Source organism: Anabaena sp. PCC 7938 (genome assembly GCF_049315035.1).
Lineage (GTDB): Bacteria > Cyanobacteriota > Cyanobacteriia > Cyanobacteriales > Nostocaceae > Anabaena > Anabaena cylindrica.
In genome coordinates this window covers 4,557,501-5,480,246 of the sequence record NZ_CP186034.1, presented here as the reverse complement: position 1 = coordinate 5,480,246, position 922,746 = coordinate 4,557,501, and the positions used below count along the sequence as shown (strand labels likewise).

Below are 922,746 nucleotides of genomic sequence, written 5' to 3'. Positions count from 1 at the left end.
CCCGCAGAAATAGAGACTCACTTAAGTTTAGGTGCAACTCCCCAGCAAGCTATTAGCCCTTATCGTAAAGACGCAATTAGAGCCGCATTGCTCCCCACTTTAAATCAAATGATGCTCATTGGCATGGTGACAATCCCAGCTTTCACCAGTGGACAGTTACTAGCTGGAGTAAAACCTTTAGAAGCTGTATCCTATGAAATATTGATTATGTTTATGGTTGTTGTCGCCAATTTGTTGACGACAATTTTAGTCACCAAAGGTTTATGTCGTCAGTTTTTTAATAATGCTATGCAGTTAGTGCGGTAAAATGATGTTAGATTGATTACCTATAATTCTCAGGGCATATCATCCTAACCTTCACTTAAATTTTGTAAAATTGTTGTAACTTGTGACTTTAAATCAGCTAAATTTTGCTCGATAATTTGCCAAACTAAATTCAGATTGACCTTTAGATATATTCAAAACGGCTAGAAATTTGACTTTTTGATAATACAAAGAACAAGTTCAAAGCCTCTCCCCGTGAACAGAGGTTTGGAGAGGGGTTCCATATTTAGTTAAACTATGAATCGTTATAGCAATTCCCAAGCTCATGAAATACACCCCACCCGCGCTGTCGCGCACCCTCCCCTTACCAAGGGGAGGGTTGGGGAGGGGTAATTTTGTATCTAACTAGAGTGGGAAAGGCTATATAAACGCTCATTTTTCATAATGGGACAGCTTCACTTAATACTTTATCTTTAATTAAATCATGTAAATTCTGAGGTTCAGCAACATCAACTTTGCGTCCTAGCAATGCTGCCAAATCTTGAGTTAAAGCTATATAGTCAAATAAACTGCATTGAGGTTGCAGTTCCACTAAAAAATCTACATCACTATCTGGTGTTGCTTCACCTCTGGCAACTGAGCCAAAAATCCGCATATTATAAGCGTCATATTTAGCGGCAATTTTTAATATTTCTTCACGAAATGGTAGTAATAATTCTTCAATTCCCATAACCTAACTTATAGCAATTCTCTTGCTTGAGTATAACCTAGATTGCAAATTCGACATCTGTAGCATTAATGATGCCATGCAATTGGTGAAATCAAATTTTTCGCTTTATTTTCATAAAAAACCCAGTTTAGCAATAAAACTGGGCTAATAGAGATATGGGATTAATCTTAGTTCTTAGTCTAGAAATCCCATCAGAATTTCAGAATCGTCAACAATATTAGGTGCAATTGGACGATTACCAAACACAGAATAGTTTTCAGAAACTACTATTGAACTAGAACCAATTGGACGAATACCAGAGAGATTGATACTACTAACCATTTGGAACGTGTTTGCACCTATGGGACGAATTCCCATAGCGTTATAGGTTTCAACCACTTCCAAACTACTTGTGCCAATAGGACGCAATCCAGCGATTGATATTGTTTCTGCGACTTGTAAGCCACTGCTGCCAATGGGACGCTCTCCAGCAACGATGAGTGTCCCTTGAGAACCTTCTTCTGTATTCACATTATTACCCTGGGTATTTTCTTCCATTTTTATGTCTCCTTTGCAGCTGTGGCGCTTTGTAAACTAACACCTTTTACTTATTACGTGAATTTTACAATAATTAAGGAAAGATGTATTTTCTCCTATATATGTGAGTGTAACTCTAAAAAACCTCATATAAATATAAGTTTATTTAATCGTTGCAATACCTTGACCTTAAAGTTTCGTAGGTAGGGGATGTAAATGGGATGCGCTCCTCCACCAAGCCAATCAACTCGCGGAACGAGAAAATGTAGTCATCTTTGACATCCCCACCTTGCTTCTGTTGTTTTACCACTCAGACCCCACAGACAGAGGCTGTGTCGCTACTATGGAAGTGGGTATCTTCAACAAAACTGTATGACGGAATTTAGTCTTCAAGCTCCCTTTAGTCCCACAGGGGATCAACCGCGAGCGATCGCACAACTTGTCTCCAGTCTCCAAGCCGGTAATCGTTACCAAACTTTACTGGGTGCAACGGGAACCGGTAAGACTTTTTCTATCGCCGCAGTGATTGAGAAGGTGGGTAAACCTACCTTAGTCTTAGCGCACAACAAAACCCTGGCTGCTCAGTTGTGTAATGAGTTGCGGGAGTTCTTCCCTAACAACGCTGTTGAGTATTTTGTCAGCTATTACGATTATTATCAACCAGAAGCGTATATTCCGGTTACAGACACTTATATAGAAAAAACAGCAGCGATTAATGATGAGATAGATATGTTGCGACATTCAGCCACGCGATCGCTCTTTGAACGCAAAGATGTCATCGTTGTTGCTTCTATTAGCTGCATTTACGGCTTAGGAATGCCAGCTGAATACCTCAAAGCTGCCATTCCCCTCCACATTGGGATGGAAGTTAACCAAAGGCAAATTTTGCGCGATTTGACATCTGTGCAGTATAGCCGCAACGATTTAGAAATGGGTCGGGGAAAATTCCGCGTTCGTGGTGATGTCTTAGAAATTGGCCCTGCTTATGAAGACCGGATCATCCGCGTTGAATTTTTTGGCGATGAAATTGACGCAATTCGCTACATTGACCCTGTAACTGGGGAAATTTTGAGCAGTCTCCAAGCCGTTAACATTTACCCTGCTCGTCACTTTGTCACCCCAGAAGAACGTTTAGAAGTCGCTTGTGAAGATATTTCCGCAGAATTAAAACAGCAAAAATTAACATTAGAAGAATTAGGTAAATTAGTAGAAGCGCAACGCATCGACCAACGCACCCGCTACGATTTGGAAATGTTGCGAGAAGTGGGTTATTGCAACGGTGTAGAAAACTATTCTCGTCATTTAGCAGGTAGACAAGCTGGAGAACCACCAGAATGTTTAATTGATTATTTTCCTAAAGATTGGCTGTTAGTAATTGATGAATCTCACGTTACAGTTCCTCAAATTCGCGGGATGTATAACGGCGACCAAGCACGGAAAAAAGTTTTAATAGATCATGGTTTTCGGCTTCCCAGTGCTGCCGATAACCGTCCTTTAAAGGTTGATGAATTTTGGCAAAAAGCCAATCAATGTATTTTTGTTTCTGCAACCCCAGGACTTTGGGAATTAGAAATTTCTGAAGATAATATAGTTGAGCAAGTAATTCGCCCAACTGGAGTAGTAGATCCAGAAATATTTGTTCGTCCCACAGAAGGACAAATTGATGATTTGTTAGGAGAAATCAAAGATAGAGTTGACCGTAAGGAAAGAACTTTGATTACCACTTTAACAAAGCGGATGGCGGAAGATTTAACTGAATATTTGGAAGATAAAGGCATTAAAGTTAGATATTTACATTCGGAAATTAATTCAATCCAACGCATTGAGATTTTACAAGATTTACGTGAGGGAATTTTTGATGTGTTGGTGGGTGTAAATTTACTGCGGGAAGGTTTGGATTTACCCGAAGTTTCCTTAGTTGCAATTATGGATGCAGACAAAGAAGGTTTCTTACGTGCTGAACGTTCCTTGATTCAAACCATTGGCCGGGCTGCGCGTCATATTCACGGAAAAGCCATCATGTATGCTGATAACTTAACCAAGAGTATGATTAAAGCCATTGATGAAACCGATAGAAGACGGGGAATTCAAACGGCACATAATAAACTACACGGAATTACACCACAACCAATTATCAAAAAATCTGGTAATGCGATTTTGTCTTTTTTAGATGTATCAAGACGTTTAAATGCAACTGATTTAAAAGTCGTAGATGAACATATTAACGATCTACCATTAGAGCAGATTCCAGAATTGATTACCCTATTAGAAGCACAAATGAAAGAAGCATCGAAGAACATGGAATTTGAAGAAGCTGCAAAATTCCGCGATCGCATCAAGCATCTTCGAGATAAAATGTTAGGACGGTAAATCATTATCCGTCAGCTAAAAGCGTAAATACTCACATATTTTCAATAATGTTTAGCGTAACCTGAACAGATATAGGGAAAATCCGATAATTACAATCTTCTTCCTTCTTCTTTCTTACCTTCGCGTCCTTTGCGTCTTCGCGGTTCATTTAATTCTTCATTCTTCCAGAGCGAAGGAAGTAAGTAATCATCCAAACTTAATTTCTAACAAAGTTTATGAAAAACGACACACCAGAAAATTTAAATTCAGACCAAGAAATTTCGCGTTTGATTGATGAGGTAATGTCATCATCTTTGAATGATGATCAGTATCGCCAAAAAATGCAGCGACGGAAAGAAGTACAAGATAAACGCATAGCCAAAGCCATACCCGAAAAAGGGTTAATTATTGTCAATACTGGGAACGGGAAGGGGAAAACCACAGCGGCTTTAGGAATGGTCATGCGATCGCTCGGTCATGGTCATAAAGTAGCAATCGTTCAATTCATCAAAGGAGCCTGGGAACCTTCAGAGAAGCGGGTTTTCAGCCATTGGTCAGACCAATTAGAATTTCACGCTATGGGTGAAGGCTTCACCTGGGAAACTCAAGATCGCGATCGGGATTTAGATAAAGCCAGCGCGGCTTGGGATAAATCATTAGAATTTATCCGCAACCCCGACTTCAAACTCGTACTATTAGATGAAATTAATATTGCTCTCAAACTCGGTTACTTAGAAGTTGAACAAGTACTAGCCGGTCTATCCCAAAAACCACCTGATAAACACGTAATTCTCACAGGTAGAGGCGCACCACCTGCTTTAATTGAAAAAGCAGATTTAGTCACCGAAATGACTTTAGTTAAGCATCCTTTCCGCGATCAAGGCGTTAAAGCTCAAGCAGGAATTGAATATTGATTAATCCTAATTTACCAGGTTTCAAATCCGTAGATACAGCAATTTCCAATTATATCAATTATATGAGGTACATCGTAGCCCCCTCATCGCTTGCGGGGAGGGGGTTGGGGGTGGGGTTCTTCTACCTCAGAATAGCGGGAAGTGCTGTGTCTCCGAAAAAGAATGTAGAGACGTTCCATGGAATGTCTCTACAAAGGTTATAGGATACACGTATTTAAAGTCGGTCGATGTCTACTGATTCCCACCATTGACATCTTGACTACACCCTTGCAAAATTTCTCTATCATTAGCACTCACAGCGTCTAGCTGATGATAATCCTGCAATGCTACAGAGTAAGCGTAAGTGATAGCATCTTCATCGCTGAATCTAGGTATTCTGCTGGTAGTTGACACTTGCATTACACCAAGTTCTCCTGGTGAACTAGTTACTGTCATTGCCAGTTCCCCTGACTTAGCAATTGTCCCCTGAAAACAACTATACTCAGAACTCGGCATATACAATGCACCAATCACCTTACCTTGTTGTTTCTGAAACACAATATAACCTTGTCCTAACTGGTTTGGTGTTGAAGACTGACCATAGAGATAAATACCATCTCTTTCAGGGAAATTTACTCGTGATTTTCCCTCTATCTGTCTTGTCTTTGTGGGGATTGTCTGAATATTTTTGGACAAAATTTCCGATTCTAAGTCGTTACTATCTGTATTGTTAGCGCTGAGTTGACTTCTTTGATCTCTAATTTCTCTCAATCGCGCCAAAATAGGAGTTTTATCACCACTCTGAATTTGATTTTGAGAACTTGGTAAATTAGCCGCTATCACAGTAGAAGATTTCAGGTTAATTTTTGTTTGTTCACCGACTACACCCAAGCCTAAAATACCAACGGTGATCAGCACACTAACAACAGGAAATTTTAACTGACGTGAGGTAATGAATTTAGAAATATTGTTAAGCACCTGATTTCTCCTGTAATAAAGCTAACTACTTCTCTGTAATTTCATTAAATCTTAACTAAACACTGATACTGCGCGATTCCCTCAAAGGTTTTATATATATTATTTAGTTCAAAAAAGTCAAAAATAAAGTTTTTATAGATTTTTTTTTAATAATGCGGACAATATAATCATTTGATAAATTTACGCTTCAGCCAATGAGTTCACCCATTTGAGGGATGACAACTAGATTTTCAAAACTACCAATCAAATTTATATTGATATATAGCAAATTGCGATCATCGGGATTGCTCTCACAGTCCAATTTGCTTGGCTACTTTTATCTACAACAGCAAACCTTGAGATTTCGGACGAGAGATGAAAAATATTAGGTAAGAAAAATATTCATCTCAAAAATGTAGTTAATTTCCACATTACTCAGTAATAACCCCAGATCAGTTATGCAACTCACTAACAACGAAATCCAAGCTATGCGGGAATTAATGCCCGATTACACCCCCGGACTAGAAGCACTAGATCAGTTAGAAAAGCACAACGGCAGCATGGAGAAGGCTTTTCAAGATTTATGGCAAGACAAAAATGGTCAAATCATCATGGGGGAAGGTAAATCACTTTGGGACATCACCCTCAAAAACTTGCGAAATGAACTTTGCGGCGATGACGGGTTTCGTGGTCAAATTAAGGAATATACGAAAAATCCCGGTAGTTCACCTCTACTCACCGGTTTGATAGTCTCCTTAGTGAGTTTAGCCTCAGCCAACGGTTTACCCCTTGATCCTGCGATCGCAACCGTTATAGTTTTGTATATCCTCAAAATAGGCGTAAATATCTTTTGCGATTACACCGAACCACCGACTACTAGTAGCGGAACTTTACCCTCAGCCAAATAATTTATGATGTAGGGGCGGGGTTTTCCCGTCCTGATAGATTTACCCCCTCCCTCACAGAACTTAATACTTATGAATCCAATTATTTTAGAGGACTTAGATCCAAATATTATCCAGTGGCTAAACTCTCGCGCTCAAAAGCATGGTAATTCTTTACAAGCAGAGGTCAAATCAATTTTACAACAGTTAACAGTAGCAAAAACAGAAGAAGTTAAATTATTTGCAGATGATATAATTCAGTGTAAAGCAGATTTAATGTTGCAGCAAATTAAAATTCATTCTCAGTCTAATATGAATGAATTAATGGAAACTTCGACAAGAAATAATCAACAGGAATTATTAGAAATCAAAGCGAAACTCAAGGAATTAAAACCGGGAATTTCATTAGGTAATTTATCAATCAGGGAAGCTAGAGAATTAGGAAGATAATTTGAATGCTATTTGTTTTAGATTGTTCTGTGGCTATTAATTGGTGTCTGGAGGATGAAAACAATATCTATGCTGAGGCAATTTATGAAATCATAATTCGACAAAATCAGGCACTAGTCCCTGCATTTTTCTGGCTAGAAATTAGTAATGTTTTGTGGGTAGCAGAAAGGAGAAATCGTAATACTAGAGAAAAAACTGATCAGGTGATTAAACTGCTGCAAAGTTTACCTATTTTAATTGATGCTAAACCGATTACGGAAAGTATTAATGATACATTAAATTTAGCTAGACAGTACAATCTTGCTGCTTACGATGCGGCTTATTTAGAATTAGCAATCAGAGAAGGACTATTATTAGCAACCACTGATGATAAACTAGCTAATGCGGCAAAACAGCTTGATATTTTTATAGAAGATCCAAGTTGAAAAAAAGGAAATTAGATCAAAATGTTTACAGAGATTATAAAATAGAGCTATTCCCACCGTTATAGTTTTGTATATCCTCAAAATAGGGGTAAATATCTTTTGCGATTACACCGAACCACCGACTACTAGTAGCGGAACTTTATCCCCAACACCATAATTGATTATATACGGGCGGTTTTTCCCGTCCTCTGCTGATTGTGTAAATTAATTCTTGGAGGTATAGCAAATGGTAATGCAGCGGCCACAAACTAACCCAACTCCTCAAATTCTACCATTAGAAAATGGCGATCGCTTATCACGCCATGAATTTGAACGTCGTTATGCTGAAAGTCTCGATATTAAAAAAGCTGAATTAATCGAAGGAGTAGTTTACGTGGCCTCACCCTTACGCTTTCAACGTCATGCAGAACCCCATAGCAATTTAATCGGTTGGTTGTGGAATTATCGTATTTATACCCCTGGAATTAAATTAGGAATAGAACCCACCATCAGATTAGATCAAGATAACGAACCCCAACCAGATGGAGTTTTATTAATTGATGAAAGTTTGGGTGGAAAATCTCGAATTACCGATGATGATTATATTGAAGGCGCACCGGAATTAGTCGCGGAAATTGCCGCCAGCAGTGCAGCTTATGATTTATATGATAAGAAGAAAGCCTATAAACGTAACGGCATTCAAGAATATATTGTTTGGCAGAGTTTAGAAAATAAATTAGATTGGTTTGGGTTACATGACAGTGAATATATATTACTGCAACCTGATGTAGAGGGAATTATTAAAAGTCAAGTTATGCCCGGATTATGGTTATCTGTAACTGCATTATTAGCAGGTGATATGGTTAAAGTTTTAGAAGTATTGCAAACCGGATTAAATTCACCAGAACACAGGGAATTTTTACAGCGTTTATAGCGTCATAAGCCCCCTCCTCGATTGCGGGGAGGGGGTTGGGGGTGGGGTTTTTGTATTTCACTCAACCAAGAACTGCTATATTAGGTTCATGATATAATTCAAGTGGCATTTTGATTTTCAGCTTACAATGTAATCAAAGAGCTAGATTTGAGCTAAAAATATGGAAAAATCAAACATTAAAACCGAAGCCCAAAAATTAATTGACAGATTACCTGATAATTTTACTTGGGATGATTTGATGTATGAGATTTATGTTAGGCAAGTAGTTGAGGCTGGACTTGCTGACAGTCAAGCTAGTAGATTAATTTCTGTACAGGAAGTTAGAGCTAAATTTGGATTACCAGAGTGAAAGTTTATTGGACACAAACAGCTGTAGAAAATCTTTCGGCAATTTATACTTATATTTCCCCAAACTCTCCACAATATGCAGCTAGAGTAATTGACAGATTAACTAGGCGTTCTGAACAAATAGCTAATTTTCCGTTTTCAGGTCGGATTGTACCAGAGTTTGCAACTCAGGAAATCCGTGAAGTAATTGAAGGTGCATATCGAATAATTTACTACATCAAATCTGAGGAAATAGAAGTGCTGGCTGTTATTCACGGTTCACAGCAAATCACGCCAAATTTAGAAGCAGAGTAGATATAGAGATAGTTTTAGGCAAAATCTTATTAGACAAAACAAATGCTAACCTTTTCTGATGAAGCAATCAGTCGAGAAAGTATTTATGAACCTTTAAGCCAGGGAATAAATTCCCTGTCTGATAGCTAAAGTCGGTTAAAACTGACTATTCAGAATTGATTGATTATAAAAGTAGTGCGTTTTAACGTACTTGTGCTATTAGCCCGGAACTTTAGTTCAGGGCGGTTGTGAAAGCAAACAAAACAACCGTATTTATTTTATCACTCTGGTAATCTCTCTAAAATCTCCCTCGTAATATTCGCCCTATATTCATCTTTATATTCAACATATATACCTAAAGCTTTTTGTAAATTTACCCTCGCTTCTGTATAATTTTCCTGCGATGCAGCAAGCAAACCTAATTGTCCATAAGTTCCAGCTTGTTCATAGTAATAATTATATTCAATTTTTATTGCCAAAGCTTTTTGATAATGTTTTCTTGCTTCGGAAAATTCTCCTAATTTAGCTGAAAATATTCCCAATTCGTGGGAAGTTTTAGCTTCCTCATAGTAAGATTTAAATTCGCTCCATATTTCTAAAGCTAGTTGATAATTGTGTCGTGCAGTTTCAAATTCTTCTAATTCTAGAGCTACCAATCCTAACTGGTGATAAGTTTTGGCTTGCTCATACCGCAATCTATATTTAAGACGTATATTTAAAGCTAGTTGATAATTTTGCTGTGCATTTTCAAATTCCTTCAGTTCTTGGGCAACCATTCCCATCTGGTGGTATGTGTTAGCTAGATTCTGGTGATAAGTGTTTGTAGGGTCATAATCATAGCCAAATTTGAGATAGATTTCTAAGGATTGCTGATAATAGCACCGTGCATCTGGAAAATCCCTTAATTCTTGGGCAATATATCCCAACTGGTGGTATGTGTTAGCAAGTGCTAATTGATATTGCTTTTCTGATATGCCACTGAGTTGTTGTGTTAACTCCACAATTCTCTGATAAGAAACTTTTGCTTTCTGATAATTTTTTATCTGGAAATAGCAGTTAGCTAATCTATCAAGTACCATCATTATTTCCCAACCTATTTCTCCAGTGCAAATTTCGGATGGATAAGATTCTTGGGCTTGGCATACAAATTCTGATAATTTCAGTCCACTTTGAAAGTCATGATTTAAAGAGAAATAATCAAATAAACATAAAAATATACTAATAGTTTCTTGCTTTTCTAAACAAATTTGCAAACCATTATATAGATTTTCATATTCTAGCTTACAGAAAAATATCCCCAATTGTCGCTCTTGGGCATCTTTAGATGCCATTAACTGACGAAAAGAACCTGCCAAAACTAAATAATGGTTTTTAAATCCTGTTTGCAATGCTTCACAAGTTGCATGGTCAACAGTTACTAATTTAGTCTTCAAAAAGTAGGGAAATACAGGCTGAATTGTTAACAAGGGTGAATCCTTATCCATTGGGGATAATAAACCCCAGTTAATTGCCTCTTGAATAGCATCATCAAGTTTATCAAGTTGATAATTTTGAAAAGGTTCTAATTTCTGTAACTCATTGATATAATTAGGAATAACAGCACGATAAATAAACCCACTAAAAGGGGCTAAACAAATCAGTAATTTTTGCGCTTCTGGTGATAAATTACTGTGAGAATATTCCACACATTTTAAAATACTCCTAGTTTTATCCTCACTAGCAACATCTAAATTTACATCTGCTGCTTGCAAACCCTGTAAAATTTCCTGTGGTGTTTGCTTTTGCAAATTCGCTAACACAACTTCCATCGCTAAGGGATAACCAGCCAACAACTTCATTAACTTCTGAAAATCCCCATCTTGGCGAATTTTCTCAATTTTGTGTGTAGGTAAATTTATTTCTAAAATCTTCTCAGCTAACTCCGTTCGTGCTTCCTGATCTAATCCTTGCAATTCATAAAGATTGAATTTAAAAGTTTGCTGCTGTAACCATTCTTCCCGACTGCGTGAACCCAAAACTACCAAAGTTTGACCACCAACCAACCGCCCAATAAAATCGCGGATTTGATTCCGTTCTGTTTCTGGTAAAGTATTTTGTATCGCTAATTGTTGTCCTGTAACTGATTCCAAATTATCTAAAATCACAGCATATTTTTCAGCCCGCAATTTGGCGACTAATTTCTCTATTTGCGCCCTTTGACTCATTGCTTGAAAACTAGCAAATTCAAACTTTTTATATATCTGTTGTCCAATGAAAAATAAAATTTGGTCGAGTGTCCAGGCTTTTTCATCGTAGCCAAAATAAAAGGTATTTTTAACAAAGTTAGTTTTCTGCCACCATTCCCGCAGATAATTTAACAGAGTGGTTTTTCCTGTTCCTCCCATTCCTTGTAACAATAAAACATTGTGTTTTAACAACGCCTTCTCAATTTTGAGAATTTCCAAATCTCGCCCCACAAAGCCATATGTCGGTAAAGGAAAGCGATATTCACTACCAACAGTTTCAAAATATTTCTCTTCTTCTTCTGGAGTAAACTGACGTAAATTAAAATTCACCGACTGGTTATAATAAACCACAGGTAATAACCAATCTTCTAATTTAATCAATTTATTAAAATAGGCTTTCCGTTCCTTATCATTAAACAATTCTCGCCGACTTAATCTAATAGCTTCCGTGATAGGTTTATCAGCAAACAAATGTTTATATAAATGTTCCATCATCAACTTAGCCGCAGTCACGGTGACAGAATAACCCATTGCTACCACCATCTGCATTCCCGCACTCATCAACCGACTACCTAAACTGGTTTCTCTGACCTCTCTCTCTCTTGTTGCTTCTGCATTGCCTTCTCTTGTGGGTTGGGCATCTTGCCCGACCTCCTGATTTAATGACAGACTAGAAGCCTGTCCCACAAGAGTTTTAACTTGTTTACCCGACTGACAAGCATTGAGAATACACACAGGAATACCCTTACCCGTCAGCAAAGCGGCTAATTCCGACGCTTCCACCAAATCAACTTTCCCCTGATTCTCCCCCTCAAACGCCAAAAACGCTTTCACACCCTCAAAAAGCTGCAAGTCATCCCTTCCATAACGTCCTTTGAATAAATAACGATTAACTGCACTGGGTTTTTGCACCTGTTCATGAGTCAATAACGCCCCGTGCATATCCAAATGAATGATGTGATAAAAATTCGCGCCCTTGGCTTCCAAATGCTGGGATAATGCCTGATATGTTCCCGGACGCAGCAACTCTATATTTACCCGTAATTGACCATTTTCGATCAACTCCAACAGAGGTCGAGAAATAGTCCGATAACCCACATCCTTTTCTTCATCAGGACGCGCTACAACTACCAGTAAATTAATCACTGGAGAAGTTGGCAAATTTACAGAACCGACAGCAGAGTTAACGCTTTTCCGCAGCATTACACAATCTACCGCTAAAGGTCGAGGAAAATCGGGGTCTTGCAATGCTTCCCAATGCAGGGCTTGAAATTCCGGCGTTTTACTAACTATTTCTATTTGTACTTGACTGAGATTATTTTTAAGTTGTTCATATTTGCTGTAAGCTTTCTTATCCTGAAAAACTTGATCAAACAGCTTTTCACCGTATGTTTTAACGCTATTTTTTGCTCTTTCGGCTTTGACTGTATCCACAATGGGATAAACCAGCCACTCTTCAAAATACCATTCTAATTCCCGTTCTTCCTGGGGAGTGAAGGGGTCAGTAATCGTAATGTTATATTCACCATCACCAAAACTGAGACTTGCTGCAAACCCTGTTGCCGTTTGCTGTTGTTCCCGAATGGTAATCACTGGCACAGAATCATACTCCCCAATTAAAAAGCAAGTATATACTGTTATAAGCTGTTGTGCATTTAATTTGTATAAGGCTGGCGGGCAAGATGCCCACCCCACAAGATTTAACAATTTTAAGATTATCAAACTTAGGTGCTTAACAGCTTATTCTACACAATGATCTTAGTAACTGGTAAGTTGTTATTCTGCACATCAAGGGCGGGCAAGATGCCCACCCCACAAGAGTTACATTAAATGAATGATGGATTATATGCAAATGAGAGGATGTTCAGCTTATTACACGCAAAAAAATAGCCCCCTGAATTCAGGAGGCGTACAGCCAAAAGTCATTTTTATTAACAAGCGGATGCTTGTCTCGACTTTTAGCTGGCAACGTATTCTTTAACATTGGCTCGACGGCGACGTAAATGTGCAAGAGCTTGATGCTCTAATTGACGGACACGTTCGCGGCTGAGGTTCAACCGTTCACCAACTTTTGCTAAAGATAATTCATTACCGTCTTCTAAACCAAAGCGCAGCGCCACAACTTCTCGCTGTTGGGGTGTTAGTTCTGCTAAGAGGTTATTTAGGTCTTGGCGCAAGAATTCCTGAGTGGTGTAATATTCTGGTGATGGCCCATCATCTTCCAGCATTTCTTGCAGTTCGGTATCTTGGTTATCACCAACTCGTACATCTAAAGAAACTGGTTGACGTGCCATGTTCAGATACTCACGAATTTGAGCAGGTTCTAATTCCAGTTCTTTGGCTATTTCTGTAGGTGTTGGGGATCTTCCCAACTTTTGTGCCAATTCCCGTTGCACTTTTTTAATTTTGTTCAACTTTTCGGTAATATGGATAGGTAAGCGGATTGTTCGACCTTGTTGGGCGATCGCTCTCGTAATTGCTTGGCGAATCCACCAGTAAGCATAAGTCGAGAATTTATAACCCCTCATAGGATCAAATTTCTCTACTCCTCTCTCTAGTCCCAAAGTCCCTTCCTGGATTAAATCCAGAAATTCCATATTTCGCTTCTGATACTTTTTCGCAATAGCTACAACCAAACGCAAATTGGCTTCAATCATTTTTTGCTTGGCTCGCTTGCCTTGCGTTACCGTCTGCGTAACTTCGTTTTCAGATTGGTTAACATGAGTAGCCCACTCTGTTAAACTAGGTTCATGGCCTAGTTTTTTGGATAAAGCTTCTTTAGCGTCCAGCAAAGTCATCATTTGCTGCACTTGCTTCCCGTATACAATCTCTTGTTCACGGGTTAGCAGTGGCACACGACCAATCTCCCGCAGATAGGTTCTCACCATATCAGCCGTGAATTTGGTGCTAAGGTTTTCATTTTGGGTTTTAACAGTAGGCATTGGTGCGTTGTCCTCTACTCCCTAAACAAAATAGGTATTTTCTCAATTAGGGTGGATTGAGAAATATGGTACACACATCACTGAACATTTGTGCGCTACCATAAACGATTAACTTATATAGTCTTTTTTAGGACGGTGCCGTCTGGGAATGAGTTCCTCTGCCCTCCCTTAATTATGGAAACTCTTTCGCACCATACTGAGTTGTTTTCAAGAATTCCTCTTTCCTTTTAGTCACTGTCCGTAACCTAAAACACGAAGTCAGTATGAGTTCTACTTTTATGTTAAGGCAAATCTGGTGGATAGTAAATAGCAGCAGATTAAAGCTCTCGATTATTAAAGTAAAATAGCCTAGCTGCTAAAGTTTCTTAGGAAGTCCCTGAAAAACGCTGACTATATCTATAGTGACGTTAAAAACCCCTCTTCTGTTGCTTGCAAGTAGCCGGATAACCGAACTTATGAAGCTGCTCTAATGGAGGGATGTCACGAAATAGTAATGAGTTTTGAGTCCTGAGTAATTGGTAGATTTGTTGCAAATGGTTAAAAACCTAAGTCAGCTTTAGCTAGTTCTGCGGCTGCAAAAACCTCTGCGTCTGACTTCTCTTCCCAAATTTGGTCGCCAATTTCGGCGTAGAAAGCGGAATCATAAGGACGTGTACGCACAACCACCGGCATAGGCACGGCATGACCCAAAATGAGGGCTTGTTGCTTAGAATCTAACTTTGCTAATACTGATCGCAAAGCTCCAGCACCAGATACACCTGTAAAAATGGCATCAATATCTTTTTCGTCATTAAGCAAAGCAGTGATGCGAGTACCGATTTGGGACATGACTTCATTATCTATCCCCGACGGGCGTTGATCAACTACCAAAAGTGTTACGAAATATTTCCGCAGTTCTCTAGCTATAGTTCCAAAAATTGTACTTTGTACTACTCCTGGGTCAAGAAAGCGGTGCGCTTCCTCAATTGTAATCATTAATGGCATTGGCCGATCTAAGGGATTTTTACTTTGCAGAAACTTATCTGCTCTTTTGACATAATGTTCATGAATGCGTCTGGTGATCATATTTGTCACCAACATATAGGAAAGCATATTTGACTGGGAACCAAATTCTACCACAACATTTTTCCCAGCTTCGAGAGATTGTAAAATTTTACTGATATAATTTTGGGGACAAACAGCCCGCATATATTTTAAACTATCTAAGCGTAATAATTTACGCTGTAATGAAGTGATAGAGCCTGGGTGGCCTGGCTTGTCATCACAAAAAATCTTAATATCTTCACCAGTCATATTGAATAATTGGGGAATCCAAGATTTACCCAACTCGTTAAATAAGATATTGGCATTATCTAAAGCTGCATCTGAGAGTCCTAAATCTCTGCCACATAATTTAATATCTTCTACTTCAATTTGTTCATAGCTAAGAAACAGTTCTTGCGCGTCTCGTACACCCCTGCGCTTGGTTGATTCGGGGTCAAGGGTATAAACTTCAACTTTACCGGGAAATAATTGTTTTAAACCTTTGACTGTGTTAACTTCTTTGCCTTCAGCTACTGCTTCCCAGCCATATTCTGAGTGCATATCAAAGATTAAGTTAACAGCAGCATTTTTGCGAATGACACCTGCTAAAAGTAACCGTGTCAGGAAGGATTTACCGGTTCCAGATTTACCAAAAACGCCGTTACTCCGTTCCACAAACCGATTTAAGTCAATACAAATCGGCACATCCATATCTAAAGGTTTACCGATAGAAAAGTTCTTTCTGTGGGGATCATCTTCCCAACCAAACACCTTCCGAAAATCTTCTTCACTGGCTTCGTAAACTTGGCTAAAGTGACTAGGAATAGTTTTAACTGGTAACAATTCCATCGTCGTGCTGGTTTGGGGTTGAAATGATGCTAACCCATTGGTAGAGGGAATAAAGGGGTTGATAGATTTACCATTGGTGGAGAAGGAAGTTTCCTGAGATTCGGGGGTAAACATCAACATGGGTGCGAGGTTGATCATGCCATAAGTACCACTACCGGCTAAAACTTCTCGCAAAAACGTATCATCCCAACTTGGGGGACTAGCTATAATCCTGGCATTTGCAGCGCTTAATGCTACATCAGTCAGCATACAGAAAAAGCGCGATCGCACCCCTTGTACTACTAAAAATTTCCCCACCCGCATATCTTCGACAGAAATATCTGGGTGTAATCTAACTTCTAATCCACCTGTAAGCGAACCTTGGATAACTGAACCTAGTGGTTGTCCTGAATTCATTTTATTAGTTATTGGTCAATGGTAATGGGTAATAGGTGATTGGTAATGGGTAATTAATTGGTAATTGGTAAACTTCCTTCTGTCACCTGTCACCTGTTACCTCTTACCTCTTACCTATCACCTATTACCTGTTATCTAATCAATTTGAATTGAAGTTGGTGCGCTTCCAGCCGCGGGAGGTTTACCGGATAAAGGTTTTCTAAATTGAGTGTAGATGCGATCGCGCCAAGTGAAAAATGCTTCATAATCAGGATTATCCGCTAAGATGGGCAATCCTTTACCTCTCAGGGATTCTGGTAAATCCAAATAAGGCCCTTCTGGGAACTTCAATAATATAGACAAACCAGCGACTGTTAAATCAGCAATGGTTGGTTCATCTCCCAACAGATAGGGACTATCTGCTAATAATTCTGTCAAAATTTCCAAATCTTGTTTTAGACTAGCGATCGCCGAACTAATTACATCTGGACTGAAACCAACCCCAAAACCCAACACACTGAGAAAATCAGCGGGGACACCTTCAACCATGCTTTTAAAAATATCTGGTGTGGAGACGGGTAATAAAGACTTACGAAAACTCTGATCTTGACTAATAGCAGCAAATAGCGCTTTTCTACCCTTAACACCTATAGACTCATCAGCCCAATCTTCTAGCAATAACGCGGTGGCGCGTTTTTTGGGATTAGTCGGTATCAGCGGACGATCTGGATATTCAGAATCTAAATATTTAGCGATCGCTGTAGAATCTACAATATATTTGTGACCATCCTTCAACACAGGAACTTGTTTCTGGCCAGTTAAACGAAACAGTTCGACTTGTCCAATCCCTGGTGTAACCTCAATTTTGCGATACTCCAACCCTTTATAATCAAGGATTAGACGCACTTTTTCCGAATATTGAGATAGTTCCCACTGATATAATTCCAGCATATTCTATTCCTTGTAACTAACTTAATTATTTATTGATTTTACAATTCTATCTTTAGTATAAGTATTTTTTCCATCATGTTGAATCATTTTCTCTTTTTTACAATTCACACTGGAGTTAAAATTTCGATTTTTTTTCGGCGCAATCAATTACCACTGCCAAATAGATATATCTGAAATCATCAAATTTTCATGATCATTATTGATATCAATCTATTAGACTAACTCTTAAATCTAATGCGTGAGCTTACATTCCCGCTACCAAATATTTGATTTTATAATGAATCTCTAAATTATTTATACAAAATTCTGTGGTTACATTATTTCCCCAGTAAAAATTGTAGACATTAATTATAAAACCATAAATATTGAATATACACAAATTTATTGTTTGTCAATAGCAGATATTTCTGCACATTTTGTAGTCAAATTGACTAAACTGCCACATTTTTCATACTATTGACATATAATATGGGGCTAAATCTGGGTGTGTCATACTCAATATAAGATTTTAGGGTGTATCAGATCAAATAGTATCAATACTCACATCTTGCACCTGGAAACATGAATGTCAAAACCACAACCACGTGCAAGGGGAGCAAGTCGCTGGATATCAAGTAAAAGAAGAGACACGGCAATTTGAGGAAACAAAGATTCAAGGGCTTGTTTTGGGTAATCAGATCACTTGTGTGTACACGGTAGCCTTGGTAAGGGGAGGGTGCGCGACAGCGAGTGTGGGGTGTATTTCATGAGCTTGGAAATTGCTATATTCCTGTTCCAGAAGTTACCTTTATGACTATATACTCCTGGATACTTAGCTTTTGTACACTGTGATTTTTTTTGTAATTTGCATCTGCTATTTCTGGGTTTATTCGGTAGGTGCAAGATGTGAGTTAAGAGGAAGGAAGTTGATTTTTCAATTCCTTCCCAGATGGGTAGAGTTAAGCTATTTCTTGTGTGAATGAGATTTCTTGTTGTACAATTTTCAGCATATCTAGGGTTTTTTGGTGGGCAATTTCCTGTCCTTGCTTTCCAAAGTATGCTGATGCTTGTTGTAAATCAGCGATCGCTCTTTGGTAGTATCCTAAGTTATAGTTCGCTATTCCTCGGTTAAGGTAAGCCAGCGCATGACTAGGTTTCAGCCTGATAACTTGCGAAAAATCTTCCATTGCGCCCAAGTTATCACCAATGCGTCCACTAATACAACCCCGGTTAAAGTAAGCTCTATCATCGTTAGCGTTGAGATCAATTGCTAAATTAAAGTCGTTCATAGCTGCTGCTAAATTTTGCGACTCAAAATAAGCTAAACCTCTGTCGTTGTATATATCTGCAAGCAGTAGGGTAGTATTAGGATCGATTTGAGTTAATGCTCGGTTGTAAGCAATTATGGCTTCAGAGTGATTACCTTCTCCAGCAAAAGCTATACCTTGGTTGTAGTGAGCGCGGAAATTATCAGGTTCAAGCGCAATAGCTTGATCATAATCAGCCATAGCATGGAGATAATTACCCTGTCGGTATTGTGCTAGTCCCCGGTTGAGATAAGCCTCTGAGTCATCAGGTGCTAAGTTTAGTGCTTGGGTGCAATCTGCGATCGCTTGATGGTAATCTTGTAGCTGTAGATATGCCAAACAGCGATTTTTGTAGGCTGCTATAAACTCTTCTTGGGTTTCAATTGCCAAATTCAAATACTTAATTGCAGCTTGGTAATTATCTTGCTGCATTTGATTCACACCTAATTTAAACAATTCACTAGCTGTAATTTCCCTATTAGCAACAGATAATGAATTGGCACCAGGAGTAAAAAACATCAAAGAAAAAGCTATAATCATTACACTGAAAATTAATCTCCAGAAATTCATCAATCACTATCTCCTTTGATAATTTCAGCCATCAACAATTAGCGGGACAAAAAGCCCCGCAAATTATGAGTTGATCAACTTTAGGACTTACGCACAAAGTAATCAAAAACCCTATTCTTTCGTAGGGGTAATTCATGAATTACCCTACTTTCGTGATGTTTTGCGTAAGTCCTGAACTTATGAAAAATTAGCTTACTTCCAATCTTTATCAGCTTGTTCCAGTACATAGGCAGCTACGTTTTCAATCTGGGCTGGTTTTAAACGACCTTTAAAAGCAGGCATGGCACCTTTACCCTTAGTAACTTGAGCAATGATAGCTTCGGCTGAGTACATATCGTACTTTACCAAATCTGCTTTCTTCAAGCTTTTCGCAGCATTAACTAAATTTTTACCACCCGCATGACAAGAAGCGCAATTAGCTGTAAACACTGCTTTTCCAGCAGCAGCATCAGCCGCTAAAGCGGGACTACTGAAGGCAAAGGTTAATATAGCGATGCCTAACAGTAATACGGAAATAATCTTTTTCATTTTGTGTTCTCCCTACAACAATCACTTATTAAGCGACATATCTTCTATAATTCTCTTTTGATGAAGTTGCATTAGTCAAATGACAGGCTGTCAAACTTGGTTTTCAAATTTGAGGATTATAGATTGATTGATGGTTAGCTTCGGGTTTGAGAGTAAATGTAAATTTCTATAAACTAAAATTTAGGACAACCAATCATAAAACCGATATTCCATCATCCTCTCAGTCATACCATTTTACGAAAACTCTGAGATACCACACGACAAAGTTTTCTTTACACCCTCTGAACGGTTACGGTGCTTGTGCTGAGATTAAAACAATTAGCGGGACAAAAAGCCCCGCAAATTATTAATTGAGCAACTCAAATGTCAACTAATTTCTACCAGCCAGCTTCTGCCTGTTCAAGTACATAAGCAGCTACATTTTCAATTTGATCTGCCTTTAAACGATCTTTGAAGGCAGGCATAGCATTTTTACCATTGGTAACTTGAGCAACAATACCTGCTGCTGAATAAATACCATACTTTTCCAAATCTTCCTTTTTCAAGGATTTGTCAGCTTGAACTAGATTCTTACCACCCGCGTGACAAGAAGCGCAATTAGCTGTAAATACTACTTTTCCAGCAGCAGCATCAGCCGCTAAAGCGGGATTACTGAAGGCAAAGGTGAAGATGGTGATGCCTAACAGTAATATAGAAATAATCTTTTTCATTTCGTGTTCTCTCTACGACAATCGCTGATTAGTTGCAATATCCTCATATAATTCTCATCCGAGCCATCATCTGAGTCAAAAGACAAGCTGTCAAACATCACTCTCAAAATTAGTAAATTTGAATCTATTAATTCACGATCTTAATATTAATTAAAGTTTCTGACTAAAGATTAAATGTTGTTTAAATAACTTGCTTGACAGCATTTACATACTGCTTTTGTTGTAGTAGAGGAATTTCAATTACAAACTCCGCTCCTTCTCCAAGCTCAGAAATGCACTCAATCTTACCATGATGTTTATCCACAATAATTTGATAACTTATGGATAATCCTAAACCAGTACCTTCTCCCACTGGTTTCGTAGTAAAAAATGGGTCAAATATTTTTTGTTTAACAGTTGCACTCATCCCTTTACCATTATCTTTAATAGATATAGTTACCCAATTAGGCGTTACTATTTTAGTGGAGATTATAATAGTTTTCTGATGATTATTACTGGCTACTCTCTGTTCCTGATTTAAATTATTTAAAGCATCAATAGCATTAGCTAGAATATTCATAAATACCTGATTTAATTGCCCTGCATAACATTCAACTTTAGGCAAATCAGCATAGTTTTTAATAATTTCAATAGCAGAACTCTTTCCATTAGCTTGGAAACGATTTTTCAAAATTACCAAAGTACTATCAATTCCCTCATGAATATTTACAAGCTTCAGATCAGATTCATCAAGTCGGGAAAAGTTACGTAATGTCAGCACAATTTCACTAATACGCTGCGTACCGTTTCTCATAGAAGACAGAGTTTTAGGTATGTCTTCTATGAGAAAATCAAGTTGAATTTTTTCCATATATTCATTAATTTTTGGCACAGCATGAGGATATACTTCCTCATAAAGTTTAATTAAAGTCAGTAGATCATGTACATACTCATCAATGTGAGTTAAATTGCCAGCAATAAAGCTAATTGGGTTATTGATTTCATGGGCAACACCTGCAACCATTTGCCCTAAACTAGACATCTTTTCAGTTTGAACCAGTTGGGTTTGGGTAAATTTAAGCTCACTTAGCGTTTCTTCTAATTTGCGATTATTTTTATTCAATTCCTGAGTTCTTTCAACCACTTTTTCCTCTAAATTGGCATAGAGTCGCGCATTTTCCAAAGAAATAGCTGCTTGAGAAGATAGTATTTTTAATACTTGTAATCTGTTAGGTGTGAACGCTCCGACAATCAAAGTATTTTCCAGGTAAAGAATACCAATAAGTTTACCTTGATGAACAATAGGCATACATAGAATAGATTTAACTTGATTTTTAATAATATAAGGATCAGTTGTAAATATTCCATCAGAAGTAGCATTACTAATCACTATATATTCTCTAGTTCTTTCCACATATTTAATTAAAGATACAGGTAAATACTGGTCATTAGTGCCAACGATTTGATGAGATTTAAACTCATTTCTGTTAACACCTTTTTTAGCTTCTATAAATAAGTTTCCTTCTTTTTCTAAAATCAAATACCCGGTTTCAGCGCCAGCATTTTCAATCACAATTTGCATTAAACTTTCGATTAACTCATCCAAAAGAATTTCTTCAGATAATGCTTGTGACGCTTTAATAACAGTGATCAAATCCAGATTATTTGTTTTAGAACTAGTTGCAGATACAGTAATTGTTGCCTCTGTTGTATGTGTTTTATTTGTTGTGGATGATGGGGAAATTAACTCTCGATATCTTGACTCTAAATCTTTAACTTTTGCGATCGCACCCCAGCGCGTATAACCATAGTGAGCCTTCTTTATGTATAATGTAGCAAACTCATTTCTTCCCAAAGCGAGATAAAATTCTGCTGCGCGTTCATAAGCTAGAGCCTCTTCTTGAATATATCCATTATTATTTGCACCCCGAATAGCCTGATCATAATATTCCATTGCGACTAGGGTTTGTCCCAAAACTCTAGCCTTTTCGGCCTCTACAAGGTCATACTTGTGCTGAAAATTTACTGGAGCATAAAATGCCCATTCCTGTAATTGCTCTTGATTTACTACTACTTTCTCTAAAGTTGCTTCTAATTCATTCTCCTGTTCAAAACCTGAATCAGAACTGCGTTCCATATAGAGAGCAAGAAGTGCTAGAGAATAGTAAAAATTATATTGAGCTATGTAAATTTTTCCATTAATTCCAACTTCATATTGTTTGGCTAAATGAGCATGATTAACAGCTTGAGTATAATTTTTAAAGAAATAATAAAGAATAATTTTACCAAAATATAAATAAAAAGTAGCTGTGTTATTTCCTATCAACTTCGGCATCATCGAATTATTAAAAATTTCGCCCTCTAGATAGGCTTCATTTTCTACTCCTTGGATAAAATCACTAACCGTTTGCCTAAATATTTTCAGGGAAAATGTAAAATAATCTTGCTTGAATTTTTGTGTAAAGCTTATATATGGAGTCTGATTTTGCTCAAGTAATTCTAAGTTTTCTCCAGCAAAGAACTGATGCATACAAAATAGTAAACCACTATAGCTTGCATATTCAAAATCTCCTGCTTCTATACCAAGTTTAAATCCCTCTTGTAGTGGTTCTATTGATGTTTTAAGATGCTCTTTCCAGTGTTTAACAAACATATTAAATACTGCATAAGATTTAGGCTTTATTTCTCTAGTATCAAATTGTTCTAAAATATGTAAAGATAACTTACCAAACTGATATCCTAATTCAATATCCCGCAGAGGTTTAGGTATAATTATTAATATTAATCCATAGGACACATAAGCGTGTGCTGCTAAAGATGAATTTCCATACTTGAGACAAAGCTCAATCATTGTAAAAACAATCAATGGATGAAGTGTAGGTTCTGTAAAATATGCAGGAGGTATTGCTGTGATCAGCATTCTCATAGCAGCGAGTTTTCTAGGGTCAGTCATTTCTGGCAGATTAGCAAACTCCTCAATGCTCAATCTTGTTGGTGGTTTTTGAGATAAAGTAACTCCGAGCATTTCTAGAACTTGTAAATTTATATCTAATGCTTCTCGCATCCTACTTTGAGAAACGTAAGATTGAATTTTTTTCTCATATACTTTAACTGTATCAAGAATATTCTTACTATGTTGTATAACAACATCAAACAGGGTTTCTGCCTGCTCAAAATTTGTATTTAAATACTCCATCTCTATTGTTTCTACATAAAGATTTAGTGTCAATTCATAATGAGTCTGCCAACTATCAGTTGCCAGCATTTCTAAACCTCGGTTAAAAAATTTAACAGCAGACTCATAAGCAGTAGAATCTTTAGCTTTGCTTCCAGCTATGAGATTTAATTGAGCTAAATTATATCTTTCTACTTGGGAATTAATTAATTCAGCACCAATATTTAGGTGATTAACAATATCAAATATTTTTTCTTCTTTTAAGCTTTGGTCTAAATTGTTTAAAAGTAATTGACCAATTTTTAAGTGAGATTCCTTTTTTCTTCCATCTGGAATCAATCCATAAGCTACTTGTTGTACTCTATCATGGAGAAATTTATAATCAATTACAAAATCATCAATCTGCTCTAAAAATTGAGGTAGTTTATAAGTATGATCTAGTGGCAAAATTAGACCATATTCAAGAGCTTCCCACAATTCTAGGGCTGTATTCTGATGAGATTTTTCGTTAATAACAGAAAGTACATCTAAATTAAATCGGTTGCCAATACAAGCAGCTAATTTGAGAATATTTTGTGTACATTCCCGTAATTTTTGAATTTTACTGAGCATTAACTCGATAACATTATCAGTAATATCTATTTCTTGGATTTGCTCAATTTTCCATTGCCAATTACTTGTACTAAAATTAAACAAAAGTAGATTTTCTTGATAAATAAACTTAAGTACCTGAGTTAAGAAAAATGGATTTCCATCAGTTTTATTAAAAATTAATTCTGCTAATGGCTTTGCTCTTTCTAATTCACATTTAAAAGTATCAATAATTAATTGGTATATGTCAGTTATTTTTAAAGGTTGACAGTTAATAGTCCTGACAATTACATCAGTTTTTTCAATTTCCTGTAAAGTCAAAGTTAATGGATGAGTACTATCTACTTCATTATCTCGGTAGGCTCCAATTATTAACAAATTTTGAATTTCTGTATCTGTAGATAATAGTTGAATTAATTTGAGAGAAGCTAAATCTGCCCATTGTAAATCATCTAAAAATAGAACCAATGGATGTTCTTTTTTGGCTAAGATACTTATAAACTTTTGAAAAAATAAGTTGAAACGATTTTGAGTTTCATTTGGAGCTAGTTGCGGTACTGCTGGTTGTTTCCCTATAATTAGTTCTACTTCCGGAATTACATCAATAATAATCTGAGCATTAGGAGCCAATGCTTTTAATAACTTGTCTTTCCAAGATGCTAACTGTACATCACTTTCTGTCAGTAATTGTCTAATCAATTCTTGCAAAGCTTGAATGAGAGAAGCATAAGGAATATTACGTTTAAATTGCTCAAATTTACCTGTAATAAAATAGCCTTTCTTTTGGATAATAGGCTTATGAATTTCATTGACTAAAGCCGACTTACCAATTCCTGAATAACCAGCAACTAAAATCAACTCCTTTTGTCCTTGATTGACTTGTTCAAAGGCTGTTAATAAAGTTGCTATTTCTACTTCTCTACCATAAAGTTTTTCTGGAATTTGTAATTGGCTAGATTGATCATGTTGTCCAATTGTAAAGCTAGATATCTGAGCAATATTTTCTAGCTGATTCAAACAATTTTCTAGGTCAAATTGGAGTCCAAAAGCACTTTGATATCTTTCTTCAGCCGTCTTACTAAGTAACTTCATGACAATTGCAGAAATTACCTGGGGAATTTCTGGCTTTAACTGATCTACTGGTACTGCCTGTCTGGCAATATGACAGTGTATTAATTCCATTGGATCAGTTACCTCAAAGGGTAATTTCCCTGTGAGCATCTCATAAAAAGTCACTCCCAAAGAATATAAATCGGTACGATAATCAAGCGAACGATTCATCCTTCCTGTTTGCTCTGGGGATATATAAGTAAGGGTTCCCTCTAGGGAATCAGGATTACTAAATTTAGGTTTTTCTTTAGGGAGAAGAGATGAAATAGAAAAATCAATAATTTTAATTTGATGTGTTTGCCTGTGAACAAGAATATTTGCTGGTTTAATATCTTTATGAATAATATGATGTTGATGAACTTCGCCTATCGCTTGGGTAATTTCGATTGCTATTTTTAGAAAATCAAGTAATTCAATTTGCTGCTCTTTAATTAGACTATCAATAGATATGCTATCAAAATTTTCCAAAATTAACGCAAAACTATTATTATATTTTTCCAGACTGTAAGCTTTTATGACTCCTCCTATATCTAAATTTTTTAGGAGGTCATATTCATATTTTAATTTAGCAATATCTTTGAGGCTAGGATAATCTATATTTAAGATTTTAATGACTACTAATTTACCATCCTCGTTGCTTTTGGCTTGATAAACAGTAGTTTTATCTCCATTATAAATTAACTTTAAAATTTCGTAATTAGATAAATTAATCATGGCTTATCATCACACTCTGGAAATTGTTCAATACTTCCGAACGACTTATACCAATTTTATGTAAGGCTGCACAGAATAGTCAGAGCAGGTATCATTTTGTTATTCTGATGGCGCAGTATGGCGTTAACCAGCCATAGTAGAGAGAAGAATCTAAGGTTTTAGACATATTATAGAGATATTTCACTCCGCTGTGCTGCGTTCAACATGAATATAGAAAAACTCTTTTCAAACAACCTCTAAAACTACGTAATCTACTCGATTTTAATCAACATCAAGTTAGGTAGTGTACTAAGTACAATCGTCATTGATGCGAGTAGCAAATTAAAATTATGGAAATTCAGTATAACAATTTATCCTTCAGAGTAACTCTGAACCTCTTTTTTATTAATGTGTACTAAGTAAGGTAACATCATATCAGCTTCTTGGTTTAATCTCGGCTCGGATAATGAGTCAGTTATTTCATCAAATTTATTCTTGATTACCGAATGGAGAGTAATAATGCTAACGTTTTATCTTTTACAAGAGCAGAAAAAGTATATAGAAGAATACATGAATAAGGTTTCTCGCTCTTTTGCTTTAGTAACTCCCTGCCTAGAAGAACCTTTAGATGCTTTCATGTCCATTGCTTATTTGATTTTTCGTGTTGCTGATAACATTGAAGACTGCCAAAAACCATTTGAATGGCAGCGATGTCGTTTTAACGAGTTTAAGCGACTCTTGAAAGAACCAAATGTAGCTCCAGATATTTTGTCAAATTGGTCGTTTGATGATTGGTGGGGACTCAATACCGATCAAAAAGAATTAATGACTTTAGAACATGGACTAATGTTATGGAAAATTTATGCACTCGTACCAGATAGCGTTAGAGAGATAATAGCCCGCTGGGCTGAGGCTATGGTTGAGGGTATAGAAAAAATATTAGATGACCAACAAAAACCTCTGATGGTTACACGTAATGGTGTGCGGATCTTAGCTGAAGAAAATGATTACAGTTCCTACTGTTACTTTGCCGCTGGTACTGTTGGACTCATGGGTACAGAGTTAGCTATAGACCATTACCAATTCAATACAGATACTGCCAAAGGTCTATTATCACATAGTCAAACCTGCGGTCAAGCCCTGCAAAAAACCAACATAGTTAAAGATTTTCCTGAAGATTTGGCGAATGGCATATGCTATTTGCCAGACGTATGGATACAAGAAGCCGATAACTTGCCATTATTGCTAAAAGGCGCACCAAAAAAGTGGACGCAAAAGATTTTAGGCAATGTCATGACCGAGATCAATAATTCTGTCTCCTACGTAATAGATATACCATATGAAGCTGTAGGTTATCGACTAGCCAGCTTAATGTGCTTACTTCCTGCCTATCAAACACTACTCTCAGCAGCAGAACAGCACGACAAACTATTTACACCAGAACATAGTGTAAAAATCTCCCGTAGTTGTTTCTCCAAGTGCATGGAAGATGCCAAATTTATGGTGCGTGATAACAATGCACTACTAGACTACAGCCAAAAATTACAAACTCTTGTAGAAGTAGCTTTTACATAAAAAAAGCTACTTGGCTTTATAGCATTGCAGATATGTTTGCGGAGAAATACAAAATTGATTCTTTCCTTAGTTTTAGGTGCAGGAAAAATAATGTCAAAAATTCCAAATCAAAAAAAAATCGCTATTTTGGGAGGTGGTATGGCTTCCCTAACTACAGCAATTGAGTTAACAAATCAACCAGACTGGCAAGAAAAATATGATATTACCCTTTATCAAATGGGATGGCGGCTGGGTGGAAAAGGGGCAAGTGGACGCAATATAAATGCCCAAAATCGAATTGAAGAACATGGCTTACACATCTTCATGGGATCTTACGAAAATACATTTAAAGTTATGCGTCAATGCTATGAAGAATTAGGGCGAAGTCCTAAAATGCCACTGGCCACATGGCAAGATGCTTTTAAACCACACAACTTCATAGTTGTCCCAGAATATATTAATAAACAGTGGATTCCCTGGCCATTTGATTTTCCAGTCAATGATTCATTGCCTGGGGAAGGAAACGAAGTACCTTCTATTTGGGGACATATGTGTTTGCTCATAGAGTTTATGGTCAATCAATTCCAAAGTTCATCTTATTCACTCAATACTTTGGTGAATGATGAAGAACCATGTCCTCAAATAAACGAAATTCCAACCTGGTTAACATCTTTATTAAAAGAGATGGAAATTGAGTGGGATACTCGCATTTTACCTAGTGAAATTTCCTTCCTGTATATTGCCCAGAAGCTAGTTCAGAAAATACCTCAAGAGCCTTCTCAGCACCAAGCAGTACAACACCAAGCTCTACTTTGGTTGCTAGAAAAGTTTAAAAATTGGCTTTTTGAGAGTTTTGAAGAAATAATAGAGACACACCACAAATTTCGTCGGCTTTGGATAATTGTAGATTTGGCTTACACAATAGTGCGTGGTGTAATTATTGATGGTCTTTTATTTAATGGTTTAGATGTAATTGATAACTATGATATTCAAGAGTGGTTAGCCAAACATGGTGCTACTAAACACAGTATCAATTCGCCATTAGTTCGGGGTCTTTATGATCTGGTTTTTGGTTACGAGAATGGTAACGTAGAACGCCCAAATTTAGCCGCAGGAATCGGATTGCGGTTCTCTCTTCGTATGCAACTTTCCTACAAAGGTGCATTTTTTTGGAAAATGCAAGCGGGAATGGGGGATACAATTTTTGCCCCACTTTACGAAGTTCTCAAACAGCGCGGGGTGAAATTTAAATTTTTCCATCGCGTCAAAAATTTAGAGCTTGACGAGAATCAGAATGCGATCGCTAAAATTCAGATTAGTCGCCAAGTCACACTGCAAAATGATGTATACAACCCTCTTATTAGCGTTAAAGATTTACCCTGCTGGCCTAGCACTCCTCTTTACGACCAAATAGTAGAAGGGGAAGAACTCAAAGCCAAGAACATTAATCTAGAATCTGCCTGGACACATTGGACGGACGTTGAGGAAATCACCCTCAGTGCGGGAGAAGATTTTGATTTAGTAGTACTAGGTATTTCCCTAGGAGCATTAAAACATATCTGCCCAGAACTAATCCAAGCTCGTCAAGAATGGCAGGAGATGGTAGAAAAAGTTAAGACTGTACAAACTCAAGCACTTCAAATTTGGTTAAAGCCAGATTTAAAGAATTTAGGTTGGATAATGCCTAGTCCTGTAGTCGATGCTTATGCACATCCTTTTAATACTTGGGCTGATATGAGTCACCTCAATATCCAAGAAAGCTGGCATTCAGAGCATTTTCCGGGTAGTATCGCTTATTTTTGTGGGCCATTAGCAGATACTGAAAAAATTACCCACTTTGCAGACCATGAGTTTCCAGATAAAGAAATGAATCGAGTTAAAGAGGAAGCAATTAACTGGTTTAAGGAAAATATTCCTATCTTGTGGCCAAAAATTACTTCAGTTCAAAATTCCCAAGAAATTGACTGGAATCTACTTTTAGATCCCAAGGAAGGTAATGGCCTAGAACGATTTGATTCTCAATTTTGGCGGGCAAATATTGAGCCGTCAGAACGTTATGTTTTATCGCTCAAAGGAACTACTCAATATCGTTTAAAACCAGATCAATCAGGTTTTGAAAATCTTTATTTAGCTGGTGATTGGACTCGTAATGGTATTAATATTGGGAGTATTGAAGCAACAGTCACCTCTGGAATGCTGGCATCTAGAGCAATTTCGGGTTATCCACAAAAAATAGCGGGCGAATCAGATATTTAGGAGTTATCAATGAATATAAATAACTATCAGCAATTGTTGCAAACTGGTTTTCATATCGCTATGGGAGCAGCCAATTCAGTATTTGAAGTACTTGGCAATCCCCAAAAATGGGAAGAAAACTTAAATAGACCTCCGCAATCTGTAGAACAAATAATTCAAGAATTAGCTCTTAAGGGTGAAAAAACTGAAGATGAAATTAACAACTTTGTCAAACAATTTTTTCCTGTTGCTAATAATTCCACAACTTATCCTAAATATATTCCCCGTCCGAATGAGCAATGTTTGAGCCAACCTTTTAACTTCATAAATACTAGTATTTATGGGTTTTTATTGGAAGGTTCTTTAGCAAAATTACAGCAACTGTGCGACAAGAACTTTAACGAACCTGCTGGAGGGGAAATCCAATATCGTCCAGCGACACATTATGTTTTACTGACATTTGCGACTATGGATTCAGTAGCTTCCAGGGAAAAACCTGATAGTGAAAAAGGTTACTGTTTAGAAGAAGAAGTAATCTTTTGGGTCATAGCTGTGGCTGGAAAACAAGTAGGGAAAGACTTTACTGGAGAGCGCCTTGTTTGTTATATGCCTTATATTATTGTCAATGATTCACCTATCTTAGTTGCAGGTCGTGAAATTTATGGAATTTGTAAGGAAATTGGCAATTTTCAAATTCCTCATCCTGAACAGGAGCCAGAATTATTTACTGTAGATACATTAGTATGGAAAGATTTCAGTCCACAAACAAGAGCAGAAAAAAGACGACTATTGGAAGTATTACAAGTAGATAAAGGAGAAAAAAATGGGGCTAGTCAAACACTAAGTAATCTCAATGAGCTAATGCCAGAATTGAGAAAATTAATTTTCCAAAACCAAGGAAATCTAGAAATACCAGGTTGGAGTTGGTCTTTGCCATTGAGTATTATTGAATCACTGACTTATCAATCAATTACCAGTGTCTGTCTGAAACAGTTCCGTGATGTAGAAGATTCTAGTCGTGCTTGTTATCAAGCAATCATTGAAGTTTTAATGAAAATGTCTAAATATCATGGCGGAAAAATTCTTAGTTCAGGTGATGTGGGAAATAAGTTCGAGGTGAAAATTTATAATGCAGATAGCCATCCTATTGTTGAGGAACTTGGATTACAAGGGATTCATTCTCAAACAGGAATAGTCAGTGTGCCAGTAAAGATGGCTTACTGGCTGAACTTCGATTTCACCATTGAGAATGGGACTGTAATTTGGAAATCTCAATAAACTGAGTTTAATCCGAATTATCTAAGTCAGGCTGTGCTTTATTTATGCAGGGGCAATTTTATGAATTACTCCTACATTCATTTTTTGCCTTCTGCCTTCTTAAACTAAATCCAGTTATCCCACTCACCAATAATTTTCTTTGTATATTTGATTTGAAAGCATTGCTGTAAAATGGCTCGCGTTGCTTGCATTCCTGACATGACGGTAGCTTCTACACACCCCGCATTGTAACCGTTATTGATCCAATCACCTGCTAGGTAAAGATTATCGAATCCAGATTCATCTGTTTTGAGGCGATACTTAGTACTTTGAGGAACAGAAAGCACATAACGCTCTGTAGGATTGATGTTAATTCGCCAATATTGAGCTTTAAACCGTTCTACACCTTGACGGTTTTGGTAATCTATCAGCAAATCCCAGTTTAATCCTTGAGGATTGTTAGGGAGGGTTGCATTAGGCCAAAGATGTCCAATGTGATTGGTGAGGAAATTTACGGCTTTTTCGTCGCCTTTGATCTGTTCTTGGGCAGGGAAACTATACTCACTGCTAGGGGGAATTCCTGGATCTGCAATCACGCCAGTAAAATAGGCAGTGTTATAGGGATAATGTTCCGAAGGCCAGTTTTCTCGTGGTAATAAATCACTCATATCCGCATAGACATCAATAGGCTCAACATAAGCACCAAGAACGGGGCTAGACATTTTCCACCCTAGTTGTGGCAAGGTTGACTTGAGCCATAGCTGTCCACCTTGAGTGGTGACTGTTTTGACTCTATTCAACATATTGTGCCATTTTTGATGAGCAGGATTTTTCTCAGCCTGGAGTATTTCTTGACAGATAGAAGGTAAAGCCGCTATGGCAATACCAAGGAGTACGATATCAAAGTCTTTACCTTTGGTGAGTTTAAATGTTTCTACATCTTGCCAAGGTGTCCAATATGACTCTAGGTTAATTTCTTTGTCTTGGAGCTTTTTGGCTTCTTCGTCTACAATCTGATCGTAAAGAGGCTCACTAGGCCAACAAAGTAGGTCTTTGACGGGGATGAGAGGTTGATATTCCTGCTGTGGATGTTTTAAATTAACCTGACGTGCGATCGCAATTTCTGCTATAGATTCCTGATCTTCATCAAGGTGCAACTCTTTGACGACATGGAAGAATTTAAATTTCACACCCCGACGTTTGAGGACTTCATAGAGGGGAGTGATCACCGTATCACCCATGCCGGCTTGCATCTTCCACATGATTGCCCCGTTGTACTGAAACAAGATGGTCATGAGGATACGAATAGCTGTTCCTGCGGCTAATTGAGGGTTGTTAGTGTTCCCTTCTGGAAAGCCATAAACGAGATCATACAAAACTCGGACAAATGCTGAATTAACACTTGATTCCCGCGCTCCATGTTTCCTCAACCAGTCTTTATAGTTATATTCATCTAGGTGGTCTAAACAACGATAATTAAGAACTCCATCAACAAATAAACCCTGAATGTTAGCTAGTGCTAAATCAATCAGAGTTAACCGCCACTGAATTTCAAAATTTTCTTCATCAGTATCCAAATAATTACTAAAATGCTCCGTAAAGCGATTGATCAATTTTAGAATAAATTGATGCTGTTCTCGTTTGTGAGTTTTGGTATTCTGAGGTAAAAATTGAGCAAAATTATAAGCAAGATTCAGAAACATTCCTTCTGAATTAAAATCAAGATCTTTGACAGCTTTCCCCAAATTATTGTTGATATTTTCTAACCATTCTCCCCAATGGCTAGGTTCTTGTAGCAAGAGTTGTATTAACTGGCTAGGAACTTGAATGAGACTCTCTTCTAATAGGAATTCAATAATTTCTTTGCCAAGGGATATTTGTTGATTCAGCGTTTCTAAACAGTTTTTAGATTGCGATTGTCTATCATTGATTTCTGTATAAGTCTGAAGAACAAATTTAATAGTTGTGCAAATGTGTTGCCAAATCGAAGATTTACCACCACCTTCCCAGGGAAGTAGGGAATTTGTAGGAAAGTCAAAGGGTAAGTCTATCCATTGCTGATTGATGTATTCTTCTAACACAATCAGGCTGTGAGGTTTGAAGGCATCTTCTATAGTACTGAAAGGGCCGTTTCCCCCTAATTCTTCATAACATTGATTGAGCAGACTAAAGGCATTTTCATAGAATCCAAAAAAGATGTGTAATCCATGCTCTTCAATACGGTAATCAGGTTCATGATCAGGTTTATGGGGCTTGAGATTACGACCACTGGCACACTTTCCACCTAAACGCCAACCTGTTTGATAAATAGTAATCTCATAGAGGTTATTCCATCCTGGTTGGCTGGTTAATTCATAGGCTGTGGTTAAGGATGCTATTCCTCCGCCTAAGATGGTAATCTTTTTCGGTTTATATGTTTCTGACATGATGATTTTTCCTGATTTGAATAGATATGCGTATGCCAATTAATTCCATTCATGGAGAGTGCCGAAGAACCCCACCCCTAGCCCCTCCCCGCTCTTTCGTGGAGGGGGACTGGATTTATTGAGGGTTTTTACTACGAATTACGAATTACGAATTACGAATTATTTTTGTTGTGCTTGCCACACGGTAGTGCCGTTTTGAAAAGTAAAATCGAAATTAAGTAAAAAAGCTAGTTTTATAGGGATTTGTATGGATTCACTGCCTGGGGAATATCCTGTATATAAGCCCAACTCTTGAACTATGGGTTGGCTGGCGAATTTATTGATTGTCAACTCAAATTTATCACCGAAATCATCGAATCCAAGAAGTTCTCCGCCATGAAAAGTTTGTAATTGCATGGGGGATTCAATGAGGGCTTGATAACAAGCTTTTCGACTATCTTCGGCATCGCGGAATTGTTTGAGGTTAACCAGTGGGACAACTTTTTCAATCAGGTAGTTAAGGAGATTGAATGGTAATCCTAAGCCGGGAATAAGTATTTCATTGTTTTTGTCAAATAGTAAATTAGAGATCGCACTAATTCCTTCTTCAAAATTCCCCCAAGTCTTGACTGAGGGGTGTTTCTCTCCTTGCCAGACGCGTCGGACTTCCAACAAACGAGCCTCTATCGCCTTGGTTTCTGGGGTAAACTCCTTAAATACCAAGGTGTCTAAAGTAAATAAATCTGGTGGTTGATCAATTTTGGGCATCTGCACCGTCCCAAATTGTTTGAAGAAGCCGTACACTTCCCTTCCTGATACTAGAGGAGTGGCATTATTGACATAGATGTAGGGTATGAACCAAGCCAGACGTTCAGCGACAAATACAGGCCCGACTTTTTTTCCAACCACTGTTAACATCCAAAAAACAACTTCCTGTTCTTGGACTGTTCCTTTGTCATAATCGGGAGGATTAACGGATCTTAAAGTGTCTAAATTGTTGATAGTCAGAATGACGTGAGACATAACTGGACGATATTCAATCTCCCCATTGCTGGGATGATTGAGATATTTGTCACACACATCCTGAAGCTTTGACATTGAAGCTTCAATCGCAAAGCCATACATTGTCGTCCCTTTAATTTCATAGGGTTGATTGAAAGCCTGGCCATCTGCTTGTTCAACATACTGGGGATAGGAAAATTTTGGCTTGCATCCACAACAATGAGATTTGACGAAACTTGCCATGTCTTCCTCCATATTTTTGCCTTTAGCAGCTAAATCTTGGAGTAGTTGATCTGGCGTTTGTTGGATTTGGTTTAGGTAATTAGTTAAATTTTGTGGTTCTTGAAAAAGTTCTGTAAATGCGCTCATAGCACCGAGTGCTGTATGAAAACTAGTCTGCATTGCTTGGGAGGGGCAATTTGTATTCATATACCTTTGGGTAAGCAGTTAGTTATTTCTACGGTGATGTGCCGTTATTTCTTACTATGACTATAAACGAAACAACTAGGTTTATACTCAGCAGCTAATATCAAGGTAATCCAAAAAAGCTATGCCATTATTTAAGAACTGATTAACCTTGTGCTGCTAACTGTGACAGTCCCTCTGCCGTCACACGACAAATTCGCCAATCATCTAAAATATCTGCCCCCATGCGGCGATAAAACGCCTGTGCTGACACATTCCAATCTAAAACACTCCACTCCAAGCGTCCACAATCCCGTTCTACAGCTATCTTCGCTATTTTAGTGAGCAATGCTTTACCAATACCTTGTCGTCGAAATTCCGGTAAAACAAACAAATCTTCCAGATAAATTCCTGGCTTAGTCAAAAAAGTAGAATAATTATGAAAAAATAGGGCAAACCCTACAGCTTGCCCTGCTGATTCTGCTAATATTGCCTCTATATATTTTGGTGAACCAAATAAATGCTCCTTTAGTGCTAGAGCATCACCCGTTACAGCATGAGATAACTTCTCAAATTCTGCCAGACACTGAATTAACGCAAATAGAGTATGACAATCATTTGGTTCAGCAAAACGTACAATCAAATCACTACACGAAGTCATTAGCCTTTAATCTATAGTCCACAGTCCATAGTTTATACCGAAGCCCATAAATTTTCTTAACTAATTAAGTAGTCGGACAAAATTAAATTTACTCGTTGAGAGAGGGAACAGGGAACAGGGAATAGGGAACAGAGAAATAAGTTGAAATAAGTTGTGTAACTAAATTCTGTCTCATTACTAATCTCCTTCTTCCTCCGAACTCCGAACTCCGAACTCCGAATTCCGAACTCCTGCTATATCAACCACCCCTTTAAACGTTTAGCAATATGAGGACGACGTAACTTCCGCATAGCTTTACTTTGAATTTGACGCACTCGCTCACGGGAAAGGTTGAACATATTCCCAACTTCTTCCAAAGTGCAGGGTTCACTCGTCGTTAGTCCATAGCGCAGAGAAATTACATCCTTCTCCCGTGGAGTGAGGACATCACCTAAAACTTCCCAAATCTCCTGACGCATCATGTTTTCATTCATTTTTGCTTCTGGAGACTGGTTATCCTCATCTTCCAGCAAATCCATCAATTCTGTGTCTTCTTCCTTACCGACACGGTGATTGAGAGATAACGCCTGACGACGGAGTTGTTGAAGTTGTCGCAGTTGCTGAACGCTAATTTCCAAAGATTCAGCCATTTCAGCTTCCGAGGGATTACGAGCTAATTTTTGCTTGAGTTCCCTTTGGGCTTTTTTGAGCTTGTTAAGTTTTTCAACAATATGGATTGGTAAACGGATAGTTCGCGCATCATTAGCGATCGCTCTGGTAATAGCCTGTCTAATCCACCAGTAAGCATAGGTGGAAAACTTATATCCTTTATCAGGGTCAAACTTTTCTGTAGCGCGATTTAAGCCCATTGCACCTTCTTGGATTAAGTCCAGAAAAGGAACTCCCCGGTTTAGATAGCGTTTAGCAATAGATACCACCAACCGCAGGTTAGAACGAATCATTTTCCGCTTCGCCACCCGTCCTTGATACAAGCGGCTTTCCAATTGTTTTTCTGTCATCTCAAACTTGGAAGCCACTTCGTTTTTACTCGGTTGCTGTCCCAGTTCCAATTCCAAAGCTGCTTGTAAGTCTTTTACCTCTTCGAGAAACCTAACTCGCCTTGCTAACTCCACTTCTTCATCGGCTTTTAGCAGCGGATAACGCGCCATTTCTTTAAAAAACGCGCCTACAGCATCGTCATGTTCGGTTTTATTGTATCCCGAAGGGCGAGCGGCTGCCATGTCATCCCCATTCCGTTCCTCTGACTCCAAATTTTCTACAATTGCAGAGTCATCAAATACTACTGCTTCCAAACTATCAAGTGATGGTTCTTCATGATCAGTAGCGTTCTCCAGTATTTCCATTGTTCCCAATTCAGCAATATTCATAAGTTTTTTTTCGGGATTGTTGCTTTGTTTGGTACATAATTTAGTGACAGCCGCTCATTTGAGGCTTGGTAGTTTTCCTTTAAGGACGAATACACCCATTGACGAAAGCAAAATACAATTTTCTTGAAAATTCCTTAGTCGGAATAAAAATCTGTATCCATTCGTCATGCTTTTGGTTACTTTTAGATACGATTTATATTGTCTTTGCACCCAAAATACCATCTTTTTCCACTACCAGCAGACATATTCCTCATTTTTTTATTGATCACCAAATATGTCAAACACCCTCAAACATTCTCAACCTTAACAAATATAAAAATTCCATCTCAGGAATGCTACGTCTTAAATTTTCATGTATTTTCCTAGATTTTTGTTGGTTTTAGAGGATAGAAGTGGAAGCTTCCTAAATGATACAAATTACAAAAATGGTAGCTTAAAATCCGGACAATCTTAATTGTATAAAAGCATCTCACATAGAAAAAGTATTTAATATCTATCATTAGGTGGAAAAAGCATACTCCATATTTAGTAGATAAAAAAACGTTTTATTTACATATCTGATACGTTCATTTGTATAGTCAATATCAAACATTTATTGCACGTACCGTAGAAATTAATTTGTCTAGTAGATTACACAAATTAAAATTTATCAAGTATGATTGGTAATAAAAGTGTTGCGAAATACAGTTTGCCTGTAGTAATATAAGCAGCTAAAGTTAAGTGAGTTTGGTCTATTTTTCTCCTAGTATATGGCAATAATATCTATCTAAAAACTTAGGAATGATGTATACTAATACCGGAAAATTGTCTTCTGTAGTCGTAGCTGAACCTGGAGAGTCATACCAGTCAAAAACAACTGTTTATAGATGGATTGAAGTACTCGTAGATTGTCCAGGAAGCTCGGAGCTATTTACATACGAAATACCACCTCAGTTAGAAATCAAACCAGGGGATATTTTGACTGTTCCCTTTGGGGCGCAACAAGTGGGTGCGATCGCTATTCGCTTCTTGTCTCAACCGCCAGCAGATTTAGCACCAGAGAAAATTCGGGAAGTAGAAGATGTAGTCAGCAGAAAATTTTTCCATAGCACCTATTGGGAATTGCTCAACCGCATCGCCACTTATTACTATACACCGCTGATTCAGGTAATTCGGGTGGCTTTACCACCAGGATTATTAGGGCGATCGCAACGTCGTCTGCGTTTGACATCCTTGGGAAGAGATCAAGATGTCTCTAACAATACTTCTATTTTCATGTCACCCACAGCGCAACAAGTTTTATCATTGCTGCAAAAAACTCCTACAGGTGACTACAGTTATTACTATATTCAACAAAAAGTTAAATCTTCCTATCGAGGAATTCGTGAACTAACCCGTTTGGGATTAGCAGAAAACTATTTAGAACCACCCCGACAAAATCAACCTAAACTCCAAAAAGCAGTAACACTAATAGATAATAATGACCGAGATTTAACCACTCGTCAAAGAGAAATTATTGAAGTATTGCGACGGCAAGGCGGAGAATTATGGCAAAGTGAATTATTACAAATTTGTAGTGCCAGTAATTCTATCCTCAAAACTTTGGTAGAAAAGGGATATGTAGTAATTGAAGAACGGGAAATATTACGCAGAGAACAAAGTCCACTCATGGCTGGGGATCAGGCAAAATCTTTAACAAATGCTCAAACTAACGCCCTAGAATTAATACAATCTTTAAATGGATTTGCTCAAGTTTTATTACATGGGGTAACAGGTTCAGGAAAAACAGAAGTATATTTACAAGCGATCGCACCTCTCCTCAACCAAGGTAAATCTGCTTTAGTTTTAGTTCCCGAAATTGGACTCACACCCCAGTTAACAGATCGTTTTCGCGCTCGATTTGGAAACCGAGTCCAGGTTTATCACAGCGCCCTCTCTGATGGTGAACGCTACGACACATGGCGACAAATGTTCACCGGAGAACCTCAAGTAGTGATTGGGACTCGCAGCGCTATTTTTGCCCCTTTACCCAACTTGGGTTTAATCATCTTAGACGAAGAACACGACAGCAGCTTTAAACAAGATTCTCCCATTCCCACCTACCACGCCCGTACAGTCGCCCAATGGCGGGCAGAATTAGAACATTGTCCGTTAATTTTGGGTTCCGCTACCCCTTCTTTGGAGAGTTGGGTGAGTCTGGGAGAACATGAAAAAGAAGGAGGTAGAGAAAAAGAGCTTTCCCCCTTGCTCCCTGCTCCCTGCTCCCCTTCCTCTTATTATCTTTCACTTCCTGAACGGATTAACTCGCGTCCATTACCACCTGTGGAAATAGTGGATATGCGTCGGGAGTTACAGGAGGGAAATCGGTCTATATTTAGTAGGTCTTTACAAGAAGCTTTAGAACAGCTACAGGAAAAGAAACAGCAGGGAATTTTATTTATTCATCGTCGGGGACATAGCACTTTCGTTTCTTGTCGCAGTTGTGGTTATGTGCTGGAATGTCCACATTGTGATGTTTCTTTGGCTTATCACCATGTAGAAGAAGGTGCGCCGCAATTATTAAGATGTCATTATTGTAATTATGGGCGATCGCATCCCCCCCATTGTCCAGAATGCAGTTCTCCCTATTTAAAGTTCTTTGGGAGTGGAACTCAACGCGTAGCACAGGAATTAAACCGCCAATTTCCCAACCTCAAATTAATTCGCTTTGATAGCGATACCACCCGCAACAAAGGCGCACACCGCAACTTACTCACCCAATTTGCAAACGGTGAAGCAGATTTATTAGTGGGAACACAAATGCTTACCAAAGGTTTAGACTTACCCCAAGTCACCCTTGTTGGTGTTGTCGCTGCTGATGGTTTGTTACATTTATCAGACTATCGCGCCAATGAAAGAACATTTCAAACCCTCACCCAAGTAGCAGGACGTGCAGGAAGAGGGGAAGATCCAGGCAGGGTAATTGTGCAAACTTATACCCCAGAACATCCAGTCATTGCAGCAGTACAAAAACATGATTATCACTCTTTCTCTAATGCAGAATTAGAACAAAGAGAAGCTCTTAATTACCCCCCTTATGGTAGGTTAATTTTATTGCGGTTGAGTAGTCTTGACCCCATTCAAGTCCAAAATACAGCCCAAATCATCGCTACAACTTTCAGTGATCAAGAAGGCTTTGAAATATTGGGGCCAGCACCAGCTAGTATTTTACGCGTAGCTAATCGTTATCGCTGGCAAATATTGCTCAAATTTGACCATGAGGCATTACCCAATTTACCAGATTGGCAAGAAATTAGAGCGCTTTGTCCCCCCTCAATCAGCTTAACAATAGATGTAGATCCCGTTAATATTATGTAATTTTCAGAGGCTATGGCTAAAAAAGTTGTAATTATCGGTGCAGGCCCTAGTGGCATTCTTCTGGCTCACTACTTGTTGCGTCGGGATGAAAAATATCAAATTGAAATTTATGAACGTCGCAGCGATCCCCGGACTGTAAATTTCTCCAAAATACGCACCTTTCCCATTTCCCTCTCTGAACGAGGGACAAATGCTTTACTTCAGATTCCCGGACTAGAGGAAGCAGTTAAAGCAGTTAGTGTGGAAATGACGGGAACAATTTTACACGGAAAAAAAGGCAAAACTCAGGTAACTAGTAGAAAAAAACCGCTAGTAACTCTAGACCGTACTAACTTGGCAAATGTACTGTTAGAAAAATTACTAGAAAACCATGATAGTACTCGGCTCAATATTCACTTTAACTGTCAATGTATACAAGTAGATTTTGCAGCTAAAAAAGTAAACTTGCAAAAACTAAAACCAGAAACTTCTGCTGAAGAAATAGAATCTGAATTTACTATTGATTATGATTTATTAATTGGTGCTGATGGGGCGCATTCTGTTGTTAGAGAGCATTTAATCAATACAGAAGTATTTGAATGTCAACAAAATTATGTTCCCAATGCTTACAAATCAATTTTTTTACCTAATCCAGATCAAATTCCAGGAATTGATTTGCAAAAAGATAAAATTCACACTTGGCGATTAAGTAATGGTGTAGCTATGTTAATGCTACATCAGCCAGATGCGACAATGAGCGGTGTTATTCATTTTCCCTATGCTAAAAATCCGATAGCAGAACTTACAGATACTGAAGAAGTAACTAAATTTTTTAAGGAAAATTCCCCGGAAATTGGTCAAATAATACCAGAATATGAAGCTGAAGCATTTTCACAAAGACCAATTTCACGAGTTTTAACAGTTAGCTGCAATCGCTATCATTACGGTGATAGTGTCCTATTAATTGGTGATGCTGCTCATGCGGTTTCGCCTTCTATTGGTCAAGGGTGCAATTCAGCATTAGAAGATGTGGTAGTTTTGAATAAATTGTTAGATGAATATGCTGATAATTTAGCACTAACCCTAGAAAATTATAGTATTATTCGTCAACCAGATGCGTTTGCATTACGAGAATTAAGTGACTATTGTTTTCCTAGTTCTAAAAAGTTATTTACTGAATTTATTATTCGCAATAGTTTAGGAAAAATTCTCCATCAAATCTTTCCCAAAACTTTCTTTCCACCTCTATTTGATGCAGTATTTGCAGCCGATATTTCCTATAGAGAAATTTTGCATAAAAACCAAAATTGGATATCCAAAGTCAAAAAATCGAATGATCAGTTTTTCGCTAATCAATAGTTAATACATCCTTCCCAATGTCAAATTAGTCATCTTCTTTCTTCTTTTCGAGACGCTTTCAGCGTTCGCGTAGCGTATCCGTTGGTGAAGACTCTCGAAGAGAAAGCTTGACGCGTCCTTTCTGTCTTTCTCTACGGGACGCTTCGCGTTAGTGATACGCGGTTCATTTATACCGTATTCTTTGAGTAAAAAGGGAGTAGCAATAATTTAATCAAAAATATTGTAACTATAAATACTTTTGCTATAGAAATTCAGAATAGAAATTTAGCTCGAATTTATACAAGTAAATTGGATATGCTGGACTAATCAGGATTTTTACCAAAATTGATTAATTATAGAATATAATCATCTGCTAACCTCACTCTGGTTAATATATGGCAGAGTAAATGGTATTAACTTATACGATTAAGCTGTGAATGATGTAATAAAAGTATCATATATTTTAATTTTATTGAAAGTATATTTTGGTGAATGTATTGTATAAACAGATAATAATAACTAGCCAAATAGATGAGTAATAGTAGAATTGAAATATTCTTAACAACAACTTCCACAAGTATCGAGAATATAGTAAATCAAGATTGATACATTGAGGTGATATGTAGATACAGTGGATTGCAGATCAATGAGTTACAGAATCTAAATTCAAAGCCAGACACCAAGCCGGTTTTACTCCTGACTTCTGACTCCTGAATTCTGCTGTATTATCCAATCACTAGCAATCAAGTTTACCCGTAATTTAAGTATTATTTTTCAGCATCGACAGGCTATAACTTCAGTTTAATTGAGTAAAAACTATATGGGACAAGGCTTTTTACAAATTGCGTTAACGCTCTCTATTGTCATATTCATTACTCCTAAATTAGGAAGATACATAGCTAAGGTTTTCTTAGGAGAAAGCACAATTCTGGATGTGATCATGAACCCGATAGAGAAAATTCTCTATATATTAGTGGGTGTTCGCAAAAATGATGAGATGACAGGTTGGCAATATATCCGTGCAGTATTATGCAGCAACCTGGTTATGGGTATTTTTGTATATGCAGTACTCCATTATCAAAGACTTTTACCCTGGAATCCCAATGGTTTTGGGGTGATGAGATGGGATACATTGCTACACACGACAATTTCTTTTTTGACTAATACAGATCAACAACACTACATTGGAGAAACGACTTTAAGCTACTTTAGCCAAATAGCAGCTTTAGGATTTTTAATGTTCACGTCAGCTGCAACTGGGTTAGCGGTAGGAATTGCTTTTATTCGGGGGTTAACGGGGAGGAAGTTAGGAAATTTTTATGTTGATCTCACCCGTGCCATCACCAGGATATTATTACCTCTGTCTATTATCGGTGCGATCGCTCTCATTGCCTTAGGTGTACCACAAACATTAGATCAAACATTGGTGATCCAAACCTTAGAAGGAGGAACCCAATATATTGCTAGAGGGCCAGTTGCTTCCTTTGAAAGCATCAAAATGTTAGGGGAAAACGGTGGTGGTTTTTTTGCTGCTAACTCTGCCCATCCCTTTGAAAATCCCAATGGCGCTTCTAATTTATTAGAAATCATCGCCATGCTTTCTATTCCCACATCCTTAATTTACACCTACGGCGTATTTGCCAACAACCTCAAACAAACTTGGTTACTGTTTTGGATGGTATTTGTCATTTTTGTGATTCTGATCTGGATGACAGCCGTTGGTGAAATGCAAGGGAATCCTTTAATTAACAAAATTGTTAGCGCCGAAATACCAAACTTAGAAGGTAAAGAACTGCGCTTTGGCTGGGCAGAAACTGCATTATGGGCAGTCACCACTACCGCCACCATGTGCGGTGCAGTCAACGGAATGCATGATTCACTGATGCCTCAAGGAGTATTTTCTACCTTATTCAATTTATTTTTGCAAATCATTTGGGGAGGACAAGGAACAGGAACAGCTTATCTATTCATTTACCTGATCCTGACCGTGTTTTTGACCGGCTTAATGGTAGGACGCACCCCAGAATTTTTTGGCCGCAAAATTGAAAAAAGGGAAATCGTGCTGGCCAGCGTCGTGCTGCTGATTCATCCGATTTTGGTTCTGATTCCGAGTGCGATCGCTCTAGCATATCCCATATCTCTATCAGGAATCAGTAACCCCAGCTTTCACGGTATCTCTCAAGTAGTTTATGAATACGCCTCAGCCGCAGCAAATAATGGTTCTGGCTTAGAAGGGTTGAAAGATAACACTCTATGGTGGAACTTAAGTTCCAGCTTCAGCATTTTAGCAGGGCGCTACATTCCCATTATCGCCATCCTCCTTTTAGCTGATAGTATGTCTGGCAAACCAAAAGTAACAGAAACTCGTGCTACTCTCAAAACCGATTCTCTCATGTTTACCAGCATCACCGCTGGCGTAACCATCATCTTAGGAATACTAACTTTCTTCCCAGTTTTAGCTTTAGGCCCCATAGCCGAAGCTTTTAAACTAGCTTCTGGAAATTAAGGGACTGGGGACTAGGGACTGGGGACTGGGGACTGGGGACTGGGTAAAAGTTTTCCCCATTACCAATCACCAATCACCCATTACCAATCACCAATTACCCATTACCAATTACCAATGACCTAGATATATGAATTTCGCCGCAACTACCCCAAGACCCAAATCTTCCCGGAGTCGTCCTAGCGATCGCCGTCCAAAACGCAAAAAAGCCCTAGTCAGTACCAAAGGACTCTACACTAGAGCTATTAGGGATACCTTTCTCAAACTCAACCCCAAATATGCCATCAAAAATCCCGTCATGTTTGTGGTCTGGTTAGGAACAATCATCACCCTAGCCCTCACAATTTATCCCCCACTATTTGGACCAGTCACCCAAAAAAACCCCCAACTTTTCAACGGCTTGTTAACGGGAATTTTGTTTTCCACCGTTCTGTTTGCTAATTTCGCCGAAGCATTGGCAGAAGGACGCGGAAAAGCCCAAGCTGATGCATTGCGGTCTACCCGGTCAGAAACCACAGCCAAAAGAATCGTCGTTGATGGCACAATCACAGAAGTCTCTTCCACCAGCCTCAAACAAGGTGACACTGTTTACGTCGTTGCCGGTGATATCATCCCCGCTGACGGTGAAGTAATTCTGGGTGTCGCTTCCGTAGATGAATCAGCAATTACCGGCGAATCTGCACCAGTCCTTAAAGAACCAAGTTCAGATGTTGCTAGTTCCGTTACTGGTGGTACGCGCATCATCTCCGATGAATTAATTATCCGCATCACCGCTGACCCCGGCAAAGGATTTATTGACCGGATGATCAACTTAGTAGAAGGGGCAGAACGCAGTAAAACACCTAATGAAATCGCCTTAACAGCACTACTCACAGTTTTTACCCTTGTATTTTTCTTTGTAGTCGTAACTCTGCCAGCCTTTGCTTATTATGTAAACAGTCCAATCAGCGTACCCATACTCATTGCCCTCTTAGTAGCACTCATCCCCACCACCATCGGCGGACTACTTAGTGCAGTAGGCATTGCAGGTATGGATAGAGTAGCTCAATTTAACGTCATAGCCACCTCAGGCAGGGCAGTTGAAGCCTGTGGAGATATAAATACCCTCGTTCTCGATAAAACAGGAACAATCACTCTCGGCAACCGTTTAGCAGAACAGTTTATACCCATCAACGGCCACTCAATGGCAGAAATTGCTAATGTTGCCCTAGCCGCTAGTATCTTTGACGATACTCCAGAGGGAAAATCTATTATCCGACTAGCAGAAAAATTTGGGGCAAAATTTGATATAGACCGTAAAAAATCCCAAGGAGTAGAATTTTCTGCCAAAACCCGCATGAGTGGAACTAATTTACCTAGTGGACATGAAGCCCGCAAAGGTTCAGTAGCTGCGATTAAAGGATTTGTGCGTTCACGAAGTGGTTCCGCGGGAACTTCGCGGAATGGACACGAAAATCTAGAACTAGATACTGCTTACGAAGAAGTTTCTCACCAAGGAGGTACACCCCTGGCGGTTTCTCTAGATGACGAAATCTACGGTGTTATCTATCTCAAAGACATTATTAAACCCGGTATCCGCGAACGTTTTGACCAGTTGCGGCGCATGGGAGTTCGTACTATTATGCTAACCGGAGACAACCGCATCACAGCATCTGTCATTGCCAAAGAAGCCGGAGTAGATGAATTCATTGCCGAAGCCACTCCTGAAGATAAAATCATCGTTATTCAACGGGAACAAGCAGAAGGTAAACTGGTAGCAATGACAGGAGATGGGACTAATGATGCCCCCGCTTTAGCCCAAGCAAATGTCGGTGTGGCAATGAATACAGGCACTCAAGCAGCAAAAGAAGCGGCTAATATGGTGGATTTGGATTCTGACCCCACAAAACTAATTGATATCGTCAGTATTGGTAAACAATTGCTGATTACGCGTGGGGCATTGACAACATTTTCAATCGCCAATGATATTGCTAAATATTTTGCTATTATCCCGATAATTTTTACCGCCGCTAATTTAGAAAGCTTGAATATTATGAAGTTAACCAGTGCTAATTCGGCGGTACTGTCGGCACTGATTTACAATGCTTTGATTATTCCAATTTTGATTCCTTTGTCCTTAAAAGGTGTCCAGTTTCGACCTTTGACAGCTAATCAACTTCTACAACGCAATATTTTAATTTATGGCTTAGGTGGGGTGATTGCTCCATTTATTGCCATTAAATTTATAGATATGATTATCACTGTTATAGGTTTAGCTTAACAATAAGGAATAGGGAATAGGGAATAGGACATAAAGGAAGAGTTTTACCAATTACCAATTACCAATTACCAATTACCAATTACCAATTACCAATTACCAATTACCAATTACCAATTACCAATTACCAATTACCAATTACCAATTACCAATTACCAATTACCAATTACCAATTACCAATTACCAATTACCAATTATGGTGTTTATTCAAGAAACTATCCGCGCAATTCGGATAACTATTTTACTTTGGTTATTGACCGCAATTATCTATCCTCTGGCTATTCTACAATTTGGTCAGTTTGCTTTCCCTTCTTCAGCCAATGGCAGCATTGTTTTAAATATAGATGCTAAACCCATTGGTTCAGCTTTAATTGGTCAAGTTTTTACATCAGATAAATATTTTCATGGTCGTCCCAGTGTTGTAAGATATAGCCAAGGTAGAAGAGCTTATCTCACAGGTATCTCTGGTGCTAGTAATCTTGCTCCTAGTAATCCAGAGCTAACTAACAGAATTCTAGAACTAACTAATCAACTTCAAGATGAAAATATACAACCCTTGCCTGATTTAATTTACACCTCTGCTTCTGGTTTAGATCCTCATATTTCTTTGAAAGCAATACAACAGCAGTTAACAAGGGTCGCACGGGCAAGAAATATTAAAGAAGATGAAATAATACCCTTAATCAATAAGTATACTGACCCAAGATTTTTAGGGATATTTGGGGAACCAAATATCAATGTTTTACGTTTAAATTATGCTCTTGATTTGCAAGAACTGAACCGTCAACAAAATTAATTATTAATTTAATAATTGTCTATAGGAGCATATTGTAATACTATTTTTCAATACTGTCCCCTATTACCTATAGCAATTCCCAAGCGCATGAAGTACACTCCACCCGCGCTGACGCGCACCCTTCCCTTGGTAAGCTACCGTGTACACACAAGTGGTTGCCTCATAGGTTTCAGGTTTTTTAGCCCCTGAAATGCCTGATATTTTGCGAAACTCAAACCTCCATCTCTATAAAATTGGGATTTGGAGTGGCAAAACCAAGCGTTAGGTATGATTTCAAGACTTGTGTGTACACCGTAGCCTTGGTAAGGGGAGGGTTGGGGAGGGGTAATTTTGTATCTAACTAGAGTGGGAAAGGCTATATAGCGATCCTAAATAAGATGTGAACACCTCTTTTTTATCTGCCTCTGCGTTCTCTGCGTCTCTGCGGTTAGTTTTCAAAATTCTGTTTATAAATCCAATAGAACTGCTGTATATCCCAACTAGATAATTTATTTTCTAAAATTACGAATTACGAATTACGAATTACGAATTACGAATTATGCTAACTGATGCAAATTCTTCTCTATATTTAAAGCGACGAGGAAAACACAAAATATTTATTGGTATGGCTCCCGGTGTAGGTAAAACCTACAAAATGTTAGAAGAAGGACAGTTACTTAAACAGGAAGGAATTGATGTAGTTATCGGGTTATTGGAAACTCATGGACGAAAGGAGACGATCCAAAAATCTGAGGGACTGGAAATTATACCTCCACAGTTAATGCTTCTGAGTGACTTGATGTTTCCTGAAATGGATACGGACGCAATTATCAATCGTTTTCCTCAACTGGTTTTAATCGACGAACTCGCCCATACTAATATTCCTGGTTCTCTGAGAGAAAAACGCTATGAAGATGTGGAAATCATTTTGGCAGCGGGTATTGATGTCTACTCGACTATGAATGTTCAACATTTGGAAAGTCTCAATGATTTAGTTGCCAGAATTACAGGTATAGTTGTACGTGAGCGACTCCCTGACCGCATTCTAGAGGCAGCTGATGAAGTCGTATTAGTTGATATCACACCAGAAACCTTGCAAGAAAGGTTGCTAGAAGGAAAAATTTATGCACCTCAAAAAATCCAACAATCTCTAGATAATTTCTTCCAACGACGTAACTTGATTGCTTTGCGAGAATTGGCTTTACGCGAAGTTGCAGATAATGTGGAGGGAGAAGCATTAGCTTCTATACCCACAGGACAATTTTGTAATATTCACGAACGGGTTTTAGTTTGTGTATCTACTTACCCTAATTCGGTGCAATTATTACGTCGGGGTGCTAGATTAGCTGGCTATATGAATGCTCCTATGTATGTTTTATTTGTGGCTGATCCTCAGCGCTTTCTCTCGAAAGCAGAAAGTCTACACGTTGATACTTGTGAGAAGTTATGTAAAGAATTCACAGGAACTTTTATCAGAGTTAACAGTAATAATATTGCTGATGCGATCGCAGAAGTTGCGGAAAAATACCACATTACCCAGATAGTCATTGGGGAAAGTCAGCGATCGCGCTGGGAAATCCTCTTTAAAGGTTCTTTAACCCAAAAATTGGTGCGTTTGTTGAAAAATGTTGATTTACATATTATTGCTACTGAAAAAACATCATCGTCTAAAAATTAATAATGGCAACTTCTGGCCTTGATCTGGGTAATATTTGAGTTAAACTACCTGTTGAACTCACACCAGAAGCTCTGTAAATGCATCCGACTCGCGTTATAGGTTTAATAAGCGGCACTTCTGTAGATGGTATAGATGCTGCCTTAGTAGAGATTGTCGGTACAGATTTTGATCTAAAAGTTGAATTACTAGCCGGGGAAACATATGCTTACCCTGCTGAACTCCGAGACCGAATTTTGGCTATTTGTGGCGGTGCGCCAATTTCAATGGCAGAACTAGCAGAAATTGATGATGCGATCGCTCTAGTTTTTGCCCAAGCTGCCCAAAATATCCAAATAGGTCATCCACCAGCCGCTTTAATTGGCTCCCACGGTCAAACTGTTTTTCATAGACCACCACAGGGAAGCAGAGAAAAGAAGAACCAATCACTCGGTTATAGTTTACAACTCGGTCGGGGGGCTATCATTGCTCGCATTACAGGTATTAATACTATCAGCAATTTTCGTGTGGGTGATATTGCAGCTGGTGGTCATGGTGCGCCTCTTGTCCCCAGAATTGATGCTTTTTTACTTAGTCATCCCCAAGAAAGGCGTTGTATTCAAAATATTGGTGGTATTGGTAATGTAGCTTATCTACCTCCTCGCCAAAATGACTGGCTGGACAAAATTTGTGCCTGGGATACAGGCCCAGGAAATAGTCTTTTGGATTTGGCTGTACATCATTTTAGTAATGGTGCTAAAACCTACGATGAAAATGGCAATTGGGCAGCTAGTGGTAATCCTTGTCATCCATTAGTAGAACGATGGCTAAGTCAAGATTATTTTCATTTACCACCACCTAAATCTACAGGTCGGGAATTATTTGGTGTGAGTTATTTACACGATTGTTTAAAAGACTCCCAAACCTATGAACTTAGCCCCGCAGATGTGTTGGCAACAATTACAGAACTTACTGCAACTTCTATAGTTCACAGTTACCGGACTTTTTTACCGCAAATGCCAGACAGAGTATTTTTATGTGGCGGTGGTAGTCGGAATCATTATTTGAAACATCGGTTAGAATTATTGTTGGAATCAGTACCAGTCTTAACTACAGATGAAGTAGGCTTAAGTGCAAATTTTAAGGAAGCGATCGCATTCGCGGTCTTAGCCTACTGGAGACAGCTAGGCATTCCCGGTAACTTACCCGCTGCAACTGGAGCAAATCAAGAAGTGCTTTTAGGAGAAATGCACCAGATTAGTTCTGAGTGCCTTTGATAACGCCAATTTATCGAACAGAATTCAGGAGTCAGAATTCAGAATTCTGTTGGGTATTCTGTGCAAGTGGCAGATGAATAATCGGGTTTAAAACCCCCACCAAATCTACGATTTGGTGGTCGTAACGCCAAGGGCGAACAATCGTGGGTCTGTAGCTTGCTTACCGCAGGGTATCCCCGACTGATAGCACAGCGTTAGAGAGGAACGAGCGTCTAGCACAGCGTTAGGAGGAACGAGCGTCTAGCGCAGCGTTAGGGAGGAACGAGTGTCTTGATTCTGACTCCTGACTCCTGACTCCTTCTTCAAAATTTGAAGGAATCGCTCTCATTGCAAGGTGTTGGATTAAAACAAGGAATGTAAAAGGTGACTCACAGTTTTTTATTAGAACCAGGACGCTGGATCATGCAAGGAAGTTGGCTGGAACGAAATAGTATGCCAATCTGTTTTAAGGGCATGACTGTAGTCGTTTGGGATCGTGATGACTGGTTTTCGATGGCCACAAAGTTGGTATTTCCTGGAAGCGATCGCGCAGAAATATCTTGCCAATATAAAGGCAGACTGCATGATAGCGATCGCCAATATACTTTTTTACTGCAACACAATCTTTTAGGCCAAGTAGAAGGTGAAGGCTGGATTTGCCCCGACACCATCGTCCAGCGTTTCTGGGTACTAGGCGATCGCGAACGTCGCAGCGGTTTTGAAACCCTACATCAGGTTTCTGATGATCATTACTACCTCACTAGCGGTATTCTTGCCGGTCATTTTTTAACCAGTACAATGGAAGCAAGTTTGGAGCGTCAACCAAATTAGTACCAGAACAAGAGGCAATCTTAATCACCTTTTTAAACTTTTTGCACCAGCTAGTTATTTTCACGGTTATGCACTAGGTAATCTAATTATAAAAAAGTGAATCTTATCAATCTTTAGTCACCAAAATTACTTAAAAAGGATTGATAATTTCCGGTTTCCTCTTCTCTATTCAGTAAATGTAACAACCGATTTGTATCCCAGTTTTAAAAAAACTTACATTGCACGCAAGTATCCTCTAGATAAACAAAAAATTATTAGCAAAATTCCCATTTTTTTCCGTAAATATACACAAAAAAACTGATAACTTGATTAATACCCTACTGTTTGTTCGCTCAGTCTTCAAAACTGAAAAAATTACAACTCTACAAATGGCAGGTTTCATTGACGATTTTGGAACATGGGAGCCGAATTTTCTATGCCAGCAGACCCCAATACTGGTCGCTTACTCAACAAACGCTACCAGCTCCAAGAGTTAATTGGTATTGGAGCAATGGGGCGAGTTTATCGTGCTAAGGATAATTTGTTGGGAGGTGTCCCCGTAGCCATCAAGTTCCTGGCTATATCTATTCAAAACGAAAAAATGCGTTTGCAAGAACGCTTTGAGCGAGAAGCAAAAACCTGTGCCTTACTAGGTCAAAAAAGTCTGCACATTGTCCGTGTAATGGATTATGGAGTAGATGAAAATAATACTCCATACTACGTAATGGAATATTTGCAAGGAAAAAGCCTCAGCGATGTCATCCGTGACCAAAATCTTTCTTTATCTAGATTTTTGAGTATGTCCAGGCAGATTTGTCTGGGTTTACAGTGCGCTCATAATGGCATCCCCGTAGACGGATCTATCTACTCAATTATTCATCGTGACATTAAGCCTAGCAATATGCTGGTAGTTCAAGATGATAGTTTTGGCGAACTAGTCAAGGTCTTAGACTTCGGAATTGCCAAGTTAATGATGTCAGATGGTGATCAGACTAAATTTTATTTGGGTACTCTAGCCTATTCTTCTCCAGAACAAATAGAGGGCAAAGAACTAGACAATCGCTCTGATATTTATAGCTTGGGTGTGATGATGTTTGAAATGCTCACAGCTAAGTTGCCGTTAGTCCCGTCTAATCATTCTTTTGGAGCATGGTATCAAATCCATAAATCTCAAAAGCCAAAGACGTTTGCCGAAGTTAATCCTACATTAAGGATACCAAAGCAGGTCGAAGATTTGGTAATGAGTTGTTTAGAAAAAAAACCAAGCGATCGCCCTCAAAGCATTAACGAAATTCTCAGTGTTTTAGTATCCGCAGAACAGCAGGACAAAATACGTAAAAAAGCTAGTGAAAATACTCCTGCACTCAATCCTAACTTCATAGCTAAACAGCAAATTGAGCCTGAAAAGAAGCCAACAACTAGTCCATTGGCATCCCCAGTAGTCGAAAAAATTATCAAAACTGAACTACGGGTATCCCCAATCAGCGATGATATGTCTCGCACGACTTCTTGGCCATTAAATAAACCAATTGCTGATATTGTTTTTCCCCAACCCATTTATAACAATGGTGAAGTTTTACCAGCTTTATGGGTCATGCTACCTGAACAGGAAATTCAAAAGCGTTTAGTTTGTACTCGCTATAATCAATTTCTTTTCATTTCTGTTCCCCATCCCATGCTGTTGTGGATTACTGTTATCTACAATCGCCAACACGGAGCTAAATGGTTACCTTATTATGTTGATCTCAAAACCAATTTCGGTCAGGAGATTGTGCGCTTACTTCAACACACAGGTCATTATCGCTTGTTGTTCTTTGCGCGAGAAACACCCACTCACTGTACCCATATCCTCCCTTCCAGTATTGCTCCTGTCCAATGTCAGCGACTAAAAGATTGGTTGGAAGCAAGCAAAATATCTACATCATCTGCTGATGCTCAAGTTAGTAAAACTTTTCTTAAACAAGAGTATGAAAAAATTAAACCGCAGATTTTAGCTAGACTGCAAACAATGGATACAGATTCACCGTTTGACCTATCTGGCTAAATTTCAGATGAACATATTACTAGTATTATAAATAACAAGAAAGTATTTAATCAGATAAAGTAAACTTTTGTAAACAAAAGCTTTTTATCTTGGCAAACTATAGTTAGATAAATAAAGTGTCAGCCTTAGTGGTACTATATATTTGGACTGGTATAATTATCAGTGCGAATCAGACCCTAGATATAATATCTCTACAGATGTAAAGTAGTTTAAGGTAGACAAGGTTATAAATTTTGTCTTGTTTTGGGATGCCAGTATCATTTTAGGTAAGTTTTGAGTTAAGTGATATTAACTTTAAACCTAAGAGTTGACCGTGAATTTATTTCCTGAGTCAAGTTTATGCATTCTAGAAGGTGGGTTTAAAAGATCGAAGTTGACGCCCCGGCATCCCCAGCTCTTTTCCTCTGGTGGAAACCAGCAAGAGAAGGAGGTCGTCCACTGCGACAAAAGAAGATTTACTCTATGCCATAGTGGAGCCTGAATCTAATCCCCACTGATGCTTGAGAAGCTCCTTGTAGGTTTCCTCCTTGACAACCATTTGTTCATAGAGCTTAACTAAAAAGTCTTGTGCTTGTTCATGGCTCATATGCTTAACTTGTGTTGCAAATGAGCGGATGTTAAACTGTTGTTCCAAGGAAAGCTGAATTGGTTGATTCATAATTAAAACCAAAAAAACAACTCGTAAAAGTGATATTGGTTACAGAAAGGCCGAAATGATCATATTTGGGCTGATATATATCCTAACGTTTATTCTTCTTTAATTAAGAAAGATAACAATTGTTGGACAAATTGCCCAGTCATTTAGGTCTAAGTTTTCTGCTTTGGTCTTCTGCACTTAGTGAATCTCCTTGTAGTTGGGACTAGCAAGGGTAAGAGGTGCAAAATGTCAATTACTCAGATTATATAAATTTAACCTCGATTCGGATGAATTTGAAGGTTATAGATATTTTTATCAATTTGTAAATAGAAAAAATGCTCAAATTGAACAAAATGCTGAGTATATTTACTCGATTTATCAATTGTCAATGGTAATTGGTCAATAATTTATGATTTAATTTATTACCAAAAACTTATAGCAGTGGTTGTAGGGACATATTCAAATACGCCCCTACAGCAGTAAAACCTTCTAGCTGAATGATTTTGTTAATAAATTTACCCCGTTCCTAGTATCTCGTTCCCTGTCTCCGACTGAGAATGCTATCACAGAGGCTCTGCCTAAAGCTATTACCTGCAACTGACAATATAAATTAAGAATTTTCCTCAATAGCAACAAGGACGATGGTGATATTGTCGTGTCCACCTTCCTCTTTTGCTGCTTCGACTAGAGCAAAGGCGGCTTTATCTAGCCAAGGAGTATCTTGAAGATGGCTAAAAATCTTTTGATCAACTAGTTCTTCGGTGAGTCCATCACTACACAACAGCAAGCGATCGCCAACTTTGATATCTAATGCTTGTATATCAACATGATTAAAGTCTTCACGTCCCAAGCAACGTGACAAAACATGGCGATAGGGATGCAATCTAGCTTCTTCAACTGAGATATCACCAATTTTGATGGCTCTGGCGATCCAAGTATGATCTTCTGTGATTTGCTCTAGTTTAGATTCTCGTAAGCGGTATAGTCTTGAATCTCCGATATGAGCGCACAACGGCTGTTCTTGTGGAGGAAAAACCACTACTACAGCTGTTGTCCCCATGTCGGAACGTTCAGGATGATTTTGTTGATCTTGCAAAATGGCTTTATTAGCTGTTAATAAAGCTTGTTCTAATAATTTTTGTGCAGATTCTGAAGATTGCCAATTTGCGCCCAAATAAGCCTGGATTTGTTGGGTAGCAATGCGGCTTGCTTCTTCACCTCCGGCATGACCACCCATACCATCAGCAACTATAAAAAATCGCCCTTCCGGGTCTATATAGTAAGCATCTTGATTATTAGCACGAATAAGTCCCGGATCGGTACAACCCGTGAAGTTCAGTTTCATAGATTTTCGAGCAACAATTAATACTTTTGATCATAACGGTCAAGGCGCAAAAGCAGACGAATCAGCAAGAATGATATTGCTGCTGCAATTAAACCAATGAATACTGCTAACCACAGAAACTTGCTAACCAAGAGAATTGTGGCTGCAATTGTGAAACCACTGATTATAAGAGCATAGCTCATTCCGAGTTGAATGTTACTCTGTCTGCGTATGAGTCTTTCTGTTTCTACGGAACGAACTCGCAGACGAATATCCCCACGTTCGATTTTGTCGAGTGTGTCTTCTAGTCTACGTGGTAATCCGAATGCAGTGTTGCTGACTTGCACTGCTTGACGACTTAACTCATTCAAGAAACTATTCCCCTCTAAACCATTGTTATCAGTCATAAGTTGCATTGCATAAGGTTGGGCAACTTCCATAAAATTAAAGTCTGGATCTAAGCCCTTGCCTACCCCTTCTAGGGTGGAAAAGGCACGCATGACAAAGGTAAAAGTTGCTGGAAATCTAAACGGTTGATTGTAAGCTATTTCGTAAAGGTCTTCACTGATGGCGGCGACTGATTGGTTTTCAAAGGGCTTATCCATGAAATTGTCCAGCATATACTGAACTGAACGCCGCACAGGCCCCATGTCATCTACGGGGGCGATCGCACCCAAATCAACCAGAGACTGAACTACGCGATCGCCATCTTTTTGAGCAACACCAAACAGGGTTTGCATTAAACCCTCTCGCACATTGGATTTAATCGTCCCCATCATGCCAAAATCGTAAAAAATCAAAGCTCCATTTGGGCTAACTGCGAGATTACCAGGGTGGGGATCAGCGTGGAAGAAACCATTATTTAGTAGCTGATGTAGGTAAGCTTGAGCGCCATAACGAGCGATCGCTTTCCGATCCACACCCGCAGCTTCCAAAGCCTCATACTGGCTAATTTTAATCCCAGGTAAATACTCCAAAGTAATTACTCTAGAAGTAGCGTAACGCCAATAAACTCGCGGCACATTTACCCAGTCGTAATCACGAAAATTTCGGCGAAAAGTATCAGCATTACGACCTTCATTGAGATAATCAATTTCTTCCCATAGAATGCGACAACATTCTTCATAAATGCCAATCCAATCTCTTCCCCTTCCCCATTTGGGATGATTTTGAAAATAGCGGGCAATACCCTTAAGAATTTGTAAATCAATTTCAAATAGCTTCTTGAGTCCAGGACGTTGCACCTTCACCACAACGGATTCCCCAGAATAGAGTATAGCCTTGTGAACTTGTCCCAAACTGGCAGCAGCTAAAGGAACAGGTTCAAAACTCTGAAATAGTTCAGGAATCTTTTTACCTAATTCCTGCTCAATAATTGCTTCTACTTGCTCATAGCTAAATGCTGGAACTCTATCTTGTAACTTAGAAAGTTCTTCAACATATTCACTAGGAAAAATATCAGCGCGGGTAGAGAACAATTGCCCAACCTTAATAAAAGTTGGCCCCAATTCTAAAAATGTATTACGAATCCAGATAGCTTGGGCTTTACGTCTAGCGCTTTGCTTGTCCTCTGTTATCCCTCCAGGGTAACTCCAAGCTTTGTTATAGCGCCAAAGCTTAAACATTAATGTTAATACGAAAGACCAAATATCTACAAAGCGCCGTTTGCTAGAATAATTTTCCCGATTCCAACGGTATGCCTGATCTGAATAACCTTTGTCCATATTTTTTGTGTACCGTCGGGTATTCACCGAATTACCAGTAAAGAAAGACACTTTGATTCCTAAAATTTTTTTGATATAGAAAAACCGATTTAGGGTAATTGGTAATTGCTAAAGCTTCCAGAGGGGATACAATATTCTCTGATTCAGGAATGATCAAAAAATAATCTTGTTTATCCTGAAATCCTGATTAGTAATTAGAAACAGCCGATTACCAATTACCCATTATCAGCCCTAACAAGATAGCAACTTGGTTAGTTACCCCCTGTATTGCTCTTTATTTTGAACTAGTGCGATATTTTTGCAATTCAGTTCTTAATAGGGCAATTTCGGCTCGTAATTCATCAATTTCTGCTTGTAAGTCAACTGAACCAGCATTAGTTTGAGTAGTACCTGGAGTTTTACCAGATCCAGCCGTTTCCGCCGCTCGATTAGCTCGTGTTATAACTTCATCTGTAAATTGGCGTAGTTGTTCTCTAGCTTCTGCATCAAATTTGCCTAGTTCACTTAAAGCATCAGTCAAGGCGACTTCTACACGCTCATTAATGACTTCAGCTACTGCTCTGCCTACAAAAAAGGCTTGCACAAGGGGATTACTCATAAATTTTTGTAACGTTGCTCCGCAAGAGAATTATAGCTTGCCTGGATGCTGGAATGCTTCTATCTGAAACATTGGCATCGCAACCACAGAAATCAAATAAAAACATATATATCATTTTTGTCAAGAAATGTTACTCCGTAATATCACTCTGGTGTAGCCGCAATCTTCACATATTTCGATCAAATCGCCCATAACGTGCGGATGTAAAGTTATCAGGATTTGATTGATTGCACAACCAAGCCCACATTTGATCACCAAAAGAAAAATGCCACCACTCTCTGGGATTACGTTGAAACCCTGCTTTTAACATCACATCATGTAGCAATTGACGATGAGCATGATACTGTTGGTTACTACTAGCATAATAATCAGGGTGCGATCGCACCGACATCTCATCAATCGGTGAACCCATATCCACAACCACCCCATCATCATCCACCAAAGTCACATCTACCGCAGCCCCCGTACTATGTGGAGGTGGGGTATTCATATCTAAACTAGGTACAGCCCAAATTTCATAAACCGCTTTCCAAACCTCTTCCCGTTGCTGGGGTGATAAATCTGCTTCAATCAATCCCCTTTGCTGCAACGCTTCCGCAAAACTGTAATCTACCATAAACTGCTGCACAGCCACCGGACGATAAGCATCAAATATCTGGATATACCAATGAGGACGCAGCAATTGTAAATAATTTTGTGCCTTGAGCAAACTTTCAATTACACCATGACGCAGAAAATAAGGTGAATATTCCCCATAGGTAGCACCTAATTTTTCATAAGGATGGGGAGATTCCAGCGCAAACAGTTCTACGGGAATCTTGATCAACGGTTCACCACATTCAATAATTGGGATTTGGTGATAAGGTCGCATAGAAATTTTGGTAATTAAACAGATCTGATATTACTTCTCATGTTGACAGCAAGACTTTTCCCTTACTTCTGGAACAGGATCATAACCACCTGGATGAAACGGATGACAGCGCAAAATCCGCCAAATACCCATCCAACCACCACGTAGCACACCATAGCGTTCAATTGCTTCCATAGCATACATCGAGCAAGTTGGTTGAAAACGACAAGTGGGGGGAAACAGGGGTGAAATGAATAAGCGATAGCCTTTAATTAACCAAATCAATAATATTTTCATATCTCAAATTTAATAAAGTAGTATCAAAGATGAAAGTTTATTTGTTGTATCATTCTTGAGTACATTACTTAGTTTAGAATCCATTTACCCATTATGGCTGCAAATTTTATCTCCTGCGGCTTGGGTTTTACTAGTCATTCTCACCGCTTGGGGAGTCAGTCGCTCTCCTCAAAGTGAACCCGAACTTATCCGCAAAATAGCTCATATTGGCATTGGTAACGTCATTTTGATTGCTTGGTGGCTAAATATCCCCCCCATTATCGGGATTACATCTGCAATTGTAGGCTGTATCATCACTTTATTGTCCTATATATTCCCTATTTTGCCGGGAATTAATAGCGTTGGTCGTCAAAGTTTAGGAACATTTTTTTATGCTCTTAGTATTGGTATTTTAATTGCTTGTTTTTGGTATTTAGAGCAACCCCAGTATGCTGCATTAGGAATTATGATCATGACTTGGGGAGACGGTTTAGCAGCTTTAATTGGACAGAGATTTGGTAAACACAAATATATACTCTTTGGCTCACAAAAAAGTTGGGAAGGTTCCTTAACAATGACTGTGATTAGCTGCTTAATTACTATCCTTATTTTACTAGGAACACAAGGAAATATTTGGCAAACTTGGGTAATTTCCTTAGCAGTAGCCTTCATAGCTACAGGGTTAGAAGCTTTTTCATTTTTAGGTGTTGATAATTTAACAGTTCCTTTAGGTAGTGCAGCAGCAGCTTATATGTTAATTAAGTTATTAGTATTGAATTGAATTAAGTAGATTGGTGTTAAAAATTGTCGTTATCACAAAGCAGGAGGCAGAGATTTAGATGTTCTAAAATTTAGTATGAGTGTTAGTCAGCAAAAAGAGTCAATTTATATCTTAAGTTGGCAAATTTCTTTAATAACATCCAATATCTTTAATACTCACTCTAAGGATATTCAGATATCTGTAAAATTTAAAAGATTTTATATCTACTTTGAGAAGTAAAACTATAACCTTGACTTTCTAACCTTAGGTTTATGAATTATTAGGAAATAATGCTTATAGTTGGGTTGTTAGGTGGTCAAACACCCAATTCCATAAGTGAAGCTAAGAATTATGTCTACTCAAATCAATGCATATGATTTGCTGGTTGCGTTATAGCAATTCCCAAGCTCATGAAATACACCCCACCCGCGCTGTCGCGCACCCTCCCCTTACCAAGAGGGTTGGGGAGGGGTAATTTTGTATCTTACTAGAGTGGGAAAGGCTATATCTTTTGTACTAGTCGGTTGAAGTTTATTTTGATTGGCAGCGAAAAATAAACATAGATTGGAATAACTTTCTCTACCCCTTCACTTAATTATAAACGATTCATTTAATTAGTTTTTACAATAGGAATAATCTGAATATAGATATTCACTGTTTTTTTTTCACCTGATTTATTACCTGGGATAGTTACTTTTTTGTTGCATAATATTTGCAATTTAAATCTGAGAACCGAATATGTTAGTCCTAATATAAGGTGCAATGTCGTGAACTCGTTACAGCGCGAAGAAAACAATTCTTGGTATCGGTTAAATGAACCGACTCCAGAGGATCTGCCTTTACTAGAAGCTAATGAGTTTCTTCCCCATATTGGTAAATGGATCAATATTGGTGGGGGAGTGATGATTGCTATCTTTGTAATAGCTGTGAGTCTCACTCATATCTTAAATTACAATGTCACAGTCAAAGTTCCAGCCACGATCAGACCGTTGGGAGAATTACGGTTAGTGGAGTCGGCTATGACTGGAACTGTAGAAAAAATTCAAGCTCAAGAAAATCAGTTTGTAAATCAGGGAGATGCGATCGCTTACATTAATAATTCTCAACTTCAATCTCAAAAAAGTCAACTCCAAAATAGTATTCAGCAAAATCAATTACAACTGATACAAATTGATACTCAAGTCAGCCAAATTAATACTCAAATCGCTGCTCAAACAAATTTAATTAACCGCAGTATTATAGCCGCACAAGCTGAGTTAACTGGGACTGAACGCAACTATTTGGATCAGCAAATTAAAGCTAATGCGGAAATGGCACAGGCAGAATTTGGTTTACAGTTGGCTCAAGAGCAATTAGCAAGATTAAGAAGAGATAAATTATTAACAGCAACTGTCCAAGAAGCAGAAGCTGCCTTAAAGCTGGCTCAATTGCAGCGAGATCGCTTGCAGAGTATAGCTACATCAGGTGCAGTCTCTCGCAATCTAGTGGAAGAAAAACAACAAGCTGTTAAATCTGCTCAAGCTAAATTAGCAGAATCTCAAGCTAATGCCAAAAATCTCCTAGAGGAAAAGGAACAAGCTGTTAAATTAGCCCGAATTAACTTAGAAAAAGCTAAAATCTCCCTCAACCCCAGTGATGCAACTGTAATCGTAGCATCGGAACGAATTAAGCAAGAACAGGCCAGGGGTAAAGGCGCTTTAGCAGCTTTGCAAAAAGAACGAGAAACATTATTCCAACAGCGTCTAGAACTGCAAAAGCAACTGATTCGTAGTCGTCAAGAACTACTACAACTAGAAAATGAGTTGAAGAAAAGTGTGATTCGCTCACCAATTACCGGCACACTGATGCAACTCAAACTCCGCAACCCTGGACAGGGGGTACAAATGAGTGAAGCTCTGGCTCAAATTGCTCCCCTTGATGCTCCTTTAATCATCAAAGCTCAGATTTCTGCTAAAGATATCGACAAAGTGGAAGTAGGTCAAGCTGTGCAGATGCAGGTTTCAGCTTGTCCCTATCCAGACTATGGAACTCTCAAAGGGACAGTGAAAACAGTAGCAGCAGATGCGATCGCAACTACACCAAATAATCCTATTGCTGGTACATCCCAGGTAGCTACTTACGAAGTCAATATCGAACCAGAAACCCTATATCTTGGTCGGAGCGATAGCGAAGCTGACCATTCACGTAGTGTTCCGCAGGAAAGGTATCGCTTGTGTCATCTTAAATCTGGTATGGAAGGCCGCGCTAATATTATTTCCCGTCAAGAAAGCGTCATGCAATTTATCCTCAGAAAAAGCAAACTCATCACCAATTTATAATTCCACACATTCTTTGAAAATTGGTTAAAAGCATAGGTTGGGTTAAGCAACAGTCCAACCCGATATTTCTACCAATCTTATTAAATTTGAATTACAGCAGATCGCAGATTAATGAGGCTCCGTGAGCGTCAGCCGATAGCTTGCGTGGCGCAGCCATACGGTACAGAATCAAAATTGAAACCTAGACACCAAGCCAGTTTTACTCCTGACTCCTGACTCCTGCTGTAATAATATTGAGTTTCTTAATCTCAATTCCACCTCCTGAACTTTTTCTTTCACAGGTCTGGCATCCATGTTAGATATCCTCAAACCTCATAAAAAATACCAGTGTACTTTACAGCTAAGTGAAGAAGACTGCGGAGCCGCTTGTCTCGTTTCAATTTCCAAGCATTATGGACGCTTTCTCAGCATGATTAAAAGTCGGGAAGCAGTCGGTACTGGACAATTAGGCACAACCTTACTCGGTTTAAAACGTGGTTCAGAAAATCTCGGTTTAAATGCTAGAGCAGTTAAAGCTTCCCCAGAAATTATAGACAGAATCACAGAAATTACATTACCTGCAATTATTCATTGGCAAGGCTACCATTGGGTAGTTTTATATGGCAAACGGGGCAAAAAATACGTCATTGCTGATCCAGCCGTAGGACTCCGCTATGTTAGCCGACAAGAATTAGCAAATGCTTGGAATGGGGTCATGCTCTTACTAGAGCCAGATCCAGATCGCTTTTTTGATCTGCCCCAAGAACAATCAAAAGGTGGTCTCAGTCGCTTTTTTCGCCGGCTCTTACCCTATCGTGGTTTGCTAACTCAGGTCTTAATGATCAATATCGTCCTGGGTGTACTAGCACTGGGAACTCCTGTTTTGATTCAACTGCTCACAGATGATGTTTTAGTTCGTGGAGATGTGCAGCTACTTACGGTTGTGGTTTCCGCAGTTGTCGTCATGAGTTTATTTAGTGGAGGTTTACAAGTATTTGAATCCTTAATGATTTCTCATTTTGGTCAAAAATTACAATTAGGTTTAGTCCTAGAATTTGGGCGTAAACTTCTCCAATTACCCTTAAGTTATTATGAATCTCGTCGGAGTGGTGAAATCACCAGCCGACTACGAGATATTAATGAAATTAACCAGTTAATATCACAGATTGTGATTGTTTTACCTAGCCAGTTTTTCATTGCTGTAATTTCTTTTTGCTTGATGTTATTTTACAGCTGGCAATTGACAGCAGCAGTCATATTTGTTGCTGCTTTAATGACCTTAGCTACCCTACCTTTTTTACCAATTCTTCAACAAAAAACTCGTAGTCTCTTGGTTTTAGGAGCAGAAAATCAAGGTGTTTTAGTAGAAACATTTAAAGGCGCACAGGTAATCAAAACAACAAATGCTGCTCCTCAATTTTGGGATGAATTTCAAAGTCGTTTTGGTCGTCTGGCTAATCTTGCTTTCAGCACAGTTCAATTAGGAATTATCAATGGTACTATTGCGAGGCTCCTATCTACAATTGGTACTGTCCTGTTGCTAGGGTTAGGAAGTCTTTTAGTAATTCAAGGCAATTTAAGTATCGGTCAAATGTTAGCCTTTAACGCTTTACAAGTCAATGTTTTAGCATTAATTAACTCATTAGTTGGCTTTGTCGATGAATATTTTCGTTCCCAAACCGCAGTTTCTCGTTTGCTAGAAGTTATTGATGCTACACCAGAAGTAGTAGGAGGAAGTCAAAAGCCAGTTGCAAAAATTGCCGATGATGCAGATATTCGTTGTTCCCATCTCAAATTTCATCACCCCGGAAGAGTTGACTTATTAGATGATTTTTCAATTAAGCTGCCGGGAGGAAAAGTCATTGCTTTAATTGGTAAATCAGGCTGTGGTAAAAGCACTTTAGCTAAATTATTGGGGGGCTTATATCAACTAGATTCTGGTAATATCCGCATCGGTTTGTTTAATATCCAAGATATTTCTCTAGATTGTTTGCGACAACAAGTAGTTTATGTACCCCAAGAACCTCATTTTTGGAGTCGTTCAATTTTGGAAAACTTCCGTTTAGGAACACCTTCTATTTCCTTTGAGCAAATTGTTCAAGCCTGTGATATCGCTGATGCAGATGAGTTTATCAGCCAATTACCGAATAAGTATCAAACTGTGTTAGGGGAGTTTGGAGCTAATCTTTCTGGAGGACAAAGACAACGATTAGCGATCGCACGCGGAATTATCACAAACCCACCTATACTAATTTTAGATGAAGCCACCGCAGGACTAGACCCAATCAGTGAGGCTCATGTCTTAGATCGTCTCTTGGAATATAGAAGAGACAAAACCACAATTTTAATTACCCATCGTCCCAGTGTCATCAATCGCGCCGATTGGATTGTACTCATAGATAAAGGTCAAATCAAACTCGAAGGTAGCTTAGAAAGTTTTCTTTCTCAACCAGGAGAACACTTGCAGTTTTTAACCATATAAGTAGTCGGAGAAAATTAAATTCACTCGTTGAGGGAAGAAACGTAAAAATCAGAAAGTACTAAATATAAATTATTCCAAGCCACTAGAGGAAATTCTTCAACTTTTGGATTATTCAAAATTAATCCCAAGAGTGAGAAAGAAAGTAATTTATTACTAAATTTTCCAAATAATTTCTTTTAAGAAAATAACCGAGTTTGAATTTAAACATCTTTTTGTAGAGATATATTTATTGTTCTCTCTATATTTTCTTGTTTGCCTAATCAAGAGATACAATATTTTTCAATATAAATAATATAGCGTTTCCCACTAAGCATGATATACAAAATTACCCCTTCCTCTTACCAAGGGGAGGGTGCGCGATAGCGCGGGTGGGGTGTATTTCATGAGCTTGGGAATTGCTATAAACAAAATAAACATGAGTTAAAAGAAAGAAATTTATCTGAATATAATTATAACTTAAGAAGAATTTAAGTTTTAGTAAATTTATAACTAGGGAGTCATTAATTTATAATGATAAATCTTTATAAAAGAAGCATAGGTGTTATTCACCTATTCATAAATTGAGGCTAACAATCATGTCAAATAAAAACATTACATCTGATTTACTTGTAGAGTTATCAGCTGACCAACAACAGCTTCTGTCCGGAGGACAGGCTAGAAAAAGGCCTATAATCTGCTACGACTACGATCTCTCTGAAGGTGGTAGAGGTGGTAGAGGTGGTAGAGGTGGTAGAGGTGGTAGAAGCGATTTCAATGTTGATGTTGATGTTGATGTCGAAAGAAAAAGACAGCGGAGAGTTTAAGTGTAAAAAATCCACAAATTGTGTAGCCATTTAATTCCAATTTAGTTTCAATCTGGCATTGACGAGAGGAAAGAGGAAGCTGATATAACTGCCTCAAAACTAATTAGTTTTGAAATAGATAGTTTGGCAGAAGTGTTGAATGTTCACCTTCGGGTATTACATTCAGTTTCCGAATACCAATAAGGGAGATACCAGAGATAACCCATACCTTTCTCCTTCCTCCTCAATTAAATCAACTGTGTAGAGAACAGAAAAGTAACTGCTAGAAATAGCGTTTTCTTTTCTCACTAATCTTACTTTTGATACAACCAAGTAATTTCACGCTGTTCAAGTGATTTTAAATCAGGGAATCCCATCTACTAATTGGACAATTTATAGAGATGTATGTGAGGTCAATAATTATGTCATATCAACCCAATGAATCTAACTTGCTTGTAGAACTATCCGCAGAAGAACAACAGCTTTTATCTGGTGGAAAATGTTACTATTCTTCCCCCAAGCGTAAAGCTAAAAAACTTTGTGGAGATTACGAAAAGTATGATCAATATAGATCCGATGATGGTTATGACAGTTATCCTGATAGTGACAATAAATGCGGTGAGTAATACTTTTTCTTAGAGGATGTTTAAAAACTAGAGAAGGGGTATAATTTATCAAGTCTATAAGCTAGGCTATTCTTAATAGTCTTAGTTTATAGACTTTTCTATCGACTTTGCAGTGAGCAGTATTGCCTGTAATATTGCGCTATTCCCTTTTTGAAACGTGCAATTTATTTTGCACGGATACTTATACATCCACTCTTGAAAATAAAACATAAGACTGCTAGAATTGGTGTCTAACTTTCCATTTATTTGGTATTTAATATGGAACTTTTAAGTAGAGAATTAGGCATTACTATTTTAGTTTGTCTTTAGTAAGAAAAAATAAATAAATTCATAAATTTATTTAAGTCAAAAGATAGACCATATAACTATTAGTTTATAACCATAGATTCATTAAATTTATCGAAATAAAACTTATAAAAAGATTATGGATGAATAAAATATATCAGCCAATGGAGGCTAACCATTATGTCGGATCAAATTAACTCAACTGAGTTGTTAACAGAATTATCCAACGACGAACAGGAAGTTTTAGCAGGGGGCTATGGCTATGGACGCGGCTATAAACGCGGTTTTGGACGTGGCTATGGACGCGGCTATGGCTATGGACGTGTCTACGGACACGGTTTTGGCGGCTACGGACGCGGTTTTGGTGGCTACGGACACGGTTTTGGCGGCTGGTAAGCAAAGTTCAGTAAATTGTTTTGCTCTCTGTGAAGTGTGAGTGTGGAGTAGGGAATGAAATCTTTCCCTACTCCCTACACCTTTTTTGAGACTGCAACTCAAATAGCTAATAGCTCACGTATCCAATTCTGTAAAATTGGATTAACTATCTCAGGTGCTTCGTCTTGAGGGCAATGTCCCACTCCCTCTAATGGAATAAATTTTTGTACTTGAGGGAAATTGGCTAACTCTCTACCCAAATTAATAGGTTCCCAAGGGTCAGCTGTTCCCCATAAAATAATCGCTGGACAAGGTAATACTGCTAAGAGGTCTTCTGGTAATGGGCCGCTGGAATAAGCAGTAAAAGCCAAGAATACAGCAGCAGCGCCAGAATCTTTTGCCGGTGTCATCAGAATTTCTACCAATTCATCTGTCACTGTTTCGCCATTAGCATAGGCTTGTAAGAGAATCTTTTTTACTGTTTTCGGTTTGGCTAGTTGGCTAAAAAAGAAGTTGCCGACTGCTTGAATAGATAGAAAGCGTTGCAAAATCGGCGTACCAATGCGTTTTATCCAAGGCAAATTTAGCCGTTTACGATCATGTAGTAACCGCAAAGAACAGTTAATTAACGCTGTTCCTAAAACCATATCTGGTCTAATGACAGCTGCTTGCATTGCTACAATACAGCCAATTGAATTACCGACTAAAAAAGCTGGCTCACCTACCACTTGGCTACAAAAGTCTGCTAATTGCTGCCCCCAGTTTTCTAGTGTGTATGTGATTTTTTCTCCGGGTTGAGGTTTAGCAGAAGCACCAAAGCCGATCAAATCAATGGCATAAACTCGACAATTTTCGGCTAAAACTGGTATATTTTTACGCCAGTGTTGCCATGAAGCACCAAAGCCATGTACTAGAATCACCGCAGGGCCGCTAGTTCCTTGGGTTTGGTAACAAATGGGGAAACCTTGCCAAAGCCAGGTCTGTGTGGATGTAAATGCGTTTGTAGAAGTTGTCATGAGTTTATTTTTAGATAGGAATTACTAAGAATTTAAATTTGTCTAACTATTTAAGAATTATTTTTATAGCGGTTCTCGGTTGAGTGAGATACAATATGATACACAGTTCAGTTTTTACCTGTTTGCAGCACAAATTTAGTATGGCAAATTCGAGATAAACGAATATATGGTGCTTTACAGTATTTTTAAGAAAATTTGCAGAAATTTTATAGTTGGGGATAATTAAAGTAGCACCAGTATAAAGATCAAGTAGTTTTACAATTTACGCTAACTCAATTAGTATATAAAATTAATTGGATATAAAACAAATGCTAAGGCGTAGTTTTACACCTGGAAACTAACGCTAATTTAAAAAAAGTTTTTGTTCCTAGTTCCTTCGGGCGAAAGAAGATGAATATACTAGAAACAATTGATACTCCTATCGGAAGTTACGCTCCAGATTTTGAGTTGCCAGGAATTGATGATTGTGTACACCATCTCAGCCGTTACTTAGAAAATTTAAGCTCAGTCTGTGTCATTTCCATTTGTAACCACTGTGATTATGTGGATTTGTATATAAGCAGACTAAAAACTATTCAATCGGAATTTTCCCCCAGGGGCTTCACACTGATTGGATTAAATTGTGGTGATGGCAACAATGATGTTCGTAGTGGGGAAGAACTTGACACTGTATCCAATTTTGAGAGGATGAAAGCATTTGCCCGTCATCATGAGTTAAATTTTCCTTATCTATGGGACTCAACTCAAGATGTAACTCGGAGCTTTGGGGCAATTAGTACACCAACAGCTTTTTTAATAGATAGTGATGGGATTTTGCGCTACAAAGGTCAAATTGACGATCACCCGCAAGAGCCACTAGCTTCAGGAGTGGATTATTTGAGAAATGCGATCGCTTGCTTATTTGCAGGTCAAGCAATCCAGCCAGCAGAAACACAACAGATGGGGACACCATTAGTATGGCGTAAATAGACCTGATAAACACAGATAGCCCATTGTACTGCTATCTTAAATTGGAGGCAATTGCAACTTATTTGATAAAGTGTAACTTCATGGGAACGAATTACCGACGGGTTTTACTTAAACTGAGCGGTGAAGCCTTGATGGGCAACATGGGCTATGGCATTGATCCAGAAGTAGTCAAGGAAATAGCCGAACAGTTAGGAGAAGTGGTAGCCACTGGCGTTCAAGTCGCTATTGTCGTTGGCGGCGGCAATATTTTTCGAGGGGTGAAAGCGGCATCGGCGGGGATGGACAGGGCAACCGGCGACTACATTGGGATGATTGCCACGGTAATGAATGCCATGACGCTGCAAGATTCACTAGAACGAATAGGGGTACAAACGCGGGTACAAACTGCGATCGCTATGCAAGAAGTAGCAGAACCTTATATTCGTCGTCGCGCTATCCGTCATCTTGAAAAAGGACGGGTGGTAATTTTTGGTGCAGGTTCAGGAAATCCCTTCTTTACTACAGATACGACTGCCGCTTTAAGAGCAGCAGAAATTGACGCAGAAGTGATTTTTAAAGCCACCAAAGTAGACGGAATCTACGACGCTGATCCCGAAGTCTATCCTGATGCCAAGCGTTACACAACCCTTACTTACACCCACGTTTTGGCTAACGATTTACGAGTCATGGATAGCACCGCAATTGCCTTGTGTAAAGAAAATAATATTCCCATTCTGGTATTTGACTTGACAGTGCGAGGCAACATCCACCGAGCAGTAATGGGAGAATCTATTGGTACCCTTGTGGGAGGTTCTTGTGAAATTAGATGAAGCTGAAAGTAAAATGCAACATACCGTTGAGGCGACTCAACGAGCTTTTAATACCATTCGGACAGGTCGTGCTAATGCGAGTTTATTAGATAAGGTACAGGTGGAATATTACGGTACACCTACGGGACTAAAATCTTTAGCAAACATTAGTACACCTGATGCCTCAACAATTCTGATTCAACCTTATGATAAGGGCAGCCTAAACATAGTTGAAAAGGCAATTTCTTTGTCTGATATAGGAATAACACCCAGTAATGACGGTTCTGTTATTCGGCTGAATATTCCACCTTTGACAAGCGATCGCCGGAAAGAATTTGTCAAAATGGCCGCTAAGTATGCAGAAGAAGGTCGAGTTGGCATTCGTAATATTCGCCGTGATGCGCTGGACTCCATTCGCAAACAAGAAAAAGCTGCGGAAGTTTCCGAAGACGAATCACGAGATCAGCAAGACAAACTGCAAAAACTGACCAACAAGTACACAGCAAGAATAGATGACTTGCTGACAGAAAAAGAAAAAGACATCACAACTGTCTAAGCAGTTCTGAGTACCAAGTAACGAGTAACCCACAATTATCAGCTAAATTTATGGTGGGTTACGGACTACTGTCCTCTAAGCGTAGCCATGCCCGCAAGGGCTTTACTCACCCCCATGATTGTTGGGTAAAAAATCATCCTCTGTTACTTCTGCTAAATGATATGGACATATCACAGGAAAAGACTCAACTGGTAAACCTGTTTCAGCTTTTGCTTGCTTAACTGCTTGTGTATAACATTCTGTAAAAATGCTCTCCAGATAGGGTTTGAGACTAGGAGAATCCTGGAGAGATTCTTGAACACGTCTACGATGTTCAATGATACTTCCTTCCCAACTACCGCTTCTCTTGTCAGGCTGAAACTGCCATTTGAGTAAATGCAGTAAAATGACAATCAGATTACTTTATCAGACTTTTGCGCTCACTCCTTCCCATGTCGCCAATTTCTTCAATGAGATTAGCCCAGTCTACATTTGCGTAGTCCTGACCTTGCAATTTGGCTACAGTTGTTTCTATCCATTGCAAGTAGTCGGTTTCATATAGGGTTGGGGAGTGGGTCTTTAACAAAGACATGGCTGTTTCCATAGCTTTATACTTAAATTATAGTTTTTCTAAATGCAAATGCCTCTAGAAGAGTATGCGATCGCAGCACTTGCCGAACGCAAAGAAGACCGTAATAAATTTGTCAGTATTCAGAATAGAAAATACAGGAGACGCTACGCAGACCTACGGTTCAGGAGAATAAAGGCTTTTCGAGTCAACTTTGATGATGTTGAGAAAATTTCACTTCTCTCTCTTCCTGATTTCATCAGCATTCTGAATTCTGGCTCCTGACTTCTGAATTCTGTTTATAAATTATTATTCACTAAAAATTTACCAAAAATCCAAAACCCTTATATATACTGGAAAGTCAACTAATTAAAATAAAAAGCAAAAATTCAGAAATTATGTACGACTGTATCATCGTCGGTGCTGGTCCAGCAGGTGGAACAGCAGCATATCATTTAGCCAAGCGGGGACGCTCAGTATTAGTTTTAGAGAAAGAATCCCTACCTAGATATAAGCCTTGTGGTGGTGGTGTGTCACCAGCGATCGCTCAATGGTTCGACTTTGACTTTAGTCCCGCAATTTCCGTCAAAGTAGATTCCCTGCGTTTTACCTGGAAACTCGAAGATCCCGTAGAAGCAAAAATCGGCATCAAAGAACCAGTCTGGATGGTGCGACGAGATATTTTTGACCATTTTTTAGTCCAACAAGCCCAAAATCAAGGGGCTGAAATCCGAGACAATACAGAAGTCAAAGGTATTGAGTTTAAAAATGATCATTGGCAAGTCAACACTGCTAATGGACCCATCACAGGTCGTTACTTAATTGCTGCTGATGGTGCAAAAGGTTCAATGGCAAAATGGCTAGGTTTTAAAGACCGTAAACGTCGTTTAGCGGGTGCATTAGAAGCTGAAGTTGCTGCTGAGGTAGTCAACAAAAACATGGCACACTTCGAGTTTGGCTTGCTGAAAAACGGCTATATTTGGAACTTCCCCAAGGCTGATGGTTATTCTATCGGTGTCGGCACATTTATTGGTGGCGAACCCCAGGATTTTAAGAAAATTTTAGATGAGTATGCTAAGTCTTTTAATGTAGATGTCAAAACTAGCAAGCAGTATGGTCATCCCATCTGTTTGTGGGATGGTAATCAAAAGCTGCACACCCAAAATGCTGTTTTAGCTGGTGAAGCAGCTTGTGTAGTTGATCCTTTTACCGCAGAAGGTATTCGTCCCTCAATTTTTAGTGGTGTTCTAGCAGCACAATTCATTAATGAAGCTCTTGCTGGTGATATCAACGCCTTAGCAAATTACACTGAGGCTATTAATGAACAGTGGGGAACAGATATGGCTTGGGCGCAAAAACTTAGCAGGAGCGTTCTATCGCTTCCCCGGTATTGGCTACAAAGTCGGTGTTAAACGTCCCTCCGGCGCTCAAATCATGGGTAAAATCCTTGCTGGTGAACTGAAATATGGCGATGTAGCTGGCCGCGCCTTAAAGCGTTTAATTCCCGGTTTCGGCGGTTAGGTAATCATTCGTAATTCGTAATTCGTAATTTAGGATGATGATTACGAATTACCACTAATTTCAAACGGGCTGAAAAAATAACCACAGAATTACTCCTGTTCCCAGAACGCAAAGAACCCCAGTCAAGCCGGCTAGGGGTTTTTTGTTTTTACCTGTAAACACTTCTGAGACTTTTCCTGTGTAGGTAATTAGTTCTGCTGTATCTATGGTAGCGATCGCCCATACCCATCCGGCATGAAGTCCCCAAGCTATCCCTAAATGATTACTATTAGCAACCCTAGCTACTACCAAAACCATCCCCATCAGCCACAATCCGGGGAGTTGGGGTGCGGTTTCCCGTTGTTCCCAAACTAAATGTAGTAACGCAAAAATCAAGCTAGAGATAATCGCCGCTACCCAAATTGCATAATCCTTTTCTAACTGAGTCAACAAAAAACCCCGAAAAATTAACTCTTCTATTCCACCAACAAATAAAGCCACCAAGGAAATTGGTAACAAAATAGATGGTATTAACTTGAGATGAGATTTTTCTAAATAGCACCAACCCAGCCAAAATTGGCAGGTGAACACCATCACAAGACCCAATACACCCAGCCCAAAACCTAGCAGTAAGGAACCAAAAATAGAAAAGTTCCCAATCAAGCCATAATCAGCAAAAGAGCCAAGTCCTAGCCAATTAAATCCCCAGAGAATTAAGGGAGCTAATAAGTAGAGAGATACTAATAAAGGTATTTTTTGCTCTGGTTGTAAAGGTTTATTAATTTGCAATTTGAGCATGATGGCTGCGATCGCTGCTAATGGCAACCAAGACCCTACCCAAACAATGAAAAAGGCCATCACGACAACTACTACTGGTGCATTTTTAAATAACGCCAGTGATGTATTGACTGATGGCTCTAAAAGTGATAAAAGGACAGGCAAAAAAATCACGATAGGCTTCTAGTAGAAATAAAGTTCTTGCTTATTATTCAAGACTCTACTAGAATTTGTGACTCATGCAAAAGGTCAAATTGTATTTTGTTGTGTGAATATATACTTAAACTACAAATATTATATATTTGTAGCAGTAGGGACAAGTTATCAAGTATTTACCTAAAACTTACCCCTACTATCAGAAAAGTTTATTCCTCTTCATCTTCTAACTCTGCTTCATCAGAGTCTACATCCTGTGGGGTTAATTTTTTATCACTTTCGCCCAACTGAATCAAGTGAATATGCTTGTAACCCAACCTAATTTCAAACTCATCACCAGGCTTTAAGCCCATTGCTTTGGTGTAAGTAGCACCAATCACAATTTGACGATTTTGGTGAACACTAACACGGTATGTCGGTTCGCGCCCACGTCCATCTTTAGGTGCTTCTGGGCTGAGAGGAATACCTCTAGCTGACAACAAAGCATCATAAAAATCGGTGAGATTGACACGAACTTGATTATTTTTCGTAACGGTGTAATAGCCACACTGCTTTGCTCTTTCTCGGCGGGGTAAATTAGAAAGCTCTTTTACTTTAGCCAGCAGTGCTTTTCCAGTTAATGGTGCGGTTGCAGTTTCAGTCATTATGGTCAAAATTTCCTTAATCTCTAGCTAATCATCAATTTAGTCTGAACACAGTAGTTAGCTTTTTAGCCTCTACACAGAGTTACTCAAGAGTTGTGGGTGAGGGTGAATTTCTGCTGATATGAGCAGCCCAATCATCTCTATAAATGGTTTAGAACCTTAAATTAGAGGTTAGGGTTGTCACAGAAATTTATTTAGGTGATTTTACGGCACTTTTAACCATCATTCGCCATTGGAAATAAAAGTATTTTATTTTTTGGCGCTACTGTAGGGGTGTAATTTTAAGTCACCTTTACAAATCAGGTTAGTTCTACTCCAAAAAAGTCGTAGATACAATAAATTGCAGGTTTTTCACTTTCAGTGCTTGCCTTTCTTGCCATTGAGTTGTAAGGTCATCCCTACTCATCATCTCCAGCTGAGGACAGCATTGTATTCGCTTACGGTCTTGCGGACATACACCCTATTGTCCTGCTAGTAGAGATATGAATTTTCTTATCTCTACACTATGAATAAACAAAGCGGTAGTAGTCGCACTTATACGGCGATTGGTACTGGTTTTGTTAATTCATAATTTTATATTAAATACTAGCATGGACTAATAATAGCAAAATATTTATTTAATTTAAAATTCAATTTGCAATTCGAGTTTTTTTTTAATCCCTGGACTTGAGGAGAGAAAAAGCAGTGTAGATTTTTCTCTGGCTTGATACTGTCATGAGTTTTGGGTCAAGGCTTTTATAAAAATTCATATAATTGAGACGAGCCGTTTTGAGTGAGTGAGTTAAATCCACAGTTTTCTTGATAGAGATGAGACAAAAAGCGATATGGATTTTTCGCCATGTTTATTAGTATCAGGCCAAATCTCTCAAGTTATTCTGCACTTCTGTCTAGCGGAAGAATAAATTTACCACATCTATCCGCTGCTTGATAGCCATGACCCAATAATTGTTATCCGCTTTAACACTTCTACATATTTAAAAAATTTCTGCTTCGCTGCTGCTTAAGAACTTTTGATAAATAGGACTTGACTAAAGAAGGATGAAGTGTAGAGGATAAAGTAGTTGGGGTAGATATCTCGCCTTTTGTGAGGAAAGAGGAAAAAAAATTTTCTAAAATTAGACCTATTATGCCTGTGAAGATGTGAAATTACGGTTCTTCAGTCTTTGGTTGACTGCGGTTGACATCAAGATGTATAAGCTGCATTTAATCAAGTAAGCACCTCTATACGTGAAACATCTTCACTCTTTACTCCCCAACAGGTAAATTAAATGCAAAGGGATGATTCCTTTTTACTGTTGGATTGCCTGGAGAAGATAAATTTCGCTGATTGCACTTCTACGACTAAACTTTTAATGGTTATCGTTAAACTGGAATCATGAGAGCCTTAAGCGTCAGCTTATTAAGCACTGACGTTATGTACAATAGCTCATTTTTCACAACAACCGACTTGAACTCATGATTTTTGAGGCAGGTAAGGCAATTTAAAAATTTGGTTGGTAATAATGGAAGTTATTTTTAAAATTATTCGGCAGCAACAAAACTCTACTCCTGTTGTGCAAAGCTATCCTTTGCAGGTAGAAGCAAGTAGTACAATCCTAGATTGCCTCAATCAGATTAAGTGGGAACAAGACGGAACTTTAGCATTTCGCAAAAATTGCCGCAATACGATTTGTGGTAGCTGTGCGGTACGAATCAATGGACGTTCGGCTTTAGCCTGTAAGGAAAATGTTGGCAGCGAACTGGCTAGATTAAAACAAATTCCATCGCCGCTAAACCAGGATAATACCACTGGTGAAATTACGATCGCTCCTTTGGGTAATATGCCAGTGATTAAGGATTTGGTCGTAGATATGAGCAGTTTCTGGAATAATTTAGAAGCGGTTGCTCCTTATGTCAGTACAGCAGCACGACAGGTACCAGAAAAGGAGTTTTTGCAAACACCACAAGAGCGATCGCTCCTCGATCAAACTGGTAACTGTATTATGTGCGGTGCTTGCTATTCTGAATGCAACGCCCGCGAAGTCAATTCAGACTTTGTTGGCCCCCACGCCCTCGCCAAAGCATATCGCATGGTAGCAGATTCCCGCGATAGTGAAACTGAAAATCGTTTAGAAAATTATAACGAAGGTACTAAAGGTGTTTGGGGTTGTACTCGTTGTTTTTACTGTGACTCAGTTTGTCCAATGGAAGTTGCACCATTAGAGCAAATCACCAAAGTTAAACAGCAAATTCTCGACCGCAAACAAGCCAGTGATAGCCGTTCAATTCGTCACCGGAAAGTATTGATAGAGTTAGTAAAAACAGGTGGTTGGATTGATGAACGCCAATTTGGTATCCAAGTAGTTGGTAACTATTTCCGCGATTTAAAAGGATTACTCAGCCTTGCACCTTTAGGACTGCGAATGCTCGTCCGGGGTAAATTCCCCCTCTCCTTTGAACCATCAGAAGGGACTAAACAAGTGCGATCGCTCATCGAATCTATCCAAAAAATCGAATCCTGATTGGGGACTGGGGACTGGGGACTGGGGACTGGGTAGTAATTACGAATTACGAATTACGAATTACGAATTACAAATTACAAATTACTTTGGTTCTTGCGGGATATTCAATTGTCTTCCAGCACGGTCATACAGCAAAATATCCCATTGTCCATTATTACTAAACTCAAAAGCAATCCTACTACCATCAGCACTAATTGTAGGATTGCGAATTTCTGCTTGCAAACTAGGAGTTAAATTCCGTGATTGTCGCGTCTCCCGGTCATAAAGAAAAATGCTCGAACGACCCTGACGACTCGCAATAAAAACAATATAACGACCATCTTGGGTGACAGAAGGGTGAGAAGCGATCGTATCAAAAGAATTTAAACCCGGTAAATCTACCAAATTCCGAGTCACAGTATCAAACATATAAACATCTTCACTACCCCTGCGGTCAGTAGTAAATACAATATATCTCCCAGAAATTTGCGGATCTAACTCTGAAGCCAGACTATTAAGACCCCGTCCACCAGAATCAAAAGGATAACTCAACAAACGCGGATAACCAAAACACCCAGTTAATAAACTAGAGCTTAAAAATAAAATAATAGGTAATTTGTAATTGGTCATTGGTCATTGGTCATTGGTCATTGGTCATTGGTCATTGGGCATTGGGAAGCAGAGGAGAATCAATAATTTCTGTTCCCAATTACGAATTACGAATTACGAATTATTTTACAGTTGCACCATTAGGAATATCTAACTCCACCGTCGGACCACGATCTAGCACTTCCACATCCCATTGCCCACGACTGGCAGATTCAAAGACTATATAACGTCCATCAGGGCTAATATGAGGACTTCTCACCCAACCCCGATAGGTCGGTGTGAGAATTTGTGATTTTTGCAGAGCGCGATCGTAAAGTGCTACAACTGCTCTACCTTGATCACTAGTTAAATAACAAATATAACGCCCTGTATAGCTGAGACTGGGACTTTCTGCGATCGTTTCCCGTCGGTTCAAGCCTGGTGTCGAAATAAAACTTTGGGTTTCCAAGTCGTATATCAACAATTGCTGATTACCATTTCGATTAGAAACAAAAGCCAAAAAGCGACCATTTCCACTCAAAGATGGTTGTTCCTCAGTATAACGACTGTTCAGAGAAGATACCCCTAAAGGAATATCACCAGAACCACAGGAAACAATTAAACTAGTCAAACTAAAAACTAGGCTCCAATAAATTGGTTTTTGGAGCCACAACATAGACGTAAATGTTCTCACATCAACCGCATTCCGTCGCCTTTGAAACTACCATCCCCCCAACTGTTCTAAATATCATCATCAAAATCAGTCGAATTATCTCCCCTATCATTTGGCTTTTCAATTGGGTTATACGGTACATAATCAGTAGGAATAGCCTCATCATCTTCCCTAACTCTGCGAGGAGATGAATCAGCAGGTGGACGACGCTTTCTTGGTCTAGGAGCAACATCATCCTCACGAACTTCTGGGCGTTGAGGTCTGTTATTAGTAGTGCGACGGGGCTGTTTTTTTACATCCTCCTGGGGACTTTCCCAATCATCAACTTGCCTAGACACAGAACCCCAATTTTCTTGTTCATAACTTTCAGTAGGGCGACTTGCAGAGCGACCAGAGGTAGGACGACGTTTCCTTTCTCCAGTTTCCGGCTTTTCTGTGCTATTGCGGCGTTCTGAACGACGGGGGGGTTGATCCTCGTAATAATCATCACGGGTTGAACGCTCATCTCGGCTACCGCGAATCCTAGCACGTGGAGGTTGTTCTTCCTCCTCATAAGGAAGGGGTTCCAAATCTGCATCCATCTCCGCTTGATAATTGCGTCGCTCAGAGTAAGAATATTTTCTGCTTACTTCCCGCTCATCATCGACAATCGGAGTGTTTCGTTTGGCTTGTTGGGTGGCTATACTCCGCAGACGAATACTTTCAACTGCAAAAAATACAGTAGTACCAACTAAAAGCAACTGACCAAATTGCAGAATGGGATCTAATCGCCATCCTTGAAAAATGAGAATAAAACCGCACAATAAGCCAACTGCTGCAAAAAAGATATCCTGATCTCGTGACAATTCTGGCCGCACTGTGCGGAGAAAATACAGCGCTGCCCCAGCCACAGCCAGGAAAATTCCTAGTACACTGGCTGAGTTAGCCCCAAAATTTACCTGAGCCAAAAAACTGGCTGAGTTCAGCCCAAAATTTATCATTGCTGTTTTCCCAATATCAAATCTATGTTAGCGGGTCACAATTAAAATCACTACTCTAACTATTGACAATAATATGAAAGCTTCAAAGCATCTGGCAAAGAAGCTCTGAAGCTGTTTACCGGGATTGGGGATTGGGGAAAATAATCTGTCATCTGTTTCCTGTCCCCTTTCCCCTGTTCCTTATGAACGTTGGATTTTATCTTTTTGGCTAATGAAGATTAGCCCTACTGTTGTTGGAATAACTACAATTGCAGTACCCCAAACCAGACTCCAAAGAAAATTTGCTAAAGAGGGTGTCATAATTCTCAACCTTTTTTTACACACTTCATTTTAATTTTAATCTTAATCCTGTATCACTTTCTTGAGAAGAGACCACAGCATTTAGTTAAAATGAGAGAGAAGGCTTTACAAAGCTTCAACTTTTCTGGCTTACGCCCAGATTTTATATTTACTCACAGATATTGACTAAAAGTAATGACCGGTGCTAACTTGACCTCTTTGATTCTCGGCCTCATTTTGGGACTGATGATATTTTTGTTTATTTTCCGCATCATTCTCACTTGGTATCCACAAGTGAACCTCAACCGTTTGCCATTTAATCTGATAGCTTGGCCAACAGAACCCTTCTTAGTGCCATTGCGAAAGCTAGTACAACCTATTGGTGGGGTGGATATCACCCCCATAATTTGGGTTGGTATTTTCAGCCTGGTACGAGAAATTTTACTAGGTCAGCAAGGTTTACTGACCATGATGTTGCGCGTAAATTAGGTGACAGGTCATAAGAGGCAGGGGTGCAGGGTGCAGGGGGAAAACTGAAACTGAGCTTGTACCCATTACCAATTACCCATTACCCATTACTGAATTTTCATTTCCTGCACAAAATTAGTGTAAACATTACCTGCCAAAAACTGTGGATTTTCCATGATTTTTTGATGAAACCCAATGGTGGTAGGGAGTCCGGTAATTGCACACTCTCGCAATGCTCGTTTCATGCGGTTTATAGCAGTAGCCCGGTCTGGCCCCCAGACAATTAGCTTGCCAATTAGAGAGTCGTAATAAGGCGGAATTTGGTAATCTGTGTACACATGAGAATCAATCCGCACGCCGGGTCCTCCAGGGGGTAAATAACCACTAATTTTGCCTGGGGAGGGACGAAAATCATGATCTGGGTCTTCGGCATTGATACGGCATTCAATGGAATGACCCCTGAGAATAACTTTGTCTTGAGTTAAATTGAGTTTTTCACCTTGGGCAATGCGGATTTGTTCTACAAGTAAGTCGATACCAGTCACCATCTCTGTGACTGGATGCTCAACTTGTATGCGGGTATTCATTTCCATGAAATAGTATTTACCGAATTTATCTAGGAGAAACTCGATAGTACCTGCCCCGGTGTAGTTGATGAATTGGGCTGCTTTGACAGCAGCTTGTCCCATTTTTTCTCGGAGATCTGAGTCAAGTGCTGGACTGGGAGCTTCTTCCAGTAACTTTTGATTGCGGCGCTGAATTGAGCAATCTCTTTCACCTAAATGGATGACATTACCGTAGCTATCAGCCAAAATTTGAAATTCTATGTGGCGCGGACGTTCGATAAATTTTTCTATATAAACGCCGGCGTTGCCAAAGGCTGCTCCTGCTTCTCCTTGGGCTGCAAGGAAAAGTTTAGCGAATTCATCTTCGGAACGGACAAACCTCATACCCCGACCACCACCACCTGCTGTGGCTTTAATCATTACAGGGTAGCCGATATCTTTAGCGATCGCTATTCCTTCCTGCTCAGTCTCTACCAAACCATCACTACCCGGTACTGTCGGTACTCCGGCTTTTTGCATGGTTTCCTTGGCTGTGGCCTTATCTCCCATTAACCGAATAGCTTCGGGACTAGGGCCAATAAAGGCAATATGGTGGTCAGCACAAATTTCCGCAAATCGAGCATTTTCTGCTAAAAAGCCATAACCAGGATGAATTGCAGTAGCATTGCGCGTCAAGGCAGCGGCAATAATATTGGGAATATTCAAATAACTTTTACTGCTGGCTGGTTCACCAATGCAAACTGCCTCATCAGCAAGTTGGACGTGGAGAGCATTCCGGTCAACGGTGGAGTGAACAGCAACTGTCGCAATTCCCATTTCTTCACAAGCTCGGAGAATGCGAAGCGCTATTTCTCCCCGATTAGCAATTAAAATTTTGTCAAATTTCATTTTCTAGCTTCGATATTAGTACCACGTAGATTGACATTCTCTCCCATCCCGTTGAAATAAAGCTGTCGCATTACTGCAAATTTTAACAGGAGATTCCCCACCCTCATTTTTAGTAGAGTTCAGGATTGGATTGCTTGCCTCCCCGAATCTTAGCTAAACTAACAACATTGCGGCTGTCAGTCGTTGCCAGTTTCCCTCACTTGGCTTTTTAAAGATATCCATAACTTTTAATATCACTTGTGCAGCAACTATATTTCTGTCAGCTTCATACCCGCATTCAAAGAATTTGCGAAAAAATTCGCCTTATTGGTTTTTTTTATGCTATATTGAATTTCAGTCAAATTTTGCGGATGTGGCGGAATTGGTATACGCGCACGCTTGAGGTGCGTGTGGCTTTGCCTTGCGAGTTCGAGTCTCGCCATCCGCATTTCTAGGGCGTATTGCAATACGCCCTTTTATTCTGTCTAATTCACCCAGGTTTCTAATTGGAATCTGGGTTTTTTATGCTTTTATAGAAATAGGTGAAGTTTTGTAAATAACATTGACTACTATTGTTACGCCCACAAATAATTCAACATTGCCAACCGCTTGGCATCGCCTAAATCCTATTTGGGAAGGTGGAGAGAAGGATATTCAAAAAGGTTTACCTCATACTCAGTTAGCACCAGCATGGCAATTGCTACTTTTGGGTGATGGTTCTCCAACTCGGCATTTACAATTACTGACTTGTGAACCGATAGAAGTGGATGTAATTGATATGGCTTTGATTGGCATGAATGCTGATGCTGCTCCCGATTTAATTCAAGCTGTGCCAGGGCCACGACTGCGCCGACAAGTATGGCTGCGTACTTCCTCTGGTCAGCGGTTGGGTTATGCCACTTCCTGGTGGGAAGCTAGTCATGTAGATGAGTTTTTGCAAAACCGTTCTCTTCCGATTTGGGCAAGTTTAGCTCGTATTCGGACAGAATTATATAGAGATATTAGAGGCATTTACTGTGGTTCTTCAGCTGCCCTAGAGTCAGGCTTTGATCAAGTTGGGCCTTTTTGGGGTCGTCATTATTTATTTTGGCATCATGGACAGCCTCTAACTTTGATTTATGAGGTTTTTTCGCCTTATTTAACTAAATATTTGGGACAACAACAAGGTTATTAGAAAAAAGGCTGAAAACCTTTGAGGTTTGGGTTTGGAGGAAAGACTTAGCTGTGCTGTTCTAGCGGTCAAGTGGACTAATCACCCTTTTACCTGTAAGCATATGCAGAACAGCAGGCTACGCCAAAAGCCATATTTAATGTTGATGGATGAAATAGTGACATGAAGTGATCGCTGAGGGGAAAAAGGTGAATCAAGATGTATAAGCAACTTCACACGTTGGAGAAACACCCAGAGTCTTTAATATGCTTCACTATTAGCCCTGATGGAGACACTCTTGTTAGTAGCTGTTATGACATAATCAAAGTTTGGGATTTAGAGGAAGGAACTTTAATCTGTTCCCATAAACTGCACAAAACTCCTCTGCATTTTTCCTTAGTTATCGATCCACATTGGACAACATTTATTACTAACTATGATTATCACATTCAGAGGTATGACCTATTAACAGGTTCACTAGTTTCACAATTCTCTACTGAGGCGAGTGGCTCTATTGCTATTCATCCAGATGGAAATACACTAATTGTGGGCGGTTATGGTCATAGAGTCGGTGAGAAGCCGTTCATTCCGATAAAACTATTTGATTTGCAAACACAGAAAGTTGTTCATATGCTACAGGGACATGAACATATAGTTTCATCGGTTATCATTAGTCCTGATGGAAAGAGATTAGTTAGTCAAAGTCATCACTCCTCTATTAAGGTATGGGATTTACTAACGGGGCAAGAGTTATGCAGTTTTGCCCAGCCTCCATATCGATGGATCGATGCAGTTGCACTTGTAAATCTAACAGATTTGGTTATTAGCGGTTGTAGACTTAGTATCAATGAATTCAAGGGTCACGATTGGAATAATTTACATACTAATGTATGGAATGTTATGACTGATGAAGTCATTTATTCTTTGCCGAAAAGTCCTCGTAGATATTCTCCCTATCTACTGGGAGAACCCCGTAGCGTTATGACACCTGATGGCAAAATACTTGTTAGTGGAGATGATGTAAATTTTGTGGTGTGGGACTGGCAATCCGATAAAATGCTTTGCACTCTTCAAGGACATAAAAGTAAAGTTGAAAACTTGGCTATTGCGCCCAATGGGCAGATAATTGCCAGTTACGCAGAGGATGGCATACGTATCTGGAAACGATAAATGACATACTGAAGCTGCTGCAAGCAGATCGCAAAATTGAGTGACTTTGTTAGCGATCGCTCATCTTGAGGCAGAGAAGTGCCAAAGAGACTAAAGTATTATGGCTGGTGACAGATGAGATAATTACGAATTACCAGACTAAACTAGATAACTAGCAAGTTGGGTTAGGTAGTAAGTTGCAATGGCACCACCTATAGTGTCTAATTTGATGATGAAAAAAAAGAAACCGTCTTTGGTGCTAACGCTATCAGCTGCCGGGTTATTGATTGGTATAGGAAGTGCAGCATATTGGTTTTTTGCCCAAGGACAACTATTTTCCAGAAATTTGCCAGTGGGTGCAAATATTATTCCTGAAGATGCCTTAGCTACAGTTTCCTTGACGACGGATACTAAGCAATGGCAAAAATTGCAGGAGTTTGGAACATCAGAAACTCAAAAAGAACTGAATAAAAATTTAGTACAACTCCAACAACGGTTTCTCACCAATAATGGTTATAACTTTGAGAAAGATATTCAACCGTGGGTAGGTGACGAAGTCACGATCGCTATTTTGGCTTCTTCTGCCGTAAAACCTTTATCTAAACCAGTAGCCACTAATGTTGAAGTTACTTCTGAGCAATCAGTAGTCATGGTGCTACCAATTAAAAATCCAGAAATCGCCAAAAGTATTTTGGCACAACCGAAACCCCTCAAACAAGGTAAATGGATTGACCGCACTTATCAAGGAATCGCTATTAAACAAACTGAAGGACAAGCTGGAGGAAAGCTTTCAGCAGCATTGATAGATGAGCGTTTTCTCGTAATTACAGATAATGCTAAGGCCACAGAAAGGACGATTGATGCTTATAAAAGCAAAGCATCTTTAGCAAGCATAGGGGGCTTTGTTCAAAATTTCTCAAAAATGTCCAGTTATCAACCTTTTGCTCAATTTTATGTCAATGTGCCGATCGCAGCAAGAATAGCAGCAAAAGCTCCCAACCGTCCTTTACCAGCCCAGGTTTTAGCGCAACTTCAAAATAACCAAGGTTTAGCGGGAACTGTCACTTTAGAACCGAAAGGAATCCGTTTAAAGGGTGTTTCTTGGTTAAATCCTCATAGTCAGCGAGTGCTGGCAGTAGAAAATCAAGCTGGAACTATGCAAAATCGCCTACCCAGCGAAACTTTAATGATGCTTTCTGGTAGTAACTTAAAGCGGTTATGGGCAGACTACATTTCTACATCTAGGGGAAATCCTTTATCACCAATGATGCCTGAACAAGTGCGACGGGGTGTAAAGTCGTTAACAAATTTGGATTTAGATCGGGATTTACTAAGTTGGATGAAAGGTGAATTTTCAGTTTCAGTGATTCCTAGTACCCCAAAAGATGGTTCACCGGATAATTTTCGGGCAGGGTTGGTATTTATGACAAAGGTAGGAAGCAAAGGTGAGGGAGGCCAAAGGAGTACGGCAGAAACTTCCTTAAAACAGCTAGATGAGGCGATGCAAAATCAATACCAGTTTAAGATTCAATCGGCAACTGTTGGGGGTAAACCTGTTGTCAACTGGATTTCACCTTTTGGGACTTTAACTGCTACTCATGGCTGGTTGGATGAAGATGTACTTTTTTTCGTTCTGGGCGCTCCTATCAGCGATAAAATTGTTTCCAAACCCAAAATTACACTCGGTAGTACTCTCGCTTTTCAAGAAACCGTCCCCAGAGAATTGAATCCAGCCAAGGGTCTATTTTTCTTGGATATGGAACGGGCTGTTAAAAGCTTTACTCTGAATACAACATCTCCCAGTCAACAAGCTTGGCTTGCAGCAATACGCACAATTGGGCTAACAACTGCGGTTAATGATAGTCGCAGTCAGCGATATGACATCTTTCTAGAACTTAAAAAAACTGGGAAGTAGGAGTTCGGAGTTCGGAGTTCGGAGTTCGGAGTTCGGAGTTCGGAGTTCGGAGTTCGGAGTTCGGAGTTCGGAGTTCGGAGTTCGGAGGCAGGAGGGTAGGAGAAAGATAATCCTCTTCCTGTTCCCTGTTCCCTGTTCCCTGTTCCCTGTTCCCTGTTACCTGTTCCCTGTTACCTGTTACCTGTTTCCAATTACCAAAACTAGATAGGATCAGAATAGTCGGAATTAAATTCAGTGAAAAGTGATTAAGATTTGAGTTAGGTTTATTTTCTAACTCCGTCTAATTACTTAACTGATATTGATTCAAGCATTTACTGGGGAGAAGAGTTTATGAATCTGGTTGTACTCCAGAACTGGCTAGATAATGCCTCTTTTGCTGTCTTGTTCTGCACTATGCTGGTGTATTGGGTGGGGGCGGCTTTTCCAAATTTATCGGCAACTGCGGCTTTGGGGACGGCTGGAATGGCGATCGCTAATTTGTGTATTGCTACTCTACTAGGGGCTAGATGGATTGAAGCTGGCTATTTCCCCTTAAGCAATCTCTATGAGTCCCTATTTTTCCTGACTTGGGGTATTACTGCCATCCATCTAATTGCAGAGAATAGCAGCCGTAGCCGCTTGGTGGGGGTTGTAACTGCTCCTGTAGCGATGGGAATAGCTGCTTTTGCTACCTTGACATTACCATCAACTATGCAAGTGTCAGAGCCATTAGTACCTGCTTTAAAGTCAAATTGGCTGATGATGCACGTTAGCGTGATGATGTTAAGCTATTCGGCTTTAATGGTAGGTGCGTTGTTAGCGATCGCTTTTTTAATTGTCACTTACGGAAAAAACATTCAACTACAAGGTAGTTCCGTTGGTACAGGTGGCTATCGCAGCAATGGTTACAAGTTACTTAAAGCCGGTGAGGTGATTTCTCAACCCCCAACACCCGCAGTGGAAAATAATGGCTTTTCTCGTTTGGAAAGCAGTAATAACGGCAACGGAACCGCTGTTTTAGATTTGGTAACTGTATCGGAAACTCAAACTGTAGAATCTACTGAAACTCTTTCCCCTCAACGCCTCAGTCTAGCTGAAACTCTGGATAATATCAGTTATCGCATTATCGGTTTGGGATTTCCCCTACTGACAATTGGTATTATTGCCGGTGGTGTTTGGGCTAATGAAGCTTGGGGATCTTACTGGAGTTGGGACCCCAAAGAAACTTGGGCGTTAATTACTTGGTTAGTTTTCGCCGCCTATCTTCACTCTAGAATAACTCGCGGTTGGCAAGGAAGAAAACCGGCAATTTTAGCCGCTGGTGGTTTTGTTGTGGTTTGGATTTGCTATCTTGGTGTAAATCTTTTGGGTAAAGGTTTACATTCTTACGGTTGGTTTTTCTAGACAATTTACTCGATAATCCCCTTAACTCTTGGGTTGAGGGGTTTTATCCAACGATTAAATCAGGTCACTTTTAGTAAAAAATAGTGCTTCGCAATTCTCAATACTACTTTTTACCCATCTGCCCACTTACCCATTTGCCCATTTTTTAATTTATTGCTATACTAAAACCATTAGATAATCTAGGCAATTAACTTCAGATACTAATGTTTGTTGTCCAACTTCTTCATATTATTCTTCCCTAACAAAAACGCTTTTCTAAAACTTCTTTTTATCTAAAAGTTAATTAGGGATAAGTATTTTATCGTGGGCAGTATATTTTGCGTAAATTTAAATAATTGGCATCAAGGTTATTGAAAGGTGAATAAAAGTGGACACAAAAGCCATAATTTCAGATCAAAACTTCCAACAGATTAAAGAATCTGCATCCATTGATAAGAGAGGACGCTTAACATTGGGCGCTGAAGCGACATCAAAACAATATCGAGTCATGAAGAACAAATCAGGGCAAATATTACTCGATCCAGTAGTCAATATTCCCGAACGTGAACTGTGGCTATGGAAAAACCCAGAAGCTACTGATTCTCTGAAAAAGGGTATGCAAGAAGCTGCTGCTGGAGAACTACATGATTTAGGTTCTTTTGCAGAGTATGCAGATTTAGAAATTGATGACTAAGTAACATTCGTAATTTGTTACAATTAAGTTAGAAAATAAAGCCCCTAAACTTCTTTTATTCAAAAATTTTTGGGGGTTTACAGTTTTATAATGGATCAAATCAAGTATCAAAACTCATTTTGGTAAGTAAAAGAATAATTTTTAGAAATTAGTAGTAAATTCACAGTGCAGTACAAATTAAAATTCACAACTGAAGCTAAAGAAGTTCTAAAAACATTAAAAATACATGATCCTAAGAAACATAAAAAAGTATTAAAAACTTTGGGGTTGATGGAAGTAAATTTACGTCACCCCAGTTTAAAAACTCATGAATATGATTCTCTACAAGGGCCTAATAAAGAAAAAGCTTTTGAAGCTTATGTTGAAAATAAAACTCCCGCAGCTTATAGAATATTTTGGTATTCTGGGCCAGAACAAGATGAGATAACAATATTAACCATCACACCACACCCTTAGAAATAGTGCAAATAAACATACCAAATGACATGGACTCTATTACACGCCCAAATACATCGGACTATTCGCACACGTCGTCTATTTGAGCGTAACCAACGGTTATTAGTGGCGGTTTCTGGTGGACAAGATTCTTTATGCTTAATTAAATTATTATTAGATTTACAACCTAAATGGGGATGGAATTTAGGTATTGCTCATTGTGATCATCGTTGGCGTGAAGATTCCCAAGCTAATGCTGATCATGTGCAGAATTTAGCACAAAGTTGGAATATACCTTTTTATTTAGAAACGGCGATAAATCCTGTTAATAGTGAAGCTACAGCCAGAAGTTGGCGATATCAGGCTTTAACTAAAATTGCCCAAAATTATAATTATCAATATATCGTTACTGGACACACGGCGAGCGATCGCGCGGAAACTCTGCTTTATAATCTAATACGTGGTACTGGCGCAGATGGTTTACAAGCTTTAACTTGGCAACGTCCACTAGCTGATAACATTCTGTTAATGCGTCCATTGTTAGAAATTACTCGTTCCCAAACAGAGGAATTTTGTCAAAATTTTAACTTGCCAATTTGGGAAGATTCCACAAATCAAAATTTAAAATATGCGCGAAACCGCATTCGCCAAGAACTTTTACCATATTTAAAAGAAAATTTCAATCCCCAAGTAGAATCAAATTTAGCCCAAACTGCCGAACTGTTGCAAGCAGAGGTGGAATATTTAGAACAGGCAGCCCTTAATTTGCGGGAAGAAGCAATGGAAGGAGGGAAAAATGGGGAAATGGGAGGAAATCATCTCAACCATCCTCTGAGGTTAAATCGGCGCGTATTGCAGAAAGCACATCTAGCCCTGCAACGTCGTGTCATGCGTCAGGTGCTGCTAGAAATATTACCCAATGCTCCCAACTTTGAACATATCGAGAAATTAACGGCTTTAATTACAGCCCCAAATCGTTCCCAAACCGATCCTTTTCCTGGTGGTGCGATCGCAATGGTACAAGATAGCTGGATTTTTATAAAAAAAGATAAAGAATAAAGGGTGATATTGTAATTCATCCTTCATTCTTGACTTTTGCTATGAAGCAATCAACTGTAAATTGGGTATCAAACTCTGGAGAGTTTGGCGCATTTCAGTAATAGTCTGAACTTGAGAATCACCAGTTTCTTGAACATGAGCCAAAGAATTAGATATCGCTTGCAGCTTATCCCGTAAACCATCCAAGCAATCTTGAATAGGTTGTAATGCTTCTTGATAGAGATTGACTCTACCCCAGCATTGATAATTGGTTGTTTGCAAGGTGAGTAATTTTGCTTCTATGGTTTTGAGTTCTTGGCGTTTTTCATCTAGTACAAAGTTTTGATGATCAATGCCCTCCTGGTTCATCTCCAGTTCGGCAATCAGTTGCGAAATCTCACTTTCGAGCTTTTGTAGTTCTTGGGAGTATTGTTGTCGTTGGTAATCAATTTGGGCGAGAATTGACTCTAAATTAATATTGTTCTCATCTGGAGAATGGACAACAGTTTGTCCTTGTCGTTGCAAAAGGATATTTTGGTTACGCGTTAGAGTTTTTTGTCGATCTATTAAATTACGGCGTTGTCCTTCCAAACTATCATTGAGCATCTGGTACAGGAGTTCTTCATCTGCTAGTTCTGCTTCTAAATTTTTTAAATCTTCCCCTGATGCTTGCTGTATCTTTGTTTGTAGTTCTTCTATACTTTCTTGTTTGTAATTGAGTTCTTGTTCTTGTTCTTGAACAAAAATAGAGTCTTGGTGCAATTTTTCCTGGTCTTCTGCTACCATCTTTTGCAGTTCTTCCAGGGGAATTGTCTGCAAAGCTTCCACATCGACTTGCTGTTCGACAGCTAAATTACCAGCCGTTGCTACCAAAGCCTGGGTTTGTTGGTATAAATCTTCTTGATTTTGCAACTGCTGTTTGAGTATGGCAGAAAACTCCTCTTTATTTTTCAGCGTGGCGGTAGTCAGTTGGAACTGAACTAGTTGTTGCTCTAAAGAAAGTATTTCAGTTTGGCGATCGCGCACAGTTTGGGAAATTTGTTCAACTTCCTCTTGCTGTTGATGAGCTAAAGTCAGTTGCGACTCTAGTTGTTGCCAATGTGGGTTAAGAGTAGCTTGTTGCTGTTCGATCAGTTCAAAAGCACGATCAAGGTCTTCCCGTAATGTTCCAGTGGAACTAATGTCATTCGTAGACAAGCGCTTGAGTAAATCAGCAATGAGCCGACTTTGCTCCTCACCCAAAACTGAACCCTGGGGGGCATTTGCTTTGATCTCATCTAGACGACGCTGTTCTCCCCGTAAATGCTCCCAAGCACCTTCTAATTCCTGACGATTGCGTTCAACTTCCGCTTGCAACTTTTCAATTTGCTCACGGGATGTTTCTACTTCGTGTTTTTGTGTTTCCAGGCGTTGAACATCATTTTCCAGTTGTTGCAGTTGTTCTAATCTTGATTCCATGTCCATTTCGCGGCGATTTAGCTCTTGGACTTGAAACATGAGCGACTGCTTCCACTGGTCAATTTCGTCTTCTTTGAGCTTAAATTTTTCCATCTGGCGGGAAAAATTCTGCAAAATGTTGACTAGGGGACGGCCAGCCTCTTGAATCCGCTGCACTTGGCGATTGGGACTCAGTTCCACTAGTACTAGTGCGCCATCGTTCAATTTACCTGCTTCTTCCGCAGTGATAGTTTCTTCTGATACAGTGTTCCAATTCTGGTCGCTTCGTTGACAAGCTAGTAGTTTTAGTTCTGTTTTAGAACCACCACTGAGTAAGCCGCCTTTCTGCTTTTGTACTTCTGCTAAATACAGCACACCGCTAGTCCTTTTGATGCACTTTACGTCCGTGTTTTGGGATATATCTTAAATTATTCTGTTAACTTGTCTTGTTTAACCTCAGTTTAACAGCACAAGATAAACAAAACTATTTTATGGAAGTGATATCTCACATCTTGATATATCTTGATATTTGGTAGACGCGGCAATGTCGCATCTTTTATATCCTGTACCCATGATAGTAATTATGACTACCGTGTGAACACTAAGTTTGTCAGTCATTGATCATAAAAGGATCATGTTTGGCTTTTGAGACTACTTGTCTAGGTCATCTTAACCTGAGTTGCAACATGAAAAAACTGAAAGTAACAATTGAGATAGTAATCTCTCTAGAATGCCACGGAGGGTTTTTTAGCTAAATGCAGGGAAATTTAAACGAAATTGACATTTACAGTATCCTACAACTGATTTCCTTAGGACAAAGAACTGGACAGTTGTGGGTACAAGCGCATTATTCTTACCCAACTCACAAACTGAGTGGAGAAGACACTCTCAAGTATCGTTCGTCGGGAGAGAGTAAACCACTGTCGTGGTTTGTATTTTTCCTGAATGGTCAAATAGTCTATTGTCAAGCGGGTGAAAGTAGTTTATCTCGGATTGACGATTACTTGCGTCATTATCGAGTTGAGCGGCGACTTAATAAAACGCAACTTGCTACCTTAGAATCTACGAATTCTCCAGAGTATGCGTACATTTGGGCGCTTCTAGAGCAGAATATTATTACCCCAAAAATAGCTCGCAATATCATTCATGGCCTAGTACATGAGACACTCTTTGATCTGTTGAGTTTACATCAAGGTAGTTTCATTTTTGATTTAGGTACAGCACTTGTTCCACAATTAACTAGCTTGGAAATAAATACTTTAGTAACAAAAATCACTAAACAAGTACAAGAATGGAAACAATTATATCCCCATATTCAATCGCCAGAACAGTTGCCAGTACTGGCTGATATAGAAAGATTTCGCCACTCATTACCAGCATCAACAGTTAATAAGTTACAACATTGGGCAGATGGTAAAACATCCCTACGGCAATTAGCTCGTTATCTCAACCGTGACATTTTAACCGTTGCCAAAGTCATATATCCTTACGTACAACAGGGGTGGCTACAATTAGTATATTCTGTGACTGATAGCCCTAGCAATCAAATACCAAATGGGAAGCAACTAGATCAGAACAAAGGACGGATAGTATGTATTGAAGATGCGATCGCCATCTGCCAAACTGTAGAGTCAATCTTAAACCCACAGGGCTATGAAGCAATCTGCATCACCAAACCCTTAGAAGCCCTCAGCCTAGTTTTTCAACTCAAGCCAGATTTAATTTTATGCGACATCGCTATGCCGGAATTAGACGGTTACGAAATTTGTGCCATGCTGCGACATTCCACAGCATTTCGGCTGATCCCAATTATTATGCTGACAGGGAAAGAAGGATTTATTGATCGTGTCAGAGCTAGGATGGTTGGAGCTACAGATTATTTAACAAAGCCATTTTCAGATACAGAATTACTGATGCTGGTCGAAAAATATATCAACATAGATTCTGGTGTGGGAATATAAACGGAATACAAGACTTGTGGATTTGCTCAAACATAGGGTAAAAAATGTTATCACAGAATCAGCTAACTCCAGTAAGATGTCTAGAATCAGTAAATTATTACAATACTAGAATTAATTTATACAGTTAATATTTGTTAGAAAACCAATGAATATTCATTCTAGAAACACAAAGTCTAAATCAGGAGGTAGATAGGTATTTATGAGTACAGTTCTGATTGTTGAAGACAGTATTGCTCAAAGGGAGATGATTACAGACCTCCTGAAAGCAAGTGGTTTAACGGTTGCTCATGCTTGTGACGGAGTAGAAGCTTTAGAAGCAATTCAAAGCAAACCTCCCGATTTAGTAGTTTTGGATATTGTCATGCCCCGCATGAATGGTTACGAACTGTGTCGGCGGTTAAAATCTGATCCTAAAACCCAAAATGTGCCTGTAGTCATGTGTTCTTCCAAAGGGGAAGAATTTGATCGCTACTGGGGAATGAAACAGGGAGCCGACGCTTACATAGCCAAACCATTTCAACCAACTGAATTGGTAGGAACAGTCAAACAACTGCTGCGAGGATAAAAGTCAATAAAAATAACAACAGATGAAAAAATATGGTTAGCAAACCAGACTTTTTAAGTGGTAGTGGTCAAGATCAATTTCGCCCGGAATTACAACTAGAAAGTCCCGAAGGTGAGTTACATTTAAGATTTTACCTTCCCTCGTACCAGGAGTTTGCATTGCAAGCCACTGGGATTCGGGAAGTTATCGAACTCAGTCCAGATCGAATCACTCCGATTCCTAATGCTTCTCCCTTGCTTTTGGGTACTCTAAATTTGCGAGGAAGACTAATTTGGGTGGCAGATTTAGGACAATTTTTGGGGGAGGGAACTGCATTAAACACGGATAGATCTGAGATACCAGTAATTGCTATTGAAGATCAAGACATAATAGTAGGTTTAGGAGTAGAGCAAATCTGTGGAATGGGCTGGCTTGATGTACAGTATCTGATGCCATCAAATAACGTACCAGATACTATGGCTCCATTTTTGCGTGGAGAATGGTTAGATACTAAAAATAACAAGTATCTAAGACTAATAGATCAAACAGCTATTTTGCGAAGTGCGCGGTGGGCAGGATGAAGTCGGGAGGGAGGAAATGGTAGTAAATATAGATGATCACAATTCAAAATATCAGCAAGCCGTAAAAGCTTATACAGAAGGAGACTATGAAGTTGCAGCTACTTTAGTAGACCAAGTGGTGCAAAATTTACCAGATGACCCAAACTCTCATCTGTTAAGAGGACACATCTACTATGTTTTGCAGCAGTTTGAGATAGCAAAAACCGAATACGAGCAGGTATCTCATTTAACAGATGATGAAGAAATTATTGGTTCTGCCACTAGTTACCTTGAGAATATCAATCAATACTTACAGTCATTTGGGGGAGGAGAATTATTAATAGACAATGATGAGCCAATCAATTCTAGAGAAATGTCTAATGGTCTGGTAGCAAATGATGCAGAATTATTAGATTTAGGAGTTGCTGGAGATTTTGATGACAGCAACTTTGATCTGCAATCCTTTGGTGAATATCAACCATCTGATAATGCCCTCAAAGATATATCCCAGGATAATCTCTTTGATAGCCATTTAGGCGATCTAGAATTTGATCAAATACCAAATAACGTCATGGCTTTTGGTGATGATCCTTTCGCCTTAGATCAGCCATTAAAAGGTGCAGATGCAAATGGCATCAGTGATAATGGAGAATTAGGAGCTTTCGACCTACCCCTGACTTTAGAGCCGATACCAAGTATTGATAGTGGTGAGGCATCAGGAGCTTTGGAATTACCTCCATTTTGGCAAGAAGATATTTCAACAGGGAATATCGGAAATTCAGGAGAGAATAATCCTTTTGCTGAGATTGAAGTCAATTCTGCTCAGGAATTTTCAGGAATAAAAGACGAGCAGACAAATTCACATTTTGGAGAAATCAATAATTGGGAACGTACACCTGAATTATTGATGGAACAAGATTCATCAGACTTTGAAGATATAAGTGTGGGCAATTTTGACTTTGCCAACCATAATTCGGAGGAGATCAACACCGTCAAGAATTGGGAACATACGCCTGAATTATTGATGGAACAAGATTCATCAGACTTTGAAAATACAAGTATGGGGAATTTTGACTTTGACAACCATAGTTCGGAGGAAATAAACGTTGGTATTTATGATGAACAAGAAATACCTAATAATTTAATCAAAAATGATTTCAGAGACAGCACTGAACATACATATTTGAGCGGTTTAGATAATTCATTATCTCAAATCCCTGAGGAAATAGAGACTGCACAAGAATCAAATTTAAATACGGAAATATCCTCGTCTTGGAACAGTAATTTTGAGCGTCGTAACGAGTCGATTAACTTAAATACCAAGCAGAAACAAGATAACTTTGATGATGATAATTTCGATTTAGAGGCCTTTGAGTCTGCCTTTGGCTCAGAAGGTTTTCCTGATGATGAAGATATCCATAGTATTTCGAGTATCTCACGGGGAGAGAATTCTAAAAATAATATCCAGTTTTTAGATGATTTTGACGATTTTGATGATTTAGGTAATATTCCTAGCTTTGATCTGACTGGAAGTTCTAGCTACAGCGATGTGGATTCATTATCTCAATCACAGGGAATCAGAAGTACAAATAGCCATAATTTTGGTGGTACAAATAGCCATAGTTTTGGTGGTACAAATAGCCATAGTTTTAATGAAGAGACCGATAACAGTATTGACCGTGATGAGGAACTGTTCTCGATTACTGGGGCGCAAGAAGCAGTACCTGTATTTACTGAATCAGATGCTTCTAAGCTAGAACCTAGCGTCAGTGTTGAGCAAGGCTTGTTTGCATTTTTTGAGAATGCTTCTCTAGAAACAAAGCAATTGTGGATCGCTGGAACAGTGGGTTTCACCTCAGCAATGGTAGCTGCTGTAATTAACTTTGGAGCTATGCAAATTTCTCCAGCTGAACACCGGGTTTCAGTGCGGAATACAGGCTGGGCAATGGCTGTAGCAGCGGGAATTGCTGGGGGAGCAACAGCAGGCTTCATGGGGAATCTCACACTCAAGCAAATTCGGCGCACTACCAAAGACCTGCAAACACAGTTTGATGCTGTCCGGGAGGGGAATCTGAATGTTCAAGCCACAGTTTATTCCGAAGATGAATTAGGATACTTAGCCACTAGCTTCAACGATATGTCGCGGGTAATTTTCACGACTACCAATGAAGCTCAAAGGAAAGCGGTTGAGCAAGAAGAAGCGAAAGAAAACCTGCAACGCCAGGTAATTCGCCTTTTGGACGATGTAGAAGGAGCTGCGAGAGGAGATCTTACAGTCCAAGCTGAGGTGACAGCCGATGTGCTAGGAGCCGTAGCTGATGCTTTTAACCTGACCATTCAAAACCTGCGGGATATTGTGCAACAGGTGAAAGTGGCTGCCAGAGAAGTAACCAAAGGCTCAACTAACTCGGAAACCTTCGCTAGAGCCTTATCTGGGGATGCTTTGCGCCAAGCAGAAGAGTTGGCTGTCACCCTGAATTCCGTGCAAGTGATGACTGAATCTATCCAACAGGTAGCAGTAGCGGCAAAAGAAGCAGAAACTGTTGCTCGTGATGCTAGTACGATCGCACTTAAAGGAGGGGAAGCAGTAGAAAATACCGTGGCGGGGATTTTGGAAATTCGGGAAACAGTAGCGGAAACCACCCGCAAAGTTAAACGATTAGCAGAATCATCCCAAGAAATTAACTCTATTGTGGCCTTGGTTTCCCAGATTGCTTCTCGTACCAACTTATTGGCACTAAACGCCAGTATTGAGGCAGCAAGAGCCGGAGACGCTGGACGAGGGTTTGCAATTGTCGCCGATGAAGTGCGTCAGTTAGCAGACAAATCTGCCAAATCTTTAAAAGAGATTGAACAAATCGTGATGCAAATCCAGAGCGAAACCAGTTCTGTAATGACAGCGATGGAAGAAGGTACACAACAAGTAATTCAAGGGACAAGATTAGCAGAAGAAGCCAAGCGATCGCTAGAAAATATCATTCAAGTAGCCGATCATATTGATCGGTTGGTGCGCTCAATTACCAGTGACACCGTAGAACAAACGGAAACATCTCGTGCTGTAGCTCAGGTAATGCAATCAGTGGAACTCACAGCCCAAGAAACCTCTCAAGAAGCACAGCGAGTTTCAGGAGCCTTACAACACCTAGTAGGGGTATCTCGTGACTTGATTGCTTCTGTGGAACGCTTCCGAGTGGAAACCATTGAATCCAGGTAAAAGATGCAAAATGAAGCATGAACTATGATTCATGCTTCATCACCGATTCTACCTTGAGGATTCTCATGTTGAGTACGGGAAGCTGTCATCGGGGGATCTACAGCCTTAATCATTAATCCTTTATTCTTCATCGTTTATGCAGCCGGAACAACAACAGCGGATTTTGGGTTACTTTATCGAAGAAGCCAGAGAACACCTGAATACTATCGAACAGGGGTTACTGAAGCTACAAGATACCCTCAACGACCCAGAAATGATCAACGAAGTCTTCCGGGCCGCTCACTCCATCAAAGGAGGTGCGGCTATGCTGGGCTTTAATAGTATCCAGCAAACATCTCACCGTCTGGAAGATTGTTTCAAAGTTCTCAAAGAGCATCCAGTCGCAGTTGACCAAAAGTTAGAGTCTCTGTTTCTGGGTGTCTCTGATACTTTAAAAGCGTTGTTAGATCATCTGGGTAGTCCGTTTGGCCTTTCAGAGGAAACGGCGCATACTTTGATGTTAGAAAGTGAACCTATATTTGCAGGACTTAATCAGCATTTAGAACTACTTTTACAATCAGCTGATGGTGCCAGCTTATTAGCTGAATCTGCACCGACAACGCAGCCAAAACAGGATTATAGACCTCAGCCGCAACCACAAAAACCACCAGTAAGCAGCAAAACTGATGATGAGTTAGAGTTCCAAACTCAAGTGCTACAAGCCCTGCGGGATATGTTGCAATTGTTTAAGCAAAGCAGCGTATCCTCATCCAGAAACGATCTACAGAAATGGTGTGACAAATTAGTTAAGCTTGGTGAGAGATTAAATTTGCTCAACTGGTGCAGTTTGTGTCAAGCAGCAGGTAATGCGATCGCAAATCCTGAAAATTCCTATCTCACTTTAGCTAAAATCATTATTACCGAAATCAAACAAGCTCAGGAACTAGTTATTCAAGGTAGAGAAGCAGAAATAACTATTAGTCCACAGCTAGAAGCACTTGAACTACTTCCAGAACTGGAGCTATTAGAACTAACACTTGATTGGGCAGATGAGCAATCAGTAGCAGTAACAGAATTTTCGGAAACGCTGGAACTACATACAGATAATTTGTGGCTAGAAGAGAATAGCACGATTATATTTGAAACAACAGAAGAACTAAATTTAGCAGCAGATACCAGCGATAACTCCTTTAATAACTTGCCAGATATAGCAGAAATAAACACGGATGCAACTACTGTTTCTGCCGATTCTTTATTCAGTTATCAAGACTCAATACTCAACCTCAATCATATTATTGACCTCACTGGGCCAGAGGTAGGTATTTCTGAGTTAAACACCCTAGCTGACTTGTTTGCAGGTGAAACTCCCGAACTGGAGGAAACCTGGCAAAAAGGAGAAATGCTAGATACCACAATTCATCAGCTAGGAATTAGTGATAATGAAATTGAGGATGAGAATGATGATCTTGATTTAGATTATTTCCTCTCCTTGGATACAGATAAAATTGATGTTCAGCAACCAAGCTCCACCAATACTCCAGAAGACCTGACCCCATTATTTGGCGACAACTTCTTAGAAGTAGAAAATTTAGAACAACAACACCAAACAACAACAGCCCAGACTAGAGAATCTAGTGACAATTTCCTTGATGATCTCAATTTGGAATTGTCTACGACCGATTCTATCAATGTAGAATTGACTGTTAATTCTGTAGAAATTGAGTCAGCAGATATTAATACTCATGAAGCAGTAGAAAATTTGTCGGCAGTAACAGATGAAAATGAATTGTTGTCTACAGAGCCAGAATCTCTAGTAGAACTTGAAATTAATCCTAACTTAGAATTATCCAACATCACTGCCAACAGTGTTGATAACTTATTACCAACTGCAAATGCTGATTCCCTAGAAGAACTGACCTTTGATATCCCTGCATTAGAACAGAATCAACCAACACCAGAAAGCTTGTCTTTGGACAATCTGTTCAACGAACTTGCAGAAGATACACAAGAACCAATAGATGATTTAGGAATTGGAGATATATTTGATTTACCAGAGGAAACAACGGCAGTAGAAGTTGCCACAGATGAAGACGACTTCAACAGCTTCTGGAACGAGACAGATGTAGTTCCAACCCCAGAAATCGCCGCTGTTGTAGAGCAAGATGTAGCTAGAGAATTAGAGGAAAGTTTATTTGCAGCATTATCTGGGGATGGGGAAGCTGTAAGTGATCATCAGGAATCGGAAACAGACCTCAGTTTTTACTTGCAAGACTTTGATTTTACTGTTCAAGAAAAAGAAGTTGATAATCTAAACTTGACCTCGGATACGGTCGATAACTTATTTGCTGATTTGGCAGATTCTCAATTCAATTTCTCCATAGTTGATAATGGTGGAATATCTTCATTGCCGGAAGTACATAGCTTCTCTCAAGAGCCAGAAGCATTAAATTTCACCCCGGAATTTACTAACCAATCTTCCCAAAAATCTTCTGAATTGGAGGATACCCTGGTTAGTTTTGATGATGACAGTAACCAGGATTCATCACTGGAGTTGACAGGAATAGATGTGCCTGTAACTGCTTTACCAGCATTGACAGACCAAGAAGAGTTAATTATCAATTCTGAAAATATTGATTGGGTAGATAGTTTATCAGCAGAAGCAAGCGACACAGTTGTAGATGCTGATTCCTTAGAATTGGGTTTAGAAGCAGATGAATCTGCTATGGAATTGGCAGTTTTGGCTGCAACCGATGAAAATATTCACACAATAGAAGAAAAAGCTGAACAATTAGAGGTAGAAAATACAGTAATAGATACTGCTGAAAATGAAGCCTCCTTCCTTGATGAATTGGCCGAATTAGACGCATTACTAGAAGATGAAGAATTAGATGTGAGTGCTAGTGCTGCCATCCCAGATGCAGATTTTGCAGCTTTAGAAGAATTGCTAGGAAGCAATAATTTTGCGATCGCGCAAACAGCCCCAGCGCCACCAAAAGTTTATCAACCTGCGGTGGCAAAAGCTCAAAATCCGGTTGTATCTTCAGAACTGCCTGATGAATTTAGGGATTTGGAGAAATTACTTGCTGAAGCGGATCAAACAATGAGTTCCCAAGGCAGAGTAATTAAATCTAGTACCAGCAAAACACCACGTCCCACAACTCGACGAGTCAGAGAAGAAAGCATGAAGATTCCAGTTAAACAACTGGATGAAATGAGCAACTTAGTTGGGGAGTTGGTAGTTAATCGTAATACCTTAGAGCAGGATCATGAACGGCTGCGACAATCATTAGATAACTTGCTAATTCAGGTGCAGCATCTTTCGGATGTAGGAGCGAGGATGCAGGAATTGTATGAGCGATCGCTATTAGAAGCATCTCTCCTCAGTAGCCGGAATCGCTCATCAAGAGATAACAGTAGCTCATCTGGCAATTCCCAAGACAGAGGATTTAGTGAACTAGAAATGGATCACTTTACTATGTTTCATACATTGTCCCAGGAGACAATTGAGTTTATTGTACGAGTGCGAGAATCAGCCAGTGACATTGATTTCGTCACCGAAGAAACCGAACGAGTAGCACGGCAGTTCCGTCAAGTCACCACCCAGCTACAAGAGGGACTGACAAGAACCCGAATGATACCTTTTGCCCAGGCTATCGATCGCTTGCGGAGGGGAGTGCGCGAGAACGGCATTAAATGTGGCAAACAAGTGGATTTAGTCACAGAAGGAGCAGATACATTAATTGACAAAATGATTTTGGATCATCTCACCGATCCATTGACTCATATGCTCAATAATGCGATCGCTCACGGTATCGAAACTCCAGAGGTTCGCAAAGCTACTGGCAAGCCAGCAATGGGCATCATTACCATCTGCGCTTTCCACCAGGGCAACCAAACAGTAATTTCTGTAACTGATGATGGCGCTGGTATCGATCATGAAAAAGTCAAATTCAAAGCGATTCAAAAAGGTGTAATCACACCAGAAGACGCACAAAATATGTCTCGTCTAGATATCTACGATCTTTTATTCCTACCCAGTTTTAGTACTGCTGATGAGATTGATGATCTCAAAGGACGCGGTGTAGGCATGGACGTAGTTCGTACTGATATTAGCGAAATTCGCGGCACAGTTGGTACTGATTCAATCATAGGTAAAGGAACCACCTTCACCATACGCTTACCACTCACCCTCAGTATCTGTAAAGCCCTCTGCTGTATCTCTGATAAATCAAGAATTGCCTTCCCAATGGACGGAGTAGAAGACACACTAGACATATCCGCAACAGATATTCAGCAAGATTCTGATGGACAATCATTTATTTTCTGGCGGGATACAGTCCTCCCATTCCGACCTTTACACGAAATTCTCGCTTTCAATCGCCAGATTAGTCGCGGTAACATCTACGGCAATACAAGAGATGATGACCTGCTTTCTGTCGTCGTATTACGCTCAGGCAATACAATGGTCGCTCTCCAAATTGACCAAGTATTAAGCGAACAAGAAATTGTAATTAAGCAATTTGAAGGCCCCGCACCCAAACCCAGCGGTGTGGCTGGTGCCACAGTTCTCGGTGATGGTCGCATCATGCCCATTGCCGACGTTTTAGAAATTATTGACATCTTCCAAGGTAAGATGTCCAAACAAATTGGTGGCGGTTCTTGGCAACGCAAAACAGCTTCTCCCGTCCCTGAAACTCCAGATGTGAAGATTGAGCCAACAGTGTTGATTGTCGATGACTCAATCACAGTCCGAGAATTGCTCTCACTCACCTTCAACAAAGCAGGTTATCGTGTTGAGCAAGCCCGTGATGGTCAGGAGGCTTGGGATAAACTGCGTTCCGGTTTACCTTGCGATATCGTCTTCTGTGACATCGAAATGCCCCGTTGTGATGGACTGGAATTGCTCTCACGCATTCAAAAAGATAATACTCTTAACCACCTGCCCATAGCCATGCTCACCTCACGAGGTGCAGACAAACACAGACAAATGGCTGTTCAGCTTGGTGCTAGTGGTTACTTTACCAAGCCCTATCTCGAAGAAGCATTACTAGAGGCAGCTTCACGGATGTTGAAAGGAGAAAAACTCGTTACAGCTTAGGTGGGGACTGGGGATTGGGAAATCCTATACTCTTCCCTGTTCTCTTTTGAAAAACTCCAGTTCTCAACTTGGACGAGGTTTAATTTCCAGGACTCACGCACTGAAACGGAAAACTGTCATTCTGAGCGCAGCGAAGAATCTCTCCAGAACTTGAAACGCCTATTCTACCGTTCTCAACTTGGCTGAGTGCGTAAGTCCTAATTTCTATTCTTTCAGGAGTAGCCTAAAACTGGGGATATCGAGAGAATAGAGAATACACAGTCATAATTTCTATCACTATGTCTAATTCTCCAAAACCACTCACCTATCCCAAAACTAGCAAAAGCGATCAAGTTGATAACTATCACAGTACATTGGTTGCCGATCCTTATCGTGCCTTAGAAGATCCAGATTCAGAGGAGACGAGAGTTTGGGTTGAGGCACAAAATCAAGTTACCTTTGGTTACTTGAACGAAATTTCTACTAGGGAACAAATTAAACAACGCCTCACCAAACTTTGGGATTATGAAAAATATGGCATTCCCTTTAAAGAAGGTGAAACTTATTTTTATTTCAAAAATGATGGACTGCAAAACCAAAGTGTGCTTTACACTCTGCCTAACCTGGATGCAGAACCTAGAGTTTTACTAGACCCTAACAAACTTTCAGAAGATGGAACAATTGCTCTTTCTGGAATTGAAATTAGCGAAAATGGTAAACTTTTAGCCTATGGTTTATCAGCATCTGGTTCAGATTGGCAAGAATGGAAAATCCGTAATATAGAAACAGGTGAGGATTTACAAGACCATTTACAATGGATTAAATTTTCTGGTGCATCTTGGACACATGATCATCAAGGTTTTTTCTACAGTCGTTATGATGAACCAAATAAAAAAACAAAATTAGAAACAGAAAATGCGGTCTTGGTTTCTTCTCAAGAAGAGCAATTTTCCAACACAGATGTTAATTACTACCATAAACTTTATTACCATAAACTTGGTACACCTCAATCAGAAGATATCTTAATTTATCATCGTCCTGATGAGAAAGAATGGGGTTTTAGTGGTGAAGTTACAGAAGATGGCAAATATCTAATTATTTCCATTTGGCTAGGAACTGATTCTAGAAATTTAGTTTTTTATAAAGATTTGACTAACCCTAATTCTGAAGTTATCGAACTAATTAACCAATTTGAGGCTGATTACAGTTTTATTGAGAACGATGAGCAGGTGTTTTATTTTCGTACAGATTTAAATGCACCACGAGGTAAAGTTATTGCCATTGATATTAAAAATACCTCATCAGAAAATTGGATAGAAGTTATTCCTCAAACAGCAGAAACGTTAGAAAGTGTAGGCATTCTTAATAATCAATTTGTTGCTGATTATCTCCAAGATGCTCATAGTCAAATTAAAATATTTGACCTTTCAGGTAAATTTGTTAGGGAAGTAGAATTACCTGGACTCGGTTCAGCAGGAGGATTTGGTGGTAAGCGTTATGATACAGAAACTTTTTATAGTTTTACCAGCTTTACCACACCAGGAACTATCTACCGCTACGACATGAAAACTGGTAAAAGTGAAATTTTCCGCCAGCCAAAAGTAGATTTTAATGCTGATGAATATGAGACAAAACAAGTCTTTTATCAAAGTAAAGACGGTACAAAATTACCAATGTTTATTACTCATAAAAAAGGCATTAAATTAGATGGTAATAATCCCACTTATCTCTATGGATATGGCGGTTTTAATGTTTCCTTAACACCAAGCTTTTCCGTTGGGTTTTTGGTATGGCTAGAAATGGGGGGAGTGTATGCTGTGCCTAATTTGCGTGGTGGTGGTGAATATGGGGAAGAATGGCATCAAGCGGGAATGAAGGAGAAAAAGCAAAATGTCTTTGATGATTTTATTGCTGCGGCTGAATGGTTAATTGCTAATAATTACACCCAACCTCAAAAATTAGCTATTGGTGGTGGTAGTAATGGCGGTTTGTTGGTGGGTGCTTGTATGACACAACGTCCTGAATTATTTTGTGCTGCTTTACCCGCAGTGGGTGTAATGGATATGTTGCGCTTTCATAAATTTACCATCGGCTGGGCTTGGGTGGCTGAATATGGTTCTTCGGAAAACTTGGAAGAATTTAAAACTCTCTATGCTTATTCACCTTTGCATAATTTACAGCCGGGAACTGCTTATCCTGCGACTTTAATTACTACCGCAGATCATGACGATAGGGTTGTACCTGCTCATAGTTTTAAGTTTGCTGCGGCTCTGCAAGAAGCTCATGGTGGTGATGCACCTGTTTTAATTAGAATTGAGACAAAAGCGGGACATGGTGCGGGTAAACCAACAGCGAAAATTATGGAGGAAGTGGCTGATAAGTGGGCATTTTTGGTGAGGGTTTTGTCTAACTATTAGATGATACTTCCCGTTGCTACAGCGGATTACAGACCAATGAGGCTTCCCTGCGGGACGCTACGCGTAGCTCGCTTCCCCGGAGGGGTACGCCGAACTCCGATAGCTTGCGTGGCGTAGCCATACGGTACAGAATCTCAGATGAACTACCTCTAGTTAGCTTCGCTTGAACTAGAGGTTTCTACATCCTCTAGTTTGTTATTAGCAAAGTCCCCTTGAGATTTTTGACGCTTCTTTTCCCCTAGTTGCCTCATGCTTCCCGCTTTTTGCGGGTGCGTGAAGTAGAGCCAGAAAGATCAGCGTCTACGAGGCTAGTTCCTAACCCCGGTAGAGTGCCTTTTGCCCAATAAAGCATGACCTCAGCAGCAGCAATATCCCTGTCCTGAACATACCCACAAACACCGCACTGATGCTCTCGTTTATCGAGTGTTTTCTTGTGCTGATTTCCGCATTTTGGACAGGTTTGACTAGGTTTTACTTGACGGGTTGGGACTTCCACGAAGACACCACCAATTTGTTCTACTTTGTATTTAATAGATGCTCTAAGCATCCCAAAACCCACGTCAAGAATTGATTTATTTAACCCAGCTTTTTGCTTTTTGCGCTTACCTTTCTTCGCTTTACTAGTCATATTCTTAACTTCTAGTTTTTCCGTTGCAATGAAGCTATTACTGCCGATTATTTCTACTGCAACTTGATGTACCCAGTCTTGACGTTGATTAGCAACTCGTGCGACTAGTTTACTAACTTTCACTTGGGCTTTTTTATATCTTCTAGAAGCCTTGATTTTTTTGTTTCTATTTGGTGCGCGTTTACGTCTCTTCTCCTTAGAAGCTTTTTTGATTTTCTGTTCAGCAATTCTATAAAACTTAGGGGCATCAATTTGTTGATGATTTTCCCCGTCGGTAATTGATAATGCTGATTTACACCCTAAATCAATTCCTACCGCACCAATGGGTAAAGTTTTTGGTTTTAGGGCTTGCTCTAAAACATTAACTGTTATAGAGGCGTACCATTTGCCATTGCGAAAAACAATAGTGCAAGTAGTAGGTTTCCCCCAATATTTGGCTTGTCCACGCATTTGAATCTTGCCAATTTTGGATAGATTCAGATACCCATTCTCGCCATTAGATTCTACTTTAAACCCAGCAGAATCTGGATATGTCCACCCCGAATAATGCCTGATTGATTTGAATCTAGGACGTTTACCCAACCCTTTAAACCAGCGTTCAAAAGCAAAATCAACCCGCTTTAAAGTCGCCTGTAAAGCATGGCTAGGAAGCTCTTTGTATTCTACCCAGACTTCTTTAAACGCTGGCAAACAATTTTGTTGCTCAAAATAATCAACCTTGTGGTTAAACTTTTGATATTGGGTAAATCTGTTATTGACTGCGGCGTTAAATAAGTCTTTGTGTAACTTTCGGTGATACCGCAATTTTGATTCAGTTGTCTGATTTGGATATAACCGGAAAGTCATACGTCTGATCGCCACAGTAAATATTTACCCTCTGTTTAAAATCTGTTATTTTATTAATATAAATTAGACACGGGGGTTTGTCAAGTGGTTGCTCGTAAAGGCTCACACGCTGTATTCTCTATTCACCTACACTTTATATTTGTGACTAAATACCGAAAGAAAATAATTAATGCTCCAATACTGGAAAGAATGCACGAGATTTTTGCAAATATCTGCATTAAGACTAACTGCATATTAGTAGAGTTTTCTGGTGAACAAGATCACGTTCATTTACTGGTGGACTATCACCCTGACAATAATATTTCTGATTTTACATCTAGTTTAAAATCTGCTAGTAGCCGGATTATTCGTAAAGAATTTAAAGAACATATTGATAAATTTTATTGGAAACCTGTCTTTTGGTCTAGCTCGTATTATGTGGCATCAAGTGGTGGTGCGCCAATTGAAAAACTAAAACAATATATTAAGGAACAAGACGCACCAACGAAGTAAATAGAATAGAAAGATTGGTTATTTTCGCTTCACTGCAATAACCCGCTCTAACCCCTACCCTATGGGTACATTGAGGGTAGGGACTGCCGCGAGTAGTTCAAAGCCAGAAACCAAGCCAGTTTCACTACTGACTACTGACTACTGACTACTGACTACTGACTCCTGGCTACTGACTCCTGACTCCTGACTACTGACTACTGACTCCTGACTTCTGACTCCTGCTGTATTTCTGGATGTAAAATAATTGCTGATATAATTTACAGCTTGGTATCACTTTATCTTTTAACTGTTTGATCAGCCCCATACTGCTTAATTTATAAGTTATGAGTGAATCTAATGTTATTGGTTGTTGAGAATTGATCACCATATCTAACGCTTTTGCTAATTCAGGTTGTTCTTGCAATATTGCTTGATGACGCTGCAAATGAGAGGAATAAATTCCAGTCGATGTAGCTGCTGTATCTAGGAATTGAGCAAAGCTAATATCTCCTCGACTCAGATGATAAATAGCTGTATGTGTTAAGGCTGGATGTCCTTCTACCATTGCCATCAGTTCTCTAGCTTCTTGGTAGTCAGTCCAGTTGAGTCCATAAAGTTGAGCTAATTGCTGTACTTGCTCTAGATTGAAACTATTTAACTCTATTGGTAATCCTACATTAAATGGTGATTGTTTTAACTGAAGAGGGACATAAATTTCAGTTGAATGAACGATGATTAAGCGTAGTTTTTGCCAAATTGGTTGTCTCTTAGCTTCTTCATACCATGAACGAAAGAGAGGTAAAACATCTTTTGCTACTTGAGGATGTTCAAAAATATAGTTGACTTCATCTACCGCTAAAACCAGAGGGGAATCAATTTGCTTTAAAAGATGATTACGAAAATAAAGAGAACAACTAATTTTGCTACCGATATCTTCATCCCAATAGTCTTCTAGCTTTGGTTCTAATTGCAGTTGACGAGTAACATTGGCACATAACCAGCGCAAAAAACGATTCAAATCGTTCAAAATTACATCATCAATTTGTTCTAGATTTAAGCTAACAGTGCGGTAGCCTTGCTGAGTGGCATAATCCAAGGTTCTCAGTAGTAAAGATGTTTTTCCCATTTCTCTAGGTGCTTTAATTCTGACTAAAGCCCCAGGTTTTCTAATTTCTTCATAAACTTGCGTTTCCACCGCAGTTCGTTCTATATAAAAAGGAGAATTGAGGGGAACTGCACCATTTGGATAACAGGGAGAATTGAGGGAGTTATCTATATTGTCTATAGAAACAGGATTATAGGGGCTAATATGAGATCCAAAAACGTTTGTGGAGATGTCTTTGTGTCTGTTCAACTCTGAATTAGATATTTGTGTTGTCAGATTTTGATTTACCCAATCCAAATTAAAGACTTTTGCATAGATTGGGTTCTTTACTGTTAAAATTCCTTGATGTTGGGCGACAAGTCCCGACAACCGCAATTCTAGGTACTCAGGGGAGTTGTGAGCAAGGATTTTTCCTTCTTGTATAATCTGCTGATATAGCTGTAATAACTGTTGGCTTCTGGGAGTGTTGCGAAGTATGCGATCGCGAATTGTCCTTAAATGCTCTGGTTCGTCCTGACTTTCCCAATTTTTAATAATTTGATTTTCTACAATTTGCTCCACCCACTGCGATTCTTCACCTTCTTGGGAAGAAGAAAAAGCTGTATTGTTATTGCAGTAATTTACAATTAACCAACAAAGTTTCTGAGTCAAAAAAGGTTGTCCATTAGTCCAAAATAAAACCTCTTTTAAGACTGCTTGTGGATTGCTAATTTTTCCTATTAATCCCTTTGATAATGGTTTGCTATCCTGGATTTGGAACCCTTGTAATTCAATGGCTCTACCGATGTTAAATGGCGTAGAATAGTGTTTATCTTGAATCAAATCTGAAGGCGTAGCTACCCCTAATAAAGCAAATGACAGTCGCCTGTAAGCTGGCTTGATGGCTCGACTTTCATAACAATGGCGAATCAGAGCAAAAAATTCGTCGGTAGAAAACTTCAAACCCAGCACGTTATCAATTTCATCTATAAAGATGACAATATTTTCCTGAATTTGCGTCAGTAATACCGTTTCTATAAATTGATTTAAGCACTGAATAGGAGAAAGATCATCATGTTCTTTTAACCAACTACGCCGATTTATTTGGAGCTTAAAACCACTTGCTAATTCCTGAATAATTCCCCCATACCATTGGGGTGCAGTAATTTGCTGGCTACCAATACCACTCAATTCAATTTCTGCACAATTAATACCCGTAGACCTTAACTTGTCCATTGTCCGTACTCTTAAGCTAGACTTCCCCATCTGCCTAGCATTGAGAACGTAGCAATAATCACCAGCTAATAACCCTTCGTAAAGTTCAGAGTCAGCCTGTCGCACTACGTAAGTAGGGGCATCAGGTGGCAGACTACCACCTGGTTGATAGGTAGCGTTGAGTTTGGTAAACATTGGATTTATTAAGACGGTTATAGGTTGTTTAATGCCTGAATTTAACTAAAATTAGCTGATTTTTTAAAGTCCTAAATTTAACTGAATTAGTGAATTAACAAGCTAGATATCATTTAAACACTTAATTACACAAGTAGATAGACAAAAATACTTACAGTCTTTTCCAGAGGAGCAAAGCGATTTCAACCCTTGTAATTGCTCATGTGATTGCTCAAGCCTCCTTTCAGCTCAAGGTTCGCACAGTGTAGCATTAGCCATTTTTTCCCACAGGGATACACTGACTTCACAATAGCATTGTGCAATTAATTCTGTCTAATTTACGTAACTTCAGGAACACAAAACATTCCGAATACTTTATGAAAAAGTTAACTTCTTTTTTAGCTACCATCCTTAGTTTTGTTATTTGTCTAGGCGGAGTTAGTCCTGCTTTAGCTCAATCACTTCCTCAACCCGCATCTCGTGGGATAACCACTTTTTACATTACTCCAGAACAACAGGCACAAGGAGTGCAGATATATCAGCAGTTAAAATATGATGTAGCTATACCCAATCCTGACCTCAGTGCTGCTCTGCCTGAAAATTTACAAGATTTTCCCGCAGTTTATAAAAAAGTCCTCGAAGAAGGTCGCCGGAAAAACGGAACTAATGGTTCTTTTACTGAAGGTTGGTTTGATTTCCAAGCCGCAACTCCTGTCGTTCCTGGAACTAACACACTGTTCACCGTTAATGCTCCTCGTGACGGCAGAATCTACAGTGTGGTAGCTGGATCACCTGCGGCTGAATGCCCTCTGAAAATTAACAACACTGAAGTTGATTTCTTTGATAATGTCAAAGATGCAGAAACAAGGGCTGGTGAATTAGATGCTAAAGGATTCTTGGTCTACGTTTCTCCTAGCGATGATTTGACCATCAAGGCATTTTCAAAACTTTTCTATGACCAAGCTGGTAAGAAAAAAACTAACTCAGCTTGTTTCTTAGTTTCAGGTGCTACTGAAAAAACTACAACCGATTTCCGACAAATCTTCGCTTTACTTCCACCTGCATTACAACAGCCAGCACGTCAAGCACCGTTTGAATACTTCCCCAGAGTTGGAAATTTCATCTATCTGGTTAATGCTAGAAAGACTCTCACGGCTCAAGCAGGTAACTCTGCCATAGATAGACAATTTGCGGATACGGCAAGAGATATCTACTCAGTCGATACTAATAATTCAGTCAATGTCAATGGAAATTTAACAAGTTGGCAGATTTGGGCAAAAAACACCTTACCTGTACAACTAGTTATGTACAGACGTAATGGAACATCTTGGTCTGTAGTTGGTAAAAGTGATTTAAAAACCCCTGCTGTGGGAGCAAATTCATTTAACCTTCCAACTCCCATTCAAGTCAAAGCAGGAGATTTTGTTGGCTTGTACTATCCGAAACAAGGTTCTGTTGCTTACACTCTGAATGGTCCAGATAATCTCGGAACAGGCAACTTCAGCGGAACAATACTTCAAACAAGAGATGGATCTGGAGTTGATTCTGCTACTAACTTTGCTTTTTCCAGCGATCGCGTTTACTCAGTATCTGTTAAAGGTCCTGCTCAGTAATTGTTATCATCTAGCAGATTTTTACTAAAAAGGGGTTCAAGCCCCTTTTTCTAACCATCTTGGCGACTGATATGGCTGAAAAACTGCATATTTTAAGAGTTAGGATGCGATCGCTTTTTTATAGGATATTAACGGTATGAGTTTAACCATGAAATTTCAACCTGTTTCTCATAGCTGGGTGGCTCTACATCCAAAACCTCAAGGAGTAATTCAATTTATTGGTGGGGCTTTCTTTGGCACATTTTGGCCAATGCTTTTCTATCGCTCTCTGCTTCAGCGTTTATTTAACGATGGTTATACGATTGTTATTTTACCATTCAACTTTACTTTTGATCATTACGCCGAGTCTGGCTTTTTAATCAGAGAACAGTATGAAATAATGCCAGAGCTTATCAGAAGGGCAATATTTGCGGGCTATGAATATCAACCCTATCTCAGTGACAAAAACTTTTCTTGGATAGGTCATAGTATTGGTTGTAAATATATTGCTCTCTTGGAAGCATTGAGTGCCTTACCTCTCATTGGCAAACCTAGCGATCCTAACTACTCTCATAATATTGAAAAACTACGGAACTTTATTGAGTCTATAGTTATATCAACAGCAAAAAAAACAGATTCTCAAGTAAAAATTGATAAGAAGATTAAGAGTATCTTGACAGATCTATTGATTCTGATTAATGAGCTAGAAATAAAGCGTCAAAAAACTAAACGATTAATCAAATATTACATCAAACGAGAAGTTAATTTCCAAGATTTGCAAGACGATATTGAAATTAGTAGCATCTTTATTAAGAATCAAGCATCTTTACTATTAGCTCCCGTCAATACAGGTCTTGATAGTGCTATTCCGAAACCTTTGGCAAGTATCTTTATTGGCTTAGGTTTCAATGTCAAGCCAAACCCAGAGGAAACCTATGCCTTAATAAAGTACGGTAATCTATTTAATCTCATGGGGTTAAATTCATTCAAAAATGATAAACTTGCGTTATCAACTGCTCAGTGGTTTGAGCATGATTTTAAAAAACCACCTCGAAGTTTTAAAGAAGATTTAAAAGGTGGACATTTAAGACCATTGGGTATTCAATTTGGCAATTTTGCTATCAATTTTCCAGACCTAAAAGATAATATGCCCATGATTGAGTCTATACAAAAACGATATACAGAGTTTGAATCTCCTGTAAGTCAATTATTCCAACGTTTAGAAGATAAGTAGACGGCTGAAAGCGACTAGGAAGGTGCGATCGCTTTTTTATGGGTAGAGATGCGATCGCGCTAAAGCCTGAAAAGTTTCTGTTCTGTATTCAGGACTCGGATCTCAATTCTGTGTAAAGTTGCGCCCAATAAATACCGTAGAAAGGTTTCATGTCAATGTATACCTGAATTTAACTAAATTAGCTTATTCTATAGCGGTTCTCAGTTAAGTGAAATACAAGAACCCCACCCCCAACCCCCTTATCGCTTGCGATGAGGGGGCTATGGTATACCTCATGTGATTAGATTTGTAGGTTGGGTTGGGGGACGTTCACGTAGTGTGCCGGAGGCATAACCCAACAAATGCTTCGGGTTGCGCTGTCGTTTAAGCCAACCTACAAAAAATGGACAAAGTATTGTTATTAATACTGAATTTAACTGAAATACTGATTTTAAAGACAAAGTATAATACTAATTATGTGAACTTGATCTCCAGAAAAGTAAGTCATTAACTAATATTCAATTAGTTGATAATTAATTTTCATACTGTTTGAGAGAGGGTAGCTTTTATTAGATTCATCAATTTTTAAATATTTTATCAAGATAAAAGTTATGTTTAATTATCCAGTAGATACTAGATCATTTTTTGGTGATCCCACTGAAAATATAAGTGCATTTTTTTGGCATTTATGGCGACAGAATCAAGATTATCTATATCGTTGTTGTCTCAGGTGGATGAACGGCAACCCTAGTGATGCTGAGGAAGCTTTAAGCCGGGCAATGTTCAGAGCCTGGGAAAAGGTACAAAAATATGCAGGGGAAATTACTAATTATAAGGCTTGGTTGACGCGACTAACTCATAATCTATGTGTAGATATTCATCGAGAGCGAAATCGCGCCGCGAATAGAGTTGAGAATATAGAAATTTACGCTGCACTAGAAGAAAAAAATCAGGTTTTTCATTTCAATATATCAGAAAGTGCTTTGGAGACAGAAGAGAAAATGGTTGTAATTCGTGAAGCTATTTATAATTTACCAATCAGATTACGGGAGACTTTTATTCTGCATTTTTATCAGGAATTATCCTATCAAGAGATTGCCCTACAACAAAATATATCCTATCAAAATGTCTGCAAGCGCATTTCGCAAGCAAGGGCGATTTTACGAGACGAATTGAAGGAATATTTTATCGAAGAAAGTTTGAACTAAACAGAAGAGATTATCGGTGTGTTGAAGCGCAGATTATGAAAGGCAATCTGCACCGATTTATTTGGAATCGACTTATAATTTATCATTTACCTGATTCCTAATCACATCACCAAAATAACGCCGATATAATTGGCAACGCGGCTCTACTTCATTACCTGCAAGCTTCACTAACCCCATACTCTGTAACTGATAAGCTGATATTGTTTCTAATCTCGCTGGCTCAGTGGAAGAAAGCACCGTTTGAAATGCTGCCATTAATTTTGTTTCCTGTTGCAAGCTCAACCAATATTCTCTTAAATGATGACGATAGATACCTGCATCTGTAATGGCTTCTGCTAACAATTGCTCAAGCGTAACATTGGGATAACTTTTGATATGAGAAAACGCCTGTTCCAACAGATAAGGATGACCACCTACCAATTGCATTAAAGGGTCTATTAAACATTCGTCTCCAGCTAATCCATATTGTCGAGCAAATTCCTGTACCTGCTCTCTAGTTAATTCTGGCAATTCAATGGGCAATCCCACATTAAAAGGAGATTGATTAATATTCAGGCGGATATAAACATCAGTGGAATGTGCGATCGCTAATCGCAACTTTTTCCAATTGACACGGCTTCTGGCTTTCTCATACCAAGAGCGCAACAACCCAAAAAAGTCTTCGTAAACTTCAGGATATGGGAAAAGTGCATCCACATCATCTAAGTAGAGAACGAGAGGATTGTCATTAGCAGCCAAGAGGTACTCTTCTAAATAAGTTGTGCAACTTACCTTCGCACCCATACCTTCTTCATCCCAACATTCATCTAACTGATTAGGTAGCTTGAGTTCTCTGCTAAGATTGAGGCAGAACCAGCGTAAAAATTTATTCAGATTGGTGAGATGAGTTTTTCGATCTGCCATCTTTAAACTTAAACTAACTGTACGATAGCCCTGCCTTGCCACTTTAGCCAATACCCGTTCCATGAGGGAGGTTTTACCCATGAGCTTAGGTGCTTTGAGCCGAATCAGGGAACCTGGTTGTAACAGAGTTTCATGGCAAAGAAATTCAATTGAAAATCGCTCCACATAAATTTCGGAAGACGGAGTATCTTGTTTAAATTGATAGGTCGGAGATGGTAATTCTTTTAGTTTATTAGTGTGATGTTTACCGTTAGTAGCTATTAATTCTGGTGGGGATGAAAGAGCTTCAGATGTAAATTGTTTATCCCAACATTGCTTTTCCCAATGTCGTTTTAAGGCTTCTTTAAAATTACTTTTTCTGACTTTCTCTCCTAAAGCATCTGTGAGCAGTTTCCAAAGTTTGGGAGCGATATCTTGACTAATATAACTTGTTGCATACTGGTTTTTAGCTGCAATTTGATCATATTCGTCCCGTTCCCAAGATCCTTTAATTACAATTATTTCAACGTCAGTTAAGTTTCTATAAAAATTTTTTAAAACAGCTTGATTAGCGATTTTTATGGCATCATCTAAATTAAAGTTCATAACATTTATACATACTTATTTGATTAACTTATACCTTGCTCAGACTTGCAGGGAGATTTCTTTAAATAAGGGTAGATTTGTATTACTCATTTGCAAAGTTTGATTATTCATTACCGCGCCCTTGCTCTTAGAGAATATCATGTATGATGCAAAATATGGCTAATATTTTAGTTGAAAAATTAAACAAACTCAATTTTGTCAATACTGCTTAAGATAGAAATAAATCTTATTAATAAGATTTTTGTGAATAGCTTGAATTTTTGGACAGTGCAAATTTCCACCCTACTACTCATGGAAGGAAAGGGATGAGTAACGCTTCAACAGACTGCTAATATAGCCTTTCCCACTCTAGTTAGATACAAAATTACCCCTCCCCTTGGTAAGGGCAGGGTGCGCGACAGCGCGGGTGGGGTGTATTTCATGAGCTTGGGAATTGCTATATATTTACAAACTAAGTTAAATCTATCTAATCTATTTCAAAAGCAGCCTGTTTAAATCACAAAGCTCTATCATATATTTTGTAAAATCCAACTATTATCAAAAACAACTTCATAAATCCGGTTATGGATTTTTAAACAACTCTCTTCTTTAACTAATAACCCTGATAATATCAATTCTCGCTCAATTGGACTATCCGCTGCTTTCACATTGCCATTTTCTAAAACTTGTCGATAGAATTCTAGCATTGAAGTAGCTGGTTGTTCACCTTTGAGGATGCGATCGCGAATTGTCCTTAAATGCTCTGGTTCGTCTTGAGTTTCCCAGTCGTCTATAATACTGGTACGGATTAAATTCTCAATCCAGGCTTTTTCAGTTTTTTCAGATATGGAAGATGAGGAATTGCGAACCATCTGACAAATCTTTTGAGTTAAAAAAGGCTGGCCGTTAGTCCAGAACAATACTTCTCTAAGTACTGCTTGCGGGTTGCTAACCTTGTCTGAGAACCCATGTAATAGAGGTTGAGCTTCATGTAATTGGAAGCCTTGCAGTTGAATAGCCTGACCAATATTAAAAGGCGTTCGGCGATAATCTGTAATTAAATCGCTAGGAGTAGCAACTCCCAATAAAACAAAGCACAATCGCTTATACTCTGGATTAATACCTCGCTGATTATAGCAAGAGCGAACTAAAGCAAAGAAGTCATTAACTGAAAAATCTAAACTTAAAATACAATCAATTTCATCTAAAAAGATAACTATTTTCGGTGCAGGAGTACCATCTGATAATCTAACTTCACTTAACAAAACTTCTTCAAAAAATCTACTCAATCTCTGCACAGGAGAAAGTTCAATATTTTCTTGCCACCAAGCTTTTAAATTTACCTTTCCGAACAGGTCAAAACCCTGCCATAACTCTACAGCTAATCCTTTGTACCATTGATCTGGGGTAATGTTTTCACTACCAATTCGAGTCATATCAATGGCAGCACAGCAAAAACCTTCTTGTTGTAAATAGTGCATCATCCGCACCATCAAACTTGATTTACCCATTTGTCGGGTATTGAGAATATAACAAAATTCTCCATTTCTTAATGCTTTATAGAGATAACGATCAGCAGAACGCACTACATAAGTAGGAGCATCAATTGGCAAACTACCGCCAACTTGATAATTATAACTTGAAGCTTCTTCGTCACTTTTTAATAGGGCATTTTCAAATTCTAATTTAGCTTGAGTAGCTTTCAGAATATCTAGAGTTTGTGATAGTTCTTGAGTACGTTCTTCTACTTTTTGCTCTAAGGTTGTGTAGAGGCGAGAATTTTCAATTGAGATAGCAGCTTGACTAGAAAGAATATTTAAAACTTCAACTCGCTCTGGTGTAAATGCTCCCGTTGTGAGATTATTTTCTAAATATAAAATACCGCTCAATTTCCTTTGATTGAGTAAGGGAGTGCAGAGAATTGATTTCGGTAGAGTAGCGATAATATAAGAATCACGGGTAAATTGTCCCTCATTAGCGGCATCATTGAGAACTACATTTTCCTGGGTGCGAGCAACATAGTTGATGATAGCCGTTGAGAGAAGCGGAGTCTGGGAAGAAGCATCTAGTGATTTTACTGGGATGGATTCTAGTATGGTAACGTCATCAGAATCTATTGATCCCACAGCTTCAATCACCCAGTGATCATCAGAATATAGAAGCAGAAAGCCTTTTTGAGCGCCAGCATTCTCAATCACAATTTTCATTAACTTTGCCAGCAACTTACCCAGAACAATTTCCCCTGCTAGGACTTGAGAGGCTTTAATAACAGTTTTTAAATCGAGAAATGTTCCATCATTACCACTAGTAGAAATAGTGGGACTTAGGTTTTTAGCCTTCTCTTTGTTTATAGTTCCTATAAAATATTGTGGATATTCATCTTCTAATTGTTTGACTTTGGCTTTAGCTCCCCAATGTGTATAACAATGGTGTGCATTTTTCAGATATAACTGCCCAATTTCTTCTCTACCTAGTTGCAGATAAAATTCTGCTGCTCGTTCATAAGCTAAAGCTTCTTCATGGATAAATTCATATTTCTTAGCGCCTTAATCTAGGAAGATTAAATTTTTCTAGTAACTTGAGAGCCAGTTTACCAAACTTGTCTCCATTATTAATATCCCCTTGAATGGATAAAAACATTCCATAAACTGTATAGGTGCAAGCGGCTTCAGGAGGATGTCCATATTTCAGGTAGAGATTTACCTGAGTTAATATTACTTCTACTGATAATGGAAAGTTAGTTGTGCTTGCAGTAACAATAATCTGTTGTAGTATGACTGTAGCTGCAATTTGCAACTGGTCGCTCATTACAGGTAAGTTAGTTAAATCCTCAATATTCTCAATTCCTTTGTCGTGCAAAAATAACTTTATCAATTCTTGTTGTTGGGAAATTTTATCTTCTATCTTGCTTGGTTCTGGCAAGATATTTATCCCAAATTCCCCTAATGTTTGCAGAGCAGTATCTATTGCTTTATCAGGTTTAAATGTTGTGTTATAGTATAGTATTTTTAACTGATTGACCTTAGATTTATCTAAAATTGATTTTGCTTGTTTGATCACCTGTTCAGCAAGTTCTTCAAATTGGGCAAATTTAATGTTTAAGCAAAGTAGTTCTAATATTTCCACATAAAATTCAAAAGTCAAGTTATACTGCTCATCCCAGCTATTAGATGCCAAGAGTTTTAATCCCGATTCTACATATTTAAGAGCCGGTGCATAAGCGGTAGATACCTTAGATTTTTTACCTGCTTGAAGATTTAATTTAGCTAACTCATCTTTTTCTAATTGTTTAGTAATTAATTCTGCTCCTTCATTAAGTTGATTGACAATATTAAAAATATTTTCGTCTAATTCATTTGCTTGAGCATTTTTCCACAACAGATGGCCTATTTGCAAATGAACAGACTTTTTCTCGGCTTCTAAAATGAGACTATAAGCCGCTTGTTGAACTCGGTCATGTAAAAATTTATAGGGAATTGATGCAGTAGACTGGGGGAGGAGAGCTAAGGAACTTTCTGAAGTATTACTTGATATTTCTTCCTGATTCCATAACAGAGGTAGTTTATAGTTATTATTTAAGGGAATGATTAAGCCTTCTTGAAGTGCTGGTTGTAGTTCTTGAGCGGTGACAATCGGGGATTTTTTATTAACAATTGACAAAATTTCTAAGTTAAATTCATTTCCTATACAAGCAGCTAATTTTAAAATATTTTGTGTATTTTCATCTAGTTTTTCAATCTTTCTGACCATTAAATCAACTACATTATCAGTTATTCCTACTCGTTGTATTTGCTCAATATCCCAATGCCAAAAACCTCTATTATTTTCTCTTTGATTAAGGGAAAATTGAGTGATAGTAAATACTAATAATTTTTCTTGGTATAATATTTGTAATAATTGAGTAATAAAGAAAGAATTACCAGCAGTTTTCTTAGTTACTAACTCTGCTAAAGATTGTACCTCTTCTCTGGAACAATTTAGGGTATCAGCCATTAATTGTTTAACATCACTAATTCCCAAAGGTTGAAGAATGATTTGATTAACTGTCACTTCAACTTTTCTAATTTGCTCTAATGTTTGTATTAAAGGATGGGTAGGACTGACTTCATTATCTCGATATGCCCCGATAATCAATAAATATGGGCTATCAGCATTGGTAATTAATTTCTCAATTAAATTCAAAGATGGTAAATCTGCCCATTGTAAGTCATCAAGAAAGATAGCTAAAGGATGTTCTTTTTGACTGAAAATATGAATAAATCTGGCAAAGAATAAGTTAAACCGATTTTGTGATTCAGTTGCTCCTATTTGCTCAACAGGTGACTGTTTACCGATAATTTTTTCCAAGTCTGGAATTACATCAATAATTATTTGACCATTATTTCCTAAAGCTTTTAATATTTTCTCTTTCCAAATTTGTAGAGTTATTTCCGGTTCACTCAATAGTTGACGGATTAACCCTTGGAAAGCTTGGGTTATCGCTGCGTAAGGAATATCTCTCTGTAACTGGTCAAATTTGCCATTGATAAAGTATCCCCTTTGCTGTGTAATGGGTTTATGGATTTCATTGACTAAGGCAGATTTACCAATGCCTGAATAACCAGAAACGAGAATTATTTCAGTATTACCTTGGCTAACTCGCTCAAAAGTAGCTAATAGTTGCGTAATTTCTTGCTCTCGACCATAGAGTTTTTGAGGAATATGAAACTTATCAGCAATATCTTGACTACCTAAAGAAAATTGAGCAATTTTTCCTGTAGTCTTTAATTGCTGAAGACAGGTTTCTAAATCTGCTTTAATTCCCCAAGCACTTTGATATCTTTCCTCTGGGGTTTTGGCTAACAATTTGATGATGAGATTAGTTAATGTTAAAGGAATTGAAGCAATTAGTTCATCTGGTCTTTTTGGGTGTTGTGCGATATGACAATGGACTAATTCTATTGGGTCATTCGTTTCAAAGGGGAGTTGATGTGTTAACAGTTCATATAAAGTAACCCCTAGAGAATAAAAATCACTACGGTAATCTATACCTCGGTTCATTCTACCGCTTTGTTCTGGAGAAATATAAGCTAATGTTCCTTCTAATTGATTAATGTTGCTAACCGTTTGATTTTCTTGAGATAACCGGGTAGAAATACCGAAGTCAATAATTTTTAGTTGTCCAGTTTTTTCGTTATAAACAATATTAGCTGGGTTAATGTCTTTATGGATAATATTAGCAGTATGAATAGCTGATAAACTCTCAGTAATTTGAATAGCAATAGTGAGAAATTGTTCTAAGCTAAACTGAACTTGAGACTTGAACAGGTTTAAAGATTGACCACCAAAGTCCTCTAAGAGCATAATTAAACTATTCTTGTATCGCTTTAATCCATAAGCTTTGATAATTCCATTTGAATTTAAGGAACGAGTAATTGTATATTCTTGTTTATATCTAGTTAATTCTGAAGGAGTGGGATAGTTTTCCTTAAGAATTTTCAGAATAATTGCTTGGTTATCTGGCTTGAGAACACCTCGATAAACAAACGAATTAGTGCTTTCATATATTTTTTCTGTAATTTGGTAATTTATAATATCGTCCATATTTAAAACTTACTTATTTTTATATTTTTAAACTAAATCAATTTAAAGCATAATATTCAGATTGTTATTGCAAGAAATAAAGTGATATTAGTCCTGCAATAACATCTTAATATTGACTTTTATTTGTTCCCAATTATTCTAACTAGAAGTTAGGGGTAGATAGGGATATGGCGGCGTAACATAGTTTACATATATTGAATATGTCCCATCTTCTGTTTTGGAATAAAATGGAAAGTCTTCTCCTTCATCGTCAGCTTCAGCCCATTTTTGAATGTGTTCGGGAGGTAGGTTGATTTCGGAAGGGATGGGAGGATAAGGAACAACTACTTGAAAAGCAGTAGAAGAACCTCCTGGATTCATACTCAATTCTTTGATTTTGCCTTCATAGCCATGCCATTCTACTTCCATTCCGTACCTATTAACTATTTCACCAGTACTTAAAATGGGTTGAGAAATTTGGTGATAGGATACGTTTTCACCCTCTCCAATCTGACGATATGCTTGTCCTGCCATCAAAAGACTTAAAGCAATTCCCTGCCACGCATTACTATTGGGCAAAATCATGAATCTTGGGTTTTGACAAGCTTCAGATGAACTCCGTAGTGGATAATAGATATCAAGATTATTGGGGTCTAGCTCTGATGAAGAATTGCTTTGATTAACAAAGAAAATCTCTCTGGCTATGAGTGCATCCAACATTTTAACATCAATTTTATCCCATTCACCCTTTACAAAATTATCCCAATCGGTTTGTGTTTTTTTTGCCTCTAAATAAAAGTGCCATGTTGTAGAAATTAGCTGGGATATTTTACGACTTTGAAGTAAATTTCTGATTGAGTCGTAAAAATTATTGGCTTCACTAATGATTTGATTTCGTGAAACACTGTTTGAGAATAACTCATCTACAAAACCGTCTGATAAAACTACTCCAGGTGACGGTAAATAAGAGCCTATAGAATCACCAGAAATATTTCGATCTTCGTAATAAGGTTGTAGCTTTTCTTTACTTGCTTGATCAAGCAAATATTTCTCAAACTCTTCCTTAGTTTTAGCTACTATTGTTGTGTCTATATATTTTGCGGGTGTTTTTTCTTTAGGGGGAGTAACTAAGAGAATTTGATAATATGTGTCAGGATCATGCGACTGTCCTGGACGCATGGTATCCATTCCGTATCCTACTAAAGGCATAGAAGGATGAGAGGCTAATTCTTGTTCATTCATGATAATAGTGCATCCTTTTTAATGTTCAAGCCAAACTGTAAAAACGGCTGGGATTATCCCAAACAATCTTTTGTATTGTTTCTGGAGATAACTGTGTCTCAAGCTCTATAACTGTGTTCACAATGTTCGGTTTATGATCCATGTGAGGGTAATCAGAGCCGAAGATTAAGTTATCAGAACCGATATATTCAATAATTTGAGGTAAATAAGGTTCAGATGGTTCAATACCTACAAAGCACTGACGACGGAAGTACTCTGATGGCTTCATTTTGACATGATCTTTGACCTCCCAATGTAAATTATCATACTCTTCGTCCATGCGCCAGAGCCAATAAGGAAGCCAACCACAACCAGATTCTAGAAAGCCTACCCTTAGCTGAGGGTGACGTTCTAATACTCCTCCTTCAATTAAGGCCAACAAGGCCATCATCTGTTCCATGGGGTGGGAACAAGCGTGGAGGGCAAAACGAGTATTAAACCGATCTGTGCCTGTGGTTGGTAAGCGGCTATGGGTTCCTTCATGTATTGCTACTGCAATGTCTAACTCTTCGCAGGCTGTCCAAAATGGCTCATAAGTGCGATCGCTCAAAATTCGACCTTTGACCGGATTAGGACGTAAAACTACAGCCTTCCAGCCAAAATCGGTTATGCGATATAACTCTGATACCATTTGCTCTGGATCATGAAGATTTATAGCTCCTACCCCTTTTAATCTATCTGGAGCATAGCTGCAAAATTCTTCATATAACCACGTATTGTAAGCATGGGTAAATGCTCCCACAACTTCAGCGGGCATAGTATCAATGCCAAAGAGCCACAGTCCATAAGTTGGATAAATGAATGCTATATCAACCCCCATTTGCACCATCGCTTGGAGGTGAGATTCTGCATCGTAGCGATGAAAATAAGCATGGGGATGAGCCTCTATCATCTGCTGATTACCCATTTCTCGCATTTGCGGGGATATCTTTTCCACAATATCTTCCCCTAGAATTTTCATATCTGCTGAGGGTGCAAAACGCTTAAATTCCGGGGCTAGATACTTAGACCATATCTGCGAAGGCTCAATCACATGGGAATCAGCATCAATAATTTTATATCCGTACAGCATAAAACCTGGGAAATTACAGATAGCTATCAGTATAAATTATTCTGGTTGAAATTTGGAGCAAACATTATTTATCTTGCTAACTTTCCAACCTCTCTACGGAATAACACGTAAATATGATCGTCAAAATTTAATATAGATAAAAGTAAGTGGACAAAATTAATTACATAGGAGCTAAATCTACAATCTTTGAGTGATAAAGAATTTGCAAAAAAATCAGTATGTAATTAATTCTGTCCTAGTACTAGTACAGCAATCCTAAATGAAATATGAACAAACTTCAGGACTAATACCCACCAGTTAGCTCAGAAGTCAAATCCGGACTTGATACAGTATCTTTGGTTTCTCACCTCAAGAGTTGAGTTAAAATCAGGACTTTTGTACTTCAGTTAAATTCAGTTCAATTCAGGTATGGCAAATCCCAAAAGCTTGCAATTTCTAGCTTTCTGGTTTTTTCTGATCTACTAAAAACGGGTTAAAAGTGTCATTCTGATAGCGCAGCGTGGTGTTAGCTATACAAAGTGTATCCCTTACGGGAGCCATAGGTTCTAGAATCTCCGAGATACTTCTCTACGAGACGCTCCGCGTTCACAAAGTGTCCCGAAGGGATACGCTGCACTACGTTACGTATGGCTACGCTCCCGTTAGGGATACAGTATAACATAAGTCCAGTTTTTAACCGTTTGCAGTATATCAAACTCCAGCTACAGCAGATTGCAGATTAAGAGACATCTCCGAAAAAGAATGTAGAGACGTTCCATGGAACGTCTCTACAATGGTTCTAGGGTACGCATATTTAAATTCGGTCGAGGTCTAATGAGATACAGAATCAAAATTGAAACCTAGACACCAAGCAAGTTGTACCCCTGCCTCCTGACTCCGAACTCCTGACTACATCCACATCGGATAGGGGTTCAATTGGTCTTCTGTCAAAGACTCTTTCAACCAACCCATTTTAATTGGAATTTCATATAACCGTCCTGTACCTAAGCGTTTCCACATATGTCGCATTCCTGGCACAATTACCTTAGCTACTCTCAGCCCAATATCGGCACGAGTCTGATCTAGAACTAGCATTTCCAGACCATTTCTTTCAACGATTTGTTGACAAAGCCTAATATCTTCGAGAAGATCATCACTGGCTACTTGGGGATAATCTGCAAACATTTTCGGGATACTCTGATCATCTGGAAGCAGATAAGGTTGATTTGCTACAGTCGCAGATTTCCACCATTCTATTGCCAGAGGATCAGCAGATGGAGGATATTGGGTAGTGCCATCCGCTTGAGCAGATAAAACGTTAGGTAGTATTTGGTTAACTTCAGTTAAAGCTCGACTAATGGCAATCTGAGGGTCAAAATGGGTTCCATACCCTAAAATAATATCTTCTATTTCTTGATCTGTGCGGCGACTAATAGCAGCAAAAGCGGGAATATTAAGGTCACTAGTAATATCTAAAACCCACAATTCTCTGTTAATGGCTTGATAATATGTCTTCAGTTCTTGGAAATAAGGCTGATTGAAACTATCTAAATCTACTTGAGGTTTTTGTAGATAATTATACCACCACAACGCTACACAATCACGCTCAACTAATTCCATAAATCCTTGGAGAATAGCCTCTTCGAGTGTATTACCTGCCGCACATCCATTAGAGTCTGCCCAACAGTCAGGTTTATGAGATTGAGAATAGCCATAATAGCAATAAGCTGTTGGCAGATATTTAAACTCTTGATGGGTTAAAGACCAAACTGGTGTCCAGTCGATTTCTTTTTCTATATCAAAGGGTTCAGGGACTTTTTGAAACCAACCTTTACTTTTGGTATTCAATTGTTCCCGATTTTGATATTGCTGTTGGCTGAAATTCATACAGGTATTAGGATGAATAGCTTTTTCTCCCATTTGTTGGTAACTGCCTTTGTGTCTGATCTCATCTCCCTGAAATACCCCAGAATACCTTTCAATAGCTTCGCAGAAACCGCTCACCCTGGCTTGAATATCAGTTCTACCTTTTCCTGCACTTCTACCGCCAATATTTTGCCGTAAGCTGTCTACATCATCAAAGACGCTAAGAAAATGATGCTTTGCTATGTATGTATGGTTTAACCCATGACCTGGTATCTTTTGCAGTTCTCGAACAACCCCTGTAATAGGACTAATATGATGTTGATATTTTCTGAAAGTTTCTTGTGGTGAACAATAACGATGTCCTCCATCTTGAGTAAAGTTTTTCTGCCGGTGTCCTAAAACAATGGGTAGGGGTTGGTTGTTTTGTTCATTGGCTATTTCTCCACAATCAGAACATTGAGGACGCTTAACGAAGATATGCTTTTGGGTTTGGAGAGTTAGGGTATCATAGGTTAATAAAGTCCCTTCTAATTGTTGATTTCCACCTTGGATAATCCATTTAAAAACTTCTGTTGCTGCCATTCCTAAGGCTGTTTGCATTGTAGAAGCTAGGAATCCTAGCGGAGGAGATAGGGAAATCTGTTTATGTTTTTGGATAAAGTTGGCAACTGGTCTATTATCCCTTAATCTTTGGGCTAGACATTCCCAACACCCAGTAGTGTGGTGATTAAATATTGGCCCTATCCAGAGGGTTGTTCCTAAAGGATTGACTAGCATCCAAGGTGATTGAGAATTTAAGGCTTGTTGATTAAATGCTTTTAGCTGAGGGTGTAAGTAGTCGTCAGTCAATACGACTGTGAAATCTCCAGCATCAGCTACTTGAATATGCAGAGATTTCAGAATGTTTATGAAGTCTTCGCTAGGAAAAGAACCAAAGGTTTTAACTGCCACTTTTGCTGATTGTAGTCTTTGTGCAGCAACTATGGGAGTAATATTGAGATGATGACAGAAGATAGCTAAGTGAGAGGGAAGTGAGTCATCTTGTTCCACTAAATAGCCTTTTTGTTCCATTTGGAATAGGGCATATTGGGTTTTGATACTGAGATTGAGAATACTTTGAAAAAAGTCACTAGTTTCTTGAGTATTTTTTTGTTCTGGTAGTAGTTCTAGTTGGATGATATCAAGGATTTCATCAACGCTATAATCGCGTTCTTGTAGTAATGAAGCTATGCGATAAGAAAGGCGATCGCTCAAACAGACTGTCTCTCTTTCAGATAAGAGAAATAGCTGGTCTGGTTCTATAGTTTCAACAGCATAACAAGGCTTAAGATGGGGTTTATTAATCATCTTCTGGATTTGTATTAATTTAGTTAAGTTATTTAATCAAGTTGAATTTATCAGACTGATGAACAGAGGGTTTTAATGTCCTTTACCTGCACCTAAATACAATTCTCCTACTTTGGGATCATGTAACAATTCCAATCCTGGCCCAGTGATAGCATCCCGTCCCGATTCTAATACACAACCACGATCTGCCATTTCTAAAGCTTTACGAGCATTTTGTTCTACTAGGACGATGGCTGTACCTGATTGGTTAATTTGTTTAATCTGCTCAAATACTTGTGTTACTAAGATGGGGGATAAAGCCGCAGAAGGTTCATCTAACAGCAGTAAACTGGGTTCTAACATTAAAGCTTTCCCCATTGCTAACATCTGCCTTTCCCCTCCTGAGAGAGTCCCAGCCCGTTGACGACGGCGATCGCTTAATCTTGGGAACATCGCAAATATTTTATCCTTCAGCGGTTTCAGGGGAATATTCCGTACAAACGCCCCCATTTCTAGATTTTCTTCAATCGTCAAGGAAGGAAAAACGTTAGCTATTTGGGGAACGTAGCACATCCCCCTTTCAACGATTTGATTTGATTTCAAACCTGTAATATTTTCCCCTTTAAAGGTAATTGTGCCTGTGTGGGGTGTCAAAAGTCCAAAAATTGTTTTTGCTAAAGTGGATTTACCTGCACCGTTGGGACCAATTACTGTAACTAATTCTCCTGCTTCAACACGGAAATTTATACCTTGTAGGATATCTACATCTTTAATATATCCAGCATGGACATTTTCAACTTCTAATAAATAATTAATTGTCATAGGTAATTCGTAATTCGTAATTCGTAATTCGTAATTCGTAATTGGCAATAGGGAACGGGGAACAGGTAAATTTTTTCCTATCACCTATTACCTATCACCTATTACCTATTACCTAATCTACTATTTTTTGCAATTCTGGTCTTTCTTCTGCCAAAATTGCTCCTTCTACTGGGCAAACTTGTAAACAGATGCCACAGTCGATGCAGGTTGCAAAGTCAATCCAGTACCAATCGGTGCCTTTGACATTTTTACCTGGGCCGTCATGAATGCAAGCTACAGGACAAGCTGCTACACAGTCAGCAACGCCTTCACAAACGTCAGTCACTATTGTATGTGGCATTTTCTCGATTCCCTCTCTTTAATCAATCAGCAGTTTCTAGGGTAACAATTTGTCAATCTGTGTAAGGATTCAGGATACATAATGTTTGATATAGCAGGAAACAGAAGAGAAAAATATTCTTCATCCTTCCTTCCTTCTTTCTCCTGACTCCTGACTCCTGACTCCTTACAAATCTGTTAACTTACTGCTTCAATTTTGGGTGATCCATCGGCTTGAATCCAAGCAATTTGTGCGATCGCTCTTTCTTTGGCATATTCACGAATAGCCTCTGCATCCCTGCCCCCCAAATCCATTTCTACTCGCACTAAGTCACTAGATTCTCGTAATTTTTGGGCATAGGCAAAGGCAGCAGCATCAGCACTTTTGCTTTCTGGAACTACTAACCAGTTACTAGCTGGGGTACTTTGTGGTAATTGCTGAGTAGATGATAGAACTTGGTATAAAACATCAATATTTAGTTCAAACCCAATTCCAGGTATATTATCGCCTTGGGGATGATATAGCCCTAACAACTGATCATAACGACCACCACGCCCTAAAACTTGAGCTTGCCCATCGGTATCACTGACTACTTCAAACACAATTCCTGTGTAATAGTCAATAGTTTGAATTAGGCTCAAGTCGAGAATTAAGGGGAATTTACCCTCTGATTCTAGTAATTCTACCAAGGATTTGAGGTTATTTACTGCCTCTTGTTGGTCTGCATCTAGATGTAAACTACTGACTTTTTGCAAGACATCTGCACTATTACCGCGCAAATCGAGCATGATTTTAGCGCGTTCATGCAGTTCGTCTCCAAGGGTGCAAAGTATCGAGAGTTACACGGTCAAGATGAGCGATCGCACTCCGCACTTTGTTTCTCAGATGAGTCGGAAAAGCATCAAGCAGCGATTTGGTAATTCCCGCTTCACCTAAGATTAAATGCCATCCCCGCAAATCCAAAGCTTCTAAACAATTGCCTATCAACAGCAGCACTTCTGCATTTGCCAGCAACCCACCTGATCCTAGCAACTCTACCCCAGCTTGATAATACTCTTGCTGGCGATTATGTCGCTTTTCCCAGTTACGCCGAAATACATTAGCATTGTAATACAGCCGTTGGGGATAGGTAGCATCTGCCATGCGAGTGACAACTGTCCGCGCAATCGAAGCTGTGAGTTCTGGACGTAAACCCAATTCTTCATCTTGTCCATTTTGCAATTGAATCACCATTTGGCGCTGAATTGCTTCACCAGCCATCAGGGTATCCATTCGTTCCAAAGTTGAGGTGATAATCCTGTGATATCCCCAACGGTGAAAAACCTGTTGTAACCTATCTTCAATCCAGCGTTTTTGAGCCACATCTAAGGGCAATAAATCCCTAGCTCCCGCTGCTGGTTGATACACCATTATTTTTTCTTCCCACCAAACAAACCACCAAACAAACCGCCATTTCCAGAATTATCTGGTTGATTATCTCCTGTATTTGGAGATGAATCCACTTGAACAGTACCAGATTTTATCCCCATAGCCTGCTCTACCTTAGGTTTCCACTCCAAAGCAATTTTGTCTTGGGGATTTAATCTCAATGCGTTTTCAAAGTGAATTTTTGCCATTTTTAGCTGATTTTGCTGTAAATAGATGATTGCCATCAAGCTATGACAACGACTATTTCTTGGCTCTAACTTCAAGGCATCCTGTAATTCTACTTTGGCTTGGGTAAATTGATTTTTTTCAATTAGAATTTGAGCGCGACGGAGGTATTGTGCTACCGGTGAGTCGTCTTTTGGTGGTGGTGGTGGTGGTGATGCTGGTGTGTTGGTATTACTTGTGGTATTAGTTGGCAGAGATTGAGGGGTTTTCATTAACCGCCCTGCGCGCCGCATTAGATAAACTAAGTTCAATTCACTAATTTGGCTAATAAATTGGGATACTTGTTGCAACTCATCAAATTGAGTTTCAGCCAGTTTAGCAACTTCACTTTTGTACAATAAATCTATATTCGGTGCGATCGCTAATTGTTTAGCTATATCTGTACTGAGTTCTATTGATGTTGACTCTTGTGCTAAACGCTTGCCTATTTGCGACAAAATTAAACTATATTCGGCGCGATTGCGTTCTACAGAAAGTTTTTCGTAAGCCGGATTAACCAGCTTAGATAATAATTGATTTGCTATATCTTTATCAGCACTTTTGGTAACAACAGAACTATCCGGGTGCAAGCGACGGGCAATTTTAAGATAACGTTTGCGAACTTCTTTAGCATCTGCATCAACCGGAACACACAAAATTGCGTGATGATCTATGAAATCATATTTAAATAGTCCACCATCTATTTTTAACGACATAATATTTAAGCGTTGCACCCAAGCAGCAATTTTCTATAGTTTACCCTGCTTGTAATATTTAATGGTCAGTTGTCAGCAGTTTTTCTATCTCACCTATCAGGGAGAGGAGTGACTTGCATGAGTTCCTGACTGAGACTGTTGTGAATGTAACCATTGGTAGCAAGAATTCTCCCCGACTCGATTTTAAAAGTGGTTCCATCATAAGCTGTGACTTTGCCACCAGCTTCTTGTAATAAAATTACTCCAGCGGCAACATCCCAAGGTGCAATACCTCTTTCCCAGTAAGCATCAACACGACCACAAGCAACATAAGCCAAATCTAAAGCAGCCGAACCGCCGCGCCTCACTCCCTGGGTAAGATGGGTGAGATGACAAAATTCTGCATAGTTGTTATCAGCAGTTTCCCGGCGATCATAAGCGAACCCTGTTGTTAACAAACTTTTATTCAATTCAGCAGTTTGAGAAACTTTGATAGGACGACGGTTGCGTGTTGCACCCAAACCCGCAGCAGCCCGAAATAGTTCATCACGAAAAGGGTCATAAATGACACCAATTTGCGGTACACCATTAATAAATAAGCCAATGGAAACTGCAAAACAGGGATATTGATGGGCGTAGTTGGTTGTACCATCTAAAGGATCAATCGCCCAAAGATATTCATTATCTTGATTTCCCAGTTTTCCTGATTCTTCCGCAAGGATGGAATGTTGAGGAAAGTGACGACGCAAAATTTCTAAAATGACTTTTTCTGAAGCTTTATCAGCTGCGGTGACTAAATCACCAGGTCGTCCTTTTTCTGTAATTGCGTCTTCTACTTTACCTAAAAAATCTTGCAAAATTACACCAGCGGCTAAAGCTGCTTCGGTAGCAATATCTAGAAAAATTTGTAAGTTGGTCATTGGTGATTGGTCATTGGTCATTGGTCATTGGTCATTGGTCATTGGTCATTGGTCATTGGAAAGAGGTTATGGATAATTCTCCACCTGTTCCCTGTTCCCTGTTCCCTGTTACCCGTTTCAACGATATAAACGGCGAAATTCACCGGGAGTTAAACGCATGGGTTTTTCTGGGTTCCAAATGCCTTGTCCCATCAGTCTAGCCCATTGTTGGGCGCGTTCTAGGCGTTGGTCGTATTTGTGATTGGGCGATCGCGCTACAAATAGAGCATACCCTTGTTTGAGTACTTGTTCATTTAACAAAACCTGATCTTTCCACGCATAAACCAAAGTTCTGTCAAATTTATCTTTGGCTTCTAAGTCAAACTCTAACTTGATAGATTTTTCTGCATCACCAAGCAAGCTGTTTAAAAGTTCTTTAGCATCATCCCCCCAAGGACGCTGGCCTAAATCTGGTGCGTCTAAACCAATTAAGCGCACTTGGGAGATTAAATTGGGTTGTTCGGCCATACCTAGCACTTCTAAGGTTTGTCCACTAACAACCCGCGCTACTTTTACCTCTGAGGGAATGTTGGTTGGCTGATTTTTAGCTTGACAACCTACTAAAAGTAGCAAACAGAGGATAAAACCTATTTTTCGACTCAAGACCCTCAGCAGCCTCTCTAAAGCCCCTATTTCCACATTTAAATATCTGCACCCTGTTTTCTGCCTTGTACTAGTCTTCATCTAAAGGTAAACCTGCTTTAACTTTACCTTTACCAAAAAAGCGCCCAAACTGGAGTTCATAGACTTCATCTTCGTCTTGTGTTTCTACTTCCAAGTCGGAACGGGCATAACTCACACACAGCAAAGCGTAACCCTTACGGCGTAAATCGGGAGATAGTCCAATGGCTTCTGGTTGGTAAATGTCTCCTGAGATAACTCTGACAGCGCAAGTTGTGCAAGCACCATTGCGGCAAGAAAATGGTAGTTCTACTCCTTGGTGTTCGGCTGTGTGCAGAATATAGCGGTCTTCTGGAACTTGCAAGCTGTATGATGTGCCGGTAGCGCGATCGTGAACTCTAATTGTATGCGTCTGAACCATTTTGTTTTGCCGAAAAATGTGGACTCTGAGATTTATTTTAAGAAAGTCTTCTATTAATATTGCATTTTTTGCATTTTTGTTTTAAGATGATGATTCGTGACCCCTGGAGAGGTGGCCGAGTGGTTGAAGGCGCAGACCTGGAAAGTCTGTTATGCAGTAATGTATACGAGGGTTCGAATCCCTCCCTCTCCGTTCAGAATATTACAACATCCCTAATCCAGATGCATTAAGTTTTACAGTTGGGATTGGGTTTTGTTGACTATGGTTATTGAAACTGAAGCAGTGCAGTTTTTGCTAGAGCGATCGCTAATCCTGATGTCTTAAGCTCTACAATCATGATTTGGACGCTGTAGAGTAATAACAATGCGCCGGGACTCGATATTTTACAAGTTATTTAAGCAATTTCCGGGTTTGCTGTTTGAATTGGTGGACGAACCACCCCCAGAAGCAAAGCAATACCAGTTTGAATCAGTGGAGGTGAAGGAAACAGCATTTCGGATTGATGGTGTATTTCTACCTCCTCGTGATGCAGTTTCTAAAACTGTATTTTTTGCTGAGGTGCAGTTTCAAAAAGATGATGATTTGTATCATCGCTTCTTTTCTGAGTTGTTTTTGTTTCTGTATCGGCATTCTATCCGTTATGATGATTGGTCTGGGGTGATAATTTTTGGTTCTCGGAGTTTGGAACCCTCTAACTCAATGATTCACCGTGCTTTGTTGGAAAGTGGCCAAGTGCGACGGGTATATCTGGATGAGTTCGGGAAGGTACAACAGCAACCGCTGGGATTGGGTTTGATGTTGCTGACTACGGTTCCTGAAACGGAAGCAGTGGAAGCCGCGCAGTTTTTGCTTGAGCAAGCACAGCAACAATCGGAACAAGCGATAATAGAATTGGTGACAACGATAATTGTCTACAAGTTTTCTAACCTAAGTCGAGAGGAGATTGAAGCGATGTTGGGACTGAATTTGGAAGAACCGAGGGCTTTGCGAGACGCGAGAGAAGAAGGAGAAAGAAAGATTATTCTTCGACAATTAAATCGCCGATTGGGTAATATTCCCGATTTGCTTCTGTCCAAAATTCAGGCTTTATCGCTGGAAAGGTTGGAAGCGTTAGGTGATGCTTTGTTGGATTTCTCTACTTTGGTTGATTTGGAAGGGTGGTTACAAGGTGAAGTAAGGGGGTAAGTCTCACACTTCAGATGCAGAGGAGGAGAGAAAAGGCTATGCTTCTCCTTTAATTGATATTTTTGCATTAGTCTAGTCCACCTCTGCAACTAGCAAGTTCCTTTTCTATTTCCTCTTCATTTAATAAAGGCTTTCCAAACGCAACTATTCTAGACTGAATCTTTCGCAAACGTTCTGCCAGAGGAGGTTTATTTGCAGAGTTTTTGAAATAAAGAAATTCCAGAAACTCTAAAACTTCCTCCTGTTTATCTTGTGGTAGGGAACGCCACTTTGTTAATAACTCTTTTTCTCGAATCATTAGTATTTACCTAGTTACTACTCAGGCTTCTATTCTATAGGATGTGACGGGGTTGAAAGTCTTCTTGTGTGGTTGGGTTTTGTTCCACCCTTTTGGGGAAGCAGACTACAACCCAACCAATGTAGAAGTTGAATTTTAGGCAGAACTTAACTGTATTGGTTTATAAAGTACTTTGTTTTATACTATTTACACTGTTTATAAATTTTAGTATGATAGCTATTTTAACTAAATCACAGTATGGACGCTAAACTATTACTCTCTGAAATGATTAATTTTAAAAAGTCTATTGATTCTTTTTATGAATCTTATTACCAATATTTATACCCTAAGAAATTAATTAATAAAAATCCTTTGGTAAATCAATTTGAGTTATTGATAAAAATTGAATCTAAACAAATGTCAGCAAAGTATTTAATTTTAAAACCTTACATTATTTATTTTGCCAATAAGCTTTTTGGAGAAAATACTATTTTTTTAACGACAATAGAAAGGTATTTTGGTTCTTCTCATGACATAAAATCTTTAAATTTACTATATCATCAAATTTGTAGTAAATTAGAAAAAATTATATCTGTTTTAGAATCAGAATATCCAAATAATGATTTAATTTCAAATTTGAATTATGAAATTCAAGCAAATACTGTTGATGACTTAATAAACTCTTATCTCAATTACTTACATCTTGAGATTCAAAACGCATCGAGTAAATTATATCTTGATGGCTACTATCATCAATCAATTGAAGCTGCTATTAAAGCTATTAATCAATATATTAGAGATAAAACAGGTTTAACATTAGATGGGGCTACTTTGATTGATAAAACTTTTGGAGTCACTAATCCAATTCTTTCATTTAGTGACTTATCTACTGAAACCCTAAAAAATGAACAAATTGGATTTATGGATATGTTAAAAGGATTTATTAAAGGAGTTCGGAATCCTTTAGCACATAATCCTGCAAAATCTGAAGATCCTCAAAAAGCTTTTGAATATTTAGTTATGGCTTCTTTATTTTGTAAACGTATAGATGATGCTAAGAAATTCACTCCCTAGCTGAATATTAGAAGAAGGGTAAACTTTTTATGATTTATATTTGTTCAGTTTGGTTGTTTGTTGACTTTTCCCAATCATCTAATAATAAAATCAAACAAATAATGCGCCATTTCTAACTTAGAACAAGCCGCAATTTCTACCTCTCTCCCTGACATATCTAACAACACCGCTTGATTATTATCACTCCCAAAACCACTATCAACTTTATCAATAGGATTCGCTACAATTGCATCTAATTTCTTTCTTTGCAATTTTTCCCGCGCAGGTGTAATAATATCCCCTGTTTGTGCTGCAAAACCAATTAATAATTGATGGGGTTGTTTGCGATTTCCGATTTCAGCAACAATATCCGGTACTGGTGCTAGTGGTAGATTTTCGGGGAGCGATCGCTTGGGCAATTTTTCGGTACTATATTCTTTAGGCTTTACGTCTGCAACTGCGGCAGACATAACAATGATATCTGCATTGGCTAAACGTTCTAACATCACCTGCTGCATTTGATCTGCACTAACTACCTCAATAGCTTCCACTCCCAAAGGTACATCCCAACTTGCTGGGCAATGGACTAATATTACTTTTGCGCCTCTGTGCAGTGCTGCTTGTGCCAATGCTAAACCCATTTTACCCGTTGAGGGATTGCCAATAAATCGCACAGGATCTAAATATTCTCGCGTTCCCCCAGTGCTGATTAAAACCTGCTTTCCGGCTAAATCTCTGGTTCCTTGGGTGTGTAGTAAAGATTGAATATAAACAAATATTTCTGCGGGTTCTGCCATTCTACCAGCACCGATGCGATCGCACGCCAACAAACCAGATCCCGTTCCAATACCATAAAATCTAACATCTGTCAATAACTGTAGCCAATTCCTTTGCACTGCCACCTGTTCCCACATATCCGTATTCATCGCTGGTGCTAACAAAACGGGACAAGTAGAAGCCAAAACAGTATTTGTTAGCAAATTATCCGCCATACCATAAGCTAACTTCGCCAAAGTATTAGCAGTTAAAGGCGCAATCACAATTAAATCAGCCCACTCGCCCAACTCGATATGTAGTGGACGAGAATAAATTGGTTGCCAGAAATCATCATTAGTATAAGCGCGATGACGAGATAAAGTAGCTAAAGTCAAAGGCGTGATAAATTCTTGAGCAGATTTAGTAAGAATGACTCGCACTTCTACCCCAGATTTAAACAGAGTAGAAACCAATTCACAAACTTTATAGGCGGCTATACCGCCGCCTACAGCAATCAGAACCCGTCTGGATTTGGGATTTAAAAAAAATGGCATTATCTCTTTATTTTAATTAGTATTTCAGCAGGAACTTGATTTTCAGGGATTGGAAAGCCATGATAAGTTGGATAACCTTGTTCATCAAAACTATTATCTGAATGAAACACATAAAATTGATGTTTTTCCTTATGAAATCCATAACGTTTTTCACTATTTTCATTACTATTCCCTATAGAACTGTTTAAAACTTTTTGAGCTTCTTCATTTCTTAAATCCATAGGAGTAGCATTTTCCCAATAACCTAAAAGATCATGTTTAGAATGAAGTTTATAACGAGGACATATTCTTATAGCGTGTTTAATTTTAGTTAAGTTTTTGATAATTATATTTTCACAAGGATTTGTACATTTCTGAAATTCAACTTCAATATTTTCGTTACTAAAATCAGAATTATTTTGCAAACTAATTAATACCCCTTTAAGCACAGCAGCACCAGCTAATGAAGTTGATGAAACACATTTTTTTTGATGAAAACACTTACAATCATCTATTAAACCTTGTACATCTATAAAAGGACCTTTACTTAAAAGTATTAGTAAAATCCTAGCAATTTTTTGTTGATCAGAATTTTTTGAATTTTTCTGTTTAAAAATCCATTGACTTACAGTTAATTCAGGGGTTATATTTTGAGAAGCGAAACTACTATGAGTTTGAATTGGATCATCATTTTGGAGAACACTTATTTCTGCAATTATTTTAAAAATGGTTTTCATTAATTCATCAGCTTCATAATCATTGGCAGCTTGTCCAACAAAAGAAAGTTCATTAATTAAAAAGTGCATTGATAGTAGAACCCTATTTATAGTAAATCCATTAAATCTTTTTCAGCTTGATCAAAAAAACCGTCTGGCCACTTATCAATTCCTCCATCGGGATAAATGCGAGGAGTAATAATTTCTGTGATGGGTTGTCCTTTTTTTAAATATCTTTCAAAGTAGTTAATTTGCACTTTTTGAGCATCAACTTTCTGATGACGTACTGCTTTACGAATACCATTGAGAACATGATCGCTATGAGTTTCTAATATTATTTGAATACCACAATTTGCTGCTAATGCAATTAGTTCTCCCATCTTAGATTGTCCTCTAGGATGAAGATGAGCTTCTGGGTTCTCTAACAAAATTAATGTATCTGAAGTAGCAGATAATAAAGCAACAAGAATTGGTAAAATATAAGTAATACCAAACCCTACATTACTTGAACGATAAGAATTATTGTCTTCATAAGAATACTGTAAATTTGCTAAATCCATTGTAGAATGGAGTTCGAGATCAACTCTTGTTCCCGGACTAATTTCTCCTAACCAAGCCTCAACTTGATTTTTTAAATTATCAGACTGTGCTGATGGATGTAATAGTTGATGATGAGGAATTATTTTAAATTCATTGATAGATAAAAAGTGAATAGTAAATTCGCCTTGACTTCCAAGTTGTTGATGTTGTTTGACTTGAAAGTCAGACATTGGAAAATAATTTCTAGGTGCTATTCTTTCTGCTTTTAAGTAATGGAAATTATCTGTAAAAAGACTTGAATTATAAATTTCTGCATCAGCATTTGACAACGAAGATACTTGCATTATATCTGCTTGACGATCATAATTGAAAACCCAAGTACCTTTAATATTATTATTTATTCCAATTTCCAAAGTCATTGAATCTTCTTTTGCTCTCTTAAATAGAGCATCTTGGGCTGTACCTATAGAAACTAAATCACCATTTAGTGCTAAACCTACCCTATCTAATAGATCATTCTGTTGAGAGGATTGACGAAGTAGTAATAGAGATTGAATTAAAGAAGATTTACCGGTGCTATTTAATCCAGCAAGTAGTGTTAATGGTTTTAAAGAAAAAGACTGATTTTCAAATGGTTTAAAATTTTTCAAATTTAAAGAACTTAGCATAATAAGACCTCTTGAACTATTTGATTAATTTGTTCAAATCGATATTTAACTTTACTAGCAGCTTGAGATATAGATTTATTGAAATCATTATCCTTTTGCATTTTTTCGATGAACTTTTCTTTTAAAATTTCTTTGTGATTAATCAATATATCAATTTCTTGCGAATTTAATTTACTGAAACTAACTGACCATGCTTCAAAAAGAGATTTATTGACAGGTGATCTCTGGGATTTACGAAAAGCGGAATCTCCAAAAATATTATAAGCTGTCTTCATTGTTATAGTAAAATTATTTACTATTTTATCTGTCAAATTAGAATCTATCTTATTTAATTGTTTCATGGCTTCATGTAAAAAATATTTGCGACCTTTGCGTACTGGATATTCTTCATAATTATTTAAAGTAAAAGCTATAAAACCAAGTATAAATTCATGGTCATCCATACGTTGTTTTTTCTTTTTACTTAAAGTTGTTACTCTTTCAAATTCTGGTAAATTAGCTAGTTTTTTTAGAATCTTTATAGCTTGTCCAGGGTTCATTGCTTGACGAAGTTCTTGAGGATTAAGAGGTAATCCTCCGGTGTTAACTCTTTCAAAAATATTATATTTTACTTCTGAAGGAGTTCCAGGTTCAATTAAATAAACTGTTAATTCTGTTTCATCTATTCGTCTTTGATAATGACGAGGTAAATCATCATACTTATTTTTTTCTAAATCTGTTAGAAATTGTAATCCAGTTAATTTAAGAGCTTTATCTAGAATAAAACTTTTGAATGTACTAATTCTTTGTAAACCATCTATAATTATCCATTTATCATCATTAGTAGCATCTATATAAAAAGCTGGAAGTGGAATCCGAATTAAAAGAGATTCAATTAAGCGACTTTTCGCTTTAAGTGTCCAAATATCAGATTGTCGCTGAAAATCAGGAGCTAGGTCAATTTCATCATATTCAATTCTTTTAAGTAACAGATCCATTGTCATGGGTTTAGTTTTAACCCTAATTTTTGTTGGATCAAATGGTTCTAAATTTTCATCCTCATCTTCTTGTTCAAAATTAAAATCATCATTTACATCATCTTCTTGATCTAGTAATTCCATCTGTTGATTATTGAGTTTATTTGTTACCATTATGACAAACACTCCTAAAAACTTAGACAAAATTGGATATCATGAATAATGATACCAAAGAAATTATTTAGGCGTTGGTTGAATAGAATTATCAACGATATGTTAGTAACAGTTTGATTAGACTTGCTGCTCAAGGTAAGAGCATATAAGTTGTCTAATACGTGCAAAATCAGGGTTTAGCGATAGCAAACCCTGATTAACCCCTAAATTTTTACTTCAAATCTCTAGGCTTCGTCGTAGGCTTCTAAATCTAAAAGATGGATAAAGGGTTCAACTAATTCTGGACGCTGAAACGCGATTGCTCGCAGTAGATGCCAATCATTTAAACCCTCAAAAGCATTGCTGTAATTATCCAATTCCAGACGCGTAGCCAAATCTTGTACTTCTGTTGCTGTCATAGCAGCAATATCTTTTCTGGAAATGCTTAGAGTTGTCATAATGCTTGCCCCTCCCTTTTGCAGCGTTCGCATTCAGCTTGAGGTGGATTTGCACTAAACGCTTCCACCCAATCTATCTTACTCATTAGTGGGCAACAAAATTGTTAAAATTTGGCTGATTTCTCACCCAATTTGTAAAATATTTGTAACTTTAGCTAACCAATTGTCTTGATCACAAAAGTTCGTAGTACTTCTAACATTTGTAAATTAATTTCATGCCCCATGTCAAATTCATGATATTCTACATCGACTCCTAGAGATTGGGCTACTTCTCTAGCCTTGATAGCAGCTTGTAAAGGTACAACTTGGTCTTGTCTGCCATGCATGATTAATGTGGGTGGAAAGCTGGTTTTATTCAGAGTTTCTATCCCAGGATGTAAATACCCACTCATTACCACTAAACCAGCTAAGGGTAAGGTTAATCCGACATCTAAAGTCATCGCCCCACCTTGAGAAAACCCACTCAAAATAGTCCGCGATAACGGCACACCTGTAGTACTCTCTAAAGATTGTAACCAATCTATTAATAATTGCCGACTTTCTATCAATCCTGCATACATATTTTCATCTCGCAAGTCATACCACGCTCTACCGGTGGGAGAATGAGGATATGGATAAGGGGCATTGGGAAGTAAAAATTCATAATCAGGTAGGTTGATATAAGGGACTAAATCTTCAACATCCTGAGCATTTGCACCCCAACCATGTAAGGTGACAATTAAAGCGTTTGGTGCTGAGTCTGTTTTGGGGGAAAATTTGATGAAATCTAATGCTTGAGTCATGATTTATAAGGCAATATGATTGATTGAGAAGGTCGGAGGAAACCCCTACCGTCTATTCATTTTATCGAGATGAAACTGTTAGCTGGTAAGGGAATTGTGATTGTTAATTTCCCTGCAATGGTGCATTTAAAGTTTTTTCGATGCGATCGCGTGTTTCTAGTAAATGAGCTTTAGTATATTCATCATCAGACTTCACTCGCCGGAGTTGCTGATCTAATTGTTTGAGTTTATACCAAGCTAATGTGCGACCATCTTCTGGTACGTCTACTTTCCGTAATACCATCGCTGTTAAGAAGTTCACATATTGTCGTTGTAAACCCCTTCGCAAACTAGAAATTTCTAATTTACCTTTCGGTTTTAAAACTTCTGTCCAAATCCCAGTTTGTAAGGTATCAAATAACTCAGGTAAAGCCAGTGCTTCTCCTTTTGCGCTTTTGAGTTCAATATCCTTAAGACGTGATAAGCGATCGCTTGAAAGTAAATCACTCAACACTATACTTTGCACAAATAAAACTAAATCATGTACTGGATAATCTAAACGTCCCATCTTCGGATTACTACCCCAATGGTACCAACGAGAAGGTGCTAATTTATTGAGTAGTTCTGGTGAAAATTTCAATGCATCTTCAGCAAATACATACTCTTGCAGCGTTGCTAATGCCTGCCTTTGTTGCTCTACAGGTACTGATACAAATGGTAAACGTTTTTTGCTGTCTCCAGGATGAACACGGTAAAAAGACTGCCCCCCAATGTATTTACTTGTATAGTATAATTGCTGTAAATAATTACCAAATATAGTGCTAAATTTTTCGCTTAAATCGCTGTAACTATCTCCCTCAATTGAATGACCTTTATTTAATTTTTCCCACATCAAACGAGAATTATTCAACTGCCATTTTGAATAAATTAGCACATTATTACTATTATCCCAAGGGGCCGATGTAGGGTCAATACTAGATACATCTTCATCTGGAGAATAACTCAAATCTGGGTTTTCTGATTGTTTAGCAATTTGTTCTAAAAATGGTTTTTCTGCAATGGGAGTTTTAGCTTGAGTAGGAGTATAACCATACTGAATTGCCCATTGATCATAGCTTCCCACCATATCAGGAAAATAATCTCCTTGTTGAGTCCCATAAGGAGCTATATTTGGTGGAACATAATCCATCACCGAAGCTGTTAAGCCTTTACTGCGGGTGATTTCACGATTATTCATTTCCTCTGGTGGTAAGAGAGTACTACCACGAAAATTATGACGCAAACCTAAAGTATGACCAACTTCATGGGCAATAATTAAACGTAAATATTGATGGATATAATCCTGCACCTGTTGTTTAGTAGGAGTAATATTTGGTAACAGAGACATTGCTAAAGAACCAAAAGCAAATTGATTAGCAGCTTCTATTCCGTAGCATAAATCATACTCTCCTGCTAGTTTGGATAAATTACCCCTTAATCCTTTGGTAGTTTTATCACTTTTTCCACAAAGTAGTCCATTTTCCATCAATGCTGATAAGGAAGTACGAATTTTTGTTTTGTTGGGTAAAACAATTTGACGATATTCGTTTTTTAATGCCCGCAAAAAACTCGCATCAACAATAATATCTGCATCTAAAATTTCTCCAGTTAATGGATTAACACGAGATGGTCCCATAGCAAAATATCCATCTATTGTATTAATCCAGCGAATTGTATTGTAACGAATATCCGCAGCATCCCATGTAGGATTATCGGGCATTTGTCGGACTTCAATTGCATTTTTAAATCCCGCTTTCAAAAAGGCTTGATTCCACATTAATACGCCTTCTTTAATAGCATCACGATATTCAAAAGGTACGGCGTTATCAATCCAGAAAACAATCGGCTTTTTAGGTGGAGAAATTGCGGCTGTAGGATCTTGTTTTTCTAAATTCCAGCGATTAATATAACGCACAAAAGGATCATTACGATCATCTATAGATAAATCTTGATGTGCAGTGAGAAAATATCCCACCCGATCATCTGCTAATCTGGGTATATAATAATTATTAGGTAGTTGGGAAAGGCTATAGTGAACCCGCAGAGTAAAGCCTCGATTATCAGGTAAAACTTCAAAATTCTCGCTTTCATTTTTGCCACCACTATTATTAGAGAAGTTAAAAATTGATTCAATTTCTAGATTGTGGGGAAAAGCTTTAGCATTACCAAAATAAGTTTGCTCTGAGTTAGAAGTTAATTCTAAATTTACAGATAATCCTGCCAAGTCTGTCAGCAACAAATCGCCTAAATCAATAAGGATAGTTTTGCGTTCAGAATTAATACTTTTAATGGGAATAGTGTAGAGAACAGAGTCACTAAAAGAACGAGCAAGTGATCGCGCTTGGGGATCTCCTTGACGAGTACGAAAATTAACATTACGAACTACAAAGTGTAAGTTATTGTCTACTCGTTGGAAATAAAACAAAAAATCTTGCAATGGCATACCACTATAAATACCTCCTTCGCCAATACCAGATTCCAAGGTGGCTGTAGCTAGGAAGTTTTTTTGTAGTTGCTCTGGCTTAATTTCTAAATATATTTTATTTTTCTCTTTTTGGCGATAGAGAGTAAATAGCCCTTCTAGCTTTTGACTATCTTTCACCACTTCATCAAACGATTCTAACCCATCTTCTGGAGATGGCTTGGTGGAACTGCCTGGTTTTTTGGGAGTTTTAGCAGCTTGCAGAAATGGTTGCTGTCTGGCTTGATGTGGATCTTTAACTACCCACATAAAAGGTTGTTTTTGTACTTGTTGATCCTGATTAATTACCCATACTTGTGATGCTGGTAATGTGCTTTCAGTCGCCTTTCCTGGCTTGAATCCTGTTTCTATTACCGCTTTAAGTCGATTGATTGGTAGTGACTGAGCGTTAGTACTCCCCATTCCTAAAAACAAACTTTGTAACAAAACGATATAAAAAGTTATTTTGTTCATCCTATATCCCCAATAACTATTTTTCGCAGAATCAGGCAGCAATGCTGAATAAAATCTACTTTTTGTGGATACTTTCTAGTTATTTCTGCCCGTTGTACTAGTTAATCATCAAATCAGGGAAGAGGGAATAGGAAACGGGGAAAGGGAAAACAATCTATGTAATTAATTCTGTTGGAGTTATACCTGTTGCTTTCAGGATTCTCTTAAGACGTATCCTACACCTCTAACTGTTTGAATGAGGCGTTTTTGACCATCTTCTTCGATTTTTAGGCGCAAGTAGCGAATATATACTTCAATTACATTTGACTCACCCATAAAGTCATAACCCCAAACATTTTCTAAAATTTGTTCGCGGGTTAATACCTCACGGGGATGTTCCATAAAAAACTTTAATAATTCAAATTCCTTCATGGTGAGGTCAATCGCTCTACCATTATGGATAGCGCGACGGATACCAATATCTAAAACTAGATCACCGAAGCGCAATTGTTCGTTAGTATCAACATCAGGTTTGAGATATAAACGAATCAGTTTCAAAAAATCTTCCGAGCGATAAGGTTTGAGGATGTAATCATCTGCACCGGCTTCGAGACAAGCCACACGGTCATCAACTGTATCTCTTGCCATTAAAATCAAGATCGGGGCGCGATTACCAATAGTACGAAGATTTCTGCACAAAGAAAGTCCTGATTCTCCTGTCAGCATCCGGTCTACAACAATTAAAGCAGGACTGACTTCGCGGCAGTTTTGCAATCCACTAGCTGCATCATTAGCCACAACTGCCTCATAGCCAGCTTCTTGCAAATCAAAAGCCAGTTGGTTGGCTAGACTATCATCGGGTTCAATCACCAAAACACAGGGATTGTGAGCAACTATCATATTAATTTTTGGGATATTGGATTTGGAATTGGGGATTGTATAGCGCTGGAAATGTAATTTTAAGAGTTTTTGATATGGGTAAAAGTCTGATTGAGAATTTTGCGATTCCAGGTTGGGATTTTAGATAATTAGTGATTGGGGAAAAATTATTACCTATGAACCTGTGGCAAAATATTCAGCCATACTACTTGTATCAATCTAGTATCAACGATGTTTTAACACGTTTAGATATCAATCATCGACATTTCCAAGGTGCAATTTTAATTACTCATTCCAAATACAATTCCCTAACCAGCAATTCTGGAAGGAAACAGCTTACCCCCTACAACCCTTTGATCATTAAGGCAGTTCTACAGAATTGGGTTTAGCAATATGTGGTAGACCCCAACCTAATTTTTCCCGTAAAATGCGGAAAAACTCTGGTGATTGTAAGCGAATGAATTTGGCACTGTATGGCGATCGCTCTAAATATACCCGATCTTCTGGTAGAACATAACATCCACCATTGCCATCTACCACCATCACCAACCTAGGGATGTTGACTGGATAGATATTAACTGGTTCACTATCGGGAAACACCAAAGCCCTAGAAGCTAGGGAATGGGGACAAATTGGTACTAGCTGCAACACTGGTACACCAGGAGTAATCACAGGCCCACCGGCGCTTAATGCATAAGCAGTTGAACCTGTTGGGGTAGAAACTATCACACCATCGGCGGCAATATCCACTGCGGCATGATGACCAATTTCGATTTCAAAATGGCACATTGATGTCAATGGTTCCCGATGTAGCACCATTTCATTTAAGCAAAGAGCTTCCCATAATACCGAATCTCCCCGGAGAACTTTGACAGTGAGCATGACTCGTTCTTCGATTTCATACTTACCTGCCATGACCTGTTCCATTGCTTGGGGCAACTGGTTAAGATAAGCTTCTGTCAAAAATCCCATGTGACCAGTATTCACTGTCAATAGGGGGATACCGCAGGGGGCAACTTGACGCGATGCTGCTAAAACAGTGCCGTCTCCCCCCAGAACCACTGCAAACTCCATGTCTGAGTCAAAACCAGGGGGATTTAGACCTTCTATTGGGGTGTGGCATACAGGACTATCTGGATTACAGTAGCCTAGGATACCACCAATACTCGTTGTTACACACACATCCCAACCAGCTGCGGTTAGCTGATCTTTCAGTTCGATGGCGACTCGACTCGCTATCGGTTTAATGTCGTTGTAGATAATGCCTGCTTTCGGCACACTCAAATATCCAAGTTTAGGCGACGCTTGATCTCTAGTAATAGTTACACATTTTTGGCTAATGTAGTCATTAGTCTGGAATTTTATTGACTATTGACTTTTGAAGACTGTTTAAAAGGGGTTTTTTTATCTTTTTGCTTTTTGTTTTTTGTTTTCTCGTAGTCTAACTCCTTCAGCTTTTTCATAATTCGGCTGAAGTACTCTTGCAAGTAGGTTTCTACAGTAGCTGTTTGTTGTTTGTCTAAACCAAATACTGTATAAACTTCATCCATGGGCGCATTTAATGGTCTGCCACTAGCTAAGACTTCTGTAAAGGCTAGTCTGTCAGCAACATTCCATCCCCACTGAAAGAACCGCAGCAAACCTTGTACACTGCGGAGTAAGCTAATTGGCATCCTTGTGACTCTGGCATCTTTTCCAGATAAGCGTTCGCATATGTTAATTATTTCTTCTGCACTCCAGGCACGAGTACCAACTACAGGGAATGCTTGATTTTGGGTTTCTGGTACACTTAAAGCGCGGATAGCAAATTTAGCAATATCTTGAGTATCCATATAAGCAACTGGTGACGATGCACCTGTTACCCACACTGGTTGATTTTCTAAAATGGGGATGCCATATTGACCAATTAACCCTTGCATAAAACCAGCTAACCTTAAAACAGTGTAGTTCAAGCCGGATTCAGCTAAAAATAATTCTGTACACCGCTTAATTTCCATGAGCGGTACTTTGGGATATTTTTCGGCATCGAGAATGGAAAAGAAGATAAAACGCTCTACATTGGCAGCTTTGGCAGCTTGAATTAATGCTACTTTGCCATCCCAATCTACCTGTTCAATAGTTAGTGAGTCTGTGGGACGAGATGTAGAAGCGTCAATGACTGCGGTGACACCTGCTAATGCTGCCTCTAAAGTTTGGGGATAACACAAGTCTCCTCTGACTAGTTCTGCACCCCATTCTTTCAGGAAAGCAGCTTTTTTGTTACTGCGGACTAAACAGCGTACCTTATACCCCTCATCGATAGCACGACGAGCCACTTGTCTTCCTAAGGTGCCAGTGGCACCGACGATTAATAATGTCATGAGGGTCATTATAAATTTTAATGTTTTATGAAAAGAATCTTAACAGAATTCTTTATAATAAATAAAACTTTACATATTTTTAATGAAGTTGGGCATTGGGCATTGGGCATTGGGCATTGGGTATTAATAATTCTTCCCCTGCTCCCTCTGCTCCCTGCTCCCCTGCCCCTGCTTATTCTTCTGCGCCTTGAATTTTTAGCAATAATGCGCCTAAAGCCCAACCTACGAAGATTAAGCCGAAAGACAATAAAGCTGCATTTAAGATTTCGCCGCCCATTTGCTGTGATTCTCCTTAGTGAAGTGAATGGTTTGTTAATGTTTCCTGTTTGTAAGACTGCTTAATTTAACTTGATGGTGCAAATCTCATTTTTGCTAGTCTGACCACTTGGGATAACTGGGTCTAATCCAAGCACTGCGATCGCTACTTTTGGATTAGACCTTTGAGAATAATTCTAGACCAGTTTAGCAGCTATGGTGGTGTAGCCTAACTATACTCAGGTGTATAGACCTGGGGGAAAATAAATGTTGATGGGTAATAATAATTTAAGCAAGGCTAATGTCACGGATTATTTATAGCAAACTTAAGAATAATGTGATATGGAAATTTTATGTATCAAATCAATAAACGTCCACGGTTAGCATTGACGCTGGGAGATCCAGCCGGAATCGGGACAGAGGTGATTTTGAAAGCTTTGGCAGATCGGGAAGTTAGTCAAAGCTGTGATGTGGTGGTGGTAGGTAGCCGGGATTTACTATTCCAGAATTATGAGAAATTAATTAAAAATTTGACACCTTTGGCAAATCCATCTGAGTTGTCTGTGATTGATGTGCCTACTAGTGGTGAAATTGTTACAGGTGTGGGTGATGCGGCCAGTGGTGCGGCAAGTTTTGCTTATATGGAATCTGCCATAGCTCAAACTTTGGCTGGTGAGTTTGATGGTATTGTTACCGCACCTATCGCTAAATCGGCTTGGAAGGCAGCGGGATATAATTATCCAGGACAAACGGAGCTTTTAGCCGAAAAGGCTGGTGTTGACCGTTTTGGAATGTTATTTGTCGGGCGATCGCCTTTTACTGGTTGGACACTCCGGGCTTTGCTTGCTACTACACATATCCCTTTACGTCAAGTAGCTGATACTTTAACACCGACATTATTAACTCAGAAACTTGATTTGTTGGTGGAATGTTTAGAAAGAGATTTTGGGATTAAAAATGGGAGAATAGCGATCGCAGGTTTAAATCCCCACAGCGGTGAAAAGGGACAACTGGGAACTGAAGAAATAGATTGGCTAATTCCCTGGATAGAGTCAGAAAGGTGCAAGCGTCCAAATATTCAGCTAGAAGGGCCAATACCACCAGATACAATGTGGGTAAAACCGGGTATTGCTTGGTACGGTAATTCTGAGATCAAAAATCCCGCTGATGCTTACTTGGCACTTTATCACGACCAAGGCTTAATTCCGGTGAAGTTGATGGCTTTTGATCGGGCTGTAAATACCACTATTGGTTTACCATTTGTTAGAACTTCCCCAGATCATGGAACTGCTTTTGATATTGCGGACAAAGGAATTGCTGACGCGACAAGTATGAAAGCAGCGTTACAGTTAGCAGCAGAGTTAGTAAGAAATTAAAAAGAATTTAGTTTTTCTGAATCCCATTGCAATAAAAGTACAAAAAGTCTAAAAGATCTAAAAATATACACCACAGATATCAATTCTCTGGAAATAAAGGCATAATTACTGCGATCGCTTATCATAAAGATGATAACTTTTGTGAGACACCCCAAAAATGACGGCAAAAATGCCTTGCGGGGTACTTTCCACCGCCTCTAGATGGCTGTTGTGGGTATTCCCAATTCCAATAAATCAAACCACTCCCCCCTGAGTGCTTCAGTGTAAGCAATAGAGGTCTACACCCTGAGTGTTATAAATGGTTTTCATAATTAATCATCTTCAAGTGAAGACTCATCTCTTTTGTCTAGATAAAGTCTGGATTTTGGCAATGAGAGCGATCTTGGATGCTCGTTCGCGTAGCGTCTCCTCAAGGAAAAGGGCTTTTGTCAATTCGCTTCCCTTGATAAAGTGTGGAAAAAATCTCTCCATGTATGCGATGAGGCAACACATATCCTGAATTAATTGCAAATAAAATCACAGATTGTGATCAAACAATCCCTTTAAACCCAAATTCTAAAATGACTAAAACACCTTTGTTCTTAAGAAATATTTGGTACTATGCGTTACCAAGTAAGCAGCTAAAACCTCGACAAACACTTTCAAAAACTCTCCTAAACGAGCTAATTGTTTTTAGTCGGGATAGCTTAGGCAAAGTCTTTGCCAAACTCAATGAAACAAAAAGTTATCCAATCCAAGAAGCACAAGGAAATATTTGGATTTATATGTCCAATGATGAAACTTCTTTAATACTAGAAGACATCCCTAGAATCCCTGATTTTGGCGACAAATCCCACCAAGCTTTTGAGTCTATCCGCCTTCCCTGTGATGTTGATCACGCCGTAGTAGGATTAATCGATCCTGCTCATATTGCTTTCGTTCACCAGGCATGGTGGTGGCGTTCCCCGGAAACATTAAACGAAGTAGTTAAAACCTTTGACCCATCTCTATATGGCTTTACCATGCGAAAGCATCCACTAGAACAACAAACCTTTTTCTATCGCTTGATTGGACGTAATCCACAGATCGAAATCTCATTCCGTTTACCAGGAATTCGGATTGAGGGGGTATCTACTGATAAAAATACGGTTTATAATTTAACTGCAATTACCCCTATTTCCGAAACTGAAACAGAGGAAACAACTTTGTTTTACACAACTTTACCGTGGTTCCCCATTTTCCAACCCTTGTTGCTATGGTTTACCCGTAGTTTTCTCAATCAAGATCGAAAAATTTTGCTTAAACAACAAATCGGATTGCAACATAATCCACCCTTAACTTTAGTTGGAGATGCCGATGCTCAAGCACGTTGGTATTATAGATTGAAAGCAGAATTTGCTCGATCTCAAATACAAGGGCGTTCTTTTGTTAACCCAATCCGAGAAAAGATACTTCGATGGCGTAGCTAGACAGATTTAGCTAAAGAAATGGGGATAAAAATTCAATGAAAATTTATCTTTTCATCAGACCAAATGGGTAGTAGTTTAACCTGCTTCATCATTAATTCCCCATAGGCTTTGCTAAATTACTACATCTTTTATTTTCCGCTTTTTTAAGAAACTGGACATGAATGCAAAGGTGAAATGCTCCCTAGTTTATCCTCTGATTAACAGCAGAATTTCTGTTTAATTAAAATGTGTTGTGAGCAAGAAATTTATGTAGATTTTAACTTAACAAGTTCTTTTCCATTACGACTTTTAATTACTCGTGCAGGTATACCCACAGCTACCGAAAATGGGGGAATATCTTTAGTCACAACAGCACCAGCACCAATAACACTGCCTTTACCAATGGTCACACCGTCTAACACTTTCACCCCATGTCCTAGCCAACAATCATCTTCAATCACAATTCCTTTTCGAGTAATACCTTGGTGTTTGATTGGCTTCATTGGATCTGTATAATTGTGATTATTGGCATATATTCCAGTGTGGGCTGCAATTAAACATTGTTTACCAATTTTGATATTTCCAGGGCCAGCAATACAAACGCTGGGGCCAATAAAAGTATCTTCACCGATTTCGATATAAGTTTCGTTTAATGCTCCTATCAGAACATTACGCTCTAGGATAACTCCATTTTCTAGATGAATTATATTGTTTTCATGTCCTTCTCCATCTATACGAACACCTTTAAAAATATACACCCTATCGCCAATTTCAATAGCATCAGTACTAATAAATTCAACACCATCTTGAATATAAACTGAGCTACCTATCTGAGCAAAAATAGTGCGATATAACAAATTACGCAACTTTACACCTCCAAAAATTGTTGGAATATCGCCTATAAGAGTAGTTAATAAAAGTTGCTGAAATCGCTTCCATTTGGAAAATTTGTTTAATTCATTCATGACTCTATTATTCCCGGACGAATTTTGAAATCGCAGATTACTAAAAAATAAGATGGCTAATATAGTAATTCCCATTCAAGTGAGGTACAAACAGTAATAATTAAACGCAGATAAACGCAGATGATTTTGTACTTCATTAAACTAGGAAATGCTATATAAGGTTTTTCAAATATTTGAAAAACCCAAAGCGATTTGGTCAAGCCAAAAACTATTCAATGCAGGTGTTATTTAGTTGTTAGACATAGCTATGCAAAAAATGCTGTATATGTTTACAAGCAAATTTTGTGATTACAGCAGTTTGCAACTGTTCGAGTTTTGCTGTAATATTTAATACTTGTATTAGTTAGAAATTAGAGAAAATATTTTTTGATATTCCAAACTGATTAATACTAAAGCTTAATGCTTAAACACAACATTAAACATCTGACTCTTGATGTGTAATATTTAGCAATTTGCCAAGTTAGTATCATTCAGATATTCTGTTATCAAATATCAAAATAGTGATTCCAATTCAATTACATCTTTTTATGCTCTTCCAAGATGAGAATATAATTTTCTCACTGCTATCAAGATGTAATTGTTGAATTCCTCATAAATTTTCTAAGCAAGTACAAGTACGTTAAATTAAGGGGGAGTATCTCCAACTTCAGCCATTACATTGAAGTTAACCATCGGCGCAAACAAATAAACGCTTCCCCGATTACTATAACGGCTTCCTTGCAGCCAGTTTGTTGAGTCTGCTGCTGTTGTCATTATTATGTACACAGAGAATTTACTGATTCACTAAAGTGCCTTTATCGTGACACGAGTAGTGTGCTTCCACTATCTTATAAAGAAACTTACAAAGTTTTCATCAAGAAGTAGTAAAGTTTAAATGAGAAATATAAAGATTTAAAAATAAGCATGATTTTATAATAGGTATTTTCATTAATTTAAAGATATTAATTATACTCTATGGAATGGCTATATAGCAATTCCCAAGCTCATGAAATACACCCCACCCGCGCTGTCGCGCACCCTCCCCTTACCAAAGGGAGGGTTGGGGAGGGGTAATTTTGTATCTAACTAGAGTGGGAAAGGCTATATATAACCATTAAAATTAGAGAAAATACAGATTATAAAAGGCAATCATAATTTTTCGGGACTTACGCAACTGGTACATTGGTAATAATTGGTAATTGGAAAAAACTTTCACCAATTACCAATTACTAGATCCTAACTTCTCAGACTAACACCAAATTTTTCTACTAAAGCGGTGCGGACTTTATTATGAACTGGTTCAACTTCATTTTCGGTGAGAGTGCGATCGCTTGAACGGTAGACTAGACGAAATGCTAAACTCCGCTGTCCTTCTGGAACGTGTTCACCACGATACTCATCAAACAATTCCACAGAATCGAGCAAACCTTTACCCGCTTTGGTGATCACCTTTTCAATTTCTGAAACTGTGACTTTGACAGGTGCAAAAAAGGCAATATCTCTGTCACTAGCCGGATAGGTAGAATAGGAGTTGAATTTGGGAACTAACAACTCATCATCATCCAGCGCATTCAACAGCACATCCAAATTTAATTGGAACACATAAACTGCCTCTGGTAAACCTTTTTCGCGTCGCAATTGGGGGTGAACTTGTCCAAAAGTACCCAATCTATTCCCCCGTACCCACAAAGAAGCAGTGCGTCCTGGATGTAAACGGGAATCTCGATTTTCAGGTTGAAATTCTACTAATAAGCTAAATTGCTTAAATACACTTTCTAAAATGCCTTTAGCTTCAAACCAAGTAATCGGTTGTTCACGACCACCTCGTGACCATTTACCCAAAGTTGAATCACCACCGATGATCCCCGCTAACATTTCAGCTTCTTCTAAACCTTCTTCTTCTCGCCAGAAAATTCGCCCAATTTCAAAACCATTCAGTACCCCATTTCCCTGTTCAATATTATATTGACAGGCATCAATTAACCCAGCAATTAAATCAGTTCGCAATGCCGAATATTCTGCAAACAAAGGATTTGTTAAGACTACCTGTTGGCTTTCTCCTGGTTTAACTAGAGAATAATGGATTAATTCTGTTAAACCTTCAGCCCGTAAGTAAGCGCGTAATTTGCGGATTAATTCTTGATCTAAAGGTAAATAGCCAGCTTCTGACTTTTCTGGTAAGGTGTCGCAGAATTTGTCATAACCATAAAGACGGGCAATTTCTTCAATTAAATCAATTTCTCGTTCTAAGTCGCGGTAACGATAGGGGGGGACGGTAACTGTCCATGTGCGTTCTCCACTACCAATTAATTTGCACCCTAATGCAGTTAAGATTTTTTCTACATCTTCTGCTTCTAGTACTCCCGTTTCTTCTCCCAATTCAATTGGCCCTAGGACTTCATTAACTCTATCTAAACGCAGTGTTATGGAATGTGACCAGGTAGAAGAGTCAGGACGGTGATCAGAAATTTCTTGCTGGACAATTACACCCGCTGCTAATTCGCTAATTAGTGATAAAGCTCTATTGCAAGCCGTTTCTAATTCAGCGCGATTAACTCCTCTTTCATATCTACCCGAAGCTTCACTTCTTAACCCTACACTGCGAGAAGAACGCCGAATAGCGACAGAATCAAATAAAGCCGCTTCTAAAACCAGGCTTTGTGTACCTTCATAAACTTCAGTTTCTTCACCACCCATTACTCCTGCTAAAGCTACAGCTTTGTTGTTAGCAGTAATTAATAAATTCTGAGTGGAGAGGGTGCGAGTTTGGCCATCTAAGGTTTTGAGGGTTTCACCAGCATTAGCAAAGCGGACACCAACGGTTAAATTTTCACCCCCAGCTACAGATTTTAAGCGATCGCCATCAAAAGCGTGTAGAGGTTGTCCCCGTTCCAACAATACAAAGTTGGTGATGTCCACCACATTATTAATTGGTCTTACCCCAGCAGCCAGCAAACGCTGTTTTAACCATTCCGGTGAGGGCGCAATTTTGATCTGTTCAATTACCGTGCCAATATAAGCAGGACAAGCTTGGGGTTCAGAAATTTTTAAACCTAAGTTCCCTGTATCTTTGATAATTGTGACTTCACCAGGTGCGGGAATAGATAATTTTCCACCAGTCAAAGCTGCCACTTCCCTAGCGATACCCACCATACTTAAAGCATCAGCACGGTTAGCGGTAGTAGCAACATCTAAAATTACATCCTCCAAACCCAACAAGGGACGCACATCACTACCCAAGGCTAGATTTTCTTGGGTGAAAATATGAATTCCATCTATATCTGTAGGTAAACCCAGTTCTTTTAAAGAACAGATCATCCCATTAGATGGGACACCGCGTAATTTTGCAGGTTTAATTTTTAAGTCGATATTTGGTAAATAAGTACCTGTAGTGGCAACTGGGACATAAATATCCGCACGGACATTAGCCGCACCACAAACAATATTTAAAGTCTCATCTGCCCCAATATCTACTGTACATACACTCAGTTTATCAGCGTTGGGGTGAGGTTGACGCTCAAGGACTTTCCCCACAACTACGCCATTTGCCCAAGTGCGGCGATCTTCAATATCTTCTACTTCAAACCCAGCTATTGTCAGGGTTTCCGCCAATTCTTCTGGGCTAAGTTTTATTTCTACTAGTTCCCGTAACCAATTTAGAGAAATACGCATGGAGTGTGCTTGTGTTCGGAATCGTCTTTTGCTGCTCTCATTTTAGGGTTTCTAGTCAGAAATTGAAAATTCAACATTAATCATGAGAATATACTCCTTTTGATTGCCGGAAACAAGGAACATATTTGAAAGTCTTGTTGTGTATGGGTTTGAGGATGAATATCTGTTCTCATTTAAGCCTTCCATCTCCTTTTTTTTGCCTCACATTTCCTAAATTGTCAGGGGATCAATACGGGGATCACCCAGTATTCATAAAAACTTATCAAAGAAAATAATTTTATATATATTCTTCGTAAACAAATGTTAAGCGATTCTTATTAAAAAAGATTGCAATCTCTTGATTTAGTTGCTAACGTGTGTAGTGGCAACATACTAGTGAATGCTCGGATTAAAGAGAGGTAAAACCGATGCGCTGTATCCACGCCAATAGACTTCAGTTTTGACTATCATACCAACGAGAAATTTCGGCTTCGTATAGGCAATGGAGGGGTATTGCTGATTAGCCAAAAATTTTCGTTTGACAAGAATTACCAATCATCAATCGTCTGACCTTTGGATTGCAAAGAAGCAAGAGGTAAGGCGAAAAATTTGGAGGTGAAAACCGATGAAGATTCAAAATAAAGTTGCTCTCATTACAGGTGCTTCCCGTGGAATTGGCAAAGCGATCGCACTAGAGTTAGCCCAGCAAGGGGTAAAGCGGTTGATATTGGTAGCACGCGATCGCCATAAATTAGCCGCAGTAGCGCAAGAAATCGAAGCATTCGGCACCGAAACCATAATCATGGACTTAGATTTAACAGAGTCAGTCAAAGTTAATATAGCGATCGCTCAACTATGGCGCACAGATGGCCCCATACACCTTTTAGTTAACTGTGCAGGAGTCGCATATCAGAACTCATTTCTGCAATCAAAACTCCCCCAAGTCCAAGAAGAAATCTCCATCAACTTGTTAGGAATGTACAACCTCACGAGTCTGATAGCCCGTCGTATGGCCAGTCAAAAAGAGGGAACAATCGTCAATGTTTCCAGTCTCATGGGGAAAGTTGCCGCACCCACAATGGCCACCTATTCAGCCACCAAGTTTGCAATTCTCGGCTTTACCCAAGCCCTCCGTCGGGAACTAGCAGAACACAACATCCGCGTTGTCGCCTTACTTCCCACCCTCACCGACACAGACATGGTGCGCGACTTAAAACTATTTCGTGGAGTCACCCCCATGACACCCCAACAAGTAGCCCAAGCACTTACCAGAGGACTGGAAAAAGACTCATCAGAAATCTTAGTCGGATGGCAATCTCATTTAGCCGTTTTGTGTCAAAATTTTGCCCCTTGGTTGTTAGAAATAGTTTTAAGACTAGCAGCACCAAGAAAACAACCCCAAACCAACTTAATCAAGAGTTGGGTAACAAAAATCCAGCATTTTAGCAATTCGTTGTTCTCTAGAAATAGGCTGGCTTTTGGTTCAGTCCGTAAGTAGGAAATGAGAATGTAGAGACTTTGTTTAACGTAAGTTCAACAACATATACTGCAAAGGGTTCATAGTTTAACCAAATATGGAACCCCTCTCCAAACCTCTCCCCGCAACGGGGAGAGGCTTAAAACCAGGTTTTTGTATTATAAAAAAGTTCAGTTTCTAGCCGTTTTGAATATAGTCGAACCTCTCTCTTTACTGCACACACATCCTTACCCAAAGGGAGTTTTCAGCTAAGAGAAACAACTTAATTGCCAAATCCAGTTCCCCTCCTCGCTTGCGGGGAGGGGCTAGGGGTGGGGTATTATGGCTGTGGGACAACGATTTGATCTCAAATCAAGCCTAATGAGCAAATCAAAGAGAGTAAAACCTAGATTTGTAAACGACTTCCGACTGATGTATACACGGTAGAAGAGGTAGTTATTATGGCACTTACTAAAGACTTTAAAGAAACTGTTAATGCACGAATCCAAAGAGATCCTGATTTTGCGATCGTTCTACTTGATGAAGCTATTTCTCTCTTCCTTAATGGTGAACTAGAAACAGCAAGACTGATTTTAAGAAATATGCTAAATCTAAGTCACTTCTAAGTTTAGCAACTTGTGTCATTTCAGCTAAATTCATAGCTTGTTGATGTAACTCTTGAATCTGACTCATTTTTTGATTTTGAGTAATTCATTGAATTTTCTAGAGATCCAGAGTAAGTTGCCGGTTTGAAAGTTCATCTATTTCTATCACACCTGCTATCAGTTTCCAGCAATAATTTTCCTCTTCCCAGCCCATATATTGACCAGGCATACCTAAGCTAACCGTTATTAAATAGTTACCTTTAATTTGATATCCCGCATCCAATTTAGAAATAAAAGCAGGATCGGTGATTCTTACTTCTGTTAACTTCTGACCAGAAGTATTTTCTAGTGTACCTTTCCACTTTGTTAATCCAGTCTCATTTTCTTGAGACTTTACATCCAAGTTTTCAGCATAAATAAGTTGTAATGTACGCCGATTCTCGAAAGGCAGAGATTTTAGATATGACTCTTTGACATATTTAATCGGATTATGAAGAATATAACGATCTTTCCAAGAATATTGCAATACATCTTCTGGTTTAGCTTTACCTACTAGTTGCCATTCTCCAGGTAGGATAGTGAGGTTTTCACTTTCAAACCCAAAGTTTTCACCTGTGTCTGCTAGTGGAATCTCTAGAATGTCTAATAATTCTGGTTCTCTTCCCGCCACAAGTCGAATATTTCTTGGGACTCGACCATCATCATATTGGTCACATACAGGACGAATCCAATTACCAGTATCTAAATCAATTCCAGCAATACACCGTTCTTTGTTTTTCCAAGAATTGGCAAGACAGATAATTTTTTTCACAGATGACATATTTTGACATTTCCCCACTTGGTACTTAAATATTCTGCCACTAATCGGCGATGACAGTAATGGGGTTTGGCCTCGCTACACAAAAGACATCCACCATCTAATATTTCTGGTTTAACCTTCTTCTCAATTTCTCTTTCAGCCATCAGATGGAGAAATTTCTGCTCATAAACTGACCACTCACCTTTATTTTTTTTATATTCATCTAAAATATCTTTTGTTGGTGCTAGTTCAAGAATGTGAACATATTCAATATTACCAAGCTTTTTTAGAAAATATTCTAAGTCTGTTTTCTTTGCAAATCCTGCTAATTGAGAGACATTATTTAGCCGCGTATCAATAACACGCTTCACTCCAGATTTAACAAGAGTATCAAAGAATTTCTGGGCAGTTTTTTGGGTAAAGCCGATTGTGAATAAGTCAACGGAATTACTCATATTCATTTCCTTTTTTTTCTACATAAGCAACTTCATCACTTTGCAATCTATAAGCCTCTTTTATAGACTCTTCTCTTGAAGGTAAATTAGAAGGCTGAAGATTTTGTGAACTATCAGAAAAGAGAGATAACTGAAGTGGCGCTGCTACAAGAGCCAATTGTTTTAAACCATGTCTAGCTAATAATCTGTCTTCAAGTTTATCATGTGATTCTAAGTCGCCATTATTTTTAATATGATTAATTTGTAAATTACGTTCATTTCGTAAATGTTGACAAACTAAAATAGCGCGATGGCAAACAATGGGATCTTTTTCCGCACACATCAAAGAAATTCTATAATCTTTCAACCCATTAATTACACGTTTAATTCCTTCTCTAAATAATTCGGTAGCAGCAATTTTTTCATATACAGCTTTACCATCAACATAACATTCTGGGTTTTTTGGTCTAGCGCCTAGTTCTTGTCCTAAAAATACATATTTTATATTTACTCTTTTAAGCGAATCTTTCAGTTTTATGCTGTTAAAGTGGGGTAAGTAACGGCTGTAAGGATGAGATCGCACATCTGCCAATGCTGAAACATTATGCTCTAGCAAAAGCTCAATAAACGCTTCTATACTGTGATTTGAATGACCAATAGTAAACAGTTCCATAAACCAACACTATGAGGTAAGAAAGCTGATACCAATTATATATGAGGTTACACCAAATAAATCTCGTAGAGACTTTGCATAATCGCTAAAGTCATTAATAAAGCGTATATTCATAAATAAATTATACAATACTGATTTATTCACTTAAATACTCCTGTCTGCGTTCCTGGATGAGTTCATCTACCAAGTTTCTATCAGGTGATTTGTCTTTTAATAAACCTCTTAATTTTTTTACTTGTTGTTTAAGACTGACTAATTGGAGTTTGCCATTATCTTCAAGTGTTAAAATTAATCTATCACCAGATTCTAAATTGAGTATTTGTTGAATCTCTTTAGGTAAAGTTAAACGTCCTTCCGGTTCAATATCAAGTGTATAGTGTTGAGGAATTGATGAATTAGTAAGTGTCATAGCTTGATATTCCCTTCTTTTATCTATTTCACTATTTATTATAGTACGTTGATATAATAATACATATTGAATTTGCAATCAATTAGTTTTCCTTCTCACATAAAATCGAAAATACGCAAACCAAGAAAATACATTAACTGCAACTAACAAACCTGTACCCAAATAAGCTTGAATACTAGAAAATAAATAAATTGTTGCTCCTAAAACCAGTAGAATTTCTACCAAAGCCGCAATGCGTCCATAATGATTCACATCCCAATAAGAAACCGGACTAATAAAACGATAATTACTGAAAGGAAAAAAGTGACGATGAGCATCATTGTTATGAACTGGTAAATCTAACAAAGAATGCAACACCATACTTATAAAACCTACCTCAAATACTTGCCAATTCCCGATATGGGCAATTAATATACCCAACAACGCTAAAGGGATCGAATGAAAAGTACTGACAATAAATTGCCAAAAAGGTTGATAATAAACCTCAGACCAAATTTGGCGTTCTGGTAAACGGTAAACAAACTTCATCAAGAAGTAGAACACAAAGATGGGAATATCTGGAAGGACTGCACCGACGATAATCGCTGGACTAGCCTGAGTTCGTAGTTGTTGATTAAAAATCACCAGATTGAGAATTGCGTGACTGGGGGTATTCATAGCCAGATATCGGTGCAAGATTTACAGTTATACATTGTTTCGGAGCAACCAGAAATGTTTCAATTACCTAATAATCTGCCCAAATTGCCCGAAATCATTGATGATTTACCAAATATATCTGGTTGGGAAACAGAAGTTCTTTCTGTAGTCAACCATAATCAGCCTGTATTTTTACCAACAACTAATATTAAATTAGCAGATGTAAATGCAGTATTTGCGATCGCACTCCATATGCACCAGCCCACTATACCAGCTGGACAGAATGGTTCACTCATCAGCAATCTGCAATATATGTTTGAACATCAGCAGGAAGGAGACAACCACAACGCAGCCCCCTTTGCTTATTGTTACAGCCGTATAGGTGACTTCATTCCTGAACTAGTCAATCAAGGTTGCAACCCCCGTGTCATGTTGGATTACTCCGGTAATCTGCTGTGGGGACTCCGACAAATGGGAAGAAGCGACATCCTCGACAACCTTAAACGGATTACGTGCGATCGCACCTATCAGCCTTATGTAGAATGGTTAGGGACAATGTGGAGTCACGCCGTCATTCCTTCCACACCCATACCAGATATTAAACTGCATATCATGGCTTGGCAACATCATTTTGCGGCAATTTTTGGTTGGGAAGCACTAGCGCGAGTCAAGGGATTTTCACCCCCAGAAATGCACCTACCCAATCACCCCGATACCCTCTTTGCATTTATTAAAGCCCTCAAAGAATGTGGATATCTTTGGTTACTAGTACAAGAACACACTATAGAAACAATTAACGGTGAATCCATCACACGAAAACATTTACCACATCGTTTAATTGCTCGCAATTCCCAAGGAGAAACCATTAGTATTACCGCCTTAATTAAAACCCAAGGTTCAGATACAAAATTAGTGGCTCAAATGCAGCCATATTATGAAGCCAAAACATTATCTAAACAACAATTAGGTAATGTTTTAGTACCACCTATTGTTAGTCAAATTGGTGATGGTGAAAATGGTGGTGTGATGATGAATGAATTTCCTAGCGGTTTTAAACAAGCTTGGGGGGATATGGTGCAGAATGGAGGAGGAAAAACCGGAGTAGTCGGTGTCTGTGGTACAGAATATTTAGAATTACTAGCAGATGCTGGATGTCTACCTGAAGATTTTCCCCAATGTCAACCTGTAGGACAGCATCAAATTTGGCAACAAATTGCCCTAAATAATTCTCAACCAGATGCCGTAGAAAATGCCATTCAAGAAATCAAAAAAAATAACCCCAATTTTCATATTGATGGGGCATCATGGACTAATCATATTAGTTGGGTTCAAGGATACGAAAACGTTTTATCTCCCATGTATGAATTAAGCAGTTCATTTCATCAAAAATTTGACCAACTATTGTCTAGTGATGCAGATGAACCTGTAACTAGACAACATCACTATCGCCAAGTTTTATTACACAACCTGTTACTGCAAACAAGTTGTTTTCGATATTGGGGACAAGGTGCTTGGACTGATTATGCACGGGAAATATACCAACGTGGCGAAAATTTACTTTAACACCAACCGATTAAATAGAACTCTGTTTCAACTGGCGACGGCGTAATAAAGCGAGTCCAGCAACTGCACCTAACCCAAGTATGGTTGTTGGCTCAGGTACAGATTTTCTAGCTATTACCTTAAAATCAGGGCCACTATAGCTTTTTCCTTGAGATGTTAATCTCAAACCACTTAATTCAGTCACTCCCAAATCTTGGAGACTCATACCCCAAGAACCTACATTTTGACTTTCCCCAATTTCTTTGGTGTCAATTTGGAAGCCAGCATAGTTAGTGGATTTTTTTGTTTCTGTAAGTTGTTTGAAACTACCGATTAAATTTCCAGACTTATCCAATGCTTGAATACCTAATGTACTATTCTGACCACGTTCCCAAAAGAACAGATTATCCAACCCTAATTTATCTTTGAAAATTTTGCTATCAAAGAAAACATCAATAGTGAAATAACCATCATCTTCTGTGTCAATGATGTTATTTAAGTTGTTATTACCCAAAAAAGCTGCAATGGCATTACCTGTAGGGTCTTCGGCTGTTGCTAATGGTGAGGTTGCATTATCACCTTTATCAGTACTAGCTGCACCACTGTTAGAGTTTGTAGTGTTTTTGGGTGTATTGTACTTAATAATAGCCTTGTTGACGTAAGAGAAGTTATCAAATGTTTTTCCATTTTGAGTAATGGAGTTTAGAATGACATTACTTTTAGCATTAGTCTGCGTGACATTGCTGGTAAAATTTGCAGCTTCAGCAGAGTTAGCACCAGATAACACAGCACCGAAAAGCAAGCCTATAGAGATAAATGCACTTTTAATTTTCATCAAATTTTCCCAGATTTATATAAGTTGGCGTTTTTTGCTTTTTATTTGGCAATTAACTTCAACTATCTCGGAAAACTGAGAATTTGTAACCCGAAAATATGCTGGTATATTTTTTTTAAGTCAATTATTACCGCAAAACATGAATTATTTCGTTTATTAATGTGGGTTTCAAGGTAAATAACAGTATTATCCAGTAAATATTAAAATGCGGAAAATACTGTTTACTTAGGTATTGGAGTATGAAGAACCTGTGAAAATATGCAAAATGCTAATGAATTAGATATTTCAGGAGTTATTATGGGAGAATAAAATGCTTATACTTACCGTGTTATTATCATATTACTCGTAGTAGCAGCCAGTGTTTTTATCAAAATTTATCTATAATAGTTAGGACTTACGCACTATACAAATTAGACATGATATGAATTAACGAGGATTGGTGATTGCAGGCTTTTGAGACAGCATATTAGTAAGGTGTGTCAGATGTAGAAAATCTGTTAATTGTGCTAAATTATTGATTCTGACGCACCCTACAAGAGACTGAAACTATACTCCATATTTACTCTGTTCTGTCAATGCGTAAGTCCTAATAGTCTTGCTTTTTAGTATTTTTGTTGTGAAAAAATAACTAAATATCAAGATCAATCTCTTGTATATACTATCACGAATTGCTTAAATAACCCCAATATGCCTGAATGACTGAGTATAATGATTGTTTACTTTTCTAGTTCTGCCTTTGATCCCCATTTGATCCCCATTTCGATAAAATGACTAGGCATAACCCTAAAACTCAAAACCGCTTTTGACTGCGACGCATGATGAATCAACTGAACAACGGTTTTACGCTATTTCTAAGTCTGCTAGTCGAGGCGATGCCTTTTTTGCTGCTGGGAGTGTTATTCTCCAGTTTTCTGCTGTTTTTTATTGATGAGCGCAAATTAGTAGAGAAAATGCCGACAAATCCTCTGTTGGGGGCTTTAGTAGGCAGCATGATTGGCTTTTTATTTCCGGTGTGTGAGTGTGGTAATGTGCCGGTTGCACGGCGGTTATTAATGCAGGGAGTACCCACACCCGTAGCAATTGGCTTTTTACTAGCAGCGCCGACAATTAACCCAATTGTGATTTGGGCAACTTGGACAGCATTTCGAGATCAACCAGAAATAGTAGTGTTAAGAGTTGTATTGTCTTTAGCGATCGCTACTATGATCGGTTTTATTTTCAGTTTTCAGCAAGACTTAAGTCCTTTTGTTCAACCGACTATCGCTCGCTATCTGAAATATAATCCACCTGCTAACAAAGACGTTAAACGCAAGGGAAGGCGTTACCAAGCACCAGCAGAAGCAACTACTAATAGCCTTTTGCAATCAGGAACTTATATTCTGGGCGGTAAAGCAGGTATATCCACTAGGATCAGTGATAATTTAATCCAGACAACTCTTTCAACTTCTAGCGTCAATAAACCTCTTGCAGATAAACTTCGTCTAGTATTGGATAACATAGTCCAAGAATTACGAGAATTAGGGGGCGTGATGGTAGTAGGAAGCGCTATTGCTGCTTCTATTCAAGTTCTAGCACCTCGTGAACTCATCCTCAGTTTAGGTGCTGGGCCAATCACCTCAATCCTGGCCATGTTGGTTTTAGCAGCAGTAGTATCAATCTGTTCTACAGTCGATGCTTTTTTTGCACTATCTTTTGCTTCAAGTTTTACCAGTGGTTCTTTATTAGCATTTTTGGTATTTGGCCCCATGATTGACATCAAAGGTGTTGGTTTGATGTTATCAATTTTCAAACCTAGAGCTTTATTTTATCTATTCGCTTTAGCCGGACTATTGACATTTTTCTTGACTTTACTTTTGAATCTGCACGTTATGTAAGGTTTTTCATTAGTGATACCAGCAGTCAGCGATCAGAAAGAGCGTATTGCAATACACCCATCCAGTAGTAAAATTCTCTTGGTACAAAGTGAAATTCGCTTCTAAAATCTGCAATCTGCTGTATTTGCTCTTTGTATTTCGTTAAAAAAATAACTAATAAATAATGGCTTCAATCCAAAATCAAAAACCCAAAATCCCAAATCAGTTGATCCCCTGGCTAGATGTACTAGCAATTACAGCTTGGGGAATATTAATGCTGAAATATTGGCTCACAAGTAAACTAAATTTATTGATTCACCCTGATTACTTTTGGTTAGTAATTATGGGTGCTGTCGGTTTACTAATTGTGGGGTTTTTCAAGGGAAAACAACTTTGGAAACGCCGTCGTCGTTATGAAGCACCTGCTAATAACGATCAGCATATAAATTTATTTCCCCCTGGTTGGGGTAGTGGTTTGCTGCTAACCACAGCTATTTTAGGATTTATAATTACTCCTCGTGTTTTTACTAGTCAAACAGCACTTGATCGGGGTGTAACAGAGATACTTGGGGCCACACGCTCCCAACCCCAATCCTTTCGCGCTACTGTGCAGCCAGAAGAGCGATCGCTCATAGATTGGGTACGCATTCTCAATGTCTATCCAGAACCAGACGCATACACAGGACAAAAAGTTAAAGTCCAGGGATTTGTGATCCATCCCCCAGAATTAGATAAAGACTTGTTGTTATTAGCAAAATTTGTGATCACTTGTTGTGCCGCAGATGTCTATCCCGCAGGCTTACCTGTTAAACTTCCAGATAATCGTGATCAGTATCCCCCAGATGTGTGGCTAGAAGTAGAGGGACAAATGATCACAGAAAATGTAGCCAATAAACGCCAACTTACTATCAAGGCTACCTCCCTCAAAAAAATTCCCCAACCTGAAAATCCTTATAGTTATTAGGGAATAGGTGACAGGTGACAGAGAATAATTATTCACCAATGACTAATGACTAAATCATATAAATTTATTCAACCACTAGATCGAATAGCGATCGCTCTCATGCTCCTCTTAAGTTTGCTGATTGGGTTCGTCATCTTACAAGGTGACGCAGTTAAGCCCACGGTTAGGAATTTTAACTGGCAAAATCAACAAATTGGTGCAGAAGATATCTCATTTAACCTGACTTTTAGCCGTCCAATGGACACCAAAAGCGTAGAGGATAATTTAAAAATTGATCCACCTCTAGCAGGTAAAATCAGTTGGGCAGGAAGACGGATGGTTTACACACTCATAACACCAGCACCCTACGGCACAAATTATAAAATTTCATTGCAAGGAGCCAGAGATAAATTCTCAGAAGCAGAAGGAAAAAAGAGAGAAATTCAGCCTTTTACAGGAAATTTTAGTACTCGCAATCGTGCCTTACTTTACATAGGCGCGAATCAACAAGAACAAGGAAAGTTAGTACTCTACAACCTAACTCAAGAGCAAAAGAAAGTACTTACCCCCCCAGACATAATTGTCATGGATTTCGAGCCATTTCCCAATGGAGAAAAAATATTATTCTCTGCACGTCCTTCCAAGAATCCAGACTTACTCTCAGCCCAACTATATACAGTTACAACAGGCATTACCAGCAAAATTGATGCACAACCAGAACCAGCAGGTAAACTTGACCTAATTTTAGATAATAAAGACTATCAAAACCTGAAATTTGATTTATCCTCTGATGGACAAACAATAATTGTTCAACGAGGCAAAAGAGATAATCCAGGAGATTTTGGCCTGTGGTATCTTCCAGCAACCACCGATAATTATGGAAACCGACCTACTCCAAAACGCTTGGAAAGCCAACCTGGTGGAGACTTTATCATCACACCAGATAGTAAAGCTGTAGCAGTTGCCCAAGGACAAGGAACAGCAATTTTATCTCTCGAAGGAGATGCCACTAAACCACTAGATTTTTTACCACAATTTGGATTAGTGCAAGCTTTCTCCAAGGATGGTTCACAAGCTGTAATGGTCAAATTTAATACTGACTATACACGAGATTTATTCCTAGTCACCAATCAAGGTGTACAGAAACAATTATTAAAAACAACAGGCTCAATTCTCGGTTGTGATTTTGATCCTGCCTCACCCACTCTCTACTGCTTGCTCACACAGCTAGTATCACAAGAACAATACATAGAACAGCCTTATTTAGTAGCAATTAATCTGAAAACTGAGCAGCAGAAACCACTATTAATGCTGCCACCAGCCCAACGAAATGTGCAAATGAGTTTAGCACCTGACGGTTTGGGTATATTGTTCGACCAAGTAGTACCAATGCAAAATAGTACGCCACAAACTTCTTTATCTGCCAACACTTTAAAAACTGATGATGGAGAACCGATTGCTACTAGTAGTCTGTGGTTAATGCCTCTGCTACCAATAACTGATGTAGAGAACATCGAAATCAAGCCAGAACAACTACCGTTAGTAGGTTTTCATCCCCACTGGCTACCTTGATCAAGACATGGGGTGCAGGAGAGGAAAATTAATTTTTTCTCCAGACCGAAGAGGCGGAGGGGCAGGGGGCAGGGAGCAGGGGGAGCAATCCCTGTCCCGAAGCCGTGAAGCGGAGCGGAACATGGGTATCAAGCCCCGCCCTTCTAGGGCGTTCTCGATTGGTCGGAGTACAAGCTCCTTCCAATTCTCCCCCCTGATCCCTGCTCCCCGCTCCCCTGCCTCTTTTGACTCCTGACTCCTATTTTTTAATGTAAAATTTAATACTATAAATCTAGAAAATCTCTGCCTCTCTCTACCTAATTGTAGTATCTGAGTGGATAGGGCTGGGGGCATAATAATTTTTAGCAAATTAATATAACTTTTAACGAACGTCAAGTAGGTTCACACCCTCTACCACTTGGGGAGAAAAAGACTACATCATACAGAAAGTTGACGCACAAGAAACTGACAATGTTATAACGGCGTTATCAGCATCAATTTTAAATGCACAATTTAGGATACTCTCTCATGACTAGTACATACAGTCAGGTAAAAATAACTAGACAGTTAAAAATAGACAAAAAAATTCAATTCTATGAGCATTAAAGCTTTCTGGCTTTTGCCCATAGCCTAGCTACCTGATAGTACTAGCCACTTATGCTGAAAGAGAGTTAAACTTGGCTTCTAGAGGAAATCCTGAATTTAACGCAGTTGATCAGCACTGTTGTCATAAACACTACTGAATACTTTTAAGCAGGTGGGTCAAGAGTGATGAATATAGCTGACACCTCAAACAACGGCACTGTGATTGAACCCCTAAATTCTGCAAATTCGCCATCATCAGATCTGGCGGGTTGTCCTTTTTACTCAGTTGTCCATGATGAAAATATGGCCGTGACTAATTTACCACTCCTGAACCCATCCGCAGAACAGCAGTGTGAACCCGTAGTCAATACTCAAAAAGACTGGGTTGCAGAACCTGATAGTGAGAAACAAGCAGTTGTAGACTCTGAATTTCATAAGTTACTGACCCTGAATCAAGAGTTAAGCACAGCTAATGATGACTTGTACTCTCAAGTAGAACAGTTAAAACATGAATTAACTGAAGCAGAAAAGATTTTGCAATGGCAAAAAAAGCGCTCCAGTGTCACAGATTCGATGCTAAATCAACAAACTCAGGAACTCTCAGCTGCACAAGAGCAAATTGAGTCCCTATTTCAACAGTTAGAAACGGCTGTACAAACTGTTCAAAGTCAAGAAATTTTCATCGAAACTCATAAAGCACATTTACAAATTAGCCAGCAACGCCTAGCTCAATTAGAACGCCAGTGTTCATTGTTGCAAACTAACTATAGTGAACAGTCTCAGCAGCTATTACACTCAGAAAATACTTGTCGGGAGTTGCGGACTAGACTGATGCGCCAACAACGTCAAACGCTACAATTTAAGGCGGCTCTAGAAAAATGTCTAGAGACATCTGTTCCTAACCATGACACCCTAGAGGATAAAGCCCATCATCCCCATGACGTAACCGGTGGACATACAAGATTCTCTAGAAAAGCGCGATCGCTATTCCCCAATGCACAGCCCATTAAACCTTGGTCAGCAGAATCAGATTTTGTGAGTGATACCTGTGGTAGTTTACATCAACACGTAGAACACCAACACGCTGATAGTTCTTGGGTGGAACCTTTAACGCCATGCTCACACGAAAAAAATTACTCTGCGCCAATACCTGTATCTTCTGAAAACTGGTCGGATGATGAATGTACCTTCACATCTACAGAAATAGCTGCCTCTTTAGAAGATAATGAATCTGTAATTACATCAGAAGCTGCTTCTAATTCTAATTCCTCCAACATAGACCAGCAGTTGGAGAGTCTGATTCAAATGTTTTTCACCTCTGCACCTACATCGGCAATTCCACTAACAACGGCAGAGAATGAGCAAAGTGATCAAGCTGATACACCTATCTCGGAAACCTTAGCATTTATAATAGAGAATGCTGAAAAACTAAAAATTACAACAGAACAAGATTTGAAGACGGATATTATTAGTCCGCCTGCTACCTACAGTGCAGGGGTGGATAATTCTCTTATTTCTGCTTCTAATGATCCATCAATAATTCCCACTTCTCCACACGAAGAAACGAATGCTGTAGAAATTGAGGACTATTGGTCAGATGTCTCACCATCTACAACATCGAAATTACCAAGACACCATTTTTCCCCAGAACCGTTGGGTGAATATCCTCAAGATCATAAATCACCCTCACCGTTGATTTATCCCCAGCGTCCACCCAAGGGGCGCAAGTCATTAGCATCGGTAGAATTACCAAATTTTCGCACCAAGGGTAATGAATCAAAGGTCAACGATGAAGAGTAAGAGTTATCAGAACTCAGAACTCGGTACTCAATTGACTAATGACTAGTTTGAGTTAATGCTTTTGGGTTAACTTTGACTACCTGATTGTGCCATAGTGGTTTGCCGGTAGAAATTGCATAATTAATTGTTAACAACTTTAACCACAGTCCGGGATAACGAGGTTCTAGCCAAGATTGATTGGACTTGAGGAAACTAGCGAACCATTTGCTTAAAAAAGTACTGACTAGGGCGTGACGACAGAAATTGACATAATTACCCAACCATCTCAGCAAATCTTTAAGCCCAGCCATTTGCCAAATCCATAGTAGCAATGCTGGATTTTTTCTTGCTGCTTTCAGGGCTAGACGGTTAAAGGTTAACCAATCACAGCGATCTTTAATGAAGTTATCTGCCACTTGTGGAGGTTCGTTTGCTAATAAGCCAAAGAAGGTATTGAGCATAGAATTCACCCTTTGGGGGGGGATAAATTTCCCTGTTGGAACCATCATGCCTTTAGAAAATAACCAGGTGACAGCAACGTTACTTTGATAAGCACGAATTTGATTTAAATGTTGGAAACTCAATAAGTCATGTTTGATGGCTGTATTTAATAGGGTGGTTAAACGCTCCAAATTGCGAACTAGGGAACCAAACCCAGTGAAGATTAGAGGTGATTGGAGTGAGGCAGCATCACCAATTGCGATTAATCTATCAAAAGCAATTGTGCGATCGCTACTACTAACACTAAAATGCCCCGGTATATAGCCAAATGTCGGCTTTTTCCACACCAGTTTATCCATATCACAGCGACGATACTCTGGCAAAATCGTGAAGAAGTCCTCATACATCTCCAGCAAAGAACCAGGATTTTTCCCATTCACCTCATGATAATGAAACAGATAAATCGTTAGTTCTTCCCCAACCCCAGGAAATAACTCCCAAATCAACTGTCTACCTCTAGAAATATCTCCATGACTATAAAGAACATCTCCATAATCAGAATCCCAGACTCCCGGCTCAAATCCCTTGTCAATTACTGCTCCCACAGTCGGACAAACACTATCAAAAGCCCTACCACCATTTAATTGCCAAGCAATAGGTGAAGCCGTTCCCATCGCATCTATCAGCAATCTTCCACTCACTTGCTTTTCATTACCACTAGGCAAATGCTTGACACTCAACATAACTTGTGTATTACTGACATCTGCTCGGATAAACTCTGTTTCATCCCAGATATCACCACCCGCAGCTTGTAGTTTTTGTCCACATATTTGCAGTAATTTTTCAGAATCTAGAGCTATATTCAGCACGGTAGGGGTGTGCAAAATTGGCGCTTTCAGGTGAGAGGGATTATTCCCATCAAAAAATTTATTAAATCCGTCTTTGTATTCCCTGGCAATAATTGTTTCCAACTCAGCATTTGTCAGCAAACCCAAATTAACCAAACATTGGATTTCATCACGGGAAATATTCCATTCCCGATTCATTCTGCCAAAAGGTAAACGTTCCACCAACAAGACTTTATAGCCTAACTTAGCCATCAAAGCCGCATGAATTGAACCTAAAGCCCCACCAATGTAAATGAGGTCATACTGGAGATTGGGCTTTTCCTCTTCCCTGTTTTCCGCAGAAAATACCACCTGACGAGGCTTTTGCGGATTTCTTACCCCTTCTCGCCAACGTTGCTCCCACCAGTAAGCACGCTTGAGGTCATTTTCTCCATTAGGCATTTTCTGAAAGTACTTGACAGTTAGGGGATAATAAGGTTCTAGCTCTGCGAAAATCGACTTTTGGAAATCAATTTCTGGTAGTTCTGGATAACTATGGGGGAAGTAGCTGCGGATTTCTGTGGTTAAACGTTGGAGAATTTGCGCCTCATTAGTAAAGGGTTTCTTAGCCCAACGGAACACCTTGAGATAAGTAGTATGCTGTACCGACCAGACAAACACAGAAAGTTCATCCGGCAAACCTTCCTCAACAGAGACAACAGGGCTTCTCAGCCGAAAACCATCTGCTGTCAGCAACTTTTCCCCATTCCCCGGTGCAAAATCTACCTGTAGCCAGTTGCGTACAGCCGCAGTGTCAGTTGTCGGAACTTCTAAGTAAAGAATCTCTTTCATATTTCTGCTGATATCTCCCATCGATCTACTCACTACGAAAGATTTGAAAAAGACGGGAAGTGCGTTAGACTCCGCCCTATCAGTTGCATCACCATTGAATTAAGAAATTTTAATAAGTTGTTAACTTTATTAATCATTTTAGAACTTCTGTAAACTCATACCATGAATTATCCTATCCCAGACAGTCCCCAAGAAATTTTTGCACTTCGACAACAGCCAGTTGATGAAGAACTGGTAGCAGCCGTAATTGCCGGAGTTGTTCAACTTGTCCGCGCTCAAGGTCAATCTTTAGAAGAATTAACTGCCCAGGTATTAGCGGATGACACTGTGTTAGATAGGCAACAACGACGTTGGCTCAGTACGTTGGTTGCTCAAGCGTGGGAAAGTTTCCCTTAATCTTCCTTTGGCATTCTACCTTGTATAGACTAGTACCATGGGGCAAAATTAAAAATTAAAAGGAAGTCTGATCACTTTTGAAAATATTTCAGAAAGCTGTACAGCGATTTGAGGAATAACTATCTTTATAGGCATCCTCAGCAGTTCTAGAATTAAAATTAACTTTGTTCTCTAATTTTTACCCAATACGTGACTACTACACCCCTTTCTCCAAATTTTTCACAAACCGCTTCAGTACCTGATACCCTGGGACGCTTTGGCCGTTTCGGTGGTAAGTACGTTCCTGAAACTTTAATGCCTGCTTTAGCTGAACTAGAAACAGCTTATCAGCAATATCGTAATGAACCTGGTTTTCAGGCAGAATTACAGGGGTTGCTGCGTGATTATGTAGGACGTGCTACACCGTTATATTTTGCTGAACGCCTCACAGCTAATTATGCCCGTCCTGATGGCACAGGGGCGCAAATTTATTTAAAACGTGAAGATTTAAATCACACTGGCGCACATAAAATTAATAATGCTCTTGGTCAAGTGTTATTAGCCAAGCGCATGGGTAAACAGCGAATTATTGCGGAAACAGGTGCAGGACAACATGGAGTAGCGACGGCAACTGTTTGCGCTCGTTTTGGTTTAGAGTGCGTGATTTATATGGGTGTTCATGATATGGAACGCCAATCTTTAAATGTGTTTAGAATGCGGCTGATGGGGGCTGAAGTTCGCCCTGTGTCTGCGGGTACGGGAACTCTCAAAGATGCCACTTCTGAAGCCATCCGCGACTGGGTGACGAATGTGGAAACTACCCATTACATCCTTGGTTCTGTGGCTGGGCCTCATCCATATCCAATGATGGTACGGGATTTTCATGCTGTGATTGGTGAAGAAACTCGCGCTCAGGCGATGGAAAAATGGGGCGGTTTACCTGATATTCTGATGGCTTGTGTGGGTGGTGGTTCTAATGCAATGGGACTATTTCACGAATTTGTGAAGGAGTCATCTGTGCGGTTAATTGGTGTGGAAGCTGCGGGAGAAGGTGTGAACACTGGTAAACACGCAGCTACTTTGACAAAAGGACAAGTTGGTGTGTTGCATGGTTCGATGAGTTATCTTTTGCAAGATGATGATGGCCAAGTTATTGAACCCCATTCTATTAGTGCTGGGTTAGATTATCCTGGTGTTGGTCCAGAACACAGCTATATGAAAGATATTGGACGGGCGGAATATTACAGTGTGACTGATGCTGAAGCTTTGGATGCCTTTCAGCGATTGTCGAAGCTAGAGGGAATTATACCCGCTTTGGAAACTTCTCATGCGATCGCTTATCTGGAAACTTTGTGTCCCCAACTCTCTGGTAGTCCCCGCATTATTATCAACTGTTCTGGACGGGGTGATAAAGATGTGCAAACAGCCGCTAAGTTCTTAATTCAATGAGTACAATCGGGGTGTGTTCCTAACACACCCTCAAAAGTTTGTAGATAATTTCATTAACTTGGTGATTTAATCTACATCCCTAACTCATGTTTTTTGAACAGTGATAAATTATGTTTAAAAACACTATTTCATCTGCTGGTGTAGGGTTTCTGGTTTTAGTTAGTGGTGGGATAGCTAATTCAGCACCTCATTCTCCGACCGTATTAACTCCTAGCTACCAGGTTGCACAAGGTACTATTAATACTGCGGCAATAGAGGCATCTGTTTTCCAGAAAATCAATCAGTACCGAGCTTCCCAAAATTTACCTGCACTAACTCGTAATTCTCAGATTGACAGTCAAGCCAGAATTCACAGTCAAAACATGGCTAGTGGTAGAGTTGGCTTTGGACATAGCGGATTTCAATCACGAATTCAAGCGATCGCAATTCCTTACAGTGCAGCTGCGGAGAATGTTGCCTATAACCAAGGTTCTACTGATCCAGCTACTACAGCAGTTCAAGGCTGGCTGAAAAGTACAGGACATTTAACCAACATTAAAGGTAATTATAACCTCACGGGAATTGGTGTAGCGAATAATAGCCGAGGACAAATTTATTTCACACAAATTTTCCTGCGATCAAGATAAGTTTTTTGAGCAATAGCTGTTGAATAATTTTAGTATTCATGACATCTGCCAGTGGATACTATTTTTTTTATATTTTTTTGATTAATAATGTAGTGTCAAGAACATTTAATGAGGTAAAGCATCTACTACTGACATATACTTGATACCAGGGTTTTAAAAAGGTCATAAAATTGGCAGATTTTCAGGGAAATAAAATGCCATCTTGATAAAACTGAACTCAGAAATTTGCAAAATCAGGTAATTCCTCAGTTGATAAATACTTGATAGTATCCTGGTATTTATTCTGAAATCAGAAGATAGAGTATATGTCTCATAAATTCATACACTACCTAATTCTCTATGTTCCGACAAACTGCTTTTGGCATGGCTTTAAGTACGCTTGTCCTTGCTAGTGGGTTCATGACGGCTCCTATTACCGGTAATAGTTTTACCAGAAAAATTGCTCAAACTCAGCAGTCATTGAATCTTTCTAGTCAGGCAGTTATCGCATCGAACCTTAATTCTCAAAATTCTAATTTAGAAAAATTAGTATTTGAGCAAATTAATCAATATCGGGCTGCTCAAGGAATGCCAAAGTTAACTTTAAATGCAAATATCTCTCAGCAAGCAAGAATTCACAGTCAAAATATGGCTAATGGTATAGTTAAGTTTAGTCATCATGGATTTGAACAGCGAGTTAAAGCTATCCCTCTTAGTTACAACAGTGCAGCCGAGAATGTCGCTTTTAACATCGGATATAGTAATCCTGCAAATCAAGCTGTGATTGGTTGGTTAAATAGTCCTGGACATTTAAAGAATATTCATGGAGAATATAAACTTACAGGGGTTGGTGTAGCCACTAATGCTAAAGGTGAAGTCTACCTCACGCAAATATTTCTGAATACTAGATAGTTTGATGAGTGATTTTTTGGGAAAAATTACAGTAGGAGTGTATTGCAATATGCCCCTACTAATGTTGTAATAATTTGGTGTCTAACAGGGTAATTTAAAATAATTCGTAATTAACCGAAAGACACTATGATTTATTATTTCTGACCAATTTATGACATTACACAATTTTCAAGTTTGCGATCGCGATTTGGATACTGCCACTCTTTCCCAATATTTAAAATCTGATGCTCTGGCTGTGGATACCGAAACGATGGGACTATTACCGCAGCGCGATCGCTTGTGCCTCATCCAATTGTGCAACCCAGAAGGACAGGTAACAGCCATTCGCATCGCTCAAGGACAAACAGAAGCCCCTCACTTAAAGCAACTTCTGGAAGCACCCCATGTCCTCAAAGTATTTCACTTTGCCCGTTTTGATGTCGCCACTTTACGTCATAACTTAGGAATCCAGGTTCAACCTGTTTTTTGTACCAAAATTGCTAGTAAGTTAGCTCGTACTTACACCAATCGTCACGGTCTTAAAGATGTGGTGCAAGAATTGGAACAAGTAGAATTAGATAAAAGCTCTCAAAGTTCTGATTGGGGAAACGCTACTAATTTATCAGAAGCTCAACTCAGTTACGCTGCCAACGATGTGCGTTACTTACTGAACATACAGCAAAAGCTCACCCAAATGCTACAAAGAGAAGGACGTTGGCAACTAGCACAAGAATGCTTTCAAGTTCTGCCCACAATAGTTTCCTTGGATTTGTTGCAGTTCAAAGATTTATTTGAACACTGAGGAATAATTACTAATTCGTAATTCGTAATTCGTAATTCGTAATTCGTAATTCGTAATTCGTAATTCGTAATTCGTAATTCGTAATTCGTAATTAGGAAAAACTCTTATCTGTCACCTGTCACCTGTCACCTGTTCCCTAATTTCTCTGTTGATTTTCTAAATGATTTTGCATCCGAGAGACAACATTGTAATCATCTGCACCTGCGGGAGTTCTGGATTCAATAATGCCTTCTGTGGGGCCACCAATTGCTTTCCATGCACCCAAACCGCCTTTGAGTTGAGATACGTGTTCAAATCCAGCAGAACGCAATAATTGGGCAGCTTGAGCAGTTTGACCCTGGTTCGTACCGTAAATATAAATATCACGGCTTTTATCTAAAGAGTCTATTGCACGGTCGGTGAGGTCATCTATGGGCATAGGCATTGCTCCCATGATATGACCTTCGTTGTATGTCGAGCGATCGCGCACATCTAAAATTGTAAATGCTGGTTCACCCCATTCCAACCGGGACTTAACTACATGAACATCAGACTCGGCTTCTATTGGTGGTTGTTGAGGAATAATGCCACTCATAGGATTGTTATTCATAGGTTTTCTTGGTGCGAGGACTAGCAGTAAGCTAACAAAAAATTCATACTGGTTTTATCTTTCTTGAGGATGAATACAAAAATCTCTCTTTCGATGTACTCAAATTGATAAAAACTTATTATCTTTTTTATTCAATTCAATTTCAGCTAAAAAAATTTACTTGAAAAATTTATTCTTAATTTTACATTTTCATAATCTCTTCTTAAATCAAAATAGAGGCATTTGACTGTAAGTCAATACATATAGCAATTCCCAAGCTCATGAAATACACCCCACCCGCGCTGTCGCGCACCCTCCCCTTACCAAGGGGAGGGTTGGGGAGGGGTAATTTTGTATCTAACTAGAGTGGGAAAGGCTATATCAGTTTCACACAATCAAACACTGCCAGAAAATTGGGAATAGTGTACATTTTTTCTGTATTAAAAGTTATGCTCATAAAAGTGAAATACTTTGAGAATCCCATTTAGTTATTTATAGCTATATCCCTTTGAGTGAAGTACATTATAGTCCTCTCCTTTGGAGGTGGGGTTCTTCTATCTCAATCAACCGAGAACTGCTATAGTCAACTGAAACTGTGCAGATATGTCAAAATCTAAAAAAAATACACACTCCGATTTTTTCAAATTTTTTCTAACTCTAGATCCTTTATCTAAGCTCATTTTTGTAAATCTTGGACTTGCCAGCATTGGCATATTTGCAATCATTGCTTGGAACGTAATCAATCGTTTATCAACTCCCCATCTAACTATTGCTGCTGGAGATAAACAGGGAGAAAGCTATATTATTAGCAAAGCTATACAAAAAGTAGTTGAGCGTAGATCAAATATCAAGATTATAGTCAAAGAAACAAGTGGTACAACAAAAAATTTACAGATGTTATTAGAAGGAAATGCCCAGTTAGTAACTGCACAGGCAGATGTAACTTCTCAAAAAATTGGTACTTTATCTAGCGATAAACCTATATTTTTAAACTACCACAAAAAACCCACAGCTAAAACTGTATCTGTATTATATAAAGATCTGTTTCAGTTAGTTGTTAAAGATCCTCAGATTAACCAATTCGTTCAACTAAAAGGTAAAAGAATTGCTGTAGCTGCCAGCGGTGGGCAATATGAATCTTTTCTAAAAATAGCAGAACATTATGGTATGAGCCAAAAAGACTTTAAAATTACAGGCTTAGATATTACTGGTAACCCTATTAATGGTTACAACGATAATACCGCAGATCAAGACTTTAATAAAAACAAAGCAGATGCAGTATTTCGAGTTCGAGCCGCAGGTAATAGATCTATCTCTAATTTTGTCAACAATTATCAGGGAAAATTATTACCAATAACACAGGCAGAAGCAATGAAAATTAAACAGCCTGCCTTTGAAACTGCCATTATTCCCCAAGGAGCATACAGAGGTAATCCTCCTATGCCGACTACTAACCTGCCTACAGTAGCTATATCAAGGCTGTTATTAGCAAGCGATCAAGTAGATGCCAGCATAATTAGAGAATTAACGCAAATTATATATGAATATCGCCAAGAAATAGCTAACGAAATTTCTCAAGAACACGCTGAAGTTAAACCCTTAATTGCTGATATTAATCGTCCCAGTGACACTAGTGGTATTGATATTTCTTTACATCCTGGTGCTTTGGATTTTTATGAAAGAGACAAGCCAACATTTGTCCAAGAAAATGCCGACTATATAGCTCTATTATTGACAGCTTTTTTAATTTTAGTTGAATGGATTAAACAACTGAAATTATGGATTGAAAGAGGTAAAAAAGATGAGGCTGATGAGTACCTAAAGTTGGCTATTAGCTTGATGAAAGAAGACCACTATAAGCTTGAAGATAGGCAGAAAATGCTTGATAAAACATTCAATGAAGCAGCTAAAGCTTTGGTGGATGAAAAAATTTCACAAGAATCATTCCGAACTTTTAACGAAGCCTACAAAAATACTAGAGAAGCTATAGAAAGAGATAGACAAGTTTCTCGATTAGTTATTGAACAGAAGCAGAGAGAAAATTCTGCGAAATATATTAAGATAGTAGTTAAATTGTTGCAACACCGCCAGCAAAATAAGGATTTATTGCAACAAAAGCTAGATCAAATTCTTGAGCAGGTAGTAGGCGATTTGGTTTCAGAAAATATATCCCAAGAATCATTCCGAACTTTTGTCGAAGCTTATAAAGCTACAAGAGATGCAATTGATCGCAAAAGTTAAAGACACCTTTGTAGGACTTAGGTAAAACAAAACCAAAGTAGCGGTAATTCATGAATTACTACTACACAGGGATAAGGTTTTCAGTCACATCTTGCGTAATTCCTACCTTGAAATCTTTTAATAATATAGGAATCCGGTTTGATTATTGAAAATATACGTATGATGTGTATATTCCTACGGGTATGGCTACTATAAAGAGACAGCGTAACGCACCAAACCCTTGAGAATAATGCGTTACGGATTTCATGCTAACGCACCCTACAATACTTAATCCTTTCAAAAATCAAATAGTAATCCTATATATTTGTCTCAAGGTAATAAGTATTCTTACAGATACGGGTATTGAGATGCTATTTAAATTTAAGTATGTATCTGTAAAATGATACCAAAAGTTTTTTAAAAAATACCAAAATCATACATTACCTGTAGATTCTGTAAGCATTATTATAAAGTTTGTATAAACTTCAGGAAAAATTCAGTGTATATCTGTACTAGCGTATTATTCAACCTGAGCTAAGGTAGGAGCAATTACATTCTCAACAATATCTAGACTCATCTATCGCCACAGTAAATTGCCTAATCAAGTCATAGACTGTATTGCATTATGGATATGCTTCCCACGACTATTCCCAAGATTCTAGTTGTAGACGACGATTTCAGTGTCCGAAATCTCGTTTACCGTTTTCTCAGTCGAAAATATCAAATAGAGTCAGCAGCAGATGGTAAAACTGCGCTGGCGTTGTTTGACCAATTTAACCCTGCATTGGTAATTCTGGATTGGAATTTGCCAGATGCTAATGGCTACAAACTCTGTCAAGAAATGCAGAGTCGCACAAACGTTTTAGTTTTGATACTCACTAGCCGGAATGACGAAGCGGATAAAATTAGAGTTCTGGCAGCAGGTGCAGATGACTTCATGACTAAACCATTTAGCTTGGCAGAAGTAGAAGTCAGAGTGGAAGCACTTTTAAGACGCATACGTTATATCCATCCTAGTCAATCACAACGTCTCATTTTTAAACAGTTAGCAATTAACCCAGAAGGTAGAGAGGTAACGCTGAACGATAAACCCTTGGCTTTAACAGCTTTAGAGTTTAATATTTTACATTTTTTAGCCAGCCATCCTGGTCAAGCTTGGAGTCGTCCCCAACTAATTCAAAAAATTTGGGGTTGTGACTATGTAGGAGACGGAAGAGTTGTGGATGTACATATTGGTCAGCTACGTAAAAAAATGGAAGCTGACTCAAGTATGCCGGAATTTATTAAAACCGTGCGTGGTTATGGTTACAAGTTTGAACCACCTGAAGGTAGCAAAGTTTAAATTTCCAATTTCCCAAGCAACTCATTAAAAATATTAATGTTGTTTTTGCTGACAAAATTGGTTGAAAATCTGAATTTACTAAGGATTTTTTTGAGGCTTGGTTAGATTGTTCGTCCTAATTAGGATATTGAAGCTAAATCTGGTCAGGGAATTTGTGTCTACTCAAGCCTCATAGCAATTTTGGATTTTTGTTTAAGTCTGGCTGATTAAGTTATTCCAGAACTATAAAATATAGGCTTACTGCATATATTTCTTTCTCAATATTGATTAAATTAATGAAAATCACGGTAATGAGTTTTAACCTCCGCTACGATAAACCAGATCCGGGGGTGCGTCAGTGGAAAAAGCGTGTAGGTGCGATCGCATCTTTAATCCAACACTACCAACCGGATTTACTGGGGACACAGGAAGGTAAATCTCATCAACTGCTTGATTTACAAGCACTTTTACCAGAATATAAATTTATAGGGAGCGATCGCACGGGGACAGGACAAGGTGAGCATTGTGCAGTTTTCTACAATCCCCAACGTCTCAAGCTTCAACAAACCCAAGATTTTTACCTCAGCGATACCCCAGAAATACCCGGTAGTATCACCTGGGGAACACGTTTACCACGCATGGCCACTTGGGCTAATTTTGAAGTGAGTAATCCTGAAGTTTCTGTAACTATCGTCAACACCCATCTAGATCACGAAAGTGCCAAAGCCAGAGAGTTAGGTGCAGCCTTAATTAGTCAACGTTTAGCCGAATTTCCGTTAGAACACTACCTACTGCTAACAGGCGATTTTAACGCCAATCCCAGCACCCTAGCGCGTCAAATTTTCCTCTCACCCCTAGCTAATGGTAAAAAATTACAAGATGCTTTAGCAACCCTGCCCTTAGAACAACAGAAAACCTTTCATGAGTTTACAGGTGAAGCGTGGGATGCCATAGATACGATATATGGCGATCGCCGTTTTCAAATAGAACAGGTACTTATTAACTCTCAACAGTGGGAAGGAGTTTGGCCTTCTGATCATTTTCCCGTGATTGTGAAATTAAATATGCTTTAACCCCTGTTTATTTCACTAAGAGACTTCCAAATAAAAAAATATCCCAAAATTTCTTGTGGTGCAGGCCGAAAAGCCTGCTAATAATACAAGGACTGGCAGGATGCCCATCCCACAAGATTGGATCATCTTTTTTATGGAGTTCTCTAACTCAGAGCATCTGCTGTATGTTTAATCAACCCAAATGGCGAGTTATAAAATTTTAGATGCTTCCTAACCTACTCACATATAGTAGAAGATGCGATCGCACAACAGTCTCAATGTGGGCAGGTTTTGTTTAACTTCCAAGCAAGCTGTTAACCCATAAAAAACTACCGTTTTTTCAATCTACTTGGTTTAGTAGTCTTAATTGGCTTAGGGCGAGAAAACTTAGAAACTGGCTGGAACTTCTCTACTGGCACATCTTGAAGTGCCTTCTCCATAAAATCGCGCCAAATTGGAGCAACCATACCACCACCTGTAGCACGGCGAGCTAACTGCTTATTATCATCTCTTCCTACCCAAATAGCAGTTGTTAACTGGGGTACTGTACCAATAAACCAAATATCCTTTTCTGAAGAAGTTGTACCAGTTTTTCCCGCAGATGGACGGTTGATAATCGCACCTCTACCAGTTCCTTCTGTAACTGCCGATTGCATCACATCTAAAATTGCAGCTGAGGCCCAAGGATTAAGAACTTGCTGCGGCTTTGGGGTGTTATCAAGCAAGATATTACCACTACTATCACTAACACGGGCAATGAGCGTTGGTGGCGATTTCCAGCCATAATTGGCAAAAGTAGCATAAGCACTAGCTATTTCCAGTGGCGTAACACCAATTGCACCTAATGGCAAAGAAGTTACAGGTTCCATCGGGCTGATAATTCCTAAAGTACGGCAAGTTTCAATAACTTTTTTGATTCCTATTTCTTGACCAAGCTTAACCGCAGGAACATTACGAGATAGCGCCAAAGCATTACGAATTGGTATTGCACCCTTAAAACTATGATCGTAATTGCGTGGAGAATAGACACTTCCTTGCACATCAGGGTAGCTAACTGGGGTATCGAGTATGGTTGTCTCTGGCGTAAACTTACCATTAGCAAAAGCAGTATAGTAAACAAATGGTTTAAAAGCAGAACCGGGCTGACGTAGTGCTTGAGTTACCCGGTTAAATTCGCTAGATTTTGAATCTACACCACCTACCAATGCTTTGATAAATTGAGTGCGTGGATCAATTGCAACTAAAGCCATTTGATTTTTATTTAACCCTTGATTTTCAAGAGTTTTATGCCATTTATTGATAGTTTCTTCTGCCATTATTTGCAAGTCTGATGCTACCGTAGTTTGCACACGCAATCCACCTTTAAATACTGCATCATACCCAAATTTTTTAATCAATTCCTGTTTTACAGCATTGGTAACATCAGGAAAAATACTACCTTGAAATGACTTGATTTGACCAAGTTTAATTTTTTGTTGGATAGCATCATCATATTCTTGCTGGCTAATCCATTTTAATGCCCGCATTCTTCCTAATACTTGCCTTTGTTTCTGTTTAGCCAAATTCATGTTGACAAAAGGGCTAATTTTTTCTGGGGCTTGAATCAAACCTGCCATCATTGCTGATTCACTCAAAGTCAAATTCTCCACCGATTTATCAAAGTAGGTCTGTGCTGCTGTTTCTACACCATAGTTATTATGACCCCAATAAACTTGATTAAGGTACATTTGTAAAATCTGGTCTTTACTGAGAATTTGCTCTAAGCGAATGGCTAATATCGCTTCCGCTATTTTGCGACTTAAAGCACGCTCCCTAGATAGAAAAAGATTTTTCACCAGCTGCATGGTGATTGTAGAACCTCCTTCTTTGACACTACCAGCTACCCAATTGACTACAGCTGCACGTCCAATTCCTCCAGGATCAATACCGTGGTGTTTATAGAAATAGTTATCTTCACTGGCTAATACTGCGCGTTTTAAATGTGAGGGAATTTTATCTAATGATACAACTTTTCGATTGGCTTCTCCATGTATACCTACTAATAACTTGCCGTTAATGTCATAAATATAAGTTGTTTCTGCTGGCAAAAAGTTGACTATATTTTTAATATTTGGTAAATTGCGGCAACTAAGAGCCAGGCCAATTAATCCTCCCACAATAACAGAACTTGCCAGCATCCCAATTGAGAAGAGAGTACCACCAGTAATCAGACCTACTTCTCTCCAAAACTCAAAACTAGGTGAAGTCTGAAATTCTGACTGTTCCTGTTGAAAAGTTTCTGATGAAGACATGGTAAGTTTGTTTCTTTATTTCTAAAGAAAACGATAATTTGACTATTTCTGATTATTTTCTCAATACAAGAAAATCAGGACTTACGTAACTGCTATATTAGTTTTCTATTAGTTGCGTAAGTTATAGAAAATATAACTACTTACTTTATTGTGATTATTTTCAAAACTTTTACCTCTGACAAAAGTTATAAAAACAGAATCAAAAGTTAGGTATGCAAACTGCTAGGAAATTTTTTCAGTTTTCACAAATTAAAGTATACGAAGATTGCGGTATATTATTATTAATCAGTAGAAGTAACTAGCAATCATGCCTAAATATATAATGTGGGGAACTTACTGCGAAGACGTGTTAGAAAAACGCGATCCCTATCGTCAAGCTCATTTAGAAGGATTAGCAAAACAAAAAGAATCTGGTGTTTTGATTACCCTTGGCCCTACTAAAGATGTCACTAAAGTATTTGGCATTTACGAAGCCGAAGATGAAGCTACTGTCCGTCAATTAGTAGAAGCTGATCCCTATTGGCAAAACGGCATCTGGACAGAATATTTTATTAAAGAGTGGATTCAAGCTTTTTAATAAATTCATAATTCATGATTCATAATTCATGATTAATTACGAATTACGAATTACGAATTATGAATTACTAATTATCCTTTGAGTGCCTTTCTAAAATTACGTCGATAGGATGGATTAGCAATAAACAAAACTGGCCATAACAATGAAAAACCAATACGATTCGGCAGAGTTTGGTTAAAATTAGTTTTTCTAAAACCAGTCCAAAATTTCCAAGCACCACCGAAATAAACTACTATCAAGCCAAGAATAATTAATTTGCCCATTGTTATCAATTTCCTTAGTAACAGAGGAATTTTAGTTAAAAGTTACCACGCAATAGAGAGACTTCACGCCAATTATAGATAAAACATAAATCCGGCTATCAATGTATGGCTAATGCCAAGCGGCGCTATCGGCTTTGAAGTCACTTAATTTATAGTTTAAGTTAGTATTACCAATTGCTCTTATTTATGATAACAGGATTGCTACAGCAGATGGCAACTTAGTGAGCTACAAATTATCATAGGAGCAAACGGTCATTAGTCCGTACCTGGTTTACATGAAAAATGCTGTAAATAGCAGGTAACAGGGTTGAAAGACTATAAAATTACCTAATAATTACCATAAATTGCTAGTTAGGGAAACGGTGAATTTTGATAGGCTTTACCGTGAGCATCGGCGATTAGTAGCAGATGTCTCTCGTGGAAGTTCCTCAAAGATCAATATATAGAGGAGACTAAATAAAGGAGAATCAAGTTTTATAACGGATTTTGATGCAGCGACGGCTGCGAATAGGAGGATTTATGCGTGCAGTACTAATGGCGGGGGGTTCGGGGACAAGGTTACGTCCCTTAACTTGCGATCTACCGAAACCGATGGTTCCTATATTAAATCGACCAATTGCTGAACATATCATTAATCTTCTCAAACGACATCACATCACGGAAGTAATTGCTACATTACATTATTTACCGGATGTTCTCCGAGATTATTTCCAGGATGGTAGTGATTTTGGCGTGCAGATGACCTACGCTATTGAAGAGGATCAACCTCTAGGAACAGCAGGCTGTGTCAAGAATATTGCTGAACTTCTGGATGAGACTTTTTTAGTAATTAGCGGAGATAGTATCACAGATTTTGACTTGAGTGCTGCGATCGCATTTCATAAACACAAACAGTCAAAAGCAACTTTAATTTTAACCCGTGTTCCCAACCCTATTGAATTTGGGGTCGTCATTACTGACGAAGAGGGACGAATACAGCGATTTTTAGAAAAACCTTCCACTAGCGAAATTTTTTCCGATACTGTCAACACTGGCACGTATATTTTAGAACCCGAAGTTTTAGACTATTTACCAGAAAACACCGAATCTGATTTTTCTAAAGACTTATTCCCCCTACTCCTAGCCAAAAATGAGCCAATTTACGGTTATGTAGCCCAAGGTTACTGGTGTGATGTGGGTCATTTAGATGCATACCGTGAAGCACAATATGATGCTTTAGCTAGGAAGGTAAAACTAGATTTTCCCTATACAGAAACTTCTACTGGTATCTGGGTAGGTCAAAATACTTATATTGATCAGACAGCCAGAATTGAAACTCCGGCTGTAATTGGCGATAATTGCCGCATTGGGGCGAGAGTACAAATTGAAGATGGGACTGTAATCGGTGATAATGTCACTATTGGCGCTGATGCTAATTTGAAGCGTCCCATAGTTTGGAATGGGGCAATTATTGGAGATGAAGCGCAATTATCGGCCTGTGTAATTTCCCGTGGTACTCGTGTAGATAGACGCGCTCATGTATTAGAAGCTGCTGTAGTTGGTTCCCTTTCTACGGTGGGAGAAGAAGCACAAATTAGTCCTGGGGTGCGGGTTTGGCCAAGTAAAAAAATTGAATCTGGTGCAGTTTTAAATATTAACTTGATTTGGGGAAATACTGCCCAACGAAATTTATTTGGTCAACGGGGTGTTCAAGGTTTAGCTAATATCGACATTTCCCCAGAATTTGCGGTTAAATTAGGCGCTGCTTATGGTTCGACTTTAAAACCAGGTTGTAAAGTCACAGTTTCCCGTGACCAGCGTAATGTCTCGCGCATGGTGACTCGTTCTTTAATTGCTGGTTTGATGTCGGTAGGTGTGGATATTCAAAACCTTGATTCTACAGCTATTCCCATTACCAGAACTGTTATCCCCACAATGGGAGTTGCTGGGGGTATTCATGTGCGAATACATCCAGATCGTCCTGATTATATCCTGATTGAATTCATGGATAGTAAGGGAATTAATATCACTAAAGCACAGGAAAAGAAGATTGAGGGGGCTTATTTTAAGGAAGATATGCGAAGAGCGCAAAGTCATGAAATTGGTGATGTCGCCTATCCTAGCCAAGTGATTGACCGTTATTGTACTGCTTTTGAAAAGCTATTGAATGTTTCTACCCTCAGCAATAGTCGAGCTAAGGTGGTAATTGACTATGTTTATGCTGTGTCTGGGGCAGTTTTACCCCAAATGTTAGATAAATTTGGTGCTGACGCGGTGGTGCTGAATGCAAGTTTGAATAAAGCTTCAATGACTACCACTAACCGCGAAGGACTACTGACTCAATTGGGTCATGTGGTGGAAGCATTAAAAGCTAATTTTGGGGTGCAGGTATCAGCTAATGGGGAACAACTAATTTTAGTTGATGAGTCTGGTTATCCGATTCGGGGGGAGATTTTGACGGCGTTAATGGTCGATATGATGTTAACATCTAATCCGAGATGTTCGGTAGTTGTACCGGTTCATGCTTCTAGTGCTGTGGAACAAGTTGCGCGTCGTCATGATGGTAAGGTAATTCGCACGAAAGCAAATCCGACGGCTTTGATGGAGGCTTCTCAGAAAAATCCGAATGTGGTTTTGGGTGGAAGTGGTGAAACTGGTTTTATTTTCCCCCATCTTCATCCGGGGTTTGATTCGATGTTCTGTATTGCCAAGTTAATTGAGATGTTAACTATTCAAGAGCGATCGCTTGCATCTGTTCGCGCCGAACTGCCACGAGTCATTCACAAGAACTATACCATCCGTTGTCCTTGGACTGCAAAGGGGGCATTAATGCGTTATTTGGTAGAAACTCACCCAGCCCAAAATCTGGAATTAATTGATGGGGTAAAAATTTGTCAACCCTATGATGATAGTTGGGTGTTAGTTTTGCCTGATGCTAGTGAACCAATGGTACATTTATTTGCCAATAGTAGCGATCGCGATTGGGTAGATGAAAATCTGAGAAACTACCGCAATCGTGTCCAAACTTTTGTGGAAAGACAACAGGAACAGTACGCAACTGAAATGTAAATATAGCAGAAGTCAGAAGAGTTGTGAGTATCGAGTACCGAGTACCGAGTGGTTGACTCTTCTTCCTACTCGTTCGTTACTCATCGCTCTGTACTGGCTTGTGTCTAGTAGTCTGTCAAATACATTTTGACGGATAAAGAAGAAACGAACCGCGAAGGACGCAAAGAGCGCGAAGGAAGAAGAAGGAAGAAGGAAGAATTATTTACCCGTCAATTATTTCTTGACAGACTACTAGCTAAGTATATGATTAATTAACAGCTAGTCTTTAGACACCTACTCCTAACCCTCTGCACAAGCAAGGCTACCTGATTTGTACAGTAGGTTAGGCGTACAAAGTCATAAAGTAAAATTGTCTATAAATCTGATTGAGGCTTGTTTTTTATATGACTAATATTATTATTTCTAACCTTGATGATGAAATCAAATCTCGTCTGCAAAAACGAGCAGAAAAACACGGACATTCTCTAGAAGAAGCCAGAGAAATTCTTTACATGACTCTGATAGAAAATAACGAAAATTCCTTAAACCTAGCAACTCTGATTGAAAAGAGGTTTGCGAATTTCGGAGATTTTGAATTACCAGAAATAGCTAGAGAACCTATCCGTACTGTATCAACATTTGAAGAATGATTATTCTTGATACCAATGTATTGTCAGAACTGATGAAGTCTAAAAAGTCTAAAGCAGTTTTTAATTGGACAAACCAACAACCCTTAATGAGTCTGTTTACCACAACAATTACTCAAGCAGAAATTCTCTATGGAATTACTATACTCTCTGAGGGAAAACGACGAGATGAACTCACTCAAGCAGCACAACTCATGTTTTCTAAAGATTTCGCTGGACGTATTTTTCCCTTTGATCAAAATGCTGCTGTAGCATTTGCTAATATTGCATCCCAAAGACGAAAAAATGGAACTCCAATTTCTCAAGCTGATGCTCAAATTGCAGCTATTTGTTACACTCAGGAAGCAACTATAGCAAGCAACACGTCATGTTTCTGACTTTGAAGGGTGTGGTATTAAGATTATTAATCCTTGGGAATATGAATCAATGTAGTTAAGCAGGTTAGTTTGAAGAACACACCCACTTATTTTTTGATTTTAGATATAGAAAACCCTTGGATTATTCATATAGTCATAGTATCATAAAAGCTAAAAAGGTCAAGACCCTAGTAAACTCGTTGAATTATTGCGAATATTCTCAACCTTATTGAGAAAAAGATAGGCTAATTCTCAATAAATATAGTAGATTACATTTCTCGGAAAAATCCGATTGAAATAACTTATGTAGCTTTTCTGTTTTATTAAGTTTTACCTATAAATAACACTACTCTTTTTCGTCAAACCCTAAAGTATAGGAAATAATTAGGGTTTGCTGAAAAAGTGCTTCGTCAGGAATCAGGAGTCAGAATGAAGAGTTTCATTTAAATTGGGTGTGCAAATTCCAGATTTTTCAGCTTAATTATTCATGCACCGACAAAACGCGAAAAGCATGAATAATAAATGCTAAATGAAGCCTCAGAGAAACTAACCTACTTCTACAAATTTATACGTCGTAGATAAGGCACTCCAAAGCATCTGGATACATCTCACAATAGCTTTCTAGAGAAGTTTTGTGATGTTGTGCCTGTTTTTGATGTGCTTTTTCGGCTTGCAATTCTTCGACAATATCCCAAGCTACTGCACAATTAGGGGAATTACTTCCATTTTCCTCACAGGTTGCACGAGCTTCAACAATTGCTTCGAGAATCGCTTCTTCAATTGTTTGAGTGCTATTTTTACCGGAGTTAATAGCAGCTTGAACTCCATCTAAAGATGTCATGATACTTTCACCTGTTGAGATAAATATTGACTGATAGCTGCCTTTAGTATCAGGAAGCTCACACTTTCCGTTTAGATCAGCTCTACAAAATAAGATGGTTTCAGCATCTTAGTAATTTTTAGACTTTGTTGAACTCTGATCAAAGGTAACAATTCAAAAAATACTTTTTAGTTAATCTCTATACTGTTTGTGTAACGAAAATATAGAGACAACTATTTTATTGGTGGAAGATTTTATTAAGTTTTTACTTGTTTTAAATTGCAATTTAATTAATACCAATTTTATGTGAGGCTGCACAGAATAATGATATCAATTGAATTATCTATTTTTATCTGCGTTTATCTGCGGTCAATTATTCTTGATATTTTAATTCTATGCAACTTCATATCAATTTTTCAAAATTCGCCGAATTTCCCCCCTAATTCTGCTCGCAACCGGTACAAAATTGTATTTTTATCAACTTGAGATAAAATCTCTTGAATAACGGTACTAGCACCTAACTGTCCCCAGGTACAGCCTTTTTCTAAATATACCTGTGCAGCTTTACCAATAGTATAAGAACCATAGCCGGCAATACCAGCTTGAGCAATACCTCCGGTGAGCTTCGCTAACGCACCGCCAGCAAAAGTAGTAATATTCAGAGGACTATCACCACTGGCTAGAATAGCAGTACTATTGCCTAAACCTAACATTAAACTACTGCCTATTTCTCCCAACAATAAACCGCCAGAACTGAATAAAATGGTTTTTAAGAGGTTAGTAGCTTCATAGCTAGTCATTGGTAAACCGTAGAATCTAGCTAAAGAACGAATTAAAGCTAAATCGGTAATTGCCCCACCAATAACATCTAAAACAGGAATAGGATTTAAAGCGATCGCAAGAGCTTTATATTTGCTAAATTTCCAAATGATATCTTCTGCCTCTTTTTGGCGTAAATCAATGGTTTTTTGAGCTATGGATACTTCTGAGTCCCGTGCTTGCAGGAGTGCATTTAAAGCTAAGAGCGATCGCCCTTCCCGATTTAGTATATTAAGTATAGTTTGCTTAAGTTCCTCAACCTGTGGTAGTGGCGTTTCCCATTCATAACTCACATTCCCATCTGCATATTCCACCCTCACCTCCATTGGTGCAGGTTCAGCCGCTACCATTACAATTTCATCAGGTAATAAAGGTTTAGCTTGGGGATTTCCTGCCCCCAATTGCTGTAAATTTTTGTAAATAGCTTTTCTATCTACTTCTGGGTATAAATCAATTTTATTAAACACCAAAATCAGGGGTTTTTGAGCTTGGCGTAATTCCAGTAACCCTTGATACTCAATTCTAGTAATATCACCGGAGACAACAAACAAAATCAAATCAGCCTGACGTGCTACATCTCGCGCCATTTGCGCCCTTGATTCCCCCTCAATTTCATCCAATCCAGGAGTATCAATTAATTCAACTAAAACCTTTCCCCCTGGTTTCCAACGAATAGAACGAGGCCACTGAGTTACACCATTGAGGGGGCCAGTTTGAAGGATTTTTTCCCCCAGCAAAGAATTTAAAACCGCAGACTTCCCACGACTCACCAAACCAAAAGCCGCAATTCTAATCACACATTAGAGTCTAGCTTGTTGAGTGTGGCAGTTAAAGCTTCTATTTCTGGTTTTACCAAACTTGCCAATTCTGGTTTAGATGATAGCTGTCCAGACTTGCGGAGATATCCATACCAAGATAGTGCTTGTCTAAGACTAGCACGGGCGCGGTTTAAATGAGTTTCTTGCAGATTACGCACTGCGTTAGGTTGGGACAAAGTGAAACAAACAAAGGTTTATATATTCATTTATATCGAAATTTCTACTTTTTTCACCGCTTGGATCACCTTGAGAAATTTCTATTCAGAACGTAGGACTATCTTCATTATCCCAACTTTTACCAGAATCTTGACATTTACTGAAATCGTCTACACCCAGGAATCGAAGTTGGATAGTTTAAAAAAGCAGTATCGAACCTAAAAAGATTAGTAATTCCTAAGTTTTACGCCTGTTTACTCCTCAAAACTAGGAAAATCTCAAAAAGCTATTCTCCTCTCTTGCCAAAATAGTACTAATGTACTATAATAGCCTTATAGCATCCACTTTCTCAGGACTTACGCAAATGTCTCTTGTAGGATAGGCCAGACCTATAAATTGGTTAGTATCAACAGATTTTCGACATCTAACGCACCCTACTAATATTCCTGTTGCGTAACTCCTACCTCTAAAAGCCTTCTAGAAGATGGATTTAACGGTTAATCTTATGATGAAACACTACATTCTCAATCTTAATCCAACTGCAAAGCATGAATGGGATAGATATATTTTACGTGATCCGTTAACCGCAAAACGTCCAGATATTGCCAAGTTAATTGCTGAAGCAGTGGGTGCGGATACAGGTAATTATTTAGTCAGTGTCAACATTCAAGTTACAGTGTTAGAAGAAGCAACAGTTTCACCAGCAGAACAGCTTTCCCTTCCTTTTCCGGAAGTGAATATTTCTTCACAAAGACGGGAAGCAGCATAAATTAGTTCTACCACCTAATATAGCCCGTAATATGCGGGCTTCATTATTTTCGTCTAGAATCGCTCATTGTATTTTAGGTTTAATTACTATACTCAAAACGGCTAGAAATTTGACTTTTTGATAATACAAAGAACAACTTCAAAGCCTCTTTCCGTTCACGGGGAGAGGTTTGGAGAGTTAGTTAAACTATGAACCGTTTGCAGTATAAATTCAATAATTGGGCAATTTGTTGATTAATAGTTGTCACATCAAAACGCTCACTAGCATTAATTCTAGCATTATTAGCAATAGTCGCAGTTCTTGTGGTTTCATTAATACAAGTATTAATCACCTGTGCTAATTCCTGGGGGTTATTGGGTGTAACTAAAAAACCATTAATTCCATCTTCTACTAACTCCATTACTCCTCCTGCTTTAGCAGCAACGACAGGTTTACCGCACAGCATAGCTTCAACGATAACCCTTCCAAAAGGTTCAGGTGCAGTCGAAGTATGAGCTACTAAATCGCACATAGTCATTAATTGGGGGATATCCGAGCGAAATCCTAAAAATTTAACCTGATTTTCCAGTCCCAATGCAGTAACTTTTTGGTGTAATTCTTGCACATATTCCTGCTCACCAAACAAAGCATCACCTACTAACATAACTATCACATCTTGCGGACATTCAGCTAGGGCGCTAATTAAAATATGCTGTCCTTTCCAAGGAGAAAGCCGACTAAAGTGTCCAACAATAAATTTTTCTTCTAATCCTAATTTTTTCCTGAGGTTTATAACATCAGTTTCAGGAACTTGGTAATTAGTTGCTGCAAATCCATTATAAACAACTTCAATAATATCTGGGTTTCCTCCTGCTTCTAAAAATGCTATTTTACTAGCTTGGGAATTAGCAATTACTAATGAAGCAAACTGATTTACTAAAGTAACTGCAACCCGCAGATTAGTTTGGCTAAAGTGTTCTAGGGAAAGAATATCATGTAAATGATAAACCAAGGGACGACGAGCTAAAAAACTCGCTACTGCACCAACAACTAAGGCTTTTTGAGTATTAGCATAAATTAAATCATATTCTCTAGCACGTTGAACTACTTTATTAATTAATGGTGCAAGCTTTCCTAAACTACCTATCGCTTGTAATAAACTACTTTGTTTATGAACTGGAAGCGATTGAGTTGTTAAAACTTCTACGGGGATTTGATGTTGTTGTAATAATTTTCTAAAATCACCATCTGCAAATAAACCAACAAGTGAGCTTTCAGAATAGGGTTTAGCAATATCTAATAAACATAATTCTGCACCACCTGGTTTACCACTTTGGTCTAAGAAAAAAATTTTCATGTAAACTCCTAAAAAGACTAAAACCCGATTTTAATTTCTTTATATAAAGACAGTAGCCAAATTGAAATATGTCTAAAAATGTACACACATTTTTTAACAGATACCTATGAAAATTGTAGTCATATTCCAAATTTAATTTAATAAAATTTGTCGTACCTTTTGAGAAATATGATTCCAATCATAATTTGTAGTTGTATAATGACGACATTGTTCTCTAGAAGGTAAATAAATTTTTTCTAACAATACCTGTTCTAATTTTTCTCCAATACTTTTAGTACTAATATCATCAGTAATTAATTCCGGTGAAAATTGTTGTAAAATTTCTGGCATTCCTCCCACAGGAGTACAGACAACAGGAGTACCACAAGCTAAAGATTCAAGAATTGCTAATCCAAAACCTTCAAAAGATTGACTAGGCATAACAGTTAAGTCAGCCGCTTGGTAGGCAATTGGTAACTGTTCATCTGGTAAAAAACCTAAAAATTTAACATTATTTTCTAAACCTAATTCTTGAGCCTGTTTTTGTAATAAAGTTTGAATATGTCCACGTCCAGCTATTGCTAACCAAATATCAGGAATTTTTGGTTTAATTGCCGCTACTGCTTGCAATAATTTGTCAATTCCCATACGATGAACAAGGCGACGAGATGTGAATAAGATGGGATTGTTATTTGGCCAACTGAGTTGTTTTCTAGCCTGTTGTCGCGATAAATTATTTTGAAAATGATGAATATCTACTCCACCAGGAATAATATGAATTTTGTCCCAAGAAACTTGATATTTTTGATGTAAGATATGACCAAATGCTTTGCTAAGAACAATAAAGCGATCGCATCGGTCATAAGTCTTTTTTTCTATTAACTGCTGCTTTAGCCAAATACTAAGTTTCTGATTTGCTACTTCTTCTTGACTTTCCGAAGCCCAAGGACCATGAAAATTAAAAGTGATTGGTACTTCTTTAGGTAAAAGATCTAAAATGGGAAAGCTATATAATGCAAAATGCAGATTAATAGCATCAGGTTTATCTAATCTTGTTTTTTGAAAATTAGAACGAATTGACCATAACCTCTGCCAAATTAGACTATCAGGAGATGCTAAATTAGTTAATTTAACTGGTGTATCTGCTTCAGCATTTGGTAGACCAACTCCACATAATTCTATCCGGTCTTGATTTGCAGCTAATTTATGAGTTAGTTCATAAATATACCTTTCTAATCCTCCTGGATTTTTAGGAAACCAACCTGTTCCTAAGGTTAAAATAGATGCAGATGATGAATCAATCTTTTTTTCGTTACTTCCCACCTAATTTTCTCCTCTCATGAATTGAGCTTACTTCTGTTCGCTTTCATACCCAATTCAACCTCTTTACGTTTTAAAAAATTACAAATCAGGTTATTTTTGAATAAATTAATAATTTTTTAGATATAGCAATTCCCATTCAAGTGAGGTACAAGCAGTAATACTTAAACGCAGATAGACGCAGATATTTTTGTACTTCATTAGACTAGAAAATACTATACGTAAATTTTCTGTTTAGAGTTTTTTATGAAAAGTAGTTACACATTTTCACGAATACTACAATAAGTATATCAATTTGGTAGATATAGCAATTTTATAAATATCTTTAAAAAGATAGAAAATTCTTTTATAAACCATTTTAATTTGACTGTCAACCAGAAAATCAAAAGTATTTTTATTGCCCTCAATTTGTTGTGATGGCAGTGTAAAATATTTTTGATTAATAAAACCTCTATCTAAAGAATTTATTTAATATTTGATTTGTATTAAATATTACCTTCCCAGAAAAAATAATATTTGCCACTTAGATATAACTATTCTGTGAAAAAAATATATAGTCTTGATAAAGTTTCGATGAAAATATATAATCAATGCTATTTATTTGTTAGGTTATTCATGTGTTCTGCCAATACCTAAGCATAAATAAGATAAATTTTATCTTATTTAGGCAGAATGTATGAAGTAAATAAGTGCAACAAAGACATTTGTAAGCCAAGTTTAAGACTAATTATGATGATTTCCCTAACTATTAGTTTTAATTTCTTGAGCTAAATTTCATTTTTGATAATATTTAGTCAATTCAAACTAAATATAGCAATTTCATCTACATTCATCACTTCATCTCAAAGTAATGATAGCTGCCGATATGCAATCATAGTAATTCCATGATCAAAATATTAATTTCACACCTTAAAAAAAACCGCCAAACACTTAATCAATTTATAAAAAAGTCAATTCAGAGTAGATATTGGCAGAGAAAAATAGCTTTTAATATTTTACTCTGTTTAACTTGTGTTTTAATGGCGATATTCGTAGGCATGGCAATGGATCAGGCTACGACAAAAAGCATTACAGTATCTAACTTTACTAATCAAATTTCTAAAGCAGAAACAACTAAAACATCTAACGTTAATAATCAGATCTCTACTACGGAAATCACTCCAACATCTGAATTTACTAATCAAATTTCTCAGAAGGAAACAACTAAAACCCCTACATTTACATATACAACTTCTTGGCTTGGTAACACCATTGGCAAAGGAAAGTTGCGAGTACAAAATAATGTGGAAACAATGTATGTAACAGCAAATGGTGAAATTTACACTAATAGTTACTGGGATGAAGCAGGAGGAGAAGCGGGAATATATAAAGATGGTAAAGTTATTGGTTTTCTAGAAGATCTTCACGGCTGGAATCGTCTTGGTGGTAAAGCGGTGACAGTCAATAGCAAGTATATTTATCTTGCTATGTCTCAGAGTGGGATGAATAATGGAAAAGAAGGTTATCCTCCAGAAGGTAAAACTTGGTACTGTGTACGACGCTATAATTTAGCAGGAAAACCCGTACCTTTTTCTGGCGGTAATGGCTGGGATAAAAGTATGTTAATTACTAGTGATAAAAGTGAAGTCACTGGTTTAGCAATTGTAGGTAATAAGCTATTTGTGAGTAATGCCATTGATAACATTGTGGGTATTTATAATACTGAAACAATGCAAAAAATGGGCAGCTTTGCAGTTACTAATCCGGGAGGAATAGCTATTGATCCACAAGGAGACTTATGGATTATTCAAAATAAAAAAGGTAGCACTGCTGGGAAGGTTGTGCATTATTCCCAAACGGGTAAAAAATTGCCTGAACAAATTGTAGATGTTGTTGACCCTACAGCGATCGCACTTTACAAACAAGATAGACTATTAGTGGCAGACAATAGCTTCCGGCAGCAAGTACTAATTTATACAATTAAAGGCAACCCTAAACAAGTAGGAACTTTCGGCGATAAAAATGGTATCTATGGCGGTGTCCCTGGTGAAGTGCAAAGCTTGAAACTCTATGGAATTACCGGAGTCGGTACAGATAGCGCAGGTAATATCTATATCAACAACAATGGCTTTAACAAATCAGGCACAGATTTAAGAAAATTTTCAGCCGCTGGAAAACAACAATGGCAATTACTAGGCTTGATATTTGTAGATAATGCAGATACTGACCCCAAAAGTAATGGTATAAATGTATTCACCAAGCATGAAGAATACTTGATGGATTATAGTAAACCAGTGGGTAAACAGTGGACTTATAAAGCCTACACAGTTAATCCTTTCAAATATCCTCAAGATCCTCGTTTACACACATCCCCAGATGGTACCTTTGTTCGTCGTATTCAAGGAAAGCCTTTTTTATTCCTCACAGATATGTTTGGCAGCTTACTGCAAATTTATCGTTTTCAACCCGCTACAGACGGTAAAATTGCTATTCCAGCCGGGTTATTTGTAGGCACTAATGACCAAGGTAAATCTATCAACGGGAACTGGCCTCCCCACCAACCAACCCAAGGGGAATGGATTTGGCGAGATAGTAATGGAAACGGTGCATTTGATCAAAAAGAGTACGACAGCAGCAAAGATTATCCCTACATAGGTGGTTGGTGGGTTGACAACAAAGGTGATGTTTGGAAAACCTTGCGAACAGAAGATGGTATTCGCCATTATCCTTTACAGGGATTAGATAGCAAAGGCAACCCCATTTATACCTATAATTCCATGCAAAAACATAAGACTCCCAGCGTCTTTAAAGATTTGCGGCGAATTGAGTATTTTCCCGAAACAGATACTATGTATTTATCAGGTTTCACCGTAGAACATCCAGCTTCTGGGGATGATACTGGAGTTGTCGGATCAGAAATTGCCCGCTTTGATAATTGGAATAAAGGAAATCGCACCCCCAAATGGCGAACTGTAGTTCCCTATGACTCTACTGGGAAGCGAGAAATTTCTACCGCAGCTATGAGTGTAGCTGGCGATTATGTATTTGCAGTGACTGTGAAAACCGCAGAAGTTTATGTCTATAAAGCTGCAACAGGAAAACTCTTACACAAATTCGGTCCTGGCCCTGAAGTTGGTGGAGAAAGTGGCTGGGTTGATATTCCCCACGGTATCCGGGCTTTTCGTCGGTCTAATGGTGAATACTTAGTCTTTGTAGAAGAAAATATGAATGGAAAAGTAATTATCTATCGTTTTTAAACTTGAGGAAAAAAGCTGAAAATTCACTCAAAAAATTGACTATTGTCTGGGTAAAACACATTGCTCACTAGTTTCAACATAAGCTCAGTTTATCTCGTTCCTAGTCTCTGACTAGGAATGCCATCACAGAGGCTCTGCCTCTACAAATATTGATAATACAGCGTGGCATTAGCCATAGGCAGAGCTTTCTAAAATTTATTCCCATACAGGTAAGACTTACGCGTAAAACAAAGAAAGCAGCGGTAATTCATGAATTACCGCTACTGAAGAATCAGGTTTTCGATCACATTTTGCATAAGTCCTGACAGAGGATAGGAACGGGAAATTTTATATCCATTTTCGCTAAATAAATTATTTATAGACACTGTAATAAAGTTGATATAGCGCTTTTTGGTGAGATGCAATACAATCGAGAATGTCAAGCCATCTGCCATATTTAAGTAGAAAATAAATTTTAAGTTACTTCTAACTTTCCTTCATATTTATGGCGCAAATTCACAAAAAAAATAAATACTGGAGAGCATATTTAATTATGATATATAACATATACTTATTAGTTGCTGATTTTTCAAATACTCTCAAGGGAAAATTATAATTTTAATCAATATTTAATAAGTATTAATACACATTCTAATAAATAAGAAAAAAATGGATAAAATTAGCCTGATTAAATTAGAAAAACTAATTCCTAATGATTTTCTCAATCAAATACAATATATTCATTCCCAATTACTTACACAATGGATTTTGAATTGGGGAAGTCAGCCACTAAAATTTAGTCAAAAACCAGCAATGGTGTTTTCTCCCCATCAAGATGATGAAACTTTTGGTTGTGGTGGGATGATTGCACGAAAAAGAGAACAAGAAATACCAGTAGTTGTCACCTTCTTGACAGACGGCAGAGGTTCTCATGGTTCAGATCCACATATTCAAAATAAAATTATTCATATTCGCAAACAAGAATCCTTAAATGCACTAGAAATTTTGGGAGTAAAGCCTTCAGAAATTCATTTTTTGGATAAGCTAGATGGAAGTTTACCAGATTTAAATCCAGAGGAAAAACAACAGATAATTAACCAGATTTCTGAACTACTAAAACTTTATCAGCCAGGAGAAATTTATGTTCCACATCGTAAAGATTGTCATAAAGATCATGAAGCTACATATCATTTAGTTCAGGAGGCAATCACCCAATCAGGAATTATAGTAGAACTATTACAGTATCCTATTTGGGTGTTTTGGAGAGCGCCTTTATTTATCCTCTTGAAATTAAAGGATATCAGAGCAGCTTATCGGCTTTCAATTACCTCAGTGCAAGAAAAGAAAAAAAGAGCGATCGCAGCCTATCCCTCTCAAATACAAAGCCTACCTCGTGGTTTTATAAAACGATTCTTACACTCAGAAGAAATCTTCTTTAAATCTTAATCTTATTAACTGATTAATTATCTAATGTAGATTTAATTGAAAATTATATTTACATTAAGGAACATCATGATATTTGCCAAAAATAATTGCTGTGGAGAAAAATTAAATGAGAATCTTGCATATTACAAATCATCTGCAACAAATAGGTAATGGAATTGTCAATGTAGCAGTAGACTTAGCCTGTTTACAAGCAAAAAACGGACTTCATGTTGCTGTAGCATCATCAGGTGGACAATATGAGGAATTATTAGCAAATCATGGTATTAAGCACTTTAAACTAGATCAATCACGGTCGCCACTCAACATGATCAAAGCTGCTTGGCGTTATCGAGAAATTATCAAAAAATTTCAACCAGATATTGTTCATACTCATATGATGACAGGAGTTGTGCTGGCGGGAATTTTTAGAAATAGTGGTAACTATAGTTTAGTTTCTACTGTCCATAATGAATTTCAACGTAGTGCAGTTCTCATGGGATTAGCAGATAGAGTAATTGCAGTTAGTCATGCAGTCGCCGATTCAATGATTCGGCGCGGTATCCCAGCCAAAAAGTTGTGTGTGGTTGCCAACGGCACCTTAGGTAGTCCTCGACATAGAAACATTCAAGATTACCAACCCCTAGCACTCCATCATCCAGCCATCACTACCGTAGCCGGAATGTATAGCCGCAAAGGTATTGGTGATTTAATTGAAGCATTTAGCCTCATTGCTCAAGATTTTCCTCACGCTCATTTATATTTAGTAGGAGACGGCCCAGATCGGCCTATTTTTGAGAAAATAGTCCAAAGTAAAACATTTAGAGATAAAGGACTACACCGACGCATTCATTTTGAAGGTTTTCAAGCAGAACCACAACGCTATATGTTATCAACAGATATCTTTGTCCTCGCTTCACACTGCGAATCCTTTGGTTTGGTATTAACAGAAGCACGAGAAGCCGGTTGTGCAATTATTGCTAGTGATGTAGATGGCATTCCAGAGACTTTAGATCATCGGCAAGCAGGTATTCTAGTTCCACCTCAAGATAGCCAAACTTTAGCTAATGCCCTAGGGCAATTACTCAGCGATTCCCAGCAGTTACAAAAGTGGAAATTCCGCGCCCAACAAAACTTAGAAAGATTCAGCGCTGCACGAGTAAATCAGGAAACATTGACTGTATACAGTGAATTAATGAGAAAATACAATGTTCCTAAAGTCATGGAAACAAGAGAACTAGTAGCAGGTAAAAAGGTATTAATATCAAGTTCAGATAATTACTGATTTACATACCTTGGGAGAGTTTGGTTCTAAATTGTATTAGTTGTTAACACAGAGTGCGATTGAGTATATGCTTATATCCCTCTTCTGTCACTCTCCGGATTAAAGAAGTAAGAAATAAGCCAAATTAACCAGAAAAATAAAAGGGTTGGAATTTATTGCATCAATTAAATGAAAGAAAAATTAACAGAATTATTTTTGGTCTGAGACGGAGCTTGATGACATACAGCGGATTTCGCGGTTGGAAGGTATATATCTAGCGGGCAAGATGCCCGCACCACAAGAGTTTCATTGTTCAAGTTTGTATCTCATTTAAATGAAATCCGCTGTATCTGAATTAAATTTAGTCAGTGAGTTATGCCAATGGCTAATGTAATGCAATATATAATCAGCACGACAAATTTACTTAATACATAATATTATGAATCACAAGTATACAGCCGATGTCCTAGTTGTTGGCGGTGGAACCGGCGGAACCGCTGCGGCTATCCAAGCAGCACGTAGAGGCGCTAAAACCATTCTTGTGAGTGAATTTGTCTGGTTAGGCGGAATGCTCACCTCAGCGGGCGTATCTGCACCTGATGGTAACGAATTAGAAGCTTTTCAAACTGGGCTATGGGGTGCTTTTTTACAAGAGTTACGTCAACGACAGCCGGGAGGATTAGATAATAGTTGGGTGAGTTTTTTTAGCTATGATCCGCGTGTAGGTGCAGAAATTTTTGCTGACTGGGCGAAGGAATTACCGAATTTACAATGGATTTCGGGAAAAACACCTTTGGAGGTTTTGCGTCAGGGAGATTGTATTACAGGTGTACGCTTTGCAGATTTCACAGTCACGGCCAAAATTATTCTTGATGGTACGGAATTAGGAGATTTATTGGCTTTAGGGGAAGTGCCTTGCCGTTGGGGTTGGGAATTGCAGTCAGAGTGGGGAGAGCCGAGCGCCCCTATTGTCCCTAATGCTCTCACCGCAAGGTATCCTGTACAATCACCAACTTGGGTCGTGGTGATGCAAGATTTTGGTGAAAGTATCGCCCCAGAAATTCTACCTGCTCCTCATTATGACCCTTCTTTGTTTACAGGCGCTTGGTCAGATTACGGTGCTGAGAAGTTTTTGAATTATGGACGATCGCCTGATGGTCGATTTATGATTAATTGGCCTATTTGTGGCAATGACTACGGTAAAAAGGCTGATCGTTTGATAGAGTCGGAGATAGCAAGACGCGAGTTTGAGCAAGAATGTTTCTGGCATAGTCAAAATTTTGCCCATTTTATTCAAACTCAGCTTGGTAGGCGCTACGGTTTAGCAACAGGAGTTTTTCCTAGTGTTTCTCCAGCTTTTGCGCTGCATCCCTACTACCGCGAAAGTCGCCGTTTAGAGGGATTGATTACTGTCTGTGAGCAGGATATTCTGCCATTAGCAGGTGGTAATGTAGCAGCTAAATTTGATGATGCAGTTGCTGTTGGTAACTACGCCAATGATCACCATTACCCTGGTGTTAAGTTCTCACTGCAACCTAAATCTATTCGCTGGGGGGGACGTTGGACAGGAACACCCTTTACCATTCCCTATCGTTGTCTAATTCCTAAGTCTACAGATGGTTTGCTGGTCTGTGAAAAGAATATTTCTGTGTCTCACATAGCAAATGGGGCAACCAGACTACAGCCTGTAGTGATGGGTATTGGTCAAGCGGCGGGTATGGCAGCTGCTCTATGTTGTGAGCTAGAATGTCAGCCCAGGGATTTGCCGGTGAGGAAGTTGCAAACAGCTTTATTAACTGATGAGCGATCGCCTGCTGTAATTGTTCCTTTATTTAACGTAACAACCAATCATCCAGAGTGGTTAAACTGGCAAATTCATTATTTGGAAAACCCAGAAGCATATCCAACTAGTGGTAATTGCCCGGCTTTATTGGTTAATCAGTATGATTACTCGAATCTTGATTGTTTCATAGGCATTTTTAATCGCCTAGACCAACAAGATTATAGATTTAGTATTATTAATCCCACTGAATTTTCACATATAACTTGGCAAATTGTGACATTGCGATCGCATATTGACAAGCAACTGCAAGTCCTTCCTCAGCAACAAAAGCTTACCGTCTGGGGAAATCTAAATTCATCTGGTCACTGGCTACTTGTCGAATATATCGACGAAGTATCAAATTGATTTTTTTGCAGTCACATACAATACTTTTTGATAAATTGTCCGGATCATCATATAAATGTTAAGTATCAGTGAAGTAGAGAGTTCTAAAATAGACATCTACTATGCGTGCTGCCATTTCACTTTTAGTATCGAGTCTGGTATTCGGCTCCTTAGCTTTTAACGGCGAAGCGATGCTTACTCGTCTTTCCTACCTCCTGCTTGCTGGTTCTGGTTCACAACAGCTACTGGCTGATAATCCCAAACCAGGGCCTAACCAACCAGAACAGCCAGCCCCTCATCGTGGTAGTGGACGTAGAGAATCAATGGAATATTTCAGAAATATCCATTCAGTTGTTTAGCAATTGTAGCTTCAGACCGCTTGTACGAGAATTCGTTGCCAGCAAAGGAATCAAATTACCTGCGAACTGGGTGTTTAAGATCCTTGACACAACTTGTCGAACCGAAACATAGACAGTTAAAGCATTTCATAGCTTATCCATCGTTCCAAATTTTATTTTCTCCGACCAAAGACATAGACAGTTAAAGCACTACATAACTTATTCATCGTTCCAGATTTCATCTCCTCTGACTAAAGACATAGACAGTTAAAGCACTACACAACTGCACAACTGAGCGATTATTTAGTATTCCCTCGAAACATCCAGTAATTGTGGAAAACTTAGCTTGTATTAGTGATACCAATAAAGAACAAAGATTGTGATCAATGGATATTCTAAAAAGTTGATCCATTAACTCTTTGAGAATCCAAAATCTAAAATGGTATGACTTAGTAACTCATATACATACTCGACTAGTTTTCCTCAACTGCTGCTGTTTTGTATTAGCCGTCTATATATTAGGGAAGCCGGAAAGCAGGAAGAGAATAGAATTGTACTTCTTGTGGTTAACCCGTCAAAGTCGGTGCGATATCCAGTAGGAATATTGAATATTTTGGGAGATCCATAAAACAGTTAATCCAGAACCCAAAATCTACAGTGGTGTCAAGGACTCTCAATAGTCATTAGCCTGAACCAGATGAGTACTTCTGCGTTACCTTAAACTGGTTTATGTGCAATAAAATACTTACTGAGAAAGTGGACTTGTGTGTCGATGTTCTCAAAGTCCGCTTTCTTTAAACGCTCTACCAAGTCATCAGTAGTGTAATCTCTGTAGTAAGGTTCATGGAACATTTTCGGAAAGTTATCTATCACCTGAGTCAATTCAGGTGAATCACTCTTCTGAATGGAGTCACATATAATCAAGATTCCACCTGGTTTTAACACCCGAAAGCATTGTTCTATAATTGATTGACGCACAGTATTAGGTAACTCATGAAAAAGAAACACAGAAGTTACCACATGAAAATAGTTATCTAAATAAGGTAATTCTTCAGCATTTGCCTGTAAAAGTTGTGGTAATTCCAACGGATTTTGAGACAATAGCTCATTAGATTTACGTAAATAAGCTGGCGACAAATCCGTACCATATAAAGAAACTTGAGGACAAGCTGCGCGTATCATCTTCAGAGTCCGCCCAGTGCCACAAGCTACATCTAGAATTCGGATTTGTTTTGGTGACAAAAACTGAAATTTTGCTAAACCTCTTTTCAGCGGGGCGATAATACGTCGCCGCATGGCATCAGCTGAACCCCCAAACAAAAGTTCTACCTGTAAGTCATATAAATTGGCTGATAGGTCGCTCAAATAACCATCAGTTTGGTGATGAAAATTCTGCAAATAGTAACTAGGATAACTGTCTTTATCTATTTCTGGTGAAAAAACTTGTTGGCTATTTTTTAGGGATCTTTCCCAACTTGCGGGTAAATCTAGCCAAATTAGTGGATAATAGCGGGAAAAAATCTTCCCAAGGATTATCAAATAATACACTAGTGGGATATATTCCTTTTTCTGCATCCTGCCAGTCAGTTTCTAGTAGCTGATTTAATCTGTTTTGCAGTTTGGGTATTGCCTCTTGAGGTATAAATTGGCTCGTTTGTGCTAGTGTGGGATGCACTAAATTTCTTAACCGTGAAGTTAAAATTTTATGAGCAAAACTGAAGTAATTCTTTCCTTGTTGAAAAGTCTGATAGGTCAACTTGCTTAAGGTGTCAGACATAAACAATAGATTAAATTTTATTACCGTCAATTATTGTATTGGAATCACCATCAAGAATAAAGCTTTTTGGAAATATAGCAATTCCCAATCTCATGAAATACACACCACCCGCGCTGTCGCGCACCCTCCCATTACCAAGGGGAGGGTTGGGGAGGGGTAATTTTGTATCTTACTAGAGTGGGAAAGGCTATAAATACTCGTCTTGGACTACGTATAATTTTTGGATTGATCCATGATATTCCGTACACCAAGTAGAAGTATAGCGATCGCTTGATTATGAATTTTTGTAAATTATTTTCAATTCCGTAACATACGCTACAGAAATCCTGTTACTATAAATGGGTAAGGAAAAAATTCTATTAGTAAGAAATAGTGAGGACTGTAGTTATGTCTATTCAAGAAAAATCCCGTGCGTTAATGGTACGTCAACATCAGCAAGTTAAGAACCGTCAACAATCAATGCTGATGCGTGCTGCACAAGAACTCGGTCTTCCTGAAGAACTATCCCATTACTGGAACCCCATTCAAGGCAAGATAGATCCCACTACACAAACAATTTATAGCAGCAGTCACGCCTCTATGAGTTAAGGTTTTTGTTTGATTGCTTCAACTAGACAGTTTTGAAAAAAAGCCACCCTTGAGGGTGGCTTTTACCTTGTCCATTTTTTTGTAGGTTGGGTTAAGCGACAGCGCAACCCGACGCATTTGTTAGGTTATGCCTCCGGCACACTACGTGAACGTCCCTCAACCCAACCTACACATCAAGACTTTTTTCGATTTGGGCAAGGTATTGTTACTACTCGTTGCAATTAGCAATCGTAATATAAGAAGAATTCGTAAGGATGAGGACGTAACTGCATTTGCTTAACTTCGTTAGCCAGTTTGTAGTCAATCCAGTTTTGGATGAAATCTTCTGAGAATACACCAGTATCTGTTAAGAAAGCGTGATCGTTTTCGAGTGCTTCTAATGCCAATTCTAAAGAACCTGGTGTAGAAGGAATTTTCGCCAATTCTTCTGGAGAAAGTTCATAGATATTCTTATCTAAGGGTTCACCAGGATGGATTTTGTTCTTAATGCCATCAATACCAGCGCAAAGCATGGCAGCAAAGGCTAAATAGGGGTTAGAGGTGGCATCTGGACAACGGAACTCTAACCGCTTGGCTTTGGGGTTATTACCAGACAAGGGAATCCGTACAGAAGCAGAACGGTTGCCTTGGGAGTAAGCCAAGTTTACTGGTGCTTCATAACCAGGTACTAGACGTTTGTAAGAGTTTGTAGTGGGGTTGGTGATTGCCAACAATGCTGGAGCGTGTTTGAGAATACCACCAATGTAGTATAATCCCATTTCGCTCATGCCAGCATACTTGTCACCGGCAAATAAAGGTTGTCCACCTTTCCAAATAGATTGGTGACAGTGCATACCGGAACCATTATCACCAAAAATTGGTTTTGGCATAAAGGTGACGGTTTTACCGTACTTTCTGGCAACGTTCTTGATGACATATTTGTAAGTCATCAACCAGTCCGCAGCTTCGATTAACTTACCAAAGCGGAAACCTAATTCACACTGACCACCTGTAGCAACTTCGTGGTGTTGTTTTTCAATAGGTACACCACAGTCTTTCATCGTTAGCAGCATTTCTGTCCGCATATCTTGAAAGCTATCTGTTGGTGGTACTGGGAAGTAGCCTTCTTTAAAGCGGGTTTTGTAACCCAAGTTAGGGCTTTCTTCTCTACCAGTGTTCCAACGACCCTCTACGGAATCTACGTAGTAGTAACCAGAATTAGCGGTTTGGTCGTAGCGGACATCATCAAAGATGAAGAATTCAGCTTCAGGTCCGAAGAACGCTGTGTCACCAAGTCCTGTGGAAGCAAGATAGTCTATTGCTTTTTGGGCAATAACGCGAGGGCAACGGTTATACCATTCGCCTGTGCGTGGTTCCTTAATACTACAAATTATACTTAGGGTTGGCTCTTTCATGAATGGATCGATCCAAGCGGTGTTTGGATCTAGCACCATTGTCATGTCTGATTCTTCGATGCCTTTCCAACCCCGAATGCTGGAACCGTCGAAAGGAACACCATCAGTGAATGAATTTTCATCAATTTGATCCTGGTACATGGTCAAATGTTGCCAAGTCCCTGGTGTGTCGATGAATTTCAGATCAATCATCTGAATGTTTTTGTCCCGAATCATCTTCAAGACTTCTTGTGGGGTTGTCATTGTTACTCCTTCTGTACCCAATTTCCTAAAGTAAAACCAAAATCTGCCAAAGCATCTTAACCCTGCCGAACTAACCCAAGTTGTGACACACCACCTGGAATATCGTAAATACTCGACTTAAGGTGATTTTGTAGTGTTTTTTACAGATTATCTGGATTACAGGTTATATTAACCTTTCTTCATCATCTGCACAAAACTGGAAATATCATCTCATAGGGGTCAACTTTGGCATAGAATCCTTAAATAGCGGATGGATAGTTTTTGTGCCGCATTTATTGTTTATGGCACAAAAGTTTACAGGTGCATAATTGCAGCCAAATAAATATCAAACCATAGATAGCTAATGATTGGGAGAAAAAAGAATGCGCGATGCAATTACAACTTTAATTAAGAATTATGACGTAACCGGACGTTATTTTGACCGGAATGCGATCGATAGCCTCAAGTCTTACTTTGAAACTGGTACGGCAAGAGTGCAAGCGGCGGCGGCAATTAATTCTAATGCAGCGGCTATTGTTAAACAGGCTGGTGCTAAGTTATTTGAAGAATTGCCAGAATTGATTCGTCCTGGTGGTAATGCCTATACAACTCGTCGGTTTGCGGCTTGTTTGCGGGATATGGACTATTACCTCCGCTATGCTACTTATGCGCTGGTAGCTGGTAACATGAATGTACTTGATGAGCGTGTGTTGCAAGGACTCCGGGAAACTTACAATTCTTTGGGTGTACCCATTGGTTCTACAGTTCAGGGTATCCAAATTATGAAGGGTCTTGTCAAGGAGCAAGTAGCGGCTGCTGGTATTGCTAATACTGCTTTTGTGGATGAGCCTTTTGACTATATCACTCGTGAGTTGAGTGAGATTGATATTTAATATCTGAATTTTGGCGATTGGAAATCGCAGCTACACAATCAAATCCGTAAAGACGGACTTGATTTTTAATATCGCACTTTGACTTTATTAGCAAGGTGCGTTTACTTTTTTTAATGTAAAAAATAGTTTGTTGACAGATAAAGGTACTTAGAGTGTAAAATTAAAAACACACAATACTTTTATACAAAATTTTATATGTTTATCATTGATGATGTCATTGGAGCATTAATTGGAAAAGCAACAGATAAAGTTTTAGATCAACTAGATCATAGTGAAACTAGATTGCGAATTTTAAATAAATTTGGCTTGAAATCAGATGAACCACCTAATGATTTTGATGGGGTTTATGTTTATACTTTGATTGAGTATGGAGTTGGGAAACCAAAATTTATTTTAGAGTTATTTAAAGAAAAAGAAATTAAAGAAGAATTTCAGCAAGCATTTAGTCAAAATAAAAGTTTTAATAGTCAAACATTAGATAGCTTTATTCAAAGTTCTAATATTGGCGATAGAATTAAAGATGAAAATATTGATTATCGTCGAGAATTGGCAGAATTTGCTCGATTGTTTGTGGAAATTGTCAAACGAGCTAGAACAGCGACAGAAATTTTACAAGAACACAAATTAGAGAGTTTACAAAATAGTTTAAATCAAGTTCGTGAACAAATTAACAAACTTAGTTTACCAGAAATTCAAAAACAAATTACCCAATTATTACAAAATCAACAGCAATTATTACCACCTGCGGAAATTGTCAGAGAAACAGAATTATGTAAACAACTAAAAAAATGGTTTCAAACCCTGGGTTATAAATTTGAAACTTACGAAATCTTAAAACCAGAATATTTTGAATGGATTATTAATATTCCCAAACGGCGAGGATATGACCGGATTTTGATTCACGGAGTCGAAGCAGAAGCGGGAATTAATGATATTAATACAGTAAAACAAGCTGTAGAAACTCAAAAAGTTGATGAAGGTTGGATTGTTGCACCACGTCGAGTTAGTAAATTAGCGAGAACCGAAGTTGAAAAAGCTGAAAATAGCCATATTTTTTGTTATTCATTTGATGAATTAATTGAAGCTGATGCTGATTTTACTGGTTATTTTGATTGGTTAGAAACAGAAGTTAAAATCAGAGGAATTGATAAATATTATGTTCCCTTAGCTTGTACCAAAGAAGAAATTAATCCTATAACTAAACAGCGAATTGGCGTTAGTCATTATGGTAAAGAAGATGGTTGGATTGAGCGTTATATTAATGAATGGTTGGCTGACCCAGTAAAAGAACATTTATCTGTTTTAGGAGAATTTGGCACAGGTAAAACTTGGTTTGCTTTTCATTATGCTTGGTTGGCTTTACAAAAATATCGTCAAGCGAAAGCAGAAGGTTTACCGATTCCGCGAATTCCTTTAGTGATTCCTTTAAGAGATTATGCCAAAGCGGTGAGTATTGAATCTCTATTTTCTGAGTTCTTTTTTCGTAAACATAACATTGGTTTATCGGGATATTCTGCCTTTGAACAACTTAACCGCATGGGGAAATTATTATTAATTTTTGATGGCTTTGACGAAATGGCTGCACGGGTAGACCTTCAAGCGATGATTAATAATTTCTGGGAGTTAGCACAAGTTGTAGGAACACCAGGAACAAAGGCAATTTTAACTTGTCGGACAGAACATTTTCCAGAAGCATTAGAAGGACGCACACTTTTAAATGCCGAATTACAAGCTTCTACTAAAAATTTAACTGGAGAAACGCCCCAATTTGAAGTTTTAGAATTAGAAAAACTTAATGATGAACAAATTAAGCAGGTACTTGATTTTAAAGCTAAACCAGAAACAGTTGATAAAGTAATTAATAATGAACAATTATTAGATTTAGCACGTCGTCCGGTAATGATTGATTTAATTATGGAAGCATTACCGGATATTGAAGCTGGTAAACCTGTGGATATTTCCCGTGTTTATCTCTATGCAGTGCGGCACAAAATGGAACGGGATATTAAAGCTGACCGCACTTTTACCTCAATGGCAGATAAATTATATTTCCTGTGTGAATTATCCTGGGAAATGCTGTCAACTGACAAAATGAGTTTAAATTATAAAGAATTTCCTGATCGAATTCGCCGTTGTTTTGGAAAAGCAGTAGAAGAACAAAAAGATTTAGACCATTGGCATTTTGATATGATGGGGCAAACCATGTTAATTAGAAATGCTGATGGTGATTATTATCCTGCCCATCGGTCATTATTGGAATTTTTTGTTGCTTATAAATTAGGTAGAGAATTAGGAATTTTAGCAGCAGATTTCCAGGAAGTTGTGGAATTTCTGCCTTATGATCAAGCAACAAATGATTTAACACAAACTTTTGGGAAAACTCTATTAGCCAAAGCCGTTTTAGATTTGATGTTTCTCATGTTATCAAAAACAGCAAATCAACGGTTATTAGCAGAGGTGAAAGCCACGAAAGGTAAAACTGAAATAGTAGCAGGTTACTGTGGAAGTAATGCAGTGCAGTTGCTACTCAAAAGGAGTCGGTTGGCTTTAGAAAAACAAGATTTAAGTCAGACAGTTATACCTGGTGTAAATTTTGGTTTGGCTAGTTTGTATAATGTCAACCTGAAGGGAGCGAATTTAACAGATGCTCTTTTTGCTAAGGCATTAGGAGCAATTTATTCTCTGGCTTTTAGTCCAAATGGAAAATACTTGGTTACAGGAGATAGTGATGGTAGAGTTCAAATTTGGAATGCTGTAACAGGACGGGAAATATTGACATTTGTAGATCATAGTAGAGTGGTTTGGTCAGTAGCCTGGAGTGGAGATGGTCTGACCTTGGCTAGTGGTAGTAGTGATGAAACTGTGAAACTATGGGATGTGCAGACAGGGGACTGTGTGCAAACCCTAGAGGGTCATAGCAATGGGGTTAGGTCAGTAGCCTGGAGTGGAGATGGTCTGACCTTGGCTAGTGGTAGTTTTGATAATACCGTGAAACTGTGGGATGTGCAGACAGGGTACTGTGTGAGAACCCTAGAGGGTCATAGTAGAGTGGTTTGGTCAGTAGCCTGGAGTGGAGATGGTCTGACCTTGGCTAGTGGTAGTAGTGATGAAACTGTGAAACTATGGGATGTGCAGACAGGGGACTGTGTGAGAACCCTAGAGGGTCATCGTAGTGTGGTTAGGTCAGTAGCCTGGAGTGGAGATGGTCTGACCTTGGCTAGTGGTAGTAGTGATGAAACTGTGAAACTATGGGATGTGCAGACAGGGGACTGTGTGCAAACCCTAGAAGGTCATAGTGATTGGGTTAACTCAGTAGCCTGGAGTGGAGATGGTCTGACCTTGGCTAGTGGTAGTGGTGATAATACCGTGAAACTGTGGGATGTGCAGACAGGGGACTGTGTGCAAACCCTAGAGGGTCATGGCAGTGGGGTTTACTCAGTAGCCTGGAGTGGAGATGGTCTGACTTTGGCTAGTGGTAGTGATGATAAAACGGTGAAACTATGGGATGTGCAGACAGGGGACTGCGTGCAAACCCTAGAGGGTCATAGCAATTGGGTTAACTCAGTAGCCTGGAGTGGAGATGGTCTGACTTTGGCTAGTGGTAGTGATGATAAGACGGTAAAACTGTGGGATGTGCAGACAGGGGACTGCGTGCAAACCCTAGAGGGTCATAGCAATTGGGTTAACTCAGTAGTCTGGAGTGGAGATGGTCTGACCTTGGCTAGTGGTAGTCTTGATAATACCGTGAAACTGTGGGATGTGCAGACAGGGGACTGCGTGCAAACCCTAGAGAGTCATAGCAATTCGGTTTTTTCAGTGGACTGGAGTATAGATAGTCTGACCTTGGCTAGTGGTAGTGGTGATAAAACGGTGAAAGTGTGGGATGTGCAGACTGGGGATTGTGTGCAAACTCTAGAGGGTCATCGCAGTGTGGTTAGGTCAGTAGCCTGGAGTGGAGATGGTCTGACCTTGGCTAGTGGTAGTGGTGATAAAACGGTGAAAGTGTGGGATGTGCAAACTGGGGATTGTGTGCAAACTCTAGAGGGTCATCGCAGTGTGGTTAGGTCAGTAGCCTGGAGTGGAGATGGTCTGACCTTGGCTAGTGGTAGTGGTGATGAAACTGTGAAAGTGTGGGATGTGCAGACTGGGGATTGTGTGCAAACTCTAGAGGGTCATCGCAGTGTGGTTAGGTCAGTAGCCTGGAGTGGAGATGGTCTGACCTTGGCTAGTGTTAGTTTTGATAAAACGGTGAAACTGTGGGATGTGCAGACAGGAGACTGTGTGCAAACTCTAGAGGGTCATAGCGATGGGGTTAGATCAGTAGCCTGGAGTGGAGATGGTCTGACCTTGGCTAGTGGTAGTTTTGATAATACCGTGAAACTGTGGGATGTGCAGACAGGGGACTGTATCGCTACCTTTAACCATCAGTTATATGCAGGGTTGAAGATTCAGGGGGTGAAAGGGTTAAGCCGTGCGGAAATATTAACTTTGAAGGCGTTGGGGGCTGTGGAGTAGGATGACAGTACACTAAAACTATGAGTCACTGATCAGTTGCTAGACATTAAATTATGGAAGAATTATTAACCCTGAAAGACTTGCTTCTGCAAGGGAATATCCAAGAAGCATTGGTTATAGTTGAAGAATTAGAAGACATGAGCCGAAATGACATTATCAAGACAATTCGGAGTTATGCAGTAGTTTTATTGTTGCACTTGATTAAACAAAAAGCTGAAAATCGGACAACTCGTTCCTGGGAAGTCTCAATTCGGAATTCGGTTCGGGAAATTCAACGAGAAAATAAGCGTCATTATCTCACGAGAGAAGAATTATGGGAAACTTTAGAAGAAGCTTATTTAAATGCTATTGATAAAGCTTCGCTGGAAGTAGCCGAAGGTTCTTATGAATCAGAAGAATTAGAAAAGCTGGTTAATAGAGAAGAAATTATTCATTATGCTTTAGGTTTAATAAGCTAATCGGCATTTAATTTGCATAATATGGGCTGGCAAGATGCCCACCCCACAAGAGTTTAATGGAATTTAAATATCCAAACCAGATATTTTTCAGCTTATTACCAGGAGAATCAAATTAATTGGTCAAACAAAGACTCGATACGCTATTAGTAGATTTGGGTTTATCTCCTTCCCGTCAGCAAGCACAACGGCTAATTCAAGCTGGGGAAGTGACGGTAAATCAACAAATGATTGATAAAGCCGGGACTGAAGTTGATATTAAAGCCCAAATTCAAGTTAAAGAACGCCCTCCTTTTGTTTCTCGTGGTGGTGAAAAACTCGCTAAAGCTTTAGAATTTTTTGGAATTCCTGTAGCTGGACGTATTTGTTTAGATGGGGGAATTTCTACGGGTGGTTTTACTGATTGTTTATTACAATCTGGTGCAAAACAAGTTTATGGAATTGATGTTGGTTATGGACAAGTTGATTGGAAAATCAGAACTGATGAACGGGTAATTTTAAAAGAACGTACCAATTTAAGGCAGTTAAAACCAGAAGATTTATATGCTGAAAATGCAATTTTTCCTGATTTAGCGGTGGTTGATGTTTCGTTTATTTCCTTAACTAAAATTTTGCCTGCTTTGTGGGAATTAACTCAAGCACCCAGGGAGGCTGTATTGCTGGTGAAACCTCAATTTGAGGTTGGGAAGTCTCGCGTGGGTAAAAAGGGCGTTGTCCGCGATTCTAGCGACCAAGCTGATGCTATTTTTCAGGTGTTGCAAGGGGCTTTGGAGTTGGGTTGGAAGTATAAAGGTTTAACTTGGTCGCCCATAACAGGCCCAGCAGGTAATATTGAATTTCTTCTCTGGTTGGGAATGGAAAGCGAAATTTCACCACTGAATTTAGCAGCAATTCAGGAAATGACTAAATCAGCGGTTGCAGATTTTCGGCATTTGACAAACCCTACAATTTTGCATTGAGTGTGAAACGGATATAGCAGTTTTCGGTCGGATGGAATAACCCTCTCCTAAGAAACCGCATTCCAACAAATGCTTGTAAATGTTGGGTTTCGTTCCTCAACCCAACCTACGTGATTTCATTTTTTTGAGTTTAATCGACAAGTATTTCACCTCTACAGCATTTGTAATTTAAAAACCGCCATAACATTAAGGGATTTCCAAATAAAAAAATATCCAATTTTTGGGTAATTTATTTTTTGGTGTTTCCTAAATCTATGACAAACAGTGAAGATTGATTTTAAGGATTCAGGATACATAATGTTTGATATAGCAGGGAACAGAAGAGAAAAATATTCTTCATCCTGACTCCTGACTCCTGACTCCTGACTCCTGACTCCTGACTCCTGACTCCTGACTCCTGACTCCGAACTCCGAACTCCGAACTCCGAACTCCTGACGATTGATTATTTTGGAAATATGGCTAATTCGGTTTCTGGGTCAAAAAAGTGTAGTTTATCAGGTACTAAAGATAACCAAAGTTGCTCACCGATATTTATGATTCTATCCGGTGGAACTCTTACTTGTAATGCTTGACCATTTTTATTTGTTAAATCAGGATCAGCAATTCTTACGGATAGAAAAGTGTCATTTCCTAAGTTTTCTACTAAGTCTACTTTTACGGGTAAATTTTTAGTCGCAGGTACACCTAAAATTAGATGTTCTGGACGAATTCCTAAAATTAAGGTTTGTCCATCGTATTTTTGCAATGCACTTGCCCACACATCTGGAAGGGTGAAGCGAAAGTCGGAATGGGTAATTAATAATGGTGCGTGAAACTCTACCGGAATAAAATTCATAGGTGGTGAACCGATGAATTCTGCTACAAAGCGGTTAGCTGGATAATTATATAATTCTAATGGTGCGGCAACTTGCTGTATTTTGCCTTCTGACATGATGGCGATGCGATCGCCCATTGTCATGGCTTCAGTTTGATCATGGGTGACGTAAATCGTTGTCGTTCCTAGCTGACGCTGTAATTTGACAATTTGAGCGCGAGTCTCTGCCCGTAATTTAGCATCCAAGTTAGATAATGGTTCATCCATTAAAAATACTTGGGGATTGCGTGCGATCGCTCTTCCTAATGCTACCCGTTGTCTTTGCCCCCCAGAAAGTTGTTTTGGTAAACGATTTAACAAAGTTTCAATTTGTAACAACTGAGCTACACTCCGCACTCTTTCATCTACTGCCCGTTCTTTTTCAGAAACATAACGGAGTCCCTTGGGTAACTTCCTCGTCATCCCCACAAAAATATCTTCACGCCATGTAGTAATTTTGTCTCCCCCTGCGTCCCCAAATCGACGACGTAACCCGAAAGCGATGTTGTCATAAACCGTCATGTGAGGATAGAGAGCATAATTTTGAAACACCATAGCTATGTCTCGTTCTTTCGGAGGTAAATCATTAATCAAGCGATCGCCCACCGAAATATTGCCACCAGTCATCACCTCCAAGCCAGCGATTAACCGCAACAAAGTGCTTTTACCACAACCAGAAGGCCCCACCAATACCATAAACTCACCATCAGCAATGGTCAAATTAATCCGTCGCAAGACATTAATACTATCCGCACCTTCCCGTCCTGGCGGTAACTGCTGCTGAGTCGTCACATTTTCCCCCTTCCGGGGAGGAAAACTTTTATAAACATTTTCTAATAGAACTTGTGCCACGAGTAATTACTTTAATAGTTAGTTTTCAGTTGTCATTGGGAGAAGGTGACAGGAAAAGATAAATAAGTATTCTTCCCCATCTACCCAGTCGCCTTCATGCTAAATGCACAAAAATCATTTTTAGTAGTTCAGCACGTGTAAAAGGCTTAGTTAAATAACCAGATGCGCCTACTAATCTTGCTTTTACTTTGTCTACAATTCCCTTATTTCCTGTCACAAAAATGATGGGAATCTCTTTAAAAAATGAATTATTGCGAATGATTCGACATAACTCATAACCATCAATACCAGCCATATTTAGATCTAATAAAATTAAATCGGGCTTATGTCTAATAATAGACATAACTGCTTTGACTGGATCATTAATAGTTACAACAATAACATTTTCATCTTCTAAACAACGGCTTATTTCTTTGAGAATCGTCGGACTATCATCAACAGAAATAATTTTGTAGGTTTTTTTAGCAGTTATAGTAGCAGCGTTTACGTTTTGCTCATCAGGTTCTATGTTATTTGGTATAGTTACCAGTTGCAGATTTTCTTGTGGTAGAACTGAAATTTCAGGTACAGAGTGTTCTACAGTAGTACTCGGATCTGGTAATAATCCTGTATTAGATAATTTCTGGTTAATTTCTGTTGTTCCATATTGAGAAGATAATGAAAAATCTGCAAATGTCTTAGGCAGCGTATCAAATGGAGGATCTGGTGCATGCAAGATAATCGAACCTTGAAGAATGTGTGGATATAAAGTTCGAGCCAGTTCCACTTCATCTTGATTCATAATTACTGCCAAATGACGCAGACTAAAACCCTTCATCCAATTAGTTAGATTTTGCTGTAATTCTGGTAGTTGTTTGTCATAAAATTTACTGTTAATCAACAGATATGGACGCTGATAAGGAGAAGATATTTGGGGAATAAAAGACTGCCAACTCTGTAACCGCTTTTGGCAGCGCTCCATAATATTTTCTACATCCAGTTTACAAATTTTGGGAATGCTATCAACTGGTTCAGTTAATTTATACGTTCCTTCTGGAATTAATAAAAATGATTCAATCACCTCTTTAACTAACTCTTGAATCAGTAATGCTGCTTGGGTAGAAAGGAGATGTTTTTGATCAACAAGCCAGTAGATAGCCTGATATTCTGGAGGTTGGTTGATAAAATTGTCGTTAGATTCACTTAACTGGGTTGGCCAGTCAGGTTCAAAACTCATCCGTAGCTGTACACGAACTTCATTAGTCAGTAGAGGAATTTGCTGACTTAGACGACGCATCTGCCGTTCTAATCTGTCAAAGGGTTCTACTGAATGAGTAGCATAGATGATTTTGCCCTGATCTAAGAATATTGACCATGACACCGAATTGCTCAAGACTTGTAAACAAGTAGTGTCAGAAGAATTAGTTAACTGTCTTAATAAACGTTCAGGAGATAGTTTGCTAAAAGTGCCAGTATTATTCATATTATTACAGTTTTTCCCGAAGAATTGACTTAGTATTGAGGAAGGAGAGATTTCCGGATCAGGTATTTTCTCCCCTTGCCGATCTCTTTATAAACTAATCATGCTATTGGTAAATATTATGTATCTATCACCAGCTATATCAATTACTCCTTAGTTGTTTGTTTACATAATACTACTAGGCTGGAAATTCTCATCGCATTTTCAACATGATACAAATTTTCAGTTTTCATTTTTACATGGTGGAAATAATTATCAAATGACTGAATTAATTAGGAGTCTATAATTAGCCAAATTTCCACATAGAATCTTTAAAAATTTGTTGGAATAAATGTATATATTGATTATTGTATTCTTAATTTTTTCACGATAATTTATGTATGGTAGCTCCACTACAAAAAGTAATGTTTACCCCTGATAAATCGACCTGCTTCTGAACTATATAATGATGCAAATTTCCTGAAATTGAGAATTTGACAAGAATAATTTGGTTAATCAAGTTGACGCTATCTACCGATAGATACCATACTTGTAGTCGTACTAGTATTGGAAATTATATACTTTGAGAAAAGGAAATTAAAGCTTTGGACTATAACATAACACAAAAGGTTATGCTGGATACACTAAAACTAGATGAAGTCGTAGAGTTTGCAGAAAACCCAGAACCGCGTTGTCCGTGCGTGCTATTGCTAGATACATCTGGCTCAATGCAGGGAGAACGGATTGAAGCCTTAAATCAAGGCTTACTGAGTTTTAAAGATGAACTGGTAAAAAATTCCTTGGCAGCAAGACGGGTAGAAGTAGCGATTGTTACTTTTGATAGTCATGTCAATGTAGTACAAGATTTTGTTACGGCAGACCAATTCAACCCGCCTATTTTAACAGCCCAAGGACTAACTACGATGGGTGGGGGAATTCATAAATCATTAGAAATAATTCAAGAACGAAAATCGCAGTATCGTGCCAATGGTATTGCTTACTATCGTCCTTGGGTATTTATGATTACAGATGGTGAACCACAAGGTGAGCTAGATGAGGTGATTGAGCAAGCAGTGCAGCGTCTACAAGGGGATGAAGCCAATAAGCGTGTCGCCTTTTTTACAGTAGGAGTAGAGAATGCTAATATGACACGTTTAAATCAAATAGCAGTGCGTACTCCTCTGAAATTGCAAGGATTAAACTTTATTGAAATGTTTGTTTGGCTTTCAGCGAGTATGTCCGCTGTATCTCATTCTAAGGTAGATGAACAAGTAGCACTACCACCAATTGGTTGGGGGTCTGTTTAATAGATATAAGTTAATAGTTATCAGTTGTGGCTGTAGTCAGATAGGCTAAGACGGTGATAATTGTTCAAAGCCTTGAAGCAAATGGGTTTATACTCAGCACGGGCTAAACGCCCCGCAAGTCCCTTACAGCACTTTCCATATCATCCATCTTGGGACTGATAACTCTTCACTTTAGCTGTTAGAAGCAATTTATGAATACATCAAAACAGATTTCTCAATGGCGAATAGTAGCCGCTTCCGTATGTGGTACTAGCCACATCAAAAACAAGCAACTGTGTCAAGATGCTCATCATTGGCAGGTGTTGCCAAATAATGTGTTGGCGATCGCAGCCGCAGATGGTGCGGGTTCTGCCAGCTTGGGAAAAGTGGGAGCAATGATTGCGGTAGAAACGGCAATAGATCATATTTCTAACTGTCCAGAAATTACACCCAACATCCTTGCTGATGATAACCTCTTGCGTGCTTTGCTAACAGATACCATATTAGCCAGCAAAAAAGCGATAGAAGAAGAGGCGAAAGTAAGCGAGCATTTGCCCCATGACTTAGCAACCACCTTAATTATTGCGATCGCTACACCAGAAATTGTCGCAGTAGCCCAAATTGGTGATGGTTTAGCTGTAGCCAAGGATAGCACAGGTAATTTACTGGCACTTACCATCCCTAACAACGGTGAATATATCAACGAAACAACCTTTTTAACTTCACCAGATGCTTTAGATACAGCACAAATCAGAATAGTGCGTCAAAACATAGTTAATATCGGCGTTCTCACCGATGGACTACAAATGCTGGCTTTGAATATGATTGTGGGTGAACCGCACAAACCTTTCTTTTTTCCTTTATTTGAATTTGTAGCCAATTCTGACGATAAAATCGTAGCTAAAGAGCAATTAGTGAAGTTCTTATGCTCTGAGCGGATTACCCAGCGTACAGACGATGATTTGACCCTAGTTATAGCAGCATTAGGCAGCTGATGAACAAGATCGATTCTTTGGCATATTCCTGTTGAGACGCTACCCATTAGCTAAACTATCCCCTTTGTGGATCGTCTCTCAAGGATCTAGAGAATAAGAGGGATGGTCAGTCGCATTCTTCTTGAAGATACAGGCCAGTTACTGCAAATCGGGTCTTGTCCAATCAATGCATTGAGTCCCAAGGGAAAAAACTGCGCTGACTCACCAGCACCCAATTCCCAGTTCTCTAAAAATAACCTCTCACAACCGTAATTTTACCATGCAGGTAGTACGTTATCTTTCCCAGCAGGAAATCCTTAATCTCACTGTAAGTTTAGGGCGTGGCGGTGAAGCTTGTGTATATGCAGTGCCATCAGATGAAAATTTAGTGGCCAAAATTTATCACAAGCCTATTGTTACATATGGTCACAAACTCCAGGCAATGCTGGACAACCCCCCGGAAAATCCAACAGCTAACTTAGGACATATTTCCATAGCTTGGCCACAGGAGTTATTGCAAGCGGCAGATAGTAGTGGTAACATCATTGGCTTTTTAATGCCACGCATTCGGGGGATGCGGCCTATCATGGATTTTTATAATCCGGGAACCCGTCGCCAAAACTGCCCATTATTTAATTATCAGTATTTACTGCGTACTGCTCGGAATTTGGCAGCAGCTTTTGCAGCTCTACACGCAAGTCAATACTGCATTGGTGACGTAAATGAGTCAAACATCCTCGTTAGTGACACCTCATTAGTTACCTTAGTAGACACAGACTCATTTCAAGTGCGTGATCCACAGCAGAATATTGTCTATCGTTGTTCAGTAGGTAAACCAGAGTATACCCCACCAGAACTACAGAATAAAACTTTTGCTGAATATGATCGTGAAATTTCCCATGACTTATTTGGGTTAGCAGTGCTGATATTTCAATTATTAATGGAAGGCACTCACCCATTTTCCGGGATTTTTCAAGGTCTGTTTGACCCTCCTGCCTATGAAGCCAGAATAGTGGCCGGTCATTTCACTTACAGTCAAAAGCAAAAAGTTCCCTATTTACCTACCCCCATAGCACCTCCTTGGGAAATGCTTCATCCTGGTTTACAGGATTTGTTTGTGCGTTGTTTCGAGGATGGTCATAACAACCCCCAAGTACGTCCTAATGCTCAAACTTGGTTATCAGCAATAGCCGCAGCTGAAGAGAATCTTGTCACTTGTGCTGTAAATCCCCAGCATCTATATGATCATCATCTCAAGCAATGTCCTTGGTGTGAACGTACCTCGCAATTAGGTGGACGTGATCCTTTTCCATCATTGGAAGCGATCGCATCTAAAGAACATCTCAAACCCCGCCGAAAATCTAAAAAGCGCAATATACAAACTCCTCGTGTCCGCAAACCAGCAGTGTTAACATCTCCACTACATCACTGGCGACCAGTATTTTCCCAAAATTTTCCTGTTTATAAACCCGTAAACAATCCCAGCAAATCAAAGTTTTATACGATCATGTTTTTCTTATTGGGTTTTGGTTTATTAGGATATTTGGACGTAATGATTAAATTTACTCGTCCATTCGTATCACAAAATCCTTACACTCAACAAACATTAATGTCTAGGCAAGAAAAGAAAAATCTGGAAGAGGAAAACCTGAATTTTACAGATTATTATGAGCGAGGTAATACAGCCTATCAACAACAAGACTATGCACAAGCAATTGAAAATTTTACCCAAGGCATTAAAAAAAATCCCGGTTTCTCCAAATTGTACATGAATAGGGGTAACGCTCGTTACAATATAAATGATTATGAAGGAGCATTAGCCGACTATAACCAGGCTCTAAAAATTAATCCACAGGAAGTCAAAGCCATGGTAAATCGGGGCAATGCCTATTATATGCTGGCAGAATATAGTAGTGATCCTGACCAGGAATATAAAAAAGCTATTAACAACTTTAATACTGCTCTCAGCATCAATGAAAATGATTCTGAAGCTTATATCAGACGTGGTATAGTTCATTCTCAAATTGCTAAATATAGCCAGAACTACTACCAGCAATATACAAAATCAATTGCAGATTTCACTGAAGCCATTCAACTCAATTCATCCAAAGCAGAAGCTTACTTTCAGCGTGGACTTGCCCGTTATCAATTTGCTCAATATAGCAGTAGTTATACCCAAGCATACAAGCAAGCAATAGCAGATTTTAACCAAGCAATAAATATTAATCCTCACATGGCTAAAGTTTATCTCAAACGAGGTATGGTTCATTATGAACTAGCACAATATGGAGAAAATAAAATTCAGCATAATCAGGAACAAGCCATTGCAGATTTAGAAAAATCTGCTCAAATTTATCTTGAACAACAAGATATGGATAATTATCAGCAAGCCATCAGTAATATTTGCGTTATTGTCTCCAAAAAATGTGACATTTTATTCCAAAGTTCAACTATTTTTGAAAAAATTAATCAGTAAAACTTGAACTCATCAATAAACATTATGGTACGTAATTGATAGTACCGTATAGGTAGATTATGTGTGGATATGAACTAATTTGTAATAGCTGTAGATTATATAGGAATCCGGTTTGATTATTGAAAATATACGTAGGGTGTGTATAGCCCTGCGGGCATAGCTACGCTAGAGCGACAGCCTAACGCAGCAAACCCTTGAAAATACCAAACTTCTTCATCAGGACTTACGCAAAACAAAACGAAAATAGAGGTAATTCATGAATTACATCTGCGTAATAATAAGATTTTTAGCCACATCTTGCGTAAGTCCTATTCATTTGGAATATTAATTAATTTGCCCTGTACTTTTAAGAGGATGTTTAAAAAGTATCGAAATTAATTGATATCTCCCTTTTGAAGGGGGATTTAGAGGGATCTATCAAGTGTTAGATACCACACGACAAAGTTTTCAAACAACCTCTAATGACAAATTACAAATAATATATAGCCTTTCCCACTCTAGTTAGATACAAAATTACCCCTCCCCTTGGTAAGGCGAGGGTGCGCGACAGCGCGGGTGGGGTGTATTTCATGAGCTTGGGAATTGCTATAATACTGATGCAAAAATTAAGTTTTTCTAGTATCCATAGACTTGACCTATAGACTGCTAAAGATTCTCCTGGGTAGTTATTTTAACATTGTATATTATGAATAGCTTTTTTGCTTTTACTCAGTAAAGTTCATACCTGAAGAGGTAGAAAAAATTTGGTGCTAGTTATTTTAAATGTATTATTTTTCGTTGTATAAATCCGAGCTAAAATCAATTATACTCATCATTTTTTTACATATAAAATATCTTAAATTTACTTTCCCTTCATAATTTTTCAGCAATTTGCAGTTAGATTATTTCTAGATCCTTGATAGAGAAAATCTTACAAAAATTGATATTCTCTCTATCTATTGTGCATCCTCTTCATCCCCAAAAAATTGAACAATAACCTATCGGCACATATTTGAGGTAATTGCATGAAAGCAGTGATTTTGGCTGGAGGACTTGGTACGCGCCTCAGTGAAGAAACAAGTATCAGACCTAAGCCGATGGTGGAAATTGGTGGTAAGCCAATACTCTGGCATATAATGAAAATTTATTCATCCCATGGAATTAACGATTTCATTATTTGTTGTGGTTATAAAGGTTACATCATCAAAGAGTATTTTGCGAACTACTTCTTACATATGTCAGATGTAACTTTTGATATGCGATTTAACCAAATGAGCATACATTCTGGATATGCTGAACCCTGGCGCATCACCTTAGTAAATACAGGTGATAACACAATGACAGGTGGACGCTTAAAGCAAGTCAGAGAACATCTTGGTAATGATACATTTTGCTTTACTTATGGCGATGGTGTAAGTGATGTAAATATCACAGAACTAATTCAATTTCATCAAGAACAAAAAACTTTAGCAACACTCAGTGCCGTTCAACCAGCAGGAAGATTTGGAGCAATTTCTTTAGGACAAGAACAAACTAAAATTACTAGTTTTAAAGAAAAACCTGAAGGTGATGGCGCTTGGATTAATGGTGGTTATTTTGTTCTAGAACCAGAAGTGATCAACTTGATTACTGATGATTCCACTGTTTGGGAAAAAGAGCCATTGGAAAAGTTAGCTGATATGTCACAACTATCAGCTTTTAGACATAATGGTTTTTGGCAACCAATGGATACTTTAAGAGATAAAAACTACTTAGAGGAGCTATGGAAAAGTGGTCAAGCTCCTTGGAAGAAATGGTAATAATTCACAACTCAAAATTCACAAATAAACATGAATCCAGTGTATGATTTTGCGATTATTGGTGGGGGAATAGTTGGACTTTCAACAGCGATGGCTTTAGGTAATCGCTATCCTGATGCACGAATTTTAGTTGTAGAAAAAGAAAGTCAATGGGCATTTCACCAAACAGGCAATAATAGTGGTGTAATCCATTCGGGGATTTACTACAAACCAGGTAGCTTTAAAGCACAGTTTTGTCGTGATGGTAGTCGCTCCATGGTAGAATTCTGCCAAAAATATGACATTGAGCATGATATTTGTGGTAAAGTAATTGTTGCCACAGAAGAACAAGAATTACCACGACTAGAAACCCTCTACAAACGAGGTTTAGAAAACGGAATAGCGGTGCAAAAAATCACGGCTGAAGAAGTTAAAGAAATTGAACCTCATGTCAGTTGTGTCGGTGGAATTCGGGTATTTTCTACAGGAATAGTTAATTACAAGCAAGTTTGTTTAAAATACGCTGAACTCATTCAAAAGCGAGGAGGAGATTTACGTCTCAATACCAAAGTTTTGCAAATATCCCCAAGTGGTAAAAATCAAGTTATTGAAACCAACAAAGGTAATTTTGAAACTCGCTTTATCATCAATTGTGCCGGGTTGCACAGCGATCGCATAGCAAAACTAGGTAAAGCCAACCCCCAAGCCAAAATCGTCCCCTTTCGCGGTGAATATTACGAACTTACACCCGAAAAACGCTATCTGGTCAAAACACTCATTTACCCAGTTCCCAACCCAGATTTTCCCTTCCTGGGTGTCCACTTCACCCGGATGATTGATAATAGCGTCCATGCAGGGCCAAATGCAGTTCTCAGCCTCAAACGGGAAGGTTACAAAAAAACCGACTTTGACCTCAGAGACTTTGCAGAAGTTATTACCTATCCTGGTTTCTGGAAACTAGCAGCTAAACACGCTGATGAAGGTATTCAAGAAATCATTCGTTCCTTTAGTAAAGCAGCATTTGTCAGAAGTTTGCAAAAACTCATTCCCGAAGTCCAAGCAGCAGATTTAGTTCCTACCCATGCAGGAGTTCGCGCTCAAGCATTAATGAGTAATGGTTCTTTAGTAGATGATTTTTTAATCGTCCAAGGTAACAACTCAATTCATGTTTGCAATGCACCATCTCCCGCAGCAACATCTTCTCTAGAAATTGGCAAAGCAATTGTCAACCAAATACCTCAACAATCACATTTACAAAGCTTAGTAGCCTAGTTTCAAAGGTGAAAATAAAAAAATAGATATCTATATAGTTGGATATTAGCTGACTTTATAAGATGTCTATACTTGGGCTGTGCTGCATTAACTTCAATGATTCAGTATTGGATTTATATCATTTAGAATGCCGATTATTAACTAATAATTGAATCAAATTGTGAATTACACTGATACTTGCAAAAAATAGTTGTAACAGTTTCATGGAGTAGAGAAATCTTCACGATAAATACCACTCCCAACTGACTACAACAAAATTAATCAATCACAAGGATTTGACAAAAATGAAAATATTAGTAACAGGAACAGAAGGATATCTTGGTTCCTTACTACCTTCTTTGTTAATAGCTAGAGGTCATGAAGTTATTGGCGTAGATACTGGTTTTTATAAAGTTGGCTGGCTATATAACGGAACTAATGTAACAGCAAAAACCCTCAATAAAGATATTCGCAATATTATTCCTGAAGATTTAGAGGGTGTGGAAGCAATAGTTCATATGGCGGAACTTTCCAATGATCCTACAGGACAATTAGCACCTAACATTACCTATGAAATTAATCATTTAGGTTCAGTCCGTTTGGCTAACTTAGCCAAAGCAGTCGGTGTGCGTCGTTTTGTTTATATGTCTTCTTGCAGTGTTTATGGTGTTGCGAGTGAAGATGATGTTACCGAAGAATCACCTGTGAATCCTCAAACAGCTTACGCAGAATGTAAAACATTAGTAGAAAGAGATGTCCAGCCATTAGCAGATGATGATTTCTCTCCTACATTTATGCGGAATGCTACCGCTTTTGGTGCTTCTCCGAGAATGCGATTTGATATTGTTTTAAACAATTTATCAGGATTAGCATGGACTACCAAAGAAATTAAAATGACAAGTGATGGTACACCTTGGCGGCCATTAGTCCACGCATTGGATATTTGTAAAGCTATTGTTTGTGCTTTAGAAGCGCCTAGAGATATTGTCCACAATCAAATATTTAATGTGGGAGATACAGCTAATAATTATCGAGTTAGAGAAATCGCAGAAATTATTGCTGACACTTTCCCCGGCTGTAGATTATCTTTTGGGAATAACGGTTCAGATAATCGCAGTTATCGAGTATCTTTTGAAAAAATTAATACGATTTTGCCAGGATTCAAGTGCGATTGGAATGCCCAACTCGGCGCTCAACAATTGTTTGATTTATTCAGTCAAATTCATATGACTGAAGATACTTTCTTATTCCGAGGATTTACACGCTTAAAACAATTAGAGTATCTGATTCGTACTCAACAAATTGATCAAGATTTTTTCTGGAATAAAAATTAGTTCTTGCATTATGGAATCAATAGGTTAATTACAAATTCCGAATCAATTGTATTTGATTCGGAAGTATCTATAAGTTCCGAATCATTTTTCAATTATTTTACTCATACCAGGAATTTAGGATGAATATACCACCATGAATAAACTACTTACCATTGCTATTCCTACTTATAATCGTGCTGCATTGCTAGATAAACAGTTAGCATGGCTGGCTAAATCTATTAAAGGTTTTGAATCTGAATGTGAAATTATTGTTTCTGATAATTGTTCAGAAGATAATACACAAGAAATCATTAACAAATGGCAAATTCAACTTAATAATACTGTATTCCTCAATAATAGGAATAGTAAAAATATAGGTTTAATGCCTAATATTGCTTTTTGTATACAGTCTGCTAGTGGTCAGTATGTTTGGACTGTTGGTGATGATGATCCAATTCAAGAAAGAAGCCTAGCTTATTTATTAACTACACTCAAGCAGCATCCAAGTTTAACATTAATGTTTTTAAATTGTTCTGGTCGTGATAAACGAACAAATAAAATAGTTGTCGAACATTGGTTTAAAAGTAATACTAATGAGCCAGTTACTAATGGCAGAAATATATTTCAACGTTATTTACAGGAAAGCTTTGGTGGTGTGCTTTTCATGACAGCGGTAGTTTATAAAACAGAACTAGTACAACGTGCTTTAAAAACTTGGCCAACTTCTGCTAAAAACTTGGCATCTCAAGCATATTGGACAGGATTTTGTGCGCTGCATGGAAGTGTCATAGTGACTAAAGATAATTATTTAGAATGCACAATGCACGCTAGTCATTTAGATCAAGATCCAAGATTAGCATTAATGATGCAGTATATCTACATACCTGAGGTTTATTTAAAGCTTTTAACCATAGGTTATTCTTATAAATTTTGTCAAAGAAAAATTTTAAGAAACCTAGTCAAATTAAATTACTGGAGAATCTTTTTAGGTGGTTTTAGAAGATGGCCTTTCTTAGCGATGAGGGTCATGCTTTATTACTGGTCTTTGATCTGCCAATCTGCTTATAGACTTATCTTTGTTTCCAGAAAAAATAATGATGTAGAAGCACAATTGATTACGTCTTTAAGTAAAGAAGGTTAATAGTGAGATCTACATCTAGTCAATTTAATAAAATGAAAATACTGATTTAACATGAAGAAAATACTGACAATTGCAATCCCTACATACAATCGAGCCGAGTTACTGGATAAACAATTAACTTGGTTGTCTCAAGCTATCAAAGGATTTGAATCAGAATGTGAAATTTTAGTTTCTGATAATTGTTCTACTGATCACACACCATCAATCGTTAAAAAATGGCAAAATATATTCAGCCATATCACGTTTAAAACCAATAGAAATTCTCAAAATTTAGGCGTAATGAAAAATATTTTTTACTGCCTAAATGCTGCTACTAGTAAATATGTTTGGACAATTGGTGATGATGATCCAATTCAAGAAAAAGCAGTTGCTTATGTGATTAATAAAATTAAGCACAATGAAGATTTATCATTGTTATTTTTGAATTTCTCTGGTAGAAATCAAATTACTGGTGAACCTGTTCACCCTCCTACAATAGTCGGTAATCGCTGGTTTGACATTGAGAGAGAAGATGGTGAAAGTGATGGTAAAGCCACCTTTGAACATTGTTATGCTAAAAGTGTCGGTGCAGTAATTTTTCTCACTGCTACAATCTACCGAACTGACTTAGTAAAAAGCGCCCTAACAATGTGGCCTGACGCAATTAATAACTGGATATCTTTAGCATATCTGGCTGGTTATTGTGCTGCTCAAGGCAAAGTTATTGTCACTAAAGATATTTATCTAGAATGTATTGTTGGTGTAAGTCATTGGCAAAAAGAGCCAAGATCTGCACTATTAATGCAATATAAACACATCCCTGAAGTGATTTTAAAATTTGAAGAAATTGGATATTCTTCTCAATTTTGTCGTCGGATGATGTTACAGAATTTCCGAGAAGTGAATTTAAAGGTTTTTTTAGGTGCTTTAAGAAGATGGCCTTTTCCAGCCATCAAAACAGTAGTTCCTTTTTTGGCTTTAGTTAGTTTATCTGCCTTTGAAATAATACCAATTAGAGAATTTAAAACTGTAGAGATGCTTGATACATCTATTCAACAAATCAAAAAAGTGTGAGTAGTAATTTGCTAAACATGGGTGCGTCACAAATGCATTTGTTAAGGAAATTGTGCTATGATTAATAGTCTTAAAGACAAAATGTTAGTATTAAGAGATGAGTTAGTTTATAGATCTAAACTTTGGCAGTATCAGAGTAAATTACCTGTATTAGAAGGACGCGATCAACTAATTGCAGAATCTCTCAAGCGTGAAGGTATTTGCATTACAACTCTTGAAGATTTAGGATTTCCTGCCACTCCACAATTGCTGAATGCTGCTCACAGTATCCTACCAAACATAGGAATATCTAATTACACATCTTCATGCCAAAATCCCCCAGAAATTTACACAGTTACACACTTACCTAGTTTTTTAAACTGGGGAAATGAACAAAGACTCATAAATATTCTGGAAAGTTATATTGGTCTTCCTGTTGCTTATCATGGCGTACAAATCCGCAAAGACTTTATTAATCAAAGTCAATTCAGTACAATGCTATGGCATCGAGATTCGGAAGACCGTAAAATCATCAAAATTATTATTTACCTAAATGATGTAGAAGAAAAACAAGGACCTTTTGAATATGTGCCATCATCTTTTACTTCTGGACTAAATTTTTATCGACTTTACTACAAGATTCATAACTCAGGAATTAGTGATGAAATGCTAAATAAAATCGTACCAAAATCGGCTTGGAAGTCTTGTCCAGGTGCAGCAGGTACAGTAATTTTGGCTGATACACAAAGACTTTTACATCATGGAACTGTGCGAACAAAAGAGCGTTCAACGCTATTTTTTGCCTACACAGCAAACCCACCTAAACGACCAGGACTTTGCACTCAATACTGGGATAATACTTATCCTAAACCAGAATTATGCAGAGAACTGAATTAAAAATGGAATGAGCGAATAAAGGCTGAGGAATTAATCTGATTAATTTAGTTTTTCAATTAGTGAAAGGATTTCTATGATGCTGAACAATATTAAAAACAAAATATCTCTGCTAAATTCTGAGTTGGGTTATAAACTAGCATTAGTGAAGTACAGGAAAAATTTATCTACACTAGCTGCAACTGATTACTTAATTGCTGAAACTCTAAAACGTCAAGGTGTTTATATCACTTCTTTGGAAGATTTAGGATTACCATCAACTACACAAATGTTAGTGTCTGCTAATAGTTATGCAACAAGTATGGCAACTCCAAGGGATATCCATGCAGGTTATAAGTTGCCGCAAATTTATACGGTTACAGATTTACCAGAATTTTTTAGCTGGGGAATTGAAGAACGGCTACAAAAAATCATTGAAAATTATATAGGACTACCTATAGCTTTTCATGGTGTTCATGTACGTAAAGATTTCCCCAATGAGCAGCAAGTACAAACACTATTATGGCATAAAGATTCCGAAGATAGACGCATGATTAAAATCATCATCTATTTAGATGATGTAACTGAAAAACATGGGCCTTTTGAATATGTGCCAAAACCTGCTAGTTTTTTAGAAAAATTAAATTATTACCGAGTCGATTATATGCTTTGGAGGTCTAATTATTTAGGAATAGATGATAAAAAATTGATGGAAATTATACCTAAATCAGCTTGGAAATCTTGTCCTGGAAAAGCTGGAACTGTAATTTTTGTAGATCCAAGAAATGTTTTACATCATGGAACTGTGAGAACAAAAGAGCGATCAACACTCTTCTTTGTGTATACAGCTAACCCACCAAAGCGTCCAGAACTTTGTAGAGAATATCATGATGATACTTTTGCTAGACCACAGTTAAGCCAACAAATAACTAGGCACTAATACAGTTTTGCTGAAACTTAATACTTAATAATGAGTATTCATAACCTCATGCTTTCTTTGTTTAACCTGATTTCCTGTGAATACCGTGAATAAATTACTTAGCATTGCTATTCCTACATATAATCGTGCTGCATTGCTAGATAAACAATTAGCATGGCTGGCTAAATCTATTAAAGGTTTTGAATCTGAATGTGAAATTATTGTTTCTGATAACTGTTCAGAAGATAATACACAAGAAATAATTAACAAATGGCAGTTATCTTTACCAAATATAGTATTTCATAACAATAAGAATTGCGAAAATTTGGGTGTTATGAAAAATATTGCTTATTGCATACAAGCGGCAGCAAGCAAATATGTTTGGACTATTAGTGATGATGATATTATTGCTGATCAAACGATATCTTATGTCGTCAATACCTTGAAGCAAGAGCCAGATTTAACTTTACTGGTCTTGAATTTTTCCTGTCGTCATGAAGTAACGGGTGAATTATTATATGAACGCTGTTATGAAATTGATAATGAACAAGTTGAGCATGATGGCAAGGCAGCATTTGAGCGTTGTATACAAGAAAATCGCTCTGGTGTACAACTGATGTCTGCTCAAATATACAGAACAGAATTAGCTCAAAATGCTCTAAAAAAATGGTCTGAAGGTTTAAATAACTTAGATTATCAGGTCTACTTAACTGGTTTTTGTGCTTGTCATGGCAGCGTTAAAATAACTAAAGATGCTTATTTGGAAAATGCTTTTGGTGCTAGTCATTGGATGCTAAAACCCAAGGTATTACTAAAAATGCAATATACGTATTCGCCAGAGATTAATATCAAGCTAAATGAGGTAGGATATCCTAAACATTTTTGTAATCAATTAGTTATTCACCATTTTAAAAATAATAATTGGCGAGTTCTATTTGGTGCTTTGAAAAGATGGCCAATTATGGCAGTTACCACCATAATTCCTTATCTTGGCTTAGTAAGTGTATCAGTTCTGGAAAGCACTATAGCCTCTCATAAAACAGAAGATACAACCTCACAGATAAGTGACATCAGGCATCAATAGAAACTTATGTATACTATTGATAATGAAATATTTATCAATTTCCGACATCTCATAAATCATTAATGAAGCAAGGATTCATGTCATGCTCAACACAATTAAAGCCAAAACATCAGCAATAGGTTATGAGTTGAAGTACAGAATGGCATTAGTTAAACATCGTAAAAATTTACCCACATTAGCAGAATGCGATCGCCCAATTCTTGATTCGCTCAAACGTGATTATATTTGCATTACAAACCTTACAGATTTAGGATTAACTTCTACTTCACAACTGCTTAATTCTGCTTATCATTTATTACCAAGTCTGGTTAAGAATAACTCCAATTCTTCAGACCAGAATCCACCAGCAATTTATACGGTTACAGATTTACCACAGTTTTCTACCTGGGGAAAAGAACCAAGATTAATCAGCATTATCGAAAACTACATTGGTCTTCCCATTGCCTTTCATGGTGTACATTTACGTAAAGACTTTCCTAATAAAGACCAGTTTGCCACATTACTATGGCATAGAGATATAGAAGACCGTCGAGTTATCAAAGTCATCGTTTATTTAAATGATGTAGAAGAAAAACACGGGCCATTTGAATATGTACCATTGTCTTATACTTCTCCATACCATCCTAATTGTTATCGAATTAAATCTAAGATCAATACATCAGGAGGAATAAACGATGAAACACTAAGTCCAATTATCCCCAAATCAGCGTGGAAGTCTTGTCCTGGTCCAGCAGGTACAGTAATTATTGTTGATACCAGAAGACTTTTACATCATGGCACTCTCCGCACTCAAGAACGGCCAACATTATTTTTTGCCTATACTGCTAACCCTCCAAAACAGCCACAACTGTGTAATCATTTTTGGGATGATTCTTTTCCTAAACCAAATTTATCTGGGCAATATGATCAGGAGTTAGATAATCCGTTATCCTTTGTGCCAAAAAGTTTAAAATCTCTCACTTCTATAGATAGCTAATACTGCTATATAGAAGTAATACTTTTCAGGTAGTAGCTTTATTTCTACTATCATGTATTAGTTTCAATTAGGATTTATCACTCTAAACGAAACTCATTCAATAAATGCTGTTCGCAACCAACATTATTATCATAGCAACCCATGATTTTTACATCCACTAAGCTCTCTGGTGCTTTTATTATTGACTTAGAAGAAAAGTCAGATTCCCGTGGTTTTTTTGCTCGGACTTTCTGCGCTCAAGAATTTGCAGACCATGGCTTAAAGTCAACAGTTGCCCAATGTAACCTATCTTTTAATCATCAAAAAGGCACATTGCGGGGAATGCATTATCAAATTCTTCCCGCAGCAGAAACTAAATTAATTCGTTGTACTCAAGGGGCTATTTATGACGTAATTATTGATATGCGTCCTGAATCTCCAACTTATCTATTGCATATTGGTGTAGAACTAACTGCGGAAAATCGTCGTGCTTTATATGTACCAGAAATGTTTGCTCATGGCTATCAAGCTTTAACAGATGGTGTAGAAGTTGTCTATCAAGTGGGTGAATTTTACACTCCTGGATATGAGCGTGGTTTGCGTTATGATGATCCTCTTTTAGAGATTTCTTGGCCTTTGAGCGTTACAGAAATGTCTGATAAAGATCGGAATTGGCCTTTACTAGAATCTATTTTAATAGGAGTTTAATGATGATTATTGTAGATAAAGCTCTCGAAGCCCGTGCGGCATTAGGTAAGCCAGTGAAAGTGGCGATGATTGGTGCAGGTTTTATGGGTCGAGGAATTGCCAATCAAATTATTAATTCTGTCCCAGGAATGGAATTAGTAGCTATTTTCAACCGCCATATTGATACAGCTAAACGAGCTTATTTAGAAGCAGGAATTGAGGATATTCAGGTTGTTTCTAATTTAGCTGATTTAGAAGACTCTATCGCACAAGGGCAGTATGCAGTTACCGAAGATGCCATGTTACTGTGTGAAGCTGAAGGCATAGATGCAATTATCGAAGTCACCGGCACAATCGAATTTGCAGCTCATTTAGTCATGAGAGCGATCGCTCATCAAAAGCATATCATCTTAATGAATGCCGAACTCGACGGCACAATTGGCCCCATCCTCAAAGTCCATGCAGACCGCGCTGGAGTCATCCTCAGCGCCTGCGACGGCGACCAACCAGGGGTAGAAATGAACCTCTACCGCTTCGTCAAAAGCATCGGCTTAACCCCCCTATTATGTGGCAACATCAAAGGTCTACAAGACCCCTACCGTAACCCCACCACCCAAGAAGGCTTTGCTAAACGCTGGGGTCAAAATCCCGCCATGGTGACAAGTTTTGCAGACGGCACAAAAATTTCTTTTGAGCAAGCAATAGTTGCCAATGCTACAAACATGAAAGTAGCAAAACGCGGAATGTTGGGATATGACTACACAGGTCATGTTGATGAAATGACCAAAATGTATGATGTTGACCAACTCAAAGAATTAGGTGGCATCGTTGATTATGTCGTCGGCACAAAACCAGGCCCAGGAGTATTTGTCTTTGCCACCCACGACGACCCCAAACAACGCCATTACCTCAACCTCTATAAACTTGGTGAAGGCCCCCTCTACAGCTTCTACACCCCCTATCACCTCTGCCATTTTGAAGTTCCCCTATCAGTAGCCCGTGCAGTCCTCTTCCATGATGCCGTTCTTGCACCCATAGCCGGCCCCGTTGTCGAAGTCGTCGCTACTGCCAAAATCGACCTCAAAGCCGGAGAAACTCTTGATGGCATTGGTTATTACATGACCTATGGACAATGTGAAAACGCAGAAATTGTCAAACAAGAAAATTTACTCCCAATGGGAATAGCAGAAGGATGTCGCTTAAAGCATGATCTTGCCAAAGATCATGTCCTCACTTATGAAGATGTGGAATTACCTGAAGGTAGACTTTGCGACAAACTACGATCTGAACAAACAACTTATTTTGCTCCTGCAAAAACCTTGATACTTGCAAAATAGTTTTTAATTGATTGATAGCTTGGGGGTGGTTATCACCCTTAAGCTATATATAATTTAGTTCAATATGAGCCAATAGTAAAAAAAAATCCTGATATTCTTATTCAACCCCTGATTCTTATTTATAGGAGTTCACAATTTAAATTAATAGTATTTACTTATTTTTTGGCAAAATTAAGTAACTTATTTCGGCAGTAATTTACTTGACTCTCTTCATATCAAAAATAAGTAAATCTTCCAGGCTTTTTATATCTCAACAAGGGCATTATCCAAAATAAAAAATCGCCACAACCTCCTATAGATGGGTTTAGTAAAGACAGCAGACTGTTATAAACATATCTGTAAATACTTGCTAACCAATCCAGAATTTAATCAACATTGCAATATAAGGCATCATCCATGAAAATTGCTCTCGTCCATGATTATTTAACCCAGCGCGGTGGGGCAGAGCGTGTGTTTGAATTGCTTTGTAAACGCTACCCTGAAGCGGACATCTTCACATCGTTGTACGATCCGCAAAAAACTATTGATCTTAGTGAGCGCATAGTTAAGACAACTTTTTTGCAAAAGATTCCTGGTGCAGCAAAGCATTTCCGTTTAATGGCTCCCCTTTACTTTCCTGCATTTCGGTCTTTGAATCTACAAGACTACGATTTAATTATCAGTAGTAGCACTAGTTTTGCCAAAGCAGTTAGAAAAAAATCCGAAGCACGCCACATTTGCTTTTGTCATAATGTTACCCGGTTTTTATGGGATACAGAAACTTATTTACGGGAGTATGGAGATTATCGTTTTTTTGCTCCATTAATTGAAAAAATATTTCAACTCATGAGAAATGTAGATCTGAAATATTCTCAAGAACCAGACCTCTACATTGCTAATTCCAGCGTTGTCGCCCGTCGTATTCAAAAAATTTATGGTAAACAAGCACTTGTAATTAACTATCCAATTGATACCAGCAACTTTGTTTTTTCAGATACAAAAGCAGAATACTACTTGGCATCTGCCCGGATGATAAGTTATAAACGTCTTGATATAATAATCGAGGCTTTCAACTGGTTAGGGTGGCATTTATTAATATCAGGTGACGGACCCGAACTAGAACGGTTAAAATCCAAGGCATTAGGAAATGTCGAATTCTTAGGTCACGTTAGTGATAGCAAACGTAAGGACTTATTTTCTCAAGCCAAGTCCATTATTGTTGCTGCTTTAGAAGACTACGGTTTAGTTCCAGTAGAGGCAAATGCTAGTGGAACACCAGTCATAGCCTATGGAGCCGGTGGGGTATTAGATACTCAGATACCTGGTAAAACTGGGGTTTTCTTTAATAGACAAACACCTGATTCTCTACAATCGGCATTACTAGAAGCTAGAGGAATATCTTGGAATTACGAAAATATTCGTAATCATGCCGTAAATAACTTTTCAGAACAGGCATTCTTTAGTAAGGTTGAGCAAATTATTACTCAAGCTTCTGGTGTGCATCGCTCATTTATTTAATTGGTTAGCTGTTCCTCTCAGAAGAAACAAGCTACACATAGCGTCTCACCCAACAAGGATAATAAACGTGGTTCAAACTAGTCTTAATCCCCACATCACTTCAGTAGCAGATACAGAACCAAGTTATGGACAAATGTTTGCCGTATTTCTCCGGCGATTTCCCTGGTTTTTATTAGCATTTTTAAGCTCTACTGCACTGGCTGGCATCATTACTTTAAAGACAAATCCCACCTTCAAAAGTACAATGCAATTGTTAGTAGAACCTAACTATCAAGGCAAAAAAGAAGGAGGAGATACAGTAGAAAATCAGTTTACAGACTCTAACGTTGTTATAGATACAGCAACCCAGCTTAATCTGATGCAGAGTTCTGGATTGATCCAAAAAGCAGTTGATAAACTTAAAGCTGAATATCCCAGTATCACTGTAGAGGAGATTAAAAAATCTTTAGTCTTAACTCAACTCAGGACTAAAGAAGATAATGTCGCTACTAAAATTTTCCAAATTGACTATACAGATACCAATCCTGAAAAAACACAAAAAGTCCTAGATGCCATTCGGCAAGTTTATTTAGAATATAACAAACAACAACAGGATTTGCGTTTACAGAAAGGTCTGCAAGTCATTAGAGATCAATTGAGAAAAGCCAGTGATGAGGTGAATGCTTCTGAAAACAATCTCCAACGATTTCGGAGAAACCAAAATTTAATTGATCCCGAATTACAAGCCAAAGCAATTGAAGAAACTTTAAATACTATTCAGCGAGAACGACAAACAACTCGTTCTCAATATGAAGAAGCTATAGCTAAACAAAAATCTTTACAAGTACAACTCAATCGTTCTCCACAAAATGCTTTAGTTTCTTCTCGTTTGAGTCAGTCCACACGCTATCAAGGCTTACTCAACGAAATCCAAAAAACCGAATTAGCTTTAGCACAAGAACGCTTACGTTTTACTGATGACACTCCTGGTGTGCAGAAGCTGAACGAACAACTCCAAAGTCAAAAAGAACTCTTGCAAAAAGAAGTTAGTAGAACTTTAGGTGGACGGTCTACTAGTGCATTTGGTATTGGAGAAACTTTGCTAGAACAGGGACAGCTGGGAGAAATTGACATTAATCTCACCAGTGAGTTGGTAGAAACCCAGACAAATATAGTTTCTCTGAGTGCGCGTGATCAAACTCTAGCCGAAAAAGAGAAAGAATTGCGATCGCAACTGAAACGCTTCCCTTCCCTCTTGGCCTATTACAACCGCATACTTCCCCAATTACAATTTAGCCGGGAAAGAATGGAGCAATTATTGCGGGCAGAACAGCAATTACGGCAGGAACTATCCAAAGGTGGCTTTAATTGGGAAGTGGTCGAAGATCCTCAAGAAGGCACACAATTAGGACCTAACCTCAAACAAAATCTCTTATTAGGTGCCGTAGTCGGATTAATGTTGGGTGGCATTGCTGCCTTTATTCGAGAAGCATCTGATGATTCAGTACATACTACCGCTGAATTAGAGAAACAAGTTGCCCTCCCATTATTAGGCACAACACCCAAATTACCACCAGCTAAACCCAAAGAATCAATCATCAAATTACCATTTGGTAAACCCGAAGTTCTTGCTCCCTGGACAATTCAAGTATTGCAATCACCACCACGTTGGGAATCATTAGATCTGATTTATAAAAATATAGAGCTTCTCAATAGCGTGTCTGATTTAAAATCATTGATGGTAACATCAGCACTGCCAGATGAGGGTAAATCAGCTTTGGCTTTAGGTCTGGCCATGAGTGCAGCCCGGTTACACAAAAAGGTACTACTAATTGATGCCAACTTACGAGATCCAAGCTTGCACAAACAGCTTAATCTTCCTAATGAACAAGGGCTTTCCACACTCCTAGGTAGTGATGTTGACCTTCCTCAACAGATTGGGGTTCAATACTCAGGTTCATCCTATATAGACATCTTGACTGCTGGCCCCATACCTATAGATCCTGCTCATCTTTTAAGTTCCCCACGTATGATGCAGTTGATGGCAGCATTTGAAGAAAACTATGATTTGGTACTTATAGACTCTTCATCAGTTCTCGGTTTAGTGGATGCTATGCTCACAGCATCATCTTGTCGTAGTGTAGTCATGGTAGCCAGTATTGGTAGGGTGACACGCAACAATTTAGCCCAAGCTACCGCTATGTTAAGTAAGTTAAATCTAATTGGAATTGTAGCTAATGGAGTATCTAATTCTGATAGCACTTATGTCCCCTATGTCAAGCAACAACAATTGGTGCTACAACAGATTGTGGAAAAATAGTTAAATGATTTCCACGGCATCATTCTGGTTATCAAAAAATCATTCAGGAGTCAGAAGTCAGACTAATTTTAGATGACTGACTCCTGTAGTGGGCTTTTTTAGCAGGTATAAATTTAATCAATCAGTTAATCTGAGAATTGAAGAATTTTGAAAAAATAAATTATTCAATTCTTTGAGATGTTTATGAAAGGGACAACCAAATAAGCATCATAAGGGTTTATAAAATCAAAAAAGAGTTAAATATTGACAGAAATAGTAATAAAAATAACCTCTAAATTTGATTAGCTAAATCTTGTTAAACTCCAACAAAAATAAGCTATTTCCAGTAAATTATGTAACATTAATTAGTTGCCAATCATACAAAAAATAAGTTTAGTTAATAGCTACAAATAATTGTAACTTTTTTATGTTTAACTAGATCAATTCATCATAGCTTAATATTATTGGTGAAAATTACAGCTTTATTTAAAGAGTAAATAAAGAATTGATTTAATCATTAGTTATTTCTGTTGGTTCTTATATTCTAGAAATTGAGGACAAAACTAAAAACCAAAAGCTGTCACAGTAAGATTAGAGCAGTTTTGTGATAGATGTCTAGAAATTGAATAGACACGAATACATCAGCATAGCAACAATTTGACGGGATAATTGACCTCTACACATCCCTAAAGAAAATACCAAGTTTCCTAACTCGCCATTTATCTTAATTGCTGTTCGCCTAACTCTTATTTTTGCTTTCTGTACATCTTTACACCTACAGAATTACACCAAATACGTTCTGTAAAGACCAGTACAATCATTCCTTAGGAGGATGCGAAAAAACGTTTCTTATAAATCTACATCGTGCTTCTTATCTATATGGTATTTACTTAAGTCTAAAAGACTTTTTCCAGCAACTTTTACTTAAGTTTAACACCCATAAACACTGCCAAACTTCTATTATCAAGCCAGTAATTTGCTACTGTATAAATTCACAGAAATATGACAACTTCACTCATTGCCAGCTTACAGGATAATTACACTATAGCCCAGCCAACACAAAATTATCATTCCCAATACTGCTCACTTCAATGGCGTAGAGGTCAGTTATTGGTGAAATCTCCTGAAAAATTGCAACAACCATATTTACCTGCACTAGATAACGAACAATTATTGGTAGAGTGTTTAAAAAATTCTCCAGTGATGTTGGTAACTATAGATCCAAAACTAGGTAATAATGCACTACAATTTTGGGCAGATGCTTGTAAAAAAGCTCAAAAACCAATATTTCTTCATCTACCATCTAAGCATAAATTATCAACACCAAACAACCAAATATTAAGAATTATACAACGACTAACTGACTGGCTTTTAGCTTTAATTTTACTGATATTAATTAGTCCTTTAATGCTGGGATTATTTATCCTCATGGGAATTCAATTTTCAGAATTGCCATTTTCCTATGAGTGGCATATTGGAGAGAGAGGTAAACTTTTTCAAACCATAAAATTTTGCACAAATACAAAACAAAGTTTTATACCATTGGGTTTATGGATAACTAAATATAGCCTGGAGAATTTACCCATGTTGTTCAATGTAATCAGGGGAGAAATGAGTTTATTAGGATATAGTTGTTGGTCTTTAGATGATGCAGTCAAGCTAAGTCCAGAAGTAAAAAAACAACAATTGTATAGACTACCAGGATTAATAAAGTTATGGCAAATAGAGACTAAATTGAAACCAGCTAGGTTGTCATAAATTAAAATATCTACATCCTAGGAACAGCATACATTACATACTAGGATGTTTTTATCTAATTGATGATTATTTCCTGTTTTAGTATTTTAAGCCAAGAATTATGTACTTACTTTGAAAATAAAAACTATCATGCAAACTGCAATTTGTACGGTTTTTGAAAAAGACTATCATTATGGTGTAGGCGCTTTAGTAAATTCCTTATATCACCACGGTTTTCGAGGAATATTTTGGGCTGGTTATCGTGGTAATTTACCACCCTGGGCTAAGTCTGTTCAAACAGGAAATGGTTATCAAGAGTTTTCTCTAGCGGAAGGTTGCGCGATTCGGTTTGTAAAGCTAACAACCCGCAAACATTTAGGTTTTTACAAACCTGATTTTATGTCTCAATTGTGGGAAAACTTCTGCCCAGATATTGAGGCATTATTTTATTTTGATCCTGATATTGTCAATAAATGTAGTTGGAATTTTTATGAAAATTGGGTTGGTCGTGGAATCGCCCTTTGTGGTGATTCTTGGTATCTTGTTCCTGCTAATCATCCCAGACGTTTAGGATGGAAAGAATTTGCTCAAGATAACGGTTTATTTTGTGAGCGTGAGTTAGATTATCACTACAATAGTGGCTTTATTGGTATTCATAAAAACTATAAATCCATACTAACACTTTGGCAGAAATTAGAAGAACTAGCTGAAATGGCAGGATATGCTAATTTAGAAGATCTTTATGCTGATCATACTTTTCATACTTATCCCTATCTGTATGGAGATCAGACTTATTTAAATTTAGCATTGATGTTGACTAGTTATCCTTTGAGTACAGTTGGGCCTGATGGAATGGATTTTGTTCCTGGTGGTACTATCATGTCTCATGCAACTGTACCAAATGTTAAACCTTGGCGCAAAAAACTGATTTTTAGTGCTTTAGAAGGTAACTCACCAACTATTACTGATAAATTATATTGGCGACATAGCCAAACACCTATTCAGTTGTATTCAACAGCCAAATTAATATGGCAACAATTTGAAATTCTTTTTGGCTCTGCTGTTGGGCGTTTTATCCGTCGCTCTCCCATGTAAAGATATTGATTATTATCTTTTCTTTCCATTGAGCTTTATGTGCTTAATTCTCAAAAATAATGTTCAAAATTTTTATGAATCTTAAAATTCCTTCATCAACTTTGAAAATCTTGCAAGCCACAAATTTTTGGCAAAATTATCATTTAATCTTACGAGAGTTTAAACATTTTCGACTTGTAGCAAGTTTAGCTATTGTTTTTTCAGCTTTAGCAGCCAGTTTTGAGGGGTTTGGTCTAGGTTTTTTATTGATATTTTTGCAAAGCTTAACTACTCCCGGTTCTGAACCTGTAAAAACAGGTATTAGCTGGTTTGATATTTTCATTTTAGGAATTAATGCTTCAGCCACCGAGCGATTATATCGCGTATCGGCTTTAATTATTATCACGACCTGTATGCGTGCTTCGTTCAACTACATGGGACAAATTTGCATTCAGTTTAGTGAAATAAATCTAGTAGATAATCTCCGTAAAAGAATTTTTGAACAATTAGCGGCTCAAAGCCTCAGTTATTTTGGGAAAAAAAGTTCTGGAGAATTGATTAATACTCTCACAAATGAAATGGAGAGAATTAGACAAATTTTTGGAGGAATGGCTTTTTTAGTAGCTAGGGGGTTAACATTAATAGTTTATTCTATTTCATTATTCGTGCTTTCATGGCAACTCTCAATAGTTTCTGTTTTATTGTTTAGTCTTTTAGCAGTAGGATTATCAACACTAAACAAACAAATTAGAGAGCGTAGTTTTGCAATTACTAAAGCTAATGATAATTTTACTTCCAGATCACTAGAGTTTATCGAAGGTATCCGCACAGTTCATGCATTTTCTACTCAAGAATTTGAGCAGCAAAGATATTATCAAGCCAGTAAAAAAATAGTTAATACTTGGAAGAGTGTTTATTGGATTTCTCTGCTCGTTAAACCTCTAGCTGAGAGTCTATCTACTATGATTCTTATCTCGATGATTATAGTAGCACTAGTCACAGGATTAATGGAGGTTTCCTCTTTATTGACATTCTTTTTTGTGCTGTTCCGCTTAGTTCCTATGACTCAGGATTTAAATGGAGTGATAGCTTTTTTAAGTACCCAAGCCGGAGCAGTAGAAAATATTAAGGATTTGTTGAAAACCGAAGATAAGAATTACTTCCAAAATGGTCACATCCAGTTTCATAAATTACAGCGAGCCATAGAAATAATAGCTGTAAATTTTGGTTATGAACCTAATAAACGCGTACTCAAAGATATTACGCTGACTATTGAAAAAGGTCAAATGATAGCATTGGTGGGGGCATCTGGTGGTGGTAAAAGCACACTTGCTGACTTAATAGCCAGGTTCTACGACCCCATAGAAGGCAAAATTTTCATAGATGGTATAAATTTACGAGAATTTGAAATTGACTCACTGCGCCGCAAAATGGCTATAGTTAGTCAAAAAACATTTATTTTCAATGCTTCCATCCGCAATAATATTGCTTATGGTGCCTTAGCAGTAACTGAGACAGAAATTATAGAAGCAGCACGCCTGGCAAATGCATTAGAATTTATCGAAAAATTGCCTCAAGGTCTGGATACAGTTATTGGTGCTGATGGTATTCAATTATCTGGAGGACAACAACAACGAATTGCTATTGCTCGCGCTTTGATCAGAAATCCAGAAATTTTGATTTTAGATGAACCAACGAGTGCTTTAGATTCGATCACAGAGCAGGTGATTCAGGAGTTGTTAGAAAAATTTACCGTGGGTCGGACAGTGATTGTAATTGCTCATCGTCTTTCCACAATTGCTAAAGCAGATAAGGTTGTAGTGATTGAACAAGGACAGATTGTGGAGCAAGGTGCATATCAAGAGCTACGTCAACAACGTGGTAAGTTTTGGCAATATTATCAAATTCAAAATGAAGTGAGATGAACAATAATTAAACATTTATTGGTGCGAGATTTTATGTCAATCTTCGTTTATAGGTTGACATAATAAAAAGATATAGTGATCCGATTTGATTCATGAATTTTTCGTTGAGGCAGGGAACAGGGAACAGGAGTCCTATAGATATTTGATTTATCTAGAATAATAAAATTGCAAAAAATATGAGATATAAACAATTAGCTAACTTGAATGGCAAAATCTATTTTTTCTGTTTACCAAGAGAGGAAGATGAGGGAAAGGATCAGTTCCAGCATTTATTTATTTGTTTGGCGGAAGGTTTTCGGGAATTGGGGATATCCTTTTTCTCAAATATCAACTACTGGCAAGAATTACCTGACAAAGAAGAATATCTCTTTCGCCATGATCCAGATATAACGCCGGATGATTGTTCTATTGTTGTATTTAACAATAATTGGTTTAATAATAATTATCCTCTGCCAGATAATTTATTTTATGCCAACCGTAAATACTTAACTGTTTATTTGGATGGTAACGACAATGATAAAGATTATAATAAGCGCCCCGAATATAGGCAATTTGATTTTATTCTCAAGACTCATTATAATCGACACTTGAATTATTTGAATAACTTTTATCCTTGGTCGTTTGGTTTAAGTCAGCGGATATTACAAGAATTGCAATCAGTACCAAATTTTCAAGATAGAAAAAGTCAGATACTGGTAAATTTTCGGCATTGGCGAACTGGTCATCCAGTGAGAAATATTAGTTCTAATTTATTAATACCAAAAATTAGCGCTATTTGGCAAATCAATAATAGTGTTGATAATCAAGCTAATTGTTCAACTGAAGCATATCATCATTTACATTGGCTACAAACTGGTAAACGTCACTACCCGACTTACTATAATCGCTTGAAAGATTCAATGGCTTGTGCTTGTTTTGGTGGTTTTTTTGTCCCTTCTTGGCCTAAAAATTCAGGCGGTTTAATGAGTCGTAATATTCGGCGCTTTATCACTAAATTGAGGTTAAAGTCAAACACTATTGTGCAGTGGGATAGTTGGCGATTTTGGGAGTCATTAGCAGCAGGATGTGTTACTTTTCATGTGGATTTTGAGAAATATGGCATTTTCCTTCCTGTCATGCCTCAGAATTGGCAGCATTATATTGGCATAGACTTAGACAACGTACAAGCAGCTATAGACAGAATTGCAGATGAACCAGAAATTTTAGAAAGAATTGCTCTACAAGGAAGGATGTGGGCGCTTCAATATTATAGTCCAGTCCCGACTGCGTTACGCTTTTTAGAAACGGTTTACCAACAGCCAATAATTAATGAAATTGAGGTAGAAACTTTGATGTAAATTTAAATATTTTTGGTATTTGTGGATTTATAAATATTAATTTTTATCAGGCGATGAGTAGAAGCTAAATTTGACAACGTAACAACTAAAAATGATGTCTATTAATTTTAAATTACCAGAGCCATTAGTGAGCGTGATTATCCCTACTTACAATAGGATGGGGTACTTAAAAGAAGCAATTTCTAGTGCAGTGAAACAGACTTATCAAAATATTGAAATCATTGTTTCTGATAATTGTAGTCCAGAAAATCCTCAATTTTTAGTTGAATCTTTTGCTGATTCTCGCATTAAGTTTTATCGGCATCAAGAAAATTTAGGAATGTTAACTAATCAGATGAATGCCTTCAGTATGGCACGAGGCAAATATGTTGCTAGTCTTCATGATGATGATATTTGGCATGAAGATTTTTTAGCTAAACTTATACCAATACTAGAGACTAATTCTAATTTGATTATTGCTTTTTGTGACCAATATATTATCAATAGTCAAGGTAAAATTGAACCCATTATTACTCAAGAAAATACACGCTATTATAAGCGTGATCAAATTGTTTCAGGAATCCATGAAAACTTTAATGAAATTGGGTTGATTTATAAAAGTATCCCGACAGCAGCGGCTTGTGTGATTCGCAATGGTTTGATTGATTGGAATCTGATTCCAGCGGAGGTTGGCGGTATGTGGGATTTATATTTAACTTATTTATGTTGTGTATCGGGTTATGCTGCTTATTATTTTCCAGAAAAATTGACCTATTATCGTGAACATGAGCAAACTGACACGATGCTGAGTGGTAGAAGCAATGTACAAGCAAAAATTCGTAAAGCTAAAAGTGAAATGTTTTGTTATGAGGTGTTTATGGAGGATGTGAAGCTTAAGGAATTTCATGCACATTTTAAAAATCTATGGCTAAAAGCTAATACGACTTTAGGTATTGGATTGCTAGGTGATAAACAAACAACAGTAGCACGTTCTTATTTTTGGAAAACTTTGGTTGAACAAAAATTTAATTTACGAACTTTAACTGCTCTGACGCTCAGTTTTGTGCCACCAAGATTAGTTAATAAAATATTGGGCGTTTCTTAATTATTCAATAAATGTGCAAGAGGTAGTGAGTGAGACTTTGTATTGTTACCCACAAAATTAGGAAAGGTGATGGTCAGGGACGAGTAAACTATGAAGTTGCTATGGAAGCGCTTCGTCGTGGTCATAATTTGACATTATTGGCAAGTGAAATAGCACCAGAGTTAGAGCAAAATAGGGCGGTTGATTGCGTGGAGATTCCTGTCAAAGGTTATCCTACGGAATTTATCCGCAATTTTTTATTTGCTAAAAAAAGTGGTGATTGGTTGCGCCAAAATCGCGCGGAAATTGATTTAATTAAAGCCAATGGTGCGATTACTATGGGTGTTACGGATGTCAATGCTGTGCATTTTGTCCATAGTTCATGGTGGCGATACCTGCGATCGCACCAATCATTCTCTCGAAATGCTTACGGGTTATATCAATGGCTATATACTGCGATGAATGCCTATTGGGAAAAACTGGCTTTTCGTCAAACTCAAGTGGTCGTTGCTGTATCTGCAAATGTAGCTGAGGAATTAGTCAACATCGGCGTACCCCGTGCTAAGATTCGCGTCATTGTCAATGGAGTTGATTTACAAGAGTTTTCTCCTGGTGTGACTTGTCGGCAAGAATTGGGTTTACCAGAAAATGTTACCTTGGCGCTATTTGCCGGAGATATTCGCATTTCTCGCAAGAATTTGGATACTGTACTTCACGCCTTAGTTCACGTTCCTGATTTACATTTGGCGGTTGTCGGTGAAACCAAAGATAGCCCTTATCCACAAATGGCTACCGCGTTGCAATTGAGTGAACGGGTACATTTTTTAGGTTATCGCCATGATATGCCCCTTCTGCAACGGGCATCAGATTTTTTCGTTTTTCCATCCCGTTATGAACCTTTTGGATTGGTAGTCATTGAAGCCATGGCTTCAGGCTTACCAGTGATTACGGCAAAAACAACCGGTGCTGCTGATTTGGTAACGCCGTCTTGTGGAATAGTTGTCTCCGATTGTGACGATGTTGATGCTTTAGCAGATGCGCTGACGTTACTAAATAGCGATCGCACAATCCGCCAGCAAATGGGTAAAGCAGCCCGCACCATTGCAGAACAACATAGCTGGACGACTATGGCCCAAACCTATGTAGATATATTTGAAGAGCTAATTAAAAATGAGGAACACAGTACTCATCCCCACCTATCGCCGTCCGCAAGACCTATTGCGCTGCCTTACCGCACTGCAAGCCCAAACTAAACCAGTTGATCAAGCGATCGTTATAGTCCGCAACACAGACACCGCAACTCGGCAATTCCTCAGCGAATTTCACCCCCACAACCTACCATTACAGATTGTCACAGTCACACAACCGGGAGTAGTCGCAGCTCTTAACGCTGGACTAGCAGCAATAGAAGGTGATATCGTTTCCATCACCGATGATGATGCTGCCCCCCACCCCGATTGGTTAGAAAAAATCACGGCTCACTTTGCCGCCGATAGTTGCATAGGTGGTGTTGGAGGGCGTGATTGGATTTACCGGGGCGACAAAATAGAATCCGGTTCTTGCTCAGTTGTAGGACGTTTACAGTGGTTTGGAAGAGTAATTGGCAACCATCACCTGGGAGTAGGAGAACCCCGCAAAGTAGAAATCCTCAAAGGTGTAAACATGAGTTTTCGCACCCAAGCGATCGGGAAATTACGATTTGACGAACGAATGCGTGGCACAGGCGCACAAGTCAACTTTGAAATGGCATTCACCCTAACTCTGCAACGGGCAGGTTGGAAAATGATTTATGACCCCAGCGTTGCCGTAGACCACTTTCCAGCCCAACGCTTTGATGAAGACCAGCGCGAAAACTTTAATGAAATTGCCTTAATTAACCTAGTTCATAACGAAACCGTAGTTTTATTAGAACATCTGCCCCCTCTACGTCAGATTGTCTTTTTATTCTGGGCAGTTCTAGTAGGCACAAAAGACAGTTTCGGCTTAATTCAATGGCTGAGATTTTTCCCCAGTCAAGGCCAACTTGTGAGTAAAAAATTGCAAGCATCTTTGCGTGGACGCTGGCAAGGATGGCAAACAAATCAATTAAAAATTCCAAATCCCGGATAATTTACACTTTTCATATCCCATTACCAATCACCAATTACCAATTGTGATTTCCAAACAAATACTTTTTAATAGTTTTTCACAAACCAACTTTTCTCCTCAAGATCGGGCAGCACAGAGTTGGGTAGTTATATTAGGCTTCCTCTTACTCACAGCAACTTGCTACTTTAGTGGTGCAGCTGGCTTGTTACGCGTAGTTTTTCCCGCAACCTCCTTAGGAGTAGGGATATTCTTATACTTGCGTCATCCCATTCTCTACATTGGCTTCACCTGGTGGATCTGGTTTCTCACACCCTTACTAACTCGTCTAGTTGACTATCGGATTGGTTGGGACCCCACCCGTCAGATGCTGATTGCGCCCTATTTAGTGGTGTTTGTAACCATAGCAACCTTTGTTAAACACCTACCTAGCGCCATTCGTCAAGGAGGTTTACCCTTTATTTTGGCGTTTGCTGGGGTCTTATATGGTTTTTTGATAGGCATGATTTACAATCAACCACTTCCAGTCATACGCGGGTTTTTAGATTGGTTGAGTCCCATTATCTTCGCTTTTCATTTATTGATGAATTGGCGAGATTATCCAAGTTATCGTCAGCACTTTCAGCGTGTATTTACTTGGTGTGTTTTCATCTTAGGAGCTTACGGCATCTATCAATTTGTACTTGCTCCTGAGTGGGATAAATACTGGTTGATAGAATCGAAAATGTTTACCAGTGCAGGAGATCCCATACCTTTTGGAATGCGTGTATGGAGTACACTACACTCACCAGGCCCCTTTGGTACCGTGATGGGAACAGGACTATTATTATTATTTACCAGTTCTGGCCCTTTGATTTTTCCTGCCTCAGCAGTAGGTTACTTATCATTTTTACTTTCACAAGTTCGTACCAGTTGGGGAGGCTGGTTATTAGGAATAATAATGATTTTTGGTTCGGTCAAAACCAGAATTCAAATGCGCTTAATTACCATCATTTTAGTCATGGCTATGTGTGTTGTGCCATTGGTGACTATCGAGCCGATTTCTAAAGTTGTTACTACACGGTTTGAAAGTTTTTCTAATCTTGAAGAAGATGGTAGCTTTAAAGATAGATCAGCCACTTATGACAAAAACCTCAGTCTCGCTCTTTCTAATATTGTTGGTAATGGCTTAGGAAATATCTGGAAAGTCAATGAAAAAACTGGGCAAATAGAAGTAATAGTCATTGACAGTGGCATTTTAGATATGTTTTTCACGTTAGGTTGGTTCGGTGCTATACCTTATATTGGTGGGTTGATCTTGATACTGATCAGTGTGTGCAAGTATACTGAAGGTAACTTTGATAGTTTTGTCAGTGCTGCTCGTGCTATTAGTATCAGTTCTTGCGCTCAATTAATTATTTATAGCGGGATGTTGAGTGTAGCAGGCATGATTATGTGGGGATTTTTAGCTATGGCTATGGCAGCACATAAATTTTATCAACATCAAGGTATGAAGATGTAGTTAATCTGTAGTCAGAAAATTTTGGACTTCGTCATGAGCTTTGCCGAAGTCTAAAATCTAAAATTTTTCAGTCATTTCTTGATTAACGCTATTATTAATAATATGCAATATAGGTATTTATAGCACGATACTATTGTGCCATAAGTGCCTATTTTAAATAGAATTTATTTTTTCATAATTTCCTATAATTACCCTTATTAATCTGCTCTTTTAGAGCCTATACTGTTATGTATTTTCAAAGGATTAGGACTTACACAAGATGTGGCTGAAAACCTTATTATTACGTAGTGGTAATTCATGTAGCTTGCTTCCCGAAGGGTATTACCGCTACCTTCGTTCTATTTTGCTTCAGTCTTGAGGAAAACAGAATATCTTTGCTTTGATGGTAAACTCTTTTATACATGGGGTAATTATGAATCAAATTAAGCGGGTAGCAATTGTCGGAGGAAGTCACGGTAATGAATTAACAGGAGCTTATCTAGTCAAAAAGTTTCAAAAATATCCAAATTTAATTAACAGAACAAGTTTTGAAACCTTGGCAATACTAGGCAATCCTAAAGCTATTGTTGCCGGTAGAAGATATATAGACACCGATTTAAATCGGTGCTTCACTGGAGATAATTTACAAACAGCCGCCATAACATCTAATTATGAAGAACTAAGAGCAAAAGAAATTCTGCAAATACTGCAACCAAAAAACCAAGAATTTGTAGATGCAATTATTGATTTACACACCACTACAGCCAACATGGGATTATGTATTATTTTAAGTGATATGCACCCCATATTACTTAATTTAGCAGCTAACCTAACGGCAATTAATCCTTTAGTAAAAGTTTATATTCATCAACAACCTAAAAATAGTGGGTTTCTTCGTTCTTTAAGTAAATTGGGTTTTGCAATAGAAGTAGGTGCTGTAGCTCAAGGTATTTTAGATGCACAATTATTTCAACAAACAGAACAGCTTATTTATCATGTTTTGAATTATTTTGAAGAATGTAATCAAGATAAACTCACCCTCGTCAACAACACGCTAACGTTTTATAAATCTATTGGTATGGTTGATTATCCTAGAAATGAAGACGGCGAAATTCAAGCAATGATTCACCCCCAACTTCAATTTAGAGATTATCAACCTTTGCATCCCGGTGATCCAATTTTTCTAACTTTTGAAGACAAAGACATTCTTTATGAAGGAGAGTCTACAGTTTATCCCATTTTCATTAATGAAGCGGCTTATTATGAAAAAGGAATTGCTATGTATCTCAGTCAAAAGGATATTATTCATATAGGAATCCGGTTTGATTATTGAAAATATACGTAGGGTGTGTATAGCCCTACGGGCATGGCTATGCTAGAGCGACAGCGTAACGCACCAAAACCTTGAACAACTCCTGATGGTAAGTCTATGTTAGCGAGGAACGAGCATCTTGCTTCTGACTCCTTCTTCAATCTAAATTTTGACATTTTATTTATTTACGAGAATACGTCGTTTTAGGCTTCCGGGGTTTTATCTGACGACGGCTAAGAACACCTAAATTTAGTTGCTGAAATCTAGAATGAAATAACCCTGTCTACAGATGACTAAATATTCCCCTAAATTCTTGGTCTACTCCAGCAGACTTTAGGTATTAGCCCTGAAATTCGCATGGAGAAGTATGTCTGTTTTTTATCCTAATTGCTACGATTTCAGGAAATTCCTTTTGAGGACTTGTTTAATATATTAAGGGAGTAGATTCAAGTTTTTAGCCAGGGTAGACAGATGTGTAGACAATTCATACCTATGGATCTTTAATTTCACCATTAATGAGGATGCAGAGTATTAAATATATTCCTGTATACTCTCTTAATATCCGTATTTCAAGAAACGATTATATTTACATCAAGGTTCTGGTGACGGACTGGGAGTGTGAACCTAAAATTAAAGATGAGATAAAGTTACTATGGGTGCAAGATTCCAAATTGCTGAAATAGCCTAATCAAGAGGATTTATAATCTAAAGTCCTAAGTCCAAAATTGGTATTGAGATAGGCAGAATTACAAACAGCAGTATTCTGGCAAATTCAGGCATCTATTGATTTTAAGAAACCTCCACGCATCCCCATCGTCTTTAACCAGGCTGCTCCTCTTACAAACACTATTTCAGCCCTCTGTTAAGCAGGTTTTATATATGAATGACCAACAAAGAACTAACCGTAATATTTCTTCAGGTGTAATAGCAGCGGTCTCAGCTGCGGTTGTGGCAGTAAGTGGTGGTGTAGCTTGGATTACTTCTCAAACTCCTAATACTCCTACGCCAGTAAACCCCTCTCAAAGCATCAGACAGCCACAACAGCCATTGACTACGCAGCCAGGTAATGAACAGACTGCTAGTATATATTGGCTCAGATCTAAAGAAACAGGTGTGGAGTTGGTTCCGCAACCTCTCAAAATTGCGGCTGCACAACCAAACCAAGCTTTAGAAAAGGCTTTCCAAGCTTTATTAGTGGGGCCAACGGAAGGTACAGATTCTACAACTATTCCTCAAGGAACTCAATTGTTGGGAATGAAAGTGGAAAATAATGAAGTCCATGTGAATTTATCAGAAGATTTTACCAGTGGTGGTGGTAGTACTTCAATGATGGGTCGTGTCGGTCAGGTTGTCTATACTGCGACAACTTTAAATCCTGATGCCAAGGTGTTTATTGAGGTAAATGGCAAGCCTTTGGAAGTTTTAGGTGGTGAAGGTGTGGAAATAGAACAGCCACTAACTCGTAAAAGCTTTAACCAAAATTATCCGCTTTAGCAAATAATCAATGGTCAGTGGTCGATTTAGCAAAAAATAAACTAATGACCAATGACCAATGACTAACTTTTATTTAGTACCCTGAAACTGCGGGCTTGCTGTTTTAGCCTGGTGTCCGAGCGATGCCTGCGGCGTGGACTTCGGCGTGAACTCAATCGAACGCTTGCTTCCCCAGATGGGTACGCCGCAGGCATGGCAAACCCGGTTACACAAATCAAAAATCATTTCGTCTTCTACCCGGTAGTAAGCGCAAGTTCCTTCACTGCGGCGGCTAAGGATTCCCGCTTGCCACATTACTTTCAGGTGCTTTGATACGTTTGCCTGAGACGTTTGTGTTGCCCCATTATAGATTAATACTTAATCAGGGTTAATTCGCATCAAAGGTTGACCATATTCAACTGCTTCACCATTCTGTACCAAAATTTCCATCACCTGTCCAGAGACTTCGGCTTCAATTTCGTTCATCAGCTTCATGGCTTCGATGATACAGACTGATTGACCGCTACGGACGCGATCGCCTACTTCCACAAATGCCGCTTCACCAGGGGCAGGTGCGCGGTAAAATGTTCCCACCATTGGGGACTGCACTTCTACCAATCTGGCGGAGGGCGTATTCACTGACAATGGTGATTGCACCCCAGCCACAGAATTATCACGACTTGTCGCGGCTTCTGGTAAGGTTGTGGGTGCTGTTTGGTTAACTGATGTCAATCCTGAACCTACCACACCGCCTAAGGTCGCTTGACCTACGGATAGGATATGATTGCTGACACCTTTCCGTACTGTTAGCTCAAAGTCATCGCTTTTGAGCGTTACTTCGGCAATATCCGTTTGTGCAATAGTTGCCAGTAGTTGGCGGATTTCATTAAAGTCTAATGGCACAGTTTTTTTTACCTCGACCTAACCATAAACGAAAATCTTAAGTGTGGCAGGGATTTAATCCCTATATAAACAAGGGATTGAAATCGGTATGACCAATTTTGGATTTTGGATTTTGGATTTTGGATTTTGGATTGTAATTGCAAAATTATTACCCATAACCCAATCATTATCCCAACTTGGTTTCAGGAGAGATAAAAATTATTCCCTGCCCAAGTATTTATCTTCCCTGGTATCAATTTTAATCCGTTCTCCTTGAGTAATAAACAAGGGAACCATTACAGTTGCACCAGTTTCGACAATTGCAGGCTTAGTGCCACCTGTGGCAGTATCACCTTTAACACCAGGATCTGTTTGGACAATTTCCAGAACTACAGAATTAGGCAGTTCTACTTCTAGCACTTGTTCGCCCCAACGAATAACGTTGACTTCCATACCTTCTTTGAGGTATTTTACGCGATCGCCAATTTCTGCTACGGTCAATCTGCCTTCTTCGTAGGTTTCCATATCCATAAAGACCAACTCTTCGCCTTCTTTATAGGTATGCTGCATCGTAATTTTTTCCAGAGTAGCTTGTGGCAAAGATTCCCCAGCCCGGAAAGTTTTTTCGAGTACTTTCCCACTCTGGACATTTCTTAGTGTTGTTCGCACAAAGGCAGAACCTTTGCCCGGTTTCACGTGAAGGAAATCTATTACTCGCCATACGGAACCGTCTAGGACAATTGAGACACCGGGTCGAAAGTCGTTACTAGAGATCATGAAACTTTCAATTTTTGGAAGACAATCGGCATTTATTGTACCCTTCAAGGGTCGTAATTTGTCAGTTGTTATTCGTCTTTAGCTTCAGGACTCAGCACTCAAAAATCAGTACTCAGTACTCAGGACTGTTACTGTGGGAAGATAATTGATGTGTTACTTCCAGTCAAAAATTTGATGCTGCATTTGAGAAATTCCATGTTTAAATTCATAAAGTCCTGGCTGAAACACAGCCTAAAGGCAATACTGCTGGTAACAATACTTTTAGGTCTAAGCACAGCCGGGTGGACTCCCTCTAGTTACGCTGCCCTACCAGCGGGGAATGCGATTACCGACGGCAAAGCTTTGTTAAGGTATGCACTCCCAATTGATAACAAACCAGTACGCAAACTGCAAGCTAGTTTAGAGGATATTTCTAACCAACTGCGAGCAAATAAGCGGTGGGGTGCGATCGCTAACGACCTCAAGCAAGCATCACGGATTCTCGACAAACCTTCCCAAATCTTAGCAAGCGTTCCCGAAGAACGCCAACCCCAAGCAGAAGCTTGGATTACTGAGTTAAAATCTGGTGTGACAGAACTGCAAGCAGTAGTCAAAACCAAACAGAAAGACCCTGTTCTGGAAGGAAGAGCCAAATTACTCAACCTAGTTAGCTTGCTGGAAGAGTCAATGGTGAAGGAATTCCCCTTTGAAGTCCCTGCTGAGTACAGTAATTTACCTCAACTCAAAGGTCGTGCTACCATCGCCTTCAAAACTAACAAAGGCAACCTTACCGTGGTTGTAGATGGTTATAGCGCCCCTGTTACTGCTGGTAATTTTGTCGATTTGGTACAACGGGGTTTTTATAACGGTTTAGAATTCACTCGTTCAGAAGAATCTTATGTACTACAAACTGGAGATCCAGTCGGCAAAGAAGTCGGTTTTATTGACCCAAAAACTGGCAAATATCGAGCTATTCCTTTAGAAATTTTAGTTGAAGGCGAAAAAGAACCAACCTACGGCATTACTCTCGAAGATGCTGGACGTTATCTTGATATGCCAGTATTACCATTTTCTTCCTTTGGTGCATTAGCAATGGCACGTCCTGAAGGTGACGTAAATGGTGCTTCTTCTCAAATTTTCTTCTTCCTTTTTGAACCAGAACTTACCCCCGCAGGACGCAATCTTTTAGATGGTCGCTATACTGTGTTTGGCTATCTGATAGAAGGTAAAGAAATTTTAGATAAACTGAACGCAGATGACAAAATTGAATCTGTAACCGTTGTTCAGGGCATAGAAAATTTAGTTCAGCCAGAAGCAGCATAATTAATTATTGTTCATAGTTGGTGCTTTAGCGCTAAAGTGCCAACTACAAACCAAACCTAAATTCCCAAACATTAATTTACCTAAAAATTGTTTTAAAATGCAGATAAATTAAACAACCACAGCTTGTCCTAATCTCTTAAGAATTTGCAAAACTTCTGCTAATTCATGTCGTCGGGGAAATAGGGAAAATGTGCGTGATACGTCGTATTTGGGTGTATCTGTGAGAGTTAACTTGAGAAATATAAATTCGTCACCATTAGTAGCCATACCAAATACAGGTTTATCAGGTTGGTAAGTAGTTAACATATAAGCTAATAACTGAGGTATTGCTGCAGCAACTGGAATGCTATTTCGTTTAGATTCAACTACAAAAATCCAAAGTTTTTCTTGTACAACTAAGATATCAATAAAACCGCGAATTGTTTCTTCTGGTTCTTCAATTTCTAAATTGATGCCATAAGGTGAGCGAATTCGGTAAGGTGAATCTAGAAAACCTGCCAGTTCCAAAAGTGGCGAAACCACTAAAAGATTAATTGTCCCTTCTAATAATAGACTATCAATGCGATGATAATCATAACGTTGTTTGATGCGAATAACACCCGCTTGTTCTTGTGGGTTAAGTTCGGGTAAATCTGTGAACCATTCATTAAAAAAATTTTCATCTTCTGCTTGATGTAAGTTACAACGAGTTTGTAAATCATTCAAGCTTTTAATGGTGTCTGTAATTCCAACGCTAGAAACCATGTGCTGTTACCTTAGTTCTGGTTGCTGGAGAAAGTGCAAGAAGTGGGTTGAAAAAATAGTTAATCCATTGATTCTATGCTTATTATAAAGGCAATTTTATGTTAATTTCAAATTTGACAAATTAATCGCACGAATGTTAAGATATGAAGTATATTGAATAGGGTAAAATGTTTAAAAAATGGAAAAATTTTGTTTAAAAATAAATCCAACTGGGAAGGAATTGCGAGACTTTAAAATACGAATGTCTCTAGACAATCAGTTCTTTAATTATTCTTTCAAAGATATAATAACTTTATGGATTAAGTTTATAAATAATGACAATATTGATATTTTCTCTCAATTCACATTTGAGGAAATTCGAGATGAGTTGATTAAATCAGACAACTCTAATAATAAAGTCGATTTGCGAAATATGACTACAGAAGAACAAAATTTTTATGCTTATTTTTGTGAATATCAGCTCCGTTTAGAAAAAATAGAGCCATGTAATTACTTTGCTTATGTTAGGGAAATAGCACAGATTGATTTACAGGAGATTGCCAATAATATTAACAATTGTCAATTAAAACTAGAACAAATTGATACAAAAAAAGATGATTATGAAAAACAAATGGTTGAACACTTTAAAAGTATCAACACTAAAGCAAAAGAAGAAATTAATACTGTTAGTAGTGAACCTGAAAAATATATTAAGCCTTGGGTGATTTTATCTAGACTAAAGCCTTACAACTACAGGTGTTGTCCCGGAAGATATAATGTAGATAATTTTTCAGAAATCAAAATTAAATTCTTATTCTTAATTAATGGTCTTCATAAACATAAAATTGATCAAGAAATTAATAACTTAGAAAACTTATATAAAAATAACGTCCCTGATTTTTTTAGTTCCGTACAAAAATACATAATTGATTGTAATATTATAGACGATTTAAGACAAATGATTACAGAAAACACTTGTCTAAAAATGCGTGAAATTATTCTTATACCAGCGTTAAATTTTTATCAATTAAACGAAATAAAGTATTATGCTTTATTTGTTAATTTAGTAGCACTGCAAATAGAGGGTATATTCCATGATTATTGTTTGGAATTACTGATACAGAAATGAGAAAATTTAGTATTGGTGAAAAGCTAGATAAGATTTATCAGGAAAATCCAGACTTTTTTGATGCTGAATTTAAATCATTTAACACTTATTCTTGGGACTTAGAATATTTTAAATTTAAATTTCCTGTTCTGAGAAATAAAGTTGCACATGGTAAAATAATTGAAACTCAGCAATATCAGCATATTGCTAGTCTTCTGCTATTAGATTTATACTATGTTTGTAATTGTTTTTTTTTAGCTTATCCCTACGTTAATACAACTGATAAAAAAATCTTGGCAACTCTCGAAAAAGTTAAATCCGGTACATATACAACAAGTGATATTTTAAAAATAAAATATGCTATTTTCTATAAAAATAAGAAAAATAACGAAAATTCTTTTAAAGAAAGAGAAAATAAAACAATTTTAGAAGAAAAAGTCTTAAATTTTTATGATCTTCATGACATAGTTAAATATATTGACATAAATTGTCTCGAAGATACCTTTTTTGATTATTTATCTGAAGTTATAAATCAAGATAATGCAGTTGTAATCAAGGGAATTTATCAAATGATAGCTTCATATAAACAAGAGAAAATTAGAGAAGATAAATGCACTAAGTTAATAATAAAAATTCAAAACTTGCATCTACCCAACATTAAGAATATTAATATTATTACTTTTTTTGATGCTTTTTAATAGTTATTTAAAACCTAATCGTCATACTAGTGTCATATTAGTATATATGCAGCAGCTATAAAATATTAGTTTGTAGTGTACGTTAGTCGCATCATAAATATCAAAATTTCCTCTACCACAACCTAACCTACCATTTATACCAAATTACCTGCATTGAAAACCTGCTCAACGGTAATATTCAATTCTGGAAAAGTCTGCGATATAATTTTTTGATTCGCAGTAAAAATTGTTTCTTCATAAAGTCCATCTTCCAAAAGCAAAACAGAAATCTTAGATTCTAAAGGATCTACAATCCAATATTCAGGAACTTCCAAAGCCGCATATTCAGAACGCTTCTGACGATAATCTCTTTTTACTGACTCTGGGCTTACTACTTCTACAGTTAATAATGGTGGTGACTGAAATACTGCGGATGAGTTGATCAATTCTTTTGCTTGTTCCAACGTCACCACAGATAAATCAGTTAAACGAGATTTCTTGTTACCTGTTCTGACTCCAGTTTCTCGAAAACATAACCAAGGTAAAATCAAACGCTGAATTTCTTGATCTAGCATTTTTTAGAGAAATTTGACAATCAAAAAATGTTCAATTTTTGGTGGGTTCATCAATTCCAACTTACCATTTACCAATTCATACTTAAAATCAGTACCATCGTCATAATTTAAGTATTCCTCAAAGGTAAGGTCTTTGACTAATGTTGTTACCATCTCAACATCCTCCTAGATGATACTTTTATTCTAGTCTGTAAAGTAATGCGTAAATTTAATTATGAATAGTGATTTATCTTCTCTGCGAGTTCGAGATATTGGCGAACAAGGCCTTTTAGAAAGATTACAACGCTTTTGTCCACCAGATATAATTGGTGATGATGCAGCTGTTTTGGAAACTTTGCCAAATCAATCTTTGGTAGTGACAACAGATATACTCGTTGATGGTGTGCATTTTAGTAATGTTACCACTTCCCCCGAAGATGCAGGTTGGCGGGCTGCGACGGCTAATTTATCAGATTTAGCAGCAATGGGCGCTTTCCCCTTGGGTATCACCGTCGGACTGGGTTTACCTGGAGATGTCAGCGTTGATTGGGTGGAAAGACTATATCAGGGCATGACCGAATGCTTGCAAAAGTATAATGTGCCTATAGTTGGTGGTGACATTGTGCGATCGCCCATCACCACTTTAGCAATTACAGCCTTTGGTCAAGTTAACCCCGGTGTTATCATCCGTCGTTCTTCTGCACAGGTAGGAGATGCGATCGTCGTTACAGGTATTCATGGAGCTTCCCGTGCAGGCTTAGAAATACTTTTACACCCCGAAATATCACAAAGTTTCAAAACAGAAGAAAAGGCAGCTTTAATCAAAGCACATCAGCGTCCTAACCCCCGTTTAGATGTCCTTCCTATTCTCCAGGAAATCCTAAAATCTTCCTGCCCTATTCCTGTTGCCGGTATGGATAGCAGTGACGGTCTAGCAGATGCTGTATTACAAATCTGCCGCGCCAGTAAAGTAGGTGCAATCATAGAACACAAACGAATTCCCATGCTGTCAACTTTAAACCAGTGGGTAACAGCAGAGCGAATTTTACAATATGCCTTGTATGGTGGCGAAGATTTTGAATTAGTCCTCTGCTTACCACCAGAACCAGCATTCACATTAGTCCAACAGCTAGACGCAGGTGCAGCAATTATAGGTTCAATTACACCAGGCTTAACAGTCATTTTGCAGTATGAAAACGAAAAAATCCCCGACCAAGTTCTGAGTCTCAGTCAGGGATTTCAACATTTTTAGTCATTATAGCGGTATGCACTTGAATGAAATACATCATAGCCCCCTCATCGCTTGCGGGGAGGGGTTTGGGGGTGGGGTTCTTGTATCTCATTCAACCGAGAACCGCTATAGTTATTAGTCGTTAGTATTTAGACAACTGACAACTTAAATTAAACCCACTTCGCAGCTACTAATTCAGCCAAGTCTAGAACTCGTTGGCTGTAACCCCATTCATTGTCATACCATGCCATGACTTTCACCATGTCATTGCCCATAACGATAGTTAAGTTGGCATCAACAATAGAAGACTCATTAGCACCTTGGTAATCAGATGATACTAAAAGTAATTCACTGTAGCCTAAAATGCCTTTGAGTGAACCTTCAGAAGCATCTTTAAAAGCTTGGTTAACTTCTTCAGCAATAGTGCGCTTCTCAACCTGAACCACAAAATCCACCATCGAAACGTTGGGGGTAGGTACACGCAAAGCTGAACCATTTAACTTACCCTTGAGGTCAGGAAGTACCAAAGCCACTGCTTTAGCCGCACCAGTAGAAGTAGGGACAATGTTGATGGCTGCCGCTCTAGCTCGACGCAAATCACGGTGAGAAGCATCTAGTAACCGCTGGTCACCAGTGTAACTGTGCGTAGTGGTCATCGTGCCTTTGATGATACCAAATTTTTCATTTAGTACCTTGGCAATAGGAGCCAAACAGTTAGTGGTACAGCTGGCATTACTGATGATGTTGTGTTTGTTGTGGTCATAATCAAGATGATTTACACCCATAACAAAAGTGCCATCCTCATTTTTACCAGGCGCGGTAATGAGAACCTTTTTAGCACCTGCATTGACGTGCCTCATGGCCCCTTCTTTGCTGGTAAAAACGCCTGTTGATTCGATAATCAGATCAATTCCCCATTCTTTCCAGGGCAAGTTATCTGGGTTGCGATCAGATACACACTTAATCGTATGACCGTTAACGGTGATGGAATTATCATCGGCCGTAATGTCCGCATTTTGTAACTTCCCTAGCATCGAGTCATATCTGAGCAGGTGAGCATTGGTTCTAGGGTCAGAGGTGTCATTGATAGCGACAAGTTCAATTTGGCTATTTTCTCTACCTACCCAGCAGCGTGCGAAGTTCCGTCCAATGCGCCCGAAACCGTTGATTGCAACTCTAATCACAGTGTCTTGCCCTCTGTATTTATGCCTATAAGTTGATATCGTTGACCCCAATCATATCGCAAAGGGGGGGAGTGTTTATAACCATAAAGTGTCGAATCTAAAAAAAAACACAGAATTTATTCAGAATTGTTGGAGTAAAGGTTGTGGTTAGTGATGTAATAGCTGACAGACTCCGGGACTAAACCATGAATTGAATGGCTGACGCGACAAAATTCTCGGATTATACTTGACGAAACTCTTACTAAAGGTGTATGCAGTAATTGCCAGTGAATGATATGCGCTTGGGGCGATCGCTCTGCTCGTCCGAGGTGCCGTGTCAGCACTGACTTTTCAGCTTGTTCTTTCAGTTCTTGTTCCACTTGCTTGCAGATTGACTCACTTTGAGCTATAGTCTCACCACCTAGCAGTCGGGGTGCGATTAACCAATCACACATTTGTGCTAGTTCGTGTCCAAGATACCAACGGGGTAAAGTTTGGAAAGCATCCAAACCAATAATCCAGTACCAATTAGTATTTGGATAGCAAGTAGATAAATCAATCAGGGTGTTGATAGCATAAGAAGTCCCAGAGCGTTCTCTCTCAATTAATGAGACGGTAAACGCTGGGTTATTTGCCGTAGCTAGTTGCAGCATTGCTACTCGATGCTCAAACAAAGCCGCTTGTTTATGAGGAGGATTTTTTGATGGCACCCAAATCACCTGTTCTAGGTGTAATTGAGCCAGGGCTATTTCAGCTACAAGCAGGTGTCCCCGATGAATTGGGTCAAATGTGCCACCAAAAATTGCTAGTCGCTGCATCAAGTTTAGGGATTTGGGGATGGTGTTAGGGGCATATAACAATGATCAACCGACCTTTCTACCCGGACTAATACTTTGAGTCCAGGGAATTCTTGCTGCAATCAATATGAATTCAGTTGAATAATCTTTTCACTGCCTAATGTACTATTGTAGTCAATTCCCCCTGAGCCTTGAGGTAATTTCAAATCAGGAGCTAATTCCAGTACGATACTCAATAATATGTATTTAACATTACCAGATTTTTTTCCCGATGTAGTCTTAATTTTCAGAATAATCATAAGAAGATATCAGAAATATAAAAATCTCTCATGAGGGTAATATCTTTTTGAACAAGTAAAACAAAGTAAAAAATCAATCCCTCATACGGCTATGAAAATCTTACAGAAGCCGTATCTGTAAAAATCAAAATCCTGTTATGATACGCGTGTCATTTGTGATGATTGTGTGGTGTGGTGTCAGAGGAACAAAAGATGAGTAATTCTATAGATTTTAACGGTAGACCATTTCATTTCATTGGAATTGGCGGCATAGGAATGTCTGCCCTAGCCTATGTTTTAGCAAAGCGTCAAATACCAGTTTCTGGTTCTGACCTGCGTCCTAACCAAATTACTCGCAAGTTAGAATCTCTTGGCGCTCACATTTTTAGTAGACAAGAAGCGAGCAATCTTGAATTCTTTCGTCCCCAAGAATCAACTAATGGAGTATTATTAAATTCACAAAAACAATTACTTGTTGATCATACAATTTTGCCCCAAGTAATTTGTTCAACAGCTATCAACACCAGTAATTTGGAATACAAAGCAGCCCTAGAATTGGGTTGTCCAATTTTACATCGTTCAGATGTCCTAGCGGCTTTGATTGCTGATTACCACAGTATTGCTGTGGCAGGAACTCACGGCAAAACAACCACTAGTAGCATGATTGGTTATATGCTACTGCAAGCTGGTCTTGACCCAACAATTTTGGTAGGTGGTGAAGTCAACGCTTGGGAAGGAAATGCTCGATTAGGCGCAAGTCAGTATTTGGTAGCTGAAGCAGATGAATCAGATGGTTCTTTGGTGAAACACGCACCAGAAATTGGGATTATCACGAATATTGAACTCGATCATCCCGACCACTACGAAACATTAGAAGAAGTAATTGATACTTTCCAACAATTTGCTCAAGGTTGCAAAACCCTCATAGGTAGCATTGATTGTGAAACAGTGCGCGATACCTTCGGTCGCCTAGCACAAAGCTTGAAACCTACAATTAGTTATAGTCTACATCCAGATACCAATGCTGACTATACCGTTACCAACATTGACTACCGCGCTGATGGTACTACTGCACTAGTTTGGGAAAAAGGTAAAGCCATAGGTGTCTTGAATTTGCGACTTTTGAGTCGGCATAATCTTAGCAATGCTCTAGCCGCAGTAGCGGTGGGACGCTTACTAGGTTTAGAATTTGGTGAAATTGCCAAAGGCATTGCCACTTTTGAAGGTGCAAGACGGCGCTTTGAATTCCGGGGGGAAGCAGCCGGTATTACCTTTATTGATGACTACGCCCATCACCCCAGCGAGATTCGTGCTACTCTTGCCGCAGCACGTCTCCAGGCTAGACCAGGGCAAAGAGTAGTTGCCATATTCCAACCACATCGTTATAGTCGTACACTTACTTTTTTAGAAGAATTTGCCGAATCCTTTACCCATGCTGATGTAGTAGTCCTGACTGATATTTACAGTGCAGGTGAACCTGATTTAGGACAGATTAGTGGTGAACAACTGGCCGCAGAAATTGCCAAACATCACCAGCAGGTAATTTATCAACCAACCTTATCCTCAGTGTGCGAATCCTTGTTGTTAACTCTGCGACCGGGTGACTTGGCATTATTTTTGGGTGCAGGTAATTTAAATCAAGCAATTCCTGAAATCATTGCCACTCTCCGTGAACCAGCTACAGTTACGGCTACATCATAAGTAGAGCAGACTTGCTAGGTTTTGTTTTGTAAGTCAATTCTCAATCTAGCAATAGGTTCATTAGTTAAATGTTATTACCGGATTCAATCGGTAAAAAAAGTAATAGAAATTACCAATAAAAGCAACGATGACAACCTCCCAGGCAGTTGGAAACGTCTGTACGATTTCTGCTTTGACTACCAATAAACAAGAAACGATTAATTCTGTCGATGGTAATGTAATTTACTTACCCGGCACTGATTGTGTGATCAAGTCCCAGGCTTCTTTATCAGCATTTACTTCTTATAGAGTTGGAGGAGGGGCTGAATTGTACGTTGCTCCTCGCAACTTAGAAGCACTACAAGCTAGTATCAAGTATGCAAAAGAACTAGCTTTACCAGTAACAATATTAGGCGCAGGTTCTAATTTGTTGGTTAGTGATCAAGGTATACCCGGTTTAGTTATTGCCACTAGACATTTCCGTTCTAAGCATTTCGACCAACAAACAGGTCAATTAACCGTCGCTGCGGGGGAATCTATTCCTAGTTTGGCATGGGAAGCAGCAGATTTAGGATGGCAAGGCTTAGAATGGGCTGTTGGTATTCCTGGAACTGTTGGCGGTGCTGTTGTTATGAACGCAGGAGCGCATAATAGCTGTATTGAAGATATGTTAGTTAGTGCCGAAGTTCTCTCACCCGACGGGACTTTAGAAACTCTCACCCCGGCTGAATTAGGCTATAAATACCGGACTTCATTATTGCAAGGTGGCAAACGTATAGTTACCCAAGCTACCTTTCAACTTCAACCAGGTGCAGATCCAGCACTAGTTATAGCTACTACCAAGCAACACAAAAAGCATCGGCTTAGTACCCAACCTTACAATTTTCCCAGTTGTGGTAGTGTGTTCCGCAATCCTAACCCTTACTCTGCTGGGTGGTTGATTGAACAAGCTGGTTTAAAAGGCTATCAAATTGGTGGAGCGCAAGTAGCATTACTTCATGCCAATTTTATCGTTAATCGTGGTGGAGCTAAAGCCAGCGATATATTCTGTCTGATTAGCCATATTCAACGTGAGGTACAAGAACGTTGGTCAATTTGGTTGGAACCAGAGGTAAAAATGATCGGTGAGTTTCAACCTGTTTGTTTATAGGGATTAGGGATTGGGGACTGGGACAAGAAAATTACCAATCCCCAATTACCAATTACCAATTACCAATTACCAGCCACATCTATAATTGAATTTGATTTGTTATTCAAAGCATAAGTGAAAAATTAATTATGACATCAGGAAAAGGACAGGGCTTTGGTTTTGGTTTAGGAAAAATGAAAGAACTGGCTGACGCTTTCAAAAAAGCCCAGCAAGTTCAGGAAGGTGCCAAACTTCTCCAGGAACAATTGGAGAAAATGGAGATCCAAGGAGAATCGGGCGGTGGTTTGGTTAAGGTGATTGTCAGTGGCAACCAAGAACCTAAGCGGGTGGAAATTGCCCCAGAGGCATTGGCAGAAGGAGTCGAAGTACTTTCTGATCTGGTAACAGCGGCAATGAAAGATGCCTACAACAAGTCCACTGCTACTATGCGGGAAAGCATGGAAGAATTGACCAGTGGACTAGAATTACCTGGATTTTAGTCATTAGTCATTAGTCATTAGCTATGACTAATGACAAAGGAATTTTATGCCTTACAAGTTGCTTTTTGTCTGCCTTGGTAATATTTGCCGATCGCCCTCAGCTGAAAATATTATGAATCTTTTAGTTGATCAGGCTGATTTGGGAAATAGTATTTATTGCGATTCTGCTGGTACTTCTAGTTATCACATTGGATCAGCACCTGACCGACGCATGAGTGCTGCTGCGGTGACAAAGTTGGGAATTAAACTCCGTGGTCAAGCCCGTCAGTTTACAAAATCAGACTTTCAGGAGTTTGATTTAATTCTGGCAATGGATAAAGACAATTATGAAAATATCCTGGCTGTTGACCTTTCTGGGCAATATCATCATCAAGTCCGCTTGATGTGTGATTTTTGTTCTAGACACACCCTTAAAGAAGTTCCAGACCCCTATTATGGTGGTACTGAGGGATTTAATCAGGTGATTGATCTGCTCATTGATGCTTGTGAAGGTCTACTAGACTATGTTAAAAGTCAACAAGTTTAGGAAATAGGAGTCAGGAGTCAGGAGTCAGGAGTCAGGAGTCAGGAGTCAGGAGAAAGATAAATATTCCTCCCCTATCTCCCTCATCTTCCCCTGTTCTCCTGCAATCTATTCCACTAGACCATGCTTCATTGCAAAACGTACCAGTTCGGCTCGATTGCTGGTTGATGTTTTTCTTAATAAACTGCTGACATATTTTTCTACTGTTCGCGGACTCAGGTGCAGTTGATGTCCCATATCGGCATTAGAGAATCCATGGGTCAATAGTTCTAAAACTTCCTGTTCTCTGGCAGTTAGTGATGAAAGTACTGGGGATATATGAATTTGAGTGGACAGAGAATTATGGCTGTCTAATGTTTTTGTCGAGTGGGAAGCATCTAAGTTTTCTTGATGAGAAAAGCGGTACTCTGATTGAATAATTTGCGATCGCTCTAATAAATTACGAATAGCCGCAGCTAACTCTTCTAGTTCAAAAGGCTTAGGCAAATATAAATCACAGCCTGATTGATAGCCGAGAATCCTTTCTTGGGTTTTGGTACGAGCTGTTAACAAAATTACAGGTAATAATCTAAATTCTGATTGTTTACGCACCCGACGCACTAGTTCATAACCGTTCATCCTTGGCATGACAATATCTGTGACAATTAAATCAGGCTGGTTCTCTTCTACCATAGCCAAAGCCTCTTGACCGTCATCAGCCATAATCACCGCATAGCCAGACAGTTCAAGATAGTCGCTAATAGACAGACGAGTGCCCAGGTCGTCATCCACTACAAGGATCTTCAAGGGCATGGACAATACACCCCTAGCATTTTTGTTACTCAGCAATTTGCTTCTATAAACACCATCAATAGACACTGGCAATAATAGTGTTCTTATGTTTCATACTATGACAGGATTACCTACTAATGTCTGCCTGAGGGGATGATTTATAAAGAAAATCTTAAATCCCTAGGAAGTGTTAATAACATTTAACACACCTTCGACTTTTCTTACTGATTAGCCCCAGAGAGTTTATAACTCTTAACAAATCGCTGATGCAGATACCGTAATTGCTCACTTATTTATTATTTATTAGACCTCTCCGGTAATTAAATGTGCGTGGTTTGAAACCCTTGTAGAGACGTTCCATGGAACGTCTCTACATTCATTTTCGGAGAGGTCTATTGTAGAGTTCGTTAGATTCGATTATTTGGTAATAATCCACGGATTTTTAACATCTGACGCGCCTTACTAATATGCCAGTTGCGTAAGTCTTAAAATTAATATCGTTTTGATATCAAGGGAAGGACTTAATAATGCTATAATGATAGGTTAGATTATATGTAAAGTTAGTTGCATTTAAACCCATATTCAAGATTAAAAAAGCATCTTTACCTAAATTACGTCCAGTCTAAAGAAAATTTTAGGCATATTTAACACAAACAAAATTCTCAATGAGTGACAAAAAAGAAGGTTTCAAGGTTATCAGCGACAATCGTCAAGCCCGTTATTTGTATGAAATCATAGAAACCTATGAAGCTGGAATTCAGCTAACCGGAACTGAAGTCAAGTCGATTCGTGCGGGTAAGGTTAATCTCCAAGATGGCTATGCATTACTTCGTAATGGCGAGGCATGGTTAATAAATATACATATTTCTCCCTATACTTCCAGTGGACAATATTTTAATCATGAACCGCGCCGCACACGTAAGTTGCTGCTGCATCGCCAGGAACTTCGCAAGCTAATTGGTAAGGTAGAACAGCAAGGTTTAACCCTAGTCCCGTTAAAAATGTATCTCCAACGCGGTTGGGTAAAAGTAAGTATTGCCTTAGGTAAAGGTAAAAAACTCCACGATAAGCGCGAATCCCTGAAACGCCGTCAAGATCAGCGCGATATTCAACGGGCAATGAAAAGTTATTAATTCAGGAGGCAAGAGATAGGAGGCAGAAGGAACCGACGTTTAAAAAGGTAAGATTTAAGTGAAGACGCTTTGTATCTCTTGCTACGCCCTTTGTACCAATACCTTTTTTTAAACTGGGCTTTAGACCCAGAAAAGACAGTTTTTTCCTCCTGCCTTTTTTGTAATTGCCTACACGAATCATGAGGTAGTCTAGAATTTCAGTCTCCCCATGCTTTGAGCCGCAATAACCATGAACCAGGTAGACTATCTACGTATTAGTTTAATTGACCGCTGTAACTTTCGGTGTCAATACTGTATGCCAGAAGGGGCAGAACTGAATTATATCCTCAAGCAACAGTTGTTAAGTGATGAGGAAATACTCACCCTGATTCAAGAGGTATTTATTCCCCTTGGCTTTACCCGCTTTCGTTTGACTGGTGGAGAACCTCTACTGCGTCCTAGTGTGGTAGATTTGGTCAGCAAAATCGCAAATCTTCCCCAAACCCAAGATTTGGCTATGACTACCAATGGGTTTTTACTAGCCCCAATAGCACAAAATCTTTATGATGCAGGATTAAGAAGAATTAATATTAGTTTAGATTCTCTCGAACCCGACACTTTTGAGCAAATCATTGGTAATCATGGGCGTGGACGTTGGCAACAAGTTTGGGAAGGGATTCAAGCTGCTTATTGTGTAGGATTTGACCCGCTGAAGTTAAATGTTGTGGTAATTCCCGGTGTTAATGACCATGAAATTCTCAATTTAGCTGCCTTAACGATTGATAAACAATGGCATATCAGGTTTATTGAATTTATGCCTATTGGCAATGAATATTTATTTAGCGATCGCGGTTGGATATCTTCAGCTGATTTACGGTACAGTATTCGTGAACATTGGGGTTTAACAGAATCTCAGATTTATGGGAACGGTCCTGCTGATGTCTTTCAAATTCCGGGAGCTAAAGGCACGCTAGGATTTATCAGCCAGATGTCGGAATGTTTTTGCGATCGCTGTAACCGAGTACGTCTGAGTGCTGATGGCTGGCTACGTCCCTGCTTATTAAACGAAACTGGTCAAATAGACTTAAAGACTTCTTTACGTGCTGGTATTAGCACTGCCCAATTAAGACAACAAGTCAAACAATTACTAAACATCAAAGCTGAAATTAACTTTAAGCAACGCGATTCAGGTAGTTCTGGTACTTACACCCGTACCATGTCGCAGATTGGGGGGTAAGACAGTCCTGAGTCCTAGGTTGTGAGTCCTGAGTCCTGAGTAATCTAAACTCAGCACTCGGTACTCAGCATTTTCTTAGGCTTGACGTGAGTAGTATTCCACGACCAATAGTTCATTAACTTGGAGTGCTACCCATTCTCGCTCAATCACGCTGTTAACTTTACCAGTCAATTTGTTTTTATCAAATTCTAGGTGATTGGGGAGGTTAGCTAAACCAGGATATTGCAAATTAGCTTCTACCAATTTCTTGGATGCTTCTTTATTTCTGACAGCAATTTCCTCACCAGGACGGCACTGATAGCTGGCAATATTCACTACACGACCGTTAACAGTGACATGACCGTGATTTACCAATTGACGCGCCGCTGGAATGGTAGGAGCCATACCCATGCGAAAAACTGTATTATCTAAACGCATTTCTAGAAATTGCAGTAAGACTTGTCCGGTAGAACCAGTAACACGTCTAGCTTTTCGTACATAGCGCAGCATTTGCTTTTCAGTCAAACCGTAGTTTAAGCGGAGTTTTTGCTTTTCCTCTAGACGGATAGCATACTCAGAGCGCTTTTTACGGTTTTGGCCATGTTGACCTGGTGGATAAGCACGTCTAGGGCTTTTCCGGGTTAATCCTGGTAAGTCGCCCAAGCGGCGGACAATTCTGAGGCGGGGCCCTCTATATCGGGACATGAGTTTCCTTAATTTAATCCTGTTTAAACTTTACGCAAATATTCTATTATGACATTCCTCAAAGCAGTTGGCTAGAGTATTCTTGGTTTAATGATCTGTCTTCTGAAAAACTACCCCTAAATACTCGCTCTCTCGAACCAAGTAACTAGTTTCAATAGTTTTTGGAAGACTTCATTTCCACGGTACTAGCTTTAAGTAGGGTATTGCCCACCCAAAACAGTACTTACCAAGCTTTCAGGATTTTAACCCTGCGTTTCCATGTGTCCCACGGTACGTTTAACTCAGGTGTTGCTAAAAGACTGAGTTTTTAGGTTTAGTGACTGCTGACGCAATGTTGACTATGATTTGAGTCGTTTTCGCCACAAACTATCTACTATAGTCTAACCTGAGACAAAATTCATTCTCTGCTGTTGGGAATAGTTCAAAATCGTAGTATTAGGCTTTGGGACTATTTTAGACAATCGCGTCAAAATTTCTTGATTGCAGAGGAGTTTAAGCAGATTCTAAGTTAGCATAACCTTGGTGTTTGGAGAATAGCTTATGTTAGAGAGCAAAAAAGAAATTAGCAATTTTCAGAACCAAAACAGAAATTATGTTTTGAGAATTTTGACAGTACCAGTTGTAGCGATCGCAGGATTTTTGATAAATGTGATACCGAGTATAGCTGTTACAGATTCTTATAGAAATGATTACCGTGTCTGTGCGGCTCAATTATTGAGTGTCGGAGTGACAGCGCAAGCCGCATCTCAAGGTTGTTCTACAGCCCTGCGACCAAAAGATTTGTCTAGCTGTGTAGCTCAAATCAAAAAGCAGACGGAAATTGCCTCTACCGAAGCGCTTTATTCCTGTAGTAAAGCCCGTCGTCCTCAAGAATTAGCGGCCTGTGTAGTTGGCATCAGCAAGAGTACTCAGAAGGCAATTGACCCAACCACCTTAACTTACTGTGGACGCAGTTTATTACCCGTGACTTTTGCTCAGTGCGTCGTTGGCTTGCGTAAAGAAATTGATTTAACCCCAATTCAGTCGTTGAACACTTGTATTAATGCTAGTGACAGAATTATTAGTATTGGGGAAGGATCTACAACAGCGCCTGGATCAAATCCTAGTCTTGAAACTGCTCCTATGCCATCAACTCCCAGTGGTAGCGGTATCTAAGAGTTGAATTTGACTGTAATTTTTACAATCGTAGGGTTGGCAAATCGTCCACCCTACTAGTCCATCAAGCCAACAATGGCTGGTGTAGGCAAGTTTAGGGGATATTAGGACTTTTTTCCTGTTTTTAACCCCTCAAATTTACTTTTCCTGACTACTACGACTGTGTGAGAACTTTGCTTTCCACACATATTAGCCGCGCTCATGGCGTGAAGAAGAGCCATGAAAGATATTTTACTGTCGTCTCCAAATTAGATTAATCAAAGTTGTCTAACCAAAAATTAGCAGATTATGTCTAAACTTTGGTCGGCTTAATCGTCTTGATTACCAAAAACCATTTGTAGAATCATCGGCATACCTCCATCTTGGTGATATTTATCTGCCCAAGCTCGAATAATTTCATCCAATTCTTCCATGGCTTGTTCCATCTGTTCGAGGGGTATATCCAGTTCTTCTACAGCACGCATGGCATTCGCTTTCCGTTCTGCCCAATCTTTCATCATGCGGAAGTATCGAGCGGTATCTTCCACCATTGTGTAAGTACGCTCTTGATCGTCTGCGGGGGCATAGAAAGGACGAGTGAGGGCGTAGAAAGGCATTCCCCAAGGAGAATCAATGCGTGTCACTGTACCTGAATAGAGCAAACGGCGCTTGATATGTTCTGCCAAGGCTTCACTCAGGGGCATTTGGTGGTGTGGTGGTAACTCCTCTTGCGATCGCTTGTGGAGAAACTCTATTAACTCCAAAAACTCGAAGGATGTAACTAACTGAGCATCAGGCAGGTTCTTGGGCAGTTTACGCTCAATTTGCCTTTTTTCCTCACTAGTCAGGCTTGTACCAGGAACACGAGATCTTCCTGGCTGCCAAGGATATTTTTCCATCCACACATAAGGCAATTGAATCAGATAGCGAGGTTCTTGGGAACCCAGCATTTTTAGCAATTTACCTTCAGTTAGAGCTTGTCTCACTTCTTCGACAATTATTTTGACTCGCTTTGGCTCAAGGTGGTGCAAATGCCCAGTCATTCGCAGGTTTTGTCCCTGCTCCAGATAGGTCATATAAATCGCACACTTAGCTGCTGTTGCGGCTGCATCTAAAAATGCTCCATGCCTGTGTCCACTTGTCCGCATGGCACTAAAAGCTAGATAAAGCATGATCTGATCCATCGCACTCGGACCAAGACGTTTGATCAGATCTATGTCGTTACTCATATTGACAGACAGATGAATAGCACGTTTACAAGAGTGGTAGTCAAATTAAACTATCTATTTTACACCCAAATGCAATTTTTGTCTTCACACTAGATGAAGATTTTTATGCTTTTACCCTAAAATTGCTTGGTTTTAAATGACTCAGGGTGTAAATCGTTAACTTTATACAGCGGAGGTAGTTCTGCGCACCACTAAAAATTATGGACTTTTGCTGCATCAGGTTAATAATTGGATGATGCAGCTAATAAAGTATAAACTGTGGTGCATTTAAATTGCTTTTTTGTCAACTGAAATCTCTGCTGCTAGGCGGCTTAATTATCAAACCAACCTATAATCTAACACCAAATTTATCCAAATTGAGAAATATAACAATTACTGGAAATCAAAAGTAAATTATTACCCCCGATATTTAGTTTCATTGTTCTTCATCCTTTGATTATTGGTATTAGAAGATTGTAAATGATTACGCATTTTTTCAAAGCTGATAGCAACTGCACCACCAGTGACTAACAACACTCCCATGATTTGCACAATATCCAATTTTTCCTGAATCATCAATCCAGCAAAAATCACGGTTACAACTGGGACAAGCGCGCCGATAATAGCCGATGGTGGCCCACCTAATTTGCGAATTCCAAAATTATTAAACAAATATCCGCAAAGAGTCAGGACACCCAACATAAAAGCACTTAATATCACTTCCAGTAAATTGGCTGATCTAATTGCTAAACTCCAATCACTTGGTAGCGGTACCATTAAGCAGATGAAGCTTAATAGCAACATGGTGGCGAAGTTAATTAAAGCAAAAGAAACTGGATGCAGTTTCGGAGCGCACAACCTAGTAAGAATTACGTAAACAGCAAAAGCCATTCCGGACATAATTCCAGAAATAATTCCTAAAGAGGTATTATTCATACCATTTGAATAACTACCTAAGATTAATAATTCACCACAAAAAATGCCGAAAATAGCACCAGCGCTGAATAAATTGGGGCGTTCACGAAAGAGGAACCATGCTAAGAGTCCATTAACCAGGGGATAGATAAAGAAGAGTGCGACCGCAATACCAGTTAAAACTTTACCAATTGCAATATAAATGAGTACTTGGGACAAAAACAACAAACAGCCACCCACGACTGACAAGATTAATACTTGTTTTGTTTTTGCCTGATTGGAAGTAGCATTTCTCCCTACTGAATCAAATAAATTTTGTAGATCTTGCCAAACAGAGGGGTGTAAAATGGGAGCCAAAAGTAACATTAATGGCACAACAACTAATAATCTCAGCATCAAAATTAAGAAAATATTCCCCAAAGTTGGTGCAATCAATTGCTGCGTCTCGAAATTTCCTAGAAAATCAGAACCTTTGTAAAAAAGCGCCTTTACCGCTACGTTGTAAAGTGATGACATCACTGTTGACAACACAACCAACAGGAAACCCACCTGAACCGGTGACCAATTTGGAGAACTACGGGATCTTTCTCTTCTGGTTGTTGTTTCCCGTCTGGGTGTGAGTGGGGGTGAGTATTTTGATTGCTTTGGTGAGGAGTCAGGAATGAGAACAGAAATTGGCTCAGGTGTGGTTTTTTGAGTTGATGATTCTGATGTTGATTGCTCTGTGAAGGAATCAGGAGTCTTAAAAGACATTGGCTCAGGTGTATTTTCCTGAGTCGATAATTCTGATGTTGATTGTTTTGTGGAAGAATCAGGAGTCTTAAAAGACATTGGCTCAGGTGTATTTTCCTGAGTTGATGATTCTGATGTTGACTGCTTTGTGGAAGAATCAGGAGTCTTAAAAGACATTGGCTCAGGTGTGTTTTCCTGAGTTGATGATTCTGATGTTGACTGCTTTGTGGAAGAATCAGGAGTAAGGACAGAAATTGGCTCAGGTGTATTTTCCTGAGTCGATAATTCTGATGTTGATTGCTTTGTGAAGGAATCAGGAGTCTTAAAAGACATTGGCTCAGGTGTGTTTTCCTGAGTTGGTGGTGATGTAACTACAGCCTCTGTTGATGATGAATTTTCGCTCTTTGGTGACTCTTGAGGAAACAGAGAAATTGGTTCAGAAATGATTCTCTCTGGAGATTTCTCCAAGAAACCGTTTTTGTATGGCTCATTTAGTTGTAATACAGTTGGCGCACCTCCTGTTAACACCTTGAGAGAAGTTGTTTCTCTGGTTTTGTCCAGTTCCCCTTTGAGACGATTAATAAATTCTGCTAATATGTCTTCTCCTTCTTGCTGTTGGTCGTACATTCGTGACAACTGCTGGGAAAGATGACTTTGATAATTTTTTAGTTCTTGTTGCAGCGAGCTAAAGGCAATTGTGACACTATCATCCAAATTGTCCAACATTTGACCAACATTTTCATTGATCTGACTAGCTGCGAGGGGATTAACTTCCGCAGATCTCAATGTGACTCGTTCGGAAGATTCACCTTCAATTGATTGGGCGGCTAAAGTCTTTAGTGAAGATTGTAGTTGTGAAGATATATGCTTTGCCAAAACTTCAGCCAGCTGACGGATTAAAACTTGCTGTTCAGTAATTTGTCGAGCTTGCTGTAACTTTTCTTTTTCTTCGGTCAATCGTTGAATATCATTAGCTAAACGAGTTTTTTCGGACTCCAGCCGCTTTACGTCGTCTTGCAACGATTTCAGAACATTCTTTTGAAGATTTTCTAAATCCTCGACCACATCCCAGAGGGCGTTTTCTGCTGCTCTGGATAAGTCGCCTCGGATTCTTGGGTTGTCTGGTCGCTTCTCAAATCGCCCCATTAGTTTATAACCTCTAACACCTTGACGATAAATCAGTTATCAGTTGTCAGTTATCAATTTTTAGGCTGATAACTATTCACTGTCTACTGATAACTATTCACTGTTTACTGTTCACTGTCTACTTGTTCACTGATAACTGTTTCAAAGCCTTGCAGATGGGTAGGTTATGAAAAACCAAAATTTGTGCGAAATGTAAAGTGGGTGACAGTTTCCGTTGCTTTAGGGAATTAAAGTATTGTTCTATAAAAAAGAAAATATACTACCATTCCCTGCATAATATTCTAATAAATGAGTCGAAATTCTGCAAAAATAGGCTGTATTTTTAGCACCAATTGCAGAATATGGTGGTTTTAAATCCGTGGGATTCAATAGGGCTTACGCAACTGGCATATTAATTAGGATGTGTCAGACTCGATAATTTTGGCAACAATCAAGAAATTTTCAACATCTGCCGCATCTTATTAAGAAACATTAAGTATGACGCTTGCGTAAGTCTTATTCAAGTTGAATGTGTGAGTACAGCACTGAAGGTTTTGTAGTGAAACAGGAAGCCCTACTTAACTGTAACCCTAGAATGTATTGCATTTCATAGAGAACCAGTATGTGAGAATCTCCATAAATTTCATTTTCAATTTAAGATCATCCGGATAATGCTGAAGATGGTGGCGCTGATAATGGCACTAATGGGGACTGTAATTACCCAGGCTGAGGCTATTCCTTGGAGGGTTTGGAATTTAATTGATTTTAGGTTCTGTACTAGTCCAATACCGACTACACCGCCAACTAGGGCATGGGAGGTGGATACTGGTAAGCCAAATCGAGAAGCTAGTAAGATGGTGGCAGCGGTGGCTAGTTCGGCACAGAATCCGCTACTAGGTTGCAAAGAAATGATGTTTTCGCCAATAGTAGCGATGACTTTTTGACCCCAAATGGCTAAACCGGCGACGATGCCAAGACCACCAAGGATCATAATCCAGATGGGGATGGTGAGGCCGTTAATGGGGACGCTTCCGGTTTGATTGATGTAGGATATGACTGCGAGGGGTGCGATCGCATTGCCGACATCATTAGAACCATGTGCAAAGGCAACAAAGCAAGCACTCAATAGTTGAAAACGAGCAAATAAGCTTTCAACGGGATTGGGAATTGGTGATTGGGAAAAAGATTTTTGATTGTCTTGTAGTTTTTTCCAGCTATAGAGTGTCAGTCCAATAGCTGCTGCTGCACCTGTAAATATGGGGATGTCGTGAGTAGGTATGTTTAAACCAACTTTTTTGATTAAATAATTTGTTAGTGGTTGGGTGAGGGTTGGAAGCACAATTACACCGAAGATAGTTATTAAAATCGTGCTTAACCAGGGAATCCATTCTTGTAATTGCGCTACTGGGTGAGGTTGAGCTAAAATCCAACGCTGAATGAGACTGTAAAAAAAAGCGGCAACAATACCACTAATTACAGGTGTTAAAATCCAACCGATGGTAATTAGACCAATAGATGACCAATCTATGGCTTCTATGCCTAATGCTACCCAAGTAAAGCCTGCGATCGCACCGACAACTGCATGAGATGAGGATACAGGTAAACCACGTGAGGTGGCAATTTGCAGCCATATTCCAGCGGCTATCAGTACCGTTACCATCCCTAAAAGTAAGGTTTGCGGTGTGGTGGTAAATAATTCGGGGTTAGCAATTTTCGTCCCTAATGTTTCTGTCACTCCATGTCCAAATAAGACAGCACCTGTAAATTCTAAAATTCCGGCAATAATGATTGCTTGTTTGAGGGTGATGGCTTTAGAACCGACAGAGGTTCCCATTGCATTAGCAACGTCATTTGCACCCAGGTTAAAAGCGACGTAGAAAGCTAAAAAAGCGATTATGATCATTATTGTCTGAATCAGGATTTACAGGATTTTAGGATGTACAGGATTAATCTTGATTATTTTTCATGTATTTGTTTAATCTTATTAATCCTTGCTTGGTCTACGGCTTGTGATAAATCTTGAATCAGGATTTACAGGATTTTAGGATGTACAGGATTAATTTTGATTATTTTTATGTATTTGTTTAATCTTGTTAATCCTTTAATCCTGGGTATCCTGATTGAGACAATTAATCCAAAATGGGTTTACGGATAAATCAAAATTTTATAGGTTTCTGGTGTGGGTGCGTAGGCGCAGCTCGTCGTAGACATCGCTTGGTCTACGGCTTGTGATAAATCTTGAATCAGGATTTACAGGATTTTAGGATGTACAGGATTAATTTTGATTATTTTTATGTATTTGTTTAATCTTGTTAATCCTTTAATCCTGGGTATCCTGATTGAGACAATTAATCCAAAATGGGTTTACGGATAAATCAAGATTTTATACGTTTCTGGTGTGGGTGCGATCGCTTGGTCTACGGCTTGTGATAAATCTTGTAAGGGATAGCGATCGCTAATTAAAGCTTTAACATCAATACGGCGATTAAATACTATATCCGCAGATAGGCTTTGCAGACGGTAGGATGAGCTATAACTACCCATTAAATCAATTTCCCGACGATAGAGAATATTCGGGTTGAGAGGAATTTCGAGTTCATCAGGAAATTCAGCGAAAAAGAGAATTTTTCCACCTTTGCGGGTACAGTCTAAGGCTTGAAAGAAAGCTTTATCACTGGGTACAGCTAACAAGGTGACATCAACACCCATTCCCCCAGTTAAAGCTTGAATTTTTGCAGGTAAATCGGGATCTCGCGCATCGAACGCGGCTTCTGCACCTACATTTAGAGCTTTTTCAATTCTAGAGGGAAGTAAGTCAGTTGCGATCGCTCTAGCACCAAAATACTTCACCAACATCATAAACATTAACCCAATTGGCCCCGCCCCTGTCACTAATACAGTTTGTCCCGGTGCAATTTGAGCCTTTTTGACTGCTTTTAAACAGCAATTAGTCGGTTCCACAAAACTCGCTTCTTCAAAACTGATATCATTCGGTATGGGAATCAACCCCCCATTCTGGACAATGTGTCCTGGGACTTTCACATACTCAGCAAAACCGCCACCACTGGCGTTAAAACCTGCGGTAGTGGAGATATTTTTATAAACATCGCACATGGAAAAATTATCATTTAAGCAATAGGAACAACGCATACATGGGATATGGTGCATCACTGCCACCCGTTGTCCTACCGTCCACCCCTTCACATTAGCACCTACAGATGCGATCGTTCCAGCAGTTTCATGTCCAAATATGCGTGGTGGTTCATAGAGGGGATAACGAATTTTTTTAATATCTGACTGACACAACCCCACAACCCGCACCTGCACCAGCACTTCATCTGCTTCTAGGGTAGGAACTGGAATTTCTTCGTAGGATAATTGATTTACGCCTCTAAAAACTTGTGCTTTCACGTTGGTTTCTTATAGTTTAACGTTACTAGATTTAGCATTTTGTGGTGAACTTTAGGTTATGAAATTTGAGATTTAATATTACTCGTAAATATTGGTACTTCTTTACTGAGTAAATCGAGAAGTTCAACAAAACTCAACAGTGGGTTTTTCAAACTTTGAGATTGTCGCTATAATACCGCAATAACTTGTTGTGGATAAAAATTATATAGTTCAGTTAAAAATACATCTGGAGATTGTGCTTTAATTTGCCAAGGAGCTAAATCCTTCTCTTGAAAATGTTTCAGGTTTGAGGTAACAATTATATTAGCTTTAACCACTACAGCCGCAGCCATAACATGACGGTCTCCAAGGTGATTTGTCATAACTTGAACTAACCCAGACGGTACTTCAACCATAGCCTCTGGAAAATGTATTTTTATTTGTGTCTCAAGATTCTTTGCTTTATCTGATTGCATTTTATCTGTGAGTACAAGATCCCGAGTTGCACCATCAAGGATTTCTTGTGACCAAAAGGGTATATATAAACCGCCCCAAGCACAACGAAGTAGAGTGTCGCGCAAGTACATTGGAAACAAAACACAAGAGTCTAATATAACCAAGTGTCTAGCCATTTTAAGTTTTTAATGACTCCTATTCATAAAATCCTGCTTCTTGACTCATTTGAGTTAGCTCAGTCAGAAATTTATCACGTTTTATATCTCGATTTTCCTTGTATTTCATTAAATCACCAAATCTCACACGTCTATGAGTTCCTACCATAATATAAGGAAGTTCACCTTGTTCTAATAACTTAATCAGATAGGGACGTGAAACATTTAACAAATCAGCCGCTTGTTGAGTTGTGAGTTCTGGATTGTATGTAACTATAGATACATAATTGCCTAATGCCATTTCCCGGACAATTTCACGTAATACATCAAAAACAGAATCAGAAACAGCGACTTCTTGACCATTAGCTACTAATCTTAGTTGACTATTTTCCTGTTTGAGTAATTCCGCAAGTTGTTTTATAGCTTCAGTTTCGTTTTCTGTAACGATGTTGGAAACAGTATGTTTATTTTGGTTAGATAGGAAGGTAGTCATAAAGATATTTTTGGATTTTTTTCATTATATTACATAAACGCAATAAACGAAACAGATAACTCATCACTTAGTAATACTAATTTTATATGAGGCGGCACATAATCATCAAATTGATCAAATCATCTGTATTCCATCTGTGGTTATCTGTGTTTATCTGCGATTAATTATGATTAGCTATTTTATACAACTTCATTTTAAATTGGTATAATCTGTAGGAATAGGAATAAAATTATAGACAAACTGAATAGCAAACCTCAAGAGTTTTTAGTTGCTACCCAACCACCAACCCAAAGCCCTGTATAAAATCTCAAAATATTGCAAAAACCAGCTTGCTGCAATAATTCCACTACTCTTATTTCTGGAATAGGAAAAACACCTTTTTTGATTGTTTCTAATCCTTCTGTTATTTTTGTTGGTGTGATTCCCATTTGTTCCCAATAAACTTTGATGATAGCAATCATTCTTTCAAATTCCTGAGTACCTTTTTCACCAAAAATATCCACTAAAATAAAAGTACCTGATGATTTTAGCCGTTGGGAAATATTTTGCAATAAAGCTAATTTACTGCCATCATCTGGAAGAAAATGCATTACTAAAATACAAGTTGCTGCGTCATAAAAAGAATTTGGATCTAAATCATGGGTATATCCAGCAAATAATTTTATTTGTGCAGATAAACCATACTCCTCTATTTTATTTTGAGCAATAGAAAGCATATTACTAGATGGATCTACACCTAGCATCTGCCACTGTGAATTACTTTTACCAAACTTAACTAATTCCATACCACTACCAGCACCCACTATCAACAAATTAGCCTTCTCTGGTAAACTTGCTCTTAAAACAGATAATGTCATATTGTGCATTACCTCATAACCAGGTAAAGCCATTTGAATCATCGTGTCGTATTCATTGGTAGCAACTGGTGGATTAGAATCAAAATTTATAGTTTGTTCTGCCATTTTTTTTAATAACTCAATTTATTTAGGGGGCTAACCGAGAAAAACCTCAGCGTACCTCCGCGTTTACCTCAGCGCCCCTCTGCGTTTAATCTTACCTCTCTATCGCCTCTTTAACCCACTGTTGCAAAGTATTGACAACTTCCTCAATAGGGATTTCTTGAGATTCACGGTTTGCGCGTTTTACTACTTCAACTTTACCGTTAGTAATAGCTCTACCTGTGACAATTCTAAAGGGAATACCGATTAAATCAGCATCTTTGAATTTAACACCTGCTCGTTCATCACGATCATCTAGTAAGGTTTCTACACCAGCTTTATTGAGTTCTGTGTAAAGCTGTTCTGCAACTGCGATTTGTTGGGCATCTTTAATGTTAGGAATAGTGACAATGGCGTGATAAGGTGCGATCGCAACTGGCCAAATTATGCCATCCTTATCATAGGATTGTTCAACGGCTGATTGTGCCAAACGAGACACACCTACACCGTAACAACCCATAACCAAAGGCTTCTCTTCCCCTTGTTCATTAGTATAAGTTGCACCCATTGCTTGGGAATACTTTGTACCAAGTTGGAAAATATGACCAGCTTCAATGCCTCTAGCCGTTTGTAGGGTTTGGTTTGAGTCATGCAGAGAGCGATCGCCTAATTTTGCTTTACGAATATCTACGGTTAATGCAGGTAACTTAAATTGCTCACCCCAATTAGCACCAACTACATGAAAACCAACTTCATTTGCACCAGTGACAAAGTTCTTTAACTCAACTGCGGTTTGATCAACCAAGCGCACAAATTGGGAATTTACCTGTTTGCTACCTGTAATATAATCATCAGCAACATCTGGCGCAATGTATCCTAAAGGTAAAGTTTTTGCTGCCCAAGTTGCAATTGTTTCATTAGTAGGTACACTAAAAGCAATAATAGCTTTTCCGCCAAATTGAGGAGCTAATTTAGTCAATTCATTTTGTAATTTGACTTCGTTAACTTCCTGATCTCCGCGAATATTTACCAACACCAACACAGTCAAACCATTATCATAAACAATTTGGTATAAAACATTTTTGACAATTTGATTAGGAGAACATTTCAAAAAATTGCAAAGTTTTTCTATTGTATCTGTTCCGGGAGTTTCCCTTTTTTCATAAGTTGTAAAAGGTGAAGTTTCAGCATCAGCAGGAAGAGAAACCGCCTTTTCTACATTCGCTGCATATTTACCATCTTCAGTGTAGAGAACTTCATCTTCTCCCGCGTCTGCTAACACCATAAATTCTGTTGAACCAGAACCACCAATAGCACCAGAATCAGCTTCCACAGCCCGAAAAGCTAAACCAGAACGTCGCAACATATTACTGTATGCTTTGTACATATCCTGGTAAGTTTTTTTCAAACTTTCTTCATCAGCATGGAAAGAATAACCATCTTTCATGATAAATTCTCTGCCGCGCATTAAACCAAAACGGGGACGAATTTCATCACGAAATTTAGTTTGCAGTTGATATAAATGTAGAGGTAATTGACGATATGAACGAATCATATCACGGGCAACAGTTGTAATTACTTCTTCATGAGTGGGGCCAAGTCCTAATTGTTGTTCCCTTCTATCAACCAGGGAAAACATGATCCCCTCAGCTTTAGTATATGTATCCCAGCGTCCCGACTCCTTCCATAAATCAGCCGGTTGTAATTGGGGTAATAAACATTCTTGTGCGCCGGTAGCGTTCATTTCTTCCCGCACAATTTGGGAAACCTTTTGCAAAACTCGCCACATTAAAGGCAAATAAGCATAAATACCGCTACCAATGCGACGGATATAACCTGCGCGCAGTAACAATTTATGACTAGGAATTTCCGCGTCAGCAGGATCATCCCGGAGTGTAACGAATAACATTTGTGATAATCGCATTGTTTTTCCCTTTACAAAAGCACTAATTTATCTTACTAGGCAGTTTTTGTTTATGCAGCCCTTAATTATATCAAATTTGGCTGATTATTCAACTTCACCTGTAGCAAGATACCACAAAGTAACGAGATTATAAATGATTAATTAAATTGCTGTCAGGAATAGAAATGTCAGGAGTCAGGATTCAGAATGTTTGATAAATCGCTGAAAGCATAAGCGTTAAAAGCTTGAATAATTACATAGAAATTATAAATTCTGTACTGTGTTTAAAGGATGTTTGAAAAGTATCAGAATTGATTGAGATCCCCCCAACCCCCCTTTTTAAGGAGGGCTAAATTTCTCAAAGTCCCCCTTTTTAAGGGGGATTTAGGGGGATCTACAAGTGTGAGATACCACAGGACAAAGTTTCCAAACATCCTCTTAGGAGAAAAAATACACTGCAATTTTTTCAGGCGTTTTTTAGTAATTATCTGATAACTAAATAAATAAATCTTTATCTAACGATGTAGTAGCGAAAAAAAAGGTTCAAATAATGAAAGTAAAAGATGTAAGCTAAAATTATAGAATATATCTCTGAAGCAATTATTTTATGCAGCAGTCTACTTCTGGCAATAACCAAGATTTTATACGGCAGCTTGCTACTTTAGCTGCTATTGTTGGTGCTTTTGTGATTAACGTATTATCCAATATTTTTCCGCTGAATGGAATTAATATAGGAGAAATTTCTAATACCGTCTTTAAAGAAGTCTTAATTATTCCCGCTAACTATGCTTTCGCTATTTGGGGACTGATTTATTTAGGATTGTTTGCTTTAGGAGTTTATCAATTTCTTCCTAATCAAAAAAATGATCCTGATTTACGTAAGACTGGATATTTATTGGTAATTGCTTCCGTTGCTCAAAGTATCTGGGTGTATTTATTTCTCTCCAAACTTTTTGCCCTTTCTATAATTGCGATGTTAGGGATTTTGATTCCCCTGATTATTATTTATCAGCGGTTAGAAATTGGCAGAAACCGTGTAAGTAAAAGTAAAAAACTGTGTCTCCATGCACCTATTAGTATCTATCTGAGTTGGATTAGTGTGGCGACTATTGTTAATGTAGCTTCTGCGCTGTATTTTTATGGTTGGAATGGTTGGGGCTTTACTAACGAGGTATGGACTGTAATTATGTTGTTGGCAGCAGCGGCGATTACTACTGTTATGGTTATACAGTACCGGGATATTGCTTATGCTGGGGTAACGGTTTGGGCAGTTATTGCGATCGCTCTCAAACACTGGGATAATTCTTTAATTAGGTATGCAGCCTTGGTTTTGGCAATTGTCCTCATTGTGATTACTATCATTAAAAATCCACGGCTAATCATGGGTAATGGGTAAAATATTAGCCTACTACTATCAAAACAGATGACACAAGGCAAAATATTACTCAACCCAGGCACATTGTGGGCAAAAGTCAAACAAACCACAGCACAAGCTTTACAATGCGGGGCGCTAAAATCCATCCCGACGGAATTTGAATTTATCGAACAAGATGGGGTTAAATTCTTGGTGCGGATATTATCGAACTTAAACCGCAAACAAGCAGCTAAGAAAAAGCAAGATCAACAAACTGCTAACACTGGTAAAGAGTTTAATCCTTTTTTACCTTACGAAGAAGATTTGTTTGTAGCAGATATTTCTGATACTCACGTTTGTATTTTAAATAAATTCAATGTTGTTGATTATCACCTGCTGATTATCACCCGCGCCTTTGAAGAACAGGAAAGCTTACTTACCTTAGAAGATTTTGCAGCAATGTGGGCTTGTCTAGCTGATTTTGATGGTTTAGTATTCTACAATGGAGGTAAGATTGCGGGGGCTAGTCAGCGACATAAACATTTACAAATTTTACCTTTTTCTCAACCAGAAATTCCCATTACACCACTTTTAACAGCAGCAAAGTTTCAAGATTCTATTGCGACTATACCCGGACTTCCTTTTTTACACGCTTTTACTACTCTCGATTTCGGAGAAGGAGCAGAAGTAACTTTATTAAAATATCAAACTTTACTGGCAGCGGTGGGTATTGAAGCAGTTGGGAATAATAGACAATCTGGGGCGTATAATTTTTTAGCTACGCGAGAATGGATGTTAATAGTACCGCGTTTTCAGGAAGAATTTGAGTCAATTTCTGTCAATTCTTTGGGTTTTGCTGGTGCTTTGTTGGTGCGAAATGCTGAACAAATACAGTTACTCAAAGATATAGGGATAATGAATGTTTTGAAAAAAGTCGCTTGGCCGATGAAATAGGGTGGAGTTTAAACGCAGAGGGGCGCTGAGTTAAGCGCAGAGGGACGCGGAGTGAGGTTATTGTTGGGATGAAAATATTGTCTCTGTAGTTGGTGAAAAAATAAGGAAATTTATTTATGGAATCTCTTGATTTAAAATGGATTCGCGCTCAGTTTCCCGCATTAACGCAAACGACTGACGGACACCCGGCGATTTTTTTTGATGGGCCCGGTGGTACTCAGATACCTGGTTCAGTGCTTGATGCGATGAGTGATTATTTGGTCAGGTCTAATGCTAATGCTCATGGCTATTTTACTACTAGTGTGCGAACTGATGCGTTGATTATTTCTGCTCGTGCTGCGATCGCTGATTTGTTAGGATGTGATCATGATGAGGTGGTGTTTGGTGCGAATATGACCACTCTCACTTTTGCTGTTAGTCGTGCTATTGGCCGAGAACTGCAACCAGGTGATGAAATCATTGTGACTTGTCTTGACCATGCAGCCAATATTTCTCCCTGGAAGGCTTTGGAAGAAAGGGGTGTAACTATTCGCACGGTTGATATTAATATTGCAGATTGCACCCTAGATATAAACGATTTGGAAAGCAAGATTAATTCCCGCACAAAATTAGTAGCGGTGAGTTATGCTTCCAATGCAGTAGGAACAATTAACGATATTGCTAAGATAGTAAAATTAGCTCATGCTGTTGGTGCTTTGGTTTTTGTTGATGCCGTCCATTATGCACCCCATGCTTCTATTAATGTTCATCAATTAGATTGTGATTTTCTCGCTTGTTCTACTTATAAATTCTTCGCGCCCCATGTGGGTGTTCTCTACGGAAAACGAGAACATTTAGCGCGGTTTACTCCTTATAAGGTCAAACCAGCTTCAGAAGAAGTACCTTCACGTTGGGAAACAGGAACTCTCAATCATGAAGGTTTAGCAGGAGTAGTAGCAGCAATTAATTATCTAGCAAAGTTAGGTTGTCATGTTTCACCAACTTTAGATAATGAATTACTTTCGTCTTTAATGGCAGCGGATAAAGAAGGTTTAACTACCTTTCACTGTCCTAGTTTTCTCACTTTATCTGCACAACCTAATCATGAGTTAGCATCTGCTTATCATAGTCGCCGCGCAGCTTTAATAGCTGCAATGTCAGCCATTCAACAATATGAAAGAGAATTAAGTAAAAAGCTAATTTCTGGATTGTTAGAAATTCCCGGTTTAAGAGTTTATGGTATTACTGAACCTAGCCAATTTATCTGGAGAACTCCCACAGTTTCTATCACAATTGAAGGACAAACACCGGCAAATATAGCGAAATTTTTAGGAGAAAAGGGAATATGTGCTTGGCATGGTCATTTCTATGCTATTGACCTCACCGAAAGGTTAGGTGTGGAAGCAAGTGGTGGTTTGCTGAGAATCGGATTAGTACACTACAACACAGTGGAAGAAATTCATCAGCTTTTACAAGTTTTGCAAGAAATTTGTAAAAATAACTTTTTCCAAAAGCCCTAATTACTTAATGTTGCAGCTATCATCTACACAATAGGCAGATTGATAGGTGTCTCCACGCTTGCCGAACAGGGTGTAGCGATGATCCCGGATTTGTTCATAAAACCTATCTCCTGCCCATTTCATCCCCGGTAAGGCGCGATAAGCTTCTACAAATAAATTGCCTAGTGGCAATAATCGCCCAATTTCTTCTGCTGCGTTGCTGCCTTGCCAACGTTTTAAGGGATCATTATTATCAATTAAAATCATTCCTTGTTCACAATCTTGAGCAGTTATTCCCCATTGAGATAGCATTTGTTCATCTTGCATGGGGATGTATCTAAATAGCTTTCCTTGATCTAGAGTTTCGAGTAACTGCACTAAAGTAACGCAGAGATTGCATTGACCGTCATAAATTACAGTGTATTTCATATAAATCCTCTATTTTTCTGAAGAGACTGCAATTCTGTTTTGATGTTGAAACGGGCTAATTCTTCAGAAGATTCTAACATTAATGGTGTGAGGTAGATAGATTGACGCTGTAAAAAATTTTCTAATACTTTTCCTCTACCTGTGATATATTCAGCCTCTGAAACCCAGGCATATTCTTGGCGAATGGCTTGGGCATATTCTTGATACTGAAGCGGAGTAGCTGCTAAGATTGCTAAATCAGCATCAAGTAAAATTTGACTATCGAGATCATCTGCTTGATGATTTTTAGTACACAAAATTAGACGGTGAATTTGAATAATATTAGTAGCTGGAATTGCTAAAGTTTTTAGCATATTAGCCGCATAATCAGCACTTTTTTCTTCATTATCTAGGGCATGAGTGTCATATACTACATCATGAAACCAGGCTGCTAGTTGTAAAGAAGGTAAATCTTGAATACAGGTTGTAAAAGTCTCAATTGTGTTGAGGACATAGTGAATGTGTTGTAGGGTGTGATAGTGGCGACTGGGGCTAGAATAAACTGAAATAAGTTGAAAAAATGCTTCATTTGCCGTTGTTGGATCAACATTAAATGATTGGAGTGTCTGTTGCCAATGAGAAAATAATAAATCTGTGATATTTTCAGCTAACATTCTGATAACTGCTGCGACTGATGATGTTTTGTTAACATTTTAGTCTTGGTTGCGAACTTAACTTTGTTCTTGACGACGGTGGTTAGCAGCTTGTAATAATAAAGATCCGGCAAATGCGATCGCTTCATTTGCAGATTTTCCCCCAGCTAACTGTGCTAGTTCTTCCCGCCGAGTGCTTAAATTATCCAAGCTAGTCACTCTCACAACTGTACGTTGTTCAGTGTTACCATTTTTATGAGTAACTTGTTTATCCACCCGAAAATGGCTATCTGCCATTGCTGCTACTAAGGGCTGGTGAGTAACACATAATACTTGATAACTTTGGCTGAGTTGGTGTAATTTTTCAGCTATGGCTTGAGCAACTCTTCCCGATACACCGACATCAATTTCATCAAATACCATTGTTTCTGCACCATCATTTTGATTAAAACAAGCTTTCAAAGCTAGTAAAAATCTGCTCATTTCTCCACCGGAAGCGATTTCTGTAAGCGGTTGTATGGGTTCACCGGGGTTAGGGCTAAACATAAAAGTGATTTTATCAGCACCTGTGGCAGTCGGGGAAGTAGGTGCAATCTCAACTTGAAACTTGACCTTTTCCATTGCTAAAGGCTTGAGTTCAGCCAACAAGTGAGATTCTAAACTAGCCGCAGTTTGGCGACGTAGTTGGGTTAATTGCTGACTAACTTGGTTGAGGTGCTGTAAACAAACCTGTTCTTGCTGTTCTAAGGTTTCTATAGATTGTTCGCTGTTGTTGAGTTCGGCTAATTCTATTTGAATACGTTCATAATATGCGATCGCTTCCGTGAGAGTCGGGCCATATTTACGACAAATTTGTTTTAATTCCCGCATCCGTTCCTCAACTTCTTCTAATCGTTGCGGATCTGCTTCCAAACCTTCCCCATAAGCACTAATTTGTCTTCCCACTTCCATCACTGTTGTGACTGCATCCCGCACCAATTCCAATAGGGGTTGTAGTTGGGAGTCAAACTCCACCATATTAGTTAATGTTGCGTCGCTGTCTCCCAATAAATCAGAAGCAGTTGGGGTTTCATCTTCATTTTGATACAAAGCCTGATAAACCTTGTAGCTCATTTGTTGCAAATCAACAACATGATTTAGGCGTTCCCTTTCTTGTGTCAATAGTTCCATTTCCTGAACATCACTGAGATTTGCTGCTCCCAATTCTTGCACTTGATAAGTCAGTAAATCCAGTTGTTGCAAGCGTTCCCGTTCCGAAGTGCGGCGTTTTTCTAAAGTTTGGTGTGCAGCATGGTATGTACTAAAAGCGACAGCAGTTTTTTGGCGTTGTTGCATCAAAGACTCACCACCATATAAATCTAACCAATCTCTGACTTGAGCCGATTGTCCCACCTGTAGAGTTTGTCCTTGCGCGGTAATTTCCACCAAGCGATCGCGCAGACTTCCCATAATTTGCCGATTTACCAGCACCCCATTAATCCGCGATCTAGTGCGGATATTACTGCTAGTGGCAGAAATATCTCGACTAATTATAACCGAATTATCATCAATTAAATCAATTTCCTGCTCACTCAACCAAGCACTCAGGAAAGGATTGATACTAAAAGTACCTTCCACCAAAGCGCGGCTAGTACCCGTGCGAATCACACGACTAGACACTTTCCCACCTAAAACCGCATCAATCGCATCTAAAATAATCGACTTCCCAGCGCCGGTTTCCCCTGTCAACACATTCAAACCAGCACCAAACTCCAATTCCAGGTGATCGATGAGGGCAAAATTCTCAATTCTGAGGCACAGCAACATCAGGCTAAAATCTCCGTGAGAGTGAATTAACAGCAGGCGAAAAGCTAACACCACGTATCCTTGATCTTAACAGAGAGACTATTCTTCATAGAAGTTGATAAATATCCACAAACATCAGCAAAAAGAAGAATTAGCAAGTAGATATATCAAAAATTTAGTGGCATAATTAGAAAAGTCAACTAAATCACTTTTAAAAATATGAAATTCACAAATTTAAACATTACCGTTAGTTTCATTTTAGCCAGTTGCTTTTTTTCCCAGGCTGGTTATACTCAAGAAACTACAAAGACAACATTTAAACTAACTCAAGAAGCTACAAAATTACGTCAACAAGGTGCAACAGGATTAGAAAATTTTCTCAGATCTCATATCAGTGATTTAACATCCGAACCCTCATCAGAAGTCAAAATAGCTTTAGATCAATTGTGTCAACAACGAGATTGTTACGCTTCTAAATTATATTGGTACACCGATTTAGAAAAAGCTAAAATCGCTGCTAAAAATAGCGGTAAACCAATCCTTTCTTTACGACTATTAGGTAGATTAGATACAGATCTCAGTTGTGCCAATAGCCGATTTTTTAGAGTTGCACTATATCCAAATTCAGAAATTTCTCAACTCTTAAAAGACAAATTTATATTACATTGGCAAACAGTCAGACCAGTTCCCAAAGTAACAATTGATTTTGGAGACGGACGCAAATTAGAAAGAACAATTACAGGTAATAGTATTCATTATATTTTAGATAGTTCTGGTCGTCCCATTGATGCCATTCCCGGACTGTATGGACCAAAAGCCTTTTTTAACCAACTCAAACAAACAACAGCAATAGCAACAAAATTAAATAAAAGTAGCGGCTCAGAATATGAAAATTTATTGCAACAATATCATCTTCGCCAACTTGATAAAATTCAAAATCAATGGAGAGCAGATTTATCCAAATTGGGTATTCAATCTCCACCCCAATTAGTAGAACGCAGAAATAATTTGACTTCACCTCCAAGTGCTGTATTAGCAGGTTCTTTAGCAGTTTCTAAATCAGTAGTAGAAAGACCAATTATTAATTCAATTCAACCTGAAACATCAGATCAGACACCTAATTCCTTAGAAATTATTGACCAAGCAACTTGGAATAAATTAGCTCAATTGTATCAAGCTGATGCCAAACTAGATGCCAATAGCATAGCTTTAATTCAAGCCAAGAAATTACCAAATACAACAGACAAAAATAATTTATCTAAAGTAATTCGTAATTTTGAAACAGTTATGGCTTTAGATACAGTCAGAAATGAATATATCCTACACAGACAAATTCACCAATGGTTTTTAGAAAAAAATGAAACATCTGATGTAAATCAACTCAATGAAAAAGTTTATGCTGAACTGTTTTTAACACCTAGTTCCGATCCTTGGTTGGGTTTAGCAAATAATGATACTTATAATGCCATTGATAATGGCGGTATCATTGAAAATCCTGTATCCAGAAGCCGCTAAAATTTCAGGCAATTGCTCAAGCTGATCAGGTGTTTTTGTACAATTTATTTTCAATAATTTAACTGATGACTACTAATAACTATTTATGCTTAGATAATTATCAAAGCGTAAAATAGTCAAAGGAGTGTCATGGTTAAGTCTTTAGAAACTCCCCCAGTTGAGTTATTGAAACCAGGTGTCAAAGCACCCGTTCAAGAAACATTATTAACACCCCGTTTTTATACCACAGACTTCGATGCTGTGGCTAAAATGGATATTTCTGCCTATGAGAACGAATTAAGATCTGTAGTTGATGAACTCAAAGCTGATTATAACCGCCATCACTTTGTTCGTGATGATGAATTTAAACAGTGTTGGGATCATATTGAAGGAGAGAAAAGGCTGGCTTTTCTTGACTTTTTAGAACGTTCTTGTACTTCAGAGTTTTCTGGGTTTTTACTGTTTAAAGAATTATCTCGTCGTATCAAAGACAGTAACCCTCTACTATCAGAAGCATTTGGTTATTTAGCACGAGATGAAGCACGCCATGCGGGTTTTCTAAATAAATCAATGGCAGATTTTAATCTTTCCCTTGATTTAAGTTATTTAACTAAAAATCGCACCTATACCTTTTTTCCTCCAGAATGGGTGATTTACACTGTTTACCTATCGGAGAAAATTGGTTACTGGCGTTATATTTTAGTCTATCGCCACATGGAGAAAAATCCAGAATTTCAATTTTATCCCCTATTTCGCAAATTTGAAAGCTGGTGTCAGGACGAAAATAGACATGGGGATTTTTTCAAGGCTTTGTTACGTTCTCAACCACAGTTGTGGAATAATTGGAAGGCACGATTATGGGTGCGTTTCTTTTTATTAACTGTATTTGCTACTCACACAATGACAGTCTTTGAACGGGCGAGTTTCTATGAAATATTAGGTATTCATCCCCGTAAATACAACAATCAGGTAATTGAAGAAACCAACAAAACTGCTGCTAGGGCATTTCCAATTATCTTAAACACAAATCACCCCTACTTTTTCTGGTTTTTAGAACAATGTGCAATCAATAACCAGAAATTAATTGAACTCAATAACACCAAAGGTTGGGGAGTTATCAAGTTCTTCAAAAAAATTCCATTGCTGAGAAACATCGTTTGGTATATGTTGCGGCTTTACCTGATTAAACCAATCAAAGTAGAAGCTATTCGTGAAACGGTGTGTTAATTTTTTTTTGCTATCTTTAGCAGGTTTTATAATTATTAATTGCTTCTCTTGCGTAATTCCTAATATTTTTAAACTCAATACCATTTTCTTATAGCTTTTCCTCATTATAGCAATTCCCAAGCTCATGAAATACATCCCACCCGCGCTGTCGCGCACCCTCCCCTTACCAAGGGGAGGGTTGGGGAGGGGTAATTTTGTATCTTACTAGAGTGGGAAAGGATATATATGAGGTGCTAAAACCCCTATAGAGACGTTTCATGGAACGTCTCTATAATCTTTACCGGAGATGTCTATTACTCTCTTCCCAGTGTAAGATTAGGCTATCGTCTTGCTTCTTCCTTTGCTACGCAACGCCACCGCGAACGCGTCTTTGCGGTTTATTTAATCCGTATTCTTTTAGTGGGAAGGGAGTAAACTGCGTCTACAACATTGAGCGTCAAGCTTACGTAAATCCTCAAACGTTACAATTAATAATACTTAAGTCTCGTAGATATTACTTACGAACTAATACTTAGGCTGGTCTTACTATTAATTAAACATTCATCATTTATCACGAAGCGCAAAAAATTAGTAATTAGTCATAATAGAGTATTAAGATTGACTAATTCCGCAGTCTGAATTGTTACTTTTAGTTTGACCCAATCTATATGAATACGATTCTAATCATTGAAGATGAGCCTCAAATACGAAACAACATTCAGGAAATTCTGGAGATGGAGGGATTTGCTACAATTGCCGCAGAAGATGGATTGCAAGGGTTAGAGATGGCTGTAGAACATCAGCCAGATATTATTATTTGTGATCTGATGATGCCTCGTTTAGATGGATATGGACTGATTAAAGAATTGCGTCAAAAGCCAGCTACTGCGGAAATTCCGTTCATTTTTCTTACTGCTAAAGCAGAACATCGTGATTTCCGTCAAGGAATGATGCTAGGTGCAGACGATTATTTAACTAAGCCGTTTGAAGTCTCTGAACTTCTCCAAGTAATTTCGACTCGACTAGAAAAACGCAACATCGTTGTCCAACGTTACAAAGGTCAGATTGAGCAAATGGAAGCTCAAATCAATTATCTGGCTCGTCATGATAGCTTAACCAGTTTACCCAATCAATTCTTTTTGGAAGAATATTTCAATAACATTCGTTTTCAAGCTTACAATCAGGGTCAATTTTTGCCCTTGTTGCTGATTGATATAAATATTCTCTACCACACTAAATTCTTATTTGAACCCAATTTGAGACCCTTTTTATTAAAAAAAATAGCAGAAAGATTAAATCAAATAGACCCCACCAATCAGATTATTGACTTAATAGCTTACTTAAAAACAGACCACCTAGCGTTGTTGTTAAAGCCTGTTCTGGATAGCACAGTTACTGCGGGTATTGCCGAAAATATTTTAGATAGTTTATCACTACCCATTATTTTTAATAATCAGGAAATTTCTGTACAAACTCAAATTGGTATTGCTTGTTATCCAGAAGATGCTTTACAAATAAGTGAACTATTAACTCATGCAGAAGTTACCCTAGAGCATTATAAATTAGATAATACGTCTGCTTATCATTTTTATAATCAAGAGATTTTCAACATTGTTTTTAGAAAAATTCTTTTAGAATCCGATTTTGTTCAAGCACTAGAGAATAATGAATTTCAGCTTTACTATCAACCTCAAATAAATGTTAAGAATGGGAAAGAAATTGTTGGTCTAGAAGCATTAATTCGCTGGAAACACCCAGAATATGGAATGATTTCTCCAGCAGAATTTATTCCTATTGCTGAAAATTCGGGCTTTATTATTCCATTGGGAGAATGGATTTTAAAAACAGCTTGTTTACAATTAAAAGATTTACAAACAGAAGAATTACGTGATTTCAAAATAGCTGTAAATATATCGGCTCGTCAATTTAGCCAAGATAATTTCATTGAACGTATTAAGGATATAATTACCAACATAAATTTTAATCCGAAATTATTAGAGTTGGAATTGACTGAAACTATACTTATTCAAGATATTGAACTAGTAAAAAGCAAAATGAACAAATTAATGGAAGATGGGATTAAATTCTCAATTGATGATTTTGGTACAGGCTACTCATCATTTAAGTATCTTCAGGAATTTTCTTTTAGTCACTTAAAAATAGAGCGGTATTTTATCAGTAATATTGATAAAATTGAAAACAAGCAATCAATTGTTAAAAGTATACTTCAGTTAGCAAATACGTTGAATGTCAATATCATTGCAGAAGGTGTAGAAACCAAAGAAGAGCTAAATTGGCTCCAAGAAAATAATTGTTTTGTGATCCAAGGATATTTTTTCAGCCCTCCTCTAGCAATAGAAGACTTGAAGGTATTTTTGCAAGCCAATAACTAAATAATTTTCAAATAAAATACTCATTCATTAACTCAGATAAATCAAAAAGATGAAAAAAATTCTAATCATTGAAGATGAGCCTCAAATCAGAAATAATATTAAAGAAATATTGGAATTATCAGATTTTGAGACACTAGTTGCAGAAAATGGGCTACAGGGTTTGCAGTTGGCTCAAGAGAAACATCCTGATTTGATTCTTTGTGATTTGATGATGCCTGAATTAGATGGCTATGGTGTATTAACACAACTTCGTCAGAATATGACTACTGCCATAATTCCTTTAATTTTCTTAACTGCTAAGTCAGATCGGTCTGATGTCCGTCGAGGAATGGAAATGGGTGCAGATGATTACCTAACTAAGCCTTTTCAACCGGATGAATTACTCCAAGCAATTGCAACTAGATTCGATAAACAATCTTTATTTGATCAACAAACTCAGGAAAAATTAAATATTTTAAGCAGTTGTATAACCCACTCATTACCTCATGAAATTAATACTCCTCTTAATCATATTATAGGATTATCAAAGTTATTAATTGAAGAGCATGGCATACTTTCTGATGAAGAGAATTTAGAAATGCTAGAATCAATTCATCGATCTGGTCTCAGGCTGTATAGATTAACCCTTAATTTTCTTGTGTATGCAGACTTAGAGTTATTAGCCTCTAATCCTGAAAAAATTGCGAATTTCCGTAATCATGAAGTTAAAAATTTTGTAAAATCAGCTATTGAAAATGTAGCTATAAAGTCCGCCAACAATGCCAATAGGTTGGCAGATTTAAAGATGGAAATAGCAGATGCAATGATCAATGTTTCGTCGGTGAAAATTGGTAAAATTGTTGAAGAAATAATTGATAATGCTTTTAAATTTTCCCAGCCAAATACACTAGTAAAAATAATAGGATATAGCAGTAATCATGCTTATCATTTGTATATAATTGACCACGGACGTGGTATGACTAAGGAGCAAATTTCTGGAGTTAGAGCTTATGTCCAATTTGAAAGAAAAATGTATGAACAACAAGGTTCTGGTTTAGGATTATCAATTGCTAAGAGGTTGATAGAACTTCATGGAGGAGAGTTTTCAATTGAAAGCATACCTGGCAAACAAACTATTGTGAGGATGCTTTTTCCCCAGTAAATTGGCTCAATTGTGAAAGGATGTTTGAACAAAGATCTTCAAAAATAGAAGATGGGTAAACTCTACCTCTAGTATGAACAGCTAATTTGATGCTGTGGATTCTGTTATTTGAATCTTTTCACCGCGCTGGAAATGTAAGCAATATTCCTGGTACAGGCTTAGGATTATCAATTGCATCTAAAGGTGCTGAATTACACAAGGGGCTAATTGCTGTTAATACCGAAGTAGGAATAGGGACGACTTTTATTGTGACAATTCCCTTACAAACAGTGATTTTATGAACGGAATAGGTTGACAATACTGATGGATAAATTTATATGAGGACGCTTTTCAATTATGAGCTTAATTTTAGTTATTGAAGATGAAACTCAAATTTTATTAAATCTTCAGGAAATTTTAGAACTAGGAGATTTTTCCGTTATTACTGCTTCTAATGGTATAATTGGCTTGCAGTTAGCTAAAAGTAAAAATCCTGATTTGATTATCTGTGATATTATGATGCCAGGATTAAATGGTTATGAAGTATTACAAGAACTGCGTCGAGATCCTCGATCTGCTGATATTCCCCTTATTTTTCTCACTGCTAAAATAGAACGAGATGATGTGCGTCAAGGTATGGGTTTAGGGGCAGATGATTACATTACTAAACCTTTTGAGCCGTTTGAAATTTTGCAGGCAATAACAGCACGTTTAGAAAGACATTCAATTTATAATCAAGCATATCTGCAAGAATCTCAGAAAACGGAAATAATGCAACAGGAAATAAAAAAAAATCGTATTGAATTGCAAAATTCTCAGGAATTATCAGAAATTAGAAGAACTCTGTTAGAGAGAATATCCCAGGACTTATGCGATCCACTATCTAGTATTAATATGGCAATCCATATGCTTAAACACGCTAAAGAAGAAAAGGATAGAGATAGATATCTGTCTATTTTAAAAGAAGCATACACGCAGGAAATCACGATATTGAATGAGGTTGATAGCTTGCAGGAATTACTGACTGCTGACAATACAAAATTGCTCAGAAATTATAAATTACTGAAGTAAGTAGGGCTTGCTGTAAGAGTCTTTCCGTGAGGGTCAGAAGTTAGGAGGGGAAAAATGGTTTTATGCTGCCTATCTACTTAGTAAGCCGATGGTGATAATTTATCTTGCAGGACTACTGTTTTTTTGCTGATAAAAGCTGTTGCATAGTAGTTACAAGTTGCTTGAGTATTACAGGTTTGGTCAGATAGTAGTCTGCTCCGGCTGCTAAACATTTTTCCTGATCACCGGGCATGGCTAAAGCGGTTAAGGCAATGATGGGAATATTTGCCAATTTTGGCTCTACTCGAATCAACTTGATTGCTTCCATACCATCTATTCCCGGCATTTGAATATCCATTAAAATTAGGTCGGGAGTTTGTTCTTTAGTGAGAGCGATCGCTTGCTGACCGTTTTTTGCCAAGATAATACGGTATCCCTTGGCCTCTAAATAATTAGAGATGGTAAAAATATTAGCTTCATTATCTTCTGCCAGCAAGATTAGAGGAGATTCCTGTGGCGTGTTGTGGGCAGTAGAGTCCACATTAGATGATATCTGCTGGACTGACTCCTGGGCAGGCTCAGAAACATGGCCGCAGGGTAAATCAAAAGTAAAGCGGCTGCCCACACCGATTTCACTGCTTACTCCCACCCGTCCACCATGTATTTCCACAATCCGCTTAACGAGTGCCAGCCCCAAACCAGTTCCAGCATATTGGCGGTTTAAGGAACTATCAATTTGGATAAAAGGTTGAAATAGCTTGTTGATATTTTCTGGGGCGATACCGATGCCTGTATCAATGACTGCAATCTGAATCCAGTTTCGCAGAGATGTCATATCTGCTTCAGGGTCAAGTTGTTGGTGGGTGACTTCTAGAGTGATCTGTCCTCCTTCTGGTGTGAACTTGACAGCATTATTGAGTAGGTTGATCAAAACCTGGCGAATACGTCTTTCATCTAGCAACAAGTCTGGCAGATTTGGTTGAATCTTCACTTCCAGATGAATGTGTTTTTGAAAGGCTTGTTGTTTGATAAAAGACAAACTGGATTGGCAAAGGGGACTGATGGCTATTTGAGTGTAGTGTAATTCCAGTTGTCCGGCTTCAATTTTTGATAAATCCAGGATGTCGTTAATTAATTCCAATAGATGATTGCCACTACGCTCGATGGTTTGTAAACCCCGACGTTGTTTCTCAGTGATTACGCCAAGTACTTCATCTTGCAATGCTTCCGATATGCCGAGAATGGCATTCAGAGGGGTGCGTAGTTCATGACTCATGTTAGCAAGGAACTCATCTTTAAGACGAGTAGCGCGGGCAAGTTCGTGATTGAAAGCAGCAAGTTGTTTATTTGTCTGATGCAGTTGTTCTTCTGCTAGTTTGCGTTGACTAATATCCGTGACTCGGACAAGGTTCATTTTCTGACTGGCTACAGTGATTTGCTTGGCGGCCAGGCTGCCCCAAAATAAGTCACCTTTGAAGGTCTTGTATTCAATTTCCTGACTCCAAAAGCCTTGTTTATTCATATCATCTACAATTGCTTGCATCTCTTCGGAGGTGAATTGCAGCTTTTGTAACTCATGTCCGTCAATATTAATCAGATCAATTTTATTGGCAGCTGCAAACATTTCCACAGCCCGTTGGTTACAGTCTATAGTTTTGACGGTTTCTGCATCGACTAGGAATAGGGCATCAGCTGATTCATTAAAAATTGCCTCTCGTAAATCCCGGCTGCGGATAATTTCAGCTTCTGCTAGTTTGCGACTAGTGATGTCGTAGTTAACGCCAATCATCCGTTGGGCTTGCCCTTGAGAATTGTGCTGAACAATTGCATAGCCTTTGAGGATGCGAATTGTGCCATTGGACAAGATAATTCTAAATTCGATATCTAGTTCTCGATCTTCGGCAATAACTTGTTGGACAGTGTTGCGGATTGTGATTTTATCATCAGGATGAACAAATTCCTCAAATTTTGCCCAAGCCCCCTGACTGGGGTCAAAATTCAGAGGTGTAACACCGAAAATTTCATACATTTGTTCATCCCAAACCAGGGAATCGTTGATCAAATCCAAATCCCAAATGCCAATTTTTGCGGATTTGACTGCTAAACTCAGGCGATCTGATAAACTGCGGAGTTGTACTTCTGCTGCTTGCAACTGGGCTTCTGATTGTTTGCGTTCACTGATGTCGAAGTTAATGCCAATCATCCGTTGAGCTTTACCCTGGGAGTCCGATTGGATGAGGGCATAGGCTTTAATAAATTTGATTGTGCCATCAGGCCAGATCACCCTAAATTCAGGCTCAAAGTCACTTTTGCCGGCAATAGCTTGCTGGATAGCGTCACGGCAAAATAAAAGATCGTCGGGATGCAAGCCTGCTTCCCATGCTTGGTAAGCACCTGTAAAGTTTGAAGCTTGTACGCCATAGAGTTCGTACATTTGGTCATCCCAGAGCAGGCAATCGTTAACGATATCCCAGTCCCAGATGCCAATTTGAGCCGATTTGATTGCTAGATCCAATCTGTCTGATAAGTTGCGGAGTGCGATTTCTATTTTTTTGCGTTCGGCTTCCATCCGCGCTCTTTCGCTGATATCGAGAATTAATCCATCCCATAAAATATCACCGTTGGCTTGTTTTTGAGGTTGAGCAACGCCTTGTATCCATTTGATATGACCAGATGGGGTAATGATTCTGCCTTCCCATGACCATTGCTGCAAAGTAGAAGCTGAACGGATCATAGATTCTTGCAATGTGGGTAAATCATCTGGATGGGTCATATTAAATAAAACATTGCCATTTTCAAGCATGGTAGCTGATGGCAGTTCATACAGTTCTTTACAGCGATCGCTCACGTATACAAATTTATGGGAGCCGTCAGGATGAAGAAGATATTGATACATTACCCCAGGGACATTGGCTGCAATCCGCTGGAATCGGACTTCATTTTGGCGTAAAGTTGCTTCTGAGAGTTTGCGGATGGTGATATCCCTATCCATGCCGCGATAGCCTCGAAATTCTCCATCTTCATCAAAAATAGGAACTGCGCTTGTCTCTAAAGTAATCAGTCTGCCATCTTTATGTAGGTGAATATTTTCTAAGCATTGAAAGGGAGCTTGAATTAAGATGAATTTCATAAACTGTGTTAATACCCTTAGTGATTCTTCTGGGGGCATTAAATGAAAGGGAGTTTTCCCTAAAACTTCTTCTGGAGAGTATCCCAAAACGTCAAAAATTTGCGGGCTGGCGTAGGTATAAATCCCACATTCATTAATTTCCCACACCCAATCACTCGATGTTTCGACAAGATTACGGAAGCGTTTTTCACTTTGTTGTAGTTCTGCTGTGCGTTCGGTAACTTGGGTTTCTAATGTCTGATTTTGTTCCTCTAGAATTTGCAACAAGTGATCGCGCTCTTCTTCAGTATACTTGCGATCTGTAATATCCTCTGCCATCGCACCAATGCGGTAAATTTCCCCTGCCGCATTTCTAATGGGGAAACATCTTCCCCTAATCCACCGCATCGATCCATCAGGTCGAATAATCCGGTATTCTTCGTTTAAGAATATCTGCCCACCAGCATTTTGATAGGCGCTATGAATGCGCTGACGATCACTAGGGTGCAAAAAATTCATCCAGGAATCAGGATTTTCATACAAGCTTTCGCTGGTTTGTTGCCAAATTTTCTCATAGGCAGGGTTGACATAAAGTAACTTTCCTGAATCAATCTGACGCAGTAAAATTACTTCCCGACTGTTTTCTGCAAACTGCCGAAATTTCTCCTCACTAGTTTTCAGTGCATCCTCAGACTGTTTGCGCTGAGTGATATCTTGAGACATGAGGATGCCTGCAATGACATTACCTTGATCATCGCGCACAGGGATATTATGGGTAATGTAAAAGCGATCGCGATAGGGAACTTCTGCAATCACAGATTCTCCAGCTAGAGCTTGCCGTAACAGAGGTGCAATCATTTCTGTTACCTCTGGTGTAAAAATTTCCCAAATCGTTTTGCCTTCCATTTCTGCTTTGCTCAAACCAGCACTAGCTAGTCCTAAGCCTCCCACCAGTAGGTATCGCAGGTTATGGTCAAACAACACAACCACGCCATTGGGAAAGTTATCTACTAATGAACGATAAAGCTGCTCACTTTGACGTAAGGCTTTTTCAGCTTGTTTGCGACGATTGATGTCTGTAACCGTCCCCACGTATCCTATGACCGTTCCTTCTTGGTCTAGTTCGGGAACTGCTTGTCCAAATACCCAGATTTCCGCCCCATCAGGTTGCTGAAACCGATATTCCAAATTAAAAGTTTTGCCTGTTTGGACATATTGATTCCATTCCGCTGCAATCATTTCTCGATCTTCTGGGTGTAACCCTCTAGTCCAGCCGAAACCTGTGGCTTCTTCAGGAGTTAATCCAGCAATTTGACACCAGCGGTCGTTAACATACAAACAATTTCCCGCTATGTCGGTGCGGTAAATACCAACGGGGGCTGATGCTGCTAGAGTTGCATAGCGGCGTTCGCTTTTTTCTAATGCCCTCTCCATTTCTTTGCGTTCTGTAATATCTTCATAGCTGACGAGAACGCCAATAATTTCACCAGCAGGGGTGAGCAGGGGTATTTTGTTAGTGCGTAACCATCTAGAAAGGTTTTCACCGTTTGTACATGGTTCTTCAAGGTTGAATTGGGGTAGACCAGACTCCATGACTAAGCGATCGCCTGCCTGGTAAAGTGGTGCTTGATCTTTCCAAGGCATATCAAAATCAGTTTTGCCAATTATGTCTGCTAGAGATGATACTCCAGCATCTAAAACTAGTTGCCGATTGCAGCCTAAGTAACGGCAGTTTTTGTCTTTCCAAAAGATGGCCATAGGTAGGCTATCCATGACCAGTTGCAACAAAGTTTGGCTTTCCTGAAATGCCTGTTCTGCCTGTTGGCGAATAATTTCGCTACGTTTGGCGGTGCTGATGTCTCGTGCCACCCAAATTACTGCTTCTGGTGAAATTGGTGAAACTTTGGCATCAAACCAAACGTGTTGATTGCCAATCTGTAAGCTATATGCACATTCTAAAGATTCTTGTCTGGCTAGAGTTTGCTCGATCATGCTCATACACAGGTCAGCTATATGACCGGGTAAAACTTCATGAACAGTTTTACCAAGCACTTCTTGAGCTGGTCGGTAAAGCTTATCTGTATTGGTAGGAGCAATTTTGAGATAACGTCCCTGTTTATCTAGCACTACAATCACATCGACCATGGCATTGAATAGCCCTCGCAGTTCAATTTCCGAAGTTTTTAGAGCTTGGAGAGCGTCAAGACGCTCACTTTCAACGCGCTTTTTCTCAGTAATATCTCGCCCCTCGGCAATCAGCATTACTACTTTGTCTAATTCATTCTTGAGGGGACGGAGAGAAAAATCTATGGTAGCTACCCCGGCAGCCCCTAAAACATTTACTTCGTAGCGGATAAATTCGCCTTGGGCTGCACGAGCGATATTTTTCTTTAAGTTGTCCTGCGTTACTTGGGAAATTTGCCACCAATAAGCTTCCCAGAAAGGTCGATTGACGACATCTTCTATTTTTATACCACCAAAGTTTAAAACTGTCTGGTTGGCTTCGAGTAAGATGCCCTCGGTTGTCAGCAGTCCTGTAAACTGAAAAGTGTTATTGAAAATAGCCCGAAATCTGCGCTCACTAGCTTGTAGTTCCTGTGTCCGTTCTTCTACTTTCTGCTCTAGAGAGGTATTGAGATTTTGGAGATTTTCATAGAGTTGTGCTTGTTGAATGGCGACAGATAGCTGCACAGAAAGTTGCTGGAGTATATCCAGTTCATTTGTCTGCCACTCACGAGTCTCGCTGCACTGATGAGCAATCAGTAACCCCCAAAGCACATGAGAAGAAGATTGCGAAACAGGCAATAATGTCAAGTTTCCTGTCTGCTTCTTGTCTTCTGCTACCTGTCCCCTGGCTTCTGTGTTCAGAAAAATGGGTACAACAAGATTCGCCTTGACTTGAAATTGCTCCAGCAGGTTGATATAAGCAGTTGTTAGCCCAGCATCATAAATATCGGAAATGGCGCGGATTTTGTAATCACGATAACTGGTGCCATTATTTTCTAATAAACTCTCCTGGATTTGAAGATTAAGGACAGCTTTCCATGAAGGTAGTACCGATTCAGCAACGATTTTACCATTCATTTGCTGATCAAACTGGTACACTATTGTCCGATCTGCTTTGAGCAGTTCCCGAACTTCTTCAACGGCTGTTTTCAGAATTTCCTCTAAATGCAAAAACTGACGAATGCGGAATGAGATGCCAGCAAACAACTGTTTTTGTTGCTCCTGCATCTGAATTTGCTTGATGAGGCGGGTTTTTTCTAGGGCAGTATGAACACCCCTATGGAGTCCATTGGGGGTGAGTTTGCTTTTGACCATGTAGTCGAGGGCACCATTTTTCATGGCTGCAACTGCGATCGCTTCATCCCCCTGGTTTGCTAACATGATCACTGGAATTTGCAAGCTCCCAAATTGCGATCGCAATTTACTCAAAAATTCTAGACCATCCACATCTGGCAGTTGATAGTTTAGCAATATTAAGTCTGGCTGAAAGTCAGTCAGTTGGGTTAATGCTTTTAATCCAGATTCAGCTTCAAGTACATCATAAGTTGCAGTTCTATCCTGACTTAAATAACGGCAGTATAGTAACCGATCTTCTGGCGCACTCTCCAGAATCATAATTGAGTAATGGGAGATTGCCATAGCTTTTTCAGTAATTCTACAGTTTAATTACATTTGAGCGTAGCTGTTTTTCTAAATTATCACAAAATCATCTCGATCAATCATTGTTTTTGAGGGCAACGTAAACGAAGTTTTATGAGCTTTCAATTACGAGTATACACCTGAAACTCAGTAATTATTCCAAGCTTCAGGTAATTTTCTTCAGAAAAGCAACTTAATAGAGTAATTCTACTTATTAAAGTCTAAAGAAATAGGACTGTATTTAGATTTTTGAGAAGATTAATAGTTAAATATTTTGTAAGATATAAAAATACCCAGGATCTACATCACAAGTGGTATCTGCTGGATAGATTCTTCCAGAAACCACATCTCTCTACAAAAGCAATTTTTGAAAGTTGACATCCGACGGTGAACTGATAAACAAGTCGGTGACATTCTGGAAATTTGGCGATTGAACATGAAGGAAGTAACCATGAGTAATAATTTAGCCATCAAACTGCGTTCTGGTACTCAACAAGCTCATACAGAAGCAGAAAATATCGGCTTTATGAAATGTTTTGTCCAAGGTGTGATAGATAGAGACTGCTTTATTCAATTATTGAGAAACTTGTATTTTGTTTACAGTGAACTAGAAGCAGCTATTGAGAAAAATAAACAACATCCTGTAATTAATGTAATTTACTTTCCTGAGCTAAATCGCCAATCTTCCCTAGAAAAAGACATGGAATTTTATTATGGAAGTCAATGGCATAAGAGAATTATACCGACTACTGCGGCTCAAAATTACATTGCTCGCATTCAAGAAATATCTGTTCATGAACCTGCATTGTTGTTAGGTCATTCCTATACTCGTTATTTAGGTGATTTGTCAGGAGGACAAATGCTACAAAAAATTGCTCAATCAGCTTTAAAACTTTCTGGATATGAAGGAACTTCTTTTTATAACTTTGAGCAAATTCCAGATAAGCAAGCATTCAAAAACAAGTATCGTCAAGCCTTAGATGCAGTACCTGTTGATGATACAAAAGCCGATCAAATTGTTGCAGAAGCTAACCATGCTTTTTATTTGAATCTGGAAATAATTAAGGAATTAGAAAAGATGTTAATTGTAGCTCTTGGTCGTGCTACTTACAACGACTTGATTTAACAATTGTTCCTGCTGTTAACTCATAAATTACGCAAAATATCGCTCAAACTATTGTTATTTTGCGTTTTTTACGGTTTATTTAAAATAGTAGAATTTACAACTAAACTAGTTTGTGTAGTCGTCAATTCTATTTACTATAACTGATTTATAGTATTTTTGATCAAAACCGGGTTTCTTGACGTAAGTCCTAGCTAGTCCGTTTCAGTTTTTAAACTGAAGCATACAAGTATATTGGCAATTAGTAATCAAAATAATTGTCAATTTGACAACACAAATTGGGAAAACTCACCATAAGTATTCCCACCAAACTGCTATGACCACTAGGCACTAAACTCACAGATAATCGGAGGTTTTGATGGTCTTTCTATTACCTGGTGTCAAATTTGATCTGGATCTAATTCAAAAGTATGACACTCGCGCTCCCAGATATACAAGCTACCCACCTGCTACAGAATTAAGTGATACATTCACAGCAGAAGATTTCCACGCTGCTATAACCGCTTCTAATCAACGCCAAACTCCCCTATCTTTGTATTTCCATATTCCCTTTTGTCAAAGTGCTTGTTATTTTTGTGGCTGTAATACGGTAATTTCTAATAACAAGAATATTGCCAAACCCTATCTACAGCATTTGGCACAAGAAATCAAGAATACAACAGAATTAATTGACACAAGCAGAAAAGTACTTCAGATTCATTGGGGTGGTGGTACACCTAATTATTTAGAACTGCATCAAGTTGAATTTTTGTGGAATAAGATTAACCGTTATTTCAATATTGATTCTCAAGCAGAAGTTTCAATTGAAATTAACCCCCGTTATGTCAATAGAGACTATATCAAGTTTCTCAGAGATATTGGATTTAATCGCATTAGTTTTGGTATCCAAGACTTTAACCCCAAAGTGCAAGCAGCAGTCAACAGAATCCAGCCAGAAGCATTGTTATACAATGTAATGGATTGGATTAAAGATGCTAATTTTGCTAGTGTCAATGTAGACTTGATTTATGGTCTACCCTACCAAACGCTACATACTTTTCGAGAAACTGTACAAAAGACAATCGCTCTAGATCCTGATAGAATCGTGGTATTTAATTTTGCTTACGTACCATGGATAAAAACTGTGCAAAAACGGATACAACAAGAATCCCTACCCCCAGCACAGGAAAAGTTAGATATTCTGAAAATGACCATTGAGGAGTTAACGAATAACGAGTATTTGTTTATTGGTATGGATCATTTTGCCAAAACTAACAATGAATTAGCGATCGCTCAACACAATGGTACTCTAAAACGTAACTTCCAGGGCTACACCACCCACGCAGAAACAGAGCTTTTTGGCTTCGGTTCTACATCTATTAGTATGTTAGAAGATGCTTATGCTCAGAACCACAAGGGATTAAAAGATTATTATCAGTCCGTCATAGCAGGTGTTATCCCCACCAGTAAAGGTATCAAACTAACCCAGGATGATATCATCAGACGCGATGTAATTATGTCCATCATGTCTCACTTTCAGCTACATAAGTCAGACATTGAACAGAAATATCACATCAATTTTGATGGATATTTCTCCCAAGAACTAGAGGAGTTAAAACCCCTAGAAGCTGATGAATTAGTCAATTTGTTAGCCGATGAAATTCAAATTACAGACATTGGTAGATTGCTGGTGAGAAATATAGCTGTTGTTTTTGATACCCATACAAAAACTAGAGCCACAAAATTCTCCCGCGCAATTTGAGGAACGTTGACACTTGGTAAGTATTCAGTCATCGGCTATAAGCAAGAAGACTGAATGCTTATATTGATATCCATATATATTAGTTTGTAATTGAGTACACTACATTCTCAATCTGCTGTAAATATCTCTACCTTTTGACTTAACACATTTATTTCATCTGGTAGAAAAAAATATAATTAATGATTGATAAATTTAATACAGGTTAGATGTGGATTCTTGAGCTTTGAGGAAAAAATTATGAATATTATTGCTTGGATAATTTTAGGAATATTAGCTGGTGCGCTCGCTAAAGCTATTTATCCTGGTCATCAAGGTGGTGGCATTATTTCGACAATAATTTTAGGTATTGTTGGTGCGTTTATTGGTGGTACTATATTTACACTTTTAAGCACAGGAACATTACAACTTACATCCGCTACATTTAGTCTTCCTGGCTTTTTAGTGGCAATTGTTGGAGCAATGATTGCAATTTATTTATGGGAATTATTTCAAAGAAGCAGTAGAGCTTAACGGTAGATAGTGTAGCAAGTTAAGTTGAATTTCATAGGAAAATAAAAGGTATGTTTTTTCACAAAAAAGAACCCATTCATGTAGTCAAAGTTGATGAATGTAATCCTCGTTTTGCTCAATTAATGCTAGAGCAATTTGGTGGTGCAACCGGAGAACTATCAGCAGCTTTGCAATATTGGGTACAATCTTTTCATGTAGAAAATGCTGGTATTCGGGATATGCTTCAAGACATAGCAATTGAAGAATTTGGTCACTTAGAGATGGTTGGTAAACTCATCGAAGCTCATACAAAAAATTCTGACCAAACAGAAGCTTACAAAAGTACTCTTTTTGCTATCCGAGGAGTTGGTCCCCATTTTCTGGATAGTCAAGGAAACGCTTGGACTGCAAATTACTTGAATGAGGGTGGTGATGTAGTCCGTGATTTACGTGCTAATATTGCCGCAGAAGCTGGCGCACGTCAAACTTACGAAGAGTTGATTAAATTAGCAACAGACGAGGGAACTAAACAAACTTTAGTACATTTGCTGACGCGAGAAATTTCTCATACTCAAATGTTTATGAAAGCTCTAGATTCTCTGGGTAAATTGACAGATCCCTTCTTTGGTAATATTCAACCAGATGAAACCGTCTCTCTGTACTACAACTTATCGACAAATGGAACTGAGCAAGACCAGCGTGGCCCTTGGAATTCTGAACCAACATTTAATTACATCGCAGATCCTTTAGAAATTCATTCTTAGTAGCAAATCTGAGAAATATCAGGTCTTGTCTAGAACCCTCCTTACTTAAGTAAGGGGGGTCTAAATTTTTTGTATACCCTTTCTTCCACTCTGTTTTGTCTAATCTATAGGACTCAATACAGTTCAATTAACGACGTAGTAGCCGTATTCTACACTATCACCAAGCCCTAATTATCTAATTTTACTCAGCACTCGTTCGCAGTTACAGCAGTTTGTGTAGTTAGGAGGTACAACATCTAAATTCAAACCTATACACAAAGCCAGTTTTACTCCTGACTCCTGACTCCTGACTCCTGAATTCTGCTGTATGTTGACAATACAGTTATAAATATTACAAACTAAAGAATCTGCTTCTGATTATTTAGCAGCTTCTTCTGTTCAATGATATTGGAATTAATAATGCTAAAAAAATTAATGTTGGCATTACTCACACTCGTCTCACTACCGATAATTATTAATATTTTTTCATTATCAAAGTCTGTAGCTACCATACATAGACAAATAGAGGTTATAGCCCAAAAGCCAGCTAATACAGATAAAGCTGATCAAGCTTATCAGGAAGGTATTCAACTATTTCAACAAAAAACATCAGCATCTCTAAAACAGGCAATTACAAAATTTGAAGAGGCACTTATATTATATGAGAAAGCCAGTAATAGCTCTGCCCAAGCCGTCACTCTTATTTATATCGGTTTTATTTATGATCAAATTTCCCAATCTCAAAAAGCAATAAAACTTTATAACTTAGCTCTTCCTATCTCCCGACAAATAGAGAATAAATCCCTTGAAGCACTCACCCTACATAATCTTGGTAAAGCCTATGATGATATGGGTGAAAAGCAAAAAGCTCTAGAATACTATAACCAAGCTCTCCCTCTGAGGCAAAAATTAGGAGAGAAAAGAGGAGAAGCATTAACTCTCAACAATATAGGCAAAATTTATGATGATATAGGACAAGAAAAAAAAGCCTTGGAATATTATCATCAATCTCTTGCCCTTTCTCAACAAGTAGGTGAAAAATCAAATGAAGCATTAACTTTCAATAACATGGCCGCTATCTATAATGAGATAGGCGACAAACAAAAAGCCATAGAATATTACAATAAATCCTTAACCTTTTGGCAACAAATAGGTAATCAATATAGAGAGGCTTTTACACTTAATAATATTGGTTTAATCCACTCCAATCTTAATGAAACACAAAAGGCTCTAGAATATTATAATCAATCTCTGCTATTGAGAAGGAAAATCAAAGACCAAATTGGAGAAGCCAATACTCTCAATAATATTGCCTTTGTTTACAGTCAAATAGGTGAAAATGAAACAGCTTTAAAATACTATAATCAGTCTCTTGATATTTCCCAAAAGATCGGCAATACAAGTACCGAAGCAATTACTTTTAATAACATTGCTATTGTTTATAGCGATATTAAACAAAAAACTAAAGCCGTAGAATACTTACAAAAATCTTTATTGCTTTTTCAAAAATTAGCTGACAATACCAAAATAACAATAGTTTTATCTAAACTTGGTGGTGTGTATTCAGATCTAGGAGAAAAGCAAAAAGCACTAGAATACTATAACCAATCTCTTTTTCTATATCGACAAATAGGTGATAAATCAGGAGAGGCAGTTATTCGCAACAATATTGGTAAAGTCTATAATGATTTGGGAGAAAATAAAAAAGCTCTAGAATACTATGCCCAATCTCTTTCCATATTTCAACAGTTAGGGGATAAGGAAAAACAAGCAAATACTATCAATAATATTGGTGGAACTTACTCTAAATTAGGAGAGAAAAAAAAAGCACTTTCTTACTATCAGCAATCTCTTAATCTATCCCAACAAGTTGGCGATAAAAATCTAGAAGTATTGGCGATTAACAACATTGGAGGAATTTATGATGATTTGGGAGAAAAGCAAAAATCCTTAGATTATTTTAATCAATCTCTGCTACTGGCTCGACAGATTGGTAATCAAGATAAAGAAGCTTTAATTATCAATAATATTGGTGGAATTTACGACAAATTAGGAGAAGAAAACAAGGCACTGGATTACTATAATCAATCTCTAATTTTATTTAAAAAATTGGGGGATAAATCCAGGGAATCCCTCACTCTCAATAATATCGGAGGGGTTTATAGTGACTTAGGAGAGAAACAAAAAGCTTTAAATTACTATAATCAATCTCTTCCTCTATCTCGACAAGTGAGTAACAAAAGTAGAGAAGCTTTGGTTCTCAATAATATTGGGGGAATTTATAGCAGTCTAGGAGAAACGCAGAAAGCTTTAGAATATTACCAGCAATCTGTTTTTCTTGCCCAACAAATGGGAGAAAAAGGTTCAGAAGCAATTTTTATTCATAATGTTGCTTCTATCTACTCTAGTACAGGAGAAAAACAAAAAGCTCTAGATTACTATAACCAATCTCTTGTACTCAAAAGACAAGTACAAGATCAAGCTGGCGAATCTTTAAGTCTTTACAATGTTGCTGAACTGCAACGTGATTTAGGTAATTATCAACAGGCTCTAACCTCAATAGAAACTGCTATCAAAATTGTAGAGAAACTGCGAACTAAAATTGGTTCCCAAGAACTCCGTGCTTCTTACTTTGCAACAGTTCAAGATTACTATAAACTATATATTGACTTGTTGATGCAGCTACATCAAAAAAATCCTCATCAAGGCTATGATGCTCAAGCCCTCCATGTCAGTGAACGTGGACGCGCTCGCAGTTTGTTGGAACTACTGACAGAAGCTAATGCAGATATTAGAACTGGTGTAGATTCTCAACTTTTAGCTGAAGAAAGTAATTTACAGCAGCAACTTAGCACCTTAGAAAATAACAAATATCAACTTCTTAATAGTCAGTATAGCCAGAAACAATTAAAGGAAATTCAAGCAAATATTGAATCCTTACTGACCCAAATTGACCAACTGGCAGCAAAAATCCGCCTTACTAGTCCCCGCTATGCTGAACTTAAATATCCCGAACCCTTGACTCTAAAAAAGATTCAAGAACAGGTACTAGATGATAATACTGTACTTTTAGAATACTCATTGGGGCAGGATAGGAGCTATTTATGGGTAGTTAGTAAAAAGGGGATGACTAGCTATGAATTGCCAAAACTTGCGGTGATAAAAGCTGCATCTGACGAATTTTACTCTTTTCTCAAAACAGGAAAAGAAGGGAATTTAGAAGCAGGACAGAAATTAAGCAAAATGTTGTTGCAACCAGTAGGGAATCAATTGGGCAACAAACGCTTACTAATAGTCGGTGACGGGGCATTGCAATATATTCCCTTTGCCGCCCTGCCAATACCTTCGGCAAAATCGGCTTACATACCTCTGTTGCTACAAAATGAAATTGTTTCTTTACCGTCAGCTTCGACAGTAGCTATTTTGCGTCGTCAACTCCGAGGCCGTCGTCCAGCAACTAAAACTCTGGCAGTAATAGCAGACCCGGTATTTGAATTAACAGATACTCGTTTTTCAGGTGTGCCAACTTTTTCTAAAACTACCACTATTGCCAGCAGTCTCACTCGCTCTGCTTTTGATGTTGGTTCTACTCTAAATAGATTGGAATACACACGCCAGGAAGCTGAGAAAATTCTTGCTCTTGTCCCAGAAAATAAACGTTTGCAAGCATTCGATTTCCAAGCTTCTCGTGATATAGCAACTAATTCTGAACTAGGAAATTACCAAATTATTCATTTAGCAACTCACGGTTTAATCAATTCTACCCATCCAGAGTTATCTGGTGTGGTATTGTCTTTATTTGATCAAGATGGCAAATCACAAAATGGTTTTCTACGTCTTCAAGATATTTTTAACCTTAATTTACCTGCGGAGTTGGTGGTTTTAAGTGCTTGCGAAACGGGACTGGGTGAAGAAGTGAAAGGTGAAGGTTTAGTAGGTTTAACGAGGGGGTTTATGTACGCAGGAGCGAAACGGGTAGTGGTGAGTTTGTGGAGTGTGAGTGATGTGGGTACGGCAGAGTTGATGACTAAGTTTTATCAAAAGATGCTTAAGGAGGGGTTAAATCCAATGGCAGCATTGAGGACGGCGCAATTAGAAATGTGGCGCAATAAGAACTTTTCTGCACCTTATTATTGGGCAGCTTTTTCTATTCAAGGTGATTGGCAGTGATGCCAACTGAGAAGATTTCTAAAGATATAATGCTGCTCGGTTAAAAATTTTTGTAGCGACTGTCTTGATTATCAAGCGATAGTGAAACCCAACATTTACAGGTATTTGTTAGGTTATGGCACACGCTACGCCATCAGCAAGCCCTAATTAATTAATATCTCTTACAGCATAGAAGCTTATATGTCGAATGGCAGAAGATATTACAGAAAAGCAGAAGCTAATATCATACAGTCGCAAGCCCTAATTTGATTAATTCTATGATCAAAATAGACGACAGCTATTACTCCTACGAAGGATACCTTTGATGCGTGTTTCTTAATCAAGATTTACGCAGCTTTTATTTATATTTTAAAGAGGAAATCATGTTCTTTTCAAGCTTATTAACTACTTTCAATTGGTGCTACTTACACTTAGGACTAGTTCCAATTACAGTGAATGGTGATGTTTTTATGCCAGAACCAGCCCCATTTACATTTTCTAGTTCTAATTTTCTGCTGGCTTTGCTATGTGGTGTACTCATGGCATTTGCTTTTCAATTATTATTCACAAATCTCTCTGTAGCTGCGGGAATTTCAGCTATAGGAACTGGTGTATATTCTGATGCTGATGATGCAGAAACGGTGGGAGTTGCAGTTCGTAAATTTGAAGCTAAAGTTGGGACTTGGGCAATTGCTAGTTCCAGTACTGCATTGTTCCTCGCTTGTTTTTTGGCGGTTAAACTGAGCTTAATTGAAAGTGTGTTTTTAGGAGCAGTTATTGGTGTAGTTATTTGGTCTAGCTTCTTTACCGTAATTATGTGGCTGGGTTCCAATGCTCTAGGCTCTTTAATTGGTTCTTTTTTTAACACCGTAACTTCGGGCATTCAAGGTTTGATGGGTACTGCAACTAATGCTCTTGGTGCTAATGTTGCTCAAAAACAGATGGTGGCTACGGCTGAAGAAATTACAGCCGCAGTTCGTCGAGAGTTAACGTCAGGTTTTGATGCTGACAGTATTAGAAATACTCTACAAGGTTCTTTAAATTCTTTACAGTTACCAAATCTAGATGTTAAAGAAATCAGAAATCAATTTGACCAATTGTTAAAAGATTTAGATTTGCGAGATGTTGGTGATAGGGAATTTCTGAAAAATATTAATCGTCAGACTTTTGTTGATTTGATCAGTAGTCGGACTGATTTTTCTCAAGAACAGGTAAATCAAATTACTGACCAACTTGAGGAAGCTTGGAAGCAAGTTATAAATCGCCAAGATTCAACGGAAAAAGTCCTTGATTTACTCAAGTCTGCCAGCCCAGAAGAACTAAAATCTGAAAAATTAGGTGAACGACTTCAAGAGTTGATCAGTGTTGGTGGTGGAAATGGCAAGCAAACCAATGGTGTGATAAAAAAAGCTGTTCAATATGGTTTGGGTGCTGCGGGAACAGCAGTTTTAGAGAGAGTTAACCTTGCTGATATTAATGTTCAGGAAATTACTAGTGAATTAAAAAAAATCGGTAGTAGGGTTCAAGATGTTGATGTCGATAAAATTATTGAGCAACTGAAAAAGGTTACTAAGCAAACCAGCGAACAAGCGCGTAAAATTGGTACTCAATTTGCTGAAGGTTTACCAACACAATCTCAGAATAATATCAAGACAGATGTAGAGGATTATATCCTTAATTCTTTTCCTTGGCATTTCAACCGGATTACGGTTCAAGATGAATTTAGAGAGGTGATTTATGATGAAAATGCCAACCCTAGAACTGTTCGCAGTGAGTTGGAAGAAATCAACCAAGATTACTTTGTTAATTTGCTGAGACAACGGGGTGGTATCAGCGAAGATAGAATGACAGAAATTGCCGAACAATTGGAAGGTATTCGTCAAGAAGTTTTACCAATTGTTCAGCAAAGGGAAGAACAGGAGCAAACTCAAGATTTACGTAGTAGGATAGAAAATTATCTGCGGAGTACTAAGAGAGAGGAACTGAGTCCTGAAGGTATTGAGCAAGATTTTAGTACTCTGTTGGCAAATCCAGAAGCTGGTTTTGAAAGTTTGCAGAAACGTTTGGGTGAATTTGACCGTGATACGTTTTTGCAATTACTTCAGCAACGTGAAGATATTAATGAAGAGGAAGCTAACAATATTGTTGGTCAACTAGAAAGTACTCGTGATAATGTTATTAACCGTGGCAGAGAATTGCAAGAACAAGCCAAAAATAAAGCTGAGGAATTGCGCCAAAGGGTAGAAGATTATTTGCGAAATACGAATAAGGATGAACTCAATCCTGATGCTATCAAGCGGGATTTTCAAGTTTTGTTAGAAGACCCAGAAACAGGAATAAATATTTTGCGTTCTCGCTTATCGCAATTTGACAGAGACACTTTAGTACAATTATTGAGTCAGCGTCAAGATTTAAGTGAAGAACAGGTTAATCAAACTTTAGATAGTTTGGAAAGGGTACGAGATAATGTTCTGCAAATGCCGCAAAAAGTTGCAGATAAAACGAAAGAGCAGTATGAACAAACAACAACAGCTATAGCTGAATATCTGCGAAATACTAATTTGGAAGAACTGAATCCTGAGGGCATTCAGCAAGATTTGCAACAGTTGTTTAAGGACCCTAAACAGGGGACTTTAGCTTTACGCGATCGCTTGTCGCAATTTGACCGCGAAACTTTAGTTAAATTGCTCGGTCAGCGCGAGAATTTGAATGAGGAACAAGTTAACCAAATCATTGATTCTGTACAAGATGCGATCGCTAATATTGTCAAAACTCCCCAGCGTTTAGTGCAACGCACGACTAAACAGGTGGTAGATTTTGAAGCAAATCTGGAAAACTACCTACGGAACACCGACAAGGAAGAACTGAATCCTGAAGGGATCAAACGTGACTTGCAATTACTGCTGTCTTCACCCCGCGCAGGTATGGGAACTTTAAGCGATCGCATTTCTCACTTCGACCGTTCTACTTTAGTCGCTTTGCTTTCTCAACGTGAAGATATCTCAGAGGCAGAAGCTAACCGCATTGTAGACCAAATCGAATCGGTGCGTGACTCGATTGTTGAACAATTTCAGCAAATTCAGCAAAGAGTGCGATCGCTCGTTGATAGAATTTTTGACAGAGTTCGTGACTATCTCAACTCTATGGAGCGTCCAGAACTCAATTATGAAAGTATCCAGCAGGATTTTGCGAAAATATTCGACGATCCTCAAGCCGGATTTGAAGCCTTGCGCGATCGCTTAAGTCAATTCGACCGAGATACCTTAGTTGCTCTCCTCAGTTCCCGTTCCGATATCTCCGAGGAGCAAGCAAATCAAATTATTAATCGAGTGGAATCTTCGCGGGATAGAGTATTACACCAAGCCGAACGCATCCAGCAAGAAACCCAAAAAAGACTGCGAGCAATTAGAGAACAAGCGAAACAGCAAGCAATTGACAGCAAAAAAGCCGTTGCAGATGCTGCTTGGTGGTTATTTAACGCCGCTTTAGTCTCCCTAGTCGCATCCGTAATAGCTGGAGTTTTAGCAGTAATGACTCCTAATTTATTCGCTTAAAACTTCTCTAGATATAGCGGTATGCAATTAGATGAAATACAGTCATTAAATTGCAAACCCTGTAGGGGTGAGGAAACCCCACCCTCGATTGTATGTCATCCGACTGAGAACCGCTATAGTTAGTAATCAAGCCTCTCATTGAGAGGCTTTTTATATGTGATATAAACAAGCTAATTACGAATTACACGGTGTTTTTGCAAATCGACTAAATTACAAACTTCCAAAGCTCTAGCATGGGTAGCTTCTAAAACAACTGGAGGTGCAACACCATTTTCTAGAGCTTCTTACCATCTTGCAGCACATAAACACCAACCATCTCCAGGCTTTAAACCAGGAAAGTTAAATTGAGGAACTGGTGTACTTAAATCATTTCCTTGAAATTTGGTAAATTCTAAAAATTATACTGTAACTTGAGCGCAAACAACGTGCATTCCAAAATACTGTCCACCAGTATTACAAAATCCATCACTCACGGTAATAACCAGTTATAGGAGATGTGCAGCACAGTTCTAGTTTTGTGCCGAGTACATTTTTCCCTTCTGTCATGTTTAATTTTAAATTGTACAACTATTAAGATAAACCGAAATACTGCTGTTGCTCAACTACTGCAAATTAAGGAACACTATAACACTCTAATCCAGTTTAGTATCTATCATTGTTTGCATATTTAATGTATAATTTTTGATGTTGTAAATTTCCTGTTAAAAGGGTGTAAAATTAATTGACTAGCATTGGTTGTTATCAGGTAAAAGTTTTAATTGAATCAAGTTCTGAGGAAATTGTATTTATTTCCTCTGCAATTATTGATGATCTGCCTACAAATTGGACTTGTAATTGGTTAAATATCTGGAATGAAACCGCTTTTTACTGTCAAAATATAGTTAAGCTAGTTTATAATGGTCAAGTTTGGGGATTGGTAAAATATAGTCTTTATCCATATTTTTATCCTGAACTCGCTCCTCCGATATTTATGGAAATAAACAATTTAGAAGCACACCCAACCAGTCGAGGAGATGCTAGTGCAAGGTTAATTGAACCTATTGGTAAATGGTTAGTTTGGTATGCAATCAAGGTTGCTTTAGAGTTTTGTCAAGCAAAGGCAGAAGAACCGCTAGTTATACTAGAAGCTGTTGATGATGCTGTGTCATACTATAGAGATAAGGTGCAAATGGAGTATCTTGGTTTTTCTCGTAGCACTCCTAGTGGAGAAGATTTATATGCCTTCAGATTTTCACGAACCGCAGCAGAACAATTCTGTCAGCGACAAGAAAGCGAATGGGGAAAAGCAAAGCTATATGAATAGTAATGAAATATTGGCAGGGTCAAAAGAGATAATGACTTATGATCAAAGACAAGCTTTTCTGACAACATCTCATGTAGGAAAGTTATTTGGTATTGCACATTTATTTCCTGTAACTAATGTAAACCATATATTATCTGTCAACGAGAAAACATTTGCCGAAAATGTTTTAGAGTCTCCTATCCCTGTTTTGGTAAACTTTACAGCCCCTTGGTCTGGACTTTCTAGAATTATTCATCCTATGTTGCTGCAATTTCAAACCAAATACAGTGATAGCATAAAAATAGTTGAGGTTAATGCCGATCAAAACTTTAAACTATGTAACACTTATAGGCTTAAGTCACTGCCAACTTTATTGCTAATTAATAATGGTATTATTAGGCAGCGTTTAGAAGATTTTCGTTCACGAGAAGATTTAAATTTAGCACTGGAAGAAATTAAACTTATTTATGGCATTCACCACCTTGAAAATATAGATAATTCAAGGGTTACAGGCTGAGATTAAAAGACACTATAAGTTTATTCTTCTTCTAGTATCGTTTCTATATTTAAAGCATTCCCAGCAAACTCAAAATAGTTTTTCTCAATATATTCAATTTCATCAATGCCATTTATAAAATGATTTGTTATTGCGCTTATATTGTTTTTCACCCAGTTTCAAAATACATTTAGATGCGGGGAAAATCGGTTTTTGGAATACAAGATTAATGGTTAGGTTGGTATAGCCCTGCGGGCATAGCTGCACGAAAGCGTAACCCACCATAAGAAGATATATATAATTACCAATGGCTAATGGTGGGTTACGGCGCTTGATCCAATTATTCATGAATCAAGATTTTTTGCAAATGCCCCTAACGCACCCTACGAACTTAATCTCAATACTACTTACTGGATTGCAGCCCTTAATTCTGTGAGAGCTTTACCAATTTCCACAAAATCTGAATTTCGTACAAGTTGCTGAAAAGTTGCTGGATCGCTTTCTAGAACAATCTTGTTGTGGATATTAATAGCTTCGTTCAATTTATCAACATTCACAGTTGGTGCTTCATTAGCCTCAGCAATTGTTAAACCAGCTTTCAAAGCTTTAATGCTGGCTATTAACTTTCCTTGTGGTAACTGAACTGAAGGAAGATTGGGTGTAGTAGAAGCATCGGACGAGGTCAAGAAAATATTTGGTAATACACTTGTGAATGCTTTTGCTAATGGTGGATGAATCCCATTTAAAACGAAATATCTCTGAAGTAAAATAGCTTTAACCCGTGTAAATCTACTATCCCTTCCACTAGCACGCAGTCTAGCAGCAATATCATTTAGCCTCTTTACAGCATCAGGTAAAAGCGTAATCTTGATAGACCCATCCAATTCTTTTGTAACAATGATATTAGATGAATTTGCTCCACTGCCAGATCCCGCCTGACCTTTACTCGGTGATTGACTAGGGGGATTTGTGTTTCCACCACCACTGCCAGATCCTGCCTGACCTTTACTCGGTGATTGACCAGGGTGATTTGTGTTTCCACCACCACTGCCAGATCCTGCCTGACCTTTACTTGGTGATGGATGATAATTTGTGGGTGGGGTTGCACCGCCACTGCCAGATCCCGCCTGACCTTTACTCGGTGAACCCGCTTGGACTTGATTCGTTAAGTGTAAAGAAAGTGAAATTAAAGGCGCACAAGCCAGAGCGAGAAAAAAGGTTCTAATTTTTAACATGGTGATTCTCTAGATAGTCGATATTGAAGTGCTGATTTAGAGTTGGCTGAAAAACTTTGTCGTGAGGAGTGGCTTGACGCAAGCCATAGAGTAGGAATCAAGAGAAGGCAGTACGGTCTTGAGGTTTCCCAAGAGCAACCGCCTTTTAGGAGTCAGCAGGAGAAGTTAGAAAGTTTTCATAATCATTGAAAACCTTCATGCATTGTTTGATTTTTGATGCTATCAAACCTATCTAGGTAGGAAATTGAAACCATAGCCCACAGTCAGAACAAATATCCTACCGCCGAAACTGTTATCTGTGAGATCAGCACCTTGAGCCGTAATTATCAAGGGAATGGTAGGCACAGGAACGAAGGAAACCCCAGCATTTAAACCTACGCCACTCCAACCGAAACCCATACCAATCTGAGGATGAACTTGCAGACCCACTCCAGCAAATACACCAGTACTATCATTCCCTTGTCGGAAGTCGCCACCACCGGCTCCTAAAGAAAAGGAAATAGCCATTGGATTAACAGAATTGTCGGGCTGTAAAAGAGAGTATGTTGTAACTACACCATAAGCACCAGAAGGTCTAATTCCTTCATTACCATACTGGGCAAAGGCATTCCAGCCAGCAGCTACAGCAACTTGATTGTTGCCTTTAACATAGACAACGCGGTGAGCTTTGAGGTCAAATGTGCCGTTATAACCGAAGTTTTTGATACTACCGTTGTTGAAGGTCAATTCCAAACCAATTAGGTTGTAGGCATCTCCTATGCCAAAACCTGCGCTCATACTCGCGTCTGGATTTCCATCTCTACTTTTACCTGCTGTTGCGCCCGATGCTCCTATAAATAAGTCACCCCAAGCCGCTCCGAAAGCACTCGGAGCGCCAAAACTGAGTCCAGGTTGGTAGGTTCGTTTGGGTGGAGGAGTTTGTGGAGGAGTTTGTGGAGGAGTTGTTTGAAACAGAGGTTCAACTAATAAATCCTGGCGTAATTTATTAACACTTCCAAATCTATCACCTGCATCACCAGAGGCATCTATCTGTTGGGTGATAGTTTGATTTTGAGTAGGAGAAAGTTTTTTGGCTTCACCAAAGGTATCCCCCACACTCCTTGAGGCATCTATTTGTTGGTTGAGAATCTGTTGTTGTTTGAACTGAATCAAACGTTGCTTCAGTTTAAAAGATGGATGTTGCGATTTTTGGCTAATCTTTTCAGTGGATTCTGCTTTTTGCTCAGTCGCTAATTCCTTGCTTGCGGCATCAGTAACTTCTTTATCAATCGCAGATGCAGCTTTTATGGCAACAGATGTAGATAGGAAAATGCCACCTAAAAGATTTATTCCAATCAACAGCAGCCAATTAGCGGAAATCACATTGGCAAATTGGCATTTATTCAAAGTTATGATCCTCACATTCTTATACAAATTATTTATTTGATTAAAGGATATTCGTAAACTACCGAAAGGTAGATTTTACCGTTATTACTGAGTTTAAATAAAACGGAAAATCAAGGCTTTATTAATGTACTGAGATGCTTTAATGTGCTATATTTAATAGCAGGAGACCCTTTCAAAATATCCTCTAATATAAGATTTATCCAATAGTGATTTAGACATATCCGGAAAAGAATTTTAAGCTGATTATTCAAATTTCAGCTTAAAATTGTGAGTTTAGTTACATTATTTACTCACTTTTAAAACATCCTTTTAAATGATTCTCTAACAAAGAAGCAATTGCTTCTGGATGAACTTTTTTGTATTGCTTTTTACCCAACATCAAAACACAATTGGGAGCGCTACTACAGCGTTTTTGACAGTCGGTGTGTTCAATAGTAACTTGATCTGACAAACCGCGATCGCACAGAGTTTTCTCTAACTCTGATAATAAACTTTTTCCACCCCGCTTCATACAACCAGATTTTTGACAAACCATAATCTTAGCTTTGGTTTGTGGTAGTCGATTTTCAATCAGACACAACCCAACCGCTTCAACTTGATAAGCTTTGAGTTTAATTTTACTTGTCCGTGAGTTTAATTTACCTATAGCACCAATGCGAATTTGTTCACCAGGAACTAAAGTAGATATTGGAGAACAGCGCAAGTCTTTAGGTAGTTTAACTTTCACCTTCCCTGAAGGAATCGCTAACCTTAAATGTTTATATTGTCCTGATTTATCACCGACAAAACCTAAAAACTGTCCCTCAAGATTCAATTCCGATAAAGTCTGGTACTTTTCACCCATATCAGTAACTCAAAATTCCAAAATTAACTTCTGTTTAACCTGAGTTAGATAGGCCAAATCATGTATAATTCGTAATTAAAGAGAATACAAACTCTCAATAATTACGAATTACAAATTATTTTGACATGATTTGAAAGATAGATTTTCACTATCTTCCCATCTCCCTACCATCAAAATTTTAAGCGAGGCGTTTAGCTTCTACAGTGATGGGTAATTTTTCCGTAGCTGGTAACTCACTAAATTCTAATTCCCAACCATTAGCTAAAGTAAGAACCTTACCTGCATCACTATCTGTTTGTTTAACAACTTCTTCTTCCAGGTCTTTTTTGGCAACATAAGCCACCAAAGTACCAGCATCATTCATTCTTAGCATTACTTTCATTATTTTCCTCAACAATTTCTAGTTCTTTTTTCTTACAACCGATGACGAACCCTGTTTCTAAGAAATGCACCGCATAAATATAGGTATTTTGTAAATATGTACCTATACTTGCTACATAACCAACGTCTCCCTTTTGGGCCAAAACTGCACCAATGTCTTGACCGGGAAACGTGCCATCATTTTTAATCAATTTACGAATTCGTACCTTTTGACCAATCTCAAAAGCGGGAGGTAAGTCCAGTTCTAATTCATCGCGCTGCATGAGAATACCTCTGTTCACGTACTAAATTTAACAATTCTTCTGTGGTGAGACTGCGTTTTTTTAGTGTTGATTGTTGGCGCACTGCATCTAATATAGATTGGGTTTCTTCGGCATTCAAAAAAATACCATACTGTTCTAATAAGTTAGATACTAAATGCCGTCCAGAATGTTTACCTATTACTAAAGTGCGTTCCCAACCTACTTCTTCAGGAGCAAAGGGTTCATAAGTTTCTGGATTTTGTAATACACCATGAGCATGAATACCAGATTCATGAGCAAAGGTATTTTTACCAACAATTGCTTTCCAAGGTTGGACATTAGCACCAGAAGCAGCAGCAACTAATTGAGATAGTTCTAATAAGTGTCGAGTATTAATACCCAAGTCAACACCATAAATACATTTAAGTGCCATCACAACTTCTTCTAAAGCTGCATTTCCGGCTCTTTCACCTAAACCATTAACGGTGGTATTGACAGAAACTGCTCCGGCTTTAATACCAGCAATAGCGTTAGCAGTTGCTAGACCAAAATCATTATGAGTGTGGATTTCTACGGGAATTGATAAAGTAGATACTAACCGCTTAACTTTTAGGTGAGTTCCAAAGGGATCGAGAACTCCAACTGTATCGCAAAAACGAAATCTTGACGCACCCCATTCTTGAGCATACAATGCTACATCTTCGAGGAAGTTTTCATCTGCTCTAGAAGAATCTTCTCCTCCTACTGCAACCCAAAGACCATTATCAACAGCGAAGCTAATACAGTCTTTGAGTCTTTGTAAACTTACTCTCCATTGACCATGAAATTTAGCAGCAATTTGAATACCAGACACGGGAATAGCAATATGTACTCGTTGAAGTCCGCAAGCGATAGAAGCCTTAATATCTGAGATAACAGCGCGGTTCCAACCTAGTAATTTGGCATCTAAATTTAAATTCGCAATTTCCGTAATTGCCCGAATTTCCTCTTCTCCCATTGCCGGAATACCGACTTCTATTTCAGGAACACCAATGGCATCCAAAAATTGAGCGATCGCTACTTTTTCTTCTAGGTTAAAAGCAACACCTGCCGCCTGTTCACCATCACGTAAGGTAGTATCATTAATAATGATTTGATTCATCTCAAATATTCCTCTAGCGGAGTTTTTACTAATACTCTTTAACACTACAATCCCTAGTAATAATAGATATAAAAGAAAGATTAAAAATTTCTAAATAAACATTAAATAAAAAGTTCCCAATACATATAAAAGCAATTAAACCTCCTTTCTTGCTGTCTGATTTCATAACACCAGTTATTGAACACGGTTTATGATCTTTAATTATTGCTCAATAACTCACGCAACATCTGTATGACAGAAAACAAAATATTGGTATAATTTACGAAGGCTTTTTACTGTTGTAAATTTGATGTTTATCAAATAGTAAGTAGCTAATGTAACTATTAGTAAGTCCAGTAAGTAATAAGATACTCAATCCAGCAATTAAACTAGTAATCATAGTAATAACCTCATTTGTTTACGAAAAGTGATCTGTGTTTTAGATGATTGATGTCTCACAAATAGCTGCTTCATATCTAAGTGCAAAAAAAATTAACTCTCTAATTAGTTAGTACCGCAATAATTCACTACGCGTGTTCTGCTAACCAATCAAAAATCTTTTCTAATTGCTCTAAATCTATGAAGCCATACTGCCAAAGCAGCATTGGTATAGGGCCTTTATCTAACTCACGGTGTCGTAATGCAACATCAATATCCGCATTTGAAAGTGCCAATTCATTATGCAAAAAGTGAAGTAATTTCTTATCGCTGTTACGCTGTACCATAATTTAACGTTGAAAATATCAAGCTAGACAATAATCTTGTAAATGCCATCCCCAGTGTTATGCTAATTCCACTCATTTAGAAATGAAATACAGCAGAATTTAGCCCTTCATGTATCTGCTCTATATGAGAGATGTTGTGGATTGAGCAGATTTGGCAAAATGAATGAAACCTAAGCTTAGGTTAATTACCTTCAGTCTGCAAGCTAATTTGTGAGTGAATAATAACTTTAACTTTTGCAGAGGATAAATCACGTTTGCATCATGAATTATGCTCTGATATTGTATTGATTAGACACTCTAGAAATTGTAAATTGTGATTACTCATGCAAAGAAAGGAATTTTGAGATTGTCGATGTGGCTACAAGTAAGGATTCAGCATACAGAATGTTTGATATAGCGGGGAACTCTTAACAGAAGAGAAAAATATTCTTCTTCCTCCTGACTCCTGAATTCTTACGTCTACAATATGATTTAACTCTGAGACCAACAACCTTCTAACCATTCCACTAGTTCACAACGAGAAGCTAAAAATTGCATAACTGCACTGCGGACAAGGACTGCTTCTTGTAAACTATTAACTTGCACTCGCAACGAACCATCTGGGGGACAGGAACAAGTAATCATCAATTCTTGCAACCGGTGATAAATTTGCCATCTATCGCTCAAAGGAATCTGTAAAACTTGTTCTCCTCGTGAAAACATAATTCAACTATCCTCATCCTGCTGATGATTTGTCAGGGTTTGTAGTTGTTGTTCAAGTTTCTCGATTCGGGAAAGCAAGGAACGAATTATACCTGCTTCAAGATCAGGTAACTTTCCATGTTCTAAGGGAGAGAGACGCTTGCTTTGTTTATGGGAAATAATGCGTCCAGGAATCCCGACAACGGTAGAATCTGGAGGAATATCACGCAAGACAATAGAACCTGCACCTATCCGCACGCGATCGCTAATTTGGATATTTCCCAAAACCTTCGCACCCGCACCCACAACAACGTTATTACCCAAGGTGGGATGACGTTTACCGCTTTCTTTCCCAGTTCCACCAAGAGTTACACCCTGATAAATCAGCGCATAATCTCCAACAATGGCAGTTTCACCAATGACAACACCCATACCATGATCGATAAATACACCTTTACCAATTTCTGCACCTGGATGAATTTCAATACCTGTTAAAAACCGTCCTAAGTGAGAAATTAACCGAGGGATAAAACCTACTTTACTGCGGTGTAACCAGTGTGCAAGCCGATGTAAACAAAGAGCATGAAATCCAGGGTAACAAAATATTACCTCTAACCAACTACGTGCTGCTGGATCACGTTCAAAAATGATGCGAAAATCGCTCATTAATGGCTCCAAAAAACTGCCAGAACGTTGATTTTTTATCAAGTTTGTAGTTTGGGTTTTACTGATACTGTCTAAAGACTGTTGCATCGGTACTGTCTGGTTAAGAGAGCCATGTTGTATTTTTATGCTTATATCAGGTGACTCGAAAGCAAAAAAAACAGCACATACCGATTGGATCTATTGAATTTATTACTCTTGTACTCAATAGGTTTAAACCCCTATTTAACAGAACTTTACATTTTCTCTTGGGGTAGGGGTACTAGCTTTTGATAACAGGGGTACTTGTATTTTTAAGGTGAGGGTTGAGATATTTTGTACTCAATATAAATCTCTTTACCTGTGAGACTTTGCAGCGTTTTAGGCAAGATAATTAATGGTATATTCATCTGTACTCATTCCCCAAAAATGGCAGGTAGAAGGGATTACAACTTGGATTTCTGTATACTCAGTTACTATAATCATCTTATGGTTTTGGTAGTCAGAAGACTTGTTTCTTTATTTTGTTTTAGGATTTACAATAAGGAATACCTAATAGCTAAAAAATATCACATCTAAAAAAATCAGACTCAGTTAATATCCTGTAAATCTTTAAATCCTGGATATCCTGATTTAGACAAAGAATATATTTTTTCCTTGAGGCATGGGTTTTTGAATGATTTCACCATTAATAAATTCGCTTGCCGGTTTTGTTGCTGGCAATTTGATAAATTCGTCGAGGGTTAAGGGTTTGATAGGTGTTTGAACCATTACCATTTCGGGTTTGTGGATTATTAATATTGTATCGTTTTCTAATTGTCTGAATCAGGATATCCAGAATGTTACATTAAGAATCGGCTAAACGATACCAACCATACCAATGCAGCACTGCTAACCACGCGACTGATAGCAAGCCGGCTAGACTTAAAGTTAAACCACTAAACGGTATTAATAAACCAAAAATAGGTAAAATAGCCCCAGCAATAGTACAAATAATTGCAGCTAAGGAAGTATGACGATTTGAGCCTAAACCGTAGGTTAAAATTAGGAAGATGGATGCAATCATTGTCCAAGCTAATTCGGCATTTATTACCCGTGCCATGTAGGTTAAAGTTAGCAAACAAGCGAAGAAAATAGCCCCGGCTATGGCAACATTTTTTAAATTCATTGGTAGAGACAAATACAAAAGTAATATCCACCATAAAAATAATCCTGGGGCTAATAGCAATAATCTGGGGATAATGCCAGTATTCTTAATAGGTTGGGTACTGGTAAATACGCCAAAAGGATTTTTGACAGACACATTTTCATCAAATGTCCAAGTGAATTGGGTGCTGTTGCCATCAACTTTAATATTATTGGGAACGATGCCACTAGCAAAGTCGGCATTTCTAAAATTGGCAATTGCTATGAGACGGAATTGGGAAAGTATTTGATTTGCGGCATTATAAACCCAGCGTGAACCACCTATAGCTTGATAAGTAACTTTCAATGTTGTTTCTTCTCCTGGTTTTAAACGAAAGGGAAAACCATAATCACCGGGATTAATTTGTTTTAATCTCATCCCGTCACGCTCTACTTTATAACTTTTTAATAATGAGTATCCTTCTGGTGGTGGTGCTTCAAAGAAAAAGTTATCAATATCACTGAGTGGGTTAATAACTTTATAATCTGCGGTGTAGTCAGTGTTGTAAATGACGCTGCTATTTTGAACGTTGACACTTTGATCTATTGTGACCTGAATTTGCGAGCCGGCTAGTGTCAGATAACGGGTAACTTTTTGTTTGTCGTTGACTTTGACGATTTTGCCATCAACTTGGGTAGTGTAGCTGTATGGCTCTTCAGTAATGTAGCGAATTTGGGGCGCACTTTGTTCTAATTTATCACCAGCAACACTTTCTGCAACTTGGGCTATTTTGGCCTGTTCCCAGTGGTGGTAACGATTGCTGAGGGTTGAAAATAGGAAAAATCCGGTGATTAATAAAATTAAAATTAGGGCTAAATGCTGTAGTCCCCGCAATAATTGAGAATAGCGAATCGACCATTCACCAAAGAAAACTGCTTGTTCTGTGGTGTTGCGTCTGAGGGAAAAACTGATGAGTGCGATCGCAACTCCCAACGCTACAATCAAAAATATCAATAACAATGAACCTTGAAATACTTGAGTGCCAAATTGTACTAACTCATGGGGATGTGTCAAATCTGGCAAACCGGGAATACCTTGAGCAGAAGGAGACATGGGTAGATATGGGGATTTTTTAGATAATTTAAGCATCTTGACAGATATAATCTCACAAAAGTTTCTGCAAAAATACTAAGAATACATCGTTAAATTAATGACTAACATCCAGTTACAAAAAATCAATGCACAGCAGAAACTCAGCACTACGCCGTATTTAGGTCTGGTTTGCATCACTTCTGATCAGGAAGTGCGCTTTCGGACTATTACCCGTACTCGTTATTTAAAACTTTCTCTCCAACAACGCGAAGATACTCTAAGAGAACTTTATCAACATAATTTGCAGTGCTTGAATGGGGCTTTGTCTTTTTGTCAAAAGCAGAATATTCGGCTTTATCGAATGACTTCGGCTTTATTTCCTCTCAGTGATATGGAAGATGAAATTGGCGCAAATATTTTAGAGGAAATGAGTGCAGATTTAGGCAAAATTGGTCAAATAGCCCAAACTTTGGGGATCAGAATGGTTTTACATCCTGATCAATTTGTAGTGCTGAGTTCTGAATCATCTGAAGTTGTAGAAACGAGTATCAAAATTTTAGCAAGACACGCCCGCACATTAGATTTACTTGGTTTACCCCAGTCACCTTGGGCGCTGATGAATATTCATGGTGGCAAGTCTCAACGTGCAGAAAAGTTAGTAAAAGTAATTTCTGAACTACCACCAGGTATCAAAAACCGCTTGACTTTAGAAAATGATGAATATTCCTATAATGCCAATGATATCTTAGCTGTATGTCAACAGGCAAATATACCAATGGTATTTGATGCTCATCACCATATTTGTTATGAAAAGTTAGATACGTATAATCATCCAAGTGTAGAATCGGCGCTTTTAGCAGCACGAGAAACTTGGTTAAATCCCGATTGGCAGTTAGTACATATTTCCAATGGTGACTCAGGTTTTAATGATAGAAAGCACAGTCATTTAATTACTGCTATGCCTGATGCTTACTACCAAGCGCCTTGGATAGAGGTAGAAGCGAAACACAAAGAAAAAGCCATAGCTCATTTACAAAATTGGTGGTTAATCCAGAATAATTAAGGATATATTAACTATACTTACGTATTTACATCCTGGTGTGAAATAATAAAATTAAGATATGCACATTGCTATTGATTTTGGTACTAGTAACACAGTCATTACCCGTTGGAATCCCGTCACCCAGCAACCGGAGACTATAAGTATACCGAATTTATCAATTCAGGAGCAACTCAATCCCCCACTGATTCCCAGCTTGGTTTATGTGGAAGAAGCAACCCAGAATCAGATATTAGTTGGGCAACAAGTCCGCGATCGCGGTTTGGATATCAAAGGCGACTCTAGATTTTTCCACAGCTTTAAACGGGGTATTGGTGCAAATATCCCAGGGTTTTCACCGCAAATAGATGGAAAAATCATCTCTTTTGAACAAGTAGGAGAATGGTTTTTAAACAGGGTAATTTCTGAATTAGCACCTATGCAAGGTGGGGTAGATTCTTTAGTTTTAACTGTACCTGTAGATAGCTTTGAAGCTTATCGTTACTGGTTAGGCAAAGTTTGTCAAACACTCCCCGTTGAACAGGTGCGGATATTAGATGAACCAACGGCCGCTGCTTTGGGTTATGGTTTGTCAGAACAGGAAAATCTCTTGGTAGTTGACTTTGGTGGTGGTACTTTAGATTTGTCTTTAGTGAGTTTAGATCAAAGGACGCAAGCGAAAGTAGGATTTCTGCTCAAATGGGGTAATAAATCCCTGGCTGAAGACTCGCAGCAAAAAGTCAAAACAGCCCGTGTGTTGGCGAAAGCAGGGCAAAATCTAGGTGGTACTGATATTGATAATTGGATAGTTGATTACTTTGCGAAAAGTCAAGGATTTCCAGTTAATTCCCTGACAACTAGACTGGCAGAAAAGTTAAAAATTCAGCTATCTACCCAAAATCACGCTAGTGAATTTTATTTTAATAATGATACTTTTGAAAGCTATGATATGGAACTTAATCGCAAGGGACTAGAAGAAATCCTCAAAGAAAACGGATTTTTTGACCGCTTGCATGAGGCGATGATGACACTCTTACAGCAAGCCCGTCATCAGGGCATCGAACTGGATGATATTAATGCAGTTTTGTTGGTTGGTGGATCTGTGCAATTAACTGCGGTGCAGACATGGGTAAGCCAATATTTTGAGCCAGAAAAAATCCGCTGTCAAAGTCCATTTGAAGCGATCGCACAAGGGGCGCTGCAAATCACTCAGGGCTTGGAAATTAAAGACTATCTCTATCATAGTTATGGTGTGCGTTACTGGGATCGTCGTCACCAGCGTCACAGCTGGCAACCAATTATCAGGGCTGGACAAGCTTATCCCATGACCCAACCAGTAGAATTATTATTGGGCGCTTCTAGGGAAAATCAACCTAGCATCGAGTTAGTTTTGGGGGAACTGGGTGCAGAAACCGGAGGTACGGAAGTTTATTTTGATGGCGATCGCTTATTAACTCGCAAAATTAACAGTATGGCCACCACCGTCAAACCGCTTAATGATCAAGAAGGTGCCAGAAATATTGCCCAACTTAGCCCGCCTGGGTTTCCGGGGAGCGATCGCATTAAAATCCTATTTCAAGTTGACGAACAGCGGTTATTACGCATCACCATTGAGGATTTGTTGACAAATGACACCTTGGTAGAAAATCAACTTGTGGCAAAGTTGAGTTAAAGCCAAGAAGAGCAGTGCCGGAGGTAGTTTACAAATTCGTCATCTCTCGTAAGATATATTCAATATTTAAAATTGTTACAACAAAATCATAAAGCTAGTAATTATCAACTAGACTGAACAAATCAATGAAAACAGAGGTTAAACAAGTCTAAAACCCAAACTATAAGAATAATATTTAATTTTTGAACGAAACTCAATACACACAAATACTATAAAATCTCTTTGCACGAGTGCCTCTTGCGTGCCTACACAGGTAATTATGGCTTCGCCACGCTACGCGAACACATATCAAACTGGAGTACTATATATGTCTGGATGAATCCCCATTAAGTATAAATAACCTGAAAATGTAGCTATGATTGCAACCGAAAGCTTATACCAACTACTTGATATGGGGTATGGCTAGTTAGTTGTGATATAGCAACGAAAATATAGGCTACCTTAACCTCAAACAAAAAACAATTATTTTAACCCCCTAGATTTATCCACTAGGGCATAATTTAAAAATTTAGAACTCAACTCCTATGGTACAGCAACAAGACTGGACAAATTTTTCTTTACAACGTCCCAACTATTTTCCTGGACAATATCTCTTAGATGAAGATTTTGAGTTATCACATAAATATCTAAGCGATCGCCAACGTTACCTTAATAGCAAACTGCATTTAGCTGGTATCGTAGAAGGGTTGGAAGTAGAAGCGATCGCAGGAGAAGCTGCTGTCACCATCAAATCTGGTACAGCTATTGACGGCGAAGGCAATCTAATTATCCTCCCAGAAGAAAAGACTAACATCAAAATCAATTCAGAATGTTGGGTATGTCTGCGGTATTTTCAAGAACCAAAAGTATTACAACAACCAGAAATACCTGATAGCTTCACCCGCTGGGCAGAATCTCCCCTATTAACATTAGAAGCGATTGAAACCAAAGAGTCTAAAACGGTTATATTAGCTAAACTTACCCTAGACAATGGACAGATTACAGTAGACAACAGTATTAGGCAATATTCGGGAGCGCGTTTACCCAGCGGACAAGGTGAAGAGATTAACCTGAGAAGTGACGGTAAATCTTTAGCAATTAAAGGCAACCTCAGTATATCCGGTACATTACAATTGGGCGGCGCAGAAATTACTGGTGTATCTGAAACCATCGCCACAGACAGAGATCGCACCAATGTCGTCCCTTCAGAAAAAGCCGTCAAACAACATATAGAAGAGAAAATTAAGGAGAGACTAGCCACTTTGGGTGCGCCCACAGAGGAAAAACCCACAATTTCTCTCTCCAATAAACCAGATGGGCTTTATGGTTGGTCAACCGAAGACGGTGGAGCAGAAGATAGCTCTTCTTTAATCAACTTAATATCCTATCGGGCGGGAGTTAAAAACACAAGGCTCACCATCCAACGGGATACAGGTAATGTAGGGATTGGGACAACCACACCAGAGAGAAAACTAGATGTTAACGGAGTAATCCGCGCCTCGCATATAGAGTCTACAAACCCAATGCGACACCGGATGTATCCCAATGATGCGATCGTTTATCAAGATATTTTTGATGCCAGAGATGCAAAAGTAATTGCTGTACACGGTGTCCTCAAAAAAGCACCTGCCGATAGGGAAACCAGACACACAAGTAACAACCTTTGGAATGATCGTCGCGTGATTTGCTATGGAGGCGAAGAAGAAGATGATGCCGGCGCATTGGTCACCGTTCCCGAAGGATACGATACTCTCTGGATCAGATTACTTGGTGATACTTGGAAAGTTGTCAAAGCCCAGTTCCTAGATGGATTTAAAGAAGACTTAGGACGCTGGGCAGGTGGAAGGAGATATGGTAATTGCTATTGTCCCGATGGTTCTCTCACTGATAGCTATTCCGACAAACATCAATGGCTACCGATTCCAGTTGGTAGATCGGGGAAAGTCACCCTGATTTCCAAACAAGGTCCTGAGTTTTGGTTGTCTGGGTTGGCATTCAGCAAAAACCCTTGGTCTCACGCCACTCAATCAGCACTAGGATACCACTGGAAAGTAAATGGGGGTGATGCAACAACTTGGGAGAAAGAGAGTGACTCTTGGAATGGGGACGCTTATACTGTTATTCCTGGCAAAACAAATTTGGAATTGCTGGTTCCAGCCGTCTGGTCTGGACGTGACAAATTACTCTATCTGATCGAGCATAACAGCAACTGGAATGGTTGTATGCACACTGGTATTACTGTCAACGGTAATCCCATTGAAAGATTCCTCGCCACTTACGATAACCCCTTCGCCCGCCATTGGAATAGCAAATCCTATAACCGTTATATCGCTGCTTACATTCCCGCTGATTTGATTCCCAAACCCAGACCTGATGTTATTCCTTATCTCAAGGTCAAAATTGATATGAGCAAGCAAAACAGCGGCATTAATCTTCGGGAAATCGGTACACACGATGTGGAAACTCCCTATATTTTTTGATGGCAATCAAGACCTTTGAACACCCAATGAGATAGCAATGAGGGAACAACTCGAAAAACGCCTACAAGCACTAACAACAGAATACGAAGCAGGGCAAAAAGCCCTAGCCAATTTAGAAATCCAAAAAGCCAGTCTGCGGGAAACCTTACTCCGCATCAGTGGTGCAATACAGGTCTTAGAAGAGGAATTAGCCATTGCCAAAAGTCAAAACAATCACAAAGTCAACGAAATTGACTTCTCAACCATAGAAGTTATTTCTCTAACTTAACTTCAGGATAGAAACAAACAAAAAAGCCTTCTACCTTTTCAAATAGGATATTTAGTCATGCTAGATGACTTAGACAGCACCCTAGAACAATTACTAACTCACGAATTACCAGAGTTAAAAAGGTCAAGCGAGACCAACGTTGCTATTAGTTTTGATATGCCCCTAGAAGGGTCTATCAAACAGAAACCAGCCATTAACCTTTTCCTTTATGATGTGCGGGAAAATATGGAATTGCGGCGCAGTGAATGGTCAGTGCAACGTCGTTCAAACGGAACAGCTGTTAAACAACCTTCTCCAGCAAGGATAGATTGTTCCTATTTGATCACCGCTTGGGCTAATTCCGACGACCCCCAACAAGAACATCATATCTTAGGAGAAGTAATGAAATTGTTGCTGCGTTATCGGACATTACCAGAAGCGATTTTGCAAGGCAGTTTAAAAGGACAAGAACCACTACCTGTAGGAGTTGGTTTACGTTCTAGCTACTTACAAAGTTTAGGAGAATTTTGGCAAGCAATTGGCGGAAAACCTAAAGCAGCACTCAATTACACAGTGACCATTTCTGTACCTGTTGAAGAAGCTGCCACAGAATTTCCTCTCGTGCTTGATAAACGCACTGAAATTATGCGGAGGCTGTAAACTAGACAGAATTTAAACTTCAACGTTGATCATTCCTAAATTGTTCTCGATCGCCATCGAAAAAAATGCTAAAGCAACAACGATTTAATCATAAAATAGCAATAGCCGGACAAGTTAAGGATGCCATCACAGGCCGGGGTATTCCAGATGCTGTGGTCAAGATTATAGACGCTCCTGATGAGTTTATTAACTTCGTCATCTTCAAGACAAAACTTCTGGGATTGCCAAGTTCATCAATGCAGTGGCGCTCATTCAATGCCAATATCAATCCGCCAAATCCAACTCTACCTCAAGAGATTCAAGACTTTCAAGAACAACTAAGAAATTCTCATTTAAAAAATGTTGATAAACTCAAATTATTTGAGACTCTCCTAGAAGATAGAAAACTCAATAATAGGGATAAATTTCAGGGATTTCAGGAAATCATTGACTATTTTCCTTATAACGCAAAAGCCAAAAACTCCCAACTAGGACGGACTCAAACAATCTCTGATGGTTGGTTCTATTTTATGGATTTACCAGATGGATTATATCAATTAGAAGCATCTTTATCTGATCCTCAAATGCGTTATGCCAAAAGTCAACATCAAATTGAGATTGCTACGAAAAATGTAAAAAATATTAATATTATTAATCAGGATAAAAATCTTGATATATTTGATACTATTAACAGAGTAAAGTTAGAATTAAAACCAACAACACTTCTAGGAAAAATCACGAATGCTGATGAGAAAGAAGCGATTGGTATGGCTAAAGTGCAGATTCAAGGGAGTAAAGAATACACGTTTAGCTCCACTGAAATCATTAAACAATCACAGGGAGAATGGAACTATCGACTTATTGGCATAGAAGCCAGAAATACTCCCATCACAGTAATAGTTTCAGCCAAAGGATATCCCATAAAACAAAAACAAATCAATCTGCAAACAGGCGAAGTGAAATCATTAGATTTCCAGTTAACCACCAATTGAGATTTGCTCAATTATAAACCACGTCTACTTTGAAACCAATAGTTTTTTCGTAATCGAGTTTGGTTCCTAAATCCTATACTCTTCGCTATTGACAGTTCCCTGTTCCCTTTTGAAAAACTCCAGTTCTCAACTTGGACGAGGTTTAAATTGCGGTTGTCTGTACGATCATCATAAATTATCAACAAAGGAAAAAATATCATGCCCACCTATCATACCCCCGGTGTTTATGTTGAAGAAGTTTCTTCAGGTTTAGCACCTATTGCCGGTGTAGGAACAAGTACGGCTGGCTTTATTGGTATCATCACTCTTGCTGCGGCTAGTACAGGTGTGGAAGCTGAAATAATTCCCACTCCTGATGGTGAAGTAAAACTCTGTACAAACTTCACTGAATTTAAGAAATATTTTGGTGACTTCTCCACGAACTCCGGGCAAAATATCCTCGCTCATACTGTTTATGGCTTCTTCAGAAATGGAGGAACAAGGTGTTTTGTTACTTGGATAAAAGAAGAAGTAAACCTAGACACAGCCCTGGATAAATTTGAAGCAGTTGATGAAATTGCCATTGTTGTAGCTCCTGGAATTACCAGCAAAACAGCCCTAGATAAAATTAATACTCATTGCCGTAATTTAGGCGATCGCTTTGCAATTTTGGACATAGAAGAAGATATCCCCATTGACTCAGAGCAACTAAAACCCGGTAGTGCTAAACTGCTAGGAAACTCAGACTATGCGGCGGTATACTACCCCTGGATTCAAGTCTTTGATCCAGTAAGCAAAGGACTAATATTCGTTCCTCCCAGTGGACACATTGCCGGTGTTTATGCTCGTGTAGACGATAAAAGAGGCGTTCATAAAGCACCAGCTAACGAACCAATTCTAGGCGCAGTAGGCTTAAAGCAAGACATCAGCAAATCCAAACAAGCACCCCTGAACGAAGATGGTATCAATTGCATTCGCAATCTCAATGGTAACATCCGCATTTGGGGAGCGCGGACTTTAGGAGCAGGAAAAGATAATCCTGACTTCAAATATATTAATATTCGTCGTCAATTTAATTACCTGCGCGAGTCAATTGATGAAGGAACTCAATGGGTAGTTTTTGAACCCAATACACCAGAACTTTGGGCAAAGATTCGCCGGAATGTTACCGCATTCCTCACTAATGAATGGCGCAAAGGTGCATTATTTGGAACAACTGTCGAAGAAGCATTCTTCGTCAAGTGCGATGCAGAAAATAACCCTATGGACACTCGCAAACTTGGTCAAGTGGTGACAGAAATTGGTGTAGCGGTAATTGAACCAGCAGAATTTGTCATCTTCCGCATTAGTCAACTTGTAGATGAGCAAAAATAACTGATTGACCAGCGTTGCTCCCTTTGAGGTATGAACGTGATTTTTGGATGTTAAAACTTTTGTAGACACTTTCCATGACACCTAAAATTCATACTTTGTTTTAGCAACACCAATTGACCTACTATCCCAAAATTGATTAACCTATGCAGACATCTACACACCTACAATTAACCGCCCCTGGTGTATATTTACAAAATATTCCTTCTCCACCAGGTAAGGATTTACTGACAGGTGTTCCGGTGTTTTTGGGGCTGTCTCAGTTTAACAATGCTCAGAAAAATGGTGTTTCCATACCGAAAATGCTCACACTGTGGACTCAATTTGTGCAGTATTTTGGTAAGCCATTAACTGATAGTTATTTAGCCCATGCAGTACGAGGTTTTTTTGAAAATGGTGGTCGTCTGTGTTATGTCTTTTCTGTACCAGATAACACCCTCTCTGGATTGCAAACTGGATTACAGGCTATAGAATCACTAGATGCCATCGATCTAGTATGTGCGCCTGACATTATGCAAAACTCTCCCGCAGAGGCTATGGAAATGCAGAGAGCCGTCCTGGAGCATTGTGATAGAATAGGTGATCGCTTTGCCATTCTTGATGCCTTCAATATCCCCAACATTGAAGATATCAAAACTCTGAAAGCACAACAACAAGGATTAATTGGTGATCATGGTGCGCTTTATGCTCCCTGGCTGCAAATAGAAAACGCTTCCTGTTACATTCCTCCTTGCGGTCATATTGCTGGAATTTATGCCCGTAATGATTCAGAAGTTGGAGTTTATCGCGCTCCAGCTAACTATTTACTTGAAGGAGTTTTGGATTTAAGTCTTTTATTTGCCGATGCAGATTGGCAAACCTTAAATTCAGAAACTTCAGCTGGAGTTAACTGTATTCGCAGTTTTAGAAGTAGGGGAATTCGCATTTGGGGTTCACGTACCTTAAGCCAAAATCCCGAATGGCAATATATCAACATTCGTCGTTTAAAGATTACTGTCCTGCGGTGGGTAGAACGCAATTTGGCTGATGTTATCTTTGAACCAAATAACACCGATTTATGGAATCGGATAGAACGAGAATTAACAGTTTACTGTGAATCTCTGTGGGAACAAGGAGCTATTCATGGAGATTCTCCAGAAGAGGCTTTTTATGTCAAATGTAACGAAGAAACAAACCCGCCAGAAATCCGCAAAACCGGACAGATAGTGACAAAAATTGGTTTAGCACCCACTACTCCCAGTGAATTTATTGTTATTTCCTTAGTTCACGGTAGTAGCGGCGTTAAATTTGTCGAATCATAATAATTTACTTCAGGAGCAATTATCATGCCTAACATCAAAGACACTCATGATCCATTTGCTGGTTATAATTTCTGGGTAGAATGGGATGGCATTGTCCATGCTGGCTTTAGAGAATGTAGTGGGTTAAATGCTACTAGAGCAGTCATCGAATATCGAGAAGGTACTGATAAAACCCTGGGACAACGGAAAGTTCCTGGTTTGAATAGTTTTAGTAATATTAGTCTCAAGCGAGGAATTACTGATAACGATGAATTGTGGAAATGGCACAAAGACCTGATAGATGGTAAAGAAATTGAGCGTAAAAACGTTTCGATTATTCTTGCCGATGATCAAGGTGAAGAAAAAATCCGTTGGAACTTGGAAAATTGCTGGCCTACCACTTGGACTGGTCCTGATTTTAATGCTACTGCGAGCGAAATAGCCATAGAATCACTCGAATTTGTTCACGAAGGAATAACCGTTGGTTAATGTGAGGAAAAATGCACCAGACTGAATTTCTTTTTACCCTACCTCGTGGTTATCTCGATGCACAAGGAAACCTTCATCGAGAAGGAGTTATGCGGCTATCAACAGCCTACGATGAAATAGCCCCTCTACGGGACCCCAGGGTACAAAGAAATCCTGGTTATCTGGTGATTATTCTACTGGCACGAGTAATTACTAAGCTAGGAACTTTAGACCAACTCAATACCAAAACTATTGAGGAATTATTTTCTGGCGACTTGGTTTACCTGCAAGATTTTTACCAACGAATTAACCAAAATGGCCATACTCGCTTTCAGGTAGCCTGTCCCCATTGTGAGGGAGAATTTGAAGTAGAAACTTCTCCAGTGGGGGAGTAATTTGCTACCCCTCAGAACGTTTACTAGAGGAGGTAGCTTATCTTTCCTATCACTTTAACTGGTCTTATGACCAAGTAATGAACATGGAACACTGGGAAAGACAACAGTGGGTGGCTCAAGTTGCTCGAATTAATCAGCAAATTAATCAACCATCAGGTAACTAGGGGTATGTAACAAAATTTAAAATCCCTGAAAGTCTCTTCCCTCTTACCTTTTGCTTTGCCATAACGACAATTTTTACCGCCCACTTACTCAGTAACGGATTTGAGTTTTAGCACTTGTTTTCAATCAAAGGGAGATATTTATGGCAAAAGCACAAAAAAAAGGGGGAGGAAATTCTCAAGATAAGCCCCATGATCCCTATATGGGGTTCAATTTTATGGTAGAAATTGAGGGTTTGACAGTAGGTGGCTTTTCAGAAGTTACAGGGTTAAATAGTAAAATTGAACTGGAAACTTATGTTGAAGGTGGGGTTCATCACCGCGTTCATCAGTTTCCTAAATACATGACCTATCCTAATTTGGTTTTGGTGCGAGGACTGGGGGAAAGGGATGATTTATGGAAGTGGTATGAAGATGTTACTAGAGGTAAAATTCGTCTCTTAAATGGCACAATTATGGTGCGAGATAGTCAGCAGTCTAAATTAATTGCATGGAATTTTAAAAAAGCCTATCCAGTTGCTTGGGATGGTCCACAATTGAATGCTAGTAATGGGACACAAGTTGCTTTTGAACGCCTAGAATTAGTCCATAGAGGAGTGTATAAAGCTTAGTAAAATGGAGGGCAAAATTTGATGATAGATTCTAATTATTAAAAGAGTTTAAATCTAAAATGACATCTAATTATTTACCACCATGGCAAAAATATCTTAATCCAAAACTTGTCAATCGACTTAATAAGCTGTTGACAAAACCGGGGATTATCAATAATGGGATGGCAAGAAAGATTATTGAGCGATCACCTGATCTTATTGATCGACTTCCTCTACTTGCTCAACAAATGCAGCGTTGGTCAACAACTATTGAGTTAAATTCAGAATCAATACCTATTGTTTACGTTCAAAATCAAGATCAGAAAAGTCAAACATTAGAAACACAAACCACTAACTATGGTTCTTCATACTCTAATATAGTCCCAGTTAATAAGCAACTTCCAGTTGTAAAAGCTAAAGTAATTACAGTTAAAGAAACTTCTTTGGAAAATCAGCGAACACAACCAACAGAATTAGTTTTAAAAACAGATAATTCTTTACCTAACCTAGCCAAAAATACTGCTTCTCAACAAGAAAGTCCAGCAATAGATCTTTCGCCTAATAAAACTTTTATTTCTAAATCATTAATATCATCGAATCCAATAAGACCAACCAGTAATATTTCAGAAATTCCAATTCAACGTAAGTTAGATACAGAATCATCTTCAGCTTTAACTTTACCTGTAGTGAAAGTAGATGCTGATAAATTACCTCAGAATACATTCTTAAACTTAAATTCAGAAATTCCTGTAGTTAGTCAAATATTTCAACCAACGATATCAGAAACAACTCCACAACAACCTTTAGTTAATGTTGAAAGTTTATCATCTTCAGAAATTCCAATTCAACGTAAGTTAGATACAGAATCATCTTCAGCTTTAACTTTACCTGTGGTGAGAGTAGATGCTGATAAATTACCTCAGAATACATCCTTAAATTTAAATTCAGAAATTCCTGTAGTTAGTCAAATATCTCAACCAACGATATCAGAAACAACTCCACAACAACCTTTAGTTAATGTTGAAAGTTTATCATCTTCAGAGATTCCAATTCAACGTAAGTCAGATACAGAATCATCTTCAGCTTTAACTTTACCTATGGTGAAAGTAGATGCTGATAAATTACCTCAGAATACATCCTTAAACGTAAGTTCAGAAATTCCTGTAGTTAGCCAAATATTTCAACAACCTTTAGTTAATGTTGAAAGTTTATCATCTTCAGAGATTCCAATTCAACGTAAGTCAGATACAGAATCATCTTCAGCTTTAACTTTACCTGTGGTGAAAGTAGATGCTGATAAATTACCTCAGAATACATCCTTAAATTTAAATTCAGAAATTCCTGTAGTTAGCCAAATATCTCAACCAACGATATCAGAAACAACTCCACAACAACCTTTAGTTAATGTTGAAAGTTTATCATCTTCAGAGATTCCAATTCAACGTAAGTCAGATACAGAATCATCTTCAGCTTTAACTTTACCTGTGGTGAGTAGATGCTGATAAATTACCTCAGAATACATCCTTAAATTTAAATTCAGAAATTCCTGTAGTTAGCCAAATATCTCAACAACCTTTAGTTAATGTTGAAAGGTTATCATCTTCAGAAATTCCAATTCAACGTAAGTTAGATACAGAATCATCTTCAGCTTTAACTTTACCTGTGGTGAAAGTAGATGCTGATAAATTACCTCAGAATACATCCTTAAATTTAAATTCAGAAATTCCTGTAGTTAGCCAAATATCTCAACAACCTTTAGTTAATGTTGAAAGGTTATCATCTTCAGAAATTCCAATTCAACGTAAGTTAGATACAGAATCATCTTCAGCTTTAACTTTACCTGTGGTGAAAGTAGATGCTGATAAATTACCTCAGAATACATCCTTAAATTTAAATTCAGAAATTCCTGTAGTTAGTCAAATATCTCAACCAACGATATCAGAAACAACTCCACAACAACCTTTAGTTAATGTTGAAAGTTTATCATCTTCAGAGATTCCAATTCAACGTAAGTCAGATACAGAATCATCTTCAGCTTTAACTTTACCTGTGGTGAGTAGATGCTGATAAATTACCTCAGAATACATCCTTAAATTTAAATTCAGAAATTCCTGTAGTTAGCCAAATATCTCAACAACCTTTAGTTAATGTTGAAAGGTTATCATCTTCAGAAATTCCAATTCAACGTAAGTTAGATACAGAATCATCTTCAGCTTTAACTTTACCTATGGTGAGAGTAGATGCTGATAAATTACCTCAGAATACATCCTTAAATTTAAATTCAGAAATTCCTGTAGTTAGCCAAATATCTCAACAACCTTTAGTTAATGTTGAAAGGTTATCATCTTCAGAAATTCCAATTCAACGTAAGTTAGATACAGAATCATCTTCAGCTTTAACTTTACCTGTGGTGAGAGTAGATGCTGATAAATTACCTCAGAATACATCCTTAAATTTAAATTCAGAAATTCCTGTAGTTAGCCAAATATCTCAACCAACGATATCAGAAACAACTCCACAACAACCTTTAGTTAATGTTGAAAGTTTATCATCTTCAGAGATTCCAATTCAACGTAAGTCAGATACAGAATCATCTTCAGCTTTAACTTTACCTGTGGTGAAAGTAGATGCTGATAAATTACCTCAGAATACATCCTTAAATTTAAATTCAGAAATTCCTGTAGTTAGCCAAATATCTCAACAACCTTTAGTTAATGTTGAAAGGTTATCATCTTCAGAAATTCCAATTCAACGTAAGTTAGATACAGAATCATCTTCAGCTTTAACTTTACCTATGGTGAGAGTAGATGCTGATAAATTACCTCAGAATACATCCTTAAATTTAAATTCAGAAATTCCTGTAGTTAGCCAAATATCTCAACAACCTTTAGTTAATGTTGAAAGTTTATCAGCGCATATTAATCATCAAAATTCTCTTTCAAATTCAACAACACCAAATCAACAAAAATTAGAAAATGAAAATAACGTAAAAAATACAGTATTAGCTTATTCCCAACCCAGAAGCAGTAAATCAAATTTAAATGAGTCAATGCTTTTATCAAAGGAGTTTAAAGAAAAAAAACCTTCAGTTATAACTGAACAGGTAGAAAATATGACTCAAGTTAATTTACCAGTTGTACAAGTCAATTCTGAATCATATTTGCTTGAATTTGAACCATTAGTATTATCTCATTATCCTATTACTAAACGAAGGGCAAATAACGTAAATAATAGTCAATTAAGTCACCAGACAAACTTGATGACAACAGCTAATTATAATGGAACATCATCCATTTATGAACAAACATCCATAACTAATAGTATTCCCTCCAATCAAACAACAATTACATCAACTTCATCTATTAATTCTCAACATCCTCTAGTCAATCAAAGTACCCAAAGCTCTATTGCTGGAATGAGTCTACCACCTCAGATTGATGTTGATGCTTTGGTAGAGAAAGTAGAGCGTAAAATTATGCGGAGATTAGTTGTAGAAAGCGAACGAAGAGGTAAAAGAAAATGGCGCTAGAAAAACTAAAAATTAAAGCAGAGAAAAGCAATGATGGAGATTTTGCTGATGAAATCGAAGTATTATTTAATCCTAACCAGGTACAAATTAATAAAACTGGTTGGAACATAAGTGATAAAGGATTGACTGCTGCTAATGATTTAGCAAGTTTAACAATAGAGTTATTCTTTGATACCACTCTTACAGGTTCTCCCCCAGAAAATGTCCAGCAATATACGAAGAAAATTTTTAATTTGACTCAACCGAGAATTGGGACGAGTAGTAAAAGACCACCTCGATGTAAGCTTGTTTGGGGAACAATTGGGGGTAAAGATAGTGTTTTGTTACCCGATGGTGTTTTAGAAAGTGTGACTAAAACTTTGACTCAGTTTCTAGAGGATGGTACACCCGTCCGAGCGACACTTAATTGTACATTTAGAGAGTGGACAGAGCCAGAAAAACAACAAAAAGAAGAAAATTTAATAGATGATCCGGTTCGCATTGTTAAACGCGGAGAAACCCTAAGCAGTATTGCTAATGAAGAATATGGAGATCCGGCTTTATGGCGCATAATTGCTGAAGAAAATCGGCTAGATAATCCCCGTAAAATATCGCCTGGGTTAGTTCTAACGATTCCACCTTTGCGAATTCCTAGTCAAACTTAGAGGAGAAGAAATATGTCTGATTATGGTGGTGTAAAAACCCTTTCTCCTAATATGAGAGTTCTGATTCAAGGACAAAAGCTTTCTACTGAAGCTAGTGCAGATTTAATTTCTGTAAAAGTCTTTGAAGATGTAGAAGTACCAAGTATGTTTACTTTAGAATTTACCAGTTGGGATTTAGCTAAAGGTAAACTAACTTGGATTGATGATAATTTGTTTGATATTGGTAACGAAGTAGAAATTCAAATGGGTTATGAGAATAAATTAAAGACAGTAATTGTGGGAGAAATTACAGGTTTAGAACCAGAGTTTAGCCAAAATTGTCCACCAATATTAGTAGTAAGGGGACATGATATGCGTCACCGTTTATTGCGTGGATCTAAAACAAAATCTTATGCGAAAATGAAAGATAGTGATATTGCTAGTCAGATTGCTAGAGATAGGGGATTAACACCAAAAGTTAAAGATAGCGAGGTTAAACACGAATACGTTTTGCAGCATAATCAAACGGATTGGGATTTTTTACAAACTCGTGCAGAACGTATTGGCTATGAAGTAGTTATTGATAATAAAACATTATATTTTCAACCGCCTCAGAATGATGGACAAAAAATTTTAACCTTAAAATTTCAAGAAAATTTACGTGATTTTTTACCGCGTTTGAGTAGCATGGGACAGGTAGAAGAAGTGGAAGTACGTGGGTGGATACCTAAAGATAAAGAAGAAGTTATGGGTAAAGCTGCGGCGGGTAAAGAAGGTAGTAAAATGGGTGGGAAAACTACTGGAGCCAAAGCAGTGGAAAGCTTTGGTAAATCTGTTTCTACAGTAGTTAGTCAACCTGTATCCAGCAAAGCCGAAGCTGATCAAATAGCTTTAGGACAGTTTAAAGATATGGCGATCGCCTATATTACTGCTGAAGGTACTTGTGCCGGAATTCCTACTTTGAGAATTGCTAAAGTCATCGAAGTGACTGGAGTAGGAAAGCGATTCAGTGGAATGTATTATGTTATCTCAACCGAACATAATTACTCAGAGTCTCAGGGTTATAATACGCTATTTACTGCTAGGAGAACTGCCTCATGATCGGAATAGATTTGTTAATGCCTGAAGACAGCAGTTCTCGTTTTTATGGCGTGACAATTGCTGTTGTTACTAATATTAAAGACCCTGATGGGGTAGGGCGAATTAAAGTAAAATTCCCCTGGTTATCAGATGAAGATGAGAGTGCTTGGGCCAGGGTACTTACGCCAATGGCTGGAGAAGATCGCGGCTTTTACTTTTTACCCGAAGTAGATGATGAAGTTTTAGTAGCTTTTGAACATGGAGATATGGCGTTTCCTTATATTTTAGGAAGCTTATGGAATGGTAAGGATAAACCGCCTTTAAAAAATGATGATGGTGAAAATAATATCCGTATGATTAAATCCCGTAGCGGTCATAAGATTATTTTAGATGATACTGAAGATAAAGAAAAAATTATTATCCAAGATAAAAGTGGTAAAAACAAAATAACAATTGATTGTGAGAAAAATTCCCTGAGTATTCAAATAGAAGAAGACATAAATATTGAAGCCAAGGGAAAAATTACCATTAAAAGTACAGATAAAGATATTGCAATTGAATGCAAAAATCTAGAAATTAAAACTCAACAAGAATGCAAAATTGAAGCCGGATCAAATTGCAATATTCAGGCTAAATCTAAAGCGGAATTTGCAGCTAAATCAGGCTTAGAAATTACTTGTGCTGCGGGGGTAAAAGTCAATAATGGGGCGTTGGAGGTGATGTAATGGATATTGATTTTTTAGGCGTAGGTTGGACTTATCCTGTGCAGTTTAACGAGCAGGGACAAGTTTTGATGGCCAAGTACGAAGATTGCGTTCGTCAGTCCATTTGGGCGATTTTGAGTACCGCTAGAGGTGAACGTGTAATGCGTCCAAATTTTGGCTGTCGGATTCATGATCGCGTTTTTGCACCCAACAGCGCCGGAACAGTGGGTGAAATCATTAGTGATGTGCGATCAGCTTTGGTGGAATGGGAACCCCGCATAGATGTTTTAGATATTGATCTACTCTCTCATCCATCTCAACCTAATGTGCTGCACATTTCTATTAATTACCAAGTTCGCACCACTAATAATTCATTTAATCTAGTTTATCCATTTTATTTACAGTAGCAAATTATGTCTATTCCTCCACCCAAAATCGACCAGCGTAGCTATCAAGATTTAGTTGAACAAGCCCAAGCGTTAGCCAAGAAATATACTGGTAAAGATTTTAGTCAACCAGATGCAAGTTCAGCACTAATTCGGATTTTCAGCCGCATGGCTACAGCGGTGAGCGATCGCTTAAATTGCGTTCCTGATCGCAACTTGCTAGCATTTCTCAACTTAATTGGGACTCAACAAACTCCACCCCAACCCGCTAGAGTACCTCTCACCTTTAGTTTAGCTCAACGTAGTCCCGTAGATGCCCTAGTTCCCGCACATACCCAAGTTTCTGCCGCTCCTTTGGATGGCGAAAAAGAAGAAATTATCTTTGAAACCGAACAGGATTTGTTAGTAACTGGAACCAAGCTACAAGCCTTGTTTGTCGTAGAAGATCGGGATTACTACAGCGATCGCACAGAACACACTGTTCCTGCTACTGCTCACCTCAATGAACCATTTTTAGCATTCCGTGGACACCTACCCGTTGAACATTATCTTTATCTCAATTGTGAAGAAATTTTCAAGATCACAGCATTAACGACTGCGACTATCATCATTAATACTGATAGTCCAGAAAGTGCTATTAAACTCAAAGAATTGCTGCAAGTTTGGTCTTATTGGGATCAAAAGCAATGGCAAACTTTAGCTAATGTTCAAATCCAAGAAAATGCAGCCCAATTAACTGTGACGTTGACTGAATTACCTAAATTGATGCCTGTAGAAATCAACGGGCAGAAAGCCCAATGGTTACAAGTTACTTTAAAACCTCACAAACGGGAAAATTTACCAGAAATCACTCAAATTAATATTAGTGTCCATATCAATCAGACCAAAACTCCAAAACTATGTTTATTTAACAATACTTCCCTAGATTTAAGCAAAGATTTTTACCCTTTTGGTACAACACCTCTACATAATGATACTTTTTCTATTCCTCTAGCTGATGAATTTATTAAACCTGGAGTTATTATACTAATTAATGCTCATTTGAGTCATGCGCCGAGTTACACCGATGATTTAGAAATTACTTGGGAAATAGGCGACGGACAAGAGTGGCAAATCATTGAAAAAACAACTAGTAAAAATAAATTTAAATGGAATCGCAATTCATCACCCATTAAGTTTATAGAAACTAGCACGGCAGCCACATTTCAGTTTCCCCAAACTTTACCAAATTTAGATAGTAATCAGATAGAAAATCATTATTGGTTGCGGGCGAGAATTACCAATGGTCTTTATGGCAAAAAAGGTAGAGAAAGAAAATATGTTGTATATAACGATGTCACCATAGTTTCCCAAAACATTGCCTCTGGACAATCAGAAATATACGTTGATAGTGTAGATGAATTAGAAATTGACGACATTATTCGCCTTCAGTCTTCTGGCGGTGAAATTCTGCAAGAAGAAATTAAAATCATCGGCAAAGTAGAGGCAGAAAGAAAGTTAATTTTGGAGAATAACACGCGGAACGCCTACAAAGCAGGGAGTCGAGTTTTAAGTAAATTTGTTATGGCGGAAAACACTTCCGATACCTTTGATCCGCCTGTCCTGCAATCGGTGAGTATAACTTATAAATTTGCTCTAGAAAAACCTGCTTTTTATTGTGCGTATAATGACTTTATTTATTGTGAAAGTAGTCCTTTATTATTGAGGTTATCTCAAGCCACTAAACAAGGGGAAACTATTGTACATCTGGATGATGTCAGTCAATTAAAAATAGGTGAGTTTGTTAAATTTGATGATAATAATTCCGAAAAAAAGCAAATTGAACTAATTGATGGCGATCGCAACTTAGTTATCTTGACGAAACCACTAAATTACGATCATCAACGAGCAGGTAAAGTCATTCGTTGTTTTCACCCTTTAACACCCCAACTTAATCCCAATTCAGCAGTTTATTTAGGATTTAATAAACCATTTTCTAATCGTCCCAACAGTATTTACTTACAAGTAGAACCGCCAAAACAGGAAGAAGTTACACCCAACGCTAACCGGGGACTAACAGACATTAATTTACAGAGAATTGCTTGGGAATATGCTAGCCCCAACGGATGGCAACCCTTAATTGTCCAGGATGAAACCCAAGCCCTTGTACAGAAAGGCTTAATTCAATTTATCGGACCGACAGATTTGATTCCATCACCCTACTTTGGTCAAGAACTTTATTGGTTACGTGGGAGGAAACAGCCAAATAATTCCCAAAACCTGCCCTTGACCTATTTCTTTAAGTGGGCATTAGAATTTCAACGGTTAAAATTATATGGATTAATGCGCTATCTATGCGGACAATTAGCCTTTTCCGCTGATTTTCCCGTACCTCCTCGCCTCCGTTCTGTTCGTACTAATACTATTTGGGCAACTCAAACTATTACTTTAGAAAATGAGGTTTTAGGTTCTAGTAATAACGAGCTTAAACAAGTATTTGCTACCACTCATTTCCCTATCCTTCTAGGACAAAAATTAGAAATTCAAGAAGGAAAAATACCACCTGATGAAGAGCGCCAAATTATTGAACAAAAATCGGGAGGTATTGCACCTATTGAAGATGAAACAGGTCGGTTAGTAGAAGTTTGGATACCTTGGGAAGAAGTACCAGACTTTTATAGTTCTGCACCTAAAGACCGTCATTATATTGTTGATCGTCAAACTGGGAGAATTTATTTTGGTGATGGACAAGCGGGGATGATTCCACCAAGAGGACGTAACAACATCCGTCTGAGTAAATATTGTACCGGAGGTGGTAATAAAGGTAATCGCGCTGCTCAAACAATTGTGGAACTTAAAACCACTATCCCCTATATAGACAGCGTAATTAACTGGGAAAATGCCACAGGAGGCAGCGAGCAGGAATCATTGGATAAACTCAAAGAGCGATCGCCCCAACGACTACGCCACCGTAATCGCGCCGTCACAGCCCAGGATTTTGAAGATTTAGCCTATGAAGCATCTATAGATATAGCCAGGGTCAAAATCATCACCCCAGAAATGATGTTTCCCGATTACAACCCTTTGCTAGAAGAACTATGGCTAAAGCCTGATGGTACACCTGAGAAAGTCATAGAGGGAAATGAGATCCAAGTTTTCAACGGCGAAATTCGCGGTGGTCGGGTTTTAGCCATCATTGTTCCTTACGGTCGAGAACGTCAACCTACCCCCACACTAGCCTTACTCAATCGTGTCAGGAATTATTTACAAACTCGATTTGTTCCCACAATGACACTGCTGGTATCCGGTCCTAAATGGCAAGAAATCAGAGTAATTACCGAAATTGTCCCTGTTTCTGTAGAAAATGCCGATGCGGTGAAAGTAGCTGTGAGCGATCGCATACATAGTTTTCTCCATCCCCTTACAGGAGGCGACTACGGACGCGGATGGAATTTTGGACGTAAACCGCATCATTCCGATCTCTATGCTGTCCTGGAAAAAGTACCAGGGGTAAGCTACATCCGCGCCCTAGATATCCAACCCACCGATGCAGTCATTGATATCCAGACCTTGATTTACTCAGGTCAGCATATCATCACCTTAAAACTACCCCAAGACACAGATTAACTATGCCATTACCCTTAACCAACCTAGACGATCACCCATATTCCGACTTAGTACAAGAAGCCATTAGCCTCATTCCCAGCGAAGCCCCGGAATGGACAGATCACAACCCCTCGGATACAGGAATTATCCTCATTGAATTATTCGCCTGGTTAACAGAAATGGTGCTGTATCGCACTAACCAAATTCCTGATCGCAACCAAGCCGCCTTTTTAACACTGCTCAAAGGAAAACCTTGGACATTACCAGAAGGAAAATCCACCAGTGAGCAGAATGCCATTTTGCAAGCAGAAATCCAGAAAACACTAGCACAAATACGGCAACGCTACCGAGCCGTCACCGTCAAAGACTTTGAGCAACTTATATTATTTGACTGGTTGCAAACCAGAACAGCGAAAGCCTTGGGGGATGCTGCCATCATGGTACGAGTGAACTGCTTACCAGAACGGGATTTAGAACACTCAGATGTTAACCAGCTATTTGAAGCACATATTACCTTAGTCGTGTTACCCAAAATCAAAAGCCCAGATAGTGAAAATATCCAAAAAACACTTAAAAGATTTCTTGATCAACGCAGACTCATTAGCACCCGCATCCACATTGTTGAACCTAACTATGTGAAAATAAAAATTGCTGCCATCCTATATTTACATGATAGTGCCAATTTTCCGTCAGTCCAAGCAGAAGTAACCAGGCGAATAGAAGTTTTTTTTAATCCTTTCCCTTGCCCAGATTATTGGCAAAATCAAGGTTATCCCTTTGGCAGAGATATTTATATTTCCGAACTTTATGAATTATTAGATGATTTACCAGGGGTTGATTATGTTGAAGAAATTCAAATTACCGAATTTGCAGAAGATCGGCAGAAATTAAATGAACAAAATCAACTAATCGGTATTTCTTTACAAAAACATGAACTAGTTACAGTAGAAATTGGACAAATTTCCACAATGCAACGTTTAGGAGACAAATGGAAAAGGAACAACTAAGTAGTTATTTAGAATATCTACCAGCTTATCTGGAAACAGATCCCTTTGTAGGTAGATTTTTACTCGCCTTTGAAGGCATCCTCAGTGGCTTTTCTGAAGAACAAACAGATTTTACCCCCCAAATTGTTGACCAAAACACAGAAATATCTTGGGGTTTAGAAACGCTAATTGATCAAATTCACACCTACTTTGACCCCCAACAAACCCCAGGAGAATTTTTACCCTGGTTAGCCGGATGGGTGGCTTTGAGTTTGCGGGATGATTGGGATGAGAAAACCAAACGCCAATTTATTAGTAACATAGTTCCCCTGTATCAAATTCGGGGGACAGTTCCCGGTATGAGAAAAATGCTGGAAATTTATTTAGAAAGTTCCGGTTTGAGTTATCCAGAACGGACGATTTCTATCTTTGAATTTGACCAAAAACCTCATTATTTTCAAGTTCAACTCGCCTTACCCAGTAATCAAGTTATTCACCCAGAGAGATATTGGCGAGAATTCCGCATTGCTAAAGGAATTATTGACCAAGAAAAACCCGCCCATACTTATTATGCTTTGAGAATCTTAACACTCACCATGCAAATCACCCAAGCATGGGGAAGTTGTTACCCCTTTATTTTATTTGATGCACCGCCGCAACAGAAATTCAAAATTGAGGCCAGGATTAAACTTAATGATTACCCTTCAGGAGATGACCTAGAAAAAGAAATATTAATCCGCATTCAAGGAAAAAACTTACTCTTAGAACCGAATGGGAGCCAAATGGGTCCCCATGTCAGACAAACTGTATTTTATCAGCAATTTATTGGCAATCCTGATGGTTTTTTTATTGCCCTTGCCAATTTGAGCGATCGCCAACTTACTGGCAAAATTACCGTTCAAGTTAACTTTAATCTTAACCATCAACAATATTCCCACATTATATTTGATTCTGTACCCTTTGATCTAGAACCTAACTTAAGAATTTATCGCCCCCTGAATCAATTAGAATTAATGCCGGGAAATACGCGTCTAGATTCAGAACCAGAGGAAACCCTAAATATAAGTGAAGAACCCCCCTTAAACATTCATCAACCGCAAATCAAATGGATAGACGGTAATACTCGCCTTGGTGATAGAGTCGGTCAAACCATGCGTTTAGTTCATGATGCCAGGTTAAGAATTTACAAACCTAGACAATTATGGCAAAACATGGAAGGTAATACACGTTTAGGAAACCAAGTCGGTGCATCCTTGCAAATTCCCACAGGTGCGGATAATTCCCAATTAAAAATTTACCGTCGCCATCAAGAAAACAAAATTGGTAATACATTTATCGGAACTAAAATCGGCGCAACCATGCGACTCGTTCCTAACTCCCAATGGTTAGAAAGAATTTATCGCTTTAAATTATTTGATTCCCCAGTTAAAAAGAAAATAGAAATAGAAGCAATTGTCGAACTCACAGGAGTAGCAGAAAACGAAGGCGAGAAAATAGCCAGACTTTTAACATTAAGAATTCAATCTTGTACTTCCACCTTTAGACCCTTAATGCCAGACTTAGAATTTTCTGCCCAAGGACTGCGTGCCACACACAAAGTCAGCTATCAGCAATTTATAGATAATCCGAAAGGCTTTTATGTAGTCGTATCCAACATCAATGACCGCCCAGTTTCAGGAAAAATCACCATCAAACTTAACTTTAATCTCAATCAAAAACCAGTTTCCCAAGTGATTTTGGAACAAGAGTTTCATTTGAGTCCCAGAGTGAATGTACTAGAAATTTGTCGCTTGAATAATAACGGACAAGTAGAAGGTAACACCATCATTGGTAGAGTCACCCCGCAAATGCTCAGGGATGCCACCATGAAAGAAGAAGCTTGGGTAGATTAATAAAAAAGCATTCAAATTTTTATCTCGATTATTATGGCTGACTATATTTTAACCACAGGCGACATCGCCATGTTTAACCCCCCATTTGGACAAGCAATTGTCACCGTAATTCCTGGTAATATAGTGGGGTCTAGTAAAAACATGATTAACAAAAAAATGGTGTGTGTAGATGGCGATGAAAAAAGCGTCATTGTTCCCGGCTGTCCTTATATGACTCCATCACATCCCATTCCCGGTGCAGGAATCCTTTCCATAGAATCCCTCGCCCCTAATCAAAAAGCCCTGAGAACCAAATGTAACGGGAAACCAGTTTTACTCAAAGGAAGTACATTTAAAGCCAAATTTCAAGTTCTTGTTCCCGCCCAGCAACCTACACCCGGCGGACCTATTCCCGATCCCACACCCCAATATTCTGGAACTGGAAGTTTCATCACTACTAACTTTCGAGTTAAAGGAACATAAATTAACTAATACCAGTTCTCTTTTAGCAATTTATTCTTGCACAAATTGAAAGTTTGATGACCAATATTCACCTTCACACCCAATACTTTTCGGTTAAGCGCAAAAAATATAATTATGTAGGTTGGGTTGACGATAGGAAACCCAACATTATCGCTTAACCCAACCTACGAAAACTCTTAACCGAACAGTCTTCACATTCACACCCGCCATTAAAAAGTAGAGGCTAATATTATGGGTACTTTGCGACAACGCCAAACCAAAAAGACCAAACCCACGGACCCCTCAAAAGCCACATCTAACAACAACCGGGATATTCATCCAGCAGAAAAACTACAAGAAGTATTCAGTAATAGGGCGTTAGGTCGGCTGATTTCGTCCCAAAGTTTGCCAAATCAACCAATAGATAACTCATCAATTCAGCGTCGTCCTTTATTTCGTGGTTTGTCCCATGAATTAACAGCTAATAGACAAGGTTCTCCCGTACAGACCAAACTGGCAGTTAATCAAGTCGGGGATAAATATGAACAAGAAGCTGATAGAGTAGCTGCACAAGTGGTTAAGCAGATAAATTATCCTGTTTCCTCATCATCAGCTAACCCAGAAATTGCGGCTATTCAAAGCCAAAAATTGATGAGAAAATCTGCGTCTCATGGCACACAGAGAATTGTACAGCCTGATGTAGAAACATCTATTCAAAAAGTAAGAGGTAAAGGACAATCTCTTCCTGAAAATTTACAAGAACCCTTAGAACAAGCATTTAAAGCTGACTTTAGGCAAGTTCGCATCCACACAGACAGCCCAGCCAATCACCTTAATCAATCCCTACAAGCTAAAGCATTTACCACAGGAAAAGATATCTTCTTTCGTCAGGGAGAATATCAACCTAGTAGTCAGCAGGGACAGGAATTAATTGCTCATGAATTAACTCATGTAGTGCAGCAAAACAATGGATTAGTGCAAAGACAGGGGCTAATTCAGAAAAAAACTACAGAAGATAAAAGTAAGGTAATTTCAGAAAGAAACGGAACAACAAAGACCACAGAGAGAGAACAAAAAGCTACTAAAGGTATAGAGACAGAAATTGAGAAAATTAATAAAGCATCTCCAGAACAAATCGAAAAAGCTGTAAAAGTTATGCAGCAAATAGGTTTTTTTGGTGAATCTACTAAGAAAACTCAAGTAGAATCAGATATGCTAAATTACAGTTCCGAAACTTCAATTAAAAAAAGTTTGGGAATAGAGAATGAAGCCGAATTTAAAGTGGTCATGGATATCGTGAATGGCTTTTCGGCGATCGCTACAGTATCTAGCAGTATTGGATTAAGTGCTGAACTTTCTACAGAGCATCAAGCAATAATTGGTCAGTTCAAGGGAGATTTTAAAGCCAAGCTCACTACCTTTATGGGTATTAAGGGATCAGCAAAAGGAGAGGCTAAACTAGGAGCCTTGACAGGTTTAGAGCTATCTGGTGAAGCTGAAGCCAAAGCAGGGGTTGAAGGCAATATAGAAATAGAGTTAAGTGGTGAAATCGGTAATTTAAAAGTAGCGGCTGAGTTATCAGGTGAAGCTTTTGCAGGTGCAGAAGCAAAAGCTGAAGGAAATTTCAGCATTTCCAAAAAAGGAATAAGTGCATCAGGTAAGGCTGAAGCTTTTGCTGGAGTTAGAGCTTCTGCTAAAGGTAGTAAGTCCATCTCATACAAAGGTAAAGTTTTAGTTAAACTTTCCGGCGAGGTAGAGGCACAAGCAGGTATCGGTGGTAAGGTAGAGGGTACTTTTGAATTTAAAGACGGCAAGCTGAAATTAAGCGGTGGTTTAAGCACAACTCTCGGTATTGGTGGTGGTGCAGATGGCGATATAGAAGTAGATGTGAAAGGAATTGGCAAGGCTATTGCTAGCAAGGTTAAAGATAAGATCAAGAACAGAATATTCGCACGTCTTTCAGCAAGAGGACAGAGAACCGCTAACAAAATTTATAAAGGTGGTTCAAAAGTATACAAAAAAGGTAAATCTATCTATAAATCTCTGAAAGATAGCGGATCTGAATCTGACGAATAATGTCTGAATCTTAGTTTGCTTTGAAAGGGGGAAATTTATCAAATTTATCCCCCTGATTGAGCCAGGATCATATACAAGTGTTAAACACCATACGCAAATATTTCATACATCTATCTTTTGAAGTGAAAAACAAGAAATATTCATCACAAAAGCGAGGAAAATATGGCAGAATTACCCCCAATGGCAACTTATTCCCATGAGGAAATCGGAATATCTATTTCCGTACCTGAAAACTGGAGTGGAGAAATTATTAGTGAATTGCAATTTAGAATCTTTGGAGAACCAGAAACTGGTTTTGAAGAGTATTTCGATGAGTATCGTTCTACAATGAGTTACACATTAGCAGAACCTGATAATACTAATTCTGGTTGGTTTGAAACATTGATTAAAGAATCAGTGGAAGAGATGGCACAGGATTATAATGAATTTCAACTAATCAAGGAAGAACAGTTTCAAATAGCAAATCACCCTGCCTATGTAAGATACTATGAGTGGACGGAAGAAAATACGGGGTTGCGGCTATCCCAAGTACAATCTTTAATCAAATTAGATGATTCTGCTTTTTACTTAATCAATGCGGCAACTTTAAAACCATTAGCAGAGAAATATTTACCAATATTTAATGCTATTCTGCAATCAACACAAATTACTAGGTAAAGGGGAAATAATAACAGCAATTTCCCTCTTCTTACTAAGGGGAAGTTTAGGATGCAGTCAAAAAATATTTGATACATTAATCATAACTTTTCACAGCATACACTAGGGCGGGCAATCCCTGTCCTCCCTCACAAGAGTTTTATTATAGCGGTTATTGGTTGAGTGAGGTACAAAAACCCCACCCCCAACCCCCTCCCCGCAAGCGAGGAGGGGGCTATCACATACCTCATGTGATTGGGAAACGCTATATTCATATTTGTATCTCATCTAGATGGAAACTGCTGTAATTTGCAATTGTTAACTAATCTCATGTTTCTTGAAAGTACATTACCCGCGCATATTTGTAACTATAATCAACTCTTGCTGCTTTTAGAAAAATTGGATCAACTACTAGAAAATGCTATAGCAGCCGCCGAAGTTGCTTATGGTTCAGAAGCAGCTAATAACCCCTATCAGGGAATACAAATCAATGACGAAGAAGTAGAAAGGTTGCTCGAAAGAAAACCGGGAATACCAATATTGACGATTAAAGAAACTGCGGTTCAAGAATTTTCTGCTGATATTATTCAGGAAAATTCTCGGTTAGCCTGGCTTCAGGAAATTTTTGGTTTATCAGATTTCGATATCAATATTATAGCGATCGCACTCGCCCCAGAACTAGACCGCCGTTATGAAAGACTTTATGCCTATCTCCAAGATGATGTACGCTGTAAGCGCCCGACGGTAGATTTAGCTTTGAATTTACTCTGTACTTCAGCCATAGAAAAACTAACAAGGCGGGTTCATTTTAGTGCTGATGCGCCTCTTATTCGTCATGGTTTGCTGCACCTTTACCCCGAATCTCATCAAACAGATCCTCCCCTACTTGCCCATAATATTAAACTTGATACACAAGTCATTCAAGTATTGTTAGGAGAAACAGCAATTGACAGCAGACTCCTTTCTTTCTGTCAACTAATTACCCCTAAATTAAATTTAGATCAATTGCCTTTAAAATTTGAAATCAAGCAAGGTTTAATCTCTGTAATCACTACTAATTCGCAAGCAGGTTTACCCCTAAATTTATATTTTCCAGGTGAGGATACATCTGGAAAACGTCATACGGCTGAAGCTATTACCAAGTCATTGCGAGTACCTTTGTTAATCGCCGAATTGGCGCGCATTGCGGAAGCTAAAGCCGAATTTACAACTAATATCAAATTATTATTTCGGGAAGCTTTGTTTAAAAATGCTTTGCTGTATATAGAAGATTTAGACGTTTTGCAAACGAAAGAAAATGCTATTTTATATGACAGCTTTATCCAGCAGTTAAAAGCATATCCTATAGTTACTATTATCGCTGGTGTGAAAGCTGGGGTAAATACGGCGACTAAAGCCATAGAAGTGATGACGATTCCTTTTGTAATGCCCAATTTTGAGCAGCGTCGTTTTTATTGGCAAAATTACTTACAAGCCGCAGATATTACCCTTAATGATATAGAATTGGATAGTTTGAGCGATCGCTTTCGTCTCACTTCTGAACAAATTGCCAATGCTGTGGCAACGGCTACTAATCAAGCAGGCTGGGAAAGTGCGGTATTAGGGTTTACTGACACCAAACTTACTTCACAACAACCCATATCATTAACTGATTTATTTACCGCTGCCAGAGGATTATCAGGACAGGATTTAGCTACCCTAGCGCGGCACATTCAGCCTAAATATGCTTGGGAAGATATTGTATTACCAGATAATCAAAAGAATTTATTGAGAGAAATCTGCAATCAAGTCAAGCACCAACATTTAGTTTGGGAAAAGTGGGGTTTTGAAAGTAAATTATCACTGGGAAGAGGACTAAATGTCATGTTTTCTGGAACATCAGGTACAGGTAAAACAATGGCTGCGGAAATCATTGCCCAAGAATTACAACTTGATTTGTATAAAATTGATTTATCCCAAGTTGTTAGTAAATATATTGGTGAAACAGAAAAAAACCTCAATCATATTTTTACTGCTGCTACCAACGCTAATGCTATTCTTTTATTTGATGAAGCAGATGCCCTATTTGGTAAGCGCAGTGAAGTAAAAGATGCCCATGATCGTTATGCTAATTTGGAAATAAGTTACCTATTACAGAAAATGGAAGAGTATGAAGGTATAACCATTCTCACAACCAATCTACGCATGAATATGGATGATGCTTTTGTGCGGCGACTACGGTTTATTGTTGAATTTCCATTTCCTAATGAAAAACAACGATACCAGATTTGGCAGAAAATATTTCCTACCAGCGCACCCTGTAGTCCTGAAATAGATTTAAATTTCCTAGCCCGTAATTTTGAACTTACAGGAGCGAATATTCGTAATATTGCCTTAACAGCCGCATTTCTATCTGCTGATGATAGCAATCAGATTGAGATGTCTCACTTAATTCAAGCAATACGTCGTGAATATCAAAAAATGGGCAAAATTCTCAAGGATAAAGAATTAGGTAGAGTTGGCTCAAATTCTTTCTGAATAAGCTTTCTACTTTTTTATCTGCGTCGAACTCACATTAAAATGACAACTTGGTAAAATCAGGGTAGTGTTTTATTAGGAGTTGCCACATACTCTTAAACCCAGAAAATGAAGATAATTAGGTATTGAGATTATTAGTTAAAAAACCTTGAATCTGCTGGAGAAAATCTTCTATTTCTACAATTAATTGATCTATACCACTATATTCTTGCTGGTGATTTAGTTGTTCTATTTTTTCGGCGGCTATCTGAATGGTTTTCACGCCAATATTGCCACTAGCACCTTTAAAATGATGAGCTTCTCTGCCAATTTGCTGGAAGTCATGGGAAAGAACTGCGGTTTTGATTCTTTCTAAATGAGATACACTATCTTCAACAAATAATTTTAATAGCTCTAATTCAAATTTCGTGTTATTTTCAGATAATTGATGTAAATATTCCCAGTCAATAGCTAAGTCAAATAAATCATTATTTTTTTCAGCAACTGTTTGATCACAAATACTAACTTCATTTGTATTGAGTATCCTTCTACTCCAGTACTCTAAAATATTGGCCAATTTTTCTTTGACTACAGGCTTACTCACATAACCATTCATTCCTGCATTTAGACAGGTTTGTTCGTCTTCTTTCATAGCATTAGCAGTCATGGCAATGATCACAGGTTGGCGACGACGGAGAAAATGACTATCTGGCCAATTACGAATTGCTCTTGTTGTTTGTAAACCATCGAGAACGGGCATTTGACAATCCATCAAAATCAAATCATAAGGGACTGTTTCTAATAGATGTAAAACTTCTTCCCCATTGCTGACAGTATCAGCTATATAACCCAGAGTTTGAAGTTGCTTGAGGGCTACTTTTTGATTAACTAAATTATCCTCTGCTAACAGGACTCGTATGTTTGTTTTAGTAAAGCTAGTAGTTTGTGTAAATTGCTGATCGAGAGAGAGAGTTTCTGATATTAAGCTGATTTGATGATCATTTAAATTTGATTTTGCTACCAAAATATTCATGATAGTATCAAATAGACGGGATGGCTTGACTGGTTTTACTAGATAACCAGCAAATCCTATTTTGAGAGCTTTTTGGACTTCATCGCGTTGATTGGTAGAAGTCAACATAATTAAAGGAACATGAGCGATCGCATCATTGGCTTTAATTTGTACCCCTAAAGTCAAGCCATCTACAGTCGGCATTTGCATATCAACCAAAGCAATATCATAGGGTTTACCCGCTGCTGCTGCTGCTTGTAAAGCCTGGAAAGCGACTTGAGCATTAGCCGCTTCATCTACTTGCATTCCCCAACGAGTAGCCTGATGGTAAACAATTTTGCGATTTGTATCATTATCATCTACCACTAACAAGCGTCTATTAGTGAGAATTTCTGGCTCTTTAACTGGGCAAGCAAAATAAAGTTGTTTGGTAAAAGATAAATCAAAACAAAATTTAGATCCTTGCCCTATCTCACTTGTAACTCCAATTTCTCCTCCCATCAAATTGACTAACTGTCGGCAAATAGCTAATCCTAAACCTGTGCCACCATATTGACGGGTAATTGAAGCATCGACTTGGCTAAATGCTTGAAACAGCTTGTGTTGGTCTTCAGAAGTAATGCCAATACCTGTATCTGTAATCGAAAATTTGATAGTTGCTGTAGTCGCAGTTTCTGATAACAGTTCTACTTGTACTACCACCTCCCCTTCACTGGTGAATTTAATTGCATTGCCGATTAAATTCATTAAAATTTGTCTTAAGCGGCTGGCATCTCCTTGGAGTTGGATGGGAACTTTACGACGAATCAAAGCCCCAATTTCCAAGCCTTTATGATGAGCTTGGGGAGCCAATAAATCTAATACTTCTTCTATACAGGACGATAAATCAAAATCTAGATGTTCTAATTCCATCTCCCCAGCTTCAAGTTTAGAGAGATCCAAAATTTCGTTAATTAGAGATAAAAGAGCATCTCCACTAATACGAATTGTTTCAACAAAATCTTGTTGCTCTCGATTGAGGGCAGTTTCTAACAACAAGCCCGTCATTCCCAAAACGGCATTCATAGGAGTACGAATTTCATGGCTCATGTTGGCCAAAAAAGCACTTTTGGCCAGAGATGCTAACTCGGCTTGGTGTCGTGCTAATTCGAGTTCTTGTCGTTGTTGGGTTTCTGCTTCTAGTAATTGGGCTTGAGTTAAAGCAATACCGATTTGGTCAGATAAGGACTTGAGAAGTTCAATTTCCCAGGTATTCCAATCACGGGTTTGGGTACACTGATGAGCAATGAGTAAACCCCAAAGTTGCTCTTTGCAGAACAGGGGAATCACAAGGTTAGCTTTAACTTGAAACCTTTGCAATAGTTGGATATGACAAGGCTGAATGTTAGCTTGCTCTATATCGTTAATGATACCTATCCATCCTTGACGATATTTCTGGATGTACGTTTCTGCAAAACAAGGGTCAAGAATATTTTCCCCCATAACAACAGGGATACCGGGAATTAATGCTTCTTTTTTGGCATTTAAAGATCCATCTGCCAGCAACTCTAGAATCAGTACACGATCAGCTTGCAGCAGCTTCTGTACCTCTGTGACACTGGTTTGCAGGATTTCGTCGATTTGTAAAGAATGGCGAATTTTTAGGGTGACATCGGTTAAAAGGAGCGATCGCTGATTTTGGCGTTCGACCTCCTCTGCGGCCTGTTTACGCTCTATAAACTGTCCTACCTGATTACCAATAGACATCATAGTTTTCAACAGATTTGGATCTGGTTGGTGAGTTTTCTTATTAAAGAAACTCATGACCCCAAAAGTCTTATTTTCACCACAGATAGGAAACCCAAAAGCTGCGTGTAGTCCTATTTGTTTGGCATTAATTCCTCTTAAAAAGTTAGGTTCTTTGGTAACATCAATCACCCATATCGGTTGAAAATCTGCCCATACTTGACCAGGTAAACCCTCTCCTATACTAAAAGTCATTGCCCTAGTTATGGTTTCAAATTCTTGTAGTTCAGGAACTTCTCCATACCAAACTTCCAGGCATCGCAGCACATTATCTTGCTGATCAATTAGCCAAAGTTCACCCCAATCCCAGTCCAGACTCTGACAAATTCCCTGTAATATGCGGTGAGTAGCTTCGCTAATAGTGAAAGATTGTGCTAAAGCATTGCTGGCAGCATATTGTGCCTCTAAATATTTTTGATTTCGTTTCTTTCCGGTAATATCAATACCAGTGCAAATTATATATTCAATATTTCCTTCCATATCCTTGAGGGAAGTATTAGTCCATGTAATCAATCGCAAGCTTTTATCTTTCGTTATCCAGTAACTTTCGCCTTCTTTAAAACCTTGATTAAATTGTAAATCTTGAAAACATGATCTAATAGTATCTATTTCTTCAGGAAGTATAAAAATATCCCAGAGATACCTATCTCTAACTTCATCAAATGAGTAACCGCTCAGTTGTTTACAGGCTTGATTAAAACGTACAATTCGCCCTTCTAAATCGAGAACTATAACCAAAGCACTGGCTGTATCTAAGACGGCTGAGATAAAATTACGCTCTAGTTTGAGGATATTTTCAGTTTGTTTTCGTCTGATAAATTCTCGATAAACTAGGTAATAGACTATGGATAGAACTATAAAACACAAACAGAGAGCGATCGCAACTATCAAAATCGTATTTCTTGTACCGCTTTTTGCCGCTGCTGTTTTTTGTTTAAGCAGTACTTCTTCTTCTTTCTCCATCTCATCGATCACCTCGCGGATATTATCCATGAGATTTTTGCCCTCATTCGTCAGGATTACTTGCAATGATGCTGCAAATCCTTTTTCTTGTCGCAAGTCGATAGTCCGCTTAATTAATGCTAGTTTTGCTGATGTTAAGTCTTCAATAATTAAAATACGCTGCTGTTGAATTGGTTGATCTATTGTTAGGGATTTCAGAGATTTTATTTCTTGATTAATCTTGTTAACTGCTTTTTCATATGGTTTTAAATAAGACTTATCTCCTGTTAGAATATAACCATGTCCTCCAGTTTCAGCATCCTTCATTAAAGATAGAAATTTTTCTTGTTTATTGATTTGTTCTTGAATTTTTGTGACTTGATTACTAGTTGTAATAAAAGATTTTGTATTTTGATAGTAAACTCCGGCAATTAAAACTAAAATTGCTGAAGCTAATCCAAATCCTGCCGAAACCTTTTTAAAAAATTGAATGTGTATTTTATTTGATTGTTTGCGTTCCTGTCCGGCAAGTACCAAACTAGCTAAATTGCGTCGCATTTCTAGTTGTTGGATGACTTGACGACCTAAAATTCTTAATACTTCTACTTGTTCATCCGTTAGTTTTCGTGGTACACGATCAATTACGCATAGAGTTCCCAGTGCATGACCCTGAGCATTTATTAAAGGTACACCTGCATAAAAACGAATACTTGGGTCATCTAGGACTAAGGGATTAGCGGCGAATCTTGTATCATCTGTTGCATCAGGAATAATAAAGACATCATTTTCAAGAATTGCATGAGCGCAAAACGCAAGATCACGAGATGTTTCTAAGGCATCCAAACCGACTTTAGATTTAAACCATTGGCGATTTTGATCAACTAAGCTCACTAAGGAAATAGGAGTTCCACAAATATATGAAGCCAGATGAGTGATATCGTCAAAAACCTGTTCGGGCGGGGTGTCTAAAATCTTATACTCTAAAAGTGCCGCTATTCTCTGTGTTTCATCATCAGGTAATGGTGCTTTCATAATTGGATTTTAATCAACTGCTGTTAAATTTTCTGCTTTAAGTAATATTTGCTATTATTACCGAAATAAAAGCAGAGGACAGAAAATATATTTTCTCTTCTACTGCTTTCTCCCAGACTAAGTAAATTTACGTAAATATTCGGTAAGAGAAAGTATTAATGCAGATGTATTTTATGGCTGCAATAATCAACCGAATTTAAATATTGCATTTTCTAGAACCCTTGTAGAGACATTCCATGGAACGTCTCTACAATTTTTTGTACTCCTGACTCTTGCCGTATGTCTAATTCTGTCTCATCTATCGACGCACAACCACCACAGTCCCTGTGGAAGCCCAATTGTATAATTTTCGTGCTTGGCTAACTGGCAAATTAACGCAACCATGACTCATAGGAGTACCAAAATTGTTATGCCAGTAAGCACCATGAATAGCATAGCCTTGATGAAAATACATAGCGTAAGGAACATCAGGAATATCGTAACCTCTACCACGCATCCGATTAACACGATATTTAGAATTAATCTGAAACCTACCAACTGGTGTAGGGGTGCGGCGTTTACCAGTAGAAATTCGGAATGAATAAACTAGAGTTTTACCATTCCATGCCCGTAATCGTTGTTCAGACAAATCAATTTCAATTCGGCGAGATAGGGATATTTGCTTAGTTTTAGATACAGTAGTGCTTTGATTTACTGTAGTTGCATTAGCCGCTGTCATTTTGGGGTCACTGGTTGGTGAAGACCAAGAGAACAAAGTCACCAACATCAACACTAAACCTGTACAAAAAGTTCCAGAGGAACGTATTAAAGCACTGCGAATCCAGCTGGGCATAATCCAATTACCTTTTAAGATTTACTGTTATCAGTTCGTGCAGGATTTATCAGGATTTACGCCAAATTCAAGGAAACAGAGATTTTCCATCATGTTTCCTCCCCTTTTCCATTTTACCTATCCTGGGTCACAAAGAACTGTTTAATTGTTCTGATTTCCTGTGATTTAGAGACTGAGTAGGAGGAGAATCACCAATCCCAATTCCCAATCCCCAATTGTCTATTTCTTAATAACGACTGGTGTCCCCACATCAGCCCACTCAAATACCCATTTAGCATGATTGGGTGCAAGATTTACACAGCCATGACTGACGGGTGTACCAAATCTGTTGTGCCAATATGCCCCGTGAATGGCATAACCGCCTTGATAATACATGGTGTGGGGAACATTGGGAACGTTATACCCTCTACCTTGCATCCGCGTTTTTTTTAACTTGGTTTGAATTTTAAAAGTTCCAACGCGAGTGGGTGTAGATCGTTTCCCCGAAGAAATGGTGATTGCATACACGGGTTTGCTACCTTCCCAAGCAATTAAATTTTGCTTTGAGAGGTCAATTTGAATCCAGCGTTGATCAGATTGTTTTAGTGTTTCAATAGCTGTAGCAATTTTATTATTATGGGAATTTGCCCAAACTTGACCCGATACGGGAGTCAAAATACTAGCAGAGACGAATGCACCTGCAAGTAATATTTTTAAAGGACGCATCCAGTCAGGATAAATAAGGTTCTTCATGGTAAACACACTCCTCATTCACTAATTCGTAATTGGTAACGGGTAATTGGTAAAGTTGCTCCTGTTCCCTGTCACTTAATTACTAATTTAACCTCCGTATGAGCTTTTTGGCTTGAAGAGCGATCGCACTCCAATTTGCCTCTAATACCCATTTTTTAGGGAATAATTCGCCACTTAAGCCTACAGCTACTGCTCCAACTTGTAAGAAATCTTTAGCATTTGCTAACGTGACACCACCGGTAGGAATTAAGGGAATATGCCCAAGAGGTGCTTGTAAACTTTGAATATAGCTGGTTCCTCCCACTGCTTGTACTGGGAATACTTTGACACAACTTGCGCCCTGACTCCAAGCAGTAACAATTTCTGTGGGTGTAAGTGCGCCAGGAATAATCGGTATATTTTTAGCGATTGCGGCTTTGATCATTTCTGGGTCAGTATGGGGACTGAAGAGGAATTGCGCCCCAGATGCGATCGCATCTTGCAACTGCTGGACATTAAACAGCGTCCCTGTCCCAATCATACAACCGGGTAATTCGGTGCGGAGTAGAGAAATTAAATCAGCAGCGCGATCGCTATTCCAGGTAATTTCGATTAGCCGCATTCCCCCAGCAGCTACAGAAGCAGCCATTTTTGCACCCAAATCCATTTTAGGAGCGCGAATCACTGCGATCGCTCGATGCTCCTGTAACTGTGATAACCAAACTTGATTCGACATTTTCACCGTGACTTGTAACCAAGAGGTGCTAAAACCCCCTCTACAAGGGTGACATAGGAACAGCAATTTAGATTCAAGCTTGCCTATTAAATTCAACTATGCCATACTTGATTAATACATCTTAAACTTTATCGGATTACAGTAGATTAAAAAATGGCGATCACCCAGCAGAACACACCAAGCAATGTTCACAATTTCCAAAAAGTCAATTTATTCCGTCTGTGGAAACGTAGTAAATTGCAACTACAGCGGCTTTTATGGCATTCTCACACCTACGGGACAATAGTTAGTATCCTGATTCTCAGCTTAGGAAGTTTGATTTTTTTGACAACTCATTGGACTTACCGGAAAATATTTTTTAATCATCGCATTGTTGAAACAAATAAATGGGACTTGAACAGCAGCAATTAATTCGTAATTCGTAATTCGTAATTCGTAATTAAGTTATTGAACCGAAATGTAGTATGAATTTGGGTTAAACTCACCATGAACAGTAATTAACAAAGCCTCAATGAAAGCCTGTGCTTTGAGGATAATTTCCGCAAACTCTGCTTCTGGTGCCGATAAAGCCACAATTCCGCCTCTCACCCCAATAGAAGTTTCATCAGGAGTTAATATAGCATTCCAAATTACAACATTTAAATCTGCTTTCACCTTTGGGTTTTAAATTAATAAATAAATTAATAAATATTGATGATTTCAAAATCAGTGTACTGGCAGATTATAAGTATAGTATTTAATTTTAATTAATGCACAAATTAAGGAATATAGCGTTTCCCACTAAGCGTGATATACAAAATTACCCCTCCCCAACTCTCTCCTTACCAAGGGGAGGGTGCGCGATAGCGCGGGTGGGATGTATTTCATGAGATTGGGAATTGCCATAACTAACTATTCATAACTAAATACTGTTAGAACCTCTATTGTTAGAGTAATTGCATAAAATTTACTAAACCTAAATAATGATACAACTTATCCAGTAAATACAGCTAATCAAAAAAGGGGAGAAAAACTATTTTTTGCATTTTTTTAAGTTAATGAAACTTCACTCATATCGACAATTACAGTTTCAAGCAAGCCAATTTTGAGTCTAAGTAATAATTGGCAAGGTAATCACAAATTCAGTTCCCTCATCAAGTTTAGAATTCACAACCACTGAACCGTTATGTTTTTCTACCACAATCGATTGAGCAATCGCCAAACCTAAACCTGTGCCTTTACCAATACTTTTTGTAGTAAATAAATGGTCAAATATTTTTTCTTTGACTTCTTCAGTCATTCCCTGAGCATTATCAGTAATTGATATTTTTACTTGGTTATCTTCTACTGAAGTTTTAACTATAATTTTGTTGTGCCTTGCCTTAATATCTTCAAGAGTTCGCTTGCTATTTGCTTCTTCTAAAGCATCAATGGCATTGGCCAAAATATTCATAAATACTTGATTTAATTGACCAGGAAAGCACTCAATTTTAGGTATTTTGCCGTATTCTGTAAACACCTCTATGGCCGGACGTTTTTCGTTGGCTTTGAGACGGTGCTTGAGAATTAAAATTGTGCTGTCGATACCTTCATGCAAATTAAAAGGTTGTTTATAGTCTCGATCTGCCCTAGAGAAAGTTCTTAAGCTATTACTAATATTTTCAATGCGATCGCAAGCTACTATCATTGAGTCAATCATTTTGGATATGTCTTCTGTGCAATAATCCAAATCTATATCTTCGGCATGGTTGATAATTTCTTGGCTGGGATTTGGTAAGCTTTCTTGATAAAGCTTTAAGTGTTCGATAATATCGCTAACATTTGATTTTGCTTGTTTGAGGGTTGCGGAAATAAAACCCAGGGGATTATTCATTTCGTGAGCTATCCCGGCAACCAAATTACCCAATGCAGACATTTTTTCACTTTGAATCATTTGCAATTGGGTATTTTGTAGCTGCTGTAGAGATTTGGTCAATTCAGCAGTACGTTCCTCTACCTGTTGTTCTAATGTCCGAGTCAGATGGGATAGTTTCAGGTGTAGTTTTAAGCGGGCAATAACTTCTGCTTGTTGAAATGGTTTGGTAACATAATCAACTGCCCCAATTTCTAATCCTTTGACTTTATCTGTAGCATCAGACAATGCTGTCATAAAAATAATTGGAATATTCTGAGTAATCGAATTAGCTTTTAATCTTCGGCAAGTTTCAAAGCCATCAATTCCAGGCATCATGACATCGAGAATAATTAAATCCGGGTGAGCATATTCCGCTTGTTCGATTGCTGACTCTCCATCATTTGCCATCAGTGCTTTCCAGCCATATCCCTGAATTGCTTCTGATAGTACTTTGAGATTATTCGCATTATCATCTACTAAAAGAATATACATTGGTTTGGAGAGAAGATTATCACTCATTTTACTGTTTCCTCAGCTACAAAAGATTTAATTAATTTACGGATTTTTGCAGTTTGAAAGCTGTCAGTAAGTTTAGTTAACTCAGTGGCAAAGGAAACTAGTTGGTTGTTTTGATCTACTTGAGTTTTTAATGTTTCTTCTATTCCCGATATATCGCCCATCATTGCTAAGTGATACAGTTGTTGCAAAACCTCTTGAGATGGCAATATTAATTCACCATTGAGAGGAGTCTGTTGTGTTTTCTGTAGAGATTGCTTGCTAGATTCTGCATACATCCAATCAACTTTTAGCAGCGATTGCAAGGCATTAAGCAGTTGATCTCTCTGGAGGGGTTTCGGTATAAATGCGGCTGCACCTGCCTGTAAACTTTGCTGGCGACTTGATTCAAAGACGTTAGCACTGGAAACAATAATAGGAATATTATGGGTGGGCAGATTTTCTTGCAGATTAACCATGAACTCAAAGCCATTCATGTTAGGCATGGCTAAATCCAGCAAAATCATATCAGGTTGATTTTGGCTAACTAATTGCAAACCTTGTTTTCCGTCACTGGCTTCTAGAATGTGACAGCCAATTTCTTGTAGCAGGCTGGTTAAGATTAAACGATGGTTTGTATCATCATCAATAATGAGAATTTGAGGTGCTTTACCTTGAATGCCAATAATTTTTTCGTAGTTTGATGTGTTTCTGCTTAAATGCCAATCCTGTTCCAGGGATACTGGAACTGTTGTATCTAGCCAAAAAATACTTCCTTCACCTGGACTGCTTTGTACTTGAATTTGGCTACCAATCAATCGGGCAATTTTTTGGCTGATGGTCAATCCCAAACCAGTACCTTCCGAACGCTGTGCTACATCACCTACTTGCTCAAAAGGCAAAAAGATTTTTTCGAGCTGGTCAGGTGACATCCCGACTCCTGTATCTTCTATTTGAAAGCGAATTTTTGCAGTTGGGGATTGAGTAGATTCAAGGTTGGTTTCTAGTAGCTCGACTTTAAAGGTGACACTACCGCTATCTGTAAATTTAATGGCATTACCCAGCAAGTTTATTAATACTTGTCGCAATCGCTTTTCATCGGTTTCAATGGTAGATGGTAAGCGATCGCTAATTAAAATATTAAAGCTAATTCCTTTTTGCTCGGCTCGAATCCCACAAATTTCTGTGATTCCATGTAGAAAACTTGACAAATCTAGGCTATTGGTCATTAATTCGAGTTTGCGAGCTTCAATCTTCGACAAATCGAGAATATCATTAATTAACATCAACAGATGCGAACCACATTGGTGAATAATGTTGACTCCGTCGAGGTTTTCCTTAGTTAAGTTGGAAGATTGGGCTAATACCTGGGCAAAACCTAAAATACCATTGAGTGGGGTGCGTAGCTCATGGCTCATATTGGCCAAAAACTCACTTTTGGCATGGTTAGCGGCATCAGCAGCTTGCTTTGCTTCCAAAAGTTCGTGAGTTCGTTCTTCGACTTTCGTTTCTAAGGTTTTGGAATAATCTAATAACTGAGTATTAGCAATTTCTAGTTGGTGATTTGCTTGTTCTAACTTTTGCTGTTTATAGGCATTGGTTGTTGCAACTACGCTGCCGATGAATGCCGCTAAGGTAGGTGTGACTGGAATTAGCAGTCCGAGTAAAAATATTCCGTAACCACTTACCATCAATGTTGTGCTGATAACTACAGTTGCCCACAGAATTTTACCCCCTGGAATCCATTTTCCTGTACGCGCACTAGCTAACCACCAACTACCTGTAGAACCAATTACAGTCCACAAAATAATCCATAATAAGAAAATATTACCAGTGACACCGTGGAGGGTGGTTGTTCCTGTTTTTGCCCCTCGTACTAGTTGGAGAGCAATATTAGCGTGAACAACAACACCAGGAGTGGGTTTTTGGGCAGAAATCAAAGTTGAACTAAAGGGCGTGCTAAAGAAATCATTGGTGCTAGTGGCAGTTGATCCAATAAACACCATGCGATCGCGCATCAAGTTGGCTGGAATTTTTCCGGCTAACACATCACGCATGGCAACTGTCCGAAATGCTGTTTCTGAACCATGCCATTTGAGCAGGATTTGATAACCCCCGATATCGGCATCACCATAACCTGCTTCTTGGTTACTAAGTGGTTCATAAATTGCCTTACCCAATTGAAACTTCTGCTGCTTTTCGTCAATTGATTCTAAGGTGATCTTTTCAACTTCCAGATACTTGAGGGCGACAAGGGTTCCTAGTCCAGCTTTGATTTTGCCATCATCTTGTTCATCTTTAGCTGTGAGGAGGGCGCGACGCACATGGCGATCGCTATCTAGAACCGAATCAGCTAATCCCACTTGGTCATTTTTTTTTAGTTCTGGTGGGGGGTTGACACGCTCACCAATGATTTTTTCCACTCCAATCAAATTGGGAGTAGTCCGAAAAATTTGCACTAGTTGCTCATATCCTCTTCCCTCTGGCAAATCTCGATACAAATCCAACCCAATCGCACGGGGTTGTTGCGACCGGATTTTTGCGAGTAATTCTGCCAGCGCCCAATCTGGAACAGGCCATTTACCTACAGATTTAATATCGCCTTCATCTATTGTGATGATTACTATCTCATCAGCCATGTTTTCCGAGGGGGCTAGGCGCATCCATTCATCGCGAAGTTTCCACTCAGGTAAATTGAAAATTCCCAAGGATTGCCCGATCATCACTGTCAGGGCAATACTAGGAGTAATAATCAAAACGCTGCGAGTGTTTTGGATGAAAGTTTGGAATTTGCGCCACATAATTACGCTACACGCTGTACGAATATTGATGATAGCTGTCGTAGTAGATGCTCTCATCTCCTGTGGAGAAATTATCAGGAGATATTTGGAAGCATGAATCACACGACTTTGATGAGTGTGAAATTTTATAGCGTTGCTAAGGCATTTTCCCACAATACCTGTTTAAAACTAGTTTCAATACAGTTCAGTCAAGGCCAATTGAGGCAACATATTGGTTTGAACTGAACCGTATTGAAATTAATCTAATTTTCTAGTTGACAGATACTAATGGAGCTTTTACAATTTCCTTCAAGTTCACCGAAGAAAGAAGTTCTTCCCATTGTTTGGTTATGCTTGGGTTATTGGGCTGGGCAGCTTGTAAGGTAGCTAGTGTCGCTAAACAGTCATACCACACTCCATTTGCACCAAAAGCAGTCGCCTGTTTCAGAGCATCTTTTTGTTGCATTGCCGTTGCCACATCAGCACTAGGATAGATGCGCTGAATCCATCCATCAACGTAAGGTGTACTAGGGCTAAGTTGCCCGTTTACCTTCAGGGCTAGGAACCATTGGTACTTCTTACCAACAGCTAAATTGGGCGCATTCGCAGGCAATTTAAAGGCAACTACACCAACTTTTTTAGCAACTGGGATAGTTGTGGTGTAATGCATATTACCAGATTCATCCTTCAGGCTGAATACAGCTTCTTCCGCATTAGAAGCAGGTAGATGCACCATAATCGTAGGGCGTTCTGACACTGTTGTGCCATAGAAGCTTTGAGGCAGAAGCGCAATTAAGGCTGCTGAACCAGATGCTCCAGCAGTCGAAGGATTCAAGTAGTAAATACCAACGCGAGAAGCGCCACCATTTGCCTGTTGGGGAGCGCTGTTACCTTTAGCAGGGGTAAATAAATTGCCTCTGGAAGCCCCACCACTTGCCTGTTGGGGAGTGCTGTTACCTTTAGCAGGGGTAAATAAATTGCCTCTGGAAGCCCCACCGCTTGCCTGTTTGGGAGCGCTATTACCTTGAGCAGGGGTAAATAAATTGCCCCTGGAAGCTCCTCCTGTTGCTTGGCTAGGAGCGCTATTTCTAGCCGGGGGAGTAAATAAATTACCTCTGGAAGCTCCTCCTGTTGCTTGGCTAGGAGCGCTATTGGTGGCAGGGGGAGTAAATTTGACAGCATAGGCACTAGTCCATATACTGCTAGTCAAAAGAGCGGTTACGCTCAATGCACTAACTAAATATCGACGTTTCATGATCTCCGTCCCTAAATAGGGTGGTATATATTAGCTTTTATAAACGAATATGGAGCAAAATACCATAAAGGAAACATATTTTTATCACATTTTTTACTGTAAGCACGTAGTTAATTCCAATTTCCAACTAAAACAAAAGTAGACCAAAAGAATGGATCGTGAAAATCAGTTTGACGAATCACATTTATTTGTGCTTGACGCAATGCTTCAGCTTTAGTAATTTTTGGCTGTCGCAGTTGTTCATAGAAGCGAGTCATCAGTATTTCTGCGGCTTTATCTTTGACTGGCCAAAGGGTGGCAATGGTAGAACGCGCACCAGATTTAACGGCTAAACCAGCTAGACCGAGAACGGCGCGATCATCTCCAGTGGCAGTATCACAGGCACTTAGTACCAGTAATTCAATTGCTTTTGATGAATCTCCTCCACGATTTTTGAGCAGTTCTGACAGTTCGTTGACACTAATGCGTCCATCCCAGGTCAGTAAGTAGGTATCTTCAAGACGAGAGCTAAATTGTCCGTGGGTTGCCAGGTGAACAACATCAATATTAGCGGACTTAATACGATCGCCAAAGGATTGATTGGTAAATTCTTGGTTGAGTAAAACCTGAGATGGTATTGACTTAGATATTTGCTTAACTTCTGACTCCACCGCAGGTAAGGCAGAAAACCCAGCGCGAGACTTGCTAATACCGCCTACGATCGCATTAATTTTGTTTTGCTGGAGTGGATGAGCAGCCATGAGTTGCAATCCTGGCGACAGGGCAATGGCATATTTTTCAATCAAATATTGCTTACCATCATACAAAGCTGCCATGGGAATGTTACGCAACTTTCCATCCAAAACAAACACTAATGTCTTGGTATCTTGAAAAGCTTTTTCCTGTTCTGCTGGACGAATCAACCAGTCATAAATTTGTTCGGTAAGTTTCTGCCGCTCTTTAGAATCGGAAACTGGGTTGAGGGCAACGAACAAATTATTTAGAGTTTGTTCAATTTCTGCCTGAGATTTTTGAGTAACATAGTAACGCAGAGGTTTTCCCGTTTGGGAGAGAATCACTGCCAAGCGATCGCTTAAGATAATTGGGTAAATAACTGTTGCTGTAGGATCAACTTTGTCAATCTGCTGCGCTTTATCTAAACAAGCTTCCCGGAAAAAGTTATCGAGTTCAGCAACTTGCAATGATTCAATTAATTCACGAGCTTGTATTAATTCTGCCTGTGTTGGTTGTTCATCCAGAAGTAACCCCACCAGTTCCCGATATACAGGCTCCACGCTTTCGCGGAAAGAAAATTGGACATCTGGGTTAACAGCAACCATATCCCCGCGCAGTGCCTTCAAGGAATTAACTGCTTCTGTATAAGCTGTAATTGCTGCCGATTTATTGCCTTCTTGCTTATATAACTTTCCTACCTGCCATGCCGCTTGAGCAATGATATCGTCAGCTTGGAGTTGACGGGCTATATTGAGAGATTTTTCTGCTAATTTCTTGGACTCAGACCATTGCTGTGTGCGGATATAAAGTTGTCCCAACTGATATAGTGCGTGTGCTTCTGCGGGGGCATCCTGAATTTTTTGGGCAGATTTTACTGTAACTGCCATGAGTTCTGCTAGGTCTTTGTTTGGTAAAACTTCGTTGGTTTTTGCCAATTGATTGAGGGTCGCCACAAAATTAATCGCTGCGTAAAGAGAATCGTGACTGGGTGGTATTTCTGCCAGTTGTTGTCGCAATTGAGGAGCAAGGGGAATTGCATATTCCAGTTTGTCGTAATCGATCAACAATTTGAATTGAGCCAAACGTGCTTGCAACTCTTCATTTGGGTTAGCAGCAGCTTGTTGGGCATCGTCAAAGTAATTTAATGCCGTTTCTGGATTTTGCAAATGTGAGGCGTTTTTTCCTAGACTTAAAAGGATAGAACTTAACTGAGTTTTGGCTTGAATTTTATTTGCTGTCTCTAAACTTTGTTCCAAAACTTGCTGGCTTTTGTCATCACCGATTGCTTGTAAAGCCCATCCAAGCGATCGCAATCCACTAACTTTAACTTCCGAATCTGGCATTGCCGCCAATTTTTGCGTTAGTGTTTCTAGTTGTTGTCTCGAACGACGGTAAAATCCCAAACTTTGTAAAGCTTGTGCTTGGTTAATTTGACTACCCAGACTGCCTGTTGTATCGCCAGCCTGCTCATAATATTTTTGTGCTTGTTGCCAGTTTTCAATGGCAGTTTCAGCTTTACCAGTACGCAAGTGTAAACTTGCTTGGGTATTCAGTGTTTGCGCCCAGATAATTGCATCAGCAGCAGGTTTAGCACGTTGTAAAATTTTGAGACTTTGCTCGATGGAATTTTGGGCTGGTTCCCACTGGTTCATTTCCTGTTGTGCTAAGGAAAGATAACTCAAACTCAAAGCCTCATTTAAGCGATCGCCCTGAGTTTGATATTGTTGCGCTGCTGTTTGCCAAGCTGTAATAGCTTCAGTAAAACGTCCCGCACGATAGAGATTTCGCCCCTGTTCTAGTCCGTTAGTAGCTTGGGAAGCCGAAATAATCGGTGTTGTTGTTACTGTTGGAGATGCTTTAACAGGTGTACCGAAAAACACTAGTAATAAACTTAATATACTTAAGCCAGCATACAGCCAACGAGTTTGTTTAATTCGGAAAGCCATAATTAATTACTTATGATTGAGGAATTTGTTCGATGATTCGTCACGGTACAAGTAGTGTTTAAATAATCACTATTATTTATAGTACCCAACTTATGATCAAATCTATCGGTATTGAAGTCAGCACTCATTTAATTCCCCGAAAAGTAATCATTTTTAACACTAAATTCAGGAAATTTAGGAAATTTAACTTTGGGAACCGGCAGTACAAGTTGAGTATGATGGCAGATGAGCAGGCGATTGAGCTCCGATTAACTCAATTTTGCCATTAGCATTACGTCGCCAACCTATAGATTGGACAAGCACCTCTGAAGATTTGGGTACTTGAGCTTGTGCTTCCTTTGTTTGACGGTATGCAGAGATATCGCGGATATCAGACCAAGTGCTTAGGTGTCGCCCGTGGTAGACATCGCTCCCTAATTGTTGATTGGGATTTTGCGGTATTCCGCCCCGTCCTGTAGCCACAAAACTACTACTAGTAGTATCAGCACAACCTGTTGCTATCTGTTGCGATGAGTCAGTAACATTTCCTGGCAATTCCACTAAACCAGAATTGGGATCAACACCGATGTTATTGATTTGAACCGTGCCACTGACATTAAATTGCGAGCTTGCAGTCACATCATTGCTAGGAACTTCTCTAGGATTGAGAAGATTACGGTACTCTAGTCCGATAATTCCCTGAGTTGCAATTTGAATGTTGCCACCTCTTCCTTTAACTGCATTGGCAATAATGTCACTGTTTTCTAAACCGACAATGATCGGGGCATTGATAGTAATATTGCCGCTATTACCACTTCCACCAGCTTCCGCATTAATAAAACTACCATTACGCATAATTAGCAGATCCCGTAGTTGCAAATTAGTGTTACCACCTTCACCTGCTGCTGTAGATGCAGAAATGCTTGCCCCATTGTCTAGTCGTAAGGTATTCGCATTAATATTCAGTGTGCCAGCGTTGCCAGAGCCAGTATTTCTGATAAAGACCGTTGCACCATTACTGATATTAAGAACTGGGGTGTTAATCGTGGTATTACCAGAATTAGCGTTAGAAACTCCAAAAACAGGAATAACAGCCGTACCAATATAGCTGGGACTTTGAGAATTTTTTACACCACTCACATCAATCAATTCAGACGCGTTGATAGTCAGTGAACCCGCATTTCCTAAAATTATGCTAGAAGCAGACACTCTACCGCCAGCTTGAACCGAAAGTGTACGGGTATCAATTTTCAAATCTCCTGCATTACTAAGCCCGAATGTGGCAGTAGACAACAGACTAAAATAAAGACCGTCTGGCGCTCCCTCACCTGTCACCTGAATCGTATCTGCCTTCACTACAACATCGCCACCATTACCTGAATCATAGGGCCTTGCTGCCACATTAGCGCCGGCTAAAATAGACAGATTTTGAGTGGAGATGGCAATATTTCCACCTTTCCCAGTCCCAAAGGAAGCAGTAAATATCTGGCTGACTGCTCGAAAAGGAGAAGGATCACCAATTGCAAAACCGTTAACCCGTATTTGATCAGTATTGAGCGCAATGTTGCCACCTAGTGCTGTGCTAAAAGTACGGTTTAAGATATAGCCACCTTGATCAATATTCAATCGTGGAGTGGTAATGATAATATTCCCTCCCGCACCAGAGGATATAGTTTCATTAACTAAACCGCTAGAACTATTAAAATCAGGAGACTTGCCGATGATATCGAGGGACTCTGTGGCATTGATGGCAATATTACCAGCAGTTTGATTGCTGAGATTTTGTACTAATATCAGCGAACCATCTCGGATACTGACCTGTTTCCCCTGAATTTGGATGTCTCCTCCCCTTTTCCCAGTGGAGTCGCGTGTAGATGCTAAAGCTTTTTGAGTTATCTGAATATCCCCAAAACTCGCAGGATTGGGATAACTGAGGGTGAATCCTTGAGGGATGGAATTGAGGACAACGCTTGAGTTAGTGATACTACCAAGTTCTATTCGTCCTCCCGGTGTCCAGAGCAATCCTCCTGCCAAAGCAACATTTCCACCTACCAATGCTAGGGTTTTTCCAGGTTGCAACTGCAATCCTTTTGTACCTAGGTTCGGTTCAGAGACTGGAAGCGATATGCCTGTTTGAGCATCGTGTCCTGATCCTTGAACGGTAATTGCACCAGGATTACTGCCCATTTGCAAACCCACAGGTACACTCATCGTCAGCAAAGAAGTTGTGTTCGCGTTAACAGCACTAAATTCAACTCCATCAGCAAATTTAATACTATTGGCTGTCGTCCCCACAAAAGACCCACCAATATTCAAGCGAGCGTTTTCTCCAAATATAATTCCGTTGGGATTCATCAAAAATAAACTGGTGGCATGATTACCGTTGAGGGTTTGAATCAAGCCATCAATATGGGAAATATTTCCACCCGTAACCCGACTAAAGATAGTTGTAATGTTGGGCGTATTGGTTAAATCAAAGGTTGCTGAACCGCCTGTTGGTACTGAGAAATTACTAAAGCTATGGAATAAATTATTACCTTTTTCTATGCCGTTAAGAATAGCAAAATCATTACCAACTGTTTTGACAGTGGTGTTAGTGGTGCCATCATGTGTGACTTGAGCATGAGCCGTATGACACCAAATCAGCATTAAACCTAATGCCAGTTGATTCAGCAAACCTAAACCGACATAACTTACTCTCATTACTTCTGTCTCTCAATACTTGATGACTAATTTTTATGATTCCCAAAAAGTAATTATTTCTAACAGTGACATACTTTATTTACGGTTATCTCGCTGGAGATTAGTAGTGAGGGCGAGTTGGGCTTTGAGAGTAGCGATCGCATTCCTCAAATTCTTCCCATTAAAATATGCGATTATCAAGAAGAATAATAATGTATTTTTTAAGCAAAATTTTGGTTAGGTGGTCAAACGAGTTTTTGTTTTTTGGGTTAGCACTCCTGGCACTAAGTCCCATTATTATGGGAGAAACCGTTGTCCTTGCTGAAATTCAACCTGATACTACATTGGGCAATGAAGCCTCTCTGGTAAAACAGGAGGTTGATATTCAAGGAACAATAGGCGATGTCCACGACGGGCTACACCTACGCATTGATGGTGGTGCAGTCCGAGGCGCAAACCTATTTCACAGCTTTCGTGAATTTAGCATTGGTGAGGGGCAAAGAGTCTACTTTTCCAACCCCACAGGCATAGAAAATATGCTCACACGAATCACGGGAAACAACCGTTCTGATATTTTGGGGACACTTGGGGTTTTGGGTAATGCCAACTTATTTTTGATCAACCCCAACGGCATAGTTTTTGGGCAAAATGCAAGATTGGATGTGGGCGGTTCTTTTCTTGCCAGCACAGCGGCTAGTTTTATGTTTGGTGATGGCTTATTATTCAGTGCCAAAAATCCGCAACTAGCGCCGCTATTAGCTATTAATGTACCCATTGGCTTACAATTTGGGGCTACGCCAGGAACAATTAGCGATCGCTCCATTACAACTGATACCAACGGAAAAATAGTAGGTTTACAAGTACCTCTTGCCAAAACTTTAGCACTCATAGGCGGAGATATTGCCCTGGAAGGAGGATACCTCACCGCCGAAAGCGGACGCATCAAATTAGGTAGTGTCGCTGGAAACAACTTTGTCGGGATCAACCCAAATAGTTATGGCTGGGATTTAAATTACTCAGGAATAACAAATTTCCGTGATATTAAACTCTCCCAGGGTGCGCGAGCCAGTATTGCCGGTAATGGAGGTAATGCCATAGAAGTACAAGCAAGAAACTTGTTTTTAAATGCAGGCTCTCAACTAGATGCCAATACCACAGGGACAGCAACCGGAGGAAATATAACAGTCAATACATCTGAGTCCGTCGAACTGACTGGTAGATCAACTGGTGGAGAGTTTCCCAGTGGGTTAATATCTAGAAGCGGCAATACAGGGAATTCAGGAAATATTTATATCACTACCCAACGATTAAAAGTGCGAGACAGAGCAACTATCTCAAGTGATACTTTTAATGCTGGGAATGCAGGTGATATCACGGTCAATGTGTCTGAGTCTGTGGAAGTGTTTGGCAGCAAAGATACTCAAGGTGGTTCTTTAAGTGCTGATAGCCAACCCAACTCAACAGGCAATGCAGGGAACGTCAACATTACCACAGGAAAGTTAATTATCCGTGATGGTGGTCAAGTAAGTTCTAGCACCTTTGGCACAGGAAATGGGGGAAATCTGACTATTATCGCTGCTGATTCAGTGGAAGTGAACGGTGTAAATCCCAGTGATATATTTAGTAGTGTTTTAGCTACTCAAAGCGACCAAACAGCCGCAGGACTTAGCGGTAATTTAACAATTCAAACCCAAAGCTTGGTAATAAAAGATGGAGCCTTTGTTTCCGCCTCCAATCGTGGACAAGGGCTAGGAGGTAAATTAGAAATAATTGCCACAAAATCTGTTGCCGTTACAGGTGTCTCATTCTTAGTTGAATACCCCACTTATTTACAAGTTGATGGATTGGGAAAAGGAGGAGCAGGTGATTTAATCATTACAACCCCTTTCCTTTTAGTAGATGATCGAGCCAGAATTAGTGTTTCTACCATATCAGGACAGGGTGGTAACATCTTCATTAATGTCGGCACAGTACTTTTAAATCGTCATGCTGTCATTGAAAGTGACGCAGACCCCAGTGCCAACGCTTTCCCAAAACCAGATATTACTATTGACAGCACAGCCAATGGAGGCAATACGACTATCAACGCAGATAACTTAGTCCTGGCAGATAATAGCTCAATTACTGCCAATGCTGTCAAAGGTCAAGGGGGGAACATCAATATTCGTGTGCAAGGATTTTTTGTATCTCCAGAGAGTATCATCTCTGCTAGTTCCCAGCTTGGTATTGATGGAGTGATAGAAATCAAAAAACCTGATGCCGACCCTAGTAATGGATTAGTAGAATTGCCTAATAATTTAGTAGACGCTTCCAAATTAATTACCCAAAGCTGTCGAGGTAATGAAGAAACAACAGCCGGTCAACAAAGTGAATTTATAATCACTGGAAGGGGTGGTTTACCATCTAATCCCAGCGAACTTTTAAGCAGTGATGCAGTTTGGCAAGACTTACAACCCCATGCTTTGCTGAATGAAAAACTCAATAACTCTCAAAAAGAAGAGAAAAAACTTTCTGAATCACCTGCTGCAATTGTAGAAGCTCAAAATTGGGTAATTGGTGCTGATGGTAGTGTCACTTTGGTAGCTCAAGCACCTACTACTAGTCCTCAAAATTCCTCACTTACATCTGTTAGTTGTCCAGTTGCCCAAAACTAAATATCGTCAGGAGTTGCCGAATCAGAGTATTAAAATCAAAAATTCTATCTCTCAAACTCTTACTCTTTGCGTCTCTGCGCCTCTGCGTGAGGCTAATTCATACTTCAACTCAGTAACACCACAATGGCAAAAAAACAGCAGAGATTTTGGCGTAACGTTATAGCTTTTCTGCTTTGTGTACTAACAGGAATAAGTCTAACGCTAATACTCGAATTTAGAACAGTTACAGCCGCAACTGTTCCACCTTTTTCTCCTAGTTCTCCAACTGTACAAGCACAGGAACTTTCAAATTTAATTCAACAAGGTAGAGAACTATATCAAACAGAAAGATATACTGAAGCTGTCAATATTTGGCAATTAGCACTTAAAGCAGAAAAGAACCAAAATAATTTATCATCTCAAGCAATGGTGCTAAATTATCTTTCCTTAGCTTATCAAAAATTGGGACAGTGGCAGCAAGCAAAAAAAGCAATTACTTCTAGTTTTCAGATCCTAGGAAATTTCAAACAAACAACTCCACAAACAGAACTAATTCTAGCTCAAACTTTCAACACTCAAGGAAGTTTAGAATTATCTCAAGGTCAAGCAGAACAAGCTTTAAATACTTGGCAGCAAGCAACCAACATTTACACTGAAACTGGCTACATACAGGGCAGAATTGGTAGTTTAATCAATCAGGCACAAGCCCAACAAGCTTTAGGTCTTTACCTCCAAGCACGTAAAACGCTCATAGATGTCGAAAAAACACTAGAAAATCAGCCAGATAGACAATTAAAAACTACAGGTTTGCGTAGTTTGGGTAATGTTCTCAGATTATTAGGTGCTTTTGATGATTCTCGGAAAATATTACAACAAAGTTTACAATTATTACAAAGTGCAGATAATCTAGATAAACTAGAAAAAAGCTCCACATTACTCAGTTTAGGTAACACAGCTTATGCCCAAGGAGATAAAGAATCTGCATTAAAATACTACGCACAAGCTGCCACAACCGAGCCTAAAAATATCACGGAAATTCAAGCACAAATTAATCAAATATATATATTAATAAAAACTGAAAAATTAGTAGATGTAAGAAATACCTGGTTACAGTTACAGCTAAATTTAGCTAAATTATCTCCTAGTCGTTCCACAATTTACGCTCATATTAATCTAGCGAAAAGTTTGGGAAAATTGGGAAATCAAAAAAACGAATCTGCCAAATTATTAGTAACAGCACTGCAACAAGCTAAAAGTATCAATGACCAAAAAGCCCAATCTTATGCTTTAGGTTATTTAGGTGGATTATATGAACAAACTCAGCAATGGTCAAATGCTCAAGAATTAACCGAACAAGCTTTACAACTAGCACAAGCCATTAATGCGTCAGAAGTTTCTTATCAATGGCAATGGCAATTAGGAAGAATTTTAAAAGCTCAAGGGTCAATTAAAGCAGCAACAGATGCTTATCAAGTCGCCTTCACAACATTAAAATCTTTGCGGAGTGATTTAGTTGCAGTTAACACTGATATTCAATTTTCTTTTAGAGAAACGGTAGAACCTGTATATCGTGAATATGTAGAATTACTTTTAAATGCAGAAACAAATAAAGAACCCAGTCAAGAGCAGCTAAAACAAGCCCGGAAAGTTATTGAATCATTACAATTAGCAGAACTTGATAACTTTTTTCGTTCCGCTTGTCTAGAAGGACAAATAGTACCAATTGAACAAATTCAACAATCACAAGCAGCAGTAATTTATCCAATTATTCTCAAAGATAAACTAGAAGTAATTCTGAGTTTACCACAGCAAGGATTACATCACTACACTGCTCAAGTTTCTCAAATTGAACTTGAAGAAGTTGTTGAAAAACTCAGATTTAATTTAGAAAAACCTTATACAACTCCCGAAGGAAAATTATTATCTCTAAAAGTCTATGATTGGTTAATTCGCCCCGTACAAACAGAACTTGCTCAAAGTCAGGTAAAAACATTGGTTTTTATTTTAGATGGTGCTTTGCGAAATATCCCAATGGCTGCTTTATATGATGGCAAACAATATTTATTAGAAAAATACAGTGTGGCACTCACGCCCGGTTTAGAATTATTGGGTCCTCGTCCTTTACGGCAAAGTAGGCTGAAAACTTTGGTAGCTGGACTGACAGAAGCCCGACATGGATTTAGTTCTTTACCTAATGTCAATGAAGAATTAAAAGCAGTTGAATCAGAAGTACCTAGTGAAGTTCTCTTGAATAAGACATTTACGAGTACAGCATTACGTCAACAAATTGACTCTCTCCCCTTTTCTGTGGTGCATTTAGCAACTCATGGTCAATTTAGTTCCAATGCTGATGAAACCTTCGTATTGGCTTGGGATAAACCCATGAAAGTGAATGAATTAAAAGATTTACTTCGCAGTCGAGAAAAAACTAGACCTGAACCTATTGAGTTACTGGTTTTAAGTGCTTGCGAAACTGCGGAGGGAGACAAACGAGCCGCTTTAGGACTGGCTGGGATAGCAATTCAAGCCGGCGCACGCAGTACCTTAGCTTCTCTTTGGAGTCTAGATGATGAATCTGGGGCGCTGCTCATTCGTCAATTTTATAAAGAACTCGCAACTAAGCAAGTGACAAAGGCAGAAGCACTGCGACTAGCTCAACTTTCACTATTAAAAGACCCAGATTATCGACATCCTGTGCATTGGGCATCTTATGTACTGCTGGGAAATTGGCTGTAGTAGGTTACTCAAAAAAATTTTTTAGATTTGTTCCTTTGACTTTGCATAAACCTCAAAAGTGAACCGTGTAACTCAGCAAGGAGTTGAAAAGCTAACACCCAACTCCATTACACAAAAATTTTGCAAGAATTAAGGACAAACTAAAATGTCTACATTTGGTACATACACAGGTGACGAGCAAAATAATATCTTTACTGCACCTAATGACGGCTCATCTTGGGTGATTTATGGAGAAGGCGGCGATGATATCCTCACTGGTGGGACTGGTGACGATACCATAAACGGCGATGAAGGCAACGATACCATAACTGGTGGAGAAGGTTATGATTATCTTTCTGGTGGGGAAGGTGATGATTTATTGGTTGATATCCAAGGTAATGTCAATGGTGGTGGCGGTACTGATACTCTCAGGGCAGACTATAGCCAGTTCGACAATGGTTTTGGTGTTCATGTTGGATATGCGGGATACAACATCATCTTTAGTCGCCGTGATGCCAGTGGTTTACTGACTTACAGCAATATTGAGAAGTTTGACATCACAGGCACAAAATATGACGATGTTTTGCAAGGTGCTGCTGATAGCGACACTCTCAGAGGTGGTGGTGGTAATGATGAAATCAATGGTGCGGCTGGTTATGATTACCTCTTTGGCGGAGATGGGAATGACGTTTTAATTGACACTGAAGGCAATATTGATGGCGGTGCAGGTACTGACATTTTAGTGGCTGACTATAGCCAGTTCAATAATGGTGCTGGTATTGATGTGGGATACAGTGGACAAAATGCCATCGTCAGCAGTCTCACTTATAATGCCGTACTCAATTACAGCAATATTGAGCGATTTAACATCACAGGCACACAATATGCTGATATTCTCCGGGGTGGGTCTGGTGATGACACTCTCAATGGTGCTGGTGGTAATGATCAAATAATCGCCGGAGCAGGTAATGATATTGTGATTGATACCCAAGCTTCTATTGATGGTGGTGTTGGTGTTGATACTCTAGTTGCCGACTACAGCCTGTTCAATAATGGTGCGGGTATTGATGTGCAACAAAATGCTATTTTTAGTCGCCAAACAGGTAATTTTTTACTGGGTCATGTGAATGTTGAGCGATTTAACATTACAGGCACACAATATGATGATATTCTCCGGGGTGGTGCTAGTGATGATATCCTCAGCGGTGGTGCTGGCAATGATATTTTGATAGATGCGAATGGTACGGTTGATGGTGGTGCTGGTATTGATACTTTAGTAGCTGATTACACTGCCAAAGTGGATGGCGCTGGTATTCATTTGGGGTGGAATGGTTCAAATAATGTTTTTAGTCGTGTCAATGGTCAGGTTTTGGTTAATGTCTCTAATATAGAAAAATACAATATTACCGGTTCACAATATCAAGATGTTTTTGAGGGACGTTCAGATAATGACATCTTCAATGGTGGCGCTGGTAATGACATCTTCTATGGCGATGCTGGTAATGATACTCTAATCGGTGGGACTGGTAATGATACTCTTTACGGTGGTGTAGGTGCAGACAGCTTTGTTTTCAACTCCAGTCTAGAAGGCTTAGACGTTATCAAAGATTTCAGTTGGGTGCAAGGTGATAAGATTCAGATTTCTAAAGTTGGGTTTGGTGTTACTAACCTCAATAGTTTCAGTTATAACGATGTTACTGGGGGCTTGTTCTTCCAAGGTACTCAATTGGCCACTCTTGAGAATAAACCTGCTGGATTCTCGATTAATTTAGACGTTCAGCTTGTTTAAAACTTTGATCTAAAAAATGCTGAAGGTTTTCTACCTTCTTTTAAGATTGTTATTTTCTAAAAACTCAAGCGCAATTTTAATAATCAATTTCACCCAGTCTAAGACTGGGTTTTTTTGTTTAAGAACGGGACTCATGACAGGGTTTTTATTTTTTATTTTTCACATTGCTGCATAAACTCCAAAAGTCAACCGTGTAACTCAGCAAGGAATTCAAATTTGCAAATATAAAGGACAAACTAAAATGCCTCGATATACAGGTGACAATAACAATAATATCTTTACCGCACCTAATGATGGTTTATCTTGGGTGATTTCTGGAAAAGGCGGCGATGATATCTTAACTGGTGGAAATAATGATGACATCATAAATGGCGATGAAGGTAATGATACTATCTACGGTGGTGGTGGCAAGGATAATATCAATGGTGGGGAAGGTTACGATTATATATATGGTGGAGATGGTGATGATATTTTAGTTGATACCCAAGGTAGTGTTGATGGTGGCGCTGGTATTGATTTTTTAAAGGCAGATTATAGCCAGTTTGATAATGGTGCTGGTATTCATGTGGGATGGTTGGGATACAACATTATTTTTAGTCGCGTTGATGGTAGTGGTTTACTAACTTACAACAATGTTGAAAGGTATGAAATCACAGGCACAAAATATGTAGATATTTTGCAAGGTGGCGATTATAATGACAACCTCAATGGTGAAGCTGGTGATGATGTAATCTATGGTGGAGGTGGTAATGATCATTTAAATGGTGGTGCTGGTTTTGACTATCTCTTCGGTGGGGATGGTAATGATAATTTAATTGATATTCAAGGAATTGTTGATGGTGGTGCTGGTTCTGATACTCTAAAAGCAGACTATAGCCTGTTTAATAATGGTGTTGGGATTGAAGTGGGATATAACGGAGAAAATGCTATTTATAGCAATTACAATATTAATCCCAATGGTCTAAATTCTTCTATCCCGGCTTCAGTCTTGCTTACATATAGCAATGTTGAAAAGTTTGAGATTACAGGTACACAATATAACGATATTTTGCGGGGTGGCGCTAATAATGACATTCTCAATGGTGGTAGTGGTTATAACTACCTTTATAGTGGCGCTGGTAATGATAATTTAATTAATATTCAGGGATTTGTTGATGGTGGTGCTGGTTCTGATACTCTAAAAGCAGACTACAGCCAGTTCAATAATGGTGTTGGGATTGAGGTGCAGTATTACGGTCAAAATGCCATATATAGCAATGACAACAGCATACTACCTGGTAGTTTCTTGGGTTATAATGCTTCTGTTTTTACTTACATATAGCAATGTTGAAAAGTTTGATATCACTGGTACACAATATGCAGATAAACTGCGGGGTGGTGCAAACAATGACATTCTCGATGGTGGTGGTGGTAATGATGAAATTAGTGGTGGGGTTGGTAATGATATTTTAAATGGTGGTGATGGAAATGATGTTTTAATTGACATAGATGGAATTGTTGATGGTGGTGAAGGAATTGATACTCTAATTGCTGACTACAGTCAGTTTAATAATGATGCTGGTGTCTATTTTGGAGTCTTTAGTAGAGAAGGAATCCACAGTTTATTAGGGGGTGAAGTTTTACTTGATTACACTAATATTGAGCAATTTCATGTAACTGGTACGCAATATGGAGACTTGCTTGCTGGAAGCGATCGCAATGATATCCTTAATGGTGGTGCTGGTAATGATGGTATTGGTGGTGGTGCTGGTTATGATTACCTCTTTGGTGGTGACGGTGATGATACTTTAGTTGATATAGATGGAAATGTTGATGGTGGTGCTGGTACTGACACTTTAAAAGCCAACTACAGTCAATTTAATAATGGTTTTGGGATTGAAGTGGGATACAATGGAGAAAATCTAATCTATAGCAACATTCTTGGCAGTAGTGGTTCTACTGATCTCAATCCCTCATACATTAACGCTTCTAACAGTAGTAGTAATCCCTTATACTCTGGTACTTCTGACAGTGGTAGCGATGATTTATCCTCTAGTTTTACCCTGCTTAGATATAGCAATATTGAGAAGTTTGAGATTACTGGTACACAATATGCTGATAAACTGCGGGGTAGCACTGGCGATGATACTTTAGTGGGTGGATTTGGTAATGATATCCTTACAGGTGGATCTGGGGCTGATAAATTTGTCTTCAACTCTATTTTAGAAGGCTTAGACATTATCAAAGATTTTAGTTGGATAGAAGGTGACAAGATTCAGATTTCTCAAGTTGGATTTGGTATTACTGACCTCAATAGTTTCAGTTACAATAACGCTACTGGTGGCTTGTTATTCCAAGGAAATCAATTCGCTACTCTTGAGAATATACCTGCTGGTTTCGCAGTTAGTTTAGATGTTCAGCTTGTTTAAGATTTCCTATAAATTGGTTTCCCAAATTCATAATCTCAAGCCTAATAAACACAGCACTCAGAAATTATTTTTAATTCCTAGAGTGTTTTTTTATCCCATAGGACTTACGCACAAGACAAGGAAAGTAGCGGTAATACTGCAACGGGCAAGCAAGCTACATGAATTACCACTACGGAAGAATCAGGTTTTCGGTCACATCTTGCGTAAGTCCTGTCCCACATTACGGAATGTGGGTTTAACTATTGCATTATGTCTATTGTTTGGTTGTGCAACAAGGAACAATAGAAGCAGACGCAGAATTATCTAAATTAACTTGTTTAAGCAACTCAGCCCAAACAGATGTAATTTCTGGATCTATAGGTTTACTGTTTTGCATTTGTTCACCTAAAGTCGTTAATGCATCTTGCCAAATACCATTTTCAGCAAAAATAACGGCTTTTTCTAAAGGTGTTTTAGCCGTTTCTAGTTGTTTTTTCAAGTTTGAATTGAGCGCAATTTGTGTCATTGAACCTCGAACATAAACGGAAGCAGAAGGTTTATCTGGATCACAAGAGATGGAAAAAGTCCAACGATAAGATTTACCTGTTTCTAATGGTACTGTTGGTTTTACAGCTAGGCTAATTACGCCGGCTGGTGTTTCTGGAGGATTAAATTTTGTTTGATAAACATAATTATCTGCTTCGTCTTGAATTACAAACTCTACGGGAACTTTGGGGGTTAATTTATCAGGTACAAAAAACCAAAATGTTGGGGTTTGAGATGCTGAGTTTCCCCAAACTATATCTTTATTTTCGGTTTTAGTTACAGGTACTAATGCTGTCAGGGTTTCATATTGCTTACATGGCCCACGACTGCCCCCACCTCTACGTCGTCCTTTTGGTTCTCCTGGCTGTTCTTGTACTACCGGTGCAATATACTTGATTTTGGTAGTTGATGCTAAAGTTTGAGCCTGAATTTGCCAATTTCCTGGTAAATTAAAAATGCTCAAATTTATTGCAGAGATGATGGTGAGAGTATGAAACCAAAGTATTTTTTTCATGGGAATAATTAATTTTTTAATTACAAAATAGTGTTGATAAATTGTTATACAAATTACTAAGTCAAAATTCGTGATTTTTAATAGGGAATATGTCAATTCAAAATTTTAAAATGCCTGGTTTCGGTCGCCTATTACCTGTCACTTGCTATTTTTGTTTTGATATAGGTAATTTGAATACTGGAAACTAGTAAAGAAATTATTGGTGGTACTAAGGGTATCCAACCTCCTTGAATGAGTATGATTAAGCAGAGTCCAAATAGTGTGATTATTGCGATCGCTAAGACAATAATTAAATAAGTGATTTTTCTAACATACCAAGCTAGTAATCCTCCTGTGAAAGACCAATACCAAATCCAGCCGATTTCACTCCATTGCGTCCAAACCCATAATAAGGGGCGGTTGTCTAAAGCAGCACTGATCATTTGGCTCACCATCTGTGCTTGAATGAATATGCCTGGTACAACTTCTAAAGGGCTTTTACTATAGGGTGTAGACCAATAATCACTACTGCTATTACTGGTGACACCGATCAGAATAATTCTATTTTTGAGGGCATTGGGGTTAATTTGCCCGTTTAGGACTTGGCTCATGGTAACTTGTGGGGCGATTGCTTGCACAGAGGGTGAAAAACGATAATTTAGCAAAATCTGGCTACCTTGGGCATCTATCGAGTGATAACCACCACTTCTTTTGTGCAAACGTCCGAAGGTTTTATTCCCTAGTTGTAAATTCCAATCTGGTGTAAATTTGGCGGTAATTCCTCGTGATTGCAGATATAAAAATGCTAACCGAGTGCTAAAGGCATAAGCTGGTGTGCAAGTTGATGAGATGGGATTTGGGGTCATGGCCATCAAATGACGGCGCAGTATACTATCCTCGTCTTGGACAAAATCGCTAAAACCTAACCTTGCTTCTGGGATTTCTGGTGGGGGTGAAATGCCTGTGGGGTCATATTCTGGATCAGCACGTTTACAAATAGCAAAAAAGCGATCGCTTTTTTGCATCCGTTTGGCTAGTTCTGGTTGGTTCACACTCACAGGAAAATCCCGGTATATATCTAAACCGATGACCGCTGGTTGATATTGTTCGAGTTTAGTTAGTAATAAGTTGAGATATTTATCTGAAAGTGAACCTTGTCTAGGTTCTTGTCCCTGTGCTTGAATATCTTGGTCAGTGACAGTTACAACCAACAAACGGGGGTCTGGTTGTTCTTGGGGGCGCGATCGCATTAATTGGTCAAATGCTGCCAATTCTAGGGCTTGCAGTCCCCCTATGAGTCGTATTAATACGATAGATAAAGTAACCATTGAACTACCAATAAAAACAATTGGTAACTGGCGTAAATTGGGACGTGAAAATTTTAAACCCAATTGCTGACCACACAAATCCTGCCAAGTTGGGGATATTTCGGCGGGATTTTGGCAAATAACAGGCAGCCAAGTAGCGCAGGGGAAATCATTTTCTAGAGACTGTAACCTCTCCCTAGCTTCCCTAACTGCTGTATACAAAGTTTGTCCTTGCGAAGAAAAAGCAGTGAGGAAATGCTTGAGAAATTCCTGTGCAACCCGGTCTGGGACAGGTTCCCGCATGACAATTACTTGCGGTAAATGCAAATCAGCTAAATCTTCTGCGATTCCCAAACCATCACAAGAGTTAAAAATTGCTAACTGCAAACCTTGTGCGATCGCTTTTTGCAAACCATACTTTAATTGATCAATAGTCAAAGTTTCCTGGGGATTCAATACCATTTTCCCTTTTCCTTGGCTGGAACTATGCCCCGCAAAAAAGAGAATATCCCAACCAGATGCCCATAATTGTTCTGTAAGTTGGCAACGGTTGGGTTCAACTAAAAACTTAAGTTCAGCATTAGGTAATTGCTGAAGTAAATTTTGGTCTTTCTCCACATCAATGTGATGGCTATCTCCCAAAATCGCTAAAATTCTCACCTTACCATTAGTCTTGCGGGAATTATTTTTAATTGCACGGCTATATTCAGGAGGACTGAGGGCTATTTCTGCTAATGGGTAATCATTAAAAAAATGCCATAAACACCAAGGTAATTTTAAAACCTGATCACATTCAGCCGTAATAACGCAGCGAATTTCATCTGTAGGTAAAAGTTGGGTACGTAGTTTGCGGTCAATATTTAGAAATGCTAAACTATTCAGCCATGTATTCAGAGTTTTCTGGAATTCTTGGCAAATACTTTCAAACTCAGCTTGAGAAATATTGGTAACGTCTTCTTCTTCAATTTCAAATTCAGAAATATTGCGATTACGCCATCCTAAACTGGCATATAAAGCTGTATACAATTTTTGCCAACGTTGATAAAGATACTCTAATTGTGGTGCAGCAGGTAATCCACCTGTAAATTGCATGGGATTAAGAACATCCGTTTGCCAAAGTTGAGCTATGACCGTGGAAAACCCTTGGTGTAAGTTTCCTTTTCCTAAATTTAGGACGATCAATTTACTCATGGTTGGTAATTTGTAATTTGTAAGAGATTATTTCTCATTCCCATACTCTGTATGGGAATGAATTGTAGAAGGTTCTGCCTGTGGATCTAGCGGAGCATACGCCAAGCTGCGTTAACGATGATATCAGAGGCAGAGCCTCTGTAATGGCATTCCCAGTCAGAGCCTGGGAACGAGATAACCAGATAAAGTCCTCATCTTAATCCTGTTCATCCTTAAATCCTGGAAATCCTGATTCAGACAAAAGTTTAGCATTGCGCTTTACCCCTACAATAATTAATTAACATTCAAACTCTTCCATAAAGCTGAAATCATCAAGAATTACCTGAAGGCTAAATCTTGTATTAAGTGGACAGCGAAACCGTTTTAGTTGAATCGAATTATCTGCCTCCCTGGCTGTTACTGATTGCACAACATCGCCTGATGCAGAAATCAACGCTAGTCTAACATTATTAGGTAAATAAGAATTGCGATTATTCGGATATAATTGAGCGCGGATTCCTAATCTTCCATCTGTTTCTGCTGTCAATGTCAACATCAAAACCAATGCTTGATTAGCATTTTGTATAGGTAAATTAATTACCTTTACACGTTGAATTAATTCTTCAGCGACATTATTGGCTTGACGAAAGCTAAAGGCTAAATTTGCTTCTGTACCAAATAAAGATTCTATTGTTTGCCAGCTATTTGTAACTACATTCTCAAACCACTGACGCAAATTAATAATTGTTGTATTCTGTGTTGGTTGTAAAAAGTCTTCGCTTTCTAATAATGCTCCCCAAATTTCAAAGGGCAATTCTAAGCGAGGATTAGTAATTGTTGGACTGGCTAATCTCTGCTTGAGGTTTTCTGCTTGGGTAGCTGATAAAACAGGCAGTGGGGGAATCGCAGTTTGTGTTTGTTCTTCGGGATATAATTGACGTACAACCCACAGTACATTCAAATCCTCAATCATCTGATTGGCTTCCAAAGAGTAAGTCCTCTCTTGAGGATCGTAGCTACCTTGATTTTTTAATTGTTCATGGGTGGTATAACCCCAAATTTGCATCCACTGTCCATCAGGATTAACTTGTACTGCTAGATAATAATCTCCAGCTAACTTAGGAATATCTATCCATTCTTGTGGGACGTTAAATTCTCTAGTTTCTAAATTTTTATCTGGAATCAGAATCAGGCGCTTTGTATCCAGATTTATCGCCGTACCGCTGACTACTTCCCAAATTTGGGGAAGGGTTTCTACAGTAGCTTCTGGTGCATATTCTGTTTGTAACCATGGTAGAAAGGTACTCAGGCATACTTGATTAAGAAAAGCATTCCAACGACCGAGAGGACTCACAAAAGACTGGCTTTGTTGCCAAGATTGGTTTTGTACCTCTAAAGACACCTCTAAGTAGAGTTGAGTAGGGGGGACACAGAACAGAGACATAACTATTTCTCCTCTGAGGAGTGAGATTCCAGATTACGGAAATAATTCTGTAACCACTCCTCCAACACGACACTAATATATTTGACCACGTTGGAAGTTGGAGAAATATGCATTGTCTCCTGACCCCATTTCGTAATAGCCAGCAGTAGGGATTCTCTAGCTTTAGCTAATTGACGTGAAACTTGATATTGCTGGATTTGTTGCTGTTGGGCAATTTGTTGTTGGATGAGTCCTTGTTGATAATATAGCTGCAATAACTGTTGTGATTGGGGAGTGAGTTTTCCTAGGGCAGTGATTAACAGGTTGTGTATTTCTATTTGTTGATTTTTTTGCGTTTCCGCTTCTTCCTGGTCAATTAAACTAGCCAATAAAGATTCATGAGCATTATCTGCTAAATCATCTTGTAATTCACCTTCTGTTTGTCCTAACTTCGGTAAGTTGAGGGAAGAAACCACTGGATAAAGATAAGCACGTGCGTGTTTGGCACAAAAAACCAGCCATTTTTCTAGAGTTTCGGCATTGCATTCTATTTCAGGGGGGTTGAGGGTCAAGCGATCGCGGTTGTAAAATTGAGTTATGGTATCCCAAGTATCCTGGTCAGGTCTTTGCAACTTGCGAACACCTGGTGATTTGCCGAGAATATAACCATCTGTAAAACTTTTCCAAGCCAAGAGATAACGAGTAATTATCTTATCTGTCACTCCGGCATTTTGTAAGGCTTCCTGGAGTCGCTTGCGGCTTAATTTTAGCAATAAGGCCCAATCGTTGGCATAATCTATTTCTTGTTTTTGGCGCAAGGCATCGCGGATAATATTGCCAAAAGCTACAGTGCTATAACTTTTGAGACTAGCTTTTTGGTTGGGGTCACAACCTTTGAGGATTTTTGGTACTTGAGCGATCGCTATTTGAAAACAGTCTGATAAACTACTCTGTAAGCTGGCAAATTGGGGAATTGTTCTTTTTACAGCCCAATAACAGGTTTCCTGCAAGTAAGCAGATAGATGTCCAAGTGCTAAGGAGTTGGGCTGAGTTTGCCAAGCCTTATGCCAGTAAATCGCCCAAAAATTTTCTGCGCTTTGTGTTTGTGGTATTTGTAATAAAAGATTTTGAATGTTGCGACGCAGTTTAGCATCATATACCCAACCATTGAAGTGTTCAGCTTCAAATTGCAGGAAAGTCGCAAACATTTCCACTATACTTTGCCGAGTACGCATGAATTAATAGTTTGCCAAATAGAATTTAGATGTTGAAATCAAGCTTAAAAAAATACCCAAAAGTTTCTTGTGGTGCGGGCATCTTGCCTGCAAATTATCAAGGACGGGCAGGATGCCCATCCCACAAAATTAAGGACTTTATTTTTTGATTATCCCTTACTGAATTGAAGGATTAACAAAGATGAATCCTAATAAATTACTCTTTCATCCTGTATATCCTTATCATTCCCAAAATCCTGATTCTGAGAGTTTTCAAATTACCCCCTACCAAACACAGTTCCCAAAGAACGGGCTATATTTTGTGGTTGCATAGCATCCATTGCTGCGGTTGGTTCGTAACCACAATGAACCATACAATCAGCACATTTAGGATTACCACTCTTTTGTCCATATTGACTCCAATCAGTTTCATCTAACAACTGTTTGAAACTTGTATAGTATCCTTCATTCAAGAGATAGCAAGGTTTTTGCCAACCGAGAACACTATAACTAGGACTACCCCAAGGAGTGCATTCATAGTCTTTCTCACCAATAAGAAAATCTAAAAATAAGGGGTTGTGATTAAAGTTCCAGTTCTTTTTACCAGATGTGTAAGGTGTGAGAATTTCTCTGAATAAAGCGCGGGTTTGTTCTCTTTGCAGAAAATGATCTTGATCTGGGGCCCATGCGTAACCGTAACCAGGAGAAATCATCATGCCATCAGTTCCCAGAGTTTCCAGAAAATCAAAAAACTCTTGCATTTCTTGGACATCGCAACCTTCAAAAATAGTTGTGTTAGTCGTGACACGGAAACCTTTAGCTTTAGCAGCGCGAATTGCTTGGACAGCAGTATCAAAAACGCCTTTACGGTCTACACATTTATCATGCCATTCTCGCATTCCATCAAGATGAACGCTAAAACTCAGATAAGGTGAAGGTTGAAATTTATGGAGACTCTTTTCTAATAACAAACCATTTGTACACAAGTAAACATATTTCTTGCGTTCAACTAAACCCTTAACAATTTCATCAATTTGGGGATGTAATAGGGGTTCTCCTCCAGGAATAGAAACCACAGGTGCGCCACATTCTTCTACTGCTGCAAAACATTGTTCTGGGGTCAGGTTTTGTTTGAGTATTTCTGTGGGATGTTGGATTTTTCCACAGCCTGTACAAGCTAAGTTACACCGAAACAGCGGTTCTAACATTAATACTAATGGGAAGCGTTTACGTCCTAATAGACGTTGCGTAACTAGATACTTGCCGATATCAATTGCTTGTTGTAGATTAATCGCCATTTAACTATTCTCCTCTCTTGATAACACCACTTAAGTTGGTAATTGGTAATTGGTGATTGGTGATTGGGAAGAATAAACTCTTGCCTTTTGCCTTTTGCCTTTTTACTGTCACCTGTCACCTACTTCACGTAACCATTAGACACAAACCAATCAACAGCGTCTTTGAGTGCTACACTCACAGGGGACTGAGGTAGACCAAGTTCGCGGACGGCCTTGGAAGCATCATAATACATTGGTTGCTGTGCCATGCGGACACCATCTATGGGAACTGTGGGGGTTTTCCCTAAAGGTGCGAGGATTTTTTCTTCTATCCAAGCCACGGTTAAAGGTAACAAAGCTGGAACGGATATTTGCGGTGCTTTTAATCCTGTGATGTCGGCTAGTATTTCTAGCAGTTGTTTGAGGCTGAGGTTTTGATGTCCTAAGATATAGCGATCGCCTCTTTGACCTTTTTCTAAAGCCAGCAAGTGTCCTCTAGCCACGTCTCTCACGTCAATAAAGTTCAAACCTGTATCCACATAAGCCGGCATTTGTCGCCGCAAAAACCGCAGGATTATATATCCTGTGGGTGTGGGTTTAATATCCATAGTTCCAATGGGACTGCTAGGATTAACTATGACAATATCTTGACCTTGTTTTGCAGCGTCCATTGCTACTTGTTCAGCTAGGAATTTAGACTTCTTATAGTCTCCCACCAATTTCTCTACAGGACTCTGATGGGTTTCATCAACCACTTGACCAGATTTCCCGACTCCAATAGCCGCTACAGAACTTGTGTAAACTGTGCGTTCAATTCCCGCTTTTTGGGCTGCTGCTAAAAGATTGCGCGTTCCTTCCACATTATGACGATAGAGTATTTCTCTGTCTTTTTGCCAGAGGGAATAATGGGCAGCAACATGAAACAGGTAGTTACAACCCTGCATCTGTTTCCAGATTTGCGGATCATTTAAATCACTTTTAACAAAATCTATTTCTAAACCTCGCAAATTTCCCAGGTTACTACTCCCACGTACTAAAGCCGTAACTTTATAGTTTGACTGTAAAAGCGATCGCACTACATGAGAACCTACAAATCCTGTACCACCAGTCACAAAAGCCCGCATTCAATGACCTCTCACTCCTCAATATTTCATTATTGTCTGAATCAGGATTTACAGGATAAAAGGATTTACAGGATTTATCAAAAAACTGGGTTGTCTTCCCTGATTAATAATTTTGATTTATGATAAACCAATTCTCAATAACTTTTTTTATTCAAAAAATTCTTTTTTTAGGGGTTGCAGTAGAGGTCAACGTGGTAAAATATCTATATTAATATAATGGAGCATAAGTTAAATTTTTATTTAAGGACATACTCCCATTATCAAAATATCATTTTCAGAGAAAAAAGTCAACAGGGTTAAACCCCAAAAAACAAATTTTTTTTTGAACTTTTGCAATTTTTTTGAAACTTTAAAACGTCGGAAATAGGATTCAGACAAAAAAATAATACCACAAACAAACATCCTGTAAATCCTTAAATCCTGTAAATCCTGATTCAGACAATTTAATTAATTTGGTGCGTCAATTTTTTCAATTCACTAATTGTAAAATTAACTTTTTGACGCACCCTACAAGCTGTTATTGAGTCATATTCTTCCTGGGAAACCAATCATCTAAAATTGCATAGACAACCGGCACAACAATCAAACTGAGGATAGTGGAAGTTACCAAACCGCCAGCAATAGCTACAGCCATAGGCGATCGCAATTCTGAACCCGCACCAAAACCCAAAGCAATGGGTAACATCCCTAAAAGAGTAGAGACAGTAGTCATCATAATTGGTCGAAGTCTAACTGGCCCAGCTTTGAGAATAGCTTCCGTGCGTTCTAAACCTGCTCGCCGTAACTGATTAATGTAATCAACCAAAACAATAGCGTTTTTATTTGCCAGTCCTAGCAAGAACACAAAACCAATCAGCGAAATCATGCCAAAATCACTCTTAGTAAAGAGTAATGCTAACATCGCTCCTACAACCGCTAACGGTAAAGAAACACCGATTACTAAAGGATCTACCCAGCTTTTAAACAGTAAAATCAACACAACAATGATACACAAAGCCGATAAAATCAAAGTTGAAATAAAACTACCAAAAACTTCATTTTGTCGGGCAGAATCTCCACCTAACCCTAAAGTGATATCAGCAGGTAAAACTCCTTTGGCTTCCGCTACAATTTTGTCTGTAGCATCACCCAAGGTTAAACCCTGACCCAAATTAGCACTGATATATGCAACCCGTTCCTGGTTCAGCCGTTCAATTTGAAAAACCTGATCTGCATTGTTGGTATCTCCTGTAACTGTGACATCAGCAAATCCTGGGATTTTGGTAATGCGGTCTTTAATAGACTTAGCCGCTTGATTCAAAGCTTTGAGATCATTACCGCGAAGTGCTATCTGTAAAGGTTTTTCTCCACCAGTATCCACAAATTGAATATCTTCCACACTGGTAGTCACACCAGGAAGTGTAGGTAAATTTTGGCGTAATTGGTCTTGTAATTCTGCCGTTTTAATCGTGCGATCTTCCTTCAGCTTGACATAGAGAGTTCCCTTATTTGGCTCACCCCCACGAGAACCAACAGTAGTAAAAACTGTTTCCACATCTGGGAATTTTCTCACCTCTGCTTCTAGTTTTTTCGCCACCTCTAAAGAGTCATTGAGAGGGTTAGGAATAGGTAATAGGGACTGAGGACTGGGGACTGGGGACTGGGAATTTATTTCCCTCCTGCCTTCTAGTTGTAATGCTGCCAAATCAGGTATTTTCGGCAAAGGAGCAGTGTAAGTAATATTAAATTCACCGCGATCTAATTTGGGAATAAAACCCTTGGGAATAAAGGGAACTAGGGCAATACCAGCAATAAAACTGAGTACGGCTAAGGCAATAACTATTTTGCGGTGGTTCAAAGACCAAGAGAGTAAATTGCGATAAGCTTCCGTAAAATAAACCCCAATTTTATTTTCTTTGCGTTGGGAAGTTGTCGCAGGTGGTTTGAGCCAATAAATAGATAACACCGGTGATAAAGTCCGCGCTACCAATGTAGAAGCAATATAGGAGGCAGAAACGGTGATTCCAAATGGCTCGAAAAACTGCCCGACGACTCCACCCATTAAACCGATAGGTAAGAATACTGCTACGGCTGTGGCAGTTGTGGCGACTACTGTTAAACCAATTTCATCGGTAGCTAAGTGTGCGGCTTCGCGGGGACTTTGCCCTTCTTCGATGTGCCGTAAGATGTTTTCTACATCAATGATGGCATCATCAATGACACTACCAATCACTAAAGCTAAGGCTAACAACGTAATTGTTTCTAGGTTGAAGCCGAAAATCGCCATGACGATAAACGTGGCTAACAACGATGTGGGAATTGCCAAAGCCGAAATTAAAGTGGCTCGCCAATTCCATAAAAATGGGAAAATTACGACAATTGCCAAGATGATAGCTTCTATCAACGCATCTATGGTTGATTTGGTGGCTTGGCGGATATATTCTGCTTGGGTAGCCGCTAGGGTGAGGTTGACATCTTTTAAGGTAGAACGCAGGTTTTGTACTTCCTGTTCGACTCGACTCACTACTTCTAAGGTATTAGCATCTCCACGCTTGATGACTTGAAATGCTAGTACATCTTGACCATTAAATCTGACTAAATTTGCTCCCCCTTGAGTTAAAGCCGCCGTGGCATTGCTAGGATTTAGAGGAGGGGATTTTGGAGGAGCGCCTAACAGTGAGACTTTGAGAACTCCTGGCAATTGTGCGATCGCAGGTAAAATTTTCTCATCAGCCAATTTCTGCAAATCACCCAAATTTCCTGACTGACTCTCAATGGCATAACTAATGACTGATGACTCATTCAGGTTTAAAGGAATAATCTTATATTTAGCTCCTTCAGGTAGTTTTAACTCCTTCAGTGCGCTAGTAGTTTTGTTAGTAGATTTTTCTAAATCTGTACCAACCGCAAACAACAGGCTAACAGCACTTTGCCCCGGATAAGTTGAGGAACGGATATTTTCAATTCCTGCCAGGGACTTGAGGCTTTCTTCCAGTGGTTTCGTTAACTTGGTTTCTGTATCTAAAGCAGAAGTTAAGGGTGCTTGGGCATTTACCACCACCACCGGAAAGGTAATATCTGGAAACAAAGCGTATTTGAGGGAACTGAAAGCGAGAATACCCGCTGCTGTTACCGCTATCCAAAAACATACCGTCAACCACGAAAATTTAATTGCCCATCTGGATATATTAAAAACTTCGCGTGCGGATTTTGAGCTATTAGTCTGTTCCATCTTGGGAAATCAATCATCCTGCCGCTGACACAATCATTTGTCATGCTACATTAATGGCCTACATTTTGGACATTTTTGTAAACGGCTACATCCTAATCTTGTGGATGGTGGAGAGCGATCGCGGGAGACTTTCTCACCACTACTTCCAGTTTCTTAGCAACATCCACAGAATCATTTAGAGGATTAGGAAGAGGAATTGGAGATGATAAAGCAGCGAAAGCAGCAGCCGAAGAGGAATTTATTTGTCCTCTTATGTTCGATTCTCCTTGTCCCGGTAGCCTTCCTGGTTCTCCTCGTTGTTCTTGTCCTACTTGCGCCAATAGTCGGGGATCAGGAACACTAGGCAAGGCAGAAATATAGACTATATTGAACTCGCCTCGGTCAAGTTTGGGAATAAAGCCTTTGGAAATCAGGGTAATCAGGCAAAACCATTAACTAAACTAATAACAGTCAACCGTGGTTTAAAGACCAGGCGAGCAAGTTGTAGTAAATTTGATTAAATTGCACCCCAATTTTACTTTCACGCTGTGAACAGCTAGATTTTCAGGGTTGGAGCCAATAAATTACCAATACAGGGGATCAAGAAGCCTACTGAGACGTAAACGCCTCAGTAGGCTTTATTAAAAATCCCCTGCTGGTTAGGCATGGGGACTGTCAATGAAAGCTTTCTATCAAAGGTTGATTAAGCAGCTAGATTTGCAGCAGCAAATTCCCAGTTAACCAATTGATCTAAGAAATTTTTGATGAATGCTGGACGCGCATTTCTGTAGTCAATGTAGTAGGCGTGTTCCCAAACATCTAGGGTGAGAAGTGCCTTTTTACCATGAGCTAAAGGGTTTTCTGCATTTGGTGTCTTAATCACCTTCAGCGTACCACCATCATCAATTAACCAAGCCCAACCGCTACCAAACTGGGTTGCAGCCGCAGTAGAAAATTCTTCTTTGAATTTGTCAAAACTACCAAAATCTTTGTCAATCTTAGCAGCTAGTTCACCGGTAGGAGCGCCACCACCTGCGGGTTGGAGTGAGTTCCAAAAGAAGGTATGGTTCCAAACTTGAGCCGCGTTGTTGAAGATACCAGCTTTAGAGGAGTCTTTGAAGGAAATTTGAATTACTTCTTCGAGGGACTTATCAGCAAGTTCTGTACCATCGGTGAGCTTGTTGAGGTTATCTACATAAGCTTTATGATGCTTACCATAGTGATATTCAAAGGTTTCACCTTTCATACCATAAGGCTCTAGAGCATTAAAGTCGAAGGGTAGTGGAAGTTGTGAAAATGCCATGTTTTGAAATCCTCTCTTTACTGTTTTCTAGTTTAAAGCTATTGCCTAAACTTAGAAAACTACAGGTTTTGTATTGATTCAGTTTTTTATCCTTGATATTGGGATATAAAACTTAACTTAGTCATTTTACTACCAAAGTCAAGGTTAAACCAAAGTAATTTGGCAATAAGTCAATTTTGGAGAGATTTCTGATGATAAATAAAAATTTCTAATAGTCATCTGCCGAGTTAATTAGCCATTTGTGAAAGATTATCCTCAAATTTAGGTTTCCAAATATGCACATATCCAGTATAATTAACCTCTTCCCCTGAAGCGGTTAAAGATAGGTTAATTTTTTGCAAAAACAAGATCTCCGACCTCCCTAAAAAGTAGGAGATAATAGAATTTCTATAGTTTGAAAATGCAACAAGGAGAATGATTTAAATATATCTTTAGTTAGATGAATTATGATTTAAAGGTTTTACAATATTGAATACAATATTTTCTAATATACCATTGAATATATAGAACACTTTAGATTTATGAACTTACAAAAAAGGGAATAGGGAAGAAACTTTCAAATCTTGACCATATCTCGTTATCTCGTTCCTAGTCTCTGACTAGGAATGCTATCACAGAGGCTCTGCCTCTACTCTCATTGATAACGCCAGAGCATTAGAATTCATTCCCATACAGAGTATGGGAACGAGAAAAACCTCGAATCTATTGATTCCTGATTTTATAATTCTCCGAACTCCGAACTCCGAACTCCGAACTCCGAACTCCTGACTCCTGAATTTTTACCGTTGAGACAAGCGATCTTGGTAATAATTAACAATTTGCGCTGCTACTTCAGAAGGGCTAAGTCCATCAGTTTGAACTTCTACTGCATCTACTGCTTTTTGTAAGGGAGAAATTTTGCGAGTGCTATCTTTGTGATCTCGTTCTGCAATATCTCGTTCCAACTGTTCTAAACTAACTTCAGGCTGACCTTGTTTTGTAAAGTCTTGCTGACGACGACGTGCGCGTTCACCAACAGAAGCAGTTAAAAAGATTTTCACTTCTGCATCTGGGAAAACATGAGTACCAATATCCCGTCCTTCAGCGACTAAACCACCTCGTTTACCCCAGTTTTGCTGTTGTTTGACCAGTGCTTTACGAACTGCGTTTTGGGCGGAGATGGCTGAGACTTGTGATGTTACCTCAATGGTGCGAATTTCTTGAGTTACATCATTACCATTAATCCACACTTGTACAGGAGATTGTAGGGTTTGACTGGGAGTAAGTTCAATTTTACACTGGTTAGCTAATTCTGCGATCGCACATTCATCATCAATAGCAACTCCTTTTTGCAGCACTAGCCAGGTAATAGCCCGGTACATAGCACCCGTATCTAAATACACTAAACCTAACTGGGTTGCCACTTGGCGAGCCACTGTCGATTTACCAGCACCCGCAGGGCCATCAATGGCGATGATAGGTTGGCGTAGCTCGTCATACACATCCCGCAAGATAGTGTTATCAATCAAACGTGTAGAACCAAGACGGGCTGCAATCGCCAGCATTCCTTCTTCCTCAACTTTTGTTAAAAACATCAATGTATTCGGTTCAACCAATTCAATATATTCGACATAGATAGTGCTGATCTTTGCGATTTCTTGCCACACCAATGCTATCAGCTGGCTACTGTTGCGATCGCCAGCACGAAACGCCGCTTCAGCTTGCCGCAGGCCTTTAAATAACACCGTAGCTTGCTCTTTTTCCGTTGCAGTCAAATATTGATTACGAGAACTCAAAGCCAAGCCGGAAGTTTCCCGCACCGTTGGACAAGCAACAATTTCTATCGGCAAATTTAAATCAGCCACTAGCCGTTTAATAATTGCCAGTTGTTGACCATCTTTTTGACCAAAGTAGGCTCGGTCAGGCTGAACCAAATTGAAAAGCTTGGTGACAATCGTCGCCACACCTTGAAAATGACCAGGCCGATAACTACCACACAAGCTATTTATCATACCAGATGGAGGGATGACTTGTGTAACTGGAGTTTCTTGTATATTCTTCTGAGAAATTCCCATTTCTTCCGGAGTAGGGGCAAAAATCGCATCCACTCCAGCTTGTTCACAAAGTTTTTGGTCTTGCTCTAAAGTACGGGGATAGCGTTGATAATCTTCCTTGGGGCCAAATTGCAAGGGATTAACAAAAATACTAACAATCACCGTAGAATTTTCTTGCCTAGCTCGTTCAATAAGACTGAGATGACCTTGATGTAGACCCCCCATAGTTGGGACTAAACCAACTTCTGTCCAATACCAAGTAGTCTGATCATCAAATAATAGCTCCTCTGGAAGCATTAGATTGCTTTCCGTAGGCGTAAGTCTGGCCGCCTTGCGGCGACGTTGAGTTAAATAACAGCGTAAAGCTGCAACTGTTGTCAGCAGGCGCACAAAATACCCCTAGTTCTTATCTATCCTCTCCCCCGTTAGTTTATATCTGATAGCGGAGCGTGGCGCAAGCCATAATCGAGGGAAGAGATTGTTGAACTAGAGGCATTGAAGTGAAAAGCGAAAAAGGATGAAAAAAGAGGCTACCTTCCTAGAATATCAATACGCACTGGGGCCACTCCACTGCCAACCATCCCTAATAACCGGGCTGCACCAATAGAAACATCAATTATTCGACCACCGATGTATGGGCCTCGATCATTGATTCGCACAACCACAGAACGGTTATTCCGAGTGTTAGTCACACGAACTTGTGTCCCCATAGGTAAACTGCGGTGGGCTGCTGTCATTGCGTCAGGATTAAACCTTTCACCATTGGCGGTTTTTCTGCCAGCCCAATCATAACCGTACCAAGAAGCTATACCCTGGAAGTTGATTTTAAATCCACGGGCAATCTGTTGTGGCAGCTTTGATGTCAATGCTGGTGTACTGACTGGTAAATTAGCAATTTCGCTGATAGGAGATGCATTACCAATGAGTCTTCGTAGACGATTGGTTGCTTGCAATGCATCTCTTGCTAAATCTTTAGTGCTATCTGCTAGTTGCGTACCTTGATTGATTTCCACCAATTCTTGACCATCAACTTTAATGGTGTAGCGATCTAGCTGCTGTTTAACAGAGTGTGTTTTATCTTGGGCTTTATTATTAACTGGAGATTGTTCTGTTGTTTTCCAACTTACGGTAATCTGACTGGCATCCACATTTTCATCAATCAACTGATTGATTCTAGCGGCTACAACACTAGCTCTTTGAACTGGGTCATCGGCAATGGAGCTAGGAGATTTGCTCACATCTATCACGTTCCCAATACTGGCTACCTTTGCTGAATTATTAGAAACAAGGGCATATGACTTTACGCCATTACCATTTGCAACTGCACCAACTTTGGTTTCTGCACTAGTAACGGGTGCAGAACTTAGAAAGGTAAGAACAGGAATATTCCGGATGTAAAGGGTTGCCGCCTGACGGCCTCCAATACTGTGAGGATGAATGTCCGTTTTCACAGCATCCAAGGTAGGTTTCTGTGCCGGGGATTGATATTCTCCTACTTTGACTACATCAGTTAAAGCCGATGCTGGGGAAGTTGGAGTGTTTTCCTCTGTTGTTTGAGTAAGACCGACTGAGGGTGTACCCAAAACGGTCAGAAACAAGGCGGCAGTAGTCCACAAATGTCTTTGATTCATGCTTCCGATTTTTTAAAGCGACTATAGAACTGAAGTTTTAAATTGGTGGGTTTTTCACAAATGATCGTGATATTCCCTAAAACTCGAACCTGTTCCGCTTTCACTTTTTGTTTATAACTGCAACAGAGTAACATGAACCTTTTGGCTTGGGGATCAGGGTTTTAGCGTAGGCTTTGCTCCGGTCTTCCAATTCCCAGGTAAATTTTTTAGGTCAAACCTTTTTCAAATCAGGTTTTGGGCTTTGTAACATTTTTTTTCGGAACGTCAATAATTTCTTATGAAGAATTAATATCAGTCCATGATTTATTGAGGTGGCTACTATCCTGATCAGTCGCTAGACATTAACTGTACTGAAGTGCTATTTTTAACAAGTATTGAATAGATTTTTTATTAAGAGCCATATCTTCAAGTTTCGTTATTAAGCATAAATACTTAATGAAGTTATGAGCATGAAAATTCAGCTAAACTTAATCAATTGGTCATTATCTAGAAAAATCATCTGAGATCACTACACTGAAATTATGGTAATTTCTTGGTTATATTTAATACAAGGGCTGTAAGATTAACTGGAATATTCACGGTATTATTTAAAATAAAATTTTCCAGTATATTTACAGGAATAAAATTCGCTATTACTTCTTTAAGTATTTTTTCTTGTCAAAAAAAAAGTCATGATGGGAGAGTAAAAATTCTCGTCAGTGAATAAAAACAAATTCCGGGTGTATCAAAAATTACCTATATTGTTGTCACTAACTAGAAAGTCAAGTATAATTATCTATTAGTCAAGTTATCAGCCTTATGGCCAACTCTGAAGATTTAGAAATAGCTTCATTACCATTTTTAGAAGTTCTCAAGGATTTGCATTCTCATTACAAGTCACTGGAAGCAGGTACAGTAGCTAACTACATTCCCGAATTAGCGAAGGTAAACCCCGATTTGTTTAGCATCTGCATTGCTACTGTAGATGGTCAAATTTATGAAGTTGGGGATTATCAACAACTATTTACAATTCAGTCAATTTCCAAGGTGTTTGTCTATGGTCAGGCTTTGGAAGATCATGGACGGGACTATGTTTTGACTAGGGTGGGGGTAGAACCGACTGGGGAAGCTTTTAACGCGATTATTTTAGATGAGCAATCAAAGCGACCTTATAACCCAATGGTAAATGCGGGTGCGATCGCAATTACTAGTTTAATTAAAGGTGCTGGTTCTACTGATCGTCTAAACCGATTGCTAGATATGTATCGGCGTTATATTGGGCGGGATGTATTTGTAGATATTTCTGTATTTACTTCAGAACGCAGTACAGGACATCGCAATCGTGCTACAGCCCATCTGATGCTTAATTTTGGCATGATTGACCAAAATATTGAAGAGTCGCTGGATTTATATTTTAAACAGTGTTCTGTGATGGTTAATTGTCGAGATTTGGCTGTAATGGCAGCTACTCTTGCTAATAAGGGCATTAATCCCATTACAAAAGAAAAAGCGGTAGATAACCGTTATATCAAAGATATTTTGAGTGTGATGTACACTTGCGGGATGTATAACTTTGCTGGTGAATGGGCTTATAACGTTGGTATTCCAGCAAAAAGTGGTGTTTGTGGGGGAATTATTGCTGTTGTCCCTGGACAGATGGGGATAGGAGTGTTTTCACCGTTGCTAGATGTGCGGGGTAATAGTGTGCGCGGGGTGAAGGTGTGTGAGGAACTGTCGCAACGGTTGGGGTTACATCTGTTTGATTGTTCTAAGGGATGAATGAGCGATCGCATCATATATATAGATGAGAGAATAGGAGCAATACCTGTGATAAACTTCGCCGACGCATTTTCATTGCCAAGCCTGTAGGGGCTGGGTTTCCCCGCCCTCGATTGTATTGCATTCGACCGAGAACCGCTGTATCTCCCTTTCTTGTTGTGTTATAGGCACTCTGAAGAAATGAACCACGAAGGCACGAAGATCGCGAAGGAAGAAGATTTTTAGAGAGTTTTTGCGTTAGTCCTGGTAAATTGTGATAACTTCTACCCTGTTGGATATTTCTTTTTTGTAACAAACTAGGTAAGCTAGTCTTGATAATTACCTAGTATTTTGCATCTCGCCATCTCGTGAAAGAATTTAACCTGTAATTTCTTCGGATTAATTTAAAGAAGTAAACCTGATAAAATCATGTTCCTTAGTATTGACCAAATCAGAGAGTCTCTTAAATATTTAGAAAAGGTCGATTCTTTTTGGGGAATTACTTTTTTAAAATTTAAGCAATTACAATTACCAGTAGATAATACTATTAAAATATCGCTATATTCAGAGATTCAAGATTTTTTAGAGAAAAACTATAAACCCTGTAAGGAATCAGCATTTTCTTATAGATGTTTTCGTTTATCAAAAAATCAAAAAAGATGGATGGAACTTGATAGATATGCAAAGTTCATTATACAAGATATTCGTAAAAAAACATTTATAGAAGCCTTGATTGACAAAGTCTTTGAAAAAGAATGGGGTTGGAAAGATAACTATATCGAAATCTTAAAATCTTGTTTATCTCAATATGATAATCAAGTAATTTCAATTTTTCATTTAGCTGTTTGGATCTATCGTGAAAAAGAATGGACATCTGAAACAACAGCAGAAAGCATTATTGAAAATCTCAAAAATGTTTTTTTATTAAATGAACAAGAAATCAATCAATTATTTGATATTGCTATCCCTGAAAATATTAATGTAAACCAGCTTTTTCAAGATAAAGTAGTGTCTTGGGAAGAATTAAAAACTGTTATTGGTAAACCTCCAGATGTTCTACCCGAAGAAGGCACTTTAACTTATTTAGAAATACAAGGTGTAGGTGCTGCAAGTAAACTTTGTTTTGAACCAGCAGAACAACTGAATTTAATTACAGGTGATAATGGACTAGGTAAAACTTTTTTACTAGAGTGTGCATGGTGGGCTTTAACTGGACAGTGGGCAAATTTACCAGCATATCCAATGCAAACTATAAGTGAAGATGAACCTAAAATTATTTTTGAAATTTCTGGAGATTCTGAATCTGATAAAGAAAGTATTTCTTATGATTGGCAACTTCAAAGATGGAATGAAATTAAAAATCGCTCAACTATTCCCGGTCTTGTAATTTATGCCAGAGTAGATGGTTCTTTTGCCGTATGGGACACAGCAAAGCAGTATTTGTCATTTTCATCTCGTGTTCAAGATATTAAGAAAGTACCACTTCCTTTTGTGTTTACTAAAGATGAGTTATGGAATGGTCAAAAAGATGAAAATGGCAATACTTTTATTAATGGATTATTACAAGATTGGATTCAATGGCAAAGTAGACCAGATAAATATCCATTTAACACCTTAGTAAAAGTATTAGAACGTTTATCTCCTCCCTCTGAAGGTGATTTAGGAATTTTAAAACCGGGAGAACCTGTCAGACTGCCTTATGATGCTAGAGAAATTCCCACCATAGAACACCCTTATGGAACTGTTCCCATTATTCATGCTTCGGCAGGGGTTCAGCGGATAATTACAATGGCTTATTTGATAGTTTGGGCTTGGGAAGAACATAAAATACAATCAAAACTTATCCGCATAGAACCACAGAAGAGAATGGTTATTTTAGTAGATGAGTTAGAAGCGCATCTTCACCCCCAATGGCAAAGGGCTATTTTACCTGCTTTGTTAGATGTCAGAGATGATTTAGCTGCTGATTTACAAGTACAAATCATGGTTGCTACTCATTCTCCTTTAGTAATGGCATCTGTAGAACCTAGATTTGATGAAAAAATTGATAAGTTATTTAGTCTAGAACTAGTGAAAAGCGATTTATTAGGTAATGAAGTCCAAATTGAGGAACTTCCTTTTATACGTCAAGGTGTGGTAGATTCTTGGTTAATGTCTGATGTTTTTAAATTGCGTCAACCTCGTTCCTTGGAAGCAGAAAAGACATTAAATGCTGCCAAATCTTTGCAGTTTTCAGATAATCCTGACTCGGAATCTGTAGCAAAAGTATCAGAGGAATTGAAAAGGTATTTAGCAGAAGATGATGAGTTTTGGCCAAGATGGGTTTATTTTGCAGAAAGGCATGGAGTAGAGTTGTGATACCTGTGCAGTTTCAGCGTAAACCTGATGATTTTGACAAAAAAGTCAGAAATCCAGGCTTGACTTTCTTAAGTAAAGTTCCTAATCCCAAAACTGAAGATTGGAAAAAAGGAGCATATTGGCAGGAATCCTTAGATGATTTATGTAAGGTTTATGGTCGTATTTGTGCTTATTCTGCTCAATGGATGCCTAGAACTGAAGGAACTCCGACTGTAGATCATTTTGTTCCTAAGTCTGCAAAACCAGAATGGGCTTATGAATGGGATAATTTTCGCCTTGCTTGTTTAAAGTTAAATGCTAGAAAACGCAATTTTTTAGACGTTATAGACCCTTGTTCATTACAAGAAGATTGTTTTATTCTCGATTTTCCTTCTTTATTTATTCAACCTAATCCAAATATTTTAGATCCTCTTCAAAACAGATTAGTTACTACAATTAAACGCCTCAAACTTAATGAAGATGATAATTGTGTAAAAGGAAGACTAGATTGGCTACTACCTTATTGTCAAAAAGATTATCCTTTTGAATATTTAAAAAGCAAAGCTCCATTTATTGCTTATGAATTAGAACGTCAAGGTTTAGTAGAGGTAGAAAAAATAGCATATATCATGGGAGTACGATAAGTTACATTAGTATCGTTTAATCCCATTGTAAAATTTTTAGACAGTCTTGATACTGTGTGAACGAACCAAGTTTTAACAGAGTGGGATAGTTTTCTAGATTTTTAATGGTCGAATAATATACCATCTTTATTAAGTTGTGTGAATAAAAACGTGATGAGACTGGCTGAAAACTTAACAATGGACTGGGTTTTAGTAAATACCTGTATACAGTTTACTCTTTGGGGGTGTTGTTCCCTGTTACTGGCGGAAATATTAAGAGATAGTTACCATGCTTTGTGTCACCAATTTACCTGGCTGGCAAAATGGCATAATAAGCACCATGCAGCTTACCGTCGGGATTTAACCTTGGTTTCCCAGAAGGCTTACACAGATTCCCAGTTGTATCACGATATAGTCGAGTCGATTATACTGGTAGTTATGTTAACAGCAGTAGCCTTAGTTGCCCAGCAATGGGGATTATGGTTGGGAGTTGCGTATGCGGTAACTTTTTATATATGGTGCGTCTTTGCGATATTTCCAAGGGACTATTGACACAGACTATAACCATTTACCAGGCCCCTTAGAAAGTATTCCTTCCGTTTGGTTGGTGAATCGAAGTTACCATTGGCGACATCATTTTGATGATGTTAATGCTTATTACAGTGGTGTTTTTCCTCTCGTGGATAAAGTATTAGGAACAGGACTTTCTCTTAAAGGTAAAACTGTTGCTTTAACTGGTGCGTCAGGTGCTTTAGGAAAAGCATTAGTAGGGGAATTACTCAAGCACAATGCCAAAGTCGTAGCATTAAGTACTAATCCTGATAAAATACAGGCGCAAACTGGGTTAAAAGTACTTGCTTGGGAATTGGGTAATGAAGCCCAACTCAAAGCCAGCCTAGAGAAAGTGGATATTTTAATTATCAATCATGGTGTGAACGTTTATAGCGATCGCACTTCGGAAGCAATTCAAAACTCCTATCAAGTCAATACCTTTTCAGCTTTGCGGTTGATTGATATATTTTCTACCACTGTCACAGGCCCAGAAGCCAAAGCAACCAAAGAAATTTGGGTGAATACCTCGGAAGCGGAGGTTTCCCCAGCTTTGAGTCCCCTCTATGAACTCAGCAAAAGAGCATTAGGTGATCTGATTACTCTCAAGCGGTTAGATGGGGTTTGTGTAATTCGCAAATTAATTTTAGGGCCGTTCAAAAGTCAACTCAATCCGTATGGTGTGATGTCACCACCCCAAGTCGCACGGGGTATTATGTTTTTAGCCAAGCGGGATTTTAGAAATATTATTGTCACAGTGAATCCGCTAACTTATTTGTTGTTTCCAGTGAAGGAATTGAGTGCATGGTTGTACTATCGTATTTTTAGTAAGTCAGTGAAGGTTAAGTAACTTGTGAGGTGGGCATTTATTGTCCACCATTTTCGAGCTACTAATGGTTTTAGCGATAGTGTATAGCCTTTTGCTAATGCGTGACGGTAATTTGAGCAGTTTAAATTGAATCAGATCTGCAAAAGTTCTGCCAGAATGGCAAATATACACTCATAACATCTTATAAATTAGAAATAACAACCTGAAGAGGTAAATGGCAAACAAATCAATTTTTACCAATAAAGTGAATGATTATATCTGACCATGAAATACATAATACTGAAGTTTAAGCATTCAGGCATTCATGGATAAGATAACTTTTACACTCAAGACTGATCAAACCTAACTAAAGGTGGTTCTTTTTTCAAGAAATCTATGCAACTAAAAGTTGGGGTAGTGGCTTCCCTCAAATTTTAGATTGTGCTAGAAACTACTTTACTATTTTATGTGTTAATTCTTAATGAAAAAATTTTCACACTAACTAAAAGTAGTCTTGTAAATGGAAAGTTAGGATGAAATTGTCCTCATGGCTGGTAAAACTTATAGCTATTACACTTCTGTTGCAATTATTATAATCCTATTTCTCCCAAATAGGATGAGATGATCTTCACTGTATAAATTGGCAATTTATATATTGGATACTGGAAGCTGAAACCTTTTACAGCTTCCTTTTATTATGAGTATACCCTATTCAAATATCCAGGACTTACGCAATACAGGATGGAAGTAGGGATAATTCATGAATTACCCTCACGCAATAATCAGCTTTTGAGTTCAATCTTGCGTAAGTCCTATATCCTTTAAGGGAGAAGTATTGTTGATTATTTTCCCAATTTGCAAATTTCTACAATAAATTTCTTATTTAGTTATTTGCCCCAGGTTAGATTTCGTAACTCAATTTACCTATTGCGGAGACAATATAAAATCAAATATCAATTTTCATACTATAGATAGATATAAATTGAGTATATTTCAGACCTTAATAGAGTGTAGGTTTACTTCTGATGGTAGAGGTATAGTAATTTGAAGTGAGTGGTGGCATTTATTTTTATATTTTTAATTAATTCATTGAATAAAAATTAAAATAACTTACAATCGGATCTATTTAATGATTTCTTTTATATTTATCATCCTTAAGTAATTCATCTAATGAATATAAACTTGATATAAATTATTATAAGACTTGTAAGGATTCAGAATACGAAATGTTTGATATGACAGGAAACAGAAAAAAATATCCTTCTTCCTTCTTCATTCTTTCTCCTGACTCCTGAATTCTTACAAAGACTTTAAAAAGGTTTTTCTATAAGCTTCTTATAAAGATATAGGAAAATTTATTAATGAATAAAAGCGGCTAAAAATAAAACTTGAAGAACTGGCTTTTTAAATTTCTCTGGCGGAAAATTTCAGATTTATGAAGATATGCTGATGAGAAAACACTAATATTAGGATAGTATTAAGAATATAAATATAGATGGCTTCCTTTGTTGAGTTTAATGACTTTTAGGCTTTAATTTGTGGAACAAGTTTTATTTCATTATTGAGTAATGGAAACTCAACTAATCATCAATACTTAATTAGTTTGAAGTGGTTAATTAATTTTGCATCTGGATTTTAGTAACAGATGTAATGGATAAATTTGCCCACATTTTGCAGTAGACGGCAACTGGTAATCATTATGTCATTCTCTTCTAATCCACACAAAGTTTCTGATATTTACGATGCACATGAAAGCAAGTTTTTAACACCTTTTCAGCGTAAAGTGCTGATTAAAAACTTGCAAGCTAATCTACAGCCAGAATATCGACGTAGGATTGAAATTATGTTGTTAGCAGATATGGGGAAATCTCAATCTCATATTTGTGAAATTATTGGTTGTTCTCAGGAAATGGCGAGGTATTGGATAGGTATAGCTGAGGCTGGTATGGCACATAAGTGGAATGAACGGAGAATCGGTAGACCAAAGACTGTTAATAATCAATACATTGATAGATTGAAGGAATTAGTAAGTCATAGTCCGCGTGAATATGGCTATGCTTTTGGTTATTGGACTGCTCAATGGTTAAGTAAACATCTAGCAAATGAATTGGGGATTGAAATTAGCGATCGCCATATTAATCGCCTACTTAAACAAATGGGACTTTCTACTAAACGTAAAAGTTCCCACCAAACAAAAAATAATCCAAATCAGGATACTGGCATTACAATTTGTGATTTGCAATCTAACTCCGAACCTAGTTTGCATTGGTCATTTAATTTAATTCAGACCAATAACTAATATTTGGAGGTCAGGAAATGCCATCAGCGTTTTCTCAATCACAGTTAGCTGCACAAATTACCCATATTTTGGGTGATTCACTATCAAGTCAAGAACTTGAAAATTGTATCCAAGGCTTAGAAATTATTGAACCACCAATAGCCAAGCAGTTTTGGCAAGCGATTACAGCCGCACCGGGAATTTATATAGTTCTGTCTGGTAAAGTTAGGCTGTTAGATGGTTTGAATAATTTAATTTCCACGTTGACATCTGGTTCATCCTTTGGAGAGTTGACTTTATTTCCAGAACAGAAACTGAGTTCTTATGTGGCTAGAGCTTCTGTTAATTTAACATTGGGTTATCTTTCCCAAGAGGTAATTAGTCAATTTCCGAGTGTATGCAATCGCCTACTTCTAAAGGCAGAAATTTGGGATACACTGCTATTATTGTGCCAAAATTCTGCTACACCTCGCCATGAATCAGTAGAGGAAATGCTAACAGCATTATCCTTATTTGAGAAACAAAATCTAGAAGTTGGTTCTCTGAATATCAAACTCACCAAAAATACTAAATTGTTGCTAGTACATCAAGGAGAATTGCAACATTCCCAAGGTATAAAATTAACGCCAGGTAATATTTATGTCAATCCTCAACATGGAAATTGGCAAGCAACGCAACCTACAAAAGCTTACTTTTTACGTCATGCTGATTGGCTCACAGTAATACAACACTGGCCACAATTAAGTAAGTTGATGAATGTTGAAGATGAGCCAATTCCAGAACCAATAAAGCGGGAAGTTAAAGCCAAAAACCGCAATGTGATTCAATTTCCCCAAACGACAACACAGACAGAATCACAACCAAAAAAACATCAAAGCTATTTCCCTAGTCCTACAGTTACAGCGGGGAATTGGTGGCGCAAAATTCACAAACGCTACCCATTTTTAGAACAACAAAGTGCTTCTGATTGTGGTGCAGCTTGTTTGGTGATGATTAGCCGTTACTGGGGTAAAAATTTCAGTATTAACCGCTTGCGAGATTTATCCAATGTTAATCGCGCTGGCGCATCAATGCGAAGTTTAAGCACAGCGGCTGAAACTATTGGATTTGCTACTCGTCCGGTGAGAGCCAGTTTAGATAAATTAGCACAACAACCCCTACCAGCGATCGCACACTGGGAAGGTAAACATTACATCGTTGTCTATGAAATTACCAAAAAACGGGTCATTGTAGCCGATCCTGCGATCGGTCAACGCAGCCTATCTATTGGCGAATTCAAGGCAGGTTGGACTGGTTATGCGTTGTTATTGCAACCAACAAACTCACTCAAAGAGACCCCAGAAGCTAACACACCATTCTGGCAACTATTTGATTTAGTTAAACCTCACTCACAAGTCCTACTAGAAGTATTTGTTGCTTCGGTGTTAATTCAAATCTTTGGACTGGTGACACCTTTATTTACTCAACTATTATTAGACCGAGTAATTGTTCAAGGTAGCACCGTTACTTTAAACACCGTTGGTTTTGGGTTGCTAATTTTTGGCTTATTTCGTGTCGTCATTAATGGACTCAGACAATATTTACTAGACCATACAGCTAACCGAATTAGCGTAGCTTTGATGGTAGGTTTTATTAAACATACTTTCCGCCTACCTCTGTCATTTTTTGAATCTCGTTATGTTGGTGATATTGTCTCTCGTGTCCAAGAAAATCAGAAAATTCAACGTTTCTTAACTGGTGAAGCACTGTCTATCGTCTTAGATTTACTGACGGTATTTATCTATGTAGGATTGATGTTTTGGTACAGTCCGCCCATGGCTTTATTAGTCTTAGCAATTGTACCACCTTTTTTCTTACTAGCGCTTTTTGCCACACCTTTTTTAAGACGCATTAGCCGTGAAGTATTTACTGCGGTAACTAAAGAAAATAGTTACTTAATTCAAAGTCTCACTGGAATTTCTTCAATTCGCTCCATGGCAATTGAACAAACAGTCCGCTGGCGTTGGGAAGAACTTCTCAATAATTTGACCAAGAAAAACTTTAGTGGTCAAGTCATTGGTAATCAACTACAAATTATTAGCTCCACAATTCAAACTGTAGCCAATACTGGCTTACTGTGGTTCGGAGCTTGGTTAGTCATTCAGAACCAATTAACAATTGGACAATTAGTTGCGTTTAATATGTTGTTGGGCAACGTTATTCAGCCTTTTCAACGGTTAATTATATTGTGGAATCAATTGCAGGAAGTAATTATTTCCACAGAAAGAATTAATGATGTATTAGAGGCAGAAGTAGAAGAAGACTTAGCCGCCCAACCCCGTCAGAGTTTACCTAGATTACGCGGTCATCTGCGCTTTGATAACGTCACTTTTCGTTATCATTCAGACAGTGAAATTAACATCCTAGAAAATCTCAGTTTTGAAATTCTGCCTGAGCAAACTGTAGCAGTTGTAGGGCGGAGTGGTTCAGGAAAAACAACTCTTTCTAAGTTAATTTTGGGTTTATATCCACCGACAGATGGCAGAGTATTAATTGACAATCAAGATGTGACTAGTATTTCTTTGCAATCACTGCGATCGCAAATAGGAGTCGTTGACCAAGATACATTTTTATTTGGTGGAACAATTCGGGAAAATATTAGTATTGCTCATCCAGAAGCTGCGCTAGAAGAAATTATGGAAGCAGCACAGCTTGCAGGAGCAGATGAGTTTATAAAACGCATGGCTATGGGTTATGAAACCCAAATTGGTGAAGGTGGAGGAATGTTATCAGGGGGACAACGCCAACGCCTAGCTATAGCTCGTGCTTTACTGGGAAATCCTCGTCTTTTAATATTAGATGAAGCTACCAGTCATCTTGATTCTGAATCTGAGCGAATCATTCAAAATAATCTCAGAATCATCCTCAAAGGACGCACAAGTTTAATTATTGCTCACCGCCTTTCTACTGTGCGTCATGCTGACCTAATTTTAGTTTTAGATCGCGGTGTTTTAGTTGAAAGCGGTACTCATGAAAAATTAATTGCCAAGAGAGGACATTATTACTATCTCAACCAACAACAACTTGCACAAACAGTTTAAATTACAGCAGGAGTCAGAAGTAAAACTAGCTTGATATCCAGTTTTGAATTTAGATTCCGTACTTCTCATTAAGGACACATTTCTAAAATTTTATTGTTTCAAATCTTCTCAATTCAAAATTGGTAACTTCCAATCTCAACCTAGAGACGTTGCATACAACGTCTCTAATACATATGTCAGATTTGAAACCAAATTTCATCATTCCATAAATGAATTTTATTCGCATAAATCGGCGTTTAATCATTCATGGTTTCACCTTGAAAGTAAGTCTAATCTTATTAGTCCCAAATTAGTTATGCCACAATCAAATTACAATTCATCATCCACTCTTGTTTTACCAGAACAGGCTCAAGCATCTTTGGGTCAACATAGTGCACAGACAGCAACTAAGGAAAAAGATTGGTTTTATGGTACGGAAGAATTATTAGATGCTTTACCGAAAGCATGGACACGCTCAATGCTTTATTTGCTGGTTAGCTTTGCAGCTATAGCTCTACCTTGGACAATGTTTTCCCAAGTTGATGAAACCGGAAATGCTATTGGCAGAATAGAACCCAAAGGTGCAACCCAAAAATTAGATAGTGTAGTTACTGGGAGTGTGATTGCAGTTAATGTTACAGAAGGTGCAACTGTTAAAGCAGGGCAAGTCTTAGTCGAAATTGAATCTGATGTTTTGCAAACAGAATTACAACAAACAAAAGCCAAATTAGAAGGATTATTAAGCCGAGAAGGACAAATAAAATTACTCAAAAATCAAGTACTTCTGGCTATTAATATTCAAGAACAACAAAATCAGTCTCAAAATTTAGCAAAACTTGCTCAACTTAATCAAGCACGGCAAAATTTAGATGCTAAACAAAGTGCATATCATTTGCAAAAATTGGAAAAACTTGCTCAAGTTGATCAAGTAAAACAGAATATAAATTCTAATCAAATTGCTCATCGTTTAGCCAAAAGTCGTTTGAGTCGAGATTTATCAGAAGTTTCACGTTATCGCACCCTTTTAAAGGCTGGTGCAATTCCCCAAACCAAAGTTGTAGAATTAGAAAAAACAGCGGAAGATAGCGAACGTTTGCAAGAAGAGGCAACTGCTAATATCCAACAATCCCAGTTGCGCTTACGAGAAGAATTCAGGCGCTATCAGTCAATTATGAATCAAGCCCAGTCAGATATTGAACAGGCTAAATTACGGTTGCAAGAAGAGGAAAGTAGCTATCAGGGTGTCATCCAATCAGGTCAATTGACATTGCTGAAAAATCAGGAACAGGTGAAAGATTTGCAAACACAAATTACTTCTCTGCAATCAGAAATTACTCAAACTCAGAGTCAGATTACATCCTTACAATTACAATTACAGCAGCGGGTAGTACGATCCCCCATTGATGGCATAATTTTTGAATTACCCATTAAAAAGCCTGGTTCTGTTGTACAACCGGGACAAATGATGGCTCAAGTTGCCCCGAAAAATGCTACTTTAATTTTGAAAGCGCAAATGCCTAGCCAACAGAGTGGATTTGTGAAGGTAGGAATGCCGGTTAAAATTAAGTTTGATGCTTATCCTTTCCAAGAATATGGTGTCACTCAGGGACGTGTTACCTGGATTTCACCTGATTCTAAAATTCAAGAAAATAGCCCCAATCGTCTCGAAAGTTATGATGTAGAAATTGCGTTGGAACAACCATATATACAAACGGGTAATAAACGTATACCCTTGACACCTGGTCAAACAGCAACAGCAGAAGTTATTGTGCGTCAGCGACGAGTAATTGACTTTATCTTAGATCCATTCAAAAAGCTAAAAAATAATGGTCTAGAGCTTTAGTAATGAGCCGTTAGTTAAATTTGAACTCAGTAAGTAGATGGGCATAATTAAAACTAACTTGTGGGATTGTTGGCTGTTTACAGTTTATAGTTAACAGCCAATATTTAATTGAATGTGAGTTTGAATAAAAACCTATTGTCACCTATCTTTAGATATAATTTAAAATAAAAGATTTTATTGAATATGATATTTTTATCTGAAAATTCTTTGTGTAGGATATAAAATTAGAATACGGTAAATTGTAACTTGGTAGATTACAAAATTGAAAATTGGAAATCATAAATTGGTATCACTGGAGGAATTAGATTATGTTAACATCGGTGATTGTTTCTCCTGAAGATATTCTTTATCATATCAAGATATCTTGTCAGATCCCTAATTTACTAGAAGCAATTGCTACTAGGAAAATTATTGCTGATACGGCTGTTAAAGAAGGAATTAAGATTGAGATTGAAGAACTACAACAGGCAGCGGATAGCCTACGATTAGCAAACAAACTGATTAAAGCAGAAGATACTTGGCTTTGGTTAAAACAACATTATCTTTCTTTAGATAACTTTGAAGAAATTGCTCATATAAACTTACTCTCTGCAAAGTTGGCTAATCATTTATTTGTAGATAAAGTTGAACCTTCTTTTTATGCTCACCAACTTGATTACACCGGAGCAGTAACTTATGAAGTGATATTTGATGATGAAGATTTAGCCTTAGAAATATTTTATGCTTTACAAGAGGGAGAAATAAGTTTTCAAGAAATTGCTCGTCAATATATCAAAAATCCAGAACTGCGACGTGCAGGAGGATATCAAGGTGTTCGTCAACGTAGTGATTTTAGACCAGAAATTGCAGCAGCAATTTTCGCTGCTACTCCACCACAAATTCTCAAACCAATAACTACACCTCACGGAGTACATATAATTATGGTTGAAGAAATTATTAAACCCGAGTTAAATGAACAAATGCGCTTAAAAATTGTGGGGGAATTATTTACAAATTGGTTGAGACAACAAGTGAACCAATTAGAAATTGTCGCCAAGCTAGTAGAGGATAAAAATTTTCCATCTTCTCCAGAAATATTGAGCGAGGCTAGTTAACTGAATTTTTCCCTAGTCATGCCTACATAAAACTAAAACATATTACTTTTACTGGAAGTAATCAAAATCAAAAAACCGAGAATCTCTAACTGCTTAAAAGCAGATTCTCGGTAAGTATTTTATATTTATAGCTTTCCCCACTCTAGTTAGATACAAAATTACCCCTCCCCAACCCTCCCCTTGGTAAGGGGAAGGTGTATTTGATGAGCTTGGGAATTGCTATAGCTCCTCATAAATTATCAATTATTCATCAATTTAGTTTGAGCTATGTTTACTAGTATTTAATTTAATCCAGCTTAATTTGATGTGAGGAAATTTTAATTTTCTGTGATGAGTTGGATGATGATTTACTTCAGTGAAAATAAAGTTTTCTTGGAGTAATTTATGGTAAGTTTCTTGAGGTATGTAGTCTTGAGGGTCATATCCAGAAAAATGCAAGAATAGAATACAAGCCCAAGAATATTTACCTAGAATAATTGCTTTGATAATTTGTTGAAATTGTGAGTGGTCAAATATTTGATCTAACTGTTGTTTTTGCTCAAAATTTTCTTGAATCATACTAAATACCTTGGAAATGAGAACTTAAACTAATTGATCAAGGCTACTGGATACAGTAAAAATTTGGTAAAGAATTAAGTCTGAATTAATAGCCATTTATTAAACAGATTTACAGCAGATTACAGAAATGTACAGAATCAAAATTTAAACCTAGACACATTCGCCAGTTTTACTCCTGACTCCTGACTCCTGACTCCTAAATTCTGCTGTAAATTTATGACAATTAAGATAAGGGAGTGTAAATATCTTTGGATCTGGGATTTAGGTAAGGACATTGCAATTGAATTTTATGTACTGCAAAATGTTTGAAAATAGATGCCATTCGACCTTCTGGACTATATTCACCTTGCTCCCAAGCAGCAATTAAACCATTAGCGATAATTTGACAGCGATTTGTACCAAAACTTTCTTGATCACTAAATTTTTGATCCGGTTCTTCAGCGCAAGCTAATCCCGGTGCTAACAACTTGGTAAATAAAGGTACTTGTTCCTGAAAGTAGGATTTATTTTCTGCATAGAGCCTTTCTAATACTGGGTGAACGACATCATAGTTGCCTTTGTTAAAGTAAAGCACGGCTGAGTCATAACGTCCATAATCTGACGGATTATATAGTGCTTTAAATGAAAAGGAAATCGGGATATTATTTAGTTGTTCTGTTAAAGTTTCCATAACTGCGGCGGCCCCTTCTGGTGTTAAGTTAAAGTAAATTCGGGTAATTTGATGATTATTTTGGGAGCCTGCATTAGCTACAGCCATATAAAATCCTTTCTGCACCACATTTTTAGGCATTTTGATAGATACAAACTTACCAATAGTTACGGCTTGGTTTGTTGGTAACAGATGTATGTTGGGTTCAACGTGCAATGTTAATCCATTTTTCTGTACTGCCAATGTGCGATCGCTTTCTTCCCTGACTACCTGCCAGTTATGACTCCAGTAGCCTTCACTTTTGTTCCTGGTATGTAAGCGATCATAAAATTCTAAATCTACGCCGAATAAGCTGTTATTTTCGATATTTTGGGGTAATTTTACATCAGGTTCCTCTTGATCAGAATTAAGAATAGGTTTCGAGGCAACGTTATAATAAGCACTGTATAGAAAATTACGTAGTTGCAACTTCAAATGCTGTTGCTGCATTTCCAATGGTAACTGCTCAAAACGAGAGATGACTGACTCTGGTAATTCTAATGGTTTGTAGTTTGAATGCTTGATACAGTGGTAAGATTCAATTTCAATCTCATTCACCATATCTTGCAGTGATATCTGCAATTGTGCTGGCAATTCTGAAAGTTGGCTGTGCAGTGAATCTAATAGTTGCATGGGTCTACTAGGATTTAGGGTGTATAGTGGAGAGTTGATTTCATCCCTTAAATTAGGCAGGGGATAAGTTTGCCTTCATTAGATCTGATATTTCCATGCCAAAAATTGTGGCTACAGATGCTTGAGGACGACATAATAAACTTTTGGCAACTTGGAGAATACAGATACCGGAATTCCCAAAGGTTCTTTCGTGTTGCAGCGTGGCTTGAATAGAATTAATTAAGGCAAAACCGCAGAATTGCATAACTAATGGCAAGAAATCAGGACGAAGCTCTAAAATTTCGGGGAAGTTAGCTAAATAAGCAGTCAGCAAGGATGAGAGGGAAGGTTGCAGCAGTTGTAAGGGTATGGCAGCTAAACGTAAGGATTCTTCAATTGGTGTTGTTTTGCTAGTTACCATGCTATGTAGCCAGATTTGTAGGTAACTAGCAATTATTGCGCCTAAATCGCTGGCAGGATCTCCCCAAGTGCCACGTTCCCAGTCAATGAAGCGAATTATCTTGTCACTAAAGGGTGATTCGTCGTGGATAGTTGCTTGCCAGTTTAAGGAAATAAGAATATTGTTGAGCTTGAGATCGTTGTGAGTTAAACAACAAGGACTAACAGCGTTACCCAAATCTGCGATCGCTTTCCCCAGATTATCGTAACGTTGATAGAGTGCAAAAAATTTCAACCCATCAGCAGGAACTAAACCAAACACTTCTGGTGTAATTCTATTTAATCTGTCCGTCTGGTGAGACTGTGTAGCATTGCTGGCATTCTCAGAGGTTTGGAAAAACTCCCGATAGTCTTGACGGTTTATGGTTAAGCGATGAATTGATGCTAAAGTCGCTCCAATTGACCGAGAAATATCAGTGGAAAATAAATTTTCTTTTGCATAAAATTCTGCTAAATCACGATAGTCATTGAGATAATTGAAAACAATGATGGAATTTTCAGCATCAAAATGAATTACTTCTGATAAAGATGAGCGCAAATGGCTAGTTTCTGGAAATATTCTCAAAAAATTATGCACCTTCCACTCATCAAAAAACTCACCACGAGTTTTACCTTCTCTGTTCAAACGCTCTTGCTTGACTAGCAGTTGACGACCTTCGGGTAAGCTGACTAACAAGTTAAAGTTTTTCGCTGGTTTTAACTCAATTTCACTTAATGATTGTTCGGCTTGAGTACACAATCCTTGAGAAATAAGGTAGTTAAAAACATTTTGATAGCTTAAAATAAATGGCATAACTTCAAATGATTATGAAATAGTTTAAAACTGTTGTGTCAATAGTTAAGAACTCAGGAGTGAGGAAACACTACGAGACCTGCGGTTGAGAATGTTTATGAAATCAGGAATATAGCGGTTCTCGGTTGAGTGAGATACAAGAACCCCACCCCCAACCCCCTCCCCGCAAGCGATGAGGAGGCTATGATGTATTTCATTCAAGTGCATACCGCTATAGAAAGAAGTGACACTTGCTCAAAATTATCAAACTTGACTCAAAAAGCCTTTATTTTCTTCTTGACTTGGAGTATTCTCTAGCCTGAATACTTACTGTCAATCAACTATAAAGACAATATAAAATATTCCAGTAGGAATCCTCGTATACCAGATTTTATGATTGCTCATGTCAATAGAGTGGTTTAGGTTGAATCTTTATTTATAAATGAATTTGTCAGAAACGAAATAGCATCTATAGCTGCAATTACAAGCACAAACTCAAAAGCCTTAACACCAAAATCTAGAATCTGAGGACGATAGTCATCTTGACCACCAAACACAGTTTGAGAATTTTGATTAGTAAGTTCATTGAGAAAGGCTTCTGAATCAATGGGATGCAGATCAGCAATGATAATTCGTGCCATTTATTTAATTTTGCAAAAAGTATATTTTTTAATTGGCTCTCCTGGTTTATTCGTAATCTAGTCAACTTATGTTAATTACATAAATTACTTTTACCTTTAATCCCAGGAAAGCCATCTAACTCAGTTGTTCACGACAAGACTATTAGTAGCCGTAGCCATTATCGCTGTATGACTTAGCTAAGTAAGCGATATGACCAATACCATATACATTCACAAAGGCTTCAGCCAATTTGGTGAATGTGGACATATCGCTCACATTACTACCATATGATCCACCGTAAATGGAATTAACATCGCTCATTTCGTTGAGAAAGCTTTCGGAATCTTGGAATAGTTCAGATCCGGTTGCTTGCAATTCAGAGAGTTTGATACTTGCCATAATTTCCTCCTAAAAGACTTGTTCTCAGTGAGTAGAACTTGTGAATCAAATACAAGACTATTAGTAGCCGTAGCCCTTATCGCTGTATGACTTAGCTAAGTAAGCTATATGACCAATACCATATACATTCACAAAGGCTTCAGCCAATTTGGTAAGTGTGGAAATATCACTCACCTCACCACCATATGATCCACCATAAATGGAATTAACATCGCTCATTTCGTTGAGAAAGCTTTCGGAATCTTGGAATAGTTCAGATCCGGTTGCTTGCAATTCAGAGAGTTTGATACTTGCCATAATTTCCTCCTAAAAGACTTGTTCTCAGTGAGTAGAACTTGTGAATCAAATACAAGACTATTAGTAGCCGTAGCCCTTATCGCTGTATGACTTAGCTAAGTAAGCGATATGACCAATACCATATACATTCACAAAGGCTTCAGCCAATTTGGTAAGTGTGGAAATATCACTCACCTCACCACCATAGTATCCACCGTAAATGGAATTAACATCGCTCATTTCGTTGAGAAAGCTTTCGGAATCTTGGAATAGTTCAGATCCGGTTACTTGCAATTCAGAGAGTTTGATACTTGCCATAATTTCCTCCTAAAAGACTTGTTCTCAGTAAGTAGAACTTGCGGGAATTTTTGAATCAAATACGAGACTATTAGTAGCCGTAGCTCTTATCGCTGTATGACTTAGCTAAGTAAGCGATATGACCAATACCATATACATTCACAAAGGCTTCAGCCAATTTGGTAAGTGTGGAAATATCACTCACCTCACCACCATAGTATCCACCGTAAATGGAATTAACATCGCTCATTTCGTTGAGAAAGCTTTCGGAATCTTGGAATAGTTCAGATCCGGTTGCTTGCAATTCAGAGAGTTTGATACTTGCCATAATTTCCTCCTAAAAGACTTGTTCTCAGTAAGTAGAACTCGTGGGAATCAGTTAAGTTATTGTTCGCTCAACCGATACTCCTATTTTTATTGGTTAAAGTTTGGAAAATCAAGGCTTAGAGCTAGGTTTGTCAGACATTAATCATGATTTTATGTCTTTTGAATTGCATAAAAAAATCGTGCATTAGCATATTCCTGAGAATAGCAATACACGAGTAATTGAAATTCAGTTGAATCACAAAGAAAATATGTTAAAAAGTCAGGAGAAAGAAGGAAGAAGTCAGGAGTCAGGAGTCAGGAGAACGAAGAAGAATATTTTTCTCTTGTGTATCCTGCATCCTGACGTTAAAAACTTAATCCTTGTCTCAAATTATCCAGTGAGCCATTGAGTTCTAATCTCCAGGCAGCGAGACTGGTATTTATGTCTTCTATTAGTGCTGAAAGATCACTACTACTACTACCACCTGTTGTTGTACTTGGTTCGCTTCTTCTTCTTCCTCTTCCATTGTTGTTGTTGAAAACATTGGTTAGACCACCCTGAATATTAGTCATTTCCAGCGAAGTTTGTTCATCTAGAAACTGTGCATCATTACCAGGATATAGATCATAGATTTTTATGCCTATCATTGAATCACTTCCTTAAATATTGGTCGGGATGGAATTCAGTTACAATTTTAGAATGCTCCTCTTATATTTTGAACTTTGATTTGCGAAAGTCAAGGTTTTGAGAGTAATTTTCAAGACAGAATTTAAGGAGTTTTGTCTGTAAAACTGAAAATAAATAGGGTTTACTGAAAGGTTTTTTCATGTTCGTAAGCCATGAAGTAAGGTTCAGGAATCAGAAATAAGAAAAAAAAACCCGACTTTTTTTCATAAATCGGGAATTGGGTTTGTAAATGGTTTTAGTTCTTTGCTGGGGTTGCAGTAGCGGGAATTGTGATATCTATTGGTGTCACCGTAGCGGCTAACTGAGTTAATGGGGGTTGAATGGCGGTTTGATTACCCACTACTAAGGTGACTAAATTTTCTGGTTTGAGGTATTTTTTGGCTACTCGTTGTATATCTGCTGTTGTGGTTGCGGTGATGGCTTTTTGATAGCGAAACAGAAAATCAGCGGGATAGCCGTAATATTCGTAGCGCATTAATCGGGATAATGTTTGACTGGGGTCTTGAAAATTGAATACAAAGGAATTGAGGGTAGATTCTTTGGCATAATTTAATTCCTTTGCTGTCACTTTTTGAATTTGCAGTCGCTTAATTTCTGCTTGTAAGGCTTTGATAAACTGAACTGTGGCATCAGAACGGGTTTGTCCGCCGGCGATGAACATTCCTGGATAATCGAAGCGGGGACTCCAGGAGCCGTATACACTGTAAGCTAAACCTTGACGCGATCGCAATTCGTTAAATAAACGTCCACCAAATCCATTCAACACTCCATTCATGACATTTAAGGCTGCATAGTCGGGGCTGTCGAACTTTCCGCCCAAATGCCCCATGAGAATGTTACTCTGTGTGAGTTGGGGCTGATTGACCGCAAATACCCCGCCTAAATTAGCTGGTGATACTTGAGGTAACTGGGTTGTAGCATTTTGAGGATTGGGTTTCCATGCGCCTAATTTACTTTGAATGAGCGATCGCATTTTTTGCGGGTTAAAATCTCCCACAACCCCTAAAATCATATTGTTGGGATAAAAATATTCCTGGTAAAACTTCAGCAAATCCTCACGGGAAATTTTATCCAATGTTCTATACTCTACTGTGCGAGCATAAGGACTATCTTGTCCATAAATTAATTTCCTAAACTCCCGACTGGCAACCTCACTAGGATTATCATTACGACGAGCAATTCCACCTTTAGCTTGACTCTTCACTAAATCTAACTTTTCTTGAGCAAATATTGGTTCGCGTAGCACTTCAGCAAACAACCCAAAGACGGTTTCTACATCTTCACTCAAACTCTCAAAACTAGCACTACCAGCAGCTTCAGAAATATCGGTTTCTACCGCAGCCGCCTTTTGCTCTAATATTTCATTTAATTCATCAGCGGAATGATTGAGAGTTCCACCAGTCCGCATTACCGAACCAACTATCTCTGCTAATCCAACTTTATCACCTGCTTCCCAACGGCTTCCCGTTTTCACAAGTGCAGTTCCACTCACTAATGGTAACTCATGATCCTCCATCAAATACACAACTAAACCGTTATCTAGTACAAATCGTTCATAGTTGGGTAATTTCACCTCGGACACAGGTGTAAACTGTAAATCTGTGTAATGTTTTGCTGCTGCTGTCGCTACCCTAGAAAAATTAAATGTTAACAGCAACGCAATTACTAAAGCCGAAACAAAACGCCAATTCTTTGAAATTTTCAATTTTTTACCTTTCACCTTTCTACTCTTTTTCTATTAGAAGAATATGGATGAAATGAACCGCGAAGGCGCGAAGAACGCGAAGAAAGAAGGAAAGAAGGAAGAAGGAAGAAGAAAGATTTAATAATCTTACTCTGGGAAGGGGGTAACAGGACTTATGCAAAATCCCTTTTTAACCTTCTTTCCTGTGCCTTCGGTGCGCTACGCGGTAAGCGAAGCTATGCCGTAGGCTTTACGCGGTTCATTTTTATGCTTCTTTCGACAATAATTTCCCAATAGTCCGATTTTCTGGGGTAAAAGTTGCCTGGGCAACACGCTGAATATCAGCAGGAGTAACTGCTGCAATATCATCTAACTGCTTAAATAAATTGCGCCAAGAGCCAGTTTTTACTTCATATTCCAACAACTGCTGCGCCATACCCATATTGGAATCGAGACTCCGCAATAAACCTGCTCTGGCTTGGGTTTTGACTCGCTGTAATTCGGTTTCAGAGACAGGTTCAGTTTTCAATCTTTCAATTTCTGTTCCTAAGGCCACTGCTAATTCATCGACTGTGTGACCAGGAGCGGTGAGGGCATAAAATAACATCAAATTGGGGTATTTATCTCCAGGAAAGCCGCTGGAACCCTGAGCAGCTAACGCTAAACGCTGTTTTTCAATCAAGGATTTATAAAGTCGTGAAGTGCGTCCATCACTTAATAAACTGCTGATGATGTCATACGCTGCATTATCAGGATGGGTGACGGGGGGACGGTGATAACCTTCTAAATACCAAGGTTGAGAAGATAGTTGTAATGTAACTTCTCTAGTTGCGGTTTGCTTTGGTTCTGGGGCAAGTTTTTGCTGTGGTTTGGGTTTAGCTGGATAACGGCCAAAGTAAATTTGTGCTAATTTTTTGACTTCTGTGGGGTTAACATCGCCGACAATTGCGATCGCTAAGTTGCTAGGAACATAGTAAGTGTCAAAAAATTTCTTCACATCTGACGGTGTTAAGTTGCGGATATCTTCGTCATAACCTATCACCGGTCGTCTGTAGGGATGAGTTGTGAAAGCAGTATCGTTAAATTTCTCCACCATCATACCTATAGGAGAATTTTCTACTCGCATTCGCCGCTCTTCTAAAATTACATCTTTTTCTTTATAAAACTCCCGAAATACAGGCTCTAAAAATCGCTCTGATTCTAGAGACATCCATAATTCCAATTTATTAGCAGGAAAGCTGTAAAAATAACGGGTAGCTTCGGTGGAAGTATTAGCATTTAAACCTACACCCCCTGCTTGCTCAACAATTTGCCCGATTTCGTTTTGCTTAACTAGCTTGATTGCTTGAGCTTCAACTGATTTAAACTCAGTTTGCAACTTTGCTAGATCGTCTTTTTGATCTTGAGCTTTCGCAATTCTAATTTGGTTGTCTAGCTGTTCTAATCGTTCTAGTAGTGGTTGTTCAGCTTTGTAGTCTGTTGTCCCAATGCGCTTTGTACCTTTAAAAGCTAAATGTTCTAAAAAGTGCGCTACACCTGTTTGTCCATCTGGTTCATCTATGCCACCAACGTCAGCATAGGTGAGAAATGAAACTACTGGCGCTTGATGTCGTTCTAAAATGATGAACTTCAAGCCATTATCAAGACGAAATTCTGTTAACTGCTTAATTACCCGATCTAAATAAGGTTGAATTGATGTTTGCTGAGATTGCAGCCCTATGGCGACTTCTGGCATTAAGCTCCAACAGGATATGATCAATACCAAAGCAGTTGCGAACAGACGGCGTAAGACTGGAGGCTGGGAAGATGATTTTGAGTGGGAATTCTTAGCTTTACCGATGAACCAATCCAAAATCCAAAGTCTAAAATCTAAAATCCAATGATTCATAGCAAAAATTAAAGTAAAGTTACACTTCTTGAGAAATAGACTAATTAACAAACAGAGCGTTAATCTTGTATTAAGCTTTTTAGGCTTTTTGGGCTAAACGTTAGACAATATTGCTACAAGTCATGTTCCTGAGATATAGCAATAACTACTATTATTATGCGAGTTTTTAATTCTCCCCCACCGTCAGAGGCGCAGACGCGCACCCGTATCTTACAAGCGGCGCAAAAGTTATTTGCTGCTCAGGGATTTGATGGTACAACCACCCGCGATTTAGCACAGGCAGCAGGTGTGGCTGAGGGTACTCTATTTCGTCATTTTTCTAATAAAAAGGCGATTTTGGTCGAAGTGGCAACTAGTGGCTGGGTGGAAATTCTCACAGATTTGTTGACAGAATTGAGTGAAATGGGTAGTTATAAAGCTGTAGCTCAGGTGATGCGCCGGCGAATGTGGAATATGCAAAAAAATGTGGAAATGATGCGAGTTTGTTTTATGGAGGTGCAGTTTCATCCAGATTTGCGCGATCGCATTCAAACGGAAGTTATTGATAAAATGACGGATGTAGCGGAAGCTTTCTTTCAAACAGCGATGGATAAAGGTATCTATCGTCAAACAGATGCCAAACTAGTGGCTAAGGTATTTTTAGGAATGTTTGCCGTAGCAGGTTTTTCTGATCATACTCTCTTGGAACCTAACGCATCTCCCCAAGAAATGCAAAAAATGGCCGAAGGACTCGCTGATATTTTCCTCAATGGTGTCTTAGTTAAAGAATCTTAGAGGGTGTTAATTACTAAAAGCCTTGTATCTAATGGATTTATACTCAGCACTCAGCTATCGTTTGCTAAGAATCTTGCCACTGAGATTAACAGTGTAATTCAGTGATTTCTGAAAATTTGTCACCGTGACATTCCAACCTTCAAGGCGCTGCGTTGGTATGCAAGGTTCATTGGGTGCAGCTGTGGGACTACGGAAACAATTGAATCTTGGTGCAACTTGGGTAATGCTGAGATTAGCAATGGGTTTTTTCAAGTCTGATTTGGCGGCGTTGAATACTGTGCGAGCGATCGCAGTTGGTATCTCATCAGTGCGGTTGGGAAGTCCAGCGATCGCTTCGGTGCGAAGATAAACTTTATCACTGCTAATCCGGTATATTTGCCGTGCTTGGGGCTTTCCCGCCACCGTTACCCGATAGCCCCGGATTGTTTGTTGAGCGCAGGATTCGACTAAATTACCCAATCCTAAACAGCTATCAGTAAAGGTTTGAGGCTCGATTTTAGTAATCAGAACAACTGAGGGTAAGATTTGCAAGTGTTTGCTGGCAATACTCTTGATTTCGTTAACCACCGGAATCGGTAAGCCGCCTTCAATCACAGGATTACTACGTGCAATCAATTGTAAATCGTCTGCTGTTTCACCTTGAAATACCCAGCGTTGGCGTTGGTGGGGAATGGTAATTTTCCAGCCTTGATTAATAATCGGATCGCAAGCATAAGGAAAAGAAATATTTTCACAACCACTTGCCCAAGTTGTCTTTTCAGATGAAATATCAGTTAATAGGGGTTCTCCAGGATAGCCCCACTCTTTCGCCTGTTGAATCGCTGCTGTGATCATTTCTGGTGGTGGAATTTCTTCGGCAGGTTTTCCCAGAGAATGGGTGTTTTGCTCGTTCATTTGCATCAAGACTCTAAAGTTACCATTATCAGTGGTGAAATAGACCAAACGTTGACGCTGATCGGCGATCGCAATTTTCCAGTCAGGTACAGGATTGTACATCCAGGTATCACCCTTACCAACTCGCTCAATTTGAACGACTTTTGCAGTATTATCAAGTTTCTCATTAGCGATCGCATCTTGAAGCACTTTTTGAGCGATCGTCTTTGCTTGTGGTGTCATCAAAATTTGCGGATTAGCAACGCTAGACTGTAAGAGAATTAGGGAACTAGAAACAAGCAAACATCCAAAAATAGTTGATTTGACTAAGGCTTGGCGAGAAAAGTGTTGTAGCATAAAATATTGATTGAGAAATATCAGTAAATTTTGCAATCTCAAGTTAGCCAATAAATACTCAGACTCAGGATTGAGTTACAGATTTGGAAACAAAATACAGATTTCAGATGTAGGTTGGGTTGAGAGACGAAACCCAACACCCCAACGCCTTGTATATATTAGGTTTCACTGCGTTCTACCCAACCTACGCATCTTACTAATAGGCCAGCTTTTCTCATTCTCCTTCGGAGATTCCCATTCTGTAATTAATCTTTCATATAGACTCAAACGAACGGCATTGTAATAACGCTTTCTCAAAAATTCATCACAATCATCATGATTATTTTCTGGATAAAAAACACTAGAAAACGCCTCAGCATATTGTCCCAACTCACAATAATGATGGAAAATTTCTAAATACTCCTTCACCATTGCCAAATTATCATCAGATGCAAGTTTAGGTTTACGGTGTTGTGTGTAGTAAGCTATAGCTAGTTCATGGGCTTTATTTCTATCTTCTGGTCTTTGCTGTAAATAACTTTGAATCTTTTTCTAGCTTTTATTCACATTCACAGTTTCTAATTCCGTAAATCTAGCGTCTAAAAGTTCTCACAAGTGCCATCATCTCAAAAAATGCTGTGGTTTTCAAAATTTAACATTCACCAAAATTTTGGCTTGTTGACTCCATTGTTGTACTAACTCAACTGGTGGACACAAATCACGACGCTGTAATGTTGCTACTTGCAAACGCATCACCTGTTTATGTAATCTATGAGTAGGAATTTCTGCCAATTGCACCACAGAAATCACACCTGCATGGAGTAATAAACCGCAATATTGAGTACCAATACTGGGAATACGTGCCAAATCAGCCAAAACTAACCATTTATTCACATCTTGAATATTCACCTGTAATTTACTCGCTAATACTAGTTTTGCTTCTGGGGTTTTTCCTTGTTTGAGTAGTTCTCCTGTGGTAGTAATGCCACAATTTTGGAGATGGGATTGTTCCTCTTGGTTTAATCCTGGTAATTGTTCAATAGGCCAATTACCAGCTTGTAGAAAATTTCTATTATTTGTCTGTTTAGTGGGCATTATTTTTAATCTGACGCAAAGAGAGAAACAAAACTCAGTTTAGGCTGACGGCTTACTAGAAAATTAACTTTTAATTAATTCCCCTCGCATCACTGTTACCGCTTGTCCAGAAAGAAAAACACGATTTTCACCTGGATAATTAATTTTTACCACACCACCCCGACTAGAAGCTTGATAAGCTAAAAACTTGTTTTTACCCAATTTATTACGCCAAAATGGTGCTAAACAACAATGGGCAGCACCAGTCACAGGGTCTTCATTAATCCCTAAACCCGGTGCAAAAAAGCGAGAGACAAAATCATATTCAGAGCCAGATTTAGCTATGCTAGTAACAATAAAATTAGCAATAGGTAAGGTTTTCATCTGCTGGAAATTTGGTTGCATTTCTCGCACTAATTCCTCAGATTCCACTTCTACTAAATAACCTAAAGAATTTTGATAAACCGATTTATAAGGTATTCCCAAAATTTGACTTAGTTCTGCTGGTGCTTCTATCGGTTGGGAATGATTGACGGGAAAATCTAACTCAATCCAATGTATTTGTAACTTGGCAATTAGTACCCCACTTTTAGTATAAAAACGTGCAATTTCATCAGGTAACAAATGCCCTTCAGACCATAATACATGGGCGCTGGCTAAAGTTGCATGACCACAAAGAGGAACTTCTACTGTCGGTGTAAACCAACGTAAATTAAAACCATCATCTTGCTTCACTAAAAAAGCTGTTTCTGATAAATTCATTTCCTGAGCGACTTTTTGCATCCATTCATCAGGTTGGGGAGTTGCTAAAATACAAACAGCCGCAGGATTACCTTTAAATGGTGTATTAGTGAAAGCATCGACTTGGGTAATAATTTGTTTCATATAGTTTAGTAGAATTTCTTTTGAGGAGATGATCATTTTAATTGATATTGGCTCACATAATGAGGTGTATTAAGAGGATGTTTTAAAAATATAGAAATGTATATTTTGTTAACTAATTCATAACTCAGAATTTATGTACACTCAAAATACCACTCTACCCGAAACCCTCCGTCACCGTCGTCAAAAACTAGCTGAACTAATTGATTTTCCTGCTATTCTGTGGTCTGGTGGTAGCAGTCCCCGCAATTTCCCCGCGAATACCTTTCCTTACCGCGCCAATAGCCATTTCCTCTATTTCGCTGGAATTTCTCTCCAAAATGCCGCTATTCGCCTAGAAGGTGGCAATCTACAACTGTTCATAGATGACCCCCATCCCAGTAGCGCCCTTTGGCACGGTGAAACCCCTACCCGTGAAGAAATCGCTGCAAGAATAGGTGCAGATGATGCCAGACCAATGGCAGAATTAGCAGATTATTTAGAAAATGCGGCTACTTTGTCGGTACAAGATGCTGCAACTTGGACACAACAAACACAATTACTAGATAGATGGATTTTACCGAAAAATCAACCGGAGGGAATTGATTTAGATTTAGCTAAAGCTATTGTTTCTCTACGTCTCACCCATGATGCAGCAGCACTAGTAGAATTACGCAAAGCGGCGGCTGTGAGTGTCCAAGCACACAAGGCAGGAATGGCTGCAACACCGAAAGCAAAATTAGAAGCGGAAGTCCGTGCGGCAATGGAAGCAGTAATTATGGGTCATAATATGACGACTGCTTACACTAGTATTGTGACGGTACATGGTGAAGTTTTACACAATGGGCATTATTATCACTCCCTACAACCAGGGGATTTACTTTTAGCTGATGTGGGTGCAGAAACTGAGACTGGTTGGGCTGCTGATATTACCCGTACTTGGCCTATTTCTGGGAAGTTTTCATCTACCCAACGGGATATTTATGATATTGTTTTAGCGGCTCATGATGCTTGTATTGAACAGATAGCCCCTGGTGTGGAATATGCAGACATTCATCTTTTAGCTGCAACTGCGATCGCAGAAGGTTTGGTAGATTTGGGGATTTTGCAAGGGAAACCAGAAGATTTGGTAAAAATGGATCTTCATGCGTTGTTTTTCCCCCACGGAATTGGGCATTTATTGGGTTTGGATGTTCATGATATGGAAGATTTGGGGGATGTTGCAGGGTATGATGAGGGGAGAAAAAGGAGTAGCCGCTTTGGGTTAAGTTATCTACGGTTAAATCGTCCCCTACATCCGGGAATGCTTGTCACCATTGAACCAGGATTTTACCAAGTTCCAGCAATTTTAAATGATCCGAAAATTCGTTCTCAATATCAATATTTAGTCAATTGGGAAAGATTAGAACAATTTGCAGATGTGCGTGGAATCCGCATTGAGGATGATGTCTTAGTCACAGAATCAGGTAGCGAAGTTTTAACAGCCGCATTACCGACTCAAGCTAGTGCGATAGAAGATTTGTTAGAATTTCCAAAATTATCGCAAAATCATGATTAACAAACCTATGCGATTTCTACTTGCTGGAGTTATGATCAGTTTAGGATTTTCACCATTATTGGCTCAAGCACAGCAACCTGTTTCTGATAGCCAAGTTGCAGCAATGGTAGAAGCTTTGCGACTTGCTGCACCCCAGACAAAAAAGCCAAATAGTGGATATTACAGCGCATGGCAAGTTAAACCAGGAACTCTCAAAGGTTGGTCAAAAACTTGTTTGAAAAAAGAATTAACACCGACTCAGTTTGAAAATGATCCAAAAATAGCCCGTCAAGTTATTTCTTGCATCACAAAACGTGAATTAACTAACCAGTTTCAAGCTACAAATAATAATGAAACTGCTGCTGTACGTGGTGCTGCTTGTTGGTGGATGACTGGACTTTATACAGGTTGTGATAAAGGTTTTACTGGTGATTATGTGCAGAAAGTTGTCCGTTTTTATCAACAAGAACGTGCAAAACCAAAAGCTGTAAATACTCCATCATCTAGATAATTTTTGTATCTATAAAAAAAGGTGAAAATGCTCCTTCACCTTTTCAACTATTTTAAACATATTTTTTGAGTCTTCATAACTAAAGTTATAGGGTTGTAATCTTAAAATTACGAATTATTACGGCATAATATTATCAAGTTTGAGTTGTAAATTGGGAAACAGAGAAGAGGAAATAGCATCTCCCAAGCGATATTGTTGCTGCTGATATACACCATTAACTAGTTGACAGATTGTGAAAGTAGGTTGTTTGGGATTACCGATAAATTGCAAACCACCCAAACCGCGAAAATCTACAATCCAATATTCTGGTATTTCCAAAAAAGCATATTCTTCAACTTTTCTGGCATAATCATCCTGCCAATTGGTACTCACCACTTCAGCAACTAACTGAATAGTATTACCATTACAAATAATAGGTTCTTTTTGCCAAAGTGGTTCTTGGCTGAGTTTTGTTTTATCCAGAACAATAACATCTGGACGGAGTGCTGTTGCTTCCGCAGCAGGTGGTTTAATCAAACAAGTTTTTGGAATCAACCAGTTTAAATTAGAACGAAGAATTTCAGCATAAATCCTACCAGCAATATTTCCTGAAACTTCTTCATGAGGGCCAGTTGGTTCCATATCACGCAGTTCTCCGTCAATGAGTTCGTAACGGGGGTTGTCCCCATACTCAACTAGAAATTGCTCAAAAGTGAGGGCTTTGGGAGGACTGTAAGTCATAAATTTACATTGTGACAGCAGGTGATTTTATTTTAACGAAGCTTTAAAACAATTAATTGCTACACACAGTCTAGTTGAAAATGTTGTAGTATGGATGTATCGTCTATATAGTTTTTAAATTATGAAGGTTTTTGATATCTACTCAAAACGGCAAAAAAGACTTATAGGAGAAGTTTCTGATGTGTATCAGTATGACGTTATCCCTCAGCCTCTGCGTGTACAGATTGTTCATATTATTAAGGATGTTATTAATCCTTACAGTACACAAGAAATTGAACAAAAATTTCTCTTTATTCACGACATATTATGTCGTGAGCATGGCATATTATCTCTGCATTCACCAATCTTTACTCAGAAGTCTATTAAAGTAGTATTAGATTTTATGTTAGAAACAAAAGAAATAGAACAGGTTCTTGATATCGTTGAATTAATATTTAAATCAATTGAAGAACCCTATAATGAAAATGATTATATAGAAGATATATCAAATAAAAGTATACTTGATGAAGCAATAGAGGAATTGAACTTTAGATTTAGGGAACACGGATTAGGCTATCAATATGAGTCAGGTGAAATTATCAGAGTTGATTCTCAGATTATCCATGCTGAAGCAGTCAAGCCAGTTTTACACTTATTAAGTGATCCTCAATTTCAGGGAGCAAATGAGGAATTTCTGAAAGCCCATGAACATTATAGACATGGGAATTACAAAGAATGTCTTAATGAATGTCTCAAGGCTTTTGAGAGTACCATGAAGATTATTTGTAATAAGCAAGGCTGGAGTTTTAAACCTACAGATACAGCCAAAACACTTATTAACATTTGCTTCCAAAATAATCTGATTCCTAATTATTTAGAAACTCAATTTTCATCACTTAGACAAAATTTTGAAAGTGGAATTCCTACTATAAGAAATAAACTGGGAGGACATGGACAAGGTTCTCAACCTGTTAATGTTCCACAATATTTTGCAGCTTACCAGCTTCATATAACAGCAAGTACAATTTTATTTTTGATAGAAGCTGACAAATCGCTTCCTTGAATACAAAAAATACATTTAGCCCGCCTGCACGGGCTTTGTTCATATATCCCCAGATTTCTAATCTGAGGGTAATCTCACTTTCTCACAACCAACTGAAAAGAATTTAAATATCCCGTAATGGTTTTACCTAAAGTTGGACGCTGTTTTTTAGAAACTATCGCCATTACTTGATATAAACGCCCCTCAGCAACATACATCCTATTTGTAGTTACCTTACCAGCCGAATCTATATACTGAATTTCTTTACCTGGATGACCATTAGAACTGCGAATATTGCGTTCACTAATTAAATTGCTTTGAGTAGCTTTTAAGGTATTAGATTGAGCTTGATTCAATATTTTGTATGGGCTGGTCATTTTAGCATAGCTATAAGGAAATTCATTGTAAGTTACTAAATATGCAACTTCTTGTTCTGGTGGTTGGGCTACAAATAATTCTAATTTTATTTCTCCCATATAGGTTTTTTGAAGTTGAGTTTTTGGTTTTGGTCTTCCTGGCATTAAAACCTGAAAACTCTTATCTGGGGGAGTGAATATCTTCCATTTTGGCTGCACTACTACAGGCACAGTTGGCTTACTCGGAGAAGCCACAGGTTTAGGCTGACGCGCCTCGGCTGAAACATAACCATTGTATACAAAAGTGGCAGCAATGAAAGGTAGTAAAAATTTGATAGTCATATTTGTAGCCTTCGCAGATGCGGTTTTCACTGTTGCTGCTATTTATAACCTAGAGGCACACAAAGCAGCACCAATTAATCCTACTTGTTGATTAAGAATTATAAAAGTGTAATTTTAGCTCTATTTTCCCTCTGTTTCTCACTGGTAAACAAAATAGTTGAGGGAAAAATCATGGACAATATAACTTACAACGAATACAGGCTTGCAAATAGCGGAATTTATCTAATATTTTTGGTTCTTTAGTATCTAATATGTAAAATCTAGGCAAAGAAATCCCAGAAACCTTAACCTGTATAAGATAATGATGCAGAATTTTTAACATTATTGCAAAATATTGTCTCTTGCCCCTGTTAAGAGTTCCCTGTTCTTTCTTATCGACTGGTAATTTAGCACAACAAGTACCGTAGAGCCGTGATTACAATTTAAGATACCATTTTTTACCAGAATTAATTAAAAAATTAATATTGGAGAAAAATAATCTGCTTTTCAGGGCATTATCATATCATGACTCGCACTCCCTTTTCGTGACAAAATGACGATACCGAAACATCGCTTCTAACTGCACCTGTACCAACCAACCACTGACAAATTCCACAGCATCACCACCAGGCATAGAATAGGCAATATTATCAGTTAATCTAGTTTTCCCATTTTCCGGTTCAAATTCATGACGATGCACCCAAGACTCAAAAGGGCCAGATATCTGTTTATCAGTAAACAGTTTATATTTTTCAAATTCAGTGTGACGCGCTAACCAAGTCAAAGGTAAAAGCCCAACAAACAAGCGAAATTCAGTAATTGCACCTTCGTCTATTCCCCCTTCACGACGAATTACTTCAACTGGTTGCCAAGGTGGGGTTAGTAATTGTAAAATATCTGATCTTTCATGAAATTTCCAAACTACTTCTACTGGTGCGTTAATAATTGAGGAATGTTTAAAATGCAGCATGGAAAGAAAAACCTAAAAATTAGCCTTCGTATTCACTATCAATTTCAATATCTAGTGTATCTTCATCAATCCTGACATACAAAACATTAGGACGACAACAAACCTGACAATCTTCTATATAACTTTGTTGCATTCCGGCACTAAAATCAATAAAAGTTAAATTTGGTTCACCACAATAAGCACAATAAAACTCTGATGTGTTTTGCATCTCTAGATATTATCTCAATTTTATAACTCTGCGTACCTTTGTCTTGAAAAGTTTCCTACGCCGGGAAACCCGGCTTTCCTGCGGAACGCTTACGCGAACGAGGAACTTTTCGCTGCGTTAACCTCCGCGTTCCTCTGCGTTTATTTCACTTCCAACCCAGAGCGAAAATGACCCATAGCTTCACTCAAATGCTTTTGTAGTGTAAACTGAGGTAGAGGCCCTTGCAAGTGACTCCAAGGTAAAATCTGCTCAGTTGACCAATTAGCATGGACGTAAAAATCTAAATCGGGTATTTGCCCCTTGAGTTGTTTAAAAGCACGTTTATAACTACCCAAAGAGTCGCCAAAGTCACGGGTTAATTCTAGCAGATGGGAAATTCTGCGATCGCCCCTAGATAACAAAGCCTGTATAATTGACCAATTATAGCTTTCTGGACGAAACTCTATCCCTTGGGGTTTTAGCTGTTTTTGTAAAAACTGTAGCCGTTTCTCCGCTTGTTTATTGACCCCAAACCATTGAAAAGGCGTGTGTGACTTGGGTACAAAGGTACTGCATCCCAGTGTTAACCGCAAACCAGGAGCAGCCTTTTTAACAGCCTTCATCATTGACACTGTTTCCTCTAAATCTTCCTCTTCTTCCCCAGGAATTCCCGCCATTCCGTATAACTTCAAACTCGATAAACCCCCAGCTTTAGCGTTCATAGCCGCTTGAATGATTTCATCGTTATATAACTTTTTATTGATGATTTGACGTAACTTATCCGAACCACTTTCTATAGCAATGGTAAGCGATCGCGTATCTCGTTTAGCTAAAGTTTGAGCTAATTTTACCGTTACCGTATTTGTTCTTACCGAAGCAACACTCAACCGCACATCATCATATTTTGGCTGACTAATATAATCTAATAACTCTGTAAATTCAGGATGTTGAGTAACTGAAGCACCCAATAAACCCAGACGTTTAGTAACTGTTAAACCCCGTTCAATAGCAGGAATTAAAGAATTTTCTAAACTCGCAGTTCTAAAAGGTAAAGTTAAATAACTCGCCAAACAAAAGCGGCACATTTCTGGACAACTCCGCACCACTTCCACCATGAAAATATTTTCCCATGCAGCTTTTTCTGTGACAACAGTAGAAGCAGAAAGAGTGTTTCCTCGGTAAGTTTGCTTTTGGACAACTTGGGGAATTTCCACCGAAATAGGATTGATTGATTTTATTTCTCCATCTTTCGTTTCATACTCCACCTTATACAAACTAGGAATATAAATTCCTGGTACTTGCGCTAATTTTTTTAATTGAGTTTCTCTATCAGCGTTTCTAACTTCTTTATAAGAATCAATAAAATTCCCTAAAAGATTTTCCCCGTCTCCCAATAAAATTACATCAAAAAATTCAGCAAAAGGTTCTGGGTTAGCGGTGAGAACTGGCCCACCACCAAAAACTAGGGGATGTTGTTTATTACGCAAACTAGCCCGTAGAGGGATTCCTAAAGATTCTAATAAATTAAAAATATTCACATAATCTAACTCCCAAGACATAGAAAAGCCTAGTATTTCTGGTTGTCTAGGAAGTTGTTCTTGAGTATCAGTAAATAAGCGACTTACCTGCAAATCATCACGCATGGCTAAAGTTGCCCACACCACCTGATAGCCAAGGCTAGTAATCCCCACCGTGTACTCATTGGGAAAAGCGAAAATCAGCGGAATAGCGTCAGTATTGGGGTTTGCAGGGGTGAATAGAAGGCGTTCAGAGTCAAATACAGATGATGTCACAGGTTTATCAAAAAAGTTATCTATATTTAATTTTAAGCCAGAGAATAATAAAATTGAAAAATAAAGTTATACCATTAGCCATAATAATGGGTACAGCACCGAGAATAATCCCATAGATTAACCACAGAAATAAACCTGTCATAAAAGTAATCAGCATCACGAAAGAAACGTCTTTAGCTGATTTTGTTTTCCAGGTTTGAAACATCTGTGGTAAAAAGGCGATAGTTGTTAATAAACCTGCGGCAAATCCTAAAATGGTGATAAAATCCATAATTAATAATTTAGTTACATATCATAGTTATGACTATAGTGAAATAGGTATTTTTATACCAAAAAACTTTTGAATAGATATACCAATTGTGGCATCAATATAAGGCCATATATCATCAATAATGTAGTTTCGATTCTGGCAAATAGAGCTAATTTTTTGCCTTTTTTCAGAGAATTCATCTTCAGTTAAATCATCTCTCATCAACTCTAAGAATTTTAATGATGCTGTTTCGGTAAATATTATATCATCTTCCCATTCTTCTCTTTCTCCTTCTACACAAGCCCAAGTTGATTGACATCCATCTGAAAGCCAACTCAGTTTGCGAAGTAAAGTGCCTTGTTTTGAATGTTCATAATCAAGTTGGTCATTTCTAGAATCAATACAAATAAAAATTACTTCTCCAAATTTTTCAGAAATTTCTTTAGTTAAATAATCTCCAGGTTCAAAAAGTCCTTTTGGAAAACCATCTCCAAAATTGCAAACTATCCATTCTGATTCTGGCATAATATCTACCCGGCAAAATCTTTCTTTTAGCTCTGTTGTAGACTTCTGTGTTTTAATAAAAAAAGCATTATAAAAAATACTCATAAGCCTTTATCTGAATCTAAACTATGTTTGTATTGTATTCTAAAGACTATAATTATATCATATAGTAACATAGATAATTTATAATTAGGCTTAAAACCTGGGAAGATGTAAAATACCAACCCTCCACAAAAATATGATTCTCAAAGAATATTACTATGGTTAATGAATTGTCCGTTAATATACCACGTTGTAGAGACGTTTCATGAAACGTCTCTAAATGATTTAAATTCAATTTTTTTATTTCTTATCCTTCTGCTTTTTTAGATAATCTTTAGCCCAAGCATAGCGTATTGAATCTTTTCTCAAGAGATAATAAACTAACTCATGACGCTGTTTTTCATCTTTCGTCTTTTTCAAAACTGATTTGATTTCTGAATCAGTATCTCTGGGATTAGCACCACCTTTAATTACTTCATTAAACCAATATTCACCATCTGCATTTAGATAAGCTTTAGCCCAAGCATAACGGTATAAATCTTTTTTCAAGAGATAATTAACTAACTCTTGACGCTGTTTTTCATCTTTTGTCTTTTTCAAAACTGACTTAATTTCTGAATCAGTATCTCTGGGATTAGCGCCTCGTTTGATTGCTTCTTTAAACCAGTTATCACCTTCAAGATATTTACCTTGTTGATAACAAATAGCTCCCATTAATGTATAAGGATGATGACTATCTGGCTGAAACTTCATAGCTTGACGAGCGCAAGTTTCCGCAGCATCTAATTTATCAACATCTCTAAAGGCTCCACCTCTAGTAGTTAATAAAGCTGACTTGAGTTTATTATCATCAATGTTGTCTAGCGGTAAGTTATTTGTTAAATGTAATGCTAATTCTGATTGATCTGCTTTGCGTAAATGACTACTAGCATTTACTAAATTCCATCTATTACTAGTACGTTTAAAATCTTGTTGATAAAAATATGCTTCGATGCAGTGGTATTTGGTCCAAATCCTATTATAAAAAAGATTATTTTCTTGTAACCAACCAACATCTTTCGGTTCTATTCTTTCACCTTGTTCTAATTTTTGCAAGATAGAATATAAAGGACTACTTAGTGATTTATATTCATCATCGAAAACAGCATATCTTAACTTTAAAATAGAAAATAGCCGTTCTTGAACCAAAATGATAATATCTTCACGGTCATTATTTTTTAACCATTCAATTTCTAAATCAGTTAATGATTCATTTTTATATTTTAAATGATTAATGTATTTATCATTAGCTAATTTGATTGTTTCTACTAATTTACGCTTTTTCAGAAAATTAACATCTTGTTCCGCTAAAACATTACCTAAATCAATATTTTTTAGAACTTTATAAAGATGAGACTTTGGAGATATATCTTCATATTCTGTGGCTTGATACTTAATCTTCAAATCTACAAATTCTCGTGTTCTTTCCTTTTCATCAGCAATAGAAATGGTTTCAATAAGTTCTTGTTCTTTTAACCAATTAATTTCCGGGTCAATTAAATTTTCTTCTGCCTCTAATTTTTTCAGAATTGTATATAATGGACTTGATAAAGATTTACTTTTATATTTAGTCGCTTGATACTTTTCCTTTAAATGTGAAAATTCTTCTTTTCTTGTTGCTTCTTGTTGTTTAACAAACCCCAAAGTTTCTGATAGTTGTTTATCTAGCAACCATTTATATTCTGTCTCAGTTAAACATTCTGAGATATCTATTTTTTTGAGAATAGGATAAAGAGGACTATCAGGATGATAACCTTGATATTGAGTAGCTTGGTATTTAGATTTTAAACTAATAAATTTTTGACCTTCAATAGCAATTGATGTTGTTGCTTTAAAACCATGCAATAGTAGCCAATTAAATTCTTTTTCAGTGAGACAATTACCTGATTCAATTTTACAAATGATAAAATATAAATCGCTGCTTGTCCAAGAAGCATTATAGCTCTCAGTTTTATATTTTGATTTTAATTTTGTAAATTCAACACCTAAACTTATTCTTTCTTGGCTTCTGTGCTTTTGTTCATTTCTAATAAATTCAACCGTTTTTGATAGTTGTTCTGTTTGTAACCAAATATATTCTGAATCCTGAATTTCAACTCCTAAATCAGCCTTTCTGAGAATAAAATAAAGTAGACTAGAAGGAGAAGAATCTTCATAATTACTTGCTTGATATTTCTCTTTCAAAACAGCAAAATGCTTAACGCGGATTTCGTACTCTGGATTCATATTAATCATACCTACAATAAAATTCCTCCTCTCCGTGCCTCTGCGACTCTGCGTGAGACAAAAAAGATTACGGAAAAGAGAATGTTCTAATGTAACTACAACACTAAAAAAGGGTGTTCCAGAGAAACACCCGATTAATATTATTTAAAATTCCTAGCTAATACTATGACAAAGAAGAAGTACCATAGAGGTTTTGATAATAAGCCAAAATTTGCTTAACTCTTTCATCTTTAGTATTTGGTTTCCACGAAATAGACAAGCCAGCAATTTGGCTTTGATTATAATCAAATTCTGAAGATGTTTGGGAAATCAAATCTGCTTCCACCCCTTCTACTTGACGCAAATGGGCTGCTATTTCTCGATATACAGCTAAAGGTAAATTAGCAAATTCAATTTTTTTGTTAGTCTGCTCCATAAAAATAATATAAAACCGGAAGTATCCGGTAATTAAATTTTATTTTTGGTTTTTTCAAAACCCGTGTACGGTATTCCCAAATGAGGGAAACACGGTTAAGCTAATCTGTTTTTCAGATTGACAACCGCATTTAATTCACCGTCAGGGTTTAGATTATCACAAAATTTTAAAGTGGAGTAACCATCGAAATAGAATTGCCAGCAGCAGCAGTCTTTGATGGATCAGCGTTGGCAGGTTTTTCTCCCACTGATTTAGCTACTTCAATACCGTATTGTTCCAAAATAACAACGGGATCAGAACCTCGGTTCATTTCAATGCGTTTAATCAAAACACCATTTGCCAAGCGTTGTCCACTTTGTACATAACGGCTGGTTGGTTCATCTGGTACTTTGATAATTGCCTGGGGTTGTTTACCAATTAAAACTACACCACTTACTAAAACTGCTTTTGCGGAATCTGGTTGTGGTTGTGGTGGTAATACAGGTACTATGGGCGCTTTGGCTATAACTTGAGGTTGTAGCTTAGGCAGAACTGGGGCTGATATAGGTTTGGGCTTTGTTTGAATAGCAATTTTGCCATTAGGCTTGCCCTGTTGCCCTACCTGTGCTGGATTGTTGGTTTGCCCTGGAGTTCTATTTTGATTTGTTTGTGGTTTGATTGGAGTGGGTAAGGGAGGCAATTTAGGAACTGCTTTTGGGACTGAATTGCTAGGCATTTGAGCCGCTGGATTTGCGACTATTTGGGAAAAGGGATCAGTCCGCCCTTTTTGGATCTCCAGCAAACGTGGTTGGACTTGAGTTGATTGAATAATGCCACCACCATTAGCGATCGCATTTTGATCAGGTCGGGGAGGCACCACCGGATTGATAAAGGCTGGATCTGTTGGTGGTTTGGGCGCTGTCGCTTCAGAAGTTGGCGCGGGGTTAGCGGGATTAGGAGTGTTAGTAGCTTCAGGCGTGCTGCCTATAGTACATCCAGCGATCGCTAAACTTAAAATACCCGCAGATGTAATTTGTGTTTTTATACCCATTAGCTGTTCTCGAAAGCTATAGGAAAGTTTACTTGTGGAAATCGACACACCTAAAATTTGCATTTAAAGGCGAAGTCTGTTTCTTTATAACCTACATTTTGACATTTCGAGGGTTGTTTTTAACACGGTCATTCCAGCACATCCACAGTTTAAGCTTGTTTGCAGTTAATCTTCTGCTGTACCCATGAGTTGTTTGAGCAAGTCCAGCCCTTTTTTAACTCTCCGGGAAACAGTAACAACACTAATACCTAAATGTTCAGCAACTTGTTTCTGTGTCAAATCTTGCAAAAATACGCACTCTACAACTTCGCGAGTCCGGTTTTCTAGCTGTATTAGGGCTTGGTGCAGACGCATTTGGTCTTCTTGGGCTAGTTGAAAACTCCGGTAACGAGGATCTGGAACTAATTCACCTAAACAAGTAGCACCCTCTTCTCCATCCAACACAGGTACATCTAGGCTTAAAGGAGAGCGATTAACCCAGGCTAATTTAATCTCTTGCCATTCGCTGTGGGAAATTGCCAATCCTGCTGCTACTTCCGCGTCTGTAGGTTGGCGGTTGTATTTTTCGCGTAGAGAACGGGAAACCCCAATTGCTTGCTGTTGTAGAGCCAACCACCGTCGGGGTATCCGCATAGTCACACCTTTATCTCTAAGGTAGTGTTGAATTTCCCCTCTAATATACGGAATGGCGTAAGAACTAAAAGCGTTTCCTTTAGAAAGTTCAAATTTTTCAATAGCTCTAATTAAACCCAAACAGCCGACCTGGAGCAAATCGTCATAGCTTTCTTGACATTGATTGATCCAGTAGTGAGCTTCTTTTCTCACTAGTCCAAAATTTAGTTTCACTAGTTGATTGCGAAGGCGTTCTGAGGGAGATGTCTGATACTCTCTCAACAACTGTGAAATTTCATGTTTCAGTTCGTTCGTGGCTGTGGTAGGCATGGCACATTGGTATTCAATAAATGGTTTAAGTTGAGTAATCGTTCTCAAACATGGCTGTAGCGTTTTGCATTAGCGATGGCTGCAGTCAGGATAATATCGCCCTCTGTCCAGATCAATAATCTTCTGGTAAGACACGGAAGTAACAATTTTTTGGCGATTCAGTCATATCTGGGATGGGTTGAAAATTTATTGTGATTTGTGTGATTTATAGCTGAATTGGTTTTTTGTTATTCTTCAATGGAATTTTGTGTGTGGTGTATCGTATTAAATAATTAACCTTTAGAATCAAAATATACAATTCTGTCCTCAATGTCAAACCGAGATCGTACTTAATTTAACAAAAGCAATATAATATTTACTTATAAGTATCCTGGCATAATCAGCATTATTATTCTCAATCAGTAAAAGTTATTTGTATGTAATAGTACGTAATAAATATCATTCAATTTATTGAATTTTTAAACAATCTCATTTAATTTATGTTGATTTACTGAGGAAACTAGAGGTATTGGGGAGTAGATGCAAGTTCTCTGTCTCCGTTAAAAAACCCAACTGTCCCCTGAAAAAAGGAGGGCAATTGGGTTTTTTATAATATAAACTCTTGTAATCAAGAGAATTTAGCCGCGATTTTCAACTCGACCGTAGAATAAACCACGAATCTTCACTTCTTTGGGTTCACCAGCACCTAAATCTGTATCAGAGGGCTGTTCACTCACGAAAGTACCAGCGATTTCTCCACTAGAACTATCTATTTTGGAAACTTGTAAAGAAATTTTGCCACTGAGGATTTCTGCACGTTTAACGTTAGTGCGGGTTAAATCATCATCATCCGCTTGGGCGGGGAGAGCGACAGCATTATCATATCCAGAAACGACACCACGACCTTTAGGATCTAGGAAAGCCGCACCACGATAGGAAGGAACCTTGAAAGTGCCTTCAAAGTCCGTTGAAGTGTTGATACTGGTTAGATTAGGTTGTGTTTGTGCAACCAAGTTTTTGATTGTAAACAAGAAAGGAACCAGTTCACCACCAGGAAGTTTGACGGTGATAGCTTGGAAGTCAAGACCATCTGTTTCTACAAAGGTGAGACTATTATCTGGGTTGATTTTGATATCACCTTGTACTTGGTCAATGGTGGAGGTATATCTAGTTAACAATTTGCCAGGTACAAATTCGGCTTCTTGTCGTTTGTTAGCAGGTTCTTCTTTGACAAAGTAACTAGTTGGTTCTAAGCATAGTTCTTTGAGGGCGTAGGACTTGCTGGTATCTAGGGGAATCGAACCACGACTTGTTTCTGCCAGTTGGGGGCATTTGTTCGCCAAGCCAGTGCCTCGAATTTGTTCGTAAGTGAGTAAATCTCTGGTGCTAGAGGAGGGAGCGTCACTACAAGCAGTGATTAGCCCTAGGCATAAAGCCAAGAATGCAACAATTAAAGCGCGATATCTCATGGTCAACCTCAATGTGAAAATTAATATCTAAAGTTGTCAACTCAGCCAGATCATACGATTTTTTTTAACTCAAAATCAAAGCACTCTCATTGGAAATAAGAATTTATCGATCCCATTTAGTTGCAGTAGAGGCTGTGTTACACTTCATTGCTTTGTTTTAGAAGCGATCGCTTCCCTTTGGCACGTTGGACGGAAACTATCTAAAATCCCTCGTGTCGCCGTTCCTCCACTATCTAAAAGCCAAGTGGCTTCTCGGCTTCCCGCTTGATTCTACAATCTGACCAGAACTTTCAAAGCAGGGCTTTCACTTTCGGCCTAGAGTGGCAGCTGACTAAATTAAGACCGATAAACAAAAGAAAACCCAAAATCTTGAGTAAATTTGAGTTTACCCTGTATGCATGGAGAGATTTGCATGAGCAACAATAAGAATTCTGAATCAGAGCAACTTACCGAGAAGTTACAGGTGATCACAGCTGCTGTGAAAGATTCAGCCCAAGCTTGTCAAGGAGATGTTACCGCACTGTTAGCTTTGCTGCGGCAGTTAGAAAAGCTACATCGAGAAATTCGTGATGGAATTTTTCAAGATAGTTTGCCTGATAACCGCCAAAGACTTTACTCACTTCTCAAAGATATTGAGTCAGAGGGTGGTTGGCCTTATATTGAACGGATGCGACTACAAGCATTTTTAGTGAAAGTTGAGGAGGAAAATTCTGTGATTTAAAACACTGAGAACACGCTGAATTGGGATAAATCCTGGAAATGGCAAATTAAAAATCAGTTTTGAGGTAGAAGTTACTAAACTTATGGCTACAATCAACTCTCAAGGGAATGCTTGGGGTTGATGCCATGATTAAAGCGTACCCCTACCAGGAAGCATATGTATTTTCTCAATCAAAGTTGATCAGGCGATCGCATCTAAACGAATTGGACTGAAACCAGAAAGGGGTTTTAATGGCCGGTATAGTCTCAGTTTCCCGTAGGGATTTAGCCCAGCGCCGTCAAAAATTACGTCGGCAGCGGCGGATGAAAATTATTCAAACCATTTGGCGAACATTAGCCGCTAGTGGTCTAGCAGGTGGATTACTCTGGATGACAATCCAGCCGATGTGGGTGCTAAAAGCCCCCACGCAAATAGTTATGACATCAGGCAACCAATTATTGTCGGAGCAGAAGATTCAGTCACTTTTAGCCCTATCCTACCCCCAATCTTTATGGCGACTTGAACCATCTGCAATTGCCGCAACTTTGAAGCAACAACCAGCTATTGCACAAGCAAGTGTCAGCCGTCGTTTATTTCCTCCTGGATTGATGATCGAAATTCAGGAAAGATTGCCAGTAGCAATGACTTACACCTTCCCAGGACAAAAAACAACCAGTTGCGATCCTCAGTCTAGAACTTCGGAAAAGTCTGCCGAAATCACACCGCAACCATGTCTGCAAAATAGCAACCATAGCCAACAAGGTGATGTGGGTTTACTAGATGCCAGTGGTGCTTGGATGCCTTTGGAAAAATACACTTCACTTAATCCCACTAGCAAATTGCCTAGTCTCAAAGTTATTGGTTTACCAGAACAATACCGTTCCTACTGGACTCAACTTTATCAAGCTATCAGTCAAAGTTCTGTAAAGGTAACAGAAATTGATTTTCAAGATCCCACAAATTTGATTTTGAAAACAGAACTAGGAAATGTACATTTCGGTCTTCCCAATACCCAAGTATCTGAAAAAATCAAAGTCCTTGTCCAAATGCAGCATTTACCTACAAAATTCAATCCTGGACAAATAGCGTACATTGATCTCAAAAATCCTGACTATCCCTTAGTACAAATGCACCAAAAACCGAAAACTAATCTCTCAAATCCCTAAGTAGCTTTAGTGCCAGGAGGCATAAGGTAGGAGGTAAGAAAGCAAGTTTTGTCAGCTTTTTAAACTTTTTTCACTGGATAATTATTTTCGCCATCCTGCACTAGACTGTTTGATTGAGCAAATACTATTTAGAAATCAACTACTTTTCTATCCCTAAAGATATTTGTTATTTTCACAGTCCGCGCCACCGAAACAAAAATTGGTATTAAATTTTGATTAAAATAGCAGGGTAAATGATAGACAATCGTTAAAGAGTAACAGATACTCAATTGATACCATTCGATTAATGTAGATCATCTGTCCTATTCTTGTATCCTGACAACTCTTATGGTCTGTTGATAATTTTGAGTGTGGAGTTGCTTTTACTCTGCTAAGGTGTATAACAACTACTTTATAATCTTTAGGAAATCAGCTCTAAAATCAGATATAATGGCTTTTTTACGTATTTTAATTTAGTAATGGGGGTAAAGATATACATTCATTTCACTAATATTTAGTAATTAACTAAGAAAGATGCAACGTAAGTTGTAAAATTGATTACTAATAAAAATATTAGCAGAAACAGTGGGAGGATATTGAGCAGACTAAGGACATACCGGGACGAAAATCAGCAACATAGCAGTCAACTGCTTACACTTTACCTACATTCAGGTTAGTGTAGGCTTGCAAGAATTACCTTGCTCTGGGAAAAGATGACTAGCCCTGTCAGATTTAGTTGAAAAATATTTCTAGATCAAGTTATATAGATTGATCTTCTGACAATGTAGTTATACTTCTCTAAAAATAAGTTGCACGATCGCTACGCTGGACGCAGCATCGCGTACTCCTGTGAGAAAGCTGTTCATGGGCATTGCTGATTTTAGTAAATCTCCTGTGCTTAAAGCTTTTCCCATAGCTAAATTATCGCACTTCCAAACCAAACTAAATTGGAAGCAGTGAGAACAATAAAAACATTGCCAGAGATTGTGGCAGTATGAAACCATAGTTGACTCTTAGGTGAATAACACCGGAAAAAGTCGTTTATCTACCTCTCATAAATTCAATGACACTTGATAATAACCAAGAATTTACCTATAAAAATGCCCAAGCTATGGGACAACCAGGATTATCTTTAGCAGTTAACTCCAACAACCCCTTTAATAGCTCTGGGCTGAACTTCGGACAAAATCATGATAGTAAGAAGATGACGGAAAATAACCGCATTGGTGAAATTGTTCCCGGCCGAGTTGCCAATATTAAAGTGATTGGTGTGGGTGGTGGCGGCGGCAATGCTGTTAACCGCATGATAGAGTCTGATGTCTCTGGGGTGGAGTTTTGGTCAATTAATACCGATGCCCAAGCTCTGACCTTAGCCGGCGCTCCTAGTCGGTTGCAAATTGGACAAAAGCTAACAAGGGGTTTAGGTGCAGGGGGTAATCCTGCCATTGGTCAAAAGGCGGCAGAAGAATCTCGTGATGAGATTGCTACGGCGTTAGAAGGTGCGGATTTAGTATTTATCACTGCCGGCATGGGGGGCGGAACTGGTACAGGTGCAGCCCCAATTGTTGCCGAAATAGCTAAAGAAATGGGCGCTCTGACGGTGGGCGTAGTCACCCGGCCATTTGTGTTTGAGGGACGAAGACGCACCAGCCAAGCGGAGCAAGGGGTAGAAGGATTAAAAAGTCGGGTGGATACCCTGATAATTATCCCCAATAACAAACTGTTGGAGGTGATTCCTGAACAAACACCTGTACAAGAAGCATTTCGCTACGCAGATGATGTATTGCGTCAAGGGGTACAAGGTATTTCTGATATCATTACGATTCCCGGTTTGGTCAACGTTGACTTTGCCGATGTCCGGGCAGTAATGGCAGATGCAGGATCGGCATTGATGGGGATTGGTGTTAGTTCTGGCAAATCTAGAGCTAGAGAAGCTGCGATCGCAGCAATTTCTTCTCCATTGCTAGAATGTTCTATTGAAGGAGCTAGAGGAGTTGTCTTCAATATCACTGGTGGTAGTGACTTGACCCTACATGAAGTCAATGCTGCTGCGGAAACAATCTATGAAGTGGTTGATCCCAACGCCAATATTATTTTTGGAGCAGTAATTGATGACAGACTCCAAGGCGAAGTGAGAATTACTGTGATTGCCACTGGGTTTACTGGTGAAATCCAAGCCACGGCACAACAAACTGTAGCTAACGCTAGAGTAGTACCTCCCACAACTTCCAGAAAACCCGCACCACAACCAACTGTTAATCAACCAACCCCAACTCCCGAACCAAAAGAAAAACCCTCATTAGATATTCCTGATTTTCTGCAAAGACGGAGGACTCCACCCAAGAATTAAATGATTGTGAATTTGAAATTTTAGATTAAATTTGCAGTCTCAGTTCCAACTAAGTGCTGTATAAAATTTCTTAGTTAGTTTTAGGGTTTATTTGACTAGGGTAGGGGTAAGCAATTCAATTGCTACCCCAAATTTTATTAAAGACTTCCAAATAAAAAAATATCCCAAAATTTCTTGTGGTGCAGGACGAAAATCTTGCTAATCATACAAGGATGGGCATCCTACCAGTGCCACAAGATTGGATTATCTTTTTTGTGGAGTTCTCTTAGATGTATATTCAAGACCAAGAAAAGCCGTTCTAGGAGGACGGGGTTTAAAACCCAAATTTCGATCAAAATACCCTGTAAGCGTCAATTTATTTTCAGTGACTCTTCCAGCCATTGAATAACCTGATGACCCAGAAGCGTACCATCTAAACGGTCGATTTCCCGAATTCCTGTCGGACTAGTGACATTAACTTCTGTTAGGTAGCCACCAATTACATCAATACCAACAAAAATTAAGCCGTCTTGACGTAGTTTATCGGCTACTAAGGTGCAAATTTCCATCTCTCTGGGGGTAATTTCAGTTGGCGCTACTGTACCGCCTGTAGCCATATTATTGCGAAAATCACTACCACTGGAAAGACGGTTGAGCGCCCCAATAGGTTCACCATTGAGCAATATGATCCGTTTGTCTCCTTCTTTAGCTGCTGGTAAATAGTTTTGCACCATGACTGGTACTCGACCTTGGAGGGTACTAAGTTCAACAATAGAGTTAAAATTGCGATCGCCTGATTGCAAAAATAAAATCCCCTCCCCAGCTTTATTTCCCAGTGGTTTCAGGACTGTTGCTCCCTTGGCTTCCACAAATTGGCGAATAACTTGCTTGTCAGCACTAACAATTGTTTCAGGAATACACTCAGTAAACTGAAGCGCATACATTTTTTCATTTGCACTGCGGATACCATTGGGACTATTAATCACCAAAGTTTTATTTTGGTCAATATAATCCAAAATGTAGGTTGCATAGAGGTAAGAATCGTTAACAGGTGGATCTGTCCGCATAAATACAGCATCCATTGATTCCAAGGGAGTTAAGACGCTAGAACTTAACTGATACCAGGGATTCGCCGCTACCCAACGTTTTTCCACCAATTCCACTGGTACAAGTTCTACCTGCTGTAGAACAGCCCAAGCTTTGCTATCCAAAACATTCAGTAAGTTAGCCTGAGTTATCCAAACCTCATGACCTAGTATTTGCGCTGCTTCCATGAGCGCAACACTTGTATCATGGCATGGATCAAGTTGATGGATGGGATCAATAATAAAAGCCAGTTTCACCCTTTATACCTCAATCACTAAATTTTGCATAACTGCATCTACCCCACAGTTAGCAAATCATCCAATTTGCCTTGACGATCTAAAGCATAGATATCATCACAACCACCAATGTGATCATCATTGATAAAAATTTGGGGTACAGAACGTCTTCCATTTGCTTTTTGAGACATTTGATTTCTCGCTACCTCATCTCCATCAATGCTGTATTCGATAAAATCAACACCCTTATTCTTCAGTAAGTTTTTAGCACGTATACAAAATGGGCAAGTAGCCCAAGTGTAAATTTCTACTTTTGCAGTCATAACATTATCACTTTGATCAAATACTTTTTAATTTTAGTCTGTTGCTAGTGAGAGTGAGAAGGCGTTGAGGTGGGAGGAAAAGCCTGATCAATCAATTCATAATTAAACCTGAGCAGAGAGGTCATGATCAACTTCCCCACCCAGGTTTAAGGCTCATGCAACTTAGGTAAAACTATTTACCCATCATCCACCGCATACTCAATCAACTGGGATAGGCGATAGCGGAGGTTTTCTAAACCTAAACGCTGACTAGCTGAGATAAATATCGCTAGAGGAAATTCTTCCTTCGCTAAAGCTAGTGCCTCGCTACTAACTTGGTCAATTTTGTTAAAAGCAACTAACGCCGGACCAGGAGTTATCGGCATTTGGGCGAGAATTTCCCTAACTGCCCGAATATGACTCAACCAGGCAGGATGGGATAAATCCACCAAATGTAATAGGGCATCAGCTTCAGTGACTTCCTCTAAAGTGGCGCGAAAGGCATCCATTAAAGAGGGGGGTAACTTGTGAATAAACCCTACTGTATCTGTAATTAGGGTTTCTTGGGGTTCATTGGTATCCGCATTGGGAATAATTAAGCGGCGTGTGGTGGGGTCGAGTGTGGCAAAAAGTTGGTCGGCTGCGTAAACTTCGGCGTTAGTGAGGGCGTTGAGCAAGGTAGACTTGCCAGCGTTGGTGTAACCCACGACAGCAACAGAAGGAACTTCTCGATGTTGTCGTCTTTGACGTAACCGACAACGATGTGCTTGCAACTGGTTAACTTCTTGTTGCAGTCGGGATATCCGCTTTTGAATAGCCCGTCGTTCTGTTTCTAGTTTTGTTTCACCAGGGCCTCGTGTCCCAATCCCACCCCCTAATCGGGACATGGTTTTACCTCGACCTGTGAGTCGTGGCAGCATATATTCTAGCTGTGCTAGTTCTACTTGTAATTTACCAGCACCAGATTGGGCGCGTTGGGCAAAGATATCTAAGATTACTTCTGTACGGTCAATGACTCTGACCCCGATTTGTGCTTCTAGGTTACGGATTTGAGCCGGTGAGAGGTCGCGGTCGAAGACGACCAGGTTAGCGCCTAGGGTTTGGGCTGTGAGGGCGACTTCTTGGACTTTACCTTCACCGATGACGGTTTGAGGATGAATGCGCGATCGCTTTTGTTGCAATATTTGTAAGACATCTCCACCCGCCGTATCCACTAACCGCACTAATTCGGCGATGGTGTCCTGGAATTGTTGACCAGATGTGCTATCAGTGGCTACACCCACAATGACAACGCGATCATGATCAGCGTCAACTTCTTGAGCGATGTATTCACGACGGAATTCCTCTTCTAGACTTTCTACCAAGTCCAGAAAATCTTGTTCTGCGATCGCATCTAAACTCAAAGGTGGCGATATGCTGGAATAGGAAGCTGCCTCTGGGATACTAATTCCCCCAACTTGAGTTGAGACTAGCTGTTTACTATTAGCTACTAAATGAGCTAAATAAGCTTCTTTCACATAGCCAGCCGCACCACCACCCCGCTTTGTAAATCCCGTACCAGTAATATTCAATACTACTAGAGCATCTAATCGTTGTAGTGCCATTGCTGTCAGCGCCGATTCATTGGGCGGTTCTGGCTTGAGATGGGTTGCTATACAGCGAATACCACTCAGACGTTCTGCACCGTAACGAGGCAGTTCTAGTGGTGGAATTTGGGTTTGACGCGGAGTGCCTACCCCCACTCGGATGACTTGTCCGCGACGGTTGAGGTAGGCACATACAGGCTGATTTAGTTCTGTGCTAATTGCTGCCAGACGTTGGGCGAACTCGGATGTTGTGATGCGATCGCCCGATATACGCTGATGGTACAGCCGCTGTAGTTGTTTCAGATGGCTGGACTTCAAACCTTGCAGATTACCGAAGATAGTCTCTATAGACGTACATGACCAGCGAACTGGCCCCCCCTAATTGTTCTATATGTCTATTTTACAACAAGCTTTGGGTTGCACGCTCTATCTTTTGGGGGAGGCAGATTTTGTCCAGCTTTTCCAAATAAATAGAGTTCACCTAAAATACTAATTTTTTCAGTACTCATGCTGATGCTGGATGATTGTTCCTAGACTAATTCTGGGATTGTTGTTAATTTCAATACACTTGATGATTTCCAATCAAAAAAGTCCTGGGAGCGATGAATGAAATAATCTATTACAAATGGGTGTCCCAAAAAAACGAAAATAACAGGAATTTTATCCCTAATTAGTTCTCTCTTTTGGTTTAAATGGTCTAGAATTGGCGGCACATTGCTTAAATCACTGTAATGTGTTTCCGTTATTTCACCAAATTGCTGTTTTTCATACTTATAAAGCGAATATTCTAGACCTGTAATCAATAAAATATCAAATCGCTTGTTAGTATAAATATTTAGTAACTGGTCATACAGAGTATCAATTGGCTCAGTTAAACGTAAAACTTGAATGTTTTTATCAGGTAAGAAGTGGGAAATTTTATTAATTAATTGCTCTGCTTCTCGATTTAAACATTGCACAAAAAATAAGCCAAATCCCTCTTTGCGCTTCAGAGCAGTGATTAGGTTTTCATATTCCTCGTATTCCTCAGCAGGTACATCTTGATCCCAGTCACTAAGCTCTAAATTCATGGGAGTTTTTCTATAGCTTCTTTGAATTCCTGAATGCCTTGAATCAGTGGATGAATATCATACCAGCGATGCATCTCTCCTTCTTCATCCAAATAGCGGTATTCTAAAAGGCAGCGATTAAACATCAAATTGCGATACTGATCATCATTGATGATCCGCTTAGACCGGGAGACTTCTGCCAACAATATCCATTGATGGTTTTCTACTGCTCGGCGGTAAGTATCTCTAGCTTGAGTGACGGCTCGTCGAACTGCTCTTTCAGAAATTGGTAAATCTTGAGTGCGACCTATAGCATCCTGTGTTAACAATAGCAAATTTCTGACGTGACCTCCACTCATTAAACAAAGCCTTTCTAAAGTTTCGCGGTTATCGAATATGGCTGTTTCCAGGGGTTTATCTGGGGCAAACTGCCTAATTCGTCGGTAAATCACCTCTTTAACTTTATTTATTCCCGGTTGATAAATTTCACCTTGTGGAGTTCTTACCATTACCATTGGTAATATTTGAGGATCACCATATACGTCACGGAGATCCGTAGCTCTGGTAGAATAAACCATTGCAATGGGAACAGTATAAATCAAATGACACTCCAAGGCTTTGAGTTGCTCACACCGATCTAAAAAAACTTCTTCATAATTGGTACGTTCCCCATCTTTTACCAAGACCATTCGATCTAGGTTATCCACTATAACCGCTAGTTTATTTCTATCTTTAGGTAGATGTTTTCTGACATCAGCCAAAAACTCATTTAAAACCTTAATCAAAGTCACGGTATGAGGATTGACTTTTTCCCGGATTTGTTGACGTAATTCGGGGACAGCCCTTAAATTTGCCGTTAATTTAGCAAACTGACTAATTTGCATTTCTACATTCATATTCTCGATTTGAATGTCAGTCAGCGCCAAATCTTTCAAATCTTGCCAACGGTCTTTGAGCCAATTGAGAACAGGTTGAGGATTTCCAATTGTTCGTAAATCTTTGAGTAGTCGTCGAGTACAAGCAAGAAGAATATCTGTATATTGAGCATCTTCTGAATCAATATCTTCTTCGTCAGCGGCAAAATAAACTACATAAAATTGTCTTTCTTCTAAATATTTCTTTAACTTCAGCAATTCTGTCGATTTACCTGCACCTCTATGGCCGGAATATAATTGGCAAGTGTATTGATTGGCCAACTGAATCCGGTTTCCTAATTCTTCCAGAATATCTGCATCTCCCCTGACATCTTGACAGTCTACATAGTTAGGATCTCCTGCGGGTAGCGGTTGAAAAGGGTTAAAAGCATTGTAGAGATTTTTTAGTAATTCAGAATTGTTAGTCATTGGTAAACTGTTTGGTATTTATGGTATTAGCTATGCTGAAAAATTAGTAAAAACAGGCAATATAATTTTAATCGCAAAAATTCTAAATGTCAGATATTAAAATAATTTATTACAGATAAAACAGAAATATTAAATATATCCACTAAGTTCTGTTTATTTGATTCAAATTAGCCCCAAATTATGGCTGGATATGAGGGGTTAAGAAATCGTTCCTTGTATTAAAGCTTGAAAGCGAATATCTTCCCGAATCAAATCAAAATCAGAATCAGATTTGGCCATTTTTCCAAACTCTTCAGGTTTGAGATTAATCGCTTGCTGCAAATTTTCTACCGCTTGTACAACATGACCATGAAGAGCATAACAGCAAGCTTTATTGTACCAAGCAAAGTTATCATCAGGTTTCAATTTAAGTGCTTGGTCATAGGAAAAAATTGCTTCTTCAGTGCGTCCTAGATCATCAAGGGCGTTACCTCTATTGTTCCAAGCATAGTGGTCATCAGGTCTATATTTAAGTGCTTGGTCATAAGATAAAACTGCTTCTTCATTACGTCCTAAATTCCGAAGTGCAATCCCTCTATTATACCAAGCGTAGTGATCATCCGGTTGAATTTTTAGTGCTTGGTCATAGGAAAAAATTGCATCTTCATTACGTCCTAAATTCCGAAATGCAATGCCCCGATTATTCCAAGTATAATGGTCATTAGGTTTAAATTTCAGAGCCTGATCATAGGATAGAATTGCTTCTTGATTACGTTTTAAATTCCTGAGTGCATTAGCCCGATTGTACCAACAATAATGATCATCAGGTTTAAATTTCAAGGCATTTTCATAGGATACAATTGCTTCTTCATTTCTATCTAAATTACGTAGAGCATTGCCACGGTTATACCAAGCATAATGGTCATCAGGTTTAAATTTTAGAGCTTGGTTGTATGATGAAATTGCTCCTTCATGTTCTTCTAAATTACGGAGCGCATTGCCCCGGTTATACCAAGCATAGTGGTCATTAGGTTTAAATTTTAGTTCTTGTTCATAGAATGTAATTGCAGTTTCGTATTCATTCGCAGAATAAAGTAAATTTCCTAATTCAAATAGTAAGCTGGCTTTATTATGATCTGTTTGATGTTTTTCTGTGAGCAGTTCTTGAATTTCAAGAACTTTTTCAATTTTTTCTTCAGGAGTCAGTCGCAGATATTTTTCATAATCTCCTTCTAACAGTAAACGACGTGATTCTTCTTCAACTAATTCTGGTGTAGTTGGTAATTCATATACTCCAGAACGCCAATCAAAAAAATCAGGAGCGCGATGAATTAAATAGTTGAGAGAAAATGAGCGCAGTAAAAAAACAAACCGAAATGGAAAATCATCCCTAAATCTTTCTCGTTGTTGGTTGAAATGATTGAGGATTGGTGGTACTTTAGTTAAATTTATAAATTGTCCTTCAGTGATTTCACCGAAGTTCCTTTTTTCATATTTATATAGGGAATACTCTAGACCTTTAATTAATAAAATATCAATTTGTTGATCTTTAATACAATCAGCTACTTGTTCATATAATTTATCAACTGGTTCAAGCAAGCGTAATACAGCAATCCTTTTTTGGGGAATATCATTAGGAATCTTCGCAATAAAACGATCTGATTCCACAGGAGTACATTGGACAAAATATAAACCAAATCCTGATTTCCATTCCAGAGCGCGAAGTAAGTCTTGATAAACTTCTTCCGGTTCTGGTGGTAAATCATTATCCCAATCGGTGTAATTTGATGTCATGCAAGTTTGATCATTAATGCTTTTATAAAAAACGTTGCTGTGCAATGATTCGATATAACAACCTTTCTATGTGATACACCGTTAACTCAACAATTTAACTGTGTATTGCATGGGGAAATTAGTTTTCCACTTTGGTTGCATTTCTGAAGCATCAAATGGATATCTACTTTGTGAAGTATATCTTGAGCTAAAAGCTCATGTTATGATTCAAGTCACACTGATCATGTCCTGTTGGCTATTGATTCATATGCAGCAAGCACTTGAGAGCTTAAATATGATTTATAAAAACAATTTTTAAGAAGCAAGGAAAGAATATTTAAGTGCCGAGTCTTCGGTAATTCAGTAAAAATAATGCAACTAATTTCAGTCTAATTACTGAGGTTGCAAATAAAAATTTTGCTATGTTCAAAAGCTAAAATTGCTCAAAATCTAACTGTCTTCTAAATTTTTGAGAAAATGTATAGGTAAGATCTGATATAGGAAGGTTTTTAGCAATGTTATTCCCCCATCTGTAGCAAATAGGGGAATTATGGTGTTAGTTTGCGTTCTAGTTGTTTGTTGTAAATGCTTTCAAGTGTTCGTTGAATTTGTAAGTTAAAGGCTATTGAATCAGTCCTCCATATCCTCTGTCATGCCAGGGTTTATCAATGTAATATCATACTCAACAGCATCAGTTTGTCCTGGACGGTGAGTATTTTTTAGCAGATAATAAATTGCCCGTACTTGAGGGACAAAAACAATTTCGTCTTCATTTTTTAGATCATGGGCTGGTATTTTGCGTCCATTAATCATTAAACCGTTGGAACTAGGCTTTCCTTTGGGATCACCATCTACAATTCGGTAATAATAGCTTTGGCTATTATTTTTGCGGGGTAATCTGACCAATGTGGCATGATGACGGGATACAAATTGTGACATTAAACGAATATTACAGTTACGGTCTCTACCGATTGAATAGACAGGATTCTCTAGAGGAAACTCTTTGCGTCCTTGATCATCTTCTATAATCAGTAGATGGTTTTCATTGAGTTCTGCTGCCATTGACAGATGGTTAGTAAGATTGGTTGAACTTTGATTTGCAAGTGTTGGTGGGGTATCTTCTTTTAACATTTTTCCAGACAAGGGATGTAATTGTAATATTGAATTTAATAAGTATTAAAACTACATATTATTAAAGTTTAATTTTTTAAATTACTAATTTTTTGTATAAAAAACTGACACTTTAATATTTTCTTATGTATTGTTACAGAAAAAATGTGTTTGAGGATATAGGCTAGGTGGTTGAATGCCATACCTGCTCAGATTATGATAGCAGATGTGGGCAAACTAAGGCTCACAACACTTGCGTCTTTCTAACCTATGCCTTTAAAACCTCTATACTATCTGCTGGAGATGAGACTAAATGGTTGATCTCAAAAGAAAAAGCAAGTAGTCTATTTAAACACAGACTCCTTGATGACAGAATTTGAGGAAAGAAATACTGACGCTCATTTGTAGGGTTTTAGGCTATAAGGCAAGTCCTAGAAGTTTTTTAACATTTCCCTGGTATGTCGTCTCCTCAAGGTACTTTAAGGTTGATGAGCAAAGCTTCGTAATAAAACTGAGTTAGTGACAACACTTACTGAGCTAAAAGCCATGAGTGCTGCTGCACTGGAAGGACTGAGAACAAAACCTAAACTGGGCAATAAAACACCTGCTGCTAAAGGGATGCCAAATGTATTATATGCAAAAGCCCAGAATAAGTTTTGGCGTATTTTGTTGAAGGTGGCACGACTGAGTTGAATTGATTCCACAACATCGCTTACTCGATCGCGCATGAGGATAATTTCGGCTGTTTCCATAGCTACATCTGTGCCGGAGTGTAAAGCAATGCCGACATCTGCCTGAGATAAAGCAGGTGCATCATTGATGCCATCTCCTACCATAGCGACGATAGATGTGGATGGGCTGAGATTTTCTCCAGTTTGAAGAGATTTAATAGCAGTGGCTTTTTTAGCTGGGAGGATACCTGCCATGACATTGGTGCTGGGTATTCCTAGTTGCTCGGCGATCGCACTTACTGCTTCTAATCTATCACCGCTGAGAAGAATTACTCGTAAACCCATCTGTTGTAACTTCTCGACTGCGGCTTTTGCATCTGGTCTGAGGCTATCACTCACAGCAATTAATCCGATTAAAGTATCATCAACAACAACGCTAATTACTGTCTTCCCTGCTGTGGCTAATTCCTGCGTCTGCTGTTGTGCTGTTTCACTGATAGCTATTCCATGCCAGTTCAGCCAGTCTGAGTTACCTAAGAGTACATTTTTGCCTTCCACCACCGCCGAAACTCCCATTCCTGGCTCGGTGTGAAAGTCTACAGCATGGGGAATTGATAAATTTTGTTGTTTGGCTGCTTGGTGAATTGCTTTAGCTAGGGGGTGATGTGTACCGCTTTCTACGGCTGCGGCTAGTTGGAGGAGGGATAAATTTTCCTCTGCATTTTCTGCCAATCGCAAACAATCTGTAACTGTGGGTTTACCTGTAGTTAGAGTTCCGGTTTTATCAAAAACTATTGTATCTAGCTGGTGGACTCGTTCTAGAACGTCACCACCTTTGATTAATAAACCCCGTTCTGCACCTATACCAGTACCGACGAGAATAGCAGTGGGGGTTGCTAAACCTAAAGCACAGGGACAAGCCACGACCATCACAGCGATCGCTAATTTTAAACTAATTAATAGTGAAGAGTAATGTGTACTTGGTTGATGATGTGTCGAGTGACTCATCATTTCCATCCCCCCAGCAACGTTAATTTCTGGCCAAATGTGAGTACCAAAAAAGTACCAAAACACAAATGTCAACAAAGACGCAGTTAAAACCCCATAGGTAAAATAACCAGAAACAGTGTCTGCTAATTTTTGTACAGGTGCTTTGCGAGTTTGGGCAGCTTCTACCAAAGCGACTATTTGCGCCAAAGTAGTATCATTACCTGTTTTAGTGGCTTGAATAGCGATCGCACCAGACTGGTTAATAGTTCCCGCTGCCACTGCATCTCCTAATTGCTTCATAACTGGAACAGCTTCCCCAGTTAACATTGATTCATCTACAGTAGTTTGTCCAAAGCGTACCTCACCATCAACAGGAATTTTATCTCCTGGTAGCACCTGTAGCCATTCACCAACCCGCACTTGTTCTGCAGGTATCTCGACAATATTAGCCCCTGAAACTAATTTCTGTGACTCTGGGTTAGCAATCAATCTCGCTATTTGGGGTTGAAGTGCTAACAACTGCCTAAATGCTGCCGCAGCGCGACCTCTAGCTTGTTGTTCTAAAGTCCTACCCAGCAGGATAAAGCCCAGCATCATCACTGGTTCATCAAAAAAGCATTCCCAACCCATTTGCGGAAACAACAACGCCACCAAACTGGCAGTATAAGCCGTTAAAGTTCCCAAACTCACCAAAGTATTCATATTTGGCGCACCTCGTCGCCAACCGCGCCAGCCATCTATGATAATAGGGCGACCGGGAATCAGTAGCGCCACCGTAGCTAGTCCACAGTGGAACCAGATATTATTTAAAATCGGGAAAATTGTATTACCAAAATGACCAATTCCTGAAAATAGCAACAACACCCCAGCAATTACCAACTGTCTGAATGCAGCTTGCATTTCCTCTCGTTGTCTAGTTGCTGATGCTTCTAAGGCTGATTTCTGGCTTGCTAATGTGGTGTTTGCTTTGCGCGTTTGGGTAGGAAATCCCGTTGCTGTCAATGCCTTTGCTAGTAAATCAGGATCTACTGTACCAATTTCTGCTTCTACAACAGCTACTTCTGTCGCTAGGTTGACACAGACGTTTTTAACTTGGGGATGTTGGTTTAGCTGTCTCTCTACTGCTGTCACGCACCCAGCACACTTCATACCCCCAACATCTAAAATAATTTTTTCTGTAATTGGGGTAAATTCTGGGGTAATTTCAGTTTCTCTTAGAAGTTGCATGGCAGGTTTTTAGATTCGCTACGAAAAATTAAATGCCTGACAAAAGGCGTGTCTACTTCGAGCGTAGACGAAATCTGAAACTATGACCAAGAATCAATTATGATATTTAATCTTGTAAACTAGCGTCGGCTCCAGTTTATATAAGTCACGTAGATCAGAGCTAACATCTGGATTGGCAAGAAGGCAATCAGGCTTTTCAAAATATAATGCATTTCTAAATTGGACATAGCGCTGAAATAACCAAAGCCCATCAAAATCAAGATGCCCCAGGTCAATTGTTTACGTTTAATCGTTAACATGGTAGTAGAAATTACAGTTTTTCATCAAAATAGACCAAAATTTAAAATTTAACTATTATTTAATACAGCAGTTTCCCTAAAGGAGAGTGAATAAAAGCAAAATACAGTTCTCCCGTTTGTGAAATTTGATACAGCCGGAGAAAGTAGTAGGTGAAAATTGCACTTGCACCTAGAATTTGTAACTTTCTGCGTTTTAGCAGTTGCCAATAAAAGGCTGTTATTTGGCGTTTTGTTAGTAGTTCTAGCATTATGTGAACTACTGCAATTACAAAACTAGCAAATAACAGCGGTCCAAACAAATGTTCTGCCACTGCTTGATGCCAATCTCCTCTAGCAATGGCCATAAAAGAGCGAGTCATGCCACAACCTGGACAAGGAATGCCAGTGAAGTGCCGTATTGGGCAGACTAAAAACTGGAGTTTATACCCTTTGGTATACAAATAGGTGCCAATTAGCGGGGTAAAAGAGAATCCTAATATACCCCAGCGAACTAGCTTACCGTGATATGAGAGCAGGTTAAGAGACAACTTAAACACCAGTGTAATATTTAGCTTCAACGGCAACTACAACTTCAGATCCAGGTGATTAAAACCATCCTTTTTTATTGGCAATATATGTATTGAAAAACTCATCGTCAGTTTTGGTCAGGTAAATAATCCCCTCTGCCAAACCAATAACCCCTAGAACTATCCCACCGAATCCACACGTAAGGATCGTACCCAACAGCATGATGATACCTTCAGTGGTGTAGCCAAGAATAAATTTATGAATACCCAAAGAACCTAGAAGAATACCGCAAATGCCTGCTACGGTTTTTTTACCGCTGGCATCACTGGGGTTAAGATTAGACATGACGAAAACTGCTCCTTAAGGTATAGATAACATGGTGAAGTATTACCTCTGCTTGAAAGCAAATGCTACCAGCGTGGTTCCTTCACACCCTAATTTTCGTCATAATTCTAACCTAATACTTACATAGTTTCTTGACTCTTAACAACTTATAAAAAATTTAGTGACAGGGGGCTTTGGTCAACCTTTTGCCAGATTACGGTAGCTAGGATATGGTAAATAATTTAAATACTGCCGTAAGTAATAGCGCTTCCAATAGGAATTTCTAAAACCATCCCTGCTTATTCACAAAGTAGGTATTTACAAAATCCTCATGGTTTTTATTCAAATAGATCATGCCTTCAATTAAACCTACTAGTTGCATAATTAGCAATGTAAATCCGTAAGTAAGAGAACCACCAACTATAGAAATGACTAACATAATAAAACCTTCTGGCGCGTAACCAAGAATAAACTTATGTAGCCCAAATCCGCCAAAAATAATACCACAATAACCAGATAAAAGTTGTTTAGTAGCATGAGATGGATTGAGATTAGCCATATTTATTGATACTCCTGAATGTTTGCTAAAGCCAATTCACCATAATTCCTCAGGTAATTTGGAATTATGGAACTGATGATATACTCCAACAACACCTGAAAATATCATGTTCGTTGATGGCTGTTAGTAAACTGGCTAACAAATTTCAATGCAGCAGGTTTACAGATTTATTAATAAAATATGCTGAAAGCCCCGGAATCAAAACCTCAAAAGTTCTTGGTTTTAGAGTTTGATGTTTTTTAGGCAAGAAAGTTTCAAAAGTGCAGCATTTCTCGTGAGGAAAATAACCCCAATAATCGGCAAAAAATCGCTACACTATATTAGTATTTACAGGTTTATAGAGATTACGTCCGGGCTTTTTTGAGTTTGCTATAGTTACGAGGATACATTTTTTTGGCGGAGTTGTCAGTGCATATGCACCCAGAAAAATTATCTGTTTGTAGAATCCTTTTTAATTGTTGATGTAATCAAATATTTTGAATTTTTTCAACCGTAAATTTTAGTATTAATTATTTCCACTACCTAAGAGAAACAAACTGAGTAATGTGCCGCTATTCCAGAGACTGTGGAGAAGCATAGGGGCAAGGAGATTGCGCGATCGCGTGTAAACTATTCCTAATACCATGCCCAAGGCAGTGAGAGGCAGAATTTCTGACAAGCTGAGATGAGCAGCAGCAAATAACAAGCTACTGGCCACAATGGATGCCCAAACTGGAATGTAGCGAGTTAAGGAGGGCAACAAAAATCCTCGAAATAGAAATTCTTCAAAAAATGGCGCAGCTATCCCAGCAGTAAAGAAAAATATCCCCAATGCGACGTTATCTTTATTTTCTAGCGCCAGTTGTAACAGTGGATTACTTCCACCTTGTCCATTCCATAGTTGTTGATTAATCAACGACACTACCACCACAATCGGTAAAGCAGTGCAGTAGCCACCCAATCCCCACAGAAACCAATTACTTTGAAAACGGAAGCGAAACCAGTCTTCTGAGAGGGGTAAATAGCGCCTAATAGAAAAATAAAGCACTGACAGCGCCCCGAATGCAACTAGCAAGTAACTCACCAACACAGAAAAAGCCTGGACTCGCGCATTACCTGTGCCACGAGGAATCGGTAAGGTGTTTAAAATTGCGGGTATAAATAATTGTCCCATTAAGAAAAATCCCAGGACAAAAACCTGTAAAATTATTTCTGCATTCCAAGGAGTAGTCCAAGGCTTTTCAGCATTTGCAGCTAATATAGATTCTCTTCCCTTCAGTAAACGCTGAATCACCAAAGCCACCAGCAGGATGACACCAATTAACGCCGTTAAACTGGGAATAGTGGCAATTATTGCTAATTTCCATACCGCGTCAGTAGCAGCAGCTTGTTGAGCAGCTAGAACATCTGCGAGAATATCTTCACGTTGTTGGAGTTTGTACAGCTGAATCAAAGCAGTAGACTGAAACCAACCTTCTAAATTGTTTTGAATGAGTTGTTGAGCATTGGGGAGTAGACGAGGAGGGTTACTCCAAATTCCATTTAATACCTTAGCTGTTTCGCTAAATTCTGGTTTGATATCTGAGCGTTGCTGTACTTGACTCCAAGTTGTGACGGCGTTTTCTATCTGTCCTTGTTTGGCTTGTAAGATTCCTAGCCGCAAGTCTAATTCATCCCGCAATTTTTGCAGTTGTTGAACAGACTTCTCTAACTGTTGCTGCTGTTCTTGAAGAGAGGTTTTGGTTTCTAAAGGGTCGTTTGGTAAGGGTTTAGGAGGTGTGACAGCAGTAATATCAGGCAAGAGCAATTTCGCTAATTTGATTTCAGCTTTATCTAAATTAGTTTGGACAGACTCACGCGCTTGTTGATATTGCTTGGTAGCACTTTCTAAGGGTTTATCACCCAGTATCGCTGCCCGAATTGCGAGAAAATTCTCGTTGTTGCTATCTTCTGGCTGCCATCCTTGGGCTTGCAAGACAATATTGGTTTGGTACAATTCCAATCGACTTTGGAACTGAGGTTTTTGCCAGCTACCAAATAAAGACAAGCCGGACAACATGAGTGCAAACAATGTCAGCCCAATTAACAGCAACCGCTTAAGTGTCATCTATCCCCCTTTTACTGATCCAGTGGAGAGCATACGCCCCTTGGAAATTATAAGCTAGTCGGGGAGATTGGGTAGATTTGATCTCAGAAGGTAGAAGGCAGGGAGCAGGGGGAAGGGAGCAGAGAAGAAAATTATCTATAATTTCTTCCCAATCACCAATCACCAATCACCAATCCCCATTCCCCTCAATATTCAGGTTTTAGCTTGCGGGTGCATTAACCGCATTAGCAGCCTCAGCAGCTTTTGCAGCTGGTGTACTACCCATACGAATTTCTGAAGTAAAAGAAGCCATACTAAACCCACCAAACCGCTTCAGGACACTTACCCGCATCCGCAAATTGGGGCTGGCAAACCACAAGCGTTCTTCAGACCACATGGTTTCATATTCAGTAATGAGGGTAAGAGCGCCATCATCGCCCATTTTATAGCTGCCCGCAACAGGGGCTTTTTCTGCATAACCCATTTCCCGCAGTAATTTACCTTCATCTGGGTTATCTGCATTAGGGACAGTGGCTAAGACGGTAGAACCTTGGTGTTTTTCTTCATCCCATTCCATTGTCCCGTTCCAGGTAACTCGCGCACCACAGGAAGCTGTACTAGGTTCAATTTCATACTGTTGACACAATTTGATCACTTCTGGATGATCTGCGGCCAGCATCTCAATCACGATATCTGATTTACCATCTTCCGATTGCTTAAAAGCCAGATGGTGACTGGTGCGATGAGAAAACCATTTACCAGCGCTTAACTCAAAAAATTCTTCAATATTCATGAATCAAATGATCCTGTATCAAAATTCTAAAAATCCTACTTTTATTATTAAAAGATAGCAGGAGGCGTTTATTTAATTTTGCTTGTCTATTTCTTCGAGTCTGGTGAGAGAAATTCTTGCAGCTTCGGCAACATGGGAATGACTGTCTTTTTCCAGGTATTTCAAAGCTGAGATACTCTTGGGTGTGGGCAGATTGCCTAAAGCTTCAGCTAGACGTTGCCGCACTAACCAATCCTCGGCTTGGGCAAAGCGCAGGATATTATCTACAGAGTCAATGGATTTGATTTCTCCCAAAGCGGAAATAGCAGCTTGTTGGATGACGACTTCTTTGCTATCCAATGCTTGAATGAGGATTGTCCGGGCGCGGGGGTCTTTAATATTACCGAGAGATACGGCGGCGCTAAATCTTACTAGCCAGTCGGTATCTTCATAAAATGCCCGTGATAAAGCTTCTAATGCTCGGTTATCTCCTAAATATCCTAAAGCCCCAGCGGCATCAGCACGAATACCATAATCTGGATCAGTTTCCAAAATTTTCACTAAAATGGGGTAGCATTCTGGGGTTTGTTTGATCCCTAGGGCAAATACTGCCATTGAGCGCAGTTGGAGGGATTCATCATCTAAGACCTTTTTAATTAAAGGTACGGCATCCTCTGGGGATATGTGGCGTAAGTTGGCCAAGGCTACCATGCGATCGCGCAAATTTGGACTTTCTAGCTGGGTAGAAATTATCTCTAAGTTGGGAACAGTCATTATAGTTAAAAGCGTTTTCTTTACTTATCTTTAACTTTAACGTAATTCACTACTTAAGCCCCAAGACCGATTCTGATGTATTCAAATTAGCAGTCCGATTTAACACTCAGGTATGAAGAGAAGACGGAAAAATCAACGTAGGGTTGAGGAACGACTGTCAACCACAGCGTCAAATCTTCAGGAGATTTACAATGGTTCAAATTACTGAACGTCCAGGAACAAAGAAAATCACCAATTCACAAGATAAGTTCATCTATGAAGTTGGTGTTATGTACGATGCTGAAAATCGCTTCTTAGAAGCCCAGCAGATGATCTGGCAATGTTGTCAAAACAATCAGTTAAAGTCTTTAGTTGAGACTCATATTAGCGAAACTGAGCAGCAAATTAGTAACCTAGAGCAAGTTTTTGATATGTGAATTCCATGAACCTCTCTCCAATTCCTCTCCGACAAGGAGAGAAGCGGTTCAATTCTTTGTGGAGAACCAAAAATTAAGCATTTTAACCCTCCTTCGGCAAAGAGCAGAGATTTGCCGGAAAGGTTCTACTAAGTAGTCGAACTCACATTAAAAAAGTCTGGATTCATACTCTAACCTTAGTAGGCCACAGCCTTAAGACTGTGGCTTTTTTGTATTATTGATGAATTTGTATTCTACTCAATTTCCAGCTTGCTTGTTAGCAAAAAATTCTGCCAATCTACAAACTAGGTGGCAAAATCAAATTATCAATTACATGAATAACTCCGTTGCTTGCTGGAATATCCGCTTTAGTGACCTGAGCGTCATTTACAAATACGCCTTTAGCAGGATCTATTTTCACATTAATGGGATCACCTTGCACACTAGTAACTTGACCAGATTTTAAATCGCTGGAAAGGACTTTCCCTGGTACTACATGATAAGTTAAAACCTTGACCAATACTTCCTTGTTCTCTGGCTTTAACAAGTCCTGTACAGCATCTTGTGGTAATTTGGCAAAAGCTGCATCAGTGGGAGCAAAAACAGTGAACGGCCCTGCTCCTTTCAATACTTCTGTAAGTCCAGCGGCTTCTAAAGCCTTGATGAGCATTGTAAAAGAACCCGCTGATTCTGCTACTTCTATAACGTTTTTAGTTTCAGTTGTTTCGGTTGGTTGTGAGGTTGGTTGTGGTTTGGTATCAGAAGTTGTTGGCGTTTCTATTCTAGGTTGAGTTGGTCTGACTGGTGGTGTTTCACTAGGTACGGTACGGCCATTATAGGGAGGTTCGTTGAAAATATTTGGTCTAGGATTGAGTACTCCACTTCCCTGGCTCTGGGCTATCTGTGTTTTACTTTTAGTGTTGCCATTTTCTGTTTTTAAAGCCAGGTTAGCAGGTATGGATTGAGAATTTGCTTGTATGCTTTGATGGGGATTGAGGATTTCATTCGCTCTAGATGGTAAAGTTACCAGGAGACTAAAGCCAGTTACTCCTAGTATGCACGCGAGGTTGGTCACTAATTTGCTGTAATTAGCCTTCATAAATTTGGTTTGTCTTCATTTTTAACAAGCTACATAAAAACTTATAGCATTTTGCCAACCCAAAATATAACTACAACAGGAAGTCTATTTTTTTTTGCAAAAACTTAGTTAGCGCTGTTAAGATAAAGTTTTATAGATTGTTTGCTCTTAATGATCAGCATAATTTAGCCAAAAAGTTAATGTAAATTTGGTAACAAAGATTCTAGAAACCCTGCCTACAACCTCTCTACAAGGTTTATGTAATTGGTTTGGGTCAATCAGTTGTTGATATTGCCGAATCTGACAATTCTATTGTATTTCAAGATTTACACAACTGGCATATTAATATTAGTAAGTTTTCTCAGATGTGAAATATCTATTCTCACATCTTGCACCTACCGAATAAACCCAGAAATAGCAGATGTAAATTACAAAAAAATCACAGTTTACAAAAGCTAAGTATTCAGGAGTATATAGTCATAAAGGTAACTTCTGGAACAGGAATATCACACAAAAAATAAAAGATAGATGTTGATATGGAGCGATTGCGCTCCAGCGCACTGCCGTCGGCAATCGAATAATATAGAATTAATTCCAGAGTTTGCATTTGGGACTAAAAACATAAGAGAAAAGGCGTGAAATATATCATAAAAAAGCAAGAACAATGCTTGCCAACGCCCAGGAGCTAGTCTACACCCTATCTGGGGTGAGGCTGCACAAAAAGCCCTTGAATCTTTGTTTCCTCAAATTGCCGTGTCTCTTCTTTTACTTGATATCCAGCGACTTGCTCCCTTTGCACGTGGTTGTGGTTTTGACATTCATGTTTCCAGGTGCAATAGGTGAGTTAATTTAACTATGACAGCTTGTCTTTTGACAGTTTTTTTATTAATAGAGACAATTCCACATAGTGATTGTTTTTACCGGGTGTGAGTTCAGAAATATGAATAAGAGTTTTGTTTTCCTGCCAGTCTCTTTACTGAGTTTACTGGTAGCATTTCCTGCTGTAGCTAATGATCATAAAACTGAGCAGAATATAGTAAATTCTGATATTCCTAATATAAGTGAAATTGAATTACCTGCTAATAATGCTAAATTATTAACTCAACAACCTGTATCAAACGAAGTCGAACAAGAACCTGAAATAGAAGCAGATCCAACTCCCACAAATGATGCAGATATCTCCATAGAAGTAGTTGGAGAAAAAGATGCATTACCTGAATCTACCCCCACTTATGTCATTGAAAAAGAAGAAATTCAAAAACAGGGAGCTACTAGCGTCGCTGATATTTTAAAAAGAATGCCTGGGTTTGCTATCAATGATGTCGGGCATGGAGCAGATATTCACACAGGCACATACTACCGTGGCGCATCAATTAATCAATCTGTATTTCTGATTAATGGTAGACCAATTAACACCAACATCAATACTTATCATGGAGGAACTGATTTAAATAGCATTCCCATAGAAGCTATTGAAAAAGTTGAATTATATAGCGGGGCTGCTTCCTCTTTATATGGTTCATCAGCTTTTGGGGGAATTGTAAATATCATCACCAAAGCAGGCTATAGTCAGCCAAAATTAACTGGTAGTGTAGAATTTGGCTCATTAAATTTAAACAACCAACAAATAACTTATGCCGGTTCCACTAATAAAGTAAAATACAATTTTAGCTTTGAAAGATACTTTATAGATAACCGTTACCGTGTTCCTGTTGGTGCAGCAAACCGTGACTCTGAAGGATTTTTATCAAATGCTGATACTGCAACTAGTAGCTATTTTGGCAGCATTGGTTTAGATTTAGATTCTAAAAATTCTTTGAACTTAGATGTAACTGCACTTAGTAGTCGTCGGGGCTTAATTTATTTTGGGTTCCCCTTACAAAGGGATAGATTAGATCATGATAATTTGAATATTGGTTTATCTTGGAAAACTCGACTTGGTAAGAATAACGACTCAAATCTGACAACTACTATCGGTTATAACCAAGATTACTTTAGCACCTATGGACCAACAGGAGCGACATTTTATCGCACAGGAGTTTTAGATACTCAACAAATTACAGCCAGGGTTGATCATGATTGGAAACTTAGCCCTAATAATCAATTACGTTGGGGTATAGATTTAAAAAATACCGATTTAAATGGTGATGTTTTCAGCACAGCCCCAAATCGCATTAATCAGAATGAAACCGAAAATAGAAATCTCTTTCATAAGGCTTTATTTGCTGTAAATACTTGGCAAATTAGTGATGCTTTGCTAGTTGATTTAGGGCTAAGACAAAGCTTTGATGGACAGTTTGGTAGTTACCTTAATCCCAGTGCTGGCTTACGTTATGCCATTAATCCAGTAGTTGCAGTTCGTGGCAGTTGGGCAGGGGCGCAACGCAATCCTGGGTTAGATCAATTATATGTTTATGATACGGTACATGGTTGGGACCCCAACCCGGATTTAAAACCAGAAACTGGTTCTACCTGGACTGCGGGAGTGGATATTAATTTATCTAGTAATTTGCTGGCACAGTTTACATATTTTGGCAGCAGTTTAGATAATCGCTTAGGAGTAATTAGTGGCAGGTGGGAAAATATTGGCTTAGTCGATACGAATGGTTTAGAAGCTGCTTTGCAATTAAAGATTGCTCGTGAATGGTCTACTTTTGTCAATTACACTTATACAGATGCCCAAATTAAAACAGGCACGGAGAAAGGTTTACAATTAGGTTTAATTCCTTACTCTTTGCTGCAAACTGGAATTGGTTATCAAAAAGATGGATGGCAAGCTAATTTGTATTTGACTTATAATAGTGGAACTCGTCGTTCTATTTTTACCAATACTGCTGCTGGTGATAGAAATACAGATTTCTCTCCATCTTTTGTGAATTTAGATTTGAGTGGACGCATTCCTGTGAGTAAAAATTTGGGCGTTACTGTTTATTTAGAAAATTTACTGGGTGAACAATATGAACGTGTTAATCGCATTTATAGTCCTGGGTTTACTTTTCGTTTGGGTTTAACTGCAAATATATAATAGACATCTGGTGGAAAAGATTGTAGAGGAAAGAATCTTTATCCAGATCACTTCTCTACAAGGGTTCTAAAATATAGCGGTTATCGGCTGAGTGAGGTACAAAAACCCCACCCCCAACCCCCTCCCCGCTGTTTCGTGGAGGGGGCTATGATATACTTCATGCGATTAGGAAACGCTATATCAAGAATAATTGACCGCAGATAAACGCAGATAAACACAGATAAAGACGGATAATTCAATTGATGTCCAGGACTTACGCAAAACATCACGAAATTAGGGGTAATTCATGAATTACCCCTACGAAAGAATCATGTTTTTGATTACTTTGTGCGTAATTCCTAATGTCATTATTCTGTGCAGTCTCATATAAAATTGGTATGAGAATGTTAGATTGACGCTACATCCTTATTTCAATTTTGTGGCTTTGAGAATTTCGCTATTACCTTTCTTGACAATTAGGGTGGAAGCAGCATTTCCATCTTCTGTAATCGGTTGTTCTAGTATGTAAATATAATCTCCATTTTTCCAACCTGTAACACATTTTCCATCCCGACAAGAGATTTTACCACCTGTTAATTCAATACATTTACCTTTAGTGTCACATCCTTTATAACTAATATTGCCTGTATTATTAATTCCTGTCCAAGAGTCATGATTACTTGTGGAAATTGTCCACTCACCATTACTGATAGTTTGAATTTTGGTATTTACAAGGGGATATTTTTCTTTTGATATTTCTCCACTTATAACTTGATTGCCTGTAATAATACTTCCTGAGATATTTTCAGAATTAGATGATCTTTGATCACCTAAAACTTCCATCTTGGTAATTATAGACTCTTTGCGAGTTTTGCCACAGGGTTCAGCACTTTCACAATCACTCACTGATTCTATTGTGTAAGTAGCACGGACTTTTTTATTTAAGAATTTTGCTTCTTCTGCACAAATTTCAAAGCTTGCACCAACTTGGTGTTCAATGCCTTTTTCATCTACTAATGTGGCATAACATAGTAAATCACCATTGACTAATTCTTTGACTGTAGCAATTTGTGGTTGTTGAGTTTTATTGGTGCTATTGCTAACGCTTTGAGTGGTAGATTTTGTTTCAGCTTGAGTATCTGTTTTTAGTTGAGATTGTGCAGTAGTATTAGTTGATTTTTCTGTGGTTGTATTAGTTGGTGAATTACTACAACTGACCAGAGAGATACAGGAAAGAATTAAGGATATTGTGAAAATTAATTTTCTCATAGATGTTTTTACTATTTTCTAAAAACTAGATTTACTTGTCTAACAGAATGGGATATTACTGTTTGTATTATATACTCAAAAATACTGACTATTTTAGATTTGTTATTAAGCGGGGATTAAGTAAGTTTAGCTGGTTCGACTCACTTACGAAATATCTAGCTTTTTAGTCTAAGACATTTTCTAATTGTATAACGACATTCAGCAGCGAGTATTTTGCCATTACTGCAACTGTAAAGCGTAATGGTAAAAGTCTTCATTTTTAATATAATCTCGCGTTTCGTAAAGTTTTTGTGCGGTTGTATTAGTAATTTGAGTAGCTAAAATTACGCGAATTGCTCCATTCTTTTTTGCGTATTCTTCTGCCGTATTCATTAGTAATTTTGCAATTCCTCTGCGACGATATGACTCTTCGACATATAAATCGTTCAATATCCATATTCGTTGCATCGACACTGAAGAAAAACTGGGATAAAGCTGAGTAAATCCAACTAATTCTCCATTGTTATTGGCTGCAAATATTACCGAGTCATGATTCTGGAAACGTTCTTTGAGGAATTCCTTGGCAGCTTCGAGGTTTGATGCTTGATTGTAAAAAATACGATACCGATTAAATAGTACTGCAACACTTTCAAGATGATCAATATTAGCCAAAAAAACTTCCATATAGTTTACACCTATAGCCCAGATTCCACGATTAAAAAACGTTCAGTAATGATTGAATATTTGCTGAGATAGAGTATGAAGCTTGACTAACTCATCAGGTGCAAAAACACCTTTTTCTGTAATAATTGCTGTGATTAATTCTGCGGGAGTGACATCAAAGGCAGGATTATAAAATTCGACTCCTGAAGGTGTCAGGATAGTATCACCAATTTGATATATTTCGGCTGGGTGACGTTCTTCTATGGGGATTTGGCTACCATCGATTAAGGTAAAATCAATGGTGGAAAGAGGTGCAGCAACGAAGAAGGGAATATGATGTTTTTGAGCTACTATAGCTAAACTGTAAGTCCCGATTTTATTAGCAGTATCACCATTAGCGGCAATTCTATCAGCACCGACAACCACAGCATCAATTAAACCTTGTTTCATGCAATGTGCGGCCATGTTGTCAGTAATCACTGTTACGGGAATTCCTTCTTGCACACATTCCCAAGCGGTGAGTTTTGCACCTTGTAAACGGGGACGGGTTTCGTCTGCAAATACCCTTGTTAGTCGTCCTTCTCTCCAAGCGGAACGCACTACACCTAATGCGGTACCATAACCGGCAGTTGCTAAAGCACCGGCGTTACAGTGAGTAAGTATAATTAGTTTTTCTGGTGTTTTGGGTAAAGCTGCTAAACCATGATTACCTATGGCTTGACAGGTTTGGATATCATCGGTGTTGATAGTTTGGGCAGTTTCTAGGAGAGTTTGTTGAATTTCGGCGACTGTGCCTATAGTTTCATAAGCGGTTTGCATCATTCTCCCAATTGCCCAAAATAAGTTTACTGCGGTGGGGCGGGTAGAACGTAATAATTGGGCGACTTTTTCTAATTGTTGCAAAAATTCGGTGCGATCGCTTGTTTCAATTTCCCTCGCACCCAAATACATCCCATAAGCCGCAGCGACACCAATCGCTGGCGCACCTCTAACAATCATAGTTCTAATCGCCTCAGCCATATCTTCACTGCGATGAATTTCCACCACAGCATACTCATTTGGTAAGCGGGTTTGGTCGATTAGTAAAACTGAGTTATTTTTCCAAACAACGGGATAAAGCATAATTCAAAAGGAGTTAGGAGTTAGGAGTTCGGAGTTAGGAGTTCGGAGTTAGGAGTTCGGAGTTTGGAGTTTGGAGTTTGGAGTTAGGAGTTTGGAGTTAGGAGTTTGGAGTTTGGAGTTAGGAGTTCGGAGTTCGGAGTTTGGAGTTTGGAGTCAGAAGTTTGGAGTTAGGAGTTAGGAGTTCGGAGTTTGGAGTTCGGAGTTCGGAGTTTGGAGTTTGGAGTTTGGAGTTTGGAGTTTGGAGTTTGGAGTCAGAAGGAAGAATAATAATAAATTTCCCTTATTCCCAGTCCCCAATCTCTACTACTGGGGTAAGTAGGCAATTATCATAGCAACTTTAGGGTTATTGTGGGCGATCGCTTCGGGGACATGACCAAGTAGTGAAGATATCTGGGTTTTCTGGGCTACAGAACCATTTAACAACAATAAATCACTTGTTTTCAGTAACCGTGATACTTCTTTAACAAAATTACCCCTTACTTTTTGGATTGGTGTATCCGCTGGTAGTCCGGCATCAGTAAAATCAATATCTACTCCTTTTGTGGTGACGACTTCCAATAGTTCTAAAGATGCTTTGAGTTCTACAGCCAAATTCTGGGCTAATTTGATACTTTCCCTAAAAGAACTAGCATTGGCTTGTTGGCTGGTGAAAGCCAGGAAGACTCTTGATGTATGTTCAATAGGTAAGGGAAAGCGAGTTACTAAAACAGGTATAGAACTGCGTTGCACGATTTTATCAATTACGCCGCCAAATAAGTTTTCTTGGTAGGTTGAGTAGCCTTTCCAACCGCAAACTATGACACTTGCTTGTTTTTCTACAGCTACCCGTGCAATGCCTTTGTCAATTGATTCATCAATTCTACCAATAGTTGTAACTTTAGCGACTGAAGCATGGGCAATCATTTCTGCGGTGGAAAGTAACTGATTTTGTCTGGCTTTAGCATCTGGAGAAATTGGTTCACCTTCTTCGATGATGATATGTAGAGGTAGAAGTGTACCTGCGGCTGATTTAGCTAAGAGGATTGCTAACTTTAACAAGTTATCTTCAGTATTTGGGTTAGCAACAGGAACTAAAACGCGATCGCCTAAACTGATCCCTTCCTGCTTTTGGGGAGTAACATTTTGTGTTTTCATTTTTTGCCCCCACTTTGCTGTCACCCAAGGGGAAGCAATGCAGGTAACTAAAATCATAGCGATCGTACCATTCACCGTTAATTGATCAACCAATTTGATGTTGTAAGCAACGGTAATTGCTGCCAGAGTAGAAGCTGCTTGTGCTACAGATAGCCCAAACATAACCATAATATTGTCGAAGTTGTATCCAAATAATTTACCTGCACCCCACGCAGGGATATATTTAGCGACTATAGCCACTGTCACCATGACACCGGAGACAATGAGGGATTTTGGTTCTTGAATCAGAATCCCTGGATTCACCAACATTCCCACCGAAATCAGGAAAAATGGCACAAACAGAGTATTACCAATAAATTGAATCCGATTCATCAAGGGACTAAGTTGGGGAATCAATTGGGTAATGGCAACTCCTGCCAAAAAAGCACCAATAATCGGCTCAATTTTGACTACTTCTGCCCCATAGGACACCACAAACAGGGTAGCGAGAACGAAGGTAAACTCTGCACCTTCATCATGTCCAAATTTGCGAAAAAACCATTTTCCTAAACGGGGAACACCCCAGAGTGTCAAGAAAGTATAGATGATGAGTGAAGGGATGAGAAATAACCAAAACTGTAAAGTTAAATTCCCTTGATGCGCCCTAACTACCACGGCTAATACTAACAGTGCCAGGATATTAGTGATCAGAGTACCACCGAGGGTAGCAGTTAAAACGGGCGATCGCATAATTCCCAGTTTACCTACCACAGGTAAAGCCAGCAGAGTATGGGAAGCAAAACAAGAAGCAACTAGAATAGCAGGTAAAAAACCGTAACCTATTGCCAACATTGCCCCTGTTCCCAAAACCATAGGTACAGCAAAGGTGGCTAATCCAAAGATTAAAGCCTTATCAGCGTTATATTTCATGTCATCAAGACTGGTTTCCAAACCTGCCATAAACATGAGAAACAACAACCCGACTGTACCTAAAAGGACAATAGTGTTATCTCGTGCCAAGAGTCCCAAACCATTAGGCCCAACAATCACCCCCGCTAAAATTAACCCCACAATCCCCGGTAGCCGTATTTTTTCAAACAACAGAGGGGCAATAAGCATAATGCCCAAAATCGTCAAAAATACTGGTACTGGCTCTTTAATGGGCGTAGATACCATCGCAGGAAACAAAAGAGAGAACGTGTCTATGTTCATAGATATTTGTCAGCTAGTACGTTGGCACTCCACTAAAATATCTAGTCCTTGCTCAAAAGACAAATGCCTATGGTAACTATTTTTAGATATATTTCGGAGAATTAATCGAATTCTTCCTTTAAAGACTCCACTAAGGCTGGTAAATATTTTGTGGCTTTACCCTCAAGCACAGTAAACCCAGCTAAGACTTCATTATGAGGATGAGGATCAATAAAATACTTTACAGGCACATCCTGAAAAAACTTCAATAAATTCGCAGCCGGATAAACCTGTGCAGAAGTCCCCACCACAATAAACACGTCTACCTGATTTTGAATTTTATACAAATTATCAACTCGCATATCCACCGCTTCCCCAAACCAAACCACGTCTGGGCGTAAATGTTTACCACATTTAGGACATAAATCACCTAATTGTACTGGTTGAGTAATTTCCCATTTATAATCACATTGCCATTCTGCATACATCGGGGGGATATCAAAATGCCACTCACATTTTTGGTAATCTATTCTACCGTGAATATGCCAAACATCTTTTACACCAGCTTTTTCCAATAGAGTATCAATATTTTGGGTGATGCAAACCACATCAAAATTATTTGCTAGTTCTGCGATCGCAAAATGTGCCGCATTAGGTTGACATTCTTGCATTTGTGCAAATCTTTGGGCGTAAAAATCTAGCACCATTTTTTGATTTTGCATCCAACCTAAAGGTGTTGCTACATCTTCTATTTTATATCCTTCCCATAATCCCCCAGTACCCCTAAAAGTAGGAATACCACTTTCAGCAGAAAGTCCCGCACCACTAAAAACAACTATTTTAGGCATATCCAAATTAGACCTTTAGGTAAGAAATAAAAAATTAAAGGTTGGGGTTGATAGTAAACATTTGTAAACCATCAGATAAATTCTGGGATTTGAACAGAGAAATAAATGGAGAAGTGCGTAAAAACACGTTGGTCAAATCCAAAAACTTTATTTGCGGGCAAATAAGCATGGGTCAAATGGTACAGAAAAAACACCTTTTTGCGTGGAAGCGCATTCCATTAGCATTGCAGATTGCTCTTGCAATTATCTTGGCAATACTTGTAGGAAATTTACTAAGTACTCAAGCAGTAACTAATACTGCCCTCATCAGTAACTTAGCAATTCCCTGTAACTTAATACTCAAGGCACTGCGGGCTTTAGCAACACCACTAATTATGTTAGCCGTACTCCATGCCTTTCTCACTGCTGATATCCCAGGTAGATCCGGCCGTCGTCTGACAGTGCTGTTATTAACAAATACAACTGTAGCAATTTTCATAGGTCTTCTAGTCGCTAACCTTCTCAAACCAGGTTCATGGGGTCGCATTTCTCCTCCATCTGGTACAGAAGCAACTGGTAAAACCCTTGATCCTTGGGGATTAGTTCAGGACATCATCCCAGATTCTATTCTCAAACCACTGGTTGATAACAATGTCATTCAACTAATTTTTATTTCTTTAGCTTTTGGTATAGTTCTGCGTGCCTTGAAAGCACAGCAAATAGAGGAAGGCAAAACATATTACCAGGCAATAGAGGGAGTAATTACAATATTATTTGAGGCTGTGATCCGCATTCTGCACTGGATTATTGCTTTAGTGCCATTAGCGGTCTTTGGTATCGTTGCCAAAACCGTTGCTCTCCAAGGATTTGCACCGTTTAAATCTCTGGGTGCATTCATTATTGCCGTGCTATTGGCTTTGAGTTTGCAAGCCTGTTATTACTTGCTGCGGGTGAAATTTGGTTCTTGGGTAACTCCTAAAAATTTCTTAGCTGGGGGTTCAGAAGCTTTGTTAACAGCCTTTTCCACTGCTTCCTCAACAGCAACCACACCAATCACTTTTGAGGCGTTGTTACACAAAATTGGTTTACGGGAATCTTCAGCTTCTCTAGGGGCGCTAGTTGGCAGTAACTTTAATAATGATGGAACTGCCCTCTATGAAGCAATGTCAGCATTATTTATTGCTCAAGTATTGGGTTTACATCTTTCTCTACCACAACAGTTGATAGTTGTCGTCACAGCTATTTTTGCTTCCGTTGGTGCAGCGGGTATACCAGAAGCTGGTTTAGTGACAATGACTCTTGTCTTTACTTCTGTCGGTCTGCCTACTGAATATATAGCTTTGCTGGTGACAGTTGATTGGTTTTTAGATCGCTGTCGCACTGCTATAAATGTCATGGGTGATATGACTGTTAGCTGTCTACTTGATGGTAAGAAGCGTCTAATTATGAATATCGACTCTTAACTTTTTACGCTCAATCTCACAGTAAAAATTCTATGGATTCTCATCCCGCATTGTGTGCAGCTATAGCTAAACGCATTAAAACTAGTCCTCAACGGCGCATTACTTTTGCAGAATATATGGATATGGCACTGTATCACCCAGAACATGGCTACTATGCCAGTGATGCAGTCAATATTGGGTTTAGGGACGGTGATTTTTTCACGTCTTCTAGTTTAGGAAGTGATTTTGGCGAATTACTGGCTGTGCAGTTTTGCCAAATGTGGGAGATTTTAGGGCAACCGATGCCTTTTCATTTGGTAGAAATGGGCGCAGGTAAAGGTGTTTTAGCATCCCATATTCTGAATTACATACAATTAAACTATCCAGATTTGTTTGCGGCGCTGAAATACATCATTGTGGAAAAGTCGCCAAGTTTAAGGCAAGAACAGCAGCAAAGGTTACAGGAGTTCTCTGTGCAATGGTTCAATTTGGAAGAAATAGCTGCTAACTCCATTACAGGCTGCTTTTTTTCTAATGAATTAGTTGATGCTTTTCCCGTGCATCAGTTCACTATAGAAGCGGGGGAATTGCAGGAAATTTATGTGACTGTTGAGGATGATGGAGAGAATACGCCTGTTTTTCCTAGATTTATGGAAGTATTAGGGGAATTATCTACACCACAGTTAGCAGCATATTTTGATTTGGTGGGGATTGAGTTAAATCCCAATATTTATGCAGATGGCTATCGGAGTGAAATTAATTTAGCTGCTCTTGATTGGTTGAGTATAGTGGCAGACTGCTTGCAGCGAGGGTATGTGCTAACTATTGATTATGGCTATCCTGCCAACCGTTACTATAACCCCAGGCGATCGCAAGGAACTCTACAGTGCTACTACCATCATCGTCATCATGATAACCCTTACGTCAATGTTGGGCGACAAGATATCACCGCTCATGTTGATTTTACAGCTTTGGAATCTTGGGGCAACAGGTGCGGTTTAAATCAAGTTGGTTGGACACAGCAAGGTTTATTTTTGATGGCATTAGGTTTAGGTGAAAGAATTGCAGCCCTTTCCTATCAACAGCAACCAATATCACAAATGCTTAACCGCCGGGAAGCATTACACCAACTTATTGAGCCGACAGGAATGGGCAACTTTGGGGTTCTAGTACAAAGCAAGGGGCTAACAGAAACTTTACCTTTACTTCAAGGATTAACCATACCAGAGTAGAGGTAAAGGTAAAACTCAAAGGTTAAAACTCTATTCAAGAATCCTGTATCAGTCTTTTTTCGACTAGCATAACAGTGATTACTCCAAAGTTAAAAACCTGAGAAAAGTAATAATTATGACCGCTCACGACCTAATTGTATTAGCAACACTACTTACTCCCGGCATCTTACTTTCAGTTATCATCATGGCTACTTTTGCCGCAGGTGGCTGATTTTTGGTGATTGGTGTTGGCGGTAGCCTGCCGTATGACTCCTACGTCCTCACGCAAGCTATAGGCATATGGGGAAAAGGTGATTGGTGAATAGAAAAACTATTACTCATTACCCATTACCCATTACCTTGTTTACCCTACGATTTACCAAAGGAAAGTGAAACATGAAGGTGGCATTTCTGGGAACTGGATTGATGGGACTACCGATGGCTCAACGGTTATTAGCAGCAAATGTAGAGCTAATTGCCTATAACCGCACCCCAGAAAAATTAGCACCATTACAAGCCGCAGGGGCAGAAATTGCGACCAAACCACGGCAAGCAATTCGCTCTGCTGATTGTATAGTTCTCATGCTATCTAATGCCGCAGCTATTTATCATGTCTTGCTCACAGATACTTCTTGGCATACTTTATCAGGGCGTAGCGTCATCCAAATGGGGACCCTTACTCCTCCAGAAAGCCAAGAAATCAGAGATGCAGTTGTTGCGGCAGGTGGTGAATATATCGAAGCGCCAGTACTCGGTAGCATCCCAGAAGCAGAAACTGGCAAATTAATTGTCATGGTTGGTGGTGAACAAGAACAATATCAACGCCATCTCAAGTTACTGCAAATTTTTGGCACAGATCCTGTATACATAGGCCCTGTAGGTTCTGCATCCTCTCTAACTCTTGCACTCAATCAATTAATTGCTTCTCTCACTACTAGCTTTGCGCTCAGTTTAGCTTTTGTGCAGATGCAAGGTATTGATGTAGACTTATTTATGCGAATCCTGCGCGATAGTAAACTTTATGCGCCTACCTTTGATCAAAACTTGAAACGGATGTTGGATGGTAATTACACAAAAGCCAACTTACCCACCAAACAATTGATCAAAGAAATAGATTTATTTATCACTGAAGCTAAATCCCTTGGTTTGAATCTCAGCAGTATTGAGGGTGTAAGACAAATTCTGCAATCAGCAATGAGTATGTCCTATCCAGAAGATGATTACTCATCAGTTTTCCCTGCTATTCGTGAATGGGGTGAAGCCAGCGGGGAGTAGAGGCAAGGGGAGCAGGGGCAGGGGAGAAATATCAATTTCCCAATCCCCAGTTCCCAGTCCGCAATCCCTAATCCCTAGTGTCTTAAAATGGGATGTCGTCTGGATCAGGTTCTGGTGCTGATACAGGTTGATAGGATGGAGGCTGAAAATTCGCTGGTTGATAGGTGGGTTCGGGGGTTGTCACCTGGGGAGTGACAGCGACATTAGTTGTAACTGGGGTTGGTGCTGGACGGGTTGATTCATAAGACTCTGGAGGACGCTGTGCTGGTTGCGCCATTGTGGTTGCTGGTGGACTCGAATTCATCTCTTTGCCAATGCCATGAATTTTTTGGACTGTCAACTCAGCACGTTTTTCTTTGAATCCTTCGGGACGATCAAAGGTATTCATTCCTAAGCGTCCTTCAATAATAACGCGATCGCCTTCTTTGTATGTTTGATGGATTTCTTTTGCCAAATTACCCCACCCAACTACTTTCAAAGGATGTGAAGGATCATCAGGCCGCACTCCAGGCACATGAACGATCATTTCTGTCACTTCCAACCCGTCTGGTGTGTGCCGCAGTTGGGGAGTGTCATAAATTTCTGCCATTAAAATACAACTGTTCATATATTGCTCCTTATAAGTCAATCTTTACAATATTTAGGATAACGCCTGAGTGCCGCGATCTATTTCATAATTCCTCTTCCCAATACCCATTACCAGCCCAAACAAATATCATAAGTATTCTAGCGAACATTAAGATATAGAAAGTCAAGCGGAGAAGGTGAAACAACTATGACTATAGATGTTCACGAACAACGCCTGACTAGAACGAGCATTTAATTCTGCATTGAGTAGTACAACTATACCATTAAAAACATTAAATTTGTACATGAACAGGAAAAATACCCAAAGCAATTAATCGGGTTGGGAGATCACGTAAGATAGGTAAACTTCGTGTGAGGTAATTGCAAAATGCGATCGCAGCGCTGACCGAAGGTATCGCTCAAACCCAACTCCTCTATAATCTGCATTACCGATGGGTGAATAGTATCACCACGAAAATCCCGGTCAAAATCTTTATGTGCTTCTAGCAGCATCACCGAAATACCCTGACGTGCTAGTAACAAAGACAATACAGCCCCCGCAGGGCCACCACCGACAATGCAACAATCTGTAGTTTGTACGTACGTCTAAAATCTCATGTTCCTGAGTAACATCCTGATATACAGACATAAAAATTCCTCCTGATTATGCCTCTTTAGTGTCTGCTATATCTTGCTATTTTATCTGAGGCTATTTTATTGGTAGCTTGGTATTACTAGGCTGGTATTTTGACATTGAAATTCTCAAACAGGGGTTTCCTGGTAGTCCTGCCACAATGAAGGCAAATACAGCACCATGCTTTTTTTGATATATACTCAAAACGGTTTAAAATGTCATTCTGAACGAAGTGAAGAATCTCTGAGATACTTCCCTGCACTACGTTACGTATGGCTAACGCCACAGTATGACATAAGTTCAGATTTCACCCGTTTTCAGTATATCTACTTGCTAATTCTTCCTTTTGCTGATGTTGGTGGATACTTACCAACTTCTATTAATAATAGTCTTTCTATGATCCGTTCATCGTTATTAAAATCGAGAATACGCGTTGTTACTTCACCAATATCTGTTAATGGTTGAATCACAGCTTCATCAAGTCGAAAGTGATCACCCCATAAGTCTCTACGGGGGTTAAAAAATCTCACTAATTCACCATTACGCCAATTAATTGAACCTAAATCTGTACCTTTTTGCAAATTACAGAAAACACAAGCATAACAAAGATTATCATCTGTGCTTGCACCACCATGTTTAACGCTAATTATATGGTCAACTTGACAACCGGATGATCTATCTACTGCTGAAATAAGACAATATTCACAAATATTCCCAGCGCGTTCAACAACTAAACGCCGCAAATCTACATTAATGTAAGTACGAGACATCTTATTTATCCTCGGTGTTCATATATTTATACGCTTTGGCTTTAGCTAAAGTCATAATGTGTTCTAGAGTCAGAAAATGGTCTAACTCCCGTTTTTCTTCTTTGGTTAGTTGATTATTTTTAGCACCGTCAATTAAATCCTCTAAACGGTTTTGTGCTGTTTCAGAAAGGTGGAAGTTAATCACACTTTGGGGGGTAGTACCAGCAGCAATGAAATCTACAATTTCGTCGTAGACTTTGATAGTTTTGACAGATGTATTCATAGTGGTATCCTTTTTTATTATTTTATCAGTTTAATTTTGCTAATTCTTGCTTTGCAAATTCCCGCACTTGCTCATCTGGATCATTTTCTGCTCTGTCGTGCAACAATCGTAAGGTTTGGGGATGGTTGGGATATGGCTTAATGATTATCTTCAATGCAAGTAGTCGAGGATTTTTTCCCCATTCTTCTTTACGTTCAAAGGTATCATTCATAGCACATTTGTAGAACAACTCAAACAAATCGGGGTTAGTTTTAAAGTATTTAGCTAATCCTCGTATTGCTGTATATCGGACAGTTTCATCATCATCAGAGGTAGCAAATTGTTTGAGAATGGTTAATGTATCTGGGTCTTCTTTGAAATTATCTGCTAATCCTTGTGCTGCTGCACATCGCACATTCCAATGATCATCAGAGGTAGCTAGTTGCTTGAATATGGGCAAAATGTCTGGATCATCTTTGAAGTTATCTACTAATCTTGCTAATACTACACTTCGCACATTTGCATCATCATCAAGGGTAGCCATTTCTTTAAGAAATGGTAATGTATTCGGGTCATCTTGGAAATAATTTGCTAATGTTTGTGCTGCTTGAAATCGTACATTCCTATCTTCAGAAGTAGCGAGTTGTTTAATAATTTGTAATGTATCAGGATCATCTTTAAAATTCCATGCCAATGCGTCTACTACTTCACCTTGTACGTTCGCATCATCATCACAGTTAGCAAGTTTTTTGAGAATTGGTAATGTACTGGTATCATCTTTAAAATGTTTTGCTAATGCTTGTACTACTGTACATCGCACATTTCCATTATCAGAGGTAATAAGTTGTTTGAGGAATAGTAAAGTTTCAGGATCATCTTTAAAATTTCGTGCTAATTCTTCTACTGCTGTACGTCTTGTTAAAAAAGACTTATCAGAGGTAATAAGTTGTTTGAGGAATAGTAAGGTTTCGGGATTATCTTTGAAATTCCGTGCTAATTCTCGCATTGCGGCACGTCGCACATTCAAATTAACATCAGAGATAGCAAGTTTTTTGAGGATGGGTAATGTGTCAGGGTCTTCTTGGAAATCCTGTGCTAACTTTCGCATTGCGGCACGTCGCACATTCCCATCATCATCAGAGGTAGCGAGTTGTTTGAGAATGCTTACAGTATCCAGGTCATCTTTAAATTTCTGTATTAATTCTTGTACTGCCGCAATTCGCATATCGCTATTATTCCCAACAGTGGCAGATTGTTTAAGCCAGGATAGAGTATTGGGATCATCTTGCCAAAGAGTCGCGATTTGTGTCACTGCGTTACTACGAACTCTATCAACAAACTTAGCTTCTTTGTCATAGGTTTCATAATAGTAACTGATGTCATATTGAGTTAAATATTTTAGCATTTCTAATAATTTATGAGCCGTTGACTTTATTATGTGATAATTTCTAACTTCTCCTAGCAATTCAGCAGCTAAGAATATGTTAATAAATTGTTCTTCTTTTTCATTTTTATTAATTAAATAATTAATAATTCTTCTATCCACACCAGCTTCTAAAAAGAAATTTATACCCTGTTCCTCTTCTACATAATGAAGGATATTCGTAGTCATTATATAATCAATAATTTCTCCAGTAAACTTAGGTTCAAGCATTCCTGCTATCAAGCGCAATACCTCATTCCAAGATTCATCTTGCCAATGTTTAGCAAAAACATCAGTTTTTAATTGTTCAATAGAAATACTGCGTTCTTTTTCAAACTGCCAAACAAACTCCCAAGCACAGAAGTATTCTAAAAACGTCCGATGTACAAAAGCATAATAATCTGCACCGACAAAACACAGAATAAAGTTACGAGTTCGTAATTGATTAATCATCACTCGCGCTGCTTCTCTGGGTTTATCAACTATGGTTTTGAGATAATCAGTCAGAATTGTTTCTAAATCAGATGCAGTTATCAAATTACCAGTTAAACCCTTTTGATTTGCTTGCATACTGTAGGCGACTTGACGCAACATCGCCTGTTTATCTTTATAATCAATGGTTTTTGGATCTAGGCGAATATCTTCAATTAATGCGCGTTCTACATCCCATTGATGCAGCAATAACCGTGATGCTTGATGATAAAGTTCTGGTCTATCTTTAGGTAATTCTTGGTTACGATTTAAAATCGCCATCATTGTTAACAGTAGAGGATTTCCCGCTAACTCTTTAATGGATTTTGAGTTTGCAACTGCTCCTTGGAGACGTTCTTTTTTTCTCAGCTTGTCAGCTTCATTATTAAAATTTAATTCATGCCAACGATTGATAAAATCTTGAATTTGTTCTGCGTCTAAATCTTGTAGCATGAAGTGATGAAACTCAGTATCCCTTAACCGTTGAGTTTTGTAGCCAATCACGCGAGAAGTCACAATCACCCGCACTTGAGGATATTTATTTGTAAAGCGATGAATATCTGTAATTACATCTTCTCGCTTTCCAGGATCAAAGACTTCATCTAAACCATCAAACATTACTAAAGCATTACCAGCTAAAAGTTGTTCATGCAATTTATGTTGATTGAGATGATAAATTGAACCACTACATTTATGAAAAAATTCGATAAAATCGTGGCATTCATTATCTTCCCGTCGCCGCATATAAGTACGTAATTCAATCAACAAAGGAATCGGTTGAGAAATTACATTATCAATTGGTGATTCTGCCCAATTTAATGCTAAAAATTGCAGTAATGTAGATTTACCAGAACCTGGATCACCTAAAATTACTACATATTTATAATTTTGCTTGTCGTTAATAATATCTAAAACTGGTCGAGTTGCTTGTTCAAAATAACTTTGTTTGTAGCGTTCTAACTCCTGTATGGCAACTTCTGCTTCTAGCTGATTACTTTCGCGGAGTCGATTCAGGTGTTCTTTAGGCAGTTCGTAAATTTGTGGTAAAACTTGGTGAACTTCCCGCACATTTTGAGCGATAAACATTCGCCATAATTTCAGTTCGTTATAGGCATAACCTGTTGTATCTAAACTCTCTAATTTCAGGTTGCCATAAGTTTCTTTAATTGCTTCCTGATATCCCAATAAATCAAAATCTGGTATAATACCTGCAATTTCTTGGGTACTTTTTTCGATTTTTTCAATATTCTGTGAGTCAAGTAGATCTCTTAAATCTTTTGAATCAAAAAGAATTTCTTGAACATTCATTAAATACTGGTTTATGATAGCATCCCAGTTAAAATTATTTGGTAGAGGTTTTAATTGTAGACTATTCCAAGTATTTTTAAGAGTTGTTGCGTCAAGGGAATCACAATCAATTTCAAAAGCTTTTCCTAAAATTGATTTAACCGATTTATCGCTGATAAATCTCTTGACTTCTTGGATATATGGTTTAATTTCATTTTCAGGAAGTTTACAACGGATTTTTAACTGCTGCTGTACCAGTTGTAAAAATTCTTTAATCGCTTTACCTGCTGCTACCTGACGAGGATCTTTTTCTCGTAGCAGAACGTGTTTGAGGGAGTCTTTGAAAAAGTCTTTAGCAAAGTCTTTTGCTCCTTCCTTTGCTAAATCTTGCAAAATCGGAGTAACCAACACCCCAACACCTTGAGTAACTCCCCAAATCAGCAACCAGTCCAACATAATACTCGTATCTATTTGTGTTTAATTACGAGTATATACATTTAAACTGAGTATTTTTCCAGGTTTAGGTAAATTTCTCTATATTTATGGAAATAAGTAAATGCGACTTCGACAGAATTGATTTGATCTATTTGACCTTCTCTATACCTCTCCCCACAACGGAGAGAGGCTTTTTAATATCTAATGCTGGTGTTGTTCTTGACCGTGATTTTTACAACCACCCTTACCGTGATGGTGTTCGTGGTCATGACCGTGAGAACAGCCTTGGAGGTTTTGCTGCATCAGTTTTTCGCTCATTTCCTTCAAAGAGTCATCGACAGGTTTTAAACCTATCCATGCGTCAATTTTCTCGACATCAAAACCTACTTCACGTCTATTTCCTACTTCAATTAAAGGACGACGAATTAATAAAGGATCTCTGAGCATCATCACCAAAGCAGTATCAGCGTCAATGCTTTCAGGAATCACCTCTCCTGATTTTACTTTAGGTGCGGACTTGTTAAACCATTCGCTTACAGTGCGATCGCCAAAAAATGACCGCAACCTCTCTGCTGTCCAAGGTTCCGTTAATAAACTGTATGTCACTACTTCATGACCTGCGGCTGTCAGCAAAACTTTTTGCTTTGTACCACCTTTACAGCCTGGTTTTTCATAGAAAATTACTCTGGCCATGGATATATCTCCTATAAGGTTTTGATTCGATTTCTGGACAGGAAATAATTAACCGCAGATAAACGCAGATCAAAAATGATGTGTTTTCTTTATAGGTAAATATTCGGGATTTTTTACCTATTTCTATTAGTTGCTATCTATTTATCACAATAATCATTTATTTCTGTTTATGCCACTACATTTAAAATTTTTTAGCAATATGGTGAATTGTATCAAATTCAAATCTCTCTTTGGGGTTGGTTTCTCCATAGATATTAAATGTAACCGTAGGTTGTTCACCAACAGCTTGTACCTGATGAATTGTATCAGGAGCAAAACTAATAATATCGCCTGGGAATAAATTTATTTCTCCAGTTGTTTCAATTTTATCTGGAAATTCCGGGTTTGAACTGCGCCGCCAAAATGTATTTTTTTCTTCACCTTTTAGCACCGCTACCACTCCCCAAGTTCCATGATTATGAATATTGGAAATTGTCCCCGGTGCAAATGTTACCGTTTGTACAGTTAAAGGAAAACCTAATTCATCGTATAACAATAAAACAGAAGTTCCTGTTTTTGAGTCAGGTGCTAAAAACTGACTTTGTACCCAATAGGAATTGACAATTAATCGCCTTACCAGCATCCGAATTTCCGGAAGACAAGTTGATTCATCTTCAACATTATTGAGAACGTCTTCTACCTCAGTCAGAAACCGATACAAGCGATAATTGTCACGCAATAAATCCCATGTTCTCGCTGATTTACAGGCTTGATGCTGTCCATCTCCAGCGACAAACCAATCCTTACCTTGCATAATTTATATACTCAATTATGAATATTTTGGTAAGAAAATAATGGGAGGATTAGCTTGAGGCATCACAGTTATAGGAGCTACAGGAGATGCAGGGAGGGGAGGTAGGAGAAGATTATTATTATTAGAAGGTGTGAGAGATTGATAAGGGGATGAGGTGGATAACCAATTGTTCATGATTTTTGATTGGGAAGAGGTGATTGGTAAAATGTTTACTTGGTTTAGATATAGCATTTCTCGGTTGAGTACAGATGTTTTAGAGGTACAAAAACCCCACCTCTAAGCCCCTCACCGCTGTTTCGTGGAGGGGACTAGGAAATGCTATAATCAATCATCATCGTCTTCTGGTAGACGGGTTAAAATATCCAGAAGAATGCTAGAACCAAAATCATTTTTGTCATCAATGCTTTTAACTCTGGCACTAATTTCCCTGGCTTGCTCTAACTCTCCTAGTTTAGCTAATACCAATCCAGAAGCAGCATAAGCATTTAAGTACAATCTGATTTGGTGTTCTTCGTGACGTTTAACTAAGATGGGTTGAAGTTGTTCCCAGTTATCGGGAAATTTCTCGACTTCTTTAATTTTAGCGGTTATTTTCTCGGCTGTTGTCAGCGCGAGAACATAATTGTTTTTGTAGTAAAAATATCTATAAGCTGCAACTAAAACATCTGTGTTGTCTCCTGTTTTAGCTAAAGCTTGTTGCATATATTTTGTAGATTCTTCTGTATTTTCCCAAGTCTGTGCTGCTAATATCAATAATTCTTTGACATCTTCTGCTACATCAAACCATGAGTATTTGTTTTGAGAACTTTCGAGCATAATATTTTAGGCATAGTAAATCGTCTGAATCAGGATTTACAGGATTTTAATTGTCAGAATCAAGATGTCCAGGATTTCAGGATTTTCAGGATGTAATTTACCCATTACCAATTACCAATCTAATTTATTTTAGAACATACACTAGACGTAATTCTGTAAATTTTAGATTATCTCAATATCTATCTTGAAAAATAATAAATAGTTAACCAAAATTATAACTTACAGACAAATAATACCATCCTGTAAATCCTGAAATCCTGGACATCCTGATTCTGACAAATACTTAAATCAGAAAATCACCACTAACCATTAAACACTATCATGCTGTAAATCCTGAAATCCTGGATATCCTGATTCTGACATTGCTTATGCTACAATCATCACTAGATATACCCTGCAACTACCATGAGTCAATGTCTCAATCCTGACTGTCTTTACGAAAATCCCCAGGGTACTCAATTTTGTCAACGTTGTGGAGGTAAAATAGTTTTAGATGACCGTTATCTACCGATTAAATTTATCGGAGAAGGTGGTTTTGGACGCACTTTTCAAGCAGTAGATGTGAAAAGATTAAATACTCCCTGCGTCATTAAACAATTTTTACCCCAACAAGCAGGAAGCTCATCTTTACAAAAAGCGACGGAATTATTTCAACAAGAAGCTAAAAGACTCCAAGAGTTAGGAAAACATTCACAAATACCAGATTTACTTGCCTTCTTTCCCCAGGATGGTAGATTGTATTTGGTACAGGAATTTATTGATGGTCAAAATTTATTCCAAGAGTTACAAACTCAAGGTAAATTCAATGAATCCCAAATTAGAAATATTTTAACAGAATTATTGTCAGTTTTGCAATTTATTCATGAGAATCAAGTAATTCATCGAGATATTAAACCAGAAAATATCCTCAGATGTAAAAACGGTAAATTATTCCTAATTGATTTTGGTGTTTCTAAAGAAACAAGTGGCAGTATTTTAACCAGAGTTGGTACAATTACAGGTACTCCTGGATATGCACCACCAGAACAATTTCGCGGTATGGTTTACCCAAGTAGTGATCTTTATAGTTTAGCTGTTACTTGTGTACGTTTATTGACGGGACATTTTCCCAAATCTGATGGTTCGGATGAGTTGTTTGATACTATAAATATGGAATGGCAATAGCAAAAGTATGTTTCTTTAAGTCAGGAATTAACTGATGTTTTAGAAACAATGTTGCAAGATATTCCTAAAAAACGTTATGGTTCAGCAGCAGAAGTTTTAGCAGCATTAAATAATCCCAAGGTTCAAAAAACTGTCGTTATTCCCCCACCTCAACCTATTTTTGAAGTGGGGTATTTGGGGTTATTTGATTTTGGGTTTGGGAAGCTGAATGGCTATGACGTAAGCATTATATTTAATAAAATAGATAATTCAGGGATTGTCAAGGGGTTATTTGTCAGAATCAGGATGTCCAGGATTTAAGGATTTACAGGATGTGATTGAATGATGTTGGAAAATTGTGAGGAATGTATAAGAAGGTAAAAGGTAACAAGGGCAAAAATATCCCCGACTTCTGTGATAAATTCCTCATTGAGGAATATCATTAATATTAGAAGTCGGGGATCTGACTATGTTTCTATCTTTTAGCAGATTATAATCAAATTATCAGTTACAGTCTATTTAAAATACAGGAAATAGGCGATGAATATTACCTTAAAACCAGAACAAGAACAGTTTATTCAAAATCAGTTAGCTCAAGGCAGATTTCCTAATGCTGAAGCGGTGGTTAATCAAGCTCTACAGCTTTTACAGGAAAAACAGCGAGAATATGAAGAATGGGTAGAGGATGTTAGAGTTAAAGTCAATGAAGCGGGAGAAGAATTAGAACGAGGAGAAGGAGTTCCTTTAGCAACGGTTGTTGAACAAATACAGGCAAAGTTTCGTAATGCTCGTGAGGCGAATAAATGAATCAATGCTTAATTTCGCCCCAAGCAATTCGAGATTTAGACAGCATTTCAGAATATTTTTAACCAGAAATATTGAAGCTGGAGAAATGCTTTTTAAAGAGTTCACAAAAAAATGTGAAAACTTACTCCAATTTCCCAATATGGGACGTAGCTACGAGTATATAAGGCATGAAATGCGTGGCGTTCCTCTTGATGGTTACATCATTTTTTATCAAGTTGTTGATAATAATGTTGAAATTCTCCGAGTTGTGAACGGTCGCCAACATTTAGAAGCTTTGTTTGGAGAGTAGGATAATAATCCTTCATCCACATTGTGTTAAAGTTAGATATAAGTAATCATGGAGTAAATGTCATGGTACAAACTAAACATAGATTTGCAAGTTTTGAAGAATATTTATCTTATGATGATGGCACAGATAATTTGTACGAATTGTTTAATGGGGAGTTAGTGGAAATGCCACCAGAATCAGGAATTAATGTGCAAATTGCTAATCGTCTTTTTCTCATTTTTGCATTGTTAATAGGGATTGATAGAGTGCGGGGACATGGTTTAGAGTTGGAAGTAAGAGGAGAACCAAGAAATCGTTATCCTGATCTGACTATTATTCGAGAAGAGCATATTCAACAATTAGCAAGCCGTAATACTATTCGCCTCTCAATGTCACCACCTTTATTGGTAGTTGAAGTTGTTAGTCCTGGGGAATTACAAAGAGATAGAGATTTCATCGCCAAGCGTTTACAGTATCAAGATTGTGGTATTCCTGAATATTGGATTATTGACCCCCAAACAAAAAGTATATTAATTTTAGAATTAATTAATGAAGTTTATGATGAAATTGGGATTTTTTCTGGTGATAATTTAGTTAGATCTCCACAATTTAATAGTCTAAATTTACAAGCATCACAAATTTTTGATTAATCAGGAGTTCCTTTATACGGCTAATTGTCAGAATCAGGATATCCAGGATTTAAGGATTTACAGGATGTGATTGGATGATGTTTTCACAATTGTGAATGATCTATGATCAGGTAAAAAGTAATGGGTGTATAATTACCCATTACCCATTACCAAATTAAAATGCGTTAAGAATGTAAACCAAAGTGAAGAGAACAATCCAAATGATATCAACGAAGTGCCAGTAAATCTCTGCCATTTCGATGCCTGTGTGTTTGGTATCAGAATAATGACCACGACGCAAAGAACGCCATAATACACCCAAGATTAACAACAGTCCGATAAAGACGTGTAAACCGTGGAAACCGGTCATTAAATAAAAGCAATTGGCGAAAATATTGGTAGTTAAACCATATCCCAAATTCATGTATTCATAAACCTGACCGGCTAGGAATACAGCCCCCATAATTGCGGTAATGAAATACCAAAACCGCATCCAACCAACACTATTTCTTTTAATTGCCATGTCACCAAAGTGAATGACAAAGCTACTAGAAACAAGAATGATGGTGTTAATTGTAGGGATAAATAATTCTACTTCTGTTCCTTCTGGGGGCCAAACTGCGGTAGTACCTCGAAAAAACAAATAGGTGGCAAAAAATCCACCAAACATTAAAGATTCAGAAACTAGAAAAGTCAACAGTCCCCAAACTCGCAAATCTTGATGTTCTTCGTGTCCAGCTTCGTGATGTTCACTGGTTGTAATTGCAGTCATGCTATTTTCCTACTAATAAATGTAGGTTGGGTTGACGAAAGGAAACCCAACATTTGAAGACGAAATTAAACCCAATCTTTTGAGAAGTTTGTTGGGTTGCGCTGTCGCTTAACCCAACCTACAATGTCTGCGTTTTAACTGACAGCCTCAGTCACCGATGAGGATTCATCATGAATATGACCGTAGTCATAAGGGCCATGAGTAACAACAGGTAATACTTCCCAGTTTTCAATAATTGGTGGAGAACTGGTTGTCCATTCTAAAGTCAAACTTTCCCAGGGATTATCACCTGCGAGTTCTCCTTTTTTCCAACTGGTAATAGCGTTGTAAGCGAAGGGAATCACAGAAATACCCAAAATGAATGCGCCAATGGTGCAAAGCTGGTTTAAGCTGACAAATTGGGGGTCATACATGGCAACTCGGCGGGGCATTCCTTGTAAACCCAGTTTGTGCATGGGTAGGAATGTCAAGTTAGTACCGATTAAGGTGAGGACAAAGTGAACTCTTCCCCAAGTTTCGTTCATCATTCTGCCGGTCATTTTGGGGAACCAGTGATATATACCTGCGTAAATACCAAAGACGGAACCACCAAAGAGAACGTAGTGGAAATGTGCGACTACATAATAGGTGTCGTGGACGTGAACATCAAAGGGTGCTGTTCCCATTGTTACACCGCTTAATCCACCCATGACGAACATGGAAAGTAAGCCGATCGCAAATAACATGGCACTGGTGAAGCGAATCTTGCCTCCCCAAAGGGTTGCAACCCATCCGAAGATTTTGACACCGGTGGGAACTGCAACTATGAGGGTGGAAATGGTGAAGAACATCCGCATCCATCCGGGTGTGCCGCTGGTGAACATATGGTGTACCCAGACGAATAAACCGACAACGCAAATAGCAACTGTGGAAAATGCGATCGCTTTATAGCCAAAAATCGGTTTCCGTGCATGGGTGGGAATTACTTCTGACATAATCCCAAAAATCGGCAGAATCATTAAATAAACCGCCGGGTGGGAATAAAACCAGAACAAATGCTGATAAATAACGACGTTACCACCTGCATCTGGTTTGAAGAAGGAAGTACCAAAGTTGATGTCAAACAACAACAGAATTAAACCTGCTGCTAATACTGGTGTAGATACAAGTGCGAGGACAGAAGTTGCTAAAATTGCCCAGCAAAATAGGGGAACTTGATCCCATTTCATGCTGGGGACTTTCATCAACAAAATGGTGATCACAAAGTTGAGTGAACCCAAAATTGAGGAAGTTCCCACTAACACAATCGCTAAAATCCACATGGTTTGGGCGATTGGTGCGGTAACTAAGCTTAGTGGTGGGTAAGCTGTCCAACCTGATTGGGAACCACCAAAAATAAAACTGAGTAACAGTAATAATCCTGCGGGTGGGTTTAACCAAAATGCGATCGCATTTAATTTGGGAAACGCCATATCTCTAGCACCCACCATCAGCGGAACTAGATAGTTACCAAATCCCCCAATTGCACTGGGGACAATCCATAGGAAGATCATGATCGTCCCGTGATTGGTCATGAAGGCGTTGTACAGATTAGGATCAAGAAAATCGGAATCTGCGGTGGCTAACTCGGTGCGAAGTGCGATCGCCATCAGCCCACCGATGATATAAAATCCAAATGCTGTCACCAAATATTGAATCCCAATCACCTTGTGATCAATATTAAAAGTGAAATAATCTCGCCATTTCCACGCTGTAGGGTGTGAAGTGTGTGGCGTATTTGGTGGAAATTCTACCTGTGTCATAAGCTATGAGTGTCAATTTGTTCAGTAGTCAACTGAACGCTGCTATTTTTTAATTTGAGTCAGAGTTGCTGCATTTACACCCATCTCACTGACATAAGGTGCCAGAAAATCAGGTGTCGATAAATTAGCTGGATTTACAGCCACAACTTGAGGTTGTCCTTGCTGTTGTGCAATCTGGTTTTCTGTCAACCAGCTATCAAAATCTTCTTGGGTATGGACAACAACTTGCGATCGCATAGAACCGTGATAACCACCACACAATTCCGCACAAACTATCGGATATGTACCTGGTTTAGTAGCAACAAAACGCAATTCTGTAGCGATACCAGGAAGTGCATCTTGTTTGAGACGAAATTGGGGAACCCAAAACGAATGAATTACATCATCTGCTGATAGATTCAACTGCACATCAGCACCAACAGGAACGTGTAACTCACCAGCAGCAATACCAGTTTGGGGATAGTTAAACAACCAAGCAAACTGAATCCCCTTCACATCAACTACCAAATCCGCTGCTTTACCTTGAGTTTGGGGACTTCCACCAATACCAATTCCAGCAGTGACAGCTTCAGAACCATCATTCATGGTAGCAGCCATAGCCATCTGTCCATGAGGATGACTACCTGGTTCTAAACCCCCCATTTTGTTATAAATATCTACACTGTAGATACCCAAAACAATCACAATTACTGTAGGAACTGCTGTCCAAAATATTTCTAAGGCTAAATTACCTTCTACAGGTGTACCATCACCATTGTCTCCTGGACGACGACGATACATAAACAAGAAAATTAGAATCGTTCCTTCTACTACTAAAAATAAAGCAACAGCAATGGTAAACATGATATTGAAAAATCCGTCTACCAAAGGCGCTTGTTGCGATGCTTGTACCGGTAGTAGATGATGATTTTGACCAATCCAGATGCTAATAGGGGAAATTATCATCCCAGCCAATAGCGTCCATAACGACACAGGAACTTTTTGCATACTACCTGCACTCTATCAGTTATCAATTATCAGTTGTAGGAGCAAATTACAATTCGCCCGTACTTATTCAGTTATCAATCTGTTCACTGTTCTCTGATTTGGGGCAGTGTTTTTGATTTTCACTTACTAACGTTCTAACTTACACCTAATAAGAAATTGCATAAACTTCCAGATTTTTTCAGATCTTTCACTCAAGATATGAAAAAAAAGCTTTTAATATATTCCGACTTTCAAATTTTTATAAAAATCCCCAATCTAGGATTTTAATTCTGCTCATTAAGAACAATTTATTATTTATATTTATAGTTGGATTTTTGTTTATCGTGAACTTTTATATTATCCTGTTATAAAAATAATTAAGTATTTCCCCTCTATTTACATGATTTAGCAGATTTACGCAGTTAAATAATGTCTTTTGTAGCAGAACATTATTTTGAGTAATTCCCAAAAATATTAGTTGTCTACTGTTGTATGAGAATAACAATTTTTGGGACAAATACGAGAACAAGCTTCGCAACCAATACAGTTTTCTGGAGTCACTACCGCCATTACCTTCCGTTCAATTTCTTCATCATCTTCGTCTTCCACAAATTCGCCTTCTTCATTTAGTGCTTTTAACCCTAAAACATTGTGACCACATACTTTAATACATCTGCCACAACCGATACATTTATCTTTGTCAATCTCTTGGGCAAATTTTGGAGTCCAAGTCTTACCGCCAAAAGTCACTCCTGTTAATGTCGCCATAATTTTTTCCTCAGCAATTTTGCTTACAAATTAGTTCGTGATTTAATCTTAATCCTAGCCTAATAATTTTTAATTTTACGAATAAAAATTAACTTTTTTATCAAATTTTGCTGACTTGCTAAATAATAGCAATTGAGTTTAGATAATTAATCATATTAAATGATAGTTATTATTAATAACTAGCCATTTATAGATCCCCCTAAATCCCCCTAAATCCCCCTTTTTAAGGGAGACTTTGAGAAATTTAGCCCCCCTGCTTTTTAATGGGGGTTGGGGGGATTTCAATCAAATCTGGTACTTTTCAAACATCCTCTTATAGGTCAATTTCCCTCCTGTCCCTAACTCCTGCTTTAAATAAAAATATATTGATATTCTTTTGCAAATATAATATTTACTTCATGGATAAAAGATGCAATTTGACAGTATTAGCAACTACTAAATAAACCTAAATTACCCTTTATGTGAAAAACTATACAAATTAAATGATCAGAAAAGTTACATTTTACCTTAACTTAATTTGTACGCAAAATTTAACTTTTTTGAAAAACTGTAACTTCTATAGCAATAAATAAATTTAAATCAACGGTCATTCAAACAATTGATCATTACTTAGATGTTACCCAAAAACACTTTGATTAAGGTTTTATGGTCAAATATAAAGATAAAGATTAAGAAATCTTCCTAAGCTCATTCTGAACAAACTTAGCGAAATCTTTATGAAATGTATAGTTAATAAAGAAGCAATGAAGCTCTTGTTTCAATGTCTTTAATTAGTAAATAGTCAACAGTGAACAGTTATTAAGGATATGCTGTGATTTCTCATTCAGCTAAATCTATTAGTAGAGGTAAAGCACAATATAAACCTTGTTAACTAATAACTGACAAGTGAGGCGAGAAAAACATTTCTTGTCATGGAGATACTTTGGTAGCAAGTTATGAATCAACAGGAGACATCACGGGGGGACTTGAGCCAAACATCTCAGCAATTAGAGTAGGAAGAAGCCTAATGCCTTATACAATTCCTAACAAAAATTGCGTTAGATGTGATAAATGCCGACCCCAATGTCCTACGGGTGCAATCAAAATAGAAAATAATGAATATTGGATTGATCCTTGTCTATGTAACAATTGCGAGGGTTATTATCCAGAACCACAATGTGTCATCGCTTGTCCAATAAATGCTCCCATACCTGCACAAGCCAAAAAAGGAAGATGCAAAATTGAACCGCGAGAACCTACCAGCCCTGATTTATTTTCCAATGGCAAGAATCATCCATTTGCTTCAGCAATAGTTATCTGGGAAGCTTGCAATTTACTAGCACAACGTAAATCATTAACTTGGGAAACAGATGCAGAAGATAATTTACATTATAGCCGACAAGTTAATCAAGGTCGGGGTGCAATTTCTTTTCATATTCAAGACCCATTTCAAATTACTAACCTAGCTAAGGATTTACACGTAATTGAAAGCCTCGATATTCGAGCAACTTGTATTCATTTAATTTTCGCTGCCCATGCTACAGCCTTAGATAAACCTTGGGAACAAGAATTCGCCATTGATGAACGCCAAATTGAAAAATATTTGGGGTTAGAGAAACGCAAAGATCTCAACAAAACTGCCAAGCTTTCTTTAATCAAAAACATCGTTCAACAAGCTTGTTCTCTCATTGTTACCATAGACTGGCCGCAACGGGGTAGAGTTCCCGGATTTTCTGTTACACAAAGTCACTTATGGCATTTAACAGATGTTCAGCACCATTTTCAAGAAGATGATCTGGGGTGTAAATATTTGATTGGACTGACATTTAAAGTTAAAACAGGCACTTGGTCGCAACACTTCTTAAATAGACAAGCCAGTAAAGAGCGAAGTGGATTTTATCAATATGGTAGTCTTCCTAAAACGCTGTTAACTACAGTTATGAGTCTTTGGCAGCAACATGAAGGTGCTATTCGACTGATGTTATGGTTATTATTTAAAACCAAAATGGGTAGAGAACAACGCATCACTGTTCCTACTTTAATGCGAGTTGCTTATGGTGAGGAAAAAATTAACCTAGCTTCGAGATTACGAGACGAACGTAAGCGTCTATTACGAACGTTTGAAAATGATTTAGAAGTTCTCAATCATTATGGAGTCAAACCACTATTTGACCCTATTACCTATCCGCCAGAAATTCAACCATTGTGGGCAAAATTAATTGATATCCCTGAAGATCCAGATGAGGCTTTGGAATTTTGGATTAATGATGGTAGTGGTGATAATCGACTGACAGATAGTGGACCTCGTGGCAAGTGGAATTTGTTAATGAATGCGAGAATTTTATCTTTTGAACTTCCTTCAGAGTGGGAACAGCTAAGTTCAGAAGCAGAGAAAAAAAAGCGTAGTACTGTTAAGAGTAAAAAAACTCTTAAAAGCACTGATGATTTATTAGGTGAACAAGTTTTGCAAGCACGCAAAAATATAAATATCTCCCAAAGAGAATTAGCAAGGCTTACGGGTAAAAGCCAAAGTTGGATTCGTGATGTTGAAAATGGTCGTCTTAAACCTAAGTTAGAAGACCAAGCACTGCTCAGAAAGGTGCTAAATATTAGTTAAAATAATTAGTAATATCTCGTTCCCAGTCTCTGACTGGGAATGCCATCACAGAGGCTCTGCCTCTAAATCTTAGCAGAAATGTTCCCAATAACTCAAGGCAGAGCCTTATAGAATTAATTCCCATATAGAGTATGGGAACAAGAAACGAGAGAATGATCTCATCTTGTGGGGTAGGCATACTCATTATTCTTCCCAAAACTTCTTACTTAACAAAGCATCTACATTACTGGGAAATGGACAAACATCAGAAAAATAAACATCAGGATAACCATCTCTGACATTTTCTAATGCCATGTCATAGCTTTTAGCAAGAATTTCTAAAACAAAACTTTTCAAACTCGGTGAATCTTCCAATTCAATTTGTAACCTTTGCCGAAAATTCCTAATTTCAATTTCCCAACCCCGATAACAGTCTGACATTGGTACATAACACCGCTTTAACAAATGTTCTATTAAACGCACCAAAAAACTCCTGACTGCTTTACGCTGACTTTTCCCCAAAGACTCTACCTCTTCAATTAAATTATCCCAATCTAAATTTTCGTTGTCTCTTGCTTTTAATTTACTGACTGTATCCTCAACCCAGAGAGAAAAATCTTGTTCATATAGATTTTTGATTGATTTTTTACTCATACTGTACACTCGCTGTTTATTTTCATTTTATTTCATACTCTGTTTACAAAACCTAAGCGCCCAAACTAAAAAAGCTTGAGCGCCTAAATAGGTTGCAGAGAAACTTCTGCTAGTTCATAAGATTAAGCTGGCATCATTTGCATTGATCTGCAAGTTTCAGCACATCTACGACAAACTGCGGCACATTCCATCATCTTTCTATCATCACTGATTTTTTCACAAGCTGCGGCACAGCGATCGCACATTTCCGCACAAAGCATACAGGTACGTCCCATGAACTCGGAACCACCCATCATCATGTTCATGCACATCATGCACATTTCTGAGCAGTCGCGCATTATGCTTATCATTCCCATATCCATGTACTTACCACCTTTACTCATACAGTAAGCCATGGTTTCTAAGCATATTTTATGACATTCCATGCAAGAGTTCATGCAGGTTTGGATTTCGCTGGTTATGTTTTCAGTCATCATCATCAACATAAAAAATACTCCTGATTTTGTAATGTTTGCCTATGTTTGGATTTGGATTAATTACAACATTAATACCAAATTTTTCAAGGGTAACTGGGGTTTTGACCCCTGAGTTGATTAGTTCAAAATTCCGATATATTAACCGAGTTACCTGCCCCAAAGTATTCACATAAATCGGTGATATTTTGAACTACTTCACCGATTTTTGCTGACAAATTCTCCTATGAAAAATTCAATAAACAGAAGTTTTCAGCTTTGAACTTGGATATCTTATTGAAGAGTGAGTTTTGGCTAAATCCTAACACTATATTTTTGGTTCACAGTATTGATTAACTGCGATCAACCGCTTTTTACCTTCTATCCTATGGCTGATTTTTAAATAAAATTATCAACTAAATTACCTGGTATATCTTAATTATCCTCAATCCCTAAGGATGGTGACAACGAAAACAGTATTTTTTTCGCTGTCTGGTGAGCATGAATGATACATTATTAATGCTGGTCTATGAATACAAACTATTGAAAGTTCTGAACTAGAATTATCATGAAATCTTTGCACCGTAACGATTTATATAGCTGGTCTTGTTTTAACCCCGCAAGAAATATTGATTTTAATGGGTTCGCTTGGATACGTCCAGAAGGAAATATATTGATTGATCCTGTAGCTTTATCAAATCATGATTGGAATCATCTGGAATCTCTCGGTGGTGTGGCTTGGATTGTGCTGACAAATTCTGATCATCTGCGGTCAGCTAAGGATATTGCTAATCAAACCTATGCTAAAATTGCTGCACCAAAGGGGGAGAAAGAAGATTTCTCGATTTTGTGCAATCGCTGGTTGACTGATGGTGAGGAGTTAGTTCCAGGATTGAAGGTGATTGAAATCCAAGGTTCAAAGACTCCCGGTGAGTTGGCCTTGCTGTTGGAAGAAACCACTTTGATTACTGGGGATTTAGTGCGATCGCACAAAGCCGGTACTTTAACTATTTTACCAGATGAAAAGCTACTAAATCGAGATCAAGCTGTAGCTTCTGTTCGCAGGTTGGCAGGTTTGGAGAAGGTGGAAGCGGTATTAGTGGGTGATGGTTGGTCTGTTTTTCGGAATGGTAGGGAACGCTTGCAGGAGTTGCTGGGGACTTTGTGAGGAGGTTAAGATGAGCGGAAGTGGCGGCGGCGGTGGATACGAATATCAAGCAAGGGCGACAGCGTATGTTGCAGCCCATATATTAAATCAGCAACCATTATCTTGGATTGAACACTCAACTCCTGATATTCCGATTGCTGTAGCGGAAGAAACTAATGGGCCAGGGGATGATGTCAATATCACGCTTCAAGACGGTACAACTGTAGAAGTTCAAGCTAAACATGGTTTAAAGAAGGGTCAAGATTTTTGGGACGCAATTGTAAAATTAGGCCGCGGACTCGCGAAAAATCCCTCTCTATATTGCATTCTGTTAACTGACTCTACTGCAAGCGGAACTTTTAAAGATCAACTCCGCAAAGATTTGAAGAGATTGGGACAAGGGCGAAATGATGATCTAAAAGAAATAACAAAAGAGGTTATCAACAAATTTGCCGAAAAGGGTATTCCAGATGATCCATCGCTTTTCAGGCGGCTTTCGATTACAGTTGTTGATCTTGAAGATGATGCCCAAGCAAAATCTGCACAGGTAATGCTCTCACAAGTTTTGGCAAACAAAAATCAAGCCAGTCAAGCTTGGAAAATCCTTGGAGGAGACGGACTTACACTTATTACCAATAGAGGCCGTCGTGATGCAGAAGGCATAGCACGACTATTGGGTAGCGTATCTATTCAGCTATCTGCAAACAGTTCAAATCCGGCTATTACAGCCGAACTTTATAGAGAATGGCTTGAAAAAACTACCTCTGACTTTATTGTTTTAGGAATTGAGAAAAAGCTGTCTATAGAAACTGATTGGATTCCGCTGAAAGCAAAACAAAGTAACGGTGATCAGGCAATTTTTAAAGCGGAATTAATTCCTGAACTTTATCATCTAACTGTTGTGGTAGGTGATCCAGGAAGTGGAAAAAGTACCTTAGTAAAGCGTTTAGCTTATCAGCTATGTGTTTTAGATAAAAAAGTTTTACGTGTTAGGCTCAAGCAGATTAATAACCTATGCAAACAGCAACATCAAAGATTTGAAGATGCGATTTTCAAAGCTGCTGCTGACAGTTCTGGTGTTAATGAAGATCAATTAAAATTTGCATTGAGTTGTCCTGATTATCTTTTGGTAGATGGGTTTGATGAGTGTGATGACTTGGCTAATATGGCCAGCCAACTAACAGCTTGGGCATCAGGACACTCCGTGACTAGAATTATCATGACTACTCGCCCTGGTTACGCCCTAGAATATTTTTCTGACTGGAAACAGATAGAAATTCTACCTCTAGAAGCATCAGATATTATAAAGTTTGCCAAAAGAATTTTTGAAATATATTCAATTGATAAAGAAAATATCAAAGAGCAAGAAATTTTATTTGAGAATTGGCTAAAAAATACTCAAACAGCTTCATTAGCAGCTAGAAACCCGCTATTATTGGGATTTGTTGTTCAACTATTTCCATCTGACGCGAATAGTATTTTAAATCGGGCAAATATCTATGAAAATATTGTGCATTTGCTTTGCCAGCAAGACACACAAGATAGAGAATCTATCAAAATTGACAAAGAAGACGAGCCAATTGCACAACGTATAATCGAAATAGCAGGTTGGAAATTAATGTATCAGCCTGAATTTTTAGAAAGTGAATTTTATAAGATATTAACTAATGACTTATTAAGTGAATTTAAAAACCTTACACGATTAAAAGTGCAAACTCAGGTTAAAAAATACATTTCTTTTTGGGAACAGCGCCGCATCTTTGAGAAAAACAAAGTTGGATTAAACCATACAATTAACTTTATTCATCTTACTATCTGTGAATATGCAGCCGCAAAGTATGTTTCTGATTTAGATGATCAGAAAATATGCAAATGGTTAGAGGAGGTTAGACAAGATATTAAGTGGCAAGAAGTTATACTATTTGCTGCTGGATTAGATAAGGTAGAAATAATTGTTAATCATTTAGTTAAACTTGATAATCTAGAAAATACAAATTCAACAGATATTTTGCTGGCCGCTAAAGCCTTAACGGAAGTAAATAATGCACCATTTGAGCTTAGAAAAGCAGTGTTTAAGCGGTTGCAGATACGATTAGAATCGCCAAATGCGTCTATAGTTATTGATGCTGCTAAAGTACTGCTTAGTCTAATACCTCAAGCTCCAGACCTAATTGGAAATATTGCACAATCTTTATCTTATCATACTCAATCATGGACGCGCTTGGCAGCGATTCGATTGGGTTTAGAATGTGGTGATAATTATGTCAATTTAAATATTCTCAGAGCAGTTATTAATGAATGTATTACTAAATCGGCAAGAATATATTATCAATCAAAATTACCATATATAGTTCCTCCATCTGACCAACAAAAAAAAGATTATGGCAAATATGGAAGGGGGTTTCAGGAAGAAGTTTTAGTTCAGGGTTTTCAATTACTCCTTAAGAAACAGCCGAATTTAGAAACATTTAAATATATTCAAAGTGTAATTAATAATGAAGACTGTAGTCTTGACACCACAAATAAATTAGATGAAATTTTTACAACTTATGTTCTTGAAGAATGGAAAAATGAGAAAGACACAGAGTATAAGAAAGAGTATGAAAGCCTATTGATGAAGTTAGTAAGAGTAGATAAGCCTATAACTCTACAACAATCATTATTGCAACATTTGAAAAAATTGAAGCAAAAAGAACGAACAAAGTATGCAGATAGATCATTTCTAGAAGCTGTACTTCGTGTAACTGATAGCAACTTAAAAATATTTATATCTGTCCAGCAAGTACAGGAACTAATTGCATTAGGTGTCCTTGTCAAAGGTATGAGTTGGTGGAAATTTCTTGTTTCGGATTGGTATTTTCTTAATGAAAATAACGATTTAGAAGCAGTTGACGCTGTAATTAAAGGTGCAATTGCAGCGCTGAATATTGAACATGAAAAAATAGCTATTGAGGCAAAAATAGCTCTAGAACAGATACAGTTTTGCGACGAATTAGATGTTATTAAATCTGTATTAAAAGGAGAAACAATCAAATCGGAAAATAGTTCACAAACATTTGATTGGGCTTTGGAGAAAATTCGAGAAATTAGTAGTCAAAATTATAGTTCACTGTCCTTAAAAATACCCACAGTACCTGCTGAACCAAAATGGGAACGTGCTAGAGAGATTAATATCTCTCCAGAAAATTTGGTGCGAGCTTTAAAACATCCCTCTCAGGGAATTTATCAAAATGCTACACTCTTGTTGATGAATGGAGTAGGAGGATCTGAAGCTATCAACCTAATTAAAGAACTTTTAAAAGAAAATAAGGATAATGAGCAAGTGCTTTGGGCTGTTTCAAATATAGCACCTCATCTATTGGAAGATGAAGCACTAGAAACAGAAAATTAGCGAAAGTTCACAGAATATGCAGTAGGTTAAGCCAAAAAAGCGAACTGCTGAAAACAGCAGTGCTATACGATCGCTCTTTTGACTAAGCCGGTGTAAACTGCAATGACACACCATTCATGCAATAACGCAAACCAGTAGGTTTGGGGCCATCATTAAACACATGGCCTAAATGTCCACCGCAATTGCTACAATGCACTTCAGTTCTAGTCATGAACAAAGACCGATCTGTTGTAGTAGCGATCGCACCCTCAATCGGTTTAAAAAAGCTCGGCCAACCAGTACGGCTATCAAATTTGCTGTCTGAGGTAAACAAAGCCTGTCCACACCCAGCACAGACATAAGTACCAGGCTCATAATTCTTGTCTAACGGGCTAGTGTGAGGGCGTTCTGTGCCATGTTTCCGCAACACCTGATACTGTTCCGCTGTTAAAATGCTTTTCCACTCTTGTTCTGTTTTGGTAACTGTAAACTCAGTATTAGAAGCTGCCATAGTTTCTGAACCCCAATTGATATAACGTGAAAAAAAGGCTGTGCCAAATAATACGGCACTAATCTGTAAAAAACGGCGTTTGTCCATATTTCTATTATTTACCATTTTACTTTTCTTAGCCAAGCAGACCCAGATGACAATTCAATCATCATGAGCGATTGGTCTGAGAAACCCATGATAGACTCATTAAAATTCGCTAAAAAAGTTTAATTTTCAAATTGCAGCGTTCGCGTCAACATAGATCAGCTATTCTGGAGTATCTTTATCCACAAACATCTATAGAAAATCCAGCGCTTTAACGCTAATGTGTCAACTGCTAGGAATGAACTGCAATGTACCAACAGATATTTGCTTCTCCTTTGAAGGATTTTCTGCTAGGGGAGGAAAAACCGATGATCATAGCGATGGTTGGGGTATTAGTTTTTCTGAAGGTAAAGGATGTCGGATTTTTTTAGATGCTAAACCCTCCATAGCTTCTCCATTAGCAGAGTTAGTCCGTCGCTATCCTATCCACTCTACCCACGTCATTGCCCATATTCGCAAGGCTACCCAAGGTGAAATAGCCATTGAAAACTGTCATCCTTTCTGCCGGGAACTGTGGGGTAGGTATTGGGTATTTGCCCATAACGGCAATTTACCAGACTTTCATCCTCAAAATAATGGCTTTTTTCAACCTGTTGGTAACACAGATAGCGAACAGGCATTTTGCTTGATTCTCAACGCTTTGCGAGCAAGTTTTCCTGATGGTAAACCCCCACTCAAGTTACTTTATCCTGTATTAAGCAAAATTACGGCAGAATTAAATTCTATCGGCATTTTTAACTATTTACTCTCTGATGGAGAGCATTTCTTTACCCATTGCTCTACCAAACTCTGGTACATTATCCGTCAAGCACCCTTTGCAGCCGCGCATTTAATTGATGAAGAGATGACTGTAGATTTTAGCGAATTGACTACCCCAAGCGATCGCGTTGCTGTCATTGTCACTATTCCCCTCACAGATAACGAAATTTGGACACAAATCCAACCAGGAGAAATACTAGTGTTTCAAGATGGTTTACCGCTTAATGTTGAGTAATTTATTTAGGAAAATATCTTAATAAGAAAATGCCAAATTATATGGCTTTCCCAATTTTGGTTCATCCTGTAAATACCTATTCACTATCCCAATTACTTTATCACTATCAATTGGCTTGGTGATAAATTCCGTTGCCCCAAATACCTTAGAACGTACTCTATCAAAAACGCCATCACTACCAGTTAATACTATCACTGGTGTCTTAGCAAATAAAGAAGTACTTCTTAATTGGCTGCAAAGTTCATAACCGTTGATCACAGGCATAATCAAATCCAAAAAGATCAAATCCGGTTTACTTTCAATTAGTACTGGCAAGGCTTTGACGGCATCTTGAATACCTATAAATCTCATCCCATTAGCAGTAATAATCCTCTCTAATATTTTACAAACTTGAGGGCTATCATCTATACAAGCTATGAGAGGAGCATTTTTACTAATTACTCGCGAATAACTAGATTGATGATTTGCTTTAGAAATTGCTAGAGGTAAGTCACCTATTTCTATTAATTCTGTGATTCCTTTTTGCATAAAAGGACGCAAAGAGCGAGTCACGGACACAACATTCTGCTTCATCTTTGCAGCTAAGTCCCATAATGTATGTTGTCCGTTAATTAAACGTTCAAAGTTATTATATACAATGGAGTTAACTTGCCTCCGTAGTAAGTCTGGATTGCGTAATACTGGTGATAGATTAGGATGGAAATTTTCCAAACCTGCTTCTGACCAACCATTCCAGAAATCTTTAATTTGTTGAAATAGGATATTGATAGATGTAGAAATTATTGGAGCTTCTAACTGTGTATCTTGATTTTGTTCACAGAAAAAAGAAGACGAGTTGGTTTTTTGAGCCAAGTCACAGGTAACTTCAAATATTGTTTTTTCTATAATATTATTAATTTGCTCATTAGTGATTTTTTGAGTTTTATACAAATTTTCTATAATCAAAAAATCCCAGTAATCAACTGATATATCAACGTCATAAAAGTTGATACTATTAATATCAAGATCATGACAGTTATCAACCAGATTTCTACGCAAACGACGGTGAATGTGAGTGCTTTCTGTCGCCCATACTAATTTTCCTAATTGATAATAGAAAATCCACTTGTTTTTTTTTGTATCTCTAATATTGATTTGACCACTAAATTGCAGTTGAGTACATTTTTTAAATATATTTATTATTCTATTAAATTGTATAAGTTGCGACTGAGTCATAAATTTTTCATTAAATTTTTTTGTGGTTAGGATGGTTTTGCTGATTTAAATAACCAAAAATTTAGCACTCAAATTGAGCATGGATAGTAGTTTTCCATCACCCTAAATGCAATAAAATATAACAGTAATTTTAGTAAGTTTACATATAGTAGGCTTTTGTAAATAAGTCCAACAATAGTATAAATACTGATATTTGCTATAGGAAATTTTGTCTTGACAAAAATAACTAAGTATGATTTTGTAGGGTAGTAAAAATAAAAGTATCTCCTCAAGAAAGCGATGGCAACTAGAACACCGCAAACATCGCATCCCTGAAGAGTTATTGTAATAATTTGACTGCGTAACTAGAGTTAGCGCTTTGCCCCTTGAATTTTGTCAAAGATGGCTCCATCATCAAAAAACTTCTTCTGCACAGCATTCCAACCGCCCAAATTATCTACGGTGTAGAGTCGGGAAATCTTCGGGAATTTATTCTGCACCTCTTTGGCTACAGTAGAATTAACGGGACGAAAACCAACTTTAGCAAACTCACGCTGTGCTTCAGGAGTAAAAAGAAACTTCACAAAAGCTTCTGCAACTTGACGATTACCGTGCTTATCAACATTTTTGTCCACAACAGCAACAGGTGCATCTATAGAAATATTAATTGATGGAACCTCATAAGATACATCTGTCTTTCCTTGTTGTGCAGCTAAGATAACTTCATTTTCATAGTTTAGTAGTACATCACCCTGTCCTTTTTTGTAAAAAACATCACTTGACTCTCGTGCATCTTTAGGTAGTACAGCCACATTCCGAAAAACTTGAGTAACAAAATTTTGGGCTTGAGTTTCATTTCCACCATTTTTAGTGATTGCACCCCACAAAGCTAGAAAATTCCACCTCGCACCACCAGATGTTTTAGGGTTGGCAGTAATAATTTTGATCCCCGGTTTAGCTAAATCAGCCCAATTCTTAATCTTTTTCGGATTACGTGGACGAGTTTCTAAAGCAACTACAGAACGAGTAACAATTGAATTATTCGGAGCTTCTTTCTCCCAGCCTGGTTGAATCAAACCTGCTTTTTCAATCTTTTTCGTATCCAGCGCCAACGCTAAAGCTACCACATCTGCGGGTAAACCATCAATTACAGCACGGGTTTGTGAACCCGAACCACCATAGCTTTCACGAATTATCACATCTTGACCTTTTTCTCGTTTCCATTTCGCCACAAACTGAGGAATGATTTTTTCGTAAGCCCCCTTAGTTACTGCATAAGAAACCAAAGTAATTTCGACCTTTTTACCACTTTGACTAATCAGTTGCGTTTTTGAGGTTGTGTTTAAACCTAATACAGGGTAAATCGTATTTATACTTAAACCTGCTACTAACCCTACAGTAGAAGAAAGCTTTAAAAATGGAACTACTAGATTTGTTGAGAAATTGTATTTCATGGGGAATTGTGAATTAGCTGGTAAAATCTACGGTATATAGATCGGGATATCGTAATTAATAGATTTAAAAAAGAGCGTATCAGATGGTACAGAGAAAATCAATAGGTTTTTTCAAAAAACCACGAATTATTTATCGGGAAATGTATGTATAATCTTTTTTTATTTAGAATAAAATAAACTGATTAAAAGCTTATGAATATATCCAGGAATTAAGTCAAGCTATTAGCCTGATGAAAATTTTTAGACCATAGAAGTTGTAATTGACCATGAAACTGGTACAATCCCCATATTCTCTATCGAGGAAGTGTTGTTTTTGCTTGCATTTATAACCACATATCTGCAATTATCTATATACTATGAACGGTAAATACCGTATTCCCATCAATTAACTGTATATTTACAGGAGGTCTGGAACATGAATTTGCGATCGTTCAAACAATTACAACTTGGATTTAAGCTAAAATCACTCAAAAGCTTTGTATCACTCTTTTTAACTGGAATATTCTTGAGTGTATCAGTTGCCGCTTGCTCTGGTACGAATGAGAGTAACTCCGCAGATACTCCGGGTGCTAGTCCTGTAGCGGCAAGTAAGCCCAATGTGGAATTAACCCTAGTATCCTTTGCTGTTACCAAAGCTGCTCACGAAGCCATTATTCCTAAATTTGTAGAAAAGTGGAAACAAGAACATAACCAAACTGTTACCTTTAAACAAAGCTATGGTGGTTCTGGTTCCCAAACTCGTGCTGTTATAGATGGATTGGAAGCAGATGTTGTCCACTTAGCCCTATCTGGAGACACCCAAAAGATTGAAAAAGCTGGACTAATTGAGCCAGCATGGGAAAAAGAAGTTCCCAACAATGGCATTGTCTCCAAATCTGTGGCAGCAATCATCACTCGTCCAGGCAACCCTAAAGGTATCAAGACCTGGGAAGATTTGGGAAAAGATGGCATCAAAGTAATTACGGCTGACCCAAAAACGTCAGGTATTGCTAAGTGGAATTTCTTAGCACTATGGAATTCCGTAGTTAAAACTGGTGGTGATGAAGCTAAAGCTACTGAATTTGTCAGCAAAGTTTACAAAAACGTGCCAATTCTGACTAAAGATGCGCGGGAAGCCACTGACGCTTTTGCCAAACAGGGTCAGGGAGATGCTTTAATCAATTATGAAAATGAAGTTATCTTGGCACAACAAAAGGGCGAGAGAGTTGACTATGTTGTTCCTGATGTCAATATATCCATTGACAATCCCATTGCAGTAGTGGACAAAAACGTTGATAAACACGGCACACGCGAAGTCGCAGAAGGGTTTATCAAATTCCTCTACACTCCTGAGGCACAAGAAGAGTTTGTCAAATTGGGATTCCGACCAGTGAATGAGACAGTAGCCCAAACTAAGGCAGTTTCAGACAAATTTCCAAAGGTAAAAACTCTGGGTGTAGTTGATGACTTCGGCGGTTGGACAGCAGTAGATAAGAAGTTTTTCGCTGATGGTGGCCTTTTTGACCAAATTCAGGTTAAAAACAAACGGTAATTTGGTGATTGGTGATTGATGATTAATTCTTTCTTCTCCTGAACTCCTGAACTCCTAAACTCCTGAACTCCTGACTCCTGACTCCTGACTCCTGACTCCTGACTCCCATCAGAAAAAACCTAATTTTGAATTATGACCGTATCTTCTTCGGCGAAAGTTGATCATAAACCTCCTGTTTGGAAGGTATTTCTAGATAATGTAATTCGACTTCCTTGGACTTGGCGAATTACTCTAGCATACTTAACTGTAATGTTGTTTTTGCCTATAGCAGCTATGTTTTTCAAAGCAAGTACGGAACCTCCGGCTAAGTTTTGGGAAATCGCTACCAGTGAGTTAGCCTTAGCAACATATAATGTTACTTTTTTGACATCAATTTTTGCTGCTTTGCTCAATGGTGTGTTTGGAACTCTGATTGCTTGGGTTTTGGTACGTTACGATTTTCCTTGCAAACGTATCATTGACGCGACAGTAGATTTACCTTTTGCCTTACCAACATCAGTTGCAGGTTTAACGCTGGCAACAGTTTATAGTGATAATGGTTGGATTGGTTCTTTACTTGCACCTTTAGGAATTAAGGTATCTTTTACCCGTTTGGGGGTAGGGGTAGCAATGATATTTATTTCCTTACCATTTGTGGTGCGGACTGTACAACCCGTGCTTCAGGAAATGGAACAGGAAATTGAAGAAGCTGCGTGGAGTTTGGGTGCTTCTCAATGGCAGACTTTTTGGAAGGTGATTTTACCACCGTTATTTCCGACAATTTTGACTGGTGTGGCTTTGGGTTTCTCCCGCGCTGTGGGAGAGTATGGTTCAACAGTGATGATTGCTTCCAATACACCGTTTAAAGATTTGATTGCACCTGTACTAATTTTCCAGAGATTGGAACAGTATGACTATTCTGGTGCAACAGTGATTGGTGTGGTTTTACTCGTAATTTCTTTGGTGCTGTTATTAGCTATTAATTTCTTACAAGCTTGGTCGAGAAGATATGACGACAGATAAAAGAAATAATTCCAAAAAACAGAGTTGGGTTCCAGGGGTTTTAATTGGTATTGCGATCGCTTATTTAGCTTTAGTTCAATATATCCCCACACTCAACGTATTCTACCAAGCTTTTAAAAAGGGAGTTGGCCCCTTTATCTCTAACCTCACCCATTCGGAATTTCTTCATGCTGCTTGGCTAACTCTTTTGCTGGCCTTAATTGCCGTACCTATAAATACTGTATTTGGTCTATGTGCCGCTTGGGCTATTTCTCGACATAAATTCCCAGGACGGGCTATCGTTCTCAGTATTATTGACCTCCCTTTTTCTATCTCTCCAGTAGTTGCAGGTTTAATGCTAGTCCTGCTTTACGGACGAAACGGATGGTTTGGCCCTTGGTTACAAAGCCATGATATTCAAATCATCTTTGCCTTTCCTGGTATGGTTTTAGCTACCGCATTTGTCAGTATGCCTTTTGTGGCTAGAGAAGTAATTCCGGTTTTAGAAGAGTTTGGTAAAGACCAAGAAGAAGCGGCCAAAACCTTGGGTGCAAACGATTGGCAGACTTTTTGGCGTGTGACACTGCCTAGCATCCGTTGGGGTTTACTTTATGGCGTAATTTTAACTAATGCCAGAGCAATGGGTGAATTTGGTGCAGTTTCTGTTGTTTCTGGCAATATTGGGAATACAACTCAGAGTCTACCGCTTTTTGTTGAAGATGCTTATAAACAGTATGAAACTGAAGCTGCCTTTTCTGCGGCTGTACTTTTGGCACTACTAGCAGTTGTGACTTTGGTGTTGAAGGAGATTTTGGAACGGAAAACACGAATTAAGGAAGTTGAATAATTCGTAATTATGAGTCTTGTTAAACAAACGTGAGTTCGACAGCGATCAAAAGGTAGAAACCCCAACCCCCTCCCCGCAAGCGATGAGGGGGCTATGATGTACCTCGTGTGTTGAGGAAACGCTATAATCAAGAATTAATTTATCGAACATAATTCAGGATAGAGAATACTTACAATATACTTTATCGAGAACCTTAGTAGAGACGTTCCATGGAACGTCTCTACATTTTATTCGGAGAGGTATTTTATATTTTTCAACCTATCATCAATTATCAACTCATTCTTTATACTGTTTCTCAATTTGCAGATATTTAGGAACGCCCATAAGTTCTTGAAAATCTTGAAAATTCATCAAACCGGGAAGATTAACAGTAGTGTTCTGTTCTTTAAGATGTTGAAAACAAGCACTCATTACTTCAGTCACAGCCATGAGTGCAGTTAGGGGGAAAAAGACAATTTTAAAACCTAATTTTTGTAATTCTGCTGGAGAAATTTCCGGTGTTTTTCCACCTTCTACAATATTAGCAACTAACGGCACATCAGGGAAAGCAGCAGCTATGGTTTGTAATTCTGCCACAGATTGGGGTGCTTCCACAAACAAGATATCTGCACCGGCATTGATGTATGATTTTCCTCGTTGAATGGCTTCCTCTAAGCCCAAAGGTGCGCGGGCATCAGTTCTAGCTATAATTACCAAACCGCTATCACCTCGCGCTGCCACCGCAGCACGAATTTTACCCGCGTGTTCAGTCATGGATATAACTCGCTTTCCTTCAAAATGACCACACTTTTTCGGCCATTCTTGATCTTCTAAAATCACCCCAGCTAAACCCAACTGTACGGCATCTTTTACAGTCCGCATCACATTTAAAGCGTTACCATAACCCGTATCACAATCGGCAATTAAAGGTATATTAATTGATTGACAAATCCGTCCTACACTGTAAAGCATTTCCGTAGCGGTGAGAAAACCATAGTCAGGTAAACCCAATGTAGAAGCAGCAATACCAAAACCACTAGTAGCAGCAACTTCAAAACCTGCTTTTTCTACAAGTTTTGCACTCAAACAGTCATACACACCAGGAATAATGATAATTTCAGGTTGTGCTAGTAATTCTCGCAGTTTTTCGGCAGCAGACATATAAGTAACAAGTAGATGACAACTAAGAATATAAATTATCCCGAATCATTCCGCGCCTTAGCATTGCAAGTTACCTGTCATGCAGTCAATCAGGCAAGCGATCGCACTGAAGCCTGTTCCATGATCCAAAATACCATTAAACGTTTAGAACAGCAAATCGCTGCCAGTATCGCTTTTATTGGTTTTGACTGTCGTTTAATTGTCCTCCCTGAATATTTTCTTACAGGTTTTCCATTGGGAGAATCTTTAGAGGTATGGGCAGAAAAAGCCTGTTTAGAAATGGCAGGGGCTGAATATGAAGCACTTGGTAAAATTGCCCAAAAACATAAAATATTTCTATCTGGGAATGCTTATGAACTAGATCCCAATTTTCCAGGTTTATACTTCCAAACTTGCTTTGTAATTGATCCTTCCGGCTCAATTATTTTACGCTATCGGCGGCTAAATTCTATGTTTGCACCCACACCTCATGATGTTTGGGATAAATATCTTGATTGCTATGGATTAGAGGGAGTTTTCCCGGTTGCAAAAACCGAAATTGGCAATTTAGCAGCTTTAGCATCTGAAGAAATTTTATATCCAGAAGTTGCCCGATGTTTAACAATGCGTGGTGCAGAAATATTATTACATTCCACATCAGAAGTTTATAGCAAAAACCTGACCCCAAAAGATGCAGCTAAAATCACGCGTGCTGTGGAAAATATGGTTTACGTCGTTTCAGCCAATACAGCAGGTATAATTAATAGTCCCATTCCTGCGGCTTCTGTCGATGGTGGGTCTAAAATTATTGATCATCGAGGCATCGTATTAGCAGAAACAGGTGCAGGGGAAAGCATGGCAGCCTTTGCTGAGATTAATATAGCAGCACTGAGGAGCGATCGCACTAGGCCAGGGTTAAATAACCTACTTTCACGTCAACGATTTGAACTCTATGCCCAAAGTTACCACCAATCACACTTCTACCCACCTAATACTATGCTAGATGGAAACGTAGACCGTACACATTTCATACAAACACAAAAAGACACCATTGAACGCCTCACTAAATTAGGGATAATTGCTAATTCGTAATTCGTAATTCGTAATTCGTAATTCGTAATTCGTAATTCGTAATTCGTAATTTGTAATTTGTAATTCGTAATTCGTAATTCGTAATTCGTAATTCGTAATTAAGATAATACCTTTTGACAAATGAAAAATGACAAAACCAATTGAAGTCCGCAACCCCCGCACAGGGAAATTTGATTATGTCATTATCCCACCACCTCCCAAACTGCTATCCCAGCAATGTCACCGACTCCGCAGAGGGCAAATTTATTGGCAGAAACTCGGTATTGAAGGCAGAATTGATGCACTCAAGCAATGGAAACAAGCCATATTATCTGAGCGCAAACAGTTAACAGATGCCTTGGTAAGTGATACAGGTAGATTATCAACAACTGTACTAGAAATAGACTCTTTTCTCTCAAGTATTGATAGGTGGTGTAATTTAGCTCCCCAGTTACTACAAGAAACCTCCAAAAATACAGCTATTCCCTTTATTGCTTTACAACAAACAGCCGTTCCTTATCCTCTAGTAGCTGTAATTAGTCCCTGGAATTTTCCCTTATTATTATCTACAATTGATACAATTCCAGCTTTACTAGCAGGTTGTGCCGTCATAGTTAAACCCAGCGAAATTACTCCCCGTTTTGTTGCACCCTTGATGACTGCACTAAATACAGTTCCTAAATTACGCGATGTTTTAAACTTTGTAGAAGGAGCAGGACAAACAGGAGCAGCTTTAATCGAAGAAGTAGATTTAGTATGCTTCACAGGCAGTGTTGAAACAGGGCGTATAGTCGCACAAACCGCAGCGAGAAACTTTATTCCATCTTTCTTAGAATTAGGAGGAAAAGATCCAGCTATAGTTTTAGAATCAGCTAATCTAGACTTAGCAACTTCAGCAATTTTATGGGGTTCTGTGATCAATTCTGGGCAGTCATGTTTATCAATTGAAAGAATTTATGTTGCTGAATCTATCTTTGAAGAATTTTATCATCAATTAGTAACTAAAGCCTCACATCTACAACTAGCCTATCCTACAGTCGAAAGCGGTGAAATCGGCCCCATCATTTCCGAAAACCAAGCCGCAATTATTAATGAACATCTACAAGATGCCCTACTACAAGGAGCAGTAATTCACTGTGGTGGTAAAGTAGAAGAATTAGGTGGTGGTTGGTGGTGTCGTCCCACAGTTATCACCGAAGTTGATCATTCCATGAAAGTGATGACTGAAGAAACCTTTGGCCCCATTATGCCCGTAATGGCTTTTTCCACAGTAGAAGAAGCAGTGGATTTAGCAAACGACTCTATTTATGGACTGAGTGCGGCTGTATTTGCTCAATCAGAAGAATTAGCAATTGAAGTTGCCCAAAAAATAGATGTAGGTGCTATTAGTATTAATGATGCAGGTTTAACATCTATGATGCACGAAGGAGAGAAAAACGCCTTTAAATTTTCTGGTTTAGGAGGTTCTCGCATGGGTGCAGCAGCATTAAAACGCTTCATGAGAAAAAAAGCCTTTCTAATTAAAACCAACACCAATAAAGACCCGTGGTGGTTTAATGAAGGAGAATAGGGAAATGGGAAATAGGAAATGGGAAACGGGTAAAAGTTGTTCCCAATTACCAATTACCAATTACCAATTACCAATTACCAATTACCAAACCAATTATGTCTAATATTCGTTTAGAAATGCCTGTTTTAGCCCGTCATGAAGGTGAATGGGTAGGAACTTATACCTTGGTTGATACAACAGGAAAAATTCTTGACAGTCATCAATCTCATTTAAGTTGTCAATTTCCTGCAAATAGCGATTATTCTTACTATCAAATTAATCGTTATACTTGGGAAAATGGTAAACAAGAAGAGCATAAATTTCCAGGAACATATCAAGATAAAAAACTCTGGTTTGATACCGAACGTATTCAAGGTAAAGCTTGGGAAGTTGATGATGCAACCGTTATTTTGTGGTTTGGTTATAAACAGTTTCCCGATATGTACCTGTATGAAATGATTCAAATCAGTCCTGATAATAACTATCGCGCTCGTACTTGGCAATGGTTTAAAAATGATCAAATTTACCAACGCACTCTTATTCAAGAAGAAAGGTTAAAATAATAATTCTGTGATTAAATTACCACTTGACAAGGTATCGGCATGGCAAAAAGCGACAAAATCAACTTTTCTACCCCTAGCGGTTTTCCAGAATTTCTACCCAGCGAAAAGCGTTTAGAAGTATATTTATTAGATATAATCCGTCGTGTATTTGAAAGCTATGGCTTTACACCGATTGAAACCCCAGCAGTTGAAAGGTTAGAAGTGCTGCAAGCCAAGGGAAATCAAGGTGATAATATAATATATGGTATTGAGCCTATCTTACCACCAAATCGCCAAGCAGAAAAGGATAAATCTGGTGAAACAGGTTCAGAAGCAAGAGCTTTAAAATTTGATCAAACTGTTCCCTTTGCAGCTTATATTGCCCGTCACTTAAATGAATTAACCTTTCCCTTTGCACGTTATCAAATGGATATGGTTTTTCGAGGAGAACGGGCAAAAGATGGACGTTTTCGGCAGTTTCGGCAATGTGATATTGATGTTGTTGCTCGTGGTAAACTCAGTTTGCTATATGATGCCCAAATGCCAGCAATTATCACCGAAATATTTGAGGCAATTAATATTGGTGATTTTGTAATTCGCATTAATAACCGGAAAATTCTTACAGGTTTCTTTCAATCTGTAGGAGTTGCAGAAAACCAAATTAAAGCTTGTATTGGCATTATTGATAATTTGGAAAAAATTGGAGAAACTAAAGTTAAATTAGAGTTAGAAAAAGAAGGAATTTCTCTTGAACAAACTGAGAAAATTATTGAATTTATTAAAATTGATGGTAGTGTAGATGATGTTTTAGATAAACTCAAACATTTAGCACAACATTTTCCTGAAGCCGAGCAATTTAATTTAGGAGTTTCTGAATTAGAAACTGTAATTAATGGAGTTAGAGATTTAGGAGTTGCTGATAAACGGTTTTGTATTGATTTATCTATCGCTCGTGGTTTAAATTATTATACTGGAACTGTTTACGAAACTACTTTAATAGGACATGAAGCGTTAGGTAGTATTTGCTCTGGTGGCAGATATGAGGAATTAGTGGGGATGTTTTTAGGCGAAAAAATGCCTGGAGTGGGAATTTCCATTGGTTTAACGCGGTTAATTAGTCGGTTGTTAAAAGCGGGTATTCTCAATACCTTATCTGCAACCCCAACCCAGGTTGTGGTAGTGAATATGCAAGAAGATTTAATGCCTGTTTATTTAAAGGTATCACAGCAATTGCGTCAAGCAGGAATTAATGTTGTGACCAATTTTGAAAAACGTCCTTTAGGTAAACAATTTCAAGCAGCAGATAAACAAGGAATACAATTTTGCGTTATTATTGGTGCTGATGAAGCCGCAGCACAAAAATCATCATTGAAAGATTTGAAAAGTGGTGAACAAGTAGAGGTGGCTTTGGCAGATTTAGCTGAAGAAGTTAAACGGAGGCTTGTGTAAAAAACCCTCTCCCAACCCGCAAGCGAGGAGGGGGCTATGATGTACCTCATGTAATTAGGAAACTTGATAAACTGAGTTTGAAAAGAACGATTTCTGCAAAAGTAAGGTTTATTATTATTCTGATGGAGGGGCAAACTGTGCAAATACCTCTGCCCCCGTCAGGTTATTGGTTGCATTCGCAAAACAATAATATTCAGGCTTTTCATCAATGAAAAACTGATGATCGAAAATAAGACCTTCACCGTTATTGAATAGTCCAACAGGCATGAAGAACTGGTTATTTTGCCTCAATTTATAAAATAGATGGGTACCACAACGCTTACAGAATCCACGCTCTGCCCATTCTGAGGATTGATAAACCCCGATATTTTCTTCACCAGAGAAGGTAACATCACTTCCACATTCAATTGCTAACAAAGGTCCTCCACCCCACTGGCGACACATATTACAATGGCAAGCTCCTACATGATTACTCATATTTGTTGTGGACACGCTTACCACTCCGCATAGGCAGCTACCTTTTGCAACACTTACATTAGACATATTTTGCTCTCCTTTTGATATCTCAAGTTTGATTTTTTCCTAGTAGTCTATTAACTGGGAAATGATGGGTTCATTCGTCATGTGTGTCAGATATCAACTGTTTGTTGATTGTTGATGAATTATTGAGTCTAACGTACCCTACAAAGCTGTTTATTTAAAGGTATCACAGCAGTTGCGTCAAGAAGGAATTAATGTTGTGACTAATTTTAAGAAATGTCCTTTAGGTAAACAATTTCAAGCAGCAGATAAACAAGGAATTCAACTTTGGGTTATTATTTAGTGCTAATGAAGCCGCAGCCAAAAAATCATCATTGAAAGATTTGAAAAGTGGTGAACAAGTAGAGGTTGCTTTGGCAGATTTAGCTGAAGAAGTTAAAAGAAGGCTGACTTAAATAGCTCTTGCGTTGTTTTTATGGTGGTTGAGGATTATTTATAACAAAACCCCTGCCACGTAAGAGTTATAAGGGATTATGATCCTTCTTGAATAAAATGCTTACAGGATAAGGCTTTCAATGATTTTGAACCAAGTTCTCCATAAAAATAACCGAAGAACCACTTAAATTCAGTATTGATCAGGGGAGTATTCTCTAATTTTACTTGTTTTTCTCAAGAGCAGCTTGGAGAAGCGCCTGATCTTGCTGAGTAATATCTGGGTTATGCAGTATCCAGTAACAATTTAGCTGATCAAGAGTACGAAATAAAAGTAATGCGCCACTTTCTGTCCAAAATGGACCGTGGGGAATGTGTGCAGGTCGCCAGTAGTAGCCGTCTTTGCACATAGCACTATAACGTCTATTGAAAGGATCATCACTCATAGACCAATGCCCAAGGATATCTCCACTGATGACATATGCCTCCTCAGTAGTAGGATGACCAGCATAAAAGTTACCTTCTAACCACATAGGTACTAAACCAAGAATCCATGTGGCGCGTCCGGTTTTTTTATTGGTGTACAAGCTTTTACGTGCTGAACCAGGAGGTAGGAAGGTTGTGCTTTCCCATTTCATAGCGTGAAGTTCTTGCAGGGGAATATACTCAGTCATCCGTTCATGGGTCTGCATATTTGGATGATATACAGAATTTTCTCTTGTTTGCTCAAGGCTGGTGTAGTCTTCTGTTATGTAAGTGGGAGTGGCATCGGGCATCCATAAGATAATGGTATCTTCTTCGGTTTTCCATGGGCCAGTAGGTATACCAGCAGGGATGAAAGAGTGACTGAGATTGCGGAGTTTAAACCCACCTTGGCAAAGTACGCCGGTTAGTACGAAAATTTCCACATCAGTAGTGAAATGACCGATAGGTGCGTCCCAGCCTTTGTTCAGGACTACTCGCTCTGTAGATTCGCCAGTACTTTTGTTGATGGATAGAATCTGAGCCGTACCGAATTCACCAGTAATAAAGTTTTTTACCTCAAAAGGTAATTGTGGAAAGTTGATAACTGAGTTAAGTGATTCTTCAGTTTCTACGTGTTTACGTCCTGTGGAGGCTTTGTTGTTCATTTGAATACCTGTGTTTGTGTGCAAAAGATTTACATTGTTATGATAAAAAAATGAATTTTTATTTGCTGGTTGTATAGTGATACCGTGTTTAGATGACAAATTTTTTGGAAAGCTGCATCTATGCGTGGTTTTTTGATGCCATATTATCAAAAATATATTCCAGAGGCACGCGATCGCTTACTCAAATCTGTTCTACACTGGTAAAATTAAAGTCGCAGTGAAACCAACAGAGTTTCAGAGCTTAGAAGCCATACCTGATGCCGTCCAAGACCTCCTGATAGGTAAAAATTGCGGCAAAGTAGTTGTTAAATTACAGCAGTTTGCGTAGTTAGGAGGTACAAAATCCAAATTAAAACCTATACACAAAGCCAGTTTTACTCCTGACTCCTGACTCCTGACTCCTGACTTCTGCTGTGTCTCCTGCGGGGTGAGACACCTGAGGGGGATAACACTGCACTCAATATTAGCAATATGAGAACTATAATCGTTAGTGAATTGATTCCTTTGGCTAGGTGTCAATTAATTAGGGCGATCGCACAACTACAACGGAACTGCGATCGCTTCTTTTATCTCTCCAACAACTCATCTACTGCTCTACAAGCCTTTTGCCAGCGTTGTTTCCAGTCACCATTAATGATAATATAAGGTCGATTGCGTGATTCTAAAGCTTGAATACAGCGATCGCGAAATTCTTCTCGATAATTAACCAAAAACCGCTGAGAATCATTCACCCAAGGTACATCCACATCCAGCAGCAAATATAAATCATACTGTCTACGATTACCTTCCTCCTCAATCCACCGGGGACATTTTCCAAACAGGACATCACTCCAAATCGTAGTTGTAATTAAATCAGTATCACAAAATATTACTTTATTTGCCTGATGCACCAAAGCATCCTCAGAAGCCATTTGTCCTCTAGCAATCAGAGGAATATCTGTAAAATCACAATGTCCACCTTTAAAATCTAATAATCCCCGTGCATATTCGCTCACATAAACAGTATGATAGTGGTTAGCTAAATTTTGAGTCAACGTCGATTTACCCGTCGATTCTGCACCAAAAATACACACACGACGCACAAAATAAGGACGCACAGATTCCGGTAGATAACGCCAATTAGTAAGGGAATTTTGCCTGATTTGTGTACCAGAGACAGGTACTAAATTCCGTCCATGATCTACAGGAATATAACTTGCTCCCAAGATTTCTGCCAACTTCCAACCATAATCTTCCGAAGCAAAAACATAATCTGGCCCCGTAGGTAATACCCGACGAATACTGTCATACCAAATCTGCCAAAAATTAGGATCATCTTTTGGTTCCTGGGGATTTTCATCAGTGACATGAACCACATTTACATCAGAAAAAATCTGCTTCATCCAGCAGTAACGCAAATCTCCGGGAATAGGTTCTGACTGAATAGAACAAACTAAAACAGTCAAATCGTCAACATAATTTCGCGCAAAATCGACAAGATACTTATGTCCTAGATGTGGAGGCATAAACTTGCCCAAAATCATCCCAGTCGTAGTTTTTTGTAAGCCCTTTTCCATTCTTTATACCCCAATACAGCTAAAACCAAAAATACCGTATAGAGTCCCGTTGTGGGGTAAAGATGTTTAACAGCGTAAACTCCCACTGCTATTAAATCAACCATTATCCAAATAATCCAACACTCTAATATTTTCTTAGCCATCAACCATTGGGCAATTAAACTTAAAATAGTAATACTTGCATCAGGGTAAGGTAAAGCTGCATCAGTGTAATTGTGCATAATATAACCTAAACCGAAAGTCCCAACAACGGCAACCCCAGACCAAATCAATTTTCCTTGGTTAGAAATGCGAGTAACCGCAAGTGGAGAATCATCGTTACCTCCATGTAACCAAGCATACCAACCATAGATTTGTAAAAAAATGTAAATTACTTGGAGAATAGCATCTGAATAAAGACGTGCTTCATAGAAAACGAAGATATATAAAAACACCATCACTAACCCAGTCGGCCAGCACCAGATATTTTCTTTAACAGTCAACCAAACGCTGACAAGACCGAAGATAGCTGCAATAATTTCAATATAAGTCATATAATTTTAGACTGGGGATTTTAGGGCTTAAATTATTTTTTAGTGCCTTAATTGCTCTAGGATATTGGGCTCTTGCGTCTCTTTTATGGAGAATTAATACTAAAGTGCCAGTTTAATAAACTACGTAATCTGAAATTGCTAAAGTTACGAAATCCATATCCAAGTCTTTTGATTAATTTGAGTTTATTATTAATTCCTTCTACAGTACCACTAGTAGTTCTGCCGTCAAAATAACCTACAACTTCACCAAACCACCTAATCATTGTTCCTATACTTTTGGGAAAATAAGAAAGTCCATCGTGCATCCAATCTAATAAATTCATTATGCTTTCGCCCCAAGACTTAGTGGATTCAAATATGTCTCGAAATTCTTCTTTTAGGGCGTGCATTTTGCCAGAATAGGGAAACTTTTTGAACATTATTTAATCTTTCTTTTTGTTGTTCATTTAAAGAATCTTCATTTTTATTAAGCTATATTTGCTTTTATTTAATCCTGCTAATATTCGGTCTCGCTCTGATTTATTATCTAAAGACATGGCGGCTCTCTTTTCAGATTTACGCATAGCATCTAATTCATCATTTACTTGTTTCATTACATGAAATCTATCAGCAGTTATATTCGCATTTGGCATTAATTCTTCTACTAAACTTTTATAAGGAGACCAAAGATCCATACTCACTTCAACTATTTGTTCAAGTACCTGAGATCCCCATTTGACAATAACTTCACGTATTTCTTCTATTCTTCTTGACTTCACCAACTCAATAGGTTTACGAGTATCTAAATCTACTAATACTGCTAAATAACTTCCTTGACCTTTCACCAAAGCAATCTCATCTATGCCTAACCTTTTCACCTGATTTAAATTAATGTTTAATATTTGTGATACTTGTGCCTTTAACATTGATTCAACTTCTTCATCGCTTAAGTCATTTCTTTCGGCAACACTATGAATATTACTGTCTAATACTTGTGCAACTATATCTATGGCTAGTCTTTTAGTATATCCTTTACTTTTATCTACAAAATTTAGCTTTTCACTGAAGACCTTTTTGCACTTGTTACATTTGAATTGACGGCGATTTATTCTTAACAATACTGGTTTTTCACTCCAAGATAAATCGTGAATTAGCCGCCAATGATTTTGATGTATACTATAGGTGGTTTTTTCACAGTCTGGACAAGTAGAATAGTTGACAGCTTTCTCTATTGTTATAATTATTCCTGCCCCAACAAGTTCTTGAAAATCTAACACTTTCATCTCTGGGAGATTGAGGATTTGATCTACGCTAAATTTCATAACTATCCCTAAAACTTTTGTATTTGATAATTATGATTGTAATCCTATGCTTATTCCCATATATCAAAAAGTTTGCAAACCTTTACAGGGATAGAGTTTTCAACTTTAATAATTTAAATTTATCGGCATTAAATTTTAATACTTTTAGTTTTCTCCATAAAAGAGACGCAAGAGCCGGATATTGTAAATCTAAATAGTAGCAAAATTTCAATTTGACATTAAAAGGGATAATTAATAGATGACCACTACATCAGAAAACACTTTAAAAGTAGCACAACAAGCATTTGAGCATTTTACAAATGGGCTAGAAACAGGTAATTGGCAAGCATTTCTAGATATACTCACCGACGATTTTAGTTTTTGGTTTCCAATGGGGAAATTTCACGGATTAAATGTAGGTAAAGAACGAGCAAAAGAGTTTTTTGATTATGTTTCCGAAGCTTTTAAACCTGGATTAAAGCTTAAATCTTTAGATAACATTACTAGCAACGAAAAAACTGTTATTTTTGAATTTAGAGATGAAGGCAAATTGTTAGGAGAACCTTATAAAAATCGCGTTGCAGTTGCCTTTGATGTCAGAGAGAATAAAATTTGTGGTTATAGAGAATACTTTGGCAGTGATGGAAAATCCTATTAGCCTTTAATACACAATTAAATTTATAGCTATTTTGAAAATATCTTTTTCCCCTCCACAAAATAATGAAGAGGGTTTAGATGCTAGGTAAAAATATGATAAATTCTATATTTAGAGTAATTTGTTTAAAATTAATTGCCCTCAGCATTTAAACCATTAATTTCTCTACATTTGACTTCAGCCGCTTGATAAGCCGTCAAATATTCTTGATCACCTAACATTAAATCACCATAATATTCATAAGGTGATTGACCATAAACTGGCAGAGGATCATCCTCTGGATAATCTTCTTTTGATTCGTCAATTATGGCTTTTAGCTTTTTGAGAGTTAGACTTTGTGCAGGAAAATACCAAAGGTTTTTATGGTTTTTTTGTAAATAAGGAAGAGTGGGATCGATAATCACTTCATCTAATTCAATCCAACCATGTTCAACAGGTTTATATGGCTGACCAGTAAACACTAAAAAACCTTGAACATATCTTGATCCTTCAGTTGCTAAAGCAGCTTTATAAGCATTCTCAAAAGGTTTTTTAGCTTTACTTTTGATGCTTTCAGCAACTTGCAGAGATAGTGATTCATCTAATAATTTATTCATGGGTGAAATTAGCCTCCTCTAATTACTGTCAATTCTATTATCTTTTAATGTCTACACTTGTAAACCGATTTTCACAATTTTTTAAGTAGGATAGAAAGATAAAAAAATCTTATCAGTATGACATAAGTTCAGGTTTTACCCTTTTGCAGTATATGTAAGGTTGCACAGAATGATGATATCAATTGAATTATCCGTCTTTATCTGCGTTCAATTATTCTTGATATTTTATTCCATGCGACTTCATATCAATTTGGGATCAGAATCATTTTATTTTCTAAATCATTAGTAAATGTGTGATTTTCAATCCCTAATAGGGATTAATGAAAATTGCAATAGTAAAAATCGTTGAATATTTCGTTGATTCAGTTATGTTTCAATCCCTAATAGGGATTAATGAAAATTGCAATTTTTGCTTCTTCACAGGATTTTGGCGGCTCTCTTCGTTTCAATCCCTAATAGGGATTAATGAAAATTGCAATTACTTTATCGGTGGTTTTTTTCACCTCTTTCGTGTTTCAATCCCTAATAGGGATTAATGAAAATTGCAATAAATTCGTTCTTTGTCCCCGAAACAGGCGAATCCTACCCGTTTCAATCCCTAATAGGGATTAATGAAAATTGCAATTAGCGTTTCTATGTTGTTGAAAGCTACACCCGTATGTTTCAATCCCTAATAGGGATTAATGAAAATTGCAATTCCCCAGCATTGGCAGAAACTACAGTTAAAATCTCAAGTTTCAATCCCTAATAGGGATTAATGAAAATTGCAATTTTTTTTAACAGTATCCCAGCTTTTATGGAATGAGCTATTTGTTTCAATCCCTAATAGGGATTAATGAAAATTGCAATCTTGCTGCTTGCTGTATCGGATCAGTTGGGTTTGATGCCCGGTTTCAATCCCTATTAGGGATTAATGAAAATTGCAATTATGAGGAGTTTATAAAACTGATTGAAACATGAATGTTTCAATCCCTAATAGGGATTAATGAAAATTGCAATGTACGGATTACAAAATCTTCTGGACTCGCTTGGGCGAAGTTTCAATCCCTAATAGGGATTAATGAAAATTGCAATTGGAGTGCATCGAAGGATGTCCGCCAGGAACGCTTGTTTCAATCCCTAATAGGGATTAATGAAAATTGCAATGGTTGGCGTGAAGCTTTGGGGCGGTACACAGAGGGGTTTCAATCCCTAATAGGGATTAATGAAAATTGCAATCTAAGGACTCTACCGTGAATTTGGAGGTTTGGGCTGATGGACGTTTCAATCCCTAATAGGGATTAATGAAAATTGCAATTAGGGGCTAAAATGTCAGAGCAAGAAAAACTAAGTGTTTCAATCCCTAATAGGGATTAATGAAAATTGCAATGAGATGTGCATGACGGAAAGTTACCGTACCTGGTTTCAATCCCTAATAGGGATTAATGAAAATTGCAATTACCAACTCGTTAGGTTGGATTGCAGCTATCGATTTGTTTCAATCCCTAATAGGGATTAATGAAAATTGCAATGTGTGCGGTTGGTATCGGTTGTTTCTTCCGATGTACCGTTTCAATCCCTAATAGGGATTAATGAAAATTGCAATATGGATAAGATAACAATCGTACTTTACCTTGATGTTTCAATCCCTAATAGGGATTAATGAAAATTGCAATCAGATGAACCCCTACCATTGCCAGATGCCCAAAAACGTTTCAATCCCTAATAGGGATTAATGAAAATTGCAATAAGACGGCTAGGTATCAATGTGCAAGCTATTGAGGTTTCAATCCCTAATAGGGATTAATGAAAATTGCAATGTGCAATTCACCACACCTACACAGTTATCAAATGGTTTCAATCCCTAATAGGGATTAATGAAAATTGCAATTGATGACGCTGAAATAATTCATCAATGGTTAATAAATGGTTTCAATCCCTAATAGGGATTAATGAAAATTGCAATTGGCGATCGCTATTAATCCACAAGGTAAACAAAGCATTGGACACTGTTTCAATCCCTAATAGGGATTAATGAAAATTGCAATATCTAAAAGACCTTTTAAAAGTGCAACTCTCTCGTTTCAATCCCTAATAGGGATTAATGAAAATTGCAATAAAATGTGGCAGCAGAAGCTACAGACGAATTTCTTGATGTTTCAATCCCTAATAGGGATTAATGAAAATTGCAATAGCGGCATCCTGGAAGCCTGTCTGTATTTGGTTTTCAAGGTACGGTTGCGCGATCGCTCTTATCATAGTCCATTTCAGAAATTGTGTCAAGAATGAAAATCGCTGAAACCCGGTCTGGGTAAGGTGCGCGGATGGGTGACTAACATGAACAGCCGCAAAACCAAGCCTATCAAGAGATACAGACATTTTTTCAGTTTCTTGATTTTTTACACCTACCCAGCCGCGCTAAAAGGCTGGTTGTCAACTATTCTCCATACTCTCCACCAGTCACCTTACCCCGGAAGACAATGTACTGATACAGATTGTAAAACAACATTACCGGAATCAGGAAACCGATAAAAATAATCATGATTACCAGCGAACTGGGATCAGCAGCAGCTTCATAGATTGTAATCTGTCTGGGGATAATGTAAGGAAAAACAATCAAACCCAAACCCAAAAATGTCAAAACAAATAACAAAATTGTCCAAACAAAAGGTGCGCGTTCTTCCTGGCGATTTAAACTTTGCAAAAGCTGCCAAATTAACCAGATTCCTAAAATGGGAATAACTGCAAAAATATAAACTAACGGTTGTTGAAATAACCGCATTCTCGCACCTTCATAAATTAAAGGTGTGGTGATTGTAATCAAAACTGCACCGATTAAAGTTGTCCAAGCAGCTAGTTTTGCAGTTTTATAGTGAGTCTCTTGCAATTCTCCGGTGGTTTTCCAGACAAGATATGTTGAACCAATCAAAACATAGCCTTGAATTAAGGTTAACGCTACCAATACAGATGGTAGACTTAACCAGTCCCAGGTACTACCAATAAAATGCCCTTTTTGATCGACATTAATACCTTGCAAGACCGCACCTAACGCAAAACCTTGTCCAAGTGCAGCACCGAAGCTACCTGCACCAAAAGCTAAATTCCAAAATAATTTACGTCGAGATAATTCCCGAAACTCAAAGGCTACACCCCGAAAGATAAAGCCAAATATCATCACCAAAATGGGGATATATAAGGCATTTAATATTGTGCCGTAAGCAAGAGGGAATGCACCAAACAAACCTCCAGCCATGAGGACTAGCCAAGTTTCATTAGCATCCCAAATATTACTTAGACTGGTCATTAACAGCCCCCGACGTTCTTCATCAGAAGATGTGAGAGATAATATGCCCACTCCTAAATCAAATCCATCTAACATGACGTAAAGAAAGAGAAATAAACCTAAGATTACAAACCAAACTTGGGGAAGAAAATATTGTAGTGTTTCCATAAGTTGATGTAATTTGAATATGTAAATTGACGTAAGGATTCAGGATACAGAATGTTTGATATAGCAGGGAACAGAAAAATATTCTTCTTCTTCCTCCTTTCTTCCTCCTTTCTTACTCCTTTCTTCTTCTTCCTTCTTCCTCCTGACTCCTGACTCCTGACTCCTGAATTCTTATGGTTACGCTATGGCTAACCCACCCTACGGATGTTGTAAATTCTGTAGAGACATTTCATGAAATATCTCTACGATGAAAATATTTAAAAATCTCCTAATGTTATTGTTGTGCTTCTACAGGACGTTCATCTGGTAAAAATTCTCCTGGTGTGGTATCAACTGCGGGTTTGGTAATTTCTACACCGGGAATTGGTAAATCAAGATTGGGGCCGTTACGAATAATGCGACTACCAAAATACAAAGCGGCTATAAATAAAATGCTGTAAACTGTGGCAAAGCTGGTTAGGGAAACTAAGACATTACTAGCAGGTAAATGAGAGGCTGCGTCTACTGTGCGGATTTGTCCATAAAGTATCCAAGGTTGTCTTCCCACACAACGAACTATCCAACCTGATTCCACAGCGATGTATCCTAGAGGGGCTGCTAATACCCAACCCACCATTAACCAACGTTGTTTACTAATATTCTCGGCTGAAAGTTTACCTCGTAACCATTGCAAGGTACTTAATAACATCAGTCCAGCGAAGAAGAAGCCAATGCCAATCATGATGCGGAAGGCATAATATATTAAACCTATCATGTGGGGACGGTCTTCTGGTTTCCACTCTTTTAAACCCCGTAGTGGTTCTGAAAGATTTTGTTTAAATTCGAGAATGTATCCTAAAGCGTTGGGAATGGTAATTTCCCAGTCGTTTTTTTGGGCTTTTTCGTTGGGTATAGCAAGTATACTCCAGTCAGCAGGTTTTCCCGCTGGGGATGATTCCCACTGGGCTTCCATTGCTGCTAATTTGGTTGGTTGATAGTGATAAACTTGTTCACCGCTGAGGTGTCCGATGTATATTTGAAGGGGAGCGACTGCGATCGCAGCTGCTAAAGCTATTTTCAAGGAACGGGAAAAGAAAGCTGGATGGCTTTGTCTGAGAATATACCAAGCACTAATTCCCCCAATCACAAATAGTGATGTCTCCAATGTGGCAAAAAACATATGCAGCACACTGTTAACCATGAAGGGATTTAAAATAGCCTGAAAGTAATCATGGACAATAAATTTACCATCGACTAATTCCCCACCTGCGGGAGTTTGCATCCAAGAATTAGCTGTTAAAATCCACAAAGTGGAAAGGTTAGCACCCACCGCTACCAAAATGGTAGAAAGATAGTGAATGGTAGGGTTGACACGCTCCCAACCAAATAGCATAATCCCTAAAAAAGCAGCTTCGAGCATAAATGCCCAAGACGCTTCAAAACCAATCACGCTGCCAAAAAAGTTACCCACTGCTTCTGAGAATGGGGCCCAATTCGTCCCAAATTGAAACTCCATGGGGATACCAGTAGCCACACCAATACCGAAGTTGAGAACGTAGAATTTAGACCAAAAACGGGCATGGAGGTAGTAATCTGGATTACGGGTTTTTAACCATACTCCTTCAATTATGACTAAGTAAATGCCCATTCCTGTCGTTAGCACAGGCCAAAGCATATGAAATATTGCTGTGAGTGCAAATTGCAACCGTGATAATAAGACGGAATCGGATAAAAATTCCACCTATCTCTCCATTTGCTCACTACTCTTTCTAGGATATCGGGTAAAGCACTGGATGGAAAAAATATCAGCTGCGAAAAAAAATTTTTTCACCCCAATGCAAAAGGAATAAATAATGATTTTCATAGACAAAATATTATACATCGAAGAAACCAGGCAAATTTTCGATGATACATAAGTAAAAGCTTATATAAGGTATTCAATATTTATTTAATAAATCGTACCTTCGGGTTAATTTTTTAGCCTGCAAAGGCTGTATGCTATTTTTAATCAAAACAGTTAAGCTAAATTTCCGGTCAAAAACCTGAAATTACATAGTTTCGCATGATTGTGTTCAAGAATAACTAGGTTTTATCTTTCCGTAAAATCTTGATTCATTGATCATGTAATTCTTCATCTATAACTACAGCGCCAGCAAGATATTAGGCTCTTGCGTCTCTTTTATGGAGAATTAATACTAAAGTGCCAGTTTAATAAACTACGTAATCTGAAATTGCTAAAGTTACGAAATCCATATCCAAGTCTTTTGATTAATTTGAGTTTATTATTAATTCCTTCTACAGTACCACTAGTAGTTCTGCCGTCAAAATAACCTACAACTTCACCAAACCACCTAATCATTGTTCCTATACTTTTGGGAAAATAAGAAAGTCCATCGTGCATCCAATCTAATAAATTCATTATGCTTTCGCCCCAAGACTTAGTGGATTCAAATATGTCTCGAAATTCTTCTTTTAGGGCGTGCATTTTTGCCAGAATAGGGAAACTTTTTGAACATTATTTAATCTTTCTTTTTGTTGTTCATTTAAAGAATCTTCATTTTTTATTAAGCTATATTTGCTTTTATTTAATCCTGCTAATATTCGGTCTCGCTCTGATTTATTATCTAAAGACATGGCGGCTCTCTTTTCAGATTTACGCATAGCATCTAATTCATCATTTACTTGTTTCATTACATGAAATCTATCAGCAGTTATATTCGCATTTGGCATTAATTCTTCTACTAAACTTTTATAAGGAGACCAAAGATCCATACTCACTTCAACTATTTGTTCAAGTACCTGAGATCCCCATTTGACAATAACTTCACGTATTTCTTCTATTCTTCTTGACTTCACCAACTCAATGGGTTTACGAGTATCTAAATCTACTAATACTGCTAAATAACTTCCTTGACCTTTCACCAAAGCAATCTCATCTATGCCTAACCTTTTCACCTGATTTAAATTAATGTTTAATATTTGTGATACTTGTGCCTTTAACATTGATTCAACTTCTTCATCGCTTAAGTCATTTCTTTCGGCAACACTATGAATATTACTGTCTAATACTTGTGCAACTATATCTATGGCTAGTCTTTTAGTATATCCTTTACTTTTATCTACAAAATTTAGCTTTTCACTGAAGACCTTTTTGCACTTGTTACATTTGAATTGACGGCGATTTATTCTTAACAATACTGGTTTTTCACTCCAAGATAAATTCGTGAATTAGCCGCCAATGATTTTGATGTATACTATAGGTGGTTTTTTCACAGTCTGGACAAGTAGAATAGTTGACAGCTTTCTCTATTGTTATAATTATTCCTGCCCCAACAAGTTCTTGAAAATCTAACACTTTCATCTCTGGGAGATTGAGGATTTGATCTACGCTAAATTTCATAACTATCCCTAAAACTTTTGTATTTGATAATTATGATTGTAATCCTATGCTTATTCCCATATATCAAAAAGTTTGCAAACCTTTACAGGGATAGAGTTTTCAACTTTAATAATTTAAATTTATCGGCATTAAATTTTAATACTTTTAGTTTTCTCCATAAAAGAGATGCAAGAGCCAGATATTATTATGCTTGCTATATTTGGCAATTTCAAATCAATTTATTACTACTTGAGGAGTGAGCATTTACAAATGAATTTTACAACCCACTTTTTAATAAAACTTAAATGTTGAGAATATATCTTTAGATCAACATTAATATATCTAGCAAAACATCAAAGTTCAAAGGCTGTTTATAAAAACTCTTTAGTTGTAATTTTAACAGCTCAAACTTTATCGCTTGCATTTGCCAAAATTAACCAACACTAATAGTTTCAACCTTCAACTAATAATAAACAGGGTAGCTAAATTTTTCATTGTTACCAAAGATTATTATTGCCAATAGAGCATAGTTGCATACTTGCTGACCAAGTGCTTAAAGTTGAAGACAGGTGTTGCAGTTTAGCCGACTGAAAAGCATTCAGCAGCAAAAATCTTTTTTCAACCCTCATCATTCATTTCTCTCCCATGCAAATAACTAATACTATTCATTTCCGCAATTTACGCGGAGATATTTTTGGTGGTGTTACAGCTGCCATTGTTTCTCTACCACTAGCTTTAGCCTTCGGTGTCGCTTCCGGTGCTGGCCCTGTAGCCGGTCTTTATGGTGCTGTCTGTGTGGGCTTTTTCGCAGCATTATTTGGTGGTACACCAACTCTGATTTCTGAACCTACTGGTCCAATGACAGTAGTCATCACCGGTATTATCAGTTCCTTTACAGCCAACGATCCAGAAAATGGCTTGGCTATGGCTTTTACCGTAGTGATGTTAGCAGGGATATTTCAAATTATCTTTGGCATCTTTAAGCTAGGGAAATATATAACCCTCATGCCCTACAGTGTAATTTCTGGCTTTATGTCAGGAATTGGGGTGATTTTGATTATTTTGCAAATTGCGCCTTTCTTGGGGCAAGCAACCCCTAAAGGTGGAGTATTAGGAATAGTTCAAAACCTACCTAATTTATTAGGAAATATCAACCCCATTGCTTTAATTTTGGGTGTGATGACAGTGGCAATTATTTTCTTAACCCCATCGAAAGTTAAGCGCATTGTCCCACCTCAGTTAATTGCATTAGTAGCAGTGACAGTGGTTTCTTTGGTATTTTTTGGAGATGCAGATATAAAACGCATTGGTGTAATTGAAACTGGTTTACCAAAGATTCAACTGCCAACTTTCACGTTATCAAACGTCACTATCATGTTAGTTGATGGGGTAATGTTGGGGATGTTGGGATGTATTGACACTCTATTAACTGCCGTGGTTGCTGATAGCTTAACCCGCACTGAACATAAATCTGATAAAGAATTAATTGGCCAAGGTATCGCTAACGTAGTATCTGGTTTATGTGGTGGTTTACCCGGTGCTGGGGCAACAATGGGAACTGTTGTTAATATCCAAACGGGGGCGCAAACTGCGGTATCTGGTCTCACTCGTGCTTTGGTACTGTTGGTTGTGGTTTTGGGTGCTGCGGGGATAACTCAGAGTATTCCGATGGCTGTGTTAGCTGGTATTGCCCTGAAAGTAGGGGTTGATATTCTCGACTGGAGTTTCTTAAAACGCTCTCACAAAGTATCTCTCAAGGGTTCAATCATCATGTATGGTGTATTACTCTTGACTGTGTTTGTAGACTTAATTGTGGCTGTGGGTGTGGGTATATTTATTGCCAACATCTTAACTATTGAACGTCTTTCTAGTATGCAGTCGGAGACAGTCAAAGCCATTAGTGATGCAGATGATGCTATTGATTTAACTCCAGAAGAAAAGAGTTTATTAGATGCAGCTAATGGCCGCGTGTTGCTATTTTACTTAAGTGGGGCGATGATATTTGGTGTTTCTAAGGCTATTTCTCGTGAACATAACGCCATAAAAGATTGTGATGTGATCGTTCTCGATTTGAGTGATGTACCTATGATGGGTGTTACAGCTTCCTTGACTATTGAAAGTGCAATTAGAGAAGCTTGTGAAAAAGGTCGTCAAGTAATCATTGTTGGTGCAGCAGGCAAAATTAAGAAACGGTTGGATAACTTGGGAGTTTTGAGCTTATTACCTCCCCATCATTTGATGGTAGACCGCAAGGAAGCACTAACACAAGCAGTTGCTTTAGTTCACAGTTTAGCAACCGAAACAAATGCACCTGTTTCTTAGAGGATATTGGTTAAGTTTAACTTGGTTTTGCGATCGCTCTCTAATCTCTAAATTTTCCTGATCAAGTTGGCATAGGGGAGGATATGAGGTTTTTGATACATCGCAAACCACTGTAAAAATATCCTCTTAAAGCCAAAGCACATCAATCATCAAAAATATCCCCTATTTTGTTGCGCAAAATAGGGGTTTTTTTCAATAACTTAGGTTGTTTTTTGGATTGATTCCACAGATAAATCTAATGGCTTATACCGTCAAATAATCATTGGTCATTATTACTTACCAAAGATGTAATCAAAAACCCAATTATAGTGTAGTTATAATTCATTAATTGCCCCTACTTTCATTCTGTTGTGCCTAAGTCCTATTCATGTAAATATAGCGACACAAATTAATTCAGTCTTTATTAATTACGAATTGCTATTATTCCCTAACAAAGAATATACTGATAACTACTAACGTTCAAATAGAGAAAATGGAATTGTTAGTAAATAAAATCACAGACTCACCAAGCTTTGACAGTGAAATTCAAGCAAGGTAAAAAACGTGGAAAATTCGATATATAAACTGCAAAGGGTTCTACCCATTAGCCCCCGCGCCCTGTTATTAGTAAATCGTCATGCCCGTAAAGGGGAAGAAAACCTCTTGGCAGCTATTCACTGTCTGGAGTCACTTGGTTTTAATGTGATTCCAGAATCTACAGAGAACCCAACACATTTGGGTGATGTTATTAGACAATACCACCATGAAATTGATTTGGTAATAGTTGGAGGTGGTGATGGTACTCTTAATGCCGCAGTCGATGCTGTAGTTGAGACTCAATTACCTTTAGGAATTTTGCCTTTGGGAACTGCAAACGACTTGGCTAGAACGTTGGGCATTCCCAATTCTTTACCCGAAGCTTGTCAAGTTATTGCTGCTGGACAATTGCAACACATTGATTTGGGTTGGGTAAATGGTAAGTATTTTTTTAATGCTGCCAGTTTGGGATTAAGTGTAAAAATTACTCAGCGATTAACTACAGAAGTTAAACGCCGTTGGGGAATATTTGCTTATGCAGCGGCAGCATTTCAAGTAATTTGGAAATCTCGCCCCTTTAGTGCAGAAATTCGCATAAATGGTCAATCAATTCACGTCAAAACTGTGCAAATTGCTGTAGGCAATGGTCGCTATTATGGTGGTGGCATGGCTGTATTTCATGACGCTACAATAGATGATCAGAGGCTGGATCTTTATAGTTTAGAAGTTAAACATTGGTGGGAAATAATACCTTTACTACCGGCAATGCGTCAAGGTAGGCATATACATTGGCCAAGTGTCCGTGCTATACAAGGAAAGGAATTTGAGGTTTATACTCGTAAACCACGTCCTATCAATACAGATGGGGAAATCACTACTTATACTCCGGCTGTGTTTCGTGTGATACCTATGGCTATCAGCGTTTTGGTACCACCACTATAAGTAGGTTGGCGTTAAAAATTGTGGTTGGGATCAGGCAGGGTGCGGGGGAAACAAGGCTAAAACCCTTCTTTACTTTTCTTGGAGACTTCCAAATAAAAAAATGTACAAAAATTTCTTGTGGTGCGGGCATCTTGCCAGCTAATTAATAAAGGACGGGCAGAATGCCCATCCCACAAGATTGGATAATTTATTTTCTGGTGTTCCCTTGACACGGTTTGGTTTTATTCTGCCCATATACTTAGTTTTATTAAGATGTTGAAACATAAAAACTTTGTTTGAGTCTTTATATTTCAACTATGACTAAAGCTATACTCCGCTATCGGGGTTTTCAGGCTACTCTCCTATAAACTTTGAGCAAAATGCATTCGCGATTTTCTCAACAGATTAAATCTTTGTTGCAAGGTTTAGCTGAACAGTCACTGACTATCGGTGATATTCTGGCAGAAACTTCAGAACGGGGTTTTAGTTTAGTAATTTCATTATTAGTGTTGCCCTTTTTATTGCCTATGCCACCAGGCTTTACAGGGCCTTTTGGCGGTACCTGCTTGCTGTTATCGGCACAGATGGTTCTGGGCAGAAGAACACCCTGGTTACCCAGAAAAATCGCTAACTACCAATTTCCTCACGCTATTGCTCAGATAATTCTACAAAATTTGCATCGAGTAACTAGGGTGTTGGAAAAAATCACTCGTCCCCGATTAATGCAAATAGCTTCTCATCCTTGGATTTGGCGCTTAAATGGGCTTTGTATATTTTGGCTGACAATATTATTAATATTACCAATTCCCTTTACCAATCCCATTCCCACTGTAGGTATTTTACTTTTGGCAGTTGCCATGATTGAATCTGACGGTTTGCTGATATGCATCAGCTACGTGATTACAGCCTTGATTACTTTATTGTTTGGGTTTGTTGGTTATGCACTGTGGTTTGCCACTCTCAAGAACTGATCCTTCTAAGACGGTGCTGTTGAATTTGCGATCGCTCAAATAGAAAAAATTGAAAATCTTTACAAAACAATATACACATCGAAATGTGGGAGTTGATATAATGAGATTCCCAGAATAGAAAACTGAAAAAGATGAATTATCTCAGATAAGCGGTTTATCTAGTGATTCCTCTGCATTCTGACTCAAATGGGGAAAGTTCCCTCATGAAGAGGACTTTTTTATTCACAAAAATACACAATATAGCAATCAAATTATTGCTAAAATAAAACCCCCAGCTAAAAGCTGAGGGCTGCAATCTAATTAAGGTGCATCTACTATTTTCTTATCCGTCTGATTTTCGGCTATATCCGGAAGTATTGGCTGATCAGATATTTTTTTGTATATAATCAAAGAGTATTGTAGTAAAACCCCCAGTTCCACCTGAGGGCGATTAATCAATTAAGGTATATGTACTTCCGTCTGTGTGTTTGGTTAATCAGGAAGAATTAATTAAAAAAAGTGCGATCGCATTTTTTTTAGATAAGGTATCCCTTGTTTTTGCATCTACCCATCGACGGATAAGCGCCTTATAATCAAATTATTTACATTTCAGTGTGTTTATGCTGTGGGCTATTTTTCCAAAGCTTGCTTCCTTGGTTGACGAGATGCAAAAATTATTCCATGTCTGGGACTGAATAATAAAGCCAAGGTAAATAAACTCGAAACTACTAAAACGATAGCTGGCCCAGAAGGTAAATTATAAAAGTAGCTGATATACATTCCGCTAATACTAGAAATTACACCAATTATGGCTCCGACAATCATCACTTCATGCAAGCGCTTCACTATTAGATAAGCGGTTGCACCTGGGGTAATTAAAAGTGATAATACTAAAATCACGCCTACAGCTTTCATGCTGGCGACAATAGTTAAAGCAATCAACAGCATTAAACCAAAGTTGAGACGATTAACTGGTAAACCTGCGGCTTGTGCGCCCAATGGATCAAAGGTGTAAAATAGAAGTTCTTTGTATAACAGGACGATAACTATCAAGACAATCGCCGCAATGATAGTTGTATCTCGCACTTCATCTACAGTTACACTCAGAATATTCCCAAAAAGGAAGTGATTCAGATCGATTTTATTATCTTTTTGAATAACTGTAATTAAAGTCACACCCAGAGCAAAAAAGGCTGAAAACACTATACCCATGGCGGCATCTTCTTTAATGGGTGAGCGTGTTTTAATAAAAGCTATGACCATTGTACTCACAATGCCGGCAATAAATGCACCGACAAAGATATTAGCACCGATCATAAATGCGATCGCTAATCCTGGTAAAACAGAATGGCTGATAGCATCACCCAGTAATGCTAGGCGTTGTACCATTAAGTAACTACCAACTACTGCACATAATAAGCCTACGAGTATGGCGATGATTAAGGAACGTTGCATAAAGCCATATTGCAACGGTTCTATTAGTGTTTGAATCATAGAGGAAAATGAACCGCGTTCACGGAGTGTACCGGAGGTAAAGACGCAAAGTAGGCGTTCGCGTTAGCGTTACGTAGCAAAGGAAGAGAGGAAGAAAGATAATTACAGTAGATTGCAAATCAATGAGGTACAAAATCTAAATTTAAAGCCAGTTCCTGAGTACCGAGTAGTATCAATATTCTGACTCCTGACTCCTGACTCCTGACTCCTGTATTATGCTGCATCAGAAAAGTACATGACTTTTCCTCCGTAAGCTTGATGGAGGTTTTGTTCTGTCAGGACTTGTTGGCGAGAACCTGTGGCAATTAGTTCACAATTTAGTAAAATTAAATCATCAAAATGAACGATGGATTCGCCTAAGTCGTGATTAACTACGAGGACGATTTTGTTAGCTGCGGCTAGTTCTTGGAAGACTTCAAAAATTATGGTTTGGGTTTTTTGATCAATTCCTACAAAGGGTTCATCAAAACAAAAAATTTCTGCTTGCTGGGTTAAAGCACGGGCTAAAAATACCCTTTGTTGTTGTCCTCCAGACAGTTCACCAATGGTGCGGTTTTTAAATGTCTCCATTCCCACTCTTTCTAAAGCATCTTTGGCTACTTGGCGGCTAACAGTCGAGAAACTACGCAACCAGCCTGTCTTTTTCACACGTCCCATCATCACTACATCCCAAACCGTAGCAGGATAATTCCAATCAATTTGGCTACGTTGTGGTACATAGGCAACTCTTTCTAGTTGCTGCATTAGGGCTTTACCTTCGTATAAAACTTGACCATTATTTAAAGGTACTAATCCCAAAATTGCTTTCATCAGCGTGCTTTTACCAGCACCATTGGGGCCAAAAATTCCCGTCAGTCGTCCTGGTTTAATAATGCAGTTAATATCCCGCAAAGCTTCCTGTGTCCGGTAGTGTACCCCTAAATGGGAGATGTTAATGGCTGCGGTGGGATTCATCACAATCGGTTTGATAGTTTGTTCAGAAATCGCTCTTACTTGTCTCTGTAATGAGCTAATTTTTTGGTAAAAAGAAACGTTTTGCATAACCGTATTTAAATATTCATTCCTTGAGTTTACTATAAATATGAGAGAAATATGAAAAAATCTATAATTAGAAGTAATAATAGGGATAAATTAAATTAATACTCGGAATCAATAGTGGTAGTTGAATGAAGAAAACAAAGATTTTTCGGTTGTGTGTGGTGATTTTATTACCTTTAACATTACTTAGTTGTACTCAGTCAGACTCTCTGCCACGGAGAAATGGCAAACCACAGGTTGTAGCAACTAGCACTGTAATTGCAGATTTAGCTGAAGAGGTTGGTGGAGAGGAAATTGATTTGTTGGGAATTCTCCAAGCCGGTGCAGATCCTCACGTTTACGAACCAGTACCAGCAGATAGCCGAGTTTTAGAAGCAGCGGACTTAATTTTATATAACGGTTATAACTTAGAACCAGGAATTATTAAGTTGATGAATGCTAGTGGAGGAAAAGCACGGAAGTTAGCTGTGGGAGAAGTTGTCAAACCTTTAAAGTTAGAAAAAAGCAAAGGTCAAATCGTTCCAGATCCACACGTTTGGGGGAGTGGAGAAAATGCCATCTTGATGGTAAAAGCTATTAGAGACGGATTAATTGAGTTATCACCAGAAGATAAAGATAAATTTACTCAAAAAGCAGCCCAACTTACCGATGAATTACAGCAATTAAATATCTGGATTCGGCAACAAATCCAAACTATTCCCCTAGAAAAACGTAAACTTATCACTACCCATGATGCATTTCAATATTATGGAAATACTTATGGTATTGAAATTGCTGGAACTTTAATTGGCATTAGTACGGAAGAACAACCCAGCGCCCAAACAGTCAAACAATTAGTAGATTCAGTGAAAAAAATAGGTGTACCTGCAATTTTTGCCGAAACCACTATTAATCCAGCTTTAATTAAAACCGTTGCCCAAGAGGCAGGTATAAAACTCGCTCCGCAACAACTTTATTCTGATTCTATCGGTGCAAAAGGAAGCGATGGAGATACATACATCAAGATGATGGTAGCGAATACCCGCGCTATTGTCACAGCATTGGGAGGTAAATATACGCCGTTTGAACTCAAGCCAAAAATAGAAGCAAAATCTTAGCGAGATGAGTCTCTAACGGGAACATCTCACTTTTTGACATGGCTCAAACCGATAATAATCCATTGAGGTAAGCAGAGCGATGAGCTAGGACTTGAGGGACATTTTCTTGTTCCCATTGTGCGCCTGAAATCTTAGTTCGACGGTCAATTTGCTTAACGGCAGATTCAACCGAACCAGAACCAATCGAACAAATTTGTTCAGCTTGATGGTAAAGGAAATCAAGGCAGTAAAGTTTGTGAACTTCAAACGTTTTCACTATACCAATTTACAAATCAGGCTTTTTGACTGTTGAACCAGATAAATTTTGGGATTTTTTAATAAATTTTTCATCAAAAGTATAAAACTCTAAACAATGATTACTTGGAGCTAAATGAAAAGCATCGGCGAAATCAACACCATTTTCATGCCATTCAATAACTTGTAAAATATTCTTCTTCCTGACTCCTGACTCCTGACAAATCAGCATCTTCAGTAATTGTATAATTAGTTAAATCGCTGTCGTAATAACTCAATTCCCATCTATCATGACTCTGATTATGATAACTGAATTCCTCTACCTTGGGCGTTGCCGTACTCATATCACCAACAGATAAAACAATAGGTTCTAATGAAATAGTTGATTGTGCTTCTAAGGGAAATAATGAACCTATATTATCGAAGGGAAATAGTGAACCGATATTGATGAGACTGAAGGGTAACTCAATAGGAAATGGAAATGGTAAAGAAGGTGTTGGATTTGAAGGCTGAGTAGGTTCTGGAGTTTGTGTCCCATTTTCTGCTGTCCGGGTAATAATATCCCGGATTTGGCTATCAGTTAGATTGGGATTAGCACTAAGCATAAGGGCAACTACCCCAGCAACGTGAGGGGCTGCCATAGAAGTGCCACTGTAAGTGGCATATTGATTATTGGGAACTGTAGAGTAAATATCCTGACCAGGTGCTGTGACGTATTTGATTTCTTGAGAGCCAGAACGGTTAGAGAAGTCAGTGAGGTTCTTATTTTTATCTACTGCACCAACAGCAATTCCTAAATTATCGGCGTAACGGGCGGGATAGGATGGTGTGGATTCGCTATTATTACCTGCTGCCATAACCACAATTACGCCTTTACTGCTGGCATATTCAAGGGCAGATTTGAGGGTATCATTACCAGAATTACCTCCAAGGCTGAGGTTAATCACGTTAGCACCATTATCTACAGCATAATAGATTCCTTTGGCAATATTTGAATAAGAACCTGAACCATTTTCATCTAAAACCTTGACTGCCATAATTTTGGAATTATAAGCAATACCAGTCACACCAGTATCGTTATTTTCCCCAGCTATAGTTCCAGAAACATGAGTTCCATGGCCATTATTATCCAAAACATTATTGTTATTACTGTCAAAATTCCAACCTTGAATATCATCAATATAGCCGTTACCGTCATCATCTATACCATTACCTGAAATTTCTTTACTGTTCGTCCAAATATTATCATTTAAATCGGTATGGTTATAGTCAACTCCAGTATCTAGAACCGCAACAATAATACCCTGTCCTGTATGTCCACGCTCCCATGCTGCTGGAGCATTCACCAAATCTGCACCCCAATTATTTCCACCCAAGTCAGGAGCATCTGCATAGGGACTTTCACCAGCAGCCTCACTAACTGCTTTTCCGGCATTGATTAAGCCATAGCCATTTCTAGAGTTATAGCTGCTAGTGGTGACAACAGACTCTTTGGTTTCTTGCTGTAGAGAGCTACTACGATTACCCCAACTCAAGCTATTATCAGCCTGATTATCAAAGGTATTAACTGAGGAAATAGGAGTAATATTCAGTTCCTTTTTGGAGGAAAAATTGTGGGTAATATCCAGTGTCATCAGAATTTTATCCTCAAAAATAGTAATCTTTTTGTAACAGCCTGATCTTTTCAAACCTTTATCTAGCAAAAGCTTGAAAATGTTATTGATTAGTCATGGTCAAAAAATACTATAAATTGCTAACTATAAAAAGCTAATTTGATTACGAATTAAGAATTTTATAAACAAGCAATCATGACAATCTAAAAGTCAGGATTTAATGACTTGATTAAAACTAAAATATGAGCAATTAATAACAATTAAAATAATTCATAATTCGTATCTTGCCTGAGAAAGTAGAATGCACCAATATAGTTTTACTGCTGACCGTATCGGTAAATTTTCAAACAGATTGCCGCCAACTCTCCGGTATTTCGATATAATCAGGTAGACGAGTAGTGCGATCGCCCCAAGTCATATTTATCTGCTCTAATTCCAGGTTTTTTGCCCCCGTCAAAATCGTTCCAGTCAGTTTAACATCACAAAGATGAGCGCCAGCTAAGTTAGCTCCCATCAAATTTGCCCACGAAAGATCAGCTTCATCAAGAATAGCCTTACAAAGATTAGCCCCCATCAGATTAGCTTGTTGCAAATCTGCCTCCGTCAAACTAGCTTCACTGAGATTAGCAAAATAAATATCTGTTTGCTGCAATTTAGCAGCATTCAAATTTGCACCTTGGAGATTTGCACCATTGAGATTTGCACCTTGCAAATTCGCCGCAGTCAAACCCGCTAACTGTAAATTAGTTTTACCCAACTTCGCCCCTTGCAAATTCGCCAAAAATAACTTAGCACCAGATAAGTTAGCCGCTTTCAGAGTTGCTTGTTGCAAATTAGCTTTATACAAATTAGCAGCTTGTAAATTAGCTGCACGCAAACTTGCACCAGATAGGTTAGCTGAACGCAAGTTGACTCCATATAAATTAGCAAGATTTAAATTCGCCCGACTTAAATTAGCTCCCCGTAAACTAGCTTTAAACAAATTAGCTTCAAAGAGAATCGACCCGATGAGTTTAACCCCATCTAAATCTGCTCCACTTAAATCTATCTCCCGCAAATCAGACCCGCTCAAATCAGATCCCCGCAAATCGACCCCTTGCAGTTTAGCCCCTGCCAAATCTACCCGTCTGATGTCAGTATTCCGTAAATCCAGTTTTTGATTTTCTCGGTCTTGCTGAAAATTGCGTCTACCAATCACAGTTAGTGCCGCTTGAATATCAGTGCGAAGTTTGAAAGACTCTAAAGGAATAGAATAATCTGCTGGCTGTTGACGACGGGCCCGTTCTCGCTGTTGACCCAAATCAATCGTCATAAAATCTTCTGGTTTGGGTACTTTCCTCTCTATTTGTATAGCTGCATTCTCCCGGATAAACGCGGTGAGAATTTCCATGATTGTCCAATGTTCTTGGGGGAAATCCTGGGCAATTCTTTCTAACGCATAAATTGCACCAATGCGCGTTTCTACCTTGTCATGCCCCAACTGAGCAATTCCGCCAATAAAGCGTTCTGCAATCAATCTTTCTTGAGTCAGTTTCGTATTTTCTATACCAATTGCTAGGCTTTTCTCCGCTGTAATCGCATTTTTTTGCATTGCTTGAGTCCGCTTTGCCGCGTAGTAAGCATTAAGCATGACAGCTAAACCTAGAAAAACTATAGCAGTAGTAGTTAATGCTTGATTTCTATCAGTTATTCGCTGCTGAAGTGATAACTTTTCAATATTAGTAGATGCGAAGACAATCAGTATTAAGGACATAGCAACAATAACTATGATGCTAATAAACCAATTCAAAGTTGTGTCTGTCTTTTTAGCAGACATACCAGAAAGATGCTTCACAATAATGAGTATTACTGAGATGATTAAAAACAACAGTATAGCATTTAGCTTCAAAGTTAGATATGCTAGAACTTACTTAATTAAGCGTTGTATTAATTAGTTAGAATGAGAATAAATATACTTTTTATAAAATATCCGACCATCTGTAGATTTATCGCAGTTACTAAGTAAGTTAGGACATACACAAATCATAAAAATCAGACATAGACAGGCTTTTAACCCTGTTTACTTTTCTCTGTTAACAGTTACCTACCATATAATTTATTTCTAAAAATACTCCTACACAGGAGTAGATGTCAATGCCTGGAAAGCAAAAATTTCAGTTGTAACTTTATCAGTAATCAGCATTATATACTTGGTATATATTTTTCTTAAAACCTAAACTGCACTTCCCTCAGGTTTGCTTCATCCAGGATAGCATCATTCAAAATTGCATCCTGTAAACTAGCTAAATATAGATTAGCTCGATGTAAGTTAGCACTAGAGAGATTTGCACCTCTGAGATTTGCAGCACTAAGGATAGCCTGGGACAGATTAGCAAAATTGAGATTTGCACCAGAGAGATTAGCCGCACTGAGAATCGCTCCCTCCAGGTTTGCACCAGCAAGATTTGCCTCTGAGAGATTAGCTTGATAAAGGTTAGTTTGTTCCAGGTTCGCACCTTGCAAGTTTACTCCCCTTAAATCCGTGTAACTTAAGTCAATTTGCTCATTTTCTGGGTCATATTTTGTATCTCTCCTACCAATCACAGTAATAGCTGCTTGAATTACTTTCCTGGCGTTTTCAGCGGAATTATTTGTTACTTCTTCTGGGGATATACTGGCAGCTTTATTTCGCACAAAATTAGTAAGCATATCCATAATTATCCAGTGGTATTGTGGATTAACTCCAGCGAGATGCTCTAAATCATTAATTGCATCTAAACTGGTTGCTATGGAATTATTTTCCAGTTGGGCTACAACCTTCATTAGGTAATCTTGATAGTGTTTATTGTGTCGATCATGCTTTAGATTTTCATTTATTTCCAGCATCCACCGGATGATTTTCATGGTAGCTATTTTATCAAATAAAGCTGTGATTTGAAGGTCATTAGAAGTAATAGAAAATATTTTTGGCACTCTCATAACACTTGTATTATTTTTGATTTAGTGAGTATTCGTTGCAAATGTTGGTACATAAATAACCTTCAATTATTAGTTAAGATAACTACTGAGCAATTTAAAATCCCCAATTCAAAAGATACTAGAGGAACTCTTAGCAGGTTAATAAATCATATCTATGATCTACAGCTATTTGGGATAAACCCAATTCTACTCTGCACTTAAAAAAGAAAATATAATCATTTGAGGTATAGACACCAAGTAAAATATATGTTAAACATATGGTTCAAAATTTAGTTGTAAATACTACTGTTTAGTATTCATAAACAACTGATCAGAATCATGATCATATTGATATTTAGTCATTAATTCGTATTTACATAAATCTGACAATGCAGCAAAATTGCCAACCAATACTGAAAAAGCTAGTGCTAATTGGTGGAGGTCATAGTCATGCTATTATCTTGAGACTTTTGGGTAATAAACCTTTACCTGGATTGCATTTGACCTTAATTACCCCAGATAAATATACACCCTACTCTGGGATGTTACCAGGACATATTGCCGGATTTTACAATTATGCTGAGTGTCATATTGACTTGGAAAATTTAAGCAACTTTGCTCATGTAAATTTGTATTTTGACAGAGTAGTTGGGCTAGATTTGCAAAATAATAAAGTGATTTGTGCTAACAGACCTGCGGTAGATTTTGATCTACTATCTATTGACATTGGCAGCACCCCCGCTAAATTGTCTGTATCAGGTGCAGCAGAATATGCTGTCAGTGCTAAACCAGTAGCAAAACTTTTAGAACATTGGGATAAATTACAGAAAAATGCAGCTGCAAATCCCCAGAAACAGCTAAGTATTAGTATCGTGGGTGGTGGTGCTGGGGGTGTGGAATTGGCGTTATCAATGCAAGCAGGTTTACAGAAATTGGAGATTGAAAATTTAGAAGTGCATTTATTTCAACGAGGTGGGGAATTAATGCCGAATCATCATCCATCAGTACGGCGAATCATGCAAAGAGTTTTAAATCACAAAGGTGTAAAATTGCATTTAGGTGAAACAGTGTGTCAAGTTGCACCGATAAACGAAAAGTTTGAGGTTAAATGTGAATCTGGGTTAATAGTTGAATGTAATCAAGTTTTCTGGGTGACACAAGCATCAGCACCAGATTGGATAAAAGCATCAGGAATTGGTACTGATGAACAAGGGTTTATTTTAGTAGATGATAATTTGAAATCTCTCACCCATTCCCATATTTTTGCAGCGGGTGATATTGCGACTATGGTAAATTATCACCTCCCGAAAGCAGGTGTGTTTGCTGTGCGCCAAGGTAAACCGCTGTATGAAAATTTGTGCAGAATGGTTTTGGGTAAATCACTCAAACCTTACAAACCACAAAAAGCATATTTGAGTTTAATTAGTACGGGGGACGGAAGCGCATTAGCTACTAGGGGTAATTTCACTTTACCGCCTCATCAATTATTGTGGCACTGGAAAGACTGTCTTGATCGCCGTTTCATGGCAAGATTTCAAAGTCTACCAAAAACCTGATAAATTACACTATCAGCTTATTAAAAAGTTTAGTGAAGCATGAATAATTCTTTAATTAGGATTGAAAACTTATTAGATACAGATTTAGATGAACTCAGAAAACTTAGTGTAGATATTTGGTATACTCACTATTCCCAAATTATCAGCATTGAACAGATAGAGTATATGCTGAATCTGATGTATGGAGTAGGAGTAATTGAAAATGAAATTTTAAATCAGGGTATATTCTACGATAAAGTCCTAAAAAATGATCAATTCGTTGGTTATTTGTCTTATGGAGAAGAAACCAAAAATAATATTACTTATTTAAAGCTACATAAGTGTTACCTATTACCCTCACTGCATGGTTTAGGCTATGGACAAATAATGTTAAATCATATTTATAAAAAAGCAAAAAATATGAACTTAAAACAAATAATTCTCAATGTCAATAAAAGGAATGAAAAAGGAATTAAAGCTTATACTAGATTTGGTTTTAGAATTATTGCCAGTGAAATTAAAGATATGGGTAATGGATTTGTAATAGATGATTATATCATGGGTTATGATCTTTAAGAAATAGGAAACCAATATTTATTAATAAATTTATTGTTGAGGTAATATTAAAGTAAGGAAATCTGTAGCATTTACAATTGCAATATCTTCATAAATACCTAAAGGTAACAAATGTTTTTTGTCACCTGTAACAATATGAGTCGCATTCGCCAAAACGGCACATTCTAAAACCATATTATCATCTGGGTCAGTGGTGAGGAAATTCAAAGTGTTAGTAATTGTTACTAATCGGAGAAAGCTGAGTAAATCAGCTATTGTATCAATTACTTGAGTATCTGAAAATTTTAGCTTTAGTTGTAATTTTTCTGTGACTTCCTCAAGTATTTCTGGACATATTACACCTTCTATGATGCCCCTACGCGCCAATTCAAGACAACGAAAAGGGTTGCTTTTCCAGCCAATACCAGAGATCAAAACATTTGTATCAAATACCACTATTAGGCGCACTGTCTGTCCTCATGCACCAAATCATCTATAAATGTTTCACGTTCATCTTCTGACATAGTATCCCAATTTAAATCACGTTCAGCGCATAAGTTATGTAGTTGTTTTTCTGCATATTCCATGCGAGACTCACGCTCACTTTCACTTTCCTTAGCTAGTGCTAACAAGACTACCCTTTTACTTTCTGGGGGTAGTTGCTTAACTAATTCAATTACCTGTTGATCGCTTAATGTCAGATTTGGCATGATTATTACCTCTTTGCACTAACTACTAGGGCGGCCATAGTTCTAGTTTAATACTTTGAAAAGTGGCTCAGAACCGCAGGCTTGAGAAAATAATGGCTGTCTGGTGTTTTGCGGTTTTTAGCAGTTGGGATTGATACTATCAAAAACTAAAAAAACTCTCCGCGCTAACCTCCGTATTCCTCTGCGTTAAAAAAAAGAGAGATAGAAAACTCTACCTCTCCCAAAAAGCAAATTATTTAAACCAAATCAGAATTTAGTATCTGCTGGGTTTGTGAACGATAAAGCTGAGAACTTGACACTGTTTGATGTTGTCAAAACCAACAACACGAACATAGCAGTTACCGAACTGAGAACGGCAACCTTGAACTTCACTCAATACTTCTTGAGTGGTTTTAGCACCAAACAAAGGTAGCTTCCACATTGTCCAGAACAATTCGGTTGGTTCAGAAGTTTCGTTAAACTCGATTGCTGGGATGTAGCCTTGGCTCAGAATGTACTGAACTTGTTTGGCAATTTGAGCATCAGACAGGGGGGGAAGATAAGAGAGAGTTTCGTAACGACGCTCTTTTGATAAAGTTTGCATAGCTGTTGGTAATGGGTTGTTTTTACTACTACGTTGACCGACTAACCGGATAAATTATCCACATCAGGGTCTGAGACTGTCTGCTGTTCAGTTATTGGGCTGGGACTTGATAAATTTAGTTGCGTGATGCGTTCGAGATGCTGGCGACGCTGTTCCATGTTGGCTTGCTGAATGCCAGTACGCACCATTTCTGGTAAGAAATCTGTCACTTCTGCCGCGATGTGTTCCCTGACAGTCATAATTCGCAAAGCCAAATCTGACTTTACTAGAAACAATTCCTCAATATATGCTTCTCCGTCTTGGATTTTCCCAGCAGAAAAGTTTTGCAACCAATATGCTAAAGGAGGATTTGTTTCGCCTAGCTGTGCCAAAACAGTCATAAGTGCCTGATAAGTCAGATAACTTTGGAGAGTTTTGGCTGTGTCTTTCGCAATTTGCTTTAAATTCATGCTTGACCCCAGCCCCATAGATTTTAGATTTTGGATTTTGGATTTTAAATTGATCCAATAGTCCAAAATCCCAAATCCTAAATGATCAGACGGTATCCATTGCTTCAAACTCGAACTTGATTTCTTTCCACAGTTCGCAAGCAACAGCTAGTTCAGGAGACCACTTAGCCGCTTCGCGGATAATGTCGTTACCTTCACGAGCCAAGCTACGTCCTTCGTTACGAGCTTGAACGCAAGCTTCTAGAGCTACGCGGTTAGCGGTTGCACCAGGAGCATTACCCCAGGGGTGACCAAGTGTACCACCACCAAACTGTAGTACGGAGTCATCACCAAAGATTTCTAGGAGTGCGGGCATATGCCATACGTGGATACCACCGGAAGCAACTGCCATTACACCAGGCATAGAAGCCCAATCTTGGGTGAAGTAGATACCGCGAGACTTGTCTTGCTCAACGTAGTTTTCACGTAGTAGGTCAACGAAGCCCATTGTGATGCCACGTTCGCCTTCCAATTTACCAACAACTGTACCGGTGTGAATGTGGTCACCACCAGACATCCGCAAGGTTTTAGCCAATACGCGGAAGTGGATACCGTGGTTCTTTTGACGGTCAATTACGGCGTGCATAGCACGGTGAATGTGCAGCAAAATACCGTTCTTACGACACCAATGAGCCAAGGTGGTGTTAGCTGTGAAACCTGCGGTCAGGTAGTCATGCATGATGATGGGCATTTTGAGTTCTTTAGCGTACTCAGCCCGTTCAATCATTTGTTCACAGGTAGGAGCGGTTACGTTCAAGTAGTGACCCTTGATTTCGCCGGTTTCTGCTTGTGCTTTGTGGATTGCTTCTGCTACAAACAAGAAGCGATCGCGCCATCTTTGGAATGGTGCGGAGTTGATGTTTTCGTCGTCTTTGGTGAAGTCCAAACCACCACGCAAACATTCGTATACGGCGCGACCGTAGTTCTTAGCAGACAAGCCTAATTTGGGCTTAATGGTACAACCCAACAAAGGACGACCATACTTGTTCAACTTGTCGCGTTCAACTTGAATACCGTGAGGAGGACCTTGGAAGGTCTTCAGGTAAGCAACGGGAATCCGCAAGTCTTCCAAACGCAATGCGCGTAATGCTTTGAAACCAAATACGTTACCTACAATGGAGGTCAACATATTGGTGACGGAACCTTCCTCAAACAAGTCTAGAGGATAAGCAACGTAAGCGATGTATTGGTTGTCTTCACCAGCAACTGGTTCGATGTCATAGCAACGACCTTTGTAGCGATCTAGGTCGGTGAGCAAGTCTGTCCATACAGTTGTCCAAGTACCTGTAGAAGACTCAGCAGCTACCGCAGCACCAGCTTCTTCAGGTGGAACTCCAGGTTGAGGAGTCATCCGGAATGCTGCAAGAATATCTGTATCTTTAGGTGTGTAATCGGGAGTGTAATAAGTTAGTCTGTAATCTTTAACCCCAGCTTGATACCCAGCTTTCGCCTGAGTCTTCGTTTGCGCGTAAGACATATTTTCCTTCCAAGAAGTCATTCTTTTTACTATCAAATCACGTTATGTGCAACTTCTTATCACCCTTTATCTTTCTTCTTTTCTCATTGTAGATATAAAGAGAACTTATATTTGGGGGTTAACTGTTGCTAGAGGGCAGCATTTTTTTTGTGACAAGCAGTTGGCAGCGGTGGCAAATTACCGCACCTTGATGATTATCTTCGTGTAAAAGCGCCAATCTAAAGGCTTTGCTTTTTCCCCCGTCCCACAAACACTAAGTTTTTTCTATCTCTTTTGCTTACCTTACTAAACCTGCTTAATTTCAGAGAAAATTCGTTGCTTTACGGGCATTATGGGAATTTATGCCTTTTAAAGTAGAAAAAAGTAGGGTTTTAAGCTGTCTAGCTCATTTTCCCGTTTTTTCTCCTGATATCTTGATTCCGATTGGGTAAAAAGATATAAAGGAAACTTCACTAACTGCGGTTTAGCTCAGAAGTGAGCTAAAGATAAAAAACTGCACACGACGTAATTTGTAACTTGTCTCACAATATATCAATAATTCAATAAGTTATTCTTTGAAAGTTTTGAACTCATATATTTAAATTTCTTATTAAAGAAATTTTTAAACATTTTGTTAAGACTACTGTACAAAGGGTGACTATTAGTTATATAGACTACCTGTGATACATTTTTCTGCCAGATACAAAAGAATTTCCAGCCTACTGAGTGCCGTGTTACCCCATAGTTAAAATTAGGGGACGGTTAGCGATCGCGCCGCAGTTTTGTCAAATTAGTTTACTGACTCCCGATTGTGCAGCATAATCTATCAGCAAAGTGCTAGATTGAGGAAAAAATTGCTATTGATGCTAAAAAAAATACCAACTCAGGGAAGACTATTAATTAATCTCAAGTCATTTTAGCTAATAGTTCTTAGGTACTGTCTCGAAAGGATATACAACCGTGGTATTATTTAATAGTCGTACTCGTTTATTGATGATTTCTATTTTGCTGGGGCTGATAAGTCTACCCAGTACAGGAGAGCAAGTAGGAGCGCAAACAAAACCTGATATCAATCCAAATAATTCCACTACTACTTACCCAGCCGCACCTCCACCAAGACGAGTAGATCCCTTACCCGATGATCGGGATGTGCAAGAAAGAGAAGCAGAAACTGATTACCGCATTAGTAATTTGTTAGGAGATTTTGCTGGTAATTTGTGGGTAGGTTCTTGGCGGGGTTTATCGCGGATTGACCCGAATACAGGTAAGGTTATTGCTCGTGTCAGTTTACCAAATATTACTATTAGTGCATTAGCCCAAGATAAAGTCGGGCGTTTATGGGTGGGAAATTATGAGGGTTTGACACGAGTAGATCCTCGCACTAATGAAATTACAGCACAAAATTTATTACTACCTTCCAAACGGGTATTGTCGCTGTTAACAGATAAACGTGGTTATTTGTGGACAGGTACTGATAGCGGTTTAGCCTTGATTAGTCCTGACCAAGGCTTGATTATGACAACAATCAAAAACTTGCCTGGTGTTAGCGCCAATGCAATGACTTTAGATGCTGAAGGTCAGCTTTGGGTTGGGACTTTGGATGGACTGGTCAGGGTGAATACTGCCAATGCCTTGATTATGAAGAGGATAAATAATTTACCAGGGACGACTGTGCAATCTTTAGCCATCAGTCCTGAAGGGTTAATTTGGGCAGGAATGCCAAATCAATTATTAGTGGTTAACCCAAAAAATGGAATTGTGTTGAGGTCTGTCACGCCTTTGCGAGGAAGGAATGTAACTTCAGTCCGTTTTGCTCAAGATGGTAGTGTTTGGGTTGGTACGACTAATGGTTTGTTACGATTAAATCCCAATACGGGTGCTTTGTTAGACCGAGTTGCGGGGCTGCCTTCTAGTCGAGTGCTGACTGTTGCACCTGATCTTGGTAATAAGTTGTGGGTGGGAACCAGCGAGGGGCTGGCTTGGTTAATGCCTACAATGGATAAAGCACAAACTCATTTTGGGTTCGGTCGGTCTGTGAAGTAGGAATTGGGGACTGGGGAATTGGGGACTGGGGACTTGGGACTTGGGACTTGGGAGAATAACCTTCTAAATCCTGAATCCTGACTCCTGAACTTCTGAACTCCTGAACTCCTGGACTCCTGACTCCTGACTCCTGACTCCTGACTCCTGACTCCGAACTCCGAACTCCGAACTCCGAACTCCTTTTTTTATGGCAGTTACTACCCAGCAATTAATTCAATGGAAACAGCAGGGGCGGGCAATTGTCGCTCTGACTGGCTGGGATTATGCGATCGCTCAACTGCTAGATGCAGCTGGTGTAGACTTAATCCTGGTGGGAGATTCTTTGGCAGTAATTCTTGGGTATGAGACAACGCTGCCAATTACTCTAGATGAAATGATTCATCATGCTAAAGCTGTGCGTCGTGCTGTAAAACGCGCTCTTGTTGTTGTCGATTTACCATTTTTAACTTATCAAGAAAGTGTTTCTCAAGCTATGCAGTCTGCCGGCAGGGTGCTGAAGGAAACCGGCGCACAAGCGGTAAAATTAGAAGGTGGACATCCGGCAATGGTGGAAACTGTGGCCAGGCTGGTGCAAGCTGGTATTCCGGTGATGGGTCATGTCGGGTTGACACCACAATCTGTACATCAACTGGGTTTACGACAACAGGGAAAAAGCCCAGAAGCTGGTGAGAGAATTTTAAATGAAGCGATCGCTCTCGAACAAGCTGGTGTATTTTCAATAGTGTTAGAACATATCCCTGCTCATTTAGCATTACAAATTACTCAAAAATTGCGTATTCCTACTATTGGTATCGGTGCAGGTTCGGACTGCGATGGTCAAGTATTAGTTACTTCTGACATTATCGGACTTTCAGAAAAACAACCGCCCTTCGCCAAAGTTTATACAAATTTACGAGAACATATTACTCAAGCTGTGCAGAAATATGCTGTGGAAGTACGCGATCGCCAATTTCCGTAATTAGAATTAGAGTTCTCCAATTAAAAAAATATCCCAAAATTTCTTGTGGTGCGGGCCGAAAAGCCCGCTAATAATACAAGGACGGGCAAGATGCCCATCCCACAAGATTGGATCATCTTTTTTGTGGAGTTCTCTTAAATATTTAAACCTGCCTAGGCAGGTTTATTTTTATCTTATTGAACTTGAGCAGGGTCGATTCCTAAATCTTGCAACTTTTCGGCTAACTTTTGCGATCGCACTTCTGCCAACTGAGCGCGTTCTTCTGCCTCTATAATCTGTTCTTGCGGTGTCAAATACCGCTTGCCGTCATTATCATACCAATACAACCATTCCCGGTTTAAACCACCATAATTTCCCTGTTCAGAACCAATTCCTAAGCCAATTTCTGGTAGCCATACAGGATTTCCTGCTTGTAACTCATACTTCCCATTCACTAACTTATGTACTTCCAAACGTGGTTTGCGACGACGACGAGAAGAATAAATCACATAATATCGCACACCCAAGTCCGCATATTCGTCCAGTTTAATGGTGTACTCCTTGCGATAATTTGGAGAAACCACTTCTAGGACTAAAATGGGGACAACATTTTCATCCCACAACACATAACTAGGGCGTAATTCCTCATCATAACAACGTTCCACTCCCAAGCTCAGAAACCCATCTGGCACCATTGGCAGTTCATCAGGGTGATAATAAATCCCCATATTTACCCCAAAAAACCAGTCCATGCGTTCAGACCAAAGTATCAGCAGTATTGATTTCAGCAATCCTGGAATTAATTCTTGTAGTTCGTTATCCACAGGTGTTTCATCAGAATCGGGTAACTCTTCAGCCGAGGGTAAGTACCTTGGTAGGTGGAAATTTAACATCACTACTTCTCCCAACACTCACCACAATTAATTATAGAATTATTATTTTGTTCAGGCGATATAGCAGGAGTCAGGAGTCAGGAGTTCGGAGTTCGGAGTTCGGAGTCAGGAGGAAGTAAATTAGATATATAGCAATTGCCTGGTAGCGTATGGAGATAAAAACTCACTACAAAACTTAAACACCAATAGAGTTTCACTCAGTTATCCTGTTAAGAGTCCCCTGCTTGCTATATATAGAAACGCATAATTCTTGCTGAATTGTTACAGATAAAGACTAAACTTAAAAGTCTTGTGCAGCAAAACCTGTAAATTTAAATGAAGTAATCATGTCTAAGGTTCTTGTCTCCGATCCGATTGACCAGGCTGGTATTGACATCCTTTCCCAAGTTGCTACGGTTGATGTCAAAACAGGTCTTAAACCAGCAGAACTGATAGAAATTATTGGCGAGTACGATGCGTTGATGATCCGTTCTGGAACTCGCGTCACTCAAGAAATTATTGAAGCTGGCACACAATTAAAAATTATTGGTCGTGCTGGTGTGGGAGTGGATAATGTTGATGTTCCTGCTGCTACCCGCAAAGGTATTGTAGTAGTCAATTCTCCAGAGGGAAATACCATTGCCGCAGCCGAACACGCACTAGCAATGATGTTATCTTTATCTCGTCATATCCCAGATGCAAATGCTTCCGTAAAACGGGGTGAATGGGATCGCAAAACTTTTGTAGGTGCAGAAGTATACAAAAAAACTCTCGGCGTTGTCGGGCTAGGTAAAATTGGCTCTCATGTTGCGGCTGTAGCCAAAGCTATGGGGATGAAACTTTTAGCTTATGATCCCTTTATTTCTACAGAAAGGGCTGAACAGATGGGCTGTCAATTGGTAGAGTTAGATTTACTGATGCAGCAAGCAGATTATATCACCTTGCATATCCCCAAAACCCCAGAAACTACCCACTTAATCAATGCCAAAACTTTGGCGAAGATGAAACCAACAGCGAGAATTATTAACTGCGCTCGTGGTGGCATCATTGATGAAGCAGCTTTAGCAGCGGCAATCAAAGAAGGTAAAATTGGTGGTGCAGCTTTAGATGTATTCGAGTCAGAACCTCTGGGTGAGTCTGATTTGCGATCGCTCGGCAAAGATCTCATCCTCACCCCCCACTTAGGGGCATCAACCACCGAAGCCCAAGTTAACGTTGCTATAGACGTAGCTGAACAAATCCGCGATGTCCTCTTAGGACTACCTGCTCGTTCTGCTGTTAACATCCCCGGATTCGGACCCGATGTTTTAGAAGAACTCAAGCCTTATATGCAGTTGGCAGAAACCCTTGGTAACTTGGTAGGACAACTAGTAGGTGGCAGGGTAGAAACACTCAACATCACACTCCAAGGAGAACTCGCAACCAACAAAAGTCAGCCGTTGGTAGTAGCAGCCCTTAAAGGACTACTTTATCAAGCCTTACGGGAACGGGTTAATTATGTCAACGCCAGCATAGAAGCCAAAGAAAGAGGAATTCGCGTGATTGAAACACGGGATGCCTCAGCCAGAGATTATGCCGGTTCACTGCATCTAGAAGCTACAGGTACTTTAGGTACTCATTCAGTTACAGGTGCTTTGTTGGGTGATAAAGAAATTCACCTCACTGATGTTGATGGTTTCCCCATTAACGTTCCACCTAGCAAATATATGCTGTTCACTCTGCACCGTGATATGCCAGGAATTATCGGTAAACTCGGTTCTCTACTTGGTAGTTTTAATGTCAATATTGCCAGTATGCAGGTAGGTCGTAAAATCGTCCGTGGTGATGCAGTCATGGCGCTAAGTATTGATGATCCTTTACCAGAAGGCATCTTAGATGAAATTACGAAAGTACCGGGAATTCGAGATGCGTATACAGTAACACTTTAATTTTGGATTTTGGATTTTGGATTTTGGATTAAAAACAGGTAACAAGTAATTGTTTTTTCCAATTACCCATCACCAATTACCCATTACCAATCTAAAATCTAAAATCTAAAATCTAAAATCTAACATTCTATGGCAAACACCTGGTGGGAACTCAAAATTTTATGTGAACCAGACCTAGAAGATTCTATCTTTTGGCGACTGGAGGGTTTTGGCTGTCGTGGTACAGCTAGTGAAAGCAAAGGTAATTCCTCACTATTAAAGGCTTACTTACCCAGCTTTCAAGCACAGCTATTGGATTTATCTGCTCTATCGTTATGGTTGCGTCAAGATGCTATGTGTATAGGGTTGCCATCTCCCATACTCCATTGGCAATTGATTGATGAGGAAGATTGGGCTAGTAGCTGGAAACAATATTGGCAACCTCAAGAAATAGGCGATCGCTTTCTGATTAACCCCGCATGGCTACCACTACCAGACTCATTAGAACGGTTGGTTATTCGTCTTGATCCAGGTGTTGCATTTGGTACGGGTAATCATGCTACAACCCAGTTGTGTTTAGAATCTCTAGAAATGCGCCTCAGTCAAGTTCCTGAAGCTTTTGTTAGTAAAAATGATAAAAAACAATCTCTAATAATTGCGGACATTGGCTGCGGTTCTGGCATTCTTTCCATTGGTGCGGTACTGCTGGGAGCAGAAAAAGTTTATGCAGTAGATACTGATCCTTTGGCAGTACAATCAACTTTCAGCAATCGCGCCCTGAATGATATGAATTCAGAACGCTTAATCCCAACTGAGGGCAGTGTAGAAATTCTCACTAAAATAATTACTCAACCAGTAGATGGTATTGTCTGCAATATTTTAGCTGATGTAATTATTGAGTTAATTCCAGAAATGGGAGCTATTGTTAAACCCACTACCTGGGGTATCTTTAGCGGTATTTTACTAGAACAATCCAAAGCCGTTGCTGATGTCTTAGAACAAAATGGCTGGGTTGTGGCTACTCTCTGGAAAAGAAAAGAATGGTGTTGCTTAAATGCCCGTCGTTCATGATGTGGGGAGATGAGGAAGATGAAGGAGATAATGGTTTTGAGCGGAGAAAGAAAATCAAATATCAAAAATTTCTGTCACCTGTCACCTGTCACCTTCCCCCAAATTAAATGAGAGTTTTGAGATGTTGGACTAACTGTGGTGCTTGCACTACACCCTCAATTCTATCCACAGGTTGACCTTGCTTAAATAATACTAGAGTTGGTAAGGCAGCAATTTGGTATTGGCTGGCTAACTCTTTATACTTCTCTGTGTCAATTTTGACGATTCTTAAACGATTGTTCAATTGGGCATTGACTTGTTCTAAAATTGGCACCATCATCTGGCAGGGGCCACACCAATCAGCATAAAAATCTACCAACACAGGTACATCAGAACCAGACAGCATTTCTTCAAAGCTATTAAATTGCTTTTTAGTAGTCATGTGACACACACCAATTTTTTATTGTTTGTTTTAATGGTAGTTCTTACGTCATGGAAACGGTATATCTTCATATTTTTTTTGCAAAGCTGTTAAATCGTCCAAAACCCTGAAACCCTATTGATATCGTCACGATTTTATTGGGTTTCAGACCTATTTGGGAAAATTGGCAACAGTATTGCTTTATATATTAAGTTGTTGATTAATGCCGGGAGTAAATTATGGATGCTGAGGAATTGCTCAAGCGTTACGCTGCTGGGGAAAGAGATTTTAGTGGGGTTGATTTTAGTGGTGCTAAATTGAGCGGGGTTGATCTTAGAGACATCAATTTGAGTGGAGCTAAATTGAGTAAAGTTGATCTGAGTTGGGCCAATTTGAGTGGAGCTAATTTGAGTAGAGCCAACGCTAGTGCTTGGGGTGATATGAGTGGAGCCAATCTGACCGGAGCTAATTTGACTGAAGCCTATCTCTTGTATTGTGACATGCTGGGTGTCAACTTGGAAAATGCCAATACTAGAGGAGCTAGACTTGGGTCTTTGGAAAGCGCTTTCGTTCGTAACACTATCAATCCAGATGGAGTCTTTATTGAAGGCCCGATGACTATTGAATAATTCGTCTGTAGAAGACAAGTTCGCTAGTAAAGGAGCATTTAAAGGAGATGGTATATTTGGGAAAAATATGAAGTTGGTTAGTGGAATCACAATTCCTCTAACATACCTCTAAGATACAAGGTTGGGTTGAGGTACGAAACCCAACATTAACAATAAATAAACCTTAAGCGCGATGCCTGCGGCGTTCGCGGAGCGTCTCGAAGAGAGCGTAGCGATCGCACACAACTAAAACTCTACAATCACTGGTGTATGGTCGCTAGGCTGGGTTAACTTCCTTGGTGCAACGTCAATAATACAACTTTTAGCGCGATCGCACAAAACTGGTGTGAGATAATGATGGTCAATCCGCCAACCTAAATTACGCTTGAAAGCAGCAGTACGATAATCCCACCAGCTATAATTTCCTCCTTCTTTGTTAAATTTGCGAAAAGCATCCGCAAAACCCAGTGAAATAACACCTCGTAAAGCTTGGCGTTCTGGCTCAGATGCCATAATGTGATTTTCTATCTTCGCTTTATCGTGAATATCTATATCTTCCAAAGCAATATTAAAATCACCGCACATACAAATATCAGGTTGAGACAACAACACCACCTGCAAATATTTCCGCAATACCGTTAACCAGCGCAGCTTATATTCATATTTATCACTTCCCACCGCAGAACCATTGGGAACATAAAGATTGACAATGCGAACTCCATCAATAACACCAGTAATAACGCGCTTTTGCTCGTCCCATTGTGGTTCTATCTCTGGCAAAATCGCACAGAACCCCATACTCACGTCTTCCAGGGGTTTACGGCTAATGAGTGCAACGCCGTTATAACTCTTCTGTCCGAAAATATAAAGGTGATAACCTAATGTTTCAAAAGGTAAACGCGGAAAATCAGCATCTACGACTTTTGTTTCTTGCAAACACAGGACATCAATAGGATTTTGATTTAACCAATCAATAACCTGTTCTAAACGTGTGCGAATCGAGTTGACATTCCAAGTGGCAATTTTCATGAGTTATTTATCAGTAATGATGGTAGATTAAGAATTATAAAATATGTAAATTTTTCGTGACTATTTACTCTCGATAATTTTTCTATTTTGTTGCTATTTACTCTAAAAAAAGCAGTAAGTAGTTGATCCCTAGCCATAATTTAGTATTGCCAGCTACAAAATATGCGAATTTGTAAAGTCAGCTACAGAATATTCTAATTGTTTATGATCCCCAAGACAGATGAAAATACTAAATCCTCGGTTATAGTTTAAGAGTGCTGCTGGTAGTTAGCTTTTGCTGATGAGATGACATCATGATTTTGTAGGAAATTGATCGTATATTTAGCTGAAATTTTGCTTTTGGGCGGGAAAAAGTTAATTTAAATTTCAGAAGAATAGATACAAATGCTTTATCCTCATAAAATAATGTCAGTTATTAAATCAGTATTGGTAAAATACAACCTTAAATCAATATTATGTTAATGCTGTTAATTGCGGTATGGAATAAAGAAATTTTTCTTGTATAGAACAACCGTAATATCCACAGAATTTAGCGTTTTTAGATTACTATTCACCAGGAAAAAGAGCAAAATATGTAGTTTTTGTCGCCAAGCAGAATTTTTGGCACTTGAAAGTACATATGAATTAGGTTTTAATCAAAAATTTTTTTACCTGTTTACAACAACAATTTTTTTAGGAGGACATTGGTATGAATAAGAGAGCCAACATTTGCCCCTGCTGCGGTGGTTCTATCCTGCGTCATGTCCGTCATGGTGAACTGTATTGGTTTTGTTTGTCGTGCCGGCAAGAAGTTCCACTTTTAAGCATTAATCGTTTGTCTAATTTGGACAGCCGTAACACTGGAGTGCTGACTCAGAAAGCGGTTGATGTAACATCGTCTTGATTTTCATCTGGAATAAAAATACAATCAGCCCGAATTTATTCAGCGCAAGCGTCAGACTATAAATGATGCTTGCGTATTGTTTTAGTTACATTCCACCCTTCTTTTACAGTTGCAGTTAAAAACTTTGTAATTAAGATAGCTGATAACATCATCCGTATATGGTTATGATATAAAAGTAGATAAAACTTAAAGAATATTTATCAAATGCTGATTGACTCTTCTGGCTTATCCAAGGTCAAAGACTCAGTAACCAAACAAATTCTCTTAGGTAACGAACCTAAGCCAGAGTTAATTGCAATACTTGCTGTTTACTTTGTCCAAGGCATATTAGGGTTAGCTCGTCTAGCCGTCAGTTTCTTCCTCAAAGATGAATTACATCTAAGTCCAGTTGAGGTGTCAGCACTGCTGGGAATAGTAGCCCTACCGTGGATGATTAAGCCCTTATTTGGCTTTATATCCGATGGTTTGCCTATCTTTGGCTATCGTCGTCGCCCGTATTTGGTGTTATCAGGAATATTGGGATCTGCGGCTTGGGTGAGTTTGTCCACATTAGTTCATACTAGCTTGGGAGCAACAATAGCGATCGCACTGAGTTCCCTCTCTGTTGCCTTCAGTGATGTCATCGTTGACTCCCTCGTTGTCGAACGTGCCAGATCTGAATCTCAAGCACAGGTCGGCTCCCTCCAATCTATCTGCTGGGGTGCTACCGCCCTTGGAGGCTTGATTACAGCTTACTTTAGCGGCCTACTCTTAGAATACTTCACCACCCGCACAGTATTTTTAGTTACTGCCTTATTCCCCCTCATTATCTCAGCAGCAGCTTGGATAATTACTGAAACACCCATTCACAAAAATACCCCAGGAAATCATCAAACTAATCCCTTCAACGTCTCAACTCAACTCAAACAACTACGCCAAGTCTTCACTCAAAAAGCAATTTGGCTACCCACATTATTTATCTTTCTGTGGCAATCTACCCCTAGTGGAGACGCAGCCTTTTTCTTCTTCTTCACCAACGAACTGCACTTTGAACCAGAATTTTTAGGCAGAGTTCATTTAGTCACCAGTTTAGCCTCATTAATTGGCATCTGGATCTTTCAACGCTTCCTTAAAAGCGTCCCTTTTCGCGTAATCTGTGGTTGGAGCATCATCATCTCAACAGCATTAAGAATGACAATATTAGTGTTAGTAACTCACACAAATAGAGCATTAGGAATAGATGACCACTGGTTTAGTTTAGGAGATAGCTTAATTCTCACCGTTATGGGACAAATTGCATTCATGCCCGTGATGGTATTAGCAGCTCGAATTTGTCCCTTGGGAATAGAAGCCACATTATTTTCACTCATCATGTCAATATTTAACTTAGGAGGAGCTATTTCTAAAGAATTTGGTGCATTAATCATGCACTGGTTAGGTATTACAGACACCAGCTTTGATGCTCTATGGATATTAGTAATTATCACTAATTTAAGTGCTTTATTACCTCTGCTATTTATAAAATTATTACCAGAAAAAGAAACTGAAATCACACAATTGGCAGCAACTTCAGCTAACAATTAATTGTACATACAGCGGATTTCATTTAAATGATATACAAACTTGAAAAATGAAACTATTGTAGTGAGGGCATCTTGCCCACTAGATATGAATCTTCTAACCACGAAATTCGCTGTAATTTCAAAAACATGAATACATTAGAAACTCAAGAAAACCAAAATCCAGCAAAATCCTATACTCTGGAAGATTGGCAAGGAGGATATGAATCTCTCTCCCAAGAATTTGATTATTGGATTGATGACATAGAAGGACAAATTCCCCCAGAATTGCAAGGAACACTATTTAGAAATGGACCTGGTTTATTAGATGTAAACGGAAAACGCTTACATCATCCTTTTGATGGTGATGGCATGATTAGCCGCATCTCCTTCACCAAGGGTCGCGCCCATTTTTGTAACCGATTTGTACAAACCAGTGGTTATTTAGCAGAAAAAAAAGCTAAAAAAATCCTTTATCGTGGTGTTTTTGGTACTCAAAAGCCTGGTGGTTGGTTGGCAAATGCCTTTGATTTCAAAATCAAAAATATTGCTAATACAAACGTTATTTACTGGGGTGGTAAACTCTTGGCATTATGGGAGGCAGCAGAACCCCATCGCCTTGACCCCCATACACTCGAAACATTAGAAAAAGAATATTTTAATGGTGTCTTATCCACAGGTGAAGCCTTTAGCGCCCATCCTCGTTTTGACCCTAGTTGCAAACAAGATAATGATGCACCTTGTTTAGTCAATTTCTCTATTAAACCAGGATTATCCACAACGATCACCATTTTTGAGTTAAATCCAGCAGGAGAAATTATTAGAAAGCAATCCCATAAAGTTCCTGGTTTTTGCTTCATTCACGATTTTGTTATTACCCCTAATTACTGCATATTTTTCCAAAATCCTGTTGAATTTAACCCGTTACCTTTTGCCTTGGGAATATGCAGTGCTGGACAATGCATTAAGTTAATTAAAAATAAACCAACTCAGATAATAGTTATCCCCCGCATATCCAAGGCAGAAACACCAAATTTTAAAATTCTAGAAGCTCAATCAGGTTTTATCTTTCATCACGTCAATGCTTTTGAAGTTGGGGATGAAATAGTGATTGATTCAATCTGCTATGAATCTTTATCGGAAGTTGAACCAAATAGCGATTATCGGAAAACTGATTTTGACACCAATTCACCTCCACAACTTTGGCGGTTTCATCTAAATTTAAAAGAAAATGCAGTCCAGCGTCAATTGATAGACAGTCGTGCTTGCGAATTTCCTATTATTCACCCCAATAATATGGGTAGAAAGTATCGTTATTTATACATTGGTGCTGCTCATAATCAAACTGGAAATGCCCCTTTACAAGCAATTCTCAAAGTTGATTTAGAGTCAGGAGACAGACAATTATGGAGTGCTGCACCTCGTGGTTTTGTGGGTGAGCCAATTTTTGTTCCTCGTCCCAATTCTCAACAAGAAGATGATGGTTGGATAATAGCTTTAGTTTATGATGCCGAATATCATTGTTCAGATGTAGTAATTTTAGATGCTCAAGATTTCCTAAAAGGTGCAGTAGCAAAATTACACCTGAAGCATCATATTCCCTATGGTTTACACGGAAGTTTTACGCCTGAGATATTCCTAGATTCCTAATTTTTTCAAGTTGGGAATCTAAATTTTTTAATTGTAGGACTTACGCACAACACAATGAAAGTAGCGGTAATACCCTTCGGGAAGCAAGCTACATGAATTACCGCTATGGAAGAATCCGGTTTTCGGTCACATCTTGTGTAAGTCCTGAATTGTTTTCTTCACTATCACCTTCCCGCTGCCTTTTTCCACAACCAACAGCCAAATTAATTATCTTGACGTTTGATCATTTCAGCGACAATATTAAGCAAAGTATAAAAAATTATTAAATTTAACTGCAATTGTGGATAAACTATTACCTTTTGTGGAAAAAACTGTGGAAAACTTAATCTTTTCCGAGTAAATTCTGTTAAGCATAATTACTCTGTGGAAAACTAGCCTGGTTTTTCCACAGCTTTTCCACAGATACTAATCCCCAGTCTCCAGTCCAAAATTTGTTACTATTATCCTTCACCAGCTGTATCTCAGATTTATGAAATTAGTTTGCGCTCAAAGCGATCTTAGTACCAACCTTTCACTCGTCAGTCGTGCAGTACCATCAAGGCCAACTCATCCTGTACTTGCTAATATACTGCTACAAGCCGATGCTCAAACTAACCAAGTCAGCTTAACAGCTTTTGATCTCAGCTTGGGTATCCGTAGCAGTTTCAGTGCTGAAGTTATCGAAGGGGGTGCGATCGCACTTCCTGCTAGACTACTTGTAGATATCACCTCACGTCTACCAGAAGGCGAAATCACCCTCGATGACGAATCAGGAGACTCTACCGGAGAAGGTTTAATAGTCACCCTCAAACCCAAAAACGGCAAGTATCAAGTCCGCGCAATGGGAGCCGAAGAATTTCCCGAATTACCAATAATCGAAAATTCCGAAGCCATTCAACTCACCACCGCTGCACTCATTGAAGGCTTACGTGGTTCATTATTCGCCACCAGTGCAGATGAAACCAAACAAGTTCTCACTGGCGTACATCTGACAGTTAAAGAAGATACTTTAGAATTTGCAGCGACGGACGGACATCGCCTAGCTGTGCTGGAAACCACTAATGAGCGTCCCCTTGATGGCAACAATCAGCTAGAAGTAACAGTACCAGCTAGAGCATTACGCGAACTACAAAGAATGTTAGCTCATAGCTCATCAGAAGAAACTGTAGCCTTATATTTTGATCAAGGTCAAGTTGTATTTGCTTGGCAAAATCAACGTTTAACCAGCCGCACTTTAGAAGGGCAATATCCCGCGTATCGGCAACTAATACCACGTCAATTTGAGCGACAAGTAACATTAGAACGGCGACAATTTATCAGCACCTTAGAACGAATTGCTGTATTAGCGGATCAGAAAAATAATATTGTCAAAGTCAGCATTGATAATGCCAATCAAGAAATTACCTTATCTTGTGAAGCGCAAGATGTGGGTAGTGGCACAGAATCAATGTCAGCACAAATATCTGGAGAAGATATAGATATTGCCTTTAATGTCAAATATTTAATGGAAGGCTTGAAAGAATTACCATCAACCGAAATCCAAATGCACTTAAATCAAAGCCTTACTCCAGTGATTTTTACACCTTTAGGTGGTTTAAAAATGACCTATTTAGCTATGCCTGTACAACTAAGAAATTAGCAGTGATGTATTTAATTAGGATTTTATCTCGTTCCCAGTTTCTAACTGGGAATGCCATCATAGATCCTCTGGCTCTAATATAACTAAATGCAGAGCCTTTTGAAATTCATTCCCATACAGAGTATGGGAACGAGGAATATTCTGACTCCTGACTTCTAAAGTCTTACACCAAATGTTTAATTGGAATTTCAATCAAGAATTCTGTACCCCTATCTGGTTGCGAATTACATTTCAACAAACCACCGTGTTTTTCCACCACAATTTGATAGCTAATTGATAACCCCAAGCCAGTCCCTTTACCTACTGGCTTAGTAGTGAAAAATGGGTCAAATATTCTTGCCCTGACAGTTTCTGGCATTCCTGGTCCATTGTCACTAATTCTAATTAATACATTTTTAAGATCGCTATTTACTTCTTTAATAGTAGTAGAAATAGTAATGTTCCATACTGTGGGAGTTTCTGCGGTGGATATTTTGTAACTTTCTAAGGCATCAATCGCATTACTCAAAATATTCATAAATACTTGATTTAGTTGCCCAGCATAACACTCTATTAACGGTAAATCACTATATTCTTTAATTATTTTAATACAAGGAAATTCAGGTCTAGCTTTTAAACGATGCTGCAAAATCAGCAAAGTACTATCAATGCCATCATGGATATTAACTTCCTTCATTTCAGATTCATCAAGTCGCGAGAAATTTCGCAAAGATAAGACGATTTGCCGAATGCGCTCAACTCCAATTTTCATGGAATATAAACTTTTAGGTAAATCTTTGATCAAAAATTCTAAGTCTAATTCTTCTGCCAGTTCTAAAATATCTTCACTTGGTTGTGGGCATTCTTGCTGATAGAGATTGAGCATACTCAGTAAGTCTTCAGCATATTGATTGATATGAATGAGGTTGCCAGAAATAAAGTTAACTGGATTATTAATTTCATGGGCTACACCTGCCACAAGTTGCCCTAAAGAAGACATTTTTTCAGTTTGAATAAGTTGAGTTTGAGTAGCTTGTAGTTCATTCAGTGTTTGTGTGAGTTGTTCTGCTTGTTGCTGAGTTTTTAACAATAATTCAGCTTGTTGAATTGCTATCCCAAGTTGCGCTGCGATCTGACTAATAAAATTCACTTCAGAGGTTTTCCATTGACGCGGCCCGGTGTGTTGGTAAGTGCAAAGTAACCCCCAGAGTTTTTTTCTAATTAAAATAGGAGCTAATACAAATGCATGAATTTGAAACTGTTCTAGATTATCCACATGACAGGGAGTAAATCCCATTTGGTAAATATCATCTACGGCAAAGGTTTCATTAAAGCGGTATCTTCCTCCTTCAGTGTCTTGTAAATAAGTATCATTCCAAATTGTATTGATACCAAGTTTAGATTCATTGAACCAGTTGGGACTAGCAGCTTCAAAATCACCAACAAATTCCCCACCCCAATCAGCACTGAATTTATAAACCGAAACACGATCTGATTTGATTAATTGACAAACTTCTTTTGTGGTAGTTTTAAAGATTGCATCAGTATCAAGAGATTGGCGAATTTTGTTAATGACTCCAAATACAGCTTGTTGTTGTTCGGCAGTCCTTTGCATTTCTAATGTCCGCTTATGGACTTGTTTTTCTAAATTTTCATTAAAACTTTGCACCTGTTGGTAAAGTTCATATTGCTGAATGGCAGAAGCAAAATGGTTGCTAATTTCTCTAGCTAGTTCAATTTCTTCATCTGTCCATTTTTGAGCTTGTCCTTGTTTAGATTCGCTCCACAAGTCAAAAGATAGACGAGGATAAAGTTGTCTGTTGTCTGGATCAAATTTACCAGCCCAAAGGGTTTCTGTATCTATTTCGTTGCGAAAAATGCTTAAATAACCCACTAATTCTTGTCGATAGTGGAGGGGAATCATTAAAATGCTGCGGATTTTTGTGGGTTTAAAAGCAAGTTGGACAATGCGTAAATTAGAATCTTGATAGATATCAGGAATTGCCCAAATGTTGTATTGACCAGATTTGTAATGTTCCTGCCAGACGCTATATTGCTCTAACAGTGGATATATATTTTGTTCAGAAATAACAGGTTGCTGTCCGCATACATAAAGCTGGAAACAATTGCTCCCAGGAACTAAACATTTTGCTAAAGATTGAAAGCTGCTATGTTGAAAGTCAAAGGCATTATGTCTGATGCATAACCTACCCCCAACACCATTAAAAGCGGCAACTGTGGCTTCTAAGGCTGGCTGTAAAACTATCGTAGGTAGTGAATGGAGGAGGGTAGCGATGCGGTTAATTATAGCTTCTCGTTCGGCTTTGGCACGAGCTTGGGTGAGGAGATGACTTTGTGCGATCGCTACGGACAACTGTTCTACCACCATCTGCATCGCTTCTAGTTCATGTTCCGCTACATCACGGGCTTCAGAATGATGAGATACTAACAATCCCCACAGTCGATCTTCATAAATAATCGGTGCAACGACAGAAGACTTAACCCCCATAGCCGTTAAATATTCCACATGACATGGATCTACTGAACGGTACAGAATCTCTTCAGAGATAATTTCCCCCGTTTCTAAATCACGCTGAGGACTTTGACTAATCTGTCTAGAATCAACGTTCACTACAGAACGCACCCGCGACTTAATAAACATTTCACGCGCATCAAGCGGAATGTCATCAGCAGGGAAATTCAACCCTAATAAGGATGGTATCCGATTTTCATAAATGGATTCAGCAATTACCTGACCACTGCCATCAGCATGAAATTTGTAAATCATGACTCGCTCAGTCCCAAGTAAAGACTGAACTTCCGCTGTTGTAGCTGTGATAATATCTTTCAACTCTAAGGACTGCCGGATGCAATTTGTAATCCGACGCAGTAAGGTTTCTTGAGACATATCTGTCCTCTGGTTTAGTGGAGGGATAGAAACCATCTTTTTTATACAATAATTAATATCTTACTATAGTCGATTCTTGAGCTTAATAATATTTAAAGGTTTCCCTGTAAGCTTTATCTACGTAAGTATACGGTCACATACTAACTGGAAGCAAAAATCATGAAGTTGATGATAAATTTACGCAAAATTATAGTCAGATAACTCTTAAAAGGTAACAGGTGATCAAAACAATTCAAAATTGTGCATCCGGCAGATTACTTTCACAAAAAGTAAAAACTTTTACCTGTTGCCACCGATAATTGATAGCTTTTTTTTCACCTGTCACCGTTCGGAGTTCGCCTAGCGCCCCTCACTTGAACCGCTGACGCTCACCGTGGAAGCCTGTCGCCTACACCTTTACAATTTCAGAAAAGCGGATTTTTAGATAATCATCTTCCATCTTTGCACCTGATGGTTGCAGCGCTGCTAAAGCCTGTGGTAAAACCAAATTACGGCGATGATTACCAATAGTAATATTTAATTCATCGCCACTTTTACTTAGTTGAACTTGATTTTTAGGAATGCCAGGTAAATAAAGCTCTAAGCTGTATTGATTATTCTCTTGTACAACTCTAATAGTTGTTTCTTTGTAATAAATCTGAGTTGGATCTTCATCTGGGTAAAGAGTTTCCTTGAGTCTCTCTAATGCTGCCAAACCGCACATTTCTTCAGAATAAAGAGGTACTTCTTTCACAGGTAAAGGGTGAAAGTTATCATGAATTTCTTGGCGGTATTGTTCTTGATTCTCTTTCCAACGTTGGAAAAATGGATCTTTAACTTCTTGGGGAATAATGCGATTAGCTACAATTAAATCTGTCGCTACATTATATAAACTGAGATAAGCATGGGCGCGGAGAGATTCTTTAATCACCATTTTTTCTGGGTTGGTGACCAGACGGACTGAGGTTTGAGTATTATCAGTTAATACTTTTTCCAGTGCCTCTATTTGTTCATAAAATTCATAAGGCGCATCCATCACTTCTCTATCTGGTAAAGAAAAACCAGCAATTGGTCTAAAAATAGGTTCAACCAGAGGTCGAAGTGCGACAGAGATGTTTTGAAAAGGTTTGTAAAAACGTCGCATATACCAGCCGCCAACTTCTGGTAAACTTAACAGACGTAGTGCAGTACCGGTAGGGGCAGAATCAATTATCAAAACGTCAAATTCCCCTTCATCATAGTGACGTTTCATCCTTACCAAGCCGAAAATCTCGTCCATGCCTGGTAAAATCGCCAATTCTTCCGCCTGTATCCCGTCTAAACCCCGTGCTTGCAAAACTTGGGTAATGTAACGTTTTACAGCACCCCAATTACCTTCTAATTCTTGCAACGCGTCGAGTTCTGCACCCCACAAATTGGGACGTACTTGTCGAGCATCATGCCCCAATTCTATATCAAAGCTGTCTGCCAGAGAGTGAGCAGGATCTGTACTTAAAACTAGTGTCCGGTAGCCGAGTTCTGCACAACGAAGCCCAGTTGCGGCAGCGACTGAGGTTTTACCCACGCCACCTTTACCTGTCATTAAAATTACACGCATGGATAATTCTGTCCTGCTTTAATTTTGTTTACATTTATTTACATTATAAGAGAGTAGACTGAAAACCCTTGAGTTTCAGTTTTTCACTAATGGCGAGTCTGTGAATATCAACCTTTGTTTAAGGAAAATAGGTGTTGCTTTAAAACATCTAATCGGGAACCATGCCAATAATCAATATGAGAAATTATCAAACTATCGGCATTGAGACGTAGTTCACTCCAACCAGATATGGAAATTCGGGGTTTCCAAGGTAGAGGGGAATTCCAACTAAGTGTCCACTCGCTTTTAATTGTGTCTTCTTGGCGTTGAATGTTATGCAAATCCATTTTTAGATTGAGAAAAAAGGTTTGGATAAATTTAATCATCCATTTATAAAGTTCTAAACCACGAAATTTAAAAACAGGATCTTGAAAATAAACATCTGGCGCATAAATACTGTAAGTTTGATTGATTGGAAATCTTTGATAGTCAGCTTTGAGAATTTCAATAATGTCCATAATGAGAAATTGGCAATATAACAATTCAAAATTACTCCTACGTCACCTATCACCTTGAGTTACTTCTACATAAATATGCTCTAACCGCACAGGCTGACGTGAAATTGAATCAATGGGTATACCGTCAAATTTGGCAATGATCTCTTTTAATTCTAGCGTTTCTGGCAACCAAAAAGCTAAATCGCTCCCATAACGCCGAGTTGTAAAGCCATATTTATCAGCTAGTGCGATCGCTTCTTCTTCTTGTGTAGTTTGTAACACGATAATTTCCTGAGCCGGAATTAAGGTTTTTAACTCACATAAACTACCCTCAGCTAAAATTCTACCATTTTGCAAAATCCCAATTCTATTACAAAGTCTTTCCGCTTCATCTAATAAATGTGTTGTTAATAAAACCGTCATTCCTTGATTTTTAAGTTGGCGAATTAATTCCCAAACTTCATATCTTGCTTCAATATCTAAGCCGGTAGTTGGTTCATCAAGAATTACTAACTGCGGCTGATGTACTAAAGCAACAGCAATATTTAACCTTCTTTGCATTCCACCGCTAAGAGTTTCTACGGGACTTTTGGCTCTATCTAATAAGTTAACAGCAGTGAGAGTTGCTTTTACTTGTTTCTGGCGTGTTTGACTATCTAAACCATAAATAGCAGCAAAAAAATTGAGATTCTCTTCACAAGATAGAGTTTTATACAACAGATTTTCTTGAGGTGCAATCCCAATTAATTTTTTGGTTGCTTCGGAAACAGATTGGTTATTAATTGTAACATCACCGCTGTCTGTAGTGAGGAGATTACAAATAATATTGATTGTTGTAGTTTTACCGGCTCCATTTGCACCTAATAAGCCGTAAATTTCCCCTGAGTCAATATGTAGTTGCAAATCCTGGAGAACTTTTCTACTTTTGTAAGACTTATTTAAGTTTTTAATTTTCAGCATATGTCCACTTCATAAATTTTAGGTTTTGTGAATGTAAGCTTGATTTTCTGATAAAATTGCTTAAAAATACAATAAAAGAGTTTTTTCGAGAGAAAGTCAAGTGACATAAAAAAGTGATTAAGCACATTATTAATACTGATATTGTAACTATTCGCCTGATTATGAATTCCCCCTGCCATGTAGCATTAGCGAAATATATATAAGTATACAGATTGCCAAATAGAATTTTGTGTGATATGACTAAGGATAATTACGCATCACCCTAAATTTTATAATCAAGACACTAGCGCATTCATGGCAGATTAATTCACAAAATTGACACCACCGAAGGCTTATGGTTGATTTTACAGTGGCTATCTGTACCTATAACGGAGAGAATCGCATATTAGATGTCCTAGAGAAATTGCGATCGCAAGTTGGGACAGAGGAAATTTCCTGGGAAATTCTGATTATTGACAACAATAGCACTGATAACACTGCCAAGATAGTACAACAACAAGTATCTAATTGGAGTGAAATTTACCCTCTTGAATATTATTTTGAAGCTGAACAAGGACTCGCTTTTGCTCGCAGATGCGCTATCCGAGAAGCAAAAAGTGATTTAATCGGATTTCTAGATGATGATAATTTACCCTATCCTAACTGGGTAGCAGAGGCTTATAAATTTGGTCAAACTCATGAAAATGCTGGTGCTTATGGGGGACAAATTCATGGAAAATTTGAAGTTGAACCCCCTCCAGGATTTGGAAGAATTGCCCGATATTTTGCTATTTTAGAAGGAAATAAAACCTATTGCTATAACGAAAAATATCAATCAACTAAAAAAAGAATGTTTCCTCCCGGAGCAGGAATTGTCATTCGTAAACAAGCTTGGCTAGAAAGTGTTCCTGAACGTCAACAGATTACTGGAGTATCTGGTAACTCTTTATTAACAAAGTCTGAAGATGTAGAAATGTTATCATATATTTTCTATGCTGGTTGGGAACTTTGGTTTAATAAAGACATGAATATTAATCACAAAATTCCCAAGTCTCGTTTTGAAAGGGGTTATATAATCAAATTTTTTAAAGGAGTAGGGTTAAGTCGATACCAGACGAGAATGATTGCCTATAAACCTTGGCAATTTTTTTTTGTTTTACCTGCCTACATGGTAAATGACGTACTAAAAATAATGCTTCACTTGATTAAATACAGCAGTGTTATTAAGACCGATATAGTTGCTGCTGGAGAAATGGAACTTCTCATAAGTATTTTTATCAGTCCTTTTTACCATTGGAAAAAAAAGATATTTCATAATTAATACAGGTGTGGTTTTTCTCAAAAGACAAAATATTGCATTCGTATTATACGCCTCTAACTTAATCCCAGATTGCTCACAAGAGAAAAAATTATTAATGTTTACTAAGTAGCATTTTGTGCGATATGACTAAGAATAATTACGTATTAGCCCGAATTTTATAATCAAGATACTAGCGCGTTCAGAGCAGATTAATTCACAAAATTGACACCACCAAAAGCTTATGGTTGATTTTACAGTGGCTATCTGTACCTATAACGGAGAAAATCGCATATTAGATGTTCTAGAGAAATTGCGATCGCAAGTTGGGACAGAGGAAATTTCCTGGGAAATACTGATTATTGACAACAATAGCACTGATAACACAGCCGAAGTAGTACAACAGCAACTATCTAATTGGAGTGAAATTTATCCTCTTAAATATTGCTTTGAAGCTAAACAAGGACTCGCTTTTGCTCGAAGATGTGCTATTCGAGCAGCGAAAAGTGATTTAATCGGATTTCTGGATGATGACAATTTACCCTATTCTAACTGGGTAGCAGAGGCTTATAAATTTGGTCAAACTCATGAAAATGCTGGTGCTTATGGGGGACAAATTCATGGGAAATTTGAAGTTGAACCTCCTCCGGGATTTGAAAGAATAGCTCGCTTTTTCGCAATTATAAAAGGCAATCAAACTTATTGCTATAACGAAAAATATCAATCAACTAAAAAAAGAATGTTTCCTCCAGGTGCAGGAATAGTCATTCGTAAAAAAGCCTGGTTAGAAAGTATTCCTGAACATCCTTTGTTGCCACAAACAAATGAAGATTTGGAGATGTTAAATTATATTTGGCAAAAAAATTGGCAGCTATGGTTCAATCCTGAAATGCAATTAGATCATTTGATTCCTAAATCAAGATTTGAGAAGGAATATTTAAGAAACTTTTTCCATCAAAATGGGATATGTCGATATTATTATAGAATGCTGAATTATCAACCTTGGCAAAGACCAATAATAAGTTCAATATACATGATTAGTGATTTCAGTAAAGCAATTGGTTTTTATATTAAAAACAGAAATTCCTTAAAAACAGATATCGTGGCAATTGTAGAAATGGAACTGCTTATAAGTATTGCTCTGAGTCCCTTTTATCATTGGCAACAATCAGTTAAACAATAGAAGACATATACAGTAGAATTCAGGAGTCAGGAGTAAAACTGGCTTCATGTATAGGTTCCAATTTAGATTTTGTACCTCCTAACTACGCAAACTGCTGTAGGAAATTAACATTAACATTTTTTCTAATAAAAATTAGATTAACCTGTTATTTTCCTAGCTTTTAAGAAAAATAATTCCCATGGCAAACAATATTGATTGTCTACTACTTTGTAACCTAAATATTTTTGTATTCCTTTTAATATCTGTCTATCATTAGCATCGTTGATATAAAATAATAATTTGCAAAAGCGAACCATATTTTCTAGAGAGTCAAATTTCCAGTTAAATCCAATCTGTGCAGCGGATAAAACTTGAAAACTAAGAGACTCTAAATCAGCTTTAGTAGTTTCATTTAAAAAATCTCCTTTATGTCCCATCGGATTATATTTGTCAACAAAGATATTTAAAAAATCAGCCACACCTGTTCCTGTAAAAACATCAGCAATACAGAGTATACCTTTGTCTTTTAGTAAACGTAATGACTCTTGATAAAAAGCTTTTTTGTTACTCACATGGTGCAAAGCTGCCAAGCTGATTACTCTATCAATACTTGTTGATTGTAAAGGAATTTCATTCATACTATTGCAAATAATGGTTTGATTAATACCTTTATTTCCATAAAAACTGAGAAACTCGATTGAAGTTTCTACAGAAATTATTTTGTTTTCATATTGAATAAAATTATTTAAATAACCACCACCTGCTGGAATATCGCAAATTATATTTCCCTGGGAGATATCAGCTATGTTAAGTACATGATAAAATTCCTCTTCTCTAGCCAATGGAAAATCTATCATAGCTTGATGATAATATCTAGCTCTCTGGTTAAATATATCTTTGTAATCTTCAAACATTACTTAAAAACCTTTATTTTTGTTTGTAATTTAATACAGTTTTGAAATAATTTATCTTATGTCAATAAATTCTTTTTTAGATATTAGTGTTCTGAGTTGAACTAATCTCTTTTTAAGAGTAGGGGATAAATTATTTTTTAATGTATTTTCTATTTGACTACGCTTGATACATATTTCTGTTGCATTTACCCAGGATTTAGAAATACCAGCTTTTTTTGCTGCTTTTAGAGTGCGTTCTAGTGCATCTAGTTGTCCTCCTGCTTCTACTTGAAGTCTTAATATCTGATTATCTGTAACATCTTGTTCAAAACATGGTGGTAAATCTATGCCTAAAATCCGAAAATTAAGGATAGTCCGAACGCATTTTTCACAACAACAACAATTTCGATCTTTTTGAGATCCTTGCCAACAAACTCTGATGTGTTCCAAAGCTTCTGGCCAATTAACAATTTCTCGAATTTTATCTAAGCGGCTAAAAGCTGCACCATCATGAATAATTTTAAAGGTATTACTTGAGAGCAAGTTGTCTGTAACTGGGTTAGAACCATAGGGAAAAGAAAGTGCATTATAAGGAAATGAACTGGGAATTAAACTCGCTTGAAAACCACGTTGTAATAATCTTACACAAGACCCCAGCGCAGTTGCAAAGGTATCTGTCCATTTAACTTTAATAACTTGGCGAAAATTAGTAGCTAAGGGAATCAATTCTACTCCTAAACTGGATAGCATAATCTTGGATCTTTGGGCTGTACTGTCAAATATTTCTTTCTGACTTAAGGGAATATCAAAACCATGCACCATTAAACCTGCTGTTAAGTTGCGTTGCCATCTTCCACAACTGCCTGTACGATGACGGAACATTGTAAAACAACTGTCAACTCCACCAGAAAATGCCGCAATTACTTGATCTGATGATTGGTTATTAATTTGTTCTTTTTCAACGTCTGCAATAATGTTAATTAAGCTATAATTATTCGGAAGCCAAGAATTCCAAGCTGCTTGAAATTCTGTCAAATTTTGCAGCAAAGATGGAGAAACTTCCCCATGTACAATTAAATCAGTGGACTGGTTCATTGCCATTAAAATAGTTGCCACAACAAAAGGATCACAACTATTGGTAACTAATTCTCTACATTCATAAGGAAGACGATACCAAAGACGAGTACGAGTTTTTTGATGATTTTCAATAGTGATGCTGATAGTAATTGATCCTTCAGCTTCTGTCATTTCTTCCTGCCAAAGATGAGTTTTAGACATTTATTTTACCTGATTTACTTATCTCTAATAGTTCTTTTACCACCGATTCAATTTGGTTAATATCTTTCACAAATCTACAAAATGAGACATTTTTTGTCCATGTTTCATAGAAAGATTCATTCTTATAATAAGCATTAGGTAGAAAAACATGAGGAATGCCTAAGAGAATGCAGAGAATATGTCCATGCAAACGATTTGTAATCACTAGTTGATGTTGCTGTAATTGATAAATTCCACTGTGCAGAAAACTCCATAAAAGTTTGTGCATAAAAGGATTATACATCTGATTAAATTTATCTGTATTAGAATAAAAATATTGCCATTTTTGCCGATATATCCACTCAACTGGAGTCATCAATCCCCTTTGCCAAACTTCTCTTACCGCTTGTGTGGCGAAACGTTTTATACCTCTGTGGCGAACTCCTAACACCCATTCAAAAGAAACCCAATCTTGTACGACTAAATTAGGAATTTTTACAGTATCTATCGAAAATTCTGGATTTAATTCTTTGTCTTTTCTACAGTGATAAAGAATTGATGATTTTGAATTATGATTAGTAGATATACCTGGTAAATTTAGCAATTGAAAAGCCATGTCGGGGGATTTAATAACTCGGCATTTATTAAAAGATTCTTCTGCAATTTTATAGCTACGATCATCACGGACAAATATAGTTAAATTAGGATGAGAATTAAAGATATTTGCTGTTTTTTGGAGATTATCTAGCTTGGCAAAGAAAATACTTTGTGGCAAAATAATAATGGGACGATCTTGATACTTAGCAATAATCTGTTCTCGAAACTGCTGATCAACACGCCACAGATCTCCTAAATTACCTCCTCCCTGAAGGAATATGGGCGCTTTGCCAATTTTGTCTTCCATTATTGTTGGAGAAAAATCTGCGATGCTAGAAGCGTATTTAATTTTTGTTTTTAGTACATCAGTTAGGTATATTACAGTCCCTAGCCAGATCAAATGATCTCCAAAATTTAAATAATCCGGATAGTTCAGCAATGCACATGATTCAAAACTATCTAATTGGCCTAAAGCTTTGTGTAATTCTTCTTTAATTGACTGTGGTGTGATATTTGTCATGACTACCTTTCTGTTTATAATGTAATATTTTTCCAAACTTGAGATATTCAAAAATCAAGATTAATTATTCCCAGATGACATTGGGCATTTCTTTTTGTGGAGTCCTCTAATAGTAATATCTTAGAAATAAATTTCAGCAAGAATAAATACATAGACACTCAGGAATATTACTAATATACTTATATATACATACTAGAAATCTTAGATGTCAATAGGTCAATGTAGGTAAAATTATTCATTCCTGGAAATAATGCGAAAAAATCAGTACAGCCGACTAATTATTGAGAATATAGTCAATAATCTCTAAGCGTATTAAAAGAAAAGATACTCTTTAAATCTTGAATTAAGAATTGCTGACGTGTTAACGTGGCTTTTAGTAAAACCCGTAAAAATTATAAAGCTGAAAAGGATATTAACATAATATGGAAATTTTTCATAAGGGACTCAGAGAGCTATTATTGATTAATCAGTATTTGTCTAATCATAAAATCGGATTTGTCTCTATAGAAAGACCTATTCCTGAATGGTTTAAAAAATTCACTCAAGCGATTCCTAGTTATTCTGTAGGATTACAATTACGGCGTGAATATCGACATTTTTCAATGGGATTACAAGCTTTATCCCTCAAAGATGTTGATAGTATTTATGTCATGGAGATTTATAATCAACATCTTTTAACCCTGTTACCTATGTTGGTATCAACAGGAAAAAAAGTATTTTTAGGTATTCATGGTAATCAGTTATTTGCCCAAGAAAATAAAATAAAATATTGGGGATTTGTTTATCTCAAAAAATTTATAGAATTCAATTCTAAATTTAAAGTAATTCTTTTAGAATTAGATGATGATTATGTTAGCGACAAGTTTAAATTTAGCGTATCTTCTAAAATTGTTATTCCCCATCCTATAATCAGTGAAGCTACCCCGAAATTACCATCAGGAAAAAGATTTAAAGCTGACGAGAAAATTAAAATTGGTATTATAGGAATTATTCGGGAAGATAAGCCTGTTAATAAGATTTTAGAAAAAGTCCGATATTACGTTTCTCAACATTCCCAGCAACTAGAATTAGTTATTGGTACACCTATTAATCAAAAACCCAAATATCTAGAAAATTGTTCAGATATTACTTTTATTGATACCACGAAAGACGAAGATTATTTGCAAGCATTACAACAATTAGATATCTTAGTTACTGATTTTGATCAAGAACGTTATTATTATCGAGCTAGTGGGGTGATAAGTGACGCAGGATCTTGTGGATGTTATATCATTGCCCCAAATTATCCCGTGATTAATCATCAAATTACCTGGCCAGTTTCTATAGGTTCATCCTATTCTAGTTTAGATAATTTAGACCAAGTGATTGAGGAAGCAATTATTCATATTCGAGAAAAAGGTCAGGATAATCATTGGATTTGGCGAGAAAAAAGAAATGCAGAATATATTGCCCAATTACTTTTGCCCAATTTATAATTTTTCTGATAGATACAGATAGATCCCCAATTTTTCAAAGAAATCAGGGAACTGCTTAGGGAACACCAGAAAATAAATTATCCAATCTTGTGGGATGGGCATCCTGCCCGTCCTTGATAATTTGCGGGCTTTTCGTCCTGCACCACAAGAAATTTTTGTACATTTTTTTATTTGGAAGTCCCTTAATATAGCGGTATGCATTTGAATGAAATACATTATAGCCCCCTCATCGCTTGCGGGGAGGGGGTTGGGGGTGGGGTTCTTGTATCTTACTCAACCGAGAACCGCCATAACTAATTTAAAGTCTTCTTTCTACCATCAACATCCGTCGATAAGATAACCATCCACAACCTAACATCATCATTGCAAACACAAATAAAAACCAAAAATGTGATGTAATATCGCCAATTTTATCTCCATTGGCTGAAACTCCTAATAGAGCTTCATTCATGTGATATATCGGGTTATATTTGGCAATGTTTAACAGAGTTTGGGGAAATAATGAAGTTGGTAAAAATGCCCCACCTAAAATTAATAAAGGCACTCCAAAAGCAGCTACCAAAGCATTAACATCTTCAATGCGTCGAGCTAATTGTGTACCCAAAATAAATCCTAAGCCAACATAAGCAATGATACTTAATAAAATTATGATAATTCCTAATAAAATAGAACCTTTAAATGTCGCACCCCAAAAAGCAGCTATGGTATAAACTAACAGCGTTTGTCCGATACCAATGCAGCTATGAGCAAGAAAAATTCCTAAAAAATAAGATGTGCCACTTAAAGGAGAAATAAACAAGCGTTTTAGGGTTTGCTGTTCTCGTTCTGCAACTACAGTAGCCACACTCCCACCTAAACAACTAAAAAACAGTGCTGCGCCTACCAAGGTCGAAGGTGCAGCATTTTCAAAAGCTACAGCCATTGTCAGTTTTGCCCGTTCTGCCAAAATAAATCCGTTGAGAATTAAAATAGAAATTGGAAAAATACTCCAAAAAATTAAGCTGCGTCTACGGCGCAATAGTTCAATTAAGATGCGCTGAGTGACAGCTATAGTTTCACGCCAATATTTCATCTTGATTAGTTGATTTATAGTAGTTTAAGCAATTCTTAAAATTCATCAAAATTATCTAGGTTTTATGCAATTGGCATATTAGTATAGTGCATCAGATGCCAGAATCTTTTGATCATAAAAAATTTATAGGTCTGATATACCCTACAAGAGATATTAAATGTGATACTTATGTAAGTTCTATTATCTTTAACTGTTGCTTAGAGGATGTTTGAAAAATATCAGAATTGGTTGAGATCCCCCCAACCCCCCTTTTTAAGGGGGGCTAAATTCTTCAAAGTCCCCTTTTTTAAGGGGGATTTAGGGGGATCTATAAGTGTGAGATCCCACACGAAAAAGTTTTCAAACATTCTCTTAGATTTGATTGATGTATGCCAAATTGCCTCAAATTGAATTATATAATATCCCAAGTATTTTACACACCTAGTAGCCAATTATTAAATAATGTATTACACTGTCAAGTAATATTGTAATTTATGGGTGCAAATCTTGCAGCTTGATCTGCTGTCAGATCACGAAACTTGTTTTGATGAGTGCGTAATATGCCCACTTTATCCAATTAACTCTTGACAATTTCTGAAATTCTGTCAAAATACATCCCTTAAGGCTGACTAAAAAAATCTGCCCATTTATATCTTTGATTTTACTCTATTGTGCATCGTCAAAAGTTGATTACATAACCAATGAGCCAGATATTTAACTTACCAGAATCATCTACTATTTCTCGTCGTACACTGCTGAAGTTATTTGGTGTAAGTACTATTGTTGGAGCAACAGGATACTCACGTTTTAGTAAGCCAAAACCGTCTATTTTTCAGCCAGATACACTCAATTTACCCCAGAGTTTAAATAGTAATAAAAGCGTCGTTGTAATTGGAGGCGGGTTAGCAGGTTTAGCTTGTGCTTATGAATTAGTTCGGAGGGGATTTGCAGTTACACTTTTAGAAAAGTCTCCCCAACTAGGGGGTAAAATTGCTAGTTGGCAGATAAAAGCTGCTGGTGAAACTTTCATGATGGAACATGGGTTTCATGGCTTTTTTCCTCAGTATTATAACCTAAATAATGTTGTATCTGAACTGGGGGTTAAGGATAATTTTCAGTCATTAAATTATTATTCGGTTGTTTACCGAGGTTCCCAATATCAACCAGAAGTTTTTCGCCCTAGTAGTTCTGCTTTTCCTTGGAATATTATAGATTTAGCGATCGCATCTCCCAATCGCTTAAAATGGGGTATCAACCTCACTAAAATCAAGCATTTACAAGTCTTTCAGGCGATTACAGGTTTCCAGCGAGAAAAAAATTATCGGCGTTTTGATCATCTTTCTGTTGCTGATTGGGTAAAAACAGAATTTCCCCAAGGTTTATATGATTTATATTTTTTACCTTTTGCCAAATCTAGTTTAAATGCACCTGATACCATGAGTGTAGGAGAATTGATGCAGTTCTTCCATTTTTACTTTTTTGGCAATCCTGAAGGACTGGCTTTTAATGGGACAAAAGACGATATGGGGACAAGTTTAGTCCAACCTATCGCTCAAGCAATTCAGCAACAAGGTAAAATTATCACAGGTGCAACTGTGAGTGAAATAGTTGCTAATAACAATCAAATTGCAGAAATTAAATATTATGTAGGCAACAATAATAATAATGTCCCTTTTTGGGTAAAGCGCAACTCTATTGTTAGTGATAGTAAAATAGAATATTTTGGTGCGGCTGATGAAGTATTTGCTTGCCTAAATGGTAGTCAGGAAGCTATTTCTCTCACTTGTACCCATCAAGGTTGTACTGTACAAATAGCAACAGATGGTCAATTTCATTGTCCTTGTCATGGTGCTGTATTTACATCTGAAGGTAAAGTAGTGAAAGGCCCTGCTCAAAGAGATTTATCTAAGTTTAGAGTTGTAGAAAGACAGAATGATAATTTGCAATTATTAGCAGTTAATCAAGAGTCATCATCACCAGAGATAATTACGGCTGATTATTATGTTTTAGCGACTGATGTACCGGGAGTACAACAACTATTTAAACGCATGACTGGGGATGTAGATCAAAAAGTGCGATCGCAAATTGAAAAGCTGAGTATTGCTGATCCCTTTGCTGTGTGCCGTTTCTGGTTTGATCAGGACTTTGAATGGGAACATAGTAACTTTACTTCTTTATCTGGCTACCGATTAACTGACAGCATTACCCTTTATCACCGTATTCAAAAACAATTCATTGATTGGTCACAACGCACTGGTGGTAGTGTGGTAGAATTACACGCTTATTGTTACAAAGAAAAAGAGTTCCCTAACCAAGAAGCTTTATTAAATACTTTTGAACAAGAACTTTATGATATTGTTCCTGAATTAAAACAAGCAAAAGTGCTACATCAGGAATTAGTTAATCAACATAACTTCTCTGGATATCCACCTAATAGTTATGCAGATCGTCCAGAAAGTAGCACAAATGTGACTAACTTATTATTCGCTGGTGATTGGGTAAAAATGCCCTTTCCTTGTGGTTTAATGGAACGGGCTGTTAGTAGTGGGTTGCTGGCTGCGAATGAAATTTTACATCGTGAAGGTTTGCAGCGTCGGCCGCTTTTAACAGTAAATCCAGAGGGATTATTACAAATTTAATCAATAACTTTTGCCATTATGAGAGAAGTACTAAAGATAGCGATTATCGGTTGAGTGAGGTACAAAACGCTAACCCCCTCATCACTTGCCTACGGTGTACACACAAGTACTATCTGCGAGGGTTTTAGGCGTTATAGACACCTTGAATTGTCATTACGAGCGGAGCGAAGTAATCACATCATCCCGTGGTTTTTGCGATTGCTTCGTCGTTCCTCCTCTCTACGAGACGCTAACGAGATCGCAATAACAGGCATCCAGAGCGATCGCACCACCTCAAGCTAGATGACAAAACCAAGTACTAGTAGAAATTTTAAGACTTGTGTGTACACCGTAGCCCCTTACCAAGGGGAGGGGTCTATAATGTACCTCATATGATAAGGAAACGCTTTAAAGAAGAATTCAGAAGTCAGAATGCAATCAGTGGAGAATACCCTGCGGGAAGTCAGCTACAGAACCGCCACTGATTTGGCGTTCCCGAAGGGTAGACCACTAAATTTTCAATTTGGTTGAATAGGTAATGATAGAAAACGAAGCCACACTAATCACAGATGCAGTATCAATTCAATATCAATATATTGCTAACCTGCTATTTGTACTGTTAACATTTATCTTGCTATGGGTGATTCTGAATTTTTTAATTAATCGCAAACAGATAGGTAATTTATTAATCAAACTTCCTCTGCGTGGACAAGGGATGCTTATATTTTTATATAGCAATTTCATGTTTATAATATTATATCCTATTCTTAATAAAGTACAGCTATTTATGTATCCTTTAGAAAGTATGACAAGGATACTTTTTGTTAGCTATTTCTTACTAAGACTATTTATGAATAATCCTCCCACAATCCGAGAAAAAGGGATTTTGACTGCTGGAGGTTTTGCTACGTGGGAAAAGATTAGGTATTATAAATGGACTGTGAATCCAATGAAACCGGATGACTATATTTTGATTATCAGCACTGGTATGTGTTTTGGGGATATATGGCGCTTAACGATTAATACCCCACAAAGAGAGAGTATAGATACTGTTTTAAAAGAGTATCTAATTTTAGAAAAATGAGCGTTAATTATTAATATTCTGCAAGTATTCACCTAAATTTAAACCAATCACACCGACAATTATTAAAAATATGGACATAACTTTGATGAGTGTGAAAGATTCACGAAACCAGACAATACCAATACTAGTAATTAAGATGGTACCAAATCCAGACCAAATAGCATAAACGACACTAACTTCAATTTTTCGGAGAGAAAGTGTCAAAAAAGTTAAACAAAGTCCATAGGATACAAATATTAAGATGGAAGGAACTATTTTAGTAAATTCTTCGGACAATTTCATACAAGTTGTACCGCAGACTTCAAAAATAATTGCTATCATGAGATAAAGCCAACTGCTTAACATATAGGACTCCCATTTGATTTTTGAACAAGACTCAGTAGATATCAATTCTGTCTTTCCTGTTAAGAGTTCCCTGACCACACAATTAAATATGCCTACGGCACGCTACCGCGAACAGGAATCAAACCGGATTCCTATAGCTATTATAAATTGTTACTTTGCAGCATTAGGGTTATTTGATTATCTCTATAAAACTAAAAAATTGCTATAAGCATAAAATCTTATGTCATTATTTCGATATATTTATGCCAGTTATTCTGCACATAATAATGACATCAATTGAATTATCAACCTTCATTTGCGTTCAATTATTCTTGATATTTCAATTCTATAGCAATCCTAAATGATTTATGAACAGGGAACATAATGAAGCAGCTTGGGAAAATCAAATAATCTTATTTTGGTTCGATTCCTTGTTAGACATCTTCTCAACTCCTATTTTTGAGAACGACTATTCATGTTGATGCGATCGCTCAATTGACGTAAAGTTTGAATTAAACTCCTGTCTGTCTCTTGCAATTGGGTAATCTTCTCGCAACTATACATCACTGTTGTATGGTCTTTACCACCAAACTCCTCACCGATTCTCGGTAAACTTAAACCCGTAAGCTGTCGCATTAAATACATCCCTATTTGTCTAGCCCAGCTAATTTCTCGTCTGCGGGAATTACTTTTTAAGTCTTCAATCGAAATATCAAAACTCTCCGCTATCACCTTTAAAATCACATCTGGTGTTACTTCTAGTTTTTGGTTAGAAGTTCCTAACACTGGGGTAATATTTTCCACAGTCATTGCTAAACCCCAAATGGAAATATAAGCTAAAGCCCGAATTAAAGCTCCTTCCAATTCCCGAATATTAGAAGTATAATTACAAGCAATATATTCAATTACATCTTTAGGTAAACGAATATTTTCATACTCAGCTTTTTTCTGTAAAATAGCCATTCTAGTTTCTAAATCAGGGGATTGAATATCTGCAATCAACCCCATCGAAAACCTTGAACAAAGCCGTTCTTGCAAACTAGGAATCTGATTAGGAGGACGGTCAGAAGCAATGACAACTTGTTTCCCAGACTCATGTAAAGTATTAAAAGTATGAAAGAACTCTTCTTGAGTGTATTCCTTACCTTCCAGAAACTGAATATCATCAACCAACAAAACATCAGCAGCCCGATAATGCTCCCGAAAAATTTGCATACTATCATTACGAATAGCAGTAATTAAATCATTCGTAAACTGCTCAGTCGAAACATAAAATATTTTAGAATTAGGATAAATTTCCCAACGATAATTACCAATAGCTTGCATTAAGTGAGTTTTACCCAAACCCACACCACCACATAAAAATAAAGGATTAAATTCCCTGCCTGGATATTCTGCTACTGCCAAAGAAGCCGCATGAGCCATACGATTATTAGCACCAACCACAAACCTTGAAAAAACATACTTCGGATTTAACTCTGTAGTTTTTTGTTGATTTTTAGATACATTGGTGAAAATAGGATTAACCGCTGGCAATTCCCAAGCCACTTCTTGTTTACCTAACTGAGAAACTTCATCACCTTGAGCAACAGTAATGTAAATTTCTACTGGATAACCCAAAATATCTTGCACCACATGAGCGATCGTATTGATGTAATACTTCTGAAGCCAATTTCGGGCAAAAGGGTTAGGAGTACGGATAACTAAGCAATTATTTTCTAGTTGTTCTGCACTAGCAGTTTTGATCCAGGTTTCAAAGGTGGGACGAGATAGCTCTAGCTGTAAACGCTCTAGCACCTGACTCCACAGACTGTCAATGGGAATTTCCATCATCTACCACCTTTGCTGCTAATCGTCACAATAGAAGATATGAGCAAGCAATAATTTGACTTTAAACTGTAATTAATCTGGTATAGACCAGGTAGCCAATATCTTACCACCCAGTGACTAACACGGAGAGAAAAGTACACATGAAGACAAAAAATCATAACCTAGCGCAACAAGGAAGAGGATGGATGCTAATCACTGGGTTAGCAGTAGTAGTGCTGAGTGGCTGTTCTAGTTTGAATAGCAGGACTTTAGAGGCTGAACAAAATATTACTCAAGCCCAAAATACAACTACACCTGCTTCAGTATTTGCACCCCCTCCTATCATCGCTGCCACAGGTGATCCTAATTTTGTAGTTGGAGTAGTACAAAAAGTGGGCGGTGCAGTGGTTCGCATTGATTCTGCCAGAACCATCACATCTCGAGTACCAGAACAATTTTCAGATCCATTTTTTCGCAGGTTTGACAGAGTACCACAGGCAAGAGAAAGGGTAGAAAGGGGTAGTGGTTCTGGATTTATTATTAATTCCTCCGGTCAAATTTTGACTAATTCCCACGTAGTCGATGGTGCTGACCAAGTTACAGTTACACTCAAAGACGGTCGAACTTTTGATGGTAAAGTCTTAGGAGAAGACCCAGTTACAGATGTAGCAGTAATTAAAATTGAAGCCAATAATCTACCAACTCTAGCTTTAGGCAATTCCAATGTGTTGCAACCAGGAGAAGCTGTAATTGCCATTGGTAATCCTTTAGGTTTAAATAATACAGTTACATCTGGAATTATTAGTGCTACAGATCGTTCTAGTAGTGCTATTGGTGCTAGTGATAAGCGTGTGGATTATTTACAAACAGATGCAGCAATTAACCCTGGTAACTCTGGCGGACCATTGCTAAATATTCGTGGTGAAGTGATCGGCATGAACACAGCAATTATCCAAGGCGCTCAAGGTTTAGGATTTGCAATTCCCATTAATACTGTGCAGAAGATTTCTCAAGAATTAATTGCTACTGGTAAAGTAGATCATCCATATTTAGGCGTGGAAATGATAACATTAACACCAGAAATCAAGGAAAGAATTCTTAGTAGATCTCGCGGACGTGTGAATTTAGTTGCCGAGCAAGGAGTTTTATTAATTAATATAGTGTCTAACTCGCCGGCTGCAATTGGTGGACTCAGACCAGGGGATGTAATTAAAACCATTAATAACCAACCTATTAATAAAATAGAGGAAGTTCAAAAGCTTGTGGAAAATACCAAAGTTGGTAATCCTCTCCAAATCCAAGTAGAACGTGATGGAAAAGTGGCTCAATTAATAGTTAAGCCTGCCCCTTTACCAATGCGGACTGAGAATTAACTTTTTTATTAATCTTGCATTTACCATTACTTAAATAATTTTTTCTTCCATGATTGAAACAGTACCAATTATTCAATTAGGCAATCCGATATTACGCCAAAAAGCAGTTTGGGTAGAAGATATTCATGGTGAGCATATCCAAAAACTCATTGATGATTTAATAGCTACTGTTTCTCAGGCTAATGGTGTAGGAATTGCTGCACCCCAAGTTGCTGAATCCTATCGGTTATTTATTGTCGCTTCCCGTCCTAATTCCAGATATCCTGATGCACCAGAAATGGAACCAACAGCGATGATTAATCCAAAAATTATTGCCCATTCAACTGAAGTTGTGAAAGGTTGGGAAGGTTGTTTAAGTATTCCTGGAATTAGAGGTTTAGTTCCTAGATATCAGGAAATTGAAATTGAATATACTGACCGCAATTGTCAGATACAAAAGCAAGAATTATCAGATTTTATCGCTCGTATTTTTCAACATGAGTATGATCATCTGGAAGGGAAAGTATTTTTAGATAGAGTAGAATCTACTTATGAATTGATGACTGAGACTGAATATCAAAAGCAGATATAAGAATCATGTTTGATTTTTGAAATATTACGTAGGTTAGGTAAAGTCCTTGCGGGTATGGCTACGCTTAGGGCGACAGCTTAACCTACTAAACTTTTGATAATGGTGCGTTACGGATAATATCTAATAGCAATTATCAGAAAAAATGCTGAAATTTGGTGCTGCGAGAGTTTATCCTGAGTTTAAGCACCTTTGCCAACATTAATTATGAAGAAGCTGATTAATCAACCAGAAGACTTTGTTAGGGAAAGTCTAGCAGGAATGGCTGTGGCTCATGCTGATTTAATCAAGGTAAATTATGAGCCGGCTTTTATCTATCGCGCTGATGCACCAGTACGGGGAAAGGTAGCAATTATTTCTGGTGGTGGTAGCGGTCATGAACCTATGCACACTGGTTTTGTGGGAATGGGAATGCTTGATGCTGCTTGTCCGGGGGAAGTTTTTACTTCACCGACTCCTGACCAAATGTTAGCAGCAGCGCAGCAGGTAGATGGTGGTGCGGGTATTATTTATATTGTTAAAAATTACAGCGGTGATTTGATGAATTTTGAAATGGCGACGGAGTTAGCCAGAGGTGAAGGTATCCGCACGCTAAATATTATGATTGATGATGATGTGGCGGTGAAGGATAGTCTGTATACCCAAGGTAGAAGGGGTGTGGGGACAACGGTGTTGGCAGAAAAGATTTGTGGAGCAGCAGCAGCACAGGGTTATGATTTGCGGCAGGTGGCAGATTTGTGTAGAAGGGTAAATCTGCATGGGCGTAGTGTGGGTGTGGCGCTGAGTTCTTGTACTGTGCCGGCGAAGGGGACACCGACTTTTGCTTTGGCGGATAATGAGATAGAATTAGGGATTGGGATTCATGGGGAACCAGGGAGAGCAAGGGTTTCTATGAAGTCAGGGGATGAGATTACAGAAATTTTAGTGGCATCGCTCATTGATGATCTTCCCTATGGTCGCACAGTCCGGGAGTGGAATGAAGTCACAGATGGGTGGGTAGATGTGGAACTGTTAAATAAACCCCTGCAAAAAGGCGATCGCATTCTGGCATTTGTTAACAGTATGGGTGGGACTCCTATTTCTGAACTCTATATTGTCTACCGCAAACTGGCAGAAATTTGTGAAATGGCAGGATTGCAAATTGTGCGAAGTCTAATTGGCCCCTACATCACATCCTTAGAAATGCAAGGTTGCTCTATCACTCTGCTGAAGTTAGATGATGAGATGCTCAGATTATGGGATGCACCAGTAAAAACACCGAGTTTACGCTGGGGAGTGTGAAATGGTTAATCAGGTGCAGATTGTTGAATGGTTATATGTGTTTGCTTCTGTAATTGAGCATCATAAGGAAGATTTGACAGAGTTAGATGCCGCTATCGGTGATGCTGATCATGGGATCAATATGGATCGTGGTTTTAAAAAGGTCAGCAGTATTTTACCGAGTATTGCAGGTAAAGATATCAGCAGCATTTTCAAAAATGTCAGTATGACTTTAATTTCCAGTATCGGAGGTGCAAGTGGTCCTCTGTATGGAACTTGGTTTTTAAGAGCTAGTTCTGCTACTGCTGGAAAGCAAGAATTAACTCAAGAAGATATGTTGAAGTTACTTCAATCTGGTTTGGATGGAGTGATTGAGCGGGGTAAGACGCAGTTGGGAGATAAGACGATGGTGGATGTACTCTCTCCGGCTGTGGTGGCTTTTGAACAAGCTGTAGGCCAAGGTATGGGAACTGTGGAAGCTTTACAAATGGCAGTTGCTGCGGCTGAACAAGGTTTGAAGGCAACTATACCTATGTTAGCAAAGAAGGGTAGAGCGAGTTATTTGGGCGATCGCAGTATAGGACATCAAGATCCCGGTGGCACTTCTGCTTATTGGATGTTGCGGAGTTTGTTAGAAGTACTCAAAGGCTCTAATACAATTCGTAATTCGTAATTCGTAATTCGTAATTCGTAATTCGTAATTCGTAATTCGTAATTCGTAATTCGTAATTCGTAATTATCTTCTTTGTTTCCCTGTCAACTCCAATAACTTAACACTGGCGTAAAGTGCATCAATATGGGGCGTAGGTGTTTGCGTGAGTTTACCTAGTTCTACCACTGCACCTGCGATCGCTTCTATTTCTGTTGGTCGTCCAGCTTCGATATCTTGTAACATAGATGTTTTATGAGCGCCAACTTTTTCTGCACCGTTAATTCGCTGTTCTAAGCTGATGCCAAATTTAACACCTAGCTTTTCAGCTATAGTTTGCGCTTCTAACATCATTTGTCGTGCTAGTTCTCGGCTGTGAGAATATTGGGCAATGGCTTCTAGGGTTGCACCAGTTAAGGCACTAATGGGATTAAATGCAATATTTCCCCATAATTTTATCCATATTTCTGTTCTAATTTGATTACGTACAGGGGCTTTAAATCCTGCTTTCTTCAAGGCTTGGGCTAATAATTGGATACGTTCAGTTTTAGAACCGTCGATTTCTCCGAGTGTAAATCTTTCCCCTTCCAGATGCTGAATTACTCCCGGTTCTACTATTTCCGCAGCAGGATAGACAACACAGCCAATCACCCTATCAATATCAATGTTGTTTTCAATAATACCATCTGGATCAAGAGAATTTAGACGTGTTCCTTTATATTCCCCACCATGTTTGCAGAAATACCACCAAGGAATACCATTTTGAGCAGTGACTACCATTGTTTGCTCATGATATAGATGGTGAAGAGAGGGAGCGATAGCACTTACACTATTAGCTTTAATTGCTAAAATCACTACATCCTGTGATTCAACTGCTGTAAAATCACTAGTAGCTAAAACCGGGTTAGCAACCTGGCTAGAACCATCAGCTAATATGATTTTCAGTCCATTTTTTTGAATTGCTTCTAAATGGGAACCGCGAGCAATTAAAGTTACCTCTTCGCCACTTAAAACTAACTTAGCACCGAGATAACCACCAATCGCACCAGCACCAACAATACAGATTTTCATAACAGCAATAACTAAAATTATGTAAAAATTGAAAATGTCTGAATCAGGATTTTCAGGATTAAAGGATTTACAAGATGTTTATTTACCTTTATTGTGTGAAACCTAATTGAAAAAAATACTCAAAATGATTAGAAACTTTACTTTTAATTGATGAAAAAACTAAGTTCTAAGCCTCTCCCCGTCTACGAGGAGAGGTTTGGAGAGGGGTTCCATATTTGGTTAAATTATGAAATATTTGCAGTATAGTCACAATCTTCATTCAGACCAACATTTATGTTATCCAATATTCAACAATTTCGCCATTGATAAACGCTGTAATTTACCCGTAGCACCACGAGGTAAAGCTTCTAAAATGTGAATTTGTTTAGGTACTTTAAAATCTGCTAATGTATTTGAGCAGTGTTGCTTAAGTTCCTTTTCACTAACTTCTAATTTTAGAACAACAGCAGCATGAATTTCTTCACCTAAACTGTTGTGAGGTATAGCAAAAGCTAAAGCTTCAGCAACAGCAGGATGACGTAATAAAACATTATCTACTTCTAAAGGTGAAATTTTTTCCCCACCCCGGTTAATTAATTCCTTAATTCTCCCAGTTAAACGCAGATATCCATCAGCATCTATTATTCCTTGATCTCCGGTACGAAACCAACCATTTACAAAAGCAGTCGCGTTAGCATCTGGGTTATTTTCATAACCATCAATCACATTTGCACCCTTTACTACTACTTCACCCAAACTACCTTGATTTAACAAATTACCTTCATCATCCATAATTCGCACATCTACATTAAAACCATAACCCACAGTTCCCGGTTTACGAATTTTTGGTGGTAAGGGATTTGTTGTCATTAAGTGGGCAGCTTCTGTCATACTGTAAGATTCTAAAACGGGAGAATTTAAAGTTTTCTCCATTTGTTCAATGATAACTGGTGCTAAAGATGCACTACTAGAACGAATGAAACGAAAGGGGTTCCTTTTAACAATTTCTTGATTACGAATTGCCCGTGCTAGAATTGTTTGATGCATGGTAGGGGCAGCGGAATACCAAGTGGGTTTGTAGGTTTCTACCAGTTTCCAAAATTCCAAAGCATTAAAACCATGAGGACAAATTAAAGTCCCTCCTGATGCGAGGGTTGCTAATAAACATCCTATCAATCCATGAATATGGAAAAGTGGCATTAAACAAAGTGTAATATCAGTAGATGTGAGCGAATAAGCAGAAATTATATTATTGGCGGAAGCGATTAAGTTACGATGACGAATAGGTACACGTTTAGGACGGCTGGTAGTACCACTAGTATGTAAAATCATCGCTATATCATCAGCATTAGGAGGTTCAGAATTTATTGTTGCTGTCGATGTTGGTTTAACTAATTCAAAGTTTAAAGTTCCGTTATTATTGATTTTGGCATTAATTAACATCATATCGGATGTAACTGCTGCTATTGCTGCTTCTGGAGTTTCCGATAATGTAATTAATGCTTTAGCTTGAGTATCTTCGTAATAAAAAGCAAATTCTTCTTGTTTATATTTAGGATTTAATGGTGCAGCAGTTCCACATAAAGCGGATGCTAAAAAAGTAATAGCCATTGGGACACCATTAGTCATGGCGATGGCGATACGATCTCCTTTTTTTAACCCAAAGCTATGCAGTTGAGATGTTAACTCAGTTATATTGTCACGTAACTGCTGATAAGTAATTATAGATCCATCAGGAGTGATTAAGGCTGAATGATTGTTTTCTTTTGTTAAAAGATTAAATAAATTCATGGTTATTAGGTATTAATTATTAAACATTGAAAAAAGTCTTTGTTCTGCCCTATTACCTATCTCTTGTTACCTGTTATCGATATTCTAAAGCTAAAGCAATGGCGATAAACAATATTTTAAGCCTTTAAGCAGAAACTTACGCCGATTTGATTTTAGTCCGATAGGGTATTCCTCACATATATAGTCATTTTATAAGAAAAGAGAGTTAAAGGTCTTTCTAGAAGTTATATAGCAATTCCCAGTCTCATGAAATACACCCCACCCCCGCTATCGCGCACCCTCCCCTTAGCAAGGGTAGGGTTGGGTAATTTTGTATATCACGCCTAGTGGGAAACGCTATATATTAATAATGTGAGGGTTCAGGATACAAAATGTTTGATATGGCAGGAAACTCTTAACAGTGAGAAGGAGAAATTTTCTTCTTCCTTTTTCTTTGTTCCTCCTGACTCCTGAATTATTACGTAATAATTTATTCAAATTGTTATTCTCAGAACTTACGCAAGATGTGACCGAAAACCTGATTCTTCCGTAGCGGTAATTCATGAATTATTGCTACTTTCGTTGTGTTATGCGTAAGTCCTAATTCTGAGAGATAATTAAGTTGATAGATACAAGATATTTTTTATGAGTACATCCCAAACATTACAACAGTTAAATGCAAAATGGATAACACCAGAAAATTTTCAACGTTATGGACAATTGATATTTCCTAGTGGAGACGGAAAAGCTTTTGATGCTGAGGATGCACAGTTAAATCTGCAAAATGGCATTCCTCGCTTTTATATTATGCGATTGTCTAAAAATGGGCATAAGTTCCACAAAATTACTCGTCATATTCAATGTACTCAATGTTTAGGTTCTTTGGAAGGAAAAGATTGGTTAATGGGAGTTTGTCCACCTGATAATGCAATTAATGAACCTGTGTTAGCAGAACTTGCTGCTTTCCGTATTCCGGGAAATTGTTTTATTAAGTTAGAAGTGGGAACTTGGCACGCAGGGCCATATTTTGAACATGAGTTTGTGGATTTTTATAATTTAGAGTTGAGTGATACAAATGTTGTAGATCATTTCACTCATGATTTTCTCAAAAGTCATCAATTACAGTTTGAAATGATTTACAGCAGAATTCAGGAGTCAGGAGTCAGGAGTCAGGAGTAAAACTGACTTGGTGTCTAGGTTTCAATTTAGATTCTGTACCTCATTGATCTGCAATCTGCTGTATTAGGAAGAAGATGATAGTAAGAAAGATATTGATATAGCGGTTCTCGGTTGAGTGAGATACAACAACCCAACCCCCTCCCCGCAAGCGATGAAGGGGCTATAATGTGTTTCATTCACGTGCATACCGCCATAGCATTTCTCGGTTAAGTTGAGTTACAAGAACCGTAAGCGAGGAGGGGACTATGATGTCTCTCCCTCATCACCTCTCTCACCTTTATCGACAAACTTCTACAAGGGTGTTGGTAAAGTTGGGATAGGAAATAGCAGCAGCTTCGGCACGGTGAATGGTGGTTGTACCAGTGGCGTTGAGAGATGCGATCGCTAAACTCATAGCTATACGATGATCTGTATGGCTATCTACGTCAGTTCCCACTAGGGGAGTACCACCAATAATTTCCATCCCATCGGGTAATTCGGTAATTTTAGCGCCCATTTGATTGAGTTGTTGCGCCATCACAGTAATGCGATCGCTCTCTTTGACTCGCAACTCGGCTGCATCCCTAATAATGGTTGTCCCTTCAGCAAAAACCGCAGCTACTGCCAAAATGGGAATTTCATCAATTAATCTCGGTATAATATCTCCCTCAATGGTGCAGCTTTTTAACCGACTCGAACGCACCCGCAAATCAGCAACCGGTTCCCCAGCTACTTCGCGCTGATTTTCTAGCTGGATATCTGCTCCCATCATGGCTAAAGCTGCTAAAATCCCTGTGCGCGTGGGGTTCACACCGACATTTTCCACCAGTAAATCTGAACCGGGAACAATAGATCCAGCAACTAACCAAAAGGCTGCTGAACTAATATCACCGGGAACAACAACTTTTTGACCGTATAATTTAGCATTACCCATCACAGTCACACTGTGGGTTTCCGGGTCTATACTTAATTCTGCCCCAAAAGCCCTTAACATTCGCTCACTGTGATCCCGTGATAAAGCCGGTTCGGTGACGGTAGTTTTACCCTCGGTGTTTAAACCTGCCAGGAGAATACAGGATTTAACTTGAGCCGAAGCAATGGGAGAATGATAGTGAATGGGTTTGAGTGCTTGTCCTTGAATCGCTAAAGGTGCTAAAGAGTTACCTTTGCGTCCCCAGATTTGTGCGGTCATTTGTTGCAAAGGTTTGACAACACGGGACATAGGACGCGATCGCAAGGAATCGTCACCTGTAACCGTAAAAAAACGCCCTGGATGGGAAGCTAACAGCCCTAACATCAATCTGATGGTTGTCCCAGAGTTACCCGCATTCAACACATCAACAGGTTCTTGAAAATTGCCCAAACCAATACCTTTTACCCGGACAAACTCTGTATTTAATTCCGAAATTTCTGCACCTAGCAATCGAAAACAGCTAGCAGTGCTGCGGGGGTCTTCTCCCAACAGGAGTCCTTCAATCTGGGTTTCACCTTCTGCGATCGCACCCAACATAAGAGCGCGGTGGGAAATTGACTTATCCCCAGGAACCCGAATACTACCCTGGAGGGACAGCATTGAAGGGGAACGCTGAATAATTAACTTATGAGCAGCGTTTTCTTGATTTTCTACGGTTATAACAGCAGCCGACATTAGGATACACTGGCTTTTGAATAAACTAGAAGCTTTTGGGTGACTTGATCTGCTGCCACTTGTAACTTCCTCCCTAGTATCCTATCGCTTTTTGTAGCCATCAACTTAATTTAAAGTCAGTATCCGCTCGAATAAGCATCATTTTTCTTTTTTAGCTCCCCATCCCGCCTTTCTGCATCCTGATTTGTCTAGATTAACAAATCAGTAGATTCAGTTAATATTGAACAGGCTTGACTCTTTAGTTGCTTAAACTAATCTTCTAGTAGGCTACGGCGAAAATAACTATCCAGTGAAAAAAAGTTTATCTTCCCTCCTACCTCCTGCATCGTTGTCTCCTTGTAGTGTTCATTTGATTTTATTTAATTGCTTATAGCACTTATCGCTCCCATGCTTACTCATCACCGCAAACCCGTGTGCTTATCAATTATTTCCACTGACTTGCCAGTCTGGTCTGTGGTTGAAACTGCCGGAACATTGTATCAAAAAGATACTGACCGATTTCATTTACTATTGACTGCGCCACCTTTAATTAGCTGTGAAGTAGGAAGTTTTATCAATCCAGAAGAGAACCTTCCTAAAACCATAAACAATCCTGATCTTCCCAGCAGTCCCAGAATTTTGTGGTTGGAAATATCTCCCTATCGCGTCATCATGACTATGCAAGGTAATAGTCAAGTGAGTTACCGTCATTTTTGGGAACAGGGCGTTTATGGCGTTAGTCGTTATTGGTTGCCCGCTGACTCATTACAACCGCACAAGCCACTTCGTTTACGTAATTTTACCAGAAATTTGCACCTCAGTGGAAAAACCTTACCAGAGCATTTGCGGCTAGAGTACGAATTATGGTCAGAAAAAGTCCAACTGGGAAGCTACATCCTCAATTTAGAAATTCACCACTAAGTAGGTTGGCGTTAAAAATTGTCGTTTATCTCGTTCCTAGTCTCTGACTAGGAGTGCTATTAAAGAGGCTCTGCCTCCTTCAATGATAATTAGGTTCATTTCCAGCTTTCCATTTAATATTGCAACCCACGCTTGGCTTTTGTTCACTTGAAACTGGTTGATCAGCCAAAACTGCTTCAATAGCTGCTCGTAAATCTGCACCTGTTACCGGTTTGTTATTACTGGGACGACTATCATCCAATTGTCCCCGATAAACTAGTTTATTTTCACTATCAAATAGAAAAAAATCTGGTGTACAAGCTGCTGTATAAGCTTTTGCTGTTGCTTGTGTTTCGTCGTAGCAGAATGGAAACTTAAATCCCAGTTCGGTAGCCATTACTTTCAATGATTCTGGTGCATCATTGGGGTAATTTTCAGCGTCATTGGCACTAATAGCAACAATACCTAAATTACTGTTGAAGTAATCTTGTCCTAATTGCGCCAACTCTTTTTGTATATGCTTTACAAATGGACAATGCTGACAAATAAACATGACTAGCAATGCTTTTTTGTTAGCAAAGTTAGTCAGTGAAATTGTTTCCCCAGATACTACTTCTGATAGATGAAAATCTGGTGCTTTAGTTCCTAGTTGTAACATTGTTGAAGCAGTTAAAACCATAGATACCCCCTTGCTGAATGTTTACGACGTATCATTAAATTTTGCCAAAAATCCCCAAAATTAAAGACGGAAATTTTCCCGTCTCTCTTATTTTATAAATTGTTATGTAAGCAAATTTACACTTATGTTTAGAGGCTGGACAAAAGGCCGAATACACCATGTCCTGTGAATACTTCTAATGCTATCAAAGATATAAAACCGATCATGGCCAACCGACCATTGAGTAGTTCTGAATATTTGGTAAATCCTGTTCTATTGCCCTGCTCGTCTATGTATACCTTTGGTTCAACCGCAAAGTTATTCATTTTGCCTTGGTCGTCTTTAATAGCACCGCTTGTACGCATTAGTTTATTTTCCTGATTCCTTCTATGTTAATAAATGTAACATTAAAATTAATATTTGTAAAGTATTTTCATCTGGGAGAGATGATTTAGATTTTGAGGACGATGCGATCGCGTCCCTGGTTTTTGGCTTCATAAAGTGCCTGATCTGCGGTGATCACGATTTCTTCAGGTCGAGTTTCCGCTACGGGAATGCAGGTAGCAATGCCAATGCTTAAAGTGACATGGTCACACACCCGTGAACGTGGATGGGGAATATTGACTTGGTGGATGTGTTCCTGAATCGAGTTAGCAATATGAAATGCTCCCTCAGAAGTCGTTTCGGGGAGAAGAATTGCAAACTCTTCACCCCCATACCTAGCTACTAAATCATTGGGACGCTGAACATTAATCTTGAGTATCTGGGCAATTTGAATTAAACAACTGTCTCCCATTGGATGCCCATAGGCATCGTTATAAGCTTTAAACTCATCAGCATCACAGATAAGTAGAGAAAGTGGCTGTTGAGTGCGAATACAGCGTTGCCATTCTTTAAATAATACTTCATCAAAGTGACGACGGTTAGCAATTTGTGTCAATCCATCCAAACGGACTTGTTGCTGAAGTTGGAGTTCTAGCTGTTTGCGATCGCTAATTTCCATAACAACTACTCCCACCGCAAAGGGAATACTATCTGCATCAAAGATGGGGAAATATGAAGCTAACCAAGTTCTAGAAATACCTACTTGGGGATGAAATTTAAAGCTTATTTCTTGATTTCTTATAGGTTTTCCTGTAGCGATCACCTGCTGACAAATATATTCTATATCTGGAGATAGTTGCGGTAATATTTCTTGAATTTTCTTACCCAGGTGATCAGCAACCGATATCCCGTTAATTTCTGCGATTATTTCATTAACTCGAATATACCTAAGTTCCTGATCTAAAATACACATCCCAATTGAGGCAGATGAAAAAAAGCCATTAAGTTGGGACTCACTCTGTTGCAATGCTGCTGTTCGTTCTTTAATTTTTATTTCTTGTGTGGCTAAGGTCTGGTTTAGAGATAACTCAGCTACTTGTCGTTCATCAATCACGGCTGAAAGTACAAGTGCAGTAATTGAAAAAACACCTGTGAAGGATTGTAAAAGCATAAACGATTGATAGGGTTCGTCTTTCACAAATGGTCCGTATCCTTGTGACGTGGCAAAAATAGCGATCGCAGAAACCAAAGTCACAAAAATACTAGAAACAAAATTACCAAGACGAAAAACAGACCATATCAACATAGGGAGCAAAGTGTATTCCAAATGATGTCCGCCCATATATGTGAGCCAGTTTATACATAGAATAATGCTCAATACTACTAGTGTCTCCCCTCTACGGTAGTAATATTCTTTTTTATGTAAATAGGTTTTCCATAAGAGTAATGATGGCGTGAATATCAGGTGAGCTAAAGCACTTGTCAACCACCATACTAACCAGCTAATACCATAACTATTCCAAGGAGTCGTTCCCATCAAACACGACGCTGTAATTCCCATAGTCGCTGATATAATTGGCGAAGCAACAGCACCCAGAATAAATAAAAAGATTGAATTGACCTGATTAAATATATTTTCATGACGAGCAAACTGTTTAATTAGATAAGTAGCGGCAAAAGGTTGTAAACAATTACCACAAGCACAGATAACATTCAGTAAAATAAAATTTAAAATTGATAAAGGCGGTGTTAAACCCAATAAATTTTTAGAAAGACCAAGTATAGAACCCAAAATAATTCCAGGAAATACTCGATTACCTAATAAAAACACTGCGGCTAATGTCATTCCTGAAGGGAACCAAACAGCCGCAACTTTCCCTGGTAAAGAAGTGAATTCCAAGCTAATTATAACACAAATATTGTAGGCTATTGCTATTAATAAGTTGAGACTAATCAGCTTTTTATCTCTATGTTTAAATAACCAATTTTTTATTTTGATTTGCCACATAGTTTTAATTCATTAAAATTCATGACATTCCCGAAAAAATTGCTCTATTAATATGAATTTAAATGCGTCCGCATTAATGCGGATTATAACATAATCAAATTTTTATTTATCTGTACAAACAGCTTTATTTTTATCTAAATTCCAGCGTATTTATTGTTTTTTCTGTCAAATTTAAGATTTGTAAAAATTAAGATATATTATTCTATGATCCTCGCTAGAATGGTAAAATTTGACTTTTAACGAATCATGAAGGGAACAGGTCAAGTAACTGAATTTAGTTATACAGCAAAGCACAAGCCGAATCAGTTAATTTACGGAAACGGGCAAACAGCAGTAATTACAGGGTGGACAGTGAAGCAAGCGATCGCAAAACACCTGCAACCGTCAGATTATGCTGTAATTGGGCAGTTGTATTCGCCCACCAGAGGAATAAACCTACTAGTTCGTAACTTATTATTGAATCCTCATGTTCGTTATTTAGTTGTCCTCAACGCTACCAAAGAAGATAAAAATGCAGGTGCATCTCACTGCTTACTCGATTTTTTCCGCAATGGAGTCGAAGAAAGCTTAAGCGACACTGGACGCAAATCTTGGGTAATTCGCTCTACCATTACTGGATATATTGATATAGAGATTAATATAGATGTTTTAGAAAAACTGCGACATTCTATAGAATTTCAAGAAGCTCAATCAATCACAGAAGCAGTTGAGAAAATTAAACATTACTCCCAACAAGCAGCAATTGATCCTTGGGGAGTTTCCTTAGAATTTCCTATGGCTACCATTGAACCCACAGTTTTACCCGGTTCACGTTATGGACACAGAATAGAAGGTAAAACCATAGCGGAAACTTGGGTAAAAATCATTCATCGCATTAAAACCACAGGCACAATTCGACCAACTAGCTATGATGGTAAATGGCAAGAATTAATAGATTTAATGGCAGTTGTCACCGATGAACCTGAAGATTTTTATTTTCCCGAACCCAATTATTTACCAATTGATAAAAGCTTTTTAGAAGAATACATTTCTCAAATATTAGATGATTCACCTAATCGAGAAGGAGTTAAATACACATATGGTCAACGTTTGCGTTCTTGGTTTGGACACGATCAAATTCAACAAGTAATTGACAAACTAGTAAATGATATTGATTCAGCAAGAGCAGTAATGTCTTTATGGGATGCTAAACAAGATCATAATGATAGTCCACCTTGCCTAAATCATATTTGGGTAAGAATAGTTGATAATGAATTATCTTTAACAGCCACTTTCCGCAGTAATGATATGTTCTCTGCGTGGCCTGCAAATGCTATGGGATTGCGAGAATTACAACGATATATTTGTGAAGCTATTATTCAAAAATCTAACCATAAATTAAAAATGGGAGCATTAATTACCATTAGTCAAAGCGCCCATATTTATGATGACTGCTTTGAAAATGTCGAAAACGTGATTCAATCCCAATATCCTAAAATTTGCCAGCAAAGAGACTATTTTGATCCTGCTGGTAGTTTTATTATTACCATCCAGAATAATCAAATTATTGTAGAACATACAACTCCTGGATCTGGAGAAGTAGTTAATTGTTATTCTGGTAAATCTGCAAATAAACTCTCCCAGCAAATATTCATAGATTGTCCTGGTTTACAAGTTTCCCATGCTCTGTATTTAGGTGGAGAATTACAAAAAGCTGAAATAGCTTTGTTAATGAAACAAGATTTTATTTATGAGCAAGATAAACCAATAAAAGTCACTAATTTCATTACACAGTAAGCTCTAAATATCTTGAATTTATGAAAATTGTTTTTATAAATTTAATCTTCACTATTAAAAATATTTGTAATAACTATTAGGGCTGTTTGGGAGATAGCGACACCAACTCCTATAGTAGTTATAAATATATCGGGCTTTTGTTTAAAAAATACGTATCCTATAACTATAAAAATCAAAATAATACCAAGAGATGAAAATACTTGAAGAAAGTTTTCTGTTTCCTTTTTTTTCTTTTTCTGTTTATTTTCCTTGCTTTTTTCTTTATCTCTGTCCCGTTGTACTTTTTTAGCAGCCTCTGACATTCTTTGCCTTAAAATATCATTCCTTCCAGATGTATGTCGAGATTCTTTTGTAGAAGGTGATTTATTTTCAAGGAACACAACTGTACAGAATGTATCTTTAAAATTTATCGTTATACTTTCTTGTGAAAAATTATGTACAGCTATTACAAGATGACCAACCCAATCAGGGTCGATTGTTGTAGATATATTCGATAAACCTTTTGAAACTTTGGATACTTTTGATAAAATTAATCCTGAAAATTTATGGTTTTTTGGCATTCTAATTTCTTCAAAAACCGTAATTAGAGTTGTATCTCCTGGCTCAATAATAACTGGAGAATTTTGATTTACAAGAACTTCTTCCCCTTTAGATGCGGACATATAACTCCCACCTACTCTTAAGTCATATCCTATAGGTGTTAGACTATTAGGTGAAAATGGATCAATATAAATCTTGGGTTGATCGTCACTCTGATTTTGCCACTCATATGTACTGTAGCATTTCATTATTTCCAAATCAGTATCTGTTAGCAATGACATACTTGGTTTTCTACTAGTATAAATACTTAAACATTGGGACATTAGTTATTATAATACACCATATAAAGGTAAGGATATAAATGGAATAGTGATGAAAGTAAAAATTTTAAAACTAGACAGGCTGGCAATTATACCTAAGTACGAACATTCAAATGATTCGGGGCTAGATTTATTTTCTACGGAAGAACTACAAATCGCTAGTGGCGAAAGCAGGTTAGTACATATAGGTATTTCAATAGAATTACCTCCAGGAACTGAGGCTCAAATTCGTCCTAGAAGTGGTTTAGCTCTTAAACACCAAATTACTGTTTTAAATACTCCAGGCACGATAGACGAAGGTTATCGCGGAGAAATAGGCGTAATTTTAATAAATCATGGAAAAGAGACTTTTAAAGTTACAAAAGGAATGAAAATTGCTCAAATGGTTATTACACCTGTAATTCGCGTTGAAATTGAAGAAGTTGATAGCTTAAGTGATACATCTAGAGGAACTAGTGGTTTTGGTTCAACGGGAATTACTGCAAATAAATAAGTTGGTATGATGTCACTATCAGTAACAAAAAATAACATACCCTTATTAATTGCTAACTATAGCAACTAAAATTCTAACTAATTCAATTAATTCTTCGGGAACTCGATATAATTTGATATCTTCTATTATTTCTTTTTCTTGACGTTTATATATAGCGAATCGCCAATCTTCACCAGTAGTAACTGCTCCATAAAGTATTGGTTTATCAGAATTTATCCATTGGTCAAGAGCAATCAATTCAACAGCTAATTGTGTAAATCCTTTACTCAAATCTGATTGTTTAGCCTCAATGACTAATAAACCTTTACCTTTATTAATGTAATAATCTAAACTACCTTTTAGTTGGTCGCTGACGCTAATAGGATATTCGATATTTAATTGCGTTTCTGTGATTTCACAAACTTCTAGAAGAATCGGCGCTATAATTGCTTGTTTCCGGGCATCCTCACTTAGTAATTTAACTCGTCGGAGGTTACGTTCAATTACTCGCTGCAATTCTTCAACATAGTTAGGTGTTGATTCTATAATCGGTAATTTCAGCCTTTCACGTTGATAAACACAACCAAGTTCCGCCAGAATATCCTCTGGAGAAAATGCTAAATCAAAGTATTTACTAAATGTATAACTTTGTCCAGGCTGAATAATTCGGGAGCGATTCATAATATCATCTCCGTTTAAATCATTATTATCTAATGAAGTATAACTTAGTGAATCACTATAATTAGTTGCAAAAAGTTAAATGATTGTCTCTTTTTGCAATTTAAACCCTAGCCAGAGTTACAACACCTAACTGGTCTTGATATTTACCCTGACGCGCTTCATAATTAACTGCACAGGGCGCTCCTTCTAAAAACATCAATTGTACTATGCCTTCATTAGCATAAATGCGACAGTCAGCACTAGAAGCGTTGGATAACTCTAAGGTTAAGTAGCCACGCCAAGCAGCCTCCGCAGGAGTTACGTTTGCAATTATACCACATCTTGCGTAAGTACTTTTGCCAATGCAAATGACTGTAATATTATCTGGTATTTCCAGCCTTTCAAGAGCAACCCCAAGTCCGTAGGAATGTGCTGGAAGGATAAAGTAACTACCATTTTCATCTGTATGGAGTTTTGTTTGCTCCAAGTTTTCAGCATTAAAATTTTTGGGATCAACTACTGTGCCTGGAATATGCTTAAAAATACGGAAATCTTCATGCGATAGTCTGATGTCGTAGCCAAAGCTGCTAAGACCAAATGAAATTACAGGCAGTTCTTCAAAATGACGTACTAAACTTGGCTCAAAAGGCGAAATCATGCCTTTTTTAGCCATTTCGGTAATCCAGATATCGTTTTTAATCACAAGTTCACGGGTAATTCAAACCAAATTAATAGGAGCATCTCACTTTTGTAAAAACACCCCTGTCATTCTGAGCGTAACGTGGCGTAAGCCATACACAACATAGTGAAGCGTTCGCGTAGCGTTCCGAAGGAAAGAATCTCAAGCTATATTCGCAAAGGTGAGATGCTTCAATTTAATAGAATATCGTGAATTGGTATTTTCTTTCAGGCTGATATAGCGGTATGCATTTGAATGAAATACATCATAGCCCCCTCATCGCTTGCGGGGGTGGGGGGTGGGGTTCTTGTATCTCACTCAACAGAGAACTGCTATAACTATAAACAAGTTATATGTTAATTAGCACATTCTTGTACTTATTGAATTATGCTTGTTAAAACATACAGCAAAATTATTGCCGGATAGTTCAGCACTTACTGTAAGGTATCGCATAAAAATTAACTCCAAAATCCGCAAAACAGGATATTATTACTTACAGATTTGAGGGTTCAAACTGACTTAAAACGAGCGCGGCAGGGCTCGAACCTGCGACCGATTGCTTAGAAGGCAATTGCTCTATCCACTGAGCTACGCGCCCAAGAGTAATCTCTGGGTTATCAAAAAGTCATCATACACCATTATATCTCTTATTCCTAGCAACAAGCAAGATCAAATTGAAAATTTCCCAATTTCCAGACGAAGATCCAAGTCATGAGTCAGTAGATGTACACTAAAAACTAAACATATGGGATATTCAGGTATATTGTGATGTCAAGGAAGAATTTGACTAATCAGTACTAATGCCCTCTATGGCGTATGCTGGTGAAACATCTGGCAAATGCCTAATTCTCCCATACCATAATATAAATAATTATACTGTCGGCTATGTTGCCCAAGTCCATGACATATTTTTTGTCAAAACAGCCCCTGTGAGGAGTTATTTGCTAGTGCCATGTTTATTCTCAAACGCCAGGATGTTGAAATCTCAACTATTCAGCACCCAACGCGGGATCAGCAGGTGCCGATCCTCCATTATCAGGGGCAAACCTTTCGCCTGATAAGTGTTTTCAAAGCTAGTCAAGAGGTTGAAGCCAAAGCGTTGTGGCGGTCTCTTACTGACAATCGTGGTAAAGCCTGTGTCCTACTGGAAGAACCAGAGCGTTTTAGCGTCTGGGGTAAAATCCGCTTGGAACAGCTAGAAAATGATACAGGTAGTCATAGCAGTGTTGAAATTTTGACGTTAGCCAGTATTGTGCTGCTGCAAGCCGTTTATCTAGATATCGAAGATTTATTAGGTAATCGGCAAGCGAGTTTATTTGAAAAAGACATAACAGGGATACTACAGCAAAAGCAATTTCCCCAAATATCTTCCTCAGAGGCAGTCAAATCTTTGCTAACTGTTGAGCCTTCACAAATACCTAAACTGCCTTCTTGGCAAGAAACTCATGTGATTATTCTCCTGGAAGAACTGCATCGACTAGGAAAAACTTATTTTGGTGATACCAATTTTGCTCGTCAACTCAAGGATCGGTTACAAGATATGCCCGAAGAAGAGCAATTAGTATTCATCGGTTGGTTAAATCAATCACCACTAGGTAAACTTTGGCAGTAGCATGGATATTATTTGATTACAAACTGTCCATTAGCTCTTGCTTTAGGTGTTAAATGGTGTAACATCCAGTAGATCAACTGCTGTCCACATCATCAAATTGCACCAAAAATACTGCTAGAGTGCATTTACCTAGTTGAGACTTATGAGTAACTCTTACAACAATTCATACCGTTCTAAGTCGATTTTCACTACTCAAAACATCATTTTGGTTGCCATGGGCTGGGCTTTGCTGGCGCTTTTATACTTTTTGTTGTTTAGCGCTAAAATCCCTGGGCCTAATGGCACGGAAAACCGTGGTGATTGGTATGTTTTGGGGACGAACATTTTTGAAGCTTTGGCTTACTTGGGTGCAGGTGTCTTATGCTTAAGAAACTGGCAGAGTAACCAGATTGTCAGTAGTCGAAAGGTTTGGCTACTAATTGGCTTAGGTATGATGGCCTACTTTCTTGGAGGGATAATTTTTGGCTATACAGAAGTGGTGTTAAAACAAGACCCAGAAGTATCTTTAGGAGATATATTTTTTGTTCTGAGTTATATATTCCTGGGCGCAGGTATGGCTTTAGCTTTGTTCTCCCGGCGAATTAATCTAGAAAAATGGCAGTGGCTAATTGTAGCCTCAATTGGATTATTAGGCAGTTTTGTTGCCTGGTGGATTTCTCAGACAAATAAAGCGTCTGCGGAGGGACTAGATACTCTTATTCAAAAGATAACTTTTGCTTTGAATTGGTTTTATGTAGTTAGTGATGTGCTGCTGTTAATTATTGCGACAATTATGCTGCTGGCCTTTTGGGGAGGAAAAGTTTCTTTATCCTGGCGAATGATTGCAGCGGCGGCATTTTCGCTCTACATTGCAGATATGTGGTTTAAATATGCCACTAATTATGTTCCCGATTATCAAAGTGGAGACATACTAGAAGTGTTCTGGGTGTTTAGTGGAGTTTTATTTGGTATGGGCGCTGCTTTAGAATACGAAGCATCATTAAGCCTCAAGCGGCGTACCAGTGGACGCAAACGAAGTTAACAAATTTTGGTGTCTACCGTGAGAAAATTAACAGATTCTGACAAACAAGAGATTCTCAAGCTATATAGAGAGACTGCCGAGACAACATCGACTTTGGCAGAACGCTATGGTGTGAGTAACTCAACAATTAGCCGATTGCTCAAAAGTACCTTACCAGAAGAAGAGTATGAGTACCTTGTTTCTCTAAAACGTGCTGCTAGAACCCCTGAAGGCAGAGCGCAGGTAAGCTATGAGCAGTTACCTCTGTTGAGTAATCAATCGGAAGAGATAGAAACAGAAGCAGTCAATAGGGATGCCTCTAGCGATCGCACTAGTGTAAAGTTGCCAAAGGTTGAACTACAGCAGCCAGCTATAGAAGAAGAACCTAATTCTGAGCAGTTTCCCCAGCCAATCCCGGCTATTAGAAGGGTGAAAACTCGCTCCTCAGCCACTGAAAAACCGAAACCAGTAGTCAAGGAAATCGAAATTGTCCGACACAAGCCGCCAGAAATCCCCAGCATACCCAGAATCATCCTAGAGGATGAACATCCAGCGGTAAACCTGATTGAGGATATCTTCGACGAAGACTTGCTAGATGAGTCAGATGATCTGGACGATTTAGATGATGATTTGTACGAAGATGAGGAAGACTTTGAGGATGAAGACTACGAGGAACCAACACCTTTAGTCACAAGACGTAAGCCAGGAGAAGCACCTGTTCAAGTCTTACCCTTTTCGGTGGCTAATTTACCCAAAACTTGCTACTTAGTAATTGACCGTTCTGCGGAATTAATTACCAGGCCACTCAAGGATTTTGGCGACTTAGGGACAATTCCCACCATCGAAACCCAACAGAAAACTCTACCAGTGTTTGATAATCACCGAGTAGCCAAGCGCTTTTCTACTAAGCGCGATCGCGTGATTAAAGTTCCTGACAGTAGAATGCTGCACAAAGCTAGTACCCATCTCCAAGCCAAAGGCATCACCCGACTGTTGATTGATGGTCAAGTCTACTCCCTATCTTTGGTTTAGTCCTACTAACCCAGAAATTGCAGGTGTAGACAAGCAGAGGAGCAGGTAGAGAGTAGAATTTATCTTCCTGTGAACAAACCCTCCAAGTTTTCTTGACAGACTATGAGAGTTGATGAAAATACTCACTGGCTAGAGTATTTTCGTCAGTAGTCAGCCCTATTTACAGTGAATTGGCAATTGAGGAAAGAGTTTATTTCTTCAATTGCCGATTTCCCCTTCACTATCAACAGCCTTAGCCAATCGATTTGCTAGGTCAATGATGTCCCGTTGACGGGCAATTTGGTCAATCCATTCTTGAGGAATATTTTCCACACCGTAATAAATTCCCGCCAAACCACCAGTCACGGCGGCAGTAGTATCTGTATCTCCGCCTAAATTAACAGCTTTGAGAACTGCTTCGGCATAAGCAGAGGTATTTAACAAACACCACAAAGATGCCTCTAAAGTATCAACCACATAACCACCAGAATTAATCTCTTCTATAGGTATTCTGGCAATTTCACCACTAAAAACTCTATCAAAATGGGGTTTTTCTAAAATATATTCACTGCCAGAATAGAGAGACTGAATTTTGCTTAATCCTTGTAAATAAGCTGCTTTAGGTTCAAAACCTGCCAATAGCTCTATCGCAACACTAATATAAATGCCACAGGCCATTTGAGAACGGATATGGGCATGAGTAATGCAAGAAACTTGATGCACTCTGGTAATGAGTTCAGGAAAAGTAAACATTTGATGACAATAAACCATTGGTAAAATTCGCATCAAAGAACCATTACCATTACTTTTCTCACTAGTACCGCCTGCTTCTAGAGGTGACGCTCCCTGTTGCCAATTGAGAATAGCTTGTTTTGTCGTGCCACCAATATCAAAGGCTTCACCGTGAGCAGCCCAATAACCTTCTTTGTACCAACGCCAGAAAGAATTAGCAATTTCTAAAAGTGAAAATTCCTCACAAAGACATTCGACCAAACACAAAGTTAGTGAACTATCATCTGACCAAGTCCCCGGTGGCTGATTCCACGTACCATAACCCAACATAGTTGTCACCGGAGATATCTTGCGTTCAGCCCGGCTGGTGAACTCCACAGGTACACCTAAGGCATCTCCGACACATACACCCATTAAACCTGATAATATTTTTGCAGGGATCATGATTTCATCTCCAAGGAAATTCCCCAAACTCTTCAAAACTTAAATTTGTAATCTGGAATGCTAAAATATGCTTGTGTAATTATAACTGTCGATGCAAAACTGGCTGAGTTACTTAATCCTAAATATATTGCATGATTAGCAATCAGGATTTCAACAAATTAGAAACTTCTCTGGAACTTTTTTATCTGAATATTCGACTTTCAATTTAACAGTAAAACTTCTAAAAATTGGTCAAAATTATGAAACGTTTACTCAAGTCTTTACTCACCATTTCTGCTTTATCTTCTTTAGTAATTGCTCCTGCATTTCTTACAGTTGGTAAAGCTGCTGCTGAAACACAAAAGGGTACTGATGCTAGTTATATTGGTGCTGGTGTAGCGGCTGGTGTTACAAATGGCGGTCAAAATAACGATGCTGCTACCTTGGGCGGAAATATCACAGGCCGTGTGAAATTAGGAAATACTCCCTTTTCCGCACGCGGTAATGTTCTCTGGAGTGATGAAACAACTGCTATCATTCCTGAAGTTTCTTTAGATGTACCCATTGCTAATAAAACCAATGCCTTTATCACTGGTGGCTATTCTTTTGTAGAGGCAGATGGTAAGCCAACACCTTTGGGTAATAGAGATTCTGTAGTTGTAGGTGCTGGAGTAGAATCTGAAGTTGCCAAAAACTTCCTCGTCTACACTAATGCTAAAGTTGGACTTAAAGCTTACCAAAATAGTGATGCTTCTGCTGTGAGCATCAATGGTGGTCTTGGCTATCGCTTTAGATAGAAAGAAAATTTACTTGATTGCTAAATTTGTCTCAGGGGGAAAATTGCAGGATGAGACTGATACAATACATTGAGTAAATTGGTGCAATTCAAGGTAATGAAGGCTGTTGGCAAAATCATAAATATGTTTATATGTCAACAGGTAAAAAGTAAGTTATGTCGTGTTAAATTACACCTGTTTACTAGGTGCTGGTTTTATCAAGTGTTAAATCACTGATAAAGCCAGCGTTTTGCCATGTTAAAATTAGATTATTCTTCATAATTCCGACCGAATTTTGGGTGTTCTCATAGCTGAAAAGGTGCTGTTATAGCAGGAGTCAGGAGTAAAACCCTGTTGTGGACGGAGTTTCATTAATACGCTTGATGTCCTAACCTCCTTGTCCGTTGCTATAAATTCCTAATTCAGCTTTAACTGATGCATTATTGACAAACATACTACTGTAATGGTTAACTCTGCTCCTTCCCCCGTTAGCAACCGCAAGCCTTCCAAAGTAGAAGGTATCAAAGAAAATAGTAATTTTTTGCGTGAACCTGTAGCTACTGAGATTCTCCAGGACACAACTCACTTTAGTGAAGATGCAATCCAGATTCTCAAGTTTCACGGGTCTTATCAACAAGATAACCGTGATAATCGCGCTAAAGGACAAGAAAAAGATTATCAGTTTATGCTGCGGACAAAAAATCCTGGTGGGTTAGTACCACCGCAGCTGTATTTGGCTTTAGACAAGCTGGCTGATGAATATGGTAATCATACGCTCAGAGCTACGACTCGCCAAGGATTTCAGGTACATGGTATCCTGAAAAAGAATCTTAAAAGTGCGATCGCTACTATTGTCCAAAATTTAGGTTCAACTTTAGGCGCTTGTGGTGACATTAACCGCAACGTCATGGCTCCCCCAGCCCCTTTAAAAAATCGTCCAGAATATGAATATGCTTGGGAATATGCCCAAAATATTGCTGATTTGCTCTCTCCCCAAACTGGCGCTTATTATGAAATTTGGTTAGATGGGGAAAAAGCAATTAGTGTAGAAGAACATCCAGATGTCAAAGCTGCACGACAAAGCAATGGTAACGGTACTATTGTTCATGATTCCGTAGAACCAATCTATGGAACTCACTATATGCCCCGCAAATTTAAAATTTGTGTCACGGTTCCGGGTGATAATTCCGTTGATTTATATTCCCAAGATTTGACTTTGGTTGTCATCACCAATAAAAAAGGCGAATTGCAAGGGTTTGATGTCTTTGCTGGTGGTGGTTTAGGAAGAACCCATAATAAAGAAGAGACCTTTGCCAGAGTTGCTGACCCCATTTGCTATGTCGGCAAAGATGATGTTTATAATTTCGTCAAAGCTGTAGTCGCTACTCAAAGAGATTATGGCGATCGCACCGACCGACGACACGCTCGGTTAAAATATTTAATCAATGATTGGGGTGTAGACAAATTCCGCACCCAAGTAGAAGAATATTTTGGTAAAAGTGTCGAACCTTTTAAACCCTTACCCAAGTTCAAATATCAGGACTTTTTAGGCTGGAATGAACAAGGGGACGGTAAACTGTTTTTGGGTATTTCCATTGAGAATGGTCGGGTTAAAGATGAAGGTGCATTCCAACTAAAAACCGCTTTACGGGAAATAGTTGAGAAATTTAACCTCCCCATTCGGCTGACAGGCAACCAAAATCTGCTATTTTACGAAATTGACCCAGAAGATAAAGCAGCAATTCAAGAGATTCTAGACCGTTGTGGTGTTGTTGCTGACCCTAGCCAAATAGCAGCCTTAACTCGCTTTGCTATGGCTTGTCCCGCTTTACCTACCTGCGGTTTAGCAATTACCGAATCTGAAAGAGCAATTCCCGGAATTTTAGACAGAATCCGCGCTTTATTAGATAAATTAGGTTTACAAAAAGACCATTTTGTGGTGAGGATGACTGGTTGCCCTAACGGTTGCGCTCGTCCTTATATGGCTGAATTGGGTTTTGTGGGTAGCGCACCGGAATCCTATCAAGTGTGGTTGGGTGGTTCACCAGATCAAACGCGTTTAGCTCAACCTATCATTGAGAAATTGCATGACAATGATATAGAGAGTTTCCTAGAACCGATATTTATCTACTTCAAAAAATTCCGCAAAGGAAAAGAGAGTTTTGGTGATTTTTGCGATCGCATGGGTTTTGATGCTATCCGCGAATTTTCAGCCACCTATACACCCGGAGAACCCACCAGCAGCGGTAAATCACGTCATCGGGTCAGTCTGAGAGATGATGTGTATTTACACCTCAAGGAAACAGCAGAAAAGCAAAATCGACCAATGACTGATTTGGTACATGATGCACTAGATAAGTACTTCCAAAATCTGTAGGAAGATATTCTCACGCAAAAGTTTGCTTTGAAACATAACCCCTCCTCGCACAAAAAGGAGGGGGATTTTAATTTAGCCAACAACTGAGTAGAGTTTTTAGTAAGTACTATGACTAGTGAAAAGTTGATCACATTTCATTTAAATGGAGAGACTCTTATCTTCAAGAAAGTTAATAGTGAATATGGAGGGGAGAGTGTAGCGTTTGGTCTTTTCAAGCAAGACGGAACTTGTCTTGGGAAGAGTTTATGCAGGACTAACAGGTTTAAAGAACGCGTCTGGTATTTATCTGATATAGAAATTTTGCAACAATTTAAGAGACGTGGGTATGGTTCCGAGTTGCTAGAAAAAACTTGTGAAGCTCTGTGGCAAATAGAAAAAATGGATATCCTCTTAGAAAGACCAGGAAACTCTATTGCATCTGATGGTTTTGATAGAAAGGCTTGGTATGAAAAGCATGGTTTTATCCCACATCCAAACCCAGACATAACTTTTATGTGGCGTGAATTGCCATGATTCTTTAAATTCTTGAGTGCTTTATATTCGTCTTGGAAAAACTGTATTACGCATCCATGTATCTATTATCGCTTGAGTTTACCAGGTTGAATCATCTGTGCAGCAGTCAAACTGAATCCTGGGAAATTTGGTGATATTGTTTTGAGGATGAGAAAGAAAGACTTGACATATACTAGTCGCTTATGGTATTCTTGTACTATAAAATAAGTCGCTATTATAATTTAATTGCAATTTTATATTGCAGTGTATTATCCAAGTATTAGAGTTTAGTACGACTCATATAGAGCTTATATCAAGTCGAAATGACGTTTTATTATCAACGATAATAGTAGTTTGTTTGAGGAACTAATATGGCTACAGTATTTGATGTTGCTCGTTATATCCTTGAAAAACAGGGTGAAATTACATCAATGAAACTTCAAAAGCTTGTCTACTATAGTCAAGCATGGAATTTAGTATGGGACGAGTCTGAGTTGTTTGAAGAAAGAATTGAAGCTTGGGCTAACGGAGCAGTAGTTCGAGATTTGTATAACGTTCATAAAGGTAAGTTTAAGGTCAATACAGAATCTTTTAGTGAAGGAAATAGCGGTGTACTTACAGATAGCGAAAAAGAGAATATAGATAAGGTACTAGATTTTTATGGAGGTTATACAGCACAGCAACTTAGTGACATTAATCATCAAGAAGATCCTTGGAAAAATGCAAGAGGTGATCTAGCACCTATGGCAAGCTGTAACAATGAAATAACTAGAGATGCAATTTTTGAATATCATTCTGGAATTTGGAATGAACCAGAAGAAGATGAGTAAGAGAGAAGATCGAATTAAGCGCAACAATGAGAAAAAACTAAAAGAACAACAAAAAAAAGTTAGACTGCTACAAGATATTGAAGTATCAAGTAAGTTAATCAGGGCTACAGAGAAACCTGATTTAAGAAAAATACCGAGAAGTGTTGACGCTGATGATTACAAAGACCATTATTTTTCATGGTGTGTATCAGAAGCTGATCAGGAAGGGGTATGGAGTTGGGGCGAAGCAAGGAAATGGGAAAAAGAAGAAATTGAGCCTCATCTTAAGTCTTTGCAGAATAATTCATGGCAAGAGGTTGAAACCCAAACATATAACGGTGCATCCAATTATAGAAAGAAGCTCAATAAGCATCAACCTCTCAATTCTATCTGCGATGAAGCTCAACAACGCTGGAAAGATTTTGAAACAATCTCACAGTTTGAGGAATTGTTTAGGTTGAGATTGGGTACAAGTGAAAGAATCTGGGGAGTTAGAGTAAAACATCATTTTTTTACAGTTTGGTACGAGCGATATCATAAAATATGCCCAGTTGATGGTGATTAGTGCGATAGTTTAGTTTTTCTTAGGCATCTCAAATCTCATAGAAATTGATGTTAGAGAATCCAATCTATTATCCGTGAAATTCAATCCTTCTACCATTGATGGGTTGCACTGGACGAGCATTTACTTGATATAGATTTTGGAAAGCTTCAATTTGCTCTTCTGAAACTTGAATAGGTTCTGCCAGGACGTTCCATTTAACGCTTTCGCTGCATGGTGGCGTAGTCAGTGAACCAGTATAACTGAAATAAGCTTTATTCTTAGGTAATAAATTGGCAGCGCTAATGGTGGAATTTTGAACAATATTGTTTTTCCCCGCAGCCGGAATATGCTTCCAAATCTGCTCAATTAAGGGGTTAGTTGTGCCTTTTGCCATCATGACTCCAACAACTGCTAGTTGCCCTTTTCCATTGCGGTGTACCAAGTGCAGTTCTAAAGCCGATGCTTTGCCACTAATAGTATGTTCACTTGGTGTGTGGAAATGAAACTGAAGGAGTTCATATTTCTCACCGTTGATATTGATAGTGCTACCTGATTTGTAATTCACTTGCACAGTGTGACCGTTATTAACTACTGATAAAGGTGTCGGTTTATAGTTAAACTCTATATTTATAGGAGTTCCTTGGACAGCATCATCAATATTAATGGGAGATTGATCTCTTCCTAGTTCACACATCGCAAACTCAGTACTGATTTGGCTCCATTTAGTGGGATTAGCTGCACCTCCATAACTCCAGTGTGGCGCTTTTTCTTCAGCTAAGACTTGTGGAGAAAATACAGCGGTAAATAATATCAAAAATATTATAAAAAGAAGATTTTTTATTTTCACGCGCTTAAATCTTGCAAATCTTGACTCAGACAATAAATCAAAAACCATTATCCTGTAAATCCTTAAATCTTGTAAATCCTGATTCAGACACATTATGTCTCAACTCCAACGCATTACTATTCAGCCTTTCCAACTCCAACAAGGACAAATTTCATTTACACCCCAACAACAACATTATTTATTGCGGGTTCTGCGCTTGCAGGAGGGAGATAAATTTATTGCCATGGATGGCATGGGTAAATGGTGGTTAGCGCAGGTAGCAGGGGATCAGGGACAGGTTTTAGAAGCATTACAAGTAGAAACAGAGTTACCTGTATCTATAACTTTGATGCTGGCTTTACCGAAAGGAAATGGTTTTGATGATGTTGTCCGGTGTTGTACAGAGTTGGGTGTAGCTTGTATTGTACCAATTTTGAGCGATCGCACTTTACTCAATCCTAGTCCTCAAAAACTTGAACGCTGGCGACGCATTGCCGCCGAAGCAGCGGAACAATCAGAGCGTTCTTTTATCCCCACAATATTAGAACCTATAGCTTTTACTAAGGCTATCAATGAATGTGAAGCTAATCAGCGTTTTATTTGTGAAGCGCGTGGTCACTATCTACATTTATCAAAGGTAATAGATAATAACTTATCTAGAGAAATTGCGATCGCTACAGGCCCAGAAGGAGGATGGACAGATCAAGAAATTGCGATCGCACAAGAAGCAGAATTTCAGCCTATTTCCCTTGGTCGTCGCATCCTCCGGGCAGTCACCGCACCAATGGTTGCTGTATCATTAATTGCGGCTGCTTGTGAACTATAAAGGATATATCTCACGCAAAACGGTAACACTTTTCTTTGCGCCTTAGCGCGAGACATCCATTCAGAGTCCTTAAAAATCATGCTGGAAGAAGTCGTCGCTGCCTTTGAACGCAAAGACTATCAAACCGCAGCCACATTACTCAAACCCCTACTCAAAGAATCCCCAGAAAATCCTTGGGTACAACTTTATCTAGGTCGCTTGCATGAAGTGTCTGGAAAGCGTCAGCAAGCAGAAAAAATTTATCGTCAACTACTACGAGTAACAAGCCATAACAAAATCTTGGCTCAAGCACGTCAAGGTTTGCAGCGCCTAGAAGAAATCAAGCAAGAAGAAAAACAAAGAGCTATTTCCCAAGCCACAGCAGAACCAACTAACACCGAACAGGGAATATTAATATTAGAACCCATTAGTAACGAACTCAAAACCATAGCTGCGCCAAAACTAGCTCAGATTATGCAGATAGACCCCTACACAGCTAGATTAATACTACCAAGTCGCAGTTGGAGAGTATACCGCAACGGAAAAGTGGGCGAACTTCAATTTTATGGCAAACAGATACAACAGGCAGGAATTCCATGTTTCTGGCTGACACTTCCACAAATTCAGCAAATTCAAGTATTTCAAGTTCAATATTTTTCAGAATTGCAACCAAAACCTACAGTGATTTGTCGCAATGCAGAAAATCAACTTGGTTCGTTCAGTTTTCACTGGTCAGAAGTCACAGATAGAGTTATTGGGCTATTACCAATTTTTGAACAGGTTGTAGATGTAAACGCCCGTCGTCAACTAGAACGCAAAACCCAAACTCAAGACTATGCCCAATTCTGTGATTTACATTTACCTAACAGAAATAGCATCTTGCGAATTTATGACCAAGGCTATGAATATCAGCAAGGTTTAGAAATTACGCCCCAAGCCAATCAAAATACAATTAGAATCAACTGGAATAGTTTGATCAACTGGGTTGAACATCAACTACCACAAGTCAAAATTTGGTCAGATTTTAAATCTTTTGGAGAAACAGTATTAGATCAATCAGAAATGCTGAATAAAATTCCCTCTCACATTCACTTATTCCGACGAGAAAAAAGCAATTGGGATTCAGCATTTCACTTATACAGTGGAATTGTATTTCTTAAAAAGGCATCAACAAATTCACAGGGCATGGAAATCAAAACAAAATTTTAGATTTTAGATTTTGCATTAGATAGTTCAAAAAATAGTTCAAAATGCTTAATCTAAGAATTCAAAATCCAAAATTGAATTATTAATGCCCTGTCGCCAAATTTATCCAGGAGTTTTCACCTGACGCGCCATATCTAGATAGGTATTCATATTTGCTCCAGGACGGCGACGACCATTAGAAGAAGAAGGAACTAAATACTTGGGTGCAAATGTAGTCTCATCTGGTACTTTAGCGGGTTCTGGTTTGACTGCTGGTGCTTTAGCAGGTTCTGCTTTGGCTTTAGTTGCTACTGCTTCTGGTTTAGCTGCTGTTGCTTTAGCAGGTTCTGCTTTAGCTTTAGTTGCTACTGGTTTGGCTTCTGTTGCTTCTTCATTTAGTTGTAAGTAGTAACCATTATCTTTCTTCGCAAACAGTCCAGTGATAAAACCCAAAATTCCCGCGATTAAATTTTTGATAAATCCAAACATGACAATTCCTCCTGTGTTTAAATATCTTGCAATATCAACGTAATTATTAATTATTGCAGTAAAATGTTACATTTTGTTGCCCTAATTGCTTCCGGTAAGAATCCCTACACATTTCTACTTATCAAATTGTAGTCACGCTATAGGACAACTGTTATCACCTCATTACAACTACTGGCAACTTGTAAATACTGCGAACTAATTATTAAATTTTAATGTAACGAGGAGCAAGATTCTGAGACTTTACTTAATAAAAATTTACAATCGCTAGTTACCTACAAAAACTGTCATAGCTTGTTTGCAAGTGGATATGCTACTCAGTTATATTTTCTACAGACTTGATGCCAAAAAATCCAATGAACACTGAACAGCAACTGCGCCATCCTGTTTTATTAGTACATGGTATTAATGACACAGGCGCAGTTTTTAATAAAATGGCGTTTTACCTCAGACAAAGAGGTTGGTCGGTTTACACCCTAGATTTGTTGCCTAATAATGGATCTGAGGTTCTGGATAAGTTAGCACAGCAGGTAGCTGATTATGTAGCCGCTACTTTTGCACCAGAACAACCATTTGATTTACTAGGCTTTAGCATGGGTGGAATTGTCAGTCGCTATTACATCCAACGCTTGGGGGGAATAGATAGAGTAAAGCGTTTTATCACCATATCATCTCCTCATCGAGGAACTATGATGGCTTACGCTTCTTGGCTTCCGGGTTGTGTGCAAATGCGTCCCGCTAGTTCTTTGCTTCAGAATTTAAATTCTGATGTCGAGATGTTAAAACAGTTAAATTTTACATCTATATGGACACCTTATGATTTAATGATTGTACCTGCTAAAAGTTCACAAATCTCATTAGGTAATGAAGTTATTTTACCAGTTGCATTCCACCCTTGGATGTTAACAGATAATCGAACTCTAGCAATAGTAGCAGAAGCATTAACACAACCAATTAATTCCGCATCATAGCAGTTCCCAAGCTCATGAAATACACCCCACCCGCGCTATCGCGCACCCTCCCCTTGGTAAGGTAAGGATTGGGGAGGGGTAATTTTGTATATCACGCTTAGTGGGAAACGCTAAAGCGTAGCTAATAACTTTAGTTTAAGTTTCGCCAATCAGAATATGCTCAGAACTCCCAAAAATCGCCTCTGGATAGCGATAATACTTAAATTCCATTAAATTATAAAAAGGATCTTCTAAAAAAAAAGTATTATGCTCTAAAGGAGAACCAACAAAGCGGTTTTTGGCTTCTTCTCTAAAAGTTAGTTGTTTTATTTGCGCCCTATCTAGCAATTGCTGCCAATCTTGCTTATCTGTAAAAATTAACCCAAAATGTCGAGGATAAATACCTCTTTGGGGTGTTAATTCTTGAGTAACGTGGGCTACAAGTTGATGACCATAGAGATTGAGAATCAGGGCATGGGGGTTTTCTCTTCCGCTTATACAGCCCAAAGCATCAACATAATAGGCTTTAGTTTTGGTAATATCAGTAACAGGAAAAGCGAGATGAAATAAGGTTTTTTGCATAATGATAAACAGGCTAATAAGCTAAAGAAGCAAAAATCTTAACATCTCCACAAGATTTCCACAATCTAGATCTATTGTGAGAGTATAAACCAACAAATCACAAAGAAATGCAACTCTACCATCCCAACTTTATCCAAGAATCAATGCAATTCCTCGTTGATGCTAATTACTCCAGTCAAGAATCTGAAGAAATTCTCACATTAGAGGATTTGGTGGAACTTTTAGAGAAACTAGACAATTACCTGGCTACTATTTAGTAGTATTTCTCTGCCAGTTTACTATTATTTAGTTAAGTTTGCACAGGTAATAGATATCATTTCTTTTGGAGAAGTTGATATTTGGTTATATCTCTTCAATTACTATCAATCCGCTTCTTTAAGTTCGACAGATACTTCATTGCCATTAAGTAATTCCGTTGTCAATAATGGCAGCCTTCCTATCGCCAGCATATTAATTTATCTTTTTTCACCATTCCAAATAATGGAAGCTTGATGTACTGGTAAAAGTACACTACTATGATCCGCTAAATTTTCATACATCATAGATAGTTCCAAAAAGCAGAGACATTTATCTCATGTTGTTTATTAGCCGGGAATAACCCTTGTATGGCGAACTACAACAATTATATTAAAAGTTGCAGTCAAGTGATGACTAGTATCATCACTTGACTCCTAACCACCCTGTCCTGTTTGCTGCTTATAAAGCCAGTTTGGGCTTTATTTTTTTTGAAGCCCTACTAGCATCTGTTACACAATTTGTACACACCTCATAGGAAGATGAACTCTAATCAGAAAGGGTTTAAATTATCTACATATGGTAAACACCTGGTATATACAAAGGCTTGGCTTTAGTCCACGCCTTTTTTATGCTTAAGATAGTTGCTTATTTATTTTGATCAGGTAACTTCCAAAGATATTAAAAATTGTGACCAAGTAACCTTGTATCAGTTTTTGGGGTATTTGGATACATCCTTTAGGAAGATGATATGTAAGCAGACTAGTACTAAATTAATTTAGTACGTTGTTAAGCACAGCAATTATAGAGGTTTGGTAATAAACCAAACCTTTTTTTTAAATGTAATCAGTGCCACAAGAATTTTATCATTTATCTTTGTACCGTATGGCTACGCCATGCAAGCTATCGGAGTTCGGCGTACCGGTTCGCAGAGAAGGCTCACTCAAGCCGCTAACGCTCACGGAAGCCTCATTTATCTACAATATCCTGTAAGTTTATTTCATTGATTTACACTGCTACAATGCAAATGTCAACCAAGCAGGTTTTGTCTGCTGATATATATCCAGAAGATAAGTGATGAGTAATCAAATTCAAGACTACAACCCCAGCGGTATAGCTGAAATGAATGGTAATTTACTGGGTTTACCTTATGATTACGAGTCTGCAAACTTGATTATCTTTGCCGTACCTTGGGAAGTTACAGTTTCCTATGGGGCGGGTACTGCTAACGGGCCACAACGGATTTTAGATGCGTCATTCCAAATAGATTTATTCGATTTTGATAATCCTGATGGTTGGAAGCAGGGAATTTTTATGGTGGAAATTCCCCAAGATATTTTAGAAAAAAATCATTACTATCGTCAACAAGCAGCCAAAATTATCGAAAGACAAGCAGAAGGTAAACCGCTAACAAATACACCTGATTTAACACCTGTACTAACAGAAATTAATCAAGCAGGTGAACAGTTGAATCAATGGTTGTTTCAACATTGCCAAACAGCGATGAATCAGGGTAAAAAAGTTGCTGTCATTGGTGGTGATCATAGCTCACCTTTGGGTTATTTCCAAGCCTTAGCTGCTAAATATGAGAGTTATGGAATTCTGCACATTGACGCACACGCAGATTTGCGCGACTCTTATGAGGAATTTGAATTTTCCCATGCGTCGATTATGTTCAATGCGATGAAAATACCGCAAATTTCTAAGTTAGTGCAAGTAGGTTTGCGGGATATTTGTCAAGATGAAGTTGATATAATCAATGATTCTAATGGGCGGATTATAGCTTATTATGATCATGCGATTAAACAAAAGTTATATTCTGGAAATACTTGGATTGATATATGTCGAGAAATTATCAATCATTTACCTGAAAATGTTTATATTAGCTTTGATGTGGATGGGTTAGATCCTAAACTGTGTCCAAATACTGGAACTCCGGTTCCTGGGGGATTGGAATTAGAACAAGCTTATTGTTTGTTTAGGGAATTGGTAAATAGCGGTAGAAAAATTATTGGTTTTGATTTGTGTGAAGTCGGTGATGCTGAGTGGGATGGTAATGTTGGTGCGAGGATAGTTTATAAGTTGGCGAATTTATTGAATTTATCCCAGAAAAACAGTACTTACGGAAATTAAATTTAGTCTAGAAACCCGGTCTATCTCTGAAATCAGGATTTACACGATTATCTCACGTCCAGTTTAGAGGAATCCTGCATTGCTTTACAAGTCTTGCGATCGCACTTCCCAATCATTTTTACCCAGAATATGTTTCCGGTATTTTTGATACAGTATTAAAACCGGAATCTGGATTTTATCAGGATTTAAGAATTGTGGTGAGCAGTCCAGTCCAAGAGTGAGGCGCGGGGCTTCTTTTGTTTTCAGCTAAAATAGTACCCTAAAGAAAATTCAGAAAAATCGTAATTATGACAACTGCTACACCCGTAAAAACTGAATATGAAGCGATTATAGGTTTAGAAACCCATTGTCAACTCAGTACCAACACCAAAATTTTTTCCAATAGTTCCACCGCATTTGGTGCTGACCCCAATACTAATATCGACCCGGTATGTATGGGTTTACCAGGGGTTTTACCCGTGCTTAACGCCAAAGTTCTAGAATATGCTGTCAAAACTGGTTTGGCGCTAAATTGTCAAATCGCTAAATATAGCAAATTTGACCGTAAACAGTATTTTTATCCTGACTTACCCAAAAACTACCAAATTTCTCAATATGACTTACCTATAGCTGAACACGGTTGGATAGAAATTGAATTGGTAGATGATACTGGCAACCCAAGCCGCAAACGTATTGGCATTACCCGCTTACACATGGAAGAGGATGCGGGAAAACTCGTACACGCAGGGAGTGAGAGGCTTTCTGGTTCTACCTATTCTCTGGTAGATTACAATCGCGCAGGTGTTCCCTTGGTGGAAATTGTTTCTGAACCTGACTTGCGTTCTGGACAAGAAGCGGCTGAATATGCTCAAGAATTACGCCGGATTGTGCGCTATCTTGGTGTCAGTGATGGCAATATGCAGGAAGGTTCTCTGCGTTGTGATGTAAATATTTCTGTTCGTCCTGTGGGAAGAAAGGAATTTGGGACGAAGGTAGAAATCAAGAATATGAACTCTTTTAGTGCTATCCAAAAGGCGATAGACTATGAAATTGAGCGTCAAATTGCAGCAATTGAAGCTGGGGAAAGAATTATTCAAGAAACTCGTTTGTGGGAAGAAGGTTCCCAACGGACAAGTAGTATGCGGGTTAAGGAAGGTTCTAGTGATTATCGGTATTTCCCCGAACCAGATTTATCACCAATTCAGGTGAGTGAGCAACAATTAAAAACTTGGTTGAGTGAGTTACCGGAATTACCAGCACAAAAACGCCATCATTATGAAAGTGAGTTGGGTCTTTCAGCTTATGATGCACGAGTCTTGACAGAAGATAGTTCAGTGGCTGATTATTTTGAAAGTTCCATCAAATCTGGTGCAAATCCTAAAGCTGCTGCTAACTGGATTACCCAAGATATTGCTGCTTACCTGAATAAGCAAAAACTCACTATTGCAGAAATTGCTTTAACTCCCGCTAATCTTGCTGATGTGATTACTCGCATTGAAACTGGTAAAATTAGCAACGCTCAAGCAAAGGAAAAACTCTCAGATTTACTGAGTGGTATTACTCCTGAGCAAGCTTTTGCAGGTCAAGAGTTAATTAGTGATCCTACTGTTCTAGAACCTATCATAGATGAAATCATAGCCGCTAATACTCAACAATTAGAAAAGTATCGTGCTGGTAATACTAACCTCAAAGGTTTCTTTGTCGGACAAGTATTGAAAAAGACTGGTAAACGTGCTGATCCAAAACTGACTAATGAATTGCTGGAAAAGAAACTTAATGCTTAGTTGTGGGTGTGATGAAAGTGATGATAATTCAATTTTTTTCCTGACAATTTCACACCAGATTTTTGCAAAAAAACCAACAAATGGGTGATACCCCTCATCCCTTAAGTGCTATACTTTGCTAGTTAGATGCACCCTGATGATTTGGAGAGCTACCTAAGTGGCTCTCTTCCTTTCGGAGAATTTAAGCAATTATATTTTTGAGATCAAGTGTGGATAACTAGAACCACTGAGTTTCCCATTTACTGAGTATTTATATAAATGGAATAGAAAAGTAGGGTTCTTGGGTTGCTTTTGTGAAGTATTTAAAATCAGGTTGACAAATAATCACGAAAAAGAGTATTGAACACGTCCCAAAATGAAAGTAATTTTCGTAACTTTTTTGGGAAAAATCCTGAAAAAGGGGTTTCACCCATCACCCTTAAAATGTTATACTGTGATAAGTAGATGCACCCTGATGATTTGGAGAGCTATTTAATTGGCTCTCTTTTTTAGTTTTTATCTCTCAGTATTAGTAGAACAACATAGTCTAAATAGTTTTTTGGGAGTTAAAAATATCATGGCTCAATTTTGTGCTTAGGTGTGCAGCACTGTCACTATAAATACGGTTAAAAACCATGACGATCATACCAAATCAACTGGTGCAAGATTGCCATCTACAGATAAACTCACAATAAGGATAAATACGGGATAGCTAACCTGAGCCGGAAGCGGTAAAAGTCGGAGCAGCAATCGACCAACCTACTGAATATATAGTTTTTGTGAGAAAAATTATGGGAGACTGGCGGGAAATTACTGGTGGGGTGACAGCAGCTAGAGGATATCGAGCAGCGGGAATCACGGCCGGACTTAAACCTTCAGGATTGCCGGATTTGGCGTTAATATTGTCAGATGCAGATGCGATCGCTGCCGGTGTGTTCACAACTAGTCATGTTAAAGCTGCTTGTGTGGACTATTGCCGTCAACGTTTGCAAGCTAAACATAGTGCTAGAGCTATATTATGCAACGCTGGACAGGCTAATGCAGCGACAGGTAGCCAAGGTGTAAAAGATGCTCTGGAAAGTGCTGATTTATTAGCTAAAGAATTGGGTATTTCCCCAGAAGCGATTTTACTGGCTTCCACAGGGGTAATTGGTCAAAGAATTAAAATGGATATACTGCGTGGTGGTATACCCAAGGTGGTAGCAGCACTTTCAGAAACAGGCTCAGATGCTGCGGCTGGAGCAATTATCACCACTGATTTAGTCACAAAATCAATTGCTCTAGAAACAACTATAGGCGACCGTCCCGTCAGAATTGGCGGTATTGCCAAAGGTTCGGGAATGATACACCCCAACATGGCCACCATGCTGGCATTTGTCACCTGTGATGCGGCCGTTGCACCCACGCTTTGGCAACAAATGCTAACCAGAGCAGCAGATAGAAGTTTCAATTCTATTACGGTTGATGGTGATACCAGCACAAATGATAGCTTAATTGCTTTAGCAAATGGTCAATCTCGCACCCCAGCAATTACAGAAATGGGTGCAGAAGCAGAAAGATTAGAAGCCATGCTAACAGCAGTATGCCAGCATTTAGCGAAAGCGATCGCACGTGACGGAGAAGGTGCAACCTGCTTAGTAGAAGTGCAAGTCACCGGCGCACAAGATGAAACAGCAGCACGACAAATCGCCAAAACCATCGCTGGGTCTTCTTTAGTCAAATCTGCAATCTTTGGACGTGACCCCAATTGGGGACGTATCGCCGGCGCTGCTGGACGTGCTGGAGTACCCTTTGAACAAGATAATTTGCAAATTAAATTAGGCGATTTCTTACTTTTTGAAAATGGTCAACCGTTACCTTTTGATAAAGCCGCAGCTAGTGCATATTTAAAAAAAGCAGCATCAGGTGCGTATCTGAAAGAAGATACAGTATTAATTTCGGTCAGCGTTGGTAATGGTCACGGCACAGGTCAAGCATGGGGTTGTGATTTGAGTTACGACTATGTGAAAATTAACGCCGAATATACAACTTGAATTGATACTCTTAGGTCTGAAAAACACTGTAGGCAATTGATTTTCAGTTACATTGAGAAGAATTAAAATTAGCCATATTTATTTTCGATTATGGGAATTTTATAGCCATTCTCAGTTGTGTGAATTACACCTCAGAACCTTTTTGATTGATGTAGAGGTAAAGCGCAATACTCAAGTGTCAACTTAAGCTCAAACTTTTACCATATCTCGTTCCTAGTCTCTGACTAGGAATGCCATCACAGAGGCTCTGCCTCTACTCTCATTGATAGCGTATAACTTTTACGTCGTAAAGCTATAGCCATAGGTAGAGCCTTCTAGAATTTATTCCCATACCCTGTATAGGAACGAGAAAAACGAAACCCAGTTTTTACGTTAAGTGAACAACAATGAGTATTGCGCTTTACCCTCATCATGACTTCTTTTGTACATAATTTGTAAACGCAGAGTGCTACACCAAAAAAATCAAATAGTAGTCCTATATCTGAATTCCATCTCAACTAAATTATCAAAATATAGATAGTAAAAAAATATTACAGCGATTTTTGGGTAAATGAACCACATTTTTCTGTCTCACGCAGAGGCGCAGAGGCACAGAGAGGAATCAAGAGTGTGGTCTAAATACATGAAATTTGCTTTATGCTAATGTAAAAACGCTTTACCGATATTCTAATTATATAGAAATCATGCTCCATTACATTAAAACATCAAGTCTCAATATCGCTTATCACAGCTATGGTGAAAGTGATGCACAACCTATACTTCTTCTGCATGGCTGGCCTGATGATGCACTTACTTGGAATGCAATCATCCCAGCTTTGGTGAGTGCAAACTATCGTTGTATCACACCATTTCTGAGAGGTTTTGGTATGACACATTTTCTTGATTCTCAAACTTTGCGTAGCGGACAACTTGCAGCCTTGGGACAAGACCTAATTGAGTTTATTGAAGCTTTAAAAATTAGTTCTGTACATCTGGTAGGTCATGATTGGGGCGCACGCATTGCCTATAATGTAGCTGCTCTGCGCCCTGAATTTGTACTTAGTCTAACTACATTATCTGTAGGTTACGGAACCAATAATCCTGATCAGATACTATCCTTTGAACAGGTACAACAATATTGGTATCAGTGGTTTTTTGCAACGGAGCGTGGACGTGTAACCCTTAAAGCTAATAGACGCAGTTTTACACGCCAGTTATGGCAATTGTGGTGTCCTTTGTGGCATTTTAGTGAAACTGAGTTTGAGACGACTGCACAATCATTTGATAACCCAGACTGGATTGATATTACAATTGACTCGTACCGCAATCGCTGGGGTATCTCTCCCAATGACCCTCACTACGATTCTATTCACCAAAAACTGATGGCTGCACCTAAAATTGATGTTCCAACCACAGTACTACATGGTGGATCTGATGGTGCAACATTGCCAGAAACTAGTGCGAATAAAGAACAATTTTTTCTAAGAGACTATAAGCGATTTGTAATACCGGATGTTGGACATTTTATCCAACGGGAAGCACCGCAGACAGTAATTGAAGCTGTACTTGCTCGTGTACAAAGTATAATTTAAGTATAAAATATAGCTTAACCTATTTTGTCTTCTATTGAAGATAGACAAAAATTAAGCGATCGCAGTTAATCCATATAACAATCGCCTCAATTCTATGATAATGATAATTTATTTCAATAAGCTTTAGCATTTTTTTATATTTCCCTGCCTGCCTTTGCTGACTACAATCCTAACGTTTAAGAGCTTTTACAGCTATATTTTCTTAGGTGATTTTGACCTTGACTAATCGATCAGGTTAGGGGAAACTTACTAATGATAGGAGTGTAGGCTTATTAAAATAATAATTTTTGTAAAGATTCTGAGATATTTATTTTGAAAGATGGAACATTAGTTAACAAATGGCAAGTTTGTATCTAAGTTCTACATCTAGATTTTGACCAATTCTGCTTCAGCAGGAAGGCTCAAGCGTACTATAGAGGTTGGCTTTCATAGCATGGAAACATTAGAGTTCATAATTTATCCAGACGGTCGGGTACAAGAGACGGTGACTGGTATCGTAGGTAACTCTTGTGCTGAAGTAACAGCAGCGATAGAAGCGCAACTGGGACAAGTACTCAACCAGCAGCCAACCTCAGAATTTTTCGCCAACAATAATGTCCAGGAATCTGCTGTAGTAAATACGCAAACTGCATTTAGCGAATGGTAAGTTTTCAAACTAGTTTATTGTCATAGATTCACAACCACCATGTCACACTTTAGCCAAATCAAGACTCAAATCCGTAACCTAGAATCCTTAAAAGATGCGCTGACTGACTTGGGCATAGACTGGAAGCCTGGCCCACAGGAAGTACGTGGCTATCGCGGTCAAACTCATCCTGCGGAAGTTTCTATTGAGCAGGAAAATGGCTATGATATCGGTTTTAGATGGAATGGTAAGGAATACGAATTGGTAGCTGATCTACAATATTGGCAGCAAGATTTATCTGTAGATGGATTTTTGCGCCAAGTCACTCAGCGCTATGCTTACCAAGCAGTGGTGAAAGAAACCGCGAAAGTAGGCTTCCAAGTTGCTGAACAACAAAACAATGCAGATGGTTCCATTCGCTTAGTCGTACAACGCTGGAGTTCATAATGACCCAATTGCAGCCGTTGCCAGAAGATTTAGAAAACAATCGTTCTGGTTTAGAACCAGAATTAGGTGGTTTTTTACGGGATGAGCCAGAACGTTCTGGTTTGGAGCCGGAACTAGGCGGCGTGCTGCGGCAAAAGGGCGTTTATGTAGATGAAATTACTTGCATTGGTTGTAAACATTGCGCCCATGTTGCCCGTAATACTTTTTATATTGAACCAGATTATGGGCGATCGCGTGTAGTTCGCCAAGATGGGGATGCAGAAGAGATAGTTCAAGAAGCTATAGATACCTGTCCTGTTGATTGTATTCACTGGGTTGATTACACTGAGTTAAGAAATCTAGAAGAAGACCGCAGATATCAGGTAATTCCTGTAGTGGGTTATCCGGTTGATCATGCGGTAGCCACTACTGAAAAACGACGAAAAAAACAAAAGTTAAAAAAGAAACAATCTTTAGATTAAAATATCAAACAATGTAAGAATTCAGGAGTCAGGAGTCAGAATACTTATGAAATCAGGAATAGAGAGAAGTGAGATTTTTTTCAACATCATCAAAGTTGACTCGAAAAATATTTATTCTCCTGACTCCTGTATTCTCTATCCTGAATACTTACCAAATAATTAATACTGTCAGAGGCTGGTTTTAAATTCCAGCCTTTATTTTTATTTAAGAATGAGAGGATCATGCTGTGAAAGCAACTTTTCAACTTTAGCTTCGTCAATTCTAGAAGTTAGCCTTCTGGATTCGTGCAAATCTCTGGTAGTTTTTGCCAAGGTAAAAGTTGAACCGATAGAGAAAGCTAAACCCATACCCATAAAGCCTTTTACCCAATTATCCACAGGCAAATTGACAATACCAAAACCTGTCATAAAAATAGACATCATAAAAGCTGCCCAGGTTTGAATAATCCAAGCATTACTATCTTTTTGTGGGCCAAATGTTTGCATATCCCCCCCTCTCAATAAGTACTGTAAGCACAATTCTATAAAGTGGTCAAAATAGTGGCAATAATAACTGACCACTTCCGCAACTGTACTTAAGAGTAAGAGCTAAAAATTCATCAAATCGAGTAAATATGGGTGCAAATTTTGTACCAGTTTGGGAAGTGGCATAAAAATTTTATCATTCGTAATAATTTAATTTTTCCTTCTGCCTCCTGCCTCCTCATGGTGTTTCTGGGAATGTTTGCACCTTACCATCTGGACTGAAGACTACTCTGAGTCTGAGATTTTGCCCGGATTTATTAGTAGAAACAAAAGCTTTACCAATTGCGGGTATACCAGTGCTATCAAAGTATTCTCTAGCAGAGCGATTTAATGGCAAAATACGTTCAATAGAGCCGTCAACACCCAACATCAAGCTGTATTCTAGTGTTTGCGAAAATCCAGCAGGTGGCTGCCAATTCTTTTGCAAATATTGTCTGGCTTCTGCTACTTGAGGTATATCAAATAATGTGCTATCTGAGGTTGCCACCTCTTTAGGTAAAGTTGTTTTTCTTGCTTCTCGCAATTTTGCTACTAAATTCTCATCATTTTCTAAAGCAGCAATTGTGCCTGGAGAATTAGTACTTCTATTTAATTGCTGTGGATTAGTTTGAGCCGCTATTGGCGGAGAAGTTTGAGGTAAAGTAGCACCAGATTCAGGAATTGTGGAGATATTATTGCTATTTCTAGTAGGTAAATTTTGCTGTGGGTTAAGAGTAACACCACTTTGGTTAGTCACCCCTGTAGAGTTTTGTTGGGGATTGGGTGTTGTTGGTAATGGAATTTGTAGATTTGCAGGAATGACTGGCCTTCTTGTTTGAGGTATGGTCAGTGGGATGTTGGACGATGTGTTAGCTGTGGACGGGACAGTTGAATTGGGGAAAGATAAAGGCTTTGGATCTACAGTGGTATCAGCAAGTGGAGGGGTAGTGTCTAAGTTGGGTAGCTGTATGGAAGTACTATTGCTTGGGGGTGAAGGTAAATTACCTGGGGAAGCAAGTCCTACTGGAGGAGTGGTCAAGTCAAAGGAGGGTGAGGATTCGAGGGCAACTTTTTCTGATGCTGAAGTTGTTGTTTTAGCGACCTGTTTTTGCTGCTGCTTGATGTTGTTGGCATATTGCCAGGTTAAGGGAGTTAAACCCAAAGCCAATGCTAAGGTGGCGGCGACAGGTGTCCAAGTAGGCAAACGGCGAACAGAAGTAGAGTTTTCGCTATTTAGATTTGGTAGGGCGATGACATCGGTTGAATATTCCTCTAAAGCAGTTGCTAAATCAAATAGTTGCAATAGAGTGAGTTGAATTACGGGGCCAGATGTGGGATTGGCCAGGGAACCGAGAAATAGTTTATGAGTTAAATTATCGCTTGATTCTAAGTAAATTGTTGCTTCTAAAATCCCCATGTTAAAAGAATTTACGGTCTTAGGCGAGGATGAAGTGGGGGCAAAATCATCTAATTCTGGTTCATCAGATGTGGGGTTTGATGGGTGCGGTTTTAAGAAAGTCAGACAAAAGCTATCTGCTGATTGTTGGAGGAGATTTTGAACGTAGTTTGTGACTGCATTACACAAAGCTTCTAGTTGATCGCGATCGCCCTGAATTGGTACTTGGCGTTCGTCTGGTAGCCCTGGATCATCAAAGTGCAGTTCAAAATGTAGTTGTTTGAGGACTGTTTGCCCCATCCAACGTGATAAAGGTGAGCTTTGCGCCAAGATTTCTAGTGTGCAAGTGGGGGGGGTGTAGCGACGGATCACAGAATTTGAGCGAGGCATAGCAAAAATTGCAATGGGGACAAAGGGGAATTAGGGATTTTGAATGAGTAATTTAAAATCTAAAATTGTTTTGTGGAACGGTCTATGAGTGTTAACCACAAACGACGGTGTCCATGAGGGGCGCTATAAAAAAGTAAATCTACTAGCAATTTTAGCGCTAGGTTTTTCAGCAACTTTGTACTAATTTTGTCATCTTCTTCCATCCGTTCTTGATAGGTGTTGCAGAAAGCATCAATATAGTCTCCCAGTAAAGCTATCTGATGAGGTTCCTGGTTTTTTGCGGCTATTTGTTCTAATAAACCAACAGCACGACGGATTAATTCTTGCTGCTGTTTGGCGAGGTAGCAGGTAATGAGAACAAGCGATCGCGCTTCTTCTACATCTAGCTTTTTTCGACCTCCTTGACCTTTACGTAAGGGGTTTGATTGGCGTAATCGCCATAAAGCTACGCGGTCCGGTACTTTTGACTCTAAATTGAGATTAATTGCCGCCGAAAGCATAGCCTCAGAACCAATGCCAGCTAAAGTTTCTAGGGCTAACAGCACCAAATCTAACTGGGTTTTGATATTGTCCCATTCAACTGTTGTGGGTGTTGGCAGCTGGTTTAAATCCTCCCACTGGGAGTTTGGTGTGACTGAATCGGTTACCGAGTGCATAACTTTTAGCATAGGTGATCAGGCGAATGGAGGCTGTTGCTGTTACCCATTTTGAAACAGACCCTGAAGCATAAAAGTTGGTTTCCCATAGGTAGCTTTGAATCGGTTTAGTAAACAGCGGTTGTCTTTGTTTTACTTTAGTTGAAAATTTCTTTTCTTAATATGAGAAGTTAATGAGGATTGGGTAATTCGTAATTCGTAATTCGTAATTCGTAATTGGGAACTGGTGATAAGTAATAAATTATTCTCCTCCTGCTCCCTGCTCCCCTGCCTCTTCCCTGTTCCTTATTTGATATGAGCAATAGTAACACCACTACCGCCATCTGCTTGTTCTGCTGGTTCGTAGTGGCTAATTCTGGGGTGCTGTTGCAAATAGGAGTGAACACCTAGCCGCAGTTTACCAGTACCATGCCCATGAATAATCCACAGAGATCCATCAGCTTCAGAAATGGCTTTGTCTAAGATATATTCGCCATCAGATACCCGTTTTCCGCGCAAATCAATCGTATTTTTAGAGGTGCGAATTACTGGGGCTGGGGCTGGTGGTGGGGTAACTACTGCTGGGGCTGGTTTGGTTTTGACAATAGGTTCTGGTTTTTGCCCATCTAAAGATTCTACGTCTGGTAATTGCACCGTCATTTTCATGATGCCAAAACGGACAGTTAACTCACCATCTGCATTAGGGGCGGTGATTACTTCTGCGGTTTGTCCTAATTTGGGAATACGAATGCGATCGCCTACTTTGGGCATAAACCCAGGTTTAGGTTTCGGTGGTGGTGCCGGTTCGTATTTCTGGGTAATTTGATTTAACGCACTGGTTGCTTGCTGGGCATCTTGGGCTGTGGGTGTGCCTTTTTGCAAACGGCGAATTACTTGGGCAATTTCCCCTTTAGCTTGGGTAATTGCTTGTTGTACTGCTACTTCTTGAGAAGCACGTAAATCTTTTTCTCTCTCTTCTAAAGCGGTGGCTTTTTGAGAAACTTCTTTATATAAACGTTCTGCTTGTCGTAATAATTCTTGGGCTTCAGCGGCTTTAGTTTCTTGACGACGGCGTTGGGCTTCTAAACCGGCGATTACTTGATTGACTTCATCGCTGGCTTCTCCCACTTGGGTTTTAGCTTCGGCGACTACTTCCGGTTTTAGCCCTAAGCGTAAAGCGATAGCTAAAGCGTTAGAGCGTCCAGGAATGCCCCACAACAGCCGATAAGTTGGCGATAGAGTACTTTCGTCAAATTCTACTGAAGCGTTTTCAAATCGCTCATCTTCATATTTCAGGGCTTTGAGTTCGCCGAAGTGGGTGGTAGCAATTGTGAGTTGGGCATGATTGGCGAGATATTGCAAAAGAGCGATCGCTAATGCACTACCTTCCGCCGGATCTGTACCTGCACCAACTTCATCGAGTAGGACGAGGGATTGGTAATTGGTAATTGGTAGTTTTATTCCTTCTTCTTCTTTCTTTCTTTCTCCTGACTCCTGTACGGGCGAAGCATTCGGGCGATCAATTATCGGTTTTTGGCTAAGGCTATTTTCCGAATACTCCTGTACGGGCGAAGCATTCGGGCGATCAATTATCGGTTTTTGGCTAAGGCTATTTTCCGAATACTCCTGTACGGGCGAAGCATTCGGGCGATCAATTATCGGTTTTTGGCTAAGGCTATTTTCCGAATGCTTCGCCCCTACTACCTCTAATGCTTCTAAAATCCGACTAATCCGGCGAATATGGCCTGAGAATGTGGATAAACTTTGTTGTAAAGATTGTTCATCCCCAATATCAGCTAAAACTTTGTCAAACCAAGGCATTTCCACTGGTTCGCGGGCGGGGACAAATAAACCCACCTTGGACATTAATGCCGCTAATCCCAAGGTTTTTAAAGTTACTGTTTTCCCGCCTGTATTGGGGCCAGTAATCGTCACTACCCGAATATTGGGACTAATGAGCAAATCAACGGGAACAACGGGGTTTCCTTGTTCGTGCTGCTGTTGCCAAACTAACAACGGGTGACGTAGTTGCCGCAAGGTGATAATTTCCTGTTCTTCCCGATTAATGAAGCGGGGAGGATTAGCACCTATCCAGAAACTATAACGAGATTTAGCCGTTGCCAAATCTAAGGTTGTGACAATGGCTAACAACCGTTCTAAATCGGGCTTAACTGCGGCTACTTGTTCCGTTAAAGTGCGGAGAATAGCTTCTGCTTCTGTTTGTTCTTTTCTGAGAGTTTGCCGGAGTTGGTTCCCCATGGGGACGACGCTATGAGGTTCGATATATAAAGTCGCGCCACTGGTTGAGGTGTCGTGAACAATACCGGGAATTGCGTCTTTTTGCGGTGCTTTGACTGGGATCACATAGCGATCGCCCCTTTGAGTAATCAGTTGCTCCTGAACTGCCCCCGATTTGGCTTGAATGATGTTTTGCAGTTTTTGGGTAATTTGACTGCGTATCCGCCGCAAATCAATGCGGATTTCTCCCATTTTCTGACTAGCACGATCAGTAACTTGAGCGCGTTCATCAATACAGCGGTGAATTTCCTGCTCTAATTCTGGGTAAGTTCGCAATTCGGAAACTAACTCAGTCAAGATGGGTAAATTGTCCTGGTTATCAATTACACGCCGTACATTTCTTGTACCAGAGAGGGTAGTTGCGATCGCTAACAGTTCCTCACCTGATAAAATTCCTTGTAGTTCGGCTCGTTCTAGAGAATCACCAATATCTTGAATGCCCTCAAAAGACAAACCAGGGGAAAGATGACTTTCCAGTTGGTAGACTTCTTTAGTCTGAGCTAACAACTTTTGGCTTTCTATCTGGGTTTCCGGGATAGGCAAGTTACGCGCAACTATTGCCCCTAACTTGGTCGCAGCAAAGGTAGAAAGGTGCTGGCAAAGGCGTTGCCATTCTAATAGTTCTAGGGTTTCAGATTGGATCAAGGCTTCAACGTCTAATCTGAAATTATCGTAACAATTTTAGCTGCTAGAAGACTAAATTTTCCAAGAGAAAAAATTTTCTGGTGTCAGTGAGGCAAATAGTTATATTCATTCCAGAGCTTTCTTAGCTCTTGATTATTGCTACAAAAATAGTAACGTGGGCTGGATTTTTGCTTATATCCTGCATAATCCTTTGAATACAGTGCGATCTCTTGTCAGTTCGCTGTAGGCATCGCTACCTTTTACCAGAATACTGCCATTAGACTTGATAACAATGGCAACCCTAATAGCATTGGTATTGCCATTTATGTCAATAAAATACAATCTTTCTTAACCGCAGTTAGACTCCGAAAGTCACAAAAGAAGTATATAGCCTTTCCCACTCTAGCTAGTTAGATACAAAATTACCCCTCCCCAACCCTCCCCTTGGTAAGGGGAGGGTGCGCGACAGCGCGGGTGGGGTGTATTTCATGAGCTTGGGAATTGCTATATTCAACTTTTTTACCCCTGAATCTCTTGATTTATCTAGGTTTTAAATTTATGTGCCTCACGGCACGCTCCGCGAACAGCATCCCTTAATTAGTAAAGAGTCCAGAGTTAACAGGAACTGTAATCAACTCTGGACTCTCTACTTTTAACTCGGTACTCAATTAGCAGTACTGTGAAATATCTTCGCCGCATTCATCGGCCAGGTAGCACATGGCTCGAAATCTTAGACCTACCACTTCTTCATATACAGGATTAAGTTTACACATTGGAGGAATGTGAAACAGGACTTTACCAAACAATTTGACATCACGTTCAAAAGGACATTGAGCTGGAATATATTTACACAACCGATGAGCAATTTGGCGATCGCTAACCTTTAAGTCATCTAACCAATTTCGCAAAGGACGGATAAATTTCCAATCAGGCTGAGAATGGGAAGCTTGTAACTGGGTAACATTAGCGTTATCAATCTCTGCTTGATGAACCGATACCCAGCTTGATAAAAAAATCTTTTTCGTGGTACTTTCAAATACTTTATTCATGGTTACGCCTCTCTTTTTATGAGGGTATTCACCTTATTGATGAATATACAATATGACAATCACGGTAGCCGGGAGAATAGTATTCTGACGGAAATTTTGTAAAAAGTGTGAGTAGCCACTTAAAGTCAGAACTTATGTATTACTACGTCAAGTTAAACGCAATTTCCCGAAAATGGGTAGTCCAGTCATTCAATCTTTTTGATAACTTGACACAATTCACATTTTAATGAAGACCTCTACCTTTAGACGGGTTTCGCTGTAACCGTAACATAACTTAATATATCTAATTATTATACGTAATTTCAATAAGTATAAATGCTCTTTATCTAGGGTTTAAGGCAGTGATCATGCTGAAATTTGCCATTTATGGCGTATTAGGGCTAACTTACCTTGGTTTAGCTCTGGGTTACATACCTGGGTTGCGGATGAACCGTGCCACAATAGCTTTAGTCGGTTCCGCTTTTTTGATAGCCTTGGGTGTCCTGACTTTACAGGAAGCATGGCTGGCTATTGATGCCAAAACCATAGTTTTTTTGTTGAGCATGATGGTGGTGAACGCCAATCTATCCTATGCAGGATTTTTCAGTAAAACCCTATCTGTCTTATTGAGTATTACCCGCAGTCCTTTGGGCTTACTACTAGCCTTAACCTTTGGTAGTGGTGTTCTCTCCGCTTTTTTCCTCAATGACACCTTGGCGCTAGTTTTTACACCATTGACTCTCAGCCTGACACAAGCTTTAGGTTTGAATCCCATACCTTATTTACTAGCGATAGCTGGAGCAACTAATATAGGTTCAGTTGCCACTTTAAGCGGTAATCCCCAAAACATCCTCATAGGCTCATTTTCCGGCATCAGCTATCTAGACTTTTTACAAGCATTAACCCCCATTGCCATAACTGGCTTAGTTATTCAAGTAGCATTACTCTGGCTACTTTATCCAGATGTGCGTTCAAATCAACCTTGTCAACTTTTAAAAATAGACAATCAACGAATTTTCAAACCCTTATTTAAGAAAACAGTAATTATCACCACCGGATTATTAATCGCTTTTGCTATTGGCTTACCTCTAGCAGAATCTGCCTTAGTCGCTGCAAGTTTATTATTAATTACTAGACGAATCAAAGCACAACGTATTCTCAAAAAAGTAGATTGGAATTTATTGGTGATGTTTTCTGGACTTTTTATATTAACGAAAGTCACTCAGAAATTGAACTTCCTACAACCATTTACTCATGTAGTTAAGTCTGATCTTGGTTTATTAGGAATTACAACTATTATGTCTAACCTAATTTCTAATGTCCCCACTGTATTGCTACTACAACCTCTAATTGCTCAAGATGATACTCGTTCTTGGCTATTGCTGGCAGCATCATCAACCCTAGCTGGTAATTTAACTTTATTTGGTGCAGTTGCAAATTTGATTACCGTAGAAGCTGCCGCTGAATTAGGCTACAAACTCACTTTTTGGGAGCATTTGCGCTTTGGTGTACCGTTGACATTATCTACGTTAGTTTTAGTTTATTTGTGGGTTAATTAAAGGATATATACCAGAACGAGTGTTAGTTGACAGATGAAGTTAGTTAGTTCGGAAATTAATCTCCAAAAGCCTGAAATGACCTAATTTCCTTAAAACATATGATGTACGGTTTATACAGTACGTAAGTCCTATGAAATCTATAAAAAATAAGGTAAGATAAAGCACAGGATTTTAAATCAAAATTAAGTTATCTAAAAGTCATGTCTAATATCCAAGAGTTACAAAAACAAGTGATTGCTCTTTTAGAGGAAGCATCTCATTTAATGAGTCATGCTAGTACACAACTTTGGTTTGAGGATGGTTCAGAAAACAAATACAAAGAATATCAACAAGAAGTTGATAAGGCACGCCGTAACGTAGAGAACCTGGAACTGAGAATGGCTATTACAGCACCAATGAATGCTGGTAAATCTACCATAATTAATGCCATTATCGGACAAGAACTTCTGCCAAGTTGTTCTACAGCAATGACAACACTACCAACAGAAATTGTATTTCAAGCCGATTCAACAGAATCTATCCTCCACCTTAGTACCGGAATCATTTCATCATTTCAAGAAGTATTTAAAGCTCTGAATAATAAAATTAATCAAGAAGGAATTGACAAAGTTTTACATGATACTGCTGAATATCCACATTTGGAAGATTTACTTCGCAGAATCGACAATTATGTAGATTTTCCTGTACCTGAGAAAATTGTTGGGTGTGAAGCCATCAACAGGAAATTGACTGACTTAAACCATATTATCCGCTTGTGCAGCATTTTAGAACTGCCTGAAGACCCTCTCAAGTACGTGAGTGATGAAAGTGATATCCCTAAAATTGAAACTCCTTTTTGGCAGTCACAACAAAATAACCAACCTGACAAATTAGGAAATTTGATTATTATTGATACACCTGGACCTAATGAAGCAGGAGTCAGCAGCAAGTTAGAATCTGTAGTTTCTAGACAATTAAGAAATAGTCAACTTATACTTTTGGTTTTAGATTTTACTTCCTTAAGAGCAGAAGCAGCAGAAAAAATTAAAGAAGAAGTACAGAAAGTTATCAGAACCAGGGGTACAAAGAACTTATATGTTCTAGTGAATAAGGTAGATCAGCGGGGTGATGGCGATATTACACCAGATGAAGTTAAGAAATTTGTTGCTAATAACCTCAAATTAATTGATTCTAGTGACATAGAGAGAGTATTTGAAATTTCAGCAAAGCAAGCATTTTTATCTGCTGTCTTTATCCAAGAATTGGGAAGAAATACAGAAGTTAAAGCATCTGATATGAAAACATCAGTTGCATTTGCAAAACAAGCTTTTGGTATGAAATGGAAAAAATATATTGATGGAAATAATAAAGAGCAGTTAGGGATAGATGCGGATGAGTTTTGGCAGGAGTCTGGATTTCCAGTATTTATAAAAAAGGCAATCAATGCCATCATGGAGCAAGTTGCTCCTCGCTGTATGGAATCTGCACTTAATCTTTGTATGCTTCACCTTCTATGGATATGTGAAGATACGAAATTACGACGGAGTGCAATTTTCAAAAAATCAGAGGAAATTCAGGCAGGTATTCAATCTCTCAATACTGAACTTAAAAATTTAGAAAATTGTCGTAATAGTTTAAATAGAGAAGTGTCTGACATAAAAAAGCAACTAGGGCAAAAAGTAAAAGAAAATATAGATAGATTAAAATTCGATATAAAACAAGAGCTTAGTCAGAATATCCCTGATTATGCAGATAGTTATTTCTACCGTTACTTTAAATTATTAATACCTAATCCTGGTATATATGAGTTTGAAAACGTGGAAGAGGCAAATTTATTTGCAAAAAATTTAGCAGAAAATACAAATCAAATAATTAAAGTACAGATAAATCAAACTTGCCAAAATACAGAGGAAGAGACAGGGAAGCTAATTAAAAAGCTATCTGATTTACTTGATAGTGAAACTAGACCTATTCTTGAAAGTGCTAGAGAAAAGTTAAAAAAAGACTTTGATGTGAGTCTTGATTTAGAGCCAATAAAAATCATCGAGGTTTATACAAGTGTGAATAAACCAGGAATACAATCTAATCATCCATTTGACTTTGATTTTAATAAATTATTGAATAGTCTATTTGACAATATTTTTGAATTTCTGTGGAAGTATGTGATATTACAAAATCCTATTGTAAAAGCTATTCGAGATGGGATAAAAGCTGTTGCTGCTTTTTTTGGATACAAACAGGAAGAAGAAAAGGCAAAATATATTATTAGAATTAGACCATATCTTGAGGAAGTTATAAAATTAATTGAAGCTAAGGGAGAGGAAATTAAACAACAAGCTGAAGCATATACTGAAGCATACTTTCAACAAAAAGTTAAGGAATATTTTAAAGCTCTTGATTCTTACTTAGGTAACTATAGAGATGATCTATCCCAATCACTTAAAGATCAAGAGTTACCATTACAACAGCTAGAACAATTAAAGCAAGCTCTTGATTCATTTGCAGAAGGTGATGATAAGTTAGAGGTTGATGAACTAATAGAAAAATCAAATAACCTTTTACAAGAAACACAAAATTATTACCGTCATGAATAATTTCGATTAATTTGTGAGGGTTGTATCAAAATTATTATATGTAACCCAACAAAAGCTGTAATAATGTTGGGTTTTCTTACGTCAACCCAACCTACTGCTAACGATCTTCTTCTCTTCTTCCTTCGCGTACTTCGCGTCTTCGTGGTTCGTTCAATAAGTAGGGCTTGCTAAAAGAGTAATTATCTGTTTTATTAACTCTCAAGACAAAAACGCAAAGATGCTAAAAAACACCTTTGCGCCTTTGCGCCTTTGCGTGAAATAATTCTTAAGAAGCCACAGCAGTAGAACGAGTGCGTCGTCTTCTACCGTCAGCAACCTTCACAGCTGGTTCATCAGGAATTTGCATCAACAAAGTCAGAGTTGGTTGACATTGCAACTCTCTACGAATAGAACGCTGCAATTCTTTTTCTAAAGTTCCTTGCAAACCGCCCCAATCTATATCATTTGCTTCGCTTCCAGTTACAAATTCTGACCAGCGGACGCGAAGTATTTCTTCAATGCGTTGTTGTACCCATTTTAGCAAGAGCGATCGCTCTATACTTGTTACCACACCCTGCATATGAATTTCTGGTTTTGCCAATAGCTTACCAGTCCAATCAATAGCAGCAGCAATAGTTACAAGCCCTTCAGAAGCCATCCGTTGACGTTCTTCCAACACTTTAGAGCTAACCATTCCCGAACTAGTAGTATCCACTAATTCAATTCCTGATGGCACTTTACCTGCCACACGGATAGATTCTTCTGTTAGTTCTATCACATCCCCATTCTCAATAATAATCATATTTTCAGAGGGGATGCCCATACTTTGGGCAGTTTCTGCGTGTTTCACTAACATCCGATGTTCACCGTGGAAAGGCACAAAGAACTTAGGACGGGTTAAAGCAATCATCAGCTTTTGTTCTTCTTGGCAACCGTGTCCAGAAACGTGAATACCTTTATCCCGTCCATAGACTACTTTTGCCCCCTGAATCATCAATTTGTCGATGGTGTTAACCACCGCAATTGTATTACCGGGAATCGGGTTAGCTGAGAAAACTACCGTATCTCCTTCCCTGATTTTGATGTGGGGGTGTTCTTTATTAGCAATTCTGGTCATGGCTGCCATTGTTTCACCCTGAGAACCAGTCGTCAGAACCAACACAATTTTCATCTGGCATACCACGGACAGTATGTAAGGGTTGGAAGAGATTATCTTCGCACTTGATATAACCTAAATTCCGGGCATGGGCAATCAAATTCAGCATCGAACGCCCTACAACGGTGACTACACGGTTGTGTTTCCTAGCCAGTTGCAAAATCATGTTGATGCGATGCACGCTGGAGGCAAAGGTGGTGACAAATAAGCGCCCAGTGGCTTGAGAAAATACCCGGTCAAGATTGGGAAAAACAGAACGTTCTGATGGTGTAAATCCTGGTACTTCGGCGTTAGTGGAATCACTTAATAAGCAAAGTACGCCTTTTTCACCATGTTCTGCTAAACGTTGCAGGTCAAACTTTTCGCCATCAACAGGGGTGTGGTCAATTTTAAAGTCGCCCGTATGGATAACTATACCAATTGGCGTGTGAATAGCAACAGTAAAACTATCAGCGATAGAGTGAGTGTTGCGGATATATTCAACAAAAAAGGATTCACCGATGCGGACTACATCGCGGGGAAGGACTGTTCTTAATTCTGTGCGATCGCGTACTCCCGCTTCTTCCAATTTACCCTCTAGCATTGCCATCGCTAGTCTAGGGCCATAAATCACCGGGATATCAAATTGCTTGAGGTGAAAAGCGATACCACCGATATGGTCTTCATGACCATGGGTAACAATCATGCCTTTGATTTTGTGGCGATTTTCCCGCAGGTAAGTTGTATCAGGCAATACAATATTAACACCGTGCATTCCCCGTGTCGGAAAAGCCAACCCTGCATCTAAGAGGATAATTTCATCTTGGTACTCAAAAACACAGGTATTTTTCCCAATTTCGTGCAGGCCACCTAAAGGAATAATTTTTAGGGCGTATTCAGCTTCGTTCTTAACCATTTTCTCCTTGAGATTGTGTTTGTTGTTAATCAGTTGATAGTTAGCACTTTTGTATGAAAGACAACATTAAATGTCTATTCAGATCAGTGTAAAAGCAGCCAATTTTTAGTTTCAGATATCCAATTTTTTACTTGAATAAATAAAAGGGAATTTACACTGTTCGTACAGCGTCTCCTATAGAAGGATTCTTATATCACTCAGTTTTAGCACAGATATTTAAATTGCAAATTGGTAGCAATTATGGCCAATTATTTATAGATATCTCTGGCAACTAGCATTGGGCTAGTTTCTAATTTATTGGCGCTTAGATTAAACTAAGTTTGTTTAGCACCACCTCTAACTTTTGATAGATTTCTGTGTCAGCTTCCCATAGAGGTAGACGAATTGAACCAACTTCCCACCCTTGAAGTTTCAGCGCGTGCTTAACAGGAATGGGATTTGTAGTTAAAAATAAAGCTTTAAACAACGGGAAGAGTTGTAGATGAATATCTGTAGCAATTTGAATTTTCCCCATATTAAAGGATTCAATCATCTGTTGTAGTTGATTACCTACAATATGTGAAGCTACACTGACAACTCCCTTTGCTCCTATTGCTAATAAGGGCAATGTCAAAGAATCATCTCCAGCGTAAATCTGAAATTCTTTTGGTGTCAAGCGGCGAATTTCACTAGCCTGGTCTAAGTTCCCGCTGGCTTCTTTAATTCCTACTATATTTTCAATTTCCGCCAAGCGAACTACTGTTTCTGGACTTAGATTTTGACCAGTACGACCAGGAACGTTATACAACAACATTGGTAGGTCAGGACAGGCTTGCGCTATTGCCTGAAAGTGTTGATATAAGCCCGCTTGAGGCGGTTTGTTGTAATAAGGAACAACTTGTAAAGAACCATGCACTCCTATTTTAGCGGCTTTTTGGGTTGCTGCGATCGCTTCGGTAGTGGAATTAGAACCACACCCAGCAATTACTTTGGCTTTCCCTGATACAGTTTGCAACACTTCCACAAACAACTGGTATTCTTCGTCCCAAGTTAAGGTGGGAGATTCTCCTGTTGTTCCACACACTACTAATGTATCTGTGCCATTATTAACTAGATGTGCCGCTAGTTTTGAGGCAACATCGTAGTTGACGCTGCCATCTGCTTTAAACGGCGTAATCATAGCAGTTAAAATTTTGCCGAAATCTCCCACCCTGTTTTCACTCCTAATTTGTCCGTTTGATTAGCAATGACTAATGACCAATGACTACATTTAAGCGTAAGCTGTTGCCAATTTTAGGAGATTTTTTTCTACTAATAACTCGGCAATTTGCACTGCATTAAGTGCTGCGCCTTTACGAATTTGGTCGCCACATAGCCAGAGTTCCAAGCCACAAGGATGAGAAATATCTTGACGAATTCTACCTACTAAAACTTCATCCTGACCACTGGCTTCCATGGGCATGGGAAAATGATTTGCTTGCCAATCTTCTACCAATTTTACACCCGGAGCATGACTCAAAATTTCTCTAGCCTCATCTGGATTAAAGGGTGTTTCAAACTCTAAGTTAATTGCTTCTGAATGGGCGCGAAGTACGGGAACCCGTACACAGGTGGCAGTAATTCTGATTTCTTGACTGCCAAAAATTTTGCGGGTTTCGTTGACCATTTTCATCTCTTCCTCACAATATCCTAAATCGGTCATTGGGGAATTGTGGGGAAATAAATTAAATGCCAATGGATAAGGCAGCACTTGAGCAACTGGTAGTTGTCCTTGTAATATAGCACTGGTTTGGGTTTTGACTTCTTCCATTGCTTTGGCACCAGCACCGCTAGCTGATTGGTAGGTAGCAGCAACAATCCTTTTTACTGGTTTTATTTTGTGTAGTGGCCATACTGCCAATGCCATTAAAATTGTTGTGCAGTTGGGATTGGCGATAATGCCTTTATGGTGAGCTGCGGCTTGGGGATTTACCTCTGGTACTATCAAGGGAACTTCGGGGTTCATTCTAAAAGCGCTGGAGTTATCTATGACTACTGCGCCTTTAGCCACTGCTATCCCAGCCCAGGTTTTGGATGTTCCCCCTCCGGCACTAGCCAAGACTATATCTATGTTTTCAAAAGAGCGATCGCTCACTGGCTCAATGAGAATATTTTCTCCTTTAAATTTAAGCGTCTTCCCTACACTCCTTTCTGATGCCAATAATTTTAAATCGGCAATGGGGAAATCTCGATTCTCTAGTAATTCCAGCAACTCTGTGCCTACGGCACCAGTCGCACCCAAAATAGCTACACGATAGGATTTAGACAAACTTAATTCCTCCTTTAAGAGGTTACTAGAAATTTTCTTGTAAAACTTAGTGTCAATACTTCGTAATGACGATGTTCAAAAATTAAATAAAACTTGATACTTCAATTTAAGATATTTTGCTGTTCTGTGTTGCATATGATATGTTAAAATCTCTTAATTTTTTAACCTAATTCAATTTTTTTATATATCTTCATAAGGACTTTTTTAGCTTAACAATGAGATTACTATCTTTGATAAATCTTCATTAATTTTAATTAAACAATCATACACTATTGTATAGTAAACTGTTGAAAATGAATAAATTGAAATTTGGACTTAAATTAAAAGTTGCTCATGGAGTACCGTAAGATTAGGTAGAAAAAATATACTATAATCCAGATGGTTACAATTCAGTACTGCAAACTGAGCTATATATTATGATATGTTAGCGCTCTTTTACACAAAGTTTGACAAAATCAATGGGACAAACATTAGCACTAAAGCTACCATTGTTGAAAGGATATCACAGTGCGAGCAATCTGAGTACCATTCCCCATTCAATCTCTAATTTTTGAGCAAAAAACGCCAACAGCAGAGAATTAAGCAGGATTTAGAGTATTAAGCGCTGTATAAATGCTCAGTGCTTATCAATCGGAATCTGGAGATGCTATCAGTAAAAAAATTGCAAGAAAGTGTTAAGTCCTATGCTATTGGCAGTAAACTGGATATCTGCTGAAGGGCAAAATTTACCACCCAGGATTTGGTTATGCCTACAAGACATAAAATAAATCCCCGCAGTGAGACATCAAGTTAATAACGCGACCGATACGCTTCTTGTGTGTACTCGGGAGATGAAAATACAAAAAAACAGAGACAAAGCATGAAAGTTACCCAGGAAAAACTTGATAAAAGCCAAATTGGACTGGAAATAGAGATTACGCCAGAAATTACCAAACAAAAATACGAACAAGTCATTAGAAACTTAAGTGGTACTGTAAACATTCCTGGGTTTCGCAAAGGAAAAGTACCCCGGCAAATATTACTACAGCGTCTAGGCGTAACTCGCATTAAAGCAGCAGCCCTAGAAGAACTAATTCCTGATGGGATCGAGGAAGCAGTCAAACAAGAAGCCATCTCAGCAATTGGTCAACCGCGATTGCTCTCAACTTTTGACGATTTGATTAAGAGTTATGAACCTGGGCAACCTCTGACTATTTCTGCTGCTGTTGATGTAGAACCAGAAATCAATCTGGCTCAATACACTGGGTTGGCAGCCAAAGCCGAAGAAATCAAGTACGATCCTACACGGGTCGATGATGTTCTCGACAAAGAACGCCAAGAAATGGCCACCTTGATTCCGGTAGAAGGACGAGCAGCCCAAATTGGTGATATTGCTGTAGTTGATTTTAAAGGTGTGATTACCAAAGCTGAAGACGAATCAGCAGAACCGACACCAATTCCTGGAGGGGAAGCAACTGATTTTAAAGTCGAGTTACAAGAAGATAAGTTTATCCCCGGCTTTGTTTCCGGTATGGTGGGCATGAACCCTGGAGAAACTAGAGAGATTCCGGCTCAGTTTCCAGACCCTTATGCTAATGAAGATTTAGCTGGTAAACCTGCAATTTTCACGGTAACGCTCAAAGAAATTAAGGAAAAAGAGCTACCGGAATTAAATGACGACTTTGCTCAAGAAGTGAGTGAATTTGAGACTTTGGAGCAATTGCGGGCATCTTTAGAAGAACGTTATCAAACAGAAGCTCAAAATCAAACCAAAGTAAATCAACAAGAAGCTTTATTAGCGGAATTGCTCAAGCACGTAGAAGTTGACTTACCAGCAACCTTGATTGATCAAGAAATTGATGCCATGTTGGCACAGACAGCCATGAAGCTGTCACAGCAAGGGCTAGATGTGAAAAAGCTGTTTACCCAGGATATCATTCCCCAATTACGGGAGCGATCGCAACCAGAGGCAATTGAGCGTCTCAAACGTTCCTTGTCCATACAAGAAATTGGTAAACGCGAATCCATCAAAGTTACAGCCGAAGAAGTTGCAGCCAGAGTCAAAGAACTGTTAGAACAGTACGCTGACGAAGACATAGACCAAAACAGGCTGCAATCAGTCGTCGAAAACGAACTGCTAACCGAAAAAATTCTTGATTGGCTTGTAGCAAATTCATCTGTAGAACTAGTACCCCAAGGTTCTTTGAGTCCTACAGAAGAACCAGCAGCAGAAGCTCAGAGTACAGAGGCAGTCACAGAAGAAGCAACAGCCAGCCCTGAGTAGAGGAAGAAGGTGACAGGTGACAGGTGACAGGTGACAGGAATAAGAAGCAGGGAGCAGGGGGAAATATATTTAAATGTAATCCCCAGCCCTCAGTCCCCAGTCCTCAGTCCCCAGTCCCCAGTCCCCAGTCCCCAGTCCCCAGTCCCCAGTCCCCAGTCCCCAGTCCCCAGTCCCCAGTCCCCAGTCCCCAGTCCCCAGTCCCCAGTATCCTGACTTCAACGATAAGAATCTATATAAGGCATAATGGTTAAGACATAGCTCAAATAAAAATTCAATTCCTGAAAAATCAGCCATAACGGCTGCAAACTCTGTCCCATTTATTGTTAAATATTCTTGTATGCTTGTATCGCAGTCGGGAAATTACCCAATCAGTAGCTTGAGTCCCATTGGTATTAGCTGTAATTACAGCAGCCCTAACAACATCGTCCCGATGGTGGTGGAACAATCCGGCATGGGAGAAAGGGCTTTTGACATCTACTCCCGCCTACTGCGAGAGCGGATTATTTTTTTGGGAACACCAATAGATGATGTCGTTGCTAACTCCATAGTTGCCCAATTGCTGTTTCTAGATGCCGAAGACTCAGAAAAAGATATTCAACTTTACATTAATTCTCCTGGTGGTTCCGTCTACGCAGGGATGGCTATCTATGATACAATACAGCAAATACGCCCTGATGTAGTTACCATCTGTTTTGGTCTAGCTGCTAGTATGGGGGCATTTTTGTTAACATCTGGAGCTGCCGGCAAACGTATGTCTTTACCTGACTCCAGGATTATGATTCACCAACCCCTTGGTGGCGCTCAAGGACAAGCTATTGATATTGAAATTCAAGCTAGAGAAATTCTTTACATTAAGGGTAACTTGAATCAATTAATGGCCAAACATACTGGTCAACCCTTGGAAAAGATCGAAGCAGACACGGAACGCGACTTTTTCATGTCAGCAGAAGAAGCCAAGAACTACGGTTTGATCGATCAGGTTATTTCTAGACAAAATCTTCCCACCGCAGGGGAAAACGTCACCATTCTGAAATAAGAGGCTTGGTATGTCTAAGTACGACTCCCATTTAAAATGTTCGTTTTGTGGCAAGTCTCAGGAGCAGGTGCGTAAACTAATCGCAGGGCCGGGAGTCTACATCTGCGATGAATGCGTTGACTTGTGTAATGAAATCCTAGATGAGGAGTTACTTGATACAAATGCTGCTGCGGCATCCCAACCAGCACCACGGTCAGAACCACCTCAAAAACGCCGTACCCGTTCTTCCAATCTCTCATTTAACCAAATCCCCAAACCGAGAGAGATTAAAAACTATTTAGACGAACACGTTATTGGTCAAGATGAAGCCAAAAAAGTATTGTCAGTCGCTGTTTACAATCACTACAAGCGATTGGCTATTGTTCAGTCTAAAGGTAATGGCAAAGGTGGGGCAGATGATGCAGTAGAACTACAAAAGTCCAATATTTTATTAATGGGCCCGACTGGTTGCGGCAAAACTCTGTTAGCACAAACTCTAGCCAAAATTCTGGATGTACCCTTTGCCGTTGCTGATGCCACAACTCTGACAGAAGCAGGGTATGTGGGGGAAGATGTAGAAAATATCTTGCTGCGACTTTTACAAGTAGCCGATTTGGATGTAGAAGAAGCACAGCGAGGCATTATCTACATCGACGAAATTGACAAAATCGCCCGCAAAAGTGAAAATACCTCGATTACGAGGGATGTTTCTGGGGAAGGTGTACAGCAAGCTTTGCTGAAAATGTTGGAAGGTACAACCGCCAATGTTCCTCCCCAAGGCGGACGCAAGCACCCTTATCAAGATTGTATCCAAATTGATACTAGTAACATCCTGTTTATCTGTGGTGGTGCTTTTGTAGGTTTGGAAAAAGTCGTAGATCAGAGAGTGGGTAAAAAGTCAATTGGTTTTGTCCAACCAGGAGAAGGTCTATCTAAAGAGAAACGGGCAGCAGATACACTGCGTCATCTCCAACCGGATGACTTGGTGAAATTTGGGATGATTCCTGAATTTATCGGACGGATGCCAATGATAGCAGTGGTAGATCCCCTGGATGAAGAGGCGCTAATGGCGATTCTTACCCAACCACGCAGTGCCTTGGTGAAGCAGTACCAAAAACTGTTGAATATGGATAACGTCCAGTTAGATTTTAAAGCAGAAGCCTTAAAAGCGATCGCTCAAGAAGCCTATCGGCGCAAAACTGGGGCGCGGGCGCTGCGGGGCATTGTGGAAGAATTGATGCTGGATGTAATGTATGAGTTACCATCTCGGAAAGATGTGACTCGCTGCACAGTAACACGGGAAATGGTTGAAAAACGTTCTACCGCTGAACTGTTAGTACATCCATCTTCGTTGCCCAAACCAGAATCAGCATAGTTTAGAAGGCAGGAGTTCAGGAGTTCAGAAGTTCAGAAGTTCAGAAGTTCAGAATTTTCCTGTTACCTGTTCCCTGTTACCTGTTCCCTTGAAAGTATGCCTTATATCAATGTTCGTGGGGTTGAGCATTACTACGAGTGGATAAAATCATCATCTGATTCAGAAGTGAAGCCAGTGATGGTTTTTATTCATGGTTGGGCTGGTTCGTCTAGGTATTGGCGAAGCACTGCTGAGGCTTTACTAGACAAATTTGACTGTTTACTCTACGATATGCGAGGTTTTGGGCGTTCTCATGGTAAACCAACTATCGTCCAAACTGCCGAGTCTGTAGTTGAATCGCAGTCAAAACAGGAAAAAAAAGAGGCAATTCAAGAGTTAACTTATGAATTAGAGGATTATGCTGAAGATTTGGCAGCTTTATTAGACGGGTTGCATCTCCAGCGTGTCTATATTAATGCTCATTCAATGGGTGCTTCAATTGCCACTTTATTTTTTAACCGCTACCCCCAAAGAGTGGAAAAAGGGATTTTAACTTGTAGCGGAATTTTTGAATATGACGAAAAAGCTTTTACATCCTTTTATAAATTTGGTGGATTAGTAGTTAAATTTCGTCCCAAGTGGTTAGGAAAAATACCCTTGGCTGACAAGATGTTTATGGCAAGATTTCTGCATAGTCCTATCCCCAAATCTGAGAGAACAGCTTTTTTACAAGATTTTATAGATGCTGATTATGATGCGGCTTTGGGGACAATTTTCACGTCTGTCAGCAAGAAACAAGCGGACTTTATGCCCCAGGAATTTAGCAAATTAACAGTACCAACGCTACTAGTAGCAGGAGAATATGACATCATTATTCCGGCGAAAATGGGCGAAAAAGCGGCGCAATTGAGTGAAAATGTTGAATTTGCATTGATTCCGAATACCGCACATTTTCCGATGCTGGAAGATCCAGAAACCTACTTGAGAAAGATACAAGAATTTTTAAATAATTGATCTTGATTTAATAATTTTAATAAAATAGCTGGTTCTTCGGTATTTGTTATGCTAGACCGAGAAGTTTGAGATAAGGGAACAGGGAAAAGAGACAATATTTTGTAATAATGTTAAAAATCCTGCATCACTTCTTATACAAATTAAGGTTTCTGGGACTTTTTTGCCTAGATTTTTACGATTTTAAATTTTGAATTAAAACTTCAAAAGTTGCCTTAATATAGATAATTTGCCTTTGTAAGGGGCATATCGTAATTTTATATCTACCCAAAAAGGATTTTTTAAGATACTTTTGTAATGGGAAAAAGTATCGAAACTAGATTTACCGTGATAACTGCCAATACCGCTATTACCCACACCACCAAATGGTAAAGATGGAACAGTAAAATGAATTACTGTTTCGTTGAAACAAACTGCACCGGAAGAAGTTGCTTGTAAAACTTGCTTTTGCAGAAATTCATTTTCAGAAAATAAATATATAGCTAGGGGTTTTGGTTGAGAATTAACCCAGTTGATAGCTTCTTCAATATCCGTGTATTCAATTATGGGCAGGATAGGCCCAAAAATTTCTTCCTGCATAATAGAATCTGTAAATGAGACATTTTGTATTAATGTTGGTGCGATATAAAATTCATTTGCTTTATTTTCTCCACCAACAATAATCTCAGCATTTTTTAGGAAATTAACTAATCTATCAAAGTGCTGTTGATTGATAATTCTGGCATAATCTGGACTTTTATCTGGACTATCACCATAAAATTCTTTTAGGCATTTTTCTAGATTAATTAATAATTTATCCTTGATTTTTTTATTAACTAACAGATAATCAGGGGCAATACAAGTTTGTCCAGCATTAATAAATTTACCCCAAATAATGCGTCTAGCGGTATGTTCAAAATGAATATCAGTATCTACGATACAGGGATTTTTACCACCTAATTCTAGAGTTACAGGTGTAAGATGTTTAGCAGCAGCAGCCATGACGATTTTACCTACATGAGGGCTACCTGTGAAAAATATATGATCAAACTTTTCTGCTAATAATTTTTGGCTTGTTTCTACACCTCCGGCAATTACAGAAATATAGTCTGAATCAAAATATTTAGGAATAATTTCAGCTAAAACATGGGAGGTATGAGTGGAAATTTCTGAAGGTTTGAGAACTGCACAATTTCCGGCAGCTATGGCACCGATTAAAGGAACAATTACTAATTCAAAGGGATAGTTCCAAGCCCCAATAATTAAAACTACTCCCAATGGTTCTGGTGTGATTTGGGCTGAAGCGGGTAATAATTGCCAAGGAATTGCTGCTTTCTTAGGTTTAGCCCAATTTCTCAGATTTTTAATTGCTAATTCAATTTCTTTTAAAGCTAAGATAATTTCGGAAGTAACAGCTTCAAGTTCTGGTTTTTGTAAATCTGCTTGTAATGCTTGAATAATTACGAGTTCATTATCAATAATTAATTGTTTGAGAGTTTTTAATTGTTGCAGTCGGAAATTAATTTCTTTGGATTTACCTGTAGAAAAGTAAATACGCTGTTGGCGAAGATTTTCACTAATTGATAATTCAGTAATCATTTTGTTTATGAGTCAATTCAATAGTTATAACAAACTGAAAATAAATGTATTAGTATAAGATAGCGTCTCTTTTTTCTCTGCCTCTGTGCTTCGGTTTCTGTATTTAATGAACTGGTAGATAAATACTAAAAATGCTACCTTTACCTAACTCAGATTTGACATGAATAGTTCCTTCATGTGCTTCCACAATCCGACGCGCTAGATAAAGTCCTAAACCGCTACCAGACCGATTATGATTACCTTGTCGAAATCTTTCAAATAAGGTGAGTTGGTCTTCAGGGGGGATACCAGACCCTGTATCTGCGACTTCAATAACATTTTGTTCTAACTGATGTTGATTATTAATACGGATTGTGATTGAACCAGAATCGGTAAATTTAATGGCGTTACCTATCAAGTTTGTGAAGAGACGATGTAATTCTAATCGATCACCAAGAACTGTTTTTGGAGTTGAATCATTAGAGAAATCTAGATTTATAGCCAGTGCTTTTTCTTCAGCTAGGGGTGCTAATTCTGCTGATACATCTTTGAGTAATTGGTTGATATTTACAGGTTGAAAAGTTAGGGTTTTGCGACCTGCTTCAAAGCGGTAAACTTCTAATAAGGTATTAACCATAGTTAGCAAGTTTATGTTACTCCGCGCCATGATGATTACTACTTCTTGTATTTGGGGTGATAATTGTCCCAAAGCACCTTGCTGTAATAGCATCAACATCCTATCTGCGGCTACTAAAGGAGTGCGTAAGTCATGGGTGAGACGGGAAACGAAATCTTGACGCTGACGGGCAATTTCATCACGTTCATCTATGCTATGTTTGAGTCGGAGGAGCGATCGCACTCTGGCCAGTAATTCATCTACGCTGACAGGTTTGCGGATAAAGTCATCAGCACCCAAATCTAAGCCTTCAGCAACGCTGGGAGAATCGTGGGCAGTAATTAATAGTATGGGGATATATTGCAAGAAATTTATCTCGCTACGAATGCATCTGGTGACTTCATAGCCATCCATTTCTGGCATCATTAAATCTAGTAACACCAAGTCAGATGGAGATGCTTGCAGTTTTTCGAGTGCTGAAGCACCACTTTCGGCAGTGCTAACTGTATAACCTTCTGCTTCTAAGATAGTTTTGATGAGAAAGATGTTATCAGGGGAGTCGTCTACAACTAGTATTTTGTCGGTGCGGGGAGATTTTGAACTCATAGACTTTAAGCGGTAGAGGGAAACAGTTAGCTTTTCTTAGATTAGCTTACCCTGGTAAAAATCCATAAACTATACGCTTGAGCAATAGAGATTTTCTAGGAGTGTAGTATCCCTTTAGTATCTTACACATAGAGGTTTTTGGGTTATTTATTGTGTCTTTGATAACGGGTTTGAGAGGCGTTTTTAGTTTCAGGAAATAGTTGAGATTTTGGCTATTTTCATCCTTCAGCAGCCGTTTCCAGGATTTTTCCAGCAGTAGAGTCAGGATAATTTCAAGAGATTTGTTGAGTAATTAGGGGATTAGAGTTTCTAGCATTGCGATCGCCTTAGTCAGCATATTAGATTTATGTCTTTCTGAAATCCCTCTAATGTCGTATTTAACAGGCTTTCTGTATGTGTGACTTTTGCCAACAGCAATATAATGGTGTAAAAGTTTCTAAGGAGATTATGTCGCCTCAGGCTTCTCAAAAAGGTATAGAAAAGGCAAAAATAGCTTTAATTGATAAATTTGGGACTAGTAGGGGCGAAGCATTTGGACAGAAAATCAATGCTTTTAAGGATAGTTTATCACCCGAATACTTCACCCTTACTAAAATTGATAAGGACGATTCCAGTCTATTTCTGCATAAGCTAAGGGAAATAAAAACTCTAAAAACTTGTCGAAATATAGCCTTTCCCACTCTAGTTAGATACAAAATTACCTTTCCCCAACCCTCCCCTTGGTAAGGGGAGGGTGCGCGACAACGCGGGTGGGGTGTATTTCATGAGCTTGGGAATTGCTATAAAGTTCTATAATTTCTTTCCAAGGACTATCGTAATCGGTGGATAGTTCAGTCATAAACTAAAACAAAAAGTATCTTTGTGCCATTGGTAAAACCGTTGCTGGTTCACAAGTTAATAATTCTCCATCTGCGCGAACTTCGTAGGTTTCTGGGTCTACTTCAATATGAGGTAAAGCATCATTTAATTTCATATCCCGCTTACTAATTTGCCGAGTTCCTGAAACTGCAACTGCTGTTTTGTGTAACCCTAATTGTTGGGGAATATCTCTTTCTAAAGCAGCTTGAGAAACAAAAGTTAATGATGTAGCATTCCTCGCACCGGCAAAACTACCAAACATGGGACGTGCGTGTACAGGCTGCGGTGTGGGAATACTAGCATTTGCATCACCCATTTGCGCCCAAGCAATCATTCCCCCTTTAATCACAATTTCTGGTTTCACACCAAAAAAGGCCGGTTTCCACAAACATAAATCTGCTAATTTCCCGGCTTCCACTGACCCCACATATTGGGAAATACCATGTGTAATCGCTGGGTTAATTGTATATTTAGCGACATATCTTTTCGCTCGGAGATTGTCTGCATTGCTATCTCCAGCAAGGCTTCCGCGTTGTACCTTCATTTTGTGTGATGTCTGCCAAGTCCGAATTATCACTTCACCAACACGTCCCATCGCTTGGGAATCCGAAGCAATCATACTAAACGCGCCTAAATCGTGCAGAATATCCTCCGCAGCGATGGTTTCTCGACGAATGCGGGACTCAGCAAAGGCAACATCTTCGGGAATTGCCGGATCTAAGTGATGACATACCATCAACATATCCAGGTGTTCATCTAGGGTGTTGAGGGTGTAAGGACGGGTAGGATTCGTGGAAGATGGTAAAACGTTGCTTTGTCCACAGACTTTGATGATATCGGGTGCGTGTCCTCCTCCTGCACCTTCGGTGTGGTAGGTGTGAATGGCACGATGTTTAAAAGCCGCAATAGTATCTTCAACAAATCCGGCTTCGTTGAGGGTGTCGGTGTGAATTGCAACTTGGACATCATATTCATCAGCAACAGTGAGACAGGTGTCAATGGTTGCGGGGGTAGTTCCCCAGTCTTCATGGAGTTTTAACCCCATTGCACCGGCTTGGACTTGTTCTATGAGTCCTTGGGGTTGACTGGTGTTACCTTTGCCTAAAAAGCCGATATTAACCGGGAAAGCATCAGCCGCTTGCAGCATTCGGTACATATTCCAAGGGCCGGGAGTGCAGGTGGTGGCGTTTGTACCTGTTGCGGGGCCTGTTCCTCCACCTATCATGGTAGTGATTCCCGATGCGATCGCAACTTCAATCTGTTGGGGACAAATAAAATGAATGTGAGAATCAATTCCCCCAGCCGTCAGAATCATTCCTTCCCCTGCTAAAGCTTCGGTTCCGGGTCCAATAATAATATCTATGTTGTCTTGAATATAGGGATTTCCAGCTTTACCAATTTTGTGAATTTTGCCGTCTTTAATACCAATATCCGCTTTCACAATTCCCCACCAATCGAGAATTAAGGCGTTAGTAATAACTAAGTCTACTGCACCATCATGATTAGAAATGGGGGATTGTCCCATTCCGTCTCTGATGACTTTTCCCCCACCAAATTTTACTTCGTCGCCGTATGTGGTGAAGTCTTGTTCTACTTCAATAAATAATTCTGTGTCAGCTAGTCTGATTTTGTCTCCTACTGTTGGTCCGTAGGTTTCAGCGTAGGCTTGGCGGTTCATTTTGTAGGTCATAGAAAATCCTTTTTTTTATCACGCAGAGTCGCAGAGGCACAGAGAGAAATTTAGAGGTTTCCGTCAATTTTGTTGTTGAAGCCGTAAATTTGGCGTTTACCAACGAGGTGGATGAGGGTAATTTCTTTTTCGTCTCCTGGTTCAAATCTCACGGCTGTGCCGGCGGGGATATCTAATCGCATTCCTCGCGCTTTTTCTCTATCAAAATGTAGGGCGGTGTTAACTTCGTAAAAGTGGAAATGTGAACCGATTTGAATTGGTCTATCTCCTGTATTTGCTACTATTAATTTTGTGGTTGGACGACCTAGATTTAATTCTATTTCACCTGCTGGGGTGATGATTTCACCTGGAATCATAATTTCTTCCTTTGCGTCTTTGCGCCTTTGCGTGAGCATTATCTAATCGGATTATGTACAGTTACTAACTTAGTTCCGTCTGGAAAAGTTGCTTCTACTTGTACATCATGAATCATTTCAGGAATACCTTCCATGACATCATTACGAGTTAATAAGGTTGTGCCATAACTCATTAATTCTGCCACCGTTTGTCCATCTCTTGCACCTTCCAAAATCGCAGCAGAAATAAAAGCAACTGCTTCTGGATAATTCAATTTCAAACCTCTATTTTTTCGTCTTTCTGCTACTAAAGCAGCAGTAAAAATTAATAATTTATCTTTTTCCTGGGGTGTAAGTTGCATTTTTCATCCTCTGCGGTTATTTCAAATCTGCCAGACTCTGGGAATACAATTACCACGATTTAGCAAAGATACTCGTAAAATTTGCCAAACATTTGTAAACCAGTTTCTGACTTCAGATGTAGAATTACCACGATATCGACACAAAAATCCATTTTGCAGACGACTCACACCCGTTAAATTATTTTGAGTAACTAGAGAACGTGCTTTTTCAATAATTTCTCTGGAAACAGAACTTCCTACCCAAACGAGGCTACCAACTACAGGATATCCCGCTAAACCGTGGGGACTGTGAAATACTTCTTCACTACCGGGCAAGATTTGCCTATCAATCCATTGCGGAATACCATTTTGCCAGATTTCGGTGTGCGATCGCATTTCTCCCTCTAAAAACTTTTCTCCTCTCGCACTGCGTCCCAACCGTGTAATCTCCCAGCCGATAAAGCTAGAGTTGGTATCTAATTTTACCTTTAAATCTTGACGATAAACAGCACCATTGAATAAAATAGTCTCTTGAGGTAAATATTCTAAACAAGCATTAGCACCAATTTGGATATTTACGGTTTGTTTTGCTGGTAAGCCATTACTGCGATATACCTTACCAGCAGCGGCTGTGGTGATTAATGCTTGAGAATCTTTTTCGAGGTGGATATCAGATGACAAGCGATCGCCCCCCACAATGCCCCCAGCCGTGTGTAAAATGACGCTGTGACAAACTTCTTGTCCTTCTGGATAAAAGGGGCGTTGTATATTAAACGGCGCTTGATGATGGTTGTAAATTAACTGAGTGGAATCTTGGCGTTTAGCATAGACTAAGTTAAGTCTTCCATGCCAATTTTTATCTATTGGACTGTTAACAATCATTGATAAATGCATAAAATTTCTCTGCTTTTAACTTTATCATTCAAAATATAAATATGATTAAATCTACGAAGAGATATTATATACAATGGCTCTAAAAAATATTCTTACTAAATCTTGATTAATTGCCCACTCTTTCGTTTAACCAAGTCACTAAATCACCAACTTCAGAAAAATCAAATAATGCTTCTCCCAAATCTTCTAAAAGGATGTTTGAAGGAATATAGTATTCGGTTTCACAAGTTTTAGGTTTTTTGACATGAAAGTATTGAGTTTGATTTAGGATGGCTAAGTAAAATTAATTATTGAAGTGAATACATTTTTTAGGTAATACATTGGTGATTATAATCACAAAAAACATGATTATAATCACAATTTTTATATGATAAAGATCCTCCTCTAAGAGTGGGCATATTGGCATAATCACCTATAACTGAACTCTAGCCGAGTCATTAATAGGGAACACACTAATGACCGACAGCCTTAAACCTGTCGGTTTTTTGTCTTTATCTTAATTACTGAGTATAAAATATCCCCACTACCAGATAATAACTTGACAAAGATTTTGCCATAGCCACTATCAAGTGTGGGGAAGGTGTCCTCAAATGATGAATTTTATTGATTGGGATTGAGTACTAATGTCTCATACTCACTCTGGTAGACTGAAAGTCCACTGCTAGAACTAATACCAGGTGTATTAGGACATCGCTTGAATGATGTAATCAAAGTAAGGGGCTGCTTCGACAGCATCTTCAGCGCTCAATAAATCCAAGGAGGCTTGTTTGAGAGAAGTGATAGCTTCCACCATTCCTGGGACAGGAACGCCTAAAGAGTTGTACATTTCCCGCACGCCTATCAAACCAATCTTTTCAATTGGGCCTTTGTCTCCAGCAAGTACGCCGTAAGTAATCAGGCGCAAGTACCAGCCAAAATCGCGGATACATAAAGCACGTTGCTTTTCTCCGTAAGCATTGCCACCGGGGGCGATAAAGTCAGGGCGCTTCTGCCAAAGTTTTTTGGTTGCTTCCTGAACTATCTTTTTTTCATTTTCCGCAAGAGTAGAGACGATTCTTGTCCGCTGTAGACCAGTTTGCAAAAATTCTTTGATACTCTTGAGTTCGCCACTGCTGGGGTAACGCAGTTCGTCGTCAGCTTGGAGAATAACTTGGCTAATTACAGTCATGATTATTATGCAATTACGCGAAATATTATTTGCTAGTTTAACTAGTTAGAGGTACAGAAGTGAAGGGTGTGAGAAGATAGTAATAGGAACTGGGGATTGGGGATTGGGGAAAAATAAGGAAGCACTTGTAATAATTCTTCAATCACCACATCCAAAATTGTTCGACTGAGCTGGCCTAAGTCTAAAATCCAAAATTGAATGACTAATGACTAATAATGTTTGGCGACAGGGTGAAGTAATTGAAGTGGAAATTTCTGATTTGAGTGATACGGGTGATGGTGTGGGCAGGTTTGAGCAGCGTGTGGTCTTTGTTCCAGACACTGTACCAGGCGATCGCACTCTTGTTAGACTGGTAAACGTTAAACCCAAATATGCTCAGGCTACGCTCAAGGAAATCCTCAAACGATCTCCAGGACGAATTAGACCAAACTGCATTGTGGCTGATAAATGTGGCGGTTGTCAGTGGCAGCATATTGATTATAACTACCAGCTGATAGCCAAGCGCAATCAAGTAATTCAAGCTCTAGAACGTATTGGCAATTTTGTTAACCCACCTGTAGACCCTGTATTGGTGGCTGAATCATCCTTAGGTTATCGCAACAAAGTCACCTATCCTCTGGGTATCTCAGCTACGGGGCAGGTACAAGCTGGTTATTACCAAAAAGGTAGCCATCAATTAATTAATTTGAATCAGTGTCCAGTTCAAGACTCCCGCTTTAACTCCATGCTGGCTGAGGTGAAGTTAGATATCCAGAAGCGGGGTTGGTCAATTTATAACGAACACCGTCACCAAGGGTTAATTCGCCATTTGGGTTTACGTATTGGTCGTCGAACAGGGGAAATGCTGCTGACTTTGGTAGTGAAAGATTGGAAATTATCTGGAATTGAAACCCAAGCACAAGAATGGTTAGAGAGATATCCCCAATTGGTAGGGGTGTCATTGAATCGAAATAGCGATCGCACAAATGCTATCTTTGGTTCAGAAACCCGTTCTATCGTCGGAGTTCCTTATCTGCGCGAAATATTTGCCGGACTGGAATTTCAAATCCTCCCAGATACATTCTTTCAGGTCTACACAGAAACCGCAGAATCCCTATTACAAGTAATTCAGTCAGAACTCAATTTACAAGGTCACGAAATTCTAGTCGATGCCTACTGCGGTATCGGGACATTGACCTTACCCCTAGCCAAACAAGCACGCCAAGTTATCGGCTTAGAAGTCCAATCAACAGCAGTACAACAGGCCATTCTCAACGCCACACATAATGAAATTAATAATGTTACATTTCAAATAGGCGCAGTTGAAAAAAATCTTCCAAATCTAGGCATTGTACCCGATGTTGTATTACTTGATCCGCCACGCAAAGGATGTGAAGCTAACGTCATCAAAACCTTACTTGACTTGAAACCTTCTCGGATTGTTTACGTCAGTTGTAAAGTATCCACCCTAGCTCGTGACCTAAAACTACTGTGTGAAAACGGACTATACACTCTCAATAGGGTACAGCCCGCAGACTTTTTCCCCCAAACGGCTCATGTGGAAGCCGCCGCATTTCTAGCGCGTTCACCCATGGATTAGAGTCAGTAAATTATTTACAAAAAACTCAAATGAGAAATTTGTAGTCTAGTGCATGGTAGTAATGCTAAAATAGAATTAATCTAAAAATACACATTCCTGTTGTTAAAAAATTGAAGTTGCATAGACTCTTAAAGGTGAATTAAATTGTGTAAATTATTAAGTGGCAATAAAGCGGGCTATTTATATACCCATTTAAATTAATAGCAACTTCCAAGTTGCTGACCGCATAGGCGGTAAAATTACAGCCAATTTTTAACAGACCAATTCTCACTTCTATATTTAGAGTCGATGCTCCCTAGCATTTTTAAAATTTAGTTTTACAGACTCAAGTTTGAAGGCAGTATGACCACCTCAATGATTATTAGGGTGCCTGTGACACCAAACTAATGTCTAGCTAACTAAAAGCTACGGGGTTTCTCTTGTGATTACCATTTCCCTACGTCCAGTTGGACGCAATTGGGGCACTATTAGTTTTGCCTCAACCCTTTATCTTTGTCCGATATTAGATTTACTATTGGCAGATGTTCCCACCAAATTACAAGCCGAACTGCGATTAGGACTTCAAGAAGCCCTAGTCAACGCAGCTAAACATGGCAATAATCTTGATCCTGGCAAACTAGTAGTAGTTCGTTTTTCCCTAATAGATAATCAATATTGGTGGATTATTTCAGACCAAGGAAGTGGCTTCACTCCCTCACCTGATAGCGATAGCGATCCTACAGACTATTTACCACCAGATGAAGCCGAAAGTGGGCGAGGTATGTCTCTCCTGCATCTCATCTTTGATCAGGTAGAGTGGAACCGTAAAGGCACAGAATTGCGGCTTTGTAAGCAAATAGAAGCCCGCCGTCTTCTGTCATTACGGCGATGAAGACAGCCAAAGCAGAGATGTATTACAATACGCCATTGGTGCTGATTGATCTCCATTCCCCTCATTTTTTTCCGTGACTTTCACAAGGAGGGGCAGAAATTGACTTATCTAACCAACCAATAGCCTGTTCTAATCTCGCTTGAGCTTCTTGAGGCTGGTTTTTGAGGAGAAACACCATAGCAGCCGCTACCTGTTCACTAGCACGGGAATTGCGGTTAGACTTGAGGCGATGCCAATCATCAGGGGAGATACTTAGCCTTTCTATCAGGGCTTGAGCCAGTTCTAGAGTGCTGATTTCTTTCAGTTGACTAGTTTGAAACATAAGACTAAGTGGTGAGTGAATATTAACAGTTATGATTTAATCATCATAGCCAATGACAAATCACCAATGACTAATTTACAGGAAAACCAGCAGCCAGACTTTGAACAGGAACTAGAAGAAGTAGAAACTTCACTCCGATTATTAAAAGAAAGATATGCCCAAGTGCAACAAGATCAACAACAAAAGGCACAATGGCAACAAGAATTAAAAAATCTGAAACAAAATAAAAAGCAGTCCCCAGAAATTAAATCAGAGTTAAAGCGTATTCAAAAACAATTAGAGGCGTTAGAACTAAACTTAGAAAGCCAGCTATTTTCTTGGAATAGCCTGAAAAGACCTTTTTGGCAAGCTGTTCGCTTTGGCGGTTTAGGTGTAATCATAGGCTGGCTATTAAAGTCTTGTGCTGGTTAATTCCAAATTGGGATTTTTGATTGGCTGAAACTGTTAATTTTTCATAAAATTAATATTATATACATTAACAAAATACAAATTGTAGAAAATGGTAAATCGTCGCATTGCAGAAATATTAAAAACTGGAGAACCAGAAGAGGTCTTGGTAATTCAAGCTTGGGTAAGAACAAAACGCGAGTTAAAAGGCTTCGCATTTCTGGAAGTTAATGATGGTTCATCTTTAGGTAATTTACAAATAGTCATTAATCAAGATTTACCAAACTACGAAGGAATATTAAAACAAATAAATACTGGTGCTTCTGTAGAGGTCACAGGTGTACTTGTGGCTTCCCAAGGCAAAGGACAGAGAATAGAATTAAAAGCTAATAGTGTAAAAGTCTACGGAGACGCTGACCCCGATACCTATCCTCTGCAAAAGAAACGTCATTCCTTTGAGTTTCTGCGAACCATTGCCCATTTGCGTTCTAGAACTAACTCCTTTGGTGCAGTATTCCGGGTGAGAAATGCCTGTTCAGCAGCTATTCACCAATTCTTTCAAGAAAAAAGATTTTTATGGGTACATACTCCCATTATTACTGCTAGTGACTGTGAAGGCGCGGGCGAATTATTTAGTGTTACCAATTTTAATTTAAAGAATGTCCCTCGCACCGAAAATCAAGAAATTGATTATAGCCAAGACTTCTTTAGTAAACCTGCTTATTTAACAGTCAGTGGACAATTAGAAGCCGAAATTATGGCAATGGCGTTTACTAATGTCTACACTTTTGGACCCACATTTCGCGCTGAAAATTCTAACACTTCTCGCCACTTAGCAGAATTTTGGATGGTCGAACCAGAAATGGCTTTTTGTGATTTAGAAGGTGATATGGATTTAGCGGAGGAGTTTCTTAAATATATCTTTAAATATGTATTAGAAACTTGTCCAGAAGACATGGAATTTTTCAACGAACGGATTGATAAGACTGTCTTAGAAACCGCAAATAATATTATTAATAATCAATTTGAAAGATTGACTTATACAGAAGCGGTCAAACTTTTAGAAAAGGCTGATGTTAAATTTGATTATCCTGTCAGTTGGGGTGCAGATTTGCAATCAGAACATGAACGCTATTTAGCAGAACAATTGTTTAAAAAGCCTGTGATTGTTACAGATTATCCCGCCCAAATCAAAGCTTTTTATATGCGGTTGAGTGATGATGAAAAAACCGTCCGCGCCATGGATATTCTCGCACCAAAAATAGGGGAAATAATTGGTGGTTCTCAACGGGAAGAAAGGCTTGATGTATTAGAAAAACGGGTTTTAGCCCAAGGTATGAATCCGGCAGATTTGTGGTGGTATTTAGATTTACGTCGTTATGGTACTGTTCCCCATGCTGGTTTTGGTTTGGGGTTTGAAAGATTGGTGCAATTTATGACGGGTATGGGAAATATTCGTGATGTAATTCCGTTCCCCCGCACACCACAAAGCGCAGAGTTTTAATTGTAGGGTGGGTTACGCTGTCGCTAACCCACCATTTAGTTTGATGAATTATGTCTGTTTTTATTCTTGCTTGCCTTTTTTCTCTTAGTAATTTACGTTTGTGACTATTGGGGTGCAGAATGTGGGATGTAAATCATGGAAGTGCATACTGCTATATTTTTTGTAAAATGTGAGAAATATTTAAGTTTAAATCTGGAAAAAGTGGAGATACGATCTGATCATCACCTCTAAATTAATTAACTAGATATTTTTCATCAATTAAAGAATAAACTCAGATAGTGGGTTGTTTAGGATTACCGATAAATCTTCTTCCACCGAAAGCAGCATAATCAAATATCCAATATTAAGGAATACCCATTGATTCATATTCATCAGCTTTAGTGGAATAATCGGTTTTCCAATTACTGCTAACAATTTCTATGACTAAAGGAACTGAAACTGCTTGAGTAATGGTTGATTCTTTTTTTACTAACTCCACAAAAGATTTTTCAGATAATCGGTTATCTTGACGTAGTTGTAAGACTCCTATTAAAACAATAAATATTGCTTTACCAATAATTGCTAAAGCTAGATAATGAAATGGTAAAAGACCACCAAAAGTGGCAATCATAGAAAAGACAACTACAAGATTATGCGAAAATAGTCTCTAATTGCCTCAATACCTTTTTCAACAACTTCTAAAGGTGGTGTTTCGATGGGATTGAAGCTTAAATCCATAACCCCAATAGGCAAAAGGAAAAATTGTCAATCTGATAACTCTTTTACATTTATCAGCATTGAACATTTTGCGGTCAGTTTTACATCACTGACCGCTTTTTTTTCGCCAATTCTCTATTCTCTATAATTAGTAGTCTTTTTAACTCACTTTTTCTCAGTAGTTTTAACTTGTATCTCTGTTTTTAGTCTAAACTCCAGTTGTGTATGGTCTCCACTACCATTATCAAATTGACGAATAAATCTGATAGTGTCTAATCAGCATCTGTGCCAATAATTTTCTCAGCAATTGATTTTTGTGTTCCCATAGCATCAATAGACACCCTTACATCCTGCACTCTTTTTACTCTATTTTTTCCAAAAAGTTAATTTTTTTATACAATTGCTTCAATGGGAATTTCACATTAATTGATGCCAAATTTAAAATAGCATCTTCTGTTTCATACTCCGTCAAAAACCATTGATTCTCATTATTTTTCACGTACTGCATTACATAATATTTAGTTTGGTCAATCAAAACATATTCTTTAAATTCAGGAATTGAACGATAATACAGAAATTTATCTCCCTGATCGTAATCTTTTGTAGATTTAGATAAAACTTCACCAATTAATAACGGGTTAGTAACTATAGTGGTGTTAGTTCCATAATACACAGGTTCACCCTCAATTACCATCACATCAGGATAAGTAAATTCTCGATATTTTGGTATCCACAATTTCACATCACCAATGTAAACTTCATAATCTAAATCATTTAGTGCCAAATTCAAAGAGATATAAAAGTTACCAGCTAGTTTATTATGGTTTGTTGTTCCTCCAGTCATAGGTATAATTTCTCCATTTTTATATTCATTTTTATAATCAGATTTTTGTTCTAGTTCTAAATATTCTTCTGGAGTATAGTAGGCTGTAACTGTTTTTATTTCTTGGGTAGTAGTTTGTAGTTTCATAATCTTTACTAATCTCCATTATGTAAATCCTTAAATCCCGGACATCCTGATTCTGAATGAAGATGTAAATTTTCTTCCTCCAGTGTAATTTTCCTAAAATCAATCATTTCCTCACGTGGGGTTAATTTTCTTGGCGAATACTTCTTTCCTGCTAATAATCTGCTAATAAGAAGTATTCAAACGGATACGAGATGACTGGTTATATTTAAAACTACAGTACTGATACTATTCTAATGTATTTATTGATTTGTGTATATTGCCAAATGTTGACTTTTAATTTAATTTTCCGTTTTGTAAAGATTTATTAGACCCTATGAGCTATATTTCCTTTCCAGTTGGGAAAATGGGAGATTTGCGTGGGGGTAATGTAGTGATATTTTTAGGTGATATCCGGGTTGGAACATAGCAGTTGAGGGCTGTATCATAAACTATGAATTATGAAGTTTGAATTAAAAATTCAAGTTTGGCTTCACAATTCATAATTTATTAGCTCTCAAACTGAAGTCAAGTTACGTAACCAGTTTGAGTTTTGAGCAATTATGTCCTAACTCAAAACTCAGAACTTCGGTAAATTTGAGAGGGCTTAAGCCATTTGATTTTCAATCGCCCAACGCGCTAGTTCAGTACGGTTGTGGAGATTGGTTTTACCCAACATATTGGAAACATGGCTTTCCACGGTACGCTGACTGACGTTTAATTCTTCAGCGATTTCCCGATTAGCTAAACCCCTGGCTACAAACTGGACTACCTTCAGTTCGGTTGGGGTTAACTGTACATCAAAGGGAACTTGGATACGGGAACCGTTTTCCCCTCCCTTTGTCTGGTGTTCTTTCCAACGGATGGTTTGCTTTAGTGAGGATTCTACTTGTGCTACGAGTTCTTCGGGTTCAAAGGGTTTGACCATATAGACATCAGCACCTTTGTTTAGACCTTTAACTCGGTCTGCACTTTGTCCCTTAGCGGAGAGGAAGAGAACGGGAATCCAACTTGTACGTTCGTTTTGGCGTACTTGTTCCACAAAAGTGTACCCGTCCATTTCCGGCATCATCACGTCACAGATGATCATGTCTGGAACATCATGTTCTAGAATATCCAGAGCTTCTCGTCCATTTTCGGCCGTGATGACTTCGTATCCTCGGAATTCTAAGTAATCCTTCACCAGCAAGATGAGGTTAGGGTCATCATCAATCAATAGAAGTCGTTTGTGATCTTTCATGCTGGACTCTTTCATAGCAGTGGCACTTGTCGCGCTTCGATCCATCAAGGTCTTGATTAGTTATCCTCTATGGTGGATTATTGAGATGTTGTTGTTTTTCCCACTTAACTTGCCTTTGCTGCCTCGAAGTCTAAAAAGTGAAGGTCACTTTCAATCTTAATTAGTAGCTTGATGGCAAAATTCCAGTAAGGATACGGAGAGCAATAGTATTTATAATGCGCTATTATATATCGCTTTGAAAGGGGCGGGCTAAAAAACCTGATTAAACCTGATTAAATAATAATCTTTCTGGTTGACAAGTTCAGTATTTAGCTGAAGATGACCCTAGCTCAAAACTTACCCGCACTTTCATTCGCTTACTGCTGCTCTACTATATCCTTTGGATGTTAAGCCTCTATCAGAGGTTCACGAGAAACCGGGGAAGTTTCTGGCAAAGGATGGGTTAAAAAGGCTTATGCTTCCACCACCATTATGCCGATTAAGTGTTCTGGGATGATCCGCTCAATGACTTCCGGTTTTGTTTGGCTATACCAAACCCCATCTGGGTAAACTACCATTATCTGCCTAGAACAACAAACACGCAAGCAGTTGGTTTTAGTTCTGAAGATGCCTATGGGATGACTTAACTAAGCAGCTGGTTAAGATGTGGCTCCTTAAGTCCCAGTTTTAAGCATTCCCAGGACTCTAGACTAGCTTGTTTTGTCCATAAGTGAGCAACTGTCTGCTCAGAACCAAGAGAACGCTGTTCAGTGAAGGTTTGCCAGTCCTAGAGCTTTCACACAATGACTTAGGGCTTTAAGTTCCTTCCACAGCTTTAGTAGTTTTGGGGATAGGACGGCATTTTTTGAACTTACTGTAATGTTACTCATTGAACGGTTCCCTGATTACAGTTCTATAACAATTTCCCCGCTTTGCAAATAAATGTTGTCCATATAAAAATATTCATTACTTACGCAACAGAACCAGACAACTATCACAATTAGGCATTTATGCTTAAGTACAGGTGCGATCGCTCAGTTCGGAAACCCGTACACAAGGAATCGTTGCCATTGTATGCTGGCTTTCGGTAAATTAGCACTCAGGAGTTGAGAGTGCTAACACAAGGCAAAAAAATTTTATGGCAGCTGTATCTCTGACCGTTTCAACCGTTAAACCACTGGGCGATCGCGTTTTTGTAAAAGTGACCGCCGCTGAAGAAAAGACCGCAGGTGGTCTGTATTTGCCCGACACCGCTAAGGAAAAGCCCCAAGTAGGCGAAGTTGTAGCCCTTGGACCTGGCAAGCGTAATGACGACGGCAGCCGTCAAGAATTGGAAATCCAAGTTGGTGAGAAAGTGCTGTACTCCAAGTACGCTGGAACCGACGTTAAGCTCGGAACCGAAGAGTACGTACTGCTTTCTGAAAAAGATATTTTAGCAGTCGTCATGTAAATGGGTGATGAGGGGGATGAGGTACTGGGGTCTGGGGATTGGGTACTGGGAAAGAGTTTTCCTAATTACCAATTACCAATCACCAATTACCAATCACCAAATTACCAAAATTCAAGACAAATTTTAACTTACTACCCGAATTTAGACTCTTATGGCAAAGCGCATTATCTATAACGAAAACGCCCGTCGCGCTCTAGAACGCGGTATTGATATCTTAGCTGAGGCTGTTGCTGTTACCCTTGGACCTAAAGGTCGCAACGTAGTTCTAGAGAAGAAATTTGGCGCACCACAAATCGTTAACGATGGTGTCACCATCGCTAAAGAAATCGAATTAGAAGACCACATTGAAAACACAGGTGTGGCACTAATTCGTCAAGCTGCTTCTAAGACAAATGACGCTGCGGGTGATGGTACAACCACCGCTACCGTTTTGGCTCATGCGATCGTTAAGGAAGGCTTGCGGAACGTTGCCGCCGGCGCTAATGCGATTTTACTAAAGCGTGGTATTGACAAAGCTGCGGCTTTCTTAGTAGAAAAGATTGCTGAACACGCTCGCCCTGTAGAAGATTCTAAAGCGATCGCACAAGTTGCTTCGATCTCTGCTGGTAACGACGAAGAAGTCGGTCAGATGATTGCTCAAGCAATGGACAAAGTGGGTAAGGAAGGCGTAATTTCCCTAGAAGAAGGGAAGTCTATGACCACCGAACTCGAAATCACCGAAGGGATGCGCTTTGATAAAGGCTATATCTCTCCTTACTTTGCTACTGATGCAGAGCGGATGGAAACAGTCTTTGATGAGCCTTACATCTTGTTAACAGACAAGAAGATTGCTTTAGTACAAGACTTAGTACCTGTACTTGAGCAGGTAGCTCGTTCCGGTCGTCCTTTGGTGATTATCGCTGAAGATATCGAAAAAGAAGCTTTAGCAACCTTGGTAGTTAACCGTTTGCGCGGTGTACTCAACGTTGCAGCCGTTAAGGCTCCTGGTTTTGGCGATCGCCGTAAGGCTATGCTAGAAGATATTGCCGTCTTAACTGGTGGTCTACTCATCACCGAAGATGCTGGTTTGAAGCTAGATACCACCAAGCTAGACAGCCTGGGTAAAGCTCGCCGTATCACCATCACCAAAGACAGCACCACAATTGTAGCTGAAGGTAACGAAGCTCCAGTTAAGGCTCGTTGTGAACAAATCCGTCGTCAAATGGAAGAAACCGAATCTTCCTACGACAAAGAAAAACTACAAGAGCGTTTGGCTAAATTGTCTGGTGGTGTAGCTGTAGTTAAAGTTGGTGCAGCTACCGAAACCGAAATGAAGGACAAGAAGCTGCGCTTGGAAGATGCTATCAACGCTACCAAGGCTGCTGTAGAAGAAGGTATCGTCCCCGGTGGTGGTACAACCTTGGCTCACCTCGCTCCCCAATTGGAAGTTTGGGCTAACAGCAACCTCAAAGATGAAGAATTGACTGGTGCTTTAATTGTGGCTCGTGCTTTACCTGCACCTCTAAAGAGAATTGCAGAAAACGCCGGTCAGAATGGTGCTGTCATTGCTGAACGTGTGAAAGAGAAGGAATTCAACGTAGGTTTCAACGCTGCTACCAACGAATTCGTTGATATGTTGGCTGCTGGAATTGTTGATCCTGCTAAAGTAACCCGTTCTGCGCTGCAAAATGCGGCTTCTATTGCGGGAATGGTGTTGACAACCGAATGTATCGTAGTTGACAAACCTGAGCCTAAGGATGGCGCTCCTGCTGCTGGCGCTGGTATGGGTGGCGGAGATTACGACTACTAATTCTCCATAATCCACTAATTTGAAAACGGCTGCTTCCGCAAGGAGGCGGCTGTTTTTTTATGGAAATTGAACCGCAGAGGCGCAGAGGGAAGATTTTGTTTAAATTCAACTCAAAGCCAAAAGTTCATCTAGTTTCCGTTTTAAGTCCGGAGATGTCATTAATGGATTATAGATTTCTCCCTTGTAGGGTTGCCAAACATAGCTAGAACTAAATGGCTGGAAACCTGGTAATATTTCTACTTCTTCTGCAAGTGCTGTAGATAAAACTAATCCTGGAATAGATAAATTAGGCAAATCTTCAATCAGTTCACTATAGGTTCTAAATTCATCAACTTCCACACCAACTAAAGCATAACGAAATGGAGGAGAAGACAGTAGATTTCTATAGAGTGTCAAACCTAAATTTGTCATCGAGAAAGCATTTTCAGGATTGTTTATTCCCACTTTACTAAGATGATTTAGGTAAACCCGACACCACCAATTTTTTTCACTATCTTGAAAAGTGTCTGCACAATATGGCCATGGGCTAAAATTTGACCATGGTTTCTCCATAAAATATTGAGCAAATTCCTTAGCACTGCTTTCATCAGAGCCGCACTCTGCTGATAAACTAAATATCCATGCCATGCCTACCTCCTAATTTAGTTCTAATCAATTCTTTCCCAATAATCTTGTGTATTTACCAACGCTAATTCGTACCTTTCTAGTAACATTGTAACTCTTGGCGAAATACTAACGTGGGTTGGGCTATCCTGAACAGCTTGTAAATCTCCAGTGATGTTACTGTCATCAATTTGCCACAGGGGATCTTTCCCATATCCACCAAATTTAGCAGGTTTACGAGGTGCTGGTAAAGCTTCAATTGACAGGGAAACGGACATTCCCCCTGTATTTACAATGGCAACATCAACAAGCTCATCTTGAAACTCACGCTCTGATTCTGGTAATAAATAGCCTTGCTCATCTAGACTATCTATGGGCATTTGCTCAATATTTATATCAATGCTAGGTCTAATCCCTAATAGTCTGGCACTCCGACCGATTTTGGGCTTACCATTTTCGTCTATCATGCCGCGATAGTAGAGTTTTACCATTAACTAATATTACTTTATTCGGACAGAATGAATATTATCATGTCGTTTCAGGGATTTTTCACCAATTTACCGATCATAAAACTAAGTTTTTGTTGATTTCTTCCTACTTTTTCAGGGAAATCATAACTGATACAATAGGATTTAACTTATCCAAAAACGATATTATTTTGAGGAGGTTTAACTATGACTCAAATTATTAATCATCAATCTAATTATCAAAAATTAACCGAAATTGTCAAAACTTTAATTGATAATAATCCTCTGTATCAAGAAAACTTAGATAAACAGGCAATGATCGAAAATATTAATCGTACCTTTGATCCTGTCGCCGTTCCTGATGTTAATAGTATCTCTGAGGAAGAATTAAAGAAACGGATTAAAAGAATTTTATCTTTACATTTAGTTTCAGGAATGCTAAATGATTTCACTCCAGAGCAAATGCAAATTTTTGATGAATCTGTAAAACGAGGTTAAATGGGTTATTTATTAGATACTAATATTGTTTCAGCATCACTCAAACAAAATGTCAAAATAAACTTAAAATTGCAAGAAGTAAGTAGTTTAAAAATAGAAATTGCGATTAGTGGCATAACTTACTATGAAATTCAAAGAGGACTGTTAAGAAGTAACGCTACTAAAAAATTGGCTTGGTTTCAAGAATTTTGCCAAGATTATCCCATTTTATTCTTAGATGATCTGAGAATTTTTCAAAAAGCATCTGAAATTCATGCTGATTTAACAAACAGAGGTAAAATTATTCAGGATGCAGATATTTTGATAGCTGCTACTGCTATAATTCATAATTTAATTTTAGTTTCTCCCGATTCTGATTTAACTAGGGTCAAAGATTTACAGTTAGAAAATTGGTTAATTTCTTAGTTAATTTTTGCCTAAAACATAAAATGTGCAAATATATCCAAAAAATTAATAATGCTTATAGTTTGAATTATTTTGCTTAACATACGTAAATATACCGTTTGTTTATTTATAATAATTATATTTAACTAGAATTTATAGATATTCTCAACGCTTCAGCGTCTAGAATGTGAAATTATCATGGGGTTATTTATATTAATAAATATGGTGAAAGCACAGTATGAAGGTTATAGCGAGGAAACTCCTACAAAATTTGTGCGTGAACAATTTGGAAATACCAATGTTTACGCCCAAAATGCTAAATCACTGCTAACAAAAGCGACTGGGTTTATTGCTGCTTATGATTTTACCCTCAATCCTTATCGGGGTTGTCAATATGGTTGTAATTATTGCTATGCTGCTGCATTTAGCCCTAATACTAAAATGCGTCAAGACTGGGGTAAATGGGTAATTTTTAAAGAAAATGCAGCGGAAGTTTTAGAAAAAGAATTAGAAAAATGGTATCGGAAAAATCCCAATCAGCCTCCTAGCATTTACATGAGTAGCGTCACAGATCCTTACCAACCTTTGGAGTCTAAACATCAATTAACTCGCAGGTTATTAGAGATAATGCTTGATGTCAGAGATAACGGTTATCCAACTCCAACTTTGGTAATTCAAACTCGCAGTCCTATTATTACGAGAGATATTGATTATTTGCAAAGGTTTCAACATCTGCGAATTAATATGAGCATTCCCACAGGTAGCGAAGCTGTGAGAAGAGATTTTGAACCACGTTCACCTAGTATTAAAGCTAGATTAAATGCTATTAATAAAATTAAAGAAAGTATTGATAGTTTTAAAGGTTTTATTCCTAAACTTTCTATTACAATTACACCTTTATTACCAACTTTACCAATTGACGAAGATGCTTTTATTAAGAAATTAGCTATTGCAGATAGAGTAGTAATTCAAGATTTTCACCCCAACAATAATCGTTCTCTTGTCGCAGGAACTCGTCAAGAAGCTGAAGAAGTTAAACAAAAATATGCTTGGTGGTATGATTCTGAACAATTGAGTTATCAGAGATTTAAAGAAAAGTTAGTTTCTCAACTTCCAGGTGTAGAAATCAAAGAAGGTAAAGACGGGTTTGGTTATGAATAATTTTATTATTAATTGGTGGAGAAGTCAGAAATTTAAATCAGCATTACAGCGTGGTGATACGCGCAGTGCTGTACAAATTTTGCAGGAGATTAAAAAATCAGGTGCCAATTTTTCTTGGTTAGAGAAATTATTTAGGGATAAGCTACAACTTGAACGTACTTTTCAAGAAAATAAACGAGATACTGAAAATTTAAGAAAACAACTAACAGAAGCATCACAACAAACAGATGAATATAAACTGCAACTTGCTTTTGACTATTCAGCAGATAATTTATTAAAACCTAATCAAGAATTTATTCAGCAGACATTAAATAATTTTGAATTATTCAACAAGGACGAACCTAAGATACAGTGTACTGGACTTGATATAAATATTTTCGATGAATTAGAAAAATATCTTGTTGAATACTTAGAAGATGAGTTGAAGAAAAAATCTTTAAATAAGGGATTTTGGGAGGATTTAAAAATAGCTTCTGAAGACATTCATTCTCTGAAAAAAGGTAAAGATCCTGAGTACCAATATAAAGTTACTCCTCATGTATATTTTATGAGATATTTTTTAGAAGGAGTATATAGCGCTTACATAGCATGGTTTTTAGTATATCAAGCAGGTTTGTTAAAGTCTAAAATTAATATACTTGATATTGGTGCTGGTTCAGGAGCAATATTTTATGGATTATTTGCTCTTTTAAAAAATTTAGATTCTTGTGAGGAAGTATCTCCAATTCAAATTTCTTACTGTTCTTTGGAAAAACAGAATCTTCTTCAATTTTATGGGTTACAATTTTGGCGAAAGTACGCAAAATACCAGACTACACCCGCTGTAAATGCCTATTTTCGCTTTTACACTAGCGATATATTTCAATATACAACTGATGTTAGCAATTCAGAAAAACTTCCCCATAATTTTTATGATTTTATTTCAATTTCACATTGTATTTTTTCAGAAAAGCAGAAACGAATCATATCTCATCAAAAATATAGATACATCTTTGAGCAAACATTAAATACTGATGGTTATGTTCTGGTAGTTGTGCAAGGAAGAAGGCTGTGTCAAGCGTATGAATGGCAAATGACAGAAGATGAATTTCAGGAAAAGCAACTAATTGAAATGTTTATAGAGGAATTAGGTTTGAAGTTGGTGTGGTACAAGTACATTACCTCTACTGGTAAGAGAACACCGATGATTCCTTCAGAATTTGCACGGTTTGCTACAGAAAATCTACCGAATCAGAAATATATGAGTTTACTTGCAAAAAAATTCCACATTGTTAATCATGATTTGAATTATACTTTAGATGATTATGTTATTTTGGCTCGAAAATGATCCAAATCTTTTTGGATCATCTATTTATCCTCAAGGATATCATGAAAGAGCTATTAATTTATCAATAGACATCTCTGGAAAAGAATTTAGAGACGTTCCATGGAACGTCTCTACAATGGTTTTAGAAAACGCACATTTAATTTTCACCAGATGTCTAATATATTGTTCAAAAATAAGCATTAAAAATGATGAATCGTTATCTAAAAAGCCATTTTTGTGATGTTAATAATTCATTATAAACGTGAAAAAATCGTCAGGTATTTAGGAAAGAGTTGTAGTAAATATTATTTAATTATTTGATGAGAGTTTATTTGATAGAAAAGATGTAGATATTTTTCGATAAAATTAGTAAATATAAATTTTTAGCGGAGATAGAAATATTATTGGCTATAATTGTCATGTTGATTTTACCAAAAGTGACTACTTTAATTGAGAGAGAATCTATTTGAAAACTTCGTGAAATTAATTTTGGTAATATTCTCTATTTTTTGGCAGATAAAGTTAAACTCAATCAGAAAAATTAGGTAAATAAAATTTTTCTGGCTGGGATTTTTCAAAAATATTAATAATCTGAGTCACATCTACGGAATATGGGCTAAAAACAAATTGCAAACGAGGAAAACCCGTCAGAAAAGACAAAGGATAAAATTCTCTTTATCCTTTGTTAGACACTTTACAGCAACACTTACAATTCATCATTAGCTAACATCTGGATGATACGCGGAATACTCGGATCAAATCCTGCTAAATCCCAAGACAAAGGATCTTTTGGATCTACCAAAGAAATCTGGTAAGGTGTCAAAGTCACATAAACAGCCTTAACATTAGGATTTACCTTTTTCCGGTATTCCTTCAAAGCTTGACTAGGATGTTTATTACCCGCCCAGCTTTCTGAATCAGTCCAAAAGCAGACAATATCAGCCTTAAACTTATTCCCAATCATCCAGTCATAAGCTACAGAAGCATCAGTTCCGCCAAAGTTTTGGTTACTAGCTTTGCGAACTGCAGAACTAAAACTATCCTTCGCAGTAATATCTAAGTCTTTAAACTGAGTTGAAAAACCGCGAATTTCATAGTTTTTCTCAGCTTTAGCTGTCACCAAAGCCATTGTCGTGGCAATTTCACAGCAACTTAAGCCCATATCTGCAACCAAGCTACCCATAGAACCAGAAATGTCTACAGCGTGCATGAACACCTTACCAGTCGGTTCTACCACCTCAAAAGATAGTTCCACCGCCTTTTCTAAAATGTCCACAATGCGAGATACTGGTTGCCATGTTTTCTTACTGCGTCCTAAACTACCTCCAGACTGATAAGTTTTGAGGGCTTTCAAAACATCAATAGGATGAATTCGACCTTTTTTCAGATATTCTCGGTTATTCAGAACTGCTTCCACACGCTGCAAATTCGCGCCTTCATCAGCCCGTAATACCTCCAATTGAGTCAAAGAACCTAAATTCCGCAACATTGCCCCAATCGGCATTTCTTGAAAGAGCAAATTCCAAGCTTGCTTATCCATTTTGCCCACAGGTGCAGCCATTTCATGGGTTAAGCGTCCTTGAGAAATAGCTATATGAGTTTCACTAGGATTGCGCTTGAGCCATTCATACCACCAAATCTGCGCTAAAGCATCTGAGGGAATATCTGTTGGTAATTCTTCCCAACCTTTCACAACCCACTCAAATAATTGACGGTGATTTTCTGTAGGTGGGTTAACGTGAAACAACCGCAAAGCATCACGGTGAGTAAAACCTTGACGTTGTTGATATTTCAAGAATTGGTAAGCTAAACCTTTGACATCTTCCCGCGATAGCCAATTTTTACCCGCTTCGCGGATAACTTTACCGAAACCCCGCAGGGATTTGGTGTAATTCAACCATTCATAAAAATGGCTACCAGTGCGAACAACTTGGGGGAAAATTTCACCAAATGCTTTTTTAGCTTCTGGTGTTTCACCCATTGATAGCAATACTAAAGCAAGAATAGGCGCACTGTTATTAATGGCACGTCCATCACTAGCATAGAGAATTTCTTCGGCTACTCGTCCAGGATTTTCCGCGACGGCTTGGGTGACAACATTAGCAAAATCTTCTGTTAATTCCTGTTTACCAGCGTAGTAAGTGCTTTTTGCTGTGCCTATCAATAAACACCGACGCAGCATTTTCCAAATACCAGCATCGAACATATAGCCGCCACTACGCCCTTTGATCATCTCTGCTTCCCGTCCAGGAATAGGCTGATTTTGGGGTGTAGTATTTTTGTTTTTAGTAAAGAAGTTGTAATTCATGGCTTCTTCTTCCGGCCTTTTCAGGCAAATTTAAGATTGTACAAAATAAATTAATACGGTGTGTCAGACTTGATAAATTGCTAAGGAATATGAATTAAATAAAGTACAACTCTTAATTTATGTAATCTAATGTTGGGTTACGCTTTCGCTTCACCCAACCTACAAAGAATTGTAAGTTAATAAATCCATGTTCCTAACTATGAAATAATTTTTGATATTTCCAGTTTTGCCTAAAACTAAGATTAATTTTTTTGATTTTTCTGCCCATGATTGATACCTTATTTCATGCCTACACACCTCTATTTATTTGGATAGGCTTAGGACTTGTATTATCTCGCTTCACCGCAGATACTTTTCTTAAGTTATTAGGTCAGGGACTTTACTGGGTGGGTGTTCCCCTGCAAATTTTAGTATTAGCGCGTCATACAAACTTATCTGAGGTTGGATTTATCCCCGGAATAGCGATCGCAGTTTTGCTGCTGAGTTTAGCTTTAGCATTGTTAAGTTGGTGGGGTTGGCAATGGTTTATAACTAACAAAATGCAATCACAACTGAAAACTGTGGATGTTCCAGTATCGGTAATCAGAGCTAGTTTAGGCAGCTTTATTCTGGCAACAATTTTAGGCAATACTGGTTTTGTCGGACTGACCCTCACACAAGTGCTAACTAGCCCCGAAAATACTGGTTTGGCAGTATTATTTAGCGTCACTAATAATGTGGTCGGTACTTATGGAATTGCGGTTTTAATCGCTAGTTATTTTGGTCAGAGAGAAACCGAAAACCATTGGTGGGTACAGGTGCGAGATATAGTCACAGTACCCAGTTTATGGACATTTTTGATTGGTTTAAATACCCAGTTTATCGAATTACCAGCAGTACTTGAGTCAGCTTTAGATCAAGCTGTTTGGGTAGTCATTGCGTTAGCTTTGTTACTGGTTGGTTTGCGACTAGGAAAGATGAGATCATGGGGAAGTTTAGCGATCGCTTCTATTGCCAGTGCGATTAAAGTGTTTATTGTACCTTTGCTGGTAGGATTAGGAGCAACCTATTTCGGTGTAACAGGCGAACAGCGTTTAATGCTGGTGCTGATGTCTGGCACACCTACAGGGCTTTCTGTACTGATTTTGGCAGAAGTTTATGATTTAGATCGGGACTTGTTATCTAGTAGCATTGCTTTGACTTTTGTGGGGTTATTTTTAGCATTACCTCTTTGGCTATTTTGGTTTAGCTAAATCCTAAATCTAAAATTAATATGGGTGGCAGGGCAGGATTTGAACCTGCGAATGTTTTTCAACGATAACCCTCAATTCGTCGGCCTTTACAGGCAAGGTTGTGAATAAGGATAAAATGCCTTACCACTTGGCTACCCACCACATAATTAATCTTGAATTAAATTGAAGTTTGGCGCGAGAAGCAGGATTTGAACCTGCGACACTTAAAGTTTCGATAACCCTCAGTAAGTCGGCCTTTGCAGGCAAGTTTGTTAACTAAGGAATATGGGTTTTACCCCGTTTAACGCTCTACCAAACTGAGCTATTCCCGCACGGAATCAGTCAAAAATCAAAGTTAAACACTGAGTACTCATTACTGTATTTGGGTGTAGCGGAGCAGAAATTTAGTCTGCATCTCCAGGATTTTCAGCAAGGGTGGTTAAGTTATTTTGCAATAACCCTCGCTATGTCGGTCTAAAAAGGCAAGGTGGGCGCTCTAGCATTTGAGCTATCCGCTACGGTTAAAGCTAACGCCTTTGGGAATGTCACTTGTAGTATTAATGTAGTATGTAAAATTTCTAACTGTCAAGTGGTTGGCAAATTAATTTTTGAAGATTTACGCACAAACTCGCTTTGATCAAAAAATGTTGCTTGTGTGAAAAAGATCGAAATCCTTTTGATGATGTTGTTACCATGCTTATGGTTTTGTGTTTTCTAGTTGGGACTGAACACAGTATTGTTGATCTGATTTTTTTGACTGGGAAACTTTTTTGCGGATTTTGGCAAAAAATCAGGTTAAATCTCAAACCAAGGGTAGATATTTTGCCTGCGGTGAAGTCCATGACACCTGCTAATGTTAACTTTTGCCGAATATTTTGCCATAAGTTTGCCAAACGATACAAAAAAATGTCACAATTTTTGCCAAGATTGATATATTATTTTGCAACAATTCACTTGGCGTGAATCAGCATGAGTGAAAAAACAATAGAAAATAACGGGAAAACCTTTCTCGTTCTCCTTTTGCCAATCTCGTTTTTGATTATTTTCTTGGTTTCTACTTGGAAAATTTTGTTAATTGTTTTGCTGCTGCTGATGGCCTTTAACCTTTGGCAGCAGTATAAATGGGAAAAGTGGTGTGAACAAGTTAACCCTCTTTTTTATCAGTTAATTCGGGAAAACCAGGGCAAAATTACGCCGGTTGATTTAGCAATCCGGGGTAATTTTTCTGGAAATGAGGCTAAACGCTTCTTAGATGGAAAGGCTAAGGAATTTGGTGCTAGTGTACTAGATTCTGAACATGAGAGCCAATCTTACTACTTTATAAATGCCAGTATTCTGGGAAATATACTTGATAGTAGTGAGGTTGTGGAAAAACGTCCTGTTCAACCTGTGACTAAAGAGGCGCGATCGCTCTTAGCACCACCTGTACCGCCAAAAACAATTACCCAGCAGGAAGAACCAGAATCTGAGTCGTTACCTCAAGTCAACCTTGAGGAAGTCAAAAAACCTCTGGAAGAACAGTTATTTTTTGGCTCTCTCATCCAATCTGAACTAGCAAAACGACTAAGTGTATATTCCAGCACTGTTTACAAACGTCGCAATGATCCAGATTTCCCAGAATGGAGTCGTAGCCGTGATCCTGATGGGATTGCTTGGTCTTATTCTCGTAAGTCTAAGGAGTTTTTCCCTGTGGAAGAATAGGCATTGGGGACTGGGTAGTAATTGATAATTACGAATTACGAATTACGAATTACCAATCCCTACTGCTTCGCTGATGGAATTTAAGCCGTTTTCTTCTAGTTTGGTTAATAAACCAGCTAGGATGCGGTTTACCATCATTGGTCCTTCATAAATCCAGCCTGTATAAACTTGGATGAGGCTGGCACCGGCTGTAATTTTTTCCCAGGCATCTTCTGGGGTGAAAATGCCGCCAACGCCAATAATGGGGATTTCTCCTTGGGTTTGCTGGTAAATGAAGCGAATTACTGCTGTGGAGCGATCGCACAATGGCTTCCCACTAATTCCCCCGGCTTCTTCTTGGGGGGATTTACCAGTTTTTTCTATCAACTGGGTTTTTAGCCCCTCACGGCTGATGGTGGTGTTGGTGGCAATTATTCCAGCTAGTTTGTAGGTTTTAGCCAAGGTAATAATATCAGCGATCGCTGACCACTCTAAATCTGGTGCTATTTTTACAAAAATTGGCTTTTGTGATTTGTTTTCTGTTTGTAACACATCCAATATCTGACTAAGCATGGAGGCATCTTGGAGCGATCGCAATCCTGGTGTATTAGGAGAAGAGACATTCACAACAAAATAATCTCCTAAATCTTGAAGTAAGCGAAAGCTCTCCAAATAATCCTGTGCGGCTACTTCTAAAGCTGTGATCTTGGATTTACCCAAATTTATCCCTATGGGTATTTTCCAAGATTCTTCTTGCTTAAGAGTTGTTAATCTTGTTCTCATCACTACTGCACCAGAATTATTAAAACCCATACGGTTAAGTGCAGCTTTGTCTAAAGGTAAACGAAACAATCGGGGGCGAGGATTACCAGGTTGTCCATGATAAGTAACAGTACCCAGTTCAGCAAAGCCAAAACCAAAACTAGGCCAGATGTTAGCTGCAACGCCATCCTTATCAAACCCAGCAGCCAAGCCTACGGGGTTAGGAAATTTTAGCCCAAACAGATTTTGTTCTAGACGTGTATCATATAAGCATAAAGACTGTTCTAAACGAGAATTTAACCAGCTAGTAAGCGGATAATTGCTTGCTTGTGACAGCCAAATAAAACTATGAATTGTGTTTTGGTGTAACCACTCTGGATCGGTTTTCACCAGAGTAAATAAAAAAGGACTAATTACTGCTTTATAAATATCCAAACTAGGTTAACATCTACCAATTATTACTATTATCATCAGATACCAAATCCAGGATTAATCCGAATTATTTTCAGGGCATCCTCAATATATTACTACAACCTATGTCCACGGATAATCAGATGGGGCATCCAAAAAAGCCTATACCCGCCGAACCACAAATTCTCTCTGTTGGGAAAATTCTCCAAAATCTCAGAGATGAAGATCATGTTGATGCTCTGATCACAATTACTATTGCTTATCTTAGAGAACAGTTTGACTACCAATTTATTTGGCTTGCTCTTTACGATCAGGTGAGTAAAAAATTACATGGTCAAGGGGGTATAACCCCGGATGGAGAGACAAATATTTTAACAAGATCGATTTTGGTAAATCCTGGCAACTTATTAGCGCAGGTAGTGACTGAACTTTGTCCTGTGGGTGTAGCTAATTTACAAGGAGAAATACGCGCACCAGAATGGCAAGAAGTTGCTGCTAAATATAATATTCAGGGAACCATCATTTTACCAATTCGCTATAAAGATAACTGTTTAGGTGTGGTATTACTAGCTTCACAACGCTGGGGTTACTTACTGGCTGGAGAAGCAAGAGCCAAACTATTGATAGTAATAGGTGAATTGGGAATAGTACTTGATCACCATCAAAAAGCAGGAAATTGGCAAAATAAATCTAATAATTCTCCTACTGAATCATTATTAAAACTCCTAGGAAATTTACGCTCTTCAAGTGACCTAAATAAAAGGCTAGAAGCTGTAGTTAATGAAACCCATGAATTTGTTGCTCCCTCGCGGACAAATATCTACTGGTTTGAACGGGAAGGACACTACTTTTGGTGTCGAATGAGTAGTCAGCTAGTAAGTATGGGTAGGGATTGGAGCGAGCAGCCATCATCAGCAGGGATAAAAGTACAAGAATTGGGTGATGTTTATTATTCTTTAGCGGTTAACCAACTTGTCTGGCTTGGTGAATCTAACAGTTCCCTGAAAAGCCATGTTCAAGATAAATTGCTAAAACGCTTGGGAGTGCGATCGCTTTTAGCATCTCCTATTATTTGGCAAAAAGACTTACTAGGCTTTCTGGCAGTGGAAAGCACTGAACCACGGAATTGGACTCAAGACGATAAAACTTTCATTCAAGGTGCAGCTGGCTTACTCTCCTTAGCGGCTCCTAATGACAGAATCGACAGCACAGTCAAACAAGTTCAACAAAACTACCAACTGTCTGTCAAATTTTCCCAAGCAGTCCATCAAGAACAAGAATTAGAACAAATTTTACAACGGTATGCTACGGAACTTTTAGAGCGACTAGGCGCTACACGCTTTTTACTTTTAGAGTACGACCCTAACCAAAATATTTATCAAATTATTTACCAAAATGTGCTGAGTAGTCGCCGATTGTGGAAATTTATTCCCACCCCTCTTTCGGAAATGGATTCTCAGCTTTTGCAAAATACCAAGCAAGCGATAGAAATTGAAAACTTAGACCAAGATTTGCGTTTATATAGCTGGCATCCCCAGTTGTTAGAAAGTGGAGTGCGATCGCTCTTAATTTGTAACTGCATTCAAGGTCATCAACCAGAAATATTGTTAATGCTGACCAATGACAGTCATCGTTCTTGGACAATTTTAGAAAAAGAATTGTCATGGGTGGTTAGTCAGTCTCTTGGTGTCATCGTCCGTAATCGCAAATTAAATATCATCAGTCAAGAACAGCAAAAAATTGCCAAAATATTCAAACAATACCCAAACCTGCTCATACAACCAGACAGTGAAACTACCCAATCAACAGCCCTGAAATATATAGCAAGTATTTTGGAATGTCGTCTAGCTGTAATCCTAGCCTGGACTCCTGGCCAAAATCGGGCAGAAATTATTCAAGGCATAATTAGCAATCATATATTTGGGATTGTTGCAGATGCACCTATTTTGCTCCAAAAAGATGTTCTCATCGAGTTGGCCTTAGCACATAATAGTTACTTGATTTTTAAAGCTGATGATGTACCATCAGAAACCAGACAATGGTTAACTATTCCTGATCAGGGTCGAGTCTTGGTAATGGCATTGCGTACCACAGATGGTTCTCAACCTAGAGGCATAGTGTTGCTGGCAGATTATGGAGAACAACCTTGGTCAGAACTCAACCTTAATGCAACTGCTACCCTCATCACTCAATTAGCTTGGTGGCATAGTCAACAGCAAATCACCCAAAAGCTCAAGTCCAAAACCGAAGAATTACAAGAACTTAACTGGTACAAACATCGTCGTTTAGAAGAAATTCATCGAATGTCAGCCATAGTACTGACTCAAATTCGTGATTTGGGTATTCCCAGTAATGAACTCACTCAAATGCGTTACAAACTCCTGTTGCGGCAATTAAATTACATTGCCAACTCCATGACAGGAATCATCAAACAAGAGCAGTGGCATTTGCACCTGAGTGGGGAAACAATGTCAATTTCCAGCTTATTAAAGCGATCTGTTGAAAGAGTAGACAGTCTGGTTAAGCAGCAACAGTTATGGATAGGTTTGCACGGTTTGGGAAAACCTATTGAAGATGGGGAATCACCCAAAAGTGGTTCATTATTATCTGGAGAGCTGATTACCGCTAACAATCCACCGCCATTAGCTACATCTGGTGATATCGTCAAGATTGAATTAGTTATCTATGAATTATTACTTTCTGCCTGTAAACGTTCTCCCATTGGTGACAGAATTGATATCTGGTGTCGTCGGTTAGATGATCGTTTACTAGAAATATCTATTACAGATAATGGCATCATTGATCCACATTTATTAGCAGAATTAAATCACAATCAATCCAAGGATATACTTGCTTCTACACAACTCAACCAACCACCAGGTTTACATCTGCTGATTTGCCAAAACCTGATGCAGCAGTTGGGCGGAGAATTGCATATATACCAATTACCAGATAATCGAGTAGCTAGTCGTTTAGTCTTACCTGTAGCTCCTCAGAATGCCGAAGGATATACTTTAGCTGAAAACCAAAAAAGCCCCACTCCTTACTCTTAGGAGAATCAAAGGATGATGGCATCAAAAACTGACCACTTTTCCAGGCTCGATACTATTCCTACCTTCTTCCAACTCCTCCTGATAGCGTAGCGTGGCGTTAGCCATACTTCTGAACTCCTAGCCCTCACAGATAACTTTTATGCCTAACGGCACGCTCTTCGCGTTCAGCAAGCCCTACTTAATACTTCAAATGAGACGCGTTCGATCTAAATCTGATTTACCGGAAAAAATCTGTGCAGTTTGCCAACGTCCCTTTAGTTGGCGCAAAAAATGGGAAGATTGTTGGGATGAAGTTAAATATTGCTCAGAACGTTGTCGTCGTCGCCGTTCTGAGGCTAAAGGAGATAAGTAATAGGGAATTGGTGATTGGGAAGATAATTGACAATTTATAACTGATAACTGATAACTAATAAGTATTTAAGCTACTCAAACGCAAATAAATGATATTACAAGTACAACCTAAATTAATTATTCATGGAGGGGCTGGAAGTTCTCTCCAAGGTAAGGGAGGATTGGAGGCTGTACGCAACTCGCTCTCCACAATCATCGCCGAAGTCTACTCTTTATTGCTTAAGGGTACAAATGCTTCAGAAGCCGTAGTCCGGGGTTGCCAAATGTTAGAGGATAATCCCCGCTTTAACGCTGGTACAGGTTCGGTATTACAATCTGATGGTCAAATCCGCATGAGTGCTTCTCTGATGGATAGTACGTCAGGGCGTTTTAGCGGTGTGATTAATGTTTCACGGGTCAAAAACCCCATTGAAATGGCGCTATTTCTGCAAAACTCTCCAGATCGGGTATTGTCTGATTATGGTTCAGCGGAGTTGGCACGAGAGCTACAAGTTCCTAGTTACAATGCTTTAACTGATTTGCGGCTGAAAGAATGGATGGAAGAACGTCAAGATAATTTTAAAAGGACAATGGCCGGGGTGGTTGCAGAACCGGAAATAGCAGAAAGCAGTAATGCTGGCAGAGGTACGATAGGTGTGGTGGCTTTAGATAGTTATGGTCAGTTAGCTGCTGGTACTTCCACTGGTGGTAAAGGCTTTGAGCGCATTGGTAGAGTCAGTGATTCTGCTATGCCTGCGGGAAATTTTGCTACCAAATATGCTGGAGTTAGCTGCACTGGAATTGGCGAAGACATCATTGATGAGTGTTTAGCTGCCAAGATTGTTATTCGGGTTAGTGATGGAATGTCTCTGCCAGAGGCAATGTTGCGCTCATTTACTGAAGCTAGTAAGAATGATAGAGATTTGGGTGCGATCGCTCTTGATGCTACTGGAACGATATCCTATGGTAAAACTAGCGAAATATTACTGGCCGCCTACCACAATGGCGAAATAATTGGCGATACTTTGGAATGGAATGATGGCCAATTGATTGGTTATTGTTGATTTTTCTACAACTATTGTAGAGACGTTCAATAAAACATCTCTACAATATTTTCATCCTATGTCTATTTTATTGAACGCGAGTCAGTTGTAGTAACTCTTGGGGAGATGCCAGCATATCGATCGCAACAAAGAAGATTTTTCCTTCGGGATTGATAAGGAAGCGCCATGCAATATTCATACCCACTGTGACACCAAACCAAGGTGTTTGCACTACACCTGTGATTTTTAGCTGTTTGGAGCCATCTCCACGAACTTCACAGATACCTTGTTGTGGCATCATATTGAGTCCTTGGGCTTCTTCACGCATATATTTAGCGATCGCCTGAGTGCCAATAATTGGTTTTTGGAATGGTGGTTGTAGCGCACCATCAGGGGTGAATAAAGCGATCGCAGCATCAAAGTTATCTGCATTCATTGCTTCAATGTAGCCCAATACCGCTGGCTCTGTAATACCCTCAATCTTGACTGAAGAAATGGTAGGAGTTGTCCGTTGGAAAGCAGGTTCAGAATCTGATTTTGGGTAACTGCTAGGAGCAAGTTCAGAAGTATCAAATCCCATGTTGACTACTGTGTTACGCAGTACTGTGATTTGTTGACCTTGATCAAGTTTCTGGGTTGCTTCCAGTACTACTTTCACGCCAGGAGACATTTGATAACCCACTGGAATAGGAGTGACAAGACCCTTTTTCATCAATTCTCCTAACTCATACCAAAAAGCCAGTTTGGTATTAACACTGAAGAATCCGTAAGAACGGCTGATAGGAGTGTCAGCACGACTAGCAAGATCGCGCATGACTTTTGTTTGCTCTTCAGGAGACATGAGCTTAATTTGGGTGAGCAAACTTTCTGCTAGTTGCAGACGTGCGGCTCCAGGTGCTGCGGGGGTAATTGTTTTACCCATTTCGGTGTACGCATACCAGAGATAAGCAAGTTGATCATCTACATTGAGTTGATCGAATAAGGCGATCGTTGCTGGAATTAAGCTAGGAACTTGAGTGTTAGAAAAAATACTTTGAGCAGATTGGATAGTCAAGGTCATAATCAAAATCTCCAATAATGTTTGTTAATTTGTAGCTTTCAAAATTCCCACACAGAACCTTTAAGCTGATAATGTTCTGGTCAAAACTGCTGCTGGCACACACTAAGTCTATTTACATAGGAGCCTCAGCTACACTAGGGACTGTTATGCACATCAATATTTAGTTTAACCTGAAGGTATGGGTTTACCTTTGCTGGTTCATAATTAAACTGCACTTAATTTATGCAGTTCTTTGATTAGCGATTTATCTTTATCTGTAAAGAACTGTAACAATATCAAGAACTTTTGTAAAGTTACTGATATTACGAGTTGACAAAAATACCTAAATATGTTATTGAACTTCACATTAATAGTGGGGGATTTTTTAATAATAGGACTTACGCACAAGCCACGGAAGAATGAACCACGTATCCCTTACGGGACAGTAGGGATAGGAAAGAGGGTTTGAGAGATATTTTGAGTAAGTCCTGAATAAGTAGGTGGACGTGAGATACAGTAGAATTCAGGAGTCAGGAACACACTCTAAGAAACTGCCGACAGTGAAAAATTAACCAATTTAGCAATAAGTATAGAGATTTGGTTAAACTAAAGCTAATTTCTACTAAATAAAAATATTTATGGAAAACAACTTGGGCAATTATATTGAACTTACTCCTGGAATTCGTAGTGGTAAGCCGCGTATCACTGGAACAAGAATTACAGTTGCTGATGTTGCCATTATGTATCTTCGCATGGGGCATTCTTTAGAAGAAATTGCTGGTAAATATCAGCTTTCACTAGCATCAGTTCATGTAGCTATAGCATTTTACTATGAGCATCGGGACGAAATTGACCAGCAAATTGCTAATGCAGAAGCTTATGCTGAAACAGAAAGTCTCAATAGTCCTTCGCTGTTACAGGAAAAACTCGATGCTATAAGAAAATATGCCTAGACGCATTCAATTTCACCTCGATGAAAATGTTGATCCTGATATTGCTTTAGCTTTGAGACAGGCTGGTATTGACGTGACGACTACACAGGGGGCAAATCTTTTAGCAAAGAGTGATCAAATGCAGTTAGATTTTGCTAACGAACAGTCTCGCGTGCTAGTTACACACGATGATGATTTTCTGATTCTCAATCATCAAGGAGTTGATCATAGTGGCATTGTTTATTGTCGTAAAGATACAAAATCCATTGGTTACATCATTCGGATGCTGATCTTGCTTTATGAAGTCGCTACTCTTGAGGAAATGAAGGATAGAATTGAATATCTGTAAAGAAGCAAATAGTTGTAGTTACTGCCAATTAGGTACAAGAACAGATAATTGATTTAATTGATAAAATAAACATTCATCAAATTTCTGCGTAAAAAGGTGCGTTAGGAACGCACCCTACAAAATTTTTCTCACTCAGGATTCTGTATTTTTCTTACGCCAACCTGGTTTTACAACTTGACGACTCCGCGCAATTACCAAAGAATCATTAGCGACATCTTCTGTCACCGTTGAACCTGCGGCTATGTAGACATCATTGCCCACAGTAATAGGTGCAACTAAAACACTATTAGAACCGGTTTTGGTGCGATCGCCTATTCTTGTCCGATGTTTCTTCACACCGTCGTAGTTTGCAGTAATTGTTCCCGCACCGATATTGACCTGAGTTCCGGCTGTAGTATCGCCTAAATAGGATAAATGAGCTACATTAGTGCGATCGCCCAATTGCGTGTTTTTCAACTCCACAAAATTGCCAATTCGACAATTAGCACCCACTTCTGCATGACCACGCAAATGAGCATAAGGGCCAATCTTAGTTCCTTTCTGGACAAAGCTATCAGTGATTACTGAATATTGAACAGTCACATTTTGACCCAAATCGCTATTTTCAATTAAACTCCCAGGGCCAATGCGACTACCGGACTGAATCACAGTCTTACCTCGCAAGTGGGTTTGAGGTTCAATAATTACATCTGGCTGTAATTCCACCGTTTCATCAATAGTAATACTTGCCGGATCAATCAGCGTCACACCTGCTAACAACCATTTTTCCTTAATGCGTCTTTGTAGAATATCGTTAGCTGCGGATAACTGCAATCTATCATTAATTCCTAAAATTTCTTGATAATCTTTCACATCTACAGCCATCACTTTACCAACTTGGGTAACAGCATCTGTGAGATAATATTCTTTCTGGGCATTATTGGCTTCTAATCGAGGCAGAAACTTTGCTAAATCTGGCCAACGGAAACAATAAATCCCGGCATTAACGCGGCTATTTTCTTTTTGGCTAGAAGTGCAATCTTTATCTTCAACCATTTGTTGCACAACACCATCACTATTACAAAAAACCCTGCCGTAGCCTTGAGGATTTGATAACTGTGCAGTCAGAATAGTACAGGAATTTTGGTTTTCTTGGTGGGTTTGTAAAAGATCTTTCAACGTTTGAGTACGCAACAAAGGTACATCACCATTCAAAATCAACAAATCCCCAGTATAATCTTCCAAATGGGGAAGTAATTGCTGAATAGCATGACCTGTCCCTAATTGTACAGTCTGTTCTACAAACTCCAATTCAGGAATTGACACCAAAGCAGTTTTCACTTTTTGAGACTGATATCCAACAATCACTAACCTTTGTGAAGGTGAAAGAGGTTCGACGCTTTCAATAACGCGCTCAACTAAAGATTTTCCACCTAAAGAATGTAAAACTTTAGGCAGATTTGATTTCATTCTAGTTCCTTTTCCTGCCGCGAGAATTGCTACAACAACCATAACTAAATATCAGTAAATTACAATGAACAATCTTTTTAGTATTTTCCTAATCAGACTCAAATCATATCAGCTAATCATCACAAATAAAAATATTCATACAACTCAATAGATGAGAATATATAAATAAAACTTACGCAAGAACTCTCCCTTTCCTCTTATTCATCTGTGTCCTCTGCGGTTAGTTATTCCTTGACTTGTTCTCAGTTTTCCATACCCACCTTTTTTTCCACTGAGAGGTAGATTCTAAAACAGAAGCTTTTTGCTCTTGTTGTCGTCGCATAATTATAACTTCAGCAGCATCTCTCAACTGAGGATCACGATAAGGAATAGCCGCACGAGTTTGTAAATGTTCTTTTTCCTCTTCCGAAAGAGGGGGAATGGGGATCATTTCTTCCTCCTCATCTCTTGGATATGCAGCTATAGTACCAGGTGTATTCCTTCCTATGGGTGTCGTAGAACCTATAACCAAGCCAGCGGCTAAAAGTGCAGTGCGTGTAGCCGCAGCGCAGGAATAAGTCGCTATTAAACCATTTTGATGTAAACACAATGCGAGTTTTTGTATAAATTCCACAGTCCATAACTGCGGACATTGTGGTGGTGAAAATGGGTCAAGAAAAATAGCATCAGCTTGGAAACCTGACTGATGTAGTATCTGAATTGATTCTCTAGCATCACCTATGAGTAACTTTGCTTTCAAGCGTTCTGTATAAGATTGATGCTTAAAAGCTAGTTCGCTCAAGATTTGCCTAAACTCGTAGTCCCAATCATAGAATATACGCTGGTTAATGGCTGCTTTGGGTACTGCTGGATTTATTTCTAAACCAATGATTTCAACATAACAAATGGGATTTGCTTCCCAAATTACCTGTAAAGCAGCGGCTGTGTTGTATCCTAGACCATAACAAACATCTAAGATCCTAACTCTTCCATTTCCGGCTGCTTTCTGCACTTGACTAGGAAGTACAAACTTCAAATAAGTCTCTTGTCTAGCACCAAAATGGCTGTGAAAAGCCTCGTCAAATTCTTCCGAAAAGAAGGTAAAAGAACCATCTTGTGTTGGTTGGGGTGTAAAATTATCTGGATCTGATATTTTGTTCATCATACTAAACTAATAATTAATCACTAATGATTACCTCAGTTGTTGTTTCTCCTAAATGGTTATTTGAACATCTTAACGATTCCCAAGTTGTAATTGTTGATTGTCGCTTTTCTCTAGCTGATTCGCAATTGGGACAAAAGCAATATCAAGAAGGTCACATAACTGGATCTTACTATTTAGATTTAAATCAAGATTTGTCCAGTCCTGTGAGAGAACATGGAGGAAGACATCCTTTACCTAATATCAGCAATTTAGCTGATAAATTAGCGGAAATCGGGGTTAATTACCAAAAAACTTTGGTGGTCGCTTACGATGATTCTCGCTTGGCGTTTGCTTCTCGTTTATGGTGGTTATTACGGTATTTAGGACATGATAAGGTAGCCGTTTTAGATGGGGGTTTTGCTGGTTGGCAAAAGGCTGGTTATGCTGTCTCAAAAGTGATTCCAGGAAATAAAACAGGGGAATTTGTGCCGCAATTACAAGCACATACTGTTGTAGATTATACTTATGTCAAAAATCGCAAAGATCGTCCAGATGTAGTTTTGGTAGATGCAAGAGAGAGCGATCGCTATCGCGGAGAACGAGAACCCATTGATAAAATTGCCGGTCATATTCCCGGTGCTGTAAACTATCCCTGGCAAGAAGTAACCGACGCTTCTGGTTTTCTACTCCCCCAATCAGAACAACATCAACGGTGGAAACAACTAGAAACAGCTAAAGAAATTATAGTTTATTGCGGTTCTGGTGTAACAGCTTGTGTCAATTTACTTTCTTTAGAAATAGCAGAAATTCCCACAGGTAAACTCTATGCTGGGAGTTGGAGTGATTGGATAACTTATTAGTTATTGGTAATTGGTAATTGGTAATTGGTGATAAATTTTAAGCTCAAAAATTACGTTGACTTAGTTAGCCTATAGGAGGGACTATTACAAATTACAAATTATTTAGAATCTTCCTAATTCAAAACCGTAATTAACACTAAAGAACCAACCGGAAAAATCAATATTTGGAATTGTAGACCCACCAAAATTAACACCCCCTTGCAAATTCAAACTATTTGTGTTGGATACACGGTAATTTAAATGTCCAAATAAACGATGAAATTGGTCTTCTCTGTCGCGTTGGGTATAATCTGATAAGTTGAATTGGTAGTTCAAACCAACTTGTAAGGGTTTTTGCAAGTAATAGCTTAAAGAAAGCCATAAAGAATTTACTAAACGACTTCGCCTGTCTGGATCAGAAAAGTTCACACTCAATTCATAAAGGCTATCTAATGTCAACTTATCTGTGAGTTTCTCCCGTCTTCCCAAAGATAGCTGCACAGAATTTTCATTTAAAAACCTATCTCCGGCTGCAAAGAAATCACTATTATTAGAATAAAATAATTGTTGATTACTCAAACTAAATTCCGCATACATTTCCCGCGATATTTCTTGATAAAGACCCAGATTGAATTGTACCTGATTATAATTGAATTGTGATTGGTCTAGATGACGAATCAAACTGCCATTAATTGAGCCATTTAAATAAGTATTAGATCCGATGGGAAAATACGCTGAAGCTAGTGTCAGTCCAGAAAAAATTAAACCATCTTTTATTTGATCTTCATTAGTAGAAAAAATATTACTTGTTTGGAAGTAGCCGACATTACCCCTTAAATATCCTATGGGTTGAAATTGATCTGCGGGTTTATCTTGCGGTGGTGGTATTTCTGGCAATGGTCTTGGTCGCACTCTTAATATTAATTCCTGTTCTTCATTTGCTTCCCCAGAGGATGGTTCTTGTTCTTCCAGAGACTGGGAAAGTATCTGTGTTTTCCCCATATCATCTATTGAAGCTTGATTTAATCGTTGTGCTGCTAATTTAGGAGATAATCGAGAAACATCATCAATTTGGTTGTTTGTCTGAACTAAACTAAGTTGCTGTTGATTCTTCCCTGATTCTTCCCTCTGTCCTGGCTTGATTTCAGTGGTTAGTGATTCTATATTTGGCGGTGTTTCTGAGTCTATAATCTGTAACTCACTTGTTTCCTGACTTTTTTCTAACAAGGCTAAATCGGTTATATTTGATATTAAATGTTTTTGATTTACTTTTGTTTCTGCTTGGGCAGAACAACTTCTGTTTATACCCATACAACAGCATTGTCCACCACTAAAAACTAACAAAATTGCCAATAACAAATTTTTTCCTATCTTGGTTTGCATCTTGTATGGTGTTGGTTGCAGTTAGCCTTATGTATCATTGTTATCTAAAATTTATATACAGCTAAAGTATATTTTTTTATAAGTAACATAATTTTATAAGTAACATAAATTTAATAAAAAACCAAAATTATATGATATATCCTTTCCCACTCTAGTAAGATACAAAATTACCCCTCCCCAACCCTCCCCTTGGTAAGCTACGGTGTACACACAAGTACTATCTGCGAGGGTTTTAGGCGTTATAGACACCTTGAATTGTCATTACGAGCGGAGCGAAGTAATCACATCATCCGTGGTTTTGCGATTGCTTCGTCGTTCCTCCTCTCTACGAGACGCTAACGAGATCGCAATAACAGGCATCCAGAGCGATCGCACCACCTCAAGCTAGATGACAAAACCAAGTACTAGTAGAAATTTTAAGACTTGTGTGTACACCGTAGCCTTGGTAAGGGGAGGGTGCGCGACAGGGCGGGTGGGGTGTATTTCATGAGCTTGGGAATTGCTATATATGACTAAGTTTTGTACCAGAAATTTAAACCTAGCCATAAAAATTGCCGCTTGTTGGTTGCAGAGAGACTTAGAATAAACGGAATTGGTTAAAAAAAATTTAATTAAATTATTGATTTTAAGTATTCATACTATAAATGGTATCAGATTATTAGACATAATATATAAAAATTAACCAAGTTATTACTAGTTTAGGACTTACGCACTGAAACGAAATCGCGTTGTTCTGAGCGTTAGTCAAGAGCCTGTAATCCTCATTCTACCGTTACTAATCTACCTGAGTGCGTAAGTCCTATAGTTAAGTTGAGAGAAAATTACCAATATTATGTTTAATAAATTTTTACCTCAGTTGGTTTTGGGTTTATGGGTATTTACCGTCTTACCTTTTGCACATCTTGCTAAAGCTATAACCCCTCTGACCAAAGGAGAAATTCAGCAACTCCGTAATATGGTGCAGCTGATTCCTAAAAATAATTCTCTGACTCGTCCTGCACGAAAATCAGATACCATAAATCCTGGAGATGCTTTATCTACTGGTCGAGCTTCCCTAGCTGATTTACGCTTTAATGATGGTTCTGTAGCTAGGGTTGGGGAACAAGCGGTATTTAGATTTTTGCCGCAAACACGAGATTTTACACTAACTAATGGCACTGTCCTTCTACTCATTCCACCTGGAAGAGGACAAACACGTATTAGGACACCGAATGCAGCAGCAGCAATTCGCGGTTCAGCATTATTTGTTCGCTATAACAAGGAATCCGATACGACGATTATTGGTGCGTTAACAAATAGCGGTATTGAAGTTGCTAACAAGGAAGCTTCGCAAAATGTTGTTCTGCAAGCAGGACAATTAATGGTTGTAGTACAAGGTGAATTTCAAGGACTATACGATTTTGACTTGAAAAATTTTTATGACAATAGTGATTTAGTACGCGGATTCGATTTAAATAGGCAAAATTCTACGTCCATACCAGATCCAGAACTGGCAAGTATTCAAGCTGAGACTATCGCAGCTTTAGCAGCACAAAAACCAATTACAGGACAGGGATTAATTGATAATCCATCTTTTTTAAATAAAAATTTTAATCCTCGTAATTCCTCTGAGAATAATGGTGTTGGACGTGATCAAAAGAGGAATAACCGTCCTTCCAGAGACAATTCAGCAAGAGACCCTATTAGAAACAATCTTCGTGTTCCTATAAATACTTTTATCCAAACAGGAGAAGTCATCAGGGAAAATAGACAACGCAATAACCCTGGAAATTCTGATGGTGTTCCTGGTGGAGGTAATACCAATAACCCTGGAAATTCTGATGGTGTTCCTGGTGGAGGTAATACCAATAACCCTGGAAATTCTGATGGTGTTCCTGGTGGAGGTAATACCAATAACCCTGGAAATTCTGATGGTGTTCCTGGTGGAGGTAATACCAATAACCCTGGAAATTCCGATGGTGTTCCTGGTGGAGGTAATACCAATAACCCTGGAAATTCCGATGGTGTTCCTGGTGGAGGTAATACCAATAACCCTGGAAATTCCGATGGTGTTCCTGGTGGAGGTAATACCAATAACCCTGGAAATTCCGATGGTGTTCCTGGTGGAGGTAATACCAATAACCCTGGAAATTCTGATGGTGTTCCTGGTGGAGGTAATACCAATAACCCTGGAAATTCTGATGGTGTTCCTGGTGGAGGTAATACCAATAACCCTGGAAATTCTGATGGTGTTCCTGGTGGAGGTAATACCAATAACCCTGGAAATTCTGATGGTGTTCCTGGTGGAGGTAATACCAATAACCCTGGAAATTCCGATGGTGTTCCTGGTGGAGGTAATACCAATAACCCTGGAAATTCCGATGGTGTTCCTGGTGGAGGTAATACCAATAACCCTGGAAATTCTGATGGTGTTCCTGGTGGAGGTAATACCAATAACCCTGGAAATTCCGATGGTGTTCCTGGTGGAGGTAATACCAATAACTCTCCTAATTAAAGGAATGGAGTGTCAAGTTGAATTCATTCATCTATCTTCACGGCTTTGCTTCTAGCCCTAAATCTACCAAAGCACAGGATATAAGCGATCGCTTTTCCCAAATTCACATCAAGCTGAAAATACCCGATTTAAATGCCGGCGATTTTTCTCATCTGACAATTACCCGTCAGCTAAATCAAGTCGCTGCTGAATTTCCTGAAGATGATTCTGTCCCTGTAACTCTGATTGGTTCTAGTTTGGGTGGTTTGACATCTGCTCATTTAGGGGAAAAATTCCCACAGGTACAACGCTTGGTTTTATTAGCACCAGCTTTTGGGTTTTTATCCCATTGGTTGCCCAAGTTAGGAGATGAAACGCTGCAACGTTGGCAACAAGACCAATATCTCTTAGTACACCACTATGGGGAAGAGCGATCGCTACCCCTAAGTTATAATTTCCTCACCGATGCTGCCCAATACCAAGAAAAAAATCTCCAACGTCCCATTCCCACCTTAATCCTGCACGGTAAACAAGATGATGTGATTCCGATTACGGCTAGTCGTGAATTTGCAAGTTCCCGTCCTTGGGTAGAATTAATAGAACTTGATAGCGATCACGCTTTGGGCAATGTTACAGCCGAAATTTGGCAAGCAATTTGCTCATTCTGTCACTTAGGGATTGGGTGAAGATGAGGGACAGTATTGAGTTTTCTTCTGCCCCCTGACTCCTGCCTTCAATTACGAATTACGAATTACGAATTACGAATTATGCTTCCATTTATTCGCTCAGATTTAGCCCAATTTACCGCTTACAAACCCCACCCCAGTAGTACTACAGCAGAACCCGTTGCCACGCAATTTGATCGGCTGGATACTAATGAAAGTCCCTATGATTTGCCAGTGGAAATCAAAGAAAAATTGGCTTGGACTTTTCAACAAGTCATTGAAAGCAATCGTTATCCTGATGGTGGACATGAAACACTCAAAGATGCGATCGCACAATATGTCAATGAGTCAGCTAATCTTTCATCCTCTCTTGTGACTGCTGCAAATATTTCCGTCGGTAATGGTTCCGATGAACTCATCCGTTCTCTATTGATTGCCACCTGTTTAGGCTCTGAAGGTTCTATTTTAGTTGCCAACCCCACTTTTTCCATGTACGGGATTTTGGCGCAAACCTTGGGCATTCCTGTAGTGACTGTGGGTAGAGATGAAAGCAATTTTGCAATGGACTTAAAAGCGGCACAATCTGCCCTGGAAGCCACACAAAATCCTCCGATTCGGGTAGTTTTTGTTGTTCATCCCAATTCCCCAACCGCCAATAGCTTAACTGCGGCTGAATTGACATGGTTAAGAAGTCTACCAGAAGAGATATTGGTAGTTATTGATGAAGCTTATTTTGAATTTAGCCAAACTACCTTAGTTGGGGAATTAGTACAGCATCCTAATTGGGTAGTGCTACGGACTTTTTCCAAAGCTTTTCGGTTAGCAGCCATGCGGGTAGGTTATTGTGTGGGTCATCCAGATGCGATCGCTATTTTAGAAAAAGTTCGTCTCCCCTACAATCTCCCCAGTTTTTCCATTGCTTCCGCCTTAGTAGCTTTACAAAATCGCCAGCTTTTACTTGCGTCAATTCCCCAAACCTTAAGTGAACGTAGCAAACTCATCACGGTTTTATCTTCACACCCAGCATTAGCAATTACAGCCAGTCATACCAACTTTATTTACCTGCGTCTCCAACCAAATTCTTCTCACCCAGCAGACACTACTTTAAAAAATCTCAACCAAACACTCAGAAATCAAGGAACTCTTGTGCGCCTACTTCCCGGTGGAATGCGAATTACCGTAGGAACACCAGCCGAAAACATCCATACCCTCAATCGACTGCAAACTGCCTTGGCAAATCTGGAATCTTATTAACTACTGATGATTATTCATATAATCATCTAAATCACTGCCCAAACGTCTCACTATTGCTACCGTTTGCGGCAGCACACCTACTAACATAGCAAAAGCCACATCTGGCAGATCAGCAACTACATCAGCAGGGAAATACTGTTCAAATTGATCGAGAATTTTCTGTACTCTCTGACTAGAAACAGAGTTTTCTGTAATTTGTTTGATTAAACGAATCCATTGTCGTCTAATCAAGTAAGCTTTTTGACGATCTTCATAAGATTCAGCATCTAATAAAGATAAATTACCTATAGGTAGTACAAATTGACAATCGCTATCACAATCACCACCTACCACTGCTCCTGGCCCAGCAAATTCTGCATGATAGGGTTTAAATAAAATTAACCCATTCCGCTTACGACTATTCACAATAAATACTTTTCCGCCATGCACAGACGCAAGAATATTAGCTCCATGCGATACCTGCTGCGAACATCGCCATTTCTCAGTTCCATCTCGCATGACAAATTTGTCCAGGAAACTAGTTTCAGGGCAATATGTTGATAGCATCATAGTCTGATAGCGTCGGCGTTGTTCGCTATCCATTTTTTCTCAAATTTTTGATAAAGGTAATAGGATTCTGCACTTCTAGACTTCCATGAACTGGCTGTTTAATTAAATTAAGCGCCTGATTTTGTTATGTTCAAGAACTTTTTGGAGATGTCTAAGTAGATTATTAATGACTAAATTGGTGTTGTTCAAAATTATATACCCATATATTATGGAATCTAACTGAATTTGTCTCCAACAGCAGGAGACTTTTTTAAAGTTTTTGTAAAGATTAAAATGACAATGCAAAGTTATCATAAAGATTTCCAGAAATGTTAACCCATGAAACCACATACAGCAGAATTTAGGAGTCAGGAGTAAAACTGGCTTGGTATCTGGCTTTGAATTTAGATTCTGTACCGTATGCCTACGCTACGCTATCGGCTAACGCTCACGGCGAGGCCTCATTGATATACAATCCGCTGCATAATAATTAGTTAAAACGCATACACTTTAGACATTTAGATGGGCATTAATGACTGGCGTATAAATACTACCCTAGTTTTAATTAATACCGTTTGAATGCAAATAAGCATAATAAAATTTATAGTTTTATACTTACCTATATCCGTGTCACGTCTCGCTGAAAAGCATCACTTGCCAGGTGTTTATGCAAAAAAATCTGCCGCGAGGAATTGAGGAAAAAAGTGTTCCAATGAGATTCAACCTTATTTACCCGATATCCCAGCTTAAAATAAAGTTGCCTTGCTTGATAGTTATTTTCTAAAACATGGAGATATAAATCTTGAAACCCCCAATCTTGGCAGACTTGTTCACAGCTAATAAGTAAACTGGAAGCCAAGCCATATCTACGATATTGGGGATCAACAGCTAAATTAGATAAGTAGGGAAAAGACTTGTGAACATTTGCCCAGGAATCACTAAAGCGTATACCCAGTTCTACAGTTCCCAGTATTTGATCAGTTCCACTTATACTGCTGTCAACAGCTACCAAACAAACGTGATGAGGTGTCCTTGCAGTGAGACGATATCTTAAGTCTTCATAAATTCCCAAACGAAATAATGGAAAAGCCCATCCCCATAAACCTTTTTGGGAGTGAAAACTTTCAGAAATTATTTGAGCAATGCCAGGGAAATCAGCAGATGTAGCCGCACGAATTTGGATTTGCCTGGTATTGGGAATGCAAGCATCTGTAACTGACTTTTGGTAGTGTTGGTGGAAGAACCAGGATTTCAAAGCGAGTTTAGGATTAATTGGATTAAACGATAATTATCTTAAATTATGCTCTTTTACTTTGCTTAATCAGGTTAAAGACTCCCGTTCAATATTAGTATGGTTTAACGGTCTACAATGACTCAGGGATCTAAATGCCCTTGTAATCGAACCACCTGCCAACCTGCCTTTTTCAAGCTATTGACCGTAGAAAAACAAAGTCTCACTTGAGGAAACAATGTCTCTAAAGAGACTTACCCTGCGGGAAGCTTACATTTTTGGACTAAAGCCACAGAGCTTTCAGGTTGCATTTTTATCAAAGATGAGTGGTATCTTTAGTAAACAACTAGTTGACAGTGATTTAGTCAGTGTGAATACCAACCCTCATGGTTGAGCAACTACTATGAGAGTAAAATCAAGTCTTCAGCATCTTCGATCCTCAATTTACCTGACTTCAGCACCTGTCTGAGTGCTAGTTATGAGTATCAACTGCGAAACAAGTACTTGTTTAATAGTATACTTTAATTTTAAATATCACTATTGTAATATTCATTGCTATATCATGACTATCATAAGTAAAATTGACCGCCAAGTGTTAGTGCAACTGCTGGAATGGGAAAACTTAATATACCGCTTTATGGTGGGTTTTTATCCAGATGGAAGCGCTTTATGTAGTCCAAGGAGGTTATAAAAGGAGATGAGGAAAGATTTTCTCAGTAAAAATTAACATGATGAATCAAAAATGACGCTGGAATCAACTGTATTTTACCTTTTTGACCAGTTAGTACCAGCTATTTACAATTATTGTGAATAAACACTCTTATACTTAGTAGTCATGTGGCCTAACAGTTTTTTGGTCGAAATGCTCGAACCTTACCTGAATCAGAAATATATTGACCTGATCAGACTATTCTTTATCCGACTGCCGTTGCAGCAGGAAAGCGGTGCATGACATCACAAGCAAACAGTAAGCCGAAAATTTTAGTTGTCGATGATGAACCAGACAACCTTGACTTGCTTTACCGCAGTTTCTATCGCGAGTATCAGGTCCTGAGGGCTAACTCTGGTCCAGCAGCGCTGGAACTGCTGGCACAAGAGGGAGACGTATCCGTGATCATCTCAGATCAACGGATGCCAATGATGAGCGGTACAGAATTTTTAAGTCTGACAGCAACTCAATACCCAGATATTATCCGAATTATTTTAACTGGCTACACTGATGTCGAAGATTTGGTGGAAGCCATTAACTCTGGCAAAGTATTTAAATATGTTACTAAACCTTGGGAAGCTGAAGAACTTAAAGCAGTTGTACGCCAAGCTTTGGACACACATAATGTCCTGAAAGCCAGAACCCGTGAACTCACTCGCACACTCCGTAGAGAATCGCTGCTGAATACTGTCACTAATACCATCCGTAGCGCTTTAGACTATCGGCAAATTTTGCAAACCATTGTCGATACGGTGGGGCATATGTTAGAGGTGGATGTTTGCCTGTTACGCCCCTTCCAAGATCAGCAGTTGGCAGATGAGGGATTTACTTACCAAAAATCTGCTCAACCGCCAGTCCAAGATCATGGAGAGAGTGATTCTTATTTACCTCCAAACCAACCCGATGGGAAGTTGCCAGATGAGGGTCTAGACTCTATTATTCCCCTGCCTCTGTTAGTTCAGACAGTGTGGGAAACTGGTGAAGTACAGGTAATTTACGATGTGGTTAATGATGAACGCATTCAAGGAAATGCAGAACGTGCTGAAGCTTTCAGAACTGCGAATATTCGTTCTAGCTTAGTTGTGCCGCTGATCTGTCAACAAGAAGTTAGAGCAGTATTAGCCTTACATCAGTGTTCCCAAGTCCGAAGTTGGGGAGATGACGAGGTACAACTAGTATCAATTGTGGCTGATCAGGCTGCCTTGGCTTTATCTCAGGCTTATGCTTATGAGGAAGTGGAAGCTTTAGCAAAGAGAGAGGCTTTGATTAACACTATCACTAGGGAAATTCGCTCTAGTTTAGACCCACAAGATATCTTTTCAGCAATAACCCAACGACTGGGACAAGCTTTACAAGTTGATGGGTGTGTTCTGTCTTTATGGACAGAAGAAGATGAATTTGTTCAATGTGTGGGTTTGTATGATAGTTCTCAACATTTAGACAATCATCCCAATAATAGTAAGCATCGCTCTTTAACTCCACAATTACCGATTTCCCAAGCCCCCATTCGCAAGAATCCGATTCTGCAAGAAATATTAAACACCCAAGAACCAGTGGTAATTACGGACATTACCCATTCTTCATCAGATGTTCAAGCTTTTGATTTACCTTTAAAAATGCGACCGCGATCGCTGATGGTTGTGCCTCTATTGATTGAGGGTAAATGCATTGGTAGTATTACTCTGAGGGAAGGAAATAAAGTTCGTAAATGGTTGACATCAGAAATTGAACTATCTAAATCAGTAGCAGCCCAAGCTGCGATCGCAGTACAACAATCACGGTTGTACCAAAAAACTCGTGAACAAGCTGAACGCTTAATAGAACTAGATAGACAAAAAACCGAATTTTTTCAAAATATCTCCCATGAATTTCGGACTCCTATCACCTTAATTCAAGGACCTCTAGAGTCGGTGGTAGAAAATGGTGAAGGGTTATCCCATGCCCAAAGTGCGATCGCACTCCGCAATTCTCGCCGTCTCCTACGCTTGGTAAATCAACTACTAGATTTACAACGTCTAGATGCTGGCAGAATGCAGCCTAGTTTCCGCCCTTGCAATATGGTCGAATTTATCACCCAAATTGTGGAATCATTTCGACTTTACTGCGAAAAAAAAGGGCTGCAAGTCCTCACAGATTTACTAGAATGTCCGACAGTCTACTTAGATATGGAAAAATTTGACAAAGTAGTTTATAACCTGCTGTCAAATGCCATGAAATTTACACCTGATGGAGGTATCATCACCGTCAGATTATATAATGAGGGCGATAACTGCATACTGCAAATCCAAGACACAGGAATTGGTATTCTTCCTGAACAAATTCCCCACCTATTCGAGCGATTCCGTCAAGCAGAAGGCTCCGAAAATCGCACCTATGAAGGAAGCGGATTAGGTTTATCCCTAGTTAAAGAACTAGTGGAACTACACGGTGGCCAAGTCACAGTACAATCAGTTTATGGGCAAGGTACTCAATTTAGCTTAAGGCTGTTGACTGGTTCAGATCACTTACCCGCAGAACAAGTACTAGAAGCACCATCTGAACTGAATAATAACCGTGCCAGTATAGAATTAGCCGACTTAGAACAGGTAGAGTCAGTTAGAGATAACCCAGAACTGATCACCAAAAATTTATCACCCAGGTTAGAAACTCTAGACTCTAACAAACAAGTTCAAAATAATGATCAATCAATCTTAGTTGTAGATGACAACCGAGATATGCGTTTCTATGTGGCCGACATCCTCAGTCACAGCGGCTATCAAGTACTGACCGCTCGCAACGGTTACGAAGGGTTTAGTTCAGCACAAGAAAATCGTCCCAACTTGATCATCACTGACTTAATGATGCCCTTGGTAACTGGACTAGAAATGATTCAGATGATCCGCAGTCAAGACCAGATGCGAGGTACACCAATAGTTTTGCTGACAGCAAAAGTTAATGAAGAAACTCGCATTGAAAGCACAGAATATGGTGCGGATGCCTATTTAGCTAAACCATTCAATGACCGCGAACTTCTAGCAGCAGTCAGGAATCTTTTAGCCCTGAAGGAAAATGAAAAACGGGTGTTGGAATTAAACACCTACCTCACAGAATCTGTTCTCAAACGCTTTTTGCCATCTGCACTCGTAAAAAAAGCTGCCGCTGGAACTTTATCTCTAGACTTGCGACCAGAACCCCGCTTGGTTACAGTATTGTTTAGTGACATTGTTGGTTTCACTCAACTATCCAATACCCTCAGATCCCGAAAAGTAGCAGAGGTGCTGAATGAATATTTAGAAATCATGACCAAAGTGGTTTTTAATAACGGCGGTACTGTAGATAAATTTATGGGAGATGCTATTTTAGCCTTGTATGGAGCGCCAGAAGAACTAACACCTAATGAACAGGTACGTCGGGCAATCAATACAGCTAGAGGAATGCAAAAAGCCCTGATTCAGTTAAATCATCGTTGGTTAGAACAAGGTATATTCGAGACTGACGGCAGGAATGGAGTACAATTTCGCTGTGGTATCCACCAAGGCACAGCCGTTGTGGGAATGTTTGGGAGTGCCGAACGGGCAGACTATACAGCGATTGGACCAAGTGTGAATATTGCTGCTAGATTGCAAGCTGCCGCTGTACCTGGGAACATTTTGGTTTCTGCTGCCGTCGCAGATTATTTGCAGGAGGAAGAAATCACTAAAGGCAGTCCATTGGAACTTAAAGGTATAGATGAAACAGTTCTCACATTCGTAGTTACACCAGAATTATAGATTTTCATACTGGATTACAGCAGAAGTCAGGAGTCAGAAGTCAGGAGTACAACTGGCTTTGTTTATAGGTTTGAATTTAGATGTTGTACCTCCTAACTACACAAACTGCTGTATGTTATCTAACTATTGCGTGGAAAAATTAGGCGCAATACTTCACGCATCGTGTCTAGCGACTGTTTGACACAGCCGTAAAGAGTGAATTGCTCTTGGGAATCGCCGTCTTTTTAGAGTGGAAATGTCAAATCCAGTTTTAAGTTCACTATGACACCATCAGTTACAGATAAATCTCCAATTTCTGCGACAGGCTGGAGGAGACATACTGATCCACCTTTTTTGTGGATTGTTTTATTTATAAGTTCAGTTTCGCTACACCTGTTAATTTTTTGGTTGTTACGCTCATCTAATGAATTTAAACCTTGGATTCCCCAATCTAGTCAAGCTGAAATTCCGGTTGATTTGATAGATATTTCGCCTCAAGTACAATCAACCACCAAACCTGATTCAACACCTACAACAGTTACATCAAAATTTTCTTCGTTACCTCAACAGTCTGTCACAGCATCTTTACCAAAAATCGCGCCTACCCCTAATAATCCAGATGATGGCGTTATAAATCCTGATTTTAATCTCTCACAGCAAGGTGAGAGCAAAAATACTGAAGTTAATAATCAATCAGTTACGCCTACACCGAATCCCACAGCGCAAGCCACACCCGTTGAGACAATTCCATCACCAAGTCCTACAGCGAGTCCTACGGCGCAAGCCACACCCGCTGAGACAATTCCATCACCGAGTCCTACAACACAAGCCACACCTACAGCTACACCCGCTGAGACAATTCCATTAAATGACCTTCCCTGGAATCGCCGTCAAGAAGTCAAACTCGGTCAGGGAACTCTATTACCAAACGATTTTCCCTCAGATTCACCAACTCCTACTCCAGAAGATTCGCCAACTCCTAATCCAGAAGATTCACCAACTCCTACTCCAGAAGATTCACCAACTCCTACTCCAGAAGATTCGCCAACTCCTACTCCAGAAGATTCGCCAACTCCTAATCCAGAAGATTCCTCAACCCCAAGAGGAGGAGGTGCGATAGCTAACGTTGCTCCCATACTAAAAGATGAAGTCAACGAATTAAGAGAACAACAGCAATTAAGAGTTGATGCTTTACCTGATGTTTTGGCAGAATACCAAGGTAGTCGCACCAAGGAATTGGAAGTAAGTTTTTTACCCGGAGATTCTGAACTCAAGCCAGCAAATATATTGGCTAGTTTAGTAATTGATAAAAATGGTAACTTTGAGCAAGCGATCGTCATCAACATCGAACCGGCGATACTCAGCAGTCAAAAAAGCATCTATGAGCAAGCACTTAATGATATTTTTAGGCAAGAGAGCTTTCTTGCTGCCTATAATCTAGATGGTTCAAAACCAGATTTGAGTAATTTGTATGTGCGGATTAGAATTGAGCCAATAAATTCCCCATAAATAGCTTGTAATTTTAGAAAAGCTATGTTAAAGTTATTTAGCTAGAGATATGCGGGTGTAGTTTAGTGGTAAAACTTTAGCCTTCCAAGCTAATAATGCGGGTTCGATTCCCGCCACCCGCTTTGAATGAAAGAACTAGTTTATCAGGGGTTTTGCTAAATCCAAAAACTGTTTACCTTTGTTCTGAGAATCAGCTTACCCCAAAAATGCCCCAATCAATAAAGCACTAAAAAAGCAGTTAAGTAAATTTAATCTTAACTGCTTTTTATATTAGATTTAGTTATGTAGTCTATTTATCAGAACTGCTACTACAGATTAAATGCCCGTTCTATATTTGCTTGTCCCTGCTTAATCAAATGCTCGCCGTAGGCATGACTAGAAGCGCCTTGTAAATATCCTATTGCTTCTCTTAAAAGTATTCTTGCTTCTGCATCCTTTTCTACCTGTAGCAACTCTTCTAATGAGATCGCATGATCTAAATATATTGCTGATTTATTTTCGTAAGAATCAGCTAATTGTTGTAGGTTCATAGTCCGATTACCCTATTGTTATTGTGGAAAACTTGTTAAGCAGTTTAGAGACGTGCTTAGGTCACTAGACTAATTAGCTTGATCTCTCAATAACCGTTCTCTAACCTCGCGCTCTAAATCTTCTACGGTCACATCTTCCATAGTTTGCTCACCGTAGTATCCAGTCCAGTCATAGTTTGCTAATGTTGGTTCACAGCCAAATTCTCGCCATATTTCTTGATATTCTTTAATGTGATCATCCTTCATTCCTAACTCATCACAGATTTTTGCTTTAGTTGCACCTAATGAAGCTGATAAGTAAGAGGATTCAAAACACCACGCTTCTGATATTCTCGCCACAATCCAGTTGATCAAATCGTTATATCCGGTTTCATTCTGCCAAAGGTACTCTAAAAACTGAATCTCAACTTCTTTAAACTCTGACTCAATGTAATCTTGGCAGTCTTCAAAAGTTCCCCAGTCACTAGCAGAATAATCTTTAGGATTGGGAGGTAAGTTTTTAATAATGTTGGCTAGTTTTAACTTCAGTTGTTTAACTTTTGCAGATTTAACAAACTTGTTAATTTTGTCTTGCTTGGTAATAAATCCAGTTTGAGTGATTAGCATAATTTTCTGAGTGTAAAGTTAGTTAGTATTCTAAGCAGTTTCAAGACTTGCTAAGGTCACTAAATTAATTAAGCTTGCTCTTTAGATCCTGCTTTGATTTATTGCTTTCTAGAATTTTTCTCCATTCAACTAATGAAACTTCTCTACCAGTGGAGGACTCAATCAATGTTTGCTTATTCATAATCTGTATTTATTGGATATCCTTTATATGCACACTATAACAACTATATTTAATTTGTGCAACTATTCCAAAAAGATATTTTTTATATGCACTGTCTGAACCAAAACTATGATTTTTACCAGACAGCAGACAGGAGACAGCAGACAGAGAATAGACAGAACCTTTATTTAATAGCAGTTTCAAGCCTGTCTAACCAGACAGACAATAAAAAACCCCTGTCTAGCAGACAGAGGCTTTATTTTAAGTATTCAGGTTTTAACTATGCTCAGTCTGGAGTATATACAAGAATATCCCCAACAGAGCATTCTAAGGCTTTACAGAGTTTATCTAGAGTATCCACAGGAATACTTTTAAATCTACCATTCTCGATCCGTTTAACTGAATGAGAAGTATGTCCAATCATATCTGCTAACTGGTTTTGGCTAAAACCTTTATTCTGTCTTGTTTCTTTCAATTTAATATCAATCATATTTCTAAAATATCAATAAATATCAACAATATATCGAGTATATCTGATATCTGTATCTAGTAGCAATAATAAGTTTTAATTATGCCCTTTCCAGTAGGTGCATAAGAAAGTCTATTAAAAAGAATTTTTGAATATACTACATATCCCCTACATTTGTGTTATACTAAATGTATCGAACTAAAATAGATGATTCATAAATTATTTATAGGATATGAATCAGTTATTAAGAAGTCACGAATCAAGCAACTCATAAGCCTTGTATAGCAGTAGTTCTAACGATTTTTGACTATTAAAAACAGCTATTTTTGAACGATAACTGATTGATTAATGTTTTTAACTGATTGATAACTATAGGATTGGTATATGGCGAAAACTGCAAAATCTGGACTGGCTATTGATTCCCCTGGTTTCTTCACTGATTTACCGATAAACAAGTCTCACCTCTCAGAGCATTTTGGTGTAGCTCGTTCAACTATTTGGGCTTGGCATAAAGTAGCCTATTATCGAGTTCCCAACTTTAAAGAAGCTTATCCCCTGAAGGCAGATGGAAAAATTGATAAACTTGCACCGTTATCACCTTGGCAAGCGTGGGTACTAAGTTTAATCGGTCGGTTGTTTAAACTATACGGAACTGAAGAGAGAGTAAAGTTTTATATTCAACAGAACCCCGATGATTTTTCTAGTTACACATTTAAGGTTGCAGCTAAGAACATCTGGAATAGTAAGTAAAAGTTACATCAAAGTTACACACTATTTTTTTAAGGATTAAAACCATGTCTAACATCACCATTAAAGAAATTTCTAAGCAACTGAAGATAGATGAAGATATTATCAGATTTGGTTTAGCCGAACGTTACCCCAATAGCTACGACTCTATAAAAGAGATTCCATTATCTGAATATGAAGTAATAGCAGAATCTTTAAAATTAGCTGCTGTATCAGGTGTCAAACAGTTAGCAGGTAATGTACAGCAATCAGAAGCGATCGCTCTAAACACTAATTCTGATTTACCTACGGAAGTTAAACAGCAATTAGTATCAGGTGTGGTTAATTCTCTATCAGATTTTTATGGTAGTTACCATCTATCTATCTCAGAAATTAGCCAAGCCTTAGCTTATGTTTCAGCACAAAAAGTAGTAAGTGATTTTACAACTATCCACAGCGAAACAGTACGACATGGGTTAGAAACTTATTTAGATGATTTTTCTAACCAAGCTAGTGAAGCTGCACAGTTAATTATGGCAGTAGACGCTAAAGACTTCTTAGCAGAAAGAGGTATCAATCCTCAAGGTGAAAAAAAGTCTATAGCTCAACAGAAGGCGAAAACCACAGCAACCGCAATATTTTCTGGTTCTTCGGGTGTTTTTATGGAAAACCTGGTTCAAAATCATTGAAAGCCTTATTGTGTAGACATTTCATTTAAAATATGGGCATAATTGTTTATAACCCTTACCCCATAAGGATTTTGTTATAATCAATCCTCAATCACCATAAAAGAGACGCAAGAGCCTATTTTCTTTACTGAATCGGTAAATAATTTAGCTTCAAAGATAGCGAGAACTGATACCCGCTATCTAGCATCCCTAGCTTTTATTAAAGAAGAACGGAGTAATAAACAAATGATCGAAGTTTGCACATATACCGGAATAGCTACGCTCTCATTATTATTTGGTTTAGCAGTTGCCATTAATCCACTAGGAGCAGGTTTACTCGGTTTAGGAGTTTATGGCTATGCAGCACAAAGAAGATAACCAGACCCTACCAGGGAAGGAATATAAAGCAGTTCTGTTAAAACCCTGGTTAGTGCTTATCTGTATTCTTATACCCTGTACTTTAGGTAATTATTTAGGGCATTCAGTTAAAAATTTTGTAAATGCTGAACAGGTTAAAAATTATGGTTATGTCGAAAAGTAAAAAAGTAGTTCTAAATTTAAAGCTCGATGCACCCCACACTTACCAAGCTTTAGAGAATCTAGCAGAAATTAGCCAAGAATTAGTTAATAGTGCATTAGATGGTGATGAGCAAGCGATCGCACAAATAGCAGACTTCAAACTAAAACAAGCCACAAGAGAAGCTAACGCGGATCAAGTATTTAGTAATCTAAAAGATGGTGTTACCTCACTGGGTAATGTATTTGCTAAAGAGGCTGATTTTATTAACCACACATCCAAAGAAGTAACCCAGATGGCAGATAGTTGGAAACAAACTCGGTTAAGCGATCGTACCCTAGCCCACGGTTTAGAGCAAAGCCTTATCAGAAGTGACTATGAGTTAATAGAGGCAGACGTGAAACATGAGAGAAAAATTAACTTACTTGGTACTGAACATAAAACCAATATTAGATTAATTGACGTAGATTTTGCGTCAAAACAGCATCAACTTAACGCAAATGTTAATCATGCACTCGGTTCTAGTCCTAAAGCTGTACAAGCCTCTCACTATTTAAAATCGGCTAAAGGTGCAGTGCAGAATATTGGTTCAGGATTATTTGGAATGGTTAAAAGGTTATTCGACTAAAAAAAATCCTATCTCACTCGCAGAGACAGGATGAATACAAAAGGTAATGTCAATTAATTTTTTAAGGATACCCTTATGTTAACACAGAAAATTCAAAATAACAAACATACTGCTAATAAAAATATAATCCTTGAGGCTGAAATAGATTCTCAGAATTTACTACCTGATGAGTATGATCATGCTCAGATTGAGGCTAGGATTCAAACTAAGGATTATCAGGTAGAGATTTTAAATAGCTTAGGACAATCTAGTTGTCTAGTAGGTATACAGGTTATATCAACTCAATACCTGTTATCTGTCGGAACAGTCGGTTTATATCCTATCTCGATTGCACTGTTACCCGTTTTAGGATCTGTTCTCACTACCTTAACTAATTTTAGTTTTAGCAATGGTATCCAGATAGAGGATAAATCTAAACTGCCTGCTCAGGTTTTGAGAACATCAGCACTATTAACTAGTGCCACCAAATTAATAGGAGATGCTAGAGCTATGGATGATATAGCCTCTAAAAGCTTTCAGGTAGTTGTTAAACAAGAGCGTGAATATAGAAATTTACCTGAACCACAAAAGTTTGATCTACTTTTACCAGGAATAGCTTTTTTACTATTAGTTATTGCTTCTATTTCTGCCAAGCGTAAAAGGTAAGATGTCCACCAGCCTTACTCCGACCTCTAGTATAGTAAGGCTTTCAAATCATTAAATCAATTAGAATCAGAGGACTAATCTTAATGAACTACCCAACTATCCCCCAACTCCAAACACCTAACCAAACCAACTACAGCAAAAGTAAATTAGAACTACTAACTATAGGAGCAGGTGCGATCGCTCTTACCCTAACTTTACTATCTGGTATTGGTGATGGCATTAAAAAGCGTGATGTTTGTTTTGTACCAGCTAATGTTAAAAATGATAGTTGTTCAGTAGATAAAATTGCTCAGATTCCAGAACCTTATTTTATAGCGAATCAAACTAAAACAAGCAACCCAAACTATAACCCCTACGCTTTTTTATCTAGTGAGAACTTAGTAACCATTAGACACATTCCGGCTGATAATCCTAATAAATCTGGCTTAGGTTTAGGAGCAATTCTAGCGGGTATTAGTACTATGGTTTTAAGTTCCAAACTGAAAGATAAGCTTAATTTAATTAGACCTCATTACCGGGCTACAGTACAGCTAGAGGCACATAAAGCAGTTGCACAACTTCAACTATCTAAAGATTTAATTGATTATAGTGCTAACGAACTACTGAAGCATATCAAGCATATCAAATCAGCCGAAGCTAGATTAACGCTTTTAGCTAATATTAGCCCTGTGCAAGTTAATTTGCTGTTGATGGCAATGACGGCTACAGACTATCAAGAGTTTGGTTATTTGTTAGATGGTGGTAAAAGTTTTGATAAGTTTCTGCCTGTTCCCCAGCTACCAAGTAATGATAATCAGATCACACCTGAGACTGTCGGAGCTTGTAGTGGTTTTGAGTGGATTAAAAACTTTCTGAGTACAACCTGCCTACTTTGGGGTAATCAGGGAAGCGGTAAAAGTTGGATGGCTAGATACCTACTTAGAGAAAAAGCAGCAATGGGATATAAGTTGGTTGTCTGTGATCCTAACTCTAATGGTTATGAGTGGCAGGGTGTGCGGTTAATTAATACATATTCTGAAATAGAGAAATTTATGGAGGAATACGTTACAGAAGTAATGGGACGTTATGCCGAATTTGGTAAATCTAATATTTCTGAGGAAGAATGGAGAGCTAACTTATGGAAAGAGGGTAAAGCAGTATCTGTTCTATGTGAAGAGGTCAGCACCTATGCTGATTTTATTCAGGATAAAGAGCTATTAGCCAAGTTCTTTAAAGTTGCGCTGACATTAAGCAGAAAACAGGAAATGCCAGTATTGATCGTTGCTCATAACAATACTCAAAGCTGTTTAGGGGATATTAAAGGAATGCACAAATTAATAGAGCGTTCCCAACAATTACAGCCATTAGCAACTACAGATCCAACAACTAAACAGCCTGTAGCATCTGGTAGAGGATTAATCAAAATTGAGAATAGCAATCAATGGTTAGAGGTTAATATTCCCCGACAATCTGAAAAAATAAGAAACTTTGCAGTTAAGAGCGATCGCACTCCTGAACCTACAACTAATAATAATTCTGTTGTGGAAAGTTTAGAAAAACTATTTGCAGCTAAAACCGCTTTATCTCCTGAAGCTAAATTATTACTAGACTATCTGACCCGCACTGAGAAAACTACCGTTACAGCCTCTTATATCCAGCCTAACTTTAAAGTTAACGGCGATCGTTTCTCATCTGAACAGCTTAAAATCTGGCTATCCGAGATTGGTAATTGTGGGTATGGCTGCTGGGACGGCAATGTGTTAAAATTGGAGTAATTTAAAAATAAAACATCAAATTTGCCTGCTTCACCACTTCAGAAGCAGGTTATTTTTTCGACTTCCTTTGACAATGAGTAAATTTTGTATTATACTTGTAGTATCTTCTGTTTCTTGTCTTTTCACTAATTTTTATACTAAACAAAAATGCCCAGCTACTATCTTCTATGTAGCTGGGCATTGTATTTTAATCATTATTGACGCTTAAATATGAAAACTGAATAAGTAATTAAATTGTGATCACCTCAACGCTTTTTGCAATTTATAAAAATTGTCGTAGGGGACAATCAGATCCGGTACAGTCAAGCCTCTTATATAAAATCGGGGCTTGACTTTGCAGACTGGTTTACCCTCTACAGAATCTTTTTTAACTGACTCTACCAAACGCATATTTAAATAGTAATTCTCCGAGCGAATGTGAACAAAGTTAAACTCTTTCATTAATCTTTTTAATGCTCTGTCAAAATCATAGCGACTTGCTAGAGGTAAATTATCGGTAATTCCTTCTAGCGATTCAGTTCGACAATATTCACCATGATCATAAAGTCTGAGAACCAAGTTAGAGAACTTGTGAAAAATGCTGTTTTCGCGTGTCTGGAAACTTTTCATACTTTTTAATTACTGTAGTATAGCTGTATTATAGCAAGTAGTTTAGGTATTTGACAACATATTTCTACCTATATCGTACTTTTAGCCATTGCCTATATGTAAAATACTTGTTATAGTGGCTATAAAATGCTAGGAGTACATAAAATGAAGAAAAAACTTATAAACACGCTTAAACAATTTATCGAAATAACTAACGATCGCCGCTTGGCAGAACATATTAGAAGAAATGGGAGTGCTGATGGTTACGAGCCATTTACTGCTTACAGGCTGGGTAAGGATACTAAAATATCTTTGAATACTATTTATGCTTTGTCTAATGATCAAGATAGAATCCCATCAGAAAAAATATTAAAAACGATAGCAGAATTTTATTTAGCCCAACCATCTGAACTGCTATCTCTAGTTGACGACATAGATTAACTTTATTAAATAATAAAATAACAAACTGTTTTATATCCCCTGAAAGTATTGATACTCTCAGGGTTTTTTTCATTTTAAGTATTGACGTTTGTTTCTATATTAGGGAATAAATAATACTTATGCACCTACTGGAAAGCACATAAGAAACTGTCATTAATACTACTTTCTATAAAGCAGCAATAGAATATTTTACATGATATACTGAAGAGACAAAGGTAAAACACGTCGGAGTATTTCGTTTATGTCAATTAATCATTTTTTGAGGATAAAATATGTCAGCTATTCAATTTATAAATGTTCCCAAAATTGCTGAAGGTTTAGAGATTACGGAGGTTGCCCCTACTAAGCCTCTCAGAAGGCAAACAGGAAAAAAACATACATTCAGACAATGTAAAGATTTAGGCTTATTAGATTCTGTTTTAATCGCCTATCTTTATGATGGTGATGGGGAAGCATTACGCTATGAATCAGTAGGTATTCCCACAGGTCAGAAGAAAATTATTAAGGATTTTTTAGCTAGAGAATTAAAACCAGGATTAACCAAATTTGATCCTGATTGTTGGAATTATAAAATCAGCAAAACTTGGAACTATTACCAAAGAGCAAAAGCCCAAAAATTAGCAGTTGGTAAGATTGTACCTTGGTTAGAGGGCGAGAAAGGTGTAGAAGCAGTAATGCAGCTTGGTATCTTGGGCATTACTTTTCAAGGAGGTCACAGACAAGGTATAAAGCTTAGAGAGAGCATTCAACAGGTACAAGATGATGGTGCTGCTTTACTACTTTGGTGCTTTGATAACGACAAAACAGGTAGAGAAGAGGCAGAAATAGCTAGAGGCATCTGTGCTGAAATCGGTTTACTTTTTGCGACCTTCGACGTTACTAAGATTTGGGAAGAATGCCCTGTAAAAGGAGATTTAGCAGATTACATTAAAGAGTTTAACCCTACTAAAGAATTTCTGATCAACGCTTTCTTAGAACAGATTGAAGAACAACGCCTAGCGCCTGTTCAACAGATTGAAGTTAACCCAACAAAAGCTAAATACTCTCCTAATTTTACAGGCGAAAAGAAAGAATACAAATTAGCAGCCCTAACACCTGAAGAATTAGCAGAAAAGAAAGCTAATATTATTCATGGTGACTACAAACTATTTGATTTACTTTTTAATCAGCATGGAAACGCTGGCATACAAAACACGATCAAAACAGGTACTAAGTCACGCAGGCATAAAACAAGAGTCTCTGTCGCTGCTTCTCTGCATGAGTGCAATAATTATCTAACCTCTTTAGGTATTACCACATCAGATACACCAGAACAGCTATTCGAGGAATGGGTAAAAAACTCGATTGATTCTTCTGACAGTGATCGCTTACAAGGTGCTTGGAAAGCTTTTGCAGATAAGAAAAACAATCAACCATATCAGACACAGATTGATAAGATTGATGCTGTTGTACTTGGTTATAGACTGGAAGCTACAACCAAACCAAAACGCATTATTGATGTTGAAATTGCACCTGTAGAACCTTTCAAGTTTCTTCCATTAGCTGACAGAAACGACCCACTAGTAAAGGCTAACCCTAACGCACATTGGAATAGAGGATCTAGCTCACTAGCGATCGCACAAACAGAAGATGAAATGCCGATTGTGTTTGTGTCAGGTACAGCTAATGCCGAACTACTAGCAAAGCATGGTTATTTTGTAGTAACGCTACCAGAAAAACCACTAGAAGGCTATAACAAGCATTACGGATTTGATAAGGCTTTCTGGGATGAATTAATCACATACTTACCTAAGAAGGGCAGCAAAGTTAAAAGAGATGTTTACTTTACTCTCAATGGTAGCTGTGATGTTGACACAGATACCAGACTCAGAAGACTAGATGAGAAAACAGGCTGTAATTTAAAGGTAGTTCACCTCACACAGATTACCAGCATTGAGGAATTTAATACTGCTTATTCTGAGGCTGAGGACTTTGTTGATTATTATGCTGTCAAGCTTTCCAAACCAAATAGAAAGCCAGATCTAATAATCCCGGCTACATCAAAATACTTCCCAAGTGAGGCTATTAAGTTTCCTACAGGCAATAAATTTGCAGTAATGACTGGTATTCACGGTGCAGGTAAGTCACACCAAGAGACAGCACAGATTCAGGAAGCAACCAAGCGGGGAATTATTACTGTCATCTTCTCTAAAACAATCATCCTCAAGGATCAAGCGTCAACTAAAAAAATGATTCCCACAGTTGAGCAGGTGATTGAAAACGGCTATAAAATAGATGGTGATTTATTAGCATTCTCTAGCTGCATTGATAACCCTAGAAAGGCTGAAAGTGTGCTTTTCCATCTTGGATATCTAAACTCTGAATCGCCTAAATTTAGAGAGATTAGGCTATCATTTGATGAATCATTACAGACATTAGGACACGCTGCACTAGGTACAGGAACTTATGTAGCTGATCATCGTGCATCAGCTACCACAAGCCTTTGTAACTTAATCAAGAATGCAGCCCACAGCGTTCTATATGATGCCGATATTCCCGAACCGCTTGTATGGTTTTTCTCAACTCTGACTCAATCCGAGCCTTATGTGGTTCAACACGCTAGAAGGTCAGAAGATGAGCAGGTTACATTATGGCAGCAAGGATCACCTGCTGAGATGATTCATCTGGGTCTGATTAATCAGATGAATAAAAACCCGGATCAAGCTTTCCTAACACTGGAAATAGCCAATGATGTTACTGCTAATTGGACACCTTCTAACACTGCTGATTTATCTGCATTGCACAGCGATCGCTCAACAGTAGTTATTGACCATGAAGCAATAAATGATCCCAACAATGAAAACTTTAACTTACTATCCTCAAGAGTTGAAGTTGATGGGAAAAAGGTTAACAAACTTGATGTACAAATGGCTAAATACAGCCAAGAGAAGCAATCAGTATTCATGAATGTTGCCAGTACCGGAGTGAGTGTTGAGTCTGTTTTTGAGAAGAATTTTATTGTTGCTCCTGGTGTGGGCAACGCCTTTGATATTGTCCAAATGGCGAGAAGGCTACGCCCAAAGAATGAAAAGCATTTATGGGTACAGCCAAACAACAATAACTCCTATATCTACAATTCCACAGATGCCAGAGAGATTTATAAATATCTGGTAAAAGCTGACAAATGTATAGCGGCTGACTTTATAAGCCGTGGTGATTTCCTCCAGGAAATACCAGTAGATGTGATTTTTGAACAGTTTCAATGTAAGTTAGCAGCACTTCTCAACTGGTATAACAAGCACCACAGAAAGGCTACATTTGCACTCTTTAAGCACAAATGGGGTAGCCAATTAATTGATAGCTCAGAATACATCAAGGATTACTCAGAAGAGGAGATCGCTGCATATAGACAAAACGACACAGAACTGGCTAATGAGATCAGTGAAATTCAAGCAAACAGAGAGCTTGCAAAAAACACTAAACGGGTGAATAGCTGTGATCTACCAGAGAATGAATACATTGCTCTGAAAGGCAAAATGGAGAAGCTAACAGAAGATCAAAAAGATTCAGTAATCAAGTACGAATTTAAAAAGGAGTATGAGGGTAGTATGCCTTGTACGCCGGAAGAAATGAAGGATTATTTAAAGCTGAAACCAATCAAACTCCAGAATCAGTACAGGCTACTACTACCAGAGGCAGATAATACAAAACTTTTTGTTACTGCTGAAAAATCAGCAGAAAACGGCAAGCGCGATCGTGTTGACCAAACCAAAAAATTGATTAAAGGGGTTGCTAACACAGAATTACGAAAAATAGGTTTTGATCAATTCTTCCATGAAATTTATACATTAATTGGCGAATCACCTTTTTCTAAAATTCAAATTCCGAAAATACCAGAAGGTCAGTTTAAATGGGTTAGTAGTGTATCTGTATGTAGTAAAGATGATGGTACAGCATACAACAACTACTACATTGATATCAAAAACCCAGCATGGATGAATCTAATTAAGTATTTTGTAAGTCTGGGGAAGATTTGCAGAAATATATACGGATTTATGCCAGTACCAAGCCAAAAAGGGATCAGCCACTATCAAACAATCAAGCTATTTCTTGAGAACTACTTCATTGATTTGGACTTTAGCGGCAAGGAGTATTTCTTTAAAATAGACGATGGCAGAGACGCATATTTTCATATTCTTAACAAACGGTATGAGGATATCGAAAATTCTGATTTAGTGGTTGGTATTGGCGAGGGCTATCACAAACCTATAACTGCTACAGGTGAACACACCAAAGCAGCATACCAATACCAAGCTAGAAATCCTTCTACCACAGAAACGCTTTTAGAACTGATTGCTAAGTCGAAAGCTAAAGGGCTACCCAAACTTGAAGCTAAACCAGCAAATCAGGTTGTACAACTAACACTCAATCTAAAAGCTCCTGTAACACCTGTTGAATCTATAAAGCAACCAATCACACCTGAAGAGATTAAACAGCCCTCTATTGGCGACTATGCCCTCGTTAACGGGATGCTTGCAAAGATAACCTCAGAAGCTGCTTTAGGAACTGGCAACTTTAAGATCCCAGGCTTTGAATTAGAAACCACCAAAGGAACTAAAATCAAAGAAGCCAAAGAAAAGATACAGCCCGCTTCTGTAGAGGTTCTGAGCAAATGGATAAACACAAAACTGGCTCGACATCCAGAGAGTAAAGATTAAATTCTTGGAGAATATCAGAATTTATCTGCCGGATAAGTTCGAGCCAATTTCGAGAAATATTTCGGTAGCTGTCTAGACCACCTTGTTGTACCTTTGTTTCTCACCATTACCAGTGGTGAGAAACAAATAAAAAAAGAATAGACAAATATGGTGCATTTGGCAACTGTATTCGTAAAGTAAATTTTTTAGCGCACGGTGGGAAGAACGAGGGAGAGATAGAAGATTATTCTGTGTCTCCCTCTTTTTTGTATTCATTTACAAAATCATTTAAAACATCTTTGCGCTTAAAATGTATATAAGCGTTTATAGATTCACTTAATCATTTTTATTTATGTAGATTTTATTTTTTCTTTATTTATTATATATAGAGATTTTTTGTAAAGTAAGCGTATAAGCGGTAGACACAGTAAAAGTCTAAAACCTAGACTGAGAAAGAGATACAGCCTCTTAAACGTTCTACATCATTATTAGGTATCCTTAACAATGATGAATAATATTAAATAACGCTTGATAACGCTAATCCTTAGAAGGATAAGATAAAAAAGCACAATCAGAACTAAAATTACAGATACATCACTTTAAGTCAAAGCACATTATATATAGGTAATTACTAACCCGCTTTAGCTACCCAGAACTGTTAAAACTTTTTCTCAATTTTCAGGAAATATCCTATTTATATGTAGTACACTTGTAATATATTGTGTTATAATTCATATATGAACTACTTTTTCAAGCTTGCTGAAAAACATCTGAATATTGGGAATGACCACGAATTTACCAAGATGTTAAACAGCTTCGAGCAAATAAAAATTACACCAAAAAACAGAAGATCATGCAAAAACAGATTATCATCTCCAAATTAGAAAAATACTACCTAGCCACTGATCCTAAGAATCTATTAGAAGCTGCTAAAGATTACCTCTCACAAGGGCTAGTTAACGCTGGCAAGTCCTACATCGAAAATATTAAAACTGTGGCTTGCTTTGAATTATCAGACAACCGATTAGCTTTTAATTTTGAACTGGAGAAAAAGAGCGATCGCTATTCTGTAGTTCTGGCATCTAGTGGTGATATCATCAGCATTAAAAAAGGTGAATCATCCGGTACTCTGCTATTTAGTGGCACTGGGTTAAATTTATCAACTGGGTACTGTAGCTGCTACAGTGACATTCATAAAGCAAAGAAATATCTAATTAAATATTGCCAAGATAATGATCTAGATTACAGTGGGTTAGGCACTCAAGTAGATAAAATCCTTTATCTTGAGGGTAATGATCATATTAAGTCCGCAGTTGTTTTCAAATTCCGTTTTAACCTAGCCGGGTTTGAAGACTACACTATTTTTATTGACTCCGTTCCCTACGCCATTAGAAACGATTATAGAATAGGGCATATTCAATCAGTGCTAGATGGTAGCGGTCGGTATTCTGTGATGGATAGCCTAGTATAATCTAATTCCTAAAAATATTTGATAACCAGCATTACTTTTGATAATGCTGGTTTTTCTTTATATTTGCTCTAATTCTATCTCTATGTGATCATCATGTTCCGACAAATCCAAAACTAGGAAGCTAGAATTTGGCTTAAATAGTACCTCTTTTTGCCTACCGTAACCACCGGAATAGTTAGAAATAGCTTTTCCGGTTTTGCTGTGGATTTTGAACATAACAGAGGCTCTTTTATCATGAAGTGTGCTTAAATCAGGCACAAGCCCCGCGAACTTCTCACCAACTGCTTTTAGTTCAGATGATGACGTAAATGCTTTTTCTGTGATTATATTTCCTGGTTTATACCGGGCATAGATCACACTCAGATCATCTACTCTTATTCCCCTGTAGGTTATGCCCTCAAAGTTGGGAAGATTAGCTATAAAATCACAGACAAAACCAACGTGAATATTAGCTATACCCTCTCTCAGATTCTCATTAATGCTGCCAAAAAAGAAAGCATAGTAATTAATGGCTTTTTCTCCTAGTGTATCTCCCCGCCATTGGATACCTGATAAATCCTCTAATTGTGCTAACATTTTAGTATATGTCGTCTCTGTAGGAGTCATAAGGTTATTTAACTATGATAAATTTTAAGAAAATTGCAATGGATGATACCCATTATATTGATTATATCAGATCAAAACTAACAAGATACCCTCTTGAGTGTTTTGATATTTACTATAAAAATAGAGATATTTTAGATGAAAAATGGGGACTAAACATAATAGCTGCTATAGATGATAGCCAGATAGTAGGTTTTGCTTGGGGAGACGACGGAGGATTACATTTTATTTATCTTGAGCTTGGCTATAGAAGAAAGTCGCTAGGCACACGGTTATTAATTCTCCTGGAAAAAGAAATAAAACAAGAATCAGCATTTTTTAAGAATAAGTTAAAAATTAACGGATCTAACTATCCTGGTGATCCTGGTTTTATTAATTTCTTCCATAACTACTTTGTTAATAGCACTGATGCTCTAATCAATAAAGTATTAAAAAAATAATTATACTTCCTTCATGTAAATCTCTAGTAGTCCATTTTCTGAAGTGCGATCACTTATCAAGAATTTAGAATCTCTGTCAAAGATACACTCTTTTGCATCACCGATAATTAGAGGATGTAAATTAAAAACAGGTTTAGCATTTTTACTATCAAATAAAAACAAAGTTTTAACAAAGTTATTACCTGCTTTATCTGCTTTATTAGCAAAAGATTTGGCAACATCCTCAGATAAACTTGCTGATGTAAACCCGTGCCAAATTACCTCAGAACCTATTTTATAATTATCTTCTAAATCTTCTAATAAGAAGTACCCACCTCTATATAATTTTCCTTGGTATGGTTTGAGAGATTTTAAAAATTTACTAATAAAATCAGCATGAAAATTATATCTTCCTAGCCTCAGATCCTCATTTAGCCATAGATAATCATAAAAATAATAATATATAGCTTTCTCTTCCGCAGTAGTGCCGTGAAACTTACGATCTAAGATATATTCTAATTTTTCAATCATCCCCAAATACTCTTGATCTGTCATCTTTTAAATATCCTATTTTAATATGGTATATTAGTATTGTAATATATTTTTTAAAGATTATGGAACTAGAAATAAGAAGCATAGATATAGGTGATCAAGATGATTATGACTTTATTAAATCAAATATTGATTTATCCCTTTATAGCAGGATTTTTGATCTTATTATTAAAACAATAAAAGAGGGAATACATCCAGATGTTTCTAAGCTTATTGTTTTAATTTTAGAAATAGAAAAGGAGAGGATCGGGTTTATTTTTGGAGAATCTAATTATTTAGAATATATCTTTGTTAGTCCAAAATATCGAGGTTTGGGGTGCGGTTCGCTGCTACTACAGAAATACTGTAATGTTAAGGGGAATGCTGACCTAGACTATGACAAAATCGTTTACCCTGGCAATATTGCTTTTATCAATATGCTTTATAATTTTAAGAAAAAACGTAGTTTGATAGGTCAACTGTGACACGCTGAAAGCCTTGCTATGTAAGGGTGAGCCATTTTGTGACAACCGTGTGACATCTATGCTACAATAAGTGTGACAATGTGACAAAGACATAAAAAACATATTATGAAATATTCAGATAATGATAAAGAGGAAGTTTTCAAGCTATTTTCTGCGGGTTTTACAGTTCCGCAGCTTGAGGAGAAGATCCCAATACATAGAAGGAAATTATATAGATTATATGCAGAATATTTAGTAAGCTGCAATAATCAAAAGCCAAAGAAGAAGGAAGACGAGGTAAAATCTGAGATAAAGGAAGTAAAAAATCTAGCTGAGTATTCTATTGATAGTATTGAAAATATTGAAAATATTGATCAAGAGATATCTGAAGAGGCTTGGTTAGCTTTTGCTCTAAAAAAATCTATTAGGGGATGCCTCAGAAATAGTCTGATTGCCGATAAGTTAAGCGATCGCTTACTGATAGAACTTGAAAAAGAGGATAGTGTTAATTTAAGGGCTATCGCCACTTACTCTAATGCTATAAATCTGCATTCAAGGCTAGAACAATCCTATGGATGCTATCAAATATTGTTAGATCCGAATTTGGCGATCAAAACTTTAGAAGCACGAGGGTATATCATAGATAATCCAGCTACAATAAATGTAGGATAATATTATTATAGGAGCAAATTATGAAACTGAATCATATAGCAATCAGAAGGATCATCAAAAGAGCAGGATCACCATTGAATAAAGAAGCTACCATTTAGTTAAAGAAGAGGTTAAAAATGTTTAACAAAGAATTAGCTGAAAAATTAGCAGAAGCCAATGCTCAGGCAGATATGGCTTTTTTATATCCAATGGATATGGATTTTTCATATCCATTGGATTTTGATGCTGATCTAGATCCTGAACCATCACTAAATTATGAATTTCATCCTCTTGTATTTAAGAAGCCTAAAATTAAAGCTAAACCAGCTAAACCAGCTAAACCAGCTAAACCTAAACCAGATATTGTTTTTGTAGAAAGATAAACTCTCACCCCTAACCCCTGCCAACTAGCGGGGGTTTATTGTTTAACTAAATCCTAACCAGTAACCTTTTCCGAACTAGAGGAAAAAGCCATTGAGATTGAGCAGCTTGAATTTCAGAAAGTAGAGTCATAATTTTAAATTGTTAAATATGAATTTGGGCGTAAGAGCGATCGCACTTCGGGAAAGATAATCAACCTACTGAGTTAGTTTATGTATCTATTTTATCACAGGCTTCTAAGGATTAGCGTTATCAAGCATTATTTAATATTATTTTATACTCATAATAATGATGAATAATATTGAAAAGCGTTTAAGAAGTCTCAAAGCTAGGCAGTGTGGGAGGTACAGAGGTTTTAATAACACTGCCGCTTATATGCTTCCTCTACAAAAATTCTCTATATAATAATAAAAGAAAAAAAAGATTTTTATGAGAGAAGTAAAACAAATAAGAGATTATATAAACGCTTAAATAAAGGTAAGGTTAAATGTAAAATTAAAGGATCAACATTTTAAGCGCGAAGTTGTTTTAATGAATATAAAAAACGAAAAAGAAGGACAGAATAATCTTCTTTCTCACCTCGTACTCCACCATCGCACTCAAAATGCTAATAGCCCTTAAATTTTAGCCCTAGAAGCTTCTAAAATCTTTTTCAGGTAGTTTCTATCATTCTCTAAATTTTAAGTGCCTTCAATCCTAGTAAATATATCTACCAGATGTGTTCAGAAGCGATCGCTCTTTAGTTTTCCACATCAAAGGGGAAAACCTAGCATTCATGAATGCTCAGAAAAACCCAGCATTTACAGAACATACCGGAAAGCATCTAAATACTGCTATATAGCTTTGAGCCTGTTTCTTATAAATTTGGTATAACTATTATACAAAATAGTTAGATTATCTGAAAGTCTTATATAGTGAGGCTTTTGGTGATTTAAAGGGGTAGTCATTAACCCTGCCCGAACTATTAAGGATCTGTTTAATCCATTCCCCAAAAGATTAACTAAAATAAGCTGAAAGTATTACTCTGTCTAGGTTTTTCGTTCCTCACATTAGATTTTTGTATAAAATAGTGGCTAACCAGGATCACGGCATCCCTTGATAAATAAGGTTTTCTCTATCAGTGCTTAGAGATTTTATGTTTAGCTTATCTCGGTACTAAATTTATGCTATAGTATAAATGTACTAAATATCCTAAATATATGACATATACGCTAGAAAAACTATTTAACAATTTTGAAGCATTACCAGTAAATCTAAAGGATCTGAATCTTTGGATTAGTGCTTTATATCATCTAAAGAATGATCCAAGAAATAAACTTTTAATATTAGCTAAATTTGACAACAATATTATAGGTTTTTGCTGTGGAGATATTGCAGCATCAGAAGGATTATATCTAGAAGTTGTTAAAGGCTTTCAACGCAGTGGGTTAGCAAACGAATTAATAAACATTGCTAAAGAATCAGGAATATCAAAAATTAAAGATATCAGTCCAGAAGCGTTTCTTTATTGGTATCGCCACGCCGGACTTAAGAGACATCCAGAATTAAAAGAATGTTCCTATAATTTAGACATCCAAAAAATAGATAACTACACAGAATTAAAACCATACATCCCACAGATTAAAAAAGTATTGCCACCGGATCAATATAATTACCTGATGAGATATTGTGGGATATCTTCAGATATTCAGGATATGGTCTGGAATGATAGAAATTTTAATGTTTATGTTGCCTCTCTGTCAGATAAGCTACTTGGCTTTTTAATTACTGATTCTTTAGGAATACATTATATCTATGTTGATCCGCTTTACAGAAGGCAAGGTATAGGTACAAAATTAGTAGTTTCTTCAGGTGATCATAAATGCCATAGTTTACCAGGTGCTAGTTCCTTTGTTAATTTTTGGGGACGGTTGCTGATGTCTAAATTTTCTTATTCTGTATAAATAAAAAACCTGATTTACCAATAATAAGTAAATCAGGTTTTTAGTTGTTAAACTTCATTTGTACAAAAGCACAATTGTACAAAAGTAGTTAGGTGTAGTTGTTAAAGTGCGATCGCACTAAAAGACATTAAATTTCTGGTAGTTCAATATCTTGGTTAGTTGCCAGATAATTATCTATTAAAGTTCGTGTGCTATTACCAACTACTGATGAGATGGTTTTCAAATCATGCCCTGATCTCGCTATGTGAGTTGTGAAGGTATGCCTCTCATCGTACCAAGGCATATAATCTTTTACCAAGCCTAGATTAACCAGCTTAGTAATATACTTTCTCCAAATATTAGAGAAGTTACCGCTGGTTATATAACCACCACAAAAACCAGGGAACACTAAATTATTAGCGTTGGAAATTTTAGGTAAACTCCTGATAAAGTCCGATAGTTGTTTGTTGCAAGGAAAGATTCGCGCAGCTACTCCGTTTTTAGTTCCCTCCAAAATTTGACCGTAGCTATAACGTTTACTAAAAATGATTTGCACCTTAGAGCCATTATCTTTAATGTCATCCCAGGTAAGTGCAATTACTTCTGATGGTCTACATCCTGTTAAAAATCTAAATTCAACTAAAGGCGCGTAGTAGGAACTAGGGTAAGCAGAATAGGAGCTATCAAAGCGAGAATCCTTAAAAGACTGGATGATAATTTTTATCTCTGCTTTAGAAAAAGCCTTGATCTGTTTTTTCTTCTTAGTGTCTAACAGTTCGTAGATAGGGATGTATGGATTACCAGAAACTTTACCAAGCTTTACCGCGAGATTAACCGCAGCTTTGAGTAATCTAAAGCCACTAGCTAAACTACCATCAGAATATTTAGACCTTAGCCATTTCAGGAGTCTATCTGCATTAGCCAGAACTAAGCAATCACTAGGGCATTCATTCAGCCATCTATCAATTATTTTCCAAATTGATTTAGTGCTATTTGGTGCATCTGGTTTTAATGCTTTATAGCTTTCCCAAAGTTCTAATAGGTTAGGTTCAGAAGTCTTAGGAAGCGATCGCACTTCAGTTAGTTTAGGATCTGTAGATTTAGCTAAACCATATTTAACCAGCGTCGGGTCAAAACATCCCCTAAAGTAATCGTATTCAATATCACTGCAAATCTTGATAGTAGCTTTTAGACCCTGCTTTGATAGTGGGAAGGTGTACTTTTCAAAGCTGATATCTCTTGATCTAGCTCTTATCCTTATTCTGTACTTCCCTGATTTATCCCGTTTTGCCCCAATATTTACTATCTCTAGATCAGAGTTAGCACGTCTAACCTCTTCTAGAAGATCATCTATCAAATTGTTTTTACCTTGCATCCTTAACCTTTGTTTAGAAGGTTTTTGGATTCAGAATTGCCCCAGATTTACCCCAAATTTCCTGCTAAAAATCCCTAACTAGCCTATGTTAAAGTTATTTAGCTAGAGATATGCGGGTGTAGTTTAGTGGTAAAACTTTAGCCTTCCAAGCTAATAATGCGGGTTCGATTCCCGCCACCCGCTTTGAGAATAGTAAAGACAAACTAATAGAGGACAGGGAGACCTGCCCTATAGAACTAGTTTGGGTATTGATCCCAAAAAACAGAATTTTGAACAATTTATTAGGGATTGAGATATCCTGTAGTGAGAAATTTCTCAAAAAAATATCACTGTACAAAATTTTCCAGTGATAGGTAGATATGGATTATTTTTAAGAGATATCTGCCACATTACGGATAAAAACTGTGACAGAACTATAATAGTTAACCAAATCTACCGCTGATGTAAGCTTTTGTATCTTCTTGCTGTGGATTGTTGAAAATTAATTCTGTCTCTTCGTATTCGACTAAATAGCCTGTGCGACTACCTTTATCAGAGGTTTTAACGTTAAAGAAGGCTGTTTTATCAGAAACCCGTGCTGCTTGTTGCATATTGTGGGTAACGATAACGATGGTGTAATGTTCTTTGAGTTCGTGAATTAGTTCTTCAACCCGCAAAGTGGAAATAGGATCAAGAGCAGAACATGGTTCATCCATGAGTATAACTTCTGGTTGAACTGCGATCGCTCTGGCAATACATAAACGTTGTTGTTGTCCACCGGATAGAGACAAACCACTTTGTTTAAGTTTATCTTTGACTTCATCCCACAAAGCAGCTTGTCGTAAACTGCGTTCTACCAATTCATTCATATCTCCTTTGTAGCCGTTGATTTTAGCTCCAAAAGTAATATTGTCAAAAATTGATTTAGGAAAAGGGTTTGGTCTTTGAAACACCATACCAATCCGACGGCGTACTTCTACCGGGTCAATATCTGGTGCATACAAATTATTATCACCAAAATAAATTTTACCTTCGGCTCGAAATGATTCAATTAAATCATTAAGACGGTTATAGCATCGAAGTAATGTACTCTTACCACAGCCTGAAGGCCCAATAAAAGCTGTAGCTTTATTTTTGGGAATATCTAGCCAAACATTCTGTACAGCAAGGAAGTTACCGTAGTAAATGTTCAGGTTTTCTGTACGTAAAATCGCATCAGTCCCGTTGATTGTACTAGTTTGAGTAGCCATAAAAAGGTTAGAGATAATGAGATAATTAGGATGATTAGACATCCTGTTGAGCTATTTTGTTAAGCTTTTTGCCTTGTTGCCAAGCGAGCGATGATACTAGTAATCAGAACCATCAAAACCAATATTAAAGAAGCAGCCCAAGCTAATGACTGCCAATTTTGAAAAGGTGAAATTGAGAAGTTATAAACTAAAACAGCTAGAGAAGCCGTCGGTTGTAGTAAGCCACTAGGCCAAAAAGAGGAAAATAGAGCAGTAAACAGTAACGGCGCTGTTTCTCCAGACGCTCTAGCGATCGCTAAAGTAGAACCAGTGACAATGGCTGGTAAAGCCGCTGGTAAAACTACTTGTATGACTGTTTGAAACTTAGTTGCCCCTAACCCCACAGATGCTTGCCGCAAATCTTGGGAAACCAATTGTAGAGATTCGTCTGTGGTTCGCACGATTGTGGGTAACATCAAAATTGCCAATGCAAACCCACCACCGAAAGCTGAGTAAGATCCTAAATTCAGCTTTACTAATGTCAAAACCACAATCCCGTAGGCAAATACCCCAGCAATAATTGAGGGAACTCCACTCAGAATATTAGTAGCAAATCGTATCCACCTAGCTACTTTACCAGAGCTAAACTCTGTTAAATAAATTGCTGCTAATACACCAAAAGGAATACTGATTAATGCACCAATTCCCACCATAAATAGGGTTCCCAAAATGGCATTACCAAAACCTCCTCCCTTTCTCAGAGGCGCTGGTGGCAATTCTGTAAACACACTGAGATTTAAACTGCTAAAACCTTTAAACAATACATAAGAAAGAACAGCCACTAGAGGTAGCAGCGCCAATACTCCACATATAAATGCAACTACGGTCATTGCCGTGTTGAACATTGTTCGGGGAGAAGAAGAGCGAGTCAGGCTGCTTTGGGGAAAAGAAGAAGTCATAAATTCAACCTAAAACTACAGTCGCTTAACCCGGAGAACAATAAACTCTGCCAAAACATTCACTACTAGCGTTAGGAAAAACAGAACTAAAGCAGCGTACATTAAAGCTGAAATTTGTAACCCACTGGCTTCAGAAAATTGGCTGGCCAGTAGAGACGAAATTGTATTAGATGGAGCAAGCAAGGAAATATTAATGTTGTTAGAATTACCAATTAACATTGTTACAGCCATTGTTTCTCCCATGGCTCTACCAAGCGCCAACATCACCGCACTGACAATGCCAGAAAAGGCGGCGGGGATGATAACTTGAAAAATTGTCTCCCAACGGGTTGCTCCTAGTCCGATAGATGCTTGACGCAAACTGGAAGGTACAGAAATTAAAGCATCACGGGAGATAGCAGTGATAATTGGCAAAGTCATAATTGCTAATATCACTCCAGCCGGTAGCATTCCTGGCCCTGTGGGTGGTGTGCTAAAAAATGGTATCCAGCCTAAGCTACTATGTAACCATTTTCCCAAATTAGATAAAATCGGGATTAAAACAAAAATTCCCCATACTCCATAGACAACACTAGGAATAGCTGCTAGTAGTTCTACTAAAAATACCAGTACCACCCGCACTGGAGCAGGTAGAAAATTTTCACTTAATAAAACAGCAGTACCAACACCAATAGGTATGGCTAATAACAAACCTAGAAAAGAACTAATGAGAGTGCCATAGACTTGTGGCAGCACCCCATATTCATTATTTACAGGATTCCAAGTGGTTTGAAATAAAAAGCCAAAACCAAACTCTTGAATCGCAGGCCAAGCCCCAATAGCAACCTGTGCCGTGATCCATAATAAAGTGCCAGCGATCGCTAGGGCAAAAAGCTGTGTCAACCAAATAAATCCCTGATCTAGAGATTTGTCTATTTCCGAGCGCTGTTTAATCGCTGAGGGCATGTTCTGAAAATTTGTAGTCATAAATACTGACTGTAAAAATCAAATCAGAAAAAATGTGAGAGGGAACCAGACTTTAAGAAGAAAGTACCGAGTATTGAGTATGAACCAAGTAAGCAATCAACACTCATGGTATTAATAACTACTCTATACTTTAGGTATTATTTCGTCGTTTTTTGCATCTGAGACACCAGCTAATCAGGGTTCCCAACTGATTGGTAAATTAAATTATTGTGCTTAAACTATTGCTGGAGTATTGCAATCAGACGAAAAATGAGACTACTGACTCGCACCAGTTCCACCACTCACGGCAATTTTATAGTCAGGACTAATTTGATCAGCGGCAGCAGCCACCTTACTAATCACATTTGCTGGTAGAGGAACATAACCTAATTCTCCAGCCAGCTTTTGACCATCAGTTAATGCATACTCAATTGCTGCTTCTATGGCTTTGGCTTTAGCCGCATCTGGATATTTTTTGTATACAAGAAGCCAGGTATACGTAACAATGGGATAGGAATCTGCACCCTCTGGGTCAGCAATGAAAGCACGGAGATTTTCTGGAAGAGTTACAGCTGCCAGAGTCTTAGATGCTGACTCCTCATTAGCTACAACCATTGTGCCACTCTTGTTTTCCAAAGCTGCAAACTTAATATTATTTTGTTTGGCGTAGCCATACTCAATGTAACCAATAGAGCCTTGAGTCTGTTGGATTTGGGCTGTTACACCTTCATTACCTTTAGCACCAACGCCTACAGGCCAGTTTACACTTTTACCATCGCCAACTTTAGTTTTCCACTCTGGGCTAATAGCACTCATGTGTTTTGTGAACACACCTGTAGTACCACTACCATCAGCACGATATACAACAGTGATTGGTTGTTTGGGCAGCTTTGCTTCAGGGTTAGCTTTAGCAATTGCCGGATCATCCCATGACTTGATTTTACCTAATAAGATATCAGTATAAACTGTTCGTGGTAGTTTTAGTTCAGCAACATCTGGCAGATTGTAAGCTAGTACAATACTCCCAGCAGTCACAGGTAGTAAAATCACGCCTTTATCTTGGGATACTTTGGCGATTTCTTCATCCTTCATCGCTACATCACTGGCACCAAAGTCTACAGTACCTTGGATAAATTGCTCAACACCAGCACCGCTACCTACTGACTGATAGCTAACTTGCAAACTCGGATATTTTTTGTTTAAATCAGTAAACCAACTTGTATACAATGGCGCTGGGAAAGTTGCGCCTGCACCAGTTAAGGTAAGATTTCCACCAAGATCTAGTTTAGCTGGACTAGAAGCAGTGGTATTTTGAGTGGTTCCAGGAGTTTCAGTTGTAGCAGCCTTGTCTGGGGTTGACTCTCCGCCACAAGCAGCTAAACCTAGTGTCAGTGCGAATACGGTTATGGAAGCTTGAAGACGATTATTCTTTACTGGAATTAGACGTGATAGCATTGTTGTCAAAATTTTGTGAATTGCCAGATTAGCGCCTCTAAGATACCTCTTAATGATTTACCTAAAGGTAAACAAAAGGTAAACAAAAGGTTAATAAACCAATAATCTTTTGTTTTTGCAGATGAATAATGAAGATTTACCTTGTTGATATGTGCTATATATTATACTGAGTAACCGTGAATTTTTCATAATAATTACTGGTAATTATTCGGCAATATTTATTTTTTTAATCAAGTTACATTAAATATATCTAAATTGTTTGCAGAACGTGGTAGATTTATGCTTTTACAAAGCAGTTAGGATATCTAAAATCTAGATTAGTACCGTTCGCTTATACTGATAGCTGTTAGTTTTTTCTTTGGCCTTTTTCTCTGTTGCCTGATAAATGTTTGCTGCTTCCAATCAATTACTTTGGTCCATGATTGGCTTACTCCTGACAATGGGTGGCACGTTCCTAGAAGCCTATGGCACTACCTTTCCTTGGAGTTGGAGTCAGCAAGGAATTAAAACTTTTTCATTAGGTGTTAGCTATCAAATTGGCGCAGTGCTTTTGGTAGGTTGTTTAGGAGGCAAAAATGCTGGTGCGCTTTCGCAAATTGCTTATTTAGTCATGGGATTAACTTTATTGCCTGTATTTGCCGAAGGAGGCGGTATCGGTTATGTTAAGTTGTCTCAATTTGGCTATCTCCTGGGCTTTATTCCCGGTGCTTGGATTTGTGGTTATTTTGCCTTTAAAGCTAGACCTCGGTTAGAAACACTGGCTTTTAGTTGCTTTTGTGGCTTATTGACAGTACACATCTGCGGTATCGTGTATTTGATGATCAGCTATCTTTTTCCTGGCAGAGGCGCAGAAAATTTACCTTTAATACAAGCCGTTCTCAAATATTCCTGGTTTTCACTACCAGGACAATTAGTTGTAGTTTGCGCCGTCACCATAGTAGCTTATGTGCTACGACATATAATGTTTTATTAGTCACCAGTCAAATGACTAATGACTAATGACTAATGACTAATTTACCATGCGTTTAAAAAATCGCCTCTTTTGGATTTCTGCCTTGTTCGCTTTTTTTGTGGATCAATTGACAAAATACTGGGTAGTGAGAACCTTTTCTTTAGGACAAACACTGCCATTACTGCCAGGGATATTTCACTTCACTTATGTCACGAACACTGGTGCAGCTTTTAGTCTGTTAAGTGGAAGAGTAGAGTGGTTGCGTTGGCTATCCTTAGGAGTAAGTTTAGTCTTGATAGCGATCGCATCGCTAGGCCCAGTCTTAACTCTTTGGGAGCAGTTGGGTTATGGTTTAATTTTAGGTGGAGCTATGGGTAATGGTATTGATAGATTTTTTCTAGGCTACGTAGTTGATTTTCTTGACTTTCGCCTAATTAACTTTGCTGTATTTAATATGGCAGATTCTTTTATTAGTATTGGTATTGTTTGCTTGTTAATTGCCTCATTGCCACAAACACCAACTTCTCATAGGAGATAAACCCAATATAAACGAGAGCATCACATTTTTGTAAAAACACCTCTGTCATTCTGAGTGCAACGTAGTGCAGCGAAGAATAACTGCAAAGGTGAGATGCTCTCAAATAAAACATCCTCAAATTGATTAAACTTTTTTGCAGATTTGATTCCACATTTTAAATCTCTATCGCTAACACCATTGCATTTTTGAATTTCAAAAAGCTACTGATTTAGTGATAGAGATTATTTTTTAATACAAATGTTTTAACAATTCCTTACCTGAACAAATTAGCGTAGCGAGACTTGTTCATTAAGGAGTGCGAATATCAGATGCAGGAGTTTGTGGCACAATAGTTGTAGGTACTTGATTAGAAACACCTTCATTTTGTCTAGTAGTGCTACCTGAATTACCAAATTCAAGTGAAGAAGGGCTTTCTGGTGCGGGAGTTAATTGACTAGAATTATTAGACTCTGGGGAAATTGGTGTTTCTGGTACTATATTTGTATCAGGATTAACGTTATTTTCACCAGGACTAGTTTCTACTGCTGGAACCGGAGAAGGGACATTGGCATTAAGTGGTATACCACCTGGACAACGGGAATTTAGAGGGAAATATTCACAGAGGATTTTCATCCCTTCTGGTGACATTTTAATTTCCGTTGGCGAACTAATAGATGAGTTACTCGATTCGGTAAACAGGGATTTACTGGATTCAGCCATAGCAACATTACTGCTAAATGCCAAAGTTATGGCTGTACCAATTAAGGTCAGAGATTTTCCCTTCATTCTGAAATTAACCTCAAGGTCAACGGAACACTTCGCTAATTAAATCAGACAATTTATTAGACAAAATCTGCCTAAATGAAGATGTAAATTATTGGCGAAAGTGCTAGGACTCTTGAGTAAAGGTAAAATTTAAAACTTTTATTAATTTCGTGGTGGTTTTTAGGAATACAAAAATAAATATAGAAGCTGAATATAAGTGAACAGCTTTTTCAGACAAAATATAGCGGTTATCGGTTGAGTGAGGTAGAAAAACCCCACCCCCAACCCTCTCCCCACAAGCGATGAGGGGGCTATGATGTACCTCCTGTGATGAGGAACCCCTATAAGCATTTGATTGGAGCAGTAAGAATATTTGTATATATAGACTAGTGCAAAAAATCACCAGTTAACTTTGCCAGCCAAATATAAGCCTGTATGATGAGCTACAATAAAAATTCAGTACAATCAATTTATTTTTGGCTTGTGAGTAAAATGGTGTCAGACTAGCATTAAAATTGCGATCCCTGCAATTTTGTCTTCACTATATAGATGTGATGTGATATAGCCGATGAGTTTCCCGCAACCTCCTCAAAAGCCACAAACTTTACTTGGTCAACTGACTCAAGCAGTAAATACTATTCAAGCTAGGGTTGATTTTTCCAAACTGGCGCTCAAGCCTAATGCCAAAGTACCGGAACTCTGGGTGCAGGATGCGGGAGCGGATAAAGCGGAAATATACCCCCTATTAGGCGATCGCTATATTCTCGGTCGTAGCTCCAAATCCTCCGATATCGTTGTCCGTAACCCGGTAGTTAGTCAAATTCACCTGTCCCTATCCCGCGATTCCAGCCAACGAACTCCAATTTTCACCATCAAAGACGAAAATTCCACCAATGGAATTTATCTTGGTAAGCGACGAGTCACTTCTCTCGAACTGCGTCATGGTGATGTTTTTACCCTGGGTCCACCAGAGCTTGCTGCCTCAGTCCGATTACAATACATCGATCCTCCAGCCTGGTATATCAAAGCAGCGACTTGGGGGTTTTATGGTGTTGGCAGTGTCAGCGCTTTATTGGCGCTAGGAATTGGTTTTGAATGGACTAAATTTTCCGTCAAACCCCTACCGACAGCTACACAAGCCCCTGTAATTGTTTATGCCCGTGATGGTTCTACCCCACTCCGGGAGCCTCGGAATATTGCTCACGTAGACCTGAAACAGTTATCAGAGTTTGGACCTTATTTACCCGCCGCTGTCGTAGCTTCTGAAGATAGTCGTTATTATTGGCACTTTGGGGTTGACCCTTTAGGAATTTTGCGAGCCGTACTCATCAACAGCCGCACAGGTGATGTCCAACAAGGCGCTAGTACTGTTACCCAGCAAACTGCCCGTAGTTTATTCCGCGATTATGTAGGTAGACAAGATTCCTTAGGGCGTAAAGTACGGGAAGCAATTGTTTCGCTGAAGCTAGAAACCTTTTACAGTAAAGATGAAATCTTACTCTCTTACTTAAATCGGGTATTTTTGGGGGGGGATACTTCTGGGTTTGAAGATGCAGCTAAATATTACTTTGAAAAGTCAGCTAAAGAATTAACTCTCTCAGAAGCAGCGACACTGGTGGGTATCTTACCTGCTCCCAACGCCTTCGATTTTTGTGGAGATGGACCAAAAAAGTTAGGAGCAGCTGATTACCGCAACCGCGTGATTAAACGAATGCTGGAAATGGGCAAAATTAGCTCAGAAGAAGCCAATCGCGCCAGAAGATCTACCGTCCAAGTTAGTCCCAAGGTTTGCGAAAGGCAAGCTCAGACAATTGCCCCTTACTTTTACAATTACGTCTTTCAAGAACTGGAATCAATTTTAGGGGAAGGAGCAGCAAGAGAGGGCAACTATATCATCGAAACCCAGTTAGATCCAGCAATTCAAGCCCAGGCAGAATCAGCACTACGAAATTCAGTTAGTAACGCAGGTTCAAGTTTTCGGTTTTCACAAGGGGGTATGGTAACTCTAGACTCCAGAAGTGGCAGTATCTTAGCAATGGTAGGGGGAGTTGATTACAGAACAAGTCAGTTTAATCGTGCTACTCAAGCGAAAAGACAACCTGGTTCCACTTTCAAGATTTTTGCTTACACTGCTGCACTTGAACAAGGAATATCATCATCCAGAAGTTATTCTTGCGCTTCTTTCCCTTGGCAAGGTTTTACCTACAAGCCATGCCGATCTGGTGGTGGTGGTAGTTTAGATATAGCTACCGGTTTGGCTCTCTCTGAAAACCCCATTGCTTTAAGGGTTGCTAGAGAAGTTGGATTAAATAAAGTAGTGGATATGGCCAAGCGTCTAGGGGTACAATCGTCACTTGATCCAGTTCCTGGTTTAGTTTTAGGTCAAAGTGTCGTCAATGTTCTTAGAAATGACTGGAGCTTTTGGTGCTATTAGCAATCGTGGTGTGTGGAATCCTCCTCATGCCATTAGTAGGATTTTAGACAGTAGCGATTGTGAAGATCGTCAGGATTTAAAAACCTGTCGTGTCATCTATTCCTTTGACCAAGATCCAGATGGTAACAGGCAAGTACTAAAGCCAGGAGTTGCCGATGAGATGGTGAGATTAATGCGGGGTGTTATCACTAGAGGTACTGGCCGCAGTGCTTCCCTGGGACTGGGTGAAGGGGGTAAAACAGGTACAACTGATAAAAACGTAGACTTGTGGTTTATTGGTTTTATCCCTAGTCGGCAACTTGTAACTGGTATTTGGTTAGGTAATGACAATAATTCCCCCACATCTGGTAGCAGCGCTCAAGCCGCTCAGTTATGGGGAAATTATATGGGGAGAATCACAAAATAAATTCGTAATTCGTAATTGATAATTCGTAATTAATCTTCAATCATGAATTACGAATTAGTAATTACGAATTATTACCTGTATCCCTGCCAAGGACTAACTTCTAATGTTCCGTTAGATTTAAATACTACTTGGAAGTGAGCTAGGGGTTCTTTGTTGTTAGGAGCAGCTGCATTTGAACCGTATACTGTTTGGAACATTTGTGGCAATGGTGTTTCTCGAAAAAAGTCAAATGCTACTTGGTTGAGTGGTTCATAGTCAGCAATTACCCCAATTGTGTTTACTGCCACCCGATATTTTAAATCTTTGTTAAAAGTAGGTGTAATGCTCCAATTTTGGCGAATTGTATTATAAAGCTTCTGGTTTAAATCTTTGACTGTGTTAGTGTCATTAATTTTTTCACCGATTACTTCTGGTTTTCTCGCATATCCCAACCAAGGACTGACTTCTAGGACACCTTGTTTAGTAAAGACTACTCGGAATTGGGCGATGCGTTCGTTAGCAATATTACGGTTAGCAGGATTGTATAGTAGATTCGGCAGTGGGGTTTTGTCTACTGCTTCATTTGATCCTTTGTTTACGGCTTTATAACCGACGATGCTACCATCAGCAGCTACACCCAAGCGATAGATTAGATTCTCTCTCACTTCAGAACGATTATTCCAAACTGGGTGAATTTGGTTATAAACTTGGCGGTTCAATGCGCGTAACTGGGAAGGATCTGTAATTTCTGGAACTGAATTGAGAAGTGCTTCTAAATCCTTAATAATTGCTGTGGGTGAGGCTGTAGGTGTTGTAGTTGGTGTTTCCGAGGCTATGGCTGTGGGTGAGACTGTAGGTGTTGTAGTTGGTGTTTCTGAGGCTATGGCTGTGGGTGAGACTGTAGGTGTTGTGGTGCTGGATTGTTCCTCTGGCTTTGGTTCTGGTAGACGTACTTGAGGAGGAGGAATTAGGCTAAAAGCGATCGCAGCTACGGCTAAAGTTGATAATCCTACAGTCGCTGGTACTGCTTGTTTTAATACCGCTTGACTAGCACCACCATAACGTCTGGTGACAGGTTGTAGTTCCAGTGATAATTCTGGCAAAGTTTGGGTGTCAGCAAAAAACTGATCTACCGCTTCAACTAAATCAAACAACTGCACAGTATTCAAATCAACTTGAATAAATGGCTGTTTAAGATCATTTGATTTAGACTCAAAACCTTCGGTAGCAATTTCTGAATGTACAATCAACTTGTGTCGATTGCTATCAATTTTTTGCAACTCTACTAACTCTGACTCATGGTTATGTGCTTGGGGGTTGGGTACACTACTTAAAAATTCTTGAGCATAGGCACTTACCGCTCTCACCAAGCTTTCAAAAAATTCCCGCCCTCCGGCTATGGGCTGAGTATAACTAGATAAATAGCATTCTGCATTGACCAATATAGATAGCTCTGGGCGCAGTTCTTGAAAGTGTCCAGATAGTGTGACATCACTTAACCCTTCTAAGAGCAGCGTGCAATTAGGTAAACTGTATTTACGTTGAATATTCATTCTACTTCACCGTCAAAAAGAGAAATCCAGAACCGCTGCATTCCAGCTGTACCTGTGCAGAATAGTAATTTTCCTAATAAATCTATAGCCAGTTCATCTAATTTTTCATCAGAATTTAGGGTTAATAAAACAGAACGTTTGGAATTCATCCGGCTTTTAAAATGCGCTCTAAACCTTTCTAGGTAATTAGCTAGACGTAGATTTTGTTCTAGTGGAATCTGTTTTTCAGACAATTGCTGATATATCATTAGTAACTGACGGATGACAACTGTTAAGCGTCGGGCTATGTAGCAAGCAATCACTACTAAAGCTTTCGCTTCTATGATACTTAAAGGGCGGCGGATATGCGCTCTTCGTAAGGGGTTAGAAGCTCTCATTCGCCATAAGTTTACCCGATTTTTAATAATTCCTATCAGGTCTAATTCTTGGGCAAAGGCGAGGATAGCTTCAGAACCCCCAAGTTCTAAAGCTTCAATTGCAAGTAACATGAGGTCTATTTGCAAAGCAGTTCTACGGGGGCATCCCTGTCCAGCAATCGCTGGATCTGGTAAAGTATCCAAAATCATGGGCATTGCCTCAGGAGTTGGACTATCAAACGGCGTTAAACTTGCGGAAACATTCATTTTATAAAAAACCTTCTGCGCTGCCAACAAACTGAGTGAAACAAAATTTAAGATAGATAGCCAAACCAGCACTTAGGCTGGTGGTGACATGAGCATCTCAATATATACAATACTTACTTTCGTTACTCAAATATTTCCCTATACTGTAATGAAAGTTTTAAACCATAAGATCACCTACTTGTTTAAGGTTAGTAGCCAAGATACATCAGCTGGGATGAAATTTTAAGTTATTGTCAACAAGTGACGAAACACAAGCCTCAATCCCCAGCGTATGACATTATAGTGTACGATTTTTCAGGTATCTGGAATCGGGGATTGGGGACTAGGGACTGGGGACTCGAAAGCAGAGGCTAGACAACACTCCTAACCAATTACCCATTACCAATTACCTATCACCAATTACCTAATCACTGTTTTATGGATTTAAAGTCTCTGATTCGTGACATACCAGATTTTCCTCAACCAGGAATTTTATTTAGGGATATTACCACCTTGCTGCGTGATCCAGAGGGTTTGCGCTATACTATTGACTTTTTAACACAAAAATGTATTGAATCTGAATTTCAGATTGATTGTGTTGTGGGAATGGAGTCGCGGGGGTTCATTTTCGGCGCACCTTTAGCTTATAAGTTAGGATCTGGTTTTATTCCTGTCCGCAAAAAAGGCAAGTTACCAGCGGCAGTTCATCGTATTGATTATGAACTAGAGTATGGTACAGACAGCTTAGAAGTGCATCAGGATGCTTTACATCCAGGTAGCAGGGTTTTGATTGTAGACGATTTGATTGCTACGGGTGGAACTGCAAGCGCGACGGCTAAGTTGGTACAGAAGATTGGCTGCGAACTTGTGGGGTTTGGGTTTATTATCGAGCTACGGGATTTGCAAGGGCGTAAACATCTGCCTGATGTACCGATTATTTCTTTGGTTGAATATTGAAATTAGAAGGAGTCAGCATTCAGGAGTCAGTATAAATTCGTGGAAGATTTAAACTCGTTTATGCTCCTGCCAAGAAGCAAGCTATATCCGGCATTTGCACAGAATTCAGAATTAAATTCTGACTCTTGAATTCTTGATTGTTAATTATTGGTTTTCGATAAGTGATAACTGGCAAATTATGACATCTACGAAAATTTCCCTGGAGACAACTCGAAATTCACTGATAAGATTGGTGACAAATGAGACTTTTATTTATGTAATTAAAAGATTATTGCAGGCGCTATTAACGATTTTTTTAGCGTCGGCTTTGTCGTTTTTTGTCATGAAGTTGTCACCAGGGGATTATGTAGATACACTGAGACAAAACCCCAAAATTTCACCAGAAAGGATTGAGGAAATACGGCAACAATTTGGTTTAGATAAGTCCTGGCCAGAACAATTTATATTTTGGTTGAAACAAATTATTACTAAAGGTGATTTTGGCACAAGTTTTGTTTACCAACGTTCTGTATCGTCGTTGTTATGGGAAAGAGTACCAGCGACGTTGTTGTTAGCGATCGCATCTCTAATTGTAACTTGGGCGATCGCCATTCCCTTGGGTACACTCGCTGCCGTTAAGCAAAATCGCCCCACAGACAAGATTTTGCAGGTTTTAAGCTATGCTGGACAAGGATTCCCTAGTTTTATCACTGCCTTATTTCTATTATTCTTCGCCCAAATAACCACCCCATTATTCCCAGTGGGTAACATGACCAGCATAGAACACGCTGAACTCACAGGATTGGGTAAAATCGTAGATATTGGTTGGCACATGATTTTACCGTTAATTGCCCTAAGTATAACCAGTTTTGCCGGGTTACAACGCATCATGCGCGGTCAATTATTGGATGTATTGCGTCAAGATTATATCCAAACAGCACGCGCTAAAGGATTACCAGAAAACCGCGTTATTTATGTTCATGCGTTGCGAAATGCCATTAACCCCTTAATTACTTTATTAGGGTTTGAATTAGCAGGTTTATTAAGCGGTGCATTTATTACAGAAAACTTCTTCAATTGGCCAGGTTTGGGTAAATTAACTTTACAAGCCGTTTTATCGAAAGATCAATATTTAGTAATGGCCAGCTTAGTAATGAGTGCAATTTTATTAATTATTGGTAATTTAATTGCTGACTTAATGTTAAAAGCAGCAGATCCAAGAATCAAACTAGAAGATTTGAATTAGTCCGGGAACAATTACGAATTACGAATTACGAATTACGAATTATAAACTATGCTTTCTGAAGTTTATTATATTATTCGGTCAAGAACAGATGGTAAATATCTCACAGCGCGTGTTGATGATAGCACATCAGGATATTTATTATTGTTTAAAGAAGATTTTGATGCTCTGAGTTATTTGAATACCCATGCGGCTGATTTAGCCAATCGTTTAACCGTCGAATCTGTTACAGGTACACAAGTAGGAAGTTTGGTAAAACGTTGGAGTTTTGCTGGTACAGGAATTGTGAGTGATCCTTTATTACCTAAAATTAAATTTTTGCAGCACGGTTAAACTTTTAGGTGAACAAGGAAGCAATAATCTATTTTACCGAACATTCTTAATTATCTTCTATCCTTTGCGTCTTCCCTGCGGGACGCTACGCGAATGCGCCTTTGCGTGAGTATATTTCCAAAGTCAAATACGAATTATACAATAAGTAGTATAATTAAGAACTTGCATCTATGAATCAGTGTCTCAACCCCGACTGTCTGCACCAAAATCCACCGACGACTATATTTTGTCAACGTTGTGGGAGTAAAATGGTATTGCAAGATCGTTATCGTGCTATCCGCGTTATCGGTGCAGGTGGCTTTGGGAGAACCTTTTTAGCGGTAGACGAACAAAGATTAGATACTCCCTGTGTCATTAAGCAATTTTTACCCCAACAGTCGGGAAGTGCGGCTTTAGAAAAAGCGACGGAGTTATTTAAACAAGAAGCTGTGCGACTGCGAGATTTAGGGAAACATTCACATATTCCAGATTTACTTGCATTCTTTCCCCAAGAAGGAAGATTATATTTAATTCAGGAATTTATCGAAGGTGAAAATCTACTCCATGAATTACAACGTAAAGGAAAATTCAGCGAGTCGGAAGTTAAACAGATATTAATTGAATTATTACCTATTTTACAATTTGTCCATGATAACAAGGTCATTCACAGAGATATTAAACCAGAAAATATTATTAGAAGTTCTCAAACCGATGCTTTATTTTTAATTGATTTTGGAGTTTCTAAAGAAGTTAGTGGAAGTTTTCTCACCAGAGTGGGGACGATTACCGGGACACCTGGATATGCACCACCAGAACAATTTCGTGGCATGGTTTATCATAATAGTGATATTTATAGTTTAGCTGTTACTTGTATTCGTTTATTGACGGGATGTTTACATAAATATGATGGTTCTGATGCGCTTTTTGATTCCATGAGAATGCAGTGGATATGGAAAGAAAAAGTTTCTGTGAGTAAGGAGTTAGAAATTGTTTTAGATAAAATGTTGCAAGACTTTCCAGTTAATCGTTTTGCATCAGCGATGGAAGTTTTATCAGCATTAGAACCACAGCAACTTCCACCTACAATTATTGCACCCAAACAACCAGTTTCTCCTAGTCTTTTTCAGCAAGTTTTACAATTTATTTCTCCCAAACAACCTACACAAAATGTAGGAATAAATCAGCAATCTTCTGTACACACATCGTTTACAGAAAATTTAGGAAATGGTGTGGTTTTAGAAATGGTAGCAATACCAGGGGGAAAATTTCTTATGGGTTCACCAGAAGGAGAAGGAAATGATAATGAAAAACCGCAACATCTAGTTACAGTTTCACCTTTTTATATGGGTAAATATCCTGTTACTCAAGCACAATGGGAAAGGGTTGCATTTTTACCAAAAGAGAAGATTGATTTAAACCCCAAACCCTCAAACTTCCAAGGTGCAAATCTTCCAGTTGAAAAAGTTTCATGGATTAACGCAGAGGAATTTTGTGCTAGAATTAGCAAAGCTACGGGTAAAAAATATCGCTTGCCCAGCGAAGCCGAATGGGAATATGCCTGTAGAGCCGGAACCACAACTAGATATTATTTCGGTGATACCATTACCACTGATTTAGCTAATTATGCTGGTAAATATGGACAAACCTCAGATGTAGGCAAGTTTCCATCTAATGCTTTTGGTTTGTATGATATGCACGGGGATGTATGGGAGTGGTGTGCAGATACCTTGCATAAAAGCTATATAGACGCGCCTGCAAACGGTAGTGCTTGGATTAGTCAAAACGATACCTATCAAGTGCTGCGCGGTGGTTCGTGGTACGACGTTCCTGTTTACTGCCGTTCTGCCGCCCGCGATGACCTCAGTCGCGATGGCAGGGATAACGATATCGGTTTTCGCGTTGTCTGTCTTAGTGCGGCGAGGACTCTTTAGCCCTTTGCTCTCTTGCGCTTTTGCCCTCTGCCTTTTCTTCCTTTCCCCTCACCGTTAGGCGATCAAATATTTTTTGTCTGATAGCGTGGCGTGGCGCAAGCCATATCAGTATTTACAAGATTTTAAGATTTGTAGTATTAATTTTCCAATATTTTAATTTTATTATGGAAGTTGGCTTTAGTCAAGAAACTGTCTGAATCAGGATATCCAGGATTATAGGATGTACAGGATTTGATTTTCAGCTAAACCTCTACAATGAATTCAAAAGAAAATATCTTTGTATTCTTCTTTGTGTCTTTGCGACTTTGCGCGAAATAAAAATATTTATACAATTTATATGATACCCATAGTTGAAAAAGCCAATGCGTAAACAAACTATTCAATATACATCACCATTAGATGCTTTAGTTGCTGTTGCTAAACGGCTGAGTATCTATGAAAATCAACAAAAAATGGATTCTGAAGAATTTTTTTACCAATATAATCAAGGTATATTATCAGATGATGCCCTATTTATAGAATGGGCAAATGATTACCGTCATTACCTTGCTTTACATCAGGAAAAAGTTTCTCTGTCTACATCAGGATTTACTGGATTTAAGGATGTACAGGATTTTGAATAATGATATAGATAATAAATCCTGAAAATCCTATAATCCTGGGTATCCTGATTCAGACAATATAAATCCTGAAAATCTGTTATATTTCAATTTTTGCATCTCTCAATCTTTTTTCTAATTCTTGTAAACGTTGTAAAGCTGCTTCTTTTTCTCTTCGTTCTTGTTCCTTTTCTCTTCTTTCTTTTTCTACCGACTTAAATCCTCACAATAACAAATTACCTTCTTTATTCCACCATCTTAACCAATATCCTTGACGATTTTCTCGCTTTCCTTCCCAAACACCAATAAATAATTCCATTAATATTTTATTGCCAAAATACTTAATAATATGCCTGTGTTATGATTATCTATAAAATGTCTTTGGGAGTTTCACCCATGAATAATCTTAATGTCATCACCTTACCCGACAAACTATATCAGGAATTACAAAAGTTAGCTGAAGCCGAAAATGATTCCATAGAATCTCAAGTTGTGGCACTATTACAGAATGCTTTGCAGGTAAAAAGACAGCAAACAGAAGCACAACACCGCCAAAATGTGCTAAAAGTTCTGGAGGAAAGCCGCAATCGTCGGCGCTTAAATCCTGCCGATTTTGGACTACCAGATAGTACGGAAATGATTAGAGAAGATCGAAACAGATGACTACTGTTTTTAAATATGTCCTAGATACCAGTGTGTGCATCAAATATTTTATTGCAGATCCACTCACGCCTAAAGTTATTGAACTGTTTACTCACCTTGCTTATCCACAAACAGAAATGTTTGTACCAGACCTATTTTACATAGAATGTACAAATGTTTTCATGAAGTATGTACGTGCAAATATGTACACTTCTGGTGAGGTACAAGCAGATTTAGCTACTCTCAAGAATTTACAATTACAAGTTGTTCCCACAGCAAACTTGATGGACGATGCAGTTAATATCGCCTTAAATTATAATATTTCTGCTTACGATGCTTCCTATGTTACACTTTCACAACAAAATAATGCTCCCTTGTTAACTCTAGACAAAAAGCTAGTCAAGGCTTTAGCGGCTTCATCTTTTAATATCTGTTTGTTTAACGAGTTCCAAATTCCACCTCTACCAAATAATTGATAATTGACAATTATTAATTATCAATTATCAATTTAATTACTTCTTGGATATTTCCAATTTCCTAAACTACAACCTTTTCCAAAATCAATTTAGAACGCTTCACTTGTTCAGGAATAGCCACAGGATAATCACCAGTAAAACAAGCTGAACAGAAACTATTAGTATCTTCTCTTGTTTCTTCTAACATTCCTTCCCAACTCAAATAAGCGAGACTATCAACTTCTAATTGCTTGGCTATTTCTGCTACTGATTTAGTGGCTGCAATTAATTGATCTTGGGTATCCGTGTCAATACCATAGAAGCAAGGATGAGTTACAGGTGGGGAAGAAATCCGCATATGTACTTCTTCTGCACCAGATTCACGCAAGGTTTTGACGAGTTTACGGCTAGTAGTTCCTCGGACAATGGAATCATCAACAATGATGACTCTTTTACCAGCAAGGACATCTTTGAGGGGATTAAGTTTCATCCGCAAACCTAACTCTCGCATGGTTTGGGTGGGTTGAATGAAGGTGCGTCCAACGTAGCGATTTTTAATCAATCCTTCACCGTAGGGTATGCCAGAAGCTTGGGAAAAGCCAATGGCCGCAGGTATCCCAGAATCAGGAACGCCAAACACTATATCGGCATTTACGGGAGATTCTTTGGCGATTCTTCGTCCTAAGCGCATTCGATAACTGTATAAAGTTTCGTTGTGCATGAGGCTATCAGGACGCGCAAAGTAGATCATTTCAAAGATACACAGTTTGCGTTCAGGCTGTGGACTCCAATGGAAGGAGGCTAAACCTGCTTCGGTGATCCAAACTAATTCTCCTGGTTCAACATCACGCAGGTATTCTGCACCAATAATATCTAAACCGCAAGTTTCGGAAGCGAGTACGTAACGGATAGGATCACTATCTAAAGTCCCGATTACCAAGGGACGGATGCCGTTGGGGTCACGCACACCCATAACACCATCCGCTGTGCCAATTACTAGGCTAAATGCGCCTTCACAACGTTTAAAGGCACGAATTGAACCTTCTAGCCAATCTAGACCGGTGTTGACTTCTTGGGCGATCGCATAGGCAATCATTTCTGAATCGGTGGATGTAACTAAGTTAAAATTACTTTTGAGTAATTCTTCTCTCAGTGGCACAGTATTGACTAAATTACCATTGTGTGCTAAAGCCAATAACCCTAAGCGAGTTTCCACCACAGCGGGTTGGGCGTTTACCTTACGGCTAGAACCGGTAGTTGAATAGCGAGTATGGCCAACGGCTAATTCACCGGGTAATTCTTCTAAAATAGTTTCATTAAAAACTTGAGACACCAAACCCATATCTTTGTGCAGGTGTACGTGCGTGCCTTCAAAGGTAGCAATACCAGCAGATTCTTGACCCCGGTGTTGGAGGGCATACAATCCAAAATAGGTCATTTTAGCAACGTCTTGTTCTGGGGCATAAATGCCAAAAACACCGCAAGCTTCTTCTGGCTTGTCAGGGCGATTTTCATGACTTTCGATTTGGTTGTTGGCAAGTATGGCTGCGCCACGCAAGCTATGGGGGTATTCATCCGAAGTAACGGAATGGATAGGAATCATGCTGGTTTTACTCCTGGTGGGGTGTCGAGTCAGTGGGAACTGAGGGATGGGAAATAGGGTTGAGGGAAATAGGGAATTGAGAATAATTAATTTTTTTTCTGAATCCTGACTCCTACTTCTTAATAAATCTTTAACCATCCATTAAAACAGTACCGTAAATTGGTTAAGAATCAAGTATTAATTGTAAATTTTCATTTACAAACCTTGATTTTTGATATTGATCAAGTATTGGTGTAGATAGAGAGACGTTTAGAGATTGCCTGAGAATAGCGATCGCTCATATCTTTGAGACTAACCTGGAGTAACTTATGGTTATCTGCGGTTAAAATCTCCAAATTCCCTGAATTAGTCACCGTTCCTAGTAGTTGACAATGCTCCGGAATATGCTCCTCTAGATAGGATTCCCATTCTCCTTGATTTTCTTCACTTACAGAAACCAAAATTCTCGCCCCACCTTCACCAAACAGAACTTCATCAAATCGTGAATCATAATTTGCACTAATTGGGAAATTAATTTCCGCCCCCAAATTTCCAGAAAGACAAGATTCCGCTAAAGCAACAGCCACACCACCTTCAGCCGAATCATGGGCAGAATTTACCCAACCAGCCTGAATACCATCACGACAAGCTTTTTGGACACGACGTTCTAAATCAAAATCAACCCTAGGGGGTTTACCTGCGATCGTATGATGAATAGCTGCCAAATATTCAGAAGCACCCAATCCCATTCTAGACTCTATAGCCCCCCTTTCTAAGGGGGGTTGGGGGGATCTAGATTGAATAGGTAAACCGAGAAGGTAAATTACATCCCCGACATTTTGCCAACCTTGTCCACAAATTTTTGTTAAATCAGGAATTAACCCCACCATACCCACAACCGGAGTCGGATAAATTGGTTGAGGATTACCTTCCGCATCAAAAGTTTCATTGTAGAGAGAGACATTCCCCCCAGTTACTGGCGTTCCCAACTCACTACACCCTTCACTCAAACCCCGACAAGCGGACGCTAATTGCCAATAACCAATGGGTTTTTCTGGACTACCAAAATTGAGGTTATCTGTCACAGCCAAGGGTTCAGAACCGACACAGCTAAGATTCCGGGCAGCTTCAGCCACCACTGCCTTAGCCCCTTCATAGGGATCAAGATAGACATAACGAGAATTACAATCTACCGTAGCCGCAACACCGCTTTGGGGACTGGGGACTGGGGACTGGGGAGACTCTAAAGGACGGATACGAACTACAGCCGCATCTGCACCACCGGGTAACAATACGGTGTTATTCTGAACTTGATGATCATATTGGCGATAAACCCAGCTTTTAGAAGCAATGCTAGGAGTATCTAGCAAAGTCAATAGAATCTGATGCCAACTTTGCAGACTTCCCGCAATTTCAATACCCGCAGCATTGCAAACAGGTAAACTAGCACTCGTCCATTGCCAAGCTTTTTGGGCATATTCAGGAGGTTCTGCTAATAACTCTCTTTCATACAAAGGCGTATTTTCAGCCAAAGCATCAGCCGGAATTTCGGCGGCAATTTTCCCCTCAAACCAAATCCTGACAATGGGTTCTGCAATCACCGTCCCCGCAACCACCGCTTGTAGTCCCCAACGGTGGAAAATATCAATTAATTCCTGTTCCCGTCCCTTTTCGGCAACAAACAACATTCGTTCTTGAGATTCCGAAAGCAGGTATTCATAAGGAATCATTCCCGATTCCCGCACCGGAATTTTATCTAAATCGAAGTCAATCCCCACACCACCTTTAGCAGCCATTTCCGAAGTAGAACAGGTAATACCCGCAGCCCCCATATCCTGTGCCGCAACTACAGCCCCAGTTTTAAATGCCTCTAAACAAGCTTCAATTAAAGACTTTTCGACAAATGGATCTCCTACTTGCACAGCAGGACGATTATCCATTGATTCATCAGTTAATTCAGCACTGGCAAAACTAGCGCCGCCCATACCATCCCGTCCGGTCGTTGAACCCACATACAGCACGAGATTTCCTAAGCCTGAAGCCCCTGATTTGACAATTTCTGACGTTTCCATCAATCCCAATGCCATGACATTGACAAGGGGATTTCCAGAGTAGGCGGGGTCAAAATACACTTCACCGCCTACAGTCGGCACTCCAACGCAATTACCATAATGGGAGATTCCCGCAACTACACCCGTAAACAATCTTTGGGTTTTCGGATCATTCAAATCTCCAAAACGCAAAGAGTTTAATAAGGCTATGGGACGCGCCCCCATTGTAAAGATATCTCTTAATATACCACCTACTCCGGTTGCAGCACCTTGAAACGGTTCAACGGCGGAAGGGTGGTTATGGGATTCTATTTTAAACGCTAATTGTAGTCCGTCGCCGATATCCACAACTCCGGCATTTTCACCAGGTCCGACAAGAATACGGGGGCCTGTAGTAGGAAACTGTTTGAGTAAAGGTCGAGAATTTTTATAACAGCAATGTTCTGACCACATCACCCCAAACATACCGAGTTCGGCTTTGTTGGGATGACGGCCTAAGCGGCGGACAATTTCGGTATATTCTTCTGGTTTTATGCCTTCTGAGGCAATTTCTTGGGGAGAAAAGGGATTTTCACCAAATGTGGTCATGGAAGTTATGCACCAAGAGGACAGAGAAATATTCTATCTGTTTACGGCAATTAAGATCATGGATTTCTTTTTAATCTTGTCAATAAATTATCAATTATAAAGTTATTCATAATGTTATAATGTAACCAGTTTTTACCCTGTATTTTGATGACATTGACAGAAATTTTGCCATCACTGCGAAAATTATCTGATCAAGAAAAAATCAAAGCTATTCAATTTTTAGCCGCAGAATTAGCTAAAGGTGCAGAAAATTTAGCTTTTCTTGAAGATGGTAAAACTTATGAAGTTTGGTCGCCTTATGATGCTCTTTCAGCCGAAAAAACTTTAACTGATATGTTGCAACAGCATTTACAAAAAGAAATGTTCTGAAAACATGAATAAACAATATAGAATATATTTAGATGTTTGTTGCCTTAATCGTCCCTTTGACGACCAAACTCAATGGCGAACTAGGCTAGAGACTGAAGCAATTTTAGAAATTATCAATCATTGTTTATCTGGAAAATAGCAATTAGTCAGTAGTACAGCTTTAGAATTAGAAATTGCGAGAACTCCAGATATAAACAGGAGAGAACAAGTACAAAAAGTCTTAACAATGGCTCATGATAAGATTTTAGTCACAGAAGAAATTACTCGACGAGCAATAGAATTAACAACCTTTAATATTAAAAAAATTGATGCTTTTCATCTGGCTTGTGCTGAAAATAACGCTGATATTTTCCTAAGCACTGATAGCCGTCTATTGTCAAAATCATTAAGCTATAAGGATTATATAAATATAATAGTTGCTAATCAAATGATCTGGTTGGCAGAAGCTACCAATAATATTGTACAAGGAGGAGAAAATGACCCCAATTGAACCAGGGCTGTTTCATTCTAAATTTTGACATTTTATGCATTTACGAGAATGCGTCATTTTAGGCTTCAGGGATTCTATCTCTCAACGGCTGAGAATACCTAAATTCGTTACCTAAATCTAGAATGAAATAACCCTGGAACGTCATCAATGGTTAGATCAGGTAACAATGGATGAAATACTAGCAGATATTAAGAAACATCAAGAAACTATCTAGGGGAAAAATATAAATAGGTTTAGAAAAAGATTTATCTGCTCAAGAAATACAAGCCATTTCTAGGGTGCGTTGTCTGTCGGTGGATGTTTTCATATTGGTTAATTTTTGGGTGGGTTTGATTTTGTAATTATGGAGTTGTAGATTTATTGATGATAGTTTGTAATTCTTTCTGCACTTGTTCAAGTTCTTGACGTTTTTGGTTAATAAATTCTTTTTCAATTTTGCGGGTTTCTCGATTCTCTTGCTCAATTTTATCTTGTTGTTCTATCAAATTTTCGCAAAGTGATATGGCTTGACCAATAACAGAAATAAAAGATTCAATCCTGTTTTCAAATATTGAACTAATATATTGGTTTATTTCTTCTAAGATTTGATATTTTGATTCTACAAATTTTGATAAACCTGATTCAATAATTTTTTGCTTAATTCCTGTATTTTGTTGTTCATCAACTCCTTTTATAAAATGATTAACCCCAAATATTATTGGTGCAAGAAGTATTAAACCACTTGATGCTAAAAAAACATAAGTTAACACATTTGCCGACCATCTTCCTAATGTACCAAAAAATGGCTTTGTATCTATATTAACTAGATCATAATTAATACATCCACTTAATTTAGTATTAATATTTTTGTCTATTATTTCTAACTTTGTATTTAATTCACTAGTTTCTTGTAAAATTTTATCGTTTAAAATTTCTAAGTGTTTTTCTATTATCTTACTTAAACTATATTTCTGCCATAGATTTAATGTAGATTTTAAGTCTTCTATAAATTGACTTGTATATTCCTTTATTAATTCCTTTTGTTCAAATAATCTGGAATGTTTAGAACTCCATGTAACTGATCTCTTTGCTAATTCTTCTGGTAACTCACTATACCATTTATGCCAAGATTCATGAGCTTCATTAACTGCTTGATATTTCAGTTGCTCTGCAAAACTTCGCAGTTTCAATTCGCATCCGCTTATTAAACCAATTTTTTCTATAATTTCTAACTTCTCAGCTTTAGAAAGAGATATTTTACCTTCTACAATTTTGTTATATTGAATTAGTAAATCTAAAGACTTTATAATTAAGCTATCCAACTCATTAACAGAACGTTTGATTTTTATTGCTCCACGTTCAAAAGTTAAAAATCTTTCCAAAGACTGAGTAAAACTTTGAAAGGATTTTAAATAGTCATCATCATCCCCATTCTGTATTGATTTTAATACCTTTTTTGCAGAAATATAATGAACACGGTTTTGACCTGTTGTAATGAGTAATTTTTCAGATTCGACAAAGGTTTCAAGTCGCTTCTTCACGTCTTGGTGATCTTCTTCATTATCCAACATATCCATGAAATTAACTAATATAAACAGATTCTCAGCCGCCTCTTTACTTTCACCGTTATTAAGTTGATATCTCACATCTTTTATTAATTCTTTTTCTTTTTCAGTCAGAAGATGCATTGCATTAGTTAAGAAAATTACTGCATCTGTCTCTTTAAGTAGTTTGTAAGTAATAGCAGTTCTATCAGGATGTTCGTTCAACCCAGGTGAATCAACAATTTCTACACCACTTTTACATAAAGCTAATTCAGGATGTTCAAAAATAATTTCTTCAATATCTGATTGTAATAATTCATCACTACGATGTTCTACAGCAGCTTCTTTAGAAATTGCAGCTTTTACTTTATACTGATCAAGAGGAATTTCCTCACTTCTTCCGTCTTTATAGAGACAAATTACTCGCTTTTGAGTCCCATATTTTAGAACTGTTACTGTACCACTACAAGGAATTGCTCTTACTGGTTGAATTTCTTCACCCACTAAAGCATTTAACAAGGTTGATTTTCCTTTACTAAATTCCCCTACTACTGCTAATCTGAACCTCTGAGATTTTATTTTGAGAGATACTTCTGCAATCTCTCCTATCAAACTTTGCGGTATAAAACCACGGTTTCTAAATTCCTGAATTATATTGGTAATTTGATAACAAAAATATTGTAATTTCTTACAATATTCTTGGAACTTTTTCAACTCTCTATAAGATAGGGGTGTCAACTGTTCATTTGTTTCTATTTCCAGTTTTGCAGGTAAAGAATCTAAAATATGATTAGCGGCCTCAATTAATTCAGTATCTAGCGCATAAAAACGATCAGGCACAAGTAAATTTTTTACTTCCTCTAAAGCATCTGGATCTACATTTATTTCATGAGTAAATCCAGCTTCCAATATAGGTAAGTGCTGAGGGTCAATACCTAGCCAATAACCAACTGTTTCGATATAATTTTTCTCGTGTAAATTAATATCATTATCTACAAATGACATCTCATAGGTAAGACTAATCAAAATCAGCTTTTCCGAATTTGACAGTATATCTGTTAGAGTGAGAAATTCTGAGGAATCTGCATAAATCTGATGCAGTTTCATTCCTGAACTTACATATCTCACTATTAGGTTTATTATTGTTCTTGGTGATTTTATAAAACGCTGGAGAATTGTTTCCCAACATTCTTTTTCCTGTTCTGTTACAATTCCATCCGCTTCTGCTACACCTCGTAGAACAACTATTAAGGATGCTAAAAATATAATCAAAGGTGTTATATCCTGTTGACTCAGCCTCACACCACTAATCTGCTTTAATAACTCAACAGTTTCAGAAGTAACTCGTGAAGTTGCCATAAAAATTTTTCGTTTATATAGTATTTTAAGATAATTATTCCCTAATTGAATCAAAATTAACCTATTTACCGCACAATTACGGTTTTTGGTATTGGAAATGGTCAGTTAAGCTAATAATATTACATATCAATCCACTAAACACCAATATGCAGTTTCAATTTGCACCCATAATTCAATCCAGCATTGATGCTGGTAAATATGAACAAGTATTTAGTAAGGTTGGTGTACCTCTAAGTATGGCTAGAGACCCTGTTACTGGTCGGTTTGTTGCTCATGCTATTGGTGCTAATGTCAACGACAGCCCATTAGCACCAATAGTATCTACTCCTAATTTCCTGAAATCTGGTGTGCAGATGTATCAAAATCAGCAAAATTTTACAGCCGTCATGGGTAGTTTACAAACAATCCAAAACAGCTTGGGAGTATTACAAGCAACAACCGCCCTCATCGGTGTAGGAACAGTTGCAGGTGTAGCATTAACAGCAGTCAACTTACATCAAACCCTGAAATTGAGGAAAGAAGTGGAGCAAATGCGGTTAGAGGTGAAAAATGGCTTCATTGACTTGAAACAAGCCTTAAAAGACCAAGGAGCAGAAATTAGACAACTAATTGAACAGGTAGCCCAAGATATCAAATTTGAACAACATCGCACGGTTTTAATTAGAGCCTATGGTTTATTTATGCAAGCTATAAACCGTTTGCGTTCTGCCATGCAATTACAAGATATTAGCCGCAGAAATGCAGAAATTGACGCTGTTAAAGGAATGTTATTTGAAGCGTTAGCAGATTATACTAATCCGTATTTATTAGAAGATACTTGTGCGCCTGGACAACTGCGCCGGTTAGAATGTTCTTGGGCTATTGAACAAGCTATTATTATCACTTATCAAGTCCAAAATGAAATTTCTGCTGTGATCGATCGCTTGCACCAATTACAAATTAAAATATGTGAAGATGCCCATACTGTAATTAATCAGTGTGAATCTCACGACGAACTTGATTTTCTCTTTCCTGAACTTAACCGCATTCATAATCATGATTTAGTAATCATCGAATCATGGCAAAATCATGTAGATTGGGTAAAATATCTACCTCCAGCAGAATTAAAACTTTTAAATAGTGCTGATTTTAATAATTCGGAAACTACCCAAACTATAACTAATTCAGAAATACCACCAGAACAAATCAGCTATGAAAATATAGCCGAAAAATCTCATTTTTATTCATTACGTGATCAATTATTATTTATGTTTGCGCCAGAATTACGCCAGGAGTATGAAAATTATGTGAGTCAACAAGCAGCAACTTCTGGATATAGAACATTAGTTACATCTAATTTACAACAAGCATCAGATTTAACCGTTGCTAATCTTTTTCACTATTTTAATATCAGAGATGAATCACAGGCAAAAGTAAATCATTAAGTATTCAGAATAGAGAATAATCTAAGTCAGAAGAATAAAGGCTTTTTGAGTCAAATTTAATGATTTTGATCAAATCTTGTTTCTCTCTATATCTTCATTTCCTCAGCATTCTGACTCCTGAATTTTTACGTAAATCAATAATCAACTTTTGATAATTTTGAAAAACAGTGATCAGTCAAACTAATCACTTTCTATATTACAAATTAATCTGAACTTTCTCCCCCAACTACCACATCTTTGATTCGCAAACTTGGGCCACCACAACCTACAGGTAAACCGTTTTGTCCACCTTTACCACAACCACCTGATTCATCCCAGTAAAAATCATCACCAATGCCTTCAATATCCGCAAGGGTTTGGAAAACGTTACCTGATAGGGTGACATCTTTCACGGGTTCGGCAATTTTGCCATTTCTGATCATCCAGGCTTCACCTGCGCTGAAGGTGAACATTTCCCCGTTTGTCATGCCACCTAACCAATTGCGGGCATATACTCCTTCTTTAATATCAGTAAATAAGTCGGCGACGGGGGTATTACCTCTTTCAATCCAGGTATTTGTCATTCGCACAATGGGCGAAAAGTGATAATCGAGACAACGGGCATTACCTGTGGGTGCTTCTTCTAATTTGCCGGCAGTTTCACGAGAATGCAAACGCCCAACCAAAACGCCATCTTTGATTAATTGCGTGGTTGTGGCAGGTGTGCCTTCATCATCGTAATAATAACTACCGCGATGACCTGCTGGGGCTGCACCATCAAAAATTTGCAGTTCTTCTGAACCAAAACGCCTTCCCAGGGTCATAACTTCCAGCAAATCAGGGTTTTCGTAGGCCATATCAGCTTCGGAAAGATGACCAAAAGCTTCATGGACAAATAAACCAGTGAGTATGGGGTCAATAACTACGGTATAAGTATTACCTTTGACTGGTGGTAAGGATAAGGCTGTAACTGCTCTTTCGGCGGCGCTTTTGACTTGGGCATCTAAATCTGTTAGATCTTGATAGGCTTTGCGAGAACCAATGGTTTCTCTACCAGTTTGTACGGTGTCGCCGTTTCTGGCTGTGGCTGCAAAGCGCATTTCCATATCTACCCAAGATTGCTCAATGAGAGTGCCTTCAGAAGTAGCAATAATTACTCTTTGGGCGCTGTCACCGTAACGGACAGAGGTGGTGGTGATGCGAGAATCAACGCTTTTGAGTAATTGGGTATAGCGATCGCACAATTGTTTTTTCTGCTTCAGGGAAATGCGACGCGGATCTATACCTGTCAGGGGTAATTCGCATATAGCTTGTATGGGATCAATGGGAGCTAATATGGTTTCTTCGTCTCCCACTATCCGAGCCGCTGCGATCGCTTCTTCTATCCGTTCTTTAATAGTAGCCAACTGGTTAAAACTACTCAACCCCCAGCCACCTTTATAACAGGCGCGAATATGTCCACCAATAGAAATGCCCTCGCTGAGGGTTTCCACCTTGTCACCACGCAACAAGATATCCGTTCCTTCTGCCTCTTCTAAGCGAATCATCAAATAATCCACACGGGAGGAGTAACAAGCAATTAGCTCAGATAGTAAATTTTGTACGTCAGCAAGTAAGTTAGGCATTCTTGTTAGTGATCATGACGAACTGTATTTATTTTGCAACTATTTAGGTCAATTTTGCTATCCATAACAGATAGGATTCCGGTTTAATTCTGTCAGGGCTTCTTGTGTACGGAATTGGTGCAAAACATACTATACATATTTGTGCCTTCTTTCCTGTTCCCTATTCCTCATAAATCAAATCAGATTGCTATATAACATTGAAAAATCATAATATTGGCATCTTGTCAAGTCTTCAAAATAAAATGACTGATGAAATGATATACTCATATCTTGCTCTATCAACTTATTGCAAAAACTCCAGTCCATAACCCTTAATTAATAGTATATAGGGTGGGCATTGCTAACCAACCTTCATTCAGAGATTATCAATAAAAATAAGCTATTAAGCACCTAAATTTAATACTCCTAAAATGGTTAAATCTTGTGGGGTGGGCATCTTGCCCGCCAGACTTATACAAATTAAATGCACAACAGCTTACCATCCCAACATGAACCTAAGTCAAAAAATATTTAAGATCAAAAATCACGAATTTTATATTTTTAACATAATTATTCCTTTGATTTTTATAATATTTACGCTCATAATCATGCCAATCGATCAGGTTTTTATGTTTGATTCAGATGAAGGAATTGCACTTATACAAGCGAACATATATGACCAAAATATAATTAATAATTCCCCTCAAATTTGGTCAGATCAACCACCTCTTTTCCCAATCATCATCTCTAAATCCCTGGACTTTTTTGGTGATCAAATAAGTAACGCAAGAATATTAATTTTATTATTTTCAACATTATTGATTTGGTCTTTTAGTCATATTTTACGCTTATCCGTAGGCAAATTGACCGCCATCATCACCATAATTTTATTAATTATTTCCATCAATTTTTTAAGATTAAGTGTCTCCGTTATGCAATGTATTCCCTGTTTAAGCTTGGGAATGCTATCTATTTATTTATTAATATTATATACAAAGAATGTACAAATATATTGGATTATCCTTTCAGGAATAATATTCGCTTTATCGTTACAGATAAAAATGATTATGATATTTCTGATTCCAGTAATGATCATTTACTTCTTGACAACTTCCTATAAAATATCATTAAATAACATCACTAATATTAACATTGTCAATATTTTAAAATCCCCTATTTCTATCTGGTTACTATCTATAAGTACAGCTTTTATCATCGTTAGTTTTATTACTCAATCCTTAAACATAGAAAAGATACTTTTTTTCCACATTTCCTCAAACCTAAAATATAGCTTTTCTAAGCATAACAGTTTCCAAGATGTAATTTATATCTACTTACAAAACTTTGACGCTTTACTCTTGAGTTTATTAGGATTAAAATACCAAAACCTAAAAATTAATTTACCTCTTGATAACAAAATTATTGATAATAAGCCTGAACAGCATATTTATAAAATCCCTCTATTTTGGTTAATCATTATCACCTTTGTTTTTCTTAATCATAAACCAATTTGGTATCACTATATAATTTTAGTTTCTGTACCTTTAACATGGTTAGGTGCTTATGGCATTAGAGGAATTTTGGTGAAATTTAGTCAAAATAATCATACTAATAAAATTTTCAACCTCAAACAAATTCAAATTTCTAAATTTGCTGTGTTTACTATCTTTTTGACCCTATTAGTAATTCCTATTAAATTAGGTGTAATTCAATGGGAAAACTATAATTTTGTCCAAAAATCTCAACTTAAATTTGCAAACTTAGAAAGAATTATCACCTATAAAAACCAAAGTAAATGGTTATTTACCGATGTCGGAATGTATGGCTTTTACAGTCAAATTAATATTCCTCCAGAACTAACTGTTATCTCTATGAAAAGATTAAATTCTGGAACTATTAACTCAGAATTTTTATTCAAGGTTTTAGAAAAATATCAACCAGAACAAATTTTGATTAATAGATTTTTCAGTATTTTTGATTTAATTAAACCTTACGTAGACAAAAATTATCAAGAAATTTATGTAGACGAATCCACAAAACATTATCTTCGGAATAATATTCAAAAGCTAAATCAAAATAAGTAAAGCAGTTTTTATAAACTCTCCTAATCTATTCAAACACATATTTCTCAGCTACTTTCCAATAACGTGAAAACCGCTTCAAATCAATAAAGTCATCATAATTAAAAAATGGTTCTATTGCCAATACTTCTAACTTCAAATATTTTTCTTCAATTTGATTACAAATCTCCCCAAATCGTGGACTAGGACTATCAACAGTGACAACTAAATTAGCATCATGTTCTTGAGCAAAATTTAAAATCTCTTGTCCCACGTTCCCACGACGAATTTCTACGGGTAACTCTAGTAAACATTCATAAATAAAAGTCAGGCGTTTGAGGCTCAGTTGCCATTCTGCTATTAAAGCATCATCCCAAACCCAAATAGCTGGAGCATTAGGATATTTTGGAAATACCGGATTTTGGGGATTGAGGCAGTCTCCATGTATCCAAATAACTGGTTTGTTCATATTGAATGTCTCGATAGGTGTGTTAATTGCCGTAAATTCGATTAATATTTATTTTATCAAACGTTGATCAAACGTCTCTCATTCACCTGTAACAACCCAAACGTTAAACTTCATGACCACAAAACGGATTTTAATCACTGGTGCAAGTGGCTGTGTCGGTCACTATATAAGTGAGGCCTTAATTCAAAATACCAATCACGAATTATACTTACTGGTAAGAAACCCAAATAAACTGCAAGTTGATACAGCTGCACGTCCTGGTATCACCGTTTTGCAGGGCGATATGCAAGAAATTAGTAAGTACTCTAACTTACTCAAAACCATTGATACCGCAGTACTAACAGCTACCTCATGGGGTGGAGAAGGAATATTTGATATTAACGTCTTGAAAACATTAGAGTTAATTAACCTGCTAAATCCAGAAAGATGTCAACAGGTAATATATTTTTCAACTGCAAGCGTTTTAGGTTATGACAACCAACCCATGAAACAAGCTGGAGAAATCGGTACAGATTATATCCGGTCTAAATACGATTGTTTACACAAAATAGAAAAATTAGCTCTTGCACCCAAAATAACCACCGTTTTTCCCACCCTAGTTTTAGGTGGTGATGACAACAAACCTTACTCTCACCTGACAACAGGCATTCCCGAAGTTACCAAATATATTAATATAATTCGTTTCTTACAAGCAGATGGCAGTTTTCACTTTATTCATGGACGCGATATTGCTACTGTTGTTCAATATTTAATTGATTATCCACCCGAAAAAGGGGAACCACGTCGATTTGTTTTGGGTCAATCAGCGTTAACTGTTAACCAAGCAGTTAAAGAAGTCTGCGGTTATTTAGGCAAAAAAATTTACTTTCGTATTCCTCTATCTTTATCATTAGCTAATTTGATTATTGTTTTGTTTCGTATTCAAATGGCTGCATGGGATAGGTTTTGCATGAAATATAGACATTTTACCTATGCTAACACCATTAATCCCGCTAGTTTTGACTTACCAAATTACTGTGCAACTATGAGTGATGTGTTGAAAATTAGCGGTATTAACAGACCGTATTCAGAGGGGACACGGAAATCCTCATAATTACAGCAGTTCTCATATATTTAGACCACACTCTTGATTCCTCTCTGCGCCTCTGCGTGAGAAAAAAATTTAGTTCATTTACCCGAAAATCGCCTGCAAATACAAAGCATCCTGAATAACTTTCTGTAAATTCATGGTCAAAGTCTGTTAGAATTGAATGCTGCGGCATTTGCTCTAAGTCTTGGCGCTAGTTGCCCATGCAGCCTTTCAACCCATCCGTCCGCCTAAGACTGACGCTGATATTAGCGACAGGCCGATGTTATTTACGGAGTTTTATGTCTTTTTCTAATCTCGGCTTGTCCAATGAAATTATTCGTGCAGTCACTGAGAGGGGCTACACTAAACCCACACCAATTCAAATGCAGGCGATTCCTGCTGTATTGTCGGGTGGCGATTTACTAGCTGGCGCTCAAACTGGTACTGGAAAGACCGCGAGTTTTACGCTGCCACTTTTGCATAAGTTGTCATCAGACCAGAATGTTAAAAGCAGTGCTATTGGATGGCTACCAATCCGGGCGTTGATTCTCACCCCTACACGGGAACTCGCTGCACAGGTAGAGGAAAGCGTGCATGATTATGGCAAGTACCTGAAGCTGAAATCAACGGTGGTATTCGGTGGAGTAAGTATAAATCCTCAAAAACGGCAGTTGAAGAGTGGTGTAGATATTCTGGTTGCTACTCCTGGAAGACTGCTAGACCATCTGCAACAGGGGACGGTGAACCTGTCGCGCATTGAGATTTTGGTGTTGGATGAAGCTGATCGAATGCTGGATATGGGCTTTATTCGTGATATTCGGCGTATTCTGTCGATATTGCCAAAACAGCGCCAAAATTTGCTATTCTTTGCTACCTTTTCCGATAAAATCAAGGAATTAGCTTCAGGGTTATTGAATCGCCCGACGATGATTGAGGTGGCACGCCGCAACGTTACTGCTGATACGATCGCACAAAGAGCTTACCAGGTAGACCGTGATAAAAAGCGTCAATTACTAGCTCACCTGATTCGACAAGATAATTGGTATCAAGTTCTAGTGTTTACTCGCACTAAATACGGTGCAGATCGTCTGGTAAGGCAATTGAATGACGATCGCATTCAAGCACTGGCAATTCACGGTAATAAGAGTCAGGGGGCGCGTACCCACGCTTTAGCAAAATTCAAAAATGGTAGTTTACAGGTACTCGTAGCCACGGATATTGCCGCTAGAGGTTTAGATATTAGCGAATTACCCCATGTGGTCAATTTCGATTTGCCCAATGTCCCAGAGGATTATGTCCATCGCATTGGTCGTACAGGCCGCGCTGGTGCCAAAGGTGAAGCTGTTTCTCTAGTGTGTGTTGATGAGTTCCATTTGTTGGCAGATATCGAAAAACTGATTAAGCAGCCGTTGTCATTAGAAGTAGTTGCTGGTTTTGGAGTCAACCCCGATATTAAGCCTGAACCAATTCAAAATGGACGCAAACCAAAACCCCAGCCTGGACGTGATCAAGAGACGGCTGATTCTACAGGTAAACGTAAATCGGCACCACGGAGATCGGGTAAACGTAAAGCCGCACCACCAGCAACAGATGGTAAAAAGTATGGTGGTAGTTCATCTGCATCACGCCGGACTAAAAAAAGCGATCGCTAAAATAATTCGTGATTTTGTCTAAGGGAACACCGAAAAATAAATTATTCAATCTTGTGGGATGGGCATCCTGCCCGTCCTTGATAATTTGCGGTCAAGATGCCCGCACCACAAGAAACTTTAAGAAACTTTTGGGTATTTTTTTTAATTGGAAGTTCCTAAAACCCTTTTTCTCCCTGCCCCCAGCACCCTGCCTGATACCAACGATAATTTTTAACGCCAACCTACTTAGGGTTTGCTGATAGCGTAGCGTGGCGTAAGCCATATAAATCAAAAACCTAGATATAGCAGCAGTTTCAGGCTGAAAAAGTTGGAGAAGGTGCAAGTAATAAGCAATAAAATCATCAAAACCCGTCCATTTACCCAAATTCGAGACTATTCTGATTTCCTTCTAATTCTTCCTCCTGACTCCTGACTACTAGCCCTAACGAAAAGACTTTTATGCCTAACGGCACGCTACGCGGTAAGCGAAGCTATGCCCGCAGGGCTTTACAGCAAACCCTACTTACCCTTGTAGAATTATCAGCCTACAACGGTAATGGTCAAATTCCATTCAAAGTAGCCAAAGATATCGGGATACCCAGAGTCAGCATTGCGGGTGTAGAGAGCAAACTGTACTCTGTAGTTTTCGGTTCCCCTACTGATAACGCTGGCTTGGTAAAACCAGAATTCCTCATCCACGATTCTGCTTGGTAACATACTCTTTAAGGACTGGGGTACAACGGTTGACATGGTGAAATTCTGGTAATTAAAAAGGCTAAAAACCTGATTACCACTAAACTTCGGCAAGCCGTAGACTAAAACAGCATCCTTAAAATTGTCGGAGCCGGAAGTAGCAAAAACGCGGAAGATATCGCCAACGAAGGCAGTGACATTAAGATCATCAGTTCCCTGACCAGAGTTAATTACTGTCCCTGTTGCGATCGTGTAACCGTAGTTGTGGCCAATTCCAGTGGGTCTATTCTGATCTTTACTAGGGTTGGGATAGAACTTCTTGACAGCATCCGTGTCGATCGTAATAAGAACGTTGATGGTTTTGCCCATGATACATCTTCATAATTTTTTGTGATTGCCTCTAGTGATGGACTGAAATAAACGGTAATCTGAGCGTCCCACTGGTAGAGGCCAGTGAAATTAGGTTCCCCGTTTTCATCGCGGACATAGAGCGCTAGTATCAGGCTGTAGCACCCGGTTCCTTCGCAGGAAACTTTGCATTCGTGCTGCCAGAACTCCCGCAGGACACTCCGGGCAGGTAATACGCTTTTGGATGAAGCAGGAACAATCTGCATCCGCTTAGTTTTCACAGTCTTGAAGTCTTGCAGAACATTGTCACCCTGGGAATAGCGGATGTCCTGGATCACGACAGACTGCTCGAATAACTTCGAGCCGGATGTGGCAAAGAAGCGGACAGTGTCGTTTACACAGGCAACCAGAGTGATATTACCGCTATCCTGATTTTTAACCGCCGCGGCAGAGGTAACAATCATGTACTCATGATCACATGCGATAGTTGTAGGAGTCAAGATATCCTCCTAATAGTTTTCAGCTAATTGCTTATTTGAAATATATCTAGCTTTTTAATTTAAAAATTCAGCTAAATTCAGTACTATAAAACGTAAGAATTAAGGCTTCGCCGTGAGCCTTAGTCGAACAGAGTCAGTAGTCAGGAGACGCTACGCAGTTTTGCGGTTCAGATTGTTTATGAAATGAAGAATAGAGAGAAGTGAGATTTTATCAAAATCATCAAAGTTAACGAAAATAGCCTTTATGCTCCTGACTTGGAGTATTCTCTATTCTGAATACTTACTATAAAACTTTAGTTAAATTCCAATAGTGTTAGGTTAGACTGCAATCCTTAAATGAACCGTATTGAGCTAAATTCAGGTTATTTAGAGACTTCCAATTAAAAAAATATCCTAATATTTCTTGTGGTGCGGGCATCTTGCCCGCTAATAATACAAGGACGGGCAAGATGCCCATCCCACAAGATTGGATCATCTTTTTTGTGTAGTTCTCTTATGATAATGCGCTTTGTTCGCGGATGTAGATTAGACAAATTCTATCCAAGTCACGTTTCTACGGTATTTATTTGGTATTAGCCTTTAATGATTTTGTCAATCTTTGTTTGAGACGATTTTTGCCATCTTCTAATTTTTGATTTAATTCCTTACTTTCTTCTTTTGCCGATGACTTAGAGTATTCATTTTGGTTTAAATAATTAGCTAAAAGTTTAATTGTTGGGTACTTAAACAAGTCAACTACTGATAAAGAATTTGAATCTTTTGTCCAAGATTTTTTTAGCAGAGAGTAAACCTTGGTAATTGTTAAAGAATTACCACCAATATCAAAGAAGTTATGATTTACGCCTACTTTTTCTAAACCTAAAACTTCTTCCCAAATTTTTGCAACCATCTGTTGAACATCATTTTGAGGTTCTACATAAGTAACTTTAAATTCTTGGAGTGAACTTTCTTGAGTCAGAAGCGCCAAACGATCTACTTTCCCATTCGCAGAAAGTGGTAAATGATCGAGAAATATAAAAGCTGATGGCAACATATACTCCGGTAGCTTTTCTCTAAGGAAATTGTGCAAATCCTCAATTGGAGGGTTCTGGTTTGCGCTGAGAATATAAGCTACCAAACGCTCTTTACTATTATCTTTACCTGTGGCAGTAATCACAGCAGTGCGTACTGCTGGATGTTGCATTAACGCTGCTTCAATTTCTCCAGCTTCAATGCGGTATCCACGAATCTTAATTTGAAAATCTGCTCGTCCACAAAATTCAATATTTCCGTCAGGTAAATAGCGACCTAAATCTCCTGTACGGTAAATGCATTCGCCTGTGCGAGGATGAGTAATAAAATTAGCACTGGTCTTTTCTTCATTGCGCCAATAGCCTTGCGCTAACTGTACCCCAGCACAGTATATTTCTCCAGTCACCCAAACCGGACAATCTTCTAAAGCTGTATTCAAAATATAATATTGGCAATTAGCCATAGGTTTGCCATAAGGAATACTCTGCCAATTTGGATTAACTTCTGCAATCAAATAGCCAATATTCCAAATAGTTGTTTCTGTAGGGCCGCCAATACTTAATATTTCTATTCCTTTCACTGAACTTTTGAGACAACGAGGTAAGGCAAGGGGTAGCCAATCTCCACCCAAAATCGCCAAACGCAAACTAGCAGGTAGGGATATAGATTCACTATCGGCGTATTCTACCAACATCTCCATCATGGCAGGAACAGAATTCCACAGTGTTACCTGTTGTTCCACTAGCAACTTAGCCCAGTGTGCAGGATCTTTCACCGCTTCAGCATCAGGGATGATAATTTTGCCACCGGCGGCCAATAAACCAAAGATGTCATACACAGACAAATCATGGTTAAGGGCTGTCAGCGCCAGGATACTATCTTGAGAACCAATATTAAAGCGTTGGTTTGTATAGACGACGACATTAACGACGTTGCGATGAGTAATCATCACTCCTTTTGGTAAACCTGTAGAACCTGATGTATAAATCACATATGCTAAATCATCTGGTGTTTGTACTGTTTGCAGTGGCTGTTTACTTTCGGTTGCTAATTCATCTGCATCTATACATAAACATTGCATTTGTGATGGCAATTCTAATTTTTTCTGCAACCAAGATTGAGTGAGAATAATTTGTACTTCACTGTTTTCGAGAAGATAATTTTGGCGTTCCTGGGGTAATTGGGGATCAATAGGAACATAAGCCCCACCAGCGGCTAAAATACCCAAAACTGCGACAATTTGCTCCCATCCCTTTTCCATGAATACGGCAACTAATTGATTAGGAGTAACTCCTAGTTGGCGTAGTCGATGACCAAGTTGATTGGATAGTTGATATAACTCTTGATAAGTTAGGGTACGCTGGGTGGAAATAACTGCGGGTTCTGTTCCTCGCTGCTGTGCTTGAGTTGCAAATAAAGTGTGTAGGAGTTCTTCAGAAATTGGTGCAGCGGTAGAATTGATTGCTTCTCGGTATGCTAATTGACCCGGAGGAATTAATTGTCGAGAAGTAACTAGCCAAGCTGACTCGGAGGTAGCTAACAGTTTGAGGAAGTTTCTATAAGCCTCAAACATATCTGCAATTAGTCCTTCAGGAAAAAGTTCTTCTACCACGTCCCAGTTAAATGTTAGTTCTTCCTTTTCTTCCCAAACTTGTACATCCATCCAAGCTTGAGAAGCTTGACTGATACCATAAACTAATTCGCCAAAATGGCTAAAGGTCATGGTTTTTTGTCCTAAGGAACTGAAACCCAAGGTGCTGGTAAAGACAACTGGCATGGCGCTGGGGCCTGTGCCTTTTCTCCGCGCTAATTCCCGGACTACGCGCACTCCACTGATGTAGCGGTGTTCTAAATCTTGCCAGAGTTGTTGTTGGATGCGGCGCGATCGCACGGTAAATGGTTCAGGGGTGGAATTGTCTACTGCTAAGAGGATGACAGATGTGAAGTCTCCGAGGATATCGTTGACTTGGGGATGGAGTGGTAAACGGTTAAATTGGGCTAGATTGATGGTAAATTGGGGATTATTACTCCAAACTGTCAAAATTTCGGCAAAAGCAGCTAATAAGACTCCAGAAGGCGTTAAACCGACTTGTGCGGCTTTCTGTTTTAATTGCTGCCATTCCGGTTGGGGGAGGGATGCTTGATAGCGCCGACAGCGATGTTGTTTGAGTGCTTTGGGATTTTTGGCTAGGGGTAAGTCTGGGGCTGGGGGGAAATTATCTAGACGGCTGAACCAATAATCTTGCGATCGCTTGTATAATTCTGTTTGTTGTAGCGATCGCTCTGCCAAAACATAATCTCGGAAGGATAAATCCAGCGATGGTAATACGGCATCAGGATTTTGATACAGTGCAAACCACTCATCAAATAACCGAAACAAACTCCAAGCATCAAATACTTGCAAATCATAGCTGACGTGTAGCCGCACACGTTTTTGATCCAATTTGGTAGCACGAAATTCAAATAAAGGCCATTGGTCAGCAGGGAGAACTTGATGAGATAAGCGATCGCGAATTTTTTCTAATTCTAATTTGATACTTTCTTCATCTTTTTCTCTTAAGTCTAAAACCTCCATTTCGTAAGCTGGTACTTGTTCTAGAATCTGCTGCTGACCATCTGCTAATACTACAGACCGCAGCATATCATGACGGGAAATTAATTTTTGCAATCCCCAATTTAATCTTTCTAGGTTTAAATCATGACCTTCAATTTCATAATAACCATGATTAGAAACACTGCCTAAATCTAATACATTACTACGACCCACCCAGAATGCGTGCTGCATATCAGTGAGGGGAAAAGGTTCATAACGTAGCTCTAGTTTTGGCACAACAACAGGTAAAGCTTTATCGTTAGCATCTTGACTATTTTGATGCAGCAATCTCAGCAAATCTGCTTTATGCTCAGTTAGTAAATCTCGCAATTCTGGTGTAATTATTCCCTTGGGGGCATCAATTAAAAGTGCATCTTCGTTGGCAGATAGTTTTACACCTTTGTGAGCAAGATTATTTAACAGTAAATGTAGATTCATATTTTTAACCAAATAATAGATTATACGAAATTGATATGAAGTTGCATGGAATCAGATATCAATAATAATTGACCGCAGATAAACACAGATAAAGATGGATAATTCGGCGTTGCTGAATGAAAGTATGATTTTATCTCGCAGAGGCGCAGAGGCACAGAGAGTAAGAGTTTGAGAGATGAAAGCCTCACATAAAATTGGTATTAGACTATAAACTCAATATTTCTCTTTCTTCTGTGGTGATTGCTTCTTTGGTAATTAATTTTGATAAAGCTAATTGATTGAGCAGTTCTGTGGACAATGTATTTATATTTTGTTCACCTAAAAATTGATTTAAGGACACCTGTAACTGTAAATCAGATTCAATTTTTTTCTTCAATATAATTGCCATTAAAGAGTCAAGCAATACAGTAAAATATTGATTGACATCTAAATTTTTCACAGGAATTTGTAACAAACTACTTAGATTCTCTAAAAGATAACTCTCCAGCATTTGCTGTTGTGAGTCAGTTGCAGCAGCGAGAATTTTTTCTCGATAAAAGCTGTTGATTGGTGTTGATAAATTACTAATTTTTGCTGGTTTAACTATCTCATTCTCCCAAGTCACGCTGATGGGATCAGCCGGGACTTGACCCAAGGCTACATCACCCCAACGCATTACGGTTGCTGCCGCAGTTGCTGCCGCACCTTTTGTATAAACAAGAACTAAATCATTTTCACGAATCTTACCTGTGTGGACAGCATGATACAAATTGGCGATGGGAAGCACAGGGCCAATATTTGCATATCGGGGGTAGAGATTAATGGTGCGCTCTGGGTTGATACCTAAAGCTCTAGTACAAACACTGGCATACCAAGCAGTAGGAGTATTGAAGGCAAAAAAATCAATTTGGTCAAGGGTGATACCAGCCGCAGCCACAGCCGCATCACAGCATTGCCGGACAAAATCTACAGCTGTTTCGGCGAGGGTATTGGCGTTTGTTCCAGTGCGGGTACGTATCTGCGGTTGTTTTTGAGCATCAGTTACTAGTTCATGTACGTAAGCGCCACAAGTTTCAGCAGTATGAACTATTTTGCTACCGAGAATTCCTTGATGAGGTTTCAGCAAACCAACGACAAAAGCGCCAGCACCATCACCCATTGACCAAGAGAGGGTATCTTCTTCATCAACAGTGTTAGATCCGATTTGGGAAACAACTACTAAGATATTGTGGTATGCACCTACTTGCACCAGTGCATGAGCATTTTCTAAAGCCACTAAAGCGCTAGAACAGGTAGATTCTAAATTCCAAGCCGGACATTGTAATTCTAGTTGATGAGCGAGGTAAGAGGCATGACCAGGGCCAATATGTTCGCTGAAGAGTGAAGCTACAATTAACAGATCAATTTCATTATGGGAGAGTTTAGCAGATGCGATCGCATCTCTTGCGGCATGACACTCCAACTTTAATGATGACTCGCCCTCACCAAGCACTCGGCGCTCAACGTTCCCCCGAAATGCATCAGATAAATAAGGTGCTACTTCTTGTGACCAAATATCAATCCCGTTATTGTCCGAGGTAGATTCTATAGCAGGAGAAACTCTTGTTTTTCTGAGCTTTTCTTTAGCGAACAAATTGGGGTATTTATTACGCCAATAATCATTTGTACGGATGATACTAGGAAAGCTAACTGCAAGTGAGCGAATACCTACTGGACAATTGTTCATGACAGAATTATTTCTAAATAGTAACAAGTTGAAAAAGTAGGGTGTATTACGCAGCAGACCAACGCACATTCAATTTTTGATGATGCCGTAATCAATAGTGATAATATACCCTAAAATCGTCAATAAATATCTGAGTTTTTAAGCCTCCAAAACTAAATTATTTAACATCGTATTCATCTTATTAACTGACTCGATATATTCTTTCTCTGGAATTGATTCGGCAACAATTCCCGCACCAGCATTCAAATGAATTTTATTACCGTATTGGTAAACCGAGCGAATAGCAATCGCAATATCTGCCGCCCCATTACTATCTACCCAACCAATACCACCAGCATAAATTCCTCTCGGTTCATCTTCTAGATTGTTAATCCATTCTAAGGCTTGTTTTTTATCAATTCCAGAGACAGTAATTCCAGGGAATAAAACTTTCAAAGCATCCCACAAAGTATTTTTTGGTAGGAGTTGACCACCAACTCGTGAGGATAGATGTTGTACACAACGGTACTTTTTGACTTCCATGAAATCAAAAACTCGCACCGTTTCTGGTAAACAAAGTGAAGTAATCTCATTTTGTGCTAACCAGGCAGAAAGAGAATGTTCTTTCACCTCTTTTGCATCTGTAAACAGTTCACCACTTAATCTTATATCTTCTTCTGAGTCTGCACCACGGGGTCGAGTTGCTGCTAGTGGATTTGTAACTACAAAACCATTTTCATTCACTTGCATGAGAATCTCAGGACTGAAACCAACAGCACGGATATCTTCTAAATTCAGACAGTAGGAACGTGCCGAATTGTTGGCTTTAGAACCGACCACATAAGTTCCCAAGATATCTAAATTACCAGTTACTTTCACGGAACGGGAAATAATAGCTTTTTGCAAATCACCATTTTGAATTGCTGTAATTAAAGTATCAACACGGTTTTTGTAATTTTCGTTATCGCTAAAGTCAATCACTAAAGAAGTTAAGTCATAATCTGGTAAAAAAGTCTCAACAAATAATAGTTCTTCAATCTGGTCTAATGACTTAGTGGTCTTAATATGAACTCCTGTTTCTGTAAAGCGTAATTCAGTCTCAGGAATCAAAAAATAAAGTAGTTCTTGAGAAATTGCTTTAGAATATGCCGAATAAAAACGAGCTATATCAAATGCAATATAACCATAAGCCGTCCAATTTTTAATATTCAAAGACTTGAGCAAAGTCTCTACTTGTTTCAAAGGATCGCTGACTGGTTCAGAATGAAACTTTCCTAAACCATTAATTACTACAGAGTCTTGGCTTACTGAAACCCTAACAAGTTCATTACCAGCAATCCGAACTTCATTATTACCCTCATACATCACATAGTTAGCAAAAATCCCAGCTTCTAGCAGATTCCTTAAAACCAGAATAGGCTCTCTTTGTCCTGGTATAAATGTTTCATGATACTTTATTTCAGTCTTTAGTTCAGCTACCATTAACTTGATCCTTTTTGGAAATGAAGATTTATTTCACGCAGAGGCGCAGAGGCACAGAGAGATGTGAGAGAGTTTGGTCTAGGTATATTAAAATTTAGAAATGCGATTGATCGAGTCTTGAAAGACCAATTATCTGCACCAATAACCCCTAACCCAAGCTTATTAAATTATGTACAAGATTTTGTTGTTTAAGTAATAAATGACGGTGAATTTTGCCAGTTGCCGTACGGGGTAAACATTCTACAAAGCGAACTATTTTTGGAGCCTTGAAGTGAGGTAATTGCTGTTTAGCAAATCTCCGAATACTATTTTCTAATTCAGGTGATGCCTCCTGTCCCGACTGGAGGCTAACATAAGCCACAATCTGAGTTAACTGTTCACCACCTTCAGATTCTGGGACTACGGCTACTTCTAAAATCTGGGGATGTTGATGCAAAATATCCTCAATTTCTATAGGTGATATCCACTGACCATTGACTTTAAATAGGTCGTCAGATCGCCCGATGAATCGGAAATAATTATCCGCATCACGCACATATTTATCCCCAGTTCGCATCGTATTTCCATAAATAGCTTTGCGCGTTTGCGATAGCCGATTCCAATAACCCAACATCAGGCTTTCTCCACTTACCTGTAAGTTACCAATCGTGCCTGGAGGACAAGGAATACCATCATCGTCAACAATTTCAACATCGTAACCAGGGACTGGACGACCTGAAGTTCCTGTTTTACACTCTCCTATACGATTGGAGAGAAATATGTGTAAAAACTCTGTGGTACCAATACCTTCACAAATTTCGTGATTATAAGTTTTCAGCCACTGTTGCCAAATACTTTTAGGTAGTTGTTCAGCAGCGGATACACATAAACGTAAAGAAGAAACATCTAAAGGTGAGATTTCGTCAACAGCGAGAATAGCTGCATAAATACTGGGTATTCCAAACAGTACCGTCGGTCGATATCGCTGGATGTCGGTAATAATTTCAAAAGCATTGTTACCATTCGATAGTACAGCTGCTGCACCAACTGCCATTGGCATATATAAGGTGTTACCCAAGCCATAGGCAAAGGACATATTCGCAACGGAATAGGTGATGTCATCTGGATGCAGACCTAGAGTGTTTTTAGCGTACTGTTCTGCACAAACCACCATACTTTGATGGAGATGAATTACACCTTTAGGTCGTCCTGTACTACCAGAAGTGTAAAGCCAAAAAGCTGGTTCATCCCGCGATGTTTTCGCCCAATCTAGTAATTCATCTTGCTGTTCTAGTTGGGATAAAAATGAATTTTGCCCATTCCCATTTATGGATAGAATACTACGCAAATACGGTGACTGGATAGGAGCTAATTTTTGTTGCCATTCTTCGGTTGTGAGTAAGACTTTAGCACGGCAGTCTTGCAAAATATACTGAATGTCATCAGCATTGTAAGCAGTATTAATGGGGATAGGCACAGCACCTAACCAAATAGCACCCCAAAAGGCAAAGACAAATTCTGGTGTATCTGGGACAAGAATTGCGATGCGGTTTTCTGATTCTAAACCAAGATGAGAAAGTAATTTAGCGGTGCGTCGGACGAAACTACGCACTTGAGTGTAAGTATAAGTCTGATCTTGATAGTAAAATGCTGTTTTCTCGCTGCGTTCCTGGGCTAAATTGCCTTCTATAAAGTAAGCTGCAACGTTAAATAATGGAGGCAAAAGTTCCGAAATACTGTCCATCCAACTTTCCTTTTAGGCTAAATATTAGGTTTTGTTAGCGATCGCCGCCTCGACTACATTGCAGACTTGAGCCAATGTCATATTTTGCCAAGCTTCTAGTTTGATGTTGACCCCTAGTTTTCGTTTTAGTCCCAAAGCAATTTCTACTGTCTCTACGGAATCAATCTGTAAATCTTTGCTTAAAAAGGTGTCTTCACACAGCGATTCTTCGGGAATACCTAAATCAGTCAGTATTGTTTTCAAGGTATTCATCACGTTTAAGGTATCCATGAAGCAAAAAACTCCCCAGCTTATGACTCGAAGTCAAGCGCAGATTTCTGGCTGTATTTAATTAGACCTTTTGCAAAAGACTCCCTGGACGATGCCTGGGGTGTTTGCTAGTAGCTGGCGCTTACAACAAACAATTTGATTCGAGCTAATTAATGCAACTAATTTTCAATTATGTCTGTAGATACTCTAATGGTAATTAATTGCATTTGCAATCAATATTACATAGAAAATAATTATTGAAAAATATTTTATACATTAATATAGATTATAACTTGGTTTATCTATGTCTTAAGATAGATGCCAAATACCGAAAAATAAAAAACCCTCGTTTTTACAGGAATTGCAACTCTTTTTTCCAGATGATTTAGGTAAAACTACTTTGCTGAAGAGGCTGAAAGAATTGCATAGACGGCATTTTGCATGAGAATATACCAGAACACCAATTTTTTTGTACCTATATTTTCTGAGTTTAGGCTTGCCAAAATTGTTCACCTGTATTAATCTAATGAAAGTTACTTGCAATAAGTAGCTTTTTCATGTAAATCTAGGTTTCAGGAAGATCACTAAAATTGAGACTCTAATAAAAATAACTTTCAATAGATTCTCAAGTATCTATCCATCAACACCGAGCTTGCTTCCCGCAGAGTGGGATAACCGCTCTCATGCTCAGAAATAAATGTCTAGTAGTCTGTCAAATACAGTTTGATGGATCAAGAGAAATGAACCGCAAAGGACGCGAAGAGCGCGAAGGAAAGAGGAAAGAAGGAAGAAGGAAGATTTATTTCCTGAAAGTCCCTAAAAATGGATTAATCAAGGGATTTCATGATTATCAGGACTTACATAAAATTGCTATAAGAAGGAAATTTGATCTGATAGATTGAGTTTCCACTATAAAAATCTTTCCACAACTAACTTTTATGAATTTCCAGCACAATGGTTTAGAGATTGCAATTATTGGTATGTCTGGGCGGTTTCCTGGCTGCAATAATATTGATGAATTTTGGGAAAACCTGAAAGCAGGAGTTGAGTTAACTTCAGTTTTTACAAATACAAAATTAGCTAAAACAGACACAGAACAAAAAATTAAAGCTGGTGGGATTCTGAGTGATGTGGAATTATTTGATGCTGCTTTTTTTGGTTTCAATCCTAGAGAAGCGGAAGCAATAGATCCTCAACATCGTTTATTTTTAGAATGTGCTTGGGAAGCTTTAGAAAATGCTGGCTATAACTCGCAATTAGAAACTAGACCCATAGGAGTTTATGCTGGTGTGGGTATGGGGACTTACTTGCTTTATAACTTAAGTCCCAACCAAGGTTGGATAGAATCAAAAGGCTTTTTACAGACTTTAGTTGGTGTTGATAAAGATTATCTTGCTAGTCGTGTTTCTTATAAATTAAATCTTACAGGGCCAAGTGTCAGTATAGGAACAGCTTGCTCTAGTTCATTGGTGGCAATTCATTTGGCTTGTCAAAGTTTGTTGAGTGGCGAATGTGATATGGCTTTAGGGGCTGGTGTTGCCGTCAAAGTGCCACAAAACGAATTAACTTTATCGCCAGATGAAATTGTGGCTGCTGATGGACATTGTAAAGCCTTTGATTCTAGGGCAAATGGTACTGTAGGGGGGAATGGGATTGGGGTTGTAGTTTTAAAAAGATTAGAGGATGCGATCGCAGATCGAGATCGTATTTACGCAGTCATCAAAGGTTCTGCCATTAATAACGATGGTGCCGGCAAGGTTGGTTATACAGCACCTAGTCAAGAGGGTCAAACCAGAGTTATTCGTACAGCCCAAATGATGGCTGAAGTTGAGCCAGAAACCATTACCTATATTGAAGCTCACGGGACTGGCACAGCTTTAGGCGACCCCATTGAAATTGCGGCGATGACACAAGCTTTTCGCGCTACCACTGACGAAAAAAACTATTGTGCTATTGGTTCAGTGAAAACCAATGTCGGTCATTTAGATGCCGCTGCGGGAATCGTCGGTTTAATCAAGACAGTTTTAGCCCTTGACCACAAACTTATACCACCCAGCATTAACTTCGAGAGTCCCAATCCGCAAATTGATTTTGACAATAGCCCGTTTTACGTCAACACAAAACTTTTAGAGTGGAAAACTAACGATAGTCCTCGTCGTGCTGGGGTTAGTTCCTTTGGCTTTGGTGGGACAAATGCCCATATCATCTTAGAAGAAGCGCCTCCTTTAGAAATCTCTAGTTCTGCTCGTCAACAACATTTATTGGTACTGTCTGCTAAAACTAGTTCTGCTTTGGCAACAGCCACCAAAAATTTAGCTGCATATTTAAAACAGCATCCAGATTTGAACTTAGCCGATGTTGCTTATACCTTGCAAATTGGTCGTCAAAACTTCAATTATCGACGGATGGTGGTGGGAGAGAATCTTGAGGATGTAGTTAAAAAACTGGACTTTGTTGACCAAGAACTTTTGACATCTAGCAATCGCTCTGTAGTATTCATGTTCACAGGACAAGGATCGCAGTATGTCAACATGGGCAAAGAACTCTATGAGCAGGAGACTATATTTAGGGAAGAATGCGATCGCTGTTTTGACTATCTCCAACATCATCTCCACATTGATTTACACTCCTATTTATACCCAACTGAAACAGATATTCAAACAGCAACCCAGCAATTACAGCAAACAGCAATTACTCAACCAGCCTTATTTGTCATTGAATACGCCCTAGCTAAATTGTGGATATCTTGGGGAGTGTCTCCTGTAGCCATGATTGGTCATAGCATAGGGGAATATGTAGCAGCTTGTATCGCTGGTGTTTTCTCCTTAGAAGATGCTTTATCACTGGTAGTAACTCGTGGGAAAATGATGCAGCAACTACCGGCAGGAGCGATGCTTTCCATCAGCTTACCTGCTCAAAAAGTGCAATCATTTTTAGGTGACAACCTCTCTTTAGCAGCCAGCAACGCACCATTATTGAGTGTCGTATCTGGATCAATAGCAGATATAACCGAACTAGAACAACAACTCACAGCAAAAAGCATAGAATATCGGCGGCTACATACTTCTCACGCCTTCCATTCCTCAATGATGGCAGCGGTAGTTGAGCCTTTTACCTTAGCAGTTAAAAAAATCAAACTTCATCCCCCACAAATCCCCTTTATTTCCAATCTGACTGGGACTTGGATGACACCAGAAGCAGCCACAGATCCCAATTATTGGGCGCGACACCTACGCCAGGGTGTACGATTTGCGGAAGGAATTGCTCAATTGCTGCAAAATGCAGAATCAATTTTTCTAGAAATTGGCCCAGGACGGACATTAACTACCTTAACTAAACAACAAGCATCTGCAAGAGTCATACTTTCTTCCCTGCGTCATCCCCAAGAAAAACAGTCTGATGTGGGATTTTTGCTCAATACTTTAGGCAAATTGTGGTTAACAGGAGTACAAATAAATTGGGCTGGTTTTTATCAGCATGAAAAACGCCATCGCCTACCATTACCAGCTTACCCCTTTGAGCGTCAGCGTTATTGGATTGATCCACCACAACAAGGCAATCATCACAGCCAAAGACTAAAACTAGATAATTGGTTTTACCTCCCTTCTTGGCAACGTTCAATTATACCTACACAAAATTTAGCAACAGCAAATGTTTCTTGGCTAGTTTTTGTAGATAATACTGGCTTTGGTGATGCTTTTTGTCAACGCTTAAAAACTCACTACCAACACAAAGTTATTCAAGTTAAAATTGGCAATTGCTTCTCTCAGATCAATGAGCAAGTCTATACAATCAATCCGCAAATTAGAGAGGACTATGAGAAATTATTCCAGAAAATATCTCAATTAGGAAAAGTACCCCTGATTGCTCACCTATGGAGTCTTAATCCCCATGAATCTTTTGAGAAATCTCAAGAATTAGGTTTATACAGCTTACTCAATTTATCTTATGTAATTGCTAAACAAAAGATAACTGAATCTTTGAAAATTGGCGTTATATCTAGTGATATCCAAATAGTTATAGGTGATGAAAATATTCACCCAGAAAAAGCTACAGTTTTAGGTGGCTGCAAAGTTATTCCGCAAGAACAGCCAAATATAACTTGTCGTAGCATTGATATTGTCATTAGCAAATTAGGTGAAAATGAACTTATAGATAAACTCATAGTAGAAATTGTTGCAGATACTAGCGAAGATGTGATCGCTTATAGAAATAACTATCGTTGGGTACAAACCTTTGCAGCAATACCTTTAGAAAAGACAGCAACAACAAAACAACTGCGACAAAAAGGAGTTTATCTAATTGTTGGTGGACTTGGTGGTTTAGGCTTAGGAATTGCCGAATATTTAGCCAAGACAGCACAAGCCAAACTAGCTTTAATTGGGCGTTCAACCTTACCAGAAAAATCAGCATGGGAAAATTGGCTAATGACCCATGATGAGCAAGATATTTCTAGTCAAAAGATTCGTAAACTACAAGAAATAGAAAAACTTGGCGCAGAAGTATTAGTTTTGAGTGCTGATGTTGCTGATGAAGTCCAAATGCGATCAGCAGTAACTCAAATAAACGCAAAATTTGGTGCAATTCATGGAGTAATTCATGCAGCTGGAGTACGTGGTGGAGGTTTAGCTCAACTCAAAACATCGGCAATGATAAAAGCCGTCTTTGCGCCGAAAGTTCAAGGAACATTAGTACTTGATACTATCTTCAAAGATGTGCCATTAGACTTCTTAGTTTTTTGGTCTTCTATAGCAGCTTTCACTGGTGGATATGGAAATGTAGATTATGTTGCTGCACATACATTTCTTGATAGATTTGCTCAATGCTCATCACTTCCAACCATAACTATTAACTGGAATGCTTGGCAAGAAGCGGGAATGGCAATTCAACTGCAAGAGAAATATAAATTACAACAATCTCATCTAGAAATACTCAAAAATGGTATTACCTTAGAAGAAGGAATAGAAGCATTTAACCGCATTTTGGTAAGTGGATTATCTCAAGTTATTGTTACTCCCCAAAATATGCAAGAGACAATGACTCAATATGCCAATATGGGAGTTATTTTTGCAGACAAACTAGCAGATAAAACTACGGTCAAAGCTAATTATCCTCGTCCTCATCTTAGTAACTCTTATGTTTTACCTCGTAATCAAATAGAGCAAACTATTGCTGATATTTGGCAAGAAGTTATAGGTATTGAAAAGGTAGGAATTTATGATAACTTTTTTGATTTGGGTGGTGACTCATTAATTGGTGTTCGAGTTATTAACAGCATCCAAGAAGAGTTTCATATTCAACTATCCACAGTCAGTATTTTTGAAGCTCCGACAGTGAGTCAACTAGCTCAATTATTAAATCCAGAAGAAAAAGAACAATTTGCACTGCAACAAAGACGTTCTCGTGGTGAAATGCGTAGACAGAAAATGCAAATACAAAAATAAATTGACATTAAAAATCTGAGGCTTTATTTCAAAATGCAAACAAGTAATTCTGATGATAAATTTAGGGATACGGATATAGCAGTTATTGGTATGTCGTGTCGGTTTCCGGGGGCAAAAAATGTTGCTCAATTCTGGGATAATTTAGTTAATGGAGTAGAGTCTATAACTCAACTTTCTCAAGAAAGTCTAGTAGCATCTGGTATACCTTCATCGCTATTTAGTAAAGATAATTATGTCAAATCTAGACCTGTTTTAGAAGATATAGAACTTTTTGATGCTGCCTTTTTTGGTTATAACCCAGCAGAAGCCGAGTTAATTGATCCGCAACAACGGATATTTTTAGAAACTGCTTGGGAAGCACTAGAAGATGCTGGTTATGTAACAGAGAATTATCAGGGATTAATTGGTGTTTATGCTGGGGGAATTTTTAATAATTATTCCCTGAGAAAAATCTCCAAAGAGGATAATATAGATGACCATGAGATGGGGAATTTATTACTAGCAAATGATAAAGATTATTTGCCTACAAAAGTTTGTTATAAATTAAATTTAAAAGGGCCAGGAATTAATATTCAAACTGCCTGTTCTACTTCATTAGTAGCGACTCATTTAGCCTGCCAAAGTTTACTTAATTATGAAATAGATATTGCCTTAGCGGGTGCAATTGCCATTAGTTTGCCACATAAAGCGGGTTATTTTTATCAAGAGGGTGGCATCCTTTCACCAAATGGTCACTGTCGAGCCTTTGATGCCAAAGCCCAGGGAACACTGTTTGGTAGTGGAGTTGGCATTGTAGTTTTAAAGCGGTTAGAAGAAGCCTTGAGAGATGGCGATCGCATTCATGCAGTGATTAAAGGCTCGGCTATTAATAATGATGGTTCATTAAAGGTCAGTTATACAGCACCTAGTGTAGAAGGACAGGCAGAGGTAATTGCAGAAGCCTTAGCGAATGCTGGGTTAAATCCAGAAACTATTAGTTATATTGAAGCTCACGGGACTGGGACTCCAATGGGAGATCCGATTGAAATTGCCGCTCTCACTAAAGCTTTTCGTGCTAGTACTCAAAATAAAGGTTACTGTGCCATTGGTTCAGTCAAAACTAATGTGGGACATCTGAATGCAGCGGCTGGGATAGCAGGTTTAATCAAAACCATCTTGGCACTCAAACATAAGATGATTCCCCCCAGTCTGCATTTTGAGCAACCTAATCCGCAAATTGATTTTGCCAATAGTCCCTTCTACGTCAATAGCAAACTATCAGCATGGAACACTCAGGATAGTCCTCGTCGCGCTGGTGTGAGTTCTTTTGGTGTTGGTGGTACGAATGCCCATATTGTTTTAGAAGAAGCTCCTGAACCAGCACAGTCTGGAAAATCACGCCCTTGGCAGTTGCTAGTTATCTCCGCTAAAACTGCTACAGCCGTTGATACAGCCACCGCTAATCTTGCTAAATATCTAGAACAGCATCAAGAACTCAACTTCGCTGATATTGCTTACACCCTGAGTATTGGTCGTCAAGCTTTTAGCGATCGCCGTATAGTAGTATCTCAAAACCTGGACGCAGCTGTCAAAGCTCTTAAATCACAAGATTCCTCCACAGTGTTCAGCCAATTTCAGGCATCTCAAGAACGGCCAGTTATCTTCATGTTTCCAGGTCCGGGTACGCAATATGTGAACATAACCAAAGAACTCTACCAAGTGGAACCCGCATTTCGTCAGCATATTGATATCTGCTGTGAACTGCTCCAACCTGATTTAGGAATTGATCTGCGTCAAGTTCTCTATTCTGAAAAACCCCCAGAAATAGCATTATTTGCAATTGAATATGCTTTAGCTCAATTATGGATATCTTGGGGAATACATCCTGTAGGCATGATTGGGTATGGGATGGGAGAATATGTAGCGGCGGCCTTAGCCGGAGTATTTTCCTTGAAAGACGCTTTAAAATTAGTCGCAAATAAAGAAAAAATCGCCGAAATTCACCTACAATCACCACAAATTCCCTACATCTCTAATTTGACGGGAACTTGGATTACTACCCAAGAAGCAACAGACCCCCATTACTGGTTGAAACATTTAGGGAAAGTTGAGAATTTTAACGCAGGTTTAGAAGAGTTATGCCAACAGCCGGGACAAATTTTGCTAGAGGTAGGGATAGGAAACACTTTAAGTACCTTAGCCAATCAGCATCCAACTAAATCTGCTCAACAGGTGGTGCTATCTTCAATAGGCGAAGATCAATCAGCAGTAGCATTTTTACTGAATACTTTAGGTCAATTGTGGTTAGCTGGGGCATCTGTAGACTGGTCAGGATTTTATGCTCATGAACGCCGTCAGCGTCTGCCTTTGCCTACTTATCCCTTTGAGCGTCAGCGTTATTGGATTGAACCGCAAACACCAATATCAAAGGTGAAAAAGTCGGATATTGCCGATTGGTTTTATTTACCTTTGTGGAAGCAATCGGTAATTTCAACCCAATATCAAGAACTAGCACCGCAGCAGTCTAGCTATTTAGTATTTTTGGATGAATGCGGCTTGGGTTGGCAATTAGTAGAACGACTACAACAGCAAGGTCACGATGTGATCACAGTCCAAGTGGGAACGGAATTTGAGAAGTTAAGCTCTTACTCTCTCAATCCTCAATCCTCTGATGATTATGATGCCCTAGTCCAACAACTCCTACTCAAACAGCAACTACCCCACACAATTGTCCATCTGTGCAATGTCACATTAGACCCAGAAGTAATTAATGAATGGCAAACCACAGGATTTAATAGTCTGTTATTTTTAGCCCAGGCATTGGGCAAACATCCTCTTATGGGTGAGTATCGGTTGGTGGTGATTTCTAATCACTTGCAATCAGTTGTTGGGGATGAAATTCTATCTCCCCAAAAATCAACTTTGCTAGGGCCTGTTCAGGTGATACCGCAAGAATACCCCAATTTTAATTGTTGCAGCATTGATATTGTCTTGCCTGTAGCTGGGACTTGGCAATATGAAAAACTCTTAGAAAATCTGCTGACTGAATTGAGAGTTGCATCATCTGAGCAATTAATTGCTTACCGTGGTGTTTCTCGCTGGGTGCAAACTTTTGAACCAGTCCGTTTAGAAAAAGCAAAAGATGAAACCCCACGATTACGGCCAGGGGGAGTTTATCTGATTACTGGTGGATTGGGTGGACTTGGACTAGTTTTAGCAGAGTATTTAGCTAAGACAGTGCAAGGAAAGTTGATACTTACAGGACGTTCAGCATTTCCCCAGCGCGACGAGTGGGAACAATGGTTAGCTAACCATGATCAGCAAAATCCCATCACCGCGACAATTCGCAAAATCCAGGAATTGGAAACATTTGGGGCGGAAATTTTGGTTGTTAACGCTGATGTAGCTTCATTAGCACAGATGAAAAAAGCGATCGCTTGCGGACAGCTACAATTCGGTACTATCAATGGTGTCATCCACGCTGCCGGTGTTCCTGGTGGTGGTGTGATGCAAATCAAATCCATTGAAGAAGCACATAAAATTCTATCTCCCAAAGTTACAGGGACATTAGTTTTAGAAAATATCTTCCAGGATGTGCAATTAGATTTCCTCGTTTTGTGTTCATCAATTGCTGCAATTAAAGGTATATTCGGGCAAGTAGATTATACGGCAGCCAACTCCTTTTTAGATGCTTTCGCTCGCCACAAAAATTCTAAAAATAGCACATTTACAGTTGCTATAAATTGGGATGCTTGGCAACAAGTTGGTATGGCAGCTAAAGCATCTCAGCAACTAGTTTCTACACAGACCTCAGCAGGATTATTACCTTCAGAAGGAATAGATGCTTTTGTGAGGATTCTTAGTAGTAAACTATCTCAAGTTGTAGTATCTAAAAATGATTTACATCAAACCGAACAACAACTGATTAATCATCAAGCAGAGAATTTTTTAGCCACCTTAGAACAAATTAATCTTTCCCAACCAGCACATCCGCGACCGCTTTTAAGTAGTGCTTATATTGCTCCTCGTCACGAGCATGAGCAAACCCTGATAAACATCTGGCAAGAAATACTTGGTGTCTCGCGGATAGGTATTAATGATAACTTTTTTGAATTAGGGGGAGACTCATTGTTAGCTGTGCGCTTTATTTCTCAAGTCCGAGAAAAACTGCGAATAGAGTTACCCATTAATAGTTTATTTGCAGCATCAACTGTAGCTGATTTAGCTAAATACTTTGAGCGAGAAACTGTGAGTGCGGGAATGAGCAGGATATGCCTACGTGAAGAGGGAGAATTATGAAAACTACTACTGAATTTTTAGCTTATCTGAAGAGTTTAGATATACAGCTTTGGGTCAACGGCGATAAACTCCACTACAGCACACCTACAGGAACATTAACACCCACTTTATTGGGGCAAATTAAAGAGTACAAACCAGAGATTATTAAACTTTTACAAAACACAACTCTGGATTCTAGTTATAGTACCGGGGCAATTGTGCCTGTTACCAGAGATACAGATATACCGTTGTCTTTTGCCCAGCAAAGATTGTGGTTAATAGAGCAAATTGCAGGTAACAGTGCTATTTACAACGAATCTGGGGTAGTAAAAATTAGCGGTTCTCTACAAATAGCAGTTTTGCAACAAAGCTTTGCAGAAATTGTACAGCGTCACGAAGTCTTGCGGACAAGCTTTAAAAATGTAGATGGGCAACCAATTCAGGAGATCGCACCCAATTTAAATATTACAGTACCCGTGGTCGATTGGCGATCGCTAACTAAAACCGAGCAGGAACTAGAGGTACAGCGTCTGATCGCAGAGGAAGCTAAACGACCTTTTGACCTCACCCAAGCGCCTTTATTACGAGTCACACTATTACAACTAGAAGAAACCGAATATCTACTGCAACTGACTATTCACCACATCCTTGCAGACTTTTGGGCTATTAATTTACTGTTAGACGAATTTACCCTGCTTTATCAAGCTTTTGCTCAAGGCAAAGCATCACCACTGCCTCCATTGCCAATTCAATACGCAGACTTTACAGTTTGGCAACGGCAGTATTTACAAACTGACTTATTAGAAACAGAACTTGCTTACTGGAAACAGCAGCTGCACAATGCCCCCAACTTACTGCAACTGCCCATAGAGCGATCGCGTCCACCTATTCAAACCTACCCTGGCAAGATACATAACTTCTCGCTGTCCAAAACATTAACTGAGTCCCTGAAAGCTACTAGTCGCAGTGTGGGAGCTACCTTGTTTATGACACTGCTGGCAACCTTCAAAACCTTACTCTACCGCTACACAGGTCAAGAAGATATCTTAGTTGGTTCTCCCATTGCTAACCGCAACCGTGCCGAAATTGAAAAACTAATTGGCATTTTTGCTAATACTTTAGTCTTGCGGACTTCTTTATCGGGTAATCCCAGTTTTCGGGAATTATTAATCAGAGTAAGAGAGGTGACATTAAATGCTTATACTCACCAAAATTTACCCTTTGAAAAGCTGGTAGAAGAATTACAATTACCAAGGGACTTGAGTTATTCTCAGTTGTTCCAAGTCATGTTTTCTTTTCTCAATGTGCCGCAAACCAGTTTAGAAATTCCCGGACTCACCCTAGAAATTCTCCCCACTCATAACCAGACATCCAGGTTTGATCTAACTTTAGAATTTGCAGAAACAGAATCAGGTTTAATAGGAGAAGTAGAATACAATACTGATTTGTTTGATGCCGCGACAATTAGCAGCATGGTTGGACATTTAGAAACATTATTAACAGCAGTAGCTGCCAATCCAGATCAGCGACTCTTAGAACTCCCAATACTCACCCCGAAAGAAGAAAATCAACTGTTAGTCGAGTGGAATCAAACTCAAGTAGATTATCCCCAACAAAGTTGTATTCATCAACTATTTGAACAACAAGTAGAACTCACACCAGATGCAATTGCTTTGGTCTTTGAAGATGAGCAATTAACCTATAGAGAACTCAATACCAAAGCCAATCAGTTAGCACATTATTTGCAAAAACTGGGTGTAAAACCAGAAACACTAGTCGGCATTTGTATAGAACGTTCCATTGAAATGATTGTGGGACTCTTAGGGATTCTCAAAGCCGGAGGAGCTTACGTTCCCTTAGATCCAGCCTATCCCCCAGAGCGTCTAGAATTCATGTTGGCAGATGCCCAAGTTCCCATTTTACTCACTCAAGCATCACTACTAACAACACTACCCACTCATTCAGCCCTGGTCGTTTGTCTGGATACAGACTGGGATAAAATCACCCTCCATAGTCCACAAAACCCCACCAGCAATGTCAAAATAGGAAATGCTGCTTATGTTATTTATACTTCTGGTTCAACAGGTCAACCTAAAGGGGTTTTAGTTAATCATAGTAACATCGTGCGTTTGTTTGCTGCCACGCAAGCTTGGTACAATTTTAATTCCCAAGATGTATGGACGCTGTTTCATTCCTATGCTTTTGATTTCTCAGTTTGGGAAATTTGGGGAGCTTTAATTTATGGTGGAAAACTGGTAGTTGTTCCTTATTTAGTTAGTCGCTCACCAGAAGAATTTTATCAACTATTGTGTGAAGAAAGGGTTACGGTACTCAACCAAACACCTTCGGCTTTTCGTCAATTAATTAAAGCTGAAGAGTCTTTAGGTATCAGTCCAGAATTGAATCTACGATTGGTAATATTTGGTGGAGAAGCTTTAGAATTACCAAGCTTAAAGCCGTGGTTTGATCAACATGGAGACCAATGGCCGCAATTAGTCAATATGTACGGAATTACAGAAACTACCGTTCATGTGACGTATCGTCCTCTAACTATGGTTGATTTAAACAATACAGCTAGTGTGATTGGTCGTCCTATTCCTGATTTACAAATATATTTACTTGACCAGCATTTTCAATTAGTACCTGTGGGAGTTCCTGGGGAAATATATGTTGGTGGTGCAGGGGTGACACGAGGATATTTAAACCGTCCAGATTTGACCAAAGAAAAGTTTATTCCCCATCCTTTTAGTCAAAAATTAGATAGTCGTCTTTATAAAACTGGTGATTTAGCTCGTTATTTATCTAATGGTGATATTGAATATCTTGGTCGTGTTGATTATCAAGTTAAACTTCGTGGCTTCCGAATAGAACTAGGGGAAATTGAATCAGTTCTTAGTCAACATCCAGATATCCGCGAAGTTGTGGTTATAGTTCACTCAGATCAAGCAGATTTTCAACGTTTAGTCGCATATCTAGTTCCCCGCTCAAAACAAGACTTAGCAATTTCCGAACTACGGCAATTTTTAGAGTTGCAACTGCCAGACTACATGATCCCAAATGTGTTTTTCACACTTGAGGCATTACCATTAACACCAAATGGCAAAGTTAACCGCAAAGCTTTACCAGCACCTGACCCAATCCAGTTATCCCCAAAAACTGATTTTGTCCCACCTTCATCTCCTGTGGAGGAGATACTTGCTGGCATTTGGGCAGATGTTCTCGGTCTAGAAAAAGTAGGGATTCACAATAATTTTTTCCAACTAGGTGGACATTCTTTAATTGCAACTCGCGTAATTTCTCGAATTCGGCAAGTCTTTTTACAAGAACTACCTTTGCGTCGTCTGTTTGAGTTACCAACAGTAGCCCAGTTAGCCAAAGAGATAAAAAAATCCTCAAAATCAGGCACAGGACTGGAAATACCATCGATAAAACCCCATTTCTGGACAGGCGAATTACCCTTGTCTTTTGCTCAACAGCGGTTATGGTTTCTCACTCAGTTAGAACCAGATAGTCCCTTTTACAACATACCTATTGCGGTGCGGTTACAAGGACAACTTAACTATGATGTGTTAGAGCAAAGTTTTCACACAATTGTGCAACGCCACAAAACCTTGCAGACTAATTTTCAAACAGTCGCAGGGCAACCAATAGCATTTATCTCACCCACAAGACCGATACAGTTAAACATTCTTGACTTGAGTGCATTACCCACCCAGCAACGAGAAACTGAAATTAAACAACTGGTTTTAGCAGAAGCACAATCTCCTTTTGACCTCAACCATGACTTCCTATTACGAGTAAAATTACTGAACGTTGGAGAAAAAGAACACATCTTATTGTTGACCATACACCATATTATTGCTGATGGCTGGTCAATTGGTGTCGTTATGCGTGAGGTGTCGCAGCTTTATACAGCTTTTTGTGCAGGTCAAACTCCGACTATGCCAGAATTACCTATCCAATATACAGACTTTGCTTCATGGCAACGACAATGGTTAAAGGGAGAAGTACTACAAGAGCAGATATTATACTGGCGTAAACATTTAGAAGCTTTACCCCCTAAATTAGAATTACCCACAGACCGCCCCAGACCTGCGGTGCAGACATTTCAGGGTGCTATTCATGCCTTTACTATTTCGCCAGAATTAACCATCGCTCTGAATATGTTAAGTCAACAAACAGGGAGTACCTTGTTTATGACTTTGCTGACGGCTTTTAAGGTGCTGCTGGGACGCTACACAAATAGTACAGATATCGTGGTGGGGACACCAATTGCTAACCGCAATCAAGGGGAGACAGAGCAATTAGTTGGCTTGTTTGTCAATACCCTGGTGTTAAGAACGGATTTATCTGGTGATCTCACTTTTAGGGAATTACTCGGTCGATTGCGAGAAGTCGCGCTGGGAGCCTATGCTCATCAGGATTTACCTTTTGAGCAGTTGGTTGAAGAACTTCAGCCACAACGGTCTTTGAGTCATACACCTCTGTTTCAAGTCATGTTTGTGCTGCAAAATGCACCTATGTCTGCATTAAAGTTGGCAGGGTTGACTGTTAGTGCTGTGGAAACTGAACTTGGCAGTGCTAAGTTCGATCTGACGCTGTATATGGAACAGGAGGATTCAGGACTGAGAGCTGCTTTTGAATACAATACTGATTTGTTTGATGCCTCAACAATTAGCAGAATGGCAGGGCATTTAGAAACATTACTCACAGCCATAACCGCCAATCCAGACCAGCGACTTTTAGAACTACCAATACTCACCCCGAAAGAAGAAAATCAACTGTTAGTCAAGTGGAATCAAACTCAAGTAGATTATCCCCAACAAAGTTGTATTCATCAACTATTTGAACAACAAGTAGAACTCACACCAGATGCAATTGCTTTGGTCTTTGAAAATGAGCAATTAACCTATAGAGAACTCAATACCAAAGCCAATCAATTAGCACATTATCTGCAAAAACTGGGTGTAAAACCAGAAACACTAGTCGGCATTTGTATAGAACGTTCCATTGAAATGGTTGTGGGACTCTTAGGGATTCTCAAAGCCGGAGGAGCTTACGTTCCCTTAGATCCAGCCTATCCCCCAGAGCGTATTGCCTTCATGTTGGCAGATGCCCAAGTTCCCATTTTACTCACCCAAACATCACTACTAGAAACACTACCCACTCATTCAGCCCAAGTTATTTGTCTAGATACAGATTGGGATAAAATCACCCTTTATAATCCCCAAAATCCCCAAAGTAGCGTTACTAGTGAAAACCTAATTTACGTCATCTACACCTCCGGTTCCACAGGCAACCCCAAGGGAGCAATGAACACCCACAAAGGGCTGTGTAATCGTTTATTGTGGATGCAAGACACCTATAAATTAACACCACAAGACCGAGTTTTACAAAAAACTCCTTTCAGTTTTGATGTTTCAGTTTGGGAATTTTTCTGGACATTAATCACCGGAGCAAAATTAGTAATTGCCCAACCAGGAGGACATCAAGATAGTGCTTATTTAGTTCAATTAATTGCCAGGGAGCAAATCACAACTGTACATTTTGTGCCGGCGATGCTGCAAGTGTTTTTAGAAGAGTCAGGTTTAGAAACTTGTCGTTGTCTAAAACGGGTGATTTGCAGTGGAGAAGCTTTACCTAAAACTTTACAAGACCGCTTTTTTGCCCTTCTGGATGCTGATTTACATAACTTGTATGGTCCGACGGAAGCAGCAATTGATGTGACTTTTTGGCAATGTCAGCCTCATAGCCAATTGCCATTTGTGCCTATTGGTCGCCCCATTAGCAATACCCAAATTTATATTCTCGATGGTCAAGGAAAACCTACTCCTGTGGGTGTACCTGGAGAATTACACATCGGTGGCGTTGGACTGGCTAGAGGTTATTTGAATCGTCCTGATTTGACCAACGAAAAGTTTATTCCCCATCCTTTTAGCCAAGAATTAGATAGTCGTCTTTATAAAACTGGTGATTTAGCTCGTTATTTATCTAATGGTGATATTGAATATCTTGGTCGTGTTGATTATCAAGTTAAACTCCGGGGCTTCCGAATAGAACTAGGGGAAATTGAATCAGTTCTTAGTCAACACCCAGATGTCCGGGAAGTGGTGGTTTTGGCAAGAGAGGATTTACCTGGTGAGAAGCGATTGGTTGGCTATGTGATCAGAAATGGGGAAGATCACAAAACAGGATATTTCCTTGGGGAACTGCGGAGCTTTTTAAAGGAAAAATTACCTGATTATATGGTTCCATCTGCTTTCGTGATTCTCGATGCTTTACCTCTGACAGCTAATGGTAAAGTAGATAGGCGATCGCTACCGGCTCCTGATGCGACAAGACCCGATTTGGCAACCGCTTTTATTCCCCCCCATAACTCTGTTGAGGAGGCACTAGCTGGTATTTGGAGTCATGTCCTCAGACGGGAACCAATAGGCATTCAAGACAATTTTTTTGAGCTAGGCGGTGATTCAATTCTCAGTCTGCAAATCATTTTTCTAGCCCATCGCGCAGGTTTACAGCTAACACCAAAACAGCTATTTCAACATCAGACTATTGCTGAATTAGCAACAGTAGTAGGGAAAAATCAATTAGTCCAACCTGAACAAGGTTTAGTTATCGGTACACATCCACACACTCCTATTCAGCAATGGTTTTTTGAGCAGGAATTTCTAGAACCGTACCATTGGAATCAAGCGGTATTGCTGGAGGTGCGACAACCTTTAAACACTATGTTGTTAGAGCAAGCTTTACAACATCTATTGGTACACCATGATGCTCTGCGTATGCGTTTTGAGCGTCTGGGTGATAGCTGGCGGCAGGTTAATGGTGATCTAAATGCAGATGTCCCGTTTACAAAGATAAAGTTGTCTACACTATCAGAAATTGAGGTGATCGCAACTCAATTACAAGCTAGTTTGAATCTATCACAAGGTTCCTTAGTCCGAGTTTGTTTATTTGATCTTGGTGCTAATCAGTCGAGTCGTCTACTGTTAGTCATTCACCACTTAGTTGTAGATGGTGTTTCCTGGCGGATTTTGCTGGAAGATTTACAAACAGTTTATGAGCAGTTGATTTTGGATCAAGTTGTTCATTTACCGCCGAAAACTACCTCATTTCAAGATTGGTCAAAACGATTAACAGATTACGCCCAGTCAGAAAAAATTAAGTCAGAATTAGATTATTGGCTGAGGGATGCCTACAGAAATATTTCTAAACTACCAGTGGATTATCTTGGTGGTGAAAATATTGAAGCATCAGTGAGTACGGTATCTATTTTCTTGACTGTAGAAGAAACTCAGCTACTGTTACAGGAAGTACCCCAAGCCTATAAAACTCAAATTAATGATGTACTGTTAACAGCTTTAGTACAGTCCTTTAGAAGATGGACGGGAACAGAATCACTGCTAGTGGAATTAGAGGGACATGGACGGGAAGCAATCTTTGATGATGTGGATTTGTCAAGGACTGTAGGATGGTTTACTAACCTATTTCCCATCTTGTTAGAACTCAAACAGACTTCTGATTTAGGGGAAGAATTGAAATCTATTAAAGAGCAATTACGGCGTATTCCCAATAGGGGTATTGGCTACGGTTTACTGCGTTATCTTAGCCAAGATGGAGAAATTAAAGCCCAATTGCGAGAAATGCCCCAAGCAGAGGTAGTTTTCAATTATTTGGGTCAGATAGACCAAGTATTTTCAAATTCGGCGCTATTTTTGCCAACAAAAGAATCCTGTGGATTGACTTACAGCTTAAAAGCAAGTCGTAGCCATGTTTTAGCCGTGAATGGGATTGTAGTTAATAGTCAACTGAGAATGGATTGGACATACAGTCAAAATATTCATAAAAAAACCACAGTGGAACAATTAGCACAATATTTTCTGGAAAGATTGCGATCGCTCATTGCCCATTGTCAATCTTCTCATATAGGTGGATTCACACCTTCTGATTTTCCCTTAGCACAGTTTGATCAAAAAGAATTAGATGCTGTATTGGCAATGGTGGAGTTTGAAGGAGGGGCTATAGGATGAGGGCAAAAAATATTGAAGATGTGTATCCTCTCTCCCCCATGCAACAGGGAATGCTGTTTCATAGCCTTTATGAACCAACATCCGGCACATATATCACTCAACTGATCTGCGACTTACATGGACAATTAAACATTTCAGCCTTTACTCAAGCTTGGCAGCAAACAATCAATCAGCATCCAGTTTTACGCACTGCTTTTGTCTGGGAAAACTTAGAAAAACCCTTGCAAGTCGTAGGTCAAAAAGTCAATGTTCCCTGGGAAGAACAAGATTGGCGAGGAATTCTACCCATTGAACAACAAGAACGACTAGATACTTTATTAGACACTGACCGAAAACGGGGTTTTGAACTATCCAAAGCGCCCCTAATGCGGCTAATTCTCATTCGTCTGACAGATACCAGTTACCATTTCGCCTGGAGTCATCACCATTTACTCCTAGATGGATGGTCTGTACCGATCATTTTTTTAGAAGTACTTGTCCACTATAAAGGACTTTGCCAGTGCGATCGCCCTATTCTCAAATCACCCCGCCCCTACCGCGACTACATTGCCTGGTTACAGCAACAAAACCTAACGGAAGCTCAAGTTTTTTGGCAAGAAAAACTAAAAGGTTTTACAGCCCCAACACCCTTGGGAGTAGACCAAATTACTCGAACACAAGAAGATATTCACGCTGAACAAACAATCCAACTATCACTAACAATCACAGCCGCATTACAATCTTTAGCACAGCAACAACATCTCACCCTTAATACTTTAATACAAGGGGCTTGGGCATTACTTCTAAAAAAATACAGTGGTCAAGAAGATGTCGTATTTGGCGCTACTGTTTCTGGTCGCCCTTCTACTTTAGAAAATGTAGAATCAATGGTCGGACTATTTATTAATACCCTACCGATGCGGGTAAAAATAGATGCCTTTGACTCCCTAATTCCTTGGCTTCAACTACTCCAAGAACAACAGGTGGAATCACGTCAATATGAATATAGTCCCCTAGTAGAAATTCACGGTTGGAGTCAAGTACCCAGGCATCTGCCCCTGTTTGAAAGTATTGTAGTGTTTGAAAACTACCCTATAGATGCTTCTTTACAGGAACAAATTACCGATTTAAACATTGTTAAAGTTCGCAGTTTTGAAAAAACCAATTTTCCTTTAACTTTATCTGCAATTCCTGGCTCAGAGTTAGTCTTGAAAATTGCCTATAAGTGTCAGCGTTTTGATCAGCCTACCATTACGCGAATGTTGGGGCATTTAGAAACATTACTCACAGCAATAGCCGCCAATCCAGACCAGCGACTTTTAGAACTGCCACTACTCACCCCAAAAGAAGAAAATCAACTGTTAGTCGAGTGGAATCAAACTCAAGTAGATTATCCCCAACAAAGTTGTATTCATCAACTATTTGAACAACAAGTAGAACTCACACCAGATGCAATTGCTGTAGTCTTTGAAAATGAGCAATTAACCTATAGAGAACTCAATACCAAAGCCAATCAGTTAGCACATTATCTGCAAAAACTGGGTGTAAAACCAGAAACACTAGTCGGCATTTGTATAGAACGTTCCCTTGAAATGGTTGTGGGACTCTTAGGGATTCTCAAAGCCGGAGGAGCTTACGTTCCCTTAGATCCAGCCTATCCCCCAGAGCGTATTGCCTTCATGTTGGCAGATGCCCAAGTTCCCATTTTACTCACCCAAACATCACTACTAGAAACACTACCCACTCATTCAGCCCAAGTTATTTGTCTAGATACAGATTGGGATAAAATCACCCTTTATAATCCCCAAAATCCCCAAAGTAGCGTTACTAGTGAAAACCTAATTTACGTCATCTACACCTCCGGTTCCACAGGCAAACCCAAGGGAGCAATGAACACCCATAAAGGGCTGTGTAATCGTTTATTGTGGATGCAAGACACCTATAACTTAACACCACAAGACCGAGTTTTACAAAAAACTCCTTTCAGTTTTGATGTTTCAGTTTGGGAATTTTTCTGGACATTAATCACCGGAGCAAAATTAGTAATTGCCCAACCAGGAGGACATCAAGATAGTGCTTATTTAGTTCAATTAATTGCCAGGGAGCAAATCACAACTGTACATTTTGTGCCGGCGATGCTGCAAGTGTTTTTAGAAGAGTCAGGTTTAGAAACTTGTCGTTTTCTGAAACGGGTAATTTGCAGTGGAGAAGCTTTACCTAAAACTTTACAAGACCGCTTTTTTGCCCTTCTGGATGCTGATTTACATAACTTGTATGGTCCGACGGAAGCAGCAATTGATGTGACTTTTTGGCAATGTCAGCCTCATAGCCAATTGCCATTTGTGCCTATTGGTCGCCCCATTAGCAATACCCAAATTTATATTCTCGATGGTCAAGGAAAACCTACTCCTGTGGGTGTACCTGGAGAATTACACATCGGTGGCGTTGGACTTGCTAGAGGTTATTTGAATCGTCCTGATTTGACCAACGAAAAGTTTATTCCCCATCCTTTTAGCCAAGAATTAGATAGTCGTCTTTATAAAACTGGTGATTTAGCTCGTTATTTATCTCATGGTGATATTGAATATCTTGGTCGTGTTGATTATCAAGTTAAACTCCGTGGCTTCCGAATAGAACTAGGGGAAATTGAATCAGTTATTAGTCAACATCCAGATATCCGCGAAGTTGTGGTTATAGTTCACTCAGATCAAGCAGATTTTCAACGTTTAGTCGCGTATCTAGTTCCCCGCTCAGAACAAAAATTGATAATTGCTGAATTGCGGCACTTTTTAGAGTTGAGACTGCCGGATTACATGATACCCAATGTGTTTGTCATACTTGAGGCATTACCATTAACACCAAATGGTAAAGTTAACCGCAAAGCTTTACCGATAGCCGATACATTCCTCAGAGATAGTGAAGTTGTTTTTGTTCCACCACGCACATCTATAGAAAAAACATTAGCTGCTATCTATGTTGATGTTTTAAAACTAGAAAAAGTCAGTATTCATGACAATTTCTTTGCTTTGGGAGGACATTCTTTGTTAGCAACCAAAGTTATTTCTCGGTTACGTGAAGCGTTTAATTTGGAGTTGCCCCTGCGGACTTTGTTTGAGCGACCAACTATAGCTGGTTTAGCAGAGCGGATAGAAACAATGCGTTTAGCTCTCACCCAAGTTTCGCGGTCTTCTTCTATTATCCAGCCAGGTCGAAAGGAAATTGAATTATGAAAACTATTGATGAATTTTTATCTTATCTTTATAGTTTGGATGTAACACTTTGGGTAGAAGATCAACGCCTACGTTGTAATGCTCCAGAGGAAGTATTGACACCAAACCTCAGCAGTCAGATTTCTGAACGCAAATCTGAAATTTTGGAGTTTCTCACTCAAACAAAACTAACTTTCAATTCACAAACTCAGTCTATTATTCCCATTTCTCGAACAAAAAATATTCCCTTATCTTTTGCCCAACAACGGCTTTGGTTCATTAACCAAATGGAACAAAATAGTTCCTTTTACAACATACCTGCTGCTGTGCGTTTGGTTGGTTTATTGAATTTACCCGCTTTTGAACAAAGCTGTAACGAAATCATCCGTCGTCATGAAGTTCTGCGTACTAATTTCCAGGCTTTAGACGGTCAGCCATTCCAGGTATTTCACCCATTTTCTCCCAGGGTGCTACCAGTTGTAAATCTGCGAGATTTGAGTCAAGAAGAGCGAGAAATGGAAGTTTTACATTTAGCTCGTGAGGAAGCTCAAAAACCTTTTAATTTGGCTCAAGATCCACTACTGCGAATTACCATTTTGTGTCTAGATGAGGATGAGTATGTAGTGCTGTTGACTATGCACCACATTATCTCTGATGCCTGGTCTATAGGGGTTTTCCTGGGGGAATTAAAGAATTTGTATACAGCTTTCTGTAAAGCAAAACCCTCACCGCTTCCAGAATTATCTATCCAATATGCTGACTTTGCCTCATGGCAGCGTCAGTGGTTACAGGGTGATGTACTATCGGCTCAACTTACTTACTGGAGGCAACAACTTGGTGGTAATTTACCCATATTACAATTGCCTACAGACCGTCCTCGTCCCAGAGTTCAGACTTTCCGAGGTGCAAGTAAATCTTTTTGTTTGTCTTTTGAACTGACTGAGACGCTGAAGGTGCTGAGTCAAACGAAAGAAGTTACTCTTTTTATGACTCTACTAACGGTATTTAAAGTCTTACTTTATCGTTACACTTCTCAAGTAGATTTATTAGTTGGTTCACCTATTGCTAACCGGAATCGGGTGGAGATTGAAGGATTGATTGGCTTTTTTGTCAATACTTTGGTGTTGCGTACCGACCTTTCTGGCAACCCAACTTTTTGGGAATTACTCGGTCGGGTGCGACAGGTAACTTGGGAAGCTTACGATCATCAAGATTTGCCTTTTGAAAAATTGATAGAGGAGTTGCAACCTGAGCGGGATTTGAGCTACAGTCCTTTGTTTCAGACGATGTTTGTGTTACAAAATACGCCTGGTCTAGATATTATACTTCCCGATTTAACTATTACTCCCCTAGCCCAAACAAACTCTACTGCTAAGTTAGATTTAATTCTAGATATGCGTGAAACTTCCACAGGATTGGTGGGGGTATTAGAATACAACACAGATTTGTTTGATGATGTAACTATTTCCCGCATGGTGGAGCATTTTCAAACTTTGGTTTTGGGTATCGTTAATCATCCAGAACAGCGAATTGGGGAATTACCTTTATTGACGATATCTGAACAGCATCAGTTGTTGGTGGAGTGGAATGATACCCAAACCGATTATCCCCCAGATTTGTGTTTCCATGAGTTATTTGCAGCCCAAGTTGCACAAACTCCAGATGCAGTTGCCGTAGTTTTTGGGGATCAATATTTAACCTATCTTCAGTTAAATCAACGGGCTAATCAACTGGCACAATACTTGCAAAAGCTGGGTGTAGTACCTGAGACTATTGTGGGAATTTGTGTAGAGCGATCGCTAGATATGATCGTAGCATTATTGGGCATCCTCAAAGCTGGTGGGGCTTATCTACCCTTAGATCCTGCATACCCCCAAGAACGTTTGGCTTTTATGTTGTCAGATTCCCAAATCCCGATTTTATTGACAACTCAGAATTTAGTTACAAGACTACCTGATTATTCAGGACAAATAATTTCCTTAGATGTAAACTGGGAAAAAATTAGTCAATACAGTGATGAAAACCCAATAAGTGGCGTAACAACCAAAAACCTAGCTTATCTAATTTACACCTCTGGTTCTACGGGAAATCCCAAGGGTGTGTTAGTTAATCATGAGGGATTGGTAAACTTAACCCAAGACAAAATTCGTACTTGTCGTGTCAAACCTGATAGTCGCGTCCTCCAGTTTTTCTCCTTCAGTTTTGATGCTTCTATCCCCGAAATAGTTATGGCACTTGGTTCTGGTGCAGCCCTCCACTTGGCAACGCCAGAGGAGTTACAGCCAGGAATACCTTTAATGCGGTTATTGCGTGAACAAGCTATCACCCATATCACCATACTTCCATCAGTACTAGCAGCCTTAACGCCTGAAGATTTACCGGCATTGCAAATGGTGTTAGTCGGAGGAGAAGCGCCTTCTGTAGAAATGATTGAACAATGGTCAAAGGAGCGACTATTTATTAACGCCTATGGCCCCACTGAAACGACGGTAAACGCCAGTATGGTGGAATGTGGTAATGGGGGGCAAATATCGCCTACTATTCGTCCTGCTGCCAATAAGCAGTTATATATTTTAGATAGCCAGCATCAACTTGTGCCTGTGGGAGTTGTGGGTGAAGTATACATTGGTGGAGTTGGTTTGGCGCGTGGTTATCTCAACCTTCCCGAAAAAACTGCGGAAGCTTTTATTTCTAACCCTTTTAATCATCAGCCAGGCAGCCGTCTTTACAAAACTGGGGATTTAGGTTGTTATCTCAAAGATGGTAACATCAAGCTTCTTGGTCGTATCGATCATCAAGTTAAAATTCGTGGTTTTCGCATTGAATTGGGAGAGGTTGAAGTGTTGCTTTCCCAACATCCAGCAGTCCGAGAAACTGTGGTTGTAGTTCAGGATCATCTTGGTGAAAAACGTCTGGTGGCTTATGTTGTTCCTGAGTCAGAAACTATTCCTAATACTAGTGATTTACGCCGCTTCATTGAAAAAACTTTGCCCAAGTATATGGTTCCTGCGGTTTTTGTAATCTTGTCAGGCTTACCATTGAATCCTAATGGTAAAGTAGACCGTCGAGCTTTACCAGTACCTGAGATGATTCGACCTGAGTTAGATGCAGTTTATGTTGCTCCTCGTAACCCAATAGAGTCGATTTTGGCTGAAATTTTTGCTCAGGTGCTGCGGGTTGAACAGGTGGGGGTTGATGATGATTTCTTTGAGTTGGGAGGACATTCATTACTGGCAACACAATTAATTGCTCGGTTGTTCAAGACTTTTCAGGTGGAGTTAACGGTGATAGATCTGTTTGAAGTGCCGACTGTTGCAGGTTTGGCTGAACGGATCGAAAATATCCAAATTAGGGGAATTGTACCTGAAAATAATGATGAAATTTTAGCATTGCTGAGGGCTGATGCTGTTTTAGATTCGACAATTTATCCTCCAACTGTAGTCACCCAAAACTGTGAAGTTAATTCTATTTTATTAACTGGAGCAACTGGTTTTTTGGGAGCTTTTTTACTGCACGAACTTCTGCAACAAACATCGGCGGTTATTTACTGTTTGGTGAGAGAAAAAGATAGTGATTCAGCTAGGCAAAAGCTACAAAAATGCTTGGAGTCTTATTTACTTGGGGATGAAGATTATAGTCATAGAGTTATTCCTGTGCTTGGAGATTTATCTCAGGCTTTTTTGGGTGTTGGTGAAGCAGAGTTTCAAAAGATGGCTGAGTGCATTGATGTAATTTATCATAATGGCGCTTGGGTAAATCATGCTTCTCCTTACTCGTTACTGAAAACTACCAATGTTTTTGGAACTCAAGAAGTTCTGCGGTTAGCTTGTGAGGTGAAAACGAAACCTGTACATTTCATGTCTGCTACCAGCGTTTTCTCTGCGGTGGGTGATTCTGGTGTGAAAGTAGTCCGAGAAGAGGATAATATTGATGATGGTCAATTGCCATTGGGTGGTTATAACCAAAGTAAATGGGTTGCCGAAAAATTAGTGACTGAAGCTGGTTTGCGGGGTCTTCCTGTTTGTATTTATCGACTAGGACGCATATCAGGACACAGCCAAACAGGTGTGTTTAATGTCAATGACTTTTTGTACAGGTTAATTATCGGTTGTGTGCAGTTAGGGAGTATTCCAGATCAGGGAATGATGCTGGATATCATGCCGGTAGATTATACCAGTCAGGCGATTGTTCACCTATCAAAGCAATCAGCGTCCTGGAATCAGGCTTTTCACTTCGTTCATCCTCAACCTGTTTGTTCAAGTGTACTATTTGAAAAAATGCGATCGCTTGGATACTCTATTCAGCAAGTTTGTTACGACCAATGGCATACGCAACTACTGAATATAGCCGAAAATTCACCTGAACACGCTTTATATCCCTTGGTTTCACTTTTTCCCAGCAGATTCTCTCCAGCAAAAACCACGGATAATACAGTTTTAAAATTTGATTGTCAAAATACACTCAATGGACTTACAGGTACATCTATTACCTGTCCACCTATTGATGAAAGGTTGCTAAATACCTACATTTCCTATCTCATTGATCATGGTTTTCTCGCTTCTATATCGGTTCATTAGAATTTAAATATTTTTTGTCTCATGCTCCAGATGCAGCGAGAAATCAATTGTTTGTTTTTTATCTTACTTCACTTAAGGAACATATTTGATGAATTCACAAATGCGCTACACAGATTACGACCCTTGGGCTTGGTTATATAACGAATCAGAAGCACACCTAGCCTCTCGCCGTTTATTACCAAAATTGGAACAATTAGTCTTATCACATCTTCCTGTTGGAGGGCAAATTCTTGACCTTTGTTGTGGTACTGGACAATTAACAAATCTGCTAATTCTCAAAGGTTATCAAGTAACTGGACTTGATGGTTCAGAAAAAATGTTGCACTATGCTCAAAAAAATGCACCTAATGCTAAATTTCTTTTAGGTGATGCACGCTCATTTGAATTACCAAATACTTTTGATGCAGTTATCTGCACTGATTCTGCTCTTAACCATATTATGAGTCTTGAAGAACTTAAAAGTGTTTTTCGTAATGTATATGCAGCCATGAAGGAAAACACTAGATTCTTTTTTGATTTAGGTCTTGAAAACCGATATCGCAACATAGTATTCAATGATGGTGAACTCCAACAAAACTATGCATGGAGTGTTGGCGAAACCTATAATGCAGAAGCCAAAACAGGTACATTTACAATCACTATCTTTCAACCAAATAATGGTCAATCAAGTAAAAAATATCAACAAATTGACTTGATTTTAAAGCAGATAAAACGCGCTGTTTACAATAATCTTTTGCGCTATCTGAAACCCTCAACATTATTACAACTACTAGATCGAGACTGGGAACATTCTGCAATTACTTTTTCTGTAAAACCTTATTCTCAAGCCGAGATTAAATCAGCATTATCAGAAGTTGGTTTTACAAATGTTAATGCCTATAATCATCAACTTGGTTTAGCTACTGCCAAGGACAATAAATTAGCATATTTTGTAGCTCACAAATCAAAAAAATCATAGCAGGTTGTAATTTTGATTTCCAATTTACAGGAAATTAAACATTTCATAAATTGAAAGCTATTCAATTAATAAATTAATGTAATAGCTGCACATTTAATTACGAATTAGTAATTATTTGGTCAACTTAAAAATAAGCAAAAGCAAGGAGAGAAATTTAATGCAAGTAACAACACTAGATATGAAACAGCAACATTTAACAGCGTTAATTGAACGCTATACCAAACGGACACAGACTTCAAAACAAATGACCCAAGCCTATCGTCCTTTACTAGCTGACCCCAGAGTACCAGACTGGTTTAATCTTTCCACAAAAGAGATGTGCTATCTAATTGTGGGAAAAAAATCTAAAGGATCTCGGATTTGGGACATTGATAACAATGAATATGTAGATATCATCATGGGATTTGGAGCCAATCTTTTAGGTCACAATCCACAGTTTATTCAAGAAGCAATTATAGAGCAACTGGAGAAAGGAATACCTCTGGGACCCCAATCAGAAGTAGTTGGTGAAGTAGCTAAATTAATTAGTGAAATGACAGGTATGGAACGAGTCGCTTTCAGTAATACAGGTACAGAAGCTGTAATGACAGCGATTCGTTTGGCGAGGGCGGCTACAAAGCGCAATAAAATTGTTATATTTTCGGGCGCTTATCATGGTCATTTTGATGGAACTTTAGCTAAAGCCCAAACGAATAAAAATCCTGAGGCAGTACCAATAACACCTGGAGTTTTGCCAGGTATGATTGAAGATGTCTTGATTTTAGATTATGGGAGTTCTCAGTCATTAGAGATTATCAAAACTTATCAAGATGAATTAGCAGCTGTCTTAGTTGAACCTATACAGACGCGACGACCAGATTTACAGCCTCAAGAATTTCTACAACAACTCAGACAACTAACACAAAAATCAGGCATAACTTTAATTTTTGATGAAATGATAACTGGTTTCCGCTTGCATTTGGGCGGCGCTCAGTCCTGGTTTGGTGTGGAAGCAGATATAGCAACTTACGGTAAAGTTGTTGGCGGAGGAATGCCGATTGGTGTGATTGCTGGCAAAGCTACTTATATGGATAAAATTGATGGTGGTATGTGGAATTATGGTGATACTTCTTCCCCTGAAGTAGAAAGAACATTTTTTGCTGGTACTCACTGTAAGCATCCACTATCTATGGCTGCGGCTTGGGCAGTTCTTAAGTATTTGAAATTGCAAGGTTCTTCCTTACAAGCAGAATTAAATCAACGAACTTCACAATATGTAGAAAGACTAAACGTCTTTTTTGCAGCCAAGCATTTACCTATCCGCATGGCTAATTTTGGCTCATTTTTTGGGCCAGTTTTTCGGGAAGAATTTTTGTCTGGGGACGTTGCTTCTATAATGATGGGTCTGGATTTATTGCGCTATCACCTGTTTGATAGAGGAGTTTTGCTGCGAGGAGAGGGCGGTGGTTTCTTATCCACATCTCATACAGATGAAGATGTTGACTATATTGTACAGGCGATGAAAGATAGCATCAATGAAATACAAGCGGCAGGGTTTTTGCCCTAATGGTAGTGCTTAAAAATGTGGATTAAACAAAATACAAAACTTTTGTTTTGTATGTGCATTACCAATACTCAGTCCCTTTTTCGGTCAATAGGGCTATCAATTCGTAAACCCTAATCTAAATTCTGCCCTGATATGACCAAAAATCATTTTTCTGTCCAACTACATTTACTTGTTCCTTGGGATTTACCCATCGAGCAAGAACTCAATGAAGTTGATAAAACTAAGTTATACGAAGCACTTACTCAGTTGTTACTAGCCCTTAAAAAACCTGGAGTTCAAGAAGCACTTATTACCGTTAATCAAGCATTGACAAACTTGGAAATAACAGATGTAATTACAGCAGAAATATCATCTACAGAAACTTCTCTGAAAACTGTTGAAGTGGAAGATTTTGATAATTATTTTGGTGTGATGCATATACAAACTCAGGAACCTGCTAGCTGTCTGGTGAGGAGTTTACTTTTAGCGTATAGAAATTTTCTGGAACTCAGTCAAAATTTTGATGATTTCGACCCTATTCATATAGAAATGCAAAAGAAAGGATTTGAAACTTATACATATTTGTTATCAAGAGTTTTTAGTTTATGTCTGGAGAAAATTTCATGATTGATATTAAAAATGAGCCGCAACAAATTTGGGAAGGATTTCATTGGTCATTTTTTATTAATACTCAAGGTTTGATTATTTGTTTGAGTCGATTTGAAATGAATCTGGCATTAGGCAATATTCCAGAGGCACAAATTGAGTTAGAAACGGCGGCTGAATTGATGATGGCATCAGGGGCAGCGATGGAGCTTGCTGGCAGTTTCAGTAGGAAAGAGTACGAAAACCAAGTGCGGCCAACAATGGCTCCTCCTTACGTTCAATCTAATGACTTCAGTGGACTTATGTCTTGGGAGCATTCTTGGTTGGTGAAGATATGGAAAAGACTCCGACCGGTGTTTGAACGATTACCCGCTGATCTTGAGCCTCAACACCACAAATTAGTAGCTGCTTATTTTAGTTTGGCTAAGTCCCATAAAGCTGTTTGTGAAAAGTTTGGTGGTGGTGAAGTTGGTAGCTTAAGATGTGACAATAGTACTGCTGTGGATGTATTGGATCGATTTTCTCAAAATCGCTGGCGGTTGATTGATCCGAATTTTAAAGTGTCTGCTGGTTGTCCGTTCCATCAACATGAAAAAGCAAATTAATCAGTATTTTGAAATTGATGCTAGAAAAAGAAAGTTTGAAATTACTGTTTGAGGCACTTGAGGAATTGGAATTGGGTTTTCAAGGAATGCCGGAATTTAATTCTCCATGCCAATTAGATGCTATACGGACTGTTTTGTTGGCAGTGGCGACGCGGATGCAGGATAACTTTCCCTATCCTCATCCACTATATGTGGGACAAATGCTAAAACCGCCTCATCCTATGGCTCGTTTGGCTTATATGCTGTCTATGTGGATTAATCCGAATAATCATGCGTTAGATGGAGGACGAGCTAGTACTTTCATGGAAAAAGAGGCGGTTAAGGAAATCGCTCAGATGTTTGGATGGGAAACTCATTTGGGACATCTTTGCGGTGGTGGAACGATCGCTAATTTGGAAGCTTTATGGGTGGCTGGAAAGGTCAAGCCTGGTTTAAAAATTGTTGCTTCACAGCAATCACACTATACACACGAACGTATTTGTGGGGTGCTAGGCCTGCCTTTTGCGGCTGTCAAGAGCGATCGCTTTGGTCGAATGGATGTTAATGCTCTGGAAACTATGCTCCAGGCTGGTGATATTGGTACTGTTGTGGTGACAATGGGTACTACTGCAACTGGGGCTGTAGACCCTCTCCCAGCTATTTTGGAGTTGCGATCGCATTACGATTTTCGCATCCATGCTGATGCTGCCTATGGTGGTTATTTTACTTTGGTAAATAACCTCGCTGATGCCACTAGAACTGCTTTTAATTGTCTGTCTAAGGTTGATTCTCTGGTGATTGACCCTCATAAACATGGTCTTCAACCCTACGGTTGTGGTTGCGTGATTTTCTCCGACCCCACTGTAGGGGCTTTTTATCAACATGAGTGTCCTTTTACTTATTTCACTTCAGATGAGTTGCATCTAGGGGAAATTAGCTTGGAATGTTCTCGACCAGGGGCTGCGGCTGTGGCACTTTGGGCAACACAGCGTTTGCTTCCTTATACTAGGGACGGAGAATTTGCGACTGAACTGAGTAAATCGAGAACGGCTGCACTAACTTTGCAGCAAAAAATTCAAGCTGATGGCAGATTTGTTATACCATTTGCGCCAGAACTAGATATCCTAGTTTGGACTCCCAGAGCCAAGAGTGCTAGTATTGCTTCCCAATTGGCGAAAGATATTTTTACTGAAGCAGCTAAAAAAAATCTACATTTAGCGATCGCTCATCTTCCCATAGAATATTTTATTGATGCCCATCCAGAAATTGAACCTGACCAAGACCACCTGACTTGTCTGCGTTCATGCTTAATCAAACCAGAACACCTTGACTGGGTAGAGGATATCTGGCAAATATTACAGCAAGTAAACAACCAAATACTAACTCCTAAACTCCTAAAACTCCTGACTCCTGACTCCTGACTCCGAACTCCGAACTCCTGCCCCCTGCCTCCTCACGAGACATCAGCATCATGATCAGGCAGAATATCCTCCACATTCCGCAGTTTTGGAAAAGCATAGCCGCTAATCCCAACTAACACAACACATAATGAAGTAATTACATACAAAAGAGCCATACCACTACCAGTTTCTGTACCAAAAATGGGACTCAAGATAGATGACAACAGTCCTCCTGGTTTCATCGCTGGTTCAAAAACTTTGTCAGCTAGTGGGCCAGCAACTAAACTAGCAACTGTACCAATAATCATCCCCATTGTATGGTCAGCAGAAAAAACCCGCCCTTGGATACTTGGCTCAACTTTGGCATACCAGATGGCAATACTGGAACTAAATAATAGGGGAAGGTTGAAAGCAGAACAAAAACTAGTACCAATCCAAATTAATGGTATTTGAGCTATACCGAAAACAATTTTACTCAAGCCAGTACCAATAAAACCCAGCAACATCCCGTTAATTCGCCGCTTAAATCCTCCCCAAATACTTAAAAATGAGCCGCCCACCACGCCACCAACTCCAGCCGCAGTCATAACCACACCTAAAATTTCAGTGTTACCACCTGTGCGGGCGAGAATCATGGGCTGAAAGATAGTTTCCGCTAATTGGTGAGCAAACCAAAAAAACGAGAATGCGATCGTCATGGATAACAAACTCGGTCGTGACAGAATGTAGCGAAAACCAAAGGCTAACTGTTGCCAAATTGTTTCCCCTTCTTTGTTGCTTGTCTCTGTACTAGCAGGTTGAGGTATGGAAAGGAAAATAACTGTTCCTACGGCTATAGCAAAGGTAGCAATATCAATCACAATAATGCCTAATAAACCGATTGCTGGATAAAAAATACCGGCTAAGGCTGGAGAAATGATTGCGGAGGCGTGTTGAACCAAAGAACTCATACTACTAGCACGAGTGTAATGCTGTTTTGGAACCAGCAAAGGGATAGAAGCAGAATAGGCCAGATTTTGGATATGTCCAAAGCAACCAGATATGGCAACCAGCAAGTAAAGATGCCAAATTTGTAAATTGTTAGTAGCGTAGAGCAATCCAATGATGATAGTACAGAGAATGGCGATGGTGTCACCCAAAATTATTAGATATTTACGACGATAACGGTCTACGAGAACTCCAGCAAATAAAGAAACAAATATGAGTGGGAGTTGGTAAAAGAAACTAAATAAGGCTATGGTTGTCACCTCTCCAGTTAATTGCCAAACCCAAATAGTCAGAGCAAAGCGAGTCATGGCACTGCCGATCGCAGAGACGATCTGACCACACCAAATAATCATGAAGGTACGCACGGTAAATATAGAGAATGGGCTACTAAGTCGGCAGGGGGCAGGGGGAAAGAATTAAACACCTATGGTTTAGTTTGTATCTAGCTTTTCGTGAAATGGTATTACACATTCAGAGGAAACTCTTAACAGAAAAAACTCATAAAAACATAAGATTGAAATAATGACACTGTTTTTTTCGCTGCTCGTCATCTTGTAAAAACATCTTTTTTTTGACTGAGCTTTAAACTCAGAACTAAAGTTTATTATCTGTTCCCTGTTAAGAGTTCCCTGTTCCCTTTTTTGTAATCAGTTGCTTAATGGCATACTGTTTCACAGCTTCTAAAGGTTGTTCTTCACCAGAATTAAAAGCAGTCATTACTTGACCGCAGGCTTCCACTCTTGCTAAATAACTACCTTGGCTGCTGTGATCTGGAGAGGTGAAATCAATGCGAACTTCTGCCCAATCTGCATTCCACTCATCGTTTGTTGTATCTTGAGCTAATACTTGACCAGATTTGTGGTATCCAAGCCATTCCCAGCCATGCTGCATCCAAATTTCGCGCTCGACTATTTGCTCAAACTTTGTCATTCCTGACCAACCCCGATAAAACTGACGCAGTTGTTTGACTGGGGTGTTACGCCAAACTAAGGCATCTAAAATATCTGGTTCAATATGTCCCCAAAATTGTCCTGTGGGTAGGTCAAACAAAGTCGGTGCAAATTGATGACCACCAATGTGAGAACAGCGCCAGACTCGCAAATTTCCAGCAGATGCAGCGGCATACTCCTGGCGTAATTTTTGATAAATAGGATAGCCAAACCGAGAACAAGCAACATCTACACTTCCGTGGGTACAAACCAGAATCTCACGAATGTGGTTTTGAGGCTGTTGGTATGGTTGAAATTGATCTAGGTCATGGGGATGTTCTAAAAAACCGGCAGTAAACTGACCGATTTGGCTTTCAGGGATCAAAAATTCTTGCTTTTCAAATTCAGCAAAGTTTGTTGTCGGGCGTTTGTAGTGTAGGGCGCGGACATATCCGGGGATAGAATACTCTCGGTCAGGTGCGATCGCAATTGGCATAACTGGGATGTGCCGATTTTCCAATTCATGAAATAAATCGTGAACTTGGCTGAGAATGGGATCGCTGTGTAAGTGTTCTTCTGTCCAGGGTAGTGCGGCTTCCACAACTAACCAAGTATTGCTTTTATTCGCTGTACCAATAGGGTCTTCACCGTTATTTTTGGAAACAACAGAGCAAAATTGACAATCGGATAAGAGTTTTGGAGTTGTCATTTTCCTAGTGGGGAGAGTAGTTGTTTTTGTAGTTCATTAAGGTAAAGTTCTGTACCAATTGGCCCTGGCAATCCTAGACAAAGATAGACAGGGATAAAATATACTCGACCCTCCTGACTTGCTGGCATAATTTGAGCGATCGCATTTTCTGACCACTGTTGCTTGAGTTTTTGCATCTGAGGTTCAAAGTAATCCTTTTTACTAGGGTGAAGCTGACTAAAGTTTCCACCTAGCAAAATAATTGAATCTGCACTACGAAATTCGGGCAACTTTTCTATAGAAAGTGGTGGGGGAATACTTTTATTTGACGGCACTAAACTTTGCGGAGATACTAATTTAAATCCCAAATTTGTCACCATAGAATCACAGAAACTATCACGACGGGGAAACCTCAACTGCTCTGAAATCGACTGACCAAGAGAGACTAGCATCAGCACTTGAGGATGAGCCGAGACAATGGGAGACAATGCTTTTTGGGCAGCAGCTAATCGCTGTTTACTTTCAGCTAATATTTGTTCTGCTTTTTCAGAACGTCCCAACAATTTAGCAATTGTTCGCAGATTATTTGCAGCATTAAACCTGGGAAATAAGAGTGTTGGCGCAATTTTTGCAAGCATCTCATACTGACTTTTGTTGTGTTCAGTACCTACAATTAAATCTGGTTTGATTTTGAGTAATGCTTCAACAGAAGGACTATTAGCAATGCCTACATTAACTAACTGACCAGTTAATCTCTCCCCCAAATAGGGAATTTGCTGACTAGGATTATTATAATCACCCCGATGCAATGGGACATAATCAGCAAATCCGACTGGCTGCACATCCAGGGAAAGTAGGAGTTCTAATGTATTGGGGCTAAGGGTCACAATTTTCTGAGGTTGTCCGCAAATATTGGTTTTCCCCATTTCATGTTCAATGACTTGGCATTCGGTGCTGGAATACCATTGTTTCTTAACAGTATGTTGAGTTTCCCGACTCACGCAAGCTGTGATCATCAACATGGTGATTATAGCCAGCAAAAAAAATTTTAAGCTGGTAAATATAATCCTCAATATTTTTTTCGCTTTCATTTCCTAAAATTCCATCGAAATCGAGCCAATTACAGTAAATGGTTGCCCTGGTTCAATGGAGCGAGTTCTGGTCAACGTGGCAGCACTACTGATATAGTCAATATCGAAGAGGTTATTAAAGTTCAGCCCAACTCGCCAGTTATTTTTGCGATAAAATAGAGCCGCATTAGTTAGGAAATAACTATCTACCTCGAAATCATTTTGGAAATTGCCAAACCGCTTGTCAACATAATTGAAGCCAATTCCAAAACCTAAGCCTTGTAAACTACCCTCTTGAATTTCGTAGGTTGTCCACAGATTGGCAGTATGTTTGGGAGTGCCTGGTAAGCGATTACCAACAGGTATGGTATTATCTTCGGTAATTTCGGTATCAGTATAGGCATAGCCAGCAATAATGTTCCATCCTGGTGCAATTGTGCCAGTGGCGCTAATTTCAAGACCACGACTTTTCTGTTCACCAGTGGCTACAGATGCTCCCAAAACGTCAGGGTCAGCTGTAGATACATTCTGTTTGGTAATGTCAAAGTAGGCTAATGTCGCCAAAAGATTGCCTTGGAGTAATTCAGCTTTGATACCGATTTCGTAGCCTGCACCACGTTCCGCTTCTAAATAATTGCTGTTAGCATCAACAGCAAAACTTGGCACAAATGAGCGAGAATAGCTAGTGTAAACAGAAATATTTTGTATTGGTTTATAAACCAAACCAATTACTGGACTAAAGGCCTCATCGTATTTAGTTGCATCTGTCACAAGGTTCTTAAAATCGACGGTGTCATAGCGTAACCCGGCAAGCACCATAAATTTTTCATTCAATGCCATTTGATCTTGCAAATAGAAGCCTAATCTGGTAAATTCCTCATTCATCCTTCTGGGCGTTATATTAGCAAAATTTGTTCTAGGTGGAAAACCGTAGACTGGGTTGAAGATATTTATGGTAGTTGATCCACCTCGAAAAATTGACGTATCTACAACACTCCTGTTAAAATCGACACCAGCTAGAAGTGTATGTTTGATAGAACCTGTAGTAAACTTACCAACGGCATTAGTTTGCAGTGAATACTCATCTGATTGCGACTCTTGTAGAGCATAGGTGCGAGTGAGAATTCCTGTGGTTTCATTCAAGGCACCAGGAAGGGTGGCTTGAAGTGTTGCATCTTGTTTGAGATATCGGAAGGCATTGCGTAGAGTCCAGTTATCACTAAAGCGATGGTCTAAGTTGTAGCCGATGCTGAGAGAAGATGAATCAATAGAGTCATTAGGATCGTTGAAAATGCGACTATAAGGAACATCAGCCAGACCATTGCCAAAAGCAATTAGACCAGTATCAAATGGTCTTGTTCTATCGAGATATTCCAGGGAAAAGTTTAACTTGGTGCGATCGCTAATATTCCATGTCAAACTAGGTGCAATAAAGAAATTTTCCGTTTCTGTGTTAAATTCACGAAACCCATCTTCCTTTTGGTAAAGCGCATTCAACCGATAGAGTAATTTGCCATCAGAGGTCAAAGGACCAGAAATATCAAAGCTAGGCTGCACCAGTCCATAACTACCAAATTGAGCTTTAACTTCGGCAAATGGTTCTGATAGTGGTTGTTTTGTAACCAGGTTAATTACTCCACCAGGGTCTAGCTGACCATACTGCACTGAAGCAGGGCCTTTTAAGACTTCAATCCGTTCTAGATTTGATGCTTCTGGCGAAGAAAAGTTGTCGTATATTCGAAAGCCATCGCGTAAAATCGGGAGACTGGTAGTACTAAAACCGCGAATTGTTATTCGATTACCTACCATAGAGTTAGCACTGCCAACCACACCAGGGACATTGCGTAGTGCGTCATCGATGCGAGTAATTTGCTGGTCTTTCAGTATTTCTTGAGGAATAACTTGAATTGACTGAGGGACATCAATAAGTGGTGTATCCGTGCGGGTTACTGTTGCCGTACTAGGAACTTGATACCCGGTTTTTTCACCTGTCACCACCAGTTCAATTGGCTCGTCTGCTGCTGCTGGCTGTTCTGGCTGGGTTTCACCCTCTGATGGAGTTGCTGCTGCTGGCTGTTCTGGCTGGGTTTCGCCCTCTGACGGAGTTGCTGGCTGTTGGGGTGGTGATGAAGCTACAATCGGTGTCAAACCAAAAATTAATCCCTCATCACTATCAAACAACTCGGCAGTTGGTAAACTTGTTTTACCTATGATGCTGACTCGGATAGTATTAGCATCTTGATTTGTGGCAGTAATCTCAGTGATACCTGCTACGGGATTCTCTGAACGAAATGTGAAAGCTTCACCACTCGGTAAACGTAGTTGTGCATTAGCTATATCAGCGATATAGCTATTACCAGTACTGCGATTTGTAAGTTGTAATTTGTCTCCTTGGGAAGTTTCTAGGAGTATCTCTACACCTTTATCGGTGGAATTAGCTTTCACACCAGTTACCTGTATAACTGCTGAATTTGCTTGAGATAGCCATCCTTTTATAGTCCTAGTGGGACTAACAAAGTCACTGAGGTAGGGAATATTTTCTACTTGCCCTTCTACAACCTTCTGTCTTTTTTTGGCGAGAGTGAGGGATTTTTTTCCTTCCACTTCCATTTTGCTGATACTTTCTGCCCATACAGGTTGAACAGCGACAAGGGCTAATGCTCCTGCTAGGAAAATTGAGATCTTCATATTTTACGTCCTGACAAATCCTTGCAACTAAATCCCGATCAGGCTAGTTAGCTATTAGTTAAGAATCTTTTGCAAAAGTGAGTGAAAAAATTATACGAAGTTAACCTCTAGAATTTCTTTGTGAAACGGACTTTTTTCTTTGTGAAACGGACTTTTTTCAAAAAGGTTAGTAATTTTTACTCATTTGATAAGCTTTGGGACCGACTGCAAATTTGCGTCGGAATGCCACGCTAAAAGCTTCAGGATTGGTATAACCTATGGTTGTGGCCACTCTGGCTATTGACATATCCCTTTTTTTCAGTAACTGCTGGGCTTGCTGTAACCGATAATCTTGTAGGTAGCCGAAAACTGTTGTCCCAAAGACTTGGCGAAATCCCTGTTTTAGTTTACGCTCGTTCAGTCCTACCTGTCGGGCTAACTCTAATAGGGTCGGGGGGTTATTCATTGTCCGCATCAAAATATCTTTTGCTGCATCTAGTCGTTCAATGTCATCTTTTCGTAACTTTGCGGCGGCTGATTGATGTGGGGTTTCTGTCCAGTTGGTAAACTGTAAAATTAATAATTCCAGCGCTTTGGCTTCAAGATACATTTGCCGGATAATTCCCTGATAAGGACAATGCAGGATTTGCTGGAGGACTTGTTCCATTGCCATAGTGTTTTTGCCCAGGCATTGATGAAACTGTGTTGGTTCACCAACTTTAATCATCTGCCGCAATATTTCCGGTAGAGATTCATAATCTGAATTGAACAATCTGAAATAGTTAATATCTGCGTAGATCATTACCAACTGGATTTGTTCTTCCGCCCGCCATTCCTCGTATTCTAAGACGTTGGGCAGGCAGTAAAGGTAGTTATAACCGTGGGATTCTTCATAGTCATTATTTATACTTAAACTACTTGGTGTTGTGACTCTAGAACAACTGGATAGATAAAATTTTGCCGTGAGTGGAAACGAAGACTCATGTTGCTGTTCTAATCTTAGAGGTTGCCGCAGTTGGGCTTGTCTAATATGAATAATCAGTCCGTTACGCAACTCAGTGATGCGATCGACTCCTCTGCCAAAACACTTTGGTAATCTATAAATTCTTTCAGAACCATTTTGATGATGGATGATCTCACCATTATGTTGAGCTTCTTCAACCAAATCCGCATAAGCTTGTTGTGAAACTGAAACTGTCATGGCGATCCTACTTGATAACTAATAGTATTATTTCTCAATAATTTATTGTGTAATTAATACAAGATAAAATCAAGTACGTTGTTTCGGATGAACCATCATCATCAAGAACAAGCCAACGCGGGTTGATGGGTTTGAGCAAAATTCTAAAAGCAGTCAGAAAATGACATTCAATGGCAAAGTAAAGGTAAATGCAGTTTGAGCTTCAGATATGGAATTTAAGGTGAGGTTGCCACGATGGGCGCGAGCAATTTCACGAGCTAAACTCAGTCCTAGTCCTAGTCCTTCAACCTTGCGGGTATGTGCCGGATCACCCCGATAGAAGCGGTCAAAAAGGCGATCGCGATCGCTTGCAGGAATATCTTTTGATGCATTGGCAATAGTGATATGGATATTTGTTGGCTTTTGCTGTGCATAAATCTTGATCCAACCGTCGGCAAGATTGTATTTAATGGCATTACTCAACAGGTTTTGCAAAACTTGCATGAGCAAATCGCGATCGCCCTGTACCTTAAGTCCAGCAGGAATGTCAGTTTGTAAGCTCAGGTGAGGAGCCAGTAGTTCTACATCCTCTACCATCTCCATCAGCAACTGTGACATATCTACCTCAACCAGATACAAGCTCATTTGTCCGGCATCTGCTAGAGATAACAGCAAAAGTTTGCGGATAATTCCACTGAGACGGCGCACTTCATCCAAAAGATTGCTTAAACGCTGTTGTACTTCACTTCCTGAGTCAACCTGTTGTAAAGTTCTTTCTAGTTCACCTTGCAGAATAGTCAGTGGAGTTTTGAGTTCATGAGCAGCATCAGCACTGAAGCGGGAAGCTTGGGTAAAACTACGCTCCAGGCGTGACAGCATTTGGTTAAACACCTGAATCAGTTCAACAAACTCAACATCCGTTGTCCCAATAGGAATTCGCTGATCTAATCCTTTGACTGTCACCTGTTGAATGACACCCGTTAATTGACCGATAGGACGCAACGCCCCACCAGAAATTAACCATGCTCCGATCGCAACCATGAGCAAAGCCACTGGAATAGAAACCAAGAAGATATTGCGAATTGAAGCCATCTCTAGATTGACAACTTGCAGACTCACAGCGATCGCAACCTGAGTATTGGGAAATTTAGCGGCTCCAATCCGCCAAGTTGCTGTTGCTGTCTGTGCAGTAACAAATTGCAGAGGAAGTGGGCGAAAAGGCGATGAATTTGGTCGTTCTCTAGGAGGGGGAGGTGGTAGAGGTGTTAACTGAAGACGCTTAACCAACAGATTGCTTACCTCAATATCAGTAGCTAAAGAATTAGATTGAGAGACTGTGTTGCCGTTTGCATCAAGTATCAGCAGGGCGATGGGGGTTTGGATATTGGTTCCCGAACCAAAAGATAATAATTCTGGGCGCAGAGATGACCTGGCTGGAGGCATAGAAAGGGAGCGCCTGGGAATAGGCGATCGCTCTCTTTCAGATGGACGACTGGCTCGAATCAACTGATTTAACAGTTCTGCATCGAGTCGGCTAATCTTGGCATTGTAAATCTGAAACCAGGAAACTGCACCAAACCCTACTAACGTACTGCCAGCTAGAGCCGCAGACAACAGAGCAATTCGGAGTCGAAACGAACGTAATTGCTTCATGATCAAGATTCCGGTTTGCGAAACCGATAGCCAACACCACGAATACTTTCAATCCAACTGGCTTCATCAATAGGGTCAATTTTTTTACGAATTCGCTGGATACATACATCTACAACATTGGTATTGGGGTTAAAGTCATAGCCCCAAATGTGTTCTAAGATTTGGGTACGGGTAAAAACTCGTCCGGGAGAGCGCATGAAATATTCCAAAAGATTAAACTCGCGGCTGGTGAGTTCTATTGCTCGTTGATTGCAAGTAATTTCTCGCGTGATGCGATCGAGTTTGATTGGCCCAACAGTCAGGAGGTTTTGGCGTTCTCCTACACTCCGACGCATAACCGCATGAATACGAGCGGCTAATTCTTCCACAAAAAACGGTTTAGCAATGTAATCATCTGCTCCTAAGTTTAGACCTGCCAAGCGATCGTCTAGTTCATTACGAGCCGTTAATAAAATCACCGGAGTATTGCGACCTTCTCGCCGCAGTTGTTTGAGAATCGACAGTCCATCTTTTCCCGGAACCATAATGTCAAGAATAATCGCATCATATTCGTTATCTAATGCCCGCAGATACCCTTCATCACCGTTATCGCAGTAGTCCACAACAAATCCCTGCTCCTTCAGTCCAGCCCGGACGAAGTTAGCAATTTTTGCTTCATCTTCGACAAATAGAATATTCACACGCATTTATTAGTTCATTTATTGCTCCATTTTAGATTCATTGCTCTATAGCTCAAATTACAAAAGTGTAATTGAGAAAGTAGGCAAGCTGTAATTTTGAGGTGGATTAATTAGAAATGTCAGCAAAAGTAATTTTCGAGGTTAATTATGATGAATATTCAGAGAGTTTTAGCCTTAACAACAATTTCCTTGGTGATTGGTACATTCGGTTTTGTTACACCTAATCAAGCGATCGCTGCAACTCCATCTGCTCGTCGTCCACAAATCGCACAACAGTCCCACAGTCACCAAAAGGAATTGCAAAGACGTAATAAAAAACCACAGGTGAAACATCGCCATTCCCAACCTCAACGGGGTGCAGATCACAATCAGGCTAAACCGAAGAACCGTTGATATTCAGGAGGCAGGAGGAACTCACCCTTAAAAGAATGGGATTGAGGTAAGGATACTTTATACCTTGCATAAGGCATCTCGGTATAATTCCTTTTTTAAACTGGGCTTTAGACCAGAACTAAAGTTTTTATTGGTACTTCCATCTCCTGCCTTCTGCCTCCTAACTCCTACCTTTTTGGTAGGATTTAAATCCTCATCTGAAACTTAATTCCGAATACCTAAAAGTTGCCCATTATGAAAAATAACCACCAATTAGGTCGAATTTTAACCAGAAGAGAAGTACTTGCTCTATTTAGAGCAACCGGAACAGCAATACTTGTGGTAGGATGCACGCCAAAAAAGTCTTTTTCCACGCAAGCACAGTCTAATGTAGCTATCCAAACATCATCTACACCTGCCTGCGTCGTGAGTCCAGAACAAACTGAGGGTCCGTATTTTATAGACGAGAAGCTTAAACGTTCCGATATCCGTTCCGATCCGGCTGATGGGTCAGTGAAAGAAGGCGTACCGCTGCAACTGACCCTACACCTTTCCTTCTTAGAAAGTAATGCTTGTATACCTTTGGTAGGTGCGATCGTGGATGTTTGGCACTGTGATGCCTTGGGTGTCTATTCCGATGTGACAGACAGAAATTTTAATACTGTCGGCAAAAAATTCTTGCGTGGCTATCAATTAACGGATGCTAAAGGAAATGTCCAGTTCACTACTATTTACCCTGGTTGGTATCAAGGAAGAACTGTGCATATTCACTTTAAAGTCCGCACAAATGGAAGATCAGGGCAAAGTCATGAATTTACGTCCCAGCTATATTTTGATGACGCAGTTAGCGATCGCGTGTATAGCCAAGCACCCTACGCCAGCAAGGGACAGCGATCGCTAAAAAACACTGACGACAGAATTTTTGCCGGTGGTGGTGAGCAAATGTTGCTCAAACTCACCAAAAATGCACAAGGTTACGCGGCAACCTTTGATGTTGGACTTCAGATGACTTGATTGGAGCAGAGGATTACAGCGATTTTTGGGTAAATGAATCACATTTTTTTGTCTCACGCAGAGGCGCAGAGGCACAGAGAGGGATTAAGAGCTTGATTTCTCTAGGTTTCACATTTATATGCCTAACGGCACGCTCTGCGAACAGCAAACCCTAAGTACATGAAAATTGCTGCAAGCACAAAAATTACAATTTTGTAATTCAGACGCAAGGCAAACTGTAATTTTTAGTTGCTTAAATCAGAAATATCAATCATTTAACTTGTTGGAGAATGACCATGAATCTTAATAAAGCAGTAGTCGTGACAGCAATTGCAGCAGCGGCTGGTACATTTAGTTTAATTTTGCTGAATCAGGTAAATGCTGTTAATCCATCCTATCAAATTGCCCAGGTTTCACCATCGCCCAACGCACAACCAGATGGAGAGCAACGACCACCTCGCCCGGATTTTAAGGCAGCGGCGACAAAGTTGGGTGTAACGGAACAACAGTTAAAGGATGCCCTGGGCGTTCCTGCTAACCCTCCCAGTCAAGGTGATAGAAATCAACGACCACCTCGCCCGGATTTTAAGGCAGCGGCGACAAAGTTGGGTGTAACGGAACAACAGTTAAAGGATGCCCTGGGCGTTCCTGCTAACCCTCCCAGTCAAGGTGATAGAAATCAACGACCACCTCGCCCGGATTTTAAGACAGCGGCGACAAAGTTGGGTGTAACGGAACAACAGTTAAAAGATGCCCTGGGTGTTCCGGCTAACCCTCCCGGTCAAGGTGATAAAAATCAACGACCACCTCGCCCGGATTTTAAGACAGCGGCGACAAAGTTGGGTGTAACGGAACAACAGTTAAAGGATGCCTTGGGTGTTCCTGCTCATCCTCCCAGTCAAGGTGATAGAAATCAGTAACCAGGCTTGCGCTCTTAAGGGTTCGCCAGTCACTCATACTCGTAAAAGTCTGGCAACCTACTCCAAAAAAGATTGAACTGTTAGATCCTTAAGGGTAATGGTAAAGTTACGCTGTTTTGCTGTAGCAATGAATGAGATAATTGCCTCACAAGCCACAGCAACCGTTAACATTACTATATTTCGTGCTAAGGGATAATCACAAACATCATCATTAACTTCAGAAGGAACACGATAAACATCATTCCAAATCACTTCTGCATAATCAGATGATAGCCCAGCATGAAGACAAGGAATGCTTTTTTGATCAGCATAATCTTTCACTGCTTGACGTGCTACACTGTTGTCAAAAGCATCAATAATTAATTGACTATCTTGGAGTAATTGATTTGTATTTGCTGATGTCAATTCCTTTGTTTTAGCATCAACTTTAGTCCCAATTGCTCGATATAAATTGTTCGCTAAAATTTTCGCTTTAAATGCTCCTACATCAGCACGATAGTAGGGTTGGGTGGAAAGATTACGTTCCTCAATGCGATCGCAATCAATCACCGTCAGTTTATCAAAACCAGACCGAGCTAAGTTTTCTACAATATTAGCTCCTAATGCTCCTGCTCCACAAATTGTAATCGGATAATCTTTTAGCTTTTTCATCACAGCATTGCTGCGGTAAAGCTGTTCGTGAAAAAAGATGCTCATAATAATACTGTCTGAATCAGGATTTGCAGGATTTAAGGATGAACAGGATTAAAATTGCGATTTGATCACCAATTACCCATTACCAGCCTCAACTAGATGATTAGAACCTTGGGTTAGTATGATTGTTGTTCCATCACAGCCACTAAGGATTGCAAGTCAAAATCACGATCGCGTCCACTCAGACAAATACCAGAACTGACAACAGTTAAATCAGATTTAGCGATCGCACTACTATGACGAACACCATCCGCAGTAGTCCAATCAACAGTCCAATAATCACCGCGATCATGGAATTGAGTTAAAGTACCACCTCCCATTTGTAACGCCTTTCTCAATCGTCTTTCATCCTGTTGGGGTTGAGTAAAACCCTCAATTCTTTGACTTGCTAATTCATACACCGTGCGGATTTCTGGAGTAATGCCTTTGAACTGCAATTCCTGTGTTGGGGTAAATTGTTTAACAGCAGATTGCAGAGTTTCCACAATTTCTGGATCAGTACGGCGATCAATTTCCTCAAACCAGCAGGATTGACCATCCCAACGAGCTATGATTTGCTCAAAGGCAACACCCTCAGTTACTAAATGTAATGCGATCGGCTTCACCACCTTCAACCGTTGACGCATATCTGCTTCATTCACAGGGTATGCTAACCAAGTTTGTTTTTGCAGTTGGTATGCTAACCGCAGTCGGATTTGAGGAAAATGTTGCAGGTATTCGGCAATTTGGGGTAAATCAGCTTCTTCCACAAGCTTTGCTGTCTTTTCATCCACAGCCTGAAAGATGCCCCAACCTGCAAATTTACTAGGCTTTGGTGTGAAGGTGTAAACCATCCCAGCTACCCTTGTGCGGACTCGTCCACCTTTGACACAGGGCGCAAGGAATTGAGTTTCAGATAACTGTGCTTCTGCATTAGCTATTTGGTTGATTAGGTTAAATATGTTAGTCATAACTAATACCAATTATTCAAAATCAGCTACAAATTCAACCTAGCAGTCTATAAATTTTCCTTCTTTCCTTCTTCCTTCGCGTTCTATTCCTTCGGAACGCTACGCGAATGCGTCTTCGCGGTTCGTTCCTTTATCCGTCAAAATTAATGGGACAGACCAATAGAAACAGGCATCAAATCTAACTTTCTTAATTACGAATTAATCTAAATATTTCCTGCGTGCAAGTTGGTGGAGCATTGCGTGTTCTCAGTTACTGGAGGGACTCCGCTGGTGAGTTGTTACACACTTTTTAAAAGATGGCTACTTTTAAGCCTACTTCCCAGGTTCTTCGTACTCCTCGTTCACACACGCCCACTGCATTTGACAGTGTTACTTTTCCTCTCGTACTAGTATGTAGGCTCCACAAGTTGGGTCACGCAAGAAACATATTACATATACTACAACAAAATTTGCTATTTTCCAAAATATATTTTGGCAATTACAGACAAAATCAGAACTTACGCAAAATCAAAAAATATTTATCTCACGCAGAGACGCAGAGGCACAGAGAGAAAGAGTTTTAGAGAGACTTTGTGGTCGAGCGTGAGAGGTACAATATAAATGTATTCTTATTCTTGGCAATCGGAGTGATAGCTAATATGACCACCGAACAAATGCTGGATAAATGGCAAACTTTAAATGCAGATGAACAAGAAAAAGTTTTAGCATTCATTGATTCGCTTGAACGCCAAAAGCAGCAGCTAAAATCTGGCTCTAAGTTAGGTAAAAAATTAAGACAAATTCGACAAGAAATTATTAACTCTGGTCTTCCTTTGTTAACGGCTGAAGAAGCAGATAGAGAAAAAGCAGAATGTCGGGGTGGTTATGGAGACGACTTGATATGATTCGTACTTTCATTGATGCTGGTGTTTTAATTTATGCTGCTCGTTCTCAAGGGGATATGGCTGAGAAAGCCTTACAAATTCTGGAGGATGAAAACCGAGAATTTGCTTTTTATTAAGCAAATAGTATTTTACTTTTTACCAAAACCTTTTGGAGTTGATCTTCTTTTAGAAGGCAAAGAGTTTGTTGATGAATCCGTTTGCACAGTCCCTAAGCCAGATTGCTGCTCAATTTCTAACGACTGTACAGAGGATGCTATTTGTAAATCTGCTACTGATTTTGTTACATCATCTTTTATATTTAAGTTATCCTCTGTGTTGTGATTTTCGTTTGGCCAGCATGAACATAGATAACCACTTTCTCTAGAATTTAGCGGTAATCTTGATGCAAAAGACGGTTCAGGAACAAAAATAACTTTTTTTTGTAACATGAAGTTCAAAATTGAGGTAGAGCCACTTGCACCTATCTTATCTCGAATTTTCCTGACTAAAAAAGCAACATCAACAATTTGATTTAACCAAATAGCTGCCTCCTCTAAAGGTACTATTAGAGATGGAGGATCAAAGTGCATCATATGATTTCTAATCTCCCTCAGATTATGAAAGGAAGATAGTTCATCAACTGCATTATCTAATGGATTACCAGTAATCTGACCAATCCACTTTAGTTTGTCTCTAAATCTCCTGCCAAATTTTTCACCAACTTTTTCCTTATCAAAATTCCATCCAGGGAGTGGGTCATATTGGGCTTTATTATAGAATTGATTTAGGGTTATCTCTACAAGAGAAATTGTATCTCCTATTAAAGTTCTCAAATCAAAAATCCAGTCGCTCAACAATGCTTCATTTGATTGAATAACTAATTTATTGCGGAGCGAAATAATACGCTGTATTAAAGTCCTCTGCATTGAACTATAGATATGTCCTTCTCTATCAATCTGGAGATGGATAGGATATTGATCACCATACATCTGATTTTGAGGTAGAGCAATTGTTAAAGGTTCTGTTGAACCTAGATCAAATTTATGGAAATTTATTTGAATGTCGATAGTATGATCGAGCCAAAAGCACTCATAAAGAGGTAAGTTAAAACTCTCAGATGAAAAAGAATTATTAGAATATATATATTTTGATATTATTCCATAACCAATTGGCTTACTCTGTATTATTTTATCTAGTGTGTAGTTAACACTAAAATCAGGTTTTTTCATCCATTTTTTTTTGAGATATTTTGATTAGAGTAAAAATTTAGCAGTTCAACAGTAACTTTTGCTACGATGTCAGCTTCGGTTTTGTCATGAAACTGAAAATAATAGTGATTGTTAGGCATCTGTTTTTATAGTTTTTATCAAACTAGTAGAGTGTGGCATTGCCCATCATTTTTACTGACAAGCAATGCTATATTCTAACCTCATTTATCCGCCCTTACAGGCAAAGGCATATCTAAAATCTCCATCAGCAAATCCAGACGAGAAGGGCGCGTCAGCAGTGGGACAAGGTTCGGCAAACTGTAGTAGTCACCGGCGAAAGTGAACGTATCTACAGGTGCTTGTTGCTGCTTCAGTTGAGTCTCAATCCAGTTGTAATGAGAACCCACACGGACAATCACCACATTAGGCATGATCGCCAACTCCCGGCAATAGCTCTTGTAAACCTGACCGAAGTAAGGAGCAGCATTTTCACCTTCATCCGTTACCACGATAATTTGGTCAACAACCTGCTTCTTCTTCCGCATTGCTTCCAATGCACAACCGATGCTAGTACCACCACCTGCATTGATGTACTGGAAAGCACGTTCCCAGTCAGTCAACTCCTTACCCTTTGCTGTAACAGGATAGGGAATCGTATCAAAAGCATAGACAAACAATTCTGCCTGAGTGATACCAGAAATTAAAGCAGCAAGTTGTTTACCAACAGCGATCGCATTCTCCATTGAGCCGGACTTATCCACCAGTAGGGCAGTTGGACGAGCAATTGTCCCCCGTCGCTTTACCTGCTCATTAGTAACCTTGTCCAACCGAGCAACGGTGTCTGCGTCGAAATCTGCTGTGTCTGCGGCAACCTGGGCTTTGAAGGCTGAGACACGCCCACTCTTGGACGCTTCCTCCAGTTTAGAGTCAATCAGCTTCTTGACTTCTGGGTGATCCATTGCCCCTCTAGTTTGGAGTGACTTGAGGTTATTGATCACTTCTTGGGGACTCATACTGTTGATTAACGCCACCAAGACAACAGGTGTAAGCTGTTTAATAGCACCAATAGCGATCGCATAAGGAATTTTGAACTCCACAATCAACCGTGCCTGTTCTGCCGCTTTTTCTGCCTTAGCAAGCTGTTTTAGGATATCTGCTAAAGAACCCGTTGGCGGAGTATTGCGGAACAAAATCGCATTTGCCCGTTCATTGGGCTTGATGTGCAGGGAAGCATACAGGTGTTTCATTGCCTTACGACCCCGCAAAGCAGCGCGATCGAATAAAGCCGGATTACTTTCGCGTGTCTTCAAATACAGCCGCACCGCAGTCCGAGCCGAACGAGGCAACTTATTTTGTTGCTGCTTCATAAAATCCACCACACGAGCCACCTGATAGGGTGGAAACTCTTGCAGCATCACAAATCCAGCATCCCGGTGTTCAGTCAAATTGCTAGTTAGCAAATGAGCTAGAAATACTTCTTTGTGGTCACGAACATCACCATAACGCTGATACCAAACAGCTAAATGTCCGTAAAATATCGGATCAAGTTCAACAATTAACTTATGAATTTCTGCGACTTGCTCAAGTTTGCGGTGAGGGGTTGTCAGCAAACTATTAAGCATTTCTAAACGCAGGTCACGTTCTGCGGTATTAGTATTCATAATCACCTCCTCTAATTGTGATGGATGAGGAGGCAGTGTTGCACGCGGGGTGATAAAGTCACCGCGCAAGTTGTGGAAGCATTGGGTGTAACTTGTGCAGAGTTATGTAGGCTTCCCGGATTAGGGCGCGGCAACAACTGCCAATGGAAATAAAATCACCTCGTACAAGTTGAAAAAGCTGTTGATTCACACACGGGAGTTGAACCCGTAATTGCTTGAACCTAAATCAAGTGCCTGTTCCAATTCGGCTAGTATGTAAGCTTTCTCGGTTAGGGTACGAAGTGAAAATTCTAAGTTTTAGCAATGTTGATTAAAAATCAATCGAATTTCTTTTTTGCTACATTGCTTTTTTTTGACGGCATAAATTTTTTGACCTCTAAAAGTTGCAGCAGAACGATGGATTTCACCTTGGATCACATCCGTTACATAATCAGTTAACGGGGGAAAATCTGCAAAGGTAATTAAATACCAAATATCGTTTATTTTTTGATATTGATTATAATTGTCAATGATGACAATATCGGTTTGTTCTGGTCGTTGATTCTGCTGTCGGTTTACTTTCTTAACTGCACAAAGAATTCCGGTTTCAGGATGGATGTAAAAACGGTTATCATAAATCCCATCTAACCGAACTCGATTCCAGCGGTAAGACTTGCTATAAACCTGACCATCAATGATTTCTACATGGCGTTCAACGTAGTCCCACAGATGACCAATCACGTGCTGTCCTGCCATTGTGCTGGTATCTAATTTTTGACACAGTTCGCTGTAAATGTCGTTCCAAGGCTGTCCAACTTTTGAGCGTAACAACCGACGCAGGGGTCCGAGATGATCTGAAAGATATTTGGATTTATTTGTTGGTTTAATCAGGTAGGGATTGAATAATCCATCCTCAGTTGCTTCTTCGGTGATTTTGTGTAATTGCTTTTTAAAGCCAGTCACCTTTTTGAGGCTAATTTTCATCCCACCACGAGGACGCTCAATCACAATTTCGCTCAAACGATGTTCGCTCATATCTCACGTTGTTTAAATGCAAATGCAGTTGTAACGATGGGTTTTTGATTGCAAATGATTTAGCGAACATCATCGGATTTACCTCCTTATACGTGATTGAGTTAAATACAATTTTAATAGTTGAAATTTCGTAAAAATCTGTCTGAATCAGGATTTTCAGGATTTAAGGATGAACAGGATGAAATTGGGGATTTGATCACCAATTACCCATTACCAGCCTCAACTAGATGACTAGCAACTTGAGTTAACCATAAACAGCTTCAGGACGGATGATTAAATCACCACTGGGACGACGATCAATGATGTAATTAGAAAGGCGATCGCTTTTCACATCTAAATGTCGAGCAATGTATTCCTTGACTGCCACATCATTCATCCCTGCTGTAATTCCCAGTTGTTTTTCTGTAACATCAACAGAACGTCCCTCAAATCGAATATGAACCATTGTCATCACCTCTTGTTTTAATTACAAATTGTTATTAATGGATCTGATCGGGATTGAACCGATACCCTCCCTGTGAGAGTTACACTCACACCTCGTGTAAGTTGAAAAAGCTGTGGTAACACCGCAGGAATTGAACCTGCACTTATCATTTACTAGATGATCGCTCTACCGTTGAGCAAGTATGTAAGCTTTTTCTGTCAGGACACAAGTGAATCCAGGAACTCTACCATTAGAGCTACAGACCCAAGAACAGCATGATTGCGAGGTTTTTGTTTTGCCTCTTGGGGAGGCGTTTTTGTTGATATTACATTTGTAATATAAATACTACTCGATGTCAAGAGCATACTACAAATTTTTAGGAAAGCCGGAAAACCGCTGTGTAATTGAAGAAGGAGTCAGTAGCAAGACGCTCGTTCATAACTACCCTAAAGATAGGCAATAGTTTACAACTCATGAAGGATTTAGATACCTTCAGCACTTTCTAGAATCAGGAGATATAGTTTTATGCCCTTGATGCTTTGGTTAAGTTAGTAAAAAGTGCAGGTAGAATTTCCGGCTATTTGGTACTTACTATGCTAAATTAACCCATAAAATTTAAAAATCCTTGCCATATAAGGATTATAGGTTAATCCATCGGTTGATTTAACATAAATTGGCATCAAAAACGGTAAAGCCTTTTACTTATAAGGTTTTTGGGGAAAATAAACTCATATTTGGCATAACAAGTAATGAAGAGCCAATTTTATATTTTCCATAATGACCAGATTTATCGGGTTTTGTATTAGTTTGATGGAGCAGTATGCAAGAAGCTTATATTGTCTCAGCAGTCCGTACACCACAACGAAGCCTTTGCTTTGAGTAACGTCTTATTTAATCGCTTGCTAGGAGTTCCCGAAGAAAAATTAAAAGTTTTCGGGGGTGCGATCGCACTCGGACATCCTCTAGTAGTCTGTCAAGAATTAATTGACGGGTAAATAATTCTTCCTTCTTCCTTCTTCCTTCGCGCTCTTTGCGTCCTTTGCGGTTCGTTTCTTCTTTATCCGTCAAAATGTATTTGGCAGACTACTAGGAGCTTCAGGAGCGCGAATTTTAGTCACTCTTCTTAATGCCCTACAGCAAAAAAACCGACATTTAGGACTAGTAGTCTGTCAAGAACTAATTGACGGGTAAATAATTCTTCCTTCTTCTTCCTCCTTCGCGTTCTTTGCTTCGCAACGCTACCGCGAACGCGGTTCGTTTCTTCTTTATCCGTCAAAGTGTATTTGACAGACTACTAGCTTTAATTCCTAACTGTGGACATATACCCCAAGTTGAGCGTCCTGAATTATTCACTGCTGAATTAAACCAGTTTCTAAATTCTGTTGAAAATTGAAAGGAGTAGTATCTATGCAATTAAAACCAATCAATCAACAAGTTGTTTCCGTCGTTGGTGCTTCTAGCGGCATTGGCCGAGAAACAGCTTTACAATTTGCTAGACGGGGTGCAAAAGTTGTAGTTTCTGCCCGGAGCGAGTCAGGGTTAAAGTCTGTGGTGGAAGAGATTCGCAGCTTTGGTGGTGAAGCAACTTCCATTGTTGCTGATGTGCAGGAATTTGATCAAGTAAATGCGATCGCAGATAAAACCATAGAGACATTTGGACGACTTGATACTTGGGTGCATACTCCCGCAGTAGGACTTTTTGCCACTTTCGACAACACAAAACCGGAAGAATTCAAGCACGTTATTGATGTTGACTTAGTGGGCCAAGCTTATGGTGCAATGGCTGCTTTACCCCATTTGAAGCGAGAAGGAAGAGGGGCGCTAATTCATATTTCTTCAATGGAAGGTAGGAGATCGCTTCCTTATCAAAGTGCTTATGCTGCCGCTAAACATGGCGTTGAAGGCTTTGTGGAATCCATGCGGATAGAATTACAGCATGATAAATGGCCGATTAGCGTTACAAGTATCAAACCTGGCGTAATTAATACCCCGTTCTGGAATAATGGTTTAACTAAGCTAGGCGTAAAACCAGCCGGTATACCACCTTACTACGACCCCAGGCTAGTAGCTGATGCTGTCATCTATGCAGCAGAACATCCCACTCGTGATTTTTTAGTGGGTGATGCAGCCAAGGCAATAGATTTATTACAACGTATTTCTCCGGGGCTAGTAGATTCACTGCTGTTACAATTCGGTTTTGATTTACAGCGTAGTTCTGAAACAAAATCTGAAAACGCACCAAATAACTTTTACCAGCCTGTTCCTGAACACGACAGAATAGATGGCGACTATAAAAACCAAGTCATACCCAGCTTTTTCGATGCCTTGGATAAAAATCCCCTTCTACAATGGGGAGCAATCGCTGTTACAGGTGCATTAGCGTTGTTAGCAGTACAAACCTTAAATAATAAAGGTTAACAGCTAGTTAGTGATTTAATAACCAATATCTGGGAATACTAGATCCAGAAAATATGAGCATTAGGGCAATATAGTGAGCAACTTTGTTAGTATTTCCGGATATCACCTTGCAGAAGAACTCTACAATGGTTCGAGAACACTGGTTTATCGCGCAGTTCGAGAAAGGGACTCACTACCAGTAGTTATAAAACTGCTAAAAAATTATTATCCCAGCTTTAGCGAACTCTTATTATTTCGCAATCAATACACCATTGGGAAAAATCTCAACTCACCTCTGATTATCCAAACCTATAGCCTGGAAACATTCCAAAATGGCTATATGTTAGTCATGGAAGACTTTGGCGGAATTTCCCTCAAGGATTATTTCAGCAAAAATCAGCGTGTCCCATCTTTAGAGGAGTTTTTAGTTTTAGCGATCGCTCTTTGCGACACCCTAGACATACTCTACCGTGAGCGGGTTATTCATAAAGATATCAAACCCAGCAATATCTTAATTAACCCCGAAACCAAACAAATAAAATTAATTGACTTTAGTATTGCATCTTTATTACCAAGAGAAACCCAAACCCTAGTCAATCCCAATGTTTTAGAAGGAACACTAACTTATATATCTCCAGAACAGACAGGAAGAATGAATCGGGGGATTGATTATCGCACAGATTTTTATTCCCTCGGTATTACTTTCTATGAATTACTCACAAATGAGTTACCATTCCAGTCTGATGATGCGATGGAATTGCTATATTCTCATCTTGCTAAAATTCCCCCATTAATACATGAAATTAATCCAGATATCCCCTCAGTTATCTCAAAAATCGTCAGTAAATTAATGGCGAAAAATGCTGAAGATAGGTATCAGAGTGCGTTGGGATTGAAATTTGATTTAGAAAAATGTTTAATTCAGCTAAAAGAAACTGGGAAAATTGCAAATTTGGAAATTGCACAGCATGATGTGTGCGATCGCTTCATCATCCCTGATAAACTCTATGGCAGAGAAGCAGAAGTATCAACCCTAATAGAAGCATTTGATAGAGTCAGTCAGGGTGCAACAGAAATGATACTAGTAGCGGGTTTTTCTGGAATTGGGAAAACAGCAGTTGTCAACGAAGTACATAAGCCAATTGCCAGACAAAGAGGCTATTTTATCAAAGGTAAATATGACCAATTTCAACGCAATATCCCTTTCAGTGCCTTTGTACAAGCATTCCGTGATTTAATGGAGAAATTGTTAACTGAAAGTGATACTCAAATTCAGCAATGGAAATATAAAATCCTAGAGGCTGTTGGCGATAATGGACAAGTCATTATTGAAGTTATTCCCGAATTAGAAAAAATTATTGGCGAACAGCCACCAGCCATAGAGTTATCAGGAACAGCCAACCAAAATAGATTTAATTTATTATTTCAGAAATTCACCCAAGTTTTTACTAGTATTGAACACCCCTTGGTGATATTTCTTGATGATTTACAATGGGCAGATTTAGCATCGCTAAAATTAATACAGTTGTTAATTGCTGAGACAACTTATCTTTTCATCATTGGTGCATACCGGGATAATGAAGTAAACCCAGGACATTCATTAATGTTGACATTGAGTGAAATACAAAAGACACCAGCAAAAATCAGCACGATTAATTTATTACCACTCAATCAACAGAAACTCAATGAATTAGTAGCAGACACGCTCAAATGTACAGAAAAATCTGCATGGAATCTTTCTGTATTGATCTATCAAAAAACTCAAGGCAATCCATTTTTTGCCACACATTTATTCAAAGCATTGCATCAAGACGGATTGATTCACTTTGATTTTGGATTAAGATGTTGGCAATGTAACATAGCTGAAGTAAAAGCCCAAACAGTTACAGATGACGTTGTGGTTTTCATGAGTTCACAATTGCAAAAATTACCGCCATCAACTCAACAGGTATTGCAGTTAGCAGCTTGTATTGGTAACTCTTTTGATTTAGATACTTTAGCTATTGTTTCAGAGCGAACAGTCATCGAAACATCGGATACTTTATGGAAAGCATTGCAGGAAGGGTTAATTTTACCCATTAGTGATTTTTATAAGTTTTATCTTGGGCAAGAGACTCAAGAGTTAGCACGGAAAAATCAAGAAAATGTTAGATACAAATTTTTACATGATCGCGTTCAACAAGCTGCCTATTTGCTAATTCCAGAAGACAAAAAGCAGGAAACACACTACCAGATTGGACAATTATTATTACATCATATATCCCCAGAAAAACAGAAAGAAAATATTTTCGATATCGTTAATCATTTGAATATAGCCAGAGAGTTAATTACTACAAAACCGCAAAGACATCAATTAGCAGAATTGAACCTCATGGCCGGAGAAAAAGCCCTTGCCGCAACGGCTTATAGTGCTGCTGCTAAATATTTTCACAATGGAATTAAGTCTTTAGACGTTGATAGTTGGCAAAGTGAGTATAGGCTAACCTTATCTCTTTATGAATGTGCGATAAAGGCAGAATATCTTAATATCAACTTTGCCCATGCCCAAACTTTAGCTAATTTTGTTTTAGAGCGCGCAACTAGCCTAATTGATCGCGTAAAAGTTTATGAAATGCAAATTCAAATGTATACGGCTCAGTCAGAAATGCCAAAAGCACTGGATGTAGGAATGTTGGCTTTGGAACTTCTAGGAGTCGATTTAAATAATGCTCCTGCATCTTCAGTAATTCACCTCCCAAAATTGACTTCAATAGAATCATTGCCAGTTATGCAGGATGTCCATCAAATTGCTATCATGCGTATACTTATGGCAATTTTTCCTCCAGCCTACACAACAAAACCAGAGCTGCTATCACCAATTGTCTTGACAATGATTGATTTGAGCTTAAAACAAGGACATACATCGCTGACTGCATTTGCCTATGTATTTTATGGCATATTACTGTGTGCATTTGAGAAAGATTTAGATAAAGGATATTACTCTGGTTTACTTGCTTTGGAAGTATTAGATCGATTTTCTGCTAGAGAATTGGAATGTAAAGTAAAGAACTTATTCAATGTTTTTATTCGACCTTGGAAAGAACCTCTGATTGAAACTATAGAAACATTAGGAAAAGCTAGTCAAATTGGTTTTGAAATGGGCGATATTGAGTATGCTAGTTATGCCACTGCTCATCGCTGTACTTATCTGTTTCTCGCTGGAGAAACTTTAACAGATTTACAACAGGAACAAAATATTGCGCTTGAGGTTTTGCAGCCAATTAAACAAGATCATTCTCTTGGTAATGCTCAAATTTGGCAACAACTTGTTTCTAATTTGTTGGGAGATGTTGATGTCGCTGAAGCAAGGAAATTGTCAGGTGAGTATTTTGATGAAACTGAACTTTTATCTGTTTACTGTACTAGTAACGATCACTCACTGCCGTTTACAGCATATTTAGCTAAGTCTATTCTTAGCTATTTATTTGCAGATTATTCGATAGCAGTGACATCGGCAATCAAGGCAGCAGACTACGCTGATGCTGCTATTGGTGTAACTGTGGCGATTCACAACTTCTATTATTCTCTGGCGCTGTTATCCGAGTGTATTGCTTTACAAGCATCTGAAAACAGATGCACATCAACCATAAACCAAAAGTGTCAATCCCTACTAGAGCAAGTAGACATAAATCAAAAAATCATGAAAGTATGGGTTGATCATGCACATACAAACTTTGAACATAAATACAGTTTGGTGGCAGCAGAAAAATGTCGAGTGTTAGGACAAATTGCAGAAGCCATTAATCTATACGAGCAGACAATTTCCCTGGCTAAAGCTAACAAATACATACAAGAAGAAGCACTAGCTAACGAACTAGCGGCAAAGTTCTATCTTGATTGGGGAAAGCAGCGCATAGCCCAAGAATACATGATTGAAGCCTACTATGCCTATGTCCGTTGGGGAGCAAAGGCTAAAGTTGCAGACTTAGAAAAACGCTATCCCCAATTACTTGCGCCCATCTTACAGCAAACTCGTGGGGCTTTTTCTACGAATGAAACTATCTTTGCTTCGGGGAGTGTGACATCTAGTAGTTCTTTAGCTTCTACCAGCACTGTCTCAGATACTCTAGATTTAAAAGCAATTCTCAAAGCATCTCAGACAATCTCCGGTGAAATCGAACTAGAAAAACTACTTTCATCGTTACTTTCCATCATCATCGAAAATGCTGGGGCTGATAAATGTGTGTTAATGCTGTTGCGAGACAATCATTTACTAATTAAAGGCTCAATAACCCAGGGGACAAACCCAGTGGTATTGCAGAAAATTCTTGTTGAAGAGAGTCAGGATATTCCTCACAAGCTCATTTACAAAGTCAAGCACAGTCAACAGACAGTTGTCTTATTGGATGCAACAGCAGATACCACCTTAGCCAATGACCCATACATTATCCGTCAACAGCCAAAGAGTATTTTGTGCAGTCCAATTTTGCATCAAGGTAAGTTGTTGGGTATTTTATATCTGGAAAATAATTTAGCAAAGGGGGTGTTTACCTGCGATCGCGTCGAACTCCTCAATTTACTCTGCGCTCAAGCCGCCATTTCCCTAGACAATGCTCGATTGTATGAGCGAGAGCAGGAAAAATCCCAGGATTTAGAACAAGCATTACATAACTTACAACAAGCCCAATTACAAATTATCCAAAGTGAAAAAATGTCCGCTTTGGGTAACTTAGTTGCTGGTGTAGCTCATGAAATGAATAATCCTCTGGGCTTTATTGCGGCTACTCTCCAACAAGCTCAACCCACCTTTGCTGATATTATTGAACATTTAAAACTCTATCAAGAAACTTTACCCGATAAGACCGAAAAAATCCTTAAACACGAGTTAGAAATTGATTTGGACTATACCATAGAAGACCTGCCTAAAATGTTGGATTCTATGACGATAGCTTGTGACAGACTCAAAAATATCAGCACTTCCCTCCGCACTTTCTCCCGTGCTGATAGAGATTATAAAGTACCATTTAATATTCATGAAGGCATTGATAGTACAATCTTAATTCTCAAACATCGTCTCAAAGCTAACGAACAACGTCCAGCAATTGAAGTAATTACTAATTACGGTAATTTACCACAAATAAAATGTTTCCCTGGACAATTAAATCAGGTATTTATGAATATTTTAGCGAATGGAATTGATGCTTTAGATGAATTAAGCAACGAACGTAGTGTTGCCGAAATTAAAGCTCATCCCAACCGTATTACTGTGACAACTTCCAGGGAAAATAATCTTGTTCAGATTACCATTACTGATAATGGTAAAGGGATGAGTGATGAAATTAAACCAAAGATTTTTGACCATTTATTTACTACTAAAGCTGTAGGTAAAGGCACAGGTTTAGGTTTGGCTATAGCTAAACAAATCATTGAAGAAATCCACTACGGAAAGTTATATTATCACTCTGTTTTGGGTGAAGGTACAGAATTTATTATCAAAATACCAGTGTAGATTTTTATGCTAAAATTAGAGATAAATTCAGTTATTTGGGAATAATAGAGTCAGAAATTATGAGGATGAATGCAATATGGTTATGACTCTTTTGACATCCTCACCAACGATCATGGTGTGGTGATTCTCGACGCTTCATTGACTGATGTTACAGAAAGTCTTATAGCTCCTGCATTATTTTTATGGATGATTAATACTAAAGTGCCAGTTTAATAGACTATGTATGTAATTTTATTTTTTGAGCTTAACTGACAAGTATCGAATTACTTACCTGTTATAGATAGGAACTATAAAAACTTAATTTACCAGTTGTTGGAGCAGTTATGGGTGGAACTAGCCCACGGGATGTAATTACTGATCTAATAGCAGCGGCAATGAACCCCTACCCGTTCGCGTAGCGTCTCGCAGAGAAGGGAAGTGATGGGTGGTTGACAATACGAGGAGAGATGTCAAATTTCATCTTTACCGATATCCGGCTGCTTGTAATAAAAACAACTTAGCATAACGTCCTCCTGCCTGTATTAATTCGTCATGAGTTCCCAGTTCCACAACAACGCCATCTTCTATAACTGCGATTTTGTCAGCCATGCGTACTGTTGAGAAACGGTGGGAAATCAAAAGTACCATTTGATGTTGAGTAATAGCCCGAAAATGATTAAAAATCTCAAACTCAGCTTGGGCATCTATTGCTGATGTTGGTTCATCCAACACTAAGATATCAGCTTGCGATCGCATAAAAGCACGAGACAAGGCTATTTTCTGCCACTGTCCTCCCGAAAGTTCTTGTCCCCCCTTAAACCAACGACCAAGCTGCGTTTGGAAGCTTTCAGGTAATTGGTCAATAAAAGGTGCGGCCATGCCTTTTTGGGCGGCAGTTTGCCAGCGGGTTTTGTTTTCTAAATGTTCTATATCGCCTACACCAATATTCTCACCCACAGTGAACTGATACCGGACAAAGTTTTGAAAAATCACACCAATGCGACGACGTAGCACATCCACATCCCATTCCTGCAAGTCCAAGCCATCTAATAAAATTCTCCCAGAGTCAGGGGTGTAGAGTCTGGTCAGTAGTTTGATTAAGGTGGTTTTACCAGAACCGTTTTCACCCACAATGGCTAGTTTTTCTCCAGGTTGCAAATGCAGAGAAATGTTTCTCAATGCTGGCTGGGAACTGCCTGGATAAGTAAATGATACGTTCTCAAAACGGATACCATCTTGGGGATGAAAACCAGTGGTGGCATGACCTGAAGATGTTGGTACTTCTTCTTCTAAAAAATCGTAGAGATTCGATAAATAGAGGTTGTCCTCATACATACCGCCTATAGAAGTGAGGGCATTGGCAAAAGTAGACTGTCCTTGGCGAAACACGGTGAGATACATGGTCATATCTCCCAAGGAAATCCTGCCTACCACTGTTTCCAAGACAATCCAAGCATAAGCTATGTAAAAAGCAGCAGTACTAACTAAACTCAGGAGATAACCCCACAATCCGCGCCGTAGAGTTAAATCGCGGTCTTGTCTGTAGAGTTGAGCAAAGAGGTTGTGGTAACGTCCTAGCAGCATCTCTCCCAATTGGTAGAGTTTGACTTCTGTGGCAAAATCTTCTCTGGCTAAGAGGTTTTCCAAGTAATGCTGTTGACGAGTTTCTGGCGCACGCCAACTAAATAAGCGAAAAGCTTCTCCTGCAAACTTCGTCTCCGCAATAAATACGGGCATGGCTGCCACAATCAGCATTACCACTGCCCAAACTGAGAAATTTACTAGTAAAATACCGTAAGTGATCAGAGAAAGGGCATTTTGAACTAAGCCAAAGGTGCGGGTAACTAGGGAAAGGGGACGGACGGAAGCTTCTCTGCGTGCATTGGTCAATTTGTCATAAAATTCTGAGTCTTCAAACTGCCGCAGATCTAGTGTTAATGCCTTTTCTAAGATGAGTACGTTTACCCGCTGTCCCAGTAGCGCCCGCAGTAAGGATTGGCAAATTATTATTCCCCGTTGGCTGCCTGCGAGTAAAATTATTGCGATCGCTTCTAATCCTACATACAACAAAGGCTCATAATTATTGACAAAACCATTGCTGTTTGAATTAACAAGAGAGGCAGACACTACTGCATCAACAATTAATTTACCAATGTAGGATATCGCTGCCGGTAAAAGGCCAGCTACTAAAGTTAAACTAGCCAGAAGAATAGTCAGCGAGCGACTAGTCGTCCATACTAAGTTTATAGCCCGTCCACTATAGCGAAAAACCGTCAGTGATTGACGCAGAACATTTCGTTTTTTTATCTTCATTTAAAAGCAAAATTGGGAAAAATACAGCGAATTTCATTTAAATGAGATACAAATTTCAAGATTTGAATGGACGGCTACTGCTTACTATTTGATAGCTTTCATTTCACCATTTACAGCAGAATTCAGGAGTCAGGAGTAAAACTGGCTTTGTGTATAGGTTTGAATTTAGATGTTGTACCTCCTAACTACACAAACTGCTGTATATTCAACCTACTAGCAACTGTGATTCTGCGGAGATGGCAGTTTACAAAGACTCAGACTTAAAACGCATTTTTGGAGTAGAGGGAAATACCATTTGCTAAACTCCATAATTGTGCGGGAGGGGAGTACCTTTTAAGAACTCCCCCATGCCAGTTTTTTAAATCCCTGTTTTTACCGTTTTAATCACTTCTTTGACACATAGATTGACACTAGCACCACCGCTTGTCTCTACAATGCTTTTCACTTTATAGATGGTTTCGTGCAAAATATAAGTACTGTCTTTCTGCAAGCAAGTTGATAGCTTAATAGAGAAGGGATGGAAAAATGTAAAGCCTAATAGTAAGGATGGAAGAAACACCACAAAACAAAGAATCAACCAAGTCCTCTTTCCCAAAAATTCCAGCGCCGCTTTTATTAAATCAATCATTTGACTATTGCCCTTATAAAGACCTTTACTTACTCACACTTGGGCATGAGTTATTTTGGTGATACAAGTCGGATTTTTATAGGCTGTGTTTATGTAAATAATGTCATACATAAATAAATAAGCTATTTTTACAAAAATAAAAGTGAGCAGAATCACTGCGTCTTCAACCAAACTGTGTAAGCAAGTCGCACAGTGGAGACACGCAGCCCTTGAGCGATCGCACCTTCAGGTGTTGATAGCGCCTTCAGAACAGTCTATATTATTAATCAACAACTATGATATCTAGTTCCTTTCTCCATGTAGTTAAAGGCTTGTCCCAATTATCTTCCCACTTTTGCGCTAAAAAGGGTTTTGCTTTAGCTCCAATCCCGCACCCTAATTCATCTGGGGAAGAGAATAGGGTGCGTAGAGTAGGCCGCCAGCACTATCCTTACCAAGGCTGGGTGGTTGGGCCAATCGTAAATTCGTTCACGTTTGTATCTTCTGGCTGGTCAATTGCAAACGCCACAACATTGGCTACTCGATCTGACGAGATGCCATATTGCTCATACAAAGCCGTCATTTTTTCAGCCACATCTTGGTTGGTAATCCGATCTAACAACTCAGTATTAATTGCAGCAGGATAAATGGTCGCAGTACGAATGTTAGTTCCTTCTTGAGCAGATTCCATGCGTAGAACTTCGATGAAATCGCGTAGAAACCATTTCGTCCCACCATACACCGCACCACCTGGATAAGCTTTTAATCCAGCCACCGATGAAGTTGCGATAATATGCCCAGACTTTTGGCTAATAAAAGTTGGTAACACAGCAGCAACACCATTCAGTACACCCTTGATATTGATATCAACTGTTTGATTCCATTCATCAGTTTTCAATTCAGAAAGTGGAGAATTTGGCATTATGCCAGCGTTTAAGAAAATAACATCGACACTTCCAAATGTTTCCTTGGCAAGATTGACTATTTCAGCGTTATCAAATGGGTTAACCACATCCATCACTTGATAGACTCCTTGTCCGCCAGCTTTTTGAATTTCATCAACCAGGTGTCTCAATTGCTGCTCGCGTCGCGCGCCCAATACAACGTTAGCACCTTTGCTTGCCAGCAATTTTGCACTTGCTTCACCAATCCCTGATGATGCGCCAGTAATAATCACAACTTTGTCTTTAATCATCTGCGAAGTTTCCATTCGTTGAGTAGCATGTTGTCTCCTGCCAGTTGCTCACTTATCGACTGAGATGCTGATTGAAAAAGGATGTAAGCTTGTCCCACGGGATCAGGTTCACCCGGTCGTACAAATCGACATGTCCTGCATTGGGAACGATATAGAGATCCTTTGGCTCGGCTGCGCGACTGTAGGCATCTTCGCTGAACTCCCTGGAATGTGCATCTGTCCCCGTGATGAATAGCATGGGACGAGGTGAGATCGTCTCAATGTCGTTGAACGGGTAGAAGTTCATGAATTTGATGTTGCTGGTAAGCGTCGGGTGCGTTGTCAGTTTCGGCGATGAACCTTTGGGGGTGTATTCGCCCCTAGGAGTGCGGTAGAAGTCATAAAACTCACGCTCAATAGCGGTGGAGTTCTCATTCAGTTTTTGCACGGTTCCGCTTGTGTATTTGGTCTCGCCGCCCGTGAACTCGACATGGCGTTGTTCAGTCGCCGCAGCGATGGCTTTCTTTCTCTGTTCAAGGGTCATAGAACGTCTCAACCCGTTACGGTTGGCTGCACCCATGTCGTACATACTGACCGTCGCAATAGCCTTCAGTCGCGGGTCAATCTTGGCTGCGCTGATGGCAAAGCTCCCGCTACCGCAAATTCCAAGAACACCAATCCGGTTTCTGTCAACGAATGGCCGGGTACTCAGAAAATCGACCGCAGCACTGAAATCCTCGGCATAAATATCCGGCGAAACAACGTTGCGGGGCTGCCCTTCACTCTCGCCCCAGAATGACAAATCAAGAGACAAGGTGACGAACCCTTGTTCAGCCAGTTTTTGGGCATATAGGTTTGCGCTTTGTTCTTTGACTGCCCCCATTGGGTGTCCGACAATGATTACCGGATTCTTGGCCTTGGGATTCAAAGTTTTAGGAATGAAGAGATTCCCGGCAACCTGCATATTGTATTGGTTTTTGAACGTAACCTTTTGTATGGTTACTCTATCGCTCTTATAGAAGTTGTCCGCCCCCTCGACTACAGCAGACTGCTGCACGGGTGATTGGGATATTTGACGCAAGACCTGTGTTTTGTCGAGCGCGAATGCTGCCGTTGTGCAGATTGCACTAATCAAGAGGGTTGGTATTAAAATGCTGTGTTTCATTCAGTTCTCCATAGGTGTGGGTTTATCTAGCAGGTTCGCTTCGGTTTGATAGTCGTCGTCAGCTGTTTGATTTCCGTACCCTGCTTTATTGCGATTGAAGCTCGATTGTCACTTCTACAGAACCAGGCACATTAAATGTCTCGATACCACCATCTATTTTGCCGAGGATAACGAGTCCGTTGGCGTATCCAGAATCGTTGTAATACATTGCCAAATTCTCCCAGGGAGAGTAATAAGCAATATCTCCAACAGCAGGATCACTGCCTGGGGGTGCATCTTCTGTAGATAATTTTTTTGGCAGATAACTAATTTTTTCGGTTCTCGCATAATCTTCTAACGTCAGCGTTAATGGCAGCAGGGAAATAAAATCCTGAGTGGTTTTACTGTCGATCAAAGTGACTGTAAAAACTTTAGAATGATCGTCTAAAATCTTTGTACAATCCTGCAAACTTAAAAATAAATGCTACTCAAACGAAAAATAAGTCCAATATGGATTTAATGAACGACCAACACGCAAAGCGTGAGGCTTCCAGAGTGCAAGCCAACCGAGACGAATTGGTTGAGCGCATCTCACAGGCTATTCGTCATGATGGAACAATCGAGCCGTTGAAAGGCTTGCATCTTCATCGATTCTCCTTACCTATAGAAGCCTGTCATGCTGTTTCTGTCCCCGCCTTTTGTGTAATCGCCCAGGGCAGTAAAGAAGTGCTTTTGGGTAGCGATCGCTATCTGTACGACCCTGCACATTATCTGTTGGCGACGGTCGAAATGCCGATTATGAGCCAAATTCTAGAAGCATCCAAAGCCCAACCATGCCTGAGCCTTCGCCTTGATCTTGATTCCACCCTGGTCAGTTCAGTCATGGTCGAGGCAGACTATCCCGCGTCCCAAAGTCCTGCCAATGTCAAAGCGATCGACGTAAGTCCACTAGATGGATCGCTGCTCGATGCCGTTATCCGGCTCGTTCGGCTGGTGGACACGCCCGCTGAAGCACGGGTTCTGATGCCGTTGGTCGCACGGGAAATCATTTACCGACTCCTGATGGGAGAGCAAGGCGCGCGACTGCGTCATATTGCCGTTCTGGGTGGCTACACCCACTACATTGCGCTTGCTGTCGAGCGACTTCGTAAAAACTTTAAGGAGCCGATCAAAATTGAAAGCATCGCGAGAGATCTGGGAATGAGTGTATCAGGCTTCCATCATCACTTCAAGTCAGTCACTGCCATGAGTCCCTTGCAGTTCCAGAAGCAACTGCGGTTGCAAGAGGCTCGTCGTCTAATGCTGGGGGAAAATCTTGACGCTACCAGTGCTGCTTACCTTGTGGGTTATGACGATGCCTCGCACTTCAACCGGGAGTACAAGGTTGGGTTGAGGGACGCTCATGAAGTGTGGCGTTTGCGGTAGCGTGCCGGAGGCATCAGCCATAACCCAACAAATGCGTCGGGTTGCGCTGTTGTTTAACCCAACCTCTAAATCAAGACTTTTTTCGATTTGGACAAGGTATTGATATATAGCCTTTCCCACTCTAGTAAAATACAAAATTACCCCTCCCCAACCCTCCCCTTGGTAAGGGGCTACGGTGTACACACAAGTGGTTACCTCATAAGTTTCAGGTTTTTAGCCCATGAAATACTCGATATTTTGCGAAACTCAAACCTCCATCTCTCTATTAAATTGGGATTTGGAGTAGCAAAACCAAGTGTTAAATATGATTTTAAGACTTCTGTGTACACCGTAGTTGGTAAGGGGAGGGTGCGCGACAGCGCGGGTGGGGTGTATTTCATGAGCTTGGGAATTGCTATAAATAATAAGTTAAAAATATTAAGGGAAACCTTGAAGAAATTTTTAGGACTGATTGTTTTTGCCAAACCTCAGAGGAAAGGGAGATTAGATATCAACACACCCTCGTAAATTGGCGAAGGTATTGATAAAAGCTTGATATTACCTATGAACAAATTCAGAGATTTTGGCATACTCAATTTAGAAATTGGCAGGATTTAACAATATGCTTACTAGCAAAGTCAGTATTTCTGGATATCGCGTTAGCGAAGAACTCTACAATGGTTCTAGAACTGTTGTTTATCAAGGGTATCGAGAAAATGACTCATTACCAGTGGCTATCAAACTACTAAAAAATCCTTATCCAAGTTTTAGCGAACTTGTGCAGTTTCGTAACCAATATACTATATCTAAAAATCTCCATTCATCTCTAATTATCCAAACCTATAGCCTAGAAACGTACCAAAATGGTTATGTGTTAGTGATGGAAGATTTTGGGGGGATTTCTCTACAGCAATGGGTGCTGAAAGAAAAAAACGCGCTATCTGTAATAGAATTATTAAAAATAGCGATCACACTCTGCAACACCTTAGACATACTATATCGAGAGCGCATTATTCATAAAGATATTAAACCCAGCAATATTTTAATCAATCCTCAGAGCAAACAAATTAAATTAATTGACTTTAGTATTGCATCTTTACTACCACGGGAAACGCAAACGTTAATCAATCCTAATGTGTTAGAAGGAACATTATCCTATATTTCCCCAGAACAAACAGGAAGGATGAATAGGGGAATTGACTACCGGACTGATTTTTATTCATTAGGTGTGACTTTATACGAACTTTTTACAGGAGAATTACCTTTTCAATCAAAAGAGTCGATGGAATTGGTACATTGTCATATTGCCAAAGCAGCACCGTTAGCACATGAAATTAACCCACAAATTCCGGTAGTAATTTCCAAAATCGTCAACAAATTGATGGCGAAAAATGCCGAAGACAGATATCAGAGTGCTTTGGGGCTGAAATTAGATTTAGAAAATTGTTTACATCAGCTACAAGAAACTGGTGAAATTCAGAGTTTTGAAATTGCCCAAAGAGATCTGTGCGATCGCTTTTCCATCCCCGACAAACTTTATGGGCGAGAAACAGAAATAAAAAAACTCCTCCAAGCCTTTAATAGAGTCAGTCGAGGTGCAACAGAAATGATGCTGATATCTGGGTTTTCCGGAATTGGCAAAACTGCGGTTGTTAACGAAGTCCATAAACCAATTGTGCAGCAACGTGGTTATTTTATCAAAGGTAAATTTGATCAATTTAATCGCAATATTCCCTTCAGTGCGTTTGTCCAAGTATTCCGGGATTTAATGGGACAATTATTAACCGAAAGTGATGCACAGATTCAGCAATGGAAAAATCAGATATTAGCGGCTGTAGGTGAGAATGGACAAGTAATTATTGAAGTCGTTCCCGAATTATCAAGAATTATTGGTGAACAACCATCTGCCACGAAATTATCAGGAATAGCAGCACAAAATAGATTTAATTTATTATTTCAAAAATTCACCCAAGTCTTTACCAGTGCAGAACATCCCTTGGTAATGTTTTTAGATGACTTGCAATGGACTGATTCAGCATCACTGAAGTTAATACAGCTATTGATGGCCGATATGAGTCATCTTTTTATTATTGGTGCATATCGTGATAACGAAGTAAATTTAGCACATCCTTTAATATTAACTTTAAGTGAAATCCAAAAAAAAACAGCAACGATTAATACAATTAATTTAGCACCATTAAGCCAAGGAAAAATAAATCAATTAGTTGCTGATACCTTAAAATGCTCTGAGAATTTAGCAATTCCTCTTTCTCAGTTAATTTTTCAAAAAACTCAAGGAAATCCGTTTTTCGCTACCCAGTTTCTCAAATCATTGCATCAAGACAATATTATTCAATTTGATTGGAAGTTAGGATTTTGGCAATGTGATATTGCACAAGTGACAACTCAAGCGGTTACAGATGATGTTGTATCCTTTATGACATTCCAATTAGGAAAACTCCCGCCATCAACCCAACAGATATTGCAGTTAGCAGCTTGTATTGGCAATCAGTTTGATTTAGCAACTTTGGCAATTGTTTCTGAACAATCGGCAATTGAAACGGCTGCTGATTTATGGAAAGCATTACAAGAAGGATTGATTTTAGGACTTAGTGATGTTTATAAATTTTATGTTGGACAAGAAAGCCAAGTAATTACCCAAGAAAATTCTCAGCCTGTTAGCTACAAATTTTTACACGATCGCATCCAACAAGCTGCTTATTTATTGATTGATGAACAGAAAAGACAAGCAACCCATCGAATGATTGGGCAACAATTACTGCATCACATTCCCTCACAACAACAGGAATTCAGAATTTTTGAGATCGTCAATCAGTTAAATGCAGGGATAGAAATACTCACTCAACAGTCTGACAAAGATGAATTAGCCAGACTCAATTCAATTGCAGGACGCAAAGCCAAAGCGACAGCCGCTTATGAACCTGCACTCAAGTATTCCACAATAGGATTAGATTTATTAGTCCCTCATGATTGGCAAAGCCAATATGAACTACTGTTAACACTGTATGAATTGGCAGTAGAAACGGCTTATCTGACTGGCAACTTTGCACAAATGGAACAGTTTGCTGAAGTTGTGTTCAACAAAACTACTTCATTACTGGATCAAGTTAAAACCTATGAAGTGAAAATTCAAGCTTGCATGGCTCAGAATCAGCAGTTAGTGGCCTTAAACATTGCCAAGGATGTTTTGCAGCAATTAGGCGTTGATTTACCAAGGCAGCCAACAACCAGCGAGATTGGGCAGGGACTTCAGGAAATACAAATACTCCTAGCAGACAAACCCATTGAGACATTATTAAAACTACCACAGATGACTGCATCTACACAACGGGCGGCGATGCAGATTCTCTCTAGCATTATTTCTGCTGCCTATCAGGTAGATCCAGCCTTACTACCCTTTGTGGTGTTTGCCCACGTTCGGCTGTCTATCCAGTATGGGAATGCACCAGAATCGACCTATGGGTATGTCTTTTATGGGCTGATGCTTTTGATCATTGCCGGGGATATAGATTCTGCCTATGAGTTTGGCAGACTAGGCATAAATTTATTAGATCATTTAGATGCTGCTAATCTGGCAGCAAAGACCATTTTTGCATTTAACTGTATGCTCAGGCATTGGAAAGAGGCAACCAAAAATTGCTTAGAAGACTCTTTTCAAGCCTACGTGATTGGCTTAGAGACTGGTGATATTGAATATGCTGGCTTAAGCCTTTGCAATTGTAGCTTGATTGGGTTGTGTAGTGGGCGGGATCTGCGGCTACTCAATCAGGAAATGAAGGCGCATTACAAGGCTATTGAGCGATTACACCAGTATGGCGTTCTATGGATACAAAGTCTTTACTCTCAGGCAGTTCTCAATTTGATTGAAGCCCCTAGCAAACCGTATCTCTTGCGAGGCGATCGCTATGATGAAGAGAAGTTAATTCCATTACACATCAAAAACAACGAATTAACGATGCTCTACCAGTGTTATGTTACTAAGCTGCTACTCAGTTATCTCTTCCAAGAATATGGGCAAGCTTTAGAAAATATTAATTTGGCAGAAAAGTATGCAGCAGCAGGAGCAGGGCTACCCTTTATGCCCATCTTCTATTTTTACGATTCACTGACTCATTTAGCTGTTTTTGCTAATGCTCCTGAACCAGAGCAGGCTAGAATTTTGGAACGAGTAAATACAAACCAAGCAAAAATTCAGATGTGGGCATATCATGCACCAACAAATAATTCCCATCGCTATGAGTTGGTAGAAGCAGAACGGTACCGGGTATTAGGTAATAAAAATGAAGCTATAGAAAAATACGATCGCGCTATTTCTCTGGCCCAGGAAAACGAATATATCAACGAAGAAGCCTTAGCCAACGAGCTGGCAGTCAAATTCTACCTCGACTGGGGTAAAAAGCGTATTGCTCAAGAATACATGATCAACGCCTACTACGGTTATGCTCGTTGGGGAGCAAAAGCCAAGGTTGCTGACTTGGAAAGACGCTATCCCCAACTGCTCTCCCCCATCTTACAGCCGACTTGTTCTCCTCTCTCTACTAGCGAAACTATCTTTGCTTTACAGACTGCCACATCTAGCATTCCCACCACCACTGTCAATAGTAGCGGTATCTCAGATTCTCTTGACTTAGCTACTGTTCTCGAAGCTTCACAAACTATTTCTGGCGAAATCGAACTGGAAAAACTCTTGTCATCGTTGCTTTCTATCGTCATTCAAAATGCAGGGGCTGATAAATGTGTCCTCATGTTGTTGCGAGATCACCGCTTGTTGATCAAAGGGTCAATTACCGTGGGCAAAGAGCCATTTGTTTTGCAATGCCTTCCTGTTGAGGACAGTCAGGATATTCCCCTCAAGCTGATTTACAAAGTCAAGCACAATATGCAGACCACGGTGATGTGGGATGCAACCCTTGATCCGACCTTAGCAAATGACCCGTATATCATGCATCAGCAGCCTAAGAGTATCTTATGCAGCCCAATTTTGTATCAAGGGAAGTTGCTGGGCATTTTTTATCTGGAGAATAATTTAGTAACAGGGGCGTTTACAAGCGATCGCGTCGAGCTATTAAATCTACTTTGCGTCCAAGCCGCTATTTCCTTAGAAAATGCCCGACTTTATCGCCAGTCTCAAATTAAGAATCAAGAACTAGAGGAATCAATCCAAAGTCTCCAAGCTACCCAAGCACAACTACAATTGTCCCAAGAGTTTTTGCGATTGGTGATCGACAATATTCCGCAGCTAGTCTTTTGGAAAGACCGCAACTCCAACTTTTTGGGTTGTAATGCCAGTGCGGTTCAAGCTACAAATTTGGAGTCACCAGAACAGATTATCGGGAAAAATGATCATGACTTTTTTATTCAGGAAGAAGCCGACTGGTATCAACTGTGCGATCGCCGCGTCATGGAATCAGGAGAACCCGAACTCCACATCATCGAAACCCAGTTAAGAGCAGATGGCATTCAATACTGGCTCGACACAAACAAAATTCCCCTGCGCGATTCAGACAACAACGTCATCGGTATTTTGGTGACAGTCGAAGATATTAGTTATCTGAGACGAACGGAAGCCAAGGGAAAACAAGCTCAAGAAGAACTAGAGGAAAAAGAGCAGTTTTTGCGGAGTATCTATGATGGTGCCGAAATTGTAATTTTTGTCATAGATGTATTGGCAGATGGCAGTTTCTGCTATGCCGGATGGAACCCTGCCGCAGAAAAGGTGACTGGAATTAGTAGCATTCATGTTGTAGGAAAAACTCTCCAAGAAGTCATGGGAGAAGAACAGGGAGAAAGGCTGCAACGACGATTTACTGAAATTGTCACAACAGGCAGAAAAGTTGCATATGAAGAGCATATCAACTTTAATGGTCAGGAAACCTGGTGGTTTGCTAACCTCAATCCCATCAAGAATGTAGAGGGGCAGGTTGAGCGAATTATTGGCACAACATTTGATATTAGCGATCGCAAGCAAATAGAACTTGCCCTACAACAAAAATCCCAAGACTTAGAACAAGCCTTAAGCAATCTGCAAAAAGCCCAATTACAAATGGTGCAAAGTGAAAAAATGTCTGCACTGGGTAATTTAGTAGCTGGGATAGCCCACGAAATGAATAACCCTCTGGGTTTTATTTATGCTAGTCTTCAACAAGCTAAACCCATCCTCACTGATATTTTTGAACACTTGAAATTATATCAAAAAAGCTTTCCCAATCCTGGTACAGAAATTCTCAACCATGCCGAAATAATTGACTTAAATTATAGCTTAGAAGACTTTCCTAAAATCATAGATTCGATGACCATAGCCTGTGACAGATTAACAAATATCAGTACCAGTCTCCGCACCTTCTCCCGTGCTGACAGAGACGACAAAGTACCATTTAATATCCATGAAGGCATTGATAGCACCATTCTTATTCTCAAACATCGTCTCAAAGCTAACGAAAAACGTCCTGCCATCGAAGTTGTCACCAACTATGGTAATTTACCTCCAATAAAATGTTTTCCAGGGCAATTAAATCAGGTATTTATGAATATTATTGCCAATGCCATAGATGCACTAGATGAATCAAGTAGAGGATGGAATATTGAGACAATAAAAATAAATAATAACAGAATTATAATTCAAACTTCAATCGAACATCAGCAGGTAAAAATCACCATTGCTGATAATGCTCAAGGAATGAGCGAACAAATCAAACAGAAAATATTTGACTACTTATTTACAACTAAGGGCATAAGTAAAGGTACAGGATTAGGATTAGCGATTGCCAAGCAAATTATCGAAGAAAAACATCAAGGTAGCATTACTGTTAATTCCACTCCAGGGAAAGGCACAGAGTTTATCATCTATCTGTCAAATAGTCAAAACACTTTTTCAGCAAACCCTAATTAAGTTTTGTAAAAAAACTTTACTTTTAGCATTTTACCTGATCAAATCAAACTTTTTTAAGTAAAAACACCTGAAAGTATTTTAATATACAATTTTAAATTGATTATTCAAGATTTGTCTATCTAATGGAGGAATAAATGTATTTTAGATAAATACTTAAATAATGAGATATTCCGATCACCTGACGAAATTTAATACCATATTCCCTTATTGATATCTGACAGTGAGGGAATTTTTTTAATTACACAAACAGATATAGCCTTTCCCACTCTAGTTAGATACAAAATTACCCCTCCCCAACCCTCCCCTTGGTAAGGCGCGACAGCGCGGGTGGGGTGTATTTCATGAGCTTGGGAATTGCTATAATAATCAAGAGTAATTTATCTATCTTTAGGAGGACTGGATAAATAGCTAATCAATATTAAATATTAAATAGCCCGATTACCCTACCGGACTTTAGCTCCAAACCCCCTCTTGTTATTAACCGTTCAGAGGGGGCTTTATTAAATAAATTTCCTTTTTATGACAGCATAAATATAAAATTAAGTTTAGTACTATAAATTTACATTAAAAGCGATGATTGAGCTTTATTATTGGACAACTCCAAATGGTCATAAAATCACAATTTTCTTGGAAGAAGTAGAAATTCCCTACACCATCATCCCTATCAATATCGGTGCGGGTGAGCAATTTCAGCCTGATTTCCTGGAAATTTCTCCGAATAATCGCATTCCCGCAATTGTTGATGATGAACCAGCAAATGGAAGTGCGCCAATTTCCATCTTTGAGTCTGGAGCTATATTATTATATTTAGCAGAAAAAACTGGGAAATTAATTTCTCAAGATGTGTGTGGACGAGTGGAAGTTCTCCAGTGGTTATTTTGGCAAATGGGTGGTTTAGGGCCAATGGCCGGACAGAACCATCATTTTAGCCAGTATGCTCCTGAAAAAATAGAGTATGCTATTAATCGCTACGTTAAAGAAACTGGCCGTTTATATGCAGTATTGAATAAGCGACTTGCAGATAGAGAATTTGTAGCCGGTGATTATTCTATTGCTGATATTGCCATTTATCCTTGGATTGTTTCTTATGAACTTCAAGGCCAAAACCTAGAAGATTTTCCCCATGTTTCACGCTGGTTTGAAACCATAAAAAACCGTTCAGCAGTAATTCGTGCTTACGAGAAAGCTGAGGAGTTTAAAAATCAAGCTCTTAATATCGAAAAATCAAGAGATTTGTTATTTAACCAGTCAAGTAATACTGTACAACGTTAAATAATTCGTAATTCGTAATTCGTAATTCGTAATTCGTAATTCGTAATTCGTAATTCGTAATTCGTAATTCGTAATTCGTAATTCGTAATTCGTAATTCGTAATTCGTAATTCGTAATTCGTAATTCGTAATTTGTAATTCGTAATTCGTAATTCGTAATTCGTAATTTGTAATTCGTAATTCGTAATTCGTAATTACAGCACATTTTGTCTGAGTGAGGTACACAAAAGCAGGCAAGATGCCCAACCCACAAGATTTATAAGATTAAGATGTGTACTTCATTTACTTATAAGTTGCTGTATCAAACATCGTCTAAAAGCAGAAAAATGGAAATTATTCAGGTGGTAATTCTTGTTGTTTTAAGGGTATTGTAATTACAAATTCTGTACCTTGCTCAGGAGCAGAAATACATTTTAAATTACCACCATGTTTTTCTGTAATAATTCTGTAACTAATAGACAAACCTAAACCTGTACCTTTGCCTACTGCTTTGGTGGTGAAGAAAGGTTCAAATAAGCGCTTTTGGATATTTTCAGGAATGCCATAACCATTATCTTTGATGTGAATAATTACCTCTTTATTGGTGGTGATTTCAGTATGTATCTGGATTTGTGGTTGCTCAATTTTTTGTCCATTCAAAATTGATTCTTCTAACGCATCAATTCCATTAGCAATTATATTCATAAATACCTGATTTAGTTGTCCAGCATAACACTCTATTGGTGGTAAGTTACCGTATTTTTTAATTATTTGAATTGCTGGACGATTAGATGTAGATTTGATTCGATTTTGTAAAATTAGCAGTGTACTATCAATACCATCATGAATATTTACAGCTTTCATTTCTGCCTCATCTAGCCGAGAAAAATTTCGTAGAGATAGTACTATTTCTCTGATTCTTTCAGAACCAATTTCCATGGAATGCAATAACTTAGGTAGGTCTGCTATTACAAAATTTAAGTCTATGGCTGTGATTAATTTTTGTATTTCTGATTTGGGCTGGGGATAATGCTGCTGATAAAGTTGGATGAGTTGAATTAAATCTTGGATATATTGATTAGCTGGGCTGAGATTGCCATAAATAAAGCTAACTGGGTTATTAATTTCGTGTGCTACACCTGCCACCAATTGACCCAAACTAGACATTTTTTCACTTTGTACTAATTGAGTCGCTAATAGTTGTGCTTCTGCTCTTAATTGAGCTTCAGATTGTCGTAATATTTCCTCTGCTTGTTTGCGTTGGGTGATGTCGTGAACAATGACGACATATTCTTGAAAATCTTGATGAAGTCGGTCTGAGATGGAAACTTCTAGAGTTCTGATTTTATGATGATGGTGTAGGGTATGTTCACCTCGATTTTGCCATTCTTCTGGATGTTCAGTTAATTCGGGGAGAAATTTTTTGAGGTGATATCCCAATAATTGGGATGGGTTGAAACCAAAAAAATCTTCTGTTGCGGGGTTTGCTTGACGAATAATACCCTGTTCATCTACGACTAAAATAGCATCTTGGGCAATAGTAAATAGGTGTTCTGCTGATTCTCGTGCTTCCGCTAAGGCAATTACTTCGGGTAAACTTGTCCAACAAGCGATCGCAACTCCCACAAATGCTACTGTAATCAACAAGATGACAATCAGATTTTTGGTAGTAGTGTTCGGAGGTGCATTCAACAGCCAAACAAAAATGCAACCTGCTAAAACTGCACCACATAACAGAAACATCAATATTCCCACTTGTATCAATAGGGAATCTTTGACCGGTGTACGTCTTTGTGATTTATACTGCCTTATCCACCAATGGGAACGGAAAATAGGAAGGGGAAGATAACGGACGAAAGCATCCATCACTAATACAAAAAAGGGCGCTAATAACCCGGCTAGAAAATCTTGCCAACCCCACGCGTAGGCAGTTACTAACAGAATTACAGCCTCTAGAATATAAAAAACTAAAGATAGTTTTGGCCATAATACGTCGGCTTGATTTCGTTTTCTCCATAACCCCAAGTGCATAAGCATGAATGCTACAAACCAAGCCACATTCCCCACGATGACGATTTGAGATATGTCTCCCCACAGAAAGTAAATTATACATATACATAAACTCAAAACTAGTGCTGAACCAAAGACTCCACGAGAGGAAACTAGAGAAAATACCTCTGCTAAATGCTTATCTCTAGCTAACTGGTAAATAATTCGGGGGGAATTAGAAACAGCGGTTGCTGAACCGAGTAAACAACATCCAGCGAGTAAAAAAGTGATGGTGATAGGGGCAAAGTTCCCCCAAAATTGGGAAGCAGCGGCAACAAGGTTAAGATAAGCATCATCCCCTAAATCTGACAGGGTAGATAAACGAATTATTACCCAAGAACCACCAATAAAAATAGGTGGCATTAACCAAGTTGCAATATTTAGGAATTTTAAGGTTTCTTGAGGATGACGACTATCAGCGACAAAAGAGGAAACGGTTTCACAACTGTAGGCTGTATAGCTGATAAAAAAGAACCATTTAGCCCAATTTATAAAACTTAATGATGACCAATGTTCAGGAAAAAAGCCGGGACTATGGGGAGAAAAAGCTAAAAAACCGAGTCCTTGTAGACAAAATGATAAGAGCAAAAGTAAAGCCGGCAGTGAAAATAATAGATGTAAAATACTTAAGGCACGACTGCCACTAAAGGCAAGAACAAAAGGTAGGAGAGTAAAACCGAGTTTGAAAATTAGTTCTGGGCAGGTAATACCCAATACACCCAGATTAGATTTAATCATCTCTGTGATGATCACCGCATTGAGTGGGACAACGGAAAGCCAAGAGATGAGATACCCAATTGCAGCATAACGGGCAATAATGGGGTGGCCATTCCATAACCGGGCTATGTAGTTAGGAGTACCACCAGACACATCTAATAAATTTCTACCTAGATGCTTAACTTGATAGTTGATTAACATTCCCACAATGATGGCAGGAACCCAAACAAATATAGCTGCCGTTCCCAAGTCCGCATGAACTGTTGCGACTAATGTAGGCCAACTGAGATGGTTGGTGATACCGAAAGTCCAGGTTTCCAAAGTAGTCATGCTTCTTGGTAAACTTTGGAATGCAAACTGATGCGAGACTGGACTAGAGAGACGGGACATAAATCTTTTATTTTTTCTTAAGGGTAAAAAATTGGTAGGAGAAAAATTTTAAACCATGAGTGGTAAATTAATTGTATTTGAAGGGGTGGAAGGTTGTGGTAAAACTACTCAGATGCAACTGTGTAATCAGTGGTTACATAGTTTAAGTGTATCCGTAGTGTTGACTCGTGAACCGGGAGGAACAGAGTTAGGTTCACATTTACGACGGTTATTGCTGGAAAAATCGGAAGATAAGCCGGTGGGGGAAGTAACAGAATTATTGTTGTATGCTGCGGATAGAGCGCAACACATTGAGCAGGAACTAAAACCTAATTTAGCAGCGGGAAAATATATTTTGTGCGATCGCTATACTGACTCTACCATTGCCTATCAAGGTTATGGCAGGGGCTTGAGTATGAGTATCATTAATCAGCTTAATAACATTGCTACTGGTGGGTTAGAAAGTGATTTGACTATTTGGCTAGATGTTGATGTGGAAGTGGGACTAGCGCGGAAACGTGGCAGTGAAGCTGCACTAGATAGAATAGAGCAAGAAGCGATCGCATTTCATCATCGTGTCCAACAAGGATATACAGAATTAGCTGCAACTTACCCAGCCCGAATTTTCCGAGTAGATGGGAGTTTGAGTAAAGAAGTTGTGCAACATACTATCAAACAAATTTTGAGCGATAGATTTTTTAATTCGTAATTCGTAATTCGTAATTGAAGATAATTAAATACAAGATGGTTAGTATGAATAGTTATGTAGCAATTACAGATAGGACAAAACTATTTGCAATTAGGATAATTAAAGCTTGTTGTTTTTTGGATGAACAATCAGGAATCTATCGTACATTATCTAAACAATTACTTCGTTCTGGAACTTCTATTGGTGCAAATGTCCGAGAGGCTCAATCTGCTCAATCCGATAAAGACTTTATTCACAAATTAGAAATAGCTCTCAAAGAAGCGAGAGAAACTCAATATTGGTTAGAAATATTGATAGAATCGGAATTAGTAGATAAAACAAGATTTAACTTACTCCTCCAAGAAGCAAACGAAATTGGTAAAATCCTAGTCGCGTCCACAAAAAAACTCAAAGAAAAATAACCTCCTCATGCCAATTACGAATTACGAATTACGAATTACGAATTATGTTTTCCCCATTAATAGGACAAAAACAAGCAATAGAATTATTAACCCAAGCTGTTAAACAAAACCGCATTGCCCCAGCTTATATGTTTGTTGGTGCTGAAGGTGTAGGACGAAGTTTAGCAGCTAAATGTTTCATTGAATTGCTGTTTTCTATTTCCGTAGAACCACAGCAAATACCCACCTTACACAATCGGATTCGTCAAGGAAATCACCCTTCCTTATTTTGGGTACAACCAACTTATCAATATCAAGGACAAAGATTAACAGCAGCCGAAGCAGCAGAAAAAGGAGTGAAAAGGAAAGCACCTCCGGTAATTCGCTTAGAACAAATTCGAGAAATTACTCAGTTTCTTTCTCGTCCACCTTTAGAGGCACCAAGAAACGTAGTTGTTTTAGAACAAGCCGAAACAATGGCCGAAGCAGCTGCAAATGCTTTACTCAAAACCTTAGAAGAACCAGGACAAGCGACATTAATTTTAATTGCACCTTCTGCTGAGTCTGTTTTACCGACCTTAGTTTCCCGTTGTCAGAAGATTCCTTTTTATCGACTAGATACAGCCTCTGTGGCTCAAGTGCTGACCCAGACAGGGAATAAAGAGATTTTGCAGCATCCAGAAGTATTGAGTTTAGCTGCTGGTAGTCCTGGAAGTGCGATCGCATCTTACCAACAATTACAAACAATTCCCAATGAACTACTCCAACAACTAACAAAAGCGCCTAAATCTTACCGCAATTCTTTAGAATTAGCCCAAAGAATTGATAAAGAATTAGATACAGAAGCGCAATTATGGTTAATTGATTATCTACAACAGTCTTACTGGCAACAAATACATCAACCGAAAATTATTGAACAATTAGAAAAAACCAGAAAAAATTTACTTTGTTATGCTCAACCTCGTCTAGTTTGGGAATGTACATTTTTATCAATATTACAAATATCGCAGTTGCGTTGATTTTGAGCCGAAATTATGATCATTATGCACTATAATTTATTTAGTAATTTTCAATTTTTAATTGTTTATGTCTCCTTGGACTAGCCTTGTGACAGTGCTGGCACTGATTGTTTACTTTGTGGTGACAATTAATGTTGGCAGAGCCAGATTTAAATATAAAATTAGTCCTCCTCAAACAGTAGGAAACCCAGATTTTGAAAGAGTGCTGCGCGTTCAACAAAATACCTTAGAACAACTGATTTTATTTTTACCTGCTTTATGGTTGTTCTCAATTTATATTAGTCCAATTTGGGCTTCTGCTTTAGGTACAGCTTGGGTGATAGGACGCATTACTTATGCGTGGGGATATTATCAAGCAGCCGAAAAGCGGGGTATCGGTTTTGCTATTAGTTCTTTGAGCAGTATGGGATTAATTTTAGGTTCACTAATTGGAATTATTTTAGATTTGGTGAAACTGCCAGGTATCTAGTAGCATTTATAAAATTTCAACTGTCTGATAGCGTCGCGTAGCGCAAGCCATATCAGGATTTGGGGATTTACAGGATCAACAATCTCAAGACAATGTATGGTTAATCCTGCTAATCCTTTAATCCTGTAAATCCTGATTCAGACATTTACTATATTGGCTATATTCAGAAATTTATAAACAAGCAGTACGTTTTCCTCACCCAACCTACAGCGAATAATTTACAATAATTCTGAACTAGATAAAAATGAGCAGATAAACAATTTGTATCTGTAGCAGCAATAATTTAAATTTCTGTTATTTTCAGCACAAAGTAATAATTCTTATATGTACAGCACTAGACATCAAAATATATGCCTTTTATTTCATAATAATTAAAGAAAGCAAAGGTAGCCAGATTAGCATTATTTCCTTTCTTGCTCTCTCTTAATTCTAAAAGTTCAGCTTTTAGTTTTTTGACAATTTATAAAAATTTACGTAACCTGAAAAATAGGTCTAGTAAATCAAAACCCCAACAGCGATTTAGTCTAGCTATACTAAAAACTGTTCAAAAGTGTCATTCTGAACGAAGTGAAGAATCTCCGAGATACTTCTCTACGAGACGCTCCGCGAACGCTGCACTACGTTACGCTCAGTATGACATAAGTCCAGATTTCACCCGTTTGCAGTATACATCGAGAATTGCTGTTACAGACTGTTGTTATGAGCATAAAACTTAACCCAAAATCATTCACTATACATTGGGTATTGGAAGTAGAAAATTTTCTAATGACTAAAGTGTGATTTTTGATAACGACAATAATTGATAGATATCAATTATTTAAATGTGGCAGAGGAGTAGTCAATAAATCCAGGAGAATTCCATGTTCGAGTCCTTAACGTCGCTAAACGAGCATAATTTACCTTATCCAGATCCACTGCATCCCATCGTAGTTCACTTCGTAATTGCGATGATACTGTTTGCATTTTTCTGTGATTTAACTGGCTTTTTAACTGGAAAAACCCGCTTCTTTGAAATAGGTTGGTGGAATCTATTTGTAGCCACAGTATCCATTTTCATTGCCATTATCTTCGGTCAATTTGAAGCAGGTTTAGCCAAACCTTACAACCTAGTCAAATCAGTATTAAATTACCACACCTTAATCGGTTGGTCACTGTCAGGAATTCTCGCTGCAATTACAGCTTGGCGTTATGTACTCCGCACTCGTGACCCGCAAAGATTACCAATTCATTATTTAGCAGTTGGGTTACTTTTAACCATACTTGTTGGTTTTCAAGTATATCTCGGTGATGAATTGGTGTGGGTTTATGGAATACACACAGTGCCAGTTGTGGAAGCCGTAAAGGATGGAATCTTACCATGAACTCAGAATTAATTGATCAAGTCAGCGCCCAAATGGGAGCAAATGGATTACCTTACACAATTCCGATTCACCCCAATTTAGTCCATCTCACTCTTGGTTTATTCATCATTGCCATTATCTTTGATATAGCTGGTGTACTTTTTCCCTTAGAAAACTGGCTGTTTAAATATTTGGGTTTAGCTGTTGAACGCGCCCAATTATTTGAAGTTGGTTGGTACAACATGGTAGGCGCTGCTGTAATTACATTTTTCACAGTTGCGGCTGGTTTTTATGAAATGTTGTTAGCAACTCCACCAACAAATTTAAAAAGTGCTTGGGGTTTGCAAGCAATGGAAACCATGATGTGGCATGGTGTCGGCGGAGTTTTCTTATTAGCTTTGATGATTGCCATGACTTTTTGGAGAGGATGGCAACGTTATATTTCCTGTAAAGATTCAGATCAACAAGTGCGCTGGAGTTATTTATTAGCAGGAATTTCCATCATGTTTGTTATGTATCTACACGGCACATTAGGAGCGCAATTAGCAGGTGAATTTGGTGTACATAACACTGCTGATAACTTATTGAGAATGGGACAAGACATCAATAAGGTATTGGGGACTGGGAATTAGGGACTGGGGACTGGGAAGAATACCCAATTACCAATTACCACTCACCAATTACCAATCACCAATCACCAATGACAAATTATGAACATCCGGCTGATTTTAAATCTTTTGACCTTGATGACTGGGGGGTTGATTGTCACAATTACCAGTATCTTCATTGGTAAACAGGCTTATTCCTGGCTTCCCCCCCAAGGCGCTGCTGAATCTCATCTTGTTGATGATTTATTTAGCTTTTTAGTGACATTAGGTGCTTTCATCTTTTTGGCTGTTATCAGTACCGTTTTGTATTCTGTCACCTTCCACCGCGCCAAAAGCTACGATTTGAATGATGGCCCACACATTGAAGGTAACGTCACCCTAGAAGTAGTGTGGACAATAATACCCATCATGTTGGTATTGTGGATTGGCAGCTACAGTTACCAAGTTTACGAAGAAATGGCTATTCAAGGCCCAGCCCAACTGGTACATCTGCATAATCCCATGGAAATGGAAACTGCCTATGCAGAAGAAAAAGCAGTACCGATTGAAATTGCGGGTGAACCCTTAGAAAAAATTGACGTACTAGCCAAACAGTGGTCTTGGGTATTTCATTATCCTGAAAAAGATATTACCAGTACAGAATTGCATTTACCGAGCGATCGCAGAATTCGTTTAGCCCTACAATCAGAAGACGTACTCCACGGCTTTTATATTCCCGCCTTTCGCCTCAAACAAGACATCGTTCCCGGTAAAACCATCGACTTTGAATTCACACCCATTCGCCCCGGCAAATATAGCCTCACCGATTCCCAATACAGCGGTACATACTTTGCAACCATGCAAGCCAACGTGATTGTCGAAACTCCTGAAGAGTATCACGAATGGTTAGAAAAAGCTGCAAACCACATCCCCACACCCGCAAAAAATCAAGCAGCCAGCGAATACGCCCAAACCAGCAACCAAAGCATAAAAACTGGTTGGGAAAGAGTTAAACCTGCTGCACCTCCAGTAGTTAATTTTTCGGGTTAATTCATTCTTCCTTTGCGCCTACTCTTCGAGATCGCGAAACGCGATTGCGTGAGCCTTCCTATTTAGAAACCAACCAATGACTAACATTCCCATTCGCATTGCTGGTGAAGCACATCACCACGAAACGCCCAACAACTGGAAAACATACTTCACCTTCAGCACAGACCATAAAGTAATAGGTATTCAATACCTCGTTACCTCCTTTATCTTCTTCCTTGTCGGTGGTATCTTCGCCATGATCTTGCGGGGAGAACTTATCACTCCCGAATCTGACTTAATAGACCGCACCGTTTATAACGGAATGTTCACCATGCACGGCACAGTCATGCTGTTCCTGTGGACATTTCCCTCCCTCGTTGGTTTAGCTAACTACCTCGTACCCATCATGATTGGGGCGCGAGACATGGCATTTCCGCGATTGAATGCCGTTGCCTTTTGGATGGTTCCAGTAGTGGGAATCCTCCTCATGTCCAGCTTTTTTGTACCTGGTGGGCCAGCCCAATCTGGTTGGTGGGCATATCCTCCCGTCAGTTTACAAAACCCCACAGGTCATTTAATTAACGGTCAAGTTCTGTGGTTATTAGCCGTAGCTATTTCCGGCGTTTCCTCCATCATGGGTGCGGTCAACTTTGTTACCACTATCGTCAAAATGCGCGCCCCTGGCATGGGTTTCTTCAGAATGCCCTTATTTGTGTGGGCAGTATTTAGCGCCCAAATCATCCAATTATTTGGACTTCCTGCATTAACTGCTGGTGCAGTCATGCTGCTACTGGATTTAACAGTTGGTACTGCCTTTTTTGACCCCAGCAAAGGCGGAAACCCGGTGATGTTCCAGCATTATTTCTGGTTTTACTCCCACCCAGCAGTTTACGTAATCATTCTGCCTGTGTTTGGGATTTTCTCAGAAATATTCCCTGTTTACTCCCGCAAACCTTTATTTGGTTATAAGGTAGTTGCAGTTTCTTCCATGTTAATTGCCGTAGTTAGTGCGATCGTCTGGGTACACCATATGTATGTCAGTGGTACACCAGGCTGGATGCGGTTAATTTTCATGATGACAACAATGTTTGTCTCCATCCCTACAGGGATTAAAGTATTTGCTTGGGTAGCAACAATTTGGGGTGGAAAAATTAGATTAACTACACCAATGATGTTTGCTTTGGGTGCTTTAGTAATGTTTGTATTTGCTGGTATTACAGGAATTATGCTTTCTTCTGTACCAGTAGATGTTCACGTTAACAACACCTATTTTGTAGTTGGTCACTTCCATTATGTTCTTTACGGAACAGTGACAATGGGTTTGTATGCAGCCATCTATCACTGGTTCCCCAAAATGACAGGGCGGATGTTTAATGAAGGTTGGGGACAAATTCACTTTTGGTTAGCATTCATCGGTACTAACCTCAACTTTTTACCCATGCACCCATTAGGTTTGCAAGGGATGTTACGCCGAGTTGCTTCCTACGCACCAGAATATACTTTCTGGAATGTGATCGCTAGTCTTGGTGCATTCTTATTAGGAATGTCCACCTTACCCTTCATTTTTAATATGTTGGTTTCTTGGACACAAGGTGAAAAAGCACCTGATAATCCTTGGAGAGCAATTGGTTTAGAATGGATGATTTCTTCTCCTCCTCCTGTAGAAAACTTTGAAGAAATTCCCATCATTATTAGCGGACCTTACGGCTACGGAAAATCAGATCCATTAACAGCCAACCTGGAACGCCAAACAACATTACAAAACGCAGAATAATGCAGAAAAAAGAAGGACGCAGAAAACCTCTGCGTACCCTCTGCGTTTTCCCTCCGCGTTCCTTTGCGTTTAAAACTCAAAAGGAGAAATTACCCAATGGATAGTTCTATTCACCCTGAAGAATTGCATCATGCCAGCCATGAACATGAACATGACGAAGAAGGCAATAAAATGTTTGGTTTTATTGTCTTTCTCTTATCTGAAAGTGTCATTTTCTTAAGTTTTTTTGCTGGCTATATTGTCTACAAAACCACAACTGTTAACTGGCTTCCTGCTGGTGTTTCGGGACTAGAAATTACAGCACCGACAATTAACACAATTATTCTGGTTTCTAGCAGCTTTGTAATTTACTTTGCAGAAAGATGCTTACAACGTGACAATTTACAGGGATTTCGCCTGTTTTTGTTGGCTACAATAGCAATGGGTAGCTACTTTTTATATGGTCAAGCTGTAGAATGGAGTGAATTGGAATTTGGGTTTACTTCCGGTACTTTTGGCGGGATGTTTTACCTGTTAACCGGTTTTCACGGGTTGCACGTTTTTACCGGGATTTTATTGCAGTCTATTATTTTGATTCGTTCTTTCATTCCCGGTAATTACGATACTGGTCACTTTGGTGTCAATTCGACTTCATTATTTTGGCACTTTGTTGACGTTATCTGGATTATTTTGTTTCTGCTTATCTACGTTTGGCAGTAGGGATTTTAGTACGCGAAAATCAATTATTTATTTAGGGGGTTTAGCAATGCTAAACCCTTGTTATTCGACAAAATAAGCAAGTTTTTTTACTTTTAAAATTACTAATTTATCAAAAGTAGAAGTAGCCTTTTCATGGTAAAATATTAAGACATTTCTATGATAAAAAAAAGGATTAACTTTGTGTATTTATCTAGCCAACTTGTAAGATAATTATCAACAATACAGTTCAGTTAAGAATTTATTTTTCTCTGTGTCCTCTGTGCCTCTGCGGTATGCTTACAGCACGCTACGCTAACGTTTTAAAAAAGAGTTTTAGGCTTAAATGAACCGTATTGAATTATCAAACTCCACAAAATCACTCACTACTTCCCTAATTTTCTACCAAGGCATAAAATATCAAATACTTCTTGTATCCGAATAGGTAAATAAAAGCAATATTATCTATTCCTTGAGAAATATTTATAAGAATACGGATAATTTATACATAATTAAATCATTGAATTCAATATGATATTTAACTGTAAATTTAATACTTAGTTTTACCAAAACAAGAGAAGATAGATGGATAGATATAGCAATCTTTGCAGAAGTTGTGAATATCACTTATTAAGGTAGGTAACAGGTAAGTAGGAAGATTTGAATTTTGTTAGCGCAGCGAGAAGGGGAGACGCTGCACGAACGAGCGTCATTTTTAATTCAGATCGCAGCAACGTGACGATTAGTCTTGATTTTATTCCTTGAGCAAGGTTTTAGCCTATGAAAGTTTCCCATGAGTTAATTCCTGCTGCTTCTCTAAACTTAAATGAGGTGACAATCGACGTTCGAGGACTCTACAAACACTATGGTAAAACCATTGCAATTCGGGGACTCGATCTGCAAATCCGCCGTGGCGAATTGTTTGGATTGATTGGGCCTGACGGTGCAGGTAAGACAACCACATTCAATATTTTGGGTGGCGTGATGGAAGCAACCGCAGGCGATGCTAAAATTCTGGGATTACCTGCCCGTGATGCTCGAAATTATACTGGATATCTCACTCAACAATTTTCTCTTTATCCCGATCTGAGTGTGGATGAAAATATCTATTACAGTGCAGGATTACGACTTGTCCCCGAAAATCAACTGGAAGCGCGACGCAGCAAGTATCTGAAGTTGATGCAACTCGATTCATTCCGCGATCGCCTTGCCGGTCGTCTTTCCGGTGGGATGAAGCAAAAGTTAGCTTTGTGCTGTGCATTGATTGCTGAACCGCAAGTATTATTACTGGATGAGCCAACAACTGGAGTCGATACCATTGCTAGGCGTGAGTTTTGGGATATTCTGGCTGGATTAACTGCCCAAAATATTACCGTACTAGTTGCGACTCCCGATCTAGATGAAGCCGAACGGTGCGATCGCGTGGCATTAATTTACAATGGACAAATTCAGCAAATGGGTTCTCCCGCAGAACTCAAGGGTAATTTAGGCTTAAATCGCTTAATTATCCGCACTTCGCAGCTAATTCAAGCAGAAAAAGCACTGACTGTCACAGGTGAAATTGCAGAAGTTTCTACACTAGGCGATCGCTTGGAAGTTTTGGTAAAAGATGTGAAATCGGGGATTGCCTTTGTGCGCGATCGCTTGACTCAAAATAATGTGCAGTTCGAGAAAATTCAACCAGAATCACCCACACTAGAGAACGTTTTCACCACACTCCTACGCCAAAAAGGTTCTGTACCAAAATCTCTGGCATTTCCGCGAGTCAAAAGCTTGGCAATATCTGAACCTGCAAAGGCGAAAATAGCGATTTCTGCACAGAATCTCAATCGCGTTTTCGGTTCTTTTCACGCCGTTGTGGATTTGAATCTTGATATCCGCTATGGCGATGTTTATGGACTTTTGGGGGCAAATGGAGCGGGAAAAACCACCGCCATCAAAATGCTATGTGGACTATTACCAATTAGTTCTGGCGAAATATCCCTGGCTGGAGAAACAGGTAATCTTCGCAGTGCAGAATTGCGGCAACGTATCGGCTATATGAGTCAGAAGTTCACCCTCTACGATGATTTAACAATTCTGGAAAATTTGCAGTTTTATAGTGGTGTTTATGGCATTCCACCCCGTCAGCAGCGAGAAAAAATTAGTTGGGTGTTATCCATTTCGGGATTAGAAGGACAAGAACATTTACTGACACGACAACTCCCCGGTGGATGGAAGCAACGGGTAGCATTTGGCGCATCTGTAATTCATGAACCGGAAATTTTGTTTTTAGATGAACCAACTTCTGGCGTAGATGTTTTAGCACGGCAGCAATTTTGGCAATTGATTAATGATTTTGCTCGTCATGGGACGGCAATTTTGGTGACAACCCATTATATGAACGAAGCAGAACAATGTAGCCGGATGTGTTTTATGGTTGCAGGGCGGAAAGTTGCCGAAGGTTCTGCCAGTGAGATTAAAGCCGCACAACCTGGTCAATTATTTGAGTTAAAAATTGGCGAACTGCAAGGAAGTTACGATCGCTTACGGCAATTTCTCGAACCGTGGCGTGTCTCAATTTTTGGCGATCGCCTCCACGTTGTTTTAGATCATCCTACCGCAGAACTGCCCCAAGTGCGGTCTTATCTGCAATCGGCAAATCTCTCCCTTACAGATATTCAACCCATGCCATTTTCCTTAGAAGATGCGTTTATTGGGGAAGTGCAACGAGCCGGAGGTGCGCCGCCATGATGATTCGCCGCATTCGCAATCAGTTATTCAAAGAATTAGAGCAGTTTGTGCGCGATCGCTTAGGTGTTGCCCTCGCCTTCATTTTACCTGTAATTGCCCTGCTAATTATTGGCTATGCAATTCGGCTGGAAGCAAAAAACATTGCTCTGGCGGTGCGGGATCTCGATCAGACAAGCTTCAGCCGGAGTTATGTTGAACGACTATACGCCACCAATTTATTTGTCCCAGCGCAATGGAAAGGCGATTCTCTTTCAGAGACGCTTCGCGAACGCTTTCCCGATGCGATCGACCGGGGAACGGCTCAAGTGCAAGTTACGATTCCACCAGACTTTACTGCTGAGGTACAAGCAGGCAAAACTGGAAATCTGCAAGTTGTGATTGATGGCAGTGATGTGATCAACGCACGGGTAACAAGATTGGCGATTCAGGGAACAACTTTGTCATTTGTACAAGCCCAACTCGGTAAACTTGCTGACTCTGTTGGTGTAATTTCTCAGGTGCGACTCTGGTTTAATCCGGGACGACAGGAATCATTATTTATTGTACCTGGAAGTTACGGAGTGATTTTAGCCATCTTTCCGCCGTTGTTGATAGCGATCGCATTAGTGCGAGAAAAAGAACAAGGGACAATTCTACAGCTTTACGCCTCTAGCCTCAGTGCCTGGGAACTATTGCTAGGTAAATCCTTAGCCTATACCCTCGTGGGATTGGGAGAAGCTTTAATTCTGTTTATTGTCGGTTTTTTGTTGTTTCAAGTGCGCGTGATTGGCGATCCCACCCCCTTAATTATTGGCACTCCCATATTCATCTGGGTAAGTGTACAACTCGGATTAATCATTGGCATTTTCACTACCACCCAAAGCGCGGCTGTACAAGCGATCGGCACAATTAAAGTGCTGACTGCCTTTTTGCTGGCAGGATTTTTGTTTCCCCTCAATACAGTGCCGTTTCCATTTTCCATTGCTTCCTATTTAGTCCCCGTGCGGTATTACATCGAACTGTGTCGGGATGTATTTGTGAGGGGTTCAGGCTGGTTTGGAACTTGGCATCTCATCGGTGCTTTGCTGCTTTTGGGAATTGTCGAGTTTGCGATCGCTTGGTGGGGAATGCGACGAATGCAACTATAGAGATAATTTCTTACTTGTACGTTGGTAAATATTTAGATTTTTTAGCACGAACCGCATCAACCTTCAAATCTAAATCTTGTTTTAGCTGGGATTTTTCAAAAATATTAATAATCTAAGTCACATCTGTGGAATGTAGATTTTCGCTTCAGATCCCCAAGCCTCAACCATTCTTTGAGCATCTAAAAGCTCACTGGTAGAGCCTTGAAACTTATAGCCACTGGTGTTTGTTTGCTGGAGGTTTGATGTCCTTTGGGTTGTATCTTCTGGTTCTAAAACAAGATAATCTGGCAAATTATGGTAATGAGTATCTCTAGCCAGAGCCACTGACAAGCCAGATATAACGCATACATCTAGAATACGAGGTTTTCCATAAATAATCTTTTCAGGTAGCCATGCTAACATCACGACATGAGTTTGATCGAACTGAAAGTGATTCTGGCTATCGTTTGAACCGCGCGGTTATTTCTGTCGCTAACGGAAACCATGCCTTAATCTCCAATCCTGGTGTTGGTTGAACATTTCCTACAAAAATTGTGTCTGGAAACCCTGGATCTTGCCTCTCCCACACTCCAAATCCAGCAAAATCATCTTGCTTATTTAAGAATTCAACGGTATTAAATTCGATCAGATTTCCAAGTAAAGGTGAAAGCTTTGAGATTACTTTAGTTAAATTGACAGATGCATTTACGGTCACTGGTTTAGACACATCTAAAACATCAAACGTATGCCCCGATAAATCAGCTAAATACTGCGAGGCGAGTCTGATTACATCTGGTGTGTTCATAATCTTTCCTCACAAGATGCTTCAGATATTTGTTGTTCAACTTTCTTAAGAATGGCGCAAGGGTCTACGCCAATCACGCGAGTAACTATGAGAAACTCAACAACATCTAAGCGTCGCTCACCATTCTCATATTTAGCAACGAAAGATTGAGGTTTTTGAAGAGATTTGGCGAGAGATTCCTGAGTAAGTTGTGCTTCTTTTCGAGCCGCAATCATACAATGACGAAATATGTCATACTCATAGCTAGATATAGATTTCATCGTGCTTTGTTTTTCGCACTATATTTTACGTCCATTACAATAAACCTAATTTGGGATAATCCCAAATTAGGATAATGGCTGTGTTAGATTCAACACTCACGTATCTCAATAACGCGCTAGAGCGGATGAGCGAAAGACTATGGTTCTGATACAAAGGCTATCTATCGCCGTAAGCAGGTGTTAGAAAGTATTCGTGATATTGACCTTATTGATTGGGCATCTGAAGCTTTTGGTCAGTTGATGCTCTACCAGAGGAATTAGTTGACCAAGGATTAAATTACGTGTAAATGTTGCAAAATCCGATTCAGATTACACCTGGAGTTTGCGGGAAGCACGAATTAGAAATACACGAATTCCCGTATGGACTTTGGTAGCATATCGTCAACAAGGTGCGCCGGATGAAGAATTATTGGCAAATTATCCTGGATTGACTGCGGAAGATTTAAGTGCAGCTTGGCATTACTACGAACAAAATCCCGAACAAATCGATCGAGAAATTGCCCAAGATGATTTAGTTTAAAAGTTGATTGCGATCGCTGTTGAATATTGCAGACTTAAGCGATCGCAAAACATAATAGCTATCATTACCAATCAGCTTGACTGAGAGCCTGAATGGAATTGTCCAGCCCTGGGGTAGATTCAGGTAGAAGGAATTTCATTTATTATTAGGTCGGATCGAGTATTAGCGATGCCCTTGGCAACCACTTTGTGGTATCGCCGATTTTTAAATATATCTAATTCCTGAAGACTAATGCTGAATCGTCTTCCCTTTGCTGCTTTTGGGGATGGCTGAGTTTGCGGTGAATGCAACTATCCAATGAAGCGAATTCATCATAATGTAATTCACGAGGATAAAATCTATGAAATGGCAACAATTAATTCTGGGTTTTATCGTCACTATTTGCTTAATATTTGCAGGTAATGCCCTAGCGCAGACTGACATCAATATCAACAATACCAACCTGATTCGCTTTGGTGGTAGCGTCACCGTACCAGAGAATCAAGTTGTCGAAAATGCCTTCGCTTTTGGGGGGAATGTTACAGTATCACCTAATGCTAGAGTTTTGGATACTGCGATCGCATTTGGGGGAGATGTCATCCTCAAAAAAGGAGTACAGGTAGAGGGTGATGTTTACTCCTTTGGGGGCAAAATCGTCAAAGAAGAAGGTGCGAACATTGGCGGTAGCTATACAACTAATGATCAACCTGGGATGATGGATAGTTCCAATCGAGATAGAGGTAGCTTCTTCTACACTATTTCTCTCGGTCCCATTTTTAGAATTGGTAACGCCGTACTAGCAGCTATTCTCGGACTAATTATTTTACATACCAATCCCCAGTTCCTGCCTTCTTTGGCTACAAAATTGCGTCAACACCCCAGTTTGGCTGTTTTATGTGGAATGGGAGCGATCGTCGGCATTATCTTTGTGATTGTGTTTCTAGCGATTACGCTGATTGGTATTCCTCTGATTCCACTACTAAGTCTGACAGTGATTATCACTTCTCTAGTCGGATCATTAGCCGTGGCACTTTTTGTTGGTCAAAGTCTAGCCAGTAATCGTAATTGGTCGTTACAGCAGCAGTTTTTGGTAGGTTTAGCAATCCTCACAGTTCTGACACTAATTCCATTTTTCGGAGGTTTAATAGTTTTCCTAGTCAATATGTTCGGCTTGGGTGTCATCTTGCTGTGGAAACTTGGTAGAGAAAAACCTCAAATAGCGCCTGAGTGAGGGCATTCTCCTGACTTTACCTGTGGCTATGGATCAGGAGATTGAGTTGCAAATCCCATCTACAACGCTCAAAGAGTGGCAAAGGATTTCGGCTCATTGATTGACCCTAAAAACCAGCCATCAAATCTAAATCAAAAACCTTCATTTGAGCTTATTTAAGTTTAAGAAAATACATGATTTACTTGCCTTTAATTTCAATCCTGTTGCTTTTTGGACCAGCACTTGCAGCAATCTCCATGACGCGATCGCTCACCACCCGTGGACATTTAGTTTTGTTAAGTATATGTATCCTCTACGGAATTTTTCCATTCTTAGTCACTTGGGGGGGAATGGGTTTAGCTGAACGCTTTGGTTGTTCAGCAGAAGCAGTTCGCTTTATTTGTCCGTCCTCATCTTGGCTTGGAGACGTGATTTCGGGAATGTTCATGGCTCACTGGCTGGCGATTTTCGCTATTCCATCAGCCATTTTCGGTGCGATCGGACTACTGATTTCTTTGATTCTCAAGGTCAAGCGATCGCAGTCCAATACTCCTGTCATACCAAGGATTGTATTTCATCGCAGTCGTCATAAAGTTTTCGCAGGTGTGTGTTATGCCCTTTCTCAGCTATGGAATTTACCAGTCATGGGTGTGCGGATTGTGGCCGTTATTTTAGCGATCGTCATCCCTGGATTTATTTTTCTGTACTTTTGGTGTTGGTTGGCATTCCCCATCGAATCGCGCTCTCAACAACAACCTGTAGGAGAACAATCATGAGTCTACGCAAACATCATCAAAATCCTCTGAGAAAAATAGATTTTTTCAAATTAGAGATATCACATTTTTGGCAAAGTTCTCAGAAAAAACAAAAATATGAACCAAAATAAGCAATCGCTTAAGCAAATCGGACTTTTTCTACTTTACACTTTTTCCATAACATGGTTTTGTTGGTTAATTATTATCATCGGAAACAGATATTTTAATGCTCTTTGGTATGGTGAGCCTTTATTTTGGATACTGGACGTAATTGGTGGTTTAGGTCCAGCCATTAGTTCCTATATTATTTATCGACAGTTCCAGGAAGATTTTCGTGAAAAATCTTTTGTTAAGTATATCTTTGGCAAAAAAATAGATAAAAAAGTGTGGCTGATATTTGGATTATTCTCACTCTGGCGTTTATTTATGATTTGGATCGCTTTTGGAATTAATAAGCCTATATCAATTCTATCTATAATTATTAATTTGCCGCTACTTATCCTTTTCGGTGGATTAGAGGAATTAGGCTGGCGGGGGATTTTGCAACCTAAATTAGAAAAGTTGGTTAATTATTTACCTTCTGTCCTTATTGTGGGAATTATATGGAGTATATGGCATTTGCCATTATGGTTTATCAAAGGAACAGTCCAAAGTTCATTTCCCTTTGGATTATATTTATTTTCAGGAATCATTTTAACGTCTAGCTTTACAACTATTTATAAATACACAAATAACTTATTTCTCTGTGTATTAAGTCATGCCTGGTTTAATGGATGTATTGGGTTAGCTTTATATATAGGTAATACTGGAGCATTGCAGCTAAATTTAAATTGGAAAGTAATTCTTGTTTTTTCCATTGAGCTAATAGTATCAGTCATTTTAGGAATAGCATATAGTCGCAAAAAAAACATTTTTTGTAGTTATGCCATCCGATAGTTACGCAGGATTTAATTAATCCATCTTTATCTGCGTCCATCTGCGTTTAATGATTCTTGATATTTGATTCTATGCAACTTCATATTAATTTGGTATTAAAAAATCAATGATGATAAATCGCCGCCTATTGGCTTTGTTAATCAAAGAAAGCACTGAACTATTGCGTAATCGCCAACTGGTTATTTTTCTCACAATCGCCCCAATTATTTCAATGGTGATTTTTGGCTATGTGATGAATTCCAATGTGACGAACTTACGACTGAGTATTTTGGATCAAAATCAAGTAACAATCAGCCGAGATTTTGTTGATGCGTTTACTGCAAATCGTGTGTTTCTAGCATCTCGCCACACCAACAGTCAACAAACTCTTACCCAACAAATCGAACGGGGTGAAGTCGATGCTGGATTAATCATTCCACCTAGTTTTGATCGGGATTTGCTACAAACTGGGAAATCAGAAGTTCAGGTTGTGGTTGATGGAATTAACGCCTACAGTTCTGGACTTGCAAAGGGCTATGTCAGCCAAATTACAACTCAATTTAACTTAGATTTACTCCAACGCTATCAACCTGTGTCAACTGGGCTAGAAGTCCCCGTTCAAACTGAAATGACGCTGCGCTACAATCCCGGAATGCTTGATAGTTGGTTTTTTGTTCCTGGTGTGCTGGGGGCAATCATCACCTTGAGTGCCATTCTGGCTGCGGCTGTGGAAGCGGTTCGAGAAAAGGATCAAGGAACACTAGAACAGTTGTTGATGACTCCAGTTGCATCGACTTATATTTTGATTTCTAAAATTGTGCCGATATCTGCTTTACTCACAGGTACATTGCTGATTTGTTTCCTCGTTGCTCACTGGGTTTTTGCCTTACCTTTTCGCGGAAATTTATTTTTATTACTGCTGTTTTCCATTCTCTACATTCAGATTGGTGTTGCCATTGGACTGGCAATTTCCACATTTTCTGAGAACAAATTGCAAACAATTTTGATTGGGATATTTCTCAATATTCCCATTATTTTATTAGGCGGTGCGGTGACGGCGGTGAATAGTATGCCGCTTGTATTTCGCTGGATTGCCCAAATTAATCCGCTTTATCATTACTTGATCATTCTCCGCAGCATTCTTCTTAAAGGTGCAGGTTTGGAAGTTTGGGGTTTAAATGCGATCGCCATGATTGTATTTGCCCTCGTGACAGTTCTGGTGAGTGCAAATCGCTACCGTAGTCAATTAAGTTAACTCAGGGTGTATTTTATGTCACATACAGTTGATTCTTCAAAACCTATTACAATTCCTCAAAAATCTGTTACAACGCCTCAAAAGCCTGACGATCCAAAAATTCCCACTCCGAAAAAACCCCGACGCTGGTTGTGGATTTTGGGCGGGACTGTGGCGATCGCATCTGTCGGCTTTGGAGTCTGGTATGGGTTTTTTCGTCCCCAACCTGCAAACATCATTCAATTCAATGGACGGATAGAAGGCTATGAAACCGATGTCAGCACCAAAGGCATTGGTCGGGTCGAGGAAGTTACTGTGCGGGAAGGAGATACAGTCAAAAAAGGACAATTATTAGTGCGTCTTAGTGATGAAGAAGTACAATCTGAACTGAGCGCAGCCACAGCCCAGGTAAATGCGGCAAAACAACGAGAAGCTTACGCCCGGTTACAAATCTCTATTCTCGCAGATCAACTCGCAGATGCTAATCTGAATTTACAGCAATCCCAAGGTGACACCCAAGGTAAAGTTGCGGAAGCTAACGCCCTTGTCTCAACCGCAAAGGCCGTTGTGAAACAAGAACAAGCACGAGTTTTAGAAGCGCGGGCATTAGTTGAACAGGCGCGGGTAGATCGCGATCGCTATGCCCATTTGGCGATTGAAGGAGCAGAAACCAAACAACGCTATGATGTGGCGCAAACTTTTTACAATACTGCCAAAGCTGCTTTGCAAAGCCGTTTAGCTGCTGTGGAAGCGGCACAAACAGCCGTTAATATTGCTCAGGGAAAATTGACGCAAGCACAAACCACAACCTTAAATCCAGGGCGACAAAAAACTAATGTCAGCCGATTTCAGACACAAGCACGACAGGCACGCAACACAATAGCAGCCGCCCAAGCTGATGTGAAAACTGCCCAAGCAAATCAACAATTGATTCAGAGTCGCTTGAACAATCTGACGGTGAAAAGCCCGATTGATGGCGTTGTGACGACACGCAGCGTTGAACCTGGTACAGTGGTTCTACCATCGCGCCCCTTGCTGAGAGTTGTAGACTTGAGTCAAGTTTATCTGCGGGGCTTTATTCCCGGTGGGCAAATTGCTCAAGTTCGCGTCGGACAACTTGCCAATGTTTATTTAGATAACGATCCCAAACACCAAAAGTCTTTTAAAGCAACCGTTACCGCTATAGATTCTAAAGCCTCCTTTACCCCAGAGAACGTTTATTTTCAGAGCGATCGCGTGCAACAGGTATTTGGTGTAAAACTGAGCCTGGAACAACGAGAAAGACTAGCAAAACCGGGAATGCCTGCGGATGGAGAAATTCCCTTGAATTAGCAAAAAAGGCAGAAGGGAATTCTGATTCCTGACCTCTGCCTTCTGCACTGCGCCTTATTCACCTTTTATTCTTATATAGTCATTGATTTCTCTAGGTTTTACATTTATATGCCTAACGGTACGCTTCGTGAACAGCATCCGCTATATAACTTTGTCATAATGTACAGAACAAATACCCGCATCAGAGTGATTTGAGCTTTTCTCTCTACTGACAACTATGATTTATGGCATGGGATTATGGGCTGATTTAGCGCTGAACTTAATCGATCTCAAGCCTCATAAACGCCTCTTTTTTTTTAGCGTGGCTTTCATGCTCTATCCCTTATAGAACAAGCTATTTAGCCACTTTGTTACTCGTTAAGCTACACCACAGGTCAAACCCAGAACTACAAGCCATGTTTTGACTTGAAATTAGGATATGAAGTAACGATATATTTGAGAATCTATATCGTACAAATCCACTGTTTGTTTTTGAATCTATGAAGTCTTATTTAGCCGCCGCTATTCAAATGACCAGTGTGCCTGATCTACAGAAAAACTTGACACAGGCAGAGGAATTAATTGATTTGGCTGTGCGTCAGGGTGCAGAATTGGTAGGGTTGCCAGAAAATTTCTCTTTTATGGGAGAAGAAAAAGACAAACTTGCTCAAGCAGATGCTCTTGCTCAAGTAACGGAAACATTTTTAATTAAAATGGCGCAGCGCTTTCAAGTAACTATACTCGGCGGCGGCTTTCCTGTACCCGTAGGAGACGGCACAGGCAAAGTCTATAACACAGCCTTACTCATTAACCCCAATGGCCAAGAACTGGCCCGTTACCACAAGGCACATTTATTTGATGTCAATGTTCCTGATGGTAACACTTATCAAGAATCTAGTACTGTTATGGCTGGTAAAGCTTTACCCCCAGTCCATTTTTCCGACAACCTGGGTAATCTAGGACTTTCTATTTGCTATGATGTCCGCTTCCCCGAACTGTATCGACATCTAGCAGACAAGGGAGCGGATGTTGTTTTTGTTCCTGCGGCTTTCACGGCTTTTACGGGTAAAGACCATTGGCAAGTATTGTTGCAAGCCAGAGCGATTGAAAACACTTGTTACGTCATTGCTCCTGCCCAAACTGGCACTAACTACGCCCGTCGTCAAACTCACGGTCATGCGATGATTATCGACCCTTGGGGGGTAATTCTAGCAGATGCCGGAGATAAACCAGGAGTTGCGATCGCAGAAATTAAACCCACCAGACTAGAACAAGTACGCCGCCAAATGCCATCTTTACAGCATCGCGTGTTTTAGAATCTAGATAGAAAACCCACTTCTGTGGGTTTTAAATTCCCTTTCATAACCTAGCTATCAGTGATATTCACGTTAATAGAATATTTACAACAGCTTAGTATTTGCACGAGCGTAATATTGCTGAAAATTCATCAAAAATTAATTAAATAACCTTTTGCAACCAATTTTTATTGAGGCAAGCAAAATCACTGAACAACAGTGTTTATTCAAATTTTATAGTCAGGAAAAAGATGTTAGTCAGTATATTTAATTATATTTTTTCTGTGAAGATAGCTACAAAGAGTTGACGACACTGTTAGGAGTATGAAATTATTCTCTCAGTGAAGTCACTGAAACGTGCAAATCACAGAATCATCAAAATAAATTCCACTATTTATTTTTAGGAACGAATTGAATGACAACTTCAAGCCTGCTTCAAAAAATTTCCGTATTAGCTGCGACCTCTGCAATAGCAGTAATGGCTACCACAGGAAAAGCATCAGCTACCACCTTCTATCTGGGAAATGGACTGAATCTACCTCAAATAAATTCCAGCTTTAACTACAGTGAAGATGGTATTTCACTAGTAGCAACAGGAACTCAAAACAGCGGTGCATCTAGAAATGTTTACCAAAGTATATTCGGGCTAGGAGTAGCAAACAATAATAATATATTTAATGTAGTAGGGAATCAGATTGATGGGGGAACGTCCCTTGGAGAAACGCTCAAATTGACTTTTACTAACACAGCAGTAAAACTACTTTCTGCCACCTTTAGTCGTGTCGGCAGCAATGACAGCTTTAAACTGTTAGTAGATGGAAATCAATTTATTGCTGCTGATATTCCTGGTGGTAATTTCTTGGATCTTGACATTAGTAAGTTCACCTTTAGCCCTTCTCCAACAGGCACTGTTTTTGGATTCACCGTTAACGATGCTAATGATGACTATTTAGTGAAATATGTTGAAGTTGAAGCTGTTCCCGAACCCGCTTCTGTATTAGGTCTTTTAGCTTTTGGTGCTATGGGTGCAGGATCTATGATCAAGCGTAAACAGCAACAAAAAGCAATGGTAAAAGCATAGTTTCAGCCATTGTATAAAACGAAATATATTTTGATCTTCCACCTACCTGCTTAGGGTTTACTGGTAGCGTAGCGTAAGTCATAAAAGTTATCTATGAGGGTTAAGAGTTCAGAAGCAGTATAGCTATCAACCTTACAAATCAAAGATAATCACTGAGACGAAACATCCTGTAAATCCTAATTTAGACAAATAAAGCGATTAAAGAATTTATTTGTGCCATTTTCTAACCTAAAAACAAAAAACCGGGAGTAACGCACCCGGTTTTTAATATATGGGCATAGCATCGCTATACCCAATTTATTGCTGAAAAAGATTAAACCTTAGCAGCAGCTCTCATTACCAATTCGCCCTTAGCATATTTAGCAGCAAAATCTTCTAAAGAAACTTGCTTAATCTTGCTTGCATTACCAGCGGTACCAAATTCTTGATAGCGATCTGAACAAACCTTCTGCATATATTTGATAGAAGGCTTGAGGAAGTGACGAGGATCAAATTCCTTAGGATTAGCTGCCAAAGCTTCACGGACAGCAGCAGTGATAGCTAGACGATTATCGGTGTCGATATTTACTTTACGTACACCACTCTTGATACCTTTTTGAATTTCTTCTACAGGTACACCGTAGGTTTCAGGAATTGCACCACCATATTGGTTAATAAGTGCAAGTAAATCTTCTGGTACAGAAGAAGAACCATGCATTACCAAGTGGGTGTTAGGCAAACGACGGTGAATTTCTTCGATACGGCTGATAGCCAAAATTTCCCCAGTAGGCTTACGGGTAAACTTGTAAGCACCGTGGCTAGTACCGATAGCAACAGCCAAAGCATCTACTTGAGTTGCTTCTACAAAGCTAACAGCTTCATCAGGGTCAGTTAACAGTTGAGAATGGTCTAGTGTACCTTCAAAACCGTGACCATCTTCAGCTTCACCAGCACCGGTTTCTAGAGAACCTAAACAACCGAGTTCACCTTCAACGCTGACACCCAAGGAGTGAGCGACGTTGACAACTTCGCTGGTAACTTTAACGTTGTACTCAAAGCTTGCAGGTGTCTTAGCGTCAGCTTCTAAAGAACCATCCATCATCACGCTGGTGAAGTTGTTCTTGATTGCTGAGTAGCAGGTAGAAGGAGCATTACCATGATCTTGGTGCATGACAATGGGAATCTCAGGGTAGGTTTCTACTGCTGCCAAAATCAGGTGGCGTAGAAAGTTTTCTCCGGCATAATTACGAGCGCCGCGAGAAGCTTGTAAAATTACGGGGCTATCTGTCTCAGCCGCCGCTTTCATGATTGCCTGAATCTGCTCTAAGTTGTTAACGTTAAAAGCTGGTATGCCGTAACCGTTTTCAGCAGCGTGATCCAAAAGCAACCGCATTGGTACAAGCGCCATAAATAATCCTCCTAATTTGGGTATCAGCTAGTCAGTTTAATAGAAGCGTAATATTTATCTTAATGTAATTTTTACGCTAATCTTAAGAATTTTTTCACATTATAGGAAATTATAACTAATAGCGGGTGTTTATGTTGAAAAAGTTTACCGCTGTACTATATAGACATTAATCTATGCTTTGCAGGTACTGTTGTACTGTTAACTACTGTCTAGGGAGTTGGTTTGGTAGCTTGGGATACCCACGAAAGCAAAGAATAGGAAATAACTATGCTAGAGCGGGTTTAATCAGATATTGGTAATTATAATTCTCGTATAATTGTTAAGTATAAACTAGTACTGTGATTGAAGTTGATAGAGATGCGATCGCACAACGCCCCCACAACATTGTTATCAATCATGGTAAATTGTTACAAAGGTCATACCTTAATTTTACCTAACCCCTGATAGCTTTACAGAAATATGCAAAACATAAATAGTAGTATTCTAGTTGGTAACACCAGAGGCGATAATGTTCTCCGCTTTGATGCTTATACAGGAAACTATTTAGGTGAGTTTATCACCTCTGGTTTGGGTGGACTGGAAGACCCCGACACCTTACTCTTTGGGCCAGATGGAAATGGTGATGGTAAAAGCGACCTTTATATAGCCAGTAGATCAGAAGTAGGAGGTTCTTCTATATTGAGGTTTGATGGTCAAACTGGTAACTTTATTGATGTATTTGTGGGAGATAACCCAGATACAGCATTAGATGAAAGCGGAGGGTTAGTTCGTCCCTACGGTATTGCTTATGGTCCAGATGGTAATTTTTACGTTGCTAGTTTCCTCAGTGACCAAATATTGCGTTACAACGGTTCAACTGGTGAATTCATTGATGTTTTTGCCCAGGGAAATGGTCAAGTAGGTGGTTTAAATGGACCCAACGGGCTACTTTTTATTAACAACAGTCTCTATGTGACAACTCAAGGTAGTGTAGCCAAAGTTAATCCTGATACTGGAGAAGCTTTCCCTGATTTTAGTGCAGGTTTATCTAGTCAGGTTTTACGTTACAACTCACTAATAGCAGGAGCAACACCCACAGTTTTTGCTACACCTCAGCCTTCCCCAGATAGCTTTGGCTTTGTCAGTTTGCTTGGTTTAGCTCTTGGTGAAGATGGTGATTTGTATGTGAGTGATTTTGCTAACGACATCCGCCGCTATGACTTGGAGAGTGGGGAGTTAGTCGATACCCTTTCTACAAATTATACAACTGAGACACCACCCAGCAATAATTTTATTGGTAGTTTGGCTTTTGCCCCTAATGGTGATTTACTCACAGTTGGTTTTGATGTGACTACTGAACAAGGTGCGATTCTCAAATATGATACTGAGAGTAGTTCACCTGTTAATCCATTTCAGGTTTTAGTTCCCACAAACCCAGTTCTTGAGCGTCCTGTTGGTATAACTTTTTTCCCTACAGAAAGCCAGTTAGTATTTGGAACTCCGGGAAATGATGAATTAATTGCAGGTGTGGATTTAGAAGCTGTTGTAGATATTGTATTTACTGGTGGTGGTAGTGATGAAGTTGACTTGGCGATTAAAAGTCATGCCAGTGATAACCGCGCTTTCTTAGGTAGTGGCAATGACATTATATATGTCAATAACAGCGATCGCGCCTTTGGCGGTTCAGGAGATGACATTTTTGATGCTACAGATGGTAAAGGTGATAGTCGAATGTCAGGTGGTTCAGGCCATGATACCTTTTACCTGGGTAGTGTTGATAGGGCTTTGGGCGGTGATGGCAACGATAAATTTTTTGTACAGTCTGGTGGTGATAATCTCATCAGTGGTGGTGCTGGTGCTGACCATTTCTTCATTGCTAACGCTGAACTACCAGATACGGCTAATACAATTCTCGACTTTGAGATTGGTATTGATGTGATTAGTATTAATGGTGCTGCTGCCCTTGGTATTTCCGCAGCTACTTTGCTTTTACATGAAATGAGCGGCAATACTGAGATTAGCTTTGGTGACAAAACTCTGGCTATCCTTAATGGGGTTACAAATTTGGATATTAACCTCATCAAATTTGATGTGTTTATATAACCTTATGTAAAATTTTTGCCTCTTTTTTGTCAAGAGTTAATTGTTATGCCATCATAGTAATTGAGAAGTAATTCGGCGACGGCGTTTGTTCTTAACATTGATGGGCTTTTTCCTTTTGATATTTCCAGACTTTTCTCCGAAATCTAAATCTCTGCACTCTTATGATTTTGGAGACATTCTATGTCAATTTACGTAGGCAACCTCTCTTATGAAGTTACCCAAGACAACCTAACTGCGGTCTTTGCAGAATATGGTTCAGTGAAACGTGTTCAACTACCTACCGACCGTGAAACAGGTAAACTGCGCGGTTTTGGTTTCGTAGAAATGGGTACAGATGAAGAAGAAACCACAGCTATTGATGCCCTCGATGGCGCTGAGTGGATGGGACGTGACCTTAAAGTAAATAAGGCTAAACCCAGAGAAGACAGAGGTGGCTCCTTCGGTGGTGGTAATCGCAGTGGTGGCGGCGGCGCTCGTAACCGTTACTAAGCTATAGACTCAATCTAGTCTTTTAGCTAATTCAACAGGCTTAATAACTTAATTGAATTTAGAATTGGCTCAGGTATTGATACCTGAGCCTTTTTAATGGATATTTTTCTGATTATGGTTCGTCAGAAATTTGTATGATCAATTTTCCCATCTTACGACCATCAAAAAGTTTGAGAATTGCTTGGGGTGCATTTTCCAAACCTGGAACAATTTCTTGAGTATATTTAATTTTACCTTCTTGTAACCACTGACCAATATCTCTAAAAGCAACATCCCATTGCGAAACATAATCATTGACAATAAAACCTTGTACAAGCACGCGCTTCATTAAAATCTGGCTGAAATTATAGGGGCCAGGTACAGCTTCTTCAGCATTATAAGTGGAAATTAACCCGCATAGAGGAATGCGTGCATTTAAATTTACCTGTGTCAAAACAGCATCAAGAATTGCACCGCCAACATTCTCAAAATACACATCAATACCATGAGGACAGAATTTTGCTAAAGCTGGGATTAAATCTGCGGTTTTATAGTTAATTGCAGCATCAAAACCGAGTTCTTCTAGCAACCATTGACATTTCTCCTCAGAACCAGTGATACCTACCACACGACAACCTTTAATTTTGGCAATTTGTCCCACCAGGGAACCAACTGCACCGGAAGCTGCTGAAACAACAACAGTTTCCCCTGCTTGGGGTTTTCCTATATCCAGTAGTCCAAAATAGGCGGTACAACCAATAAAACTGAGGGGACCCATAAAAGCAGTGAGAGGAACTGCTAAAGGTTGAGGTAATTTGATAAGGTTTCCAGAGGAAGCTATTGCGTAATTTTGCCATCCTAGCGCACCAGAAACTAAATCTCCTGGTTGAAATTTGAGATTTTTGGAATCTTCAACAACACCGATAACTAAACCACGCATGACTTCCCCAATTCCTATAGGAGGCATATACTGGGGTCTATCGCTCATCCAAATACGATGGGTAGGATCTAGAGAAAGATAGATATTGCGTACCAGTATTTCACCATCTTTTGGACTGGGAATTGGTTCTTCCCGATACTCAAAATCACTTTCTTTGATTTCACCAACAGGACGACTAGCCAAACGCCACTGACGATTTATTAATTTTTGCATACATTTCAATTTGCGCTTTTTCAAAAAGAACTGCATCTATCTTTATGAGTATCTTGGCAGATTGGCAGACATTTTTGAAAAAAGTAATCATAATAGTAGGGCAGCAAAGAGCAAATTTAGTCACAAAATGTTAATTTAGAAAACTATGACTAAGTTACACTCCCCCTACATCTACCAATGCCTTATATTACTGCTGCCAGCGAAATTCGTTGCCTGATTGCTAAATATAGCAAAGCACAAACTCTGTGGATAGATACAGAAGTTGCTGACTATAAAAGTCGTCATCCCAAATTATCGCTGATTCAGATATTGGATAATCCTCAAGATATGAGTGGTAATAGCATTTACATTTTGGATGTCTTAGAACAGTCGGAGGTAATTGCTGATTTTATTGAGCAAATAATGATGAATGTGGATATTGAAAAGGTATTTCATAATGCTAGTTATGATGTCAAGTTTTTAGGAAGTAAAAAAGCTAAAAATATTACTTGTACTTTAGAAATTGCCAAACAAATACCCTACTATATTTTACCTTTACCTAATTATCAACTAAAAACTTTAGCTACAGTCTTGTGTAATTTTCATGGTATTGATAAACAAGAACAAAGTAGTGATTGGGGGATAAGACCTTTAACTGATGAGCAAATAGAATATGCTTATTTCGATTGCATTTATTTAGCTCAAATCCACTCACAGTTATTGGCATTGCAAGCCACAATTAACCCAGCACCTGAAACAGAAAACTTAACTCTACTTTCGGAAACATATACGGAAGTTGAACAGCAACGAAAGCTGATTAATTCAGAATTTGAACATTTGCAAGAGCGATTAAAAAAAGCTATGCAGGCTCAAAATGTGTCAGAAACGGCATATTGCCAAATCAGTAATTATGAACGCAAAACTGTAAAAGTTAAGTTTAAAGAATTAGTACGATTAATGGAAAATGACGATGTTGATTTAGATTTTTCAATTACGCTGACTGAAAAAATACAAAAAGATTTAGGTAAAAACTTGGAACAATTAGAGGTGGATATCGAAAATACTCCTGTGTGGCGACTAACTGCCAAAACAACAGAAAATGAGGTAAATAATTAGTCATAAATATTTAGATTGGAGCAAATAGCAAGAGGGTTTGTAACTAGTTAATTTGACCTTATTAGGGCGCGTTAGGATGAAATCCGTAACGCACTATTCTCAAGGGTTTGATGCGTTATGCTACGGATATTTTCAATAATCAAACCGGATTCCTATAGTTGATTTGAGTGATTAGAGAACAAATGAAACACAAAAAAAGAAATTATTTACACATTAAATTTAAAAACTTATGTTTAAACTTTGAAGATGATTTTATTAAAAAATAAAGAATATGAGGAAAGCTGGTTAAGTGAGTTAAAATTTTTAGCATTAGTTAGAATTATTATGGAGTGAAAAAATAGATTTTGGTACTAATTTCCTCCGGGAGTGAAAGCGGTTTATAAAAACATATGGAATGGCAGTTATTGACACCTAAATGGCAAGTATTAGGCAGATTATTCACCATAGCTTTTTTTACTGCTTTAAGCGGAATGTTATGCGTTGCTTGTAGTAGAAATCAGGACGTTTTGGTGACAGAAGTAGGAGTTAGTCCTCCCAATCGTCTGACAGCGAATACATCCAAAGCGGGAGAATTCTATATTCAAGGGCAAAATCAACACGCTAAGGGCAATTCTGAAGCTGCTATTGCTGCCTATAGTAAGTCGATTAGTCTCAATTCTCAATATGCTCCCGCTTTTAAAAGTCGGGGTTTGGCATATTTTGACGCGGGTAATAAAGAGGGTGCGATCGCAGATTATAATCAAGCATTACGCCTCAACCCCAATGATGGCGAAACTTACAATAACCGGGGCAATGCCCGTGCATCTCTGGGAGATCAACAAGCTGCGATCGCAGATTACAATGAAGCTATCCGCTTGGCCCCTAACTATGCTGAAGCCTTCAATAACCGAGGAAATGCCCGTTCTGCCCAAGGAGATAAAAACGGGGCTGTGGCTGATTACACTGAGGCTATTCGCATAGATCAGAACTATTCTGTTGCTTATAATAACAGAGGCAATACTTACTTTGCCCAGGGAGATCAACAGAAAGCGATCGCAGATTATAATCAAGCCATTCGCCTCAATCCTAACTTTGGCCCCGCTTTTAATAATCGAGGAAATGCCCTTGCAGCTATTGGAGACAAACGTGGGGCCCTGCAAGATTTGCAAAGGGCAGCAGCTATTTTTGATAAAGAAGGTAACAAAGATTTGTACCAACAAGTAATGAAGAATATTCAAGAACTGGGGTAATAATTCGTAATTCGTAATTCGTAATTCGTAATTCATAATTCGTAATTCGTAATTCGTAATTCGTAATTCGTAATTCGTAATTCGTAATTCGTAATTCGTAATTCGTAATTCGTAATTCGTAATTCGTAATTCGTAATTCGTAATTCGTAATTCGTAATTCGTAATTCGTAATTCGTAATTCGTAATTCGTAATTCGTAATTCGTAATTCGTAATTCGTAATTCGTAATTCGTAATTCGTAATTCGTAATTCGTAATTCGTAATTCGTAATTCGTAATTCGTAATTCGTAATTCGTAATTCGTAATTCGTAATTCGTAATTCGTAATTCGTAATTCGTAATTCGTAATTCGTAATTCGTAATTCGTAATTCGTAATTCGTAATTCGTAATTCGTAATTCGTAATTCGTAATTCGTAATTCGTAATTCGTAATTCGTAATTCGTAATTCGTAATTCGTAATTCGTAATTCGTAATTCGTAATTCGTAATTCGTAATTCGTAATTCGTAATTCGTAATTCGTAATTCGTAATTCGTAATTCGTAATTCGTAATTCGTAATTCGTAATTCGTAATTCGTAATTCGTAATTCGTAATTCGTAATTCGTAATTCGTAATTCGTAATTCGTAATTCGTAATTCGTAATTCGTAATTAATTCTACCCATTTTCTTTTTATTCTTCAATGATCGGGGTGCGTAAATCTTCTACCAAAGCCTGAATTTCTGCGGGTGGGGGTGGTGTTAGTCGGGAAACTATCAGGGTGACAATAAAGTTAATAATCATTCCTAAAGTCCCAATTCCTTCAGCAGAAACACCAAAGAACCAGGGTGACATCCCGGCAAATTTTACGCCGACGATGTAGATAATTGTAAATATCAAACCTGTTAACATTCCAGCAATTGCACCTTCAGAATTAGTGCGTTTGTCGAAAATACCCAAAAATATTACCGGGAAGAAGCTTGCAGCCGCTAAACCGAAGGCAAAAGCTACCACTTCACTCACGAATCCCGGTGGATTTACCCCAAAATATCCAGCGAGAACCAGGGCAAAACCAACGACAACCCGCCCTACAAATACCCGTTTTTCCTCTGAAGCTGTGGAATCAAAAATGCGGTAATAAACATCATGGGCAACGGAACTAGAAATTACTAATAATAAACCCGATGCTGTGGATAAAGCAGCCGCTAAACCACCAGCCGCTACTAAAGCAATTACCCAAGGGGGAAGATTAGCAACTTCTGGGGTAGAAAGAACTATGATATCTTTATCAATTGTAATTTCGTTGGTTTCTTGATTAGGGGTTAGTTGCAAACGTCCATCTTTATTTTTATCTTCAAAAGTTAGAAGTTTGGTTTTTTCCCACTTATTTACCCAATCTAATTTCTGTACTTCGGCAATTGTTTGATTATGCAAAGAAGTAATTAGATTATAACGAGAAAACATCCCGACTGCCGGGGCTGTGGTATAGAGAATGGCGATAAATAATAACGCCCAACCAGCAGAAAACCGGGCAGCACGAACACTTTTTACTGTGTAAAACCGGACAATGATATGGGGTAAACCGGCAGTTCCTACCATCAAAGCAATGGTGATGAATAGCACATCGATCATTGATTTGTTGGCAAAGGGCTGAGTGTATTCTTTAAAACCTAAGTCAAGTTGAATAAGGTTGAGTTTATCAGCGATATCACTAGTGGTAAAAGCTAGTTGGGGAATAGGATTACCTGTTAGTTTGTATGCGATCGCAATTGCGGGAATCAAATATGCGAAAATCAATACGCAATACTGAGCTACTTGCGTCCAGGTAATGCCTTTCATGCCTCCCAAAACCGCAAAAAAGCCAACAATGATCATCCCAATGATGACACCTGTATTCACGTCTACTTGTAAAAAGCGGCTAAAGACAATTCCCACCCCCCGCATTTGTCCAGCGACGTATGTGAGAGAAATAAAAATGGCTGCAACTACCGCCACCAACCGGGCTATGTTAGAATAATAGCGATCGCCTACAAAATCGGGAACTGTATATTTACCAAATTTCCGCAGATAAGGCGCTAATAATAATGCTAGTAAAACATAGCCACCAGTCCAACCCATCAAATAAATAGAACCGTCATATCCCAAAAACGAAATTAACCCCGCCATGGAAATAAACGAAGCCGCAGACATCCAATCAGCCGCAGTAGCCGCACCATTGGCAATTGAAGGTATTCCCTGACCGGCAATAAAAAAGTCTTTAGTATTTTCTACTCGTGATTGCCAACCAATGTAAATGTAAACAACAAAAGAAAGTCCAACTAAGATAATCGTCCAAAGTTCAACTGACACTGTTTTTCCTCACTTTTTGGTATTATATTTGCGGTCTAATTTATCCATTTGGAAAGCGTAAGTAAAAATCAATACCACAAAAACCAAAATTGATCCTTGTTGTGCCATCCAAAAGCCAAAGGGAACACCAAAAAAGCGAATTGAATTTAATGGTTCAACCAATAAAATACTAAAAACTAGGGACACTAAAGCCCAAATAATTAAAAGATTTCTAATTAAGGTGGTGTTAGCACGCCAATAAGCGCGACGCTGATCTTCGTCCATTTTTCTTTTATCATCATTGCATCACAGATAATATCAGTAAGTCGAGATAATGCTGTTTTATTTTGGCGTTTTTTTGTTAAGTTTTCTATATTAAGTAGTTAGTTCTATTTTTTATGGCGATTTTTGGGTAAGTTAAATATATCTTTTTTTGTCTCACGCAAAGGCGCAGAGGCGCAAAGGAAGAGAGGAAGAGAGAAGAAAATGAAACCCAACTTTGATTAATTTTATTGTTGGATTTTACTTCGCTCTGATGTGACAAGGTATCTAATTTTAGTATTCCCTATCAAGAGGCAAAAATCTCAAATCTCTACTGAATTTCACTATGTTCTTGGCTTGTGGTTGGGATTTAGGCTTATTTTTACGGTGGTTAGTTTATCAATTCTTCCTAGTATTAAGACATCGCTAAATTTGCATTTATCCTGATTGAAATAATCCTGTAACTTTCAATCTTCCTCTTTTTGTCGGGGATCTTCATATGGTGGATGCCAACCACCTTTTACCCAAAAACGACGTGCTTTTATAATAGAACCTTCATTATGCCGTTCATCATTGAGGTCTAAGCGATTGCAAGTAGCCCTTTCTGTAGGAGTAATACCGATAATTTTTAAACTGTCTAATGACCAAATAAAATGGTCAGACCATTTTTGTTTTCGTGGATTAAATATTGGGATTATTTCTTTAGTTTCCGGGTCAATACCAGTTGTAAAATTATAGCGATATCCGTTACAACGTTGACAAGCTAAAGCTAAATTATCAGGGTCATCAGATGAACCAGAGATAGATTGGGGAATAATATGGTCAATAGCAAATAAAGCTGCACTTGCTTCTTCTAAAGAATGACAGTATTCACACAGGAATTTAGCTCTTTCCCTGACTAATTTTCTCGTTGCATCATTAACTGTCATGACTCAGCAATTATCTTAGCATTCAGCAAAGTAAAAATCCTATCTAGTTCTAGTATTCCTGCTAATTCAGCTTCTTCTTTTGAAGTTAGCATTCCAGCTTTGTTATTCTCAGCAAGTTCTTCTAATCGAGATTGTAATTCTGAGCTAAATTTGAACAAATTTAAATTTCTAACTTTGCTGATTTCAATTCCAGACTCTACCCAGGATGAGGGTTGAATCATCACTTGAGTAATCATGGGCTTATTATTTGTTACTTTTAGGATGCTCCTATCATAACATATATTTAAATTATACCCTGAATAAACTTATTCCTACTCTGTGAAATTGCTAAAAGCGATTGCGTATTTATCGCAAAAATTTCATATTAACCATCCTCGATTTATACTATAAATCAGGGATATTATTTTTATGAAAATTGAAACTAAAAACATCGAAGTTACTTTAGTTGAAATTAGGATTTTCCATCTCATTTTGTAAAGATTGTAATTGTTCTAAAGATAATTGAGTAACTTCGGAAATTTGCTCTAAACTCATACAAATTCGCATAATTTTACTTCTAAAAATCTTCGTAATTACATTTTTTGTAACACAAGATCTGCTAAAACTGCACTAATGGTAAATATTAAAATTTTAACATATCAACCGTCAAGAATATTCAGGGTTTAGCAATGCTAAACCCCTACAAAATTAATTAACTAACAGCTAATGATTTTTTACTGTAATATTCAGTTTGAGCATAAACAGTAATTACAGTATCGCCAACTTCAAAAAATGTGCCTTCTTCTTCATATTTAGAAAATTGCAAATGAGGATATTTAGCAGCTAGTTGATCCGCAGTCATTGCTGTAGCTGATATTTTATTAGGTAAAAGCCCCGTCGCACCAATGTAAAATACTAAAGGTGAAATCTTTTCTTGGTAAATTTTATCAGCATAAGCTTCTAACTGGTTATAAGCCGTCGTCATAGCTGCAATAAAATTTTCTCTGTTAACAGATTTACCCGCGTGTTTAGCATATAAAAATATGGACAAACTATTATCACCCACTGAGTTGAGAATTTCTGCTACTTTACCATTTACATCTATTCCCAGAAAATCATCGAAAATCGGTTTCATTAAATCATCAACTTTGGTAATTTTCATCCGTGCAGAAATGGCTTTAGGACGAAAAGAGATATTTTCATTTAACCCCATATCAAAACTAGGTTTAGAGAAAATCTCCCCAGTTGCTTTGTCTACAGCTTCATATCTCCGCGCTAAAAATTGATTAGCAGAATATAGCTTACTTAAATTGAGAATATCGTGATTACCAAATTCGATTTTATAACTTAGATGAGAATCAATTGTATTTGGATATTCTTGAGTAGTGGGAAAATTCAGATACAGGTTTTTGGATAAATAATGTTTTCTTAACTCCTCTAATTGATTGACAATAAATACATCTGACTCATGACGTAAATGAGCCGCAAGAATACTAATCAAAATCTTTGTTTCTGCAAGTTTGATAAATAAACCATCAATGCTGCTGAAATTCACATTCACAGGAACTAAAGATAGATTATCTAACTCAAGAGTATATTCAGAATTGAAATCAAACTTATCCGCAAAAATTACATCCTTTGCTTTCAATAAATCAAATACTTTCTTGTTACTGACTTTGATATTTAATGCAGTTAAATTGAGTTTGCCATCTTTAACAATGGTATAATTATTAAAGTTATCTAAATCATTAGCCAGCAAACCCGCAACCTCAATCATAGGTGTCTTATCTTCAGCTTTTACCAGCTTAACCTTACGCTTCACCAACATATTAATAGTAGCCGTATTGCGATTCATGGCAAATACACCCATCTGCACAAAATCGCCAGGATAGATATCTTCCGTTTGTAACCAAGGAGTGATTAAATCACCATTAATATCTCTCACACCCTTTACGCGCTTAATACTCGTTCTGTGGTAATCTTCCTTTAGTTTCTTAATATTAACGAGGATATATTGACGATATTCAGACAAAATTTGCACAAGTTCCAACAGCGAAATTTTATGATTTAACTCCGACATAAAACCCCCTAAATTTTATCTAGTAGAAACTCTATTTTCCTCTTTGCGCCTCTGCGTCTCTGCGTGAGAAAAATCTATCTTTTCATTATTATAGTATATATGTACTAAAATGTCAAATTATTCCTAATGACGACTAAGATAAAAACATCTCTACATTCAGCCTATGATTGTGCATTTAATTTGTATAAGTCTGGCGGGCAAGATGCCCACCCCACAAGATTTAAACATTTTAGGATTATCAAATTTAGGTGCTTAACAGCTTATGATTGTGCCAAAATGAACATAACTACTTTATAGAAAATATGAACAACCTATCAATTCCAGCGCAAACATTACAGGAAGCATGGGAAAAAGGTTTACAGCAAGGTTTAACCCAAGTTGCGGTAAATATGTTACGAGAAGGTATTGATTTAAATTTTATTGTTAAACTAACTGGACTGCCATTAGCAGTAGTTAAAAATTTACAAGCTGTTGATATAGATAATGATAAAATATTAGTTAAAGAATTTTTAGAAATGAGTGAATCATCATTAAATAAAGTTTGGCTTGATCCAATTGATATCTTTTTAATGTATTTTAGAGGCAGAGCCTCTTAATTTGCATTCCCAGTCAGAGACTGGGAACGAGAATTATCTATACTAAATTATCCGCGTTTATCTGCGTTTAATTCTGCAAATATTAATTTATTAAGTACAAAAATACTACCCAGATATCAAGTTAAGATTAAGAAGACTTTACACTTCTTAATTCTTAGGGAACATGGCGCGAGATTTACGGGGATTCATCAAAATTCTAGAAGAAAGAGGACAATTGAAGCGAATTTCGGCTTTAGTTGACTCAGATATGGAAATTGCGGAGATTTCCAACCGAATGCTGCAAAAAGGTGGGCCGGGATTAATCTTTGAAAATGTGAAAGGTGCATCTTTCCCCGTTGCGGTAAATTTAATGGGGACTGTGGAAAGGATATGCTGGGCGATGAATATGGAAAAACCAGAGGAGTTAGAAACCCTGGGAAAGAAGCTGAGTATGCTTCAGCAACCCAAGCCACCAAAAAAGATTTCCCAAGCGATAGATTTTGGTAAAGTGCTGTTTGACGTGGTGAAAGCCAAACCAGGAAGGGACTTTTTTCCTGCTTGTCAACAGGTGGTGATTCAAGGGAGTGAATTAGATTTAAATAAGTTACCTTTAATACGTCCTTATCCGGGAGATGCCGGAAAGATTATTACATTAGGGTTGGTAATAACTAAAGATTGTGAGACGGGAACGCCAAATGTAGGTGTGTATCGTTTACAACTGCAATCTCATAATACTATGACCGTACATTGGTTGTCGGTGCGGGGGGGTGCGAGACATTTACGCAAAGCTGCCGAACGTGGTAAAAAATTAGAAGTAGCGATCGCACTTGGTGTAGATCCTTTAATCATCATGGCAGCTGCCACACCCATCCCTGTAGATTTATCAGAATGGCTATTTGCAGGGCTTTATGGCGGTTCTGGAGTCCAATTAGCCAAGTGTAAAACCGTAGATTTAGAAGTTCCCGCAGATTCAGAATTTGTCCTTGAAGGAACAATTACACCAGGGGAAGTTTTACCAGATGGCCCCTTTGGTGATCATATGGGGTATTACGGTGGTGTGGAAGATTCGCCATTGGTGCGGTTTCAGTGTATGACTCACCGCAAAGATCCCATCTATCTGACCACATTTAGCGGTCGTCCACCCAAAGAAGAAGCCATGATGGCGATCGCACTCAACCGCATCTATACCCCCATCTTACGCCAACAAGTATCCGAAATAGTCGATTTCTTCCTGCCAATGGAAGCATTAAGTTACAAAGCAGCGATCATTTCCATAGATAAAGCATATCCCGGACAAGCGCGAAGGGCAGCATTAGCTTTTTGGAGTGCCTTACCCCAATTCACATACACCAAATTTGTCATTGTTGTTGATAAAGATATCAACATTCGTGATCCGCGTCAAGTAGTCTGGGCAATTAGTTCTAAAGTTGACCCTTCACGGGATGTATTCATATTACCAAATACCCCCTTTGACACCTTAGATTTTGCTAGTGAAAAACTCGGTTTAGGGGGCAGAATGGGCATAGATGCTACTACCAAAATGCCTCCAGAAACAGAACATGAATGGGGTGAACCATTAGAATCAGATGCTGATGTAGCTGCAATGGTAGAAAGACGTTGGGCAGAATATGGTTTAGGAGATTTAAAACTAGGAGAAGTTGATCCAAATTTGTTTGGTTACGATATGCATTAAATTGTTAAGTTGCTGGTAACAACATCTCTCAAGATTCAGCTTGACTGATACTATTGGTCAAGCTATTTGTTTTTCACTGTAGCTGAACTTAATCTATCAACTTCGCCTTTCCACTAACAACTCCATGAAAAATATAGCTGTACTATTTGCAACAGTCTTTGCTATTGTATTAGGATTATTTTTCGGGACGATGGAAACTGCTTTTGCTATAACTTGGAACTGGAATTATTCTGGTACTGGTGTAGCAGCTAGTGGTACTTTTATTACTAATGACACACCTGATGAGTTAGGCTTTTACCTGATTATTGAAATTATTGGGACAAGGAATGGTGAAACAATTACTGGATTGCAACCTGCTGGGACTCCAACACCAGGAAATGAACCTTTTAGTGTTGACAATTTAATTAGTCTCAATAATCAGCAGTTAACAGGTGATGGGTTTGGATATTCTACAGCTAGTGGCAGCTATTCTAGTACATTTTTTGCTGATTTTTTACCGACACCAGGTTATTTAGAGTTTTTCTCTGCACCAGCAATTGGAAACGATTTCACCGATGTAGGATCAGAAAATAGTGAGTTACCCATGAGTTTTTCTGCAACCATAATTAAATGGGAAGGGTAAAGATAAACCTTTACCCCAAATCCTACACCCTTCTTTTTATCGTCTTGGCATCCCAAGTATAGAAACCGATTTGGTTAGGAACTCTAGAGAATCGTCCTGTGCGATGACCTCTAGATAATTCATTCAGCACTTTATTTTTTACCTCTCTGATTTCTTGATCATTAAGTTCTCCATAAATGCCATTGACGATTTCATTCACACCAAAAACTCTTCCCTTATGTTGCTCTAAGAAAGAAGTGAGAGCATCAATTAAAAATTGACCTTGAAATTCTCTGAGCATCGGGACTTCTTTAGAGTGCTGTTGAACAAAAGGCTTCTTCTTTTTAATTCTCGCACCAACAGAGGAGCCGTTGTGATGAACTGGAGCTAAAAGACTTAAAACCAGAGTATAACAACCAGGTTCATTGGGAATAGCCGACCAGTAACCCCGTTCTCTACCTTGGGTGAGGGAAGACTGGACTCGACCTTTGACAACCTTGAAGATGGTTGACTCTAAATCTCCGTAAAGCGATCGCACAATAAAGTCTATATGGCATACAGTACCAGCATATTCGTGCAATAGCTTTTTCAGAGCTTCCATCCGAGTCAAAGCGTGATATTGGGGCAGCATGGGAATTTCTGCCCCTTTTGCCAAATGATCATAACTCTCAGAAGATGTATTTATCAGATGGGAATCTTCTGTATCTGTAGCAGTACTAGACTCTTCTGTCTCCCATGTATCTGAGAGAGAAAGTTCTGACTCTAGAGACTCTAACAAGTCTAAATCAGACTGATCATCAGATGACAGAAAAAACAGAGAACCCTGCTCATCAGCGCTTTCTAGTTGGGAAAATGATTGATCATCTGGATAAGACCAGTTGGATAATAAAGCTTCCGTATGATCCAACTGCGATCGCGCTTCTATAAATAGCCGTTGGTACTCTTGGGCAAGACTAGCATAGTAGTCTCGCAATTCTAACAATGGTCTGATAAATACCTCTGAAGGAGGTTGTAATTGTTCTTTTGGATTCATATTACTTCAATTAACCTAAATCAATATCGCTTTTGTAAGTCATTGCATGAGGCTTAACTTTTCTAGTTTCTTGTGATGATTTTTTAGGAGGTTGAGGAGGACGACAGGATTCACAATACAAAGGTCTAGTCCCAAAAGTTTCCCGTTTTGTAGCTTGATTACATTCTTTACATACAAAATTAAAAACACGAGTGTGAATCTGTCTTTGATGCGCTCTGACAGTATATTCTCTAACATCAATGATTTTGGTAGCCATAATTAAGAATTGCCAATTCCAGTAATCTTAATATAGCTATTCAAGCAAAAGAAACTACATCAGTGTGTGTTTTAGTGTAAGTTTTATTCAAATCCTTAAAATCAAGCCAAACATAGGATAAAAATTTTAATTGTCAAGAATAAGCAGCGAAGCAATCTCCACCCATGTGATTGTTCCGCCATACTAAGCTTTCCTGACAATGGTCTTTCATATTAAATTTCAGTCTTTCTACTTGTTCATCTCCGCCTACTGATTATCTGGATACTTTGAAGATTTTCACATCCTCCTTATGGATGAAATAGAACGAGGATGTGTGTCATTCTTCATAATTTATAATTCATTCATTTTTTTATTGATTTTCCACAAAATCAGCATCAATCACATCTTCAACTCCGGCCACTTTGTGATTCCCTACTACTTCTATCTGGGCTGCCCGCATGAGCATAAACTGCACTACCAGTTTGCATCAAAACTTGCTATAATTCACTGCGAAGAGACTTAATGCGGTCAAAGTTATCTTGATTAATGGCTTCCTGCAAATTTTTAACTAACTCCTCTCCTCATACATCTCGTTCCCGGTCTCCGACTGGAAACGCTATCACAGAGGCTCTGCCTCTGCTAATATCACTAAGAGAACTCCACAAAAAAGATGATCCAATCTTGTGGGATGGGCATCTTGCCCGTCCTTATATTATTAGCGGGCAAGATGCCCGCATCACAAGAAATTTTGGGATATTTTTTTAATTGGAGAACTCTAAAGGTAGAGCCTTCTTGAGTTTTTTCCCATACAGAGTATGGAAACGAGAAAAACGTCTCTACGACCAGAAATAATGAGCTAATCTCTATTTTGTAGAGACTTTCCATGGAAAGTCTCTACAAAATTTATTTGTGTGGCGCAATCTCACATAGGATTGGTATTACAAATTAACCGAGATTGACCTTGAAAGCTTTTTGCTTTTCTGGTTCTGCTTTAGGCAAATTCAACCGGAGAATACCATCTTTATATTCAGCCTGGACTTGTTCATGTTGGACAAGGGAAGGCAATGGTATAATCCGTTGGAATTTGCCATAACGGAATTCAGAACGAGTGTAACCTTCTTTTTCTGTTGTAGTTTCTGATTTTCTTTCACCAGTAATAGAAACAGCTTCAGGAGTTACTTCCACATTTACATCTTTTGCTTCCAGACCAGGTAATTCTAGTCTCAATTTAAAAGCATCATCAGTTTCTTCAAGTTCAGCAGCAGGAATAAAAGTAATTCCTCCTCTTTCACCCCCATCAGTTGGTATAATTCTTTCAAACAAGCGATTCATACGACGTTGTAAAGTATCCATTTCACGGAGAGGGTCCCAACGATCAAGTTCACGAAATGGTTCTAAGCGTTCAATTTCCCGGAGTGGGTCCCAACGAATTAGTGCCATATCTATCTCCTAGACAATCCTCTATTTGGTTTGTGGAGGCTTAATTTCAAGCTTCACAGATGGCAAACAACGGTAATATTTTTTAAATCGTAAGGATTCAGGATATTTGATATAGCAGGGAAAAGGGAACTCTTAACAGAAGAAAAAAATATTCTTCTTCCTTCTTCCTTCTTCCTTCTTCCTTCTTCTTCCTGACTCCTGAATTCTTACTTTAAATCTTTATTTGCCTGAAGCTTAATCTTTAGCTTCCTAAATAAACAATAACACTAGGAGATAAATTCAGAGGGTTCGGTTTTATAGATATGGGAATCGCAATAGCCGTACCTATGAGAATTTTTGACAATTCGTTACAATCTCCATATTAAAAACAGACTTAATCTCTTTTCAGAATAATTATAAATATTTCTACATCGATCCCAGCTAGAGGTTATTAAGTATTTGAGTATTGCCGGCAAAAATTAATAACATCGGCATCTATCTGAAGTATGGCTGTAAACTGTACACACAATATTTTTATTCTAACTGTTGAGATATACTTTTAAGTAAAACTTTTTGATTTGAGCTAATAAAAAAGTGATTACCATCAATCATTTGTAATAAAAAAGGAGCAGTAGTTTGTTCACGCCACGCTTCTAGCTCATAATCAGTAAATTCTGGATCTTGTAAACCACCAAAAACACTAATAGGAAAATCAAAAGGTGATTGATGGTTGTAAATATAGGTATCTAAAACAGTAAAATCAGCCCTGAGAATTGGCAGAAAAATTTGGATTATATCTGGATTATCTACGATATCATCAGGAGTACCATTAAAACTAAGAACTTCTTGCCAAAATTCTGCATCTGGTAAGTTATAAATAGGTCTTTTTGTCGGTGGAACTTGTGGCGCACTGCGAGCAGAGATAAATAAATGTGATGGAGTTAAATTATAATCTGAACGCAATAAACGAGTTAATTCAAAACTGACGAGTCCACCCATACTATGACCGAAAAAAGCAAAGGGTTTATCTAGATAGGGAATAAGATTTTGGGCTATTTCCCTCACTAAAGGTTTCATTTCTGTGTAGGGGGGTAAGTTCATTTGTCTTCCCCTACCGGGAAGTTCGAGAGGACACACTTCAATAGTTGGTGGTAAATCATTAGCCCAGGTGCGAAATACCATTGCACTACCACCTGCATAGGGTAAGCAGAATAAGCGCAATTTGGCTTGGGGGTTGGGTTGGGGACAAGTTACCCACGAGTTGAATGTGGTTTTGACTTTCATAATATGTACAAAAAACAATAGAAAACGGTTAGAGTAGAAACATTCTGAATCTACAGATTCAAAATCAACGTTTTAGTGATTTCTGGCAAGATGCCGGGTGTCTTGAGGAGATTGTATTGAAGAACTAGCAGTCTCCCTAACAGCTTCTCGCAACCGCTCCACATCGCGCATTGGTGGTGCGCCAAACAGTCGCTACAAAAAATGTACAAGGTATTGTTACAGCAGTTTGCGTAGTTAGGGGGTACAAAATCTAAGTTGGAACCTATACATGAAGCCAGTTTTACTCCTATTTGATTTTTGAACAAGAGTCAGTAGGTATCAATTCTGTCTTTACTGTTCCCTGTTAAGAGTTCTTTTTTTGTGAGACTGCGCCAAATTTCCTAACCTTGTCTTTTCCTTTTCTGTGTCCTCTATGTCTCTGTGGTTTGTTGATCTTACTTCAGCGCATATTTGTACAAAATAATATATATATTTTAAATTAAATTACGTAGTGACAAATCCTTGTGGCTTTTGTTAATAATTTGCATTGTACTTTTTTCTTTTGTGTCTCACGAAACATCCCAGATAAGCAAGCCTTATGTAGATCATATACTATTTTTTTGTCAAGTCCTATTGACACTTTGTAACAATCTTGTTAAATTAGTTTACATAAAGTAACAAACGAAGGAAAAAAATATATTATGTATACCACCACTAATGAAGAAGGCATCCTTAATAACTACTCCAACGAACCAAATCTTTACTACGCTGAATATCCTACAAAAGATCAACAAAGCCGCTATGCTTTTCAGGGTGCAGTAGCAGTTTTATTTGTAACCTCTATAGTTTTAATTGCACTGGGGGTTAGCTACTAAGATTCTTCGTTTCGGTATTGGTATCTAATCGTCATTTGGATTTCTCCTATCAGCCCCGGCTAGTTTCACCGGGGTTTTTTTTGTGGCTGAACTTGCGAACAACTGCAAATTTTTTGATACTATGAATAGTCCGACTCCTTTAATCGAGATTGGTATATGAGCAGAGGAACCCTGTTTGACAAAGTTTGGGACTTACACACCGTTGGTACACTTCCTTCAGGGCTGACGCAATTATTTATCGGGCTACACCTTATTCATGAAGTGACCAGTCCTCAAGCCTTTGCGATGCTGCGGGAGCGGGATTTAAAAGTATTATTCCCAGAACGGACTATAGCTACAGTTGATCATATAGTCCCCACAGAAAATCAAGCCCGTCCCTTTGTGGATAGCTTGGCCGAAGAAATGATTCAAGCATTAGAAAAGAGTTGTCAAGAGAATGACATCACTTTTTACAATATTGGTTCAGGGAATCAAGGTATAGTTCACGTCATTGCGCCTGAATTAGGACTGACTCAACCGGGAATGACGATCGCTTGCGGAGACAGTCATACCTCTAGTCATGGAGCATTCGGAGCGATCGCATTTGGTATCGGAACAAGCCAAGTACGGGATGTTCTAGCTTCCCAAACACTAGCCTTATCTAAATTAAAAGTCCGCAAAATAGAAGTTAACGGCAACCTAAAACCAGGTGTTTACGCCAAAGACGTAATTCTACACATCATCCGCACCTTGGGAGTCAAAGGTGGTGTTGGCTACGCTTACGAATTTGCCGGCACAACCTTTGCACAAATGAACATGGAAGAACGGATGACCGTTTGCAACATGGCCATAGAAGGCGGTGCCAGATGTGGTTACGTCAATCCTGACCAAATTACCTACAATTATCTCCAAACTAGAGACTTTGCACCCACAGGTGCAGATTGGGATCAAGCCGTTACTTGGTGGGAATCTCTGCGTAGTGATGTGGATGCCGAATATGATGATGTAGTAGTCTTCGATGCGGGAGAAATTACCCCCACCGTTACCTGGGGAATTACCCCTGGTCAAGGTATCGGTGTAAATCAAAAAGTCCCCACACCCGAAGAACTCCTAGAAGAAGATCGGTTTATCGCCGAAGAAGCATACCGCTACATGGACTTATACCCTGGTCAACCGATCCAAGGAACAAAAATTGATGTTTGTTTTATTGGTAGTTGCACCAACGGCCGCATTAGCGACTTAAGAGAAGCAGCCAAAATTGCCCAAGGTCGCAAAGTAGCAGAGGGTGTGAAAGCCTTCGTCGTCCCCGGTTCCGAAAGAGTCAAAAGAGAAGCCGAAGCCGAAGGACTAGATAAAATCTTCCAAGCAGCCGGCTTTGAATGGCGAGAACCAGGATGTTCCATGTGCCTAGCCATGAACCCCGACAAACTCCAAGGAAGACAAATCAGCGCCTCCTCCTCCAACCGCAACTTTAAAGGCAGACAAGGTTCATCCTCCGGGCGCACCTTACTCATGAGTCCCGCAATGGTAGCCACAGCCGCTATTAAAGGCGAAATCGCCGACGTGCGAGACTTGTTGTAAAAACCTATCTTGTGGAATGAGGACAGGCTAGAAGCCCGTCCCAAAAAAAACCTCTCAAACACTTCTTCCTCTTTGTCCTCCGCGTCTGGAGCGGTATGCCTTACGGCACGCTACGCGAACGTTTCTTCTTAAACTTATGGTAAGTGAAGTAAAACAAATATCTGGTAATGCCGTCCCCCTCATCGGTAACGACATTGATACTGACCGAATCATCCCCGCCCGCTACTTAAAAGCTGTCACATTTGACGGTTTAGGTACAGGAGTATTTATTGATGACCGGAAAGCCTTAAACGGTCAACACCCCTTTGACCAAACCCAGTATCAAGGGGCAAAAATCTTAATAGTTAACCGGAATTTTGGCTGTGGTTCTTCACGGGAACACGCGCCCCAAGCCTTAGCTAAATGGGGAATAAAAGCCCTGATTGGTGAAAGCTTTGCGGAAATCTTTTTTGGTAATTGTGTCGCCATGGGTATACCTTGTGTTACAGCTGATGCAGCTACAGTCAAACAACTGCAAGATTTAGTAACAGCAAATTCTCAAACATCTGTTAGCATAGATTTAGAAAATTTACAAGTAAAAATTGGTGATTTTACGTCCCCAGTTGTGATGAATGAAGGGACGAGAAGCACCTTTGTGTCTGGTACTTGGGATGCTTGCGGTCAATTAGTAGAAAATGTTGAAAAAGTGCGGGCAACTGCGGCGAAATTGCCGTACATTGGTTGGCGTAAGTTAGCAGTAAAGTAAGTTAATCAATTTAGTTTTTTCCCAATTCAAAGAGAATTTTGTATGCTTAATGGCCCTTTGCATGAACAACCTCGTAACCAACGAGCTACCGTAATTCGTACAAGTCATGAATTTATTCTTCTGGAATGGCTGAAGTCTACTGGACGGTTAATACCTCGTGAACCATCTGAAACAGGGAATCTTCGTGAAGTAGAAGAAAATTCTGAAATCATCGACCTCGATGATCTTCCCTATGATAATGATGATGATGACTCAGATGTAGAGTTAGAAGATTAATGCAGAAAGGCAGAAGGCACAAGACAGGGTGTAATTTTTGACTGTTTTGTGATTTCTGCCTCTGCCGTGAAATAATCATCTGTTACGCAAATTTCATATATCTTTTGCTGACCTTTGCTAGTATCCATTTGGTAAATACCTCCATAAGTCTTGCGGTATAAATTCATAGTTTAGTAATCTTCAGGAGAATTTCACTCAAATGCAGAACTCAACAGTATTACCGCCAATTTACACCCATACCCCAGTTAAATTAGTCCCAGCCCAAGTTATTTCCACATTCCCAGTTAACACCTTTCTAGAAAATCTTGTCATCGCTCCAGATGGAAGTATTTTGGTGACTAATCATGAAATAGGTGAAATTGTTCGGATTTTACCAGATGGTAGCCAACATATTCATGCCAGTGTAGAAGGTAAGGTCAGTGGTTTAGCCTTCACTACTAATGGTGGTCTGATAGCAACTGGATGGAATGCTGATTCTGTATCTGCGGTTTTTCACATAACAGCCGATGGTGTTGTGGAAACTTTGGTAACTTTGCCAGATGCGATTTTCCCTAATGGCATCACACCAATGTCTGATACAAAGTACTTAATGGCAGATTCCTATCGGGGGGCAATCTGGCTGATTGATATTGCCCAATAACAGTGCTTCAATTTGGTTAGAACACCCTTTGTTAGCTCGCAACAGTGCAGAAAGCATAATTCCTGCCGTCAACGGTTTGAAGTGGTTTAATGAGTATCTCTATGTTTCAAATACTGACCAACAGCTATTGTTAAGAATTGCCATTGACAAAGCAAATGTTCCTAGTGAACCGGAAATTTTAGTGAAGCAGACGAATATTGATGATTTTGCCTTTGATGTGGAGGGCAATCTTTACGGGGCAACTCACGTTTATAACAGTGTAGTCAGGATTGCTCCCGATGGCACGACAACTATTATTGCTCAATCTGAACAAAATGTAATTGGTAGTACAGCAGTCGCTTTTGGTCAACTAGAGAGCGATGCCTTCGGCGAGCGCAGCGATCGCACTGCTATCTATGTTGTCACAAATGGTGGTATGTTTTTGCCACCTCCCACAGGTGTCGTAGCGGCTACAGTTGTCCGGCTTGAGGTTGGAAAAGCTGGATATCAAAGGTGATAGGCAAAAAGAAAATTAACGGATGGAAACAGCACAAGATGAGCAATTAGTCACGGTTGTAATTTCGCAACTCGTCAAACCAGGCAATGAAATGGCTTTTGAAGCTTGGGTGAAAGATATTACAACTGTAGCCAGAACCTATACAGGTCATTTGGGTACAAATGTGATTCGTCCTCAACCTGGTGTCAGAAATGAATATGTGATGATTATTCGATTTGATAGTTATGAAAATTGGAAAACATGGATGACATCAGGCGATCGCCAATACTGGCTTACTCAAGCCAAACCTTTGGTAGAATCTGACCCCCATATCCAGGAAATCAGCGGCTTAGAAGCTTGGTTTTCTATTCCTGGTCAACCTTTAAAAACACCACCACGCTATAAAACTGCATTACTTACCTGGGCAGTTGTTTACATATTAATTAATCTTTTGAGTGTCTTTCTTAGTCCTTTACTTCGTAGTTTACCTCCGCTGATTATTTCCTTAATTATTTCCGCTATTATGGTGGTAATGCTGACTTATATCATCATGCCCAGAGTGACTCGTTTGTTTAGCTTTTGGCTATATCCCAAATCAAAAGTTTAGGATAATTGTCAACTTTTTAGGGTAGGCAGATGCCCACCCTAAAGAATTATTCTCGTAAAATTGTTTTTGAGACAATTCTGGTTTTTTTGCGATCGCTCTCCGAGAGTTCTTCACCAGCTTGCAGACGTGTGGCGTTTGATTGCAACACGGTGGCTGCACCTGTATCTCCGATTTGCAAGGCAGTTTTAGCAGCTGTTTGCAGCATTGTCACCGCACCAGCGCGATCGCCTTGTTCCAATTTTGTCTCTGCTACCTGAGTTTGACGATATTTAGCTAATACCAAAATCGACTGTATCACCTGGGGATTAACAGCAGGTTGATAAGCCTTAGTCACATTGGCATAGACAGGTAACAGAGGGGAAAGTAAACCTTCTTTATTTTCTGCTGGGTTATCGTAGCGAATTTGGATATGTCCAATCACTTGTTTGCCTTCTGGCAACTGTCCTAAATAAATATTCGTCAAAACTACCCGTTCTGCATCTTTCATTAAATCTCCCAAGCGGACAATAAAGCTACCATTCGCTTCTGTTTCCACTGATAACTCAATGGTTTCTGGGGCAACTTGGGCAATGGGTTTGAGTTCTGCGAGTCGGACACTAGGGACTAGGGACAGCAACAAATGGGCATTGGTTAACCCCACAGACTGAATTCGTTTAAACAAGCTGCCAAATTGGTCTACAGCTTGTTCTGGACGCTCAATATAAGCCAGACTACCACCACCTGCATCGGCAATCTTTTCTAGCAAATCCTGGTTCCATTCATTGCCAAATCCGAAAGTGTTGATTGTCAGGTTGACTCTAGTTGCTTTTTGTGCAAGTTCCAGACAGCGTTTGTGGTCATTGGGGCCAATTTCCCACTTCCAGATTTTTAAACCACCGTCACCACGGCCATCTGTGAGTAGAAATGCTTGGGAAACAGCGCCTTTTGTGCCTTTGAGTAGTTCTGTAATTCCCAAAGACAAAGCTTCAGCAATGACTGTACCTCCAGAAGCCTTGAGCTTATTCTTTAACTTGGCTTTGATGCTGTCGATATCTGAGACAATTTGGTTGGGGATAATGACCTCAGAAGTACCAGCAAAAGCGACGATAGAGATGCGATCGCCTGGCTTGAGTTGAGCTAATAATTGTTCTACTGCCTGAATTACAGTATCAATAGCTTCCCCATGCATGGAACCACTTTTATCCAAAATCAGGCATAAATTCAGCGGTAAACTTTGGTCAAGTTGATCGGCAATTGCCGAAATAGAAATGGCTAGTTGACGCTGGTTACTCAATTGAGCCGCATCAACATTAGTGTCATTTAGTGCCGACAGTAATTGAACTTTCATTTAGGAGGAGCATCCTGCAACACAGTTTTTGAGACAATTCTGGTTTTTTTGCGATCGCTTTCTGATAACTCTTCCCCTGCTTGCAAGCGTGTGGCGTTAGTTTGCAATACCGTTGCTCCACTGGCATCTCCCATTTGCAAAGCCGTTTTAGCAGCCGTTTGTAGCATTGTCGCTGCCCCAGCGCGATCACCCTGTTGTAATTTCGCTTCTGCCAACTGGGTTTGGCGATACTTGGCTAAAGCCAAAATAGACTGTTGCACTTCGGGATTGGCAGATGGTTGGTAAATTCGCCCTACATTTGCATATACTGGCATATTCAGAGAAAATAATCCGGTTTGGTTCTGGGCGGGGTCATCGTAGCGGACTTGTACATTAGCGATCGCCTGTTTACCTTCGGGCAACTGTCCCAAATAAATATTAGCCAAAATCACCCGTTCCACATCCTTCATTAAATCTCCCAAACGCACCAGAAAACGTCCATCAGCATCTGGTTGTACTGGTAATTCAATGGTATCCGGGGCAACTTGGGCGACGGGTTTAAGTTCCGCTAATCGCACATTTGGCATCAGTGAAAAGAGCAGATAAGCGTTAGTCAATCCCACTGTTTGCATCCGGGTGAACAAGCGACTGAACTTATCCATAGCTTGATCTGGTTGTTCAATATGTGACAAATTCCCCAGACCAGCATCAGCTATTTTTTCTAAAATATCCTGATTCCAATTGTCACCAAAACCCAATGTATTCAAAGTCAAATTATAGCTGGCTGCCAATTGGGCAAATTTCAAACAGCGATCGTTGTCACCATGTTCATTTTCGCCATCAGTTAGCAAAAAGGCGTGGGAAACAGTTTCTTTTTTGCCTTTGGCTAATTCCTCAATCCCCACCCGTAGACCCTCATCAATCGCCGTCCCACCATCGGCAGATAAGCGATTAATTTGCTGTTTGATCTGTTCTCGATCTGTAATCACCTGATTAGGGACTAAAACTTTAGCACGGTGATCAAAAGCAACAATACTCAGACGATCATCAGCACTGAGGCGATCAACCAGCAAAGAAGCTGCTTTTTTCACAGTTTCGAGCGATCGCCCCCGCATCGAACCACTATGATCGAGAATTAAGCATAAATTTAATGACACACTGCGATCTAGAGTTTCGCCAACAGCAGAAATCGAAACTGCCAACTGACGTTGACTGCTGGCTTGATTCGCGTCTAAATTAGCATCATTTAGAGTAGGCTGCAAATTAACTTTCATAACCTAGTTTTCCTATCGAAGATATCTATGATCTATTTATAAATAACTTCAAAAGGTAGCTTCCGCACTACGGAAAACAGTTTGATCTAGCTCGCAAGCAAAAAAACAGGGTGTGGGAATTTCTTCACCTACACCCTAAATCTAGCCTAAAAACCTAGCCTAAGCAAATAAGAATGTAGCTGTATTATCGTTAGTTAGGTTTAAACCGATATTGTTAGATGTAAAACCACTAGAGCTAACTAGAGTCATTAACAAAGCTCCTGTAGCAAAACTTGCATTGCCAGTAATGCCATCACTGAGGCGAAAATAAGTGTTAATGCCATTTGTATGAATATCTATGCTACTAAGATTAGTAAAACCAATGCGATCGCCTGCATCACGATTAAATTGATAAATCGTATCAGCGCCATCACCTAAATTATACAAAACATTATCACTGTCAAAATCTACTCCCAGGTAAATAATATCATTCCCTAATCCACCAATTAGCGTATCTGCACCTGTACCACCATTGAGATTATCATTACCTGCACCACCTGTCAGGGTATTAGATGCAGTATTACCTATGAGTTTATTATTCAATGAATTACCAAATCCATTAATCGCACTATTACCAATTAAAGTCAGATTTTCGACATTATTAGCTAAAGTGTAAGTAACAGAAGATTGAACAATATCAGTTCCAGCATTGGCATTTTCAAAAATTGCATCACCAATATTATCGACAATAAACGTATCGTTCCCCAAACCACCTTCTAGATAATCTACACCCGCACCACCATTGAGATTATCATTACCTGCACCACCTGTCAGGGTATTAGATGCAGTATTACCTATGAGTTTATTATTCAATGAATTACCAAATCCATTAATCGCACTATTACCAATTAAAGTCAGATTTTCGACATTATTAGCTAAAGCGTAAGTAACGGAAGATTGAACAATATCAGTTCCAGCATTGGCATTTTCAAGAATTACATCACCAATGTTATCGACAATAAACGTATCATTCCCCAAACCACCTTCTAAATAATCTACACCCGCACCACCATTGAGGATATCATTACCATCTCCTCCTCTTAATGTATCATTACCATTGCCACCATTTAAGGTATCATTACCACTCAGACCCTCAATGATGTCATCATTAATAGTTCCTGTGATTGTATCTTTATTAGCAGTACCAAAAATTGCCAAAGAGCGATTGCCAAAATTAATATTTGCTACTTGTTGACCAGAACTCAAATTAACTGTGTGAGTTTTCTGAACATAACTTAAGTTTAAAATTGCCTCTCCTAAAGCCAGAACATCAACACGCTTAAAGTTTAGTCCTGTATTCGTGACATTATCATCTTCATCATCGCCATCATTAATAGTTGTGCCAGTAGACTTTAATAAGTTAGAAATCTCTGTGAAAGTTAACTTTCGTCCTAATGTTTGTTGAGCTAATTGCTGTGCTAATACCACGATACCTGTTATGTGAGGAGCCGCTTGACTAGTACCACTTTGAGTAATTAAATCACTGTTAGGTCCAGCCCCCGTAATAGGTGCGCCAGGAGCAAAAACAGTGGTTAAAGTTTGATGACGCTGAGAAAAAGGAGTAATGCGATCGCTTCCAGTAGAAACAGCAGTTGCTCCACTTTGATAAGCGACACTACCCATATTGGCATCATAAACAGCACCAATAGAAAGAGAATTAGGATCAGCTGCCGGATAAGATACTCCCGCCACACTATTAAAACGATAAAAGTCATTACCAGATGCTGAAACAGCAATCACATTCATAGCAGCCAGTGCAGCTAGTTCATCCCCAATACCATATAAATATTGAGGAGTATTGTAATTTTGCTCATCACTTAAAGACATATTTACACTAGCTATGTTATAGGCAGCCGCATTGTTAATTACCCATTGCAAAGCTTGTTCTGTGTAGCCAAAATTTCCGCTACCATTATTTTTAAATACCTTCAAGTGAATAATATTAGCTCCTGGAGCCATTCCTGTGTAAATGCTATCAGATGAAGCCACAATACTCGATACATTAGAACCATGTCCATTGACATCACTTGCGTCTGCATCTCCATCCGCAAAATCGTACTGATAGACTATTCGATCAGCAATACCATCACCATTATTATCTGGCCCAAAAAAGGCATCATCTAAATCAATCCCCGTGTCCAAAATAACCGTAGTCCAGCCACTACCATTAATACCAGCGAACCGAGAATCTGCACGAAAATCATCAATATTAATCAGTGAACTAGAAATATTTGTGCTAGGAGTAATATTGGCCGTGAAAAAGTCATTGTTAGGCAAATAAACAGGTGCATTAGATCCAGTAGTAGTAACTACAGGTAAATTTTGTGTTTGAATTTGATTTAAACTACTACTAGGATAAGTTTGCTGCCAATTATTTTTCAGCACTTGAGCAACATAATAAGTACCAGGTTTCAGATTATTAAATGTGTAATTACCATTAATATCTGTGGTGGTCGATAATTCATTTACATCTAATTGATGATTTTGGTTTTGGTCTAGATAAACAGTCCAAACAGATAAACCTAATTCATCAGGGTTTTGGATTTTATTACTATTGACATCATTCCAGACATTACCGCTAATTTCCCCAAATTGATAACCACCAAAATCTTGATTATTGACCGTACTTCCATTATTTAAATCAACCGTGTAAGAATTACCAATAGGAGTTGATGTTTGCCAACTAACTTGAGCTACTTCCCGAAGTATGTAAGTACCTGCATTCAGATTAGTAAAGGCATAATTACCATTAATATCTGTTGTTGTGAAAGTTTCACCTGCATCTAGTTGATTATTATTGTTGCCATCTATGTAAACTGACCAACCAGATAAACCAGTTTCACTACTTTCTTTAATGCCATTAGCATTTAAATCATGCCATTTATTTCCACGAATTTCTCCTGATGGTAAAAGACTGATTAGTCTATCATCAAATTGTAAATATTCAATACCAGTTAATAAATCTGTACCATCTATGCCAGAAATTGTACCGCTAGTACCATTCATATTGATACTATAACCAGTCGAAAGTCCGCTAAAAATAGCCTTATCACTGCCAGATCCACCATTAATATTATCATTGCCAGAACCACCGTTAATAATATCATCACCACTACCACCGTTGATATTATCAGCGTCTGCACCTCCATTTAAAATATCATTTCCTGAACCTCCATTCAGGTTATCCATTCCATCTCCACCGTTTAAAGTATCATCTCCTGAATCTCCATTCAGATTATCCATTCCTCCATAACCATTGAGAATATCATTACCTTCATATCCATTGAGATTATCCATCCCAGATGTGCCATTTAGGATGTCATTTCCACTAGTTCCTCCACCTATTCCCGTTCCTGTATCTATATTCTGTGTGGAAAAAGCGACATTATAGTTGGTATTAGAACCAGAAGAATAGACTCGAACATAATAAGTACCTGAAGCCAAAGATCCATTAATAGATATAGTTTTTGTATAACTATTATTAATGCTTTGGACTTTCTGACTAATACTCAATCCTCCAGAAGATAGAGAAGAACCATCAGGAGTCATAGATATTAGAGTTTCTCCTGATTCAATCAATCCGTTATTGTTAGTATCTCGATAGAGTTCTAAACCATAGTAACCACCACTAATATTGAGGTAAAGATTTTGGGTACTATTAAGGTAAAATAAATAATAATCATTGGGGTCAGTTGTACCAACGAAATCATTAAAAGTTTGAGTGGTACTAAGAATACCTAAGTTGCGGGCTGTGTTCAATGTGTTGTCTGTCATAACTACCTTACCAAGACATACTAGTGATAATTCATCATAATCACAGACAAATTCAAGAGTAAATACTTAAAATTCTGGAATTTATTCAGTTATGTATATAAAATTCATAATCCTTGTTGTATATATTGTTAATATCCAATTATTAGATTTTTGAAAAAATTTCTTACACAATAAGCACTGATGAATAAAGGGATTTAGCATTGCTAAACCCCTACATCAATCCTGTATAGATATTAAATGCAACCTTTCTGGACTCAGAAATAAAACGCATTTTTATCAAGAAAAGGCATGAGAATTTAATGTTTTTCGCAGACTTAAATCAAGCATTAAAACCGTAAACTCTATACCCACTGTCTGCTAACATTGCAAAATCAATATTAGTAGGTGCAGTAGCTAAGTCACCATAAGACATGATTGAATTGACATTATCGGCAGGATGAACACCATCTCGCAGTGAAATATAAGAACCACCATTAGCAGTTCTTGTATATTCACCTTTAAATATAGGTGTTGAAGAATTGCTATAATCAATTAATTCTGGTTTTGCCCATAGCATCGCTAAAGCATGACCTATTTCATGGGAAAAAACTTCATATAAAAGTGAATCCGTCAAACTATCTTTAGCATCAATAACCACCATGCCATATCGTGGCAGTGATTCGGGATAATTTATCCAGCCATTACCAAGACCACTAGCATCATCCCATTGAGAAAAAACACCTACAAATATTACTAAATCATCAACATAGCGATTAGCTGTAAAATCAAATGAGTTATCAGGATTAAAGTTAGTCGGGTTTTGCATAGTAACAATTTCACTTTGATTTAAAGTCATAGCACTAAATTCATCAGCAATACGCACAGCCCAATCATCTGCCGCTTTTTTAGCAATTGTCTTTCTTGCAGATGTCCAGAAACCTAAATAGTCATTGCGGAAATCTAAATCAATATTAAATTTAGTATTATCTGGTGCATAAGTATTAGTAATCGTCCCTAAGTTGTAGCTACCAGTACCAGTTTTTCCGCCACTTAAATTGTAGCTAATTGTATTTCCTGAAGTGCGATTAGCACTAGAACCATCTACCTCAGCAATAAACCTTACAGTTTTATTAACATTCCAATTAGAAGGTGTAAAAGTTAGAGTTTTTTGCGTACCATTATCAATGATATTGTCAGCATCAATGGTTAGAAAACCACCGTGGTTAAAAGTCACAGTCACATTGCTAGTTGGTGCTTGACTTAAACGAATTCCAAATGTCCCAATATCTCCTTCCTTACCACTAAAGCTGAGATTGCTAATTTCAGCTAAACTACTCACAGAATCATTATCAGCAATTGTCACCGTTGCAGCTTTACTTGTTCCCAACGTATAAGCACTATTTGCAGCTAAAGTCAGGATGACAGTTTCATTAGTTTCAACTAAAGTATCGTTAATGGGATTAATATTAATAACTGCCGTTGATGCACCAGCAGCAAAAACCACACTACCTGTTAAGTTGTTGTAATCTGTTCCCTTGCTGGCAGTACCAGACACAGTGTAATTAACTGTTAATGATGAAGTTGTACTACCTGTGCGAGTAATTGTAAATTTACCAGGATTAGCTGTAATTCCAGTTGCTGTTTCTGCTGCATTTGCATCTGTAGCACTAATGGTGACTGTTGGTTTGTCATTATCAGCAATTGTCACCGTTGCAGCTTTAGTGGTTCCCAGAGTATAAGCACTATTTGCAGTTAAATTGAGGATGACAGTTTCATTGGTTTCAACTAAAGCATCGTTAATGGGATTAATATTAATAACTGCCGTTGATGCACCAGCAGCAAAAACCACACTACTTGTTAAGTTGTTGTAATCCGTTCCCTTGGTAGCAGTACCAGCTACTGTATAGTAAGCAGTTAAAGAATTAGCTGTACTCCCAGTACGAGTAATTGTAAACTTCCCAGGATTAGCTGTAATTCCAGTTGCTGTTTCTGCTGCATTCGCATCTGTAGATTTGATGGTAATTGTCGGTTTTTCCAGTTTGTCATTATCAGCAATTGTCACCGTTGCAGCTTTAGTTGTTCCCAGAGTATAAGCACTATTTGCAGCTAAAGTGAGGATGACAGTTTCATTGGTTTCAACTAAAGCATCGTTAATGGGATTAATATTAATAACTGCCGTTGATGCACCAGCAGCAAAAACCGCACTACCTGTTAAGTTGTTGTAATCTGTTGCCTTGGTAGCAGTACCAGCTACTGTATAGTAAGCAGTTAAAGAATTAGCTGTACTCCCAGTACGAGTAATTGTAAACTTCCCAGGATTAGCTGTAATTCCAGTTGCTGTTTCTGCTGCATTCGCATCTGTAGATTTGATGGTAATTGTCGGTTTTTCCAGTTTGTCATTATCAGCAATTGTCACCGTTGCAGCTTTAGTTGTTCCCAGAGTATAAGCACTATTTGCAGCTAAAGTGAGGATGACAGTTTCATTGGTTTCAACTAAAGCATCGTTAATGGGATTAATATTAATAACTGCCGTTGATGCACCAGCAGCAAAAACCACACTACCTGTTAAGTTGTTGTAATCCGTTCCCTTGGTTGCAGTACCAGACACAGTGTAATTAACTGTTAATGATGAAGTTGTACTACCTGTGCGAGATAAGGTAAACTTCCCAGTATTAGCTGTAATTCCAGTTGCTGTTTCTGCTGCATTTGCATCTGTAGCACTAATGGTGACTGTTGGTTTGTCATTATCAGCAATTATCACCGTTGCAGCTTTACTTGTTCCCAGAGTATAAGCACTATTTGCAGTTAAATTGAGGATGACAGTTTCATTAGTTTCAACTAAAGTATCGTTAATGGGATTAATATTAATAACTGCCGTTGATGCACCAGCAGCAAAAACCACACTACCTGTTAAGTTGTTGTAATCTGTTCCCTTGGTTGCAGTACCAGATACAGTGTAATTAACTGTTAATGATGAAGTTGTACTACCTGTGCGAGATAAGGTAAACTTCCCAGGATTAGCTGTAATTCCAGTTGCTGTTTCTGCTGCATTTGCATCTGTAGCACTAATGGTGACTGTTGGAGTTAGATTAGTAGTACCACTTAACCATCTACCAAACTGATTGTTCGCATCAACAACTGGTACAACTTGGACTGGAATTAACCCCGAACTTAATCCACGTTGTGCTAAAAGGGTAATAGTTGGCTCATCTCCCGTATCTTCATCGTAAGTTGTATCTGTCAGGGTAAGGCTGACAATATTTGCCTGGTCTAACAGTTCTGCGCTGAAGGTAGAAGTCGTTTCATCACCTCCAAAAAAGCTTGTGTGAGCAGCTTGAAACTCAAATGTTCCTCCTCCCCAAAATTCTTCTGGAATGGCTACTAATCTGGCACCGCTTGTTAAACCTGTGAAACCTTTGATTAAGATTCCCCTAGCTTTAGCAGTCGGGTCAGAAAATTGTACTTGCATAGTGGTAGATTGACCTGCACCAATTTGGCTAGATCCAATAAGAACTACATCTATATCTAAAGCACTTGAACTTTGAGCATGACTATCTGAAAGAATAAAACTGTCACTATTTTGACTAGTGTTAATGTTATAGGTTGTACTAGGGGCAAGAGTTAATGATACACTGGATATATTGTCCAATGGAGGATTATTTATTAATCCTGTTAAGGTGCTTTTGGTAGTATCAATTGGCCGATTAACTATATTAACAGTCTGGAAAACACTTTCAGGAGTGTACGTCAATACTGGCATGGAATCAATATTGTGATCCCATCTATTGATTAGTGTCTCATCTGCTAAGGTCAAAAATTTCTGTGAACCGAATCCTATCCAATCTGGTTGAATAGGATTTTCAAAATTGTGATTACCTAATCCAGAAAGAGAATTCAGATTAGCCTGATTTGTCACGTCTTGATTAATAAGCATGACTAAACTCCTATGAATGTATTGATTAGTAGATCAAAAGACAGGTGTGAGAGTTTGATTAATAATTTTTGTACTCATCTTAATGTTACAAAGTAAATCACAATTACATAACTGAGTAAATACTTAAAATTCTGGAATTTATTCAGTTATGTATATAAAATTCATACCAAGAACTGTTGTTTACACTGGTGTTAAATTTAGCCATGAATAGTGAAGAAGCATTAAGTTTATTGAATGATTTATTTAATAAGCAGAGTAAAGCGCCATTAACTTCGCTTGAAAAAGCAATTATTTGTCAAAGTTGGGAAGAGAAAAAATATGAAGAGATGACAGATATTGGTTATTCCTCTAATTATATAAGCAAGGATAGTGCGCCAAAGTTATGGAAGAAAATTTCTGATGTTTTAGGGGAGAAGGTCAGTAAAAATAATTTACGAGTAGTATTAGAAAATTTACCACCGAAAAAATCATTATCTAAATTAGAAACACAGGAAGAATTTGTTACGCAAAGTGCAAGTGTATCAGTTAATAATATTTCTGCTGTACAAGATTGGCGAAATATGGTTAATTTGGATATATTTGGACGTGATGAAGAATTGGCGATCTTGAAAAATTGGATTGTTAAAGATGAATGTCAATTGGTAGCAATTTCCGGTATGGGAGGAATAGGAAAAACCACATTAATAGGAAATTTTATTCAAGATTTAGTTAAAAATAAAGAGGATATATTTACCAAGATTATTTGGCTTTCTCTGGAATATTCCCCGACTTTAGAAAATCTTTTAACAGAAATTCTCGATTTACTTTCACCTGAGCAGCATTTAGTTCCATCTATTGCGAATCTGGTAGATAAGTTGCGATCGCATCGTTGTTTAATTATTCTTGATGCTGTAGAAAATATCTTTGCTGAAGATAGTTTAGCAGGTAAATATCGTCAAGGATATGAACAGTATGGTAATTTATTCAAACAAATTAGCAACTCTGAACATCAAAGTTGTTTATTATTAACAACTGTTGAAATTCCTAGAGAATTTTCTTTGTTACCAGTAATTAATAGTCCTGTACGTCTATTAAAACTTCAAGGTTTAAAAATTCAATCAGCGAAAGATATACTCCGCAAACGAGGGTTGACTGAAGAAGAAGGTTGGGAAACGTTAATTAAATTATATCGTGGTAATCCTTTAGCATTAAAAATAGTATCACCTATAATTTTAGATTTTTTTAATGGTAAAGTAATTAATTTTTTGGATGAGAATACTACCTTTGTTGGGCATATTGTGGAATTATTAAATAAACAGTTTATGCGATTATCTGATTTAGAAAAACGATTGCTTTACTATCTAGCTGAAAGAAAAAAACCGATCAATTTTGCTCACTTACATTCAGATTTTGATCAGAATCTCTCTAAGTCGCAATTACTAACAGTTTTGGAGTCTTTATTCATGCGATCGCTCATAGAAAAGAATACTGAAAATAGAGAATCTTTTTTTACTCTTCAACCAGTAATTCAAAAATATGTTCAGAATCATCATCATTAACCATAATAATTAATATTCTTCCTATAGTTCAAATGATCCAACATTATGTTTAATCCAGGGTTAATCATCAAAAATCGCTATCGGGTTATCAAACAAATAGGTCAAGGTGGATTTGGAAAAACTTTTGAAATTGATGATAGGGGTAAAATTAAAGTTTTAAAAGTCTTAGATTTGAAAAATTTTAGTAATTCCTCTCAAAGACAAACCGCTTTATCACTCTTTATGAGAGAAGCATCAGTATTAATGCAGTTAAATCATCCAGGAATTCCTAAAGTAGACAATGATGGCTATTTTATCTGGACTCATTCAACTGATGAGCAATACTATTGCTTAGTTATGGAAAAAATTCATGGAGAGAATTTAAAAGATTGGATGCACAAAAGAAATATGCAACCAATTAATCAAGATTTGGCTGTTGATTGGCTCAATCAATTATTAATAATTCTCAATTATCTGCATCAAAATCAATATTTTCATCGAGATATTAAACCTGCCAACATTATAATTAAACCAGATGGTAAATTGGTCTTAATTGATTTTGGTGCAGTCAGAGAAATTACATATACACTATTACACAAACTAGCGGCTAGCCATGACATTACTATTTTAATTTCACCTGAAGGTTACACACCTCAAGAACAAATTAATGGTAAAGCTTTACCGCAATCAGATTTATTTGCTCTTGGAAGAACTATGGTGTTTTTGTTAACAGGTCTAATTCCTGCTCAACTTCCTCAAGAGGAAGTTAATGATGAGTTAATTTGGCGAAATAAAGCGCCACAAATATCTTCAGAGTTTGCTGATTTAATTGATAATTTAATAGCTGTGTATCCACAAGATAGACCATCTAATATTGAAGAAATTAAGAAAACATTATCAAATTTAATAGTTTTAGAAAAAAGGCAAGAAAATTATTTTTTGAATAAAATTAAGCATTCAAAATTAAACAATATTTATAATATTCGATTGTTGTACACAATGGCGAGTCAAGTATTAATAACAAGTATAGTTATAGGAATTAGATCATTGGGTTGGTTGCATTTTTGGGAACTAAAAGCTTTCGACCAATTCTTATCATTACGTCCTCTGGAAAATAAAGATGATCGAATTTTATTAGTGACAGCAGGTGAATCAGAAATTAGTAAATACAAATATCCGTTACCAGATGAAATTTTATTAAAAGTTTTGCAAACATTAGAATCTTATCAACCGGAAGTGATTGGTTTAAATATATATCGGGATTTTCCAATTAAAAATGATGCCAAATTATTATTACCCCAATGGCAAAATAATCAAAAATTAATTACTACTTGTTTTGTTAGTGGTAAAAATTCTCCAGAAGCACCAGGAATTTCTCCTCCTTTTGGTGTTCCAGAAGCAAGAATTAGTTTTAATGATGGAATTGAAGATGCTGATGGAATTTATCGCCGAAATTTATTATTTTTACCTCTAGTTTCCAGTTCCAAATGTTCAACACGACAATCTTTAAGTTTTGTACTGGCAGAACGTTATTTACAAGCACAAGGTATCTACGCACAAACAACAGCAGATGGTTATTTACAATTAGGTAATGCCATTTTTAAACCCTTAAAGCTAACTCCTGGTATGTATCTAAAATCTCAATTAGGTGGTGAGCAAATTCTATTAAATTTTCGTCAAACCAAGAATATTGCTGATACAGTATCTATCAGTGAATTATTAGAAGGTAAGGTTAAATCAAATTTAGTTAAAGGTCGCATTGTTTTGATTGGTATGACTGACCAAAATGCACCTAAGTTTAAAGTTCCTGATATTAATAAAGTATTTTCTGACGGTGAAATATCAGCTTTAACGATGCAAGCACATATGACTAGTCAAATTCTGAGTACAGTAATTGATCATCGAATTTTATTATCAGTTTGGACTCAATGGTCTGAGATCGCATGGATACATGGATGGTCTATTTTAGGTAGTTTATTAGCTTGGCATTTCCGGTCTTGGTTAGAGTTATATATAGGTATATGTAGCCTAATTTCTATATTATACATATTATGTTATATTATTTTCTCACAAGGATTTTTGATTCCTTTATTACCATCAGCTTTAGGTTTAATTTCAACAAGTTTAGCTGGCTTATTACTAAAAAATTCTACAAATAAAGCAGTAAATTTTTCTAGTTTAGTGATTGGTAAATAAATATGAAATATAAATTCATATCTTTCTCTTGGTTGATGTTAGCTTTAGGATTTTTTGGCTTTAATTACCCATCATTTGCACAAACTATATTAGATTATAAACCACCAAAAAGTGAGGATGAACCACCACCTACAAAACCACTAGGAACTCGTCCGGGATGTAAATCTGAGCAAATGACGGCTTTTAAACCTAAATATGATCTGGGATTAACTATTAATGAACGTCCGACTTTTTGGGTATATGTTCCTTATTCTGCTAAGTTACCACATTCGGCAAGATTGATTATTTGGAATGGACAACAAAATAAAGTTTATGAAACTAGTTTTCAGTTGAAAAATACACCAGGAATTATTGGGGTTCGTTTACCTGAAAATGCACCAAATTTAGTAAGTGGAAAAACCTATGGATGGGATTTTTGGTTTAGCACCGATGAAAATAATTGTAAATATTATGTCAACTGGTGGATTAAGCGTGTACAAGTATCTGATGATCTAGAAAAGAAAATTAATCAAGCCAAGACAGTGCGCGATCGCTTGATAATTTATGCAGAATATGGTGTGTGGCATGATCTTTTTACTGATTTAGCAGAACTATACCGCATCCAACCTCAAAATCCTCAAGTACAAGCTGATTGGAAAACTTTATTACGGGATAAAGATGTAGATTTAGATAAATTTATTTCTGAACCAATTGTTAAGTAAATATTACTCAGGTTTTTTGAGAAAATTATGAATATGCTGATGTTAAAACGATTTTTTACGCTCTTGACTTTAGTTATTACTTGCAATACTTTTTATTCAGCAAAAGTTTTAGCTCAAAATTCCGATCAAATTATTATACCTATACCTGAAGATGCCACAATTACAGATCCTTTTGGCAGAAATTACAAGGTTCCTAACCCATCACAAATTTATCCTATTAATGATTTCACTCCTCAACAAGCCATAAAAATATTTGAGGAAAGTTTAGCAGTAGCTAGAAGAGAAAGAGATGCACACGCTGAAAGTTTAGCTCTAATGAATTTAGCTAATGTCTATACTATGTTAGGTGATTTTGGTAATTATCAAGCTTATTTAGAAGCAGTGAAATTTTTTGAGCAGAGTTTAAAAATTAGACATCAATTGCAGGAAAAAGATGGAGAAACAATAACTTGGTTGAATTTAGGTAACGTTTATCACCGATTAGGGAATTATGAACTCGCAATAACAGCTTATGAAAAAAGTTTAGCGTTAGCTAGACAAGTAAATGATTATTGGTTAATGTCTGGTTCTCTACGAGGTTTAAGTTTCGTATACAGCAAGCAAAATAATTTTCCCAAGTCTCTAGATTATTTACAGCAAGCTTGGAAAGTTGCTAAACTGATGAATTCACCTCAACAAAATTTTTCGTTTTTGCATGATTTGGGATATGCTTTTTTTCGAGCTAATAGACTCAAAGATGCCAAAGACACACTTTATCAAGGAATTGAAAATTGGGAATCATTAATTAGTCAAGCTACTAATACAGATGCGGAAAAAATTACGATTGGAGAAGTACAACAAAGTTTAATTTATCGCACACTCCAAAGAGTTTTAGTAGCTGAAAATAGATATGAACAAGCACTAGAAATATCTGAAAGGGTAAGAACAAAAGCTTTTTTGGAATTGTTAAATCAACGTTTTCCAGGATATTCTACTGCCCAGAGTTCATCTCTTCCTAATATTGAATTATTAAAGAAAATTGCCCAAGAGCAACAAGCAACCATAGTAGAATATTCAATCATAGAAGATCAAAAAATAGATAAAGGTATCGGGAAGCTGGAACTAGGAGAAATATTTATTTGGGTGATTCAACCTAATGGTCAAGTTAAGTTTCGTCGTAGTGATTTTAAAGCAGGATTAGCCAATTACAATCGCACCAATGCTCCTTTGCAAGAATTGATTGTAGAAATGCGTCAATCTTTAAGAATAGATTCTGGTCGCGGTATTCCTAATCGAGCAACTCCCCAAATAGGAGAAATAGTAAGATTAGAAGGTAGACCTATTGAGTTTAAATATAAAGTAGAGAGAATTGATCAACAAAAAGGTACTATATTTTTACGTCCAGTTAATGCTGATAATAATGACAGACCAGCAAAAGAATACTTACTGACCGAAATAATTACAGATAAATCAATATATCCAAGTTTAAAAAAATTACATGAATTGCTGATTGAACCAATTGCCGAATTTTTACCAACAAATCCTGACGCTAAAGTAATATTTATTCCAGAGAGAGTATTATTTCTTGTTCCTTTTGCAGCACTGCAAGATAATCAAGGTAATTATTTAATTGACAAACATACAATTTTAACTGCTCCTTCTATACAGGTGTTGAATTTTACTAATCAACAACGACGAAAAGTGCAGAAAGCTGGATTGAAACAAGCGGTAGTAGTAGGTGATCCGACTATGCCGTTTTTGGATTCTATAGGAAGGTTGCCGAGTTTACCGAATGCCAAGATAGAAGCAGAAGCGATCGCTAACTTATTACCCTATCAAACGAAACTGCTCATCGGCAAAGAAGCAACAAAACAAAAAGTTGTAGAATTAATGCCCAAAGCGAGAATTATTCATTTAGCTACTCACGCATTATTGAGTGATCTCACAGGGGGAAAAATACCAGGTGCGATCGCACTTACTCCCTCACCCAGAGATAACGGTTTTCTTACTGCTGAAGAAATTCTTAACCTGCGCTTAAATGCAGAATTAGTTATTTTAAGTGCTTGTGATACAGGACGAGGTAGACTAACTATAGATGGAGTAGTAGGTTTATCTCGCTCCCTTATCGCTACAGGTGTTCCTAGTGTCATTGTCTCCTTCTGGTCAGTTCCAGATGCCCCTACAGCACTATTAATGAAAGAATTTTATCAAGAATTTTTACATAGAAACCCTGATAAAGCCAAAGCATTAAGAATAGCAATGTTAAAAACAAAAACACATCATCCAGATCCAAAAGATTGGGCAGCCTTCATTTTAATTGGTGAAGCAAAATAGAAACTAAAGTGTAGTATTGTCTCTACAGACCCATTGTCTACACCTTATTTATTGAAAAAATAGCATAATATTCAAAGCATCCATCCCCGCAATCCAGCTATATTGACCATGAGTGAGAAATCCACACCCTAAATCACCCAAACATCGCGCTAGGATGTAATACAGTTAACGGCATAGTTTCAGGCGATTCAGTTGCTATGGACATTTCCCCCATCAAGGCTGTACAAGCCCCCTATTACGGCGATAATTTCTACCGGACACCACCGCCAGATTTACCTTCCCTGCTATTGAAGGAGCGAATCGTCTATCTAGGAATGCCACTGGTTCCTGCTGTCACGGAATTGATAGTCGCTCAATTGCTTTATTTACAATCCGACGACCCCGAAAAACCAATTAAAATCTACATCAACTCAACAGGCACATCTGGTTACAGTGGCGAACCTATCGGTTTTGAAACCGAAGCCTTCGCTATCTATGACACCATGAAATACATTAAGCCCCCCATCCACACTATCTGCATAGGTTCGGCAATGGGTATGGCGGCGATGCTTCTAAGTGCTGGTACAAAAGGTTGTCGTGCTAGTTTGCCCAATTCCAATATTATCCTGCATCAGCCAAAGAGCTACGCCCAAGGCCAAGCAACGGATATTCAAATTCGGGCTAAGGAAGTTTTGGCAAACAAAGCATCAATGCTTGATATTCTCTCTCATACCACGGGACAGGAAGTAGCAAAAATCTCCAAGGATATGGATCGTCTTTTCTACATGACTCCTTACCAAGCGAAGGAGTACGGTTTGATTGACCGCGTGTTTGAGAAAGAAGAACTCGCCAATCCCCCACTCCCTGCAAGTGTGCTTTAAGAAGGTGACAGGTGACAGGTGACAGAAAAAAGGCAAAAGTTTATTTTCCCTATTCCCTATTCCCCTATTCCCTATTCCCTATTCCCTATTCCCTTGACTAATTACAAACGGAGTAACGAAAATGCCTATAGGCGTTCCTAAAGTTCCTTACCGGATGCCCGGAGGACAGTATACAGACTGGATTAGTATTTACGATCGCCTTTCCAGGGAGAGAATCATTTTTCTGGGAAGAGACGTTGATGACGAAATCGCTAACCAAATTATTGCCATCATGCTTTATTTGGACTCAGATGATCCAGGTAAGGATATTTTCTTATACATCAATTCCCCAGGTGGCATGGTAACATCTGGTTTGGCAATTTATGACACCATGCAACACATCAAATCTGATGTTGTCACCATTTGCGTTGGGTTAGCTGCTTCAATGGGTTCTTTCCTGTTAGCAGCTGGAACTAAGGGCAAACGCATGGCTCTACCTCACTCCCGGATTATGATTCACCAGCCTTCCGGTGGTACTCGTGGTCAAGCATCTGATATCGAAATTGAAGCTAGAGAAATTATCCGCATTCGTCACCAGTTAAATCAAATTTATGTTGATAACACTGGCCAAACTTTAGCCAAAATTGAAAAAGACATGGATCGTGACTTTTTCATGTCTGCTCAAGAAGCTAAGGAATACGGCTTAATTGACCGTGTGATTGAAGAACGCCCGTAGAGTGAGGCAGGGGGCAGGGAGCAGGGGGCAGAGGAGGCAAATGCATTATAAGTACTCTCCCTCATCTCCCCAATCCCTAAAAAGTGTCAATTTTGAACTTTAAACTATAAATTTAGTTTTTATTATTTAGATTTAAGCTTTAATGCTAATAACTAAAATAAATTATTTGCTCACTGATAGCTCAAGATGGACCTTGGAGATTGCTACCGTTTATTGGGACTAAGGTCGGGAGCCTCTTTTGCTGAAATTAAGTCGTCTTACCGCCGACTGGTGCAGCAATACCACCCCGATATTAACCCAGATGATGAAAAGTCTAAAGACAAATTTATTGCTTTGACGGAGGCTTATAGATTCCTGCAAACGGTGATACCGCCAGAGGCAATAACCTCAAAATCCAGTAGTTCATCAACTTCTGTACGTAGTTATATTGAGGTGGAATCTCAGGAGTCAGCAGCAACAACAACTGTAATGCCCCACCCACCTACTCTAGAGGATATAGAACAACGGTTAAAGTGGAAAACTTATGAGCAGTTGCAGCGGTTTTTGCAAGCAAGACGTTTTCCTCAAGCGATCGCTCTTGTGGAAGCTCTAGCTGCTAGATTACCACTAGATATAGAAGTGCGCCAATGGCAAGCGATCGCTTATCAAATCTGGGGAAGGGCGCTAATTGCTGATAAACAATTGCCAAAAGCGAGAATTTATCTAAAAAAGGCTTTAAAGACAGATCCTCACAATAAAGCTCTGCTTAACGAAATCCAGCAAGACTTTCAGCAGTTGGGGATTAAATTTTAATACTTGATCATCATCTTGACAAAAAATTACATAATTACGTTATTTTACAGAAACTCTTGACCGGTAAATAAGGAAATGAATTAGGGTGTAGAAAAATTGTATGTCGAAATCTGCAATTACCGTAACCGTTAAGTTGTTCGCTGCCTATCAAGAGGCTTATGGTGTGAGTGAACTAGTACTCGATTTTCCTGATGGTACACCAGTAAAGGCGGTATGCGATCGCTTTATTACTGAACACCCAGAACTCTCACAATGGCGTGATGTTACCCGTTTTGGGATTAATTTAATCTTTGTGGAACCAGACACCCTACTAGAAGATAGTGATGAAGTTGTCCTCATTCCTCCCGTTAGCGGTGGCTGAGGATTGAGTACCGAGTACCAAGTACCAAGTACCAAGTGATTGACTCGGATTTACACTCGTTACTTTCCTGTTCTCATCCCCCCTATGTCTTTCATCCTCTTCATCTCCCCCACCTTTTCGTTATAGAAAACATATCCGATAAAAATAGTCGGGTATGTTTGACGTGTATTTTAGGGCGTGCTAGAGTAATCCAAAGTTGACGGATATACGGGGACAGCTAGTTTATGACTCAGGCAATTGCAAACTTAAACCAAGCAAACACTTCTATACTGCAAGCCTTGAAGTGTAAGGAATGTGGAGCAGAATATGAACTCAAAGCTAGTCATGTTTGTGAATTGTGCTTTGGTCCGCTAGAAGTCAAATATGACTACGATGCTTTACGTCTTTCCGTCAGCCGAGAAAAAATCCAAGCTGGGCCAAATTCAATTTGGCGCTACCGTCAATTTTTACCAGTTGCTACTGATAATGTTATAGATGTGGGAACGGGGATGACTCCCTTAGTGCGATCGCACCGTCTCGCCCGTCGCCTGGGATTAAATAAACTTTATATTAAAAATGATGCCGTCAATATGCCCACCCTGAGCTTCAAAGATCGGGTGGTGTCAGTTGCACTTAGTAGAGCTAGAGAATTAGGTTTTACTACAGTCTCTTGTGCCAGTACAGGCAACTTAGCAAATTCCACAGCAGCGATCGCTGCCCATGCCGGTTTAGACTGTTGTGTATTCATCCCCTCCGACTTGGAAGCAGGTAAAATAATCGGTAGCTTAATTTACAGCCCAACCCTCATGGCTGTCAAAGGCAATTATGATCAAGTAAATCGTCTCTGCTCAGAAGTTGCCAACACACACGGTTGGGGTTTTGTCAATATTAATTTACGCCCTTATTATTCCGAAGGTTCCAAGACATTAGGCTTTGAAGTAGCAGAACAACTAGGTTGGGAATTACCAGATCATATAGTTGCTCCCCTAGCCTCTGGTTCTCTGTTCACCAAGATTTATAAAGGTTTCAAAGAATTTGTAGAAGTCGGCTTGGTAGAAGGTAAAAACGTCCGTTTCAGCGGCGCTCAAGCTGAAGGTTGCTCTCCCATTGCTAAAGCCTTCAAAGAAGGACGCGACTTTATCCAGCCAGTCAAACCAAACACAATTGCAAAATCAATTGCTATTGGTAATCCAGCTGATGGCGTTTATGCAGTGGAAATAGCTCAGAAAACTGGCGGTAACATTGAATCAGTCAATGATGCAGAAATAATCGAAGGCATGAAGCTACTGGCAGAAACAGAAGGTATCTTCACCGAAACAGCTGGCGGTACAACAGTTGCAGTCCTGAAAAAATTGGTAGAAGCTGGCAAAATTGATCCAGATGAAACTACAGTGGTTTACATTACTGGCAATGGTTTGAAAACCCAAGAAGCAATTCAAGGCTACATAGGCGAACCTTTGACAATTGATGCCAAACTAGATAGTTTTGAACGGGCTTTAGAAAGATCCCGGACACTTGATCGCTTAGAATGGCAACAAGTCCTCGTTTAATCATTTGGCTTCGATAAATCATAGTAGGGGTTTAAAATTGGTAAACCCCTAAACACTAACCACTGAAAATTAAAGTCGAAATTATGGCTGTAACTGTTTTAGTTCCTACTGCTCTGCAAAAATTTACAAATAATCAAGCTACCCTAGAATGCAATGGCAGCAACATCACCGAATTATTTGAGTCCTTAGAAGAAAGCTGTCCTGGTATCAAATCACGTTTATGTGATGAAACTGGTAAGCCAAGACGGTTCTTGAATTTGTACGTTAACAGCGAAGACATCCGCTTTTTAGAAGGAACAGAAACATCTTTAAAAGATGGTGATGAAGTCAGCATCGTTCCCGCTGTTGCAGGTGGTTGAGGTATCTAAAAATCAAACCTCCCCCAGTTTGCGGGGAGTTTATGATTTGGGTATGGTCAGTTGTTGCTGCCATTCCTGATTGCTTTCTATATCATTCAAAACGATACGTTGATAGGATTCGTTTTCTAAGTCAATCGTTAACACACTACCAAAATCATTTTTTCTGGTGACATACCAAAATTCCTTACCTCGGTCTGTGTAGTAAGTTCCAGCTTTAATCAGACCAGGTACAAAACTACCAGGGGCGCGGATTTCTTTCCAAGTATTAGGTGGTAGCTCTGTTGTTACTTGCGTGATATGGGTTAGCGGTATTTGCCAAACTTTGTGAAAACGAACAGCTAAAAGTTGCTCTTTTAAAGAAAATTCTATTTGTAAAGAGTCGTCAACTATACTTAGGTGCATAAAATCAAAAGGTGCAAAAAGATTAAAGTACGTATTTGGTGAGCTTTTTACTGACAACAATCAATTTTTTAACTCGATTTTATTCAAAAACCTATCATCATATACTTTGCAAGGTTACAATTTGAGCTTTTGCTTAAAGGGAATATATGGATGTAAAAACGCAAGTTATGGCCTTCTCAAATATAATCAAGTATAGCGATACCAGCGACGAGCATAGCGAAGCAATTTTTATCTATCAATCAGCCCAGACATACTGATCACAGGTATACCTTGCTTCTCTAGCAGCTTCTGTTATGGGATTAAGTAGCATTGAATGATCACGTAGTTGCTCACACCCAATTTGAAGTAATTTATCCGAAGATACCCACGACCAGGTGACTTTATTCTGATCACCATTGCTAATCACAGCTTGTCCATCTGGGCTAAAAGCAATAGAAGTTACAGTATTTTTATGCTGAAATGGCGCACCAATTTGATTACCTTGCAAATCCCATAAACGGACTGTTCCATCACCACTACCACTGACTAAATACTTACCATCTGGACTAAAAGCAATAGCGGTGACAGGTTCCTCATGTCCTCCAAAAGGAGGCTTTATTAACTGACCTTGCAAATCCCATAAGCGAATTTTTTTATCGTAACTGGCTGAAGCAATTATCTTACTGTCAGGACTGAAAGCGACGGCACTGACTGCATCTTTATGCTGAAATGGCACACCAATTTGATTACCTTGCAAATTCCATAAACGAACTGTTCCGTCACCACTACCACTGACTAAATACTTACCATCTAGACTAAAAGCGACTGACATCAACTTATCATTATTGCTCGCCTGAGACCCATAATGTCCTGTAAAGGGAGGGGCAATGCGCTTGCCTTGAAGATTCGATAGCGTAATCGTATGATTCCCTCCAGTCCACAATTCGCCATCTCTGCCCTTAAAGTCTTTTTCAGAACGGCTAAAGACACCACTGGCAATAAGTTTTCCATCTGGGCTGAAAGCAACAGAAGTAACAGGTGCATCATGTTGAAGTGGTTGACCAATTTTGCTGCCATTTAGATGCCAGAGTCGAACTGACTGATCTAAGCTACCACTGACAATTGTTTGATTATCTGGACTAAATGCAACAGAGGTAACTTCCTGTTGGTGTCCTTTAAAGGGAGTTCCTATTGAGCTTCCATTTGCATTCCATAGATGCAACATACCCTCTTGACTACCAGTAACAAAATACTTCCCGTTGGGACTTACGGCTACTGCTGTAACTAGTTTGTCCCCTGCTGATAAGACTAATCCAACAGATTGATCTCGTAAATTCCATAAACGGACTGAGCCATCATCACTACCGCTGACCACAATTTGCTTATCTTTTGAGACAAAATCAACAGATGTAATAAATCGCTGATGTCCTCGCAAGGGTAAACCAATTTGATTACCCTGTAAATCCCAAACCCTTACAGTTTTATCGGCACCCCCACTGACAATTTTTTGGTTATCTGAACTAAAACCAACTGCACTCACATAACCTTGATGTCCCTGTAGAATAGCAATTGATTTACCTTCTAAGTTCCATAATTTCACAGTCTCACTTCCACTAGTAGCGATTCTACTGCCATCTGGACTAAAGACGCAGTTGTAGGAGAACGGTGACATCCCCGACTCTAACGCTAAAGGTTCTCCAAGTGAATTTCCTAAAGTCCAGAATCCTAATCTTCTCCCATAACAGAAAAGAATTTGGTTACTATTTAGTGCGAAACTGACAGAGTTGATGGAGTAGCCTTCATTCACAATAAAAGGATTGATGGGATTGCCTTGCCTATCCCATAAACGGACTGTTGTATCCGCACCACCACTAGCGATCTGTAACCCATCAGAACTAAAGGCAATTGATGCAACTATTCCTTGGTGTCGATCTTTAAAGGGAATGGCTATGGGTTTTCCTTCAAGGTTCCACCGCATCAGCGTTCCGTCCTCACTTCCGCTAATCAACAATTGTCTATCTGGGCTAAAGGCAAGAGCCTCTACACTTTGTTGTCCGTGTTGAAGAGGTTGACCAATTAAGTGACCATGAAGATCCCATAATCGGATTGTACCCTCTCTATCTCCGGTTGCGAGGTAGTTACCATCCTTGCTGACACGGACGACAGTAACACCTGTTTCATGATGAAGACGGTTTTCCTCCCGGTTCATCCGAACTGTATCTAACAGGCTACTTTGTACTGAAACTGGTACAGGGTGGTTGGGGAATTTAACAAACCATTTTTTACTCAATCCAACTCCAGCAATTGAATTGATTAACGCCTCTACTGGTTGTTCATTAGCAAGCAAAGCTTCTGCTGTAGCCGCGTATTGCTCCATACGCCCTCGCTCTGCTTGTTGAAATTGATAAGTAGCAACAATAGCTGCTGTAGTTGCCAATCCTGATAGAACAAAACCAACAATGGCAATTATCTTCGTTCGTCTCAGTTGACGATCGCGCAACTTTTTGCTTGCATTAATGAACTGATTAGCAACTGGACTGAATCCACCTAACACTCGGTTAAATCCCAAATCCCGTGATAGCTCTAAAATTCGCTCTAATTTCGATCCACGCCACAAATCCTCAGGAGATTTTGTCTTTTTCCATTGTTCAACATCATCATTGAGTCGATTTCGCAAGGTGATCGCTTGACGATTTTCTTTAATCCAAGTGTTCAGAGTTGTCCAAGATATTAACAAGGCTTCGTGAGCAATCTCAATCGTACTTTCTGGTGAGTCAGTCGCACGATTACTCACTAATAAGTTCTGATTAATCAACTCCATTAAAACCGTCTGTTCTAACGAATCGCTAAATTCTGGGCGATTAGCTCGACGACGAACAGGTTTCCACTCGGTTCCAGATTCTTCATCTTCGCCTATGCTCACTAACTTGAGAAAAATTCTCTGTGCCGCTAACTTTTCAGGTTCGGACAAAGCACCGTATATTTGATCTATATGTAACTGGAGAGCGCCCCGCACACCACCCAATTGCCGATAGTTACTGATATTCAGCGTCCGATCTTCAATACTCTGGCTTTGAACCTCCGTTTCCCATAGCAAATTCAGGGTGTACTGCAACAAGGGCAAATATCCAGCCTGTCCTTGCACATCATCAATAATTTGCTTCACTAAACCTGCTTCAAAGACTACTCCATGATGCGCTGCGGGTTGTTCGATTGCCAAGCGTAATTCATCCAATTGCATTTCTGCAATTATGGGACGATGTTGATCCGTGACTTTGATTAAATTGGCATAGGGACTGAGGCGATCCAGAAAATCTGCTCGCATCGTTGCCACAACTTTGACAGAGCGATCGCTAACCTTGTCCAGAGTTTTCACCAGTTGCACTAAACTTTTGATAAAAACATCCCGTTTGCTTGGCTCAGTGGTAGTAAACAATTCTTCAAATTGGTCAATTAAGATAAACCAGTAAGAATCTTGCTGTTTGAGCGATCGCACAACCTGAGTTAGAGTATCTTCTTTAACAACACGAGCAATCTTTGCTTCTGACTGCTTGTAATTCCCTAACAAACTGGCATACAGTGATTCAAATGGATCTTGATCAGGAGTGAAAACCAGATTCATCAACTGACTCCCTTGTCTCTCTACTAACCAGGGAATCAAACCTGCTCTGATCACTGAAGATTTGCCGCTTCCTGATGCACCAAGAAGTAACACAAAATTGGTCTGTTCCAGTTCATTCACCAATCCTGTGAGGAATTGATCCCGTCCAAAAAAGCGATCTTTATCTTCCGACTCAAACTTTTTTAGTCCCTTGTAAGGGGATGTGACAATGAATTTGCGAGTCTTAATCTCTTCAACTGATATTTGGATAATTTGCGTCTGGTTAAATGTCACGTTTTGGCTACTGACAACTGACACATCGTGGATGCTCTGATCGTATTCACCATCACCACTAGGAAATTTCTGTGTCATGGGATGACCATCCAGGCTTTAGCCACTAAACTGGAGACTTTTATTACTGGTTCTGCTAGTTCTGCCACCCCTGCTAATCCTTTTTTCAGAGCAGTGATCGCCTGATCCACCAGACTTTTATCTGGCTTTGGCTTTTGTGCTTCTTCTTTAATAGTCTGAATCTGTAGCTCTGCGACTTTTTTATCCAGAGGATTGAGTGTACTATTAGTAACAACTGACTGCTTTAATTTTTCTAGGACACTTAATAATTCTGGCAAATCAGTATTCTGTAATGTCGCCTGAGTTTTACTGTTAGTGATACTGCTTCCCTGTTCTGCCTGAATTTGGCTTAGATCAATGTTACTGCTACCCGTAATAGTTACCCTACTCATAGCTTGACTCTTAGTAGGAGTTTCTAGATCCTTGGCAAGAGCAGCTAAGACACTCGGAAGTTCACGTTGTAGCTCCAGCTTTTGTTCAGGAGTTAGAGTTTTGATAATTTCTAAAACATCACTAACATTGTAAGTAGGCATAAGTCAATAAAATTGGTTTCAATGGTTTATTTGGTGTAATTCATCCTGACCCGACTCAAGCAGAAGGTATTAAAAAAGCAGCATATCCTTATCGTCGCACCTTACTAACACCGATATCCAAAAGATTTTTAGAACTGCTGACAAAGTTGACTGAGTTTTTGTAAAACTTTCAGGATTTCTGAAATATATAAATAGTTATAGCCATGCTCTAGTATGTCAAAATGGGAATAACTGACTATTCCAAGGTGAGCGATCGCCTGTGACAGTATGCTCCGTGCGATCGCTCCACAAGCTAGACTAAAGGATTAACCTGAGCAATGGCAGAAGAAACCAATCAAAATCAAGCGGGAGAGGTAGCTGCCAATGCTGCTGCAACCGCCCCAGAAAAACCTCCAGCAGCAGCTAAAGCACCCAAAAAGGAAAAACCACCTGCTGTAGAAGATAAGCCTTTTGAGGAATTTATTCAGCAAGAATACCTACCAGCTTTGCAAAAAGCAATTGTTGCAGAAGGAGTCCCAGATGTAGAGCTAACTTTTGCCAAGCAGAAATATCCCATCACTGGCTTTAACTCAGCCGAAGAATGCTGGCAAATTATCGGCAGTTGGCAAGAAGGACAGCGCCAATTTAACGTCTACTTCCCCGATGCAGATATTCAGGGCAAAAAAGGCTTTTCCTGTAACGAAGGGAAAAAACCTAGTACCCTTGAGTCATTCTTAATTGATGAGCGCAAAATTACCCTGGATTTATTGGTATCCCGCTTAGTCTACCGTTTAAACGGTCAAAAATGGCTAGGTAGAAATTAATCATTGGTTTTGGATAATTGACCAATTATTCCTTAATGCTACAAGTCTTCAGATTTATCTGTAGAATCAATCCAAAATCCAATGACTCTTCCCTATTAACTTGACAATTCATAGAAATGGTAGGTAACGGCTCCAGTAATGGGGTCGTTGTCTATTCTTACATAACCTGATTGCAGCATTTCTGTGAGAACCTTTTCCACTTCAGCAAAACTGGCTCCCGTTGCCTTTACCCCTTGAGTCACAGTTAAATTACCACCCTTGATTTCTGCGGCCTCAAGCAGTTGAACCATCAGTTGATTACCAGTGGGGCGGTAAACTTGGGAATTAACTACTGCTTGATTGAGTGGTAAACCCAAAGGAGATAAACCTGCTTTGAGTCTCAGTTTTTGTTCATATTCGTCAACCATTCCCGGAATCAGCACTAGATCCACTAACTGGCCTACATAGAAAAAACCAAACGTTAATAGCCACAAAACACCAGTAGCTATTTTGCCATTATACAAACGGTGTAATCCTGCTATTCCTAAAAACCCACCTGCACACAAGGCATAAGAGATTAGAAGACGGTCTTTGTTCCGATTTTCTTGTGCATTCATCTTGTTCTCAACCCCTTGAATTAGCTCTTGTTGTTTGAGCTTTTTAGTTCCTGCTTACACACACACTGGGCATTCTGCAAAAGCCTAAATACTTTAGCTGACTACCAATTTTCAACCCCTCATTCCGTAACAACTAAAGTTTTGTTGCAACTCTTAATGTTTTATTTGCCATTTTCCCGGCTACACCTTGGTAAACTGAATTTTATACATAATGTAATTATTGTCCGTTAGCTGCACCTTATTGTGAGAGCATAAGCTTTGGCTTTCTGGTGTACTCAAAACATAAGAAAAACATTCATGGCAGTCAAAACATGGTAGATTCTCTAAAAAAACCAGGCTTTGAGGAAATGCGTCCTGGGGTTAAAGTCCCTTCAAAAGAAAGCCTCTTAACACCCCGCTTTTACACAACAGATTTTGATGAAATGGCGCGGATGGACATCTCCGTCAACGAAGATGAGTTAAGAGCCATCCTAGAAGAATTTCGCATTGATTACAACCGCCATCACTTTGTCAGAGATGGGGAGTTTGAGCAATCCTGGGATCACATTGATGGGGAAACTCGCCAATTGTTCGTTGAATTTCTCGAACGCTCCTGTACAGCCGAGTTTTCCGGCTTTTTGCTCTACAAAGAACTCGGCCGTCGCTTGAAGGATAAAAGCCCTCTATTAGCTGAGTGCTTTAATCTGATGTCACGGGATGAAGCGCGTCATGCTGGTTTTTTAAACAAAGCCATGTCAGACTTTAATCTATCCCTAGATTTAGGTTTTCTGACTAAGAGTCGCAGTTACACCTTCTTTAAGCCCAAATTCATCTTCTACGCTACTTATCTTTCTGAGAAGATTGGTTATTGGCGCTATATCACCATTTATCGCCATTTAGAACAACATCCTGAAGACCGGATTTACCCAATTTTCCGCTTCTTTGAAAATTGGTGTCAGGATGAAAACCGCCACGGCGATTTCTTTGATGCCGTCATGAGAGCGCAGCCACAAATGCTAAATGACTGGAGAGCCAAGCTATGGAGTCGGTTTTTCCTGTTGTCGGTGTTTGCAACAATGTATCTCAATGATATTCAGCGCAAAGATTTTTATGCTTCTCTCGGCTTAGATGCGAGAGAATATGACATCCACGTGATCAAGAAGACCAATGAAACAGCAGGTAGAGTCTTCCCACTCATGCTTGATGTAGAAAATCCAGAGTTTTATCAGCGTTTGGATGTTTGTGTCAAAAATAACGAAAAATTGACAGCAATTTCCAACTCTAATACACCTAAATTCTTGCAATTCTTCCAAAAAGCGCCAATTTACCTTTCTCATGGTTGGCAGTTATTAAATCTATACCTGATGAAACCCATTGATGCGGTTTCTGCTCACGGTCAAGCTCGCTAAATTAGCTTAGGTTTAGAAAAATTTTGGTGGTTCTGTGATGTCCAGAGCCACTTTTTTGTTTTAATTAATATATTTAGGGAGTGTATAAACTAATGCTCAATTCAATATATGCCTATGGATACTCCAGTCTTGCTTATATACTCTATAATTCTGGCGACTATCAAGGAGCTATTGAAAATTATAGTCAGGCAATTTTACTAAATTCAGAGGATTTGACATCATATATTAGTCGTGGTGTGGCTCGTTCACTGACAAAGGATTACCAAAATGCAATTGAAGACTTTAATCAAGCAATCCGACTGAGTCCTCAATATGCTCAAGCTTATGCTGAACGTGGTATTGCTCGTGCAGCAATAGGTGAAAATCAAACTGCAATTGAAGATTGTCATCGTGCAATTCAATTAAATCCGCAATATGTACGAGCCTATTTTGGACGAGGTGCAGCGCATTTTTACTCTGGTAACTATCAAGGTGCGCTAGAAGACTTCAGTCTGATAACCAGAATGGAACGTTCTGCTATTTCTTACTACAATTTGGGCATTCTGCAATATTCTCAGGGTATTAATAGTCAAGTAATTAAGCACTTAACCAAGGCTCTTGATATAGATCCTAATTTAATGTCTGCTTACTATGTGCGGGGTAATGCGTGTTATGACTTAGGAGATGAGCAAGGTGCATTCGCAGATTTTGCTGAAGCAAAGCACATTGAATCAGTAGGTGCAGATAAAATATATTTCGAGGATGAATTTGCTCTCTACGCAAGAGGTTTGGCTTACCATCGCTTAGGTAATCGGGAGAATGCGATCGCAGATCTCCAAGAATCAGCCCAAATTGCGTTAAAGCATCAAAACACAATATTTCACCAAAAGGTGATCAACTTCATGAGCGAAATTCAGTCTTAATTAAGCTAAAACGCACCTAATTTAAATATTTGAGCAGCAGAACTACCCCACAAAAATTATCTCGTTCCCAGTCTCTGACTAGGAATGCTATCACAAAGGCTCTGCCTTTACTGGAAGGTTTTTCGACGAAACCCCTAAATCACAAATTAAAATTATGTATAATTCTATGCACAAAACCTTTAAGAGTAAATTGCTACTTCTGTTGACTTTTTGCCTATTTAATAGCTTTTTACCTGCCTCGGCTTCAGTTTTATGTTCAGCAGACTCCTCTGAACAAGACTATAAAATAGCTAACCGCTATGACAGAGATGGAGATAGAGGCAGCAATGGCCGCTCTGGTCGAGATGGTCGCAGTGGTGAAAATCAAACTATTTCTGCTAATGGTTCCCCTGTAAATATTGATCTGTCTGGTAAAGATGGTGAAGATGGGGAAGACGGAGAACGTGGTTCTCGACCCCGCTGTAGAGACCAACGTGAAAACGTCGAAAACTCTATCAATGCACCAGATGGTGGTCATGGTGGTGCTGGAGGAAAAGGTGGAGATGGTGGTCATGGTGGTTCCCTCACTGTCTATTACACCAATTTGGCAGACTTACAGAAAATTTTTGTTCGCGCCGTTGGAGGGGAAGGTGGACGCGGTAGACAAGGTGGTAGAGGTACAGCAGGTTGTAATTGTAACCGTAGGAGTTGGGAAGTAAAAACCTGCAAAGGTACTCCCGGTAGTCCTGATTATAAATGTACTAGTAAAGTTTATCGGTGTTCCAACGGTAGTGATGGACGTGATGGTAGTTATGGTCAAAATGGTAAGCCAGGACGATTAGGAACTTTAAGTATAATTAACAGCAATAAACCTTTGGCAGATGATGCACCAACTTTAAAATTAGCACTTTCTGAATTAGCAAATAAAGAGTTTAACCTCTCCAAAAATAAATGGCAGCAGCGTCAAGGAGCAACTTCTTTATTAGCTGTTGGTTCTGTGATTGCTGATGAATATCGAGAATTTGAAAAGCGACTAGAAGGGACTTTTAAATTAATTTGGCAAGATAAACAACCCATAACCAGCTTTGCTAATCAAGCCGTAACACTGAGCTTAAATGATAGTGAAAAGGTAGAAATTGCCTTTGCTGATGATCTATGGGTTGATGGTAGTGCTAATATGCAAGGTAAATTGACAGAGTTTACTGTTAATTATGCAATTCCTAAACAAGATGTGACGCGTTTAGCAGTGGCAGAGTTTGCTGATGTGGGACAAAAACTTAACTTAAAAATAGTTGATTTAGCATCAAGGTCAGATTTAATTAATACTCAATTTCGAGTGAAATATCGGGCAAGAGACAATTTTTCTGGATCTTCTAACTACCAAACTTTTTACGAAGGGGAAATTCCTAACGAATTAGTTACTCGTAGCTATAATCGTTTTACCCTCGATTTAGGTAAGTTGAAAATTCCCAGTGATGCTCTTAATTCTGGTGTGAATGTTGATATTGAAGTAGTAGCAATCCGTTCTTTAGGGGGACGTTCTGCACAGCAAACTCTCAACTGGCAAGGTGCAATTCGCAAAGTTAAATAATGATAACGATTCAGAAGGCATAAGTGGCTATCATCAAACACTAAAACTCAAAACTGCTTGGCAAGGCAATTTTGAGTTTTTACTTAAACATTTGAAGAGGTTATGCAAATTTTGTTTGTACTTTCTTCTGAAGTAAGTTGATAATTGCAGCTTTTTCTAAAATTCCGACTAGGAAACCATTTTCACGAATTACAGCCAATGCTGATAACTTTTGTGTTTCGAGTAACTGTACTACTTCTAGCAATGGTTGATCCGATTGTACAGTGCTGGACTGCTCGATTGGTTTCATTACTTGGAAGACTTGAGTATCTGACCATAATGTATTGGGGATGGTTCGCAAGTCATCAATTGATATTGCTCCCAGCAATTGTCCTTCCTCATCTGTCACCAAGAAGCGACGGTATTCTTGAGCATTTAAGAGTTGTTGATCTGCAAACTCTCTTAAAGTCAAATTCGCTGTGACAATGGGGCTATCGTTGTTTACAGCATCTGCTGCTGTTAAACCTGTGAGTTTTTCTTGCACTCTAGCAAATTGGGCAGCTTTTCCAGCATTTTGCAGCAAGAATGAGCCAATTAATAAGTTCCAGACGTTAACAAAGCTACCAAATAATAGTAGAGGAATAAGACCAGATGCGATCGCTATCCAACCAAAAATTTGACCAATTCGGCTGGCAACAACCACTCCTTTATAGGATTTACCAGTAATTTTCCAAACTATTGCTTTCAGTATATTTCCTCCATCCAAAGGTAAGCCAGGAATGAGGTTAAATAGAGCTAAGGTCAAATTCACAGAAGCTAGTAGACCCAAGATAGCTGCCAATGGACCAGATGCGGCAGTTGCAAAACCAACTGTTGTCGCTGTAGCGAATAGCAGGAAACTAACTAATGGTCCAGCAATAGCTACCCAAAAAGCCTCCCCAGGAGTTTGTGATTCTTTTTCTAAGCTTGCCAGTCCACCAAATATAAACAGTGTAATTGATTTGACATCAATTCCTTGGCGAATAGCGACAAAGCTGTGTCCTAATTCATGGGCAACAACCGAGCCAAATAGCAACAGTGCCGTCATCAATCCTAGTACCAAAGGTAATCCCCCACCTAATTGGGGAAATTGTGCCGCTAGTCCGCTGCTATAGCTCCAAGTTACCAAACCTAAAACTAAAAACCAAGACGGATGTATATAGAAAGGTATTCCGAAAAGGTTGCCAACCCGAATTGTACTATTCATGGTATTCACCTGTGACATGAGCATTGAGAGGTTTGTTGTTTCTCTCAATGACCTTATCGTAACGAAATATTAAGTAAATTTAATCTTTGTAACAGTAGTGGTGTCCGTCCATTAAGGTGTGGTTATGCGAATTTAGCCTGTAAAATCTCTATATTAGGGGTGAACGTGGGCGAAAAATTACCATATTTACAATATTTTTCGGTTTCTAGGCTGTCGTCTAAGGAAACCCCAGAAAATCAATTATCCAATCTTGTGGGATGGGCATCTTGCCCGTCCTTTATTGATTAGCGGGCAAGATGCCCGCATCACAAGAAATGTTTTGTACATTTTTTTATTTGGATGTCACTAGCAAGAACTTAATCAGGAATTACGCAACTGGCTTGCAGACCTATAAATTGGTTATTATCAACAGATTTATGATATCTGACGCACCGGCAAAAGATATTAAATGTGACACGCAGCTTTAGTCCCGTTAATCTGTTCTCTACTTTTTTTGTCATTAAGTTTTGGAAGATTTCCCTCTATCTGAAACCATTTGAGAGAGAATATATCCGGTTAAATCTAGTAATTGATCCAAAAAAACACCGATAATAGCAATGTAGAGTATGGAGTCAATTATATATTTAGGATTGCCAGCTTTATAACCATTCCATGCCAGAAAGCCAAGTCCTTTTGAACCTGCCAGCATTTCTGTAGCAATAACTGTAAACCAGGCTATCCAAAGACCAATTCTCAAAGCTTTAAAAATGTGATGGATAGCTACGCGGAAGTTATTATCATATTTACGAAATTGTTGGATACCTGTAGCTGTTTCCACAATAACTGCCCAGAGTACACCAATGAACACCACAAAAATAGCTGCGGTTTCGTTCTCTTTAAATAGAATGAGCGCAATGGGTAAAAATGCTATAGAAGGAATGCTATTTGGGATTTGGAATAATCGTGTAAATAGCTGATAAACTATACCATTGATACCAATTACAAAGCCGATAAATATACCTAAAACCGAGGCGGGAATATAACCTACAAATAAGCGTTGTAGGGTAGCCAAAACGTCTAACAATATACTATTTTCCATTCCTCAGTTATTATTTTAAGCGTCTGGGGAATACTAAAGCAATAATACTCAATAGCGGTGGAAAGGAAAAGTTAAAAGCAGATGTAAAAACCCAACTTCATCAAGTTTATCTGCAAATACATTTATAACCAAAAAATTAAATAATATTTCAATAATTGAATTTAGTTGAAATTCTAAAAAATAAATTTGTGGTTCTTTGAATAAAAATTAGGAGCGTGTTTCAATACGCCCCTACTGTATATAAATTATCAGAGATGAAATTGTATCATTGAGATTTCATCCTTTCAGCTTGCTGAATTATTTACCCATATTTCGCTTCATTTGTTCCAACTCATCTTGAGTTTCCCAACGATGAAATTTATCTTCTAAGTCGTCAAAGCTACTAGCTGAAGTCTGCCAAGCATTGGTTTCTAAACGCTGCGGAGTTTGAACTTTTGCGCGTTCTGTTTGTCGCGCTGTCTGTGCTGCGGTAGCTTTAGCTTGTACTTCTTGACGACGTTGCTGAATTTTGCGTAATAGTTCTTGAGATTGGGTAATGCGGTCTTTTAAACCCTGCATTTGTCCCCAACGCTGATTTCCTTCGCGGAGTAGTGCGTCTTCTCTATCTTGCGCTGGTGCGGCTAAATCCTCTCTACCTGCGGCTTTGGCCTTTTGTACACGAATGTGCCAGCGCTGGATTTCTTGGGCGGTAGAGAGAATATCATCTTGCGATCGCTTCTCTTGTAATTGTAACTCTGCAATCAGCTTTAAGGTATCTTCTTCTTGTTCCCGCAGCTGTTCTAACAGCATCTCCAATTCCAAATGGGGATTGTTACGCAAGAATTCTTCTAAACGTTCTTCTAAAAACCGACTTAAATCATCAAATAAGCCCACTGTCAGAACTCCAAACATCGGGTTTGTAACTATTTTATCCTAATCTACCAAAAATAACCTATTCCTTTTGATGATAAAAACGAGATTGCCCTCTAATTAATACTTAGATTGACAATTAGCAGAAAGTAATGATAGCAAAAAATTATTTATCCAATACTACAAATGGGAAAATAATCATATTAAATTACTTGAATTTATATAATGATTTGATAAATTTCATCAAATTTAATTTTTCTAGCTATAGTTAGCAAGGATGTGAGATTATGCAGTATCAAACGCTCCTTTTTTATCTTAATTATTAATATAGAATTAAAGATAATAGCGGTGATTGAGATATGCGATATCAAGTCAAGTTAAATAAAATAGATAAAGTATATGCTATCTGGTGTCCTGCCTTACCTGGATGTTGGACAGTTGGAGAAACGGAACAAGAGGCTTTAGACAAGATGAAATATGCTATTCAAGCTTACCTAGAAACCATGGATGAAGTTGGGAAAAATGCTGAATTTTATTATGTAGAAGTGCGATGATTTAGCATTTAATCAAGTAATGGTCAATTTTGAGATTACCTAAATGGGTGTAACCCAATAAGTAATACCTCTGATAATTTTAGCCCTTAATCCAAACTTAGGTAAATCCTCTTCACTCCAACGAAGATAAGTCCAATGGGGAATATCATTTGTGACAGTCTGAAACCAACCATTTTGATTTAAAACTTTTCTCTGTAGTGGACTAGATACTCGTAAATCAATCGCTAATCCCCACAGATGTTGTGAAGTTCCTGGGGGTGCAACTGTATCGAGAATTTTTGTTTCTTTACCTTGTTTTACTTGTTCCAAAGTTCCACTATTCGCGTATTTTTGCCAAAATCTTAAATTGGTAGCAAAACTGCGAGTACAATCACCAGAATATCCAGATTTTAGGGGAATATTTGCCAAAATCCTGGCTTTATTAAAAGCATCAGCAGCGGATTTTTGTAAATAACATTCTCTAGTCCCTTCAACTAATGCTACTCGCATACTACCCTGAAAATTCTGTGTTTCACTTTCATCGTCTAAGATAACTTTTTGTGGTAGCTTAACTTCTGATTCTTGATTGATAAATACCGCACCATAAGCACGCAGTAAAATATATTCATAACTATCAATTTGGGGAATATTTGCTAATTGATGGGTAATTGTAGCTAAAAAACGCTCTTGCTCATTTAGTTGTTGATTGGGAATAAATGGTGCAGATGTAGATGGTACTATATTGGCATTAATTGTTAGAGCAGCATTCTGTAATGATTGATAATAGTTAGTATCAGTACTACCAACCAAGGTAAAAAATAGGAAGATAATGACGGTAATAAAAGTTATTTTTCTTAAACGGCGTTTTATTCTTGAATGATGTTTCATTAAAAAATTGATTAAATTGACAATTGGGATTTAATCATATTACAAAATTCTGGGAATATTTGAACAGCAAGATATTTGACTTTTGTAAGTGTTCCTGTACTGGACTAGATACCCGTAAATCAATTGCTAATCCCTACAGATATTGTGAAATTCCTGGGGGTGCAACCGTATCGAGGATTTTTGTTTCTTTACTTTTTTTATTTGTTATAAAGTTCAACTATTAGCATATTTTTACCAAAATCTTAAATTGGTAGCAAACCTGCGAGTACAATTACCAAGGTGTCCAAATTTTAATAAAATATTTGCCAAAATCTTGGCTTTATTAAAAGCATCAGCAACGGATTTTTGTAATTATTGTAAATAACATTCTCTAGTTCCTTCAGCTAATGCTACTCGCATATTACCCTAAAAATTCTGTGTTTCACTTTCATCGTCTAAGAGGATGCTTGGAAATTCGGTAAAGACTGTAAAAAAGCTTTCTCAGTATTAAAATACTAACTCACCAGGTTTGAAGATGGAAGTCAACAGCTTAACTTCTTAATATGCGAGATTATTTTCTAAAAATCCTATTACCTATTTGTAGGATGATAAAAGAGGATTCAGTATTAAGGCATCTGTACGGTGCTGTTGCATTCTCAGGATAGGAAAATAGAGTGTCAATACAAGAACATAAGATAACAGTAGATTCCTTAGAGTGGTACTATCGGGAAGCAGAACCGATTGGTAGAAGTGATTTATTGCCAGTGGTATTGCTACATGGCATAATTGCCCAAAGTTATAGCTGGAGAAACATTCTACCAGCATTGGCTGCACAAGGAACAAGAGCGATCGCACCCGATTGGATAGGTTACGGCTTTTCTGGTAAACCTGAAAAACGCGATTTCGCTTACACTCCCGACGCATTCATCACAGCATTAGCAGCATTTATTCAAGCTTTAGAATTAGAAAGATTTTCCCTAGTTGTACAAGGATATTTAGGTTCCGTTGGTTTACAATATGCCTTGCGTAATCCTGAAAAAATAGCCAACATTGCAATTTTAAATACTCCAGTTTCCACATCTGCAAAATTACCTTGGAAAATTCAACAAATGGGTTTACCTCTAGCAGGTGAAGTCATGACACAAGATCCCCTTCTAGTTGATAGAACTTTAGAAGCTGGTAGCCGTTACCGAATAGAAGATAAAGATTTAGATATTTATCGCAAACCCTACTTAAAAAGTTCTTCATCTGGTCGTGGACTACTTTCCACCATTAGAAATTTGCAACTTGACCAAGCCATGACAGAAATAGAAACTGGTTTTAAACAATGGCAGAAACCAATTTTATTACAATGGGGAATGATAGACCCTTGGTTATCTGTAGATATAGCTGAAACCTTTGTCCAATCTGTACCAGATGCCGAAATCATCAAATTAAATAACGTGGGACATTATCCCCAAGAACATTATCACGAAACTATTTTACAAGACCTCTTACCCTTTGTGCGTTGCTCAAAGCCGAATTAAATAGTTGAGAGGATGAGTATAATTTATCATTCTGACCAAAGGGAAGAATCTTAATTTATCATTTCAGAAGATGTTGAAAAACTAGAACATGAATGTGATGTGTCATTCTGACCGAAGGGAAGAATCTCAATTTATCATCATTAGTCAAATTCATGAGATACTAGAACCAACAACTTAGAGACGTTTTATAAAACGTCTCTAAATCAAGATTTTTTTGCACACCATACCTTGTAACCAAGTTAAAAATCCGAAGAAATAAACCTAATATTTTCAGGAATATGAATCAATATTATGTCTACATAATGAGCAATAAATCAAAAACATTATACACAGGTGTGACTAATGATTTACAACGCAGAATATATGAACACAAACAAAAACTTATACCAGGATTTACGCAAAAATATAATATCACTAAGCTCGTATACTATGAAGAAACTCCAGATATTCAAGTAGCTATCGAACGTGAGAAGCAGATAAAAGGATGGTTAAGGTCTAAGAAAATATGGCTCTTGCGTCTCTTTTATGGAGAATTAATACTAAAGTGCCAGTTTAATAAACTACGTAATCTGAAATTGCTAAAGTTACGAAATCCATATCCAAGTCTTTTGATTAATTTGAGTTTATTATTAATTCCTTCTACAGTACCACTAGTAGTTCTGCCGTCAAAATAACCTACAACTTCACCAAACCACCTAATCATTGTTCCTATACTTTTGGGAAAATAAGAAAGTCCATCGTGCATCCAATCTAATAAATTCATTATGCTTTCGCCCCAAGACTTAGTGGATTCAAATATGTCTCGAAATTCTTCTTTTAGGGCGTGCATTTTTGCCAGAATAGGGAAACTTTTTGAACATTATTTAATCTTTCTTTTTGTTGTTCATTTAAAGAATCTTCATTTTTTATTAAGCTATATTTGCTTTTATTTAATCCTGCTAATATTCGGTCTCGCTCTGATTTATTATCTAAAGACATGGCGGCTCTCTTTTCAGATTTACGCATAGCATCTAATTCATCATTTACTTGTTTCATTACATGAAATCTATCAGCAGTTATATTCGCATTTGGCATTAATTCTTCTACTAAACTTTTATAAGGAGACCAAAGATCCATACTCACTTCAACTATTTGTTCAAGTACCTGAGATCCCCATTTGACAATAACTTCACGTATTTCTTCTATTCTTCTTGACTTCACCAACTCAATGGGTTTACGAGTATCTAAATCTACTAATACTGCTAAATAACTTCCTTGACCTTTCACCAAAGCAATCTCATCTATGCCTAACCTTTTCACCTGATTTAAATTAATGTTTAATATTTGTGATACTTGTGCCTTTAACATTGATTCAACTTCTTCATCGCTTAAGTCATTTCTTTCGGCAACACTATGAATATTACTGTCTAATACTTGTGCAACTATATCTATGGCTAGTCTTTTAGTATATCCTTTACTTTTATCTACAAAATTTAGCTTTTCACTGAAGACCTTTTTGCACTTGTTACATTTGAATTGACGGCGATTTATTCTTAACAATACTGGTTTTTCACTCCAAGATAATATCGTGAATTAGCCGCCAATGATTTTGATGTATACTATAGGTGGTTTTTTCACAGTCTGGACAAGTAGAATAGTTGACAGCTTTCTCTATTGTTATAATTATTCCTGCCCCAACAAGTTCTTGAAAATCTAACACTTTCATCTCTGGGAGATTGAGGATTTGATCTACGCTAAATTTCATAACTATCCCTAAAACTTTTGTATTTGATAATTATGATTGTAATCCTATGCTTATTCCCATATATCAAAAAGTTTGCAAACCTTTACAGGGATAGAGTTTTCAACTTTAATAATTTAAATTTATCGGCATTAAATTTTAATACTTTTAGTTTTCTCCATAAAAGAGATGCAAGAGCCGAAAATATTATTAATTGAATCTATAAATCCTAATTGGCAAGACTTGAGTATTGAATGGTATGCAGAGTAAATTCCTGTAAAATAGATTTGTAAAACCGCTTTACGTAAGAGATAACTGTCATGCTGAGGAACGAAGCATCTCAGAGATTCTTCACTTCGTACAGAATGACAAAGCGGTTATTGCCATTATGATAAAGAGATAATTGTCATGCTGAGGAACGAAGCATCTCAGAGATTCTTCACTTCGTACAGAATGACAAAGCGGTTATTGCCATTATGATAAAGAGATAACTGTCATGCTGAGGAACGAAGCATCTCAGAGATTCTTCACTTCGTACAGAATGACAAAGCGGTTATTGCCATTATGATAAAGAGATAATTGTCATGCTGAGGAACGAAGCATCTCGAAGATTCTTCACTTCGTACAGAATGACAAAGCGGTTATTGCCATTATGATAAAGAGATAACTGTCATGCTGAGGAACGAAGTATCTCAGAGATTCTTCACTTCGTACAGAATGACAAAGCGGTTATTGCCATTATGATAAAGAGATAACTGTCATGCTGAGGAACGAAGTATCTCAGAGATTCTTCACTTCGTACAGAATGACAAAGCGGTTATTGCCATTATGATAAAGAGATAACTGTCATGCTGAGGAACGAAGCATCTCAGAGATTCCTCACTTCGTACAGAATGACAAAGCGGTTATTGCCATCATGATAAAGAGATAATTGTCATGCTGAGGAACGAAGCATCTCGAAGATTCTTCACTCCGTTCAGAATGACAGAGTGATTATTGCCATCATGATAAAAAGATAATTGTCATGCTGAGGAACGAAGCATCTCGAAGATTCTTCACTCCGTTCAGAATGACAAAGCGGTTATTGCCATTATGATAAAGAGATAATTGTCATGCTGAGTAACGAAGCATCTCGAAGATTCTTCACTCCGTTCAGAATGACAAAGCGGTTATTGCCATTATGATAAAGAGATAATTGTCATGCCGAGTAACGAAGCATCTCGAAGATTCTTCACTCCGTTCAGAATGACAGAGTGATTATTGTAATTATTGCTATCATGACAAAGTATTTACAGTTCTTAACCTAATCTACATCCTTGTCAATAATTGCCGTAACCTGATAATGAGAGTAAATGTAATCATCTGTAAATTCATTAAGGCAGGTTACAATTCATGGCTTATTCCTGGTTTAAAGCATTTCACATTATAGGCTTTGTAGTTTGGTTTGCTGGCTTATTTTACCTAGTGCGTCTTTTCATCTACCACGTTGAAGCGAACCAAGAACCAGAACCCGCAAAGACGATACTGAAAAACCAGTATCAAATTATGGAAAAGCGTCTCTACCATATCATCACCGTCCCAGGAATGATAGTAACGGTAGCAATGGCTATTGGTATCCTCTCCACCAACCCAGATTTATTAAAAGAAACTTGGTTACATTTAAAATTAGGGTTTGTGGGTATTTTACTTATCTATCATCACTACTGCGGTAGGTTAATGAAACAATTAGCCGCAGATGAATGTAAGTGGAGTGGACAACATTTGCGGGCTTTAAATGAAGCACCGACACTATTACTAGTTGTGATTGTCATGTTGGCTATATTCAAGAATAACCTACCTACAGATATCACTGCTTGGCTGATTTTTGGTTTAGTTATTTTCATGGCTGTGAGTATTCAGATGTATGCCAAAATCCGCAGACGCAATAAAGAAAAGATGATTGCAGAAATGAATCAAGTCAATCAAGTTCCCCAAACGCAAAGTTAGTAGCAAACAGGATACTTTATTCTGTAGGATGGGTAGAGCAAAAGCGAAACCCATCAAATGCTTCTTTTTGAATAAGCTGTCATCGTCTATCTTTTAGGTCATTTTATTAATGTCTGAATCAGGATTTACAAGATGCTTGTTAGTGATCATGTTCTTGATTTAGATCATAAAAATCTTTTCATCCTGAAAATCCTTTAATCTTGAGCATCCTGATTCAGACTGCTCTTTTTGGTTATTTCTGAGTTGATACGGTTAAAACCTGTGGTGGTGAAGCATCAGGTGGGTAAAGAAAATCTACTTCCACCAAAGAAGAATCACCTGCTTTCATATTTAATGAAACCAACGGTTCTCCTGCTTGTCCTCTTGTTTGCACTAAATGTACAAACTCAGTTTTTCGCTTACCTTGCTCATCTTGATAACGTACCCGCACTGTTCCCCGGAAGAAAACTTGACGCGCTGGTGTTGTAAAAAAGCGTAGTCCTGATTTAGTTAACTGATCTTCTTTGAGTGGAGTTTGCAGAGATATACTTACTTTTTGTTGAGTTTGCGTATTGTTGAGTAGAGGCAACCTGAGACTATATTGAATCCCATAGTTACCATGAGCGCGATAGGCTGTATCAGGATAACGAACTGACATCGGTGCGCTTTGAATTTGTCCAGTACCAAAAGTACCACCATGCAATGTACTTAAAGCATAGGAAAAAGCTTGACCAGCTTGGGGAATTGTTAAATATTTAGTTGTAGGATTATCTACTAAGAGCGATCGCCATTGAGAACCACTCGCTACACCTGCTACCCTACCATATATCCTCGGCTTACCAGTTTCTTCCAATGGAGTTGGGGTTTTATCTCTAGGTGTAGATAATTCACCATTATCTAATATATTTTGCCACTCTGCCAAATTTGGTGCACGTTCGCTACCATCAGCATTTGTAGGTGCAAACATAGCTAAACTAGCTGCGTAAACAGTACCATTACTCCACAAACGCATAAATGTAGATCGACCATTGATTGGTGGTGTCAATTCTGCTACGGGAATTGGTAGATTTAATAACATCTGACTTTTCCCAGGAGGAATAACAATTTGAGCCGGAAAAATTGCTTGTCTCCTTCCTCTCAACACATCAGACATCACCCGACTACCTGGCCCTGCAAAAACTGTACCCGAATTATTGGGAATAAAAGAATTTAACTGAATAAAAGGTGCATCTGGTTGACTTAAATAACTTGCTCCCTGCAATATACTGACTTTCACCTCTTGAGAACCAGGGTTATGCAACATTATTCCCAGGTAAAGAGAACGTAAATTTTCTGGTGGTTCTGCTTTAGCAACATGATGAGCAAAAATATCAAACCGTCCTCGAAATGGAAAATTTAAATGTGCCGTTGGTACTTTTTTCCCATTTACTGGAAAGGTAGAAAGTAAAATTCCTTCTTTTAATACCAATTCTGGACTATTGCTATTAAATACTGGCACATTATCTAACTGTCCTGGTAAAGGACGAACTTCTTGTGGTTGTACCACTTCTTCCGGTGGTGGTGTAGCAGGAGTTGCTTGAGCAAGGGTCAAACCGAATAATAGTGGCAACATAATACAGAAGAAAATTTTTCTTAAGAGACGCTGATAACCTTATACAAGTGCCAGTTTGTTAAGAATTAAAACAAAGTTAGCAATCATGCTGTGCAAATTTTCTTGATTCAAAATCGGCACATGAACAAAGATGCAAGGAATCGGGATTTGAGATTGACTCACATAGTCCAAGACTGAATAATAAAGTGATTCACAGACGAACTTACCACAGTCGTAACTAATCTCAACTTCTGTTCCGTCCACTAATTGTTCAACATTAACAGTAGTTTGCAAAGTTGTTTGCCAAAAACTTTCTGCACAATCTAGAGATGAGATATCCGTAGACTGTAAAGATAAGATACGAGCCAAGACTTCGATACTTAATTGTTTACGACTTGCTGCCATGCCACAACAGATAACGTAATCAGGTTTGAGTTCATTGATTTTGGCAATGACGCGAGAACTGGCAAGCTGAACATTTACAGGTAGTCGTCGCAAAAAATTTAAATCATGGGAGACACAAGCCATTTTGGCTAGTTCGAGTAACAAATCATCAGAAGAATTAGACTGTTGTTCACTCAACCAAGTGTCAAAAGAAGTTAATAGTATTTTTTTCTGCATAATAAATATTATTTAGAATTAGAATATAAATAAATGCCCTCCCTAATAAATTTACAAGGAGCAGGTAAATGCCAGTGATTGCAGTCGTAGATTACGATATGGGAAATTTGCACTCAGTTTGCAAAGGTTTAGAAAAAGCTGGGGCAACTCCTAAAGTAACTTATTCTGCCAAGGAGTTAGAACAAGCAGATGCAATAGTTTTGCCAGGAGTGGGAGCATTTGATCCTGCGGTGCAACACCTGCGCTCTCGTGGTTTAGAACAACCTATTAAAGATGTAATCGCATCTGGTAAACCTTTCTTAGGTATTTGTCTAGGACTGCAAATTCTGTTTGAATCCAGTGAGGAAGGTACTCAACCCGGACTAGGAATTGTGCGCGGAAAAGTCCGCCGATTTCGCTCAGAAGCAGGTATTACTATTCCCCATATGGGTTGGAATCAGCTGCAACTTACTCAGTCTAAAAGTATTTTGTGGGAGCATTTACCTTCCCAACCTTGGGTTTATTTTGTCCACTCCTACTATGTTGACCCAACTGAACCACAAGTTAGAGCAGCAACAGTTACTCATGGTAGTCAAACTATCACAGCTGCGATCGCTCATGAAAACCTCATGGCAGTCCAATTCCACCCCGAAAAATCCTCTAATATAGGATTGCAAGTTTTGTCTAATTTTGTGGCTCAAGTCCGCGAAAAAATTCCTGCTTAATAAAAATTTGCAATTTTGTCAGTTGTCAGTTGACCAATAACTAATGACTAATTAATGAGTCTGAGAATTTACGGGAATCGGCTGCTAAAAACTTTGCCAGGGCAAGAAACCAGACCTACCAGTGCGCGAGTAAGGGAGGCAGTTTTTAATATTTGGCAAGGAAAAATTGATGGTTGTTGCTGGTTGGATTTGTGCGCCGGTAGTGGTTCAATGGGCGCAGAAGCTTTATGTAGAGGAGCCAGCTTAGTAATAGGAATTGAGCAATCTAGTCGAGCTTGTACGATTATTCAACAAAATTGGCAGCAAGTAGCTCATAACGAGCAAAAATTTCAAATATTGCGAGGAAATATCCTCCAGCAGTTAAAAAAATTATCAGGTCAAAAATTTGACAGAATATATTTTGATCCACCTTATGCCAGTGGTTTATATGAACCTGTGTTAAGAGCGATCGCAGATTATCAGCTTTTAGAGCCTTACGGAGAAATAGCAGTAGAACATAAACCCAAAAATTTTACACCCCCAGAAATCTTGAATTGGGAAATCTGCCACCACAAAGTTTATGGAAACACAGCATTAACTTTCTACAGCACCGTGGCATTAGAGCAGGTCGAGTAGTGAGGAGAGAAATATATTGATAATATAAAATTTTCTCCTATTCCCCACCACTCAACACTCAGAACTTAATCACCCTCCTAGCTCGTTGGGGCGCTTATATTGCTTATAGGCAGCGTAAAATAGTCCGCTGAGGGTAACGAAAATCAGACCGAGTACAATACCTGATAGCAGGGGTTCAACCACTGTAAATCTCCTCTTTGCAATTATTCAACATTCAGTTCCTGTTTTTGATTTTACCAAATCTGGCATCAATCCATTGCCATACAATATTTTTAGACTATAAATCTAGATAAAAATTTTTATTTGTGCTTGCAGACACAATCAAGAACTTTTAAGCTATGTGTAGGAAATGATAAAGTTTCTTGTACACCTAGAATGTAAAAGCAAACCTTTTGGATAACCAGCTTACCAAACCTGAAACGTTAATTCAATGGATCGCTTTATCGGCTTTAGCCGTACTCATAGCAATCCCTTTCACCCTTCTTGGTGTTC

General features: G+C 38.6%; 727 protein-coding genes, 8 tRNA genes, 24 pseudogenes and 1 CRISPR repeat array (2 of these 760 running past the window's edge). Of the genes and pseudogenes, 400 read left to right on the top strand and 359 right to left on the bottom strand.

Annotated features, from left to right (window positions below; translation table 11 throughout):
* A protein-coding gene (locus ACOWPH_RS24480; protein WP_015212719.1) for an ABC transporter permease crosses the window boundary here: on the top strand, nucleotides 1–306 show its final stretch. 471 nt of this gene lie to the left of the window's left edge; the window shows 306 of its 777 coding nt (coding positions 472–777); its start codon lies off the left edge, out of view; it ends in the stop codon at nucleotides 304–306.
* 397 nt (nucleotides 307–703) lie between these two features.
* Here the strand turns inward: ACOWPH_RS24480 and ACOWPH_RS24475 are convergent, their stop codons facing one another.
* Together ACOWPH_RS24475 and ACOWPH_RS24470 are read right to left on the bottom strand one after the other, a co-directional pair.
* Nucleotides 704–994, bottom strand: a complete 291-nt coding sequence (locus tag ACOWPH_RS24475) for a nucleotidyltransferase family protein (RefSeq protein ID WP_015212718.1) — start codon at nucleotides 992–994, stop codon at nucleotides 704–706.
* Nucleotides 995–1,168: 174 nt separating this feature from the next.
* The gene (locus ACOWPH_RS24470; RefSeq protein WP_015212717.1) at nucleotides 1,169–1,531 is read right to left on the bottom strand and encodes a hypothetical protein; all 363 of its coding nucleotides are present in this window, start codon (nucleotides 1,529–1,531) and stop codon (nucleotides 1,169–1,171) included.
* A 351-nt stretch (nucleotides 1,532–1,882) separates the two neighbouring features.
* Between ACOWPH_RS24470 and uvrB the strand changes: the two genes are divergently transcribed.
* Together uvrB and cobO are read left to right on the top strand one after the other, a co-directional pair.
* Nucleotides 1,883–3,880 (top strand): excinuclease ABC subunit UvrB, encoded by a 1,998-nt coding sequence (uvrB, locus tag ACOWPH_RS24465; RefSeq protein ID WP_015212716.1) that lies wholly within the window; start codon nucleotides 1,883–1,885, stop codon nucleotides 3,878–3,880.
* A 215-nt stretch (nucleotides 3,881–4,095) separates the two neighbouring features.
* A complete protein-coding gene (gene cobO, locus ACOWPH_RS24460; protein ID WP_015212715.1) occupies nucleotides 4,096–4,773 on the top strand; it encodes a cob(I)yrinic acid a,c-diamide adenosyltransferase in 678 nt (225 codons plus the stop codon).
* A 231-nt stretch (nucleotides 4,774–5,004) separates the two neighbouring features.
* Here the strand turns inward: cobO and ACOWPH_RS24455 are convergent, their stop codons facing one another.
* Entirely contained in the window at nucleotides 5,005–5,730 is a 726-nt protein-coding gene (locus ACOWPH_RS24455) for a hypothetical protein (RefSeq protein WP_015212713.1), read from the bottom strand.
* A gap of 437 nt (nucleotides 5,731–6,167) precedes the next feature.
* Here ACOWPH_RS24455 and ACOWPH_RS24450 point away from each other — a divergent pair, with 437 nt between their 5' ends.
* The 6 genes from ACOWPH_RS24450 to ACOWPH_RS24425 all read left to right on the top strand — a co-directional run bounded on the left by ACOWPH_RS24450 (nucleotide 6,168) and on the right by ACOWPH_RS24425 (nucleotide 9,023).
* Nucleotides 6,168–6,617, top strand: coding sequence for a hypothetical protein (locus tag ACOWPH_RS24450; RefSeq protein WP_015212712.1), 450 nt, complete (start codon nucleotides 6,168–6,170; stop codon nucleotides 6,615–6,617).
* 69 nt (nucleotides 6,618–6,686) lie between these two features.
* Nucleotides 6,687–7,043, top strand: a complete 357-nt coding sequence (locus ACOWPH_RS24445; RefSeq protein ID WP_015212711.1) for a FitA-like ribbon-helix-helix domain-containing protein — start codon at nucleotides 6,687–6,689, stop codon at nucleotides 7,041–7,043.
* 5 nt (nucleotides 7,044–7,048) lie between these two features.
* Entirely contained in the window at nucleotides 7,049–7,468 is a 420-nt protein-coding gene (locus tag ACOWPH_RS24440) for a type II toxin-antitoxin system VapC family toxin (RefSeq protein ID WP_015212710.1), read from the top strand.
* Between the two features lie 226 nt (nucleotides 7,469–7,694).
* Nucleotides 7,695–8,381: a Uma2 family endonuclease gene (locus ACOWPH_RS24435; RefSeq protein WP_015212709.1), complete on the top strand. Its 687-nt coding sequence runs from the start codon at nucleotides 7,695–7,697 to the stop codon at nucleotides 8,379–8,381.
* 160 nt (nucleotides 8,382–8,541) lie between these two features.
* Complete coding sequence (locus ACOWPH_RS24430; RefSeq protein ID WP_015212708.1) at nucleotides 8,542–8,730, top strand: hypothetical protein; 189 nt, start codon at nucleotides 8,542–8,544, stop codon at nucleotides 8,728–8,730.
* Nucleotides 8,727–9,023: a type II toxin-antitoxin system RelE/ParE family toxin gene (locus ACOWPH_RS24425; protein ID WP_015212707.1), complete on the top strand. Its 297-nt coding sequence runs from the start codon at nucleotides 8,727–8,729 to the stop codon at nucleotides 9,021–9,023. Before ACOWPH_RS24430 ends, ACOWPH_RS24425 begins: the two co-directional genes overlap by 4 nt.
* Before the next feature lie 260 nt (nucleotides 9,024–9,283).
* Here the strand turns inward: ACOWPH_RS24425 and ACOWPH_RS24420 are convergent, their stop codons facing one another.
* The 8 genes from ACOWPH_RS24420 to ACOWPH_RS24385 form a co-directional block, all read right to left on the bottom strand.
* Nucleotides 9,284–12,826: a tetratricopeptide repeat protein gene (locus tag ACOWPH_RS24420; protein WP_015212706.1), complete on the bottom strand. Its 3,543-nt coding sequence runs from the start codon at nucleotides 12,824–12,826 to the stop codon at nucleotides 9,284–9,286.
* A 359-nt stretch (nucleotides 12,827–13,185) separates the two neighbouring features.
* Nucleotides 13,186–14,169, bottom strand: coding sequence for an RNA polymerase sigma factor, RpoD/SigA family (locus tag ACOWPH_RS24415; protein WP_015212705.1), 984 nt, complete (start codon nucleotides 14,167–14,169; stop codon nucleotides 13,186–13,188).
* A 537-nt stretch (nucleotides 14,170–14,706) separates the two neighbouring features.
* Nucleotides 14,707–16,437 carry a helicase HerA domain-containing protein gene (locus ACOWPH_RS24410; protein ID WP_015212704.1) on the bottom strand — a complete coding sequence of 577 codons (1,731 nt, stop codon included), beginning with the start codon at nucleotides 16,435–16,437 and terminating at the stop codon, nucleotides 14,707–14,709.
* A 135-nt stretch (nucleotides 16,438–16,572) separates the two neighbouring features.
* Nucleotides 16,573–17,367 (bottom strand): glutathione S-transferase family protein, encoded by a 795-nt coding sequence (locus ACOWPH_RS24405; RefSeq protein WP_015212703.1) that lies wholly within the window; start codon nucleotides 17,365–17,367, stop codon nucleotides 16,573–16,575.
* A 938-nt stretch (nucleotides 17,368–18,305) separates the two neighbouring features.
* Nucleotides 18,306–19,223, bottom strand: a complete 918-nt coding sequence (locus ACOWPH_RS24400; protein ID WP_015212702.1) for a tetratricopeptide repeat protein — start codon at nucleotides 19,221–19,223, stop codon at nucleotides 18,306–18,308.
* A gap of 192 nt (nucleotides 19,224–19,415) precedes the next feature.
* The gene (gene petJ, locus ACOWPH_RS24395) at nucleotides 19,416–19,751 is read right to left on the bottom strand and encodes a cytochrome c6 PetJ (protein WP_015212701.1); all 336 of its coding nucleotides are present in this window, start codon (nucleotides 19,749–19,751) and stop codon (nucleotides 19,416–19,418) included.
* Nucleotides 19,752–20,128: 377 nt separating this feature from the next.
* Nucleotides 20,129–20,461 (bottom strand): cytochrome c6 PetJ, encoded by a 333-nt coding sequence (gene petJ, locus ACOWPH_RS24390; RefSeq protein ID WP_015212700.1) that lies wholly within the window; start codon nucleotides 20,459–20,461, stop codon nucleotides 20,129–20,131.
* Between the two features lie 181 nt (nucleotides 20,462–20,642).
* Nucleotides 20,643–26,030, bottom strand: a complete 5,388-nt coding sequence (locus ACOWPH_RS24385; RefSeq protein WP_015212699.1) for an ATP-binding sensor histidine kinase — start codon at nucleotides 26,028–26,030, stop codon at nucleotides 20,643–20,645.
* A 498-nt stretch (nucleotides 26,031–26,528) separates the two neighbouring features.
* Between ACOWPH_RS24385 and ACOWPH_RS24380 the strand changes: the two genes are divergently transcribed.
* The 3 genes from ACOWPH_RS24380 (at nucleotide 26,529) to ACOWPH_RS24370 (ending at nucleotide 31,076) form a co-directional block, all read left to right on the top strand.
* Nucleotides 26,529–27,584 (top strand): phytoene/squalene synthase family protein, encoded by a 1,056-nt coding sequence (locus ACOWPH_RS24380; RefSeq protein WP_015212698.1) that lies wholly within the window; start codon nucleotides 26,529–26,531, stop codon nucleotides 27,582–27,584.
* 90 nt (nucleotides 27,585–27,674) lie between these two features.
* On the top strand, nucleotides 27,675–29,819 hold the full coding sequence (locus ACOWPH_RS24375; protein WP_015212697.1) for an NAD(P)-binding protein: 2,145 nt from the start codon (nucleotides 27,675–27,677) through the stop codon (nucleotides 29,817–29,819).
* Between the two features lie 9 nt (nucleotides 29,820–29,828).
* Complete coding sequence (locus tag ACOWPH_RS24370) at nucleotides 29,829–31,076, top strand: hypothetical protein (protein ID WP_015212696.1); 1,248 nt, start codon at nucleotides 29,829–29,831, stop codon at nucleotides 31,074–31,076.
* Between the two features lie 104 nt (nucleotides 31,077–31,180).
* On the opposite strand, the gene ACOWPH_RS24365 is transcribed toward ACOWPH_RS24370, so the two are convergent.
* The 4 genes from ACOWPH_RS24365 to ACOWPH_RS24350 all read right to left on the bottom strand — a co-directional run bounded on the left by ACOWPH_RS24365 (nucleotide 31,181) and on the right by ACOWPH_RS24350 (nucleotide 36,895).
* Nucleotides 31,181–33,481, bottom strand: coding sequence for an NAD(P)-binding protein (locus ACOWPH_RS24365; protein ID WP_015212695.1), 2,301 nt, complete (start codon nucleotides 33,479–33,481; stop codon nucleotides 31,181–31,183).
* A gap of 159 nt (nucleotides 33,482–33,640) precedes the next feature.
* Nucleotides 33,641–34,891 (bottom strand): hypothetical protein, encoded by a 1,251-nt coding sequence (locus ACOWPH_RS24360; protein WP_042464476.1) that lies wholly within the window; start codon nucleotides 34,889–34,891, stop codon nucleotides 33,641–33,643.
* A gap of 142 nt (nucleotides 34,892–35,033) precedes the next feature.
* Nucleotides 35,034–35,528: a GNAT family N-acetyltransferase gene (locus tag ACOWPH_RS24355; protein ID WP_015212693.1), complete on the bottom strand. Its 495-nt coding sequence runs from the start codon at nucleotides 35,526–35,528 to the stop codon at nucleotides 35,034–35,036.
* Between the two features lie 233 nt (nucleotides 35,529–35,761).
* Nucleotides 35,762–36,895: an RpoD/SigA family RNA polymerase sigma factor gene (locus ACOWPH_RS24350; RefSeq protein ID WP_015212692.1), complete on the bottom strand. Its 1,134-nt coding sequence runs from the start codon at nucleotides 36,893–36,895 to the stop codon at nucleotides 35,762–35,764.
* 783 nt (nucleotides 36,896–37,678) lie between these two features.
* Here ACOWPH_RS24350 and priA point away from each other — a divergent pair.
* The 9 genes from priA (at nucleotide 37,679) to ACOWPH_RS24305 (ending at nucleotide 52,847) form a co-directional block, all read left to right on the top strand.
* Complete coding sequence (priA, locus tag ACOWPH_RS24345; protein ID WP_015212691.1) at nucleotides 37,679–40,231, top strand: primosomal protein N'; 2,553 nt, start codon at nucleotides 37,679–37,681, stop codon at nucleotides 40,229–40,231.
* A 12-nt stretch (nucleotides 40,232–40,243) separates the two neighbouring features.
* A complete protein-coding gene (locus ACOWPH_RS24340) occupies nucleotides 40,244–41,569 on the top strand; it encodes an FAD-dependent oxidoreductase (protein WP_015212690.1) in 1,326 nt (441 codons plus the stop codon).
* A 799-nt stretch (nucleotides 41,570–42,368) separates the two neighbouring features.
* Nucleotides 42,369–44,054, top strand: coding sequence for a potassium-transporting ATPase subunit KdpA (gene kdpA / locus ACOWPH_RS24335; protein ID WP_015212689.1), 1,686 nt, complete (start codon nucleotides 42,369–42,371; stop codon nucleotides 44,052–44,054).
* A gap of 127 nt (nucleotides 44,055–44,181) precedes the next feature.
* On the top strand, nucleotides 44,182–46,311 hold the full coding sequence (gene kdpB / locus ACOWPH_RS24330; protein WP_015212688.1) for a potassium-transporting ATPase subunit KdpB: 2,130 nt from the start codon (nucleotides 44,182–44,184) through the stop codon (nucleotides 46,309–46,311).
* Between the two features lie 193 nt (nucleotides 46,312–46,504).
* Nucleotides 46,505–47,104: a K(+)-transporting ATPase subunit C gene (kdpC, locus tag ACOWPH_RS24325; protein ID WP_015212687.1), complete on the top strand. Its 600-nt coding sequence runs from the start codon at nucleotides 46,505–46,507 to the stop codon at nucleotides 47,102–47,104.
* 538 nt (nucleotides 47,105–47,642) lie between these two features.
* Complete coding sequence (locus ACOWPH_RS24320) at nucleotides 47,643–48,761, top strand: universal stress protein (protein ID WP_015212686.1); 1,119 nt, start codon at nucleotides 47,643–47,645, stop codon at nucleotides 48,759–48,761.
* A 77-nt stretch (nucleotides 48,762–48,838) separates the two neighbouring features.
* Nucleotides 48,839–50,014 carry an anhydro-N-acetylmuramic acid kinase gene (locus ACOWPH_RS24315; protein WP_096713105.1) on the top strand — a complete coding sequence of 392 codons (1,176 nt, stop codon included), beginning with the start codon at nucleotides 48,839–48,841 and terminating at the stop codon, nucleotides 50,012–50,014.
* Nucleotides 50,015–50,377: 363 nt separating this feature from the next.
* Nucleotides 50,378–50,824: a hypothetical protein gene (locus ACOWPH_RS24310; RefSeq protein ID WP_096713106.1), complete on the top strand. Its 447-nt coding sequence runs from the start codon at nucleotides 50,378–50,380 to the stop codon at nucleotides 50,822–50,824.
* Between the two features lie 397 nt (nucleotides 50,825–51,221).
* On the top strand, nucleotides 51,222–52,847 hold the full coding sequence (locus ACOWPH_RS24305; protein WP_250855194.1) for a serine/threonine-protein kinase: 1,626 nt from the start codon (nucleotides 51,222–51,224) through the stop codon (nucleotides 52,845–52,847).
* 460 nt (nucleotides 52,848–53,307) lie between these two features.
* Here the strand turns inward: ACOWPH_RS24305 and ACOWPH_RS24300 are convergent, their stop codons facing one another.
* The 6 genes from ACOWPH_RS24300 to yidD all read right to left on the bottom strand — a co-directional run bounded on the left by ACOWPH_RS24300 (nucleotide 53,308) and on the right by yidD (nucleotide 58,277).
* Complete coding sequence (locus tag ACOWPH_RS24300) at nucleotides 53,308–53,505, bottom strand: NblA/ycf18 family protein (protein WP_015212684.1); 198 nt, start codon at nucleotides 53,503–53,505, stop codon at nucleotides 53,308–53,310.
* A gap of 589 nt (nucleotides 53,506–54,094) precedes the next feature.
* Nucleotides 54,095–54,829: a Stp1/IreP family PP2C-type Ser/Thr phosphatase gene (locus ACOWPH_RS24295; protein WP_015212683.1), complete on the bottom strand. Its 735-nt coding sequence runs from the start codon at nucleotides 54,827–54,829 to the stop codon at nucleotides 54,095–54,097.
* Between the two features lie 17 nt (nucleotides 54,830–54,846).
* Nucleotides 54,847–56,532, bottom strand: a complete 1,686-nt coding sequence (locus ACOWPH_RS24290) for an ABC1 kinase family protein (RefSeq protein ID WP_042464466.1) — start codon at nucleotides 56,530–56,532, stop codon at nucleotides 54,847–54,849.
* Nucleotides 56,533–56,806: 274 nt separating this feature from the next.
* Complete coding sequence (locus ACOWPH_RS24285) at nucleotides 56,807–57,130, bottom strand: DUF6825 family protein (RefSeq protein WP_015212681.1); 324 nt, start codon at nucleotides 57,128–57,130, stop codon at nucleotides 56,807–56,809.
* 166 nt (nucleotides 57,131–57,296) lie between these two features.
* Entirely contained in the window at nucleotides 57,297–58,001 is a 705-nt protein-coding gene (locus ACOWPH_RS24280; protein ID WP_015212680.1) for a M15 family metallopeptidase, read from the bottom strand.
* Nucleotides 58,002–58,031: 30 nt separating this feature from the next.
* A complete protein-coding gene (yidD, locus tag ACOWPH_RS24275) occupies nucleotides 58,032–58,277 on the bottom strand; it encodes a membrane protein insertion efficiency factor YidD (protein WP_015212679.1) in 246 nt (81 codons plus the stop codon).
* A gap of 55 nt (nucleotides 58,278–58,332) precedes the next feature.
* On the opposite strand from yidD, the gene ACOWPH_RS24270 reads away from it, so the two are divergent.
* From ACOWPH_RS24270 to ACOWPH_RS24245, 6 genes are all read left to right on the top strand, one after another.
* Nucleotides 58,333–59,037 (top strand): diacylglycerol/polyprenol kinase family protein, encoded by a 705-nt coding sequence (locus ACOWPH_RS24270; protein WP_015212678.1) that lies wholly within the window; start codon nucleotides 58,333–58,335, stop codon nucleotides 59,035–59,037.
* Between the two features lie 746 nt (nucleotides 59,038–59,783).
* Nucleotides 59,784–61,334, top strand: coding sequence for an HlyD family secretion protein (locus tag ACOWPH_RS24265; protein WP_015212677.1), 1,551 nt, complete (start codon nucleotides 59,784–59,786; stop codon nucleotides 61,332–61,334).
* 292 nt (nucleotides 61,335–61,626) lie between these two features.
* A complete protein-coding gene (locus tag ACOWPH_RS24260; RefSeq protein WP_015212676.1) occupies nucleotides 61,627–63,795 on the top strand; it encodes a peptidase domain-containing ABC transporter in 2,169 nt (722 codons plus the stop codon).
* A gap of 575 nt (nucleotides 63,796–64,370) precedes the next feature.
* The gene (locus ACOWPH_RS24255; protein WP_015212675.1) at nucleotides 64,371–64,598 is read left to right on the top strand and encodes a hypothetical protein; all 228 of its coding nucleotides are present in this window, start codon (nucleotides 64,371–64,373) and stop codon (nucleotides 64,596–64,598) included.
* Nucleotides 64,599–64,999: 401 nt separating this feature from the next.
* On the top strand, nucleotides 65,000–65,203 hold the full coding sequence (locus ACOWPH_RS24250) for a hypothetical protein (RefSeq protein ID WP_015212674.1): 204 nt from the start codon (nucleotides 65,000–65,002) through the stop codon (nucleotides 65,201–65,203).
* Nucleotides 65,204–65,668: 465 nt separating this feature from the next.
* Nucleotides 65,669–65,884, top strand: a complete 216-nt coding sequence (locus ACOWPH_RS24245) for a hypothetical protein (RefSeq protein WP_015212673.1) — start codon at nucleotides 65,669–65,671, stop codon at nucleotides 65,882–65,884.
* 98 nt (nucleotides 65,885–65,982) lie between these two features.
* Here ACOWPH_RS24245 and ACOWPH_RS24240 read toward each other — a convergent pair whose 3' ends face one another.
* Nucleotides 65,983–66,879, bottom strand: coding sequence for an alpha/beta fold hydrolase (locus tag ACOWPH_RS24240; protein WP_015212672.1), 897 nt, complete (start codon nucleotides 66,877–66,879; stop codon nucleotides 65,983–65,985).
* A gap of 390 nt (nucleotides 66,880–67,269) precedes the next feature.
* Here ACOWPH_RS24240 and ACOWPH_RS24235 point away from each other — a divergent pair, with 390 nt between their 5' ends.
* The 3 genes from ACOWPH_RS24235 to frr all read left to right on the top strand — a co-directional run bounded on the left by ACOWPH_RS24235 (nucleotide 67,270) and on the right by frr (nucleotide 69,192).
* Complete coding sequence (locus tag ACOWPH_RS24235; protein WP_015212671.1) at nucleotides 67,270–67,848, top strand: thioredoxin family protein; 579 nt, start codon at nucleotides 67,270–67,272, stop codon at nucleotides 67,846–67,848.
* 80 nt (nucleotides 67,849–67,928) lie between these two features.
* Nucleotides 67,929–68,657 (top strand): UMP kinase, encoded by a 729-nt coding sequence (gene pyrH, locus ACOWPH_RS24230; protein ID WP_015212670.1) that lies wholly within the window; start codon nucleotides 67,929–67,931, stop codon nucleotides 68,655–68,657.
* Nucleotides 68,644–69,192, top strand: a complete 549-nt coding sequence (gene frr / locus ACOWPH_RS24225; protein WP_015212669.1) for a ribosome recycling factor — start codon at nucleotides 68,644–68,646, stop codon at nucleotides 69,190–69,192. Before pyrH ends, frr begins: the two co-directional genes overlap by 14 nt.
* A gap of 102 nt (nucleotides 69,193–69,294) precedes the next feature.
* Here the strand turns inward: frr and ACOWPH_RS24220 are convergent.
* A pseudogene (locus ACOWPH_RS24220) lies at nucleotides 69,295–69,763 on the bottom strand (DUF29 domain-containing protein).
* 48 nt (nucleotides 69,764–69,811) lie between these two features.
* Between ACOWPH_RS24220 and ACOWPH_RS24215 the strand changes: the two are divergent.
* On the top strand, nucleotides 69,812–70,024 hold the full coding sequence (locus ACOWPH_RS24215; protein WP_042464461.1) for a hypothetical protein: 213 nt from the start codon (nucleotides 69,812–69,814) through the stop codon (nucleotides 70,022–70,024).
* Between the two features lie 113 nt (nucleotides 70,025–70,137).
* Nucleotides 70,138–71,260: pseudogene (locus tag ACOWPH_RS24210) on the top strand (geranylgeranyl reductase family protein).
* Between the two features lie 60 nt (nucleotides 71,261–71,320).
* On the opposite strand, the gene ACOWPH_RS24205 reads toward ACOWPH_RS24210, so the two are convergent.
* Nucleotides 71,321–72,190, bottom strand: a complete 870-nt coding sequence (locus ACOWPH_RS24205) for a CPBP family intramembrane glutamic endopeptidase (protein ID WP_015212665.1) — start codon at nucleotides 72,188–72,190, stop codon at nucleotides 71,321–71,323.
* A 191-nt stretch (nucleotides 72,191–72,381) separates the two neighbouring features.
* A complete protein-coding gene (locus ACOWPH_RS24200; RefSeq protein WP_015212664.1) occupies nucleotides 72,382–72,816 on the bottom strand; it encodes an AbrB family transcriptional regulator in 435 nt (144 codons plus the stop codon).
* Nucleotides 72,817–74,318: 1,502 nt separating this feature from the next.
* On the opposite strand from ACOWPH_RS24200, the gene ACOWPH_RS24195 reads away from it, so the two are divergent.
* On the top strand, nucleotides 74,319–75,317 hold the full coding sequence (locus ACOWPH_RS24195; protein ID WP_015212663.1) for a succinate dehydrogenase/fumarate reductase iron-sulfur subunit: 999 nt from the start codon (nucleotides 74,319–74,321) through the stop codon (nucleotides 75,315–75,317).
* Nucleotides 75,318–75,398: 81 nt separating this feature from the next.
* Here ACOWPH_RS24195 and ACOWPH_RS24190 read toward each other — a convergent pair whose 3' ends face one another.
* From ACOWPH_RS24190 to psbX, 4 genes are all read right to left on the bottom strand, one after another.
* Nucleotides 75,399–75,926: a TolB family protein gene (locus ACOWPH_RS24190; RefSeq protein ID WP_015212662.1), complete on the bottom strand. Its 528-nt coding sequence runs from the start codon at nucleotides 75,924–75,926 to the stop codon at nucleotides 75,399–75,401.
* Nucleotides 75,927–76,026: 100 nt separating this feature from the next.
* Complete coding sequence (locus ACOWPH_RS24185) at nucleotides 76,027–76,578, bottom strand: TolB family protein (protein ID WP_085930356.1); 552 nt, start codon at nucleotides 76,576–76,578, stop codon at nucleotides 76,027–76,029.
* A 47-nt stretch (nucleotides 76,579–76,625) separates the two neighbouring features.
* Nucleotides 76,626–77,537: a Ycf66 family protein gene (locus ACOWPH_RS24180; RefSeq protein WP_015212660.1), complete on the bottom strand. Its 912-nt coding sequence runs from the start codon at nucleotides 77,535–77,537 to the stop codon at nucleotides 76,626–76,628.
* A gap of 180 nt (nucleotides 77,538–77,717) precedes the next feature.
* A complete protein-coding gene (gene psbX, locus ACOWPH_RS24175; RefSeq protein WP_015212659.1) occupies nucleotides 77,718–77,837 on the bottom strand; it encodes a photosystem II reaction center X protein in 120 nt (39 codons plus the stop codon).
* A gap of 174 nt (nucleotides 77,838–78,011) precedes the next feature.
* On the opposite strand from psbX, the gene ACOWPH_RS24170 reads away from it, so the two are divergent.
* Nucleotides 78,012–78,305 carry a YggT family protein gene (locus ACOWPH_RS24170; protein ID WP_015212658.1) on the top strand — a complete coding sequence of 98 codons (294 nt, stop codon included), beginning with the start codon at nucleotides 78,012–78,014 and terminating at the stop codon, nucleotides 78,303–78,305.
* A gap of 86 nt (nucleotides 78,306–78,391) precedes the next feature.
* Here the strand turns inward: ACOWPH_RS24170 and accC are convergent, their stop codons facing one another.
* The gene (gene accC / locus ACOWPH_RS24165) at nucleotides 78,392–79,738 is read right to left on the bottom strand and encodes an acetyl-CoA carboxylase biotin carboxylase subunit (RefSeq protein ID WP_015212657.1); all 1,347 of its coding nucleotides are present in this window, start codon (nucleotides 79,736–79,738) and stop codon (nucleotides 78,392–78,394) included.
* 346 nt (nucleotides 79,739–80,084) lie between these two features.
* Between accC and ACOWPH_RS24160 the strand changes: the two genes are divergently transcribed.
* The 8 genes from ACOWPH_RS24160 to tilS all read left to right on the top strand — a co-directional run bounded on the left by ACOWPH_RS24160 (nucleotide 80,085) and on the right by tilS (nucleotide 87,481).
* Nucleotides 80,085–80,165, top strand: a tRNA-Leu gene (locus tag ACOWPH_RS24160).
* A gap of 114 nt (nucleotides 80,166–80,279) precedes the next feature.
* Nucleotides 80,280–80,891 carry a chorismate lyase gene (locus ACOWPH_RS24155; protein WP_015212656.1) on the top strand — a complete coding sequence of 204 codons (612 nt, stop codon included), beginning with the start codon at nucleotides 80,280–80,282 and terminating at the stop codon, nucleotides 80,889–80,891.
* A 195-nt stretch (nucleotides 80,892–81,086) separates the two neighbouring features.
* A complete protein-coding gene (locus tag ACOWPH_RS24150; RefSeq protein WP_015212655.1) occupies nucleotides 81,087–82,037 on the top strand; it encodes a WD40 repeat domain-containing protein in 951 nt (316 codons plus the stop codon).
* Between the two features lie 181 nt (nucleotides 82,038–82,218).
* Complete coding sequence (locus tag ACOWPH_RS24145) at nucleotides 82,219–83,931, top strand: DUF3352 domain-containing protein (protein WP_015212654.1); 1,713 nt, start codon at nucleotides 82,219–82,221, stop codon at nucleotides 83,929–83,931.
* A 330-nt stretch (nucleotides 83,932–84,261) separates the two neighbouring features.
* Nucleotides 84,262–85,314 carry a c-type cytochrome biogenesis protein CcsB gene (gene ccsB, locus ACOWPH_RS24140; RefSeq protein WP_015212653.1) on the top strand — a complete coding sequence of 351 codons (1,053 nt, stop codon included), beginning with the start codon at nucleotides 84,262–84,264 and terminating at the stop codon, nucleotides 85,312–85,314.
* 367 nt (nucleotides 85,315–85,681) lie between these two features.
* Entirely contained in the window at nucleotides 85,682–85,987 is a 306-nt protein-coding gene (locus ACOWPH_RS24135; protein WP_015212652.1) for a hypothetical protein, read from the top strand.
* Nucleotides 85,988–86,152: 165 nt separating this feature from the next.
* Entirely contained in the window at nucleotides 86,153–86,443 is a 291-nt protein-coding gene (locus ACOWPH_RS24130) for a hypothetical protein (protein WP_015212651.1), read from the top strand.
* Between the two features lie 24 nt (nucleotides 86,444–86,467).
* On the top strand, nucleotides 86,468–87,481 hold the full coding sequence (gene tilS / locus ACOWPH_RS24125) for a tRNA lysidine(34) synthetase TilS (RefSeq protein WP_015212650.1): 1,014 nt from the start codon (nucleotides 86,468–86,470) through the stop codon (nucleotides 87,479–87,481).
* A gap of 39 nt (nucleotides 87,482–87,520) precedes the next feature.
* Here tilS and hmpF read toward each other — a convergent pair whose 3' ends face one another.
* A complete protein-coding gene (gene hmpF / locus ACOWPH_RS24120; protein ID WP_015212649.1) occupies nucleotides 87,521–89,272 on the bottom strand; it encodes a pilus motility taxis protein HmpF in 1,752 nt (583 codons plus the stop codon).
* A 380-nt stretch (nucleotides 89,273–89,652) separates the two neighbouring features.
* Between hmpF and ACOWPH_RS24115 the strand changes: the two genes are divergently transcribed.
* The 6 genes from ACOWPH_RS24115 (at nucleotide 89,653) to ACOWPH_RS24090 (ending at nucleotide 102,649) form a co-directional block, all read left to right on the top strand.
* A complete protein-coding gene (locus ACOWPH_RS24115) occupies nucleotides 89,653–90,858 on the top strand; it encodes a response regulator (RefSeq protein ID WP_015212648.1) in 1,206 nt (401 codons plus the stop codon).
* Nucleotides 90,859–91,057: 199 nt separating this feature from the next.
* On the top strand, nucleotides 91,058–91,423 hold the full coding sequence (locus ACOWPH_RS24110; protein WP_015212647.1) for a response regulator transcription factor: 366 nt from the start codon (nucleotides 91,058–91,060) through the stop codon (nucleotides 91,421–91,423).
* Between the two features lie 32 nt (nucleotides 91,424–91,455).
* Nucleotides 91,456–91,983 carry a chemotaxis protein CheW gene (locus tag ACOWPH_RS24105; RefSeq protein WP_015212646.1) on the top strand — a complete coding sequence of 176 codons (528 nt, stop codon included), beginning with the start codon at nucleotides 91,456–91,458 and terminating at the stop codon, nucleotides 91,981–91,983.
* 16 nt (nucleotides 91,984–91,999) lie between these two features.
* Nucleotides 92,000–95,176 carry a methyl-accepting chemotaxis protein gene (locus tag ACOWPH_RS24100; protein WP_250855146.1) on the top strand — a complete coding sequence of 1,059 codons (3,177 nt, stop codon included), beginning with the start codon at nucleotides 92,000–92,002 and terminating at the stop codon, nucleotides 95,174–95,176.
* Between the two features lie 136 nt (nucleotides 95,177–95,312).
* Nucleotides 95,313–100,253: a response regulator gene (locus ACOWPH_RS24095; protein ID WP_015212644.1), complete on the top strand. Its 4,941-nt coding sequence runs from the start codon at nucleotides 95,313–95,315 to the stop codon at nucleotides 100,251–100,253.
* Nucleotides 100,254–100,531: 278 nt separating this feature from the next.
* Nucleotides 100,532–102,649, top strand: coding sequence for a prolyl oligopeptidase family serine peptidase (locus tag ACOWPH_RS24090; RefSeq protein WP_015212643.1), 2,118 nt, complete (start codon nucleotides 100,532–100,534; stop codon nucleotides 102,647–102,649).
* A gap of 247 nt (nucleotides 102,650–102,896) precedes the next feature.
* Here ACOWPH_RS24090 and ACOWPH_RS24085 read toward each other — a convergent pair whose 3' ends face one another.
* Nucleotides 102,897–104,123, bottom strand: coding sequence for an RNA-guided endonuclease InsQ/TnpB family protein (locus ACOWPH_RS24085; RefSeq protein WP_422665629.1), 1,227 nt, complete (start codon nucleotides 104,121–104,123; stop codon nucleotides 102,897–102,899).
* A gap of 84 nt (nucleotides 104,124–104,207) precedes the next feature.
* On the opposite strand from ACOWPH_RS24085, the gene tnpA reads away from it, so the two are divergent.
* A complete protein-coding gene (tnpA, locus tag ACOWPH_RS24080) occupies nucleotides 104,208–104,615 on the top strand; it encodes an IS200/IS605 family transposase (RefSeq protein ID WP_015212641.1) in 408 nt (135 codons plus the stop codon).
* Between the two features lie 187 nt (nucleotides 104,616–104,802).
* Here tnpA and ACOWPH_RS24075 read toward each other — a convergent pair whose 3' ends face one another.
* Nucleotides 104,803–107,088 carry an AAA-like domain-containing protein gene (locus tag ACOWPH_RS24075; RefSeq protein ID WP_015212640.1) on the bottom strand — a complete coding sequence of 762 codons (2,286 nt, stop codon included), beginning with the start codon at nucleotides 107,086–107,088 and terminating at the stop codon, nucleotides 104,803–104,805.
* Between the two features lie 356 nt (nucleotides 107,089–107,444).
* Between ACOWPH_RS24075 and ACOWPH_RS24070 the strand changes: the two genes are divergently transcribed.
* The 3 genes from ACOWPH_RS24070 (at nucleotide 107,445) to ACOWPH_RS24060 (ending at nucleotide 111,080) form a co-directional block, all read left to right on the top strand.
* Nucleotides 107,445–108,680 (top strand): hypothetical protein, encoded by a 1,236-nt coding sequence (locus tag ACOWPH_RS24070; RefSeq protein ID WP_242043213.1) that lies wholly within the window; start codon nucleotides 107,445–107,447, stop codon nucleotides 108,678–108,680.
* A gap of 136 nt (nucleotides 108,681–108,816) precedes the next feature.
* Nucleotides 108,817–109,893, top strand: coding sequence for a DUF1350 family protein (locus ACOWPH_RS24065; protein WP_015212637.1), 1,077 nt, complete (start codon nucleotides 108,817–108,819; stop codon nucleotides 109,891–109,893).
* A gap of 590 nt (nucleotides 109,894–110,483) precedes the next feature.
* The gene (locus ACOWPH_RS24060) at nucleotides 110,484–111,080 is read left to right on the top strand and encodes an RNA polymerase sigma factor (RefSeq protein ID WP_015212636.1); all 597 of its coding nucleotides are present in this window, start codon (nucleotides 110,484–110,486) and stop codon (nucleotides 111,078–111,080) included.
* Between the two features lie 72 nt (nucleotides 111,081–111,152).
* On the opposite strand, the gene ACOWPH_RS24055 is transcribed toward ACOWPH_RS24060, so the two are convergent.
* The 12 genes and pseudogenes from ACOWPH_RS24055 to ACOWPH_RS24000 all read right to left on the bottom strand — a co-directional run bounded on the left by ACOWPH_RS24055 (nucleotide 111,153) and on the right by ACOWPH_RS24000 (nucleotide 129,102).
* Nucleotides 111,153–112,568 carry an AAA-like domain-containing protein gene (locus ACOWPH_RS24055; protein WP_015212635.1) on the bottom strand — a complete coding sequence of 472 codons (1,416 nt, stop codon included), beginning with the start codon at nucleotides 112,566–112,568 and terminating at the stop codon, nucleotides 111,153–111,155.
* A 509-nt stretch (nucleotides 112,569–113,077) separates the two neighbouring features.
* Nucleotides 113,078–118,130, bottom strand: a pseudogene (locus ACOWPH_RS24050) (AAA family ATPase).
* Nucleotides 118,131–118,268: 138 nt separating this feature from the next.
* Nucleotides 118,269–119,351 (bottom strand): hypothetical protein, encoded by a 1,083-nt coding sequence (locus tag ACOWPH_RS24045; RefSeq protein ID WP_015212633.1) that lies wholly within the window; start codon nucleotides 119,349–119,351, stop codon nucleotides 118,269–118,271.
* Nucleotides 119,352–119,376: 25 nt separating this feature from the next.
* A complete protein-coding gene (locus ACOWPH_RS24040; RefSeq protein ID WP_015212632.1) occupies nucleotides 119,377–120,462 on the bottom strand; it encodes an amidohydrolase family protein in 1,086 nt (361 codons plus the stop codon).
* Nucleotides 120,463–121,350: 888 nt separating this feature from the next.
* A complete protein-coding gene (locus ACOWPH_RS24035) occupies nucleotides 121,351–123,654 on the bottom strand; it encodes a TOMM precursor leader peptide-binding protein (protein ID WP_015212631.1) in 2,304 nt (767 codons plus the stop codon).
* A 72-nt stretch (nucleotides 123,655–123,726) separates the two neighbouring features.
* Nucleotides 123,727–124,455 (bottom strand): ABC transporter ATP-binding protein, encoded by a 729-nt coding sequence (locus ACOWPH_RS24030; protein WP_042465587.1) that lies wholly within the window; start codon nucleotides 124,453–124,455, stop codon nucleotides 123,727–123,729.
* Between the two features lie 112 nt (nucleotides 124,456–124,567).
* Entirely contained in the window at nucleotides 124,568–124,795 is a 228-nt protein-coding gene (locus ACOWPH_RS24025) for an indolepyruvate ferredoxin oxidoreductase subunit alpha (RefSeq protein WP_015212629.1), read from the bottom strand.
* Between the two features lie 176 nt (nucleotides 124,796–124,971).
* A pseudogene (locus tag ACOWPH_RS24020) lies at nucleotides 124,972–126,184 on the bottom strand (ATP phosphoribosyltransferase regulatory subunit).
* Nucleotides 126,184–127,122 carry a J domain-containing protein gene (locus ACOWPH_RS24015; protein ID WP_015212627.1) on the bottom strand — a complete coding sequence of 313 codons (939 nt, stop codon included), beginning with the start codon at nucleotides 127,120–127,122 and terminating at the stop codon, nucleotides 126,184–126,186. The pseudogene ACOWPH_RS24020 and the gene ACOWPH_RS24015 overlap by 1 nt, the downstream one beginning before the upstream one ends.
* Nucleotides 127,123–127,211: 89 nt before the next feature.
* Nucleotides 127,212–128,021: an inositol monophosphatase family protein gene (locus ACOWPH_RS24010; protein ID WP_042465585.1), complete on the bottom strand. Its 810-nt coding sequence runs from the start codon at nucleotides 128,019–128,021 to the stop codon at nucleotides 127,212–127,214.
* Nucleotides 128,022–128,138: 117 nt separating this feature from the next.
* The gene (locus ACOWPH_RS24005) at nucleotides 128,139–128,744 is read right to left on the bottom strand and encodes a thermonuclease family protein (protein ID WP_015212625.1); all 606 of its coding nucleotides are present in this window, start codon (nucleotides 128,742–128,744) and stop codon (nucleotides 128,139–128,141) included.
* Nucleotides 128,734–129,102: a 2Fe-2S iron-sulfur cluster-binding protein gene (locus ACOWPH_RS24000; protein WP_015212624.1), complete on the bottom strand. Its 369-nt coding sequence runs from the start codon at nucleotides 129,100–129,102 to the stop codon at nucleotides 128,734–128,736. Before ACOWPH_RS24000 ends, ACOWPH_RS24005 begins: the two co-directional genes overlap by 11 nt.
* Nucleotides 129,103–129,207: 105 nt before the next feature.
* Here ACOWPH_RS24000 and ACOWPH_RS23995 point away from each other — a divergent pair.
* Nucleotides 129,208–129,294 (top strand) — tRNA-Ser (locus ACOWPH_RS23995).
* A 171-nt stretch (nucleotides 129,295–129,465) separates the two neighbouring features.
* Complete coding sequence (locus tag ACOWPH_RS23990) at nucleotides 129,466–130,287, top strand: DUF2887 domain-containing protein (protein WP_015212623.1); 822 nt, start codon at nucleotides 129,466–129,468, stop codon at nucleotides 130,285–130,287.
* A gap of 67 nt (nucleotides 130,288–130,354) precedes the next feature.
* Here the strand turns inward: ACOWPH_RS23990 and ACOWPH_RS23985 are convergent, their stop codons facing one another.
* Entirely contained in the window at nucleotides 130,355–130,585 is a 231-nt protein-coding gene (locus ACOWPH_RS23985; protein WP_015212622.1) for a hypothetical protein, read from the bottom strand.
* Nucleotides 130,586–130,822: 237 nt separating this feature from the next.
* Between ACOWPH_RS23985 and ACOWPH_RS23980 the strand changes: the two genes are divergently transcribed.
* The gene (locus ACOWPH_RS23980) at nucleotides 130,823–131,638 is read left to right on the top strand and encodes a TIGR02391 family protein (RefSeq protein ID WP_015212621.1); all 816 of its coding nucleotides are present in this window, start codon (nucleotides 130,823–130,825) and stop codon (nucleotides 131,636–131,638) included.
* 74 nt (nucleotides 131,639–131,712) lie between these two features.
* Here the strand turns inward: ACOWPH_RS23980 and coaBC are convergent, their stop codons facing one another.
* From coaBC to ACOWPH_RS23925, 11 genes are all read right to left on the bottom strand, one after another.
* Nucleotides 131,713–132,927, bottom strand: a complete 1,215-nt coding sequence (coaBC, locus tag ACOWPH_RS23975; RefSeq protein ID WP_015212620.1) for a bifunctional phosphopantothenoylcysteine decarboxylase/phosphopantothenate--cysteine ligase CoaBC — start codon at nucleotides 132,925–132,927, stop codon at nucleotides 131,713–131,715.
* Nucleotides 132,927–133,712: a hypothetical protein gene (locus ACOWPH_RS23970; RefSeq protein WP_015212619.1), complete on the bottom strand. Its 786-nt coding sequence runs from the start codon at nucleotides 133,710–133,712 to the stop codon at nucleotides 132,927–132,929. The genes coaBC and ACOWPH_RS23970 overlap by 1 nt, the downstream gene beginning before the upstream one ends.
* 17 nt (nucleotides 133,713–133,729) lie before the next feature.
* On the bottom strand, nucleotides 133,730–134,830 hold the full coding sequence (locus ACOWPH_RS23965; RefSeq protein WP_015212618.1) for an AAA family ATPase: 1,101 nt from the start codon (nucleotides 134,828–134,830) through the stop codon (nucleotides 133,730–133,732).
* The gene (locus ACOWPH_RS23960; RefSeq protein WP_015212617.1) at nucleotides 134,824–135,960 is read right to left on the bottom strand and encodes a DUF262 domain-containing protein; all 1,137 of its coding nucleotides are present in this window, start codon (nucleotides 135,958–135,960) and stop codon (nucleotides 134,824–134,826) included. The genes ACOWPH_RS23965 and ACOWPH_RS23960 overlap by 7 nt, the downstream gene beginning before the upstream one ends.
* Nucleotides 135,961–136,184: 224 nt before the next feature.
* Complete coding sequence (gene isiD, locus ACOWPH_RS23955) at nucleotides 136,185–136,397, bottom strand: protein IsiD (RefSeq protein ID WP_015212616.1); 213 nt, start codon at nucleotides 136,395–136,397, stop codon at nucleotides 136,185–136,187.
* Nucleotides 136,398–136,552: 155 nt separating this feature from the next.
* A complete protein-coding gene (locus ACOWPH_RS23950; RefSeq protein ID WP_015212615.1) occupies nucleotides 136,553–137,179 on the bottom strand; it encodes an alpha/beta hydrolase in 627 nt (208 codons plus the stop codon).
* A gap of 103 nt (nucleotides 137,180–137,282) precedes the next feature.
* Complete coding sequence (locus ACOWPH_RS23945; protein ID WP_015212614.1) at nucleotides 137,283–140,132, bottom strand: zinc-dependent metalloprotease; 2,850 nt, start codon at nucleotides 140,130–140,132, stop codon at nucleotides 137,283–137,285.
* A gap of 192 nt (nucleotides 140,133–140,324) precedes the next feature.
* Complete coding sequence (nblR, locus tag ACOWPH_RS23940; protein WP_015212613.1) at nucleotides 140,325–141,011, bottom strand: response regulator transcription factor NblR; 687 nt, start codon at nucleotides 141,009–141,011, stop codon at nucleotides 140,325–140,327.
* A gap of 339 nt (nucleotides 141,012–141,350) precedes the next feature.
* Entirely contained in the window at nucleotides 141,351–142,268 is a 918-nt protein-coding gene (locus ACOWPH_RS23935) for an NAD(+) kinase (protein WP_015212612.1), read from the bottom strand.
* Between the two features lie 83 nt (nucleotides 142,269–142,351).
* Complete coding sequence (locus ACOWPH_RS23930; RefSeq protein ID WP_096713185.1) at nucleotides 142,352–143,350, bottom strand: SDR family oxidoreductase; 999 nt, start codon at nucleotides 143,348–143,350, stop codon at nucleotides 142,352–142,354.
* 172 nt (nucleotides 143,351–143,522) lie between these two features.
* On the bottom strand, nucleotides 143,523–143,627 hold the full coding sequence (locus ACOWPH_RS23925) for a PetM family cytochrome b6-f complex subunit 7 (protein ID WP_006199111.1): 105 nt from the start codon (nucleotides 143,625–143,627) through the stop codon (nucleotides 143,523–143,525).
* 331 nt (nucleotides 143,628–143,958) lie between these two features.
* Here ACOWPH_RS23925 and pdxA point away from each other — a divergent pair, with 331 nt between their 5' ends.
* On the top strand, nucleotides 143,959–144,981 hold the full coding sequence (pdxA, locus tag ACOWPH_RS23920) for a 4-hydroxythreonine-4-phosphate dehydrogenase PdxA (protein WP_015212610.1): 1,023 nt from the start codon (nucleotides 143,959–143,961) through the stop codon (nucleotides 144,979–144,981).
* Nucleotides 144,982–145,541: 560 nt separating this feature from the next.
* Nucleotides 145,542–146,429, top strand: coding sequence for a (2Fe-2S)-binding protein (locus ACOWPH_RS23915; RefSeq protein ID WP_015212609.1), 888 nt, complete (start codon nucleotides 145,542–145,544; stop codon nucleotides 146,427–146,429).
* Between the two features lie 245 nt (nucleotides 146,430–146,674).
* Here the strand turns inward: ACOWPH_RS23915 and ACOWPH_RS23910 are convergent, their stop codons facing one another.
* From ACOWPH_RS23910 to pheT, 3 genes are all read right to left on the bottom strand, one after another.
* Nucleotides 146,675–147,373 (bottom strand): DapH/DapD/GlmU-related protein, encoded by a 699-nt coding sequence (locus tag ACOWPH_RS23910; RefSeq protein WP_042464454.1) that lies wholly within the window; start codon nucleotides 147,371–147,373, stop codon nucleotides 146,675–146,677.
* Between the two features lie 624 nt (nucleotides 147,374–147,997).
* Nucleotides 147,998–148,126 (bottom strand): hypothetical protein, encoded by a 129-nt coding sequence (locus ACOWPH_RS23905; RefSeq protein ID WP_277882422.1) that lies wholly within the window; start codon nucleotides 148,124–148,126, stop codon nucleotides 147,998–148,000.
* A gap of 462 nt (nucleotides 148,127–148,588) precedes the next feature.
* A complete protein-coding gene (gene pheT, locus ACOWPH_RS23900; RefSeq protein WP_015212607.1) occupies nucleotides 148,589–151,024 on the bottom strand; it encodes a phenylalanine--tRNA ligase subunit beta in 2,436 nt (811 codons plus the stop codon).
* A gap of 604 nt (nucleotides 151,025–151,628) precedes the next feature.
* Between pheT and ACOWPH_RS23895 the strand changes: the two genes are divergently transcribed.
* Entirely contained in the window at nucleotides 151,629–152,501 is an 873-nt protein-coding gene (locus ACOWPH_RS23895) for an SDR family NAD(P)-dependent oxidoreductase (protein WP_015212606.1), read from the top strand.
* A gap of 419 nt (nucleotides 152,502–152,920) precedes the next feature.
* Nucleotides 152,921–153,085, top strand: coding sequence for a hypothetical protein (locus ACOWPH_RS23890; RefSeq protein ID WP_015212605.1), 165 nt, complete (start codon nucleotides 152,921–152,923; stop codon nucleotides 153,083–153,085).
* A 97-nt stretch (nucleotides 153,086–153,182) separates the two neighbouring features.
* Here ACOWPH_RS23890 and ACOWPH_RS23885 read toward each other — a convergent pair whose 3' ends face one another.
* From ACOWPH_RS23885 to ACOWPH_RS23865, 5 genes are all read right to left on the bottom strand, one after another.
* On the bottom strand, nucleotides 153,183–153,884 hold the full coding sequence (locus ACOWPH_RS23885) for a dual OB domain-containing protein (protein ID WP_015212604.1): 702 nt from the start codon (nucleotides 153,882–153,884) through the stop codon (nucleotides 153,183–153,185).
* On the bottom strand, nucleotides 153,872–154,318 hold the full coding sequence (locus ACOWPH_RS23880) for a DUF488 family protein (protein ID WP_015212603.1): 447 nt from the start codon (nucleotides 154,316–154,318) through the stop codon (nucleotides 153,872–153,874). Before ACOWPH_RS23880 ends, ACOWPH_RS23885 begins: the two co-directional genes overlap by 13 nt.
* Complete coding sequence (locus ACOWPH_RS23875; RefSeq protein WP_015212602.1) at nucleotides 154,311–154,970, bottom strand: DUF488 family protein; 660 nt, start codon at nucleotides 154,968–154,970, stop codon at nucleotides 154,311–154,313. The genes ACOWPH_RS23880 and ACOWPH_RS23875 overlap by 8 nt, the downstream gene beginning before the upstream one ends.
* A gap of 136 nt (nucleotides 154,971–155,106) precedes the next feature.
* Nucleotides 155,107–155,379: an AbrB/MazE/SpoVT family DNA-binding domain-containing protein gene (locus ACOWPH_RS23870; protein WP_042465574.1), complete on the bottom strand. Its 273-nt coding sequence runs from the start codon at nucleotides 155,377–155,379 to the stop codon at nucleotides 155,107–155,109.
* Nucleotides 155,380–155,457: 78 nt separating this feature from the next.
* Nucleotides 155,458–156,036, bottom strand: a complete 579-nt coding sequence (locus ACOWPH_RS23865) for a hypothetical protein (RefSeq protein WP_015212600.1) — start codon at nucleotides 156,034–156,036, stop codon at nucleotides 155,458–155,460.
* A gap of 54 nt (nucleotides 156,037–156,090) precedes the next feature.
* Here ACOWPH_RS23865 and ACOWPH_RS23860 point away from each other — a divergent pair, with 54 nt between their 5' ends.
* Nucleotides 156,091–157,578, top strand: a complete 1,488-nt coding sequence (locus ACOWPH_RS23860; protein ID WP_015212599.1) for a hypothetical protein — start codon at nucleotides 156,091–156,093, stop codon at nucleotides 157,576–157,578.
* A gap of 10 nt (nucleotides 157,579–157,588) precedes the next feature.
* On the opposite strand, the gene ACOWPH_RS23855 is transcribed toward ACOWPH_RS23860, so the two are convergent.
* Entirely contained in the window at nucleotides 157,589–158,392 is an 804-nt protein-coding gene (locus ACOWPH_RS23855) for an exosortase-dependent surface protein XDP2 (protein WP_015212598.1), read from the bottom strand.
* Nucleotides 158,393–159,210: 818 nt separating this feature from the next.
* On the opposite strand from ACOWPH_RS23855, the gene ACOWPH_RS23850 reads away from it, so the two are divergent.
* From ACOWPH_RS23850 to ACOWPH_RS23835, 4 genes are all read left to right on the top strand, one after another.
* Entirely contained in the window at nucleotides 159,211–160,266 is a 1,056-nt protein-coding gene (locus ACOWPH_RS23850; RefSeq protein WP_042464449.1) for a permease, read from the top strand.
* A gap of 163 nt (nucleotides 160,267–160,429) precedes the next feature.
* Entirely contained in the window at nucleotides 160,430–161,209 is a 780-nt protein-coding gene (locus ACOWPH_RS23845; protein WP_015212596.1) for a TIGR03943 family putative permease subunit, read from the top strand.
* Between the two features lie 45 nt (nucleotides 161,210–161,254).
* A complete protein-coding gene (locus ACOWPH_RS23840; protein WP_015212595.1) occupies nucleotides 161,255–162,760 on the top strand; it encodes a hypothetical protein in 1,506 nt (501 codons plus the stop codon).
* Between the two features lie 750 nt (nucleotides 162,761–163,510).
* Complete coding sequence (locus tag ACOWPH_RS23835; protein WP_015212594.1) at nucleotides 163,511–165,124, top strand: hypothetical protein; 1,614 nt, start codon at nucleotides 163,511–163,513, stop codon at nucleotides 165,122–165,124.
* 35 nt (nucleotides 165,125–165,159) lie between these two features.
* Here the strand turns inward: ACOWPH_RS23835 and ACOWPH_RS23830 are convergent, their stop codons facing one another.
* Entirely contained in the window at nucleotides 165,160–167,223 is a 2,064-nt protein-coding gene (locus ACOWPH_RS23830; protein ID WP_042464445.1) for an NAD(P)/FAD-dependent oxidoreductase, read from the bottom strand.
* A gap of 162 nt (nucleotides 167,224–167,385) precedes the next feature.
* Here ACOWPH_RS23830 and ACOWPH_RS23825 point away from each other — a divergent pair, with 162 nt between their 5' ends.
* The 5 genes from ACOWPH_RS23825 to ACOWPH_RS23805 all read left to right on the top strand — a co-directional run bounded on the left by ACOWPH_RS23825 (nucleotide 167,386) and on the right by ACOWPH_RS23805 (nucleotide 171,345).
* Nucleotides 167,386–167,619, top strand: a complete 234-nt coding sequence (locus tag ACOWPH_RS23825; RefSeq protein WP_015212592.1) for a hypothetical protein — start codon at nucleotides 167,386–167,388, stop codon at nucleotides 167,617–167,619.
* 189 nt (nucleotides 167,620–167,808) lie between these two features.
* On the top strand, nucleotides 167,809–169,047 hold the full coding sequence (trpB, locus tag ACOWPH_RS23820; RefSeq protein WP_015212591.1) for a tryptophan synthase subunit beta: 1,239 nt from the start codon (nucleotides 167,809–167,811) through the stop codon (nucleotides 169,045–169,047).
* Nucleotides 169,048–169,157: 110 nt separating this feature from the next.
* A complete protein-coding gene (locus tag ACOWPH_RS23815; protein ID WP_015212590.1) occupies nucleotides 169,158–169,673 on the top strand; it encodes a CAP domain-containing protein in 516 nt (171 codons plus the stop codon).
* 339 nt (nucleotides 169,674–170,012) lie between these two features.
* Complete coding sequence (locus ACOWPH_RS23810; protein WP_015212589.1) at nucleotides 170,013–170,564, top strand: CAP domain-containing protein; 552 nt, start codon at nucleotides 170,013–170,015, stop codon at nucleotides 170,562–170,564.
* A 151-nt stretch (nucleotides 170,565–170,715) separates the two neighbouring features.
* The gene (locus tag ACOWPH_RS23805; protein ID WP_015212588.1) at nucleotides 170,716–171,345 is read left to right on the top strand and encodes a ribonuclease D; all 630 of its coding nucleotides are present in this window, start codon (nucleotides 170,716–170,718) and stop codon (nucleotides 171,343–171,345) included.
* Nucleotides 171,346–171,481: 136 nt separating this feature from the next.
* Here the strand turns inward: ACOWPH_RS23805 and ACOWPH_RS23800 are convergent, their stop codons facing one another.
* Entirely contained in the window at nucleotides 171,482–171,934 is a 453-nt protein-coding gene (locus ACOWPH_RS23800; RefSeq protein WP_015212587.1) for a rhodanese-like domain-containing protein, read from the bottom strand.
* A gap of 582 nt (nucleotides 171,935–172,516) precedes the next feature.
* On the opposite strand from ACOWPH_RS23800, the gene ACOWPH_RS23795 reads away from it, so the two are divergent.
* The 3 genes from ACOWPH_RS23795 to ACOWPH_RS23785 all read left to right on the top strand — a co-directional run bounded on the left by ACOWPH_RS23795 (nucleotide 172,517) and on the right by ACOWPH_RS23785 (nucleotide 176,527).
* Nucleotides 172,517–174,154 carry a TAXI family TRAP transporter solute-binding subunit gene (locus tag ACOWPH_RS23795; protein ID WP_015212586.1) on the top strand — a complete coding sequence of 546 codons (1,638 nt, stop codon included), beginning with the start codon at nucleotides 172,517–172,519 and terminating at the stop codon, nucleotides 174,152–174,154.
* 604 nt (nucleotides 174,155–174,758) lie between these two features.
* The gene (locus ACOWPH_RS23790) at nucleotides 174,759–175,475 is read left to right on the top strand and encodes a response regulator transcription factor (RefSeq protein ID WP_015212585.1); all 717 of its coding nucleotides are present in this window, start codon (nucleotides 174,759–174,761) and stop codon (nucleotides 175,473–175,475) included.
* Nucleotides 175,476–175,750: 275 nt separating this feature from the next.
* A complete protein-coding gene (locus tag ACOWPH_RS23785; protein ID WP_042464443.1) occupies nucleotides 175,751–176,527 on the top strand; it encodes an endonuclease/exonuclease/phosphatase family protein in 777 nt (258 codons plus the stop codon).
* Nucleotides 176,528–176,835: 308 nt separating this feature from the next.
* On the opposite strand, the gene ACOWPH_RS23780 is transcribed toward ACOWPH_RS23785, so the two are convergent.
* Complete coding sequence (locus tag ACOWPH_RS23780) at nucleotides 176,836–178,797, bottom strand: transglycosylase domain-containing protein (RefSeq protein ID WP_015212583.1); 1,962 nt, start codon at nucleotides 178,795–178,797, stop codon at nucleotides 176,836–176,838.
* Between the two features lie 307 nt (nucleotides 178,798–179,104).
* Between ACOWPH_RS23780 and ACOWPH_RS23775 the strand changes: the two genes are divergently transcribed.
* Nucleotides 179,105–179,374 (top strand): YciI family protein, encoded by a 270-nt coding sequence (locus tag ACOWPH_RS23775; RefSeq protein WP_015212582.1) that lies wholly within the window; start codon nucleotides 179,105–179,107, stop codon nucleotides 179,372–179,374.
* A 71-nt stretch (nucleotides 179,375–179,445) separates the two neighbouring features.
* On the opposite strand, the gene ACOWPH_RS23770 is transcribed toward ACOWPH_RS23775, so the two are convergent.
* Nucleotides 179,446–179,637 (bottom strand): hypothetical protein, encoded by a 192-nt coding sequence (locus tag ACOWPH_RS23770; protein WP_015212581.1) that lies wholly within the window; start codon nucleotides 179,635–179,637, stop codon nucleotides 179,446–179,448.
* Nucleotides 179,638–180,156: 519 nt separating this feature from the next.
* On the opposite strand from ACOWPH_RS23770, the gene ACOWPH_RS23765 reads away from it, so the two are divergent.
* The 3 genes from ACOWPH_RS23765 (at nucleotide 180,157) to ACOWPH_RS23755 (ending at nucleotide 183,688) form a co-directional block, all read left to right on the top strand.
* Nucleotides 180,157–182,685, top strand: a complete 2,529-nt coding sequence (locus ACOWPH_RS23765) for a mannose-1-phosphate guanyltransferase (RefSeq protein WP_015212580.1) — start codon at nucleotides 180,157–180,159, stop codon at nucleotides 182,683–182,685.
* A 383-nt stretch (nucleotides 182,686–183,068) separates the two neighbouring features.
* Nucleotides 183,069–183,314, top strand: a complete 246-nt coding sequence (locus tag ACOWPH_RS23760; RefSeq protein WP_015212579.1) for a FitA-like ribbon-helix-helix domain-containing protein — start codon at nucleotides 183,069–183,071, stop codon at nucleotides 183,312–183,314.
* Nucleotides 183,311–183,688, top strand: a complete 378-nt coding sequence (locus ACOWPH_RS23755) for a type II toxin-antitoxin system VapC family toxin (protein WP_015212578.1) — start codon at nucleotides 183,311–183,313, stop codon at nucleotides 183,686–183,688. Before ACOWPH_RS23760 ends, ACOWPH_RS23755 begins: the two co-directional genes overlap by 4 nt.
* A gap of 544 nt (nucleotides 183,689–184,232) precedes the next feature.
* Here the strand turns inward: ACOWPH_RS23755 and ACOWPH_RS23750 are convergent.
* A complete protein-coding gene (locus ACOWPH_RS23750) occupies nucleotides 184,233–184,508 on the bottom strand; it encodes a Calvin cycle protein CP12 (protein ID WP_015212577.1) in 276 nt (91 codons plus the stop codon).
* Between the two features lie 395 nt (nucleotides 184,509–184,903).
* Nucleotides 184,904–186,282 (bottom strand): annotated as a pseudogene (locus ACOWPH_RS23745) (GTP-binding protein).
* Between the two features lie 503 nt (nucleotides 186,283–186,785).
* Here ACOWPH_RS23745 and ACOWPH_RS23740 point away from each other — a divergent pair.
* Nucleotides 186,786–187,049 carry a hypothetical protein gene (locus ACOWPH_RS23740; protein ID WP_042465568.1) on the top strand — a complete coding sequence of 88 codons (264 nt, stop codon included), beginning with the start codon at nucleotides 186,786–186,788 and terminating at the stop codon, nucleotides 187,047–187,049.
* A 181-nt stretch (nucleotides 187,050–187,230) separates the two neighbouring features.
* Here the strand turns inward: ACOWPH_RS23740 and ACOWPH_RS23735 are convergent, their stop codons facing one another.
* Nucleotides 187,231–188,385: a glycosyltransferase family 4 protein gene (locus ACOWPH_RS23735; protein WP_015212574.1), complete on the bottom strand. Its 1,155-nt coding sequence runs from the start codon at nucleotides 188,383–188,385 to the stop codon at nucleotides 187,231–187,233.
* A gap of 132 nt (nucleotides 188,386–188,517) precedes the next feature.
* Entirely contained in the window at nucleotides 188,518–189,687 is a 1,170-nt protein-coding gene (locus tag ACOWPH_RS23730; RefSeq protein ID WP_015212573.1) for a glycosyltransferase family 4 protein, read from the bottom strand.
* 881 nt (nucleotides 189,688–190,568) lie between these two features.
* Here ACOWPH_RS23730 and ACOWPH_RS23725 point away from each other — a divergent pair.
* From ACOWPH_RS23725 to patX, 5 genes are all read left to right on the top strand, one after another.
* Nucleotides 190,569–192,920, top strand: a complete 2,352-nt coding sequence (locus tag ACOWPH_RS23725) for an NHL repeat-containing protein (protein WP_015212572.1) — start codon at nucleotides 190,569–190,571, stop codon at nucleotides 192,918–192,920.
* Nucleotides 192,921–193,568: 648 nt separating this feature from the next.
* Nucleotides 193,569–194,345, top strand: coding sequence for a PIG-L deacetylase family protein (locus ACOWPH_RS23720; protein ID WP_015212570.1), 777 nt, complete (start codon nucleotides 193,569–193,571; stop codon nucleotides 194,343–194,345).
* A 106-nt stretch (nucleotides 194,346–194,451) separates the two neighbouring features.
* Nucleotides 194,452–195,606, top strand: coding sequence for a glycosyltransferase family 4 protein (locus tag ACOWPH_RS23715; RefSeq protein WP_015212569.1), 1,155 nt, complete (start codon nucleotides 194,452–194,454; stop codon nucleotides 195,604–195,606).
* Between the two features lie 418 nt (nucleotides 195,607–196,024).
* A complete protein-coding gene (locus tag ACOWPH_RS23710; protein WP_015212568.1) occupies nucleotides 196,025–197,773 on the top strand; it encodes an FAD-dependent oxidoreductase in 1,749 nt (582 codons plus the stop codon).
* A 101-nt stretch (nucleotides 197,774–197,874) separates the two neighbouring features.
* Nucleotides 197,875–198,111, top strand: coding sequence for a heterocyst-inhibiting protein PatX (gene patX, locus ACOWPH_RS23705; RefSeq protein WP_015212567.1), 237 nt, complete (start codon nucleotides 197,875–197,877; stop codon nucleotides 198,109–198,111).
* Between the two features lie 696 nt (nucleotides 198,112–198,807).
* Here the strand turns inward: patX and ACOWPH_RS23700 are convergent.
* Nucleotides 198,808–199,867, bottom strand: a pseudogene (locus ACOWPH_RS23700) (class I SAM-dependent methyltransferase).
* A gap of 387 nt (nucleotides 199,868–200,254) precedes the next feature.
* Between ACOWPH_RS23700 and ACOWPH_RS23695 the strand changes: the two are divergent.
* Entirely contained in the window at nucleotides 200,255–200,455 is a 201-nt protein-coding gene (locus ACOWPH_RS23695; protein WP_015212565.1) for a hypothetical protein, read from the top strand.
* A gap of 221 nt (nucleotides 200,456–200,676) precedes the next feature.
* Here the strand turns inward: ACOWPH_RS23695 and glnA are convergent, their stop codons facing one another.
* Nucleotides 200,677–202,092, bottom strand: coding sequence for a type I glutamate--ammonia ligase (gene glnA, locus ACOWPH_RS23690; RefSeq protein ID WP_015212564.1), 1,416 nt, complete (start codon nucleotides 202,090–202,092; stop codon nucleotides 200,677–200,679).
* Nucleotides 202,093–202,454: 362 nt separating this feature from the next.
* Here glnA and apcB point away from each other — a divergent pair, with 362 nt between their 5' ends.
* From apcB to ACOWPH_RS23670, 4 genes are all read left to right on the top strand, one after another.
* Nucleotides 202,455–202,964: an allophycocyanin subunit beta gene (gene apcB, locus ACOWPH_RS23685; RefSeq protein ID WP_015212563.1), complete on the top strand. Its 510-nt coding sequence runs from the start codon at nucleotides 202,455–202,457 to the stop codon at nucleotides 202,962–202,964.
* Nucleotides 202,965–203,159: 195 nt separating this feature from the next.
* A complete protein-coding gene (locus tag ACOWPH_RS23680; RefSeq protein WP_096713107.1) occupies nucleotides 203,160–207,479 on the top strand; it encodes an eIF2A-related protein in 4,320 nt (1,439 codons plus the stop codon).
* A gap of 53 nt (nucleotides 207,480–207,532) precedes the next feature.
* Nucleotides 207,533–207,937 (top strand): DUF29 family protein, encoded by a 405-nt coding sequence (locus tag ACOWPH_RS23675; RefSeq protein ID WP_015212561.1) that lies wholly within the window; start codon nucleotides 207,533–207,535, stop codon nucleotides 207,935–207,937.
* Nucleotides 207,938–208,053: 116 nt separating this feature from the next.
* Nucleotides 208,054–208,893: a TlyA family RNA methyltransferase gene (locus tag ACOWPH_RS23670; protein ID WP_015212560.1), complete on the top strand. Its 840-nt coding sequence runs from the start codon at nucleotides 208,054–208,056 to the stop codon at nucleotides 208,891–208,893.
* A 443-nt stretch (nucleotides 208,894–209,336) separates the two neighbouring features.
* Here ACOWPH_RS23670 and ACOWPH_RS23665 read toward each other — a convergent pair whose 3' ends face one another.
* Both ACOWPH_RS23665 and ACOWPH_RS23660 read right to left on the bottom strand, forming a co-directional pair.
* The gene (locus ACOWPH_RS23665; RefSeq protein WP_015212559.1) at nucleotides 209,337–210,599 is read right to left on the bottom strand and encodes an ABC transporter ATP-binding protein; all 1,263 of its coding nucleotides are present in this window, start codon (nucleotides 210,597–210,599) and stop codon (nucleotides 209,337–209,339) included.
* A 94-nt stretch (nucleotides 210,600–210,693) separates the two neighbouring features.
* On the bottom strand, nucleotides 210,694–212,061 hold the full coding sequence (locus ACOWPH_RS23660; RefSeq protein WP_015212558.1) for a response regulator: 1,368 nt from the start codon (nucleotides 212,059–212,061) through the stop codon (nucleotides 210,694–210,696).
* A 608-nt stretch (nucleotides 212,062–212,669) separates the two neighbouring features.
* On the opposite strand from ACOWPH_RS23660, the gene ACOWPH_RS23655 reads away from it, so the two are divergent.
* From ACOWPH_RS23655 to ACOWPH_RS23535, 25 genes are all read left to right on the top strand, one after another.
* Nucleotides 212,670–213,344, top strand: a complete 675-nt coding sequence (locus ACOWPH_RS23655) for a vWA domain-containing protein (protein WP_042464439.1) — start codon at nucleotides 212,670–212,672, stop codon at nucleotides 213,342–213,344.
* Nucleotides 213,345–213,535: 191 nt separating this feature from the next.
* Nucleotides 213,536–214,318, top strand: a complete 783-nt coding sequence (locus tag ACOWPH_RS23650) for a PP2C family serine/threonine-protein phosphatase (RefSeq protein ID WP_015212556.1) — start codon at nucleotides 213,536–213,538, stop codon at nucleotides 214,316–214,318.
* Between the two features lie 259 nt (nucleotides 214,319–214,577).
* Complete coding sequence (locus tag ACOWPH_RS23645; RefSeq protein WP_015212555.1) at nucleotides 214,578–216,773, top strand: tetratricopeptide repeat protein; 2,196 nt, start codon at nucleotides 214,578–214,580, stop codon at nucleotides 216,771–216,773.
* 1,004 nt (nucleotides 216,774–217,777) lie between these two features.
* Nucleotides 217,778–218,551, top strand: coding sequence for a glucose-1-phosphate cytidylyltransferase (gene rfbF / locus ACOWPH_RS23640; RefSeq protein ID WP_015212554.1), 774 nt, complete (start codon nucleotides 217,778–217,780; stop codon nucleotides 218,549–218,551).
* Nucleotides 218,552–218,590: 39 nt separating this feature from the next.
* A complete protein-coding gene (gene lhgO, locus ACOWPH_RS23635; RefSeq protein WP_042465564.1) occupies nucleotides 218,591–219,802 on the top strand; it encodes an L-2-hydroxyglutarate oxidase in 1,212 nt (403 codons plus the stop codon).
* 284 nt (nucleotides 219,803–220,086) lie between these two features.
* Nucleotides 220,087–221,115 (top strand): NAD-dependent epimerase/dehydratase family protein, encoded by a 1,029-nt coding sequence (locus ACOWPH_RS23630; protein ID WP_015212552.1) that lies wholly within the window; start codon nucleotides 220,087–220,089, stop codon nucleotides 221,113–221,115.
* A gap of 133 nt (nucleotides 221,116–221,248) precedes the next feature.
* Nucleotides 221,249–222,235: a glycosyltransferase family 2 protein gene (locus ACOWPH_RS23625; protein ID WP_015212551.1), complete on the top strand. Its 987-nt coding sequence runs from the start codon at nucleotides 221,249–221,251 to the stop codon at nucleotides 222,233–222,235.
* Nucleotides 222,236–222,286: 51 nt separating this feature from the next.
* Nucleotides 222,287–223,288, top strand: a complete 1,002-nt coding sequence (locus tag ACOWPH_RS23620) for a glycosyltransferase family 2 protein (protein ID WP_015212550.1) — start codon at nucleotides 222,287–222,289, stop codon at nucleotides 223,286–223,288.
* Between the two features lie 57 nt (nucleotides 223,289–223,345).
* Complete coding sequence (locus ACOWPH_RS23615; RefSeq protein ID WP_015212549.1) at nucleotides 223,346–224,164, top strand: hypothetical protein; 819 nt, start codon at nucleotides 223,346–223,348, stop codon at nucleotides 224,162–224,164.
* 73 nt (nucleotides 224,165–224,237) lie between these two features.
* A complete protein-coding gene (locus tag ACOWPH_RS23610) occupies nucleotides 224,238–225,080 on the top strand; it encodes a phytanoyl-CoA dioxygenase family protein (RefSeq protein WP_015212548.1) in 843 nt (280 codons plus the stop codon).
* Nucleotides 225,081–225,165: 85 nt separating this feature from the next.
* Entirely contained in the window at nucleotides 225,166–226,143 is a 978-nt protein-coding gene (locus ACOWPH_RS23605; protein WP_042464437.1) for a glycosyltransferase family 2 protein, read from the top strand.
* 82 nt (nucleotides 226,144–226,225) lie between these two features.
* On the top strand, nucleotides 226,226–227,119 hold the full coding sequence (locus ACOWPH_RS23600; protein ID WP_015212546.1) for a hypothetical protein: 894 nt from the start codon (nucleotides 226,226–226,228) through the stop codon (nucleotides 227,117–227,119).
* Between the two features lie 141 nt (nucleotides 227,120–227,260).
* The gene (rfbC, locus tag ACOWPH_RS23595) at nucleotides 227,261–227,806 is read left to right on the top strand and encodes a dTDP-4-dehydrorhamnose 3,5-epimerase (protein WP_015212545.1); all 546 of its coding nucleotides are present in this window, start codon (nucleotides 227,261–227,263) and stop codon (nucleotides 227,804–227,806) included.
* Between the two features lie 2 nt (nucleotides 227,807–227,808).
* On the top strand, nucleotides 227,809–229,122 hold the full coding sequence (locus ACOWPH_RS23590; RefSeq protein WP_015212544.1) for an NAD(P)H-dependent oxidoreductase: 1,314 nt from the start codon (nucleotides 227,809–227,811) through the stop codon (nucleotides 229,120–229,122).
* A gap of 396 nt (nucleotides 229,123–229,518) precedes the next feature.
* On the top strand, nucleotides 229,519–230,619 hold the full coding sequence (locus ACOWPH_RS23585) for a glycosyltransferase (RefSeq protein ID WP_015212543.1): 1,101 nt from the start codon (nucleotides 229,519–229,521) through the stop codon (nucleotides 230,617–230,619).
* A 67-nt stretch (nucleotides 230,620–230,686) separates the two neighbouring features.
* Nucleotides 230,687–232,918: a GumC family protein gene (locus ACOWPH_RS23580; RefSeq protein ID WP_015212542.1), complete on the top strand. Its 2,232-nt coding sequence runs from the start codon at nucleotides 230,687–230,689 to the stop codon at nucleotides 232,916–232,918.
* Between the two features lie 981 nt (nucleotides 232,919–233,899).
* Nucleotides 233,900–234,655 carry a heterocyst development glycosyltransferase HepC gene (hepC, locus tag ACOWPH_RS23575; RefSeq protein WP_015212541.1) on the top strand — a complete coding sequence of 252 codons (756 nt, stop codon included), beginning with the start codon at nucleotides 233,900–233,902 and terminating at the stop codon, nucleotides 234,653–234,655.
* A 129-nt stretch (nucleotides 234,656–234,784) separates the two neighbouring features.
* A complete protein-coding gene (locus ACOWPH_RS23570; RefSeq protein WP_015212540.1) occupies nucleotides 234,785–235,729 on the top strand; it encodes a hypothetical protein in 945 nt (314 codons plus the stop codon).
* Nucleotides 235,730–235,803: 74 nt separating this feature from the next.
* Nucleotides 235,804–237,633, top strand: a complete 1,830-nt coding sequence (hepA, locus tag ACOWPH_RS23565) for a heterocyst formation ABC transporter subunit HepA (protein ID WP_015212539.1) — start codon at nucleotides 235,804–235,806, stop codon at nucleotides 237,631–237,633.
* Between the two features lie 176 nt (nucleotides 237,634–237,809).
* Entirely contained in the window at nucleotides 237,810–238,970 is a 1,161-nt protein-coding gene (locus ACOWPH_RS23560) for a hypothetical protein (RefSeq protein WP_015212538.1), read from the top strand.
* 94 nt (nucleotides 238,971–239,064) lie between these two features.
* Nucleotides 239,065–240,054 (top strand): glycosyltransferase family 2 protein, encoded by a 990-nt coding sequence (locus ACOWPH_RS23555; RefSeq protein WP_042464434.1) that lies wholly within the window; start codon nucleotides 239,065–239,067, stop codon nucleotides 240,052–240,054.
* A 29-nt stretch (nucleotides 240,055–240,083) separates the two neighbouring features.
* On the top strand, nucleotides 240,084–241,286 hold the full coding sequence (locus ACOWPH_RS23550; RefSeq protein WP_015212536.1) for a glycosyltransferase family 4 protein: 1,203 nt from the start codon (nucleotides 240,084–240,086) through the stop codon (nucleotides 241,284–241,286).
* Nucleotides 241,204–242,142 (top strand): glycosyltransferase family 2 protein, encoded by a 939-nt coding sequence (locus ACOWPH_RS23545; RefSeq protein ID WP_042464431.1) that lies wholly within the window; start codon nucleotides 241,204–241,206, stop codon nucleotides 242,140–242,142. Before ACOWPH_RS23550 ends, ACOWPH_RS23545 begins: the two co-directional genes overlap by 83 nt.
* A 43-nt stretch (nucleotides 242,143–242,185) precedes the next feature.
* Entirely contained in the window at nucleotides 242,186–243,619 is a 1,434-nt protein-coding gene (locus tag ACOWPH_RS23540; RefSeq protein ID WP_015212534.1) for a hypothetical protein, read from the top strand.
* A gap of 412 nt (nucleotides 243,620–244,031) precedes the next feature.
* Nucleotides 244,032–244,931 carry an aspartoacylase gene (locus tag ACOWPH_RS23535; protein WP_015212533.1) on the top strand — a complete coding sequence of 300 codons (900 nt, stop codon included), beginning with the start codon at nucleotides 244,032–244,034 and terminating at the stop codon, nucleotides 244,929–244,931.
* On the opposite strand, the gene ACOWPH_RS23530 is transcribed toward ACOWPH_RS23535, so the two are convergent.
* The gene (locus tag ACOWPH_RS23530; protein WP_171815771.1) at nucleotides 244,925–245,086 is read right to left on the bottom strand and encodes a hypothetical protein; all 162 of its coding nucleotides are present in this window, start codon (nucleotides 245,084–245,086) and stop codon (nucleotides 244,925–244,927) included. The genes ACOWPH_RS23535 and ACOWPH_RS23530 overlap by 7 nt on opposite strands.
* 703 nt (nucleotides 245,087–245,789) lie before the next feature.
* Between ACOWPH_RS23530 and ACOWPH_RS23525 the strand changes: the two genes are divergently transcribed.
* Nucleotides 245,790–246,404, top strand: coding sequence for a GerMN domain-containing protein (locus ACOWPH_RS23525; RefSeq protein ID WP_015212532.1), 615 nt, complete (start codon nucleotides 245,790–245,792; stop codon nucleotides 246,402–246,404).
* Between the two features lie 62 nt (nucleotides 246,405–246,466).
* On the opposite strand, the pseudogene ACOWPH_RS23520 reads toward ACOWPH_RS23525, so the two are convergent.
* The 3 genes and pseudogenes from ACOWPH_RS23520 to efp all read right to left on the bottom strand — a co-directional run.
* Nucleotides 246,467–246,743: pseudogene (locus ACOWPH_RS23520) on the bottom strand (hypothetical protein); the annotation flags it as partial.
* An 18-nt stretch (nucleotides 246,744–246,761) separates the two neighbouring features.
* Nucleotides 246,762–247,286, bottom strand: a complete 525-nt coding sequence (gene accB, locus ACOWPH_RS23515) for an acetyl-CoA carboxylase biotin carboxyl carrier protein (protein ID WP_015212531.1) — start codon at nucleotides 247,284–247,286, stop codon at nucleotides 246,762–246,764.
* A 198-nt stretch (nucleotides 247,287–247,484) separates the two neighbouring features.
* A complete protein-coding gene (gene efp, locus ACOWPH_RS23510; protein ID WP_015212530.1) occupies nucleotides 247,485–248,042 on the bottom strand; it encodes an elongation factor P in 558 nt (185 codons plus the stop codon).
* Between the two features lie 195 nt (nucleotides 248,043–248,237).
* Between efp and ACOWPH_RS23505 the strand changes: the two genes are divergently transcribed.
* A complete protein-coding gene (locus ACOWPH_RS23505) occupies nucleotides 248,238–249,344 on the top strand; it encodes a peptidylprolyl isomerase (RefSeq protein WP_015212529.1) in 1,107 nt (368 codons plus the stop codon).
* A gap of 108 nt (nucleotides 249,345–249,452) precedes the next feature.
* On the opposite strand, the gene ACOWPH_RS23500 is transcribed toward ACOWPH_RS23505, so the two are convergent.
* Entirely contained in the window at nucleotides 249,453–250,088 is a 636-nt protein-coding gene (locus ACOWPH_RS23500) for a type I restriction endonuclease (protein WP_015212528.1), read from the bottom strand.
* A 178-nt stretch (nucleotides 250,089–250,266) separates the two neighbouring features.
* Here ACOWPH_RS23500 and ACOWPH_RS23495 point away from each other — a divergent pair, with 178 nt between their 5' ends.
* Nucleotides 250,267–251,196 (top strand): hypothetical protein, encoded by a 930-nt coding sequence (locus ACOWPH_RS23495; protein ID WP_042464429.1) that lies wholly within the window; start codon nucleotides 250,267–250,269, stop codon nucleotides 251,194–251,196.
* Entirely contained in the window at nucleotides 251,193–251,873 is a 681-nt protein-coding gene (locus ACOWPH_RS23490) for a hypothetical protein (RefSeq protein ID WP_150110983.1), read from the top strand. Before ACOWPH_RS23495 ends, ACOWPH_RS23490 begins: the two co-directional genes overlap by 4 nt.
* A 134-nt stretch (nucleotides 251,874–252,007) precedes the next feature.
* Here the strand turns inward: ACOWPH_RS23490 and ACOWPH_RS23485 are convergent.
* Nucleotides 252,008–252,580 (bottom strand): annotated as a pseudogene (locus tag ACOWPH_RS23485) (Uma2 family endonuclease).
* 61 nt (nucleotides 252,581–252,641) lie between these two features.
* Between ACOWPH_RS23485 and thiL the strand changes: the two are divergent.
* Nucleotides 252,642–253,658 carry a thiamine-phosphate kinase gene (gene thiL, locus ACOWPH_RS23480; protein ID WP_015212527.1) on the top strand — a complete coding sequence of 339 codons (1,017 nt, stop codon included), beginning with the start codon at nucleotides 252,642–252,644 and terminating at the stop codon, nucleotides 253,656–253,658.
* A 149-nt stretch (nucleotides 253,659–253,807) separates the two neighbouring features.
* Here thiL and ACOWPH_RS23475 read toward each other — a convergent pair whose 3' ends face one another.
* The gene (locus ACOWPH_RS23475) at nucleotides 253,808–254,821 is read right to left on the bottom strand and encodes a type I glyceraldehyde-3-phosphate dehydrogenase (protein ID WP_015212526.1); all 1,014 of its coding nucleotides are present in this window, start codon (nucleotides 254,819–254,821) and stop codon (nucleotides 253,808–253,810) included.
* 116 nt (nucleotides 254,822–254,937) lie between these two features.
* Nucleotides 254,938–255,618: a nicotinate (nicotinamide) nucleotide adenylyltransferase gene (gene nadD, locus ACOWPH_RS23470; RefSeq protein WP_015212525.1), complete on the bottom strand. Its 681-nt coding sequence runs from the start codon at nucleotides 255,616–255,618 to the stop codon at nucleotides 254,938–254,940.
* Nucleotides 255,619–256,088: 470 nt separating this feature from the next.
* Between nadD and murC the strand changes: the two genes are divergently transcribed.
* The 4 genes from murC (at nucleotide 256,089) to ACOWPH_RS23450 (ending at nucleotide 259,710) form a co-directional block, all read left to right on the top strand.
* Nucleotides 256,089–257,576, top strand: a complete 1,488-nt coding sequence (murC, locus tag ACOWPH_RS23465) for a UDP-N-acetylmuramate--L-alanine ligase (protein ID WP_015212523.1) — start codon at nucleotides 256,089–256,091, stop codon at nucleotides 257,574–257,576.
* Nucleotides 257,577–257,703: 127 nt separating this feature from the next.
* Nucleotides 257,704–258,705, top strand: a complete 1,002-nt coding sequence (gene murB, locus ACOWPH_RS23460; protein WP_015212522.1) for a UDP-N-acetylmuramate dehydrogenase — start codon at nucleotides 257,704–257,706, stop codon at nucleotides 258,703–258,705.
* Nucleotides 258,706–258,833: 128 nt separating this feature from the next.
* On the top strand, nucleotides 258,834–259,184 hold the full coding sequence (locus ACOWPH_RS23455) for a YbaB/EbfC family nucleoid-associated protein (RefSeq protein WP_015212521.1): 351 nt from the start codon (nucleotides 258,834–258,836) through the stop codon (nucleotides 259,182–259,184).
* Nucleotides 259,185–259,230: 46 nt separating this feature from the next.
* A complete protein-coding gene (locus ACOWPH_RS23450; protein WP_015212520.1) occupies nucleotides 259,231–259,710 on the top strand; it encodes a low molecular weight protein-tyrosine-phosphatase in 480 nt (159 codons plus the stop codon).
* 105 nt (nucleotides 259,711–259,815) lie between these two features.
* Here the strand turns inward: ACOWPH_RS23450 and ACOWPH_RS23445 are convergent, their stop codons facing one another.
* Nucleotides 259,816–260,499 carry a response regulator transcription factor gene (locus ACOWPH_RS23445; RefSeq protein WP_015212519.1) on the bottom strand — a complete coding sequence of 228 codons (684 nt, stop codon included), beginning with the start codon at nucleotides 260,497–260,499 and terminating at the stop codon, nucleotides 259,816–259,818.
* Between the two features lie 644 nt (nucleotides 260,500–261,143).
* Between ACOWPH_RS23445 and smpB the strand changes: the two genes are divergently transcribed.
* Together smpB and moaA are read left to right on the top strand one after the other, a co-directional pair.
* Complete coding sequence (smpB, locus tag ACOWPH_RS23440; protein ID WP_015212518.1) at nucleotides 261,144–261,611, top strand: SsrA-binding protein SmpB; 468 nt, start codon at nucleotides 261,144–261,146, stop codon at nucleotides 261,609–261,611.
* A gap of 229 nt (nucleotides 261,612–261,840) precedes the next feature.
* Entirely contained in the window at nucleotides 261,841–262,827 is a 987-nt protein-coding gene (gene moaA, locus ACOWPH_RS23435; RefSeq protein ID WP_015212517.1) for a GTP 3',8-cyclase MoaA, read from the top strand.
* Between the two features lie 75 nt (nucleotides 262,828–262,902).
* Here moaA and rpsD read toward each other — a convergent pair whose 3' ends face one another.
* On the bottom strand, nucleotides 262,903–263,511 hold the full coding sequence (gene rpsD / locus ACOWPH_RS23430) for a 30S ribosomal protein S4 (protein WP_015212516.1): 609 nt from the start codon (nucleotides 263,509–263,511) through the stop codon (nucleotides 262,903–262,905).
* Nucleotides 263,512–264,051: 540 nt separating this feature from the next.
* Between rpsD and ACOWPH_RS23425 the strand changes: the two genes are divergently transcribed.
* The gene (locus tag ACOWPH_RS23425) at nucleotides 264,052–264,666 is read left to right on the top strand and encodes a hypothetical protein (RefSeq protein WP_015212515.1); all 615 of its coding nucleotides are present in this window, start codon (nucleotides 264,052–264,054) and stop codon (nucleotides 264,664–264,666) included.
* 308 nt (nucleotides 264,667–264,974) lie between these two features.
* On the opposite strand, the gene hetR is transcribed toward ACOWPH_RS23425, so the two are convergent.
* The 8 genes from hetR to ACOWPH_RS23385 form a co-directional block, all read right to left on the bottom strand.
* A complete protein-coding gene (gene hetR, locus ACOWPH_RS23420) occupies nucleotides 264,975–265,874 on the bottom strand; it encodes a heterocyst differentiation master regulator HetR (RefSeq protein ID WP_015212514.1) in 900 nt (299 codons plus the stop codon).
* Nucleotides 265,875–266,270: 396 nt separating this feature from the next.
* Nucleotides 266,271–268,646, bottom strand: coding sequence for an EamA family transporter (locus ACOWPH_RS23415; protein WP_015212513.1), 2,376 nt, complete (start codon nucleotides 268,644–268,646; stop codon nucleotides 266,271–266,273).
* A 628-nt stretch (nucleotides 268,647–269,274) separates the two neighbouring features.
* Nucleotides 269,275–270,528 (bottom strand): inorganic phosphate transporter, encoded by a 1,254-nt coding sequence (locus ACOWPH_RS23410; RefSeq protein ID WP_015212512.1) that lies wholly within the window; start codon nucleotides 270,526–270,528, stop codon nucleotides 269,275–269,277.
* Nucleotides 270,529–270,989: 461 nt separating this feature from the next.
* Nucleotides 270,990–272,036 carry a zinc-dependent dehydrogenase gene (locus ACOWPH_RS23405; RefSeq protein ID WP_015212511.1) on the bottom strand — a complete coding sequence of 349 codons (1,047 nt, stop codon included), beginning with the start codon at nucleotides 272,034–272,036 and terminating at the stop codon, nucleotides 270,990–270,992.
* A 167-nt stretch (nucleotides 272,037–272,203) separates the two neighbouring features.
* Nucleotides 272,204–272,647 (bottom strand): PIN domain-containing protein, encoded by a 444-nt coding sequence (locus ACOWPH_RS23400; RefSeq protein ID WP_015212510.1) that lies wholly within the window; start codon nucleotides 272,645–272,647, stop codon nucleotides 272,204–272,206.
* Between the two features lie 19 nt (nucleotides 272,648–272,666).
* Nucleotides 272,667–273,119 carry a helix-turn-helix domain-containing protein gene (locus ACOWPH_RS23395; RefSeq protein WP_015212509.1) on the bottom strand — a complete coding sequence of 151 codons (453 nt, stop codon included), beginning with the start codon at nucleotides 273,117–273,119 and terminating at the stop codon, nucleotides 272,667–272,669.
* Nucleotides 273,120–273,373: 254 nt separating this feature from the next.
* A complete protein-coding gene (locus ACOWPH_RS23390) occupies nucleotides 273,374–274,081 on the bottom strand; it encodes a class I SAM-dependent methyltransferase (RefSeq protein WP_015212508.1) in 708 nt (235 codons plus the stop codon).
* Nucleotides 274,082–274,172: 91 nt separating this feature from the next.
* A complete protein-coding gene (locus tag ACOWPH_RS23385; protein ID WP_015212507.1) occupies nucleotides 274,173–275,981 on the bottom strand; it encodes a proline--tRNA ligase in 1,809 nt (602 codons plus the stop codon).
* A gap of 586 nt (nucleotides 275,982–276,567) precedes the next feature.
* Between ACOWPH_RS23385 and ACOWPH_RS23380 the strand changes: the two genes are divergently transcribed.
* The 3 genes from ACOWPH_RS23380 to ACOWPH_RS23370 all read left to right on the top strand — a co-directional run bounded on the left by ACOWPH_RS23380 (nucleotide 276,568) and on the right by ACOWPH_RS23370 (nucleotide 279,767).
* Nucleotides 276,568–277,356 carry a hypothetical protein gene (locus ACOWPH_RS23380; protein ID WP_015212506.1) on the top strand — a complete coding sequence of 263 codons (789 nt, stop codon included), beginning with the start codon at nucleotides 276,568–276,570 and terminating at the stop codon, nucleotides 277,354–277,356.
* A 27-nt stretch (nucleotides 277,357–277,383) separates the two neighbouring features.
* Nucleotides 277,384–278,268, top strand: coding sequence for an ATP adenylyltransferase family protein (locus ACOWPH_RS23375; protein WP_015212505.1), 885 nt, complete (start codon nucleotides 277,384–277,386; stop codon nucleotides 278,266–278,268).
* A 116-nt stretch (nucleotides 278,269–278,384) separates the two neighbouring features.
* Entirely contained in the window at nucleotides 278,385–279,767 is a 1,383-nt protein-coding gene (locus tag ACOWPH_RS23370; RefSeq protein ID WP_015212504.1) for a cysteine desulfurase-like protein, read from the top strand.
* Here the strand turns inward: ACOWPH_RS23370 and ACOWPH_RS23365 are convergent, their stop codons facing one another.
* Genes ACOWPH_RS23365 through recN form a run of 3 tightly spaced genes read right to left on the bottom strand, consistent with a single transcriptional unit; the run spans nucleotide 279,768 to nucleotide 282,613 of the window.
* Nucleotides 279,768–280,175, bottom strand: a complete 408-nt coding sequence (locus tag ACOWPH_RS23365; protein ID WP_015212503.1) for a thiol-disulfide oxidoreductase DCC family protein — start codon at nucleotides 280,173–280,175, stop codon at nucleotides 279,768–279,770.
* On the bottom strand, nucleotides 280,172–280,828 hold the full coding sequence (locus ACOWPH_RS23360; protein ID WP_015212502.1) for a hypothetical protein: 657 nt from the start codon (nucleotides 280,826–280,828) through the stop codon (nucleotides 280,172–280,174). Before ACOWPH_RS23360 ends, ACOWPH_RS23365 begins: the two co-directional genes overlap by 4 nt.
* Nucleotides 280,829–280,885: 57 nt before the next feature.
* The gene (recN, locus tag ACOWPH_RS23355) at nucleotides 280,886–282,613 is read right to left on the bottom strand and encodes a DNA repair protein RecN (RefSeq protein WP_042464419.1); all 1,728 of its coding nucleotides are present in this window, start codon (nucleotides 282,611–282,613) and stop codon (nucleotides 280,886–280,888) included.
* Between the two features lie 198 nt (nucleotides 282,614–282,811).
* Here recN and ACOWPH_RS23350 point away from each other — a divergent pair, with 198 nt between their 5' ends.
* The 6 genes from ACOWPH_RS23350 (at nucleotide 282,812) to ACOWPH_RS23325 (ending at nucleotide 289,876) form a co-directional block, all read left to right on the top strand.
* Nucleotides 282,812–284,107, top strand: a complete 1,296-nt coding sequence (locus ACOWPH_RS23350; RefSeq protein WP_015212500.1) for a hypothetical protein — start codon at nucleotides 282,812–282,814, stop codon at nucleotides 284,105–284,107.
* Between the two features lie 129 nt (nucleotides 284,108–284,236).
* Entirely contained in the window at nucleotides 284,237–285,313 is a 1,077-nt protein-coding gene (acsF, locus tag ACOWPH_RS23345) for a magnesium-protoporphyrin IX monomethyl ester (oxidative) cyclase (protein WP_015212499.1), read from the top strand.
* 647 nt (nucleotides 285,314–285,960) lie between these two features.
* Nucleotides 285,961–287,685, top strand: a complete 1,725-nt coding sequence (locus ACOWPH_RS23340) for a putative bifunctional diguanylate cyclase/phosphodiesterase (protein WP_015212498.1) — start codon at nucleotides 285,961–285,963, stop codon at nucleotides 287,683–287,685.
* 49 nt (nucleotides 287,686–287,734) lie between these two features.
* Nucleotides 287,735–288,826: a hybrid sensor histidine kinase/response regulator gene (locus ACOWPH_RS23335; protein ID WP_015212497.1), complete on the top strand. Its 1,092-nt coding sequence runs from the start codon at nucleotides 287,735–287,737 to the stop codon at nucleotides 288,824–288,826.
* Between the two features lie 89 nt (nucleotides 288,827–288,915).
* On the top strand, nucleotides 288,916–289,107 hold the full coding sequence (locus ACOWPH_RS23330) for an ATP-binding protein (RefSeq protein ID WP_042464415.1): 192 nt from the start codon (nucleotides 288,916–288,918) through the stop codon (nucleotides 289,105–289,107).
* A gap of 55 nt (nucleotides 289,108–289,162) precedes the next feature.
* Nucleotides 289,163–289,876: a response regulator transcription factor gene (locus ACOWPH_RS23325; RefSeq protein ID WP_015212496.1), complete on the top strand. Its 714-nt coding sequence runs from the start codon at nucleotides 289,163–289,165 to the stop codon at nucleotides 289,874–289,876.
* A 112-nt stretch (nucleotides 289,877–289,988) separates the two neighbouring features.
* Here ACOWPH_RS23325 and ACOWPH_RS23320 read toward each other — a convergent pair whose 3' ends face one another.
* On the bottom strand, nucleotides 289,989–296,609 hold the full coding sequence (locus ACOWPH_RS23320) for a PAS domain S-box protein (protein WP_081593656.1): 6,621 nt from the start codon (nucleotides 296,607–296,609) through the stop codon (nucleotides 289,989–289,991).
* Between the two features lie 451 nt (nucleotides 296,610–297,060).
* On the opposite strand from ACOWPH_RS23320, the gene ACOWPH_RS23315 reads away from it, so the two are divergent.
* The 6 genes from ACOWPH_RS23315 (at nucleotide 297,061) to ACOWPH_RS23290 (ending at nucleotide 308,408) form a co-directional block, all read left to right on the top strand.
* A complete protein-coding gene (locus tag ACOWPH_RS23315) occupies nucleotides 297,061–297,735 on the top strand; it encodes a heme oxygenase (biliverdin-producing) (protein ID WP_015212494.1) in 675 nt (224 codons plus the stop codon).
* Nucleotides 297,736–298,090: 355 nt separating this feature from the next.
* The gene (gene hemN, locus ACOWPH_RS23310; RefSeq protein ID WP_015212493.1) at nucleotides 298,091–299,473 is read left to right on the top strand and encodes an oxygen-independent coproporphyrinogen III oxidase; all 1,383 of its coding nucleotides are present in this window, start codon (nucleotides 298,091–298,093) and stop codon (nucleotides 299,471–299,473) included.
* A gap of 237 nt (nucleotides 299,474–299,710) precedes the next feature.
* Nucleotides 299,711–299,983 (top strand): GlsB/YeaQ/YmgE family stress response membrane protein, encoded by a 273-nt coding sequence (locus ACOWPH_RS23305; RefSeq protein ID WP_015212492.1) that lies wholly within the window; start codon nucleotides 299,711–299,713, stop codon nucleotides 299,981–299,983.
* Nucleotides 299,984–300,033: 50 nt separating this feature from the next.
* Nucleotides 300,034–300,726, top strand: a complete 693-nt coding sequence (locus ACOWPH_RS23300) for a manganese catalase family protein (protein WP_015212491.1) — start codon at nucleotides 300,034–300,036, stop codon at nucleotides 300,724–300,726.
* A 399-nt stretch (nucleotides 300,727–301,125) separates the two neighbouring features.
* Complete coding sequence (locus tag ACOWPH_RS23295) at nucleotides 301,126–304,875, top strand: tetratricopeptide repeat protein (RefSeq protein WP_015212490.1); 3,750 nt, start codon at nucleotides 301,126–301,128, stop codon at nucleotides 304,873–304,875.
* Between the two features lie 362 nt (nucleotides 304,876–305,237).
* Nucleotides 305,238–308,408, top strand: a complete 3,171-nt coding sequence (locus ACOWPH_RS23290; protein WP_015212489.1) for a hypothetical protein — start codon at nucleotides 305,238–305,240, stop codon at nucleotides 308,406–308,408.
* A gap of 170 nt (nucleotides 308,409–308,578) precedes the next feature.
* Here ACOWPH_RS23290 and ACOWPH_RS23285 read toward each other — a convergent pair.
* Nucleotides 308,579–308,954, bottom strand: a pseudogene (locus tag ACOWPH_RS23285) (DUF2237 family protein).
* Nucleotides 308,955–309,129: 175 nt separating this feature from the next.
* Between ACOWPH_RS23285 and ACOWPH_RS23280 the strand changes: the two are divergent.
* Together ACOWPH_RS23280 and ACOWPH_RS23275 are read left to right on the top strand one after the other, a co-directional pair.
* Complete coding sequence (locus tag ACOWPH_RS23280; RefSeq protein WP_015212488.1) at nucleotides 309,130–309,711, top strand: hypothetical protein; 582 nt, start codon at nucleotides 309,130–309,132, stop codon at nucleotides 309,709–309,711.
* Nucleotides 309,712–309,742: 31 nt separating this feature from the next.
* A complete protein-coding gene (locus ACOWPH_RS23275) occupies nucleotides 309,743–310,207 on the top strand; it encodes a thioredoxin family protein (protein ID WP_150111060.1) in 465 nt (154 codons plus the stop codon).
* A 386-nt stretch (nucleotides 310,208–310,593) separates the two neighbouring features.
* Here the strand turns inward: ACOWPH_RS23275 and ACOWPH_RS23270 are convergent, their stop codons facing one another.
* From ACOWPH_RS23270 to ACOWPH_RS23220, 11 genes and pseudogenes are all read right to left on the bottom strand, one after another.
* The gene (locus ACOWPH_RS23270; RefSeq protein ID WP_015212486.1) at nucleotides 310,594–311,421 is read right to left on the bottom strand and encodes a hypothetical protein; all 828 of its coding nucleotides are present in this window, start codon (nucleotides 311,419–311,421) and stop codon (nucleotides 310,594–310,596) included.
* A 228-nt stretch (nucleotides 311,422–311,649) separates the two neighbouring features.
* Nucleotides 311,650–312,807: a hypothetical protein gene (locus ACOWPH_RS23265; RefSeq protein ID WP_015212485.1), complete on the bottom strand. Its 1,158-nt coding sequence runs from the start codon at nucleotides 312,805–312,807 to the stop codon at nucleotides 311,650–311,652.
* 286 nt (nucleotides 312,808–313,093) lie between these two features.
* Nucleotides 313,094–313,651 (bottom strand): (2Fe-2S) ferredoxin domain-containing protein, encoded by a 558-nt coding sequence (locus ACOWPH_RS23260; protein ID WP_015212484.1) that lies wholly within the window; start codon nucleotides 313,649–313,651, stop codon nucleotides 313,094–313,096.
* A 178-nt stretch (nucleotides 313,652–313,829) separates the two neighbouring features.
* On the bottom strand, nucleotides 313,830–314,033 hold the full coding sequence (nifT, locus tag ACOWPH_RS23255; RefSeq protein WP_015212483.1) for a putative nitrogen fixation protein NifT: 204 nt from the start codon (nucleotides 314,031–314,033) through the stop codon (nucleotides 313,830–313,832).
* Complete coding sequence (locus tag ACOWPH_RS23250; RefSeq protein ID WP_015212482.1) at nucleotides 314,008–314,295, bottom strand: nitrogen fixation protein NifZ; 288 nt, start codon at nucleotides 314,293–314,295, stop codon at nucleotides 314,008–314,010. Before ACOWPH_RS23250 ends, nifT begins: the two co-directional genes overlap by 26 nt.
* On the bottom strand, nucleotides 314,282–315,415 hold the full coding sequence (nifV, locus tag ACOWPH_RS23245) for a homocitrate synthase (protein ID WP_015212481.1): 1,134 nt from the start codon (nucleotides 315,413–315,415) through the stop codon (nucleotides 314,282–314,284). Before nifV ends, ACOWPH_RS23250 begins: the two co-directional genes overlap by 14 nt.
* Nucleotides 315,416–315,921: 506 nt before the next feature.
* Nucleotides 315,922–316,119, bottom strand: coding sequence for a DUF2949 domain-containing protein (locus ACOWPH_RS23240; protein ID WP_015212479.1), 198 nt, complete (start codon nucleotides 316,117–316,119; stop codon nucleotides 315,922–315,924).
* A gap of 471 nt (nucleotides 316,120–316,590) precedes the next feature.
* Nucleotides 316,591–316,821: an Asr1405/Asl0597 family protein gene (locus ACOWPH_RS23235; RefSeq protein ID WP_015212478.1), complete on the bottom strand. Its 231-nt coding sequence runs from the start codon at nucleotides 316,819–316,821 to the stop codon at nucleotides 316,591–316,593.
* 3 nt (nucleotides 316,822–316,824) lie between these two features.
* Nucleotides 316,825–317,553: a serine O-acetyltransferase gene (cysE, locus tag ACOWPH_RS23230; protein ID WP_015212477.1), complete on the bottom strand. Its 729-nt coding sequence runs from the start codon at nucleotides 317,551–317,553 to the stop codon at nucleotides 316,825–316,827.
* A 537-nt stretch (nucleotides 317,554–318,090) separates the two neighbouring features.
* Nucleotides 318,091–318,213, bottom strand: a pseudogene (locus ACOWPH_RS23225) (Uma2 family endonuclease); the annotation flags it as partial.
* 76 nt (nucleotides 318,214–318,289) lie between these two features.
* Complete coding sequence (locus ACOWPH_RS23220) at nucleotides 318,290–319,681, bottom strand: UbiA family prenyltransferase (protein WP_015212475.1); 1,392 nt, start codon at nucleotides 319,679–319,681, stop codon at nucleotides 318,290–318,292.
* Nucleotides 319,682–319,778: 97 nt separating this feature from the next.
* Here ACOWPH_RS23220 and uvsE point away from each other — a divergent pair, with 97 nt between their 5' ends.
* The 26 genes from uvsE to ACOWPH_RS23090 all read left to right on the top strand — a co-directional run bounded on the left by uvsE (nucleotide 319,779) and on the right by ACOWPH_RS23090 (nucleotide 349,407).
* Nucleotides 319,779–320,723 (top strand): UV DNA damage repair endonuclease UvsE, encoded by a 945-nt coding sequence (gene uvsE, locus ACOWPH_RS23215; protein WP_015212474.1) that lies wholly within the window; start codon nucleotides 319,779–319,781, stop codon nucleotides 320,721–320,723.
* A gap of 58 nt (nucleotides 320,724–320,781) precedes the next feature.
* On the top strand, nucleotides 320,782–322,371 hold the full coding sequence (locus ACOWPH_RS23210) for an Hsp70 family protein (protein ID WP_015212473.1): 1,590 nt from the start codon (nucleotides 320,782–320,784) through the stop codon (nucleotides 322,369–322,371).
* A 524-nt stretch (nucleotides 322,372–322,895) separates the two neighbouring features.
* Entirely contained in the window at nucleotides 322,896–324,830 is a 1,935-nt protein-coding gene (locus ACOWPH_RS23205; RefSeq protein WP_015212472.1) for a hypothetical protein, read from the top strand.
* 37 nt (nucleotides 324,831–324,867) lie between these two features.
* Nucleotides 324,868–325,098 (top strand): hypothetical protein, encoded by a 231-nt coding sequence (locus ACOWPH_RS23200; protein WP_015212471.1) that lies wholly within the window; start codon nucleotides 324,868–324,870, stop codon nucleotides 325,096–325,098.
* Nucleotides 325,099–325,155: 57 nt separating this feature from the next.
* Nucleotides 325,156–325,737: a DUF4255 domain-containing protein gene (locus tag ACOWPH_RS23195; RefSeq protein WP_015212470.1), complete on the top strand. Its 582-nt coding sequence runs from the start codon at nucleotides 325,156–325,158 to the stop codon at nucleotides 325,735–325,737.
* Between the two features lie 65 nt (nucleotides 325,738–325,802).
* Nucleotides 325,803–326,708, top strand: a complete 906-nt coding sequence (locus tag ACOWPH_RS23190) for a hypothetical protein (RefSeq protein WP_015212469.1) — start codon at nucleotides 325,803–325,805, stop codon at nucleotides 326,706–326,708.
* A 198-nt stretch (nucleotides 326,709–326,906) separates the two neighbouring features.
* Nucleotides 326,907–328,061 (top strand): phage tail sheath family protein, encoded by a 1,155-nt coding sequence (locus tag ACOWPH_RS23185; RefSeq protein WP_015212468.1) that lies wholly within the window; start codon nucleotides 326,907–326,909, stop codon nucleotides 328,059–328,061.
* 143 nt (nucleotides 328,062–328,204) lie between these two features.
* Nucleotides 328,205–329,359: a phage tail sheath family protein gene (locus ACOWPH_RS23180; protein WP_015212467.1), complete on the top strand. Its 1,155-nt coding sequence runs from the start codon at nucleotides 328,205–328,207 to the stop codon at nucleotides 329,357–329,359.
* 24 nt (nucleotides 329,360–329,383) lie between these two features.
* Complete coding sequence (locus tag ACOWPH_RS23175; protein WP_015212466.1) at nucleotides 329,384–329,827, top strand: phage tail protein; 444 nt, start codon at nucleotides 329,384–329,386, stop codon at nucleotides 329,825–329,827.
* Nucleotides 329,828–329,838: 11 nt separating this feature from the next.
* Nucleotides 329,839–330,201 carry a hypothetical protein gene (locus ACOWPH_RS23170; RefSeq protein ID WP_015212465.1) on the top strand — a complete coding sequence of 121 codons (363 nt, stop codon included), beginning with the start codon at nucleotides 329,839–329,841 and terminating at the stop codon, nucleotides 330,199–330,201.
* Entirely contained in the window at nucleotides 330,201–330,365 is a 165-nt protein-coding gene (locus tag ACOWPH_RS23165; RefSeq protein ID WP_015212464.1) for a DUF6760 family protein, read from the top strand. Before ACOWPH_RS23170 ends, ACOWPH_RS23165 begins: the two co-directional genes overlap by 1 nt.
* Nucleotides 330,366–330,505: 140 nt before the next feature.
* Nucleotides 330,506–330,973 (top strand): phage tail protein, encoded by a 468-nt coding sequence (locus ACOWPH_RS23160; protein ID WP_015212463.1) that lies wholly within the window; start codon nucleotides 330,506–330,508, stop codon nucleotides 330,971–330,973.
* 59 nt (nucleotides 330,974–331,032) lie between these two features.
* Nucleotides 331,033–332,454, top strand: coding sequence for a hypothetical protein (locus ACOWPH_RS23155; protein ID WP_422665628.1), 1,422 nt, complete (start codon nucleotides 331,033–331,035; stop codon nucleotides 332,452–332,454).
* 160 nt (nucleotides 332,455–332,614) lie between these two features.
* On the top strand, nucleotides 332,615–333,019 hold the full coding sequence (locus tag ACOWPH_RS23150; RefSeq protein WP_422665627.1) for a hypothetical protein: 405 nt from the start codon (nucleotides 332,615–332,617) through the stop codon (nucleotides 333,017–333,019).
* 160 nt (nucleotides 333,020–333,179) lie between these two features.
* Nucleotides 333,180–334,481: a hypothetical protein gene (locus tag ACOWPH_RS23145; protein WP_422665626.1), complete on the top strand. Its 1,302-nt coding sequence runs from the start codon at nucleotides 333,180–333,182 to the stop codon at nucleotides 334,479–334,481.
* Nucleotides 334,472–335,125, top strand: coding sequence for a LysM peptidoglycan-binding domain-containing protein (locus ACOWPH_RS23140; protein ID WP_015212461.1), 654 nt, complete (start codon nucleotides 334,472–334,474; stop codon nucleotides 335,123–335,125). Before ACOWPH_RS23145 ends, ACOWPH_RS23140 begins: the two co-directional genes overlap by 10 nt.
* A gap of 12 nt (nucleotides 335,126–335,137) precedes the next feature.
* On the top strand, nucleotides 335,138–336,205 hold the full coding sequence (locus ACOWPH_RS23135; RefSeq protein WP_015212460.1) for a phage late control D family protein: 1,068 nt from the start codon (nucleotides 335,138–335,140) through the stop codon (nucleotides 336,203–336,205).
* Nucleotides 336,202–336,909, top strand: a complete 708-nt coding sequence (locus ACOWPH_RS23130; RefSeq protein WP_015212459.1) for a phage baseplate assembly protein V — start codon at nucleotides 336,202–336,204, stop codon at nucleotides 336,907–336,909. Before ACOWPH_RS23135 ends, ACOWPH_RS23130 begins: the two co-directional genes overlap by 4 nt.
* Complete coding sequence (locus ACOWPH_RS23125) at nucleotides 336,909–337,295, top strand: GPW/gp25 family protein (RefSeq protein WP_015212458.1); 387 nt, start codon at nucleotides 336,909–336,911, stop codon at nucleotides 337,293–337,295. The genes ACOWPH_RS23130 and ACOWPH_RS23125 overlap by 1 nt, the downstream gene beginning before the upstream one ends.
* 6 nt (nucleotides 337,296–337,301) lie before the next feature.
* The gene (locus tag ACOWPH_RS23120) at nucleotides 337,302–340,880 is read left to right on the top strand and encodes a putative baseplate assembly protein (RefSeq protein WP_015212457.1); all 3,579 of its coding nucleotides are present in this window, start codon (nucleotides 337,302–337,304) and stop codon (nucleotides 340,878–340,880) included.
* Between the two features lie 2 nt (nucleotides 340,881–340,882).
* Nucleotides 340,883–341,866: a hypothetical protein gene (locus ACOWPH_RS23115; protein WP_015212456.1), complete on the top strand. Its 984-nt coding sequence runs from the start codon at nucleotides 340,883–340,885 to the stop codon at nucleotides 341,864–341,866.
* Entirely contained in the window at nucleotides 341,848–343,737 is a 1,890-nt protein-coding gene (locus tag ACOWPH_RS23110) for a phage tail protein (protein ID WP_015212455.1), read from the top strand. The genes ACOWPH_RS23115 and ACOWPH_RS23110 overlap by 19 nt, the downstream gene beginning before the upstream one ends.
* A gap of 33 nt (nucleotides 343,738–343,770) precedes the next feature.
* The gene (locus tag ACOWPH_RS23105; protein WP_015212454.1) at nucleotides 343,771–344,199 is read left to right on the top strand and encodes a hypothetical protein; all 429 of its coding nucleotides are present in this window, start codon (nucleotides 343,771–343,773) and stop codon (nucleotides 344,197–344,199) included.
* A gap of 231 nt (nucleotides 344,200–344,430) precedes the next feature.
* Entirely contained in the window at nucleotides 344,431–346,254 is a 1,824-nt protein-coding gene (locus ACOWPH_RS23100; RefSeq protein ID WP_015212453.1) for an eCIS core domain-containing protein, read from the top strand.
* 138 nt (nucleotides 346,255–346,392) lie between these two features.
* Nucleotides 346,393–346,911 (top strand): PsbP-related protein, encoded by a 519-nt coding sequence (locus ACOWPH_RS23095; protein WP_280514228.1) that lies wholly within the window; start codon nucleotides 346,393–346,395, stop codon nucleotides 346,909–346,911.
* A gap of 309 nt (nucleotides 346,912–347,220) precedes the next feature.
* Nucleotides 347,221–349,407, top strand: coding sequence for an ATP-binding protein (locus ACOWPH_RS23090; RefSeq protein ID WP_042464408.1), 2,187 nt, complete (start codon nucleotides 347,221–347,223; stop codon nucleotides 349,405–349,407).
* 118 nt (nucleotides 349,408–349,525) lie between these two features.
* Here the strand turns inward: ACOWPH_RS23090 and ACOWPH_RS23085 are convergent, their stop codons facing one another.
* The 4 genes from ACOWPH_RS23085 to ACOWPH_RS23070 all read right to left on the bottom strand — a co-directional run bounded on the left by ACOWPH_RS23085 (nucleotide 349,526) and on the right by ACOWPH_RS23070 (nucleotide 356,436).
* Nucleotides 349,526–354,157 (bottom strand): GAF domain-containing protein, encoded by a 4,632-nt coding sequence (locus tag ACOWPH_RS23085; RefSeq protein WP_015212450.1) that lies wholly within the window; start codon nucleotides 354,155–354,157, stop codon nucleotides 349,526–349,528.
* Nucleotides 354,158–354,455: 298 nt separating this feature from the next.
* Entirely contained in the window at nucleotides 354,456–354,989 is a 534-nt protein-coding gene (locus ACOWPH_RS23080) for a L,D-transpeptidase (RefSeq protein ID WP_015212449.1), read from the bottom strand.
* Between the two features lie 219 nt (nucleotides 354,990–355,208).
* Nucleotides 355,209–355,721 (bottom strand): L,D-transpeptidase, encoded by a 513-nt coding sequence (locus tag ACOWPH_RS23075; protein ID WP_015212448.1) that lies wholly within the window; start codon nucleotides 355,719–355,721, stop codon nucleotides 355,209–355,211.
* Between the two features lie 82 nt (nucleotides 355,722–355,803).
* Nucleotides 355,804–356,436, bottom strand: coding sequence for a bifunctional 4-hydroxy-2-oxoglutarate aldolase/2-dehydro-3-deoxy-phosphogluconate aldolase (locus ACOWPH_RS23070; RefSeq protein WP_015212447.1), 633 nt, complete (start codon nucleotides 356,434–356,436; stop codon nucleotides 355,804–355,806).
* A gap of 153 nt (nucleotides 356,437–356,589) precedes the next feature.
* Here ACOWPH_RS23070 and ACOWPH_RS23065 point away from each other — a divergent pair, with 153 nt between their 5' ends.
* Nucleotides 356,590–356,847 carry a hypothetical protein gene (locus ACOWPH_RS23065; protein ID WP_042464405.1) on the top strand — a complete coding sequence of 86 codons (258 nt, stop codon included), beginning with the start codon at nucleotides 356,590–356,592 and terminating at the stop codon, nucleotides 356,845–356,847.
* Between the two features lie 33 nt (nucleotides 356,848–356,880).
* Here ACOWPH_RS23065 and ACOWPH_RS23060 read toward each other — a convergent pair whose 3' ends face one another.
* From ACOWPH_RS23060 to ACOWPH_RS23035, 6 genes are all read right to left on the bottom strand, one after another.
* A complete protein-coding gene (locus ACOWPH_RS23060) occupies nucleotides 356,881–357,090 on the bottom strand; it encodes a chorismate-binding protein (RefSeq protein ID WP_042464403.1) in 210 nt (69 codons plus the stop codon).
* Nucleotides 357,091–357,526: 436 nt separating this feature from the next.
* A complete protein-coding gene (locus tag ACOWPH_RS23055; protein WP_015212446.1) occupies nucleotides 357,527–358,828 on the bottom strand; it encodes a hybrid sensor histidine kinase/response regulator in 1,302 nt (433 codons plus the stop codon).
* Nucleotides 358,825–361,605, bottom strand: coding sequence for a CHASE2 domain-containing protein (locus ACOWPH_RS23050; RefSeq protein WP_042464399.1), 2,781 nt, complete (start codon nucleotides 361,603–361,605; stop codon nucleotides 358,825–358,827). Before ACOWPH_RS23050 ends, ACOWPH_RS23055 begins: the two co-directional genes overlap by 4 nt.
* A gap of 250 nt (nucleotides 361,606–361,855) precedes the next feature.
* On the bottom strand, nucleotides 361,856–362,839 hold the full coding sequence (locus tag ACOWPH_RS23045; RefSeq protein ID WP_015212444.1) for a DUF928 domain-containing protein: 984 nt from the start codon (nucleotides 362,837–362,839) through the stop codon (nucleotides 361,856–361,858).
* Between the two features lie 110 nt (nucleotides 362,840–362,949).
* Nucleotides 362,950–365,499: a CHAT domain-containing protein gene (locus tag ACOWPH_RS23040; protein ID WP_015212443.1), complete on the bottom strand. Its 2,550-nt coding sequence runs from the start codon at nucleotides 365,497–365,499 to the stop codon at nucleotides 362,950–362,952.
* Nucleotides 365,500–365,682: 183 nt separating this feature from the next.
* The gene (locus tag ACOWPH_RS23035; protein WP_015212442.1) at nucleotides 365,683–368,181 is read right to left on the bottom strand and encodes a filamentous hemagglutinin N-terminal domain-containing protein; all 2,499 of its coding nucleotides are present in this window, start codon (nucleotides 368,179–368,181) and stop codon (nucleotides 365,683–365,685) included.
* Nucleotides 368,182–368,203: 22 nt separating this feature from the next.
* On the opposite strand from ACOWPH_RS23035, the gene ACOWPH_RS23030 reads away from it, so the two are divergent.
* From ACOWPH_RS23030 to ACOWPH_RS23005, 6 genes are all read left to right on the top strand, one after another.
* Nucleotides 368,204–368,401, top strand: a complete 198-nt coding sequence (locus tag ACOWPH_RS23030; RefSeq protein ID WP_150110982.1) for a hypothetical protein — start codon at nucleotides 368,204–368,206, stop codon at nucleotides 368,399–368,401.
* 58 nt (nucleotides 368,402–368,459) lie between these two features.
* The gene (locus tag ACOWPH_RS23025) at nucleotides 368,460–370,814 is read left to right on the top strand and encodes a filamentous hemagglutinin N-terminal domain-containing protein (protein WP_422665625.1); all 2,355 of its coding nucleotides are present in this window, start codon (nucleotides 368,460–368,462) and stop codon (nucleotides 370,812–370,814) included.
* Between the two features lie 123 nt (nucleotides 370,815–370,937).
* On the top strand, nucleotides 370,938–373,529 hold the full coding sequence (locus tag ACOWPH_RS23020) for a CHAT domain-containing protein (RefSeq protein ID WP_015212440.1): 2,592 nt from the start codon (nucleotides 370,938–370,940) through the stop codon (nucleotides 373,527–373,529).
* 145 nt (nucleotides 373,530–373,674) lie between these two features.
* Complete coding sequence (locus ACOWPH_RS23015) at nucleotides 373,675–375,297, top strand: calcium-binding protein (protein ID WP_015212439.1); 1,623 nt, start codon at nucleotides 373,675–373,677, stop codon at nucleotides 375,295–375,297.
* Nucleotides 375,298–375,538: 241 nt separating this feature from the next.
* Nucleotides 375,539–376,618 (top strand): calcium-binding protein, encoded by a 1,080-nt coding sequence (locus ACOWPH_RS23010; RefSeq protein ID WP_422665624.1) that lies wholly within the window; start codon nucleotides 375,539–375,541, stop codon nucleotides 376,616–376,618.
* A complete protein-coding gene (locus ACOWPH_RS23005; protein ID WP_422665623.1) occupies nucleotides 376,554–377,705 on the top strand; it encodes a hypothetical protein in 1,152 nt (383 codons plus the stop codon). Before ACOWPH_RS23010 ends, ACOWPH_RS23005 begins: the two co-directional genes overlap by 65 nt.
* 253 nt (nucleotides 377,706–377,958) lie before the next feature.
* Here ACOWPH_RS23005 and ACOWPH_RS23000 read toward each other — a convergent pair whose 3' ends face one another.
* The 11 genes from ACOWPH_RS23000 to ACOWPH_RS22950 all read right to left on the bottom strand — a co-directional run bounded on the left by ACOWPH_RS23000 (nucleotide 377,959) and on the right by ACOWPH_RS22950 (nucleotide 394,395).
* A complete protein-coding gene (locus ACOWPH_RS23000) occupies nucleotides 377,959–378,744 on the bottom strand; it encodes a DUF928 domain-containing protein (RefSeq protein ID WP_015212437.1) in 786 nt (261 codons plus the stop codon).
* A gap of 131 nt (nucleotides 378,745–378,875) precedes the next feature.
* Complete coding sequence (locus tag ACOWPH_RS22995) at nucleotides 378,876–381,221, bottom strand: CHASE2 domain-containing protein (protein WP_015212436.1); 2,346 nt, start codon at nucleotides 381,219–381,221, stop codon at nucleotides 378,876–378,878.
* A 277-nt stretch (nucleotides 381,222–381,498) separates the two neighbouring features.
* Entirely contained in the window at nucleotides 381,499–382,644 is a 1,146-nt protein-coding gene (locus ACOWPH_RS22990; protein ID WP_015212435.1) for a DUF1822 family protein, read from the bottom strand.
* 2 nt (nucleotides 382,645–382,646) lie between these two features.
* Nucleotides 382,647–383,858 carry a sigma-70 family RNA polymerase sigma factor gene (locus ACOWPH_RS22985; protein ID WP_015212434.1) on the bottom strand — a complete coding sequence of 404 codons (1,212 nt, stop codon included), beginning with the start codon at nucleotides 383,856–383,858 and terminating at the stop codon, nucleotides 382,647–382,649.
* Between the two features lie 257 nt (nucleotides 383,859–384,115).
* Nucleotides 384,116–385,135, bottom strand: coding sequence for an adenosyl-hopene transferase HpnH (gene hpnH / locus ACOWPH_RS22980; protein ID WP_015212433.1), 1,020 nt, complete (start codon nucleotides 385,133–385,135; stop codon nucleotides 384,116–384,118).
* Between the two features lie 119 nt (nucleotides 385,136–385,254).
* Nucleotides 385,255–386,238, bottom strand: a complete 984-nt coding sequence (gene hpnA, locus ACOWPH_RS22975; protein ID WP_015212432.1) for a hopanoid-associated sugar epimerase — start codon at nucleotides 386,236–386,238, stop codon at nucleotides 385,255–385,257.
* A gap of 517 nt (nucleotides 386,239–386,755) precedes the next feature.
* Entirely contained in the window at nucleotides 386,756–389,449 is a 2,694-nt protein-coding gene (locus tag ACOWPH_RS22970; RefSeq protein ID WP_015212431.1) for an efflux RND transporter permease subunit, read from the bottom strand.
* A gap of 92 nt (nucleotides 389,450–389,541) precedes the next feature.
* Nucleotides 389,542–389,796 carry a hypothetical protein gene (locus ACOWPH_RS22965; protein WP_015212430.1) on the bottom strand — a complete coding sequence of 85 codons (255 nt, stop codon included), beginning with the start codon at nucleotides 389,794–389,796 and terminating at the stop codon, nucleotides 389,542–389,544.
* Between the two features lie 335 nt (nucleotides 389,797–390,131).
* On the bottom strand, nucleotides 390,132–390,731 hold the full coding sequence (locus tag ACOWPH_RS22960) for a superoxide dismutase (protein WP_015212429.1): 600 nt from the start codon (nucleotides 390,729–390,731) through the stop codon (nucleotides 390,132–390,134).
* Nucleotides 390,732–391,510: 779 nt separating this feature from the next.
* On the bottom strand, nucleotides 391,511–393,154 hold the full coding sequence (locus tag ACOWPH_RS22955; RefSeq protein WP_015212428.1) for a bifunctional pantoate--beta-alanine ligase/(d)CMP kinase: 1,644 nt from the start codon (nucleotides 393,152–393,154) through the stop codon (nucleotides 391,511–391,513).
* Between the two features lie 140 nt (nucleotides 393,155–393,294).
* Nucleotides 393,295–394,395: a septal ring lytic transglycosylase RlpA family protein gene (locus ACOWPH_RS22950; RefSeq protein ID WP_015212427.1), complete on the bottom strand. Its 1,101-nt coding sequence runs from the start codon at nucleotides 394,393–394,395 to the stop codon at nucleotides 393,295–393,297.
* A gap of 789 nt (nucleotides 394,396–395,184) precedes the next feature.
* On the opposite strand from ACOWPH_RS22950, the gene glsA reads away from it, so the two are divergent.
* The 8 genes and pseudogenes from glsA to ACOWPH_RS22910 all read left to right on the top strand — a co-directional run bounded on the left by glsA (nucleotide 395,185) and on the right by ACOWPH_RS22910 (nucleotide 408,723).
* Nucleotides 395,185–396,153, top strand: coding sequence for a glutaminase A (gene glsA, locus ACOWPH_RS22945; protein WP_042464396.1), 969 nt, complete (start codon nucleotides 395,185–395,187; stop codon nucleotides 396,151–396,153).
* 408 nt (nucleotides 396,154–396,561) lie between these two features.
* Complete coding sequence (locus tag ACOWPH_RS22940; protein WP_015212425.1) at nucleotides 396,562–398,490, top strand: AAA family ATPase; 1,929 nt, start codon at nucleotides 396,562–396,564, stop codon at nucleotides 398,488–398,490.
* Between the two features lie 5 nt (nucleotides 398,491–398,495).
* On the top strand, nucleotides 398,496–399,113 hold the full coding sequence (locus ACOWPH_RS22935; RefSeq protein ID WP_150110981.1) for a hypothetical protein: 618 nt from the start codon (nucleotides 398,496–398,498) through the stop codon (nucleotides 399,111–399,113).
* Nucleotides 399,114–399,266: 153 nt separating this feature from the next.
* Nucleotides 399,267–400,491, top strand: a pseudogene (locus ACOWPH_RS22930) (bifunctional sterol desaturase/short chain dehydrogenase).
* Between the two features lie 1,657 nt (nucleotides 400,492–402,148).
* The gene (locus ACOWPH_RS22925; protein ID WP_015212422.1) at nucleotides 402,149–402,748 is read left to right on the top strand and encodes a helix-turn-helix domain-containing protein; all 600 of its coding nucleotides are present in this window, start codon (nucleotides 402,149–402,151) and stop codon (nucleotides 402,746–402,748) included.
* 17 nt (nucleotides 402,749–402,765) lie between these two features.
* On the top strand, nucleotides 402,766–405,807 hold the full coding sequence (locus ACOWPH_RS22920) for an ABC transporter transmembrane domain-containing protein (protein ID WP_015212421.1): 3,042 nt from the start codon (nucleotides 402,766–402,768) through the stop codon (nucleotides 405,805–405,807).
* A gap of 295 nt (nucleotides 405,808–406,102) precedes the next feature.
* Complete coding sequence (locus ACOWPH_RS22915) at nucleotides 406,103–407,629, top strand: HlyD family efflux transporter periplasmic adaptor subunit (RefSeq protein WP_015212420.1); 1,527 nt, start codon at nucleotides 406,103–406,105, stop codon at nucleotides 407,627–407,629.
* Between the two features lie 308 nt (nucleotides 407,630–407,937).
* The gene (locus ACOWPH_RS22910; RefSeq protein WP_015212419.1) at nucleotides 407,938–408,723 is read left to right on the top strand and encodes a peptidylprolyl isomerase; all 786 of its coding nucleotides are present in this window, start codon (nucleotides 407,938–407,940) and stop codon (nucleotides 408,721–408,723) included.
* A gap of 255 nt (nucleotides 408,724–408,978) precedes the next feature.
* Here ACOWPH_RS22910 and ACOWPH_RS22905 read toward each other — a convergent pair whose 3' ends face one another.
* The 11 genes from ACOWPH_RS22905 to ACOWPH_RS22855 form a co-directional block, all read right to left on the bottom strand.
* Nucleotides 408,979–409,281 carry a HetP family heterocyst commitment protein gene (locus ACOWPH_RS22905; protein WP_015212418.1) on the bottom strand — a complete coding sequence of 101 codons (303 nt, stop codon included), beginning with the start codon at nucleotides 409,279–409,281 and terminating at the stop codon, nucleotides 408,979–408,981.
* A gap of 223 nt (nucleotides 409,282–409,504) precedes the next feature.
* A complete protein-coding gene (locus ACOWPH_RS22900) occupies nucleotides 409,505–410,602 on the bottom strand; it encodes a T3SS effector HopA1 family protein (RefSeq protein ID WP_015212417.1) in 1,098 nt (365 codons plus the stop codon).
* A 52-nt stretch (nucleotides 410,603–410,654) separates the two neighbouring features.
* Nucleotides 410,655–411,833 carry a phosphotransferase family protein gene (locus ACOWPH_RS22895; protein ID WP_015212416.1) on the bottom strand — a complete coding sequence of 393 codons (1,179 nt, stop codon included), beginning with the start codon at nucleotides 411,831–411,833 and terminating at the stop codon, nucleotides 410,655–410,657.
* Nucleotides 411,834–412,231: 398 nt separating this feature from the next.
* Nucleotides 412,232–412,453 carry a hypothetical protein gene (locus tag ACOWPH_RS22890; RefSeq protein ID WP_015212415.1) on the bottom strand — a complete coding sequence of 74 codons (222 nt, stop codon included), beginning with the start codon at nucleotides 412,451–412,453 and terminating at the stop codon, nucleotides 412,232–412,234.
* Between the two features lie 142 nt (nucleotides 412,454–412,595).
* Nucleotides 412,596–412,832 carry a hypothetical protein gene (locus ACOWPH_RS22885; RefSeq protein WP_015212414.1) on the bottom strand — a complete coding sequence of 79 codons (237 nt, stop codon included), beginning with the start codon at nucleotides 412,830–412,832 and terminating at the stop codon, nucleotides 412,596–412,598.
* A 60-nt stretch (nucleotides 412,833–412,892) separates the two neighbouring features.
* A complete protein-coding gene (locus ACOWPH_RS22880; RefSeq protein WP_015212413.1) occupies nucleotides 412,893–413,129 on the bottom strand; it encodes a hypothetical protein in 237 nt (78 codons plus the stop codon).
* 60 nt (nucleotides 413,130–413,189) lie between these two features.
* Nucleotides 413,190–413,426 carry a hypothetical protein gene (locus ACOWPH_RS22875; protein WP_250973223.1) on the bottom strand — a complete coding sequence of 79 codons (237 nt, stop codon included), beginning with the start codon at nucleotides 413,424–413,426 and terminating at the stop codon, nucleotides 413,190–413,192.
* A gap of 70 nt (nucleotides 413,427–413,496) precedes the next feature.
* Nucleotides 413,497–413,733 (bottom strand): hypothetical protein, encoded by a 237-nt coding sequence (locus ACOWPH_RS22870; RefSeq protein ID WP_096713109.1) that lies wholly within the window; start codon nucleotides 413,731–413,733, stop codon nucleotides 413,497–413,499.
* Between the two features lie 344 nt (nucleotides 413,734–414,077).
* Complete coding sequence (locus ACOWPH_RS22865; protein ID WP_015212411.1) at nucleotides 414,078–414,359, bottom strand: hypothetical protein; 282 nt, start codon at nucleotides 414,357–414,359, stop codon at nucleotides 414,078–414,080.
* 275 nt (nucleotides 414,360–414,634) lie between these two features.
* Nucleotides 414,635–416,119 (bottom strand): M16 family metallopeptidase, encoded by a 1,485-nt coding sequence (locus tag ACOWPH_RS22860; RefSeq protein ID WP_015212410.1) that lies wholly within the window; start codon nucleotides 416,117–416,119, stop codon nucleotides 414,635–414,637.
* A 229-nt stretch (nucleotides 416,120–416,348) separates the two neighbouring features.
* Nucleotides 416,349–417,971 carry a M16 family metallopeptidase gene (locus tag ACOWPH_RS22855; protein ID WP_015212409.1) on the bottom strand — a complete coding sequence of 541 codons (1,623 nt, stop codon included), beginning with the start codon at nucleotides 417,969–417,971 and terminating at the stop codon, nucleotides 416,349–416,351.
* Between the two features lie 156 nt (nucleotides 417,972–418,127).
* On the opposite strand from ACOWPH_RS22855, the gene ACOWPH_RS22850 reads away from it, so the two are divergent.
* Nucleotides 418,128–418,745 (top strand): TetR/AcrR family transcriptional regulator, encoded by a 618-nt coding sequence (locus ACOWPH_RS22850; protein WP_015212408.1) that lies wholly within the window; start codon nucleotides 418,128–418,130, stop codon nucleotides 418,743–418,745.
* A gap of 54 nt (nucleotides 418,746–418,799) precedes the next feature.
* Here the strand turns inward: ACOWPH_RS22850 and ACOWPH_RS22845 are convergent, their stop codons facing one another.
* The 4 genes from ACOWPH_RS22845 to ACOWPH_RS22830 all read right to left on the bottom strand — a co-directional run bounded on the left by ACOWPH_RS22845 (nucleotide 418,800) and on the right by ACOWPH_RS22830 (nucleotide 421,913).
* Entirely contained in the window at nucleotides 418,800–419,975 is a 1,176-nt protein-coding gene (locus ACOWPH_RS22845) for a hypothetical protein (protein ID WP_015212407.1), read from the bottom strand.
* A 165-nt stretch (nucleotides 419,976–420,140) separates the two neighbouring features.
* A complete protein-coding gene (locus tag ACOWPH_RS22840; RefSeq protein ID WP_042464391.1) occupies nucleotides 420,141–420,386 on the bottom strand; it encodes a hypothetical protein in 246 nt (81 codons plus the stop codon).
* Nucleotides 420,387–420,599: 213 nt separating this feature from the next.
* The gene (locus ACOWPH_RS22835; protein ID WP_015212406.1) at nucleotides 420,600–421,049 is read right to left on the bottom strand and encodes a DUF4332 domain-containing protein; all 450 of its coding nucleotides are present in this window, start codon (nucleotides 421,047–421,049) and stop codon (nucleotides 420,600–420,602) included.
* A gap of 63 nt (nucleotides 421,050–421,112) precedes the next feature.
* Nucleotides 421,113–421,913 (bottom strand): PhzF family phenazine biosynthesis protein, encoded by an 801-nt coding sequence (locus tag ACOWPH_RS22830; protein WP_015212405.1) that lies wholly within the window; start codon nucleotides 421,911–421,913, stop codon nucleotides 421,113–421,115.
* A gap of 133 nt (nucleotides 421,914–422,046) precedes the next feature.
* Here ACOWPH_RS22830 and ACOWPH_RS22825 point away from each other — a divergent pair, with 133 nt between their 5' ends.
* Both ACOWPH_RS22825 and ACOWPH_RS22820 read left to right on the top strand, forming a co-directional pair.
* Complete coding sequence (locus ACOWPH_RS22825) at nucleotides 422,047–423,447, top strand: aminopeptidase P family protein (RefSeq protein ID WP_015212404.1); 1,401 nt, start codon at nucleotides 422,047–422,049, stop codon at nucleotides 423,445–423,447.
* Nucleotides 423,440–423,937 (top strand): hypothetical protein, encoded by a 498-nt coding sequence (locus tag ACOWPH_RS22820; protein ID WP_015212403.1) that lies wholly within the window; start codon nucleotides 423,440–423,442, stop codon nucleotides 423,935–423,937. The genes ACOWPH_RS22825 and ACOWPH_RS22820 overlap by 8 nt, the downstream gene beginning before the upstream one ends.
* Before the next feature lie 117 nt (nucleotides 423,938–424,054).
* Here ACOWPH_RS22820 and ACOWPH_RS22815 read toward each other — a convergent pair whose 3' ends face one another.
* Nucleotides 424,055–424,657: a Uma2 family endonuclease gene (locus ACOWPH_RS22815; RefSeq protein WP_015212402.1), complete on the bottom strand. Its 603-nt coding sequence runs from the start codon at nucleotides 424,655–424,657 to the stop codon at nucleotides 424,055–424,057.
* Between the two features lie 121 nt (nucleotides 424,658–424,778).
* On the opposite strand from ACOWPH_RS22815, the gene ACOWPH_RS22810 reads away from it, so the two are divergent.
* Nucleotides 424,779–425,699, top strand: a complete 921-nt coding sequence (locus tag ACOWPH_RS22810; protein ID WP_015212401.1) for an STM4504/CBY_0614 family protein — start codon at nucleotides 424,779–424,781, stop codon at nucleotides 425,697–425,699.
* A gap of 74 nt (nucleotides 425,700–425,773) precedes the next feature.
* Here ACOWPH_RS22810 and ACOWPH_RS22805 read toward each other — a convergent pair whose 3' ends face one another.
* The 11 genes from ACOWPH_RS22805 to ACOWPH_RS22755 all read right to left on the bottom strand — a co-directional run bounded on the left by ACOWPH_RS22805 (nucleotide 425,774) and on the right by ACOWPH_RS22755 (nucleotide 436,201).
* Nucleotides 425,774–426,376, bottom strand: a complete 603-nt coding sequence (locus ACOWPH_RS22805; protein WP_015212400.1) for a hypothetical protein — start codon at nucleotides 426,374–426,376, stop codon at nucleotides 425,774–425,776.
* 502 nt (nucleotides 426,377–426,878) lie between these two features.
* Nucleotides 426,879–427,325 (bottom strand): SRPBCC family protein, encoded by a 447-nt coding sequence (locus tag ACOWPH_RS22800; protein ID WP_015212399.1) that lies wholly within the window; start codon nucleotides 427,323–427,325, stop codon nucleotides 426,879–426,881.
* 19 nt (nucleotides 427,326–427,344) lie between these two features.
* Complete coding sequence (locus ACOWPH_RS22795; protein ID WP_015212398.1) at nucleotides 427,345–427,533, bottom strand: CPXCG motif-containing cysteine-rich protein; 189 nt, start codon at nucleotides 427,531–427,533, stop codon at nucleotides 427,345–427,347.
* Nucleotides 427,534–427,673: 140 nt separating this feature from the next.
* Nucleotides 427,674–429,305 carry a B12-binding domain-containing radical SAM protein gene (locus ACOWPH_RS22790; RefSeq protein WP_015212397.1) on the bottom strand — a complete coding sequence of 544 codons (1,632 nt, stop codon included), beginning with the start codon at nucleotides 429,303–429,305 and terminating at the stop codon, nucleotides 427,674–427,676.
* A gap of 16 nt (nucleotides 429,306–429,321) precedes the next feature.
* Nucleotides 429,322–429,576 (bottom strand): SemiSWEET transporter, encoded by a 255-nt coding sequence (locus ACOWPH_RS22785; RefSeq protein ID WP_015212396.1) that lies wholly within the window; start codon nucleotides 429,574–429,576, stop codon nucleotides 429,322–429,324.
* Nucleotides 429,577–429,609: 33 nt separating this feature from the next.
* Entirely contained in the window at nucleotides 429,610–430,164 is a 555-nt protein-coding gene (locus ACOWPH_RS22780) for a hypothetical protein (protein WP_015212395.1), read from the bottom strand.
* A 237-nt stretch (nucleotides 430,165–430,401) separates the two neighbouring features.
* Entirely contained in the window at nucleotides 430,402–432,366 is a 1,965-nt protein-coding gene (locus ACOWPH_RS22775) for a hypothetical protein (protein WP_015212394.1), read from the bottom strand.
* A gap of 163 nt (nucleotides 432,367–432,529) precedes the next feature.
* Nucleotides 432,530–432,781: a hypothetical protein gene (locus ACOWPH_RS22770; protein WP_015212393.1), complete on the bottom strand. Its 252-nt coding sequence runs from the start codon at nucleotides 432,779–432,781 to the stop codon at nucleotides 432,530–432,532.
* A gap of 166 nt (nucleotides 432,782–432,947) precedes the next feature.
* Nucleotides 432,948–433,811 (bottom strand): hypothetical protein, encoded by an 864-nt coding sequence (locus ACOWPH_RS22765; RefSeq protein WP_042465543.1) that lies wholly within the window; start codon nucleotides 433,809–433,811, stop codon nucleotides 432,948–432,950.
* 165 nt (nucleotides 433,812–433,976) lie between these two features.
* Nucleotides 433,977–434,753, bottom strand: coding sequence for an RNA polymerase sigma factor SigF (locus ACOWPH_RS22760; protein WP_015212391.1), 777 nt, complete (start codon nucleotides 434,751–434,753; stop codon nucleotides 433,977–433,979).
* 617 nt (nucleotides 434,754–435,370) lie between these two features.
* A complete protein-coding gene (locus ACOWPH_RS22755; protein WP_015212390.1) occupies nucleotides 435,371–436,201 on the bottom strand; it encodes a photosystem II manganese-stabilizing polypeptide in 831 nt (276 codons plus the stop codon).
* 412 nt (nucleotides 436,202–436,613) lie between these two features.
* Between ACOWPH_RS22755 and ACOWPH_RS22750 the strand changes: the two genes are divergently transcribed.
* Together ACOWPH_RS22750 and ACOWPH_RS22745 are read left to right on the top strand one after the other, a co-directional pair.
* Complete coding sequence (locus ACOWPH_RS22750) at nucleotides 436,614–436,922, top strand: hypothetical protein (protein ID WP_015212389.1); 309 nt, start codon at nucleotides 436,614–436,616, stop codon at nucleotides 436,920–436,922.
* Between the two features lie 230 nt (nucleotides 436,923–437,152).
* Nucleotides 437,153–438,067: a cell division protein FtsQ/DivIB gene (locus tag ACOWPH_RS22745; protein WP_015212388.1), complete on the top strand. Its 915-nt coding sequence runs from the start codon at nucleotides 437,153–437,155 to the stop codon at nucleotides 438,065–438,067.
* A gap of 767 nt (nucleotides 438,068–438,834) precedes the next feature.
* On the opposite strand, the gene ACOWPH_RS22740 is transcribed toward ACOWPH_RS22745, so the two are convergent.
* Nucleotides 438,835–438,960 (bottom strand): hypothetical protein, encoded by a 126-nt coding sequence (locus ACOWPH_RS22740; RefSeq protein ID WP_280514222.1) that lies wholly within the window; start codon nucleotides 438,958–438,960, stop codon nucleotides 438,835–438,837.
* A gap of 149 nt (nucleotides 438,961–439,109) precedes the next feature.
* Here ACOWPH_RS22740 and ftsZ point away from each other — a divergent pair, with 149 nt between their 5' ends.
* Nucleotides 439,110–440,396 (top strand): cell division protein FtsZ, encoded by a 1,287-nt coding sequence (ftsZ, locus tag ACOWPH_RS22735; protein ID WP_015212387.1) that lies wholly within the window; start codon nucleotides 439,110–439,112, stop codon nucleotides 440,394–440,396.
* A 350-nt stretch (nucleotides 440,397–440,746) separates the two neighbouring features.
* Here the strand turns inward: ftsZ and gshB are convergent, their stop codons facing one another.
* The 14 genes from gshB to ACOWPH_RS22665 all read right to left on the bottom strand — a co-directional run bounded on the left by gshB (nucleotide 440,747) and on the right by ACOWPH_RS22665 (nucleotide 457,027).
* Nucleotides 440,747–441,718: a glutathione synthase gene (gene gshB / locus ACOWPH_RS22730; RefSeq protein ID WP_015212386.1), complete on the bottom strand. Its 972-nt coding sequence runs from the start codon at nucleotides 441,716–441,718 to the stop codon at nucleotides 440,747–440,749.
* Between the two features lie 38 nt (nucleotides 441,719–441,756).
* Complete coding sequence (gene grxC, locus ACOWPH_RS22725; protein WP_015212385.1) at nucleotides 441,757–442,020, bottom strand: glutaredoxin 3; 264 nt, start codon at nucleotides 442,018–442,020, stop codon at nucleotides 441,757–441,759.
* A 176-nt stretch (nucleotides 442,021–442,196) separates the two neighbouring features.
* Nucleotides 442,197–443,933, bottom strand: coding sequence for a GTPase HflX (hflX, locus tag ACOWPH_RS22720; RefSeq protein WP_042464388.1), 1,737 nt, complete (start codon nucleotides 443,931–443,933; stop codon nucleotides 442,197–442,199).
* Between the two features lie 182 nt (nucleotides 443,934–444,115).
* Nucleotides 444,116–444,655: a hypothetical protein gene (locus tag ACOWPH_RS22715; protein ID WP_015212383.1), complete on the bottom strand. Its 540-nt coding sequence runs from the start codon at nucleotides 444,653–444,655 to the stop codon at nucleotides 444,116–444,118.
* A complete protein-coding gene (locus ACOWPH_RS22710) occupies nucleotides 444,652–445,977 on the bottom strand; it encodes an AAA family ATPase (RefSeq protein ID WP_015212382.1) in 1,326 nt (441 codons plus the stop codon). Before ACOWPH_RS22710 ends, ACOWPH_RS22715 begins: the two co-directional genes overlap by 4 nt.
* Before the next feature lie 198 nt (nucleotides 445,978–446,175).
* Nucleotides 446,176–447,750, bottom strand: a complete 1,575-nt coding sequence (locus tag ACOWPH_RS22705) for a tetratricopeptide repeat protein (RefSeq protein WP_015212381.1) — start codon at nucleotides 447,748–447,750, stop codon at nucleotides 446,176–446,178.
* A gap of 609 nt (nucleotides 447,751–448,359) precedes the next feature.
* On the bottom strand, nucleotides 448,360–448,860 hold the full coding sequence (locus ACOWPH_RS22700) for an FHA domain-containing protein (protein WP_250855225.1): 501 nt from the start codon (nucleotides 448,858–448,860) through the stop codon (nucleotides 448,360–448,362).
* Nucleotides 448,861–449,318: 458 nt separating this feature from the next.
* Nucleotides 449,319–451,727: a heavy metal translocating P-type ATPase gene (locus ACOWPH_RS22695; protein ID WP_015212379.1), complete on the bottom strand. Its 2,409-nt coding sequence runs from the start codon at nucleotides 451,725–451,727 to the stop codon at nucleotides 449,319–449,321.
* A 358-nt stretch (nucleotides 451,728–452,085) separates the two neighbouring features.
* Complete coding sequence (locus ACOWPH_RS22690; protein WP_277882407.1) at nucleotides 452,086–452,466, bottom strand: DUF2752 domain-containing protein; 381 nt, start codon at nucleotides 452,464–452,466, stop codon at nucleotides 452,086–452,088.
* Between the two features lie 145 nt (nucleotides 452,467–452,611).
* Entirely contained in the window at nucleotides 452,612–452,878 is a 267-nt protein-coding gene (locus tag ACOWPH_RS22685) for a TM2 domain-containing protein (RefSeq protein WP_015212377.1), read from the bottom strand.
* A gap of 262 nt (nucleotides 452,879–453,140) precedes the next feature.
* Entirely contained in the window at nucleotides 453,141–453,416 is a 276-nt protein-coding gene (locus tag ACOWPH_RS22680; protein ID WP_015212376.1) for a TM2 domain-containing protein, read from the bottom strand.
* A 505-nt stretch (nucleotides 453,417–453,921) separates the two neighbouring features.
* A complete protein-coding gene (locus ACOWPH_RS22675) occupies nucleotides 453,922–455,502 on the bottom strand; it encodes a CPBP family intramembrane glutamic endopeptidase (RefSeq protein ID WP_015212375.1) in 1,581 nt (526 codons plus the stop codon).
* A gap of 199 nt (nucleotides 455,503–455,701) precedes the next feature.
* The gene (locus tag ACOWPH_RS22670; RefSeq protein ID WP_015212374.1) at nucleotides 455,702–456,274 is read right to left on the bottom strand and encodes a phycobiliprotein lyase; all 573 of its coding nucleotides are present in this window, start codon (nucleotides 456,272–456,274) and stop codon (nucleotides 455,702–455,704) included.
* A 72-nt stretch (nucleotides 456,275–456,346) separates the two neighbouring features.
* Nucleotides 456,347–457,027 carry a HEAT repeat domain-containing protein gene (locus ACOWPH_RS22665; RefSeq protein WP_015212373.1) on the bottom strand — a complete coding sequence of 227 codons (681 nt, stop codon included), beginning with the start codon at nucleotides 457,025–457,027 and terminating at the stop codon, nucleotides 456,347–456,349.
* Between the two features lie 191 nt (nucleotides 457,028–457,218).
* Here ACOWPH_RS22665 and ACOWPH_RS22660 point away from each other — a divergent pair.
* Nucleotides 457,219–457,434 (top strand): annotated as a pseudogene (locus tag ACOWPH_RS22660) (DUF892 family protein); the annotation flags it as partial.
* A gap of 286 nt (nucleotides 457,435–457,720) precedes the next feature.
* Here ACOWPH_RS22660 and ACOWPH_RS22655 read toward each other — a convergent pair.
* Entirely contained in the window at nucleotides 457,721–458,521 is an 801-nt protein-coding gene (locus tag ACOWPH_RS22655; RefSeq protein ID WP_015212371.1) for a fasciclin domain-containing protein, read from the bottom strand.
* 919 nt (nucleotides 458,522–459,440) lie between these two features.
* Here ACOWPH_RS22655 and ACOWPH_RS22650 point away from each other — a divergent pair.
* Nucleotides 459,441–461,525 (top strand): TonB-dependent receptor plug domain-containing protein, encoded by a 2,085-nt coding sequence (locus ACOWPH_RS22650; protein ID WP_015212370.1) that lies wholly within the window; start codon nucleotides 459,441–459,443, stop codon nucleotides 461,523–461,525.
* 405 nt (nucleotides 461,526–461,930) lie between these two features.
* On the opposite strand, the gene ACOWPH_RS22645 is transcribed toward ACOWPH_RS22650, so the two are convergent.
* The 5 genes from ACOWPH_RS22645 to ACOWPH_RS22625 form a co-directional block, all read right to left on the bottom strand.
* Complete coding sequence (locus tag ACOWPH_RS22645; protein WP_015212369.1) at nucleotides 461,931–462,773, bottom strand: hypothetical protein; 843 nt, start codon at nucleotides 462,771–462,773, stop codon at nucleotides 461,931–461,933.
* 219 nt (nucleotides 462,774–462,992) lie between these two features.
* A complete protein-coding gene (locus ACOWPH_RS22640) occupies nucleotides 462,993–463,436 on the bottom strand; it encodes a GNAT family N-acetyltransferase (protein WP_015212368.1) in 444 nt (147 codons plus the stop codon).
* A 42-nt stretch (nucleotides 463,437–463,478) separates the two neighbouring features.
* Nucleotides 463,479–464,537 carry an S-methyl-5-thioribose-1-phosphate isomerase gene (mtnA, locus tag ACOWPH_RS22635; protein WP_015212367.1) on the bottom strand — a complete coding sequence of 353 codons (1,059 nt, stop codon included), beginning with the start codon at nucleotides 464,535–464,537 and terminating at the stop codon, nucleotides 463,479–463,481.
* Between the two features lie 303 nt (nucleotides 464,538–464,840).
* Nucleotides 464,841–466,862, bottom strand: a complete 2,022-nt coding sequence (locus ACOWPH_RS22630; protein WP_015212366.1) for a cation:proton antiporter — start codon at nucleotides 466,860–466,862, stop codon at nucleotides 464,841–464,843.
* Between the two features lie 101 nt (nucleotides 466,863–466,963).
* Nucleotides 466,964–467,689, bottom strand: coding sequence for an SIR2 family NAD-dependent protein deacylase (locus ACOWPH_RS22625; RefSeq protein WP_015212365.1), 726 nt, complete (start codon nucleotides 467,687–467,689; stop codon nucleotides 466,964–466,966).
* A gap of 167 nt (nucleotides 467,690–467,856) precedes the next feature.
* Between ACOWPH_RS22625 and ACOWPH_RS22620 the strand changes: the two genes are divergently transcribed.
* From ACOWPH_RS22620 to ACOWPH_RS22610, 3 genes are all read left to right on the top strand, one after another.
* Nucleotides 467,857–469,131 carry a dicarboxylate/amino acid:cation symporter gene (locus ACOWPH_RS22620; RefSeq protein ID WP_015212364.1) on the top strand — a complete coding sequence of 425 codons (1,275 nt, stop codon included), beginning with the start codon at nucleotides 467,857–467,859 and terminating at the stop codon, nucleotides 469,129–469,131.
* Between the two features lie 32 nt (nucleotides 469,132–469,163).
* Nucleotides 469,164–470,342, top strand: coding sequence for a class I SAM-dependent methyltransferase (locus ACOWPH_RS22615; RefSeq protein ID WP_015212363.1), 1,179 nt, complete (start codon nucleotides 469,164–469,166; stop codon nucleotides 470,340–470,342).
* Between the two features lie 375 nt (nucleotides 470,343–470,717).
* Nucleotides 470,718–471,596, top strand: coding sequence for an NAD(P)-dependent oxidoreductase (locus ACOWPH_RS22610; protein WP_015212361.1), 879 nt, complete (start codon nucleotides 470,718–470,720; stop codon nucleotides 471,594–471,596).
* Between the two features lie 82 nt (nucleotides 471,597–471,678).
* Here the strand turns inward: ACOWPH_RS22610 and ACOWPH_RS22605 are convergent, their stop codons facing one another.
* From ACOWPH_RS22605 to ACOWPH_RS22565, 9 genes and pseudogenes are all read right to left on the bottom strand, one after another.
* Nucleotides 471,679–472,203 (bottom strand): single-stranded DNA-binding protein, encoded by a 525-nt coding sequence (locus ACOWPH_RS22605; protein ID WP_015212360.1) that lies wholly within the window; start codon nucleotides 472,201–472,203, stop codon nucleotides 471,679–471,681.
* A gap of 326 nt (nucleotides 472,204–472,529) precedes the next feature.
* Nucleotides 472,530–472,742: pseudogene (locus tag ACOWPH_RS22600) on the bottom strand (FAD-dependent monooxygenase); the annotation flags it as partial.
* Nucleotides 472,743–473,123: 381 nt separating this feature from the next.
* Complete coding sequence (locus tag ACOWPH_RS22595; RefSeq protein WP_015212359.1) at nucleotides 473,124–473,567, bottom strand: HNH endonuclease; 444 nt, start codon at nucleotides 473,565–473,567, stop codon at nucleotides 473,124–473,126.
* Between the two features lies 1 nt (nucleotide 473,568).
* Entirely contained in the window at nucleotides 473,569–473,829 is a 261-nt protein-coding gene (locus ACOWPH_RS22590; RefSeq protein ID WP_015212358.1) for a hypothetical protein, read from the bottom strand.
* 25 nt (nucleotides 473,830–473,854) lie between these two features.
* Complete coding sequence (locus tag ACOWPH_RS22585; protein ID WP_015212357.1) at nucleotides 473,855–477,445, bottom strand: HEAT repeat domain-containing protein; 3,591 nt, start codon at nucleotides 477,443–477,445, stop codon at nucleotides 473,855–473,857.
* 180 nt (nucleotides 477,446–477,625) lie between these two features.
* Nucleotides 477,626–478,117, bottom strand: a complete 492-nt coding sequence (locus tag ACOWPH_RS22580) for an ArsC/Spx/MgsR family protein (RefSeq protein ID WP_015212356.1) — start codon at nucleotides 478,115–478,117, stop codon at nucleotides 477,626–477,628.
* Nucleotides 478,118–478,298: 181 nt separating this feature from the next.
* Nucleotides 478,299–478,910 carry a cupin region gene (locus tag ACOWPH_RS22575; RefSeq protein ID WP_015212355.1) on the bottom strand — a complete coding sequence of 204 codons (612 nt, stop codon included), beginning with the start codon at nucleotides 478,908–478,910 and terminating at the stop codon, nucleotides 478,299–478,301.
* A 15-nt stretch (nucleotides 478,911–478,925) separates the two neighbouring features.
* The gene (locus tag ACOWPH_RS22570; RefSeq protein WP_015212354.1) at nucleotides 478,926–479,084 is read right to left on the bottom strand and encodes a hypothetical protein; all 159 of its coding nucleotides are present in this window, start codon (nucleotides 479,082–479,084) and stop codon (nucleotides 478,926–478,928) included.
* Nucleotides 479,085–479,234: 150 nt separating this feature from the next.
* Nucleotides 479,235–479,726: a hypothetical protein gene (locus ACOWPH_RS22565; protein ID WP_015212353.1), complete on the bottom strand. Its 492-nt coding sequence runs from the start codon at nucleotides 479,724–479,726 to the stop codon at nucleotides 479,235–479,237.
* A 405-nt stretch (nucleotides 479,727–480,131) separates the two neighbouring features.
* Between ACOWPH_RS22565 and ACOWPH_RS22560 the strand changes: the two genes are divergently transcribed.
* The 5 genes from ACOWPH_RS22560 to ACOWPH_RS22540 all read left to right on the top strand — a co-directional run bounded on the left by ACOWPH_RS22560 (nucleotide 480,132) and on the right by ACOWPH_RS22540 (nucleotide 482,594).
* Entirely contained in the window at nucleotides 480,132–480,890 is a 759-nt protein-coding gene (locus ACOWPH_RS22560) for a serine/threonine-protein kinase (RefSeq protein WP_052334496.1), read from the top strand.
* A gap of 48 nt (nucleotides 480,891–480,938) precedes the next feature.
* Nucleotides 480,939–481,190: a hypothetical protein gene (locus tag ACOWPH_RS22555; RefSeq protein ID WP_052334495.1), complete on the top strand. Its 252-nt coding sequence runs from the start codon at nucleotides 480,939–480,941 to the stop codon at nucleotides 481,188–481,190.
* 219 nt (nucleotides 481,191–481,409) lie between these two features.
* On the top strand, nucleotides 481,410–481,676 hold the full coding sequence (locus tag ACOWPH_RS22550) for a type II toxin-antitoxin system ParD family antitoxin (protein ID WP_015212352.1): 267 nt from the start codon (nucleotides 481,410–481,412) through the stop codon (nucleotides 481,674–481,676).
* The gene (locus tag ACOWPH_RS22545; protein WP_311381367.1) at nucleotides 481,654–481,965 is read left to right on the top strand and encodes a type II toxin-antitoxin system RelE/ParE family toxin; all 312 of its coding nucleotides are present in this window, start codon (nucleotides 481,654–481,656) and stop codon (nucleotides 481,963–481,965) included. The genes ACOWPH_RS22550 and ACOWPH_RS22545 overlap by 23 nt, the downstream gene beginning before the upstream one ends.
* Before the next feature lie 62 nt (nucleotides 481,966–482,027).
* Entirely contained in the window at nucleotides 482,028–482,594 is a 567-nt protein-coding gene (locus ACOWPH_RS22540; protein WP_015212351.1) for a Uma2 family endonuclease, read from the top strand.
* Between the two features lie 154 nt (nucleotides 482,595–482,748).
* Here the strand turns inward: ACOWPH_RS22540 and ACOWPH_RS22535 are convergent, their stop codons facing one another.
* The 4 genes from ACOWPH_RS22535 to fdxB all read right to left on the bottom strand — a co-directional run bounded on the left by ACOWPH_RS22535 (nucleotide 482,749) and on the right by fdxB (nucleotide 486,860).
* Complete coding sequence (locus tag ACOWPH_RS22535) at nucleotides 482,749–483,345, bottom strand: cytochrome c oxidase subunit 3 (RefSeq protein WP_015212350.1); 597 nt, start codon at nucleotides 483,343–483,345, stop codon at nucleotides 482,749–482,751.
* Nucleotides 483,346–483,479: 134 nt separating this feature from the next.
* A complete protein-coding gene (gene ctaD / locus ACOWPH_RS22530) occupies nucleotides 483,480–485,126 on the bottom strand; it encodes a cytochrome c oxidase subunit I (protein WP_015212349.1) in 1,647 nt (548 codons plus the stop codon).
* Nucleotides 485,127–485,168: 42 nt separating this feature from the next.
* On the bottom strand, nucleotides 485,169–486,113 hold the full coding sequence (locus tag ACOWPH_RS22525; RefSeq protein ID WP_015212348.1) for a cytochrome c oxidase subunit II: 945 nt from the start codon (nucleotides 486,111–486,113) through the stop codon (nucleotides 485,169–485,171).
* Between the two features lie 453 nt (nucleotides 486,114–486,566).
* Nucleotides 486,567–486,860, bottom strand: coding sequence for a ferredoxin III, nif-specific (gene fdxB / locus ACOWPH_RS22520; protein WP_015212347.1), 294 nt, complete (start codon nucleotides 486,858–486,860; stop codon nucleotides 486,567–486,569).
* Between the two features lie 1,006 nt (nucleotides 486,861–487,866).
* Between fdxB and ACOWPH_RS22515 the strand changes: the two genes are divergently transcribed.
* Nucleotides 487,867–489,456 carry a helix-turn-helix domain-containing protein gene (locus ACOWPH_RS22515; RefSeq protein WP_042464384.1) on the top strand — a complete coding sequence of 530 codons (1,590 nt, stop codon included), beginning with the start codon at nucleotides 487,867–487,869 and terminating at the stop codon, nucleotides 489,454–489,456.
* 183 nt (nucleotides 489,457–489,639) lie between these two features.
* Here ACOWPH_RS22515 and ACOWPH_RS22510 read toward each other — a convergent pair whose 3' ends face one another.
* Together ACOWPH_RS22510 and ACOWPH_RS22505 are read right to left on the bottom strand one after the other, a co-directional pair.
* Nucleotides 489,640–490,089 (bottom strand): DUF29 domain-containing protein, encoded by a 450-nt coding sequence (locus ACOWPH_RS22510; protein ID WP_015212344.1) that lies wholly within the window; start codon nucleotides 490,087–490,089, stop codon nucleotides 489,640–489,642.
* 122 nt (nucleotides 490,090–490,211) lie between these two features.
* Complete coding sequence (locus ACOWPH_RS22505) at nucleotides 490,212–490,574, bottom strand: four-helix bundle copper-binding protein (RefSeq protein WP_015212343.1); 363 nt, start codon at nucleotides 490,572–490,574, stop codon at nucleotides 490,212–490,214.
* A 535-nt stretch (nucleotides 490,575–491,109) separates the two neighbouring features.
* On the opposite strand from ACOWPH_RS22505, the gene ACOWPH_RS22500 reads away from it, so the two are divergent.
* Together ACOWPH_RS22500 and ACOWPH_RS22495 are read left to right on the top strand one after the other, a co-directional pair.
* Entirely contained in the window at nucleotides 491,110–491,709 is a 600-nt protein-coding gene (locus tag ACOWPH_RS22500) for a hypothetical protein (protein ID WP_015212342.1), read from the top strand.
* A gap of 370 nt (nucleotides 491,710–492,079) precedes the next feature.
* The gene (locus tag ACOWPH_RS22495; RefSeq protein WP_190645480.1) at nucleotides 492,080–495,079 is read left to right on the top strand and encodes an NACHT domain-containing protein; all 3,000 of its coding nucleotides are present in this window, start codon (nucleotides 492,080–492,082) and stop codon (nucleotides 495,077–495,079) included.
* 82 nt (nucleotides 495,080–495,161) lie between these two features.
* Here ACOWPH_RS22495 and msrB read toward each other — a convergent pair whose 3' ends face one another.
* Complete coding sequence (msrB, locus tag ACOWPH_RS22490; RefSeq protein WP_015212339.1) at nucleotides 495,162–495,656, bottom strand: peptide-methionine (R)-S-oxide reductase MsrB; 495 nt, start codon at nucleotides 495,654–495,656, stop codon at nucleotides 495,162–495,164.
* Nucleotides 495,657–495,873: 217 nt separating this feature from the next.
* On the opposite strand from msrB, the gene ACOWPH_RS22485 reads away from it, so the two are divergent.
* A complete protein-coding gene (locus ACOWPH_RS22485) occupies nucleotides 495,874–496,647 on the top strand; it encodes a class II glutamine amidotransferase (RefSeq protein ID WP_015212338.1) in 774 nt (257 codons plus the stop codon).
* Between the two features lie 18 nt (nucleotides 496,648–496,665).
* Here ACOWPH_RS22485 and ACOWPH_RS22480 read toward each other — a convergent pair whose 3' ends face one another.
* Nucleotides 496,666–497,862 carry a response regulator gene (locus ACOWPH_RS22480; RefSeq protein ID WP_015212337.1) on the bottom strand — a complete coding sequence of 399 codons (1,197 nt, stop codon included), beginning with the start codon at nucleotides 497,860–497,862 and terminating at the stop codon, nucleotides 496,666–496,668.
* Between the two features lie 350 nt (nucleotides 497,863–498,212).
* A complete protein-coding gene (locus ACOWPH_RS22475; protein ID WP_015212336.1) occupies nucleotides 498,213–499,295 on the bottom strand; it encodes a sulfate ABC transporter substrate-binding protein in 1,083 nt (360 codons plus the stop codon).
* 415 nt (nucleotides 499,296–499,710) lie between these two features.
* Here ACOWPH_RS22475 and ACOWPH_RS22470 point away from each other — a divergent pair, with 415 nt between their 5' ends.
* From ACOWPH_RS22470 to cysW, 3 genes are all read left to right on the top strand, one after another.
* A complete protein-coding gene (locus ACOWPH_RS22470) occupies nucleotides 499,711–500,826 on the top strand; it encodes a sulfate ABC transporter substrate-binding protein (protein WP_015212335.1) in 1,116 nt (371 codons plus the stop codon).
* Nucleotides 500,827–500,958: 132 nt separating this feature from the next.
* Complete coding sequence (cysT, locus tag ACOWPH_RS22465) at nucleotides 500,959–501,828, top strand: sulfate ABC transporter permease subunit CysT (RefSeq protein WP_015212334.1); 870 nt, start codon at nucleotides 500,959–500,961, stop codon at nucleotides 501,826–501,828.
* A complete protein-coding gene (cysW, locus tag ACOWPH_RS22460) occupies nucleotides 501,815–502,654 on the top strand; it encodes a sulfate ABC transporter permease subunit CysW (protein WP_015212333.1) in 840 nt (279 codons plus the stop codon). The genes cysT and cysW overlap by 14 nt, the downstream gene beginning before the upstream one ends.
* A gap of 276 nt (nucleotides 502,655–502,930) precedes the next feature.
* On the opposite strand, the gene ACOWPH_RS22455 is transcribed toward cysW, so the two are convergent.
* Nucleotides 502,931–503,794, bottom strand: coding sequence for an isocitrate lyase/PEP mutase family protein (locus tag ACOWPH_RS22455; RefSeq protein ID WP_015212332.1), 864 nt, complete (start codon nucleotides 503,792–503,794; stop codon nucleotides 502,931–502,933).
* 15 nt (nucleotides 503,795–503,809) lie between these two features.
* Between ACOWPH_RS22455 and ACOWPH_RS22450 the strand changes: the two genes are divergently transcribed.
* The 4 genes from ACOWPH_RS22450 to hisS all read left to right on the top strand — a co-directional run bounded on the left by ACOWPH_RS22450 (nucleotide 503,810) and on the right by hisS (nucleotide 508,384).
* Nucleotides 503,810–504,865 carry a nitrilase-related carbon-nitrogen hydrolase gene (locus ACOWPH_RS22450; RefSeq protein ID WP_015212331.1) on the top strand — a complete coding sequence of 352 codons (1,056 nt, stop codon included), beginning with the start codon at nucleotides 503,810–503,812 and terminating at the stop codon, nucleotides 504,863–504,865.
* 127 nt (nucleotides 504,866–504,992) lie between these two features.
* Nucleotides 504,993–506,414, top strand: a complete 1,422-nt coding sequence (locus ACOWPH_RS22445; RefSeq protein WP_015212330.1) for an aldehyde dehydrogenase family protein — start codon at nucleotides 504,993–504,995, stop codon at nucleotides 506,412–506,414.
* A 95-nt stretch (nucleotides 506,415–506,509) separates the two neighbouring features.
* Nucleotides 506,510–506,956, top strand: a complete 447-nt coding sequence (locus ACOWPH_RS22440; protein ID WP_015212329.1) for a DUF3598 family protein — start codon at nucleotides 506,510–506,512, stop codon at nucleotides 506,954–506,956.
* A gap of 39 nt (nucleotides 506,957–506,995) precedes the next feature.
* On the top strand, nucleotides 506,996–508,384 hold the full coding sequence (gene hisS, locus ACOWPH_RS22435) for a histidine--tRNA ligase (protein WP_015212328.1): 1,389 nt from the start codon (nucleotides 506,996–506,998) through the stop codon (nucleotides 508,382–508,384).
* A 114-nt stretch (nucleotides 508,385–508,498) separates the two neighbouring features.
* Here the strand turns inward: hisS and ACOWPH_RS22430 are convergent, their stop codons facing one another.
* On the bottom strand, nucleotides 508,499–508,927 hold the full coding sequence (locus tag ACOWPH_RS22430; RefSeq protein ID WP_015212327.1) for a GFA family protein: 429 nt from the start codon (nucleotides 508,925–508,927) through the stop codon (nucleotides 508,499–508,501).
* Nucleotides 508,928–509,075: 148 nt separating this feature from the next.
* Between ACOWPH_RS22430 and ACOWPH_RS22425 the strand changes: the two are divergent.
* Nucleotides 509,076–509,319 (top strand): annotated as a pseudogene (locus ACOWPH_RS22425) (His/Gly/Thr/Pro-type tRNA ligase C-terminal domain-containing protein); the annotation flags it as partial.
* Nucleotides 509,320–509,520: 201 nt separating this feature from the next.
* Here the strand turns inward: ACOWPH_RS22425 and ACOWPH_RS22420 are convergent.
* Complete coding sequence (locus tag ACOWPH_RS22420) at nucleotides 509,521–510,426, bottom strand: DUF4437 domain-containing protein (protein WP_015212326.1); 906 nt, start codon at nucleotides 510,424–510,426, stop codon at nucleotides 509,521–509,523.
* A gap of 96 nt (nucleotides 510,427–510,522) precedes the next feature.
* Here ACOWPH_RS22420 and ACOWPH_RS22415 point away from each other — a divergent pair.
* Nucleotides 510,523–510,754, top strand: a pseudogene (locus ACOWPH_RS22415) (alcohol dehydrogenase); the annotation flags it as partial.
* Between the two features lie 238 nt (nucleotides 510,755–510,992).
* Here ACOWPH_RS22415 and ACOWPH_RS22410 read toward each other — a convergent pair.
* The 3 genes and pseudogenes from ACOWPH_RS22410 to ACOWPH_RS22400 all read right to left on the bottom strand — a co-directional run bounded on the left by ACOWPH_RS22410 (nucleotide 510,993) and on the right by ACOWPH_RS22400 (nucleotide 513,777).
* Nucleotides 510,993–511,982, bottom strand: a complete 990-nt coding sequence (locus ACOWPH_RS22410) for an AAA family ATPase (protein WP_015212325.1) — start codon at nucleotides 511,980–511,982, stop codon at nucleotides 510,993–510,995.
* The gene (pnuC, locus tag ACOWPH_RS22405; protein ID WP_015212324.1) at nucleotides 511,946–512,515 is read right to left on the bottom strand and encodes a nicotinamide riboside transporter PnuC; all 570 of its coding nucleotides are present in this window, start codon (nucleotides 512,513–512,515) and stop codon (nucleotides 511,946–511,948) included. Before pnuC ends, ACOWPH_RS22410 begins: the two co-directional genes overlap by 37 nt.
* Before the next feature lie 83 nt (nucleotides 512,516–512,598).
* Nucleotides 512,599–513,777 (bottom strand): annotated as a pseudogene (locus tag ACOWPH_RS22400) (ISL3 family transposase).
* Nucleotides 513,778–514,054: 277 nt separating this feature from the next.
* Here ACOWPH_RS22400 and ACOWPH_RS22395 point away from each other — a divergent pair.
* The gene (locus ACOWPH_RS22395; RefSeq protein WP_015212323.1) at nucleotides 514,055–514,453 is read left to right on the top strand and encodes a nuclear transport factor 2 family protein; all 399 of its coding nucleotides are present in this window, start codon (nucleotides 514,055–514,057) and stop codon (nucleotides 514,451–514,453) included.
* Between the two features lie 128 nt (nucleotides 514,454–514,581).
* Here the strand turns inward: ACOWPH_RS22395 and ACOWPH_RS22390 are convergent, their stop codons facing one another.
* The 4 genes and pseudogenes from ACOWPH_RS22390 to ACOWPH_RS22375 form a co-directional block, all read right to left on the bottom strand.
* A complete protein-coding gene (locus ACOWPH_RS22390) occupies nucleotides 514,582–515,046 on the bottom strand; it encodes a hypothetical protein (RefSeq protein WP_015212322.1) in 465 nt (154 codons plus the stop codon).
* Nucleotides 515,047–515,343: 297 nt separating this feature from the next.
* Nucleotides 515,344–517,218: direct repeats of the CRISPR family, unit length 37 nt; unit sequence GTTTCAATCCCTAATAGGGATTAATGAAAATTGCAAT.
* 244 nt (nucleotides 517,219–517,462) lie between these two features.
* Nucleotides 517,463–518,476 carry a cytochrome d ubiquinol oxidase subunit II gene (gene cydB, locus ACOWPH_RS22385; RefSeq protein WP_015212321.1) on the bottom strand — a complete coding sequence of 338 codons (1,014 nt, stop codon included), beginning with the start codon at nucleotides 518,474–518,476 and terminating at the stop codon, nucleotides 517,463–517,465.
* Nucleotides 518,477–518,750: 274 nt separating this feature from the next.
* Entirely contained in the window at nucleotides 518,751–520,196 is a 1,446-nt protein-coding gene (locus ACOWPH_RS22380) for a cytochrome ubiquinol oxidase subunit I (protein WP_015212320.1), read from the bottom strand.
* A gap of 438 nt (nucleotides 520,197–520,634) precedes the next feature.
* Nucleotides 520,635–521,855, bottom strand: a pseudogene (locus ACOWPH_RS22375) (ISL3 family transposase).
* Between the two features lie 624 nt (nucleotides 521,856–522,479).
* Here ACOWPH_RS22375 and ACOWPH_RS22370 point away from each other — a divergent pair.
* The 3 genes from ACOWPH_RS22370 to ACOWPH_RS22360 all read left to right on the top strand — a co-directional run bounded on the left by ACOWPH_RS22370 (nucleotide 522,480) and on the right by ACOWPH_RS22360 (nucleotide 526,564).
* Entirely contained in the window at nucleotides 522,480–524,156 is a 1,677-nt protein-coding gene (locus tag ACOWPH_RS22370) for a SulP family inorganic anion transporter (protein ID WP_015212318.1), read from the top strand.
* 582 nt (nucleotides 524,157–524,738) lie between these two features.
* Complete coding sequence (locus tag ACOWPH_RS22365; protein ID WP_042465531.1) at nucleotides 524,739–525,614, top strand: lipid kinase; 876 nt, start codon at nucleotides 524,739–524,741, stop codon at nucleotides 525,612–525,614.
* 359 nt (nucleotides 525,615–525,973) lie between these two features.
* Nucleotides 525,974–526,564, top strand: coding sequence for an exopolysaccharide biosynthesis protein (locus ACOWPH_RS22360; protein WP_015212316.1), 591 nt, complete (start codon nucleotides 525,974–525,976; stop codon nucleotides 526,562–526,564).
* A 609-nt stretch (nucleotides 526,565–527,173) separates the two neighbouring features.
* On the opposite strand, the gene ACOWPH_RS22355 is transcribed toward ACOWPH_RS22360, so the two are convergent.
* Nucleotides 527,174–528,037 (bottom strand): metal ABC transporter permease, encoded by an 864-nt coding sequence (locus ACOWPH_RS22355; protein WP_015212315.1) that lies wholly within the window; start codon nucleotides 528,035–528,037, stop codon nucleotides 527,174–527,176.
* A 213-nt stretch (nucleotides 528,038–528,250) separates the two neighbouring features.
* Complete coding sequence (locus ACOWPH_RS22350) at nucleotides 528,251–528,991, bottom strand: metal ABC transporter ATP-binding protein (RefSeq protein ID WP_371834365.1); 741 nt, start codon at nucleotides 528,989–528,991, stop codon at nucleotides 528,251–528,253.
* Nucleotides 528,992–529,203: 212 nt separating this feature from the next.
* On the opposite strand from ACOWPH_RS22350, the gene ACOWPH_RS22345 reads away from it, so the two are divergent.
* Nucleotides 529,204–530,172 carry a metal ABC transporter substrate-binding protein gene (locus ACOWPH_RS22345; protein WP_015212313.1) on the top strand — a complete coding sequence of 323 codons (969 nt, stop codon included), beginning with the start codon at nucleotides 529,204–529,206 and terminating at the stop codon, nucleotides 530,170–530,172.
* A gap of 43 nt (nucleotides 530,173–530,215) precedes the next feature.
* Here ACOWPH_RS22345 and ACOWPH_RS22340 read toward each other — a convergent pair.
* The 4 genes and pseudogenes from ACOWPH_RS22340 to ACOWPH_RS22325 all read right to left on the bottom strand — a co-directional run.
* A pseudogene (locus ACOWPH_RS22340) lies at nucleotides 530,216–530,383 on the bottom strand (ISKra4 family transposase); the annotation flags it as partial.
* A 199-nt stretch (nucleotides 530,384–530,582) separates the two neighbouring features.
* A complete protein-coding gene (locus tag ACOWPH_RS22335; protein WP_015212310.1) occupies nucleotides 530,583–532,040 on the bottom strand; it encodes a S8 family peptidase in 1,458 nt (485 codons plus the stop codon).
* A 322-nt stretch (nucleotides 532,041–532,362) separates the two neighbouring features.
* The gene (locus ACOWPH_RS22330) at nucleotides 532,363–533,835 is read right to left on the bottom strand and encodes a pentapeptide repeat-containing protein (protein WP_015212309.1); all 1,473 of its coding nucleotides are present in this window, start codon (nucleotides 533,833–533,835) and stop codon (nucleotides 532,363–532,365) included.
* A gap of 389 nt (nucleotides 533,836–534,224) precedes the next feature.
* Nucleotides 534,225–534,977, bottom strand: coding sequence for a pentapeptide repeat-containing protein (locus ACOWPH_RS22325; protein WP_015212308.1), 753 nt, complete (start codon nucleotides 534,975–534,977; stop codon nucleotides 534,225–534,227).
* A 368-nt stretch (nucleotides 534,978–535,345) separates the two neighbouring features.
* Here ACOWPH_RS22325 and ACOWPH_RS22320 point away from each other — a divergent pair, with 368 nt between their 5' ends.
* Together ACOWPH_RS22320 and ACOWPH_RS22315 are read left to right on the top strand one after the other, a co-directional pair.
* The gene (locus ACOWPH_RS22320; RefSeq protein ID WP_015212307.1) at nucleotides 535,346–536,512 is read left to right on the top strand and encodes an FAD-dependent oxidoreductase; all 1,167 of its coding nucleotides are present in this window, start codon (nucleotides 535,346–535,348) and stop codon (nucleotides 536,510–536,512) included.
* A gap of 39 nt (nucleotides 536,513–536,551) precedes the next feature.
* Nucleotides 536,552–537,067 carry a GNAT family N-acetyltransferase gene (locus tag ACOWPH_RS22315; protein WP_015212306.1) on the top strand — a complete coding sequence of 172 codons (516 nt, stop codon included), beginning with the start codon at nucleotides 536,552–536,554 and terminating at the stop codon, nucleotides 537,065–537,067.
* Between the two features lie 30 nt (nucleotides 537,068–537,097).
* Here the strand turns inward: ACOWPH_RS22315 and ACOWPH_RS22310 are convergent, their stop codons facing one another.
* The 5 genes from ACOWPH_RS22310 to ACOWPH_RS22290 all read right to left on the bottom strand — a co-directional run bounded on the left by ACOWPH_RS22310 (nucleotide 537,098) and on the right by ACOWPH_RS22290 (nucleotide 540,304).
* The gene (locus tag ACOWPH_RS22310; RefSeq protein ID WP_015212305.1) at nucleotides 537,098–537,514 is read right to left on the bottom strand and encodes a putative toxin-antitoxin system toxin component, PIN family; all 417 of its coding nucleotides are present in this window, start codon (nucleotides 537,512–537,514) and stop codon (nucleotides 537,098–537,100) included.
* Nucleotides 537,505–537,756, bottom strand: a complete 252-nt coding sequence (locus tag ACOWPH_RS22305) for a hypothetical protein (RefSeq protein ID WP_015212304.1) — start codon at nucleotides 537,754–537,756, stop codon at nucleotides 537,505–537,507. Before ACOWPH_RS22305 ends, ACOWPH_RS22310 begins: the two co-directional genes overlap by 10 nt.
* A gap of 253 nt (nucleotides 537,757–538,009) precedes the next feature.
* The gene (locus ACOWPH_RS22300; protein WP_015212303.1) at nucleotides 538,010–538,339 is read right to left on the bottom strand and encodes a ribulose bisphosphate carboxylase small subunit; all 330 of its coding nucleotides are present in this window, start codon (nucleotides 538,337–538,339) and stop codon (nucleotides 538,010–538,012) included.
* 41 nt (nucleotides 538,340–538,380) lie between these two features.
* Complete coding sequence (gene rcbX, locus ACOWPH_RS22295) at nucleotides 538,381–538,788, bottom strand: RuBisCO chaperone RbcX (RefSeq protein ID WP_015212302.1); 408 nt, start codon at nucleotides 538,786–538,788, stop codon at nucleotides 538,381–538,383.
* An 85-nt stretch (nucleotides 538,789–538,873) separates the two neighbouring features.
* Nucleotides 538,874–540,304, bottom strand: coding sequence for a form I ribulose bisphosphate carboxylase large subunit (locus ACOWPH_RS22290; RefSeq protein ID WP_015212301.1), 1,431 nt, complete (start codon nucleotides 540,302–540,304; stop codon nucleotides 538,874–538,876).
* Nucleotides 540,305–541,243: 939 nt separating this feature from the next.
* Between ACOWPH_RS22290 and ACOWPH_RS22285 the strand changes: the two genes are divergently transcribed.
* Both ACOWPH_RS22285 and panB read left to right on the top strand, forming a co-directional pair.
* A complete protein-coding gene (locus ACOWPH_RS22285; protein ID WP_015212300.1) occupies nucleotides 541,244–542,326 on the top strand; it encodes a ligand-binding sensor domain-containing protein in 1,083 nt (360 codons plus the stop codon).
* 187 nt (nucleotides 542,327–542,513) lie between these two features.
* A complete protein-coding gene (panB, locus tag ACOWPH_RS22280; protein WP_015212299.1) occupies nucleotides 542,514–543,284 on the top strand; it encodes a 3-methyl-2-oxobutanoate hydroxymethyltransferase in 771 nt (256 codons plus the stop codon).
* Between the two features lie 173 nt (nucleotides 543,285–543,457).
* Here the strand turns inward: panB and ACOWPH_RS22275 are convergent, their stop codons facing one another.
* Entirely contained in the window at nucleotides 543,458–544,156 is a 699-nt protein-coding gene (locus ACOWPH_RS22275; RefSeq protein ID WP_015212298.1) for a Uma2 family endonuclease, read from the bottom strand.
* A gap of 326 nt (nucleotides 544,157–544,482) precedes the next feature.
* On the opposite strand from ACOWPH_RS22275, the gene serA reads away from it, so the two are divergent.
* Both serA and prmA read left to right on the top strand, forming a co-directional pair.
* Entirely contained in the window at nucleotides 544,483–546,063 is a 1,581-nt protein-coding gene (serA, locus tag ACOWPH_RS22270) for a phosphoglycerate dehydrogenase (RefSeq protein WP_015212297.1), read from the top strand.
* 129 nt (nucleotides 546,064–546,192) lie between these two features.
* Nucleotides 546,193–547,113, top strand: a complete 921-nt coding sequence (gene prmA / locus ACOWPH_RS22265; RefSeq protein ID WP_015212296.1) for a 50S ribosomal protein L11 methyltransferase — start codon at nucleotides 546,193–546,195, stop codon at nucleotides 547,111–547,113.
* Between the two features lie 103 nt (nucleotides 547,114–547,216).
* Here prmA and trxA read toward each other — a convergent pair whose 3' ends face one another.
* A complete protein-coding gene (gene trxA / locus ACOWPH_RS22260; RefSeq protein WP_015212294.1) occupies nucleotides 547,217–547,534 on the bottom strand; it encodes a thioredoxin in 318 nt (105 codons plus the stop codon).
* A 218-nt stretch (nucleotides 547,535–547,752) separates the two neighbouring features.
* On the opposite strand from trxA, the gene ACOWPH_RS22255 reads away from it, so the two are divergent.
* Nucleotides 547,753–548,142, top strand: coding sequence for a pentapeptide repeat-containing protein (locus ACOWPH_RS22255; protein WP_015212293.1), 390 nt, complete (start codon nucleotides 547,753–547,755; stop codon nucleotides 548,140–548,142).
* A 225-nt stretch (nucleotides 548,143–548,367) separates the two neighbouring features.
* Here ACOWPH_RS22255 and xth read toward each other — a convergent pair whose 3' ends face one another.
* Nucleotides 548,368–549,150 carry an exodeoxyribonuclease III gene (gene xth, locus ACOWPH_RS22250; protein WP_015212292.1) on the bottom strand — a complete coding sequence of 261 codons (783 nt, stop codon included), beginning with the start codon at nucleotides 549,148–549,150 and terminating at the stop codon, nucleotides 548,368–548,370.
* A gap of 688 nt (nucleotides 549,151–549,838) precedes the next feature.
* On the opposite strand from xth, the gene ACOWPH_RS22245 reads away from it, so the two are divergent.
* The 4 genes from ACOWPH_RS22245 to dnaN all read left to right on the top strand — a co-directional run bounded on the left by ACOWPH_RS22245 (nucleotide 549,839) and on the right by dnaN (nucleotide 554,839).
* Nucleotides 549,839–550,033, top strand: coding sequence for a hypothetical protein (locus ACOWPH_RS22245; RefSeq protein WP_015212291.1), 195 nt, complete (start codon nucleotides 549,839–549,841; stop codon nucleotides 550,031–550,033).
* A gap of 204 nt (nucleotides 550,034–550,237) precedes the next feature.
* Nucleotides 550,238–551,596 carry a folate/biopterin family MFS transporter gene (locus ACOWPH_RS22240; RefSeq protein WP_015212290.1) on the top strand — a complete coding sequence of 453 codons (1,359 nt, stop codon included), beginning with the start codon at nucleotides 550,238–550,240 and terminating at the stop codon, nucleotides 551,594–551,596.
* A gap of 125 nt (nucleotides 551,597–551,721) precedes the next feature.
* A complete protein-coding gene (locus tag ACOWPH_RS22235; protein WP_042464373.1) occupies nucleotides 551,722–553,221 on the top strand; it encodes a carotenoid oxygenase family protein in 1,500 nt (499 codons plus the stop codon).
* A gap of 469 nt (nucleotides 553,222–553,690) precedes the next feature.
* Complete coding sequence (gene dnaN, locus ACOWPH_RS22230; protein ID WP_015212288.1) at nucleotides 553,691–554,839, top strand: DNA polymerase III subunit beta; 1,149 nt, start codon at nucleotides 553,691–553,693, stop codon at nucleotides 554,837–554,839.
* 163 nt (nucleotides 554,840–555,002) lie between these two features.
* Here the strand turns inward: dnaN and ACOWPH_RS22225 are convergent, their stop codons facing one another.
* The 4 genes from ACOWPH_RS22225 to ACOWPH_RS22210 all read right to left on the bottom strand — a co-directional run bounded on the left by ACOWPH_RS22225 (nucleotide 555,003) and on the right by ACOWPH_RS22210 (nucleotide 560,738).
* Nucleotides 555,003–557,726, bottom strand: coding sequence for a GAF domain-containing protein (locus ACOWPH_RS22225; RefSeq protein ID WP_015212287.1), 2,724 nt, complete (start codon nucleotides 557,724–557,726; stop codon nucleotides 555,003–555,005).
* A gap of 388 nt (nucleotides 557,727–558,114) precedes the next feature.
* Nucleotides 558,115–559,302: a TRC40/GET3/ArsA family transport-energizing ATPase gene (locus ACOWPH_RS22220; protein WP_015212286.1), complete on the bottom strand. Its 1,188-nt coding sequence runs from the start codon at nucleotides 559,300–559,302 to the stop codon at nucleotides 558,115–558,117.
* 107 nt (nucleotides 559,303–559,409) lie between these two features.
* Entirely contained in the window at nucleotides 559,410–559,799 is a 390-nt protein-coding gene (locus ACOWPH_RS22215) for a DUF2358 domain-containing protein (RefSeq protein WP_015212285.1), read from the bottom strand.
* Nucleotides 559,800–559,841: 42 nt separating this feature from the next.
* On the bottom strand, nucleotides 559,842–560,738 hold the full coding sequence (locus ACOWPH_RS22210) for an ABC transporter ATP-binding protein (RefSeq protein ID WP_015212284.1): 897 nt from the start codon (nucleotides 560,736–560,738) through the stop codon (nucleotides 559,842–559,844).
* Between the two features lie 334 nt (nucleotides 560,739–561,072).
* Here ACOWPH_RS22210 and hpsE (ACOWPH_RS22205) point away from each other — a divergent pair, with 334 nt between their 5' ends.
* The gene (gene hpsE, locus ACOWPH_RS22205) at nucleotides 561,073–562,038 is read left to right on the top strand and encodes a hormogonium polysaccharide biosynthesis glycosyltransferase HpsE (protein ID WP_015212283.1); all 966 of its coding nucleotides are present in this window, start codon (nucleotides 561,073–561,075) and stop codon (nucleotides 562,036–562,038) included.
* A gap of 220 nt (nucleotides 562,039–562,258) precedes the next feature.
* Complete coding sequence (gene hpsE / locus ACOWPH_RS22200; protein ID WP_015212282.1) at nucleotides 562,259–563,197, top strand: hormogonium polysaccharide biosynthesis glycosyltransferase HpsE; 939 nt, start codon at nucleotides 562,259–562,261, stop codon at nucleotides 563,195–563,197.
* Between the two features lie 137 nt (nucleotides 563,198–563,334).
* On the opposite strand, the gene ACOWPH_RS22195 is transcribed toward hpsE (ACOWPH_RS22200), so the two are convergent.
* Genes ACOWPH_RS22195 through ACOWPH_RS22185 form a run of 3 tightly spaced genes read right to left on the bottom strand, consistent with a single transcriptional unit; the run spans nucleotide 563,335 to nucleotide 566,443 of the window.
* On the bottom strand, nucleotides 563,335–564,090 hold the full coding sequence (locus ACOWPH_RS22195; protein WP_015212281.1) for a class I SAM-dependent methyltransferase: 756 nt from the start codon (nucleotides 564,088–564,090) through the stop codon (nucleotides 563,335–563,337).
* 51 nt (nucleotides 564,091–564,141) lie between these two features.
* Nucleotides 564,142–565,347 (bottom strand): hypothetical protein, encoded by a 1,206-nt coding sequence (locus ACOWPH_RS22190; protein WP_015212280.1) that lies wholly within the window; start codon nucleotides 565,345–565,347, stop codon nucleotides 564,142–564,144.
* On the bottom strand, nucleotides 565,340–566,443 hold the full coding sequence (locus ACOWPH_RS22185) for a polysaccharide pyruvyl transferase family protein (RefSeq protein WP_015212279.1): 1,104 nt from the start codon (nucleotides 566,441–566,443) through the stop codon (nucleotides 565,340–565,342). The genes ACOWPH_RS22190 and ACOWPH_RS22185 overlap by 8 nt, the downstream gene beginning before the upstream one ends.
* 422 nt (nucleotides 566,444–566,865) lie before the next feature.
* Between ACOWPH_RS22185 and ACOWPH_RS22180 the strand changes: the two genes are divergently transcribed.
* Nucleotides 566,866–567,918, top strand: coding sequence for a hypothetical protein (locus ACOWPH_RS22180; protein ID WP_015212278.1), 1,053 nt, complete (start codon nucleotides 566,866–566,868; stop codon nucleotides 567,916–567,918).
* 298 nt (nucleotides 567,919–568,216) lie between these two features.
* On the opposite strand, the gene ACOWPH_RS22175 is transcribed toward ACOWPH_RS22180, so the two are convergent.
* The gene (locus ACOWPH_RS22175; RefSeq protein ID WP_015212277.1) at nucleotides 568,217–568,990 is read right to left on the bottom strand and encodes an ABC transporter permease; all 774 of its coding nucleotides are present in this window, start codon (nucleotides 568,988–568,990) and stop codon (nucleotides 568,217–568,219) included.
* Between the two features lie 680 nt (nucleotides 568,991–569,670).
* Between ACOWPH_RS22175 and ACOWPH_RS22170 the strand changes: the two genes are divergently transcribed.
* Nucleotides 569,671–571,608 carry an FAD-dependent oxidoreductase gene (locus ACOWPH_RS22170; protein WP_015212276.1) on the top strand — a complete coding sequence of 646 codons (1,938 nt, stop codon included), beginning with the start codon at nucleotides 569,671–569,673 and terminating at the stop codon, nucleotides 571,606–571,608.
* 517 nt (nucleotides 571,609–572,125) lie between these two features.
* On the top strand, nucleotides 572,126–572,671 hold the full coding sequence (locus tag ACOWPH_RS22165) for a DUF5673 domain-containing protein (protein ID WP_015212275.1): 546 nt from the start codon (nucleotides 572,126–572,128) through the stop codon (nucleotides 572,669–572,671).
* A 3-nt stretch (nucleotides 572,672–572,674) separates the two neighbouring features.
* On the opposite strand, the gene ACOWPH_RS22160 is transcribed toward ACOWPH_RS22165, so the two are convergent.
* Nucleotides 572,675–573,016: a DMT family transporter gene (locus tag ACOWPH_RS22160; RefSeq protein ID WP_015212274.1), complete on the bottom strand. Its 342-nt coding sequence runs from the start codon at nucleotides 573,014–573,016 to the stop codon at nucleotides 572,675–572,677.
* Nucleotides 573,017–573,448: 432 nt separating this feature from the next.
* Nucleotides 573,449–574,825 (bottom strand): chromosomal replication initiator protein DnaA, encoded by a 1,377-nt coding sequence (dnaA, locus tag ACOWPH_RS22155; protein ID WP_015212273.1) that lies wholly within the window; start codon nucleotides 574,823–574,825, stop codon nucleotides 573,449–573,451.
* A gap of 140 nt (nucleotides 574,826–574,965) precedes the next feature.
* Between dnaA and ACOWPH_RS22150 the strand changes: the two genes are divergently transcribed.
* The 4 genes from ACOWPH_RS22150 to dhaL all read left to right on the top strand — a co-directional run bounded on the left by ACOWPH_RS22150 (nucleotide 574,966) and on the right by dhaL (nucleotide 578,678).
* Nucleotides 574,966–576,177, top strand: coding sequence for an HhoA/HhoB/HtrA family serine endopeptidase (locus ACOWPH_RS22150; protein WP_015217547.1), 1,212 nt, complete (start codon nucleotides 574,966–574,968; stop codon nucleotides 576,175–576,177).
* Nucleotides 576,178–576,226: 49 nt separating this feature from the next.
* Nucleotides 576,227–576,748 (top strand): peptide deformylase, encoded by a 522-nt coding sequence (def, locus tag ACOWPH_RS22145; RefSeq protein WP_015217546.1) that lies wholly within the window; start codon nucleotides 576,227–576,229, stop codon nucleotides 576,746–576,748.
* A 204-nt stretch (nucleotides 576,749–576,952) separates the two neighbouring features.
* On the top strand, nucleotides 576,953–578,026 hold the full coding sequence (dhaK, locus tag ACOWPH_RS22140) for a dihydroxyacetone kinase subunit DhaK (protein ID WP_015217545.1): 1,074 nt from the start codon (nucleotides 576,953–576,955) through the stop codon (nucleotides 578,024–578,026).
* 1 nt (nucleotide 578,027) lies between these two features.
* Nucleotides 578,028–578,678, top strand: coding sequence for a dihydroxyacetone kinase subunit DhaL (dhaL, locus tag ACOWPH_RS22135; protein WP_015217544.1), 651 nt, complete (start codon nucleotides 578,028–578,030; stop codon nucleotides 578,676–578,678).
* Nucleotides 578,679–578,741: 63 nt separating this feature from the next.
* Here the strand turns inward: dhaL and ACOWPH_RS22130 are convergent, their stop codons facing one another.
* Nucleotides 578,742–579,725, bottom strand: coding sequence for a 2-dehydropantoate 2-reductase (locus ACOWPH_RS22130; protein ID WP_015217543.1), 984 nt, complete (start codon nucleotides 579,723–579,725; stop codon nucleotides 578,742–578,744).
* Between the two features lie 276 nt (nucleotides 579,726–580,001).
* Nucleotides 580,002–581,495: an acyl--CoA ligase gene (locus ACOWPH_RS22125; protein WP_015217542.1), complete on the bottom strand. Its 1,494-nt coding sequence runs from the start codon at nucleotides 581,493–581,495 to the stop codon at nucleotides 580,002–580,004.
* A 624-nt stretch (nucleotides 581,496–582,119) separates the two neighbouring features.
* Here ACOWPH_RS22125 and ACOWPH_RS22120 point away from each other — a divergent pair.
* The gene (locus ACOWPH_RS22120) at nucleotides 582,120–582,653 is read left to right on the top strand and encodes an ureidoglycolate lyase (protein ID WP_015217541.1); all 534 of its coding nucleotides are present in this window, start codon (nucleotides 582,120–582,122) and stop codon (nucleotides 582,651–582,653) included.
* A 277-nt stretch (nucleotides 582,654–582,930) separates the two neighbouring features.
* On the opposite strand, the gene aroA is transcribed toward ACOWPH_RS22120, so the two are convergent.
* Nucleotides 582,931–584,280 carry a 3-phosphoshikimate 1-carboxyvinyltransferase gene (gene aroA / locus ACOWPH_RS22115; protein WP_015217540.1) on the bottom strand — a complete coding sequence of 450 codons (1,350 nt, stop codon included), beginning with the start codon at nucleotides 584,278–584,280 and terminating at the stop codon, nucleotides 582,931–582,933.
* Between the two features lie 387 nt (nucleotides 584,281–584,667).
* Here aroA and ACOWPH_RS22110 point away from each other — a divergent pair, with 387 nt between their 5' ends.
* Nucleotides 584,668–585,180, top strand: a complete 513-nt coding sequence (locus tag ACOWPH_RS22110) for a hypothetical protein (protein WP_015217539.1) — start codon at nucleotides 584,668–584,670, stop codon at nucleotides 585,178–585,180.
* Between the two features lie 79 nt (nucleotides 585,181–585,259).
* Here the strand turns inward: ACOWPH_RS22110 and ACOWPH_RS22105 are convergent, their stop codons facing one another.
* The 3 genes from ACOWPH_RS22105 to ACOWPH_RS22095 all read right to left on the bottom strand — a co-directional run bounded on the left by ACOWPH_RS22105 (nucleotide 585,260) and on the right by ACOWPH_RS22095 (nucleotide 588,149).
* Nucleotides 585,260–585,838 carry a thioredoxin family protein gene (locus ACOWPH_RS22105; protein ID WP_015217538.1) on the bottom strand — a complete coding sequence of 193 codons (579 nt, stop codon included), beginning with the start codon at nucleotides 585,836–585,838 and terminating at the stop codon, nucleotides 585,260–585,262.
* 128 nt (nucleotides 585,839–585,966) lie between these two features.
* On the bottom strand, nucleotides 585,967–586,182 hold the full coding sequence (locus tag ACOWPH_RS22100) for a chlorophyll a/b-binding protein (protein ID WP_015217537.1): 216 nt from the start codon (nucleotides 586,180–586,182) through the stop codon (nucleotides 585,967–585,969).
* A gap of 86 nt (nucleotides 586,183–586,268) precedes the next feature.
* Nucleotides 586,269–588,149: an MASE1 domain-containing protein gene (locus ACOWPH_RS22095; RefSeq protein ID WP_015217536.1), complete on the bottom strand. Its 1,881-nt coding sequence runs from the start codon at nucleotides 588,147–588,149 to the stop codon at nucleotides 586,269–586,271.
* 246 nt (nucleotides 588,150–588,395) lie between these two features.
* Here ACOWPH_RS22095 and ACOWPH_RS22090 point away from each other — a divergent pair, with 246 nt between their 5' ends.
* Nucleotides 588,396–589,925: a thymidylate synthase gene (locus ACOWPH_RS22090; protein ID WP_015217535.1), complete on the top strand. Its 1,530-nt coding sequence runs from the start codon at nucleotides 588,396–588,398 to the stop codon at nucleotides 589,923–589,925.
* A gap of 41 nt (nucleotides 589,926–589,966) precedes the next feature.
* On the opposite strand, the gene ACOWPH_RS22085 is transcribed toward ACOWPH_RS22090, so the two are convergent.
* Entirely contained in the window at nucleotides 589,967–590,746 is a 780-nt protein-coding gene (locus ACOWPH_RS22085) for a dCTP deaminase domain-containing protein (RefSeq protein WP_052334544.1), read from the bottom strand.
* 91 nt (nucleotides 590,747–590,837) lie between these two features.
* On the opposite strand from ACOWPH_RS22085, the gene dut reads away from it, so the two are divergent.
* Nucleotides 590,838–591,278 (top strand): dUTP diphosphatase, encoded by a 441-nt coding sequence (gene dut, locus ACOWPH_RS22080; protein ID WP_015217533.1) that lies wholly within the window; start codon nucleotides 590,838–590,840, stop codon nucleotides 591,276–591,278.
* Nucleotides 591,279–591,323: 45 nt separating this feature from the next.
* Here dut and ACOWPH_RS22075 read toward each other — a convergent pair whose 3' ends face one another.
* The 3 genes from ACOWPH_RS22075 to ACOWPH_RS22065 form a co-directional block, all read right to left on the bottom strand.
* Nucleotides 591,324–591,938, bottom strand: coding sequence for a hypothetical protein (locus ACOWPH_RS22075; RefSeq protein WP_015217532.1), 615 nt, complete (start codon nucleotides 591,936–591,938; stop codon nucleotides 591,324–591,326).
* A 100-nt stretch (nucleotides 591,939–592,038) separates the two neighbouring features.
* A complete protein-coding gene (gene dcd / locus ACOWPH_RS22070) occupies nucleotides 592,039–592,620 on the bottom strand; it encodes a dCTP deaminase (RefSeq protein WP_015217531.1) in 582 nt (193 codons plus the stop codon).
* A 501-nt stretch (nucleotides 592,621–593,121) separates the two neighbouring features.
* Nucleotides 593,122–593,194: transfer RNA gene (locus ACOWPH_RS22065), tRNA-Arg, on the bottom strand.
* Between the two features lie 354 nt (nucleotides 593,195–593,548).
* Here ACOWPH_RS22065 and ACOWPH_RS22060 point away from each other — a divergent pair.
* The 3 genes from ACOWPH_RS22060 to ACOWPH_RS22050 all read left to right on the top strand — a co-directional run bounded on the left by ACOWPH_RS22060 (nucleotide 593,549) and on the right by ACOWPH_RS22050 (nucleotide 596,240).
* Nucleotides 593,549–594,208 carry an Npun_F0813 family protein gene (locus ACOWPH_RS22060; protein ID WP_015217530.1) on the top strand — a complete coding sequence of 220 codons (660 nt, stop codon included), beginning with the start codon at nucleotides 593,549–593,551 and terminating at the stop codon, nucleotides 594,206–594,208.
* A gap of 142 nt (nucleotides 594,209–594,350) precedes the next feature.
* Entirely contained in the window at nucleotides 594,351–595,229 is an 879-nt protein-coding gene (locus ACOWPH_RS22055; RefSeq protein WP_015217529.1) for a hypothetical protein, read from the top strand.
* An 18-nt stretch (nucleotides 595,230–595,247) separates the two neighbouring features.
* The gene (locus ACOWPH_RS22050) at nucleotides 595,248–596,240 is read left to right on the top strand and encodes a hypothetical protein (RefSeq protein ID WP_015217528.1); all 993 of its coding nucleotides are present in this window, start codon (nucleotides 595,248–595,250) and stop codon (nucleotides 596,238–596,240) included.
* A gap of 198 nt (nucleotides 596,241–596,438) precedes the next feature.
* Here the strand turns inward: ACOWPH_RS22050 and ACOWPH_RS22045 are convergent, their stop codons facing one another.
* Nucleotides 596,439–597,395: an ADP-ribosylglycohydrolase family protein gene (locus ACOWPH_RS22045; RefSeq protein WP_015217527.1), complete on the bottom strand. Its 957-nt coding sequence runs from the start codon at nucleotides 597,393–597,395 to the stop codon at nucleotides 596,439–596,441.
* A gap of 239 nt (nucleotides 597,396–597,634) precedes the next feature.
* Between ACOWPH_RS22045 and ACOWPH_RS22040 the strand changes: the two genes are divergently transcribed.
* From ACOWPH_RS22040 to ACOWPH_RS22020, 5 genes are all read left to right on the top strand, one after another.
* Nucleotides 597,635–598,171, top strand: a complete 537-nt coding sequence (locus tag ACOWPH_RS22040) for an outer membrane beta-barrel protein (protein WP_015217526.1) — start codon at nucleotides 597,635–597,637, stop codon at nucleotides 598,169–598,171.
* Nucleotides 598,172–598,613: 442 nt separating this feature from the next.
* Nucleotides 598,614–600,527, top strand: a complete 1,914-nt coding sequence (sir, locus tag ACOWPH_RS22035; RefSeq protein ID WP_015217525.1) for a sulfite reductase, ferredoxin dependent — start codon at nucleotides 598,614–598,616, stop codon at nucleotides 600,525–600,527.
* Between the two features lie 108 nt (nucleotides 600,528–600,635).
* Entirely contained in the window at nucleotides 600,636–601,040 is a 405-nt protein-coding gene (locus tag ACOWPH_RS22030; RefSeq protein WP_015217524.1) for a GNAT family N-acetyltransferase, read from the top strand.
* A 350-nt stretch (nucleotides 601,041–601,390) separates the two neighbouring features.
* Complete coding sequence (locus ACOWPH_RS22025) at nucleotides 601,391–601,849, top strand: Panacea domain-containing protein (protein ID WP_015217523.1); 459 nt, start codon at nucleotides 601,391–601,393, stop codon at nucleotides 601,847–601,849.
* Nucleotides 601,803–602,393: a hypothetical protein gene (locus tag ACOWPH_RS22020; RefSeq protein WP_244887719.1), complete on the top strand. Its 591-nt coding sequence runs from the start codon at nucleotides 601,803–601,805 to the stop codon at nucleotides 602,391–602,393. Before ACOWPH_RS22025 ends, ACOWPH_RS22020 begins: the two co-directional genes overlap by 47 nt.
* 67 nt (nucleotides 602,394–602,460) lie before the next feature.
* Here the strand turns inward: ACOWPH_RS22020 and ACOWPH_RS22015 are convergent, their stop codons facing one another.
* Nucleotides 602,461–603,186 (bottom strand): carbonic anhydrase, encoded by a 726-nt coding sequence (locus ACOWPH_RS22015; protein WP_042466245.1) that lies wholly within the window; start codon nucleotides 603,184–603,186, stop codon nucleotides 602,461–602,463.
* 127 nt (nucleotides 603,187–603,313) lie between these two features.
* On the opposite strand from ACOWPH_RS22015, the gene ACOWPH_RS22010 reads away from it, so the two are divergent.
* Together ACOWPH_RS22010 and ACOWPH_RS22005 are read left to right on the top strand one after the other, a co-directional pair.
* Nucleotides 603,314–604,024, top strand: coding sequence for a 16S rRNA (uracil(1498)-N(3))-methyltransferase (locus tag ACOWPH_RS22010; RefSeq protein WP_015217520.1), 711 nt, complete (start codon nucleotides 603,314–603,316; stop codon nucleotides 604,022–604,024).
* A gap of 78 nt (nucleotides 604,025–604,102) precedes the next feature.
* Entirely contained in the window at nucleotides 604,103–605,212 is a 1,110-nt protein-coding gene (locus ACOWPH_RS22005) for a tetratricopeptide repeat protein (RefSeq protein ID WP_015217519.1), read from the top strand.
* Between the two features lie 99 nt (nucleotides 605,213–605,311).
* Here ACOWPH_RS22005 and ACOWPH_RS22000 read toward each other — a convergent pair whose 3' ends face one another.
* Nucleotides 605,312–605,677 (bottom strand): hypothetical protein, encoded by a 366-nt coding sequence (locus ACOWPH_RS22000; RefSeq protein WP_015217518.1) that lies wholly within the window; start codon nucleotides 605,675–605,677, stop codon nucleotides 605,312–605,314.
* 353 nt (nucleotides 605,678–606,030) lie between these two features.
* Here ACOWPH_RS22000 and ACOWPH_RS21995 point away from each other — a divergent pair, with 353 nt between their 5' ends.
* The gene (locus ACOWPH_RS21995) at nucleotides 606,031–606,645 is read left to right on the top strand and encodes an esterase/lipase family protein (protein WP_015217517.1); all 615 of its coding nucleotides are present in this window, start codon (nucleotides 606,031–606,033) and stop codon (nucleotides 606,643–606,645) included.
* Nucleotides 606,646–606,780: 135 nt separating this feature from the next.
* On the opposite strand, the gene ACOWPH_RS21990 is transcribed toward ACOWPH_RS21995, so the two are convergent.
* Complete coding sequence (locus tag ACOWPH_RS21990) at nucleotides 606,781–607,206, bottom strand: VOC family protein (RefSeq protein WP_015217516.1); 426 nt, start codon at nucleotides 607,204–607,206, stop codon at nucleotides 606,781–606,783.
* A gap of 107 nt (nucleotides 607,207–607,313) precedes the next feature.
* On the opposite strand from ACOWPH_RS21990, the gene ACOWPH_RS21985 reads away from it, so the two are divergent.
* The 8 genes from ACOWPH_RS21985 (at nucleotide 607,314) to ACOWPH_RS21950 (ending at nucleotide 616,452) form a co-directional block, all read left to right on the top strand.
* Nucleotides 607,314–607,463: a hypothetical protein gene (locus tag ACOWPH_RS21985; RefSeq protein ID WP_015217515.1), complete on the top strand. Its 150-nt coding sequence runs from the start codon at nucleotides 607,314–607,316 to the stop codon at nucleotides 607,461–607,463.
* 1,054 nt (nucleotides 607,464–608,517) lie between these two features.
* The gene (speB, locus tag ACOWPH_RS21980; protein ID WP_015217514.1) at nucleotides 608,518–609,573 is read left to right on the top strand and encodes an agmatinase SpeB; all 1,056 of its coding nucleotides are present in this window, start codon (nucleotides 608,518–608,520) and stop codon (nucleotides 609,571–609,573) included.
* Nucleotides 609,574–609,860: 287 nt separating this feature from the next.
* On the top strand, nucleotides 609,861–611,336 hold the full coding sequence (gene gatB / locus ACOWPH_RS21975; protein ID WP_015217513.1) for an Asp-tRNA(Asn)/Glu-tRNA(Gln) amidotransferase subunit GatB: 1,476 nt from the start codon (nucleotides 609,861–609,863) through the stop codon (nucleotides 611,334–611,336).
* Between the two features lie 770 nt (nucleotides 611,337–612,106).
* Nucleotides 612,107–613,348, top strand: coding sequence for a bifunctional ornithine acetyltransferase/N-acetylglutamate synthase (gene argJ, locus ACOWPH_RS21970; protein WP_015217512.1), 1,242 nt, complete (start codon nucleotides 612,107–612,109; stop codon nucleotides 613,346–613,348).
* 683 nt (nucleotides 613,349–614,031) lie between these two features.
* A complete protein-coding gene (locus ACOWPH_RS21965; protein WP_015217511.1) occupies nucleotides 614,032–614,919 on the top strand; it encodes an alpha/beta fold hydrolase in 888 nt (295 codons plus the stop codon).
* A 433-nt stretch (nucleotides 614,920–615,352) separates the two neighbouring features.
* Nucleotides 615,353–615,565, top strand: coding sequence for a DUF2997 domain-containing protein (locus ACOWPH_RS21960; protein WP_042465523.1), 213 nt, complete (start codon nucleotides 615,353–615,355; stop codon nucleotides 615,563–615,565).
* A gap of 39 nt (nucleotides 615,566–615,604) precedes the next feature.
* Nucleotides 615,605–615,991, top strand: a complete 387-nt coding sequence (locus tag ACOWPH_RS21955) for a DUF1257 domain-containing protein (RefSeq protein WP_015217509.1) — start codon at nucleotides 615,605–615,607, stop codon at nucleotides 615,989–615,991.
* Complete coding sequence (locus ACOWPH_RS21950; protein ID WP_015217508.1) at nucleotides 615,991–616,452, top strand: ferredoxin; 462 nt, start codon at nucleotides 615,991–615,993, stop codon at nucleotides 616,450–616,452. The genes ACOWPH_RS21955 and ACOWPH_RS21950 overlap by 1 nt, the downstream gene beginning before the upstream one ends.
* A 201-nt stretch (nucleotides 616,453–616,653) precedes the next feature.
* Here ACOWPH_RS21950 and ACOWPH_RS21945 read toward each other — a convergent pair whose 3' ends face one another.
* From ACOWPH_RS21945 to ACOWPH_RS21925, 5 genes are all read right to left on the bottom strand, one after another.
* Nucleotides 616,654–616,938, bottom strand: a complete 285-nt coding sequence (locus ACOWPH_RS21945; RefSeq protein WP_015217507.1) for a YiaA/YiaB family inner membrane protein — start codon at nucleotides 616,936–616,938, stop codon at nucleotides 616,654–616,656.
* A gap of 217 nt (nucleotides 616,939–617,155) precedes the next feature.
* Nucleotides 617,156–618,742, bottom strand: coding sequence for a DUF4335 domain-containing protein (locus ACOWPH_RS21940; RefSeq protein ID WP_015217506.1), 1,587 nt, complete (start codon nucleotides 618,740–618,742; stop codon nucleotides 617,156–617,158).
* Between the two features lie 59 nt (nucleotides 618,743–618,801).
* Nucleotides 618,802–619,410, bottom strand: a complete 609-nt coding sequence (locus tag ACOWPH_RS21935) for a DUF3038 domain-containing protein (RefSeq protein ID WP_015217505.1) — start codon at nucleotides 619,408–619,410, stop codon at nucleotides 618,802–618,804.
* Nucleotides 619,411–619,683: 273 nt separating this feature from the next.
* On the bottom strand, nucleotides 619,684–622,320 hold the full coding sequence (locus tag ACOWPH_RS21930; protein ID WP_015217504.1) for an endonuclease MutS2: 2,637 nt from the start codon (nucleotides 622,318–622,320) through the stop codon (nucleotides 619,684–619,686).
* 647 nt (nucleotides 622,321–622,967) lie between these two features.
* Nucleotides 622,968–623,348: a Mo-dependent nitrogenase C-terminal domain-containing protein gene (locus tag ACOWPH_RS21925; protein ID WP_015217503.1), complete on the bottom strand. Its 381-nt coding sequence runs from the start codon at nucleotides 623,346–623,348 to the stop codon at nucleotides 622,968–622,970.
* A gap of 347 nt (nucleotides 623,349–623,695) precedes the next feature.
* On the opposite strand from ACOWPH_RS21925, the gene ACOWPH_RS21920 reads away from it, so the two are divergent.
* Entirely contained in the window at nucleotides 623,696–624,886 is a 1,191-nt protein-coding gene (locus ACOWPH_RS21920; RefSeq protein ID WP_015217502.1) for an anion transporter, read from the top strand.
* A 200-nt stretch (nucleotides 624,887–625,086) separates the two neighbouring features.
* The gene (locus tag ACOWPH_RS21915) at nucleotides 625,087–627,459 is read left to right on the top strand and encodes a dynamin family protein (protein ID WP_015217501.1); all 2,373 of its coding nucleotides are present in this window, start codon (nucleotides 625,087–625,089) and stop codon (nucleotides 627,457–627,459) included.
* 265 nt (nucleotides 627,460–627,724) lie between these two features.
* Here the strand turns inward: ACOWPH_RS21915 and ACOWPH_RS21910 are convergent.
* The 3 genes and pseudogenes from ACOWPH_RS21910 to ACOWPH_RS21900 form a co-directional block, all read right to left on the bottom strand.
* Nucleotides 627,725–629,489: pseudogene (locus ACOWPH_RS21910) on the bottom strand (ribonuclease J).
* Nucleotides 629,490–629,793: 304 nt separating this feature from the next.
* Nucleotides 629,794–630,678: a 4-hydroxy-tetrahydrodipicolinate synthase gene (dapA, locus tag ACOWPH_RS21905; protein ID WP_015217499.1), complete on the bottom strand. Its 885-nt coding sequence runs from the start codon at nucleotides 630,676–630,678 to the stop codon at nucleotides 629,794–629,796.
* A gap of 60 nt (nucleotides 630,679–630,738) precedes the next feature.
* Nucleotides 630,739–631,776 (bottom strand): aspartate-semialdehyde dehydrogenase, encoded by a 1,038-nt coding sequence (locus ACOWPH_RS21900; protein ID WP_015217498.1) that lies wholly within the window; start codon nucleotides 631,774–631,776, stop codon nucleotides 630,739–630,741.
* A gap of 859 nt (nucleotides 631,777–632,635) precedes the next feature.
* Here ACOWPH_RS21900 and tig point away from each other — a divergent pair.
* On the top strand, nucleotides 632,636–634,039 hold the full coding sequence (tig, locus tag ACOWPH_RS21895; RefSeq protein WP_015217497.1) for a trigger factor: 1,404 nt from the start codon (nucleotides 632,636–632,638) through the stop codon (nucleotides 634,037–634,039).
* Between the two features lie 69 nt (nucleotides 634,040–634,108).
* Here the strand turns inward: tig and ACOWPH_RS21890 are convergent, their stop codons facing one another.
* Complete coding sequence (locus ACOWPH_RS21890) at nucleotides 634,109–634,333, bottom strand: hypothetical protein (protein WP_042465517.1); 225 nt, start codon at nucleotides 634,331–634,333, stop codon at nucleotides 634,109–634,111.
* A 43-nt stretch (nucleotides 634,334–634,376) separates the two neighbouring features.
* Here ACOWPH_RS21890 and clpP point away from each other — a divergent pair, with 43 nt between their 5' ends.
* From clpP to ACOWPH_RS21875, 3 genes are all read left to right on the top strand, one after another.
* Nucleotides 634,377–635,075 carry an ATP-dependent Clp endopeptidase proteolytic subunit ClpP gene (clpP, locus tag ACOWPH_RS21885; protein ID WP_015217496.1) on the top strand — a complete coding sequence of 233 codons (699 nt, stop codon included), beginning with the start codon at nucleotides 634,377–634,379 and terminating at the stop codon, nucleotides 635,073–635,075.
* A gap of 10 nt (nucleotides 635,076–635,085) precedes the next feature.
* Nucleotides 635,086–636,429, top strand: coding sequence for an ATP-dependent protease ATP-binding subunit ClpX (clpX, locus tag ACOWPH_RS21880; RefSeq protein WP_015217495.1), 1,344 nt, complete (start codon nucleotides 635,086–635,088; stop codon nucleotides 636,427–636,429).
* A 96-nt stretch (nucleotides 636,430–636,525) separates the two neighbouring features.
* Entirely contained in the window at nucleotides 636,526–637,422 is an 897-nt protein-coding gene (locus ACOWPH_RS21875; RefSeq protein WP_015217494.1) for an alpha/beta fold hydrolase, read from the top strand.
* A 192-nt stretch (nucleotides 637,423–637,614) separates the two neighbouring features.
* Here the strand turns inward: ACOWPH_RS21875 and ACOWPH_RS21870 are convergent, their stop codons facing one another.
* A complete protein-coding gene (locus tag ACOWPH_RS21870; RefSeq protein WP_015217493.1) occupies nucleotides 637,615–638,997 on the bottom strand; it encodes an aldehyde dehydrogenase in 1,383 nt (460 codons plus the stop codon).
* A gap of 103 nt (nucleotides 638,998–639,100) precedes the next feature.
* Nucleotides 639,101–640,198: a sensor histidine kinase gene (locus ACOWPH_RS21865; RefSeq protein ID WP_015217492.1), complete on the bottom strand. Its 1,098-nt coding sequence runs from the start codon at nucleotides 640,196–640,198 to the stop codon at nucleotides 639,101–639,103.
* Between the two features lie 393 nt (nucleotides 640,199–640,591).
* Here ACOWPH_RS21865 and ACOWPH_RS21860 point away from each other — a divergent pair, with 393 nt between their 5' ends.
* Complete coding sequence (locus ACOWPH_RS21860; protein WP_015217491.1) at nucleotides 640,592–640,924, top strand: hypothetical protein; 333 nt, start codon at nucleotides 640,592–640,594, stop codon at nucleotides 640,922–640,924.
* Between the two features lie 115 nt (nucleotides 640,925–641,039).
* On the opposite strand, the gene ureC is transcribed toward ACOWPH_RS21860, so the two are convergent.
* The 6 genes from ureC to ACOWPH_RS21830 form a co-directional block, all read right to left on the bottom strand.
* Complete coding sequence (ureC, locus tag ACOWPH_RS21855) at nucleotides 641,040–642,746, bottom strand: urease subunit alpha (RefSeq protein ID WP_015217489.1); 1,707 nt, start codon at nucleotides 642,744–642,746, stop codon at nucleotides 641,040–641,042.
* A gap of 50 nt (nucleotides 642,747–642,796) precedes the next feature.
* Nucleotides 642,797–643,102: an urease subunit beta gene (locus ACOWPH_RS21850; protein WP_042466243.1), complete on the bottom strand. Its 306-nt coding sequence runs from the start codon at nucleotides 643,100–643,102 to the stop codon at nucleotides 642,797–642,799.
* Between the two features lie 38 nt (nucleotides 643,103–643,140).
* A complete protein-coding gene (gene ureA, locus ACOWPH_RS21845) occupies nucleotides 643,141–643,443 on the bottom strand; it encodes an urease subunit gamma (protein ID WP_015217487.1) in 303 nt (100 codons plus the stop codon).
* Nucleotides 643,444–643,464: 21 nt separating this feature from the next.
* Nucleotides 643,465–644,304, bottom strand: coding sequence for an urease accessory protein UreD (locus ACOWPH_RS21840; protein ID WP_042466241.1), 840 nt, complete (start codon nucleotides 644,302–644,304; stop codon nucleotides 643,465–643,467).
* A gap of 118 nt (nucleotides 644,305–644,422) precedes the next feature.
* Nucleotides 644,423–644,512, bottom strand: a complete 90-nt coding sequence (locus ACOWPH_RS21835) for a DUF4351 domain-containing protein (protein WP_280514240.1) — start codon at nucleotides 644,510–644,512, stop codon at nucleotides 644,423–644,425.
* Nucleotides 644,513–644,998: 486 nt separating this feature from the next.
* Nucleotides 644,999–645,484: an allophycocyanin subunit alpha-B gene (locus ACOWPH_RS21830; RefSeq protein WP_015217485.1), complete on the bottom strand. Its 486-nt coding sequence runs from the start codon at nucleotides 645,482–645,484 to the stop codon at nucleotides 644,999–645,001.
* 205 nt (nucleotides 645,485–645,689) lie between these two features.
* Here ACOWPH_RS21830 and rlmD point away from each other — a divergent pair, with 205 nt between their 5' ends.
* A complete protein-coding gene (gene rlmD, locus ACOWPH_RS21825) occupies nucleotides 645,690–647,063 on the top strand; it encodes a 23S rRNA (uracil(1939)-C(5))-methyltransferase RlmD (RefSeq protein WP_015217484.1) in 1,374 nt (457 codons plus the stop codon).
* 421 nt (nucleotides 647,064–647,484) lie between these two features.
* The gene (locus ACOWPH_RS21820) at nucleotides 647,485–647,934 is read left to right on the top strand and encodes an ATP-binding protein (protein ID WP_015217483.1); all 450 of its coding nucleotides are present in this window, start codon (nucleotides 647,485–647,487) and stop codon (nucleotides 647,932–647,934) included.
* A 61-nt stretch (nucleotides 647,935–647,995) separates the two neighbouring features.
* On the opposite strand, the gene ACOWPH_RS21815 is transcribed toward ACOWPH_RS21820, so the two are convergent.
* Nucleotides 647,996–648,256, bottom strand: coding sequence for a DUF6439 family protein (locus ACOWPH_RS21815; protein WP_015217482.1), 261 nt, complete (start codon nucleotides 648,254–648,256; stop codon nucleotides 647,996–647,998).
* Between the two features lie 66 nt (nucleotides 648,257–648,322).
* Here ACOWPH_RS21815 and ACOWPH_RS21810 point away from each other — a divergent pair, with 66 nt between their 5' ends.
* Both ACOWPH_RS21810 and asnS read left to right on the top strand, forming a co-directional pair.
* Nucleotides 648,323–648,667, top strand: coding sequence for a hypothetical protein (locus tag ACOWPH_RS21810; RefSeq protein ID WP_015217481.1), 345 nt, complete (start codon nucleotides 648,323–648,325; stop codon nucleotides 648,665–648,667).
* Nucleotides 648,668–648,755: 88 nt separating this feature from the next.
* Nucleotides 648,756–650,147 carry an asparagine--tRNA ligase gene (asnS, locus tag ACOWPH_RS21805; protein ID WP_015217480.1) on the top strand — a complete coding sequence of 464 codons (1,392 nt, stop codon included), beginning with the start codon at nucleotides 648,756–648,758 and terminating at the stop codon, nucleotides 650,145–650,147.
* Between the two features lie 343 nt (nucleotides 650,148–650,490).
* On the opposite strand, the gene ACOWPH_RS21800 is transcribed toward asnS, so the two are convergent.
* From ACOWPH_RS21800 to ACOWPH_RS21790, 3 genes are all read right to left on the bottom strand, one after another.
* The gene (locus ACOWPH_RS21800) at nucleotides 650,491–650,757 is read right to left on the bottom strand and encodes a hypothetical protein (RefSeq protein ID WP_371834368.1); all 267 of its coding nucleotides are present in this window, start codon (nucleotides 650,755–650,757) and stop codon (nucleotides 650,491–650,493) included.
* 447 nt (nucleotides 650,758–651,204) lie between these two features.
* Nucleotides 651,205–651,813 (bottom strand): Uma2 family endonuclease, encoded by a 609-nt coding sequence (locus tag ACOWPH_RS21795; RefSeq protein ID WP_015217479.1) that lies wholly within the window; start codon nucleotides 651,811–651,813, stop codon nucleotides 651,205–651,207.
* A 583-nt stretch (nucleotides 651,814–652,396) separates the two neighbouring features.
* Complete coding sequence (locus ACOWPH_RS21790) at nucleotides 652,397–653,074, bottom strand: response regulator transcription factor (RefSeq protein WP_015217478.1); 678 nt, start codon at nucleotides 653,072–653,074, stop codon at nucleotides 652,397–652,399.
* Nucleotides 653,075–654,146: 1,072 nt separating this feature from the next.
* Between ACOWPH_RS21790 and groES the strand changes: the two genes are divergently transcribed.
* Both groES and groL read left to right on the top strand, forming a co-directional pair.
* Complete coding sequence (gene groES, locus ACOWPH_RS21785; RefSeq protein ID WP_015217477.1) at nucleotides 654,147–654,458, top strand: co-chaperone GroES; 312 nt, start codon at nucleotides 654,147–654,149, stop codon at nucleotides 654,456–654,458.
* 151 nt (nucleotides 654,459–654,609) lie between these two features.
* Nucleotides 654,610–656,247 carry a chaperonin GroEL gene (gene groL / locus ACOWPH_RS21780; RefSeq protein WP_015217475.1) on the top strand — a complete coding sequence of 546 codons (1,638 nt, stop codon included), beginning with the start codon at nucleotides 654,610–654,612 and terminating at the stop codon, nucleotides 656,245–656,247.
* A gap of 105 nt (nucleotides 656,248–656,352) precedes the next feature.
* On the opposite strand, the gene ACOWPH_RS21775 is transcribed toward groL, so the two are convergent.
* Both ACOWPH_RS21775 and ACOWPH_RS21770 read right to left on the bottom strand, forming a co-directional pair.
* A complete protein-coding gene (locus tag ACOWPH_RS21775) occupies nucleotides 656,353–656,874 on the bottom strand; it encodes a hypothetical protein (RefSeq protein WP_015217474.1) in 522 nt (173 codons plus the stop codon).
* A gap of 20 nt (nucleotides 656,875–656,894) precedes the next feature.
* Nucleotides 656,895–657,341, bottom strand: coding sequence for a hypothetical protein (locus tag ACOWPH_RS21770; protein ID WP_015217473.1), 447 nt, complete (start codon nucleotides 657,339–657,341; stop codon nucleotides 656,895–656,897).
* Between the two features lie 183 nt (nucleotides 657,342–657,524).
* Between ACOWPH_RS21770 and ACOWPH_RS21765 the strand changes: the two genes are divergently transcribed.
* The 4 genes from ACOWPH_RS21765 (at nucleotide 657,525) to ACOWPH_RS21750 (ending at nucleotide 660,687) form a co-directional block, all read left to right on the top strand.
* Nucleotides 657,525–657,815 carry a hypothetical protein gene (locus tag ACOWPH_RS21765; RefSeq protein ID WP_015217472.1) on the top strand — a complete coding sequence of 97 codons (291 nt, stop codon included), beginning with the start codon at nucleotides 657,525–657,527 and terminating at the stop codon, nucleotides 657,813–657,815.
* On the top strand, nucleotides 657,816–658,220 hold the full coding sequence (locus ACOWPH_RS21760) for a PIN domain-containing protein (RefSeq protein WP_015217471.1): 405 nt from the start codon (nucleotides 657,816–657,818) through the stop codon (nucleotides 658,218–658,220). It begins immediately after the preceding gene.
* A 201-nt stretch (nucleotides 658,221–658,421) separates the two neighbouring features.
* Nucleotides 658,422–659,360 (top strand): SPL family radical SAM protein, encoded by a 939-nt coding sequence (locus ACOWPH_RS21755; protein WP_042465513.1) that lies wholly within the window; start codon nucleotides 658,422–658,424, stop codon nucleotides 659,358–659,360.
* A complete protein-coding gene (locus ACOWPH_RS21750; RefSeq protein ID WP_015217469.1) occupies nucleotides 659,353–660,687 on the top strand; it encodes a hypothetical protein in 1,335 nt (444 codons plus the stop codon). Before ACOWPH_RS21755 ends, ACOWPH_RS21750 begins: the two co-directional genes overlap by 8 nt.
* A 685-nt stretch (nucleotides 660,688–661,372) precedes the next feature.
* Here the strand turns inward: ACOWPH_RS21750 and ACOWPH_RS21745 are convergent.
* Complete coding sequence (locus ACOWPH_RS21745) at nucleotides 661,373–662,974, bottom strand: TROVE domain-containing protein (protein ID WP_015217467.1); 1,602 nt, start codon at nucleotides 662,972–662,974, stop codon at nucleotides 661,373–661,375.
* A 266-nt stretch (nucleotides 662,975–663,240) separates the two neighbouring features.
* Here ACOWPH_RS21745 and ACOWPH_RS21740 point away from each other — a divergent pair, with 266 nt between their 5' ends.
* The gene (locus ACOWPH_RS21740; protein ID WP_015217466.1) at nucleotides 663,241–664,206 is read left to right on the top strand and encodes an AEC family transporter; all 966 of its coding nucleotides are present in this window, start codon (nucleotides 663,241–663,243) and stop codon (nucleotides 664,204–664,206) included.
* Nucleotides 664,207–664,227: 21 nt separating this feature from the next.
* Here ACOWPH_RS21740 and ACOWPH_RS21735 read toward each other — a convergent pair.
* Both ACOWPH_RS21735 and ACOWPH_RS21730 read right to left on the bottom strand, forming a co-directional pair.
* Nucleotides 664,228–664,347: transfer RNA gene (locus tag ACOWPH_RS21735), tRNA-OTHER, on the bottom strand.
* Between the two features lie 29 nt (nucleotides 664,348–664,376).
* A tRNA-OTHER gene (locus ACOWPH_RS21730) sits at nucleotides 664,377–664,517 on the bottom strand.
* Between the two features lie 637 nt (nucleotides 664,518–665,154).
* On the opposite strand from ACOWPH_RS21730, the gene ACOWPH_RS21725 reads away from it, so the two are divergent.
* Complete coding sequence (locus tag ACOWPH_RS21725) at nucleotides 665,155–665,886, top strand: hypothetical protein (protein WP_015217465.1); 732 nt, start codon at nucleotides 665,155–665,157, stop codon at nucleotides 665,884–665,886.
* 42 nt (nucleotides 665,887–665,928) lie between these two features.
* Here ACOWPH_RS21725 and ACOWPH_RS21720 read toward each other — a convergent pair whose 3' ends face one another.
* Nucleotides 665,929–667,062, bottom strand: a complete 1,134-nt coding sequence (locus ACOWPH_RS21720; RefSeq protein ID WP_015217464.1) for a quinone-dependent dihydroorotate dehydrogenase — start codon at nucleotides 667,060–667,062, stop codon at nucleotides 665,929–665,931.
* Between the two features lie 101 nt (nucleotides 667,063–667,163).
* Between ACOWPH_RS21720 and ACOWPH_RS21715 the strand changes: the two genes are divergently transcribed.
* From ACOWPH_RS21715 to ACOWPH_RS21705, 3 genes are all read left to right on the top strand, one after another.
* On the top strand, nucleotides 667,164–670,091 hold the full coding sequence (locus ACOWPH_RS21715) for a GAF domain-containing protein (protein WP_250855207.1): 2,928 nt from the start codon (nucleotides 667,164–667,166) through the stop codon (nucleotides 670,089–670,091).
* 190 nt (nucleotides 670,092–670,281) lie between these two features.
* Nucleotides 670,282–670,443 (top strand): DUF2256 domain-containing protein, encoded by a 162-nt coding sequence (locus ACOWPH_RS21710; RefSeq protein WP_081593725.1) that lies wholly within the window; start codon nucleotides 670,282–670,284, stop codon nucleotides 670,441–670,443.
* A gap of 88 nt (nucleotides 670,444–670,531) precedes the next feature.
* Entirely contained in the window at nucleotides 670,532–671,485 is a 954-nt protein-coding gene (locus ACOWPH_RS21705) for an isoaspartyl peptidase/L-asparaginase (protein ID WP_015217461.1), read from the top strand.
* A 67-nt stretch (nucleotides 671,486–671,552) separates the two neighbouring features.
* Here ACOWPH_RS21705 and ACOWPH_RS21700 read toward each other — a convergent pair whose 3' ends face one another.
* Nucleotides 671,553–672,524 (bottom strand): orange carotenoid protein N-terminal domain-containing protein, encoded by a 972-nt coding sequence (locus ACOWPH_RS21700; RefSeq protein WP_015217460.1) that lies wholly within the window; start codon nucleotides 672,522–672,524, stop codon nucleotides 671,553–671,555.
* A gap of 617 nt (nucleotides 672,525–673,141) precedes the next feature.
* On the opposite strand from ACOWPH_RS21700, the gene ACOWPH_RS21695 reads away from it, so the two are divergent.
* Nucleotides 673,142–673,456 carry a DUF433 domain-containing protein gene (locus ACOWPH_RS21695; protein ID WP_015217459.1) on the top strand — a complete coding sequence of 105 codons (315 nt, stop codon included), beginning with the start codon at nucleotides 673,142–673,144 and terminating at the stop codon, nucleotides 673,454–673,456.
* On the top strand, nucleotides 673,449–673,784 hold the full coding sequence (locus tag ACOWPH_RS21690) for a DUF5615 family PIN-like protein (protein ID WP_015217458.1): 336 nt from the start codon (nucleotides 673,449–673,451) through the stop codon (nucleotides 673,782–673,784). The genes ACOWPH_RS21695 and ACOWPH_RS21690 overlap by 8 nt, the downstream gene beginning before the upstream one ends.
* 132 nt (nucleotides 673,785–673,916) lie before the next feature.
* Here ACOWPH_RS21690 and glmU read toward each other — a convergent pair whose 3' ends face one another.
* The gene (gene glmU, locus ACOWPH_RS21685) at nucleotides 673,917–675,275 is read right to left on the bottom strand and encodes a bifunctional UDP-N-acetylglucosamine diphosphorylase/glucosamine-1-phosphate N-acetyltransferase GlmU (protein WP_015217457.1); all 1,359 of its coding nucleotides are present in this window, start codon (nucleotides 675,273–675,275) and stop codon (nucleotides 673,917–673,919) included.
* A gap of 178 nt (nucleotides 675,276–675,453) precedes the next feature.
* Entirely contained in the window at nucleotides 675,454–676,374 is a 921-nt protein-coding gene (locus tag ACOWPH_RS21680) for a tRNA (5-methylaminomethyl-2-thiouridine)(34)-methyltransferase MnmD (protein ID WP_015217456.1), read from the bottom strand.
* Between the two features lie 26 nt (nucleotides 676,375–676,400).
* Between ACOWPH_RS21680 and ACOWPH_RS21675 the strand changes: the two genes are divergently transcribed.
* The gene (locus ACOWPH_RS21675) at nucleotides 676,401–677,216 is read left to right on the top strand and encodes a sulfurtransferase (protein WP_015217455.1); all 816 of its coding nucleotides are present in this window, start codon (nucleotides 676,401–676,403) and stop codon (nucleotides 677,214–677,216) included.
* A 102-nt stretch (nucleotides 677,217–677,318) separates the two neighbouring features.
* On the opposite strand, the gene ACOWPH_RS21670 is transcribed toward ACOWPH_RS21675, so the two are convergent.
* Nucleotides 677,319–678,578 carry a hypothetical protein gene (locus ACOWPH_RS21670; RefSeq protein WP_015217454.1) on the bottom strand — a complete coding sequence of 420 codons (1,260 nt, stop codon included), beginning with the start codon at nucleotides 678,576–678,578 and terminating at the stop codon, nucleotides 677,319–677,321.
* A gap of 202 nt (nucleotides 678,579–678,780) precedes the next feature.
* Between ACOWPH_RS21670 and ACOWPH_RS21665 the strand changes: the two genes are divergently transcribed.
* The 4 genes from ACOWPH_RS21665 to ACOWPH_RS21650 all read left to right on the top strand — a co-directional run bounded on the left by ACOWPH_RS21665 (nucleotide 678,781) and on the right by ACOWPH_RS21650 (nucleotide 682,970).
* Nucleotides 678,781–678,966: a hypothetical protein gene (locus tag ACOWPH_RS21665; protein ID WP_422665622.1), complete on the top strand. Its 186-nt coding sequence runs from the start codon at nucleotides 678,781–678,783 to the stop codon at nucleotides 678,964–678,966.
* Between the two features lie 444 nt (nucleotides 678,967–679,410).
* The gene (locus ACOWPH_RS21660) at nucleotides 679,411–681,072 is read left to right on the top strand and encodes a FecR family protein (RefSeq protein WP_015217453.1); all 1,662 of its coding nucleotides are present in this window, start codon (nucleotides 679,411–679,413) and stop codon (nucleotides 681,070–681,072) included.
* Nucleotides 681,073–681,089: 17 nt separating this feature from the next.
* Entirely contained in the window at nucleotides 681,090–681,737 is a 648-nt protein-coding gene (locus ACOWPH_RS21655; RefSeq protein WP_015217452.1) for a YqiA/YcfP family alpha/beta fold hydrolase, read from the top strand.
* Nucleotides 681,738–681,818: 81 nt separating this feature from the next.
* A complete protein-coding gene (locus tag ACOWPH_RS21650; RefSeq protein ID WP_015217451.1) occupies nucleotides 681,819–682,970 on the top strand; it encodes a histidinol-phosphate transaminase in 1,152 nt (383 codons plus the stop codon).
* Here ACOWPH_RS21650 and ACOWPH_RS21645 read toward each other — a convergent pair whose 3' ends face one another.
* The gene (locus tag ACOWPH_RS21645; protein ID WP_015217450.1) at nucleotides 682,971–683,552 is read right to left on the bottom strand and encodes a hypothetical protein; all 582 of its coding nucleotides are present in this window, start codon (nucleotides 683,550–683,552) and stop codon (nucleotides 682,971–682,973) included.
* Between the two features lie 565 nt (nucleotides 683,553–684,117).
* Complete coding sequence (locus ACOWPH_RS21640) at nucleotides 684,118–684,753, bottom strand: GNAT family N-acetyltransferase (RefSeq protein ID WP_015217449.1); 636 nt, start codon at nucleotides 684,751–684,753, stop codon at nucleotides 684,118–684,120.
* Nucleotides 684,754–685,677: 924 nt separating this feature from the next.
* On the opposite strand from ACOWPH_RS21640, the gene ACOWPH_RS21635 reads away from it, so the two are divergent.
* The 3 genes from ACOWPH_RS21635 (at nucleotide 685,678) to ACOWPH_RS21625 (ending at nucleotide 690,797) form a co-directional block, all read left to right on the top strand.
* Complete coding sequence (locus ACOWPH_RS21635; protein WP_015217446.1) at nucleotides 685,678–689,187, top strand: response regulator; 3,510 nt, start codon at nucleotides 685,678–685,680, stop codon at nucleotides 689,185–689,187.
* Between the two features lie 261 nt (nucleotides 689,188–689,448).
* Nucleotides 689,449–690,675, top strand: coding sequence for a hypothetical protein (locus ACOWPH_RS21630; RefSeq protein WP_015217445.1), 1,227 nt, complete (start codon nucleotides 689,449–689,451; stop codon nucleotides 690,673–690,675).
* A 51-nt stretch (nucleotides 690,676–690,726) separates the two neighbouring features.
* A tRNA-Gly gene (locus ACOWPH_RS21625) sits at nucleotides 690,727–690,797 on the top strand.
* A gap of 186 nt (nucleotides 690,798–690,983) precedes the next feature.
* Here the strand turns inward: ACOWPH_RS21625 and ACOWPH_RS21620 are convergent.
* The 3 genes from ACOWPH_RS21620 to ACOWPH_RS21610 all read right to left on the bottom strand — a co-directional run bounded on the left by ACOWPH_RS21620 (nucleotide 690,984) and on the right by ACOWPH_RS21610 (nucleotide 692,461).
* Nucleotides 690,984–691,205 carry a hypothetical protein gene (locus ACOWPH_RS21620; protein WP_015217444.1) on the bottom strand — a complete coding sequence of 74 codons (222 nt, stop codon included), beginning with the start codon at nucleotides 691,203–691,205 and terminating at the stop codon, nucleotides 690,984–690,986.
* 69 nt (nucleotides 691,206–691,274) lie between these two features.
* Nucleotides 691,275–691,811, bottom strand: a complete 537-nt coding sequence (locus ACOWPH_RS21615; protein WP_015217443.1) for a hypothetical protein — start codon at nucleotides 691,809–691,811, stop codon at nucleotides 691,275–691,277.
* A gap of 446 nt (nucleotides 691,812–692,257) precedes the next feature.
* A complete protein-coding gene (locus ACOWPH_RS21610; protein WP_015217442.1) occupies nucleotides 692,258–692,461 on the bottom strand; it encodes a helix-turn-helix domain-containing protein in 204 nt (67 codons plus the stop codon).
* 363 nt (nucleotides 692,462–692,824) lie between these two features.
* Between ACOWPH_RS21610 and ACOWPH_RS21605 the strand changes: the two genes are divergently transcribed.
* The 6 genes from ACOWPH_RS21605 to ACOWPH_RS21580 all read left to right on the top strand — a co-directional run bounded on the left by ACOWPH_RS21605 (nucleotide 692,825) and on the right by ACOWPH_RS21580 (nucleotide 697,378).
* On the top strand, nucleotides 692,825–693,190 hold the full coding sequence (locus ACOWPH_RS21605) for a hypothetical protein (protein ID WP_015217441.1): 366 nt from the start codon (nucleotides 692,825–692,827) through the stop codon (nucleotides 693,188–693,190).
* Between the two features lie 44 nt (nucleotides 693,191–693,234).
* Entirely contained in the window at nucleotides 693,235–693,855 is a 621-nt protein-coding gene (locus tag ACOWPH_RS21600) for a hypothetical protein (RefSeq protein ID WP_015217440.1), read from the top strand.
* A gap of 225 nt (nucleotides 693,856–694,080) precedes the next feature.
* A complete protein-coding gene (locus tag ACOWPH_RS21595; protein WP_015217439.1) occupies nucleotides 694,081–694,212 on the top strand; it encodes a hypothetical protein in 132 nt (43 codons plus the stop codon).
* A gap of 143 nt (nucleotides 694,213–694,355) precedes the next feature.
* Complete coding sequence (locus ACOWPH_RS21590; protein WP_015217437.1) at nucleotides 694,356–694,979, top strand: hypothetical protein; 624 nt, start codon at nucleotides 694,356–694,358, stop codon at nucleotides 694,977–694,979.
* Between the two features lie 75 nt (nucleotides 694,980–695,054).
* Nucleotides 695,055–695,624, top strand: coding sequence for a hypothetical protein (locus ACOWPH_RS21585; protein ID WP_015217436.1), 570 nt, complete (start codon nucleotides 695,055–695,057; stop codon nucleotides 695,622–695,624).
* A gap of 83 nt (nucleotides 695,625–695,707) precedes the next feature.
* Nucleotides 695,708–697,378, top strand: coding sequence for a hypothetical protein (locus ACOWPH_RS21580; RefSeq protein ID WP_015217435.1), 1,671 nt, complete (start codon nucleotides 695,708–695,710; stop codon nucleotides 697,376–697,378).
* Between the two features lie 240 nt (nucleotides 697,379–697,618).
* On the opposite strand, the gene ACOWPH_RS21575 is transcribed toward ACOWPH_RS21580, so the two are convergent.
* The gene (locus tag ACOWPH_RS21575; RefSeq protein WP_015217434.1) at nucleotides 697,619–697,987 is read right to left on the bottom strand and encodes a hypothetical protein; all 369 of its coding nucleotides are present in this window, start codon (nucleotides 697,985–697,987) and stop codon (nucleotides 697,619–697,621) included.
* A gap of 144 nt (nucleotides 697,988–698,131) precedes the next feature.
* On the opposite strand from ACOWPH_RS21575, the gene ACOWPH_RS21570 reads away from it, so the two are divergent.
* The 3 genes from ACOWPH_RS21570 (at nucleotide 698,132) to ACOWPH_RS21560 (ending at nucleotide 704,554) form a co-directional block, all read left to right on the top strand.
* Nucleotides 698,132–698,407, top strand: coding sequence for a helix-turn-helix domain-containing protein (locus ACOWPH_RS21570; protein ID WP_015217433.1), 276 nt, complete (start codon nucleotides 698,132–698,134; stop codon nucleotides 698,405–698,407).
* Nucleotides 698,408–698,679: 272 nt separating this feature from the next.
* Nucleotides 698,680–703,104 carry a hypothetical protein gene (locus ACOWPH_RS21565; protein WP_422665621.1) on the top strand — a complete coding sequence of 1,475 codons (4,425 nt, stop codon included), beginning with the start codon at nucleotides 698,680–698,682 and terminating at the stop codon, nucleotides 703,102–703,104.
* Between the two features lie 832 nt (nucleotides 703,105–703,936).
* Nucleotides 703,937–704,554 (top strand): hypothetical protein, encoded by a 618-nt coding sequence (locus ACOWPH_RS21560; RefSeq protein WP_015217431.1) that lies wholly within the window; start codon nucleotides 703,937–703,939, stop codon nucleotides 704,552–704,554.
* A 57-nt stretch (nucleotides 704,555–704,611) separates the two neighbouring features.
* Here the strand turns inward: ACOWPH_RS21560 and ACOWPH_RS21555 are convergent, their stop codons facing one another.
* Nucleotides 704,612–705,160 (bottom strand): ADP-ribosyltransferase domain-containing protein, encoded by a 549-nt coding sequence (locus tag ACOWPH_RS21555; RefSeq protein ID WP_015217430.1) that lies wholly within the window; start codon nucleotides 705,158–705,160, stop codon nucleotides 704,612–704,614.
* 14 nt (nucleotides 705,161–705,174) lie between these two features.
* On the opposite strand from ACOWPH_RS21555, the gene ACOWPH_RS21550 reads away from it, so the two are divergent.
* Nucleotides 705,175–705,597 (top strand): GNAT family N-acetyltransferase, encoded by a 423-nt coding sequence (locus ACOWPH_RS21550; protein WP_042465509.1) that lies wholly within the window; start codon nucleotides 705,175–705,177, stop codon nucleotides 705,595–705,597.
* Here the strand turns inward: ACOWPH_RS21550 and ACOWPH_RS21545 are convergent, their stop codons facing one another.
* Nucleotides 705,598–706,131: a hypothetical protein gene (locus tag ACOWPH_RS21545; RefSeq protein WP_015217428.1), complete on the bottom strand. Its 534-nt coding sequence runs from the start codon at nucleotides 706,129–706,131 to the stop codon at nucleotides 705,598–705,600.
* Nucleotides 706,132–706,190: 59 nt separating this feature from the next.
* On the opposite strand from ACOWPH_RS21545, the gene ACOWPH_RS21540 reads away from it, so the two are divergent.
* The 4 genes from ACOWPH_RS21540 to ACOWPH_RS21525 all read left to right on the top strand — a co-directional run bounded on the left by ACOWPH_RS21540 (nucleotide 706,191) and on the right by ACOWPH_RS21525 (nucleotide 709,546).
* A complete protein-coding gene (locus ACOWPH_RS21540; RefSeq protein WP_015217427.1) occupies nucleotides 706,191–706,592 on the top strand; it encodes a GNAT family N-acetyltransferase in 402 nt (133 codons plus the stop codon).
* A gap of 105 nt (nucleotides 706,593–706,697) precedes the next feature.
* Nucleotides 706,698–707,243, top strand: coding sequence for a hypothetical protein (locus ACOWPH_RS21535; RefSeq protein ID WP_015217426.1), 546 nt, complete (start codon nucleotides 706,698–706,700; stop codon nucleotides 707,241–707,243).
* A gap of 116 nt (nucleotides 707,244–707,359) precedes the next feature.
* A complete protein-coding gene (locus ACOWPH_RS21530; protein WP_015217425.1) occupies nucleotides 707,360–707,605 on the top strand; it encodes a hypothetical protein in 246 nt (81 codons plus the stop codon).
* A gap of 1,197 nt (nucleotides 707,606–708,802) precedes the next feature.
* The gene (locus tag ACOWPH_RS21525) at nucleotides 708,803–709,546 is read left to right on the top strand and encodes a GNAT family N-acetyltransferase (RefSeq protein ID WP_015217424.1); all 744 of its coding nucleotides are present in this window, start codon (nucleotides 708,803–708,805) and stop codon (nucleotides 709,544–709,546) included.
* 127 nt (nucleotides 709,547–709,673) lie between these two features.
* Here the strand turns inward: ACOWPH_RS21525 and ACOWPH_RS21520 are convergent, their stop codons facing one another.
* Entirely contained in the window at nucleotides 709,674–710,900 is a 1,227-nt protein-coding gene (locus ACOWPH_RS21520; protein WP_015217423.1) for a tyrosine-type recombinase/integrase, read from the bottom strand.
* A gap of 112 nt (nucleotides 710,901–711,012) precedes the next feature.
* On the opposite strand from ACOWPH_RS21520, the gene ACOWPH_RS21515 reads away from it, so the two are divergent.
* Nucleotides 711,013–711,083, top strand: a tRNA-Gly gene (locus tag ACOWPH_RS21515).
* Between the two features lie 239 nt (nucleotides 711,084–711,322).
* On the opposite strand, the gene pstB is transcribed toward ACOWPH_RS21515, so the two are convergent.
* The 4 genes from pstB to pstS all read right to left on the bottom strand — a co-directional run bounded on the left by pstB (nucleotide 711,323) and on the right by pstS (nucleotide 715,467).
* A complete protein-coding gene (pstB, locus tag ACOWPH_RS21510; protein WP_015217422.1) occupies nucleotides 711,323–712,129 on the bottom strand; it encodes a phosphate ABC transporter ATP-binding protein PstB in 807 nt (268 codons plus the stop codon).
* 59 nt (nucleotides 712,130–712,188) lie between these two features.
* Entirely contained in the window at nucleotides 712,189–713,067 is an 879-nt protein-coding gene (gene pstA, locus ACOWPH_RS21505) for a phosphate ABC transporter permease PstA (protein WP_015217421.1), read from the bottom strand.
* A 15-nt stretch (nucleotides 713,068–713,082) separates the two neighbouring features.
* Nucleotides 713,083–714,033 (bottom strand): phosphate ABC transporter permease subunit PstC, encoded by a 951-nt coding sequence (gene pstC, locus ACOWPH_RS21500; RefSeq protein ID WP_015217420.1) that lies wholly within the window; start codon nucleotides 714,031–714,033, stop codon nucleotides 713,083–713,085.
* A gap of 255 nt (nucleotides 714,034–714,288) precedes the next feature.
* Nucleotides 714,289–715,467 (bottom strand): phosphate ABC transporter substrate-binding protein PstS, encoded by a 1,179-nt coding sequence (pstS, locus tag ACOWPH_RS21495; protein WP_015217419.1) that lies wholly within the window; start codon nucleotides 715,465–715,467, stop codon nucleotides 714,289–714,291.
* Between the two features lie 385 nt (nucleotides 715,468–715,852).
* Here pstS and ACOWPH_RS21490 point away from each other — a divergent pair, with 385 nt between their 5' ends.
* Complete coding sequence (locus ACOWPH_RS21490) at nucleotides 715,853–716,440, top strand: biotin transporter BioY (protein WP_015217418.1); 588 nt, start codon at nucleotides 715,853–715,855, stop codon at nucleotides 716,438–716,440.
* Between the two features lie 46 nt (nucleotides 716,441–716,486).
* Nucleotides 716,487–716,957 (top strand): signal peptidase II, encoded by a 471-nt coding sequence (gene lspA, locus ACOWPH_RS21485; RefSeq protein WP_015217417.1) that lies wholly within the window; start codon nucleotides 716,487–716,489, stop codon nucleotides 716,955–716,957.
* A 288-nt stretch (nucleotides 716,958–717,245) separates the two neighbouring features.
* On the opposite strand, the gene ACOWPH_RS21480 is transcribed toward lspA, so the two are convergent.
* Nucleotides 717,246–717,722, bottom strand: coding sequence for a hypothetical protein (locus tag ACOWPH_RS21480; protein WP_015217416.1), 477 nt, complete (start codon nucleotides 717,720–717,722; stop codon nucleotides 717,246–717,248).
* A 547-nt stretch (nucleotides 717,723–718,269) separates the two neighbouring features.
* Between ACOWPH_RS21480 and ACOWPH_RS21475 the strand changes: the two are divergent.
* Nucleotides 718,270–720,541, top strand: a pseudogene (locus ACOWPH_RS21475) (transglycosylase domain-containing protein).
* A gap of 71 nt (nucleotides 720,542–720,612) precedes the next feature.
* Here ACOWPH_RS21475 and ACOWPH_RS21470 read toward each other — a convergent pair.
* Nucleotides 720,613–722,073, bottom strand: coding sequence for a DUF4335 domain-containing protein (locus tag ACOWPH_RS21470; RefSeq protein ID WP_015217414.1), 1,461 nt, complete (start codon nucleotides 722,071–722,073; stop codon nucleotides 720,613–720,615).
* Nucleotides 722,070–722,696 carry a DUF3038 domain-containing protein gene (locus ACOWPH_RS21465; RefSeq protein WP_015217413.1) on the bottom strand — a complete coding sequence of 209 codons (627 nt, stop codon included), beginning with the start codon at nucleotides 722,694–722,696 and terminating at the stop codon, nucleotides 722,070–722,072. The genes ACOWPH_RS21470 and ACOWPH_RS21465 overlap by 4 nt, the downstream gene beginning before the upstream one ends.
* A gap of 417 nt (nucleotides 722,697–723,113) precedes the next feature.
* On the opposite strand from ACOWPH_RS21465, the gene ACOWPH_RS21460 reads away from it, so the two are divergent.
* From ACOWPH_RS21460 to ACOWPH_RS21430, 7 genes are all read left to right on the top strand, one after another.
* Nucleotides 723,114–723,632 (top strand): adenine phosphoribosyltransferase, encoded by a 519-nt coding sequence (locus ACOWPH_RS21460; RefSeq protein ID WP_015217412.1) that lies wholly within the window; start codon nucleotides 723,114–723,116, stop codon nucleotides 723,630–723,632.
* Between the two features lie 178 nt (nucleotides 723,633–723,810).
* Nucleotides 723,811–724,857, top strand: a complete 1,047-nt coding sequence (locus ACOWPH_RS21455; protein ID WP_015217411.1) for an ABC transporter permease — start codon at nucleotides 723,811–723,813, stop codon at nucleotides 724,855–724,857.
* A gap of 48 nt (nucleotides 724,858–724,905) precedes the next feature.
* Nucleotides 724,906–725,187, top strand: a complete 282-nt coding sequence (locus ACOWPH_RS21450; RefSeq protein ID WP_015217410.1) for a hypothetical protein — start codon at nucleotides 724,906–724,908, stop codon at nucleotides 725,185–725,187.
* 170 nt (nucleotides 725,188–725,357) lie between these two features.
* The gene (locus tag ACOWPH_RS21445) at nucleotides 725,358–727,097 is read left to right on the top strand and encodes a bifunctional serine/threonine-protein kinase/formylglycine-generating enzyme family protein (RefSeq protein ID WP_015217409.1); all 1,740 of its coding nucleotides are present in this window, start codon (nucleotides 725,358–725,360) and stop codon (nucleotides 727,095–727,097) included.
* 362 nt (nucleotides 727,098–727,459) lie between these two features.
* Nucleotides 727,460–727,720: an antitoxin TumA gene (gene tumA, locus ACOWPH_RS21440; RefSeq protein ID WP_015217408.1), complete on the top strand. Its 261-nt coding sequence runs from the start codon at nucleotides 727,460–727,462 to the stop codon at nucleotides 727,718–727,720.
* Between the two features lie 336 nt (nucleotides 727,721–728,056).
* A complete protein-coding gene (locus ACOWPH_RS21435; RefSeq protein ID WP_422665620.1) occupies nucleotides 728,057–728,359 on the top strand; it encodes a hypothetical protein in 303 nt (100 codons plus the stop codon).
* A complete protein-coding gene (locus ACOWPH_RS21430) occupies nucleotides 728,356–728,814 on the top strand; it encodes a type II toxin-antitoxin system VapC family toxin (RefSeq protein WP_015217406.1) in 459 nt (152 codons plus the stop codon). The genes ACOWPH_RS21435 and ACOWPH_RS21430 overlap by 4 nt, the downstream gene beginning before the upstream one ends.
* A gap of 61 nt (nucleotides 728,815–728,875) precedes the next feature.
* Here the strand turns inward: ACOWPH_RS21430 and purF are convergent, their stop codons facing one another.
* A complete protein-coding gene (gene purF, locus ACOWPH_RS21425) occupies nucleotides 728,876–730,396 on the bottom strand; it encodes an amidophosphoribosyltransferase (protein WP_015217405.1) in 1,521 nt (506 codons plus the stop codon).
* Between the two features lie 221 nt (nucleotides 730,397–730,617).
* A complete protein-coding gene (purL, locus tag ACOWPH_RS21420; RefSeq protein WP_015217404.1) occupies nucleotides 730,618–733,014 on the bottom strand; it encodes a phosphoribosylformylglycinamidine synthase subunit PurL in 2,397 nt (798 codons plus the stop codon).
* 147 nt (nucleotides 733,015–733,161) lie between these two features.
* Here purL and ACOWPH_RS21415 point away from each other — a divergent pair, with 147 nt between their 5' ends.
* The 3 genes from ACOWPH_RS21415 to ACOWPH_RS21405 all read left to right on the top strand — a co-directional run bounded on the left by ACOWPH_RS21415 (nucleotide 733,162) and on the right by ACOWPH_RS21405 (nucleotide 733,873).
* The gene (locus ACOWPH_RS21415) at nucleotides 733,162–733,383 is read left to right on the top strand and encodes a hypothetical protein (protein ID WP_015217403.1); all 222 of its coding nucleotides are present in this window, start codon (nucleotides 733,162–733,164) and stop codon (nucleotides 733,381–733,383) included.
* A 4-nt stretch (nucleotides 733,384–733,387) separates the two neighbouring features.
* Nucleotides 733,388–733,522, top strand: a complete 135-nt coding sequence (locus ACOWPH_RS21410; protein WP_277882369.1) for a hypothetical protein — start codon at nucleotides 733,388–733,390, stop codon at nucleotides 733,520–733,522.
* A gap of 87 nt (nucleotides 733,523–733,609) precedes the next feature.
* Complete coding sequence (locus ACOWPH_RS21405; RefSeq protein WP_242043078.1) at nucleotides 733,610–733,873, top strand: hypothetical protein; 264 nt, start codon at nucleotides 733,610–733,612, stop codon at nucleotides 733,871–733,873.
* A 341-nt stretch (nucleotides 733,874–734,214) separates the two neighbouring features.
* Here ACOWPH_RS21405 and ACOWPH_RS21400 read toward each other — a convergent pair whose 3' ends face one another.
* Complete coding sequence (locus tag ACOWPH_RS21400) at nucleotides 734,215–736,755, bottom strand: dynamin family protein (RefSeq protein ID WP_015217402.1); 2,541 nt, start codon at nucleotides 736,753–736,755, stop codon at nucleotides 734,215–734,217.
* Nucleotides 736,756–736,901: 146 nt separating this feature from the next.
* Here ACOWPH_RS21400 and ACOWPH_RS21395 point away from each other — a divergent pair, with 146 nt between their 5' ends.
* Nucleotides 736,902–738,179 (top strand): hypothetical protein, encoded by a 1,278-nt coding sequence (locus ACOWPH_RS21395; protein WP_015217401.1) that lies wholly within the window; start codon nucleotides 736,902–736,904, stop codon nucleotides 738,177–738,179.
* Between the two features lie 203 nt (nucleotides 738,180–738,382).
* On the opposite strand, the gene ACOWPH_RS21390 is transcribed toward ACOWPH_RS21395, so the two are convergent.
* Nucleotides 738,383–739,783 carry a TldD/PmbA family protein gene (locus tag ACOWPH_RS21390; RefSeq protein ID WP_015217400.1) on the bottom strand — a complete coding sequence of 467 codons (1,401 nt, stop codon included), beginning with the start codon at nucleotides 739,781–739,783 and terminating at the stop codon, nucleotides 738,383–738,385.
* Nucleotides 739,784–740,370: 587 nt separating this feature from the next.
* Between ACOWPH_RS21390 and ACOWPH_RS21385 the strand changes: the two genes are divergently transcribed.
* Nucleotides 740,371–741,846: a glycosyltransferase family 39 protein gene (locus ACOWPH_RS21385; protein WP_171815818.1), complete on the top strand. Its 1,476-nt coding sequence runs from the start codon at nucleotides 740,371–740,373 to the stop codon at nucleotides 741,844–741,846.
* Between the two features lie 25 nt (nucleotides 741,847–741,871).
* Here ACOWPH_RS21385 and ACOWPH_RS21380 read toward each other — a convergent pair whose 3' ends face one another.
* Entirely contained in the window at nucleotides 741,872–742,291 is a 420-nt protein-coding gene (locus tag ACOWPH_RS21380) for a hypothetical protein (protein WP_015217398.1), read from the bottom strand.
* Between the two features lie 112 nt (nucleotides 742,292–742,403).
* Between ACOWPH_RS21380 and ACOWPH_RS21375 the strand changes: the two genes are divergently transcribed.
* A complete protein-coding gene (locus tag ACOWPH_RS21375) occupies nucleotides 742,404–743,384 on the top strand; it encodes an NAD-dependent epimerase/dehydratase family protein (protein WP_015217397.1) in 981 nt (326 codons plus the stop codon).
* A 275-nt stretch (nucleotides 743,385–743,659) separates the two neighbouring features.
* Nucleotides 743,660–745,012 (top strand): DEAD/DEAH box helicase, encoded by a 1,353-nt coding sequence (locus ACOWPH_RS21370; protein WP_015217396.1) that lies wholly within the window; start codon nucleotides 743,660–743,662, stop codon nucleotides 745,010–745,012.
* Between the two features lie 519 nt (nucleotides 745,013–745,531).
* Here the strand turns inward: ACOWPH_RS21370 and ACOWPH_RS21365 are convergent.
* The 7 genes from ACOWPH_RS21365 to ACOWPH_RS21335 all read right to left on the bottom strand — a co-directional run bounded on the left by ACOWPH_RS21365 (nucleotide 745,532) and on the right by ACOWPH_RS21335 (nucleotide 755,733).
* Nucleotides 745,532–746,023: an inclusion body family protein gene (locus ACOWPH_RS21365; RefSeq protein WP_350341311.1), complete on the bottom strand. Its 492-nt coding sequence runs from the start codon at nucleotides 746,021–746,023 to the stop codon at nucleotides 745,532–745,534.
* Nucleotides 745,915–746,532, bottom strand: a complete 618-nt coding sequence (locus ACOWPH_RS21360) for an AidA/PixA family protein (RefSeq protein WP_015217395.1) — start codon at nucleotides 746,530–746,532, stop codon at nucleotides 745,915–745,917. Before ACOWPH_RS21360 ends, ACOWPH_RS21365 begins: the two co-directional genes overlap by 109 nt.
* 562 nt (nucleotides 746,533–747,094) lie before the next feature.
* Nucleotides 747,095–750,574 (bottom strand): non-ribosomal peptide synthetase, encoded by a 3,480-nt coding sequence (locus ACOWPH_RS21355; protein ID WP_015217394.1) that lies wholly within the window; start codon nucleotides 750,572–750,574, stop codon nucleotides 747,095–747,097.
* 205 nt (nucleotides 750,575–750,779) lie between these two features.
* Nucleotides 750,780–752,279: a 3-oxoacyl-[acyl-carrier-protein] synthase III C-terminal domain-containing protein gene (locus tag ACOWPH_RS21350; RefSeq protein WP_015217393.1), complete on the bottom strand. Its 1,500-nt coding sequence runs from the start codon at nucleotides 752,277–752,279 to the stop codon at nucleotides 750,780–750,782.
* A gap of 138 nt (nucleotides 752,280–752,417) precedes the next feature.
* A complete protein-coding gene (locus tag ACOWPH_RS21345) occupies nucleotides 752,418–753,740 on the bottom strand; it encodes a salicylate synthase (RefSeq protein WP_015217392.1) in 1,323 nt (440 codons plus the stop codon).
* Between the two features lie 148 nt (nucleotides 753,741–753,888).
* The gene (locus ACOWPH_RS21340) at nucleotides 753,889–755,463 is read right to left on the bottom strand and encodes a benzoate-CoA ligase family protein (RefSeq protein WP_015217391.1); all 1,575 of its coding nucleotides are present in this window, start codon (nucleotides 755,461–755,463) and stop codon (nucleotides 753,889–753,891) included.
* Between the two features lie 24 nt (nucleotides 755,464–755,487).
* On the bottom strand, nucleotides 755,488–755,733 hold the full coding sequence (locus ACOWPH_RS21335; protein ID WP_015217390.1) for an acyl carrier protein: 246 nt from the start codon (nucleotides 755,731–755,733) through the stop codon (nucleotides 755,488–755,490).
* A 917-nt stretch (nucleotides 755,734–756,650) separates the two neighbouring features.
* Between ACOWPH_RS21335 and ACOWPH_RS21330 the strand changes: the two genes are divergently transcribed.
* The 10 genes from ACOWPH_RS21330 (at nucleotide 756,651) to ACOWPH_RS21285 (ending at nucleotide 786,305) form a co-directional block, all read left to right on the top strand.
* Nucleotides 756,651–761,156: a type I polyketide synthase gene (locus ACOWPH_RS21330; protein WP_015217388.1), complete on the top strand. Its 4,506-nt coding sequence runs from the start codon at nucleotides 756,651–756,653 to the stop codon at nucleotides 761,154–761,156.
* A 33-nt stretch (nucleotides 761,157–761,189) separates the two neighbouring features.
* Nucleotides 761,190–765,434, top strand: a complete 4,245-nt coding sequence (locus ACOWPH_RS21325) for a type I polyketide synthase (RefSeq protein WP_015217387.1) — start codon at nucleotides 761,190–761,192, stop codon at nucleotides 765,432–765,434.
* Nucleotides 765,431–773,446, top strand: a complete 8,016-nt coding sequence (locus tag ACOWPH_RS21320) for a non-ribosomal peptide synthetase (RefSeq protein ID WP_015217386.1) — start codon at nucleotides 765,431–765,433, stop codon at nucleotides 773,444–773,446. The genes ACOWPH_RS21325 and ACOWPH_RS21320 overlap by 4 nt, the downstream gene beginning before the upstream one ends.
* Entirely contained in the window at nucleotides 773,443–776,655 is a 3,213-nt protein-coding gene (locus ACOWPH_RS21315) for a non-ribosomal peptide synthetase (RefSeq protein WP_015217385.1), read from the top strand. The genes ACOWPH_RS21320 and ACOWPH_RS21315 overlap by 4 nt, the downstream gene beginning before the upstream one ends.
* Nucleotides 776,652–781,211, top strand: a complete 4,560-nt coding sequence (locus tag ACOWPH_RS21310; protein ID WP_015217384.1) for a non-ribosomal peptide synthetase — start codon at nucleotides 776,652–776,654, stop codon at nucleotides 781,209–781,211. Before ACOWPH_RS21315 ends, ACOWPH_RS21310 begins: the two co-directional genes overlap by 4 nt.
* An 88-nt stretch (nucleotides 781,212–781,299) precedes the next feature.
* Complete coding sequence (locus ACOWPH_RS21305) at nucleotides 781,300–782,169, top strand: class I SAM-dependent methyltransferase (RefSeq protein WP_015217383.1); 870 nt, start codon at nucleotides 781,300–781,302, stop codon at nucleotides 782,167–782,169.
* 157 nt (nucleotides 782,170–782,326) lie between these two features.
* The gene (locus ACOWPH_RS21300; RefSeq protein WP_015217382.1) at nucleotides 782,327–783,715 is read left to right on the top strand and encodes an aspartate aminotransferase family protein; all 1,389 of its coding nucleotides are present in this window, start codon (nucleotides 782,327–782,329) and stop codon (nucleotides 783,713–783,715) included.
* A gap of 132 nt (nucleotides 783,716–783,847) precedes the next feature.
* Complete coding sequence (locus ACOWPH_RS21295; RefSeq protein WP_015217381.1) at nucleotides 783,848–784,321, top strand: hypothetical protein; 474 nt, start codon at nucleotides 783,848–783,850, stop codon at nucleotides 784,319–784,321.
* Nucleotides 784,318–784,905, top strand: coding sequence for a hypothetical protein (locus tag ACOWPH_RS21290; protein ID WP_015217380.1), 588 nt, complete (start codon nucleotides 784,318–784,320; stop codon nucleotides 784,903–784,905). Before ACOWPH_RS21295 ends, ACOWPH_RS21290 begins: the two co-directional genes overlap by 4 nt.
* A gap of 17 nt (nucleotides 784,906–784,922) precedes the next feature.
* Nucleotides 784,923–786,305, top strand: a complete 1,383-nt coding sequence (locus ACOWPH_RS21285; RefSeq protein WP_015217379.1) for a pyridoxal phosphate-dependent decarboxylase family protein — start codon at nucleotides 784,923–784,925, stop codon at nucleotides 786,303–786,305.
* A 32-nt stretch (nucleotides 786,306–786,337) separates the two neighbouring features.
* Here the strand turns inward: ACOWPH_RS21285 and ACOWPH_RS21280 are convergent, their stop codons facing one another.
* The 7 genes from ACOWPH_RS21280 to ACOWPH_RS21250 form a co-directional block, all read right to left on the bottom strand.
* Nucleotides 786,338–787,645, bottom strand: a complete 1,308-nt coding sequence (locus ACOWPH_RS21280) for an MFS transporter (protein ID WP_280514239.1) — start codon at nucleotides 787,643–787,645, stop codon at nucleotides 786,338–786,340.
* Nucleotides 787,646–787,889: 244 nt separating this feature from the next.
* Nucleotides 787,890–788,909 carry a sucrase ferredoxin gene (locus ACOWPH_RS21275; RefSeq protein WP_015217377.1) on the bottom strand — a complete coding sequence of 340 codons (1,020 nt, stop codon included), beginning with the start codon at nucleotides 788,907–788,909 and terminating at the stop codon, nucleotides 787,890–787,892.
* Nucleotides 788,906–789,928, bottom strand: coding sequence for an iron-siderophore ABC transporter substrate-binding protein (locus ACOWPH_RS21270; RefSeq protein WP_250855204.1), 1,023 nt, complete (start codon nucleotides 789,926–789,928; stop codon nucleotides 788,906–788,908). Before ACOWPH_RS21270 ends, ACOWPH_RS21275 begins: the two co-directional genes overlap by 4 nt.
* Before the next feature lie 54 nt (nucleotides 789,929–789,982).
* On the bottom strand, nucleotides 789,983–792,646 hold the full coding sequence (locus tag ACOWPH_RS21265) for a TonB-dependent receptor (RefSeq protein ID WP_015217375.1): 2,664 nt from the start codon (nucleotides 792,644–792,646) through the stop codon (nucleotides 789,983–789,985).
* Nucleotides 792,647–792,812: 166 nt separating this feature from the next.
* Nucleotides 792,813–793,826 (bottom strand): helix-turn-helix transcriptional regulator, encoded by a 1,014-nt coding sequence (locus ACOWPH_RS21260; protein ID WP_015217374.1) that lies wholly within the window; start codon nucleotides 793,824–793,826, stop codon nucleotides 792,813–792,815.
* 153 nt (nucleotides 793,827–793,979) lie between these two features.
* Nucleotides 793,980–795,458 carry a sensor histidine kinase gene (locus ACOWPH_RS21255; protein WP_015217373.1) on the bottom strand — a complete coding sequence of 493 codons (1,479 nt, stop codon included), beginning with the start codon at nucleotides 795,456–795,458 and terminating at the stop codon, nucleotides 793,980–793,982.
* Nucleotides 795,459–795,460: 2 nt separating this feature from the next.
* Nucleotides 795,461–796,138: a response regulator transcription factor gene (locus ACOWPH_RS21250; protein WP_042466231.1), complete on the bottom strand. Its 678-nt coding sequence runs from the start codon at nucleotides 796,136–796,138 to the stop codon at nucleotides 795,461–795,463.
* Between the two features lie 147 nt (nucleotides 796,139–796,285).
* Here ACOWPH_RS21250 and ACOWPH_RS21245 point away from each other — a divergent pair, with 147 nt between their 5' ends.
* The 3 genes from ACOWPH_RS21245 to ACOWPH_RS21235 all read left to right on the top strand — a co-directional run bounded on the left by ACOWPH_RS21245 (nucleotide 796,286) and on the right by ACOWPH_RS21235 (nucleotide 798,423).
* Nucleotides 796,286–796,531 carry a hypothetical protein gene (locus ACOWPH_RS21245; RefSeq protein ID WP_015217371.1) on the top strand — a complete coding sequence of 82 codons (246 nt, stop codon included), beginning with the start codon at nucleotides 796,286–796,288 and terminating at the stop codon, nucleotides 796,529–796,531.
* Between the two features lie 234 nt (nucleotides 796,532–796,765).
* Nucleotides 796,766–797,524 (top strand): intradiol ring-cleavage dioxygenase, encoded by a 759-nt coding sequence (locus ACOWPH_RS21240; RefSeq protein WP_015217370.1) that lies wholly within the window; start codon nucleotides 796,766–796,768, stop codon nucleotides 797,522–797,524.
* Between the two features lie 275 nt (nucleotides 797,525–797,799).
* On the top strand, nucleotides 797,800–798,423 hold the full coding sequence (locus tag ACOWPH_RS21235) for a hypothetical protein (protein ID WP_422665619.1): 624 nt from the start codon (nucleotides 797,800–797,802) through the stop codon (nucleotides 798,421–798,423).
* A 57-nt stretch (nucleotides 798,424–798,480) separates the two neighbouring features.
* Here ACOWPH_RS21235 and ACOWPH_RS21230 read toward each other — a convergent pair whose 3' ends face one another.
* Both ACOWPH_RS21230 and ACOWPH_RS21225 read right to left on the bottom strand, forming a co-directional pair.
* Nucleotides 798,481–799,119: a HesA/MoeB/ThiF family protein gene (locus ACOWPH_RS21230; RefSeq protein WP_015217368.1), complete on the bottom strand. Its 639-nt coding sequence runs from the start codon at nucleotides 799,117–799,119 to the stop codon at nucleotides 798,481–798,483.
* A 113-nt stretch (nucleotides 799,120–799,232) separates the two neighbouring features.
* Nucleotides 799,233–800,066, bottom strand: coding sequence for a hypothetical protein (locus ACOWPH_RS21225; protein ID WP_015217367.1), 834 nt, complete (start codon nucleotides 800,064–800,066; stop codon nucleotides 799,233–799,235).
* Between the two features lie 638 nt (nucleotides 800,067–800,704).
* Here ACOWPH_RS21225 and ACOWPH_RS21220 point away from each other — a divergent pair.
* A complete protein-coding gene (locus ACOWPH_RS21220; protein ID WP_015217366.1) occupies nucleotides 800,705–800,950 on the top strand; it encodes a hypothetical protein in 246 nt (81 codons plus the stop codon).
* A 128-nt stretch (nucleotides 800,951–801,078) separates the two neighbouring features.
* Here ACOWPH_RS21220 and ACOWPH_RS21215 read toward each other — a convergent pair whose 3' ends face one another.
* The 5 genes from ACOWPH_RS21215 to ACOWPH_RS21195 form a co-directional block, all read right to left on the bottom strand.
* Complete coding sequence (locus ACOWPH_RS21215) at nucleotides 801,079–802,158, bottom strand: hypothetical protein (protein ID WP_015217364.1); 1,080 nt, start codon at nucleotides 802,156–802,158, stop codon at nucleotides 801,079–801,081.
* A gap of 200 nt (nucleotides 802,159–802,358) precedes the next feature.
* Nucleotides 802,359–803,798: a vWA domain-containing protein gene (locus ACOWPH_RS21210; RefSeq protein WP_015217363.1), complete on the bottom strand. Its 1,440-nt coding sequence runs from the start codon at nucleotides 803,796–803,798 to the stop codon at nucleotides 802,359–802,361.
* Between the two features lie 297 nt (nucleotides 803,799–804,095).
* Nucleotides 804,096–804,812, bottom strand: a complete 717-nt coding sequence (locus tag ACOWPH_RS21205; RefSeq protein ID WP_422665618.1) for a hypothetical protein — start codon at nucleotides 804,810–804,812, stop codon at nucleotides 804,096–804,098.
* Nucleotides 804,813–805,056: 244 nt separating this feature from the next.
* Nucleotides 805,057–805,257: a hypothetical protein gene (locus tag ACOWPH_RS21200; RefSeq protein WP_015217361.1), complete on the bottom strand. Its 201-nt coding sequence runs from the start codon at nucleotides 805,255–805,257 to the stop codon at nucleotides 805,057–805,059.
* A gap of 113 nt (nucleotides 805,258–805,370) precedes the next feature.
* Nucleotides 805,371–805,441 (bottom strand) — tRNA-Thr (locus tag ACOWPH_RS21195).
* Between the two features lie 631 nt (nucleotides 805,442–806,072).
* On the opposite strand from ACOWPH_RS21195, the gene ACOWPH_RS21190 reads away from it, so the two are divergent.
* The 4 genes from ACOWPH_RS21190 to ACOWPH_RS21175 all read left to right on the top strand — a co-directional run bounded on the left by ACOWPH_RS21190 (nucleotide 806,073) and on the right by ACOWPH_RS21175 (nucleotide 813,334).
* Entirely contained in the window at nucleotides 806,073–806,231 is a 159-nt protein-coding gene (locus ACOWPH_RS21190; RefSeq protein WP_242043159.1) for a hypothetical protein, read from the top strand.
* A 412-nt stretch (nucleotides 806,232–806,643) separates the two neighbouring features.
* Nucleotides 806,644–807,654, top strand: coding sequence for an SDR family oxidoreductase (locus tag ACOWPH_RS21185; RefSeq protein ID WP_015217360.1), 1,011 nt, complete (start codon nucleotides 806,644–806,646; stop codon nucleotides 807,652–807,654).
* Between the two features lie 70 nt (nucleotides 807,655–807,724).
* Nucleotides 807,725–813,121, top strand: a complete 5,397-nt coding sequence (locus ACOWPH_RS21180; RefSeq protein ID WP_042465488.1) for a trifunctional serine/threonine-protein kinase/ATP-binding protein/sensor histidine kinase — start codon at nucleotides 807,725–807,727, stop codon at nucleotides 813,119–813,121.
* A gap of 69 nt (nucleotides 813,122–813,190) precedes the next feature.
* A complete protein-coding gene (locus ACOWPH_RS21175) occupies nucleotides 813,191–813,334 on the top strand; it encodes a hypothetical protein (protein ID WP_015217358.1) in 144 nt (47 codons plus the stop codon).
* Between the two features lie 249 nt (nucleotides 813,335–813,583).
* Here ACOWPH_RS21175 and ACOWPH_RS21170 read toward each other — a convergent pair whose 3' ends face one another.
* Nucleotides 813,584–815,413, bottom strand: coding sequence for an ABC transporter ATP-binding protein (locus tag ACOWPH_RS21170; protein WP_015217357.1), 1,830 nt, complete (start codon nucleotides 815,411–815,413; stop codon nucleotides 813,584–813,586).
* A gap of 358 nt (nucleotides 815,414–815,771) precedes the next feature.
* Nucleotides 815,772–816,041: a hypothetical protein gene (locus ACOWPH_RS21165; RefSeq protein WP_015217356.1), complete on the bottom strand. Its 270-nt coding sequence runs from the start codon at nucleotides 816,039–816,041 to the stop codon at nucleotides 815,772–815,774.
* 142 nt (nucleotides 816,042–816,183) lie between these two features.
* Here ACOWPH_RS21165 and ACOWPH_RS21160 point away from each other — a divergent pair, with 142 nt between their 5' ends.
* Nucleotides 816,184–816,327: a hypothetical protein gene (locus ACOWPH_RS21160; protein ID WP_171815817.1), complete on the top strand. Its 144-nt coding sequence runs from the start codon at nucleotides 816,184–816,186 to the stop codon at nucleotides 816,325–816,327.
* A gap of 144 nt (nucleotides 816,328–816,471) precedes the next feature.
* Here ACOWPH_RS21160 and ACOWPH_RS21155 read toward each other — a convergent pair whose 3' ends face one another.
* The 3 genes from ACOWPH_RS21155 to ACOWPH_RS21145 all read right to left on the bottom strand — a co-directional run bounded on the left by ACOWPH_RS21155 (nucleotide 816,472) and on the right by ACOWPH_RS21145 (nucleotide 818,807).
* On the bottom strand, nucleotides 816,472–817,215 hold the full coding sequence (locus tag ACOWPH_RS21155; RefSeq protein ID WP_015217355.1) for an SDR family oxidoreductase: 744 nt from the start codon (nucleotides 817,213–817,215) through the stop codon (nucleotides 816,472–816,474).
* Nucleotides 817,216–817,267: 52 nt separating this feature from the next.
* The gene (locus ACOWPH_RS21150) at nucleotides 817,268–818,359 is read right to left on the bottom strand and encodes an alpha/beta hydrolase (protein WP_015217354.1); all 1,092 of its coding nucleotides are present in this window, start codon (nucleotides 818,357–818,359) and stop codon (nucleotides 817,268–817,270) included.
* Between the two features lie 85 nt (nucleotides 818,360–818,444).
* Complete coding sequence (locus tag ACOWPH_RS21145) at nucleotides 818,445–818,807, bottom strand: cyclophilin-like fold protein (protein ID WP_015217353.1); 363 nt, start codon at nucleotides 818,805–818,807, stop codon at nucleotides 818,445–818,447.
* 41 nt (nucleotides 818,808–818,848) lie between these two features.
* On the opposite strand from ACOWPH_RS21145, the gene ACOWPH_RS21140 reads away from it, so the two are divergent.
* From ACOWPH_RS21140 to ACOWPH_RS21130, 3 genes are all read left to right on the top strand, one after another.
* Nucleotides 818,849–819,763, top strand: a complete 915-nt coding sequence (locus ACOWPH_RS21140) for an AraC family transcriptional regulator (RefSeq protein ID WP_015217352.1) — start codon at nucleotides 818,849–818,851, stop codon at nucleotides 819,761–819,763.
* A 601-nt stretch (nucleotides 819,764–820,364) separates the two neighbouring features.
* Complete coding sequence (locus ACOWPH_RS21135; protein ID WP_015217351.1) at nucleotides 820,365–826,652, top strand: ATP-binding sensor histidine kinase; 6,288 nt, start codon at nucleotides 820,365–820,367, stop codon at nucleotides 826,650–826,652.
* 573 nt (nucleotides 826,653–827,225) lie between these two features.
* The gene (locus ACOWPH_RS21130; protein ID WP_015217350.1) at nucleotides 827,226–827,924 is read left to right on the top strand and encodes a glutathione binding-like protein; all 699 of its coding nucleotides are present in this window, start codon (nucleotides 827,226–827,228) and stop codon (nucleotides 827,922–827,924) included.
* On the opposite strand, the gene ACOWPH_RS21125 is transcribed toward ACOWPH_RS21130, so the two are convergent.
* Together ACOWPH_RS21125 and ACOWPH_RS21120 are read right to left on the bottom strand one after the other, a co-directional pair.
* Nucleotides 827,921–828,160: a hypothetical protein gene (locus ACOWPH_RS21125; RefSeq protein ID WP_244887717.1), complete on the bottom strand. Its 240-nt coding sequence runs from the start codon at nucleotides 828,158–828,160 to the stop codon at nucleotides 827,921–827,923. The two genes, ACOWPH_RS21130 and ACOWPH_RS21125, sit on opposite strands and share 4 nt — an antisense overlap.
* A gap of 96 nt (nucleotides 828,161–828,256) precedes the next feature.
* Nucleotides 828,257–831,058, bottom strand: a complete 2,802-nt coding sequence (locus tag ACOWPH_RS21120) for an amino acid permease (protein ID WP_015217349.1) — start codon at nucleotides 831,056–831,058, stop codon at nucleotides 828,257–828,259.
* Nucleotides 831,059–831,113: 55 nt separating this feature from the next.
* Here ACOWPH_RS21120 and tmk point away from each other — a divergent pair, with 55 nt between their 5' ends.
* The 11 genes from tmk (at nucleotide 831,114) to ACOWPH_RS21065 (ending at nucleotide 842,879) form a co-directional block, all read left to right on the top strand.
* A complete protein-coding gene (gene tmk, locus ACOWPH_RS21115; RefSeq protein WP_015217348.1) occupies nucleotides 831,114–831,746 on the top strand; it encodes a dTMP kinase in 633 nt (210 codons plus the stop codon).
* 44 nt (nucleotides 831,747–831,790) lie between these two features.
* Nucleotides 831,791–832,147, top strand: coding sequence for a four helix bundle protein (locus ACOWPH_RS21110; protein WP_015217347.1), 357 nt, complete (start codon nucleotides 831,791–831,793; stop codon nucleotides 832,145–832,147).
* Nucleotides 832,148–832,191: 44 nt separating this feature from the next.
* Nucleotides 832,192–833,145 carry a DNA polymerase III subunit delta' gene (holB, locus tag ACOWPH_RS21105; protein ID WP_015217346.1) on the top strand — a complete coding sequence of 318 codons (954 nt, stop codon included), beginning with the start codon at nucleotides 832,192–832,194 and terminating at the stop codon, nucleotides 833,143–833,145.
* Nucleotides 833,146–833,212: 67 nt separating this feature from the next.
* Nucleotides 833,213–833,614, top strand: a complete 402-nt coding sequence (locus tag ACOWPH_RS21100) for an MAPEG family protein (protein WP_015217345.1) — start codon at nucleotides 833,213–833,215, stop codon at nucleotides 833,612–833,614.
* Nucleotides 833,615–834,474: 860 nt separating this feature from the next.
* Nucleotides 834,475–834,975: a DUF2231 domain-containing protein gene (locus ACOWPH_RS21095; RefSeq protein WP_015217344.1), complete on the top strand. Its 501-nt coding sequence runs from the start codon at nucleotides 834,475–834,477 to the stop codon at nucleotides 834,973–834,975.
* Nucleotides 834,972–835,586 (top strand): DUF2231 domain-containing protein, encoded by a 615-nt coding sequence (locus ACOWPH_RS21090; RefSeq protein ID WP_015217343.1) that lies wholly within the window; start codon nucleotides 834,972–834,974, stop codon nucleotides 835,584–835,586. The genes ACOWPH_RS21095 and ACOWPH_RS21090 overlap by 4 nt, the downstream gene beginning before the upstream one ends.
* Nucleotides 835,587–835,664: 78 nt before the next feature.
* On the top strand, nucleotides 835,665–836,591 hold the full coding sequence (locus tag ACOWPH_RS21085; protein WP_015217342.1) for a cytochrome c oxidase subunit II: 927 nt from the start codon (nucleotides 835,665–835,667) through the stop codon (nucleotides 836,589–836,591).
* Between the two features lie 76 nt (nucleotides 836,592–836,667).
* A complete protein-coding gene (gene ctaD / locus ACOWPH_RS21080; protein WP_015217341.1) occupies nucleotides 836,668–838,344 on the top strand; it encodes a cytochrome c oxidase subunit I in 1,677 nt (558 codons plus the stop codon).
* A gap of 96 nt (nucleotides 838,345–838,440) precedes the next feature.
* A complete protein-coding gene (locus tag ACOWPH_RS21075) occupies nucleotides 838,441–839,043 on the top strand; it encodes a cytochrome c oxidase subunit 3 (RefSeq protein WP_015217340.1) in 603 nt (200 codons plus the stop codon).
* Between the two features lie 756 nt (nucleotides 839,044–839,799).
* Nucleotides 839,800–841,752: an ATP-binding cassette domain-containing protein gene (locus ACOWPH_RS21070; RefSeq protein ID WP_015217339.1), complete on the top strand. Its 1,953-nt coding sequence runs from the start codon at nucleotides 839,800–839,802 to the stop codon at nucleotides 841,750–841,752.
* Complete coding sequence (locus ACOWPH_RS21065) at nucleotides 841,749–842,879, top strand: ABC transporter permease (RefSeq protein ID WP_015217338.1); 1,131 nt, start codon at nucleotides 841,749–841,751, stop codon at nucleotides 842,877–842,879. Before ACOWPH_RS21070 ends, ACOWPH_RS21065 begins: the two co-directional genes overlap by 4 nt.
* 117 nt (nucleotides 842,880–842,996) lie before the next feature.
* Here ACOWPH_RS21065 and ACOWPH_RS21060 read toward each other — a convergent pair whose 3' ends face one another.
* From ACOWPH_RS21060 to ACOWPH_RS21050, 3 genes are read right to left on the bottom strand one after another with little or no spacing between them, the layout of a single operon-like run.
* Entirely contained in the window at nucleotides 842,997–843,281 is a 285-nt protein-coding gene (locus ACOWPH_RS21060) for a hypothetical protein (protein ID WP_199327413.1), read from the bottom strand.
* Between the two features lie 37 nt (nucleotides 843,282–843,318).
* Complete coding sequence (locus ACOWPH_RS21055; RefSeq protein WP_199327412.1) at nucleotides 843,319–843,663, bottom strand: hypothetical protein; 345 nt, start codon at nucleotides 843,661–843,663, stop codon at nucleotides 843,319–843,321.
* On the bottom strand, nucleotides 843,660–843,923 hold the full coding sequence (locus tag ACOWPH_RS21050) for a helix-turn-helix domain-containing protein (protein ID WP_015217337.1): 264 nt from the start codon (nucleotides 843,921–843,923) through the stop codon (nucleotides 843,660–843,662). Before ACOWPH_RS21050 ends, ACOWPH_RS21055 begins: the two co-directional genes overlap by 4 nt.
* A 322-nt stretch (nucleotides 843,924–844,245) precedes the next feature.
* Between ACOWPH_RS21050 and ACOWPH_RS21045 the strand changes: the two genes are divergently transcribed.
* The 9 genes and pseudogenes from ACOWPH_RS21045 to ACOWPH_RS21005 all read left to right on the top strand — a co-directional run bounded on the left by ACOWPH_RS21045 (nucleotide 844,246) and on the right by ACOWPH_RS21005 (nucleotide 852,223).
* A complete protein-coding gene (locus ACOWPH_RS21045; RefSeq protein WP_015217336.1) occupies nucleotides 844,246–844,443 on the top strand; it encodes a DUF433 domain-containing protein in 198 nt (65 codons plus the stop codon).
* A 340-nt stretch (nucleotides 844,444–844,783) separates the two neighbouring features.
* The gene (locus ACOWPH_RS21040; protein ID WP_015217335.1) at nucleotides 844,784–845,653 is read left to right on the top strand and encodes a hypothetical protein; all 870 of its coding nucleotides are present in this window, start codon (nucleotides 844,784–844,786) and stop codon (nucleotides 845,651–845,653) included.
* A 173-nt stretch (nucleotides 845,654–845,826) separates the two neighbouring features.
* Nucleotides 845,827–846,408: a PspC domain-containing protein gene (locus tag ACOWPH_RS21035; protein WP_015217334.1), complete on the top strand. Its 582-nt coding sequence runs from the start codon at nucleotides 845,827–845,829 to the stop codon at nucleotides 846,406–846,408.
* Between the two features lie 96 nt (nucleotides 846,409–846,504).
* Nucleotides 846,505–847,323, top strand: coding sequence for a CPBP family intramembrane glutamic endopeptidase (locus ACOWPH_RS21030; protein ID WP_015217332.1), 819 nt, complete (start codon nucleotides 846,505–846,507; stop codon nucleotides 847,321–847,323).
* Between the two features lie 106 nt (nucleotides 847,324–847,429).
* On the top strand, nucleotides 847,430–848,557 hold the full coding sequence (locus ACOWPH_RS21025; protein ID WP_015217331.1) for an ABC transporter permease: 1,128 nt from the start codon (nucleotides 847,430–847,432) through the stop codon (nucleotides 848,555–848,557).
* A 15-nt stretch (nucleotides 848,558–848,572) separates the two neighbouring features.
* Nucleotides 848,573–849,868 carry an HlyD family secretion protein gene (locus tag ACOWPH_RS21020; RefSeq protein ID WP_015217330.1) on the top strand — a complete coding sequence of 432 codons (1,296 nt, stop codon included), beginning with the start codon at nucleotides 848,573–848,575 and terminating at the stop codon, nucleotides 849,866–849,868.
* 164 nt (nucleotides 849,869–850,032) lie between these two features.
* A pseudogene (locus ACOWPH_RS21015) lies at nucleotides 850,033–850,210 on the top strand (IS4 family transposase); the annotation flags it as partial.
* Between the two features lie 137 nt (nucleotides 850,211–850,347).
* A complete protein-coding gene (locus tag ACOWPH_RS21010; protein ID WP_015217329.1) occupies nucleotides 850,348–851,163 on the top strand; it encodes a carbon-nitrogen hydrolase family protein in 816 nt (271 codons plus the stop codon).
* A 394-nt stretch (nucleotides 851,164–851,557) separates the two neighbouring features.
* Entirely contained in the window at nucleotides 851,558–852,223 is a 666-nt protein-coding gene (locus ACOWPH_RS21005) for a PEP-CTERM sorting domain-containing protein (RefSeq protein WP_015217328.1), read from the top strand.
* Between the two features lie 313 nt (nucleotides 852,224–852,536).
* Here the strand turns inward: ACOWPH_RS21005 and fba are convergent, their stop codons facing one another.
* Nucleotides 852,537–853,610: a class II fructose-bisphosphate aldolase gene (fba, locus tag ACOWPH_RS21000; RefSeq protein ID WP_015217327.1), complete on the bottom strand. Its 1,074-nt coding sequence runs from the start codon at nucleotides 853,608–853,610 to the stop codon at nucleotides 852,537–852,539.
* Nucleotides 853,611–854,069: 459 nt separating this feature from the next.
* Here fba and ACOWPH_RS20995 point away from each other — a divergent pair, with 459 nt between their 5' ends.
* The gene (locus ACOWPH_RS20995) at nucleotides 854,070–855,692 is read left to right on the top strand and encodes an NHL repeat containing protein (protein ID WP_015217326.1); all 1,623 of its coding nucleotides are present in this window, start codon (nucleotides 854,070–854,072) and stop codon (nucleotides 855,690–855,692) included.
* Nucleotides 855,693–855,872: 180 nt separating this feature from the next.
* Nucleotides 855,873–856,181 carry an RNA recognition motif domain-containing protein gene (locus tag ACOWPH_RS20990; protein WP_015217325.1) on the top strand — a complete coding sequence of 103 codons (309 nt, stop codon included), beginning with the start codon at nucleotides 855,873–855,875 and terminating at the stop codon, nucleotides 856,179–856,181.
* Between the two features lie 112 nt (nucleotides 856,182–856,293).
* Here ACOWPH_RS20990 and ACOWPH_RS20985 read toward each other — a convergent pair whose 3' ends face one another.
* Nucleotides 856,294–857,313, bottom strand: coding sequence for an NADP-dependent oxidoreductase (locus ACOWPH_RS20985; RefSeq protein WP_015217324.1), 1,020 nt, complete (start codon nucleotides 857,311–857,313; stop codon nucleotides 856,294–856,296).
* A gap of 177 nt (nucleotides 857,314–857,490) precedes the next feature.
* Here ACOWPH_RS20985 and ACOWPH_RS20980 point away from each other — a divergent pair, with 177 nt between their 5' ends.
* Entirely contained in the window at nucleotides 857,491–858,408 is a 918-nt protein-coding gene (locus ACOWPH_RS20980) for a 3'-5' exonuclease (protein WP_015217323.1), read from the top strand.
* Nucleotides 858,409–858,797: 389 nt separating this feature from the next.
* Nucleotides 858,798–859,637, top strand: a complete 840-nt coding sequence (locus ACOWPH_RS20975; protein ID WP_015217322.1) for a tetratricopeptide repeat protein — start codon at nucleotides 858,798–858,800, stop codon at nucleotides 859,635–859,637.
* On the opposite strand, the gene ACOWPH_RS20970 is transcribed toward ACOWPH_RS20975, so the two are convergent.
* From ACOWPH_RS20970 to ACOWPH_RS20945, 6 genes are all read right to left on the bottom strand, one after another.
* Nucleotides 859,567–860,298, bottom strand: a complete 732-nt coding sequence (locus ACOWPH_RS20970; RefSeq protein ID WP_015217321.1) for a hypothetical protein — start codon at nucleotides 860,296–860,298, stop codon at nucleotides 859,567–859,569. The two genes, ACOWPH_RS20975 and ACOWPH_RS20970, sit on opposite strands and share 71 nt — an antisense overlap.
* 7 nt (nucleotides 860,299–860,305) lie before the next feature.
* A complete protein-coding gene (locus tag ACOWPH_RS20965) occupies nucleotides 860,306–861,961 on the bottom strand; it encodes a sodium:solute symporter family protein (RefSeq protein ID WP_015217320.1) in 1,656 nt (551 codons plus the stop codon).
* Between the two features lie 9 nt (nucleotides 861,962–861,970).
* Entirely contained in the window at nucleotides 861,971–862,225 is a 255-nt protein-coding gene (locus tag ACOWPH_RS20960; RefSeq protein ID WP_015217319.1) for a DUF4212 domain-containing protein, read from the bottom strand.
* Nucleotides 862,226–862,668: 443 nt separating this feature from the next.
* A complete protein-coding gene (locus ACOWPH_RS20955) occupies nucleotides 862,669–863,130 on the bottom strand; it encodes an HNH endonuclease (RefSeq protein ID WP_015217318.1) in 462 nt (153 codons plus the stop codon).
* Nucleotides 863,127–863,366: a hypothetical protein gene (locus ACOWPH_RS20950; RefSeq protein ID WP_015217317.1), complete on the bottom strand. Its 240-nt coding sequence runs from the start codon at nucleotides 863,364–863,366 to the stop codon at nucleotides 863,127–863,129. Before ACOWPH_RS20950 ends, ACOWPH_RS20955 begins: the two co-directional genes overlap by 4 nt.
* A gap of 455 nt (nucleotides 863,367–863,821) precedes the next feature.
* On the bottom strand, nucleotides 863,822–865,189 hold the full coding sequence (locus ACOWPH_RS20945; protein WP_015217315.1) for a hypothetical protein: 1,368 nt from the start codon (nucleotides 865,187–865,189) through the stop codon (nucleotides 863,822–863,824).
* A gap of 302 nt (nucleotides 865,190–865,491) precedes the next feature.
* Between ACOWPH_RS20945 and ACOWPH_RS20940 the strand changes: the two genes are divergently transcribed.
* The 3 genes from ACOWPH_RS20940 (at nucleotide 865,492) to ACOWPH_RS20930 (ending at nucleotide 868,079) form a co-directional block, all read left to right on the top strand.
* On the top strand, nucleotides 865,492–865,785 hold the full coding sequence (locus ACOWPH_RS20940; RefSeq protein WP_042465482.1) for a hypothetical protein: 294 nt from the start codon (nucleotides 865,492–865,494) through the stop codon (nucleotides 865,783–865,785).
* A gap of 163 nt (nucleotides 865,786–865,948) precedes the next feature.
* Entirely contained in the window at nucleotides 865,949–867,457 is a 1,509-nt protein-coding gene (locus ACOWPH_RS20935) for a UbiD family decarboxylase (RefSeq protein WP_015217314.1), read from the top strand.
* 124 nt (nucleotides 867,458–867,581) lie between these two features.
* A complete protein-coding gene (locus ACOWPH_RS20930) occupies nucleotides 867,582–868,079 on the top strand; it encodes a hypothetical protein (RefSeq protein ID WP_015217313.1) in 498 nt (165 codons plus the stop codon).
* 22 nt (nucleotides 868,080–868,101) lie between these two features.
* On the opposite strand, the gene ACOWPH_RS20925 is transcribed toward ACOWPH_RS20930, so the two are convergent.
* The 4 genes from ACOWPH_RS20925 to ACOWPH_RS20910 form a co-directional block, all read right to left on the bottom strand.
* Nucleotides 868,102–869,091, bottom strand: coding sequence for a hypothetical protein (locus ACOWPH_RS20925; protein WP_015217312.1), 990 nt, complete (start codon nucleotides 869,089–869,091; stop codon nucleotides 868,102–868,104).
* A 10-nt stretch (nucleotides 869,092–869,101) separates the two neighbouring features.
* The gene (locus ACOWPH_RS20920; RefSeq protein ID WP_015217311.1) at nucleotides 869,102–869,347 is read right to left on the bottom strand and encodes a hypothetical protein; all 246 of its coding nucleotides are present in this window, start codon (nucleotides 869,345–869,347) and stop codon (nucleotides 869,102–869,104) included.
* A 924-nt stretch (nucleotides 869,348–870,271) separates the two neighbouring features.
* The gene (locus ACOWPH_RS20915) at nucleotides 870,272–870,766 is read right to left on the bottom strand and encodes an Hsp20/alpha crystallin family protein (RefSeq protein WP_015217310.1); all 495 of its coding nucleotides are present in this window, start codon (nucleotides 870,764–870,766) and stop codon (nucleotides 870,272–870,274) included.
* Nucleotides 870,767–871,279: 513 nt separating this feature from the next.
* Nucleotides 871,280–872,029 carry a thioesterase II family protein gene (locus ACOWPH_RS20910; protein WP_015217309.1) on the bottom strand — a complete coding sequence of 250 codons (750 nt, stop codon included), beginning with the start codon at nucleotides 872,027–872,029 and terminating at the stop codon, nucleotides 871,280–871,282.
* A gap of 680 nt (nucleotides 872,030–872,709) precedes the next feature.
* On the opposite strand from ACOWPH_RS20910, the gene psb34 reads away from it, so the two are divergent.
* The 4 genes from psb34 to ACOWPH_RS20890 all read left to right on the top strand — a co-directional run bounded on the left by psb34 (nucleotide 872,710) and on the right by ACOWPH_RS20890 (nucleotide 875,464).
* Entirely contained in the window at nucleotides 872,710–872,883 is a 174-nt protein-coding gene (gene psb34 / locus ACOWPH_RS20905; protein WP_015217308.1) for a photosystem II assembly protein Psb34, read from the top strand.
* A gap of 156 nt (nucleotides 872,884–873,039) precedes the next feature.
* Nucleotides 873,040–874,443: a 3-isopropylmalate dehydratase large subunit gene (leuC, locus tag ACOWPH_RS20900; protein ID WP_015217307.1), complete on the top strand. Its 1,404-nt coding sequence runs from the start codon at nucleotides 873,040–873,042 to the stop codon at nucleotides 874,441–874,443.
* A gap of 136 nt (nucleotides 874,444–874,579) precedes the next feature.
* Nucleotides 874,580–875,188 (top strand): 3-isopropylmalate dehydratase small subunit, encoded by a 609-nt coding sequence (gene leuD, locus ACOWPH_RS20895; protein WP_015217306.1) that lies wholly within the window; start codon nucleotides 874,580–874,582, stop codon nucleotides 875,186–875,188.
* 42 nt (nucleotides 875,189–875,230) lie between these two features.
* Nucleotides 875,231–875,464 carry a DUF3134 family protein gene (locus ACOWPH_RS20890; RefSeq protein WP_015217305.1) on the top strand — a complete coding sequence of 78 codons (234 nt, stop codon included), beginning with the start codon at nucleotides 875,231–875,233 and terminating at the stop codon, nucleotides 875,462–875,464.
* Here ACOWPH_RS20890 and ACOWPH_RS20885 read toward each other — a convergent pair.
* Nucleotides 875,461–875,631 (bottom strand): hypothetical protein, encoded by a 171-nt coding sequence (locus ACOWPH_RS20885; RefSeq protein WP_015217304.1) that lies wholly within the window; start codon nucleotides 875,629–875,631, stop codon nucleotides 875,461–875,463. The two genes, ACOWPH_RS20890 and ACOWPH_RS20885, sit on opposite strands and share 4 nt — an antisense overlap.
* A gap of 32 nt (nucleotides 875,632–875,663) precedes the next feature.
* Between ACOWPH_RS20885 and ACOWPH_RS20880 the strand changes: the two are divergent.
* Nucleotides 875,664–876,600, top strand: a pseudogene (locus ACOWPH_RS20880) (SMP-30/gluconolactonase/LRE family protein).
* A gap of 22 nt (nucleotides 876,601–876,622) precedes the next feature.
* Entirely contained in the window at nucleotides 876,623–877,186 is a 564-nt protein-coding gene (locus ACOWPH_RS20875) for an antibiotic biosynthesis monooxygenase (protein ID WP_015217302.1), read from the top strand.
* Between the two features lie 46 nt (nucleotides 877,187–877,232).
* Here ACOWPH_RS20875 and ACOWPH_RS20870 read toward each other — a convergent pair whose 3' ends face one another.
* From ACOWPH_RS20870 to ACOWPH_RS20855, 4 genes are all read right to left on the bottom strand, one after another.
* Nucleotides 877,233–878,513: a vWA domain-containing protein gene (locus ACOWPH_RS20870; protein ID WP_015217301.1), complete on the bottom strand. Its 1,281-nt coding sequence runs from the start codon at nucleotides 878,511–878,513 to the stop codon at nucleotides 877,233–877,235.
* Complete coding sequence (locus tag ACOWPH_RS20865; protein ID WP_015217300.1) at nucleotides 878,510–879,766, bottom strand: vWA domain-containing protein; 1,257 nt, start codon at nucleotides 879,764–879,766, stop codon at nucleotides 878,510–878,512. The genes ACOWPH_RS20870 and ACOWPH_RS20865 overlap by 4 nt, the downstream gene beginning before the upstream one ends.
* A gap of 159 nt (nucleotides 879,767–879,925) precedes the next feature.
* Complete coding sequence (locus ACOWPH_RS20860; RefSeq protein WP_015217299.1) at nucleotides 879,926–883,579, bottom strand: S8 family serine peptidase; 3,654 nt, start codon at nucleotides 883,577–883,579, stop codon at nucleotides 879,926–879,928.
* Nucleotides 883,580–883,898: 319 nt separating this feature from the next.
* Nucleotides 883,899–887,492 (bottom strand): beta strand repeat-containing protein, encoded by a 3,594-nt coding sequence (locus ACOWPH_RS20855; protein WP_096713117.1) that lies wholly within the window; start codon nucleotides 887,490–887,492, stop codon nucleotides 883,899–883,901.
* Between the two features lie 203 nt (nucleotides 887,493–887,695).
* Between ACOWPH_RS20855 and ACOWPH_RS20850 the strand changes: the two genes are divergently transcribed.
* The 10 genes from ACOWPH_RS20850 (at nucleotide 887,696) to ACOWPH_RS20805 (ending at nucleotide 898,835) form a co-directional block, all read left to right on the top strand.
* Nucleotides 887,696–889,030, top strand: a complete 1,335-nt coding sequence (locus ACOWPH_RS20850) for an NB-ARC domain-containing protein (protein WP_015217297.1) — start codon at nucleotides 887,696–887,698, stop codon at nucleotides 889,028–889,030.
* Between the two features lie 45 nt (nucleotides 889,031–889,075).
* Nucleotides 889,076–891,205: a CHASE2 domain-containing protein gene (locus ACOWPH_RS20845; RefSeq protein WP_015217296.1), complete on the top strand. Its 2,130-nt coding sequence runs from the start codon at nucleotides 889,076–889,078 to the stop codon at nucleotides 891,203–891,205.
* Between the two features lie 2 nt (nucleotides 891,206–891,207).
* Entirely contained in the window at nucleotides 891,208–891,906 is a 699-nt protein-coding gene (locus tag ACOWPH_RS20840; protein WP_042465477.1) for a DUF928 domain-containing protein, read from the top strand.
* A gap of 27 nt (nucleotides 891,907–891,933) precedes the next feature.
* Nucleotides 891,934–894,219, top strand: a complete 2,286-nt coding sequence (locus ACOWPH_RS20835; protein ID WP_015217294.1) for a CHAT domain-containing protein — start codon at nucleotides 891,934–891,936, stop codon at nucleotides 894,217–894,219.
* Between the two features lie 197 nt (nucleotides 894,220–894,416).
* Nucleotides 894,417–895,079, top strand: coding sequence for an ATP-dependent Clp protease proteolytic subunit (locus tag ACOWPH_RS20830; RefSeq protein ID WP_015217293.1), 663 nt, complete (start codon nucleotides 894,417–894,419; stop codon nucleotides 895,077–895,079).
* Nucleotides 895,080–895,200: 121 nt separating this feature from the next.
* Nucleotides 895,201–895,794: an ATP-dependent Clp protease proteolytic subunit gene (locus ACOWPH_RS20825; RefSeq protein WP_015217292.1), complete on the top strand. Its 594-nt coding sequence runs from the start codon at nucleotides 895,201–895,203 to the stop codon at nucleotides 895,792–895,794.
* Between the two features lie 186 nt (nucleotides 895,795–895,980).
* A complete protein-coding gene (locus tag ACOWPH_RS20820; protein WP_015217291.1) occupies nucleotides 895,981–896,586 on the top strand; it encodes a J domain-containing protein in 606 nt (201 codons plus the stop codon).
* Nucleotides 896,587–896,686: 100 nt separating this feature from the next.
* A complete protein-coding gene (locus ACOWPH_RS20815) occupies nucleotides 896,687–896,947 on the top strand; it encodes a MoaD/ThiS family protein (RefSeq protein WP_015217290.1) in 261 nt (86 codons plus the stop codon).
* Nucleotides 896,948–897,171: 224 nt separating this feature from the next.
* The gene (gene thrC, locus ACOWPH_RS20810) at nucleotides 897,172–898,476 is read left to right on the top strand and encodes a threonine synthase (protein WP_015217289.1); all 1,305 of its coding nucleotides are present in this window, start codon (nucleotides 897,172–897,174) and stop codon (nucleotides 898,474–898,476) included.
* A gap of 83 nt (nucleotides 898,477–898,559) precedes the next feature.
* Entirely contained in the window at nucleotides 898,560–898,835 is a 276-nt protein-coding gene (locus tag ACOWPH_RS20805) for a MoaD/ThiS family protein (protein ID WP_015217288.1), read from the top strand.
* Between the two features lie 39 nt (nucleotides 898,836–898,874).
* Here ACOWPH_RS20805 and ACOWPH_RS20800 read toward each other — a convergent pair whose 3' ends face one another.
* From ACOWPH_RS20800 to ACOWPH_RS20790, 3 genes are all read right to left on the bottom strand, one after another.
* On the bottom strand, nucleotides 898,875–899,237 hold the full coding sequence (locus tag ACOWPH_RS20800) for a hypothetical protein (protein ID WP_015217287.1): 363 nt from the start codon (nucleotides 899,235–899,237) through the stop codon (nucleotides 898,875–898,877).
* 235 nt (nucleotides 899,238–899,472) lie between these two features.
* Nucleotides 899,473–903,189 (bottom strand): WD-40 repeat-containing protein, encoded by a 3,717-nt coding sequence (locus tag ACOWPH_RS20795; RefSeq protein ID WP_015217286.1) that lies wholly within the window; start codon nucleotides 903,187–903,189, stop codon nucleotides 899,473–899,475.
* The gene (locus ACOWPH_RS20790; protein WP_015217285.1) at nucleotides 903,186–903,701 is read right to left on the bottom strand and encodes a hypothetical protein; all 516 of its coding nucleotides are present in this window, start codon (nucleotides 903,699–903,701) and stop codon (nucleotides 903,186–903,188) included. The genes ACOWPH_RS20795 and ACOWPH_RS20790 overlap by 4 nt, the downstream gene beginning before the upstream one ends.
* A 317-nt stretch (nucleotides 903,702–904,018) precedes the next feature.
* Here ACOWPH_RS20790 and ACOWPH_RS20785 point away from each other — a divergent pair, with 317 nt between their 5' ends.
* The gene (locus ACOWPH_RS20785) at nucleotides 904,019–904,504 is read left to right on the top strand and encodes a DUF2996 domain-containing protein (protein ID WP_015217284.1); all 486 of its coding nucleotides are present in this window, start codon (nucleotides 904,019–904,021) and stop codon (nucleotides 904,502–904,504) included.
* A 95-nt stretch (nucleotides 904,505–904,599) separates the two neighbouring features.
* Here ACOWPH_RS20785 and ACOWPH_RS20780 read toward each other — a convergent pair whose 3' ends face one another.
* A complete protein-coding gene (locus ACOWPH_RS20780; protein WP_015217283.1) occupies nucleotides 904,600–905,100 on the bottom strand; it encodes a TM2 domain-containing protein in 501 nt (166 codons plus the stop codon).
* 311 nt (nucleotides 905,101–905,411) lie between these two features.
* Here ACOWPH_RS20780 and acsF (ACOWPH_RS20775) point away from each other — a divergent pair, with 311 nt between their 5' ends.
* The 3 genes from acsF (ACOWPH_RS20775) (at nucleotide 905,412) to ACOWPH_RS20765 (ending at nucleotide 908,960) form a co-directional block, all read left to right on the top strand.
* Nucleotides 905,412–906,488 carry a magnesium-protoporphyrin IX monomethyl ester (oxidative) cyclase gene (gene acsF / locus ACOWPH_RS20775; protein ID WP_015217282.1) on the top strand — a complete coding sequence of 359 codons (1,077 nt, stop codon included), beginning with the start codon at nucleotides 905,412–905,414 and terminating at the stop codon, nucleotides 906,486–906,488.
* A 92-nt stretch (nucleotides 906,489–906,580) separates the two neighbouring features.
* Nucleotides 906,581–907,390, top strand: a complete 810-nt coding sequence (locus tag ACOWPH_RS20770) for a tetratricopeptide repeat protein (protein ID WP_015217281.1) — start codon at nucleotides 906,581–906,583, stop codon at nucleotides 907,388–907,390.
* Between the two features lie 166 nt (nucleotides 907,391–907,556).
* On the top strand, nucleotides 907,557–908,960 hold the full coding sequence (locus tag ACOWPH_RS20765) for a hypothetical protein (protein ID WP_015217280.1): 1,404 nt from the start codon (nucleotides 907,557–907,559) through the stop codon (nucleotides 908,958–908,960).
* Nucleotides 908,961–909,060: 100 nt separating this feature from the next.
* Here the strand turns inward: ACOWPH_RS20765 and ACOWPH_RS20760 are convergent, their stop codons facing one another.
* The 3 genes from ACOWPH_RS20760 to ACOWPH_RS20750 all read right to left on the bottom strand — a co-directional run bounded on the left by ACOWPH_RS20760 (nucleotide 909,061) and on the right by ACOWPH_RS20750 (nucleotide 912,136).
* Nucleotides 909,061–910,185, bottom strand: a complete 1,125-nt coding sequence (locus tag ACOWPH_RS20760) for a site-2 protease family protein (protein WP_015217279.1) — start codon at nucleotides 910,183–910,185, stop codon at nucleotides 909,061–909,063.
* Between the two features lie 499 nt (nucleotides 910,186–910,684).
* The gene (locus ACOWPH_RS20755; RefSeq protein WP_015217278.1) at nucleotides 910,685–911,263 is read right to left on the bottom strand and encodes an ABC transporter permease; all 579 of its coding nucleotides are present in this window, start codon (nucleotides 911,261–911,263) and stop codon (nucleotides 910,685–910,687) included.
* A 297-nt stretch (nucleotides 911,264–911,560) separates the two neighbouring features.
* Nucleotides 911,561–912,136: a TIGR04376 family protein gene (locus ACOWPH_RS20750; protein ID WP_042466222.1), complete on the bottom strand. Its 576-nt coding sequence runs from the start codon at nucleotides 912,134–912,136 to the stop codon at nucleotides 911,561–911,563.
* 335 nt (nucleotides 912,137–912,471) lie between these two features.
* Here ACOWPH_RS20750 and ACOWPH_RS20745 point away from each other — a divergent pair, with 335 nt between their 5' ends.
* Nucleotides 912,472–912,666, top strand: coding sequence for a type II toxin-antitoxin system HicB family antitoxin (locus tag ACOWPH_RS20745; protein ID WP_015217276.1), 195 nt, complete (start codon nucleotides 912,472–912,474; stop codon nucleotides 912,664–912,666).
* Nucleotides 912,667–912,705: 39 nt separating this feature from the next.
* Here ACOWPH_RS20745 and ACOWPH_RS20740 read toward each other — a convergent pair whose 3' ends face one another.
* The gene (locus tag ACOWPH_RS20740) at nucleotides 912,706–913,533 is read right to left on the bottom strand and encodes a D-alanyl-D-alanine carboxypeptidase family protein (RefSeq protein WP_015217275.1); all 828 of its coding nucleotides are present in this window, start codon (nucleotides 913,531–913,533) and stop codon (nucleotides 912,706–912,708) included.
* Nucleotides 913,534–914,186: 653 nt separating this feature from the next.
* Between ACOWPH_RS20740 and ACOWPH_RS20735 the strand changes: the two genes are divergently transcribed.
* A complete protein-coding gene (locus ACOWPH_RS20735) occupies nucleotides 914,187–915,038 on the top strand; it encodes an alpha/beta fold hydrolase (protein WP_015217274.1) in 852 nt (283 codons plus the stop codon).
* A 278-nt stretch (nucleotides 915,039–915,316) separates the two neighbouring features.
* Nucleotides 915,317–915,529: pseudogene (locus ACOWPH_RS20730) on the top strand (GIY-YIG nuclease family protein); the annotation flags it as partial.
* A 32-nt stretch (nucleotides 915,530–915,561) separates the two neighbouring features.
* On the opposite strand, the pseudogene ACOWPH_RS20725 reads toward ACOWPH_RS20730, so the two are convergent.
* Nucleotides 915,562–916,782 (bottom strand): annotated as a pseudogene (locus ACOWPH_RS20725) (ISL3 family transposase).
* A gap of 1,368 nt (nucleotides 916,783–918,150) precedes the next feature.
* On the opposite strand from ACOWPH_RS20725, the gene hemJ reads away from it, so the two are divergent.
* Entirely contained in the window at nucleotides 918,151–918,744 is a 594-nt protein-coding gene (gene hemJ / locus ACOWPH_RS20720) for a protoporphyrinogen oxidase HemJ (protein WP_015217273.1), read from the top strand.
* A gap of 232 nt (nucleotides 918,745–918,976) precedes the next feature.
* Here the strand turns inward: hemJ and ACOWPH_RS20715 are convergent, their stop codons facing one another.
* Nucleotides 918,977–920,335, bottom strand: a complete 1,359-nt coding sequence (locus ACOWPH_RS20715; RefSeq protein ID WP_015217272.1) for a DUF3370 domain-containing protein — start codon at nucleotides 920,333–920,335, stop codon at nucleotides 918,977–918,979.
* Between the two features lie 39 nt (nucleotides 920,336–920,374).
* On the bottom strand, nucleotides 920,375–920,935 hold the full coding sequence (locus ACOWPH_RS20710; protein WP_015217271.1) for an adenosine deaminase: 561 nt from the start codon (nucleotides 920,933–920,935) through the stop codon (nucleotides 920,375–920,377).
* A 68-nt stretch (nucleotides 920,936–921,003) separates the two neighbouring features.
* Between ACOWPH_RS20710 and hisH the strand changes: the two genes are divergently transcribed.
* Entirely contained in the window at nucleotides 921,004–921,639 is a 636-nt protein-coding gene (gene hisH / locus ACOWPH_RS20705; RefSeq protein WP_015217270.1) for an imidazole glycerol phosphate synthase subunit HisH, read from the top strand.
* Between the two features lie 54 nt (nucleotides 921,640–921,693).
* The gene (gene rsmD, locus ACOWPH_RS20700) at nucleotides 921,694–922,254 is read left to right on the top strand and encodes a 16S rRNA (guanine(966)-N(2))-methyltransferase RsmD (protein WP_015217269.1); all 561 of its coding nucleotides are present in this window, start codon (nucleotides 921,694–921,696) and stop codon (nucleotides 922,252–922,254) included.
* Nucleotides 922,255–922,323: 69 nt separating this feature from the next.
* On the opposite strand, the gene petG is transcribed toward rsmD, so the two are convergent.
* A complete protein-coding gene (gene petG / locus ACOWPH_RS20695) occupies nucleotides 922,324–922,437 on the bottom strand; it encodes a cytochrome b6-f complex subunit V (protein ID WP_015217268.1) in 114 nt (37 codons plus the stop codon).
* Between the two features lie 209 nt (nucleotides 922,438–922,646).
* Between petG and ACOWPH_RS20690 the strand changes: the two genes are divergently transcribed.
* Nucleotides 922,647–922,746, top strand: the beginning of a protein-coding gene (locus ACOWPH_RS20690; protein WP_015217267.1) for a c-type cytochrome. 275 nt of this gene lie beyond the right edge of the window; only the first 100 of its 375 coding nucleotides appear in the window; it begins with the start codon at nucleotides 922,647–922,649; its stop codon lies beyond the right edge, outside the window.

What these genes read in the sequence shown, in the direction of transcription:
- ACOWPH_RS21185 (WP_015217360.1), top strand. Translation starts at nt 806,644, where the DNA reads ATGCAATTAAAACCAATCAATCAACAAGTTGTTTCCGTCGTTGGTGCT.
- ACOWPH_RS23945 (WP_015212614.1), bottom strand. Translation starts at nt 140,132, where the DNA reads ATGAACAAAATAACTTTTTATATCGTTTTGTTACAAAGTTTGTTTTTA.
- ACOWPH_RS20805 (WP_015217288.1), top strand. Translation starts at nt 898,560, where the DNA reads ATGGCTGTAACTGTTTTAGTTCCTACTGCTCTGCAAAAATTTACAAAT.
- ACOWPH_RS22390 (WP_015212322.1), bottom strand. Translation starts at nt 515,046, where the DNA reads ATGAATAAATTATTAGATGAATCACTATCTCTGCAAGTTGCTGAAAGC.
- ACOWPH_RS21850 (WP_042466243.1), bottom strand. Translation starts at nt 643,102, where the DNA reads ATGATTCCAGGTGAAATCATCACCCCAGCAGGTGAAATAGAATTAAAT.
- ACOWPH_RS22900 (WP_015212417.1), bottom strand. Translation starts at nt 410,602, where the DNA reads ATGCAACTATTAGATTCACTGCACAGCCAACTTTCAGAATTGCCAGCA.
- ACOWPH_RS22545 (WP_311381367.1), top strand. Translation starts at nt 481,654, where the DNA reads ATGCTCGTGAGGCGAATAAATGAATCAATGCTTAATTTCGCCCCAAGC.
- ACOWPH_RS21005 (WP_015217328.1), top strand. Translation starts at nt 851,558, where the DNA reads ATGACAACTTCAAGCCTGCTTCAAAAAATTTCCGTATTAGCTGCGACC.
- clpP (WP_015217496.1), top strand. Translation starts at nt 634,377, where the DNA reads ATGCTTGTATCGCAGTCGGGAAATTACCCAATCAGTAGCTTGAGTCCC.
- ACOWPH_RS24200 (WP_015212664.1), bottom strand. Translation starts at nt 72,816, where the DNA reads ATGACTGAAACTGCAACCGCACCATTAACTGGAAAAGCACTGCTGGCT.
- ACOWPH_RS23775 (WP_015212582.1), top strand. Translation starts at nt 179,105, where the DNA reads ATGCCTAAATATATAATGTGGGGAACTTACTGCGAAGACGTGTTAGAA.
- recN (WP_042464419.1), bottom strand. Translation starts at nt 282,613, where the DNA reads ATGTTGCTGTGCCTCAGAATTGAGAATTTTGCCCTCATCGATCACCTG.
- ACOWPH_RS20740 (WP_015217275.1), bottom strand. Translation starts at nt 913,533, where the DNA reads ATGAAACATCATTCAAGAATAAAACGCCGTTTAAGAAAAATAACTTTT.
- ACOWPH_RS21480 (WP_015217416.1), bottom strand. Translation starts at nt 717,722, where the DNA reads ATGAAGGGAAAATCTCTGACCTTAATTGGTACAGCCATAACTTTGGCA.
- fdxB (WP_015212347.1), bottom strand. Translation starts at nt 486,860, where the DNA reads ATGGCGACATTAACAGGAGTGACTTTTGGCGGTAAGACTTGGACTCCA.
- ACOWPH_RS21890 (WP_042465517.1), bottom strand. Translation starts at nt 634,333, where the DNA reads ATGGCTGATTTTTCAGGAATTGAATTTTTATTTGAGCTATGTCTTAAC.
- ACOWPH_RS21175 (WP_015217358.1), top strand. Translation starts at nt 813,191, where the DNA reads ATGCAATATGGTTATGACTCTTTTGACATCCTCACCAACGATCATGGT.
- ACOWPH_RS22290 (WP_015212301.1), bottom strand. Translation starts at nt 540,304, where the DNA reads ATGTCTTACGCGCAAACGAAGACTCAGGCGAAAGCTGGGTATCAAGCT.
- ACOWPH_RS22810 (WP_015212401.1), top strand. Translation starts at nt 424,779, where the DNA reads ATGAAGGTTTTTGATATCTACTCAAAACGGCAAAAAAGACTTATAGGA.
- ACOWPH_RS20745 (WP_015217276.1), top strand. Translation starts at nt 912,472, where the DNA reads ATGCGATATCAAGTCAAGTTAAATAAAATAGATAAAGTATATGCTATC.
- tig (WP_015217497.1), top strand. Translation starts at nt 632,636, where the DNA reads ATGAAAGTTACCCAGGAAAAACTTGATAAAAGCCAAATTGGACTGGAA.
- ACOWPH_RS20815 (WP_015217290.1), top strand. Translation starts at nt 896,687, where the DNA reads ATGTCGAAATCTGCAATTACCGTAACCGTTAAGTTGTTCGCTGCCTAT.
- ACOWPH_RS22430 (WP_015212327.1), bottom strand. Translation starts at nt 508,927, where the DNA reads ATGTCTAATGTAAGTGTTGCAAAAGGTAGCTGCCTATGCGGAGTGGTA.
- cydB (WP_015212321.1), bottom strand. Translation starts at nt 518,476, where the DNA reads ATGGAAACACTACAATATTTTCTTCCCCAAGTTTGGTTTGTAATCTTA.
- ACOWPH_RS21375 (WP_015217397.1), top strand. Translation starts at nt 742,404, where the DNA reads ATGACCACAAAACGGATTTTAATCACTGGTGCAAGTGGCTGTGTCGGT.
- ACOWPH_RS21710 (WP_081593725.1), top strand. Translation starts at nt 670,282, where the DNA reads ATGAGACGCGTTCGATCTAAATCTGATTTACCGGAAAAAATCTGTGCA.
- ACOWPH_RS22110 (WP_015217539.1), top strand. Translation starts at nt 584,668, where the DNA reads ATGCTTACTCATCACCGCAAACCCGTGTGCTTATCAATTATTTCCACT.
- ACOWPH_RS23455 (WP_015212521.1), top strand. Translation starts at nt 258,834, where the DNA reads ATGACATCAGGAAAAGGACAGGGCTTTGGTTTTGGTTTAGGAAAAATG.
- ACOWPH_RS21860 (WP_015217491.1), top strand. Translation starts at nt 640,592, where the DNA reads ATGTGTGACTTTTGCCAACAGCAATATAATGGTGTAAAAGTTTCTAAG.
- ACOWPH_RS23100 (WP_015212453.1), top strand. Translation starts at nt 344,431, where the DNA reads ATGGGTACTTTGCGACAACGCCAAACCAAAAAGACCAAACCCACGGAC.
- priA (WP_015212691.1), top strand. Translation starts at nt 37,679, where the DNA reads ATGTATACTAATACCGGAAAATTGTCTTCTGTAGTCGTAGCTGAACCT.
- ACOWPH_RS21110 (WP_015217347.1), top strand. Translation starts at nt 831,791, where the DNA reads ATGAATAGTTATGTAGCAATTACAGATAGGACAAAACTATTTGCAATT.
- ACOWPH_RS21025 (WP_015217331.1), top strand. Translation starts at nt 847,430, where the DNA reads ATGATGATAAATCGCCGCCTATTGGCTTTGTTAATCAAAGAAAGCACT.
- ACOWPH_RS22755 (WP_015212390.1), bottom strand. Translation starts at nt 436,201, where the DNA reads ATGAGATATCGCGCTTTAATTGTTGCATTCTTGGCTTTATGCCTAGGG.
- ACOWPH_RS22800 (WP_015212399.1), bottom strand. Translation starts at nt 427,325, where the DNA reads ATGCTGCATTTTAAACATTCCTCAATTATTAACGCACCAGTAGAAGTA.
- pnuC (WP_015212324.1), bottom strand. Translation starts at nt 512,515, where the DNA reads ATGACTTATATTGAAATTATTGCAGCTATCTTCGGTCTTGTCAGCGTT.
- ACOWPH_RS21935 (WP_015217505.1), bottom strand. Translation starts at nt 619,410, where the DNA reads ATGCTAAAAGTTATGCACTCGGTAACCGATTCAGTCACACCAAACTCC.
- ACOWPH_RS23885 (WP_015212604.1), bottom strand. Translation starts at nt 153,884, where the DNA reads ATGTCATCTGTGAAAAAAATTATCTGTCTTGCCAATTCTTGGAAAAAC.
- ACOWPH_RS22705 (WP_015212381.1), bottom strand. Translation starts at nt 447,750, where the DNA reads ATGACATCAAATTACACCGATTGGGATAATGATTTACCACCAGAACCG.
- aroA (WP_015217540.1), bottom strand. Translation starts at nt 584,280, where the DNA reads ATGTCGGCTGCTGTTATAACCGTAGAAAATCAAGAAAACGCTGCTCAT.
- ACOWPH_RS22060 (WP_015217530.1), top strand. Translation starts at nt 593,549, where the DNA reads ATGTTTATTCTCAAACGCCAGGATGTTGAAATCTCAACTATTCAGCAC.
- ACOWPH_RS21065 (WP_015217338.1), top strand. Translation starts at nt 841,749, where the DNA reads ATGATGATTCGCCGCATTCGCAATCAGTTATTCAAAGAATTAGAGCAG.
- ACOWPH_RS23290 (WP_015212489.1), top strand. Translation starts at nt 305,238, where the DNA reads ATGTTCTTTTCAAGCTTATTAACTACTTTCAATTGGTGCTACTTACAC.
- ACOWPH_RS22455 (WP_015212332.1), bottom strand. Translation starts at nt 503,794, where the DNA reads ATGTCTGCTGCCGAAAAACTGCGAGAATTACTAGCACAACCTGAAATT.
- ACOWPH_RS23645 (WP_015212555.1), top strand. Translation starts at nt 214,578, where the DNA reads ATGCAGGTAGTACGTTATCTTTCCCAGCAGGAAATCCTTAATCTCACT.
- ACOWPH_RS23990 (WP_015212623.1), top strand. Translation starts at nt 129,466, where the DNA reads ATGCGCCGGGACTCGATATTTTACAAGTTATTTAAGCAATTTCCGGGT.
- ACOWPH_RS22670 (WP_015212374.1), bottom strand. Translation starts at nt 456,274, where the DNA reads ATGAATATTGAAGAATTTTTTGAGTTAAGCGCTGGTAAATGGTTTTCT.
- ACOWPH_RS21630 (WP_015217445.1), top strand. Translation starts at nt 689,449, where the DNA reads ATGACACCATCAGTTACAGATAAATCTCCAATTTCTGCGACAGGCTGG.
- ACOWPH_RS22710 (WP_015212382.1), bottom strand. Translation starts at nt 445,977, where the DNA reads ATGACTAACAATTCTGAATTACTAAAAAATCTCTACAATGCTTTTAAC.
- dhaL (WP_015217544.1), top strand. Translation starts at nt 578,028, where the DNA reads ATGGTTAATCAGGTGCAGATTGTTGAATGGTTATATGTGTTTGCTTCT.
- accC (WP_015212657.1), bottom strand. Translation starts at nt 79,738, where the DNA reads ATGAAATTTGACAAAATTTTAATTGCTAATCGGGGAGAAATAGCGCTT.
- ACOWPH_RS24190 (WP_015212662.1), bottom strand. Translation starts at nt 75,926, where the DNA reads ATGACCAATTACAAATTACCTATTATTTTATTTTTAAGCTCTAGTTTA.
- ACOWPH_RS23080 (WP_015212449.1), bottom strand. Translation starts at nt 354,989, where the DNA reads ATGCCCAGCTGGATTCGCAGTGCTTTAATACGTTCCTCTGGAACTTTT.
- ACOWPH_RS21260 (WP_015217374.1), bottom strand. Translation starts at nt 793,826, where the DNA reads ATGACAGTTTCAGTTTCACAACAAGCTTATGCGGATTTGGTTGAAGAA.
- ACOWPH_RS23400 (WP_015212510.1), bottom strand. Translation starts at nt 272,647, where the DNA reads ATGGCTAGACACTTGGTTATATTAGACTCTTGTGTTTTGTTTCCAATG.
- ACOWPH_RS23260 (WP_015212484.1), bottom strand. Translation starts at nt 313,651, where the DNA reads ATGGGTGAAAAGTACCAGACTTTATCGGAATTGAATCTTGAGGGACAG.
- ACOWPH_RS22515 (WP_042464384.1), top strand. Translation starts at nt 487,867, where the DNA reads ATGCCTTATACAATTCCTAACAAAAATTGCGTTAGATGTGATAAATGC.
- ACOWPH_RS23985 (WP_015212622.1), bottom strand. Translation starts at nt 130,585, where the DNA reads ATGATTCGAGAAAAAGAGTTATTAACAAAGTGGCGTTCCCTACCACAA.
- ACOWPH_RS23755 (WP_015212578.1), top strand. Translation starts at nt 183,311, where the DNA reads ATGATTATTCTTGATACCAATGTATTGTCAGAACTGATGAAGTCTAAA.
- ACOWPH_RS23240 (WP_015212479.1), bottom strand. Translation starts at nt 316,119, where the DNA reads ATGGTACAGCGTAACAGCGATAAGAAATTACTTCACTTTTTGCATAAT.
- ACOWPH_RS23850 (WP_042464449.1), top strand. Translation starts at nt 159,211, where the DNA reads ATGAATCAACTGAACAACGGTTTTACGCTATTTCTAAGTCTGCTAGTC.
- ACOWPH_RS22815 (WP_015212402.1), bottom strand. Translation starts at nt 424,657, where the DNA reads ATGACTTACAGTCCTCCCAAAGCCCTCACTTTTGAGCAATTTCTAGTT.
- ACOWPH_RS23135 (WP_015212460.1), top strand. Translation starts at nt 335,138, where the DNA reads ATGTCTGATTATGGTGGTGTAAAAACCCTTTCTCCTAATATGAGAGTT.
- ACOWPH_RS23115 (WP_015212456.1), top strand. Translation starts at nt 340,883, where the DNA reads ATGCCATTACCCTTAACCAACCTAGACGATCACCCATATTCCGACTTA.
- ACOWPH_RS24285 (WP_015212681.1), bottom strand. Translation starts at nt 57,130, where the DNA reads ATGAGTAATCCCCTTGTGCAAGCCTTTTTTGTAGGCAGAGCAGTAGCT.
- ACOWPH_RS23630 (WP_015212552.1), top strand. Translation starts at nt 220,087, where the DNA reads ATGAAAATATTAGTAACAGGAACAGAAGGATATCTTGGTTCCTTACTA.
- ACOWPH_RS24115 (WP_015212648.1), top strand. Translation starts at nt 89,653, where the DNA reads ATGCAGGGAAATTTAAACGAAATTGACATTTACAGTATCCTACAACTG.
- psb34 (WP_015217308.1), top strand. Translation starts at nt 872,710, where the DNA reads ATGTATACCACCACTAATGAAGAAGGCATCCTTAATAACTACTCCAAC.
- ACOWPH_RS23270 (WP_015212486.1), bottom strand. Translation starts at nt 311,421, where the DNA reads ATGTTAAAAATTAGAACCTTTTTTCTCGCTCTGGCTTGTGCGCCTTTA.
- ACOWPH_RS22025 (WP_015217523.1), top strand. Translation starts at nt 601,391, where the DNA reads ATGGCTACAGTATTTGATGTTGCTCGTTATATCCTTGAAAAACAGGGT.
- ACOWPH_RS21605 (WP_015217441.1), top strand. Translation starts at nt 692,825, where the DNA reads ATGGCGAAAACTGCAAAATCTGGACTGGCTATTGATTCCCCTGGTTTC.
- ACOWPH_RS22665 (WP_015212373.1), bottom strand. Translation starts at nt 457,027, where the DNA reads ATGACTGTTCCCAACTTAGAGATAATTTCTACCCAGCTAGAAAGTCCA.
- ACOWPH_RS21990 (WP_015217516.1), bottom strand. Translation starts at nt 607,206, where the DNA reads ATGCAAAAAACCTTATTTCATCTCGCTTTTCCTGTTACTGATATTACC.
- ACOWPH_RS20950 (WP_015217317.1), bottom strand. Translation starts at nt 863,366, where the DNA reads ATGATTACTCAAGTGATGATTCAACCCTCATCCTGGGTAGAGTCTGGA.
- ACOWPH_RS23375 (WP_015212505.1), top strand. Translation starts at nt 277,384, where the DNA reads ATGACACAAGGCAAAATATTACTCAACCCAGGCACATTGTGGGCAAAA.
- ACOWPH_RS23845 (WP_015212596.1), top strand. Translation starts at nt 160,430, where the DNA reads ATGGCTTCAATCCAAAATCAAAAACCCAAAATCCCAAATCAGTTGATC.
- ACOWPH_RS22185 (WP_015212279.1), bottom strand. Translation starts at nt 566,443, where the DNA reads ATGACAAATATCACACCACAGTCAATTAAAGAAGAATTACACAAAGCT.
- ACOWPH_RS20940 (WP_042465482.1), top strand. Translation starts at nt 865,492, where the DNA reads ATGAACAACCTATCAATTCCAGCGCAAACATTACAGGAAGCATGGGAA.
- petJ (WP_015212700.1), bottom strand. Translation starts at nt 20,461, where the DNA reads ATGAAAAAGATTATTTCTATATTACTGTTAGGCATCACCATCTTCACC.
- ACOWPH_RS22820 (WP_015212403.1), top strand. Translation starts at nt 423,440, where the DNA reads ATGATTAACAAACCTATGCGATTTCTACTTGCTGGAGTTATGATCAGT.
- dnaA (WP_015212273.1), bottom strand. Translation starts at nt 574,825, where the DNA reads ATGGAAATTCCCATTGACAGTCTGTGGAGTCAGGTGCTAGAGCGTTTA.
- ACOWPH_RS23865 (WP_015212600.1), bottom strand. Translation starts at nt 156,036, where the DNA reads ATGAATACCCCCAGTCACGCAATTCTCAATCTGGTGATTTTTAATCAA.
- ACOWPH_RS20980 (WP_015217323.1), top strand. Translation starts at nt 857,491, where the DNA reads ATGCCTTATATTACTGCTGCCAGCGAAATTCGTTGCCTGATTGCTAAA.
- ACOWPH_RS22505 (WP_015212343.1), bottom strand. Translation starts at nt 490,574, where the DNA reads ATGTTGATGATGATGACTGAAAACATAACCAGCGAAATCCAAACCTGC.
- ACOWPH_RS24045 (WP_015212633.1), bottom strand. Translation starts at nt 119,351, where the DNA reads ATGAATGAACAAGAATTAGCCTCTCATCCTTCTATGCCTTTAGTAGGA.
- ctaD (WP_015212349.1), bottom strand. Translation starts at nt 485,126, where the DNA reads ATGACACAGGTAGAATTTCCACCAAATACGCCACACACTTCACACCCT.
- ACOWPH_RS22215 (WP_015212285.1), bottom strand. Translation starts at nt 559,799, where the DNA reads ATGGACATTATTGAAATTCTCAAAGCTGACTATCAAAGATTTCCAATC.
- ACOWPH_RS22480 (WP_015212337.1), bottom strand. Translation starts at nt 497,862, where the DNA reads ATGACTCAGTCGCAACTTATACAATTTAATAGAATAATAAATATATTT.
- ACOWPH_RS20860 (WP_015217299.1), bottom strand. Translation starts at nt 883,579, where the DNA reads ATGACAGACAACACATTGAACACAGCCCGCAACTTAGGTATTCTTAGT.
- ACOWPH_RS21070 (WP_015217339.1), top strand. Translation starts at nt 839,800, where the DNA reads ATGAAAGTTTCCCATGAGTTAATTCCTGCTGCTTCTCTAAACTTAAAT.
- ACOWPH_RS21430 (WP_015217406.1), top strand. Translation starts at nt 728,356, where the DNA reads ATGACTACTGTTTTTAAATATGTCCTAGATACCAGTGTGTGCATCAAA.
- ACOWPH_RS23085 (WP_015212450.1), bottom strand. Translation starts at nt 354,157, where the DNA reads ATGAAAGCACCATTACCTGATGATGAAACACAGAGAATAGCGGCACTT.
- ACOWPH_RS24370 (WP_015212696.1), top strand. Translation starts at nt 29,829, where the DNA reads ATGAATATAAATAACTATCAGCAATTGTTGCAAACTGGTTTTCATATC.
- ACOWPH_RS22150 (WP_015217547.1), top strand. Translation starts at nt 574,966, where the DNA reads ATGAAGACAAAAAATCATAACCTAGCGCAACAAGGAAGAGGATGGATG.
- ACOWPH_RS22165 (WP_015212275.1), top strand. Translation starts at nt 572,126, where the DNA reads ATGATAGAAAACGAAGCCACACTAATCACAGATGCAGTATCAATTCAA.
- yidD (WP_015212679.1), bottom strand. Translation starts at nt 58,277, where the DNA reads ATGAAAATATTATTGATTTGGTTAATTAAAGGCTATCGCTTATTCATT.
- ACOWPH_RS23890 (WP_015212605.1), top strand. Translation starts at nt 152,921, where the DNA reads ATGGCACTTACTAAAGACTTTAAAGAAACTGTTAATGCACGAATCCAA.
- ACOWPH_RS21670 (WP_015217454.1), bottom strand. Translation starts at nt 678,578, where the DNA reads ATGCAAACCAAGATAGGAAAAAATTTGTTATTGGCAATTTTGTTAGTT.
- ACOWPH_RS21620 (WP_015217444.1), bottom strand. Translation starts at nt 691,205, where the DNA reads ATGAACCTACAACAATTAGCTGATTCTTACGAAAATAAATCAGCAATA.
- asnS (WP_015217480.1), top strand. Translation starts at nt 648,756, where the DNA reads ATGGTAAATCGTCGCATTGCAGAAATATTAAAAACTGGAGAACCAGAA.
- ACOWPH_RS22850 (WP_015212408.1), top strand. Translation starts at nt 418,128, where the DNA reads ATGCGAGTTTTTAATTCTCCCCCACCGTCAGAGGCGCAGACGCGCACC.
- ACOWPH_RS23410 (WP_015212512.1), bottom strand. Translation starts at nt 270,528, where the DNA reads ATGATCATAATCGCTTTTTTAGCTTTCTACGTCGCTTTTAACCTGGGT.
- hisS (WP_015212328.1), top strand. Translation starts at nt 506,996, where the DNA reads ATGGCAAAAAGCGACAAAATCAACTTTTCTACCCCTAGCGGTTTTCCA.
- ACOWPH_RS24025 (WP_015212629.1), bottom strand. Translation starts at nt 124,795, where the DNA reads ATGCCACATACAATAGTGACTGACGTTTGTGAAGGCGTTGCTGACTGT.
- ACOWPH_RS23590 (WP_015212544.1), top strand. Translation starts at nt 227,809, where the DNA reads ATGATTATTGTAGATAAAGCTCTCGAAGCCCGTGCGGCATTAGGTAAG.
- ACOWPH_RS23025 (WP_422665625.1), top strand. Translation starts at nt 368,460, where the DNA reads ATGGGAGAAACCGTTGTCCTTGCTGAAATTCAACCTGATACTACATTG.
- psbX (WP_015212659.1), bottom strand. Translation starts at nt 77,837, where the DNA reads ATGACACCCTCTTTAGCAAATTTTCTTTGGAGTCTGGTTTGGGGTACT.
- ACOWPH_RS22555 (WP_052334495.1), top strand. Translation starts at nt 480,939, where the DNA reads ATGTTGCAAGATATTCCTAAAAAACGTTATGGTTCAGCAGCAGAAGTT.
- ACOWPH_RS23855 (WP_015212598.1), bottom strand. Translation starts at nt 158,392, where the DNA reads ATGAAAATTAAAAGTGCATTTATCTCTATAGGCTTGCTTTTCGGTGCT.
- ACOWPH_RS24315 (WP_096713105.1), top strand. Translation starts at nt 48,839, where the DNA reads ATGCATCCGACTCGCGTTATAGGTTTAATAAGCGGCACTTCTGTAGAT.
- ACOWPH_RS22105 (WP_015217538.1), bottom strand. Translation starts at nt 585,838, where the DNA reads ATGGTTTTAACTGCTTCAACAATGTTACAACTAGGAACTAAAGCACCA.
- hpsE (WP_015212282.1), top strand. Translation starts at nt 562,259, where the DNA reads ATGGTTGATTTTACAGTGGCTATCTGTACCTATAACGGAGAAAATCGC.
- ACOWPH_RS22925 (WP_015212422.1), top strand. Translation starts at nt 402,149, where the DNA reads ATGTCATTCTCTTCTAATCCACACAAAGTTTCTGATATTTACGATGCA.
- ACOWPH_RS24320 (WP_015212686.1), top strand. Translation starts at nt 47,643, where the DNA reads ATGCTAACTGATGCAAATTCTTCTCTATATTTAAAGCGACGAGGAAAA.
- ACOWPH_RS23275 (WP_150111060.1), top strand. Translation starts at nt 309,743, where the DNA reads ATGACTTATGATCAAAGACAAGCTTTTCTGACAACATCTCATGTAGGA.
- ACOWPH_RS20890 (WP_015217305.1), top strand. Translation starts at nt 875,231, where the DNA reads ATGCTTAATGGCCCTTTGCATGAACAACCTCGTAACCAACGAGCTACC.
- ACOWPH_RS24400 (WP_015212702.1), bottom strand. Translation starts at nt 19,223, where the DNA reads ATGAATTTCTGGAGATTAATTTTCAGTGTAATGATTATAGCTTTTTCT.
- ACOWPH_RS21770 (WP_015217473.1), bottom strand. Translation starts at nt 657,341, where the DNA reads ATGGTAAAACTCTACTATCGCGGCATGATAGACGAAAATGGTAAGCCC.
- dut (WP_015217533.1), top strand. Translation starts at nt 590,838, where the DNA reads ATGAAAGTAAAAATTTTAAAACTAGACAGGCTGGCAATTATACCTAAG.
- ACOWPH_RS20930 (WP_015217313.1), top strand. Translation starts at nt 867,582, where the DNA reads ATGAAAAATATAGCTGTACTATTTGCAACAGTCTTTGCTATTGTATTA.
- ACOWPH_RS23325 (WP_015212496.1), top strand. Translation starts at nt 289,163, where the DNA reads ATGAGCTTAATTTTAGTTATTGAAGATGAAACTCAAATTTTATTAAAT.
- ACOWPH_RS23315 (WP_015212494.1), top strand. Translation starts at nt 297,061, where the DNA reads ATGAGTAATAATTTAGCCATCAAACTGCGTTCTGGTACTCAACAAGCT.
- ACOWPH_RS23140 (WP_015212461.1), top strand. Translation starts at nt 334,472, where the DNA reads ATGGCGCTAGAAAAACTAAAAATTAAAGCAGAGAAAAGCAATGATGGA.
- ACOWPH_RS23620 (WP_015212550.1), top strand. Translation starts at nt 222,287, where the DNA reads ATGAAGAAAATACTGACAATTGCAATCCCTACATACAATCGAGCCGAG.
- ACOWPH_RS23725 (WP_015212572.1), top strand. Translation starts at nt 190,569, where the DNA reads ATGATCAAAATATTAATTTCACACCTTAAAAAAAACCGCCAAACACTT.
- ACOWPH_RS20955 (WP_015217318.1), bottom strand. Translation starts at nt 863,130, where the DNA reads ATGACAGTTAATGATGCAACGAGAAAATTAGTCAGGGAAAGAGCTAAA.
- ACOWPH_RS23795 (WP_015212586.1), top strand. Translation starts at nt 172,517, where the DNA reads ATGTCAAAATCTAAAAAAAATACACACTCCGATTTTTTCAAATTTTTT.
- ACOWPH_RS21645 (WP_015217450.1), bottom strand. Translation starts at nt 683,552, where the DNA reads ATGGATAGCGAACAACGCCGACGCTATCAGACTATGATGCTATCAACA.
- ACOWPH_RS20790 (WP_015217285.1), bottom strand. Translation starts at nt 903,701, where the DNA reads ATGCCTACTTACAATGTTAGTGATGTTTTAGAAATTATCAAAACTCTA.
- ACOWPH_RS22780 (WP_015212395.1), bottom strand. Translation starts at nt 430,164, where the DNA reads ATGAGTATTTTTTATAATGCTTTTTTTATTAAAACACAGAAGTCTACA.
- ACOWPH_RS22605 (WP_015212360.1), bottom strand. Translation starts at nt 472,203, where the DNA reads ATGAACAGTTGTATTTTAATGGCAGAAATTTATGACACTCCCCAACTG.
- ACOWPH_RS23010 (WP_422665624.1), top strand. Translation starts at nt 375,539, where the DNA reads ATGCCTCGATATACAGGTGACAATAACAATAATATCTTTACCGCACCT.
- rcbX (WP_015212302.1), bottom strand. Translation starts at nt 538,788, where the DNA reads ATGAATTTAAAGCAAATTGCGAAAGACACAGCCAAAACTCTCCAAAGT.
- ACOWPH_RS21155 (WP_015217355.1), bottom strand. Translation starts at nt 817,215, where the DNA reads ATGATTAAAGACAAAGTTGTGATTATTACTGGCGCATCATCAGGGATT.
- ACOWPH_RS21370 (WP_015217396.1), top strand. Translation starts at nt 743,660, where the DNA reads ATGTCTTTTTCTAATCTCGGCTTGTCCAATGAAATTATTCGTGCAGTC.
- ACOWPH_RS23005 (WP_422665623.1), top strand. Translation starts at nt 376,554, where the DNA reads ATGACAACAGCATACTACCTGGTAGTTTCTTGGGTTATAATGCTTCTG.
- ACOWPH_RS21355 (WP_015217394.1), bottom strand. Translation starts at nt 750,574, where the DNA reads ATGAATCTACATTTACTGTTAAATAATCTTGCTCACAAAGGTGTAAAA.
- ACOWPH_RS22960 (WP_015212429.1), bottom strand. Translation starts at nt 390,731, where the DNA reads ATGGCATTTTCACAACTTCCACTACCCTTCGACTTTAATGCTCTAGAG.
- ACOWPH_RS22410 (WP_015212325.1), bottom strand. Translation starts at nt 511,982, where the DNA reads ATGGAAAAGGGCTTACAAAAAACTACGACTGGGATGATTTTGGGCAAG.
- ACOWPH_RS21595 (WP_015217439.1), top strand. Translation starts at nt 694,081, where the DNA reads ATGATCGAAGTTTGCACATATACCGGAATAGCTACGCTCTCATTATTA.
- ACOWPH_RS22470 (WP_015212335.1), top strand. Translation starts at nt 499,711, where the DNA reads ATGAATTTGCGATCGTTCAAACAATTACAACTTGGATTTAAGCTAAAA.
- ACOWPH_RS22225 (WP_015212287.1), bottom strand. Translation starts at nt 557,726, where the DNA reads ATGTCTCAAGAAACCTTACTGCGTCGGATTACAAATTGCATCCGGCAG.
- ACOWPH_RS21010 (WP_015217329.1), top strand. Translation starts at nt 850,348, where the DNA reads ATGAAGTCTTATTTAGCCGCCGCTATTCAAATGACCAGTGTGCCTGAT.
- patX (WP_015212567.1), top strand. Translation starts at nt 197,875, where the DNA reads ATGCGTGCTGCCATTTCACTTTTAGTATCGAGTCTGGTATTCGGCTCC.
- cysW (WP_015212333.1), top strand. Translation starts at nt 501,815, where the DNA reads ATGACGACAGATAAAAGAAATAATTCCAAAAAACAGAGTTGGGTTCCA.
- ACOWPH_RS20975 (WP_015217322.1), top strand. Translation starts at nt 858,798, where the DNA reads ATGGAATGGCAGTTATTGACACCTAAATGGCAAGTATTAGGCAGATTA.
- ACOWPH_RS23570 (WP_015212540.1), top strand. Translation starts at nt 234,785, where the DNA reads ATGCAAACTGCAATTTGTACGGTTTTTGAAAAAGACTATCATTATGGT.
- ACOWPH_RS22700 (WP_250855225.1), bottom strand. Translation starts at nt 448,860, where the DNA reads ATGTTAAAAGAAGATACCCCACCAACACTTGCAAATCAAAGTTCAACC.
- ACOWPH_RS23035 (WP_015212442.1), bottom strand. Translation starts at nt 368,181, where the DNA reads ATGAGAGTAAGTTATGTCGGTTTAGGTTTGCTGAATCAACTGGCATTA.
- ACOWPH_RS22650 (WP_015212370.1), top strand. Translation starts at nt 459,441, where the DNA reads ATGAATAAGAGTTTTGTTTTCCTGCCAGTCTCTTTACTGAGTTTACTG.
- ACOWPH_RS23450 (WP_015212520.1), top strand. Translation starts at nt 259,231, where the DNA reads ATGCCTTACAAGTTGCTTTTTGTCTGCCTTGGTAATATTTGCCGATCG.
- ACOWPH_RS21555 (WP_015217430.1), bottom strand. Translation starts at nt 705,160, where the DNA reads ATGACTCCTACAGAGACGACATATACTAAAATGTTAGCACAATTAGAG.
- ACOWPH_RS21760 (WP_015217471.1), top strand. Translation starts at nt 657,816, where the DNA reads ATGGGTTATTTATTAGATACTAATATTGTTTCAGCATCACTCAAACAA.
- ACOWPH_RS23650 (WP_015212556.1), top strand. Translation starts at nt 213,536, where the DNA reads ATGAATACATCAAAACAGATTTCTCAATGGCGAATAGTAGCCGCTTCC.
- ACOWPH_RS23800 (WP_015212587.1), bottom strand. Translation starts at nt 171,934, where the DNA reads ATGAATAACAATCCTATGAGTGGCATTATTCCTCAACAACCACCAATA.
- ACOWPH_RS22190 (WP_015212280.1), bottom strand. Translation starts at nt 565,347, where the DNA reads ATGTCTAAAACTCATCTTTGGCAGGAAGAAATGACAGAAGCTGAAGGA.
- ACOWPH_RS22125 (WP_015217542.1), bottom strand. Translation starts at nt 581,495, where the DNA reads ATGAATTTATTTAATCTTTTAACAAAAGAAAACAATCATTCAGCCTTA.
- ACOWPH_RS20910 (WP_015217309.1), bottom strand. Translation starts at nt 872,029, where the DNA reads ATGAAAGTCAAAACCACATTCAACTCGTGGGTAACTTGTCCCCAACCC.
- ACOWPH_RS23300 (WP_015212491.1), top strand. Translation starts at nt 300,034, where the DNA reads ATGTTTTTTCACAAAAAAGAACCCATTCATGTAGTCAAAGTTGATGAA.
- ACOWPH_RS21740 (WP_015217466.1), top strand. Translation starts at nt 663,241, where the DNA reads ATGATTGATACCTTATTTCATGCCTACACACCTCTATTTATTTGGATA.
- ACOWPH_RS24000 (WP_015212624.1), bottom strand. Translation starts at nt 129,102, where the DNA reads ATGGTTCAGACGCATACAATTAGAGTTCACGATCGCGCTACCGGCACA.
- ACOWPH_RS22885 (WP_015212414.1), bottom strand. Translation starts at nt 412,832, where the DNA reads ATGGCAAGTATCAAACTCTCTGAATTGCAAGCAACCGGATCTGAACTA.
- ACOWPH_RS22990 (WP_015212435.1), bottom strand. Translation starts at nt 382,644, where the DNA reads ATGTCTCTGTTCTGTGTCCCCCCTACTCAACTCTACTTAGAGGTGTCT.
- ACOWPH_RS23880 (WP_015212603.1), bottom strand. Translation starts at nt 154,318, where the DNA reads ATGAGTAATTCCGTTGACTTATTCACAATCGGCTTTACCCAAAAAACT.
- ACOWPH_RS20825 (WP_015217292.1), top strand. Translation starts at nt 895,201, where the DNA reads ATGCCTATAGGCGTTCCTAAAGTTCCTTACCGGATGCCCGGAGGACAG.
- ACOWPH_RS23660 (WP_015212558.1), bottom strand. Translation starts at nt 212,061, where the DNA reads ATGAATAATACTGGCACTTTTAGCAAACTATCTCCTGAACGTTTATTA.
- ACOWPH_RS22045 (WP_015217527.1), bottom strand. Translation starts at nt 597,395, where the DNA reads ATGATCCCTGCAAAAATATTATCAGGTTTAATGGGTGTATGTGTCGGA.
- ACOWPH_RS24195 (WP_015212663.1), top strand. Translation starts at nt 74,319, where the DNA reads ATGGAAGTTATTTTTAAAATTATTCGGCAGCAACAAAACTCTACTCCT.
- ACOWPH_RS24405 (WP_015212703.1), bottom strand. Translation starts at nt 17,367, where the DNA reads ATGCTGGAATTATATCAGTGGGAACTATCTCAATATTCGGAAAAAGTG.
- ACOWPH_RS23930 (WP_096713185.1), bottom strand. Translation starts at nt 143,350, where the DNA reads ATGACATTATTAATCGTCGGTGCCACTGGCACCTTAGGAAGACAAGTG.
- ACOWPH_RS22335 (WP_015212310.1), bottom strand. Translation starts at nt 532,040, where the DNA reads ATGACACTGGATATTACCCACAATTTTTCCTCCAAAAAGGAACTGAAT.
- ACOWPH_RS20840 (WP_042465477.1), top strand. Translation starts at nt 891,208, where the DNA reads ATGAAATATAAATTCATATCTTTCTCTTGGTTGATGTTAGCTTTAGGA.
- ACOWPH_RS23305 (WP_015212492.1), top strand. Translation starts at nt 299,711, where the DNA reads ATGAATATTATTGCTTGGATAATTTTAGGAATATTAGCTGGTGCGCTC.
- pdxA (WP_015212610.1), top strand. Translation starts at nt 143,959, where the DNA reads ATGTATCAAATCAATAAACGTCCACGGTTAGCATTGACGCTGGGAGAT.
- ACOWPH_RS23840 (WP_015212595.1), top strand. Translation starts at nt 161,255, where the DNA reads ATGACTAAATCATATAAATTTATTCAACCACTAGATCGAATAGCGATC.
- ACOWPH_RS23040 (WP_015212443.1), bottom strand. Translation starts at nt 365,499, where the DNA reads ATGGCTTTCCGAATTAAACAAACTCGTTGGCTGTATGCTGGCTTAAGT.
- ACOWPH_RS21875 (WP_015217494.1), top strand. Translation starts at nt 636,526, where the DNA reads ATGCCTTATATCAATGTTCGTGGGGTTGAGCATTACTACGAGTGGATA.
- ACOWPH_RS20925 (WP_015217312.1), bottom strand. Translation starts at nt 869,091, where the DNA reads ATGAATCCAAAAGAACAATTACAACCTCCTTCAGAGGTATTTATCAGA.
- ACOWPH_RS21870 (WP_015217493.1), bottom strand. Translation starts at nt 638,997, where the DNA reads ATGATTACTGAATTATCAATTAGTGAAAATCTTCGCCAACAGCGTATT.
- ACOWPH_RS21385 (WP_171815818.1), top strand. Translation starts at nt 740,371, where the DNA reads ATGCCAATCGATCAGGTTTTTATGTTTGATTCAGATGAAGGAATTGCA.
- ACOWPH_RS23780 (WP_015212583.1), bottom strand. Translation starts at nt 178,797, where the DNA reads ATGTCTTCATCAGAAACTTTTCAACAGGAACAGTCAGAATTTCAGACT.
- ACOWPH_RS22775 (WP_015212394.1), bottom strand. Translation starts at nt 432,366, where the DNA reads ATGAATCCAGAGTACGAAATCCGCGTTAAGCATTTTGCTGTTTTGAAA.
- ACOWPH_RS22245 (WP_015212291.1), top strand. Translation starts at nt 549,839, where the DNA reads ATGAATAAGAGAGCCAACATTTGCCCCTGCTGCGGTGGTTCTATCCTG.
- ACOWPH_RS21950 (WP_015217508.1), top strand. Translation starts at nt 615,991, where the DNA reads ATGACCCAATTGCAGCCGTTGCCAGAAGATTTAGAAAACAATCGTTCT.
- ACOWPH_RS24475 (WP_015212718.1), bottom strand. Translation starts at nt 994, where the DNA reads ATGGGAATTGAAGAATTATTACTACCATTTCGTGAAGAAATATTAAAA.
- ACOWPH_RS23600 (WP_015212546.1), top strand. Translation starts at nt 226,226, where the DNA reads ATGCTCAACACAATTAAAGCCAAAACATCAGCAATAGGTTATGAGTTG.
- ACOWPH_RS22715 (WP_015212383.1), bottom strand. Translation starts at nt 444,655, where the DNA reads ATGAATTTAGAGCTTAGTGACTGGGATCAAGATGTACCTGCTGAGGAA.
- clpX (WP_015217495.1), top strand. Translation starts at nt 635,086, where the DNA reads ATGTCTAAGTACGACTCCCATTTAAAATGTTCGTTTTGTGGCAAGTCT.
- ACOWPH_RS22915 (WP_015212420.1), top strand. Translation starts at nt 406,103, where the DNA reads ATGCCACAATCAAATTACAATTCATCATCCACTCTTGTTTTACCAGAA.
- gatB (WP_015217513.1), top strand. Translation starts at nt 609,861, where the DNA reads ATGACAACTGCTACACCCGTAAAAACTGAATATGAAGCGATTATAGGT.
- ACOWPH_RS22075 (WP_015217532.1), bottom strand. Translation starts at nt 591,938, where the DNA reads ATGAATCGCTCCCGAATTATTCAGCCTGGACAAAGTTATACATTTAGT.
- ureA (WP_015217487.1), bottom strand. Translation starts at nt 643,443, where the DNA reads ATGCAACTTACACCCCAGGAAAAAGATAAATTATTAATTTTTACTGCT.
- ACOWPH_RS21235 (WP_422665619.1), top strand. Translation starts at nt 797,800, where the DNA reads ATGAATCTTAATAAAGCAGTAGTCGTGACAGCAATTGCAGCAGCGGCT.
- ACOWPH_RS22995 (WP_015212436.1), bottom strand. Translation starts at nt 381,221, where the DNA reads ATGAGTAAATTGATCGTCCTAAATTTAGGAAAAGGAAACTTACACCAA.
- kdpA (WP_015212689.1), top strand. Translation starts at nt 42,369, where the DNA reads ATGGGACAAGGCTTTTTACAAATTGCGTTAACGCTCTCTATTGTCATA.
- fba (WP_015217327.1), bottom strand. Translation starts at nt 853,610, where the DNA reads ATGGCGCTTGTACCAATGCGGTTGCTTTTGGATCACGCTGCTGAAAAC.
- trxA (WP_015212294.1), bottom strand. Translation starts at nt 547,534, where the DNA reads ATGACTACTAAAAAGCAATTTAATAGCTTTGAAGAAATGCTGTCTGGT.
- ACOWPH_RS21095 (WP_015217344.1), top strand. Translation starts at nt 834,475, where the DNA reads ATGTTCGAGTCCTTAACGTCGCTAAACGAGCATAATTTACCTTATCCA.
- ACOWPH_RS21290 (WP_015217380.1), top strand. Translation starts at nt 784,318, where the DNA reads ATGATTGATATTAAAAATGAGCCGCAACAAATTTGGGAAGGATTTCAT.
- smpB (WP_015212518.1), top strand. Translation starts at nt 261,144, where the DNA reads ATGAGTGACAAAAAAGAAGGTTTCAAGGTTATCAGCGACAATCGTCAA.
- ACOWPH_RS23445 (WP_015212519.1), bottom strand. Translation starts at nt 260,499, where the DNA reads ATGCCCTTGAAGATCCTTGTAGTGGATGACGACCTGGGCACTCGTCTG.
- ACOWPH_RS24070 (WP_242043213.1), top strand. Translation starts at nt 107,445, where the DNA reads ATGAAAAAGTTAACTTCTTTTTTAGCTACCATCCTTAGTTTTGTTATT.
- ACOWPH_RS21535 (WP_015217426.1), top strand. Translation starts at nt 706,698, where the DNA reads ATGAAATATTCAGATAATGATAAAGAGGAAGTTTTCAAGCTATTTTCT.
- thrC (WP_015217289.1), top strand. Translation starts at nt 897,172, where the DNA reads ATGACTCAGGCAATTGCAAACTTAAACCAAGCAAACACTTCTATACTG.
- ACOWPH_RS24260 (WP_015212676.1), top strand. Translation starts at nt 61,627, where the DNA reads ATGTTAGATATCCTCAAACCTCATAAAAAATACCAGTGTACTTTACAG.
- ACOWPH_RS21465 (WP_015217413.1), bottom strand. Translation starts at nt 722,696, where the DNA reads ATGAATGTTTCCGCAAGTTTAACGCCGTTTGATAGTCCAACTCCTGAG.
- ACOWPH_RS23030 (WP_150110982.1), top strand. Translation starts at nt 368,204, where the DNA reads ATGACTAATTTTTATGATTCCCAAAAAGTAATTATTTCTAACAGTGAC.
- ACOWPH_RS21945 (WP_015217507.1), bottom strand. Translation starts at nt 616,938, where the DNA reads ATGCAAACATTTGGCCCACAAAAAGATAGTAATGCTTGGATTATTCAA.
- thiL (WP_015212527.1), top strand. Translation starts at nt 252,642, where the DNA reads ATGAATAGTGATTTATCTTCTCTGCGAGTTCGAGATATTGGCGAACAA.
- ACOWPH_RS22655 (WP_015212371.1), bottom strand. Translation starts at nt 458,521, where the DNA reads ATGAAGGCTAATTACAGCAAATTAGTGACCAACCTCGCGTGCATACTA.
- ACOWPH_RS21675 (WP_015217455.1), top strand. Translation starts at nt 676,401, where the DNA reads ATGATTACCTCAGTTGTTGTTTCTCCTAAATGGTTATTTGAACATCTT.
- ACOWPH_RS22510 (WP_015212344.1), bottom strand. Translation starts at nt 490,089, where the DNA reads ATGAGTAAAAAATCAATCAAAAATCTATATGAACAAGATTTTTCTCTC.
- ACOWPH_RS21635 (WP_015217446.1), top strand. Translation starts at nt 685,678, where the DNA reads ATGACATCACAAGCAAACAGTAAGCCGAAAATTTTAGTTGTCGATGAT.
- uvsE (WP_015212474.1), top strand. Translation starts at nt 319,779, where the DNA reads ATGACTAACATCCAGTTACAAAAAATCAATGCACAGCAGAAACTCAGC.
- ACOWPH_RS21090 (WP_015217343.1), top strand. Translation starts at nt 834,972, where the DNA reads ATGAACTCAGAATTAATTGATCAAGTCAGCGCCCAAATGGGAGCAAAT.
- ACOWPH_RS24430 (WP_015212708.1), top strand. Translation starts at nt 8,542, where the DNA reads ATGGAAAAATCAAACATTAAAACCGAAGCCCAAAAATTAATTGACAGA.
- ACOWPH_RS22445 (WP_015212330.1), top strand. Translation starts at nt 504,993, where the DNA reads ATGACAAAACCAATTGAAGTCCGCAACCCCCGCACAGGGAAATTTGAT.
- nadD (WP_015212525.1), bottom strand. Translation starts at nt 255,618, where the DNA reads ATGCAGCGACTAGCAATTTTTGGTGGCACATTTGACCCAATTCATCGG.
- uvrB (WP_015212716.1), top strand. Translation starts at nt 1,883, where the DNA reads ATGACGGAATTTAGTCTTCAAGCTCCCTTTAGTCCCACAGGGGATCAA.
- ACOWPH_RS22910 (WP_015212419.1), top strand. Translation starts at nt 407,938, where the DNA reads ATGTTAACATCGGTGATTGTTTCTCCTGAAGATATTCTTTATCATATC.
- kdpC (WP_015212687.1), top strand. Translation starts at nt 46,505, where the DNA reads ATGGTGTTTATTCAAGAAACTATCCGCGCAATTCGGATAACTATTTTA.
- ACOWPH_RS21035 (WP_015217334.1), top strand. Translation starts at nt 845,827, where the DNA reads ATGATTTACTTGCCTTTAATTTCAATCCTGTTGCTTTTTGGACCAGCA.
- ACOWPH_RS22875 (WP_250973223.1), bottom strand. Translation starts at nt 413,426, where the DNA reads ATGGCAAGTATCAAACTCTCTGAATTGCAAGTAACCGGATCTGAACTA.
- ACOWPH_RS22880 (WP_015212413.1), bottom strand. Translation starts at nt 413,129, where the DNA reads ATGGCAAGTATCAAACTCTCTGAATTGCAAGCAACCGGATCTGAACTA.
- leuC (WP_015217307.1), top strand. Translation starts at nt 873,040, where the DNA reads ATGAGCAGAGGAACCCTGTTTGACAAAGTTTGGGACTTACACACCGTT.
- ACOWPH_RS21130 (WP_015217350.1), top strand. Translation starts at nt 827,226, where the DNA reads ATGATTGAGCTTTATTATTGGACAACTCCAAATGGTCATAAAATCACA.
- ACOWPH_RS21200 (WP_015217361.1), bottom strand. Translation starts at nt 805,257, where the DNA reads ATGGTTCATATTCGATTTGAGGGACGTTCTGTTGATGTTACAGAAAAA.
- ACOWPH_RS22195 (WP_015212281.1), bottom strand. Translation starts at nt 564,090, where the DNA reads ATGTTTGAAGATTACAAAGATATATTTAACCAGAGAGCTAGATATTAT.
- ACOWPH_RS24055 (WP_015212635.1), bottom strand. Translation starts at nt 112,568, where the DNA reads ATGAACTTTAATTTAGATGATGCCATAAAAATCGCTAATCAAGCTGTT.
- tumA (WP_015217408.1), top strand. Translation starts at nt 727,460, where the DNA reads ATGCGTAAACAAACTATTCAATATACATCACCATTAGATGCTTTAGTT.
- ACOWPH_RS24250 (WP_015212674.1), top strand. Translation starts at nt 65,000, where the DNA reads ATGTCATATCAACCCAATGAATCTAACTTGCTTGTAGAACTATCCGCA.
- ACOWPH_RS20850 (WP_015217297.1), top strand. Translation starts at nt 887,696, where the DNA reads ATGAATAGTGAAGAAGCATTAAGTTTATTGAATGATTTATTTAATAAG.
- ACOWPH_RS21140 (WP_015217352.1), top strand. Translation starts at nt 818,849, where the DNA reads ATGGATTTAATGAACGACCAACACGCAAAGCGTGAGGCTTCCAGAGTG.
- panB (WP_015212299.1), top strand. Translation starts at nt 542,514, where the DNA reads ATGGCAGTTACTACCCAGCAATTAATTCAATGGAAACAGCAGGGGCGG.
- ACOWPH_RS24280 (WP_015212680.1), bottom strand. Translation starts at nt 58,001, where the DNA reads ATGCGACCTTATCACCAAATCCCAATTATTGAATGTGGTGAACCGTTG.
- ACOWPH_RS23130 (WP_015212459.1), top strand. Translation starts at nt 336,202, where the DNA reads ATGATCGGAATAGATTTGTTAATGCCTGAAGACAGCAGTTCTCGTTTT.
- ACOWPH_RS21170 (WP_015217357.1), bottom strand. Translation starts at nt 815,413, where the DNA reads ATGAAGATAAAAAAACGAAATGTTCTGCGTCAATCACTGACGGTTTTT.
- ACOWPH_RS22940 (WP_015212425.1), top strand. Translation starts at nt 396,562, where the DNA reads ATGTTCCTTAGTATTGACCAAATCAGAGAGTCTCTTAAATATTTAGAA.
- ACOWPH_RS21790 (WP_015217478.1), bottom strand. Translation starts at nt 653,074, where the DNA reads ATGGATCGAAGCGCGACAAGTGCCACTGCTATGAAAGAGTCCAGCATG.
- ACOWPH_RS22535 (WP_015212350.1), bottom strand. Translation starts at nt 483,345, where the DNA reads ATGACTGCAATTACAACCAGTGAACATCACGAAGCTGGACACGAAGAA.
- ACOWPH_RS22030 (WP_015217524.1), top strand. Translation starts at nt 600,636, where the DNA reads ATGACTAGTGAAAAGTTGATCACATTTCATTTAAATGGAGAGACTCTT.
- dnaN (WP_015212288.1), top strand. Translation starts at nt 553,691, where the DNA reads ATGAAATTAGTTTGCGCTCAAAGCGATCTTAGTACCAACCTTTCACTC.
- ACOWPH_RS21715 (WP_250855207.1), top strand. Translation starts at nt 667,164, where the DNA reads ATGTCCACGGATAATCAGATGGGGCATCCAAAAAAGCCTATACCCGCC.
- ACOWPH_RS23750 (WP_015212577.1), bottom strand. Translation starts at nt 184,508, where the DNA reads ATGACATCTTTAGATGGAGTTCAAGCTGCTATTAACTCCGGTAAAAAT.
- ACOWPH_RS23155 (WP_422665628.1), top strand. Translation starts at nt 331,033, where the DNA reads ATGACATCTAATTATTTACCACCATGGCAAAAATATCTTAATCCAAAA.
- nblR (WP_015212613.1), bottom strand. Translation starts at nt 141,011, where the DNA reads ATGATAGTTGCTCACAATCCCTGTGTTTTGGTGATTGAACCCGATGAT.
- ACOWPH_RS21795 (WP_015217479.1), bottom strand. Translation starts at nt 651,813, where the DNA reads ATGAAACTACAAACTACTACCCAAGAAATAAAAACAGTTACAGCCTAC.
- ACOWPH_RS21030 (WP_015217332.1), top strand. Translation starts at nt 846,505, where the DNA reads ATGAACCAAAATAAGCAATCGCTTAAGCAAATCGGACTTTTTCTACTT.
- ACOWPH_RS21285 (WP_015217379.1), top strand. Translation starts at nt 784,923, where the DNA reads ATGCTAGAAAAAGAAAGTTTGAAATTACTGTTTGAGGCACTTGAGGAA.
- ACOWPH_RS22855 (WP_015212409.1), bottom strand. Translation starts at nt 417,971, where the DNA reads ATGAATCATTGGATTTTAGATTTTAGACTTTGGATTTTGGATTGGTTC.
- ureC (WP_015217489.1), bottom strand. Translation starts at nt 642,746, where the DNA reads ATGACCTACAAAATGAACCGCCAAGCCTACGCTGAAACCTACGGACCA.
- ACOWPH_RS22240 (WP_015212290.1), top strand. Translation starts at nt 550,238, where the DNA reads ATGCTGATTGACTCTTCTGGCTTATCCAAGGTCAAAGACTCAGTAACC.
- ACOWPH_RS23070 (WP_015212447.1), bottom strand. Translation starts at nt 356,436, where the DNA reads ATGTCGAATCAAGTTTGGTTATCACAGTTACAGGAGCATCGAGCGATC.
- ACOWPH_RS20715 (WP_015217272.1), bottom strand. Translation starts at nt 920,335, where the DNA reads ATGTTGCCACTATTATTCGGTTTGACCCTTGCTCAAGCAACTCCTGCT.
- ACOWPH_RS22170 (WP_015212276.1), top strand. Translation starts at nt 569,671, where the DNA reads ATGAGCCAGATATTTAACTTACCAGAATCATCTACTATTTCTCGTCGT.
- ACOWPH_RS23915 (WP_015212609.1), top strand. Translation starts at nt 145,542, where the DNA reads ATGACTAAAACACCTTTGTTCTTAAGAAATATTTGGTACTATGCGTTA.
- ACOWPH_RS21040 (WP_015217335.1), top strand. Translation starts at nt 844,784, where the DNA reads ATGAAATGGCAACAATTAATTCTGGGTTTTATCGTCACTATTTGCTTA.
- ACOWPH_RS22305 (WP_015212304.1), bottom strand. Translation starts at nt 537,756, where the DNA reads ATGCCAAATCTGACATTAAGCGATCAACAGGTAATTGAATTAGTTAAG.
- ACOWPH_RS23185 (WP_015212468.1), top strand. Translation starts at nt 326,907, where the DNA reads ATGCCCACCTATCATACCCCCGGTGTTTATGTTGAAGAAGTTTCTTCA.
- speB (WP_015217514.1), top strand. Translation starts at nt 608,518, where the DNA reads ATGAGTAATCAAATTCAAGACTACAACCCCAGCGGTATAGCTGAAATG.
- cysT (WP_015212334.1), top strand. Translation starts at nt 500,959, where the DNA reads ATGACCGTATCTTCTTCGGCGAAAGTTGATCATAAACCTCCTGTTTGG.
- ACOWPH_RS21055 (WP_199327412.1), bottom strand. Translation starts at nt 843,663, where the DNA reads ATGAACACACCAGATGTAATCAGACTCGCCTCGCAGTATTTAGCTGAT.
- ACOWPH_RS21650 (WP_015217451.1), top strand. Translation starts at nt 681,819, where the DNA reads ATGCTTCCATTTATTCGCTCAGATTTAGCCCAATTTACCGCTTACAAA.
- ACOWPH_RS23415 (WP_015212513.1), bottom strand. Translation starts at nt 268,646, where the DNA reads ATGGGGCGATTTGAGAAGCGACCAGACAACCCAAGAATCCGAGGCGAC.
- ACOWPH_RS23195 (WP_015212470.1), top strand. Translation starts at nt 325,156, where the DNA reads ATGCTAGATGACTTAGACAGCACCCTAGAACAATTACTAACTCACGAA.
- ACOWPH_RS23715 (WP_015212569.1), top strand. Translation starts at nt 194,452, where the DNA reads ATGAGAATCTTGCATATTACAAATCATCTGCAACAAATAGGTAATGGA.
- ACOWPH_RS21765 (WP_015217472.1), top strand. Translation starts at nt 657,525, where the DNA reads ATGACTCAAATTATTAATCATCAATCTAATTATCAAAAATTAACCGAA.
- def (WP_015217546.1), top strand. Translation starts at nt 576,227, where the DNA reads ATGATTGAAACAGTACCAATTATTCAATTAGGCAATCCGATATTACGC.
- ACOWPH_RS21995 (WP_015217517.1), top strand. Translation starts at nt 606,031, where the DNA reads ATGAACACTGAACAGCAACTGCGCCATCCTGTTTTATTAGTACATGGT.
- ACOWPH_RS21165 (WP_015217356.1), bottom strand. Translation starts at nt 816,041, where the DNA reads ATGATTGATTTAATAAAAGCGGCGCTGGAATTTTTGGGAAAGAGGACT.
- ACOWPH_RS21460 (WP_015217412.1), top strand. Translation starts at nt 723,114, where the DNA reads ATGGATTTAAAGTCTCTGATTCGTGACATACCAGATTTTCCTCAACCA.
- ACOWPH_RS23610 (WP_015212548.1), top strand. Translation starts at nt 224,238, where the DNA reads ATGATGCTGAACAATATTAAAAACAAAATATCTCTGCTAAATTCTGAG.
- ACOWPH_RS22785 (WP_015212396.1), bottom strand. Translation starts at nt 429,576, where the DNA reads ATGGATTTTATCACCATTTTAGGATTTGCCGCAGGTTTATTAACAACT.
- ACOWPH_RS22540 (WP_015212351.1), top strand. Translation starts at nt 482,028, where the DNA reads ATGGTACAAACTAAACATAGATTTGCAAGTTTTGAAGAATATTTATCT.
- ACOWPH_RS20985 (WP_015217324.1), bottom strand. Translation starts at nt 857,313, where the DNA reads ATGCAAAAATTAATAAATCGTCAGTGGCGTTTGGCTAGTCGTCCTGTT.
- ACOWPH_RS24035 (WP_015212631.1), bottom strand. Translation starts at nt 123,654, where the DNA reads ATGATTAATAAACCCCATCTTAAGCCTTGTTATGCTGTTGAAACTATA.
- ACOWPH_RS22235 (WP_042464373.1), top strand. Translation starts at nt 551,722, where the DNA reads ATGAATACATTAGAAACTCAAGAAAACCAAAATCCAGCAAAATCCTAT.
- ACOWPH_RS22575 (WP_015212355.1), bottom strand. Translation starts at nt 478,910, where the DNA reads ATGCAAGGTAAGGATTGGTTTGTCGCTGGAGATGGACAGCATCAAGCC.
- ACOWPH_RS21600 (WP_015217440.1), top strand. Translation starts at nt 693,235, where the DNA reads ATGTCTAACATCACCATTAAAGAAATTTCTAAGCAACTGAAGATAGAT.
- ACOWPH_RS22440 (WP_015212329.1), top strand. Translation starts at nt 506,510, where the DNA reads ATGTCTAATATTCGTTTAGAAATGCCTGTTTTAGCCCGTCATGAAGGT.
- ACOWPH_RS21580 (WP_015217435.1), top strand. Translation starts at nt 695,708, where the DNA reads ATGAACTACCCAACTATCCCCCAACTCCAAACACCTAACCAAACCAAC.
- ACOWPH_RS23785 (WP_042464443.1), top strand. Translation starts at nt 175,751, where the DNA reads ATGAAAATCACGGTAATGAGTTTTAACCTCCGCTACGATAAACCAGAT.
- ACOWPH_RS23205 (WP_015212472.1), top strand. Translation starts at nt 322,896, where the DNA reads ATGGTACAGCAACAAGACTGGACAAATTTTTCTTTACAACGTCCCAAC.
- ACOWPH_RS23090 (WP_042464408.1), top strand. Translation starts at nt 347,221, where the DNA reads ATGTTTCTTGAAAGTACATTACCCGCGCATATTTGTAACTATAATCAA.
- ACOWPH_RS20845 (WP_015217296.1), top strand. Translation starts at nt 889,076, where the DNA reads ATGTTTAATCCAGGGTTAATCATCAAAAATCGCTATCGGGTTATCAAA.
- ACOWPH_RS24240 (WP_015212672.1), bottom strand. Translation starts at nt 66,879, where the DNA reads ATGACAACTTCTACAAACGCATTTACATCCACACAGACCTGGCTTTGG.
- ACOWPH_RS23340 (WP_015212498.1), top strand. Translation starts at nt 285,961, where the DNA reads ATGAATACGATTCTAATCATTGAAGATGAGCCTCAAATACGAAACAAC.
- ACOWPH_RS20935 (WP_015217314.1), top strand. Translation starts at nt 865,949, where the DNA reads ATGGCGCGAGATTTACGGGGATTCATCAAAATTCTAGAAGAAAGAGGA.
- ACOWPH_RS21520 (WP_015217423.1), bottom strand. Translation starts at nt 710,900, where the DNA reads ATGCAAGGTAAAAACAATTTGATAGATGATCTTCTAGAAGAGGTTAGA.
- hpnH (WP_015212433.1), bottom strand. Translation starts at nt 385,135, where the DNA reads ATGGCGATTAATCTACAACAAGCAATTGATATCGGCAAGTATCTAGTT.
- petJ (WP_015212701.1), bottom strand. Translation starts at nt 19,751, where the DNA reads ATGAAAAAGATTATTTCCGTATTACTGTTAGGCATCGCTATATTAACC.
- ACOWPH_RS21680 (WP_015217456.1), bottom strand. Translation starts at nt 676,374, where the DNA reads ATGAACAAAATATCAGATCCAGATAATTTTACACCCCAACCAACACAA.
- ACOWPH_RS21450 (WP_015217410.1), top strand. Translation starts at nt 724,906, where the DNA reads ATGCTTTCTGAAGTTTATTATATTATTCGGTCAAGAACAGATGGTAAA.
- ACOWPH_RS22870 (WP_096713109.1), bottom strand. Translation starts at nt 413,733, where the DNA reads ATGGCAAGTATCAAACTCTCTGAATTGCAAGCAACCGGATCTGAACTA.
- ACOWPH_RS23965 (WP_015212618.1), bottom strand. Translation starts at nt 134,830, where the DNA reads ATGCTAAGTTCTTTAAATTTGAAAAATTTTAAACCATTTGAAAATCAG.
- ACOWPH_RS22010 (WP_015217520.1), top strand. Translation starts at nt 603,314, where the DNA reads ATGTCTCAACTCCAACGCATTACTATTCAGCCTTTCCAACTCCAACAA.
- ACOWPH_RS20765 (WP_015217280.1), top strand. Translation starts at nt 907,557, where the DNA reads ATGCACAAAACCTTTAAGAGTAAATTGCTACTTCTGTTGACTTTTTGC.
- ACOWPH_RS20995 (WP_015217326.1), top strand. Translation starts at nt 854,070, where the DNA reads ATGCAAAACATAAATAGTAGTATTCTAGTTGGTAACACCAGAGGCGAT.
- ACOWPH_RS24060 (WP_015212636.1), top strand. Translation starts at nt 110,484, where the DNA reads ATGTTTAATTATCCAGTAGATACTAGATCATTTTTTGGTGATCCCACT.
- ACOWPH_RS21405 (WP_242043078.1), top strand. Translation starts at nt 733,610, where the DNA reads ATGGCTCATGATAAGATTTTAGTCACAGAAGAAATTACTCGACGAGCA.
- ACOWPH_RS21545 (WP_015217428.1), bottom strand. Translation starts at nt 706,131, where the DNA reads ATGACAGATCAAGAGTATTTGGGGATGATTGAAAAATTAGAATATATC.
- ACOWPH_RS22760 (WP_015212391.1), bottom strand. Translation starts at nt 434,753, where the DNA reads ATGCCTACCACAGCCACGAACGAACTGAAACATGAAATTTCACAGTTG.
- ACOWPH_RS20770 (WP_015217281.1), top strand. Translation starts at nt 906,581, where the DNA reads ATGCTCAATTCAATATATGCCTATGGATACTCCAGTCTTGCTTATATA.
- ACOWPH_RS23335 (WP_015212497.1), top strand. Translation starts at nt 287,735, where the DNA reads ATGAAAAAAATTCTAATCATTGAAGATGAGCCTCAAATCAGAAATAAT.
- ACOWPH_RS21455 (WP_015217411.1), top strand. Translation starts at nt 723,811, where the DNA reads ATGACATCTACGAAAATTTCCCTGGAGACAACTCGAAATTCACTGATA.
- nifT (WP_015212483.1), bottom strand. Translation starts at nt 314,033, where the DNA reads ATGAAAGTAATGCTAAGAATGAATGATGCTGGTACTTTGGTGGCTTAT.
- ACOWPH_RS23390 (WP_015212508.1), bottom strand. Translation starts at nt 274,081, where the DNA reads ATGGCAGAACAAACTATAAATTTTGATTCTAATCCACCAGTTGCTACC.
- ACOWPH_RS21775 (WP_015217474.1), bottom strand. Translation starts at nt 656,874, where the DNA reads ATGGCATGGATATTTAGTTTATCAGCAGAGTGCGGCTCTGATGAAAGC.
- nifV (WP_015212481.1), bottom strand. Translation starts at nt 315,415, where the DNA reads ATGAATCAAATCATTATTAATGATACTACCTTACGTGATGGTGAACAG.
- ACOWPH_RS21435 (WP_422665620.1), top strand. Translation starts at nt 728,057, where the DNA reads ATGATTATCTATAAAATGTCTTTGGGAGTTTCACCCATGAATAATCTT.
- rpsD (WP_015212516.1), bottom strand. Translation starts at nt 263,511, where the DNA reads ATGTCCCGATATAGAGGGCCCCGCCTCAGAATTGTCCGCCGCTTGGGC.
- ACOWPH_RS23180 (WP_015212467.1), top strand. Translation starts at nt 328,205, where the DNA reads ATGCAGACATCTACACACCTACAATTAACCGCCCCTGGTGTATATTTA.
- ACOWPH_RS23810 (WP_015212589.1), top strand. Translation starts at nt 170,013, where the DNA reads ATGTTCCGACAAACTGCTTTTGGCATGGCTTTAAGTACGCTTGTCCTT.
- ACOWPH_RS23980 (WP_015212621.1), top strand. Translation starts at nt 130,823, where the DNA reads ATGGACGCTAAACTATTACTCTCTGAAATGATTAATTTTAAAAAGTCT.
- ACOWPH_RS22120 (WP_015217541.1), top strand. Translation starts at nt 582,120, where the DNA reads ATGAGTACATCCCAAACATTACAACAGTTAAATGCAAAATGGATAACA.
- ACOWPH_RS21060 (WP_199327413.1), bottom strand. Translation starts at nt 843,281, where the DNA reads ATGTTAGCATGGCTACCTGAAAAGATTATTTATGGAAAACCTCGTATT.
- ACOWPH_RS23000 (WP_015212437.1), bottom strand. Translation starts at nt 378,744, where the DNA reads ATGAAAAAAATACTTTGGTTTCATACTCTCACCATCATCTCTGCAATA.
- ACOWPH_RS21920 (WP_015217502.1), top strand. Translation starts at nt 623,696, where the DNA reads ATGCTGAAATTTGCCATTTATGGCGTATTAGGGCTAACTTACCTTGGT.
- ACOWPH_RS22500 (WP_015212342.1), top strand. Translation starts at nt 491,110, where the DNA reads ATGAAATCTTTGCACCGTAACGATTTATATAGCTGGTCTTGTTTTAAC.
- ACOWPH_RS22090 (WP_015217535.1), top strand. Translation starts at nt 588,396, where the DNA reads ATGAAGGGAACAGGTCAAGTAACTGAATTTAGTTATACAGCAAAGCAC.
- ACOWPH_RS23145 (WP_422665626.1), top strand. Translation starts at nt 333,180, where the DNA reads ATGGTGAGAGTAGATGCTGATAAATTACCTCAGAATACATCCTTAAAT.
- coaBC (WP_015212620.1), bottom strand. Translation starts at nt 132,927, where the DNA reads ATGCCATTTTTTTTAAATCCCAAATCCAGACGGGTTCTGATTGCTGTA.
- ACOWPH_RS23105 (WP_015212454.1), top strand. Translation starts at nt 343,771, where the DNA reads ATGGCTGACTATATTTTAACCACAGGCGACATCGCCATGTTTAACCCC.
- ACOWPH_RS24340 (WP_015212690.1), top strand. Translation starts at nt 40,244, where the DNA reads ATGGCTAAAAAAGTTGTAATTATCGGTGCAGGCCCTAGTGGCATTCTT.
- ACOWPH_RS22950 (WP_015212427.1), bottom strand. Translation starts at nt 394,395, where the DNA reads ATGAATCAAAGACATTTGTGGACTACTGCCGCCTTGTTTCTGACCGTT.
- holB (WP_015217346.1), top strand. Translation starts at nt 832,192, where the DNA reads ATGTTTTCCCCATTAATAGGACAAAAACAAGCAATAGAATTATTAACC.
- tilS (WP_015212650.1), top strand. Translation starts at nt 86,468, where the DNA reads ATGACATGGACTCTATTACACGCCCAAATACATCGGACTATTCGCACA.
- ACOWPH_RS23720 (WP_015212570.1), top strand. Translation starts at nt 193,569, where the DNA reads ATGGATAAAATTAGCCTGATTAAATTAGAAAAACTAATTCCTAATGAT.
- ACOWPH_RS21570 (WP_015217433.1), top strand. Translation starts at nt 698,132, where the DNA reads ATGAAGAAAAAACTTATAAACACGCTTAAACAATTTATCGAAATAACT.
- isiD (WP_015212616.1), bottom strand. Translation starts at nt 136,397, where the DNA reads ATGACAACTCTAAGCATTTCCAGAAAAGATATTGCTGCTATGACAGCA.
- ACOWPH_RS21330 (WP_015217388.1), top strand. Translation starts at nt 756,651, where the DNA reads ATGAATTTCCAGCACAATGGTTTAGAGATTGCAATTATTGGTATGTCT.
- ACOWPH_RS21725 (WP_015217465.1), top strand. Translation starts at nt 665,155, where the DNA reads ATGAGTGAAAAAACAATAGAAAATAACGGGAAAACCTTTCTCGTTCTC.
- pyrH (WP_015212670.1), top strand. Translation starts at nt 67,929, where the DNA reads ATGGGAACGAATTACCGACGGGTTTTACTTAAACTGAGCGGTGAAGCC.
- ACOWPH_RS22130 (WP_015217543.1), bottom strand. Translation starts at nt 579,725, where the DNA reads ATGAAAATCTGTATTGTTGGTGCTGGTGCGATTGGTGGTTATCTCGGT.
- ACOWPH_RS21225 (WP_015217367.1), bottom strand. Translation starts at nt 800,066, where the DNA reads ATGACTAACATATTTAACCTAATCAACCAAATAGCTAATGCAGAAGCA.
- ACOWPH_RS24445 (WP_015212711.1), top strand. Translation starts at nt 6,687, where the DNA reads ATGAATCCAATTATTTTAGAGGACTTAGATCCAAATATTATCCAGTGG.
- ACOWPH_RS22175 (WP_015212277.1), bottom strand. Translation starts at nt 568,990, where the DNA reads ATGAAATATTGGCGTGAAACTATAGCTGTCACTCAGCGCATCTTAATT.
- ACOWPH_RS21690 (WP_015217458.1), top strand. Translation starts at nt 673,449, where the DNA reads ATGCCTAGACGCATTCAATTTCACCTCGATGAAAATGTTGATCCTGAT.
- efp (WP_015212530.1), bottom strand. Translation starts at nt 248,042, where the DNA reads ATGATCTCTAGTAACGACTTTCGACCCGGTGTCTCAATTGTCCTAGAC.
- ACOWPH_RS22830 (WP_015212405.1), bottom strand. Translation starts at nt 421,913, where the DNA reads ATGAAACAAATTATTACCCAAGTCGATGCTTTCACTAATACACCATTT.
- ACOWPH_RS21390 (WP_015217400.1), bottom strand. Translation starts at nt 739,783, where the DNA reads ATGCCTAACTTACTTGCTGACGTACAAAATTTACTATCTGAGCTAATT.
- glnA (WP_015212564.1), bottom strand. Translation starts at nt 202,092, where the DNA reads ATGACAACCCCACAAGAAGTCTTGAAGATGATTCGGGACAAAAACATT.
- ACOWPH_RS21310 (WP_015217384.1), top strand. Translation starts at nt 776,652, where the DNA reads ATGAAAACTATTGATGAATTTTTATCTTATCTTTATAGTTTGGATGTA.
- pstB (WP_015217422.1), bottom strand. Translation starts at nt 712,129, where the DNA reads ATGGCTACTCAAACTAGTACAATCAACGGGACTGATGCGATTTTACGT.
- ACOWPH_RS22550 (WP_015212352.1), top strand. Translation starts at nt 481,410, where the DNA reads ATGAATATTACCTTAAAACCAGAACAAGAACAGTTTATTCAAAATCAG.
- ACOWPH_RS23200 (WP_015212471.1), top strand. Translation starts at nt 324,868, where the DNA reads ATGAGGGAACAACTCGAAAAACGCCTACAAGCACTAACAACAGAATAC.
- ACOWPH_RS21305 (WP_015217383.1), top strand. Translation starts at nt 781,300, where the DNA reads ATGAATTCACAAATGCGCTACACAGATTACGACCCTTGGGCTTGGTTA.
- ACOWPH_RS23790 (WP_015212585.1), top strand. Translation starts at nt 174,759, where the DNA reads ATGGATATGCTTCCCACGACTATTCCCAAGATTCTAGTTGTAGACGAC.
- ACOWPH_RS22315 (WP_015212306.1), top strand. Translation starts at nt 536,552, where the DNA reads ATGAATAATTCTTTAATTAGGATTGAAAACTTATTAGATACAGATTTA.
- cysE (WP_015212477.1), bottom strand. Translation starts at nt 317,553, where the DNA reads ATGCAACAGTCTTTAGACAGTATCAGTAAAACCCAAACTACAAACTTG.
- ACOWPH_RS24360 (WP_042464476.1), bottom strand. Translation starts at nt 34,891, where the DNA reads ATGAATACAAATTGCCCCTCCCAAGCAATGCAGACTAGTTTTCATACA.
- ACOWPH_RS23735 (WP_015212574.1), bottom strand. Translation starts at nt 188,385, where the DNA reads ATGAAAATTTTTTTCTTAGACCAAAGTGGTAAACCAGGTGGTGCAGAA.
- ACOWPH_RS21050 (WP_015217337.1), bottom strand. Translation starts at nt 843,923, where the DNA reads ATGAAATCTATATCTAGCTATGAGTATGACATATTTCGTCATTGTATG.
- cobO (WP_015212715.1), top strand. Translation starts at nt 4,096, where the DNA reads ATGAAAAACGACACACCAGAAAATTTAAATTCAGACCAAGAAATTTCG.
- ACOWPH_RS23560 (WP_015212538.1), top strand. Translation starts at nt 237,810, where the DNA reads ATGAGATATAAACAATTAGCTAACTTGAATGGCAAAATCTATTTTTTC.
- ACOWPH_RS20800 (WP_015217287.1), bottom strand. Translation starts at nt 899,237, where the DNA reads ATGCACCTAAGTATAGTTGACGACTCTTTACAAATAGAATTTTCTTTA.
- ACOWPH_RS21230 (WP_015217368.1), bottom strand. Translation starts at nt 799,119, where the DNA reads ATGAGCATCTTTTTTCACGAACAGCTTTACCGCAGCAATGCTGTGATG.
- ACOWPH_RS21315 (WP_015217385.1), top strand. Translation starts at nt 773,443, where the DNA reads ATGAGGGCAAAAAATATTGAAGATGTGTATCCTCTCTCCCCCATGCAA.
- ACOWPH_RS24075 (WP_015212640.1), bottom strand. Translation starts at nt 107,088, where the DNA reads ATGTTTACCAAACTCAACGCTACCTATCAACCAGGTGGTAGTCTGCCA.
- ACOWPH_RS22750 (WP_015212389.1), top strand. Translation starts at nt 436,614, where the DNA reads ATGAGCAACAATAAGAATTCTGAATCAGAGCAACTTACCGAGAAGTTA.
- rsmD (WP_015217269.1), top strand. Translation starts at nt 921,694, where the DNA reads ATGAGTCTGAGAATTTACGGGAATCGGCTGCTAAAAACTTTGCCAGGG.
- ACOWPH_RS20830 (WP_015217293.1), top strand. Translation starts at nt 894,417, where the DNA reads ATGGACATTTCCCCCATCAAGGCTGTACAAGCCCCCTATTACGGCGAT.
- ACOWPH_RS24415 (WP_015212705.1), bottom strand. Translation starts at nt 14,169, where the DNA reads ATGCCTACTGTTAAAACCCAAAATGAAAACCTTAGCACCAAATTCACG.
- ACOWPH_RS20820 (WP_015217291.1), top strand. Translation starts at nt 895,981, where the DNA reads ATGGACCTTGGAGATTGCTACCGTTTATTGGGACTAAGGTCGGGAGCC.
- ACOWPH_RS24180 (WP_015212660.1), bottom strand. Translation starts at nt 77,537, where the DNA reads ATGATAAATTTTGGGCTGAACTCAGCCAGTTTTTTGGCTCAGGTAAAT.
- ACOWPH_RS22770 (WP_015212393.1), bottom strand. Translation starts at nt 432,781, where the DNA reads ATGGAGCAGACTAACAAAAAAATTGAATTTGCTAATTTACCTTTAGCT.
- ACOWPH_RS24350 (WP_015212692.1), bottom strand. Translation starts at nt 36,895, where the DNA reads ATGAATATTGCTGAATTGGGAACAATGGAAATACTGGAGAACGCTACT.
- ACOWPH_RS23055 (WP_015212446.1), bottom strand. Translation starts at nt 358,828, where the DNA reads ATGAGTGATAATCTTCTCTCCAAACCAATGTATATTCTTTTAGTAGAT.
- ACOWPH_RS23760 (WP_015212579.1), top strand. Translation starts at nt 183,069, where the DNA reads ATGACTAATATTATTATTTCTAACCTTGATGATGAAATCAAATCTCGT.
- ACOWPH_RS22450 (WP_015212331.1), top strand. Translation starts at nt 503,810, where the DNA reads ATGACAACTAAGAATATAAATTATCCCGAATCATTCCGCGCCTTAGCA.
- ACOWPH_RS21325 (WP_015217387.1), top strand. Translation starts at nt 761,190, where the DNA reads ATGCAAACAAGTAATTCTGATGATAAATTTAGGGATACGGATATAGCA.
- ACOWPH_RS24145 (WP_015212654.1), top strand. Translation starts at nt 82,219, where the DNA reads ATGGCACCACCTATAGTGTCTAATTTGATGATGAAAAAAAAGAAACCG.
- kdpB (WP_015212688.1), top strand. Translation starts at nt 44,182, where the DNA reads ATGAATTTCGCCGCAACTACCCCAAGACCCAAATCTTCCCGGAGTCGT.
- ACOWPH_RS22525 (WP_015212348.1), bottom strand. Translation starts at nt 486,113, where the DNA reads ATGCAAAAAGTTCCTGTGTCGTTATGGACGCTATTGGCTGGGATGATA.
- ACOWPH_RS21755 (WP_042465513.1), top strand. Translation starts at nt 658,422, where the DNA reads ATGGTGAAAGCACAGTATGAAGGTTATAGCGAGGAAACTCCTACAAAA.
- ACOWPH_RS23075 (WP_015212448.1), bottom strand. Translation starts at nt 355,721, where the DNA reads ATGAAGAACCTTATTTATCCTGACTGGATGCGTCCTTTAAAAATATTA.
- ACOWPH_RS24440 (WP_015212710.1), top strand. Translation starts at nt 7,049, where the DNA reads ATGCTATTTGTTTTAGATTGTTCTGTGGCTATTAATTGGTGTCTGGAG.
- ACOWPH_RS23740 (WP_042465568.1), top strand. Translation starts at nt 186,786, where the DNA reads ATGATGAAACACTACATTCTCAATCTTAATCCAACTGCAAAGCATGAA.
- ACOWPH_RS21075 (WP_015217340.1), top strand. Translation starts at nt 838,441, where the DNA reads ATGGATAGTTCTATTCACCCTGAAGAATTGCATCATGCCAGCCATGAA.
- ACOWPH_RS22360 (WP_015212316.1), top strand. Translation starts at nt 525,974, where the DNA reads ATGCATTCGCGATTTTCTCAACAGATTAAATCTTTGTTGCAAGGTTTA.
- ACOWPH_RS21800 (WP_371834368.1), bottom strand. Translation starts at nt 650,757, where the DNA reads ATGATTGCCACTTTTGGTGGTCTTTTACCATTTCATTATCTAGCTTTA.
- ACOWPH_RS23050 (WP_042464399.1), bottom strand. Translation starts at nt 361,605, where the DNA reads ATGTGGCGCAAATTCCAAACTTTCATCCAAAACACTCGCAGCGTTTTG.
- ACOWPH_RS23365 (WP_015212503.1), bottom strand. Translation starts at nt 280,175, where the DNA reads ATGAAATACACTGTAATTTATGACGGTCAATGCAATCTCTGCGTTACT.
- ACOWPH_RS24015 (WP_015212627.1), bottom strand. Translation starts at nt 127,122, where the DNA reads ATGTCGTTAAAAATAGATGGTGGACTATTTAAATATGATTTCATAGAT.
- ACOWPH_RS23530 (WP_171815771.1), bottom strand. Translation starts at nt 245,086, where the DNA reads ATGTCAAAATTTAGATTGAAGAAGGAGTCAGAAGCAAGATGCTCGTTC.
- ACOWPH_RS20710 (WP_015217271.1), bottom strand. Translation starts at nt 920,935, where the DNA reads ATGCAGAAAAAAATACTATTAACTTCTTTTGACACTTGGTTGAGTGAA.
- ACOWPH_RS23815 (WP_015212590.1), top strand. Translation starts at nt 169,158, where the DNA reads ATGTTTAAAAACACTATTTCATCTGCTGGTGTAGGGTTTCTGGTTTTA.
- purF (WP_015217405.1), bottom strand. Translation starts at nt 730,396, where the DNA reads ATGATTCCTATCCATTCCGTTACTTCGGATGAATACCCCCATAGCTTG.
- ACOWPH_RS22350 (WP_371834365.1), bottom strand. Translation starts at nt 528,991, where the DNA reads ATGAATCCCACCGCAGCCATTAACATCTCCCATTTAGGGGTACACTAC.
- ACOWPH_RS22595 (WP_015212359.1), bottom strand. Translation starts at nt 473,567, where the DNA reads ATGTCTCGTACTTACATTAATGTAGATTTGCGGCGTTTAGTTGTTGAA.
- ACOWPH_RS22645 (WP_015212369.1), bottom strand. Translation starts at nt 462,773, where the DNA reads ATGAGAAAATTAATTTTCACAATATCCTTAATTCTTTCCTGTATCTCT.
- ACOWPH_RS22560 (WP_052334496.1), top strand. Translation starts at nt 480,132, where the DNA reads ATGAGTCAATGTCTCAATCCTGACTGTCTTTACGAAAATCCCCAGGGT.
- ACOWPH_RS21100 (WP_015217345.1), top strand. Translation starts at nt 833,213, where the DNA reads ATGTCTCCTTGGACTAGCCTTGTGACAGTGCTGGCACTGATTGTTTAC.
- ACOWPH_RS22985 (WP_015212434.1), bottom strand. Translation starts at nt 383,858, where the DNA reads ATGCGTACTCGGCAAAGTATAGTGGAAATGTTTGCGACTTTCCTGCAA.
- ACOWPH_RS21925 (WP_015217503.1), bottom strand. Translation starts at nt 623,348, where the DNA reads ATGAATAAAGTATTTGAAAGTACCACGAAAAAGATTTTTTTATCAAGC.
- ACOWPH_RS22695 (WP_015212379.1), bottom strand. Translation starts at nt 451,727, where the DNA reads ATGCAACTTCTAAGAGAAACTGAAATTACCCCAGAATTTACCCCAATT.
- ACOWPH_RS21410 (WP_277882369.1), top strand. Translation starts at nt 733,388, where the DNA reads ATGAATAAACAATATAGAATATATTTAGATGTTTGTTGCCTTAATCGT.
- ACOWPH_RS23655 (WP_042464439.1), top strand. Translation starts at nt 212,670, where the DNA reads ATGCTGGATACACTAAAACTAGATGAAGTCGTAGAGTTTGCAGAAAAC.
- ACOWPH_RS23625 (WP_015212551.1), top strand. Translation starts at nt 221,249, where the DNA reads ATGAATAAACTACTTACCATTGCTATTCCTACTTATAATCGTGCTGCA.
- ACOWPH_RS23950 (WP_015212615.1), bottom strand. Translation starts at nt 137,179, where the DNA reads ATGACTCAAGCATTAGATTTCATCAAATTTTCCCCCAAAACAGACTCA.
- ACOWPH_RS22320 (WP_015212307.1), top strand. Translation starts at nt 535,346, where the DNA reads ATGCAGCAAAATTGCCAACCAATACTGAAAAAGCTAGTGCTAATTGGT.
- ACOWPH_RS22355 (WP_015212315.1), bottom strand. Translation starts at nt 528,037, where the DNA reads ATGATTCAAACACTAATAGAACCGTTGCAATATGGCTTTATGCAACGT.
- ACOWPH_RS20990 (WP_015217325.1), top strand. Translation starts at nt 855,873, where the DNA reads ATGTCAATTTACGTAGGCAACCTCTCTTATGAAGTTACCCAAGACAAC.
- ACOWPH_RS20915 (WP_015217310.1), bottom strand. Translation starts at nt 870,766, where the DNA reads ATGGCACTAATTCGTTGGGACCCACTCCGGGAAATTGAACGCTTAGAA.
- ACOWPH_RS23370 (WP_015212504.1), top strand. Translation starts at nt 278,385, where the DNA reads ATGGAATCTCTTGATTTAAAATGGATTCGCGCTCAGTTTCCCGCATTA.
- ACOWPH_RS24355 (WP_015212693.1), bottom strand. Translation starts at nt 35,528, where the DNA reads ATGACTTCGTGTAGTGATTTGATTGTACGTTTTGCTGAACCAAATGAT.
- ACOWPH_RS22210 (WP_015212284.1), bottom strand. Translation starts at nt 560,738, where the DNA reads ATGCTGAAAATTAAAAACTTAAATAAGTCTTACAAAAGTAGAAAAGTT.
- ACOWPH_RS23015 (WP_015212439.1), top strand. Translation starts at nt 373,675, where the DNA reads ATGTCTACATTTGGTACATACACAGGTGACGAGCAAAATAATATCTTT.
- pheT (WP_015212607.1), bottom strand. Translation starts at nt 151,024, where the DNA reads ATGCGTATTTCTCTAAATTGGTTACGGGAACTAGTAGAAATAAAACTT.
- ACOWPH_RS21965 (WP_015217511.1), top strand. Translation starts at nt 614,032, where the DNA reads ATGCTCCATTACATTAAAACATCAAGTCTCAATATCGCTTATCACAGC.
- ACOWPH_RS23925 (WP_006199111.1), bottom strand. Translation starts at nt 143,627, where the DNA reads ATGGGCGGCGAAATCTTAAATGCAGCTTTATTGTCTTTCGGCTTAATC.
- ACOWPH_RS21540 (WP_015217427.1), top strand. Translation starts at nt 706,191, where the DNA reads ATGGAACTAGAAATAAGAAGCATAGATATAGGTGATCAAGATGATTAT.
- ACOWPH_RS22275 (WP_015212298.1), bottom strand. Translation starts at nt 544,156, where the DNA reads ATGTTAAATTTCCACCTACCAAGGTACTTACCCTCGGCTGAAGAGTTA.
- ACOWPH_RS20855 (WP_096713117.1), bottom strand. Translation starts at nt 887,492, where the DNA reads ATGCTTATTAATCAAGACGTGACAAATCAGGCTAATCTGAATTCTCTT.
- ACOWPH_RS23680 (WP_096713107.1), top strand. Translation starts at nt 203,160, where the DNA reads ATGTTTATCATTGATGATGTCATTGGAGCATTAATTGGAAAAGCAACA.
- ACOWPH_RS24255 (WP_015212675.1), top strand. Translation starts at nt 64,371, where the DNA reads ATGTCAAATAAAAACATTACATCTGATTTACTTGTAGAGTTATCAGCT.
- ACOWPH_RS20960 (WP_015217319.1), bottom strand. Translation starts at nt 862,225, where the DNA reads ATGGACGAAGATCAGCGTCGCGCTTATTGGCGTGCTAACACCACCTTA.
- ACOWPH_RS23555 (WP_042464434.1), top strand. Translation starts at nt 239,065, where the DNA reads ATGTCTATTAATTTTAAATTACCAGAGCCATTAGTGAGCGTGATTATC.
- ACOWPH_RS20920 (WP_015217311.1), bottom strand. Translation starts at nt 869,347, where the DNA reads ATGGCTACCAAAATCATTGATGTTAGAGAATATACTGTCAGAGCGCAT.
- ACOWPH_RS23425 (WP_015212515.1), top strand. Translation starts at nt 264,052, where the DNA reads ATGTTAGAGAGCAAAAAAGAAATTAGCAATTTTCAGAACCAAAACAGA.
- ACOWPH_RS24295 (WP_015212683.1), bottom strand. Translation starts at nt 54,829, where the DNA reads ATGAAACTGAACTTCACGGGTTGTACCGATCCGGGACTTATTCGTGCT.
- ACOWPH_RS21750 (WP_015217469.1), top strand. Translation starts at nt 659,353, where the DNA reads ATGAATAATTTTATTATTAATTGGTGGAGAAGTCAGAAATTTAAATCA.
- ACOWPH_RS22840 (WP_042464391.1), bottom strand. Translation starts at nt 420,386, where the DNA reads ATGGTGAAGGAGTATTTAGAAATTTTCCATCATTATTGTGAGTTGGGA.
- ACOWPH_RS22580 (WP_015212356.1), bottom strand. Translation starts at nt 478,117, where the DNA reads ATGGCCAGAGTAATTTTCTATGAAAAACCAGGCTGTAAAGGTGGTACA.
- ACOWPH_RS21840 (WP_042466241.1), bottom strand. Translation starts at nt 644,304, where the DNA reads ATGATTGTTAACAGTCCAATAGATAAAAATTGGCATGGAAGACTTAAC.
- ACOWPH_RS23170 (WP_015212465.1), top strand. Translation starts at nt 329,839, where the DNA reads ATGCACCAGACTGAATTTCTTTTTACCCTACCTCGTGGTTATCTCGAT.
- ACOWPH_RS23895 (WP_015212606.1), top strand. Translation starts at nt 151,629, where the DNA reads ATGAAGATTCAAAATAAAGTTGCTCTCATTACAGGTGCTTCCCGTGGA.
- ACOWPH_RS22625 (WP_015212365.1), bottom strand. Translation starts at nt 467,689, where the DNA reads ATGCCTAAAATAGTTGTTTTTAGTGGTGCGGGACTTTCTGCTGAAAGT.
- pstC (WP_015217420.1), bottom strand. Translation starts at nt 714,033, where the DNA reads ATGACTACAAATTTTCAGAACATGCCCTCAGCGATTAAACAGCGCTCG.
- ACOWPH_RS21210 (WP_015217363.1), bottom strand. Translation starts at nt 803,798, where the DNA reads ATGAATACTAATACCGCAGAACGTGACCTGCGTTTAGAAATGCTTAAT.
- ACOWPH_RS21215 (WP_015217364.1), bottom strand. Translation starts at nt 802,158, where the DNA reads ATGAAAAAACCTGATTTTAGTGTTAACTACACACTAGATAAAATAATA.
- hpnA (WP_015212432.1), bottom strand. Translation starts at nt 386,238, where the DNA reads ATGCGGGCTTTTGTGACTGGTGGTACAGGATTTGTAGGTTCTCATGTA.
- ACOWPH_RS21745 (WP_015217467.1), bottom strand. Translation starts at nt 662,974, where the DNA reads ATGAATTACAACTTCTTTACTAAAAACAAAAATACTACACCCCAAAAT.
- ACOWPH_RS24085 (WP_422665629.1), bottom strand. Translation starts at nt 104,123, where the DNA reads ATGACTTTCCGGTTATATCCAAATCAGACAACTGAATCAAAATTGCGG.
- ACOWPH_RS23110 (WP_015212455.1), top strand. Translation starts at nt 341,848, where the DNA reads ATGGAAAAGGAACAACTAAGTAGTTATTTAGAATATCTACCAGCTTAT.
- ACOWPH_RS21660 (WP_015217453.1), top strand. Translation starts at nt 679,411, where the DNA reads ATGTTTAATAAATTTTTACCTCAGTTGGTTTTGGGTTTATGGGTATTT.
- ACOWPH_RS23120 (WP_015212457.1), top strand. Translation starts at nt 337,302, where the DNA reads ATGTCTATTCCTCCACCCAAAATCGACCAGCGTAGCTATCAAGATTTA.
- ACOWPH_RS21955 (WP_015217509.1), top strand. Translation starts at nt 615,605, where the DNA reads ATGTCACACTTTAGCCAAATCAAGACTCAAATCCGTAACCTAGAATCC.
- ACOWPH_RS21700 (WP_015217460.1), bottom strand. Translation starts at nt 672,524, where the DNA reads ATGACCTTGACTATCCAATCTGCTCAAAGTATTTTTTCTAACACTCAA.
- leuD (WP_015217306.1), top strand. Translation starts at nt 874,580, where the DNA reads ATGGTAAGTGAAGTAAAACAAATATCTGGTAATGCCGTCCCCCTCATC.
- ACOWPH_RS22825 (WP_015212404.1), top strand. Translation starts at nt 422,047, where the DNA reads ATGTACACTCAAAATACCACTCTACCCGAAACCCTCCGTCACCGTCGT.
- ACOWPH_RS22095 (WP_015217536.1), bottom strand. Translation starts at nt 588,149, where the DNA reads ATGTGGCAAATCAAAATAAAAAATTGGTTATTTAAACATAGAGATAAA.
- ACOWPH_RS24095 (WP_015212644.1), top strand. Translation starts at nt 95,313, where the DNA reads ATGCAGCCGGAACAACAACAGCGGATTTTGGGTTACTTTATCGAAGAA.
- ACOWPH_RS21300 (WP_015217382.1), top strand. Translation starts at nt 782,327, where the DNA reads ATGCAAGTAACAACACTAGATATGAAACAGCAACATTTAACAGCGTTA.
- ACOWPH_RS23765 (WP_015212580.1), top strand. Translation starts at nt 180,157, where the DNA reads ATGCGTGCAGTACTAATGGCGGGGGGTTCGGGGACAAGGTTACGTCCC.
- lspA (WP_015217417.1), top strand. Translation starts at nt 716,487, where the DNA reads ATGCGTTTAAAAAATCGCCTCTTTTGGATTTCTGCCTTGTTCGCTTTT.
- ACOWPH_RS21335 (WP_015217390.1), bottom strand. Translation starts at nt 755,733, where the DNA reads ATGGATACCTTAAACGTGATGAATACCTTGAAAACAATACTGACTGAT.
- ACOWPH_RS22370 (WP_015212318.1), top strand. Translation starts at nt 522,480, where the DNA reads ATGCAAATAACTAATACTATTCATTTCCGCAATTTACGCGGAGATATT.
- ACOWPH_RS24235 (WP_015212671.1), top strand. Translation starts at nt 67,270, where the DNA reads ATGAATATACTAGAAACAATTGATACTCCTATCGGAAGTTACGCTCCA.
- ACOWPH_RS22765 (WP_042465543.1), bottom strand. Translation starts at nt 433,811, where the DNA reads ATGGGTATAAAAACACAAATTACATCTGCGGGTATTTTAAGTTTAGCG.
- ACOWPH_RS22570 (WP_015212354.1), bottom strand. Translation starts at nt 479,084, where the DNA reads ATGAACAATTGGTTATCCACCTCATCCCCTTATCAATCTCTCACACCT.
- ACOWPH_RS24170 (WP_015212658.1), top strand. Translation starts at nt 78,012, where the DNA reads ATGACCGGTGCTAACTTGACCTCTTTGATTCTCGGCCTCATTTTGGGA.
- ACOWPH_RS23805 (WP_015212588.1), top strand. Translation starts at nt 170,716, where the DNA reads ATGACATTACACAATTTTCAAGTTTGCGATCGCGATTTGGATACTGCC.
- ACOWPH_RS22615 (WP_015212363.1), top strand. Translation starts at nt 469,164, where the DNA reads ATGGATTCTCATCCCGCATTGTGTGCAGCTATAGCTAAACGCATTAAA.
- hemJ (WP_015217273.1), top strand. Translation starts at nt 918,151, where the DNA reads ATGGCTTATTCCTGGTTTAAAGCATTTCACATTATAGGCTTTGTAGTT.
- ACOWPH_RS23500 (WP_015212528.1), bottom strand. Translation starts at nt 250,088, where the DNA reads ATGGTTTCTAGCGTTGGAATTACAGACACCATTAAAAGCTTGAATGAT.
- ACOWPH_RS21695 (WP_015217459.1), top strand. Translation starts at nt 673,142, where the DNA reads ATGGAAAACAACTTGGGCAATTATATTGAACTTACTCCTGGAATTCGT.
- ACOWPH_RS24290 (WP_042464466.1), bottom strand. Translation starts at nt 56,532, where the DNA reads ATGGACAAAGGTTATTCAGATCAGGCATACCGTTGGAATCGGGAAAAT.
- ACOWPH_RS22795 (WP_015212398.1), bottom strand. Translation starts at nt 427,533, where the DNA reads ATGCAAAACACATCAGAGTTTTATTGTGCTTATTGTGGTGAACCAAAT.
- ACOWPH_RS24100 (WP_250855146.1), top strand. Translation starts at nt 92,000, where the DNA reads ATGGTAGTAAATATAGATGATCACAATTCAAAATATCAGCAAGCCGTA.
- rfbC (WP_015212545.1), top strand. Translation starts at nt 227,261, where the DNA reads ATGATTTTTACATCCACTAAGCTCTCTGGTGCTTTTATTATTGACTTA.
- ACOWPH_RS22740 (WP_280514222.1), bottom strand. Translation starts at nt 438,960, where the DNA reads ATGGGAAAAGCTTTAAGCACAGGAGATTTACTAAAATCAGCAATGCCC.
- ACOWPH_RS20945 (WP_015217315.1), bottom strand. Translation starts at nt 865,189, where the DNA reads ATGTCGGAGTTAAATCATAAAATTTCGCTGTTGGAACTTGTGCAAATT.
- ACOWPH_RS21150 (WP_015217354.1), bottom strand. Translation starts at nt 818,359, where the DNA reads ATGAAACACAGCATTTTAATACCAACCCTCTTGATTAGTGCAATCTGC.
- ACOWPH_RS21830 (WP_015217485.1), bottom strand. Translation starts at nt 645,484, where the DNA reads ATGACTGTAATTAGCCAAGTTATTCTCCAAGCTGACGACGAACTGCGT.
- ACOWPH_RS23385 (WP_015212507.1), bottom strand. Translation starts at nt 275,981, where the DNA reads ATGCGATTATCACAAATGTTATTCGTTACACTCCGGGATGATCCTGCT.
- ACOWPH_RS21615 (WP_015217443.1), bottom strand. Translation starts at nt 691,811, where the DNA reads ATGCTAATCACTCAAACTGGATTTATTACCAAGCAAGACAAAATTAAC.
- ACOWPH_RS20760 (WP_015217279.1), bottom strand. Translation starts at nt 910,185, where the DNA reads ATGAATAGTACAATTCGGGTTGGCAACCTTTTCGGAATACCTTTCTAT.
- ACOWPH_RS20870 (WP_015217301.1), bottom strand. Translation starts at nt 878,513, where the DNA reads ATGAAAGTTCAATTACTGTCGGCACTAAATGACACTAATGTTGATGCG.
- ACOWPH_RS24385 (WP_015212699.1), bottom strand. Translation starts at nt 26,030, where the DNA reads ATGATTAATTTATCTAATTACGAAATTTTAAAGTTAATTTATAATGGA.
- ACOWPH_RS21585 (WP_015217436.1), top strand. Translation starts at nt 695,055, where the DNA reads ATGTTAACACAGAAAATTCAAAATAACAAACATACTGCTAATAAAAAT.
- ACOWPH_RS20755 (WP_015217278.1), bottom strand. Translation starts at nt 911,263, where the DNA reads ATGGAAAATAGTATATTGTTAGACGTTTTGGCTACCCTACAACGCTTA.
- ACOWPH_RS23210 (WP_015212473.1), top strand. Translation starts at nt 320,782, where the DNA reads ATGCACATTGCTATTGATTTTGGTACTAGTAACACAGTCATTACCCGT.
- ACOWPH_RS23830 (WP_042464445.1), bottom strand. Translation starts at nt 167,223, where the DNA reads ATGAAAGAGATTCTTTACTTAGAAGTTCCGACAACTGACACTGCGGCT.
- ACOWPH_RS22845 (WP_015212407.1), bottom strand. Translation starts at nt 419,975, where the DNA reads ATGCTACAACACTTTTCTCGCCAAGCCTTAGTCAAATCAACTATTTTT.
- ACOWPH_RS22180 (WP_015212278.1), top strand. Translation starts at nt 566,866, where the DNA reads ATGGAAATTTTTCATAAGGGACTCAGAGAGCTATTATTGATTAATCAG.
- ACOWPH_RS23235 (WP_015212478.1), bottom strand. Translation starts at nt 316,821, where the DNA reads ATGTTTTCACGAGGAGAACAAGTTTTACAGATTCCTTTGAGCGATAGA.
- ACOWPH_RS23675 (WP_015212561.1), top strand. Translation starts at nt 207,533, where the DNA reads ATGGAAGAATTATTAACCCTGAAAGACTTGCTTCTGCAAGGGAATATC.
- ACOWPH_RS22970 (WP_015212431.1), bottom strand. Translation starts at nt 389,449, where the DNA reads ATGGAACAGACTAATAGCTCAAAATCCGCACGCGAAGTTTTTAATATA.
- ACOWPH_RS21915 (WP_015217501.1), top strand. Translation starts at nt 625,087, where the DNA reads ATGTCTAATATCCAAGAGTTACAAAAACAAGTGATTGCTCTTTTAGAG.
- ACOWPH_RS22330 (WP_015212309.1), bottom strand. Translation starts at nt 533,835, where the DNA reads ATGTCTGCTAAAAAGACAGACACAACTTTGAATTGGTTTATTAGCATC.
- ACOWPH_RS22345 (WP_015212313.1), top strand. Translation starts at nt 529,204, where the DNA reads ATGAAGAAAACAAAGATTTTTCGGTTGTGTGTGGTGATTTTATTACCT.
- ACOWPH_RS21340 (WP_015217391.1), bottom strand. Translation starts at nt 755,463, where the DNA reads ATGGACAGTATTTCGGAACTTTTGCCTCCATTATTTAACGTTGCAGCT.
- hepC (WP_015212541.1), top strand. Translation starts at nt 233,900, where the DNA reads ATGACAACTTCACTCATTGCCAGCTTACAGGATAATTACACTATAGCC.
- ACOWPH_RS21810 (WP_015217481.1), top strand. Translation starts at nt 648,323, where the DNA reads ATGACTAATTTACAGGAAAACCAGCAGCCAGACTTTGAACAGGAACTA.
- ACOWPH_RS22895 (WP_015212416.1), bottom strand. Translation starts at nt 411,833, where the DNA reads ATGCCATTTATTTTAAGCTATCAAAATGTTTTTAACTACCTTATTTCT.
- ACOWPH_RS22745 (WP_015212388.1), top strand. Translation starts at nt 437,153, where the DNA reads ATGGCCGGTATAGTCTCAGTTTCCCGTAGGGATTTAGCCCAGCGCCGT.
- ACOWPH_RS22630 (WP_015212366.1), bottom strand. Translation starts at nt 466,862, where the DNA reads ATGAACATAGACACGTTCTCTCTTTTGTTTCCTGCGATGGTATCTACG.
- murC (WP_015212523.1), top strand. Translation starts at nt 256,089, where the DNA reads ATGAGTAATTCTATAGATTTTAACGGTAGACCATTTCATTTCATTGGA.
- ACOWPH_RS20785 (WP_015217284.1), top strand. Translation starts at nt 904,019, where the DNA reads ATGGCAGAAGAAACCAATCAAAATCAAGCGGGAGAGGTAGCTGCCAAT.
- ACOWPH_RS23350 (WP_015212500.1), top strand. Translation starts at nt 282,812, where the DNA reads ATGAAATTCACAAATTTAAACATTACCGTTAGTTTCATTTTAGCCAGT.
- ACOWPH_RS22585 (WP_015212357.1), bottom strand. Translation starts at nt 477,445, where the DNA reads ATGTTGGACTGGTTGCTGATTTGGGGAGTTACTCAAGGTGTTGGGGTG.
- ACOWPH_RS20885 (WP_015217304.1), bottom strand. Translation starts at nt 875,631, where the DNA reads ATGAATTTATACCGCAAGACTTATGGAGGTATTTACCAAATGGATACT.
- argJ (WP_015217512.1), top strand. Translation starts at nt 612,107, where the DNA reads ATGGGAGACTGGCGGGAAATTACTGGTGGGGTGACAGCAGCTAGAGGA.
- ACOWPH_RS23835 (WP_015212594.1), top strand. Translation starts at nt 163,511, where the DNA reads ATGAATATAGCTGACACCTCAAACAACGGCACTGTGATTGAACCCCTA.
- ACOWPH_RS23395 (WP_015212509.1), bottom strand. Translation starts at nt 273,119, where the DNA reads ATGACTACCTTCCTATCTAACCAAAATAAACATACTGTTTCCAACATC.
- ACOWPH_RS21245 (WP_015217371.1), top strand. Translation starts at nt 796,286, where the DNA reads ATGATGAATATTCAGAGAGTTTTAGCCTTAACAACAATTTCCTTGGTG.
- ACOWPH_RS24450 (WP_015212712.1), top strand. Translation starts at nt 6,168, where the DNA reads ATGCAACTCACTAACAACGAAATCCAAGCTATGCGGGAATTAATGCCC.
- ccsB (WP_015212653.1), top strand. Translation starts at nt 84,262, where the DNA reads ATGAATCTGGTTGTACTCCAGAACTGGCTAGATAATGCCTCTTTTGCT.
- ACOWPH_RS24410 (WP_015212704.1), bottom strand. Translation starts at nt 16,437, where the DNA reads ATGAATTCAGGACAACCACTAGGTTCAGTTATCCAAGGTTCGCTTACA.
- ACOWPH_RS23905 (WP_277882422.1), bottom strand. Translation starts at nt 148,126, where the DNA reads ATGACAACAGCAGCAGACTCAACAAACTGGCTGCAAGGAAGCCGTTAT.
- groES (WP_015217477.1), top strand. Translation starts at nt 654,147, where the DNA reads ATGGCAGCTGTATCTCTGACCGTTTCAACCGTTAAACCACTGGGCGAT.
- ACOWPH_RS24375 (WP_015212697.1), top strand. Translation starts at nt 27,675, where the DNA reads ATGTCAAAAATTCCAAATCAAAAAAAAATCGCTATTTTGGGAGGTGGT.
- ACOWPH_RS24065 (WP_015212637.1), top strand. Translation starts at nt 108,817, where the DNA reads ATGAGTTTAACCATGAAATTTCAACCTGTTTCTCATAGCTGGGTGGCT.
- ACOWPH_RS23360 (WP_015212502.1), bottom strand. Translation starts at nt 280,828, where the DNA reads ATGTTAGCTGAAAATATCACAGATTTATTATTTTCTCATTGGCAACAG.
- ACOWPH_RS23490 (WP_150110983.1), top strand. Translation starts at nt 251,193, where the DNA reads ATGAGAAAATTTAGTATTGGTGAAAAGCTAGATAAGATTTATCAGGAA.
- ACOWPH_RS21565 (WP_422665621.1), top strand. Translation starts at nt 698,680, where the DNA reads ATGTCAGCTATTCAATTTATAAATGTTCCCAAAATTGCTGAAGGTTTA.
- ACOWPH_RS22085 (WP_052334544.1), bottom strand. Translation starts at nt 590,746, where the DNA reads ATGTCATTGCTAACAGATACTGATTTGGAAATAATGAAATGCTACAGT.
- ACOWPH_RS22100 (WP_015217537.1), bottom strand. Translation starts at nt 586,182, where the DNA reads ATGCGTACAAGCGGTGCTATTAAAGACGACCAAGGCAAAATGAATAAC.
- ACOWPH_RS21275 (WP_015217377.1), bottom strand. Translation starts at nt 788,909, where the DNA reads ATGACAACTCCAAAACTCTTATCCGATTGTCAATTTTGCTCTGTTGTT.
- ACOWPH_RS24300 (WP_015212684.1), bottom strand. Translation starts at nt 53,505, where the DNA reads ATGAATCAACCAATTCAGCTTTCCTTGGAACAACAGTTTAACATCCGC.
- ACOWPH_RS24380 (WP_015212698.1), top strand. Translation starts at nt 26,529, where the DNA reads ATGCTAACGTTTTATCTTTTACAAGAGCAGAAAAAGTATATAGAAGAA.
- ACOWPH_RS23585 (WP_015212543.1), top strand. Translation starts at nt 229,519, where the DNA reads ATGAAAATTGCTCTCGTCCATGATTATTTAACCCAGCGCGGTGGGGCA.
- prmA (WP_015212296.1), top strand. Translation starts at nt 546,193, where the DNA reads ATGGCAAACACCTGGTGGGAACTCAAAATTTTATGTGAACCAGACCTA.
- ACOWPH_RS23875 (WP_015212602.1), bottom strand. Translation starts at nt 154,970, where the DNA reads ATGGAACTGTTTACTATTGGTCATTCAAATCACAGTATAGAAGCGTTT.
- ACOWPH_RS23825 (WP_015212592.1), top strand. Translation starts at nt 167,386, where the DNA reads ATGAATTATCCTATCCCAGACAGTCCCCAAGAAATTTTTGCACTTCGA.
- ACOWPH_RS21550 (WP_042465509.1), top strand. Translation starts at nt 705,175, where the DNA reads ATGATAAATTTTAAGAAAATTGCAATGGATGATACCCATTATATTGAT.
- ACOWPH_RS22220 (WP_015212286.1), bottom strand. Translation starts at nt 559,302, where the DNA reads ATGCGTGTAATTTTAATGACAGGTAAAGGTGGCGTGGGTAAAACCTCA.
- hemN (WP_015212493.1), top strand. Translation starts at nt 298,091, where the DNA reads ATGGTCTTTCTATTACCTGGTGTCAAATTTGATCTGGATCTAATTCAA.
- ACOWPH_RS21380 (WP_015217398.1), bottom strand. Translation starts at nt 742,291, where the DNA reads ATGAACAAACCAGTTATTTGGATACATGGAGACTGCCTCAATCCCCAA.
- dhaK (WP_015217545.1), top strand. Translation starts at nt 576,953, where the DNA reads ATGAAGAAGCTGATTAATCAACCAGAAGACTTTGTTAGGGAAAGTCTA.
- sir (WP_015217525.1), top strand. Translation starts at nt 598,614, where the DNA reads ATGGTTAACTCTGCTCCTTCCCCCGTTAGCAACCGCAAGCCTTCCAAA.
- hisH (WP_015217270.1), top strand. Translation starts at nt 921,004, where the DNA reads ATGCCAGTGATTGCAGTCGTAGATTACGATATGGGAAATTTGCACTCA.
- murB (WP_015212522.1), top strand. Translation starts at nt 257,704, where the DNA reads ATGACAACCTCCCAGGCAGTTGGAAACGTCTGTACGATTTCTGCTTTG.
- ACOWPH_RS24470 (WP_015212717.1), bottom strand. Translation starts at nt 1,531, where the DNA reads ATGGAAGAAAATACCCAGGGTAATAATGTGAATACAGAAGAAGGTTCT.
- ACOWPH_RS21240 (WP_015217370.1), top strand. Translation starts at nt 796,766, where the DNA reads ATGAAAAATAACCACCAATTAGGTCGAATTTTAACCAGAAGAGAAGTA.
- ACOWPH_RS21085 (WP_015217342.1), top strand. Translation starts at nt 835,665, where the DNA reads ATGAACATCCGGCTGATTTTAAATCTTTTGACCTTGATGACTGGGGGG.
- ACOWPH_RS22675 (WP_015212375.1), bottom strand. Translation starts at nt 455,502, where the DNA reads ATGACACTTAAGCGGTTGCTGTTAATTGGGCTGACATTGTTTGCACTC.
- ACOWPH_RS22905 (WP_015212418.1), bottom strand. Translation starts at nt 409,281, where the DNA reads ATGATTCAAGAAAATTTTGAGCAAAAACAACAGTTAGATCAAATATTT.
- tmk (WP_015217348.1), top strand. Translation starts at nt 831,114, where the DNA reads ATGAGTGGTAAATTAATTGTATTTGAAGGGGTGGAAGGTTGTGGTAAA.
- ACOWPH_RS23770 (WP_015212581.1), bottom strand. Translation starts at nt 179,637, where the DNA reads ATGGGCAAATTAATTATTCTTGGCTTGATAGTAGTTTATTTCGGTGGT.
- ACOWPH_RS24010 (WP_042465585.1), bottom strand. Translation starts at nt 128,021, where the DNA reads ATGACCAACTTACAAATTTTTCTAGATATTGCTACCGAAGCAGCTTTA.
- ACOWPH_RS21415 (WP_015217403.1), top strand. Translation starts at nt 733,162, where the DNA reads ATGACATTGACAGAAATTTTGCCATCACTGCGAAAATTATCTGATCAA.
- ACOWPH_RS23175 (WP_015212466.1), top strand. Translation starts at nt 329,384, where the DNA reads ATGCCTAACATCAAAGACACTCATGATCCATTTGCTGGTTATAATTTC.
- ACOWPH_RS23860 (WP_015212599.1), top strand. Translation starts at nt 156,091, where the DNA reads ATGTTTCAATTACCTAATAATCTGCCCAAATTGCCCGAAATCATTGAT.
- hepA (WP_015212539.1), top strand. Translation starts at nt 235,804, where the DNA reads ATGAATCTTAAAATTCCTTCATCAACTTTGAAAATCTTGCAAGCCACA.
- ACOWPH_RS23695 (WP_015212565.1), top strand. Translation starts at nt 200,255, where the DNA reads ATGTCTATTCAAGAAAAATCCCGTGCGTTAATGGTACGTCAACATCAG.
- ACOWPH_RS23250 (WP_015212482.1), bottom strand. Translation starts at nt 314,295, where the DNA reads ATGCAGCGCGATGAATTAGAACTGGACTTACCTCCCGCTTTTGAGATT.
- ACOWPH_RS21575 (WP_015217434.1), bottom strand. Translation starts at nt 697,987, where the DNA reads ATGAAAAGTTTCCAGACACGCGAAAACAGCATTTTTCACAAGTTCTCT.
- ACOWPH_RS21345 (WP_015217392.1), bottom strand. Translation starts at nt 753,740, where the DNA reads ATGGTAGCTGAACTAAAGACTGAAATAAAGTATCATGAAACATTTATA.
- msrB (WP_015212339.1), bottom strand. Translation starts at nt 495,656, where the DNA reads ATGGACAAACGCCGTTTTTTACAGATTAGTGCCGTATTATTTGGCACA.
- ACOWPH_RS23535 (WP_015212533.1), top strand. Translation starts at nt 244,032, where the DNA reads ATGAATCAAATTAAGCGGGTAGCAATTGTCGGAGGAAGTCACGGTAAT.
- ACOWPH_RS23615 (WP_015212549.1), top strand. Translation starts at nt 223,346, where the DNA reads ATGATTAATAGTCTTAAAGACAAAATGTTAGTATTAAGAGATGAGTTA.
- ACOWPH_RS24040 (WP_015212632.1), bottom strand. Translation starts at nt 120,462, where the DNA reads ATGCTGTACGGATATAAAATTATTGATGCTGATTCCCATGTGATTGAG.
- ACOWPH_RS22890 (WP_015212415.1), bottom strand. Translation starts at nt 412,453, where the DNA reads ATGGCACGAATTATCATTGCTGATCTGCATCCCATTGATTCAGAAGCC.
- ACOWPH_RS23870 (WP_042465574.1), bottom strand. Translation starts at nt 155,379, where the DNA reads ATGACACTTACTAATTCATCAATTCCTCAACACTATACACTTGATATT.
- ACOWPH_RS22475 (WP_015212336.1), bottom strand. Translation starts at nt 499,295, where the DNA reads ATGAAATACAATTTCTCAACAAATCTAGTAGTTCCATTTTTAAAGCTT.
- ACOWPH_RS20780 (WP_015217283.1), bottom strand. Translation starts at nt 905,100, where the DNA reads ATGAATGCACAAGAAAATCGGAACAAAGACCGTCTTCTAATCTCTTAT.
- moaA (WP_015212517.1), top strand. Translation starts at nt 261,841, where the DNA reads ATGAACCAGGTAGACTATCTACGTATTAGTTTAATTGACCGCTGTAAC.
- ACOWPH_RS22805 (WP_015212400.1), bottom strand. Translation starts at nt 426,376, where the DNA reads ATGACTATCAAATTTTTACTACCTTTCATTGCTGCCACTTTTGTATAC.
- ACOWPH_RS21220 (WP_015217366.1), top strand. Translation starts at nt 800,705, where the DNA reads ATGACCACCGAACAAATGCTGGATAAATGGCAAACTTTAAATGCAGAT.
- ACOWPH_RS20795 (WP_015217286.1), bottom strand. Translation starts at nt 903,189, where the DNA reads ATGACACAGAAATTTCCTAGTGGTGATGGTGAATACGATCAGAGCATC.
- ACOWPH_RS23190 (WP_015212469.1), top strand. Translation starts at nt 325,803, where the DNA reads ATGCTAAAGCAACAACGATTTAATCATAAAATAGCAATAGCCGGACAA.
- ACOWPH_RS23495 (WP_042464429.1), top strand. Translation starts at nt 250,267, where the DNA reads ATGGAAAAATTTTGTTTAAAAATAAATCCAACTGGGAAGGAATTGCGA.
- ACOWPH_RS21610 (WP_015217442.1), bottom strand. Translation starts at nt 692,461, where the DNA reads ATGATTGATATTAAATTGAAAGAAACAAGACAGAATAAAGGTTTTAGC.
- apcB (WP_015212563.1), top strand. Translation starts at nt 202,455, where the DNA reads ATGCGCGATGCAATTACAACTTTAATTAAGAATTATGACGTAACCGGA.
- ACOWPH_RS23160 (WP_015212463.1), top strand. Translation starts at nt 330,506, where the DNA reads ATGGCAAAAGCACAAAAAAAAGGGGGAGGAAATTCTCAAGATAAGCCC.
- ACOWPH_RS21295 (WP_015217381.1), top strand. Translation starts at nt 783,848, where the DNA reads ATGACCAAAAATCATTTTTCTGTCCAACTACATTTACTTGTTCCTTGG.
- ACOWPH_RS20970 (WP_015217321.1), bottom strand. Translation starts at nt 860,298, where the DNA reads ATGGGTAGAATTAATTACGAATTACGAATTACGAATTACGAATTACGA.
- ACOWPH_RS23545 (WP_042464431.1), top strand. Translation starts at nt 241,204, where the DNA reads ATGAGGAACACAGTACTCATCCCCACCTATCGCCGTCCGCAAGACCTA.
- ACOWPH_RS21865 (WP_015217492.1), bottom strand. Translation starts at nt 640,198, where the DNA reads ATGAGTTCAAAATCTCCCCGCACCGACAAAATACTAGTTGTAGACGAC.
- ACOWPH_RS22680 (WP_015212376.1), bottom strand. Translation starts at nt 453,416, where the DNA reads ATGGCTAATCTCAATCCATCTCATGCTACTAAACAACTTTTATCTGGT.
- ACOWPH_RS22485 (WP_015212338.1), top strand. Translation starts at nt 495,874, where the DNA reads ATGTGTCAACTGCTAGGAATGAACTGCAATGTACCAACAGATATTTGC.
- ACOWPH_RS20865 (WP_015217300.1), bottom strand. Translation starts at nt 879,766, where the DNA reads ATGAAAGTTAATTTGCAGCCTACTCTAAATGATGCTAATTTAGACGCG.
- ACOWPH_RS24305 (WP_250855194.1), top strand. Translation starts at nt 51,222, where the DNA reads ATGGGAGCCGAATTTTCTATGCCAGCAGACCCCAATACTGGTCGCTTA.
- ACOWPH_RS22160 (WP_015212274.1), bottom strand. Translation starts at nt 573,016, where the DNA reads ATGTTAAGCAGTTGGCTTTATCTCATGATAGCAATTATTTTTGAAGTC.
- ACOWPH_RS22055 (WP_015217529.1), top strand. Translation starts at nt 594,351, where the DNA reads ATGAGTAACTCTTACAACAATTCATACCGTTCTAAGTCGATTTTCACT.
- ACOWPH_RS24110 (WP_015212647.1), top strand. Translation starts at nt 91,058, where the DNA reads ATGAGTACAGTTCTGATTGTTGAAGACAGTATTGCTCAAAGGGAGATG.
- ACOWPH_RS22920 (WP_015212421.1), top strand. Translation starts at nt 402,766, where the DNA reads ATGCCATCAGCGTTTTCTCAATCACAGTTAGCTGCACAAATTACCCAT.
- ACOWPH_RS21940 (WP_015217506.1), bottom strand. Translation starts at nt 618,742, where the DNA reads ATGCCTCGCTCAAATTCTGTGATCCGTCGCTACACCCCCCCCACTTGC.
- ACOWPH_RS23320 (WP_081593656.1), bottom strand. Translation starts at nt 296,609, where the DNA reads ATGGCAATCTCCCATTACTCAATTATGATTCTGGAGAGTGCGCCAGAA.
- ACOWPH_RS23330 (WP_042464415.1), top strand. Translation starts at nt 288,916, where the DNA reads ATGCTGTGGATTCTGTTATTTGAATCTTTTCACCGCGCTGGAAATGTA.
- ACOWPH_RS23065 (WP_042464405.1), top strand. Translation starts at nt 356,590, where the DNA reads ATGGCGATCACCCAGCAGAACACACCAAGCAATGTTCACAATTTCCAA.
- ACOWPH_RS21815 (WP_015217482.1), bottom strand. Translation starts at nt 648,256, where the DNA reads ATGTTTCAAACTAGTCAACTGAAAGAAATCAGCACTCTAGAACTGGCT.
- ACOWPH_RS23960 (WP_015212617.1), bottom strand. Translation starts at nt 135,960, where the DNA reads ATGGTAACAAATAAACTCAATAATCAACAGATGGAATTACTAGATCAA.
- ACOWPH_RS21400 (WP_015217402.1), bottom strand. Translation starts at nt 736,755, where the DNA reads ATGGCAACTTCACGAGTTACTTCTGAAACTGTTGAGTTATTAAAGCAG.
- ACOWPH_RS24245 (WP_015212673.1), top strand. Translation starts at nt 65,669, where the DNA reads ATGTCGGATCAAATTAACTCAACTGAGTTGTTAACAGAATTATCCAAC.
- groL (WP_015217475.1), top strand. Translation starts at nt 654,610, where the DNA reads ATGGCAAAGCGCATTATCTATAACGAAAACGCCCGTCGCGCTCTAGAA.
- ACOWPH_RS22040 (WP_015217526.1), top strand. Translation starts at nt 597,635, where the DNA reads ATGAAACGTTTACTCAAGTCTTTACTCACCATTTCTGCTTTATCTTCT.
- glmU (WP_015217457.1), bottom strand. Translation starts at nt 675,275, where the DNA reads ATGGTTGTTGTAGCAATTCTCGCGGCAGGAAAAGGAACTAGAATGAAA.
- ACOWPH_RS23710 (WP_015212568.1), top strand. Translation starts at nt 196,025, where the DNA reads ATGAATCACAAGTATACAGCCGATGTCCTAGTTGTTGGCGGTGGAACC.
- ACOWPH_RS22865 (WP_015212411.1), bottom strand. Translation starts at nt 414,359, where the DNA reads ATGATAGGCATAAAAATCTATGATCTATATCCTGGTAATGATGCACAG.
- ACOWPH_RS21395 (WP_015217401.1), top strand. Translation starts at nt 736,902, where the DNA reads ATGCAGTTTCAATTTGCACCCATAATTCAATCCAGCATTGATGCTGGT.
- ACOWPH_RS21120 (WP_015217349.1), bottom strand. Translation starts at nt 831,058, where the DNA reads ATGTCCCGTCTCTCTAGTCCAGTCTCGCATCAGTTTGCATTCCAAAGT.
- ACOWPH_RS23125 (WP_015212458.1), top strand. Translation starts at nt 336,909, where the DNA reads ATGGATATTGATTTTTTAGGCGTAGGTTGGACTTATCCTGTGCAGTTT.
- ACOWPH_RS23910 (WP_042464454.1), bottom strand. Translation starts at nt 147,373, where the DNA reads ATGAATGAATTAAACAAATTTTCCAAATGGAAGCGATTTCAGCAACTT.
- ACOWPH_RS21560 (WP_015217431.1), top strand. Translation starts at nt 703,937, where the DNA reads ATGCAAAAACAGATTATCATCTCCAAATTAGAAAAATACTACCTAGCC.
- ctaD (WP_015217341.1), top strand. Translation starts at nt 836,668, where the DNA reads ATGACTAACATTCCCATTCGCATTGCTGGTGAAGCACATCACCACGAA.
- ACOWPH_RS22325 (WP_015212308.1), bottom strand. Translation starts at nt 534,977, where the DNA reads ATGAGAGTGCCAAAAATATTTTCTATTACTTCTAATGACCTTCAAATC.
- pstA (WP_015217421.1), bottom strand. Translation starts at nt 713,067, where the DNA reads ATGACTTCTTCTTTTCCCCAAAGCAGCCTGACTCGCTCTTCTTCTCCC.
- ACOWPH_RS21960 (WP_042465523.1), top strand. Translation starts at nt 615,353, where the DNA reads ATGGAAACATTAGAGTTCATAATTTATCCAGACGGTCGGGTACAAGAG.
- ACOWPH_RS24090 (WP_015212643.1), top strand. Translation starts at nt 100,532, where the DNA reads ATGTCTAATTCTCCAAAACCACTCACCTATCCCAAAACTAGCAAAAGC.
- ACOWPH_RS22300 (WP_015212303.1), bottom strand. Translation starts at nt 538,339, where the DNA reads ATGCAAACTTTATCAAAAGAGCGTCGTTACGAAACTCTCTCTTATCTT.
- ACOWPH_RS21020 (WP_015217330.1), top strand. Translation starts at nt 848,573, where the DNA reads ATGTCACATACAGTTGATTCTTCAAAACCTATTACAATTCCTCAAAAA.
- ACOWPH_RS21705 (WP_015217461.1), top strand. Translation starts at nt 670,532, where the DNA reads ATGATATTACAAGTACAACCTAAATTAATTATTCATGGAGGGGCTGGA.
- ACOWPH_RS20875 (WP_015217302.1), top strand. Translation starts at nt 876,623, where the DNA reads ATGGAAACAGCACAAGATGAGCAATTAGTCACGGTTGTAATTTCGCAA.
- ACOWPH_RS23020 (WP_015212440.1), top strand. Translation starts at nt 370,938, where the DNA reads ATGGCAAAAAAACAGCAGAGATTTTGGCGTAACGTTATAGCTTTTCTG.
- ACOWPH_RS22590 (WP_015212358.1), bottom strand. Translation starts at nt 473,829, where the DNA reads ATGAATACATCTGTCAAAACTATCAAAGTCTACGACGAAATTGTAGAT.
- ACOWPH_RS23380 (WP_015212506.1), top strand. Translation starts at nt 276,568, where the DNA reads ATGCAGCAGTCTACTTCTGGCAATAACCAAGATTTTATACGGCAGCTT.
- ACOWPH_RS21985 (WP_015217515.1), top strand. Translation starts at nt 607,314, where the DNA reads ATGCAACTCTACCATCCCAACTTTATCCAAGAATCAATGCAATTCCTC.
- ACOWPH_RS21525 (WP_015217424.1), top strand. Translation starts at nt 708,803, where the DNA reads ATGACATATACGCTAGAAAAACTATTTAACAATTTTGAAGCATTACCA.
- ACOWPH_RS22640 (WP_015212368.1), bottom strand. Translation starts at nt 463,436, where the DNA reads ATGGAAGTTTTTTTGGCTAATATTGATCATCTTGAAAGTGTTGCAGTA.
- ACOWPH_RS24435 (WP_015212709.1), top strand. Translation starts at nt 7,695, where the DNA reads ATGGTAATGCAGCGGCCACAAACTAACCCAACTCCTCAAATTCTACCA.
- ACOWPH_RS24005 (WP_015212625.1), bottom strand. Translation starts at nt 128,744, where the DNA reads ATGAAGACTAGTACAAGGCAGAAAACAGGGTGCAGATATTTAAATGTG.
- ACOWPH_RS21470 (WP_015217414.1), bottom strand. Translation starts at nt 722,073, where the DNA reads ATGAATATTCAACGTAAATACAGTTTACCTAATTGCACGCTGCTCTTA.
- ACOWPH_RS21530 (WP_015217425.1), top strand. Translation starts at nt 707,360, where the DNA reads ATGTTTAACAAAGAATTAGCTGAAAAATTAGCAGAAGCCAATGCTCAG.
- ACOWPH_RS21350 (WP_015217393.1), bottom strand. Translation starts at nt 752,279, where the DNA reads ATGAACAATTGTCCAGTAGGTATTCGCTCACTTGCAGTTAGCTTTCCT.
- ACOWPH_RS23045 (WP_015212444.1), bottom strand. Translation starts at nt 362,839, where the DNA reads ATGAAACGTCGATATTTAGTTAGTGCATTGAGCGTAACCGCTCTTTTG.
- serA (WP_015212297.1), top strand. Translation starts at nt 544,483, where the DNA reads ATGTCTAAGGTTCTTGTCTCCGATCCGATTGACCAGGCTGGTATTGAC.
- ACOWPH_RS21490 (WP_015217418.1), top strand. Translation starts at nt 715,853, where the DNA reads ATGTTTGCTGCTTCCAATCAATTACTTTGGTCCATGATTGGCTTACTC.
- ACOWPH_RS23220 (WP_015212475.1), bottom strand. Translation starts at nt 319,681, where the DNA reads ATGTCTCCTTCTGCTCAAGGTATTCCCGGTTTGCCAGATTTGACACAT.
- ACOWPH_RS22620 (WP_015212364.1), top strand. Translation starts at nt 467,857, where the DNA reads ATGGGTCAAATGGTACAGAAAAAACACCTTTTTGCGTGGAAGCGCATT.
- ACOWPH_RS24105 (WP_015212646.1), top strand. Translation starts at nt 91,456, where the DNA reads ATGGTTAGCAAACCAGACTTTTTAAGTGGTAGTGGTCAAGATCAATTT.
- ACOWPH_RS21135 (WP_015217351.1), top strand. Translation starts at nt 820,365, where the DNA reads ATGCTTACTAGCAAAGTCAGTATTTCTGGATATCGCGTTAGCGAAGAA.
- ACOWPH_RS21445 (WP_015217409.1), top strand. Translation starts at nt 725,358, where the DNA reads ATGAATCAGTGTCTCAACCCCGACTGTCTGCACCAAAATCCACCGACG.
- ACOWPH_RS24030 (WP_042465587.1), bottom strand. Translation starts at nt 124,455, where the DNA reads ATGACAATTAATTATTTATTAGAAGTTGAAAATGTCCATGCTGGATAT.
- ACOWPH_RS22005 (WP_015217519.1), top strand. Translation starts at nt 604,103, where the DNA reads ATGCTGGAAGAAGTCGTCGCTGCCTTTGAACGCAAAGACTATCAAACC.
- ACOWPH_RS23505 (WP_015212529.1), top strand. Translation starts at nt 248,238, where the DNA reads ATGTTTAAATTCATAAAGTCCTGGCTGAAACACAGCCTAAAGGCAATA.
- xth (WP_015212292.1), bottom strand. Translation starts at nt 549,150, where the DNA reads ATGAAAATTGCCACTTGGAATGTCAACTCGATTCGCACACGTTTAGAA.
- mtnA (WP_015212367.1), bottom strand. Translation starts at nt 464,537, where the DNA reads ATGCTTTATCCCGTTGTTTGGAAAAATAACTCAGTTTTACTAATCGAC.
- ACOWPH_RS24150 (WP_015212655.1), top strand. Translation starts at nt 81,087, where the DNA reads ATGTATAAGCAACTTCACACGTTGGAGAAACACCCAGAGTCTTTAATA.
- ACOWPH_RS20835 (WP_015217294.1), top strand. Translation starts at nt 891,934, where the DNA reads ATGAATATGCTGATGTTAAAACGATTTTTTACGCTCTTGACTTTAGTT.
- ACOWPH_RS21265 (WP_015217375.1), bottom strand. Translation starts at nt 792,646, where the DNA reads ATGAAGATCTCAATTTTCCTAGCAGGAGCATTAGCCCTTGTCGCTGTT.
- ACOWPH_RS21205 (WP_422665618.1), bottom strand. Translation starts at nt 804,812, where the DNA reads ATGAGCGAACATCGTTTGAGCGAAATTGTGATTGAGCGTCCTCGTGGT.
- ACOWPH_RS23525 (WP_015212532.1), top strand. Translation starts at nt 245,790, where the DNA reads ATGAATGACCAACAAAGAACTAACCGTAATATTTCTTCAGGTGTAATA.
- acsF (WP_015212499.1), top strand. Translation starts at nt 284,237, where the DNA reads ATGGTTAAGTCTTTAGAAACTCCCCCAGTTGAGTTATTGAAACCAGGT.
- ACOWPH_RS22000 (WP_015217518.1), bottom strand. Translation starts at nt 605,677, where the DNA reads ATGTTTGGATTTATCAAAAATTTAATCGCGGGAATTTTGGGTTTTATC.
- hpsE (WP_015212283.1), top strand. Translation starts at nt 561,073, where the DNA reads ATGGTTGATTTTACAGTGGCTATCTGTACCTATAACGGAGAGAATCGC.
- rlmD (WP_015217484.1), top strand. Translation starts at nt 645,690, where the DNA reads ATGACTAATAATGTTTGGCGACAGGGTGAAGTAATTGAAGTGGAAATT.
- ACOWPH_RS24365 (WP_015212695.1), bottom strand. Translation starts at nt 33,481, where the DNA reads ATGTCAGAAACATATAAACCGAAAAAGATTACCATCTTAGGCGGAGGA.
- grxC (WP_015212385.1), bottom strand. Translation starts at nt 442,020, where the DNA reads ATGACTGCAAAAGTAGAAATTTACACTTGGGCTACTTGCCCATTTTGT.
- ACOWPH_RS22420 (WP_015212326.1), bottom strand. Translation starts at nt 510,426, where the DNA reads ATGAACAACAAAGCCTCCACAGGACGTAAACACGTAGAAACTGAAGAA.
- acsF (WP_015217282.1), top strand. Translation starts at nt 905,412, where the DNA reads ATGGTAGATTCTCTAAAAAAACCAGGCTTTGAGGAAATGCGTCCTGGG.
- ftsZ (WP_015212387.1), top strand. Translation starts at nt 439,110, where the DNA reads ATGACACTTGATAATAACCAAGAATTTACCTATAAAAATGCCCAAGCT.
- ACOWPH_RS21255 (WP_015217373.1), bottom strand. Translation starts at nt 795,458, where the DNA reads ATGAAGCAATTACGTTCGTTTCGACTCCGAATTGCTCTGTTGTCTGCG.
- ACOWPH_RS22395 (WP_015212323.1), top strand. Translation starts at nt 514,055, where the DNA reads ATGACCACTACATCAGAAAACACTTTAAAAGTAGCACAACAAGCATTT.
- ACOWPH_RS22610 (WP_015212361.1), top strand. Translation starts at nt 470,718, where the DNA reads ATGAAGGTGGCATTTCTGGGAACTGGATTGATGGGACTACCGATGGCT.
- hetR (WP_015212514.1), bottom strand. Translation starts at nt 265,874, where the DNA reads ATGAGTAACGACATAGATCTGATCAAACGTCTTGGTCCGAGTGCGATG.
- rfbF (WP_015212554.1), top strand. Translation starts at nt 217,778, where the DNA reads ATGAAAGCAGTGATTTTGGCTGGAGGACTTGGTACGCGCCTCAGTGAA.
- ACOWPH_RS21590 (WP_015217437.1), top strand. Translation starts at nt 694,356, where the DNA reads ATGGTTATGTCGAAAAGTAAAAAAGTAGTTCTAAATTTAAAGCTCGAT.
- ACOWPH_RS22835 (WP_015212406.1), bottom strand. Translation starts at nt 421,049, where the DNA reads ATGCCCACTAAACAGACAAATAATAGAAATTTTCTACAAGCTGGTAAT.
- ACOWPH_RS23295 (WP_015212490.1), top strand. Translation starts at nt 301,126, where the DNA reads ATGCTAAAAAAATTAATGTTGGCATTACTCACACTCGTCTCACTACCG.
- ACOWPH_RS23970 (WP_015212619.1), bottom strand. Translation starts at nt 133,712, where the DNA reads ATGCACTTTTTAATTAATGAACTTTCTTTTGTTGGACAAGCTGCCAAT.
- pstS (WP_015217419.1), bottom strand. Translation starts at nt 715,467, where the DNA reads ATGCTATCACGTCTAATTCCAGTAAAGAATAATCGTCTTCAAGCTTCC.
- ACOWPH_RS21320 (WP_015217386.1), top strand. Translation starts at nt 765,431, where the DNA reads ATGAAAACTACTACTGAATTTTTAGCTTATCTGAAGAGTTTAGATATA.
- ACOWPH_RS22255 (WP_015212293.1), top strand. Translation starts at nt 547,753, where the DNA reads ATGGATGCTGAGGAATTGCTCAAGCGTTACGCTGCTGGGGAAAGAGAT.
- ACOWPH_RS24215 (WP_042464461.1), top strand. Translation starts at nt 69,812, where the DNA reads ATGCCTCTAGAAGAGTATGCGATCGCAGCACTTGCCGAACGCAAAGAA.
- ACOWPH_RS22685 (WP_015212377.1), bottom strand. Translation starts at nt 452,878, where the DNA reads ATGTCTAATCTTAACCCCAGTGATGCCAGCGGTAAAAAAACCGTAGCA.
- ACOWPH_RS22565 (WP_015212353.1), bottom strand. Translation starts at nt 479,726, where the DNA reads ATGCTCGAAAGTTCTCAAAACAAATACTCATGGTTTGATGTAGCAGAA.
- purL (WP_015217404.1), bottom strand. Translation starts at nt 733,014, where the DNA reads ATGACCACATTTGGTGAAAATCCCTTTTCTCCCCAAGAAATTGCCTCA.